Genomic DNA, 922,746 nt, shown 5'->3' with positions numbered 1-922,746 from the left:
GAACGAACTGCCGCAGGATGACGGCTCGTCGCGTCACGAACTGTCCGACAGCCATTTCGGCGTCAAGCAGATCCGCAGGAATGAGGGAGAGGCGGTCGAGATCGCCAAAACCTGGTACAACAATGGAAGGATGGACTGATGGCGGCTCTCTTCAACACCGTGCCCCGCCATGAGCCGCGCCTGATGCTGGCCGAGCCGATGCTGTCCATGCGCGGCATCTCCAAGAGCTTCGGTGAGGTCAAGGCGGTCATCGATGTCGATGTCACCGTCTATCCGGGCGAAGTCCTCGGCATTGTCGGCGAATCCGGCTCGGGCAAATCCACCCTGCTGCGGATGATGAATCTCGAAGATACGCCGGAGGCCGGCAGCTATCACCTTTCCCTGCCCGACCAGGAAGAGCGCAATCTCTTCACGCTCGACCGGTTCGAACGGCGCATGCTGCGCGCCCGCCATATCGGTATCGTCTATCAGAACCCGCATCTGGGTCTCCTGATGGGCCATACGAGCAGCGGCAATGTTGCCGAGCGGCTGCTTATTGCCGGCAATCGCAACTTTGCCGATCTGCGTTCGCGGGCAAGAGAATCCCTGCAGGCCTCGGAATTCCCTCTGGAGCGCATCGACGCCCGGCCACGCGAACTGTCGGGCGGCATGCAGCAACGCGTCCAGCTGGCCAAGGCGATTGCTCTCGAACCGGCAGTGCTTCTCCTCGACGAACCGACCACCGGCCTCGATGTCAGCGTCCAGGCGCTGGTTCTCGATACGCTGAAACGACTGCAGCAGGAACGCGCCATCACCATGGTTCTGGTCTCGCATGATCTCGGTGTCATCCGCACGATGGCCGACCGGGTCATGGTCATGCGGCGCGGCCGGGTCGTGGAACAGGGGCTGGCGGACCAGATCTTTCAGGACCCGCAGCACGAATATACCCAGCAACTCGTTCATGCGAAGCTTTGAGGACGACCAGACAATGGACATGCAAGTTTCCAAGTCGGGAGCGAGCCCCGTGCTGCGCGTCGAGGGTCTTTCGAAACAGTTCGAAATGCACCATCTGCGCCGCACGCTCTACGCTTTCGAGGATCTGAATTTCGAACTCGGCGAAGGCGAATTCATCCTGCTGAAGGGTGAAAACGGAGCGGGCAAATCCACCCTGCTGCGCACCCTCTACCGCTCCTATCGGCCGCGCGCCGGGCACGCCTTCTATCACACGAAGGAAGGCGTGATCGACCTTGCCGCGGCCGCCGATGTCGACATCGCCGTGCTGCGCCGCCGCGAGATCGGCTTCGTCACCCAGTTCCTCAATGCCCGCCCGCGCGTCGCGGCAGAAGAGGTCGTCGCCGAACCGTTGCGGCTCGCCGGAACGCCACATGCCGAAGCCCTGGTCGAAGCGCGCCGCTGGCTTGCCGCTTTCGGCGTCAAGAAACAGCTCTGGCCCGCCTATCCTTCCACTTTCTCCGGTGGCGAACAGCAGAAGGTCAACCTGGCCCGTGCCCTGATCCTGCCGCAACGACTGCTTCTGCTCGACGAGCCGACGGCCTCGCTCGACCATACGGCGCGCAAGGCGCTGGTCGATCGGCTGACAGAACTGAAGGCGTCAGGGGTTGCAATGATCGGCGTCTTCCATCATCCCGAGGATGTTGCCGGCCTGATCGACCGGGAGATCCATCTCAAGGCCATCAAGATCGAGGACGAGGCAGACAATGTGGTTCAATAATTTCGAGATCGTCCTGGCGGACCGTGTCATCAACCGCGGCGCCGTTCGCGTCGAGGACGGATTGATCGTGGAGATCCGCGACACACCCGGCGACGTTACGGGGGTCGACGGCGAAGGCCGGCTGCTGCTGCCAGGCTTTGTCGATATCCATGGCGACATGATCGAGAAGGAAGTCGAGCCCCGCGCCAACGTGCGGATGCCGCTCGAACTGGGGCTCTACGATCTCGACAAGAAGCTCGCCGCCAATGGCATCACCACCGCCTATGCGGCACTTGCCTTCACGCCGGCCACTTACGGTCACCTCCGCTCGGTGGAAAACACGACGGCGATCATCGGTGCGCTTGCCTCGATGCGCGACGAACTGCTTGTCGACCATCGCGTCCATGCCCGTTTCGAAATCACCTTTCCCTCGGCCATCGAGGTTGCGGAAAAGCTGATGCGGGACGGAGCGCTGGGACTGATCTCCCTGATGGATCACACACCCGGCCAGGGACAGTATCGCGACCTCGAAATCCACACCCGCAACATGGCGAAGACGAAGAAGATCGACTACGCCACCGCCGTGGAAATGGTGAAGGATCGCATCGCCCAGCGCGAAGCCCATGGCGATGCCATGCATGTGGTCACCGGACTGGCTGAGCTTGCCAGAGAAAAAGGCATCACCATTGCCTCGCACGACGACGACAGCCTCGAAAAGGCGGCGCTGATGCACGGCCTCGGTGTCAGGATCAGCGAATTTCCGATCACGCTTGAGGTTGCTGCAGAGGCACGTCGCCTGGGTCTGGCAACGGCCATGGGTGCGCCGAACGCGCTGCGCGGCCAGTCCTATTCCGGCAATCTTTCGGCACGTGAAGCCTATGAGGCCGGCGTGCTCGACATTCTTGCCAGCGATTATCACCCTTCCGCCATTCTGCCGGCCGTGATCGCACTGGGCGACATGATAACGGCAAGAGGCGAGAGCGGGCTTGCCAACGCCGTGGCGCTTGCAACCGCCAATCCGGCGAAAGCACTCGGCCTCGATGACCGCGGCGCGATCGCAGAAGGCCTGCGCGCCGATCTGGTCATCGCCGAGCGCGGAAAAATGCCGCGCATGCGCGCCACGCTGCGCGGCGGAAAGATGGTGTGGTCGGACGGGACGCTCTCCTTCCCGAGGGCTTGAGGCCGCATCGACGATCGTTGAGTGTCTTCATATCCAGAACAAGGCAATCAGCGTCCTTAAGGGGTTCAAACCGCGAAAGGCGCTGCTTGCGTTCTGCAGGTCTCCTTCCCATTTCAGGAGTAATCCTCCTGAAACACGAGACCGCCCCATGCCTGACGACCAGTTGTCGAACCGTTTGATCGAGATCCTTCCACCCGAGCGCGAAGACACAAGCGCGGATTCGAAGACCTGTCTCTGTTGCGAGCGCCGTCGCCCGGCATCCTGCATGGACGAGGACGGATGCGGGATCTGTGAGGAATGTCTGTCGCCGTGACACCGGCGCCCGAGCTTCCGCCGGAATTCGCTCCCGCGCTGGCCCGGCTTCCGGACGGCGCGATGGAGGGCATCTTTCAGGGGAGACGATGGGGTGCGACAATCCAGAGGTCGCAGGATGGTCGCCGCATCTGGCTGTTTGCCGAGGAAAGGGGCGGAACGGACATCGTGTCCTTCAACCTTTATACGCTCGCCGGTGAAAGGCCGCTCCTCAAACCGTGCGAGATGTCGTCGGAGAAAGTCATCGATTTCGTCGTCGGTTTCCGCCCCGTTGTCAGTCATTACAAATAAATCCGGGTAGAGCGGAACCAATCGGGATCTTGAGGGTTAGATGCCGCTGGCCTTCGGTGTACCTGATGCGCGGGATCGTCCCGCTCGCAGGCACACCAGTTGTATCGGTCGCGGCCATCGGGGATAACGTTTTTGCACATGACCAGAAACCTGCCATTGAACGACAACCTTGCGTTCGATGGATCGCGGACCATGGAACAGCTCCAGGACCGCGAGGTCTGGTTGTCAGGCCAGCGACAGGCCTTCGCCTCTGCTCTGAATGATGCGCCTCTCAAGGAAACGCTAGACATTCTGGTCGAGACCGCGACATCCGCGCTTGGCGAGGGAACGCGGGCGGCTTTTTTCCTCACCGGACCTGATGGCGCAACGCTGCATCACATTGCCGGCATGCCGGATGATTACGCTCTGGTGGTCGACGGTTTGCGGGTCGGATCTGAATCCCTCGCCTGTGGTCTTGCGGCGCATAGCGGGCAGGCCGTCCTGACGGCCGATGTCTATCTGGATCCGCTTTGGAAGCCGTGGGTCTGGCTTGCCGACAAATATCAGTATCGCGCCTGCTGGAGCTTTCCGATCAACACCTCGACCGGCCACTTCGTCGGGACCTTTTCGGTCTACTGGCCAGAGCCGCGAGAAGCCGTAGGCTGCGACATCGATCGTGCGGCCCTGATCACCCAGACTGCCGGTGTCATTATTTCCCGGTTCAAGGAAGCCGAAGAGCGTCGCCGCGCCGAGCAGGCTCTCCTCGAAACGCAGAAGCAGCTCGAAGCCGAACTCGCCGACAGCGAACTTCTTCGCCAGATCAGCCTGGAGCTTGCCGGGGATGATGGCGAGGATGCGCTTTATCAGAAGCTCGTTGGCGCGGCTGCCCAGATCATGAAGTCCGATGTCTGCACGGTGCAGTTCCTGCATCCCGAGCGTGGGGTGGCTGGCGAGCTCGAAATGCTCGCGTCGACCGGCCTCGATGCACGCGGCATCGAATATTGGAAATGGGTCCGTGGCGATTCCGGCTGCACCTGTGGCGAGGTCCTTCGCACGGGGAAGCGTGCCATTGCAGAGGATGTGGAGACCTGCTCCTTCATGGCCGGGACACCGGACCGCGACGTCCTGCTCGGTGGCGGCATCCGCGCCGGACAGACGACCCCGCTCATCACCCGCGACGGCAAGCTCGTCGGCATGATCTCGACCCATTGGGGCAAGCCACACCGCCCGTCCGAGCGCGAGTTGCGCATGCTCGACATCATCGCCCGCTCGGCGGCTGACCTGATCGAGCGGCGCCGCGCGGCCGAGACGCAGAGACTGCTGCTGAACGAGCTGAACCATCGCGTAAAAAACACGCTCGCTGTCGTGCAGGCGATGGCGTCGCGAACTCTGGCCCGCTCGCCGGATCCCAAGGACTTCGCCAAGGCTTTCGGCGGCCGCGTCCAGTCGCTTGCGAAGATCCACGATCTGCTCAGCGCCAAGAGCTGGGAAGGCGCGGACCTCAAGGACCTCATCCAGGGGCAGATTTCCGCAGGCGCATCCGACGAAACACGCTTGAAGACCAGCGGCCCGGCCGTTCGCCTCGATCCGCAGATGGCTCTTCATCTCGCACTCATCATGCATGAGCTCGGAACGAATGCGACGAAGTATGGAGCCCTCTCCGTTGCCACGGGCAAGGTATCGATCGACTGGAGGATCGAGGATGGCCTTCGCATCCGCTGGTCCGAGCTCGGAGGCCCGCGTGTCGAGCCTGCGGCGTCGCTAGGCTTCGGAACAACCTTGATCTGCCAGAGCGCGCGCGGCCAGGGCGGCGATGCCCAGATGACCGCGCTTCCGGAAGGCATCATCTGGGACATCTCTGTCCCCTATATCGTGAAGAGCTCGGCGATTAAATTGCCCGTGACGAAGACGGAAGAAAAGCCTGCCGCGCACATGGAAACACGCAACCTGAAAGGCCGCCGGATCCTGGTCGTGGAAGACGAACCACTGATCGGAATGGACATCGTCGCCTCCCTCGAAGACGCCGGCGCGGAGGTCGAAGGACCGGTCGCCACCATAGACGAAGCCTGCGCGATCATCGCCGACACGCGTTTCGACGCAGCACTGGTCGATGCCAATCTGCACGGTCGCCCGGTCGGGCCGATCGCGGCAGCGCTGGCCGAACGTGCAGTGCCGTTTGCGTTCGCCACAGGATACGACAGGGATGGTCTTCCGGAAGATTTTCGCGACAGGCCAATTCTCGGCAAACCGGCAGGGCCGGAGCAGGTCGTGGAAATGGTCGGCAGGCTGATCGCGTCATCAAGCCCCTGATTGCTGCCCGCCTTGAAACGAACGCAATCGCGCATTATCTATCTATCAGTCGGCGTTGCTGACGAGCGCTGGAATGTTCTGCCGCTCGCGATGCCGGTGTAGCTTAATACTTTTGACCACGGATGTACTGGCAGGGGTGAATAGCGAATGAGGAAGGTCGGTGCGGTTTCGCCCCGGCCTTTTTTGTTGCCTATCGTCCGGCGAAATTTACAGGCTGATATTACCGGAGAGCGTGTTCGATGCGTTCCACATGCTGCTCGTGAACGACCAGGCCGCGCTCGACAGCGTCGATCTCATCTGTTGTGAGGCCCGTCGCGATGGCGAGGTCCTCCAGGCTGTAGCCGCGCGCGAGGCGGGCTTCCTTGAGGTTCGTCGCGGACGCGACGGCGTTTGAGACATGATCCATTTCATTCTTCCCTTCCTGTTCGAGATTTGATTGTCGAGGCTGTCGGCGTTCGGGGCCAGCTGCGTGCGAGCGGCTTCTCGGGCGCGCCCTCCAGCCTGAGCTTACGGAGCCGTTCCGTTTTCTCTTCGCGGCGGCGCCTTTCTTCCCGTGCGGCTTCAAGCGCGATTGCATTCGTGCGCTCGACGGCGGCCGCGCGCTCGCCGACAGTCGGCGTACGTCTGATCCGTGAGACCATGATATCCATCTTTTTTGAGTTATAGCGGATATATGGTGACGAAGTGCGCTCTCGGCAACGCATGGCTGACCTTCCGCCAGCGCGTGGATCGCCGTCTTGCAATAACCGCCCGCGGTTCTCATCTACCGGTCACACCCCGTATCGATGACCGCTGCCGCGACACCCCCTCTCCGTCGCGTGCGCGGTTGTCCGGGATGGGTGAGGGCGCTCCCCGGAAACGGGTCGAGCGCCCTTATTTTTTATCCGGGAACAGGTTCGCAAGCCAGGTGATGATGATCTCGGCAAGCTCGCCTGGTGCCTCCATCGGGATCATGTGCCCGGTCCCGCCCACGACCTGCAAGGTCGAACCTTTTATGCCGTCTTGGAGTTCGGCCGCTTCCTCCCGCGACCTCAGTCGATCAACGTCACCTGCGATGACCAGCGTAGGACACTCGATATTGCTCAGGCTTGACCGCTCGTCATGGCGTTCCAGCAGCGACTGGCGGAGAAAGACTTCTCCACCGAGTCGCTGTCCCATCTCCTGTATTCTCGATACGAGATCGTTCCTGCCGGCATTATCCGGGTGAAGGGACGACCTGACGGCAGCGGTGCTCAGACCCTTGAAGGCCTCGACAGCCTTCTGCCCCACAAGGGCTGCCTTCCGGCGAGCCTGGACTTCGTCGTCGCCTCGTGCGGACGTTGCGACGAGGATCAGAGCAGAAACACGCTCCGGAGCCTGGCGGACAATCTCGCGGGCGACATATCCGCCCATTGAGAATCCGACGACAACGAACTGCCCGGAAATCTCCGCCAAGGCGCGTCGGGCCATGTCCGGGATCGAGGCGTCCTTGGATAGATCGGCGTGATAGATGTCGCCGAGTGGCTCAAGCAGAGGCTCGACATCCTTCCAGAGGTCACTGTCCAGCATGAAGCCCGGCAGCAGGAGAAGCTGCATTTCCATATCCTTGCATTCTCGTTCCGCCCCCACGTTTAAACCGCGTCGGATCGGGCGGGCAAGGCCGGTAAGAGAGATCTTCCGCCAGGAGAACGATACCCCGCGCGGCGCGTTGTATGGTCATCACCATGAGGAGAACCGCCATGGGCACCAACGACACCAACGCAACGCCGGAGCAACGTCGCCCAGCCGACGTTCATCCGACACCGTCCGGCCCGGAGCCGGGCGACGAAGAGTCCATCGCGCCGGCCTCGGTCCAGCCGATGGGCAAGAAGGACGAGAGCGAACCGCCTATCGTGAACCCCGTAACGGGGGCGCCGATTTAGGAGATTATGACCGTCGCCCGCTTCCGGGGGACGGTCATGATCAGTCGGCGGCCCAATGCCCTTCGCACGCACAAGGTCTCGGCCTAAGTCTCAGTCGAATTTGACCAGATCCTTGAAGATCAGGCGTCCCCAGGTCTTCCCCTGAGCCTGTACGAGCAGACCACCTTCCGAGAGGGCACCGAGATTGACCGGTGCGAAACCGAGCTTATCGGCAAGTGCTCCGATTTCCGCAGTGGCGCCGTCATCATCGCTCGACAGGAAGACGACCCTCCTGCCGCCGTGTACGGCCGGGTCCTGGTCGAAGACGGCAGCCACCAGATGGTTGAAACCCTTAACCACCCTGCTGCCTGAAAACGCCTTTTCGACCACCTTGGCGGAAGGTTGGCCTCCGAGCTTTTCCACCGGCTGCCCATAAGCGTTGGTGACATCGACGATGATCTTTCCCTCCCAGTCTGGCAGGGCCTTCGCGACATCCGGGTGTTGTTCGAAACGCACCGCCAGAAAGACGACGTCCGCCTTGACGGCTTCTGCGAGGGTCACGGGCCTGACGCCGGTTCCGATCGCTGCCGCTTCGGATGCAAAACTTTGCGGGTCGCGCGTGGTCGCCACGGATACGTCCATCCCGCTTCGCGCAAACGCTCTTGCCAGAGCCTGGCCGATCTCGCCGAAGCCGATGATTGAATAGGTCATGATATTCTCCTTGATTTCATTGTCTCCGACAGCTCTCGCCGACATTTCGACATGCTGCGGATGACGAGTTTCAGAGTTGGGCAAGGCCGCCATCGGCCGCCACTTCGCTGCCGGTCATGAAGCTGCTGTCAGGTGAGGCGAGAAAGGCAGCCACGGCTGCGATTTCGGCCGGGTCGGCCATGCGCTGGAGCGGCGTCATCGCCGCGAAGGCTTTCTGGCCTTCTTCGCCAAGCGCATCCTTGGCGAGATCGGTGGCCGTCGCGCCGGGAGACAGGACATTCACCCGGATTCCCGTGCCTTTGAGGTCTTCTGCCCAGGTCCGCGCGAGATTGCGCACGGCCGCCTTGCTCGCGCTATAGGCCGTCATTCCCGGGGCACCGGTGGTGCCGGCGCTGGATCCGGTCAGAATGATCGAAGCGCCTGGCGCCATCAGCGGCAGCGCCTTCTGAACTGTGAAGATCGTCCCCTTCACATTGGTATCGAAGGTTTCGTCAATATGCCGAGCGGTGATCTCGCCGAGCGGCAGCATGCTTCCGGCTCCGGCATTGGCGACGACGATATCGAGGCTACCGCGCTCGGCCTTCACCGCCGCGTAGAGCCGGTCGAGGTCCGACTCGTCGGAGACCGAGCCCTTTATGGCGCGAACGTTCGGCCCGAGTTCTGCAATCGCGGCGTCGAGCGCATCCTGGCGGCGGCCGAAGATGAAAACGAAAGCGCCTTCCGCGACAAAGCGCTTCGCTGCGGCAAGGCCAATACCGGTCGCACCACCAGTGATCACGGCCGTTTTTCCATCCAGTCTTTTCATGTCATCCATCCTTTGCAGTTCTCTGGAGCGGGAGCGTCCCGAGAGCCTGGAGATAAGCCTGGATGGACGAGGCTTTCAGTGTGAAAACGCGCACATCGGTGGTGCAAAAATCATCCGGCACCTTGGTCAAACTGCTATTCATCTTCTGGCAAAAATACCGGGACAGATAGCGCTTACGCGGATAGAGCTATTTACGCTCAGTAGAGTGGTCTACGATGTGTGACGGACAAATTCTCACAAAAGCACCTTGGCGGTGCCGGAGCGCACCATGAACGACTGGGACGACATTCGTTATTTCCTCGCTGTCGCACGCGCCGGTTCCGTCCGTGCGGCCGCGGAAAACCTCGGGGTCAACCACTCGACCGTGCTGCGGCGCGTCGCGCAGCTGGAGGAGCGCCTCGGGGCACAGATGTTCGAAAAGCTGCCATCCGGCTACCGCGTCACGTCGGCGGGAGAGGAAGTGCGCGAACTCGCGGAGCTGATGGAGACATCGTCTCGGCAACTGGAGACGCGCATCCTCGGCCGCGACCAGAGCGTTCGGGGACTGCTGCGGGTGACCCTGGCGCCAACCCTTGCGACACGCCTCCTCATGCCTGATTTCGCCGACTTCGCACGCAACCATCCGGATATCGAGATCGACGTCATCTCGTCAGGCGATCTGGCGAACCTCACCAACCGGGAAGCCGACGTCGCGATCCGCGTCGTCTACGACCGCAAGACCCTGCCACTCAATCTGCATGCTCTGAAGGGCCCGGACATTTATGGCGCCGTCTACATGGCCCGCGATCTTTTGGCGGCAAGGCGTGCAGGAAACCGTGCTCCTGTCCGGTGGATCGTCATCAGCAGCCATGGAATCCCGGAATGGGTCCGCGAGGGTGAAGTCGAGGCCAGCGGAGTTCCATTCAAGGTGACGGATGCGGAGGCGCAGATCGTTGCCGTGCGCCAGGGGCTCGGGGTAACGACGCTGCCGTGTTTCGTCGGAGATGCCGATCCGCAACTGGTGAGGGTTCCGGGCATAGATCTGCATATGTACGGAACGCTCTGGCTTCTCACCCAGGGCGAAACACGCAAGACGAAGCGGGTCCGACTGTTTACGGAGTTCGTGTCCCGCAGGCTTGCCGAACATGCCCAACTTCTTGCCGGAATGCGGGACAGGTCAGAAGGATCGGACGATGACGCAAATCGCGGGCTCTGAATATGGGATGTCCGGCAAAGGATATTGCGCGGATGTATTCGGAGGCTGAAAGTTGTCATCTCCGTTTACCAGCCATTAACCATACGGGCTCAACCTTAACGCGATCGGCATCGGGAGAAGCAGATCGCTTACGACTGGAGTGGCGAATACGTTCAGATGAAGAAAGACGAAGTGCTGGTTTTCGCAGCACTCGCGACTGGCGCAGGGGCGCTTGTTCTCGCGGCTTTCATGCTCTTTCTTGGCAGCTCAAATCCCCCTGATTTGATCCATAGGCCCAAAACCGAACCAATACACAGCGTCAGTACAAAGACTGCCGTCGATTTCAGCCGATCCCTGAAGTCTGCGCCGCGTCCGATCTGAGCAGCCAATCCGATTAAAACGGCATTCAGTGCGGGATCCGCGAGGAGAAACATAGCAACCTCGCCGTGGGAGTGCGTTCGGGAGTTCTTGCCGAGTCCCGACAAGAATAACGGCCTCGATGACGATCGAAGCCGGCAAGGGATCCATTGCGATCTTTCCGCAATGACCTATTTAGCTCTCCAATGACCAGTTCCCAATAAAGGACAGAAGTTGGCGATGCAGAATTCCCCGGCACCGGAAGGGGCTGCCGAAGACGACGCTCTCGTTCGGAGTGAAACCCGTCGGCGCGCTTTGTTCGAGGCGATTGACGACGGGTTCTGCATTATCGAATTCATCGACGGTCCCGAAGGGCCGCTCAGCGATTACGTCCATGTCGAATCCAATTCCGGCTACGAGCGACAGACCGGCATCAAGGATGTCGTCGGCAAGCGACTCCGCGAAATCGAGCCAAACAATGCGGACGTCTGGCTGGATATATACGGTGGTGTTTTAAGGACGGGCGAGACCGTCCGCTTCGAGCAGGAATTCAAGGCGATCGGCCGCCATATCGAAGTGTCGGCCACGCGTCTTGAGCCTGAAAGCCTCCGACAGGTCTCCGTTCTCTTTCGCGATATCACCGCACGCAAATCCGCCGAAGCGGCCCTGCGCCAAAGCGAAGCGCTGGCCCGCGACTATATCCAGCGCGTTCAGCTCGCTCTTGCGGCGGGTGCGATCATCGGAACGTGGTTCTGGGATGTGCCCGCCGATAAATTCACCGTCGACGAGGCATTTGCGACAGCCTTCGGCTTCGATCCCTCGCTCGGACGGTCGGGGCTCAGCCTCTCGCAGGTGATCGAAACTGTCCATCCGGACGATCAGGCAGGCCTGGCAGCTGCCATCGGCAAGGCCCTGAAGGCTGGCGGCCCTTATGCGCACCAATACAGAACCCGCAGGCTGGATGGCAATTATTACTGGCTGGAGGCGAACGGCAGGGTCGATCTCGGACCCGATGGAAAGGCTCTGGCTTTTCCCGGCGTGTTGATCGACATCGAGGCGCGACGCGCGGTTGAAGAAGAGCGCGACCGTGCCTTGGCCGAATTGCGCACGCTGACCGAAACGCTCGAACAACGGGTAGAGGAGCGCACCGACGCACTCATGCACGCGGAGGAGGCCCTTCGACAGGCGCAGAAGATGGAGGCCGTCGGCCAGCTGACAGGAGGGCTCGCGCACGACTTCAACAATATTCTTGCCGGGATCAGCGGCAGCCTGGAATTGATGAAGACGCGCCTAGCGCAGGGCCGCCTGGTCGATATCGACCGCTACCTGACCGGCGCTCAAGGCGCCGTCAAACGCGCCTCCGGCCTGACGCAGCGCCTGCTTGCCTTCTCAAGACGCCAGACACTTGATCCGAAACCCTCCAACATCAACCGGATCATTGCCGGGATGCATGATCTGATCACGCGCAGCGTCGGTCCAGGCATCGAGGTGGAGACGGCAGCGGCCGGTGGCCTGTGGACCGCCTTCGTCGATATCGGACAGCTTGAAAATGCTCTTCTCAACCTGTGCATCAATGCACGCGACGCCATGCCCAATGGCGGCAAGCTGACGGTCGAGACCGGAAACCGCTGGCTGGATGAACGGGCCGCAAGGGAACGCGGCGTCGAACCCGGGCAATATGTCTCGATGTGCGTCAGCGACACCGGCACCGGCATGTCACAAGATGTCATCGCCCGCGCATTCGACCCGTTCTTCACGACGAAACCTACGGGTCAGGGCACGGGGCTCGGGCTCTCGATGGTCTACGGTTTTGCCGGACAGTCGGGTGGTGCAGCCCGGATATATTCGGAACTCGGCAAAGGGACGATGATCTGTATCTACCTGCCTCGTCATATCGCGGACGGTATCGAGGAAGAGGTTCTGGCGCCGGATATCGCCGCCCCCGTGGCATCCGGGAAAACGACGATCCTCGTTGTCGATGACGAACCGCTGGTGCGCATGGTCGCGGTCGAGATCCTCGAAGAACTCGGATATTCGGTTCTCGAAGCAGAGGATGCGCCCTCCGCCCTCAAGATATTGAGTGCACGGCCGGACATCGATCTTCTTGTCACCGACGTTGGCCTTCCGAACGGCATGAACGGCCGTCAGCTTGCCGATGCCGTCCGCACCGATAGGCCCGATCTTCCGGTCCTGTTTGTAACCGGATATGCCGAAAACGCCGTCCTGAACCACGGCCATCTGGAGCGGGGAATGCAGGTTCTTACCAAACCTTTCGCCAGCGACGTATTTGCCAGACGCGTGTCGGAATTGACCTCGGGACAGTAGAGCTTCGCTCGACGGCGCCAGGACCTTTGTGCGAAACCGTACCCTCGGAAAGGCATTCGCAGACGGTGCTATAGTGGGCGAAGCCAGCAAGGAGACGTGCATGGAAACGCCTTCTGATTTCACGCAATTCGTCGTCGAAGTCGTCATTACGGCGCGCGAGATCACACCTCGACGGAGCGTCGAGTTGGGAACGATCCATGGTTTCTGCACGGAAGTTGCGCATAAGCGCGCATCGCATCTGCTGGAATTTCTGGCGAGCGTAAACGGCTTGGCCGCCCTGTCGGCCGCCTTGTCGCAAATGCCCGACCTTGTCATTGCAGAAGACGTAAGCGGTTCGATGTGGACTTTTGTCCGGCCCGACGTGAAGCCAAATATATTGTAAGCAATTACCAGGTCAGCGAAATACTTCCGCTGTCAAAGCTTGCGACAGGGATAATCAATAAGATTAAAACCTTGACGTTCACGAGGAGGCGCATAGTTTTTCAGAGGGGTTAGAAATGCCAGGGCGATCTTGAGATGGATTAAACGATGGCATCGAGATCTATGTCTGAAAAAATGCAGGACCAGCGTCTTGTCGAGCTTCTGTTTTTCGAAACCGAACTCACGCCTCATATGTCTACAAGGAAGTTTCTCTCAAAACATTCGTCTACCCGGACGGCAGCTTCAGGCAGCTTTCCGGATACTGACGCGCTTGCGATCATCTCGCTCTTCCGAGAGCACTGAAGCACATTTGCATTGCCGACCTATAATAGTTTGGCGCCTTGAGACATCCGTGACGGTTTTACTCGGGTGACGGTTGACCTTCGAGTTTTGCAGCCATCGGCGACGTGAATTAGTCGGAACTCATTCACGGTAAGCGATTAATTAATGCGAGCTTGACTATGGATCGAGGTGATTAGCGACCTTTCCGGCGTCAAAGCGTTTTTGACGCATGACAGATCCCGACTGGCTCCCCCGTGTCCCTGACACCCTTTCCTTCCGCCGCATTTTTATGCTCGCGAAAGCGATCTGCAGTTCCAACCGCGCGCCGAAAGAGGTGCGTCGTACGGCACGACGGATCGTCGGCCTTCTCACCCCCATTATCGACAAGCCGATCGCGCCGGCAGCACGCCTTGCCATGGTGCGGCTGACCTATAAACAGCTCGTTGCAATGATTGAGCGGACCGTTGGTAAAGCGCCCGATCCGGATTGCCATCCGCGGCCTGAAACGGCGGAAGCGCTGAATGAAATTGCAGACCTGCAGGCGCATCGAGAAGATTTGAGGGATGGCAATGAAGTCCAGGCTGCGCCGGATGGGCGATAGCGAGCAGACCGGCTGCATCGCAGGTACAGCCGCCAAGACAGAACGGATCAGCCAGGGAGCCATATCTCGAGGTCAGAATGCTGCCGCTTCAGCCGAAATTATTCCTCCGGCGCGCCATCAAGCAGGCCATCGTAAACTTCCAGCAGAGCGTTGGTGATGGCCTGGCCAAGCGCATTTCCGGCCTGGCGAACATCTTCCTCTGATCCTTCGCGCCCAGCGCGCGCGAGATCAAACCCTTGATCGATGACAATTTGTTTCGCGGCCTCGATCGCCCAGAGGCCAAAATCACCACGATTTTCGATCCTGATAGTGTCTTCCATCATGCGCTCCCTTGTATGGCGAGCATCTATCGCCTTCGGGTCGATATGACCAGTGGCGTTAACTTTCAAGTTGTTCGGCCTCTATCCTGGCAAGGCATGAAAGACAAAATCCAAGTCGCTTCGACGTCGTCGATCTGTCCACTGGTATCTATGCTTTCGCAGATCGGTTCACGATCTGCCGCGCCCGCATGATGACAGGCGCGTCGATCATCTCGCCATCCACCTTGACTGCACCGGCGTTTTCTTGCGCAAAAGCCAGCACCCGGGTAGCCCATTCGACTTCCTTTTCGTCCGGAGCAAAGGCGGCGCGCGCCGATTTGATCTGGGCGGGGTGAATCAGCAGCTTTCCGGAAAACCCCATTTCCACCGAATGGGCGCTGTCCGCCAGAATGACATCCTCGTCCGAGAGGGAGGTGGTGACGCCATCGATGGGGGCCGGGATGCCGGCCAATCGGGAGACCAGCACAAGATGGCTGCGAGCGGTCAGCAGCGATTGTCGCGTATGTCCCATCGAAAGGTCAGCGGCATAATCGACGGACCCGAAGGCGAGACGTGCCGCCGATCGGGCAATCGCAAGGGCATTGTGAATGCCGGCAGCACTTTCGACCAGCGCAATCACCGGCAGCTTGAGGCGTTGCGACATTAACCCTATATCACCTTCGTTCTCTGCTTTCGGCAACATCACGGCGTCAAGGGGAAGGAATGCCGCGGCCTCGACATCTTCCGCATGCCAGGCCGTGCCGACCCCATTGATGCGCAGGATCAGCGGAACGCCCCCCCGGACCAGATGCTCCGCCAGGCTCGTGCGCGCAAGCGCCTTGCCTGCCGCGCCGACCGCGTCCTCCAGGTCGATGATCACGGCATCGGCGCCCGATGCAGCCGCCTTGGCGATGCGTTCGGGGCGATCCGCCGGCACGAACAGATGCAGGCAGGTATGGTCGATCGACATTGCCATGCGGTCTATCCTCTATGGCGATGAGCGTCAGGCAAGTTCGACCGCAAGGCCTGACATATCCTTGATATCGTCGAGATGGAGCAAGCTGTTCAGCAGCCGATCGGTCACACCCGTCCCCAGAACAGGTTCGGCAAGCAGACGGAACTTGCTGCAGAAATCTGCCTCGGTCGGAAAATTTTCCGGCTCCCCGCGCGGGTCCGGCACATGCGCGGAAAACTCGCCGGAGGACGTTCTCAACCGGATATTGGCACCGAACGGATGCGGCCTTCCCTCCAGGCTCTCATCCCTCGACACGGTAACGCGCGAAGCCAGTGCATCGATCTCGGAAGTTCCGAGCAGCGCATAATCGTCCCAGCCGAACTGGCCCTTCTTCATGGCGACTGCGGCGGTAAACGGCATCGAGAACTGGCCGTCGACAACACTTCTGGGACGCCGTTTTGCCTCCAGAGGCTCACCTGTCAGGGTGATGCCGTTACGATGCAGACCGATGTCGATCGAAATAATGTCGGCTGGCGCGATCCCCTGCGCGCTGCGCAGGGACAGAATGCCGTCGATAGCCGCATGTGTGTAGCGGCAGCTCGGATAGGGCTTTACCCCGATCATCATGGTCTCGTAGGTTTCGCCGAGCTTGTCGACACCTCGTTGCGGAACCGCACCGTCAGAGTAACCGGAGAGGAAACCGTGTTTGCCTTCGATCGCGTCCGCAGCGCCGACAAAACCTTCCCGTGCCAGCGTCGCCGCAATGACCCCGTTCATGGCAGCGGCACCCACCTGGTATCGCTTGTTCCAGGCGCCATTGACCAGAAACTGCAGCGAGCCGGCCGCCTGGCTTGCCGCCACGCCATAAGCCGATGCGACGCGTTTTGCATCAAGGCCATAAAGGTTGCCGACGGCGGCAGCGGCACCGAAAACGCCGGCAGTCGCTGTCGGATGGAAACCGCGGGCATAATGCGCGGTCGGGTCCAGCGCATTGCCAAGCCGGCAGCAGACTTCATATCCGGTGACGATCGCCGCGATCAGGGCCTTTCCGGAAGAGCCAGTCGTCTGTGCCGCTGCAAACGCCGCCGAAACGACCGGCGCGCTGGGATGCAGAGAGCTGCTGGCATGGGTATCGTCGAAATCGAGCGAATGGCCGAAGGCGCCGTTCAGGAGAGCTGCAATGGCGGGGGAATAACGCTGCTGCAGACCGAAGACGGAAGCATCGCCTGCCGCTCCCAGCCCGAGCTTGCGCACCATGGCAAGGATCGACGGGGTGGAGTCAGCCTCCTTGCTGGCGCGCACGATACTGCCGATGAAATCGATGATCAGGAGCTTTGCCCGCACAACGACCTCGGCTGGCAAATCCTGGTAGGACGTCTCCGCCGCGTAGTGCGACAGTATGCGCGTAACATCGGCCATGATAATTCACCTCCCCTTGGGGCACCCGGCGGAGCCCTGGAGGCACGATGAATGCGCGGATCGATCCGTGTTCGTGCCCGCTCCTTTTGCACCACAGGCAGCACGGCCAACCAATTAGATTTTTGCTTCCACGCCTATAGCAATTCCGTATATCGACAGCTCACTCGACCTCAAGCGGCGGCGGGCGAACGCCCTTCCATCGCCCTGTCTCCATCAGCGATGTCAGCGTCAAACGGCATAACTCCTCGACCGCCCGCACGGCATTGGTCATCGGTCGTGTTGCATTATGGACGAGGTGCACGTCGCGCTCGAGGATGGGACTGATAATCGACCTATGGATCAGCCTGCCCTGCCGCAACTCGCGGGCGATGGCGTTGTAAGGCAGTATCGAATAACCAAAACCTTCCTCCACCAGCTCCTTGATGTTGCCGTAGGAATCGACGTCGATTGCAGTGTTCAACATCAGCCCGACTTCTGAAGCCTTTTTCTCCAGAAGTTCGCGCAGCCCATGCGGCGGGCTTGGCAGGATCAACGGCAGTTCGGCGACATCGCCATAAGGTATCTTGTCGCCGGGGGCGAGTTTGGCGACGTTGATCGGTTCGACCGGGCCGAGCAGGCAGAGCTCCTCGGTCAGTACGTGGGTCGACACCAGATCCCTGTCATTGAATGATGTGTAGATGATGCCGAGATCGATGCGGCCATCCTGCATCCATTCCAGAACAAACCCGCTCATCGCTTCGGCGATCCGCAGCTTGACCTTCGGCAACTGGCGGCGTGCCGCCATGATCAGCGGCACTGAAAGGATCTCGTTGATCGTACCCGGCAGGCCGAGCCGCACCTCTCCTTCGGGCTCGGTCTCGTGGCAGCGGATCTCCTCCTCTGCAACCGCAACCTGATCGAGAACGATCCGGGCATGCCGCAGCAAGATTTCGCCGGCCTCGGTTGCGATGACACCCAAAGGGCTGCGGAAGAGCAACGGCGTCTTGAGGTCCGCCTCCATGTTGCGGACATGATTGCTCAAGGCCGGCTGGGCGACATTGAGGACCGCCGCCGCCTTGGCAAACGACCCCTGTTCAGCGATGGCGATGAAATATCTGAGCTGTCTAAGATCCATTGCCCCCGCCCCTCATGACTCAGACCAATTGAAAAAATGTCATCGGCTGTACCAGCGTAAACATGTCGCCATCCCGCTCGGCATGTTCACTGAAAAGCCGCTCGATCGTCGCCTTTTCAGCTGCGGCGGCCGAGGCGCGCATGGGATCGGCCTCATTCAGGAACGCGATGAATTTGTCTGCATTGGCAAAACGGGAAATCCGGTCGTAGACCACCTTCGCCTTGAGCGACACGAGACCGTTTTCAATGGCATCGCTGATGGCACCTTCGGCCAGAGCGCGGATTTCGGTTTCGTCCTCGACAGGCAGCATGACGGTGAAGAAGGCTCCTGCCGCCTTGGGCTCCACAACAATGATCGACCCGTTCTCCCTGAGGACACGTCGAGCCTCCTTGAGCGCGGCTGGCATCGATTGCGCCGGAACGTGATGAAGCGCGTTCAGGAAGATGACGGCATCGAAGGATCGATCCGCATAGGGCATCCGTTCGGCTGTGCCGACATCAAAGCGGGCGCTGGGAACGGCTGCCGCCGCCTTGCTGATAATTTCGGCCTGCGGATCGAGGCCGGTCACCGAAAATCCCTGCTGCGCCAACGCCGACGACAATCGCCCGCGACCGCAGCCAACATCGAGCACGCTCTGTGCCTTATCCTTCTGCAGGGCGGCAAGGATGAGCGGAAGGGTATCGACCTTTACTTGCGACAATGGCCGCTCGCATTCTTGAAGTCGATGCGTTCCGCCTTCGCAGATCTCGGCAAGCGATCGCCAGTCGGCATTGCGGCATGGCACAAAGCAGGCTCACCGAGGCCTCCAAGCCAGGTGTCGCCGCATGCGCCGATCCAGACCGGAGAACGGCGCGTATCCCGCAATTGGATGACGTTAAGCTCGCGATCCACCAATGTTTCGCCATCGCAGACCGCGACGGCAGCCGCCGCATCGACAAGACCCAGCCGTCTCAGGATCGATCTCAGGAAACCATTCATCCGCGTCCTCCCAGCGCATTGATGATCAGCTCACATGTCCCGGCATCACACCGGCATTCTCCTCCTGATGCGATCTTGGCACACGCAGAGACGCATCGCCATATCAAAGCTCCGCACCGGCCTGCGGCATGTCGACCTCAACCATGCTCGTCATCGGCAGACACGGTCGCCGCAACACGAGCCTTTACCCTTTGGCCAAGAGCCGGCACTGCGCCATAGGTCCGTGGCGCGCCGACGAAGACGGGTGCGGGCGCCGGATAGGCTACCTTTCCCGCCTCGGTCTCAACGGTGATGCGCCGCAAATGCGGATGATGCGCCAGAGCGGCCATGTCGTTGACGCTGGCAAAGGCGGTGTCCGCCTGGGTCAGCCGTCGCGTCGCTTCAGCCTCGCTCATCGTCGCAAAGACCCCGGCCACCAGCCGGTCGGTCTCCTGCCGGTTGGAGACGCGTGCAACATTGGTTGCAAATGCAGGGTCCCTGGCCAGATCCGGCCGTTTCAGGAACTCCTGGCAAAACTTCACCCACTCCCTATCACTCTGAATAGAGATCAGAACCGATTTGCCGTCGGCTGTCGTGAAGACGCTGTAAGGGGCGATCGACGGATGCGCGAGACCGAGGCGTTTCGGCGGCTTGCCACCTTCCGCATGCAGAAGCGGAACCGTCAACCAGTCGGCCATCACGTCGAACATGGAGATCCTGATCTCGACACCCTCGCCGCTTTGCGATCGGGCAATCAACGCTTCAAGGATCGCCGAATAGGCAGTGGCACCGGTGGCGATATCGACAAGAGAAATGCCGACCCGAGCAGGTGCCTCCGGCGCGCCGGTGATCGACGACAGCCCGGACTCCGCCTGGATCAGCAGGTCGTAGGCCTTGCGCGGGGCAAGCGGTCCGTCCTCGCCATATCCGCTGATCGAGCAGAAGATCAACCGGGGATGCCGGGCCCGCAGGACCTCAGGCCCGAAACCCATTCGCTCCATCGCCCCGGGCTTGAGGTTCTGGACGAGAATATCCGCGTCCTGCAGCAACGCAGTAAAGGCCTCTTTGCCGGCGGGCGTCGACAGATCAAGGACAAGCGACTGCTTGCCGCGATTCAGCCAGACGAAATAGCTGCTCTGACCATGGCAGACGTCGTCATAACCCCTGGCGAAATCACCTTCCGGCCGCTCGATCTTGATGACCTCGGCACCGGCATCCGCAAGGCGCGCCGAACAGAAGGGCGCCGCGACGGCCTGCTCGACCGCCACCACCTTGATGCCTTCGAGAGGAAGCCTCGCCTGTTTCATCAGAATGACCTTGGCAGGCCGAGAACATGCTCGGCGACATAACTGAGGATGAGGTTGGTGGAGATCGGTGCCACCTGGTAAAGCCGCGTTTCGCGGAACTTGCGTTCGACATCGTATTCGCAGGCGAAACCGAAACCGCCATGGAATTGCAGGCAGGCATTGGCCGCTTCCCAGGAGGCTTTCGCGGCCAGATATTTCGCCATATTGGCCTGTGCGCCGCACGGCTGCTGCGCATCGTAGAGGCGGCAAGCCTCGTAACGCATCAGGTTGGCTGCCTCGATCTCGATGTAACTTTCGGCGATCGGAAACTGGACGCCCTGGTTCTGGCCGATCGGCCGGCCGAACACGCTGCGCTCCTTGACGTAATTGGAGATCTTTTCGACGAACCAATAACCGTCCCCGATACATTCGGCGGCAATCAGAGTGCGTTCGGCATTGAGGCCCGTCAGGATGTATTTGAACCCCTGCCCCTCCTCGCCGATCAGGTTTTCTTCGGGAATTTCGAGATCGTCGAAAAAGAGTTCGTTGGTCTCGTGATTGACCATGTTGAGGATCGGGCGAACCGACATGCCCTTCGACATGGCTTGCCTGATGTCGACGATAAAGATCGACATGCCTTCCGACTTCTTCTTCACCTGATCAAGCGGCGTGGTGCGCGCCAGCAGGATCATCAGGTCGGAATGCTGGATGCGCGATATCCAGACCTTCTGGCCGTTGACGACGTAACGGTCGCCTTTCTTGACGGCCGTCGTCTTGATCCGGGTCGTATCCGTGCCGGTGGTCGGTTCGGTGACGCCCATCGACTGCAGTCGGAGCTCGCCCGCCGCGATCTTCGGCAGGAAACGCCGGCGCTGTTCTTCCGAACCGTGCCGCACGAGCGTATTCATGTTGTACATCTGGCCGTGGCAGGCACCGGAATTGCCGCCAGAACGGTTGATCTCCTCCATGATGACAGATGCCTCGGTCAGGCCGAGACCCGACCCGCCGTATTCTTCAGGGATAAGAGCCGCCATCCAGCCTGCCTTGGTCAGTGCATCGACGAACTCCTCCGGATAACCACGCTGCTCGTCGACGCGGCGGTGATATTCGGGCGGGAACTCGGCGCACAGGGCACGAACAGCATCGCGAATATCCTGATGGCTGTCGGCGTGGACGTTTTGCATTCAGTCACTCTCCACCTGCGGGACGGCGGGTGTGGCCTCATATGGGAAACCACTCCCGCGCCGGACCTTCTTCGGTCCTGTCTGCAAACTTTTAAGTGGCGGAAAAACTTACCGCCAATACGCTTGAGAGTGGTCCGCTATGCCTCTCTGCTATAGCCCGCGAACCACGCGTTTTCATTTCCAGATCGAGCCCGCGGTTCGCCGTTCGAGTATCTCGACGGCGAAAGACAGCCTGGATCAGAAGCCGGCATCCGCGACCATCGCTTCAGCGCCATCGTGGCGGCGAGCCCAGAGGCTCATGCGATCGCCGGCTTCGATGCCCTCCAACTTGAACGGCGACATGCCCGCCAACGGCGACTGGCCCCTGAACGAAAATTCCTTCAGCTTCCGGCCGGCCGAGCGCTCGGCAAGTCCCGCCAGAAGCGTTGCCGTCAGCGGACCGTGAAAAACGAGGCCGGGATATCCCTCCACAGTGCGGGCATAATCACCGTCGTAATGGATGCGATGGCCATTAAAGGTCAGCGCCGAATACCGGAATAACATCACTTCCGTCGGCGTCACCTCTTCAGCAAAGGCCGGGATCCGATCGACGAGTTTCGGTGCGGGCGCAGGGACATCCGGCGCCGGATCCTCGCGATAGACGATGTCCTGTTCCTCGATGATCGATACCTCGCCGCTTACGACCACCTCGTACCGGACGGTCACGAAGCAGAGCTTTCCCGAGCGCCCATCCTTTTCGGAAATGCTCTGGATCGATGAGCGCTTGACCGCCTTGTCTCCCAGTTTCAGCGGCTTCCCAAAAGTAAAGCGTCCGCCGGCCCACATGCGTCGCGGCAAGGAAACCGGGGGCAGAAAACCACCTTTTTTCGGGTGTCCATCGCGGCCGAGATCACCGGCCGGCTTCGCCTCCAGAAAATAGAGAAAATGCCAGAGCGGCGGCAGGTCATCGCCCGGCGCAAGCGTATCTTCGTGGCCGAGTGTGGCGAGCATGAAATTGGCAGGCTGCGGACGGATTTCGTCTGAAATCTCGACACTGCGCCCAATCCAGTCCTGGATGTTTTCAGACATGGTACACCTCAGCGCATGACGAACGGGTTTTGCGGGATAGCCTTGCTCGTCGAGACCCAGACGCTCTTGTGCTCGAGATATTCCTCGATCGCCTTGACCCCGCTTTCCCGCCCGATGCCCGAATGTTTCACGCCGCCGAACGGCATCATGTAGCTGACGGCGCGGTAGGTATTGACCCAGACGGTTCCAGCCCGAAGCTTTTTCGGCAACCTGAGTGCGCGACCGATGTCTTCCGTCCAGATGCCGGCGGCCAAGCCATAGATCGTGTCATTGGCAATCCGGATGGCATCTTCCTCATCATCGAACCCGATGATCGACAGGACAGGGCCGAACACTTCTTCACGGGCGATCCGCATCGAATTGTCGACGCCGTCGAAGATCGTCGGTTCGACGAACTGGCCACCGAGAATGCCCTCACCCTCTGCAGGCTTTCCTCCGAGAACGCAGCGGGCGCCCTCGCTTTTGGCAATGTCGATATAATCCAGCACCTTCCTGTACTGGGCGGGCGTGGTCACAGGCCCGATATTGGTATCCGGCTTCATCGGGTCGCCGATCTTCGCAGATCTTGCGATCGACACCAACTGCTCGACGAACTTGTCCTTGACCGAGTTCTGCACGAGAAGGCGCGACCCGGCGATGCAGGTCTGGCCCGTTGCGGCAAAGATGCCCGACACGACGCCGGCCGCCGCGGCGGAGAGATTGGCGTCCTCGAAGACGATATTCGGCGACTTGCCGCCAAGTTCCAGAGAAACCCGTTTCAGCGAACGGGCCGCCGCCTCGTAAACCCGCGCGCCTGTCGCATCGGAACCGGTGAAGGTGATCTTCGCGACCGACGGATGTTCGACCAGCGAAGCACCAACCTCATGGCCGTAACCGGTCAGCACATTGAAGATACCGTCCGGAATTCCGGCTTCCTTCGTCAGCGCCGCAAATTCCAGCGTGCTCGCCGAAGCAAATTCCGACGGTTTGACGATAACGGCGCAGCCGGCCGCAAGGGCTGCGGCGCATTTCCATGCCACGAACAGGAGCGGCGAATTCCAGGCCGTCAGCGCCGCCACGACCCCCACCGGCTCATGGGTCGTGTAGGCAAACATGTCGGGCTTGTCGATCGGCACGACACCACCCTCGAGCTTGTCGACCAGACCTCCGAAATACCACCACCATTCGGCATGGTAGCGGACCTGGCCGAGCATTTCGGTATAGAGCTTGCCGTTGTCCCGCACCTCGATCCCGGCCAGCCTTTCGGCATTGGCGGAAACGAGATCACCCAGCCGGCGAAGCAGCTTGCCGCGCGCAGACGCGCTCATGGTTGCCCAGGGGCCTTCCCACATGGCGCGGCTGGCAGCGGCAGTCGCGAGATCGACGTCCTTTGCCGTAGCCCGCGGGATCCTGGCCCAGACTTCGCCGCGATAGGGATCGACAGTGTCCAGCCACTGTCCTTCGACCGGATCGACGTATTTTCCGTCGATGAACAATTGGTAGGTCTGCATCTGCATGCTCCTGCGACAAGTCTCTGTCTGCGCAATCTCTTCCTGTCAGGGAAACTCGACGATCTGCCGCACCGCCGAGCCATCCGCCAGGCGGTCGAAACCTTCGTTGATGTCCTCGAGTTTCATGCGATGGGTCAGCAGCCGATCGACCGGCAGCTTGCCGCGCTTGTAGAGGCCGAGGAAACGCGGAATGTCCCGTGAGGGAACGCCCGAGCCGATATAGCTGCCCTTCAGGGTGCGCTCCTCGGCAACCAGGCTCACCGCCGGCAGCGACAGCATCGCCTTGGGATTGGGCAGGCCGGCGGTCACCGTCGTGCCACCGCGCCGGGTTATCGCATATCCGAATTCCAGCGCCTTGACCGAGCCCGCAAATTCCAGCGCCGCTTCGACGCCACCCTTGGTCGTTTCCCTGATCTTTCCGACGATATCCGGATCATCGGAATTGAACACATGCGTCGCGCCGAGTTGCCTGGCGAATTCGAGCTTTGAATCGAGGCGGTCCACCGCGATGATCGTCTCGGCGCCGGCGGCAACGGCGCCGATCAGCGCAGCAAGCCCTACGCCACCGAGGCCGATGACGGCCGTCGAACCGCCGGGCTTCACATCGCCGGTATTGAACACCGCACCCGTGCCGGTAAGAACCGCGCAGCCAATCAGGCCTGCAATATCCAGCGGCACATCCCTGTCGACCTTGACCAGCGAGCGGCGGGATACCGTTGCGTATTCCGCAAAGGACGAGACACCGACATGATGGAAGACGCGCTCGCCGTTTCGCGACAGGCGGCTGACGCCGCCAAGCAGATCGCCATGTCCGTTCGAAACCGCACCCGGTTCGCAAAGCGCCGGCCGCCCCTCGGAGCAGGGTGCGCAATGACCACAGCTCGGTACGAAGACGAAAACGACATGGTCACCCCGCTTCAGATCCTCGACGTACTCACCGGCCTCCTCGACAATGCCCGAAGCCTCATGGCCGAGCACCATGGGCACCGGCCTTGGCCGGTTGCCGTCGATCACCGAAAGGTCGGAATGGCAAAGGCCTGCAACAGCCATTTTTACCAGAACCTCGCCGGGACCGGGACCCGCGAGATCAACCTCCTGGATCTTCAGTGGCAGAGTCTTCGCGTAGGGACGCTCCAGACCGATTTCCTCCAGGACAGCCGCCTTGATCTTCATTTCTGCACCTCGTTTTCAAATGCTGGTATTGGCGGTGGTCAATGCACCGCCGCATACATGATCTTCGCCTCGGTCGCGTCCTCGGTAGAAAATTCCTCGACCACACGCCCTTGGCGGGACACGAGAATGCGGTCGGCAAGATTGAGGATTTCGGGCAGGTAAGACGAGATCACCACGACGGCGAGGCCGGCATCGGCAAGCTCGTTGATGACCTGGTGGAGCTCCGCGATCGCGCCCACATCGACGCCGCGCGTCGGTTCATCGAAGATCACCAGCTTTGGCTTCTGCACGAGAGCTTTGGCGATGACCACCTTCTGCTGATTGCCGCCCGACAGTTCGATGACCCGTGCATCTGCATCGATTGCCTTGACGTTCAGCCGCTGTGTCCACTGCTTGGCGAGATCCATCATCTCGGATCGCGAGACGATGATCCCGCGATTGAGATCGGAGGACAGGAGGTTCATGTAGATGTTCTCGGCAATCGACTTGGTTTCGAAGAAACCTTCGATCTTGCGGTCCTCCGTTACATAAACGATGCCGTCCTTCACCGCCGGCCTCGGCACGCGATACCGCACCGCCTTACCCTCGAACTTCACTTCCCCACCATGGAAGAAGTCGCGCTTGACGACGCCGGAGATGATCTTCGCGGTCTCGGTGCGTCCCGAACCGATCAGGCCGAAAATCCCAGTGATCTGGCCGGCATAGACAGAAAAAGACGTGTTACGCACCATTTTGCCCATGGAAAGGTTCTGCACGGACAGGACCTTGTGGCCGTAGGGCCTCGCCTTGCGCGACATGTCGCGACTGTAGAGTTCGGCCGAAAGCGAGCGCCCGACCATTGCTGCGATGATCTTGTCGCGATCGAAGTTCTTCGCATCATCCGTGATCACATGCTGGCCGTCGCGCAGGATCGTGATCCGGTCGGAGATCGCCAAAGCCTCTTCAAGCGCGTGGCTGATGAAGACGATAGACACACCTTCGCGTTTCAGCCGGTTCACCAGCGCGAAGAAATGGTGTTTTTCCTCGGGGGTTAGCGTCGCCGTGGGCTCGTCGAAGATGATCACCTTCGCCTTGTGGTGTACGGCCCGCGCGATCTCCACCATCTGCTTCTGTGCCGCGCCGAGCTGCGACACGTACATGGTCGGATCAACACCGAAATTCAGCGACTGCAGGAACTGCTGGGCGGCGATGTAGATGCCGCGCAGGCGGTTGAAGAATTTTTCGTTGCCGAGATAGATGTTCTGGGCGACCGTCAGTGACGGCACCAGGCTGGTTTCCTGGAAGACCATGGCGATGCCCTTGTCGAGCGCATCAGCCGGTTTTCCGAAACTCATCGGCTCGCCGCGCAACATGACCGAGCCTTTGCTCGGCTCATAAACGCCGGCCATGATCTTCGTCAGCGTCGATTTGCCGGCGCCGTTCTCGCCGAGCAGCGAATGAACTTCACCCGGCATCAGGTCGAAGTTTACATTGCGCAGCGCCGGGACACCGTAAAATTCCTTGGTTACGTCCTTGAGCTGGATGATCGGTTCCATCTCAATTCCCTCCTGCGGCAAGCGGTATTGCAACGACCTCACCGCCGCCCTTGCTCGTCACCCAGAGCTTGCCGCCCGCCTCCACGGCCGAGGTAATGCCATGTCGGCGTCCACCCGCACGGCTGTGAAAGCTGCGAACGGGAACGAAATCGCGGTTGAACTCCACGACAAGGCCATAGGACCGTGTCGGCGCCCATGGTTTCAGAATGCCCATCTGCTTGAGCGCGCCGCCCTGCATCGGCTCGCGGAAAGAATAGCCGCTACGCAAGGCCGGCGCGATCCAGAACTCCTTATCGACCTCCGCCATCATGGCCTTGCGGTAGGCCGGCTCCCGAAGCACGAACTCGATCAGCTGGCTACGCGGCGCAAAGACCGAGAGCCAATATCCGCCGCGTCCCGACGGGCTGATGCGCGCAGGATAGCCCGGAAGATCCTCGACTACCTGAGCGATGACCTTGCCGGTCTCGGAGAGCCGCAGAACACGCTTCTGCCAGGCCTCGCTGACGATGATACCGCCATCCTGTTCCACAGCGATACCATTCGGATAATGGAGCTTTCCGGCCAGCTGATGGCTGCGTCCATTCGCAAGATCGATACGCCAGAGGGATCCCGAGCAGCCGCCATCGAGAAGATCCCGCTGCCATTCATCGAGCCCGTTCCGGGCAGAACCGATAGCGACGAGAAGTGAACCGTCCGCTGCGAAACAGAGTGCCGTTACGCCAGCCCAAGGCTGACTTCCGACTGAAAGCTCAGCCCTCTCGTTACCATCCGGGCCGATGAGAAGAATCCTGGAACCGGCTGCGATGGCGACGACATCATTGGCGGAAACAGCGAGCGCAGAAACGGGCTCGCCGACATGTTTCCACGCGCTGGCGGGACCACCACAGGATCCCTGCCGATAGAGCGTCCCCTCGCTGGAATAGATGAGGCCAGTCTCTGTCACCGCGAGGTTATCGGCCGAGGCGGCGGGAAAGCCAATCGGAGCTTCCTCCAGAAGATTGTTCGGCTTTAGCGCGCCGTCCAGCGCCGGGACGGTAACGGCAGCCTGCCCGCGACCGAGGAAGCGATCGGCAAGATCACGAAGCATGGCGGACATTCGGACCTCCCCAATAGCTCCGGAAGCTGGACCAGGTCTTGTCGCGTCCATCGAGCCGGATGCGGCCGATACGGTTGTTGGTGATGCCGCCGAGATAGAGATAGCCTTTGTGCTCGCGCATCGACGTGATCATCGGATGGTTTTCGGCGCCCTGGTCCCACAGCGATTCCAGCACTTCGCCCCGATCGTTGAAACGGATCACGCAGCCGATATTGAGATTTGGATAAAGCCATTGATCCGGGGCGATGCGCCTCGCCATCCGGCGGCGGAAGCTCGGCATCCTGAGCGCGACATCAAGCGCTGGAGATCGCATGCCCATGATGGCGCACCAATAGGTTCCATCCGATGCACGATTGATATTGTCCGGGTAGCCGGGCAGGCGATCCAGGACCCGTTCCACCTGCCCTGCCTTGGGGCCACTAATGTAAAGGCGGCTGACACGGCAGGCCCAGCTTTCCGCAAACAGGATCGACTGGCCGTCCTGCGACGTACAGATACCATTCGGGAAGATGAGATTGCGCAGCGCCGTATGGGTTTTGCCGGTCTTCGGGTCATGGCAGATGATGCGGCCATTGCCGCGGCTTTCCAGCGCATCGACCGGCCAGTCGTGCATCTCGTAACGGATGGTCGCCTCGGAGAAGAATATCCGGCCGTCCGGCGCGATATCGAGGTCGTCAGCCAGCCGCAGGCGGGAATCGTCAACGACGGACAAGGTCGAGCGATTGGTTTCGTCGGTAACCTTCACGACCTTGCGATCGCGGTCGATCTTGTAGAGCCCCATGCCGCCGACGCAGACTAGCAGGTTGCGGTCCTTGTCCCATCCCATGCCGAGCGGAGATCCGCCGATATGGGCGTAGACTTCATGGCTTGTGTAATCCGGCGGGGCAAAACGGACGATATCGCCGTGGCGAGTTCCGCAATAGAGATAATCGTCCTCATCGAGAATGACGTCCTCGGGAGATTCGACAGCGGCAAGCCCGATGATCTCGACGTCTCTCAGCCTGTCGTTCAGAGCCAGTGCGTTGCCGGCGCCGGCAGCTGTCGAAACCGGTTCCGGCAGCTCGATATAGGTGGGCGAGACGTAGACCTTGTTCAGCAGCTTGTCGCGGTTCTTGAGCCAGCGCACATCGATGAATACGGCAAAGACCAGTGTCAGGCCGAGCACCATCGGGCCGGAGCCGGAGTTCAGACCGAGACGCAGGACGCCGTTCGTCATGATCAGCACGATGATCGCGCCGATCAGCGCCTTGACGATCGAGCCCCGTCCGCCGCCAAGACTGTTGCCCCCGAGTACGGCTGCGGTAAGAGCCGAGATCTCCATGCCGATCCCGGTATCCGAGCCTGCGCCGGACAGCCTTGCGGCGTAAAGGACCCCCGCGAGACCGCAGAGCATTCCGGAAATCGTATAGGCCGCACAAACCGTGCTGCGCACCGGCAGGCCGATATTGTGGGCGGAACGACGCGAACCGCCGATCGCCATCAGGCGCCAGCCCGGGCGCGACCGCGTCAGAAGCACATGTCCGATGATTGCCACGACGATCAGGACGCAGAAGGAAAACGGAATGCCGAACAATCCGCCAAGCCCGATCAGATCCCAGATATCGGACTGGTAGAAGCTTGTGGACATGGCCTGCACATATTGCAGCAGAAGCATGTCGACCACCGCGCGGACGATGATGAGGGTCACAAGCGTCGTCAGAAATGCTCTCAGCCGCAGATAGCCGATCAGCACGCCGTTGAGCAGACCAACCGAGCCACAAATGAGAACGACGGTCGGCACGGCGGCGGCCACCGGCCAGTCCGCCAGATTGAGAAGCGCAAGCGTCATGAAATTGCCGAGCGCGAAATTCGATCCGACCGAGAGATCAATCCCACCGACGAGAATAACCGTCATCATGGCAATGCAGATCAGCGCAAATTCGCCAAGCTGCCGCGAGGTGATGGACAGGTTGCTACCGCTGAAGAAGTTCGGGATCAGCATGCCGAAAACGGCAACCACGCAGACCAGAACCAGCAGCGGGATTGCGTTGTCGATCCATTTCTTCGACAGGATTTCCCCGATGACGTGATCGGGAACGAAGCGATATCGCAGCTTCGTCAATGTGCTCGCCGACGCCAAACGCGCCTCCTCATGCCTCATGCGGATTTGGAAAACTCGGGTATCTGGCTCCGGCAATCCCTTGCGACTGCCGGAGCATCGGGCTCGGATCAGCGAAGGATCTTTGCGTATTGCTGCGGATCCCAACAGGTGCCCGCCTTGACGTCTTCCTTGGTCATCAGACGGGTCGGTGAGTACATCTGGGTCTTGATCGCACCGGCCCCCTGCTTGTTCTGCAGCGCCGTCGAGATCGCCGTCCAGGCGTCACGCCCCATGCCAGGAGCATCGTAGTTGATCACGGCGGAATAGGTTCCGTTCATAAGCCCGTCGCACATGCTCTGGGCGCCACCGCCGGAGGTGATGAAATAGACCTGATCCTGCTTGCCGGCCTGCTTGATCGCCGCGCCGGTGCCGATCCCCTGGCCATCCCAAACATCGATGACGCCGCAGAGGTCCGGGTTCTGCTGGAGTGCGGTTTCCGTGATCGCGCGGGCCTTGGACGCATCCCAGTCGGCCGCCTGGCTGGAGACAATCTTGATCTCGGGATGGGCGTTGAACACCTTCATCATGCCCTGGACCTGATAGAAGCTGACGCCGCCGGTGAGCACGCCCTGAACGATCGCAACCTTGTGGGACGTCTTCGTATCGGCACCGCATTTCTTCAGCATCATGTTGGCAGACTGCTCACCCATGGCGATGAAGTCGGGGCCGACAAAGGCGTCCGTCTGAACGGCGCCCTGCATGTTGAGCTGGACCACGACGATGCCCTGCGAGGTGGCCTGCTTCAACAGCCGCGCCAGCGACTGCATGTCCGGGTTCTGCGTGACGATGACGTCCGGCTTCTCGGCGATCAGCGCCGTCATGCCCTGCGCCATGGCATCGGTGTTCCAGTTCGGATCCTGCGACGAGAACGACATGCCATATCGTTCCGCCTCCGTCTTGACGACACCGCCCCAGGCCTGCGCGAGATCGAAGCCGATCGAGATCGGCAGGTAGGCGATCTTCTTGCCCTTCAGGGACTCAAGCGCGCCCTGGCGATAGGGATCATTGGTTGCATCTGCAGCCTTGGCAGGGGCGCCTCCGATCGACAGGGCGACCAGCGCTGCGGCTGCAGCCTTTAGAAATCCGTTGCTTCTCATGTCCTGCTCCTCCTCATGACGTGAGTTCGTTTCACTTGATTTGTTCAGATGTCGCCCTGCTGCCCGGTCTGCTCGTCACGCGGGTTCACGACGCTGTCGATGACGATCGCCAACAGCAGGATCAGGCTCTTGATCACGTTCTGCACGGTGTATTGGATATCCATGATCGTCATGCCGTTCATCAGGACGCCGATCAGAAGCGTTCCGACGATGACGTTACGCACGTTGCCACGCCCGCCGGAGAGGCCGACGCCTCCGAGCACCACGACAAGGATGACATCGTAGATCATGTTCGAATTGACGATGCGCGTGTTCATCGCCTCGACCGAAGTCGCGGTCAGGACGCCCGCCACGAAGGCGATCACCCCGGCCAGAACATATTGCAGAACCAGCATGGGCCTGACCGAAATGCCACTGATCCGGGACGCAGCGAGATTGTCGCCGATCGCGTAGACGTAGCTGCCGAGCTTGGTAAACCTCAGGAACAGGAAGATGACGAAGGCGGCCAGTGCAGCAATCACAATCGGCATCGGAATGCCGATCAGCTTGCCTTGGCCCAGCCCCACGATCCAACCCATATTCTGCGGCATGTAAACGACGTCCGTGCCGGTGATCAGGTGTGCCCGACCGAACCCGTAGACGAAAGTGGACATGGCAAGCGTGGCAAAAAGAGGCGGAATTTCCGCATAGGCGACAAGTATCCCGGTGAAAAAAGCAATCCCGACGGCAAAGACCAGTCCCAGCGCGAGCGCCGCATAGACCGGCAGGCCCTGATGGATAAGCTGCATGGACCAGGCGACGGAGATCGCCATGATCGCGACCAGCGACAGGTCGATGCCCCGCCCGAGCACGACGATGAGCATGCCGAGGCCGAGAACACCAAGAACGGCGACACTGCGAACCAGAGACAGAAGATTTCCGCGGTCGAGGAAATTCGGAAGCAGGGCCGCAAACGCAATCACCAGAGCGACCGTCAGAAGAAAGACGATCTTTTCCTGGTTAAGATGGCGCGCGACGACTTGAAGTCTCATGACAAACCCTCCCCGCTTGCCAAGTCGCTGCATCCACTCTCGGACACGCAAGCAATCTCCTTCATTGCCTGCCTGCGACGACAGCGACTATATTCGGGCATAGAAGGCGGGAAATTACTTTAAAGCGCTATGTTCCATATCGGGAAGTTATAGCGCGGATGGAGCCCGACGCAGGCCGTGTCTTGGGAGAATCCATCGCGCGTCAGCGGTGAACGCAAGCCACCATGATAATCTTCTCGCCGTAGATACGTTCGGCAGGTGAGGCTGATCGTCTCCATTGGGGTCTGTCTATGCATTACCACCGTCGAAGCGTCACCAATCGCAGTTTCAGTCGAACACTCGAAACATGTTCAAACGATCCACAGCGCATTCGTGGCGAACCCAGAAATTCCCTCAAGAGTTGTATCTATGTAAACTTATGCAAACCGCTGCAAGTCAGCTGCCTCGCAATAAAATTACTCCGGCAACCCTCCTAACAAAGCCATGGCATTCCTTGCCAACATTACCTGAACGTAAAATGTCGTCGAGCTTTGGACTTGCATTTTTGCTACGCCGCGCAATCTAAATGCTCGAATTATCACACCGGTATGCGCATGCAATCTTCAGTTTAATTGCAGCGCGCGGTTTTACACGCCGAACTTCCTCGGCGGGGAAAAAATCCTTGCGATTCCGGTATTTCTGGCATTCACTCCCGCAACCGAACAGAACAACTGGGAAGGATAACGGTATGTCATCTCGTCTATTTCGTGCGACAACGATCGCTTTGCTGGGCTCCGTACTCTTTGCGGGCGCGCCGGCTTTTGCCGAAACGGTACTCCACCGCGGCAATGCGGGCGAACCTCAGACGCTCGACCAGGCCCAGACTTCGATCAATATCGAAGCCTTTATCCTGAAGGATCTTTATGAGGGGCTGACGATCTATGATGCAGCCGGTAAGATCATTCCGGGTGCAGCAGAGTCCTGGAAGCTCTCCGACGACGGGCTGACATACACGTTTAAGCTGCGCGACAACGCAAAATGGTCCGACGGCTCGCCCGTCACGGCGCAGGATTTCGAATTCTCGTTCAAGCGCGTCGAAGACCCGAAGACCGCCGCGAAATACGCCAATATCCTCTACCCGATCAAGAATGCCGAGAAGGTCAATACCGGCAAGGCCGATATCAAGGAACTTGGCATCAAGGCCGTCGATGACAAGACCGTCGAGATCACGCTCGAACGTCCGACCCCGTTCTTCCTCGAGCTTCTGGCCCACCAGACCGCCCTCCCCGTCTCCAAGGCGAGCCTCGACAAGAACGGCGCCGATTTCGTCAAGCCGGGCACGATGGTCTCGAATGGCGCGTTCAAGCTCGTCAGCCATGTCCCGAACGACAGCCTCGTCGTTGAAAAGAACGCCAATTACTGGGATGCCGCGAACGTCAAGCTCGACAAGGTGATCTTCTACCCGATCGACGACCAGGCCGCGTCCGTCCGCCGTTTCGAAGCGAAGGAAATGGACCTAGTCTATAACTTCTCCGCAGACCAGATCGAGCGACTGCGCGGCGCCTACAAGGATCAGGTGCATGTGTCGCCGACGCTGGCCACCTATTATTACGTCTTCGATGGCCGCGAGGCACCGTTCAACGATGTGCGTGTCCGCCGGGCGCTGTCCATGGCCGTTGACCGCGATTTCCTCGCAAAGAAGATCTATAGCGGCTCGCAGCTTCCCGCCTATTCGCTGGTGCCGCCGGGCATGGCGACCTACGGCGAGCCTTCCAAGGCCGATTTCGCAGGTCTTTCGCAGCTCGACCGCGAAGACAAGGCGATCGCGCTGATGAAGGAAGCTGGTTACGGTGAAGGCGGCAAGCCGCTGAATATCGAGATCCGCTACAACACCAACCCGAACCACGAACGCGTCGCCACCGCCGTCGCCGATATGTGGAAGAACACGTTCGGCGCCAAGGTGACGATGAGCAATCTCGACGTCTCGTCGCACTACGCCTATCTGCAGGAAGGCGGCAAGTTCAATGTTGCGCGCGCCGGCTGGGTCGCCGACTATGCCGATCCGGAAAATTTCCTCGCTCTCAACCTGTCGACCAACAAGACCTTCAATTACGGTCATTACGACAGCAAGGAATTCGACGATCTGATGAAGAAGTCCTATGCGGAAACGGATCCGGCGGCCCGCTCGAAGCTGATGCATGATGCGGAAACCATCCTGATGCGCGACCAGCCGATCGCTCCCTTCCTGACCCAGGCCGATCTGTGGCTGGTCTCGAACCGCATCAAGGGCTGGCAGGACAATGCTGCCAACGAGCATCTGAGCCGCTTCCTGAGCGTTTCCGAATAATCGATACGGAACGGCGTCCGATACCATTTCGGGCGCCGTTCCGCAGGAGACCACCCAAATGCTGGCTTTTGTCCTGCGCCGCCTCGCGAGCGCCGTCCCGACGCTGTTCATCGTCGTGACGATTTCATTCTTCCTGATGCGTTTTGCCCCGGGCGGCCCATTCAACCTTGAGCGTCCGCTGCCGCCCGCAACGATGGAAAACATCATGCGGACCTATCAGCTCGACCAGCCGCTCTGGCGGCAATATCTCACCTATATCGGCAATGCCGTGCAGGGTGATTTCGGTCCGAGCTATATCTACAAGGACAATACGGTCGCGGAACTGATCGGCAAAGGCTTGCCCTATTCGGTTGAACTCGGGTTTTACGCCCTGCTTCTGGCTTTGGTCGGCGGTGTGACGCTCGGCACGATCGCGGCTCTCAGGCAGAACAGCGTGCTCGATTTTTCCATCATGACGCTCGCCACGATGGGCACGACGATCCCGAACTTCGTCGTCGGCCCGGTTCTGACACTGATCTTCGCGATCATTCTGGCGCTATTGCCGGCCGGAGGCTGGGGCGACGGTTCTTTCTCCTTCCTGATCCTGCCGATGATCGCGCTGGCGCTGCCGCAGCTCGCCGTCTTTGCCCGGCTGACCCGCGGCTCGATGATCGAGGCCTTGCATGCCGACCATATCCGCACCGCCCGCGCCTATGGCCTGCCGGCGCGGATCGTCGTGGTGACGCATGCCATGCGCGGCGCCATGCTGCCGGTCGTCTCCTATCTCGCGCCTTGCGCTGCAGCGCTGATGACCGGCTCGGCCGTCGTCGAGACCATCTTCACCATTCCGGGCGTCGGCCGTTACTTCGTTCTCGGCGCGCTGAACCGCGACTATACGCTGGTCATGGGCACCGTCGTGCTGATCGCCATCTTCGTCATCGTCTTCAATCTCCTGGTCGATCTTCTCTACGGCCTGCTCGATCCGAGGGTCCGTCATGACTGATATCGCCCGCGATCCGGCCGCAACCCTGCCGGAAACCACCAGCCGCAGCCTTTTCCAGCTCGCCGCCCTCCGCTTCCGCCGCAACAAAGCGGCGATGGGTGGCTGCGTGATGCTGGTGCTGATCGCGCTCTTCTCCTATCTCGGCCCGCTTTTCGTGCCGCATAGCTATGACCAGGTTTTTTCGTCCTATGTGACGGTGGCACCCAGCCTTGAGCCGCGGCCCGACGAGGCCTCGCTGAAGGACGCCATGCAGGGCGTCGCAACCCGCGCCCGCGTCAATCTCGACGCCTTCGATGTGACGGGCCAGAGCTTTACTGCGACCGTCAGCGCCGAAGATCCGATCGATCCGCGGACGACACGGTATTTCGATCGCGCCAACGAGTTCGACGACACCAAGGTCGTGGCGACCGAAAAGGACGGCCGCGTCCTCAAGGTCGAGGGCAAGGTCAGCCGCGAATATTTCCTGTTCGGCACCGATCCGAACGGCCGCGACCTGCTTGCCCGCGTCATGCTCGGCGGCCAGATCTCGATTGCCGTCGGCCTGCTCGCCAGCCTCGTCTCGCTCGGCATCGGCGTGCTTTACGGCGCGACATCGGGTTATCTCGGCGGCCGCATCGACAACATCATGATGCGCTTCGTCGAAATCCTCTATTCCCTGCCCTTCGTTTTTCTCGTCGTCGTTCTCGTCGTCTTTTTCGGACGATCCTTCATCCTGATCTTCCTTGTGATCGGTGCGGTGGAATGGCTCGACATGGCGCGCATCGTGCGTGGCCAGACGCTGGCGCTGAAACGCCGGGAATTCGTCGGTGCCGCCCAGGCGCTCGGCCTGACCGACTGGCAGATCATCCGCCGGCACATCATTACAAATACGATCGGCCCGGTCATCGTCTTCGTTACCGTGGTCGTGCCGAAGGTGATCCTGCTCGAGAGCTTCCTCTCCTTCCTCGGGCTTGGCGTTCAGGCGCCGCTGACAAGCTGGGGCGCGCTGATCTCGGAAGGTGCCAACAACATCCAGTCAGCGCCCTGGCTCTTGATCTTTCCCTCCATCTTCTTCGTGGCGACGCTGTTTTCGCTGAATTTTATCGGCGACGGCCTGCGTGACGCGCTCGACCCGAAGGACCGCTGACATGACCGATCAAAAATACACCATTCTCTCGATCCGCGACCTGAAAGTGGATTTTTCGACGCCGGACGGCACGGTCAATGCCGTCAAGGGCATCGGCTTCGACGTCCGGGCCGGCGAGACGATCGCCGTGGTCGGTGAAAGCGGCTCCGGCAAGAGCCAGACGATGATGGGCATCATGGGCCTGCTTGCCGGAAACGGCACGGTCACCGGATCGGCGACATATCGCGGCAAAGAGCTGGTCGGACTGCCGAAAAACGAGCTCAACAAGATCCGCGGCGCCAAGATCACCATGATCTTCCAGGAGCCGATGACCTCGCTCGACCCGCTCTACACGATCGGCCGCCAGATCGCCGAACCGATCGTCTACCACCGCGGCGGCAGCCGGAAGGCCGCCCGCAGCCGCGTGCTGGAATTGCTGGAACTGGTCGGCATTCCCGACCCCGCCCGCCGCATCGACAGCTATCCGCATGAACTGTCCGGCGGCCAGCGGCAACGCGTGATGATCGCCATGGCGCTCGCCAACGAGCCCGACGTACTGATCGCCGACGAACCAACGACTGCGCTCGACGTGACGATCCAGGCGCAGATCCTGAAACTCCTGCGCTCACTGCAGGAGCGTTTCGGCATGGCGATCGTGCTGATTACCCACGATCTCGGCATTGTCAGGCACTTTGCCGAGCGCGTCGTTGTCATGCGCCACGGCGAAGTCGTCGAACAGGGCGAAACGGCACAAATCTTCGAGGCGCCGACCTCCTCATACACCCGCATGCTGATCGATGCCGAACCGCATGGCCGCAAGCAACCGCCACCGGAAAATGCGCCGATCATTCTGGAGGGACGCGACGTCACCGTCGATTTCTCGATCGGCAGGGGATTTTTATCCAAAGGTCCGAAAGTTTTCCGGGCAGTCGACGGCGTCACCGTCAAACTCAGGCAGGGCCAGACGATCGGCATTGTCGGCGAGTCCGGTTCGGGCAAATCGACGCTCGGACGCGCATTGCTGCGGCTTCTCCACAGCGATGGTCACTACCGCTTCGGCACAACCGATATTTCCAGCTACGACCGCAAGCAGATGCGGTCCCTGCGCAAGGAAATGCAGCTCGTCTTCCAGGATCCCTTCGGTTCGCTTTCGCCGCGCCAGACGGTCGGTGAAATCATCACCGAGGGTCTGCTCGTCCACGAGCCGAACCTGAGCAAGGCGGATCGAGACCGGCGTGCCATCGCCGCCTTGACCGAAGTCGGGCTCGATCCGCAGGCGCGCAACCGCTACCCGCACGAGTTTTCCGGCGGCCAGCGCCAGCGCATCGCGATCGCCCGCGCGATGATCCTCAAGCCGCGCGTGGTCATTCTCGACGAACCGACCTCGGCACTCGACCGGTCGGTGCAGGGACAGGTGATCGACCTGTTGCGCAAGCTGCAGGCGGACCACGACCTTTCCTATGTCTTCATCAGCCACGACCTTGCCGTGGTCCGAGCCATTTCGGATCACGTGATCGTCATGAACAGCGGAAAGATCGTCGAGGAAGGCGAGACGGACGCGATCTTCGACGCGCCGAAGGCGGATTATACGAAGGCACTGATCCGAGCCGCGTTCAGCGTCTGAACGCGGCGACGCCGTCAGCGATTACTTCGCTCGCTCCTAGACCGGCACTTCAAGCCCCGTCTTGATCCGATCCATCGCCACAAAACTGCGGAAGCGCTTGACGTTGTTGTTGCCGAAAAACAGCCGCTTGGTCAGGGCTTCGTAGGCGGCCATCGAAGGCACCGTGATCATCATCACGAAATCCGCCTCGCCGGTCACGTAATAACAGAGCTGAATCTCAGGGATGGCGGCGAATTCGCGCTTGGCATCCTCGATCTGCTCAGCCGTCTCACTGATTACCTCGACCTCGACGAAGATGGTGATCGGGTGGCCGAGTGCAGCCGGATCGACGATCGCGACATTCGCCTGGATTACGCCGGTCTCCGTCATTCGCTTGATCCGGCGCTGGACGGCAGGAGCCGAGAGATTGACGGCCTCGCCGATCTTCCGTTGCGGCGTGAGATTATCCTTTTGCAGGATCGCAAGGATCTGGCGGTCGAACTCGTCCAATGCGGAGCGACGCGCGGTCTCGGTCATCTGAAGGCCTCAATGAAACAAACTTGCAAATCAGGCCCGGAAATACAGCGCACTTTGCGCGGCGCTTGCAATATGTTTCCTCGCAAACTGAGCGAGGTCCAGCATGTTTCTCACAAACACGAATCCCGCATACAAAGCTCCCCTCGATCCGCGCGATGCCGAAACGCTGGGTGTGGAGGCCGCGGCCATGGTCAGCCGCTTCCTTTCCCATCGGGAGAACAATGCCGAAACGCCCCTCGTCTCCTTGTCCGGGCTTGCCCGCGAACTAGGTGTCTCCAGCATCCACATGAAGGACGAAGGTTTCCGGCTCGGTCTTGGCAGCTTCAAGGCGCTCGGCGGATCCTATGCGGTAATCCGGCTCGTCCTTGAAGAGGCGAGCAGGCATTTGTCCCGGCCGGTCGACATCTCTGAACTCAAAACATCCGAGGTCGCGGCAATCGCGAAAACCATGACCTTCGCTTGCGCCACGGACGGCAATCACGGACGTTCGGTGGCGCAGGGCGCCCAGCTTGTCGGCGCCAGGGCCGCAATCTTCGTGCATGCCGGCGTCAGCGACGAGCGGGTTGCGGCGATAGGCCGATATGGAGCCGAGATGATCCGGGTCGCGGGCACCTATGATGACTCCGTGAAGGAGGCTGCAAGGGTCGCCACCGAAAACGGCTGGACGATCGTCTCGGATACGTCCTGGCCTGGTTACGAGCGGATCCCCGGCCTTGTCATGCAGGGTTACACGGCGATCATCGGTGAAGTGCTTCGTGCAATGCATGAGCCGCCGACCCATGTCTTCGTCCAATCCGGCGTCGGCGGGATTGCCGCGGCCGCCGCTGGCCATCTGGCAATCGCGCTCGGCGACAGACGTCCGATCTTTACCGTCGTCGATCCGAGCCGTGCCGCCTGCATTGTCGAAACCGCCAAGGCCGGGCATCCGGTTGTCATCCCGCATGGCGAACCGACGATCATGGCGATGCTCGAATGTTACGAACCCTCGCTTGTCGCCTGGCGCATTCTTTCGCGCGTTGCCGACGCCTTCATGACCGTGGAGGATGAGGATGCCATTGGGGTGATGAAGATGCTCGCCAATCCAATTGGCGCAGATCCGGCGGTCGTCGCGGGCGAAAGCGGCGGCGTCGGCCTTGCCGGCCTGATCAAGGCCGCCGGTGATCCTGGCAGCAAGGCAGCCCTGCAGCTTGGCCCGCAATCGCGCGTTCTCCTCATCAACACCGAAGGTGCGACAGACCCGAAAAGATACGAAGAGATCGTCGGAGAAACATCCGTCAGCATCCTGTCGAAAAACGCGGAAGCCATGGCATGAGCAGCGTATCGGTAAATGCCGACCGCCTGCTCGGGCGCCTCCGCGAACTGGGATCGATCGGCCGCGACGAGACCGGGCGCCTTGTCAGGCTTGCGGCGTCGGATACCGACAAGCTTGGCCGGGACCGCCTTGTTGATTGGCTAAAGGGAGCGGGCCTCGAGATCGCAATCGATCGTATCGGCAATGTCTTTGGTATCTGGGCGCCACAAGGCATCGATGCCGCGACCAGTCCGCTAATGCTCGGGTCACATATCGATACCGTCATCAATGCTGGCATGTTCGATGGATGTTACGGCGTGCTGGCGGGTCTGGAAGTGATCGAGACCCTCAAGGCCAACGACTTCGACCCCGCCCGTCCGATCGTTGTTGGCGCCTTCACCAACGAGGAAGGCGTACGTTACGCACCCGACATGATGGGCTCGCTCGTCTATTCCGGTGGGCTGGATATCGATGCCGCGCTTGCGACGATTGGCACCGATGGCTCCGTGCTCGGGGAGGAGTTGGAGAGGATCGGTTATGCCGGGCCGCACGAGCCGGGCTTTTTGCAGCCCCATGCCTATCTCGAACTGCATATCGAGCAGGGGCCGGTGCTTGAACGCGAAGGTGTCCCTACCGGTGCGGTTGAAAACCTGCAGGGCATTTCCTGGCAAAAAGTGACCATCAAAGGCGATGCCAACCATGCCGGCACGACGCCGGTCTCGATGCGCCGCGATGCTGGTCTGGCTGCGGCGCGCGTCATCACTTTTCTGCGCGAACGGGCGATTGCGTCGAACACCCCGACTGTCGCCACTGTCGGCTGCATCGAATTCGAACCAAACGCGATCAATGTCATTCCATCGAAAGCAACCTTTACTGTCGATCTCCGCGACCCGGACGAGGAGCGCCTTCTGGCCGAAGAGGCTGCGCTCACCGCTTATCTCGACAGGATCGCGGCGGAAGAGCAGGTGACGATCTCCACCGAACGACTGGCCCGTTTTCAACCGGTGACCTTCGACAGCGGCATCGTCGCCGAAATCGAGGCGGCGGCGGCCGGGCGCGGTTTGCGGTCGCGACGGATGACGTCGGGTGCCGGACATGACGCCCAGATGATCGCGCGGATTGCGCCTGTCGCGATGATTTTCGTCCCAAGCATCGGCGGCATCAGCCACAATCCGAAAGAATTTACGCCGGACGCAGACCTGATTGCCGGCGCCAACATCCTGCTGGACGTTGTCCGCAAACTCACCACCTCAAGGGACTGACCCTATGACCGATATCGTCAAGCTGCAGGCCGAAATGACCGAATGGCGCAGGCATCTGCATGCCAATCCCGAATTCGGTTTCGAGGAAAAGGCGACCTCTGCCTTCGTTGCGGCAAAACTGCGCGAGTTTGGCCTGGATGATGTTGTCGAAGGCGTCGGCGGCACCGGCGTGGTGGGCACGTTGAGACGCGGCACCGGCAACCGGGCGGTCGCGTTGCGCGCCGATATGGATGCGCTTTGGATCACCGAACAGGGCAACCCGACCTACAGGTCGCGGAACGACGGCGTGATGCATGCCTGTGGCCATGACGGGCATACGGCAATGCTACTCGGCGCCGCCAAGCTGCTTGCCGAAGAAGGCGGTTTCAATGGCACCGTGCGGTTCATCTTCCAGCCGGCCGAGGAATGGGGCAAGGGGGCGCTTGCCATGATGGCGGACGGCCTGTTCGAACGATTTCCCTTCGATGAAGTCTACGGCATTCACAATATGCCGGGTATTCCGGTCGGGCAGTTCGAAACCAAGGCGGGCGCCTTCATGTCCGCCGAGGACAATTTCGAGATCACGCTAAAGGGTATCGGCGGCCATGCAGCTCGCCCACATTGGGGCAATGAGGTGCTGGTCGCCGCATGCGTACTGGTCACCAATCTGCAGACCATCGTCTCGCGACGCATCGACCCCGCCGATATCGGCGTCGTTTCCGTTACCGAGCTCATCACCGATGGCACCCGCAACGCCCTGCCCGGCACCGCCCGTATTCTGGGTGACGCCCGAAGCTTCCGCAGCGAGATCAGCGAGCGCATCGAAAAGCAGATGCGGATCATCGCCGAGGGTACGGCGCTTGCCTACAATGTGGAGGCCGATGTGCATTATACCCGGGAATTCGTGCCGCTGCTGAACGACCCCACCCTCGCAGATGAAGCCATGGCTGTCGCAACGGAACTTCTGGGTGAAGAAAATGTGCGGGTTGCGACGAAGCCCATGACCGGATCGGAAGATTTCGCGCAATTCTTGAGCCGGGTCCCCGGATGTTTCGTGTTCCTCGGCAACGGCAAGGAATCCGCACCGCTTCACAACCCGAATTACGATTTCAACGACGAGGGCCTTGTCCACGGCATGCGCTTCCACGCAGAAATGGTGCGCCGCCGACTCCGTGCGATTTGAGATCTTTTAATGAACTCGCCGCGGTGGCGGACATCACGGCCATAAAGCCCAAGCTCGCTTGGCATTAAACGCTTATTACCACGAACTTCGCGAGCTGATCGGCAACGATCAGCTGATTATGGGCGGAGAAGACCTTCACAGCAGATGGCCGAGACCAAACACCAGAAGGTAGATTCCCGAAACCAGCGTCACCATATCCATCATCGTTCTGAAATGATGATCACCCAGTCGCGCAACCAGCGGGCGGATCAGAAACGTCCCAGCCATCAGGGCGCCTCCGATAACAACACCGCGCAGCATGTTTTCAATCGTTATCGCCCCGAATTCCCGAAAGCTCACGATCTTGGCGGCCTGAACGAGAAGCGATGCCGTGGCTTCCGTGGCAATGAAAGCACCTCGCATCAGGCCGAAAGCCAGAAATGCCGGCACGCTGAGCGGGCCCGTCGATAAAAAGATCCCGGTCAGGAAGCCGACCAGCGCGCCGGTCAGTGCCAGATGCCTCAAGCCGGCCGCCGGCACCTTGGCCGTGGCGAGGCGGCGGATCGGCACGAGGGCGATGATGAACAATCCGAGCATGGTTTCCGGCCATCCTGCCGGAAGATGAACAAGCGTATAGGCGCCGAGCGCTGCCGCAGGCATGCCGGGCAGCGCATAGGCAAGAACTGCTTTCCAGGCGATCGATCGCCACCAGGCCAGCGCGCGTGAAAAATTCGCCATGAAACCGGCAACGGCCATGATCGGGATCGCCTCGACCGCACCGAACATCGGCACCAGAACAGGCAGCAAAAGCAGGCTTGCTCCAGTGCCGACAAGACCACTGAGCGCGCCGGCGCCGATTGCCACGCCCATGAGCAGGAGCCATTGATCCAAGACGATGCCCTCTCGCGCCGACGTTTAGCCCGGAAAGGTCGCGTTCAGGTCGGCAATGGCCTCACAGGTCAGACGCGACAAAGGGCGATCTCCGACGAGGAAAAACAGCTTCGCGGTTTCCTCCAGTTCCTCATAGGCGTGAACGGCCTTCTGAAGCGAACTGCCGGAAACGATCGGGCCATGATTGGCGAGCAGCATCGCCTTGTGTTCGCCGGCCAGTCCGCGCACGGCCTCGGCAAGCTTGCGATCACCGGGACGATAATAGGGCACCAGCGGCAACCGGCCGATCCGCATGATCTGATAGGCCGTCAGCGGCGGCAGGACGTCGAAACTGTCCGCATGGCAAAGGCAGGAGACAGCCACTGCATGTGTGGAGTGGAGGTGCACGATCGCCTTTGCCGCCGGTCGCTCCTCGTAGACGGCGAGATGAAAAAACGCCTCCTTGGAGGGCGGGTCACCGGCGATATGCGTGCCGTCAATGGAGACCTTCGATATCTGTTCCGCGGTGAGGAAACCGAGCGACGAATTGGTCGGCGTCACCAGGATCGTGCCGTCATCCAGTCTCACCGACAGATTGCCGGCGCTGCCATGGGCAAGGCCGCGCCCATAAAGCAGCGCGCCATATTTTACGATATCCGCGCGAAGCTCGTCTTCGTTCAATGCTCCGCTCCATTCTGCAGCATTTTCAAAGCCTTTTCGAAAAAGTCCGGCGCGCCGAAATTGCCGGATTTGAGCGCCAATGCAATACGACCATCTGCCTCCGCCAGGATCGGGACACCGGGATCGATCTCCGGCCCTATGGTGAGGGCCTCAAGGTCGAGAGCCTGGGCCACGGCACCGGAGGTCTCCCCGCCGGCAACCACCAAACGCCGGATCCCCTTTGCAAGCAGGGCGCGCGCGACGTCGGCAAATAATCCATCCAGCCTGTGAGCCAGCTTTTCACGCCCGTAACGCGTCTGCAGCAGCTCGACTTCGGCTGGATCATCGGACGAATAAACCAACGGCGCCTGTCCCGCATGCCGTTCGACAAATTCCACAATTTCCTGCGCTCCAAAGCTGCCGGCCATGATCGCATCGATATCGAGGGCGAGGACCGGGTGATTCTGAGCATGGGTGGAGATCTGTCGCCGGGTCGCAGACGAGCAGCTGCCGGCGAGGATTGCAGCGGGCCCTTCGACACCGGTGAAAGGCGTGAGACTTCCTTTCGCGCGACCGCTGCGAATGAAGTTCGACGGCAGCCCAATGGCAATGCCGGAACCGCCCGTCAGAAGTGGCGCAGCGGCTGCGGCCGTTCCCAGCGTTACAAGGTCCTCATCGACCGAGGCATCGCAGATAACCAGGGTCTGGGCGTCTGCTGCAGCTTCATCCAGAGCCTTGCGGACCGAGGCAGCGCCTGAGCGCACGGTCGAAGTTGCGACAAGTCCGACCGGCGTTTTTGTCTGCAGGCCCAGCCAGCGGCGTATGTTGGCGTCGGTCATCGGCGTCAGGGGATGATGCCGCATGCTGGATTCACTCAGCAACTGGTCATGGACGAACAGATATCCCTGATGCACCGTCCGGCCGACTGTCGGAAAGGCCGGGCATGCGATGACACCCTTGGCGCCGAGCGCCTGGGCAAGCGCTTCTCCGACCGGCCCGATATTGCCTTCCGGGGTCGAGTCGAATGTCGAGCAGTATTTGAAGACAAATTGCTCGCAGCCCTGCGCGCGCAGCCATTCGAGCGCCGCCAGCGATTGGGCGACAGCCTCTTCGACCGGAGCCGAACGTGTCTTCAGCGAAATAACGCCAGCCTCGACAGACGCCGCTGCCGGCGATTTCGGGATGCCGAGATATTGCGTTACCGCGAGACCGCCCTCTCCGGGCAAGCCTTTGGCAAGCGTATTGGCAATGTCGCTCGCCCCTGTAAAATCGTCTGCAATAACACCCAGCAGCATGAACTTACCGCTCCTTGCTTTCAATCAACTGTTTCATCCGCAAAACGGCACTTTCGGGTGCCGCCAGCACCGGAACATCGATAGCTGCCTGCACCAGATCGGCCGCGCGTGCGGTCGAAAAATGAGCGAGCATGATGGCGTCGTAACCTGCAAACCGGGACGCTTGCGCGGCAACCAGCCTGTTATGGGTTTCCGCATCACCCTGTCTCAGCCGTTCTATCGCCTCCTCGACAATGACGACGTCGAGGGTCGCGGCAGATCCTGTTTCCACGACGAAAGCATCGAATTCGTCTCGCATCGTCGTGACGGCAGGTGCGAAGGTTGCGAGCATGCCGATCCGGTTGCCCCGTGCGATCGCGGCGCGGAACATCGCCTCATTGGGTTTGAGAACCGGCACCGGCAATTCGGCTGCCAGCCGATCCAGCGGCGGGCCGAATGCCGAGCACGTGGCAAGGATACCGCCTGCGCCAATGCTGTAAGCATAGTGGCCGAAGGCCACGAAGCGCTCTGCCAGAGCATCCGAAAGCTCGTCCTGTCCGGCACGGTCGATGCTGAGGCTGTCATCCAGCAGATTGATCGTTTCCGCCTCCGGCCAGATCCTGGCAAAGGCCTCCTTGACCGGTGCCATGGCCACCGGCGTGGCATGCAGGAGAATAATGCGATCGGGCTTGCTCATGGTCTCTCTCAATGCGTTTGAACCGATCGGGGCCGATAGACTCTGCCCCGATCGGAAGCCGGTGTTTCACCGGTAAAGCGGCACCACGCCCATCACGACGGCGGTCGCGATGAAGATGAAGAAGATGCCAAGGCACCATTTGAAGCAGGCGCGCTGCCATTCGCCCATATCGAGACCCGTCATGCTGAGCAGCAGGTAGATGAAGGCGGTGAGCGGGCTCAGCATATGGAAGGCCTGTCCGAGCAGAGACGCGAAGCCGACTTCGAACGGGGTGAAGCCATAGACCTTGCCGGCTTCGACCAGAACCGGCAGCACGCCGTAGAAGAAGGCGTCGTTCGACAGGAAGAAACCACCCGGCGCCGAGATCAGCACCACGATCAGACCCCAGAAACCACCGAGCTGCGGCGGAATGACATTGACCATGCTGCTGGCCAGAGCATCGGACATGCCCGAATTGGTGAACAGCCCCATGAACACGCCGGCGCCGATGACCATGATGACCGTCGCCAGAACCTCGCCGGAATTGGCGTAGATCCGCTCCTTCTGCTCCTGCAGCGTCTTGTAGTTGATCACCAGAGCCAGAACGGTGCCGACCAGGAAGATGAAGACCGGATCGAAAATGCCGGCAATCAGCAAGACAAGCGACGCGATCGTCAGCACCGCGTTGATCGGCGCCAGATGCGGGCGTTTCAGCGCATCGTCGGGGCCTGCGGTAGACGCGAAGATCTCTTCGATATCAGCATCGCTCAGATGCTGGACGCCGAGACGCCGACGCTCCGAAAGGCCCAGGAAATAAGCGCCAACCGTCACGAAAAGGCTTGCGAGGATCATGCCGGGCAGAAGCGCATTCAAGAGCGCCTGGACATCGATACCGTCGATGACGGCGATAACGCGCGCGGTCGGCCCGCTCCATGGCAGAAGGTTCAGAATGGTGTTTTGCAGGATGAGGAGCACCGCCAGGTGCATCATCTTCAGGTTCAGACGCTTGTAGACAGGGATGAACGCAGTGCAGCAGATCAGCGTCGTCGTGGTGCCATCACCACTCATGGAGACGACGGTGGACAGAATGCTCGTGCCGACCAGCACTTTCAGCGGATCGCCTTTCGACAGCTGCACGACCTTTTTCGTCAACGGATCGAAGACGCCGACATTGAGCATCAGCGAGAAGAACATGATTGCGAAGAACAGCAGGAAAGCCGTGCCCGATGTCTTCGTCAGCCCCTGTTTGACCCAGGTGCCAAGAACGGTCACCTGATCCCAGATCGTCACATCCCCGACCGGGATATCGAGCGTCTTTGCTGCCGGTGCCTGATACAATCCCAGCAGTGCCCCCACCACAGCCATCAGGACCGGGATCAGCACGATCGCGGTAAACGGATGCATTTTCTTGGTCAAGATCAGTGCCATAAACAGGATGACCGTGGACCACGCAATTATCGTCAGTAACATGCCTCTCTCCCAAAGCATTGTGCAGTCTGTTGTTTTGCTCCCCCGTCCTGGCCGTCATGCCAGGAAAGTCTCGTCCTGCAGACGTCTCAATCGCCACAATGTCGAACCGACCGGCTCCTCAACCATGTCGTAAGTAATCGTGGTGCCTGCGGGAATATCGATCGACGCCCTGTTGCCCGTCAGCAGATGTGCACAGGCGAAATTGCCCGAAGCGACGGGTTGGGCAGGTATGATACGTGCCGTCGTCTGCGGGCTATGATCGTTGCCGAAAACCTCGCCCGCCTTGATGTCGTGTGCCGCCACCTTCACCAGATCGTAGCGCGGCCTGTAATCATCTGAGCCGGTGTTGAGCCCGAGCAGGCCGGCAACCAGGATCGAACTCGACGTCTCCACGCCGCACAGGTGATAGGGGCGATAGATAACCGCCGCGGTATCATCGTAATTGGCGATCTGGCCCTTCGTCGTCAGAACGTGGTTCGAATAGGCATTGTCGCAGCGAACGACGAGGAAGACGCCGCCGCCGAGGCCTCCCTCGGTCGGGGTACGGAAGCAGGTTGCCAGATCGATGACGCCGCTGGTTTCGAAAATGCCGCCGTTCTCGGTCTCACAATAGGCAACGGGGATCTCGGTGATCCGCAGTGGCGCATGCACCAGGGTATCGACCGCCGGCGCAAGGCCGGTATAGTTGGCAGCGACCGTCGTTTCGCAAAGATCGTAGGATCCGGGCTGCGGAAGTCCGGCGAGGATTTCGCGCCGCCGGGCGACATATTCTGCCGCCTGGCCCTTCGGGATCATACCGAGATATTTGCGGTCTTCCGGCGCAATCGTGACGGTTTCGACATAAGGCGCGTGGATCTTCTTGTCGGTCTTGATCGTCACCGTGCCTTGGGCTTCATCGTAGATGAATTCGCCATCGGTCGCCTTGCCGCCGCTTAGTACCGTCAGGCCGATCGATTTCGCCCATTCGTAGAACTGGATCAGCAGTCCGTGCTGGTCTCCGTCTACCGGGGTATAAACGACGCCCGCCTCATCGGCCTTTTTCTTGAGAATAGGGCCGATGGTGACATCGCAATCCTTGGTGATCATCGCGACATGCTTGCCGTTTTCGATCGCCTTCAAGGCATAGTCGGCGCTGGCCTCCGGTATGCCCGTCGCCTCGCAGACGATATCGACCGCTGCAATCTCCGCAATCAGTTCGCAACGGTCGGTATAGACGCGCTTGCCGCCTTCGATCTGCTGCTGCGCCTCCCCGGCCGTGCTGCAATAGACCACCGTCGACTGGTCGATACCGGCCTTTTCATAAGCACCCCTTGCCGCCTCGACCGAAATGTCGGCCACCGCCACCACCGTCATCATCGGCGTATGCGGATCCTGCGTCACGATCGCCGTGCCGTAATTGCCGGCTCCGATCACGCCGACGCGGACGCAATCCTTCTTCGCAAATTTCTTATAGAGATGATGATAAATCACACTTCGACTCCGCTGCTTGCAAAGCTTCGCCGCCACGGCCGCATCCCTGCGTTTCCGCGCGAAAATCAACGACGCTGCCTTGTCTCCTCCGCGCAGCCCGGCATCGGCCAGTTGCGCAATCTCCATCCACGCCGCCTTGCCGGGCGACTTCATCGATCTGTCATAGGGGAGCTTGACCGGGCTGTAAAATTGCGATCTTTCATGGCTAGCCATTCCCAAATGGAATGGCATTTCCGCGTTTCGGGAGGAGGCGATGGACACACGCAGCTGGAAGGTCGTCGCGGAATTGCGCCGCACGACAAACATCACCCATGCAGCAGACCGCCTTGCGATGACGCAGCCGGCCCTGTCGAAACGTTTGCAGCTCATCGAGCGCGAACTGGGCACGCGTCTGGTAGAGCGCACGTCGAAAGGCATCACTTTCACGCCACAGGGTGAGTATGTGGCACAGGAGGCGGAGAAGGCGCTCGCCCACCTGGCTGAAATGCGGCGGACGCTCCTGACGTTTCAGGACCACCGCACGGGCACGATCAGGCTCGGAATGACCAATTCCTTCGTCCGTTATACGCTGCCGTCGCATCTGCGCGCCTACAAGGCCGAACATCCGAACGTCGATTTCAACGTCTCGACCGGTGTCAGCTCGGAAATAGCCGACAGACTGGAGCACGGCGATATCCAGGTCGGCTTCATCTGCGGTGACATTTCGGGAAATTTCAGCCGTCTGAAGATCGGAACGGAACAGGCCTGCCTCGTCAATTCCGAAAGCCTGCGGCTCGAAGACCTGCCGAATAGGCCGCAGATCTCGTATTTGAGTGATCCGTTCGCCACCAGGATGCTGGACGAATGGTGGTCCGGCCATTTCGACCGACCGCCCAAGATCGGCATGCGGGCAAACCACGGCGATACCTGCCTGGAGATGATCGCCAACGGGCTTGGCTACGGCATTTTCCTGTCGCCGAAATTCCTCGACGAAAACCGGCCACTGTTTCGCATGCCGCTGTTTCACAACGACGGGCGGCCGCTCTCGCGCTCGCTCTGGATGATCTGGAAAGAAAAACAAGCCGAGCCGTCGCTGGTTCAACGGTTTTTGGGATTTTTCAGCGATCGGTTTGCGAATGCAGTCGAGCCGACGACGAGCGGTGACTTTTCCTCTGAAGGCTCATGATCGAACGCGAAAGTCCGACCCACGCCCCAAACCCTACGAGGCCTTTCCCGCCTGCGATAAAATAGGCTTTGATGCCATCGATTATTCGAGGTCGGCGTCTATGCGCCTGATCAGGCCATCGGGATCGATCGTGATCTTGAGCATGCCGATCTCGTGTCCAAAATAGCCTGTGAAATCCAACCGCACATCCGAACTGAAGCCGTCCAGCAGCTCGATGGACAACAGTCTGCTTCTGGTGTTGTAGCCGACGAAAAATCGCTCAAGATATTGGCGGACGCCGTCAGTGCCGACGAAGGCATCTCCGACCGAAACGTCGTCGATGACGGCGTCGGTTGCAAAAAGGGACAGTGCCCTATCGACGTCGAAGGCGTTGGCGGTCGCGATGAAGGCTTCAACGAGCTTTTGCATTTTTCTGGTTTCCTCAGACATCTATGATCGATGTAGCGGCGACGGTTTGCGCAAAACCGCTTCCAAATAGGGTTGCAGGTGGTTGGAGGCCGGGGTGAAATTCGCCGGCAAGACCGATATCGATCAGGGCAGCGTCGTCGAGACCGAAGACGCGGAAATCCGCACCGAGCTTCGCGGACGGTCTGTCCTTCCCATCATGGTCATGTGCGTGGATGATCCCAAGCGGGGCAAGCGCCGCTTCGCAGAAGGCGATCGATATCGCTGGCGGAAATGAAGACATGGTCGAACATCCTGCCCTCCTTTGATCAGATGATGTAGCCGCCCGCGACTTCGATGTTCTGGGCATTTATCCAGCGGTTCCCGTTGGATAGAAGGCTGGCGACGGCGCCACCGATGTCTTCCGGCTCGCCGATGCGGCCGAGCGCGGTCTGGCGTGCAAGCAAAGCCTCGAACTCGTCGTTCAGGCCGCCGCCGAGTTCGGTGCGGATCGCGCCGGGCGCGATCGAGTTTGCCCGGATGCCCCGCTCGCCGAACTCCTTGGCCATGTAGCGGGTCAGGACTTCGAGCCCACCCTTGAAGGCAGCGTAGGGAGCAACGCCGACGGTCGCCACGCGCGTGGTCGCACTGGTGATGTTGACGATCTGTCCGCCGTCGGCAATCAGCGGCAGCAGGATCTGGGTCAGGAAAAACGGACCCTTGAGATGGACATTGAACAGCCCGTCGAACTCATCTTCCGTCACGGTGGCGATCGGGTTGAACAGGCCATATCCGGCATTGTTGACGAGATAGTCGAAATCGCTCCGGCCGAAGTCGGACTGAAGTTTCGAGGCAACGGCGTCACAAAACGCCGGAAACGCATTGATGTCGCCGACGTCGAGCTTCAGGGCCACGGCCTTGCCGCCGCCTTCGACAATCGTCTTCACGACGTCATCCGCCTTATCGGGGTTGCTGTTGTAGGTCAGAATGACGCCCATGCCGCTGCGGGCGCATTCGACGGCTATGCTGGCTCCAAGACCGCGGCTTCCCCCGGTGATGATGACGATCTTCATGGCAATTTCCCTGGCCGTTTCGTGTGGCCTGAAGTTAGGTGCCGACCGTCTCGCCTGCTCACCCATTTCTCTCCGAAGCTTGCCTATTTCTGCTTCTCGCTTGCGACAGCGTTGTGGGTCTGTCACGGTCGCCTGCATGGAAAAGCAACTTCAGGAATTGCGCGAACTGGCCTCATCGGCCGAAAATCGCCGGACGGAAACAGGAATCCCCCGCGTCGTCATGGTTCAGGGAGAGATACCGGAACATCGTCTCGCGACCGTCTATGAACCGATGATCAACCTGATCCTGACCGGCTCGAAGACAATGACGGTCGGCGAACGGACCTTTGCCTACGACCCGGCCACCTATTTCGTGATGTCGGTCGATCTGCCGGCTGTCGGTGCCGTGAAGCCGGCAGCGACCGGGGAGCCATATCTTGCCGTCAGCCTGACGCTACACCCTCCAACGGTCGCAGCCCTGATCAGCGACCTGCCAGCACAGATCTCAGGCAAGCTGTTCGGCTCGGGCTTTTCGGTCGCGCCGGTCAATGACGAATTCCTCGACGCCTGGGTGCGGATGCTGCGGCTGATGAAGCGGCCCGACGAGATCGCGGTACTGGCACCTGCCTACGAGCGGGAAATCCTGTTTCGTGTGCTGCAGGGACCGCTTGGCTGGATGCTGCGGGATATCGCGACGCCGGACGCGGCGCTTTCGCGGATCAGCGTTGCGATTCAATGGATCCGTCAGAACTTTGCCACGCCGCTGAGGGTCGAGGCACTGGCCGAGATGGCCGCCTTGAGCGTTTCGGCTTTCCACCGCCACTTCAAGGCCGTGACCGCGCTCAGCCCGATCCAGTACCAGAAGCAGGTGCGACTGTTGCATGCCCGGACACTGCTTATGGCCGGCGAGGGAAATGCGACCTCCGTAGCCTTTCACGTCGGTTATGAAAGCCCCAACCAATTCAGCCGGGAATATGCGCGGCAGTTCGGCCTGCCACCCTCCAAGGATGTCGCGCAGCTGCGCCGAGAGGCTGTCTTTTCGCCGTGACGGAACCACTATACCCGCCGGAGCGGCAACCGAACGGGAGATCGGTCCTCGAATGCTAAAGATTGGTCGCACAAAAGAGGCGCAGCTCCGGCCGCCTCACAGTCGAAAAACCTGATTCCAGGATGCCGAGCTTCGACAGGATATACCGCATCGACCATCGCGCCTGTCGTTCCGGATCCTGGTCGAGAACGAAATCAAGCAGGCCTTCGTGCATCAACCTGTCATGCGCGTCGTTACGCTCGTGCCCGATCCAGATCGGGCGGTTTTGCATCTTTCTGAGGATGGGCGCCATTTCCTCAGCGGAATCGCCCGTTTCATAGATCGCATCCAGTGCAGGTGTCTTTGCCAGCATTTTGGAGAGCAACCGCCCGGAGGCACCGGGCATTTCGTTGGTGATCAGGATCTCGAAGCTGGATCCCGGGTTCAATTCCGAGACAAATCCATCGATCCTGTCCCGGTGCGACTGCAGGGTCGAATTTGCCTGCAGGACCCCAACCCTGCAGGCCTGCCCCCGCATTGCGAAATTGATCAGCGATGCAGCTGTCCGGCCGGATGCAATATTGTCCACCCCGCTATAGGCCTGGGCGGCAAGGCCCGGAAGCATGGTCGAGACAAGCACGAGTATCTCGCCCTGCCGCATCACCTCTGGCAGGCTGCGGGCAATCTCGTCATCGATCTCGGCCGCCACGATCAGGGCGCTTCGCTTCATCCTCGAGGCCGTGATCGCGCGGATCATTGCCGGCGGGTCGTTTTCCGGAATGAAAGTCCTGTGAAGCGTGATCCCGCGCGGCAGAAGCTTTCCGGCCTCCTTCAGGCCGCCCGAAAGTTTTGCCCAATAGGGCGTCGGATTGGTCGGCAGAATGGCTTCGATGCGCAGGTTTCCATAATGGCGGCTCGGCAGGACCCGGCGCAGGCGCAGCTCGGCCGCCGCCTCCAGAACCTTCATGCGGGTCTCCGGCGACACACTGCCACGCTCGTTGAGAACGCGTTCCACGGTCGTGACGCTCACGCCCGCCCGATCCGCAACCTCACGAAAGCCAGGGGCCTTGACCGGATTTTTCACGAACTCTCCTTGTCATTACCGAGGCCCGCAACACGCGCCCGACGTCCATGCAACGCTCAAGAAATTGCTAAATGTCAACATTTTCGATGACGTGATTCCGTCCAGCGCGATTGCGGCGGCGACTTGTCGCAGCTGACTGCCGGGACTTATAGAAAGGTCTTCCTCCCAAGGGAAACTCTACCGCGTTGCAGACCCGAATGCATGTCCTGGCTCCCCGCCGGGATCGCGTCCTTGCGCGTGGTTTTGACCGATCGGCTGATTGCAGGGCGGGGCCAAAATCCCGTGCTCAGATACCCGGAGTGAGTTCATATGCGCGAATGGGCTTTCAAGCTTGCCTGGCACAGCAACGCGATCGGTCGAAGACGATGCGCCACGGCCGCACGGCCTTGCTGTCGGAATGTCTTCTGACACTCCACTTGTTCAATCGGAATATTCAAAATGACCAACATTTTAACATGGGCACTTCGTGTCCTGGGGGCGCTTGTCGCCTTGCTGGGACTGGGCCTTGCCGCTGGCGGCATCAAGCTGATCTCGCTTGGCGGCTCGTGGTTCTATCTTCTCGCCGGGATCGCCATGATCGCGATCGGTTACTGCGTCATTCGCCGCCGCTCGGCCGCCTTGTGGACTGCGCTCGGTCTGCTGGCCGTCAGCCTGCTCTGGGCGCTGTGGGAAGTCGGGATCGATTTCTGGCAGCTCGTGCCGCGCACCGTCACCTTCCTCGTCATTGCGCTGGGCACCGCGATCATTGCACCGGTCCTGCTGCGCAAGTCGGGCAGACCCGCTTTGCCGGGTAAATACGCGGCCGGCCTGTCGGTTGTCCTTGCGGCGGCCTTTGTCGCCACATTGGGCGGCATGTTCCGCCCGCATCCGACCATTGTTGCCACCAGCAGCGAAGCCGCCCCGGTCGTCAATGCCGATGCCGGCAAGGATAGCGGCAATGACTGGCCTGCCTATGGCCGCAATACCGAAGGCAATCGGTTTGCTCAGTTCGACCAGATCAACAAGTCCAACGTGAAGGACCTGCAGGTCGCGTGGACCTACCGCACCGGCGATCTGGCCGTCGACGGCAAGGAATATCAGACGACGCCACTCAAGATCGACGACACGGTCTATCTGTGCACGCCATCGAATATCGTCATCGCGCTCGAAGCTACGACCGGCAAGGAGCGCTGGAAATTCGATCCGCATGCGAAGATTTCCGAAAGCACCAAGGGCTGGCGGCGTTGCCGCGGCGTCGGTTATGCCGATCTCACAGCGATTGCGGCACCTGCAACGGACAATGCCGGCTCGAACGGCGCAGCCGCGCCGGTCGCGCTGCCCGAAGTTTGCCGCAAGCGTATCCTCACCTCCACGACCGATGCCCGCCTGCTCGCGATCGACGCCGAAACCGGCAAGCTTTGCGAAGATTTTGGCGTCAATGGCGCCGTCGACCTCAGCGTCGGCCTGACGCCGGATCCGGTTGGCGGCCAGCAGGGTTCGTACAACGTCACCTCTGCGCCCCTCGTCGCCGATGGTGTCGTCATGGTCGGTGGCCGACTGAACGACAATCTCACCGTCGGAGAACCTTCCGGCGTCGTGCGCGGCTTCGATGTCCGCACCGGCCAGATCCTCTGGGCCTGGGACGCCGCCCGCGGCGCAAAGGACAGCACGCCACTTCCTCCGGGCCAGACCTATGCGCCGGAGACCCCGAATTTCTGGGGCACGGCCGCCTATGATCCGAAGCTCGGCCTTGCCTATTTCCCGACAGGCAACCAGACCCCGGACTTCTGGACCGGCAATCGTCATGAGTATTCGGACGAATACAATGATGCGATTGTCGCCGTCGACATGAAGACCGGCAAAGAAGCCTGGCACTTCCGCACCGCCAATATCGACCAGTTCGACTATGACGTCTCGTCGCAGCCGATCCTCTACGACCTGAAAAAGTCGGATGGGTCGACCGTTCCGGTCATCATCCAGCTGACCAAGCGCGGCGAGATCTTCGTTCTCGATCGCCGCAACGGACAGCCGGTCGTGCCGGTCGAGCAGCGCAAGGTCTCGACCAAGTCGATGGAGGGGATGCAGGTCGCCGAAACACAGCCCTTCTCGGCGATTTCCGTCGGCACCACGCCGTTCAAGGAATCCGACATGTGGGGCGGCACGATCTTCGATCAGCTCTATTGCCGTATCGAATTCAAGGAAATGCGCTGGGAAGGGCACTTCACGCCTCTTTCCGACAAGCAGCGCACGCTGATCTATCCGGGTTATTACGGCGGCTTCAACTGGGGCGGCGGCGCGATCGATGCTTCCACCGGCACGCTGATCGTCAACGATATCCGCATGGCGCAGTGGGGCCGTTTCATCAAGCAGGAAGAAGCCAAGCGCATCGGCCTGAAGCCTTCGACCGAAGGCGAATATTCCGAACAGCTCGGCACGCCATGGGGTGTTGAACGCTCGATGTTCGTCTCGCCGCTCGGCATTCCCTGCTTCAAGCCGCCCTTCGGATCGATGACGGCGATCGATCTTGCCAGCGGCAAGACCAAGTGGCAGGTCCCTATGGGCTCGATCCAGGATGCGCCGGTTCACGGCATCGTCCCGGGCGTGCTCATCCCGCTCGGCATGCCGACCATGGGTGGACCGCTCGTAACCAAGGGTGGCCTGACCTTCTTCCACGGCACGCTCGATTACTACACCCGCGCCCTCGACAGCGATACGGGCGAGGAATTGTGGCGCGGTCGCCTTCCGGTCGGCGGTCAGGGCGCTCCGATGAGCTATGTCGGCAAGGACGGCAAGCAGTATGTGGTCGTCGTGGCCGGCGGTGCTACCCGCACCGGCACCAATGACAACCGCGGTGACTATGTCATCGCCTATGCCCTGCCGAAATAACGGCACGACACGCTAAATCGAGCCGGCTCCGTTATCGGCGCCGGCTCGATCCTGATATTGCACTCGAAACATCGAGCGAAGGACTTCTGCGACAACGCCCGTCGCCACCGGCCTCAAAGGGCTGCGGTTCACCAGCATAAGTCGATAGGAGATGAGGTCCTTGACGGCAATCATGGATATGCCGCCACGCTGCATCACGCGAGCAGCGCTGAGCGGCAGCACGGCAACGCAGAGACCACGCGAAACGAGTTCAAGCTGCGCCGACATGGTCGCCGCTTCCGCCACGATATCGAGCTTCGCACCACATGCGGCGGCAAGTTTTTCGAGATGCAAGCGGCGAGCATTGGGCAAGGGCGTCAGGACAACCGGTTTCGCAAACAGCTCGGGAAGCGATATCTCTTTTGCTTGAAGGGCGCCGGTATCGCGCGACAGCATGTAATCCTGCTCTTTGAGAAGGCGTTCGAAATGACAGGTATAGCGGACGGGACCCGGAGCAACGCTGACAACGGCGAGATCGAGATCACCCTCCTCGACCTGGATTGCCGCGTCCGCGGCGCCTTCCCGGCATATGATCTGGATATTCGGGTGGCCGGCCTTCACGGTCTGGACAATCCTGCCAAGAAGCGTATCCGCCAAAGCTGACGGCAGGCCGATACGCACTTCGCCGGCCGCTTCCGAAACCTGAAGTTGGATAACGAGTTCGCCCAGTCGATCGACGCGTGCCAGTATCTCACGCGCTTCCTCCAGGAGCGTCTGTCCTGCCGGCAGAAGCGTTACGCCCGCCTTCGACCGGATGACGAGCTGCACACCGAGATCGATTTCCAGCGAGCGTATCTGGCGCGTCAAGGCTGGTTGCGCGACCTTCAGCACGTCCGCTACCCGGCGAAATCCGCCGGCCTCGACAAGTCCGACGAAGTAACGAAGTTTCCGCAAGTCCATGTGATACCAGGCCTCCGCATGATGCCGAAACGGCATCACCTGCGATCTCAAAGGTATTATCGCAACCGTTTCGCACGGTCTAGTATCTGGCTTTCCCCTACGCCTGCTGCGTCCGCCAATTGCAGCAAGCCCGCTTAAGCAGGAGCATCGATCGTTGACAGAGGTTTTGGAAAACAGGCTGCGCGCCATCGAGGACAAGCTCGCAATCTACGAACTCATCGCATCGCACCCGCCGAGTGCCGATACGGGGCATGCGGCCTATACCCTGTCGGTTTATGACGAAGACGGCGTATTCGATCGCGGCCCGACGCTGGATGGCGCAAAAGGCGCCCGGAACATCGCCGCCTTTATTCAGCGGCCGGAACATGACGAGGCGATCCGCGGCGGTCTGGCGCATTTCGCAGGCCTCCCGCTCGTCGATCTGCGCGGCGATCAGGCGATCGCGACATCCTATCTGATGATCATCCATCTCGATCATCAGGGGCTGCCGCGTGAGCTGCCGAACCATGGCGTCTCGACCGGCTACCGGATCCATCGCACCGTGGTCAATCGCTGGGAGCTGGAGCGACGCGATGACCGCTGGATCGTCAAAAAGCGCACGCTTCTGCCGGTTGACGGATCAGCCATCCACCAGAATCTCCTGCGCAAGGCCCTGGACGAAAAGTATTCCTTCTGATCCGATTTTTTCGGGCGAGATGACGGCGCGCATTGCCGTTTCAACGGCGCACCTGATCGGCATCGATCGGAACGATGAGAAACCGGTGGCTCGGATATTTCGTTGCGAATGCCGGTTTCATCCACAACGGCGGATTCCGCTTGGCGCCGACGCCGCCCGACGTGCCGCCGGCAATGACGTCACCAGCTTCGAGACGCGTGAGCTCGAACAATATTCGATGCTATGAAATATGCAGTGCCAGCGGGAGCCCTCCCAGGTATCAATGCCATGAATAAAACATGACATTTTTTGTCGTCTTTACTCTTGATTTCGATTGCGAGACGATGATAGCTGCGTTTCATGGATAGCGCAGAACATCCGGAAATTCTCGATACTTATATGGGCGTTCGTGCGCGTTTGACGCGCGTCATCTATCGCCGGGTTCATTGCTCGGCGACGACGGCGGACCTGCTTCAGGATACGTTTCTGCGGTTCTGGGAAAGACCCGGCCTGCTGCGGGACGTTGCCGATCTTGCCGGATATTTCATGATCACCGGCCGCAATCTTGCCCTGGATCATGAGCGCCGCAAAAAGATCGCTCCCTTTGTCGATGGCATCGATGGGCTGGAATCCATCTCGGATCCGACTCCGTCGGCGGAAGCCGCCACGATAAGCCGCCAGGAGCTTCGTCGTGTGCAGGCAGCACTCGACCATATGCCGCCACGGGCTCGCGAGGTTTTCATGCTTTCGCGGATCGACGGTCTCACCTATGTGGAGATCGGAGAACGTCTCGGTATTTCGCCCAAGACGGTTTTCGGCCATATGGTCGTTGCACTCGGGCGTCTGCGCGCGGAAATGGCGGCGTAGGCCAAAATTTCGAGGCGGCACCTGTTCCGGGTCATGAGGCAGCGGATGCATGATACCTCCCATAACGAACACTGTCCCGCCGACACGGTCGTTTCGCGGCAGGCGGAAGAATGGTTCGCGTTGTTGCTCGACGACGGCGCCACCGCCAATGATCGCGCGGAATTCAGGGCCTGGCTCCAGCGCAGTCCCGAACATGTCGCGGCCTATTCCGAACTCGAGCGTTTGTGGCTTGGCGCTGCCGCCCTGCCGGAAGTTCTGCCAAACCCGTCTCTGACGCGCCGGAAGGTCCTCAAATCGGGCGGTGCCCTGATAGTCCTTACCGCAGCCGGATTGGGCTCGGCCATCTACCTAAGGTCCACGGCCGCGGATTACCGCACCGGAGTTGGCGAGACTGCGCGCTTCACATTGCCGGACGGGTCGATCGTCGAACTGTCGACGGCAACGGCAATCTCGCTCGATTTCACCACGAACCAACGCCGGGTTGTTCTACAAGAGGGCGAAGCTTTCTTCATTGTCGCCCCTGACGCCAGCCGCCCATTCGTCGTCGCTTGCAAGCAGCTCCGCAGCACGGCGCTCGGAACCCAGTTTTCGGTCGGGATGCATGAGAATGGCATCGTCGTCGCCGTCACGGAACATACGGTAAGGGTCTCCTCGCCCACCGAGGAGCAGGACGTCCAGGAAGGCCAGTCCGTTCTTTTCGCCAACGACCGGCTATCGGTCCCGGCACGGATGGATGTCGATACCCAGCTTTCCTGGCGCGATGGAAAGCTTGTCTTCATTTCCACCCCGTTCGAAGACATCGTGGCGACGCTTTCAAGATGGCGGCGGGGCAAGATGATCGTCATGGACAAGACCCTGGCGCGCCGACCCGTCAGCATCATTGTCGACGTGCGGCGGGCCGGCAGGATATTGGAAAACCTGGAGGACGGCCTGCCCATCCGCATTGCGAGCTATTCGCCCTGGCTGACCCTGATCTACCCGCAATAAAAAAATCGAAAATCGACCGAGGTTTTTTATGGGTGCCCGCGTCCCCTTGTTGAGACGCCCGAGAATGCTCGGGCAGTAATGCGTCTGCAGGGGGCCAATCCAGTGGTGAAGAACAATCAAATCGGCGGTGATCGCCTTCGCGTGTTTCGAAGGATGCTGCTGGCAGCGTGCGTTGGGTTTGCGCCGCTTGCGGTATCGACCGAAGTCGTCGCCCAGGGCGCCAAAAGTTACGTCTTTGCGATTTCGGAACAATCCGTGTCGGCCGCGCTGGTGCGTTATTCATCGGTGACAGGCATCGATGTCGCGTTTGACGGTCCTCTTCCGCCCAATCTTCGTACCGCCGGTTTCACCGGTAATCTGACCGCCGAGAACGCGTTGACGCGGCTTCTGGCCGGCACCGGCCTTACCTATCGCTTTACGACTGCAACCACGGTCCTGCTGATCAACCCGCAGGCTGCGTCCGCCGCCGGCTCTGCGGATGCCGGCACGTCCCTGCAGCCTATCATTCTGCAGGGCGAGCATGCACGGGGACCGGTCGAGGGATTTATCGCCACGCAGAGCGCGACCGGCACCAAGACGGACAGCTCGCTCAAGAACACGCCCCAGGCCATCAATGTCGTCACCAAGGACCAGATGGCGGCTCAGGGATCGGCCACGCTCACCCAGGCATTCCGTTATACGCCGGGCGTCATCAGCCAATATGGCGACGATTCCCGTTATGACTGGTTCACGATCCGCGGCTTCCGCCCGAGCCGCTACCTCGATGGCCTGCGACTGCCGTTCGGTTCACGCGGTTACGCCCAGCCACGCGTAGAACCTTTTGGCCTCGAACGAGCCGAAGTCCTCAAGGGCCCGGCATCGGTTCTCTATGGCCAGGGCGATCCCGGCGGCCTGATCAACATGGTCTCGAAGCGCCCGAGCGCCACGGCTCAAAACGAAGTCGAAACGCAGTTCGGAACGGACCATCGTATCCAGACCGCATTCGATTTGAACGGCGCGATCGGCGATGATGACAGCCTGCTTTATCGCATCGTCGGCCTCGGCCGCCTGACCGATACCCAATATGACTATGTGCGCGAGAAGAAGGCCTATATTGCGCCATCACTCACCTTCAAGCCGCATGAAGGCACGTCGCTGACGCTTTATGGCAGCTACCAGCATATCGACTCCCCCGGAGGCGGCGGAGCGCCGGCCCTTCCCGCAAACGGCACGCTTTATACCGGCATCTATCCGGAATTGCCGCGCAGCGCATTTCCCGGCGAGCCGGGCTACGACCATTACAGGAGCGACCAGGCATCTGTTGGCTACGAGTTCCAGCATGATCTCGACGACACATGGACCGTCCGGCAGAACCTTCGTTATTCCTATATCGACACCGATACCCAGCGCGTTCAGCCCTATTGCCCGGCCGCCTGCGATCCGAAGGCCTTCTATCGTTATGCCTGGGCCTTCCCGGAAAGTGCCCGTGCCGTCACTATCGACAATCAGGCAATCGGGCATTTCCAGACCGGAGATTTCGCCCATACCGCCCTGTTCGGTCTGGATTATTCCTACGAGAGCAGCCGCTACGAGGAATCCGCCCTGTCCCCGATCTTCACGCCGTTCAACGGGCTGGATCCGGTTTACGGCGCAACGCCAATCAGCCGGCCGCCGATTGCAACGCGGATCGATCAGGAGCGCAGCCAGGTCGGGCTTTACGCCCAGGACCAGATGGAATGGAACAATTTCGTCTTCTCGCTTGGCGGCCGCTACGACTGGGCTGACACGGATACCAGGACCCGGACAAGCGCCGCGGATAACAAGGTCGACCAGAGGGATGGCAAGTTCACCTGGCGGGCCGGCCTCGTCTATAATTTCGACAACGGCTTCTCGCCCTATGCCGGCTACTCGACCTCGTTCAATCCGGCCAGCGGCACGGACCGTGCCGGTAACACCTTCGACCCGACCACCGGTGAACAGTTCGAAGTCGGCGTCAAATACCAGCCCGATGGCAGCAACAGCTTCATCACCCTTTCCGCCTATCACCTGACGCAGGACAATGTCCTGTCGCCCGATCCGGAAAACACCAGCTTCAGCGTCCAGACGGGCCAGGTCCGCATGCGAGGCGTTGAGCTGGAAGGCAAGGCAGAACTCACCGACGCTCTCTCCATTCTCGCATCCTATGCCTATACGGACAGCGAGATCACCAAGGCCAATGCAAATGCCGCCGGTGTCAGCAATCAGGGCAACCGGTTCGCCTTCGTTCCGCGCCAGCAGGCATCGCTTTGGCTCGATTATGCCGTCCAGTCGTCGGATGCCTGGGATGGTTTGAGCTTTGGTGCAGGCGCCCGCTATACCGGCCAGACCTTTGGCGACAATGCCAACCAGTTCGACATTCCGTCCTATACGGTCTTCGACGCGGCGGTCCGGTACGATTTCGGCAAGGCCAATCCGAAGCTCGAAGGCCTGAAGGCATCGCTCAACTTCAGCAACCTGTTTGACCGCAAATATGTATCGACCTGCATCGCGGCCACGGGCTGCTACTGGGGCGAAGGTCGCAGCGTCTACGCGACCCTGAAATACAGCTGGTAAGGCCGTGCCTCGTCCTGCCGAACCGAACCGCGACCATGGACTGACGCGACGGCAATTTGCCGTCGCGTTGGCGTCTGTTTTCGTAGCGGCTGAAGCCGCCGCCTCACCTGAGGCATCGAGGATCGCGGTTCTCGATTGGGGATGGGCGGAAACCCTGCTTGCGCTGAGACTTCAGCCGATGGCCGTCGCCGAAGCGCCTCTTTACGGTGACCGGGTGGTCGTCCCGGCCCTGTCGCAGGAGACGATCGACCTCGGCCTGAGGTCCTGGCCGAATATGGAATTGCTGAGATCGTTGAAGCCGGATCTGATCCTGTCGCAGGTGGGATATGGTGTCTCGCAGGCGCGGCTCAACGAGATTGCCCCGACCCTTGCGCTGCCGCTCTACAGTGCCGAGCGCAAACCTCTGGCCGCAGCCGAGAGAGCGCTTCGGGAAATCGCAGCCAAAACCGGCCGGGAACAGGTTGCCACGGAGTATCTACAGCAATCCGACGCCCGGCTTGAGACGATTGCCGCCGAAGCCAAAAAATACGACGGGCGGCCACTGCTGATCATCAAGTTCACCGACGACAGGCTGGTCGACATCTATGGCGCCGGAGGCCTGTTCGACGACGTCCTGAAACGCCTCGGCATCCCGAATGCCTGGAACGGCGCGACCAACAATTGGGGATTTGCGACAGCAGGCCTGGATGCGATCGCCCGTTATCCGGAGGCCCGGATCATCATCATCGAACCCGGTCCGCCCGGCACATTCCTGCAGAGCGCGCTCTGGAAGTCCCTGCCGGCGGTGCGCAATGGCCATGTCGCCATGATCCCGCCGACCTGGGTTTTTGGCGCGTTTCCTTCGGCCATGCGCTTTGCCGAAGTCATCCGACAGGGTCTCGGCCTCGCATGATCTCACGGCTGATAACCCCTACCCGCCTTTGCGTCATCATGGCGCTGGCGGCCTTCGGTCTCTATGCGGTCGCCATCTCCGGCTATGTTCCGATCGCAGATCTGTCGGCCACGCTTCTGCATCCGGACCCGGCCTCGTTCGGGCAGATCTATGTCCATTACTCGCTTTTGCCGCGGATCATCGTCGCCATCCTCGCCGGCGCAGCTCTCACCTTCGCGGGCACCATTTTCCAGCAGCTACTGAAAAATCCACTCGCGGAGCCATCGACGCTCGGCATCCTTTCCGGCGCGCAGCTGGCGATCACGCTTTTGTCGCTCTCAGTCGTCACGATATCGGCCTTCCAGCGGGACATCGCAGCGCTCATCGGCGGTCTTGTGGCGGTGGCGATCGTCTCTGGCCTTGCGCGCAAGACCGACTTTTCTCCGATGACGCTGCTGCTCTGCGGCATGGTCATCAGTTTTTCGGCGGGTTCGGCCTCGGTTATCCTGGCGCTTTTCCACCATGAATATCTGCGCGGCGTCTTCATTTGGGGCAGTGGATCGTTGATCCAGAACGATTACTCGAACGCCATTGCACTGGCGATACGCCTGATCATCTTCGTGCCCGTCCTGCTGCTTTTCCAGCGTCCGCTGGCGATCGCCGGCCTGGATGACGCAAACGCCCGCAGCCTTGGCCTGTCGCTGCCCAGCATGCGCGCACTGGTTCTGTTCATCGCAACGATCCTGGCGGCCTTTGTGGTAGCAAGGGTCGGCGTGATCGCCTTTGTCGGCCTTGCCGCAAGCCACATTGCCCGCATGGCAGGCGCCCGGACGCTGAACGAGCGTTTGTTCTGGGGAGCGCTGATCGGCGCCTTCCTGCTGCTGGTCGCCGACAGCATTGTTCTCGTCAGCGCACCGATCATCGGTGAAGTGCCGACCGGCACGATCACCGCGATCGCCGGTGCCCTGTTGATGCTCGCACTGCTCAGAAGCGCCTCGCCATCGATCGACCAACTCACGCCGATCGCGGAACACACGTCCCCACGCCCGACATCCGGCCGAGCCCTCGTTTTCGTCTGCGGCGCGATCCTGGTCTTCGCCGCAATCTTCTCGCTGACCGAGCAGTTGTTCACCCATGGCATCGATCCGTGGGGAATCCTTTCCGGCCGCTGGCCGCGTGTCCTGACCTCAGCCAGTGCCGGCGCCATGCTTGCCATGGCCGGCGCCATCACACAGGCGATCACCCGCAATCCGATGGCCAGCCCCGAGGGGCTCGGTGTCAGCGGAGGCGCGGGACTTGGCATCATCGCCGCATTCTTCTTCGGCGGCATGGGCTCTCCCCTCATGCCGATTGCCGGGGGCATAATCGGCGCAATCCTGTCCTTCTCTCTCGTGCTGGCGGTCGCCAGACGAAGAAGTTATGCACCGGGGCCGGTTCTGTTGGGCGGCATCGCGGTCGGGGCGCTTGCAACCGCCATCATCTCCCTCATTGTCGCGAGCGGTGACCCGCGGGCCAGCTATATTCTGGCATGGACGATGGGGCCGACATTCCGGGCCACGGGCATCGTCGCGCTGATTGCAACGGCGCTTGCCCTGATCGGCTTAGCTTTATCCCCCCTGTTTCGGCGCTGGGTGGAGGTGCTGCCCCTCGGCGATCATACGGCGCGCGCGCTCGGCATCAATCCGGGGCGCTCGCGCGTCGTGTTGCTGCTGTTTGTCGCCACCCTGACCGGTATCGCGACACTGGTTGTCGGCCCCTTGAGCTTCGTCGGCATGATGGCACCACACATCGCGCGAGTAGCCGGCGTGCGGGGACAGACACGCATGCTTTTCGCCGCCAGCGCCATCGGCGCTGCATTGATGATCACCGCCGACTGGCTCGGACGGGCCGCGGACTTTCCATACGAGATACCTGCGGGCGTCATCGCGGCATTCATCGGCGGACCGTATTTCCTTTGGGTAATCCGCTCAAACGGCAAGACCACGTCGCGGCCATAGGAGCGAGAGGCGGATCCCATGAATGACATATCGGAACACACGGAAATGCAGACTTCACAAGTCATCGCGGCACATCCCGGCGACAGTGCCACGCCACTGTTCGAACTCGACCATGCAAGCTTTTCCGCCGGCCAGCGCGTCCTGCTGGAGCCGCTGACATTGACCCTCCCCGCGCGCAGCGTCATTGGCCTCATCGGCCATAATGGCTCCGGAAAATCCACCCTGATCAAGCTTCTCGCGCGCCAGCAGGTGCCCACCGGCGGCGTGATCTCCTTCGAAGGCAAACGATTGGAGGAGTGGCGTGACCGGCCATTCGCCCGCAAGGTCGCCTATCTGCCCCAGCAGACGCCGGCGGCAGCCGGCATGCTTGTCGGCGAGCTCGTGGCCCTCGGGCGTTATCCCTGGCATGGCGCACTCGGCCGGTTTGGTGCCGAGGACCGGAAAATGGTCGAGGAAGCCATGGAACTGACCGACGTTGCGATCTATCGCGACCGTGCAGTCGATACCCTGTCCGGCGGGGAACGTCAGCGCGTCTGGCTGGCCATGCTGGTCGCCCAGAACCCCGACTGCCTCCTGCTCGACGAGCCGACCTCGGCTCTGGATATCGCCCATCAGGTCGAAGTCCTGTCCCTCGTTCGCCGGCTCACCGAGGAGCGCGGACTGGGCGTTGTCCTCGTCCTCCACGACGTCAACATGGCCGCCCGTTTCTGCGACGAAATCCTCGCCCTTCATTCGGGCACACTGATTGCGCGCGGCAGGCCCGAGGAAATTCTGACGCCGGATCGGCTGCAGGCAATCTACGGAACCCGAATGGGCGTCATGCGGCATCCCGACTCCGGTCACCCGATGAGCTATGTCAGGTAACGACGTGCGTTCAGTTCCTGAACCTGTTCCTCGCTCAGCAATCTGTATGGTTGCCCCTTCAGGATCATAAGGATCTTGCAGGTTTCTTCCAGCTCTTCCGCTGCGAAGACGGCGCTCCGCAGGTCCGGCCCGGCGACGACCGGCCCATGGTTTGCAAGCAGAACGGCATTCACGGAACCTTTGAGGGCGACGATCATCTCGCCCATCGCCGGATCTCCGGGAGGGACATAGGGCAGGATCTTCACCGTCCCTACCCGCATCACCACATAGGGCGTGATCGGCTCGATGCAGTCGTCGGGGTCCGTGGAACTCAGGCAGGATATCGCAGTGGCGTAGGTCGAGTGGAGATGTACGACCGCACCCGTGTTAGGCCTGGTCTTGTAGAATGCCCGGTGAAGGAAGATTTCCTTGGAGGGTTTGTCGCCGGCGACGTGATTTCCCTCAACATCGATCTTCGAGATCCGGGCGGGATCGAGAAATCCGAGGCAGGAATTCGTCGGCGTGATGAGCAGACCGTCATCGACCGCAGCGCTGATATTGCCCGCGGATCCGACCGAATACCCCCGTTCGAACAGAGACTGTGACAACATCACCATCTCTTCGCGCAGCTTTGCCTCGCTCATCGGGCAGTATCCCCCACTTCACGTCCAGCCATCATCCCGAGCGCCCGTTCGAAGAAATCGGTCTGCCCGAAATTACCCGATTTGAGCGCCAGCGCCAGCGGATAGGGGTTGGTGAGGATCGGCACACCCGGTGCGATCTCCGGGCCGATCGTCAGCGCATCCAGATCGAGGGCCGAGACGACTGCTCCGGACGTTTCTCCGCCGGCGACAACCAGTCTCTCGACACAGTTGGCGACAAGCGAACTCGCGACCGAACCGAAGAAACCGTCGAGCTTATCCGCAATTGTCTCCCGACCGTATTCCTGCTGCAGCTTTCTCACTGCCTGCGGGTTGTTCGATGAATAGACCAACGGGGCTTCGCCGCCATGCGCGAGCACGAAATCGACCACCGTTGTGACCTGCAAGCTGCCGTCCATGACCTGTTCGACGTCGATCGCCATCCCGGGATGTGCCTTAAGATGATGATCGATCTGGGATAACGTCGCCTGGGAACAACTCCCGGCCAGAACGGCCTCGCGACCGGTCATGCCGGCAAATCCCGTATCTTCCGACGACAGGCTTCGCTCCGAAGCAAAATTGGCGGCAAGACCGAGCGCGATGCCCGATCCTCCGGTCAGGAGGGGGGCCCCCTTGACCGCGGCGCCGATGGTCAGAAGGTCCTCATCGCTGATGGCATCGACCACAACGAGGGTTTCGCCCTGCTCTCCGGCGGCATGAAGAGCGGCGCGTAATGCCTCGCCGCTCTTGCGGACGATATCCCAGTTGACGGAGCCGACTTTCTGCTTTGCCTGTTGCCGCAGCCAGCGGCGGATGTCGCTGTCCGTCATCGGGTTCAAAGGATGATCCCTGAGACTGGATTCGTTGAGGGGCACGTCACCGACAAAGAGGTTGCCACGATAGAGCGTGCGGCCCGCACCCGGGAATGCCGGGCAGACCACAACGCCCTTTGCCCCGAGCGCAGCGGCCAGCGCCTCGCCGACCGGTCCGATATTCCCCTGCGGCGTGGAATCGAATGTCGAGCAATATTTGAAGACGATCTGGCGGCACCCTTGCGCCCGGAGCCAGGCAAGCGCTTCCAGCGATTGTGCGATGGCCTCTTCCGGCGGGATGGAGCGCGTCTTCAGAGCAACGACGCCCGCTTCGCATTCAGCCCTGGCATTTTCGCGAGGGACGCCGAGGAACTGGGTCGTGGCGAAGCCGCGCACGCCGCCATACCCCTTGGCCAGAGTGTTTGCGATATCGCTCGCACCCGTAAAATCGTCGGCAATCACGCCTAACAGCATGGTGTTTTCCTCCCTGCGAAACCGGCGTCAGGCGCGTCCGAGTTCATCGCGGCAATAGATCTCGACGATCTCCTCGAAACTTGCATCCGGAACAAAGCCGAGATCCAGGGCAAGACGGGCATCGAAGGCCTTGGGCCAGGTGCTGACGATGGCATGGATTGCCGGATCCGGCTCCTCGCGAATGAGAGCAACCGCCTCGTCTCCGGCAACCTGCCGCAAGGCCTCGATTTCGTCTTCCACCGTTGCCGAAACGCCCGGCATCGTCAGCGTCCTGATGGCGAGGCCAGGGCCTGCCACCTCGGCAGCCCTGATAAGAAACCCGACTGCCCTGCGCGGTGATGCAAACCAGTGACGCATGGTACGCGGTACCGGGAGGATCGCTTCTTCTCCATTGAGAGGCTCGCGAATGATACCGGAATAAAAGCTCGATGCCGCCTTGTTGGGGCGACCGGGCCGCACGCAGATCGTCGGAAGACGGATGCTCAACCCGTCGATGATGCCGCGCCGGGAATAATCGGCGACCAGAAGCTCGCCCACAGCTTTCTGCGCACCATAACTCGAAAGCGGCCGCAGGAGAAAATCATCAGGAATGACATCCGGAAGCGGCGCGCCAAAAACGGCAAGCGATGAGGTGAACACGAAACGGGGGCGGTAACCACCACCGATTTTCCGGACGGCATCCAGAAGCGCGCGTGTGCCTTCGAGATTGACCCTATATCCCTTGTCGAGATCGGCTTCGGCTTCACCCGACACCACGGCGGCAAGATGGAAGATGACGTCGGGACGCTGCGACAGGATCCGCTCCGCTTCTCCCTCCTCGGAGAAGTCCGATGTCAGGATCTCGACGTCGAAATTGCCGCTGACGGGCTGTGCCGGAAAGATATCGTGAAGGGTGAATGCCGTGATGGTCTCTCCGGCAAGAAGTCCTTCCGCCGCCAGACGCTCGGCCAGTCTTCTGCCCAGCATTCCGGCAGCACCCAGGATGGCGATGCGCATAACTACTCTCCCATGTATGTCTGCTGTTTCGCGATCAGTTCGCGGCTTCCAGTCGGTCGATCCACGACAGCCCTGCGGCCGTGTCTCCTCTGGGCCTGTATTCGAGGCCGATCAGCCCCGCATATCCGGCACGGTCGAGCGCGGCGAGGACATGGCCAAGCTGGACTTCGCCGAGATCCGGCTCCCATCGGTCGGGAACGGAAGCAAGCTGGACATGGCCGATGAGCGGCGCATGACGTTCGATCCGCCGGGTAAGATCACCCTCCATGATCTGCACGTGATAGATATCGAACAGCAGCTTGACGTTGGGTTCCGCGATTTCTGCAAGAATCTCGGCGATCTCATCCGAGCGGCTCACCAGGTAACCGGGCTTGTCGCGCGTGTTGAGCGGCTCGAGCAGGAGTGTGATGCCATGCGCGGCCGCCGATTTTGCGACGCTGCGGAGGTTATCCACGTAGACCCGCAGGGCTTGCCTGCGATCGCTCGGGTCCTGGATCACGCCTGCCATGACGTGAATGGCTTTTGCCCCGAGCGCCACCGCGTAGTTAAGGGCCTGATTGAAATCGGCCTTGAACTGAGCCTCCTGCCCCGCGATGGCGGCAAGCCCCCATTCGCCGCGCTCCAGATTGCCGGGAGCGGTGTTGATCCCCGTCATCTGCACGCCGGCGGCGTTCAAGGCGGCCAGCAATCTGTCCACCGGGATGTCATAGGGAAAATGGCACTCGACGAACTTGAAGCCTGCCGCAGCAGCAGCCGGAATGCGGTCGATGAACGGCAGGTCGGCGAACATGAACGCGATATTCGCGGTCATTCGGGACCGAAAGTCAGTAGTGCTCCGGCTCATTCGGCCGCCCTCTTCATCGGGTTTGCTGCATTGCGGGTGCGGTTGGCTTCGATATCGTCGATCAGGTTCATCGGCTCGGGACGGAACAGGCGTGCATCCATCAGCCGAAGATCCGGAGAGATTGCAGGTTTGAAGGCCATATGCGCAAGGATGTCGCGCTCCAAATCGATGCCGGGCGCGATCTCGACAAGCTGCAGACTGCCGTCGACAACATCGAATACCGCACGCTCCGTGACGAACAGGGCAGTGCGTCCCTGCTTTCTCGCGAAGTTGGCATTGTAGCAGATCTGCTCGATGCGGTTGACGAACTTCTTGTGCCGTCCTTCCTGGGCGATCGCAAGCACCCCGTCACCCGTCTGCAGTTCAAGCCCGCCGGAGGTGAAGGTTCCGCTGAAAACCATATGCTTGGCATTCTGGCTGATATTGATGAAGCCGCCGACACCGACGATCTTGGAGCCGAAGCGGCTGATATTGACGTTGCCGCCGGGATCGACCTCGGCGAAGGAGAGGAAGGCGATATCGAGCCCGCCACCATCATAGAAATCGAACTGATAAGGCTGGTCGACGATGGCATCGTAATTCTGGGATGCACCGGAATCCGGCCCCGTCAGCGGCGCCCCACCGATGAAACCCTGTTCGTTGGTCAGCACGATATGGTCAAGCACGGCCTCCTCGGAGGCGACAGCGGAAATGCCGGTTGAGATGCCGGCGCCGAGATTGCAGATGGCACCGGGCACGATTTCCATCGCAGCACGCCGGGCGACGATCTTGCGATGATCGAACGGCAGTCGACGCAGCGCATGAAGCGGCACTTTCAGCTCACCGGAATAGGCTGGATTGTAATCGGTTGCATAAGTCTGGCGCTGGTCGGGATCGACGACCACATAGTCGACGAGAATGCCGGGTATCTTGACGTTTTTGGCGGGCAGAGCCCCACGCTTCGCCATGCGCTTGACCTGGACGACGACAATGCCGCCGTTGCGGCGGGCGGCCTGCGCGGTCGAGAGCATTTCGCCGAAGATGGCTTCCTGCTCCATGCTGATATTGCCGTCCTCGTCGGCAGTGGTGCCCCGGAGAAAGACGATATCCAGCGGGAACGGCTTGAAGCGCAGATATTCCTCTCCGTCGATCGTCATCAGCTCGACGAGATCCTGCCGGGCGCTCGGGCTCTGACGGCCGCCGAGCTGGCGGGGATCGATGAATGTATGCAGACCCGTCTTCGTGATGAGACCGGGACGGCCTGACGCCATCTCCCGCATCAACTGGGACAGCACACCCTGGGGAAGCGTGTAGGATTCGATCTTGTCGGCGGCAGCCAGATCGATCAGCACCGGGGAATCGATCAATGCGCTGGTGATCGAACGCCGCAGCATGCCCTCATGGCAGAAGCGGGCAGCGCCCTTTGCGGCACGGTCGCCAAGGCCGACAATGTGAACAAGCGTCAGGGCCTTGGGGCTCCCGGTTTGCAGATGTCGGGCTTCGATAGCCTCCAGCACGCGCTCGGGGATGGCATGACCTCCCCCGGACCCGCTGACGAGAACGCTGTCGCCGTCCCTCACCAGTTTTGCCGCTTCCTCAGCAGAAATCAGTTTCATGCTACCTCCCTGGTCTTCCTCGAAAGCAAGCCGACCATTGACCGCCATGCAATTCTTATGTAACCGGATACATAGTCCGCGACATCGAGCCGTGTCAAGCACATGATCGGATCGATCGCAGGACGGAGAGCCGCATTAGGAGGATGATGGGATGGCGAATTCAGGATTGGATTTTGTTGAAATAGGTCAGGTATTTAAGTTCGCAAAAACAGTGGGGGAGACCGACATCACACTGTTTGCCGGCATCACCGGCGATTTCAGCGACACCCATGTGAACGACCAGTATATGAAGGAAAAATCGTCGATCGGGAAACGCATTGCGCATGGTGCTTTGACTGTCGGATACATGAGCACCGTCTCGACGATCAGCATTGCCCATATCATCCATAAGGAAGGTCTGACGGACTTTCCGGTCTCGGCCGGATATGATCGGGTCCGCTTCCTCAAGCCCGTCATTCTGGGCGATACGATCACCGCCCATTACAGGATCGCCTCTGTCGACAAGGAGCGTGGCCGCAGCGTCGCGAAGGTCGAGGTCTTCAATCAGAACAACGAACTCGTCGCCGTCAGCGAACACATCATGCGCTGGGCGAAAAAACTGTCGTCTTCCGCGGAGGCAGCCTGATGGCCCTCTCCGGATCCGCCGTCCTTGCCATCTGGAACGGTATCAAACCGGAAGCGGAGGACGAATTCGTGTCCTGGCACGTTCGGGAACACATTCCCGAACGCGTCGGGCTCCCGGGCTTTCGACGCGGCCGACGTTACGTCGCGGTTTCGGGGCACCCGAAATATTTCAATTTCTATGAAACCGACGATACCGCCGTGCTGTCGTCTCCGACCTATGTCGAACGGTTGAACGCACCCACCTCATGGACACGGTCGGTGGTGAGCAATTTTACCGACACGTCACGAACGGTTTGCGCGGTTTCATTCACCCATGGCCTTGGCGATGGCGCGGCCATCATGACGCTGCAGCTTTCGACCACGCTGCCGAGAGAGGTATTTGCACGCAATCTCGATGAACTTTCGTCGCGGCTGATGGCAGAACCGGGGATCATCGGTGCCCATCTGCTTGAAGGCGATGCGAATGCCGGTGGCCAGGCCACGGCCGAGAAGGCTTTGCGCGACCGCCCTGATGAAACCGCCTCATGGATCCTTCTCATCGAAGGCGTCGATGCCGAAAGGCTTGCAGCCCTCGACCATGACGGCTTGCTTTCGGATGCGCTTGCCGCGGCCGGTGCCTCTGCGGATCTGCGCAAAGGCCTTTATTCACTGCAATACAGCCTGGCCCAAAACCAGGTGGCGACCACGTTAGCTTAACAGGGAGAGACACATGAAATTCGTGAGATTTGGTGAGAGCGGCAAGGAAAAGCCCGGCGTCGTCGACGATCAGGGCAAGATCCGTGACCTGTCGGGACTGGTGACGGATATTACCGGTGACGCCCTCGGCGGAAAGCTTTCCGAAAGCCTGAAGCACGTGGATATTTCCACCTTGCCACTGGCACCCGAAGGCGCCCGGCTCGGTCCCTGCATTGCCCAGGTGGGCAACTTCATCGCGGTCGGCCTGAACTATGCCGATCACGCGACGGAGACCAATGCACAGATCCCCAAGGAACCGATCCTGTTCAACAAGGCGCGCTCCTGCATCGTCGGCCCGTACGATGACGTCGTCTTGCCGCCGAATTCCACCAAATCCGATTGGGAAGTCGAGATCGCCTTCGTGATCTCCAAACGCGCATCCTACGTCTCCGAGGACGAGGCCCTGGATCACGTCGGGGGATATTTTATCTGCAACGACGTTTCCGAGCGGGAATACCAGCTGGAGCGCGAGGGCCAGTGGGTAAAGGGCAAATGCTGCCCGACATTCGGACCGATCGGCCCATGGGTAGTCACGCCAGATGAGGTCGGCAACCCGCAGGATCTTTCCCTGTGGCTGGAGGTCAATGGCGAACGGCTCCAGAATTCCACGACGCGCAACATGATCTTCCCGATCAGGACGCTTGTCTCCTACATCAGCCAGTACATGATCCTCGAGCCGGGCGACATCGTCACGACGGGCACGCCTCCGGGTGTCGGCCTCGGCATGGTGCCGCTGCGCTTCCTGAAGCGCGGCGACACGATGAAGCTCGGCGTCGAGAAACTGGGTATTCAGGAACAGCGCGTCATATAACCACCGCTCCATGTAAACGCTTGCATCGACGGGTTGCCGGGATTAGGGCCAACGACTACCATTCCCGGCGACACCGTCGTCACAATCGGAAATATCAGATGGCAGCAATTTCGAAGCGAACGCGAAATCCAAAGACTGAATCGGCAGCCGAGACCCAAATGGTTGCCAAGGCTTCCGTCGGGCTCCGCGATGTCGCTCGGGCCGCCGGCGTATCGACCGCAACGGTTTCAAGGGCCATCAACAAGCCGGATGTCGTGTCCGAAGAACTGAGACTGCGCATCGAAGCCGTGATCGAGCATCTCGGCTGGGTACCGGATGCGGCCGCACGCGCGCTTTCAACGCGGCGGTCGGGCGCAGTCGGCGCCGTCTTCCCAACCCTTACGCATGGCGATTTCGCCCGCACGGCGACGATCCTTCAGCACGAACTTCTGGCGGAAGGATTTACGCTGCTGCTCGCCTGTTCGGAATATGATCCCGAGCAGGAGCTGCGCCAGGTTCGGAAATTCGTCGAACGCGGCGTCGACGGAATCGTGCTGGTGGGCAACGAGCATCTCCCCGAACTGGAGAAATTGCTGAGCCGCCAGAATGTCCCGTCCATCAACACCTTCGTCTACAATCGCGCGACACACGGAAAATCGATCGGCCCGGACAACAGGAAGGCGCTGTTCGACGTCACCAACTACCTGATCGATTTGGGGCATCGGCGCATTGGCGTGATATGGCAATCCGTTGCCAATAACGACCGTGCAGCCGAACGGCTTGCAGGCGTCAGCGACGCCCTGTCGGCACGCGGTCTTTCCGCATGGCCATACCAGATCGCCAAGGAACTCTCCAGCATCGGCGAGGCCCGCTCGCTTCTGAGGCGCATGATGAGCACGGACTTGCCGCCGACGGCGATCATCTGCGGAAACTCCTATCATGCAGTCGGTGCCGAGCTCGAGGCACTGGCCATGGGCCTGTCGGTGCCGGGCGATGTCTCCATCGTCGGATACGACGACATCGAAATCATGTCGGAACTGCCTGTTCCGATCACGACCGTGCGCGTTCCGAGCGATCAGATCGGCCAGCGCGCCGCAAACCACATTCTGGCGCGGATTCTCGGACGCGAAGACGATACCCAGTTCGAATGTCGCACGGAATTTGTCCTGCGCGCCTCCACCGCCCCACCTCGCAGCTGATCCGGCCTCGCCCTCAGACCCTGTGCAGCTGCAGGCCGCCGGCGATTTCCGTGACTGTCGCCGTCGCATAAGGGAAGTCGCCGCGTGCCAGCGCACAGATTGCCCTGGCAACGTCTTCCGGCTCACCCCAACGGGACATGGGCACACCGCCATCCGCAATCAGCCTGTCATATTTCTCGGTCGCGGGAGCCGTCATCCCCGTGCGGATTATGCCGGGCCGGATCTCGTGCGTTACAATGCCTTGAGACGCCAGACGCGCGGCATACAGCTTTGACATCATGGTAACCGCGGCCTTCGACATGCAGTAATCCGCCCGGTTTTCGCCAACGACCTCGCTATTGATCGAACCGACGAAGATGATGGAGCGATAATCCTCGGCAGAGCCGACAGCGATCATATGGCGCGCAAACGCCTGGGTGAGAAAGAATGTCGCCCTGACGTTGACATCCATCACCCGATCAAAGCTCTCGGGCGCGAGCTCCAGCATATCGCCGCGGGCGGTCGATGTAATCCCGGCGCAGTTTACAAGGGCGACGGGGCGCTGGATCATTCTCACAAGAGCATCGTGTGTTTCGATGCGCGTCACATCCGCTTGAACATATCTGATCTCGGGCGGAAGGGACGCCATCTCCTCCAAACTCGCGACCGTGACGTCAAATCCCTCGTCTGCGAGCCGTATCGCGGTCGCAGCTCCGATTCCGGCTGCTCCTCCTGTCACGAGAGCTCCTCCGCGCTGGCGGACGCTTTCTTTTGTGTAACCAGATGACATCGCAACACTCATATTCACTTCCTTCTGTGTTGGAATTCTCATTTCAGGCGGCTTCTTTTAATCCATTCACGAATATGAGATTTCGATCTTAATTCATATTTTTCAGAGCCTTCCGGCTGATCTTCGGTATGTTTTTCTCAAGCCTTATCGTTCTGGGCTTGACATAAAACAGCAGCAATGTAAACGGATACATAGTTATTCAGCCGAGACCATTCGGCAGGTGCGAGGCCAGGAGGAGGCGGAGCCCGATGACCATCGAAAGCCGCAGCCGAACCGAGATCAATGGCGCAACGCGTCTGATCGCGATAATCGGCGACCCGATCGAGCAGGTGAAATCGCCGATATTCTATAACCGGATGCTCGCAGACGCCGGAGCGAACGCGGTTCTGGTGCCCTGGCACGCGTTACCGGACACATTCGATGTCGTGATGAAGGGGCTTCTGGAGACCCGCAATCTCGACGGAGTGATTGTGACCTATCCATACAAGCAGCGCGCCCTCGCATTTGCGACAAGCCTCGAACCAATGGCCGAGCGCCTGGGATCCGTGAACGTCCTGCGTCGAGAGGCGGACGGTCGGTGGACCGGAGGCATGTTCGACGGCCTCGGCCTCGTGGAAGCGGCCAAAAGCCGTGGGATCGCCGCGAAAGGCGCCCGCGTCCAGCTGATCGGCGCAGGTGGGGCGGGAAGCGCGATCGCCTATGCGCTGGCATCCGAGGGAGCAGCCAGTATTGCGATCGCCGAGAACGACATCCCCAAGCGCAATGCGCTCGTCGATGACCTGAAAGCCAGATACCGCGATTGCGTCATCACGCCGGGATGTGTCGGGTTGAAGGACGTTTCGCTTTTGATCAACGCCACGCCGGTCGGCCTGAATGACGGAGACGGACTACCGGTCCCGATCGACGGAATGACGGAACGCACTGCGGTGATCGATATCGTGCCGGGCCGGGATACGGAGCTTCTGTGCAGGGCGGCGGCGCTTGGATGCCGCACGCTCGGCGGATCCGCCATGGTGGAAGGACAGACGGGGATCGTCCTCCGCTTCTTGAGGAAAATAGAGGCGAACGAAGCGCCAGCCGGTGGAAACGCCGCTGCCGAACGAGCCTGATAGGGAGAGTGTTTGCATGAATGAGAACGGTTTGGTTTCCAGGCTGCCCGGCTGGGTTGGTTCGGCGCTTATGTCGTCCACGGTCTTCATAGGACTGATCATTCTGTGGTGGCTTGCCGTGGTCGCCTTCGATATTCCAAAATACCTCCTGCCGCCGCCGCAGGCCGTCATTCCGGAGCTGATCGCCTCGCGTCAGAGCCTCTGGATCCATTCGCTGGTGACGATCCAGGAGATCGTGCTGGGCTTTGCGCTGTCGGTCGTGACGGCAATCCCGCTTGGGCTGCTGATCGCATTGTCGCCCACGGCAAAGCGGATGCTTTATCCGCTTCTCGTCTTCATCCAGCTCGTTCCGAAAATCGCAATCGCGCCGCTATTCGTCGTATGGATCGGTTTCGGGCCGACGTCGAAAGTGATGCTGACGCTGCTGCTGACCTTCTTCCCGCTTCTGCTTGCGAGCATCGCGGGCTTCCAGATACTCGACCAGCGCTTCCTCTACCTGACGAAGTCGATGGGTGCGACGACCTGGCAGACTTTTCGCTACCTGCGTTTTCCATCGGCACTTCCGGTCATCTTCGGCGGCCTCAAGACCTCGGCCACCATCGCCGCGACTGCAGCGATCGTCGCCGAATTCGTCGGCGCCAACCAGGGGCTCGGCTACCTGCTGCTACAGGCGACGGGTGTGATGGATACCAAGCTTGTCTTCGCGATCCTGTTCGTCATGACCATCATCGGACTTGGCCTGAACAGCATCGTCGAGCTCGTCGAATACTTCATGACCCCATGGAGGCGGAATCAGAGCCGCGACTGATAAATTTCATCAACTCAAGGAGGAGAAGAAGATGAAATCGCTTAGGCTTTCAAGAATACTCGAAGCGCTTGCGCTTGTGACGGTAACCGGCGCGACCCTGCTGGGCACTTCATTGCCCGCCCAGTCTCAGGAAAAGCCACTGACATTCTGGCTCAACTACCCGGCCGCCGGCTTCAATGCGGGCTACGAGCTGGCGGTGAAGAAGGGCTTTTACAAGGATGTGGGCCTGAACGTGAAGATCGAGCCCGGCAACGGCTCTCAGATCACCGCCCAGCTGATCGCCAGCGGCAAGGCCGAGATCGGCTTTGCAGATGCAGCGCCGGTCATGAAGCTGGTTTCCGAGGGAGCAAAGATCAAGGTCCTCGCAACCATCCTGCAGGGCAATCCGAACCAGATCAGCGCGCTCAAGGGCAAGGGCATCGCCTCCGTCAAGGATCTCAAGGGCAAGTCCGTCGCGATCCCCAACGGTGGATCCCAGGCCGCGATGTTCCCGCTGGTGCTGGCTGCAAACAACCTGACCGCAAACGACATCAAGCAGGTCAACATGCCGAAGGAGTCAATGGTTGCCGCGCTCCTGCAGGGCCAGGTCGATGCGATCCTGGGCTCGATCGATTTCTTCGCGATCCAGCTGAAGAATCTCGGAGCTGAAACGGTGGACTTCCCGTTCATCGACAATGGCGCACCGACCGTTTCGACTTCGATCATCGCTTCCGAGAGCTATCTCGAGAAGAACCCAGAACAGGCAAAGGCGTTCGTGGCTGCAAGCCTCAAGGGCTGGTATGCGGCGATCGACGATCCCAAGGCAGCAGTCGCTGCCATGAAGGAACTGTTCCCTGACGCCTCCGAAGAACAGGCTCCCGCCCAGCTCGAAGCCACGAAATACCTGATGTGCGTCAACCGCGCCAAGTTCGTCGGAAAGGCGACGCCGGAACAGTGGACCGACACCGTCAGCATTCTCGGCAAGATCGGGATGCTGCCCGCCGACAAGGACGCGAAGAGCTATTACACCTACGATTTCCTTCCGCCGGAAGCCGACCTTCGCCCCTGCCCCCTGAACTGAGAGAGATGAAGCTGTCCGCCATGCAAGCATTACAGAAAATAGACCCAATCAGCGAACTCAGCGGTGTCAGGATCGAGATCGAGGAGGTCGGCAAGAAATTCGGTGCGTTCGAAGCTCTCCGCCCGACGACAATCGACATCAAGCCCGGCGAGTTCGTATCCGTCGTGGGGCCTAGCGGTTGCGGGAAAAGCACGCTGATGCTGATGGTGGCCGGTCTCATGCATCCTTCGAGCGGAAAGATCCGCGTCGAAGGAAAACCTCTCTCGGGAGCCCTGACCGATGTCGGGATCGCCTTCCAGGATCACCTTCTGCTCGAATTCAGAACGGCAATGGATAACGTCCTTCTTCAGGGCGTTATCCGCGGCCTTCCGCTGGAGCCGATCAGGAAGCGTGCCAATGAACTCTTCGAGCGCCTCGGGCTGACGAAGGCGGCGAACAGGTATCCGAGCCAGCTGTCGGGCGGCATGCGCCAGCGCGTATCACTCGCACGCGCCCTGGTGCTGAAACCGGCCGTCCTTCTCATGGACGAACCCTTCGGTGCGCTGGACGCGCTCACCCGCGTGCAGGTTCGCCACGATCTCGAGCAGCTATGGATGACCGAGCGTCCAACGGTCCTGTTCATCACGCATAGCGTCGAGGAAGCGGTCGGACTTGGTGATCGGGTACTGGTCATGGCGCCATCCCCGGGTCAGGTCGTGGACGAGATCCAGATCGACCTTCCCCGCCCCCGCCCCGTCTCTCTGGGCGAAGAACCGGAACTCTCGGCCTTTTCGAAGAGGATATACGATCACTTTGCCCGTTTGGGCGTGATCCATCGCTGATGGCAGACTTCTGCCATCAGCGTCATTTGTTATTTTGCGGGATGTGGATGAGCGGAGGCTGGCCGATCCCCTGCGCTAAAATTTCGACTCTCGCTCGGCCTCTGGCGAAACCGCAGGCTTCGCAGTCCTGGCAACCCTCGCCGCATATCCCCGGCGAGGCAATAGAAATGGCGCACCCGGGGATGCAAACACAAACTCCCGATCGTGGATGCTGTGCGCTGCACCAAGATCTTCGAGCCAGCCGGCTATGCGCAGGCAACCGAGCCTAATCAACTTCATTGTTATTCCTCCCTTTCCGATAGGTCGGCCACCTCCTGCCGACTTACGGATGTCTCCTCGAACTATGGCCTAGACAGCAGAATCGATCATCTGCGATTATCGATCGTGACGGCCCATTCCACGATGCGGACGTCCTGATAGATCCCCTCCCGAACGAACGGGTCTTCGGCACTGAAGCGGGCAAAGGCGCTGAGATCTTCAACCTCGGCGACGATCACGGCGCCGCCGGGCTCGTTGCCATCAGTCTTCAGCGGGCCGGACATGACGATGTTGATTGCCCCGGAGCGCAAATGGCTCTTGTGCGCCTCGATGAAATCCGGCCTCAGATGAGCCTTCTCGGGGTCGTTGGTGGTGATGCGGATTGCAAGCATTTTTACCCCTTTATCACCAGCACCGCGCCGGCCAGCACGCAGGCGAGGCCGACAAGGCGCAGGACCGAAACCGGATGCTGGACGAGACCGATCGCGCCGAAATGATCGAGCGTGATGGAAGCGGCCAGCTGGCCGAAGATGAAAAGAACGATGACGGCAGCACTTCCGAGAACCGGTACCGAGGTCAGCACGCCCATCAGGATGATGGCACCGCAGGCACCACCGATAAACAACGGATAGGGCGCGTTTGCTTGCAGAACGGCAAAACTCGGAAAAGCCGTTTGCCGGACCAGCATGATCGTAAAGAGGATCGCGGCTGCAACCAGCATCGAGATCAGCGCCGCCGGCAGAACGCCGCCGATCGCCTTTGCAATGGCGGCGTTATAGACCGCCTGGGTGCCTTGTGCCGCACCGGCCGCGATTGCAGCCAGCACGACCAGCAGAAATTGCAGGTTCATGCCGCCCTCACGATCCGGCCCCTGGCCGCGTCCCGGCATAGGCGCGCCCGATCAGCGTTTCGAGGGCCTCGCGGTCGAGCGGCCGCGGGTTCCAATAGGCATTCGACATTGCCTGCTCGACGGCAGGCCGCACGCCATCTTCCGGCATGCCGAGATCCTTGAGGGCCATCGAGGCACCCAGACCGGCAGCGAGATCGTAGAGCCCTTCGGCCACATCCGTCACGCCGAGCGCTTTTGCCAGCCTTGCCATGGCAACCGGCGCTGCGGCCTCATTATAGGCGACGGCATGCGGCAGAACGGCCGTATGCATCGGCGCATGCGGCAGGTTGAACATGCCGCCCAGCGTGTGGCAGAGCTTGTGATGCAGCGCCATGCCGACCGAGCCGAGGCAGACGCCGCAAAGCCATGCGCCGTAAAGCGCATCCGAACGTGCCGTAACATCGCCGGGATCGGTCTTGATTGCCGGCAACGCCCGTGCCAGCGCCGCAATCCCTTCTTCAGCCATCAGCGAGATGATCGGATTTGCCTCGCGCGCATAAAGTGCCTCCACCGCGTGGGCGATGGCATTCATGCCGCTGGTGACGGAAAGCGCGACCGGAAGCGTCATGGTCAGCTCGACGTCATAGAGGATGACCTCCGGCAGGATGCGCGGATCGGATTTCGTCACCTTCCGCCCGTTTTCCGTTTCGCCGAGAATGGGGGTCGCTTCGGATCCGGCATAGGTTGTCGGCACGACGATCTGCGGCAGGTCGGTCCTGAAGGCGATGGCCTTGCCAAGACCTGTCGTCGATCCGCCACCGATCGAAACCACCGCATCTGCGCCGAGCGTCTCGACCAGACGCATGGCATCTGCCGTGACATCCGTAGGCGTGTGCATGCGTGCATTCGGATAGAGCCCTGCGAAACGCTTGCCGAGATTGCCGGCAATCGCTTGCGCCTGGCCCGCCTGTTCCGGCGTCGAAAGCACCAGAACCCGGCTTGCTCCGAGCTTCTCGGCCTCTTCGCCAAGGCGGGAAACCGTCCCACTGCCAAAGATGACGCGACCGGGATTGCCGTTATAAACGAAACCGTCCACCGTCACTCTCCTATCGCGTCTCGTTCGGCCGGGCGAGAACGAAGTCGAAGTCGGAGCGCCAAGTGGTACTGCCTCCCTCGACACGCTCGAAAGGTGCCACCAGCGTCTTTTTCACCCCGAAAACCGTATCGGAAGTGAGATAGGGATCGCCCCCGACAAAGGTGTGGGTCACCAGTTTCTGGAAACCGTCCGCCCGCACCATGTAATGCATATGCGCCGGCCGATACGGATGCCGCCCCAGCTTGCCCAGCATCTGCCCGACCGGACCGTCGTCTGGGATCGGATAGGACACAGGCTTGATGCCGACAAAGCTGTAATGGCCGTCGGCACTGGTGATGAAGACGCCCCGGTTGTTCCATTTCGGCTGAATGTCCGGCTGCTGCACATCGTAATAGCCATCGGCATTGTCGGACCACACATCGATCCGCGCGCCTTCCACCGGCTTGCCGTCGAGATCGAGGACCCGGCCGATGAACAGACAGCTTTCGCCCTTGCCATCGAAAGAGATCTCGTCGCCCATCTTTCGGACCGGAGCGCCATTGACATGGAAGGGGCCAAAAACCGTGTTTTCAGTCGCCCCTTCCGGCCGGCGGTTGTTGATCGCATCGACCAGCATGGACAGGCCAAGCGTATCGGAAAGCAGGATGAATTCCTGCCGCTCTTGCGTGCAGATCTGGCCGGTTCGGGTGAGGAAATCGATGCCGAAATCCCATTCCTCCTGCGTCAGCTCGATCTCGCGCGCAAAAAGATGCAGGTGCTTGACGAGACATGCCATTACCGTCGCAAGGCGCGGGCTGACATCCTGTCCCATCCGTGCATTGACGGCGTCGATCGAGTTATCTTCGGTGAAATAACCGACCGGCGCCGTTGTCTTGCCGAGCTGTGCGTTCATCTTGTGTCCTCCTCCCTCTTCGCCTCAAGGAATGATGCGTGCGGCCCGCAGCCGGTCGAAAGCATCGGTGAAGGATGTCAGGGTGTCCTGATAATCCATGAAACCGAATTTGCGGCTCTTGCCCATGTCGTTGAAGGTTTCCACCTCGCGCCCGAGATCGGCATCCGTGTGCCAGAAGGATGCGACGCGGGAGAGCGGATTGTTTTCAAGCCCATGCTTTCGCACGATCTCGTCCCAGACCGGCCCGGCATCCGCAAGGCGCGTCTCCAAAGGCTCCGGCTTGCCGGGATATTCGGCGGCCTCGATACCGAAATAGGCAGCCAGCCGCGGCCAGAGCCATTTCCAGCGAAAAATCTCGCCATTCACGACATTGAAGGCGTGGTTGGCGGCTGCCGGTGTTGTCGCCGCCCATTTCAGATGTTTTGCCAGAATGCGCGCATCGGTGACGTCAGTTGCCGCCTCCCATTGCTGCAGGGAACCGGGGAACACGAATTTCGAGCCGGTTTCCTTGCAGATCTCGGCATAGACACCGAGCGTGGCAGCCATGTTCATCGCATTGCCGACAGCAAAACCGATCAATGTATGCGGCCGGTGCACCGACCAGGTCGAGCCTTCGCGCTCGGAAGCGGCAAAAATCTCGTCTTCCTGCACGTAATAGAAATTCTCGTTGGGAAGCCGCGCCTGCTCTTCGCGGAACGGCGTTTCCGGCGCCGTCTTGGCATAGGCTTCGAACGGGCCGAGATAATGTTTCGTACCGGTCACCAGTGCCACGTGCTGGACGCCCCGCCCCTTCAGCGCGTCAAGCACATTGCGGACGATGCCGCCATTGACGCGGCAATTTTCCGCCTCCGTCGCCTGGCGTGCCCAGGCGGTGATGAAGACATGCGAGGGTTTTTCCTGCGAAAGCGCGGTCGCGACGGAAGCCGCGTCGGTGAGGTCGCAGGAAAGCGTGCGGACGCCGGCGATCGGGCTGATGCTGCGGGAAAGGCCGGTAACGTCCCAGCCTCCTTCAGCCAGCAAAAGTTCAGCCAGATTGCTTCCGGCAATGCCGGTCGCACCGACGATCAGCGCGTGTTTGTTCATGATATCAACCATTCAAAAGAGTTATCTTGATACTTCTTGTCGGGTCCTGGCCGAAGGCGAACGCCTCGACCGCTTCCGTCAATGCAAAGTCGTGGGTCTGGATCGGCGACAGATCAAGCCCGGTCCGCTCAAGAAAACGAATTGCCGCAGGCCAGACGCCGGGCGAACCGATGCAGCCGCGTACGGTCAGGTTCTTCATCTGGATCTGGCCAAGCACGACCGGCACCTTTCTGCCGATATTAATGCCGACCATCGAGACACGCCCTTCTTCGCGGGCATAATCAAAGGCGGATGCCAAAGACGCATCGTGACCGGATGCCTCGACGACGAGATCCGCGCCATGCCCACCCGTCAGCTCTCTGATCCTGTCTACAGCCCCGCCATCGCTAGGATCGATCACGCTGTCGGCACCGAGCTTCAATGCCACGTCACGCCGGGCCGCCAGCGGGTCGACGACGATGACGCGCGCGCCCATGCCGATGGCCGCGGCCGCCGAAACAAGCCCGATCGTGCCGCCGCCGGAAACAACGACCGTCTCGCTGGCATTGGTACCGCCGGACCGCAGAACGGCATAAAATCCGCAGGTGAAAGGCTCGATCAGCGCCGCCTTCTTGTCGTCCACTGCATCCGGCAGCTTATGCAGCCATTCCGGATTGACCGCAAAAAACTCGCGGTCGGCGCCGCTCAGCGAAAAGCCGAAATGATGCAACCGCTCGGGCGTGCGCACCACGCATTCGCCCACAACACGGTCGCCCTTGGCAAAGCCGGTGACATTGCGGCCGACTTCGACGATCTCGCCGCTCCATTCATGCCCGGGGGTGACGGGATAGGCGATCGGGATGATGTAGCGCCCGGCCAGCAGCTCGTAGTCGGAATGGCAGATGCCGACTGCCTTGGTCCGCACCAGAACCTCGTTGGGAGAGATTTCCGGCATAACCGCATCGATGATGACCGGCCGCTCCGGTGCTTCGAAAACCAGTGCCTTCATTGTCTCCTCCTCAGACTTTTTCCAGCGCGCCCGATTGCGCGGAGCGAACGATCGCTTCGAGCAGGGCGATATTGTTGATCATGTCATTGCCGGTGATCGGATAGGTTTCCTTGCCCCGGACGGCGCGCGCAAAGGCGCGCAGGTTGTCGCGCACGGGTTCCGCAGGCGCGACTTCGCGAATGGTGATCGGCTTGTCCTTCCAGCCTTCCGTCACCACCCAGCCATCGGGCGCTTCGACATGCGCCTTGTCCCGCACCTCGATCCAGCCGAGCGTACCGAAGATGGCAAAGCGGGAGATGAACGGCGTCGCGAGCGTTGCCGAAACATAGGCCGAACCGCCACCCGCAAAGCGGACATGGGCGCTCATCGTATCGCCCTGCGGGATCTTCGACGCGAGGTTTTCGCAGACGACCCGCACATCGGCCGCCGGCCCCATCAGCTTCACCGAAAGGTCGGTCAGGTGGATGCCGGTCGCAGTCATGCCGCCGGCCGGTGCCTGATCTGCCTTCAGCCGCCAGTTCGAAGGGTCGAGATTGAGAAACTTGTCGTGGCTGAAATTCGCCTCGATCTGCAGAAGCCGGCCGAGCCGGCCGCTTTCTGCAGCCGCAAGGATTTCGGCGATAGGCGGTTCGAAGCGGCGCTCGTGACCCATGCCCAGCACGATACCGGCCGCCTCGCACAGTTTGACCGAAGCCTCGGCGCCGGCCCGCGTCAGGTCGAGCGGCTTTTCGCAGAAGACATGCTTGCCGGCCGCCACGACCCGGGCGATCTGCTCCTGATGCAGCGAGTGCGGCGTCGCGAGCACAACGGCCTCGATATTCGGATCCCTGAGCGCCTCCTCGAGATCCGCGGAAAACTGCAGCCCCATGCTTTCGGCGAAAGCTTGTGCCTCCGGATTGGGATCGACGCCACGGACGAAATGCATTTCGGCGCCGCCCGCATTCACGAGGCTCGCCATTTTGCGGCCCCACCAGCCGAGCCCGACCAGCGCGGCAATGACGGGTTTTTCCTCGATCATGGTCATCGATTGTCCACCCGCTTGTTGAAAGGATGGATGCTGACCGTCTTCCAGACGCCCGCCTTGGTGAACGGATCGGCCTGATTGAAGGCGACAACGGCCTCCTTGCTGTCCGCTTCCAACACGAAAAGCGAGCCGGTCATGGTCTCGTTATCATCGGCGAGAAGCGGGCCGGAAATCACGGTCTTCATGCCGGCGCTGCCAAGATAGGATTTATGGGCTTCGTAATTGGCCAGCCGCTTTTCGACCGCGCCTTCGTGGTCGAGGCAATGAACGATGTAATGCATGGATATTCCTTTCCTGTTCAGGCGATCGAATAGCCGCCATCGACCATCAGCAAATGGCCCGTTATTCCGCTTGCAGCGCCGGAGAGAAGAAATGCGACTGCCGCTGCGATCTCGTCCGGCTGCACGAGGCGGCCGATCGGCGTGTCGTCGAGCCATTGCCGCATCACGGCAGGCTGGGTGCGGCCGACTTCGGCCAGCATCGGCGTATCGGTATAACCCGGGCCGACCGCATTGACGCGGACACCCGACTTGGCCCATTCGGCGGCGAGTACCCGGCACATATGCGCGACACCTGCCTTCGACACGTCGTAACCGACATGCAATTCGGGGCGGACCGCCTTCACGCCGGCAATCGATGCCGTCATGACGACCGCTCCCTTGCCGGCGGCAATCATGGGTTTGGCAAAGGCCGTGACCGTCCAGAAGACGCCATCGAGATTGACCGACATCACCCGGCGCCAATCGTCGGCCGTATGATCGACGGCGGCGCGCTCATAGGACATGCCCGCATTGGCAAACACGCCGTCGAGCGGGCCGAACCGTTCGTGAAGAGCATCCGCGGCCGCATCGATCGAGTTCTTGTCGGCAACATCGAAGGTCACGCTCTCCGCATAACCGCCAGCCGCGCGGATCTCGTCGCGGACGCCCTCCACGCTGCCGTCGCGGTCCGCCACGATGACGGTGGCACCGAGCGAAGCGAGATAGCGGCAGGTTGCCCGCCCGATCCCGCCTGCCCCGCCCGTGACGAGCAGCCTGCGGCCGCTCATGTCCAAAGGGTTTGCCATGGTCATGACTTCATGTTGACGAGGATTTTCATATGCGAGGCGGCCGGATCGAGAAGCGCCTCGAAACCCTTTTCGACGACATCCTCGGGCGCGATTTCCGCGGTGACGATCTTTTCGACCGGGAAAATGCCGGCACCGATCATCTCGGCAATCCGTGGCCAGATCTGCACCGGATAACACCAGGTCGCCTCGACGGTGATGTCCTTCAATGCCCAGAGCATGGCGTCGATCGCCGCCGGTTTGACATGCAGGCCGACCTGCACGACCGTCCCCTGGCGGCGCACCGCTCTGGCGCAGAGATTGAGCGAGGCTTCCGCCCCGACGCATTCGAGCGCCACATCGACGCCGACGCCTTCCTCGGTCTTGTCGCGGAAAAGCTTTTCGGCATCCGTTTCGCGCGGATCGAAAACGATCGCTTCCGGAACCAGCCTTTGCGCCAGAGCTCGACGGTTGGGGTTGAGTTCGGAGACGAAGATCGTCGTCGCACCGGCCGCCTTGGTGGCGAGCAGTACGAGCGCACCGATCGGTCCCATGCCGGAGACGAGAACACTGCTGCCGCTCGTGACACCGCCGCGGTCGACGCCATAGAGCGCCACGGCAGCCGGCTCGATCATCGCTGCCTGTACATCCGAAACGCTGTCCGGTACCGGGAAGACGTTGTAGCCATTGACCACCGCCCGTTCGCCCATCCCGCCCCAATCCCAGGAAAGACCGACGCAGGCCATCTTTTCCGAGAGGTGGAACAGGCCGCGCCTGCCGTAATAATCGTCGCGCGGCGAAATCAGCGGCTGGATCGAAACGCGCGATCCGGGTTTTACATGCGTGACATTGCGGCCCACTTCCAGAACCCGGGCGGAAAACTCGTGCCCGAGGATCTGCGGCAGGATTGCGCCGGAATAGACATGTGGGGTGGCCGGCGTGACGATCGGTCCGGCGATATATTCATGCAGGTCGGTGCCGCAGATGCCGCAGACCAGAGGTTCGATCAGAACCATATCGTCGCCGAGCGGCCCGCTCGGGGCCGGCACGTCTTCGACTCGAATATCCTTTTTCGTGTAATATCTGACCGCTTTCATTCTCATATCCTCAAATTATTGGGCCGTGTAACCGCCGTCGCAGACAAGGCTTGAGCCGGTGACGAAGCGGGCTTCGTCGGAAGCAAGAAACAACACGCAGTTGGCGACGTCGACCGGTTCGCCGAGCGTCAGCGGGTGCTTGGATTTCATCATGTCGAGATAGTGGTCGAGGCCGCCGGGATAGGTCTCGCCGGCCTTCATGAAAAGCGGCGTCTTGGTCGAACCCGGATGGACGGCATTGACCCTGATACCATGCGGCGCGTAGCAGACGGCATCCGTCCTGGTCATGGACAGAACGGCGCCCTTGGTGGCGTGGTAGGGCGGCAGATCGTCATTGCCGATCAATCCATAGATCGACGAGAAATTGACGATCGACCCCACTTTCGCCTTCATCATCGGCCGCACGGCATGTTTGGTGCAGAGGAAGACGCCGCGTACGTTGATCGCAAATACGCGGTCCCACTCATCGACGGACACTTCGTGGGCGAGCTTGTTGGCGCCGGTGATGGCGGCATTGTTGACGAGGATATCAAGCTTGCCCCAGGTCTGGGTAACCTTTTCGATTGCCGGCGCCACGTCTTCCTCGCGGGAAACGTCGACACGGTAGAACACCGCCTCGCCGCCATTGTCGTTGATCGCCTGCGCAACACGGGCGCCGTGTTCCTCGCTGACGTCGAAGATCGCAACCTTCGCCCCTTCCTCCGCAAAGCGATGGCATGTCGCCTCGCCTATGCCCGTGCTGCCACCGGTGATGATTGCCGCCTTGCCTGCCAAACGTGTCACGATAAGTCTCCTCCCTTATAGTCCTGCCAGATATGTCTCAGATCAGCACCATGCCGCCATCGACCATCACCGTCTGGCCGGTGACGTAGTCCGATGCCGCGGACGCCAGAAAGCTGGTGACGCCGGTAATATCCTTCGGCACCGAAACGCGGCCGAGCAGGATGGATTGCGAAAACTCGTTGATCGCCTGATCCGGCTTCGAGGTCAGGCCGTGGTCCATGAACTCCCGATCCAGCTGCTGCCAGAGTTCCGTCGCAACGACGCCGGGGCCGAAGCAGTTGACCGTGATCTTGTGCTCGGCAAGCGCCCTCGCCGCCGCCTGCGTGATCGCCACGACGGCGAATTTCGATGCGCAATAATGGGCAAACAGCGGATATCCCTGTTTGCCGGCGATCGACGCGGTGTTGACGATCTTGCCGCCGCCACCCTGGGCGATCATCTGCCGGGCCGCCTCCTGCGTGCCGATCAGCACACCAAGCCCGTTGATCTTCATGATGCGATTGAAATCCTCGTCGGTGACGTCGAGGAAAGGGCAGGTCTGGCTGATGCCGGCATTGTTGAACATCACATCCAGCCGGCCGTAACGGGCAACGGCCTCGGCGATCAGTGCCTTGACGCTCTGCCGGTCGGATACGTCCACCTGAGCGGCATGGGCTTCGCCGCCATTGTTCCGGATCGCGGTGACCACCTGCCGGGCACCGTCGGCATTGAGATCCGCGACGACGACTTTTGCGCCCTTTTCGGCGAGATCGGCAGCGATGCCAGCACCGATGCCACGCCCCGAACCGGTAACGATGACGACCTTGTTTTCAACCAAATGCACTTTCATTTCCTCCCAGACTTATGCGCGTGCCGGACGAACGTAGAGGCTCGCGGCAATGATGATCACCAGACCCTTGACGATGATCTGAAGCTGAACCGGCATGCCGACCATGACGACGGCATTGGAGAGAACGACGAGAATGGTCGCTCCCGCCAGGGCACCTGCAATGGAGCCGCGACCGCCCGAGAGGGCAACGCCGCCCATCACGGCCGCAACGATGGAATCGAGCTCGAAACCGCGCCCGACGAAATTATCCACGACCCCGACGAAACCGGACAGAATGAGGCCGGCAAGCGCTGCGAGCGAACCGCAGATGACGTAACAGAGGATGGTGACGCGATCGGCTGCAATGCCGACAAGGCGCGCGGTGACCGGATTGCCGCCGGTGATATAAACCCTGCGGCCGAAGGCCGAGCGGTGCAGCAGGATCCCGAACAGGATCGCCACGACGATCATCACCAGAAGATTATAGGGCATGCCCGACAGGGTCGCCGATCCGAGCTGGCGGAACAGCGAGGGAATATTGCCTGACGGCGCGCCCTGGGTGGCGGCAAAGCGCAGGCCCTGCAGCACGATCATCATCGCAAGCGTTGCCAGGAACGGCGAGACATTGCGCTTCGTGACCAACAGGCCGTTGGCAAGGCCGGTTGCTGCCCCCATGCCGATACAGGCAAGGAAGATCAGCGCCGCATCGCTGTTCTGGCCGCCGAAACTGGTGGCGATCACCGCCGCCGTTGCCATGACCGAGGCGACGGAGAGATCCAGTCCCCTGACAAGAACCACGAACGTCTGGCCGATCACCACGATGCCGAGCGGCGCAAGCTGCATCAGCATGTTCGAGACATTGGCACCGCTGAGAAAGGCCGGGCTGATCGCGAAGGTGACGACGATCGCAGCGATGAGGAAGATGAAGATCCCGTAGCTGCGGACGAAATCGGGCGCACGAGCGGTCAGGGAAGCACGCGGCACCGGCGCCGCCTGGTTTGCTTTTGCCATCGTCATCAAGCGATCCTCCGCTTCTCGACATAAAGGGACACGGCCGCGATGATCACCAGACCCTGCGCGACGAGCTGGAAATGGGTCGAGACATCGAGGAAATTCAGAAGGTTGTTCAGAAGCGAGACGAGATAGACGCCGAGCAGCGTACCAAGCACCCCGCCGCGGCCACCGGCGAGCATCGTGCCGCCAACGACGACCGGCGTGATCGACGACAGTGTATAGTTGGCGCCGGTATAGGGCTGGCCGACGCCGAACCGGCTGACCAGATAGATGGCCGTCAGCGAGGCGAAAAAGCCGGAGAGGATATAGACGAGCATGATGACGCGCCGGGTCGGCAGGCCCATCAGCGTTGCTGCATGCGGATCATCGCCCACCGCGTAGATATGCCGGCCGGTTCTCGTATTGCGCAGCAGGAAGGCTGCCAGAAGGAAAACAACAAGTGCGAATGTCGCCCCGACGGAAAACCCTGCCGGAAGGCGGCCATAGGCGAAATAATCGAAACCGCGCGGCACCTTGCCGGTCGGGCCAAGCCCGTAAAGGAGCGTGATGCCCTGCAGGATAGCGCCGGTGCCGAGCGTGACGATCAGCGGATGTACGCCGGTGACGGTGATGATGCCGCCATTGATCGCGCCAATCACGATGCCGATCAGAAGCACGCCTGCAATGACAGGCAGCACCATGGACGGATTGCCGTTGATCAGGCCGGAGGTCAGCATGGATGAAAGGCTGATGATCGAGCCGACGGAAAGATCGATACCACCGGTCAGGATCGCCAGCGTCTGGCCGAGGCTGACCAACGCAAGACCGGTCGATTGTTCATAGACATTGAGGATGTTGCGCGATGTCGCAAAACGATCCGAAACCGAAACGCCGATGACGAACAGCAGGATGAGCAGGCCGATGACGACAAAGAGGCCGACCTGGGATCCCCGAAAGAAGCGTCGAAGGGATGAAGACTGGACGGTCATTGTTTTACCTCACGCCGCGGATTGATGAGTGGCGAGGCCGATTACGGCCTCCTCGCTGATTTCGGCGGAGGAAAGCTCTCCAACGATATGCCCTTCCCGCATCACCACGACGCGGTCGGACATGCCGACGATCTCGGGCAGTTCCGAGGAGATCATCAGGACGGCAATGCCGCGATCGGCCAGTTCCTGGATGATCCGGTAGATCTCGGCCTTGGCGCCGACATCGACGCCGCGCGTCGGTTCGTCGAGGATCAACACCTCGGTGCTGGTTCGTGCCCAGCGGGCGACGATGACCTTCTGCTGATTACCACCCGACATCAGCGAGACGGAGGTCGCCGGCCCACGGCAGGCGATGCGGAAATTGGCAATCTCGCCGCGGGCAATCTCTTCCTCCCTGCGGCGGTCGATAAGGCCGAAACGGGATACTTCTGAAATCGTCGAGGCCGTGACATTGGCAGCGATATCCAGCTGCATGGCCAACCCCTGCCCCTTGCGGTCCTCGGTGACAAGGCCGATGCCCTCGCGGATGGCCCGGGCAGGCGTGACATTGGAAATGTCGCGCCCCCGCAGCAGAACCTGCCCTGCGGATGTCTTCAGCGCCCCGAAAATCGCGAAGGCGAGTTCCGAACGGCCGGCACCGACCATGCCCGCGAGGCCCGTGATCTCGCCGGCACGAAGGGTGATCGAGGCATCGTGAACCCGGCCGGGGACGTTGATGCCGCGAACATCGAGGACGACTTCGCCTTCATCGCTACGCTTGCGGCGCGGCGGAAAGAGATCGGACAGCGAACGGCCGACCATCAGGGAGATCAGGTCGTCGCGATTGACCGCACCGATCTCGCGCGTTGCCACATATTTCCCGTCCTTCAGAACGGTGACGCGGTCGCAGAGTGCAAAAATCTCTTCGAGACGATGAGAGATATAGACGATCGCGACACCGGCATCGCGCAGGGAGCGGAGGCGGCGAAAGAGCACGTCCACTTCCGGCCCGGAGATCACGGCAGTAGGTTCGTCGAGGATCAGAAGCTTGACGTCATGCACGAGCGCCTTGGCGATCTCGACCATCTGCTGGTCGGCGACCGAAAGATCCTGCACGAGTGCTGCCGGATCCATGTCGAGGCCGAAGCGAGCCAGGAGCTCGGCCGCATCCCGGCGCGTGCGACGGTGGTCGACAAAACCCAGGCGATTGCGCCTCTCGTGACCGATATAGATGTTCTCCGCGACGCTTAAGTGCGGAAACAGCACGAATTCCTGGTAGATGACGTGGATACCGGCCTTTTTCGCTTCTCCCGGCGACGACCAGCGGACCGCGCGACCATCAAAGGACAGCTCCCCTGAATCCGGCTGGTGCACACCAGCGATGATACGGGTTAGAGTCGATTTTCCGGCACCGTTTTCGCCAACGAGGGCGTGGATTTCCCCCGAACGCACGTCGAGGTTCATATCCGTCAGCGCATTCACGCCCGGAAAAGATTTATGGATGCCCTTGAGCGATAACATGTGATCCTCCTCAACACGTCCGGCTTCCGGCGGAACCGAATTGCTCCGCCGGGTCCTGGGAGGACTTATTGCGGGTAGTCGATCTTGAAGGTCGACGGATTGTAGTCGGGGCCCATGCCGCCGGTGACCAGCATGTCCGGCGGTGCGTTCGGCATGACCATGTCCTTGATATGCAGGTCAGGCCGGATGGAGGGCGTCTCGTCGCCGTCGGTCGTGGCGATCTGGGCGTTGATCTCGTAGGTGCAGGGGACCTTCTTGCCGCCCAGCACGTTGAGCGCCACCTGGATCGCCGTGCCACCCATGGCTGGCGGATAACCGACTTCCAGCATCGGCACCTTGTTCTTCAGCGCCAACTGCATCGGTCCGTTGACATCCGATGTGGTGTGCGGCGGAATTTCGCCGGGCTTGAAGCCGGCTTCGAGGAAAGCCTCGATCGAACCCGGCGTCTGCAGCCCGTGCGTCGACAGGACGGCATTGATGTTCTTGCCGTATTTGGCGATGACGGCCTGCATCACTTGCTTGCCCTTGACCGGGCTCCAGTCCGAATAGACCGTGTCGAGGATCTTGATGTCGGGATACTGGTCGAGCACCTGCATCGCCGCCTTGACGCGCTGCTCGTTCGGGCTTGATCCGGCCTGGCCGCCAAGGATCACGATATTGCCCTTGCCGTTGAGCTTCTCGACGATCCATTGCGCGAACAGCCGCCCCATCATCGCGTCGGATGCGGTGACGAAGGTGACGAAATTGTCGGACGAGACACGCCGATCGACCATCACCACCGGAATGCCCTGCTCCATCGCCCGCGTCACGGCAGGATCGACCGCCTGTTCCGTGTTGGCGCTGACGATCAACAGATCGACGCCGCGCGAGGTCAGGTCCTGAATGTCGGATACCTGCTTGGCATCGTCATGACCGGCATCGGTGATCAGCAGTTGCTTGATCTGGTCCTTATGCTCGGCCGCTGCCTTTTCCATCGAATGCAGCATGACCACGCGCCAGCTGTCGCCGAGGCCGGCATTCGAGAAACCGATGACGTAGGGACCGTTCTTTTTGTATTCGGCAGTGTCCTTCAAGCAGACATCCATCGAGGGATTGAACAGGAACGTCCTTGGGACACCCTTGTAGGTATCCGCGCTGCCGATCGAGGTGCCGGCGAAAAGTAATATCGCGGCAACCGAGAGAATTTTCTTAGCCTTCATTGTCATTCCTCCTCCATTTATTCAGAATTTTTGCAGTGCAATAAAGTACTCATCACGCAACACTCAAAGTTGCGCGTTGAATAGACAATATGCATCCGGTATTCCTCCCACAGGAAACGCCGTGCGATCCGATTGGAAAGCTAAAGGATAAAAGTGAGTTTCGACAAACCTATAATTATCCGAAATGGATATTTTAGAGCGCCCTTTCTATTTGCGAGTTGTCATACTGCACGCATGGGAGGAGACAGGCATTTCCTGCAGATCGGCACCGAATGGTCGCCGATTTTCCCGTGTTGGACATGAAAGCTTCGGATCAGGAATGCCCTGGCCCGAAAGGGAGGCAGACGATGGACGATCGCATGAGGATAGGATGGGCGGGGATCGGCAAGATGGGCGCGCCCATGAGCCGACGCGTGCTGGAGGCTGGTTACGCGCTGACGGTTTTCGAACCCTTGCCGGAAAATCGCGCCACCATTGTTGCCGAGGGGGCGAATGTCGCCCACTCGCTGGAAGAACTGGCCGCGGCCTCCGACGCCATCGTGCTGACGATACCGAATGATGCGGTGCTGCGCAGCCTCGTGCTGGCGCAGGGCGCCTTGGCCGACGTCATGCAGAAGGGCCAGATATTGATCGAGATGAGCACCGTCTCGCCCGAAATATCCGTCGAATTGCATGAAGCACTGGGCGCGAAGGGCATTGCCTATCTCAGGGCGCCGGTTTCGGGCAGCACCAGCACGGCATCGGCCGGAAGCCTGTCGGTCATGGTGTCCGGACCGGAAAGCGCCTATCGGGAGATCGAGCCGGTGCTGGCATGTTTCGCATCCCGGCAATTCTACCTCGGCCAGAACGAGGAGGCCCGTTACCTCAAACTGGTGCTCAATGCGCTGGTTGGCGCCACATCGGCCTTGCTTGGCGAGGCGCTGACCCTCGGGCTGAAGGGCAATCTCTCGGTCGAGACGATGCTGAGCGTCATTTGCGAGAGCGCCGTTGCCTCACCGCTGATCGGCTACAAGCGCGATCTTCTGGTGAAACGCAATTTCGATCCGGCCTTTTCGGTGTCGCAGATGATGAAGGATTTCGACCTGATCCTCGGCGCTGCCAAATCCGACCACGTGCCGATGTATCTGGCCTCGATGATCCGCCAGCAATATGAGGCCGCTTATGCCGAAGGCCTGGCGGAAAAGGACTTTTTCGTGCTGTTCGAACAGTATGAACGCCTTGCCGGACTTTCCAAGGATCAGGAGCCGAAAGGCCCGGCTTTGAAGGCGGTATAATCCTCTCGTCATGGCAGCCCGTCCCGGCTAGTCTCGCGGGCAAGACCGACGCGACGGTGGGGAGGCCGACGTGAACGAATATGAAATGCTGCGCGTCATCGATTTTCTGGAGAAGACGCGCCAACCCTTCAGGCAGGTGATAGAACCGGCCGAAGAGGATGCGGTCTGGAGGGTGGTGACCTTCCTGATCCGCTCGCACATTCTCAGCCAGACTGTGACGATCTCGACGCTCGCGGAAGAAAGCGGCCTCCCCTATGCGACCGCCATGCGGCTGATCAACCGCATGATCGAGGACGGATCGGTGCTGCGTGTTCCCCGCGGCAAGACGGGCAAGAGCTTTTCGCTGCAGCCGAGCGAGACGCTGATGCGATCCTTCCAGGGGTATGCCCGCAAGACCAAATCCCTGCTCGCCCAGACGCTCGGTCTCAGGGCCGGCGAGGAAGAGGACGAATATTATTTTGGCGGAACACCGCTCGGCTCGCAGATCATTCCGCCGATGCGTCTCGTCCAGAAGCGGGCGGAATCGCAGATCGAGCTGCGTTTTCTCCTGAACGACGACAATTATTTCTCCGCCATGCGCAACATGTGGGCGGACTTTCGCAACAACCTCGCCTCGAGCAAGAATTTCGATCTTCTGCCCCTGCCGGACCTCTATAACCGGGCGCGCGAAAATGCTGCCAAGCCGGTATCCGACTATGATGTCATCGCCATCAACATGCCGTGGCTAGGCGAATTTGCCGAAAACGCCATCGTCCGGCCGATAGACCCCTATATCCAGACGACCGGCATCAATCCGCTCGACTTTCATCCGTCGATCTGGTCCACCGCCAACTGGTCCGGCAAGGATTATGGTGTTCCCGGTTATTGCACGATCGAGATCCTTGCGGCCCGCAAGGATCTGTTTGCCGATGCCGAACTGCCTTTTCCCAAAACCTTCGACGAGGTGATCGCTGCCGGCCGACGATTTCATTCGCCGGCAAACGGCATGTTCGGCGCCGTCTGGGACGGTGCCCGCGGCATGCCGATCGCATCGAGCTTTCTGTTCTTTCTGGGCGCCTGCGGCCAACCCGCCATTTCGATGAGAAAAACCCGCACCGGCTTTACCCTCGACGGCGTCGATCCCGACGAACTGGCCTGTTCCATCCTCTCCGATGCAGGATTTGCCGCACTCGATTACATGCGCCGGCTGATGGAGATTTCGCCGCCGAACATTCTCGACATGGCCTGGGATCAGGCCCTCGAAGTGTTCCTGAAAGGGCGCGCCAGCCTTGGTTATTTCTGGACGATGCGTACGGCCCGCTTCGAATACGACGTCCAGTCGGTCGTCAAGCGAAGGGTCGAATACCTGCCGCAGCCGGCCGGGCCGGGCGGCACGAGAGCGTCGCCGATCGGCGGTTTTCTATTCTGCATCCCGAGCAATCTTCCCGACGAACGCGTCGAACTGGCTGCAGACGCGATCGCCTGGATGGCGTCGCGGGAAGCGATGAAGGCGCATGTCAAAAACGGTTTTCCGGTGGCGCCGCGCTTTTCCGTAAGCGCCGATCCGGAAGCTGCCGCCAGCTCGCCGATCGTGCGCTTCGTCGACCAGCTGGCGAAAAAGGGCCTGCTCCATACCTGGCAACGGCCCAACATCCCGCAATATTCGGTCATCGAAAGCATTCTCGGCACTGCGATCCACGACGCATTGCGCGGTGTTGTCGATGACCGGGAAGCCCTCAGCCTGGCCGCAACGAAAATCAATCAGACCTTGCGGAAGATGGCGCCGAGGCGATCCGCAAGCCTTTGAAGCCTCCACTCCGCCGCGGTCCCCCATCTCGAAGGGTCAATGCTCCAATCGATTTCCTGCATGTTCCCGTCCGACACATCAGAGAAAATCGGCATTCGGTGCTACGTTCGCTGCACTCGGCAACTTATTCGCCCCGTGCATCCGCCTTCGCCTGCATCCTGCGACGAAACGCAGATGGCCGATCGCCAAAACGGGCGGTGAAGGCTTCATAAAAACGCGAGACCGAGCCGAAGCCAGATTCGAAGGCGACGTTTGTGATCGACATGTCTGTCGAGATCAGAAGCGAACGTGCGGTATCCAGCCGGTGGCGGGCGATTGCCTGGTTCATCGTCTGGCCGACCGCCCGCTTGAACAGGTTCATGGCGTAGTTCGGATGAAGGCCGACATCGCGCGCGACGTGATCGACGGAGATATCCTCAAGCGCGTGTTCGGCGATGAAACGCAGCATCTGCTCGACATGTCCGGCGCGGCCGCTGTCCTTTGACGAGAGACCGGCAATGGCCGGCGCATGCTCGCGAAGATCACGCCAGCCTTCCCGCTCGATCCTGAGAACCCGGGCCGTCAGCTCGCTTCGAACGATTTCGGTCAGCCCCTCGTCGCCCTGCAGAAGCTCCTCGCGCCATCTGAGAAAAATATCCTGGTCGAAAGGCCTGATAACGGTCGCTTCGATCACCGCGCCGCGAAAGACGGCGTCGCGGAACTGGCTGAGATTGGCGAGCCCCAGAAAGACGGACATCGGAACATAGAGGCAGACGAACCGCGTATCCTTTTCGATATCCGTCACCTGATGCGGAACCATGCCCCAAAAAAGGCAGAGGCGCCCCGCGCCGATCGTCAGTTCACGCCCGTCGAACCAATAGGTCATCTGCCCATTAAGAAGGAAATTCAGCTCGATCTGGCTGTGCATATGCGGGCCGGGCATGCGCTGCACGACGAGCGTTTCGCCGGCACAGAAACGGTGGTCGCCGAACACGACAAGCGGATGCCGCGGATCGAGATCGGGATGCGCCGGAACGGATTCGTCCTGCGAAACGGGTGCTGCGACCTTATCCATCTTAGGATCCCGGAAAACTTTCCCTCAAAAACGGTGGAACTCTACGGGTTTGTGGCAGAACATCAAGATGGGCTGGAGGAGCTCGATCGGTAGGGGTGAAATCTGTAACTTCATCAGATTACCGATGGTCATAAGGGAGGAACAGATGACCGTTGCAAAGAAGAGGCTGCTTGGCCTCGTATTGTCGACTTTTCTGATTGCGCCATCGGTTTTCGCGGGCGAAATCACCATCAATTCGGACCATTCGGATCCGGTGCCGAAAAAGGCAATGGGCGATCTGATCGCCGCCTTCGAGAAGGCCAATCCCGATATCAAGGTCAAGTGGAACAATTTCGACCACGAAGGCTACAAGGCCGCGATCCGCAATTTTTTGACCGCCGATGCACCTGACGTCGTTGCCTGGTATGCCGGCAACCGCATGGAGCCCTTCGTAAAGGCAGGCCTGTTTGCCGATGTCAGCGATGTCTGGTCGGCCAATGGCTACGACCAGCAGCTGAAGGCCGCCGTTCCCTCGATGACGATCGACGGCAAGAAATGGGGCATGCCCTACACTTACTACCAGTGGGGCATCTATTACCGTAAGGACATTTTCGCCGAAAAGGGCATTACACCGCCGAAGACCTGGGCAGAGCTTATCGCCGCCAGCGCCAAGCTGAAGGCTGCCGGAATCACGCCGTTCACGATCGGCACCAAGGCGCTGTGGCCGACCGGCGGCTGGTTCGATTATCTCGATCTTCGCGTCAACGGCTACCAGTTCCACATGGACCTGACCGCCGGCAAGATCCCCTATACCGATCCCAAGGTGAAGGCCGTGTTCGAGAAATGGGCCGAGCTGGTCAAGCCCGGTTACTTCATCGAGAACCACGCCGCGATCGACTGGCAGGATGCGGTTCCGCAGCTCGTCCAGGGCAAGGCCGCCATGTATCTGATGGGCAATTTCGCCGTTGCCACGATGAAGGACGGCGGGCTGAAGGAAGAACAGATCGGCTTCCTTCCCTTCCCGGAAATCACCCCCGGCCTGCCGCGGGCTGAAGAAGCGCCGACCGACACTTTCCACATTCCGGCCAAGGCCAAGAACAAGGAAGACGCCAAGAAATTCCTGGCTTATGTCGGCTCGCCGCAGGCACAGTCGACGATGAATGCGACGCTCGGCCAGCTGCCGGTCAACAACCAGGCGGAAAAGCCGAAGGACGTCTTCCTCGAAGCGGGCTTCACCATGCTCTCCGACGCACAAGGCCTTGCCCAGTTCTACGACCGCGACGCCAATGCCGAAATGGCTAAGGCCGGCATGGAAGGCTTCCAGGAATTCATGGTCAAGCCGGACAAGATCGACGCCATCCTGCAGCGGCTCGATAAGGTCCGAACCCGCGTCTACAAATAACGCTTCCTCCCAGAAGACCGGGCGCAGTGGCCGAAAGGTCCTGCGTCCGGCCGCAATCTCGAAATCTGCAAGGGTATCGCCGTGAGCCATTCCGCCACGCAGCCGCCGCGCCGCTCGAAGACATACCGAGAAGGCCTCACGCCATGGCTGTTTCTCGCCCCCGGCCTTCTCATGTTCATCATCTACGTCCTTTTGCCAATCTTCCAGTCGATCTGGATCAGCTTTCACGACTGGGACGGGCTTGGCGAAAAGGTCTGGATCGGCCTTGGCAATTACCGCGAACTTCTGGACGACGATTCCTTTTATGTCTCCCTGAAGAACAACGTCATCTGGCTGTTGCTCTATCTCCTGGCAATCCCGGCCGGCCTTGCCGTCGCGCTGTTTCTCAACCAGACGGTCACCGGCATCCGGCTCTACAAATCGCTGTTCTTTTTCCCCTTCGTCATCAGCCAGGTCGTGGTCGGCCTGATCTTCACCTGGTTCTACGCGCCGGATTTCGGACTGTTTTCAAAACTGTTCGAATGGCTGACGGGCCAGCAGCTGGCGGTCCTGGCGGATGAGCGCTACGTCACCTATGGCATCATCGTCGCGGGTCTGTGGCCGCAGACGGCCTATTGCATGATCCTCTACCTGACCGGTCTCAACAACATCAATCCGGAACAGGTCGAGGCCGCGCGGATGGATGGCGCCAAACGGTTCAAGCTGCTCTGGTATGTGGTCCTGCCGCAGCTTGCACCGGCGACCTTCATCGCCATGGTCGTCACTGTCATTGGCTCGCTGCGCTCCTTCGACCTTGTCTCGATCATGACCGCCGGCGGTCCCTACGGATCGAGCCAGGTCCTCTCCTATTTCATGTTCGAACAGGCCCTGTCCGAATATGGTTTTCGCATGGGTTATGGCGCCGCGATCGCGGTCGTGCTGTTCCTGATCATGATGGTGTTCATCTCGCTCTTCATCGTGCGGATGCTGATTCAGGAAAGGAACGCCTGATGTTCCCCTCCCCCATTCAGAACGCATCGCCATGGATGCGGACCGGTTATACGATCCTGCTGCCGATCGCCCTGATCCTCTGGCTGCTGCCTTTGATCGGTGTCGCCATCACCTCGGTGCGGCCGGCAGGCGATCTTGCCGCCGGCAATTATTTCGGCATGCCGTCCGGTTTCGCCGGTGTCGAGAATTATACCGCCGTCTTCCGGGATTCTCCGATCGGCCTCTATATCCTGAACTCGTTCAAGGTGACGATCCCGACGGTGATCGGTGCGGTCGGCATTTCCTGCCTCACCGGCTTTGCGCTCGCGGTCTATCGCTTCAAGGGCAATCTCGTCCTCTTTTTCCTCTTCGTCGCCGGCAATTTCATCCCCTTCCAGATCCTGATGGTGCCGGTCCGCGACCTGACGCTGAAGCTCGGGCTCTATGATACCGTGACGGGACTGGTGCTTTTCCACACGGCCTTCCAGACCGGATTCTGCACGCTCTTCATGCGCAATTTCATCAAGGGCCTGCCCTTTGCATTGATCGAATCCGCCCGTGTCGAAGGCGTGTCGGAATGGAAGATCTTTCGCCATATCGTGTTGCCGCTGATGCGGCCGGCCATCGCGGCGCTCTCCGTCCTGATCTTCACCTTCGTCTGGAACGACTATTTTTGGGCGACCGTGCTCGTGCAGGGCCAGCACGCCATGCCGGTGACCGCAGGCCTCTATTCGCTGAACGGCCAATGGGTCGCCGCCTGGCACCTCGTTTCCGCCGGATCGATCATCGCGGCGCTGCCGCCGGTCGCCATGTTCTTCCTGATGCAACGGCATTTCATTGCCGGCCTGACACTTGGAGCCACCAAGGGATGACTGACATCGTTACGATCGGCTCGGGCGATTTTGCGCTCAGCCTGCGCCTACCCGAAACCGGAATGCCCGAATTTCTGGCCTTCGGCCGCCCGCCCGTTGCCACCGATCCGCTGTTCGATATCGAACGATCGAGCCGCGTCAACGGGATGGACGTCGCTGTTCCTTCGGCCGTCCTGCTGCCGACCGGCGGAATGGGCTTTTTCGGCTGGCCTGCGATAACGGGCCACCGTGCCGGCCGCGATTTCATTCTCGCGTTCAGTGGCTGGTCGGTCGCGCGCGACGGAAAACAGACCGTGCTCTCCGCAAGCGACGCTGTCGCCCGGATCGGGATTGCGATCACCCTGACGGAACATGCTTCCGGCGTGCTTTCGATCGCAACCCGCCTTTCCAATACCGGCAACACCGATTACCAGCTCGACCGCTGCATGGCGGCAAGCTTCCTGGCGCCGTCGGGCGAAACAACGCTGACCAGCTTCACCGGCATCTGGGGCCGCGAATTCCAGACCCGCCGCGAGCCGCTTGGCAACGGCCTGTGGATGCAGGAAAGCCGTCGCGGCCGCACCTCGCATGATCGTTTCCCGATGCTGTTCATCGAGGCGGACGGCCAGCGTTTCGGCGTCACACTCGGCTGGAGCGGCAATCACCAGATCGCCATAGACCGCACCGATGACGGCCAGCGGCTTATCCATCTCGGTGAACTTTTCGAACCCGGCGAGACCATTCTTGCGCCAGGCGAAAGTTATCAGAGCCCGATCGCCTATGCCGGGCCGGACAGCGAGGCATTTCACGCCTTCGTCCGCTCAGAACTTGTCCATTGGCCGGGCGGCTCCATGAGCCCGAGGCCGGTGACGCTCAACACCTGGGAAGGCAATTATTTCGACCACCGGATGGGCTCCCTGAAAGCGCAGGCGGATGCGGCGGCGGCACTTGGCATCGAACGTTTCGTTCTCGACGACGGCTGGTTCGTCAAACGCGACGACGACACGACGAGCCTCGGCGACTGGGATATCGATCCGCGAAAATATCCCGACGGCCTTAAACCGCTTGTCGATCACGTCACCGGCCTCGGCATGCAGTTCGGCATCTGGTTCGAGCCGGAAATGGTCAATCCCGTTTCCGACCTGTTTGTTGCTCACCCGGATTGGGCGTTGCAGGTCGAAGGGCGCCCGCTGCTGACATCCCGCAACCAGCTGGTGCTCGATCTCACCCGGCCGGAAATATCCGACTATGTCTTCTCCAAGATCGATGCCGTGCTTTCCGGCCACGCCGTCTCCTATGTGAAATGGGACATGAACCGCGACCTGACCCATGCCGGCGGTCGCGACGGCAAGGCAAAGACCACCGCCCAGACCCGCGCCGTCTACGCACTGATGGATCGTGTTCGCGCCGCGCACCCGGCAGTCGAAATCGAGAGCTGCGCCTCGGGCGGCGGCCGGATCGATTATGGTGCGCTTGCCCGCACCCACCGCGTCTGGACCTCCGATTGCACCGATGCGCTGGAGCGGCTGGAAATCCAGCGCGGCGCATCGCTTTTCGTGCCGCCGGAAATTCTCGGCAGCCATATTTCCGCAAGCCCCAACCACCAGACCCACCGCCTCCATTCTCTGGGCTTCCGGGCGCTGGTGGCGATGGCCTATCATTTCGGTGTCGAGCTCAATCCTCTGGAACTTTCGGCAGAGGAGCGCGACGAACTGGCGCTTTATATCGAGGCCCACAAGCGGCTGCGCCCGCTCCTGCATGCGCCCGACGCCAATTTCCGGCTCGAGCCGATCGACGGCCGTTATGTCTGGGGTGCCGCGAGCGCTGAGAAGATCGTCGCCATCATCGCGCAGGGACCGCAGATGGTGGGCGAGCAGCCCGCGCCGCTGCGATTGCCGGAACAGGTGACGCGCTTTGGCGGGACATGGCGCATCGAAACCATCCTGCCCGAAAGGCCCGACTTCGTCCGCATATCGGAAGGTCAGCAGCGCCTGCTTTCCGGCGAGATCGCTTTCAATCTGGCGAATACCGGTTCGGCCGGCCTTCCCCTGCCGATGCTGCGGCCCGAAAGCGCCATGCTTCTCGAACTAACACCTTACAATGGGAGACAGACGCGATGAGCGACGTCAGCCTGCGCGCCGTCAAGAAGAGCTTTGGCGCCGTCAATGTCATCAAGGGCGTCGATCTCGATATTGCCGATGGTGAGTTCTGTGTTTTTGTCGGCCCATCCGGCTGCGGCAAGTCCACGCTTCTGCGGATGATTGCCGGCCTGGAAGGAATTTCCGAAGGCAGGCTGTCGATCGGCGGCAAGGAGATGACCGATGTCGGCCCGTCCGAACGCGGTGTCGCCATGGTCTTCCAGTCCTATGCGCTCTACCCGCATATGACGGTGGCGGAGAATATCGGTTTCGGCCTGAAGATGACCGGCCATCCGAAAGCACTGATCGCCGAGCGTACGGCCCATGCGGCAAAGATGCTGCAGCTGGAACCGCTGCTTCAGCGCAAGCCGGGGCAATTGTCGGGCGGCCAGCGCCAACGCGTTGCCATCGGCCGCGCCATCGTCCGCAATCCGGACGTCTTCCTGTTCGACGAGCCGCTGTCCAATCTGGATGCGGCGCTGCGTGTGCAGATGCGCTCGGAGCTTTCGAAACTGCACCAGGATCTGAAGGCGACGATGATCTACGTCACCCATGATCAGGTCGAGGCGATGACCATGGCCGATAAGATCGTCGTGCTTTCGGCAGGTCGCATCGAACAGGTCGGAGCGCCGCTCGAACTGTATAACAGGCCGAAAAACCTGTTCGTCGCCGGTTTCATCGGTTCGCCGAAGATGAATTTTTTGGCCGTTCCCGTAACGACGGCAGAAAGCGGCCGCATCAATGTCGGCCTGCCCGGCGGCGCGTCCGTTGCCCTCGATACGCATGGCGCCTCCGTCAAAGCAGGAACGATGACACTCGGCATTCGTCCTGAACATCTGGATGCGACCGGCAATGGTGACGTGGTTCTGGAAGGCCACGTGCGGCTTGCCGAACATCTCGGCTCGGAAACCCTGTTTTTCGTTTCGCTCGCCGATGGCGCCGAAATCGCCGTGAAGGCCGATGGCCTTGCGAGCCAGCGCGCCGGCGATCCTATCCGCATCGGCATTCCGGCCAAGGCCTGCCATCTGTTCGACACGGACGGCCTTGCCGTCATCAATGGGGATCTCACGCTATAATGCTTGGCGTCTGCTACTATCCGGAACACTGGAACGAAGACCGCTGGGAAACCGATGCGCGACGCATGCGCGAGCTCGGCATTTCCTTCGTGCGCATCGGCGAATTCGCCTGGTCACGACTGGAGCCGAGCCGCGGCAATTACGATTTTGCCTGGCTCGACCGGGCAATGGATGTCCTGACCAAGGCCGGCCTGAAAATCGTCCTCGGCACGCCGACGGCGACGCCGCCAAAGTGGCTGATCGACGAATATCCCGATATCCTGCCCTATGACGAACAGGGCCGGCCGCGCGGCTTCGGCTCCCGCCGTCATTACACGTTCTCTTCCGAAACCTGGTGGCGCGAGAGCGCCCGCATCGTCGAGGCGGTCGCGGAACGTTATGGCGAACATCCCGGCCTCGTCGGCTGGCAGACCGATAACGAATATGGCTGCCATGACACGACCCTGTCCTGGGGGCCGGAAGACCTGAAGGCGTTCCGCCGCTGGCTGCGGCTGCGCTACCAGTCTGCCGACCAGCTCAACGAGGCCTGGGGTTCGGTCTTCTGGTCGATGGAAGTCGGCAGTTTTGACGAGGTCGCGCTGCCGAACCTGACCGTCACCGAGAGCAATCCGGCGACACGGCTGGATTTCTGGCGTTTTCACTCCGACCAGATCGCCGCCTACGACAAGATGCAATGCGAGATCATCCGAAAACATTCGCCGGATCGCTGGATTACCCATAATTTCATGGGCTTCGTGCTCGATTTCGACCATTTCCAGGTGGCCGACAATCTCGACCTTGCCTCCTGGGACAGCTATCCGATCGGTTTCGTCGAAAAGTTTCCGTTCTCGGAAGCGGAGCGCAATCGCTGGGCCGAAACCTCGCATCCGGATATCGCGCCGTTCCACCACGATCTTTACCGCGCCGTTGGGCGCGGCCGGTTCTGGGTGATGGAACAGCAGCCAGGCCCGGTGAACTGGGCGCCCTGGAACCCGATCCCGAAACCCGGCATGGTGCGGCTGTGGACATGGGAGGCGCTGGCGCATGGCGCGGAAGTCGTCAGTTATTTCCGCTGGCGGCAGGCGCCGTTCGCGCAGGAGCAGATGCATGCCGGCCTGAACCTTCCCGGTCTGGACGAGCTTTCTCCCGGAGGCCGTGAAGCGGAACAGGTGGCAAAGGAATTCGCCATCGTCGGAACTCTGCCGGAGGTTCAGAAAGCGAAGGTTGCGATCGTCTTCGATTATCAGAGCTATTGGACGACGAAGATCCAGCCGCAAGGCAAGGATTTTCATTACGAGGAACTGACGTTCCGCTGGTACGAAAGCCTTCGTCGTCTCGGCATGGACATTGATTTCGTACGCCCCGGCGCTTCGCTTGACGGCTATGCGCTTGTCGTTCTCCCCTGTGCCACGGAGATCTCCGTCGATCTGGAGAGGCAGCTGCGCCGCTTCGACGGAGTGCTTCTCATCGGTCCCCGCACCGGATCCCGCACCCGCAATTTCAGCATTCCCGACAACCTGCCGCCCGGTCCGCTTGCCGATCTCACCGGTCACCGCGTCCTGCAGGTCTCAACGCTCCGGCCAGGCCTTGCCCAGTCGGTGACCGGGGAAGCCGCTGGAGCAGCGATCCGCTGGCGTGAAGATATCGAGGCAAGCGGCGACGTGCTCGCACGCTTCGGCGACGGCATGCCGGCCTTTACCCGCAACGGCAAGATCCATTATCTCGCCTGCTGGCCAGATGAAGCGCTTTTGACTGCGACAATGGCCCAGGTGCTGGACGCTGCGGGCCTGGCCAAATTCGAGGTGCCGGATCACGTTCGCCTGCGCCGGCGCGGCAACCTTGTCTTCGCATTCAATTATGGCGAGGACGACTGGCAGGTTCCAGCCGGGATGCGGATCGTTCTCGGCGAGAGCAATCTTCGGCCGTATGAGGTTACTGTCTGGCAGGCGTGAGAACTCGCGCGCCAAAACAGCGGCAACAGGCCTGGATTTCCTGAACGAAATCCAGGCCACGATCACCAAATTGATGGATTGGCTTTCGTTTCCGGCGAGCGTTGACGCAGGTCACCGCACGTTGAACCACAGCTGAGCGTTCAACTTTTTACCCTTATTTATCCCGGCCCCGAAGAAGGCCGGTGCTAGTCCTTTCTCCAGAGGTGCTGATGTGGATCGGCACCCATTTTTGGAGAGGTAAGGATCATGAAAAAGCTTATTATCAGCGCCATCGCACTCATGGCAGCCGTCGCTCCCGCCATGGCGGATAACCGTTGCGTGCCGGCCAAAGCGGTCATCGCCGCAAAGGCGGTTCCGGTCATTCACTACAAGAACACCGTGATCGACGGCGTGAACATCTTCTATCGCGAAGCCGGTCCCAAGGATGCGCCGGTCCTCCTGCTGCTGCACGGATTTCCGACCTCATCGCACATGTTCCGCAACCTCATTCCGCTGCTTGCGGACCGCTACCGCGTCATCGCTCCCGACTATCCGGGTTATGGCCAGAGCGACGCACCCGACCACACCAAGTTCGACTACTCGTTCGCGAACCTGACCAATATCGTCGACAAGCTGACCGAAAAGGTCGGAGCCAGCCGCTACAGCATGTATGTCATGGATTACGGCGCGCCGATCGGTTACCGGCTGGCGATCAAGCACCCGGAACGGGTCGAAACCCTGATCGTGCAGAACGGCAACGCCTATACCGAAGGCCTCGCCGCCTTCTGGGATCCGATCAAGGCCTATTGGGCCGAAAAGACGCCGCAGCGCCGGGAAGCACTTGCCGGCCTCGTGACGCTCGAAACCACCAAATTCCAGTATACCGACGGAATGGGCGATGTTGCGCGGATCAGCCCCGACAACTGGGTCGTCGACCAGGCTCTGCTGGACCGGCCGGGCAACAAGGATATCCAGCTGGACCTGCTGGGCGATTACGGCAGCAACGTGCCGCTCTACCCGCAGTTCCAGGCCTTCTTCCGCGACCGCCAGCCGCCAACGCTGATCGTCTGGGGCAAGAATGACAAGATTTTTCCCGAGGCCGGCGCGCATCCCTATCTTCGTGATCTCCCCAAGGCCGAGATACACATTCTCGACAGCGGCCATTTTGCGCTGGAAGACAAGCTCGACGTAATGGCGCCCCTTATCCGCGATTTCCTCGACCGCAAGCTCTGCAAATAAGGCGCTCTGCGGGGCCTCTTGCGGCCCCGCACCCAACATCCCGCCCGCCCCCAACATCCCGAAAGGAAAAGACATGACCAATTCCATTTTGGGCGCCCCGGCAACTGGCGCGCCATCCCTCTCGGTCGTCCTTGTGCACGGTGCCTTCGTCGATGGCTCCGGGTGGCAACAGGTCTATGGCGAACTCGTCGATCGCGGATTTGAAGTGCTTGTCGCCCAGCATTCGACCGCCTCGCTCGAGGGAGACATTGCAGCCGTCGAGCGCCTGATCGCCGCGGCCAGAAATCCGGTTCTCCTGGCTGGCCACAGCTATGGCGGGGCCGTCATCACCGAAGCCGGCAACCATCCGCGGGTCCGGGCGCTGGCTTATATTGCAGCTTTTGTGCCTGATGCTGGCGAGTCCGTTGCCACACTGAACGAAGCTCCGGCAGGTCCCGACGAGACCAAAGCACCGCTGCTGCCTCCTCAGGACGGTTATCTCCTTGTCGATCCGGCCCGTTTTCCGGAAGCTTTTGCAGCCGATGTTGACCCCGCCACCACACGGTTCCTGGCCGCGGCACAGCAGCCTTGGGCCATCACGGCGGCCGTCACACCGCTCACCCGCGCAGCATGGCAGACCAGACCCAACTTCTATCTCGTCGCTTCCGCAGACAGGATGATACCTCCGACAGCACAGCGCCGGATGGCCCAGCGAGCAGGAGCGAAAATCACCGAAATCGACAGCAGCCACGCCGTGATGATGGCGCATCCGCAGGAGGTGGCCGCGTTCATTGCAGCAGCTGCCTCCACCGTAACCTCCGCCGAACGAGGAGACGGACAATGACACAGACCGTCACCTATCACCGAATAACGAGCGTTGCCGGCGTAGACATATTTTATCGCGAGGCAGGTGAGCGGGATGCACCCGTCGTGCTGCTGCTTCACGGCTTTCCGAGCTCCTCGCATATGTATCGCAACCTCATCCCGGCGCTCGCCGACCGCTATCATGTGATCGCACCCGACCTTCCTGGGTTCGGCCTGTCAGCAATGCCGTCTTCCGGCGACTTCGACTATGGTTTTGCCACGTTCGCGAACATCATCCTCGGCCTTCTCGAACAGCTGGGTGTCGAACGCTACGCGCTCTACGTCATGGATTACGGGGCGCCGACCGGGTTTCGGATGGCGCTGGCCCATCCCGAACGCGTGACCGCCCTGATCATTCAGAACGGCAACGCCTACGAGGATGGCATGGGCGATTTCTGGGCGCCGACACGCGCCTACTGGGCCGATAATGGCCCCACCAACCGCGATGCGCTGCAGCCTTTTCTGTCGCTTGACGGGACACGCTTCCAATATCTCGCCGGCATGAAGGATCCGGCACGGATCGATCCCGCAGCATGGCTCTACGACCAGCTTTTCCTCGACCGCCCCGGCAGCGCGGAAATCCAGCTGGATATCATCTATGACTATCGCACCAATGTTGCGCTTTACCCGGCTTTTCACGTCTATTTTCGCGCACATCGGCCGCCGGCCCTGATCCTGTGGGGCGAAAATGATCCCGTCTTCCTGCCCGAGGGCGCCCGCGCCTTTCTGCGCGATCTGCCCGAGGCCGAGCTTCATTTTTTCGACACCGGACATTTTGCCCTCGAAGACAAGGCGGACGAGATGATCCCAATCATGCGCGATTTTCTCGCGCGCAACCTGACCGACGAGCCGAAACCCTAGGAAGGATAACGACCATGTATAGCAGCAAATCCAAGTCGAGCGTGCTTCCGACCGGTGGTGGCATGACCCTCATCGATCCATCCGACGCCCTGATCCTGCTTCTCGATCATCAGTCGGGCCTGTTCCAGACGGTCAAGGACATCTCGGTTTCCGATCTCCGCCGGAACGTGGTGACGATCGCAAAGCTTGCTACACTTCTCAACATCCCCGTCATCACGACCGCCTCGGAACCCGCCGGCTCCAATGGTCCGCTGATGCCCGAGATCCACGAACACGCACCGCATGCCGTCTATGTGCCGCGCAAGGGCGAGGTGAATGCATGGGATAATGACGACTTTGTCGGCACGGTGCGCTCGACCGGCCGGATGACGCTCATCATGGCCGGCGTCTGGACAAGCGTCTGCGTGATGTTTCCGGCGCTTGACGCCCGCGCTGCCGGTTATGACGTCTATGCGGTGCTCGATGCTTCGGGGGATCCAAGCGACATGGCCTCGCGCATTTCACTCGCCCGCTTCGTGCAGGGTGGCGTCAAACCGACCTCGACCAATGCATTGCTATCCGAGCTTCATCGCACCTGGGCGCGGCCGGAGGCGGCAGAACTCGGCATGCTCTATGGTCTTGTCGCGCCCAATTACGCAGCGGTCGCCGAGAGCTATGCGCGTGCACAGCAGGCTGCGCGCGAGGCGGGCTAGCATCCGTCCAATGCCCTGCGAGCTGAAACACGGCAGGCAAGCAGGATCGGCTTTACTCCATTTCAGTCATGGCAAGCTGGGTCCGCCGGATCGCTGCACCCGCACCCATCGCGCGGGCGTAATGCAGGGATTTTTGGAAATAGCGCGCGGCCTTTTCAGGCTGCGCGTTTCCGGTCTCGATCACACCCGCAACACGCCAGAGATCCGGATGCCACCAACGTTCCTCGCGGATCCCGATTTCGCCGACAGCGGCCCGCAGAGATTGCTCCGCCGACGGCATATCGCCCGCAGCGATATAAGCCTCCGCCAGCAGGCTGCGATAGAATGGAACGCGCGCGCGCCAGCCACCACGAAGCAAGCCGGCGATGCTGTCCTGCATCACGGCGAAACCGGCCCCCTCGCCGTCGGCCGCCTGAATGGCGCCTGCGAAAAACCTGGCCGTACCCTCGTAGATGCCAACAGTTTCGCGTCGCCCGACTTCGGCCAGCTGTTGTTGGAGCCGCAAAGCGGTTTCCAGGTCACCCTCGACGAAAGCGATCGGAAGGCCCGTCAGGGAAATCGCATTCCCGAGGGATATCATGTGGTCGAGATCGGCCGCGCGATTGATGGCATGATCGACCAGACTGGAAGCACGATCCGCATCACCCTTTAACCAGAGCAGAAATGCCTGAGACAGACGAATGCCGACGGGCAGATCGACCTGGAATCGGGACAATCCATGCCCCTCTTCCAGATGGCCCCAATCCTTCATCAGCGCCTCCAGATGGGCCGATGCCGAATTGAACTCGCCTGCATAGATCTTGATATGCGCCAGCAGGCGTTTGCCGTCGGGCGCAATCGCCCAGTCCAGTCCCTTTGCGGCCGCAAAATCGTTCATGCTGCGCAATGCGGTGCGCGGCCGGCCGGAATAGGCCAGGAAAACGGCTTGTCCGCACACCGAACGGATCTGAAATTCGGCATCATGCGATCCGCCCGCGTGAAAAATGCTTTCGCGCCAGGCGTCATCGGTTTGCGGGTGCATGTGGCGCGCCAGCGTCATCGCCCAGGCTCTGGCGGTGGAGAGCTTGGCCCGGCTCAGGGGCGCCAGCCCCTGAAGAGCGGCACTGTTCTCGCCCGCAAGGTCGATCGCCGCCAGCATTTCCCGGAAGGCTGAAAGCTCTTGCCAAAGGGGCAGTGCCGCGACCACCAGTTCGACACCCAATGCCGCGTCACCGGCCGGATCGAACGCCCAGCCAATCGCAGCCCTGATATCGTCGATCTGCCGCCGATATTTTCGCAGCCATTCACGGGACGACTGCGAGGACCATTCCCGTTCGGCAATCTGGAGCTTGTCCCTTATGCGGATGGCAAACTGCCGCCTCGCCTTCTCCCGGTAACGTGACCCGAAGAGACGCTGGGCGGCATAGGCGCCGGTGCTCTCGGCCAACCGGTAGTGCATGGTCCCGCCGTCATAGTCCGCAGCGACGAGAGATTTCGCGACAAGCTGCGCCAGGGCATCGCGTCCCGCCATGGGCTCAAGAGCGCCGGCGGAATAGATCGCCTCGACATCGTCGGCGCTGAACCGGCCCGAAAAGACCGAAACCAGACTGAGCAACACGGCCTCGCTCTCGGGAAGGAGCCGATAACTCCAATCGAGCGTGGCTTCCAGCGTCTGGTGTCGCAAGGGCGCATCCCTTGCTCCCCGGCTCATCGAGTCGAAACCGTCCTTGAAGAGATCGTCGAGTGCAGAGGGCGCAAGAACACTGGCGGTGCCGGCAGCCAGTTCGATCGCGAGCGCGAGCCCTTCCAGCCGCTTGCAGATCGAGACGACGCTCCGGACATAGTCGTCCGTGGGCTCGGCAAGACCGGACCCTTGCGATTTAGCGATGAAGAGCCGGATCGCCGGAAACTGCAGCACGTCTTTCTTCGAGAGTGGCGTCGCATCGTCCGGATAAGCGAGCCCGGAGAGGAAATGGATTTGCTCGTGCCGCGTTCGCAGCGGCTCACGGCTCGTTGCGAGGATACGCGCGGCAGGCACTTCCGATGATATCCGCTCAAGGATCATCGCTGCCATCGAGATGACATGCTCGCAATTGTCGATGATCAGAAACAGCCTGCTGCTGCGAAGCACGTCGATCACGCCTGCGATCGGATCGTCCAGTCCAAGCGAGATGCCAAAGGCAGAGGCGATCGCGGGCACCACGAACCGAGGGTCGCTGACCGTCGAGAGATCCGCAAAGACGACTGCCTCGCCGGCGCCGCAGCAAAGCCGGGCGACTGTGACCGCAATCGACGTCTTTCCGGCACCACCTGGCCCGACAATGGCGACATAACCCGGTTGATCTAGCTTTTCAGAAATTTGCCGGATCGCGTCGTCGCGGCCAAGAAGTTCTCGCACGTGAGGCGGGGCGGCGTAATGGCTCGGGATTGAAGGCGTGTGTCGCGCCACGGCTGGGCGACCACTGTCCACTGCAGCGACGAACTTGTAACCACGGCCGGCGATCGTCGCGATGTAATCCGTGGCTGGATCGAGTTCGGCCAGCGAGCGTCGAAGATTGCCGACATTGACCTTCAGATTATGGTCATGGACGATATAGTCCGGCCAGACATGGGCGAACAGATCGGCCTTGCTGACCACCTCGCCAGCCCGCGTCACGAGCAGAGTGAGAATATCGAACCCGCGCCCGCCGAGCGCGACAGGTTGCCCTTTATGCAGGAGAGCCTGCGCCTCTGGCAACAAACGGAAATCGCCGAACTGGTAGGTGTTTTGCTTGGACAAGGCACGGAGATCGCCGTCGTTTGGCACTTTGCCCTCATAAATACATAAAAGCCGGACGTTACACCGCACTCGCCCATTTGCAAGACGTCTGGAAAGACGGTTGCAAACGTATCGGTGCCATGCATCTCGAACTTGAGAAACATGTGCAGGAAATCGCCGCTGCGGTTGTCGCGTTATTAAGCAAATGATCCTCCTTATCCGGCAACCTCAGGTTTGTGGATAAGGAGCGCTCTCTTGGATCCTCGTTCTTCTCATTACCCTCACCCGACGAATGAAGACGCCATCGAAGCCAAGGCTTTCATGGATCTGTATCACGCCGCCCACGGGAGGCTGCCGGGTAAGGAGCAGTTCGAATGCATTTCCATCCATGGCGGATGCGCGATCTCACTTCCGCGCGCACCTGCCATCGGCCTTAACCGCATCCTCGGTCTCGGCAAGCCGGAAGACCTCGATGAAGCCTATGCCTGGATGAGCTCCAAAGCAGGGAACCGGTTCCTGCAGGTCAATGTCGATGCAGCATCCGACGAGCTGAGATTTTGGATGCAGTCCAAAGGATTGGCTGCCTATGGTCCTGGATGGGCAAAGCTCAGGCGAGATGCGTCTGCAGGCTCACTGCCGCCATCGGGAGATGTCAAAACGCGAAAAGTTCGGCCTGATGAAGCCGAGTTGTTCGGCACGATGATGTGCGCCGGGTTCGGCTTTCCGGAAAACCTCGCGGCTTTATGGTCCGCAATCGTCGGAAGAGACGGATGGTTATGTTTCTTCGCCCTGGACGGAGAGATACCGGCTGGAACCGGAGCCATGTTCGCGTCGGGATCCTTTGCCTGGCTCGGCGGTGGCACGACCGTTCCAAGCTTTCGAAACCGCGGTGCGCAGAAAGCGCTCATTCACGCGCGCCTACAGGAAGGCGCGGTCCACGGCGTGTCGACCTTCGTGGTCGAAACCGAAGCCCCTTCGCCGGAAAAGTCGAATATCTCGAACGCCAACCTGACGAAAATGGGTTTTGTGCACTGCTATAACCGCAGTAACTTCAACTTGTGACGGGCAGGTGCCGGCGAACACGAAGCGGGCCTTGTTTTCGGTATCGATTGCGGGACGACCCGGATCAGCGCCATAGCATGCGAGAGCAGACGTCATGTTGCCTCACCAGCCCTGAATAAGCGCGCCAGATCATCAAAGGCACCGCACTTATTTGACCCACCCTCTTCGGGCCGGTAGACGACCGTTATATGGCTGAGCGGCAGTAAAATGCGGCCGCCAAGGCAAAAACCTTTCGACGAGGCTCGCATGACCGATCTTTTCGATTCCGCCCCCCGCACCGGCTCCATGCCGCTGGCTGCGGAATTGCGCCCGGCGACGCTTGACGATGTCATCGGGCAGGAAAAGGTTCTCGGCGAAGGAACAATGTTGCGCCGGCGCATTGCCGCCGGGCGGCTCGGCAGCATTATCCTCTATGGCCCGCCCGGCCTCGGAAAGACCTCGATTGCCCGTGCCATCGGCAACATGCTGGGCAAGAATTTCCGGCCGCTGCATGCCGCGCACAACAATGTCGCCGATATCCGCAAGATCGCAGATGAGGCACGCATGCGCCCGACTCTGCTGTTTGCAGACGAGGTGCATCGCTTCAGCGCAACCCAGCAGGATCATCTTCTGGCGCTTTGCGAGGAAGGCGTCGCCGATTTCATCGGCGCGACGACCGGCAATCCCTATCACTCTCTGACCCCCGCTCTCATCTCCCGCTCGACCATCCTCAAGCTTGAACCTTTGGCCATCGAGGAAATGGAAGAGGTCGTGCGCCGCGGGATCAACCATCTGGCAGGTCGCGGCATCGCGGTGCAGCTTGCCCCGGCACTTCTGCGGCGCATTGCCGGTCGTTCCGGCGGCGATGCGCGCCGCGCCCTGACCGTGCTGGAGAGCCTCGCGGTCGGCCATCCTTCGGGCAAACCCGTTCTGATCACGGAGGCGATGGTCGACGAGGCCTATGCTGCCGCGCCGGTCAATCATGACCGGTCCGGCGACGCGCATTATGATGTTGTCTCCGCCTTCGTAAAATCCATGCGCGGCTCCGATCCGGACGCGACGCTCTACTGGCTGGCGCGATTGATCCATGGCGGCGAAGATCCGCGTTATATCGCCCGCCGCATCATGATCCACGCTTCAGAAGATGTCGGTCTGGCCGACAATACCGCGCTGCAGACGGCCGTTGCGGCACTGCATGCGGTGGAAAAGATCGGTTATCCGGAAGCGCAGATCGTGCTGGCCCATGCCGCACTCCATGTGGCGCGCGCGCCAAAATCGAATTCGGCCTGCCGCGGCATTTCGCTGGCGCTTGCCCATGTGGCAAGCGAGGCGCCGTCAGCCGTGCCGATGCATCTGCGCGACGCCCATTACAAGGGTGCCGCAGCGCTTGGCCATGTCGGTTATGCCTTTCCGCACGACGATGGTCGTGGCTGGAGCGAGCAGATCTATGCGCCGGGCGTGCCGACTGGCGCGTTCTATCAGAGCGATGCGCGCGACGCGCCCACCTTCGAACGACGGGCGGACGAGCACTGGGAAAACGTGACCGGTCGTGGCACCCCGCGCCGGTTCAGGGACAAGCGCTGAGTCCGCGACTATAAAGCGTCGCCATCCGAATTCCGTCCCAGCGTGGTGAACAACCAGTCGCGAAAGGCGCGTACCACGGGCCGGGCCTCGTTGCGCTGCGGATAGATCAGAAAATGATTGGCGTCGCTGAGCGTCACCGAGCGTCCGGCAAACGGCATGACAAGCCGGCCGCTCGCCAGTTCCCGCTCTGCTAGGGGAACAGCCTCAAGGCACACGCCCATACCATCCACGGCCGCAGCAATTGCCATGAAGCTGCGATCGAACCGCAACGAAGGTTGCGGCGGCATTGTCGACCCGTTGGCACGGAACCAGTCCGACCAGGTAACCGTCTTGATCATGCTGCGGATCAGCGGCACGCGGTGCATATCCTCTACCGTTTCGAGCCGCTTCGCCATTTCAGGCGAGCACATTGGCTGCATGTCCACTGTACCAAGCGAATGGATAACCAGCCCCTCGGGATCGGGCCGCCCATAAACGATATCAACATCGAAATGGTCCTGATCGAACCGGGCAGGCTTCGTATCGGCAGAGATTGTCACCTCGAAACCCGGGTTCGCCGCCATAAAAGCGTTCAGCCGCGGCGTCAGCCATTGGGCTGCGAAGCTCGGCGAAGAATGCAGGCGCAACACCAATGACTGACGAGCCGACAGCGTATCCATCGCGCCGCGCAGCAGCGACATCGCTTCTCCGACAGGCCGCTGAAACAGCAGGCCATCCGAGGTCAGCCGCAGCTCGCTATGGCTGCGGTCGAAAAGCAGCGTCCCGATGTCACGTTCCAATTTGGTGATCGCATGGCTGACGGCGCTGGGGGAAAGGTTCAGATCCCTGGCCGCGAGCTTGAAGGAGAGATGTCGTGCAGCAGCCTCGAACGCCGGCAACGCACCGATCGGAATACGCTTCATCGATTGTCGTTTCGTCTGTTTGGTCGTGCGCGCAGGGCTAGGACATTTTGTCACGTTGCGGAAGTCAGATGAGAAAATTTCACCCGCCCGGATATGTTTTCATCATCCGCCTCCATTGCTTGTCGGGAAAATCCGAAAGGCGCAAAACGCCGCGTCACTTGGCATGCGTCAATTTGCGCAGGCCTCTTCAGCACGCGGTCCATGCCGTCCGGCATGTTTTCTTTTCGTGAGGCAATCTTGTTATCTAATCGAGGCGCGAAAATCGCGCAGATCATATTTGGTGCACTTTTGGTGCTCCTGGGGCTGTATTTCGCCGCAAATGGCGCCTGGCTGGTAAGCCTGGGCGGCACCTTCTATTACGTCGTCGTCGGCCTGTTAATGATCGCCAGCGGCATCCAGGTCGTCCGCGATCGCAATTCCGGCTTCGTCATCTATTTCGTGGCCTGGATCCTGACCCTGGTCTGGAGCTTTTACGAATCCGGGCTCGACCCGTGGAAGCTTGAGGTGCGCCTGTTTGCCCCAAGCGTTCTGCTGGCCGCATTCCTGCTGCCCGGGCTTGCCCGCGGCGTCAAAGCAGCCGCGCCGCGCTTCTGGCGCGGTTTCCAGACGGCAACGGGCGTCGTCGCCGTATTGCTCGTCTGCGCCATTCTCTATGCTTCTTATGGCCCGGTTTCGGGCGAAACGACGCAGATCACTGCCGAGACCGGTCCGATGAAGCCGACCGAATGGGAACATTACGGCAATGATGCCGGCCAGTCGCGTTATGCCGGTCTCGCCCAGATCACGCCGGACAATGTCAGCAAGCTGCAGGTTGCCTGGAGCTCGCATTCGGGCGACCTGCCCGACGAGATCGAGCAGCACCGCAAGGGCCGCGAGTACCATTCGGAATCGACGCCGATCAAGGTCGGCAACACGCTCTACAGCTGCACGCCGCATTCCTGGATCATTGCCACCAATGCCACGACCGGCGAGGTGAAATGGACGTTCGATCCCAAGCTGCCGCGCACGAACCCCTATATCGTGTGCCGGGGCGTGAGCTATTACGATGCCCCGCAAGCCGACAGCTGCAAGGCCCGCGTCTTTGCGCCGACCATGGACGGACGCATCTATGCGCTTGATGCCGAAAACGGCAAGATCTGCGAAGGTTTTGGCGAAAAGGGCTTTATCGACCTGAAGGACCAGACCGGCAAGGATGAAAGCGGCAAGTCCTGGGGCGGCGGCTGGCAGGTTTCGACCTCGACCCCGCTTGTCATGAACGACCGCCTCGTCGTCGGCAGCCGCGTCATCGACAATATGTCCACCGACGAACCGTCCGGCGTCGTGCGTGCCTTCGACCCGCTCGATGGACATCAGGTCTGGGCCTGGGACGTGGGCCGTTCCGAAGATGCGCTGCCCGGCCGTTTGCCGGAAGGCGAGATCTATACCAAGGGTACGCCGAACGTCTGGGGCACCATTACCGGCGATTCCAAGCTGAACCTCGTCTATCTGGGCACCGGCAATGCCGCGCCCGACTATTACACCGCCTTCCGTCGTCCCTTCGACGACAAGTTCGGCACCTCGCTTGTCGCGCTCGACGTGACGACCGGCAAGCTGCGCTGGCATTACCAGCTCGTGCACCACGACATGTGGGACTTTGACGTGCCGGTCGGCCCGTCGCTCTTCGACATGCCGGACGGCACGCCTGCGCTCATCCAGACGACCAAGATGGGCGAGGTCTTCATGTTCAACCGCGCCACGGGCGAACCTCTGGTGGAAACCAAGGAAATGCCGTTTGAGACGAGCGGTGCGGCCCCGAACGTTCCGGTTTCGCCGACCCAGCCGGTTCCGGTGGGCATGCCATCGCTGGTTCCCGAAAAGCTGACGGCGCAGGACATGTGGGGCGCAACGCCGATCGACCAGCTCGCGTGCCGGATCGATTTTGCCCGCGCACGCAGCGAAGGCATCTTCACGCCCATCGGGCCGACCCGTTCAATCGGCAATCCTGCCTTTGACGGTGTGACGGACTGGGGCGGTGCCTCGATCGATCCCGTCAACAAGGTCATGTACGTCAACACGATGAACATGCCTTTCTACTTCCAGCTCGTCGACCGCACCACGGATTATGGCAAGGAACTCCTGAAGCAGAAGAGCAGCGGTGGCGAGAATGCCCAGAAGCTTGACGTGCGGCTGCAGGAAAATACGCCTTACCTGGCAACCCTGCGCGCTTGGCTCAGCCCGTTCATGGTTCCCTGCGTCCCGCCGCCATGGGGCCAGCTGGTCGCGATCGACCTCAAGTCGCAGAAGGTGATGTGGCGCAAGACCCTGGGCAATGCGCGCAAGAACAATGCCTTCGGCATTACCCAGAACCTTCCGCTGCCGACCGGCACGCCGAACCTTGGCGGTTCGCTGGCGACCGCGGGCGGTCTGGTGTTCATCGGCGCAACCACCGACAATTACGTCCGTGCGTTCGATGCCCGTACCGGCAAGGAAGTATGGCGCTACAGCCTGCCCGCTGGCGGTCAGGCAAACCCGATGAGCTATGTCGGGGAAGATGGCCGGCAATATGTCGTCATCACCGCCGGTGGCCACGGCGCGCTTGGCACCAGCTACGGTGACGAGACGATCGCCTTCGCCTTGCCGAAGTAAGCTCGCTGGCACTTCATGGCCCGTCCGTCCGACATTCGGGCGGGCGGGTTCACCTACAGCTCGCCTGTATAGTGCGGGAAAACAATGCCGGCGAAGGCCGACATGAAAGCTACGGCGAGACGAACCTTCTTGCCGCAGTCGAATTTGCCGCCGACCTCAAAATCGCCGACGCCTGAAAATCGAAACCGAAAGGAGTACACCCATGAAATGGTCTGCACCAAAATTCACCGAAGTCACCTGCGGGATGGAAATCAACCGCTATGCACCGCCGGATGGTGACGAGCCCGTCCTGTTCTGATTTGCAAAGGCGCGCGTCATAAACCGAAGGGTCGCGCGCCGTTGTGAAATCCTGCGAAGCTCGCATGAAGACTCGGGCGCCATGCGCATCGAGCGTCCGATATTAAAAATCTGGCCGGGAGAAGTGTCTCCCGGCCAGATTTATTTAGAGGCTTGCACGGCCTTGCTCAGTTCGCGGCCACTAGAGACCGCGTTTCTGGCTGCATCAGCCGCCCAGGACGAAGCGGGAGAAGGCGAGCGCATTGCGCGCGTCCTCATCCATTTTCGCCTCGTCGGCGCCATTGGTCAGATCACGCCAGACCCTGATGTCGGAGCCAATGGTTCCGCCGGTCTTGACGAAGGGCTCCATCACGACGGCGCCGGTATAGTTGATCTCGCGTAGCGCCAGACCGATCTCATGCCACGGCATTCTGCCGACGCCCGGCACGCGGCGATTGCTTTCACCAGTGTGGAAATGGCCGAGCAGCGGGCCGGCGGTGCGGATGGCCTCGCCAAAGCTGTCTTCTTCGATGTTCATATGGAACGTATCGAGCATGACCTTGACATTCGGCTTGCCGACTTCCGTGACGAAGGCGACGCCTTCGGCAGCGGTGTTGAGGACGTGGTTCTCGAAGCGGTTGAGCACTTCGATGCACAGATTGATACCGAGATCGTTGGCAAAATCAGCGATGCCGTGAATGCCTTCAACACCACGGGCGCGATCGCCTTCCTTGTCGACCGGCTTCGAATAATCGACCGGCCAGTAGGAATGCAGCGCGCCACCGATCGTCTTGATGTCGAGCTTGGCGACATTGGTCAGCGTCTGCTCGAAAAAGGCCTTGCCGGCCTTGCGCACGTCGGCGTCGGGCGAGGACAGGTTCTTCGTCTTGGACGGGCCGATGCCGGCGGTCAGTATGATGCCGTTATCCTTGGCGCTCTGCTTGATCGCGGCGAGATCGGCTTCGCTGTATTCATTGATGTGGTGGGCGGCGACTTCGATAATGTCGAAGCCGAGCTTGGCAACCTTCTCGACGTAAGGGCCGAACTTGGCGCTCCACTCGTGTTCCCAATAGGAGTAATAAATGCCGTGTTTCATAGGAGCCTCTTTCAGTTTTCAGCTTTCGCTGTCGGGGTTTCGCTAAAGCGGCCAAGGGCTTGCCTTTTTCGGCATCTCCTCCCTGGGACCGGGGTCGAATGTGTTCGGGGAGTCGGCCTTACTTCTGACCGCTCCCCGGATTTTTCACGCGAAGGTCGGGTTCGCTGCTTGTGGCGATGATCGAGAGACCGTTGGGCAGATCGTTCTCTTCGACCTTCCGTGTGATCTCGGCCTCAGCAAGACCAAAACCGCGCCAGCGATCCTGCAGCCTGTTGCGCAGATCGGCCACGTCGACATCGACGAAAACGGTGAGATCGAAGATCGGCTTCAGCAGATCCCAGGGGGACTGGCTTGCGAGCAGGTAATTGCCTTCGCAGACGATGATATCGACGGATTGCGGTATCAGGCGTCCGCCGGCACGGGCGATTTCGATTGAACGATCGAAGACCGGCACGGCGACCACGTCATCCTCGTTGGCCTTGAGACGCTTCAGCATGTGCCGCAGCCCATGCGCATCAAAGGTATCGATCGCGCCCTTGAACGGCCGACGCCCCATGTCTTCCAGCACGGCGTCGTCATAGTGGTAGCCGTCCATCGGGAAGAGCGCGGCCGAAATGTCGCCCTTGCCGTTCAGTTGTTCCACGACGCGCTCGGCAATCGTCGATTTGCCTGATCCCGGCGCACCGGCAATCGCGATCATCACCCGACGCCCCTTTTCCTGGCTGAAACGCTGGAGGGCGCGTGCGGCAATCTCGCGCGCATTGTCTTCTATTGTGCTCAAGGTGATCCTCACCACAGTCATTGAAGAAAGATACCGGACGGCAAACGCCGGTCAGAAAATCCGATACTGCTCCGCCTTGTTGCGCAGGAATGCCAGGCCGTTGTCGAGCACCTCGTCGAGGTCGCGTGCAACGGGACGCCAGGTCGAGATATCGCCCGCCATTACCGGCTGCATGGTGACGAAACTTTCAAGCGTCAGCAGGCCCTTGAAGTCGATCGCCGCGAGAGCACCGAACAGTTCATCCCAGGCAATATTGCCATAACCCGGCGTGCCGCGGTCGCTTTCGGACATGTGCATGCATTTCAGGTGGTCACGCGCGGCGATGATGCCATTGGCGATGCCCTTCTCCTCCATGTTCATATGGAAGGTGTCGAGATGGACAAAGACATTGTCGAGGCCGATCCGCTCGACCAGTGCAACCGCCTGTTCGGCGGAGTTGATCAGGTGGTTCTCATAACGGTTGACCGCCTCGATGCCGAATTCCAGCCCGAGCGTCTTGGCGTGTTTTGCTGCAGCACTGAGCGCGCGGGTCAGGTTGTCGTATTCGCCCTGCGTCGGCGGAAAGCCGGTCCGCTCATTGGTGCCACCGAAGGTGACGCCGGTCAGCGCCTCCGCGCCAATTTCCTTGGCCTTGTCGAGCGCCGCCGTCAGGTGTTCGATCGCGGCATCGGGGCGAACGGACGCCCAGGCCCTTTCCGGCAGAACGAGCGAGCAGACGGAACGGAGATTGTGCTTTTCCAGCAGCGCTTTTGTGTGTGCGGCATCGACGGCCGGAATATCGATCAACGGGATCTCGATATAATCCTGGCCGTACTGGGCTGCACCGGCAATGGCGCGCTCGGCACCGGCATGGTCCCAGACGGTCGACCATACCATTGCGTGAATACCAAAACCCTGCATGTCAGATCTTCTTTCTGCGAGATGCGAAATAGGCGGAGACGATGGTGCGGGCCGCCATGACGACGATCATCAGCACGCCCCAGAGCGCGGTTGCCAGATGCTGGTTGGCGCCCATCAGGTTCAGGCCCGAAGACAGGAGCTGCAGCACGACCAGCGCCACAAAAACCGGCAGAACGCGCCCGAAACCACCGAACGGATTGATGCCGCCGAGAAAGGCCGCAAGCACGGTGATCAGCAGATAGGATTCCCCGTGGCCGATACGGACCGAATTGAAACGGGCGAGCATGATGATGCCGGCGATGGCGCACATCACACCCGACAGCGTGTAGACGAGCATGATGATGCGGCGGGTATTGAGGCCCGAATATTGCCCGGCCTCGATATTGGAGCCGATCATCAGCAGCCCGAAACCGAGCTTGCTGTGGGTCAGAAGAACCTGCCAGAGGCCGACGCAGACGATGAAGATCAGAAGCGGGATCGGCAGGCCAAAGATCGAGCCATGGCCGATCGGCGCCATATAGCTCGGAAAGCCGGAGACATCGCCGCCGCGGGTAAGAAACTCACCGAGACCGCGCAAAAAGATCATCATCGACAGGGTGACGAGGATGGGGTGGGCGCGGGTATAGGCAATTGCCGCGCCGGTCATCAGGCCGGCAGCGCCGCCGGTGGCGAGAGCCGCAACCACGGCCAGCGCAAAGGCGCCGCCCGGCGCATCGACGCCGCCATAGGCCTGCAGCACGCTTGCGGCCGCAAGACCGGCAAGATTGGCCGTGAAGGTGACCGACAGATTGATGCCACCCGTCAGGAGCGGCAGCAGCATGGCAAGCGTCAGCAGGCCGAGTTCGGGAAGCTGGAAGGCAACCGAGCCGAATGTGCCGAGCGACAGGAAATTGTCGGCGCCGATGCCGAAGATCACCATGACGGCGACGAAGGCAATGACCGGGCCGGTCATATCGGCACCGAAGGTGTTGTTGAACTTGCGGATAAGCGGCATCATCAGTTTGCGCCCCTCTTCTTGACATTACCCTTGGCGAAGAACGGCAAAAGCTTGTCGATCCGTGCGGAGGAGAGCGTGATGGCGACGAGAATGATCGCACCGACGATCATCTTGAAGGCAAACGGCGAGACACCCATCAGGTTGAGGCCGTTCTGGGTGACCGATACCATCAGCACGCCGAGCACGCAGCCGATGACCGAGCCCTTGCCGCCGCCGAGACGAGCACCGCCAAGAACGGTCGCCGCCAAAACGTCGAGCTCGCGGCCATAAAGGGCATTGGGCACAACTTCCTGGGCATAATGAGCCTGCATCAGCCCGCCGATGCCGGCCATCAGGCCAAGCCAGCCGAAGGAAATATAATGCATGGCGCCGATATGGATGCCGAAGCGGCGCGCCCCTTCCGGATTGTCGCCGAACGCATAGAGCTGGCGGCCGATCGTCGTGCGGGAAATCATGAACCAGGTCGCGATGCAGCAGAGGATCATCACCACGACCGGCAACGTCAGTTCCAGCCAGGAACCGTCCGACATCTCCCGCTCGTAAAAGACGACCCGCGTGCCAAGCCAGTCCGGCAGGTCGTAGATCGACACGCCCTTGGTGAAGAACATCAGCAGGCCGAAGAAGATGTTGAAGGTCGAAATGGTCGCGACGATCGAGATGATCTGCAGCCGGTAAACGAGTGCGGCATTGATCAGCCCAAGCCCGATGCCGACCGCGCCCGCAATGATAAAACCCTCGGCCCAATTGCCGCCGCCAAGCGCCGTCAGCGCCAACACCGTGACATATTGCACCACCGAGGCGGCGACCGCGAACGAGATATCGATGCCGCCTGAGATCAGCACGACGAGCAGGCCGACCGCGAAAATGATGTTGACGGCCGAGACATTGAGAACGTCGAAGGCGTTCGAGATGGTGAAGAACCGGTCGGTCGCGAACGACAGGGCGACGCAGAGAACGATCATCACCGCGAACAGCGTGAACTCGGTCGTGTGGCCAAGCATCAACCTACGCATAGACTTTTCCTTCCAGCTCCGTCAGCGACATCTGCCGCGGGTCATACGTCGCCTTGATCCGGCCTTCGGCCATGTGGATGATGCGATCTGCGTTGAAATAGACTTCCGGCGGTTCGTCGGAGATCAGGATGATCGACAGTCCTTCGGCGGCGAGCTTTCGGACGATCTCGAAGATGCCCGCTCGGGCGCCGACATCGACGCCGACCGTCGGCGCATCGAGAATGAGGATCTTTGGTCCGATCGCGAGCCATTTGGCGATCGCGACACGCTGCTGATTGCCGCCGGACAGGGTGCGAATGGGATCTTCCGGCCTGCCGATCTTGACGCCGAGCGCCGAAATCCAGTGCGAGACCACGTTTTCCTTTTTCGAAGGCGAAATCAGGCCGCCGGACAGGATGCGATCGAGCGAGGCCATGACGAGATTGTCGGCGATCGATTGCGGCTGATTGAGTCCGAGCGACAGGCGATCTTCCGAGAGATAGGCGACACCGGCGCGGATCGCGTCCCGGTTGGAACCGAAATGGACCGTCTCGCCATCCAGCACGATCTGGCCTTGATGCGGCTGGCGCATGCCGAACAGGGTAAGCGCCAGTTCGGTACGTCCAGCGCCGAGCAGCCCCGTGACGCCCAGCGTTTCACCGCGGCGCAGGTCGAAGGAGATGTTTTCGAATTCATTGGTGCGGGACAGGTTCTTCACCGACAGCACGACCGGCTGGTCGTCATGATCGGCGGCGATGACGGCGCTGTCGAAATTGCGGCCGGTCATCAGCTCGGTGACCCGCGACTGGGTCATGCCCTCGACCGGAAAGAGGCCGACCAGCGCGCCATCGCGCAACACGGTCATGCGGTCGGAAATTTCCAGCACTTCGGCAAGCCGGTGCGAGACGAAAACGACCGCCACGCCGGATGCCGACAGGTTGCGGACGATCTCGATCAGGTAATCCGTTTCGGACTGGGTGAGCGAGGCCGTCGGTTCGTCCATGAAGACCAGCCGCGCTTCGCCGACCAGTGCGCGGGCAATGGCAACGATCTGGCGCTGGGCGATCGGCAATTCCTTCAGCGGCATATGCAGGTCGAGCGAGACGCCAAGGCGGGCAAGCGCCTTTTCGGCGGCCGCGACCATGGCACGCTTGTCGACCAGGCCGTATTTGCCGCTGACCGCATATTGGAAACCGATATTTTCGGCGACCGTCATCTCGCCGAACAATGCGAGATCCTGCCAGATCACCTGGATGCCGAGCGACTGCGCCATGCTGGGCGTCATCGCGGTGATCGGCTGTCCGTCGAAGAAGAATTCCGCGCCCTCTTCAGGCTTGTAGACACCGGTAATGATCTTGATCAGCGTACTCTTGCCGCAGCCATTTTCGCCGGCAAGGCAATGCACTTCCCCGGGATTGACCTCGAACGATACGCCTTTCAGGGCGCGAACGCCGCCGAATGTGATCTTGATGTTCTTGAGGGACAGGAGCGGTTCGGCGCTCATCATGGCAAATCTCTTCGCTCAGCCGCCTCGTGGGCGGATGCTGTGGACGACGGATGTCGAGGATGGGTCGCGCCGAGCGCACTCGGCGCGACCCCTGGGCTTGGGAGGAGGATCAGAGGCCCATGGAAACCAGCTTGTCGATGCTGTCCTTGTCGATCTTCAGCAGCTGATCGACGACGATCGTGTTGCCGTCCGGATTGATCTTGCCGAGGCCCGGAATATCGTCACCGGCCTTGGGGTCCTGCCCCTTGGCAATACGATCGGCAAGCGTGATGAAGACTTCGCCGGCCAGCTTCGGGTTCCACATGAAGCCGCCCGTCAGCGCGCCGGACTTGATGAGCTTTGCGCCCTGTCCGGGCGAGAACGGACCGATGACGAAGACCTTGCCGTCCTTGCGGCGCTCTTCGACGGCGCGGCCGGCACCGATCGGACCCTGCGAACCGAATGCCAGGAAGCCCTTCAGATCCGCATTCGCGGACATGAGATCGAGCGCCGTCGAGCGGCTCTTGTCGAGATCTTCGGCAACGCCGTAACGATCGCCGACAAGCTTCATGTCAGGATAGTTGGCCTTGATGTAGGAGATGGCACCGTCAGCCCAGGCATTGTGGAGCGGCACGGTCAGCGAACCGACGAACACAGCGTAAGAGCCCTTGCCGCCCATCTTCTCGGCAAGCAGCTTGCCATGCGCTTCGCCAAAACCCTTGGCGGATGCGAGTTCGAAATCCCAGGTGGCGCCGGCCTGCTTGGGCGATTCATGGGTGATGACCTTGATGCCGGCGTCCTGCGCCTTTTTCAGCACCGGCTCGAGTACCTTGGCATCATTCGGCACGACGCCGATGAAGTCGACCTTCTGGGCGATCAGATCTTCGATGGCGCGCACCTGCAGTGCCGGGTCGGCACTGGTCGGGCCGACCATGAAGCCCTGCACGCCGAGTTTGGCGCTCTGTTCTTTAATACCTGCTTCCATGGCGTTGAACCACGGAATACCGCCGATCTTCACGACGACGCCGACCTTAGGTCCATCGGCAAAAGCCGCAGACGAAAGCAGAGCAAGCGACAGGCCGAGAGCGGCCGCGATTATTTTCTTCATGGATGTTCCTCCTCCAGAGACGTTCTGGCAAGCAGATCGATACGAGGCGGTTTTGCCGCGACGCTCAGAATCTCCCGTCTCGCCTATTCGAGACGCTCCCTTGCCACTCCCATAGCAACCATCTTCAGCACAATCGATATTGCCTTTTTGCACAATCGATGGTGCAATAACAATAGCACGAAGATACCTTTCGTCAAGAGGACGAATATTCTAACAATCAGAATCATTCGGGAGTGCGTAATGGCGGACCAGAGTTCCAAGAAGGCAACGATCTACGATCTGTCCGTTCTATCGGGCGCATCCGCATCGACGGTGAGCGCCGTACTGAACGGAACATGGCAGAAGCGGCGCATTTCCGCCGATACGGCAGACAGGATTCTGTCGCTTGCCAAGGCACAGCGCTACACGACCAACCTTCAGGCCCGTGGCCTCAGAAGCTCCAAGTCCGGGCTCGTCGGCCTGCTGGTTCCGGTTTACGACAACCGGTTTTTCTCATCGATGGCACAGACTTTTGAAGGCCAGGCACGCGCACGCGGCCTGTCTCCGATGGTCGTATCCGGCCGGCGCGACCCGGAGGAAGAGCGGCGGACGGTCGAAACGCTGATCGCCTATTCGATCGACGCCCTGTTCATCGCCGGCGTGACGGATCCCGACGGCGTTCACCAGGTCTGCGCCCGCGCCGGCCTTCCGCATGTGAATATCGACCTGCCCGGCAAACTGGCCTCATCGGTGATTTCCGACAACAGGGGCGGCGCGCAGGTGCTGACCGAGGCCATCCTGCGTCATGCCGCACAGGGTGGCATGCTGTCACCGGATGACGTCGTCCTGTTCGGCGGCCATGACGACCATGCCAGCCGCGAGCGTATCACCGGTTTTCATGCGGCAAAGAACGCCTTTTTCGGCGTCGAGAGCGGCGACGACATCGAAATCACCGGTTATTCGCCACGCATGACGGAACTGGCCTTCGAGCGGTTTTACGCCCGCGAAAGCCGATTGCCGCGCTGTCTTTTCATCAACTCGTCGATCAATTTCGAAGGCCTGCTTCGCTTCATGGGGCGCCATGACGGAGAGGCCTTTGGCGATATCGTGGTCGGCTGTTTCGACTACGACCCGTTCGCATCCTTCCTGCCGTTTCCGGTCTATATGGCCAAGCCCAACGCATCCGAAATGCTGAAACGAGGGTTCGAATTGCTGGAAGCGGCACCAGAGCGCCCCGTCTTGCAGATGATCGAACCGCAGCTCATCCTGCCGCGCACTGCGCTGGTGGGGCCGCTCGACGACATTCGCGATCCGGTAGCGCCATCAAAATCTTTTGATCAGAGGCATGGCTGAACTGGCAGTGTCGAAACCACACGGTTTCTTCTGCGGCACTGGGCAGCCATAAAGCTCAGGATAGGCCATCCCACGCACTCATGGCGTAGTTTGCCTCCAAAAAATGCGCCGAAACTTTTCGCGTGACAGCGCCGATCCCGGCGCCGCCCTCCCTTCGCTCGGCAATGCCGATTAACTCGCCATCTCAGGCCGACTTGTTCAGTGCGGCGAGCAGTTCCTTCGCCAGAGGTCCGGCCGAGGCGGGGTTCTGGCCCGTGATGAGACGGCCATCGACAACAACATGCGGCTGCCAGTTGGCGACGGACGAATAGTCGGCGCCTTCTGCCCTCAATGCTTCCTCGAGCTCGTAGGGAACGTCTTCGCGGGCATAGTCGAATTCTTCCTTGACCGAGAAGCCGGTGACCTTCTTGCCCTGGACGAAGGGCTTGCCGTCACCCACGTCGACGCCGAGCAGCGAGCAGGGACCGTGGCAGACCGCGGTGACGAGCTTGTTCGTGGTCCAGGAGCGCACGATCGCTTCCTGGACAAGCGCATTGCGCTGGATATCGACCATCGGTCCGAGACCGCCGGGCACCAGGATTGCGTCATAGTCGGCGGCATCCACTTCGGCCAGTTTGCGGCTGCGGTTGAGACGACGGAAGGCCTTGCTTTCGAAGAATTCCTTCTGAGCCGGATCCTTCTCGTCATAGGCGTCATAGGGCGTCCAGCCGCCGGCCGGTGAAGCGAACTCGATTGCGACACCCGCCTTGTCGAGCACATCGAACGGATGGGCGACTTCTGCGAAGAAGAAGCCGGTCTTTCTGTTGTGCGGACCGATGACGGCTGCGTTGGTGACAATGAACAGAACGTGTTTGGTCATAACTTGCTCCTCGGTTGAATGTTGACGCGTTCAGGGTTTTGCGATGGCCTGAACCCGAGAGTTTTGACTGTGTTGATGGCCCGGATCGGTATACGTTCGGGGCAACCCGTTGCTTCCATTCGTCTATCACCGCCCGCCTCTGCGGGCGTGTGAAACGCGGTCAATTCCGGTTAATCCGGCTTGCCTGCAGGGCGGAAAAAGCGTCTCAAGATCACTGCGCGGGCTTCTGTATTGTCGCCTGACTTCGAGGATCGGCATAAGCGCGCACGGCCATGATCAGGTTCTGGACCCCGTGTTCGAGCTCGTCCTCGGCCAGCGACTGATGGTCCCTGATGGATGCCAGGCTCGATGTGCGAACGGCACCCTGCAATTCTTCCGATATCGCTCGGTATTCGTCTGCCCTCGCCATGCCGCCGGCGCCGGAATCACGAGGCTGCAACAGCTTGGCGACTGCAGCGCTACCACAGATCGCGCGAAGCGCGGCGATGACCGACTGCAGACGAGGGAGGTCTGTCAGGCGACCGTGACCTTCGAGCCAGAGGCGTTCATAGGTCGTCTCCAGCCTTGAACTTGCGATCCCCGCGTCCCGTTCCATCCGGTCCAGATCGTCCGGTTCCAGCCCACCGGCCGACACGGATGATGCGAATGCGAGATTGGCGGCGATGGCTGCGGCTATCGAATCGGCGACGCTGTGGCGCTCTCTGGTTGGCCAAAGCAGGAGCCCGGCAACGATCCCGATGCACGCCCCTCTCGTTTCGTTCAGAACCCTCTCCCAGATCAGATCGTCGACCGACTGGACATAGTCCGTCATCAGCATGAACATCGGTGTCAGGAAAATCACGAAGAGCCCATAATTGACCAGTCGCAGCGCGATCACGATCGCACATAGTGGAACGATCATCAGGGCCATCTCGATATGGTTGGAAGCAATGGCGATGGCGACGACGGCGATGAAGCCGCCAAGGATACTGCCCACCCCTCGCTCGACCACCCGCAGCCATGTATTGCCGGTGAGTGGCTGCATCACGACGAGTGTCGCAATCGCTCCCCAATAAGGAAGCGACAAACCCAGCCACACGCCCGCAAAATACGAAACCAGCACGGCCAGTGATGTTCTGAGGGAATGCCATAACACTGCCGGAGGTATTTTGAAGGAGCGATTTGCTGGCGATCCGCCGGCGGCCGCGCTCGTATTTTCATTCCATCGCCCGGAAAGCTCCTTTAGCGCGGCTCCGGCACGGTCGAGCGCCCTGAAAAGCAGTTCATCTCGCCCAGCGGAAAGCTCCAGCAGCTTTGCGGCAGCGGCACCGATCGCCTTTCCGTCACCGTCATGCTCCATTTCGAGCAATGCCGTCGTCAGTGCCTCCCGAAGGCCATGCAGCGCGACCGTTTCGGTCTCCGGATCGAATGGAAGACCCGACGCCTTGCGGCTGTGCCCTATGGCGATAAGCGCCGAAAAAATCCTGCTGGCAGCATCGATGAGCAATTTCTGCTTTGCGTCGGTATCACCGCTGCGGGCCACAAGCTCACGGCCGCGTTCGAGCGAAAAGCGGATTGCCCGCCTGTTCACCGTGTCGAATCTCGCCCATAGCTGACTGCCCGGATCCGGCTGGCTGCCGAGTTCGATCAGGCTGTCCAGCATGTCGTCAAGGCGGCTGAATATCGCGACGACAGCCAACCGGCCCGTACCGGATCTTCTCTCCCGGAGTGGAAGCAGCGCAATTGCGATCATCAGCGCCGAACCGGCGAGAAAGCACGAACCGACGGTAACGGCACCGGACATGGTTCGCGGTGAAGCAAGCCCAACGACAACAGCGATCGCCGCGATAAATCCAGCCTGCGCGGGCATCGGCCCAAATGACGGAGCGAAGGTGCGCGTCAGCAGACAGAGGAATGTCAGGCTGAACAATGTTATTCCGATGCCCCATAGGCCCCAATGAGCTCCGTAGGTCGCAAGGGAAATCGCCACGCAGCCCATCACGGCAAAAGTGGCCATGGTCCTGAATCGCCGCCTGTTCGACCCCAGCGGATCGCAAAGGCTTGTCCAGAAGGCGGCGATCGCGCCGAACGCCAGATTGGGATAATCGAAACAGATCTCAGCGGCGAATATGGCCGCCACGACCAGAGCCGTCCTGATACCGTCCGATACGGCGAACTGCTCGGGTGAGAATGCGAAGACGTGCCCTTCTGCCCATTCGGTGCGTCGGGAAATCATCGCAACAATTCGCGTCGCCAAATTCATCGTCAACCCGCCGCCAGCGATGTCATTCAGGAGCCCGGACCGTGGCTGGAAGCCCCACGTATGGGCCTGTCATCAATCCGGAATTCAGGTCCGGAACACCGTCATCTTCTCGGCAGTCATCTCACGCATCGTGAATGGAATGCCACCGATACCGTAACCGGACGCGTGCCGACCCGCGAACGGCATCCAGTCTGTTCTGAAAGCCGTATGATCATTGATCATAACAGCTGAGGCGTCCAGCCTCTCGGCAGTATGGAGGGCGGCTGACAGGTCCTGGGTGAAGATACTGGACTGGAAGGCGACCGGCAGTGAATTCGCCACGCCGATCGCCTCGTCCAGCGTCTTGTAGGAGAATATGCAAGTGAGGGGCCCGAACGCCTCCTCGGTCGCGACCTTCGAATCCCGTGGCGGCTCGATCAGGATCGACGGATAGAGCGTGGTTTCCGACAACCGCCCACCCCCCATTAGGCGGGCTCCGCCCTGCACGGCTTCATCGATCCAGGAGGACAAACGCTCCACCTCAGCCGGCTGGATCAGAGGCCCGACCTCCGTGGCTGGCGACTGCGGATCTCCGGTGACCAGCTTTGCGACGCGGGCAGAAAAACGCTCGATGAATTCCTGCTTGATCGTCTCCTGGACATAGATGCGCTGCGTCGAAACGCAGACCTGGCCGGCATGATAATACCCACCCTTGACCATGGGTTCGATGAACCGATCCAGATCGGCGCTGCTATCGACGATCAACGGCGCGACGCCGCCATGCTCGAGCGCACATCTGGTGCCGGGAGCAAGCTTCGATCTTAGATACCATCCGACTTTGGCCGAGCCGATAAAGCTGAGGAACGCGACACGCGGATCGGTCACCAGCATTTCGGGAAGGTCGCGAGAAGCGGGAATGAAAGTCTGAACCCACCCTTCCGGCATCCCTGCCTCATGGACCAGCTTCACCAGTTCCAGGCAATTGAGCGGTGTCGACGAGGCCGGCTTGACGATGATCGGGCATCCCGAAGCGATTGCCGGCGCGATCTGGTGCACGACGAGATTGAGCGGATGGTTGAATGCGGCGACAGCGGCTACGACGCCGATTGGCTCGATCGATGTCCAGGCCCTGCGGTCGACACTCGCACTCGTCAATCCCATCGGAATTTCGCGGCCGCCGGTGCTGCGCAGGAGATCCGCGGCCGTCATCGCGCCATCTCTCGCACGATCGACCTCCACGAGAGCGTCGGTCAATGGCTTGCCGCCTTCCTGGGCGATCAGATGGGCAAACCGTTCCCGGTCGCGAGCAATGAGAGCTGCCAGCTTGTGGAGCACTTCCATGCGCTGAAACGGTTTTAGCCAGCCGCTTCTGTCCTTGAAGAGTTTTGTCGCCGTAACAAGCTTCGCCTCTAGGGCGGCCTTGTCTTCGCCTTGAAGCTCCGTGATCGTCTTGCGGTCAAAAGCCTGAACGACTGTTATCATGGAGCCCTCCTGTCATCGTGCCCGCCCGGCCCTTCAGCGCGGCAGGCACAGCTGTTTCCGTCGATGCCGACGGCGGCATGCAGGAGACTAGTGCCGGAGCCAATGCCCGACGAGTTAAGTGTCGTAATTTCCGGTGAAACTGGAGGGTGGAGCGCCAGCCTTTTCTGCATGACCGGCAGGTCGGGGCACCGGAGAGGAATTCACGGTTTGATATCACACTGATTTACGGTGCGGAAAGACAACGGCGGCAAGACCGCCGTTGTCTTCATGCTGCATGCCAGACGTCACCTACAGCAGGAAGTAAGACCTGCTGAGCGTAAGGGCATCATCGAAGTAGATGGAAAAGTCGGCTTTGCCGTCTCCGTTGACATCCCCATAGAGATAGGTGTCGGACCCCGATTTTTCGTAGCGCAACTCACCGGCTTCCTTGGTGAAGGCCTTGGTGCCGAGGAAGGAGAATGCCTGATTGCCGGCAAGTTTTGTATTGGCATCGATGGCGCTCAGGTCGATGCGATCACCTTTTGCGCCGGCGAAATCGAAGATCGTATCGCGGCCAGCCGCGGCAACCTTCGAATCCTTGATTGACTTGAAGATGAAAAAGTCCTTGCCGGCGCCACCATAAAGATCGTCGGCGCCAGCGCCGCCGTAAAGCTTGTCATTACCGGCATCGCCATAGAGCTTGTCATTGCCCGCACCGCCGTTCAGCGTATCGTTGCCGGCTCCACCCTTGATCGTATTGGCAGCCGCATTGCCGGTGATCGTGTTGGCCAGGGTATTGCCCGTGCCGTCGATGGCCTTCGTGCCGGTCAGCGTCAGGTTTTCGACATTGGTCGCGAGCTTGTAGCTGATCGAGGCCTTCACCAGATCGGCACCGCTTCCGGCTTTCTCGATCACCTTGTCGCCGACATTGTCGACGATATAGGTATCGTTGCCCTTGCCGCCGGCCATCGTATCGGCGCCGGCCTTGCCGTCGAGAACATCCTGTTCGCCGGTTCCGGTCAGCTTGTCGGCTCCGGTCGTGCCCTTCAGGGTCTCGCCCTTGACGTCGGTCACGACAATCCTGATCGCCTGCGTATCGGAAAGTGCGCCGTCGCTTGCCTGAACGATGATGTCGTAGACATTGTCCTTGCCGGCATCCTTCGGCGTCTCGTAGTCGGGCGCCGTCTTGAACGACAGCGCACCCGTCGCAGCGTCGATGACGAAGAGGCGGGCATCGATACCGCCTGCGAGCGAATAGGTTACCGCCCTGTTTTCCGGCGTGGCCGCCGCAACTGTGGTAACGGCAGTCTTGTTCTCCGCGATGCGCACCGATGCGGAAGAGCTGAAGACCGGCCGTTCATTGGCATTTCCGACCGTGACGGCGATGGCCTGTACCGCCGCAAGTCCGCCGGCATCCTTCGCCGAGACCGTGACGTCATAGACGTTGTCATTGCCGGCATCGACAGGGTTTTCGAAGTCGGGAGCCGACCTGAAGGACAGTTGCCCGGTCGTGGCATCGATCGTGAACAGGGCAGCATCGACACCACCCGTGATCGAATAGGTCAGCACCGCGCCCGCATCCGGATCCACTGCCTTGACCACTGTCACGGCCGTCTGATTTTCCGTGACACCGACCGATGCTTTTGCGCCGCCGCCATTCGAGCTTATCGCCGGGGCTTCATTGACATTCTTAACTGTGACTGCGATCGCCTTCTGATCCGAAAGGCCGCCATTGTCGACAGCGCGAACGACAACGTCATAGACATTGTTTTTACCCTGATCGGTCGGCTTTTCGAAATCGGGAGCCGCTTTGAAGGCAAGCGCGCCAGTGGTCGCGTTGATGGTGAACAGAGCAGCATCCGCGCCGCCGATGATCGAATAGGCAATCGTCGCGCCCGCATCTGCGTCGGTTGCCTTGATTGTCGCGACAGCCTTCTGATTTTCCGCGACGGAGACAGCGGATAGGTTGGAGAGTACCGGCGCCGTGTTCGAGACCAGAGCCATCTTGCTGTCAGAGAATTTGGCGAATTCGACATTGGTCAGCGTGTCGGTGCCGTCGCTTGTTCCGTACGTACGATTGTCGCTGATCGTCCAGCTGCCATCGCCATTATAGGTGACGGTGTAATCGGCACGCACGCCGCGATAGACGGATGTGTCCGAGCCGGCACCGCCATTCACCGTGTCATTGCCCGCACCGCCTTGGAGGAGGTCATTGCCGCCATTGCCGGCAATCGTGTCGTCGAAGATCGTGCCGGTAAAGGTATCGGCACCGGACGAACCGATGAAGTTCTGCGCATAGGACGACAGGATCGCCTTGACATGGGCGAGCTCTGCCGGCGTCGGCGCGTTCGGCCCGTGCATGAAGGCCTGGGCGAGAATGTTTGTCTCGCCGAAGATGCGGTTCATCAGGCCGGAATCGTTCCACAGATCGAGACCGGTGATCGAGAGTTCGGTCGCAGTCGCGCTTCCGAAGGCAAGGCTGTTGATCGTGCCGCCGACAACATGCACGTCCTCGCCGGTATTGGCATCGGACGCGACATCCGACCACCAATAGGCAAGGTCGGAACCGCTGAGCGTGACCTTGTTGCCGTCGGACAGCGTATAGACATATTGGGAGGCCGTATCCGGCCCGAACTGGACACCGCTCGGCAGGTTGCCGGTCACTTTCGCATAGGCCGCGTCGAGATAGTCGTTCCAGTTGACGCCGCCATTCTGGCCGGCGAGAACCGTATTGGCATCAATGGTGATCGTGCCGCGCGAGGTCACGCCCGGATCGGTCTCCTCCGGTGCATCGACGATATCGATCTCGAAGGTTTTTTCCTGGGATACGCCGTTTGCATCCGTCGCCCGGATCGTGACGGAATGCTGGCTGAGCGTTTCATAATCCAGCTGGCCATTGACTGTCAGATAGTAGCGGACCTCATTGCCGACCGTACGGGTGGTGATGGAAAACAGCCCGCCGGCATCGTCGGTCAGTTCGGCGGAGACAGGCGTGAACGAGCTGTCGAATGCCTGGATGTAACCGACCTCCGTTCCGGCCTCGGCATTTTCGGCAACGCTCAGGTAGGATTTGCCGGTCGGCGTGGACGAAAGCTTGAACGGATCGTCGGTCGACTGGATCGAGATCGTCTGCTTCGTGACATTGCCGTTCGCATCGGTCACGTTCACGACTAGGTCGTAAACGCCGTTGACCGCATCACTTCCCTCGAAGTCGAGCACATTGGTGAGGACGACGCTGACATTGCCGTCGGCGTCCGTCTTGAGCGCAAAGTAGCGGCTGTTGTCACCCTCGCCACTCGCAAGGCTATAGGTCAATGCTCCACCTTCGGGATCGGTTGCCGAAAGCGTGCCGACCACCGAGCCGATGCGGGCGGATTCAGAAACGGTCGTGTTGGAAAGCGCGATATTGGTGGGCGCCTCGTCGACATTCGTTACGCCGATCGTAAAACTGTGAAAATCAGGTACGTTACCAACGTCCGTCACCCGAATCTGGATGCCGATTTCCTGCATGGCTTCATAATTGAGCGCACCGTTGACCACGAGCTGGTACGCGCCCGGCGTCCCGGATATAGCCACAACCTTGAAATAACTTTGATTGGATACAACAACTGGATTGAGGGTGCGCAGGCCATCCGGATCCGTGACCGTTACCGTTGCGACGACCGTACCGACCGACGTGTTCTCCTCAACCTGCAAGGGCCATGGATCGATTGTGACAGTTGAATTCCCTGTTGCCATGCGAAAATCTCCTAGGACAAAAATCAGGAGAAAACGCGCTTGGCATCTCTCCGAACGAGTGAAAGTCCAGCCTGCTGGAAAGCAGACTGGACGGGATGATGAATTTTAAGAAAAAGCCGATCAGACGAGATCGGCCTCCACGATGGTGTTGACCGACGCGATTTCGAAGTAGACGTCGCTGCTGTCATAGCCGTACAGAACGCCTGCGCCGGCATCGTACGTCACTTCACCGGCACTCGAAGCAGCGCCGCTGACCCAATCGAATGCCCAGCCGAGATCAATCTTGTCGGTGAGGCTCGTGAAGTCGGTGATGGTGTCGAGGTCGGCATGCGCACCCGAGGCGTAGACGAACGTGTCTGCGCCGGCACCGCCGGTCAGCACATCCGCCCCGGCGCCGCCGGTGATGATGTCATTGCCGCCACCGCCATTCAAAGTGTCATTGCCGGCACCACCATTGAGCGTGTCGGCAAGGTTGCCGCCGGTAAAGGTCTCGTTGCCGGCATTGCCGTTGAACGTGATGGTGTCGTTGTCGAAGGCACTATGGAAGGCGGTCTTCGTCGTGCCGTTGAGGAAGCTCAAAAGCACGCTCTGAAGCGCGTCGGTCGATGTCGAGCCGGTGATGTTCAGGCCCGAAATATCGAAGAGCGTGCTGTCATGCGTCAGCGCCGAAGTCGATACATTGCCGCTGCCGGTGAAGTTGACATCGGTCCCGAAGGAAATGGTGTTCAACGTGCCGGTAAACGTGCCGAACGTGTAATTGAAGGTGCCGCCGAAGATCGACGCATCCGATGCGCCGGCGTCCCCGGCGGAATCGTTGCCATATTGCGTATGGGTGTCACCGAGCGCGGTACCGCCGTAGAACCATCCGCGGTTAGACCCACTGAAATTCCCATCGTAATTGTCGATATAGGCGTTGAAATCGAGCGAATTGCCTGTCGTCACATTGGAGTTGACAGTGATGGCCATTCTCAAAATCCTTCTATTACGGCAAGCGTCAAAGGCTTGCCGTCAGATTGAACAGGACGATTTGAAAAGACCGATCAGGACATCCTGACCGTTGCCGACTTAACCTTGGTGGTCAGTCAGACAGCGGACATCAGCGCGTACGCATCTCACCCGTTTCGCAGTCGGGGCAAGAAACGTCCCAGATCCCAAATTGATCACGTGAGTTCCCCTCAAAAAGCACGTGCAGTGACCACCGGCGACATCGTTTTTAACGTCACCCCAACACGCTTTAAAATTTATAAGACTGCCTAGAAACTAAGCGAAGATTTTAACCTGTGCTTCAACCAAGAGCAGAGTTATTGAAGTGGATAAAATGAGTCAACAATAAAAATGCAACTTAACGGGGATTTTTTCCGAGTGCCTGTCAATGAACGGAAAGCAGGGTTTGCAGCCGGAAAATCCGGACCGGAGACTTCAGCCCCTGGAGCTTGAAAAGCAGCCCTTCTCCATCAATCCCGATCGAAATATTGCAGCTTTTCGCAGGTCCGCTCGATCGTCCGTAGCAGCGCCGAGCTCCTTGCCTGGTCCGCGGTCGCCCGGTCGGCGAGGTAGACGTGTCCCGTCCGCAATTCCGGTTCGGGCGCAAGCCGCTGGAGAGCGGATCGCTGCGGATAGGCATCGATCGCCTTGGCCGGAAAGATGCCGACGCCGAGACCGGCTGCGACCAGCTGCAGGGCGGCATTCAGGCTTGAGCAGACGCAGACCTTGTCCGGCGAGATCTTGTCCTCGGCAAACCAGGCGAACGTCGCCCGATACATCGCCGTCTGCGGCGGTGTCGTGACGATCGTGTATTTGGCGAGGCTACGCGGTGTCGCCTCGATCTTTCCGAGAGCCGCGGGTGCCGCCCATCCATTTGCCTGCGGACCGAGAGCCGAAAGCCGAACACCCTTCAGGCTCAAGGGATCGACCAGGATCGCAAGATCGAGCTGCCCCTCCGCCAGCGACTGTTCCAGGCCGGCACTGGTCGCAATCACCCATTCGGGGCGCAGGAGCGGAAAGTCCTGCTGCAGGTCCTCGACCATGGCCGCCATGCAGGCGACGGCAAATCCTTCCGCCACGCCGATCCGCATCAGGCCGCCAATGTCCGGCACGTCCGTTTGCGTGACCAGCGCATTGTAGGCATCGAGCACGATCTTTGCCCGCGCCAGATAGGCCTGGCCATGCCGCGTCACCCGCACCCCGCGCCCGTGCCGCTCGAGAAGCGGGGAGCGCACGGTCGCCTCGATCTGCTTCAAGCGCAGCGACAGCGTCGGCTGCGTGACGTTCAGCACCTCCGCTGCCCGTTGCACGCTTCCAAGCTCGGCTGTCCAGAAGAAAGCTTCCAGCTGCGGCACCGACGGACGACTCATTGGAAAATCCTATCTGATGAGCGAATTCAAACCAATTGGACGAAATGAATTTATGGAATGATTATGCCCGCCAGTTCGTGGTTTCAAGAGGAGGGGAGGTCTCGAATGAACAGACGACGCATATGGATTGCACTGCTGATCTTTTCGGCGGTGGTCATCAATTACGTGGATCGCATCGCGCTTTCGATCGCATCGAAACCCATAGCGGCGGAATTCGGGTTCACGCCGGTGCAGATGGGGTATCTGTTTTCCGGCTTTCTCTGGACCTATGTGGTCTGCCTGATCCCGCTTGGCCTGCTGGTCGAACGCGTCGGCCCCAAGCGCATGGTTGGCGGCGGTATCGCCATCTGGTCGGCAGCAACCGCATTGACGGCCGCAACGGGCGGTTTCGCATCGATCTTTTTTGCCCGCCTGGTGATGGGTGCAAGCGAGGCATCGACCTTCCCGGCCTGCGGCCGGATCATCCGTGACTGGTTTCCGCAGAAGGAACGCGGGCTGGTGACGACCCTGTTCAACGGCGGCTCTTCGGCCGGTCCCGCGATCGGCGCCATCGCGACAGCCGGTCTCGTCGAATATGCAGGCTGGCGGACGGCTTTCGTTGTCCTCGGCATTGTCGGTTATATCTGGCTCCTTGCCTGGCTTTACTGGTTCGCATCGCCCGAAAAGGCGACATGGCTTTCCGACACGGAGCGCCAGAAGATCATTCGCGAACGCAATGGCGATGAAAAGCAGGTCGTTCCGGTCGCCACTGCCCGGCCTTCGACGTTGAAATATCTCCTGTCGCAGAAAAGCATCTGGGGTCTCGTCGTCACCCAGGCCTGCCTTGTCTATACGGCCTATCTGTTCCTGACCTGGCTGCCGAGCTTCCTTCAGTCGACCCGTGAACTGTCGACGATGAACACGGGTTATCTGACCGCAGTTCCCTATCTGATTACCATCGTGCTCGGGGTGACGATCGCCTGGGCAAGCGACAAGATCCTCTCGTCCGAAAGTGTGCGCGCCGGCCGCAGACGCAATTTCATCGCCGCTATGGCGGTGCTGTCCCTGCTGATCCTGCTTGCGCCCAATGTCGGCGATCTCTGGGAACTGCTTCTCGTGCTGACGCTGGTCCTGACCGGCTCGACCACTGGCGCCGGCCTCAACTTCACGCTGGCGAGCGACCTGTTGCGCAATCCGGCCGACGTTTCGCGCGTCATCGCCATCACGGCACTTGGCGGCAACCTGTTCGGCCTGATCGCACCGATCATCACCGGGTATGTCGTGGCCGCCACCGGCGGTTATTCCAGCGCATTCGGTGTTGCCGCAGCCCTGCTCGTGGTTGGCGCCATCGCCACCCTGACAATGACCCGCAAACCGATCGAACCGGAATTCGATCCCGCAAGGGACGCGGCTTCGCTTCCAGAGGACATGGTAAGAGCATGACATATCACTACGCGACGTTGCGGCGGCCGATCAGCGACGAGACCAGGGCCTGGGTGAGCGAGGATTTCCCGGAAATCGCGCTCATCCGGAACGAGGACCTTCGTACCAAGGTCATCGAGGCCTGGAGTTATGCGCTCTGCTGCTCCGGCTTTGCCCGCATCACCGACATTCCCCCGGATGGCAATCCGGGGTCTCCGGTTCTCAAGACCGGAACCCAGGCTGATCATGTGCGTGGCGTGCTGCGGTATGCCCGCGCCATCGCCCGCGAATTCGAGGAAACCTATCCGCAGGTTTCGATCGACTGGGACATCCTGATTGCCGGCGCCGCCTGCCACGATGTCGGCAAACCTTATGAATTCGACGAGGAAAACCGTGCACGCTGGGCCGCCTCGCCCGCACAGGCCGGCGCCCCGACTTTCCGCCACTCTGTCTTCGGCATGCATGTCTGTCTCACCGTCGGCCTGCCGGACGAGGTCGCGCATATCGCCGTCGGCCACTCGTTCGAAGGCAATCACATGGGCGTCAGCACCGAATGCATGATCGTCCGTCAAGCCGATCACGGCTGGTGGCATGTGGCCGGCGCGCTGGGCCTGATCCGCGAAGACACGATGTCGGGTCTCGCAAGCAATCTGAGAAGCCGCTGAGCTTCCGGCCGCAAGAGGCCGACCAAAAGAAGATCCTGGGAGGAATTTGATGAACGAGAGACCGGATATCATCCGCAAGGCAGCGATACGCATCCTGCCGATCCTGATGCTGTGTTACCTGGCGGCCTTTCTCGACCGCGTGAATATCGGCTTTGCGGCGCTGACCATGAATGCCGATCTCGGCTTTTCCGCATCGGCCTTCGGCTTCGGCGCCGGGATCTTTTTCCTCGGCTATGTGCTTTGCGAGCTGCCGAGCAACCTGATGCTTGCGCGGGTCGGCGCGCGGCTCTGGATCGCCCGCATCCTTGTTACCTGGGGTATTCTTTCCGCCCTCACCGCCTTCGTTTGGAGCCCGCCGAGCTTCTATGTCGTCCGCATCCTGCTCGGTGCCGCCGAGGCCGGTTTCTTTCCGGGCATGATCTTCTACATGACGCTCTGGTTTCCCAAGGCCTATCGCGGCAGGATGTTTTCCACCTTTAACGTCGCCGTTCCCCTGGCTTCGGTCATCGGCGCTCCGCTGTCAGGCCTGATCCTGCAGGGCTTTGAAGGCGTCTGGGGCATGCATGGCTGGCAGTGGATGTTCATGATCGAGGGCATGCCGGCCGTCATCATGGGGTTTGTCGTGTTCTTCTTCCTGAAGGACAGCCCCGCCTCCGCCACCTTCCTCGATGAAGGCGAGCGCCGCTGGCTGACGGATCGGCTTGCCGCGGAACGCTCCGAACGCGAAAAGGCCGAGCATTTCTCGGTTGGCCGCGCCCTGATCGATCCCCGCGTGCTTCTGATGTGCCTGATCGCCGTCGGCCTTGTCATCGGCACCACGGGTATCGCGATCTGGATGCCGCAGTTCATCAAGCAGTTCGGCCTCTCGACCATGCAGACTAGCCTCGTCGCGGCCATCCCCTTCGCCTTCATGGCCGTCACGATGATCATGGTCGGCCGCCATTCCGACAAGACGGGCGAACGGGTGTGGCATACGGCGGGCCCCTTCCTCGTCAGCGCCTGCGGTTTCCTGATCGCCGCCTTCTCCTCGAGCCCGATCCTTGGCGTGATCGGCCTGACGATCGGTGCCGCCGGCATCGGTGGCGCTTCGCCGACGATCTGGATCTTCCCCTCGACGCTCCTGACCGGCACGGCAGCGGCAGCCGGCATCGCGCTGATCAACTCTGTCGGCAGCACCGGCGGCTTCTTCGGCCCGACCATCATCGGCTGGGTGCGCGATACGACCGGTGGCTTCCAGGGTGCGCTGATCTTCCTCGCCGTCGCCATGGCCATCACCGCCATCGCGATCTTCATCCTTGGCCACATCATGCGGGACATGATCCGGCCGAAGACGCAGAAACATGCCTGAACGGAATGCAGCCATGAAGATTACCGAAATCCGCCTTTACCTCCTCTCCGCACCCCTGGATGAACCGATCGGCAACGCGCTCGTCTTCTTTGCCAGCCGCCAGACCCTGCTGGTCGAGATCGTTGCCGGCGGCCTGTCCGGCTGGGGTGAGGCCTGGGTCGGACCGGCAACGGCTGCGGCAACGATCGAGCACCAGCTGTCGCGGCATCTGATCGGCAAGGACCCGACCGAGATCGGCGCCTTGTGGCAGAAAATGCGGGAGGCGAACGAGGGGGACGCCGTTATGCCGGCGATCGCGGCAGTCGACATGGCGCTGCATGACCTCACCGCCCGCGCCTGGGACATGCCGCTCCGGAAATTGCTCGGCGGCACCCGTCGCGACAAGGTCCGCGCCTATGCGAGCGGCCCCTTCTTCAAGCCGGGCGGCCATCCCTATCGGGATTTCGGCCGCGAACTCGACGGCTATCTCAAGCAGGGATTCCAGGCGTTCAAGCTCAGGAGCGGTTACGACCCCACGGACGATGTCACGGCCGTGATGAATGCCCGCCGGCAGATCGGCGCGGATGCCGACCTGATGATCGATTTCAACCAGTCCTGCACACCGCGCCGCTCGATCGCCACCTTCGCAGACATGGAAGAGGCGCGGCTTCTCTGGGTCGAGGAGCCGGTTCGGCCGACCGATCTTGCCGGTTACCGGCTGGCCTCATCCCACATAAGGACGGCGATCGCGGGCGGCGAGGCGATCTTCAATCCCGCAGGCTTTCTGCCGTTCCTGGCCGATGGCTCGATGGATGTGCTGCAGCCGGATATCGCCATTTGCGGTGGCCTGACCGGTGTGTCGCAGGTCGCGGCGCTGGCGGCCATGTATCTGCGGCCGGTCATCCCGCATGTCTGGGGAAGCACGGTGAATTTTCACGCGGCACTGCATCTGATCGCGACGCTGCCGCCCCATCGCGCTGGCGGCAAGGATCCCTATCCCTATATCGAATTCGACGTCGGCCCGAACCCGCTGCTCGACCTCGCCGGCCGGCCGCAGCTGGACAAGGATGGCATGGTGTCGGTTCCCGACCGGCCCGGCCTCGGCATAGACCTGAAGGCGGCTGATCTCGAACCCTACACGACGGAGCTGCGCACCATCCGGGCCTGATCTTCCCGAAAACTTTCTCCGGGCCGCGTTCAGTCACTCCCGACGCGAGATACCGGAGCAATTGCCGGCAGGTCACCCTGCCGGCATCTTTTTTGGAGGCTTACTTGCCGGCAACCGGATCCTTCAGCTTGTTGACGCGCAGGATCGTATCGCGGTTCAGCTTGTCCCGCTCCGGATAGGGCGTGCCCGTGACCACCGTGGCATAGCCATCATGGAAGCGCATGAAGGAGCCGTCATTGGCCGCGGAAGCCTGCGGCCATTTCGTCAGGCCCTTGCCGTTCGGATTGCCCGTCTTCACGAAGTTCGCGAGATAGGAGGACATGGTTTCGGCCATCCGGAAATCGGCTCCCGTCCAGAAACGCTGGCTTTCCTTGTTGCGCAGCGAATTGAAGAAATACCAGAGGTCGGACGAGTGGAAGGAGCCGTAAAATTCCGAATTGCGGCCGGGAGGTGCATTGTTGAAATAATAGGCGTAGATGTTGAAGTCCTTGTTGCGCTTCTTGGCGGTCTCGGCCGACACGAGATAGGCCTGCAGATTGTAATCCGACTTGGCACGCAGGCTCATGCGATAGGCTTCGAGCGGATTGGACGGCCGATAGACCTGTTTCCAGGCCTCGTCATATCCGAGCTTGCCCATCGCCTCGGCGAATTCCGCATCGGTCATGGTCTTGTCCGGACCGCCCATCAGCGACGTATATTCATCCGACGTGCCGCCCATCATGATGTCGATCCCATCCAGTGCATGCGGCCGCAAAAGATCGACCGACTTGTCGGTGAAGACATAGCCATCAATGGCATGCTGGGCCGGAATATTGGCCGCCTTGTGCAGCGCCTCGTAAAGCTGCGTCTTGCCATCGGCCGCCGTCTTGGAGATGAAATCGTCGGTCGGAATGGCGCGCAGGTCAGCAAGGCTCATCGGCTTGCCGAAGACCTGTTCGATCGCCTTGGCATTCTGCTTTTCGCGATCGGCAAGCGGTGTCATCGGCGATGGAAGAAGGCCGGTGAAGCCGCTTTCGATCACCGCCCGGTGGAACAGTCCTTTGGCGAGCGGCGAACGCAGAAGCATGGTCGAATTGCGCGCACCGGCCGACTGGCCGCCGATCGTCACATTCTTCGGATCACCGCCAAAACCGGCAATATTGTCACGCACCCATTTCAGCGCCGTGATCTGATCGAGCATGGCATAATTGCCGGAGACCTTGTTCGGGCTTTCGGCTGAAAGTTCCGGCAGCGCCAAGAAACCCGGCACGCCGGTGCGATACTGGATCGCCACCACGACGATGCCCTTGGCCGCCAGTTTCGACGCGTAGAACTCCATTTCGGAGCCATAACCGTGATGATTGCCGCCACCATGGATCCAGACATAGACCGGAAGCTTCTCGCCCTTGCGGTTGGCCGGGGTCCAGACATTCAGGTTGAGGCCGTTTTCACTTGCCTTCGGCAGGAAGGCCGGGTCGAAATAGAATTCATCGCCCCAGAACTGGCCGGTCGGATTGCCGTGAATATCCTGCAGGACCTGATCGCCCCATGTATCCGCCTTCTTCACCCCGTCCCATTTGACGACGGGCTGCGGCGGCTTGAAGCGGTTTTCGCCGCCGGTCGGGCCGGCAAACGGAATGCCCTTGAACACTTCGACGCCGGAGACATCCGTCTCGACGCCGCTGACCTTGCCGCCCTCGACCGAAACGGTACCGATCGAATTCGCCGCAAGGCCCTGCGCCTGCGATATCATCGAAACAACCCCTGCCATCGCGGCCATTTTCAGAATGTGCGATGCACTCTTATTCCTGGATCTGAACACTGAACCTCCTCCCGGCTGCCTGCTGCAGCCGATTCTGTCTTTCCTCAAGTGATGGGTCTGAAACACCTGCTATGGCAGGTCCCGGACAGGCCCTCCTCGAGCCTGCCCGGATTGTCTGGCATTACAGCGCGCCTGCGGCCTGCAGCACCTTGCGATCGAGATCGACGGCGACCCGCTGCTTCTTGTCGAAGACCATGGTTGCGGGATTGTCCGTCGTATAGGCCGGCCATTCGGGCAGGCCTTCCGCGCCCGGCTTGCCGGTGCGGGCGAAATTGACCCAGGCCTGGCTCATCTTCTTCGACAAGGCCAGCGCCTCCTCGCCACCGCCCGTCGAGGTTTTCACCAGGCCTGCATTGGCGAAGACATAAGGCAGTTCCGAGCAATGCCAGGACATGGCAATGCCGTCGAGAACCGGCGATTCATAGGCGAACATGTAGGAATAAACCGGCGCACCGGCCTGTTTTGCCTTCAGGTCGAGATCGCGAATGGCGCCCGGCCGGAAATAGGTATCGATGAAGAAGGCATCGCCGAGCTTCTTTTCCGGATAGGCGGCGAGAAAGGCCTTGCCCACCGCATCGGCCTTGTCGCCAAAACGCTTGGCGAGTTTTTCCTTTGCCTTGGCATCGTCCCAGCCATTCTTGTTATCGGCCAGAAGGTCGCCGGACTTGTTGCGGATGACGGTCTCGAACTCGTTCAGCGTATTGCCGACCATCAGCGGAATGTCGCGGGCCTGATCGACCCAGCTTTTGCCGACGGGATTGGCCGGAATGAAATCGCCATCCTCGACCGGCGCATAACGGGCATCCTTGGCGCCTTGCGCCGTCGCATCCTTGATCGCCTTGTCGGATGCGGCAAGCAGCTTGTAATAATCCATGTCCGCAAGCTTGCCGACCTCGTCAGGCTTGAGGCCGAGATTGGCGAGCGTCAGTTCGGCCACCTTGCGGGAAGACGCCTGGTCCGTGACGGAATCGACGCGCGAGCCGCTCTGGACGATCGCCTTTTCAAACAGGCCTTTTGCCGAGGGCGTACCCATCAGCGCCCTGACCTTATAGCCACCACCGGACTGGCCGAAGATCGTCACATTGTCCGGATCGCCCCCAAAGGCTTCGGCATTCTGCTTGACCCATTTCAGCGCCGCGACGAGATCGCTGACGCTGGCATTGCCGGAATATTTGTATTTGTCGCCATAGCTCGACAGATCGAGGAAACCGAGGACGTTGAGCCGGTGGTTGAGCGTCACCACCACCACGTCGCCCTCCTTGCTGAGGTTATGGCCGTCATAGGAGGTGAGCTCGATGCCAGATCCGTTGGTAAAGCCGCCGCCATGGATCCAGACCATGACCGGGCGCTTCTTGCTGTCCTTGATGCCGGGCGTCCAGACATTGAGGAACTGGCAATTCTCGCTCATCGGCAAATAGCGGTGCGGATTGAACAGCTCGTCGCCGGCCACGCTCGTCATCTGCGGAATGAAGCAATTTTCGCCATAGGTCACTGCCGGCCGCACACCCTGCCACGGCTTGACCTCTTCCGCCGGCATGAACCGGTCGGCACGCGCATAGGGAACGCCCAAATAGCTGTAGATCCCGCCATCGACGGCGCCGATCAGGCTACCCTTGTTGGTTTCGACGACGGTTTTTGCAGCCGAGGCGACGAATTCGTCGGCCACCGCCGGCCGGGCCTGCATGTTGAGCGACGTCATTGCGGCAAGTCCTACCCAAAGAAATACGTGCCGGTATCTGCTCGGCAAAGAGCGATGAAGCATCAGGCATCCTCCCATGATCCCAATAATCGGTTGAATAAAGCAACACCGAACATGCCCCCTCCAGTCCCAAGGGCATTCCGGCTGAAAGTCATTTGTTGATATGCGCAAAGCGCCACGCGGCCTCGGTGGGTTGGCCCCATCCGGCTCGCATTCGATCCTCCTCCACCGAGGATATTTGGGGCAGAAACCGGCGCTGTCCAATCAGGATTTCTTGACGCCACAAATTGGTTTTATCAATCTGTCCGGGCGTCCGATTTCCTGGACGCACAAAGTCATCCTGCGATCAATATTCCGGCGTGGGACGCCTTCTGCAATTCGATCAGCTCGGCCGGCGGGATGTGGCAATAGATTTCATGCCCGGGGCCTGCATTCTGATAACCGGGCTTCTGGGTCCAGCAGATCTCACCGACAACGCGGCCACAACGTTCGACAAAAGGACAGCCACCCGAGGCCTGTTTCGGCCGTTCGACCGCCGCGGGATTTATGACCTCCGCCTTGCCGGTACCGGCCGAAAGAAGCGCTTCGGTATAGGGATGGAGCGGCAGCGAATAGACCTGCGAAGCAGATCCTATCTCCATCGGTTTGCCGCGGAACATCACGACGATGCGGTCGCTGATCTGGCGCACCAAAGCGAGATCATGGCTGATGAAGAGAATTGCCGTTCCCGTCCTTTGCCGCAGATCCTGCAGAAGCTCGACGATGGCCGCCTGAACCGAAACGTCGAGGGCGGAAACACATTCGTCGGCGAGCAGAAGCTGCGGCTTGCCGGAAAGGGCGCGGGCGATGGCGACGCGCTGCCGCTGGCCGCCCGAGAGCGCCTTCGGCTTGCGGCTCGCAAGCCCCGGTAACAGCGCCACCAGCCCCAGCATTTCACGCGCCCGCGAACGGATGGACTGCCGGCTAAGATGCCCGGTCTCCAGCTTGCGGATGGCGCGACCGAGCGTCCAGCCGATCGTATGGGTCGGGTTGAGCGTCGAGTCCGGGTTCTGGAACACCATCTGCACCTGCCGCAACAGGCCGCGCTTGCGCCTTCGGACCGGAAGCCTTGCAATGTCCGTCCCGCCGATCAGGACGGAGCCGGACGTGGCGACGTCGAACCCCGCAATGATCTTGGCGAGCGTCGATTTTCCGGATCCGGATTCACCGACCAGCCCGAGGATTTCCGACTGGCGGATGTCCAGATCGATATCGTCATTGGCGAGAAAAAGCTCGCGGCCCGAGGCCGGATAACTCTTGCGAAGCTTGCGGATCGTAACAATCGGCGGCGCATCATTGAGCGCTGCGACTTCGGGCACGCCAGCGACACTCTCAAAGGCCGGGATTTCGCCGAGCCTTGCGCAATGAACCCTGTGCGACGCTTCCATCGTCGTCGCATCGAAGGGCTGATCACAGCTGGCAGAAGAATGGTAGGCGCAGCGCGATGCGAAGAGACAGCCGGGTCCGCGCTCACTGGGTGACGGCACGTGGCCGCGGATCGGCTGGAGGACGGCGCTCTGTCCGGGGAGGCATCTGACGAGGCCCTGGGTATATGGATGTCGCGGCGCTTCGAATATCAGGCCGGCCGGCGCTTCCTCGACAAGATCGCCGGCATAAAGCACGCCGACACGATCGCAGGCTTTCGAAACCAGATGCAGATTGTGCGAGATGAACAGCAGCGAGGTGCCGAACTGTGTCCTCAGATCCGAGATCAGCTCGATGACGGCCGCCTCGACGGTGACGTCGAGGCCGGAGGTCGGCTCATCGAGCAGGACCAGATCGGGTTTCGGCAGAAGCGCCATGGCGATCATCACACGCTGCTGCTGGCCACCGGAAATCTGGTGCGGATAACGGGCCATGATGGCGCCGGGATTGTCGAAACCGACGCGCGACAGCATTTCGGCGACGTTTTCACTGCGTGCCCGAACGGGGATATCGCTCTGCTCCAGCGCTTCCAGCAGCTGGCGGCCGATCCGCATGGTCGGATTGAGGCTCGCACCCGGATCCTGCTGGACGAAACCGATGCGCCGACCGCGCAGGGCGCGCAGCTGTTCGGGGCTGGCACTCAGCAGGTCGACCCCGTCATACCGGACACTGCCGCGCGCTCTTGCGATCTTCGGCATGTCGCCGATGACGACATTGGCGATACTGCTCTTGCCGCTGCCGGACTCTCCGACCAGCCCAAAGCTTTCGCCGCGGCCGATGCTGAAGGAAAGATCCCGCACGACCTGATCGGTGCCATAAAACAGAGACAGGTTGTCGATCTGGAGAAGCGGCGTCATCATTCCTCCTCCAGCCCATCGGCCAGCATGCTGAAGCCGATGACCAGCGAACACATGGCAAGGCCCGGAAACAGCGCCATATAGGGATAGACCGGGATCATCGTGACATTTTCCGCAACCATGCTGCCCCAGTCGGGATCGGGCGGCGGCAGGCCTAGACCAAGAAAACCGAGCGTTCCGACGGTAACCACCGCAAGGCCGGCGCGCATGGAAAGATCCGCAAGCAGCGGCCCGCGCGCATTCGGCAGAATTTCCAGAAACAGGAGAAAAAGCACGCTCTCGCCGCGCATCTCCGCGGCCGCGACATAACCACGCGAGCGCAATTCCAGCGTCAGGCCGCGCACGATGCGGCCGATGCTCGGCGCCGAGGCCAGCGTGATGGCAATGACGATATTGATGATCGAGGGACCGATCGAAGCGATCAGCACGATGTACAGGACGAGCGTCGGAAACGACAGGATAATATCCGATATGCCGGAAATGACGCGATCGACAAGACCGCCGAAATAACCGGAGGCAAGGCCGATCGCGGTCCCGGCTGCGAAGGCGGAAGCCGTGGCAATCGGAACCACCAGCAGTGTCGTGCGCGCGCCCCAGAGGATGCGCGAAAGAATGTCTCGGCCGAGAAGGTCTGTTCCAAGCCAATGGGCGGCACTCGGGCCAAGGTTTGAAAGGGCATCCATATCCTGCGCATTCGGCGGATAAGGCGCGATCAAGGGGGCGAGAAGCGCCGCCAGGACCCAGAACAGGATCAGCGAAATGCCGAGCCGTCCGCGCACCGATTTCGGCCAGAAGCGTTTCCACGATCCGGATGCGGCAGGTTCGACCGGTCTCTGAGAATTTTCGGATTGGGTCATGTCAGGCGCACCCGCGGATTGAGGGCGACATAGGAAATATCGGCGACCAGTTGCGTGACGCCGGCCATGGCAAGGCTGAGCAGGGTGATGGTCTGCACGAGCGCGAGATCGCCGAACAAGCCGGCCTGCAGCAGAAGCCGGCCAACGCCGGGATAGGCGAAGATCGACTCGCAGACGACCACGCCGCCGACCATCCAGTTCAATTGCAGGAGAAGCACGGTCAACGGCGGGATCATGCCGTTGCGGATCACGTGGCGCGTGACGATCTGGCGCTTGCTCAGACCTTTCAAAAGCGCTGTGCGGACAAAGGGCTTTGTCATGGTCTCGGCCATCGAGGCGCGCACGATGCGGGCGACATAACCAACGGTCGCCAGCGCCAGCACCGTGACCGGCAGGACCAGCTGGCTCGCGACTGACCATTGTTCGCTTGCCAGAAGCGGGCTCGTCCCCGGTAGCCAGCCGAGATAGGACACGAAGACGGTGAGCAGGATCACCCCGGCCGCATATTCGGGAATGGCGGTGATGATCAGACAGAGCGAACTGATCGACCAGTCCAGCCGCGTGCCGGCATTTGCGCCGGCCAGGATGCCGATCAGAAGCGAGAGCGGCACGATGAAGATCATCGCCACCGCGCCGAGCAGCGCCGAATTTCTGAGCGGTTCGCCAAGCACGTCGCGAACCGGCTGCTTGAACATCAGCGAATAGCCGAAATTGCCGAAATAACGTTCGCCCCTGCTGTCATGCAGATCGAGCCCCAACGCCGGATCGCCGAGCGGATTGGCCTTCAGCCCGACCAGCACCGATACCCAGTTGAGATACCGCCGGGGCAGCGATTGAGACAGCCCCAGCTTCTCGTCGAGTTGCGCCACCTGGTTCGGCAGCGCATAGGGCCCAAGAATCTGCCGCGACACCGTGCCGGGCGAAAATTCCGTGACGACGAACAGCAGAAAGCTGGAAACGATCGCCGTCAGGAGAAGCTGCGACAGCCGGCGAAGGGCGAAGTTCAGCATCGATTATGCTTTGAGCCAGAGATTTCTTGCGAAAATATACTGACTCGGGTGCATGGAGAAGCCGCCGACCTTTTTGGAATAGAAGGTCGCCTGCTTGCGCCAGGTCGCCTGGATCATCGGCCCGTCTTCCTGCAGGATCTTTTCGATCGGCTCCATCACCTTGCGGCGCTCGACCGGGTCGGCCAAGGATTCCGCCTGGGTCAGCAGCTTGTCGAATTCCGGATTGCTGTAACCCGATTCATTCCAAGGCGCGCCCGAACGGTAAGCAAGGCCGATATTCATGATGCCGAGCGGCCGGTGCGCCCAGGATGTCAGGCCAACGGGGACCTTCGTCCAGATATCGTAATAGGCCGAGGTCGGCATGACGTTGATCGTCGCATTGACGCCGATCTGCTTCCACATCTCGACGATCGCCTGCACGACAAGCACGTGATAGGCCGGCGTCTTGGTGACGGCGACTTCGAATGTCAGGCCATTCGGATAACCGGCCTCGGCCAGCAGCTGTTTTGCACGAGCGACATCCTGCTTGAAGGCGGGAAGCTGGAAATATTCGGGATGCACGGGCGCGACCATATGGTCCTCACCGGCGCTACCCATATCGCCAAGCGCAAGTTTTGCCACCGCCGCGTTGTCGACGGCCAGCTTCAGAGCGAGACGGACCTTCGGATCGCTGAACGGCTTCTGGTCGACCCTGAACCGCAGTGCCGGGCCGTCACCGGTCAGCACTTCGTAGCGCTGCAGGCTTGGCTGGCTGTTCAGCAAGGGCATCTGCTGCGGCTCGGCATTCAAGATGCCCTGGATCTGCCCGGAAATCAGGGCTGCCGGCACGGCTGCACGCTCGTCGCCGTAATCGACGAATTCCAGCCGGTCGAGATAGGGCTTGTTGCCCCAGTAATTCTTGTTGGGCTCGTAAACGACATTGCGCCCCGGATTGTGCTCGACGACCCGGAAGGGGCCGGTGCCGTTGATCCCGACCCGGAACTTTGCCGAGGCGGTCGGATCGACCATGGCGAAGGAATAGTGGAACAGGTGTTCCGGCACGGCGATCTGCGCCACCTTGAGATTGAGCCGGACGGTATGGTCGTCGACCTTCTCGACCGCATTGGCATCCCAGAGCGAATGGCTCTTCTTGCCATCGGCAGCGGCCGTCTCGTTCAGCATATAGCCCTTCATCAGGCCGAGCACGGAGGAACCGGTCTCGTCTGCAAGCAGGCGCTTGATATTCCAGGTCACGTCATCGGCGGTGAAATCGCGGCCGTCCTGCCATTTCACGCCCTTGCGCAGGTTGAGCGTCCAGCTGCGCAGGTCTTCGCTCGGCTTCCAGCTTTCCAGAAGATAGGGCCGCGTGATGTTGTCCGCGCCCGTTTCCGTCAGATATTCCAGCGTCTGCCGCGTCGAGTTGGACGCATCGATACTGGTCATCGTCGCAGGATCGGCTGCCGTGTTCTTGTTCTCGATACGGATCGAGCCGCCGGCCTTCGGCGTTTCCTGTGCCCGCGCCGGACGCACCTCGCCGGCCATCATCACGGCCGCGGAGGCCGAAACGCCGAGCAGCGTGGCGGTGCGCAGAAACTCGCGCCGATTTATCTGCCCCTCTGCCAATTGGGAGCGCAGACGCGGGATATAGGCATGATCATTCTTGTCGGACACGGATCTGTTCTCCCCAGTTGGACTGACATCGCTTGAGTTCTCGCCGGATTACGCCCGGATCTGACTGCCTTCCAGTTCCCATTGGATAGGCCGATGGCTCAAGGTACAAATGTGTTTATTTATGGTCAAGAAGAAAAATATGTTTCTTTTTGTGTTGCGGATTGCTACTCCTGCCAACCAGCAGAGACGCTTCACAGCGGAGAGAAACGATGGCGGCCGCACACCGTGTTGCCTATTTCAACGGACAGTTCATGCCCGAACGCGAGGTTCTGGTCCCTTACCGGGACCTGAGTTCGCTGCGCGGTTACGGCGCCTTCGACCTGACCCGGACCTTTCACGGAAAACCCTTCCGGCTGAAGGAACATGTCCAGCGCCTTTATCGCTCGCTGAAATATCTCGATATCGATTGCGGGATTTCCTTCGACGACATGATGGCGCTCAGCGAAGAAACGCTGGCGCGTAACCGCCATCTCCTGACCGAGCGCTCCGACTACTGGGTCGGCCAGCGGATCAGCGCCGGCGTACAGGCGATCGGTGACGAAGGCTGGGACCATGTCGGCCCCAATGTCATCATCGAATGCTGCCCGCTGCCGATCCAAAAGCGCGCCAGCCTGTTCCGCGATGGCATCAAGGTCGTGACCCCCGCCACGCCACGCACGGCGGCGAAAGCGCTCAGCCCGCGCGCCAAGATGAACCAGTATCTCAACATCATCCTGGCCGGGAACGACGTCAAACGCCTCGACCCGCAGGCCTGGGCGCTGATGCTGGACGAGAACGGCAATCTCGCGGAAGGCGAAGGCAACAATATCTTCCTCGTCTGCGACGGCGTGCTGATGACACCCCGCGCCAACAACATCCTGCCGGGCATCAGCCGGGCAACGGTGATCGAGATCGCCAAGAACCTCGGCATCGAATGCCGCGAAACAGATCTCGACCTTTATGACGCGGCGATCGCCGACGAGATGTTCATCGCCTCGACGAGCCTGTGCATCTGCCCCGTCTCCTCCTTCAACGGCCGCAAGGTCGGGGAAGCGGTCACCGGACCGGTCACGGCCCGGCTGACCGCCGCCTATATCGACATGGTCGGCTGCGACTTCGTGCAACAACATCTCAGCTGGCTGGAATAGGATCGCCATGAAACGCAAGATCACCGCCGAAGGCGTCGCCGTTCCCGGCGCTCCCTTTACCAGCGCCATCGCCGTCACCTCGGGCACGATGGTCCATACATCGGGCTTCATGGCGCGCGACCCGGAGAGTGGAAAAATCCTCCATCCCGGCGATGCCGAGCGCCAGACGCTCGAATGTTTCGGCAAGATCGAAAAGGTGCTCAAGGCGGCGGGCGGCACGCTTGATGACATCGTCAAGATGACCGTCTTCCTGCGCAACACATCCGATTACGAAGCAATGAACCGCGCCCGGCGGTCTCGGCTTACGGGCATCGACTATGCCAGCTCCACCGTCATTACCGGCCTCGTGGCCGAGGAAGCGCTGGTCGAGATCGAATGTGTCGCCGTGATCGGCACCGATGATGCGGTGGCGCCATGAGCGATCTCGGTTCATTCAGCCAGTCCGCCGATATGGCCGTCGCCATCGAACACAGCGCCGCCTTTCATCGTGATCTCGTTGCCCAGACGATCCGCGAGGCCGTCGCTGGCGACGGCGTCTATATCATCGACCGGAGTGGCAGGCGTTTTCTCGACGGCAGTTCCGGCTCCGGCCCCTCCTGCCTCGGCCACAGCAATGCCGCGGTACGGGCGGCCATGCATGCGCAGATCGACAGGATCGCCTATGCCCATACCGCCTTCTTCACCAGCGCGCCGATGGAAGAACTGGCCGACAACCTGATCGCCGATGCGCCCGGAAAACTGTCGCATGTCTGGTTCACCAATAGCGGCGCCGAAGCCGCTGATGCTGCGCTGAAACTGACCCGCCAGTATTTCGTCGACAAGGGCGAGCCGGAGCGGCAGATCATCATCGGCCGCCGCGCCGGTTATGTTGGCAGCACGCTGGCGGGATTGGCGGCCGGCGGCAGCGATATCCGCCGGAAACCTTTTCTGCCGATGCTTCCGACCAATACGGCCCATATCGGCCCGGCCTATGCCTATCGCGGCATGCAGGACGGTGAAACGGTCGATGATTTTTCGATGCGGTCCGCGCGCGAGCTCGAAACAAAGATCGAAGAACTCGGCCCCTCGCGGGTCGCGGCCTTCATCTGCGAGACAATCGTCGGCTCGACCCTCGGCGCAGTCCCCGCCCCCGAAGGATATTTTCGCGAGATCCGCCGGATCTGCGACCGCCACGGCATCCTGCTCATCCTCGACGAAGTCATGTGCGGCATGGGGCGTACGGGAAGCCGGTATGCCTTCACGGAGGAGGGCGCATGTCCGGATCTCGTGATGATCGGCAAGGCGCTGGCAGGTGGTTATGCACCGCTTGGCGCGGTTCTGGTCAGCGCCGACATCCATGATGCGATCAGGGACCGGACCGGTTTCTTCTGGCACGGGCACAGTTTTCACGGCCACACGCTCGCCTGCACGGCAGCGCTTGCCGTGCAGCATGAAATCCGCGACCGCGATCTTTACCCGAATATCCGAACGGCCGGAGATCATCTCGACTGGCTGCTGCATGAGCGTTTTGCCGAGCATCCGCATGTCGGCGATATCAGGGGCCGCGGCCTGATGCAGGGGATCGAGATCGTCGCCCACCGCCCGACCAAGCGCAATTTCGACGCTTCCCGGCAGATCCATGCCAGGCTCACCCGCCACGCGCTCGACCTCGGGCTTATCTGCTATGCCTCCGGCCCCTCGCCCGAAAGCGGCGTCGGCGACCATGTCCTGCTGATGCCCCCCTATATCGTCGAGCCGCATCATATCGAAGAGATCGTGGACAAGCTTGGGCAAGCGCTCGATCGCGCTCTGGAGGAGGCCGTCTGAACTGGTGCCGACAGTCATCCTCTTGTTAGGATGACGGCATCAGGAGCCAGCCGAGAGAGCGAACATGAATCTGGACGAGATCAACAGCAGGATCGACGAAGCCTTCGGGACATACCCGAAACAGCTTCGCGTGGCTGCTCGTTACGTGCGCGAAAACCCCGACAAGATCGCCCTTCATTCGCTCAGGCAGGTGTCGGATATGGCAAGCGTCCACCCGTCCAACCTGATGCGCCTCGTGCGCGAACTGGGTTTTGATCGTTACAGCGAATTCCGCGATCCGTTCCGCGACTGGCTGGGCAGCGGCCAGACGACCATGCGCGGCCGCGTCGAGGGATTGAGGACCAAGGGCAAGCTCGGCCAGATGAGCGAAACCGTTGCCGAAGTTTTCGCCCGCGACATTTCCGATGTCGAGGCGACGGCGAGCCAGATCAGAACCGAGGACCTTGTCGCCGCGGCCGACATGATCATCGCCGCAAGACGCGTCTTCATCGTCGGCTTCCGCAGCCTGCACTCGGCCGCCTTCTTCTTCCACTATAGCTGCCGGATGTTTTCGGCCAATGCCGTGCTGGTCGACGGACGCGGCGGTGCAATGGGCGACGAGGTGCGTGATGCCGGACCGGAAGACGTGGTCGTCGTGCTCTCTCACAAGAGCTATTCGCGCGACGCCCTGAATATCGCCCGTTATGCCAAGAATGCCGGCTCCCGGATCATCTCGATCATCGACAGTCCGCTCGCGCCGACCGCCGCCATTTCCGACGTCCGGCTGGTGCTCTCCGCAAGCAACGCGTCGGTGCTGTCCTCGGTCGTATCCACGCTCTCGGTGGTGCAGGCCCTGATCACCGTCATCGTCAGCAAGATCGGCGACGATGTCTTTGAAACGATGAAACGAAATGACGCCTTCTACAAGGCGCTCGACACGTTCGTGGAGGATTGAGAGACCGCAGATCCAGCCTTGCGGTCGAACATGTCACATCAACTGCGTCACCGGATCCGGATGACGCGATCGACCGCAAAGCCGGAACAATCCGGCAAAACTATTTCCGGAGGAACTCTCGACAATGACGACTGGCAATAACGGCCGCCTCGGCCAGATCACGGTGACCGGCACGCATTACGATATCGGCGTCCAGCTCGGCAGGCATGCCGCCGATCTCTTTCACAGCTATACCGTTGCCGGTGGGGTCTGGGCGCGGGTGATGGACTGGCGCGACGATCCACGCGTGACACGCATGCGCAGCATGGTGGAGGAACGTTTTCCGCCCTATTGCCAGGAGATCCGCGGCCTCGCAGCGGCTCTGGAACTGCCCTATGACGACATGATGCTCTGGCATTTTCGCGGCGACGTCTGGGAAATGCCGCCGGAAGGCTGCACGACGATACAGGTCCCCGGCAAGACGCCGGTCATCGCGCATAACGAGGATGGAGATGCCGGCCAGTTCAGCCGCTGCGCCATCGCCCATGTCAGGCCAGACGGTGGAAAGGCCTTCAGCGCCTTCATCTATCCCGGCTCGGTGCCCGGCCAGGCCTTTGCGGTGACCGAAGCGGGCCTAGTTTCAACCATCAATCATATCGGCGCCCATAATGCCGGTGTCGGCCTGCCGCGCATGCTGCTCGGCCGCGCCCTTCTCGATTGCGGCACGCTCGACGAAGCCGTTACCCTGCTCAAGACATCGGAACGCTCCGGCGCCTATCACGTGACCCTGGCACAGGCGGGCGACGAGCGTCTGTTCGGCGTCGAGTTCACCCATTCCGGCTGCTCGGTCCGCCGGATCGAACACGCGGAGTGCCATTCGAATCACATGATCCACAAAGGCATTTCCGACGAGCCACAGGAAATCTCCCCCTCGTCCAAGGCCAGGCTGCAGCAGGGAAGCGAACTCATCGGAAAAGGCGGCAATATCGATCCCCTCGACATTCTCTGGGACAAGAGCGATCCAAAATTGCCGCTCTACCGCCATGCGCCGGAAGACGAATATCACACGCTTGCCACCGCCGTTTTCCATATCGACGAAAAGGCGGTGCACTGGAGCGTCTATGATCGCGCCGGTGAGCCACCATGTTTTTCGAGCCCGGCAAATTGACCAGTCCACGCCCGGTCTCGATCGCGGTCGCCCCGAACGGCGGCAGGCGCACCAAGGCAGATCATCCTGCCCTGCCGATGACGGCAAAGGAGCTCGCGCATGTCGCGAGCCTCAGCCTCGATGCCGGCGCCAGCATGATCCATGTCCACGCCCGCGACGGCCAAGGCCGACACGTGCTCGATGCGGACGCCTATCGCGACATCATACGAGCGATCGAAGATGCGGTGGGCGACAGGCTCGTGATCCAGATCACCAGCGAATCGCTCGGCATCTATGATCCGTCAGAACAGATGCGGGTGGTGAGGGAGGTGAAGCCGGAAGCGGTGTCGCTTGCCCTGCGCGAACTCTTGCCGAGCAAGGAGAGCGAGAAGGAGTTCGCCGCCTTCCTGTTATGGCTGCGGAAGGAAAAAATCGCGCCGCAATTCATTCTCTATACGCCGGCCGAAGCGTTATGGCTCGCCGACCTGCAGACCCGCGGCGTGGTCCCGTTCGAGCGGCTTTCCGCTCTCTACGTGCTTGGCCGATATACGGTTGGCCAGACATCGACGCCAGCCGACCTTCTGCCCTTTCTCGACGGTGCCATGCCCCGGTTTCCGCATTGGACCACCTGTGCCTTCGGCCGCAACGAGGCGGCCTGCGTTACGGCCGGCGCACTGCTGGGCGGGCATATTCGCGTCGGATTCGAGAACAACCTCTCCATGCACGATGGCCGGACGGCCAGCGGAAATGATGAGCTTGTCGGCTTTGTGAGAGATAACCTCCTGCAATACGGATATACGGCAGCAACTGCCGATGAACTCAGGTCCGAAATGGCTTGAAGGACATCCGGCCACATTCCAGCAACCCTCCGGAAGAGAATAAAGAAAAATCAACTTTTGCGCGAACAAGTCTATTAAATACCGGATCAGCAGACTGAACCATTCAGTCTATATTGTTGGCGATCACTTGGTTCGCGCTGATACAATTCGTCAACAAGTCGTGATCACGCGACAGATCATCTACGCAACCTTTGACGTATCCCGTCTGGACTGGGCGTTGCAGCGGGTTTAATTTTGCAAGCCGCGCCTTCCGTGAATCATGATATCTAATTAGATTTATTGAATATAAGAGGGTGCGAAGGCCTAACGGGGATAGGGCGGGAATGGCGTCGCGCCAGGGCGAATCGGGTAGTACAACCTATATATTTGGTCCGTTCAGATTCAGCCCTGAACGGCAGCTTCTGTCGCGCGACGGCCTGCCGGTCAGGATCGGTGGAAGGGCCCTCGATATCCTGACCCTGCTCGTGCGGCATCCGGGCGATGTCGTCAGCAAGAGTGAGCTCATCGCCTTTTGCTGGCCGAGCACCTATGTCGAGGAAAGCAATCTCAAGGTCAATGTCGCAAGCCTGCGCAAGATCCTTACGGAAGGTTCGGAAGAACCTTTCATCGCGACCGTTGCCGGCCGGGGATACCGTTTCGTTTCGCATGTCCAGACCGAGCATTCGGAGCCCGATCCCGTCAGGGTCGCGGCAAAACAATGGAAGCCGACGCTCAAGCCGCAGGACGTCATCGGCCGCGCCGAGGAGATCGACAGCCTTACCGCGATGCTCCGCGATACGAGATGCCTGACGATCGTGGGCTCCGGGGGCATCGGCAAGACCACGGTCGCGCTCGCCCTCGCCCACAACGTGCTTGCCGACTACGCGCAGGGCGTTTCCTTCATCGACATGTCGACGGTTGGGGATGAGCAATATGCAACGGCAGCCATCGCCGCACGGCTGGGTGCGAGACAACGCTCAGACGACACATTGTCGGAGCTGGTTGCGCTCCTGCATGACAGCGAGATGCTTCTGATCCTCGACAATTGCGAGCATCTGTCGCCAATCATCTCCTCGATTGTCATGCGACTGCTGGAAGCGCTGCCAAACTTGCGGATCCTTGCCACCAGCCGCGAGCCGCTTTTCATCCCGTCGGAACAGCTTTACCGACTGCCCGGGCTCGTCGCCCCCGGTCCCAATCAGGGCGGTACCGCAACGGAAGCCGCAGAATTCAGTGCCGTGAAACTGTTCGTCGCGCGCGCCAGCGGTCGCCAGGAATATACGCTGAACGATGCGGACGCTCCCCTAGTCTCCGCCATCTGCCGCCGTCTTGACGGCATACCGCTTGCAATCGAGCTTGCTGCCAGCAAGACATTTGCCTATGGCCTGCCGACCTTGGATGCCATGCTTGAGCAAAAATTCCTTCTTCTCAGCAATGGCGAACGCACGGCACCGCTTCGCCAGCAAACGCTGCTGGCAACCCTCGACTGGAGCTACAGGCTCCTGTCCGAAGAAGAAGCGACGCTCCTGCGGTTCCTCTCGGTTTTTGCTGGCCGGTTCCGCATGGAGGATGCCGCTGTGATGGCCGGGGTCATTCCCTATGACCTTGCCCAGACGATCGACGGTATCGAGCGGTTGACCAGCAAATCGCTCATCTGTGCCGAGTATCAGGATGGGCTTCAGTCCTACAGGCTTCTTGAAAGCACGCGGGCCTTTGCGGCGGAGAGATTGCTCGATGCCGGCGAACACGATGATGCATTGCGGCGGCATGCGCTATCGATGCTGGCCGTGTTCGAAAAGGCAGCGGGTGAATCGGAGAGCCGCGACAAGGGAGAATGGATGGCCGAATACGCGCATCGGCTGGATGATGCGCGCAATGCCATGGATTGGGCTTTTGGCCCGAAGGGAGACCGGATGCTGGGCATCCGGCTGACGATCGCCACAATCCCCTTGTGGTACGAGCTTTCCGCGTTGAACGAGATGCAGACGCGTGTCGATTGCGCCCTCCGCGCAACACGCGAATGCGCAACCCGACCGAAAGAGCTGATCATGAAGCTGGTGGCCGCCCGCGCTTCCGGCCTCGTCTTCGCACAGCATCTGCCGCTCGATACGGAAAGCGCGTGGCGGGAATGTTACGAACTCGCGATCGAGATCGGCGATACGAAATACGAGATCATGGGCCTGTGGGGCCTGTCGTCGTTCCTCCTCTATACCGGCAAGCCGCTCGAAGCCCTTGCCGGCCTGCATCGTCTGGTCGGGCTTTCGGAAGCGCAGGCGGATTCATTTGCCGTCGATGAAGCACATCGCATGATGGCAACGGCCGAGATCTACATAGGAGAGGTGGCCACTGCCCGGCAAAGGCTCGAGCGTCTCGCCGCCCGCCATCGTCGCCTGAGCGACCCCGCACGGTTCGCCCGCTTTCATTCGGAGCGCGGCGTCGGCGTCCGATGCACGCTGTCTCTGGCGCTCTGGGCCTCGGGAGAGCCGTCCCGGGCGATGCAGGTCGCCCGCGCGGCCGTCGAGCGTGCGAAGGTTTCCGGGCACGTCGTCTCGCAGTGGAATGCGCTCGCGGTCTTCTCCGTGCCGATCTCGTTCTGGTCGGGCGACTATATCGCCGCTGAAGAATTTCTGCTTGCCGCCGAAGAATGCGGCAAGATGGAAGATGTCGGTGCGTGGCGGGAAGTCTGCCGTTTCTTCAGGAGCGCCCTGCGCGCCAAGCGCCAGGAACCGGGTGCCATCGCCGAGCTGAAGTCGCGGCTGAAGGAAATGATGGAGGCAAGGCAGGTCCTGCGGGCTCCGATGTATCATGCCATGGTCGCCGAGGCGCTGCTTGACTGCAATTGCGTTTCCGAGGCGCAGGCCATGGCGCAGGTGGCGCATTCCCTGGCCATTCAGCAGGATGCCCATTGGTGCATGCCTGAAATCATGCGCATCATCGCCCTTACCGAGCTTCAACTCGGAAGCCCAGAAAAGGCCGAGCAGCAACTTGGCCATGCCATCTCAAAAGCGGCATCGATGGGTGTGCTTACGCTCGAACTTCGGGCGGCTCTCTCCTTGTCGATAAAGCTGATCGAGGACGGCCGTGATGAGGAAGCACATGACCTTCTCAATACAATCTGCGCCAAATTTCCGAGGAGCGAGTCTTTTGCAGATCTGACGCGGGCACGCGGTCTGCTCCTCAACCTCTGCCGCACGGGCGTCGATATCGCCGCCTCGGCGTAACTGGGCTGAACCAGGTTTCGGCCGGGAAATTGCAGCCGGCTACCGTTGGAACAATTTCACCAGATTTAACTCGATTTTACAGGCGTGCATGACTACGCCTTGTCCGGTGAGAGACGTCAAAAGGGGGTATCGAATGAGAATTTCTCGCCGGGAATTTACCACCTTGCTGGGCTCGGCGTGTCTGGCGCAAGCCATTCCGGGTCGGACCTATGCCGGATCGCCGCACAGGTTCGTCTTTGCGAACAATTCTCCCTATGACACCCTCGATCCCCATACGGTTTTTGACGCGGGGCGCGCCGGGGCAAGGCTTAACCTTTATGACGGCCTTTATCGTTATGTCGACAATCCGCCCAAGATGATCCCATGGCTGGCCGAAAGCCACACGGTCTCTGCCGACCGGACCTCATACGCTTTCAAGCTCAGGCCGGACGCGATCTTTCACGACGGCACGCCGGTGACCGCACAGGATGTCGTCTATTCGATCGAACGCATTCTTGCCTTGGGTCAGGGGCCCTCGAGCCTCTACAGGGATATCATCAAGCCGGGCAGCACGCAGGCGCGCGATCAGAATACCGTCGTCTTCAATCTCAACAGCCCATCGGCGACGTTTCTCGCAACGGTCTCGGACATTACCGTCGTCAACAGCGCATTGCTGAAACAGCATGAGATCAATGGTGACTGGGCGGAGCCCTGGCTCGCGCGCAATGAAGCGGGTTCGGGATCCTATCAGCTGACGCAGTTCGATCCCGCCACCGGCTGGACGGCAAAGCGTTTTGAAAAACATTTCGCCGGCTTTGGCGGTGATCCGATCGAAGAGCTGGAGTTTCGCAACGTCCTGGAGACCAATACGCGCGTCCTCGGCCTGATGCGCGGCGACTTCGACGGCGCGGATGGCTATATGGGGTATGACCAGATCCAGCGGCTTCGAAAGTCGGACAAGGTCCAGATCATCGAGCAGGAGGCGATGCGCGTCTTCCTGCTTGCCATGAACAATGCCGCGCCGCCGCTCAACGACGTGCATTTCCGCCGCGCACTCGCCTATTGCTTCGATTATGACGGCTTCATCAAGGGCGTGATGAACGGCTCGGTCTCACGCAATCCGGGGCCGCTTCCGAAGACGATGTGGGGTTCCCCCAGCGACCTGAAAGCCTTCACCTATGATCTGGACAAGGCCGCGGCAGAGCTGAAACTCGTCAAGGCACCCTTGCGGCCGCTCTCGATCTACGCGCTCTCAGGCTTTACGGAATCCGAACAGGCCGCCGTCCTGTTTCAGGCCGCGATCCGCAAGATCGGCATCGAAAGCAACATAACGGTTGCCCCATGGCCGGTGATCACCAAGCGCCTGGATCGACTGGAAACGCGGCCGGACATCTTGCCGATCTGGCGCAGCGCCTTCTATCTCGATCCGAACAGCTGGGTGGGCGAAGGTTTCGGCACACGCTACGAAGGCCAGCGTTCGCTCGCCTATTACCGCAACCCGGAATTCGACAAGCTGCTCGACCGCGCCCTTGTATCCGACGATCAGGCGGAGCGGCAGTCGCTTTACGAGGAGATGACCCGCATGGTGACGGACGATGCTGCTTGCATATTTGTCTATAACACGAGATGGTACGGGCCTTACTCAACGAAAGTTTCCGGGATCCGGTATTCGCCAGTCAATTACGGCCAGGATTTTCGCTGGGCTTCGATAAGATCGTAAACAAGGCCCTTGGCGCCGGGGTGTCCGATGCGATGGCTTGCTTTTCTCATGAACCGGTTGATCTGGCTCATACCGACCCTTTTTGCACTTGTAACTTTGATCTTCATCCTCTCGCGTGTGATGCCGATCGATCCTGCAATCCTGATTGCCGGCGAAAACGCGTCTCACGAGCAGATCGAGCAGGTCCGTAACCGCTTCAGTCTGGACAAACCGTTGATTTCTCAATTTGCAGGCTACCTGAAGGCAGTCGCGACAGGAGACCTTGGCGACAGCCTCTATACACGGCAGCCCGTCGCGCAGGATCTTCGCAGCCGATTGCCCGCCACGATCGAACTGACGATCGTTTCACTCCTGATCGCCGCCGTCTTCGGCATACCGTCCGGCGTTCTATGCGGCGTTTACAGCAATTCCCTGCTCGACCATGCCCTGCGGATCGGCGTCGTTGCCTTTGCCGGCCTCACCCATTTCTGGATCGCCATACAGTTTCAGATCATCTTTTCGATGAACCTCGACTGGCTGCCGCTGGCAGGCCGGATAGGCGACGTGCCGCTGCATGATTTTACCGGTTTTGTCCTTCTCGATTCCCTGCTTGCCGCCGACTGGCAGGCGCTTGCTTCGGCAATCGCCCATATCACGCTCCCTGCCCTGACGATCGGCCTTCCCACGGCTGCCGTCGTGCAGCGCTTCACGCGCAACAGCGTCATGAATATGATGGACACTCCGTTCCTGCGTTATCAGGAGGCCATGGGGTTGTCGCGCGGCATCATCATCTGGAAATATCTGCTGCGCTCTTCTCTGGCCGCCACGGTGACGCTGTTCGGGCTGACAGCGGGCATCATGCTGGCAGGCGTCGTGACCGTGGAAACGATCTTCGACTGGCCCGGCACCGGCAATTATGCCGTTCGCTCCATCATGTATTCCGATTACAATGCGGTCATGGGCTTTACGCTGCTTGCCGGCACATTGTTTGTGCTGCTCAGCGTTTCGGTGGACATAATCCAGGCGCTCATCGATCCCCGTGGTGTCACGTGAGCACCTCCATGCTGTTCTTTGTCCGCGAACCGATGGCGACGATTGGCCTGATCCTTTTCTCGGCAATCGTACTTCTTGCCATTTTTGCGCCGCTGATCTCTATCGAACCCGAAATCGACCTCGGCCATAGACTGATGGGGCCTTCCCTCTCGGCCCCCTTGGGAACCGATCGCATGGGCGTCGATCTCCTGACGAGCATCATCTGGGGTGCGCGTTCCAGCCTCGTCATCGCGATCGCCACGGTGAGCATCTGCGTTGCGATCGGCGTGCCGATCGGTCTCGTCGCCGGTTATTATCGCCATTGGTTCTGCGAATCGCTGATGCGGGTCTCGGACGTCGCGCTGGCCGTTCCCGAAATCATGGTCGCGATTGCAATCACGCAGACGCTCGGCCCTTCCATCAGCACTGTCGTGATCGCGCTGTCCGTAACCTACTGGCCCTTCTGGGCGCGGCTTGTCTATGCGGAGACGAAGTCGATGCGCAACGAGATCTTTATCGAATCGGCGGAGGCGCTTGGCGTCTCTCCCTGGCGGATCATGCTTCTGCATATTCTCCCCGGGCTCACCTCCTCGATTGTCATCCGCACATCGGTCGGATTCGGCGCGACGATCCTTGCGGCCTCTACCCTCGGCTGCCTTGGCCTCGGCCCGCCGCCGCCGACCCCCGAATGGGGCCGCATCCTTTCCGAAAGCCGCGACTATCTGCCGGATGCATGGTGGTATCCGCTCGCCCCGGGACTGGCGATCTTCATCACGGTTCTCGGTTTCTATCTTTTCGGAGATGGCCTGCGGAAATCGCTGAACCCGCAATTGAGGCTGCGCAGCGAGCGATGGTAACGCCTGTTCTGGAGATCAACGATCTCTGCGTTGTCTACAAGACACCTCAAGGCGATCTCCCTGCCCTCGATCATGTCAGCGTCACCGTCCATCAGGGCGAGATCGTCGGGGTGATCGGCGAGACCGGCTCGGGCAAGAGTACGCTCGTCAATGCCATCCTTGGAACCCTCCCGCGACACCAGCCCGGCATTGTCGACGGAACCGTCCGGCTCGATGGGACCGACATCACGGACGGGGAAAAAAGCGCGCGTGACGCCCGGGGCCGCAAGATTACACTCGTGCCGCAAAATACCTATTCGAGCCTCAATCCGCTTTTCCGGATCGGCTCGCAGATCAGGGATCTGATGCGTTGCACCTCGCCATCGAGAAAGATCCGGCCATTCTGGCGAAAATGGCGCATCCGGGATGCGGAAATCCTGAGAGTGCTGGAGACGGTCCGCTTGCCGGCAGGGAACAGGGTCCTGCGCCAATATCCCCATCAGCTTTCCGGTGGACAGCGGCAGCGGGTGATGCTTGCCATGGCCCTGCTGCCGCAGCCGCAGATCATCATCGCCGACGAGCCGACCTCATCACTTGATGCAGCGACGCAGGTCGAGATCCTGAAACTGTTTCGATGGATCGCAGCGGAACGGAACGTCGCGGTTCTCTTCACGACGCATAATCTCGCCGCCGCATGGGAAGTCTGCGACAGGGTGATCGTCATGCATGACGGGCGCATCATCGAGGCCGCATCAAGGGACAGGCTCTTTTCCCATCCAATGCACCCTTACACGCGCGCACTTCTTGCCAGCGCCGTGCACCCCCTCGGGCAGGTCGCGGAAATACGGGCGGATTTTGCCGACCGGCCGACGATTGAACATGGATGCCAGTTCAGTTGGCGCTGCTCACGCGCTCTGGACCAGTGTCGTGAGCACAGACCAGCACTCGCAACACGGGAATCCGAACACGCAGTCGCCTGTTATAATCCATCGACAAACGCGCTCTCACATTCCTATTATCAGGCGTGACGCTGCTCGAAGTTCATTGTCTTTCCCGCGATTTTACGGTTCGAGGTTTTTTCGGCCGTGGCAACAAGATTCTACGTGCCGTGGACGATGTTTCCTTCTCCGTGGCCGAAGCGGAAATTCTTGGCATCGTCGGGGAAACCGGCAGCGGCAAGTCGACCCTCGCCAAGATGATCGCGGGCATTCAGCAACCCAGTTCTGGCTGGGTCAGTCTTTCGGGAGAAATCGTCGCTTCCCGTGATCTGAAGCTGGCGAAACCGGTACGCGCAAAACTGCAATATATCTATCAGGACCCGAGCGCCTCGCTTGATCCGAGATGGACGCTCAAGCGCTCGCTGCACGAACCGCTCGTCACCCATACCGATCTCTCCCCGCAGCTTCGCGAGGAAAAGATCCTGAAGCTCATGGCCGATCTGGAACTGCCATCCGCACTTCTCGACCGCTATCCGCATGAAGTGAGCGGCGGTCAGCAGCGGCGGGTGGGTCTCGCACGCGTGCTTCTGCTGGCGCCGAAATTCGTCATCTTCGACGAGCCGACATCAGGTCTGGATGTCCTGGTGCAGGCGGCCGTTCTCAAACTATTGCGCGATCTCAGGCAGGAATTCGGGCTGACCTATCTCTTCATCAGCCACGACATCACCGTCGTCAGCTCGATCTGCGACCGGGTTGCGGTTATGCACAATGGCAGCATCGTCGAAATCGGTCCGGTGAACGAGGTTCTGGTCAACCCGAAACACCCCCATACACGCGCGCTGCTTGCGGCATCGCTGCGCATTGGCGGAGCAAGGCTGACGGACGATCCACCTGCCCCTCGTGAGCGTGAGACCTGACCGCCCATGACAGGCCACAAGGCCTACCCCATCGCGAATTCCTGCTTGCGGTTGGCCCAGCCGCAAACCCGCTGCTCAATGATCGCAAACACGCTGTAGAGCGCGATCCCCAGAAAGGCGAGCGCGAACAGGCCGGCGAAGGCGAGCGGCACGTCGAAGCTTGAGGTTGCCATCATCATGACGGTGCCGATCCCGAAATTCGATGCGACCGTTTCAGAAAGAACCGTGCCGACGAAGGCGAGTGTCACGGCCACTTTCAGCGAGGCGAAGAAATACGGCATCGTGCGGGGAAGGCTGACGTTCCAGAGCACCTGCATGCGCGAGGCGCCAAGCGCCTTCAGCACGTCCTCCATTTCCGGCTCGGTCGTGGCAAGCCCGGTTGCGACATTGACGACGATCGGGAAGATGCAGGTGGTGAGCGCAGTCAGCACGGCCGGCACCGTGCCCGAACCGAACCACAGGACGAAGATCGGCACGACGGCAACCTTCGGAATGGAGGAAAAACCGACGAGAAGCGGATAGGCAGTCTTGTAGGCCGTTCGCGAAACGCCGACGAAAACGCCGAGCGCAACCCCGATCACCATGCCGAGCGCAAAGCCGACCATGGTCGTCGCCAGTGTCTGCAGGATATGCGGCCAGAGCGCCGGCATCTGCGTGAAGAGCGTCGAAAAGATCGCGCTCGGGCGTGGCAGCACGATCGGGCTAATGTGGAAGACGATGCAGGCGACTTCCCATGCGACGAACATCAGGACGATGAAGGAGGCGGATTTCAGGTTTTCCCTGATTTGAGGCGACAGCATCAGGCTTTCTCCACTCCCTGGCGGGCGGCAAAGATCAGCCTCCGCAAATCATTGGTGAGGTCCGTGAATTCGCTTTCGAACGTCGTTTCCAGCGTCCGCGGCCGGGCGAAGTCGACGGCCCGGTCTTCGGTCACGCGGCCGGGCCTGGCGCTCATCACCAGGATGCGGCTGGCCAGGAAGGCCGCCTCGCGCAGATCGTGGGTGACGAGGAAAACGGTCGGTTTTGTTTCCATCCACAGATCCTGCAGGACCGCCCAGAGCTCCTCGCGGGTGAACTGGTCGAGCGCGCCAAAAGGTTCGTCGAGCATCAGCAGCTTTGGCGAATGGATGAGCGCGCGGCAGAGATTGGCCCGCTGCAGCATGCCGCCGGAAAGCTCCCAGGGGCGACGATCACCGAAACCGGTCAGGCCGACCTTGGCAAGCAGCGCATCGGCGCGATCCCGGAAGACCGTATTCTTGTCGCGGCCAAACGTGTCCGAATAGGGTTTGACGATCTTGAGCGGCAGCATGATGTTCTGGCGGATCGTCAGCCAGGGCAGCATGGTCGGGTTCTGGAACGCCATGCCGATGCCCACCTGTTCGGCACCGACCTCACGCCCGGCCACGAAAACAACGCCCTCGGTCGGGCGCAGAAGGCCCGCGACCAGCTTGAGGATGGTCGACTTGCCGCAGCCGGACGGGCCGACCATGGCGACGAAATCGCCGGGGCGGACGGTCAGATTGGTGCGGTCCAGCGCCAGAAAGGCATTGTCGCCCTTGCCGAAGCGAACTTTCACGTCTTCGAGCTGTGCAATCCTTGCACCGCCATGCTCCGCCGGAGCGGTTGTTGCCGTCATGCAGTCTGCCCCTCTTCAATATGTTTCTGAAACACGCTGACGGCAGCATTGGCGATCGCGAGATCCTGCTCGCCCGTGCCCGAACCGACACCGATGCCACCAATGATGTGGCCATTGACGATCAGCGGCACGCCGCCGAGAAGATTGGTCATCCTGCCGGATGTCGCCTCCGCCAGAAGCAGCGCCTTGTCCGGCGCGATATTGCCGGTCTGCTGGCCTGTCGTTGCCGCGGTCATCGCCTTGCGGGTCGCGCTTTCGATGGAAAGCACGCGCGATCCATCCATGCGGATGAACCCCATCAGATTGCAGCCTTCATCAACGACGGCGATGCATTGCGGCACGCCCATGGCCTCCGCGGCCTCGACGGCAGCAGCAAGAAGCACGGAGGTTCCCTTATGGGTCAGTTTCAGGGCGGGTCTGGTCAGCGACATGGTTTGATCTCCTCGAAAGACGTGTTCAGGCCAATATCAGGCACGGGCTCAGACATGGCGCACGTAACCTCCATCGACACGATAGACACTGCCGGTAACATAGGATGCCGGGCCGCTGCAGAGGAAGGTGACGACCGAGGCGATCTCCTCCGGTTCCGCATAGCGTCCGGCCGGGATCTGGGCAAAGGAGCGCTGGCGCACCACCTCGACCGGAATATTTTCGCGCTCCGCCGTCGCCTCGTCGGTCATGGTCACCCGTTCCGTCGCAACCCGGCCCGGCATCAGCACATTCACCGTGACGCCTTCCTTCGCGACTTCCGGCGCCAGCGATTTCGACCAGGCGATGAGACCGGCGCGGATCGTATTGGATATGCCGAGCACCGGAATTGGCTGCACCGCACCGGTGCTGACCACGGTGACGATCCGCCCCCAGCCACGGCGGCGCATGGCCGGCAGAAAGAGATCCGTCAGCCGGATCACCGACATGGACATCGACCGGAAGCTTTCCTCCCAGTCTGCGACATCGCGACCGATCGCGGCGCCATAGGGCGGTCCGCCGGTATTGTTGATGAGAATATCGATATCTCCGACTTCGGCCGCGAAACGGTCAAGGCTTGCCGTATCCGACAGGTCGACCGGGAAGGTGCCGGCTGCGCCGATTTCCGCGGCTGCGGATGCCAAAGCCTCTCTGTCCCGGGCGGCGAGCAGTACGGCCACGCCCTCCGCGGCAAGCGCCTTGGCGATCGCAAGACCCATGCCGCGATTGCCGCCGAGGACCAGCGCGCGTTTTCCGGCAATCTTCAGATCCATGCGTTGATCTCCCTCGTCTTCCATGCCGACGATGTCTTCTGGGTGAGAAACCGGCCGCGGCCAGGTGCCGCCTTCAGTTCCCTATTTTCGACGATCACCTCGCCGCGGCTCACCATCGTTTCCGGCCAGCCCTGGATCTCCAGCCCTTCGAAAGGCGTGTAATCGACATTGTGGTGAAGGATGTCGTTGGTGATCGTCACCCGCTTTTCCGGGTCCCAGATCGCGAGATCGGCATCGGCACCGACGGCAATCGTCCCCTTTTGCGGGTGAAGACCGTAGAGTTTTGCATTGTTTGTCGCCGTCAGGGCGACGAAGCGCGGCAGGTCGATACGCCCCTTGACCACGCCTTCGCTGAACAGGATCGGCAGGCGTGTCTCCAGGCCGGGTATGCCATTGGCAATGGCGCGGAAGGATGCCGCCGGCCCGGCTTTCAGCTTGCCGTCCTGATCGAAACAATAAGGCGCGTGATCCGAATTGAAGATGTCGATCGTGCCATCCTCGATCCCCTGCCAGAGGGCGGCCTGTGCCGCCGTGTCGCGCGGCGGCGGGCTGCACATGGCTTTTGCGCCGAGCATGTCCGGCATTTCCAGGTCGGCCTCGGTCAGAAGCAGATATTGCGGGCAGGTTTCCGCAATCACGACATGCCCCCTTGCCCGCGCACGCCGGATTTCCTCCAGCGGATCGCCACCCGAAACATGGACGATCACCAGCGGAACGCCGGCGATTTCAGCAAGGGTGACGGCGCGGTGCGTCGCCTCGCGCTCGACGGCAAGCGGGCGCGACGTGGCATGCGCGACGGGTTTTGTCCGCCCCTGTTTTTCCAGCCGGTCCGCCAGCCAGCCGATCATCTCATGGTTTTCGGCATGGATGAGCATGACGGCCTTTTCCTCGCGCGCCGTCTCGAAGACATCGAGGATCTGCCGGTCGCTCAGCTGCATGGCATCATAGGTCATATAGACCTTGAGGCTCGTATGCCCACGGCGGATCAGGGCCGGCAGCTCCTGGCCAAGCACGGCGGGTGTCGGATCACTGACAATCAGGTGAAACGCATAATCGGTGACCGACTGGCCTTCGGCGCGACGGTGATAATCGTCCACGGCCGCGGTCAGCGACGTGCCGCGATGCTGGACGCAGAAGGGAACGATCGTCGTCGTTCCGCCGAATGCGGCACTGATGCTGCCGGAGCGGAACCCGTCGGCCATTTTCGCGCCCTTGGACGCAAGGCCCGGCGCCTGCGGCTGATCGAGATGGCAATGGGCATCGATACCGCCGGGCAGCACCAGCCGCCCGGTCGCATCGATCACCCGCTCGCCATCGGCTATATGTTCGGCAATCGCGGCAATACGGCCATCCCTGATACCAAGGTCGGCCTTCGTCACGTCGGATGCCGTGACAATCGTCCCGCCGCGAATGACCAGGTCGAATGTCATGCCGGCAGCTTCCTCAGGTCAGCCGAAGGCAGGAAGGACGGGTCGAACAGATCTTCCGCCTTCGGAACGGCCGGCAGGCCGAAACCGGCGGCGACCGCTTCCATCGACTTCGAAAGGCGCGCCGTATCGACTCCGCCCATGCCGTTCTTCTTCGTCTCGTCGGTGGTGAACTGGTTCTTGATCAGCCAGCGCAGCTTCTGTTCTTCGAGATCGGCATTGATCAGCGGTGAATGGGCTTTCAGCGCGGCAATGGCTGCCTTCGGATCGGCAATCGCCGCCTGATACCCGCGGGCGCTGACGGCGATGAAGGACTTTGCGACATCGGGACGCTCGGTGCGGAATTTTTTCGAAAGCACGATCGCGTTGCCGTAAAGATCGAGGCCGGCATCCGAATAATAGAGGATCTTGATATCGGCCGGCGCAATGCCCGCCTTCTGAAGACCGAAATAGACGGTGGAATCGAAGCCGAGAATGGCGTCGGCGCTTCCGCCCGCAAGCACGGCTTCGCGCAGCTGCAGGCCGACCATGTTCCACTTGATCTTCGCCGCATCGATGCCCGTCGTCTTGGCATAGGTGGAAAACAGGCGATAGGCACCGTCAGCCGCGGCGGCACCCATCGTGCGGCCTTCGAGGTCGGAAGGTTTCGTGATCCCGGACTTGGCCAGCGTCACCACGGCAAGCGGGCTCTTGAAATAGAGCATGTAGGCGGCGCGGATCTCGGCCGTCGGGTTCTTGGAATTGAACTCCGCGAGGTTGTTGATGTCGACCGTGCCGCCGTCATAGACGCCCGAGCCAGTGCGCGAGGCAGCCTCGCCCGAGCCGCCGCTCGTATCGAACTGGCAGTCGAGGCCGGCTTCCTTGTACCAGCCATTCTGCGCCGCGAGCAGGTACATGGAGATCGAACCGTCGAACGGCACCGAGAAGGAGAATTTGACCGGCTCCGCCGCAAGGCTGCGCCCTGCCTGGAGAACGAAGGGAGCGGCCACAGCCGCCTGCAGGATGGTCCGTCTGGAAGTCTTGAATTCGAACATGTCAGTCCCCTTGTCGTGGTGAAGCCGCGAGGAATGTTTTGCAAGAGGCATGCCATTCTGCGAAATGGAACGAAAACAGAGATGCGCGCAAGATTGTGCACAATCCTCAGTGCATGATTTGATCACGGGAGGCCCAAGGATGAGCCAGAAGACGCGTTTGGTGGGCGTGATGAACGAACGCAACCGTCCAAGGACGGATGATGCGGAGGCCGCCTATCAGCATCTGTTCGATGCCATCGTCGATCAGCGTCTGCTGCCCGGAACCAAGCTGACCGAGATCGCGCTCGTCGAAGCCTTCGGCATCGGCCGGCGCATGGTCGCGACGGCCCTGCAGAGACTGAGCTGGGAAAAACTAGTCGTCTTCATTCCCAATCGCGGCGCCTATATTGCGGCACCGGATGCGGACGAGGCACGCCAGGTCTTTGCGGCGCGTGTCGCAATCGAGGCCGGCACGACGGAAGCGGTTGCGCAAGCGGCGGATCCGAAGGCCATCGCAAAACTGCGAGAAAATATCGAGCAGGAGCACAAGCTTCGGGATCAAGGCTATATCCGCGAGGCGATCCATCTCTCCGGCGGATTTCACACATTGATGGCCGAGCTTTCCGGCAACCGCGTTCTCGCAGATCAAGTGAGGCTGCTCGTTGCCCGCACCAGCCTGATCGTCAACCTGTTCGACAACCAGCTCGGCCTTGCGGGCTGGCATGACCATCATGACGACCTGATCGAGCATTGCGAAAACGGCAATGTCGAAACGGCGGTCGGCCTGATGCGCGAGCATATCCTGGAGATACAGGATGCACTGGCGCTCGACCGGCGCCGGCCGGTCTCTTTCGATATGGTGCGGGTTTTCGCCAGAGGTTGATCGGCGACAAAGGCAAGCTGGCAGCCATAAAACATGACTATTTTAGTAATATTTCAGTGATGTGGAATTGCCAGAGTTTGGCACCGCTGATAATGCCATCCCATGGAGACGGCCTACTCACCAGATCTGCTTTCGGTATTCCTCAATCTGCGGAAGCGCCTTCACCTTTCGATCGCAAAGCTGGTGCGCTCGTCGGCGACGGCGGAAGATCTGGTCCAGGATACGTTCCTGCGCCTTTGGGAACGCCGGGCGAACCTTCCCCCCGCCGCCATGCTCCATGGTTATGTCGTGCGCACCGGCCGCAATCTGGCGATCGATTTCAAGCGGCGCGAACGGATCGCCCCCTTCGTCGATGGCGTCGAGATGCTCGACTTCATGGCGGATACGGCGCCGACGCCGGAACACAGCGCGATTGCGGCGCAAAACCTGCAGAACCTGTCGAACGCGATCGCCGACCTGCCGCCAAGGGCGCGGGAAGTCTTTCTCATGGCCCGTGTCGAAGGCATGACCTATGTCGAGATCGGCGAAAGGCTCGGCATATCGCCGAAAACCGTCTTCAGCCATATGGTCGTTGCGCTTGAACGGCTACAGACATTCCGGCAGGCCGATCTCTAAATTATTTCCGTTTTGGCCTCTTCCGACCCCGGTTTTGGGCAGGCCCGTTCGTTCATGGTCATGAACGGCAATCAGGAAACGCCATGAACGAGCCTTCGAACAGGGATCATGACACGGAAACATCCGGCCGGACGCGCGAGGCCGCGGCCTGGTTCGCGCTTCTCCTCGACGAAAACACGCCGCAGCCCGAATATGAGCGGTTCCGCACCTGGCTCCTCGCCGACGAACGCAACGCCGAAGCCTATGCCCGGATCGAACAGCTCTGGAGCCATGCCGCATTCGAGCCGTCGGATGCGGACAAGGCCCCGTCCCGCCGTGGTTTCCTGAAGCTGACCAGCGGCATCGTTCTTCTCGCCGGTGCCGGCGGAACGGCCTGGACAATCGCCACGCGCCCGGATTTTTCGACGGGCACGGGCGAGATCCTGAACACGGTGCTCGCCGATGGTTCGCGGGTCGAGCTCGGCGCGGCAAGCGCCATCTCGGTCGACTTTTCCTCTTCCTTGCGCCGGATCATCTTGCGCAGTGGCGAAGCCTATTTTTCCGTTGCCGCCGACAGCGCGCGTCCCTTCAGGGTCGAGGCCGGCAGCCTTGCCGCAACCGCACTCGGCACCGCCTATTCCGTCTCCATCGCGCCGGAACGGACGAGCGTTGCGGTGACCGAACACCATGTCAGAGTCGAGGCCGGCGGCAGGAGCATCGATCTCCAGCAGGGCGACGCGATCGACTGGCAGGACGGTATGCTGGGCAGCGTCGCCAAGGGAGATGCGGAAAATCGCGTCCGGTGGCGCGACCGGCAGCTGATCTTTTTGGCAAGGCCGCTCGGCGAGGTCATTGCGGAAGTGAACCGCTGGCGCAAGGGCCGGCTCGTCATCGCCGATCGCACGCTTGCCGCAAGGAAGGTGACCGCCATTCTCGACGTCAACGATATCGATGGCATCGACGCGACACTCGAACAGGGATTGCCCGTTTCGTTGCAGAATTACACATCGCTTCTGACCATTGTGACGGCCCGGAAATAATTTTACCGGGGCACTCAGGTTTTTACGCCCGCCAATCGTGAAGGACAGAGCCGGCTTTGGGAGGAGCCGGGAAAACGAGTATTTTCGGGGGCATAAGAGAATGACGCGTAAGATGGAATTTCATGGCAAGGTGCTGGCGAAGGGCACGGCGCTGGTAATGCTGGGCTGGCTTGCGGCCACAACGGCGGGCAGAGCGCAGGATGCGAATACCTCCCATTCCTTCAGCATTCCAAGCCAATCCGTCGCTTCCGCCCTCGTCCGTTATTCCGCCGTGACCGGCGCCAATATCGTTTATGACGGCACCCTGCCCGCGACTGCCCGCAGCAGCGCCATTCAGGGCCAGTTGCCGGATCGGCAGGCTCTGCAGCAGCTTCTGTCCGGAACGGGCCTTGGCTACACATTCGGCGCCAATGACACTATCACCATCGTCGCACCGAGCGCTGGCGCAGCCGCGGCAGGCAGCAATGACGAAACCGCACTTCAGCCGATCGTCCTCAGTGGCGGCGATGCGCCGGGCAGCTATGACGCGACGGAAAGTTCGGTCGGCACCAAGACCGACACGCCGCTGCGCGACGTGCCGCAATCGATCCAGGTGGTGAAGCGCAGCGTTCTCGAAGACCAGCAGGCGACGAGCCTGACCGAGGCTCTGGAAAACGTCTCGAACGTCCGCGAAAGCGCGACATCCGCCAACCGCGCCTCGTCCTACATGTCCCGCGGCTTCACCTCTAACAGTCACGCGGTCGATGGCGTGATGCTGGATGGCGCGGCCAACAATCCGGAATACAGCACCGAGCCCGACATGGCCGGCATCGAAAGGGTCGAAGTTCTGAAGGGACCGGCCTCGGTTCTCTACGGTCGCGGCCAGCCGGGTGGCCTGATCAACATCGTCACCCGCCAGCCGACCGAAGAACTGACGGCCGAAGCAAAAACGCAGGTCGGTAGCTACGGCTTCCGCCGCGCCGAAGCGACGATCAGCGGCCCGCTCGATGCCGACGGCACACTGACGGGGCGCATCATCGGCGCGGCCCAGCACGAAGGAAGCTTCGTCAATGAGCGGCCGGACAGCGAGCGTCAATATATCGGCGGCGTGCTGCAATGGCAGCCGGACACCGATACCAAGGTCAATCTCAGCGTCAATCACACGCATCAGGACCAGCCCTATGACCGCGGCCTCGTGGTCAGCGATGATGGCAAGATCCATATTCCCTATGACCGTTTCCTCGGCGAGGACTGGTCGATGGTCAACAGCCACAAGACGCAGGTTGCGCTGACGGCCGAACATCAGGCGCAGGACTGGCTGAAGTTCCGCGGCTCCGTCCGCTACAACCAGTCGCTGGCGCATGACCGCGGCATCGATTTCCGCGGTCTCGAGGACGACGGACGCACACTCAATCGCCGCTATAACCTCCGTACCCAGGACCTGACCAATCTCGATCTGCAGTTCGAGACGGTAATGACCTTCGATACGGGCGAGATCGGCCATACCGTTCTGGCCGGCGTCGAACATGTCCGCTCCAGCCTCGATTTCTGGCGCGAACGCGGAAATATCGCACCGATCGATATCTACGATCCCGTCTATGGCGCACCGATGACGGAGACGAGCGGTCTGCTCGATTATACGCAGGACATGATCTCCACTTCGGTCTACCTGCAGGACCAGATCGACCTCAGCGACCAGTGGAAGCTGCTGGCCGGCCTGCGTTATGACCATTTCGACCAGGACACGGAGACACGCAGCGGCGATCCCACCCCTTCGATGGATGATGGCGCGCTGACCTGGAGGGCCGGCATCGTCTACCAGCCGGTCGATACGCTTTCCTTCTATACGAGCTATGCCACCAGCTTCATGCCGCAGAGCGGGCTTGGCGAGGGTAATACTCCGCTTGATCCGGAAAAGGGCTGGCAGATCGAGGCGGGCGTCAAGGCGGACCTCATTCCCGACCGCCTGTCGGCCACCTTCTCGGTCTTCCAGATCACCAAGAACAATGTCGCCGTTTCGGTTGCGGGCGAGGATTATTCCCGCCTCACCGGCCAGCAGCGTTCCCGCGGTTTCGAAGTGGACATGACCGGCGAGATCACCTCCGGCTGGAAGGTGATCGGCTCGCTCGGTTATCTTGATGCCGAGGTCACCAAGGATGGCGATGTCTCGATCATCGGCAACCGCCTGATCGGCACGCCGCACTGGAGCGGCAGCCTCTGGACGACCTACGAATTCCAGGAGGGCAAGCTCGAAGGTCTGAAGCTCGGCACCGGCATCACCGCCATCGGCAAACGTTACGGCGATCTGGAGAACAGCTTCTTCGTCGACGGCTATTATCGTCTCGACGCATCGGTTTCCTACAAGATCAACGAAAATCTCGACTTCTCGCTGATCGGCCGCAACCTCACCGACCAGCGTTACATCGAGACGACCGCAAGCCGGACCGACAACTATGCCGGTGCGCCGATCAACGTGATGGCCGCACTGAAAGCGAGCTTCTGACGGCGTGACAACGGCCCGGATACAGGAACAGGAAACGGCGCTCGGTCTGCGCCAGGTGAGCTTCGGGTACGGCGCTCACCCGGTGCTGGACGCCGTCTCCTTCAATGTCCGTGCCGGCGAGCTCCTGGCGATCGTCGGGCCCAATGGCTGTGGCAAGAGCACGATCCTCAAGCTGATGGCGGGGCTCATCCGGCCGTCGGCGGGAGAGGTTCTGCTGGATGACCTGCCCGTCGCCTCTATACCCAGACGCAAGCTGGCGAGGCGGCTGACCTTGCTTGCGCAATCCAACGAGGCGCCGGAGGCAATGCTCGTCCGCGATCTCGTGGGCCTCGGTCGCTTTTCGCATGAGGGCTGGCTGCGCCGCGATACGCCGGAGGATCGCCGGCATATCGACGGGGCAATGCGCCGGATGGACGTGGAGGCGCTGGCCGACCGCCGTGTCGGTGAGCTTTCAGGCGGGCAGTTGCAGCGTTGCCGCATGGCGATGACGCTGGCGCAGGACGCCGATATTCTTCTTCTCGACGAGCCGACAAACCATCTGGACCTGAAACACCAATATGCGCTGCTGGAGGTGGCGAGGACACAAGCCCTTGCCGGCCGGGCGGTGGTCGCGGTTTTGCATGATCTGACCCATGCGAGCCTTCATGCCGACCGGATCATCCTGATGTCGGAAGGTCGCATTGCCGCGGAAGGCTCCCCGGCAGACGTGCTGACCGTCGAGATGATGGAGGCCGTCTACGGAATCCGGACCGTTGCCATGCCCTTCGGCCGAGCCATCGTGCATCTGCCGGAAGGGGCGCTGCGATGAAGCCGTGCAGCCGGCTGGCACTGCTGCTTGTCTTTCTCCTGTTTCTGGCGGGAATGCATCTTGTCTCCGGCGCCCGTTTTTCACCGATTCATGTCGTCACCCAGGCGCTGTTCGATTACGACCCGAAAAACTACCAGCATGTGGTGATCGTCAGGCAGCGGCTGACCCGGCTCGTCGTTGCCGGTTATGCGGGCATGGTTCTGTCGGTATCCGGGTTGCTTCTGCAGAAAGTGCTGCGCAACGGTCTTGTCTCGCCATCGACACTCGGCATCAACAGCGGCGCGATCACCTTCGTCACGCTCGGCATCTACCTATTCGGTCTCAATGGCGCAGAGCTATTCTGGCCGGCGCTGTTCGGCGGTATCACCGCGACCATGGTGGCGTTCCTGGCGGCCGGTCTCGTCAATCGGGGGAACCGGGATCCGCTGTCGCTCGTGCTCGGCGGCGCGATGACGGCGACGCTGTTTTCCGCCGCCACGACATTCGTCATTTCGCTCGACCCCGAACGTTTCGACGACCAGATGAGCTGGCTGATCGGCGACATCGGCAATTTCGACTACCAGCCGCTGATCTGGCTCTGGCCGGTCGGTGCCGCCGGTCTCGCCCTCGCCCTCCTTCTTTCGCGTTCGCTCGACCTCCTGTCTCTCGGCGCCGAGCAGGCGGCAAGCCTCGGCACCGATCCACGTCTGGTGCAATGGGCAAGCCTTGCGATTGCCATACCCATGGCGATCTCGGCCGTCTGCATCGTCGGGCCGATCGGTTTTGTCGGCCTTGTCGCGCCGCATATGACGCGCATGATGATCGGTGAGACGGGTCGCATCCCGACCCTCTTCTGCGCCCTGCTCGGTGCTGCGATCGTGATCGGCGCCGATATCCTTGCCCGGACATTGCTGGCGCCAAAGCTGCTGAATGTCGGCACGGTCATGGCCTTGTGCGGCGGCGTCGCGTTTCTCGCACTCATTCTCTCCACCTTGCGGAGACGGCAGGCATGAGGCGCGCACTTCTGATCCGCTCAGGCCGGCATGTTCATATCCCGATCGCGCTACGTCCTGCCGCCATCCTCCTTGTTCTGCTCTCACTTCTGATCATCCTCGCATTCGCCGCTCTCGATCTCGGATCGACGCCGCTTCCGGCGGGGGAACTGCTGCGCTGGCTCGCCCCCTTTATCGATGCGACCAGGGAGACCGACGCCGTCCTTCTCCTGCGCTGGCCGCGTGTTGCCGTGGCCATTCTCGGCGGCGCGATGATTGCGGCATCCGGCCATCTTCTTCAGATCGTTTCCCGCAACGGGCTTGCGGATCCCGGTCTCCTCGGCATCTCACAGGGAACGATGGCCGCCGTTGTGCTCGGCGCTGCGGTGCTCGGCATTCCTCCGCAATGGCTCGCGCCGGCCGGGCTTGTCGGCGGACTTGCCACCGCAATCCTCGTTCTCTCTCTCGCCTACCGGCTGGCTTCCACGACCGGCCTCATCCTGGTCGGGCTTGCGGTCAGCATCGTGCTCGGCGCGTTGATCGAGATCGTCATGGTTCAGGGCGGCATGGCGCAATTCGCTCGCTGGCTCGCGTGGTCGCATGGATCCTTGACGGCCGTTTCCGCGGAAAATGCCCGCATGGTCGCGATCTGGGCATTGCCGCTCATCGTACTGACACTGCTTGTGGCCCGCAGCGCAACGCCGCTTCTGCTCGGCCGGGAACAGGCAGCGGCAATCGGCGCCGCTCCACAAAAACTGGCGCTGCTGCTGACACTTCTTTCCGCCGCGCTCGTCGCACCGATCGTCGCCGTCGTCGGACCGATTTCCTTTCTCGGCCTGATCGCCGCCCATGTCGCGCGAAAACTGGTCGGCGAGCGGCCGCAAGAGGCGCTGCCGGTCAGCATGGCCTGTGGCGCGCTTCTGCTTCTCGTTGCCGATACGGCAGGCCGGACGCTGTTTCTGCCGCTTGTCGTTCCGGCGGGCATTCTCGTTTCCGTCGCAGGTGTCGCGACCTTCCTGATTGCCGCCCGTTTCACATCCTCACGCCGATAGGAGTTTTCATGCGCATCCTCATTCTGGCATGGGCCATTCTGCTCGTTCTCGTCGTCCCGACATTTGCCCGCAGCGTCACGGATCATGAAGGCCGCACGGTCGAGGTTCCCGATCATCCGCAGCGTATCCTTTCCCTGCATGACTGGACGCTGACCGTGATGGCGCGAGAGCTCGGGGCCCCGCTGATCGCCAGCATCGGCCGCCCCAGCCCGGATGGAAAACCTTTCATGCGCGGAGCCCGCGAGTTGTTCGGACTGACCTTTGATCAGGTCGAACTGGCCTCTCTGCACGGCAAGCCGGATCTGGAACGTATCCGGGCGCTGAAACCCGATCTGATCGTTGCCAATCTAGGTGACTTCGCCGCCCTGACCGACCAGCTTTCCTCGATCGCACCGACGCTGATGTTCAATCCTGAAAGCGGTAAGCCACCCTTCGCATTGTACCGCGAGTTTGCCGGCTGGATTGGCAAGGAGCAACGCTTCGACACGTTGAAGGCTGCCTATGACCAGAGGCTTGCGGAAACACGCGCCCGCCTCGGCACATCGACGGAGAAGACCTATGCCGCAATCCTGGCCGATGGCCGCGACGGTTCGCTGACCATTCTCAAGGACTACGGCGTGCTGACCACCGTCCTCGACGATCTAGGCTTTCACCGCATTCCCTTAAGCGGCACCGTGCCTTCTGGGCAAAGCCGGATGCGTATCGGCGCCGAACTGGTGGGCGAGATCGATGCCGACATGATCGTCACCACCTACCTGCCGGAAAACGGCGGCTCGCCTCAATCGATCTTCAACGACCTCGACCGCATCGCTCCGGGCTACCAGGACTTTTTGCGGGCCTATGCGGAGAAGCACATTCTCAGCTTTTCGCGCTACGAGGTTTACCCGACCAGCTTTCGCGGTGCATTGGCTTTGATGGACGCTCTTTCAGGGATGGCGCGATAAAAGTACGGTGTTTTACGCCATATACCGCTCCGCTAACCCTTTGAAAGCTTGAATCCACACGACTGAGGCGAAAGATAACAAGTCGATAAGTTTCGTCACATGGATCATGAGCTCAGACGCTTCTCCGCCGGTTTTTCGCCGCCTGGAGACGAGCGAGCTCGTAAAAGCGCCATCAACATGGGTTCGATCGCGAATTTGCCGACCTCTGCTCTGTTCGTCAGGTCACGGATATAGCCGCCGGCAGACTTGATATGCTCCGCGCGCTCCAGAATGCAGGCGATCAATGTCGCGGTATTTTCCGGCCCCATGACCGTCAGGGCGCGGTGATAGGCGGAGGGCGTGACGTTGAGCATGGTGCGCACGACCGTTGCAGCCACGCTCAGATCCCGCCAGCTTGAGACCGCTCCCTGAGGCCCGTAATCGGCAATCTGTGGGCATGCCTGGAGCACGAGGCTGAGAGGAAGCCCGTGCATCTTCGTTCGCATGGGAGGAAGCGAGGTCTGATTCGATTTTTCCGATGATGACTGTGGATTGTCGTCCATCTGTGATGTTGCCAGTACCGGAATGGCAGAAAGTTCAGACGGCAATTCCGTGCAGCTGGATGCGGTTTCAAATTCAATAGGGATTTTGGTATTTGAATCCTGTTTGTGCCGCTCACTGTGAGATTCAATGGCGCTCGTTTTTTCGATTTCTGCAAGCGATTTCAGGCAGTTGACGATATGGTCGCGCAATTCTTCCAGTTTTGCGAGGATTGTCGCCAATTCGTCGACCGGTGCAAGCCGTGGAATGCTGTCGACAAGGCTGCGGAACGACTGATGCAGAGCTTCCCAATCATGGTCGAGGGCCTGATCGACGCCTTGCGAGGCTGCCAGATTGATGAGCTTGCCGATATCACGACGGCAAATGGTGAGCCGTTCTCTGGTCGCGCGCAAAATCTCGCGATCGGTGGCGATCTGTGCTGCAAGATCCTCGATCTCATGGGCACGGGAAAGCAGCGGCGCCAGGCTGAAACCATAGGCGTCGTCGATCTTTCCACTGCGACCACGCCTGGCGTATCGCTTGCCGTTAGGGCTGTCCTTGCGCAGGATCAAACCGGTTTCGACCAGCATGGCCAGATGACGACGCAGCGTTGCCGGAGCCATACCACGGGCCCGGATCGACAATTGCGCATTGGACGGAAAGACGACGAGGCCGTTTTCCGCGGACAATTCATCTTCCGGATAAAAGGTCAGAAGCGCATCGAGAACGGTCAATGCACGGTCGCTGACGCCGAGCAGGGAACGGGCTTCGCAGATGGCGCGAAACAGTTTCCACTTCGGTCGTTTCTCTCCAGGCCTGATCTCACCGGCAAGCTGCTGGCTTGCCAACATGCCAAGCGATATCGGCCGCCGCCCAAAGGGCGTCGTTACATGTTGATAGGTCATTTGCCTTCACCTTTGTGCAGGCAAAAGAAATCCGCTCACCAAAACGGTGCCAAAGACTCTTGACTATGATTCGGGGAAGTGCGATTCTCGATCTTGCTAGAAATCAGAGGAAGGCTTCCGCGACTTGGTCGTTTGGGGGCCTTTTTCTTTTGCGGGTCACTCTCCCTTGGTCTGGTTGAACTCATGGAACAGCCCCGCAAGGCGGCTGTTGACGAAATCATCGAAACCCGGCGCAGTTTTCGCATCAAACACGAATGTCGAGCGGTTACCGGACTTCTTGTAGGTTACCGGAAGCTCTCTGGAGCGGAGGGCCGAAACATTGCTTTCCTGCTTGGCTTCCGGCTTTTCCGACAGCATCGAAAAGGCGATCTGAAAACGCTGGTCGCTGGTCGAGGAATGCGGGCGCTCACGCAGCGTCTTCAGGATGGCGCCGAGATCGCGGCCATGCAGCTTTTCAGCCAGTTCCATCCAGCGCCGGCGACCGATTTCAGGGGCCGGACCGATCGCCTCGATCAATTCCATCGGCACCGAACGCACGAGGCTGATCATCTTTGAAAGCGCTGCCTTGTCGACTGCAAGCGCTGCCATGATCGTATCGCGGGAGAAGGAACGATCCTCCAGACGCGCGGCAAACAGGGCACGTTCGATATGCGAAAGATTGGTGCGGGCGTTGTTTTCCTGACCCTGGCTGACGACCAGCTGGTCATCGGTGAGTTCGCGGACAACTGCCTTGACCTTGATGCCGAGCGAACGCACGGCCGCCAGACGGCGATGGCCATAAGCGACCTGATAACGACCGGAATTGCCGGGATGCGGGCGAACGAGGATCGGCACTTGCTGTCCGTGTTCCCTCACCTGCTCGACCAGCTGCGCCAGCGCCTCGCCTTCGATCGCCAGACGGTCGGAAACGAAGGATGCGTCGATCAGAGACGGATCAAGCTCGACGATCGACAGGCCTTCCGACAGCTGACGTTCGAGATCCTGGGCGCGTTCCATCTTCTGGGTAATGCTGCCAAGGGTTTTTGAAATGCCGCCAACCGGCAGACCGGTGCGTGGCGCAGGTGTCATCCCCGCCAACGGCCGCGCGACGCTTGCCGGTTGGGAAACCGGTGCGTCGCTCGGCAGGCCGCCGGAAATGCCGATAAGGTTCTTTCTGGCCATGGATTACCGCCTTCCCCATACGGAGCGGATAAGCTCCTCAATTTCGCTGTTGACCGAGGACAACGATTCCATTGCACGGTCATAGGTGCCACGCGTGAACTGGCTGCGCTCGACTTCGTACAGCGTCTGCTTCGTCACACCGGCATCGGAAATGGCGGTCGATTTCAGCATGGCATTGTGCAGCATGCGATTGCCGAAGATGGCGCGCATGAAACCGGTCATCTGGCTCTGCGGGCCGTCATTCGGTTCGAAACGGGTGACGAGGTAACGCATCCAGTCATAGCTGGTGCGGCCCCCTGCCCGCTCGACAACCGACATCAGCTCGCTGGTCATCGACAGGAACTGCGACATGGACATCACATCGAGCATCTGCGGATGGACGGTGATCAAGGTCGAGGTGGCAGCGCAGAGCGCCGACATGGTGAGGAAGCCGAGTTGCGGCGGGCAATCGATCACCACGACATCGTAAAGGTCTTCGACTTCCGACAGGACTTCGCCGATGCGGGCAAAGAACATCGTCGCAGCCGAACCCGTCGCCATGGCTTTCGGCGTCTCATGCTCGAATTCCATCAGCTCGAGATTGCCGGGCAGGATATGCAGGTTCGGCGTATAGGTGGACCGGACGATTTCGGAGATCGGCCGCGGATCCTCGTAGCGGATCGCGCCGTAAATGGTTTCGCCTTCGCCGACATCGAGCTCCGGCTGATGGCCGAACAGCGCAGACAAGGATGCCTGCGGGTCGAGATCGACGGCGAGCGTGCGGTAACCGCGCAGCGCCAGATATTGGGCAAGGTGGGCCGAGGTCGTGGTCTTGCCGCTGCCGCCCTTGAAGTTCATCACCGCGATGACCTGCAGCTTTTCCGAGGGCCGTCTGGCGGGCACGTATTTTGCCGTGCCGTTCTTCTCGTCGAGAACCTGGCGGATACGGTCCATGTCTTCCGGCATATAAACCCGGCGGCCATTCGACAGCGGCTCCGGTCCATAACCCTCGGCCGCGATCTGGCGAAGATAGCCTTCGCCGATGCCGATGAAGGACGCAGCCTCGGCCGGCTGGAAAGGCCGGATCGTTTTCTGGGATGTCGGCGCAAAGATTTTCGCCTGGTGCATCTGCAACTGATGCGCCAGCTCCTGTGCGTCCGCCGCCAAGGTTGACGGCAGATGCTCCTGTGTATCTTCAGCTTTCAGAATCGGCTGTGCCATTTGTCTCTCCAACTGCGCAATTTTCACAAAGTACGCAAGAACTGCGCAGCTGAGTATGCCGCGATTCGCAGTGCTTGTACAAACGATTAACCGCAAGGCTTGTGGAGGAGACGAAGCGACTCTTCCGACGCGAATTTTGTGTGGTTGTCCGCGGACAACTCTTGTTTTCGAGTCGCGGCCGGAGGAGGGCGAGGCGACTCGATTCGCGGGATTAGGCTATTCCATGAGAGGCGGCCGCGATAGAGCGGAGCTGTCTTCCGACATCTCCGTCGTGTCTGCCGTCGGGCCCATGGGGTGCGTTCGCGGTGAAGGGCATTGCGAGATGGGGAGCGGGTAGATCGCTTCCGTAGGGACGGATGCAGGGAGGCGGCGAGGTCTTTCTTTCTCGTCCTCTTCTAAGGGTCCGGTGAGTCGCCAGCTGTTTATAATGTCTGTCAGAGCGAGCTCGGCTCGCCGCATTTCTCAGGGCAGGGGATTTGCTCTCCTCGAGGTCTCTTGGGCACTCTCGGGCTGTAACCTGTGGGAAGGGCGAACCATCGAAAGCTCCCCTCGAATGTTCGGCAGTTGGCAGGACACGGTTGGTGAGAGCTGTTTCTCAACATTTGAGCCGCGCAGCTTTAGAATTCTCGGCACGACGATCGGAAGTGATTTCCGGAAGACATTTGCTGGAAGAGTGAGCAGTGACATATTCATTGAGGGTTCGGGTGAAAGAATCTCGCGCGAACGGAGCCAATGCAAAATGGACCCGAATCGAAGAACTTCGCAACTCGATAAAGCGCAGCTCGGAGAATGCATTCGGTTGTCCGCGGACAACTGGACGGGCAGGCCGATATGTCTGCCACCGGGTTCATTATCAGCCTCGACCTGCCGTCCCGCTATTCACGGCTTAGCCCTCGACCAATGGCGCCTATCCGTTCGATCCTTGATGCGGCGGCTTGTGCCTTGCTCGCGGCTCTTGTCTTCTCCGAAACCTGGCCGCCATCGCCTGATCATTCCCCACCTTGCTTCTCATTTCCCTGACCTGTTTCATCGATTGATGGAGGGCGGCATATTGAGGCGCGTTTGCCTGCGCGACGCAGCGGGGCAGGCAGGCGCAGGCGTCTCCGCTCAGACCGATCTCCCTTTGGGCTTTTACCTGTCCATCCTGATGCGCGGAGCGGACCATCGGGCCGCAGCATTGGCGATTGCGCCGGCACTCCCTGAAGCGGCAAAAATGGTTCTGGATCAGATTCAGTGTCGCGGTCAGTCGCCACTCGAATTCGTGGTCCGCGGCGCGGCGCTTTTCGTATTCGCTGTAATCGGTCTTTGGCATTGGTCCTGCTCCATCAGTTGGAGGACAGAATCCTCCCTTGGTGATCTCGATTTTTCTTGAATTTCGGCCGCGACACGTCGGGTGCCTCGAATTGAAATTTTATATGTGACACGCGACGTGTCCCGTTCGGTGGTTTTTCCGCGCAACTCCGGTCCGTCTGCGGCGATCCAAGCCCCTCTTGGGAACAAGTCCCAGGTGAAACCAGCTATCGCATGTGTGCGACACACGCACGTCCCTCCTTGTTCAGGCGAGAGGCAGACCATTTTCTGCGCAGCCCCCGATCTTACGCCTGCATCACAGCGCTCGACCGGATCACCGGTCCCACCTCGCCGGCGATGCGTGCCGGTGTAGCCGAAGCGGGACGGGAGTGATTTTAGGAGTGGTGGGAATGAGGTGAAGGTGAAATCGTGCAAGGTGTTGGTTTTGCTCGATGGGGTGTTCTGAACTTCCCCATATTTGCGCACCTTTGAGTGTGCGTCGGCCCCTCACCCTAGCCCTCTCCCCGCTTGCGGGGAGAGGGGACGTGCCCCGCGTTACGTTGCGGCTGGATCATGGTCCCGCCTAAATGAGGAGCGAGCGGGCACGGCATACCCTTCTCCCCGCAGGCGGGGAGAAGGTGGCGGCAGCCGGATGAGGGGCGGCCCAGGCACTCGTTTCATATCGCGTTCGCCGAAATGTTACTCAGCCTCTGTCATCTCTCTCAACTGAGATCTTCGGGTTCTTGAAGTCCACATGCAATTGCCCCGACCTCTATGGACGGAGAGGACTATTCCCCGGAGGCCGGAAGAATGCGGTGAGACAAATTCAAAGCGAGTTGTCCGTGGTCGACTTCACGCACCTTCTCTTCGTCCGACGATTTCGCGTGCCAGAAACTGCCGGCCGCCGAGTGGGCTTGAGGCTTGCTTTGGTCCGTTTCGAGGAGCGGTCGCAGATGGAAATCGACTGGGTTTCTTGAAATGGGAAGCTCGGCGAAAAGTACCCCTGTCTGTGGGGACGAATGAATTGGCCGGGGTATCGCGTGGCGTACGCGACGGAGGCGGGCGGGTGAGTGGTATTGGCCGAAGCGTTGCCCCGCCGCCGTTCACGCGCGTAGCCCAAAACAGAGGATGCAGAGACGGTTTCCAGCTTGTTGTCCGCGGACAACTGATGGCGCCTCTCCCGGCACCGGCACCGGCACCGGCACCGGCACCGGCCAACATTGGTCATCATTTCAGTGTCTGCCCAACACCATCCCAGACCAGCCACGTGCACAGGGCAAAGCCTTGGCGCATCACCGCTCATTCGGAGCCATCAAAACACGTTTTCAGTCCGATTCTGTGCAGATTGCAGAATCAGGGTTTTCATTCCTGAAAGGTCTGATACTTTGGGCGGGCATCGGGATTGAGGTAATTTTCTCTCCTGCAGCGGCCAAAGGCCCACCTGGATGCGATGGCGGCAGGCTCGCTCCGCATATCAAGGCAGATTCCGGAAAACATCCCCCAGATAGCGATACAAGGTGGCAAAACTTAAACGCCATATCGCTTTCATATCGGTGTTGATGTATTGATTCTTCAATGCGTTACGATCTCGCGAAAATTTCCCTCCCAGAGCTTTTCGAGCCCGCTTTGAAGGCGGTTGCCGGACTGGCGCGGCTGGATGAGCGGGTGGCAAGATCGGCTTTCGGGCAGGGCTGGATCGACCGCACGCATTTCGGCGATGCCTGCGCGTCTCTCTGGGTAGATGGAGAACTTGTCCATCTCGAGGACCTTGTCCTGCACGATGCGGCCATGGGGATTCGTGCGCCGAGCCATGAACTGACCATCGCCCATGACGTGTTGCGGTCGCGCCGTCGCATTGCCGAGCAGCCGGCGGGCTGGGCGGTGAGCGTCGAAGGTCTGTCGCGCTTAAGGGGCGGCAGCGATCATCTTGCCGGTGCCTCCGCCTATTCGGCGCCTCTGCCGGAGGCGCTCGAGACCAAGGGAATGCCGGACGACGCGACTGATCCCCTTTCAGACTCCATGGCAGACCCGCTCTCTGGCCATCTCGCCGCGATCGACGCCATTCTCGAACGCAGCGAGGCATTGCTTGCCGACGCTGCGACGGTACGCACGCACGCGCCGAAGGAGCGCGATCCTTTCCTTTACGAGCCGGATTGGGATGAGGAAGAGCGGCTTTCCGAATGGCAATTCGTGCTGTCGGAAACCGCAGCCATGCATCCGGCGCTGCAGGCTGCCATCGCGCTCGATGCCTGGAACCGGCTGCAGGTCCTGCAGCATGCGCCCTGGCTCGGGCGTCTGCTGGCAGCATCCCTGCTGCGGGCAGGGGGGCTGACGGTGCATCTGCCGACATTGAATTCCGGCCTGAAACTCGTTGCCCGTGATCGCCGGACAAGCCGCGACCGGACCGTGCGGTTGACAGCCATTCTTGAGGCTTTTGCGCTCGCTGCCGATCTCGGGCTGAAGGAACACGACAGGCTGCTTCTGGCGCGCCAGCAGATGGATCGTCGGCTGGCGGGCCGCCGTAGCTCGTCCAAGCTGCCGCAGCTGGTCGACCTTGTCCTGTCACGCCCGATCGTATCCGGGGGCATGATTGCCGAGGCGCTCGGGGTTACGCCGCAGGGCGCGCTGAAGATCGCGGCGGAACTCAATCTGCGCGAATTGACGGGCCGCGGCCGTTTCCGTGCCTGGGGGATTCTTTAAGCGAGAGGAGATTTTCCGGACCGTGGTTCGAAGCGGCTGGCCTTTCCGCCAATTTCCATTTTATATCGCAATAACTTAGATTCGAAATGCGCCAGGGAGGATGGTCCATGAGAATAACAAGTCTTGAGACGGTGCGCGTTGCTGAACGCGCCAACCTGCTCTGGGTCCTGGTGCATACGGATGAGGGTATCACCGGTCTTGGAGAGACCTTTTTCGGCGCAGAGACGGTCGAAGCCTATATCCACGAATATGTCGCGCCACGGGTGATCGGACACGATCCGCTCGCCATCGACAAGCTTGCGCAGGATCTGGTCGGTTATGTCGGCTTCCGTTCTTCGGGAGCGGAGGTGCGGGGCAATTCCGCCTTCGATATCGCGCTCTGGGATATTTTTGGGAAAGCGACGGGTCAGCCCATCGCCCAGCTGCTCGGCGGTTTTTCGCGCCGGGAAATCCGCACCTACAATACCTGCGCCGGCACCGAATATATCAAGAAGGCGACCGGACAGGCGACGGCCAATTACGGCTTGTCGGAAGGCAAGCAATATGACGACCTGAACGGCTTCCTGCACCGCGCCGATGAGCTGGCGGAATCGCTGCTCGAAGAGGGCATCACCGCCATGAAGATCTGGCCCTTCGATGCGGCGGCAGAGCGGACGCGCGGCCAGTATATCTCCATGCCGGATCTGAAATCGGCGCTCGAACCGTTCGAAAAGATCCGCAAGGCCGTCGGCGACCGGATGGATATCATGGTCGAGTTCCACTCGATGTGGCAGCTTCTGCCGGCCATGCAGATCGCCAAGGCGCTGACGCCCTACCAGACTTTTTGGCACGAAGACCCGATCAAGATGGACAGCCTGTCCAGCCTCAAGCGTTATGCGGAAGTGTCGCCGGCGCCGATCTCGGCCTCGGAGACGCTCGCCAGCCGCTGGGGTTTTCGCGACTATCTCGAAACCGGGGCGGCCGGCATCGTCATGCTCGACATTTCCTGGTGCGGCGGCCTTTCCGAATCCCGCAAGATCGCCTCGATGGCGGAGGCCTGGCATCTGCCGGTGGCGCCGCATGATTGCACGGGGCCGGTCGTGCTTTGCGCCTCGACCCATCTTTCGCTGAATGCGCCGAACGCTCTGGTGCAGGAAAGCGTGCGTGCCTTTTACAAGACCTGGTATCGCGATCTGGTGACCGCACTTCCGGAAGTGAAAAACGGCATGATCACGGTTCCGCCGGGACCGGGGCTCGGCATGGAGCTCAATCCCGAGCTTGAGCGCGCCTTCACCGTCAGCCGTCGCATCTCCGACCAATCCTCTCTCTGATCTCGCTGGATGATGTTCAAGTCTTCGGTTGTTTCCGGCGCGGCTGCCGGACCGCTTCTCATGCTTTTGGGCATGCTGATGTTCTCGCTCAACGATGCCATGGGCAAATGGCTGATCTCGACCTACGGGCTCGGCCAGCTGATCTTTCTGCGCAGCGCGGCGGCACTTTTCATCCTCGTGCCGATGGTCTGGTTTGCCGGCTTCGGTAAACTGTTCAGGGTGGAGCGGCCGCTGATGCAGCTGTCCCGCGTCTTCTTTTCGACGGCGGAGGTTTTCTGCTTCTACTGGGCGGTGATCTATCTGCCGCTGGCGGATGTGATGACCTTCTGGCTCGCGGCCCCGATCTATGTCGCGGCCTGCTCGCCGTTTCTGCTCGGTGAAAAGGTGGGCTGGCGACGCTGGACGGCGATCGCGGTGGGTTTCATCGGCGTGATCCTGGCGCTCGAACCCTCCAGCGCCATGTTCACCTGGCCGGCGATGATCTCGATTGCCGGCAGCGCCGCCTTTGCCTTCATGCTGATCTCCGGCCGCTTTTTGAAAGGCACGCCGGACAGCACGCTGGTGTTTTTCCAGGTCGGCGGTGCCGGGCTTGCCGGCCTCGTCTTCGCGCCGGTCGGCTGGGCGCCGATCGAGTCCGGACGCGATCTCGTGCTGCTTGGCATGCTCGGCATCGTCGCCATGGCGGCCCACATGCTGGTCAACCGGGCGCTCAAAATCTCGGATGCGGCGACGGTGGCGCCGCTGCAATATACGCTGCTCGTCTGGGCGGTGGTGTTCGGCTGGCTGTTCTTCGACGAGTTGCCGAGGTTCGGCCTGATGCTGGGCGCCGTCCTGATCGTGGCGTCTGGCCTGTTCATCTTCATCCGCGAACAGAGGCTGAAAAGCCGCGCGGCGTGATCGTTTTCCGAAGGCGCTCGACCTCTCACGCCCCATAGGCTACCTATTGCCGCGACCAGCCAAGCAATGCCGGAACCAGGGGATCTGGAATGGATAAAAGCTCCTCGCAGCGAGAGCTTACGGACAAGGATATATCCCTGACTTTCGTCAAGGGCATGAACGTGCTGAAGGCATTCGACAGCGAGACGACGCATCTGACCTTGCCGCAGATCGCCAAAGTGACGGGTCTCGACCGCGCTTCGGCCCGCCGGCTGGTCCTGACGCTGCTTCATCTCGGTTACGTCAAGCAGGAGGACCGGGTGTTTTCGCTGACGCCGCGTATTCTCGTTCTGGCCAGCGGCTTCCTGCAGGGCCGTAAGTTCGGCAAGACGATCGAACCGGTGCTGCGCTCCTTTTCCCACCAGCTCTCCGATGCGATCTCCATGGCGATGATCGACGAGAATGATGCCGTCTATGTCGCCCATGCCGGAAACGACACGAAGCCGGCCAGTATCGGTTTTACCGTCGGTAGCCGGGTGCCGCTGCTGCAATCGGCCATCGGCCGGGCGCTCGTCGCCGCCAGCAGCCCGGAGAGAATTGAGGAACTGGTCGCGACCGCCCCGGTCGAACGGTTTACATCGACGACATTGCTCGACCGCAAGGCGATTGCGCAGGATATCGCGCTGACGGCCGAGCGGGGGTTTGCCCTGGTCGACGGCGAGTTCGAGGCCGGCGTTGCAGCGATCGCGATTTCGGCCCGTTCGGCATCGGGCGAAATCGCCTCCGTCGGCATTTCCGGCAATAGCGCCCGCCTGATGGAGAAGGATTATTTCAATCGCGTGGTCGATACGCTGCGCGAATGTTCGAAAACGATCGCCGCACTTCTTTAGCCGGCTTCCATTCGGCCTTTGACTGATTACACCAGCCGGCTGAGTTCCAGGGTTTTCGCATCGAGCTGATCCTCGCTCGTGTTGATCAGGAGGCGGCTGCCGCTCGCATCGCGGTGAGCGGCATCGGTAGCGGTCGAGCGTTTTATGCCGCCCGCATGATCCGTCTCGAGTGGCCATGCTCGTCCGCTGGACCAGCCAAGCCGGGAGAGCGCATTCGCGACCGCAGACTCTTCCGCAATACCACCATCAAGCCGCAGGATCGCAACGTTGGCCGGCGAGGTGAGGTTGTCGTCGGCTTTCATGCTGCGGATGCCGATACCGCGAACGAAGGCCGGCTCGCCGAGACGGGTCGACGCCGGAAAATGCTGCGTCTCCTCCGTTCCGTCGACCCACATCCAAGCGCCCGAACCGCTCATCTGCATCCCATCGACGGATCGCTCGGCGGTGATCACCATACTGTCGATCATGCCGGCATAGATTTTTCGCAGATAGAGCGGCACCGGCTCGGTTGGCGCCAGTCCGTGAATGTTCATTACCGGCGCATGAAGGATCGAAATCCTCATGAAGATGAACTGGTGCCGCGCCATCATCTGCCGAACCGATTCATTCAGCGGAAAATAGCCGTCGAGTATGTCTTCAAAGGTGTGGCCATCGACCGGCCAGACGGCAAGATCGGTGCTTTCCGCCTTCTCCGGCAGCGGTTCACGCGACTGCATCACACACTTGCATCCCAGGGGCATTCGGCCCGGCGTTGCATATCCGCCTGCCGGCTTGCTTCCAGCCAGTTGCCGGTGGATGTGATGGCATCGTTGGAAAGCGGACCGATGATCGCAGCCGCGGACTTGTCGCGCATCAGCAACCCGTCCTCACGGCTCGTTTCCACGGCCTTGATCGCCTTTCGGAGCATCAGCCGGTAACGGACGATTGCCGCATCGCCGCGGCCAAGATGTTCGCGTGTGCGATCCTGGATCGGGCCGAGACCCTCGACCGCCCACTGGTCGTGGACGTTGATGTCGAGACCCATGCCGGTATAGGTCAGCTTTTCCTGTTCCTCGGGATTGTAGTGATAATTGTTCTCCCGGTTTTTGAGCGGAGCGTAATCCGGCAGGCGGTGTTCCTTCAGGCGCTGGTTGCGCATCAGCTCCTTGTCGACCGGCTTCGCGAAGCTGGTGAAGATCGTGTACCAGTAGCAGGTCTGGTCATCCACCGGCACATGCCATTGGGTGATCGTCATCTCGCGCGACATCGGAATGCAGATTGCGCCGGGAAAGATCTGGTTCGTGACGCGGACATGGGTCAGGTCATTGGCCATATGGCGCAGCGCCGTGATTTTCAGGCCGAAATCGGTTTCCTCGACCTCGATATCGGGACGCGGATATTCGCGCAGGACCTGCGTCATCGGCATATCGGTATGACCGGCCTTGTCGCGGAACTGCTTGCCATAGCTGTCGGCCGGATCCTCATCCTGTAGAAAACGATGCAGGAAGGAGGCATGCGCCGGATCGATGCCGACTTCGAGCGCCTGCAGCCAGTTGCATTCCCAGAGCCCCTTGAAGGCGAAGACATGGCTGTCGGGAGCGCGAAAACAGTCGAAATTCGGAAATTCAGGCGCCTCGCCCGGTCCCATATAGGTGAAGAAGACACCTTTTTTCTCTATGACCGGGTAGACGGCGCCGCCTTCCACCAGCCTGATCGCATCCCGATCCGGGTGGAAGGCCGGCGCTTCATCCGCCGTTGCAACGCGCTCTGCCAGAACGAAGCTGCCGGTTGGATCGCGCAGCAGGACCAGCCTCTCTCCCATCAGATTGACCGGAACCATCGGATCCGCGCCGACGACCTCGTCGGAAAGGGCCGCAGGCTGCCAGTATCGCCGCATGACTTCACCGGCCGGCGTCGCAGGTCCGATACGGGTGATCTGGTCATTCAGTTTCTGGCTGATCATGCTGCATTCCTTTGCTTAAAGGTATTCATAGCCATCGATGGAAAAAGAGAGATACGGTTGCGGGGCCGGGTATTCAGGCAATATTGTCTTCAGCCGGCGGTTCGCCGCTGCCGAGAAAGGCCATGACGGCACCGTTCTTTTCGACGACCGGATAGCTCGGAAGCTTGATCGTCTTGTAAAGCGTGGAATCCGCAGGCTCCGCGGGCTGCTCTATGCACTGGCCGTTGCGGTCGAAAAGCCAGCCATGGAAGGGACAGCGCAATCCGTTGTCTTCCCTGCGCCCGAAACACATGTCGGCGCCGCGATGCGGACAGTGGCGTTCGATCAGCCCGAGCTTGCCTTCGTCGTCGCGAAACAGAACCAGCCTCTGGCCGTAGATCGTGATCGGAATAACCGGCCTCGGACCATCGAGATCGCTGCTGTTTGCGATCCATGTCCATGCCTCCGGCAGGACGGGCATCTCACGCTGCGCATTCGCCATTGTTCCCACGTTCCCCTTTTAAACGCTGCGGCCGTTCGCTTGACAAAGCCACGTCCCGCAATCATTTTGTGCGATATTAGCACGGATGTTGTTTTATCGAACAATATCGCATATCGCTAACCTGTCAATGGCGGCGGCGATCCGCGCACCGCAGGGCTGGTGCAATAGAAGACAGCCGCGTCTGCTACAGGGCGTGTCGGAAGGGATGTATGAGAGGGAAGGTGGCGATTGTCGGTGCGGGGCCAGCGGGCTGTTTTGTCGCCCAGTCTCTGTTGAAGGACGCGCCCGCCCTCGAAATCGCCCTGATCGATTGCCTGCCCACGCCCTATGGGCTGATCCGTTATGGCGTCGCCCCCGATCATCAGGGCACGAAGGCGATCACGCGGCAGTTTTCCCGCATTTTCGAACGCCAGGGCGCGCGGTTTTTCGGCAACGTTCATATCGGGCGCGATCTATCGCTGGATATGTTGCGCGATGCCTATGACGCGGTTGTTCTGGCTGCCGGTCTTTCACAGGACAGGCGGCTTGGCATAGCCGGGGATGATCTTCCGGGCGTCTACGGCGCCGGATCCCTCATTCGCAGCCTGCAGAGCCATCCTTTCGCGGATCCGCTGCCGGCATTGGGGCCAAACCCGCTGATTGTCGGCAACGGCAATGTCGCGATCGACCTTCTGCGACTCCTCAGCAAATCCCCGCGCGAACTTGCGGGCTCGGATCTCGGCGCGGAAGCCACGGCATGGCTCGCGGGCAATGGTTTTCGCAGCATTACCGTGCTCGGGCGGTCCCCCGGGGCTAAAGCCAAATTCGATCCGCTGATGATCCGCGAACTGGCGAACCTGTCGCGTGTCCGCATCAGCCTAACCGATCCCGGTCAAGCCGATGGAGACGACGAGCAAAAACGCATCGATGCGCTGGCAGGCATAGACGGCATCGGCAGCGGGCCGATCGAGGTAAAATTCTGTTTTTCGCGTGTGCCGCTCTCGGTTGAGGGAGCAGACCATGTGACCGGGCTCCGTGTGGCCAGCCCGCAGGGTGAAAAGATCATCGAGGCTTCGTCCATCGTGACGGCCGTGGGGTTTGCTTCAAATGGCGAGCTTGGGGCCTCTGAAACGGATGGCGCTGCCGGAAAGCCGGGCTCGCGCCTTTATTCCGCCGGATGGTTTGGCCATGGCCCGAAAGGTGCCATTCCCGATGCGCGCCTGTCTGCGCAGACCATCGCGGCGCAGGTACTTGGTGAACTGGCGGCGGATAACCGGCGGATCGGGTCCGCAATCTTCGAAAACCTGCCCGATGTCGTTGATTATGCCGGCTGGCAGCGGATCGAGGCGGCCGAATTACTCGGGCGCAATGACGAAAGATGCCGGGCCAAACTGCAGTCGATCGACGCGATGCTGCAGGCGGCCCGATCAAATCACGCAGGATCAGGGGAAGCAGGATTGTGAAGATAGCGGTTCTCTACGGCACCGAAACGGGCAACGCCGCGATGCTGGCCGACGATATCAAGAGTGCGCTCGATGGCGACCATGACGTCGCCTGCGCAGACCTCGCCGCGATCGACCCGGCCGGGCTGGATGGGCAGGATTTTCATGTCATTGTCTGCTCAACCTATGGCGATGGCGATGTTCCGGCATCGGCAAAGCCGTTCATGACGAAGCTGGAAGCGCTTGCGCCAAAACTCTCCCATGTCCGCTTTGCCATTTTCGGCCTGGGCGACAGCGAATATGCCGAAACCTTCGCCCATGGTTCGATGAAGCTGGCCGAGGCGCTGGTTGCGCGCGAGGCGGTGCAGGTCGGAACGCGGCTTACGCATAACGCTACCGCTGACGAACTGCCGGAAGATATCGCTCTTCCGTGGATCCGCGCCATTCTGGCCGATCTCGAGGACGCAGTGTAAGCCAGGAGCTTACCGCACCCTTACTTCCAGCCACATGCCGTGGCTGGAAGTGGTTTGGGATCTTGCAACTCAGGCTGCAAAGTCCGTCGAGACCGCAAGGTCGCGCCAGCGGGCAAGTTCTTCGCCGACGCTTCTGTTCTGCTCCTCGATCACCGCGACCGTATCGCTGCCAAACGGCATGCGCAGCGGCGGGTTTTCGGCAGCGACAAGCTGCAGGATGCCCTTTGCGAGCTTTGCAGGGTCGCCGGGCTGGGCGTGATTTGCCGAGGCGGCGAAATCGCGCATGTTGCCGGCCGGCGTGCCGACATAATCCGGGATGGTTGCCGGGCTGATCGCCAGCGAATTGTCGTGCAGGAAGTCGGTGCGGAAGAAGCCCGGCTCGACGATCGTGACATGGATGCCGAATGGCTTGATTTCGGTCGCAAGCGATTCCGAAATGCCCTCGACCGCAAACTTGGTCGAGCCATAAACGCCCCAGCCGGGATAACCGAAATACCCGCCGATCGACGAGAAGTTCAGGATATGGCCCGAGCGCTGGCGCCGCATATGCGGCAGCACGGCGCGCGTGACCTTCAAGAGGCCGAAGACATTGGTGGCATAGATCGCCTCGACTTCGCTCGCCGTCGCTTCCTCGACTGCGCCGAGAAGTCCATAGCCCGCATTGTTTGCCAGAATATCGATGCGGCCGAAGCGCTGGACGCCGGCGGCAGCGGCTTCGATGGCCTGTGCCTCGTTCGTGACATCGAGACCGACGGCCATGAGGTTCGGATGATCGCCGAAGGCCTCGGTGACGGTTTTCGGATTGCGGGCGGTGGCGATGACGGCGTCACCGGCGTCAAGCGCTTCCTTGGTCATCAAAGCGCCGAAACCACGCGATGCACCTGTAATAAACCAGACTTTCATGATGGCACCTTTTTCTCTCTCGGTTGGATCTCATCGGCTCGTTGCCGGTGCCGAAAGATTTGACGGAAAATCGATTGATGCATAAGATTCGTTCTTTGAGAGACAATGCTGAATGAGTTTCAGTAATGCGCGCCACCGAACTATCCGAATTGTCGGCTTTCACCGCCGTCGCAAGGCACAAGAGTTTTCGAAAGGCGGGAGAGGAGAGGGGCGTCACGGCCTCGGCCATCAGCCATGCGGTGCTGAACCTCGAGGATCGCGTCGGTATCCGCCTTCTCAACCGGACGACGCGCAGCGTGTCGCTGACGGAAGCCGGCAAGCTGCTCCTTTCCCATCTCGATCCGGCTTTCGGCGAAATCACCTCTGCGCTCGATACTCTGAACCAGTTTCGGGAAACGCCGTTCGGCAAGGTGAGGATCAGCGTTCCGAACTCGATCGGGCCCTTCGTGATCGGCAATGTCATCGGTCCTTTGCTGGAAGCCAATCCGAATCTCGAGCTCGAGATCAGCGCGACCGACAGGCTGGTGGATATCGTCGAGGAGGGTTTTGATTGCGGGATCCGTTTCGGAGAACGGATCACAGACGGCATGATCGCGGTGCGTATCGGGACGCGGCTGCGCCTCGTCGTTGTCGGCTCGCCCGCCTATTTTGCCCGGCGGCCGGAGCCGCAGACGCCGCATGACCTGAAGGCGCATCTCTGCATCCAGAACATGTTTCCGTCAGGGGCAAGATATGCCTGGGAGTTCGAAAAGGACGGGGCAAAAGTGGCTTTCCAGCCGACCGGCCCGCTCTCGCTCGACGATCATGAACTGATGACGCAGGCCGCACTGGGCGGCGTCGGACTGGCCTATGTCTGGGAAAATCGCGTCGAACATTATCTCAGCTCGGGTGAGCTCATTCAGGTGCTCGATGCCTGGACCCAGCCGGAAGAGCCCCTTTATCTCTATTATCCCAGCCGTCGCCACATGTCGGCGGGGTTCCGCGCACTGATCGACGCCATAAAGGCCTGAACCGGCCTTTCGGACCGGAAGGATGATCCCGGTCAGAATTTCCGGTTCTTCTTGCGGACCGACGTATAGAACTGGTTGAGGCGCTGCAGCGATTTTGTCGATCGCTCGGCATTGATCGTCGCAAGGCCGAGCACGATCGTTTCCAGATACATCATGATGGCGCCGTGAAGCGGAAACCGGTCCGTCTGGCCACGCGGCGCAAGGATGGTGACGCTTGCCCTGTCCTGAAAGGCCGGGGTCTTGACCGCGGTGAGGAGGATGATCGGCACATTCAGCCTGACGGCTTCGCTGACGGCAGTGGCACCTTCCCGGTGGGCGCTGCCCTGAACCATCATGATCATCACGTCGCCCTGGCTCATGGAAAGCAGCTGTTCACCGAGCCCGATACCGGTCCTGTTCAGCGCATAGGAGGGAAAACCGCTGCGATAGAGAAGGCGGGCCGCATAATCGGCAAGGATGCCGGACGCGCCGATCCCGAAGACGGCGATCCTGCCCGCGGTCGAAAGAAGGTTGATCGCCGCCATGATCGAGGCGCGGCCTTCCTCATTGGAAAGACAGTGGGCGGCTTCGAGATGGCTGTCCGACACATAGGAAATCGCGGCATTCAGATCCTCGTTCAGGTCCTTGGTCGTCGCCTCCATCTTTTCGGCCGAGGACAGCGAGCCGCCGATTGCAGTCCGCAGCTCAGACTTGAGGTCGCGCAGCCCCTCGAAACCGAGAGCCTGGACCGCGCGGATGACGGTCGCGTCCGACGTATTCGTTTCGGCGGCAATTTCCAGCGCGGACTGTGACAGGACGAGTTCGCGGTTTTCGCTGATGTAAAGCGCCACCGTCTTCAGCCCTGGCGACAGTTTCTGCATCCGGGTCGAAAGCCGCTCACCGAGGCGATCCAGCGGTCGTTTTGTCATTCGTTTCATGGCGGCTGTTTTCCGGTGGATGAAAAGGAGATGTCGCCCTGCATGGTGACAGGGCGACACGGATGTTTGTTCGGCTGGATTGCGGTCAGAAATCCATGCGCACGGAAAGCGTAGCCTCGAAGGGTTCGCCAATCTGGTTGCCCAGATTGGAAGCATAGATCGAGGATGTGTAGTAGGTCTTGTCGAAGATATTCTTCAGGTTGAGCTGGAAGGTGACCGGTCGTTCCGACTGGATCGTATAGGCAGCAAAGGCGTCGGCAACCGCATAACCGGGGAGGAAATATTCGTTGCTGTAGACGCCGGCCCGCTTGCTTTTGGCGCGAACGCCGCCGCCGACCTTAAGCGTGTTTTCGGTGCCGAAAAAACTCGCCGAAATCATAGGTGAGATAGAGCGACGCGGTGTGCTTGGCGACATTGACCGGCTGCTTGCCGGCATAGGTCGGGTCTTCGATGATCTTAGCATTGGTATAACCGTAGCTGGCGATAACGCTCCAGTTTTCGGTGAGCGCGCCGGCGAGATCGAGTTCGAAGCCTTGCGAGCGGACATGGCCGGCTGTGCGGGCATAGGTCACGCCATCGATGAACTCGTTATAGAGGACGTTTTCCTTGTCGATGTGGAAGAGCGCAGCCGTTGCCGTGATGCCATCGAACAGTTCGAACTTGGTGCCGATCTCGTAGGAAACGCCCTTTTCCGGCGGAAGCTCGCCAATATAGTCGGCGATGGAAGTCTGGGGCATGAAGGAGGTCGCGACATTGCCGTAGAAGGACCAGGTCGGCGTCGCCTTGTAGACGATGCCGGCGCGGGGCGTGACTTCGAACCCTTCGGCATCGGTGCCGACCACGAAGGGGCGGCCCTTGCCGGCATATTGGGTATAGTGCTGGAATGTCAGCCCGCCGACCAGGATCAGGTCATCGGTCAGGTAGAAGGAATCCTGCGCATAGGCCGTCAGCAGCTTCTGCTGGATCGTCTGGTCGCTGTCCTTGGCCACCACCGTCGTGCATTTCGGCAGCGTCCCGTAGACGGGATTGTAGATGTTGAAATCCTGCACATTGCCGCAACGGATCATGTCCGAGCGCAGGAGGTCGTAATCGCTATAGCTGGCACCGAGGAGAATCTCGTTGCGGTGTCCGGCGATCTCGACATCGCCGAGCGCGTCGAGCCGGAACGCATGCTGGAACTGCGTCGATCCATTGGTGGAATCCGCCCGGCGGGTCAGGTCGCCGGTCGCCGGATCATAGGACATGATACGCGCCTGATTGTCGGAATAGGCGTCGCGGCTGTAATTGTAGTCGAACCGCAGTTTCCAGTCGTCGCTGAGGTCATGCTCGACATTGAGGCTGACGAGATCCGAGGTACCGTCCGTGACGTTATAGGGTTCGGTGAACTGGATTTTCGGATCGGTCGTCACGGCATGGCCGGTCGTCAGGTCAAAAATCTGGCCGCGGTCGAAGGGAACGACATAGTCGCGGTGCGTATAGGAGAGGTTGACGGTCGTATCCTCGCCAAACCAGGCGATCGACGGCGACAACAGCCATTCCTTCGTCTTGCCGTAGTTTCTCCAGTAGTCGACATTCTGGTAGGAGCCGATCAGCCGGTAGGCAAAATCGGTGTCGCCGATCGGACCGGTGACGTCGAACTGCGTCGAGCCGCCGCCGAAGCTTGAGCCCGTTGCCGAGATAGAACCGCCAAATTTCTGCTGCGGGCGCTTGGTCAGCACGTTGATGACGCCGCCCGGTTCCTGAATGCCGTAAAGCGCGGACGAGGGGCCTTTCAGAACCTCGACGCGGTCGGTGGTCGCATTGAAGCTGCGCGGCAGAACCGTCCGCAGGCCATTGGTCAGAACCGAGCCGTCGCGATTGTCGCCAAAACCGCGCCGGATGAAGGAATCCTGCGTGCCGGCCAGCGTGTTCGTCTGATTGATATTGCTGACATTGTTCAGCACGTCATCGAGAGACCTGGCATTCTGGTCCTGGATGATCGCGTCGCTGACGACGTTGACCGCCTGGGGAATATCCAGAATGGGCATGTTGCCGCGCATCGCGGAACTGTTGTCGACCGGCTGGTAGCCTTTGGTTTCACCGTTTCCGGACGTGTTGAGAATGATCGGTGCAAGCGCCGTGTCGGAGGTTGCTTCCTGCGTCTGACTATCGTCCGTCCGTTTTGCGGTATCGGCCGCATCTTGCGCCGCTGCCAGCCCGGCGCCCGACGTCAGGCCGATGATGACGGCCGATGCCAAGATGCCGTAGCGCTCGGTGCGCCGGGTTTTCCCTGTCTGCATGAAGTGCCCCCTGGATGCGAAGAGAATGTAATGGAGGCAAATAGACAAACATGAATGTAGTAGTCAACTTTATGGATGACGATCGGAGGAAATCCTGTCGGCGCATCCGACGCGGCGAAGCGGGAATAAGAGCCCACACGCCGGATTTTCTGCCGATTTCGTAGCATTTACAATGCGGATGAACGAGGCCGGCTGGGAAAAATCGATATCGCCAGTTTGCGGAAAAAACTTTGGAGAAAATCTCTCAAGCTACTACATCGCGAGGCCATGTAGTCGAGAGAGGGCATTGATGCCTGCTTGGCAAGGTGCCTTTCAGAGGCAGAACCGTCAGCTCCCGGTCTCTGTCGCGGACAAAAAAATGCCGCAGCGGGAAGGCTGCGGCATCGTCATGCTTGATGATCGGGATCGGTTCAGAAGGACATCTTGACCGAAAGCGAAGCCTCGAACGGATTGCCGATCTGGTTTCCGAGATAGGCGCCGGCCGTATAGAGCGACGAGGTGTAATAGGTCTTGTTGAAGAGGTTTTTCAGGTTCAGCTGAACGGCGATCGGGCGTTCGGTCTGGATCGTGTAGGTGGCAAACGCATCGGCAGCGACATAGCCCGGCAGGTAATAGTCATTGCCGTAATTGCCCGGAGCCTTGCTGCGGCCACGAAGACCGCCGCCGATCTTCAACGTGTTGTCGGTGCCGAAGACCTCGCCGAAATCATAGGTGAGGTAAAGCGAGCCGGTGTGACGCGCGACATTGGCGAGGTTGTTGCCCTGATACTGGGCATCCTCGACAACCTCGTTGTTATTATAGCTGTAGCTGGCGATCATGCTCAGATTGTCTGTGAGCGCGCCGGCAATGTCGAATTCGAAGCCCTGCGACATGACCTTGCCGGAGGTGTTGGAAATGCTGGTCGTGGTCCCGTCGGCATTGTTGATCGTCTCGTTGTAGAGAACGTTGCGCTTGTCGATATGATAGAAGGCGGTCGTTGCCGTCAGTCCGCCGAGCAGTTCGAACTTGGCGCCGACTTCGTAGGACTTTCCGGTTTCCGGCGGCAGTTCACCGATCACATCGGCAATCGACGATTGCGGCATGAAGGAGCTTGCATAGGTCGCGTAAAGCGAAACGTCCGGCGTGACCTTGTAGACGATGCCGGCGCGCGGCGTGACTTCGAAGCCTTCGGCATCGGTCGCGACGATGAAGGGGCGGCCCTTGCCGGCATACTGATCATAGTGCTGCAGCGTCAGGCCGCCGATCAGGATCCATTGGTCGTTGAGATGCACCGCATCCTGCACATAGGCCGTCAGCGATTTCTGCTGGATCGTCTGGTCGCTGTCCTTGGCGGCGACGGTCGTGCATTTCGGCAGCGTGCCATAGACGGGATTGTAGATATTGAAGCCGCCGACGGCCGAGCAACGGATCATGTCCGAGCGCAGCAGGTCGTAATCCGTGTAATTGGCGCCGATCAGCAGATCGTTGCGGAAGCCGGCAATATCGACGTCCCCCTGCAGATCCATGCGCACGGCATGCTGCTTCTGGGTGGAATCATTGGTCGAGTCGGCTCTGCGGGTCAGATTGCCGGTCGCCGGGTCGTAGGACATGATCCGGGCCTGGTTATCCGAATAGACGTCCTGGCTGTAATTGTAGTCGAACCGGACCTTCCAGTCGTCGGAAAGGTCGTGTTCGACATTGACGCTGAAGAGATCGGAGCGGCCGTCGGTGATGTTGTAGCGTTCGGTGAACTGCGTCTTCGGGTCGGTGGTTACAGGCTTGCCCGTGGTCTCGTCAAAGATCTGGCCGCGGTCGAAGGGAAGCAGATAGTCGCGGTGCGTATAGGCCACGTTGACCTTCGTGTCCTCTCCCGTCCAGGACAGCGAGGGCGCGATCAGCCACTGCTTGGTCTTGCCGTAATTGCGCCAGTAATCGACATCCTCGTAGGATCCGATCAGGCGGTAGGCGAAATCGGTGCCCTCGATCGGACCCGTAACATCAAGCTGTGTCGAGCCGCCGCCGAAGCTGGAGCCCGTCGCGGTGATGGAGCCGCCGAATTTTTCCTGCGGCTTCTTGGTGATGACGTTGATGACACCGCCCGGTTCCTGAATGCCGTAAAGGGCCGAGGACGGGCCTTTCAGCACTTCCACCCGGTCGGTCGTGGCGTTGACGCTGCGCGGCAGCACGGTTCTGAGGCCGTCGGTCAGCACCGAACCGTCGATCTTTTCGCCAAAACCGCGGCGCATCACGGCATCCTGTGTGCCGCCGAGCGTATTGGCCTGGTTGATGCTGCTGACATTGTTCAGCACGTCGTCCAGCGTCTTGGCCGCCTGGTCCTCGATGACCTTGTCGCTGACGATGTTGACGGCCTGCGGGATGTCGAGAAGCGGCAGGTTGCTGCGGGTGGCCGAGCTGTTGGAAACCGGCTGGTATCCGGTCGTGTCGCTGTCGCCGCTGCCGGACAGGATGATCGGCGCAAGCGTGGTGTCGGACGCGCCTGTTTCGGTGGCGGTTTGGTTCGCGTTTGTGGTGGCTGTCTGGGCCTGTGCCGTTGCGGCAGTCGCCAATCCGGCAAGAACGACCGTGGCAAACAGGCTCGACGTTCCGAGCAGGCGGCGTTTGATAACACTCATAAATCACATCCCCCGATGCACTGATAATGTAGCGGGGCAATAATCAAACATGAATGTAGTAGTAAACTTAGCGCCGGTGACCGTGAAATTCGGGGTGTGAAAATTGCAACCATGGCAATAGGCAGACCGCGCGAAGACGGCACAATTCGCCCGGATATGCTGCAAAATTGTTGCAGGCTTGCCGCAGCGGAGGGTTTTCAACAGGGGTGGGTGCGGTGCGACAAAAAGGAAGAGGTATGGAAAACTTGACTACTACATTCAATAAAATGATGTAACGGAAACATGCCGCCGCTGACCGGCGGGTTTTGATACCGAACTATCTGCAAAGGTCACTTGGCCATGACGCCCTTAGATATTCATGGCCCGGACATTGAAGGCGGTGCGGACGTGACGCCGGCGGCAACCGGCGCCCTTTCCATCGAAGGCGTCAGCGCAGGTTATGGCGCCAAGGCCGTGTTGGACAATATCTGCGCCTCGATCCCGCGCGGAGAGATGCTGGCGCTTGTCGGCCCCAACGGCTCGGGCAAATCGACATTGCTGTCCACGATCGCGCGGCTGCTGACGCCGACTGCCGGGCAGGTCTGCCTCGATGGCAAATCGGTTCACCGCCTGCCGACACGGGAACTGGCGCGGCGGCTCGGCATCCTGCCGCAAAATCCGGTCGTTCCGGAAGGCATGCGCGTTTTCGATCTCGTCGCCCGCGGCCGCTTTCCGCATCAGGGCCTTTTCAAGCAATGGAGCGCTGCGGACGAGGCCGCCGTCGAAACCGCCATGCGGATGACCGACACGCTGCAATTTGCCGACCGGCAGGTGGACGATCTTTCCGGCGGCCAGCGGCAAAGGTGCTGGATCGCCATGGCGATCGCGCAGGAGACGGAAACCATCCTGCTCGACGAGCCGACGGCCTTTCTCGACATGCGTTATCAGGTGGAGATTCTCGATCTTCTGCATCATCTGACGCGCGAACATGGGCGCACCGTCGTGGTCGTGCTGCATGATCTCAACTGCGCGATCACCTATGCCGACCGGATCCTGTTCCTGAAGGAAGGGCGTCTGGCATCCGATGTGCTGGCGCCCTCCGACTGTACGCCGGCCCTGATTTCCGATGTCTTCGATGTCGAGGTTCTTGTCGCCGAGCATCCGCAGACCGGGCGGCCATTCGTCATGCCGGTCAGCCGCCGGATGGGACGGTGCGAATGACGGCCGCATCGATCCGCCACAAGCAACCCGGCCTGTCTGCCTCTGGGCGGGCCTCTCTCGCCTTCGTCTGCACCTCGTCGCTCCTCGTCGCGCTGGCAATCCTGCATATCGGCATCGGTGCCCGGTTTATCGGACCACAGACGGTCGTCTCCGCGCTCCTTTCCTATGATCCGACCAATTTCGCCCACAAGATCGTCGTCGATCTGCGCCTGCTGCGGTTGCTGAGCGGCATTGTCGTCGGTGCCGCGCTGGGTTCGGCCGGCGCGCTGTTGCAATCCGTTGCCCGCAATCCGCTGGGAGAGCCGCATATTCTCGGCCTCAACGCAGGCGCGGCACTGGCGGTGGTTCTCGCGACGGCGCTCGGCGGCACATGGCTTGCCGGTCCGCTCGGCCGGCCGCTGGTCGCGTCGATCGGTGCCGCCACCGTCTTCTGCCTGGTGATCGCCATGGCATCTGCCGGTCGCAGCGGCCTGACGCCGATCAAGGCAACCCTGTGCGGCATCGCCTTTTCCGCCTTCGCCTCATCCCTCACTGCAGCCGTCCTCATTCTCGACGAGCAGACATTGATGGATCTGAGGATCTGGCTTGCCGGCGATCTCGCCGGCCTGACCTATCCGGCGTTTGGCTATGCCGCCGGAGCCGTGGCGCTGGGCATGGGCGCCTCGCTTCTGTTGGCACCCTATCTCAACGTTCTCGCCATGGGCGACAAGGTTGCGGCCGGCCTCGGTGTAAGGGTGGTCTTGGTGCGGACCGGCGGCCTGATCTGCGCCGCGCTGTTATCGGGCGCCGCCGTTTCGCTGGCTGGCCCTGTCGGCTTTATCGGTCTGGTCGTTCCGCACATCCTGCGGCCGATCGTCGGCAATGACATGCGTATCCTCCTGCCGCTTTCTGCCATCGGCGGCGCAGCTCTCCTTCTGGCGGCCGATATCGCTGCCCGGATGATCGTGGCGCCGCAGGAACTGGCGACCGGCGTGATGACCGCCATCGCCGGCGCACCGGTCTTCATCTATCTGGCAAGCCGGAGCCTGCGATGAGCGATCTCCTGCGCAACAGCGGCTATCGCGCCGTCTCGCTCGCCGGCATCTCTTTCCTGGCTCGGCCGCGCATCGTGCTCGCATGCCTGGGGCTCGCCGTCATCGTGCTTCTCGTCGGGCTGGCATCGTTGCCGGCCGGCAGTTTCGATCTGCCGCTGCCGGATCTGCTCCACACCATCCTGCGGCCGCAAGAGGCGAGTTCAGAACACCGTTACATCGTCTGGGATATCCGCCTGCCGCGCATCCTGATCGCCATTCTCAGCGGTGCGATGCTCGGCCTGTCGGGCGCCGCCATGCAATCCATCACCCGCAACGGTCTTGCCGATCCGGGCCTGATCGGCGTGAAGGAGGGAACGGCCGTGATGGTTCTCTCCCTCATCATCTTCCTGCCGCAGAGCGCGGTTCTGTGGCGACCCGTTGCGGGAATGATGGGCGGATTGCTGGTCGCGGTCCTCGTCGTGACGCTTGCCCGCGACATGTCGAAGGTCCGTTTCATCCTGATCGGCATCGGCGTTTCGTGGTTTTTTTCGGCAGCGCTGGCCATCTTCATGACGACCGCGAACATTCGCGACGTGCAGACCGCCATGGTCTGGCTCGCCGGCAGCCTGCATGCGGCGACCTGGCCGCTGGTCATTGTCGCCTTCGTCTGGCTGATCGTCGGCGGCGCATTGCTCTACCTCACCGCGCGCGCCGCCGATGTGGCGCTTCTCGGCAATGGCACGGCGATCGGTCTCGGGGTTCGCCTGCAGGCCATTTCCTTCCTGCGGTTTGCCGGCCCGGTGCTGCTGACGGCGGCGAGCGTGTCCTGCGTCGGCAGCCTTGGTTTCGTCGGGCTCATAGCGCCGCATATCGGCCGCTTCCTGATCGGCGGCAACCAGACGGCGCTGCTGACCTCAAGTGCCCTGACCGGTGCCGCGCTGGTCCTGATCGCCGATACGATCGGCCGGCTGGCTTTCGCGCCGCTACAGATCCCGGCCGGCATCGTCATGTCGGTTCTCGGCGTGCCGTTTTTCCTCCTGCTCCTGTGGCGAAGGAGGGACCGGCTCTGATGTTTCCAAAACCCTGCAAGAGAAAGAGAAGAACCATGAATCTGTCCCGGTTCAGGCTCGCCGCTGCCGCCCTGATGCTCGTTTCCGGCCTTGGAACGGCCGGAGCCCAGGAGATGCGCAGTTTCACCGACGATCTTGGCCGCGTGGTGCAGGTTCCCACCCAGCCCAAGCGCATCGTCTCGCTGCACGATCTCGACATCACCATTCCGCTGATCGAGCTCGGTGCACCGCCCGTCGCAAGTCATGGCCGCACGGCACTCGACGGCCATCATTTCCTGCGGTCGAGCGCGCTTCTGACGGGTGTCGATTTCGACAATTCCGATATCAAGTTCATCGGCACGGCCAATATCGACCTCGAGGCGCTGGTGGCCGCCAAGCCCGACCTGATCATTACCGAGCCGTCGCGCGACACGCCGATCGAGCAGCTGGAAAAGATCGCGCCGACCGTCAGCATCGACCATCTCATCGGCAGCGCCCCGCGCATCTATGGCAGGCTCGCCGATCTTACCGGCACGCAGGCGCGGCTTGCGGTGCTGGAGCGGCGTTACAAGGAACAGATCGATCAGCTGAAACATGTCGTTGATACCGGCACGATCACGGTTTCGGTCATCCAGGCCAACAAGGGCAAGGTGACCGTGCACCACACCTATCGCACGCTCGGCCGGGTGCTGCGGGATGCCGGCTTCAAGTTCCCCGAACTCATCGACAGCATTCCGGAGGGCGAACGCATCGATGTCAGCGCCGAGCGCCTGCCCGATCTCGATGCCGATTTCATCTTCGATACCTATCGCTCCGACGGCGGCGGCAAGCCTGCGGAAGAGATCGCCGACATGGAAAAGGTTCTGCCCGGTTATTGCCAGTTCCTGAAGGCGTGCCGCGAAGGTCGCTACATTCTTCTCTCGCGTGAAGAGACGATCACCAATTCTTTCGGTGCGCTCAGCCTGATGGTCTCGGCCGTGCAGTCGCATATCAGCGGTCGGCCGCTGCCTGCTGCAAAGCCATGAGCGACCACGTGGAAGATCACCCTGCAACGGCGATGGGCGCCCGATCGGGCCGCATATGGCGCGCATCACGCCCATGGCGGATCTCGCCGCGCAGGGTGATCTTCCGGCTGCATTGGCTGCTCGGCATCAGCCTCGGCCTGGTTCTTGCCTTCATGGGGATGACCGGCGCCATGATGGGTTTCGAGGACGAAATCATGGAAGCGCTGAGCCCGCAGGCGCGGGTTGCCGTTTCCGCCGATGCGCCGCTTTCCGCCGATGCACTTCTGGCGATCGTGCGCGCGCGGCTGCCGCAGGACAGGATCACGGCACTGCAGGTGGAGAGCGATCCGACCCGCGCCTATACGATCACCGTTCTTCGCCGGCCCGCCGATGGCGGGCGAAATCCGCGCATCTTCGTCAATCCCTATAGCGGCGAACTTCTGGGCGAGGCGACAGGGGCGGATTTCTTCGGCAGGGTCAGAAGCCTGCATCGTTATCTGACCGCCTCCGGCGCCAGCAACGATATCGGCCGCCACATCACCGGTGCCGCGGCCTTCGCTGTCGTGTTCTTTGCGATGTCCGGCCTCTATCTGCGCTGGCCAAGCCGGCCGCTCGACTGGCGTTCGTGGTTCAGGCTCGATTTCACCCTCCGCGGCCGGGCGCTGTTTCGCAGCCTGCACAGCGTCATCGGCAGCTGGCTGGCAATGTTTTATGTCATCAGCGCGCTGTCCGGCCTGTGGTGGTCCTATGACTGGTATCGCGGCGCGGTGACGTGGATCCTTTCCTCCGAAAGCGAGACCGCAAAGCCGAGAAAACCAAGACCCGCCAGCGCTGAAGCACCGGACACGGAGGCGAAAAAGCCGGAGCCGGTCTCGCTGGAGGCGGCTCTTGCCGTGGTGCGCAGCCAGTATAGCGATCGGCTGGCCAATGTAATCTTCACCGTGCCCCAGCCGGGAAAACCGGTGCGGGCGAGGGTTCTGACGACGAGCGCGCCCAATGACCGGGCCCTCGACGACCTGCAGATCGACCCGAAGGCGGGCAAGATCGTCAAGAGCACACTCCATGCCGACCTGAAGGCCGGTGAATGGATCATGGCGAATATGGACCCGATCCATACCGGCATCGCCTTTGGTCCGGTCTGGCGGGTGATGGTCGTGATTGCAGCACTCGGCTTGCCATTTTTCGCCGTGACCGGGATTTTGCTCTATGCCGATCGGCGCCGGAAGGCGAAGTCGGTTGCCGCTACCCTTCCCGGAAGGACCACGGTCATGGGCGCGGCGGGCCCTCTGATCGTGTACGCCTCGCAGACAGGATCTGCCGAGCAATTGGCACGACGTGCGGTCGAGGATTTCAGGGCGGCAGGAATCGATGCGCGGCTGGCGTCTATCGATGAGATCGATATCGAACAGCTTGGCAGGGAAAGGCAGGTTCTTTTCATCGCCAGCACCTATGGCGACGGACATGCTCCGGACAGTGCCCGCCGGTTCGAAAGCCGCGTCATGGCGGCAGCAACGAGATTTCCCGACCTTGAATATGGCGTTCTGGCCCTGGGCGACCGCCGCCATGGGGATTTCTGCGCTTTCGGCAGGCGACTGGACGCGTGGCTGCACAGAAGCGGTGCCAAGCGCCTGTTCGATCGCATCGATGTCGATGCGCATGATCAGGGCGCGCTGTCATCGTGGCAGGGCCATATCCGGGCGCTGGGTGCCGTGATTGGCGCCGATGAAACGATGCGGCAGGATTTTCAGCGGTTTCGACTGATCGAACGTAGCCATCTCAATACCGGCAGCATTGGCCTGCCGGTATTTCGGGTCCGCCTGAGATCCGAAGGCGATTTGGCCACGTGGCAGGCAGGTGACATAGCCGAAATCGTGCCGGCCGCGGATCATTCGGAAAACGCGCCGATCCGTGAATATTCCATCGCCTCGATCGCGGAAGATGGCAGTCTGGACCTCGTCGTGCGTCAGGTTCGCGGGCCGGATGGCAGGCTCGGCCTCTGTTCGGGCTGGCTGACGGAAGGTCTTGCCATTGGTGGAACGTCATTGCTCCGCATCCGCCGCAACGCCAATTTCCACGCTCCCGCCCTCGATCGCCCGATGATCCTGATCGGCAACGGTACGGGTATTGCAGGTCTGCATGCGCATCTGCGTTACCGAGCCGTCCGCGGATCGGCAGAAAACTGGCTGTTCTTCGGGGAGCGCAACCGCGCCGCCGATATCCTGCTCGAGGACGATTTGCAGAAACTGCTGGCGAGTGGCGCGCTTGCGCGCATCACCACGGCGTTCTCGCGCGACCAGCAGGAGCGGATCTATGTGCAGCACCGTCTGCACGAGGAAGCCGGGGAACTGTGTCGCTGGGTCGATCGCGGTGCTGCGATCTATGTCTGCGGCAGCAGCGACACGATGGCGCCGGCCGTTGATGCGGCGCTTCACGCCGTGCTCGGCGAAGACCGGATGGCGGCGCTCGCAGCGCAGGGCCTCTACCGGCGGGACATTTACTGAATTTTGAAACAGGAGATTTTCTTGGAACACGTTGCCCCATCATTGGCTCGACCACAGGAGCCCTGGACGGCGCGGCCGGTCGATCCGCGCATTCCCCGCTATGAACCGCGACCGATCTCCATGCCGGCCGCGGCAGGCTGGCTGACGGGAAAGAACAAGGCGCGCATCAGCGGTTCCGATCATGGAAGCTGGATCGTCGAGCGCTGTTGCGAGGCTTTTGGCGCGCTGCATCCCGGAGTGGCGTTCGATGTCGATCTGCGCGGCACACCTTCCGCCATGGCTTTCCTGATGAGCGGAAAGTCGATGCTGAGCGTCATGGGCCGCGAGATCACGCCCGTCGAAACCGTGCCATACCGAAAGCTGATCGGCGCGCCGCCGGTCGCGATCCGTGTTGCCCACACGGCGGAAGAGACCTCGCAGCATCTGGCAACCTCGCTTGCGGTTTACGTGCACCGCTCCAATCCGCTCATGCGGATCACGGTGTCGCAGCTGTCAAAAATATTCTCGGTGGGCAATCCGGATGGCGACTATTCCCGCTGGGGGCAGCTCGGTCTTGGTGGTGAATGGATGAGGCGGCAGATCCACCCCATCGGCACGCCGGAATATACCGGCTTCGGCACTTATATGCAGGCGCATCACCTGCAGGGACGTCCGCTGAGCCCTTTCTATGAAAGGTATGTCGGGACGGATGATGTGCTGAGCCGGCTGTCGAACGATCCGGCCGGCGTCGCCGTCGCGGCCATCGGCCGGGAAACGGCGGATCTAAAACTGCTGCCGATCGCCGTGGACGAGGGCGGGTTCTATTCCGAAGGCTCCACCTCCGATGTGCAGAACGACCTCTATGCCTTTGGCAGGTTTTTGAATTTCTACGTGCCGCAAAGGATGGGCGAGCCGGTGGATCCGTTCACGGCGGAATATCTGCGCTATGTCCTGTCCTACGAGGGACAGTGCATCCTGGCGGAACAGCCGGGCGGTTACATTCCGCTGCGCCCCGACGAGATCACGACCGAACGGGTAAAACTCGACCATATTCTTGGCAGCGGGAGCAACTGAGATGAATCAATCATCCGTCCGGATCACCAGCAATCCTGCCGTCGAAATGCCGTCCGTCATCACCATCGCCGGCAATGACGGCATGGAGCCGCTGATCGAAAAGCTCTGCGAACTTTTCCGCCGCGAGCATCTGCATGTCACCTTCCAGCTGACCATGAACGGCTCGTCCACCGCCTTTCCCGCACTGGCAAGCGATGCCTGCCTGATCGCACCTATGGCGCGCGCGCCCTGGGCGGCGGATCGGGCCTCGTTCAAGTCCGCCAAGGGTTATGCCGCGAGTGTCGTCCATATCGGTTATGCCGGGCACGGCCCGAGGCCCGATGCCAAGACTCCGCCTTCGATCTATGTCCATGCCGGCAACCCGCTGAATGGGCTATCCATGCCGGATCTGGCTCGGGTCTTCACCTCCGGATCGCCTGCTGGCGATATCAGCTTCTGGCACCAGCTGGGGCTCTCCGGTGACTGGGCAAACCGGCGTATCCATCTTTACGGTCTGCGGGATGACGGAAAATATGCCTCCGGCTTTCGTGAAGCCCATCTCGGGGGCATGGCCTATGCCGCCCATTACGAGGCGCTGCCGGACCGGGCCGCCGTGGTCAAAGCCGTTGCCGATGATCCCTACGGCATCGGCGCGATCGGCTGGTTCGATGCAGCAAAATTTGCCGATCGGGTCCGCGTCCTGCCGCTGTCGCGGGAGACGGGCGGAAGTTTTCACACACCCTGCCTTGAGGATGTGGCAGCAGGTTGCTACCCGCTTTCCTCCTATCTCGGCCTTTACGTGGACCGGGCGCCGGATACGCCGCTTTCACCATTGCTGAAAGTCTATCTGCGGCTCGCCCTTTCCGAAGAAGGACAGGCGCTCGTCGCGGAGTTTACGGACACGCGGGAAGGTTATGTGCGCCTGAGCGAGCCGGACCTGAAGTTGGCGTTCGAGCAGCTTGAGAAGCTGTAACGGCGGATATTCTCGTAAAAGCAGGCAGCCGGTTCCTCCGGCTGCCGCCTTCCGGTTACCGGAATGCGGAAAAGATCCGCCAGAGCACAAGCCGGGCAAGGCGTGCGATGAATCGGCCGCTTTCCATCCGGGCCCGATGCAGCATCACGGATGCGGGCCGGCGATGTTTCAGTTTGTAATCGGAAAGACGTGTCTGGATATAGGACATGCGCTCGGCGGATTGAGAGACCGGCTCCGGCGTGATGAAGCAGCCTTTCAGCCCGGCTTCATGCTCCAGATCGAAGGCAAGGTCGTAGGGGAGCCTCATCGGCAGCAGCGCTGTGACGATCCATTCCGCGGCCCGCCGGTTGATGACATAGGCACCGGACCCCTTTTCACGCGTCAGCGCGAGCGCCAGGCTGTGTTTGCCGGAAAGCTGCAGAACCGGGAATTTATGGCCGGAATTGACTGAGGAAAGACGCAGCAGATCCCAGCTTCCGGCCTGATCGAGCGCTGAGGACAGTGTGTCGAGCAGTTCTTCGTCGAAATCGAGATCGTCTTCGAGAATCAGGGCGTGCTCGAATGACGATTCCAGCAGGCGCCGGGCGCATTCCACATGGCTGAGGTAGCAGCCGATCTCGGCGCGGTTCGGCCGCCTGCCATGCCGTTCGAGATAACCGCGCTCGTCGAAAAACGGCGAAGGAAGCTGGATGTCGTTTCCATCGACGGCCTGGACCCGTTCGAAGACCAGGCCATGCCGCGCCAGAAGCCAGCTCATGCGCTTGCGGCGATCGCCTGCGCGATCGAGATTGATGAGATAGGTCGACAACCGCGCATTGACGGGGTGGATATAAAACCGCGGCTGGCGATGATCGGCAGGATGACTCATTATACGCTCTTCGATCGAGATGGTGAGCTCAATCTTTCACGCGAACTTCTCCGGCATCATTCCGCAAGCATACGGTTTTGTAAGAATGGCAGTTTTGGTGCGGTCGCTCAGTTTTGCTTTCGGGCTTCCGCGGGCTGCAGCACCGCCTCCGGCGGCGGACGTCTGATGGCATCGATCGTGATCATCAGGCAGAACAGGATGATCGGAACGAGCCAGCCGAGAATGGCATCGGATGTGAAATGCGCGCCGACCACGACCCGGAGGGCCGCCATCGTGACCGACACGGCGACGATCGGCACGGCCGCCCATTTGCGCCAGCGACGCGGGACGAGGAAGATCAGGCAGATCAGCCATCCTGCACCCGCCGCTTCACCCGACACGAAGGAGCAATTGCCGGGGCAGGTGCCGTCGAAGGATCCGGCCGGCGCAAATTCCATATTGCCGCCGAAGATGGTCGTCTGCACGGGACGTGGGCGGCCGGAATATTCCTTGAGCGTCCCGTTGACGATCAGTCCGACGCCGAGCGCCAGGCTCAACAGGGCGAAGACCATGGGGCGGATCGCCGCCGGGCGCCGGAACCGGCCAAAACTTGCAATCACGATACCGAAGACGACGGCGACGGCTCCGCAATAGGGGAGGATGTAAAGCAGCCGGCGCAACGCCCTTATCTCGTCTTCGTCGGCATAGATGAAGCTGCCACATCCGCTTGCAGAGGCATTGCCGACACAGAGCGGGCCTTTGAAGAAATAGGCCGAAAGCGCAATGTCGATATGCGGCATCAGGTGAAACAGGCCGAGAATGGCAAGCCAGCAAACGACCAGCAGCATTGCCGTCGTCATGCAGGTCTGCAGGTGTAGGGAAGTCCGTAAACGGTTCATGCGTTGTCACTCGTTACGCAAATGAATGCGGCCGGCAGAAGGGTTCCGGTGCGCAAATGTTTGAAAAGGCTGACACGGAGGTGAATGGCCGCCAGTTTTCGGCGCGCTGCTTTCTGCCCGCGGGACGCGCGGATGAAAGCCGGCGAAAAGATCGCCAGCCCGGTTCTATCGACGTCTGTTGGCTGGTAGGCCGGGTGAAAAACCCGGCTTGCGGCTCAGGCCCAGTGGCTCTTCTGGTCGGGTGCGGTTTCCGGCTTGTAGTTCATCGTCATGTAGCCGACGGTCGCGATGATCAGCACCAGGAAGAGAAGGCTGGTATAGATCGTGCCGAAGCCGAGCCCGCCATATTCGCCGGGCTGCGAAAGCAGGTCGCCCAGTGATGCGCCGAGCGGCCGGGTGAAGATATAGGCAAGCCAGAAGCAGAGGATGGCGTTCATGTGCAGCAGGAAATATCCGGCTGCGATGATCCCGATCACGGCGGTGAAGAGAAGGCCGGTGAGAAGGTAGCCGACATCGAATGTCTCTGCGATGAGATCGCCGACGGCGGTGCCGAGCGCGAAGGTGAAGAGGATGGCGAGCCAGTAAAAGGCCTCGCGCCGTGCGGTAAAGATGGTGTGGATGGAGAGCGTGCCTTCACGTGCCCGCCAGATTGCGAATGTCACGGCGAGCGCAATCGTGAAGCCGATGGTCGAGGCTTCGAGCGGCACATTGAAATTGTCCGTGAGATTGTCGGTCACCAGCGTGCCGACGACGCTGATCAGCACCACGGCCGTCCAGTAGACGGATGGCACGTAACGCCTCTGCGCGAACTGGAACCAGATCGCAAGGCCAAGCAGGGCGGCCATGATGACCGAGGTCATGGTCAGGCCGAGCCCCATATTGACGGCCAGATAGTCGGCACCGGTTTCGCCCATGGTCACGGCCAGGAGCTTGATGAGCCAGAAATCGGGCGTGACGCGCGGAACGCGATTGGCGATTTCAGGCGGTTTGCGGGAACCTGTCATGGTCATGATGTCACCTTCGATATCCGGTTCACTTGCCCATGATCTTCATGGCTTCCGCCAGAAACTTGTCCGAGCGTGCATCGTCGTCGGCATTGCAGCGCTCGACGGCCTTGGCTTCCAGCGCATCGACCTTCGCCTTGTCGTCGGCGCCGAGTTTGGCGGCAGCCTTGGTGCTGCGCATATCCTTCAACATGTCTTCGCAGGGCATCGGTGCGGCGCGGACCGGCAGGGCAACGGCCACGAGACCGACGAGGATGCAGGTATTGACGATGATGGCTGCAATGATCGTCTTCATGGTAAAAACTCCAGGGGTACGGCCTTCGGCCTTGTTTGGGACCCCGGCGGCCGTGCTTCGACCGTCGGTAAGGCGGTTGTAGCGGCCGGCCTATACGTCGCTTTTGCCGAATTCATACCGATCCGTAAGGAGAGGTGATCAGAGCGGACTCGCGCCGCGCCTTACGAAAGTGTAAGATTTTCATAAGGTTTCCGACAAAGTTTGCGGCGATCACTGTGCTCGTTCTTCGCTCTAGACCGGAGTTTTCGTAATGCGCATACTTGTCGTCGAGGACGACCGGAAGACATCGGAATATATCTGCCAGGGCCTGTCCGAGGCGGGGCATGTCTGCGACGTCATAGAAGACGGTAGGGACGCGCTGTTTCAGGCAACCCGCGAGCAATATGATGTCATCGTCGTCGATCGCATGCTGCCCGGGCTAGACGGTCTTTCTCTGATCCGCGCGGTGCGCGCCGCGCGCGTGAAAACGCCGGCTATCTTCCTGACAGCGATCGGCGGCGTCGATGATCGTGTCGAAGGGCTGGAAGCGGGCGGTGACGACTATCTCGCCAAGCCCTTCGCTTTTTCCGAGCTGCTGGCGCGCGTTAACGCGCTGGCCAGGCGGCCTCCGGTTCAGGACCAGAAGACGATACTGAAACTCGCCGATCTCGAGGTCGACATCGTCAAGCGCGAAGTCCGGCGGCAGGGGCAGCTGATCGAGCTGCAGCCGCGGGAATATACGCTATTGGAGGTCCTGATGCGGGCCGAAGGCCGCGTCCTGACGCGGACGATGCTGCTTGAGCGGGTTTGGGATTTCCATTTCGATCCGAAGACGAGCGTCGTGGAAACCCATGTCAGCCGGCTGAGGGCGAAAATCGACAAGCCGTTCGATGTGCAGCTTCTCCATACCGTACGGAATACCGGATACCGTATGCATGCGTCCCAGTAGGCTCTTTCGCAGCACGCCCTTTCGGCTCGCCCTGACATTCGGCTTTCTGTTCACGATCGCCTTCCTGATTGCCGGAATGGTCGCCTATCAGGTGCTGAAGCATGAATTGTTCAATTCGCTCAACACATCGGTGAAAGACACATATGCAGCGATCGCTGCCACCTATAGCGCCCGCGATCAGGAGGACCTGGTCACCGCGGTCGCAACCTATTCGAACCTGAACAGCCAGGACGACCAGATCTTTCTTCTGGTCGATGGCAATGGGGAGCGCATTGCCGGAAATGTGCCGAAAGTCGCGGTCAGCGAAGGGTTTTCGACGATCAGTTCGAAAGTCCTGGGACTGGTCGACGACGACCGGTTTCTGGTGCAGGCCGGACCGGTGGGCGACAACCTTCTGATGGTTGGCCAGAGCTATTCCGAACCGGACGAATTCGAACGGATTGCTTTGGTAAGCTTTTCCTGGGCGGCCGGCATCATCATTTTCCTCGCCTTCGCGGGCGGCGCCTATCTGGCGGGGCAGGCCCAGAAGCGGCTCGATGGCATCGGGGCGGCAATGACGGGTGTCGCCAACGGAAACCTGTCGGTCCGTATCCCCGTCTCTCATAGGCAGGACGATATCGACACCGTGGCAGGCCATATGAATAGCGCGCTTGATCGCCTCTCGGCACTCGTCGAGGGCATGCGGCAGGTGAGCGCGGACATTGCCCACGACCTGAAGACACCTCTGAACCGGTTGCGAATGAGCGTCGAGCAGGCTCTGGAAAAATCCGCCGATGGCGGCGATATTCAGAATTATCTCCAGGATGCGCGCGACGAGAGTGACCGGATCAACGAAACGTTCGAAGCCCTGCTGCGCATTTCACAGATCGAGGCCGGAGCGCGAAAAACGCGGTTCCGGCCCGTGGAACTTGCCGAGGTCATGTCGACGGTCGCCGAGATCTACAAGAGCGTGGCCGAGGACAATGGCCAGGTGCTCGAGTTTTTCCAGCTTGGAGAGTTCAAGAGCACGATCAGCGGCGACAGGGAACTGCTGACGCAGCTCTTCGTCAATCTGGTCGAAAATTCGATCAACCATTGTAAGCCCGGCACCGTGATCCGGATGAGCGTGGCAAGCGAGGGCGGCAATCTCGTTACGACGGTTGCCGACAATGGCAGTGGCATTCCGATCCCCGAGCGCGATCTCGTCTTTCGCCGGCTCTACAGGCTGGACAAGAGCCGCACGACGCCCGGCAACGGTCTCGGGCTCAGCCTCGTCAAGGCAATTGCCGAACTGCATTCGGCCCAGATCGCGCTTTGCGATGCGGAACCGGGGCTCGCCGTCGTGCTGCATTTTCCAAGGCCGGCGACGCCCGTCTGATAGCCAGCGTCTTTATGTCTGCCGTACAGGTTTGGAGGCCGGGTGGAGCATCGTTACCCGGCAGCCGGTTCCCGTCTTGCCCAGAACCAGATCGAGCTCGTGCAGCCGCGCAATGGCGGCGACAAGGCTGAGGCCAAGGCCGTTGCCGGGCGTCGTACGGCTGCGTTCAGCGCGGTGGAAACGGCGCAGCACGGCCTCGACCTCCTCTTCCGGAATGCCGGGGCCGGTGTCATCGACCGAGATCGACAGCCCGGTGGAAGCGCGCGAAACGGTGACCTCAATCTGCCCTCCGGCCGGCGTGAACTTGAGCGCATTGTCGATCAGGTTGCTGACCGCCTCGAAAAGCAGGTCCGGATCGCCGGCGATCGTGGCCGGTCCTTCCAGCCGTTCGACATACCGAAGCTCGATGCCGCGCTCTTCCGCCGTCGGTTCGAACAGTTCGACGGCATCCTGGGCGATGACCGACAGATCCGTATCGACGAAACCGGACCGGCGGATGCCGTCTTCGACCTCGGAAATCCTCAGGAGCGCGCTGAAAGTCTTCAATATGCCGCGGATTTCCTCGATCGCGTCGTCTATGCCCTCTTCGTAATCGGTCAGCGCTTCCGCGCGCCGCCGGGTGCGCTCGAGGCCGGCGAGAAGTCGGGTGAGCGGCGTGCGCATGTCATGGGCGATGTTGTCACAGACACCCTTCACTTCATGCATCAGCCGCTCGATCTCGGTCAGCATTCCGTTGACGACATGGGTCAGCCGGTCGATATCGCCGCTGCCTTTGCCGACCGGAAGCCGCTGGCTGAGATCGCCCTTGACGATCCGCTCGGTTGCACGGGTGATATTATCGATCTGGCGCATCGATCCGGCGCCGAGAAAGATCGCACCGACAAGCCCGAGAAATGCCGTGGCAAGTGCGGCCAGCAGGGTTGCATCGAACAGCCTTTCGTCGAATTCGCCCTGTTCGTGAAGCCCCTGCGCGACAAGCAGATAATTGCCGCCGGAACGCGCCAAAACCCTGCCGCGGAACTGCCGTCTCTTGCCGTTGACGGTCGCCATGAAATCGCTCGGAACGGCAAGCTTCAGCGTCTCCGGCGATATGTCGATCGGCGTGCCGGCCAGCCGCCTGCCAGACGGGTCGTAAAGCGCGAACGGCCGTTCGGTCGTGCCCGGATCGAGTTCGCTCTGTTTGAGCCGGGTCATCAGCTGCGCAGCGTCGAGGCGCTGCAGCGAGGCAATTTCCCGGCCCACCCATTCATCGGTCTTGTCCGATAGAAAGTCCTTCGTCTCCCAGTGAACGAAGGCGAAAAGCCCGACGGAGGCTGCCGAAAACAACAGGAGAAAGGTGAGCGCCAGACGAAAACTGGTCGTGCGCGCAAGATCAAGCAGGTTCATTGAGAATATATCCCGAGCCGCGCAGGGTGTGGATCAGCTGCGGCGAGCCCGGCAGGTCCACCTTCCGGCGCAGCTTGCTGATATGCACGTCGATGACATTGGTCTGCTCATGGTAATGATAGTGCCAGACTTCCTCGAACAGCATGGTGCGGGTCACCAGCTGGCCCGAATGGCGCATCAGATATTCGAGAAGCGCATATTCGCGCGGCAGCAGATCGATGGTCTGGCCACCGCGCTTTACCGAATGGGTGAGAAGGTTCATCTCCAGATCGCCGACCCGCAGCACGGTTTCCGCGGCCGTGGTCCTGCGGCGCCGGACGAGCACATCGATGCGTGCGGTCAGTTCCAGCGTTTCGAACGGTTTCGTCAGATAGTCGTCACCGCCGGCTTTCAGGCCGCGCACGCGTTCGTCGACGGCCGAAAGGGCGCTGAGGATCAGCACGGGGGTTTCGATCTGGGCGGCTCGCAGCGCAGCGAGAAGGCCGAGGCCGTCCATATGGCCGGGCAACATCCTGTCGAGCACGATGGCGTCGAAGCTGGTCGAGGCGGCCTCCAGGAGCCCGGCGCGACCATTATCGACACGCACGACAGAACAGCCGTTGTCGGACAGGGCGGCGGTGATCTCCAGGGCCGTCTTTTCGTCATCTTCTACGACCAGCACAGTGGACAAATGTCTTCCTTCACCACTTGAGAATGCGTTCAGCTTACGGCCTATGATCTAGGGAGGCGCAGGATACGACGCATTCGCCTGGACATGAATTTTTTTTAATCTTGCCGCCGTCACGGCGGTCACCACAGAGTGAGCCTGATGCGAATTCTCGTCGTCGAGGATGATGACAGATCTGCCAGTTACCTCGTCCGCGGCCTGCGGGAATCCGGTTATGTCGTGGACCGGGCCGCCGATGGTGAACTGGGCCTGAGCCTTGCCCGCGAACTGATCTTCGATCTTTTGATCGTCGACAGGCTGCTGCCGTCGCTGGATGGGCTCGAGCTGGTGAAGACGCTGCGGCAGGCGGGAATTGCCGTTCCCGTGCTGATGCTGAGCGCGCTGGCGAGCCCGCAGGATCGTATCGAAGGCCTGAGAGATGGCTGCGACGATTATCTCGCGAAGCCTTATGCCTTTGCCGAACTGCTTGCCCGGATCGAGGCGATTGCCCGCCGCCTGAAAATGCCGCTCGGCAATACGACCATGTCGGCGGCCGGTCTAACACTTGATATCCCGCAACGCGTCGCAAGCCGCGAAGGCCAGGCGATCGTTCTGCAGCAGCGCGAGGTCCTTCTGTTGCAGACGCTGATGCGCAATGCCGGCAATGTCGTGACCCGCTCCATGTTGCTGGAAGCCGCCTGGGATTACGATTTCGAGCCGCGCGGCAATATTGTCGACATGCACATTCATCGGATCCGCAAGAAGATCGATGGCGGTTTCGCCACTTCGCTGATCCATACCGTGCCCGGTGCCGGCTATGTCTTCACGGACGAGCCGCAGGCCGATCCCGCAACATAAAATATATTTCATCTTCGCGCGAAATCCCCGCCATGCCGTCTGCATCAGAAATGCTGCAATGCGGCATGGCGCTTTCCGTTCATGCCGGTTTCATCGGGCTTCCGCCCGATCAACGCCAATCGGAGACGTTGCATGAACGCGAAAGACGATCTGCCCCGCCGCAGGAGAGCCGGCCCCGTGATCGGTGGCCTTGCGCTTCTTGCCGCTTTGGGCGGCGGTGGTTTCTTTTATTCTACTGCAAGCGGCAAGGCGGAGACGAAGCCGAAAGCCGCTGCCGCCGCACCGCAAGCAATTCCGGTTCAGACATCGGCCGTCATGACGAAGGACATCCCGGTCGAACAATCCGGCCTCGGTATCGTCACGCCGCTGACCAAGGTGGATGTGAAGGTGAGGATCGACGGCCAGCTGCAGAAAATGAAGTTTGCGGAAGGGCAGGATGTCTCGGCTGGCGATGTGATCGCCGAGATCGACCCTAAGCCTTACGAGGTCGCGGTCGATCAGGCACAGGCCACCTATAACAAGGATCTGGCGCAGCTGAATGCCGCCAGGATCGACGAGGCGCGTGCGAAAAGACTGACCGATACCGGCAGCGGCACGACCCAGTCACTGGATACCGCGGCCGCACAGGTCGCCATCTATCAGGCGACCGTCGATGGCGACAAGGCTGCAGTCGACAAGGCGAAGCTCGATCTCTCCTACGCATCGGTGACGGCGCCGATCAGCGGCCGGGCCGGTTTCAACCAGGCGGAAGAGGGCGCGATCGTTCGGACCTCCGACACGACGGGGATCGTGACGATCACCCAGATGCGGCCGATCAATGTGCAGTTCACTCTGACGCAAGACGAGTTGCCGGCCTTGACCGCGGGCCAGGCGGCTGGCGGCCTGCCCGTCGTCGTCAACAGCCGCGATGGCTCCAAACATCTGGCCGACGGCAGGCTGCAGGTGATCGATTCCCAGGTGGATTCCACCACCGGCATGGTCAAGCTGAAGGCGCTGTTTCCCAATGACGACGGTGCGCTCTGGCCAGGCGAGCTCGTCAGCGCCAGAATTCTGCTGACGACCCACAAAGGCTCTACCGTCGTTCCAATCGCGGCGATCCTGAACGGCCAGACCGGCGCCTACGTCTTTGTCGTCAAACCGGACAAGACCGTGGCGAGCGTCCCGGTCACGACCGGTCCGGCAGCCGCCGGCATGGTGACCGTTGCCGGTCTCAATCTCGGCGATGTGGTGGTGACCTCCGGCCAGTCGCGCCTTTCCGATGGCACGCTGATCAGCGAGGCGCCCGCGGCCCAAAATGTCGCCTCCTCCGACAAGGAGCAGATCCAGTGAGCATTTCCGAGCTTTTTATCCGCCGCAGGGTGGGCACCTGTCTGCTCGCGATCGGCGTCATTCTTCTAGGCGCGGTTTCCTACACGCTCCTGCCGGTCGCGTCCTTGCCGCAGGTCGATTTCCCGACCATCCAGGTCAGCGCGACCTTGACCGGCGCCAATGCCGAGACGATGGCAACCTCCGTCGCCACGCCGCTGGAAAACCAGCTCTCGACCGTATCCGGCATCAGCCAGATGACATCGACCAGCTCGGCCGGCCGGGTCGGGATCACCATCCAATTCGACCTCAATGTGGATATCAACACGGCTGCGCAGGACGTGCAGTCGGCGCTGACGGCGGCCAATGGTCAGCTGCCGAAGGACATGACCACGGCACCGACCTTCCACAAGGTCAATCCGGCAGCGCAGACCGTGCTGACGCTGGCGCTGACCTCGCCGAGACTGCCGCTGACCGAGCTCGATCATTATGCCGAGGATATCATCGCCCAGCAGGTGTCGCAGCTGAGCGGCGTCGGCCTTGTCGACTATCACGGCCCGGCGCGCCCTTCGATCCGTATCCGTCTAGACCCGGACAAGGTTGCCGCACGCGGCCTAACGATGGAGGATATCCGCACCGCGATCGGCAAGCAGACGGTCAATCAGCCGAAAGGGCAGCTTGCCGGCAATGGCCGTACCACGATCATCGACAGTACCGACCAGATCATGGATATCCCGGCCTACAAGTCGATGGTGGTCGCCTACAAGAACGGCGCGCCGATCCGCGTGCAGGATCTCGGCACGGTGATTTCCGGCCCGCAGGACAACAATCAGGCCGCCTGGCTCGGTGATACGCGCTCGGTCATGCTCGATGTCCATTCGATGCCGGGCACCAATATTCTGGCGACGATCCAGGCGGTGAAGGACAAGCTTCCGCAGCTGCAGGCCATGCTGCCGGCCGATGCGACGCTGACCGTTTTCGGCGACAAGACGCAGATGATCACCGCTTCCGTTGCCGATGTGAAGATGACGATGATGCTGACCATCGGTCTCGTCATCGTGGTCATCTTCGCCTTCCTGCGCAATTTCTGGGCGACGGTCATTCCGGCCATCACCATTCCGCTGTCGCTCGTCGGCACGTTCGGGGTGATGTATCTGATGGGCTACAGCCTCGACAATCTGTCGCTGATGGGCCTGACGATCGCGGTCGGTTTCGTCGTCGACGATGCGATCGTCGTGATCGAAAACATCGTGCGGCATATGGAAAACGGCAAGCCGAAGCTCCAGGCGGCGATCGAGGGTTCGCGCGAGGTGACCTTCACGATCATCTCGATGACCATTTCGCTGATCGCCGTCTTTATTCCGATCCTCTTGATGGGCGGCATGGTGGGGCGTCTGTTCCGCGAGTTTGCGGTTACCGTCAGCGTCGCGATCATCATTTCCGGCCTCGTTTCGCTTTCCGTGACGCCGATGATGTGTGCCTGGCTGATCAGCCATGAGCACGACAAGCCGCATGGCCGCCTCTACCGCTGGTCGGAGGCGTTTTTCATGGCCTGCACGAACGGTTATGGCCGCATGCTGGATGTGGTGCTGAAATTCCGTCTGCTCACGCTGGCTGTCGCCATTGCCACGCTGGTCGGCACGGGCTGGCTTTTCGTCAACATTCCCAAGGGTTTCATACCCGAGACGGATAGCGGCTATATTACCGGCCAGGCTCAGGCCGCGACCGATATATCCTTTGCCGACATGTCGAAGAACATGATCGCGATCGGCCGTATCGTCGAGGCAGATCCGGCCGTCAATACGGTCGGTTACTGGATCAATCCGAGCCCTTCGGCAAGCGTTGGCCAGATCCAGATCACGCTGAAACCCCTTGAAGAGCGCGACCCCGCCACCGTTGTTCTGGCGCGTCTGAAAAAGGCGATGTCCGGCCTCCAGGGCCTGACCATCGGCCTGCGGGTGCCGCAGGATATCCAGGTCGGCGGCCGTTCATCGGCTTCACAATACCAGTATACGCTGCAGGATCCGGACTCGGCCGAACTCGCCAAATGGGTCGGCGTCATGCAGAAGGCGCTGAAGGGACTGCCGCAGGTGCAGGACGTCATTTCCGACAGCCAGAAGGCCGCGACCAGCGTCACGCTCGATATTGACCGCGCGACAGCATCGCGTCTCGGCGTCAGCGTGACGGATATCGACAATACGCTTTACGACGCCTTCGGCCAGCGGCAGGTTGCGACGCTTTACACCCAGGTTTCGCAATATCATGTGGTGATGGAGGTCGATCCGCGTTTTGCGCTGACGCAGGACGCACTGTCGCGTCTCTATGTGAAGTCGAGCACCAATGCCGATACGCTTGTGCCCCTCAGCATCCTGGGCACGCTGAAAACCGGTGTCCTGCCGGTCTCGATCAACCATCAGGGTTCGATGCCGGCAACGACGTTGTCGTTCAACCTGAAGCCCGGTTATGCGCTCGGCGATGCCGTGACCGCGATCCATACCGCGGAAGTTCAGGCCGGCATGCCGATCACGGTGATCGGCTCCTTTCAAGGCACGGCCCAGGCATTCCAGGATTCTCTGAAGAGCGAGCCCTACCTGATCTTCGCAGCCGTGGTCGCCGTCTATATCGTGCTCGGTGTTCTCTACGAGAGCACGATCCACCCGTTCACGATCATCACGACCTTGCCTTCGGCCGGTCTCGGTGCACTGGTTGCCCTTTATCTGGCCGGCCAGGATCTTTCGATCATGGGCATGATCGGCATCATCCTGCTGATCGGCATCGTCAAGAAGAACGCGATCATGATGATCGACTTCGCACTGGAGGCGGAGCGCAACGACGGACTGTCGCACCGGGATGCGATCCGGCAGGCCTGTATCCTGCGCTTCCGGCCGATCATGATGACGACGCTTGCGGCTTTGTTCGGTGCGCTGCCGCTGGCACTCGGCCATGGCGCAGGATCGGAGCTTCGCGTTCCGCTCGGCATCGCCATCGTCGGTGGCCTGATCGTTTCGCAGGTCCTGACGTTGTTCACTACGCCGGTCATCTACCTGATGATGAGCCGTTTCACCAAACCAAGGCATGCCGAAAAAGGCGCGGGCGCCCCGATCGTCGCGGCGCATGCGGCCCAGCATTGACCCGATCAGGCAGCGAGTGTGAGGCGCTTCCTGCAGCACCGGCCGGAAACCGCAAGGTTTTTGGCCGGTGCGCCTCTGGCAATGCGCACGGGAATGATCCCGATCAAATGGGCGGATCACATGTTGTTCAGGAAGTTTTTCGAGGCGATTGCCGGTCTTTGACCAGAAAGATCCTCTTGTCACCTGCATCTTCCGGACCGGCACCCTGCATGACGGTGCCGGTTTCCCTCAGCATGCGGATGGCGGGATAGATCAATGGCCGGCTGATCTTCAAGGCGTCTGCAATTTCCGCCGTCTGCAATCCCTCGCCGCCGGATCTCAGGAAAGACACGATCCGGTCCATCCGCGTTTCCAGCGGCGAAATCCGGTCGGGCAGGTTCGCGCCCAGTTCGGTCGCGACATATTTGCCGCCTTCGATCCTGTCGACCAGACCTTTAAGCTCAAGCACGCGGATGGTCGCGATGTCGCTGCCTCTCGGCCTGAAGCCGCCTTCGGCGCGCGAGAATTGCAAAACCTTCTCCTGTCGGCGTGTCAGCACGCGATATCGATCCCTGTCTTGGCCTGCAAACGGTCAGAAATGAAAGGAGACGCCGAGATTGACGGCATTGGTGAAGATCTTCGTCTTCAGCGTATCGCCGCTGTCGATCGAGACGTCGTTCACCAGGCTGTAATTGCCCTTGTATTCCACGAAGGTCGACCAGTGCTTGCTGAACTGGTAGCTGACGCCGGCCTGGGCCTGCAGCGTCAGGCCGCCGAACTGATAGTCGGACGTGACACCCGAGGCGCGCGTGACTTCGACATGCGGAATGTTCACGCCGGCACCGAGCCCGACATAGGGCGTCCAGTTGCGGGTTGGATCCTGAAAGCGGTAGAGACCGTTGAGGGTCAGCAGATTGAGGCCGTCGGTGAATTCGAAATGGCTCCAGCCCGGTGTCCGGTCGAGATTTCCATAGACCTTGGCATGGGTGTAATCGAGGCTGACGCCCCAATTCGACTGGTCGAAATCATCCAGCCAATAGGTGGCGCGGAAGCCGTAATAGGGCGGGCGCGCGAAGGATTTTCCTTCCCAGTCCGGATCGAAGCTCGCGCCATCCGACGTGGTCACCTTGCTGCCCGTCGCCCCCTGCACGCCGCCATAGACGGAAAGCTGTGTCTCTGCAAAAGCCGTTCCGGCAAGGGCACATGCCGTCAGAACGGTCAGAGAGCCGATCAGGTTTCTGGTCGCGAATCGCATCTTTGTCGTCCCCCGAACAAACGTCATCTGACGAATCTTCAGGTTTCCTGACACGAAACTGAACGCCGAGGCGGATCGGAGGATTGCGGCTGGTCTTGTCCACCTGTGAGTGGCACGGGTGTCGCGACACGACGCTAAATGCGGCTTCTGGCCGTTACAGGCGATCCTCGCCGCTCACTCTGCCGTCCAGGCTTGTCCTGTAGCTGCTCGGCGATTTCCCGAGTTTCGTCATGAACACCTGGCGCATGTTCGCCTGGCTACCAAGACCGCTCAAGCGGGCGACTTCCTTGATCTTGCGGTCGGTGGTGCTCAGAAGATTGCAGGCATATCCGAGACGGATGCCGAGGATATAGCCGCCGATCGTCTGGCCCGTTCTATCCTTGAACGTGCGCGACAGGGTTCTCTCCGTCATCGACACCATCTTCGCCAGCGCGGTGACGCTGAGGTCGCCCTGCGGATTTTCGCGCACCCAGTCCTGAACCCTGTCGACGGGTGTCTTGCGGCGGACGCTCGGTGCCGGGGCAACAAGTTTTTCCATCCGGTCCATGACGCCGAGCCGCCGCGCCAGTTCCTGCGCAAAGGCAGGACCAAAATCTTCCTCGACCAAGGCAAGGACGACGTCACGGGCGCGGCTCGATCCCACCCAGGTCGACAGCGAACCCGAATGGCAGCTGTCGGCAAACGGTTCTATGGCCGTGTTCTGGCCAAGCAGCATGATCCTCGGCACGTCCGCGGGTTCGCAGGCAATCTTTCTCTCGCCGGCAAGGCCGCAGGCTGCGGCCAGAACAACGCCATTACCCCAGGCGCAGACTCTGCGCAGGTCGGTTCGAGAAAGGAAGAATTCCGTGAAATCGGTATCGGCCGCAGCCCGGGCGGAGCGTTCGGCGGGTGGTATCAGCACGACGCCGATGTCTTCGGGAAGGTCGTCTATCCCGTGAGCGGCGGTGCAGGTCAGCCATGTCGCGAAACTGAACACTTCGCCGGCCGAGCGCGAGAAGCTCACCAGTCGGTAGATCTCGCCTTCAGCCAGAAGATTTGCCATGTCGAAACATTTCGCGAGATCAGCAACCTCCTGGAGGAGGATCTTGTCTCGTAATAATACACCGACCGTTCGCGTCATCTACAGCCCCCTGATAGCTACGCTCTTCTACACTTCACCCCTGAATGCTCAAAAAATAATCACCATCAGTTTAAAAAAGAAACATTATGATTTTATATTCATCTAGATTTCACATTTCCTTTGTAAATCTTATCATTTCGCAAATCTGCTATGTAATTACATTTAATCCCCGTGGATATTCTATATTTATATGTTGACATTTCGTCAATTCTACTCGCGATCAGCGTAAGGTTCCGGACAAATTGCGCTGTGATTCGGCCATCTGCGCAAAAATCGCGCCCAGCTTCTTCCAAGACACGTTCATACTTCCCTAACCATATTCTGCACGGGCGCAGGATTGGTGACGTTCCATTAAGGAAATAACCGAGCCGAGCCGCCTGCCGATTGTGATGAACATAGGAGTGTGGTGTCTTGGTCAGGATCTTTACATATGGCTTTTGGTTTAGTGTCGCCGTATTGATGCTGTTGCTTGTCGCGCAGCCGGTGGGTCATGGAACACGACTGAGTGTTTCATTGATCGTGATCGGATTACTTGCGCTGATCATGCTCTTCCGGCTCGATGGCATCTGGCGGCATGTCTTTCTCGCATTGGCGAGCATCGTCGTCCTGCAATACGCCTACTGGCGTACGACAAGTACAATTCCCCCGATCGAAGATCTCTACTCGTTCATTCCGGGCATCATCGTTTACGCAGTTGAAATGTACTGCATCGTGATGCTGGCGATCGGCCTTTTCGTCGTCGCCGATCCGATCGAACAGAAGCCGGCACCCGAACTTGCTCCCGAAGATTGCCCGACGGTCGATGTCTTCGTGCCGAGCTATAACGAGGATGCGGAAATTCTCGCCCTGACGCTTTCGGCCGCCAAGGCGATGGATTATCCGGCCGACAAGTTCGCGGTCTACCTGCTGGACGACGGCGGCACCGACCAGAAGCGTTTTAGCGACGATCCGGTTGTCTCGGCCAAGGCCAGGGCGCGTGCGGAAGAGCTGATGAGCCTCTGCAGCGATCTCGGCGTCGTTTATCTCACCCGCGCAGAAAATTCCCACGCCAAGGCCGGCAATCTCAATGCCGCCCTGTGGCGCACCAAGGGCGAGCTTATCGTGGTATTCGATGCCGACCACGCGCCGGAACGCAGCTTCCTGCGCCATACGGTCGGGCATTTCTCCACCGATCCGAAGCTCTTCCTCGTCCAGACCCCGCATTTCTTCTCCAATCCGGATCCGATCGAGCGCAATCTCGGCACGTTCGGGCGCATGCCGTCGGAAAACGAGATGTTCTATTGCAAGATCCAGAAGGGCCTCGACCGCTGGAATGCTTCCTATTTCTGCGGGTCTGCCGCCGTCCTGCGGCGTGAGGCGCTCGAAGAGGTCAACGGTTTCTCGGGCGTCACCATTACCGAGGATTGCGAAAGCGCTCTCGAACTGCATTCGCGCGGCTGGAACAGCATCTATGTCGACAAGCCGCTGATCTCGGGCCTCCAGCCGGAGACCTTCGCCAGCTTCATCGGCCAGCGCTCGCGCTGGTGCCAGGGGATGATGCAGATCCTCATCCTGAAAAATCCGCTGTTCAAGCGTGGCCTCAGCCTGCCGCAGCGTCTCAGCTACCTGTCGAGCTCGATGTACTGGTTCTTCCCGTTCATCCGCGCAACCTTCCTGATCGCGCCGATGCTGTTCATCCTGTTCAACATGAAGATCTTCGTCGCATCGCTGGACGACTTCATCGGCTACACGATGATGTATATCGTCGTCTGCGAACTGATGCGCGGTTACCTCTACGGCACGGTGCGCTGGCCCTGGGTCTCCGACCTCTACGAATATCTCCAGAGCGTCTTCCTGATCCGCGCGATCATCGCCGTGATCCTCAGCCCGCGCAGCCCGACCTTCAACGTCACGGCCAAGGGTGCCTCGCAGAAGCATGATCGCATTTCGGAGCTTGCGCTTCCCTTCTTTGCGATCTTCGCCCTGCTCGTCCTGACGCTCGGTGTCGCGGCCTATCGCTACAATACCGAACCGGAAATCGCCAACCTGCTTCTGGTTGCCGGCATCTGGAACGTGCTGAACCTTGCCATTGCCGGTGCTGCACTCGGTGTCGTGACGGAACGCGGCAATGACGAGGTCGGTGTCGAACTGCCGGTCCGCGCCAATGTCGAGCTGGAATTCGGCGAAACGCTGCTCAAGGGCGCCGTCGTCAACGCATCGGCCCGCCATGCGAAGCTGATCCCGGCAGAGCGGACGACCCGCCAGCTGCGCAAGGGCGAATATGGCCGCCTGCATCTGCTCAACCCGACGTCGAAAGTCCTGATCACCAGCATGCCCATCCATATCGCGGCCGTCTCCACCTCCGGCGACAATGCATTGGAGCTGAAGTTCGAGCCCGAAGCCCACCATTTCCCGATCATCGCGGAAATGATGCTGAAGGACATGACGGTCGTCCGCGACGAGCGGGAGCTGCGCCGCAAGAGAAAGGGCCTCCTGTCGGGAAGCATCCGTCTCATTCGCTGGGCCATCACCTGCCCGATCGCCGCCCTGTCCGTCGCGCTCAGCCCGGCACCGAAGGAACGTTCGGAAGAGCGCAAGCAGATCGCAAATCAGCCGCTTGGCCAGCCGCTGGCCCAACCGCTGGCCATGGCCACCGTCCCTGTGCGTCAGAAGGAGATTGCAGAATGACTTTTCACCGAGCAGGTCTCCTGACCACATCCGCTCTGTTGCTTGTCGGCATGGCAGCAACGACATCCAGCGCCGCCGGCGATGCAGGCTTCGTGCTTGCCCCGAAAGCGAAACCCGAGACGGCGGCCAAGCAGACGCCGGAAGACAATCGGCAGCTGCGCCGGCTGATGGCGGATCGCAACGATCTGTTCCTGGGCGGCGAAATCGCCAATCGCGAATTTGCCTTCCTGGTGCTGCCGTCGGAAATGACGGGCAATGCCAAGTTGGTTCTCGATCTCCAGTCGGCGATATCGGTCGCGCCGGAACGGTCGACACTGAGACTGTTCGTCAACGACCAGGATCTCGGCAGCGTTCCGCTCACCTCCGGTGCATCGCGTCGGGTGGAGATCGAGATCCCCAAGGGCCGGCTGCAGCCGGGATATAATTCGCTGGTGATGCTGGCCGACCAGTTCCACCGCGTCGATTGCTCTCTCGATGCGACCTACGAACTGTGGACGCAGATCAATCCTGCCAATAGCGGACTTTCTTTCTCCCGGCGGACGGGCGAGGCCGGCAGCGACCTGTCGTCGCTCCTGACCTTCGGCAATGTCAACGGAAGGACCGCCATCCGCACCATCGTGCCGAAGACCGGCACGACCAACGATATCGACCGCACCATGGCCATGGTGCAGGCTCTGGCAATCGCAGGTCAGCTCGACCGTCCTGCGGTTACCGTGGCCGAGCAGCCCGAGGCAAACCCCGGCATCGAGATGCTGGTCGGTACATTCGGCACGGTTCGTCAGGCTCTCGGCAATGCTGCCGGCGAGCTCAGCGAGGGCATCCGTGTCAGCACGGACCCGGAAACGGGCAAGGCGCAGCTGATCGCGACCGCAAGGACGGACGAAGACCTGAACCAGGTCATCAGCCGTTTCGAGACGGACAGCCATCAGCATTATATGGATGGCACCAGCCAGGGGCGCCGGGCGATGGACAACCGTCGCGGCCGTCTGCTCGAGCCGGCCAGCCGCACGGCGCTCTCGACGCTGGGCTTTATCTCCCGTCCCTTCCTCGGCCGTCATTATGACCAGTCGATCGCCTTCAACCTGCCGGCTGATTTCTATCCCGGCGACTATGGTGCAGCGACGCTCAATCTGAATGCCGATTATGCCGCCGGGCTTTCCCCGAATGCCAAGCTGATCGTCAAGGCGAATGAGGAGACGATCGCAAGCGTACATCTGGGCGACGGCAAGTCCGGCCGCATCACCAACCAGCATCTGCCGATCCCGCTCAACAAGCTGCGTCCGGGCAAGAACATCATCCGCTTCGAGGCAGACCTGACGGCATCCGCGGATGCAGCCTGCGACGCCCAGACGCTGACATCCTCGACACCGCGCCTGCATGTGAAGGCAGACAGTTCGCTTGACATGCCGGTCTTTGCTGAGGTCGGTCATTCGCCGGATCTGGCCGTCGCCATGGCCGGCGACTTCAAGGCCGGTGCCAACGGCAACGAGCCGGTCCCGCTCTATGTCGAAAACCTGCGTCCGGCCTCGCTCGGGGCAGCCGCAACGCTTCTTGCCAGGACCGCCTATCTCTCCGGTCATGTCACGCCGGTCTCGACGACCGGACAATGGCCTCTGCAGCGTGATGGCGCCCTGCTTGCCGTCGGCACCTTTGCCGGTGTCGGCCGACATTCGCAGACCGACATGCTGCTCGATCTCAGCCCGTCGATGGATATGTCTTCGCCGGCTGCTTCCAAGCAGCCGTCGACGCAATCGCCCGCCAGCCTTACCTTTGGCGGTGAACAGCCGGATGCCGCAAGACCGGCCGAACCGGAGAACCGGGTCGAGGCCTATATCGCCTGGGCGAAGGGCTTCGGCATGAGTGTCGTCGATCGCCTTCACGTGCAGGCCGAGATGCTCAATCTCGTTCCCAATCCCCAGGTTCTCGCCGCTGATCAGGCCTATCAGATGCCGGGCAATGCTGATCTCGTTGTTGCCCAGCGTCTGGTTGCCGACCGCTCGCCCTGGACGGTGATTGCCGCCCGCGACGAAGCGGTGCTTCAGGAAAGCGTCAACGCCATCAGCCAGTCGCAGGTCTGGAGCGGGATCGGCGGCACGGTTCAGGCCTTCGAACGCTCGGGTAAACCGATCGAGCGCAAGGAGGCCCAGCATCAGGAGCTTTACGAAACCAAGCCCCTGTCGCTGAAGAACGGTCGTCTGATCCTTGCCGGCTGGTTCGCGAACAACTCGCTGCAGTTCACGATCGCCCAGATCGCGGCTGCGATGTTCCTTGGCATGTCGACCTTCGTCGTCCTGCGTCGGGGGCGCCGCAAGCCATGACGCTGCGAAAGACGATCAGTGGCCTTCTCGCGGTTCTCGGTCTGATGACCGGAAGCGTGGAAGCCGTCAGGGCGCAGGCGGGAGCCGATATCGAAAGCCCCGCAGCGGATCTCGCTGCGGGTGCCTGGATGCTCTACCAGCACAAGTTCCTGACGCAGGAAGGCCGGATCATCGACAACAAGGCCGGCGACATCAGCCACAGCGAAGGCCAGGGTTATGGCATGCTGATGGCCGTGCTTGCCAATGACCGGCGTGCCTTCGACCTGATCTGGAACTGGACCCGCGCCAATCTGGTCGTGCGTGACGACGGCCTGATGGCCTGGCGTTGGGATGGCAGCAAGAACCCGCATGTGAAGGACAAAAACAACGCCACCGACGGCGATCTGCTGGTCGCCTGGGCTTTGTTGCGGGCGTCACAGAAATGGAAACAGCCGGAATACGGCAAGGTCGCCGCGCAGATGGCGCAGACCATTTCCAAGCGCGCGACGGCGGAGACGGCGTTCGGCAAGGTGCTGATGCCCGGAATCTACGGCTTCAATGCCGGCGAGCAACCCGATGGTCCGGTCGTCAACCTGTCCTACTGGGTGTTTCCGGCGCTGAGCGAACTTGCCCAGGCCTCCAAGGGCTTTCCCGGAAAGACCTTGGTGAAGAGCGGCCTTTCGCTGTTGCGCGAAGGTCGTGTCGGCCCCGCAAAGCTGCCGCCGGACTGGATCGGCCTTGCCGCAAGTGAACCGAAGCCGGCCCAGGGCTTTCCGGCCCAGTTCGGTTACGAAGCCATTCGCATACCTCTCTATCTCGCCTGGTATTCCCCGGATTATCCGGACCTGCTTGAGACGTTTTCCAAACAGTGGAAGCGCTCGGCCGGAACAAAAGGGCTCGCCGTCATTGAACTGACGACGGCGACCGCAACCTCTCCCATGCCCGATCCCGGTTACCGGGCCGTGGCCCATCTCGTCGAATGTAGTCTCGGCCGCTCGGTGAATATCGAGGAGATCTCGAATTTCAAGCCGACCGATTATTACCCTTCCACCCTCCACGTCCTCAGCCTCATGGCTATCGCTGAAAGGTACCCGACATGTTTGACCGGTTCTCTCTGAAGTCCGTGCTCCTTGGTGGCTGCTGCATCATCCTGCCGATCAGTTACGCGACCGGCGACAATGTCGTCAGCAACCCGCTCGGCACCATTCGTCCTGCCGCAGCCCCCGTACAGACGATCGCCGTCATGCCGCAGACCATGGCAAGTGTGGTTGCAGCACCGGCGATCCAGCCTGCGGTCGCGCCGGTTATGCCGGCCGTTGCCGTCCAGATGCCGGCGACAACCGTGGTTCCTGTCGTGACACAGCAACCGCAGGCGCCGGCTGCTGCGGCAGTGGTTCCGGCCGCCTATTCGGTCGCTTCGCTGCCCGCCGCACAGGCCGTGATGGTTCGCCCCGGCGACAATCCGTTTGCGACCTCTCCGCAGGTGGTGAACATGCCTGCCGCAGCGGCGCGCCCGACATCGCTCAATGCCGCGCCGGCTGCAGCTCCGCAGCCCCCTTCTGCCTCTGCGGCTGAAGAGGGTGCTTCGACCGTCGACGAGACCGCGCTCCGTTATTACGCAACCCAGCGCGACCTGAAGCGGCTGGGCGCGGAAATCCGGCGCCTGAAAGCGCTTTATCCGACATGGGAAGCGCCCGAAGACCTGTTTGACCCGCCGACCAACATTTCCGAACAGCCGCTCTGGGAAATGTTCGGCCGCGGCGACTTTGCCGGCGTGCATAACGAGGTGGCGCGCCTGCAGGGCGACAATCCGAACTGGAAGCCTTCCGCCGACCTGCAGACGAAACTGGCGCTGGCTGAAATCCGCACCCTGATGCAGCGTTCGTTTGCACAGCGCAACTGGCCCCAGGTCGTCGAGCTTGCGGAATCGACGCCTGCCCTGATGGTCTGCCAGGATATGAACTCGATCTGGCTGACGGCGGAATCGCTTGCCCGGACGCAGGACTTTGCCCGCTCCTTCGAGCTCTACAAATATGTGCTTTCCAATTGCAGCAACCGCGACGAGCGGCTTGCGACGGTGCAGAAGGCAAGCCTGCTTCTGCCGGAAGCCGGCTTCTCGAGCCTCGTTGCCATGGGGCGCCCGCTTGCCAACGGAAGCCCTGAATTCGAAAGCGTGTCGCTCGATCCGCTGCGCAACCGGATGGGCAGCATTGCGCAGGGCACCCCGACCACCGGCGCGATCAATGCGGACCAACTGCAGCGCCTTGCCGACTATACCCAGAAGACCCAGTCGGCACCGGATGCAAGCCTGTTCGGCTGGTATTATTACAGCCAGAAGAGCTGGGAAGCGTCCTATCAGTGGTTCTCCTTCGCCAACCAGGTTTCGAGCGACGCCAAGAGCCTGGAAGGCATGATCCTCAACATGCGCAATCTCGACCATGAGGTCGAAGCTATGGCTCTCGCGAAGAAGAATCTCGAGCTCACCCCGGAAATCACCAAGATTTATATCGAGCTGATGGCCGACCAGATGACCGATGAAAAGCCGCCGGTCTTCAAGAGCGAGGACCTGAAACAGTTCGAAACCCTGGTGCTGGAACACGAGTCCGCGCTCGGCACCCAGGCGCTCGGCTGGTACATGCTCTCGCAGAAGAACACGGCCGATGCGAGCCGCCTGTTCGACAAGTCGGTCTCCTTCGAGCCGACCGAAGGCGGCGTCGTGGGCCAGGCGGTCATCGCGTCGCGCGCCAAACGCTGGTCGGCGGTTTCCGCCATCAAGAGCAAATACGGTGCCCGCTTCGAAGGCCTGTCGGATGTCACCGTCTATCAGGCGAAATACGTGCCGAAGAAGGTTCGCACGACGACGAAGAAGAAGGAAACCCAGTCCGAGATGTTCGCGAAACTGTTCGGCAATTTCGAAAAGGGCGAGAAGGGCAGCAAGCAATATGCTGCCGATTACTGAGGATGCGCCGGCTCGCCTGAACATCGTATCAGTCTGAGATACCCTTCACCGCCAGTTTTCGCCCCCTTTGATGGGGGCGAAATCGTCGTAAAGCCGGTTCCGGTGGAAGGACCGAGGCGCCGGCGATGTTCTTTAGGCTCGGCGGCAGGCTGTTGCCCGATCAGGAAGTGCATTGGACCGCAGCGGCATTGAACCGATACGGACCTCAAGCCTAGAGCCGCTTGATCAGCCGGAGTGATACCCGCCATCGACCGGCAGGGTCACGCCGGTGACGAAGGCGGCGGCTGGCGAGCAGAGGAAGAGGATCGGTCCGACCAGATCCTCGGTCGTGCCCCAGCGTTTCAGGGCGGAACGGTCCGCGATCTTCTTTTCGCTTTCCGCAACCGACCAGAGCGGCTTCGTCATCTCCGTCTTGTGATAACCGGGGCCGACGGCATTTACCCGCACGCCGTCGCGGCCGTATTTGTGCGCTAGCGCACGCGTCAGTCCGACAATGCCGGTCTTGCTCGCGGTATACGAGGGCACGCTTTCATCGGCGAGATAGCTCAGCATCGACGCAAAGTTGACGATGCAGCCGCCGCTTGCCTTCAGCAGGGGGAAAGCCGCGCGGGAAAGACGCATGGCGCTATTGAGATTGACGTCCATGACGTCGAGAAAGACCTCTTCCTCCCATTCGGCGTCGGGCCGCGCGATGCCCTGGCAATTGACCAGCACGTCGAGCTGATCGAGCCCGGCAAAGAAGCGCGATACCGCTTCACCATCGCGGACATCAAGTTGCTCGAAGCGAAGGCCGGCCGGAACGTCTCCCGAGGCCGCTGCCTGCAGCCTGTTCTGCGAACTGCCGGTGGCGATCACCTTGGCGCCGGCTTTTGCGAACCCCTCGGCGACACTGAGCCCGATCCCGCTCGTGCCGCCGGAAACGACCACGGTCTTGCCGTGCAAAAATGGCCCGAACGCCGAAATCTCCTGCATAGTCTTCCTCCCATCATGCTTTCAGATCAGTGCCTTCAAGGCATTAACGACCATTCCCTCCGTCACCGGAATGGGCTCGTTGTGAATGATTTCGCCGGGCCGGCAGGCGCGTTTTGCGACGATCGCGAGTTTTGCCTCGGAAGCATCGACAATACCGATATCGGCAAGCCGTGTCGGCAGACGCACTGACTGGCAGAAGTCGCGGACTTTTCGGAATTCTTCATCCTGTCCGTGAAGTTTCAGACCGGCGAGCACACCGATCGCGACCTTTTCGCCATGCAGATGGTGGTGAACATCCTCGAGCTCGCACAGGCCGTGGTGGATCGCATGCGCTGCCGCCACTCCGCCGGATTCAAAGCCGATCCCCGACAGGAGAATATTTGCCTCGACGATCCGCTCCAGCGCCGGGCTCGCCTCTCCGGCATCGCAATCCGCAAGCGCTGCTGCGCCGAATTCGAAGATCGTATCGCGGCAGGCCCGCGCGACTTCGAAGGCAAGGCTGACACCCGGCATTTTCATGCAGTTGAAGGCACCGCTGCGGCGGCAGGAATCCGCCTCGTAGAATGTCGCCAGCGCATCGCCTATTCCGGCCGCGAGAAAACGGGCCGGCGCCTTGGCGATCAGGGCCGTATCGACCAGGACAAGGTCGGGATTTCTCGGCAGGAACGTGTCATAAGCGACGGTACCGTCATCATTATAGACGACGGCAAGCGCGCTGCAGGGCGCATCCGATGCCGCAATCGTCGGAAAGATGATGACCGGCAGGCCGAGATCGCGGGCTGCAGCCTTTGCCGTATCGAGCGCCTTGCCGCCGCCAACACCGATGATGACTTCGGCAGCACCGTCCCGCGCCGAGGCGGCAAGTGCGGCGATCTGGCTCTCGGAGCATTCGCCGCCATGGCGGATCAGCCGGGCCTCGACATGTCCTTCAAGCGCCGAAGAGAGCGCAGCTTCCAGCATGTCGTAGATACCGCGATCGACGAGGACCGTGGCGCGGCGGCCGAAACCGGCCGCTTCCGCACCCAGCATCCCGATTGCGCCGGCCGCCTGGATATACCGCCCCGGAAAACGGGCGCCGCGGACAATGCCGGTCGAAGACGTCACCAGCATACATAGCCTCCGTCAGCCAGCACGATCGAGCCGGTCATCAGGCTGGAGGCTTCGCTGGCGAGGAAGAGGATGACGGAGGCCACCTCGTCGGTGCGGCCGAGCCGGTTCATCGGCGTGCCGCCGACCCAGTGGCGGTACATTTCCGGGTCATCGTACACGTACTTGTTCATTTCGGTGTCGATATAGGTCGGCGCCACGGAGTTGACGCGCACGCCCCGCGCACCCCATTCGGCCGCAAGCGACTTCGTCAGGTGATGAACGGCTGCCTTGGAGGCGTTGTAATTCGCCTGTTCCTGCGGGCGGTTGACGATGAAGCCGGACATGGATCCGACATTGACGATGCTGCCCGCACCCTGTTCCAGCATGGTCTTGCCGAATGCGCGGCAGCACCAGAACACGCCGTTCAGGTTGACGTCGATCACCTTGTTCCAGACCTCGTCGGCCATGGTTTCGGCCGGATGGTTGCTGATGGCGATGCCGGCATTGTTGACGAGAACATCGACACGGCCATGGCGCGCCAGGATGGTGTCGTGGACGGTCTTCACGCCTTCGACATCGGTAACGTCGAGCAGTTCGCCCTCGACCTTGAAACCCTTGGCGCTGAGTTCGCCGACGGCCTTTTCCAGCAGTTCGGCATTCATATCGGTCAGCACCACCGTCGCGCCGGCCTCGCACAGGGCTTCGACTGCGGCATAGCCGATGCCTCTCGCCGCTCCCGTCACGACGGCGATCTTGTCGGTCAGCTTGAATCTATCGAGATACATGGAGGATTTCCTTTGCGGGTGTTTTCAGCGCCGCGGCAAGGCAGGCGCTCAAGGTCGGCATCAGGTCATGCGGATCGGCAAGGATTACGCCGGGCGGAAAGACGAGATCGTCGCGGCCCGGCTCCGGCCAGGCAATGACGGTCATGCCCGCGGAAAGACCGGCAATCGCGCCGGGGACACTGTCTTCCACGACGATGCAGTCTGCGGGATCGAGCCCGAGCAGATAGGCGGCGCGGAGATAGGGTTCCGCATGCGGTTTGCCATTGCGCACGTCGTTGCGGGTGACGGAGACAAGGCCGGGCCGCTGCAGGCCGATGGCGCGCAGATTGGTATCGACCAGAATGCGGTCCGAATTCGAGACGATAGCATGGGGAATGCCGTTTCGCTTCAGAGTATCGATCACAGCCTCGGCCGATGGCCGCCATGACAGCGAGGCGGACATTTCCAGATAGGCGGCATATTTGGCGGCGGCATAGTCGCTGAAGGAAAGCGCGAGCCCTAGCCTGTCGCGCAGCAGCGCATGGCATGCCTCGCCGGTCATGCCGGTAATCTCTTCCGAAAGCCCGTCCGGCACCGTATGGCCGTGGTTTTGGAGCACCGTCACCATGGCGGCAAAATGGGTCGGCTCGCTGTCGACAAGCGTCCCGTCCATATCAAAGAGTACGGCACGCATCGTCATTGCGGCAGCCTGTCGAGGTCGTCGTAAAGCGTCTGGCTGTGCTGATAGAGCTTTTCGAAGAAGGTCTGCATGGGACGATAGATATCCGCCCATGCCGGATCGGGCCGAATCTCCTCGTCATAGGCGACATAGGCATCGGCCGCTGCCTGCAGATCGGAGAACTGTCCGGTGGCTGTCGCGGCCATGATGCCGCAACCGACCAGTCCGCATTCGGCTTCCCGCGGCACCAGGATCGGGATGTCGTAGACGCTCGCCTTGATCTTCAGCCAGAGTTTTGTCTTCGCGCCGCCGCCCGAGGCAATCACGCGTTCCAGCGGTGCGCCCGAAATCCTGTCGAGGATGTTGATGTGCCGCTTTACCGCAAAGGCGACGCCTTCGAGTATCGAGCGGTGCATATGCGCAAGGCCATGGCCGGCGCCGATCCCGAAATATTGCGCCCGGGCGTTACGATGGTCGCCCAGCCGTTCGCCGGCAAGATAGGGCATGAAGAACAGCCGTTCGGACCCGGCCGGCGCTTCGGCCGCCTTGGCGACGATATCCTCATACGAAAACTGCTTGTCATGGAAGGCACGGCGCGCCCAGCGCATGGCATCGCCGCCGGATTCCAGCAGCATGAAGGCTCCCCAATTTCCCTCGACCGTGCCGACATTACAGACGGAGGGATCAAGCAGGGGCTGGCTGGCGATCGCAGTGATGATGGCGGATGTGCCCATCACTTCCGAGCCGACGCCCGGCCGGCAGACGCCGGAGCCGAGAAGTGCGACCGGATAATCGGCACCGCCGACCAGAACCGGCGTGCCTTCCAGAAGGCCGGTCTCCACGGCAGCCTGTGCCGTGACCGAGCCCAGGATTTCTACCGGATTGCGAAGCGGGGCGAGTTTTGCCTGATCCAGGCCAAGCAGCCCGACCATCTTCTGCGACCAGTCGCCGGTGCGCGGGTCCATGAGAAAACTCGCACCGCCATCACCGCGATCCATGGCGATCTCGCCGGTCAGGCGCAGATTGATATAGTCCTTCGGCATCAGCACGGCGGCCGTGCTGCGATAGGCTGAAGGATCATTGTCGCGCAGCCATTGCAGCTTGAAGCCCGGCCAGGCCGGGGTCGGCGGATTGGCGCAGTCGGCAAGATAGCTTTCGGGACGGTTTGCCGCTTCGAAGGCGGTCACATAATCGACCGTGCGCTTGTCGTTCCAGAGCGGTGCCGTTTCGCGCACCAGCTCGCCACGATCGTCGACCAGAACCGTTCCGTGCATCTGGCCGCAGGCGGCGACCGCCGCAATCCGGCTTGCCGCATCCGGCACTTCGGCAAGCACCGAACGCGTCGCGGCGGCAACGCCCGCCCACCAGTCCCGCGGCCGCTGTTCCGACCATCCGAACTGCGGAACGATCTGGTCGTGTTCGCGGCTGGTGACGGCAAGGATCTTGCCGCGTGTATCGAGCAGCGCCGCCCGGACGCTGCCCGTCCCGACATCGATTGCGAGGAAGAGGTCTTTTGACATGTCTTTGCTTTGGATTGGCGGCTTACTTGCGGAACCAGTTCGAGGCGTATTGCAGCAGCATGGCACCAATGATGATGCATCCCATGAACACCTGCTGATGGTAACCTGGCACGCGTGCAAGGTTCATCATATTGGCAATGATGCTGAGCACAAGCACGCCGATGAATGTGTTGACCACGCCGCCGCGGCCGCCCATCAGGCTGGCGCCGCCGATCACCACGGCCGCAATCGCATCAAGCTCGGCGCCGACACCGATATTGGCCGAACCGATGCCGGTGCGGCTTGTGGAGACGATGCCGGCCGCTGCCGCAAGAACGCCCGAGATGACATAGACCGAGGTCGTGTAGAAGGCGACCGGGATGCCGGAGAGACGGACCGCCTCGACATTGGAGCCGATCGCCTTCACCAGCCGGCCGAAGCGGGTGAGCGACAGGACGATGCCGGCAATGACGAAGACGGCGGCCATCAGCCAGACCGGATAGGGCAGGCCGGCCAGCGATTGCGATCCGAAAGCGACGATGACCCCGCCCGCATCACCCATCTGGATAGGCTGGCCGGAAGAGACGATCAGCGACAGGCCGCGTGCCACCGTCATCATCGCCAGGGTCGTGACGAAGGGCGGGAGTTTCAGGAATGCCACAAGAATGCCGGAGACGAGGCCGCAGGCGCCGCCGGCGAGAAGTGCCGCCCCGATCGACATCCCGGTCCCGAACTGCTGGATGAGAATGGCGCAGATGACGCTGCCCAGCGCCGCGATCGAGCCGACCGAAAGATCGATGCCGCGCGTCAGGATGACGAAGAGCAGGCCCATCGCCATCAGACTGGTGCCGGAACTCTGGCGCAGCACGTTGATGAGGTTTCGCTGGGTCAGGAACACGTCCGACATCAGCGTTGCGACGATCAGCAGCGCGATCAGGATCGCGACCGTGCCGTAGCGGTGCAACAGGTTGCCGATGTTCAGCGAATGCGAGCGGGGTGCGGTTTCTGTGATATCTGTCACGGCGTTACCCAATCATGGTGTCGGAGCGGTCTCTGGCCTGGTCACGGAGTTGACCATTGCGAGCCGCAGCAGGTTTTCTTCGGTATAATCGGCCGGCTGAAGAGAGCCGGTCAGCTGTCCCTCGCGCATGACGAGAATGCGGTCGCACAATCCGAACAGTTCCAGATGTTCGGAGGAGATGACCAGGATTGCGCGGCCTTCTGCGGCAAGCGACTTGATCAGCGAGTAGATCTCCGTCTTGGCGCCGACATCGACGCCACGCGTCGGTTCGTCGAAAATCAGGATGTCGCCATCGGCATGAAACCACTTGGCGAGCACGACCTTCTGCTGGTTGCCGCCGGAGAGGCTGGAGGCCGGGTCGTCGAGGCTGCCGGCCTTGAGACGAAGGCGGGATGCGAGCTTTTCGACCGTGGATTTTTCAGCCGAACGCCGGACGAAGCCGAACATGTTGACGAGAGGCGAGAGCCGCGCCATCGTCGCGTTGACGCGGATCGGGAAGTCGAGAACGAGGCCCTGTTCCTTGCGGCTTTCCGGCACGAGACCGATGCCCGCCTTGATGGCGTCACGCGGGCTTTTCATCTTCACCTCGCGGCCGCGGATGAAGATCTTTCCGGATTGCGCCTTTTCCGCCCCGAAGATCATCCGCACGAGTTCGGTCCGGCCGGCCCCGACAAGGCCTCCAAGCCCGACGATTTCGCCGGCGCGCAGGCTGAGCGAGGCGCCCTTGATACGGCTGCCGTCCGAAAGCTTGTCGATCCGGATGACTTCATCGCCGACCGTGCGTTCGACATCCTCGCCGAATAGCGCCTTCAGTGAACGGCCGACCATCATGCGGATGACATCGTTGATCTCGACATCCGTCCTCTGGACAGTCGCAACAGATGCGCCGTCCTTCATGACCGTGATACGGTCGGCAATGCGAAAGACTTCGTCGAGACGGTGCGAGATATAGATGATCCCGACGCCGCGTTCGCGAAGCGTCGCAATGATCTTGAGCAGCCGTTCGGCATCCTGCGTCGAAAGCACGGCGGTGGGTTCGTCGAACACCATCACGCTGGCATTGTGGGAGAGCGCCTTGGCAATCTCGACCACCTGCTGATGGGCCACGGACAAGTCTGACACGGTGGCCGACGGAGATATGGAGAAACCGAGGCTGGAGATCAGCTCCTTTGCCCGGCGATTGAGATCACGCCACGAAATCAGCGAGGGGATTTCGGCGAGAAAGATGTTTTCGGCGACTGTCAGATCGGTCGCCAGCGCCATTTCCTGATGGATGATGGCGATACCCTTGCCGAGCGCATCCATCGGGCCGCGAAACTGCCGGCGCTCGCCGGATACCACGACCGTGCCGGCATCCGGCACATGTTCGCCGCCGAGAACGCGCATGAGCGTCGATTTACCGGCGCCGTTTTCTCCAAGCAGCGCATGGACCTCACCGGGTCGCAGGGTGAAGTCCACGCCCTGAAGGGCCCGGACGCCACCGAAGGATTTGCGGATACCGCTGAGTTCTACCAGATTTTCCATAGCCGAATTCTGATCCCTGTGCCGCCGGGCAAACGCCGGCAGGACATCGTGGGAGGCCTTCAGGCCTTCCGCTCAATGACGAGGGTGCGACCGGCATCACGCGGTGCCGGCCGCCTTGGGAGGAGGATGGTGCTTAGAACACCGCGTCCTTCTTCAGATACTTGTCGACGTTTTCCTTGGTGATGGCGGTTGGCGTCGTATAGGTGATCTTCGACATTCCCTCGGGAAGCTTGCCATCGATCGCCTTCTTGGCAAGATCGACCGCCGTCGCGGCGACGATTGCCGGGTCGTTGAGGCCGGTCGCACCGTATTTGCCATCCTTGATGGCCTGGAGCGCTTCCTTCTGGCCGTCGGCAGCTGCGAGCAGAAGCACGTCCTTGGTATCGCCGAGTGCCTTTTCGGCGCCGAGAACCATGGAGTCGTTTTCACCGACAACGACATTGATGTTCGGGTTGGCCGTCAAAAGGTCTTCCATCGCCTTCAGGCCGCCTTCATTGGTCCAGGCACCCCAGCCCTGACCGACAACTTCGAAGCGCGCGCGGCCTTCGTTGCGGAGCTGGCCTTCGAGCAGACCGGCCAGCACGCCGAGGCGCCGTTCCTGGCCGACTTCATTGCCCTTGTCGCCCGAAATCAGCGCAATCTTCAAATCCTTGCCCTTGGTGGCATTGGCCAGCCACTGGCCGACGAGCAGGCCGTTCTGCGAATTCGAGGACTGGACGAGCGTGACGAAATTGGCCTGCGGATCGATGGTGGAGTCGATTACGAAGACATGCACGCCGGCAGCGGTCGCGGCATTGACCGCCGGCACGAGGCCCTTGCTGTCGCGCGGGTTGATGATCAGGGCCTTGATCCCCTGGGCCACCATGTCCTCGACATCGGCGACCTGCTTGTTGAGGTCGTTCTGGGCGTCGACGGAAATCACTTCGCAGCCGAGTTCGGTCGCCTTTTTCTTGGCCGACACTTCCTGTGCCGCGAAATAAGGCGCGTCCAGCGTCTTCATCGAGATGCCGATCTTGCAATCGGCGGCCTGGGCCGCGGTCATTGCCAGCAGCGAACCTGCGGCGGCCAGTGCGAGCCGCAATGCGGCGGTCTTAACAGTCTTCATGATCTCTCCTCCTTAGGGCGAATCTGAGCTCCCACGACCCTTCTGGGTCCGCCATTTCTCAAAAGCCAAATGTAGCGTAATTACATAAAAATCACGCGTCAACGTTATTTTTCTACGTAAAACGGAAACTTGATGCTGCATTGCAGCGATAATTAGGGCTTGCACGTCTCATTCTATCATTTTATGTAGTTTTACTACCGATTGGAGGAGAGTTGCATGTTACGAGAGCCTGTTACGAGCGTCGTGGACGCAATCGCCGGGGGGATGAGCGGCAATACGGGCCGTTACGAGAAACGCTTGAGCGACCTGACGGGTCTTTATGCCGATGCCGATGCCCATGAGGCGCTTGTCAGATCGACCAGCGATCCGGTCGTCTACGACGTTGAGGACTTCAAGCCCGGTACCCATAGCGGCGATCTGATCTACGGCGTCACCCGCATGAATCCGGGCCGCATCGGCCGCGAATATTTCCTGACGCGTGGCCATATTCACGCGAAGGCCGACAGGCCGGAGATCTATTACGGCCAGAAGGGCCGCGGCCTGATGCAGCTCGAATCGCCCGAAGGCGAGACGCGCATCGTCGAGATCGGCCCGCAGACGATTTGTTATGTCCCGCCATTTTGGATCCATCGCTCCATCAACGTCGGCGCCGAGGATCTGGTCATGGTCTTCGCCTACCCGTCCGACAGCGGCCAGGACTACGGCATTATCGAGAACTCGAACGGCATGCGCCATCGCGTCTACGCGACCGATACGGGCGGCTGGGAACTCGTCGAAAACACAGCCTACACGCCGCGGAGCAGCGAAATCGCCCGCGGCCTGATGAAGACCTATGCCTGATCAGGGCAACAGCCAGGAGTTTCTCATGAAAGATCCAATCGACATCATCGCCGGGCTCGGCGTGGTCCCGGTCATTGCCATCGAGCGTGCAAGCGATGCGGTTCCACTGGCCGACGCGCTTCTCGAGGGCGGCCTGCCGGTTGCCGAAATCACCTTCCGCACCGAAGCCGCTGCCGATGTGCTTGCCGCCATGCGTGATGCACGTCCTGAACTCTGCATCGGTGCCGGCACCATTCTCGACAAAGCCAATCTCGCCCGCGCAGTCGCGTCCGGCGCCCGTTTCGGCCTCGCGCCGGGTTACGATCCTGATATCGTCGATGCGGCGAAGGCCGCAAACCTTCCCTTCTGCCCCGGTATCATGACGCCCTCGGACCTGACGCTCGCGGCGGCCCGCGGTGTCCGTCTTGCCAAGTTTTTTCCGGCCGGCGTTGCCGGTGGCCCGAAGGCGCTGTCCGGCATTTCGGCGCCGTTTGCGCATCTCGGCATCCGCTTCATTCCGACCGGTGGCGTCACCGAGGCGACGATCGGCGACTGGCTTGCCATCCGCCAGGTCGTTGCCGTTGGCGGCACCTGGATTGCCAAGACCGAGGACATTCGCGATGGCCGTTTTGCCGAAATCGCCAAGAATGCCAAGGCGGCGGTGAAGGTTGCCCAGGAAGCGCTGGAGAAACGCCAGTGACCTCCTATCAGCCGGCCACACAGCCCACGCTATATTTCATCGGGGTGACCACGGGCAAAAGCTCGATCATGAAGGTGTTTCCCGCCTGGGCCGAATATCTCGGCCTCAAGGATGCGGTGATCAAGGGCATCGATTTCAAGCTGCATGACGATCCCGCAGCCTATCGCAAGGCAGTGGAATTCATCCGCGACGATCCGCTTTCGCTTGGCGCGCTTGTCACCACCCACAAGATCGACCTGTTTCATGCCTGCCGCGACCTGTTCGACGTGATCGACCAGCATGCGCTGCTGATGGACGAGACGAGCTGCATCTCGAAGCGGAACGGCAAGCTGATCTGCCACGCCAAGGACCCGATCTCGTCGGGTCTCGCCATCGACGGTTTTCTCGGAGAAAACTATTTTGCCGAGCACGATGCCGATCTGTTCTCGATGGGCGCCGGCGGCTCGACCATTGCCATCACCTGGCATCTGATGCGCAGCAGTCGTGGCAAAAACGTTCCAGGCCGGATCGTCGTCACCAATCGCAGCCAGCACCGGCTGGACGAGATCAAACGCATCCACGCCCAGGTCGAGACCGACGTGCCGGTCGAATATCTTCTGGCCGAGACGGCGGAAGCCAATGACGCCGTGCTGAAGACGCTGAAGCCCGGATCGCTGGTGATCAATGCCACCGGTCTCGGCAAGGATGCGCCCGGATCGCCGCTCACCGATGCGGCTCAATTTCCGGAAAAATCCGTCGTCTGGGACCTGAACTACCGCGGCGATCTGGTCTTCCTCGATCAGGCACGCCGGCAGGAAGCGGAGAAATCGCTGCAGGTGGAAGATGGCTGGACCTATTTCCTGCATGGCTGGACGCAGGTGATCGCCGAGGTCTTCGACGTGGCGATCCCGACCTCCGGTCCTTCTTTCGACGAGATTTCCAGGATCGCGCTTCAGGCTGCGGGGAGATAGGACATGAACCAGCGCATTCTCGTAACCCCTCGCTCGCTCACCGCCGAGCCGCATCCGGAAGTCGAGCGCCTTCGGGATCTCGGCTTCGAGATCGTTTATTCCACGGCCGGCGCCATGCCGACCGAGCAGGAACTGATGACGCTCGTTCCCGATTGCGTCGGCTGGCTGGCGGGTGTCGAGCCGGTAACGCCAAAGATCATTGCCGTTGCGGAAAAGCTGAAGGTGATCAGCCGCAACGGCGTCGGTGTCGACAATCTGCCGATCGAGACCCTGAACCAGCGCGGCGTGCAGATCATGATCGCCGAGGGCGCCAATTCGCTTGGCGTTGCCGAACTGACCATCGGCCTGATCTTTAGCGCCATGCGGTCCATCCCGCTCGCCGATGCCGGCATCAAGTCCGGCGGCTGGCCGCGCGTGCGGGGCATGGAAGTGCGCGGCCGCACGATCGGTGTCATCGGTTGCGGAGCGATCGGCCGCGAAGTTGCGCGCATGGCGATTGCGCTCGGCGCCAATGTCATCGCCTTCGATCCCGCAAGGCCGAACCTTGATCTGCCCTCAGCATCCTTCTCTTATGCCGAAGTCGACGAGATCGTTGCGCAGGCGGACATTCTGTCCCTGCATTGCCCGCTTCCCCGTGACGGCAGCGCGCTTCTGACCGAAGAGCGGCTGGCACTGTGCAAACAGGGTCAGGTGATCATCAACACGGCCCGTTCGAAGCTGATCGACGAGGCCGCCCTGATCGATGCGCTAGAAGATGGCCGCGTCGGCGCCTATGCAACGGATGTCTTTGATGAGGAGCCGCCGACATCGCTGACGCTCGCCGCCCATCCGCGCGTTATCGCAACGAGCCATATCGGTGGCTTCACGACGGAAAGCGTCGAGCGCGCCACGCGCATCGCAGCCGACAATCTCCTGACCGCATTGAGGGCATGACCATGGCAGGCCGGCTGGTCGAGACCGTATTCGATGGCCCCTTGGCAGAACGGCTTTCCGGGCCGGCTACCGAAGGTGTCCGTTTCTACTGGCTTGGCCAGGCCGGTTTCGTCCTTGAAATGGGCGGGCGGCGGCTTGTCGTCGACCCCTATCTCTCGGATTCGCTGGCGGAAAAATATCGTGGCACCGCACGCCCGCATATCCGGATGATGCCGCCGCCGATCCTGCCGCAAAGCCTTGGCGGGGTGGACCTCGTCCTTTCCACCCATGCCCATACCGACCATATGGACCCCGGTACACTGCCGTCGTTGCTGAAGGCCAATCCGCAGGCAAGGCTCGTTGCGCCCCGTGCCGTCCTCGCCCAAGCGCTGGCCCGCTCCGGTGTTGCGGAAGAGCGGCTGGTCCTTATCGATGCAGGCCAGACGATCGAGCCGCTGCCCGGCCTTTCGATCACGGCAACCCGCGCAGCCCACGAAACGCTGGAAACGGACAGCGAAGGACACCATCGGTTTCTCGGATACGTTTTCGAGGCCGCTGGCCTTCGCATCTGGCATTCGGGTGATTGCATCCCGTTCGACGGCCTCGTCGACGAGGTCGCGCCCCATGCACCCGATATCGCGCTTCTGCCGGTCAACGGGCGCAGGCCCGAACTCTCGGACAACGGCGTGCCGGGCAATTTCACGATTGCCGAAGCGATATCGATCACCGACGCCATCGATGCCCGCTACCTCGTCGCGCACCATTACGGTCTCTTCGATTTCAACACCGAAAGCCCGGCAAACATCGATGCCGCAGCCGCCTTGAGCCGTGCGACGGATGTTTTCCGTGCGAAGGTCGGCATATGCTACGAATGGCAGGGCGCGTGATGCCAGGCGGCCGGTTCCATTTTCATGACACCGGATTTAGCTTATGAGCGGGCCGGCACAGAAGGGCGAACCCGATGGATACCGAAGTCATACGCAATAGCGGCCGCAATATCATCGAGATCATCAGGACGATGCGCCCGGAGCTTCGCAAGTCCGACCGCAAGGTCGCCGACATCGTGCTCGACGATCCGCGCCGCATCATGAACGCGACGGTGGGCGAGACCGCGCAGTTGGCGGATGTCAGCCAGCCGACCGTGCTGCGCTTCACCACCGCGATCGGCTGCAGCGGTTTTCAGGATTTCAAGATCAAGCTGGCCCAGAGCCTTGCCTTCGGCACGCCCGCGACGCATTCGGTGCTGCTCGATACGGACGAGCCCGAGATCGTCGCTGAAAAGATCTTCGACTACACGATGACCAGCCTCGACTGGGCACGTTCGCGGCTGAACAAGGAGGCGCTGCACAAGGCGATCGATATTCTTGCGGCGGCAAGGACGATCGTCTTTTTCGGTTTTGGCGCCTCCGGCATCGTCGCGCGCGATGCGCAGCAGAAATTCCCGCTCTTCGGCGTCCCTTGCGTGGCGGAACTCGATTCCCACCAGCAGCTGATGGTCGCCTCGATGATGAAGCCGGGCGATGTCGCCTTCGTCATCTCCAATACGGGCACGACCCGTTCGATCATTGAAATCGCCCGGATCGCCCACGAAAACGGTGCGACCGTGATCTGTCTGACCGGCTCGGATTCGCCGCTGACCCATTATTGCGACGTTTCGCTGATCGTCGAGACGCTCGAAAACACCAATATGTACACGCCGACGATTTCGCGCATCGCAGCACTGGTCGTGATCGATATCCTCTCCACCAGCGTCGCCCTGCGTCGTCCGCCGGAAGATCAGGCACGGATACACCAGATGAAGCGGCAGCTGAGCGACATGCGCAAGATGCAACCGATCTAAGTTCGTCGGCTTCGTCGGATCAATGATCGCTCTCTTCCGGAAGAGAGCGATCGTCCAGCAGCGAGATGAAGTGTTCCTGCGCCGAGGTTGGCGCCCAGTTTACCCGGAGGGTAAGACCGATCGGCCGGGCGGTGTGGCACAGGTCCAGCGGCAGGGCCTTGAGCAATCCGCGTGCGATTTCGGCCTGCGCCTGACGGACGGAAATGCAGCCGAGATGATCGGTGCAGCTCAGCAGTTCGCGCATGAGGATGAGCGAGCTCGATTCCACGATGCTCGCCGGCTGGTGGGGTCGGTCGTCGAACAGGGCGTCGAAATGCTGCCTGATCGGCGTTCCGTGCTGGGCGACGACCCAGGGATAGGCCGCGAGCTCGTTGATCGTCACACTTTGCCGCTGCGCGAGCGGATGCCCGCTGCCCGAAACGACGACAAGTGTGTCGTTGAACAGAAAGCGTTGTTCGACATCGCCGATCGGTGCCGGCTCGCGCAGGGCGCCGATCAGGAAATCGATCTCGCCGCGTCTGAGGCCGGAGAGCAGGTCCGAATAAGGGCCTTCAACGATACGGATCGCGATTTTCGGCCGGGTCTTGCGGAATTCCGCGATTGCCCGCGGCAGCAGAAAAGATCGGGCAAGCGGCATGGCGCCGATCACGATCCTGCCCTTTTCCTCGGATCTCGCCTCTGCAAGATCGGTTTCGGCCTGGACCAGCTCGGTAAAGGCAAGCCGTGCCGCCTGCGCCAGAGCCAGGGCGGCGCGGGAGGCGATAATACCGTAGGACGTCCGTTCGAAGAGAGGTTTTCCCGCCTCGTCCTCCAGCTGGGTGATGGCGCGGTGTACGGTCGGCTGCGCAAGGCCGAGCTGGCGCGCGGCCAGCGTGAAATTGCCGGCTTCGCTGACGGCAACCAGTGCCTCGAGCTGCGAGGTCGTCGCCACCATCTTTAGCCGCGGGCTAAGCTCCGCGAGCGCCGGGTCCAGAAAATCGAAGGCGCGCCTGACCCGCCTTGCAAGCGCTTTACCCTCGGCATTGGCAAACAGCCCCCGCGGCGTGCGGGTGAAAACCGTTGTCCTGAGGCTGCGCTCGATCTTGGCAAGCGCCTGGGTGACTGCCGGCTGGGACAGATGCGACAGGGCCGAGGCCTGGGTAACGGAATTCGTATCGACGACGGCAAGGAAAAGCCGCAGGTGACGCAGATTATGCTGAACATTTGATGCGGTCTGGATCAGCGTCACGGGCCAAGATGCTTTAAGATGGCGTCGGTGCGGCTATCGAGCCTTTTGTCGCCGGGGTCGATGCCGAGATTGCCGAGATCCTGCTGCCAGTCGACAGCGGCGAGCGCCATCCGGTTCGGCAGGTTGAGTTCATGCAATGTGGCTGCGACCTCGCGCATTTCGGCTGCCCTCCGCTTGCCGTGAACCAGCATGCGCTCAAGATTGTAGGATGATCGCGCGGTCCAGTCTATGCCGGGATCGGAAGCCTGTAGCGAGGCAAGCACCTGTTTTTCGACACCGGCCCGGCGGGCAGCGAGAACACATTCGGCGGTCAGCGCCTCCAGTCCCTTGATCATCACCGAACGCAGCATCTTGATCGACGAGGCTTCGCCGACATGGTCGCCGGCCACCTGGGCATTCATGCCGAGATCCGTCAGGACGCCCAGTGCCTGCGCGGCAAAGGGGCCGGAAAGGAGCAATGGTGTCCGGTGCTTTGCGGGATGGACCGGCGACATGACCGCAACATCGACATATTGCCCTCCGCCGGCATCGACCATGGCCGCCGCCCTTGCCTTTGTCGCCGGCGAGCAGGAATTGCAGTCGAGATAAAGCGCGCCCTTTTCGATGAAGGGCAAAGCAGCCTCTGCCGCCTGAAAGGCACGGTCGGCAGTCACAAGGCTGAATATCACGGATTTTCGCCTAAAAGCCTCGGCACGGGTATAGGCGCAGGTCACATCCAGACCGGCGCAGGTGTCGATGAGGAGATTGTGCTGGGATGTATCTTCGATCTTGATGTCGAAGGTCGAGATCGGCTGGTATTGCTTGGCATCGGGTTCGCTCTGCCAGCCCGATATGAAGGCCTGCGCCGCCTCGCCAAAACCCAAAGTCGCGATATCGAGCATGCATGTCTCCATTGCCGATAATAGTCACACGTGTGGATGAGGACAGCGCAGCGATCGCCGCACTGTCCATCGGCGTTTCCTCGTGCCGAGTTTTATTGTGCGGCCGGATCCTTCACCGCCGTATAGGTCTTGAACTCGGTATTGTAGAGTTCGCCACCAACCCGTTCCACCTTGCGCATGTAGATGTCCTGCACAATGTCGCGGGTGTCGGGATCTATCGAGATCGGGCCGCGCGGACTGGCGATCTGCATGCCCTTGGCAGCTTCGACGAACGTGTCGCCATCCGCTTCGCCCTTGGTCTTGTCGAGCGTCTTGTAGATCAGGTCGAGTGCGTCCCAGGCTGCGGCTGCCACCATATTGGGGCGCATGCCGTCATTGTTCTTCTTGAAGGCTTCGACGAAAGCCTTGTTTTCCGGCGAGTCGTGGTTGGTGGAATAGGGGCCGCCGGTGATGACGCCGATTGCCGGGTCGCCCATGCTGTTCAGCAGATCGTCATCGGTCACATCGGCCATGGCGATGACCTTGATGCCCGACTTGTCGAGGCCGCGTTCGACGAACTGTTTCATGAAGGCCGCGCCGGCGCCGGTCGGCACGAAGACGAACAGTGCCTCCGGCTTTTCATCGGCGGCGCGCTGCAGGAAGGGCGCGAAATCCGGGTTGGCGAGCGGAACCTTGAGCTTGGAGATCACCGTGCCGCCATTCGCCTCGATCGTCTTGGCAAACCATTCCTCGGCATCCTTGCCCGGTCCGTAGTCGGAAACGACGCTGACAAACTTCTTCGCCCCGTTTTCCGGCGCCCATTTGCCGATGGCGCTGGCGACCTGCGGAATGGTCCATGAGGTGCGCAGCATGTAGGGCGAGGCCTTCATGATCGAGGATGTGGCCGCGACCATGATGACCTGCGGGATCTTGGCCCGCTTGGAAAGTTGCGCCACCGAAAGTGCGGTCGGCGTATTGCCGAAGCCGGTCAGGATGGAGACCTTGTCATTGGTCACCAGTTCCTGTGAGATGCGCAGCGCATTGTCCGGCACGCTGCCATCGTCCTTGACCAGAAACTGTACCTGCTTGCCGCCCGCCTTTTCTCCATGGGTGGCGACAAAGGCCTTCAGCGCGGCATTGATCTGCCGGCCGTTGGACTGGAAACCGCCGGTCAGCGGAATGACCACGCCGACCTTGACGGGATCCTCGGCACGGGCGGCAGGGACTGCCGCTGTCATCAATGAAAGTGCGGTGATCGCACCTGTCAGAACCGATTTCATTCGCATTGTTCTCTCCTCCTCCATTTTTGTTGATGCGCATTCTGTTGAAGAACCGGGCTAACTCGCACCCACACCCAGGAAGCGCGACAGCGTTTGCCGATCTTCCGCGAGGGCCTGGCTTTGGCCGGAATAGGCGATGGCGCCCCGATCAAGGATGATCGCCTGGTCGGTGATCGCCAGGATCTGCTGGGCATGCTGTTCGACGATGATCGCGCTCATACCCTCGTCGCGGACGATCCTGCGGATCGCGGCCAGCAGTTCCTCGACGATGATCGGTGCCAACCCTTCGGTCGGTTCGTCGAGCAGCAGGATCTTCGGGTTGAGCACGAGGGCGCGGGCGATCGACAACATCTGCTGCTCGCCGCCCGAAAGCTGGTTGCCGAAATTGCCGCGCCTTTCCTGCAGCCGCGGAAACAGCTGGTACATGGCCGCCAGCGTCCATTTGCCCGGACGGGCGACTGCGGTGATGTTTTCCTCGACCGTGAGCGAGCGAAAGATGCCACGCTCCTGCGGCACCCAGCCGATACCAGCCTCGACACGACGTTCCGGCGCCATCCTCGTCAGATCCGCGCCGTCGAGGTCGATCGTGCCGCCGTGGTGGCGGGTGAGACCAATCAGTGTGTTGAGCAGGGTGGTCTTGCCGACGCCGTTGCGTCCGAGCAGCGCCACCGCCTGACCGGGTTCGATCGCCATGCTGACGGCATGCAGCACGGTTGCCTTGCCATAACCGGCCGATAGCGCGTCTATCTTCAGGAGATCAGGCATGCGCAGCTCCTCCGAGATAGACCTGTTTCACGCGCTGGTCTTTCGAGATCTCCTCGACCGAGCCCTCGGCGAAAAGCGCACCGGCGACGAGAACCGAGATGCGGTTTGCGAAATTGAAGACGAGATCCATGTCGTGCTCGATCAGCAGGATGGAGACATCGGCCGGCAAGGCCGCAAGCCGGCTCATGACTTCCTTGCGGTCGGCTTCCGGCACGCCTGCCGCCGGCTCGTCGAGCAGCAGGACTTTCGGCCTGCAGGCGACTGCAAGCGCGATCTCCAGCAGCCGCTGTTTTCCATAGGGGAGGGCGGAACACGGCTGATCGAAGACACTGTCCAGGCCGAAATCCGAAAGCAGGCCGGCGATCTCGTCATCGATGCCGGGAGCATCGAAGGCGGGTTTCAGCCAGCGCCAGCCCTGGCCCTCGCGTTCGTTGATGACGAGTGCCAGGCTTTCGACGACGTTGAGGCCGGCAAACAGCTGGTTGATCTGGAAGGTCCGGACCAGCCCGCGCTGGACGCGGCCTTCCCGCCGGAGCGCGGTGATATCCTTGCCCTCGAGCATCACGCTGCCGTCCGAAGGCTTGAGCACGCCGGTCAGCAGATTGATGAATGTCGTCTTGCCGGCGCCGTTCGGTCCGATCAGGGCGTGGCGCGCACCTTTTTCGAGGCGGAAACTGACATCGGTCGTCGCCATCAGCGCTCCGAAAGTCTTGGTCAGGTTGCGGGTTTCGAGTGTGACGGCGGTCATGTCGGTTTGCCCTTGTCGGCGACCGTCACCGCATCCAGGCGTCCGGGCTGCCGTGGACGGGAGATACGTGCGGAGATGGAATTGATGAGCTGCCTTGGCCGGTCTCGGCCGGTGATGACGAAGGCGATCAGCAGGGCGCCGAGCCAGAACTGCCAGTATTGCGGTGTTACCGACGAAAGCGCGTCCTGGATCAGTTCGTAGGCGAGAGCGCCGACGAGGCCGCCATAGAGATAACCGGTGCCACCGATGACCAGCACCATCAGCCCGTCTGCGGATTTCTGAAAGGACAGAACATCCAGCGAAATGAACTGCTGCGTCTGGGTAAAGAGCGCGCCCGCAATTCCGGCATAAGCGCCCGAGAGGGTATAGACCGCCACCAGCCGCGCCTTGACCGGAATGCCGACGGCAGAGGCCCGGAGCGGATTGTCGCGGATCGCCTTCAGCGAATAACCAAAGGGCGAAGCGGTGACGAAGCGGGCAAGCAGAAGCAGGATGAAGAGAACAACAAGGCTGTAGGCATAGCCGGTATGGCCGTAGATATCGAATTCGAATGTGCCGAACAGCGGATCGATCGCAATCCCCTGCAGGCCATCGGCGCCGCCGGTCAGCCAGCTCGCCTGATTTGCGATTTCGTGCAGGACGGCGGCAACACCGAGCGTCACCATTAGCCGGGTCAGATCCGCGCCGCGCAGGAGCAGAAAGCTCGTCGGGAACGCGATGAGCGCGCCGGCCAGTGCCGCAACCAGAAGGCCGGTGAGTGGCTCGCCGGTCACGTGGATGGAAAGCAGCCCACTCGCATAGGCGCCGACGCCGTACATGGCGGCCTGGCCAAGCGTGACGATGCCGGCATAACCAAGCACGAGATCAATCGACAGTGCCAGGATGGCGAAGATGACGATCTCGGTGAGGATCAGATGTTCACCGGGCAGCAGGAACCAGGCGGCGACGGCGATCAGCCAGAAGCCGATTTCCAGACGCGACCAGCGGCCATGGCGTTTCATCACGCTGCGAACGGCCTCGGCGGTGGCGCTCTGTCTTTTCTCGCGCACACTCATCATGCTGCCCTCGAAAAGAGCCCGTGCGGGCGAAGGACAAGCACCGCGACGAGGACGATGTAGATGATGAAGCCGCCGAGTGAGGGGACGTAATATTTGCCGAGCACATCGGCGACACCGAGCAGGATGGAGGCAACCAGCGGGCCGGTCATGCTCGATGTTCCGCCGACCGAAACGACGATCAGGAAATAGACCATGAATTTGAGCGGGAATGTCGGATCGAGACCAAGGATCTCGGCACCGAGTGCACCGCCCAGTCCCGCAAGCCCGGAGCCGATCGCAAAGGTCACGGCGAAGATGACATTGACCCGGATGCCGACGCCGCGGGCGACACGCCGGTCATCGACGGATGCGCGCAGCCGGCTGCCGAAGCGGGTATGGGCGAGTATCAACTGCAGGGCGATCGCAAGCAGGCCGCAGACGACGACGAGGAAGGCTCGGTAAACACCGATCCCGATGCCGCCGACGGTGAAGCGTCCGCGCAAAAAGTCCGGCAGGTTGAGGATCTGCTGCTGCGATCCCATGAGATAATCGACGCCGGCAACAGCGATGAAGACGAGCCCGATCGAGAACAGGACCTGATCGAGATGGGTCTTGTCATAAAGCCGGCAGTAGAGGGCCTTTTCCAGCAGGCCGCCAGCTATTGCGGTCACCATGAAGGCGATCGGCAGTGTCAGGAGAAAAGGCACGCCCCAGCGGTTGGTCATGAGCACGGTGACGTAACCACCCGCCATGGCAAAGGCGCCATGGGCAAGGTTGATGAAATTCATGAGGCCAAGGGTTACCGCCAGTCCGCATGACAGCACGAACAGCAGCATCCCATAGGCAAGCCCATCGAATAGAAGGGTCAGCATTCTTCCTCCCGCTGACATCCGCGCTGAATGGCGCGGTGCCGAACTTTCTCCCGCGGGCACAGCATGAGGCTGGCCCAGTTCGAGCTTCAAAGCTGGAGGGAATGTGAGGAAATGCCTATTTCAATATGATCGGAAAGGCATAAGAAAAAGCTATAGAAAGTAAGAAGCCTAACGGCCGCTATAGCTATAACTTATCAAGTTTGCCGAATTTCTGAATTGGCAAACCATGCCTTGCCGCATGAAATCCCTCCCACGAGGAAGGAGACCATCATGTCGGAAAAGAAGACGGCGCTTGTGATCAGCGCCCATGCTGCGGATTTTGTCTGGCGGTGCGGCGGTGCGATCGCACTGCATGCGGAAAAGGGTTATGACGTCACGGTCGTCTGCCTGTCCTTCGGCGAGCGCGGTGAATCCGCAAAGCTCTGGAAGGTGCCGGGCATGACGCTCGACAAGGTCAAGGCTGCACGCCGCACCGAGGCGGAAAAGGCGGCCAAGGCGCTTGGCGTCCACGATCTGATCAGTTTCGATCTTGGCGATTATCCGCTGCGGCTCAGCGATGACGACAAATACCGGCTTGTCGATGTCATCAGGGATGTCCAGCCGGCCTTCATGCTCAGCCATTCGCAATACGACCCTTATAACACCGACCATATGTATGCGACGCAGGTGGCACTCGAAACCCGCATGATCGCGCAGGCCTGGGGCCATAATCCCGGGCAGAAGGTGCTGGGCGCGCCGCAGCTCTATCTCTTCGAGCCGCACCAGACCGAGCAGATGGGCTGGAAGCCCGACGTCTTTTTGGACATCACCGCGGTCTGGGAGAAAAAGCGCGCGGCGATCGAGTGCATGGAAGGCCAGGAACATCTCTGGGAGTTCTACACACGCGTCGCGCAGAACCGTGCTAACCATTTTCAGCGCAATTCCGGCGGTCAGTCGGGCGGGCGCGCCGCCAAATATGCGGAAGGTTTCCAGTCGATCTTCCCGCGGACGGTAGACGAGCTCTGACGGGCCGTCGGGAGGGGAAAATGGAAGTTTGCCACGACATCGCGCATCTGGCGCATGTCGAGATGTATTCGAACCGTTTCGAAGACAGTCTCGACTTCTTCATCAACATCTATGGCCTGACGCTGACGGATCGGGACGAAAATTCCGCCTATCTGCGAGCCTTCGACGATTACGAGTTTCACAGCCTGAAGCTTACCCGGCATACGACGACGGGTGTCGGCCATATCGCCTATCGGGCAGCCTCGCCGGAGGCGCTGCAGCGCCGCGTTGCGGCGATCGAAGCCAGCGGTTATGAGGTGATCGGCTGGGTGGATGGTGACCTTGGCCATGGCAAGGCTTTCCGGTTCAGGGATCCTTTCGGGCATGTGTTCGAGATCTATTACGATACGGTTCGCTACCGGCCACCGGCAGGCGAGACGCCGGCCCTAAAAAACATCGCGCAGCGGTTTCATGGTCGCGGCTGCCATCCGCGGCGTATCGATCATCTCAATCTTCTCGCCGCCGATGTTTCCGAATTCCGGCGCTTCATGGAGACCTGCCTCGGTTCGCGGGTCACGGAGATGATACAGCTCGACAATGGCCGGCTCGGCGGTTGCTGGTTCACCATCAACAACAAGACCTACGATCTCGCCTGCACCGAGGAACATGGCGGCGGCGACGCTCGGCTGCATCACGTCACTTATGCCACGGACACGCGCGAGGACATCTTGCGCGCCGCCGACATCTTTCTCGAAAACGGCGTGCATATCGAGACCGGGCCGCACAAGCACGCCATCCAGGGCACGTTCTTTCTTTATGTCTGGGAGCCGGCCGGCAACCGGGTGGAGCTCGCCAATTCCGGTGCGCGCCTCATTCTCGCGCCAGATTGGGAACCGGTCGTCTGGACCGAGAGCGAACGCAAGAAAGGCCAGGCCTGGGGTCTGAAGACCATCGAGACATTTCACACGCACGGCACTCCGCCGGTGAACAGACAGGGAGCCTGACCATGGGCATCGTCCGTCAGAATATCGAACGCGCAGATGCCGGCGTCATCGAGCGGCTTGCGCATGCCGGCGTTGCGACTGTTCACGAGGCGCAGGGACGTCGCGGCCTGTTCGCAAGCCATATGCGGCCGATCTATTCCGGTGCGCAGATTGCCGGTTCGGCGGTGACGATTTCCGCGCCTCCCGGTGACAACTGGATGATCCATGTGGCGATCGAGCAGCTCCGTGAGGGCGACATTCTGGTGCTGGCGCCGACCTCGCCCTGCGACAATGGCTATTTCGGCGATCTTCTGGCCACGTCGGCCATGGCGCGCGGCTGCCGCGGCCTGATCATCGATGGCGGCGTGCGCGATATCCGCGATCTGAAACAGATGCAGTTCCCCGTCTGGTCGAAAGCCATCTCGGCAGAGGGAACAGTCAAGGAGACGCTGGGATCGGTCAATATCCCGATCGTCTGCGCAGGTGCGCTTGTCGAGGGCGGTGATGTCATCGTCGCCGATGATGACGGTGTCTGTGTCGTCAAGCGCAGCGAGGCGGCGGCCGTTGCTGAGGCCGCCGAAAAGCGGGTCGCCAACGAAGATGCCAAGCGGAAGCGGCTGGCCGCCGGCGAACTCGGCCTCGATATCTACGACATGCGCCCAAGACTAAAGGAGAAGGGCCTGAAATATGTATAAGGACGGCATTCCCTGCCTCTGGATGCGCGGTGGAACGTCAAAAGGCGCTTATTTTCTCGCATCGGATCTTCCGCAGGATGCAAAAGAACGGAATGCGTTGCTTCTGCGGGTGATGGGGTCGCCCGATCCACGCCAGATCGACGGTATCGGCGGTGCCGATCCCCTGACATCGAAAGTGGCGGTATTGTCACCGTCCAGCCGCGAGGATGCGGATGTCGATTATCTCTTTCTGCAGGTTTTCGTCGATCAGGCGCTGGTGAGCGATGCGCAGGGGTGCGGCAATATTCTGGCTGGCGTCGGCCCTGCTGCAATCGAGCGGGGTCTTGTGCCGGTCACTGGCGAGGTGACGCCGGTGCGCATTCACATGGTCAATTCCGGCGAGGTGGCCGTCGCGAGGATCGAAACGCCCGGAGGGCGCGTCAATTACCAGGGCGATACGGCGATTGCCGGCGTGCCGGGACATCACGCTGCCGTGCCGCTGCTTTTTACCAATATTGCGGGCTCGATGTGCGGTGCACTGCTGCCCACCGGCAATGAAATGGACGTTATCGACGGCATCGAGGCGACGCTGATCGATAACGGCATGCCCTGTGTCATCATGCGTGCTTCGGATTTCGGGCTGTCGGGTCAGGAGACCCGTGAGGAGATCGAGGCGAACGAGCCGCTGAAAAAGCGGATCGAGGCGATCCGGCTGAAGGCCGGGCCGATGATGAGCCTCGGCGATGTTACCGCGGCCTCGGTTCCCAAGATGACGCTTGTGTCGGCGCCCCAGAAGGGCGGCGCGATAAACACGCGCAGCTTCATTCCGCATCGGGTTCATACGTCCGTCGGCGTGCTTGCCGCAGTCACGGTTGCGACCGCGACGCGTCTTGAGCACTCGCCGGCGCACGCCCTGGCGAATATTCCGCTCGACGGCCGCTATCGGATCGAGCATCCGACAGGCGACATGGAAGTATTTCTGGATCTCGGCGCCGGCGGCGAGATTAAGGGTGCCGGCACGGTCAGGACGGCACGCAAGCTGTTCGATGGGCGGGTGTTTCCCATTTCATAGCGAAGCATTGCCGACCGGCCGGATATTGCCGATTTCCAGAGGCAGCTGTCAGTTGACGCTTGAGCCCATGATCTGGCGTATGCGCCGGTCGGCAGCCTTGAGCTCGCGATAGGCGAGCCGTTTCCGCTTATGGAAATTCTCAGCATCGCCACCCTGGGGAGGAATGGCCTCCTTCATCCTGCTCATCTTTCTCGCGAGATCGACAAGGGATTGGCCCTGATGCGCGCTTGCACCGATCATGGCGGCGCCCAGCAGGACAGGTTCGCCTGTCACGGGCAGCTGGACGGTGAGGCCGGTGCTGTCGGCCAGGATGCGTCGGAAAAGCGGGCTCTTGGCGGCGCCACCTGAAACAACGATTGTTTTAAGCGGCAGGCCCTTGGCAACAAGGGCATCCACGACATCGCCGGTGCCGTAGCAAAGGCCGCACAGCGTCGCGACATACATTTCGACAAGATTGTCGAGACTGTCATCCAGCCGCAGGCCGGCGAGCACAGCCGTTGTCGACGGATCGGCCTCCGGGGAACGGTTGCCGAGGAATTCCGGCACGACATGGATGTTGGATGCGAGCTTTGCCGCATCCTCGACGCTGCCGGCCTTTTCGATGGCGAGCCGCTCCAGCAGGGCGAGCAGGTCTGTTCCTGCCGCCGCAGCCTGTTCTCTTACTTTGGCCGTGGCGGGATGCACGGCGATGACATGGGCAAGCGCGGCGCCAAAGGCGGATTGGCCACCTTCATTGAGCCAGAAACCCGGCAGCATCGCGCTGTGATAAGGTCCCCAGACCCCATCCACAAAAACCGGCTCGGCCGATACCGTCATGGCGCAGGCGGATGTGCCCATGATCAGCGCAAGCCGGCTGTTCAGGTCTTCCGCCTCGGGCTTGTCGGAAGGGGCGGCAATCGTGCCGATCCCGCCGGCATGCGCATCGATCGCGGAAAGACCGACCGGCGTGCCGGGGAGGAGGCCGAGATCATCGGCCGCGCTCTGAAGCAGGCCCTGGCCGATCGGCGCGCCGATTTCACCGACATTAGTGCCGATACGCGCAATATCGCGCTTCAATTCCGCGAGGCCGACGGCTTCCAGAAAATCGAGATCCCAGCGATGTTCGTGGCCGAGATAGGTCCATTTGCAGGTGACGGTGCAGAGCGACCGTGTCGTATCACCCGTCGCGCGATAGGTCAGATAGTCGGCAAGATCGAAGAAATGTTCTGCGGCATCGAAGGTCGGCTTGTTGTTTTCCTTCAGCCACAAGAGCTTCGGAACCTGCATTTCAGGCGAAATGCGGCCACCGACATAGGACAGGACATGGTGCGGTTCACTGTTGATCCGCTCCGCCTGGGCGACGGCGCGGTGATCCATCCAGACAATCACGTCTCGGTTTGGATCGCCGCCCGGCAAGGTCGGCAGAGATTGGGCATCCTTGCCGACAATGACCATGGAGCAAGTGGCATCGAAGCCGACGCCTTTGATGGAAGCCGCATCGACCTTTGCTTCGCGCATCGTCTGGCGCAAGGCAGTGCAGATCGCCTGCCAGATATCGTCCGAGGATTGTTCAAAAACCTCGCCGGAAGACGGCCACATCCTGATCGGGTGAGCCGCGCTGGCGATCAGCGAACCATGTTCATCGAAAAGGCCGGCTCGGGCGCTGCCCGTGCCGACGTCGATACCTGCGTAGATTGCCATTGCGTCCTTACTCGTTGTTGTCAGGCGGAAACGAAGTCGCTCAGCTTTCTCAAGAGAAGGGCGCCGACGGTGGCGCCTGCATCCTGAAGACCCACGGTCTTTTCCTGGAATGCAGCGGCCTTTCCGTGCTGGGCGACCAGCGACTTGGTGCTTTCAAGAGCTTCTTCCGCCGCATCGGCTGCAATTGCAAGGGCCACTTTGAGCGAAGCACCGGCCGCGGCCTGACCTTCGAGGGTGCGGGCAACAGGATCAAGCACATCGACGATCGTCTTGTCGCCCACCTTGGCCTTGCCGCGTTCGGAAATACCGTCGCGGAAGGCGACCCAGAAAGCGGCCATCTCGCCGGTGCCAAGCGATTGCGCTGTCTCGACGGCCTTGCTGGCGCGCAGGAAACCGGTCGCCGTCAACGTGCCCATGGTGGAAGGAGCGGTGCGGGCCATCGTGGCCCCGGCGGTGCGCAGCAGTTTGGCGATGCCGGCCGCTTCGCCTTCGGCCGCAACGGCCTCGGCTGCGGCGGCAAACGACTTGCTCATCGTGATGCCGAGATCGCTGTCGCCGACTTTGCCGTCCAGCGAGATCAGGAATTCGCGCTGTTCGGCAAAAAGCGTCTTCCAGGCGTCGAAGAGACGGATCAGATCGGAAGCTGTAATGGCGTCCATGGTCATGTCCTCAGGCAGAGATGTGTTTGAAGAACGGCGTGTTGGCCGGTGCGCCGACGAGGCGGTCGAGCTCCGCATCGAGATGCAGGATGGAGACGGAGGCGCCAGCCATTTCCATGGCGGTGGCGAACTCGCCGACCCAGACATGCTTTACTTTCACGCCGCGGCCTTCCATCAGCTGCGCGACGCGGCGGAACAGGATGTAGAGTTCTTCGAGCGGCGTGCCGCCGAGACCGTTGACGAGGACGGCGACTTCATCGCCGGACTTGTAATCCTGTTCGGCAAAGATGCGCTCCATCATCTCGTCGATGACGTCATCGGCCGATGCCAGCTTCTTGCGGCTGATGCCCGGTTCGCCATGGATGCCCATGCCGATTTCCATCTCGTCTTCGCCGATCGAAAATGTGGCATGGCCGATTTCCGGCACGACGCAGCTAGAAAGGGCGACACCCATCGTGCGGGTACGCAGGCGGGCCTTTTCGGCAACGCGATGCACTTCGTCGAGCGACAGGCCTTCGGCTGCGGCAGCACCGGCCGTCTTGTAGAGGAAATAGATGCCGGCGACGCCGCGACGCTTGTGTTCTTCGCCGACCTTGGAGGAGGCGACGTCGTCATTGCCGACGCATTGCTTGACCTGAATGCCGTCGAGATCGGCCAGTTCCGCGGCCATGTCGAAATTGATGATGTCACCGGTATAGTTGCCGTAGATGTAGAGAACGCCGGCGCCCTGATCGATCGCCTTGGTCACCTGATACATCTGTTCGGAGCTCGGCGACTGGAACACGCCGCCGACGGCTGCGCCATCCAGCATGCCGTCGCCGACATAACCGAGGAAGGTCGGCAGATGGCCGGAGCCGCCGCCGGTTGCGATGCCGACCTTGCCGGTCTTCGGCCGCGACGTCACCAGGCAGCGCTTGTCATCGGCGACGTAAGTCACGGCCGGGTGGGCGCGATAGATGCCGTCGAGCATTTCGTCGACGAAATTGACCGGGTCGTTCAGAAACTTCTTCATGGGTTTTCCTCCGAATAAGATTATTTCTTGCGCTGGCGGGTCACGAAGAACGCAGCCGCAAGCAGGATGAAGACGCCGACCACCAGCCGCTGCCAGGTGCTCGGAATGCCGACCAGAACGAGGACGCTGTTGATCACGACGATCAGCAGCACGCCCAGAATGGTGCCGAGAACCGATCCCGTTCCGCCGGTGATTTTTGCGCCGCCCAGAACGACGGCGGCGATGACGTTGATCTCCGTGCCGACGAGATCGAACGGATTGGCCTGGCGGTTGGCGCAGACATGGATGATGCCGGCAAGCCCTGCGAGCGCGCCCGCATAGGCAAACAGGAAGACATGCACCTTGCGCAGATCGTAACCGAGGCGGCTCGCGATATTGGCATTGCCGCCGACCGCGAAGATCGCGCGGCCCATCAGGGTGCGATTGAGGATCCACCAGGTGATGACGGCGGCGATCGGCAGGACGAGGAAATAGAAGGGCAGGGTGATCGTCGCGCCATTGGCGGATTCGAACTGCAGCAGCGGCAGGCGGCCGAAGGCACCCATTTGCGGCGGCAGCGACATGATCCAGACCGTGCCGATGAAGGACAGAAGGAAACCGCGGAACAGATATTGCGTGCCGATGGTGACGATCAGCGACGGAACTCTGAGGTGGTGAACCAGAAGCCCGTTGATGACGCCAAGCAGCGCGCCGCCGGCGGTCGCCATGACGATGATGACGGCGATCGGCAGGCCCGGAAGATATCGCTGCACCAGAACGGTCATCGAATACATGGTGAAGGCGGCGATGGCCGTGAACGACACGTCGATGCCGCCGGCCGCCAGAATGATGAAGACGCCGAGCGCGAACAGGCCCATCACCACGCTGGCGCGGCCGATATCGATCAGGGTCGAAGGCTGCAGGAAGGCGGGATTGGCGATCGCAACGGCGACGCAGATCGCCACCAGCAGGGCAAAGGTAATCGTCTCCGGCCGCCTGCGGACCAGTTCGCCAAGGCTGAAACCCCGTTTTTCGGACGCGGCCTGCTGAAGCTCTTCCACGCGTGATGCACTCATTGAATAGTCTCCAGCTTGGAGGTCAGCATTGCCTGGTAGAGCTGATCTTCGCTTGCCTGTTCGGTCTCGAACTCGGCGACCAGTCGGCCGCTGTTCATGACCAGGATGCGGTCGGTGTTCTGCAGCAGTTCAGGCAGGTCGTCGCTGACGATAATGATGCCCATGCCCGCTTCGGCGAGCGTCTGGATCGCCCGGTAGATCGTGTCCTTCGAACCGACATCGACGCCGACCGTCGGTCCATGCAGCACGAGCAGTTCCGGCTCGATGCTGAGCCAGCGGCCGATCAGCACGCGCTGCTGGTTGCCGCCCGAAAGCGCCCCGACCGGCAGGTCGAGATTTTTCGTGTTGAGCCGCATCTGTTCCGACAGTTTTGCGGCGAGGCTGCGCCCGGCCTGCTTGTCGACCACACCGAAGGAATTGCTTAAGCGCGTCAGGACGAGCGCGATCTCGTTGTCGAGGATCGACTTGTCGAGAAACAGGCCTTCAGCGAGCCGATCCTCCGGCACGTAACCGATGCCCTGCCGGATCGCATCGACCGGCTGCCGAACATCGAGTACCTTGCCGTTGAGGGACATCTTGCCCGATCGGGCCGGCGCGACGCCGGTGATCGCCATCGCAAGTTCGTTGCGCCCGGAATCCGCAAGGCCGGTAATGCCAAGGATTTCGCCCTTGCGCAGGGTAAAGCTCATGCGATCGACGCCGTGGGCAATAAGGTCGTCGACCGAGAACAGCACGTCCGGCGAAGGCTGGGCCGTCCGGTAACGTTCGGAATCGATCGCCCGGCCGGTCATCAGCTCGGCCAGCTGCTTCTTGGTGTAGTTCTCGATCGGTCCGGTCGCGACGCATTGGCCGTCGCGGAAAACGACAGCGTGGCCGCCGATCCGGTAACATTCGTCGAGCTTGTGGGTGACGAACAGGACGGCGACATTTTCCTGCCGCAGGCGCTCGACGACGCGGATCAGATTGTCCACTTCGCGGCGGGTGAGCGAGGTCGTAGGTTCGTCCATGATGACCAGCTTGGCGCTGGTGGCGATGGCACGGGCAATCGCCACCAGCTGCCGGGCGGCCAGTGGGAGGTCTGAAACGGTGGTGTTGAGAAAGCTTCGATCGGTCGGCAGGCCGACAGTTTCAAGCGCGCGCTGCGCCGTTTCCTTCAGCCGGCTGCGGTTGAAGACGCGGCCGAGACGGCCATTGCCAGACACGAGCTGTTCGCTCAGCGCGACATTTTCCGCAACCGTCAGGTTGGGAAGCAGCGACAGGTCCTGATAGACGGTCTCGATGCCGGCGCTCAGCGACTGGATCGGCGTCATGGCCGAAAAGGATTGCCCTTCGAGGACGATTTCGCCCTCGCTCGGCGCGATTGCGCCGGACATGATCTTGATGACGGTGCTCTTGCCGCAGCCGTTTTCACCGAGAAGGTGATAGGCTTGGCCGAGCTCGAGCGTCAGGTCGATGCCGCGCAGCGCGTGGACGCCGCCGAACCATTTCTGAATATTGCGGAGCTCCAGAAAGCGGCTCTGTGCCTGCTGGCTGCCGAGATTTGCCGACAATGGAAAGCCTCCCTTTATGCGCATCGCCGCTGATGACAAGCGGCCCGGTCCGGCCGGCACCGCAGAACGGTGCCGGCCGGGTTCGAAGAGCGGTTCTTAGAAAAGATGCTGCTTGTAGGTGGCCTTGTCGGCGAGAACCATGCCGTTGCCGATGACCAGAAGGCCGTCGCCGGCACCCTTCTTCACCGTCACCTTGTTATAGCCCTCGACGCCGAGGTCCATGCCGTTAGTGATTTCCTTCTTGGCGAGCAGCAGCTTGGCAAGCGAGTTCATCGCCATGCCGGCCTTCTGCGGATCCCAGAAGCCGATTGCGGTGATTGCGCCGGATTCGAGAAGGTCTGCGGACGGGTTCGGCAGGCCGGTGCCGACCAGGCATACCTTGCCGGAAAGGCCGGCTTCGTCGATCGCGCGGCCGACGCCGAGAACGTCATTGCCGGCCGACGTCTGGAAGCCCTTGATGTCAGGATGCTTGCGCAGGATTTCCTTCGCCTTTTCATAGGTGCCATTGGCATCGTCGAAGGATTCGTTGTTCGGATCGACGAGCTGCATGTCTGGATGCGTCTTGGCATTGGCTTCGCCGGCGCCAACCCACTGCATATGCGTGCGGCTGCCGAGCGAGCCGACGAAGGTCGTCCACTTGCCCTTGTTGCCCATGCATTCTGCGAGACGGACGTTGAGCGCCTTGCCGTAATCGGAATTGTCGAAGGCTTCGACGTCTGCCTGGGTGTTCTTCTGGTTGTCGGCTTCATGCGTGACGACGACAATGCCGCGGTCCATGGCGCGCTTCAGCGTGCCTTCGATAACGGCCGGGTCCATCGGCACGACAGCCAGAGCGTTAACGCCCTTGGCGATCAGGTCCTGAATGATCTGCAGCTGCTGGGCGGCATCGGCGGTTGCCGGGCCGCTCTGGGTGGCGACGACATCCGGGTTTGCCTTCTGATAGGCTTCGACGCCGGTGTTCATGCGGTCGAACCACGGAATGCCGCTGATCTTGACCACGGTTGCGATGACCGGCTTCTGCTGAGCCATCAGCGTGCCGGCGGTGCCGGCCAGGAGCGTTGCGACGGCAACGCCGCCGATCATGAGCTTTTTCGAGATTGCTTTCATTTTCTCCTCCACAAGTTCCCTCAGTTGTTCGGTTTCGGCGTTCGAGGGATGGACGCCGAAGGATTGGGTTGCCTCCGCATGGGTGTCAGAAAGTCGACGACGTCGTAGCGGCCGACGGCAAGGAAGGTCAGCAGCAGCAGGCCCCAGGCAAAGTCGCGGACGAAATTCGACAGGCCGCCGAAATTCAGAAGGCTCGACATCAGCTGCAGGGCGATTGCGCTCAACACGACGCAGACGACGCGGCCGTAACCGCCTTCCGGCTTCACGCCGGCCATGACGACGATCAGGATGGCGATCAGCAGGTAGGAGCTGCCGTAATCGAACTTCACGTTGACATTGCGGGCGGCGATGATCATGCCGGCAATGCCGGACAGCGTGCCGCTGATGGCATAGGTCGAGACGATCACGCCGGTGCGCGGAAAGCCGGCATAAACGGCGGCCTTCGGATTGGTGCCGGTCATCATCAGCCAGAAGCCGTAGGGCGTGAACCGCAGCACGGCGGCAATCACGATTGCGGCGACGGCGAAGATCAGGAAGTTGATCGGGACCGCCAGGAAGAGGTCGTTGCCGATGCGCGACAGCAGGTCGGGGCTTCCGACCGTGACAGCCTTGCCGCCGGAAACCACGACCGCCAGACCCATGAAGGCCATCTGCGTGCCGAGCGTGCACAGGATCGGCGTGATGTTGAGCTTGGCGATCAGCAGGCCGTTGATCGTGCCGCCGATCAGACCGATCGCGACGGCAACCACAATGAAGCTGACGCTGAACGCCATCTCGCTATCGGCACTCGACAGAAAGGACGAAACGATGACCGCGGAAAGCACGCCGGAGAGGTTGGCGAGCGCGATGCCGGAGAGATCGATGCCGCCATTGCCGGCGCACATGGCCAGCATGACGCCGATCGCCAGAAGGGCGAGTTCCGGCAGCTGGCTGGCCATGGATTGCATGTTGAACAGGGAGAGAAACGTTCCCCCCGAAATCATCGCACCCACGATCAGCAAAAGGCAATTGATGGCCACAAGCATGACCAGCTGCCCGCTGCTAGTTTGCATGGTCTCCTCCCATGTTTAGTAAACAAGCGCTAGCTTTACTAAATGGCTATCAAGGGATTTTCCGGTTGGCAAGAGGGATTTTACGGGATTTCTTGGTTGCAGGCGCGAAGGAATTGACCTAACGCTAGTAAAGATCGGCGGTTACGTTTACTAAACGCAGCTGCACAAAACTGGCATTCAGCGGGAATTCCGATGCCTATGGCAGGCAAGAAGACACTGACAATCCGGGATATTGCAGAGGCAGCAAACGTCTCGCCGGCCACCGTTTCGCTGGTCCTGAACGGCAAGGGAGACATATCCAGTGTAACGCGTGCACGTGTGCTGGAGGCGGTCGCCAAGCTGAAATACGTGCCCAGAAGCACGAAAGGCGGCGGCGATCTCGGCGAAAAACTTCGCTTTCTGAAAATCGCCAAGCACGGCCATACCGTCAATCGCGATCACAGTGTTTTCATCTCCGATTACATCGACGGCATGTCGGCGGAAGCGACGCGCCGCAACTACAGTCTCGAAATCGTCAGTTTCGAAGGCCAGCCGATCAGCGCCGTCGTCGAATCGCTCGCCGGTGCGCCGATCAGCGGCATCATTGCGCTTGGCACCGAGCTTACCGAAGCCGATATCGAACTGATCCAGGGCATTGGCCTGCCGACCGTGTTCATCGATACGTTCTACGATGTCATCGACGCCAATTTCGTCGACATGAACAACGAGGACGCGGTCTATAAGGTGCTGTCGCGCTTCAAGGATCAGGGTTTTGAACGCATTGGCTTCGTCGCCAGCCATGTCGGTACGACGAATTTCCGGCTTCGCCAGGATGCCTTCTTCAAGAACATGGCGCGCCTCAACCTGAAGGTCGCGGAAAACGACGTGATCTCGGTCGAATCGACCTATGACGGCGCTTATGCCGATACGCTCGAACTGCTGAAAAACGGCATCGATCTGGCCGACTGTTATTTCTGTACCAATGACATTATCGCCTACGGTTTTATGCGCGCCCTGAAGGAATCCGGCGTGCGCGTGCCGGACGATGTCTGTGTCATTGGCTTCGACAACCTGCCGCAAAGCGCAACATCGGATCCGGCGCTGACGACGATCGAGGTGTCGAAGCGCAAGATCGGTTATCTGGCGGTCACGGTCCTTGACGACCTGATCAATGCCTCGGAGCCGCAGCCGGCGGTGAAGATTCAGGTTGGCGCTGAATTGGTGTTGCGAGCCAGCCATTCGAAGGACATGGCCAAGGGGCCCGTCGTAGCGGCTAGGCTATCCGCGCGCAAAAGGCTGCCGGCGGAATAAAGGATCTGGCCGTGACCGGCAGGGAGGATGCCGCTGGTTTCGCGCCATAAATGACAGGGAGGATATCATGGAATATCGCGTTCTGGGGCGGTCCGGCCTCAAGGTCTCGGCCATTGCGATGGGGACGTTTTCGTTCGGCGGTGTCGGCGCATTCGCCAAGGTCGCGAGCCAGGATGTCGCCGATGCAAAACGGCTGATCGACGTCTGCATCGATGGCGGCGTCAATCTGTTCGATACGGCCAACATGTATTCGCTCGGTCGTTCCGAAGAGATTTTAGGCGAGGCGCTGAAAGGCAAGCGCGACCAGGTACTGATTTCGTCGAAGGCGCGCATGCGGATCGGCGACGGCCCGAATGACGAGGGCACTTCCCGCTTTCATCTGATCCGCGAATGCGAGCGCAGCCTGAAACGGCTGCAGACCGACCACATCGACATCTACCATATGCACGAGTGGGATGGCGTGACGCCGCTGGAAGAGATGCTCTCGGCGCTCGATACGCTCATCCAGTCCGGCAAGGTGCGGTATATCGGTTGCTCCAACTATTCCGGCTGGCATCTGATGAAGGCGCTGTCCGTCTCCGATCAGCGGCTTCTGCCGCGTTTCGTCACCCAGCAGATCCATTACACGCTGGAGGCGCGCGAGGCGGAATACGAGCTGCTGCCGATCTCCGTCGACCAGGGGCTTGGTGTCACGGTCTGGAGCCCGCTTGCGGCCGGCCTTCTCTCGGGTGCTTTCGGCCGCAACCGCGCGCCGGAAAATTCGCGCCAGGCCGAAGGGTGGAGCGAGCCGCCGATCCGCGACAAGGAAAGGCTCTGGGCGATCGTCGATGTTCTGGACGAGATCGCCAAATCGCGTGGCGTGACCGCCGCACAGGTGGCGCTCGCCTGGACATTGAGCCGTCCGGCAATCGTCTCGCTTGTCTGCGGCGGCCTGACCGAACAGCACTTTAGGGACAATATCGCAGCCGTAGATCTGAAGCTCGGTGCGGAAGAACTGGAACGGCTGAACCAGGTGAGCCGCGCTCCCTACATTTATCCTTATTGGCACCAGCACAATTTCGCGTCCGACCGGTTCGGTGCCGGGGATTGGGCCCTGCACAAGAGCTATGAGGATCTCGGTCCGGTATAAGGGGCAGCTCCGAAGCTGTGCACCGCACTTTTCGTCTGTAAAGGCTGATCGCGGCGGCAGGCCTTCCTGCCTTCATCTCGCCAGCGCATCTTTCGGAAAGCCGGCAGCCAGGCTGTCGATGAATTTTCGCACGGCAGGCGGCAGGCCACGTCGCGTGGTGAAGACGAGATGGACAAGCCCTTTCATGCCACGCCAGGCGGGCAGGACGCGCACAAGCCTGCCGTCTTCCAGAGCCTGCCGGCAGGTATGGTCGGGCAATAGCGCGACGCCGAGGCCCGCCAGCGCTGCGGCCCGGACGGCGGAAAAGTCCGCGCATCCGATCCGCGGCTCATGCCGCAATGTATGTGTCTGACCATCGTCGGTCTCGAGAGACCAGTTGACCTCGCTCTGGTCATCCGTCGTGGACAGCGTCTGCTGGCTTGCAAGATCGTTGATCGTGCCGATGCGGCTGGCGATCTGCGGGCTTGCGACGAGGATCCGGATGGAATTGCCAAGCGACCGCATCGTCAGCGAGGCGTCGCCATCCAGTGAGGTGCGCACCCGCAATGCCACGTCGATCCGCTCCTCGATCAGGTCCACCGGCCGGTCGATTGCGATCAGTTGCAGGCGCACTTTTGGGTATTGCGCCAGAAACTGCGTCACCAGCGCCGAGATCGGCTCCACCAGTCCGGTTGGGCAGCTCATGCGGATCAGGCCATGCGGCTCCGATTGCGCTTCCGCCACCAGCGCTTCGGCACGCTCGGCTTCCGCCAGCATCGCCTTGCAGCGTTCGTAGAAGGATTGGCCGACATCGGTTACCCGGAAACGCCGGCTCGACCTTTCGATCAGCCGTACACCGAGACGCGCCTCCAGTCCGGCCACCCGGCGGCTCAGTTTCGACTTGGGTTCGCGCAGCGCCCGGCCCGCAGCCGCAAAGCCGCCATAGGCAACCACTTCGGCAAAATACACCAGATCGTTCAGATCAGATCGCATCATCGTTCTCCATATGGAACGCTATGTAACATTTTTGCCGACTATTTGCACCAGCGTTCCGGTGGCATGTTCTCCTCAACGGCAACGAGCCGTCATCAAGGAGAAAGACAATGACCAAGAAGTTTGAAAACAAAGTCGTAATCGTCACCGGCGGCACCAGCGGCATCGGCCTCGCCACCGCCAAGGCCTTTTCGGCAGAAGGCGCCTCGGTCTTCATCACCGGCCGTCGCAAGGACACACTCGACGCCGCTCTCAAGGAAATCGGCGGCCGCGTGACGGGCGTTCAGGGGGATATGAGCAAGCTCGTCGATATCGACCGCCTCTATGATGCGGTCCAGCAGAAGCACTCGCATATCGACGTCGTTTTCGCCAATGCCGGCGGCGGTGAGATGGTGCCGCTCGGCGCGATCACCGAAGAGCATTACCAGAAGACCTTCGATACCAATGTGAAGGGCGTGCTTTTCACCGTCCAGAAGGCCCTTCCCCTGCTGCGTGACGGCGGCTCAATCGTCCTGACCTCCTCGACGACCAGCATTTCCGGCACTCCGGCCTTCAGCGTCTATTCGGCCACCAAGGCTGCGGTCCGCAACTTTGCCCGCAACTGGATCCTCGACCTCAAGGACCGCCGCATCCGCGTCAATGCCATCAGCCCCGGCGTCACCGATACTGCCGGTCTGAATGAACTGTTCGGCAGCGGCGAAAGCGCTGAAAACACCAAAGCCTATCTCGCCAGCCTCATTCCCGCCGGCCGTGTTGGCCAGCCGGAAGAGATTGCCAAGGCCGTCCTGTTCCTCGCCTCCGACGATGCCTCCTTCGTCAACGGCGTCGAGCTCTTCGTCGACGGCGGCCAGGCCCAGATCTGATCCGGGCCGAGGTCCAGCATTATTAGCCAAGGAGAACCATCATGGCAGAGATTGCAACACTGCTCGAACGGAACCTCCAGCAGATCTTCGGGGAGGGCGATGATGCCCTCCGCCTCAAGGTGGCAGAGGAAATCCTTCTGGAAGACGCCGTCTTCGTCGAACCGCACGGCGTCTATCATGGACGCGACGAAATCGTCCGCATTGCCGGCGTGATCCGCGCCATGCATCCGACCTTTCGTTACACGACGATAGCCGATGCCGAAGTCCTTCATGACCAGGCGGGGCGTGTCAGATGGGTTGCGGGCGAACCAGGTCAGCCTCCGGCCTATGCCGGCACGGATTTCATCGTCGCAAGGGACGGAAAGATCGCCGCCATCTATCTCTTCTTCGACGGCGCACCCGATCCGACCAGCCCGCCGATCCCGGCGTGAGCGCTGGCTGGTGCCGCATGAATATGAAGCCGCCGGCACTAATCGAGCGGCGGCTTCTCAGGATAATTATTGCGATATCCGCAATTCAATCGACAATATTATTGCAATTGTTGGTTTCAGCTCTACCCGTCATTATCCCTGCATAGACAAACGCAAGGCCGCACAAACGCAGCCGGCCAAGTCAAACCAGATCCGACAGGAGCAGACGATGACCAACCCAACTCTTCCCATCCGCCGCCGCGACGCACTGCTCGCCGGTGCCGTTCTCGCCGCCGGCGCTGCTCTTTCCACCCGTTCCTCTTTCGCAGCCAATGCTGCGACCCATGACAATCAGACAATCACAGGAGATAAGACCATGACCGACAGTTTCGTAACCACCAAGGACGGCGTAGACATCTTTTACAAGGACTGGGGTCCGAAGGACGCTCAGCCGATCGTCTTCCACCACGGCTGGCCGCTGTCGTCCGACGACTGGGATGCGCAGATGCTGTTCTTCCTCTCCAAGGGGTATCGCGTCGTCGCCCATGACCGCCGTGGCCATGGCCGCTCGGCCCAGGTTTCTGAAGGTCACGACATGGACCATTATGCCGCCGACGCTTTTGCCGTCGTCGAGCATCTGAACCTGAAGAACGCCGTCCATATCGGCCATTCGACCGGCGGCGGTGAAGTTGCCCGTTATGTCGCAAAACATGGCCAGCCGTCCGGCCGCGTCGCCAAGGCGGTTCTTGTCTCGGCCGTCCCGCCGCTGATGCTGAAGACGGCCGCCAATCCGGAAGGCCTGCCGATCGAAGTGTTCGACGGTTTCCGGGCAGCCCTTGCCGCCAACCGGGCCCAATTCTTCCGCGACGTTCCGGCCGGCCCGTTCTACGGCTTCAACCGTGATGGCGCCAAGGTTCAGGAAGGCGTGATCCAGAATTGGTGGCGTCAGGGCATGATGGGTGGTGCCAAGGCCCATTACGACGGCATCAAGGCGTTTTCCGAAACCGACCAGACGGAAGACCTGAAGGCGATCACGGTGCCGACGCTGGTCCTGCATGGCGAAGACGACCAGATCGTGCCGATCGCGGACTCTGCCCTGAAATCGGCCAAGCTTCTGAAGAACGGCCAGCTCAAGAGCTATCCGGGCTTCTCGCACGGCATGCTCACCGTCAATGCAGACGTGCTGAACGAGGATCTCCTCGCTTTCGTCAAGGCTTGACGAACTGGATGGTCGCGGCGGAAATCCGTCGCGGCCATCGCTGCGCGAAACGGCCACGAGCCATATGCGCAGAAGACCGTCATATCAGGCAAGACACCGATCCGGGCCTTGCTGTTTCCTCAGCGCAAAACGCTTTCCGACGAGGATGTTTTTCCTCGCAACCCTATGGCAGATCCCATGACCCATGATCTTGAATTCGGCCTCGACACCTTTGGCGATGTGACAACGGCTCCGGACGGGCAACTGCTTCCCCAGCCTCAGGTCATCCGCAATGTCGTCGAGGAAGCTGTCCTCGCTGACCGGAACGGCATCGACTTTTTCGGGATCGGCGAACATCACCGGGAAGATTTTGCGGTTTCCGCTCCGGAAGTCGTTCTGTCGGCGATCGCCGCGCGCACGGAACGGATCCGGCTCGGCTCGGCGGTCACCGTTCTGAGCTCGGACGATCCGATCCGGGTATTCCAGCGGTTCTCGACCCTCGACGCTCTTTCCAACGGGCGCGCCGAAGTCATTCTCGGCCGCGGCTCCTTCATCGAGTCCTTCCCGCTTTTCGGTTACGACCTGTCGAAATACGAGGAGCTCTTTGAAGAGAAGCTGGACCTCTTCTCCGAACTCGTTTCGAAGGACGTCATCGATTACGAAGGCGGCTGGCGTCCGGCATTGAAGGATCAGCGCGTCTATCCGCCCATCGCCGACGGTCGCCTGAAGACCTGGATCGGCGTCGGCGGCAGCCCGGAATCGGTGATCCGCGCCGTGCGGCACGACATGCCCATGATGCTCGCCATTATCGGCGGCGATCCGCGACGGTTTGCGCCTTATGCCGAACTCTATCGAAAGGCGTCGGAACAGGCCGGCCGTCCCGCGCGGGAAATCGGCGTGCACTCTCCCGGTTATATTGCCGAGAGCGACGAAGAGGCCCGCCGCGAGCTGTTTCCGCATTTCAAGAAGATCCGTGATCGTCTCGGCAGGGAGCGCGGCTGGCCGCCAGTGACGATGGCGGATTTCGAGAATGAGATCGAGCACGGTTCCCTTTATGCCGGTTCGCCGGAAACGGTGGCGAAGAAGATCGTCAACCTGGTCCGGACGCTTGGTATCTCGCGCTTCCAGATGAAATATTCGGCCGGCCCGATGGAGCACGAAAAGCTGATGAAGAGCATCGAGCTGTACGGCCAGAAGGTCATTCCGCTGGTTCGGTCTTTGCTCGCCGAATCGAAGGCGGAATGACCGATCAGGCAGGGTGATATGTTTTGTCGCCTTGCCTTGGCCCAAACGGGTTGACGCCCAAGAGCGCCATTCCTGCCGATTTACAAATTCTTACCGCTTGACTTGCCTTCGATGTCTGTATTTTAATCAAGCCTGCGGATTAGGCATAATTCCGATCCGCACCTCACATGACTTCGATGTCGCTGGGCAGTTTCGCCCCATGACGCCCCGCTCGATAGCGGGAGCCGCGTCATGGGTTTTTTGCATTTGGGCTATCATGAACGACGCGCTGAAGATCGGTATCCTCTATTCCACGACCGGCCCTTATGGGGCGATGGGCGTGGATGCGCGCGACGGCGCGATGCTTGCCGTCGAGGACAATGCCAAAAAGTCCGGGCGCGTCATCGAGCCGGTCTTTTATGATCCACATGCCAGCCTGCAGGGTTATCTCGACGGTGCACAGCAGATGTTGCGGGCCGATTGCCGCCATATCGTCGGCACGATCACATCCGCTGCCCGCAAGGAAGTCATTCCGCTGGTGGAAAAACATGACGGCCTGCTCTGGTACATGTGTCCCTATGAAGGGTTCGAGGCCAATGAAAGCGTTATCTATATCGGCGGTTGCCCCAACCAGCATCTGATCCCCGCCTTCGAATATCTCATTCCGCGTTTTGGCGCACGGCCCTACCTCACCGGCGCCAACTATGTCTGGGGCTGGGAAATGAACCGGCTGGCGCGCGAACTGATCGCCAATGCGGGCGGCGAGATTTTGGGTGAACGATATCTGCCGCTGGAGGAAACCTCGGTGGAACGGATCATCACCGAGATTGCCGAGCGACGCCCGAGTTTTGTGCTCAACAACCTCATCGGCCCTTCCAGCTATGCCTTTCTGGAGGCGATGAAGGCGCTCGGCGAGAAGGATCCGTTTTTCCGGCCGGAAAACTGCCCTGTCGTCAGCTGCGACCTGATGGAATGCGAACTCGACCTGATCGCCAGGGGGGCTGCGACCGGACAGCTTTGCGCGGCTTCCTATTTCGACACGCTGGATACGGCTGAAAACCGCGATTTCAAATCCCGCGCCGCGCTGCGCTATGGCCGCGAGCGGCGCATTTCCAGCGTTTTTGCCAGCGCCTATGTCGCCGTCGATCTCTGTGTCGCCGCGATCCTCGCAGCCGGCACCGACGAACCTCAGGCCGTCCGCCGCGAAGTGCAGGGCCGCAAGTGGCCGTCGCTCCTGGGTGCGCTCGAGATCGACGGGCGTACGAACCATGCCGCCCTGCCGTTCCATCTCGGCCGCATCAATGACGATAACGGTTTCGATGTCATCGCATCGCGCCCGGCGCTTGCGGCCGATCCCTATCTCACCCAGCGCGGCACCGCCATGCCCGCCAAGCTGAGAGTGGTATCATGAGCCGGACGCCGAATTTTACCGGCTGGAAGGCCGTGATCCTGCATCGCGAGGACAGCAATACTGAACGTTTGGAGCGTCAGTTCGGCCTGCTGGGCATCCGTGCCACCCGCCGCTGGGAACCGCTTTCCACATGGGACGATGCCGATCTCGTTCTCGTCGATGCGGATCAGGGCTGGGATGATCTCCTGCCGCAGACGGACGGTCTTTCGGGCAGGCCGCTGGTCGCCCTGCTCGGCTCCGAAGCGCCCGGCCGCATCGCCTGGGCGATGGAAAAGGGCGCGAGCGCCATCATCGCAAAACCGGTCGCAACCTCCGCCATCTTTCCGGCGCTGGTCATGGCAGTGTCGATCCACGAGGAACGCTTGGCCGTTGCCGACAAGCTGCGCCATCTCGAAGAGCGGGTGAGGATGCGGCCTCTTGTTCATGCCGCCGTCGAAAAGCTGCGCGCTGCACAGTGCATGACCGAAGAAGAGGCCTATGCAGCCCTGCGCGACTGCGCCATGCAGCGCCGCCTGACGATGGAACAGATTGCGGCCATCCTGCTCGGTGGGGCTGAAACCCTGCCGGAGGTCGGCTGATGGGCATTTTTCGTTCCCTTCTGCGGCAGCCGACGGCTGTCTTCGGTCTGGTCGTCGTTATCGTCGTGGTCGCGCTGGCGCTTGCCGCACCGCTGATCGCGCCCTTCAGCCCCGATGAACAGATGTTCGACGGCCTGACACTCGAAGGCGCTCCCATGCCACCCGGCGGACCATTCCTGCTCGGCACGGATACGCTCGGCCGCGATCTTCTTTCGCGCATGCTGTTCGGGGCGCGGACCTCGCTGATCATCGGTCTGGTTGCGAATGGCGTTGCGGTGGCGATCGGTCTCTTCATCGGCATCGTCGCGGGTTATCTGCGCGGTCTCGCCGGCAATATCCTGATGCGCTTCACCGACCTGATGATGGCTTTCCCGGCGCTGCTGCTTGCGATCGTGCTGGCGGCATTGCTGAAACCCAGTCTCTGGATCGTCGCGATGGTGATCGCGCTGGTCAACTGGGTGCAGGTGGCGCGCATCGTCTATACCGAGACGCGCGGCCTCGTTGAACGCGATTTCATCATGGCTGAGCGCTCGCTCGGCGCCGGCCATGGCCGCATCCTGTTCCTGCATATCCTGCCGCATCTGGTGCCGACGGCGATCGTCTGGGGCACGCTCGGCATTGCCACGACGGTTCTGCTCGAGGCGACCCTCTCCTTCCTCGGCATCGGCGTTCAACCGCCCGAGCCCTCCTGGGGCAATATCATTTTCGAAAGCCAGAGCTATTTTCAGGCAGCGCCCTGGCTGGTGTTCTTTCCCGGCCTGGTCATCCTGTTGACTGCGCTTGCGTTCAATCTCGTCGGCGATGCCCTGCGCGACATCCTCGATCCGACACAGCGAGGGAGGGGCTGATGGCATTCATGCTTCTTCGCCGCCTCGCACAGGCGTTCCTCATCCTGATCGGCGTTGCCGCCATCACCTTTGTCCTTCTCTATGCGCTGCCGGCCGATCCGGCGCGGATGATCGCCGGCCGCAGCGCAACTGCACAGACGGTCGCGTCCATCCGCCATGAACTCGGCCTCGATCAGCCGCTGCTTGTTCAGTTCTGGACCTATCTTTCCGGCCTGCTGCGGGGTGATCTCGGCCGGTCCTATGCCCAGAAGACGGAAGTCTGGACGCTGATCGTCGCCCGCCTGCCGGCCACGCTGACGCTGATGGCCGCCGGCATCGTCGTCGAGGTCATTCTCGGCATCACATTTGGCACGATCGCGGCCGTCAAGCGTGGGGGCATGATCGATCGTCTGGTGATGATGGCGTCTTTCGTCGGCGTCTCGGCACCGCAATTCGTCGTTGCACTGCTGCTTTACGTTTTTGCCGTCACGCTCGGCTGGTTCCCGATGAGTGGCTATGGAAGCTTTGCGCATGTCGTCCTGCCGGCGGCGACGCTCGGCGTGCTTGGCGCCGGCTGGTATGCCCGCATGGTGCGCTCGGCGATGATCGACGTCCTGAACCAGGATTATGTGCGCACCGCGCGCGCCAAGGGGCTGTCGTCGCGCCGGATCATCTTTCGCCATGCTCTGCCCAACGCCATCCTGCCGATTGTCGCCATGATCGGCATCGATATCGGCCAGTTCATGGGTGGGGTCGTCGTGGTGGAGGCGGTCTATGGCTGGCCCGGCATCGGCCAGCTCGCCTGGCAGGCAATCCAGCAGGTCGACATCCCGATCATCATGGGCGTGACGCTGACATCGGCGCTCGCCATCGTCACCGGCAACCTCATCGCCGACGTGATCGCGCCCTTCATCGATCCGCGCATCAGAACATCCTGACCAAAGCAAAAAAGGGGAATTTATAATGCTCAAGAGCTGGTTACTTGGAACGACGACTGCAGCGGCGATCCTGCTTGCGCCTCTCGCCGCGATGGCCGAGGGCAAGGATATCGTCGTGACCTACAAGGACGATATCGTCACGCTCGACCCGGCCATCGGTTATGACTGGGTCAACTGGTCGATGATCAAGAGCCTTTATTCGCGCCTGATGGATTACGAACCCGGCACCGCCAAGCTCGGGCCCTCGCTTGCCGAAAGTTTTGAGGTCGCACCGGACGGCCTCACCTATACGTTCAAGCTGCGCAAGGGCGTAAAATTTTCGTCCGGCCGCGACGTGGTCGCCTCCGACGTCAAATATTCGATCGAGCGCGCTGTCGATCCTAAAACCCAGGGGCCGGGCGCCGGCTTTTTCGGCGCGATCAACGGTTACGAGGATCTGACCGGCGGCAAGGCAACCGGCCTTTCCGGCATCGAGACGCCGGATGCCGGAACCGTCGTCTTCAAGCTTTCGCGGCCGGATGCGACCTTCCTGCATGTGCTGGCGATCAATTTCGCTTCCGTGGTGCCGAAGGAAGCCGTCGAGGCCGCCAGCGGCGATTTCGGCAAGCATCCGGTCGGCTCCGGCACGTTTACCCTCAAGGATTGGGTGATCGGTCAGAAACTCGTGTTCGAAAAGAACCCGAACTATTACGTCAAGGGCACGCCGAAGATCGACGGCTTTACGGTCGAAGTCGGCCAGGAGCCGCTTGTGGCGCTGCTGCGCCTTCAGAAGGGCGAGGTCGATATTGCCGGCGACGGCATTCCGCCGGCGAAATTCCTGGAGATCAAGAATTCCAAGGACGGCGCACAGATGATCGTCGACGGTGAGCAGCTGCATACCGGTTACGTGACGCTGAACACCAAGGTGAAGCCCTTCGACAATCTCAAGGTCCGTCAGGCGGTGAACCACGCGATCAACAAGGAGCGCATCGTGCGCATCCTCAACGGCCGCGCAACGCCCGCCAAGGAAGTGCTTCCGCCGCTGATGCCGGGTTATGACAAGGACTATGCCGGTTACGCCTATGACGTTGCCAAGGCAAAGTCGCTGCTTGCCGAAGCGGGCGTCGGCAGCGGTTTCGAAACCGTGCTCTACGCCACCAATACCGATCCGCAGCCGCGTATCGCCCAGGCGATCCAGCAGGATCTCGCGGCGATCGGCATCAAGGCCGAAATCCGCGCGCTGGCGCAGGGTAACGTGATTGCCGCGGGCGGCACGGAAGGCGAGGCACCGATGATCTGGTCCGGCGGCATGGCCTGGATCGCCGACTTCCCGGATCCGTCCAACTTCTACGGCCCGATCCTTGGTTGCGCAGGCGCTGTGCAGGGTGGCTGGAACTGGTCCTGGTATTGCAATGCCGAGCTCGACAAGCGCGCGACGGCGGCCGATTCCATGTCCGACCCGGCGAAGTCGGCGGAACGTGTCGAAACCTGGAAGAAGATCTTTACCGACGCCATGGCCGACGCGCCCTGGATCCCCGTCACCAATGAGCGCCGGGTGGTTGCCAAGTCGCTGCGCATGGGCGGTGAGGATAATGTCTATATCGATCCGACCCGCGTCATCAATTACGACGCGATTTTCGTGAAGTAAGGATTGTCCGCACTGAAGGCAGCCCCTCATCCGGCTGCCGCCACCTTCTCCCCGCTTGCGGGGAGAAGGGGTTGTGGCACCGCCGGTGCCTCCTGCGTCCCCTCTCCCCGCGAGCGGGGAGAGGGTCAGGGTGAGGGTGAGGGGCAAAACTTCGGAGCATCCCTATGTGCAGCATCTGCAAACATACCATCCATCAGGCCCAGCATAATTTCGGCTGGAACCGCGATTTTCCGCCGGCGCTGACGGCCAAACCCGGCGAGACCATCCTGTTCGAATGCATGGATTCATCCGGCGGCCAGATCGGCGCCGATGCCACGCTCGCGACCCTCGCCAATCTCGATTTCGGCAAGATCAATCCGGTCTCTGGCCCGGTCTACGTCGAGGGTGCAAAGCCGGGCGATGCGCTGAAGGTGACGATCCGCAAATTCCACCCGTCAGGCGTCGGCTGGACGGCGAATATTCCGGGTTTCGGCCTGCTGGCCGACCAGTTCAAGGATCCGGCCCTGCATGTCTGGACCTATGACAGCGTCTCCATGGCGCCGTCTGCCTTCGGTCCCGGCGGCAAGGTGCCGCTAAAGCCGTTTACCGGGACGATCGGCGTCGCACCGGCCGAACCCGGCCTGCATTCCGTCGTCCCGCCCCGCCAGATCGGCGGCAATATGGACATTCGCGACCTGACCGCCGGCGTTACGCTCTATCTGCCGATCGAGGTGGAGGGCGCGCTGTTTTCCGTCGGGGATACCCATGCCGCCCAGGGGGACGGCGAGGTCTGCGGCACGGCGATCGAAAGCCAGATGAATGTCGAGCTGACGCTCGATCTCGTCAAGGGCGCCAACCTGAAGACGCCGCGCTTCACCGTCACCGAACCGGTCACGCGCCATCTCGACGGCATGGGTTATGAGGCGACGACCGGCATCGGTCCGGACCTCATGACCGGTGCCCGCGATGCCGTGATGCGGATGATCGATCTGCTGACCGCCGAGCACGGTTACAGCGCGGTCGACGCCTATATGCTCTGCTCTGTTTGCGGAGATCTGCGCATCAGCGAGATCGTCGACATGCCGAACTGGGTTGTCTCCTTCTATTTCCCCCGGATCGTTCTTTCGTGACGGAGGAAAGTGGCCGCGAAAAGCCGGTGCTGCGGGTCGAAAAGCTCTGTGTCGATGCGCGCACGCCGGAAGGGCTGAAACGCGTTCTCGACGATGTCAGCTTCGACCTTCGGGCCGGGGATACGCTCTGCCTTGCCGGCGAAAGCGGGTCGGGTAAATCGGTGACCTCGCTGTCGATCATGGGCCTGTTGCCGAAAGCGTCCCTGCGCATCACCTCCGGCAATATCATTCTGGGCGATCGGGAGCTGACGCGGCTTTCAAACAGCCAGATGCGGGATATCCGCGGCGGCGAGATCGCCATGATCTTTCAGGAGCCGATGACCTCGCTCAACCCGGTGATGAGCATCGGCGCGCAGCTCATCGAGGCGATCCGCGAGCATCAGCAGGCGGACAATTCTGAAACGGTCGCCCGGCAGATGCTGGATGCGGTGCATATCGCCGATCCGGTGCTACGGCTGAAGCAATATCCGCATGAGCTTTCCGGTGGCATGCGCCAGCGCGTAATGATCGCCATGGCGCTCTCCTGCAGGCCCAAAGTGCTGATCGCCGACGAGCCGACCACGGCTCTCGATGTGACGGTACAGGCGCAGATCCTCAATCTGATGCGTGAGCTGAAGGGCGAGTTCGGCACCTCGATCGTGATGATCACCCATGACATGGGCGTGGTCGCCGAGATGGCCGATCGCGTCGCGATCATGCAGAATGGTCGCATCGTCGAGCAACGCAACTCGCTGGATCTCTTCGCGAGCCCGTCTGAGCCTTACACCCGCCGCCTGCTGGCGGCAGTTCCACGGCTGGGCGCTTTTGCTGGGACGGATGGCCCGCCGAGGATTTCGAAAGCACCTCTTCAGCAGAAGCAGCGGGAAACGGCGCCGATCCTGAACGTGCGCGATCTCAGTGTCAGCTATGGCCGTGGCTCCGGCATGCTGTTCCGCCGACAGGTGCCGCCGGCGACGGTGCGCGAGATTTCCTTCGAGATCATGCCGGGCGAAACGATGGGTCTGGTCGGCGAAAGCGGCTCCGGAAAATCGACGACCGGCAAAGCGGTTCTCGGCCTCATTCCGTTCTCAGGCTCGGTCGAGATCGACGGTTACGACATATCCCGGCTGTCACAGCCCGAGATGCGGCCCGTGCGCCGCTCGGCGCAGATGATCTTTCAGGATCCCTATGCTTCTCTCGATCCGCGTATGTCCGTCGGCAGGGCGATTGCCGAACCGATGACCATTCACGGCATCGGCACGCCCGCCGAGCGCCGCGACCGGGTTGCGGACCTTCTGCGGCGGGTCGGTCTGACACCGGATGCGGCAACCCGCTATCCGCACGAATTTTCGGGCGGCCAGCGCCAACGCATCTGCATCGCCCGCGCGCTTGCGCTCGAACCGAAACTGATCGTCGCCGACGAGAGCGTTGCCGCCCTCGACGTTTCCGTCCGTGCGCAGGTGCTGGACCTGATGCTGGAACTGCAGGAGACGATGGGCCTCGCCTACCTCTTCATCTCGCACGACATGGCCGTGATCGAGCGCATGTCGCACAAGGTCGCCGTCATGCATGGCGGCCGGATCGTCGAGGCGGGCACGCGCCGCGAGATTTTCGAGAGCCCGCGTGAGGATTATACCAAGGCGCTGATGAAGGCTGTTCCGATACCGGATCCGACATTTTATCGATCTCTTCGACGCTCCGCGGGGTAGTGCGGCCATCTCCCGAGCGCACTGCCATGGTCCGCTAGAGCCGGTTCCTCGGCATGGGCGTGGCCGACGCTGTGTTCGGCTGGGCTGTTCAATCAATAGTATTCTTCCTGAATGGCACTCTCGCGGGCGCCATTCAGGAATTCAAGCGGTGAGCTGAACGCTCATCCGCGTCATCGAGATCTCGCCCGAGGCCGTGTCATGGGCGCTCGACGCTGCCATGGCGGATAACGGTATTGCCCCGTGGTCCGCGTGTGACGGAAGCGCCACCGCAGCGTTCGTCGCCGCATCCGCCGATGGCGGCGCGACCGCCTCCGTTCGGGCCACGCGTCACTGCGGCACCGCCGCAATTGCCGTCCCGGCATCCGCCGGCGGCTGCTCGCGCACCACCGTAAGCCCCATGGGTCACGGCCGCTGCTCCGCAACCACGATCACCGCAGCCTGCAACGACGGATCTCGAGCCACCACCGACATAATAGCGGTCCCAATGGCCGTACCATGGCTGCGAATGATAGTGGGCGTCCCAATAGGCCACCGTGAAGGCGACCGTGGCAATTCCGACCGCAGGCACGACAGCCGCCGTCAGAACGGTCGGCTTGCCGGCATAAAAGACCTGGATATAGCTGGCAGAAACCCAGCCGCGGCTGCCGCCCCAGCTGATATCGCACCACGACCTGTCCGCGATGCAGCCGTAAACGGCCAGAGATGCGCTCTGCGGCATCGTCATGACGACGGGATAGCGTGTGCTGGGGCCGGCGCGCAGGTTTACATTTGCCAGCGCGACGCCGCTGACGGTGGCGGAGGCCGGCGTCAATCCGCCGAAGGACATTGCGATTGTCAGGGCGAGCATGATCGACGCGGCAAGTTTTCTGAGGCCGGGAATGCGCAGGAAAAACCGCGACGGGCGTGTTGCCACGACAGTTCCCGGGAGGGTGTGGAAGGACATGGGCTTTTCGGCTCCTCTTGTTGAAGATGACCGATGATCCGCGGCGAGTTTTACGTGCCTGTTTCGGATTTGATGCAGAAGTTTACAGCCCGGACGGCATTGCCCGGCTGTAAAGAACTGTAACATTCCTGCAATTCCCATGAAAATTGCCTGTCGTCAGATGCGATGCCGCCATTGCGGCAATTCCGGCCTGTGCGTCGGAAGGCGATTTTGAGCGAAGGGAAGTCCGGCCATCATGGCTCAGTCACGGGGAATGACGGTTCTTCAGGGAGCGGGCGTGATCGCCGCTGCACTCGCATGTACGGCATGCAGCACGCGGCCGGTGCATTATCAGGCGCTGTCCTCCACGGCTGAGTTGCATGCCAATACAAGCGGCGGCGACCGGCAGGTTGCCTTCAACAGCACGCTCGATACCGCCGCACTCAAATCCTACGCCTCCATCACGCTGGAACCGGTGGCGATCTATCGTGGTCGCGACCATCAGTTCGGCAAGATTTCGGAAGAATCCAAGGCGGAACTGGCCCGCCATGCCGACCAGAAATTCAGATCCGAGCTCGGTCGCCGGAACCTTCTCGCCGGCGCCGCCGGACCTCAGGTGCTTCGCATGCGTGTCACGCTTACGGGAGCCGAAGAGAGTGTTCCGGTTCTCGGGACGGTAACAAAACTGACACCCGTCGGCCTTGCCTTGAGCGGCGTCCGCGCGGCAACGGACCGGGAGGGCAGTTTCAACGGCGCCATCACCTATGCGGTCGAACTCTTTGATTCCCGCAGCGGAAAGCTCGTTTATGCCTTCGTGGCACGCCAATATCCGAATGCACTCGATATCCCTGCCAGCATCCGGCCACTCGATGCGGCCAAGGCCGGCATTGATCGCGGTTCGTCGACGACGGCCACATCCCTGAAATCGCTTTTGAGAGGCTGAGGTGGATTCCGTGGTCAGGTCATCTCAACCGCTTCTTTGCCCGGCCCTTCGTAACGTCGGAACCGAGATACAGGGCAAAGCCGACAAGGCTGAGACCATAGGCCGTCAGGTCCAGTGCCAGCAGCCGGCCGGCGGTCGCAAGGTCGTTATATGGCCAGCCGGCCATGAGCAGGCTTCCCATTGCAATGGTGAAGCCTCCGCCCGTCACCAGCCAGCGCCAGCCCCGGCCGGCCGCTTGCAGGACATAACCGCAACAACATCGCATCGTGCCTGTGGCGATGAGACCGGCAAAGAAGGCCAGGCTGAGTGCCGCGATGCGGGTCGACGGATTGATGAATGCCAGCACACCGAAGGCGGCATAGAGGGCCACGGTCGTGCCCCACATGACGGACGGGACCCGTTCCCTGATCTGCCAGCTGGCGTGAAATTGCAGCAGGCCGGTGGTCAGCAGCATCAGTCCTATCACTTGCCAGGAGACACCGGCAACCGCGACGATGTTGCAGAAGAAGGTCATGCCGGCCGCCGTGACCAGAATGCCGGTCACGAGGATGTTGCCCTGGCGCTCCTTCAACAGGGTCGTCTGTTGGGGGTAAGAAGCGGGTCTCGTCGTCCGGGCCATGATGCGTTCCAATTCGTTGGGATCCGCATCACAATCCGTCCCGCAGTTTGCGGAATGATGCCGTCCGTGTGACGGAATGTTACGGTATGCTCGCCGGCCGAAAGGAGGAGCAGAAGAGATGGAAGAAGCGCTGAAAATTCTGGTTGTGGAAGACGATCCGGAAATCCGCGACCTGCTGGACGAGTTTCTCACCGGCGAAGGTTATGTCGTCCGCACGGCAGACAGTCCCGCTTCGGCCGATCCGCTGGTCGAGCGCAAATGGGCCGATCTCGTCATCCTTGACCTGATGATGCCGCGCGAGGACGGGCTTTCCTTCTGCCGGCGCATCCGGGTGCGCTCGCAGGTTCCGATCATCATGCTGACGGCGAAGACTGCCGAAATCGATCGCATTGTTGGGCTGGAATTCGGTGCCGACGACTATCTCGGCAAACCCTTTAATCCGCGCGAGCTTCTTGCCCGTATCCGCGCAGTGCTGCGGCGGACGAATGCGTCGGCAGCTCCCTTGGCTGGCGGAAGCGGGATAAAACGTTTTGCCGGACTGGTGGTTGATCCCGAGGCACGCAGCATCACGACGGAGGACGGGGCATCCGTTCCTCTGACGACGACGGAATTCGATCTTCTGGCCTGTTTTCTGGAGAGGCCGAGACGGGTTCTGTCCCGCGACCAGTTGCTGGATTACACGCGCGGATCGGCCACGGACGCTTATGACCGGACGATCGACGTGGCGATTTCACGCCTGCGCACCAAGCTTGCCGCCTGCCTGCCGCCGAACGCGCAGGTGATCACCACGGTCAGGAATGCGGGTTATCTTTTCAACCCGACCGTGACGGATGGCTGAAACCCGATGAACCAGCTCGGCATCGTCGCCAGAATTGCGCTCATCGTCACCGGGGCGCTGTTTCTCGGACAAATCGCCTTCGTCGCATCCTATATGTGGCAGTCGGAGCGCTCGCCCCTGCCGCCTTACGCGATCGCCAACCGGATCTCGGCAGTCGTGCGCCTGCTCGATGATGCGCCGCAGGGCCTGAGGGCCCAGGCGCTCGCCGTCGCGGATGTCAGCGGCTTCAGCGTAGAGATCATGCCGCGCGTGCCGGAGACATTTGTCGATGACTTCAGCTTTGCCCGGATGCGTGTGCTTGCCCAGTCGATGCTCGATGACTATGCGCCGGGCCGCACGGTCAGGGCCGGTACGCTCAAAAACCAGCAGCGCGATGCCTTCACCATAACCTTCATCACCCAATTGAAGACGCGTGAATTCGCGGTCTTCACGGTCTCGGACAAGACGACGCTTCGGGTCTGGAACATGCCGATCGGCTTCATCGCCGGGTTCTTCGGCATCGCCATCGCGCTTCTCGCCATTTTTGCCGTGGCCCGCGAAACTCGACCGCTCTCGCAGCTGGCACACAGCGTCGATGAACTCGGCAGCCGCGTCGAGCCGATCGAGGTCAAGGAACGGGGGGCACGCGAATTGCGCACCCTGATCCGCGCCATCAACAAGATGCAGGACCGCATTCTGGGGCTTCTCAACAATCGCACGCTCTTTCTCGGTGCGATATCGCATGACCTGAAGACCTATCTCACGCGCTTTCGCCTGAGGCTGGAAATGATGCCGGCCGGCACACACCGCGACAAGGCCATTCGCGATGTCGAGGCGATGGAACAGCTGCTGGGCGATGCCCTGTTATTTGCCAGCGAATCCGCCGCAAGATCGGAAACGGAGATCGTCGATCTTTCCGAGACCCTGAGACGCTGCGCCAGCGAGATGGATCCGCAGGGCAGTCGGATCGAACTTGCATCCGGTCCTGACGCCGTTCCGGTAAAAATACCGGCGACGGCCCTGCAGAGGGTGATCGACAATCTTCTGTCCAACGCGCTGCGATACGGTCACCACGCCTATGTCGGGACGCAGGTCCGTGACGGCCGGGCCATCCTGATCGTCGAAGACGACGGCCCGGGTATTCCGCCCGGAGATCTTGAACTCGTGTTCGAGCCCTTTTTCCGGGGCGAACCGTCGCGAAACCGCGATCACGGCGGCACCGGCCTCGGCCTTGCCATCGTCAGGCAGATTCTCGATGCGCAGGGCGGTACGATCCAGCTCTCCGGCAGAGAGGCGCGATCTGGCCTCAAGGCGACAGTCTCGCTTCCATTGTTTCGGCCCGACGCTGTTTCGGATCAGGCCGTACAAGTTGAAACATGATCGCATAAAGCGTGCAAACCCGGCGAGATAGAAATGCTCCTGCCTCATCATGGAAGGAGTAAGCGCCATGCTCGCCGAATACGAAATGACCCGCTCCGCCATCCTGAATGATCCACTCATCCGTCAGGTCATGAGAGCGGATCGTGTCTCTCCTGCCGAGCTCGAAAACCTGATGACGGAAGTCGCGGCCAGGCTCGATCCGTATGCCCGTCAGGCCTATCGCAAAGACAGCCGGTGCTGATGGGCGCCGCTGCAAAGAACGGAAATATTTCCGAAATCAAGATGCGACGTAGCGGTGGGAAAACAGCCTCCGCGAGCAGGTTGCCGAAACAAGTCGGCATTGCTCCGGAAGACCTGAAAGGAAACACCCATGCTGAAGTATTTCGCCGTCGCATTTCTCGCGAGCACAAGCGTCGTCTCGGCGCAGCAGTTGTCCATGTCGGACAAGCTCGCCCTGCGCGACAATTGCAAGGACGATATCCAGAAGCTTTGCCCCGGTATCAAGCCGGGTGATGGCGGGCTGATGGCCTGCATCAAGACCAACAAGGAAAAGCTCTCCCCAACCTGCTCCTCGACGATCAAGGACGTGCTGGCGAAGCGCGAGAACTGATCCCGGAGATCGATCGGGCGCTGCGGTGTGGGAGACACGCCGCAGCGCAAGGGACGAATCTATCCGGCAACCTCATATGGAGATGACCCGATGCGGATCACCGCGACCTTCCTGATCTCGGCAGCATTGGCCACGATCGCTTCCACCGCTCTTGCCGTGGTGACGATGGACAGCGCGTGGGGTGCACCGCGCATTGTTGCGGAAGTTGCCCCGGCTGTGTGCAGTGTCGAAGCCGCGGCCTATCTCGAAGTCTCGGACCTGGCGCATATGTACCGCGACAGCGGCGACGTCTTTGCCGATGCCTTGTACGACCTGCGCGAACAGCTTCTTGATTGCCTGGCCACGTCCGGCGATATGCCGGAGGACGGAATGTCGATGCCAAGCCGCGATGACGGCCGATCGATCTAGCCCGATGGCCTGCCCGCGTCCGGCTGAAACAAACCGTAACAATATTGCAAATGCCGCGCAAAGGGCCGCGCCTAAACCGGTGGCGAAGTTCGCGGCAGATCTGTCTCGCCGCGGCAGTCATCAAACCGATAGGCACCCTCATGCAACATGGTCCCGACAAGACGCCGACCCTCACTTCACGCGTTCACGTCTCTGTTCGAGGGGTCGCCATAGCTTCAGCTGCTCTGCTGCTGGCGGCCTGTAACGGCAAAGGTGATGAGCAGGGGAAGGCCGAGGCGGCACCGAAACCGGTTGTCACCGTCCAGCCCAGAACGGCAGAGGTCACCCGCTATCTGTATGAGACAGGCACGACCAAAGCGCTCGACAGCGTCGATCTGACGGCCCGCGTCACGGGTTATCTGAGATCCATCGATTACCGGGATGGCACGGAGGTCAAGCAGGGCCAGCGTCTGTTCCTGATCGAACCCGATCAATATGAAGCACAGCTGCAGCAGGCGCAGGCTGCGGTCGAACAGGCCCAGGCGAGCCTCGACAATGCCCAGGTTCAGCTGGGACGGCAGGAGCAGCTTGCCCGCTCATCGACGACGTCTGAAGCGAATGTCGACAATGCCCGCGCAACCCGCGATACGTCCAAAGCACAGCTGGACTCGGCCAAGGCTTCCCTGAAACAGGCGCAGATCAATCTCGGTTATACCAGCATCACCGCTCCCTTCGATGGTTTCGTCACCGAACACAAGGCGGATGTCGGTGCGCTGGTCGGCACCGGTGGCCCGACGACGCTGGCGACGATCGTTAGGCTGGATCCGGTGCATGTTTCCTTCTCCATATCCGATACCGACATGTTGCAGATCCGCAAGCAGGCCCGCGAGCGCGGGCTGACGCCCAAGGATCTCAGGAACGTCAAGGTCGAGGCCGCGACCAAGATCGACAAGGATTTTCCGCATGAGGGAAGGCTCGATTACGTGTCTCCCCAGACTGATGCTGCGACCGGCACGCTGACGGTGCGGGCAATCTTCGACAACAAGAACCGGGATCTTCTACCAAACCTGTTCCTGCGCCTGCGCATATCGATGGGAACGGTCACGGATGCCGTTCTCGTACCGCCGGCGGCCATCGGCACCGATCAGCAGGGGCGTTTCGTGCTCGCCGTCAAGCATGACGGCATGGTCGAGCGTCGCTCCGTGACCGTTCTCGGCCGCAGCGGTGACTGGCAGCAGGTGGAAGGCAAGCTTTCGGCGCAAGATTGGGTGGTTCAGAACGCCGTGGTCGGTGTCCGCGCCGGAGAAAAGGTGACACGGCAACCGGCGACCGCGTCGGGGGCTGCGACCGGTGAACCGAAGCAGGGCGCAGCAGCGCCGGCCACCAACTGATCGGGTGACATCATGTTTTCACGCTTTTTCATCGAACGCCCGGTTCTCGCCAATGTCATCGCGCTCCTGACGATATTGCTCGGCGCGATCGCCTTCTTGCGCCTGCCGATCGCGCAATATCCAAACATCGTGCCGCCGACCGTTCAGGTTCAGGCGCGTTATCCCGGCGCCAGCGCCAGAACGCTGATGGACACGGTTGCCCTGCCGATCGAACAGCAGGTCAATGGCGTGCCCGGCATGCTCTACATGCAGTCGACCAGTTCCAGCGACGGCACCTATTCGCTGACCGTGACCTTCGATATCGGCACGGATGCGGACGAAGCGCAGATCCTCGTCCAGAACCGCGTCGACGCTGCCAATGCCCAGCTGCCAAGCTCGGTCCAATCGCAGGGGGTGACGGTCCGCAAGCGTTCGACCTCGATCCTCGCCTTCGTCACGCTCGATGGCGCCGACCCGAAATATGACAGCCTCTACCTCGCCAATTATGCGACGATCAATCTGAAGGACGCGATCGCGCGGGTTCCCGGCGTTGGCGACGTGACGGTGTATGGCGCAGGCGATTATGCGATGCGGATCTGGCTGGATGCCGACCGGCTGCAGGCGCGTGGGCTGAAACCGTCCGATGTCGTCAGCGCCGTCCAGTCGCAGAGCCAGACCGTGTCCGGTGGCCAGATCGGCATGCCTCCGGTCGCAAGCGGTCAGGGCTTTCAGACACCGATCGAGATTTCCGGACGGCTGGACCAGGTCGATCAGTTCGAGGACGTGGTGGTCAAAACCGATACGGAAACGGGTGCGATCACTCGCGTTCGCGATATCGCCCGCGTCGAGCTCGGATCGAAATCCTATAGCCAGATCTTTCGCGTCAATGGCAAGGCATCCGCTTCGCTGGCGATCAGCCAGCTTCCGGAAGCCAATGCGCTCGATGTCGCCCACGCCGTGGAAGGGCGCATGCAGGAACTGGCAAAAGCCTTTCCGGAAGGGCTGAGCTATTCGGTGCCGTTCAACACCACGGCCTTCGTCAATGCGGCTGTCGATGAGGTCTACAAGACCCTGATCGAGGCTTGTGTCATCGTTCTCATCGTCATCCTCCTCTTCCTGCAGGACTGGCGGGCCATGCTCGTGCCGGCGACCACCGTGCCGGTGACGCTCGTTGGCGCCTTTACGGCCATGGCGGCTTTCGGCTTCTCCATCAACATGTCGACGCTGTTTGCACTCGTGCTGGCAATCGGCATCGTCGTCGACGACGCGATCGTCATTGTCGAAGGCGCCGCGCGCCAGATGTCCTACGGCCTCAAGGGACCGCAGGCCGCGGAAAAGGCAATGGACGAACTATTCGGGCCGATCATCGGCATTACGCTGGTACTCGTCTCGGTCTTCCTGCCGGCAGCCTTCCTGCCCGGCCTGACCGGCAAGCTCTACCAGCAGTTCGCGCTGGTCATTGCCGCGACGGCTGTCATCAGCGCCATCAATGCGATCACGTTGAAACCGGTTCAGGCGGCGCTCTGGATGCGGCCGATCAAGCCGGTGGAGCAGCGTAATTTCATCTTCCGCTGGTTCGACAAAGGCTTCAACAGGCTGGAGGATGGCTACACGGCGCTGCTGTCCCGGTTGCTGCGCTTCCGTTACCTCGTTGCAGCGGGTACTGCGGTGGTCGTCGCGCTGGCCTTTCTGGGCCTGTCGAAAGTGCCGACAGGCTTCCTGCCGCTCGAAGATCAGGGCTATCTCGTCGCTGCAGTTCAACTGCCCGCCGGCGCCTCGCTGGAGCGTACCGACAAATCGCTGAAACAGGTGGAGGAGCGGCTGAAAGAGCAGCCCGGTGTCGCGAATGTCATCACCGTCGCCGGCGTCTCGCTGCTCGACAATAACGCCCCGCTTCCCAGCGCCGGTCTCGCTTACATCGTCCTCAAACCCTGGGACGAACGTGGCAAGTCCGAAGGCCTCCTGCCGATCTATCAGGCGATCTCCAAAAAACTTGCCAATCTTGACGACGGGATGGCGGTTGCCGTGCCTCCGCCCTCGATCCAGGGGATCGGCAATACCGGCGGCTTCACCATGATGGTCCAGCTGTCGGATGGCAGCAGCGATTTCAATCGGCTGGCCGATATTGCCAAGGGCGTGGCGAACCGTGCACTGGAAGATCCGCGATTGCAGGGCGTGCAGGTGAACGCTAATTTCAACAGCCCGCAGCTTGCCGTCAATGTCGATCGCACCAAGGCCGCCACTTTCGGTGTCGCGATCGGCGACGTCTTCAACGCACTTTCGGGTTATCTCGGTTCAGCCTATGTGAACCAGTTCACCCGTTTCGGCCATACATTCCAGGTCTATGTGCAGGCTGAAGGCTCCTATCGCAGCGTCGCGGAAGGCATCGATCGCCTGAAAGTGCCGAATTCCTCGGGCGCGCTGGTGCCGATCGCCAGCATGGTCGATGTGCAGGAGACGGTCGGTCCTTCGCTGATCTCGCTCTACAACCTGCATCCGGCCACGTCGATCGTCGGCCGACCGCAATCCGCTATCAGTTCCGGTGAAGCCATGCAGATCATGGACAAGGCCGCAGCTGAGGTTCTTCCCTCGGGCGCGACCACGGACTGGACGGCAATCTCCTATCAGGAGAAGCTGGCAGGCAGCCAGATCTACATTGCCTTCGCACTGGCGCTGGTGCTCGTCTATTTCGTGCTGGCCGGGCAATATGAAAGCTGGCTCGGGCCGCTGCCGGTAATCTTTTCCGTGCCGCTGGCTCTGGCGGGGACGGTCGCCGTATTGCTGGCGCTGGGGCTGCAGAACACGCTCTATACCCAGATTGGACTTGTGCTGCTGGTCGCGCTCGCCGCCAAGAATGCCATTCTGATCGTCGAGTTTGCGCGAGAGCTCAGGATCAAGGAAGGCAAGTCGCTGATGGAATCGGCTGTCGTTGCCGGCAAGTTGCGTTTCCGTCCGATCCTGATGACATCCATCGCCTTCATCGTCGGCATGATCCCGCTTGTGCTTGTAAGCGGTGCTGGCGCCAATGCCAGCAAGTCGATCGGCATTTCGGTGGTGAGCGGCATGCTGATCTCGACCATCCTGTCTGTCTTCGTGGTGCCGGCGCTTTACATGATCGGCCGCGCGATCGAGGAACGTGGCCACGCCAGGCGGGAGGAGGTCCTCGAATAGAGCGCACAATAAAGAAGCCGCAGATCGTTTGCTCTACGGCTTCTTTATCGGTCAGTTCTGCTTAGCTGAGCAGGTCCGGTCTTTTCAGGCCGAGATGATCGCGCAGCGTCGAACCGTCATAGTCGGTGCGGAACAGGCCGCGTTCCTGCAGGATCGGCACGACGAGCTGCGTAAAGTCTTCGAGACCGTCGGGGAAGAAGGGCGGCATGACGTTGAAACCGTCGGCGGCGCGGCCGTCGAACCATTGCTGCATGCGGTCGGCGATCTCGACCGGGGTGCCGAGCACGACGTGATGGCCGCGGCCGGCAGCGACGCGCAGAGCCAGCTGGCGGATCGTCAGGTTTTCGCGGCGGGCAAGCGCGGTCAGCAGTTCGGCGCGGCTGCGCAGCTGGTCGGAAATCGGCAGGTCCGGCAGCGGGCCATCGGGATCGTAAGAGGCAAGGCTGTGGCCGATGCGCTCTTCCAGGAGCGGCATTGCGCTTTTCAGGTCGGTCCACTGGTCGAGCTCAGCGAGCTTTTCCGCCGCTTCCTTGGCCGTGCGGCCGATGACCGGCAGGAAGCCGGGCATGACTGCGACCTCATCGCCCTGGCGCCCAAATTTCACCACGCGTTCCTTCAGGCTCTTGTAGAAGGCCTTCGCCTCTTCAAGGCTCTGCTGGGCGGTGAAAACGACGTCGGCGGTGCGGGCGGCGAGATCCTGGCCGGGGCCGGAAGAGCCGGCCTGGATCAGGATCGGATGGCCCTGCGGCGCGCGCGGGATGTTGAGCGGTCCCTTGACCGAGTAATATTTGCCCTTGTGATCGAGAACATGGACCTTGGCCGGGTCGGCATAAACACCCTTTTCCTTGTCCTTGATGAAGGCGTCGTCATCCCAGCTGTCCCACAGACCGCGGACGACATCGACGAATTCCTCCGCAACGGCATAACGTTCATCATGCTCCGGATGGGACTTCGAAAAGTTGTTGGCCGTGCGGGCGTAGGATGTGGTGACGATGTTCCAGGCGGCACGGCCATGGCTCAAATGGTCGATCGACGAAAAGGCGCGGGCGATATGATAGGGCTCGCTATAGGTGGTCGACGCGGTGGCGGCGAGGCCGATCTTGTTCGTCACCATCGAGAGCGCAGCGAGCAGCGTCAGCGGTTCGAAACGGGCAATCGTCGAGGGATGCGCATCGACGCCGCTGGTCAGGCCGTCGGCCAGGAAGACCATGTCGAACTTGGCCGCCTCGGCGATCTGGGAGACGCGGCGCAACAGGTCGAAGTTTTCGCTGCCGGCCTCGGCATGCGGATGCCGCCAGCCGGAGACGTGATGGCCGGCGCCCTGCAGGAACAGGCCCAGATGAATTTGTCGTTTGTCGCTCATGGCAAAGTCTTTCGTCAAATGTGGTTCTGAATGGCGTCCTGATTGAGCAGTGCCAGCAGCCGATCGAGATCGGCGGGGCTGCTCATCGAGCGGACGAGGGATGGGATCTCGGCATAAGCCGGGTTGCCGGCCGTCGCGTCATGGAATTTTTCGGTCGGATCGGTAACGCCCGGAAGCCCGTCGAAGCGACGGGTGACAGTGCTGCCATCCTTGAGCGCGATGTCGAGGATCACGAAACGGGTGGTCGGATCCGTCGACATGCGCGGCGCGCTTTCGTCGTGGCGGCGTCCGGCGCGGCTGGCGAGCGCCATGATCCGCGGCTCGACAGGCCGGTCGTCAAAATGGTCGAGCCGTAGGGCGCCGTCGAGGAGTGCTGCGGAAAACACATATTCCGGGCTGAACCGCGCCTCGATGCCATTGGTCGGCTTGCTCACCACCAGCGCCGCATCTGCGCCGGGCGGATAGGTGAAGATAATGGTCTCGATCGTGTCGGGGACCAGTCCCTCGCGATGCAGTTCGACACCGAGCGAGGCGACCGGATGGCTTGCCGTGCAGCACGGATAGGCTTTCAGCGTCAGTCCCGGCGAGACGATCTGCCAGGGCGCGCCCCAGTTCGCAGTCAATGTGTCGAGCTTTTCAGCACCGAACGAAAAGGCCGAGTGGAAGCCGACGGCATTGTCGAGAAAATCGGGGGCGCCGCCAAAGCCGGCAGCCGCAAGCCGGGCCGCGAGCAGGCCGGACTGGGCCGCCATGCCGGCATGATAGGGTTTTGCATCGTAACCGAATTGCAGTCGCAGACCGGAAGACTGGGTTGCCGCGAGACCGAGCGCGATTGCCGTCTCTTCGACCGAGGCTTTCGTCAAATGTGTGATGGCGGCTGCAGCGCCGACGGTTCCGAGCGTCGCCGTGGCGTGAAAGCCGTTTTCGTAATGTTTGGAGCCGATCGACAGACCAAGCCGCGCCATCGCCTCGAGCCCGACCACATAGGATGCGACGAGTTCGTCTGCGGAAAATTTGCGCTCGGCGACGAGTGCCAGAAGCGCCGGAATGATCACCGTTGTCGGATGGCCGCGGACGCTGGAATGGACATCGTCATAATCCAGCACATGGCCGGCATAGGCGTTGACGACGGCTGCCGTCAGCGGATCGGTGCTGCGTCCCTTGCCGATCAGGATGGCTTCTCCCGGCAGGCTCGCACCGATTGCCCGGCCAAGAATGCCCGTGGTGCGGTCGCTGGCGCCGGCGATGGCGCAGGCGAGGAAGTCGATGATCGCCGTGCGTGCCGTTTCGATCGCAGCCGGATCCCGGGTTGGGTCCGAATGGACGATCGCCTCGGCGAAGGCGGTGGTGAGGGGAGCTGTTGCCATGGTCAGATACCTTCTCCGTCCCGCACCGCGCCGCGACCGCCCGACAGGCCGCCGACGAACTGGCGGATGCGGGGATTGTCGGAATTGTGAAAGATCTGCTCGGGCGAACCGTGGTCGACGATCCGGCCGTTTTCGGTAAACACCACCGTGTCGCTGATCTCCTCGGCAAACCGCATTTCGTGGGTGACGAGAATGCTGGTCATGCCGTCACGGATAAGGTCGCGGATGACCCAAAGCACTTCGCCGACCGTTTCCGGGTCGAGCGCCGAGGTCACCTCGTCGAACAGGACAAGCTCCGGCTTCATGGCGAGCGCGCGAGCGATTGCAACACGCTGTTGCTGGCCGCCGGAGAGTTGGCCGGGATAGGCATCCGCCTTTTCCGACAGACGCACTTTTTCCAGCAGTTCACGGGCAAGCTTTTCTGCCTCGCGACGGTCGACACCGAGAATACGGGTTGGTGCCAGCACGATATTGTCGAGCACCGTCAGGTGCGGAAAGAGATTGTATTGCTGGAAGACGATGCCGACGCGCTTGCGCAGCGCGATACGCTCGCTTTCCTTGGTCAGCTGGTCGACCCGGGTGCCATCAACGGTGATCCTGCCGCTCTGGGGCTGAACCAGCGCGTTGATGCAGCGCAGGATGGTTGATTTGCCGGAGCCGGACGGGCCGATGATCGAAACGGCATCGCCCTTGTTGATGGTGAGGTCGATGCCCTTCAGCACCTGCGTTTGCCCGAAGGACAGATGCACGTCTTCCAGCTTGACGATCGCGGTGTCGGCGGATGGGTTGGTCATGGTCTCAATGTCCTCAGGCCGCATTGAAGCGCGCTTCGAGGCGTCGCGTCAGGCGGGAGATCGGGTAGCAAAGCAGGAAGAAGGCAGCCATCACGACGAGATAGGCGATGATGGTGAAATCCAGCCGCCGCACGGCCGTGCTGGCATCGGTCGCCGCATGCAGGAGTTCATGCACGCCGACCAGCGAGGCAAGCGCCGTGCCCATGGTGATCGAGGCCGCGACATTCATCCAGGGTGGCAGCGAGCGCCGCAGGCATTGCGGCAGGATGATCCAGCGCAGCGCCTGGCCGCGCGAAAAACCGAGGCCCTTGGCCGCTTCCCACTGCGTCGTTGGGATCGACAGGATGGCGCCGCGGGTAATTTCAGCGACATAGGCGCTGGCGGGAATAGCAAGCCCGATCACCGCCTTGATCCAGTCGGGAAAGGGCAGGTAATGGCCGAACACGACGATCTCGAACGGGAATATGTAGGTGGTCGCGAAAATCAGCACGAGATGCGGCGCATTGCGGAACAGCTGCACATAGGCGACCACGGGCAGGCGGACCAGCCGGTAGGGCACGAGTTGGAGGATGCCGAACAGCGCACCGACCAATGTCCCGAGAAGCATGGCCAGAACCGCAATCACGATATTCATCATGAAGCCCGAGGCAAGATAGGGGATCCATTCCAAGACTTCGCGGCCAAGTGTCGGATCGGCGAGCGACCAGACGATGACGATCAGCGGCAGTGCCAGGAAGCCGATATTGCGCAGCACGCGATGGCTGGTCGGTTGGGAAAGTGTTGCCGTCGTCATAGACCATACCCCGGAACCGCAAGCCTGCGTTCGACCCAGAGGCCGATGCGCGCGACGATGATGTTGATGGCGCTGAAGAACAGGAGAATGACGATCATCAGCGATACGACATTGTCGCGCTGTGTCCAGACCATGATCGAGGCATAGGTGATTTCGCTGACGGCAATCGCATTGCCGACCGTCGTCAGTTTGACCAGATTGATGAGGTTGTTGACGATCGCCGGCAGCGACGACCGGAAGGCGAGCGGCACTTCGACATACCGCAGGATCTGCAACTGGCTGAAGCCGATGCCGCGCGCCGCTTCGACGGTCGAGGCCGGTACGGCTTCGATCCCGGCGCGGATCGCTTCCGCATGCAGCGCGGCGATATGCAGGCCGACGACAGCGACCACCCAGAAGAAGGGCGAAAGCGGATTGTTCTGGGCTCCGCCGAGCATGTTGGAAACGACGGTGTTCAGCACGAGGAAGCTGAACATCAGCTGCACCAGCGTCGGCGTGTTGCGGGTCAGTTCGATGAAACCGCGCACCGGCGCCGACAGCCAGATCTTGCCGGATGTCAGGCAGGCGGCAAACAGCAGGCCGGCGATCAGGCTGACGGGGATCAGGAGGGCGATCAGATACAGCGTGGTGATGAAACCATCACGCCATATCTGCGCCTCGTAACCCGTCGCCAGAAACTCGTAATTCAGTCCGATCCTGTTCGTCAGGCTGACGAACAGGTCGGTGAGGCTCATATCCTGCATGTCGCTTTCCCGTGCAGCGCGCCCTTATTTGGCGGCGGACAGGGCCTTCTGCTCTTCCTCGAGATATTTCGTGTTGAGGAGGCGATTGGCCTTGGCAAATTCGATCAGCTTGCCGGAAGCGTGCAGCTTCTTGACGCTGTTGTCGAGAGCCGCCTGGGTATCCTTCTCACCCTTGCGCAGCCAGATGACCGAGTCCGACGGGATCAGTTCGGTCGGGAAGGGGATGGCGTAATCCTTCCATTCTTCCGGACGGTCTGCAAGCAACAGAGCAACCGTGCCGCCGACATGGACGGCAGCAACGCAATTGCCGCCCTGCAATGCCAGCAGCGATTCCGGCTGGCTCGGGAGAGCCTTGACGGTGGCGCCATAGGTCTCGATCAGCGGTTGGGTATAGTTGGAGCCCTGCGAGACGCAGACCGGCTTGCCCTTGAGATCCGTCCAGTCCTTGAGGCCGCTATCCTTGCGGACGACGGCTGCACCGCCGGCGCGGTCATAAGGGGTCGGAACGTAGTCGAGCACCTTGGCGCGCTCTTCGGTATACTGCATGTTGGCGATCAGGATATCGACCTTGCCCTGCTGCAGGAACTGTACGCGGTTCGGCGGCGTCACCGTCACCGTTTCCAGCTTCACGCCGAGATCATCCGCCAAAGCCTTGGCGATGTCGAGATTGTAGCCCTTCTGCTCCTGGCTTTTCGGGTCGATGTAGCCGAAAGGGGCGCCCGAAAGGATGACGCCGACGGTGAGCGCGCCACGACCCTTGATACGGTCTAGCGTCGAGTCTGCAGACGCGTGGGTCGCGGCCAGAGCTGAAACTGCGAGGGTGAGGTGGAAAACAGCCTTGGTAAGGGTCTTGGCAAACATCGATATGCTCCTTGTGTGCGCCGCAAAATATTTGAGCCTGTGGCATAGGACGAGGAATCTCATGCTCTGCATCGGGTGAACGCAGAACGGATCGACTGAAATTTCGCCTCGAGACGCGAGGCTTTTTGCGCATACGTGATGTGACGCCGGTAGGAGGGGTAACGAGATCCGCATTCCCGACGATCGAACGTCGCGTTTCGGGATAGTTAGGGCAGCCAAAAAAATCGAAAACTCGTTGATCGGAGAAAGGCGATCGCAAAAATCTCCCGAAGCTCCGATCATTAGTATAGCTTTTTAGTAGACAATATTGACCGAAATATCGATCTGGCGGACGATTGTAGGGTGGATAGATTCAATCGGAGGCTGCTCGATGATTGCCGATCGCTTGTCCCTTTTCGGGTTCGACCTGTTTGGAATTGCCAAGCGTGGTAAGGCTGTGGTCGATAAACAGACCGCACCTGTAGCCGGCAACTCGGCCAGCTCCGCAGATCGCCGCAGCGAAAACCGCACGGACGACAGGGAATATACCGAAGCGTTTTTCTGGGGCGTGCATCCCTTCTACTGATCCGCGAGACACAGGACCGCGCTGGCTTTTGACCGTGGTGCTTCGGTCTCTGGCAATACCGCCGCTGCGGTCTGCTGACGAAGCGCCGTCCGTTTCCGATCTTTTTCCATGAACATCAGGATGAAGCCGCGATGATCGACACGCTTCTTATTCCCGGATTGAACGGTTCGTCGGACGAGCACTGGCAGCGCCATTGGGCGCGCGACCAGACGAGATCTGTCGTTGTCGAACAGCAGGACTGGACATGTCCGGTTCTTGAAGACTGGCAGGAAGAACTGGACAAGGCGCTGTCGGTTGTCGATGGCGCCTTTCTCGTTGCGCATAGCCTCGGGTGCCTGCTTGTTGCCAGTTATGCCAAAAGAAGCCAGGCGGCCCGCATTCGCGGCGCCTTGCTGGTCGCACCCTGTTCTCTCGAAACGACTTTGCGCATGCATCCCTGCATGGTCGACTTCGGCAGTGCGCCGCTGGATCCGCTGCCGTTCCCCAGTCTGGTCGTCGGCAGCCTCAACGATCCGTATATGAGTGTCGAGGAGCTGGAGCGTCACGCACGGGCCTGGGACAGCGAACTGACAACGATCGGCTTTGCCGGACATATCAACGTGGCAAGCGGTTTCGGGCGATGGCCCGCCGGTTATGACCTGTTCGACCGCGTTCTTCACCGCGCAACATCGGCGACCCATGCCAATCTGGCCTTGCCAGCTTCCGACACCCGGTGGCACGCGAGAGCCGTTTGAGCTTCGGCTGTACAGACGGGAAAGGCATTCCCTCTCTTCTACTCTGACGGGAAGAGAATTTTGCGCTGGCGCACCTGATTAGGCCGTCAGATCTGTCGAGCGTCCGGGCTTCCCAATAACCTGTCAGTCATTCCAGCCCGGCCATAAGTGGTGCGCGCGTTGACGAAGGATCATGCCATGGCGACGAACAGCCAACCGCTCGATTTTCTCTGGTTCATTCCCTCGTCGGGCGACGGCGCCTATCTCGGGTCGGATGCTCTGAGCCGACCGGCCGATCCGGGCTATTTCCGGGAGATCGCTCAGGCTGTCGACCGGCTCGGTTATTCCGGCGTGCTGATCCCGACCGGAGCCGCCTGCGAGGAATCCTTCATCCTTGCTGCCGACCTTGCAGCGCGAACGGAGAAGCTCAAGTTTCTCGTGGCGATCCGGCCGGGCGTCGCATCGCCTTCCTATTATGCCCGCCTGACCTCGACGCTCGACCGTATCTCGAACGGGCGGTTGCTTTTGAATATCGTTGTTGGAGGAAGCGCGCAGGAACTGGCCGGTGACGGCATCTTCCTGCCGCATGACGAGCGTTATCTGCATGCGGGCGAATTCTTTGAGGTCTTCAACAAGCTGATCGAGACGGGCAGCGCGCATCTCGACGGCAAATACATTCAGGCGCATCACGCCGAACTTGGCCTGCCGCCCTTGCAGGATCCGCGCCCGCCGATCTATTTCGGCGGATCATCCGATGCCGCCATCGATTTTTCCGCGGGTATTATCGACAAATATCTCACCTGGGGCGAACCGCCGGCCCAGGTTGCCGAGAAGATCGCCAAGGTCCGCAAGGCGGCCGCCGCGCTGGGCAGGCAGGTGACCTTCGGCATCCGGCTGCATTTCATCGTTCGCGAGACCGACGAAGAGGCCTGGGCCGATGCGGAGCGCCTGATCTCCAAGCTTGATGATGCGACGATCGCTGCCGCGCAGGACGTGTTTGCCAGGAACTCGGACTCGGTCGGTCAGGCGCGCATGGTCGCGCTTCACAATGGGCGCCGCGACAAGCTGGAAGTTTCTCCCAACCTCTGGGCCGGCGTCGGCCTCGTCCGCTCCGGTGCCGGTACTGCCCTTGTCGGTTCCGCTAAGACGGTTGCGGCGCGGCTTCGGGAATATCAGGACCTCGGCATCGATACGGTGATCGCGTCCGGTTATCCGCATCTCGAGGAAGCTTACCGGGTTTCGGAACTGCTCTTTCCCGAACTCGGCCTTGCCGGGCCGCGCAACCAGATCCGTTCGTCGTTCGGCAAGCGTCAGGTTTTCGGCGGCGGCGGCCATGGCGGCAATGTCCGCGTGGCCTCGGGATCGTAAGACGCCGGCTTCCGAAGGAGAGACCCTCCAGTTTGGAGGGGCTCTACCTCCTCAGCTCATCCAGTCGATCAGCTTGTAGGCTGCTGCCGAGATGATCATCGCCGCCGGCATGGTTACCACCCAAGCGATGACGATATTGCCGGCAATGCCCCAGCGGACGGCGGAAACGCGGCGAGCGGCACCGACACCGACGATCGCCCCGGTGATCGTATGCGTGGTCGAGACCGGGATGCCGAGCCAGGTCGCCCCGAACAGCGTCAGCGCGCCGCCGGTTTCGGCGCAAAAACCCTGCATCGGATTGAGCCGGGTGATCTTCGAGCCCATGGTATGGACGATACGCCAGCCGCCGAAAAGCGTCCCGAGCGCCATGGCCGACTGGCAGGAAATTACCACCCAGAGCGGAACGTAAAAGGTCGAGCCCAGCTGCCCCTGGCTGAAAAGCAGTATGGCGATGATGCCCATTGTCTTCTGGGCGTCATTGCCACCATGGCCAAGGGAATAGGCCGACGCCGAAATGAACTGCATGTAGCGGAAGGTGCGATCCACCGCGAATGGTGTCTGCCGGACGAATAGCCAGGAGACGATCAATACGAGAATGAGCGCGAGGAAAAATCCGATTGCCGGCGACAGAAAAATTGCGCCCACCGTTTTCAGAAGGCCGTTCCAGACGATCACGCTGAAACCGACCTTCGCTAGGCCCGCGCCGACGAGGCCGCCGACAAGCGCATGAGAGGAGCTGGAGGGAATGCCGAACATCCATGTGACGATGTTCCAGACGATCGCTCCGATCAGCGCCGCGAAGATCAGTTGCGGTGAGACGATCGACGGATCGATGATGCCGGTCCCGAGTGTCTCGGCAACATGGAGGCCGAAGAACAAGAAGGCGATGAAGTTGAAGAACGCGGCCCAGGCCACGGCATATTGCGGCCGCAGCACCCGGGTCGAGACGATCGTGGCAATGGAATTTGCCGCATCGTGCAGGCCATTCAGGAAATCGAAGAAAAGGGCGACGCCAATCAGGCCGACAAGCAGCGGAAGGCTGAGAACGGCATCCATCAGACGTTCTCGATCAGAATGCCGCTGATCTCATTGGCAACGTCCTCGAAGCGGTCCACCACTTTCTCGAGGTTGCCGTAGATCTCGCTGCTGATCATGTAGGCCATCGCGTCGCCGGTGGCGCCGTGCTGGCGGAACAGGTCTTTCAAACCTTCGTCATGCAGTTCGTCCGACCGGCCCTCGACGCGGGTGATCTCCTCGGCAATGCTCGAAAGGCGCTGCGCATTCGCACCAAGCTTGTCGAGAAGAGGGATGGCTTCCGCAATCAGGTCTGCTGCCTTGACGATCTCGCCGCCCATCTGCTGCATCAGGGGGGAAAAGCTGGTCTGCTCGAACAGCCGGATCGTTTTCACTGTCTTGTGCATGGTGTCGATGGCATCATCCATCGACTGGATCAGATCCTTGATATCGCCGCGATCGAACGGCGTGATGAAACTGCGCCTGACCGCCTGCAGCACCTCATGGGTAATGCGGTCCGCTTCGTTTTCCAGTGCCACGATGCGTTCGCAATTTTTCTCTACACCCTGCCCCTGCAGAAGCTCGTTCAGGGCATGTGCTGCCTCGACGACCGTCTTCGAATGGTCGCGAAACATATCGAAGAACTTGTCTTCGCGGGGCATGAGCTTACGAAACACGCTCATCATGGCGCTGGCCTTTCCATGTGGATGACTGTCATAAATCTGTCATAAAACTCTACAGGCAATTGATACACAAAGGGAAATTTGACAAGCTCCGATCGACATGAAACCCAGGAAAAAGGGCCGGAAATCGCGCCCGACCTCATCCCAAAATCTGCTGAGAGAGCTTGCGCAGGAGCCCGGCAAGCTGTTCACCGGTGCTTTCCGGGTGCAATATGGTGCGCTGTGTTTTCGTCAGGTTGAAGGAAATTCCGGGATCGAAATCCTCGTGATTACCTCCCGCGACACCGGCAGATGGGTCATTCCCAAGGGTTGGCCGATGAAGCGAAAGAAGCCGCATCAGGCCGCCGCCACGGAAGCCTGGGAGGAGGCCGGTGTCCGCGGCAAGGCAAACAAGGTGACCGTCGGCCGCTACATCTATTTGAAAGAACTGGACAATGGCGATGTCACGCCGGTCATGGTCGAGTTGTACCAGGTCAAGGTCACGGAGATCCGCGAAGACTTCAAGGAAAGAGGGCAGCGCGTTCTGGCCTGGGTCAGCCCCGACGAGGCTGCGCGGCGGGTTCGCGAGGTCGAGCTGAAGTCCGTGCTAGTCCACTTCAAGCCGATCGAAGGCTGATGTCCAGGATATGGCCCGTTTGTTGGACCACTCCGGATTGAAGCTTTTCCGGGCCTCCTGTATCGATCGTTGTTACAGGCAAATGATCGCGGCCGCTTCCGGCTGATTTGGACTTTCGATGCTGACCAAAAAAGGCAAATACGGGTTGAAGGCGCTGATCCATCTCGCCAAGCTCGAACCCGGCAAGACCGCTTTCGTCAGCGAGATTGCAGAGCAGAACAATATTTCCAAGAAGTTTCTCGATGCCATTCTTCTGGAATTGCGCAAGGGCGGTATTCTGCGATCCAAAAAAGGGCCGGGTGGGGGCTACGCCCTGTCGAAACCCGCCTCGCAGATCTCCATCGGCCAGGCCGTCCGTATTCTCGACGGCCCGCTCGCGCCGATCCGCTGCGCCAGCAAGACGGCATTCGAACCTTGTGACGACTGCGCCGATCCGGAAGACTGTCAGGTGCGGCATTCGATGACGGAAGTCCGCGATGCCATTTCCGCCGTTCTCGACAACATGACGCTGGAGGAAATGGCCGCCAAGCGGTCTATGCCGTCCACCGAAAAGCAGGCGCTTTGATCAGAACTGGCCGTTCGGTCGCGGCAGCCTGCCATTGAGGTGAAAATCGCCGATCGCATGGTGCTTCCAGCGGACCGGGTCGTGAACCGTATGGGTTCGCGCGTTGCGCCAGTGGCGGTCGAGATTCAAATTCTCGTCCGTCGCCGAGGTTCCGGCAAGCTCGAAGAGCGCGTTCGTCGCTTCCAGGGCTGCTTCTGTCGTCAGGATTTTTGCCGCGGCCACCGCAAGCGATGCTTCTGCCGCCGCTTCCGGCGATGGCGAGACCTGGGCCATGTCCACCTTGCGGCCGGCACGCTCGATCACGGCTGCAGCCGCCTCTATCCTGACGGCGATCGATCCGGTCTTTGCAACGGTCAGCGGATCGTCGCTGGCGGTCTCGATGCCGAGATTGCGATTGCCGCGCGACCGGTTCTTGACGAAATCGATCATGTCGGCAAAGGCAGCGCGGGCAATGCCGAGATCGACGGCAGCATGCAGAAGCTGGCCGAGTGATCCGAGCGGTGCCGGCGTTTCGAAGGCCTTGTCGTAGGCGATGACGGAATCCGCCGTCACATAGATATTGTCGATGGTGACTGTGCCGCTGGCAGTCGTTCGCTGGCCAAACCCTGCCCAGTCATCAGTGATCGTCAGGCCATCCGTTTCGCGCGGCACGATTGCCATCACGGTCCGGTCCTGCGGATCGAGCGCGAAGACCGCGATCCAGTCGGCAAACAGGGCGCCGGTCGAATAATATTTCTGGCCGGATATCCGATAACCGGGACCGTCCTCGACCAGTCTCGTGCCGATCACGCCGGCAGCGTCGGTGTTTTTTTCGGCAAGGGCATTGGCGAAATGATCTCCCGACAGTGCCCTGGTGAAGAAATAGCGCTTCTGCTCCTCGCTGCCGGCAAGCCGGAGGACTTCGAGAATGTAGAAATGGTTCTGTGGGATCTGGCCGACCGAACTGTCGGCCTCTGACAGGATCGCCAGAACCTCGGCCAGAAACGGGTTGGAAATATCCGCGCCGCCGTAGTCTGCGGGAACGGTGACGCCGAGAATGCCGGACTGGGCGGTCAGCTCCATCTCCTGATGCGGCAATATCCGCTGGCGGTCGCGCAGGCTCGATCCGATACGGATTTCGTTCGCGAGCGCCCTCGCGGCGTCGATCGCCTCGTCCTCGGTTCGTATATGAGGGGCCACGGCCCTGAGCTTGTTTGCCAAGTTGATGACCCTGCTCATCGTATTCTCCCTGGGCAACCTCCCCGAATTAACGCAGCATTCAGCCACGGAGCGGTTGTCTGGAGAAGGAATAAACCTTCAAATAGCGAGCCGAACTGAGCCGTTTTTTCTCGTTATCCGTCTTTTCCTGCCGATATGTCAGATCATGAGCGGAAGCAGCTTGCTGCCCTGCCGCTTTATCTCCGTCAGATAGGGGGTGTCGGAGAGCACGAAATGGCTAATCCCGAGCGCCTCATATTTGCGCAGCGAGCGGGCCACATCCTCCGCGGAGCCGACAAGCCATGTGGTTCCCGCTCCGCCACCACCGAATTTGCCCGGCGCGGTGTATAGATTGTCATCCAGTACATCGCCCCGGCCGGTAAGGTCGAGCAGGCGCTTTTGGCCGACAGCGATGCCGTGGCGGTGGTCCTGCCAGCTTCCCGCCGATCCCTCGGCCATCTTCGCGACCTTGGCTTCGGCATCCGCCCAGGCCTGTTCGGTCGTGTCGCGGACGAGCGTCGTGATCCGCAGCCCGAATTCGAGCGGCGGCAGGTCGCGGTCGAGCCTTGCACTCAAGGTCTTCAGCCGTTCGATCCGCTCCCGTAGACCTTCAAGCGGCTCACCCCAGAAGAGCTGGACGTCCGCCTCGGTTGCGGCGACCTGTTCGGCGGCCTCCGACGCGCCGCCGAAATAGAGTTTTGGATGGAGACGATCGCCGATCTGCGCGGGTCTTGGCACGACAGTCGAGCCGGAAACCTGAAAATGGTCGCCGTCGAAGGTGACGTCTTCTTCGGTCCAGAGCCTGCGGACCAGCCGCATGAATTCTTTCGTGCGCGCATAACGCTGCGCCTGATCGCCTTCCGTGTCGCCATAGGCCGCAAGCGCATCCGGCCCGGAGACGACATTGACGCGCACGCGACCGCCGCTCAGCTGGTCGAGGGTCGTGGCGGCCGATGCAAAGTTTGCCGGCTTCCAATATCCCGGTCTGGCGGCGATCAGCGGCTCGAAGGTCGTGGTGCGGGCGACAAGCGCGGTCGCCAGCGTGAACGTGTCGGGACGGCCCCAGCCTGTGCCGATCAGGGCGCCTTTCCAGCCGTGCTCCTCCATCGCTTTTGCCTGGGTGGTCAGCGTGTCGAGACTGTTGTGATCCGGAGCGGTGACATCGCCGCGATGACCGGCTTTTACGTCATTGGGAATGTACCAGAGGAACTCGGATTGGTTTGTCATGACCTGTCCGTGATCCGATTTCGAAGCCTGCCCTCGTCGAGCAGTATTTTTACCGTCTTTGCAGCATTCAGGCGCATCTCGACGGCGGCATGGTCGGAATAGAAGGCATTGTGCGGCGTGATCACCAGCCGGCCTGCGAGCCAGTCCTCGCGATTCCGCCAGGCGGTCAGCAGGGCGTGGTCACCGGGCGGCTCTGTGACCAGGGTGTCGATCGCTGCCGCGGCAAGATGCCCGCTCCGGAGCGAGGCTTCGAGCGCGTCAAAATCCTCGATCAGTTCGCCGCGCGCGGTGTTGACGATGATGGCGCCGGGCTTCAAGCGGGCAAGTCCGTCCTTGCCCAGAAGGCCACGCGTCTCGCCATTCGCAGGACAATGCAGGGTGACGATATCCGCCTGCTCGAACAGCGCGTCCAGCCGGTCGATGCGCTCATATCCGATGGCCTTTTCATGGCCCGGCGGTTGACCCGGGTCGTAGCCGAGAATGCGGAAACCGAAGGGCTTTAACCGGTTGATCACCGCCGTGCCGATCCTGCCGACGCCGACAACGCCGACCGTCGCCTTGTTCGAGCGGGAAAGCGGCTTGAGGCTGTGGACCTGCCATCCGGATCTATAGGCGCGGGCGCGGGCATCATGTTCCCAGAGCCGCCGATGCAGGGAGAGGATCATCGCCAGCGCATGATCGGCGACTTCCTCCGTGCCGTAATCGGGATTGTTGGCGAAGGGAATGCCGGCTTTGGCCAGTGCATCGAGGTCGATCTTCTCGTAGCCGACACCATAACGCACGACGCCGCGGCAACGGTTGAGATGCGCGATGCTCTTGGCTCCGAGCCGTGCGCCCCAGACCATCAGGGCATCAAGCCGTGCCAGGCGTTCGGGCGAAAACGACGCTTCGTCGGTACTGGCGAAAAAATCGATCTCGACATCATCGCCAAGTACTTCTGCCTCGAGATCGGGCGTGCCGATCATGTGATCGGTTATGCCGACCACATATTTTCCTGCTGCTGTCATGATCAGAGATATGTATCGGAGATCGCTGGGGCTCTATTCATGACCCACATTCCGCACGTTACTGTTTCGATGAAAGCGGGAGCGGTCATCGCTCATTCCGCTGCGATCGCTGCCGAGAGCGAGCGAGCGCTCAGAAGCAGCGAAGCTTCGCCAAGCGCCTGGTTCACGCGGTTCAGGATCGCGGGCGAAGGCGCGCCGTCTGTGAAATCGCGGCCTGATGCGTAGATCGCCGTCGGCGTCACGAAGGCCTCGAAGAATGCGAAGAGCGGGCGCAGCTGATGCTCGACCACGAGCGAATGCCGGTCGCCGCCGCCGGTTGCCGTCAGGACGATCGGCTTGCCGCGCAGGTCTGAAGGATCGAGCAGGTCGATGACGTGCTTGAACAGGCCGGTATAGCTGCCCTTGTAGGTTGGCGATCCGATCACGAGCGCCTCGGCATTGATGATCGTCCTGATGACGCGCCGTGCGGCGGGATCGAGATCCGCCACGGATCTTGCCGCCGTCAGCGAGGTTCCGAGATCCTCGATATCAAAGACCTCGTGCTTGAGGCCCGCCTGCTTTGCCAGTGCCTCCGTCACGCTCTCGACAAAACGCTTCGTGCTCGAAGGGCGGGAGATATTGCCGGAGAAACCGACGATCAGGTTGTTGCTCATTCAGGTTCCTTTCAAAAATGGGTTTGCCGGGTCAGGCTGTCTTCAGAATGGGTAGCTGTTCCGGATAGTCCGACCGACTTGCTTCCGCTTTGTTCCAGCGATCGAAAGCGGCGCGGCCAAGAATGGCGACGGACGTATCCTCCTGCGGCGCATGAACGAGGACGGACTGGATATCGCGAAAGTGTCGCTCAAGGCCGAGATCGGCATTGAGGCCGGGATTGCCGATGCCGCGCACGGCGATCTCAACCGCATCGCGGATCTGCCGGCCGGCCAGCAGCCGTGCCCTGATCAGTCTTTCCGCATCGCCGAGATTGTTTTCGAGCGCGCCAAAAATAATCTGGCGGGCGCCGGAGACCAGGAGGTCGATCTCGCCCGAAAGATTGATGAAACGCTCGGTGCGGGCGATCGGATGGCCCAGATTGGCAGGAACGCGTTCATGCGCAAAACGGATGAAGGCTTCCTGTGCGGCTTCGGCGGCCCCGAGATAGATTGCGGTCAGCGCCAGCGTGATCGCCGCATGGCCTCGGTTATCCTGCTGGGCGACGGATGGATCGACGAGCTCCAGCACGTTTTCCGCCGGAATTTCGACATCGGTATATTCGACGTCATGGGAGCCGGTGGCGCGCATGCCGAGGCTCTTCCAGTTTTCGATGACCTTGATGCCGGGCAGGCCGTTCGGCACGACGAAGGTCCCAACGCGCGCCTGCACTTCGTCCGTATGGGCCCAGACGAGGAAATGCGTGAGGCCATGGGCGCCCGTGACAAAACGCTTGGTGCCGCTGATCGACCAACCGTTTGCCGTGCGGCGGGCGCGCGTTGCCGGCAAGCCGCCGCGGGCGGGAGAACCGAGTTCCGGTTCGACACGCGCGGCATTGAGGAGCAGCGGCTGCTGCCGTGCCTGCCCCAGCAGATGCCGGTAGAGACCGTCCGGCCAGTGGCTCTTCGTCGCCTGTCCCAGATGGTTGAAGATCGTCATGGCGCTGATCAGCGCCACTGACGGATCGCCGCGTCCGAGTTCGGCGAGAATATGGGCGGCAGTGCTCAATGTGCCGCCGGGGCCGCCATAACGGGTGGCGACAGTGCTTTCGAGAAGGCCCGCCTGATGAACGGCGCGAATGCCGGTCCAGGGAAACTGGCCGGTCTGGTCCGCTTCGGGTGCGGCCTCGGCGAGAACACGCACGGCAGCATCAAGGGCGATTGGATCATAGGACATGCGGTTTGCCTTCTGGCTTCAGGAAGAGAGGGCACCCGTCACGAGAAGACGGATGGCCGGCTGCATTGGAGAAAGGAAGCGGGAGTGCTGGTCCGGTAGCGGTGCCGGACCACCGGCATCAGGCCGCGGCCTTCCTCTTTGCTTCTTCCCGTTCGCGAATGCCTTCCCGCACGAGCGGCAGGACGTAACGCCCGTAATCGACCGCATCGTTGTAATTGTCGTAACCTCGGATCGAGATCAGGTCGGCGCCGAGATCGATATAGTCGAGGATGGAATCGGCGATCGTCCGCGGCGATCCGACCAGCGCGGTGGTGGCGCCGCTTGCATTGGTGGCGGTCACGGTCGGATACCAGAGCGCTCGGTCATGCACATCGCCGCGCTTGGCGATTTCCAGCAGACGCTGCGAACCGACATTGGCCGGAGCCGGCGCGTTGAGCGGAGAGCGGTGGAGGCCCTTCTGGCGGTTCTCGTTCAGGCGATCCAAGACCCTGTGCGCCTTTTCCCAGGCCAGATCATCGGTTTCGGCAACGATCGGGCGGAAGGTGACCCAGATACGCGGGCGGTCCGTGCGGCCGGCCTTGGCGGCCTCGGCGTAGATGCGTTCGATCTGCTGCTTGGTTTCCGCAAGCGGCTCGCCCCAGAGGCCAAAGATATCGCAGAGCGAACCGCCGATGCGATAGGCGGCATCCGACGAGCCGCCGAGCGAAATCGGAATGAGGCCATTGGTCGGGCGCACGGCGCTGCGGAACTGCTTGAACTGGTAATATTTGCCGTCGAAGTCGAAGGGCTCCTTCGACGTCCAGGCGAGGCGCAGGATGCGGATATATTCTTCCTGCCGCTCGTAGCGTTCCTCCTTGTTGAGGAAATCGCCTTCACGCGCCTGTTCCTCGTCGCTGCCGCCGGCAATGAAGTGGACGACGACGCGGCCGCCACTCAGCTGGTCGAGGGTTGCGAGCGATTTGGCGGCGACCGTCGGATAGACCGTGTTCGGCCTCAAAGCGACGATGATCTTGATGTGCTTCGTATGGGCGAGAACCGTCGCGCCGAGCGTGAACGGATCGAAGGATGACGAGGAATAGGGGATCAGCGTGTAGTTGAACCCATAATCATCGAGCGAGCGCGAATAACGCTCGAGATAGTTCGGATCCACCGGCGCATCGGGAATGGGGTTCAGGTCGTTCGATGCATTGGGAAAACTTACGCTGATGAATTCCGCAGTCATGGGTCGCTCCTTGAGATTTTGAGACCGGGATTTTGGGTCTGATATTTTCAGGCAATGAGGGAAGGTTAAGCAGCGACAGGGAAGTCAGGAAGACAGGTCTTTCTTTTTCTATCGATTATGTAGAAAATATTCTCTGCCGCTGTCCTTGAACGAGGTTGGGCAATCGCGATTGCGGTTTTGCCGCTTAAGCGGCGGGGGCGGGCGACCAGCCGAAGAGCGGCGCGACCGTGCCGGCGAGATCGGTGAGCAGCCGCACATTTTCAGCAAGCCCGAAGGCTGGTGGCAGGAAGAGGACAACCTCGTCTGCGGCCGCGAGGCCGGGATCGTTGAAGACCGCGTCGATCACCTGATCGGGCGTTCCCTGGAAGACCGGAGATATTTGCGCGCCAGCGGGTGTGCCTGGAGGCGCAAGTGCACCTTTCGGACGCGATGCGGCGATGCCATTGGTTCGGCGGTCGAGATCATAGGCCGCATATTTTTCCCGAAGCTCGGCCGTGGTGCCGACCAGAATGGAAGCGGCGACGGCGACCGATGGCGGTTCCGTTTGCCAGATGCGGCGCCAGGTGCTGCGATAGGCCTCGATCAGCCGGGCCTGATACGCCCCAAAACTTTCGCCTTCCTCATGGTCGTGCAGGACGGTTCCGGTAATCAGGCCGATGCCGAGTTCCGCGGCCTGAATCGCCGAGGAAAGGCTGGCCGAACCCTGCCGGATGCGGTTTCGCAGCGTCGGACTGTGCGGCGTCACACGTAGCTCGGCCCCCAGCGCTGCACCCTGGACCGGTTCGGTGACGGTGTGTAGGACCTCGCCGGAAATCGCTGCGAGAAAACGGGCCTGACGGCGTTTTGCTTCGGTGCGGGCGTCGGTATCGGCGGTTCCGAACACGGCGTCGAAGGCACCATTGGCACCGGTCGCGATGGTAAGCTCAAGCCTGCCGTCAATCAGGAGATCCGTCGTGCCGGCCGCTTCGGCAAGCAGGATCGGGTCCTGATAGCGCATCGGGATGACCGCCGATCCGAGGGTGATGCGTTGCGTATGTTGGCCGACAGCGGCGAAGAACGGCAGTGGGGAGGAGAGATAGTGGTCGAAATGCCGCTGATAGGCCCAGCCGGACTGGTAGCCCAGCCTCTCGGCCTCCTTGAACAGTTCGATGCCATCGCGCAGCCCCTGCGCCGGCCCGGCATCGTCGTTGAACGAGACGCGGGTGTTGAAGCCGAGCCGCTGTTTCGGGTGAAAATATGCAGGCAGCGTGCCCGCGGGTGCCGCGATGGTCATGCCAACTGCTCCTGTCTCAGATGCTGCCGGGATACCGGTTGCGGCTTGCGCGCCGGTTCGGTGATGCCGGATGGGATCGATTCCAGCAGCGAGGCGGTATAGGCGTGCTGCGGATTGCCAAAAATATCTGTGACGTTGCCGTGCTCGACGATCCTGCCTCGCTGCATGACGGAGACGGTGTGAGCGAGCTGGCGGACCAGCGCCAGGTCATGGGAGACGAAGATATAGGTGAGGCCGAGTTTTGCCTGCAGCGATAGCAGCACTTCGACGATATCGGCCTGGACGCTGACATCGAGTGCCGATGTCGGTTCGTCGAGAACGATGACGTCGGGTTTCAGCACCAGCGAGCGGGCAATCGCCACGCGCTGCCGCTGGCCGCCTGACAGGGCGCCCGGCTTGCGGGTCAAAAGATGGTCGGCAAGCCCAACATTGGCGAGCGCCTCACGAACATGTTTCGTGCGTTCTTCCGGCGTGCCGATTTTGAAGCGGTCGAGTGGCTCGCGGACGAGGTGTTCGACGCTCCAGGTCGGGTCGAGCGAGGTGAACGGGTTCTGGTAGACCAGCTGAAGATGCCGCCAGACGGCGCGGAGCGATGTGGCCGAGCGACCGGAAACCTGCTCGCCGGCAACGGAAATCGTGCCACTATCCGGCTCTTCGAGACCCAGCAGAAGCCGGATCGTCGTTGTTTTGCCGGAGCCGGATTCTCCGACCAGTGCATGGGTGGTGCCGGCCGGGACCGAGAAGGAGACGTCATCGACCGCGGTCAGGATCTTGCCGTCGACCGCAAATTTTTTGGTGACGGCACTGACTTCGATCTTCGGTGCTTCGTCGGCATCGCGCAGGCGCAGGCCGGTTTGGCGCAGCCGGGCATAACGGTCCGGATTGAGGGCCGGAACGTCAGCATGCAGCTTTCTGGCATAGGCCGAGGCCGGTGAGGAGAAGACGGACGATGTCCGGCCCGCCTCCTGCACCACGCCGTTCTTCAGAACAACGAGACTATCCGTCCGTTCCGCTGCAATGGCGAGGTCATGGGTGATGAGAAGCAGACTGATATCGAGATCGTGCTGCAGGCGCGACAGGAGGTCGAGGATCCGTTTCTGGATCGTCACATCGAGCGCGGAGGTGGGTTCGTCGGCCACCAGCAGTGCCGGCCGCGGCAGGACGGCAAGGCCGATCAGCACACGCTGAAGCATGCCGCCGGAGAGCTGATGCGGATAGGAGTCGTAGACCCGCTGCGGATTGTCGAGCCCGACCTGCGCGAAAGTTTCGAGGATGAGGGCCTTGCGGATGGCCGCATTCGGCTCGTCCGTCAGCGCTGCGGCTTCCATTGCCTGCACGCCGATCGTTCGGACCGGATTGAGCGCGTTGCCGGGATCCTGCGGAACAAAACCGATGGCGCGGCCCCTTAAGAGACGGAACCGGCGCTCGGGAAGCGCCAGAAGGTTCTGTCCGTCAAAGCCGACATCTCCGCGCGCCGTGGCGCCTGCGGGCAGCAGCCGCAGGATGGCACGGGCAATCGTGGATTTGCCGGACCCGGATTCGCCGATCAGCGCCAGGCTTTTTCCGCGTCCAAGCTCGAAGCCGACACCGCGGACGACTTCCTGTTTGCCATAGGAAACCGAAAGGTCGTTGACCTCGAGCAGCGGTGCGGCAGCGGGTTGCGGTAGGGGCGCCAGTGTCATTGCGTCAATGAGCGTGGCGGTCAGTCTGTTTTGCGAAGCCATCGGCTGATCCTGTTCACTGAGAGGACGGTTAAGATGGTGACAAAGGCGGGGGCATAAACGAGCCACGGCCATTTCAGATAATCCTTGCCGATCGAGATCAGCAGGCCCCAGTCGGAGGCAGGCGGCGGGTCGCCGTAGCCAAGGAAGGCAAGGCTGGCGATCACCAGGATGGATTCACCGAACTGCAGAACGGCCAGCGGCAGCACCGAGCGCGATGCATTCGGAAGCACGTGCCGCCAGAGGATGTACCAGCGCGATCCGCCGGAGAGATATGCCGCCTCGACGAAGGTCGCCTGCCGGGTCTTCAACACTTCGGCGCGGGTGACGCGGGCAAAAATCGCCACGGCCGAAACGCCGGTGGCGATGGCGGCATTGATGGTCTCGAAGCCGATCGCGGTGACGATGATCACGGCGAGCAGGAATTTCGGGATCGACAGAAGCACATCGACCAGCCGGGCGAAGACGACATCGACCCAGCCGCCGAGGAAGCCGGCAAAAAGACCGATAAGCCCCCCGACGACCACCCCGATCACGACGGCGACAAGCGCGCTCGAGACGGAAGAGGCCGTGCCATAGACCACGCGAGTATAGACGTCGCGGCCGAGGTGATCGGTGCCGAACCAGTGTGCCAGGCTTGGGCGGAGAAGCTTGTCCGCCGGCACGCCGGCGACTGGGCTATGGCTGGTAAAGAGGCCGGGTGCGACCGACCAGGCAATCACGATCGCGATGATGACAAAGGAAAGTGCCACGATCGGCGGCATGCGAAGCGCCGCAAGCCAGTTGACGCGATTGATGCCGGATGATGCGGAAATGAAGGTCATGGGGTCACCGCCTTGGTCGCACCGATGGAGGGTTCGTCCGCCGTGGTCGGCTGGCGTTTCGCGCCGCCGAGGATTTTTACGCGCGGGTCGAGCAGCGGATAGAGAAGGTCGGCGATCAGGTTGACGAGCACGAAGACGACAGCCCCGAGCGAAACGACCGCCTGCAGCACGGGCAGGTCCTGGGTGCTGACGGAGCGCTGCACGAGACTGCCAACGCCGGTGCGTCCAAAGACGGTTTCGGTGATCAGCGAGCCGCCGAGAAGCTCACCGATGGTCAGCGCGACGGCGGTGACGACCGGCAGTGAGGCGGGTTTCAGCAGGTGTTTTGCGAAAAGCCGTGCCTGGCCGATGCCGCGGCTGCGGGCGACCGCGGCATATTCCTGCTCCGCTTCCTTGTCGAGATTGGCGATGAGGACTTCGGCGATCTGGGCCGAAACCGGAATGCCGAGCGCGATCGCCGCAAACAGCGTTGCCCAGAAACTGTTCGGATTGATGACGCGGAAGAGACCGAGCTGGAAACCAAAAAGATGGATCAGTACGAGGCCGATGACGAAGTTCGGCACCGACAGGAAAAGCGACGGGAAACCCCGCAACAATCCCTGGCCGTAGCGCCTGGGCACGAAGCGGGTGCCATAGGCAACCGCGAACGCAAGGATCAGCGCGACAGTGAGCCCGGCCGATGCCAGGATCAGCGTCGAGGGAAGAACCTCGGCGATCAGGGTCGAGACGGGCCGGGTGGACCGCATCGACATGCCGAGATCGCCGGTGAGGAAGCCGGACAGGGCGTTCCACAGCTGCACGATGATCGGCTTGTCAAGGCCCTGCGCCGCGATGATCTCGGCGATTTCCTGCTCGCTAAAGCCGTTCTGCGGGTTGCGCAGCACGCTGGTGATCGGGTCGCCAGGCAGGATGCTGACGACCACGAAGGTGAAGACATAGGCCAGAAGGATGACGACGACCGCCTGGCCGAGCCGTTTTCCGGCGTAGGTTAGGTAAGCATTGCTCATGCCGTTCCCCCTTGCGTTACTCGGTTGCTTTTGGGGTCAATCGACGATGAAGGCCGTGTAATAGCTGGCATAGGCGACGCCGTTATAGACCTCGCCCCTCAGCGTCGGCGACTGCACGTAGATGCGCTGGACGATCTGCGTGCGCGGGATGAAATAGCCCTGGTCTAGGACGTAGTGCTGCAGGTCGTTCAGAAGCGGGCTGCGCTCTTCGATCGAGCCGGCACCGGCGATCTGGTCGCGCAGATCGTTGAGCTTCGCGTCGCTTTCGCCGAGCCCGAACCAGTTCTCGCCATTGTTGGCATTGGTGAGGATGCTCGCCACCGTGCCGGCATCGATGAAGCTGCGCGTGACTTCATAGGCCGGCACGTTCGTGCCCGCGAATTTCACCTTTTCGCCGAAGGTGACGACGTCATAGGCGCGGATATCCACCTTCCAGCCGACCTTGCTGAGCTGCTGTGCGATCAGCTCGTCGACGGATTTCGAGGTTGCGAGATAGGGATTGGAATGCAGCGTGATTGCCAGCGGCTTACCATCCTTGCTGCGGATGCCGTTCGCACCCTTCACCCAGCCTGCCTCATCGAGCAGTTTTTCCGCCTTGGCCTGATTGTAGGCGAGAAGAGCACTCTGGTCGGTCGCACCAGGGACATTGCTCTGGATGAAGGAGGTCGCGAGCTTCCAGTCGGGCGTATAGACCGTGTCGATGATTTCCTGGCGGTTGATCGCGGCCTGAAGCGCCTGGCGGACCTTGACGTCGTCATAGGGCTGGAACTTGGTATTGACTGCCCAGCCGTTGACGAAGCCGAGATAACGTGGCGTCGAGATGGTGAAACCCTCTTCCTTCAGCGACTTCAGTTCCTGAGGCGAGGCGTTGTAGGCGACATCGGCCTGTCCGGACTGGACGGATGCCACACGCAGCGACGGTTCGTTGACGAGCTTGTAGGTGATCGAGTCGAGGAAGGCCGGGCCGGTATGGCCGACGGCTGCCGGACCCCAGTTGTAATCCTTGCGCTTGACCAGCTTGACGAAATCACCCTCCTTCCAGCTGTCGACCACATAAGGGCCGCTGCCGGCGGTCTTGCTGAGGTCGGCCTGCTGCGAGGCGGGCTGTGCGATGGACTTGGGAGAGATCAGGATCGAGCCGTGATATCCGAGGGTCGGCAGGAAACCGAGTGTCGGCTTCTTGAAGAAGACTTTTACGGTCGCGGCATCGACGGCCTCCGAGCGCTCATAGGTCTTTGGGAAAAGCCCGATCGGGTTGATGCCCTCGTTCTTGCGGCCGGCATACCAGATGTCGAGATTGGCAACGACGGCCGCGGCATCGAGCGGCGTGCCGTCCGAGAAGCTCACGCCCTTCTTCAGATGAAGCGTGAATTCGGTTGCCTTGTCGTTCTGCTCCCAGCTTTCCGCCAGCCAGGGGCTGACCTTGCCGTCTGCGTCGACATAAAGAAGCTTGTCGGTCACATGGCCCCAGATATGGCCCTGAAAACTGGAAATGGCGCTGTTATTGGGGATCCAGGTATCGCCAAGAGAGTCGATCAGGAAGGTGATGTCGCCGCCATCACGCGGGGTTTCCGCAGCCTGAGCGGGGTTGAACAACGAGGGAGCAATCAGCGCGGCTGCGGCTGCCACAGAGGTCGTGATCAGCAGGCGCCGACGGGAGAGGGAGATAAGGGAGGAGCGTTCGGTCATGGGAGATATCCTGATTTTTCGGTTTTGTCTTGCCTGGGCTTCGGGCCAACGCTGCCTTGCGTCGCACTTCGCGTTCCCGGCGATTTGAGAAAACAGGGCATGGGTCATCGTTTCCGCCGACTGCGTGGTCGGGCGGGTTGGACGCTTGCCTGTTGATGGAAGAGCGCTTCTCAGGCCAGCTCAGTGGCGGGAAGCGGTTACGGCGCTGCCGTTATCGCGCGGCCTTGCAAGGCTGCTGGACTCGGGGAGCGCGCGGGCTAGTACATTCTCCGGTCATGTCGCGTTCCTCTCAGGTGTGATGAATGCCATGACGCACAGCCTAGCAGGGCGGTCCGGATGAGAAAGACTGGTTATTCTTTTTCTATGGATTTTGTGGATTATTTTGTCGCGGTTTTTGGCGATGCGGGGATTGGCGTTTCAGGAGGCTTTGGAATGCAATCGGCGGCCTTTGTTGGCCGCCGCCCTGATCATCGCGATGGTTCGAACACCATCGGCTCGAAAATCCGCACCGGCGGCAGCTCGTCTACAAACCGCTCGGCTTCGACGCGGGTAATCTGTCCTGTGCATCCCTGCGCCAGTTTCGACGTCCCGATATCCCGGGTGAGGATATTCGGATTGCCATGGATGCAGGTGGCGTTCTCGGCATGTCGATCATGCGGCTCGAACCATGCGCCGGTCGAAAGCTGCATCACGCCCTGGCGCACATCCTCGCTCAACACCGCGGCGGCAAGGCAGCTGCCACGCTCGTTGAACAGCCGGATAATATCGCCATCCTTTATGCCACGCCGAGCCGCGTCGGCCGGATTGATGCGGACCGGCTCGCGGTCGCGGATCTTCGTCGAGCGGCTGAAATCGCCGTAATCGAGCTGGCTGTGCAGGCGCTGGTGCGGCTGGTTGCAGACCAGATGCAGCGGATAGTCGCTGTTCTCGGATACCGATGCCGATCGCGACGGATACCAGTGCGGATGGCCGCGGCAGTCGTCGTAACCAAAACCTTCGATCGTTTGCGAAAAGATCTCGATCTTGCCGGATGGGGTCTGAAGGGGAGAAGCTGACGGGTCTTTGCGGAAGGCCGTTGCCGGCCCACCTTCGTCGGATCTCAGCGGCAGCCGCAGCTCGCCGCGTTGCCAGAAGGTCTCGAAATCCGGGGCATCATATCCGCCAGCGTCCAGCGCGGTACGGGTGGTCTCGAACAGGAAGGAAAGCCACTCTCTGGACGTGCGGTTTTCAGTGAAGGCGTCGAATTTTCCGAGCGTGCGCGCGATCTCAGAAAAGATGTCGTAATCGTCCCTTGCTTCGCCGACCGGTTCGATCAGCTTCTTCATGGCGACCATCAGGTCGTCGCGGTCGGCTGCGCCGATATCGTCACGTTCGAGCGTCGTCGTTGCCGGCAGCACGATATCGGCGTGGCGGGCGGTCGCCGTCCAGGCGGTTTCATGGACGATGATCGTTTCGGGGCGCTTGAAGGCAGCCCGCAGGCGATTGAGGTCCTGATGGTGGTGAAACGGATTGCCGCCTGCCCAATAGACAAGGCGGATATCCGGATAGCGCAAAGCCTGACCATTATAGTGATACGCGCCGCCCGGATTGAGCAGCATGTCGGCGATCCGCGCGACGGGTATGAAATCCGGAACCGGGTTCTTGAACTGCCCGAAGGTCGGCAGGGGCACCGCGAGCTGGCGCTTGCCGATATTGCCGAGCGCACCGAGCGAATAGGAATAACCGCCGCCGTCCAGTCCCATCTGGCCGAGCATGGCAGCAAGCACGATGCCCATCCAGACCGGCTGCTCGCCATAATCGGCCCGCTGCAGCGAATGGCTGACGGTGACCAGCGTTCTGGAGCGCGCCATGGCGCGTGCCAGTTCCTCGATGGTCGCGACATCGATGCCGCAGATGCCGGAGGCCCATTCGGCAGTCTTCGGCAGACCATCGGATCGGCCAAGCAGATAGTCCTCGAAACGGTCGTAGCCGACCGTATAGCGCTCCAGAAATTCGCGGTCGTGCAGCCCTTCGGTCGCCAACACATGGGCAAGGCCGAGCATCAGCGCCACGTCGGTGCCGGGAATGATCGGCTGCCATTCGGCGCTCACCTCGGCCGGGAAATCGTCCTTCAGCGGGCTGACGGATACGAAACGAGCACCGCGCGCGCTGGCGCCGGAAAGCTTTTGCCGCACGATATGTGCGCCGATGCCGCCGCCATGGACATCGGCATTCTTGATCGCCATGCCGCCGAAGGCGACGACGAGTTCCGTGCTCCGTTCGATCGCATCCCATGTCACGCTCTTGCGGTCGAACGTGTCATACGGCCCCAGAACATGCGGGATGATGACCGAGGCTGCGCCGGAACTGTAGGTGTTGACGGATCGGACATAACCGCCCAGGACGTTGAGGAAACGATGCACCTGGCTCTGGGCATGGTGAAAACGGCCGGCGCTCGACCAACCGTAGGATCCGCCGAACACGGCCGTCGGACCATGCTGCGTGTAGACACGCTGCAGTTCCTTCCCGACATGGTCGACCGCCTCCTGCCAGCTGACTTCGACATAATCATCGGCGCCACGCTTGCCTGCATTGCCGGGTGCGCCTTCCAGCCAGCCACGCCGGATCGCCGGCCGCCTGATGCGGGCGTCACTGTTGGCGATCGCTGGAATATTGCCCAGGAGGGGCGACGGATGCGGATCGCCGGGATGCGGCTTGATCTCAAGCGTGCCGTTTTCATATCGCCCGGAAAAGGCTCCCCAGTGAGAGCTGTGGGGTTTGAACACGTTCATGGCGACATCCTTGGCGGTCGAGGCGTTTCATAAGAGCCGGACAGGTTTAACTCGGCAAGACTTTTCCGGGGTTCATGATGCCGGCCGGATCGATGGCATGTTTGATGACGGCCATCAGGTCGACGGCATCGCCATGTTCGGCCCTGAGATAAGCGATCTTGCCGGTACCGACGCCGTGCTCACCCGTCGATGTGCCACCGACCGCGATCGCATATTGCACCATCTTCTTGTTGATGGCGGCAACTTCATCAAGTTCGGCCTGGTTTGCCGGATCGACGGCGAAGACGACGTGATAGTTGCCGTCGCCGACATGGCCGAGAATGGCTGCCGGGACACTGCAACCGACAAGCAGCTCGCGTGTCTTCAGGATGCAGCCGCTCAGTTCCGAGACGGGCACGCAGACGTCGGACGACCACCCCTTGGCATTTTCACGCTGGGAAACGACGGCGTAAAAGGCGTTGTGGCGGGCCTTCCAGAGGCGGTTCCGCTCTTCCGGCGCGTTGGCCCATTCGAAATCCTTGCCGCCGTTTTCCTCGACGATCGCGGCAACCATTTCCACCTGTTCCTGCACGCCCGCCGGCGAACCGTGAAACTCGAAGGCAAGCGTGTCCTCGATCTTCAGCGACAGGCCGGAATAGGCGTTGACGGCCTTGATCAGACCGCGGTCCATCAGCTCCATGCGGGCGACCGGAATGCCGAGCTGGACGACCTGAATTGCGGCGGCCACGGCCTGTTCGACACTTTCGAACGAGCAGAGCGCGGCCGAGATCGTTTCGGGAATCCCATAGAGCCGGAGCGTCACCTCAGTGATGATGCCAAGCGTGCCTTCGGCGCCGACGAAAAGCCGGGTCAGGTCATACCCTGCCGAGGATTTGCGCGCCCGGCCGCCAGTGCGGATGATGTTTCCGTTTGGCAGCACGACCGTCAGGCCCAGCACGTTTTCGCGCATGGTGCCGTAACGCACGGCATTGGTGCCCGATGCGCGCGTGGAGGCCATGCCGCCGAGCGAGGCATTGGCGCCGGGATCAATCGGGAAGAACAGGCCCATGTCGCGCAGATGGGTGTTCAGCTGCTCGCGCGTAACACCGGCCTCGACCGTGCAGTCGAGATCTTCCGCGCTGATGCGGGTAATTTTTGCCATGCGCGAGAGGTCGATCGAGATGCCGCCACGCACGGCCGTCAGATGGCCTTCGAGCGAGGTCCCTGCGCCGAAGGCGATGACGGGGACGCCCTCAGCCGCACAAAGGCGCACGATCTCGGCGACTTCTCCCGTCGTCTCGGCAAAGATGACGGCGTCCGGAATTGCCGGTGTGTGGTGGGACTCACCGCGGCCATGCTGTTCGCGCAGAGCCTGCGACGTCGAAAACCGGTCCGCAAAGCGATTGCTCAGGGTTTCGGTGAGGGAGGGCGGAAGCTGGCTCATTTTGCGGAACCCGTTTCGACCGGCGTATCGCCCGGCTGACCCCATTCGGTCCAGGCACCGTCATAGATGGCGACATCATCCTTGCCCGCGAGATGCAGACCGAAGGTGAGGGCCGCTGCCGTCACGCCCGAACCGCAGCTTGCGATGACGGGCTTGGAAAAATCCAGGCCGGCTGTCTCGAAAGCCTTGCGGATTGCCGGGATGTCGAGGATCTCCCCGGTCTCCGGATTGGTAAGCGCGTTGAAAGGAAGGTTGAGACTACCCGGAATATGGCCGGAGCGCAGGCCCGGACGTGCTTCCTTTTCGTCGGCGGTAAATCGTCCGGCGGAACGTGCGTCGATCACCTGTTCGGCATGGCTGTCGAGATTGCCGAGAACCTGCGCCTTGGAGCGGACGGCCGAGGGATCGAAGCTCGCGCGGAAGCTTCCTTTGGTGACAGCGGGTAGAGCATCCGTAACGGGGCGGCCTTCCGCCAGCCATTTGCGCAGGCCGCCGTCGAGGACTGCGACCTTGTCATGACCAAAAGTCCGCAACGTCCACCAGACACGGCCGGCCGACATCAGGCCGGGCGTGTCATAGACCACGACGATGCTGTCGTTGGAAATGCCGAGATCGGCGGCATAACCCTCGAAAGCTGCGGCCGAGGGCAACATGTGTGGCAGCGTGGTGTCGTGATCGGCAATCCTGTCAATATCGAAGAAGCGTGCGCCGGGAATGTGCCGCGCGGCAAAATCTTCGGCGGCGATGGGCGTGACGCCCGGAAGCTTGAACGAACCGTCGAGAATGACGAGGTTGGCATCATCAAGATGCGCCGCCAGCCATTCGGAGGAGACGAGCGAACCCGGAAGGGAAAGGGACATGGAAAACTCCGGAAATATGTTTCTGGCATGTACCGACTTGCGCTGCTGTCGCTACGCAGGTCGGCTCGGAGCCAAGCAGATCAGGCGACCAGTTTCTCGCCCTTGAGATGGCGTTCGAGGAAGGGCAGGCTGTCCTGTCCCCAATAGAGTTCGTCCTCGTAGCGGAAGGTCGGAAGTCCGAAGACGCCGGCATCTTTGGCCGTTTCGTAGCTGGCCTTGCGGATTGCCTGCACGGTCTCGCTCTGGGCCCGTTCTTCCAGCGCAGCACCGTCGAAACCGGCCGCATCGGCAACCGTACGACGGATCTCGAGCTTGCCGATGTCCTCGCCGCGTCCCCAAAAAGCTTCCTGCAGCGCCTGTGTCAGTTTCAGCCAGTCTTCGCCGGCCTCGCTTGCGGCGATGACCAGCAGTCCTGCCGGTGACGGATCGGAAAGGGCGGCCCGGTTGTCGAAATTCAGCGCCTTGCCGCGCAGCGCGGCCCAGCGTTTCAGATCCTTGGTCCAGTAGGCGCGGCGCGCTTCTGGCCGGTTGCGGGAATAGATGCCGCCATTATCTTCGATCAGCGGAATGACATGCGGGCGGACCGTCGCGCCATAAGCGTTTGCCAGGGCTGCGAAGGTTTCAAGGCCGATGAAGGCCCAGGGCGAACCGACGCTGAAGAAATAGTCGATGGTCTTGGTCATTGCTGCTGCTTTCAGATGGGCTGGTTGTTCAGGTTCGCGGTGTCGAAAACGGAAAGGGCACAGTCTCGGGCGATGAGGACTGCCTGCGGGTCCCGTCCGACCGCGACTGTCGCCAGCGCACCTTCGTAAAGAAGCGAAAGATGCGCGGCAGGCTGATCCGGGTTGCCGGAGGCTTTCGTCATGATGGCCGCAAAGATATCCCGCACCATTGCCTTGTGGGTCCGGGCAACGGAGACGACCCGCTCGGAATCACCGTGCTCTGCAACCGCGAGTGCAAAGGCGCAGCCACGGAATTCCGGGCTGTCGGCCTTTTCATGGAGACGCTGGAAGATCAGCGCGATCTGTTCTCTCGGTGCCATCGCCGCATCCACGACCTCCTGCAGCGACCGGACCACTCGCTCATGGCGCGCCTGCAGATAGGCTGCGACGAGATGGTCCTTCGACGGAAAATGCCGGTAGAGCGTCGCCTTGGCGACATTGGCTTCCTCGATGATGCGATCGATCCCGACCGCCCTTATGCCCTCGCGATAGAAGAGCGCCCCGGCGGTGGCGAGGATCTGGTCTGATATGGCTTCTCTCATGGCATCGCTTCGAATTGGTCGTTTCAATATCGCATGACCGGCCGGCAGCCGATCACGGCACAGAAGTAAGACCGGTCTGTCTCGTTGATTCAGAGTTGTCAATGAGAGAAAGGATTACGTCAAGCGGAACTGTGCTCGAAAGGCTGCCCTGCTGCGCCAATTTTCCGGCAAGCAACTGAACGGCGTCGTTATACGGCGTCAGCACGCCGTGGAGCCGGCCAAGCAGAACGATTTCGCCATTCAGAAAATCGACCTCGCTCGACGTGCCGCGAGCAAAACTTTGCCAGGTCGATTGCTGGCCGGGATGGATGCCGCTGTTCTGTGCCACGCGCCAGTTCGAAATGTCGATCGTTCGCTCGGAAGGTGCGGCAAGCCTGTATCCCGCGGCCTGAAGCGTGCGGCGGGCTTCGTCCACCAGAGCTTCGCCGATTTCGCCGCGAAGGTCGGCAGGGCCATCGAAGAGCTCGAGGACATTGCGGACGTTGTGAAGCAGTTTTGCCGATTTCCAGCGGCGGATGTCACTGCTCTGTTCGGCGAGATATCCTGCGCGATAGAGGTCCGCCGCAATCCGGTTGCTGGTCTCGTCGGCCCCGGCGGGGAACCGCCCGACCGTCACGATGCCGACCTCTGGATCGCCGCCGACCACGACCTGGCCAGTTTCGGTAAACCGGGCAGGCGTCAGGATGCTTGCTCCATAGACATTGGCAAATGTCCTGAGAGCGGCCGCCTCCGTGGCGAGCCCGTTCTGGAAGGTGACGACCGGCAGGTTTTCGGCGGCCGTGCCCGTGGTGCCCGCAACGGGCCGCCAGGACCAGAAGGCAAGGGCGCCTGTGGCATCCTGCGACTTTACCGTCAGCAGGAGGATATCATCCGGCCTGAGTTCGGGCGGATCGGCAAGATCGAAGGCATTGAGCCTGATCTGCTGCGTGCCCGAGGGCCGCTGATAACTCAAGCCGTGCTCTCTGATATGGCTGATCTGCGCACCGCGGCCGACGAGTGCGTAAGTGATGCCGTTGAGTTCGAACTGCGCCGCAAGGCTGGCGCCGACCGCGCCGGCTCCGATGATAACATAGCGTGTCATCCGTCTCTCCTTGTCCTGTCCTATGTCACACGCCGAGATTCTGCCGGAGCGTCTCGTGCTGGTAATCGTGGTGGAATATTCCGCGCCGCTGCAGTTCGGGGATCAGGTGATCCGTCACGGCGGAGAGGCCGAGTTCGTATTTCAGCGTGAAGGCCAGGAAATTGAACCCGTCCGTCGCGCCGCGCTCGTAACGGTCCTGCAGCTGGTCGGCGACGTTTTCGACCGAGCCGATCGGGAACCAGTGACCGGCGCCGCTGGAATGATAGATGATGAGATCACGCACCGTGCGAACCTTGCCGCTCTCGATCAGATCGCGGAACACGCCAAAACGGGAGCGCCGGCCCTGCACGTTCGCGGTCTGGGGCAGATCGTTGATCGGGATTTCCGCGTCGAGATCGATACCCTCGAAATCGACGCCGCCGAACTGGCTGGCGAGCGACTTGCGCCCTTCCTCGAAATCGATGTCGTCGATCACTTTCTGCCAGAAGCGTTTTGCCTCTTCGTCGGTCGAGCCGATGACCGGCGCGACGCCGGGCAGGATCTTGATCGCATCCGGCGAACGTCCATTGGCGGCGGCCCGCGCCTTGAAATCCCGGTAAAGCTCGATTGATGGTTCGGTCTCCGTGAGGCCGGTGGTGAAGATCACGTCCGCCACCCGTGCGCCGAGCTGCCGTCCTTCCGTGGAAGAGCCGGCCTGGGCGAGGATCGGCCTGTCCTGCGGGCTGCGCGAGACGTTGAGGGGACCCTGGACGGAAAAATGCCGGCTGTTCCAGTCGATACGATGCACCTTGCCCGCATCGACGATCTGGCGGCCGAAATCGTCATAACTGACGGCATCCGCTTCCCAGCTCTCCCACAATGCCTGCACCACGCCGGCAAATTCCTCGGCGACAGCATAACGATCGTCATGGGCAGGCAGCGGTTTGCCAAAGTTCTTCTCGCCTGCCGATGATGTGACGAGGTTCCAGCCCGCACGTCCCTTGGAAATGTGATCGAGCGAAAGCACCTGCCGGGCGAGATTGTAAGGCTCGGTGAAGGAGGTCGAGATGGAGCCGATCAGGCCGATCCGCGAGGTTTTTGCCGCAAGCGCACTCAACAGAGTGACCGGCTCCAGACCAGGTTTCGGCGCCGTCTCGCTGGTGACGAGGGCGTCCGCCAGGAAGATCGTATGTATCTTTCCTTTTTCGGCCTGTTGCGCCTGTTCGACATAGGCATCGATATCGAGAAGATTGTCCGTCGGACCGTTGCGCCCCTGTTTCTTCGCCTGCCCGGTGCCGCCCAGCAAAAGGCCGAGCACCAGTCCCTGGCCGCGTTCGCTTTGGCGGCCTGCCCACTTGTTCGTCATGTCGTTTTCCCTCGAAATGATTGTCAGGCCGTCACACGGTCGCGCTGTTCGGCAGGGCGCCGCAGGTGGCCGATGTCCGGTGTCGTGGCATTGAGGCCGAGCCTCGAATGGTCGCGTTCGGAGAGCGGGTGGACCTGCACAAAACCCTTGTGGACCGACAATTCGACATCCACGCCATAGACCCGCTTGATCAGGTCCGGCGAATAGACGTCTGCCGGACGGCCATTGGCGATCACGACACCATCCTGCAGGAATATGACGCGGTCGGTGAAGCGGGCGGCCTGGTTGAGATCGTGGATTGCGATGATCGCGGCGACATTGTTCTTGCGCGTCACGTCGCGGGCGACTTCCAGCGTCTGCCACTGGTAGCGGATGTCGAGCGCGCTGGTCGGCTCGTCGAGGAGCAGGATTTCCGGATCCTGGGCAAGGGCGCGGGCAATCAGGACCCGCTGTCCCTGGCCGCCGGACAGTTCGGTCACGGAGCGGTCGCCGAGTTCGTCGAGGCCCATGCGCTGCATGGCGGCTTCGACATGCGCCCAGTCCTCGTCCCGCGGTTTCGTGCCGAAATAGGGCGTGCGGCCGAGAAGGACGGCTTCCCTGATGTCGAGGCCGAAGGAAAGCCCGATCGATTGCGGCACATAGGCGACGATCTTTGCAAGGTCCCGGCGCGAGAGTTTTGTCAGGTCCGTGCCGTCGTTCCAGGTGATGGAGCCGCTGGTCTGGCTGTTGATCCCGGCAATGGTCTTGATCAGCGTCGACTTGCCGGACCCGTTGGATCCGAGAAGGCCGACGAGTTCGCCCTTCTCGACTTTCAGGCTGGCGCCTTTGACGACCTGTCTTTTGCCGTAACCGACTTCGAGTGAGGAAATCCTGAGGGTCATTCGATTGCCTTTTGTCGAGTGAGGATGAGGTAGAGGAAAATCGGCGCGCCGACCAAGGCATCGATGATGCCGACCGGAATGACACCGGGCGTGATGACCAACCGGCCGACCGCATCGGAGATGACCAGAAGCAGGGCACCGATGATCGCCGAGAACGCGATGAGGAAACGGTGATTGGCACCGACGACCAGCCGGGCGATATGCGGGGCGACAAGCCCGACAAAGCCGATAATGCCGGTGAAGGCGATGGTGACGGCGGTCAGCGTTGCGGCAATGGCGATGGTCTGCAGCCGCACCGTCGAGACCGCGACGCCAAGGCTCTTGGCGGAATCATCCCCGGCAAAGGCGATGGCGTTCAGAGCGCTGCTGCGAAAGCGGATATAGGGGAAGGCAATCGCGAGAAGCAGGAAAAGGACCAGAACCTGATACCAGGCCGAATTATTGACCGATCCCCATGTCCAGCGCACGATCGCGGCCAGCACCTCGTCCTCTGCAAAATACTGGATGCAGGCGGTGAGCGCGCCGAAGAGCTGCGACAGCGCGATGCCGACCAGGATGAGCGTGGTTGCATGCAGGTTGCGGGTCGAGGCGAGTGACAGGACAAGGGCGGTGTTGAGGAAGGAAAAGATCAGCGCGCCGATGACCAGCGAGATCGCCGCGCTGCCCGCCGTTGCGCCGAAGACGACGATGGCAAGCGATGCACCGAAGGCCGCCGCCGGCGCGATGCCGAGCGTATAGGGACTGACCAGCGGATTGCGCAGCAGGCCCTGGAACAGCGTGCCGGCAATGGCAAGCGCCGCGCCACCGAGAATGGCAAGCAGAACGCGCGGCAGACGCAGCTCCCAGATGACATTGTGCATCAGGAGCGAGGCACGGTCCGTCGGCACGGTGCCGGTGATCTTTGCCCAGAAGGTCTGCAGGACGTCGATCAGCGTGGCGCCCGAGGTTCCGATCTGGATGCCGGCAAGGGCGGCTGCGATGACTGCCGCAATCCCGAGCGCGATCGCCAGCTTCTGGGTCGTGTATTTGTCATGGGCGGGGCGCGGTCTTGCCGCCGGGCGGGAAGGCAGAGGATCAGAATGCACTGAGCTCATGGTCTCTCTCGTCATGGATGGAAAGGGAGGTCGCGAGGTGGAGGCCTCAAGCGCCAAGCTTGTAGGCGTAGTCGGCGACCGGCCGCGGCTCGATCCCCTGCGCCTTCAGCCAGCGGGCGAAATAGGCATCGACATCCACGTCGGCGAGACGATCCGGATAAAGCCATTTGGCAACGGCCAGCGCGCCGATCTGTTTTCCGAGTGCCGAGAAGAAGAAATTGCTGAAGACGAAGACATTCTTGTTCTGGACGGCCTGGATCGCATTCCAGCCGGGGCGATTGACGATGCGTTCCGCCTGCCCGGCCAGCAGTTCCTGGTCCCAGGGCGCGTAACCGGCGGCCTGCCCGTCGATACCGTTATGGATGATGACATCGGGATTGCGATTGATGATCTCGACCGGGTCGACCGTGTAGGTGTGCACCGAGGCACTGCCGGTATTGGCGATGGTGATGTCGCCAAAAATGTTCTTGCCGCCGCCGAGCACGATCGTGTCATGCCAGCCGGAGCCCGGCAGGGAGGTGACGAAATCGGCGTTGTTTTCGAAATAGACCTTCTTCGGTTCCACGCCTTTCAGGTGGTCGGTCAGGACCTTGTCGATATCGTCGTAAAGCTGGGCGAGATCGGCCGCGCCTTTCTCGGCGCCGAAGATCTTGCCGATATTGGGCAATTGCGCGCGCAAAACCTTCGGGTCCCAGGTGCTGACGACGACGACCTCGATGCCGAAGGGTTTCAGCTTCTCGACTGCATCCTGCCAGGGAGCGTTGCGACGGGTGAAGAAGACTTCCGCGCCCGACGCAGCGATGGTCTCCCAGTTGGGACCGTTGAAATTGCCCGCATCCGGAAGGCTCGCAAACTTGGCGAAATAGTCCTTGTTTGCCGTATTCTTTTTGGGGTTGGATGTCTGGTCGATCGCCACGATCGTGTCACCGGCGCCAATCGCCCGGACGATTTCGGTCTGGTACCAGAGGTCGGGATAGACCGCCTTGATCGGCGCCTTGAGCGTGACTTCGCGTCCGAGTTCGTCGGTGATTGTGATGGTCTTCTGCTCGGCGGCCTCGGCCTTTGCGATGCCCGAAACCCCCAGTTTCTGTGCCAGCGGGCTCAGCAGGAAAGCGCCGGAAAGGGCAAGCGCCTGGCGGCGCCCGATGGATGGTTTGGGCAAGAAGTTCGAATCGGTCATTGGGCTTCCCTGACGCTCGCGAGCTGAAGGCGGATTGCACGAAGGTCGTTTCCGACCGTGTGACAAAAGCCTAGGGAGAGGGCTCGCTTCGAGGAAGACTGGTCATTCTTTTTCTACTAATTTTGTAGAAAATAGTTCGGCCATTTGCCGATTTGTGGAGGCCATTGTGCCTGATCGGCCGGAGAAGGAGCGGCCGGTCTCAGTAACCCCGTTCAGGATCCACGAGATAATCGAGAGGCCTGCCACTCAGGTAAGCGTCGAGGTTTTTCAGGAAACGTTCGCGGAAAAGACCGGAATTTTCTCCACCCATCCAGGATATATGCGGGCTGATAAAGACCTTGTCATGGAGATAGAGCGGGTGCCCGTCGGGAAGCGGTTCCGGCGTCGTGACGTCGAGGGTCGCGTAACCCACTTTGCCGGCATTAAGCGCATCGAGAAGTGCCACCTGATCGACAAGCGCTCCTCGGGAAATGTTGATCAGGTGCAGCCCGGCCTTCGCTTGCGACAGCAGTTCCGCATCCACCATGCCCTGTGTCTCGGATGTCAGCGGTGCTGCGATCACGAGGTGATCGGCCCTCGCGAAAACCTCAGCAGCACTGGCGCATGGCGTCACGCCGTGCGGCACTTCAGCCCATGCCCCGCGGCGGTTGACGAGGATGTCCATGCCGAATGCCAGCGCGCGGTGGACGATCGCCTGCCCGAGAGCCCCGAAACCGATGAGGCCGAGCTTGCGTCCGTAAAGCGTGCCAATTGGCGGCCGTGTCCAGTCGGCTTTCGCGCGGGCTCTCGTTTCCTCCAGCTTCTTTTCGTGGCGGAGCATGGCGGCGAAAACGAATTCGGCAATCGGCACGGCGGTCAGGCCGCGGCCGCAGGTCATCACGCAGTCGCGCTTCAGGGCCTCGGGATAGATGTCGACGCCGGCCGTTTCCGTCTGCACCCATTTCAGGCTCGATGGCGGGCGAAAACCCGCCGGCGCATTGCGCCAGGCCGAGGAACTCGTCACGAGGATTTCGCCGCCTTCCGGCAGTTCCCAAGGGCGTTCCGGCCGGATCTGGTCGATCACGACCGGGGCCGAGGCATGTGCCGCAATGGCCGCGCCGAGTTTGGCGCTGACCTGATTGATGATGACGGGACTTTTTCGCATCGAAAGGCCTTGGGCAGGAGGCTCGGCGGTCAGCCGAGCATGCTCTGCCGCTTCACCTTGTTTTGATCGATTACCAGCCCGAGGCCGGGCCGGTCGTCGAGGCGGATCTTGCCGGAGACGGGCTTGATCGGATCGACAAGGAAGTGTTGCCAGCCGGTATTGAACTTTTCAAGGTTTTCCACCAGCGGGCAGAGATCCGGCGGCTGCGATGCGACGATGTGGGCGCAGACGGCAATGCTTTCGCCATGCGGGATGACGGTCTTGCCATAGGCCGACGCGAGCGCGCAGATGGAGATCATCTCGGTAATGCCGCCGCACCACATCGGGTCGGCCTGGACGATGTCGAGCGACTTACGCTGGAAAATGTCGAGAAAACCCCAGCGGGTATATTCGTGTTCGCCGCCGGCAATGCGCACCGGCGAGCGGCGCGTCAGTTCGGCCATCTGGTCGAGCATGTCGGGAAGAACCGGCTCTTCGATCCAGGCCGGATTCCAGCGGGTCGCGGCGGCTGCGAAATCGAGCGTATAGGGCACGGTCCAGCTGTTCCAGGCGTCGAGCATGATCGCGCAGTCTTCGCCAGCGCCTGACCGGGCAGCCTCCAGCATGGCAAGGTTCTTGTTCAAACCCGCCTTTCCTTCACCGGGGCCATGGCGAAAAAACCATTTCTGGCCGGCATAACCCTGATCCGCGAAACGGCGTGCCTGGCCGGCGACGAATTCCGGATCGACGGGATAGGCGAGAGCGGAGACATAGGCCGTCATCTCGGTGCGGGTCGGGCCACCGAGCAGGCGATAAAGCGGCTGGCCCATAACCTTGCCCTTCAGGTCCCAGAGCGCACAGTCGATCGCCGAGATCGCCAACATGGGCGTGCCCTTGCGGCCATGGATCGCCGCCCGATAAAGCACGTCCCAGACCATGTTGGTCGCCAGCGGATCGAAGCCGATGATCAGGTTCTTCATCTGAAGCGCAAGGATGGCCGGTGCCAAGCCGATCGGGCCGAAAAGACCAGACACGCCCTCGTCGGTATCGACATAAAGGAAGCGGCCGGTGATCGACAGCTTGCCGGGCGCCGTCTCGAAGGGAAGATTGTCCTCGCGGCCCCATTCCTTGATGCGGAAGGTCTCGTAGATATCGGTCGGACGCACCTGTCGGTCGCCGTAATAGGGGCCATCATAGTCGCACTCGCCTTCGTAAACGACGCAGCGCAGATCGGTAATACGCATTGAAATCTTTCCTTTTAACCTTTGACCGCGCCTGAGGTCAGGCCTTCGACGATGCGCTTCTGGAACATCAGGGCCAGAAGGACGACGGGGACCGTGACGACGGTGGAGGCGGCGGTGATCTTGCCCCAGGGGAGTTCGTGTTCGCTTTGGCCGCTGAACAGCGCGACCGCGACCGGCACCGTGCGGGCCTGGTTGTCGGCGGTCAGCGTCAGCGCGAAGAGGAACTCGTTCCAGGCGTTGATGAAGGAGAGCAGGCCGGTGGCGACGAGGCCGGGGCCTGCAAGCGGGATGATGACTTTCCAGAGGATCTGCCAGGCGCTGGCGCCGTCGATCGTGGCGGCCTCGTCCAGCGTGTCGGGGATTTCCTTGACGAAGCTCGTCAGCACCCAGACGCAGAAGGGCAGGGTGAAGATCATGTAAGACAGGATCAGCGCCCAATAGGTGTTGTAGATGCCGAGCGCGCGGGCAAGCGTGAACAGGCCGCCGAGCACGGCGATCTGCGGAAACGTGCTCATTCCAAGGATGATATAGAGCGTCGCCTGCTTGCCGGCGAAGCGGTAACGGGCGAGCGCATAGGCCGCCATCGAGGACAGGGCGAGCGAGAGGATAGTCGCGCCGCCGGCCACCACGAAGGAATTGAAAATCGAGCGAACGAAGGAGCCATCTGCAAGAACGGCGCGGTAATTGTCGAGAGTCAGCTGACGCGGCCAGTAGGACAGCGGCGTGGCGAACAGCTCGGCCGAAGGTTTCAGCGAGTTGACGATCATCCAGTAAAACGGGAACAGGATGTAGAACAGGCCGATCGCCAGGATGAGATAAAAGGCGGTGCGGGAGAGAATGCGGGTGATCATCTCAGCGATCCTCGACTTTCAGCATGCGCATGTAGACCATCGTGCCGAGGATGATCAGCAGGAAGATCTCGACCGAAGCGGCCGAGCCTGCGCCGACCAACCCGAATTCGATCATCTGCTGGCGTGCGAACATGGAAATCGTGACGGTGGCGGGCGAATTGCCGGTCATGACGTAGACGATGTCGAAGACGCGCAAAGCGTCGAGCATGCGGAAGACGACGACCACGGCGATCGCACTTTTCAGCATCGGCAGGGTGACGCGGATGAAGCGGGCGATCGGGCCTGCGCCGTCGATTTCGGCGGCCTCGTAAAGCTCCTTCGGAATGCCCTGAAGCGAGGCGAGCACGAGAAGAGTGACGAAGGGCACGAATTTCCAGGTCGACATGGCGATGATCGCCCAGAGCGCCGTGCTCGGATTGTTCAGCCAGGCGACCGGATCCTGGATCAGGCCGAGCCGCAGCAGCGCGTCATTCACCACGCCGAAGACGTCGTGATACATCCATTTCCACAGCTGCGAGGCGACGGTCAGCGCGATCACGAGCGGGATCAGGTTGGCGGCGCGGGCGAATTTGCGCCCGGTGAAATTGACATTCAGTACCATGGCAAAGGCAATGCCGAGCACGACCTGCAGGGCGACGCTGGCGACGGCGAAGAACACGGTATTGTAGAGCGCCGCCCACCAGTCCGGATTGGAATGCAGGTCGATATAATTGTCGAACCAGACGAAACGGGCTTCGTCGGCGAAGAAATTGGCATCCGTAAAACTCAGCCAGATCGTCCGACTCAGCGGATAAAGGCCGACGGCGGCCAGCACGAGAAAGGTCGGCGCGAGGAACAGCACGGCGGTGCGCGCGTGCGTCGCGGCCAGGGTCTCGGCGCGTTTGAAGAGGATCATCTCGATCTCCCGACTTCGGATAAAGGGGTATGAGCGCCCTGTCAGGGCGGTGACATCCCGCACCTCAGGCGCGGGATGTCGATATCGGGAAAGGATTACCAGCCGCGGCCCTTGATGCGGTTCAGCTCCTTGTCGAGCTGCTCAAGCCGCTCGGGAACCTTGGCGCGGCCGGTCATCATGTCGTTGACGGCCTTCAGCGCGGCATTCGAGACCTGCGAATACTTGGTGCCGGTGGATCCGGACGGGCGTGCCACGAGATCGAAGTTTTTCACCATCTCGACCCAGGGATAGGTTTTGAGGATATCCGCATCGTTCAAGAGTTCCGGATAACCGGGCAGACGCGCCAGCTTCAGCATGCGGTCCTTCTGGTTTTCCGGCGAGTTGATGAACTTGATCAGGTCGGCTGCGAGTTTCTGGTTCTTCGAGAATTTCGAGATCCACAGCTGCCAGCCGCCGAGGCCGGATGCCGACTTGCCGTCCGGGCCATGCGGGATGGCGGTGACCGCGAACTTGTCCTTCACAGCCGAACCGTCTGCCTGCATCGCCGCATAGGCATAAGGCCAGTTGCGCATGAACAGGTAATTGCCGGACTGGAAAGCGCCGCGGGCATCGTCGATAATGTAGGAGGTCACGCCCGGCGGCACGGTCTTGCCGACCCAGGAGGTCAGCTCTTCAAGAGCTGCCTTGGAATGCGGATTGTTGGCCGTGACATTGCCGTCCTTGTCGACCCAGGTGCCGCCGCCATAGGACGAGATCCATTCGACGAGGTCGGTGGCAAAGCCTTCGTAGACGGAGCCCGGATAAACGAAGCCCCAGAAATTCGCATTGCCGGCCGCGCGTTCGCCGGCCTGTACCTTGTCCGACATGTCCTTGACTTCGGCCCAGGTCTTGGGCGGCTCGTTATAGCCGTACTTCTTCAGGAGATCCGTGCGGTAATAGAAGAGGCCGACGTCGCCATAGAAGGGAACGGCGATCAGCCGGTCCTTGATCGTGTTGAGCGAAATGGTCGCCGGCGTGTATTTGGCGATCTCTTCTGGCGTGAAGAACTGCTTCATATCGACCGCGTAACGCTCCAGCATGCCCTGCCAGACGACGTCCATCGCGTTGATGTCGATATCGGAATTTTCGGCAGCCAGGTTCTGCTGCATGATGGCGAGGATCTCGGTGCCGTTGTTGGGCACGTTGAGGATCTCGACCTTGGTGTTGTTCTTCTCTTCCCAAGGCTTGATCTGCTGGCGCAGGAAGTCGATCGTATTGCCCGACCAGGCGCCGGGCATGATGGTGATCTTCTGCTGTGCAAGGGCGGCACCTGCCGAGGCCGTCATCATCAGGACGGCGGCAATGCCGACCGCGGCCTTTCTGAATGTCGATATTTTCATTCGTCTTCTCCTCCTCAAACGATCGCAACGCCACTCGTCGCGTCGAAAATATGAAATGCCTCCGGCTCGGCCGCGAGGCTGATGGTGTCTCCCGGCTTGCAGGCCACCCGTATCGACAGTTCGGCGCGCATCGTCTGTCCTCCAAGACGGATATGCACGACCTGCACTGCCCCCAGGACTTCGACCATGTCGATCACGGCATCAAAGGTGATGGGGCCAGCGCCCGGCGTGCCGACGACATGCAGGTCGCTCGGCCGGATGCCGAGTGTGCAGCGCTTTTCCTTGAGGCCGTTGACGGCTGCCGCGATCCTGTCCTGAAGCGGCAGGCGCAGCGTTTCGGCGACGAGCACTGGCGCGTCGGCATTGCCTTCGATCGTCGCGTCGAGAAAGTTCATCTGCGGCGTGCCGATAAAGCCGGCGACGAAACGGTTGGCGGGCTTGTTATAGAGTTCGAGCGGCGCACCGACCTGCTGCACGTCGCCGCCCTTCATCACGACGATACGTGTGCCCATGGTCATGGCCTCGACCTGGTCATGGGTGACATAGACCATGGTGGTCTTCAGCTGTGCATGCAGACGGGAGATTTCGGCGCGCATCTGGACGCGAAGCTGGGCATCGAGATTGGAAAGCGGTTCGTCGAACAGAAAGACTTTCGGCTGGCGTACGATGGCGCGACCGAGCGCGACGCGCTGGCGCTGGCCGCCCGACAATTCCTTCGGCTTGCGCTTCAAGAGATCGCCGAGCGCCAGGATGCCGGCGGCTTCCTCGACGCGGCTCTTGATCTCCGCTTTCGGAAACTTGCGCAGTTCAAGGCCGAAGGCCATGTTCTGGAACACGTCCATATGCGGATAAAGCGCATAGTTCTGGAAAACCATGGCGATGTCGCGGTTCTTGGCCGCAACGCCGTTGACGACCTGGTCGTCGATCAGGATCTGGCCTTCGTTGATGTCTTCCAGACCGGCGATCATGCGCAGTGTCGTGGACTTGCCGCAACCGGACGGGCCGACCAGAACAAGAAACTCTCCGTCGTGGATTTCCAGATCCATCTGCCGGACGATCTTGAACGCGCCGTACGACTTCTCCACACCGCGCAACGAAACGTTGGCCATGGCCTCACTCCCTTCATGTACCTCCGGCCGGGACCGCTCACGGCAAGTCCGACCGCCCATTCAACTCTGCGCATCCGGCCTCCCGCCGGGTGCTGATCTCGTGTCGGCTATTGGCCGAGAATGTTACGCAGCTCGTCGGCGGCCGCCCGCAGGGCGTCGGCGGCACTGATCTCGTGCCGCAGCGCCTGATGCACGCGGCTGCCGACGATCTGCTCGTAACGGAATTCGCTGAGTTTCCCGCCGGTCGTGGTGAGCGAGATCGCTCGGGCCCGCGATTTCGGGAAAAGTTCGACCGCCTTGCCGAGCCAGGGATAAACCGAGCGCAGTTCCAGGCTGTTGTGAAGCGCCAGCGCCGGCGTCGAGCCGCCCATGATCGAGAGCGGGATCGCCATTTCCATGCCGGCCGCCCAGGACATCCAGTCGAAGGCGAGATCCGGCCGGCCGCATTCGGCAATGATGCCCATCGACCAGCCGCCCAGTACAGGCACACCGCCCGGAACCGCGGCATAACCGATCTTGCCGACGACCCGCGATATGCTGCGGTCGGTCAGCGGTGCTGCCGGTGCGCAGAACAGCGCGACCATCGCGACATCGCCGGTTGCGAAATCGTCGACCTGGCCTGACCGTTGCTTGTCCTGCCAGCCGGGTGCGGCATAGCTGGTGCTTTCGACATAACTTTCCAGAATGTCGGCCGCCTCGCGGCTGTCGAGCGTAACGCGGCCGCTATCGTCCAGCACGCGGCTATTACTGCCCCAGAGTCGGGTCAGGAATTCCACCAGCGCGCCATGCGGCAGCGATGCCCCGAGAGACGTTCCGTATTTCGTCGGTGAGGCCGGATTGACGGCCTGGGTGAAGAAGCGCGCAACCGTGTTGAATTCGCGCCAGGTTTCCGGCGGCCGCAATTCGCCGCCCGTCAGATCGCGATAGGCAAGCCGCTGGTTCGGATCGTCGAACAGGTCCTTGCGGTAGAACAGCATTTCCACGTCGAAACGGGAGGGCAGGGCAAAATAACCGGCGCCGTAACGGCAATTGGCATCCATCACACCCGGCACGAGGCCGCGCACCAGTTCCGGGTGCTGCTTCAACCGGTCGTCGAGACGCAGCAGGGCGCCGGAGGAGGCGAGCTCGCTCATCCACGGCTGGTCGATCTCGATGATATCATAGGCAGCGCGTTTCGATGGATCGCTCAGGACGCCGTGAAGGCGCTCGGCCGACATCGCCTCGATATGCACTTTTGCGCCGTGGCGAGCTTCGAAGTGCGGCTGCAGGTCGGAAATGGCGCGGCGCGACATGCTGTCGAACATCAGCACGCGCAATTCCTCACGGTCGCCATAACGTTTTGCCGCGAGCTTGCGTTCGCCAAATGGCGCCGAGACCGCGAGACGGCGATAACCGCCGCCATGGGCGATAGGATTGCGCAGGTTGTCGAGCAGGGCTTCGGCAGCGGCAGCGCCAAGCTGGACACCGGAGCGGCGGATGACGAGCCGGTCGTCGCTTTCCACGTCCGCCCAGGATTCCTCGTCGATCGAGACTAGGCGGACATGTCCCTGCAGCTGGCTTGCGAGAAGCTGCAGCGCCTTTCGGGCACCACGGTGAATGGCAGACGAAGTGGAGACGACGAGATCGGCCGGGCGCCCGCGAGCAATATGCTCGACAAGCACGCGAAACGCGGTTTCGGGATCGTGGTTGGTTTCGAGGGCGACACCGGCGGCATCGCTGCCGGCCGCCGCGATCGCATCGAGAAAGCCCGTCGCCGCCCGTTCCTCGCTCGAATATTCCTTGGGGCCGGTGAGCAGCACGATGTTGCGATAGCCCTGGTGCAGCAGGCCGCGTGTCGCATCGAACAGCAGCCGGCGCAGGTCGTGTTCGATGAAGGTGAAACCGCCGCCGACCGGCTCGCGCTCCAGGCAGACGACCTGGATGCCGGCCTCGCGCAGCTCGTCGGCGCGCTTCATGTCGTCCGGCTGGCAGGTGGCGATCAAAACGCCCGCCGCGCGCTGCTGCAGCGACATTTCCAGCAGTTCGTTTTCCTTGGCGCGGATTTCCGATGTCACATGCAGCGCGGCCGTATAGCCGTGGTCGTTCAGCAAGCGCTCGGCGCCTGTAAAGAGCGCGCCGAAATGCGGATCGGTCACCGAAGGCACGATGACATTCACCAGCGTCGACTTCTTGGTCTTCAGCTGCCAGCCCGACTGATGCCGCTTGTAGCCCAAAAATTCGACGGCCTCGCGAACCTTGCGAACGATATCGCGGTTCACTGTCTCGCGTTCGTTAAGAACGTTAGAGACCGTGGCAACCGATACGCCGGCATGGCGCGCAACATCTTTGATCGTCGAATTACGGTTCATTGTCTTTTCATGTAACGTTTCACCGACGATTAACGGCTTAGTTTGCGAGAGTCAACGGCACGGCGTCGTGATCGACGTTCGCGGCGGTGGAAGCACTGTCAGGCAGAAGGGTTGCTGTAGGGCCAATTGGCTTAGCAGGTCGCGATCTGATCTATTCAGAGACCATTCCGATCAGGCGTGCGAAAACTTTGCGTCGCGTCGAATCTCATGCGGCATTTCAGCATGATCGCGTTTTCGAGGCGCGGGATGATCGCTTACCTCGTCTTTGCCGGAAAGAAGACTTCCCGACATTTCTCCCGGTGGAGAAGCAGCTGGAGGTGAACTCGCCGGCACTGGCGCCAGCGAGTCCTTGTCGTTGTTTTACCAGCTCCAGAGCGTCCCGTCGGAGAGGCGGGCAACGTCGAGATAGGCACGGCGATAGGGATATTTTTCCGCAGCCTTCTCGTCGATATCGACGCCATGGCCGGGCTTTTCACCGCTATGAAGATAACCGTCCTTGAAATGCCATTCGTGCGGGAAGACGTTTTTGGTCTCTTCCGGATGGAAGGCATATTCCTGGATGCCGAAATTCGGGACCCAGCGGTCGAAATGCAGTGCCGCACCCATGGTGATCGGCGACATATCGGCGGCGCCATGGCAGGCGGTGCGGATGTGGTAAAGCGCCGCCAGTCCGGCGATCTGGCGGACATGGGTAATGCCACCGGCATGCAGCGGCGTGGTACGGATATAGTCGATCAGCTGTTCCTGGATCAGCTGGCGGCAGTCGTGTATGGTGTTGAACACTTCGCCAAGCGCCAGCGGCGTCGTCGAATGCTGCCGGATAAGCCGGTAGGATTCCTGGTTTTCCGCCGGCACCGCATCTTCCAGCCAGAACAGATCGTGGCGTTCGACATCCTTGGCGAGCCTTGCCGCTTCCTGCGGTGTCAGCCGGTGGTGCACATCATGCAGCAGATGCAGGTCGAAGCCGAACCGGTCGCGCAGGTGATCGAGCAGCTTTGGCAGGAAGCGCAGATAGGTCGGCGTGTCCCAGGAGGTTTCGCGCGGCTTGTCTTCCGCCTGCGACAGCGACCCGACCTTTTCAACGCCATAGGTAATCGGCTGGCCGGGAACGGCGGCCTGGACGCGGATCGCCTTCCAGCCCTCTTCCTGAAAAGCTGCGACCTTGTCGGCGGTTTCCTCGATGGTTTCGCCATTGGCATGGGTATAGGTCAGCATATGCTTGCGGCTGGCGCCGCCGAGCAGCTGATAGAGCGGCATATTGGCCGCCTTGGCCTTGATATCCCACAGCGCCACGTCGACAGCGGCGATCGCCGCCATCGTCACCGGGCCGCGGCGCCAATAGGCACCCTTGTAGAAATATTGCCAGATATCCTCGATCTGCGATGCATCGCGGCCGATCAGGCAGGGCACGAGGTGATCCTGCAGATAGGAGGCGACGGCCAGTTCGCGGCCGTTCACGGTCGCATCGCCGATCCCGTAAATACCCTCATCCGTCTCGATCTTGAGGGTGACGAAGTTGCGTCCCGGCGAGCAGACGATCACCTTCGCATTGGTGATTTTCATGAAAGTGTCCTTTCGAGGCATGGAATTCGAAACATGGAAAAGGGTCAGGCCTTCGGTTCCGGGATCGGCTCGATACGGCCGAGAACGAAGACGTAGGAGAGGATGCCGATCGCCAGCATCACGCCAGCCAGAATGAAGGCGCGACTGAAGGATTGCGTGGCACCGACGATAAAGCCGGTGATGATCGGCGCGGCGATGCCGGTAATGCTGTTGAGGAAGTTCATGATGCCGCCGATCGTGGCAGCGCCGCCCTTCGGTGCGATCAGCGACGGGATCGACCAGCCGGCCGGGGCCGCAGCCGCCAGTCCGCTTAGCGATACGGTGATCCAGAAGATCGCCCAGTAGGGATCGGATGTCAGGCCGGCGCCGACGACGGCAAGGCCCATCAGCATGCCGAAAATGATGATCCCCTTGCGCACTCTGGATTCGTCATGCCCCTTGCGGATCAGGTGGTCGATCAGCCAGCCGCCGATCAGAAGGTCGGAAATGGTCGCGAAGATCCAGGGAATGGCGGTGAAGGTCGCGGACTTCAGGATATTCATGTGCATCTCCCGAACGAGATAGTCCGGCAGCCAGAAGATGAAGAGCGCGAAGGCGTAGCCATAAGCGGCAAAGCCGACGGAAAGGCCCCAGACCTTGCGGTTGCGCAGCAGGTAACCGAGAAGGCCGGCGGCATTGGTCGCGGCTTCGCCTTCCTGTGCGGCACCACCCGCCTTAATATAGTCCCGCTCCTCGTTCGACAGTTGCCGGTCGGCGCTCGGATCGCGGTAGAACATGAAGAACAGCGCGAAATAGACAAGGCTGATGATCGCCGTTGCGATGAAGCCGCCGCGCCAGCCGAAATGCAGCATCAGGAAGGCGACAGCCGGAATGGCGATGACGTTAGAAAATTTCGCGGCTGCATCGAACAGGGCCGTTGCCAGTCCGCGTTCATGGCGCGGAAACCAGTAGCCGGTCGCTTTCGAATTGGCGGGAAAGCCGGGCGTCTCGGCCACGCCGAGCAACATGCGCGACAGGAAAAGCGTCGACATGCCGGTGGAAAAGGCGGTGATGACCGAGGCAACGCCCCATGAGAACGTGCTCCAGCGCATGACCTTCGTCACACCGAAGCGGTCGAGCAGCACCCCGACGGGGATCTGCAGAAAACCATAGGCCCAGCCGAAGGCGCTGAACAGCAGGCCCATTTCGGCCGGTCCGATGCCGAATTCGTCCTGAATGAAGGGTGAGGCGACCGTCAGGTTGACGCGGTCGAAATAGTTGACGAGTACGCCGACCGCCAGAAGGCCGCCGATCCACCAGCGGCGGTTGGTCGATGGCCGCTGCAGCGTCTCCGCAGCGGATAGGTGGTTAAGTGCCATGAAGTCCTCCCAAATGAAATATCAAGCAGGCAATCTGAAATTTCACATGGAGGCATAATCTTGATATATGGAACGGAAAGTCAATATCCAAAAGGACAGTGATCTGATCGCGACAGAGATGCCGGTGGGCTAAGTCGCGCTGCGGCAAGGGGAACAGGATGGCAAAAAAGACGGTTGAAAAGCGCTCGCGGAGCCTCTCCGACGAAGCTTATGACTGTCTTGAGGCCTTGATCATCTCCACGCAGCTGGCGCCCGGCGCCCGCTACACGATCCAGCAGCTCCAGACGGAATCCGGGCTTAGCCGGACGCCGGTCCATGATGCCGTCAAGCGGCTCTCGGCCAACCAGCTGATCCATGTCAGCCCGCGATCCGGATTGCGTATCGCCCCGGTCAAACTGACCCAGGAACGGACGCTGCTGCCACTTCGAACCGAGATGGAAGCAATTGCAGCCGGCCTCGCCAGCGAGCGCGCGACGCCGCAGGATCATGTGGTCATGCGGGCTTTCATCAGGGATCTGGAAGAGACCGAGGCCGATCTCAGCCTCGAGCGTTTCAACGTCACTGACCGCCTGCTCAACAAGGCGATCCTCGTGGCCTCGGGCGAGCCGCTGCTCGCCAATACGCTCATCCCGCTCCAGACGCTCTATCGGCGCAGCGGCTGGATCTACCATACCTATCTCGGCCAGAGCCAGTCGATGGAACAGATGATCGAGGACCATATCGGCCTTCTGCGTCTCATCCTTTCGGGGGATGCGTCGAAGACGCAGGCCTATGTCCGGCGGATGATGACCGGCGTGGCGGATACGCTGCAGAGGTTGCGCAGCGAAGTCGATCCGGCGCTGCTGGATGTCAGCCTGAACAAGGTCAATGTGACCACCGGCCTGCGGATGCCGAAGGCTGTTGTTCCGCAGGCCTGAATGCCGCTCCGGCTATCAGAGATGGTCTTCATTGCACCTGCTAGGAACATTTCGCAGCTGCGAAATATCAAAAAAGTATAGGTTTTAAGCCGAAATCGTGTTGGCGCGGCTTTTGGGCTGGGCGTACATTCCTCCACAGATCAGGCGGGAGGCCTGGTGGAATGCGGCGGCAACGTCCGCACCCGGAGGAGGCGTATGGAACCGGACCTGGAGGTCATTCAGATCAGACCCGGAGAATCGTTTGCCGCAAAGGCACACGGTTATCCCTTCCACACGGTCCGCTGGCACTTTCACCCGGAATACGAACTGCATCTGATCGTCGCCACGACGGGGCGTTATTTCGTCGGCGACTTCATTGGTGATTTCGAGCCGGGCAATCTCGTGCTGACCGGCCCGAACCTCCCCCATAACTGGGTGAGCGATGTTCCCGAAGGCGTCGAGATACCGCTTCGCTGCCAGCTGATACAGTTCAGTGAGGCTTTTGCGGCAGACATTATGCGGTTTCTGCCCGAGCTCGGTGCCTTCGCGGATGTTCTGGCGCTTGCGCCGCGGGGGGCGCTGTTCGGTCGCGAGACCAGCCTCAAGCTCGCGCCTTTGATGGACGAGATCCAGAAGGCGCAGGGCGTTCGCCGGGTCGAGCTGTTCATGATGATCGTTGGCCTTCTGTGCCGCGCAAAGGATACGCGCACGCTTGCCAGCACGAATTATCTTCCCGATCCGTCGGGATACATGTCGGCCGGGATCAACAAGGCGCTCGCCTATATCCGCGAGAACCTGACACGCTCCTTCGACGAGGCGGATCTTGCCGCGATCGCGGGACAGTCGACGGCAGCGTTTTCGAGGGCTTTCCGACGGCATACCGGCATGTCGCTGGTCCAGTATGTGAAGCGCCTGCGCATCAATCTGGCCTGCCAGATCCTGATGACCGACGACAGGGCCTCGATCATCGACATCTGTTACGAGGTCGGGTTCAACAACCTGTCGAATTTCAATCGCCAGTTCCTGGCGGAAAAGGGCATGACACCGTCCCGCTTCCGCAAGCTGCTGGGTGACAAGAATGGTGCGAGAGCCGCCTGAGAGGTAGGCGGGCGGCAGAGGCAAACGAGGAGGATAGGAGGAGAGCAATCATCGATGTGACTGCCGACGAGGGCCACCACAATGGGGCTCGCGAAGGAGAACCTATGCCCGGAATTCGCCGTGCCCCCGTTCCGGAGGCCGGTGAAAGCAGAACGATAACCGAGTTTCCAAAGGAGGAGATGGAAATGAAAGAGATCAACAGGCAAATCATCGGCGCGGCCCTTCTGGCTTCGACGCTTCTCGGCGGCTCGGCCGCTTTCGCCAAGGATGCCACCGTGGCGTTCCTGATGCCCGACCAGGGCTCGACCCGTTACGAGGAGCATGACCATCCCGGTTTCGTTGCCGAGATGAAGAAGCTGTGCGCCTCCTGCAAGATCATCTACCAGAATGCCGATGGCGACATCGCTAAACAGCAGCAGCAGTTCAATTCCGCCATCACCCAGGGTGCCAAGGTCATCGTGCTCGACCCGGTGGATTCGGCCGCGGCCGCCTCGCTCGTGCAGCTTGCCCAGAGCCAGGACGTCAAGGTCATCGCCTATGACCGGCCCATCCCGAAGGCTAAGGCCGACTTTTACGTTTCTTTCGACAACAAGGGTATCGGCAAGGCAATCGCCGACTCGCTGGTAAAGCATCTGAAAGCAAAGAGCGTGTCGCCTGACGGCGTCGGCGTGCTGCAGATCAACGGATCACCGACCGACGCCGCCGCCGGCCTGATCCGCGACGGTATCCATGAAGGTCTTGCCAGTAGCGGCTACAAGACGCTCGCCGAATACGACACGCCGAACTGGCTGCCGTCCAACGCCCAGCAATGGGCAGCCGGTCAGATCACCCGCTTCAACAAGCAGATCGTCGGCGTGGTCGCAGCCAATGACGGCACCGGCGGTGGTGCGATCGCGGCCTTCAAGGCGGCCGGCGTCGATCCCGTGCCGCCCGTCACCGGCAATGATGCGACGATCGCCGCCCTGCAGCTGATCATCGCCGGCGACCAGTACAACACGATCTCCAAGCCCTCGGAAATCGTTGCTGCCGCTGCCGCGAATGTCGCCGTCAAGCTGATCGCCGGCGAAAAGCCGAAGGCGGAGACCACGCTTTACGACACGCCGGCGCAGCTCTTCATTCCGGCAGTGGTGACTGCGGAAAACCTGAAGGCCGAGATCATCGACAAGAAGATCAACACGGCCGCCGAACTCTGCACCGGGCGTTACGCCGAAGGCTGCAAGAAGCTCGGCATCTCGCAGTAACCGCCAGCGGGGCCGGCCCCGACCGGCCCCGTTTGCCAAACATCTGATCGAGGAAGGTCACGTCATGTCAGAACCCCTCAACGCGGTCTCTCCGCGCCAGCCCGTGCTCAGCCTGCGCGGCATATCGAAGAATTTCGGCGCGGTTTCGGCGCTCACGGATATCGAGCTTGATGTTCATCCGGGTGAGGTCGTCGCGCTGGTCGGCGACAACGGCGCCGGAAAGTCGACGCTCGTCAAGGTTCTGGCGGGTGTCCACCAGCCGACTTCGGGCATGATCCTGTTCGAAGGCAAACCCGTGACGCTGCCGAGCCCGAGCGCGGCGCTGGATCTCGGCATTGCCACAGTCTTTCAGGATCTCGCGCTTTGCGAAAATCTCGATGTCGTCGCCAACATCTTTCTCGGCAAGGAAATGAGCCCCTACCAGCTCGACGAGGTCTCGATGGAAGTCCGGGCCTGGAAGCTGCTGAATGAACTGTCGGCAAAGATCCCAAGCGTTCGCGAGCCGATCGCCTCGCTGTCCGGCGGCCAGCGCCAGACGGTCGCGATCGCTCGTTCCCTGCTGCTTGATCCGAAGCTGATCATGCTCGACGAGCCGACGGCTGCACTTGGTGTGGCGCAGACCGCCGAAGTGCTCGACCTGATCGAGCGTGTCCGCGATTGGGGTCTCGGCGTGATCATGATCAGCCACAATATGGAAGACGTCCGGGCGGTCGCCGACCGGATCGTCGTGCTGCGGCTGGGACGCAATAACGGGATCTTCTCGCCGGACGGATCCAACGAGGAACTCGTCAGCGCCATTACCGGCGCTTCCAACAATTCGGTCTCCCGCCGCGCCCAGCGCCGTCAGGCGCAGGCCCCGATCGCACAGGAGAACAGGCCATGATCAAGGCACCACAGACCCCTGTCGCCCAGACCCCCATGGCGACAAGCCCGCTGATCGACCGCCGCGACGAACGCGTGCGGCACGACGACAGTTTTGCAGGCTCGCTCCGCAGCTTTTTCGATCGGGTCCGCTCCGGTGATCTCGGCTCGCTGCCGGTCATCGTCGGCCTGCTGATTATCTGGACGGTGTTCCAGACGCTCAACCCGGTCTTTCTTTCGGCGAGCAATCTCGTCAACATGCTCTTCGACTGCTCGACGGTCGGCGTCATCGCACTCGGTATCGTCTGCGTGCTGATGGTCGGTGAGATCGATCTTTCGGTCGGTTCGGTGAGCGGCTTCGCCTCGGCGCTGCTCGGCGTCTTCTGGGTAAATCAGGGTTGGCCGGTCGTGGCGGCCATTCTCGCGGCCATGGCTATCGGCGCCTTTATCGGCTCGATCTATGCCTTCCTGTTCAACAGGTTCGGCATGCCTAGTTTCGTATCGACCCTGTCGGGCCTTCTCGCCGTGCTCGGATTGCAGCTCTATTTCCTCGGCTCTACCGGCTCGATCAATCTTCCCTACGGTTCCTGGGTCGTGAGCTTCGGCCAGATCCAGGTCATGCCGGATCCGGTATCCTATGTTCTGGCGGCGCTGGTCGGCATCATCTACTTCGTGAGCCGCTACAGAACCGCATCGCGGCGTAAGGCGGCCGGTCTTTCATCCGGCTCGCTGGGCAGCATCCTTTTGCGGGCGGTCATCCTGACCGTGGTGCTGGAAGCCGTTGCCATCTATCTCAACACCTCGCGCGGCATCCCGTGGATGTTCGGCCTCTTCGCGCTGCTCGTCATCGGCATGAACTACGCGCTGACCCGCACGCAATGGGGCCGCTCGATGCAGGCGGTCGGCGGTAACCGCGAGGCGGCGCGCCGTTCGGGAATCAATGTCGCCCGGATCTATATGAGCGCCTTCGTGGCATGTTCGCTGCTGGCGGCAACCGGCGGTCTCCTGTCGGCCGCGCGGCTTGCGACATCCAGCCAGCAGGCAGGCACCGGCGACGTCAACCTGAATGCGATCGCGGCAGCCGTGATCGGCGGTACGAGCCTTTTCGGCGGACGCGGAAGCGCCTATTCGGCACTGCTCGGGATCATCGTCATCCAGTCGATCGCGAGCGGCCTGACACTTCTCGATCTGTCATCGTCGCTTCGATACATGATCACGGGCGCCGTCCTTGCCATCGCCGTCATCGTCGACTCGCTTGCCCGCCGTTCGCGCATCTCGCACGGCCGGGCTTGAGCAAACACATCAAAACATCAGAGGAAAATCCATGGGACAGGATCTGTCTGGAAAAGTCGCGGCCGTCACAGGTGCCGCATCCGGTATCGGGCTAGAATGCGCCCGCACGTTTATCGCAGCCGGCGCCAGGGTCGTTCTCGTCGACCGGAATACGCAGGCGCTGGAGGAAGCATGCAGGGGACTGGGTGATCGGGCCATTCCGCTGACCATCGACCTCACGAATCCGCAATCGGTCGCCGGCATGATGCCGCAGATCCTCGAAAGGGCGGGCCAGCTGGACATTTTCCATGCAAATGCGGGCTCCTATGTCGGCGGGGAAGTGCTCGGCGGCGATCCGGATGCCTGGGACCGGATGCTGAACCTCAACGTCAACGCCGCCTTCCGTTCGGTGCATGCGGTGCTGCCGCATATGGTCGAGCGCAAGACCGGTGATATCATCCTGACCAGCTCGGTTGCCGGCATGATCCCGGTCGTATGGGAGCCGATCTATACGGCGTCCAAACATGCGGTACAGGCCTTCGTCCACACACTCCGGCGGCAGGTGGCTAAACATGGATTGCGGGTCGGTGCGGTGGCTCCGGGGCCTGTCGTGACGGCCCTTCTCAGCGACTGGCCGCAGGAAAAGCTGGACGAGGCGCTCGCGGCAGGTGGCCTGATGGAGGCCAATGAAGTGGCGGAAGCGGTGCTTTTCATGCTGACGCGGCCGCGCAATATCACGATCCGCGACCTCGTCATCCTTCCGCAGAACGCCGACATCTGAGCGGCCAGCAATTTTAAAAACAGCAATTTAAGGGAGACAATCAATGATCCTCGACAGGTTCAGACTGGACGGCAAAGTGGCTCTGGTGACGGGCGGAACCCGCGGCATCGGCCTTGCGATCGCAAAGGCGCTGGGCGAGGCGGGCGCCACGATCGTCATCAGCGGCCGCAATGCTTCGCCGCAGGCCGCGGAGCAGCTGACGGCAGCAGGTATCACGCACCATTTCGTTGCCGCCGATCTTCGCACACTCGAGGGCGCCGACGAAATGGTTGCCGAGACCCTGTCGAAAGAAGGCCGCCTCGACATTCTGGTCAACAATGCCGGCGTTGCGATCCATGGCGATAGCGGAGAGTTTTCGGACGAGATCTGGCGGGAGATCATGTCGGTCAATGTCGACGCGGTTTTCCGCGGTTGCCGCGCGGCCCTTGCGCCGATGCGCCGACAGGGTGGCGGTACGATCCTCAACATCGGCTCGATGTCGGGCATTGTCTCGAACATCCCGCAAAACCAGGTCGCCTATAACAGTTCCAAGGCGGCCGTGCATATGATGACGAAGAGCCTCGCAAGCGAGGTCGCGGCTGAAAACATCCGGGTCAACGCGATCGCGCCGGGTTATATCGAAACCGACCTGTCACGCGGCGGCATCGAAAATCCCGACTGGTTCCCGATATGGCAGCGGATGACGCCGATGGGCCGGGTCGGTCAGCCGGAGGAAGTTGCTTCGGCGGCGCTCTTCCTGTGCTCTCAGGCATCGAGCTATGTTACCGGTGAGGTGCTGGTGATCGACGGTGGCTATACGACGCGTTGAGGCGTCAATTGCCCGGCGCCTCCCTGTAGAGGCGCAACCCGGCCAGTGTCTCGATCACATGCTGGATCGAGACACTCCGTCTCCGTTCAGTGGCCTGCCAAAAATTATTCGGAAGCCGTCATGTAGCGGTTGAGGATTTCCGAAATATCCGGGCCGTCGTCCTTGTCGTCCGTCTTGGCACGATCCTCGACCGCATGCAGATGGTGATCCATGATCCGGCTCGCCGTCTGCGCATCCTGTTCCTTCAAGGCCTCGATCAGCTGCACATGTTCGTCGATCCCGCATTCAGCCGAATGCGGGCGCCCGAAACGGGCGAGGATCAGCGATGAGCGCGACACGACCTGGCTGATGAAATCGATCAGCAGTTTCGAGCCGGTAAGCTCGGCAAGCAGTATGTGAAACTCGCCGGCAAGCCGGATCGAGCGTGGCGATGAGGCCTGCAAAGCCCGTTCCTCTTCGCGTACATGGCTGATCAGCGCGTCGATCCCGTCGCGCGGCATGCGCCTGCAGAGCTTTTCGATCACTTCGCGCTCAAGGCAGCGCCGCAAGGCAAAAACTTCCTCCGCCTCCTCCAGCGTCGGCATCGCGACGGCTGCGCCGCGGTTCGGCTTGATCTCGACCAGGCCATCCGACGCGAGGCGCAGCAGCGCGTTGCGCGCGCTGGTGCGGCTGACGCTGAACGTGTCGCCGATCGAATCCTCCGGCAGCTTGGTGCCTGGCTTCAGGGCCTGTTCAAGGATTGCACGGCGGAGCGATGCGTAGATCGCGTCACTTCGGCTGAGATTGGTGGACATCGCTGCCGCTCTTTCTCCTGGATGCATTATAGGCCGCATATTGCATAAAAATTGTACCGCATCCAGTGGAATAAATTGCATGCAATTTTCTATTGAGTTTGCATTCGTTCTGATCTAGCCTGAAATTAATCCAGCAGAGAATGCCGCGAAAAGCCGCCTGTGGGAAACGGTTTCAACGCTATGCAATCCAACTTCGAGAGACATTGCTCGAATATTGCATGCAATCCGAGGGGAATTTTTCGATGCAATTGTCAAGAATTCTGGCGACGGGCGCTGCCCTTATCGCCCTGACCGTGCCGGCCATGGCCGGTACTTTGAAATGGGGCGCTTCGCGCGATATCAGCTCGCTCGATCCCTATTCCTACGGCGACAGTTTTGCGCTTGGCGTTCTGAACCACGCCTATGAAGGTCTCGTCCGTTACAATCGGGACCTGAAGATCGAGCCGGCGCTTGCCACGTCCTGGGAGATCATTTCCCCGACCACCTGGCGCTTCCATCTGCGCGAAGGCGTCAAGTTCCACAATGGTGCTGATTTCACGGCCGAAGACGTGCAGGCCTCGCTGCTGCGTGCCTCGAACCCGAAATCGCCGCTGCGCGGCAATATCCCGGCCTATAAGGGCTCGCGCGTCATCGATGCGCATACGATCGAGATCGATGTCTCGGCCAATTATCCGCTTCTGCCCAACGATCTGACGACGATCTACATCTTTGATGCCGGCTGGCTGAAGGACAACAATGCCGAGGCGCCGACCGATGTCGGTTCGGGCACCGAAGGATATGCTACCTATAATGAAAACGGCACCGGCCCGTTCAAGGTCGAAAGCCGCCAGCCGGATGCGAAGACGGTCTTCGTCAAGTTCGACGGATGGTGGGACAAGCCGCAGCACAATATCGACCGGATCGAGCTGACGCCGATCGCCTCTCCGGCAACCCGCGTCGCCGCTCTTCTCGCCGGCGATATCGACTTTACCGACCAGGCGCCGGTACAGGATCTGCCGCGGCTGCAAGCTTCGCCGGAGGTCAAGGTTCTCGAAGGCACCGACCTTCGCACCGTGATGATCGGCTTCTCACAGCGTGACCAGCTGCTGTCAGGCGCGCCAAACCCGATGAAGGATCTGCGCGTACGCCAGGCGATGCAGCTCGCCATCGATCTCGACCTCATCAACAAGAAGGTCATGCGCGGCAAGTCACGCAATGCCGGCGCGCTCGTTGCGCCGCAGATCCCCGGTTACGATCCGGCACTCGACACGCCGGTCAAGGCCGATCCGGAAAAGGCAAAGGCGCTTCTGAAGGAAGCCGGTTCGGAAGGTTTCGAATTCGAGTTCAACTGCGCCGACAGCCTCGTCAACGAGGAACAGGTCTGCCAGGCGGTCGCCTCCATGTGGTCGCGCATCGGGCTGAAGCCGAAGCTGGACCAGGGCACCCGTGCGGTTCAGACGCCGAAGCGGTCTTCGGGCAAGGTCGATGTCTATACGCTCGGCTGGGCAACGCTGCCGATGCTCGACACTTACAGCCTCACCTCGCAGGTCCTGCATACGAAGGAAGGCTCGTTCGGCATCTTCAACTGGGGCGGCTGGTCCGACAAGGAATTCGACAAGGTGACGGAAGCCTCCGCCGTCGAGCTCGACCAGACGAAGCGGCTTGCCATGGAAGCCCAGTCGCTCAAGATCGCCAAGGACCATGCCCTGATGATCCCGCTGCACCAGCAGCCGCTTGCCTGGGCGACGACGTCGAAGATCAAGGATTTCCCGCTCTTCTCGGACAACCTTCCCCGCCTGTGGCTGGTGAAGATGTAACCCCGCGCGCCCCTCGCTGCGGTCCAAACGTGGCGGGGGGAATGCTTTCCATATCGTCGGATCGAGCCGGATAGCGGGTCGATGATCGGGTCACGGAGCGTCTCATGATCGCCTTTCTCGTCAAACGTATCGGCAACGCCATCCTCGTGATGCTGACCGTCGCCTTTTTCGCTTTCCTGATCTTCCGGTTCCTTGGTGATCCGGTCGAGCTGATGGTGAATGAAAGCGCCACCCAGGTGGAGCGCGACGAGTTGCGCAGCCGCCTCGGCCTGAATGACGGTTTCCTCGTTCAATATGTCCGTTTCGTCGTTAATGCCGCGCAGGGCGAATTCGGGCTTTCCTGGCGCAATCAGCAGAATGTCATCACCCTGATCGCAGAGCGCTTTCCGGCGACCTTCGAGCTTGTCATCATCGCCACTATCCTGTCGCTGGTGATCGGCATTCCGCTCGGCGTCTTCACAGCGATCGGCCGCGGGCGCTGGTGGGCGGAGGGGATGCAATTCTCCTCCATCGTCGGTGTGTCGCTGCCGAGTTTTTTCGTCGGTATCATCCTGATCCTCGTCTTTTCCGTCAGCCTCGGCTGGCTGCCGGGTTATGGCCGCGGCGAGGTGGTGCGGCTTGGCTGGTGGTCGACGGGCCTGTTGACGCCTTCCGGCCGTGCAGCCGTTATCCTGCCGGCATTGTCGCTCTCGCTTTTCCAGATCACGCTGGTGATGCGGCTCGTCCGCGCCGAAATGCTGGAGATCCTCCGGGCCGATTTCATCAAGTTCGCCCGTGCCCGCGGCGTCAAGCGCCGGGCGCTCTGGTTCCGGCATGCGCTGAAGAACTGTCTGATGCCGGTCGTCACGCTGACGGCCATGCAGGTCGGCAATCTCATCGCCTTTGCACTCGTGACCGAAACGGTCTTCCAGTGGCCGGGCATGGGCATGCTCTTTATGCAAGCCGTCACCTTCGTCGATATCCCGGTCATGGCCGCCTATCTTTGCATCGTATCCTTCATTTTCGTGACGCTGAACACGTTCGTCGACATTGCCTATGCGGTGATCGATCCGCGCCTGCGCGCCGCGTGAAGGGAGAAAGACAGATGACCATCATTGAACAGACCACGAAACAGGCCGTCCGTGCGGCGCCCTCCAGGCTCGCCCGCTTGCGCGATTCCGATCTCTGGTGGAGTTTTAAACATCATCCGTCCGCAGTCGCGGCGGCAATTCTTCTGCTGCTTCTGATCGGTTCGGCATTTTTTGCGCCCTGGTTCACCGTCCAGAACCCCTATGACCTTGCCTCGCTCGATCTCCTCAATGCCGAAATCCCGCCGATCTGGATGGCGGATGGGCAATGGCCATTCCTGCTTGGCACCGATACGCAGGGTCGCGATCTTCTCTCTGCCATCCTGTATGGCTCGCGCGCCTCGATCGTCATCGGTGCCGCTTCCGTTGCCGTATCCCTGATCGTCGGGTCCGCCTTCGGTCTGGTTGCCGGCTATTACGGAAAGTGGGTGGATGGCCTCCTGATGCGGGCCGGCGACGTGCTTCTGTCCATGCCGACCATGCTGATCGCCATCCTCGTATCGGCGCTCGCGCGGCAGGCGCTTCCGGCCTCACTGCGCGAAGTCGGCGCCTCCGGCGTCATCGTGCTTGCCATCTCGCTTTCGGCCTGGGTGCAATATGCCCGCACTGTCCGGGCGCTGACCATGGTGGAGCGCAACAAGGAATATGTGCAGGTGGCAAGGCTGATCCGCGTGCCGACCTGGCGCATCCTCGTCAAGCATATCCTGCCCAATACGACGACACCGCTGCTCGTCACTGCGACCCTCAATTTCGGTCTCGGCATCCTGATCGAGGCGACACTGTCCTTCCTTGGCGTCGGCATGCCGCCGGAACAGCCGTCGCTCGGCACCCTGATCCGCATCGGCAACCAGTATCTGTTTTCCGGCCAGTGGTGGATCGTTCTCTTCCCCGGCCTGCAGCTCTGTCTTCTCGTTGTTTCCATCAATGTCCTGGGCGACTGGCTGCGTGACGCCCTCAATCCCAAACTGCGCTGAGGTATTTTTATGAGCGATCTTCTCATCAAGAACACGAGACCGATGGGCGGTGCGCCGGCCGATATCCTGATCCGCCAGGGCAGTATCGCCGCGATCGGCCAGAATCTCTCGGCAGAGGGCGCTGTGACGGAAGATGCCGGCGGTCGCATCGCCATTCCCGGCCTCGTCGATGCCCATACGCATCTCGACAAGTCGCTGCTCGGTTATCCCTGGTACAAGAACGAGGTCGGCCCGCGGCTGATCGACAAGATCGACAACGAGCGCAAGGTGAAGAAGGATTTTGGCCTCGACGCGCATGTGCAGTCGATGCGCCAGTCGCTGCAATCGGTCGGTTACGGCACGACGCTGATCCGCACCCATGTTGATATCGATACCGATCAGGGCGTGATTGCACTGGAAGGCGTGCTGGAGACGCGCCGGAAGCTTGCCGGTGTCGTCGAGATCGAGATCGTTGCCTTCCCGCAATCCGGCCTGATGCGCCGTCCGGGCACGGCCGAACTGCTGGACAAGGCGATGGCGATGGGTGCCGATCTCGTCGGCGGTCTTGATCCCTGCGGCATGGATCGCGATCCCAAGGCGCATCTCGATACGATCTTTGCGCTCGCCGAAAAATACGGCAAGGGCATCGACATTCATCTGCACGAGGGCGGCGAGCTCGGTGCCTTTTCGATGGAGATGATTTTCGAGCGTATCCGCGCACATGGCATGCAGGGCAAGGTCGCCGTCAGCCACGCCTTCTGCCTCGGCCTTCCTGATTGGAACGTCTCGCAGGCGCTGATCGATACCTGCGCCGAACTGGACGTGCCGATTTTGACGACGGCGCCGCCATCGCGCGAAGTGCCGTCCCTCAAGCGCCTGCGTTCCGCCGGCGTGCGCTTCGGCGCGGGTGTCGACGGCTTCCGGGATACCTGGGGGCCTTACGGCAATGGCGACATGCTGGAACGCGCCATGCTGCTCGGCATGAAGAACAATCTGCGTCGCGACGACGAGCTGTTGATGGCGCTCGATGTCTGCACCACCGGCGGTGCGATGGCGATGGACCGGAAAGAACATGCGCTGATCCTTGGCGGACGCGGAGACGTGGTGATTGTCGAAGGTGAGACGGTCGGCGAGGCGATCGTCACCCATCAGCCGCGCAAGCTGGTGGTGACGGCCGGCAATGTCGTTGCCCGTGACGGCAAGAGCTTGGCGGAACGGCCGTGATGATGGACAGGGACTGGTCCGACCTTCCGCTTGGCAAGCGGCCACCCGGCCGCTGGGCGCTCAAGGCGCGTTTCATCGTCGCCGATCTGCCCGAAGGCCGGCGGCTGATCGAGAATGGCGAAATCGTCATCGAGAATGACCGCGTCATCTGGCTTGGCCATCGGTTCGAAGGCGAGGTTGCTGCACGCTATGACATGGGTGAGGCGCTGATTGGTCCCGGTTTCGTCGATCTCGACGCACTGTCCGATCTTGATACGACCGTGCTCTCCATGGACAACCAGCCGGGCTGGAAGAAGGGCCGCGTCTGGCCGACGGATTATGCCGCGCAGGCATACGAAATGTATTCGCCCGAAGAACTGGCCTTCCAGAAGCGTTACGCCTTCGCGCAGCTGCTTCTGAACGGTATTACCTCGGCCCTGCCGATCGCCTCGCTCTTCTACCGTGCTTGGGGCGAGACGGTGGCGGAATTCGAGGCGGCGGCAATTGCTGCCGAAGATCTCGGCCTGCGTGTCTGGCTCGGGCCGGCCTATCGCAGTGGCGGCGTGATCCTCGACGAGGCCGGCGCGATGCAGCCGGTCTTCGACGAAGAGCGCGGGCTTGCCGAACTTGCCGCCGCGGCATCCTTTGCCGGTCGTGTCCATGGGCGTGCCGGAGGACTGATCTCCGGCATGTTTGCGCCGGACCGGGTCGAAACCTGCACCGAAACGCTTCTGCAGAAGACATTCGCCCACGCGAATGAAATGGACTTTCCCGTGCGCCTGCATATGGCGCAGGGGGAGATGGAGCTGCAGACCGTCCGCCGGCTGCACGGTATGACCGCGCCGCAATGGCTGGATGGTCTTGGCCTTCTTTCGCCCCGCCTGATCGCGCCGCATGCGACGGTCGCCACCGATGAGGATCTTGCCCTCTATGCCGCAAACGGCGTGACGGTCGCGCATTGTCCGCTCGTTTCCGCAAGGCATGGTTCCGCGCTAAAATCCTTCTCGCGTCTGAAGGCGATGGGCATCCGCATCGGCATGGGCACCGATACCGCACCGCCGGACATGGTTCTGAACATGGCGGTCGGGCTGATGGCCAACCGTATTGCCGCCGGAAAGGGTGACGCGGCGTCCGCCGCCGAATTCTACGACGCCGCAACGATTTCCGGTGCGGACGCACTGAAGCGGCCGGATCTCGGGCGGCTTGCGGTCGGCTCCAAGGCCGATCTCGCCGTTTTCGACATGGCCGACCGGATGATCGCGCCTCGGATCGATCCGATCCAGACCCTGGTTTATGGCGCAACGGGGCGCGTTACCCGCGCCACGATCGTCGATGGCCGTCTGTCGATGCGCGACGGCAAGGTGGCAGGGATGGATCTCGACGCTGTCCGAAGCCAGGCACAGGCGCAGTTCGACGGACTTGTTGCCCGATACCCCGAGCGCACCTTCGGCCATCCGCCGGTCGGGACGATTTTTCCGCCGAGCTATCCGTCCTCCCCATCCAACAGCGAGGTTTCGTCATGAGCATCGCGCATCCTCCTGCAGCCGACGTGCTTGCGCTTGACGTCAAAGGCCTCTCGGTCGAGTTCCCGACCCGCAAGGGTGTCCTGACGGCACTTTCCGATGTCTCTCTCTCCATCCGGCGCGGCGAGATCCTTGGTGTCGTCGGTGAATCCGGCGCCGGAAAGTCGATGACCGGCATGGCCGTGCTCGGCCTTCTGGAACCGCCCGGACGCATTGCAGGCGGCGAGATCCGTATCGGCGGAAAGCGCACCGACAATCTGAGTGAAGCCGAGATGGCGGCCATCCGCGGCCGCATGGTCGGCGCGATTTTTCAGGATCCGCTGACCTCGCTCAATCCCCTGTTCTCCGTCGGCCAGCAGCTGGTCGAGACGATCCGCCTGCATTCAGAGCGGAACAAGACGGAGGCGAGGGTCTATGCGGTCGATCTTCTGAAACAGGTGGGCATTCCCGGCGCAAACGAACGGATCGATCATTATCCGCATCAGTTTTCCGGAGGTATGCGCCAGCGTGTTGTCATCGCGCTCGCCCTTGCCGGCAATCCGCAGCTGATCATCGCCGATGAACCGACGACGGCGCTCGATGTCTCGATCCAGGCGCAGATCACTGCACTCCTGCGCCGGCTCTGCCGCGAACATGGCACGGGCGTCATGCTGGTGACCCATGACATGGGTGTCATCGCCGAAACGGCCGATCGCGTCGCCGTCATGTATGCCGGCCGCGTCATCGAGATCGGTCCGGTCGAAGAGGTGCTGAGCCGGCCAAAACATCCCTATACGCGCGGGCTGATGGGCTCGATCCCGGCGCTGGGTGCCCGTGTGGAACGCCTTGCCCAGATCGATGGCGCCATGCCGCGGCTGAATGCCATCCCGACCGGGTGTGCCTTCAACCCGCGCTGTCTCGAAGCCGGTTCCCGGTGCCGCGAGGTGCGCCCGACAATGGTGGCGCAGGCGCAAGGCAGTGTTGCCTGTCTCGTCCATGATGGAGGTGTGTCATGAGAAATGCTGAAAACGCCCTGGAAGTCGATCAGCTCTCACGCGTCTTCGACGTCTCTGCGCCCTGGCTGAACCGGATGATCGATCGCAAGCCGAAACGTTATCTGCGGGCCGTGCAGGATGTCACCTTCGTTGTCGAGAAGGGTAAATGCCTGGCGCTGGTCGGCGAATCCGGCTGCGGCAAGTCCACGGTCGCGCGCCTGGTCACCGGTCTTTACGCGCCGAGCGAAGGGGCGATCGTCTTCGCACCAGCGGACAAGGGCAGGGGCCGCGGCAAGCCGATGGAAGCCCAGATGATCTTCCAGGATCCACATGCCAGCCTCAATCCGCGCTGGCGCGTCGGTGACATTATCGCCGAACCGATCCGTGAATTCGGCCTGCGCAGCGGTGCGGAAGCAACGGAGGCCCGTGTCGCCGAGTTGCTGCGTACGGTCGGCCTGTCGCCGGACGATGCAAAACGCTACCCGCATGAATTTTCGGGCGGCCAGCGGCAGCGTATCTCGATCGCGCGGGCACTCGCGAGCGAACCGGAATTCCTCGTTTGTGACGAACCGACCTCGGCGCTCGACGTTTCGGTCCAGGCGCAAATCCTCAACCTGATGCGCCGCCTGCAGGACGAACTCGGTCTCACCTATCTCTTCATCAGCCACAATCTCGCGGTCGTCCGCCATATGGCGGACCGGATCTCGGTTATGTATCTCGGCCGGATCGTCGAGGAGGCCGATACCGAAGCGCTGTTTGCCGATCCGCAACATCCCTATACGCGGCTCCTGCTCCAGACGATCCCGGATGTCGCAGCTCCCAATCGTGACCGCGAACTGATGGGCGGCGAGCCGCCGAGCCCGCTCGACCCACCGAAGGGCTGTGCCTTCCATCCGCGCTGTCCGATGGCGACGGATCTGTGCAGCAAGACGGCGCCAGAGGTTCGGGCACGCAAGGGTGGCGGCACGGTTGCCTGTCACCTCGCGCCGGCCGCCTGACCCTGTTCAACGATAATATTTGAGGAAATACCCGATCATGACGAAGACGATTTTCACCAGTGCCAAACTCGCCGACGGGCTTTTGCACGACCTCCATGTCGAGGGCGGGCGGATAACCGCAATCGAGCCCGCCTCGTCGGCAGCCTCAGCCGGTGATGCTGTCGATATCGCCGGCCAGCTGCTCGTACCGGGTTTTGTCGAAGGGCATATCCATCTGGATACGAGCTTCTATGGTGGAAAATGGGTGCCGCACCGCCCCTGCACCAACGGCTTCGACGTCCATGAGCGGGTCGCCTTCCAGGCCGAGAACATGGCAGAGGCCGAGCCGATGGCCGAGCGCGCGGTCAACCAGCTCGAACTCTGCGTTTCCCATGGCACGCTGCAGATGCGTAGCCACGTCATGGTCGATGGCTCGGTTGGGTTGAAATCGCTGGAGACGATCCTTGCCGTTCGGGAAAAATACGGGGATATCATCGATATCCAGCTCGTTGCCTTTCCGCAGAGCGGCATTCTGAAAAGCCCGGGAACGCCGGAATTGCTGGACGAGGCGATCGGTCTGGGCGCTGACCTGATCGGCGGGCTCGATCCGGCAAGCTTCGACCGTGATGTCACCGCCCATCTCGATGTCATCTTCGGCATTGCCGAGAAGCGCGGCGTCGATGCCGACATTCACCTGCATGAAGGCGGCAGCATGGGCGCTTTCACGATCGAGGAAATCTGCGCCCGCACCGAGGCGCTTGGCATGCAGGGCCATGTATCGATCAGCCATGCCTATGGTCTGGGTGATCTTGCGCCGGATGCGGCCCGCAAGATCGCAGCGAAGATTGCCAGAAGCGGCATTTCGATCATGACCAATGCGCCAGGCCATCACACGTTTCCGCCGGTCGCGCTGCTGCGCAGCGAAGGTGTTAACGTCTTTTCCGGCAGCGACAATATCCGCGACAGCTGGTGGCCCTATGGCGATGGCGACATGCTGCGCCGGGCCGAGATCATCGGTTATCGCTCAGGCTTTTTCGCCGATGCCGAATTGCAGAGCGCCTTCGACATCGTCACCACGGCAGGGGCAAAGGCACTCAGGCTCAACGGCTATGGTATCGAAATCGGGGCGAAGGCGGATTTTGTGGCGATTGCAGCGGAGCATGTTCCCGAGGCCGTGGTCGGGTTCCCGGGCAATCGCAAGGTCTTCAAGGAAGGGCGTCTGGTTGCCGAAGGCGGCAAGGTCCTGACGAACTGATCGCTATAGAAATCGTCATTTATACCGGAGCAGACAGGAGATTGTCTGCCCCGGTATTTTAAAGATCAGCCGTCAGGCCGAAGCTTTCGACTGCAGCATCTGCCACGCGTCGTAAGCGGAAATCACCGTTTCCATCTGCGCCGTATGGCCCGTGACGAAATCGTCGCCATAGATCGTCTCGTCGGGATATTCCGTGATCAGCGTCAGCGGCACGGTATGGCGGTCATCGATCGACGATAGGCAGGGGAAACCGTTGATGATGCGGAAACCCGTCTCACCCGCATGGGTCTCGTAAAGTGCGATCTGGCGGTTGTTATAGTCGAGAATGCCCGGAATGGCGCCGAGATGGCGGGTAACGTGATCCAGCATGGCTTCGGCCTGCTCTGTCCAGCCGGCATGGTGGCGCATCACCAGGAAGAAGCCTTTTGGCAGTGTCCACATGGCGAAATTGCGCGGTACGTAACCCGAGAGCGGCCGCGTCCATTCATGCGATGGATAGCCGTGCAGGTTGACATGTAGCTTTGCATCGCTGATCTCCTGCGCCTTGAAGCGGATTGCCTTCTCGTTCAGGTGCTGGCCGGCATTTTCGCGCGTACGGTATTCGAGGTCGTCGCCGAGCGCGGTGTAGCGCGCGGCATGGTGCATGTGGCGCGGATTGTCGACGCGCAGGCGCTGGTGCAGCGCGTAGCCGTCCGGATTTTCCAGCGGCGAGATGGTGAAATGCGCACCGGCACGTGCCTTTAGTGCGCGGGCGGCGCGAATGGCGCCGACGATGCCGGTCGTCTCGTTCGGGTGCTGGCCGCCGCTGATCATGATCGCGGCATCGCTGCCCTTGATGTAGCGCGCCGAAAGCACGCGGCCCGAACGGGAATTCGCGTTGAATTCCTCGCCGCCGATCTCCGCCAACAGCTTTGCCATCTGCGCGGCGGCTGGCGGTTCACTTGCCGTATCGATCGCCTGCTCCTTGCCATCGAGGAAGCCGGTGCTCAGCGGGCGTGTTTCGACGCGGATGCCGATCTCGCCTGTGCTGCGAACGATTTCCGGCACGATCTGGCCAGGCTTCAGCCCACGGTCGCCGAGCGGGCGGCCGGATTTCTTCTGGAAGAATTCGAGCAGCGAGAAGTAAAAGTCCTCGTGCAATGCCTCGCGCAGGCTGACCACTTCGTCGCCAACGGGGAGGGGCAAATCTTCGGCCGGATGCGAGACGCGGATATTGAGTTCTTCGAAATAGGGCTCTTCTGCGCCCCAGTCATGGCTTGCGACAGCCCCGATCGCGCCGTGGAACAGGCGCTCGTAATCGGTTTCCAGCCGTTCGCCGGTGTCATCGCCTTCTGCGCGATACCAGCCGGTCGGGGAAACATTGGTTTCGCCGACGATATCGTCATGCACCCGGTTCGGGACGAACACCTTGATGGTTTCGTTCTGACCGGCGCGCGTCAGTGTCACGTCGTAGAAAAAGGCATTGTCCTCGCGCGGCACGAAATCGATCTTGGCATCGCCCACCAGCGCGGCCAGGGGATAGGCTTCGAGGCGGAAACGGTTGGCCGGCGCGTTTGCATGGACCGGGTAGCGCACTTCGATTGCGGTCACACCGGCGAGGTCGATCTCTTCGAGGAAAGCGAAAAGAAGCGGCTTGTAGGCGCTGTAGATGCGGGCGGTGACGCCCTTTTCCTTCAGCGCCTGTTCGGCGGCACGGCGGCTCTTCGTATCGTCGAAGGTCCAGGCCTCGAAGGACTGGCCGGGCTTGGCGTCCCTGACCAGCATGTCGAGCGTGCGCGGAAAGGAAGTCTCGAAGATCGAAGTCATGTCACTTACCCTGATGGAATGCCGAATGATTACCGGGAGGTTCTGCCGGTTGGATCGAGACTGTCGCGCAGCCAGTCGCCGAGCAGGTTGAGGCCGAGCACGGTGAGAAGGATGGCAAGGCCCGGGAAGACGCTGACCCACCAGGCGGTCTGCAGGTAGGTACGGCCATCGGCCAGCATGCCACCCCAGCTCGGAATGGTCGGATCGACGCCGAGGCCGAGGAAGGTCAGGCTGCTTTCAAGCAGAATGTTGTTGGCGACGTTGAGCGTCATCAGCACGATGACCGGGCCGATCAGGTTCGGCAGCAGGTGCTGGAGGATGATGCGCCAGTCTTTTACGCCGATCGCGCGGGCTGAAAGAATGAACTCGCGTTCGCGCAGGGTCAGGACCGAGCCGCGCACGAGGCGGGCATATTGCACCCATTGCGAAACGATCAGCAGGATGACCGTGTTCGTCAAGCTGCCGCCGACGATGGCGATGAAGGTGATCGCGAGCAGAATGAAGGGCATGGCGAGCTGCAAGTCTGCAAAGCGCATGACCAGCATGTCCCAGAAACCGCGGTAATAACCGGCGATCAGGCCCATCGCGACGCCGAAGACGACCGCGCCGATCACCGAGGTGAAACCGACGGCGAGCGAAATCTTGCCGCCGGCAACGACGCGGGCCAGCACGTCACGGCCGAGCGGATCGGTTCCAAACGGATGGGCGGCCGTGGCAAAGGGTTTGGCCAGCCGCGCCATCAGGTCGATCTTTTCCGCGCCGCCGGGAAAGAGGATATCGGAGAAGAGAACGGCAAGGCAGATGACGACGGTAAGGACCGTGCCGAGGATGAATTCGATATTGGCGAAACGCGACAGGCGCGAGGTTTTGGCAGCCATTGTCGGTTACTCCGTCCGGATGCGCGGATCGACAAGCCCATAGGCGATATCGACCAGAAGGTTGATGCCGACGATCATCAGCGACAACACGGTGATGACAGCCTGGAGCACGGGATAATCGCGGGAGGCCACCGCATCGAAGGCAAGCGTGCCAAGGCCCGGCCAGTTGAAGACGCGCTCGATGACGACGATACCGCCGAGCAGGCCGCCGAACTGCAGGCCGAAATAGGTGATCAGCGGAATGGCGCAGTTGCGCAGCGCATGTTTGTAAAGAACCTTGCTTTCTGACAGGCCTTTCGCGCGCGCCACCATGATGTATTGCGATTGCAGCGTTTCCAGCATGGCCGTACGCACGAGGCGCACATTGGTCGCTGTGAGGATGATGCCCATGGTGACGGCCGGCATGACATAACTTGCCATGCCCGACATGCCGCTTGGCGGCAGCCAACCGAGCGTGATGCCGAACAGCAGCACGAGCATGGTTGCGAGCCAGAAATTCGGGAAGGACAGACCAACCAGCGACAGGATGCGGATGATCTGGTCCGCGACCTTGCCGCGCGCGGTCGCCGCCTTGATGCCGAGCGGGATCGACAGGGCGATCGACACAAGCATCGAGATGAAGGCGAGAAGCAGGGTCGCCGGCACGGCATCACCGATCAGCAGCGAAACGGATGTGCCGCCGGTAAAGCTGCGGCCGAAATCGAGCGTCAGCATGCCCGTGAGGAAATGCCAGTATTGGACGAGGAAAGGCTGGTCGGTTCCGAGCGCCGCACGGATGCGGGCGAGATCCTCCTCAGTCATGCTTCCACCGCCGCCCTGGAACATCATCAATGCCGGGTCGCCGGTCAGGCGAATGGCAAAGGAGACGACGAGCGTGATGGCGATGACGACGAAGATTGCCTGCAGCAATCGCTTGATGAGAAAACCGGCCACGATACTGTCCTTGAAAAGAAGGTCCGGTCCCGCCCGCGAAGAAGCGGGCGAGACACATGATCAGATTGACTGCGCGATCAGTCGACGCTGACTTCGTTCAGCTTCAGGCGGTTGTCCGGGGCTGCAACGAAGCCCTTGACCCGCTTGGAGATGCCGAAGATGGCGTTGGAGTTGTAGAGCGGCAGTTCCAGCGCGCGTTCGGAAGCATAGGCACCGACTTCCTGCAGGATCTTTTCGCGCTGGGCACGGTCGGTCAGCGGACGCTGCGATTCCAGCAGCTTGTCCATCTTCTCGTCCTTGTCGTAGGGGTTCCACTTTTCGCCCGAGTGGTACATGGCGTAGGCGGTGTTGTCGTAGTCGAAGGTCCAGCCACCCCATTTCTGCTGGAACATGGCGCCGGTCTTGCCCTGCGGAATGATGTCGTTGGTGATGACATTCGTTTCGTAAGGCTTGATGGTGGCGGTCAGGCCGACCATCGACAGATAGCTGGAAATGACCTGTGCGACTTCGTTCATCGTCGCGTCACTGCCGCGGATGTCGATCTGCAGCGTCGTGCCCGGCTTGACGCCGGCTTCGGCGAGCAGCTTCTTGGCGCCGGCCGGATCGAAGGGCAGGCCCTTCAGGTTCGGATCGTAACCGAAGGAGAGCGCGCTCTGGAAGGAGACGATCGGCGAAGCTTCGCCGGCGAGGATCGACTTGACGATCGTGTCGCGATCGACGGCCATGATGATCGCCTTGCGGACCTTCGGGTCGGCAGTGATGCCGTCGCGAGTGTTGAAGCGCAGTGCGTCAACGGTCGGGCCGGGAACGCTGACGACGGCGAGCTTCGGGTCGCCCTTGATGACCGGGATCATGCCGATCGGAATGGTCGGCGGGATGACGAGATCGACGCGGCCGGCCTGCAATTCGGCAACGGCGGTCGAGGGCTCGGCGATGAAGCGGTATTCGAGCTCGGAAAGCTTCGGTGCGCCGCCCCAATAGTCCGCATTGGCTTCCAGCTTGATGTTGACCTTCGGCTGGTAGGACACGAACTTGAACGGGCCGGTGCCGACCGGGTTGAGGTTGAAATTGTCCTCACCCTTTTCCTGGATGTATTTCGGCGGAACGATCATGCCGCCGTAACCGGCAAGCTTGGTCAAAAGAACCGGATCCGGCGCCTTCAGCTTCATGTCGACCGTGTTGTCGTCGATGACTTCGACGCTGTCGATCGAGGTGTAGTTGGAGCGCTGCGGGCCCTTGGCGCCCTGTTCACCGAGCAGGCGATCGAATGTGTACTTGACGGCTGCGGCATTGAAGGGCTCGCCGTCATGGAATTTGACGTTCTGGCGCAGGTGGAAGCGCAGGCGCTTGCCGCCATCGAGCTCTTCCCAGCTTTCGGCGAGACCGGGCACGATCTTCAGGTCGGGGCCGCGATAGGTGAGGCCGTCGAAGATGTTGGTGGCAACGGCCGACCACTGCACCAGGAAGGTGTCGATCGGATCCCAGCTGCCCGGATCCTGCGGTGTGGAAATGGTCATTTTGCCGGCGGCGAAAGCCGGAGCGGCGGTGAAGGCCGTGGCCGACAGGGCAAGAGCCATGAAGGTTGCGGTCAGTCCCCTTTTGAACGTTGTCATTACCTGTTCCTCTTCAGATGCTTGCGATTGTGTCGCGGTTTGATGATCCTGGCTGCTCAGGCGCTTTTGGCGACGAAGTGGCCCGGATCGATTTCCTCGTGGGAAAGGATGGCCGGTTCGTCGCCGACGCGGCGGACCGGATTGGGAATTTCGCCTTCGATCAGCGCCGTGTGGCGGACTGCCGTCGGGTCGGCGACCGGTACGGCGGAGAGGAGGCGACGGGTATAGGCATGGCTCGGCGTCTCGAAGACTTGGCGGCGCGAGCCCATTTCCATGATCTGGCCGAGATAAAGCACGGCGACGCGGTGGCTCATCTTCTCGACCACCGCCATGTCATGGGAGATGAACAGGTAAGCGAGCCCGCGTTCGGCCTGCAGATCCATGAACAGATTGATGATCTGCGCCTGGATCGAGACGTCGAGAGCCGACAGCGCCTCGTCGGCAATGATCAGCTTCGGATTGGAGGCGAGTGCACGCGCGATGCAGACGCGCTGGCGTTGGCCGCCGGAAAATTCGTGCGGATAACGCGAAGCGACGGCCGACGACAGGCCGACGCGTTCGAGCAGTTCATCGACGCGGCGGCGCACGGCCTTGCTGTCGGCAATCAGGCCATGGGTATTGATCGGCTCGGCAATCGAGAAGCCAACGGTCTTGCGCGGATCAAGTGAGGCGAACGGGTCCTGAAAAATATACTGGACTTCCTGGCGCATGCGAAAACGCTCGGTCGCCGACATGGACGAATAGCTGCGGCCGTTGAAGCTGATCTCGCCGCCCATGGAAGACTGCAGCTGCTGGATCGTGCGGCCGATCGTCGACTTGCCGGAACCGCTTTCGCCGACCAGCGCCAGTGTCTCGCCCGGATGAATGTCGAAGCTGACCTTCTGCACGGCGCTGCAGCGATGCGTGACCTTGCCGAAGATGTTCTTCTTGATGTCGAAGCGGACGAACAGGTCGTTGACCGACAGAAGCGGCTTTTCGTCGTATTTCGCCGTGTTCTGCACGCGCTCTTCACCGACGACGGTCGGCTTGCCGTCCTGAAGCACGGTGAGCGGCATGCGCTTGGGGAACTCTTCGCCCTGCATGCTGCCGAGTTTCGGCACGGCGGCGAGAAGCGTGCGGGTATAGGGATGCTGCGGATTGGCAAAGATTTCGCGGACCGGACCTTCCTCGACCTTCTTGCCCTTCCACATGACGACGACATGGTCAGCCATTTCGGCGACGACACCCATGTCATGGGTGATGAAGATCATGCCCATGCCGAGCGTCTTCTGCAGGTCGCGCATGATGTTGAGGATCTGCGCCTGGATGGTGACGTCGAGTGCCGTCGTCGGCTCGTCGGCGATCAACAGCTTGGGGCGGCAGGCGAGTGCCATGGCGATCATCACACGCTGGCGCATGCCGCCGGAAAGCTGGTGCGGATAACGTTCGAGGAGGGCTGCGCTATCTGGTAGGCGCACCATGTCGAGCAGGCGCCGGGCTTCCGCCATCGCCGCCGACTTGCCCATCTTCTCGTGCAGCATCAGGACTTCGCAGATCTGGTCGCCGATCGTGAAGACCGGGTTGAGCGAGGTCATCGGCTCCTGGAAGATCATGGCGATCTCCTTGCCGCGGATCGACCGCATCTCCTTCTGCGATGCCTTCAGCAGATCCTTGTTGCCGAACTGGATGCGGCCGGACGCGTATTTCGCGCCCATCATGTCGGCAAGACGCATGGTAGACAGCGACGTCACCGACTTGCCGGAGCCGGATTCGCCGACCACGGCCACCGTCTTGCCGGCCTCGACGATAAACGACAGATCATCGACGACACGGCTTTCGCCGAACTCGACGCTCAGGCCTTCGACCGACAGAAGCGGCTTGCTGTTTTCGATCGTGGTCATGTCCGTGTCTCCGGCTTGGCCTTGTCGCTGCTGGTCGGGGTGGTTTCCTGGGCGCTCGCGATGCGGGCGATGACCGCGCCGGCCGTCTGGGACGAACCGGCTTCGGCGAGGATGGTGACGATGCCGGCAACCGGCGCCGTCACGGCCGTCTCCATCTTCATCACGTCCATCATTGCCAACACCTCGTCCTTCTCGACAAGGGCGCCATCTGTCACATTCCACTGAACGAGCATGCCGGGTACCGGCGCCAGCACGGCTCCCGCATCGCTTGGCTCGTTCTCTTTGTTGCTGCCGGATGCCGCAGACAACGGACCGAGCAGACGCAGAAAAGCATCGGGAATACCGATCTCAACGCGCTTGCCGTCGATCTCGACATGGCCACGCAGAAGGCCGGTCCCCATTGCCGGAGCAGGGCGGCTCGCCGCTTCCAGCGTTTCGGCAAAATCCGTCTCGATCCAGCGCGTATGGACGCGGAAATCCCCGGTAAAATCGGTGTGGTCGATGACCGCGCGATGGAAGGGCAGGACGGATGGAACGCCTTCGATCTTGAATTCGCTCAGTGCGCGTCGCGAGCGGGCAATCGCCTGTTCGCGGGTCGCACCCCAGACGATCAGCTTGGCGGCGAGAGAATCGAACATCGGCGGGATGGCCGAGCCCGACACGATGCCGGAATCGAGCCGTACGCCTGGGCCGGAAGGTGCGGAAAATTCGGAAATTTCACCTGCCGAGGGCAGGAAGCCGCGACCGGCATCTTCCATGTTGATACGGAATTCGATCGCATGGCCGCGCGGAGCCGGCATCTCGGTGACGCTGAGGGCCAGGCCTTCGGCAATCCGGAACTGTTCGATGACCAGATCGAGACCCGTCGTTTCCTCGGTGACGGGATGTTCGACCTGCAGGCGTGTATTGACCTCGAGGAAGGAGATCACGCCATCGGCGCTGCGCAGGAACTCCACCGTACCGGCGCCGGTATAGCCGGCTTCGGCACAGATATCGCGCGCTGCAGTATGGATCCTCGTCCGTTCTTCGTCGGAGAGGAATGGCGCAGGTGCTTCCTCGACAAGTTTCTGGTTGCGTCGCTGCAGCGAGCAATCGCGTGTTCCGACGACCAGAACATTGCCGAGGCGGTCCGCCAGCACCTGCGCCTCGATATGCCGCGGACGGTCGAGAAATTGCTCGACGTAACATTCGCCGCGACCAAAGGCGGCGACCGCTTCGCGCGTCGCCGATTCAAAAAGTTCTTCCACCTCGCCAAGTTCGCGGGCGATCTTCAGGCCACGCCCGCCGCCGCCATGGGCGGCCTTGATGGCGATCGGCAGGCCGAATTTTTTCGCGAAAGCCAATGCTTCGGCGGGCGAGGAAATCGCGCCATCCGAGCCGGCAACGAGCGGCGCGCCAACCTTCTGGGCGATGGCACGAGCCTTCAGCTTGTCGCCGAGCGCATCGATAACCTCAGGATCAGGGCCGATCCAGACGAGGCCGGCATCGATCACGGCCTTGGCGAATTCTGCCCGCTCGGACAGAAAACCGTAACCCGGATGGACGGCATCGGCGCCGGCACGTTTTGCGACCGATATCAGCTTGTCGATATCGAGATAGCTGTCCTTGGCGGTGACACCATCAAGCGCGAAAGCCTCGTCGGCCAGCGTCACGAACAGGGCATCGGCATCCGCGTCGGCATAAACGGCGACGGAGGCCAGGCCGTAATCCTGGCAGGCCCGGATGATCCGCACCGCGATCTCGCCGCGGTTTGCTATCAGAACCTTCTTCATATGCTCTTTCCTGGAATAAGACGGGGCGCGAAATCGGTGATCGCGTTGAAACGGATCTTTGCGCCCACGGGTATCTGGCCGGCGAGATCGAGATGATGGCCGGCGACATTGGCGATGACCGGATAACCGCCGGTCAGCGGATGATCGGCGAGGAACAGGACGGGCTGACCGCTGGCCGGCACCTGCAGGGCGCCGCGCACCGTCGCCTCGCTCGGCAGTTCGCCATGGTTCGCGCGCTCCAGCGCATCGCCGGAAAGGCGGATGCCGACGCGGCTCGACTGCGGCGTAACGGACCATTCCTGCGACAAGAAGCTTTCAACCGCTTCCGGCGTGAACCAGTCGGTGCGTGGTCCCATGACCACATCCAGCACCACCGTCTGCGATGCGCTGGGCATGTCGAATGCAGGTGTTTCGGAGGCAACAAACGCGCCGGCTGGTGCTGCCAGGATCAGGAGAGTGTCTCCGACAGCGGGCGAGGCCGGGCCGATCTGCGCCAGTGTATCGGTGGCGGCGCTCTCAAGAACCGGCGTCACCGCAAAACCGCCACGTAGCGCCAGATAGGAGCGCATGCCCGAAACCGGGGAGCCGAGCGCAACCAAGTCGCCATCATCGAGCGCGATTGCGCTGTGGTGGGGCGCGGAGACTGTTATACCATCCTGCCCGGTAATGGTGATCGGCGCCGTTGCGCCAGTCAGTGCCATGACGCCGCGCCCCTTCATGCGGAAGCGAAGGCCACCGAGAGCGATTTCGAGGGCGGCGGTATTAGCGCTGTTTCCAACCAGCCGATTGGCGGCCTTGAAACTCGTCCGGTCGGCGGCACCCGAGATGCTGATGCCCTGGCTTGCCTGACCGCTGCGGCCAAGATCCTGAAATACAACAGGAAGGCCGAGAGAGACGATCTCGATCGCGGCCGCTCCGTTTTCGGACGGAACGCGCGCTTCAGTTTTGGCGGCGGATTTGGCAGATGCCTTGATTTCGTAGGCGCCGTCTTCCGCCATATTGCGGAATTTGATGCGGTTGCCCGGTTGCAGCAGCGATGCCGGCGTCCGGTCGATATCGAACATGGCAAGCGGCGTCGTGCCGATCAGCTGCCAGCCGCCGGGGCTGGTTTTCGGATAGACGCCGCTGAATGCGCCGGCAAGGCCAACGGCGCCAGCCGGAACCTGGGTGCGCGGCGACTTGCGGCGTGGTACGGCCAGCCGCGGATCGCCGCCGGACAGGTAGGCGAAGCCCGGTGCAAAACCGGTAAAGGCGGCGACATAATCGCTCTCGCCATGCAGGCGCACGACCTCTTCGGCGCTCATGCCCAAAATGCCGGCTACCTCGGCCAGATCCTCGCCGTCATACTGGACCGGGATTTCGACAAGAGCGCCGGAGGCTGCTATGCGTTCGCCGCCTGCCAGTGCCGATACGGCGTCGATCAGCCTGTCGCGGGATATGGCGTTCGGATCGAAGGAAATCAGCAGGGTGCGGGCTGCCGGAATGATTTCGCGAATACCCTCGACCGGATCATTTTCCAGCGCGTCGAACAGTGCCAGCGCCTCGCCGAGATCGGCCAGTTCCACGAGCATACAGTCGCCGCGCACCGGAAGGATGCGCATCGACGTATCTCGGGATGACAAGGGCACGTTCGGGTTCATCGTCTCTTAGGTCGTCGGTGCAAAGGGCTGGACGGAAAGGCCGGCCTGTTCGAGCAATTCGCGCAGGCGCTTGGCAATTGCGACGGCGCCCGGGCTGTCGCCATGTACGCAGATCGACTGGGCATCGATCTTCGTCGGTGTGCCATCGATCGCCTCGACGACGCCTTCCTTGACCATGCGCACCATGCGGGCCGCAACGAGTTCGGAATCGTGCAGGACGGAACCCTTTTCGCGGCGGGAAACGAGATTGCCTTCCGGCGTATAGGCGCGGTCGGCAAAGGCTTCGGCGACCACGGTCAGTCCAGCCGCCCGTGCCTGCTCGATCAGCGGTGAGCCAGCCAGCGCCAGCAGAACCAGCGAGGGATCGATCGCACGGATCGCGGCAATGACATCGGCGGCCTGGCGGGCGTCGATGGAGATCGTATTGTAGAGGGCGCCATGCGGCTTCACATAGGTGACGCGTGTGCCGGCGGCCTTGGCCAGGCCCTGCAGCGCGCCGATCTGATAGATGACGTCGCCGACCAGTTCCTCGCTGCTCGGATCCATGTTGCGCCGACCGAAGCCGGCAAGGTCGCGGTAACCGACATGGGCGCCGATTGCCACACCACGTTCCGCGGCGGCCCGTAGCGTCTTCAGGATGCCGGCCGGATCACCGGCATGAAAGCCGCAAGCCACATTGGCGCTGCTGACCACATCGAGCATTGCCGCATCGTCGCCCATCTTCCAGGCGCCGAAGCTTTCTCCAAGATCGCTGTTGAGATCAATGCCGGCCATGATGGCGACCTCTCCTGTGATTATTGATTGAACGCCTAACAAAGCAGGACAATGCTGTCCATAGTGTTGAACAATTTTTGTATATTGCCCTACAAATGATCACTTGCCCACTATCTGTGCATGCTGTGGATTTTACACTTTTTCCTTCATGTTACTCGGCCTTTGCGCCGTCATTTCTCTTGTCGCATTGCAAAAAGCGATTTACCGGATGGTGAAACACGTCCGCATGAAGGGGCACGGCTTGGCCATACGCAAGGCAAGTGGAAGCGGGGCAAAGCCTCGGACCGCGATAGAAAATCGCGCGCAGGTACCCTCTCGGGGAACTGCAGCCACGCCGACGCTTGCCGAAACCGTCGCCGCCCGTATTCGCGAGCAGGTGATATCCGGCAGGCTGACGCCCGGTAGCCACCTGTCCGAGACGGCGCTCAGCGACGAATTGCAGGTTTCGCGCAACACGCTGCGCGAAGTGTTTCGGCTTCTCACCACCGAGGGCCTGCTCCGTTACGAGACCAATCGGGGTGTTTTCGTTTCCACGCCCGACATGTCGACGATCGTCGATATCTATCGTGTGCGCCGCTTCATCGAATGTCCGGCCATCGCCCAGGCCCATCCCGGCCATCCGGCGGTAAGACGCATGCGGGCCGCGGTGGAAGAGGCGCGCAAATGCCGCGACGAGAAGGACTGGCTCGGTGTCGGCAGCGCCGACATCGCCTTTCACGCTGCCATTGTCGAACTTTCCGACAGTCCCCGCCTTGCAAGCTTTTACGCACAGATTTCGTTGGAACTGCGCCTGGTCTTCGGCCTGCTGCAGGATCCGGAATTCCTGCATGGGCCGTTCATTGATCAAAATTTCGAGATCGTCAGCGAGCTGGAAGCGGGCAGGGCCAAGGTTGCAGCCGACCTGCTGGAGGCCTATCTGGTCCGTGCCGAGCGTTTTATTCTCGGTGCTTACGGCCGTGTGTCGGCCTAGGCGTCCACACATTATCCACAGAGAGTTTCAGCCATCGACCGGCTTCATTCGAGCGGTCGATCTGTAGGCCAGGGAACTTCGCGACCGGCAGATAGTTGAAGCCGCATAGACAAGACCACAGGAATTTTCCCCATGACATCGAGATTATTGAGCGTCGCCGCAGTCGTCGGCCTTGCCGGCGTGACCCTTGCAGGCTGTGTCAGTGAAGGCGGCACCTATACGGAATATCGTTATGTCAGCCGCGACGATGGTTATTACTGGCGCGACCGTGATCGTTGGGATCATCATCGTCCGGACCACGGTCCCCGGCCCGGCAACCCTGGAGGCCCCGGCAGGCCGGGAGATCCGGGAAGACCCGGACGCCCCGATCACGGCCACGGCCCTGGCCGGCCGGATCGTCCCGACAATCACAACTGGCGCAATTCGGACCGTGCCGGCCCAGTTCACGGTGGATCTGATCGCGGCGAGCGGAACGGGCTGGGCCATCCCGATACGGGCGGTGCAGGGCGCATTCTGCCGCAGAACTGACATTCTGAACGGCTGAGAATGAAATACGACCACCCGCCCTCAGGATATTCTGAAGGCGGGTGGCAATTCTATATTTGCAGTTCAGTCCTTGGCCCGGTATGCCTCGGGCAGAATGAACACCTCGTCGGCGCGGCCGTAACCGCCATCCTTGACTTCCTCGATCAGCACCATCGTGTGCGGGCGGGCGGCTTCGGAGAAATATTCGACGAGAAGGTTGGTCGCGCGGTGTACGATTTCCTCTTTCTGCGCCCTGTTGAGTGCGCCTTCCGGCGTCTTGATGTTGATGAACGGCATTCTGGTCTCCTTTATCAGTGTCCGGCCATGCTGGCGGGACATGTCCGTTTCACTTGGATGAGTTGAGATGGGCAGGTGTCATCAGGTCTTCGAAGCCGATCCGCTGCAGGAACTGTTCGCGGATCCGGTCGATTACCGCAGACGTGACGACCGCGCCGTCGCTGGCCGGATCGATCACCGCGCGGAAGGGCCTTTTGCCGAAAGGCGTATCGACGATCCTGCCGACCGCCTTCGCCACTTCCGCAGGATCGGCGTCTTCGGGAACGGTTTTTGCAAGAGCTTCCAGCATGCGGTCTGAAAAGCCGGCCGGATAGGCTGACTGGTATTCCTGCGCACGCTGCGTATCTGCCGGCGTTCCCGCATGGGCAAAGTGGTTGGTGCCGCTGGTAAAGGCGCCGGGAACGACGATGGATGTCTCGATGCCGAGCGGCGCAAGTTCGCGGGCATAGGCGACGGCCATGGCATCCATGCCGGCCTTGGCGGCGAAATAGGGTGCCAGCAAGGGCGGGATACCGCCGATGACGCTGCTGCTGCCGATCCAGACGATCAGCCCCTGTCGGGCGGCCCGCATATGCGGCAGCACGGCTCTGTTGACGCGCTGGGTGCCGAGCACATTGACGTCATAGAGCTGCGCCAGCTGTTCCGGAGTAAAGGCTTCGGCCGGACCGAACACCATGTGCCCGGCATTCTGGACCACGACATCCAGCCGACCGTGATCGGCGATGATCCTGTCGGTTGCGGCCTGGACCGAGGCTTCGTCCTGAACATCCAGTTCGATCGGCTTCAGATCGACGCCGTGTTTTGCTGCATAGGATGTCAGCTCGGCGGCATTCGATGCGTTGCGCCCCGCAATGTCACGCATGGAGGCGTAGACCGTATGCCCGCGTCCTGCGAGTTCATCGGCGATCATTCTGCCGAAGCCGCTCGAGGCTCCGGTCACGAGTGTGATATAGGACATAACATCTCTCCTCAGATGACGCCGCCATTGGCGCGGATGACCTGGCCATTGACCCAGCCGCTGTCCGGCCCGGCGAGGAAGGCCACGACATTGGCGATATCCTGTGGCTGGCCGAGGCGTTTCAGCGGGTTCATCGCGATGATGGCGTTGACGACGGCTTCGTTCTTGCCCTTCATGAACAGGTCGGTTTCGACAGGGCCGGGGGCGACGGCGTTGACCGTTATGCCGCGGGTTCCCATTTCCTTGGCGAAGACATGGGTCATCGCTTCCACGGCGGCCTTGGTGGCGGCATAGACCGCATAGGCCGGCTGATAGAGGCCGACGACGCTGGACGAGAAATTGATGATACGTCCGCCGTCCTTCATGCGCCTGCCGGCCTCGCGCATGCCGCGGAAGACACCTGAAAGGTTGGTATTGATCTGGTTTTCAAAACTCTCGTCGCTGGTCTCGACGAGCGGCGATAGCTGCATGATGCCGGCATTGTTGACGAGAATGTCGATCTTGCCGAATGCCGCCCCGGCTGCGTCGAAGAGATCGGTCATGCCTGTCCGGCTGCCGATATCGGCCTTGACGGCAAGGGCATTTCCGCCGGCCTGCTTGATCGCGGCGACGACGCGGTCGGCATCGGCAGCACTGTTGGCGTAATTGACGACGACGCTGATGCCGTCGGCGGAGAGGCGTTGTGCGATGGCGGCGCCGATGCCCTTGGAGGCACCCGTCACGATCGCAACACGAGGTTCGATATTGGTCATGGATCTTGCTCCTTCGTTTCCGATGAGCCAAAGCTATGCCTGCCACCTATTCAGAACAATTGCCTGAATAGCGACATCACAATTCGCCAGGAGCGAACATGGACCGCCTCGATCGCATGCAGCTTTTCGTCCGTGTCGTTGATCGCCGCAGCTTTGCGGCTGCCGCTGCCGATCTTTGTCTGGCGCGGTCAACGGTTACCGAATCCATCAAGCAGCTGGAAAAGGATCTTGGCGTGCGGCTGCTCGATCGCACGACGCGGCACGTGACGACGACGCTTGATGGCCTGGCATTTTACGAGCGGTGCCAGACGGTGCTGGCCGAGGTCGAGGAGGCGGAAAACATCTTTAGGGATGCGCAGCCGCGCGGTCTTTTGCGCGTGGACGCCCACCCGCTGCTGACCCAGACTTTCCTTCTTCCGCATCTAGCGGATTTTCTCGGCCGCTATCCGCTTTTAAAGCTGCAGCTCGGCCAGGGCGACCGGTTGGTCGACATGGTGCGCGAGGGCATCGATTGCGTTATCAGGGCAGGCGAGATCGAAGACAGCGGGCTGATCATGCGCCGGCTCGGCATGATCAGGGAAGTGACCTGCGCAAGCCCCGCCTATATCGAGAAATACGGATTGCCGGTCACGCCGGATGCGCTGGAAGGGCACATGATGATCGGTTTCATCTCCTCGCGCTCCGGCCAGATCATCCCGCTCGAGTTCACGATGAACGGCAAGCTGAAAGAGGTCACGCTGCCTGCTCAGGTGATGGTCAACAATTCCGACACGATGGCGGATCTCGGCCGTCGAGGTTTCGGGATTTTTCAGGCGCCCCGCTATCGTCTCGAAAAGGATATCAGCGCGGGCACACTGGTGGAGTTGCTGCCGGATTATCCGCCGTCACCCACACCCCTGTCCGCGCTTTATCCGCACAGCCGCCATACGGCGCCAAGGCTTCGTGTCTTCCTTGACTGGATCTCCGAGCTTTTTAAGAACGCAGCGCTTTAGCAGAGTTCTCTTCAGGCCCTGCCGCGACCGGCCGCAGACGAGCGCAGATTGTCGAGCAGAACGGCGACGAGGAGAATGAAGCCGCGCACGACATACTGGTAAAAAGCCTGGATGTTGAGGAGGTTCATAACGTTCTCGGCAATGCCCATGATCAGCACGCCGACGATGACGCCGGTCATCGCCGCTCGCCCGCCGGCCAGCGACACGCCACCGAGAACGCAGGCAGAGATAACGGACAGTTCGAGGCCCGTTGCCGCATTCGGCTGGCCCGAGGTGATGCGCGAGGCAAGCAGGATGCCGGCAATGGCGCAGACGAGGCCTTGGAGCGCAAAGATCCAGATGCGCATGCGCACGACATTGACGCCGGCAAGACGGGAAGCTTCCGGATTGCCGCCGATCGCCAGCGTGTTCTTGCCAAAGACCGTGCGGTTGAGCACGAAACCGAAGACGAGGAACAGGATGATCATCACCCAGATCGGCGTCGGGATGGTGAAGAAGCGCGACAGAGCCAGCTGGTAGAAGCTGGGGTCGTTAATACCGACGGCGCGGCCATCCGAGGCGATCAGCGCAAAGCCGCGGACGATCTGCATTGTCGCAAGCGTGGTGATCAGCGCGTTGATGCGGAATTTCGCGATGACCACGCCATTGACGAAGCCGACCGCGCTGCCCGCCAGCAGTGCCGCCAGAAGGCCGAGCAGGATCGAGCCGGACGCGTTCGAGACCATGACGGCGATCATGCCTGAAAAGGCGACCGTCGAGCCGACCGAAAGGTCGAAATCACGCGATGCAAGGCAGAACATCATCGTGCAGGCGACGATGCCGATCGTCACCACCGACTGCAACAGGCCGAGCATGTTGCGCTCGGTCAGAAAGTTCGGAACGAAGATCGACACGATCACGAAGGCAATGGCGAAGATCACCACAAGCCCCTGTTCGCCGAGAAGGATTTTTTTCAACGAATTCATCGGTATCGTTCCTGGATCAGATTGTGCCGGCGGCGTTTTTGTCGGGGAGCGCCGCGGTCAGAATGGTGCGCTCGTTAAAGTCGCTGCGGTTGATATCGGCCGCGACGCGACCCTGGCACATGACCATGATCCGGTCCGATATGCCCATCACTTCCGGTAGCTCGCTTGAGATGACGATGATCGCCATGCCGCCAGCCGCCAGTTCATAGAGGATCTCGTAGATTTCCGACTTGGCGCCGACATCGATGCCGCGGGTCGGTTCGTCGATGACGAGGACCTTCACGCCCTGTTCGGAAAGCCAGCGGCCCAGAATGACCTTCTGCTGGTTGCCGCCGGACAGATTTATGATGTCCTGCTTGCGGGACGGTGTGCGTACCCGAAGCTTGGCGATGAACTGCTCGGCAAGCGCGGCTTCCTTCTTCGGGTTCAGAATGCCGAAAGGCGAAAAATGCCGCCGCGACGAGATGGCGATGTTTTCCTCGATCGAGCGGCCCTGGACGATGCCGTCGAACTTGCGGTCTTCCGGGCAGAGAACCATGCCGGCATTGATCGCAGCCTTGGGATTGTTCGGAGAAACGGCGACGCCATCGATGCTGACCGATCCGTGATGACGGTGGTCGGCGCCGTAAAGCAGCCGTGCCATTTCACTGCGACCGGCGCCGATCAGGCCGAAAAAGCCGAGGATCTCGCCCTTGCGTACTGAAAAGCCGATCGGGCTTGGCAGCTTCGGCCCGGAGAGGTTCTTGACCTCAAGCCGTGCTTCGCCGAGCGGACGTTCGCGCCAGCCCCAGATATTGCTGATCTCGCGGCCGACCATCTCGGCGATGATCTGGTCGCGTGTGGTCTGGGTGACATCGGGATGATGGGCGGCAAGTTTTCCGTCGCGCAGCACGGTCAGGCTGTCGCAAAGGCGAAAGATCTCATCCAGCCGGTGGGACACGTAGAGAATGACGGTGCCGCGCGCCTTCAGGCGCTCGATCAGGGAAAACAGGATCTCGCTTTCGCGCGAGGAGAGGGAGGAGGTGGGTTCATCGAGCGCGATTACCCGCGCCTCCAGCATCACCGCCTTGGCGATTTCCACCATCTGGCGGGCGCCGATCGACAGCGTCGAGACCTTTGCAGTCGGATCGACATCGATGCCGATCTCTTGCAGTTTGGTCCGCACTATCTCGATCAGCGTGCGGCTGTCGATGACGCCGGCTTTGCCTGGAAAACGGCCGAGCCAAAGATTTTCGGCAACGGTCAGTTCCGGGACGAGCTGCAGTTCCTGATGGATGACGATGACGCCGGCATCAAAGGCGTCGCGGACGGACCGGTAATGCTGTTCCACGCCATCGATCGTGATGCTGCCGGTATCGGCCGATTGGTCGCCGGACAGGATGCGGATCAGCGTCGATTTGCCCGCGCCGTTTTCGCCCATCAGTCCGTGCACAGCGCCTTTTTCAACGGAAAAGGAAATGTCGGACAGCGCCTGGACGCCGGGATAGCCTTTGGAAATGGACTGGAATTCGAGGAAAGCCATCGTCGCCCCATCAATGCCGGATGAACGCCCCGGCAGCCTTTCTTGGCTGCTGCCGGGGCATGTCTTGCTTCAAGGATCGCGCGGGCGATGATTATTCGATGCCGAGATCCTTGCGGACCTGCTGGTAATCGCCGCGCAGGGCGAGCGAGCCGGAGGTCAGCGTCAGCTTCGGCGGCTCTTTCTTGTCGGCGATCCACTCGTACATGTTCATCGCGGTCTCATAACCGTGGCGCTTCGGCGAGATGATGACCGTGCCGAAGAAGCCGGTTGCGGCAGGTTTCTTGAACTCGTTGATCGCCGATTCCGCTCCGCCAATGCCGACGCCGATCATGTTGTCGGGCGTGATGCCGACCGATTCCGAGGCGCGCACGGCGCCGAGAACGGCTTCGTCATTCAGGCCGAACGCCACCCAGTGCTTGATGTTGGCGTGTTTGTTGAGGACCGTCGTTGCGGCATTGAGGGCCGCTTCCGTATCGGTCTTTGCCTGCGGCGCGTCAAAAATATTGCCGGCCGGGAAGCCGGCCGTCTTCAGCACCGAGATCGCGCCTTCGACGCGGTCGACGGCCGTCGGCAGCTGGTCGTAGGAGATGCGGATCGCGCCGACATCCTTCATATCCCAGCCGCGCTTCTTGATTTGCGCGGCAAGCGCGGTGCCGACCGTTTCGCCGATCTTGGTTGCCGAAATGCCCATATGCGCGACGTCTTCGAGCGGCTTACCATCGGCGCCGACCAGGCGGTCGTCGACGGTCATCAGCTTGAGATCATTGGCGGCCGCCTTGGCGACGATGCCGGGGCCGAGCTTGACGTCCGGAACACAGATGATGAAGCCCTGGGCGCCCTGGGCGCCGAGATTGTCGATCGCCGACTGGACCTTTTCGCCGTCTTCAGCGCCGATCTTCACCAGCGTGAAGCCCTTTTCCTTGGCTGCCTGCTCGGCAAACTTCCATTCGTCCTGGAACCAGGGTTCTTCCGCTTGCTTGACGACGAAACCGATCTTGACGTCGGCGGCCCATGCCGCGCTCGCGGTCAGGACAACGGCGCCAGCCAAAAACAATGCCTTCAATGAACGCATGAAATCTCTCCCTCTTCTCCGCGTGCCTCCCCGCGGTCGCTCCTCACTATCCAGTAAATATCATACCAGTCAACAGATATGTATGATTTTTTATTTGTCTGTTTGTGGGTCAGCAATCTCGGCCGCCTTGCGCGCCCGGCGCAGGGCATCGGTCATCTCGCTTCTGGCGACGCCAATCAGATGTTCCATCGCATGGCGTGCCGCTTCCGGCCGGCGCATGCGGATGGCTTCGAGCACGTCCTGATGGGTGAGGATCGCTTGTTCATGGCTCTGGCTGGCGCGGTTGGTCAGCCGGAAGCTGGCAAGGAGGGCAGCGCGGATGGCGCTTGCGAACTGGCGGTAGACCCAGTTGCCGCTGGCATTGATGATCGCCGTATGGAACTCGAGATCGGCGCGGCTCCAGTCTTCGGTATCGCGGGAATTGGCCTCCACCATGTCCTCGAAAGCCTTGGAGATCTGATAGAGCTGCCGGGCATTGGCATTGGCAGCGGCCTGGGCTGCGGCAGCGGGCTCCAGGAGCTGGCGGGCGTCGATCAGCGAGGAATAGAAGGCATCGTCACCGCCGACGGCGAGCATGACATCGAGAACGATCGGGTCCAGATAGTTCCAGTTTTCGCGCGGGAGCACGGTGGTTCCGGCGCGTGTGCGCGAGCGCACCATGCCGAGCGCCGATAGATATTGCATCGCCTCGCGCAGGCTGGTGCGGCTGACGCCGAATTTTTCCGTCAGATCGGCCTCGTTCGGAAGCGTCGCGTTTTCCGGAAATGTGCCCGATACGACCATCTCGACCAGACAGTGAAGCAGCGCTTCTCTTACGCTGCGCTTGCCGCGCTGGGCAATCGGCGAGCCATGTTCGGTCAGGATCTGCTTCATCGGTTTGCCTTCATATTTCTGTCCCCTCGTTGCGGCTTGCGGCCACAAGTGCAGCCTGCTTTCGACCCATGATCGGTGAGCCAGTAAGTCTGCAATCAGTAATATGAATGATCTGGTGTTTGTGATCAAATTCAAAAATAAATACTATTTATCTTGACATTTGAGTGCTGGTTTTTAGTCTGATGTTGCGGCTCAAAGGCGGAGGAGCCAGCCGGTCGATTTACGGGCAACCAATATGGCCTGCTGCGCCACGAGGGGAGGGGCATGTCGATATTGGATCTGAAAGCCGGCTCCCTTTCTTTGCGGGTGTCGGCCATGGGCGGATTGATCCTCGGCTTCTGGAAGGAAGACGAAAGTGGCCCTGTGCCGCTTCTCCGCGAGGCGCCGGATGATGCGGATGCGCTTTCTTCGGCTTGTTACCCGCTCGTGCCTTTCGGCAACCGGGTGAAGGGCAATCGCTTCGATTTCGAGGAGCAAAGCTATCGTTTCAGCCCCAACACTTCCTGGGATCCGCATTACCTGCATGGCGAAGGCTGGCTATCGCAATGGAGCGTAGTCGAGCAGAGCGATAATCGCGCCACGATGAGTTTCTCCCATCGCGGCGGCCATACACCTTATATCTATCGCGCGACGCAGACATTCCTGTTGGCAGACGATGGGCTGCAGCTGACGCTCTCGGTTGAAAATCAGGGCGAGGAAGCTCTGCCCTTCGGCCTCGGCTGGCACCCCTTTTTCCCGATGACACCAAAGACGACGCTGTTTGCGCCGGCACAAAGATTCTGGACCGAGGTTGAAGGCTGGCTGCCGGGCGAGGCGACCGCCATTCCAGATGATCTCGATTTCAGCGAACCGGCATGCCTGCCGCATCGCTGGGTCAATAACGGTTTCGAGGACTGGTCGGGTGCGGCGGTGATCGCCTGGCCGGAACGTAGCATGCAGCTCCGCCTGATGGCTGATCCGATCTTAAGGCACGCCGTCCTGTTCATCTCGGATGCAACCTTCGATCCACAGTTTAGGCGCGATTATTTTTGCTTCGAACCGATGTCGCATCTGGCAAACGGTCACAACCTGCCGGGTTTCGGCGGGCTCAAGATCCTGCAGCCCGGCCAGCACATGTCGGGCAGTATCCGGCTCCGACCCGAAAGCCTTACCAGTATTGCTCCCATTAAGGCCGTCAAAACAGCGGCCAACCCCATTCTCTCCTGACCAGGACATGCCCATGAAGATCACCAAGCTCACCACCTATATCGTGCCGCCGCGCTGGCTGTTCCTGAAGATCGAGACGGACGAAGGCATTGTCGGCTGGGGCGAGCCGGTCGTCGAAGGCCGTGCGCTGACCGTCGAGGCGGCCGTTGAGGAAATGGCGGACTATCTGATCGGCAAGGATCCGTTTCTGATCGAGGATCACTGGACGGTTCTTTACCGCGGCGGCTTTTATCGCGGCGGCGCCATCCACATGTCGGCACTTGCGGGCATCGACCAGGCATTGTGGGACATCAAGGGCAAGGCGCTGGGCCAGCCGGTTCATTCTCTCCTCGGCGGGCAACTGCGCGACCGGATAAAAGTCTATTCCTGGATCGGCGGCGACCGTCCCTCAGACGTTGCGCGCAATGCCAAGGAGGTGGTTGCCAACGGTTTTAAAGCGATCAAGCTCAATGGCTGCGAAGAAATGCAGATCGTTGATACCAATGAGAAGGTGGAAAAGGCGGTCGAAACGATCGCCATCATCCGCGAAGCAGTCGGCCCGCATATCGGCATCGGCGTCGATTTCCACGGTCGTGTTCACAAGCCCATGGCGAAGGTTCTGGCCAAGGAGCTCGAACCCTACAAGCTGATGTTCATCGAGGAGCCGGTGCTTTCCGAAAACAAGGAAGCGCTGAAAGAGATCGCCAATCACTCCTCGACGCCCATCGCGCTCGGAGAACGTCTCTATTCCCGTTGGGACTTCAAGTCTGTCTTTGAAGGCGGTTATGTCGATATCATCCAGCCGGATCTGTCGCATGCCGGCGGCATTACCGAATGCCGCAAGATCGCCGCCATGGCCGAGGCCTATGACGTGGCGCTTGCGCCGCATTGCCCGCTCGGACCGATCGCCCTTGCCGCCTGCCTGCAGGTCGATGCGGTCAGCTATAATGCCTTCATTCAGGAGCAGAGCCTCGGCATTCATTACAACAAGTCCAACGACATTCTCGACTATATCGTCAACAAGGACGTCTTCCAGTATTCGGATGGTTTTGTAGCGATCCCGCAGGGACCAGGCCTCGGCGTCGAGGTTGACGAGGCCTATGTGATCGAGCGGGCGAAGGAAGGTCATCGCTGGCGTAACCCGATCTGGCGCCATCCCGATGGCAGCTTTGCCGAGTGGTAAGGAGAACGTGATGACCGGACGACTGGCGGGCAAGCGGATATTCGTGACAGGCGCAGCGCAGGGCATCGGCCTTGCAATCGCAAAGACCTTCTTGCGCGAGGGCGCTGCACTGTTCCTGATCGATCGCGATGCCGACCTTTTGGCACGCGAGGCTGCGGTAATGAAACAGGCCGGCGGTAAGATCGGCTGGTTGTCCGCGGACATCACCGACGCTGCTGCGATCGCCGGTGCCGTCCGTCAGGCGGCGGGGGAGATCGGCGCCATCAATGCACTGGTCAACAATGCCGGGGTCAACGTCTTCGCGGAGCCTCTCGAAACGACCGACGAGGAATGGGACCGCTGTTTCGACATCAACCTGAAGGGCGCCTGGAACTGCTGTAAAGCGGTGTTGCCTGGCATGATCGAGGCCGGCGGCGGCGTCATCCTCAACATCGCCTCGACGCACGCCTTCACCATCATCCCGCATACATTCCCGTACCCGCTGGCAAAACATGCGCTGCTCGGCATGACAAAGTCGCTCGGCCTGGAATATGCGCCGAAAAACGTGCGCGTGAATGCGCTGGCACCCGGTTATGTCTCGACCCAGAAAGTCATCGACTACTGGAACAGTTTTCCCGATCCGGAAGCCGCCAAAGCCGAGACGATGAAACTGCATCCGGGCGGCCGTATTGCCTCGCCGGAAGAGATCGCCATGGCGGCAGTCTTCATGATTTCCGACGAATGCCCTTTCATGAACGCGACCTGCCTCACCGTGGATGGTGGCCTCAGCGTTCAGCAGCATCCGGCGTGATCCTTACGCGATCCGCCGAGCAATCTGGATATGGTCGCCGCAAATCTCTTCGACACGGTTGACGCCAAGGAGAGCGATGTTGCGGTAGAGTTCTGTCATCATGATCGGCACTAAATCCGATGTCGGAACCCGCCGAAGCGATCGGCGGGTTCGCGTGAAAACTATCCGCGGACAACGGCATTGGCATCGGGGTTGAGTGCGGCCATGACGGTGTCGTTGAGGCCGAGGTGACCGCGCACCAGATCGGGCGGGGTAAGTGCCATCCAGCGATTGAGCGAGATGTCGCTGCAGATCCGGCTGTTGAAGACGTTGATGACCGTGACCGGTGTCGTGCCCGTATTCTCGATATAATGGCCGAGCGTGCGCGGAACGAAGCCGACATCGCCTGCCCGATAGTTGAAGGTGCGGGCCTTGGACGTGGCGTCGAACACGGTCATGCGGGCTTCGCCGGCAACATAATATTGCCATTCGTCCGCGTCCGGATGCCAGTGCATTTCGCGCATGCCGCCGGGCTCGATCTCGATGATCAGCGCAGACAGTGTCGTGACGGGGAAGTTCCTGGAGTCGATCGTCTTCACCGTCCCGCCGGCATAGGCCTTTGCAGGCAGCTGCGAGGCGGCATAGACGTAAGGGGTGGGAACCGGCCTGTCCGGCAGCTGTTTTCTGACCACGTCCAGCGGCTCGGGGACGGGCATGCGGAAAATGTATTTTTCCTTCTTCGGCAAGTCAGCGAAGTTCTCGACCGGGACACCGAAATTCTTGGCCAGCACGCTCGGAGGCGTATGGGCCATGTATTCGGTGATCAGCAGGGTTTCGTTTTCCGAGAAATTGCCGTCGTCGAAGACAAGCAGGAATTCCGTGCCTTCTTCCAGTCCCTGGATCGAATGGGGAATGCCTGCTGGAATGAGCCAGACATCGCCGGGTGCCAGGTCATCGACCGACAGATTTCCCTGCGGATCGACCGTGGTCAGGCGAACCGTCCCCGTCAGAATGTAAGCCCACTCGGCTTCCTTGTGCCAATGCAGCTCACGGACGACGCCGGGGCCGAGGCGCATGTTGACGCCGGCCATGGATTTCGAAACGGGAAACTCGCGCAGTGTCACCTCGCGTGCCCAGCCGCCATCTTCAAGACGATTATGCGCCATCGCGAAGGGGAACTTGAGGTTCGGCAGCGAACCGTTATCCGTTTCCGGCGGGATCAGGATGTCGGGGTTCTGGCGGTCGAGCTCGAGGTTGCGCGGGCCGGGGTCATCGGCGCCGCGCGTTCCGCGAATAGGCTGTACAATTGCGTCGTTTGCCATGGGAGCTTTCCTGTCGGAGAGGTTGCAAGTCCGGAATGGATGTCGGTGATCTGCGCGAGTGCTGGTCGGCTTGGTATCGGTTGGTTGCGATATCCTCAGGGGCGCACTTGTCAGGCTTGATGCAGAATTTCATCTTAGTCGCGCCTGCCGCAACTATACGTAGGTGTGGATCGGCAAGACCTTCGGTCTGGCCCGCGACCCGAGATCACCGGGCGGGCCGCGCTGTGACCAGCGCTATGATCGTCGTGATGGCGATGACGGCAAGGATGGCGAAAAGATCGAACGGGCTTGTCCGCTCAAAACCTTCATTTCGCGACAGCACAAAACCGGCGATCGTCATCACGAAGCAGACCAGCCCGGTATAGGCGACGCCGGCTGCGGAAAATACCCAGATGGAAAGCAGGATGAGGGGGCACGTAGAGGGCGCTCGAATACGGCGAAGCCGGGCCGAGGATATCGAGCAGGAAAACCGCTGTTACAGCGAGCGGCGTGACGATAAGAAGTATGTTCGGGGCGCGTTCGTTGATGATCATAACCGTATTCCTTCTGGGCAGCCGGCCAGCCAGCATGCCGGATCACTTGGTTGCGACCGGTTGAGAGGCCGGGCTTGGGATCAAACGTGGTCTGAAGCCAAGGACGATCTGAGGACGCCGGCCGTTTTCGGCCAGGTGGAGATCGTGGCTCCAGGCACTTGCTCATTGCTGCAGAAGGGTACGACTTGGCTGCCGCCGGCGAAATCGTTTCAAGGTCTAGGCCGACGGCACCTTGGTATAGGATGGCCGTGCTGTTCGCCCGGCAACGCCTCTTAGTGGGGATGGTAAGGCCGCCCATATCGATGGGCGATATGGGCGCTGAAGGCCAGGCAGATATACGGCAGTGCCTGTCGATCCACCCCTCCGGATGGCGCATGCAGGATCGGCAACAGGGCTGCGCCGAGGTCGGCAATGGTCTGGTCTTTCACGCCACGGCAGACCGCAAGTTCCTTGACGAGCGGTTCTCCCGCCTTTTCCGCAGGTTCCGTCAGATGGCGGCGGGGGAAGTGAAAAAGGATTGCTTCAAATCGGCCGCAGATCGCAATCGTGGCACCCTGGTCGAGGCTGATAAGGCAAATGGACCCTTCGGTATAACGCTTGAGGGGCGCAGGGGGACGGTCGGGGTAGAGGTCGCGATGTTCCACATCGACGAGATAGAGCACAATCAGAAACGCATCATCCGAAGGCAGGATCACCGGGGCGTCTCCATCCTCGTAATCATGCCGGAGATGTGTAATCGAAAGTTCCGCCCCTTTCAGTGGCCTGGTTACAAGAGAGCTTACGTCATCTGCACCGAAACAATCGGCGATTTCTTCACCTGTTGCCAATGTTCTTCTCGCATTCGCACCCCGGCCATGATCCGAATTTGGGGCGTCCTGTCCAGTATGGATTTGTATATTGTTACTGTGTTTTTTGGCGCCGCGGCTGATCGCTATGGCTTCGCCGGCCGAAATCGGTCAACGTGAGGTGGCTGGCATTTTTGACTGTACAAGACATGATCAGTCGGGCCTCTCGATCAGGAAAGTTGCGCATTTTGGATCATAATTCTGCAAATAGGGCAGAGGCGCGGATCGTGAAGGCGACGGACAGCTTTGGCTGCCCATTCGACAAGCTTTACAAGAACCAGTCCATTCAGGGCGCCGATATCAGCTTCTTCCGCAAGGGCGCTTTGGAGCTGAAGCTGGAACAGGTCACGACGCCCGCCAGCGAGCGCGGATTTGCGATCGGCATTTCGACGACGGGTGGCCATTCGCGCCGGATCTTTCACGAACACCATGCCACGACCTATGATTTCGCCGAGAATTCGATCTATGTCCGAAATCTCGCGGATCCTTACAAGGCGGATCTCGGCGGGCCGTTCGACTTCCTGTTGCTCGAAATCTCGCCCGCAGCGCTTCAGCGGATTGCGCAGGAGAGCGATCTTGCGGGCATCGCGTCGCTGGACATCAAGACGGCATGGAGTGATCCCGTCCTTGCCAATCTCGTAAAAACACTGATCCCGGCGCTTGAACATCCCGAACATGCCAGCAGATTGTTCGTCGATCAGCTGGCATCGGCCATCGGCATTCACATTGTCCAGGAATATGGCGGAAAGCTCGTTTCGGCCAAAGCCTCGAGGAAGCTTTCGCGCTCTCATGAAGCCTTGGCAAAGAACATGTTCCTCGAGAACCTGAAGGGCGACATTTCCATTCTCGATGTCGCAAAAGCCTGCAATCTTTCGCGTGGCTACTTTATCCATGCGTTTCGCGAAACGACAGGCATGACGCCCTACCGCTGGCTCCAGAAGGAACGGATTTCCAGGGCGTGCGAATTGCTTCGAACGTCCGAAATGTCGCTTTCGGACGTGGCAACGGCATGTGGCTTCGCAGACCAGAGCCATTTTACCCGGACATTTGCCAATACGGTCGGAACCACGCCGGGACAATGGCGCCGTAACGCCTGATATGCATGCAACAACCGGGGGGCAACGCGCTCTTCGTCTCGCCGTCGATCACGATTGTGATCTTGCGCGCAACCATACTTAGGTATGGATGGCTTAGACTGACGGCTATAGAACCTGTATCTCAGTTGAGTTTCGACGCGTCTCCGTGCCCGGCAGTATCGCTGCCAGCAAATGCTTTACTGCCAGCATCGGAGACCGACCATGCGTATTCAGGACACCGTTCTTGATCGTGCACCAGCCCTGCCCATCGTCACCGGTGATGTCGATCCGCGCAAATATTCCGGTCCGGTGCAGTCTGGCTCAGGTAGCTGTTTCGAAGCGGTCAGCAAGCCGGTGCCCGGCGGGTTGGCACCCTGGCAGATCAGGCGAGTGGCCGCCCGGATCGAGGAAAGGTTGTCGGAAAAACTGAGCGTCGATGAGCTTGCCGCATTGGCCAAATTGAGCCCGAGTTATTTTGCTGCGGCGTTCCGGCGTAGTTTCGGCATATCGCCCCATGCCTATATCATCGCTCGCCGTGTCGACCACGCCAAGCGGCAGATGCTTGAAGACAAGATACCGCTTTGCCAGATCGCGCTGGAATGTGGGCTGGCAGATCAGGCGCATCTGTCGCGTATTTTCCGGCGCATCGAGGGCATCACGCCGACAGCCTGGCGGCAGAAGCACAGATACCTGGCCGCCACGCGAGCCGCAGCCTGATCGCTGCTCCCAATCCTGTCCGTTCCGGCAGAATGGAGTCGAGGTCTCGAACGCCGGTCTGGTTCTCAAAAAACGCCCCCACTCCGACATCATGTCAGGGTGGGGGCGGCTCGATTGGCGGGTGAATATCAGCCGATCGAGAACGGCACGGTGACGAAGCTCTTGTTTTCGCCGCGCTGGATGAGAAGCAGGACAGCCTTCCGGCCGGCCCTGCCTGCATCCGCAACGGCGGTCTTGGCTTCCTCTGCAGACTTCACCGGCTGCTGGTTGACGGCGACGACCACATCGCCGGGCTGAAGGCCGGCATCGGCGGCAGGCTTGTCCGGCGCGACACTTTCGATGACCGCACCCTTTTCCTGCCTCGACAGGTTCAGGGCCTGGCGCACGTCATCGGTGATATCGGCAAGGCCGATACCGATGGTCGGGACCTTATGCGCGGCAGGACCGGCCTTGCCGCTTTCGGCGGATGCCTGTTCCTGATCCTGGCTGTTGCCGCCGATCGTCAGCTGCAGCGTCCGGGATGCGCCCTGGCGCCAGACCGTCAGATCCTGGCGGTCACCGGGGGCAAGGTCAGCCACCATGCGGGAGAGATCGCGTGGGCTCGAAACCGGCTTTCCGCCGAGTGCGGTGATGACGTCGCCGGTCTTGACCCCGGCCTTGGAGGCAGGCGTGTCATCATTGACGCCGGCGACCAGGGCACCGTCAGCCTTGTCGAGACCGATGGCATTGGCGACATCCGCGGTGACGGGCTGGATTTCGACACCGAGGAAGCCGTGCTCGATCGAGCCGTTCTTGATCAGCTTGGCAACGATGTTCTGTGCCTGATCGGACGGAATGGCAAAGCCGACACCGACGCTACCACCATTCGGCGAATAGATCGCCGTGTTGATGCCGACCACCTGGCCTTCCGTGTCGACCAGCGGTCCGCCCGAATTGCCATGGTTGATCGGCGCATCGATCTGGATGAAGTCGTCATAGGGGCCGGAATGCAGGTCGCGGCCACGAGCCGAGACAATGCCCGCTGTCACGGTCGTGCCGATGCCGAACGGATTGCCGATCGCCAGAATCTGGTCACCGAGCTTGAGTTTGTCGGAATCGCCCCAGGCGACGGTCGCCAGCGGCTTCTTGGCTTCGATCTTGACCACTGCGAGGTCGGATTTCGGATCGGCACCGATCAGCTTGGCGGGCAATTCGGTTCCGTCATCAAGCGTGACCTTAATGCTCATCGCCTTGTCGATCACGTGGTTATTGGTGACGATGTAGCCGTTCGAGCTGATGATAAAGCCGGATCCCAGAGCCTGGGCATGCTGTGACTGCCGCTGTTCAGGGGCCTGGCGCGGCATGGGGATGCCCTTCTGGCCGAAGAACTGCTGGAACTGTTCGTTGAAGGGCGAATCTTCGCCGAACGGAGATGCCTCGGTCGCGGCGACCGGTTCCGCCTTCATCGTGCTGGTGATCGTAACGACCGCAGGTTTGTCTGCAGAGACGATCGATGCGAACGAACCGGCCGGCGCAACGATCCCGGCAACGGCCGGTGTCGACGAGGCGGCGGCGAAGGCCGAATTCGTGCCGAGGATGATCGGGGCTGCCAGTGGCACGGCGATAATGGCGGCGCCGACCAAAGCCAGGATCCGGTTTCTTTGAATGATATTCGGCTTTCTTTCAGTGATGTTCGACATGGGTTTTCACTTTCTGGCTAAAATTGGGACAAGCGGGCTCATCGCTACCGGTGAGGTGGCGTGCGAGTGGTCGATCATGGGCATTTCAGGATGCCGGCCCTGGCCGGCAGGAATGGGTCAGTTGCAGACGCGGACGCGATACATGTCGCCCCAACGATCCTGATGCCAGGCGATGTGGCAGGACGGATAATAGGAGACGACCGGACCGCGGCCATAGACATAGGGCGGAGGCCCGTAGGGTGCGGTGGCATAGACCGGAGCACCGTAGCCATAGGCGTTGGTAGCGCCGGCAACCAATGCACCGCCGACGATGGCGCCGGCTACGCCGGCGGCAAGGCCGCGGCCGAAATTATCATGAGCTTCAGCCTGCGAGGCGGTGACGAGAGCCGTGCTGGCTATCGTCAAGGCGACTAGACCGGTGGTGACGAACTGACGTGTCGTAGTCAACATGGTCGAGATCCTTCGTAATGGTTCGACGGTCATTGGCGTTCTGCTGTGACCATGAAAAGGAAATTAGTCTGTTCTTGATTACAGCCGGATATCCGGGCGGTTAAACCTTGGTAACCTTTGGACGATCCGACTGTGCGGGGGAGCTTGGCCGGCATCAGGCGCCGACCAGGCCGGTGCCGATCATGTTTCCCGGAACGATGACCTTGTCATATTGCGCCTCGGTGACGAAACCGGAGGAGAGAGCTGCTGCCTTCAGCGTCGAGCCCGTGGCTGCGGCGTTTTCGGCAATATGCGCGGCCTTCTGGTATCCGATGACGGGAGAGAGTGCGGTGACCAGCATCAGGTTATTGTCGACATAGGACTGAATGCGATCCCGGTCGATCTCCGTGCCTTCGACGGAATAGGTCCGGAACTTCTCGCAGCCATCGGCGAGGATTGCAGCCGAGTGCAGGAAGTTATTGATGATGATCGGGCGCATCGCATTGAGCTCGAAATTGCCCTGGCTGCCCGCAAAGGCCGTTGCCGTGTCGTCTCCGATCACCTGGATCGAAATCATCACCATCGCCTCGCACTGGGTCGGGTTGACCTTGCCGGGCATGATGGAGGAGCCCGGTTCATTGGCCGGCAGTTTCAGCTCGCCGAAGCCGCAGCGTGGGCCGGAAGCGAGCCAGCGCATGTCATTGGCGATCTTCATCAGCGAGACGGCGGCGCCGCGCAGCGCGGCCGAGGCGCGCACCATCGGATCGAGCGAGCCCTGCGCCATGAACTTGTTCGGCGCCGTGACGAAGGGTTTTCCGGTCAGCTCGGCGATCTTGCTCGCGACATTGACAGAAAATCCGGCCGGTGCGTTGAGGCCCGTGCCAACGGCGGTGCCGCCGAGCGCGAGTTCCAGCAGGCCTTCACGGGCGTGCCGGATTTCGGAGATGACGGCGCGGATCTGGGCGGCCCATCCCGACCATTCCTGCCCGACCGACAGCGGCGTCGCATCCTCGAGATGGGTTCGGCCGACCTTGACCACGTCCATCCAGCCGTAGGCCTTCGTTTCGATTGTCGAGGCGAGCTTGTCGAGTTCGGGTATGAGGCGGTCGTCGATGATCGTCACCGCGGCGATATGCATTGCCGTCGGAAAGCTGTCATTGGAAGACTGGCCCATATTGACGTCGTCGTTCGGGCCAACCGGATGCTGCGAGCCGAGCGTGCCGCCGAGCAGCTGGATCGCCCGGTTCGACAGGACTTCGTTGACATTCATGTTGGACTGCGTGCCTGAGCCGGTCTGCCAGACAAACAGCGGAAAGTGATCGTCGAGCTTGCCGGCGATCGCCTCGTCGGCGGCCTTGACGATGGCATCAACCTTCCAGCCAGGGAGATGCCCGGACTGGCCGTTGACGAGAGCGGCCGCCTTCTTGACGGTGCCATAGGCCCGGTAGACGGCTTTCGGCATCCGGTCGCCGCCGATATTGAAATGGAGGAGCGACCTCTGTGTCTGGGCGCCCCAGTATCGGTCGGCCGGCACCTTGACCTCACCCATGCTGTCGAACTCCGTCCGCTCGCCGGCGGCATCGAGGCCGATCGCAACATCCTTCATGACAGGGTGGCTGTTGGCGGTATCATTCATGGTCTCAATCCTTTCGTCCGTATGAAGAAGAGGGGTCTGCGGGATAACCCGAGAGTGGCAACGCCAGGCCGATGCCGATGGCGATCGTGGTCACGGCGGTGGTAATGGCGAGTGCCAACGTGTTGGCGATCAGGTCGTGCGGGGCGGTGGCTCCCTGTGCCATCAGCTGCAGCCCGCCGATTCCTGCGCGAAATCCGTAGGAGCCGGGGATCATCGCGACGACGCCCGGGAAGGCGAAGACGACGGCAGGCACGCGATGGACCGCGGCTGCCAGCCTTGCGACGAGGGCCGCAGAGACCGCACCGATCAGGGATGCGATCGGCAGGCTCAGCCCCAGTTCCTCAAGGCCGGTGCGCAGACCGTGGCCGGCCATGCCCGCGAGAAGGCAGAAGCCGATCGCCCTTGGTGGAACGCCGAACAGCAGGGCGAAACCCGCTGCAGCGAGAGCGGAAAACAGCAGGTCTTCGATGACGGGAAGAGTGCCGGGACCGACGTCCACAGGCAGATCGGCACCAGTCGCGAACCCGACTGTATAAAGTGCAAACCCGATCGCCAGCACGAGCGAGATACCTGTCGCCAGCCGGGCAATGCCGTTGCCCGCATGACCTGTGGCGATCTCGCGAATACCGTTGATCAGGGGCACGCCGGGAACGAGGATCATTCCGGCCGCCGTCAGCGCAAGGATCGGCGATTCTCCCGGCCACAGCCGCAGGACAAAGACCGCAACGAGGCCGCTAATGATCGCGGTAGCGAAAGTAACCGCGAATGCATTCGGCAGGAATGCCGGCAGATGTTTCCGCAGAAATGCACTGACGAGGCCGGTCACGAAGGATACGATCGCGACAGAACAGGGTGACCCGAACAGCATTGCCAATGAGCCGGTGGTGACTGCCACGCCGAGCATGACGACATATTCCGGATAGTCGTGACCGTCGGATTCGGCTGCATCGATCCGCTGCTCTATCGCAGCAAATCCATCTTTCCCGATCCGCGCATCATCGACGATCCGCTGGATTTCCAGCAGTTTTCCCATGTTGACGGCTGTTGCCGTGACTTCATGGCCGACCTTGGTGCTGAACTGCTCCTCGGTGCCGACCGTGACCAGAATACCTTCCGGGGTGACCAGTACATGCGCCGCATGGCCAAGGTGCCCGGCAACTTCCGTGACATTGTGGACGACATGGCGGGTGTCGGCGCCATTCACGTAGAGCAGTCGGCCGATACGCGCAGCAATATGGGCTGCGCGTGCCGGAGGAATGGAAGCCCGAGGTTGTGGAGCTTGGCTGTCACCGACCTTTATCATGGCAGGTCACACAAATTCCAGGCCGAGCACGGAAGCGGTTTCGGACCTGATCCTGTGGCAGGCATCGGCATCGGTCTTGAGGTCGATGCCATAGGTCGGGATGACCTCGCGCAGGCGAGGCAGCCAGCCGTCTTCCGTCAGCCTGTCGGCAAAGCACTTTTCCAGAACTTCGATCGCAATAAAGGCCGCGGTCGAAGCGCCGGGGGAGGCGCCGAGGAGTGCGACAAGGGAATTGTCGGCAGCCGCGATCAGTTCCGTGCCGAATTCCAGCTCGCCACCCACATGTCCCTTCGGCTTGATGATCTGCACGCGCTGACCGGCAACCGCCTCCGTCCAGTCTTCACGCCGTGCCATCGGGAAGAAGTGTTGCAGGGTTTCGAATTTGGCGCGGTCGGTTTCGACCACTTGCCCGACAAGATATTCCTCAAGCTGCAGGCTGTGGAAGGCCACGTCCAGCATCGGCAGGATGTTGGAGGGACGGATCGAACCGAAGAGATCGAGATAGGATCCTTCCTTGAGGAACTTGGTCGAAAAGCCGGCATAGGGGCCAAACAGGACCGAACGCCTGCCGCCGATGATGCGTGTGTCGAGGTGAGGCACGGACATGGGCGGGGAGCCATGCGCCGCCTTGCCATAAACCTTGGCATGGTGACGGCTGGCGACTGCAGCCTCGTCACACCGAAGCCAGATGCCGCTGACCGGAAAACCGCCATAACCGTGGCCTTCGGGAATGCCGGATTTCTGCAGGAGCTCGATTGATGCGCCGCCGGCACCGATGAAAACGAAGCTGGCGATGGTGGAAGAGATATAGCCGGTTTCGGCATCTTCGACCTCGACGCGCCATTTGCCGTTCTCCGTGCGGGTGAGGTCGCTGACCCTATGCCTGTAGAAGACGGAGAAACCGCTTTGCGCCGAAAGTTGCGACATCAGCAGATGGGTGAGGGCGCCATAATCGACATCCGCACCCGAGACGATCCGTGTGGCGGCAACGGGCTCATCACCGGCGCGACCTTCCATGACGAGCGGAGCCCATTCCTCGATCCTGGACGAGACATCCGAAAATTCCATGCCGTGATAGCAATGGCTCTTTGTCATGGCCTCGAAGCGCTTGCGCAGAAACGCGACATTGGCATCTCCGGTCACGAAGCTCATATGCGGGCAGGCATGCAGGAAGGCGCCGGGATCCTTGATCGCGTCCTTGCGGACGAGATGCGACCACAGCTGGCGCGAGAGATCGAACTCGACATTGACCTCCAGCGCCTTGTGGATGTCGACAGTGCCGTCGGCGCGCTGGGGCGTGTAATTCAGCTCGCAATTGGCCGCATGGCCGGTCCCGGCATTGTTCCATCCATGCGAGCTTTCGAGCGCGCAATCGCCGAGCGTTTCGAACACGACCACGGACAGGCTGGGTTCCAGCTCCTTCAGCATGGTCGCGACCGTTGCGCTCATGATGCCGGCGCCGATGAGGACGATATCGGCTTTCTCGTTCACGTCAGCCATGTGCTTCATCCTTCGACTGGAGCGAGGTTGATGCGACGAAGCCCGCGGCGGAACCGCTGGCGAGGATCACGTAGGCACGCCGCCAGGGGGCGTCGCCCAGCAGCCTCCAGCGATGCCCGCCGCCCGTCGTGTCTTCGGCAAGAAGGATATCGCCGGGACGGATGGTGAAACGCTTTCCAAGCTTGGTTTCGAACTCGAGCGTGCCACTCAAGGTCAGAACGAACTGCCGGATCGGGGCCGGGTGCCAGGCATATTCACCGCCGGGTGCGGTCTCGCGAAACGAGATCGAGGCGGTGTCGAAAACAGCGCTCAGCGTGTCGCCCCGATCTCCCTTCGGAAGATCGATAAGCCCCTCTTCAAACTCGGAATTGCCCTCGCTGTCGGTCCAGATCCGCACGCATCGAAACATGTCTTTCACCTCACTGTTCGGCAGGCTCCAGCAAGAGGAGGCCTGGCCGGCTTGTCGTGAGGTTCAGCCTAAGGCGCCAACAATCAGCGGCGATATCAAGCTTAGGTATAGGTCGGGCCAGACCTTCGCTTAACGATACCGGCACATGTCCCATAGAGCGGCAGGCCTCGCGGCGAGGCTCCGATACGATCCGCCTGGCGCCCTAAACATACGTATGATTCAGCGACCACGGAATGGAGGCTAGGCTTTCGACAATTCACGGATCACGCCCGCCTGCCGGGCAGGAGAGAGGTCGAACGATGTATGAAGAGATGGCCGGCGATTTCGTCGAGGCTGGGCAGCAGGCCGGCCTTACGGCCCTTGGACTGCAAACCAGAAAGCACCTGATGTCGATCACGGCCGAAGCGCGCCACGACGTCATCATGGGTCTTTCCATCAGGCTCGGGGAAATGTCCACTGCCGCGAGACGGCGCGACCGGAAGGACCTGCAAACGATGCTGGCAGAGCTTTCCGACTCGTTTCGCCTGTCGGCCGCCGAGATCGCTGCGGCAAGCTACGGGCCTGCCTTGATTGAAAGGATGGCAGCCTCGGTTGGCCGGATCGAACAAAGTCTTGCAGCCTGAAATGGGTACCAACCCGCATCGGATGGATGGACAAGGCCCCGCGATCGCATCGCAGGGCCTTTTGTTTCCCGCCATGATTGCTTGCATGCAAACGTATATACCTGACAACACCTAAGTATAGTTACGCCGCGCCCGCTGCGGCGGTAGTCTTCATCTCGTTACCTCGATCGCCCGCCCCTCGACGAGGTCAGTAGCGCCAGGCGCTGCAGGTCCGAGCAACCCCTCCCCTCGGACCAACTGCGGACCACCGCGATCCGCAAAAGGCCGCCTTCCACCGCCGGGAAGGCGGCCTCTTTTTTCTGGATATTTGTCATGGAAAAGCAGGGATCTGGCGGTGTCGCAAGCCGATCAACTAGACCATTGTATAGGTCCGGCGGGTGCCATGAACCGGTATCCTCGATCTCAAAGATTTGGAACCATTCATGGCACAGATGCTGCAGTTCAGATTGGCAAGGCAAGAGGCAGGTCGCCACGATATCATCTTCGGTGGCGCGGCTCTTATCGTGGCTGCCGCCGTTTTTGCCGTGGATACGTTCACGGATATCGAGGGCGCGATCGCGGTACTCTATGCGATCGCTCTTCTACTGGCCGCCGAAGCCGCCAGCCGGCTCGGACTGATCGCGCTCACCGCTCTGTTCATCGTCTGCACGCTGATCTCGTTCTTCCTGACGCATACGCCGGATCCGGACTTTCCGACCTTTCTGCGCCTCTGTGTGGCGCTGGCGGCACTTGCCGTGACGGCGGCACTGCTCCTGCGCACCGAACAGGCCAGGGCCGAGCTGCTTCAGACAAACGCTGCCCTGCGCGAAAGCGAGGCGCGTTACCGCGCGATCTTCGATCGCACTCGTGTTGCCCTGTGGGAACGCGACTATTCGAGGCTGCGCGATTTCCTCGTCGGCCTGAAAGCGCGTGGTGTGAAGGACGCCAAAGCCTATGCACAGGCCAATCCCGATTTCCTCGCCGAATGTGTCGACAAGATCGCGATCGTTGATGCCAATGCGGCGGCTGTCGAGCTTCTCGGCTCGTTCGCGGCCGACATTCCGGGCGGCATCATGCATCGTATCATTCCGAAGGACAGCGACGCGTTCTCGGCGCTGCTGCAGGCGATCATGGATGGCGCCACCTATTTCGAAGACAATGCCGAAGTCTTCAACGAGAATGGCGAGCCGAGGCTCGTCCTGCTTGGCATCAGCTTTCCGAAGGATCCTTCCGCCTTCAACCGCGTCATCGTCAGCATGGTCGATGTCACCCAGCGCGAAGAGGCGCGCAAGGCGCTGGCCGATGCACAGGCGGAGCTGAGCCGCGCTTCAAAGGCTGCGACCGTCGGCGCCCTGTCTGCGTCTCTGGCGCATGAACTCAACCAGCCGCTTGGGGCGATCGCGGTCAATTCGCAGACGCTTGTTCGCTGGCTTGATCGGAATCCACCCGATATCGAGGCGGCCAAGCGGTCGGCGGAGCGGATCCTGCGGGACAGCAACCGCGCCAGCGATATTTTCAAGAATACCCGCGCCGTGATGCTCGCCGCGCCGAAGGAGAATGAAACCATCGACCTCGGCGTGCTGGTGGATGATACGCTGACCCTGATGGACCACGATCTTCAGCGTGAGCGTGCGGAAGTGGACGTCATCTTCAAGACTAAAATTCCGGCTGTTTCCGGCGTTCGGGTCGAGATGCAGCAGGTCCTGATCAACCTTATTTCCAACGCCGCCCAGGCGATGACCGCATCGGAAGCGCTGCGAAAACTGGTGACGATCACGCTGGATGCTCCGGCAGACGCGGATCATGTCTCGATCACCGTGCGCGACACCGGTGACGGATTGGGTGCTGAGGCCCAGCAGAACCTATTCAAACCTTTCTTCACGACCAAGGAAAACGGCATGGGGATCGGTCTTTCTATTTGCAGAAGTACCATTGAGGCCATTGGGGGCTCGCTTGACGGGCGCAACCACCCCGATGGCGGCGCAATTTTTGAAATCAGATTACCGAAGGAGACGGCCAATGCTTGAATTGAAGAGCAGCAAGCGAAACCCAGACGCTCCCGTCATCTACATTCTCGATGATGACCTTTCGATGCGGGAATCGCTCGTCGATCTCTTCCGCTCGATGCAGATCGAGGCAGAGGCTTTTGCCAATCCCAACGAGTTCATGGGAATGGCGGATCTCAACCGGGCGGGCTGCATCGTGCTTGATGTTCGTTTGCCGGGCGTCAACGGACTCGACTTCCAGGCCCATCTTGAGCGCGCCGGAAGCCTCCTGCCGGTCGTTTTCATGACCGGATACGGAGATATTTCGATGAGCGTGCGTGCCATGAAGGCAGGTGCCGTCGATTTTCTCGCCAAGCCTTTCCGCGATCAGGACATTCTCGATGCGGTCCTCGCCGCCGTCGAGCGCGACGCGACCCGCCGCCGCGAAATGCGCCGGCATCAGGACGTCGCCACCCGGTTCGAAACCTTGACAGTGCGGGAACGCGAGGTGATGGGGGCCGTTGTCGAGGGGCTGATGAACAAGCAGATCGCCTTCCGGCTGGGGATCAGCGAAATCACCGTGAAACTGCATCGCGGCAACGTCATGAGAAAGATGCAGGTCAAGTCGGTGGCCGAACTGGTTCGGGCCACCGAGCAGGCGAATGAACATCTGGTACGGTCAGCAAAGCCCACACTCGTGCGTGTGGCTTGAGACCGATGCGAAAACTATGAAAGTCGTAATAAGTGTCCCAAACGTCCCTAATCGCCATTGTCGATGATGACCTGGCTATCCGCGAAGCGCTCGATGACCTGGTCAAGTCCCTGGGTTACGAGAGCAAGCTTTTCGAGTCTGCCGAGGCGTTTCTGGCGTTCAAGCCGCGCGCGTCCGTAGACTGCATGGTCGTCGACGTCAAAATGCCGGGCCTGAGCGGCATCGAGCTGCAGAGCCGCCTTAACCAGGAAGGCGATCGCCCGCCGATGATCTTCATGACGTCCTATCACGACGAGCGTACGCGCACCGCGGCGCTTGATGGCGGCGCACTGGCTTTCCTCGGGAAACCCGTCGACCTGACGAAGCTGATCGAGTTCATCGACACGGCCCTTGCTCTGCCCAAGCCGGCATAAACGGCCGGTGGCCGTCTAATCCGGCCAGATCATTTGCCGCAAGCGGTATCCGCCGAACGAATTCCCATGAAGAGTTGATTGCGTTGATTTAAACGAGCGCCGGGTGCTTTTGCATCAGGACGGTCTCGGAACGCGTCGGATACTATCCGCCTCAGCCACCGGTCACGCTCATATGGCGGCCGACACTTGGGCGGTTGTTCGAGCGGTCGATGATGAAGTCGTGCCCTTTGGGTTTTCGCGAAATCGCATCGTCTATCGCGGCATGCAGGTTCGCGTCGCTCTCACTCGTACGCAGCACCGACCGCAGATCGGCGGCGTCGTTCTGGCCGAGGCACATATAGAGCGTTCCCGTGCAGGTGAGCCGGACGCGATTGCAGCTTTCACAGAAATTATGGGTCATGGGCGTGATGAAGCCCAGACGGCCGCCCGTCTCCGCAACCTTCACATAGCGGGCAGGCCCTCCGGTCCGATAGGCCAGATCCTGGAAGGTGAATTGCTGCTCCAGGTCCGTGCGCAGCTTCGACAGGGGAAGGTATCGGTCGGTGCGATCCTCCTCGATCTCGCCCATCGGCATCGTCTCAATAACCGTGAGATCCATGCCGCGACCATGCGCGAACCGGATGAGATCGGGCATTTCCGGGGCGTTGAAGTCCTTGAGGGCAACGGCATTCAGCTTGATCGCAATGCCGGCCTTCTGGGCTGCATCCAGCCCTTCCATGACCCGGGAGAAATCACCCCACCGGGTGATCCTGCGGAACTTTTCCGGGTCGAGCGTGTCGAGCGAGACATTGATCCGGCGCACGCCGCAATCGGCGAGTTCCTCGGCGTGTCGTGCGAGCTGGGAGCCGTTTGTCGTCAGGGTCAGTTCGTCCAGACCATAGCCGATATGGCGGCCAAGCTGACGCACCAGATGCATGATATTCTTGCGAACCAGCGGTTCGCCGCCCGTCAGGCGCAGCTTGCGGACGCCCCTCGAGATGAAGGCCGTACAGAGTCGGTCAAGTTCATCGAGGGTCAGCAGATCCTTCTTTGGAAGGAAGGACATATTCTCGGCCATGCAATAGGTGCAGCGGAAATCGCAGCGGTCTGTCACGGAAACGCGCAGATAGGTGACCGACCGGCCGAACGGATCGACGAGCCCGCCCTCCGCTGCCGCTTCGGATCCATGTGCCGTGTGAAGAGCTGTCGTCTGCATCGCAATTCCTTCCGAACCGGCACAACAATCCCGCAGGCAGAGCGATGGAACAACCATACTCATGTATAGGCCGGCGTTTCGGTGCAGCTATGGACGGGTAAAGGTGCTTAGGGGAGCGGTTCCCAGACTGGAGGATTGCCGATCGAGGCAATGAGTGCCCTGGAAAAAGCGAGGACCTTGGCACTTGGACTCGGAAGAGCACGCAGAAGAAAAATGCCGGCTGGATCGTCATTCCATCGATCGAGGCCGGGCAGGACTTCGCGCAGCTTGCCCTGCTGGATGTCAGGTCCGACCACCCAGGTCGAAAGAAATGCGATCCCCATTCCGGCCTCGGCTGCGCCACGAAGTGCCTCGAAATCGTCGCAGCGGAACGCGACCTCTCCGTGGCCGGCTTCGCCGGCCGGTGTGCCCAGCACATCCGTCCAGCCAAGGAGATCGGCGCCATGCAGCTTGTCGAGCAGCTTGTGGTCGAAGAGATCATTGATCGTCTCCGGCACGCCCGCGCGCTCGAGATAAGCGGGGCTTGCGGCAAGAAGCCGCCGAAACGGAGCGATCCTCGTGCCGATCAACGTACTGTTGGGCAGGTTTCCCATCCGGATGACGACGTCGAGGCGTTCCTGCACCGGATCGGCAAGGCGTTCGGTCAGTGTCAGCTCGATCTTCAGATCCGGATGTTCCAGCTGCAGCGCGGTAACGATCGGCACGACATAACGTTTGCCGAAGGTTGGGAAACAGGCGACACGCAAGGTGCCGGAGACCGAACCGCCGAAGGCCGCGACCTCGGCATGGGTGTCGGCGATATCCTCGAGCAGGCGTAACGCGCGCTCATGCAGTCTCTCGCCGGCATCCGTCAGTGTCAGGGCTCGTGTCGAACGGACAAGCAGCGCCACCCCGAGATCCTGCTCCAGCGTATCGATCTGCCTGACGACTGCCGACGGCGTGACCGCCCGCTTGCGTGCGGCTCCCGAAAAGCTTCCTTCCTGGACGACATCGATGAAGGTGGAAAGGAATTCTGCTCTCATCTTTGCATTCCCGGCAAAGCCGTTTCGAGGAGATTTGGGCTTATACCCCGGAGTTGCCGGGTGCAATTTCTTCCATGCCCGATGGGCTGTTCAAGCGCCGGTTCTGGAGAAATTCCCCGCATAAGGGGCAAAAATACGCACTTTTCGTCAACCTCTCTCGCCATGCCGAAAGGCGGTCGACCAAGACCAAAGGATAGGGTCGGGACCTGTCCGTATAATTGAGACCGGGGCCGCAGGATGCCAGTTTTACCCCCGGAGCAGACATCGGAGTTGCTCGTAAAGATCACCGCAAGAGCACCGGGACCGTTGCCGAAAGGGTTGCGGGTTTCGGATGCCGAAACCAGACCGAAAGGATAAGACCATGAAAGTTATCACCGACAAGCTGCTTTCGCTCTCCGCCTATTCGCACGAGATCGATGTTCCGCTCGACCAGATCGATATCGCCGATTGGCTCTTCAATCTCCCGGAAGCCGAGTATCAGCGTTGCTGCGTACCGGATCACGTCTCTTGCGGCGCAACCTTCACCGACGATGGCCGTAAGATGTCCATCAATGTCGAAAAGATCGGCACCGGCCTCGTCATCCAGCACTATGTCGCCAAGGAAGCCACGCCGTCCTATTGCCGCATGAACTCGATCTCCGACGTCTTCACTCCGACCGGTGAGCGCACCCAGGTCAATGTCATCTGGGAACTGATTGCCGAAGCAATCGACGGCAACCGCACCCGTTACACCAACAAGGTCACCTGCCATCCGACCGATGCCTTCATGACCTTCATCGAGCAGCACGGCCAGACTTTCGAACAGGCCGCCGCCGCTCGCCAGGCTGCCGGTGGCGACCATAACCATCGTGAAACGCCGTTCTTCGCCGAAAGCATCGCCCGCAAGGCACGCGCCAAGGCAGCTGCCAAGGTCGCTGCAGAATAAAGGCTCTTGCTTAAGATAGCCGGCAAGGCGGATATCCTCTGCCTTGCCGGCGTTCGACAAAGCCTGGCCGTAAATGCCCATAACAGTGAGTGTCAGAGATGGACTTCTACAAAAACTATGCAGTGAAATATGGACGTCCCGTCGCTGACGCTGTTTCGGACAGATATGGTGAGGCAGACAGCCTGATCCGGTCCGGCAATGCCATTATCGACCATATGCTGATGCATCGGAGCATTCGTCGGTTCACCGCCGAACCGGTCGCCGAAGGCGATATGAAGACGGCAATCGCTGCAGCCCAATCGGCCGCGACTTCGTCCAACCTCCAGAGCTGGAGCGTCATCAAGATTTCGGACCCGACCCACAAGCAGGAGGTCAATCGCCTCTGCGGTAATCAGGGCCAGATTGAAGAAGCACCTTTGATGCTCGTATGGCTGGCCGACCAGAGCCGCAACTATGCCATCGGTCAGGCCTATGACACGCCGCTCGAGGCGTTCGACTATTTTGAGACGATGATGCTCGGGATCGTCGATACCTGTATCGCGGCCCAGAATGCCGCGCTGGCATTCGAAGCGCTCGGCTACGGAACCTGTTTCATCGGCGCCGTACGCAACAACGCCGAAACGCTCTCATCCCTCCTGAAACTTCCGGATCGTTGCGTTCCCGTGACCGGTCTGGTCGTCGGCCGCCCTCATCCGAGGCATGACACAGATATCAAGCCACGCCTGAGCCAGGACGTGGTGGTCCATGACGAGGTCTATCGTGTGGCCGATGCCGAAGAGATTTCCGCCTATGATCGCATCATGAGCCGGTTCCAGAACAAGCAGGGAATGTCTCCTCACGGATGGTCCGGTGCCGTTGCTTCCCGCCTCGGGACAAAGGCCGCGCTCCATGGCCGGGATCGCTACATGGAGTTTCTTCGTGCTGCGCGCATGGGTAGCCGGTAGCTGCTTTCGAGCACTCTCTGCCTGCCCGGCGAGGCGGTTCTGAGCGCAAACATGGTGTGCGGTTCCAAGTTTATGCGTGGAACCGTGCACCCAATCCATCTGAAAATGCCGTTCGGAATTTCGACGAACACGACCAGCGACGGTAGCCCCGTCAGCACGCCCCCTGACCTGCGAGCCTGCCGACATGTCTATCGAACTCGACTATGAATTCCTTGTCGGTCTGCTGATGGTCGTGCTCGTTCTGGCACTTGCCGCCAGGCGCCTGCACCTGCCTTCTGCCGTCGCATTGATCGTCGGTGGGATTGCGCTTGCCTTCATACCGGGCATCCCGGTCGTCGCGATGGACCCCGACCTCGTCATGGTCGTTTTCCTGCCGCCGCTCCTGCTGAGCAGCGCCTATCAGACCGTCTGGCTCGACTTCAAACAGTATTTCGCGGCAATCTCGTCGCTTGCGGTCGGGGCCGTCGCGTTCACGACCCTGTCGGTCGGAGCCGTCGTTCACTGGCTGCGCCCCGATATTCCCTGGTCTGCCGCCTTTGCCCTCGGAGCGATCGTTTCTCCGCCGGACGCGGTGGCGGCCCGTGCCGTGCTGGACAAGCTGAGACTTCCCACCCGTGTCACCACCGTCCTGACCGGCGAGAGCCTGGTCAATGACGCAAGCGGCCTTGTTCTTTTTCACTTCGCCGTTTCGGCGGCCCTGAACGGCTCATTTGACGCCCCCGTCGGGGTCGCGACCTTCTTTGTCGTTTCGCTCGGCGGCGTGATGGTGGGGCTCTCGCTCGGCTGGGTCGCGCTGCGCCTTTTGCGGCAGTTCGCAAACAGCGAGCTCGTCGTCACGGGCACGCTGCTGCTTGCAGCTGTCTCCTACATGATTTCCGACCGGTTGGGTTTTTCCGGCGTTCTTGCCACGGTGACGACCGGCTTGATGCTGGGCTGGCAGCAGCACGAGATCTTTTCGGCGGCGACCCGTATCCGGGCCCAGGCGTTCTGGCGCGTCCTCGTCTTCCTTCTGGAATCCCTTCTTTTCGTCCTGATCGGCTTGTCATTAAGACAGGCGCTCAATCATTTCGAAAGCGTCGGAGACGGGCTGCAGACCCTGGCGCTGCCGGTTGCCGCCGTGGTCGTGACCGTGATCGTCGCGCGTTTCGTCTGGCTGGTCGGATCGGACATGATCTGGACGGCGTTGTCGCGGGTCGGCATTCATCCAAAACACCTTCCGTCCATTCCGACGACCGTGATCCTGAGCTGGGCCGGGATGAGAGGAGCCGTAACACTGGCGGCGGCTTTGTCGCTGCCGATCAATTTTCCGGGGCGCGACCTTATCCTGGCTTCGGCCTTCGGGGTGATCCTCGTGACGGTGCTTGTTCAGGGCACCACGCTTCCGCTCGTCATCAGGCTGTTTCCGTCGATCACGCTGAAGAGCAATTCGCAGCTTGCCCGGGATGAGGCCGCGGTCCGCAAGAAAGTTGCCGACATTCAATATCAGGCCATGCTGGCGCATTGCCGTTCTAATCCATCGCATGGTCTTCCGCATATGTCTGATCGAGACCTGTTCAGCGTATTGTCGGTCCCGCATTTCAACCTCGTCCCAGAACGCCGGCGCCCGCTTTCGGACGAGCATTTCGAAGCGATCCTCTGTGCGATCCGCACGGGCCGGGAGGAAGTCCTGAAAATGTACCGGACCGGGCATGTCTCGGACAGGATCATGCGGAACATCGAGCAGGATCTGGATCTGCAGGAACTCGCCACCCTGCGGCGCAGGGATGAAGGCGCGCTTTAAGCCGAGAACATCGCGACGATCTGCGTCACGCGCTGCTCGCGAAAGGCAGCTCTGATCCTGCCGTGACGTTCAAGTTCCGCCAGTCCGTGCAAGGCAGCCCAAAGAGTTTCGGTCGCAAGCTCTGCGTCATCGCGGAAAGGCGTGATGACCGCCAGCATGGCGCCGAACGTGTCGCGCAGCACCTGCGGCGTGTCGGACTTTGCAAAACGCAGCCCGGTCGGAAGGATGAACATCGCCTCGTACAGGGCCGGCCGTTCAAACGCGAACTCGAGATAAGCGATGGCGACACTTTTCATCGCTTCAGAAGGAGTGGCGGATGGCTGAACCGACGCCCGCAGTGCGGGGCCGAGCTCGCCAAAGCCTTCCAGCGCGACAGCGCCGACGATAGCGTCGCGATTTTCAAAATGAGCGTATAGAACCGGCTGACTATATTCGATCTCCTGAGCCAGACGCCGTACGGTAACGGAAGCCCAGCCGTCTCGCTCTGCGAGCATTCTCGCCGCACTGACAATACGGCGCTCCCGCTCGCCTTTTTCCCGCTCCTTGCGTTCTGCAATCCCCATTCGCCGCCCTTTCATTCCGGCGGTAGCTTATCGCAACAGGTCAGGTTTAAAAACAGCGATTGACAAAATAGCATTGCTAGATATTTTTGCGATGATAAATTCTTGCATGCCACCAACAGCGAGATTAGTTCGATGTTTCTTCCAACAACAGTTTTTGCCGTCGCGACCTGGCTGGCCGCCGCGGCCTTCCTGATCGGCGGCGCCGTCAACGCTTCCGGTGCACAAGCGATCCGGGACGATTTCAGACGTTACGGCTTCCCGCCGTGGTGGTGCTGGATCACGGCCGCACTGGAGATCGCGACCGCCTGCCTGCTGGTATTTCCGGCGACCTTTTACATCGGTGTTGCGCTTGGGGCCTGTATCATGATCGCCGCCATCGCCTCCGTCATTCGTGCAAAGAACTTCCGGCACATCCCGCCGCCGGCCGTGTTCATGCTGCTTCTGATCGTGGCAGCCGGCACCCATTTCTGATCGTCGGGCGACCCGACAGACACAAGTCTCCGACACATTTTTTATCGAATGCGAACCGCGCCGGCCTGACCCGGCGAGGCGTACAACCACGGCTTAAGGAGCCAGTCATGACCTCATCAAATTTCACCCCAAAAACCGTCGTCGTCTATCACTCCGGTTACGGCCATACTCAAAGAATGGCTGAGGCAGTCGCCGCCGGAGCCGGCGCGACGCTCTATGCTCTCGATGCGGAGGGCAATCTCTCGGACGAAGGATGGGCGGCGCTGGATGCTGCGGATGCCATCATCTTCGGCTCGCCGACCTATATGGGCGGCCCGAGCTGGCAGTTTAAAAAGTTTGCCGACGCGTCGTCGAAGCCTTGGTTCTCCGGAAAATGGCAGGACAAGATTTTTGGCGGGTTCACGAACAGCGCCAGTCTCAATGGCGACAAACTGAATACATTGCAGTATTTCGTCCTGCTCGCCGGACAGCATGGTGGTTTGTGGGTAAGCCTCGGCATCAAACCCTCAAACGTCAAGGCTTCCAGGCGGGACGATGCAAACCGCATGGGTTCCTATATCGGGCCGATGGCGCAGTCGGACGCCGACGCTGCTCCGAGCGAGATGTCTGCCGGTGACCTGGAAACCGCACGTGCTTACGGCCAGCGTGTGGCAATGACGGCGCAGCGCTTCGGGCCTGCCGCATGAGCTTGAGAAGTACCCGCGGTTAAGCCTGCGGGCGTTGATCCTGAGACGGACATAAGCAGTAGGCTTTTGTCCGTCTCAGCTGCGATCGCAACTGGTTGTGTGGCGGGTGCAGCTTGTGGCCGAACGCCGCCGCCACGCCATTGATGTTTTCCGCCGCCGACGTGACGAGCGCGTCCAAAACGCAGCGTCCGTGCTGGCCGGCCTATTGGGGGAAACGCTCGGCCAGTGCGGCGAGTGTAAATTCCCTGTTTGGCGCGCGATTGGCCGGCTGCGATGAATAGGCGGCAACCACCGGATTGATCATCATCTCCGACACGCCGAGGTCTGCGGCAAGATTGGCAATGCTTTCTGCTGCACGATCGGGCGATCCGATGATCCAGGATCGGCGGAACATCCGGACAAGCTCTTCGTGGTGAGCGGGGAATACCTTGCCATCGGCCTCCTCGACCAGCATCTGCGACTGTACCGGTTCGCCAGAGCGGAATGAGGACATGAAGAACAGTTGCGGTCGGGCAAGCCGTTCGGCTTCCTCATCGGTTTCACCGATGACGACGATGGCGGAAACCAGAACTTTCGGCTCGGCCAGGTAGCTGCTGGGCTTGAAGCGTTCGCGATAAAGCGCGATCGCCTCCTTCGCGCCCTCGGCACGGATATGATAGCCGAATGCATAGGGTAGACCAAGCTCGGCGGCCAGGTGCGCCGAATAGCTCGACGTCCCCAATATCCAGGGCGCCGGTGCGCTGGTCGCATTCGGCACCGGCCGGAAGCTGAACTGGCGATCATCCTGCGACACCGTCAGTCCCTCGGGCTGGTTGAGAGCAAGCAGGTTGCGGAGATCATTTATCATGGCCTCGTCGGATTTCGCTTCGGTGCCACCGCGCAATAGCGAACTGGTGGCCCAGTCCGCACCGCTCGACCGGCCGATGCCGAGATCGACTCGCCCGGGATAACAGGCTTCCACCAGCCCCATCTGCTCCGCGATCAGCAGCGGCGGATAATGCGCGAGCAAAACGCATCCACCGATCCGGATGCGTTTCGTATGCGCGCCGATCACAGGCGCGAAGGATGCCGTATGGCTGGCCGCGACTGCCTCGACATTGTGGTGCTCCGCCAGCCAATACCGGTGATAGCCGAGATCGTCGCCGAGCTTCGCCAGTGCGATCATCGAGTCGAAGCAGTCGGTGGCCGTTTGGTTCGACCGGATCGGGCCGATATCGAGGATGGAAAGGGTCAGTTTTTCGGTCATGGCCTTCAGCTCACAATCCTGTCGGCAACCTGATGGAAGGCACGGATCTTGTCCTCTATGTCGAAGCACATCATCGTCAGCATGACCTCGTCGGCATCATAGGCCGCAGCCCGTGCCGCGATCTCCTTCACCGCATCATCGATCAGGCCCGTAACCTCGCGATTGGCGATCTGAGCGAGATAGGCCTTCTGACTGGCCGAGAATTCGACACGGTCCAGCGTCTCGGGCGAGGGGACGGCTTTCGGATAGTTGCCGCTGTCGCGCATGAGCCGGAAATAATCCGAGGCCTTTTTCATCTCCTCGAGCTTCGCCGGCGTATCGGCGCCGACGAAGTTGAGCGCGATCAGAACGCGCGGCTCGGGAAATTCCGGCGAAGGCCTGAAATTGCGGCGGTACTGGGCGACGGCCTCGCGGGTTGCCGCCGGATTGATGAACAGGGCGATGGCGAGCCCCATTCCCTTTTCAGCCGCCATCAGCCCGCTCTCGGGATGAGATCCGGCCGAGAGCAGCCAGAGCGGCGGTGCGCTATCCACTTTCGGCGTTGCGGTTACCCTTTGATGCCCGTCGTGGAAGAAGCGTTCGAGCTGGCCGACCTGCTGGGGGAAGTCGATCCCGTCCGGCGGATTGAGGAGAGCCGTCGAATAGGGATCGCCGCCGCTCGCGCGGCCGATCCCGCAATCGACGCGGCCGGGGAAGAGCGCTTCCAGCACGCGAAAATTCTCGGCCACCTTGTAGGCAGAATGGTTCGGCAACATGACGCCGCCGGAGCCGAGGCGGATACGGTCGGTCTTGGAGCCGACCGCGGCAAGCAGGACTTCCGGCGAGGAGCCCTGCAGGATGCTCATGTTGTGATGTTCCGACAGCCAGAGTCGCTCATAACCAAGATAGTCGGCTTCGCGTGCCAGCCAGACGGTGTTCTGGATCGCGTCGGATGGGGAGGCGTTTTCCGACAGGGTCGATTGTTCGAGGATGGAGATTTTCACCGCTGTTCCTTTGATGAAGGTGACGACCCTTCTCATGCTGCCGGTTCGCTGGCCGGCGCGGTTTTGCAGAGGGGAGTTCGCCGGCGTGAGCGTTCGCGAGCTGAAAGGATTGAGCTGCCGCCGAGCTTGAAATGCCGACGGTTCGACTATCGGTAAGGTAGATGATGCCGCCGGACGCCGTAACTATACGAGAGTGTAGGGCCGGCCTGAAATCAGGCCTGTTTGCCGTAGCCCAGCGCTTCGCCGACACGCACGAGGTCGGCGAGTGAGCGCACGTCCATCTTGCGCATCACGTTTCCCCGGTGAAGCTTGACCGTCACCTCGGTAATCCCGAGTTCGAAGGCGATCTGCTTGTTCATCAGGCCCCGGACGACGAGCTGCATGACTTCCTGTTCGCGCGGGGTCAGCGTTTCGTAGAGGATCTTGGACGCTTCGATCGCCGTATCGCCCTTGCGGATTTCCGCGTCCCGTTCCAGAGCGACGTTCACGGCATCCAGAAGCGCCTGGTCATCGAACGGCTTGGTCAGGAAGTCGGAAGCTCCCGCCTTGATAGCCTTCACGCTCATTGGAATGTCGCCATAGCCGGTCATGAAGATGATCGGCATCTTGTTGCCCTTCGCATTGAGATGCGCCTGCAGTTCCAGACCGTTGAGATCGGGGAGGCGGACGTCGAGCAGGATACATCCCGCCCCGGGCCTTGCAGCCGCGAGGAAGGTTTCGGTGTTCTCGAAGGCAACTGCGTCGATCGACATCGAACGGAACAGGTCGACCAGCGATTCCCGCATCGAGATATCGTCGTCGACGATATAGACGACCGGGCCGGTGGGACCGGCAGGAGGCTTGCGAGAGGCGATCATGACATCAGTCTTTCCATCGCCTTCTTAAGCCCTGTCAAGGCCGCTCGGTTCCGTCATGCGGCCTCGGAGCGGACAATCTTCACCGGAACGCCCTTATAGGCCGGCGTGCCCGATTTGTGATCATAATGGTTCAGCGCCACGATTGCGTTCATCTCCGGATAATAGCCGCCGACCGAGCCCTGCGGGAGGTCGTAACGAACGGCAGTATAACCGCGGACCGACCGCGCCGGACCGGTTTCCGTAATCGCATGCACGTCGATCCGATCACCTTCCTTCAGGCCGCGGGCGTCGAGATCCGCGCCGCTGATGAAGATGACATCGCGCCGTCCGAAGACGCCGCGATAGCGATCGTCGAGGCCGTAGACGGTCGTGTTGTACTGGTCGTGGCTGCGCATAGTCGCCAGAACCAGCGTTTCCGGATCCTTCAAGCGTGGATCTTCATCAAGGCCACAGGCCACCAGGAAATTCGCCTTGCCGCTTGCCGTGCGCCATTCCCGGTAGGAGGCGGGGACATCCAGCCGAAAGCCGCCGCGCACCCTAACCCGCTTGTTGAAATCCTTGAAGTCGGGGAAAACGAGCTCGATCTTTTCGCGGATCCGGTCGTAATTCTCGATGAGCCCCAGCCAGTCGATGCCGTATCTGGCCCCGACCGTTGCCTGTGCAATACCGGCGAGAATGGCAGGTTCCGACTTCAGGAAGGGGCTCGGCGGATTGAGGAACCCGCGCGAAGCATGAACCATCGACATGGAATCCTCGACGGTCACCGATTGCGGGCCGGAGGCCTGCGTGTCGAGATCGGTCCGACCAAGGCAGGGCAGGACGATGCAGGTCTTGCCGGTCAGGAGATGTGAGCGGTTGAGCTTGGTCGAGATGTGGACGGCGAGATCGAGCTTGCGCATGCCGGCAAAGGTCACGGTCGGGTCGGACATCGCGACCGCCAGATTGCCGCCGAGGCAGATCAGCGCCTTTGAGCGGCCTTCCGCTATGGCTTCGATGGCCTCGATCGCATTGTGGCCCTTGTCGCCGATCGGTCGGAAACCGAAGGCGCGTTCCATGCCGTCGAGAAGCGCGGCATTGGGAATTTCCGTAATGCCCACGGTACGGTCGCCCTGAACATTCGAGTGGCCCCGAACCGGGCAGATGCCGGCGCCTTCGCGGCCCAGATTGCCCCGCAGCATCAAAAGATTGGTGGCCTGCTGGACGTTATGTGTACCATTGGCATGCTGGGTCAGGCCCATGCCGTAGCAGAGGATGACTTTCTTGGCGTTGAGATAGACATCGACGGCGCTTTCGATCGCAGCGCGCGAAAGGCCTGAGAAATGGAGGATCTCCTCCCAGCTCGTTTTTTCCACGTCGCGGCGCAGGTCATCGATGCCGACCGTGTGCTCATCGATGAAGGCAAGGTCGAGAACGCCGGGACCGCCATTGGCGATATCCTGGGCGTCCCGCTCGAAGATCAGCTTCATCATGCCCTTGATCGCGGCCAGATCGCCGCCGGTTCGGACCTGATGATAGGCCGAGGCGATCTCGGTCGAGGAAAAGGTCGCCATTTCGATCGGATCCTGTGGCGCCGCGAATTTTTCGAGTGCTCGCTCCTTGAAGGGATTGAAGACGACGATCGGCGTGCCGCGGCGCGAGGCCTCGTGCAGCGTGGTCATCATGCGCGGGTGGTTGGTGCCCGGATTATGCCCGAAGCTGAAGATCGCATCGCAGTGGTCGAAATCCTCAAGCGTCACTGTTCCCTTACCGACGCCAATCGATTCCGGCAGGCCGACGCTGGTTGCCTCGTGGCACATGTTCGAGCAGTCGGGAAAGTTGTTGGTGCCGAAAGCGCGGACGAAAGCCTGATACAGGAAGGCGGATTCGTTGGAGGCGCGGCCGGACGTGTAGAACTCCGCCTGGTGCGGGCTTTCCAGCGCGTTGAGCTGCTTGCCGATAAGCGCGAAAGCGTCGTCCCACTCGATCGGCTGATAGCGGTCGCTCGCAGCATCATAGATCATCGGATGGGTGAGGCGTCCCGCGTTTTCAAGCTCGTGATCCGTCCAGGTCCAGAGCTCGGAAACCGTGTGATTGGCGAAGAAATCGGGGCTGACGCGCTTGGCGGTCGATTCCCAGGTGATTGCCTTGGCGCCGTTTTCGCAGAATTCGAACGAAGATGTGTGTTTCGGGTCGGGCCAGGCGCAGCCGGGACAATCGAAACCTTCCGGCTGGTTCGCCTTCAGAAGCGTCGCCGTGCCCTGGGCCACGACCTGCTGCCGCGCCAGCGTCTCGGCGACGGCCTTCAGTGCCCCCCAACCGCCTGCCGGTTCGTTATATGCCTTGATACCTTCGGGACGCTTCTTTGCCATCGGGGGTCTCCTTTGTTCAGGTATCGGCAAAGTAACAGGCGGCGCAGGTCTCCGAAGCTATACAGAAGCATAGGTCGTCGCGGATCGGTATGATCCGCCCATACCAACGCATAGGCCTGATGACCGCCGGTATGATTTTCTGCTGTGCAGGAAAAAGGGAACGTCTCCTGGTTCAATTCAAACAGGAGAGTGCATATGACCCTCGACAAACAGGCGCCGAGCAAGCGCCGGCTCGGCTTCGCCATCATCGCGATGACCGGAATTTCTCTGGCCCTGGCATCTTGCGAGACCGTGTCCCAGACCGTCCAGTACAAGGAAAACAATCTCGCGGCAGCAGGCTTTGTCGTGCGACCCGCTAACACGCCGGCCCGTGTAGCCATGCTCAAGCGGCTTCCGCCGAACAGGTTCCTGATGCGCAGCCGCGGCAACACGGTGAGCTACGTCTATGCCGATCCGGTCAACTGCAATTGCCTCTATGTCGGAACGCAGGATGCCTACAATAACTATCGCCAGGCGCAGGCCCAGGAGCGGATTGCCAATCGCCAGCTTCTTGCCGCCCGCACCTATGCCGACGCCCGCTGGGACTGGTCCGGATGGGGACCCGATTTCCCGCAGTTCTATGGTCCGTTCGGCCCCAGCTACGGCTGGTGAATTTTCGCGGTTTCGGCACGCCTGAAAGCGGCAACGGCCCAGGCTCATCATTCGAGAACGTTGCATGAGGCCGCCTTCAAAAGGGGCCCTGCTTCGGCGTGACGCAGAGATGCGCGGTTCCTCAAACGGAGCCGCGCATCTTTCGTTTTGTTCGCGCTTCACCACGATCCGCCGCGAAAAAACATCGGCATAGATGATCCATACCTTCGTTCAGGCTCCGGGCCCCATCCGTATAATTTTCCGAGGCAGCGCAGGTTTGTAGCTTTCACCCAGTCGCCATGGAGCGGCGAATGGGGAGCGCTTCTGCAGAAGCAGTGGTCTTGCCCGCAATGCTTACAGAAAAGGAATATCTCATGAACCGCGTGTCGAAACTTGCAGCAGCTGCATTCCTGGCCTCGATGTCCTTTGCCGGCGCAAGTTATGCCGCCGACAGTGTCGCCATGAACTGGGCTCCGGAACTCGAACAGACCCTGGCGACCTTCAACAAGCCTTTCAACGTCGAATATACCGACGACTACAACACCGCCGATGGCGATGACAGCAATCCGAACGCAGTGGCCTTGCCGGCGCCGGAAGTGCAGAAACTCCAGGCCGCCATCCAGTCCAACAAGGCGTTGAGCCGCCGCCTCGTTCGCAAGGGTGTCATTCTTGATGACGTCGTGAATGCACAGCAGGCCGGCGATGGCAGCGTGACCTTCTGGCTTCGTTGATGAAATCGGCCTGGTCCCTTTGATGGACTAGGCGCCGCATTCGACAAGACAACAGCTCCGCGTTCCGCCCAGAGGAACGCTTCTCCCCTTCAATGATCATTTGAGGTCGAAAGGACCCATACAATGCGCAAGACACTGATCTATTCCGCCGCCATCGCCGCCCTGTCGATCATGGGTGTGCAATCCGCCTTCGCCGCCGAACATGTCGAGGCCGGCCGTCTCGAATGCGATGTTTCCGCCGGCCTTGGCGTCATCGTCGGCTCCCAGCAGGACATGAGCTGCGTCTTCACGCCGAGCGATGGTGCTGCGAAGGAAGACTATACCGGCAAGATTACCGAGTTCGGCATCGATATCGGCGAAATCAGCAAGGCCAAGCTGGCCTGGCTGGTCTTTGCACCTGCCTCGCGCGATGTCGGCTCCCTCTCCGGCACCTATACGGGCATCACGGCTGATGCAGCGCTTGGCGTCGGTGTCGGCGCCAAGGTTCTCGGTGGCGGCCTGCATGGCACGATCGCCTTGCAGCCGATCGCACTGCAGGCCGAGGAAGGCGTCAATATCGCAGCCGGCATCACCGCGCTCACCCTGCATGCCAAGAACTGATCCGGGAAAGACGTGTGGCGCGAGCGCGTCGCACGTCCTTCTCCTTCCAGCAATGATGGAACCTTGCCGCTCCTGAACGGGCCGCGCAGCGGTTCCGTTCAATCAAGGAGCTGAACATGACCACCATCACGGCAAATTCCAGTCTGGGCTCTGCGCTGAAAACGGCGCGGGCAAATTGGGGGTGGTATGTCGCCCTCGGCATTGCGCTGATCATTGTCGGCCTTCTGGCCAGCATCAATCTCTTCGCAACCACCATTGCATCGGTCATCTACATCGCCGCCATGATGCTTGTCGGGGCCGCCTTTCAAATCGCCCATGCCTTTGTCGCGCGGAACTGGCGACGCCGGACATTCGATATCATCAGCGGCCTCTTTTATGGAGCAGCCAGCGCCGTGCTGATCTTCGATCCCATTCTATCGGCCGTGGATATCGCTCTCGTTATCGGTGCCCTTCTGGTCGCCGCCGGCATCTTCAGGATTGCAATGGCAATTCGCGATCGTTCAAAAACGGGATGGGGCTGGGTCCTCGCAAGCGGGATCGCGACGATTGTCGTCGGCCTGCTGATCCTGCTGACATGGCCGAGCGTCGGACTGGGTCTTCTGGGGGCAATGCTGACGATCGATCTGCTGTTCCAGGGTTTTGGTTTTCTGGCTTTCGGCCTCGCCTTGAGGCGTCGGGCGAGCTGAAACTCCATCTCCCGAAGGCATCAAAGAATTACAGAAAATGGGCCGTCTTGACGGCCCATTTTCTTTTGTGGGCGGGAGCAGAACCACCTGCTTTCGGCTCCAGGAGATTGCTCCGTCAATGGTGCGACGGGCGATATTCCGCGGCCTATTCCGCTTTGAAAATACGATAGAAATAGCACCGAAAGGGCCTGCTTTAAGCCGTTCGTGTGAGCCGCCCTATACCAAGGTGCAGGCCTGCCGATACTTCAATCGGATATCCAGGATGACGGCGTTTTCGTAGTTTTAGTCAGGTTTTCCGCACAGGCGGCAAACAGCTCTCAATCTGGAGATCGTCATGACCAGCTCGTCACTTGCAACCCGGCGCCTTTCGCCACTCACCACTCCCTCCGACCTTGGCGCGATTGCCCGTCAGGAGATCTCTGCATCGCTGACTGCCCTTCTGGCGGATGTGTTTGCGCTCTACCTGAAGACGAAGAATTTTCACTGGCACATGTCCGGCCGCAATTTCCGTGACTATCACCTGCTTCTCGACGAACACGGCGACGAGCTTCTTGCCCTGACTGACGTGATTGCCGAGCGGGCCCGCAAGGTCGGCGGTACGACGCTCCGTTCGCTCGGTCATGCCGCCAGGCTCCAGCGCATCGCCGATAATGACGCAGATTTCGTTACGCCGGACGATATGCTGGCCGAGCTTCGCGAGGACAATCTGCAGCTCGTTTCCATCCTGCGCGAGCTGCACGCCACCGCATCCGAGCACAACGATGTTGCAACGACGAGCCTCATCGAGACCTGGGTCGACGAAGCCGAGCGCCGCGTCTGGTTCCTGTTCGAAATCTCCCGCAACGTTTGAAACGGCCACATCCCATGATCAGCAATTCTTTTCCGATCAATCGCCGCAACGTCCTGATCTCCGGCGCTGCAACGGCGGCTGCAATGACCATTCCCTTTTCGTCCCCGGCACAGGCTGCCACGAAAAAACACCTGAAAGAAGGAAACAGAACCATGAGCTACGTTACAACCAAGGACGGCGTTGAAATCTTTTACAAGGACTGGGGTCCGAAGGATGCGCAGCCGATCCACTTCCACCATGGCTGGCCGCTCTCGTCTGACGACTGGGACACCCAGATGCTGTTTTTCCTTGCGAACGGCTATCGCGTCGTCGCCCATGACCGCCGTGGCCACGGCCGCTCGAGCCAAGTTTCCGAAGGCCATGACATGGATCATTATGCCGCCGACGCCAATGCCGTCGTCGAGCACCTGAACCTGAAGAATGCCGTCCATATCGGCCACTCGACCGGCGGCGGCGAAGTCGCCCGTTATGTCGCGAAATACGGCCAGCCGCAGGGCCGCGTCGCAAAGGCCATTCTCGTCTCGGCAGTCCCGCCGCTGATGGTCAAGACCGCCTCCAATCCGGGTGGTACGCCGATCGAAGTCTTTAACGGCTTCCGTGCCGCACTCGCCGCCAACCGCGCCCAGTTCTTCCTCGATGTCGCGTCCGGCCCGTTCTACGGTTTCAACCGTCCGGACGCCAAGGTCTATCCGGGTGTGATCGACAACTGGTGGCGTCAGGGCATGATGGGTGGCGCGAACGCCCATTACGAAGGCATCAAGGCCTTTTCCGAAACCGACCAGACCGAAGACCTGAAGAAAATCACCGTTCCGACGCTGGTCACCCAGGGCGATGACGATCAGATCGTGCCCTACCAGGATGCTTCCGAATTGCAGATCAAGCTGCTGAAGAACGGCACGCTGAAGATCTACAAGGGTTTCCCGCACGGCATGCTGACGACCCATGCCGATGTCATTAATCCGGATCTTCTGGCCTTCATCAAGGCCTAAACCGGAGGCCTCTTCGTCGAAAACAATTGAAAAGTGGTGGCGGGCGAAAGGCCCGCCATTCACGCATCCGGCAATCCGCTTGCACAAACCCTCAACCCCTAAGTCCCGGGAGGCGAATGATGGACCAAGAACTGACCTTCTCCGAGATCCTGACCGATCCGTTGATCCGTGTGATGCTCAAGGCCGACGGGATTTCGCTGGGTGATTTTGCCGACATTGTTCATCAGGCCGCCGAACGGCTGAACCCGGGCTTGGCCTATGCTTGCCACAAGGGCAGCACATCAACGACATCGCCGGCATCCACATTTGCCTGGTGGCCTGCGAGCATGATCAGCACCGTGGCCTGCGAGAGCGTGTGAAGGCTGGCCGAGCCGCGCTCCGGCAGTGGATCCGCGATCGTCATCCCTTTCGAAGGATCGGTGACGAGCCGGCCGGGCAGGATATGCGTTCGCCCCAGTGGCTTGGAGAATGATCGCGAGACCGGAAGGCGAAGCCAGCCATCCTGCCTGGTCTTGCGCCCTGCAAGGCAATGGACCAAAGGGCGACCGAGGACGGCGCATCCTGCCGCTGCCGCAAGCGGGTTCCCCGGAAGGATCAGGATCGGGCAATGGTCGACATCCCCGAAACCGATCGGTTTGCCCGGCCGCATGTCGAGCTTCCAGAATTCCAGATGTCCGCGCTGTGACACCGCCCGCGTCAGGTGATCGGCAAAACCGGCAGACGCGCCTCCGGATGAGATGATCAGATCATGGTCACCTGCGGCACCGACGAGAGTGCGAAGCAGATGATCGGGGTCGTCGCCGATAATGCCAAGGTCCGAAATCTCGGCGCCCGCCGCCTTCAGCATCATCGACAGCATCGGCCGGTTGCTGTCATAGATCTGGCCGGGAATGAGCGGCGCAGGGGCATCGCGCAGTTCATCCCCCGTCGACAGGAGCGCAACCTTCGGCTTCGGCGTGACCGAGACGGATTGGAACCCGAGAGCCGCCAGAAGAATGATCTGGCCCGGCCCGATTATCGTGCCGGCCTCCAGGATCAAATCCGATTGCGCGATATCGTCGCCGGCACGCCGGATATGGGCTTTGTCGGTGCTTGCGGTGAACAGACGGACCTGATTGCCCTCCAGCCTCGCATTTTCCTGCATGACAACGCGGTCGGCCCCTTTTGGCATCATGGCGCCGGTGGTGATCCGCGCCGCTTCGCCGGGGCCTATTTCATGCTGTCCGGTCTGGCCGGCGGCAATCGTCGAAACGATCCTGAGTTGAACCCCGGTGCCGCCGCCCGCAAGATCCGCCGATCGCACCGCGAACCCGTCCATGGCCGCATTGTCGAAGCGCGGGAGATTGGCCGGTGCGGTCAGATCCTGTGCCAGCACATGACCGGTTGCGTCGGCGAGGGGCATTTCCACGGAACTCGGAAATGCTTCGATATAGCCGGCGATGAAGTCGATGGCCTCCGATAGCGTCTTCGGTATGGGGCTTTCAGTCTTCATGCTTGGTGAGCCTTGTACGATCTTCCGCTAAGCTTTTGCGATGCCCGTGTCCATTCGGATCGGTATATGGTTCCGGTAGTGAAAAGAAGAGAGAAGCTCTCCTCCAATCATTTCTTTGGCTCTTCCGGCGGTGGATTGGTGAAGTCCGGATGAAGCGGGCCATAGGGCATTGAGACCATGAGAGCGGCAATCGCAAGGCCGCCGATTGCAGCCCAGAACGACAGGACGAAAAGATCGCTATAGGCAAGTACGGTCGCCTGGCTCCGGATACGGCCTGCGACGGTGGCAAGCCCCTCGATATGCGCCCGTGAGCCGGCGCCGAACAGGTGCTGCAGCTTGCCGAGAACCGCATGCAGCGGCTGGGATGTGGCCGATATCGGGCCGTTCAGGATATCCGAGTGATATTGCTCCCTCTGTCTCTGCAGGGTCGCAAGGATGCTTGTCGCAAGCTCGACGCTGCCGAGCCGCACTACCTGGATATAGGCCGATACCGCCGTCGAACGTGACGGGTCGGAATTGCCGATCAGGTATACGACCGTCGCGAAGAAGGCGAAGGACTGGCCGGCCGTGTGGAGGATGACCGTCGGAAAGAAATTCCACGGCGCCCAGGCGAGGGTGAGTTTTGACCCCAGTTGTGATCCGAGCGCCATGAGCGCCAATCCAAGGACGATGCAAAGCCGCGCATCGAAGCGGCGCAGCAGGAGGATCGCGATCGTGATGAACAGGAAGACCGGAATGACGGCGCCGGTGAGATAGAGGCCCGCAATGGAAATGGGCCTCAGCCCGACGACGTTCTGCAGGAAGCCGGGAATGGCAATCGATGCGCCAGCGCTCGACAGGGCGTAACAGATGATGATGGCGTATCCGAGCCCGATATTGCGGGTCATGATAACGCTGAAATGCGCCCAGGGATGCGCGACAAGGCTTTCGTTGATGAGGAAGCCGATGGCAAGGATCGAGCCCCCTGCAAGAAGCGCGATGATCGTGCCCGATTGAAGCCAGTCAAGCCGGTTGCCTTGATCGAGCCCGACATAGAGCATGGTCATCGACGAGCCGAGCAGCATCATTCCGCCCCAGTCGGCATTTTCGAGCAGGCGGATATTGATCTGCTCCCTCGGAGCGGCGATGAAGAGCAGAAGCGCGATCAGCGGTGCGACGATCACATCCTGCCAGTACATCCACTGCCAGCCGAGATAGTCCCCATAGAAGCCGACCAGCACAAAGCCGAGATTCTGCGACAGGGGCACACGCAGCGCATAGATGGCGATGCCGATCAGCCAGTATCTCTTGTCGAGATTGCGGAAGATCACCATGATCGTCGCCGGGATGAACACGCCGAGCAGCAGCCCTCTTATCGCGTGCAGCACGAAGAGCAGCGGTCCATCGTTCACCAGCGGGATTTCGAGCGAGACGACGGAATAGACAAGTGCCGTCGGGATCATGACCCTTCGCACGCCGAAAACGGTCGCAAGCCAGGCAACGCCGGAGGCGATCAGGATCTGCGGGGCGTTGGCGATCGTGCTCAGCCATGAGGCTTCGTCGATGCTGAGCGAATAGGCCGCGCGCAGATCCGGCATGCCGACCACGAAGACACGTGTGTCGAAACCGACGACGAAGGATGCGAGGATCAGGGCGGCAACGATCAGAAGCGGGCGGGCGACCGTGGTTCCGCTGGTGATCGGACCGAAGGAGCGGACGACGGTCGTCATGGGTGCCCGTCGCCGGGCGTATTGATGGTCACGGTTGCCGACATTCCCGGGCGCAGGCGCTGCAGCAATGGCTGGTCCGCATCGATCGCGATCTTGACCGGGAGCCGCTGGACAACCTTGGTGTAATTGCCTGTCGCATTGTCGGGTGGCAGCAGGGCGAAGATCGACCCGCTCGCCGGTGAAAGATCGATCACGGTGCCGCGCAACATTTGGCCCGGAAAGGTATCGATCCTGATTTCGGCCTTGTTGCCCGCCGACATGCGCGAAAGCTGGGTCTCCTTGAAATTCGCGGTGACATAGACATTCGGCAGCGGCACTTCCGCCAAAATGCCGGTTCCGGCGCTGACGAAATCACCCTCGTGAACGAGCCGCCTGCCGAGCATTCCGTCGAATGGAGCGTAGATCCGGGTATAACCCTCGTTGATTTTGGCTGTATCGAGATTGCCTTGGGCGGCGGCGACCTGAGCGCGAAGCAAAGGCTCCTGTCCCTGCAGGACTTTCAGCTGGGCCTGCTGCTGGGCGATGGCGGCTGCTGTCGACCGAACGGAGGCGGCGGCCTGGAGTGACACGGCCTGCGCCTGCTGCAGGGCCTGCTGCGTCGTCGCTCCGCCGAGATCACGCTGGCGCTGATACTCTTCCGATGTTTGCGTCTGCTGGGCGAGCGCCGATGTATGCTGCGCTTCCGCCGCCTCTATTGCCGCCTTTTGCAAGTCGATCTGGTTGGCGAGATTTGCAAGCGTGGCGTTTGACGAGGCGAGATTGGCGGTTGCCACCGTGACGGCGGCCTCGTAACTGCGGGGATCGATCTGGGCAAGCAACTGGCCCCTGGTGACTCTCTGATAATCGGCGACGGGAATGCTGCTGATCGTGCCGCTGATCTGGGCACTGAGCGTCGAGATGTCGGCATTGACGATAGCGTCGTCGGTCGACTGATGGGACGCGCCAGCAATCCAGCTATCCCAATCGATGATAGCCGAGGCGACCGCTGCACCAACGATGATGACCGCAAGGAAAGGGATCGCCACGCGCCGGATCGTCGCCAGTATGGCGGAAGGCGGCTGCGTGGTCGCAGTGGGGTCACCGCTCCCGGTATTGGTCTGGTCGGTCATCGCTGTTGAAACCTGTCGTGCTCGATGGAGTAATTGTTTTCGCGCGCAGGGTAACAAGCCGGACGGGTGCCGGACACTATACGCATGAATAGGTCCATAGACCGTCAGTAGGGGAGGAAGAGGGCTCCGTGCCTAGGCGGTTTTCCATGGCCGCCTGTCCAGGTCGATCATGCTCTCGTCCGCTTCGTCAGCCCGGGCATCCCGGCGCCATGCGGAGGGAGTAACGCCCTTGGCTTTCCGGAAGGCTCTCGCAAAATGGGCCTGATCGGCAAATCCGCAGAGGGTGGCGATTTCGCTCAAGGGAAGCATCGAGCTTTCCAAGGCCTGTATCGCCTTGTCGATCCTGTGCTGCGCGAGCCATTGATAGGGAGAAAGGCCTGTCGAAGCCTTGAAGGCTCTGGCGAAATAGCTCAGCGACAAGCCACATTCGCCCGCGACCTGCAAAAGCGTCATGCGGTTGGTCAGACTGTCTTCGAGCAGCGTTACGGCGCGGCTCAGTCGAAGTGGCGCCAGGCCGCCACGAGTGATGTTCGACATATGCCCTGCACTGCCTGTTTCGCTTGATCGTCATGGTGTTGACGACAACCATCTGGAGCGAAACCGGTCGTGCGATAAGCCGGTATCTTGTCGAAACCGTTTTGCCTGAAAGGCACAGGCAAACGAAATGCCTGCCGGTCTGCCGCCTGAGCGCGGCAGGATCACGCCTTGCTGATCAGCTCGGCCGGAATTTCGGCGAAACCTGGTAGAGGCTGAAAGAGGGTGTGAGGATCACATTGCGCCTCCAGGCTGCCGGCGGCATGCCCTTGGCTTCGCTGAAGACTCGTGTGAAATGCGCCTGATCGGAAAAGCCGCAGCTGGCCGCGATTTCCTTCAGTGTCAGCGACGAGTTCCTCATCAGCTCGGTCGCCTTGTCGATGCGGCGCTGAGCGAGCCACTGATGCGGTGTTCCACCGGTCGAGACCTTGAAGGCCCTTGCGAAATACGAGGACGAGAGCCCGCATTCACGGGCGACATCCGACAGGTTCAATCGTCCGTGGAGATTGGCGTCCAGAAGCGCTGTCGCCCTGTTCAATTGCAGCGGTGTCAGGCCGCCGCGACGGATATGGGACTGGCGATGGACGCTGCCATAGGTCGATGCCAGATGGACGAGCAGCCCCGTGCCGACATAATCCAGCAGGAGCTGGTTGGTGTCATAACGACCGTCGAAGATCGGCACGAGCGCATTGACGATGTTGTGGACGATCGGATCGTTGATATCGGCACCGGGCGCGATATCGAAACCTTCCAGAGGTTTCGTGCCGATCTCCTCTTCCAGGGAAAAAAGCGCCCGCCTCGAAATGTAGAAGTTCACGCAGTCAAACGGCGATTGCAGGTCCGCTCGCCAGACACGTGAATAGTCGTAGAGCGTGAAATTTCCCCGCCGGCTGCCGCGGAAATCGACCTGTTTGCCATCAACCCACAAGGCGCCCTGGTAATCACGCCGCTGCAGGGAAAGCATGAACGCGTCTTCCGGTACATGGTCATCGGTCATGCCGTGGCCGGGCGTGTCGCGCGTGATTCTGGATGCCGAAAGCAGACCGCCACTGAGAGACGACGCAACGACCTGTGGCGTCCGCAGGACGCGCAGATATTCCATGTTGCGATTGTCTAGAGATTGGTCCTTGGGCAACCTAAATTCTCCGCCTGCTCCGCATCATGATCGGCAATCAGGCGTGTAAACTTCATCTGCCGACTTCGCCGGCAATCTCAAAAGCATGGTCGTCCCATCAGCGTTGGAACGTGCGATATCGAGGCTGCCGCCATGCAACTGGGCGATCGTTCGGGCGATAGCGAGCTTGATACCGCGGCTGCCCTGTTTGGTCGAATAGGATGGGTCAAATATCGCGTCGCGCGCCTCGATCGGGATCGAGGGGCCGCTATCGGAAAAAGCGACGACCAGATGTTTATCCTGCACGGTACTGGAGATGGAAAGCCAGCGCGGTTCCGGTACGTCTTTCATTGCGTCCAGCGCAACGCTGATCAATGTGACGATCGCCTGTTCGATCTGTTTGGCCTCCGCGAAGATCATCGCTCCTTTCGACAGATCGCATTCGCTTCTGACATTGGCCGCAACCAGCTCGACTGACGCAGCTTCGAGCGCGCCGGCGACAATCGATCCGACGTCAACGAGTTCGAGTGCAGGCCCACCCGACTTGCTGGTCGAGCGATAGGCCGAGACGATATTGCCGACAGAAAACGTCGATGCGGCAATCTTTCGAAAGGATTGCCGCGCCCTTTCGAGTTTCGGGGTCTCGTGGTTGAGCCATTGAAGGCCCGCGCCGGCATGGGCGACCACTGCGGAAAGCGAGTCATTGATCTCAAGCGCAATGGATTCCGCGATGCCCGAAAGAATGATCGGATCGATGCCGGTAAATATGTCCGCCTGGCCCGGGCTGATTACCGGTTCGCTGCCCTTCTGCATATGCAAGGCTTTCCCAAATGCCAGTGCATAAAGCTCGATGGCCTGGACGATCGATTGTGGAAAGCCGCGGCTACTATCGGCAGTTTCCAGATAGAGAATGTGAGAAACGTTTCCGGGCTGTCCCATCGGCACGCATAGACATACGGATGCGCCGGTCGCGGTGAGGGACGCGTTAGAAGCACCGTGAAAAACCGTTTTACCCAGGGAGGCAACCTGCTTGACGAGCCTTACCTGATAGGGCGCGAGAACAACGGAAGGTCTGACGTCGAGAGGCGCTTCGCTGTCGTCTGCGTCCACCCACGTCTCAACAACAAAGCTGTCTTCGTCGGGGCGAAGCAGAAGTCCCTTGTCGGCTCCGGAAAATCGGACGACCGCAGCGAGCAGATCGGCTGCATTCTGTCCATACTCACGGAGTCCGCCCTCTGAATTCTTCTCCGACCCAGAAAACGCGTCGACCATACTCACCACCGTGCGTAAGTTTTCGTGCAGCGAGAATAAAAGACGTTGTGCACTGCAGCAGTCAATGCGCGGCGTATCGCCCCCTGCATTTTAGGGTAAGTCTGTTCAAATCGAGCGCGCCTGACCGCCGTATTCTTCAAAGCTGCGGATTATGCCGACTGGCGGGAAGGCTCTGGCACATCGCAATCTCATATCCGCCCGATGCCTTGTCGCCGTCGCTGCAGTCTTCGTGGCAATTCGCAGAGCCGCATATTTTTGCATAGCTGATCTATACGTACGTGTAGTTGCGACTGAGCCTGTTAAGCGCGAATGTCATGGCAGATGCTCCGATCGTGAGTGTCAAGCAACCGAGCGATCCCCGCTCGCCACAAGCCATTCACGCGAAGGAGTGCCTCGATGTTGGGTCTCAGCGCTTTGGAACTTGCCCGACTGCAATTCGCCTTCACTGTCTCGTTCCACATCATCTTTCCGGCCATTACCATCGGCCTTGCCAGCTATCTGACCGTCCTCGAAGCGCTGTGGCTGATCCGCCGCAATCCGGTTTATGTCGAGCTCTACCACTTCTGGTCGAAGATCTTCGCCGTCAATTTCGGCATGGGCGTCGTCTCCGGTCTGGTCATGGCCTACGAGTTCGGCACCAACTGGAGCGCGTTTTCGCAGTTTGCCGGGAGCATCACCGGGCCGCTCCTGACCTATGAGGTCCTGACCGCCTTCTTCCTCGAGGCAGGCTTTCTCGGTGTCATGCTGTTCGGCTGGAACAAGGTCGGCCCCGGCCTGCACATGTTCGCAACAGCGATGGTTGCCCTGGGCACGCTGATCTCCACCACCTGGATCCTGGCGTCGAACAGCTGGATGCAGACGCCGCAGGGTTTTGAAGTCGTCAACGGCCGGGTCGTTCCGACCGATTGGCTTGCCGTCATCTTCAATCCGTCCTTCCCCTTCCGTCTGGCGCATATGACGCTCGCCGCCTACCTGTCGACGGCGCTCTTCGTTGCCGCTGCCGCAGCCTGGCATCTCCTGCGTGGCCGCTCGACGCCGGCAATCCGCAAGATGTTCTCCATGGCGCTCTGGATGCTGCTGTTTGTGGCGCCGGTGCAGATGTTCGTCGGCGACGCCCACGGCCTCAATACGCTCGAACATCAGCCGGCGAAGATCGCCGCGATCGAGGGGCATTGGCAGAATGATCCGAACGCCACCAGCCTGCCCCTCATCGCCTTCGGCATTCCCGACATGAAGGCTGAGGAGACGAAATATGCGATCGAGATCCCGTTTCTCGGCAGCCTGATCCTCACCCACACGCTGCATGGCAAGATCCCCGGCCTGAAGGAGTTCGCGCCGCAGGACCGCCCGAACTCCACGATCATCTTCTTCACCTTCCGGATCATGGTCGGCCTCGGCCTTGCCATGTTGCTCCTCGGCGTCTGGGGTGCATACCAGCGCTGGCGCGGCAAGCTCTACGAGACCCGGCTTTTCCTGCTGTTTGCGCTCTGTATGGGGCCGGCCGGGCTGATCGCGGTTCTCGCGGGCTGGATCACCACGGAAGTCGGCCGCCAGCCCTGGGTGGTTTACGGGATCCTGCGCACCCAGGATGCGGTCTCCAACCATTCTGTCCTGACGCTGAGTGTCACGCTCGTCATGTTCATCGTCATGTATTTCCTGATCTTCGGCACCGGCATCGGCTTCATGCTGAAAATGGTCGCCCACGGACCCGACGAAGGTCGCGGCAGCATGTCGCCACCGGATGGCGGGCAGGTTCACCGACCCGCAAGACCTTTCTCCGCCGTTCCCGACACCATCAATCCCGCGCCGCTGCGCGAAACCTCGGAGATTTGAGATGGGTATCGATCTTCCCCTCATCTGGGCGGTCATCATCGCCTTCGGCGTCATGATGTATGTGATCATGGATGGTTTCGATCTCGGGATCGGCATCCTCTTTCCCTTCGTCTCCGACCGCCAGGAGCGTGACGTCATGGTCAATACCGTGGCGCCGGTCTGGGATGGCAACGAGACCTGGCTCGTGCTGGGTGGGGCGGCGATGTTCGCAGCCTTTCCGCTGGCCTACGGCTTCCTGCTCAGCGCGCTTTATCTGCCCCTGATGTTCATGCTCGCCGGCCTGATCTGGCGTGGCGTCTCCTTCGAGTTCCGCTTCAAGGCCTCCGACCGGCACAAGCCCTTCTGGGACAAGGCCTTTGCCTGGGGCTCCTATATCGCGACCTTCTCGCAGGGTGTCGCACTCGGCGCCTTCATCAACGGTTTCGAACTCGACGGCACGACCTTTGCCGGCACGGCACTCGACTGCTTCACGCCGTTCAGCATTTTTACCGGCTTTGCCCTGATGGTCGCTTATGCGCTTCTCGGGTCGACCTGGCTGATCATGAAGACGATTGGCGACCTGCAACGCCGCATGCGTGATCTGGCACAGTGGGTTTCGATCGCGCTCCTCGCGATCATCATCATCGTCAGCATCTGGACGCCGCTCGAACATCCGCAGGTCGCCACGCGCTGGCTGAGCTTTCCAAACCTCTTCTATTTCGCCCCTGTCCCCGTTCTGGTTCTGGGCGCGACCTGGCTTCACCTGCGTGTCCTGCGCAGCCGGGAGGTGCATGCAGCCCCCTTCATTCTGGCGCTGCTGATGATCTTCCTGGGTTATACGGGGCTGGCGATCAGCATGTGGCCCAATATCATCCCGCCGTCGATCACTATCTGGCAGGCCGCCGCTCCGCCGGAGAGCATGGGTTTTGCTCTGGTCGGCACGCTCCTGATCATTCCAGTCATCCTCGTCTACACGGCCTGGTCCTATTACGTGTTCCGCGGCAAGCAGGCGGTTGGCGAGGGCTATCACTGATGGCGATCCGCAGCCTCGTTCACGGACCGGTCAAGCGCTTTGGATGGATGGTCGCCATCTGGTGCCTGTCCGTCATCGGCCTCGGCGTCTTCGCCATGATCTTCCGTTTCATCATGTCCCTGGCGGGACTGACCGAATAGCCCCGCCGGATTCACGCCCCAAAACACCGACTGACCTATCAAGGAGTAGACCATGGCCACGAAGGCAGCAGACGTCATAACCGAAATTCTTCACGCCGCCGGCGTACAGCGCATCTACGGCGTCGTTGGCGACAGTCTGAATGGCCTGACGGAGTCGTTGCGCGTTCGCAAGGATATCGAATGGGTCCACACGCGGCATGAGGAAACAGCCGCTTTTGCCGCCGGCGCCGAGGCGCATCTGACCGGTCAGCTGGCCGTCTGCGCCGGCAGTTGCGGACCGGGCAATCTGCATCTGATCAACGGTCTTTTCGATTGCCATCGCTCGCGCGTTCCGGTTCTCGCCATCGCCGCCCAGATCCCTTCGGCCGAAATCGGTCGCGGTTATTTTCAGGAAACCCATCCGGACCAGCTCTTCCGCGAATGCAGCCATTTCTGCGAAATGGTCAGCCACCCGGACCAGCTCCCGGGCGTGCTGGAATCGGCGATCCGTGCGGCGGTCGGCAAGCGCGGCGTCGCCGTCATCGTCATCCCGGGGGACGTGGCGCTTTCCGAGTTCAGCGGCAAGATCTCCCAGCCGGCCACATTCGCGCTGCCGCAGCCATCCGTCACGCCGCCGCCGAGCGAAATCGTCCGTTTCGCCGATATCCTCAATGGCAGCTCGAAGACGACCCTGTTCTGCGGCCGCGGTTGCCAGGGCGCCCATGCCGAGCTGCTGAAGCTTGCCGAACGCCTGCAGGCGCCGATCGTCCACGCGCTCGGCGGCAAGGAACATGTCGAATGGGACAATCCCTATGATGTCGGCATGACCGGCCTGATCGGCTTTTCCTCCGGCTACGCCGCCATGCATGATTGCGATACGCTCGTCATGCTGGGCACAGACTTTCCCTATCGCCAGTTCTTCCCCTCGCATGCCAAGGTCGTGCAGGTGGATCTGCGCCCGGAAAATCTCGGCCGGCGCGTGTCGCTCGACCTTGCTCTTGTCGGCGACGTCAAGTCGACGATCGAGGCCGTCTTCCCGCTGGTCGAGGCAAACCCGAACAAGGCCTATCTCGACTATTGCAAGGAGCGCTACGTCAAGGCGCGGGCCGGGCTGGATGACCTTGCCACCGGCAAGGCCGGCCGCAAGATCCATCCGCAATATCTGGCAAAGCTCGTCAGCGATCACGCTTCCGAAGATGCGGTCTTCACCTTCGATGTCGGCACGCCGACGATCTGGGCCGCACGTTATCTGAAGATGAACGGCAAGCGCCGGATGATCGGCTCCCTCGCCCATGGATCGATGGCCAACGCCATGCCGCAGGCGATCGGCGCGCAGTCTGCCTATCCAGGCCGGCAGATCATCAGCCTTTCGGGCGATGGCGGGTTTTCGATGCTGATGGGCGATTTCCTGACGCTCGTGCAGCAGGATCTGCCCGTGAAGATCATCATCTTCAACAACTCGACGCTTGGTTTTGTCGCCATGGAAATGAAGGCATCCGGCTTCCTTGAGACAGGAACGGAGCTGAAGAACCCGAACTTCGCGGATTTCGCGCGGTCCGTCGGTGTTCATGCGCTTCGTGTCGAGGATCCGTCGGAACTGGAGGATGCCATCAAGGATATCCTGGCCCATGACGGGCCTGCCCTGCTGGATGTCGTGACCAATACCCAGGAGCTTTCCATGCCGCCGCAGATCAAGGCGGAGCAGGTCAAGGGTTTCAGCCTCTGGGCGCTGCGCACCGTCATGAATGGCCGCGGTGACGAGCTCGTCGACCTGACGCTCTCCAACTTCCTTGAGAGATGATCCGATATTTTCAGCGCATGAACACCCCATGCGCTGAAAGACCTAGCTGGCAAAGGACGTCACCAAATCTTTTGCCAGCGGACGCAGGCACGATCCTAGGCTGCGATGTCCGAACCATCACCGGCCGGACGAGCCGTCAGAGGCAGGCGGAAGATCATCGTCGTGCCCGATGCGTTCGAGCTTCCGATGCCAAGGCTGCCGCCATGGACTTCGGCAATGGTCTTGCAGATGGCAAGCCCCATACCCAGACCCTTGTCCTTCGTCGTGAAGAACGGGTCGAAGATCGATTCCCGCACGGAGGGCGGCACGCCGCTGCCTGTGTCGGTCACCGCAAGGATCACGAAGGAATCCCTGATCTCGCTTGCGATTTTCAGCCGCCGACCAGTCGTCAGTGCATCCATCGCGTCGATCGCATTGGTCATCAGGTTCAGCACCACCTGCTGGACCTGGATCGGATCTGCGAACAGCAACCCGCCTTCGGCAAGCTCGCACTCGATCTCGACACTCTGGGTTCGGCTGTCTGTCTCGACGACCGCCAGGACATCATTCACGACATCCTTGAGATCGATGAATTCGAGATTGGCAGGCGCCTGCTTCGCCAGGGCGCGCAGTGCGGAAATGATGTTGCTGGCCCGAACGCCGGATTGCTCGATCCTGGTAAAATTCGAGATCGCGTTTTCAATCTGCGGCACTGGCTGCTTCAGCCAGCGAATGCCGGAATGGGCGAATGTCACAATGGCCGACAGCGGCTGGTTGATCTCGTGCACGATCGACGCCGCCATTCCTCCGAGCACACTGACATGCGAATTCTTGATCAGCTCGGCGCGTGCATTGGTAATGGCGCTTTCCCGTGCCTTTTTCGCGCTGCTGCCGCGGTGCTGTTCCTGCAGCTGCGCCTTCAACCGGATTGATTCCGTCGTCGCGATGGCGAAGAGCTCGATTGCCTGCTCCGCCTCAAGGGAGAAGGCGTCGCTGACGGCATTGTTTTCCAGATACAGGACGCCAAACACCCTGTTTCCGTCCATCAGCGGAACGCATAACAGCGACCGGACGGAGCATTCGCTCAGGCTGGCGGCATGGATATCTCCGGCCTCGGCCAGCGCATTGCCGTAGCGAAGCGAGCGGGCGGATTCGACGACCAGCTTGATGATCGATGCCGGCGCCATTTCATGTGTCAGAAGGGTCGGTTCGGTCGTGAAGCTTGTCAGCCCGTCACGGAAACGCGTGCTTGCAATGACACTGTATGTATCGCCATCCACGCTGATCAACTGTCCGCGCATCGCACCGGAATATTCGATGGCGGCGCTGATCAGATCGTTGATCAGCGAATCTGCTCTTTCGATCGGCGGAATGCTCTGGTCGGGAAGCTCGACATCGACGGGGACCGAAAACACCTCGGCGAATTCCCTGCGAAGGCGATCGGCCTGCTGCTCCGCCCCCCATTTCTGATAGTTTGCCTGTGCCTGTCGAATGTGGCTGAAGGCCGAAAATGAAAGACCGATATCAAGCGCAAGACGGCCGACACGTTCGTGGACAAGCGCAAGCTCGTGCAGGAAGCCGGCTTGTTTCGCAGCCTTGATCGAGAGTTCGTACTGGCGAAGCGCTCCGATCGTATCGCCGGCGGCACGGGCGAGTTCGGCGTCGATAAAGGCGACCTTGTTCGCGAATGTCGACGGGTTCTGTTCGGCGAGGTCACGAAGGATGCCTTGCCCTTCGTTTTCCGGCGCATCGATCCCCAGCATGCGATCGGAGAGCGCTGCGTAAAAATGCAGGTCGGCGAGGTGAATATGGGCCGGTGTCGTCCATTTCCATTTGCGCGCTTCTGCGAGGGATTTCGCCGCGAGTGCAATTCGTCCGCAATAAAATTGCGAGATGCCCTCGAACAGGTGTCCCCAGAACACCAGCGGTGACATTTCCGAAGCGGCATCCGACGTGGCAATCGCGACGATGGAGCCGGGCTCCCTTGCGCAATCCTTCAGGCCTTCGACAAAAGCGAGCTGGACCTCAAGGATGCGGATGACCTCCTCGAAGCCGACGCTTCGCGCCATCGCAATGCCGCGATTGGCCTCGTTGCTGACCACTGAAAGAGGCGCGCCCATGGCGAGAAGATCGGAAACGATATGGTTCGTGGCATAACATGCCATGCTGATATCGCCGCTGTTCTTGCCATGCTCGAATGCTTCCTTGGCGCGCGAAAGCGAATAGGAAAGCGGGCGTAGCCAGACGGAAACCTGATCCAGCGCGACAAGTGCCGATGTCCTGTAGGCCTGGAAGGAATGGCTCTGCGAGAGCGCCACGGCTGCCTCCGCCATGGCCAGCGCCATCTCGAAATCGCGGTATTCGCTGGCGACGCATACACCGCACCACGCCAGGCCGTAACAGGTCGCCTCGCTGACGCCATGGGTTGCAGACAGCTCGACGATCTTGGCCGTATGCAGGAATTTCAGCCCGTCATCCGAGAAGAACGAGGATTGCAGGGTCGCCAGAAGATCCATGGCCACCATGACCGTTTCATCGATAAGGCGAGGCTGCTCGGAGATTGTTTCGAGCTTCAGTTTTCCGACTGCGGCAGACACCGCCTTGTGCGCACAATCGAGCTCGGTGGCGGACGGTTTTCTCGTAAGCCTGACATCGAGCAAGGCAAGCCCCGTCAGCGCGACTTCGATCGCCTGCTCGAAATGCCCTCGCAGGATCAGAACTGCCGCCTTCAACCGGGCGGCCCTGGCCCTCTCCGGCGCCGACTCGGCATGTTCGACCAGCCGCTCCAGTTCGTGATCATCGACCGCCGCGCCATGGCGGTCGACCAGGATGGCGCATCGCAGTTCCGCAAAAATCCAGTGATATCTGTCGGATATATCCAGCAGCGAGACGAGTTCGATACCCTTTTCGGCATATCGCAGGGCGCCGTCGAGAGCGCCCACCGCCTTTGCGATCTTTGCCGCCCTGTCGAGGGCAGCAAGGGCCGGGGAGAGATCTTCAAGCAGGATCGGGCTGTGCTTGGCCTTCACGATCTGTTCGGCCACGGCCAGCTGCTGATCCGTCGATGACGCTTTCAGGCTCAGCATGGATCTGGCGATGCAAGCGTGCCTTTCAGTACGCTCCGCCTTGCTGAGATTGGCGCGGATATGCTCGCGCACGGCATCATGCGAGAATTCCCAGGCGGCATCCTCCGTCTGCAGAAGACCAAGCAGGATTGCCGGTTCCACGGCGCGGGCGAAGACTTCGGACGAGATACCCGTCGTGGACATCATCAGGGCGTTTTCGCCGGTAAAGCCGATGCAGGCTGCAAATTCGAGGAGACGCCGTGTCTCGGCCGGCAGCTCCGTGACGATACGGCTCAAAAGCGCATTGAGGCTCCAGTTCTTCTGATCCGAAACGAACTGGGCGAGATCCGGTGCGGTTTCGGCCCGGCCAAGGACATTCAGGATGAGCTGGATATGAAACGGATTGCCGGCGGCGACGGACTGGACCAGCCGCGCCAGTGGCCCGGTCGTTTCTCCGAACTGTTTCGAGGAAACGAGGCCTTCGACCGCTTCGTAGGCAAGCGTCTTGAGGGTGATGTCGGTGACGCGCACCGCGGTGTCGCCGAGAAAGCTCTCAAGGCCGGCATCGCCGAAATTCGTCTGGTCGTCGTTTCGATAGGCTCCGACAACCAGCATGTCTCGAAAACCACGCTCGGACAGCGAGCGCATGAGCTGCATGGAGCTTTCGTCGAGCCAGTGAAGATCGTCGATCAAGAGGACGAGGGGCGATTGCGGTGACGCGCAGGACTGAATGGCAGCGATGAGCCGGTCCTTGACCCTGTTGGCGGCGGCCAGCGAGCCGGCATCGCGGACAGACGCGAATTCCTCGATCGCCTGCGCCGGCAGCAATGTGCCAAGCGCCTTGAGAACCGCACTATAAGGAACCCGCTGAAAAGCCTCATCGGCCTTGCCGATGGCATGGCGTATCGTACCATTCGCCGACAGAAATGCGTTGACCAGCGAAGTCTTGCCGAAGCCGGCGGCGCCGCCGATCAGGACGATTTCGCCAAAACCCGTCTGCGCGACGCGCTTATAGGCCTGGAGGAGCATGTCGAGTTCGGCATCCCGACCAAAAATCTGCCGGTTTCCAAAAGCGTATGTCATCAATGTACCTGGGGCTTCGCTTGAGACGACACGAAAAGCACCCGGGTCAGGCACTGTCAAAACGATTTTGCGATGCAGCAAATCTTTTGGTGAGCAATCTTCAAATTACATTCATATCGTTCAACGCAGCCGCCAAATGGCGCCGTTGCGGATAGGATATCGAGGCGATTTTCCGATTTGCCGTGAGCATCCGTGACCTCTCCGGCAGCAGACTGCCAAGCCACTTCCGGCGTCCGACTTGCGGGGCAAGTCGCACCGTGACATGTTTCCCTTTGGTCAGCGATACGGAGACATTCCATGGAAGTGAAGTGGTTAGAGGATTTCCTCTCTCTCAGCCATTTCATGAATTTCACGGCTGCCGCCGAGGACCGGAATATCACCCAGTCGGCGCTTAGCCGCCGTATCAAGCAGCTTGAGCAATGGGCAGGCCTGCCGCTGGTCGATCGCTCGACTTATCCCGTTCGCCTCACACCGGCCGGCGAAAGTTTTCTGCCGCGGGCACGCAAGGCGGTCGACACGATTTCGGCGCTTCGGGAAGAAACGCTGCAGAAGCATAGCGCGCCTGAAGAAGTGCTTTCCTTCGCAACGATGAGCACGCTGGTCCTGACCTTTTTCCCCCTGTGGATGGAAAAGGTCGAGGCATTGGGCGAACCGTTCCGGACCCGTTTTGCCGAAGCCTATTCCTCGTTTTCCGGAAATGTCTCGAAACTGCTTCGCAACGAGTGCGATTTTCTGCTGACCTATGCGCATGAATGCGTGCCGGCGATACGCGATCTGGCGGAACATCCCTATCTGACGCTGGGATCCGAACGCGTGATTGCCATTTCCGCGCCGGACGAGACTGGTCAGCCCGTGCATCAGCTGAAGATCGGTGGGGCGCCGGTGAACTATCTCAGCTACCGGGACAGTTCCTTCTTTGCCCAGGCCTTGCCGAAGACGATTTTCGAAAGGGCGCCCTTCCAGCTCAACACCGTTTATGAAAACGCCATGTCCGCCGCGCTGAAGGCCATGGCCGTTGCCGGCCACGGTGTCGCCTGGATTCCCGAAAGCCTTGCCGTCAACGAGATCCGGAACAAGCAGCTCGTGAGAGCTGCCGATCCCGCCTATGACATGGTCGTGGAGATCAGGCTCTACCGTTCCTTCCGTCTGCGATGCAAAAGCGCTGGCCGGTTCTGGAACAGGGCAGAGGAGGTCGGGATGCTGGCCGACCGCGTCGCTCTGCCCTGAACGCTTTCAGGCGGCGTCGGCGCGGCGATCGAAAATCGCCCCGAGAAAATGCAGGTCGGGCTGATCGTCAAGCTGCTCCAGCTTTGCCTTGATCACGTCGACATTCGCCACGTCGTCAAGGCAATCTCCGATCTTTGTACCGCGCGCAGCATCCGAGAACGGATCCGTTAGACCACCGCGTGCGGCTGCGCGCTGCGTTTCCAGCACCGTCCCGTCTGCCAGTGTGATTTTCAGCTTGTGCGGCAGATGGGATTTTGCGGCAGCTTCTTCCTCGGCGCTGTAATGCGTCATGGAAATTTTCGGCAGCAGCGGATCGCTTGCAAAACTCCCGACCGCGCTAGGTGTGAAGTCCGAGAGGGAGAGCGTCTTCTTGCGAAGCGCCAATGCGAGGCAATATTGCATGGAAAACCGCGCCTGCATCTCGTCCTTCGGCTCGGAATAGGCAAGGTTGCGGTAATTGGCGATGCCGACATGGCATTCGGCAGAGGTGATCGCGTCGGGTTCGATTGTCTTCTCCTGCATCAGGTCGAGAACAGCGTCGACGATGAGATGGGTCGAACCGCAGCAGGGATGCATTTTCGGCATCACGCCGACCGTTTCGATCGTGTGTTCGCGCGTTGCAGCGATTTCATCGACATCGTAGCCGACAGGCCGGCTGCCGCCGAACATTTCCAGAAAACCCTGTTCGCCTTCCAGAATATCAAGTCTTCCGCGAAGACCTTCCGCTGCCAGCAAAGCCGCCTCGACGGCATTGCGTGCCGCCATGCCCGCATGGAACGGTTTTACGGGGGTGCCGAACTGCCCCTTCGTGCCGGAGGCCATGCTGGCGCCGAGCGACAGCGCCCGTGCGATGCCAATGGCATCGAGCCCGAGCAGCTTTGCAACCCCGGCCGCCGTGCCGATGCTGCCGACGGTCGAGGTCCCATGCCAACCGGCAGTGTAATGTGAGCCGGCGACACCGCTTCCGACAAAGGCCTGCGCCTGCAGAGCAACGAGATAGGCATCGACCAGCATGCGGCCGCTGGCGCCAACTCGATCGGTGATCGCGAGCAGAGCCGGCACGATGACCGCCGATGCATGGCTCATGCCCGGCCGGAAATTGTCATCATAATCGAGGGCATGGGCCGCCGTGCCATTGACCAGCGCGGCCACGGATGGTGACTGCCGGCCGCCGGTGACAAGTGCCGCCTCGCCCGCCAATTGCCAGCCGAAGGCGTCGGCAACGGCTTGCGTGCTCATATCCTTGCGGCCTGCATACATGCAGGCGATCGTATCGGCGATCGCTTCACGCCCCAGACGGCGGGCAGTGTCACTGCTGGTCGGCGGTGCGGAGCACCAGTTTGCGATGGTTTCGATGACGGTCATGTTCGAAGGCCTGTTGCTGAAAATTGGAAAAGCGAACCCTGTCGCGCCGATGGGCGCGTTTCAGGGAAAAGGAAATATGCGGAGATGGAAGCGTGGTCAGGACGTGTCGTTCATGGCCGCGAGCAGCAGACGCAACAATTTTCCCATGCCGAAACGCGTCACCTCACGGCCACGGATTTCGGTATCGACGCGATGCACCACGACCATATCGAGTGCCGGAATGACGAGGCAATAATGCCCACCTGCACCCATCGCAGCGTAACTTCCTTTGGGAGTGACAACACCAGGCAGAAAAACGCCGTCGCGCTCCAGCCACCACATATAGCCGTAAGCGCCATGGGTGCCGGCATGCGAATAGGGCATGACGCATTCCTGCGCCCAGCCGGACGGCAGAATTTTCGCGTCATTCCAAAGCCCCTGCTGCAGAAAGAGCTGCCCGAAACGGGCCAGATCGCGGCTCGACATGCGGAAGGGATAGGCGCGGTGTTCGCTGATATCGAAACTTTCGTGCCAGCCGTCGGGCTTTTCGCCATCCAGCACAAAATCCTGCATGCCGATCGGGCCGGCGATCCGGCGCGCGAAGGCCTGATGCACCGTCTCCCCAGTCAACTTCTCGAAGATCGTGCCGAGGGCGTTGAAATCCCAGTTGTTGTAGCACCAGAAGGTACCCGGCGCATGCGAATGGCGCGCCTCCTTGATCCGCCGCATCCAAGGCGTCTCATAGCCCGCAGCGTGATAGATGCCGGAGCGTGCTGTCAGGAGGTCGTAGACCGTTGCCTGCTTTTCGATGTCGCTCAGGCCTTCGCGGTCGTCGATGCCGAGGCTTTCGAGAGTTGCGGAGAGATCGATCCGCCCTTCCTCGACCTCCAGGCCGATCAGCGCCGCAAGAAAGCTCTTGCGCATGGAGTGGCAGAGAAATTTTCGATCCGGCTCGCCAAGCGACAGGACGATCCTGCCGTGCCTGACGACGAAAAGCATGTCGGTCGCTTGGGTTGCCGCAAAGGAACGTAACGCCTCGAGGCCCTGGCTATCAAAACCGGCTCTGGCTTCGTTTCCATGCCATTCCCAATCCTTGCCGGGATTGGCCGAGGCTGAGGCGGCGTTCATGCCACCACCTCCGGACCGCGGGCGACAGCCTCGACGCTCGCTTGCAGGAATTCCTTGGTATAGTCTTCCTTTGCATCGGAGCTGCGGATCTGCTGCGATGTCAGTTCCTCGATGATGCGGCCCTTATACATCATGCCGGCCCGCTCGCAGATATGGGCGATGACTGCCAGATCGTGCGACACCATCAGATAGGTAAGGTTCCGCTCGACACGCAGGCGCTTCAGCAGATTGAGGATTTCCGCCTGCACCGAGACGTCGAGCGCCGAGGTCGGCTCATCGAGCAGCAGGATTTCCGGCTCGATAATCAAAGCACGGGCGATCGCTACACGCTGGCGCTGGCCGCCGGATAGTTCGTGTGGATAACGGTAGCGAAAAGAGGCCCCAAGGCCCACCGCATCCAGCGTCTCGGCGATGCGTTCGGAGACCCGGTCCATGCCGTGGATAACGAGTGGCTCGGTCAGAACCTTTTCGACAATCTTGCGGGGATGTAATGAACCATAAGGATCCTGAAACACCATCTGGGCGCGGCGGTAAAAATCCTTGCCGCGCTTTTTCGGTAGTTCGCGATCGGCAAGCGTCAAGGCGCCCTGATAATCGCTGTTGAGGCCTGACAGCGCGCGCAGAATGGTCGACTTGCCGCAGCCGGATTCGCCGATCAGGCCATAGGCCTCGCCTTTTCCGATGCGGAACGAAACGTCATCGACGACACGGTTGCGGGCATGGTTCGGGCCAAAACTGATGGAGAGGCCGATCGCCTCGATAAGGGGTCTCGCAGCGATCATGCCAGAACTCCGTTGCGATAGACGGGACCGTCGAGCCAGGCCGGATCGCGCACCGGCACCGTCAGCTCGTCTGCCTCGACATCGAGCCGCGGCAGGCTCTGCAGTAGCGCCTGCGTATAGGGATGTTGCGCCTTGTGCAGATCCTTGGCCGGCAGGTCTTCCATGATGCGGCCGGCATACATGACCAGAACACGGTCGCAGAAATCGGCAACGAGATTGAGGTCGTGGCTGATGAACATCAGGCCGGTGCCGCGGCGCGTCACAAGTTCGTCGAGGATGGTCAGCACCTGACGGCGCACAGTCACGTCGAGCGCCGAAGTCGGCTCGTCGGCGATGATCAGGTCCGGCTCGGGGATCAGCATCATGGCGATCATGATGCGTTGACCCATGCCGCCGGAAACTTCGTGCGGATAGAGCTTGAAGACCCGTTCCGGATCGCGGATCTGTACCGATTCCAGCATGGCGAGCGCCCTGGCCTTCGCCTCGGCCTTGGGAGAATTGTGATGCAGGCGATAGGCCTCAACGATCTGCTGGCCGATCCGCATCAGCGGATTCAGCGAATATTTCGGGTCCTGCAGGATCATCGAAATGCGATTGCCGCGAATTTTTCGCATGTCCCTCTCGCTTGCTGCGAGAAGGTCTGTCTCCTTGAAGCGCATATGGCCGGCGCTGATCTTGGCCACTTTCGGCGTCAGCTTGAGCAGCGCGCGGCCGGTCTGGGATTTTCCCGAGCCGCTTTCGCCGACGATACCGACCTTTTCCCGGCCGATGGTGAAGGAGACGCCGCGTACCGCATCGAATGTGCGTTGCGGGGTCTCGAAACGGATCGTCAGATCCTTGACGTCGATCAGCGGCTTATCCATGGCGGGGATCCAATACGTCGCGCAGGCCATCGCCGAGCAGGTTGAAGGCAAGGCTTGCCAACAGGATGGCGGTGCCGGGAATGGCGGCGATCCACCAGCTGGTCATCACGAATTCGCGGCCCGAGGAGAGCATCGTGCCCCATTCCGGGCTCGGCGGCTGGGCACCGAGGCCGAGGAAGCCGAGGCCCGCTGCCGTCAGGATGATCGCCGCCATGTTGAGCGTGACGCGCACGACAACGGAGGGAATGCACATCGGCATGATATGGCCGAAGATGATGCGCAGGCTGGATGCGCCCTGAAGGCGAACCGCGGCGATGTAATCGGACTTGCGGATGGTGAGCGTTTCGGCACGCGCCAGGCGCGCGATCGGCGGCCAGGAGGCGAGCGAGATGGCGATGATCGCGTTCTGGATGCCCGGACCGAGCGCCGCAACAAAGGCGAGCGCCAGGATGAGGTTCGGAAAGGCGAGAAACACGTCGACGATGCGCATCAGCACCGTATCCACCCAGCCGCCGAGATAGCCTGCCGTCGTACCGACGATCAGCCCGATCGGCGCAACGATGACGGTGGTCAGAAGCGCGATGTAGAGGGTGATGCGGGCACCGAACAGGAGACGACTATAGACGTCACGGCCGAGTTCGTCCGTGCCGAGCCAATGTTCAGCGGATGGCGCCAGAAGACGTGTCGCGAGGTTTTGCTCAAAAATGTTATGCGTGGCAAGCAATGGCGCCAGCAGTGCCGCGATGAGCAGGATGGTGATGACGCAAAGGCCGAACAATGCCGAGGCATTGGCCCGCAGCCTGCGCCATTGCAGCCAGAATTGCTGTATGCGGGCATGAAAGGGCGAGGTCGGCACCGGCGCGCGCAGCCAGGCGCCAAAACCGGCGGAAGCTACGGGTGGCGGTGACGTCGGGGAGGTGATGGCTTTGTCTGTCATGGCGGCCTCAGCGGGTTCTGGGGTCGAAGACGCGATAAAGAAGATCGCAGATGAGGTTGAGCGTGACGAAGATGACGCCGACCAGCAGCGAGCAACCGACCACGGCATTCATGTCGCCGACCAGCAACGCATTGGTGAGGTAGCGGCCGAAACCGGGCCAGGCGAACACCGTTTCCGTCAGCACCGCGCCTTCGAGCAGGAAGGCATAGGACAAAGCCACGACGGTCATGACCTGCACGGCGACGTTACGGAAGGCATGGATCCAGACGGTGCGCGCCCAGGACAGGCCTTTGACGCGGGCCGTGACGATATATTCCTGCGCCAGCTGTTCGATCATGAAGCTGCGCGTCATGCGGCTGATATAGGCAAGCGCACCGAAACCGAGGATCGAGGCCGGCAGGATGATGTGGCCGAAGACGTTGCGGAACACTTCCCAGTTGCCGGCCAGAGCCGTGTCGATCAGGTAGAAGCCGGTGATCGGTTCGATATCGAATTCATAGATGAAATCGATCCGCCCCGGCCCGCCGATCCAGCCGAGCGAGGCGTAGAACAGCACTAGCCCCATCAGGCCGAGCCAGAAATTCGGCGCCGAATACCCGATCAGGCCGGTGAAGCGGATGGCATTGTCGAGCCAGGAATTGCGATACATGGCCGATACGACGCCGGCCGGAATGCCAAAGCCGGTACCGATGATGATCGCCAGCGTGGCAAGCTCGATCGTTGCCGGGAAGACGCGGGCGATATCGTCCATGACCGGCTTGCCGGTCGTCAGCGCATTGCCGAAATCGAGCGACAGGATGCCCTTCACATAGACGCCGAACTGGTACCAGAGCGGCTTGTCCATTCCGAGCGCCTTCGACATCTGGTCATAGGCTTCCTGGGTGGCATTGTCGCCGAGAATGGAGGCGACGGGATCGATCGGCAGCATTCTGCCGATGAAGAAGGTGAGGGCTGCAAGCCCGAACAGGGTGACGAAGATGGGCAGAAGGGTCCTGCCGAGAATGCTCAGCACGACCATTGCCGGATTGGGCTTCGTCCCGTTCCCCGCGCTCTCGCGGGGAACCGAATGGGTGATATCCGCCATGGAGCGCCGCCTTACTTGGAGGCGATGTCGTAATAGACGCGGAAGCCGTTCCAGGTCCAGTTCTTGACCTTATCGCTCATGCCCAGGATGTTATACATCTGGAACATGATCGCCATCGGGCCCTGCTGCATCACGTCTTTCTGGAGCTGATAATAGATCTGGTTGCGCTTTTCAGGGTCGGCTTCAAGAAGTGCGGCGTCGACGCGCTTGTTAAAATCCTCGTTCTGGAAGGCGGCGCGCCAGGACGGGTATTGCGTCAGCTTGGCTTCCGGGCGGTTGTCCGGGTTGGAAACGAGGCGGGATGCATTGCCATGCGCATCCGGAACGCCCGTCTGCCATGCCTGCATGCCGGTCTGGAACTCGCGGCCGCGGATGCGGGCAAAGAGCTGGGCATTGGCCATACGCTCGATATTGAGTTTGACGCCGACCTTGGCAGCATTGGCCTGGACGTTCTGGGCGATCGGTGCCGAATGCGGCAGCGTGCCGATCAGGACGCTCGCTTCAAAACCGTTCGGATAACCGGCTTCCGTCAGAAGCGCCTTTGCCTTTTCGATATCGAGCTTGAAGGGCTGGCCCTCTTCCGCATTGAGCGCACCCGTTGCCCCAAGCTGCGCGAAGCTGGCGCGCGGCACACCGAGATAGGTCATGACCGACTTACCGAGGCCGTCATAGTCGATCAGGTAACGCATCGCCAGACGCACCTTCTCGTTCTTGAAGATCGGGTCGGTGGCGTTGAAGGTCCAGAAGAACAGCTGCGGCTTCAGCACGCGCTCCACCTTCAGGCCCGGCTTGCCATCGAGATCGGCAAGATCGTCCGGCGACAGATCGCGGGCGATATCGACGTCACCCTGCTGCAGGAGAAGGCGCTGCGTACCAGGCTCTGCCACGTGGCGGATCAGCACGCGCTTGAGGTTCGGCTTCTTGCCGTAATACTCGTCATTGGCCTGCAACACGATCGACTCGCCAGCATTCCACTGCACCAGACGATAAGGACCGACGCAGGCCGTGTTGGTGGCCAGATACTTGTTGCCCATGTCGCCGTTGACTTCCTTCGACATCAGCGTCTTCTCATCGAGAAGTGCCGCGACGCGGTTGGCGGCGATCGCCTGTAGGATGAGGTTGGTCGGATAGGCCTTGTCTAGTTTCATCACGAGCGTGTTGTCATCCGTAGCCGTGATGCGCTCTTTGACGTTCTGCTTGTTGAAGCCGTATTCCGTCATGGCCGCAGCATTGCCGAAGCCCAGAAGCACGACGCGCTGCATCGACCAGGCCAGTTCCTTGGCGGTCGCCGGAGCACCGCCCGGAAATTTCATGCCTTCATTAAGATGAAAAGTGATCTGCATCCGGTCGGCGGAAACGTCCCAGCTCTTGGCCAGCAGTGGCACGACCTTGGATTCGTCCTTCGGATCGAAATCGACGAGGGAATCGCAGGTATTCTGCATCAGCTCGCTGGTAACGACTTCACCGATCTGGGCCGGATCGAAGGTGCTGATGGCGTCGATATTCCAGGCCATGACAAGAGCAGAAGTAGGCGTGGCGGCCTGCGCCGGCAGGCTGATGGAGGCGAGCAATGCGGCTGCCGTGGCAGCGGCAATCGTCTTCTTGTGCTTGGCAAAGTGTTTCGTAATCATGCTTTAAGTTCCCCTTGTTTTGAATCTTGAGCGCTGATTTTTCACCGGGGGCTGTTTTGCCCCCGGCATATGCGATGCCTTTCAGTTCGGTATCAAGCAGCCTCCTTCGGGCGCGGCTGCAGCGGCGGTTTGACGTCGGATGGGATCGGGCAAACATAGGCGGTCTTGCCCAGGCGGGCCTGATGGTCGGCCTTTGCGGCAGCAAGCAGCTCGGCATCCTCAATCAGGTCGATCGCCGTGCCGGCCATCATCTTGGCGGCATGGGTCATGCCCTTGTGGGCGGCCGGCATCTTGCCCTGCGCGGTCACCTGCCAGGAATGGCCCGGCGTGCCGATGGCGATCGTTGCGGCATGCGCCTGAACGGTCGGCATGATCCAGCTGACGTCACCCACATCGGTCGAACCGATCATCGGTTCGCCATGCACGTCGAGCGGCACGATGAAATCGCAGAGCGGCGTCTCTTCGCGGCGCGGCACGCCGGTGCGCAGATAGGCGTTGTCGATATCCTCGTCGCTCAGCGTCGCCTGGATTTTTGCAGCAAACGCCTTGTCTGCGGCGTCGAAGGGCACCGGGCCGAGACGTTCGAGATTGCGCTGCATCGCCTCTTCCAGCGGCCGGTTGCCGAGAAGATTGGAAACCGCGCTCATGATGGAGATCTCGACCGTCGTGTCGGTCATCATCGCGGCGCCATGTGCCACGCGCTTGACGCGTTCGTTGAGGTCCAGCATGCCTTTGAGGTCGCGCGAGCGGATCGCGTAACGCACGGCGGACTTGGCCTGCACGACATTCGGGGCAATGCCGCCGGAATCGAGCATGGCGTAATGAATGCGGCTGGAATCCGGCACGTGTTCGCGCAGGTAATTGACGCCGACATTCATCAGTTCAACGGCATCGAGTGCCGAGCGGCCGAGATGCGGTGCGGCAGCGGCATGCGAGGCGCGGCCGGTGAAGCGAAAATCCATCCGGGTATTGGCAAGCGACTGGGCGCGGGCAACTTCGGTGAAGGCGCCTGGATGCCAGGTGATGGCGGCGTCGACACCGTCGAAAGCGCCTTCGCGGGCCATGAAGGATTTTGCCGCACCACCTTCTTCCGCCGGGCAGCCGTAATACCGGACGCGGCCCGGCTTGCCGGATTTTTCCAGCCAGTCCTTGATGGCGGTGGCAGCGAGCATGGCGGCGGAGCCGAGAAGGTTGTGGCCGCAGCCATGGCCGTGACCCGTGCCGGGCAGCGGCTTCGGCTCGGCAATACCGGCTTCCTGGCTGAGGCCCGGCAGCGCATCATATTCTCCGAGGATTGCGATGATCGGACCGCCCTCGCCGGCTTCGCCCATGACCGCGGTCGGAATGCCCGCGACATTCTCGGTCACGCGAAAACCCTGCTCGCGCAGCATGGCGGCATGTTCCGCAACGGAAGCATATTCCGTATAGGCGATCTCCGGCATGCCCCAGACGCGGTCGCTGAGCGCTTCGAACTCCGCCTTGTGTTCGTCGACGAGATCCCAGATCGGCTCACTGTTCTGCATGGTCAAAACTCCTCAATAAAGCTGCTGTCAAAGGTGTTGTTCAAGAAAACGGGCAAAGGTCGAAAACACTGTTCGGCGGTTCTCCAGCCGGGCGAAGCCGTGGCCCTCGTGATCGATCCGCAGATATTCGCAGTCATGCCCGAGGCCGCTCAGGCACGAATAGACATCCTCGCTCTGCCCCATTGGCACGCGCGGATCGCGATTGGCATGAACGATCAGTAAGGGCGCTTTCATGCGGCCGATGCGGTTGATCGGCGAAAACCGCTCCAGTGCCTCGCGCATCACCGCCGGATCGCCGTATTCCGCAACCCGCTGCTGGCGTCCCCATGGGCCGGTTGCCATCAGATGGGTGAGGAAATTGCCGACGCCGTAAAAATCGACGCCGAGCGACCAGAGGTCCGGGTCTTCGGTCAGCGCCGACAGAACCATGAACCCACCATAGGAGCGGCCGAATACGCCGATGCGGTCGTCATCGACATCGCTACGGGCACCGATTGCCAGCCGGATGGCACGCAGATCCGCGACCGAATCCATCCGGTTTTCACGGTCATCGAGTTGATGGAAGGCGCGGCCATAACCGGTGCTGCCGCGAACATTCGGGGCGACGACCATCACGTCCTGGCTCAACAGGAATTGCACATCGGCGCGAAAATCCGGCCGCCACTGCATTTCCGGCCCACCATGCACGATGAACAGGACGGGATAACCTTCAGCAGAAGGCGGGGATGTCGGAACATAGACGCAAGCCGGGATTTGGCGACCGTCAAAGCTTTCGAACCGCTCGACAACGGGCTCGATGAAAGCATCAGTCTCGAAATCGTTCGTGTCGGCAGCAACCAGCTCTTCAAACCGGCTTGTCGTCAGGTCGAGCTTCCAGATGCCGGACGGCTTCGATGCGCTCTCCAGCGGGAAGACGAGCGTTTGCCCGTCGGGCGTGAAGGCGACGGAGGTGATGACGCCAACGGGCTGGTGATCGAAGCTGCGCAGATCGCTGCCATCGCGATTGGCGATGCCGATGCGGCTCCAGCCATCGTCATTGACGACGAAGGCGATGCGGTCCTGACCGGGAGAGAGAGCCATCGCATCGATATTGCGATCGGCAACCTCGAGCACCGGATCGACATTGCCGCCTTCGGCTGCGAACCGGCAGATGGACATGAAATCCTGGCCCTGATCGCAGATCGTCAGACCACCGGTGCCATCCTTGAAAAGCCGGGCTGCGAGATAACGAGCCTTCCCCTCGTGTGGCATCAAGGGCGCGAGGGCACCGGTTTCGATATCGAGGCGATACATGTCCTGATCGTTGCCGGAGCGCAAAGATTCCCGCACCAAAAGCGACTGGCCATCCGGAAAAAAGGCGAGGACCTCGCGCATGCCGTTGCCGGCGCACACGTTTTTTGTCTCGCGACTTGTGATCTCGGTGACATGGATATCCATGTGATGCGGCGAGCGGGCGTTGGAGGCATAGGCGATACGCTTGCCGTCCGGCGACCATGCGCCCCAGAGATGCACCACGCTCAAAACACTGGTCAGCGCGACAGGCTTCGAGGACAAATCCGGCAGCAGCCACAGCTGATGGCGTTCGTCGCCGCCACAATCCATTGTAAAGAGGATTTCCGGCCCTTTCGGATTGAAGGCAAACGCGCCGACCGGTTCGGGCATGTCCGTCAGTTGCCGGGCGTCACCTCCGGCGAACGGCTGGACCCAGATCTGATGGAAGCCGCTTATGTCCGACAGATAGGCGAGCCATTCGCCATCCGGCGATACCGCCGGCGATTTGACGGAGAAGATCTCGATAAAATGCACGATCGCGGATGCGTCGAATGTGCTGGTCATCAGTGTTTATGCTCCGCTTTCATGCCCTGCTTTTCGCCCAGTTGGTGCCAAAGCCTTTCCGACGCGGCCTTGAGCTCGTCGAACAGCGGCCCTTTGGTCGATTGGTGATTGGCTTCGGTGACGATGGTAAAACCGGCTTCCGGCCAGGCACGATGCAGCCGCCAGGCGGTCAGCATGGGCGTGACGGTGTCGTAGCGGCCATGCACGATCTGGCAGGGCAGATGCCGGATGCGATCCATATTCGCCAGCAGCTGGCCCGGCGTCATGAATGCGCCATTGACGCAATAATGGGTGAAGATGCGGGCGACGGCGAGCGCGGCCTTCGGATCGAGAAGTGCCGCAACATGTGCCGGATCCGGCAGAAAGGTCTGGGTTTTTGCCGAAAAACCGCGCAGGCTGAGCGCCGCTGCCGCTTCTTCCTGAGCATTGCCGCTCGTCAGCCGGCGATGGTATGCCGCCAGCAGATCGCCGCGTTCGGCTTCGGGTATGAAGCCTGCGAATTCTTCCCACTCATCCGGAAAGATCGAGCGAACGCCGTTGAACCACCAGTCAATGTCTTCGCGACCTGCCAGAAATATCCCGTGCAGGCGAAAGCCCAGGCAGCGTTGCGGATAAGCCTGCCCATAGGCCAATGCCAGGCAGCTGCCCCAGGAGCCGCCGGCAACTAGCCAGCGATCAATGCCAAGCTCCATGCGGACGGCTTCGATATCTGCGATCAGCGCATCGGTCGTGTTTCCGGTCAAGCTGGCATGCGGTGTGGATTTGCCGGCGCCGCGCTGGTCGAAGGTGATGATACGAAATGCCGAAGGGTCGAAGGTCTGAACCTGCCGGGACGAGATCCCGGCGCCGGGTCCTCCATGCAGGATAACGACCGGAACGCCGTTCCTGCTTCCATGCTCCTCGACATAAAGGGTATGGGTGTCGTCGACGCGGATGAAGATACCGTTCCGATCTTCTCGATGATGGATATCAGACCAAACCATTATATAATCCGAATTTAATGGATATATTTTGAGCAGGCTTATTTTTTAATCATGATGGTCGCCGACGAATGGGGCGTCCAATGAAAATTCCGGATAACCCATTCCGTTTTGGAATAGTTTTGATGGTCGCCGCCTTTGAAGCTCGGTATTCACGCCGAAAACTGCTGTAATTCGGGGTTTCGTTGTATGAAGCCGGTCTCCATTACGATGCGTTTTTAATCTTTGGATGGCTTGAGTTTCTCAATCGTGGAGGGTTGAGCCGCGGTGCGTTACGCCCGGCCGGAAACAGATTTTAATGATGGTTGCCTGCGGTGGCGGGGTGCCTCGCGGAACCGTGATCCAATTCCGATATTAATTCTTTTTTATTCTTGACTCGAAATATCAACATATCTACACGGTTGCACGGGGTTCATTCAACACGCGGGCAGGGGAGCGCTCAGTTGGGTAGCAAATGAACAGCGCCGTGAGATCATGTTGCGCCATTCTTCATTGCGGCCAAATCTTCTTTCAGAAAAACAGAATAAAATAAGACCTAAATTATGATGCCGGCATAGGCGGTCCAGCGCGCTAAATTTAATATTATGCAGCCCGGTCTTCATAGATGAATACGAGGCGAGATTATTTCTTCTAGGGGGAAGAGATATTGTCGCTTCGGAAGCCTTGGGGCTGATGATCGACTTGGGGTGACAGCCCCTCGCACGAAGGCTTCGGCACCATTTGCACATATGAAATTACCCTGCCGAAAGCAGGGAAACGCTGATGCATTTTGCGTCGGTGCGATCGACGCTGCCTGAAAAAGATCCGCAGCTCTGCCATCGCGCCGATGCCGTTTGGGGACGACAGGGCATGAACGATACCGCATTACGGCAGGGATGTTTCCTGCCATGACCGCATCGATGAATTCCCATCCGATGGCGTCACGGCGAACGTTCATGGAAAAAGGCCGCTTGATGCGGCTCCGGCATCCCGATTTCCGCCAGACCGTCTCGATGCTTGCCCTGCTTGGTGCCTTTTCGGTCCCGGCAGATGCTTTCGCGCAGGACGCGGCGGGGCAGGATGGCGACCAGTCGACCGAACTGGAAACGATCGTGTTGACCTCGACCAAGACGGGCGAGCGGGTCTACGACACGCTGTCCGGCTCTTCCGGCATCGGTGATGAACGGCTCAATACAGAGCTGCAGGGTGCAGCGGTTTCGCAGATCGTCACCGTCATTCCCGGCGTTTCGAGCCAGACCTCGGCGGACGATCCGGGCACGGCCATCAACATGCGCGGCCTGCAGGATTTCGGCCGCGTCAATGTTCTTGTCGATGGCGCGCGGCAGAATTTCCAGAAGAATGGCCACGAGGCGAACGGTACCTTCTACATCGACACCCAGATGCTGAAATCGGTCGACGTGACGCGTGGGCCGAGTTCGACCATCTATGGCAGCGGCGCGATCGGCGGCGTCGTCAACTTCACCACGATCGATGCCGACGACGTTCTCCTGCCCGGTGCGACGACCGGCGGGCGGGTGCGCACCGGTTTCGATACCAATGGTTACGGCCCGACAGTGCATGCCGAGGCGGCGACCAAGATCGACGATGTTGCCGATTTCCTTATTGCCGGCACGCTGTTCAAGCCGGATGACTACAAGTCCGGCGACAACGAGACGGTGCAATCTTCACAATATCTGCGCTCCGGCCTCGCCAAGGTGCGGATCAGGCCGACCGACGACCAGGAATTCAGCTTCTCCGGATCCCGTTACGCCAACAGTTTCGAAAACTTTGCATCCAGCGTCCGGCCCATCGACGTCACCGTCGACAGCTACACGGCAGGTTACCGCTACACGCCGGCCGATTCCGATTTCTGGGATCTCAGCGCCAAGGTCTATTATACCGATACGCTGTCCGACCAGGGTGCTGCAGGCGGCGATACCGGCCAGTCATTCGATGTCGGCACGCTCGGCTTCGACATCTTCAACACCTCGAAATTCGACACCGGCCCGCTATCGCATGAACTCACCTATGGCGGCGACTTCTTCCGCGACAGGGTGAAGACGGTGGATGAGGTCGGCTCCAGTGACGACCTAACGCCCTCCGGCCGCCGTATCGCCTATGGCGCCTATCTGCAGGACAAGGTGTCCTTCGACAACTGGCTCGAGGTGATCGGCGCGCTGCGTTATGATGCCTACAAGCTGGAAAACGACAAGATCGAGATCGACGGCAAGCGGCTATCACCGAAGATCACGGTGGGTGTAACCCCCTGGGATCCGGTCACCTTCTATGCAACCTATGCCGAAGGGTATCGCGCGCCGGCACTGACAGAAACGTTGATCGACGGGTTTCATCCGCCACCGGTGACCGGCCAGTTCTTCCCCAATCCAGACTTGAAGCCCGAAGTTGCCCATACGATCGAGGCCGGCGTCAATCTGCGCTTCAACGATGTGATTGCCAGCGACAAGCTGCTGGTCAAACTCGGCGTCTTCCAGAATGATGTCGACGATTATATCGACCAGGTCTTCCACCTCTTCCCGATCCCCGGCGGTTACCAATACGAAAACATCGCCGAGGCCCGCATCAAGGGCTTTGAATTCGAGGCGAGTTATGACGCCGGTCGCGTCTTTGCCGGCCTGTCTGGCCAGATCCTCGATGGCGTCAACCGCACCACAGGCGATACGCTGCAGAAGGTTCCGCCTTTCCGCGCCGTCACAACCCTCGGCTTCCGCGCCTTCGACGACAGGCTGACCGCCGGTACACGCCTGACCGTGGTCGGCAAGAAGGACGACGACGTCTCGACCGGTTTCATCGGTGAGGCCTATCAGCTGGTCGATGTCTTCGCCGACTTTGCCGTCGACGAGCGGATGAGCGTCAACGTCCAGCTCAACAACATTTTCGACCGCCAATACACGCAATATCTCAATGCCGATCCCAGCCCGGGCTTCAACGCCAAGGCCTTCCTGACAATGCGCTTTTGAACCACGAGGACCAACCCGCCTCCGGATGATGACGGCCGCGGGATCAAGACAAGGATTGCAACATGACCTTGACCATTACCCTGACAGCCCAGCTCGGCTCCACGGCAGGTGTGAATTTCAATACGGAATATGCGAGCTACTTCGCCAGCATGGTCCCGACCGGCTGGCCCTATATCCTCGGCGGTTCGGGTGAGTTCTCCGGCGACCAGATCGTCCTTCTCGACAAGATGATCGCCGGCCAGGGCGCCCAGACGAAGGCGATCATCCTCGATGGCAAGAGTTTTGATTATTATTTCAACGACCACACGCTGAGCGGCACGCTGACGACTGTGCGCCTCTCCACCCTCGGCGACAGCTACAATTCCGCCGATCAGTCCTTCGATCGTGATGCCAGCGGCCATATCACCAATGTCACCACCCGCATCGAGATTTCCGGCCTCACCATTTCAAACGCCTATGGCACGCGCGGCGATGTCCATAATGTCATCTACGGCCTGATGGGCGGCGCCAATAGCGGCGGCTCGGCTGATGCGACGGCGCTGTCAAGCTTCCTCTGGGCCCAGGGCCATAATGTCATCGGCTCGGCCGGTGCCGATACCTATAGCGGCACCGCCTTTGCAGACACGGTCCGCGGCAATGGCGGCGACGACGTGTTCGACGGCAAGGATGGCAAGGATATCGCGATCTTCTCCGGCAAGGTGACGGATTACACGATTACCGCCAATACCGACGGCAGCATCACCGTGCTCGATAACCGCACCGGTAAGGATGGCAAGGACACGCTGAAGAATATCGAAACCGCCCAGTTTTCCGATGGCAATGTCGACCTGACCAAGCTTTCCCCATCCACTGGCGGCGGAACAGATGGCGGCAGCGGCGCTCCGGTCTCGCTTGCGCTTTCTAAGGCGACTGTTGCGGAAAACGTCAAGATCGGCACGACAATCGGTACGTTCTCCGCCGCGGACCCGGAAGGCGGTGCGCTCACCTATTCGCTACTCGACACGGCCAATGGCGCCTTCAAGCTCTCCGGCAACAAGCTGCAGGTGGCAAAGGCCATCGATTACGAAAAGCTGCAGAGCGATACGGTGAAACTGCAGGTGACCGATGCGGATGGCCTCAGCTCTACCAAGGTCTTCACCATCAAGGTCACCGACAAGATGGAAACGATCAGCGGAACCTCGCGCGCCGACACGCTGAAGGGCGGCATTGGTGCCGACAAGATCGTTGCGGGTGCCGGCAATGACGTGCTGATCGGTGGTCTGGGCGCCGATGACCTTTATGGCGGTGCGGGCAGCGACAAGTTCCGCTTTGCCGATATCAAGCACAGCACGGTCGCAACCACTGGCCGCGACACGATCTTCGATTTCTCCGGCAAGGGCGGCGACAGGATCGACCTGGCAGCAATCGATGCCGTTTCCAACAAGGCCGGCAATCAGGCTTTCACCTTCATCGAAACGCAGTCGTTCCACAAGAAGGCCGGCGAGTTGCGTTACGAGAAAAAGGCTTCCGACACTTACATCTATGGCGACGTCAACGGCGACGGCAAGGCGGATTTCGCCATCCATTTGGATGACGCGGTCACCATGACCAAGGGTTATTTCCTGCTCTGAACCGCCTGGTTCGTAAGCATCCGCGGGGCCGGCTAAACGGTCGGCCCCGTCTCAAAACTTAGAAGAGATTCGTGTCACACGACCAGATTTTGAGGAGAGATATTTGAGCCGAGAAATCACGCCGCGATAGGCGGCACCGGAATTCATCTGCGCAATCGCCGTAAGCGGCCACTGAAGCGCAACCCAAGACATCAACCACACGCCGTACGGATCCCACGCCGATCCGGACGAAGGTTTTCTATTGCCTTCGCCTGGCACCTTTCACGGAGCACCATCGATGACCTCGCCAACTATTACCATCACGGCGACAACGATTTCCTACGAGGATTCGCAGACGCTCAACAACACCTACCAGGCGGATGAAACGCTTGTCATGGATGTCAATGGTGACGGTAAACTGGATCTGGTGCTGAATGGCCGTAGCGCGAACACGATCGCCGTCATGCTGAATAATGGTGACGGCACATTCAGCACGGGCGGCACCATCGCCACCGGTTATTACTGGCATGTCTATGGCGGCGACGTCGATGGCGACGGTCTTCAGGACGTCATCACGACCACCTGGAATGCGGATTATTCCGAGCAGACGGTCGGTTATCTGAAGAATAACGGTGACGGCACGTTCGGCACATTCACGACGATCGCCACTGGACTGCAGAACGCCGTCGATCTGACTGCCGTCGATATCGACAGTGACGGCGATTCTGACTTCGTAGTTGCGGCCTCCAATGGCGGCGGCGTCATGCTGCTGACCAATAACGGCGACGGCACATTCACCGATTCCGTTCTCGTGGCCCAATCCGGCACCTATGCGGTCGCGACAGGTGATATCAACGGCGACGGCATCCTCGATGTGATTTCGAGCGATTGGAACGGCTTTATCACCGTCAATACTCTTGATGGCTCCCGTAACCCAACCGAAACCCAGGTGATCAACGAGTTCAATTACAACTCCGTTGAAAAGGTCGCCCTAGTCGACCTCAATGGTGATGGCAAGCTCGATATCATCGCCACCACCTCCAATGGACATGAACTGGCCTGGTTCGAAGGCAAAGGTGATGGCACGTTCGGCACCAAGCAGGAGATCTCCGCCGGCGGTTACGACAGCGCCTATGTCAGCGATTTCAAGGTGCTCGATATCAATGGCGACGGCCGGCTCGATATCGTCGCTGGTTCGGCACAGCTTTCCGGCGAAACGGCCAACAGCCAGAACGCCTATCTCTCATGGTTCGAACAGCTGGCCGACGGCACGTTCAAGGAACACCTGACCGGCGCGCTTTATCCGACCGCGTCCGACTTCTTCAATGTTTCCTACGGCGATCTTAACGGCGACGGCGTTGTGGATCTGGTCTCGGCCGGTCCGATTACGGAAAACGGTGTTCGGAATTATGTCCGTATTGCCTACGGTTTCGAAGCCGTGCCGGTCAACGAGAACGTCGCGACCGCGCTATCCGGCATCGCTTTCAGCGACGATTCGACAGGGTCGGTCACCGTTACCTTCAGCGTCGATCGCGGCACGCTTGCGGCGGACGGATCGAGCGGCGGCGTGACCGTCTCGGGCAGCGCAAACAGCCTGACCCTGAACGGCACGGTCAGTGACATCAACGCCTATATTGCGGCAGGCCATACCAATTTCACCACGGACCTCAATGACGAGACCGCCGCCAAGCTGACGATCTCCATCAACGACAATGACGCTTCATCGCCTGCGACGACCGTCAAGACGATCGCGCTCGCCGTCGACCCGGCAAACGATCTGGCGCCCACGAATGTGGTCCTCAACGGCGATCACGTGTCGGAAGATGCGACCATCGGCACCGTCATCGGTACCCTCTCGGCAACCGATCCGGAAGGTGGCGCCGTTACCTACAGTTTCTACAGCAACCCGAATTCGATGTTCACCATCGACGGCAACCAGCTGAAGCTTAACGGTGCGCTCGATTTCGAAGCGCAGAGCTCCTACAACATCATCGTCCGCGCCAAGGATGCCGGTGGTAATTTCACAGACCAGGCGATCACCATCGGCGTCACCAATACCAACGAGGCGCCGACCAATATCAGCCTCTCCAAGGCGCTCGTCGAGCAGGGCAGCGTGCAGGGTACCGTCGTCGGCACGCTTTCAACGACCGATCCGGATGCCGGCGACAGCTTTACTTATACGCTCGTTAATGGCGGCGACAATTTCCAGATCGTCGGCAACCAGCTTGTCGTCAAGCAGCTCAGTGACGCGCTGACCTATGACGTGCAGGTCAAGGTTACGGATGCGGGTGGCCTCACCACCGTCAAGCCGTTCACCGTCACCCTTACCGATCATGATGGCACACCGCTCGGCTCGGCCGGCACGATCACCATCGATGCCTCCGGCTCGACCGGCATGGATTTCGAGGCCTATATCCGCGGTGGCTTCCTCTCCGGCACGATCGGCGGCGGTTTCCCGGTCTTCGACAATGGCGGGGACTTCGAAGGCAATGAGGTGATGATGTCCTACGGGACCACCAGCACCTCGAAATACGTGCTCGCCGATGGCGACATCAGCTACTATTTCAACACGCACACGGTCTATGGCGAGATCAACAAGATCGAATACGGTACTCGCGGCACCGGCAGCTATGATGCTTCGGGCGCCTTTGTCGGCGGTTCGTCGGAACTGGTCATTAGTGGGCTTGCGTTCACGAACGATATGCCGACCAATTCGACCGAGGAAGCGGCCATCGAGCTGAGCGGCGCGGTCCATAACTTCACCGTCGCCCACATGTATGGCGCTGCAAGCTCAACAACAGCGCTCAACACCTATGCCGATCTGCTCGACACCTATGCCCAGAACTTCGTCGGCTCGAGCGGCAACGATGTCTATACCGGCACGATTTTCAACGACCGTATCAAGGGCGGTGCCGGTGACGACATCCTGAATGGTGGCGGCGGTGCCGATATCATCGAAGGCGGCACAGGATCCGACACGATCGACGGCGGCGCTGGTGAGGATACCTATGTCGTTGATGGTGCTGTGGCGGGCTATATGATCACGCCGGTGGGCAGCACCCTCTATCTGAGCCAGACCAGCACTGGCGAACTGGATCGCCTGAAGAACATCGAGTTCATCAAGTTCAAGGATGCCCTTTATAACGTCGCCACCAAGGAATATACGGCGATCACCAACGTTGCCCCGACTGGCCTTGCAATCTCCGCGGCCTCGGTTCTTGAGAGCGCCGCGGTTGGCGAGGTCGTCGGCACGCTTTCGGCCTCCGATGCCGATGGCGATGCCCTGACCTACAAGCTTGCCTCCAATCCTGGCGATTATTTCAAGATCGTCGGTGACAAGCTGCAGGTGGCCAAGGCCCTCGATTATGAAAGTGCCACAAGCCATATCGTCAAGGTGACCGTCACCGATACGGAAGGCAATGAAACGACGGAAAGCTTCACCATCGGCGTCAAGGATGTCGACGAAGCTCCGGAGGATCTGAAGATCGACGACAATTCCGTTGCGGAAAATGCCGCTGTCGGAACCGTTGTCGGCACGCTGTCGGCGACGGACCCCGAAGGTGGTGCCGTCAGCTACAGCCTCTCCTCCAATCCGGGCGGTTATTTCAAGGTCGTCGGCAACCAGCTGCAGGTCGCAAAGGCGCTGGATTACGAAACACTGAAGAGCCATTCGCTGGTCCTGTCGGCCAAGGATGCCGGCGGCCATGTCGGCACCCAGGCTGTCACCATCAAGGTCACGAATGTCGATGAGGCGCCGGTCTCTGTCACCATCTCGGCATCGACCGTTTCGGAAGATGCCAGGGTCGGGACTGTCGTCGGTTCGCTTTCGGCAATCGATCCGGAGGGCGGTGCCGTCGAATACAGCCTCTCGTCCAATCCGGGCGATTACTTCAGGCTCGTCAATGGCCAGATCGTGGTCGCGAAGGCCCTCGACTACGAGACCCTCAAGAGCCATTCGATCAGCGTCGATGCGATCGATGTCGGCGGCAACGTGACGACGAAGACGCTGACGATCGATGTCGCCGATGTCGACGAAGCGCCGACCTCTATTTCCCTGTCAAAGACGAGCGTTGCCGAAAACAGCAAGGCCGGCACCGTCGTCGGCACGTTCTCGGCGCTCGATCCCGAAGGCCAGGCGCTGAGCTACAAGCTGACCGATGATGCGGACGGCATGTTCAAGCTCTCCGGCCACAAGCTGGTCGTGGTCAAGCCGGGTGATTACGAGACGCTGCGACATGATACGGTGAAGATCGCCGTCAGCGATGCCGGTGGCCACACCGTCACCAAGGCTTTCACCATCGACATCACCGACGTGATGGAAACTGTCCGCGGCTCGTCCAAGGGCGAGATCATTACCGGCAAGGCGGGTGCGGACAAGATTATCGCCGGCGGCGGTGACGACAGGCTGAACGGCGGCACCGGCAATGATTACCTGTCGGGCGGCTCGGGCGATGACAAGCTCTATGGTGGCAAGGGCGCCGATGACCTTTATGGCGGTACCGGCAAGGACAGCTTCATCTTCAAGGCGCTTACCGAATCTACCGTCATCATTGCCGGTCGCGACACGATCTTCGATTTTGATGGCAAGAGCGGCGACATCATCAATCTTCAGATGATCGATGCGGACAGCACCAAGGACGGCAACCAGGCCTTTTCCTTCATCGGTGCCCACCTGTTTAATGGCAAGGCCGGCGAACTGCGTTACGCCGTCAAGGATGACCAGACCTATGTCTATGGTGACGTCAACGGCGACAAGAAGGCCGATTTCGCCATCCATCTCGACGACGTCATCGCCTTCAGCAAGGAATATTTCATCCTCTAGCAAACCCTGACCTCTGCGGGAGGTTTGAGGGCATTGGAAGCAACATGCCAAGAGGCCGGCAAAGTCACAAAGCTTTGCCGGCCTCTTTGTTACATTCGAGCTTTATCCAGCGGCCGTTCGCCCGGCGATAAACGACTGGCATGCTTAAAAAGGGGGCTGTCGCGCATTGAATTCCTGGCCTCAGCGCAAGATGGCTGAACTTTTTATTTGGCCGATCCGTCATGCGATTTCACGGATGTCGTGGCTATTGGCGGTATAAAGTGGCCGATGCTGCAACCCGCTGAATATCAGCCGGAAATTCTGGTCTACGCACCGTTGTTTCAGCGCGATTGACAACTACAGATGCCCCTTACGCGCATCGACCTCCACGCTTTCCAGGCGTGAATCCCAGCGTATTTCGGGGAACCGGCGTCGTTGCCACGCAGTTAGAGCATCAAATCCATGGCTCCAAACTGCAAGGCTCGACCGATGAACACGCGCCCGCAATTCGCCTCACGCACTCTGCTCACCGACCTGCCGCCGCAGCTCTATTACGTGCATCCGCTGGCCTTGAAGGGCATGGAAGCATGGAAAGAGGTTTTTGCGCATGCTCGCAATCTGGGCTTCGACACCGTGCTTTCCGGCCCGCTTTATCAGCGTGGTGATGGATCGAGCATCTTCACCGCGCTCGACTTCGAACGACTGGACCCCGAACTCGGGCTTGGCGACAATCCTGTAGAGGCGATTGCCATGCTGGTTGCTGCCGCCAAGGGTTTCGAGCTGAAGTTCATGCTTGATCTGGTGGTCGACAGGGTCGCAGTCGATCGGGAAGAGGCAAAGCAGAGCGCAGCCGATCCCCGGTTGAGCCCGCAGCAGATGGGCGCCAAGTCCGTCAATTTTCTGGCCGACGTCCAGCATATCGCGAGCTGGCGGGAGCGGCTGGTGTCGCTGGCCAAGCTCGGGGTTGCCGGTTTTCGCTGCATGGGCATCGGCCGTGTCGCGCCAGAAGTTTGGTCCGATCTGATCACCCATACCCGCAGCTTCAAGCCCGAGACGATCTTCATTGCCTGGACACCCGGCAGCGCGTTTGCCGACAGGCAGGTGCTAAAGGGCTGCGGCATGGATGGCAGTTTCTCCTCGCTTGCCTGGTGGGACATGGAAGAGCGGTGGATCATGGACGAGTACCAGATCCAGCGGGAACTGGGCTATCAGGTAGCGTTTCCGGAAGCGCCTTTTGGCCGCCGCATTGCGCATGGTACCGACGGATGCGAGGTGCTGAAGCGCAAGGCGCTGCGCGCTCTCAAGCTTGCTTCCACATTCACCAGCGGCCTGATGATGCCGATGGGGTTTGAATACGGGGTGTCGCTTCCGTTGGACCCACTCCATGGTGATGGGGCCGGTCTGCGTGGGCTGAAGGAACAGAGTTCCTATGATCTCAGTGCCGAGATCCGCGAGATCAACGGCACGCCGAACAAGACGGCGGCCGGTTTCGCGCGGCGGCCGCTGAAACTCGTTTCGGCCAGTCAGGGGCCGGTCGTCGGCCTGTTTCAGACCGATCAGGAAGACAGCCGGGCGTCGGAAAAGATGCGCGTCGTGCTGTTGAATCGCGATCTGCGCAAGGTCGCTGCTGCGCCCTTCAACGTTATGCGTGAAGCGGCCTCTCCCTTCCTGCCGCTGCTGGCACCGGAAGACGAGACGGAGATGTTCGATGCGCGGTTAAAACTCAAGCCTGGCGAGATCCGCATATTCGAAGGCTATGTCTCCGAACCGATCGTTGATGCTGTTGCCGTTCCTGCAGCAGGCGATGCCGCTGCCACGCCGCGGCTGGCGATCGAGAAGATCACGCCGGCGGTAGATGATGGACGTTTCGTTGTGAAACGGGTCGTCGGCGAGGCGTTGAAGGTCGAGGCCGATATTTTTGGCGACGGCCATGATCCGCTTTCAGCTGCCCTGCTGTTCCGCGCCGCCGATGATGCGGATTGGCAGGAAGTGCCGATGCAGCTCGTCGCCAATGATCGCTGGAAGGCTGAATTCCCGCTGAAGCGATTGGGCCGGTACGAGTTTGCGGTCGAAGGCTGGAAGAACCCGTTCCAGATTTTTCGCTATGAGTTCACCAAGAAACACGAGGCGGGGCTCGATCTCAGGCTGGAGATCCAGGAGGGCATCAATCTGGTGCTCGACGCGCTGGACCACGCGAGAGGTGAACTCAAGCCACAGCTGCAAAAGCTGTTCGACCGGCTGACGGCTGAGCAGGACAAGCAGCGGACGCAGACCCTGCTGATGCCCGAAACGGCAGAGCTGATGGCCAAGGCCGACCGCCGGCCTCACCGGGTGCGTTCGCAGGTCATCCCCGTTGATGCGGAACGGACAGCTGCCGCCTTTGCCAGCTGGTATCAGATCTTTCCCCGCTCTCAGAGCGGCGATCCCAACCGCCACGGCACATTCGACGATGTTATCGCCCGGCTGCCGGCCATTCGGGAGATGGGTTTCGATGTCCTCTATTTCCCGCCGATCCATCCTATCGGCAGCACCAACCGCAAGGGCAAGAACAATACCCTGACGCCTGGCCCCGATGATCCGGGCAGCCCTTATGCGATCGGCTCGCCCGATGGCGGTCATGCCGATATCCATCCGGAACTCGGCACCTTTTCCGATTTTCGACGGCTGGTGGATGCAGCGGCAGACCACGGGCTGGAGATCGCACTCGACCTTGCCATCCAGGCTTCACCGGACCACCCCTGGCTGAAGTCCCATCCTGGCTGGTTCGACTGGCGGCCGGACGGCACGATCCGTTATGCGGAAAACCCGCCCAAAAAATACGAGGACATCGTCAATGTCGATTTCTATGCGAAGGAGGCCGTTCCGTCGCTCTGGGTCGAGTTGCGCGATGTTGTGCAGAAATGGGTCGATCATGGCGTAAAGCTGTTTCGCGTCGACAATCCGCACACAAAGCCGTTTCCCTTCTGGGAATGGCTGATTGCCGATATCCGCGCGCGTCATCCGGATGTGGTGTTCCTTTCGGAAGCCTTTACCAAGCCGAAGGTCATGTACCGGCTGGCCAAGGTCGGCTTTTCGCAGTCCTACACCTATTTCACCTGGCGCAACGCCAAGTGGGAACTCGAGCAATATATGCGCGAGATCACCACCGAAGAGCCGAAGGATTTCTTCCGGCCGCATTTCTTCGTCAACACCCACGACATCAACCCGGACTTTCTGCAGTACGCGCCGCGTCCGGCCTATCTGATCCGAGCCGCACTGGCGGCGACCCTGTCCGGTCTCTGGGGCGTCTATAACGGTTTCGAGCTTTGCGAAGGCCGGCCGGATGCGAAGCGCAAGGAATATGCGGACTCGGAGAAATACGAGATCCGCGCCTGGGACTATGACAGGCCCGGCAATATCAAGGGTGAGATCGCGCTTCTGAACCGTATCCGTCGCGAGAATCCGGCGCTGCATTCACATCTCGGCCTGCAGCTGCTGACGGCCTGGAACGACAACATCATGTTCTTCGAGAAGGCGAGTGCCGGGCGCGAGAACGTCTTGCTGATCGCGATCAACCTCGATCCCCACGCCGCGCATGAGGCCGATGTCGAGATACCGCTCTGGTCATGGAACCTTCCCGACCACGGTTCGCTTCAACTTGAGGACCTGGTTGGCGGCAACCGTTTCACCTGGACAGGAAAGATCCAGCGCCTGCGGCTCGACCCGCAGGCAGGACTGCCGCTCGCCATCTGGCGCGTCAGATAAGGGAGGAGTGCATCGTGGACTTCATGACCAATAGCCTTGCGGAGGCAATGGGCCAGCATCAGCCACAGGCGGATGATCCGCTCTGGTACAAGGATGCGATCATCTACCAGCTGCATGTGAAGTCGTTCCACGACAGCAATGGCGACGGTATCGGCGATTTCAAGGGATTGCACGAGAAGCTCGACCATATCGCCTCGCTCGGTGCCAACACGATCTGGCTTCTGCCCTTCTTCCCGTCGCCCAGACGAGACGACGGTTACGACATTGCGGACTATGGCAATGTCAGCCCCGATTACGGAACGATGGAGGAATTTCGCGCTTTCGTGGATGCCGCCCATGAACGCGGGATCAGAGTGATCATCGAGCTCGTCATCAACCACACATCCGACCAGCATCCCTGGTTCCAGCGTGCCCGGCATGCGCCCGCCGGCTCGCCGGAGCGGGATTTTTACGTCTGGTCGGATACCGATCAGAAATTCCCCGAAACACGGATCATCTTCCTCGATACGGAAAAGTCGAACTGGACCTGGGATCCTGTCGCCGGCGCTTATTACTGGCACCGTTTCTATTCGCACCAGCCGGATCTCAATTTCGACAATCCGGCCGTCATGGACGAGCTTTTGCAGGTCATGCGCTTCTGGGCGGATACCGGGATCGACGGGTTTCGGCTCGACGCCATCCCCTATCTGATCGAGCGTGAAGGCACCAACAACGAGAACCTGCCGGAAACGCACTCCATTCTGAAGCGGATCAGGGCTGCTCTCGACGAGAGCCACCCCGGGAAAATGCTGCTTGCTGAGGCCAACCAGTGGCCGGAGGATACGAGCGAATATTTTGGCGATGGCGACGAATGCAACATGGCGTTCCACTTTCCGCTGATGCCGCGTATGTACATGGCGATTGCCAAGGAAGACCGTTTCCCGATCACGGACATTATGCGGCAGACGCCGGAAATTCCGGAAAACTGCCAGTGGGCGATCTTTCTGCGTAATCATGACGAGCTGACGCTCGAAATGGTGACAGACGAGGAGCGCGACTACCTCTGGAACACCTACGCCGCCGATCGCCGCGCGCGCATCAATCTCGGCATCCGTCGCCGGCTTGCGCCGCTGATGGAGCGCGACCGTCGCCGCATCGAACTGATGAACGCGCTGCTTCTTTCCATGCCGGGAACGCCGGTGATCTATTACGGCGACGAGATCGGCATGGGCGACAATATCTATCTCGGGGACCGGGATGGCGTGCGTACGCCCATGCAATGGTCGCCGGACCGCAATGGTGGTTTCTCCAAGGCAGATCCGGCACGTCTGGTTCTGCCGCCGGTCATGGATCCGCTCTACGGTTATGAGGCGGTGAATGTCGAGGCGCAGGGGGCGGATGCCCATTCGCTTCTGAACTGGACGCGGCGGATGCTGGCTTTGCGCAATCGTCACCCGGCCTTCGGACGTGGTTCGCTGCGCTTCCTTGCGCCCGGCAATCGCAAGATCATGGCCTATCTGCGTGAGCATGATGGCGAGACGATCCTGTGCGTGACCAATCTCTCCCGGCTGCCGCAGGCGGTTGAACTCGATCTGGCCCAGTTTGAGGGCGCCGTACCGATCGAGCTTACCGGCATGTCGCCCTTTCCGCCGATCGGGCAATTGACCTATCTGCTGACGCTCCCGCCCTATGGCTTCTTCTGGTTCCAGCTGTCGCAGGAATCCGATGGTCCAAGCTGGCGTAAGGCGCCGCCCGAACAGGTGCAGGACATGGTCACCATGGTCGTGCGCCGCGACCTGCAGGAGCTTGTCGACCAGCCGAAACTGGCTGAAACGATGGCAAGGGACGTGTTGCCGGGTTATCTGACCAAGAGACGCTGGTTCGGTGCCAAAGGGCAGATCCTCAATCACGCCTCGCTCGTCTCCGCGACCCCGCTGCCTTTCGCCAACAACATCCTGCTCGGCGAACTGGAGGCGGATGTTGCCGGACAGATGGACAGCTATCTTCTGCCGCTCGCTGTTTCCTGGGATGACAATTTCCCGTCCGCGCTTGCGCAGCAGCTCTCGATGGCCCGGTTGAGGCAGGGACGCCGTGTCGGCTTCCTGACCGACGGGTTCGCGCATGAGAGCTTCGCACGGGCCATCCTGCGCGGCTTGTCCGAGAGAGCCGTCATCTCAGGAAGAACCGGTGCCCTCGAATTCATCGGCACCGATCATCTCGACAATCTGGAGGTTACCGATGAACTGCCGGTCCACTGGCTGTCGGCAGAGCAGTCGAACAGCTCGCTGATCGTCGGTGACCTAGCCATGGTCAAGCTGATCCGCCACATCTTCCCCGGCATCCATCCGGAAGTGGAAATGACCCGCCACCTGACCAGGGTCGGTTACAAAAATACGGCGCAGCTGCTGGGTGAGGTTTCCCGAACCGGACCGGACGGAACGCGGCATACCCTGATCATCGTCCAGAAGGCGATCCGCAATCAGGGCGATGCGTGGACCTGGATGCTTGGCAATCTGCGCCGCTCGATCGACGAAATCGTCGTCACGGGGCTGGAAGGTGCCGATGTCGACGAGCATTTCAAGCCGCTGGTCGATTTCGCCGCGACGATCGGCACGCGACTGGGTGAATTGCATGTCGCGCTCGCTGAAAATTCCGAGGACGAGGCCTTCAAGCCCGAATGGGCCACGAAGGAGGATGTCGCGGCGGCTCGCCGGGCGGTGGCGGATCAGATCGGCCAGAGTCTTACCATTCTGGAAGGCACGCTTGGCGGGCTGGAAGGTGAACTGGCTGAAATTGCCAGATCGCTGATCGCACGCCGAGACGACCTGCTTGCGCTTGCCGGCCGGTTGACCGAGGCGACCGGCGGCACACTCAAGACGCGCCACCATGGCGACTTCCATCTCGGCCAGATCCTGGTAGCAGAAAGCGATGCCTATATCATCGATTTCGAAGGTGAACCGACACGGACACTTGCCGAGAGGCGCGCCAAAACCAATCCGCTGCGTGACGTCGCCGGGTTGCTGCGCTCCCTGAGTTATCTCGCAGCCGCCGCGGACATGGACCGGGAAGTGGTGAGCGAGGTGGACGATATTCGCCATCGTCAGCTGATTACCCGATTCATCGAGCTTGCCGAGCCGGCGTTCCTCGGAGCCTATTTCACAGCCGTCGAGAAATCCGACGCCCTGATGCAATCGAACGAGAACCGCGATCGGGTGCTCGATCTCTTCCTCCTGGAAAAGGCTGCTTATGAGGTGGCTTACGAGGTCCGCAGCCGGCCGCACTGGTTGCCACTTCCCCTTGCCGGCTTTTCGGCGATCGCCTCCCGACTCTTGGAGACTGACCGATGAGATATGAACGTGCAGACCTGATGACCGGCATGGTGCAGGAAGGCTTGCAAGCGCTTGCCGAAGGGCGCCATGGTGATCCCTTTTCCATTCTCGGGCGGCACCTCTATGGCGACCTGACCGTGGTCCGAACGCTGCTGCCGGGCGCTCTGTCGGTTTCGGTCATCGAAATCGAGACGGGCAGGGCGATTGCGGAGCTGGAGCCGATCCACGAAGTCGGCATTTTCGCCGGGCTTGTCGGCAGTTCTGCACCTTACCGGCTGCGGATCCAATGGCCGGATGCGGTGCAGGAAACCGAAGACGCATACAGCTTTCCTCCGCTTCTCGGCGATCTCGACCTGCATCTGATCAGCCAGGGTACCCACTACCAGCTTGGTCGCACACTCGGCGCGATCCCGATGGAGATCGAGGGTATCGAAGGCGTGCGGTTTTCGGTCTGGGCGCCGAATGCGCGGCGCGTCTCCGTCGTCGGGGATTTCAATGCCTGGGATGGGCGGCGCCATCCGATGCGGCTCCGTCCGCAGGCAGGCATCTGGGAACTGTTCATTCCACGCCTGACCCATGGCGAACGCTACAAGTTCGAGCTGCTGGATGCCAATGGCAATTTGCTGCCGCAGCGCGCCGACCCGGTGGCGCGTTCCTCGGAGGCCGCACCATCGACCGCCTCCATCGTTGCCTCGTCAAAACCGTTCCACTGGCACGATCATGACTGGATGGACAAGCAGGCAGGCGATCGCAGCCGCGAGGGGGCGATGTCGGTCTATGAAGTGCATCTCGGCTCATGGGTCAGGATTGCCGAAGAAGGAAACCGATCGCTCGACTGGGTGGAGCTCAGCCAGCGGCTTGTCCCTTATGTCAAAAAACTCGGTTTTACGCATATCGAGATGTTGCCGATCATGGAGCATCCCTTTGGCGGCTCATGGGGCTACCAGCCGCTTGGCCTTTTCGCGCCGACCGGACGTTACGGCACGCCGGAGGATTTCGCCTATTTCATCGACCGCTGCCATCAGGCCGGTATCGGCGTAATCCTCGATTGGGTCCCGGCGCATTTCCCGACCGATGTCTGGGGGCTCGCGCGTTTCGACGGCTCGGCGCTGTATGAACATGCCGACCCGCGTGAAGGGTTCCACAAGGATTGGAACACGCTGATCTACAATCTCGGCCGCAACGAGGTGAAAGGTTTTTTGATCGCCTCCGCGCTGGAATGGCTCGAACATTTCCATGTCGATGCTCTGCGCGTCGACGCGGTCGCCTCGATGCTTTATCGCGATTACAGTCGCAATGAAGGCGAATGGATCCCGAACCAGTATGGTGGCCGTGAGAACCTCGAATCCGTCGAATTCTTCAAGCACCTGAACAGCATCATCCATGATCGCTGCCCGCATGCCTTCACCGCGGCGGAAGAATCCACCGCCTGGCCGGGCGTGACGAAAAAGCCGGAAGAAGGCGGGTTGGGTTTCGATTTCAAGTGGAACATGGGCTGGATGCACGACACGCTGCATTACATCTCCGATGATCCCGTTTACCGCAAATATCATCATGGCGGCATGACCTTCGGCATGATCTATGCCTATTCGGAACGTTTCATGCTTCCGATTTCCCATGACGAAGTCGTGCATGGCAAAGGCTCTATGCTCGGCAAGATGCCGGGTGACCAATGGCAGAAGCTCGCCAACCTGCGCGCATATTACGGCTTCATGTGGGGCCACCCGGGCAAAAAACTGCTGTTCATGGGGCAGGAGATTGGTCAGGAAACCGAGTGGAACCATGATGGCTCGGTGGTCTGGGATCTCCTGGATCGGCCGGAGCATGCGGGCATGCAGTTCCTTGTCCGCGATCTCAACAGGCTCTATGGCGCCGAGCCGGCTCTGCAGTTTGGCGATCTGCATCCGGCCGGCCACGAATGGGCTGTCGCCGACGATGCCGAGAACTCGGTCTATGGCATGTTCCGGACGGCCCAAGAAGGGTATTCCCATGTGCTCGTGATGTCGAACATGACCCCCATGACGCGCCACGGTTACCGCGTCGGCGTGCCGAGGGAAGGCTGCTGGGACGTCGTGCTGAATACCGACGCCGCAATCTATGGCGGATCGAATTTCGGCCAGTCAAATGTCTGGACGGAGCAGGTCTCGGCGCATGGAAAACCATTCTCGCTGAACCTCGATCTGCCCGGTCTGGCAACGGTTTTCCTGAAATGGCGCGGCTGATCCTGATGATGCCGGCGGCATCAAGCCGCCGGTTTATACCGCAGCCATGCCGTCAGCCCGCTGCACTCAGGCGTTCGGCTCGCATGTTCCAGAGGTCGTCGTCTTCCAGCGCCTGTACTACCGCGCCGGCACTGACCATCTGTCTTATCTCCGCATCCTGATATCCGGCCTCGTGCAGCAGCGCGATGGTATGCTCGCCGAGCAGCGGTGGGGGGATTTCGAGCCCATCCTCCCGCACGCAAGAGGGCAGAGGGAAATCCGGTGCGTCGAAGCTGAAGTCCGCGAATGGAACCTGGGTGTATTTGGGCGGCGTGCGTGCCTGATCGGCGTCTAGAACACGATCGGCTGACAGGACCTCGGTAAAGCCTACGCCCGCCGCACCCAGCGACGTCGACCAATCTGCGAAGCTGAGTTTTCTGACGCTGCGAGTAACGAGATCCTCGACCGCCGGCCGATGTTTGCGCCGCTGGCGAAGCGTCGCGAGTTCCGGATCCGGCGCTATTCCGGCTGCCGCGCAGAATTTTCGCCAGTGGTCGTCGGTCAGCATTACGAGATAGACCCAGCGGCCATCCGAGGTCTCGTAGGCGCCATATCCCGGCATGCTGAATTCCGGCGATGGTTCCTGCTCGGCCTTGCCGGTGATCTGCGATTTGAGCTGGACGCCAACAAGTTCCCGCGCCGCGATATGCAATCCGGTTTCGTAAAGGCCGAGCGTGATATTGCGGCGCTCACGCGATGCCGCAGGATCGAGAAGCGCCGACAGGACGCCCATGACAGCATAACAACCGGCGAATTGGTCGTGATAGGACGGTCCTAGACGTGACGGCTTGCCGCTGTTTCGATTGGCGAACATCACGCCGGTCGCGGCCTCTGCAATCGGGTTGGAGGCAATCTCTTCCGACAGCGGCCCTTCGCCATAACCGCGGATATGGCAGAGGATGATGCCGGGACGGATGGCCTCGCAATCGTCGAAGGTTACCTTCATCTTGCGGGCGGCGGATGGCGAGAGATTGTGGACGATGATGTCAGCCTTGGCGACCAGTTCGCGGAATACGCGTTGCCCGTCTTCAGATTGCAGGTTGAGGCATATGCTCTTCTTGCCGCGGTTATAGGCTATATAGGTACCGCTCGGTCCGCCGCGAACGAGTTTTCGCGTGGTCTCGCCACCCGGTGGCTCGATCTTGATGACATCTGCACCGAGTTGGCTGAGAATATGTGTCGCGAATGGCGCCGCAATCATGCTTCCCAGCTCCAGCACCGTCTTGTTGGCCAACACTCCCACGTCCTCAGTCCTCCCGGTCATGTCTCGTTGAATTCAAGATAATGCATTTTATTTTGTGTGCAAGTCTGAGGATTGCAATGAAAGTCTGCATTTCCAGGTGCGGCTTAGTGGAATGATTTAAGTTTTTGAATTTAATTCGTAATTGGCGAATTTATGATGGATATGTGTCCGCTTTCAATGAGCTTGAGGTATTCCATTAGGTCCCATCAAAGGCGATTAAACACTCGAAATGCTGCAATGCATAATGCATTTTATGTTGACGCTTGATTTTCGCTGCCATAGGTTTTGCCGCGAAAGATGGTTGGTTCGAATTCGGTGGGAGGATCGAAATGTTGCCAAGTGTCGGGAGAAATCTCGCTTATGCCGCAGGTGCCGTTATTCTCGCGATGGGCCTGTCGACGACAGCCCTCGCGGAGCAGAAGGGAATTGACGAGGCCAAGAGGGAAATCACGATCGGCGCCTATACGCCGGTGACGGGTCCTGTGCCTTTTTACTCCGTGCTGACCCATGCCGCGGATGCCTATTACAAACACCTGAACGAAAACGGCGGGATAAAGGGCTGGAAGGTCAATTACCTCACCTACGACGATGGCTATGATCCGGCCCGCAGCGTTGCGGTGGCTCGCAAGCTCGTGGAAGACGACGGCGCCTTTGCGCTCGCCGCCCCGGTCGGCACGGCCACCAATGTCGCCGTCATCCCTTACGCACGGGAAAAGAAGGTGCCGATGATCGGTCCGATCGGTGGGGCCAGTGCCTTCTTCGTCGAGCCAAACGTGTTTCCGCTTCTGCCGGATTACGGCTGGTCGGCGGCCTCGAACGTCGACTACGCGATCAAGGGGCTCGGCCTGAAGAAGGTCGCGCTGCTGTGGGAAAACGACGAACTCGGCAAATCCGCCAAGCGCGGTTTTGATCTCTACATGAAGGAACTCGGTGTCGAACCGGCCGAATCCGTGCCGTTTGACGTCAAGACGACGAGTTTCAGCCCACATATCCGCCGTGTGGCGAATTCCGGTGCCGAAGCGGTCATCCTGTTCGGTTCCAACGCCAATCTGGCTGCAGCGCTGAAGGCGGCCGACCTGCAGGGGCTGCAGGTGAAATGGTTCGCCCCCTTCTTCACGGCCGATCCGTCGACTGTAAAGCTTGCCGGCGATCTTCTGAACGGCACCTATTTTTCGTCCTGGCTGATGCCCGTCAGCAGCGATTCAGCGGACGTGAAAGCCTATCGTGATGCGGTGACAAAGTATTATCCGAACGATCCGGTCGGGGTTTTCGGACTGAATGGCTGGAGCAACGCAGCTCTGTTTGCAAAAGGGTTCGAAGCGTTGTTGGATAGCGGCAAGCCGCTGACCAGCGAAAACCTGATCACGGCTCTGGAGACCTTGAACAACGCGTCGGTGGGAGGAGCACAGGGCGTGTCGTTCAAGAAGGGAGATCATCGCGGAACGCGCCAGGAAGGCATCATTCAGGCCAAGGATGGCAAGTTTGAGCTCGTGCGCGAATTCCGCCCCTATCCCCCTGCCGTCTTCGACGCCCCCGCCCAGTAACTCCTCGTGACGTAAACGCCCCCGCCCGTATCGGGCGGGGCAGTTCATGACGAATGGAGAATTTGATGATTGATATTCCGATCAGCTCACCTGCGCGTCTGGATGGGCGCATCGCCCTCGTAACGGGAGCCGCCGGCGGCATCGGCAAGGCAACTGCACTGGCAATGGCCGAGGCCGGAGCCAAGGTCATCGCGACCGATATTGTCGACCAGGCCGATTTCGATAATCCCAGCATCGTCTACCGCCGCTATGACGTGACATCCTCGAGTGATACCAAGGCAGTGATTGCGGATGTGATCGAGCATTACGGCCAGATCGATGCGCTTGTTCTGTGCGCCGGCACCATCACCCACAAGCCGCTGACTGAATCCACCGACGAAGAATGGCGTTCGATCCTCGACGTGAACCTGATGGGCGTCGTCAATCCGGTGCGCGAACTCTACCCGATGATGGTGGAGCAGGGCGGTGGCAAGATCGTCGCGCTTGGCTCGATTGCCGCCAAGATCGGCGGTGTCGCTTCGGGCCCTGCCTATGTCGCGGCGAAATCCGCCGTTCATGGCCTGATGAAATGGGTCGCCAAGGCCGGTGCCTCGAAAGGTGTTTATGCCAGCGTGATCGCACCCGGTCCGGTCGAGACGCCGATGTGGAACAAGGTGACGCAACGCGCCGCGCCATCGGCCAATGGCAATGTGCCCCTCGGCCGTTATGGCCAGCCGGAAGATATCGCCCAGGCCATTCTTTTCCTCTGCTCGCCCGCATCGAACTGGATCACCGGAACGGTGCTCGATGTGAACGGCGGAATGTTGATGGATTGAGATCATGACAAGCAGCCCCACGATAGGATTTATTGGTCTCGGCGTGATGGGTGGCCCTATGTGCCGCAACATCGCTGTAAAACACGCCGGTCGCGTCATCGCCTTCGATATGAACATGCAAGCGCTCGCGGCCCTCTCCGATACCAAGGCGGAAGCGGCTGCCTCGATCGCAGCGCTTTCGGCCGAAGCCGACTTTGTCTTCATGTCCCTGCCAGGCGGTCCACAGGTCGAGGCGGTCAGCGCCGAGGTCGCGCAAAACGCAAGAGCGGACACGACCATCATCGATCTCTCGACGACGCCCGTCGCCGTCGCCCGCAAGGTTGCCGAGGCGCTCGCGGCCGGCGGCTTTCGTTTTGCCGATGCGCCCGTCGCCCGTACCCGAGAGGCTGCCCAGCGCGGCGAGCTCTCGATCATGGTCGGTGCTGCGCAGGATGTCTTCGATGCGATCAAGCCGATGCTCGATTATATGGCCACCGATGTCACTCATGGTGGCGATGTCGGCGCCGGCCAGGTGCTGAAGCTTGTCAACAACATGCTGGTCTTCGAGCATGTGGTGACGCTGGCCGAAATGATGGTGCTTGGCGAGCGTGCCGGCGTAAAGCCGGAAACCCTGCTTGACGCCGTCTCGAAAGGCTCGGGAGACAGCTTTGTGCTGCGCAATCATGGGCGCAAGGCGATGTTGCCGCGGGAATTCCCCGAGCGCTCTTTCCCGCCGGAATATGTGCTGAAGGATATCAGCTACGTCTTCCAGCTTGCGGAAGAAACCGGCGTACCGATAAAGGCGGCGGAGACCGTGCGGCGTTATTACGAGGCCGCCGTCGAAAATGGCCTCGGTGGTCGTTACTTCCCCGGCGTCATCAAGCTGGTGGAAGACGGCGCCATGTCCGGAACGCCAGCATGAGCGCTGCCTATCACATCCTGCTCGATATCTTCCCGCTCCTCTGGTCGGGTCTCATCACCGGTTGTCTCTATGCGCTCGGGGCGCTCGGCCTGGTGATGATCTTCAAAAGTTCGCGCGTGGTGAACTTTTCCCATGGCAATGTCGCCGGGCTTGCCGCTTTCCTGATCTACGGATTTTCCAGCGGCACGTTGCTGACACTGTCCTGGAGTGCTGCCGTGCTGATGGCGGTGGTCGCGGTCATTGCCATCGCATTCCTGAGTTATGCCATCGTTGCGCCGATCATGGCGAAGTCCGACCTGACGGCGACCATTGCCACGCTGAGCCTGGGTTTGATCGCTCAGGGCGTGACGCTGCTCGTCTTCGGTGCCGACATCGTTCCGCTTGACCTGCCGCTGCCGCGTTTCAGCGCCTCGCTGCTTGGCTTGCGCATTACCGGTTATGACCTGACCGTGCTTGCGGTTGCGGTCGCGACCATTGTCGGACTGTTTCTTGTGATCGACTATACCAAGCTCGGCGTCGCGTTCCGTGCGATCTCGGCCAATCCGATTGCTGCCGAGATCTGCGGGCTCAACCTGCGCTCGGTGCATCTTTTCGCCTGGACCGTTTCGGCAGTGCTTGGCGTGATCGGTGCTCTCCTCATCGTGCCGACAACCTTTCTCAGCGTCACCACGGTTGCGACCTTCATGCTGCAGGCTTTCGCCGCGGCCGTGCTCGGCGGTTTCTCGAGCCTGCCCGGCGCGCTTGTCGGAGGCATCGCGATTGGCATCCTGATGAACCTCTTCACCTTCTATGTCTCGCCGGAATTCACCAACACATTCCTTCTGGTGGTGATCCTTGTGGCGCTCAACGTCTTCCCGAACGGGATCTTTGCCAGCACCGGAGGCACGCGTGTCTGACAGTATTCTCACCATGAGGCAGGAGCGGAGCAGCCTCGACCTCAGGAAGATGGTGGCCAGCGAGCGTATCGTCGCCGGTGCGATCATTCCGGTGCTGATCCTTCTTCCGCTGTTTGTCGCCGGATCCTGGACCTATGCGCTTGGCGTCTGTTTCGCCAACAGCATCGGCGTCCTGGCCGTCAGCGCGCTCGTCCGTTACGGTGGCGAGGTCTCGATCGGCCACAGTTTCTTTGCCGCCGTCGGTGCCTATTCCGTCGCGATTCTTGAAACGCGCGCGGGACTGCCGTTGAGCATTTCGCTGCCGGTCGCACTGGTGGCCGGCGTACTCTGCGGCATTGCCTTTGCCTGGCCGTCACGGCGGCTGTCGGGCATCTATCTGGCGGTCTCGACCATGGCGCTGGCTCTTGCCATGCCGGAAATCATCGTCAATGCCGATACATGGACGGGTGGCTTCGAGGGGCTGTACGTTTCCAAACCTCTCATCCCCGGTATCGGCATCGAGTTGCAGCGTTATTACGTGCCACTTGTGGCGCTTGCGGTCGTTGTCTATTGCCTCTCGCGGCTGCGCCAGTCGCGGCAGGGGAGAGCGCTTCTGCTTGCCCGTTCGCATCCGGCGGCGGCCGATGCCTTTGGCACGCGCCGCGCCTGGGCACGCGTCAGCATCATGGGGATCAGTGGCGGCATCGCGGCGATCTCCGGTGCCATGCTGGCCTTCGCGAGCTCCGCCGTGTCGCCGACGGTCTATACATTCTGGTCGTCGATCTTTCTTCTCGTCGGCTCTGTCGTGAGCTTCTATGGCCTGACGCTGCCGCGTGCCTTGATCGGCGGCGCTTTTCTCACGCTTGTCCCGCAGGTTTTGTCGGGCTCTGGTGCCTGGATCCCGGTCCTCTACGGGTTGGTGATGCTCGTCGTCATCCTCGCCGGCCATTACGGCCCGCAGCTTTCTTCCATCCTGTTCCGTCGCGGGGAGAAACGCTGATGGATGCGCAGAACAGCATGTTGACGGCGCAGGGCATTGCGCTTTCCTTTGGCGGCATCAAGGTGCTGCAGGGCCTCGATGTCGAATTCCGGGCCGGCGAGGTCACCGGCCTGATCGGGCCGAACGGCGCCGGCAAGACCAGCCTTTTCAACTGCCTGACCGGGGCCTACAGGCCGCAGGGCGGTTCAATCTCCTTTGACGGCCGGCCGCTCGATGGCCTGTCGCCGGCAGCCAGGGCCTCGCGCGGTGTTGTCCGCAGCTTTCAGACCGTGGCGCTCTGCCCCGAGCTGACGGTCGTTGAAAATGTCATGATGGGCCTTGCCCGCAATTATCATTCCGGCTGGCTGAGCGCCTTCCTGCCGCTGGCGCGTGGCCGTCGCGAAGACAGGGAAATGCGCGAGGCCGCGATCTCGGCGCTCGCGAGCCTCGGTCTTGCCGATGCTGCCGATCTTCTGCCGTCCCAACTGCCGCCAGGCATGCAGCGACTGGTGGAGATTGCTCGCGCGATCGTCGGCAAACCCTCGGTGCTGCTGCTCGACGAGCCGGCGGCTGGCCTCAACAATGCCGAAACCCGCGACCTGACCCAGACGCTGCGGAACATTGCCTCGCCCGATCTCGTGATGGTCATCGTGGAGCACGACATGGATCTCGTGATGTCGATCTGCGATCGCATCTACGTCATCAATTTTGGTGAGGTCGTGACCTGCGGGCCGCCGCAGGCCGTGCGAACCAACGAGGATGTCATCGCCATCTATCTGGGGAGCGAGGATGACTAGTCTTCTCTCGGTCAAGAACCTGTCCGTCTTTTATGGCGCGAGCGCGCAGGCCGTCGAAAACGTCAGTTTCGAGGTGTCTCCGGGCAAGGTTACGGCACTGCTCGGCGCGAACGGCGCCGGAAAATCCTCCATCATGAAGGCGGTCGGCGGATTGATCCCCGCTCGGGGCGAGATCATTTTCGACGGTGCACCGATCAGTCATTTCCCGGTGCGCGAGAGGGTGAGGCGCGGCATCGTCTACGTGCCGGAGCGTCGCGAGATCGTCGGTGAACTCTCGGTGCGGGAAAATCTCGTTCTCGGCGGTTATCAGATCTCGGCGGCCGAACGCCGAAACCGCATTGCGCTGGTCCTCGACCTCTTTCCGGAGATCGCAAGCAAGGTCGACCGCGGCGCATGGCGCCTCAGTGGCGGCGAACAGCAGATGCTGGCGATCGGCCGCGGATTGATGTCGGGGCCGCGGCTTCTGCTGCTCGACGAACCGTCGCTGGGACTGGCGCCGCTTCTCGTGCGCCGCGTCTTCGAGCGGCTTGGGGCGATCCGCAGTGCCGGTGAGCTCGCCATCGTGCTGGTCGAGCAAAATCTCAGGATGACGATGCGGCTCTGTGACGAGCTGCACTTCCTGCGCAGCGGCCGCATCGTCGGCCACAAACGTGCCGATGAACTCAAGGATGAAACGGCGCGCCAGCAGGCGGTCGATGCCTATCTCGGCGCGACGGAAAGTGAACCGAGACTGGAAACGGCGTGATGCAGACTGCCATGGGTAAAGATCAGGTGCTTTGGGAAATATATGCCATTCGTTACGGTACCAACCAACGGCGGACACGCGGCGAAAACTTCATTCTGGAGAAGCGCCCGACCGATATCATGCCGATGGATTTCTATTGCTGGGTGCTGAAATCGGGCGACCGCGTGATTGTCGTCGATACCGGCATGGATCCGGCCAAGGCGGCAGCCCACGGTCACGATATCCTGTGGACGCCGGTCGAAGCATGGCAGGCGCTCGGCATCGATCCGGCCGCCATCGACATGGTCATTCTCACCCATGCCCATTACGACCATCTCGGTCATCTCGATCCGCTGACAAAGGCGCATTTCTACATGCAGGCGGAGGAGATGGATTATGTGACGGGGCCTTGGATGCAGCGGCCCTGGTTCCGCCGCGCCTACCAGCCGGACGAGATCGCAAGGCTTGTTCATCTGCTACATTCGGATCGCCTGACTTTGCACGGGCGCGAGGAGACGATTGCTGATGGCGTCACCGTCCATTGGGTCGGTGGTCATTGCGCCGGCCAGGAGGTCGTGCGTGTCCGTACCGCCCGGGGTTGGGTGGTGCTCGCCTCCGATGCGCTGCACTATTATGAGGAATACGAGCGCGGCATTCCGTTTTCGGTCGCCTTCAATCTCTCCGACATGATCGCTGGCCATGAGCGCATCCGCGAACTGGCCGAAAGCGACGCGCATATCGTGCCCGCTCATGATCCGCGGATCGTGCGCATCTATCCGGCGGCGGGCGAAGAGATGAAGGGCCGTGTGCTGCGAGCCGATCTTTCCCCAACGGACGCGGGGGATGGGCCGTGACGCGAGATTGCATTGTGCACCATCTTCGCGGTAAGCCGGTAAGGGTGGTTCCACATGGAAGGCTTGCGCGTGAAACATCGGACGAAAGAGGAATTTGTCGCGGACTTTCTGCGGGAAGGCATTATCGCCGGCCGGTTTCCGCGCGGGTCCAAGCTCAAGCAGGCCGAACTGGCGCAGATGATCGGCACGAGCATCACGCCAGTGCGCGAGGCGATCAAGCTTCTCGAGGCCGAGGGTTTTGTGCTCGGGGATTCCCATCGTGGTGCGGTCGTAGCGCCTTTCGACATGGATTCGACGGAGGAGATCGTCGATCTGCGCGTCACGCTGGAATCGAAACTGGCGCTGGCAGCCATCAAGCGGCTGACGCCACAGATCGTCGACGAGTTGCGCGACCTGCAGGCCCAGATCGAGAAAGCTGCGGAAGCCGGCGATCGGGAATCGGTACGCACGATCAATTATCGTTTCCACGAGACGATCTACATGTCGGCCGAGCTGCCGCAGACCCTGCGTTTCGTGCGCATCCTGTGGGCGCGTTATCCCTTCGACCTGATCAACAAGCTCGAGCATCGCATCGACCGGGCTTCAGCGGAGCATCGCGAGATGCTGAGTGCCATCATCGTCCACGACGAAGCGGCGATGCTTTCGGCCCTGCGCAGCCACATCCGCGCCGGCTGGGACGAATTCAAGGCGAATTACGCCACCTGAACGTAACGGACGGCTGCTCGTCGGCTTCCGTTGCGGAAACGATTTTCCGAAACGGATAAAAGCCAAGGAGCAAGCCGATGGCCTCTGAAACGATTCTGCTCGTCATGGACATGATGAACGACCTCGTGCATCCCGATGGGGCAGGGGCGAAGACCTATGTGCCGCAATGCCGTGCGCGGAACGTCTACGAAAACACGAAGCTCGCCATTTCCCGGGCACGGCAGGCCGGCGTGATGGTCGGTTATGTGCGCGTCGGTTTTTCACCCGATTATCGCGAGTGCCCGCCGAATTCGCCGGTCTTTTCCCGTGCACGCGATAACGGCCTGTTCAAGCTCGGGACCTGGGGCACGGAGGTCCATGCCGACTTTGCCCCCCAGTCCGGTGATCCCGACATCATCAAGCATCGTGTCAGCCCCTTTTACGGCACGTCGCTGATGCCGCTTCTGACTGCCGGGGGCATCCGGCGGGTGGTGCTGAGCGGTGTTTCGACCAATGGCGTCGTGCAGGCCGGTGCCCGTGAAGGGCATGACCGCGATTTCGAATGTGTCGTGCTGGAAGATTGCTGCGCCGGCGCCACTGACGAGGAGCATGCCTATGCGCTTGCTGGCGTCCGGCGCTTCGCCAGCGTCTCGACGGCGGAAGAGATTGCATTCTGAAAATACTATATAATGCATTATCTTCTTTTGCTGACTGTTACACAAAATACATCCAGAATCATATAACTAATTGAACTTGCATCGTTAACTCAAAATTTCCAAGCGTCAGTGAAATGCGATACGCTATTGACCAGTATAATATAAAATGCATTATGCATCGAAGTCATCGCTTGCGGCGCCCGAAAATGAGGGTGCCGGACTGAATAGGGAGGAGAAGCAGATGCTTGCTGAGGTTGTCGAAAAGACCAACAAGGATGTCGGCGGTGCGCCGGCGGAAGGAAAGATCACGGACGAAGCGGTTGCCGCCGCGCGGAGCATGATCGGTCTGCAGCTCCGGCCCGAAGGCCCTTACCTGCAGGATGCGACGGCTGATACGCTGCGCAACTGGTGCAACGGCATCGGCGATCTCAATCCGCTCTATCGCGAGCAGGAATATGGTCGCAATTCGCGATATGGCGGCCAGGTGGCACATCCCATGTTCCCGATGGCTTTCGGCTGGGTTGGCCGCACACGCTGGGGCCTGCCGGGAGTTCATGGTTTTTATGCTGGCAATGACTGGGAACTCTTCCGCCATATCCGGCCCGATGACCGCATCAGCGCCATCGAGCGCGTGGTCGGTGTCGAGGAAAAGGAAAGCAAGTTCTCCGGCCGCCTCGTCCTGCAATATGTCGAGGCGACCTACAGCAACCAGCGTGGCGAGATTGTCGCCCGCGTGCTCGGCACCTGCACGCGCCATGAGCGCAAGGCCGCCCGCGATGCCGGAAAATACAAGGATATCGTCACGCACGAATACACGCAGGAGGAATTCGAGAAGATCGACGAAGCGATCCTGCGCGAAGAGGGTCGCATCCGCGGCGCCAATGTTCGCTATTGGGAGGATGTGAAGGAGGGCGAAGAGCTCGATCCGATCGTTCGCGGCCCGCTGTCTCTGATGGATACGATGGGCTTTCTCGTCGGCTGCGGCCGCGGTCACACGCACGGCGTCGTCTTCAAGGCGGCGATGAAACATCCGGGCCACTTCTTCCGCAATCCGGAAGCCGGCGGCGGCATCGAATATACCGGCATCGGCCATCACCGTGAATCGACGGCCAAGGAGGTCGGCGTTCCCGGCGTTTATGACTACGGCCCGCAACGCTCGTCCTGGATGTGCTCGCTTGTGACCAACTGGATGGGGGATGCGGCCTTCCTGAAGCGGGTCCGGACGGAGATGCGCCGTTTCAACACCATGGGCGACTCGACCTGGTGCAAGGGCAAGGTGACCCGCAAATACATCAAGGACCGCCATGCCCTAGTCGATATCGAGATCTGGGGCGAGAACCAGCGCGGCGAGATCACCACGCCTGGCCTGGCAACGGTCGTATTGCCGAGCCGCGATCCGAACATTCCGGTGCATTTCGATGGCGCGAACCTCGATCTCGAGCTTCCGGTCGTCCGCTGACCCGTCGGAGTGCTGACGATGGACATGGTGCTTCCCCTTGCAGGTATCCGCTGCATTGAATGCGCAACCGGCGTCGCGGCAGCCTATGCCGGACGTCTTCTCGCCTCGATGGGGGCGGATGTCGTGATGGTCGAGCCCGAGGAGGGCTCGCCGTTACGGCGCGAGCCTCCCTTTCTGGGGCCGGATGGTGGCGAGAGCGCGCTTTTCGCCTATCTCTCTGCCGGCAAGCAGGCCATTTCCATCGATCTTGGAACCGAGGCGGGGCAGGCCGAGCTTGCCCGGCTTCTCGGGACGGCGAATATCCTCATCGAAGACGTGGCCATCGCGGATAAAGCCGCGATGGGGCTTGATCCCGAAAAGGTTTCGGCGCGGTGGCCGGCTCTCGTCCATCTCTCGCTTCTGCCTTTCGGCAGCCATGGTCCGAAGGCTGGCTGGGTTGGGTCAGAACTGACGCTGATCCATTCGGCGGGCGAAGGTTTTCTCCTGCCGAATGGCCTGTCTGCCGCGCTTTTTCCGGAGCGGCCGCCGCTGAAGATCGCCGGCCATTTTGCGGAAATGCAGGGCGGTGTCGCCGGTGCCCTCAGCGCGCTTGCCGCACTCTGGAGCGGAACCGGGCAATATGTCGATGTGTCCGTGCAGGATGCCAATCTTGCCGTCGGTGCCTTCACCGTACAGCGCTACGGAGACGGCTCTCTCGAACACCGGCTCTCCCGCTCGTTTCGTTACGGTGGTGTGATCGAATGCCGGGATGGCAATGTCGAGCTGCTGACACTTGAGCAGAGACAATGGCACGGCCTGCTGGAACTGATGGGCCGTCCCGACTGGTCACAGGATCCGGCGCTGGAGGATGCGGTCGTGCGCAGTCAGCGCGGCGATTTCATCAATGCGCAGATCCGCAGCTGGGCGGCGTCACGCAATGTCGAGGATGTCGTAATGGCAGCGCAGAAGCTCGGTGTTCCGATGGCGCGCTACAACACTCCGGAGCAGATATTGTCCGGTCAGCATGAAACCGCGCGTGGCCTTTTTGCGGAAATGCCTATGGCGGATGGGCGCGCGTGCCGCATGCAGACGGGACCGTTTCGTTTCGACGGACGGCCGCTTCCCGCGCGGCCCTGGCCCGTTCCGTTGGATGTTGAGCCTCAGCCCGTTGCCACGCCTCTTGCCCGGAGGGAACGCGCATGAAACCGCTCGAAGGTGTCAGGATCGCCGATTTCACCGTGCATGCTGCCGGCCCTTTCTGCACGCATATGCTGTCGCAGCTCGGTGCCGAATGCATCAAGATCGAAAGTGCGCTGCGGCCGGACATCTTTCGCAAGTCGCATGCCGTCTATGGCCGCAACGGGCCGGCCAGTTTCGATCAGGTTGCTTCCAACAAGCTATCGATCCGGCTCAACATGAAGCACAGGGATGGCGTGGCGTTGGCAAAGCGGCTGGTGGCAGTGTCCGATGTCGCCGCTGAAAGTTTTCGCGCCGGCGTCATGACGCGGCTTGGCCTCGGTTATGACGATCTGCGGCAGGTCAAGCCGGATCTGGTGATGGTGTCGGTTTCGTCCTCCGGGCAGACCGGGCCGGATTCGCATTTTGCCGGTTATGCGCCGCTCTTCGGGGCCTGGGGTGGACTTGGTTATCTCTCGGGTTACAGCGACGGACCGCCGATGGAGATGCGCCATGTCATGGATCATTCCGTCGGCCTCAACGCTGCTCTTGCCGTGATGGCGGCGCTTCACAAGCGCCGGACAACCGGCGAGGGGTCGCATATCGATGTCGCGGCGCGCGAGGTTGCTTCTTCCCTTGTCGGCGAGGCACTCATGGCTGTTTCCGTGGGAGGGCAGGTCGAGCGGCTCGGAAATGACGACTATATCCGTGCCCCGCATGGACTTTATGCCACGAACACGGCCGATCGCTGGCTGGGCATTGCGGTTGGCAGCGACAATGAATGGCGTACCTTTGTGGCCGTCACCGGTTTGGCGGCGCTCGCCGCCGATCCGCGGTTTAGAAATGCCGAAGGCCGACATGCCAACCGGCGGGCGCTCGATGCGGCCGTCTCCGCCTGGTCGGCGAGGCAGGATGCCGAGGACGCGGTGGAGCGTTTGCAGCGCGCCGGCATTGCCGCCCATATCTCTTGGAATACCCACGATCTGGTCACGGACCCGCATCTGCGGGAACGCGGCGCGATCGTCGATGTCGTCGACAGCGAAGGTGGAGCGAGAGCAGCAGTCGGTTTTCCCGGGCGCTTCTCAGGAAGCGATGCCGCATCGATCACACGCGGTACGCCAAAACTCGGCGAACACGAGGACTATGTCTATGGCGAGCTTCTCGGCATGGGACGGCGCGAGATCGACAGCCTCGTCGAGCAGCAGATCATCTACTGAATTTCGGGAGAGAGACATGTCCGCAGATCCGGCGCCGATAGCAGCCGATGATTTCTCAGATGCGGTCGGGCGTACCGAAAATCGCCTGGCGGCCATTGACCCGGAGCGTGTCGAGGCACTGGCGGCAACGCTTGACCTAGCCACCGCGCCTAGGGCCGGGGAGGAGTTGCCGCCGGCCTGGCACTGGATCTTTTTCAATCCCTTCGTCCGCCGCAGCGAGGTTGGCGCGGACGGCCATCCGAAACGCGGTGGTTTTCTGCCGGATGTCGGCCTGCCGCGTCGGATGTGGGCCGGTGGCCGGCTTCGCTATCTGGCGCCGTTGCGTGTCGATTCGCCGGCCGAGCGCGTGAGTGAAATCCTCAGCGTAACGCCTAAATCCGGCAAGGCCGGCCGCTTGCTTTTCGTGACCGTCCGCCATCGGATCTTGCAGGATGGCAGGCTCGCGATCGAGGAAGAGCAGGACATCGTCTACCGCGAAGCGCCACAGCCGGGTGCGCCGGCCCCGGTGCCGCCGCCGGCCCCGGAGGGCGCCATGATCTCCGAGGTGATCAGCCCGGATCCCGTGCTTCTGTTCCGCTTTTCAGCTCTGACCTCCAACGGCCATCGTATTCATTATGATGCGCCCTATGCCCGAGATGAGGAAGGTTATCCCGGTCTTGTCGTGCACGGGCCGCTGATCTCAACCCTGCTGCAGGGCCTGGCAAGCCGCGTGCGACCGGGAAAACGTCTCAGCCGTTTCGATTTCCGCGCCGTGTCGCCGCTTTTCGTCGATAGCCCCTTCATGATCGAGGCTGCGGAAGCCGAGGGCGGGTTGCGTCTTTGGGCGAAGAACGCGACGGGCGCTCTGGCCATGACTGCCGAGGCTGAGTTCGAATGAGCGCCGACCGTTCCGATCAGGCCTTATCCTATCTCTTCGTTCCTGCCAGCCGGCCAGAGCGGTTCGGGAAGGCTGCGGCATCGGGCGCGCACCGGATCATCCTCGATCTCGAAGATGCGGTGGCTCCGGCCGAAAAGGATGTGGCCAGGGGGGCGGTGATCGACTGGTTCCGCTCCGGCGGTCGCGGTGTGATACGCATTAACGGTGCCGATACCCACTGGTTCGATGCCGACCTTGCCGCGGTCGCGGTCTGCTCCGGTGCGGAGGTGATGGTCCCGAAGGCCGAGCCGAAGGCAATCAGTCGTGTTGGACATTATCTCGTCAATCGGCAGATCATTGCGCTCGTCGAAACGGTGGCAGGCCTTGTTCAGATCGCTGAAACTGCGGCGACGAAGGGCGTGAGGCGCCTTGCCTTCGGTAATGTGGATTTCAGCACCGACGCGAGGATCCCGGCTTCCAGCCCGGCGCTCGATCACGCCCGCTTTCAGATTGCGATGGCTGCAAGATATGCAGGTCTGCCGCCGCCCATCGACGGTGTAACACTGGCGCTGGATGACGAGGCCGCAATCGGCGCGGACATCGAGACGGCCCGCAATTTCGGGTTCGGTGCCAAGCTCTGCATTCACCCGCGGCAGGTCGGTATCGTCAATGCCGGTTTCATACCGAGCGATAGTGAGATCGTCTGGGCAAAACGTGTGCTTGCCGCCTCCGAGCAATCCGGAGACGGCGCTTTTCAGCTGGATGGCAAGATGATCGATCGACCGGTTCTGGATCGTGCCAGATTTCTGCTCGACAGGGTTTTGGTGCCCAGTCCCTGAAATAGCTGGATTACGCCCGGCTCAGCTGGCGGATCGGAGGAAGCAATGCCTCACGCTCCTCTCGCGACGGCGCCATGCGTTGACGTGCTGCTGCAAGGATCTCTGGGCGAGCGCGATCCGGCAGGCCTGAATCGAAAGGCGGCGCGGGTGCGTATTCCAGCGAAAGCTGGATTGTTTCGGCTTCATCCTGTCCCATCAGTTCCGCGATGACCGAAAGGCCGAAATCGATTCCCGAGGTGACGCCGCCTGCGGTTATCAGGTTGTCGTCACGAACGACCCGCTCGGCGACCGGGATTGCTTCAAACCGTTCCAAGAGATCCATCGCGTTCCAGTGTGTCGCGGCCCGTTTTCCGGTGAGCAAGCCGGCCTTGCCGAGGACCAGCGAACCGGTGCAGACCGAGGTGACGAAGCGGGCCGTTTTCGCTTGCGACCTGACGAAGTCGAGGGTTTCCTCGTCGGTCAGCAGAGGATTGACCCCGCCGCCGCCCGGCACGCAGATCAGGTCGAAATTCGGTGCATCGGCGAAGGTCACGTCGGGTTTCAGCCACAGCCCCGTCGACGAGCGCACCGGATCGGTGGTCTTCCAGACGAGATGGACCTGTGCGTCGCGGGCCGAGGCAAAAACTTCATATGGGCCGGTCAGATCGAGCTGCTGGACACCGGGAAAGCAAAGAATACCGAAGCGGAAGGACATTGTTCTTCTCCTGTCTTGACCAGGAGACCATGACAGGAAATGTTTTGGCACGAATGCCAATCTTCCCTCGTTTTGTGCCAAACATCATGACCCGCCGGATCGAAATCCTCGTCTTTCCCGATGCCCAGTTGCTCGACGCGACTGGCCCCGCACAGGTCTTTGCATCCGCCAACGAATTTTCGCGAGGAGCAGCCAAGGAGCCGCTTTACGAAATTGCCTTGGTCGCCGAAGAGGTAGAGGTCACATGCAATTCCGGGATTACGCTGCGCTGCCGATCCCTAGCCGAAAGTGCGGTAGCTATCGACACCGCCATCGTTGCCGGGGGTAGGGGCGTGAATATCGCCTGCACGCGTCCGGCGCTGGTTGAATGGGTTCGCAACCGCGCAGGCCATGTCCGAAGAATGGCTTCCGTCTGCAGCGGCGCATTTTTGCTGGCCGAGGCCGGTCTGCTGGATGGCCGCCGTGCCGTCACCCATTGGCATCGCTGTGATGAGTTCACCGGGCGATACCCGCAGGTGCGGCTTGAGCGCGACCCGATCTTTCTGCGCGACGGGTCGATATGGACTTCGGCAGGCGTAACAGCCGGGATCGATCTCGCCTTGGCGATGGTCGAGGAAGATCATGGCCGCGCACTTGCTCTTGCCGTTGCCCGCGAGCTCGTCGTGTTTCTCAAACGATCGGGCGGACAGTCCCAGTACAGTGCGCCGCTCAAGCTTCAGGCGGCCGATGACAGATTCTCGGATCTCCATGCCTGGATCTCAGCCAATCTGGTACAGCCGTTGACGCTCGAAACCCTGGCGGACAAGGCGGGGATGAGCCGACGCTCCTTTGCCCGCCATTACCGGCAGCGGACAGGTCGCACACCGGCTGAAGCGGTCGAGGTGATCCGGCTGGAAAGGGCGCAAGGCCTGCTGGAGACCGGCGCCTCGGTTTCTTCAGCCGCTCGCAAATGCGGATTTGGTTCTCCCGAAACGATGCGGCGCGTGTTTTTGCGCAGACTGGGCGTCGGGCCAAAGGATTGGCAGGAACGGTTTCGAAGCTGATCGCCGAAAGGTCCAACGCTTAATCGGAGCGCGATATTCTCCCGGATCTGAGACTTCGGATTCCGGACGGTGCCTGGCCCGAAAATCTCAGCGCGTAATTCGCGGCCCGACCAAAGGCGGTGCAGTCAAGGATTGCTTGCGACGTGCCTCCCGGTAGATCGTATAGAGGCCGGCACCGATGACGATCGCGGCTCCAAGCAGAGTTGCCGAGTCGGGATATTCGCCAAAGACCACGAAACCGGCCACGGCGGAAAAGATCAGGCTGAGATAGCGCATCGGAGAAACGAAGGAGACCTCGCCGGTACGCATTGCCAATATCGCGAACTGGTATCCGGTCATGGCAGCGACGGCGCCGATGCACAAAAAGCCCCAGTTCACCGTCGCGACAGGTACCCAACCTCCCAGCGGATGAACAATAAGACCGCCAACGATCGTGATGGTGAGGCTCGTGCAGAAGGTGATGATCGACGAGGGGATCGCCGGAGAGACCGCGCGGGTCGAAAGGTCACGGGCTGCGGTGAAGAGCATTCCCGCCAGTGCGAGCAGGGCGCCCGTGGTCATCGCATCGCTGCCCGGTCTCAGAATGATCATGACACCGATAAGTCCGACAAAGATCGCCGACCACCGGCGCCATCCGACCAGTTCGCGGAAAAAGACCGCCGCGCCGATGGTGACCACAAGCGGGATTGCCTGCTGGATGGCCGAAACATTGGCGAAAGGCGTCAGGCCGAGTGCGGTAATGTAGGTTGTTGTCGCGAGGATCTCACAGCCGATCCTGAGGAACAGCATTTTGTCGAGCAGGTTTCGGAGCGGGCAAAATGCCCGCAGGCGCCACACGAGGATCGCGGTAAAGCATGTCGCTGCAATGCCCCGCAGAAAGATGATCTGGCCGACATTCATGTCTGCCACCAGAAACTTGGACATCGTGTCGCCGACTGCGAATGAAGCCATGGCGGAGGCCATGAAGACTGCGCCCGTGGCATTTCGTGACAGTGGCATCCTATGCCGTTCCTTGGCTTGGCCTTTCCGGCCTGTTGGATTTTATGATCAGGAGTGTGTGGCGGAGGTCTTGCATTCGTAGGGAGTCTTGCGGCCGAGCATGGTCAGCGTCAGATCTATCTCGTTGCGCAGCATCGACAACAGATTATCTGCACCGGTCTCTCCACCTGCGGCCAGTCCCCAGAGTGGCAGCCGACCGATCATGACGGCCTTCGCGCCGCTGGCGACGTATTTGACGACATCGCTGCCGCGCTGGATGCCGCTATCGGCAATGATCTCGAGCTTGTCGCCCAGACGGTCGGCAATCTGCGGGAGGACTTCGATCGGTGCTGGAAGGATGTCCAGATTGCGGGCGTCATGCGAGGACACGACGATGCCTTCTGCACCGGCGGCATGGGCCAGCTCGGCATCCTCGACGCTCAAAACGCCCTTGATAATGAGCTTGCCCTTCCACCAGCGCCTGAGCTCGTGGATATCATTCCAGTTCAGGAGGTTTTCCAGTTTCACGCGTTCGGCAAGCTGTGCGCGCGTGACCGAGCTGCGGAACTCTTCCGGATAATGGCCGTAAGTCGGCATGCCGGTGGTCAGGATATAGCGCATGAGGACGCCTGCCAGCCATCTCGGGTGGGTTGCGACATCGATGCCGAGACGGGCAGAATATTTGATCGGAATGGCGAAGCCGTTTCGTTGGTTGTATTCCCGCTTCGGCCCGGTCGGCGTATCGGCTGTTACGACCAGCGTATCGACACCGGCCTTCTGGACGCGTTCCAGCAGTGCCCGCGACAGCGAGCGATCCTTCCAGAGATAAAGCTGGAACCACAGGTTTGCGGCGGGCGCTCCGGCCCTGATCTCCTCGACGGTGGTCACCGACTGGGTGCTGATGCAGGCCGGGATGCCGATCCGCTCGGCGGCCCGCGCAATCTTGATCTCACCATTATGCGAAACCATTCCGGCCAGTGCCGTCGGCGCGATGATGACGGGCATGGAAATCTTGTGCCCGAGAACTTCGGCCTGCAGGTTGCGCTCGCCATGGCCCGTCAGGACAGTCGGAACCAGATGGACAGCATCGAGCACGTCCCGCAGCCTTCTCAGCGCATTTTCATCCTCTGCGCCGCGGTCGATATATTCGAAAAGGGCCTTTGGGAGAAGGCGGCGTGCGGCCGCACGGTAGTCTTGCGCGTTGAGAAGAAGCGGCATTGATATCCTCGGATGATCAGGGCAGTGCCAGCACCCACAGAACCTTCGCATCGGTCTCACCGGCGGAGGTCCATGCATGCTCGACATTCGCGTCGTAGTAATAGGAATCGCCCTCGTTGAGCACGAGCGGTTCATAGAGCTTGCTGTGCACGACGAGCGTTCCCTCGAGTACGGTCAGGAAGATTTCCGCCTCGGACTTTGCCCAGGCCTTGTAATCGTCCGTCGAGCGGGCCGAAACATAAGTCATGATCGGCGTCATCTTCTTGTTGCGAAGATCCGAACACAGAAGGTGGTTGGCACAGGTATTGGAGTCGTGCTGCTTGCCGTGGCCGGCACGGGTTATACTCCGGCGGCCGTAGGCAGGCACGCTGTTCGACTGGTCGTTCAGCAGTTCCATCAGGTCGACGCCGATACCCTGGGCTATGCGCTGCAGGGTGCCGATCGTCGGCGAAAGCTCGTTTCTCTCGATTTTCGAAAAGGCGGAGGCGGAAACGCCGGTTGCCTTGCTGATGTCCTGCAAGGTCAGTTTCCTGCTCTTGCGTACCTCGTGAAGCCGCGCGCCGATATTCATTTCGGCTCCCGAGTTCTCACGGGCAACCGCATGTTCGTCGGCCTTTCGACGGACCACATCCTGAATAAGGACGCCCTGCTCATCAATGGCCTGGCTAAGCATCAACTTCTGCATTGCGCATGATCTCCTTCCAGATCTGCACCGTGTCCGATCTACCCATAGTGGTTTCTGGAGACGGTGCTACAGGAAAATACAAAAATTTCCTATAGTGAACTTTTTGTCTTGAATGGTTAACACGTGTCATTTCATCGTAAATCATCGCATTTGTGAAGCGATCACTACAACGAGAAAAACCGGGGAACGGCCGCGATCACACAAGATTTTCTTGCGTCTTCGTGCCTGTCCTCGCCAAGGACAATGACAATGACCATATCCGCAGACACTATTCGCGGCCTCTACACGGCTATCGTGACGCCTTTGAAGGACGATAAGTCGGTCGATATCGCGGCTCTCAAGAAGCTCGTGCGCTTCCAGCTGGAAAGTGGTGCGGCAGGTATCGTGCCGATCGGTGGTACGGGTGAATATCCGGCGTTTTCTCGGTCCGAGCGCAAGGCGATCGTCGAGGCCTGCGTCGAGGCGGCTGAAGGCAAGCCCGTCATTCCAGGCGTCGTGTCCCCGGGCTTCCAGGACGCCGTCGAGGCCGGCAAGGATTTTGCCGCCGCCGGCGCATCGGGCGTCATGACCGTCACGCCCTATTACGCAACCGGAACGCAGGAAGCGATCCGCTCCTATTTCAAGTCCTACCGCCAGGAAGTCGACCTGCCGGTCCTGCTCTACCAGATCCCCTATCGCACCAACGTTTCCGTCGCGGCCGAAACGATTGCCGGCATGGCGGAAGACGGTTCGATCGTCGGCATGAAGTATTCTTCCTATGACGTCCCGGAATTCATCAAGACCGTCCAGGCCGCGGGCGACAAGATCGCCATCCTCAGCGGCGAGGAAAGCCTGTTTGCGACCCATGTGGCGCTTGGTGCCCGCGGCGGTGTTCTGGCCTCGGCAACGATCTATCCGAAGGTCTGGGTCGATGTCTTCGAAATGGCAAGCCAGGGCAAGCTGACCGAAGCGCTGGCGCTTCAGGCTCCTGTCAACGACGTGGTGAAGACGATCTTCCTAGAAACCAATCCGGGTCCGCTGAAGACCTACATGGCTCTGGCCGGCATGCCGGTCGGTAGCGTTCGCCTGCCGCTGCAGGATCCGAGCGCGGCAACGCTTGCCAAGCTGAAGGACGTCGCCAAACAGGCGAAACTGGTCAACCTGGCCTGAGAGTGACCCTAGATGATTGATCGTCTGCTCGAGATTGTCGGTCCCAAGGGCATCATCACCGACGCCACGGACATGCATCCCTACCTCACGGATTGGCGTGAACGTAAACACGGAAACGCGATCTGTGTCGTGCTTCCGGCGTCTACCGAAGAAGTTTCGGCGGTGATGAAGCTCGCGACCGAAATGCAGCAGCCGGTCTTTCCTCTGGGTGGGAATACCGGCCTGTGCTACGGCGCAGTGCCGGAAAGCGGCAATCCTGAAAAACCCGGTATCGTCCTGTGCCTGCGCAGGATGAACCGGATCCGCGAGATCGACGTCGTTTCGGATATCGTCACCGTCGATGCTGGCATCATTCTCGCTGAAGTGCATCAGGCTGCCGATAAGGTCGAGCGCCAGTTCCCGATGCATCTCGGCAGCGAGGGCAGCGCCCAGATCGGCGGATTGATTTCCACCAATGCCGGCGGCACGGCCGTCGTCCGTTATGGGCCGATGCGTGATCTCGTAGCAGGTCTGGAAGTGGTGCTGGCGGATGGTCGCATTATCCGCGATCTCGCAGCGCTGCGCAAAGACAATACCGGTTACATGCTGCGGCAGCTGTTCATCGGTGCCGAAGGAACGCTCGGGATCATCACCGGGGCTGCCCTGAAAATGTTTCCGAAGCAGTCGAACAGCGCGCATGCCTGGATCGACGTCGCTTCTCCTGCCGATGCCGTCAAACTTCTGGCTTCCTTCCGGTCGACCGCTGGCCAGTTCATCGAAGCCTTCGAACTGGTATCGGCTTCGCAATACGAGCTGGTGAAGCGCCACATCGATCGCGTCCGCATCCCGTTTGCGGCTCTGCCGGAATGGTCGCTGATGGTCGAGCTCAGCACCTCGGACGTGCATACGGATCTCGATGCCATGATGGGCGGGGTTCTGGAAGCCGGTCTCGAGGCAGGCCTGGTTCGCGATGCCGTCGTGGCCACCTCGCAGCAACAGGCCGAGGAAATATGGCATGTCCGGCATTCCGTATCGGAAGCCAACAAGAAGGAAGGTATCGGCGTCGTCCACGACGTGGCGGTTCGCACCTCCTTCGTGCCGGATTTCATCGCCGCCGCGGACAAGCTGTCGGCGGAGCGTTTTCCGCAGGCCACGACGCAGGTCGTCTGCCATCTCGGCGATGGCAACGTCCATTACATCCTGATGTTCTCGCATGAATATTGGGCGTCCGTTGCCGACAAGGATGCGTTCGCGCTTGAAGTCGAAAGAGCCGTTCACGATGTCGGCGCGCGCTTCAACGGCACGTTCAGTGCCGAACATGGCGTCGGACGCAAGCTTCCCGAAGAGCTCGTCCGTCTTGGCGATCCTCTCCGCTACGAGCTGATGAAACAGGTCAAATTGGTGTTCGATCCTGAAAACAGGATGAACCCGGGCGTTCTGCTCGGGAAATAAACCGTCCGGGCATGGTGCCCGGCTTCGCGGACCGATGCTGCAAGGCCGGTCGGAAAAGGCAAAGGAAAAGGGGAATAAGCATGGTTTCCAGAAGAGAATTTGCAGGCCTTCTCGGTGGTGGCGCGGTTGCGGCGGCAGTGGTTGGCGCCAGCGCAAGCGCAGCTCGCGCCCAGGCTGCTCCGGCAACGGGAAATACCTTCCAGCAGATCGTCAGCTCCAAGAAGCTGCGCATCGGCGGCGTTCCGACCGGCGCTCCCTGGACGGTGCGTGACAAGGCAAGCGGAGTCTGGGGCGGCCAGTTTGTCGATATCGGCAAGGCGCTCGCAGCGGACATGGAAGTCGAGCTCGAAGTCGTCGAGACGACCTGGGGCAATGCGATCCTGGATCTGCAGGCCAACAAGCTCGACGTCATGTTCGGCATGAACCCGACACCGAAGCGCGCCCTGGCCGTCGACTTCACCGTGCCGGTCTATAACAGCGCCCTGACCGTCATTGCCAAGCCCGGCTTCGAGCCGAAGACCTGGGCCGAACTCAACAAGCCGGAAGTCCGCATTGCCGTCGACATGGGCTCGGCCCATGACCAGGTCGCCTCCCGCCTTTGCCCGAACGCAACCTTCCTGCGCATGAAGACGCTCGATGAAGCAACGCTGGCTCTGGCGACCGGCCGAGCCGACGTGCAGTCGATCTTCTGGCAGGGTGGCGTCAAGGCCGTGAAGGCCAATCCGCGTCTCGGCACCTGCATTGCGCCGACGCCGCTCTTCGGCTCTACGTCGAACGCTGCCGTGCGCCGCGAGACGGACAAGACCATGCGCGACTTCCTGAACACCTGGATCGTTTATGCCCAGGGTCTGGGCATCGTTCGCCAGGCGGTTCTCGACAGCCTCCAGCAGGTTGACATCTCGCTCAACGACCTGCCAGCCGGCGTAACCTTCTAATAAATCCAGCAGCGCCTGCCAGAAGCAGGCGCTGCTCCGATCGAAAGCGGATTGTCATGTATCAATGGGATTTTTCCATCCTCTGGGGCTACCGGTGGCTGCTCCTTCAGGGAACGCTCGTCACCATTGGGCTGACGGCTGCCGTCATCGCTCTCGGGCTTTTGTTCGGCCTGATCGCGGGTCTGGCGCAGCTTTCCCGCTCACCGATCTTAAGATGGGTTTCCTGGGGCTATATTGAGTTGTTCCGCTGCACCCCGCTTCTGGTCCAGCTCTTGTGGTTCTATTACGCACTGCCGATTCTGACCGGGATAGAGATCAATGCCATCACCGCATCGATCCTCACTCTCGCTCTCTATGGCGGCTCCTTCTACGCGGAAGTCATCCGCGGCGGCATCCAGTCGATCGACTCCGGCCAGCGTGAAGCCGGTCTGGCTCTCGGCTTGACGCCTTCCAAGGTGATGCGCCGCATCATCCTGCCGCAGGCGACCAAGCAGATGATCCCGCCGCTGATGAACCAGTCGATCATCCAGTTCAAGAACACTTCGCTGGTCTCCGTCCTGACCGTGCCGGACCTGCTTTATCAGGGCCAGTCCGCGGCGACGGAAACCTACCGTCCGCTGGAAGTCTACACGGTCATCGCGATCATCTATTTCGTCGTGCTCGTGCCGCTGACGGCCATCGTCAAGAAGAGCGAAAAATCCCTGCGGGCGAGTGATTGAGGCTGCCATGACCACGGAAAATCATAAAATCGAGATCAGCGCGCTCAAGAAGCAGTATGGCGATCTTGTCGTGTTGCGCGACATCAACCTGAAGGTCGCGCAGGGCTCCGTCGTGGCGCTGATCGGTCCCTCGGGTTCCGGCAAGTCGACACTGCTGCGCTGCATGAACCTGCTCGTCACACCCGACGCCGGGCGGGTGAGGATCGGAACGGACACGTTCACGTTCAGCAAGACCAGCACGCTTCCGTCGGCCAAGGAACAGGCACGTTTCCGTTCCGGCACCGGCATGGTCTTCCAGCACTTCAACCTTTTCCCGCACATGACGGTTCTTAAGAACGTCATGGAAGGCCCGGTCAGCGCCAAGGGCATGCCGAAGGCGCAGGCGGCGGAACTGGCGCGTGGCCTGCTTGCCAAGGTCGGTCTTGCCGACAAGGCGGATGTCCATCCGCAGCGCCTGTCCGGCGGCCAGAAGCAGCGCGTCGCCATCGCCCGCGCGCTCGCCATGCAGCCTGAAGTGATGCTTTTCGACGAAGCCACCTCGGCGCTCGATCCGGAGCTGGTCTCGGAAGTCCTCAACGTCATGAAGGATCTTGCAGCAGAGGGCATGACGATGATCATCGTCACCCATGAGATCGCCTTTGCGCGGGAAGTTGCCGACACGGTGGTCTTCATGCGTGACGGCGTGATCGTCGAGGAAGGTCCCGCACGCGAGGTCGTGGACAATCCGAAGGAAGAGGCAACCCGTTCCTTCCTCAAGCACTTCCACACAAGAGGCTGACAATGGCCGGGGCGAACGTTTCCGGTCATGCCGAAAAAGGCACCGTGGTCGTTATCGGTGCCGGGGTTATCGGACTTTTGAGCGCCCTGGAAATCCAGTCTCGCGGTCATGACGTGATTGTCGTCGACGGCGGCAACCCGGGCGGTGATCAGTCCGCCTCTTATGGCAATGGTGCCTGGCTCAGCCCGGGCGCCATCATGCCGATCTCGGTGCCGGGACTATGGAGGAAAATCCCCGGCTACCTGTTGGATCCCAACGGTCCTTTCGTGATCCGCTGGCGCAATCTTCTCGGCCTTGCGCCATGGCTCTGGCGCTTCGTCCGGGCCGGCGACAGCTGGGAAAAGATCGCGGTCTGCGCAAAACATCGTTTCGCGCTCTGCCACGACACCGTTGAGGGGCATCTCGGTTTTGCGAAGGCCGCCGGGGTCGAGCACCTGATCAGCCGCACAGGCCTGATGTTCGTTTATTCCAGCAAGGCTGATGCCGCGCCGGAGAAGCGTGAATGGGACATGCGACGCCAATTCGGTGTTTCCTTCAGCGAGATCGGCGAGGCTGAGCTGCGCGAGCTGGAGCCTGGCCTGGCACCACATTATAGTTTTGGCATGCGGTTGAACGACGGAGCCTTCCTGCGTGACACGCGGGCTTATCTGGAGGCGCTTGCCGCTCTGCTGGCTTCGCGTGGCGGCCGGATGGTGCGTGCCCGGGTAACCGGTTTCTCCTTCCGCGATGGTCGCCTGACGGCGGTCAAGACGGATCGGGATGCGCTGTCCTGCACGAAAGCGGTGATCGCAGCCGGTGCATGGTCGGCCTCGCTTGCCAAGGCCGCGGGCAATAACGTGCCTCTGGTCTCGGAGCGCGGTTATCATATCGTGCTGCCGGAGGTGCAGGATCGTCCACGCACCGCGCTGATGCCATTCGACGGCAAGATGGCGGTAACCCCGACGGCTGCCGGTTTGCGGATCGCGGGACAGGTCGAACTGGCATCGATCGCCACGCCGCCGGACTGGCGTCGCACCGATATCCTCTATGGTTATGCCGAGCGCATGTTCCCCGATGCCGTCCGCGGCATGAATGACAAGACGGCCCAGCGCTGGCTCGGGCATCGCCCGTCCACACCGGATGGATTGCCTTCAATCGGCCCCTCGTCGTTTTCCAATGATGTGGTCCACGCCTTCGGCCACGGCCATTCCGGCATGTGCCAGGCTCCTGCAACGGCACGGCTGGTTGCGGCACATATCGACGGAAGCCCGGCGCCCTTTGCCCCGGACGCCTATCGCCCGCAAAGGTTCTGACATGTCGAACAGCATCATCTATCTGAACGCGGGGGATATTCGCGCGCTTCAACTGTCTCCCGCATTGGCAAGGGAGAGCGTGCAGACCACTTTTGGCGATCATGCAAGTGGCCTGAACCAGTGCCTGCCCAAGGCAGCGCTCGATCTTGGGCCGGGCCACGGTTTCCAGAGCATGGCGGCGGCATCGAAGGCGGACGGGATCGCCACGATCAAGTGGGTCTCCATGGTGCCAGTCGCGGCCGGCAGCAACCAGACGGGTATCCATGCCACGATCTGCGTCAACGATTATGCGACCGGTGAGCCGCTTGCCATCATGGACGGCAACGAGATCACGCTCATTCGCACCGCTGCCATGTCGGCCGCCGCGGCGGCAAAGATGGTCGCGGGCTCACCGAAGACGATCGGCATGATCGGATGTGGATTGCAGGCCTATGCCCATCTTGCGGCCTTTCGTGATCTTTTCCCGGGCCTCGAAAAACTTGTTGCGTTCAGCCGCAGCAAGGCTTCCGCCGAAGGTTTGGCTGAACATGCCCGGCAGTCGGGGCTGCAGGCTGAGGCAACGGATATCGCCGAAGATGTGCTTCAGCAGAGCGATATTATCATCTCCATGGTGCCGGGCGCTCCAGGGCTGAAGGCCTTTCTCGATGCGCGGCTGCTGAAGCCGGACGCCTTTGTCTCCGCCGTCGATATCGGCCGCAGCTGGCTGCCGGAAAGCCTTTCGGCATTCGAATTGCGCGCGACGGACAGTCTGACACAGAGCAAGGCGCCTTATGACAGCCTGACGAGACCGGTGGAAAGCGCACCGTTCCATACGGATCTGGTCGAACTCTGCAGCGGCAAGAGCTTTGATCTGTCGGGCCGCAAGCTGTTCTGCTTCCGTGGTTATGGCCTTGCCGATATGGCACTTGCCAGCGTCGTGCTGAAGGAAGCAAGGAAACATGGTGCCGGGCTAAGCCTCGCCCGCTGATGCCCGGATCTGCCGGTTACCTCGAAACCTGGCCTAGCAGCCAGTCCTGAAAGGCGCGGGCGGCGGGCGTGCCGTATTTGTGCTCCGGCGTGACGATGTAATAGCCGTTTGCCGTCGACATCGGACAATCCAGCGCGACTTCCAGCGTTCCCGCCGCAAGCTCGTCCTCGATGAGATATTGCGGAAGCAGCCCGAAGCCGAGGCCCTGCAGCGTAGCCTCGATGATCATGCTGAACTGGTCGAGGCGGTGGCCATGATAGGCGGTGGCATCCTCATGCCCGTTGGCCTGGAACCATTCGGCCCATAACCTTGGGCGCGTGTTGAGATGAAGGAGCGGCGCAGACTGCAGGTCTGCCGGCTCGCGGATCGGGTGGCTTCGCAGCAGCGATGGATGTGCGACCGGCAGAATGGTCTCACCGCACAGATAGGTGCATGTCGCATGTGCCCAGACTGGCTGGCCGTAATGGATGACGATATCGAAATCTTCGCCCGAGAGATCGAACGGCTCCGAGCGCGAGGCGATGTTCACTGTCGTCTCGGGATGCGCCTTCAGGAAGGCGGGAAGGCGGCGCATCAGCCAGCGGTTCCCGAATGTCGGCAGGGTGGCGATGGTCAGCATGTTCTTGCCGTCCGACGAGGCCATGGCGCGAAGGATCATGTCCTCCGTCTGGCGAAGAAGGCTGATGACCTGGGGTAGGATCGCCTTGCCCGCCTGCGAAAGCACGACGCGCTTGCGCACCCGTTCAAACAGCATCACCTTCAGCTGCAGTTCCAGCGTCCGGATCTGACGGCTTACCGCACTTTGCGTCAGATTGAGCTCGGCCGCCGCCTGGGTAAAGTTTCCATGGCGGGCCGCACACTCGAATGCCTGCAGAACGGTGATGTCCGGTATGGCATTTCGCCCCAGTTTCATTCTCATCTCGCATCAAGTCAGTTGCAATCATCGCAACATAGACGGTTTTCTATCATTTAACATGACCAATCAGAATGAAATATGCCTCTTGAGATCGGGAGGCCACGGAAGATATCGGTCGCCAGCGACACGATGAGACAACGGAGAAAGACATGACGAAGACAGTCGACGTTAGCCAGGAAACCGCAGCCATTCTTGACAAGCTGGGCGTTGCCCGTTCGGCATGGACGGGTGGCGACATGGCATCCTTCAGCCCGGTCAGCGGCGAGGAAATCGCGCGTCTCAAGACGGTGTCTGCCGCCGAAACCGCGACTGCGATCGAAGCTGCCCATGCTGCATTCAAGGAGTGGCGCCTTGTTCCGGCCCCGAAGCGCGGTGAACTGATCCGCCTGCTCGGCGAAGAGCTGCGCGCCGCCAAGGAAGATCTCGGCCGTCTCGTTTCGATCGAAGCCGGCAAGATCACCTCCGAAGGCCTCGGCGAAGTGCAGGAAATGATCGACATCTGCGATTTCGCAGTCGGCCTGTCGCGCCAGCTTTATGGTCTCACCATCGCCACCGAACGTCCCGGTCACCGCATGATGGAAACCTGGCATCCGCTCGGCGTTGTCGGCATCATTTCGGCCTTCAATTTTCCGGTCGCCGTCTGGTCGTGGAATGCGGCACTTGCCATCGTCTGCGGCAACCCGGTCGTCTGGAAGCCTTCGGAAAAGACGCCGCTCACCGCACTTGCCAGCCAGGCGATCTTTGAGCGTGCTCTTGCCCGTTTCGGCGCGGCTCCGAAGAACCTCAGCCAGGTGCTCATCGGCGACCGCACGATCGGCGAAGCACTGGTCGACCATCCGAAAGTCGCTCTTGTTTCCGCGACCGGTTCCACCCGCATGGGCAAGGAAGTCGGCCCGCGTCTCGCCAAGCGTTTCGCCCGCTCCATCCTGGAACTCGGCGGCAACAATGCCGGCATCGTCTGCCCGTCTGCGGACCTCGACATGGCGCTGCGTGCCATCGCCTTCGGTGCCATGGGCACGGCCGGCCAGCGCTGCACGACCCTGCGTCGCCTCTTCGTGCATGAGAGCGTGTATGACGAACTCGTGCCGCGTCTGAAGAAGGCCTATGCCAGCGTTTCTGTTGGCAATCCGCTGGAAACCTCGGCTCTCGTCGGCCCGCTGGTCGACAAGCTTGCTTTCGACGGCATGCAGAAGGCACTGGCCGCTGCAAAGGCCGAGGGCGGTAATGTTTCCGGTGGCGAACGCGTGGCGGAAGCCGGCAAGGAAACGGCCTATTACGTCAAGCCGGCCATCGTTGAAATGCCGAAGCAGGCCGGACCGGTTCTGGAAGAAACCTTCGCGCCTATCCTCTACGTGATGAAGTATTCGGATTTCGACGCCGTGCTTGAAGACCATAACGCTGTCGGCGCCGGTCTCTCCTCGTCGATCTTCACGCTCAACATGCAGGAATCGGAACGCTTCCTGGCCGCTGACGGCTCGGATTGCGGTATCGCGAACGTCAATATCGGCACGTCCGGCGCAGAAATCGGCGGAGCCTTCGGTGGCGAGAAGGAAACCGGTGGCGGCCGTGAATCCGGCTCGGACGCATGGCGTGCCTATATGCGCCGCGCGACCAATACGGTGAACTACTCCAAGGCTCTGCCGCTGGCGCAGGGCGTCACCTTCGATATCGAGTAAACTCCGATGAATGCACAGACGAAAATCGACGACGCGGGTTTTAGGCCCGCGTCACGGATCGCCTCGATCGGCGTTTCGAAAATCCTGCAGATCGGCGCCCGCGCCTCTGCGATGAAGCGCGACGGCCTGCCGGTCATCATTCTGGGCGCCGGCGAACCAGATTTCGATACACCCGACAACGTCAAGGCCGCCGCAAAGGCCGCCATCGATCGCGGTGAGACGAAATATACCGCGCTCGACGGCACGCCGGAGCTGAAAAAGGCGATTGCTGAAAAGTTCCGCCGCGAAAACGGCGTCGATTACGCACTCGACGAGATTACCGTTGCGACCGGCGCCAAGCAGATCCTGTTCAACGCCTTCATGGCGAGCATCGATCCGGGCGACGAGGTGATCATCCCGACGCCCTACTGGACGTCCTATTCCGATATCGTCGAAATCTGCGGCGGCACGGCAGTTCTCGTGCCCTGCGATGCCGAGGCGGGCTTCCGACTGAATGCGGAGCAGCTCGAAAAGGCGATCACGCCGAAGACCCGATGGGTCCTTCTCAATTCGCCGTCCAACCCGTCCGGTGCAGCCTATGGCGAAGCCGATTATCGTCCGCTTCTCGATGTCCTTATGCAGCATCCGCATGTCTGGCTGATGGTCGACGACATGTACGAGCACATTGTCTATGACGGCTTCAAGTTCGTCACTCCGGCGGCGCTAGAGCCTCGCCTCAAGCCGCGCACGCTGACGATCAACGGTGTCTCCAAGGCCTATGCAATGACCGGCTGGCGCATCGGTTATGCCGGTGGGCCGAAGGCGCTCATCAAGGCAATGGCCGTGATCCAGAGCCAGGCAACATCCTGCCCGAGCTCGGTCAGCCAGGCCGCCTCCGTGGAAGCACTGAACGGTCCGCAGGACTTCCTGGTCGAACGCCAGCGGAGCTTCAAGGCAAGGCGGGATCTGGTCGTCGCGGCCCTGAATGCGATCGATGGTATCGAGTGCCGCGTGCCGGAAGGTGCGTTCTACACGTTTGCAGGTTGCGGCGGGGTGATCGGCAAGACGACGCCGAAAGGCAAGCGTCTGGAGACGGATAGCGACTTTACCGATTATCTGCTGGAAGACGCGCATGTTGCCGTCGTTCCGGGATCGGCTTTCGGCCTGTCTCCGTTCTTCCGCATTTCGTACGCGACGTCCGAGGCCGAGTTGAAGGAGGCGTTGCAGAGAATTGCGACCGCCTGCCAGCAACTGGCCGGATAGGCGCCTCATCGCGCCTGTTGCATGAGGTCGCCCGGTGAGGAGGGGCGACGGGAGGGGATGCGAACCGGTGCGGCCGGGTGGCCAGAGAGGATCTGGCCACCGTCCTCTCTCGCAAACCCGAAACGAGCCCTCACATGTCTTCGACAACCGGCGCAGTCGCCCTCAAGCCTGCGCATGCCGTCACCCTCCCTGATGGCCTGATCTTCCTCTCTGCTGTCTTCTTCGCCGCCGCTCAGCTCCTGCATTCTCCGGACGTGCTTCTGGATATTGCTGCGGCGTTAGCGGCAGCAGCGGCAATTCTGGACTGGTCGAAACTTGCCAGGATCGCCAAGGTGTTTTTCCTGCTGGCGGGCATCTGCTTCGCCGGCGGCAATCTCGTCCTTCCGCATGAACAGGCCGAACTTCTTCGGCGCGCGCTCCATCAGGGCGTCGGCTTTTCCTGTTTTCTCTCCCTCCTCGGCATGCTGCGTTATGCGGTGAGCCATTCGATCACGATGAGGGAGGCTACCGCGTATCTGATGGAGGTTTCGGATCGCAGGCGCTACCAGGCGGTCAAGGTCGGCAGCCATGCGTTGGGTCTTCTGTTCAATATCGGCGTCGTTTCGCTGATCGGCCAGATGATTGCCAGTGCGACACAGGGAGATGCTACACAGGTGCGCCGCAAGGCCATTCTGCTCGCCTCCATGCGCGGCACGGTGCTGATGACGATATGGTCGCCGCTCGGGGTCGGGTTTGCGATTATCACGCAGTCGATCCCGACTTTGTCGCCGACGGTTTTCATGCTTGTCGCATTTTTAGCGTCGGTTGGCCTGATGCTGATCACGACCTTTTTGCACACGGAGTTGGGCGATCCATCAGAGCCCACTGAAAGGAAGATCGATAGTTTAGTTGGCGATGACGTGCCGGTTGGGCCGGCTCAGTCGGCAAGGCCGCTGATCCTCGTCTTGTCAGCCTGCGCGGCCCTTTTCGCGGCAACCCTCGGGCTGCATGAACTTCTGGATATCACGCCCCTCGCTTCGACCGTCATCATCCTGCCGCCCTTCACGCTTGCCTGGGTCTATATCGAGCGCCGCGTTCCCCTGTCACGGCTTGGCGACGAGATATGCGGCATGACGGCAAGCATGTCCGTCATGCGGACCGAAAGCGTGATCTATCTCTCCGCAAGCGTCATCGGCGCTGCTGCCGTCGCGCTTCTCACCATGTCCGGCACAGGTCTGGCGGAGCTCGGCAACATGTCGCCGCTGCTTCTGTCTGCCGGCTGCATCCTTGCCATTGCCGCGAGCGCGATCATGTTCATTCCACATTCTATCGTGGTCGTGTTTCTGGCCCAGCTGCTCGGCTCGGCAACTTTCGGGCACGAGCACCCGATGATCCTGGCCATGTCGCTTGCACTGGGCTGGGCAGCCGGCATCGCGCTTTCCCCGATCAGCGCCATGTCGATCACCATGGCGCGCCTGACGTCAGTCTCTCCCAGCACCATCGTGCTGCGGTGGAACGGAGGGTTTGCGCTGACGCTGGTAACGAGTTCGGTCGCCGCCGTTCTGGCTGCCACGTTCTGGACGAGGATCGCGGCATAGGGCGGCGATGACATGGTGGGCGAGCGCCTCAGATGCCGAGGCGGTCCTTGATCCGGCCATTCCAGATGGCGATCTTTGCGCCGATCGGCCAGAAGCGATGGAAAGCGATCGGCTTGATCGGTGTTGCAGGCAGAGGGAAATCCTCCACGGCACCACCTCGCAGAAGTTTGGCAAGTGCCGGCCCGAGTGATGTGCTGAGGGCGACGCCACGGCCGTTATAACCAAGGCATGCAAACAGGTTTTCTGCCGGGTTATGGAAGTGAGGGAGGTGATCCTCCGTCATCGCCACCCTGCCGTTCCAGGCATTTGTCCAACGCACACCATGGAGCGCCGGCCAGAGGCGGCAGGCATATCGGGTCAGATTGGGCAGAAGAGCCGACGAATGAAGCGAGGTCATCGGGCCTCGACCACCCATCAGCAGGCGGTTTTCCGCATCGATACGATAATAGACGGTGATATTGCCGGATTCGTAGAGAACCGAGCGCGTGGGCATGATTTCAGCCGCCAGCTGCCCGGAAAGCGGCTCGGTTGCCGCAATCGCACTGAACACCGGAATGACCGAACGGCGAAGGGATGGCAGAAGATCATCCGTATAGCCATTGGTGGCGATAAGGACGCGCCTCGCGCGAATGCTTGCTGAGGCCGTCTTTGCCTCCCAATCCGGTCCGTTCCTGGTGAGAGAAAACACTTCGCTGTCACCAAAAATCATGGCGCCGGCTGAAGCGGCCGCGGCGGCAAGTCCCTGCGTGAATTTCAGCGGATTGACGTCGCCACCTCGCGGGTCGAACATTGCTGCCCTGTATCGTGCCGTTCCCGTCGCGGCTTCGATTTCGCCGGCGCCCAGAAGTTTGACGCTCATCCCGTATTGCTGCCAGTTGAGCGCCGTTTGTTTCAGGACCTCGACGGCTTTGCAGTGGCTTGCGGCTCGCAATGTGCCGTTCTGTCTCGCGTCACATTCGATGCCAAGTCGGCGGATCAGGGAAAAGGTGAAATCCGGTCCGCCCCAGGCAAGGTCGACCAGGCCTTTGCCTTTTTGCGCGCCGAACATCTCGACGATCGTATCGGGATTATATTTCAGGCCGGGATTGAGCTGGCCGCCGTTTCTGCCCGAAGCGCCCCAGCCAGGTTGCCGTGCTTCGAGAACCGCGACGCTCGTTCCTGCTTCGGCAAGATGCAGGGCTGCCGACAGTCCTGTCAGCCCGCCGCCGATAATGACGACATCGATGTCATGCTGGCCCCGGATGGGGGCGAAAGAGGGCGTCGGCCCGATATTTTGCCGATAGAGACTTGTAGAACCAGCATCTTCGGCCTTGTACATCGAACCCCCAACCCCGTGACTTTACAGCCTGTTTGACAGGCCGCAGGACGGCCGTATCCAGATCCGTCATGGTCGCTGAGAATGCCCACCCGGCCTTTGCCGGGTCAATGGGGTTTTCTTGCGCTGCGTCCCTGCATCAGCCGTGTTGGGGACTGCAGGCGACCTTATTCGTCGCCGGGCACGCCATAGGATGGTGCGGCCAGCGGGTTGAGCGCCCGTGTGACATAATCTGCCGCCTGCGGCTTGTAGACCCGCCACGCTTCGGCAACCGCTTCCACCGGGCAGCTGTCTTCCATCCAGTCGATCCGCAGCTCCGCCAGTGGCCAGCTCTGCTGATCGACGATGAGCAGGCCTGCCGAATGAACCGGGCCGGCCTCGCCGCCTGCGTCCATCGCCGCCTTGAGTGCGGCGATCAGCCGGTCTCCCAATTCACCCGGGCTTGCCTCGAACGCCTTGATCATGGCACCCGGCACACCATCATTCGCCAAAAGATTGCCGGCGGCCACACACTGGTTTCCGCGTGCCGATGACCAGATCCCGAGAGCCTTGGTGCCGGAATGAATAGCCGTCCGCCCTTGCGCATCCACGGCCAGCAATTGGCGATAATCCGGGAATTCGTCGCTGTCGCGAGCCGTCGTCACTGCAGCTTCCGCCGCCGCACCGTTTGCCAGTTCGTCGAGCACTTTCGGGCCGAGCGCAGGGTTGGTGACATTCTGCGTCGCGACCGCGCCGATGCCGGCATGAGCCCAGGCGCAGCGAGCGGCCACTGCTGGAGAGGAGGACGAAATCGCGACGCCGAACTGGCCCGTCTTTTCACAGCGGGCGACGATGGAGAAGGTCATGGAGACACCTGTGTCAGGACGGGGGAGATTTTCATGTTTGAGCCGGCCGGAACCGGCTCAAACAATTGGTCCGAGCATTAGTCCGGGATGACGGCAGTCGCGTCGATCTCGACCAGCCATTCCGGCCGTGCAAGGGCGACGACGACAAGGCCGGTGCAGACCGGAAACACGCCTTTGATATATTCGCCCATCGTCCGGTAGACCGCTTCACGGTGGCGCACGTCGGTCAGGTAGACGACGAGCTTGGTGACATGTTCCATCTTGCCGCCGGATTCCTCGACGAGCTGTCGAATGTTCTGCATCACCTTATGCGTCTGATCGACGGGATCATGGCTGTCGATATTCTTGGCGGTGTCGAGATCCTGCGGGCACTGGCCGCGCAGGAAGATCATCGTGCCGCGCGCGACGACAGCCTGGCAGAGATCATTGTCGAGCTTCTGCTCCGGGTAGGTTTCCTTGGTATTGAACTTGCGGATACGGGTATGTGCCATGGTCTTCTCCATCGAATGTCAGGCAGGATGAGAATGTGTTCAGGATGCGGGCGCGTAGGCGAGATAGGTGTCCTGGATCTGGATGTGGTCCGCCACATGCTTGGCATCATGCCAGACACCCCAGATGAAGCTCGACCCGCGGCCGGAGAGCCAGGGGAGACCGAGGAAATAGATACCTTTTTCCGCCGAAACGCCGCGCTGGTGCTGCGGCCGGCCGGCTGCGTCGAAAGCATCCACCTTCAGCCAGCTGTAGTCGGACTGGAAGCCCGTTGCCCAAATGATCGTGGTGATGCCGGCCTGTTTCAGGTTCAGTTCCCGTAGCGGATTGGTAACACAGTCGACCTGCGGTCCGAGCGTGCGTGCGTCCGGCTCTTCCGGCAGGTTGAGCGCGTTGCGGGCCACGAAGGCATCGGCCTCGTCGAGCAGCGACAGATAGTTCTGGTCGCCGCGATCGAGATTACGCACCAGATCGTCGGCAAAGGAGAGGACACCATTGCTGTAGGAACCCGTCATGCCGGCAAGCACCATGCCCTGGGCGGCGAGGCGGCGGAAATCGATCGTCTTGCCGCCATGGGCGCCGCTGACGGCAATCGTCACATGTTCGGAGCCGGGCGCCTGCGCCTGCGCGTCCCATTTTCCGAGAACGCCGAGCCACCAGACGAAATCGCGGCCGCGATAGGCGCGCGGCGGGCGGTCGTGCGGACCGACGGAGAGATAGACCTTGCGGCCGGAAAGCATCAGTTCTTCGGCGATCTGCACGCCGGAAGAGCCAGCGCCGACGACCAGAACGGCGCCTTCGGCCAGCTGCGACGGATTGCGGTAGTCGCTCGAATGGATCTGCGTCACACCGGCATCAGCCGGGACGATCGGCGGAATGCTCGGCTTCTGGAACGGACCCGTTGCGGCGACGACGTTGAGGGCCTCGATGACGCCGGCAGTCGTCTCGACGCGAAAACCCGGCCGGTCGGCAAGGCGTTCGACCTTGGTAACATCGACACCGCAGCGGATCGGCGCAGCGTGCTTTTCGGCATAGGCTTCGAAATAGTCGGCGACGCCATCCTTGGGCACGAATGCGTCGGGATTGCCCGGAAAATCCATGCCCGGAAAACGATCGTGCCAGGCCGGACCATTGGCGACAAGCGAATCCCAGCGCATCGACCGCCAGCGTTCGGCAATGCGACCGCGCTCCAGAACGATGTAATCGATGCCGTTTCGGCCCAGATGTTCGCTCATGGCGACGCCCGCCTGGCCGGCGCCGACAACCAGAGTATGGATCTTCTCGACTGACATTCATTCGCCCTTTTCTGTTTCGCCACAACCTGCCGATCGGCGTGAGCTATCGTTCCGCTCTACCGAACGGTTGGCTTTCAGAAAATTACGATTTGCTGCAGCACTGGTTAGGATTGCCGAAAGCAGGTTCGGCTTAAGGGCCACATTTACATTTTAGCAAATGCCGAATATTAGGCTGGCCGCCAGAGCCGACCTGTCGGCGCGGCGTATCGGAATGGGCATTTCCGTCCGCCTATTGTCGCGACCTTGGCATCGGGGCCTCATATGCGTTTCACACTGCGTCAGCTCGAATATTTCATTGCCACCGCAGAGGCGGGGTCGATCACCCTGGCATCGGACCGCATTCGCGTGTCGCAGCCATCGATCTCGACGGCGATCTCGCAGTTGGAAATCGAGCTCAATACCCAGCTTTTCCTAAGGCGCCACGCTCAGGGCCTTTCGCTGACGCCTGCCGGACAAAAACTTCTGCTGCAGGCCAAGGCCGTGATCGAGCAGGTTCAGAACCTTTATACAGCAGCCTCCGAGGCGACGGACCAGATCCGCGGAACCCTGTCGCTCGGCTGCCTCCTGACCTTCGCTCCCATGCTCCTGCCGGAAGTCAGCCAGAGTTTTAAGGCCGCCTATCCCGGCGTCACCGTACGGCCGACCGTGGCAGACCACCGCACGCTTCTGACGCGGCTCGAGCGGGCGGAACTGGATATTGCGCTCTCCTACGACCTGCTCATTCCGGAAGGGTTCGAATTTACTGCGCTCGCCGAACTGCCGCCCTATGTCCAGGTGGCTGAAACGGATCCCTTGGCTCAGCGATCCGCAGTTTCGCTGGCCGAGCTGGAAGAGCATGAGTTCATCCTTCTCGATCTGCCCTTGTCGCGCGATTATTTTCTCGGCCTTTATGCGGCGGCCGGCGCAACGCCGAATATCGTCGCGCAGATCCAGCATCAGGAAGTCATTCGCACCATGGTGGCGAGCCGCTACGGCTATACGCTCGCCAATGTCCGGCCGAAGAACAAGGCGGCGCTCGATGGCCGACGTCTGGTCAGCCTGCGTCTCTCCGGCGAGCACAAGCCCATGCGGATCGGCCTCATCCGTGTCGGGCAGCAGGTCTCGACGCGCATGGTCCGCACCTTCGAGGAGCATTGCAGCAACCTCATCTCGGACAATTACATCCCGGGCATGGAGGCGCCGATCCTCAATCTGAAACGCACCGGCAACGCCTAGGCTCGCTTTTTTCTAAGCACCAGTTCCGAATATCTTATTTTTCTTTTGGGTTCGGGACTGACAGTGTGCGCGCCACATGTCGCCCCAGCTGCCTGGCGCGACCAGTATGGCGATTGCCGCATTACGGAGCCCAGCATGCAAGAGAACGAGATGTCCCAGAACCAGTCTTCCGCTTCTGTCGTCGAAGCGATGACAAATCAGGAGAAAGTGGATCTCCTGTCCGGCTTCGGGATGTGGAAGACGGCTGCTGTTCCCGCCTATGGCATCAAGCCGATCGTCATGACGGATGGCACCTATGGCGTGCGTTATTCCATCCCGCAGATCGACAGCGACGAGCGCGGCGGCATGGATCTCGACGCCTTCCTGTCGGTGGTCAACCAGCGCGCAAGCGATGTTGCCATCGCCTGGGGCGAGATGAAGCCGGCAACTTGCTTCCCGAACGGCTCGGCCATGGGCAATAGCTGGGACGAGGGGCTGATGCAGCGTCTGGGTGTCCTGCTCGGCCAGGAATGCCGGGTTATGGGTGTTCACCTTCTGCTGGGGCCGGGCATCAACCTGCGCCGTACGCCGCTCGCCGGCCGTTCCTACGAATATTATTCGGAAGATCCGCTGGTGACCGGCAAGCTCTCCGCCGCTGTCATCGACGGCATCCAGTCGCAGGGTGTCGGCACCTCGCTCAAGCATTTCGCCTGCAACAATTCCGAGGTCGAGCGCACCACGATGGACAGCGTCATCGAGGAACGGGCGCTGCGGGAAATCTATCTCAAGGGTTTCGAGATCGCCATCAAGCAGTCCAAGCCCTGGACGATCATGTCCTCCTACAATCGCCTGAACGGCGTGCAGGCCTCGCAGGATCCCTGGCTTCTCGATCAGGTCCTGCGCCAGGAATGGGGCTTCGAAGGTGTCGTCGTTTCCGACTGGCATGGCATCAAGGATCGTCCCGTCTCGCTGATGGCGGGCGGCGATCTCGACATGCCGGAAAGCCCACGCCGCAAGGCCGATCTTCTGGCTGCGCTGAATGAGGGCACGATCCCGGACGAGACCGTCAACCGCTCCTGCCAGCGCATGCTGGACATGATCGACCGGTGCAATCAGGGCGCTGCAACGCCGCTTCCGGTCTATACGACCGAAGAACACCATGCGGAAGCGCGCGCCATGGCGGCAGCCTCCATGGTTCTGGTGCGCAACGAACAGCTTCTTCCGATCCGGCCGGAGACAAAGACCATTCTCGTGGTGGGCCGCGATGCCGGCACTCCGGTCATTCAGGGCTCCGGCTGTGCGACGACCATCCCGACCATGGTCGACCAGCCGCTGGAAGAATTGGGCAAGGCGCTTGGAGATCGGCACAGCCTGACATTCCGGCAGGAGGCCGATACCGAAACGCTCGCACTGGCCAAAACGGCGGATCTGGTTCTGGTCTATACGTCGACCGAAGGCGCCTATGATGGCGAAGGTTCCGACCGCACGACCCTGGCGCTCGGCCCCGGCCAGGACGAGATGATCGCCGCTCTTGCTGCGGTCTCCGGCAAGGTGGCCGTGGTGATCGCCTGCCCGGATGCAGTTGAAATGCCATGGGTCGACGATGTCGGCGCCATCCTCGTCACCTTCTATTCCGGTCAGGCCATGGGCGGTGCTGTCGCAGACATCCTGACCGGCAAGGTCAATCCGTCCGGCAAGCTTTCCGTCACCTTCCCGAAGCGCCTCGCCGATGTTCCCGGCTTCCTGCATTATCCGGGCGAAAACGGGCGCCATATCTATGGCGAAGGCATCCATGTCGGTTACCGCGCCTACGATCTGCGCGAGATCGAGCCGCTCTACCCGTTCGGTCACGGCGTGAGCTACACGACATTTTCCTATTCCGACCTGTCGGTATCGGCGACGGAGATGGGGCTTCGCGATGAGGTTACCGTTGCCTTCACCGTCACCAACACGGGAAGTCTGCCCGGCGCGGAAGTCGCGCAGCTCTATCTCCAGGCACCCGGAAAGCGTCTGAAGCGGTCCCCGCAGGAGCTGAAGGGCTTTGCCAAGCCGATGCTCGCTGCGGGAGAAAGCAAGCGTGTCGAGATCGTCGTCAAGGGCTCGGATCTCGCGATCTGGGATCCGGCGCTCGGCCGCTGGGTGCTCGAAGGCGTCGATGCCCGCTTCGTCGTGGCGGCATCCTCGCGCGATCCGAAACTTTCCGCCGATATCGCGCTCAAGCCATCCGTGCTGCCGCATCGCCGGCTCGCCTATGATACCCAGCCGGCCTATGTGCTGCCGAATGCCATCGCCTGCGAACATATTTGCGCTTACCTGACGAACCGCTGCCAGATTTCGCCGGACGATGCGATGCGCATGCTCAATCATTGCTCGAACTCGTTCTTCGGTATCTTCACCTCGCTCGAGCGTCGTCTGCGCCTCTCCATTCCGGAAGCCGAGGTCGCCGGGCTGATCGCCGAGGTGAACGCGGCGATGGATCGGGCGGAGGCTGCACTGTGACGGCCACGCAGGACTGGCTGGCGCGTCTCGTCTCCCATCCGACGGTCAGCGCGGATACCAATCTGCCGCTGATCGAGGAGATCGAGGCCGCTTTGACCAAGGCCGGTGCGGTTTGCGAGCGCTTTTATGATGCGACCGGCCAGAAGGCTTCCCTTCTGGCCCGGATCGGGCCTGATGCACCCGGTGGCCTGATGCTGTCGGGCCATGTCGATGTCGTGCCTGTTGCCGGGCAGGACTGGACTGTTCCGCCTTTCGAGCTGACCGAGAAGAATGGCCGGCTCTACGGTCGCGGCACGACTGACATGAAGGGCTTTATCGCGTCCTGCCTGTCGCTGGTGGAAACCATCGATGCGAAAACCCTCGCCGCGCCGCTATGGCTCGCCATTTCCTATGACGAGGAGATCGGCTGCGTCGGTGTGCGCCCGATGCTGGAGGAAATCGCTGCGCGCGAAATCCTACCCGATCTGATCGTCGTCGGCGAACCGACATCCATGCAGCTTGGCCTCGGCCACAAGGGCAAGATGGCCTTTCATGTAAAGGCGACGGGCGTGCCGCGCCATTCGGCCGAGGCGCCGCTTGCGCTGAACGCCCTGCATATTGCCAGCGATTTCATCACCGGCCTGCGGCGCCTGCAGGACGAGATCGAGGCGCGTGGTCCGCGTGAAGACGGTTATTCCGTGCCCTATGCCACGGTGCATGTCGGCAAACTGACGGCGGGCACCGCGGTCAATCTCGTGCCGGATCAGGCAGAGCTGCTGATGGAGTGCCGGATGATGGCAGCCGACGATCCGCTGGCGCTTGCCGAACAGATCCGCAAGGCAGGTGCCGCCGCCGTGGCGCCCCACCGCGAACGTTTCAGGGAGGCAGCCATCGATATCGAGGTCACCGGCAATTATCCCGGACATTCGGTCGATGGCGACCATCCGGTCGTGCAGGCCTTCGCTTCGTGCCTGCCGAAGGCAAGCCGTGAATGCCGTGTGAGTTTTGGCACCGAGGCCGGCCTTTTCGCCCAGGCGCTGGACGTTCCGGTCGTCATCTGCGGCCCGGGCAGCATGGATCAGGGACATCGTCCCGACGAGTTTATCGAGGGATCGCAGCTTGCCATCTGCGACAACGTGCTGGCTGCGGCGGTTATTCGCTTTTGCGCAAGCCGTCGTCCGCTTGCTTCGCATGTCCCAAAGCAGATGCACGGAAAAATGTAATTTACCGAAGCCGTGCTGACGGGAATTGTAGGGTTGACGAAGGTCAACCAAAAACGCCGGAGGGCAAGAATGAAAAATAATGTATCACGCCGTGGCTTCATGAAGACGACCACGGGGCTTGCAGCAGTCGCGCTTGCAGCTCCGGTGCTTCTGAAGGGTAATCGTGTATTTGCAGGCGAAACGCTGGTCGTTCGCGATATGGGCGGCGCCTTCTACGAAGGTTTCAAGGTCGCCTTCTACGACACCTTTGCCGCTGAAACGGGTGTCACCATCCAGACCAACACCAACGAGCCGGATCCGATCCCGCAGTACAAGATGGCGATCGACACGGACACCAAGCTTTTCGACGTCGCGCTGATGACGCCGGAACATGTTCTGCGCATCCGCCAGCTTGGCGACCAGTATATGCTGCCGCTCAATATCGACGTTCCGAACAAGGCGGATTTCACGCCGAACACGTTCGAAAAGGATTTTGCCGGCGTCGCCATCTTCGCGCTCGCCATGGGCTACCGCAAGGACACGGTGAAGACCGTTCCGACCAGCTGGGCCGACTTCTGGAACACGAAGGATTTCAAGGGCCGCCGCGGTCTGTGGCGCAGCCCGGTCACCACGCTCGAAATGGCGCTGCTCGCCGATGGCGTGCCGCTCGACAAGCTCTATCCGCTCGATGTCGACCGCGCCTTCAGGAGCCTCGACAAGATCAAGAAGGACATCAACATCTGGTGGACGTCCGGCGCTCATGCCACGCAGCTCCTGAAGGATGGCGAGCTTGACATGATGTCGACCTGGTCGACCCGTGCGCAGGCCGCGATCAATGCGGGCGCGCCTGCCGGCATCGTCTGGAACGGCGGCCTCTTCAACATCGACGGCTGGACGATTGCCGGCAACACCAAGAAGGCCGATCTTTCCCGCAAGTTCATCGAATGGTGCCTCGATGCCAAGCGCCAGGCCGCCTATACGGACATCCTCGCCTGCGGCCCGACCAACATGAAGGCCTATGAGCATCTGAGCGCTGAAAAGGCTACCCTCCTTCCGACCGCTCCGGCCAACATCAAGGGCCTGACCGTTCTCAACGCCGCCTACTGGGCCGAGCATCAGGACGAGTTGACCCAGCGCTTCGAGCAGTGGATCCTGAGCTGATCGCAGCTGGAAACTCCGCCTGAGCATCAGGTCCCGCCTTCGGGCGGGCCTTCCTAACTGACTATGGATGGCCCGGATTCGCGCGATGCGGAACGGGCCATTTCAACAAACGGGACGACTATGGCTGAACCTTCCGCCACCAGCACATTCTCGCGACAGCGCCTCAGACTGGACAGCCTCTGGCTTTCGGCGCCGGGGCTTGCCTACATGGCGCTGCTGCTGATCCTTCCAGCCGGCGCCCTGATCTGGCAGTCTTTCGTCAATCCGAAGACAGGCAGTTTCGATCCGAGCGTCTATCAGCAGATGTTTTCGGCCGGCGTTTATGTGAAGGTTCTGCTCAATACGTTCGCCATCTCGGCGCAGGTCACCATCGTATGCTTGCTCGTCGGTTATCCGATCGCGGTTTGGCTCGCCGGCATGCCGGAGCGCCGCCGGCGCATGGCCATGTGGCTGGTGCTGCTGCCGTTCTGGGTGAGCCCGCTTCTGAAGAATTTCGCCTGGATCGTGCTTCTGGCGCGCAAGGGTATCGTCGCGCAGATGCTGACCGGCATGGGGTTCGATACCGAACTGAACCTGCTTTACGGCCGCGGCGCGGTCGTTTTCGGCATGGCACATGCCATGTTGCCGGTCGCGATCCTGACCATGCTGCCGACCATGCTGGCAATCGACAGCCGCCTGATGCCGGCTGCGATGACCATGGGTGCGAGCCGCGGCCAGTCCTTCTGGCGCATTTTCGTGCCGCTCTCCATGCCTGGCGTTGCGGCCGCCGGCCTGCTGATCTTCGTCATGGGCCTCGGCTTCTTCATCACGCCGGCCCTGCTCGGTTCGCCGAACGAGACCGTCATCGGCCAGATGATGATCACGCAGGTGCAGAAACTGTTCAACCTGCGGCTGGCAGGCGCGCTTGCTGCGCTTCTGCTTGCCGTGACGCTGATTACCATCGCGGTTTATGACCGCCTGTTCGGCATGTCCGCTGTTTCGGGCAATGGTTCCGTCACCCGGCGTGGCGGCATTATCGGCGCCATCGGCGGCTTCATCATCGAGATCTGCGCGATGCTGACCGATATGGTTGCCCGCATCCTGCCGGTAAAGCTCGGGCGCGGCGCTTTCACCATTTTCGTCTGGTTGGTCATCGCCATCCTCATCGTGCCGGTTCTGGCCTTTCCGCCGATGGCATTTTCGGGTTCGACCTTCCTCGAATTCCCGCCGAAGAGCTTTTCGATGCGCTGGTTCCAGACCTATCTCTCCTCGGATCAGTGGATGGGCGCCACGACCCGCTCGGCCGTGATCGCCATCATTACCGGCGCGCTCGCGACCGTGATCTCCGGCATGGCGGCCTATGGTCTTGCGCGGACGCAGCGCAAGGCGGGCGGCCTGATCTTCCTGTCCTTCATGCTGCCAATGGTCGTGCCGAACATCGTCATCGGCGTGTCGCTCTTCTACGTGCTGGCGAAGGTCGGACTGATTGCCACCGATACCGGCATTCTGCTCGGACACACGCTGTCCGCCATGCCGGTGGTCTTCGTCATCCTTCTCACGACGTTTCGCAGTGTCGACTGGCGTCTGCTGCAGGCTGCAGCCACGCTCGGCGCCAGCCGCTGGCAGCAGATCCGCCTCGTCCTTTTGCCGCTGGTCAAGGGTGGTGCGGTTGCCGCCTTCCTGTTCGGGCTGCTGCACTCGTTCGAAGAACTGACGATCGCCCTTTTTGTCGGCGCAGGTGTCAAACAGACCCTGCCCAAACAGATGTGGGACGACATCATCCTGAGCATTTCTCCGACCCTGGCTGCGGCCTCGGTCTTCATCGTGGTGGTGGTGACGGTGCTTTTCGTCATCGCCGAAAAGGCAAGGCCGCGCTGAGATGCGCGTGCCGGCCGATCCCATCAAGACCAAAGGAACTTCTTTCGCCATGCCAGCCGCCTCCAACAATGCGCCGGAAATAAAGCTTCAGGTTCAGGGCCTCGCGAAGCTTTATGGCCAGACCATCGCGCTCGACCACGTTGATCTCGACGTGCGCAAGGGTGAGCTTCTGACGCTTCTCGGACCGTCCGGCTCCGGCAAGACCACGCTTCTGCAGCTGATCTGCGGACTGCAGGAACCGACCTCGGGCACCGTGATCATCGATCACAAGGACCAAACGCATGCGCCGGTCAACAAACGTGATATCGGCGTCGTCTTTCAGAACTACGCGCTCTTCCCGCATATGACCGTGGCCGAGAATGTCGGTTTTGCCCTGAAGATGCGCAGCCTGCCGAAGGCCGAGATCAATGCCAAGGTCGCCAAGGCGCTGGAAACCGTCGGGCTTGCCCATGCTTCTGAGCGGTCTCCGTCGCAGCTCTCCGGCGGCCAGCAGCAGCGCGTCGCGCTTGCCCGCTGCCTTGTCTATGATCCGGCGATCATCCTGATGGACGAACCGCTCGGCGCGCTCGATGCCAAGCTGCGCGAAGTCATGCAGATCGAGATCAAGCGTATCCATCGCGAGACCGGCGCGACGATTATCTTCGTCACCCATGACCAGCAGGAGGCGCTGGCGCTGTCCGACCGGATCTGCCTGATGAACAATGGCAAGATCGCCCAGCTCGGCACGCCGCGCCAGATGTATGATGAACCCCAAAACCTGTTCGTCGCGGACTTCATCGGCGTGTCGTCGATTGTTCGAGGAATGGTGAAGGCTGGCGCACTGGATACCGCCATCGGTACGCTGCCGATCGCGGGCGAAGCACCAGCCGACGGCACCAAGGGTGCGCTCGTCATCCGTCCCGAGGCCATCAGGCTCGGCGAAGGTTTTTGCGAGGGCCGCGTGCGTGAAACCGTCTATGGCGGTTCGGAACTGCGCGTCATCATCGATGCCGGCAAACAGGAGATCATTGCCCGCGCACCGGCACAGGCCGGCGATATCGATGTCGGCTCGACTGTTCGTTTCGGCTGGGCGCCGGAAGCTGCCCGTTTCCTGGTTGATCAAGGCTGAACTGCGCGATGACCGCCATGCGTTTTATCTATGATTGCGATCCCGGCGCCGATGATGCGCTGGCCATGCTGCTTGCGCTCGGCCGGCGGGATGCACTGGACATGATTGCCGTGACCTGTGTTGCCGGCAATGTCGGCCTCGAGCCGGTCGTCAACAACGCGCGGCGCATTCTTGAGCTCACCGGTCGGCAGGATATTCCGGTTTATTCCGGTGCCGCGCGACCGATCATGGCTTCGCGCGGGCGGCTGTCCATCATGCATGGGGCCGACGGGCTAGCCGGCAGCACTCTGCCGGCGCCGACCATGCCTCTTTCGGCCGGCCATGCCGCCAACGAGATTTCCCGCATCGCCCGGGCGGAAGGCAAGCTGCATATCTGCGCGACCGGCCCGCTTACCAATCTGGGGCTCGCCTTGCTTCTCGATCCAGAGCTTCCGGATTTTATCAGCGCGCTCACCATCATGGGCGGCGCCGCCTTCTGCCCTGGAAACACGACGCCGCTGGCGGAGTTCAACTTTGCGGTCGATCCCCATGCCGCAGCGATCGTATTCGATAGCGGCATTCCGATCACCATGCTCGGCCTCGATGTGACGCGTCAGGCAACGGTGACCGAGGACATGATCCGGCAGGTGCAGGCAATCGATACGCCTGTTGCAAGGGAAGCGGCGCATCTGCTGATCAACTATGGCTCCAAGGACCCCTGCCTGCACGATCCTGCAGCCATTGCCTGGATGCTGAAGCCGGAAATTTTCAAGACGGTGCCGGCGCATGTATCCATCTACACCGATAGCGGGCCGGCCGCCGGACAGGTGATCGCGGCGGTCAGTGAGAGGCATCTCGCAGGACGCGCCCCGAACTGCTCCGTGGCGACGGACGTTGATGCGGATGCGTTCAGGCGCCTGTTCGTCAGCGCGCTCAGCTGAATGCTGCATCCACTTTCCGACGCTCGCCAATCCAACCGAGCGTCGGAAACTTTTCTGCCGGAGTCGGGAATCTGAGGTCGTGAATGTCGATATGCGGTCATGCTGACCGCTGACGTTCACGGGGCAGATATCGATGGTTGATACAGGACGCATTGCCGATCTTCTCAAGGCGAGAAAGCCGGGCTTTTCCCTCCCGCAGGAGTTCTACGTCGATGACGAGATGTTTGCCGCAGACATGCAGGCCGTTTTCGCAACGGACTGGCTGTTTGCCTGCAATGTCGCGGAGATCAAGCGTCCCGGCGACTACATCACGCTGGAGGTCGGTGGGGACTCGATCATCGTCCTGCGCAACCGCGACGGAGAGGTTAAAGCCTTCTTCAACACCTGCCGTCATCGCGGATCGCGGATCTGTCTGAACGAGTCCGGCCGGGTCAACCGGCTGGTCTGTCCCTATCATCAATGGGTCTACGAGCTCGACGGCAAGCTGATCAACGCGCGCCAGATGCCGGATGGTTTCGACAAGTCCGGCTACAGCCTGAAGCCGGCCGCCGTCGAGGTGATCTGTGGCATGGTCTATATCTCCCTGTCGGACAACCCGCCCTCGCTCGACCGGTACCGTGCCGCCGTCACTCCCTATATCGCGCCGCACCAGCCCGACCGCACCAAGGTCGCCTTCACATCGACGATCATCGAAGAAGCCAACTGGAAACTGGTGATCGAGAACAACCGGGAATGTTATCATTGCGCCGGAAACCATCCGGAATTGCTGGTCACCTTGGTTGAATTCGCCCTGCCGGACGACTCGGCGGCCACCAATGTCTTCAAGGGTCTGATGGACCGTTCGGTAGCGCGCTGGGATTCCTATGGGTTGCCGCACCAGCCGGCCGATGGTGGCATCGAGTTCCGCTGCATCCGTCTGCCGTTCAATGACGGTACCGTGTCATTCACCATGGATGGCAGCCCGGCCTCCAACAAGCTGCTGGGCGATTTCACCGAGCCCGATCTCGGTTCGGTGCGCATGTTCCGCGTGCCCAACAACTGGAACCATTTCCTTGCCGACCATATCATTCATTTTCGCGTCCTGCCGCTTTCGGCCAACCGCACGGAGGTGCGGACGACATGGCTGGTGCACGAAGATGCCGTCGAAGGTGTCGATTATGATGTCGAGCGGCTGACGGAGGTCTGGATTGCGACCAACGACCAGGATCGGATCCTGGCCGAAAACAATCACAAGGGCATCCGCTCCAAGGCCTATCGGCCCGGTCCGTTCGCGCCGTCGGAATTCATGCTCGCCAATTTCTCCGAATGGTATGCGGGCAAGCTTGATGACTTCGTCCGCCCGCCGTCACAGCGGCTGGTCGCTGCCGAATGAGCGGGGTGATTGAGATGGATATGCCGGAGGCTGGCGACAATGTTGCCGTCCGCACTTCCGAGAGCGCGAAGGAATTGCTTTTGACCTGCATCGGCGTCCGCGACGAGACGCCGACCATCAAGACGTTCTCGTTTCAGGCTGAAACGCCATTTGGGCACGAAGCTGGACAGGCTCTGACGCTTGTTCTCGATATCGACGGTGTGGATGCTTTCCGGACGTTTTCGATCTCGTCTCCGCCCGGCACCGATCGGTTCGAGATTACCATCAAGGCCCATAATTCAGCTGGCGCAACAGCGTGGATGCATCGCATGGTCGCCCCTGGCTCTTGCCTCAAGGCGCGTCCGCCGCGCGGCCATTTCACGCTGTCGAAGCGCAGGAGTGACCGCATCGCCTTCGTTTCCGCCGGTTCCGGTGCGACGCCGCTGATGGCAATGCTAGCTGAACTTGCGACACTCGCGCCGGATGCCGATGTCAGTTGGGTGCATGCGGCAAGGGATGCTTCCGAAATCCTGTTTGCGGAGCGGCTGGCCGAACTCCAGCGCGCAATGCCCAATCTTCAGGTCAGCATCGTCATCAGCCGCCCCGGCCCGGGATGGACCGGTTACCGCGGCCGCCTGTCGCGACGGATGATGTCGGTCATGGTTCCGGATCTTGCCCGCCGTGATGTTTTCTGCTGCGGGCCTTCCGCCTTCATGCAGGAAGTCCGGCTGATTCATGCCGCGGAAGGCGGCGACAAGGCGGGATTTCACTCCGAGACTTTTGGCGGTGTCGTTGCACCTGTGCTGGCGAAGCAGATTACGGAAGATGATACCGGGCTCGACGCGTCGGAATCGTTCACCCTGACGGTTGGCACCCGGACGCTCGATATCCGCAGCGACGAATCCGTGCTGCAGGCAAGCCTCCGTCAGGGTGTCATCATTCCCTGTGGCTGCGGGCAGGGCATGTGCGGTACCTGTCTGGTGAAGAAGCTGGGAGGTGAGGTGGAGACTTCCTATCAGGGCGGCATCACGCCGGAAGAGGAGAGCGAAGGTTATATCCTCGCCTGTTCCGCAAAGCCGCTCGGCAATCTCGCAATCAGCATCTGATCTATGAGGCGAGGAAACGTTCCAGCTCGGCCCTGATCAGGGCCGGGTCGGCATCGCGGATCGTCGGCAGGAGATCTCTTGCCTTAGCGGTATCGGCCGCTTCGATCCCCGCATAGATGATGGTCTCCTTGTCATCAGCCGAGACCAGTTCGCGCCCATAAGCATCGATTACCGTGGAACCGCCCCAGAAATCGAGCCCGTCGCGGGTACCGCAATGGTTTGTCATGACAACCGGCAGGCCGTAGGTCATGGCGGTATGGCGCAGGTTGATCGCCCAGTTTGCAGGATTGTCGAAATCTCCGCCTACGGCTGAACGGGCCGATGCGATCGGCTGGATGAGAAGGTCGGGGCGCTGCAGGGCTGCGAGCCACGGCAGAGCCGGGTTCCAGCTGTCGGCGCAGATCAGCGTCGCGGCCGTCAAGCCGCCGGAGAGCGCTGCGGTCTCCAATCTCTCGCCGGGACGATAGTGCAGCGTCTCTTGAAGATTGCCGTAGGTCGGGAGGTTCAGCTTGCGGTGAATGTGGACGATCCGCCCACCGGAAACCAGGGCCTGGGAATTGTAGCATCGGCCGTCCGCCCCGGATTCCACGAAGCCGAAGGAGACATCCAAGCCGTCTGCCGCCTGTGCGATCGTCCTTATTTCCTCGGCATCCGGCGCGCGTGCGAGAACCGCTGTATCGGGCACCGAGAGATAGTCGCAAAGAGAAAGTTCCGGAAAGACGACGAGATCCGCGCCGTTGCTGCGTGCTTCGCCGATCATGGCGAGATGTTTCGCAAGATTGCTGGCGATATCGCCCGGCAGGCATTCGATCTGGGCGCAGGCAACGGTCAGTTTCGACATCGGGCTCTCTTCAACGAATGACGCCGGCTTCTGAAGAAGCCGGCGCGTTTGTGATTTTGGTCAGGTCATCGCTCTCAGATCAATCCCTGTCCCTTGAGGAATTCGGAGGCCACTGCTTCGATCGACTTCTTGTCGACATCGACCGAGGCATTGAGCTTGGCCATGGTCGCATCGTCGAGCTTGGCAGAGACGCCGTTCAGGATTTCGGCAAGCTTCGGATTGGCGTCGAGCGTCGCCTTGCGGATAACGGGCGTCATGGCATAGGTCGGGAAATAACCCTTGTCGTCCTTCAGCACCACGAAGTTGAAGGCCGGAATGCGGCCGTCCGTTGCGAAGATCAGGCCGACATCGACCTGTGAATCCTTGAGCGCCTGATAGACGAGGCCGGTATCCATGCGAACAACGTTTTCGCGGCCGAAGCTGAAGCCGTAAGCATCTTCCAGCGGCTTGAGACCGTCCGGACGGGCATAAAATTCGGCATTGCTTCCGAATTTCAGCGCGTCGCCGCCCTTAACCTTCGCGGCCAGCTCAGACATGGTCGCAATGCCCTTGGCCTTGGCGTCGGCGGCGCGCATCGCAAAGCCGTAGGTATTGTTTGCCTTGGACGGGTTGAGCCAGACGAGGCCCTTGGCTGCGTCGAGTTCCTTCACCTTCGCGTATGTCTGGTCGGCATCCAGCTTGTCGGTCACCTTGTTGAAGGTGATCAGCGAGGTGCCCGTATACTCCCAGTAGACGTCGATCTGACCGCTTTCCTGCGCCTGGCGCAGCGGCGCCGTGCCAAGGCCTGCCCGCTTGTCGACGGTGAAGCCCTTGGCTGTCAGCAGCTGGCTGGTGATCTCGGCCATGAGCTGTTGCTCGGTATAATTCTTGCCGCCGACCACGACGGTTGCGGCTTCGGCTGCCGTGCTGATGCCGATTGCGGTCAGCATGCCGGCCAGGGCGAGTTTCAGAAAGCGGTAGGACATGCGCATTCTCCTCTGTTGGTTATTTTGGTTTATCGCAAGGGATTGATGCCGCGCGGCACGAGCCAGAACTGGACCTGGCTTGCCGCGATGTCGACGAGGATCGCCAGCAGGGCCGTGGGGATGGCGCCGGCAAGCAGCATTCCGGTATCCATCAGGTCTATGCCGGTGAAGATCAGTTCGCCGAGACCGCCGCCGCCGATCAGGAAGGCCAGCGGAACGGTGCCGATATTGATGGCCAGCGCCGTCCGGATGCCGGCAAGGATGACGAACATGGCGTTCGGCAGCTCGACCTTCATCAGGATCTGACCATTGGTCATGCCCATGCCGCGGGCGGCCTCGATCAGCGCCGGCGGAATGCTGCGCAGGCCGGCAATGGTGTTGAGCATGATCGGCAGGATGGTGAGAACCGTCAGGCCGAACAGGGCCGGAGGTGAGCCGAGGCCGAGAACGGTCATTGCCAGTGCCAGGATTGCCAGCGTCGGAATCGTGGTGCCGAGATTGACGATCTGGGCAATGATCGGGCCCATGAAGCCGAGCTTGCCGCGTGCCAGGAGAACACCCAGCGGAATGCCGATGACGATCGCCATCGCGCCAGAAATGGCCGTCAGCTCCAGATGCTGGATCGAGAGATAACGGATATCACCCCAATACTCCGCGACCGATGCCGTCAGGCCGCTCGAGTGCGCAAGGATACCAAGTGCGAATATGGCAACCATCGATAGCCATCGACAGAGCCGTGAAATCATCGCCCAGGCTGGCTTTCCCATCATCGCCATCCTCAGATATCCCGATAGGTCGCGCCGAGCAGATGGGTAATGCCCTGCTGGGTGATATAGCCCTTGTAGAAGCCGTCATCGTCGACACAGGGAAGCCATGACAGGTCATTGGTGAACATCATCGAGACCGCGTTGCGCAGATTGTCGTTGACGTTGATCATGCAGGGCAGCTTCTCGAACAGTTCCGAGATCGGTTCCGCCCGGCCTTCGGTCGTATCCCTGCGCACATAACCGCGAGCGCGTCCGCGCGGGCCGACCATGACGATGGAGGCGTGGTCGTGTTCCCGCATCAGCGCCGTCGCGAGCTCCGCGGGATCCTCGGCCCGCACGCGTGGTGGATCGGCTGTCATCGCATCACGCACCGAAATCAGACGCAGACGCTTCAGAGTACGGTCGGTACCAACGAAGTCGGCGACGAAACTATCGGCCGGATGCGCGAGCAGGTTGTCGGGCGTGTCATACTGGACGAGTTTGCCGGAGCGGAAGATGGCGACGTTGCTTGCCATTTTTACGGCTTCGTCGATGTCATGGCTGACAAAGATCACGGTCTTCTTCAGGGAGGCCTGAAGCTTCATGAACTCATCCTGGATGACTTCGCGGTTGATCGGATCGATCGCGCCGAAGGGCTCGTCCATCAGAAGAACGGGCGGATCGGCGGCCAGCGCACGGATGACGCCGACGCGCTGCTGCTGGCCACCGGACAATTCCTTGGGATAGCGTTTCGAGAAGATCGCCGGATCGAGATTGACCATTTCCAGGAGTTCGGCGGCGCGGCGGCGCGAGGCCTTGCGGTCCTTGCCCAGCAGATCCGGTACGATACAGATATTGTCTTCGATGGTCTTATTCGGGAACAGGCCGATCTGCTGGATCACGTAACCGATCGAGCGCCGCAGCTCGACGACATCGACGGAAGATGTGTCGCGCCCGTCGATGAAGACCTTGCCCGAGCTCGGCTCGATCAACCGGTTGATCATTTTCATCGTCGTGGTCTTGCCGCAGCCGGAAGGCCCGAGCAGCACACAAACTTCGCCCTCTGCCACTTCCATGCTGACACCGTCGACTGCGATGGAGCTGGCGAAATGTTTGCTGAGATTTTCCAGTCGGATCATGTGCGCTCTCTTTGCTGTCAGTTGCCGCGCATGCCGGGCGAGGTAAGCCGACGTTGCAGAAGGAGGAGAAGAAGGTCTGCCACGATGGCGAGAACACTGACGGCGACCGCGCCGGTAATCAGCTGGCGGGGATCGGTCTGGGATATGCCGCGGGAAATGAACGTCCCGAGCCCGCCGGCGCCGATATAGGTGGCGATGGCGCCGATTGCGATCGTCAGCACAACGGCATTGCGCACGCCGTTGAGGATGACGGGCAGGGCGATCGGCAGTTCCACTTCGCGCAGACGCTGCAGCGGGGTCATGCCCATGCCACGGGCCGCTTCCCGAAGCGCCGGATCGATGTTCATGATCGCGGTATAGGTGTTTCGGATGATCGGCAGCTGCGAATAGAAGATCAGCGCGATCACGGCCGGCAGATAGCCGATGCCATGGCCGAGCGGCGAGAGAATGGGGATCAGCACGCCGAAAAAGGCGATCGACGGGATCGTCATGATGATCGCTGCGCCATAAAGCACGCGATCGGCAACGGCCTTGTTCTGGGTGATGGCGATGCCGATCGGCACGCCCGTCAATATCGCGACGAGCACGGCGACGCCGACCAGCGAGATATGCTCCCAAGTGCGCGCCATGATTTGCGGCATGTTGGTCAATGCAAAGTGAATAACATCCATCGCTTTGGCCCGCTGCTCCCTTTCTGGCTATTGATGCACGGCAAGTGCCGGGTCGAAGACGGGATTTCCGACGCCTGCGGCAAGAAATCCGACATCTATGCTGCGCCGCTGCTGTTCTCGTAAGCAATTCTTCGTGTTGCACGAAATACGCCTTTTCGACGCGGGATGTCGGATTTCTGGTGTCGGCGGTCGATTTGTCGATGGCCGCGGGTTCGTGGCGCTGGGAAGATCGGCTTTTCCAATTCCATGGCAGAAGCAGATGTCACTCATCGATTTCACCCACAAACTCACATTTGAGACTTTACCGGAAGACGTCATTCGGCAGGCCCGCCGCTGCCTTATCGATCTGGTTGGCGTCGCGGCAAGTGGCCTGCGCACGCAGATGAGCGGTATCGTCATGAACCACGTTGCCCGCCATTTCTGTGCACCGGCGAACGAGGGCGCGCGCATGATGTTCGACGGCCGGCGCGTCTCGGCCGTCGGTGCGGCTTATGCCGGCGCGACGATGATCGATTCCTTCGATGCCCATGACGGACATGTGCTGACCAAGGGCCATGCCGGGGTCGCCATCCTGCCGGCGCTCCTTGCTTACTGGGATGCGGAAAACCTCAAGCTCGATATCGAGGAAGTCCTGACATGCATCGTTCTCGGTTATGAGATCGCGACGCGTGCCGGTATCGCCCTGCATGCCAGCGCCTGCGACTACCACACTTCCGGCGCCTGGAATGCGCTTGCCTGCGCTGCGCTCGGAGCCCGGCTGCTGAAGCTCTCGCCGGCACAGACGCGCGAGGCGATCGGCATTGCCGAATATCATGGGCCGCGCAGCCAGATGATGCGCTGTATCGAATGGCCGACAATGGTGAAGGATGGCTCGGCCTGGGGTGCGCTCTCGGGTGTCTCGGCCGCCTATCTCGCTATGGATGGTTTCACCGGCGCCCCGGCCATCACGGCTGAAGGGCCGGAACTGGCGGAGATCTGGGCCGATCTTGGGACGCGCTGGTATATTCTGGAACAGTATTTTAAGCCCTATCCGGTCTGCCGCTGGGCGCAGCCGGCCATCCGCGCCACACGCCTGCTGATGGACGAAAACGGTCTGTCTGGTGACGATGTTGTCGATGTCGAGGTAAAAACCTTCGCTCAGGCGGTCGCGCTTCATAGCGCGGCGCCGGCAACGACCGAGGAGGCGCAATATAGTCTTCCCTTCCCGCTTGCCGCCATGATCCGGAAGGGGAAAATTGGTGCCGACGAAATCACCGGACCGGGGTTGAGCGATCCTGCTGTCCTTGAACTGTCGAGGCGCATCCGGCTTGTCGCGGATCCGGCCATTTGCGCGCGTTTCCCGGCCGAGCGTTTTGCGATCGTCAGCCTGACGACAAGGGATGGCAGCACCTTCACGTCGGGCATGACTGAGGCCCATGGCGGTCCGGCAAATCCGCTGAGCGACGCCGAGATCGATACGAAATTCGACGAACTGGCAGGCATGCTCCGGGCTTCCCGAAGGCACTCGGTGCGGCAGGCCATCCATGATGTCTCGACAGGTTCGTCGGGCCTTGCCGATCTCATTCTGACTGCGTGATGGAGCCCAGATGATGCACGATCCGAGATCCGTTTCGGGCAAGACGCTCGATATTTCCGGGCATTGCAGTCTTCTCGTCATCGGTGCGGGCCCGGCGGGGCTTGCTGCGGCGATCGAGGCTGCGAGCCAAGGGGTAAGCGTCACGCTTGTTGACGAAAATCCGGTGCCGTTCGAGACGATGTCGGAGAGCGTGCCGCTTTTCTACGGCCAACGGATGAGCGGTACGGTGCGCAATCGCAATGCCATGATGGAGCAGATGCTGGAAAGCCGGCCGGATCTCGTCACGGCTTTCGAACTCGGTATCGACGTGCGTCTCGGCACGGCCTGCTGGGGACTTTTCCTCAACAGCGAGAATATGCGCTGGATGGATCGTCCCGTTGCCGGTCTCGCCGATGAGGAAAATGGCAGCAGCCTCGTCACCTTCGATCGCGCGATCGTTGCGACCGGTCGTCGCGACATGGGGCTCGCCTTTCCCGGCTGGGACCAGCCCGGCGTCATGGGCGCAGCAGCCGCGATCGCGCTTGCGGGACAATATAAGGCGCTCGACGGACGCCGTGCCGTCATCCTTGGCTCGACGGCCGATGCGATGATCGCCGCGCTTGATCTTGCCGCATCCGGTGTCGAAATTGCCTGCCTGATCGAGCAGGCGGATGTGCCGGTTGGCCCCGCGGATCTTCTGGCACGCCTGTCTGCCCAAGGTGTCGAGGTCAAATGCAATAACTGCGTCCAAAGCGTCGTTCCCGGCCGGGATGGTGTCGAAGGCGTGGTAATCGATGGTGGGCATCTTGATTGCGATCTCGTCGTGATCGGCGTCGGCGCCGTGCCGATGATCGATCTTCTTGCCGCTGCCGGTTGTCGCGTGTCCTATGACAATGCCCGGGGCGGCTTCGTGCCGGATCTCGACGAACAGCTTTGCAGCTCCTTCCCGCAGCTTCAGGTCGTCGGCGATTGCGCCGGGATCTGGGCCGGAAAAAGCATGGATCCGGCAATTGCCGAGACGGAAGGTCGGTTTGCCGCCCGCTATGCGGCGCAGATGCTCGGATCGACCGTCGAGCCCGCTGAAAACACGTTTGCCGCGCCATCGCCGCCGCCCGAACATGCCTTTGATATCGGCGCCTATCGAAAGGCCTGGGTGCAGAGAAGCGTTCTCGATGCGGAAACCGAGCCGCATGTCTGTCAGTGCGAGGAAGTGAGTGCGCGTGAAATTCTCGAAGTCCGGCCGCCGCGTTATCTTGAGTGGCAGGCTTCCGACAACAAGGCGCGCACCCTGCCTGATCTGCTCGGAGAAGCCCCGCCCGACCCGGACCAGATCAAGCGCCTGACCCGTGCGGGCATGGGGCCGTGCCAGGGCCGACGGTGTCGCGAGCAGATCCAGGCCTTGCTGGCCCTGAAAAGCGAGCTGCCGCTCTCAGCCATCCCGCTTGCCGGCTATCGCGCTCCGGTTCGGCCCATGCCGCTGAAAACGGCAGCGCCGGCAATCGAGGATGCCGCCATCGCCGCCCAATGGGACAGCTGGTTCGGCATGCCGCGCCAATGGACCCCGTTCTGGGACGTCGAAGATTTTTATACAGTTTCCAGCCTTGATACGGAAAAGCCGCATGTCAGCGAATAATCCCGAAATCGCAAAGGGTGCGTCGGTCGTTATCGTCGGCGGCGGTGTTACCGGTCTCAGTGCCGCTTTCTGGCTGGCGCAGGCAGGTGTCGATGTCATCGTTATAGAAAAGGGCATCGTCGGCTGGGAGGCTTCCGGCCGCAATGGCGGCGGCTGTTCCCATCACCACAGCCCGCTTTTTGCCGAGGAGCAGCGCCTCTGGCCACTCATGGACGAGCTGCTGGGTTATCCGACCGAGTTTCGTCCCGACCGGATCCGCATCGCGCTCAATGAAAAGCAGCTGACGCTTTACAGTCGCGCCGTTGCCAATGCCCGGGGGCAGGGGTTCCAGGTGGATGAACTCGACCCTCAGCAGGTTCGCGAACTCGTCCCGCTGGCGGGTGACAATGTTTATGCCGGGCATTATTACCGCTTTGGTGGTCACGCCAATCCGCACCGTACGGTTCAGGCCTATGCCTGGGCCGTGCAGAACCGTGGCGGGCGGGTGCTGCAGCACACGGTGGTCACCGGTTTTCGCCAGGAGGGCAGCAAGGTCGTGGCTGTCGAGACGGATCACGGCACGTTCGGCTGTGATCACCTCGTGCTCGCCGCCGGTCCGCAGACGGCACGGCTGAGCGCAATGCTCGGCGTCGATATTCCGACGCGGGTGGCAAGAGCCGAGATGATCGTGACCGAGCCCTTGCCGCTCATGCCGATCGGCGGCATTGACGGCAACGGGCTTTATGGGCGCCAGACGCTGCGCGGAAATCTCGCTTATGGCGGCGGGCCGCATGAGTGGCTGGATGCCGAAGAGCTGCCGGGTGGTCAGCGGCCCTCCTCGCCGCTGATGCAGAGTATCGCAAAACGTGTCGCGGAACTCCTGCCGAAATCCGCCCATGCCAAGGTCATTCGCAGCTGGGCCGGGCTGATCGAGAACACGCCGGATGGGCGGCCCATTATCGACAGGGCGCCGACGCTCGACAATTGCACCGTGGCAACCCTGTCGGGGGTCGGCTTCGGCCTGTCGCCGGCGAGCGGGCGGGCCATCCAGCAGCTGGTCATGGACGGGGAATGCAGCTTTGCCGATATTTCCGGCTTCCGGCTTTCTAGGTTCCGCGACCTGGAGCCGGATTGGGATGCGCTTCAGGGCTGGCTGCCGTTGACGCTGGCATCCTGAAACATCCGAAGGAGGCTAAGGCAGGTTGCGAGCCGGAGAGAACCACGCCATGGTTGGCGGGCCATTTTCACAGACAGACCGCATGATGTTTTATCTCTCCGCCCGCGAACCGCTAATCTTCTGTTTCCTGATGGTCGACAATCTGTCGATGATGAGCCTGTCATCGGGGATCGAACCATTGAGATCCGCCAACAGGCTGCTTGGGCGCACGGTTTTTCAATGGCGCCTGTGCAGCATCAATGGTGAGCCGATCACCGCGTCGAACGGGATCGTGCTCGCGGCCCAGCCCATCGAAGCGGCGCTGGATGGTGCAAACGCGATCTTCATCTGTGGCGGCATGCGGATCGACCCGCAGAGCGAGCGTCCCTATCTGGCAGCGCTGCGGCTTGCGGCCCGCCGTGGCCTTGCGATCGGCTCGCTTTCGACGGGCAGCCATTTTCTGGCGCGCGCCGGATTGCTTGATGGATATCGCTGTACCATCCACTGGGAAAACAGCGCAGCTTTCGCGGAAGATTTTCCGAATGTCCTTCCGACCGGCAAGATCTACGAGATCGACAGGAACCGCATGACCTGTTCAGGCGGCACGGCGGCGATGGACATGATGCTGCGGATCATATCCGACCGATTTGGCGCGGATCTTGCGAAGGGCGTGGCCAACCAGTTTCACCATGAGCGTATACGCGATGCCGGAGAAGAGCAGCAGGGCGGGCGCCAGCAACAGGTGGATGCGCTTCCCGTCGTGCTCCAAAAGGCCGTCAGCCTGATGCAGAGAAACCTTGAGAACCCGAAAAGCGTCGAGGAAGTCGGCGCTGAGGTGAAACTCAGCTCCCGCCAGCTAGAAAGATTGTTCAGTCGCCATCTCGGGATGACGCCTGCCCGGTATTATCTATCGCTTCGGATCGATCGGGCTCGAGAATTGCTGCTCTATACGGAGCAGCCGGTCATAGATATCGCCGTTGCTGTCGGCTTTGCATCAACGTCGCATTTTTCCAACTGGTTTCAGCGTTTTCACGGGCAACGCCCGTCGGAAATGCGTGAGAAGGCAAGGGCGGATCGGCGAAACGGTCGCACGATCGCTTGAGTATGCCTTCGCTTTCATCCGAAAGGCGAGGGGCGCGTATTACTCAGATCGGCGCCGGAAAGCTGAACTGGCCGCTCGCATAAACGAGAGCCCGCGTTGTGCCTTCCTTGACGATCGCTTCCACCCGGCCGACGAGGACTGCGTGAGTGGGGGAATCGTATTCGCATTCCAGCCTGCAGTCGAAGACGCTGAGGGCGTCGGTAAGTACCGGCGCACCAGTCGCCAGCGTCGTCCAGGCGCCATGGTTGAAGCGGTCGGAGCCATAGATCTTCGTCATTCCGGCAAAGCACTGGGCGAGTTCCGCCTGACCTTCGGCAAGGAAATTGGCCGAAAAGCAGCCATTCTCGCGCAGATGCGGCAGGATGGCGCTGTTGCGGTTGACGCAGGCGAGGATCATCGGTGGCTGGTCGCTGAGCGAGCAGACGGCGGATGCCGTCATGCCATGGCGTATCTCGGCATTGCCGGTGGCGATGATCGTCACCGGCGTCGCCACCTTTTTCATCGCGGCCCTGAAAATCTGGGCGTCGATGGGCGGTGCATCCATTTGCTCGGCGATCTTGATCGTGTCCTGTATCATCATGCACCTGCCTTTTGACGCTAGTTTCGGGATGGGTGGAGAAGGCTTGCGCCTGCTATTTTGCGGTCGGTGTCGCCGCGTCGCCGCCGTTCAGCCATTTCAGGATGGCGACCAGATGCTCGCGTGTTGCCTGTTCCGCTTCGGCCGCGCGGCGGCCGCGGATCGCATCGACGATCATTTCATGGTGCCGCCAGCCGGTCTCGTTGGTATAGGCGGGCAGGCGGGTGCGGATCGTCTCGTCCCAGGTCAGGTCCATCACCTGCTCCAGCAGATAGGCTGCCAGGATATTGTGGCTGGCAACCGCGATAGCGCGGTGGAAAAGGTTGTCCTTGCCGCGATCGAACACGGTCGGTTCGGCCAACGCATGAGCGGCGACGATATCGTCGATCTCGGTCGGCGTGCCGCGGATCGCGGCCAGCCGGGCGATTTCCGGCTCCAGGAGAAGGCGGACTTCCCAAAGTTCGGCCGGGCTCGTGCGGCTCGCGATATTGGCGCGGGTAGCGATCGCCTGTTTTGCATTGCGGGATTTGCCATTGGACGGCCGGGTGGAGCGGGACCGGCCTTCCGGAATCTTGTTTTCGCCGCGCAGGCTGGACAGCGCCTTGCGCAAAAGATGGCGGCTGACGCCGATCTGTTCGGCAAGCTGCCGTTCGGGCGGAAATTCACCGCCGTCGGCAAGGCCTAAAATGGCTTGGGTAACTTCCTCTATGGAACTGGGCGGGTTTTTCACATCGATGCCTGCGTTCATGGTGCTCCTCCAGATTTTTCGGCTGGAACGCCTCGGATATCGTCTCCGGCTTCCACCCGAAAAACTGTGCCTGTTATCCGGCCGCTGCATTGGCGGCCGTTCTGGTTTGTTATGCGCTCCAATGTATATGGTTGAAGCAACCAGATGTCCAGACCGGATCTTGGTTGCGATCTTGGTTGCGAACCAATTTATATTGGTTGCGCCTATAAAATGATCACTTCTTTGGTTGCTCAAATTTTTTTCACAGAAAAATTATTCAGAAATATCATTACAAAACAACATATTATCAGTCGATAGACTATCGTAATTTATGCTGCGGATGCGAAAAACAGGAAAAAAACCGAAAAGTTTCGCTTGCCAGCCGCTCAACCAAAGTCTAGCTTTCGATAAAGGTTATGTGACGGTTGCGCATTTGGTTGCGTTGTCCGATTGCAGCAACCAAGTGCGACCAAATTCATCCCTGGAAATAGATCCAGCGCGAATGCTGCGAATACAGCCCGACGCTTTTGCCCGATCCGGACACCCGGCTCGGCCAGGAAACCTGTGCGCCCATCCTGCCCGCATGACCCTGCGGCGGGATCCGGAAGAAGACGGAAGTCAGATATGAACACGATGACGACAATCATTCCCAAACACGCGCTGAAGACCGGCGAGGAATTCAAGGCCTCGCTCGATGACGGCCGTCAGCTCTGGGTGAACGGCGCCAAGGTCGCCAAGGTGATGGACGAGCCGGCGTTGGCCGCCGGCGTCGAGCTGATGGCGTCGATGTTCGACGATCAGTTCACCGAGGAATATGCCGAGGCGACCACGGTTCTCGACAAGAAGTCAGGCCTCGTCACCGGTCGTTCCTGGCAGGTGCCGGAAACGAAGGAAGAGATGATCGGCCGGCGGATGATGATGGAATACACATCCCGCAAGACGGTCGGCACCTTCGGCCGCCCGCCGGATCTCGGCCCCACGCTTGCCGTCGGCATCCTGGCGCATCTGCATCTGTTCAAGGATTTCAAGTCGGCCTTTCCGGAATGCCAGCCGGATTTCGTCGAAAACGTCCAGCGTTACGTCGAATTCGGCCGGATGAACTCGATCACCTGCGCTGAAAGCCTGACCGGCCCGCAGAACGACCGTTCCTCGCCGCTCGCCCAGGCCGCCTCGCTGCTGCGCGTCAAGCGCGTTGAAAAGGACGGCGTCTATATTTCCGGCGCCAAGTCGGTCGGTTCGATCGCGGCGCAGACCAACGAGATCTTCTTCTCCAACCTTGCCTATCCCGGCACGCCGGCGGAAGCCGCGATCTGGGGCGCGGTGCCGATCAATTCCGACGGCATCAAGCTCGTCAGCCGCGAAATGCTCTCCAATCCGGGCGCCGATCCGTTCGATCATCCGCTTGGCTACAAGGGGGAGGAAGCCGACCAGCTCGTCATCTTCAAGGATGTCTTCGTTCCGAAGGACCGTATCTTCAACCTCGGCAACGAACACGTCTCGGCAATTTCCGGCAAGGCGACGCTGTTTGCCCATTACCACGTGCTGACCCGCCTCAAGGTGAAGTCGGAAGTCTTCGTCGCCTGCGCGAAAATGGTGACGGAAGTGCTCGGCACCGGCCAGATCCCCGGCGTCCGCGCCATGCTGGCCGAGATCATCGAATATAACCGTACGCTCGAAGCCTTCATCCTCGCGGCCGAGGCCAATGCCGAGATCAACGAGAGCGGCGTCATGTGCCCGGACGTGATGATGATCACCACCGGCCGCCTCTACGCCATCCGCAACTATCCGCACATCATCCATGTCCTGCAGGAAATGTGCGGTCAGGGCCTCGTCATGCGCTTCGGCAAGGCCGCCTTCGAAAATCCCGACATTGGCCCGGATCTTGCAGAGCTCCTGCCAGGCAAGGGTGTGACCGGCATGCAGAAGGAGAAGCTGATGAACTTCATCTGGGATCTGACCTGCTCGTCGCTCGCCGGCCGCGTGGCGCTGTTCGAGAACGTCAATGCCAGCCCGGCGCCCCGCATGCGCGAACGCCTCGTCGCCGAATTCGATACCTCCGCCATGGTCGCGGATCTGAAGAAGATTGCCGAGCTCGACTAAGGGATTTCACACCATGCCTACGCAACATGAAATGGTGAAATTGTTCACCGAACAGCTCAAACTCTGCGCGATGAAGCCGGAAGAGACGGTGATCATCCTCTGCGAGGACGATATTCGCGCCGATTACGCCCAGGCCTTCATGCTGGCCGCGCGCGATCTGGGTGCGACGCCCTTCCAGATCACTGTGCCTTTGCGCGAAAAGCGTTCGGCCCGGCAGACGACGGGCAAGACCGCGATTGCCGGCAACCGGCCGGTGATCGAGGCGCTCAAGAAGGCCGATCTGATCGTCGACGTGATGGGCACGCTGTTTTCGCCCGAACAGGACGAGATCTGCGAAGCCGGCGCCCGCATGCTGTTCGTCCGCGAACCCTATGACGTGCTTGCCCAGAACTTTCCGAATACCGATCTGCGCCGGCGCATCGAATACGGCGAAAAGCTGCTGGAAAAGGCAAAGACGCTTCGCATCTGGTCCGATGTCGGCACCGACGTCACCTATGAAATGGGCGGTTACCGGGTGATGACCCAGTATGGTTACACCGACACGCCCGGCCGCTGGGACCATATGGGCACTGGCCAGGTGCTGAGCCAGGCCACCGACGGCAAGGTCAACGGCACCGTGATGATCATGCCGGGCGACACCGTCACCGCTTTCCAGCGGATGATCGAAAGCCCGGTCAAGCTCACCATCAAGGACGGTTTCGTCACCGACATCGAAGGCGACGGCATGGATGCGCCGCTGCTGCGCGATTACATGGAGAGTTTTAGGGACCCGCGTGCCTATGCGATCAGCCATATCGGCTGGGGCCTGCTCAACACCGCGACATGGTTCCACCGGGCGATTACCCGCACCCGCACCCAGGAAATCAGCGTCAACTCGCTGAGCTATTACGGCAATGTCCTGTTCTCCACCGGCCCGAATACCGAGCTTGGCGGCAAGAACGACACGATGTGTCACATGGATATCCCGCTCCGCAAAACCTCGCTGTCGCTCGACAATGTCACCATCGTCGACAAGGGCCGCATCGCCATTCCCGAAATGGCTGTCTGAACCGTTCCGGCCCCCTGCCGGGGGCCGTTCATGCCTGAAATCTGGGCCTGAAATTTAGCCGCGTCTTTCATCCGGGCCTGAAAGCCCGAGCCGGACCGGCGGAGAATACAGGAGAGGCGATGACCCCGATCGACGCATCAGAAACTGCAGAAAAGGGCAAAAGGCTCATGCCGGGTGCGCCGAGCGTGACCCTGACGGCCTGGCAGAGACAACAGCGCGGCCTGACCGTGTCGCTGATGGCGCTGCCGACCGTCGCCATGATCGGGGTTTTCGTCATGCCACTGCTCGTCCTGCTCTGGATGAGCTTTGGCGGCGGCTCGAAGACGGGCTTTTCGGTCCAGGGCTATATCGACCTGATGCAGCCGGTCTATCTGAAGCTGCTGATGTTTACGCTGCAGCTGGCATTCATCACCACCGTGCTCTGCGCACTTCTCGCCTATCCGCTCGCCTATCTGATGGTTAATGTCAGCTCGCGTTTTGCCGCCTGGATGGGCGTCGTGCTGTTCATCACGCTGTGGCTGAGCTTTCTCGCCAGAACCTTCGCCTGGATCATCATCCTGCAGCGGCGCGGCATCATCAACAATTTTCTGGTCGGCATCGGCGTCATCGATAGCCCTCTGGAACTCGTCTACAACAAGCTCGGCGCCTATATCGGCATGGTTCATATCCTTCTGCCCTTCATGGTCCTGACCCTGATCCCGGCCATGAAGGCGATCGATCCGGCCTATGTCCGGGCAGGCCTCAGCCTCGGCGCGAGCCCGGCCAAAGTCTTTCGCGATATCTACGTGCCGCTCAGCCTTCCGGGCCTCGTCGCCGGCTCGATGCTGGTCTTCACGCTCGCCTTCGGCTTCTTCATAACGCCGGCCATTCTCGGCGGCGGGCGCGCGCCGACCATCGTCATGGCGATCCGCGACCAGATCCAGCAGCTCGGCAATCTGCAGCTCGCGGCGGCCACATCCATGGTCCTGCTCGTCTTCTGCCTTGGCCTGCTTTTTCTCTACGACCGCATCGCCGGTATCGACCGCATCTATGACAAGGGAGGCAAGTGATGGAACTGCTCGTCCAGGGCAATGCCGCCCGCGCCCTGAAAGCCTATGGCTGGGTGATGCTCGTCATCATCATTCTGCCTGTGATCATGATCGTTCCGATCAGTTTTGGCGCCGGCAGCGCCATCGTCTTCCCGCCCAAGGAACTGTCGCTCGAATGGTATTATAACCTCGTCGACGATCCCCGCTGGGGCCGCGATGCCCTTCTTTCGCTGCAGGTGGCAGCCCTTGCCACGCTGTTGGCGACTGTCACAGGCACGGCTGCCGCGATCGGCATGTCGCGCATAGAGAACAAGGCGATCTCGAAATTCCTGAAAATGTTCTTCATCGCGCCGATGATCGTGCCGCTGATGGTGATCTCGGTCGGCCTCTATATCGTTTTTGCCCGCAACGGTCTGCTTGGTTCGATGTGGGCGCTGGCGATCGCCCATGCCATCGTCGTTCTGCCCTTCGTCGTCATGCCGGTCATGTCCCGCCTTGCGAGCCTCGATCCGGCCTATGAGCGGGCGTCTGCCTCGCTCGGTGCGACCCAGATCCGCACGCTGTTCGAAGTCATTCTGCCGCTGCTCGTGCCGGCCATCATTGCCGCCGCGATCTTCTCCTTCGTTTTCTCTTTCGATGAAGTGGTTCTGGCGCAATTCCTCTCGAGTCCGCGTTTCGAGACCCTGCCTCGAAAGGTCTGGGATGGGCTGAGCCAGAACGGCCTCGACAAGACCATTACCTCGATTGCCTCCGTCCAGCTCTTCCTCGTGCTTGTGGCCTTTGCCGGCTGGAACATCCGGAAAGCCGCCCGCACCGGCGTCCTCGCCAGCCGTGCCAAAACGCTCGCCGCTGCTGCCGCCAATACAAAAACCTCGCCCGCCGTTGACCTCCCTGCCAATGGATCCATGCCCATGAACGTCGCACTGAAAACTGCTCCGCCCGTCGGCACGCCCGCCATCCTCCCCTCCGCAGAACCGGGGCCTGCCAAGGCCGGCGAACAGCATGGCTATGGCATCGACTTCCAGCACATGAGCAAGTTCTACGGCGACAAGGTCGTCGTGGAAGAGGCGAATTTTTCCGTCAAGCCGGGCGAATTCCTGACCATTCTCGGCCCTTCGGGTTCGGGCAAGACCACGCTTCTGATGCTGGTTGCCGGTTTCATCTCGCCCGATGCCGGCCGCCTGATGCTTGGCAAGCGCGACATTTCCCGCGTGCCGCCGCACCAGCGCGATATCGGCGTCGTTTTCCAGTCCTATGCGCTTTTCCCGCATATGACCGTGGCGCAGAACGTTGCCTATCCGCTGCGGGCCCGCGGCGTCTCGAAAGCCGAGCAGCAGGCCAAGGTGAAATGGGCGCTGGAACGCGTCCATATGCAGGATTTTGCCGAGCGCCGCATCGCACAGCTTTCCGGCGGCCAGCAGCAGCGTATCGCGCTTGCCCGCGCCATTTCCTTCGGTCCGCGTGCGCTTCTGATGGACGAACCGCTTTCGGCACTTGACCGCAATCTGCGTGTCGACATGCAGCGCGAGATCCGCAGCCTGCAACAGAGCCTTGGCCAGACGGTGATCTTCGTCACCCATGACCAGGAAGAGGCGCTCAACATGTCTGACCGCGTCGCCGTCATCAATGAAGGCCGCGTCCAGCAGGTCGCCACGCCGCGCGATCTCTACCTCAAGCCGCAGAACAGCTTTGTCGCCAACTTCTTCGGCGAGTCCAACCTCTTCCACGGTGTCGCCAATGGCAACAGCCTGACATGCGGCGACCGGGCCTTTCCGATGGTCGAAGCGCGCTCGGATACGGCGATCCTCTGCGTGCGGCCGGAGACGGTGCGGCTTGCAGCGCCCGGCCAGCCGGCGCCGGACTGGGCGATCGAAGGCACGCTCACCAATGCCCGCTTCCTCGGTAGCCTCCTGCATATGCAGTTCGCGACGGCCTACGGCACACTCATTGTGACGCGGCCGCTGGATGGCACGATCGACATTCCCGAACAGGGCGCCATCCGCCGCCTGTTCTGGGCTCCGGAGACCGCACACTTCATGACCCACTGACGGCCAAAGCCGTCTCGATCAAGCAGGCAGAAAACCGAATTCACCCAACCGCCCAGAACGCCTCCCAAGCACGTCCACCGGGCCAATGTTTCCAACAGGAGAGACCGATGAAATCTAGATTTGGATTATCCGCCCTCGTGGCACTGGCAATGTCATTGCCGATCGGCCTCCATGCTGCGGAAGCGCCCGCCGAATTCAAGGGAACCGGCAAGCTCGTGGTCAACAACTGGGGCGGCCCGACGGTCGAGAAGATGCATGCCGCCTGGTATGGCGATTTCCCCAAGGCGACGGGCATTGATGTCACCTTCACTTCCATTCCCGACGTCGCCAAGCTGAAGATCATGAACCAGGTCGGCAATGTCGAATGGGACGTGGTCGATTTCGAAGGCGCGCAGATGCTGCAGGCCATGAAGGACGACCTGCTGGAGCCGATCGATTACGACCTGATGTTCAAGCTGGTGCCGAAGGAGCAGCTCGATCCGGCCCAGATGACGAAATACGGCATCGGCTCGATCGCGTTCGGCACGATCATGGCGTGGAACACTGAAAGCATCGGCAAGACCGGTCCTGCCAACTGGACCGAGTTTTTCGACAAGACCAAGTTCAAGGGCCGCCGCGCCCTGTATGCCCGCCCCAAGCCGACGCTCGAAATCATGCTGATGGCCGATGGCGTGGCGCCGAAGGATATCTATCCGATTGATATCGACCGGGCCTTCAAGGCGCTGGCAAAGTTCGGCCCGAGCGTCGATCTCTGGGTCGAAAAGACCTCGCAATGGGACGTGCTGATCCAGAACAAGGAAGTCGATCTGATGGGATCGAGCCTTGGTCGCACGGTCACCCAGATCGACAAGGGCGAGCCGCTGGCGATCAACTTCAACCAGAGCATCATGGAACAGTCCTTCTGGACGATCCCGAAAGGCGCGCCGAACGTCAAGGACGCCCAGAAACTGGTGGCCTGGATGGCGCAGGCAGAAGGCGAGCGGGCGTCGCTCAAGCTGTTTCCCTATTACAGCGTCGCCAACAAGACGGCCTATGACGGCCTGCCGAACGAGCTTCTCGCCAAAATGCCCGGCACGCCGGAACACTCGGCCAATAGCCTGACGATCAATGCCCAGTGGTGGCTGGAGCATGATGCCGAAGTCCAGACCCGCTGGCTGAGCTGGCTGAGCAGCCGCTGAACCAGCACCGCATTTTCTGAACCGCAATTTCTGCCTTTGCCGGTGCGGATGTCGCGCCGGCCAGGGTCAAGGCATGCCGAAAGTTTCTCGTCCATCCCTTCCGGAGATCATCCCCATGACGAAAGAAAATGACGCATTGAATTCCTTTCAGCCGGTGGAGACCGCAGGTATCGAACTCGACCGCCGCAGCTTTCTCACCGGGATGGGCGCCACGGGTCTCGCACTTGCAGGCGGCATCAAGCCTGCTCTGGCGCAGGACATGTCGCTCCTGAAGGGTTCCGGCGATGTCGTCGTCTGCACCTGGGGCGGTGCCTCGACCGATGCGATGAAGGAAGTCTGGTTCAAGCCGTTTTCCGAGGTGAGCGGCGTCAACGTCTCGACAGCCTCCGTACCCGACATCGCCAAGCTCGAAGTCATGGAAAATGTCGGCAATGTCGAATGGGACCTGCTGGATGCCGAAGGCACCCAGATGGAACTGGCGATGAAAAAGGGCCTTCTGCAGAAGATCGATTACGACCTGATCTTCAAGATCGTGCCGAAGCAGCAGATCGACCCGAAGGTGATCAAGGAATATGGCGTCGGTTCGGTCGGTTTCTCGACCGTGATTGCCTGGAACACGACGCTGTTCGGCAAGGACGGCCCGAAGGACTGGAAGGAATGGGCGGATACGACCCGTTTCAAGGGCCGCCGCGCATTGTACGCGCAGCCCCGTCCTTCCTTCGAGATCGCCCTGATGGCGGCCGGCGTTCCGCCGGAAAAGATCTACCCGATCAATATCGACGACGCGTTCAAGGCGCTCGACGAGCTGCGGCCGAAAATCAATCTCTGGGTCGAAAAGACCTCGCAGTGGGGCGTGCTGATGCAGAACGGCGAGGTCGATCTGATGGGATCGAGCCTGTCGCGCACGCTGGATGAGAAGAAGCGCACCGGCAAGATCGATTTCACCTTCAACCAGAGCATTGTCGAGCAGGATTACTGGGTCATCCCGAAATCCGCGCCCGGCGGCGCCAATGCGCAAAAACTGATCGCCTATGCGCTGATGGCCAAGGGGTCACTCGGTTTTGCGACGAAAATGCCGTTCAGCCTGGCGAACACCTCGATCTATGGCGGCATTCCTGATGACATGAAGCAGCAGCTTCCCGGTTATCCGGAAAATTCGGCCCGCAACCTGCAGATCGATCAGGCCTGGTGGGTGGCGAATGCCGATCAGGTCCGTCTGCGCTGGCTCGACTGGATGAGCAAGGGCTGATCCGAAATTTCCCAGAATACCGGCGAGGCCTGAACCTTACGGCCTCGCCAACAATAAATTGCAGTGCAGCCCGCAGGAGCCGACATGGAATTGTCCGATATGACCGCCCGCCAGATGTTCGAACATCTGAGCAAGAACCCCACACGCCCCCGTTACGGCTTTGGCACGCGGCCGATGCTGATCAATGTCGACCTGCAATGCGCCTATACGCAGCCGGACGTCTACAAGACGGCTTACGAGACCGATCCCAAACAGACCGAATACGTCAACAGGCTGGCGGCGGAAACCCGCCGCCTCGGCCTGCCGGTGATCTGGACCTATGTCGCGTTCTCGGAGAGCGGCGACGATTGTGGCGTCTTTGGTTCCCGCACTGATACGCCGGACAGTTTGCAGAACATCAAGGAAGGTTCGCCGCGAGCCGCACTCGATCCGCGCCTTGATGTGGTCAAGGGCGACGTCATCCTCAACAAGAAGATGCCGTCGGCCTTTTTCGAGACCCATGTCGCGTCTCTCGCCACATACCACAAGGTCGATACGGTGATCGTCACCGGCGGCTCGACCTCCGGCTGCGTGCGGGCAACCGTGGTCGACAGCCTGTCGCGCGGTTACCGGACGATCGTGCCGATCGAATGCGTCGCCGACCTGCATGAGAGCCCGCATTTCGCCAATCTCTACGACATGCACAAGAAATATGCCGACTGCATCCCCGTGTCAGAGGTGAACGACTGGTATGCGACACTCGGCTGACAGGATTGCCATGGAGCAGGAAAGCTTCATCCCGCAGGCGCCGGCCGCCGCCCCAGTCGTCCATGACGGCACCGGTGCGCTGCGGCAAGACCTGCGGGGTTCTGTCCTGCTGCTCGGCAATTTCGACGGTCTGCATCTCGGCCATCAGGCGCTTTTCGCGCTCGCCGCGCGGCGGTCGAAAAAGATGGGAAGCCCGTTGGCGATCCTGCAATTCGATCCGCATCCCCGGCACCATTTCCGGGGAGAGCAAGGTTTTTTGATCTCGGGCAATGCGGTGCAGCGCCGGCTTCTGGCCGAAGCGGGTATCGATCTCATCTATGCACCCGTTTTCGACGCACAATTTGCGGGCCAGCCGGCGGAAAGTTTCGTGCTCGATCATCTCGTCGTCCGGCTCGGTATTTCGGCCGTGGTGACCGGCGCCGATTTCCGCTTTGGCCAGTTCCGCGCGGGCGACGTGCCGCTCTTGCAGGCGATGGGCCGGATCTGCGGTTTTGCCACGCATGTGGTCGGCGAATGCCGGGATCGGGGAGAGGAGGGCGTTCGCATCTCCTCCAGCCAGGTCCGCCAGTTCATCCGGAGCGGGCAACTGGACGAAGCGGAACGCCTGCTCGGGCGCCCCTTCGAGACGGCGATCGAAGCCGGGCCGACCGGCTGGCAGTTCGACCCGATGCAGATCCTGCCGCCGGATGGAATTTTCATGGTTGAGGCACGAGGAGCCGCGGGCCGGCGGCTGGGTCGAAGGATGCTCGTCCTGAAAGGACGGCGCCCCGAAGCCCGGCTGCCGGCCGGAACATCCACACTTCTCTGGCATGCGGCGGCATCTGTCGGGGCAGCGGAAACAGGATTTGAAAGGACAGACAATGGACTATGACAGTCTCGACGCGCTCGCCATGGCGGATCTGGTCAGGCGCGGCGATGTGGCGCCGGATCATTTCATCAAAGAAGCAAAGACCCGGATCGCGGCGCTGAATCCCAGCCTGAACGCCGTCGTCCACCATTTTCCGGATGAGACGTCTTACTCGACGGAAGGCACTTTTGCCGGCGTGCCGCTACTCCTGAAAGATACCGGCGTGCCTTTGAAGGACATGCCGATCACGTCCGGCACGCGGCTGCATGAGGGTGTCGTCAGCCCCGCCGACAGCACGATGGGCACACGGCTGCGCAAGGCCGGTTTTGCCTTTCTCGGTCGCACCAACACGCCTGAACTGGCGCTGAGCTTTACCACCGAAGGCACGTATTATGGCCCGGCCAAGAACCCTTGGGATCTGACACGCACGCCGGGCGGCTCCTCCGGTGGCGCTGCTGCAGCGGTCGCGGCCGGCATCATGCCGATGACGCAATGCTCGGATGGCGCAGGCTCGATCCGCGTTCCGGCCGCCCATTGCGGTGTGTTTGGCCTGAAACCGTCGCGCGGTCGCAATCCGTTCGGTCCGGCCATCGTCGAGACCGTCGGTGGCATGGGAACGCTGCATGCGATCAGCCGCTCGGTGCGCGACAGCGCCGCCATGCTGGATGTCACGCATGGATCCGATATCGGCGATCCATGGGGACCGCCGCCGATGGAGGGCACTTTCCTTGAAGCCGTCTCCCGCCCTCCGCGTGCGCTAAAAATCGGCATGGAAGCCACCGGCGATGCCGATTGCCGGGCTGCCGTCGAAGCGGCGGCCGCACTCTGCGAAAGTCTGGGACACACGGTCGAGCTGGCCGCTCCGAAATATGACCGGGACGCGGTAAGCCGGGCCTGGCTGACCATTGCGGCCGTCAATATCGCCCGCGGCACCGCAAACCTTGCCAAGGCCAGAAACATTGCCGATCCGCTGGCACTGCTCGAACCCGTCAATGCCGAATGGGTGAAAATGGGCGAGGGCCTTTCCGGCACTGACTATCTCGGCGCGATCGACGCGCTGCATCAGTCGAGCCGGGCTATGGGCCGATATTTTTCCGAATACGACATCTATCTCTCACCGACGACGGCGGAAGTGGCGCCAAAACTCGGCCATCTGGCCGGCGCCGGCCTGTCCGTCGAGGATTTTTTCCAGCGTTTTTGGAACCACGCACCGCTGACGGCGGTCTTCAACGCCTCCGGCTGCCCGGCCATGAGCGTGCCGCTTCACTGGACCGAAGCGGGCATCCCCGTCGGCGTCCATTTCGGTGCCGCCTTCGGTGCTGAGGCTTTGCTGTTCAGCCTTGCCGGCCAGCTCGAGGCCGCAAACCCCTGGGCCATGCGCCGTCCGAAACTCCCTGCCTGACATTCTTAAGGTGACATCATGACCATGAATTCGTCAAAACCGTCCGCCGCCGATATCGCCTCGATGAGTGCGCGCGCCATAGCCAAGGCCGTGGCCGGCGGCACGCTCACCGCCGCGGCCGTCACCGAAGTCTGGCTTGATCGCATTGCCGCGGTCGAGCCGTCGCTGCATGCCTTCATCCATCATGCGCCGGAAAAGACCCGTGCGCTTGCCGCAGTCGCGCCGAAAGGCCCGCTCGCCGGCGTGCCTTTCGGCATCAAGGACGTCATCGAAACCCGCGACATGCCGACAGAATACGGGTCTGCCGCCTATCCCGGCTGGCAGCCCAGCCGCGATGCACCGGTTGTCCATCTCGCCCGTCAGGCCGGCGCGGCCTTCATGGGCAAGACGGTCTCGACCGAATTTGCCACCGCATCTCCCGGCGCTACCGTCAATCCGTTCGATCCCAAACGCACGCCGGGCGGCTCGTCCAGCGGCACGGCGGCAGCGCTCGGCGCGGGGCTGATCCTGCTCGGCCTCGGTACCCAGACGTCCGGCTCCACCATCCGCCCCGGCGCCTATTGCGGTGTCGCGGCAATGAAACCGTCGCCAAAACTGATCGAGACATTTGGGGTCAAGCCGCTGTCGCAGACGCTCGACGTGGTCGGGCCGATGGCGCGCGATATTCGCGATCTCGCGCTGCTCGTCTCGGTCTGCATGCGCCGGCCGGAGCTGGCCCCAGATCTACTGGCGCCGGAAGGCGAGCTTCCTTTGCAGCCGATGAGGCTGTTCCTGCCCGTTCACGACCCGGTTGCGGATTTCGCGCCGCTCGAAAAAGCGGCTTCGGTGCTTGGCTCGGTTACCACGCAGCCGGTGCCGGATTGGTTCGAGGCGGTCGGCCCCGCGCAGGATGACGTTTTCGGCTGGGAAGCGTCGATCGCGCTTGCCACCGACCGCGATCTGCATTGGGACAAGCTGCGGCCGATGACCCACGAATTCATGGAACGGCAGGCGAAAAGCACCTTTGCCGGCTGGCAGGCCGGGCTTGCGACGCGCGACGCCGCCTTGCGCAATCTCGACGCTTTGTTCGGCGGCGCGGACTTCCTCATCACGCCCGCAGCGCCGGGTGAGGCACCGCTCGGGCTGGAACGCACCGGCCCCGCGACCTACAATATCCGCTGGACGCTGCTCGGTTGCCCGAGCGTCACCATTCCGGCCGGTTTCGGCCCGGCAGGCATGCCGGTCGGCCTGCAGCTTGTCGCCCGTCCGGGTGAGGATGCGGCCCTGTTGCGGCAGGCCGCGGCAGTGGAAGATCGCCTGCGCGCCGCAGGCATCGAGGCGCGGCCTTCCCAATCGTGATGAAAGTCTCGACATTGCCGGTGCCGCTGCAATGGTTTCTGTTGCTGGCGCCGGGCCTCGTTCTTGGACAGGTGCTGCAGCTGCTGTCGCTTCCCGCCGCATTGATGCTCGGCCCGATGATGGTCGGCATCGTTATGGCGCGCGGCGGCTGCGAAGTGCGGATTCCCGGCGTCCTGCATCGCATGGCGCAGGGTGTCGCCGGCTGCCTGATCGCCGCCCATCTCGACTCCGCGCTGCTGGTGCGGATGGGCGAGATCTGGCCGATCGTCATCGTTTTCGTGGCGCTCACCTTCCTTGCCTCCTGTTTTGCCGGCTGGATGTCGGCACGGACATCGGGGGTCGACGGCGAGGTGGCCATATGGGGCTTTCTGCCGGGCATGGCCGGCACCGTGATCGCCATGGCACATGAACATGGCCTCGACAGCCGTCTCGTGGCGCTGATCCAGACCGTGCGGCTGATGGTGGTGATCGCCACGATGGTCGTCGCGGCATTGTTCATCGTCGGCGCTGCGGTTGCGCATCCGGCCGCTGGTTCAGCACCTGATCTTGCCTCGATATCGATCGTGCTGGGACTGGCGCTGATCGGTGCGCTCAGCGCCCGTTATCTGCGCTTCATTCCATCGGCAGCCTCGCTTGTGCCCTTGACCCTTGGCGGCGCGCTGCAGGTTGCCGGTTTCAATCTCGCTGTGCCGGCCTGGCTGGTGGCGCTCGCCTATCTCGCTTTCGGCGCACATATCGGCCTTCGCATGACCCCGGATATTTTGCGCGCAGGTGCCCGCGCCTTGCCATCGCTGGTGGGTGCCGCATTCCTGCTGATGCTGCTTTGCGGTGTCTCGGGCGCCGTGCTTTCGGTCGTCGCCGGCGTCGATCTGATGAGCGCGCTTCTGGCGACCGTGCCCGGCAGCATTGATTCCATCGCGCTGATCGCCGTCAATGCCGGCGCCGATATGACCTTCGTCATGACGCTGCAGACGCTGCGCCTTTTCGCCGTTTCCATCTTCGGTCCCTTCGTGGCGCGCAGCATGGTTCACATGCTGCATCGCTGGAAACCGAGCTGACACCAACACAAACCGGGAGAACAATTCCATGCACAAGCAGATCATCAGGGCCGACGTGCCGGAAAATGGCGGCGCCTACAATCTCTGCGTCCGTTACGGCGACATGCTTTATCTTTCCGGGCTGGCGCCCTTTGACGCGGCCTTCTGCGCCGAAGTCGCCGCCGCCCGCGCCGCCGGAACCAAGGTTCCGCCCATGCCCGACACGCCGTTTCCGCGGCAGGTCGAAATCATCATGGAGAATATCAAGAAACTGGTCGAGGCGGCCGGCTCCAACATGGATTGCCTGCTGAAGACCAATGTCTGGCTGGAGGACCAGACCCAGGCTGAGGAATTCGAAAAAGTCTATATCAAATATTTCTCCGGCCCCGAGGCGCTGCCCGCCCGCGCCCGCATGCAGGCCGGCCGCACGCCGATGGATTGCGGGCTCGAGATCGAGGTCATCGCCTACGTGCCGAGTGACGACTGATAGCCACATCTGCGAGGGCCACCTGATGAGCAATTTTTCGAAGACGCAGCGCATCAGCAAGGATGTGATCTGGACCGATGGCGGGCTGGTTGCCGCTCATCATCGGACGGCGGCCGAAGTGGGGGCTAAAATCCTGGCCGAGGGCGGCGATGCCATGGATGCGGCAATCGCCACTTCGTTTGCGCTTGGCGTCGTCGAACCATGGATGAGCGGCCCGATGGGCGGCGGTATGATGACGCTGTGGCGGGCCGGCGAAAAGCGTGCGGAAACGATCGAATTCGGCATGCGCGCACCGGTCGGGCTGAGGCTTTCGGATTATCCGCTGGTGGAAAGCGGCGGCGTCTCGGACCTCTTCACCTGGGCGCGAGTCAAGGACGATCGCAATATTTTCGGGCCGCATTCGATTGCCGTCCCCGGCCTTGTGGCCGGTATGGAGTTGGCCCATCAGCGTTATGCGACCCGGCCTTGGGCGGAGCTTCTGGCGCCGGCCGTGGCTTTGGCCGAAAAGGGCATGCTGGTCGATTGGTATGCCTCGCTGATGATTGCTTCGGTGACGCGCCAACTGGCGAAGGACAAGGATGCGGCAAAGCTTTTCCTGATCGACGGGCAGTGGCCGAACATTGCCGGCTGGACCGATATCAAGGAAAGCCGGCTCGACCAGTCCGTCATGGCTTCCGCGCTGCGGCGTCTGGCGGAAGCCGGCCCAAGGGATTTCTATGAAGGTCAGCTGGCCGATGCCCTCGTCTCCGATATGCGCGACAAGGGAAATCCACTGTCGCATGAGGATCTGAAAACCTATCGCGCCCGTGTCAGCCCCACCCGCACTGTCTTCTATCGCGATGCGGTCATCCATGCGCCGTCCGGTCTTAGCGCCGGTGGGGAACTGGTGACGACGCTGCGGCTGATGGAGGCCGAATTGTCGGCCGGCAAGAGCCCCGATGCCGGCAGTTATGCTGCCATGGCCCGCGCACTACAGGCGGCCTATCAGGACCGGCTTGAAAATGCCGGCGATGAAAGCTGCGATGCGGAGGCGGCTCCCTGCACGACCTCCTTCAGCGTCGTCGACAAGGCCGGCAACATGGTCAATGTTACCCAGACGCTTCTGTCGAAATTCGGCAGCCGTGTTGTGTCCCCCTCGACCGGCATGCTGATGAACAACGGCATCATGTGGTTCGACCCGGAGCCGGGCAAACCGAATTCGCTTGCGCCGGGAAAAGCCTGCCTGATGAATGTCTGCCCGACGATCGGCGAACATCGCGGCCGGATGTTTGCGATCGGCGCTGCCGGCGGACGAAAGATCCTGCCGGCCGTGACCAATCTGATCAGCTATATGGTCGATTTCGGCATGAGCCTCGAAGAGGCTTTTCACCATCCGCGGATCGATGTCAGCGACCTCACGCAGATCATTGCCGACGAGGATCTTCCGGCAGAAATCCAGTCGGCGCTCGCAGAAATCGCGCCGACCGTTGCCGCCAGACGCACCGTCCATCCTTATGCCTTCGCGGTGCCGGTCGGCGTGATGCGCAGCGAGGGCCGCAATTGCGGCGCCACCGAAATCATGGCGCCCTGGGGCGATACCAGCCTCGAGGAGAGTTTTATCGCCCGGTAAAACCGGCCGCAAAATTCTCCGCGATCGCCAGAACAGCCGCATGGACGGGCCCCGACGTGATGCTCGGAATGACCGAGGCATCGACGACATAAAGATTGTCGAGGCCGCGGAATTTCAGATCCGCATCGACCGGTGCCGCCTCGTCGGCCCCCATGCGGCAGGTGCCGACCGGGTGGTGATGGGTGATGACGGCCTTGGCGATGAAGGCGTCGATCTCCGCTTCGGACATCGACGCCTTGCCCGGCAGGACCTCTTCCGCCCGCCATTCTTCCATTTCCGCACCGTGCCCGACCATCCGCGCATAGTCCAGCGCGCGCCGGAACAGGCGGCGGTCATGGTCCGTCTGCATATAGGCGGGATCGATCATCGGCCTGTCGCCGATGCCGGGACCGGTGATCGCAAGATGACCGCGGCTGGTCGGATGGGTGACGCCGAAGAGCAGCGTATAGGCCTCGCCCGGTGCAGGTGCTGTAAAACATTCCGATGCGGCGGGGCCGATGACGCAGCCGAGCACGACATCGGGCCTGCCTTCCGCAATCGTCGGATCCTCGCCGTTCAGATACATCAGCGATTCCGAGATCTGCAGCTTTGACGGCGGCACGGGCTTTTGGGCACGATAAACATTGCCGACGCCGAGCAGGTGGTCATGCAGATTGCGGCCGATCTCGCGCCGGTCGAGGATGCAGTCGACACCCGCCTGACGCAGGATGTCGGCATCGCCGATGCCGGAGCGCATCAGCAGCAGTGGATCGGCCACCGAACCAGCGGAAAGAATGATGGTATCAGCGGTAAAAATCTCGTCGCGACCGTCAACCGTTGCTTCGACGCCGGAGATGCGGTCGCCTTCTATCCTGAGCTGATGGACGGTGACCCAGGGCGTTATCGTCAGGTTCGGGCGATCCATGACCGGCGTCAGATAGGCATCGGCGGCGCTGACGCGACGACCGTTGCGGATGGTGAGCGAATTGGCAGACGTGCCGGTGAGGTTGCCGCCATTGTGTTCGGCAAGGTTTGGCACACCGAACGCACTGCCGCTTGCCATATAGGCTTGCGCGACGGGGCTCACCTCTTGCTTCGGCAGCCAGACGGGCATCGGTCCACTATCGCCATGCACGGTGCTTGCGCCGCCCGAAAAACTTTCGGAAGCAATAAAGCCGGGCAGAAGGCCTTCGTAGGACCAGCGGTTCGAGCCCGTCGCTTCCGCCCAGACGGCAAAATCGTCCGCATGGCCGCGCACATGCGCCATGGCGTGCAGGCAGCTTGAGCCGCCAAACACTTTTCCCCGTGGCCAGGGGTGGATGCGGTCGGCGGTGCCCTGCTGCGGAATGGTCTCGAAAGCCCAGTCGAAGTCGCGGCGCTGGATGAACGGCCATTTCTGCGGCACGGCAATATCCGGATCGACCGGCGGGCCGCCGGCTTCCAGTACGCCGACCGTCCGTGATGGATCGGCGGAAAGCCGGTTGGCAAGCACGCAGCCGGCAGAACCGGCGCCAATGATCAGGATATCGAAATGCGGCATGGGCAGGAGACTCCGAAGGAAATCGGCAAGAGACCGGGCAGTAAGAGATCAGGCATGGCACGGCATTCGCGCGAAAGGTCTTTTCGCACGGCAGGTGTTCGTTTGGATGGCTTAAGGGCAGGTCGCGTAAGGCTTTAAGCCGCGTTGACGCTTCCGACCCCGAGGCGGCTGGCAATCTTTCTCTGGACGACGGCGAGGTGATCCCACATCGCCTTTTCGGCCCGTTTGGGGTCGCGCGCCGCGATCGCTTCCGCGATCAGCTGGTGCTCCGCATCGCGCTGCGCCACACGCTCGGCCGTCGTTTCGTCGTCGCTGTTTGCGAAGCGCAGGCGGCTGTCGTTCTGCACCTGATGCAAGAGGATATGCAGTTCGCTCGCCAGGCTGTTGCGGGAACCGGCGGCGATCGCGCGGTGGAAAAGCTGGTCGGCCTGGCTCGGGCTCATGCCGGAGGGCGATTTTGCGTGCTGCAGGATGCGGGCGATCTCGGCCGGCGATGCGCGCAGCGCCGCAAGCCGCGCCAGCGTCGGCTCCAGCATCATGCGCATTTCCATCACTTCCAGCGGATTGGTGGAGAGAACCAGCTTGCCGCTCTGGATGCTGGTATCGGGCGAGGAGGCGCGCCGGCCGCTGCGGGCGGGCTCCAGTTCTCCAAAGCCGCGCAGGATCTGCAGCGATTTGCGCAGCTGGTGACGCTTGACGTTGAGGCGCTCCGCCAAAACCCGCTCCGCCGGCAGCGCACCTTCCTCGTCTATGATCCGACGCAGGGTCTCCACCACGTCAGCCGCGTCTTCTGCGCCGGAGGAGACGGTGTCTTCGTCCGTCATGTCCGTATCAGGCTGCTGCATGGAGTTTCCTTTTGTCAAAGCGTCCTCGTCGCCGAATTGCTGGTCTGGTGTCATGCCTGCATCTGGCCTGCATCTGGTCACGATGGTTGGCATCCGCCGGGCGGAACATTGATGAAATGGTTGAGACCCTGGTCGGCCTCGAAACCATCAACCATGCCCGGTCTGAACCCATTTCTATCGGCCAATATGTCATCATACCATCAGGTGCAATTGATTTATGGCAATGCGATCATATTATGCACCAATGTTTTGACCAATAAATTTTTTTGGACGGAAAATTGGTTGAAAGATTCCAGCCCGCCACTTCAGGAGATCCTCCCCTCATGACCGCCAAGCCTTCGCAGCCCGTCTTCACGCTGACCACCGGTCCGGTCAATTGTTATCCGGAGTGCTGAGCGCACTCGGCCGACCGGTCTTTTACGATTACGATCCCGCCTTTCTGGCGACCTATGAGCGGATCAGCCTGAAGCTGAAACAGGCCATGGAAACGAAAAAAGTTTCGGTCATCCTGCATGGCGAGCCGGTTCTGGCGCTGGAAGCGGTGGGCATATCCGTGGTCGGCAAGGATGATGTCGTGCTCAATCTGGCCTCCGGCGTTTATGGCGATGGTTATCGTTCCTGGCTGGAGCCGCATTGCCGCGAATATCTCGATATCCGCGTGCCCTTCAACGAGGTGATCGATCCCGCCGCCGTCGAGGCGAAGCTCAAGGAGCGGCCGGATATCACCATTGTTACCGTCTGCCATCACGACACGCCCTCCGGCACGATCAATCCGGTCAAGGAAATCGGCGCGATCGTCGCGAAGACCAAGGCTGTCTTTGTCGTTGATGCGGTCTCCTCCTTCGGCGGCATGGACATTCTGCCGGAAGAGGTGTTTTCCGACATATTCATCACCGGCCCGAACAAGTGCATGGGCTGCCCGCCTGGCCTCTCCATGCTCGCGATCAGCGACAAGGGCTGGGCGAAGATGAAGGCCAATCCGACCGCGCCGCGCGGCTCGATCCTCAGCGTGCTCGATTGGGAAAACGCCTGGCGCAAGGAGAACGGCTTTCCGTTCACGCCTTCCGTTGCCGAGGTCAATGGTCTGGAAGCCGCGCTCGACCTTTATCTGGACGAAGGCCCGCAGGCCGTCTGGGCGCGCCACGCCTTGACGGCCAAAGCCTGCCGTGAGGGCATCAAGGCGATGGGGCTGGAACTCTGGGCGGCCTCCGAAAACTTTGTATCGCCGACCACGACCGCCGTCCGCCTGCCGGACGGGGTCGAGGAGGCAAAGCTGCGTCAGGTGATGCGCGATGATTATGGCGTCACCATCTCGTCTGGCCGCGGCGCGACGCTGAACAAGCTGGTGCGGATCGGCCATATGGGGCCGACGGCGCGGCCGATTTTCGCTCTGGTGGCGGTCGCCGCATTGGGCGCGGCGCTCACCAAGGTCACGGGCAAGACCTATGACGTCGGCGCCGGCTCGGCCGCCGTCATGGCTGTGATAGACGCGGGCAAGTGATCGCCCAGTTGCGGGGCGTCAGCGCGCGCCCCGCACATAGGCGGCGCCGAGTGCGCTCGGCAGGTTGGCCTTTCGGCCCAGCATGACAAGCACGCCCATGACCGCCGCGAAGGGCAGCATCTGGATGACGTCGGTCGGGATATCGACACCGGCCACCTGCAAGGCGGTCGTCAGCGACAGGCAGGCGCCGAACAGGGCGGCACCGCCCAAAACCCAGAGCGGCCGGCCGCGGGCGAGCATGGCCAGCACGATGCCGATAAATCCGTTGCCATTGGTCATGAAGGGCACGAAAATGCCGGCGCCGACAATCGCCATGAACCCGCCGCCAAGGCCGACCAGCGCGCCGGTCAGGAGAACCGCCACGGAGCGGATGCCGAGCACGCTGACGCCGGAGGAATCCAGCGCCGCCGGCTTGTCGCCCGCCGCCTGCAGCGCAATGCCCCAATAGGTCTTTCGATAGACATAGGCGAAGACGGCAACGAGAAGCAGGGCGATATAAACGATCGGCGGGCGGTTGAAGAGGGCCGGGCCGAGGACCGGGATATCGGCCAGAAGCGGGATCGGCAGCGAGGAGATGGCGCCGAGGCGCGGATAGGTCTGGGCGAACTGGAAATAATGCAGCATCGCGGTTGCGCCTTCGGCCCCTAATGTCAGCGCAATGCCGATGACGATCTGGTTGAGGCCGAAACGCACGCAGAGAAGCGCCATGATGGCAGCGACCAGCATGCCGCCGCCGGCGCCGCCGACAAAACCGAGGAAAACCGAATCCGTCTTCCAGGCGACGAGAAAGCCCAGATAGGCGCCGGCCAGCATCATGCCTTCGATGCCGATATTGAGGACGCCTGTCTTTTCCGAAAGCTGTTCGCCGAGGCCGGCGAGCAGGAGCGGGATGCCGGCGGTGATGGCGCCGGCGAGAAGGGCGGTGAGGAAGGCTGCTGTGAGCAGGGTCATTATGTCAGGTCCTCCGGCTTTCGCGCCGCTTCTGGTCGAGCATTTCGGTGATGCCGAGCAGGATCAGCAGGATCGCCATGGTCACCAGGGTGAAATAATTGGGCACGCCGAGCCGTCTTGCCGCGCTCTCGCTGCCGATCGACAGGACCGAGAAAAGGAAGACATAGGCGATCGTCGCAAAGCCGTTGAACCGGGCGAGAAAGACCAGCGGCACGATAGTCAGCGTATAGGCCGGGTTCCAGTCGGCGCGAACATTGCCATATTGGCCAAGCACGGCGACCGCGCCCGACAGGCCCGAAAAGCCGGCCGAGATGGCAAAAACACCGATGGTCAGCGCCGAGACGGAAAGGCCGGCATGCACGGCCGCCTTGGCATTGGCGCCGACGATCTTCAGTTTCAGGCCGAATGCGGTTTTCGCCATCACGTAATGGACGATGAGGATGGCAACGAGACCGATCAGCACGCCGCTCGAAATCGTCGTGTCGAACAGCCGTGGCAGCCGGTCTTCCACCGGCAGCGTCCGGGTCTGCGGCACGTTGGTGGCCGGATCGAGGAAGAAGATTTTCACCAGCACGTTGGAGAAGGAAATGCCGAGGAAGGACATCATCATCGTGGTGATGATCTCGTTGACGCCCTGACGGGCGCGCAAAAGTGCCGGGACCAGCGACCACAGGGCGCCGATGATGGCGCCGATGACCAGCGTGACGATCAGCACCAGCCAGACCGGCATATAGCCCGTCAGCACCGGCGCAAGCGCTGCGACCACTGAGGCGCCGAGCAAAAATTGCGCGTCGCCGCCAAGGTTCCAGATGCCGGCCCGGAAGGCGACGATCAGGCCTGCGGCGATCAAGAGAAGCGGCCCCATGCGGGTCAGCGTCGCCTCGATGCCGGAGGGCGAAAGCAGGCCGCGATTGACGATATAGGTGTAATAATCGACCGGATTGACGCCCATGGCGATCAGGATCAGGCTCGCGACCAGAATGGCTGCAACCAGCGGGCCGATCGACAGGCCAATCAGCTGCAGTCGGTCTGTCAGAAGACGCCGACTTGCGAGACCGTTATTCTTGGCCGCGGCCTGGCCGTCTGCGGATGGATCTTGCACTTCGACGCTCATGCCGCGACACCACTCATGAATTCACCAATCTTCTGGCGCGCATCGCCGTCATTTTCGACAATGCCGACGATCCTGCCCTGCGACATGACCGCGATACGGTCGGAAAGCTCGATCAGTTCGTCGAGTTCGGTCGACAGCACGATCACCGCCTTGCCGCCATCTGCGGCTTCGCGAATGCGGCGGCGGGAGGCGGCGATATTGTTGAGGTCGAGCCCATAGGTCGGTTTGGCGAAGATCACCGCGCGGGCGCTGCCCGTCAGCTCGCGGGCGAGCAGCAGTTTTTGAATATTGCCGCCCGACAGTTTTCCCGCCGGCGTTTCGATATCCGGCGTGCGGATGTCGTAATCCTTCACCTGTTTGCGGGCATTTTCCGCGATCGCGCCGCCCTGTTCGATGCCGGAACGCCAGAAGGGCGCTTCGCCGATCTGTTTCAGGAGAAGGTTGATCGATACGGGGAAGGCGCCGACCGTGCCTTCGCCAAGGCGGTCGTCGGTGACATAACGCAGGCCGCGATGGCGCCTTGCGCCGATGGGAAGGTCCTCGATCGGCTGGCCGTCGAGATAGATCCGTCCGTTTTTCACGGGCCGCTGTCCGGCAAGAGCTTCGGAAAGCTGCTTCTGGCCATTGCCATCGATGCCGGCAATGCCGACGATCTCGCCGGCGCCGATCTTCAGTTCGATGCCGGTGACGGGGACGGAATCGTCATCCACTTCCAGCGCCAGGATTTCGAGGAGGGGGTCGGTCGCGGTGACGAGCGGGCGCGCCGAGCCGGCTGCTCTGGTCGTCTCGGCGGCCTGATTGCCGTTCGATCCGAACATCAGCCGGATGATTTCCTTGGTGGCCGCTTCCGGTCCGAGCGATTTCAGCTCGTCGGGTCCGAGCGCGCCGACCTTGCGGCCGAGCCTTAAGACCGAGATGCGGTCGCCATAGGCCACCGCCTCGTTGAGCTTGTGGGTGATGAAGATCACGGCCAGCCCCTGCGCCACCAGACGGCGCATCAGCTGCCCGAGCTTTTCCGCATCCTTCGGCGTCAGCATGGCGGTTGCTTCGTCGAGGATCAGGAACCGGCTGCCGCGCATCAGGGCGCGAACGATCTCGGCCTGCTGCTGCTCGCCAAGCGACAGGCTGCTGGTGATCGCGGCCGGATTGACCTCGACGCCGATCGAAAGCGCCGTTTCTTCCATGCGCTTCGCGATCGCTTCGCGATCCGGTGTTTTCCACCAGCTGCCACCGAGATTGACATTGTCGATCAGCGTCAGGCTCGGCACCAGCATCGAATGCTGGAAAACGGTGCCGATGCCGAGAGACAGCGCCTTTTGCGGCGAGGCGATCGGCATTTCGGTGCCGTCGACGGCTATGCTGCCTTCGCTCGGCTGCTGCAGGCCGGAAAGCATGCTGACCAGCGTCGATTTGCCGGCGCCGTTTTCGCCGAGCAGGACATGCACTTCGCCGGGAAAGAAATCGATCGATATGGAATCATTGGCAACGATGCCCGGAAAACGCTTGGTGACGCTCTTGAGCGACACAATCGGTTTTGCAAGCGGCTCGGCATCGTCGGCCGGCTGAGAAGATAAGGTCATCAAACTATCCCGCGGGCATGGAATTGGAATGCCGGGAATAGGGCCGGGCGCGATTGGTCGCATCCGGCCCTATCCGTGTTGAGGATCGGATCAGTTCAGCTGGCTGACCAGCGCATGGACGGAAGCCGCATCGAATTTCGGCTCCACCTTCAGGTCGCCCTTCACCATCTTGTCGCGGATATCCATCACCGACTTCCAGACGTCGTCCGGGATCTGCTTGGTCTTCAGCAACGAGACGGAACCATCAGCCAGCGAGATGCCGTAATTGCGGGTGCCGAACTTGTCGGCCTTGATGTCCTCGATCATCGCCGTATAGACCGGCGTCAGGTTCCACAGCACCGAGCTCAAGAGAAAACCCTTGTCGATGCTGGTCTTGTCGCCGATCACGTCGATGAAAAACACCTTGCCGCCATCGGTTGCCTTGGTCGTCTCGACCGCCTGTAGCATGCCGAAGGAAGAGCCGTTGCCCTGGCCGAAGATGATATCGGCGCCGGCTGCGATCAGCGATTCCGTCACGCGCTTGCCGCCGGCCGCATCCGAATAGGCAGCCGGTCCGATCACCGCATAACGAATGGTCATGGACGGCTTTTCGGCTTTCACGCCTTGCGCAAATGCGACCGACTGCGCATTCCACGACGGCGGTTCGCCCGAGACGACGATGCCGACCGTGCCGGTGCGGCTCATCTTGGCGGCAAGGTGGCCGGCAAGATAGGCGCCGGCATGGCCGCTTGCCGTATAGTCGACGATCGCGTCCTTTTTCATCGCGGCCGGGCTGTCGACGATCGCAACCTTGACCTTGGCTTCCGCGCCGATTTCCGGTGCTGCGGTATTGTAACCGCTGGCATGGGCGATCAGCAGCGTATTGCCGTCTTCGGCAAGCTCGCGCAGCGTCGGGCGGACGTCGCCGTAACCGAGGTTTTCGGCGGTGACGACCTTGACGCCGGTCGCTTTTCCGGCGGCCTTGGCGCCTTCGACACCTTGCTGGTTCCAGCCGAAATCCGTGCCCTGTTCGGGGGTGAGGATGGCGATCGAATTGATATCCGCGGCATAGGCGGCGCTCGAAAGCATAGTTGCAGTCATGATTGCAATATATGCCGATTTTATACTTCTCATTTTAGGAAGTTCCCCTTGTTTTCGAGATTTAAAACCGTATTTACTTTATCTTTTCACGCTGCTAGCAATCCTTTCCATAGATGAAAGGCGTCGCTGACATGAAAAAATCTGCTTTCCTCGTGCTCCTCACCGCTGCCGGCCTTGTCGCGGCAAATGCGTCCGCCACGAAACTGGAGCGCGGTCGCGCCGGGCTCGACGAAATTCCGCTGGCCGTCACCAATGCCGGCAAGGAGGCGCTGTCCTGCGGCGCGACGCTGGCGCACTGGTATTCCCAGCCGATCGGCACGGTCGCGCCGGGCGCGGTGATGAAGAGCAGCCTCTGGCTGCAGCGGGAGACCGGCGCGGTTTTCCTTCTCAACCAGCTGGAAGACCGGATGCCGGTCGAGCGCCTGTGGTGCGGCAAGGACGGGCAGTCCTGGGTCACCCGCAGCGAGATCCCCCTGGAGCGCCGTCGCGGCGAGACGATCGGCACGATCGCGGTGACCTGCGAGGCCGATGCCGAGCGGACCGGCTGCCATCCGGGCTGAGCGGGTGTCGAGCGGACTGGCGTCTGCCACAGTAGGGCGCCTTTCACCGCTCGATTTTTCACCCGTATACCGAACCATTGCCGTCCTGTTCCCTTCAGATCCATCCGACGTCGTTCAATTGGAAACCGGCCCGTTGCGCAGGCCGTGGAACGCCTGCAGGCGGCTTGCCAGACAGACCTTTCCTGTCCGCCCGGCCCTTCGGCGACCGACTATATGCCCGGTTCGACCATGGTCAACAGAGTTTCAACCATTTTTTCTGGTTGAAATTTTTTGGCTCAAAATCGTGAAATTGCGATGCTGGTTTTTTGATCAATGGCAGAGCGTACGCATTGGCCGAAAATCACAATAATTCGCGAATATTGGCACATTTTGGCGTGATATGGTCACATAATCGGCATCGGATTTTGTCGCGCTTAAGCATTGTGCAGAGTCAAAAAAAATAAAACCAATAAATCTGGTTGATTTATAATGGTTGGGATGTGTAGCCTTGAGTGACCAGGTTCGCTGCCGTCCGGATGCGAGCGGATGTCGAGGGATTACCATTCGGGAGAGCGCAGATGGACACGAGCGTGTCGAAGACCAAGGCGGGCATTGCCCACCGCCTGAAGACCGGCGAAGAATTCAAGGCCTCGCTCGATGACGGCCGCCAGCTCTGGGTCGGCGGCAAGAAGGTCGAGAAGGTGACGGACGAGCCGGCGCTCGCAGCCGGCATCGACCTTTTGGCCTCGATGTTCGATGACCAGTTCACCGAAGAATACGCCGATGCCACCACCTATCTGGAGCCGACGACCAATGAGATCGTCAGCCGTTCCTGGCAGGTTCCGCGCAGCCAGGCGGACCTCGTCGATCGCCGCAAGATGATCGAATATACCAGCCTGAAGACCGGCGGCACGTTCGGCCGCCCGCCGGATCTGGCGCCGGCCATCGCCGTCGGCCTTGCCGCCTATCTGCCGACCTTCAAGAAGAAGAAATCGCTGATCGACGGCTGCATCCCCGACTTTGCCGAAAATATCGAGCGCTATATCGCCTATGGCCGCGACAACAACCTGACGGCCTCCGAAAGCCTTGCCGGTCCGCAGACCGACCGTTCCGATCCGAAAGCTGCGGAAGGCTCGCTCCTGCGCGTCAAATCGGTCGAGGCCGGCGGTATCCGCATTTCCGGGGCAAAGACGGTCGGCTCGATCGCCGCCCAGGCGAACGAGATCTTTTTCACCAATCTCGGCGGCATCCAGTCGACGCCTGCGGATGCCTGCGTCTGGGGTTCGGTGCCGATCAACACGCCCGGCATCAAGATGATTTCGCGCGAAATGGTGTCGGAGCCTGGCGCCGATCCGTTCGATCATCCGGTCTCGCATCTCGGCGAAGAGGCCGATCAGTTCATTGTCTTCGACAATGTCTTCGTGCCGACCGACCGCATTTTTAATCTCGGTGATCCGAGCGCCATGTCCTGGTACGGCCCTGTCTGCGTCTTCGCCCATTGGCACGTGCTGACGCGCCTTGCGGTCAAGGCCGAACTTTTTGTCGGCGCTGGCCAGATGGTGCTGGAAGTGCTCGGCACCGACAAGATCCCGGCCGTGCAGATGATGCTCGGCGAACTGATCGAATATGCGCAGACGCTGCGGGCCTTCATCGTTGCCGCCGAAGCACTGGCCAAGCCGACCGAAGCGGATGTGATGGCACCTGATGTCGGCATGCTGACGGCTGGTCGGCTTTATTCGATTCAGCATTATCCGCGCATCATCCACACGCTGCAGGAGCTCTGCGGCCAGGGTCTCGTCATGCGCTTCGGCAAGGCGGCCTTCGAAAACCCGGATATCGGCCATTACCTGAAGGACCTTCTGCCCGGTCATGGCGTCTCCGCCATGCAGAAGGAATTGCTGATGAATTTCATATGGGACATGACGAGCGGCGCGCTCGCCGGCCGCGTGGCGCTGTTCGAAAACGTCAATTCCAGCCCGGCGCCGCGCCTGCGCGCCCGCCTCTATGAAGAGGTGAAGCGCGACGGTTTCGTCGCGCAGGTGAAGAAACTCGCCGGCATGGACTGGTAGGCCGACGGCATAAAAGGACGGCGCATCGCCGCGCCGTCCGCATTCCCTTCAAGAGAGTTTTGACATGCAGAACGCCGACACTGTCGTCGATGCCTTTTATCGCGCCTATAACGAGCATGACGCCGATGCCGCGATCGGCCTTTATGCGGAAGGCGCGCGTCATGAGGAAATCGCCTTCGGGTCCGAGCGGCATGGCCATGAGGATCTGAAGAAGGGGCTGAGCGGCCTGTTTGCAATGATGCCCGACGTACACTGGCGCGAGCGCGAACGCATCCGGTCCGCGGCGCATGTGGCGATCCTCTACGAGATGACCGGTACATTCACGCCGAAACCGAAGGAAGGTATGCCGCCCGCGCTTCCCAAATCCGTCTCTCTGAACGGCCTGCATGTCCTCGAAATCGTCGATGGCCATATCTCTGTCAGCCGCGACTATTGGGACAAGAGCGATTTTCTTGCGCAGATCGCATGACGCCGCTTCTCAACGAGCTGCCGGATCGACTGGGTGGCATGCGTCGCCTCCGGGGATGGCTGCCGATCTTGGCTCTTGCGGCCGTCTTTTCCTATCTGCTCGTGCTGGTCGGGTTTCCGGCCGCCACGCTTCTGGGCTCCATGTTCGCCGGGATCGCCTTCGGTGTCGGCGGCACCCAGCTTTCCGTGCCGAAGCCGATCTACACGCTGGCGCAGGGGTTTGCCGGTGTCTTCATCGCCCGCAGCCTGACGCCGTCCATCCTGGTCGATGTCGCAGCCCACTGGCCGATGCTGATCGTCATGACGGTGCTGACACTGTTTTGCGCCTTCTTTGTCGGCTGGGTCCTGAACCGCTGGGGCGGCGTCCCGAAAATGCCGGCCATCCTCGGCAGCCTGCCCGGCATGTCCGGCGCCATGGTCATCATCGCCCATGAACGCGGCATAGACGGTCGTGTCGTGGCACTGATGCAATATACGCGGCTCGCCAGCGTCATCGCGGCCGTTTCGCTGATGACGCATTTTCTGCCGAATATCGGTGCCGGTGCGGCGGCCGAAACGGCCGTTATCGGGTGGTCGGATTGGCTTTCCGTGCTGATCTCGGGGCTGATTGCGGCAAGCGCGCTGGTTGCCGCGCGTTTTCGGTTTCTGCCCGCAGCCGCCATGCTGTTTCCGATGATCGTTGGCGCGGTGCTGGAAGCCTCCGGCACGTTTCATATCGTTCTGCTCGATCCGGTGATCGCGCTGATCTTCGCGGTGATCGGCCTCGAGGTCGGGCTGAAATTCACCCGCGCCTCGCTGTCGCAGCTGGCGCGCATGATCCCGGCCATCCTGATCTCCTGCGTCGCGCTGCTCGTGCTCGGCGGCTTGCTTGCGCTGTTGCTGCGGCTCGTCATGACGGTCGATCCGCTGACGGCTCTGCTGGCCACAGCACCCGGCAGCACGGAGACGGTCGCGATCGTCGCGGTCGCCGGCCATGCGGAAGTCTCCGTCGTGCTTGCCTTCCAGACGGTGCGCATGTTCGTCGTTGTCCTATTCGGGCCGATGATCATGGAAAAGCTGGCCCGTCTGCCGATCTGGAGATCCTGACATGACGGGAAGTGGCCTGATCTTCCCCGCACCTGACATTTCGATCGTCAATTTCAAAGTCTCTGAAGAGACCCGTTTTGGAGAAAAGCCATGGCCATCAGTGATCCGGATTTCGTCATCGCCTGGAAACAGGTTCTGGAAATGTGCAAGGTCAAGGCCGGTGAGCAGCTGACCATTTTGACCAGCGACGATTCCAACCCGCAGATCGTCGCCACCTGCCGGATTGCCGCCACCCAGATCGGCGCCGTCGTCTCGCTCCTCAACCTGCCGCCGATGAATGGCGAAAAGGCGCTGAGCCGCGACAAGTCCGGTTATGTCGGCAAGACGGCGCTCGCCTTCAACAGCGCGGCACTCGCCTGCCTCAAGGCCAGCGACATGGTGATCGACACGATGCAGCTGCTTTTCTCGCCGGAGCAGGAACAGATCCTGAAAGGTGGCACCCGGATGCTGCTTGCCGTCGAGCCGCCGGAAGTCATGCTGCGCATGATGCCGACCATGGAAGGCAAGGCGCGCGTTCTCGCCGCCGAAAAGCTTCTGAAAAAAGCGAAGGTGATGACAGTCACGTCCAAGGCTGGCACCGATTTCCGTTGCGCGCTTGGCCAGTATCCGGTGCTGACGCAATACGGTCTGGCGGATGAAAAGGGTCGCTGGGACCATTGGCCGAGCTGCTTCGTCGCGCGCTGGCCGGATGAGGGGACCTGCGAGGGCACGATCGTCATCGACGAGGGCGATATCATGCTGCCCTTCAAGATGTATGCCCGCGACCGCGTCGTGCTGACCATCGAGAAAGGTTTCGTCACGAAGATCGAAGGCGGCTTCATGGCCGACTACATGAAGGAATTCATGGACAGTTTCGATGCGCCGGAAGCCTATGCCATGGCCCATGTCGGCTGGGGGCTCGAGCCGCGCGCCTCGTGGACGCAGCTCGGCCTCTACGATCCGGAATCCGGCCTCAGCATGGATTCCCGTACCTTTGCCGGCAATTTCCTGTTCTCGACCGGGCCGAATACCGAAGCCGGCGGTACGCGCGACGTGCCCTGCCATCTCGATATTCCCCTGCGGAAATGCTCGCTTTCGCTCGATGGTGAGGCTATGACGATCGAAGGCAAGGTCGTTCAGCCGCCGATGTAACAAGAGCCGATGCTCCGGGTCGCGGCCCCTGCTGAGGGTCGCGACCACACCATAAACGAAACTCCGTTGCCGTCAGGCCGCTTTGAGCCCTGCCGTGATCGCGGAAAAGAGCGTGTCGATTTCCTGCTCCGAAATGACGAGCGGAGGGGAGAGGACGATTGTGTTGGCGACGGGACGTATCAACACGCCCTGTTCGAAGCAGTAGTCATAGACCTTCTTCGCCATCGCCTTGCCGCTTGCGACGTCCGTCCCGAGTTCGATACCGGCAAGCAGGCCGAGATTGCGGATGTCGACCACGCCCGGCAGACCTGTCAGCGCATGAACGCGTTCCTGCCATAAGGGCTCGATTGAAGCGGCATGAGCAAAAATGCCTTCCTCAAGATAGACGTCGAGCGTCGCGAGTGCTGCGGCCGAGGCGAGCGGATGGCCGGAATAGGTGTAGCCGTGCGAAAACTCGACGGCACCCTGCGCGGCATTCCCCATCAATGCCTCGTGGATTTGGCCGGAGGTGATGACGCCGCCCATTGGAACGGCACCATTGGTCATGCCCTTTGCGATGGCAATCAGGTCCGGCGTCACGTTGAAGCGATCGGCCGCGAAAGGATGGCCGAGACGGCCGAAGCCGGTGACGACTTCGTCGAAAATGAGCAGGATGCCGTAACGCGTGCAGATTTCCCGCAGGCGTTCGAGATAACCGACCGGAGGCACAAGCACACCGGTCGAACCCGCCACCGGCTCAACGATGACAGCGGCGACGGTCGAGGGATCATAGGTCTGGAACATCTGTTCCAGAGCGTCGGCAATCTCGGCGCCATGTGTAGGCTGACCGAGGCTGAACGCGTTGCGGGCCGGGTCATGGGTATGCGGCATATGGGCCGCTCCCGGCAGAAGCATGCCGAACTGCTTCTTGTGCGGCCCCATGCCGGCTGCAGACAGGCCACCGAAGCCGACGCCGTGGTAACCGCGCTGGCGGCCGATGATGCGCTGCCGCTGCCCTTCTCCGCGGGCATGATGATAGGCGAGGGCAAGCTTCAGCGCCGTGTCGGTCGCCTCGGATCCGGAATTCGTGAAGAAGACGTGGTCGAGACCTTCCGGAGTAATCGAGGTCAGCCGATTGGCATATTCGAAGGCGAGGGGATGGCCGAAGCCGAAGGATGAGGCGAAATCAAGCTGGGCGGCCTGTTTCTGGATTGCCTCGACGATCTTCGGATGGCCATGGCCGGCATTGACGCACCACAGGCCGGCAATGCCGTCGAGCAGCTTGTGGCCGTCGTTCATGTGATAATACATGCCCTTGGCGCCGGTGACGATCTGCGGGGCCTTCTTGAAGCTGCGATTGGCCGTGAACGGCATCCAGTAGGCTTCGAGCCAATTGGCATTGAGTTGCTGTTGCGTGTCCATGGGATCCGCCATCTTTCGGGGGAGGTTGTCGTTTCGGTGGTGCTGCAAGGCAGCCGAAGCTGCCTGTCGTCAGCGCATCAGGCGGCGATCCCGAGGGTCGGCGTCGCTTTCAGCAGTGCCTGCGTATAGGGATGCTGTGGATGGTCCAGAACCTCGCCGACCGTTCCCTGTTCGACGATCAGTCCCTGTTCCATCACCACGATACGGTCGGCGACCCGCGATACGGCGCCGAGATCGTGGGAGATGAACAGGCAGGCGAAGCCATGGTTTTCCTGCAGTCTCCGGAACAGATCCAGCACCTGTTTCTGGATTGTCATATCGAGAGCCGAGACCGGTTCGTCGGCAACCACGAAGGCCGGATTGCGGATGACGGCGCGGGCAATCGCGACACGCTGCCGCTGGCCGCCGGAAAGCGCGTGCGGAAAACGATCGCCAAGCCCGGTAAGGCCGACCTCGTTGATGATCTCGGCCACGCGTTCCGCCTTTTCCGCGCGGTTGAGCTTTGGTCCATGGGCGAGTGGTTCGCCGATGATTTCCGAAATCTTCTGGCGCGGATCGAGAGAGGAATAAGGGTCCTGAAACACCAGCTGGCATTGCAGGCGATAGTCGCGGGCAAACGCCTTGTCGGCCGTCGCCATCGAGCGGTCACGAAACAGGATGTCGCCACTGGAAAGCGGCAGCAGGCCGAGCATGGCGCGTCCGAGCGTCGTTTTACCTGAGCCCGAGCCACCGACAACGGCGACGACTTCGCCCGGCTGCACGCCAAGCGAAACACCCCGCACGGCAAGCTTCTTTTCGGCCGCACTGAACATGTTGCCGGCACCTGAAAAGGTCACCTCGACATTGCGTGCCGCGATCAGAGGTGGTGCAGCAGCAAGCGGCTTGCGGCTGTAGTCCCGTTTCGGCAGGGCGTCGATCAGCGTGCGGGTATACTGTTCCTGTGGCCGGTGAAGCACATCCTCGACCGGCCCCGTCTCGATCAGCTTGCCACGCTCGAGAACGATCACCTTCTTTGCATACTGCGCCACGAGGCCGAGATTGTGGGTGATCAGCAGAACGGCCGTGCCGAAGGTCCGTGTCAGATCGACCATGATTTCCATCACCTCGCGCTGCGTCAGCGTGTCGAGTGCGGTGGTCGGTTCATCGGCGATCAGCAGTTTCGGCCGCAGAAGCATGACCGAGGCAAGCATGATGCGCTGGCGCATGCCGCCGGAAAACTGGTGCGGATAGGCGGCAAGGCATGCCTGCGGGTTCGGTATTTTCACGCGTTCCAGCATCTCGGTTGCGCGGGCCAGCGCCTCCTCGACGGTGAGCTTTTCATGCAGCCGCAGGCCTTCGGCCAGCTGTGCGCCGATCGTCATGGCCGGGTTGAGGGAAACCATCGGCTCTTGAAAGACCATGCCGATCTCGGCGCCGCGCACCTTGCGGATCTCGCCGTCCGACATTTTCAGCACATCGCGGCCCTGAAACAGGATTTCTCCCGATGTCGGCCTGATCGCCTTGGGCAGAAGCCGCATCGAGGCGCGCGCGGCAACCGTCTTGCCGCTGCCGCTTTCGCCAACAAGTGCCACGATGCTGCCGGCCTCGACGTCGAAAGAGACGTCGTGGAGGATCGGAAAACCGTTCGAGGTCGTGACGCGCAGATTGCGGACGGCAAGAAGTGGGGAGGAGGTTATCGCGTTCATCACCTTTGCTCCGTTCTCGGATCGAAGCGATCGCGCAGGGCGTCGCCGAGAAGGTTGATGCCGAGCAGTGTCAGCGAGATGCAGATACCGGGGGCAAGGCCGAGCCAGGGCGCTTTTTCGATATAGGTGCGCGCGGCAGACAGCATATTGCCCCAGGTCGGTGCCGGTGGGGGCACGCCAAGGCCGAGGAAACTCAGGCCGCTTTCCGCCAGAACCACCCAACCGAACATCGAGGTTGCGAGAACCACGATCGGCGCGGTGCAGTTCGGCAGGACATGCCGGAACATGGTGGTGAATTCCGAATTGCCGATGACACGCGATGCCTCGACATATTCTCGCTCACGGGCGGAGAGCACGCTTGCCCTGACGATGCGCAGCACAGAGGGTGCGTAGGCGATGCCGAGCGCGAGGATGATGCCGTATTTGTTCGGCCCGGAAATCACCATCAGGCCGAGTGCGAGCAGGGTTCCTGGAAAGGCGAGAAGCGCATCGCTGAACACCATCAGGATACGGTCGACCAGACCGCGGGTATAACCGGCGATCAGGCCGGTAATCGTGCCGAGCGTGATCGCGAAGACGACGGTGAGGATGGCGACCGTCATGCTCTGCACGGCGCCGGCCATCAGACGCGAGACAACGTCGCGGCCGAATTCGTCCGTTCCGAGCCAGAACTGCGCCGATGGCGGCTTTAGCCGGGCGATGAGCTTGATCGCCGCCGGATCATAGGGCGTCCAGAACAGGGCGATGATCGCCATGCCGCCGATGAAGATCAGCAATGCCGAGCCGATGAGAAGGTTTGCGGGTTGCCGGATCATGATGCGGTCACCCGCGGATCGAAGAGCGGATAACAGAGATCGACGATCAGGTTGACGATCACGTAGATCAAGGCCGTGAATAACAGACATCCCTGCACCACCGGATAATCGCGTGCGAAGATCGCATCGACGAGAAGGCGCCCGAGGCCGGGCAATGTGAAGACGGTTTCGAGTACGGCGATCCCGCCGAGAAGGCCGCCGAGAACAAGGCCGATCATGGTCCAGGTCGGCGCAAAGGCGTTGGGCAGGACATGCCGCAGCAGCACCTTTCGTTCCGAAAGCCCCTTGGCGCGGGCATGCATGACATATTCCAGCCGCAGGATCTCGATCGCGCTGGCACGCATCATCCGGGTCAGCACGCCGACCTCGATCAACATCAGCGTCACGATTGGCAGGATGACATAGGTGATCGCCGTCCAGGGCTTTTCGCTAAAGGGCACGAAGCCGACCACCGGCAGCCAGCCGAGATTGAGGCCGAAGATCAGAAGCAGGATCAGGCCGAGCCAGAAGCTCGGAACCGACATCAGCAGCGTCGAGGCGGCGACGATCGCCACATCGACATGCCCGTTCTGGCGCCAGGCGGCGATCAGGCCGGCCGGGATGGCGATCAGCGTCGCAAGGCCGACAGCAACGAGAACGATGGTGGCGCTGACCTGAAAACGATCCAGCATCAGCGGCAGGACTGGCGCCCCGTTGGAGATCGAATGGCCGAGGTCACCCCGGACGACATTGCCGAGCCAGTAGAGGAATTGCAGCGGCACCGGCTGGTCCAGCCCAAGGCTGGCCCGCAGGTTCGCGAGCTCTTCCGGGCTGGCGCTGTCACCGAGGATCAGCTGGGCCGGATCGCCGGGGATCATCCGCACAAGGAAGAAGACCATGACCGCGACGATCAGCAGTGTCGGAAGCGTCCACAAAAGACGCTTGCCGATATATTTCCAGAGGGCGTGCATGGATCACTTGCCCGGGGCGAAGGAGACACCCCACATGCGCGCGTAACCGACCGGCCAGGTCTTGTAGCCCTCGACATCCGAACGGACCGCGCCGATACGGGTACCGGAATAAAGCGGGATGATCGGAACGTCTGCGCGGATCATGCCTTCGAGCTTGTCGAAGATCGCCTGGCGCTTCGCCTCATCAGTGATCGTCGTGCTTTCAGCGATCAGTTTCAGCCCGTCGGGATTATCCCAGACCTTGTTCGGGCTCTTGTCCTTGTTGCCGCTCACCATGTCATAGGAGAGCGAAGGGTCGAGGCGCGCAGAATAGGTGAAGGACATGGCGCTGTAATTGCCGGTCGTATAGCGGTCGAGAAGCGTCGCCCAGTCGAGTGTTTCGACCTCGATGTTGATCCCTGCTTCCTGTGCCATGGCCTGGACGAGCACGGCGGAATCGAAGAGGGACGGATAATATTTGGTCGCCAGCCATTTGATCGGCTGGCCCTTGTAGCCGGCTTCTGCCAGCAGTTTCTTGGCTTCCTCGATATTGCGGGTAGGGATCTGTTTTTCCGCAGCACCCGAATACGGGCTGGGAACGGGGATAACCGAGGCGCTCGGTGCCGACTGGCCGTTCGTCAATGCTTCGGTGATCTGCGGGATATCGAGCGAAAGCAGCAGGGCCTTGCGGATGCGGGCATCTTTCAGAAGCGGATCGCGCGTCTGGAAAAGAAGCCCGGTCAGGCCCATTGCCGCGACCTTGTCGACCTTGAGCTGGCCGCTCTTGGTCATGTCGTCGATATCGGCATTATTGACGTCGGCGAGCACGTCGATATCGCCGGAATAAAGCGCGGCCTTGGCGGCGGCGTCGTCAGGGATGACCATGAAGCGGACGGCGCCGATCTTCGGGGTCTTGTCGCCGACATAACCGGTGCGCTCACCGCCGGGCGAGACATAGTTCGGGTTGGCTGCGAGCTCGACATACTGGCCGCTGCGCCATTCCTTCAGCATGAACGGACCGGTGCCGACCGGCTTTACCCATTTGCCATCGTTGCCGAGCGAGCTCTTCTGATAGATGCCGGTGCCGCCACAATCAGTGCGGGCGAGCGTTGCAAGGAAGAGCGCGGTCGGCTTTTCCAGCGTGTAGACGACGGTCGATGCGTCCGGCGCGGTAACGCTCGTGACATTGGCGACACCGGAGCCCGTGACATCCTTCAGGCAACGCCATGCGGTCTTCGGGTCGACATAGCGCTGCCAGGAGCTCAACACGTCGGCGGAGGTCAGCGCCTCGCCATTGCTGAACTTCAGGCCGTCGCGCAGCTTGAACGTATAGGTCTTGCCGTCCTCGGAAATATCCACCGACTTTGCCAGAAGCGGAGCGACCGATGCATCGTCGCGATAACCGACAAGACCCTCGACCATATGCAGGACGATGGCATCGCTATTGGCATCGCGGTTGACGCCGGGATCCGTCGAGCGGATGTCGGCATTGATGCGCACGCGCATCATCTTGTCCTGCGCCATGGCGGAGCCGGCCGTCGTAGCGAGCACGGCCGTCATTGCTGTCATCGTCAACAGATTGCGGTATTTCATCGGAGGCTCCCGTTCTTGTTCCCTTATGGATTTTTTGGTCAGGCAGCAGCGGTCTCAGCCCGGCCGGGCTGTTCGATCGGCTTTATCTGCATGTCGAGGCTGTATTTCCAGAAATGTGCACCGAGCGCCGGCAGAAGGGCGACTTCGATCCGGCCCTCTGCCGGCACCATGACGATCGTCGCAACCGTCGCGGACTGGTTGTTGGAAAGCGGCGATTTGCGCGGCGGGCGGCAGACCGAATAGGGCGTTTCGAACATGTCCGACAGGGCGTCCTTCACCGTATCGACAGTGATCCGCCCTTTGTGCGGCTCCAGCAGCTGGCGAACGCGAAGGTCGCGATAGAGGCTGTCCGGCATGTTGTTGATGCCCTTGTCGAGCAGTTTCGACAGGGCGACCGGGCTCTGGAAGTGATTGGCATGGACAAGGATACCGTCCTGCGGATGCACGAGGAAGGTCTCGTCCGGCGCGCATTCGAAATCGATCGCAATGCCATGCACATGGCCGATCATCATGTTGTTCGAGGCCGATTTGCGTGTGCCATAGACCGCCTGCATGGACATGGCCAGCTGATCCTGTTCAAGCACCTTGCGGCGGATGATGGCGAGCGGCACGCCGAGCTCGCGATAATCGCGATCCGTTTCCAGATAATTGCCGCTGATCGTGATGCCGGCGGAGTTGAAGCCGGTGCGGGCAAGGCCGCCGGCCTCGGTGAAGGTGATGATGTCAGGCCCATCCTCGCGCTTGATCTTTAACACGATCGCGGTCTCGGCGCATTCGGCCTTCCAGTCCCAGTTCTGGGCGTGGATGAAGCTGTTGTCCTGACTGGCAGAAGGCATGATGAAGACGCCGGTGCAGCCGTCGGACTGAATGAAATCCTGCTGGCCTTTTTCACGGCGGCGGGCCAGTTTCAGGATTTCCGTTCGCGCATTCAGGAGCAGGATCGCCGAAAGGTCCTTGTTGACCGCGCGGGCGATGCCCTTCATTTCCTCGATATACTGGCTGCCGTAATTCTCGATGGCGCCCGCGAAACGATCGATCATCGCGGCGAGATCGTCGTCCTTCAGGCCCGAGGAATGAAGTTGATCCTTGTAATGATCCACACCTCTGAGTATGCGCTCGGCCGCCTGTTCGCCATATTGATGGCCGCGCTCCAGCGGCGTACCGGAAACTTCGACGAGCGGGCAGGGAAGAGGCAGGGTCATGGCATTCAGTTCCGAACTATGAACAGGGATGAGGGCAAGTTCGATTGCCTTCGCCTAAAAAGTATTTCATAAAACAAAAACCAAAATTTGCAGGAAGGCAAGCGGAAAATGTCGGATGCAAGCACACCACTTCAACAGGACCTGATGCGCCGCATCGTTGGGGTCATTCACGAAGACGGGCTACAGCCGGGTGCGAGGCTTAGGCAGAACCAGCTCGCCGAGCGTTTGCGCGTGTCCAGAACGCCCGTGAGGATGGCGCTGGAACTCCTTGAGGCGCAAGGGATATTGCAGCATGAGCCCAATCGCGGAATGACGCTCGTCATGATCCCGCCGCTGGTCGATGTCGAACAGGCCGATCCGGCGGACGAGGAGCTTCTTGTCGCCGTAGCCCGCCTGCGCCGCGAAGGAAAACTTTCGGATCAATTTGCCGAACTAGAGCTGATGCGATTGACGGACCGCGAGCGCACGGCTGTGCGTCAGGCCTTGATCAAGCTCGAGGATCTGGGGGTGATTCAGCGTCGGCACGGTTATGGCTGGCAGTTCGTAAGCCCGGTTCGCGACATGCGGGCTCGCGCGGAAAGCTATAATTTCCGCCTGCTGATCGAGTGTGCGGCGATCCTCTCGCCGGAATTTTCACTGTCGAAGGAGTGGATCGCGTCGATGCGCAAGCGGCACGAAGTCATGCTCGCCAGCCGCTGGACCGAAGCTTCAAGTGTAGCCCTGTTCGAGATGAACGCGGATTTTCATCTTGGGATCAGCGCCGCCTCCGGAAACCGCTATATCGCGGAAGCGATGAACCGCCAGAACCAGCTACGCCGGCTGTCGAACTACAACTGGCAGCATGGGCCGGAGCGCGTCGTCACCACCTGCCGCGAGCATCTGGAAATCCTTGACCGGCTGGAGCACGGCGACAATGAGGTCGCGGCGGCGCTGATGCGCAAGCATTTGACGGGCGCCCGAGGCACAGTCGCCAACTAGTTGTATTTTATATCTCAAAAATCATTTCTTGATGCAGCCCACGTTAGCAAGCTGACCGCTGAAGGGGGCGGCATCGAAGTCTGGCTTGCCCAGCGATCCGGGCAAGCGAAATTATGACTACCCTTCCGCAGCCTTCAAAGATTCGCGGCCTGCGAGGTCTTGCGTCCACTCTCGATCAGCGCCTTGGTATAGTCTTCGCGCGGCGCCAAGAAGATCTGCTCGGTCTCGCCTTGCTCGACGATTTCGCCGCGCTTCATGACAATCGTCCGGTCGCAGATCTGCCGGATGACGGCGAGATTGTGCGAGATGAAGACATAGGTGAGGTTCAGTTCCGCGCGCAGTTCCTGCAGGAAGTCGAGTACCTGCGCCTGGACCGAAATATCGAGCGCTGACGTCGGCTCGTCGAGGATCAGGAGCCGCGGGTTGAGCGCGATTGCGCGGGCAATGCAGACACGCTGCTTCTGGCCGCCGGAAAGCTCGTGCGGATAGCGGTATTTGAACGTCTTCGGCAACTGCACGATGTCGAGCAGCGCTTCCGTGCGCGCCTCGATATCCCGGCGGCTCATATTGGTCTGGATGCGCAGCGGCTCGCCGATTGCATCACCGATCGTATGGCGGCCGTTGAGGGCTGAATGCGGGTTCTGGAAAACGAACTGCATGTGGCGGCGCATCTGGCGCAGCGGCTCTCCCGACAGGCCGGAAATATTCTGGCCGTCGAAGATGATGTCGCCCGAAGTCGGTTTGATCAGACGCAGCAGCATGCGCGCCAGCGTCGACTTGCCGGAGCCGCTTTCGCCGACCACGCCAAAAATCTCGCCGGTCTTGACCGCGAGGCTGATCGACTTGACGGCCGTCACCTCGCTACCCGACTGGCTGCGATAGACCTTCTTGAGGTCGATTGCTTCCAGCAGATGGCCGGGCTTGGCGGACGGTGTCTCTGCCGCCCTCGCCGCCGCCTTTTCGGGCGCGACGTCGATATCCGGCACGGCGGCGAGCAGGCGCTGCGTATATTCGTGTTGCGGACGATTGAGGATGTCGCGGGTCAAGCCCTGCTCGACGATCTCGCCCTTGTACATGACGGCGCAGCGCTTCGCGACGGTCGCGATCGCGCCGATATCGTGGCTGATCATGATGACGGTGAGATTGAGCTTTTCGACCAGCGAATTGATCAGGTCCAGCACCTGCGCCTGAACGGTCACGTCCAGTGCCGTCGTCGGCTCGTCGGCAATCAAGAGATCCGGCTTGCCGGCGAGCGCCATGGCAATCAGGATGCGCTGGCGCATGCCGCCCGACAGCTGGTGCGGATATTGCGAGAAGAGCATCGATAGATTGGGCAGGCCGACCTGATCGAGCAGTTCCTCGGTGCGGGCACGCCGCGCGGCCTTCGACGAAACGCCCTGACCGGCCGCCTTTTCATGCGCGGCGATGACATCGGAAATCTGCCGCCCGATCGAAAAGAGCGGGTTGAGATAGGTCATCGGGTCCTGGAAGATCATCGAGATGCGGATGCCCCGGATCTTCGTCCAGTCCTTTTCCGGCAGTGCCGTGATGTCCTGGCCGTCGAACGAGATCGAACCCTCGACGACCCTGGAATTGCGCGGGCCGATCCCCAGCACCGAGCGCACCAGAACCGTCTTGCCGGAACCGCTCTCGCCGACGATGCCGAGCGTGTCGCCGCGGTTGACCGTGAGATTGATGCCTTTCAGTACATGCACCGGGCCGTCGAACGTGCCGATGTCGAGCCGGTAGTTCTGGATATCGAGAAGAGCGATCATCGGTCGCGGCTCCTTGGATCGAGAATGTCACGCAAGCCGTCGCCAAGCAGGTTGAAGCCGAGCACGGTGAGGAAGATCGCTGCACCGGGGAAAAGCGAATACCACCACCAGTCCGGCATGTAGGTGCGGGCAACCGAGATCATCGCGCCCCATTCCGGCGACGGCGGCTGTGCGCCGAGGCCGATGAAGCCGAGGCTGGCCGCAGACAGGATTGCCATGCCCATGTCCATGCTCATCTTGACGATGATCGGCGACAGGCAGTTGGGCAGGATATGATGCCAGAGGATCCAGGGCGTCCTTGCCCCGATCGAGCGGGCGGATTCGATGAACAGTTCTTCCTTCACCGACAGCGTTTTCGCTTCCACCAGTCGCACATAGCCCGGCCACCAGACGATCGCGAGCGCCAGAACGCAGTTGGTGATGCCGGGGCCAAGCGCCGCGACGATGGCGAGTGCCAACGCAAGGCCGGGAACGGCGAGAAAAAGTTCGGTGACGCGCATGATGACCGCGCGGACCCAGCCGCCGCGATAACCGGCGAGGATGCCGAGTGGAACACCGATCAACGCGGCAAGGCAGGTGATCACCACGCCGATCCAAAGCGACGTCCGCGCACCCATGATGACGCGAGAAAAGATGTCCGCGCCCATTTCATCGGTGCCGAACCAATAGGTGCTGCTCGGCGGCTGCAGCTTTGCCGACATGTTGATCGCGCCGCTCGCAGCTTCCGGATAGGGCACGAGGAGCGGACCGAAAGCGGCAAGCAGAAGAAAGAGCACGACGAGCGTCAGGCCGAGCATCGAAGAAAAGCTCTTCCGGAACATGTGGGCGTAGAGCCGCCACTGGCGGATCTGGCTTGCATGGCGTTCGCGGAACGTCAGCGGGCGCTGTGTGTCTGCCGAGGCGGCGATCTGGGTGTCGATTTGTGAGTTCATGGGTTCAGCCGTCATCACGCTTTCCTGAGACGCGGGTCGATCCAGGCATAGGCAAGATCGACGAGGGTGTTGGCGACGATGAAGAAGAAACCGATCATCAGCGTCACGCCCACCACGGGTTTGAAATCGGAAGACAGGGCCGAAGACACGGCATAAAGCCCGATGCCCGGCCAGTCGAACACGGTCTCGACCAGAACGGTCGAGCCGAGCATCCAGCCGAAGCGCAGGCCGATCATCGCAAGCGTGGGCAGCATGGCATTCTTCAGCGCATAACAGGCCACGATGCGGAAGGACGAGATGCCATGCGCGCGCGCCGCGACGATATAGTCCGACTGCAGCACCTCGATCATCTCGGCGCGGTTGACGCGCAGGATGGAGGCGAGACAGGGGAAGGAAAGCACGATCGCCGGCAGAATGATATGCTGCAGCGAGACCCAGAAGGTCGAGAAGCGGCCCGAAATCAGACTGTCGACCAGCAGCAGGCCGGTGACGGTGTCCGGCGGGCGGGTGACGAGCGGCAGGCGGCCCGAAACCGGCAGCCATTCCAGGTCGACGGAAAAGGTCAGCTGCAGGATGATGCCGAACCAGAAGGCTGGCAGGGCCACGCCCGAGATCGAGAAGATACGGGTTATCTGGTCGAGTGGGCCGTCCTTGTAGACGGCCGAAAGCATGCCGAGCGGAACGCCGACGATGATGCCGAGGAACATGGCGACGAAGACCAGTTCCAGCGTTGCCGGGGCATAACGCATCACCTCTTCCAGCACCGGTCGCGTCGTCACGATCGAGGTGCCGAGATCCGCCCGCGCGAGATCGCCCATATAGACGAAAAACTGCTCGGGCAGCGACTTGTCGAGACCATATTCGGTGCGGATGGTCGCCACCATATCTTCGGTGGCATTCGGCCCTGCCACGAGGCGGGCCGGATCGCCGGGTGCGACATTGGTGATGAGAAAGGTCAGCGCCGCGATGCCGATCATCGTGCCGATTAGTGTCAGCACCTTGCGGAAGGCGAATGTCAGCATCGTCTTCTCCTATACGTTTGAAACTGCGCATGGCCCGCGGTTGGGAGGCGGGCCATGCGCATCACTCTGGCCACAAAGAGGGGACTGGGCCAGACTTTATTCAGCCTTTACCCAGAGCGGGTAGAGGTCGACTTCGCCGGTGAAACGAACGGGGCTGAAGTTGAAGCCCTGCAGGTAGTCACGGCGTGCCCAACGGCGGTTCTGCAGCATGCCGAACACTTCCGGCTGGTCGGCGACGATCTGCGTCTGGATGTCGGCATAAAGCTTTGCACGTTCATCCCAGTTCGACGAGGAACGGGCCTTGTCGATCATCTCGGTGACCTTCGGGCTGTCGTAGAACATCATCGCGAAATACTGGCCCCAGCTGTTCTTGTGATACTGGTAGGCGACGGCATCCGGATCGGTCGAGACCGGGGTCGTATAGACCGAGGTCATGGCCGGCGAGGTCTCGACCTTGGAGCCGTTGGCGACCATGTTCGGCCACTGTTCCGGCTTGATCTCGACATTGATGTTGAGCGGCTTCAGGCTGTCGAGCAGCACGAGGCCGATACGGCGGGCTTCTTCGAGGCCGGCGACGTGAACGTAAGGCAGGGTGATGCCGCCGTTCGGGTAACCGGACTTGGCCAGATATTCCTTGGCCTTTGCAAGATCCTTGCGCGGAATGCCGGGCACGTCGATATGGCCCTTCATCGCATCCGGGATCGGGCTCGTTTCAAGCGAGGCAGCACCGTTATAGACCTGGATCAGCGCATCATAGTCCATGGCATAGGCGATCGCCTTGCGCAGGTTGATGTCGGCGGTCGGGCCCTGCTGGGTGTTGAACTTGATGCCGAACGTGGTCATGCCCTTGTGATCTTCGATCGCAATGCCCTTGGCACGCGCGATCTGGACATAGTCGTCCGGCGTCAGGCCTTCGACGATATCGGCCTCGCCGCGCTGCAGGGCAGCCTTCTGGGCGGCAGGCTCGCGGATGATCTTGTAGATCACGCCGGCCGGGCGGTTCTTGTCACCCTGCGGCCAGCCCTTCCAGTAGTCGGTCACGGCTTCGGCTTCATACAGAACGTTCGGTTCCCAGCGGCCGAGCTTGAACGGGCCGGAGCCTGCTTCATGGTCGGTCAGCCACTTCTGGCCATAGTCGTTGTCGACTTCGTTCGCCTTCACCTGGGCCGGGTTGACGATGTACCACCAGGGCAGGAAGGACAGGAAGGGCGTGTAAGGTGCCTTCAGGTCGAACTTGACGGTATAGTCGTCGACGACGCTGATGCCTTCCGGCGCCAGAAAGTCCTTGAGCATCCAGGCGACGCCCTTGTTGAGCTTCAGGCCGCGCTCGAAGGAGTAACGGACAGCCTCAGCGGTGACCGGGTCGCCATTATGAAACTTTGCGTTCTTGACGAGATGGAAGGTCCAGGTCTTGCCATCGGCGCTGGTTTCCCACTTTTCGGCGAGCCACGGCTTGATCTCGGCCGGGTCGCCTTCGTACTTGACGAGGCCGTCATAGACCGCCTGCTGCAGCATGCGGGTCGACCAGTCGTAGCGGATATGCGGATCGAGAACCGGGATCGCCTGGCGACCGCCGAACACGATGACATTGCCCTTGTCGGTACGCTCGAAAGCGCCAGCCGGGGTCGCGAGAACCGACGAGGCGAGAAGCCCCGCGATCGCGATATTTCTGAAGATCTTGCCGAGCATGTAGTTCCCTCTCTTATTAAACGGCTTCCGGTGAGATTGAATTTCGGGTCAGAGCATCTGCCGCACGACGCCTGCAACGAGGCGGCGCGACAGGAGCACAGGCGCATCGATCGCATTGCGGACGGTTTCGTGCATGTCGGCCGAATAACCCATGCAGTGCATGACGATGAGATCGCAGCCCTCGAGCAGTTTCGCGCGCTCGCCCATGTCGTCGCCGGCGTAAGGCGAGGCGGAAACGAGGCTCGGATTGCCCGGCAGGATATGGCGCTCTTCGAAATCCCTGATCTGGCGTTCCAGCGGCACTATGACGCCGAGCTTGCGCGCCGATGCGGCGAGCGCCTCGACGGTCGAATCGACGATGCGCTGGGCTTCGACGACGAGCGTGTTCTTCAGCGGATCGATCCGCGTGCCGGTGCAGAGCAGGACGATGATATCGAATCCTTCGCCGTCGATCTTCTGCAGCAGGACATTCAATTTTTCTTCCGTCAGGGCCTTGGAGGAGACGATCTCCTCGCCGCTGGCAAGACGGGTCGCAAAGGAATGTTCGCCATCCTTCGCCCGCATCGCATCGAGTTCCGCAGGGCTCATCCCATCCAGAACACCGAATTCCTGATGCACGATGCGGCCTTCCGGCAGGCCGACGGTGATCTCGGCCATCATTTCAGGAACCAGATCGACGCGGGGCGTCTGGCCGATGGTGACGAATGCAATCTTGGATGTGGAAGGCATGCTCTCGTTCATTCCCTGCATTTATCGTGTTGGCAGGGAGCCTAACGCTCGAATACGCAGCTTCTCTATAGGGTAATGCCCCTAGAGCGACACAATTCCGTCATGTCTTTGGTGATCGTTTTTGAGGCATTTTGCGTTTTTTACGCAATTTTCTTGCGCAAATGCGATTATTTTCGTTACGGATGACCAGCCGCGACCACCATCCGGATCAGCGCATTGGAGGAGGTCACCTCCATCTTCGCCATCACGTTGGACCGATGGATCTCGACCGTCTTCGGGCTGATATCGAGCTGGCGGGCAATCGCCTTGTTCGACAGGCCTTCGGCAACCAGAGACAGGACCTGTCTTTCGCGCGGCGTCAGGCGCTGCAGCTTTTCGGAAAATTCCTGCGGTACGCCGGGCAAGGCGACCGGATGCGTGCCGTGCAAAAGCAGGCGAATGGCGCTGGCGACGATACGTCTCGCAAGCACGACGGGTTTGCCGCTCGCCTTGGCAACTGTCTGCCGGTCCGTCTCGGTAAAACTTACGGAATTCAGGACGATGATCTCCGAATCGGCGAGATCGAACAGGGCGCTTGCGAGCAGCCTCTTGTCGCCATCGGCAGCATAACTCGCGGTCACCTTATAGGGCGCGAGCGCCGGAATATCGAGCTCGTCGATCTGCTGCTGCAGCGGCTGGATCAGGCCGACGGCGGAACCGTGCGCGGCCAGGGAAATGACGGTAGATTCCATCGCCCGCTGGGCGTTGACCATCGGGCAGGTGCTCTCGAAATCGCGAAACAGGCCGGTCGAGAGGATCACTACCAGATCGAACTCGTTCGGCTGGAAGGCGGCGGCGATCTTTGCCATGCGCTCGGCGATCCGCGGCTTCGAAACGACGATATCGCTGCCATCTGCAAGCCGGGTGACGATACTCGTCTCGCCCGGACGGATCCTGAACGCATTGATTTCCGCCTCGGAAAGCCCATCCAGCGCACCGATTTCCAGGGCCTCGATCGGTAGATCCAGGCTTTCCAGCATCTCGTCGATAATGTCGGCGCGCGGCGACTGGCCGACGCTCAGAAACATGACGCGATGCGGCGGTTCCGCCGCGTCCGCGACAGGCGAAGACGGAGTGCGTGTGTTCTTCGTCACGGGCAGGGAAACGGTCCTTCTGATCGCATCGGCAGGTTCGTTCTAGGCACGCACAAATTAAAGGCAAGTTCATTCTAGGGGCAGTCCCCTATAGGCACAGCTCGCCTCTCATGGCTAGGTTCTAGCACATTATTCGGAGGCAAACATGATCCGTGATTTCGAAGCAAGCGAGATTGATCCGCTTGCCGTTGGTGCCTGGATTCTCGGGACCGGCGGTGGTGGCAGCCCTTATCTGGCGCAGCTCAACCTGAAAAAACTCTACAAGGACGGTAAGCGCGTCAAGCTTATCGATCCGAACGCGCTCGATGACGGCGATGCCGTTGCAGTCGTGTCGAAGATGGGTGCGCCGCTGGTCGGCCAGGAACGTCTGGTCGATCCGGCCCATCTCGCCCGCGCCATGCAGCTGATGGAAGAATATACCGGCCGCAAGTTCCGCGCCGTGATGAGCGTCGAGATCGGCGGCGGCAATGCGCTTTCGCCTTTCCTCGCAGCCGCCATGCTGGATATTCCGGTCGTCGATGCCGACGCGATGGGCCGCGCCTATCCCGAAGCGCAGATGACGAGCTTTGCCATCGGCGACCTGCCGATGTACCCGCTGACGCTGGTCGATTGCCGCGACAACGAGGCGATCGTCGCCAAGGCCGCTTCGTGGAAGTGGATGGAGCGTATCTCGCGCAAGATCTGCACCGAAGTCGGCTCCACGTCTGCCACCTGCAAGGCACCGCGCACCGGCAAGGAAGTCAAGGAATGGGGCGTGCTCCATACCGTGACCAAGGCCGTCAGCCTCGGCCGTGCCGTGCTTGAAGCCCGCGCCGCCCATACCGACCCGATCGAAGCCGTTCTGGCGCATGAAGGCGGAAAAATCCTGTTCAAGGGCAAGGTTGCCGATGTGGATCGCACCACGACCGGCGGCTTTTTGCGCGGTGCGGCGATGATCGACGGCCTTGATGCAGATCGCGGCGCCAAGGTTGAACTCGCCTTCCAGAACGAATGGGCGGTCGCCTTCCGCGACGGCCAGCCGATCGCCATGACCCCTGACCTGATCTGCCTGCTCGACACCGTGTCGGGTGAAGCGATCGGCACGGAAACGGTGCGTTACGGCCAGCGCGTCACGGTCGTCGCCCTGCCGGCGCCGGCAGTGCTGACCAGCCCCAAGGGCCTCGAACATGTCGGCCCACGCGCCTTCGGATATGATCTGGATTTCAAATCGGTGTTTGCAGCATGAAGCGGATCGGAATTGACGTCGGCGGCACCAACACGGATGCCGTTCTCATCGATGGCGAGAAAGTCGTCTCGGCCATCAAGTTTCCCACCACCGCGGATGTGATGCAGGGCGTCGTCAACGCCATCGGCCATGTCGTTGCCTCGCAGGCGCCGGGCGCTTCGCCGATCGACGCCGTGATGATCGGCACGACGCATTTCACCAATGCCGTTGTCGAGCGTGCCCGCCTGGAACGTATCGCCGCGATCCGTATCGCCATGCCGGCCGGCGCCTCGCTGCCGCCGATGATCGACTGGCCGGATGACTTGCGCGACAGCGTCGATCCGCTTTCCTTCATGGTCCATGGCGGCCATGAATATGACGGTCGTCCGCTGGTACCACTCGCTCGCGACGAGATCCGCGACGCCGCGATGAAGATCCGCGACGCGGGCATCACCTCCGTCGGCATCACCGCGCTCTTTTCGCCGCTGACGGCGGAATGCGAACTAGAAGCTGCCGAGATCGTCCGTTCGATCATTCCGGATGCACGTATCACGCTCTCCCATACGCTTGGCCGTATCGGCCTTTTGGAACGCGAAAACGTCACGCTTCTGAACGCCGCACTTCAGGGCCTCGGCCGCAAGACGATCGATGCCTTCAAGGATGCTCTGGTAACGGCAGGCGTTAATGCGCCCTTCTACCTGACGCAGAACGACGGCACTGTGGTTCTGGCGGATGTCGCTGCGGCCAACCCGGTCTACAGCTTTGCCTCCGGCCCGACCAATTCCATGCGCGGCGCAGCCTTCCTGACCGGCCTGAAAGAGGCCATGGTCATCGATGTCGGCGGCACGACCTCCGATATCGGCTGCCTCGTCGGCGGTTTTCCGCGGGAGGCCAACAATGTCGTCGAAGTCGGCGGTGTGCGCACCCTGTTCCGCATGCCCGATCTTCTGCCGATGGCTCTCGGCGGCGGCACGATCATCGATCCGGAAACCCGCAAGATCGGCCCGCGTTCGGTCGGTTACCGCATCACCGAAAAGGCGCTCGTCTTTGGCGGCGATACGCTGACCACGACCGACGTTGCTGTCGCAGCCGGCCTCGTCGAAATTGGCGACCGTGATCGCGTGAAACATCTCGACAAGGCGATGGTTGCCGACCTCCTGAAGCGTATCGAAGCCATGGTGGAAGACGGTGTAGACCGGATGAAGACCTCGGCAGAAGGCGTCAGCCTGATCGCCGTCGGCGGTGGTGCCTTCCTGATCCCTGAGAAGCTGAAGGGCGCCAGCGAAGTGCTGCGCGTCGAGCATGCCGGTGTCGCCAATGCGCTCGGTGCTGCCATGGCGCAGGTTTCCGGCGAAGTCGACCAGGTCTTCTCCGACATGTCGCGCGACAAGGCGATTGCCGAGGCGGACCGGATTGCCCGCGAACGGGCGATCGAATCCGGTGCCGATCCGAAGTCGATCGTCACGCTCGATACGGAAGACATTCCGATCGCCTACCTGCCGGGCGATGCCCGCCGCGTGCGCGTGCGCGTCGTCGGCGATATCGCCTTCATGAAGAGCGAGCAGAAGCAGGCTTCGTAAACGCTCGAAACTGCGATAGATATCTGGAAACCAAGCATCCCTGATCCTGAACCGGTCAGGGATGTTTTTATTCGAATTCAAAGGGATGCGTCATGAAGGCCATGTATTACGAAGCGTTCGAACAGACGCCGGAAATCAGGACGCTTCCCGATCCCGAGCCGACCTTCGGCGGTGTGGTCATCAAGGTCGGCGCAACGGGCCTTTGCCGCAGCGACTGGCATGGCTGGAAAGGCCATGATCCGGATATCCAGCTGCCGCACGTGCCTGGCCATGAGCTCGCCGGCAAGGTCGTGGCGACAGGCAAGGGCGTGATGCGCTTCAAGGTCGGCGATCGTGTCACCGTGCCTTTCGTTTCCGGCTGCGGCCATTGCTCCGAATGCCATTCCGGCAACCAGCAGGTCTGCCCAAGCCAGTTCCAGCCCGGTTTCACCCACTGGGGATCCTTCGCCGAATATGTGGCGATCGATTACGCCGATACCAATCTCGTTACCCTGCCGGAAGAGATCGGCGACGCGACCGCCGCAAGCCTCGGCTGCCGCTTCGCCACCTCCTTCCGCGCTGTTGCCGATCAGGCCCGCACCGGCCCGGGTGACTGGGTTGCCGTGCATGGTTGCGGCGGGGTCGGCCTGTCGGCCATCATGATCGCGACCGCACTCGGCGCCAATGTCATCGGCATCGATCTGACCGAGGACAAGCTGGCGCTCGCCCGCCAATGCGGTGCGGTTGCGACCATCAATGCCGGCACAGTGCCGGATGTCGTGGACGCCGTGCGCGAAATCACCAAGGGCGGCGCGCATGTGTCCATCGATGCGCTCGGGCATCCGACGACCTGCTTCAACTCGATCAAAAATCTCCGCCGCCGCGGCCGGCATGTGCAGGTCGGCCTGATGCTGGGAGAGCATTCGACACCGCAGATCCCGATGGCGCAGGTCATCGGCCACGAACTGGAAATCTATGGCAGCCACGGCATGCAGGCCTGGCGTTATGATGCCATGCTGACGATGATCACCTCGGGCAAGATGACGCCACAACAGCTGATTTCCAAGCGGATAGGCTTGGCCGATGCCATTCCCGAACTGATGACGATGGACAGAGCCGAGACGCCCGGTATCGCTGTCATCACGAGCTTCTGAAAAACGGACATTGCCTGAGAGCAGGCCGCTCAGAGCGGAGTGAGCCTGACAAGGCGCCCGGGACTGTCGTCCTCTATGACCCAGACGGCGCCGTCCGGAGCCACGGCGACGTCCCTGATGCGCGCACCGAGATCCCATCGGTCGACTTCGTCTGCACCACCCTTGCCATCGAGGGTGACACGCACCAGTCCCATCGATGCAAGCCCGCCGATCAGGGCTGAACCCTGCCAGGCGGGAAACATGGTGCCTTGATAGAACGCCAGTCCTGCCGGTGCGATGACGGGGTTCCAGTATAGCGGCGGGGCGGCAAATTCCGGCCGTGTCGCGTGCCTTGGTATCGGTGTCCCGTTATAATTATCGCCATTCGAAACTTCGGGCCATCCATAGTTCTTGCCGGGTTCGATCCGGTTGAATTCATCGCCGCCGCGCGGCCCCATCTCGTGCAGCCACAGCTGGCCGTTCGGCGCAAAGGCAAGGCCATAAGGGTTGCGATGTCCCATCGTCCAGGTCTGCGCACGGACGCCGCCATCGGCTGCATGGGGATTATCGGATGGCGTGGTTCCGTCGAGATTGAAGCGCAGGACCTTGCCCAGCGCCTGATCGGGATCCTGCGCCGTCGAAGGCCGCATGCGGTCGCCGGAGGTGAGGAAGAGATGTTGTCCCGAAGGGTCGAAGGCGATGATGCCACCGGGCTGGCCGCCGGAACCCTTCGGCATCTGTCGCCAAATCACCTTGAGGTCTTCCAGCTCCGCCCGCGGGCCGGAGACGGCCAGGGTCGCCCGGGCAAGCGCGAGGCTGCTTCCACCGGCGCCGGGCTCGACGTAGGTGAGGTAAACTTGCCTGTCGCTCTGAAAGCGCGGAGAGGGGGCAATGTCGAGCAGACCGTTCTGCCCGGAGGCGGCGACAGCAGGGACATTGCCGACCGGCGTCTTGCGACCGCTCTGGGTCACCAGAAAAATCGCGCCCGGCTTTTCCGTCACCAGCAGGCGGCCATCGGGGAGGAAGGCGATTGCCCAGGGCGTATCGAAACTGGCGATTTCGCGGACGGCAAATGGCTTGGCGGACTCGGCCTGCCGGCTCCCGGCATTGATGCTCTGTGCGCCGGCCCCGCAGGTTACGGTTATGACCAGCAGACCTGAAAGAAGTGCCGTCTTGAACCTGTTTATCATCGCTGACCTCTCGTCCTGACGCGTGTCGTGAAGTGTGTGGTGATGACGATCCCGATGCGGCTGGCAGAAAGCGGAAACCATTGCCCGGGATCTCGCGAGGTAGTGGAATGATCTGTTCCGACGCCCGTTTAGGCAAAACACGCTTTTGCGAGGGCATCAAAATCGAAAGGGCACGACCGGTGAGATCGTGCCCTTGTCTTCTGTCTTATTCCGCCGGCGCCAGGGCGGTGTTCTCGTCATCCGCTTCCCTCCGCTTCGGCTGCCGCCAGGCGATCAGTCGATAGAACATCGGGATGAAGAAGGTGGCGAGGAAGGTCGCCGCCATCATGCCGCCAATGACGCCCGTGCCGATGGCGTGTCGGCTTGCCGATCCGGCGCCGGTGCTGATTGCCAGCGGCACGACACCGAGGATGAAGGCGAGCGACGTCATCACGATCGGCCGGAAGCGCAGGCGGGCGGCTTCGAGCGCTGCTTCACCCGCCGTCATGCCTTCCTGCCGCTTGAGCACCGCGAACTCGACAATCAGGATCGCGTTCTTTGCTGCAAGACCGATCAACGTCACCATCCCGATCTGGAAATAGATGTCGTTGGTAAGGCCACGCAGCAGCGTTGCCAGCAACGCACCGAAGAGCGCGAAGGGGATGGCGGTGATGACCGCCAGCGGCAGCGACCATTTTTCGTATTGGGCAGCGAGGATCAGGAACACCATGACGATGCCGAAGATCATCGCCTGCGAACCCGAATTGCCGCTCTGCAGCTCTTGGAAGGCGGAGCCGGTCCAGGCCAGCTGATAGCCCGTGGGCAGGGTCTGGGCTGCGACTTCCTGCATGGCCTTGATGGCATCGCCGGATGTGTAGCCCGGAGCCGGATTGCCGGTGACCTTGGCTGCGTTGAAAGCGTTGAAGCGTTCAAGCAGGTCGGGTCCGATAATACGGGTTACCTTTACCAGCGCATCGAGCGGGATCATGTTGCCGTCGCTGGAGCGCACGAACACCTGACGCAGATCGTCCGGCGACTGGCGGAAGGCTGCTTCCGACTGCAGCGTCACCTGATAGCTGCGCCCGTAAAGCGTGAAGTCGTTGACATAGAGACTGCCGAAGGTCGCCTGCATGGCCGCAAAAACGCTGTTGATTGGGACGTTGAGGGCCTTGGCTTTTTCGCGGTCGAGATCGACATGATATTGCGGCACGCTGGCATCGAAGGTCGTTCTGACACCCGCCAGTTCCGGGCGCTTGGAGGCGGCCTCGACCAGACGCTTGGTCTGCTCGGCAAGGTTGGCCACGTTGCCGCCGGTCCTATCCTGAACATAGGATTCGAAGCCGCCGGTCGTGCTCAGCCCCTGGATCGGTGGCGGGTTGAAGGCCAGCACCATGCCGTCACGAACATCCCTGTTCGCCCCGATGATCGGGCCGGCCATATTGCGCGCATCCTCGCTTGCCAACGGTCTTTCGTCCCAGTCGTTGAGAATGACGAAGGAGAGGCCGGCGCTGCTCTTGATCGTGCTTGCAAGAATGTCGTAGCCGGCAACCGAGAAGACATCGCGGACGCCCGGTAGTTTCCGCGTATTCTCCACGACCTTGTCCATCACGGCCGTCGTGCGCGGCAGGGATGCCGCCGGCGGGAGAATTGCGATCTGCAGCAGCCAGCCCTGGTCTTCGTTCGGAACAAGCGATCCCGGAATGGTCCGGAACATGTAGGCCGTGCCGCCGAGGATGGCTGCGACGATCACGAGACCGATCGCAAAGCGTTTGATGAAGAACCGCACGCCTGCTGCATAACCAGAAGTCAGGCGTTCGAACACGCGGTTGAAGATCCTGAACGGAAGCGCTGGTTCATGATGGCCGGGCTTGAGGATCAGGCCGCAAAGCGCAGGCGTCAGGGTCAGAGCCACGATGCCCGACAGAATGACGGAGATCGCGATCGTGACGGCGAACTGCTTGTACATCTGGCCGGCAAGTCCGCCCATGAAGGATACCGGCACAAAGACCGAGCAGAGCACGAGCACGATGGCAATGACCGGCCCCTTGACCTCGGACATCGCCTTGATCGCCGCCTGTTTCGGCGGCAGCTTTTCGGTGGTCATCAGCCGTTCGACGTTTTCGAGCACGACGATGGCGTCGTCGACCACGATCCCGATCGCCAGCACGAGGCCGAACAGTGTCAGCAGGTTGATCGAGAAGCCGAGCATGTACATGCCGGCAAACGTGCCGATGATCGAGACCGGAACCGCGATGACCGGAATGAGGGTCGCACGCCAGTTCTGCAGGAACAGGAAGACCACGATGACGACCAGCGCCACGGCTTCGAAGAAGGTGTGCACCACCTCGTCGATCGAAACTTGGATGAACTTCGTCGTGTCATAGGGAACGCGATACTCGATCCCCTGCGGGAAAGAGGCCTTGAGTTCGTCGAGACGGGAATAGACGGCCTTCATCGTGTCGAGCGCGTTCGCGCCCGGCTGCAGGTAGACGACGATCGGAACAGCCGGCGTGCCGTTGAGGCTGCTGGTGACCGAATAGCTCTTCGAGCCGAGTTCGATGCGCGCTACGTCCTTGAGGCGAAGGGTCGCCGCATTGCTGCTGGAGCGCAGGATGATGTTTCCGAAGGCTTCCGGATCGGGCAGGCGCCCCTGCGTCGTCACGCTGTAGGTGAAGGGCTGGCTGCTGGGCGAAGGCTGATCGGCGAACTGCCCCGCGGCAAACTGCGAGTTCTGCTCCTGGATCGCTGTGGAAATATCGCTCGGTGTCAGGTTGTATTGCGCCAGACGGTCCGGGCGCAGCCAGATGCGCATCGAGTAGTCGATACTGCCGAGCACGTTCGCATCGCCGATGCCGGGAATGCGCTTGAGATCGTCGATGACGTTCAGAAGCGCATAATTGCCCACATAGGCACGGTCATATTGCGGGTTGTTGGAATACATCGCAATGAATGCCAGAGGCGATGTCGACCGCTTGGCGACCACGATACCCTGCCGCGTCACTTCGCTCGGCAGGGTCGAGGTCGCGCGCTGCACGCGGTTATTGACGTTGATCGTCGCCTGGTCCGGGTCGGTGCCGAGCGCGAATGTCACGGTGATCTGCATGGCGCCGCTATTGGAGTTGGCGGATTGCATGTAGAGCATGTTTTCGACGCCGTTGATCTGCTGTTCAAGCGGCGCGGCCACGGTCTGCGCGATCGTCTGCGCGTTGGCACCTGGATAGTTGGCCGTGACGACGACCTGCGGCGGTACCAGTTCGGGATATTGTGCGATCGGCAGCGCCCGCATGGCGAGCAGGCCGGCCAGCACGATGACAATGGAAATGACGGCCGCAAAAACCGGCCTGTCGACGAAAAACCTGTTGCTCATCAGTTTGTCGCAACCTTGTTGCTGTCATTGTCGATGCCGGCCGAGGCGGCGACCGGCGCGCCGGGACGCACCTTGATGACGCCTTCGGTGATCACGCGGTCACCATCATTCAGGCCCGTCTGAACAATCCAGCTCTCGCCGACCTGTTGGCCGAGCGTGACCGGGCGCATCTGCGCCTTGCCATCATTGTCCACCGTGTAGACGAATTGTCCCTGCGGACCCTGCATGACGGCGATCTCTGGTACGGCAATCGCCGAGTCCACGGTAACCCCCGTCACAGTTGCACGCACGAACTGGCCCGGAATGAGTTCGCGGTCCGGATTGTCGATGACGGCGCGTGCCTGGATCGTGCCGGTGCTGGCATCGACGACGGCGGAGGTGAAATCGATACGGCCTTCATGCGGATAGACCGTGCCGTCGCCGAAGGTGAGCTTGACGCTCAGCGGATGAACATCGCCCTTGGCCTTCATCAGATCGAGGAGGTGGCGCACTTCACGCGCTTCTGCATCCGAGAAGGAAAAGTTGACATAGATCGGATCGGTCTGGGTGATGTTTGCCAGAAGACTGGAATCCGATGTCACGAGGCTGCCTTCCGGCATCTGCTCGAGGCTGGTGACGCCATCGATCGGCGCGGCGACGCGTGTGTAGCTCAGATTGAGATCCGCCGTCTGAACCTGCGCTTCGGCGGCTGCAACGGCGGCCTGGGCCAGCTGGCGCGCGGAAATGGCGTCGTCGCGGGACTTTTCGCTGCCGACATTCTGGTTGAACAGACGGACGTTGCGCTGTTCTTCGCGGGTTGCCTGGTCGAGTTGCGCCTGCTGCTGGCCAAGCTCGGCCTGAGCCTGCGCAAGCGCTGCCTGGAACGGTGCCGGATCGATCAGGAAGAGGACGTCGCCGGCCTTGACGCTTGCGCCTTCGACGAAGTTGCGCTTCAGCAGAATGCCGCTGACCCTGGCGCGGATTTCCGTCTGGCGGAAGGCCGACAGGCGGGCGGCATAGCTGTAGCTCAGCGGGAGAGACTGGGCATGCAGCGTGGCGGTGGTGACGGACGGGGCCTGGGAGGAGGCCTGTTGTGCGTCGGCGACCGTCGCGGTCATGCTTGCAAGAAGCGCGACCGCCAGGGAAGTCGCGAGCATCTTTGAATGGTTCGAGAACATGTGTGCCTCATATTGAAGTCGTGGAGCCATCGCGGTGGCTTGGAAAGAGCGCTGCCATGCGGATCCCACAGATCATGTGGAAGCCTGCAATTGCGGCCGGCTCTGTCGCTGGTCGCAGCTAATCAGCAAACGGTCATGCGAGTAGATGTGAAATCGCGCATGAACTTATATTGTGAAATAATAAATAGAAAAACTTCATTATTTCAGTTGCTTAAGTCATGCGTCCCCATGCCTCAGGATCATTATGCCGCACTGGAGGCCCTCCGTACGGCGCCAATCCTGCCGGGAGACGTGGTTTTGCGTCGCGCTCCGGCTGCAATCTGTAATGACCGGGCGGGCATTCTTCGGCAGAGTCGAGGGGTGAGAGTGTCCTGATCGTACGAGCCGCCTCAGGGCGGCGGCCCAGGTTCAAAAGGCATTGTTGGCATAGGTCGCATGGGGCCGTCTGTCGGCGATGCTGTCCTTGAGTTTCAGGCGCAAGGTCTCGGGATTTTCGTCGCTTTGGTCTATGCACCGCAGCAAGGTTTCGGCGATTTCCATCGCGGGTTCGTCGTCGACGGACAGGTTATGCTCGGTGCAGAACTCGTCGAGGACCTGCCTTGTTATGGCTGCCTGCCACATCTCGCAACGCATGATAACATCCTTAAGATGGCTTTGATGGTGCCACTATGCAGGATGACTGTCGCAGGGGTTTGCCGACTATGTCCGATATTTGTCGCGGTGCGAAAGAGAGCGGCTACATTTCCCGTGACAGGTTACATTGTCCCAATGGCGCAATCCCGGTTCTCGGCGCCAAACCATTGGAAATGCGGCTATTAGGCCGTTACATCGCCCACTGCTCTACGGACCGCTCTGGTGAAAAGCCGATACACTCGACGGCAAGTGCGGCACACCTGTGATACATTTTCCCTGTATCATCGCCTTGGAATGAGAGAGCGAGCTATCCGGTTTCATCGGACTTCTGCCCGGCAATACTTAAGTTTTGCCGCTTTTCCCTTCCGCCGCCGCAGCGGGATGTGCCGCGAAACTTTGATACACTTTTGTCGATGCGATGTGGTGCGCTGTCCGATAAAGTGCCTTGATTACCAATGGTGCCTGTCATGCAGAACGCAGCTCACATTGTCGTCGTCGACGATCACCAGGATATCCGGGAACTGGTCGGACAATATCTTGAGCAGCAGGGATACCGTGTCAGCGCAGTCGAAAGCGGTGCGGCGCTTCGAAGGATCATCGACAAGGACACGGTCGATCTCATCGTTCTGGACGTGATGATGCCGGAGGAAGACGGGTTGTCGGTCTGCCGGGCACTCAGGTCCAACACCGATACGCCGATCATCTTCCTGACAGCGGTGGCCGAAGAGATCGATCGGATCGTCGGTATAGAACTCGGGGCCGACGATTATCTCGTCAAGCCGTTCAATCCGCGTGAGCTGCTGGCGAGAATACGGGCAGTTTTGCGAAGGACGCGCGGCGCCCCGGCCGTTCAACGCAGCGGCACCGGAGCTAATGTCGTGACGATAGGCCAGTGGAAGCTGAATATCGGCCGGCAGGAACTGACCGGCGACGATGGCGTCGGAGTGCCGCTCAGCACGGCCGAATTTCGGTTGCTGAAGGTGTTTCTTGATCGTCCCGGTCTGGTCCTTAGCCGGGAACAGCTGCTCGACCTGACCGTCGGGCGCATGGCAGACATATTCGATCGCAGCATAGACAATCAGGTGAGCCGACTTCGCAAGAAGATCGAGCTTGATCCGAAAAACCCGTCGATCATCAAGACGCATTGGGGAGGCGGATACAGCTTGTCGGCCGAGGTGAGTTTCGAATGATCCACTGGTGGCGAAGCAGTCTGGCGACACAGTTCATCGGCTTCATGCTGCTGGCACTGGTGATCTCCCAGATCATCACATTCCTGGTCTCCTGGGACGAGCGGTCCCAGGCGCTGCATGCCGCCGTGAAGAGCGAATTCTTCAGCCGTTCCGCCACTCTGACACGCCTGATCGAGACGTTGCAGCCGGATCTGAGGCAGAGTGTGCTCTCCTCCAGCGAGACAAGTTATTCGCGGTTCTGGCTCTCGGACCGCGACGAAACGGATGCGCTTGCATGGCGCCGCCGTGCGGTTGCCGAACTGTCGCGCCCGCTCGATAACTTCGTCGATCTCGGCCGGTCCTACGGTTTCCAGACAAAACCTCCGGGCACGCGCATCCGTGACGACGAACTTGCCGCAGCCAATGCCGGCCAGTCATGGACGACGCCGACCAATTTTCTCTGGAACCAGCCGCAGGAGGCGAAGTTCCTGTATTTCGATGGCCGCAATGGTTATGGCCTTACGGTCAAGATTGCCGATGGCGTCTGGCTCAATTGTGCGTCCTACAAGGCGGATAATGCGTTCTGGTGGAATTCGAAAACGCTGACTTCGCTTGCCATCACGGCATCCGTTCTGTCCCTGATCGGCATCTTCATCGCCAGACGAATTACCCGTCCACTGCGTCGGCTCGCCGCTTCCGCTGAAGCCCTCGGCCGGGGTGAAAATCTGCCTGCGCTACCCGAAGACGGCCCGGATGATGTCAAGGCGACGACGGTTGCCTTCAACCGCATGCAGGAGCGGCTTCACCGTTTCGTCGAGGACCGGACACGGATGCTTGCGGCGATCGGCCATGACCTGAGAACGCCGCTGACATCGCTGCGCCTGAGGGCGGAATTCGTCAAGGATCCCGGGATCAGGGACAAGATGGTGGCAACGATCGACGAGTTGCAGACCATGACCGAGGCGGCCATTGCTTTTGCCAGAGGCGAGGTCAATGTCGAGGAAACGCGCACGATCGATCTCCAGGCGCTGGTCGGCAGTATATGCGACGATCTCGCCGATATTGGCCAGTCCGTGACATTCATGGAGGCGCAGCGGACGACCTACCGTTGCCGGCCGGAAGGTTTGCGCCGCGCCGTGCGGAACCTAGCCGAAAACGCGACACGGTATGCCGGCCATGCCGTGGTCTCTGTCAGGCATACGGGAACCAGTATCGATATCGTCATCGAGGACAATGGGCCGGGCGTTCCGGAGGCGATGCGGGAAAAAGTGTTTGCGCCATTCTTCCGGCTCGAAGCTTCACGCAATCGCGAAACCGGAGGTGTCGGGCTGGGGCTCTCGATTGCCAGGGCCGTTGCGCGTCAGCATGGCGGCGATGTCGTGCTGACTTCCAACAATCCGGGCCTCTGTGCCGTGATCTCGCTGCCACGCGAAGGGTTTGTCGAAGCAGGAAGCCATGCCCGACCGGAAAAGAGCAGCCAGTTTGCTGCGCGGGCCCGGCGGAAATCGCAGAAGGCCGGTGTGGTCTAGGCGCGCAGGTGCTGCTAACCCACCCGCAGTCGGCAAAAGCTGCATTTTTGCAATAATGAGCCATCGCCTCTGGTGGAGGCGATGGCTCTTTCTTTGGAGTTCAGACGCGCAGCAGTGTCTTGATGGCGCGGCGTTCATCCATCGCCTTATAGCCCTCCGCGACATCCGACAGCTCGACCTGCAGGTCAAAAACCTTGCCGGGATTGATCTGTCGCGTCAGGACCAGATCCATCAGGTGAGGCAGGTAACGGCGCACGGGAGCAGGACCGCCGAGCAGGCTCTTCTGCTGGAAGAAAAGCTGCTGGCCATCGAGCGTGACGCCGTGCGGTACGCCGACAAAGCCGATCTTGCCGCCCGGGCGAGCGCAGTTGATCGCCTGCATCATCGATTCTTCCATGCCGACGCATTCGAGAACGGAATCCGCGCCGACGCCCTTGGTCATTTCCTTGATCCGCGCCACACCTGCATCGCCGCGTTCCGAGACGATGTCGGTCGCACCGAATTCAAGCGCAAGGTCCTGCCGGCTCTTGTGGCGGCTCATGGCGATGATGCGACCGGCGCCCATCTGCTTGGCGGCAAGCACGCCCATCAGGCCAACAGCACCATCACCGACGACAACAGCGGTCGAGCCTTCCTGTACGCCGGCGGCGTCAGCGGCATACCAGCCGGTGCCGAGCACGTCGGAAACGGCAAGCAGCGACGGAATGAGATCGTCCGACGGCATTTCGGCGGTCGCGACCAGAGTGCCGTCTGCGAGCGGAACGCGGGCGTAAGGCGCCTGCGCACCCGTCATGAATTCGCGCTGTTCGCAAGACGATTGGAAGCCGAAGCGGCAATGCGGGCAGGTATTGTCCGAAAGGCAGAAGGAGCCGACGACAAACTGGCCCGGCTTGACGGTCTTTACCTCGCTGCCGACTTCGACAACGACGCCGCAATATTCGTGCCCCATCGCCATCGGGGCTTTGACGTCGTTTGCACCGCGGTACGGCCACAGGTCCGAACCGCAGATGCAGGATGCCGACAGCTTGATGATCGCATCTGTCGGCTTGAGGATCTTTGGTTCAGCCACTTCTTCGCAGCGGACGTCACCGGGTGCATAAAGCATTGTCGCCTTCATGGGCGTGTTCCTTTCTGGTGGTCAGAAGTTCAAAAGGAGAGTTCCGTCGTGCCCTGGGCGCGGATGGCATCGAGGTCACCGAGTACACGCTCTGGTTCGTCTCGCAACGGCATGTTGTCGATGTCGCGAACAGCATCGGGCCCACCCGTCTTGTCGGCGGCCAGTGTTGCGAACAGCGGATCGAGATCGTGTTGAGCGGGACCCTTCTCGGCCACCAGCTCGAATGTCTTGTTGCGTGCAGCTTCGGACGTCAGGCTTGCCACCAGCACCTGGGCGATCAGCCTTCGGGCAATAACGCCATCGCTCGGCGTGCCCGACTGCCGGGTATCGCCCTGCAGGAAGACGAGCTTTTGCTGGTCGGCATCGTTGTAATCGAACCAGCCGGGCCTGACGATCGTGTAGGGAAGGCCGCTTGCGCGCACAAGGCGCTCGCCGCGGCGTTTCCAGTCATGGGCTTCCGTCGATCGGTTATAGCTGCCGGTGCGGTTGGTTACGCCGATCGCCGTCATCAGTGCGATCCGCGCCCGCTGCGGTCCGAGCGCCGCAAGAACGTTACGCACGCCGCCGTAATCGACGCGTTCCGAGCCGGCCTTGCCGCCGCCGTTCGATCCATGAGTGAAGACGATCGCGTCCACATCCCTGACCGCCATCTGCACACTGGCCTCTTCCGTCAGATCGCCGAGGACCAGATTGACGGAAGAGCCAAGCGTGCGACCCTTACGGGTATCGCGCACCAGCGCCTTGACGCTGTGGCCACGGGCAAGCGCCTCGGCAACGACGGGGCGGCCTATACTGCCGGTCGCGCCGACGACGAGGATATTCAGGCTCCGCTCGGGCATGGTCTGGCTCCTATCGGGATGTCTTGGTTGCGGAGGTGACGAGCAGGGCGCAGAGCACGCAGCCGATGCTCATCACGGCGATTACCCATCCCATCGGCCAGGGCGTGCCATCGGCAAACAGGCCCACAAGCCCGGAACCGGCGATCCCGCTGCCATATTGGATGGCGCCGACCAGCGCCGAGACCGAGCCTGCCTGTTCGGGATAATCGCTCATCGCGCCGGCGATCGAATTGGCGACAACGAAGCCGGTGACGGAGACGAAGACCAGAAGCGGCAGGAACAGGCCCCAGAGGCCGGCAAGATCGGAATAGGCATTCACGGCCAGAACGAAGCCGGCCAGCATGGCGACAAAGGTTCCCACGATCAGGATGCGGTCCATGCCGAAACGCTGGACAAGCCTTGCATTGACAAGGTTGGTGATCACGATGCCGATGATGCCCGCGCCGAAAAGCAGGCCGTAATATTCGGCAGGCACATGATGGTAGGTGATGAAGGCGAAAGGCGTGCCGGCGATATAGGCATACATTCCCGAATAGAAGAATGCGCCGGCACCCGCGTAACCGAGGATCTTTCTGTGGGTCAGCAGGTTCGCATAACGGCGGAAGGCGCCGATCAGCGGGTCCGTACGGCGTCTCTCGACGGGCAGTGTTTCCGGTATCGTCAACAGTCCGCCAATCGCCAGGAGCCCAAGAATGACGAGCGTCCAGAAAATCGCCCGCCAGCCGGCGAGTGCCGCGATCTGGCTGCCTAGGATCGGCCCGAGTAGCGGCGCGATCGCCATGACGGCAATCAGGGTCGAGAGCATCTGGGCCGCACGTGGACCCTCATAAAGATCCCGCACCATGGCGCGCGACAGAACCACACCGGCACAGGCGCCGAGTGCCTGCAGGATGCGCCAGAGGATCATTGCCTCCACGCTTTGTGACAAAGCGCAGCCGGCCGAACCTATGACGAAAAGCAGGAGGCCCAGGCCGACGGGAAGCCGCCGGCCATATTTGTCGCTGATCGCACCCCACAGAAGCTGTCCCAGACTAAAGCCGATCAGGAAGCCGGAGATCGTGTATTCGACATTGCCGGAATCCGCACCGAGCTCGTCCGCCATGACCGGCATGGCCGGAAGATAGAAATCGGTCGAGATCGATGCGAAGCCCATCAGCGCACTAAGGATGGCAAGCAGGTGCCAGCGCCGTGTTGCTGCCGTCGCGATGCCATCGCGCGGCTCCATCATTTCGGAGGTAGACATGTTTCTGGTTAAACTTTCCAGGCCGGGGTGACGCAGGGTCGATCCCTTGCGTTCACAGGCCCGTCGTCTTCATCAGCTGTTCGGGATAACGCTCGCCTTCGATCTGAATATCGGCGGCAGCCTGCTCGATCTCGGCGATATCCGCGGTCGACAGCGAGACCTGCGCAGAACCGAGATTTTCTTCCAGGCGGTGAAGCTTGGTCGTGCCGGGGATCGGAACGATCCAGGGCTTTTTCGCAAGCAGCCAGGCAAGCGCGATCTGTGCAGGCGTTGCATTTTTCGTGAGAGCAATGCGCTTCAGCAGCGTGATCAGAGCCTGGTTCTTTTCCATCGCTTCCGGCGTGAAGCGCGGCAGGATCTTGCGAAAATCGTTTTCGGCGAGTTCCGTATCCTTGCTCATGGCGCCGGTAAGGAAACCCTTGCCGAGAGGGCTGTAGGGAACGAGGCCAATGCCGAGTTCTTCGCAGGTCTCGATGATGCCGTTGACTTCCGGCCCGCGCGTCCAGAGCGAATATTCGTTCTGCAATGTCGATACCGGCTGGACCGCATGGGCGCGGCGAACGGTCTGGGCTGCGGGTTCGGACATGCCAAAATGCTTCACCTTGCCTTCGGCAATCAGATCCTTGACGGCTCCGGCAACATCCTCGATCGGAACATTCGGATCGACGCGATGCTGGTAGAAAAGGTCGATGACATCGACGCCAAGCCGCTTCAGCGAAGCATCGCAGACGGCGCGGATATGGTCCGGCCGGCTGTTGGTTCCCGACATCTTGCCGTTTTCGATATTGAAGCCGAATTTCGTGGCGATCACGACCTGATCCCGCACCGGCGACAGAGCCTCGCCAACGATCTCCTCATTGGTGAACGGCCCGTAGACTTCTGCCGTATCGAAGAAGGTCACGCCGAGATCGACCGCTTTGCGGATGAGGCTGATGGCTTCCTGCTTCTCAAGCGAATGGCCATAGCTGAAGTTCAATCCCATGCAGCCAAAGCCGAGTGCCGAGACTTCAAGGCCGCTTTTTCCGAGCATACGCTTTTGCATATTCAATCTCCTTGTAAAATCGGATGGTTGGCAGCTTGGCTGTCGAACGCATGCGATAACTGGAGCGGAATTTAGCGCTGACCGGACTTAAGCATTAGATGCTGGAATGCGCATGAACCTATGCTTTTGGTTCATGAATTGGATGTTACCCGGACGCATAGCAACGATGCCGCCTTGATGTATCCCGCCCATCCACAGACCCAATGGCATCTGCGACGGTGTGCGGATTTTCGGGAGTCGGCAGCGTCAATACCGGTCCCGAGAAGATCGATGGTCATTATCGTGCACCGTTCGAAAACTGTCATCCAACCGTTATCTCGCATGGATAGGAAAGCCGCCATCGAAGCAGTTCGATGGGCTTGCGCGCATGGCTGTCCGGGTCGGCGTCATCTGAAATTCCTGCGAGAGACAGTGTCTTTCGCGACAACCGGGGGCGTGGATATGCTCGCTGGAATATCGCTCGAGGGTTTGAGCGTTTCGTTCAACGGCGTCAGGGTTCTGCATGGTGTCGATCTGTCGATCGGCGCCGGTGAGACGCTGGGTCTGGTCGGTGAATCCGGCTCGGGCAAATCGGTGACCTGGCTTGCCGCGCTCGGTCTTCTGCCGCCGCGTGCGAAAGTTACGGGCCGCGTGCTGGTGGATGGCAAGAACCTTCTCGATCTGCCGGAATCCAAGCTTGCGGGAATTCGCGGACGGCGTGTCGCCATGATCTTTCAGGATCCGGCCAGCGCGCTTAATCCGATGCTGACGATCAGACGCCAGATCGGGGAGGCGCTTTCGCTGCATCGCGGGATTTCCGGCGCCTCTCTCAAGGCGGAAGCGAAACGGCTGCTCGATCTCGTCGGCATTCCTGATGCCGAACGCCGGCTGAATGCCTATCCGCATGAATTTTCCGGCGGCCAGAACCAGCGTATCATGATCGCCATGGCGCTGGCCGGCCAGCCGGACCTTCTGATCGCCGACGAGCCGACGACCGCGCTCGACGTGACGATCCAGGCGCAGATCCTCGATCTTCTGGCGCTGACCCAGCGCGAGACCGGCATGGCTCTCGTCCTGATCAGCCACGATCTCGGTGTCGTCTCGCAGGTCTGCGACCGGGTCGCGGTCATGTATGCCGGCCGCGTCGTCGAGGAGGCCAAGGTCGAGGAATTGTTTGACCGCCCGGCGCATCCCTATACGCGTGGCCTGATCGGATCATTGCCCTATATCGACGGCCCGCGGCAGCGGCTGACGGCGATCGGTGGTACGGTACCGGATGCCAACAAGATGCCGGCCGGCTGCGCCTTTGCGCCACGCTGTGCCTATGTCGAAACGCGCTGTCGCAGCGAAATTCCGCTCCTGTCCGGTCTCGGGCGGGATCACAACGTCGCCTGTTTTGCCGACGACGTGTCGCGGCCTTCTGCGATCGGTCGTTTGCCGGCGAAGGAATTCGGGATCGAAGGCAGGGTCGAGGCATGAGTGCGCCGCTTCTCGTCGCGCAGAATATCGCGCGCAGTTATGAAATGAACCGTGGCCTCTGGCAGAAGGCCTCGACTGTTCAGGCTGTGTCCGACGTGACGCTTTCGGTCGACCGCAACGAGACGCTCGGCATTGTCGGCGAATCCGGGTCGGGCAAATCGACGACCGGCCGCGTGCTTCTCGGCCTTGAGCCACCGACCGCCGGAACTGTCTCCTTCGATGGCAGGCGCCTGCCGTTCATCGGCTCGGCCGAGTGGAAGACACAGCGGACCCGCATGCAGATGATCTACCAGGATCCGCTCGGTGCGCTCGACCGTCGCCTGACCGTGTCGGTGCAGATGCGCGAACCGCTCGATATCCACCGGATAGGCACGCCGGCGGAACGCGAGGCTCGGGTTTCCGAACTGCTGCGCGCGGTCGGCCTTTCCGCAGAGGTCGGCCGGCGGTATCCGCATGAGCTTTCCGGCGGCCAGCGCCAGCGTGTCGTCCTGGCGCGCGCGCTGTCGACACGGCCTGACCTTCTGGTCTGCGACGAGCCGGTCTCGGCGCTCGACGTGTCGATCCAGGCGCAGGTGGTCAATCTTCTCTCCGACCTGCAGGCGGAACTGGGTCTGGCCATGGTCTTCATCAGCCACGACCTTCGCGTCGTGCGGCAGATCAGTCATCGCATCGCCGTCATGTATCTCGGCCGTATTGTCGAGGAGGGCGATGCCGACGATCTTTTCGCCCGCCCGGTCCATCCCTATACGCGCGCTCTGGTTTCCGCCGCGCCCATTCCGGGCCGCAAGATCAATGGCCGCATCATGCTGCGCGGCGAGCCGCCGAACCCGGCAAAACGTCCGAGCGGTTGTGCCTTCCATCCGCGTTGCACTGATGCGATTGCGCGCTGTTCCGTCGAAATGCCGTCGCTTGTCGATCTCGGCGGTGGGCGTAAGGCTGCCTGTCATCTGGCCGGCGCGGCGTCGCAGGCCATGCCGCCGATAGCACGCGCTGCCGAAAACTCCGCTCCGGCACCGGGCCTGTGCGAGGGAATTGCCTGACATGATGATCTCAAGCCTGAAGGCAATCGGCCTTCGCGTCGCCCGCTCCCTCGTGACGCTTTTGTTCTGCGTGACGCTGGTCTTCGTCATCCTGCGTGCGGCCGGCGATCCCTCCGAAGAATTGCTGCCGCCGGAAACGCCGCCGGATGTGCGCCAGGAATATCGCGTCCAATGGGGGCTCGATCAGCCGATCTATGTCCAGTATCTGAAATTCATCGGCCGCGTTGCCCATGGCGATCTCGGCAAATCCTTTGTCAGCGACCGGCCGACAACAGAGCTTGTCATCGAAGCCATGCCCAAAACCCTGATGCTCGGTCTTTCGGCGCTGATCCTCGCCACGCTGATCGGTCTGTCGCTCGGCATTGCAGCCGCACTCAGGCACGGCACGACAGTGGACCGGTCTCTGATGGCGGCGGCGGTGCTTGGATATTCGATGCCGATCTTCTTTCTCGGTATCCTGCTGATCCTCGCCTTCGCGCTGCACTTGCGCATTCTGCCATCCTCCGGCTCGTCCAGCCCGCTGCATATCATCCTGCCGATGGTCACTCTGGCGCTGCCGCTTGCCGGCCGTGTCGCCCGTTTTGCCCGGACCGCGACACTGGAAGTGATGGGCAAGCCCTTCATCCGCACGGCCCGCGCCAAGGGTCTGCGGCAGCTGCCGGTGATCCTGCGCCATGCGCTGCCGAATGCCATGGTGCCGCTTCTGATGTTTTTCGGCATCGAGATCGGTATCATTCTGTCCGGCACGGTCGTGGTCGAAAGCATTTTCGCCTGGCCGGGGCTCGGGCGTCTTCTAGTCGATTCGGTCGGCATGCGTGATCTGCCGGTTGTGCAGGGCGTGATCCTGATGATCACGCTGGTGATCATCCTCTCCAATCTCTTCGTCGATATCCTGCATGCGATGATCGATCCCAAGGTCAGTCTCGCCCGCACATTGGGAGGTGCCGGATGAGCCTGTCCGAACAGACAATCGCCCGGCCGCTCCGCATCTTCGGCCTGCCGCCGATCATAGCGCTCTGCCTCTTCTGGCTCTTTGCCGTAATCTTCGTCGCGATCTTTGCGGATCTGCTGGCGCCGAGCCATTATACGACGCAGGACCTGACCGCTCGTTTTAGGCCGCCGGCCTTCATGACGGGTGGCCGCTTCGATCACCTGCTCGGCACGGACCATCTCGGCCGCGACATCCTGAGCCGGATCATCTATGCGCTGAGAACCTCGATCCTGATCGCCACGTTCGGAACCCTTCTTGGCGCTGTCGTCGGCACGACGATCGGTCTTCTCGCCGGCCGGTTTCGCGGCATTTTCGATGTCTTTGCGATGATGCTGACCGATATGCAGACGGCGCTTCCCTCGCTGTTCATCGCCATCGCTTTGCTTGCCTTTTTCGGCAACAATATCCCGCTCTTCATCGTGCTGGTCAGCCTTGAAGGCTGGGAGCGTTATGCGCGCCTTGCCCGCGGCCTTTCGCTGTCGGAACAGTCGGCGGATTATATCCGCGCCGTCGAGGCCTTTGGCGCCGGAACGGGGCGTGTCGTGTTTCGGCATCTCCTGCCGAATATAGCAGCCTCGCTCGTCGTGCAGGCGACGCTGAATTTCCCGGCGACGATCCTGCTCGAAACCTCGCTTTCCTTCCTCGGTCTCGGTGTCCAGCCGCCTGGCACATCACTCGGCCTGATGCTGGGCGAAGGCCGCCGTTACCTGCTCAATGCATGGTGGATCGCGGTTCTCCCCGGTATCGTCATCTTCCTGACGACGCTTGCCATGAGCCTTTTCGGCGACTGGCTGCGCGACCATCTCGATCCGACCGTCGACAAAGATCACTGAAAGCTTTTAAGAATATGCGCGAACCCATCTGGATGAACCCTGCCTCCGGCAAGATACTCGTCGGCGGCCACCGCGGCGCCAGCGCCGTCGCGCCGGAAAACACGGTTTCTGCCTTTGAGGCGGCGATTGCGGCTGGGGCCGATTTCATAGAGACGGACTTGCGGCTGACCCGTGACGGCGTGCCGGTCGCTTTCCATGACGGCGATCTGCGCCGGCTGGCCGGTGATCCGCGGCAGGTTTCCGAACTCGACATGGACGAGTTGCGTATCCTGCATCCGGGCATCGTTGCCATGGCCGATGTGATTGATCTTGTCGGGGAGCGGGCCTCGATTCTGCTCGACACGAAACTTTATGAGCCGGCGGCGTTGGAGCGCTGCATCGCCGTCCTCGGCGCACGCCTTGATAGCGGCCGCATGGCCTTCGGTGTCCGCTCGCTCGATGTTTTTGACGTCATTCACGTGCAGCTGCCGCAATGCCCGACGCTTGGCCTGTTTGCCGATATCGGCGATTATCCCGAGCTTGCTGCCCGCGGTGGCAACTGGGCGCGGCTTTGGGAGAAAGATGCTTCGGCTGAAAACATTTCGAACCTGCAGCGGCTTGGCCTGAAGGTGATCATCATGACAGGCCAGCCGACGGATGGCAGTGTTGGCCTGATTGAACGGGATGTTCTGGCCAATCTTTGCGCGCTCGGCCCGGATGCCGTCATGCTCAACGACCCGTCCCTCGCGATCGAGGTCGTCGCCCAACTATAGTGAGGATCGCGGCGCAGGTGGCGAGATTGTGCCATTGCGAACGATCGCGAGGTCTGTATTCTGGCTTTTCCCATGAAATTGGCGGGGGAAAAGCCAATGGATATAACGGAACAGCCTGCACTATCGTCATCAATCACGGATCGCGCAAAGCTACGCAGCCTCAACGAACTGCATTCTTCGGACGATCCCGTCTTCGCCCATGCAGCACATTTTCCGGTCAGCCGGCAGGGCAAGGTGCATAGCCATGACCGTGCCCAGCTGGTCTGTGCCACCACATCCGTGGTGGATGTCATGGCCGGAGAGCGACGCTGGACGGTACAGCCAGGCCATGCAGCCTGGTTGCCGGGCGGCGTTGGCCACAGCGTCTCGGCGCTCTCGGATTCGGTCTTCCGCTCCTTCTATGTCAGGTCCGACATAGCGAGGAGTCTTGCTGCGCAGGCCGTTGTCTTCGACCTGTCGCCTCTCCTGACCGGTATCCTGTCACGGCTTCTCGAAATCTACGACGGCCAGGGTGATTGCGGTCTCTATCCGCATCTTGCCGCGCTGACGCTCGACGAGATCGCCCGGGCGGAGCCTCTGCCGAATATCGTCTCGCCTCGCGTACCACTACCACGTGATCGTCGCCTGAAGCTGATCTGCGATGCACTGATCGAGCAGCCCGCCGACCGGCGAACTTTGGAAGAGTGGGGCAAGGCGGCCGGTGCCAGCGCGCGCACGCTGGAGCGGCTCTTTCGCGAAGAGACCGGCATGAGCTTCAATGCCTGGCGGCAGGCCTGTCGTATCGCTGCGGCCATTCCAAGGCTCGAGCTTGGCACTCCGGTGCAGCTCGTCTCCTGGGAAGTGGGTTACGACAGCCCGAGCGCCTTTGCAGCGATCTTCCGCCGGGTAATGGGCATCAATCCGACGAGCGTCACGTCAAGGCACTGATCAGCAGCCGATGACCATGTCGGTCTTCGGTACGGCCTGGCAGAGAAGCACCTGGTCTTCGGCGAGAACCGGGGTTTCGCCGACAGGATAATCGGCGCTGCCGGCAACCAGCTTCTGGACGCAGGACTGGCAATCGCCATTGCGGCAGGAATATTGCACCTTGATGTCGTTGCTGAGCGCGAAATCGAGCAATGATCCGCAGGCCGGTTTCCAGGTCAGTTCCTTGCCGGACTGGGCAAAGGTGATCTTGCGATCCGGCATGCCGGCGAGCTTTTCGGCAAAACCCTCGCTGGAGCCGCCAAAGGCTTCGAAATGGACGTTGTGGGCCTCGGCACCGAGCGCGATCAGCCCTTGTCGCAGCGAGGCCATGAATGTCTCCGGGCCGCAAATGTAGAAATCCGCGTCGGCGGCGGGAACGAGACTGTCGAGCAGGGCGGCATCGACCCGGCCGCGATGGTGGCATGCCTCGTTTTCATCCGCGCGGGAATAGGCGGAAAACAGCCGCACACGACCACCGGCGCGTTCCGCGAGAAGCCGCGTTTCCTCGGAAAACAGGTGGTAACCCGCATCCCGCGCGGAATGCACGAACCAGACATCGCGTTCGGCGCATTCGGCGACCACCGTCTCCAGCATCGGCAGAAGCGGCGTGATGCCGACTCCGGCGCTGACGAGCACGACCGGTCGCGACGGATGGCTTTTGAAGACGAAGCGCCCGGCCGGCACGCCGACATGGATCTCGTCGCCGGCTGCAAGCGTGTGCAGGAGGCCGGACAGGCCTTCATCGCTGACTTTTCGAACAGAGATGCGGATCGCCCGGTCGTTCGGACGGCCGGAGACCGAATAGTTGCGGCGGCGGGGCGGTTGGCTGCCGTCGCTCGGCACGGCCACGGTCACATATTGGCCGGGCAGGATCTCGCCGATCGGTGCGGAATCGCGCGGGCTGAGGACGAAGGATTTGACCTCCGGGTTTTCGTCGCGGATTTCGCTGATGGTGAAACGGCGCAGGCCGGTCCAGGGCGCCGAAAGCGGTTCCGCCCAGATGCGAGACCGGGTCAGCGCCGCCGAACAGTGGAAGAAGATCTCCTCCGGGGCGATTTCGATCGCGCGGCGATCATTTTCTGCCGAACGGCCGGAGCGGTAGGGGCCGTTCATTCTCAGCGCTTCCAAGCGACCAGGCACGGTTGCGACCAGCGCACATTCGCCGGTGCTTTTGACATGCGCCGCCTCCTTTGGCAGCGGCAGCTTGAAGGATTGCCGATTGGCTGCCGGATCGAGCATCAGGGGGCCGTCGCCGACGAGATCGAGGTCGATACCGCCATTGGCGGTTTCCGATGCCAGAACGATGAAGGATGCCTCGTCGATGAAGGAAAGGCCGCCCTGGCCGATCGCATCATAGACCTTGGTGCGCACGACTTCGCTCGGCGTGCCGTAAATCTCGCGGATGCCGGCCTGAACGAGGCGGGTCTCCTCGATATCGGGCTTGGGTATCGACGGGCGGCCGAGATCCTTGTGCATGGCCTTGTCAGAATAATAATAGCCCATCATGTCGAGCGGCGGCTTGCGCTCACTCGGATCGAGCCAGAACCCGGCCCGCCCAAAAGCCTTGCTGTCGATGAATTCCAGCGATTTCGGCGTCAGCACGATGGCGCTCATCGGCCGGTTCTGGTCGGCGGGGAAGATCGCGATGTCTTCCTCGCTGGTGGAGACTGCGGCATGCGCATGGACCTTGAGATAGCGGTCATTGCCGCGGCTCAGAATTGCCAGCACGACGTCGGGATTGCCGAGAAGATTGCCGATCGTGTCCAGCCGGCGGTTGCCCATGTAATCCGGCAGAAGCAATCGCCCCTGATCGTCCGGCCAGAGCACGGATGGCTGGCCGCCACGCGGGGATACGTCGAGCGTTCCCTCGAGGCTTTTGGATGCGATGAAAAGAAGTGTGGCGCTTTCGATGAAGCCGCGGATGCCAGCATCCATCAATCCGTCTCCGACATTGCAACGATGCCGGACATTCTAGCGGTGCCCGTCGTGGCGATGGGATTTCTGTCGGCAGCAAACCCGACAGACATGGCCGCAAACCCGACACCCCGCTTGTTTGATTTTTTTGCCTTTTGTTATGGTTTTGCGAACGGCCACAAAGGCCTTGGCACCGCCGGAAAAAGGGGGCCAGAAAAGAGGGGACTGAACCATGAAAAGACGTGGTTTTAACAAAATGCTGCTGGGTGCCGGTCTCGCGCTGCCGGCAATGAGCCTGTTTCGCGATGGCGTTGCCTATGCGCAAGGGGCCGCTGGTGGCCTGACGGCGATCATCAACCCCGAGCCGCCGGTTCTGGTCCTGCCGATCAACCAGCAGATCCCGACCGGCACGATCGGCGGCAAGATCTACGAGAGCCTGCTCAGCTACGATTTCGAGCTGAAGCCGCAGCCGCAGCTGGCCGAAAGCTGGGAGATTTCCGAGGACGGGCTGACCTACACGTTCCATCTCGCCAAGAAGGCGAAATGGCACGACGGCAAACCGTTCACCTCTGCGGATGTCGTCTTCTCCTGCAATGTCATGCTGAAGGAAGTGCATCCGCGCGCCCGCGGCGTGTTCGATCGCTGCGAAAGCATTACCGCGCCGGACGACCATACCGTCGTGTTCAAGCTGAAGGCGCCTTTCGGCCCCTTCCTTCTCGCCTTCGAGACGAGCTCCGCTCCGATGGCGCCCAAGCATATCTATGAGGGCACCGACTATCGCAAGAACCCGGCCAATGACACGCCGATCGGCACTGGTCCGTTCAAGCTGAAGGAATGGAGCCGCGGCAGTCATATCCATCTCGTCGCCAACGAGGACTATTATCTCGAAGGCCAGCCGGTTCTGACGGAGATCTTCTACAAGGTGGTGCCGGATGGCGCCTCGCGCTCGGTCGCGATGGAAACCGGCGAGGCGCAGCTGTCGCAGTTTGCTGATATCGAGCCCTTCGACGTGCCGCGGCTGGCTGCCATGCCGAACCTGAAGATGACCACCAAGGGTTATGAATTCTTCAGCCCAGTCCTCTGGTACGAGCTGAACCTGCGCAAGAAGCCTTTTGATGACCTGCGTTTCCGCAAGGCGGCCCGACTGCTGCTCGATCCGAAATTCATCGTCGACAAGATCAATTTCGGTCTCGGCAAGCCGGCGACCGGCCCCATCGCCTCGACGACCAAATTCTATGATCCGAACGTCACGATCTACAAGACGGATGTGGCGGCGGCCAATGCGCTTCTCGACGAAATGGGCCTGAAAAAGGATGCCAATGGCGTGCGCACGACGATCAAGTTCCTGGTCGTGCCCTTCGGCGAGTTCTGGACGCGCCTTGCCGAATATTTCCGGCAGGCGATGAAACAGGGCGGTATCGAGGTCGTGCTGGAAACCACCGATCCCGGCGGCTTTGCCCAGCGCGTATCGAACTGGGAGTTCGATACGACGTCGAACATGCTCTACCAGAACGGCGATCCGGCGCTTGGTGTGGCCAGAAGCTACATAAGCTCGAACATCCGCAAGGGTGTGATGTTCACCAACACCGAGGGCTATTCCAACAAGGAGGTCGACGAGCTTTTTGATCGTGCTGCCGTGCTCACCTCCGACAAGGAACGCGCCGAGCTCTACAGCAAGGTCCAGAAGATCCTTGTCGATGATCTGCCGGTCCTGTGGATGACGGAACAGCAGTTCCCGACCATCCATGACGCGCGGTTGGAAAATGCGATCGATACGGCGATCGGCGTCAACGGCACGTTCGGACGGGCGCGCTGGGCCTCATAATGTCGCTCGCAGCCATATTTTCCCGCGTGGCGGGGATCGTCATCACGATCTTCGTCATCGCGACCATCAATTTCGTCCTGGTGCGCGCCGCACCGGGCGATCCCGCCGCCGTCATAGCAGGCCAGTCCGGCGCGACCGACGAGAAGTTTCTGGCACAGGTGCGGGCCGAATACGGGCTGGACCAGCCCTATGTCGTGCAGCTCGGTGCTTATCTCGGCAAGGTCGCGACGCTCGATCTCGGGTATTCCTATCGCCTGCGCCGGCCGGTCAAGGACCTGATTGCAGAGCGGCTGGGGCCGACCCTGCTTCTGACGCTCTCCGCCTTCCTGATCTCGCTTCTGGGCGGTGTCGTGTTCGGCGCGTTGGCCGGCGTGCGGCACGGAAAGATCTCCGATCTGGCCATTTCGCTGCTCGCGCTCATTCTTTACGCGACGCCGGTCTTCTGGTTCGGGTTGATGCTGGTGCTGTTGTTTTCGATCAAGCTCGAATGGCTGCCGGCCTTTGGTTATGTCGACATGCGGGCCGGCAGTTTCGGACCGTTTGCCTATGCGCTCGATGTGCTGAAACATCTCTGCCTGCCGGCGCTGACGCTCGGCGCGATCTATATGGCCATGTATGCCCGGCTGATGCGCGCCTCGGTGATCGAGGTGGCGGCCGAGGACTATATCAAGACGGCTCGCGCCAAGGGGCTGACGGAAGGGGCGATCCTGCGTGGCCACATGCTGCGCAATGCCTCGCTGCCGGTCATTACCTTTGCCGGCCTGCAGGTCGGCGCCATGATCGGCGGTGCCGTCGTGGTGGAAACGGTGTTTTCCTGGCCAGGCCTCGGCCGGCTGATCTTCGATGCCGTTACCAGCCGCGATTATCCGGTCCTGCTCGGCCTCTTCCTCGTCATGTCGATCCTGGTGATTGCCGTGAACCTTCTCACAGACCTGATCCATCGCCTGGTCGATCCGCGTCTAGCCGTCAGATGACACGATGAACGACAGCATTCGGACATTCCTTCGCCAGCCGTCGGGCCTGCTAGGTCTGGCAATCCTCTTCCTCGTCTGTCTCGCCGCGGCCCTTGCGCCCATCCTTTATCCCGGCTCGCCCTGGGATATGGTCGGTGCGCCGCTGCAGCCGCCGGGTACTGCCGGTTCGCTTCTCGGCACGGATACGATGGGACGCGACATTGCCTCGGGCATCCTGCACGGCGCCAGCGTCTCGCTGATGATCGGCATTGCTTCGACCATCGCTGCCCTGGCTGTCGGTGTGACACTCGGTGCGATTGCCGGTTATGCCGGTGGCATGGTCGACCGGCTAATCGTGCGCTTCATCGAGATTTTTCAGACGATCCCGAATTTCGTGCTGGCGATCCTGCTCGTCGCCATCCTGACACCGTCGATCTCGACGATCATTCTGGCGATCGGTCTTGTCAGCTGGCCGCCGCTGGCGCGGCTCACCCGCGTTCAGGTTCAAAGCATTGCCGCCCGCGAATTCGTGCAGGCGGCGCGTTGCCAGGGATTGGGGTCGATGTCGATCTTGCTTCGGCATGTGATCCCCAACGCCATCTCGCCGATCATCGTCACTGGCTCGATGACGGTCGCCTCGGCGATCCTGATCGAGGCGGCGCTTTCCTTCATGGGCCTTGGCGATCCCAATTACATGTCCTGGGGCTACATGATCGGGGCGGGGCGTACCGTCATCCGCATGGCCTGGTGGGCGAGCCTGTTTCCGGGGCTGGCGATCCTCCTGACCGCTGTTGCCATCAATCTCATCGGGGAAGCGCTGAACGACGCCCTCAATCCGAGGATTTCTCGCTCATGACGCTTCTTTCCGTCCAGAACCTGTCGATCGCGCTGCCGGCCGGTGCCGATCGCAGCCATGCCGTCTCGAATGTCAATTTCGATATCGAGGAAAACCAGATCGTCTGCCTTGTGGGCGAATCCGGCTCCGGCAAGTCGATGATCGCCCATGCCATTCTCGGCCTGCTGCCGCCCGGCATTGCCGTCGATGGTGGGGCACTGATGTTCGGCGCGACCGATCTCGCGCACCTGACCCCGGCCGAACGACGAAACGTCCGTGGCGACAAGATCTCGATGATCTTTCAAGAGCCGCTGACGGCGCTCAACCCGCTGAAACGTGTTGGCGAGCAGGTGGCAGAGGCGATCCGCACCCATCAGGGGGCAATGCCTGCGCGAGAGGTGACGGCCAAGGTCGTCGAACTCTTCCAGCAGGTCGGTCTTCCCGATCCGGAACGGCTACGCTTGTCCTATCCGTTCCAGCTTTCGGGTGGTCAGAGGCAGCGCGTCATGATCGCCATGGCGCTCTGCAACAATCCTAAACTGCTGATCGCCGACGAGCCGACGACCGCGCTCGACGTGACGACGCAGCGCCAGATCCTCGACCTGATCAAGGGGCTGCAGAAGACCCATAATATGGGCGTGCTGTTCATCACCCACGATATCGGCGTCGTCGCCGACATCGCCGACAAGGTGGTCGTTCTGCAGAAGGGCGATATCGTCGAGAGTGGTTCGGCGGATGCCGTGCTGATGCAGCCGGAAAAGGCCTATACACGGATGCTGCTCGACGCCGTGCCGGGCAAGGGCGCCTTCCGGCAGGCGGGCGAGCCGAGGCCGCCTGTTCTCGAAGTGCGCGGCCTGCAGAAAAAATTCGTCACGCGGCAGGGACTGTTTGCAAAGCCGCGCGAGACGGTTGCTGCGCGCGATGTCAGCTGCCAGCTTGCGCCTGGCGATACGCTGGCCGTCGTCGGCGAGAGCGGGTCCGGCAAATCGACGCTGGCGCGTATCCTGCTGCGGCTTGTGGAACCCGATGCCGGCGAAATCCTCTGGCACGGAAAATCGGTCCGGCAGATGAAGGGCAGGGAGCTGCGCGATTTTCGCCGGCGTGCACAGATCGTCTTTCAGGATCCCTATTCTTCTCTCGATCCGCGCCTGAAGGTGGGTGAAAGCATCATCAGGGGACCGATTGCGTTTGGTGTCGGCCGCGTAGAAGCGAAAAAACTTGCTGAAAAATGGCTGGAGCGTGTCGGGCTCGGCCCGCAGGCCTTTGACCGCTTTCCGCACGAGTTTTCCGGTGGCCAGCGGCAGCGCATCTGCATCGCCCGCGCACTTACGCTGAGGCCCGAAATCCTGATCGCTGACGAGGCGGTTTCGGCCCTTGACGTCTCGATCCAGGCGCAGGTTCTGGATCTGCTCAACGACCTGAAGACCGAAATGGGCCTGGCGATGATCTTCATCACCCATGACCTGCGTGTCGCCCGCGAGATCGCCGACCGGGTTCTGGTCATGCGCAAGGGCGAGATCGAGGAAGAGCGGCCGACCGAGGAACTCTTCGAAAATCCCCGTAGCGACTACACGAAACGGCTTCTGGAGGCCGTGCCGGGACGCGCCTTTTTCGCCGCCCGCGCGGCGCCGGCCTGAGCCGGCTTCCCACCCGCAATTTCAGCACCTGATTTCAAAAGCGATGACGACAGGAGACAGACCATGAGCAATGACCTCTGGCAATGGACGGCAGCCGAGCTTGCCGCGGGAATTTCGAGTGGCCGCATCAGTTCGGTCGAAGCGACGGAAAGCGCGATCGCCCGCATGGAGGCCGTCAATCCGGCGATCAACGCGGTGGTCGACCTGATGCCCGAGGAAGCGCTGGCCGTGGCGAAGACCGCCGACGAAGTGTTGCGCAAGCACGGTGCCCAGGGGCCGCTGCACGGCGTGCCGATGACCGTCAAGGTCAATGTCGATTTCAAGGGACGTGCCAACACCAATGGCGTCGTTGCCTTAAAGGACAATATTTCCGCCCAGGATTCCTCGACGGTCGCCGCCGTCAAGGCCGGCATGCTGCCCGTCATCGGCCGCACCAATACGCCCGCCTATTCGATGCGCGCCTTTACCAGCAACGACCTTTATGGCGCGACCTACAATCCGCATGACAAGTCGATCACCTGCGGCGGTTCATCTGGCGGCGCCGGCTCGGCGACGGCAGCCGGCATCGGCGCGATCGCGCATGGCAATGATATCGGCGGCTCGGTGCGTCACCCCGCCTATTGCTGCGGCGTCTACGGCCTGCGCCCGACATCGGGCCTCATTCCGCAGACCAGCCCTTCCATGCCGGAGCGCAAGATCGTTTCGCAGATGATGGCGGTGCAGGGTATTTTGTCCCGTTCAGTCGAGGATATCAGGCTTGCCATGCAGATGATGAGCCGGCCGGATCCGAACGATATCTGGCAGGTGCCGGCCGGCGAGATTTTTGGCCCGCTCGCGCACAGGCCGAGCAAGGTTGCGGTGCTGGCGGAAACCGATGAAAGCCCCGCCGATCCGGAAGTGACGGCGGCGATCCGCCAGGCGGCCGCGATGCTTGCCGATGCCGGTTACGAGGTTGAGGAAGTTCCGGTCCCGTCCTTCCGCGAGCTCGTCGATCACTGGCGCCTCATTCTCGGCAACGAGATGCGCGGTGGTCTTGGCCCGCTCATGGTCGCAAATGGCGACTGGAAGATGAAGCGGATGCTGGAAGTCCAGCTCGAAGGTGTGCCGGTCATCGACGATCGCGACGGCATGCTGGCCGCGATCGCTCATCGTTCCGTACTTCTGCGCAAGTGGCAGCTATTCTTCGAACAATGGCCACTGGTCCTGACGGCCGTCTGCTGGGCAAAGCCGATGATCGACGATCTCGACGTTTCCGACGATCTCGATATCGACTGGTTCTACAATGTCTGCGCGCCTTACATGGGCACGCCGACGATCGGTTTGCCGGGCCTCACCGTGCCGGTCGGCGCGACGCCGGGCAAGCCGATGGGCGTGCAGCTGCTTGCCACCCGCTTTGCCGATCGCCGTCTGCTGGAAGCCGGTGCAGTGCTCGAACGCGCTATCGGCCGGCTTGCGCCGGTGGATCCTTTCGCGGCTTGAAACTGATGTCGGTGGCGGCGGCCGATATTCCGGTCGCCGCCGTCGGCACCAGTGAGTGCGATCGAGAGCGGGTCGTTGCTCCGGCGGCGGTCTTAACATTTCGGCGAACAGGGTCCCGACTTCTCCCGAGAGGGGAGAATTGCCTGTGCATATTCAGATTTTGGCGATGCACACGAAATTTTGCGCATTTGTCCGGTTGCCAAAACCTCACCTTTGTTACACCACGATGAAGTAATAAAGATGAGAATGGTAATTAGGGTCTAAGCTGAATGCACATCAGACACGGTTTAATCGGCCTTTTCCTCGCCATTGCAACGCCGGCCTACTCGCTGGAGCCGGCACCGGCTCCCGTTCTGGCGCCTTTGCAGTCGCAGGCGCAGGCTGCGCATCTGAGTGCGCAATTCCTGACACGGTATGCGTATAGCCCGGTTCCGCTCAACGATGCCCTGTCGGCCAAGATCATGGACCGCTATATCAAGGCGCTTGATCCGGACCGCAGCTTCTTCGTCCAGGCGGATGTCGACAAGTTCATGGCCGACAGTGCCTCCGTCGACGACGCCATCCTGCGCGAAGACCTGAAGATCCCGTTTTCGATCTTCAACACCTATACCCAACGCGTCGTTGAACGCATGACTTATGCGCGCGGCCTGCTGAAGCAGGGTTTCGATTTCAGCGTACAGGAAAGCTATGATGTGGCGCGCGACAATGCGCCCTGGCCGAAGTCGGCGGAGCAGAGCGATGACCTGTGGCGCAAGCGCGTCAAGAACGACTGGCTTCGCCTGAAACTTGCCGGTCAGGCCGATGCCTCAATTCGCGACACGCTCGACAAGCGCTACCAGAACATCCTCGATCGCATCTACGGCTACAAGAGCGACGACGTCTTCCAGTCCTTCATGGCGGCCTATACGACCTCCGTCGATCCGCATACGGATTATTTCGGTGCTGCTGCATCGGCCGATTTCGACATTTCGATGAAGCTTTCGCTGGTCGGTATCGGCGCGGTTCTGCAGGATCGCGACGGTTACACGACGATCCGCGAACTCGTGCCGGGCGGCCCGGCACAGGTGTCCGGCAAGCTCGCGGTTGGCGATCGCATCATCGGCGTCGGTCAGGGTCAAGACGGTGCCATCAAGGAAGTCGTCGGCACGCGTCTCGATGAAGTCGTGCAGATGATCCGCGGCGCCATGAGTTCCGTTGTGCGTCTGGACGTCCTGCCTGCCGAAGGCGGCGAGAACGCGACCCACCGCACGATCAGTTTGGTGCGCGACAAGATCAGCCTCGAAAAGCAGGCCGCCAAGAAGACCATTCTGTCGGTCAAGGACGGCGACGTCACCCGCAAGATCGGTGTTGTCACACTGCCGGCCTTTTACGAAGATTTCGATGCCCGCCGTAAGGGTGACAAGGATTATCGCAGCGCCAGCCGCGATGTCGCAAAACTCCTCGTTGAATTGAAGCAGGAAAATGTCGATGGCGTTCTCGTTGATCTGCGCGACAATGGCGGTGGCTCGCTGAGCGAGGCGATCGATCTGACCGGTCTGTTCGTCGGCAAGGGGCCTGTGGTTCAGCAGCGCAATTCCGAAGGAAAGATCGAGGTCGAAAGCGATGATCTTTCCGCACCGGTCTGGGCAGGGCCGCTCGGCGTCCTGATCAACCGCGGTTCGGCCTCGGCTTCCGAGATCTTTGCAGCGGCCATCCAGGATTACGGCCGCGGTGCGATCATCGGCGAGCCGAGCTTCGGCAAGGGCACAGTGCAGACCGTGATCGATCTCGACCAGGCGGCTCACAACAGCAAGCCGAAATTCGGCCAGCTGAAGCTGACCATTGCCCAGTTCTTCCGGATCAATGGTGGCACGACGCAGCTGCGCGGCGTAACACCCGATATCAGCCTGCCGGGCTTCTCCGATCCGAAGACGCTCGGTGAATCGAGCTATGACAATGCGTTGCCATGGACCGAGATCAAGCCGGCGAAATATACGGTATTCGGCAATATCTCGGCTCTGGTGCCGCAATTGCAGAGCCGTCACGACGCACGCGTCAAGGACGACCGGGATTTCCAGCAGTTCGTCGAGGACGCTGCTGAAGTGAAGTCCGAGCGCGAAAAGACCGTTATCTCCCTCAATGAGGCAGAGCGCCGGAAGGAACAGGCTGCCATGGCCGCCCGTCTGAAGGCGCGGGCAGAACTTGATGACGGACTGGTTCGTGGCGAAGATGATGGCCTGCAGGCGAACGAGCGCAGCCTGACGGCTGATCTTGCACTCGAGAACGCCCGCAAGAACGCCAAGGACGTCCTGCGCACCGAAGCTGCCTCGATCGTCGCTGACGAACTTGCCCTGCAGCAGGGCGCACCGAAGGCTGCGAATGCGCGCAGCGGCAACAGCGGCGAATAACCGTTTCGGCTGAGGTGGCGGGCCGGTTTGCTCGCCGCTTTCAGCATCGGCTCCGGTTTCCTTTCAATGCAGAGAGCATTGCGGGTAAGCTATCTCCAGATACAAACAAAGCGGGCCAGGACAGCAATCTTGCATGTCCCGGCCCGCTTTGTTTTCAGGTCCGCATCACCCTATCGGATGATGCGGATCATGCATTGTGATTACAGCGCGATATCCGACTTCTGTTCCACAACACCGCCGGGAACCTTGACGGTAGGCTGACCCGGAACGTTTGCATTGATCGCCGGCGGCGCGATGGCGAGCTGCAGGCGGTCTGCCGTTGCGGCCCATTCCTTGACGAGGATTTCCGGATTCTCGTTCAGCTTGACGCCATAGCTCGGTACGATCTTGTGGATCTTGTCCTGCCATTCCGGCGTGGCGAGCTTGGCCGCAAACACCTTCTTTAGGACGTCGAGCATGATCGGCGGCGCCGTCGAGGCACCCGGCGAGGCGCCGAGCAGGGCTGCGATGCTGCCGTCCTTGGCGGCGACGACTTCGGTGCCGAGCTTCAGGACGCCACCCTTGTCCTTGTCGCGCTTGATGATCTGCACGCGCTGGCCGGCCTGCCACAGGCGCCAATCGGCCGCTTCCGCCTTCGGGAAATATTCGCGCAGGGCTGCGAGACGGTCGTCATCCGACAGCATCAGCTGGCCGGCGAGATATTCGACGAGGTTGAACTCATCAATCCCGACCTTAAGCATCGGCCAGATATTGTCGAGCGTGACGGAGGACGGCAGGTCGAACAACGAGCCTTCCTTGAGGAATTTTGTCGAGAAGGTCGCGAAGGGCCCGAACAGGATGTGACGCTTGCCGTCGAACACGCGGGTATCGAGATGCGGCACGGACATCGGCGGTGCACCGGTCGATGCTTGGCCATAGGCCTTGGCGAGATGCTGGTTGACGATCTCCGGCTTGTCGCAGACGAGGAAGGAACCGCCGACCGGGAAACCGGCATAATCGTCGGCTTCCGGAATGCCCGACATCTGCAGGAGCGGCAGCGCGCCGCCACCGGCGCCGAGGAAGACGAACTTCGCCTTGATCGTGCCGCGCTCGCCCGTCTTGGTGTTTTCGAAACCGACGCTCCAGGTGCCGTCGGCATTGCGCTCGATTTCGTTCACTTCCGAAGAGGTGCGCAGGTTGAAGGTCTGAAGGCTCTTCAGATGCGCGACATACTGGTGGACAATCTGGCCGAAATTGACGTCGGTCCCGAGCGGGCACCAGGTTGCGGCGATCTTCTGCGCCGGGTCACGGCCCTCGATCATCAGCGGCACCCACTTGGCGATCTCCTGCGGATCGGTGGAGAACTGCATGCCGGAGAAGAGCGGGCTTGCCTTCAGCGCTTCGTGGCGCTTGCGCAGGAATTCGGTGTTTTCATCCCCCCAGACGAAGCTCATATGCGGCGTCGAGTTGATGAAGGAGCGCGGGTCCTTCAATACGCCCATGTCGATCTGGTGGGCGAAGAACTGGCGGGTGATCTGAAAACCTTCGTTGATCTCGACGGCCTTCTCGATATGGACATTACCCTTGGTGTCCTGCGGCGTATAGTTCAGCTCCGCGAGAGCGGAATGGCCGGTGCCGGCATTGTTCCAGCCGTTGGAGCTCTCCATGGCAACGTCGTCGAGACGTTCCAGCATCTCGATTGTCCAGCCGGGCTCGAGTTCGCTGAGAAGGACGCCGAGCGTCGAGCTCATGATGCCGCCGCCGATCAACAGGACGTCCACCGACTTCTCGATGGGAGCAGCCCAGCTCGGAACGGCCGGAAGGGAGAGGGCAGCTGCACCGGTTGCGGCCGAGCCGAGAAGCTGGCGGCGGCTGAGGGTGAGACGGTCGGAATGGGATGGGGGAATGCTCTTGTTTTCGCCGGGCATCGGGTACCTCTTGACTTGGGCGTTGATCGCGCCGCTCGTCAAGGTGATCCCCAGGAGAGAGATCGTTTTCTGACATGTTGTCGCGGCTACGATTTGTCGCAGGACCCATGCGCCCGCAGCGCGGCCAAAGCCATTAAATTAGAATTTAGTATTCCACCCGCTATCCCCACGCTGCCCTTCAAAACCTTTCAACGCCTGCCGGAGCGGTGTTTTGGTGGATGCGAACCGATACGTCTCGCCACCGAGGTGCTTAGGGCGCCATGAAGACAGGCCGGGCGATCCGCGTTAGATAGGGCCATGACGAAGATTGTATTGATCGAGGATGATGCCGAGACTGCGCAGGATATCTGCGCGGAACTTGGCGACCATGGTTATGTGGTCGTATGGGCAGCGGATGGCATTGGCGGGCTTGAAAAGGCGAGAACCACCAAGCCCGATGTGATGATCATCGATCGCATGCTGCCCGGCATAGACGGCCTTGCCGTGATCGATGCCCTGCGCCGCGACAATGTCCGCACGCCGGTTCTGGTCTTGAGCGCTCTCGGCGCCGTCAACGATCGCGTCAAAGGGTTGAGGGCCGGCGGAGACGATTATCTGACCAAGCCTTTCGCGGTTCTCGAACTGCTTGCGCGTGTCGAAGCCCTGCTTCGCCGCCCGGCCGAGCCGAGCACAAAGGCTTTGCGGGTTGGGCCGCTGGAACTCGATCTGCTGGAGCGCAATGCCAGTCGTAGCGGCCGGGCGATCGAGCTTCTGCCGCGGGAATTCCGTTTGCTCGAATACATGATGCGCCACAGCGAGCAGCTGCTGACCCGCGCCATGCTGTTCGAAGAGGTGTGGAACTACAAGTTCGTGCCCGATTCCAATCTGGTCGACGTCCATATGGGGCGGCTTCGGCGCAAGGTTGATATCGCTGGAGAAGCGCCGATGATTTCCAATATTCGTGGAGAAGGTTTTGTCCTCCGCGCGCCTGATTGACTGGATCTGGAACTCGACATTTCGTTACACGGTCGCGCTGTTTGCCGCGATCGCCGCAACGATCATGCTCAGCCTCGTGTTTGCCTACGTCACGACGAGCCGCGAACTCGTGTCATTGCTGGATGGCCTTATCATCCAGGAATCGGATGCAATCGTCGCCCAGTCGACAGAGGGGCCGCTGACGATCTATGAGGAGCGGCTGAGACAGGATCCCCGCCGCTACAAACCGACGGGGCTGTTTTCCGCTTCCGGAGAAAGGATCTCCGGAAACATTGTCGAATGGCCGGCCGGACTAGAGGTCGATCGCGCGCCGATCCAGGTGAATATCGATCGTTTCGGGCCGGACTGGCGCATGATCCAGCCCTCCCGCGCCCTTGCCCGCCGCCTGGCTGATGGACGGATCGTTGTCGTCGGCTGGAGCACGAAGGACAATGAGCAGACCGCTCTCGTCGTGGAACGCGGGCTCATATTCGGGCTTCTGCCGGCATTCCTTCTCGGCCTCGCAGCCTCGCTCCTGTTCGCCGTGAGGTCCCAGCGCCGCATCCGCGAGATGCAGTTGCGCGCCGCAGACATCGTTGCCGGCGACCTGACGCAGCGCCTGCCGATCCGCAACAGCGAGGACCCACTCGACAAGCTGGCGCTGATCGTCAACGGCATGCTGGAAGAAATCCAGACCCTGGTCGAGAATCTCGCCGGAATAGGCGACGATATCGCCCATGATCTTCGCACGCCGCTTGCCCGTGTCCGCATCGGCCTTGAGCGCGCCCGGCGCACGGCAGGTTCGGTCGATGATCTCCATGGTGCGATCGATCGCGGTATTTCGGGTCTCGATCACGCAATCTCAATCGTCAACGCCTTGCTGCGCATCCGCGAGATCGAACAGACCCGGCGCCTCGCCGCCTTCGATGATGTTTCCATGGCCGAGATCATCGAGGAGGTCGCCGAACTGTACGAGCCCTTTGCCGAGGAGAAGAACCTGACGATCAATGTCGGCGTGAAGGCCGATATTATCGTGCGTGGTGACCGAGATCTTCTGTTCGAGACCATTGCCAATCTCGTCGACAATGCCGTCAAGTTCACGCCACCGGGAGGCTCGGTAGATCTTCTGCTGTCATCGACCGAGACCGAGCGTCTGTTCCGTATCAGCGATACGGGGCCGGGCGTCGCGGACAATGAAAGAGACCTGCTCGTGCAGCGATTCTATCGCTCCGATCGAAGCCGTCACACAAAGGGCATCGGCCTTGGCCTGACACTGGTTGCTGCAATCGTGAGATTGCACGGCTTCAGGTTCGATATCGTTCCTGCCGAAGGATTTACGGCGGAAATTGCCTTTCCCAGCTAGGACAGGGATTGATCCAGTCCCGCCGCTGGCCGGAAGGCTCCGGCCAGTCAGCCATCATCTTTACTTGACGAACAGCTGGCGCGGGAAGTTGGTCAGCTTTTCATAACCCGTTTCGGTAATGGCAATCGTTTCGGACATACCGAAGCCGCGGGCAAGAACGTAGGTGTGAAAGGTCTGGCCCGGCTCGAAGGTCCAGGTGCTGCCGGCGGCTGCTTCCAGCGGTTCGCCGCCATTCGGCTGCAGCAGCAGGCCGACGGAATAGAAGGTCTTGTTCGTATAGGTCTCGCGCAGACCGGCCGAGAGAACGCCGTCGCGGTAGATCGCATCCGGGACGCTGGCGGAAACGCCGGGCTTCACCTCGCGCATCGCCGCGTCCTGAATGGCGATCAGCTGTTCGACGACCTTGTGATCGTCATCCTGCACCGGTCCGACCCGGATCGGGCGCATGAAGCGGGCATGGTAATGTTTTACGTTCGGCGTGGTCTCGATCTGGACGATATCGCCTGCTTCCAGTACGCGGTCGGAATAACCGCCATGCAGGTGGAAGGCCCGTTCGCCGGAAGACATGACGCCGGGACCCGGCAGGTCGGAGCCGGCGCGGATCATGGCGGCGCAGATTTCTGCTGCCATTTCGCGTTCGGTGACGCCAACTGCGGCTGAATCGATCGCCGCCTGCATGCCGGCTTCGGCGGCTTTCGCAGCGCGGCGCTGATAGGCGATTTCGGCGGGCGACTTGATGAGGCGCATCTGCGGCGTCATCGCGCTTTCATCCTGCCAGACGATGCCGGGCAGGGCGCTCTTCAGATATTCGTAGCGGCCGGCGGAAAGCGGCCAGGCGGAAAGCTCGATGCCGAGCTTTGCCGTCTTGCCGATCCGGCTTTCGATCGCGCCAGCAGCAACGGCCATACGGTCATCGCTGTCGGTCCACATCACCCGGTCGGAAAACACGCAGGTGCTGTCGAGATAATATTCCTCGACATCGCGGCAGAACATGGTCGGCTCGCCTTCGGCCGGGATGATTGCAAATTGCAGCGTGCCATAGGCGCGGGTGAAATAGCCGGTCAGCCAGGTGACGGTCTCGGGCAGGAAGGCGACGAGGCCGTCGAGCTGCTTTTTCTTCAGTTCCGTCTGGACGCGGGCGAGGCGGGACAAAAATTCGGCGCGTTCGAACCAGTAGGCGGGCGTTACCATCGTTCTTCCTCGGGTCAGGTCTTATCTGGGATCAGGCGTTCTGGACCAGTTCCGCAAAGCGGGTCAGCATGGTTTTTGCCTCGGCGGCTTCGTGGGCCTGCGCCTTCAGGTCGTCGATATTGGCGCCGTCCTGTTCCATGCGGGCGCGGTTCTCTTCGAACCAGACGACGGCCTGTGCCTTGGTGACTTCCGGATGGCCCTGGATGCCCCAGATATCGGCATCCTTGTAACGCCAGATCTGGTTCGGGCAGTCGTCCGAATAGGCGAGGATCGTCATGTCCGGATGATCGGCCTTCACCTCGTCATTGTGCCAGACGAACATATAGGCGCTGTCGACGACGTCACGGCAGAGCTTGTCGGTCTTGGCGGCTTCCGTCAGCGGCAGGTCCTTGTAGCCAATCTCGCAATAGGAGCGGCGGAATACCTGGTCGCGGCCGCAGAGCGCGGAGCCGAGAATCTGGCTACCGAAGCAGATGCCGAGCATCGGGATTTCCATCTCGGCCGCTTCGCAGATCAGATCGTGTTCTCGCAGGATGAAGGGCACATCCTCATAAGCGCCATGCGGGCTGCCCGACAGAAAAATGCCGTCGTAACCCTTGAGCGATGCGGGAAACTGTCCGTCGAATGCCCATTGGCGATCGACCTGCAGGCCCCAGGCCTCGAACCGGTCGTCGAGTTTCGCGACGGACTGAAACTTGCGTCCGTTGCCGAGATAAAGAAGGCGTCCCGCCATATTCGCTCACCACTTCATTTCACTGAATGCCGTTGGTATACCAATGGTCTTCAATGTGCAATTAAGATCGTGGTTTTCGACGCATGATTTGTTATGCAGAGCGTGAAGCAGACGGGAAGGACAGGACATAATGCGTATCGATCTCAATTCGGATCTCGGCGAAGGTTTTGGCCCCTGGACGATGGGCGACGATGCTTCGATGCTCGATATTGTCAGCACGGCGAATATCGCCTGCGGCTTCCATGCCGGCGATCCCGATACGATGCGCGAAACCATAAGGCTGGCGAAACAGCGTAGGGTCGCGATCGGTGCGCATCCCGGTTATCGCGATCTGATCGGTTTCGGCCGCCGACGCCTGCCGGGATTGAGCCTGTCGGAAATCGAATCGCTGGTCGCCTATCAGGTCGGTGCCATGGCAGCGATCGCCGCGCTCGAAGACTATCCGATGACCCATGTGAAGACCCATGGAGCACTCGGGAATGTCTGCGCCGATGACGATGCGACGGCACTGGCGGTCGGCCGGGCGATCAAGGCGGTCGACCCAAAACTCGCCTTCATGGTCATGCCGGGCACGGCGACGGCACGAGCGGCAGAGGCGCTCGGCCTGACGCCGGTCAACGAGATCTATGCAGACCGGACCTATGCCGACAATTTCAACCTGTCGCCGCGTTCAGAGCCGGGTTCGGTCATCCATGATCCCGAATTCTTGGTGAAGCGGGTGATCGAGATGGTCTCCGAGGGATGCCTGACATCCGCCTCGGGCAAGCGGCTGGAAGTGCCGATCGCCTCGGTCTGTGTCCATGGCGACACGCCGGGTGCGGTGATGATGGCGAAAAATCTGAGAGGCGCGCTGGAAGCGGCGGGATGGACGATCGGCTCATCGATTCAGCCGAAGGCCTGATCGCAGCGCCGATCAGGAAGGGCGGTCAGCCCTTCCTCTTCTTGAGACCGCCGATAACCGCGGCAAGCCGGTCCTCGGCGTGGATTGCAAGCTCTTCGGCCATGTCGGCAGAAATCGCGCGGAACATGAATTCCTGCCCCGACGGTAATTGCGCCAGCCTGGCCAGATCAAACGAGGCGATGGTCGCGATCTTCGGATACCCGCCGGTCGTCTGGCCATCGGCGCTCAGCACGATCGGTTTTCCCGAACCCGGCACCTGGATCGAGCCGACGACCGTGGCATCCGAGACGATGTCATGACCCTTGAAGGCCTTGAGCGCGGGACCGTCGAGAACCATGGCCATCCGGTCGCGCGAAGCCGTTGTGCGATAAGGCTGGCGCAAGAATGTTTTCCAGGCTTCTTCGTCGAAGTAATCGTCTTGTGGGCCGGGAACGATGCAAATCGGGGCGTGGCTACGCAGATAGGGAACGCCGAGCGTTTTCGGCTTGAGCTTTCCGGCTTCGCCGAGGGGCAGGTTGTCTCCGGTCGCGAGCGTCTTGCCATCAAGTCCGCCGAGACCAGTTCTCAAATGGGTCGAGCGGCTACCGAGGACTTCTGGAATGGCGATGCCGCCGGAAATGGCGAGATATCCCCAGACGGCACCGCGCAGGGCGCCGATGGTCAAGGTCTCGCCTGCGGGGAGAAGATGGCTTTCCCAGGTGTGGACCGGCTTGCCGGATATTTCGACCGGGCAATTGCCGCCCGTGACGGCGATCAGCACATCGCGATCGGCGCTGAATGAGCCACCGATCAAAGCAAATTCGATTGCTGCGGCACCCGGCTCGTTACCGACCAAAGCATTGGCGATTGCATGCGCATCGCGATCGACGGCGCCCGAGGTCGAAACACCGCGCGAGCGATAACCGTAACGGCCGCTGTCCTGCACCGACATCAAGGGGCCGGCACGATGAATGGAAAGGATAGCAGTCACTCTGCGATCTCCTTCAGCTTTGCCGTCCCGGCCGAAACCTGCCGGTCCAGTTCTGCCGCTTCCGCGGCATCGATGCCGCGAAAGAGAATCCGGTCGCCGGCCTTGAGAAGAAACGGTTCCGGTCGCATCGGATCGAACAGCTTGAATAACGTGCGGCCAAGAAAGCGCCAGCCGCTCGGGCCGGGCACGGAATTGATGCTTGACTGCCGCCCGCCAATGCCAATAGCGCCGGCCTCGATCCGTTGGCGCGGCACAGCAAGCCGCGGCGTGTGCAGGATTTCGGGCAGGCCGCCCAGATAGGCGAAACCCGGGGCAAAGCCGATCATGTAGACACGGTATTCGGCGGAGGCATGCAGGGCGATGACGTCCGCGACCGTCATGTCCTTGAGGCGGGCGAGATCTTCGAGATCCGCCTGATGTTCGCCGCCATAGAACACGGGAAATTCCAAAAGGCGTCCGGCACTTCTTTCGATCTCGCCCTGTGCCGCGCGCTGCAGAAGTGCCTCGCCGAGCTTTGCGCCGCGCACTGTCTTCGGATCGTAGATGACGGTTAGCGAGCGATAGGTCGGGATGGTTTCCAGAACGCCGTCGATCGGATCGGCGGCGAGGGAGGCGTCTAGCGTAAGAACCTGCAGATTGGCCGTCTCGCTCACCTGATCGGAAAACTCGATGCCGATGGCGCGATCCCCGCATCGGATGATGCGCGGATAGGAAATCCCGGTGCCGGAGGAGGCCAAGAGAGACATTTTTCAATTTACCATTGGGGCGGTCAAAGCCCGGAATTCGAGGCTTGGCCGGTGACTTTGAGCTCGGCCAGCATGCTACCGGCGACCTGAAGGCCTGTCTTTTCCAGCGCCTCGTCCGTCGAGCCGCCGATATGCGGAGTTAACACAAGGTTCGGGCAGTCGAGGAGGGGATGACCGGAAATAATCGGCTCGATCGCGAGAACATCGAGGCCGGCACCGGCAATGGTGCCTTCTCTCAAAGCGGTGGCGAGCGCATCTTCATCGATCAATGCGCCGCGGGCGGTGTTGATCAGGAAGCCGCGCGAGCCGATCAAGGCGAGCCTCTCGGCGTTGATGACAGGTACGGCTTCGGGAATACCATGCAGCGAAACGATATCCGCCCAGGCGCAAAGACTGTCGATATCGGGCATCGGCGCAATGCCTTCGGCCTTAAGTTCGGCAGCCGGGGTGAAGCGCGAGACTGTTGCGACTTCCATGCCGAAAGCCCTGGCCATTTTGGCGACAAGCTTTGCGATATGCCCATAACCGATGAGCCCGAGACGGCGGCCGGAAAGTTCGAAGGTGCGGTGATGCTGACGAAACAGGTGGTCGCCGTTGCGCGAAGCGTGATCCGCCGCGACCAGAGACCGGGCGCAGGCGATCATTAGCCCGATTGCGAGTTCGGCCACCGACTGGGCATTGGCGCCCGGCGTGTTGAACAGCGGAATGCCGCGTTCGGAAAGCGAGGCCTTGTGCACCTTGTCCGTGCCGGTGCCATGCACGCCGACGACCTTCAGATGCGGTGCCGAAGCGATTTCCTGCGCCGAAAGACCGTGATTGCGGGTGATGACGGATCTGGTGACGGCCAGATAGGGTTCCAGCGCGGCAAAATCCGTCGAGGCGGCGGTGTGGACGGCGAGACCCGCATCCTCCAGCAGCCGGACCGCAACCGGCGCGATCGGCTGGATGATGAGGCAGTCGCAACGAAGGGTGGACATGTTCTAGGCTTTCAGCGGCGGATCGAGGCAGAGCGAGGACAGAAGCCGGGCGGCTTCCGCAAAATCTGCAATCTCCATCTGCTCGTCCGGATTATGGCTGCCATTGGCATTGCGGATGAAGATCATGCCGGTCGGCACGCCGGCATCGGCAAAGACCGCCGCGTCGTGGCCGGCGCCGCAGGCCATGGTCTCGGCTGCGATGCCCTGCTTACGGGCCATGTCGGACATGGCGTTCACGATCGCCGTATCCATCTTCGCGGCCTTGCTGTCCGTCAGGCGGCCAAGTTCGAATTTGACGCGATGGCCGGCCTCGATACGAGAGACGGCATCGGCGACGATGGTCTGCATCCGCGCCAAAGTTTCCAGCTCCTGGCTGCGGATATCCAGCGAAAAGCTCAGCCGACCGGCGATCTTGCTGAAGGCGGCTTCGGAGGCGTCGGTCGCAAACTGGCCGAAGGTGATGACGAGATCAGCGCCCTCGGCCTGCAGCACATCCCAAGCCTTATCGAGTTCGACGACGAGGGCGGATGCTGCCCGCACCGCGTCGCTACGATATTCACGCGGTGTCGCGCCGGAATGGGCGTAGGTGCCGAGGCATTTGGCCTCGCGAAAGCGGAACGAACCGCGGATGCCGGTGACGATACCGATCGGGATCTGTTTTTCGATCAGGACCGGCCCCTGCTCGATATGCGGCTCGATGAACATCGCGATATCGGCCGGGTCGAGATAGGATTTGCCGGCGCGGAGGAATTCCGTATCGCCGCCGGCCGCGTCGATCGCGTTGCCGAGCGAAATTTGATCAGAAGAACGCTTGACCTGATCGAGCTCCCTCGACGTCAGGCGGCCGAGTGCGGCGCGGCTGCCGATATAGGATGCACCGAACCAGGTGCTTTCCTCGGCGCGGATCGCCATGACGGTGATATCGCGCGGCGGAAGAATGCCGGCGCGGACATAGCCGGAAATGACGCAAAGCCCCATCAGAACGCCGGCGGCACCATCGAAATTGCCGCCCATCGGCACGGAATCGAGATGCGAGCCGATAAAGATCGCAGGTCCTTCCTCGCGGCCCTTCATCGTCATGTAGAGGTTGCAGCCGGGATCGGTCTTGACCTCGAGCCCTAGCTTGCGCGCCTCGCGGCGGACCATGTCATGGGCGATCTGCTCGCCAAGCCCATAGGAGGTGCGGGTAATGCCGCGATTGGTCCCGGTACGGCGTCGCAATTCGTCGAACAGGCGTTCCGCCAGCTGGATATCCACCGGTGCGGTATTGCTGCGCGAGGCTTCTTCGGCCACGGCGCCCTTTGCCAAAACTGTCATGCGCGGGTCAGTCTCCCGATAATACTGTCTCTGACGTGTTCGAGATGCCGGCGCATTGCCTGGGCGGCATCATCGCCCCGTCCTTCACGCAATGCCTGGACGATATCGAGATGTTCGTGGCAGGTCGCCTCGAACCGTTCCGGCATGCTTCTCAAATCGAAAATCTGTGTCTGGCGGCGCAGCGTGCGGATGATCTGCGCCAGCTGCGGATTGCCGGCAGCGTCGCCGATGCCGCCATGCAGTCGGTCGTCGACATCGCGAACCGAGCCGCGGTCCGGCTTGCCTTCGCCATTGCCGGGATTGCCGATCAGGCTCTTGAGATCCGCCTCCAGCTCATCGAGGCTGGCGGCCGGCATATGGCCGGCGGCGAGCCGCGCCGCTTCCGGCTCCAGCATCTGGCGGACCTGCAGCGCATCCATATAGTCTTCGATGCGCATCTGCTTGACCTGCAGGCCGCGGCTACCCTGGCGGATGAGCAGGCCTTCGCCCTCCAGCATCAGAAGCGCATCGCGGATTGGCGTGCGGGACATGTTCAGCGTTTCGGCAAGCCGGCGCTCGGTCACCATGGCGCCCGGCTGGGCCGCGCCGGTCAGGATCAGGTTCAGGATCTGTTCGTAGGCCTGCAGCGCCAGCCGCTTATCGGTTTCAATCAACATCAGTATCCAGTCCCTCCCGTGCGGAGACGGCTTCAAATCATTGTCTGGTGCCACACGTGTCGGCCGTTGTCACCACAATGTACGCCTATTGGCTGTCCTTATTCCGCAGGGCGTTTCCATCTCGTCGGAATTTTTGTATTCCGCTGGTTGACGAGTGGTATACCAAACCGTAGTGTCACGCAACAACGAGCTTAACGATCTTGTCGAAAGGATCTCACGTGAGTGCCATGCCGCAACCGAACCTTCCTTTTTCCAGGGGGGAGCATCTGCAGCGACAGGACAAGCTGCGCGCGGAACTTGCGGCGCGCGGTGTCGAGGCCATGCTCGTGTTTGCGCAGGAAAGCATGTACTGGCTGACCGGCTACGACACCGGCGGTTATGTCTATTACCAGTGCCTCGTCGTGCCGACGGACGGCCGTCAGCCGGTGCTTTTGACGCGCCGCCCGGATCTGGTCCAGGCCAGGCAGACGAGCATCATCGAGGATATTCGCATCTGGTGGGATGCCGAGGACGCCAATCCGGCGCAGGATCTGAAGGTCATTCTTGAAGAGCTGGGCCTCGGCGGCAAAAAGATCGCCATCGAGCTGAATACCCATGGCCTCACCGGCTGGAACCTCTATCGCACCCAGCAGACGATCGGCGACTGGTGCACGCTGGAAGACGATCGCCATCTGATCCGCTGGCTGCGCGTCGTCAAATCGCCGGCCGAGATCGAATATACCCGCAAGGCGTCCCGTATTCTCGACGACTCGCTCAATGCTGTCATCGCTGCATCGCGTCCGGGCATTCTCGATAGCGATCTGAAGGCCGTCTATCTGACGACGATCCTGGGGCAGGGCGCCGATATGCCGCCGAATGCGCCGCTCTTCAACTCCGGACCGCGCGCCGTCTATGGTCGCGGCGTCTCCGATCCACGCCGGCTGGAAGAGCAGGACCAGATCCTCGTCGAATATCCGGTTGCCTATCGCCGCTACAATGTGAAGACCGAATGGACCATCCTGTTCGGCAAGGCCTCGGATGCGCATCGCAAGATGTATGATGTCGGCCGCGAAACCCTGCAGAAGATGACCGATATCGCCCGTCCCGGAACGACGCTCGGCGAAATCTTCGACGTTTATGCCGATGGCCTCGACAAGGGCGGCTACAAGCGCGCCCGTTATGGCGCGACCGGTTATTCGGTCGGCTGCACTTTCGCGCCGACCAGCATGGACGTGCCGCCGATGATCTATTCCGGCAATCCGACCGTATGCCAGCCGGGCATGACGCTGTTCTACCACGTCATGAACGGCGATGCGGATACGGGGCTTGCCATGGGTGTCGGCCATACGCTGCTCGTCACCGAAGGCGCGCCTGAAATCCTGACCGGCCTGCCGGACGAGCTGACGGTGATCAGCTGACGGATCCCAAGAATTCCGCCGGGAAAACCATAAAAACAATGCCGCCCGGCTTTATGTCGAACCAACACTCAGAGGGAAATGATGACAACTTTCATGATTACGCGCCGCACCATGGTCATGGGCATGGCGGCGACCGCACTCCTCCCGGGCATTGACGTTTCCGACGCGCTGGCAGCCGCCACGCCGAAGGCCGGCGGCACGCTGAAGATCAGCCATTCGACGCGCATCGCGACGCTGAACGTCCTGAACTGCTCCGGCCCGGCCGAATACCCGGTCGTCGACATGCTCTATTCGGGCCTTACCCGCATGAGCCCGGAAAACAAGGCTGTGCCGGATCTCGCCGAACGCTGGGAAGCCAGCGCCGATGCAAAGACCTTCACCTTCTTCCTGCGCAAGAACATCTTCTTCCATGACGGCACGCCCTGCACGGCGGATGACGTCGTCGCCACGTTCACGGCGATCCTCGACAAGAACGTTCCGGCCGCTGCCCGTTCGGTCCTCAACATGATCGACAAGATCGAGGCCGTCGATGCGAGCACCGTCAAGTTCTCGCTGAAGACCCCGTTTGCCGACCTGCCGATCTCGACCGCGCATGCCAATGCCCGCATCCTTTCCAAGGTCGCCCTGTCCGGCCCGAAGGAAAAGCTCGATACGACCGCCAACGGTACCGGCCCGTTCAAGCTCGAGACCTATGACAGCGCCCGCATGGTCCGCCTCGTCAAGCACGACAAGTATCACATGGCCGGCAAGCCCTATCTCGATGCCGTCGAAATGCACCTCTTCCCGGATCTAGCTGCCGAAAGCGCCAACTTCCTCGGCGGTTCGATGGATGTCATGCTGGTCGTCCAGCAGGCCGATTTCGATCGCATCTCCAAGGCGACCGGTGTGAAGGCCAAGCGCGTTCCCTCGGGCCGTTTCGTCAACATCACCATGCGCCAGGACCAGAAGCCGTTCGACGACGTGCGCGTCCGCAAGGCACTGGCCATGGCGATCGATCGTCCGACGCTCGTCGATATCGTCCTCGAAGGCCTTGGCCGCCCCGCTTACGACAACCTCCTGTCGCCGGAATTCCAGTACGCGATCAAGACGCCGGAAATCGCCTATGATCCGGCTGCCGCCAAGAAGCTTCTCGCCGAAGCCGGTTATCCGGACGGCATCAAGATCAAGCTCGTCGCCTCCAACCGCCCGGCCATCCGCGCCCAGGTTGCCGTCGCCGTCAAGGAAATGGCAAAGACCGCCGGCTTCGACATCGAAGTCGAGACTATGTCGCACGATACCTATCTCGCCAATGTATGGATGAAGGGTCAGTTCTACATGGGCTATTGGGGCATGCAGGCCACCGAAGACGCCACCTTCAACCTGCTCCTGACCTCCAACGCGTCCTACGAGGACACGGCCTGGAAGAACAAGGATTTCGACAAGCTGATCGACGAAGCCCGCGCGACGACCGAAGACGGCAAGCGCCGCGAGCTTTATGCCAAGGCGCAGGAACTGCAGCTGAAGGACACGCCTTACATCGTGCCGATCTTCGAAGACATCCTGACGGCAAGCGGCAAGGGTGCGGAAGACTGGACGATCGCACCGCTGTCCCGCTATTTCTACGTCGAGAACGTCTGGCTGAACAAGGCTTGATGGCATGAGCTGGGGCTATCTGATCAGGCGTTTGCTCGCCATCATCCTGGTGCTGGTGATCGTCACGTTCGCGGTGTTTGCGATCACCGCGATCTTGCCGGGCAATGCTGCCATCATGATCCTGGGTGAATATGCCACCCCGGATGCGGTTGCGGCATTGCAGAAACAGCTGCATCTCGATCAGCCCTGGTACATGCAATATTACAGCTGGGTCTCCGGCATTCTGCTGCACGGCGATTTCGGCATGTCCCTGAGATTGTCCCTGCCGGTCACCCAGGTGGTCGGCGAGGCTTTCCTCAACTCGGCTCTGCTTGCCGTGACCGCGCTCGTCGCGGTCACGATCATCGCCATTCCGCTCGGCGCGCTGGCTGCACTGAAGCGCGGAACGGCGGTCGACCTGATCATCGGCCTTTTTTCCTATCTCGGTACGGCCCTGCCGGAATTCGTCACGGCGACCCTGCTGCTCGTTTTCCTCGCCGCACCCAATACCGGGCCATTCCCGGCCGGCGGCTTCGTCGCGCCCTGGGAAGATCTTGGCGGGTTCGCGTCCCATATCGTGCTTCCGGCCGTCACGCTCGGCCTGATCCTGCTTGCCCACGTTTCCCGCCAGGTGCGTTCGGAAATGTCGGAAGTCCTGTCTTCCGACTATGTTCGCGCCGCGCGCCTGAAGGGGCTTTCCGAGCGCCGGGTGATCCGCCGCCACGCGCTGCCGAATTCGCTGGCGCCGGCGGTTGCCGTCATCTCGCTCGATATCGGTTATCTCTTGGGCGGCATCATCGTCGTTGAGGAAATTTTTGCCTGGCCGGGCCTCGGTCGCGTTCTGATGTATGCGCTCGAAAACCGCGATCTGCCGGTCATCCAGGCGGTCACCCTGCTTCTCGCAGGCATCTATGCCGTGTCCAACCTCGTCTCGGACATCGTCATTGCCCTGCTCGACCCGAGGGTTCGTTATGCGTAAGTTCTTCTCGTCCCCGACCGCCGTCGTCGGCACTCTCCTGCTTGCAATCGTGCTCTTCGCAGCCCTGTTCGGTCCGCTGGTTGCGCCCTTCGATCCGCAGGAATTCCATCCGGTCGCCCGTCTTCAGGGCCCGTCCGCCACCTACTGGCTGGGCACGGACCAGTTCGGCCGCGATCTCCTGTCGCGCGTCTTGAACGGCGCGCCCGCCACCGTTGCTTTCGGCCTTTTCGCCACCGCGATCGGCGTCGGCATAGGCTCGGTCATCGGTGTCATTGCAGGCGTCTCCGGCGGCTGGGTCGACTCGACGATCATGCGCATTCTCGACGGCCTGCTGGCGGTTCCGGATCTGCTCTTCACGCTTCTGATCGTCACGGTTCTCGGTGGCGGCATGGAACATGCCCTGCTCGCGGTCGCGATCGCCTTCACGCCCGGTATGGCGCGTATCGCCCGCAGTGCGGTTCTTTCGGTGCGGACCCGCGATTATGTCCGGGCCGCCGTCGCCCGCGGCGAATCCGGTTTCTACATCGTCACCTTCGAAGTTCTGCCGAATGCGCTTTCGCCGATCGTTGTCGAATCCACCATCCGCGTTTCCTTCGCCATCATGATCGGTGCCACGCTTGGCTTCCTCGGCCTCGGCGCTCAGCCGCCGAGCACAGAATGGGGGCTGATGGTTGCCGAAGCGCGCCAGTTCATGTTCCGCAATCCGTGGTGCGTGGCCATTCCCGGCCTGTCGATCGCCATGGCCGCCCTCGGTTTCAACCTTTTCGGCGACGCCCTGCGTGACGCCCTCGACCCGAGGAGAAGCCATTGACCGTTTCGCTCGCCCCTGTCGCGACCGACGCCAATTCCTCGACGGAAAAGCCGGCGCTCGTGATCCGCAACTATTCGCTGTCCTACCGCACCGACAATGGCCTCGTTTCGGCGCTGAAGAATATCGACCTCACCATCGGCAAGGGCCAGACCGTCGGCCTCGTCGGCGAATCCGGCTCCGGCAAATCGTCGATGGCCTGGTCGGTGATGCGCTATCTGCCGCCGAATGCGGTGGAGACCGGTGGCGCCATCCGTCTGGCCGGCGAGGAAATGCTCGACTTTTCGCCGCGGCAGATGGCGGATATCCGCGGGAGCCGCATGTCGATGGTGTTCCAGGACCCGTCGACCTCGCTCAATCCGACGATCAGGATCGGCGAGCAGATCGCCGAAGTGCTGATGCGCCACCGCGGCCTGACCAAGATCGAGGCCTATGCCTATGCCGAGGCGGCGCTTGCCCGCACCGGCATTACACGGCCGAAGGAAATGCTCGGCCGTTACCCGCATGAGGCGTCGGGCGGTGAGAAGCAGCGCGTCGTCATCGCCACCGCTTTCGCCTGCGAGCCGGAGCTGATCATCTTCGACGAGCCGACGACCGCGCTCGACATCCTGACCGCGCGACAGATCCTCGACCTGTTCAACCAGCTGCGCGAGGAGACGAATGTTTCCGCGCTCTACATCTCCCACGATCTCGGCCTCGTCTCGCGGGTCGTCGATGAAGTGTCGGTCATCCATAAAGGCGTGATCGTCGAAAGCGGCCCGGTTCAGGACGTCTTCCGTCGGCCGAAGGCCGATTACACGCGCCAGCTGATCGGCGCGGTGCCGAACCCGGATCGTTGGATCGGCGTCGATGCCCCGGCCGTGCCGGAGACGCTCGTGAAGCTCGATGACGTCGGCGTGCGTTATGGCGCGCCGACAAAGCTGCAAAAGCTGTTCTGGCCGAAGGATTCCGAGACAACCGGCTTCTGGGGCGCCAAAGGCGTCAATATCGACATTCGCAAGGGGGAGCTTCTCGGCGTCGTCGGCGAGAGCGGTTCGGGCAAATCGACCATTGCCAAGGTTCTGGCCGGCCTACAGGATTTCGAGGGCAGGCTGGAATTCGCCGGTAAGACCTTTGCCAATCGCAAGGATATCGATCGCGCCTATCGCCGCCGCGTACAGCTGGTCTTCCAGCATCCGGATGCCTCGCTTAACCCGCGTCAGCGGATCGGCACGATTATCGGCCGGCCGCTCAAGCTTTATGGCGTCGTGCCGGCGGACAAGGTTGCCGCCCGCGTTGCCGAGCTGCTGGAAATGGTCCGCCTGCCGGCCGATTATGCCAAGCGTTACCCGCACCAGCTGTCCGGTGGCGAAAAGCAGCGCGTCGCGATTGCCCGCGCGTTTGCGGCCGAGCCCGATCTCGTCATCTGCGACGAGGTGACGGCGGCGCTCGATGTTTCGGTACAGGCGGCCGTCGCCGAGCTGCTGGTCAAGCTGCAGAAGGATACGGGAACGGCCTGCGTGTTCATCACGCATGACCTCAACCTGATCCGCCAGCTCGCCCACCGTATCGCCGTCATGCACCACGGCAAGCTCGTCGATTTCTTCGACCGCCCCGATGCCCGTTCGGACGATCGCGATGCCTATACCAAGGCGCTGCTGGATGCCGTTCCGGTTCCGGAAGCGGCCATCGCCTGAGATTTGCAGAAGGACATGGGCGACGAGATCATGGCGCCCATATCGATGATCGATAGACCGCAATCGGACTGACGCCATGGACGCCATGTATGTACCCCAGGAATTTTCGGCCCGCACCCCGGGCGGCCGTGATGTGCTTCTGAAATTCGAAGCAGGCGAATTCGCCACCCGGTTGGCCGCCACCCGCCGCCGCATGCGCGAACGCGGGCTCGATGCGCTGATCGTGTTTGCGCAGGAAAGCCATTACTGGCTGACGAGTTACGATACGGCCGGTTATGTCTTCTTCCAGGCCGGACTGGTTCTGGCCGATGATGGCAGCGATACGGTCCTGTTGACCCGTACGCCGGACCTGCGGCAAGCGAATGTGGCCTCGCTTTATGACGATGTCCGTGTATGGCTGAATGCCGAAAATGCCAATCCTGCCGAAGACCTGCGCGCCATCATGGCGGAGAAGGGACTGGCCGGCAAAAAGGTCGGCGTCGAATATGCGACCTATGGCCTGACCGGCGCCAATGCGCGTATGGTCGACAAGGCTCTGGACGGATTTTGCGTCACCGAAGACGCGTCCGACATTGTCCGCACCGGACGGCTGGTGAAATCGGCAGCCGAGCTGCAGCATGTGCGCATGGCCGGCAAGCTGGCCGACGATGCGGTGCGGGCGGCGATCGGCGTCACCCGCGCCGGCATTCCCGACACGGTTCTTTCAGGCGCGGCCCTGACCTCGATGCTTTCCGGCGGCGGCGATATTCCGTCCGGTGGCCCGCTCGTCAATTCCGGCCCGCGCGCACTTTACGGTCGCGGTATTGGTGGCCCGCGAAAAATCGAGGAACAGGATCAGATTCTTGTCGAACTCGCCGGCTCGCATTGCCGCTATCACGTCGTCATCGAACACACGCTGGTGACCGGCAAGCCGGATCCGCGCCAGCTCGATATGCTGAGCGTGGCCAAGGATGCGCTCGACCAGATCAAGGATGCGGCGCGCGCAGGTGCTGCACTCGGCACGCTCGACGATATCCACCGCCGCGTGCTGGACAATGCCGGCTTTGCCAAGGCGCGTTATGCGGCCTGCGGTTATGCGCTGGGCTGCACCTTCAAGCCGACATGGATGGACGTGCCGCCGATGATCTATTCCGGCAATCCGCTGATCATGACGCCGGGCATGGTATTTTTCGTCCACATCATGATCCCCGACGCGACGACGGGCCTGACGGCCGGTGTCGGCCAGACCTTTGCGATCACCGAAGGCGCGCCGGAAGTGTTCAGCGACCTGCCGGTCGAACTCTACTGCTGCTGAGAGCGGTAATCAAAATCCAAGCATACAAGAGCAGACATACATGGACCTTCAACTGAACGGAAAGACGGCGCTGGTTTTTGGCGCCGGCGGCGGACTGGGTGGCGCGATCGCAAGGGCGCTGGCGGCGGAAAATGCCAATGTCGTCGTCGCCGACATCGACCAGTCGGCGGCCGAGGCCACGGTAAAAGCAATCGAGGCGGCCGGCCATAAGGCTTTCGCCCTGCAATGGGATATCGGCGACCTATCCGTGATCGAGGAACGCCTGTCGCTGATCGCCTCGACCTTCGGCCCCGTCGATGTGCTGGTCAACAATACCGGTGGCCCGCCGCCAACGCCAGCTGCCGGTCAGGCGCCCGAGACATGGTCGAAATATTTCGACAGCATGGTCCGCTCCGTCATCGCCGTCACCGATGCGGTCCTGCCGCCCATGCGGGAACGCGGCTGGGGACGCATCATTACCTCGACTTCGTCGGGCGTCGTCGCGCCCATCCCAAATCTCGGCATTTCCAACAGCCTGCGACTGGCATTGGTCGGATGGTCGAAGACGCTGGCGCGGGAAATCGGCCGTGACGGCATCACCGCCAATGTCGTCCTTCCGGGCCGCATCGCCACCGGCCGTATCGTCTTTCTCGATGAGCAGAAGGCCAAGCGTGAAGATCGCCCGGTTGCCGATGTCTCGGCGGAAAGCACCGCCTCGATCCCGGTCGGGCGTTATGGCAATCCGCAGGAATATGGTGATGCCGTCGCCTTCCTCGCCAGCCCCCGCGCGTCCTACATCACCGGCTCGGTCATCCGCATCGACGGTGGCCTTCTCGCCAATATCTGACTAGAAACGGAGATCAAAAGCCGCGGCTTCGGCCGGCCCCATGCTTTTGAACGGAGGGAGAGAAACATGACATTCGGCACGAAATCCAAGGGCGTTTATGCGATCGCCGCCACACCGTTTCTTGAGGACGGATCGATCGATTTCAACTCCGTCGACAGCCTGACGGATTTTTACGAGCAGAGCGGCTGCACGGGCATCACCATTCTCGGCATCATGGGCGAGGCGCCAAAGCTGGAGCCGGATGAAAGCCGGGCGATCATCAAGCGTGTCGTCTCGCGTGCGAAGGTTCCGGTCATCGTCGGCGTTTCTGCGCCAGGTTTTGCCGCCATGCGTTCGCTGGCAAAAAGCGCGATGGATATGGGCGCTGCCGGCGTGATGATCGCGCCGACGCCGGCACTCAAGACCGATGACCAGATCGTCAATTATTTCGCCAGCGCTGTCGAAGCGATCGGCGATGACGTTCCCTGGGTTCTGCAAGACTATCCGCTGACGCTCAACGTCGTGATGGCAAACAGCGTCATCGCGAAGATCATGAGCAACCATCCGTCCTGCCTGATGCTGAAGCATGAGGACTGGCCGGGCCTCGAAAAGATCTCGAAACTGCGCGCCATGCAGGCTGCTGGCGAGCTGCGCGAGTTCTCGATCCTCTGCGGCAATGGCGGCATGTTCCTCGATTTCGAGCCGGAACGCGGTGCCGATGGCGCGATGACCGGTTACGGCTTCCCGGACATGCTGACGGAACTGGTCGGCCTGTTCGCGGCGGATAAGCGCGACGAGGCGCATGACCTGTTCGACGCGCATCTGCCGCTGATCCGCTACGAACAGCAGCTCGGCGTCGGTCTTGCCGTGCGCAAGCACGTGCTCAAGCGCCGCGGCGTGATCGCTTCGGATGCCCAGCGCAAGCCGGCGCAGATGTTGACGCCGAAAGCGCGGGCGGAAGTGGATTATCTGTTGGAGCGTCTCGCAAAGAAGGACGCGCGCGCTGCCTTGAAGGCGTGATCGATATCTGAAGCATCCGGGGCGGCAGAGACCGCCCCGTTTGCCATCCTTGCGGGCATACCCTAGCAACCCTTGCAGATAGCCTTACGGCTTCGAGTGCACTTGGCTGTGTTCAGCCGCAGATCGCTTCTGCCTCGATCTCGACTTCGTAATTGCCGACCAGATTACCCGCCTCGATCAACGTATTGGCTGGCAGGACGGTCGAAAACACGCGGCCATGGGCGCGTGAGACCGGTTCCCATTGGTTGGCATCGCGCAGATAGACGCGGGTGCGCACCACGTCCTCCATGCTGCCGCCGAGCGCGGAAATCGAGGCGGCGATCTTATCGAGGATATAGGTCGCCTGTGCACCCGGATCGCCCGGCGCCACGCAGCGATCGGCGGCATGGGTTGCCGTCGTGCCGGAGACGAGGATGCGGTCGCCGATCCTGACGGCGCGGCTGTAGCCGGCGATCGGTTCCCAGATGCTGCCGGAAGAGACGCGCATCCGGCCCGGCCTGCCGGGCACAGGCTCGGCCGTATAGATCGACGGAATGGCGTCGAGATGGTGGCTGAGGTCACCTGAGGCGGTGAGGAAGGGCGGTTTGCGATATTCGTCGCCGCAATCGCCTGGGATCGGGTTTGTCGCCGCAAAAGCTGCATCGAGAGCTGCCTTGTCCTCATCGTCGAGCGTGAAGGAAAAGACCTTGAGATTGTCGTCGCGATGTTCGTTTTCGCCGAGCCGTGCGCCGATGATCGTGGCTGCGACCGAACGATGCTCAAGCACCCAGCGGCTGGCGACATTGGAAATCGAGACCTGATGTTTGCGGGCGATAGCAGCGGCCGCTGTCAGGATGCCCTGGAAAGCATCCCAGCCGCCGGCGGTATCAATGAACCGCTTGTATTTCGAACGGCTCCAGTCGGCGATCTCGGTCGGCTCGGATTTTCCGAGCCATTTTTCAGAAAGAAAACCGCCGCAGAGCGTGCCGTAGGCCAGCAGCTTTACGCCGGTCTTTTCGCAAAGATCGAAGAGGGGGCCGGCGGCACGGCGATCGACCAGCGAAAAAGAGATCTGGTTGGTGGCGATCTCGATGCCATCGGCAAGTGCGACGGCCAGATGGGCGGCATCGAAATTGGTGAGGCCGAGCGCCGAAATCAAGCCTTCGTCCTTCATCTTCTGCATTTCGTGCAGGGCGTCCAGCCAGGCGGGATGTTCAAAGGTCCACCAGTGGAACTGGAGAAGGTCGATCCGGTCAGTGTCGAGCCGGCGCAGACGTTCCTCTACACCGCGGCGCACGACGTCGCGTGTCATCGGACCCGGTTCCGGGCACCATTTGGTGAAGGCGATCGGGCGTTTTGGGGAGTCTGAGTAGCGGGACAGAAGCCGGCCGGTGATCAGTTCGGCCGAACCGTAATGGTCGGCCATGTCGAACGTATCAAAACCGGCATTTGCATAGGCCTGCAGGGCATCGGCGCCGGTATCCGGATCGATCACGGTGCCGTTCTTCTCGATATCGGCGACCTGCCACAGGCCGCAGACGAGGCGGCTGATCGACAGGCCACCGGCAATCGAAATACGTTCGGGAGACTGGCTCATGGAATCATTCCTTGAATTTCTGCTGGGCCTTGGATTTCGGTTTGAAACGTCCGGCAATCGACGACCGGCCTTCGCCGAGAATGCCGCGCGGGCGCAGGAGCAGGATGAGGCAGAGGCCGACGCCGATCGCCACGATCTGCAGCGAGGAGGCGCGTGCCTGCTGTTCCGGCGGCACGAAGGCGGAAACGGCTGCGGCGGTCAGTGCCCAGAGACCCCAGACCAGCACCGCGCCGAGAATGGCACCACGATTGTTGCCGGAGCCACCGACGATCAGCATGGCCCAGACCTGAAAGGTCAGGATCGGCAGGTAATTGTCTGGCGCAATAAAGCCGATGAAGTGGCCCTGAACGGCGCCCGCCAGCCCCATGATCGCGCCGCCGATGGTGAAGGCCTGAAGGCGAAAACGGATTGGCCGTTTGCCGAGCGCCTGTGCCGCGACCTCGTCCTCACGGATTGCCCGCAGGACTCGGCCCCAGGGGCTTTTCGTCAGATGTTCGAGCGCGAGATAGAGGCCAAGAACGACGCAGGCTGTCAGCGCCAGATTGGCAAGGCTGAAGGTGAGCGGATTGCCGGCGAGGCTACCGAAGGGGCGCGGGATGAAGCCGACACCGAACGCGCCCCCAGTAAGCGGCTGGATGTTGAGCACGCAGAGCTGAACAGAGACTGCGACGCCGAAGGTGGCGATTGCCAGATAATCGGAGCGCAGCCGGATCGTTAGCGCCCCGACAAGCCAGGCGGCAAGACCCGCGGCGATGGATGCGCCAAGCCAGCCGACTACGATCGGCAGATCGAAGCCGCCAAAACGATCGGGTGTTTCCGGCGTAGTCAGAATGGCGGAGACATAGGCGCCGATCGCGACGAAGGCCGCGATGCCGACATTGAAGAGGCCGGTCTGGCCCCATTGTATGTTGAGGCCGAGGCACATGATCGCGTAGGTCAGTGCCATGGTGAGGAAGAAGGCGCCATAGGCGAGAATATCGAGGCTCATGCCGCCCTCCCGAACAGGCCGCGCGGCCGCACCAGAAGCACGATCACGAGGATGACGAAGGAGACGGCTGCCCGCCATTCCGCCCCGACCAGCTGCACAGCGGCAGCTTCGGACAGGCCGACGATCAGGCCGGCCAACATCGCGCCCGGCACGCTGCCGATGCCACCGAGGATGGCGGCGGCAAACAGCGGCAGAAGCAGGTCATGGCCGAGATAGGGCCGGATCTGGACCAGAAGCCCGGTCATGATGCCGGCGATACAGGCAAGGGCAGCGCCCAGAAACCAGACGACGCGGATCACCTTGCGCACATCGACCCCGGCAATGCCGGCCAGCGCCGGGTTTTCGCTGACCGCCCGCATAGAGCGACCGATGCTCGTGCGTGTCATCAGAAGATGGATGGCGATGACGGCGACGAGGGTGAGCCCGAGCGACAGAAGCTGGTCCGGAGTGGCGCGCAGGCCACCGCCGAGCTTGACCGCGATCTGCAGCGCCTTGGTGTAATAGGCGGGTTTCGAGGTGAAGATGAATTCCAAGAGGCTGCGCAGTGCCAGCGACGCACCGAAACTTGCCATCACCAGAATGATGACGGCGCTGCCGCGTCGGCGCAGCCGTCCGAACAGAAGCGCGTCGACGGCGAGCGCCAGAAGCCCGGTCAAGAGGATGGCGATGACGGCTGCGATCGGCAGCGACCAGCCGAAGGAAAAGGGCGCTATCGGCTTCACGAGCGTGGTCGAAAGCATGCCGAGCGCGCCGCTGACCGCCATGGCGAGATAGGCGCCCCAGGACAGAAGCTCGCCATGGGCGAAGTTGGCAAAGCGCAGGATCGAATAGGTCAGCGTCACGCCGATCGCGCCGAGGCCGATCATCGCGCCTGCGATCAGGCCATCCATCAGAAATTGCGGGTTCATGGCTGTTCCGCTCCGACGGAATGGTTCTGCGCGTGTCCCGTGCCGAGATAGAGTTTTGCGACGATCGGATCGTCGAGCAGCGAGGCGGCGGCGCCCTCGTGGCGGATCTGGCCCTCGACCAGAATGACGGCGCGGCTGGCGATCTTCAGCGCTGCCTTGACGTTCTGCTCGACGAGGATGACGGTGACACCGGCGGCATTGATTTGTTGAAGCATCTCGAACACTTCTGAGACGATTTTTGGCGAGAGGCCGGCCGAGGGCTCATCGAGGATGACGACGGGCGGATCGACGATCAGTGCCCGTGCCACGGCGAGCATCTGGCGTTGTCCCCCCGAAAGCGCACCGGCAAGCCGGGAGGGAGCGGTCGCAAGATCGGGGAAACGCTCGTAGAGCGCCTTGATCCTGTCCGCCCGCAGCTGTTTTGGCAGCACGGCTGCCGCAAGCTGCAGGTTCTCGTGGATGCTGAGTGTCGCAAAAATGTTCTCGGTCTGAGGCACGAAGGCGAGGCCCTGTGCTATCTTGCGATGGGCAGGCACATGCGTGATGTCGCGGCCGGCAAGCGTGACACTGCCGGAATGGATCGGCACGACGCCGGCGATCGCCTTGACTAAGGTCGACTTTCCGGCGCCGTTCGGGCCGAGGAGAACGAGAAGTTCGCCCGGCGCGACAGAAAGATTGACACCACGGACGATCGGCAGGTCCGGTTCGTAACCGGCGACGAGAGCGCGCATTTCGAGCGCGGGCGTGGTGGATGCGGAACCACTCATGCCGCACCTCCGAGATAGGCTTCGATCACGGCCGGATCGGCGGCCACATCGGCCGGAGTGCCTTCGGCAAGCGGCTTGCCCTGCGCCATGGCGACGACGCGCGAGCAAAGGCGCGAGACCATGTCCATATTGTGCTCGATCAGCAGGATCGACTTGCCCTGCGCATTGAGGGCGATGACCCGTTTCATGATCGTCTCCAGCAGAGCCGGATTGACGCCGGCGGCCGGCTCGTCGAGCAGGATCGCCTGCGGATCGGCCATCAAGATGCGGGCAAGTTCGAGCAGCTTTCGCTGGCCGCCGGAGAGCACCTTTGCCGGCTGACTTTCGAGACCGGAGAGGGTGACGAAATCGAGAAGCGCGCGGGCTTTTTCCCGTGCCGCCTGTTCCTGTCGGCGGACATGGCCGGGGCGCAGAAAATTGGCAAACAGTTTTTCGCCATCCTGCGCCTGCGCGCCGGCAAGCACGTTGTCGAGCACGCTCATGTCCAGAAAGGGCCGGGGGATCTGAAACGTGCGGCCGACACCGCGTGTGATGCGTTTTTCCGGACTGTCCTGCGAGACGTCGCGCCCGCCGATCCAGATCTCGCCGGAAGTCGGTTTCAGCGAGCCGGCGATCAGGTTGAACAGCGTCGTCTTGCCGGCGCCGTTCGGGCCGATCAGTCCGACCATTTCGCCCGCGCTAAGTGTCAGTGACATGTCGGAAACGGCCGTCATGCCCTGAAACCGCTTCACCAGATTGCGCGCCTCGACCACCGCGGTTCGGGCGCTGGCAGGATTTTCGGCGGTATCGGTCTTGGGCAGAGGCATCGGCGAAGAAAGGTTCTTGATTTGATGATTGATGTTTGATCAAACTTTACCGCCAACGGAAAAGCAACCCGAAAAACGGGCCGATCAAGGCAAAAACGGGAGAGGTTTATGGCGGTTCAGGCGCGAAAGCCGCGGGAGAAGGCCGAAGGTGCCGCTGCACGCGACGTGCTGGCGCCGGTCGGCCGCGAAACGCTGCATGAGCGTGTCTATACCCAGCTGCGTCGCTCGCTGATCAATGGCATGTTCGATGCCGGCGATGTGTTGCGCATCGTTGACCTTGCCGAACGCCTCCAGACCAGCACCATGCCGGTGCGCGAGGCGCTCGGCCGGCTCGTGTCGGAACAGGCATTGGAAGCGCTGCCGAGCCGCTCCGTGCGTGTGCCGCTGATTACGCGCGAGCGGCTGGACGATCTGGCGCGGGCGCGCATTCTCATCGAAGGGCAGATGGTGGTGCTGGCGCTGCCCAACCTGACGGAAGACGATTTCGCCGTCCTGAAGCAGATCAATCTCGATTGCGACGCGGCCTTCGAGCGGCATGGCAAGGATATCGGTCAGGTCACGTCGGAGCTCAACCAGCGTTTCCATTTCCACATCTATGAGGCGGCGCGGTCGGCGGTGCTGATCCCGATCGTCGAAAGCCTCTGGCTGCAATCCGGCGCGATCATCCGCAAGGCCGCCCATATCCATGACGAACACGGTGGTCTGGCAGCGACCGACCATCACTGGGCGCTGATCGAAGCCCTGGAACGACGCGATCCGGCGGCCGCGCTGCAGGCGCTGACCAATGATATCAGCCGTTCCTTCGATCTCATCCGTGGCCGGCTGGATCAGGAACAGGCCGCGACGAAAGAGGTGAGCGATGGCTGAGCGGGACGACGGGTTCGAGCTTTTTGATCTGAGGGTCGATGTGGTCATCCCCGAAGGCGGCGCCGTTTATTGCGGCGCCAGGCCCGGCGATCATTTCACCCTGCAGGGCGAGATGCTGCATCTGCCGCCGGGGCAGGGGATTTCCATCTATTCGCTCGCTTCCGTCCTGCCACTTCTGGCCGCCAAGCAGCGCCCGACCCACAGGAACGACTGGATGACGACGGATGCGGACATCGCCTGTCCGGATCCGAACTGCTCGACCCGGCTGAGGATCACCCGCACGGGCCTGCGCCGTTTCAGCCATGCCGAGACGACGGCCGTCCCGTTACCCACACTATCGAATGACGAATAGGTAAGACGACATGCAACGCATCACCATCCAGCCGAATTACGAGATCTCGCGGGTCATCCGCGGCGGCTGGCAGATGGCCGGCGGCCATGGGCCGATCGATGCCGAGACGGCGGTAGAGGACATGGTCGCCTTCGCTGATGCGGGCATCACCACATTCGACTGCGCCGATATCTATACCGGTGTGGAGGAGCTGATCGGAAAATTCCGGCTGCGTTATGCCGATCTGCGGGGGCAGGAGGCGCTCTCGAAGATCAGGGTTCATACGAAATTCGTGCCCGATCTCACGGTTCTACCGAATATCAGCAAGGCCTATGTTGAGGGTGTCATCGACACGTCCCGCAAGAGGCTCAACCTGGAGCGGCTCGATCTCGTGCAGTTCCACTGGTGGGCCTATGATATTCCCGGCTGGCTGGAGACGGCCGTGTGGCTGAAGGAACTGCAGCAGGAAGGCAAGATCGACAAGGTCAGCGGCACCAATTTCGATACCGACCATATCGAGGCGATCATCGGCGCCGGCGTGCCTTTCACCTCGCTGCAGCTGCAATATTCCCTGCTCGACCGCCGCCCGGAAAAGCGGATGGTGCAGCTTGCGGCTGACAATAATTTCGCACTCTTCTGCTACGGCACGGTGGCCGGCGGATTTCTGGGCGATCGCTGGCTTGGAAAACCGGAGCCGGAGCATCCGCTCGAAAACCGCTCGCTTACCAAATACAAGCTGATCATCGACGATTTTGGTGGCTGGGACCTGTTCCAGGCGCTGCTTTCGACACTGCGGAAGATCGCTGACCGTCACGGCGTCGATATCGCCACGGTCGCCAGCGCTGCGATGCTGACGCGGCCGGGTGTCGCCGCCGTCATCGTCGGCGCGCGCAATCGCGATCATCTCGCGTCCAATCTGGCGATTGCCGATATCCGGCTGACGGAGGCCGATCGTGCCGAGATCGAGGCGGTGCTTGCCGAGGCAAAGCCGCTCGAAGGCGACGTTTATACGCTGGAGCGTGACCGCGAGGGGCGGCACGGCAGCATCATGAAATACAATCTCAACAAAGGGGAATAACGATGAGAAAATCACTTCTGCTTTCCGCTATGGTCGCAGGCCTCGCCGCCTCGACAGCACCGGCTCTTGCCGCTGATTGCGACATCACCGTCGGCCTCGTCATGGAACTGACCGGTCCTGCCGGTGAATACGGTCAGGCCGGCGCCAAGTCCGTCGCCATGGCGTTCAAGGATTTCAACGATGCTGGTGGCGTCGGTGGCTGCAAGGTCGTTGCCGATACGCGCGATAGCCAGAGCCAGGGCAACGTCGCCGTCGATCAGGCGACCCAGCTCGTCAATATCAAGAAAGTGCCGGTCATTATCGGCGGCATCATCTCGTCGGTCTCGATCCCGATCCTGACCTCGGTCACCGCACCCGCCGGCGTCGTGCAGGTCTCGCCCGCTTCCTCCTCGCCGACGCTGACTTCGCTCGGCCGCGACGGCAAGACCAATGGCGTCTTCTTCCGCACCATCACGTCTGATGCGCTTCAGGGCACGGCCGCTGCAAAGTTCGCGATCGACCAGGGTCTGAAGAAGATCGCGATCATCAACGTCAACAACGACTTCGGCGTCAACATGGTCAAGGAGTTTTCGATCGCCTACAAGAAGCTCGGCGGCACGATCACCACGACCACGCCCTATAACGAAAAGCAGTCGAGCTATGCCTCGGAAGCCAGCGCCGCCATGGCCGGTGATCCGGATGCGCTCTATCTCGTCAGCACCCCGGTCGATGGCGCGACGATTGCCCGCGCCTGGGTTTCAGGCGGCGGCAAGCAGACGTTTCTGCTCAATGACGGCATGAACTCCAAGGACTTCATCGAAAGCGTCGGCGCGCAATATCTCGAAAACGCCTATGGCACCTCGTCCGGCACCAGCCCGACGGCGTCGACCGAATATTTCAACGCCAATTATTCGGCCTTCTCCGGCGGCATTTCGCCATCTGCGCCGGCTGCGGACCGTTCTTATGATGCGGGTGCGATCGTGGCACTGGCAATCGCCAAGGCCGGCAAGTCGGATGCCGCGGCTATCAAGGCCGCCATGCCGCAGGTCGTGGCCGAAGGCGGCACGCCGATCCATGCCGGCAAGGCCGAGTTCGAAAAGGCGCTGAAGCTCATCAAGGACGGCAAGCCGGTCAAGTATGAGGGCGTCATCGGCCCGGTCAGCTTCGACCAGTATGGCGATATTACCGGCCCGTTCCGTCTGTGGAAGATCGCCAATGGCGAAGTCACGACGGTCGGCGAGATGAGCGCCGAAGAGGTCGGCAAGATCAAGGCCGCGAAGTAATCCATGAATGGGCAAGGCACGATCTCGCGCGTGCCTTGCCTCGTTTCTCTCTGCACGAACTGCAGATGATTGAAAGCTATTGCGCCTCGCGCAAGACAGAGGCCATTCTGCGAATTGGTTCGCCAAACCGCGACTGCATGAATCACAAAACTTGATCGCTACGAGGCCGTGCCGGCTTTCGAAGATCCAAAGGCTGCAGCCCGCTTACGAAAGCGCGGCTTTGCGCGACGATGATTGTGTCTGTCATATCTCCTGTAAGACACAGCAAGGACCCGAAGTCCCCTTATCCAAAATTGCATTCGGCAATTATTGCAATATCCGCAATTCAATCGACAATATTATTGCAATTGTTGGTTTCAGCTCTACCCGTCATTATCCCTGCATAGACAAACGCAAGGCCGCACGAAACGCAGCCGGCCAAGTCAAACCAGATCCGACAGGAGCAGACGATGACCAAGCCAACCCTTCCCATTCGCCGCCGCGACGCACTGCTTGCCGGTGCCGTTCTCGCAGCCGGCGCTGCTCTTTCCAGCCGTTCCTCTTTCGCAGCCAATGCTGCGACCCATGACAATCAGACAATCACAGGAGATAAGACCATGACCAACAGTTTCGTAACCACCAAGGACGGCGTAGACATCTTTTACAAGGATTGGGGTCCGAAGGACGCGCAGCCGATCGTCTTCCACCACGGCTGGCCGCTGTCGTCCGACGATTGGGATGCGCAGATGCTGTTCTTCCTCTCCAAGGGTTTTCGCGTTGTCGCCCATGATCGCCGTGGGCATGGCCGCTCGGCCCAGGTTTCTGAAGGTCACGACATGGACCATTATGCCGCCGACGCCTTTGCCGTCGTCGAGCATCTGAACCTGAAGAACGCCGTTCATATCGGCCATTCGACCGGCGGCGGTGAAGTTGCCCGTTATGTCGCAAAACATGGCCAGCCCTCGGGCCGCGTCGCCAAGGCGGTCCTCGTCTCGGCCGTTCCGCCGCTGATGCTGAAGACTGCCGCCAATCCGGAAGGCCTGCCGATCGAAGTGTTCGACGGTTTCCGTGCAGCGCTTGCCGCCAACCGGGCGCAATTCTTCCGCGACGTTCCGGCCGGCCCGTTCTACGGCTTCAACCGTGACGGCGCCAAGGTTCAGGAAGGTGTGATTCAGAATTGGTGGCGTCAGGGCATGATGGGTGGTGCCAAGGCTCATTATGACGGCATCAAGGCCTTTTCCGAAACCGACCAGACGGAAGACCTGAAGGCGATCACGGTGCCGACGCTGGTCCTGCATGGCGAAGACGACCAGATCGTGCCGATCGCGGACTCGGCCCTGAAATCGGCCAAGCTTCTGAAGAACGGCCAGCTCAAGACCTATCCGGGCTTCTCGCACGGCATGCTCACCGTCAATGCAGACGTGCTGAACGAGGATCTCCTCGCTTTCGTCAAGGCTTGATACCAAAAGAACGAAAAACCCGGATGCGGCAGGCTTGCCGCATCCGGGCTATCATGTTTCAGATCCGACTATCTGCCGAGTAAAGAAGATGGAAATGACCACTGCCAGCCGAGATGTCATGCTGCTTACGCCGGAACTGGTGGCGCTGACCCTGAGGGTTGTCCCCGATGAAGGGCCGGAGCCCCGCTGGACGCTGCATTCCGAAGACGAACTGGACGCGCTTGCGGAAAAGATCGATCGTGAGGCTGGGCCTGATCCGATCTGGATCTTTGCCTATGGCTCGCTGATCTGGAACCCGGAATTCAAGGTGGATGCCCGCGAGCGGGCGACGGCCTATGGCTGGCACCGTGCGTTCTCGCTTCGGATCGAAAGATGGCGTGCCACCAGCGCCCAGCCCGGTCTGATGATGGCGCTTGAACGGGGCGGCCGTTGCGACGGGCTGATCCTTCGTCTGTCTCAGGAAAGCCGCCGGCAGGATCTGCGGGCGCTGCTTGCGCGGGAGATCCCGTATCGCGAGGTGGTCGACATGGTCCGCTGGCTGCCCGTGAAAACTGCGCATGGAACGCAACGCGCCCTGACTTTCTGGGCCAGCACCAAACGCCATGCGCTGACGACGCCGGTCCCGCTTGTCGAAGCCGCATCGGCGATTGCCAGAGCCTGTGGCCCGGCGGGATCCTGTGCGCAATATCTGCGCAACACGGTCGCGGATCTCAGCGAAGAAGGCATTCGTGACCGCAATCTGTGGCAGCTTCAGGCACTGGTGGCCGAAGAGCTTACCAAGGGCTGACCGCCGAAAATCGATTGCCTAGACGCGAAAAAAGACTCGCGGTGTTCGACGCCGCGGGTCTTCTGGTGGATGGAGGCCGGGCAAGGCCCGGCCGCCGCAATTACTTACGGATTTCCTTCAGTTCGGCGATGATGCCATCGACGACGTCGGCGCCGATCTCGGCCTTGTGCTTTTCATAGACGACCATCGACTTTTCGCGGATGCGCGCCTGTTCTTCCGGAGCAAGCGTGTTGACCTGCAGGCCGGCTGCCTTGATCTTCTCCAGCGATTTCTTGTTGAGGTCGCCGATGACCTGACGCTCGACGTCACGGCCAACGATGGCGCAGGCGCGAAGCGCTGCCTGTTCGTCAGGCGCGTAGGTGTTGAAGATCGCCTTCGAGAACAGGAAGAGGAACGGCGTGTAGGCGTGGTTCGTCTCGGTGATGTACTTCTGCACTTCGAAGAATTTCGAGGTGTCGATCGTTACATAGGGGTTTTCCTGTGCATCGATCGCCTTGGTTTCCAGCGCCGAGAAGATTTCGCCGAAGGCCATCGGGGTCGCGTTGGCGCCCAGGTTCTGGAAGGTGTCGAGGAAGATGTTGTTCTGCATGACGCGAACCTTCATCCCCGAAAAGTCTTCCCACTTGGTGACCGGGTGGACAGAGTTCGACAGGTTGCGGAAACCGTTTTCCCAGTAAGCGAGATTGACGACACCGGCAGCATCCAGCTTCTGGTTCATCATGTCGCCGAACTTGCCGTCGAGCACCTTGTAGGCTTCCTGGCTGTTGGCAAACAGGAAGGGCAGGTCGAAGACGCCGAGCGCCGGCACGATGCCGACCAGCGGCGAGGACGAGGTGACGACGGCTTCCTGAACGCCGGAGCGCAGGGCCTGGGTTGCCTGCAGGTCGCCGCCGAGTGCGCCGCCCCAGAAGGCCGTCAGTTTCATCTTGCCGCCCGACTTTTCGTCGAGGCAGGCCTGCATCGCCTTGATGCCGTTGCCGACCGGGTGGTCGGCATTGATGCCGTTCGAGACGCGGATGTTGCGCGACTTGAATTCGGCGAAGGCCGGAGCGGCGGCAGCCGAGCAGGCGATTGCGAGAGCGGTGGTAGCCAGTAGAAGTTTTCTCATTTTATCCTCCAATGAATGAGAGTGGTGAAGATTAGTGCAGCCAGCGTGCGGGCACGATGACCAGATCCGGAAACAGGACGAGCAGGAACAGCACGATTGTTTCGGCAACCAGGAACGGCCAGACACCGGCCGTGACCTTTCCGAGCGGAATGCGGCCGACGCCGCTGACGACGTTGAGCACGACGCCGACCGGCGGGGTAATCAGGCCGATCGAGTTGTTCATGATGAACAGTACGCCGAAATAGACCGGGTCGATGCCTGCCTGCTTGATGATCGGCATCAGAACCGGTGTCAGGATCAGGATGGTCGGCGTGAGATCGAGCGCTGTGCCGACGACCAGAACCAGAAGCATGATGGCAAACATCAGCAACATCGGCCGGTCGATGAGCGGCTCGATATAACCCGAAACTTCAGCCGGGATATTGGCAGCCGTGATCAGCCAGGACGAGACGAGCGCCGCGCAGACGAGGAACATGATGACCGAAGTCGTCTTGGCCGCCCGCAGGATGACGTGCGGGAGTTCCTTGAAGCTGAGTTCGCGGTAGATGAAAACACCGACGAACAGTGCGTAGGCCGCAGCGACCACGGCCGCTTCCGTCGGGGTCATGATGCCGGCCTTGATGCCGCCGAGGATGATCACCGGCATGCCGAGTGCCCAGCCGGCACGTGCCGTTACGCGCAGGCGTTCGGCCATCGGTGCCTTGGGCAGCGGCTGGATATTGTCCTTTCGCACAACGATCAGCCAGGCGATGACCAGCGAAGCGCCCATCAGGATGCCTGGGAAGATGCCCGCGAGGAAAAGCTGGGTGATCGAGACGTTCGCCGCGACACCGAAGACGATGAAAGCCATCGATGGCGGGATGACCGGTGCGATGATGCCGCCGGCGGCGATCAGGCCGCCAGAGCGTGGAATATTGTAGCCCGCCTTGGCCATCATCGGGATCAGGATGGCGGCGAGCGCTGCAGTATCGGCCGCAGCCGAGCCCGAAATCGCCGACATGATGATCGCCGCCATGATCGCGACGATGCCGAGGCCGCCGCGGATGTGACCGACGCAGGCAATGGCGAAGTCGATGATGCGGCGGGAAAGGCCGCCGGAATTCATCAACTCGCCGGCAAGAATGAAGAAGGGAATGGCCAGAAGCGTGAACGTGTCAGCACCGGCGATCATGTTCTGGGCAATGATCTGGGTGTTGAACATGTCCATGTACCACATGAGCACGACACCGCAGAAGATCAGCGAGAAGGCGACCGGAACCCCGATCGCCATGGCGCCGAGGAGGGATACGATGAAGACGATAAGGGTCATCAGGTACGCTCCGCCATCTGCTCGATTGTGAGGTTTTCGCCGGCAAAGGCAGCGATTTCCTCATCCGTGACGCGGCCGGTCAGGTAACGGAAAAGCCGCTCCAGAGCGATCAGCGACATGCCGGCGCCGGTGAAGAGGCCGATGCCATAGACCCAGATCATCGAGATCTTGGTGACTGGAGCGGTCATGCTGGCATTGATGTCATATTGCAGCCAGGTGCCCCAGAAGAAGATAGCCGAACAGCCGAGGATGAGGGCGTTCGACAGGATCATGCAGATCAGCCGGCCCGTGCGGCCGAAATGGGCGACCAGCGTTTCAACGCCGAGATGGCCGTGTTCGCGAAAGGCGACGACCGCGCCGACAAAGGTCAGCCAGACGAAGAAGTAGCGGGACAGCTCTTCCGATACGGTCACGCCGGAATTGAATGCGTAACGCAGCACGACATTGACGAAGACCATGATCGCCATGACGGACAAAAGCGTGATCAGCAATATTTCCAGCGCTTTGAAAAAGAGATCGATTGTTCTTTGCATGCTCCCCTCCCGGAGTCTTACAAAAGGCCGCGTCCTACAAAAGACCGCGGCGTGCCAGGTTCCCCATCAGGGCCGAAAGGCCGAATGTCCATGCAGGGCAATTGTCGCTGCGTTCCACCCGGTTCACCAGGCGACCGAGCTTCGGCGTGGAAATTTCCACAACGTCACCGATCTCGTGGGTGAAACCGAGGCCCGCACCACGGCGGTCCTTCACCGGCGCGAACATCGTGCCGAGAAAGAAGACAACACCGTCCGGATATTGATGATTGTCGTTAAGAAGCTGTCCGACCAGATTTTCCGGCGAACGACTGATCGCCTTCATCTGGCTCGAGCCGGTCATTTCGAAACCGTCCGTGCCCCTGACGGAAAGCGAGATCGACGCGGACTTCACGTCCTCGATCGTGAATTTTTCGTCGAACAGGCGGATGAATGGTCCGATCGAGCAGGACGCGTTGTTGTCCTTCGCCTTGCTGAGCAGAAGCGCCGAGCGGCCTTCGAAGTCACGCAGGTTGACGTCGTTGCCGAGTGCGGCGCCGACGATTTTACCAGCCGAAGTTACCGCGAGGACGATTTCCGGCTCCGGGTTGTTCCATTCGGACTTTGGATGAATGCCGATCAGCGAACCGCAGCCGACTGAAGACATTGGCTGTGCCTTGGTGAAGATCTCGGCGTCCGGGCCGATGCCGACTTCGAGATATTGCGACCAGAGACCCATGTCCTGCAGCAGGCGCTTCACCTCGGAAGCTTTTTCCGACCCGGCAACGACGCCCTTGAGGTTGTCGCCCAGAACCGGTGCCAGCTGCTTGCGGATATCCTGTGCTCGCAGCGGATCGCCCTTGGCCTGTTCCTCGATCACCCGCTCCAGCATGCTGTCGGCAAAGGTGACGCCTGCAGCCTTCACAGCCTGAAGATCGTTGGGTGCAAGGAGCTGCCCTGCCGTACCGTCGAGAAATGCATCGAGCGGACCGAGATCGTCGAAACGTGACTTGTCCGCCAGTGCCGCGACAAGACCATCCAGCTCGAGCAGCTGGGAGACGGTTGGTGCGAGCGACGAGAGATCGAACAGGGTCTGCGACGCATCCTGCGAGACAAGCACGGGACAGGGGCCATTCGCCTTGTTCGACCAGACACGACCGATCAGCAACGCGTCGGACGCGGCTTCAGGCAGAATCATTTCACGGGTAATCGACTGCTCGGCATTCACCGCGCGGTTCCTCCTCTTGATGCGAACCTGGGTTCGCCCTCCTCTTGTCAGGATGTCTGACAACTGCTCCACGTTCTCTTGTAGAGAGAGTTTTGGCGCCTGTCCAGTCGGGTTGCAAAAGCTTTCCCAATGGCTTCCCAAAACGACCTTACTGCTATCAATGCGTCAGTAAAGTCCTAGAAAACCTCAAGATCTAGCCCGATTCGGCTGGCGGCGCCGACCAGATGAGCACGCATGGCAAGCCGCGCCCCGTTCGGGTCGCGGGCCGCAATCGCATCGCGTATGGCCGTATGCTCGGCGATCGTCACTTCGACGATTTCCTCCAGAACGGCCGCAGCGCGCGCCGCATTGATGGCGAGGTGGATGCGTTCTGCGACGAAACCCAGAACTGTCAGGAAATATTCATTCTGGGTCGCAGCAGCGATCTGTCGATGAAAGACAAGATCAGCAAGAATGCCCTCATCCGTCCATTTTTCGGTGCCGGACATGCGTGCCATGCTTTCATCCAGCTTGGCGAGATCTGCCGGGCCGTGATGCATGGCAGCCAGTCCCGCGGCTTCGATCTCCAGCGGCAGACGCAGCTGAAAAAGGCGGCGGAAGCTGGCGCGGTCGGTCAGGTCCTCCTGCTCGATCCGGATCGACTGGCGGCGTTCGAGATCCGTCGCGAAGGCGCCGACACCCTGGCGGGTTTCTACCAGGCCCTCATTGCGCAGATGCGCGATCGCCTCACGCACCACAGAGCGGCTGACGCCGAATGTCTTGGAGAGAATATGCTCGGTCGGCAGCTTGTCTCCGGGCGCGATACGACCTTCGCTGATCTCCCGGCCGATCTGCGCGGCGATCCGGGCCGGCAGATGTTCACTTCGTTTGATCTGATTGAAATCCGCCACGACCATTTTTGTCTCCTCCGCAGACGGTCTTCTACGAGATTGCGGAAAGATTCAATTGGCATCCCGGATTGAGCAGCAGATTTGGATCGATCGCCGTCTTGACTGCGGTCAGCAGCTTGCGATGGGTCTCCGGCAGCCGGCTTTCGAAGTCCGGGCGTTTCAGGCGGCCAATACCGTGCTCGGCGCTGATACTGCCATTGTACCGGTCGACCACCTCGTTCAGCGCGTTCTTTGCCGCATAGATGATGTCGGTCCTCGCTTTGCCCGTCATATCGTTGGGCGGAAGGACGTTCAGGTGCACATTGCCGTCGCCGACATGGCCGTAAGAGACGCTGATGCAGTTCGGAAGCGCCTTGCCAATTGCCTCTTCGGCTTCCGCAACAAAAGCCGCGAGGCGGGAAAGGGGCACGGAGACGTCGCTGCGCATATGCGAGCCGCGTTTGGCCTGCCCCTCGTTCATGCCTTCGCGGATCAGCCAGAGATTGCGCGCCTGGGTCTGCGAGGATGCGATCGTGCCATCGACAACGAGACCGTCCGTCATGACGCCTTCGAGAAAACGGCCCATCAGATCGTCGACGTCGACGAGGCCACTTCCCGAGATCTCCATCAGGACATAGGCGGGGTAATCGCCCGAGATCGGGATCGGCAGGTCGGGCATCGCCTCGCGCGCCAGCGTGAAGGCGAGCGGCGGCATGAATTCGAAGGCCGACATCAGGTCGCAGCAGTCGCGGCGAGCGCGCCGGAAAAGACTGATCGCATCATCGAGCGAAGCGAGGCCCAAAAGCGCGGTTGCGACATTGTCGGGATAGGGCGACAGCTTGACCGAGACCGCGGTGATGATGCCGAGCGTGCCTTCGGCGCCGATGAAGAGTTGCTTCAAGTCGATGCCGCGATTGTCCTTGCGCAGGGTGGAAAGGCCTTCGAACAGGCTACCATCCGCCAGCACAACCTCAAGGCCAAGCACGAGTTCGCGGGTCATTCCATAACGCAGAACGTTGATGCCGCCGGCATTGGTCGAAACATTGCCGCCGATCCGGCAGCTTCCCTGTGCGCCGAGCGCGAGCGGGAAGAACATGCCCTTTTCGGCAATGGCATCCTTGAGTTCGGAGAGGATGCAACCCGCCTCGACGACGGCGGAAAAATCATCCGGGTCGATGGTCCTGATCCGGTTCATCCGCTCGAGAGTGATGACCACTTCGCGCTCGGGCGCATCGGGAGTTGCGCCAAGCGCGAGACCGGTATTGCCGCCCTGCGGCACGATCGAAAGACCAAGTTCCCGGCAGGCCTTTACGGCAGCCACGACATCCGCGGTCGATCGTGGCCTGACGACGGCAACGGCGCTGCTGCTGACATCGCCATGCCAGTCACGGCAGTAGCGGGCAATCTCCTCGATACCCGTCAAGACCAGATCCTCGCCGAGCATTGCACGCAAGGACGATCGATGCGCCTCGATCGCGCTGGTTTCTCCGGTCATGTCAGGGCCTCCTACCCATGTCGTTCACCGCATCCCAGCCAGGACGGACGGAATCTGTCCCGGCTTTTTCCTCGGCGGCGAACTTCGTTGTTTTCAACGCAAGCATATAAGGTTATCAGACAACCCTACAAGCCAAATTTGAGGTAGTTTGGCCTGTTGCATCCAAAAAGGAAAAGGGAGGAGTTTCCGTGCATATTCTGATCATCGGCGCCGCCGGCATGGTGGGACGCAAACTGACCGCAAAACTGGTGACTGATGGCATTGGCGGTCGCCCGGCCGAAAAGCTGACGCTGGTCGATGTCGTCATACCCGATTCGCCTGCAGGTTTTTCCGGTGCGGTTTCTGCGCATGAAATGGACATCTCGACACCCGGCGAAGCGGAAAAGCTGATCGCAACGCGGCCGGACGTCATCTTCCATCTCGCCGCGATCGTGTCCGGTGAGGCGGAACTCGATTTCGACAAGGGCTACCGCATCAATCTCGATGGCACCCGCTATCTGTTCGACGCGATCCGGCTGGCAAATGGAGAGGATGGCTACAAGCCGCGTGTCGTCTTCACGTCTTCGATCGCCGTTGTCGGTGCGCCGCTGCCGCTCTCCATTCCGGACGATTTCCACCTGACGCCGCTCACCAGCTACGGCACCCAGAAGGCGATCTCGGAACTGCTGCTCGCCGATTACAGCCGCCGCGGTTTCTTCGACGGTATCGGCATCCGTCTGCCGACGGTCTGCATCCGGCCGGGCAAGCCGAACAAGGCAGCCTCTGGTTTCTTCTCCAACATCCTGCGCGAACCGCTGATCGGCGAGGAAGCCATTCTGCCGGTTCCGCTCGACGTTCGCCACTGGCATGCTTCACCGCGTTCGGCCGTTGGTTTCCTAATCCATGCGGCAGAAATCGACCTTGACCGGGTCGGGCCACGCCGCAGCCTGTCCATGCCGGGCGTCAGCGCGACGGTCGGTGAGCAGATCGAGGCGCTGCGCCGGGCCGCGGGCGAGAAGGCCGTCAAGCTGATCCGCCACGAGCCGAACGAGATGATCATGAAAATGGTCGCCGGCTGGGCGCCGGGCTTCGAGGCAAGACGCGCCACCGAACTCGGTTTCACGGCAGAAAAGAATTTCGACGAGATCATCCGCGTGCATATCGAGGACGAGCTTGGAGGAAAGCTCGGATGAGCGCGTCTGGATCAAAGAGGAAGATCGCCTTTCTCGGAACCGGCCTGATGGGTGGGCCAATGGCGCGCAGGCTGCTTGCCGCCGGTTATCCGCTCGCCGTCTGGAACCGCGATGCGGAAAAGGCCCGGCCACTCGAGGCTGAAGGTGCCACGCTGGCCGCATCGCCGGCGGAAGCGGTCAAGGATGCGGAGGTCGTGTTCACGATGCTGACCGATGCGGCTGCTGTCGCCTCGGTCCTGTTCGACAGCGGCTGCGCCGAGGCATTGAAGCCTGGCGCCGTCGTCGTTGATACCAGCTCGATCATTCCCGATGCCGCGAAGGACCATGCGGCAAGGCTGCAAGGTCTTGGCATCGCCCATATCGATTCGCCCGTCTCCGGTGGCGTTGTCGGTGCGCGGGAGGGGACGCTGGCAATGATGGCGGGCGGCGATGCGGAGGTTATCGCCGGCCTCGCGGATGTCTTCTCGGTGCTTGGCCGCGTTACCCATGTCGGTCCGAGTGGTGCTGGTCAGATCTGTAAACTGGCCAACCAGCAGATCGTCGCCATCACCATCGGCGCTGTGGCCGAGGCTATGATCCTGGTCGAGGCGGGCGGTGCGTCGCGCGAGGCGTTCCGGAACGCGATCCGCGGTGGTTTCGCCGAAAGCCGCATTCTCGATCTTCATGGTGCGCGGATGATCGCCAGGGACTTTCAGCCGGGCGGATCATCCCGCAATCAGCTGAAGGATCTCAATGCCGTCGCTGCGGTGGCGGAAAAGCTGTCGCTTCGCCTGCCTCTGACGGAAGAGGTGCGCGACGAATATACGACATTCGTCTCTGAGGGCGGGGGCGAAAAGGACCACAGCGGTCTGCTTCTTCATCTCGAAGCACTGAATACAGCTGTCATAAAGACGTCCGATTGAAGAAAGGGGCGCAAAGCATAGGATCATGCGTGATCCTGTCTTGCGGGCCGGCACTATGATGGTCATAGGCTAGGTTGACCAAACATCATGTCGACAAGGGGCGGCGCATGACAGACATCGATCCGGGTCAGACGACGGAACGCAAACGCGGCTCCGGTGTAAAGCTTGTCTATGACCTGCTGCGTGACGAGATTCTCGATCTCAAACTTGAACCTGGCAGCGCGATAGACGAGGTCCAGCTCGCCAACCGCTTCGGCATGTCGCGCACCCCGATCCGCGAGGCTTTGGTGCGCCTTGCCGGCGAAGGGTTGATCGAGACCCTGCCCAATCGCTCGACCATGGTCTCGAATATCGATTTCCTTGGCATGCCCGCCTATTTCGATGCGCTGGTGCTGATGTATCGCGTCACCACCCGGCTCGCCGCGCAATATCACCGTGCGGAAGATCTCAAGATCATCCGCGTCCATCAGACGGAATTTTCGGCGGCAGTCGCAGCGCAGGACGCGCTGGAGATGATTGCCACCAATGCGGCCTTCCATTCGGCCATCGCCGCTGCCGGGCGCAACGCCTATTATTTCGGGTTTTTCGACCGGCTTCTCGGCGAGGGCCGTCGCATGCTTCGCCTTTATTACCAGTCCTATGACGACCGCCTGCCGCAACGTTTCGTCGAAGAGCACGAGGAAATCATCGCCGCCATCGAAGCGCGCGATATCGCCGCTGCCGACCGTCTCGGCAAGGCGCATGGCGAGCAGATCGTCGAGCAGATCGGCCGCCTTTTGACCCGCAATGACAGGCTTGATCTCGAGCTCTGACAGCCTTGTATTTTTTTTGTCGACAACGGAAATGAAAGTTGTATTCTCAACCTCAGAGGCAACGGCCGAGGGGCGCGTGCTCGACGGATTTCCAGGAGTTTGAGATGAAGGCAAAGATTTTTTCCGGCGTCGTTCCGGCGCTGATGACCCCCTGCAAGCCGGACCGTACGCCGGATTTCGATGCGCTTGTTGCCAAGGGCAAGCAGCTGATCGCCGATGGGATGTCGGCTGTCGTCTATTGCGGCTCGATGGGTGACTGGCCGCTTCTGACCGACGCGCAGCGCATGGAAGGCGTCGAGCGCCTCGTCAAGGCTGGCATTCCTGTCATCGTCGGAACGGGCGCCATCAACTCGGCCTCGGCCGTGGCACTTGCCGCGCACGCACAGAAGGTTGGCGCACAGGGCCTGATGGTTATCCCGCGCGTCCTGTCGCGTGGTTCGGTGATCGGTGCGCAGAAGGCGCATTTCAAGGCGATCCTTGCCGCTGCTCCGGACCTTCCGGCCGTCATCTACAACAGCCCCTATTACGGCTTTGCCACCCGCGCCGACCTGTTCTTCGCGCTGCGCGCCGAGCATCCGAACCTCGTCGGCTTCAAGGAGTTCGGCGGTCCGGCAGACCTGCGTTATGCCGCAGAAACCATCACCAGCCGTGACGATGACGTCTCGCTGATGATCGGCGTTGATACGGCCGTGTTCCACGGTTTCGTCAATTGCGGCGCGACCGGCGCAATCACCGGTATCGGCAACGTTCTGCCGAAGGAAGTCCTGCATCTGTGCAACCTCGCGCAGGCTGCTGCCACCGGCGATGTCGATGCCCGCGTGCGTGCCAAGGAGCTGGAAGAAGCGCTCGGCGTTCTTTCCTCCTTCGACGAAGGCCCGGATCTGGTCCTCTTCTTCAAACACATGATGGTGCTGAAGGGCGACAAGGAATACACGCTGCATTTCAACGAGACCGACGCGCTGACGGAAAGCCAGCAGGGTTATGTCGAAGCGCAGTTCAAGCTGTTCAACAGCTGGTACGCCGAATGGAGCAAGCTCCCCGGCGCGGTCCAGACATACAAGGCTTGAGACGAAAGTGGGCCCTCCGAAAGGAGGGCTCCGTTTGATGGCAAACTTCCCGGTGGAAGATTTCGTCATCGTCAGTCTTGTGCCAGAGAGCTAATCACGTCAGTTATATCAAGTAGTTGCAGATCCCCGGGACGGGCCCGGGGATGACGGCGAAAAGGTTTGCGACCTTTATCGGCAGTCTGAGCTCTCTGGCGGGAGGGCTTTCACGCTTCGGGATGGGGAAATGTGCATGCCTTCGCGCATGCCGGAAAGCGTAAGAGCATGAAGAGGCCGGATGTCATCGTTATCGGGGCGGGCGTCGTCGGCCTGTCTGCTGCAATTGCCGCGCAGATGCGTGGTCTGGCTGTCACGGTATTCGACCGGACCGGACCTGCAGCAGGGGCGTCGGCCGGCAATGCAGGCGCCTTCGCATTCACCGATATCCTGCCGCTCGCATCGCCGGGCATCCTGAAAAAGGCCCCGAAATGGCTGCTGGATCCGCTCGGTCCACTGTCCGTGCCGCCGGCCTATGCCTTGCAGATAGCGCCCTGGATGTATCGCTTCTGGCGCGCCTGTGCGCCTTCGCGCGTTGCCCATTCGACTGCGGCCCAGACATCGCTGATGGACTTGTCCAAGGGTGAGCTGGAAGGTTTTCTGGGCGCCACCGGTACCCTGCCGATGCTGCGCAAGGACGGCAATCTGCAGGTTTACGAAAGTGATGCCGAATTCCAGGCCTCGCTTTCCGGCTGGCAGGCGCGTGAGCGTCACGGCATCGAATTCCGGCATATGGACGCCGCTGAAATGGCAGAGCTGCAGCCGGGGCTTTCGCCGCGTTTCACTCGCGGCACGTTCACGCCCGGCTGGTACTCGATCGCGGACCCAAAGCTTTATACGCTGGCGCTTGCCGAGCATTTCCGAAAGCTGGGCGGCAAGATAGAGGCTGTCGAGGTCAAGGCGCTTCGTGCCGTGGGCGATGCCATCGAAATCGTCTCAACAGATGGCACGTTCACCACTGCCGGCAAGGTCGTGTTAGCCGCCGGCGCCTTTTCACACAGGATCGCGAAAACGCTGGGGGAAACGATCCCGCTCGAAACCGAGCGCGGTTATAACACGACGCTGCCATCTGACGCCTTCGACCTGCGCATGCAGGTGACTTTCGGCGGCCATGGCTTTGTCGTAACGCGGCTGTCGACCGGGATCCGTGTCGGTGGCTCCGTCGAGCTCGGCGGGCTGGAGCTGAAGCCGAATTTCAAGCGTTCGGAAGCGATGCTCACAAAGGCTGCGGCCTTCCTGCCGGGATTGAAGACAGAGGGCGGCACCCAGTGGATGGGGTTCCGGCCGTCCCTGCCGGACAGTCTGCCGGTGATCGGTCGCTCCAGGGCCGCAGCGAGGATCATCTACGCCTTTGGCCACGGCCATCTCGGCCTCACCCAATCCGCCGGCACGGCACGAATCGTCGCCGATCTTCTGACCGATCGGACTCTGCCGATCGACATGAAACCGTTCTCTGCCGAACGCTTTTTCTGAGGTGTGAGCCGCGCCGACTAGAGCCGACGCGGTCCAACAGGAATGTCAGGCCGGGTCCGGCGTATGGGCCGGCTCTGCTGCCGGTTGCGGCGCAGGCTTCGAGCGTCTGCGCAGGAAGCCGAGGGCGACGTAGAAGACCGGCGTCAGGAACAGGCCGAAGAAGGTGACGCCGAGCATGCCGGAAAACACCGCCGTCCCAAGCGACTGGCGCATTTCCGCGCCCGGTCCCGTTGCGATCGCCAACGGTAACACGCCGAAGATGAAGGCGAAGGCCGTCATCAGAATCGGTCGCAGACGCGTGCGGCTTGCTTCGACTGCCGCATCCACCGTTGATTTCCCTTCATCTTCCGCCTGACGGGCGAATTCGACGATCAGGATGGCGTTTTTGGCGGCAAGGCCAATCAGCACGATCAGGCCGATCTGGGTCAGCACGTTATTGTCCATGCCGCGCAGCGACACGCCTATCAGGGCGGCAAGCACCGCAAGCGGAACGATCATGATGATCGCAAGCGGCAGGATCCAGCTTTCATATTGCGCCGACAGCGCCAGGAAGACGAAGATCACCGACAGCGCGAAGATATAGATGGCCGTGTTGCCGGTATGGGTTTCCTGATAGGCGAGTTCCGTCCATTCGAAGGTCGTGCCCGGCGGCAGGGTCTTGGCGGCCAGCCCTTCCATCGCCTTGATGGCGTCGCCGGTCGATGTGCCGGGCGTCGGATTGCCCTGCAGCGGAACCGAGACATACATGTTGTAGCGCTGCACCAGAGTCGGGCCGCTCGTATCCTCGATATCCATCAACGTTCCGAGCGGCACCAGCGCGCCGGTTGCGGAACGGACCTTCAGCGACAGAAGGTCCGACTTGTCCATCCGGTACTGCCGGTCGGCCTGCGCCCGAACCTGGTAGACGCGGCCGAAGGCATTGAAGTCGTTGACATAGGATGTGCCGAGATTGATCGACAGCGCATTGAAGATGTTGGAGATCGGCACATTCAGGAAACGTGCCTTGTCGCGATCGATACGCAGGAAGTATTCCGGGCTCGCATCAGAGAAGGTCGTGAAAACGCCGGTCAGGCCAGGCGTCGTCGCTGCCGCACCCATCATCTGGCGGGCAAGGCCGAGGACGCGGGTCATGTCGGCGCTTTCGAGATCCGAGATTTGCATCTTGAAGCCGCCGGAATTGCCGACGCCGCGCACCGAAGGCGGCGGGATGGCGATGATGAAGGCTTCCTGAATGCTCTGCAGCCTTCCGTAAAGCTCGCCAATGATCTTGTTGGCGCTCTCTCCGCCTTCCTCGCGTTCGGCGAAGGACTTGAACGGCACGAAAACGACGCCGGCATTCGAGGCATTGGTGAAGGTTGCGCCGCTGAAGCCGGCAAACTGGATGGCTTCACGAACGCCGGGCACTTGCTTGACGATCGCGCCGACCTTCTTGACCACTTCATCCGTTCGGGCAAGCGAGGCACCGTCCGGCAGCTGCACGACGACGATCGCATATCCCTGGTCCATGGTCGGCACGAAGCCGGACGGAACCTTGGTGCCGATATACCATGTGGCGCCGAGCAGGCAGGCGAAGACGACGAGCGATGCAATGAGCGCGGTGGCGCTGCTGACCAGATGGCGGATGACCCAGGAATAACCGGAGCTCAGCCTGTCGAAGCCATTGTTGAACCCGTCCGCGAGACGCCGCATGCCGCGTGTGACGACATTTCCCGGCTTATGTTCCCGGTCATGGGGTTTCAGGAGAATACCGGCAAGGGCAGGAGAGAGGGTCAGCGAATTCAGTGCCGAGATTGCCGTCGTCACCGAGATCGTCACGGCGAACTGCCGGTAGAACTGGCCGGAAATGCCGGGGATGAAGGCCGTCGGCACGAAGACGGCAATCAGCACGAGCGAAATGGCGATGACGGCGGTGCCGACCTCGTCCATTGTCACATGCGCCGCTTCCCGCGGACTCATGCCGCGGGCAAGATTTCGCTCGACATTTTCGACCACCACGATCGCGTCATCGACGACGATGCCGATCGCGAGAACGAGGCCGAACAGGGTCAGCATGTTGAGCGAAAAGCCGAAGGCGAGCAGAACAGCAAACGTGCCGACTAGCGAGACCGGAATGGCGATGATCGGGATCAGCGCATTGCGCCAGGATTGTAGGAAGACGAGCACGACGATGGCGACCAAAATGGCGGCTTCGACGATGGTCCGGTACACTTCGTTGATCGAATCCGAGATGAATTCCGACGTGTCATAGACGATCCGGTATTCCATCCCGTCCGGAAAATCCTTGGACAGCTGCTCCATCAGCGCGCTGACCTGTTTTGCGGTGTCGAGCGTATTGGTGCCGGGGCGTGCGAATATGCCGAGTGCTACGGCGGGATTGCCGCTGAGATAGCTGTTGGTGACGTAATCCTGCGCGCCGAGTTCGACGCGTGCCACGTCCTGCAGCGCAACGAGCCTGCCGCTGCCGGTGGCCTTGACGATCACATAACGGAAATCGCGAAGTTCCGAAAAACGGCCGTCGGTTCGAACCGTATATTCGAAAGCGTTCTTGCCCGTGACAGGAGGCGCACCGATGCGGCCGCCGGAGACCTGGACGTTCTGCTCCCGGAGCGCCGCTACCACGTCGTCAGAGGTCATCTGATAGGCGGAGAGCTTTTCCGGATCGAGCCAGATGCGCATCGCATATTGGCGTTCGCCAAAGATCTGAATGTCGCCGACGCCTTCCAACCGCACCAGCACGTCGCGTAGGCGGTTGCGGGCATAGTTCGAGACATAGAGCTGGTCGTAGCGGCCGGTCGGTGAGAGAAGATGCACGACCATCATCAGGTCGGGCGAACTTTTGTCGGTCGTGACGCCGAGCCGCTGCACTTCCTCCGGAAGACGCGGAAGCGCAATCGCCACCCGGTTCTGGACAAGGACCTGTGCCTTGTCGAGATCGGTGCCGAGCTTGAAGGTGAGCGTCAGGGCCATGGCGCCGTCGGCGCTGGAATAGGAGGACATGTAGAGCATGTCCTCGACACCGTTCAGCTGCTGCTCGAGCGGCGTCGAAACGGTGTCGGCGATGGTCTGCGGATCCGCACCCGGATAGGAAGTGCGCACAACAATAGTTGGCGGCGCAATCTCTGGATATTGCGAGACCGGCAGCTGGGTATAGGCAATGCTGCCGATCACCAGAAGCAGGATCGAGATGACGGCAGCGAAGATCGGCCGTTCGACGAAGAAATGGGCGAATCTCATTTCGCGCTCTCCGCGGCAGCCGATTCCGGCGGGGCATCGGTACGGCTCTGCGGCAGCTCGGTCATCTGTGGCGTGACCTTCATGCCGGGTCGTGCGCGCATCAGGCCGTTGACGATGATCGTCTCACTGCCATCGAGACCCTGGCGAATGACCCGGTAGCCATAGATCCGCGGGCCGGGGCGAACAGCTTTTGCCGACACGGTGCCGTCTGGGCCGACGACAAAGACCACGCGCTCGTTCTGGCTGGAGCCGATCGCCTCGTCGGGGATCAGCACGGCCTTGTAGGTGTTCGACGCCTCGACCTGAATGCGGCCGAAAAGGCCGGGCTGCAGGATGAGGTCGGGATTGGGGAAACGGGCACGCACGCGGATCGTGCCGCTTTCATTGTCGATCCGGTTCTCGGCAAAATTCAGCCGGCCCTTGAACGAGCTCTGGCCGGAATCGCCGATCTTGACGATGACCTCGGTGCCGTTGCCGCCTTCCTGTAGGGCCTTGCCGCTTGCACGTGCGGTTTCGGCAAAGTTCAGAAGCCGCCGCTCGTCGACGTCGAAATAGAAGTCGATCGGATCGAGCGAGACGATCGTGGTGAGGATCGATTGGTCCGCCTGGATCAGGTTGCCGACCGAGATCAGGTGCCGGTCGATGCGGCCGCTTAAGGGCGCGGTAATCGTCGTATAATCGAGATCGAGCTCGGCGCGATCGGCGCTGGCCTGTGCACCGCGGACATTGGCCTGCGCGGAAATCCATTCGCGGCGCCGGTCGTCGAGGGTCGAGACGGACTGGCTGCCATTGCTGGAAAGCGCCTGGGCACGGTTGAACTGCGCTTCGGCATAGGTCTGGCTGGAATTGGCGACTTCCAGCGTTGCCTTGGCCTCGTTCAGAGCGGTGATATAGGGCCGCTGGTCGATGACGAAGAGCAGGTCGCCCTGCTTGACCACCGCACCGTCCTTGAAATGCACTTCCTGAAGGTAGCCGCCGACGCGCGAGCGCACGGAAACCTGGTCGACCGGTTCGAACCGGCCGATGAATTCGTCATTGTCGACCACGTCGCGGACGACGGGTTTGGCGACGGAAACCGGTGGCGGCGGTGGTGGAGAGGCGGTCTGGGCTGAGCCCGAAACAGGTGTGAAAAGACAGGAGAACAGGCACAGACCGGCGAGCCGGGCATGAAATGAAATGCGCATCGTAGACCCCGTTGTTCGAACAAGTCCCATGCCATTCTGCCGCCGGCAAAACGCGTGCCGGTCGGTTTATGTCAAATCTAGGAAGTAACCCCGGATCGGACTGTAGGGCAGAAATATGTTAGGACGCAAGTTGGGGTGGTGGTCGTCACGCAAAGTGACAATCGAAACGTCCAAATGCCTTGCTCAAAGCAAGGCTCATGGCATGACGACGCGGCTGTAGGGATTGAGCTTCGCGAGCCTGGAGATCACCAGCGACAAGACAATGATGATCGCGATCACTCCGAGAGTGAATGGCAGGCTTGTCGAGGGCGCCAGATGGCCAACGACGGTCTGCAGAAGCAGGACGTGAACCAGATAGGCGCCAAAGACATCGCGCCCCCAGCCGGGCAGCGGTCCTCCGGTCCAGTTCAGCTGCAGGAAGAAGCCGAATATGCCGAAGGCAAGCGGCAGCGTTCCGAGCGACATGTCATGACCGCGCGGATAAGCTTCGAAGACAAAATACCCTTCGAGCAATTGCAGAAGCAGGCCAAGGGCGGCGATCAGGAGGAAGGTTTTGGCGCCGGGAAGTTCCGGCCTTAGCGCCAGAATATAACCGCCGACGAGAAAGATCGGCGCAAACAGGATGCCGTTCCGGTAAACGCCGAGCGGAATGATGATGCCAAGCGGCCTCAGATAGGTTCCAAGCAGGGCGCCGAGCAGATAGAGCGCCAGCGTGGCCCACAGTGCCTTTTGCGGGCCGATCATCTTGATCAGCCCCAGGCCGATGGCGCTGCCGACCAGCAGGGCAGGCAGAAACCAGAGGTGATAGGCAACGCTGCCCGTCCATGGCGTGGTCAGATAGGTGCGCCAGCTATGCTGCGCCGGTACCGGATAGAGCGTCTGTGTCGCATCCAGAGCGATATAGACGGCTGCCCAGAACAGGAAGGGCAGGATGAGCTTTCCGAAGAGCTTTTGGAGATAGGGCCCGAGCTGTGTCTTGGCCGGTTTCCAGAAATAGCCGGATATCAGAAAGAATACCGGAACTGCGAACCGGCCCGCCTCGTCGATAACCCAGCCGGTCGCCTCGTTGCCACGCGAGAACATGCCAAGCGCATTGCCATGAACCGTCACGACGACGATGAAGCCGAGGAGGCGTGCCAGCTCGATTTGCTGATTGGATCTCAAGGCGGCCAGGGTCGATCACTCCGTATCTCATCGGGCAGCGCCTGTCGGCGCGTTTTCCCTGCAGTCGAGATTAGGCCTCTTGAGTAAAGATTTTCTGGCCTGGAAACATAAGGATTGAATCAGGTGTCCCGTTCTGCGGATTTTTGCTCCGGCAGGCAGGCGATCGCGGCAAATGTCCAGAACAGGAGGCCGAGCTCGGCCGCCGAGATATTGGCAAGCGGCATCTGCAACAGACTGCCGCAACCGAGGCCGCCGAGCACGACGGCGCTCGCTCTCTGGCTGCGAAACGCATTGAGTGCCATGCGCAGGCAAGCCCAGGCGAAGCCGGAAAGGCAGAAGAAGCCGACCATCATCCCCATCATCAGCCAGCAGGCGATGATCATGCCATCGACCGGCATCGTTCCTGCAACGCCGGGATCACCGACCGTGAAGCCGACCCCGAAGAGCGAGCTCCAGGGTTCGCTCCAGAGGATGACGAATTCCTGAAGTCTTTCCTGCGCGCTGCCATCCTGTGTGCCTTCCGAGAAGGACTGGAAGCGGGCGAGCAGCGCGTCGTTGAACTCGGGAATGGTGAGGGCGATCATGCCGCCGAGAGCAAGGGCAGCCAGAATGAAGCCGCTGCGCGTACGGGTTTTGGCAAACAGCGTGCAGAACAGGATGCCGAGCGCCAGCGACAGCCATGCCGTTCGGTATTGCGACAGGAGCAGCGCCAGCGCGGCGGGAATGACGGCCGGAATGGCAAGGAGCGGCGGGCGCAAAAAGCTGACGATGAGGATGCCGGCAGCAGTAATGGTCGCAAAACTCGCCGGGCCATTTAGCGTGCTGTAGACGCGCACTTCATAAGGCAGCGGCAGGCCGGCGGTCACCGTGGTTGCGAATTCCATCCAGTAACGATCCCAGCTCGGCGGATCGACATATTGGAAAACTCCGTAAAGGCCCATGATCGGCAGGATGATCTGAAAAATCTGTGCTGCCGCATCGATCAGCCGGTCCCGGTCGCCCGTCTCGATCAGCACCATGGCGTAGATCAACGGCGCGAACCATTTCAGTGCGCCGGCGGAAGCGTCCATCCAGGCGCCCTTGAACAGGGAGATGAACGCAGCATAGGCGACGCAGATCAGGACGACCGTGATCGGCGCCAGACCCTTTTCGAACGGGTTGGTCCGTCCGTCGATGAGCCGGATCAGCCTCGGCGTCGGGATGAGGATCGTCGCCAGCGGGCCGATCAGCATGATGCCGATACTGTCGAACCCGGCATAATAATCCACCACGCGGCGGGCAAAGGGGGCGAAGCAGAAGAGAAAAAACACCGTTTGCAAATGCGAGTGCGGGCTCTGCCGCCAGGCGTAACAACCGACGGCGATACAGCCCGCGGCAAAGACCGGTCGTGCCAGCGATCCCGCGACTGGCGCCATGGCAAGGACGAGAGCGAACAGGAGTGCTGCCATCATCCAGCCGGGCAGCTTGAACAGTATCGGTAGGATCCCTGCGGATGTGCCGGACGATATCCGGCCCGGCGGGCTTGCCATATCCGTCATCGGCTTGTCCCCCGGGGCTGGGCGGGCTGATCTTCGACGGGGGCCGTTTCTTTCTCGATTGCAGGATCCTGTGCCACATAGGCGAGCATATGGACGCCGAGCTGATCGAGCCTGCGGGCGATCGAAGCGACAGCTTCGAACTCATCCTTTTCGCCGACGAAGCAGAACACAGCGCCGTCCAGCTGCCGCGCAAGCAGGCCGGCATCCATGTGGCGATTGAGGGCAGGGGTATCGAAGAAGATCAGGTCGTAGCTTCTCGCCCAGTCGAGCAGGGTCGAAATCCTGTCGCCGCCGAAAAGATCGGTCGGGTTCGCCGTGCCGCTGCCGGCCGTTATGACATCCGGTCCTTCGGATGATCTGCTGACCGCACCAACCGGTTCAAGGCGCCCCTCCAGGATATCCTGCAGGCCAGCCGTGTTGCGCAGCGTCGGCGTTGCAGTGCTGCGCGCCGCGGATCGAAAGATCGGCCGTGCCCGTGCCGATTGCCCGAGGGCCGACTGGATCTCCGGATTGTGCAGGTCGGCCTCGACGAGCAGGACGCGGTAACCGAGCTTGGCTGCGTGATTTGCGAGCATGAGCGTCGTCAGTGTCCGGCCTTCGCCGGCAAAGGCGGAGACAAGCGCAACCGACAAGGGCCGGTTCGGTATGCGGCGTTCAAGCAGCTGATCGAGAAGGCGCTGCAAGGCAGTGCGCATCTTCGGATCACCAATTGCGACGCCTGCTTTCCTGATCGGATCTGTATCGGGCAGGTCCAGAGCCGGCAGCTGGACTGTCGATATCACGCCCGTCTGGTCGTCATGTTCCGGGCCCTGCTGCGGGATTGCCCCGGCCGTAACGGGCTTTGCTGATCTCAGGTCGACGAACAGCGCAATGACGGTTGCGAGGACGACTGCAAGGGCAAGACCGCCGGCGATGAAAGGCACTGTGCGTGGAAAGAAGCGTTGCCGCGGAATTTCCGCGGGGCTGACGAGACGAAGCCGTCCAAGTGACGCCAGTTTGTCCGATTCCAGTCTCTGCTTTTGTACCGAAAGCGCGGCATATTGCTGCTTGTTGGCTTCGAGATCGCGGATCGTATCTTCGATCGAGCTTTCGGCCGTGCCCGCATTCGCGACGCCTGCCTTGGCACTCTCCATCTGCGCTTTCAGGGATTTTGCGACACCATCGGCGGTGTCGAACCGCTTTTGGGCATTCTGGCCAAGCTTGATGATCTCCTGCCGGAGTGAGGCACGCAGGGCATCGACGCGGCTGTTCAGGATCTGCAGGCGTGGATGGCGCGGGCCGAACAGCGAGGTGGCCGATTGCGCTTCTTCCTGTGCCGCGGAGAGCTGCTGCTTAATATCCGCGATGACGCGGCTGTCGATAACGGCGGGAAGTGCGGAAATCTCATCCAGATTGCCGCGTTTGACCGCATCGAGCACGGCGGCCGCCCGGGAGCGTTCGGCTTCGGATTGGGTCAGCTGCTCCAGCGTGCTGGTCAGCCGTTCCGCACTCATTGTGCTGCGGGCACCGTTCAAGAGATCGTTCTTGTTGCGGAAGGTCTGGACCGAAGCACTTTCGCGCCGGATATCGGCGTCGAGCTGGTCGAGTTGTTGTGCCAGGCTGTCGACTGCGAGCTGCTGGCTCCTGGCGATTTCGTCGCGATGGCTGGCAAGAAAGCGGTCGATCAGCGTATTGGCCATCAGCTGCGCCGTCGCCGGATCAGGCGAGTTGTAGGAAATGCTGATGACGCGGGAGCGGCCGGCGCCGCTGACGACATAGTGATCATCAAGATAGGCGATCGCTGCCGGATTTTCGGGGCCGAATCTGCTGCAGTCTGGGCCTTCCTTTTTGAAGAGGCCACCGGAACGCTGGCAGTCCTTGATGACGGCGGCAAGCGCTGCCGGAACTTCGAGCACACGTCTCAGCACATTCGGAGAGCCGGCAATATAGACTTGGCTTTCCACATCGGCCGGATCGCCGATATTCTGGGTCATGATGGCCGATGGCGTGTTAAGCGCGCGTTCGGGTTCGACGATGATGACGGTGCCGGTGGCAAGATAGCTCGACGGGATGACCATCAGCGCCAGGATGGCGAGCCCCCAGACCGCCAGGAAAACGGCTGCGAAGATGAAGCGCCTGTTCCAGATCGCCTTCAGCGGATTCCGGCCCGAAGCCATGTCGGGGTCGAGAATGGGATTGCTGCCGAAGGAAATGGTCAAATCGCGGCCTCAATATTGCAATGCAAAGCCTGTTGCAATGCTACTGCTCTCTCCGTTCGACCTCGAGACAGACCCTTTTCCCGCTCAAGCCTGTTTGCGCTTTTCCGTTATCGGATCGGCGCCTTTGTCCATCTTTTCCAGGTCCGGATGCTCAAATCGCGCCTGTGATGAACCGCGAATTCCTGCCTGCATTCTAGGTATCTGCCTTCTAAAGAACCATTAATGTGCGGCCTTGCATCAGTTTTTTCTCATATTCTGCCGTTCCATGCCAAAACGGGACGTAAATGGCATTTTACGTCACTCTATTTTAGGAAATTCGCATATAATTGAGCGAGGTTTGAGTTTTTGATCCGAGTGAGCAAATGTTTAAAGTGGCGGAATGCATTACCACCCAGCATGACCTCTTGACGGTGGCGCTCGCGGCCGGTGTTTCCCTCGCCGGCATGTTCGCCTTCTTCCTGCTGATGGATCGCGCTTACGAATGCGATGCGCGACGACGCAGCATGTGGATGGCAATCGCTTCTTTCGTCGGCGGTTCGACGGTGTGGGCAACCCATTTCATTGCCATGCTTGCCTATCGCGGAACGGTCCCGATCGGCTTCGGCATCCCGCTTACCGTGGTTTCGGCGGTCGTGATCGTGGTTGGCTTCCGGCTTGCCCTGACCCTGCTTGCCGGCCGGGCGAAATATGGCAAGCTTCTCTGCGCCGTCACCATCACGCTTTCGATCGCCGCGATGCATATGATCGGCATGGCTGGTATCAGGGCGGCGGCCGACGTCACCTATGATTTCCAGAGAATTTTGGCGGGCGCGGGCGTTTCGCTTCTTCTTTATCTGGCGGCCTTCCAGCTGTTCGAACGCTCGCATGGGTGGAGCCGTGTCGCCCTTCCGGCGCTGCTTGCTATCCTCGGCACCTGCACCCTCCACTTCAACGCCATGACGGCGACCGAGCTTGTCTTCAATCCCAGCCTGCCATCGGTCGTTGATGCTGAAGATGCTCATGGCTGGCTGATCGGCGCGATCTCGGCGATTTCCTATAGCACGGTCATCCTCACGGCCGGTGCTGTGTTCATCGACCGTTACCTGACGGACCTGAAGGGAGTCGTCAATTCGACGCTCGATGGTCTTGCCGTCGTGCGGGATGGCCGTATCGTCGAAGTCAACCGCCGGTTTGCGCGCCTGCTCGCCTCTTCCGAAGGCGAACTTATCGGTCGTTCTCCACGCACGCTTTTCGTTACGGCGGATCACTCGAATGTCGATGATCTGCGCGAAGCTCCGGTCGAAGCCTTTCCGCTTGTCGGCGACGGCAACCGGATTTTCGAACTTGCCGTGCAGACAGTCGAATATCGCGGTCGACCCAGCCAGGTTCTCGCGGTCCGCGACCTGACAGAGAAGAGGATGGCACAGCGGCAGGTCGAATATATGGCCCGGCACGATGCCCTGACTGGTCTGCCGAATCGCCTGTTGTTCCGCGAATGTTTCGAACAGGCGCTCGCGCAAGCGAGGCAGTCGGAAGGGCAGGTCGCATTCCTTGCGCTCGACCTCGACAGGTTCAAGGCGGTCAACGACCTGTTCGGCCATGCGGAAGGTGACCGCGTGCTGAAAAAGGTCGCGGATATTCTCCTGCGCTGCACCAAGGGTGGAGGCACGGTCGCGCGGCTTGGCGGCGACGAGTTTGCCATTCTGCAGAGCATCGGCGAGCAACCTGCGGAAGCAAGAGCCCTGGCGGAGACCATTCTTGCGGCCTTCTCGCAGGAGATGAACTACGCGTTCGACCCGACGGCCGTCGGCGTCAGCATCGGCGTCGCGCTCTTTCCGGGCGATGGCGAGGATCTCGATGCGATCCAGCATGCCTCAGACATGGCACTCTACCGGGCAAAGACCAGCGGTCGTGGTATCATGGCATTCTTCGATGCGGAGATCGACCGTGAGACCCGCGAGCGGCGGCGCATGGAAAGCGAGCTCAGGAATGCGGTCTCGCGAAAGCAGATACAGCTGGTTTTCCAGCCTTTCCTTGCCGCAGACGAGGCCAAGATCCTTGGCTACGAGGCTCTGATCCGCTGGAATCATCCGGAATACGGCCTGCTTCTGCCCAATGCCTTCCTGCCGATCGCAGAGGAGACAGGCATCATCATCCAGCTTGGCGAATGGGTGCTGCGGGAAGCCTGCAAGACAGCCTCGCAATGGGACGAGCGGCTTTCCCTTGCGGTGAATTTCTCACCGGTCCAGTTCCGGCTGGTGAACCTAGCCCCGACCGTCGGCGCGATCCTGGCTGAAACCGGTTTCGATCCGCACCGGCTGGAGGTGGAAATCAACGAGGCCGCGCTGCTGAAGGACCGCAGCACGACGCTTGCAACGCTGCATCAGCTCAAGGAAATGGGCGTGCGGGTCGTCATGGACGACTTTGGTACCGGCCACTCTTCGCTCAGCAACCTGCGTTGCTTCCCGTTCGACATGATCAAGATCGACCGCAGCTTCATCTCGGCCATGAGCAGTGACGAGGAAGCCCGCTCGCTGGTCCGCGCCATCGTGGGTCTTGGCCGCAGCCTCGGCTTCCCTGTGACGGCGGAAGGGATCGAAACCCTCGAGCAGTACAAGATGATCATGGATGAAGGCTGCTCGCAGGTTCAGGGTCTTTACTTCGGTCAGCCCAACCCGCCCGAGGCTTTGATGGACGCGGCAACGCCGTTCGGGAAGTCCCAGAGGTCACTGCAATATGCCGGCAGCGTCGACTGGTTCGTCGGTAAGGACAAGCGCAGAATGTGATGCCGTCGAGATTCCATGGCTTGCTTGGCAAGCCATGGAATCCGCTAAAGAGGACGCATGTCAGGAGTGCCGGTAGCCAAGCTGCACGGAAAGAAGGTCCGCATGTTTGATGACCGTCTGCGCGAAACCCGGAATCTTGTCATCGGTCATCTTGCGCGTCTTGTCCGTCAGACTTAGCCCGGCGATGACGCGACCGGCCGCGTTGCGGACCGGCGCACCGATGCAGCGCTCGTGCATTTCCATCTCGCCATTGTTGATCGAATAACCGCGCTTGCGGGTCAGGGCGAGTTCTTCGCGCAACCGGTCGGGATCGGTGATCGTGTGCGGCGTATAGGGATGCAGGCCCTGGCTGATGATCCGCTCGACTGTTTCCTGCGGCTGATAGGCAAGCACGGCCTTACCGACGCTGGTGCAATAACAGGGTGAGCTTTCCATCACCGTCGTGGAATTGAAGCGGCCCGCGCGGCCGCCGATCGTCCTCGTCACGAAGATCATCTGGTTGCCGTCGAAGACGCAAAGATGGCTGCGTGCGCCGGCGCTGCGGCTGAGCGCCTCCAGGACATGCCGGGCCTCGCGCGAGATATCCATGCTCCACAAGGCATTATTGCCGAGATGGATGAGCCGCAGGCCGAGCCTGTAGACGTCGCGGCTGTTGTCCTGATCGAGCAAGCCGGTATCGCGCAGGATACCGACCCAGCGATGCGCGGTCGAACGGGGGATGCCGGTAAGCTTGGAAATGTCCCCGACCGAAAGCTGCCCGCCTTGTAACGTGAAGCAGTCCAGAATGCGCAGCATCTTCTCCGGCGCGCTATCACTAATATTCTCTATGGTTGTCATGCGAAGTCTCCTCACTCCCGCTGCCAAGTCTGCTGAAAGACGAAGCGGCTTGCAAGGGAATTCGAAAACTCGTCCCAAAAAATGAGACAACTGTGCGCCGCAGCAATTTTAATATATTGATTTTGTTAGGTTTTTAAAATTTGCGCCCAAATTGGCGGCGCATATACTCGGACGGACATTCATTGGAGAGGAGATAATCCAAAATGGCCGTTGAACTGAAGGGGATCATTCCCGCACTCGTCACCCCGTTCAATGCAGATGGTGAAATCAACGAGAAGTTGTTTCGTGCGCATACCCGTTTCATCCTGAGCAAGAACGTCCACGGCGTCTGCCTCGGCGGCAGCACCGGCGAGGGCTTTACCTTCAGCCCCGACGAACTGCGCCGCGTCACTGCCGCGACCCTGGAAGAAGTGAACGGCAAGGTTCCGGTCGTCGCCGGCATCATCGCCAACAGCACCCGTGAAGTCATCGAGCGCGCCAATGCGCTGAAGGGCCTCGGCGTTGCGGCACTGCAGGTCACCCCGACCTATTACGTCTTCGACTATGGCGAAGAAGCCATGTTCCAGTATTTCAAGCGCATCTGGGAGGAGACCGGCATTCCGCTCGTCATCTACAACGTCATCCCGTGGAACCTGCTCAGCGCCGACCTCGTCATCCGCATGCTGGAAGAGATCCCCGGCGTGATCGGCATCAAGCAGAGCCAGGGCAATATTTCCCGCGCTGCCGAACTCGTCATCCGCGCACCGAAGGGCAAGTCGATCCTCGCGGCGATCGACGATCTTCTCTATCCTTGCTTCATGATGGGCGCCCAGGGCACGCTGGCGGCTTCGCCGACCGCGGCACCCGGCCCCTGCGTTGCACTCTGGGATGCCGTCAAGGCGGGTGACCATGCACTGGCGCAGAAGATCCACGACAAGCTCGTCATCTTCTGGCACCTGATGGGCCACGAGAATCTCCCGGCCCTGGTGAAATATTGCCTTGAACTGCAGGGCGGCGAAGTGGGCCTGCCACGTCATCCGATGCCGGTCGCTTCCGAAGCGCAGAAGGCAAAGATCCGGCCAGCTCTCGAAGCCCTGCTCGAATTCGACCCTCAGCTCGCAAAGGCCGCATAAGTCACCGTGTCGCGCGGAGAGGGCGCGACGTCGTGATATCGATCCCGGCCTGTCGCGGGCCGGGATCTTGAGGAGGAACCGCGCGGACGATGTCCGTGCCTGGATATAACGTGGAGGAGGAACCCCATGAACAGCAGCAAGACAGGCAGCAATAAAACTGCGGTGGATACCGCCGTATCGGCCGGCGTTTTCCGGCGTGATGTTCTCAGAGTGGCTCTTGCAGGCTCCGCCATGGCGGCCATGGGCTTGAGAGCACCTGCCGTTCTGGCGCAGACCAAGCAGTTTTCCGGAACGACGCTGCGCATCGCCGCGTTCCAGCACATTTTCCATACCTATATCCAGAAGCTTCTACCGGAATTCGAAGAACAGACCGGCATGAAGGTCGAGTTCGATCTGCAGGCTTTCCCGGTTTATAACCAGCGCATGGACCTCGAGCTGTCGACGCATGGTTCGAGCTACGACGTCTGCAACATCACTCATTCCTTCTCCGGGCGCTGGATCAGCGCCGGCTGGATGACGCCGTTCAACGATTTCCTGAGTGACCCGAACAAGACGGCCGCCGATTTCAATCCGGACGATTTCGTCAGCGGCACGCAGGTCGCCTATTACAATGACAAGAAGGAGTTGCACGGCTTTGCCTGGGAAGCCGGCGCCATGATGATGGCCGCCTCGCGCTTCGACATTCTCGACAAGCAGGGCATCGCCATGCCGACGACGCTTGCCGAGCTGACGGAAGTCTGCAAGGCGACGCATAACAAGAGCGGCGTTTCGGCCTTCGTTGTCGACCGCCTGCATCACTGGAATTTCCCGCCCTACCTGATGGGCTTTGGCGGCAAGGTATTTCGCGATCCTCCCAAGGACCTCATGCCGGTTCTCGACAGCCCCGAGGCGATCGAAGCGGCAACCTATTACGCGAACCTCCTGTCGAATTATTGCCCGCCGGGCGTGCTCTCCTACACGGACGACCAGGCGATGCGCAACCAGCTCGCCGGCCGTGCCAACCTGCGCATCAATGCCATGTCGTGGCTGCTGCCGCTGGCCAAGTCGGATGACTCCAAGGTCAAGGATACGGTGCGGTTCGCGCTGATGCCGGCCGGTCCGAAGGGTTCCTTCCCCGCCTGCAACGCCAATGCCTACGGCATCCCGGCCGGTTCGAAACAGAAGGACGCCGCCTGGGCCTTCATCCAGTGGGCGACCTCCAAGAAGACATTCGAAAAGACCGCATTGGAAATGGGCGGCCTTGCGACGCCACGCCGGTCGATCATCGAAGACCCGCGGTACAAACAGGCGCTGACCATCAACGGCCAGGACATCGCCGCCATGTATCTCGACGTTCTCGAGCGCAGCGGCCGCGACGGCTACATGGCCTATCGCACCGTTCCGGTCTGGCCGCAGGCGGGCGAAAAGATCAACAAGGCGATCGAGCGTATCGCCAGCGGTCAGGCCGATGCCGCAACGTCGATGAAATCGGCTCAGGCCGAGGCGATCGAGGACATCAAAAAAGCGGGTGTCAAGTTGTGAGCGCCGTCGAGGTAGGAAATCGCGGCCGATCTGGACCCGGGTCGGCCAGGGGCGTCTATGCGAAGGCGGGGGTTCTCCCCGTCTTCGAAAAGCAGCGCCAGCGCTTCTTCTGGCTGCTGCTTGCACCCGTCCTTGCCATTCTGGGCGTCGTCACGCTTCTGCCGACGCTCTATCTGCTCATCACCAGCTTCACGCCGCTCAATCTCGCCAATCCGGCAACGGCCTGGGACTTTTCCGATCCGCTGGTCAATTATCGGACGCTGCTGACGGATGACCGGCTGCATAACAGTCTCTGGGTCCAGGCCAAGCTTTCGCTGGTCACCGTTGTTCTCCAGCTTCTATTCGGCCTCGGCATCGCGCTGCTGCTCAATGTCCGCACGCCGCTGATGAATGCGCTGCGCACCTCGTTCCTCGTGCCCATGGTCCTGCCGCCGATCGTCGTCGCGATCATCTGGAAGGTTCTTTATTCGCCGGATATCAGCCCCGCATGGTGGCTGTTCCAGGTCCTCGGCTGGAATATCCAGACGCCGATCACCAATGCCGCCTGGGCGCTTTCGGCGATCGTCGTTGCCGATACCTGGGAATGGTTTCCCTTTACCATGCTGATCATCCTGGCCGCACTTGCGATGATGCCGGAAGAGCAGCGCGAAGCAGCCGTCGTGGACGGCGCCAGCACATGGCAGCTCACCTGGTACATCACGCTGCCCTATCTCAAGCAGACGCTGATGGTCGCCGGCCTTTTCCGGCTGATCGACAGCATCAAGACCTTCCCGCTGATCTATATCCTGACGGATGGCGGTCCGGGTTCGGTCACGGAAGTCTCGAACTACTACATCTTCGTCCAGTCCTTCAGCTTCAGTTATATCGGTTATTCGTCGGCGGTGACCATGGTCCTGCTCGCCATGATCGTTGTCCTGAGCTGGGTGATCGTCCGCGCAGTCTCGGGAGGCTCGAATGGCGACCAGTAAGCTTGCCGCTGCCGCGCGGCGCAACGAATTCATCGCCAACACGATCGTCGTCGTGCTGGCCATCATCACCCTCCTGCCGTTCCTGTGGTTTGTGGTGATGAGCTTCAAGCCGGCGGACGATATCTTTGCCGGCATAGACGGCTTCTTCTTCAAGCCGACGCTGGAAAACTACACATCGTTGTGGAGCGACCGTTTCGCCTCCTCGATGATGAACAGTTTCATCACCAGCTCGGTCTCGACGATCCTCGCTCTCCTGATCGGCACGCCCGGCGCGTATGCGTTGTCGCGAGCAACGATGAAGCAGGAACGGACGATGTCGCTGCTGATCCTGGCCTCGCGCATGGCGCCGCCGGTCGCCTTCGCCATCCCCTACTTCCTCGTCTATCGCTATATGGGCCTGCTCGACACGCGGCTTGGCCTGATCATCGTCTACCTGACCTTCAACCTGGCGCTGGTCGTCTGGCTGATGCGGAATTTCTTCGACGGCACGCCGCGCGCGCTGGAAGAAGCCGCCTGGATCGACGGCGCGAGCCTGTGGAAGACCTTCATGGTGATCGTGCTGCCGATGTCCGGCCCGGCGCTGGTGACGACGGCCATCCTCTGCTTCCTCTATTCCTGGAACGACTTCTTCTTTGCCCTGACGCTTACCCGCAACAATGCGATGACGGCGCCGGTCGAGGTGGTGAATTTCATGAATTACGAGGGCTGGGAGTGGGGCAAGATTGCCGCCGGCGGCACGCTCATCATGGTGCCTGTTCTCGCCTTCTCGCTTCTGATGCGGAAATACCTCGTCGCCGGCATGACCGCTGGCGCGGTCAAGGGCTAGCGCGCCGACGCGCCAGCCTGAACAAGATATTCTGGGAGGAATGGAAATGAATGGTGTGAGGATCGAAGGCGTCAAGAAAGCCTATGGCGCGGTCAATGTCATCCATGGCGTGTCGATCGATATCGAGGATGGCGAATTCGTCACCCTGGTCGGCCCCTCGGGTTGCGGCAAGTCCACGCTGCTGCGGATGATCGCCGGCCTGGAGACGATCTCGGACGGCACGATCAACATCGCCGGCCGCGTCGTCAACGACGTGCCGCCGAAGGACCGCGACATCGCCATGGTGTTCCAGAACTATGCGCTTTATCCGCATATGACGGTCGCCGAAAACATGGGTTTCTCGCTGAAACTGCAGAAGACCGACAAGGCGAAAATCAAGTCGGCCGTGGATGGCGCAGCCGAAATCCTCGACCTGACCAAGCTTCTCGACCGTTATCCGAAGCAGCTTTCCGGCGGCCAGCGTCAGCGCGTTGCCATGGGCCGCGCCATCGTCCGCGATCCGGAAGTGTTTCTGTTCGACGAGCCGCTCTCCAATCTGGATGCCAAGCTGCGCGTGCAGATGCGCTCCGAGATCAAGGGCCTGCACCAGCGCCTGAAGACCACCACGGTCTATGTCACCCATGACCAGATCGAGGCCATGACCATGGCCGACAAGATCGTCGTGATGCGCGACGGCAAGGTCGAACAAGTCGGCAAACCGCTCGATCTCTATGACCGTCCGGCCAATCTCTTCGTCGCCGGTTTCATCGGCTCCCCGTCGATGAATTTCATTCCGGCCGAATGGACCAATGGCAAGGTGGTGACGCAAGGCGGCATCGAACTTCCGTCGGCGAGTTCGGCTGGCGGCGCGATCGGCAATCGCAAGATCGTTTACGGCATCCGCCCCGAACATATGACGATTGCGGCTTCCGGCATTCCTGCGACCGTCTCGATCGTCGAGCCGACGGGCGCGGAAACGGTTCTGCTCCTCAAGGTCGGTGAAACCAGCGTCACCGCGGTCGTCAAGGATCGCACGACGGCCAAGCCCGGCGACCGGATTTTCCTGCAGTTCCAGCCCGGCGCCGAGCACATGTTCGATGCCGCAGGCGGCGCACGCCTTTCCTGAGGCGGGTGGCAGACCGATGCAATGGAGAATTCCAGCATGAATGTCATCCCGCCAAGACAGGGCCTTGATGGCGGCTTTGTCGATCGGCTGCGCGATCTTCTCAGCGATCGCGTCGCGGACTCCATGGCTCTGCGCGAGCAGCACAGCCATGGGGAAGGCGTGGCGGATGCCGGCCTTCCGGATCTCGTCGTTTTTGCGGAGAGAAACGAGGAAGTCGCGGCAGTGCTTGAACTCTGCAGCCGCTTCAATGTCCCCGTCGTGCCTTTCGGGGCAGGGTCATCCGTCGAAGGGCAGGTTGCCGCGATCCGTGGCGGCATCAGCCTCGATCTCACCGGCATGAACGCCATTCTCGATGTCTCGGCCGAGTCTCTCGATTGCCGCGTCCAGGCCGGTGTTACCCGCGAGCAGCTGAACCATGAACTGAGGGCGCAGGGCCTGTTCTTCACCGTCGACCCCGGTGCCGACGCCACGATCGGCGGCATGGCGGCAACGCGTGCGTCCGGCACCAATGCCGTCCGCTACGGGACGATGCGCGAAAATGTGCTCGGCCTTACCGTCGTCACACCCGATGGCCGGATCATCCGCACCGGCGGCCGCGCGCGAAAATCCTCGGCCGGACTGGATCTGACCCGTCTTTATGTCGGCAGCGAAGGCACGCTCGGCATCATCACCGAAATCCAGCTGCGCCTGCAGGGGCTGCCGGAAGCGGTGGTTGCTGCGACCTGCCAGTTCGATCAGTTCGAGGATGCTGTCGGCACCGTTTCCGCCGCGCTGCAATCCGGACTCCGGGTCGCGCGCATCGAGCTGATCGACGAAGTCCAGATGAAGGCTTGCATCGGTTACTCGAAACTGACCGGTTTTGCTGAAAAGCCGACCCTGTTCATGGAATTTCACGGCAGCCCGAATGGCGTTAGCGAGGACCTTTCGAACATGGAGGAACTGGCGCTGTCCTTCGGCGCCCAGGATTTTCTCAAAGCCGAGCGGCCGGAGGCTCGCACGCGTCTCTGGACGGCACGTCACAATGCCTATCACGCGACGAAATGGCTCTGCCCCGGCAAGAACAACATGGGCACGGATGCCTGCGTGCCGATTTCCGAATTCGCCGCCTGCATCATGGAGACCAAGGAAGACATTCTGAAGAGCGGCATGGTGGCGCCGATCGTCGGCCATGTCGGCGACGGCAATTTCCATCTCGGCATCATGCACGATCCGGCAGATGCCGAGGAAACCGCAAGGGCGGATGAACTGGCCGCCCGCGTCAGCGAAAGAGCGATCCGTTTCGGCGGCACCTGCTCCGGCGAACACGGGATCGGCCTTCACAAGATGCGGTTCATGGAAGCGGAACACGGCGAGGCGCTCGACGTGATGCGGGCGATCAAGGCCGCGCTCGATCCGCTCGGCATCATGAACCCCGGAAAGATGTTGCCTCAAGGCAAGGGAGTATAATCATATGAAGAAACTGATGAATGCGCCGGCGGATTTCGTCGATCAGGCGCTGGATGGCCTGACGCTCGCCAATCCGTCGCTCGTGCGTGACGGCGAGAATGGCCGCGTGATCCGCCGGGCGGAAGGTGCCCGCAAGGGCAAGGTCGGCATAGCGTCCGGCGGCGGCTCCGGCCACCTGCCGCTTTTCACCGGTTATGTCGGCAAAGGCCTGCTCGATACCTGCTCGATCGGCAACGTGTTCGAAGGCCCGAATGTCGGCTCCTGCATGGATGCGATCAAGCTTGCCCATGGCGGCCGTGGTGTGCTCCGCCTTTACGGCAATTACGGCGGCGACCGGATGAATTTCGACATGGCCGGCGAAATGCTGGAAGACGAGATCCGCACGACGACCGTGCTCGGCACGGATGATATTGCCAGTGCAGCGCCCGAGGAAAGCCAGAAGCGCCGCGGCGTCGCTGGCATCATCTATGCCTACAAGATCGCCGGCGCCAAGGCCGAGACCGATGCGGATCTCGACGAGGTGACCGAGATCGCCGCACGCGCCGTTTCTGCCACCCGCACGATCGGTGTGTCGCTGGCGCCGTGCCAGGTGCCCGGTTCGGCCAAGCCCACCTTTACGATCGGCGACGACGAGATCGAGATGGGCATGGGCATCCATGGCGAGCCCGGCATCTGGCGCAACAAGCTGAAGCCGGCCGACGAGATTGCCGACGAAATGCTGGACCGCCTGCTGGCCGAAGCGCCGAAGAATGCCGGCTCCGAAGTGTCCATCCTCGTCAACGGCTTGGGCGCCACGCCGCTGGAAGAGCTGTTCATCCTCTATCGCCGCGCCGCGGAAAAACTCGGCAAGAGCGGTCTGCGCATCGTGCAGCCGTTGGTCGGAAACTATGTGACCTCGATGGAAATGGCCGGCGCCTCGATCAGCCTCTGCTTCCTTGACGACGAGCTGAAGACGCTGCTTGCCGCTCCTGCCTATTGCCCGTTCTGGAGGGTTGGATGAGCGATTTCGGCATCAATGAAGTCAAATGGGCCGCGACTGTTTCCGCCAGGGCAATGGTCGGGCTGGAGCAGGAGCTGAATGACGCCGATGCGAAGCTCGGTGACGGCGATACGGGTGGCATGCTTGCCCGTGTCATCGGCGCGCTGGATGGCGCGACGATCGCAGCGGATGCTGACCTGGGCGCTGCCTTTTCCACTTACGCCCGCGCGGCGGCGACGGCGACCGGATCGAGCCTCGGAACGCTTTTCGCAACGGCGCTGATGACCTTCGCCAAGGAAACCAAGGGCCGGTCCTCCGCTCCCATCACCGAACTCGGCCCGATGCTCGGCAAGGCGCGGGATACGATGATGGCCCGCGGCGGCGCCAAGCTGGGCGACAAGACCGTGCTGGACGGGCTCGATGCCGTTGCCGCTGCCCTTGAAGGGATCAGCGGAGGTTCCGACGCGAGAAACAAGGCCGCTGCTGCGGCGCTTGTCGCTCTCGATGAATACCGCGGCAAGCCGAACAAGATCGGCCGTGCACGGATGTTCGCCGATGCGACGATCGGCATGGACGATCCGGGAATGCTGGCATTTGCCAAACTCTGTGGAGCTTTGGCGCAAGACTGACGTCATGCCGCGTAAGCGCGGCTTTACAAAGACAGGTAAAAGCCTGCATTCGTCTCCGGGGATGCAGGTCAGGAAATGGGAGGATGACATGACGACAATTCCAAAGGGCGTAAGCCGCAAGGCTGCTGCCGCGGCGATGGTCGGCACCGCGATCGAGTGGTACGACTTCTTCATCTTTGGCACGGCTTCGGCGCTGGTTTTCGGCCAGCTTTTCTTTCCCAATGATACGCCTCTTGTCGGAATGCTGAGTTCCTTCGGCGTGTTCAGCGCCGGCTTCATCGCGCGTCCGATCGGCGGTTTCGTCTTCGGCCATCTGGGTGACCGGGTCGGACGCAAGGCGACGCTCGTTGCCACGCTTCTCTTGATGGGCGTCGCGACGACCCTGATCGGCCTTTTGCCGACGGCGGCGAGCATCGGCATCTGGGCTCCGATCTTGCTGGTCATCCTGCGCCTCGTGCAGGGCTTTGCAGTCGGCGGCGAATGGAGCGGCTCGGCTCTGGTCTCGGTTGAAAACTCTCCGCCGGAATCGCGCGGGCGTTACGGCGCCTTCACGCAGATGGGCAATGGTATCGGCGTTGCCCTGTCCACCGGCGCCTTCGCGCTGGCTTCGATGCTGCCGAATGAACAGTTCATGTCCTGGGGATGGCGCCTTCCCTTCCTCGCCAGCGCCGTCCTCGTTTTTGTCGGCCTGCTGATCCGCTTCCAGATGGAGGAAACGCCGGATTTTGCAAAGATGCAGCGCGAAAATGACGTGGCCGAACGCCCCGTTCAGGAGGCTTTTGCCAAGAGCTCGAAGGCGATGCTGCTGGTCGCCGGGCTGAAATTTTCCGAAAGCGTCTTCGGCTTCATCGTGCTGACCTTCCTTCTGTCCTATGCGGTCAGGACGACCGGCATGGACAAGTCGGTCATCCTCTGGGCGAATGTCATCGGTGCCATCGTCTCGATCGGGGTCTTTTATGTCTTCGGCATCATTTCGGACCATCTCGGTCGCCGGCCGATGTTCATCTTTTCGTCGATCGTCGTCATCTTTTCAGCATTCCCGCTCTTCTGGGCGGTGCAGACAGGTATCCCGCTTATCGTCATTCCGCTGGTGGTGATCGTCTACAATCTCGGGCAGGGCGGAACCTATGGCGTCGAGCCGGCCTATTTCTCCGAGCTTTTCCCGCCACGGCTGCGTTATTCCGGTATTTCGATCGCAACCCAGCTGGTGACGATCGTGGCCGGCGGCCTTGCGCCGACTATTGCCACGCTGCTCTTGGCGGCTGGCGGCGGCAACCCCTGGCTCGTGTCTATCTATCTCGTCATTGCCGGGGCAATCACTCTGGCCACGGCTCTGGTCGCGCCCGAGACGGCGCCGAAGCTTATGGCTAAGGGCAAAACCTCGCAACCCGTTCGGTCGGCAACCGGTGCGCCAAGCCATAGCAGGTAAGTACCACCAGCGATCCTTGGAAAAAGGGCCTCTGTAGAGCAATCTACAGGGGCATCGATGCCTTGACGCGGAGCTATCCCGTGTCCTTTTCTAACGGAAGAAAGTGACACAGCCGGCGGCACGCGAAATGCTCAAGAATACCAAGTCCACTGCAGCCAATCGTGCGCTGGGCGCCAAGACGGCTTATCTTGCCGCCAATCATCTGCCGACCTACGAGCACATCGTCACCGATGTGAACGAGACTTTCCTGTGGCGTGCCGACAATTATCCGTGGGAGCGAAACGTCTGGAATTTTCATCCGGAAATCGAGATCCATCTGCTGCGCAAATCGAGCGGCATGGCTTTTGTCGGCGACCATATCGGGGAGTTCCATCCCGGCTATCTGACGGTGGTCGGCCCGAACCTGCCGCATGACTGGGTCACGGCAACCGAACCCGGCGAGATCATCGAGGGCAGGGACGTCGTCATTCAATTCGATCCCGGGCGGGTCCGGTCGATCAGTGCCATGCTGCCGGAATTCGCCCAGCTCGAGCTTTTCTTTGCCCGCTCCGAACGGGGACTGGTCTTTCACGGAGAAACGCGGGCGGCGGCCGTTGATCTGATCGAGGCCATGGGCCCGGCAAAAGGGCTTTCGCGGCTTTCTTTATTCGTCCAGCTTCTCGACATCCTCTCGGCCTCGGACGAATACGAAGTCCTCTCCTCGCCGGAATTCGCCCCAAAACTCGATGCCGAAACGCTGGACGTGCTGCAGCGCTCGCTGATCTACATTTTCGAAAACCTGGCCTCAGATATCCATCTCGTCGACGTAGCAACGCTTGCCGGCATGAGCGAAAGTGCCTTCTCCCGCTTCTTCAAGAAGAATACCGGCAACAGTTTTACCGACCACGTCAACAAGCTCAGGATCTGGCAGGCCTGCAAGCTCTTGTCTGAGACGGATATGCCGATTACCGACATCTGTTTTTCGGTCGGCTATCTGAATATTTCCAATTTCAATAGAACCTTCCTGCGCCAGCACAGGGTGACGCCATCCGCCTATCGCAGGCTGACGGGCCAGAGGCGACCGATCCGGGCGATCGAAAGCTAATCGATTTAACGCATTAAAGTACAGATTCGGCGCATGCAAAACGCTAGTTTCAGTCATCTGAACCTCTAGTATCCCAGTCGCGATCTGATCGCTTGGGAGGCGCAGGGACGATTCGGGACATCGTCTCGCGCAGTGGGACTTCAGGGAGGAATCTGATGAAGAAGATGAATACGCTCGTTTCGAGCATCGCTATCGCATGCGCATTTTTCGGCGGCTCGGTGCATTTCGCATCTGCAGCAGAGTGCTCCGGCACGATCCGGGTTCTCGCGCAGCCGCGCGATGGCCTGACGCTTCTGGAAAAGTACAAGGACGAGTTCGCCAAGCTCAGCGGCGGCGCCGATTTCAAGATCGACTATCTGAACGAGAATGACCGGCGCGCCAAGACGAAGGCCGATGCTTCGACGATCGGCAAGTACAATGTGTACTATGTTGACGAAGCCAATGTTGCGCTCTTTGCATCTTCTGGCTGGCTGGCACCGCTTCAGAACTATTATCCGAAAGACTATGACTACGCGGATTTCGATCCTGGCCGCCAGAAGGTCGCGACCTATGACGGCAAAGTCTGGTTCGCGCCGCTGACCGGTGGCGGTGACCTGATGGTCTACCGCAAGGATCTGCTGGAAGCTGCCGGCATCCAGCCGCCGAAGACGCTCGACGAGTATGTCGCGGCCGTCAAGAAGCTGAACCAGCCGGACAAGGGCATTTACGGTACCGCGCTGCGCGGCCAACGTGGCTCGGGTGCGAATGTCTGGCGCTGGATGCCCTTCTTCAAAGGCTTTGGCGGCCAGTGGTTCGACGGCAAGACGCCTGTCTTTGATGGCGACGCAGCCGTGAAGGCAACCCAGACCTATCTGGAACTGTTCAAGTATTCCGCTCCGGGCAGCCAGACCGGCGGCTGGGACGAGGCGGTTGGCGCCTTCACCTCCGGCCAGGTTGCAATGCTGATCGAATCCACGCCGCTGGTCGGCATGGCGCTCGACAAGAAGTCCTCGCAGGTTGCCGACAAGATCGGCTACGCACCGCCTCCGACGCCGCTCACCGGCGGTGGTTATGGCCATGGTCTGGCGATCGGCGCCAAGGCCAACAAGGACGAAGCGGCCAAGCAATGCGCCGGTCTCTTCATCGGCTGGGCGACGTCGAAGGAAAACGAACAGCGCCGTCTTGCAGAAGGCCAGTTCAGCGAGCTCAACCGCACCAGCGTCATGACCAGCAAGACCTTTGCCGACATGTATGGCGCAGCCCTCGGTCAGGCTTTGGCCGATACCGGCAAGGTGACCGCGGTCAACTTCTGGCAGAGCGCGCAGTGGCCGGATCTGGGTGACCGCTGGGGCATCATCCTCGAAGAGCTGATCACCGGCACCCGTACCGACATCAAGGGTGGTCTCGACGAGCTGAACGGCTTTGCCAAGGATCTGGTTGCCCGCGGCCAGTAAGGCGCTCTTACCCACATCGTATCGCAGCCCCGGCGGGTTTTCCCGCCGGGATCTTCTGCCCCACGGCGCTTTTTCGGCCGGAGGAGTGATTTCATGAAAAACGCACGTTCTTTGCTGCCGACCGTCTTTCTGACGCCCGCCATGGCGATCCTCGCCGTGCTGGCGCTGGTGCCGACGGTCTATGCGGTCTTCATATCCTTCCAGGACCGCGAACTCAGCCGTCCGGATGGCCGGTTTATCGGCTTGGAAAACTATATCGCGCTCTTTTCCGACCGCCGTTTTCTCAATGCCATCAAGGTCTCGCTGACCTGGGAAATTTTGACGGTTGCACTGACCCTCGTCATCGCCGTCGGTCTCGGCATTCTTCTCTTCGAATGTGCTTCGGCCAAGATGCGCAATTTCCTGTCGCTGCTGTTCCTGATGCCGGTCATCCTGCCGCGCGTCTCGGCCGCCTTCGTCTGGAAATTCGCCTTTCATCCGCTCTACGGCATCATCACCTATCCCTATAAGGCGATTACCGGCCAGCCACTCGACCTCCTGTCCAATCCATTCACGGCGCTCGGCACCGTGGCGTTGGTCGATGTCTGGCAATGGGGCCTGTTCTTCGCCGTCATCGTGCTGAAACTGCTTGAAACCCTGCCGCCACAGCCTTTCGAGGCAGCGCGGCTCGATCATGCGAAGACCTGGGAAATCTATGCCTATGTGGCGCTGCCCATGCTCAAGGCGCCACTGATCTCGCTTGCATTCGTCAAGATGATCGAGTCGCTGCGCGCCTTCGACCTCATCTATGTCATGACCCGCGGCGGGCCGGGCATCTCCACGGAAACGCTTGATATGTACGCATTCTCGCAAGGGTTCATCGAATCCGGCCGCATCTCCTATGCCTCGAGCATGGCGGTCCTGATGATGATCGCGACATCGGTGGCCTTCACCTTCATCTGGAAGAGGGCGAAGATATGAGCCGTCGCCATATGGGCCGAACGGTCGGCCAGGTCATCCTTGCACTGGCCGCCTTCTCCGCCGTGTTTCCGGTGTTCTGGACCACGCTCAACGCCTTCAAGAACCGCGTCGACATCGTCACGCCGACGCCGCTTTTCTTCTTCACACCGACGCTGGATAATTTTGCCTATGTTCTGGGCCGCGACAGCGTCTTTGCAGGCCTGGTGAACTCGGTGCTGATTTCCGGCGCTGCCGTTCTGGTCGGCGCTTTGCTCGGATTACCGGCGGCCTATGCGCTTGCCCGTTATCCGAACCGGTGGACGAAGGATATCCAGTTCTTCGTCCTGTCGCTTCGCTTTCTGCCACCCGTTGCTGTTGCCATTCCGCTGATGGTCATCTGGCTCAATTCCGGCTTCTACGACACGCGCCTGTCGATGATCGTTACCTATACGCTGCTGACGCTGGCGACGGTGATCTGGCTGAGCGTGCCGGCCTTCGCCCGTGTGCCGAAAGAGGTCGAGGAGGCCGCACGCGTCGATGGTTACGGTCCCTTCGCGGTCTTCTTCCTGATTGCTCTGCCGATCGCCTCGCGGTCGCTGATCGGCGCCGTCGCTTTCGCCTTCGTGCTGGTCTGGAACGAATTCCTCATCGCACTGATGCTGACGACCTCGGATGCGAAAACCCTGCCGATCGTCGCCTCCGAACTGACGCAGCTGGGCCGCGACGTGCCCTGGGGCATTCTCAATGCCTCCGTCGTTCTTCTCTCCATTCCGCCGCTGCTCTTCATCGGAGTCCTGAGCGGCATGCTCAACAGCGCCTTCAAGCGCAAGTCATCGTAAAATAAAGGATCACGGATATGGAAGCTCTTGTCCTTGAGCAAAAAGGCGTGCTGGCTCTCAGGGAGATCGACCTGCCGCTGGAACTTGGTCCGAACGACGTCAAGATCAGGATCCACACGGTCGGCGTGTGCGGCAGCGACGTTCATTATTACACCCACGGTGCCATCGGCCCCTTCGTGCTGCGCGAGCCGATGGTGCTTGGCCATGAGGCGGCCGGTACGGTTGTCGAGGTCGGCACAAACGTCCACAATCTTGCAGTCGGCGATCGTGTCTGCATGGAGCCGGGCATTCCGGACCTTTCTTCGCGTGCCTCCAAGCTCGGCATCTACAATGTCGATCCGAGCGTTCGCTTTTGGGCGACGCCGCCGATCCATGGTGTGCTGACGCCCTATGTCGTGCACCCGGCGGCCTTCACCTACAAACTGCCGGACAATGTCACCTTTGCCGAAGGTGCGATGGTCGAGCCCTTTGCGATCGGCATGCAGGCAGCTGCCCGCGCCCATATCGCGCCGGGCGATGTAGCCGCCGTCATCGGCTGCGGCCCGATCGGCATCATGGTGGCACTCGCAGCTCTCGCCGGCGGCTGCAGCCGCGTCTACGTCTCCGATTTCAGCGCCGAGAAGCTGGCGATTGCCGGCAAGTATCAGGGCATCATTCCGGTCAATATCGGCGAGCGTTCTCTGGCGGATGTGATCAGTGCCGAGACCGAGGGCTGGGGCGCGGACGTCGTGTTCGAGGCAAGCGGCAGCCCCAAGGCCTATAAGGGTCTGTTCGATCTCGTCCGGCCGGGCGGCACGCTCGTCATGGTCGGCCTGCCGGTCGAGCCGGTGACTTTCGACGTATCGGGAGCGATCGCCAAGGAAGTCCGCATCGAAACGGTCTTCCGTTATGCCAATATCTTCGACCGCGCCCTGCAGCTGATCGCGTCCGGCAAGGTGGATCTCAATCCGCTGATCACCGAGACCTTCAATTTCAGGGACAGTATCGCCGCTTTCGAACGGGCAGCTTCGGCGCGCCCGACGGATGTGAAGCTGCAGATCCTGATGGAAGGCGGAGGAAACTGAAATGTCAAACATCACCTGCGCCCATGTCGACAAGAGCTACGGGGCGATCAATGTCATTCGTGACTTCAATCTCGATGTCGCCGACCGTGAATTCATCGTTTTCCTGGGCCCCTCCGGCTGTGGAAAGTCGACGCTGTTGCGTATGATCGCCGGGCTCGAGGAGATTTCCGGCGGCACTGTTTCGATCGGCGGCACTGCGGTCAACGATCTTGAGCCGCGCGATCGCGGCGTCGCCATGGTCTTTCAGAATTATGCGCTCTATCCGCATATGACGATCTACGACAATATCGCCTTCGGCCTGAAGCGCATGAAGGTTCCGAAGGCCGAGATCGACCAGCGGATCAAGGCTGTCTCGGCAACGCTCGGCCTCGAACCCTACCTGTCGCGGAAGCCGACCGAACTGTCGGGCGGCCAGCAGCAGCGCGTCGCTATCGCGCGCGCGATGATCAAGACGCCAAAAGTTTTTCTGTTCGACGAACCGCTGTCCAACCTCGATGCGAAACTGCGCCACCACATGCGCGTCGAGATCGCCCGGCTTCACCAGAAGCTGCAGACGACGACGATCTATGTGACGCATGACCAACTGGAGGCGATGACGCTTGCCGACCGGATCGTGCTGATGAAAGCAGGTGCGATCGAACAGGTCGGATCTCCCGCGGAAATCTACGAGCGGCCGCGCACCCTGTTCGTTGCGGGCTTTATCGGCACGCCGAACATGAATTTCATCGATGTCACGGCGGCCTCTGACGGCAATGGCTGGCTGCTGAAGGGCGAAGGCAAGGATATCCGCATTTCCGGCGGGGATTTCGATCTCAAGGCCGGGCAGAAGATCGTGCTTGGCGTTCGCCCGCCGGATCTTGTGCGTGTGGAAGGCGAAGGTGGCAATGTTCTGTCCGGTATCGCCGATCTCATCGAGTTCCATGGCAATGATGCGCTGGTGACGTTCACCATCGCCGGCAAGGAAGTCGGTGCGCTGTGCAAGGCATCCTCCTGCCCGAAGAGCGGCGATGTCGTGCATTTCTCCTTCGACGAGGCACGGCTTCATCTTTTCGATGCAGGCACCGGCCTTTCGCTACGGCGCGCCTAATGACTTGATACGAGATGGACACGGGCATCATTTCCGCCCGCTTCCATCTCGTTTCGCCATGCCGCGGCGTAGTCATGAAGCCTGTCGATTGACGCAGGCGCAATACCGGCCTCGGACATGTTTTCCGATACTATTACGCCGGCAAGCATGGCCGCACCCTGTGCCGTGCCGGTCGAGCCTGAGACTGCCATGACATCTCTTTCCGTCAGGGCAGCGAGAAGCTTGAGATACAGCGCGTTCCGCGAAAATGGCCCCTCGACCAGAACCATGCCCTTCGCGCCGATCAGGTCGAGACAGGTTCGGGTCATCAGCGCGAGGTAAAGGCAGGCAGCCGCCCAACGCTCGGTCACCGATCCGTCCGCTACACCCCCGGATTGCCGCCTGTGTTCCGGATAGGGTCCGGAACCGTCTGCGAGGCTTGGAAAGACAAAGAGTTTGCGGCCGATCACGTCAGGCAGTGCCTTCAGCGCAGCCGCCTGATCAAGGTCGCCGAGTTCGGCTGTAAAAAGCTCGAATTCACGCCCGCCCATGAAGCGCGACGATGGCACGGCGCGGCCATAGGCATCGACATTGGCGAGTGTATCACGTGCCGGATCGAGATGGTCGAGATCGCCACCAACGGCAAAATTGACCACCCATGTACCGGTCGAAACGACGGCGAAGGGCGGCTCGCGGCCGATCAGATGGGCAAGCAGCGAGGCATTGGAATCATGGATGCCGCAATAGACAGGTACCGGTTTGGTAAGGCCGAACTTTGCGGCGATCCCTGGCTGCACCGGGCCAAGCGCATCGAAGGCCGACCGGATCGGCGCCATTCGATCCCTGATATCCAGCGTGTCCACGAGGGAGGAATAAGTACCTTCGCGCGGGTGCCAGAGGTCGGTATGGCAACCGAGTGAGGTGACCTCGTTGGCGGCTATGCCCGTCAGGCGAAAAGCCCAGTATTGCGGATAGGTGAGGATCGTTTTCGCCCGCGCAAATTCGGCGGGAAAGGTCTCTTTCTGGAAATGGAGCTGCGCACCTGCGTTCAGCCCGCCCGGCAATGCCGGTGAGAATGATTTGGAAAAATCCGGTCTGATCGCGGCATAGGCCCGCTGAACCGCCTGCGGGTAGGAATACTCGTAATCCAGCACAGGCAGCGCGAGCTTTCCCTCGGTATCCAGAAGCGCCATGGATGCGCCATGGGTAGTGATCGAAATCGCGTCAAAGCCGGGTTCGACCGCAAAAGCCTTCAATGCTTCGAGCACGAAGGCCCACAACGCGTCGATATCGTAATGCGGGTAAGGCGGCCCGACGATGATCCGGTTGGGTGTCCGCTTTTCGGCGATTTCCGCACCCGTCGCGCAATCGAGCACGACGACCTTGGCATTGGTCTTGCCGATATCGAGCACGGCGATTTTTTCAAAACCCGTCATGGCAGGTGAAACACCGTCACGAGATCGCTCTGGACAGGCGAGTTGTCCGGATTGGTCTCCATGATATCGGCCATATGTGCCCACCAGCGCTTCATCACTGGATGGTCCGGCAGGCTTGCCATCCCATGATCCAATGGACGGATAAGCACTCCAAACAGTGTGTTGGTCTCGCGGTCGAGATGGATCGAATAATCGCTGGCGCCTGCCTCGTGGAGAAGCTGGACCAGTTCCGGCCAGATCTCGTCATGCCGCCTGCGATATTCTTCCTCCATTCCGGGATGAAGCTTCATCTTGAAGGCGTGTTTTTCGAAACTCATTTGCCGCTCGCATATTTGATGCGCCTTGCGATGATCGGCAGCGCGATGGTGATGATCAGAAGCAGCCCGACGAAGATCGACATGACGATGCCCGGCACGTTCAACAGGCCAAGCCCGAAGGTGACGAGGCCCATGACGAAGGCGGCGATGACGACACCGGCGATCGTGCCCGCGCCGCCGAGAATGGAGACGCCGCCGAGCACGACCATGGTGACGGCTTCAAGCTCCCAGCCTTGAGCGATCGACGGCCGGGTCGAGCCGAGGCGTGAGGTGAGGCAGACGGCGGCAATGCCGGACATCAGGCCGGTCAGTAGAAACAGAATGAATTTCACCCGTTCCACCGGAATGCCGGAAAAACGGGCCGCGAATTCGTTATTGCCGATGACGAAGATCTGGCGCCCGAAATTCGTGGCATGCAGGACGATGCCGAAGATGACGGCAAGCACGGCAAACAGCACGAATTCGAAGGAGAAGGCCCAGACGACATAGCCCTGGCCGAAATAGGCGAAGTCTTCGGGATAATTGCCATAGGCCTTGTCGCCAAGGACGATATAGGAAATGCCGCGGAACAGGCTCATCGTGCCGATCGTCACGACGATCGAAGGCAGTTTTAGGCCTGAGACCAGTGCGCCATTGATCGCGCCGCAGAGAAGTCCGGTGCTGAGGCCGATCCCCACCAGCCCGGCCGTGCCGATACCCATCTGAGCCGCCGCACCCATGGCGGTCGAGGCAAGCGCGATGATGGCTGCGACCGAAAGATCGATCTCACCGGCAATGACCAGCATGGCCATGGCAAAGGCGATCATCGCCTTTTCGGTGAAGTTGAATGTCGCGTCCGACAGGTTCCAGGCATTGAGGAAGTAGGGCGAGGCGAAGGAATTGGCGATGAAGATCACCACCGCCACGCCGAACAGAAGCACTTCCCAGCTGCCGAGCATGCGGCTGACCGGCGTTCCCAGACGATCCGGAATGGTTTGGCGGGCGCGTGGCCCGGCGGTGTGGGTTTCAGCGGAAAGATCGCTCATGCGGAAACCTCCTTGGCGCCGCGATCGCGCAGGATGATGCGGCCGGCGCGGCGCTCGGCGCGGGCGTTGAAGACGACGGCGAGCACGATGACGATGCCGGAGATCGCCATCTGCGCGAAAGGCGAGATGCCGATGACGGGAAGTGCGTTCTTGATGACGCCGAGAAACAGCGCGCCGAGCAGGGCGCCGCCCACCGAGCCGATGCCGCCCGCAATCGAAATACCGCCGATGACGCAAGCGGCGACCGTATCAAGTTCGAAACCTGCCGCGACATCGACATAGGCGACGGCATAACGCGACACCCAGAGATAACCGGAAAGACCGGCGAGAGCGCCCGAGAGAACGAAGGCGAAGAAGCGGGTGCGGCCGATATCGATGCCGGCATAGACCGCAGCGGTCGGATTGCCGCCCGCCGCATAGGCCGCGCGGCCGAAGGCGGTGCGGGTCAAAAGCCCCCACATCAGGAGAAGGATGACGATCGCGATCCAGGACAGGATCGGCAGGCCGAGCACGGGCAGGCGCGGGAAATTGAGGAAGGTCGGTGTCATCTGATGGGAATTGACCCAGGCGCCGCCGGAGAGGACGAAGGCCATGCCGCGGTAGATGGTGAGTGTCCCCAGTGTCACGACGATCGGCGGGATCTGGATCGCCCAGACGAGATAGCCGTTGATCGCGCCGAGTGCGGCCCCGATGCTGATCGCCATGACGACGAGAAGCACGAGCGGCAGGCCGGGGAACGCCGCGTCCGTCATCGCCACCGCCATGCCGGTGAAGGCGAGGTTGGCGGCGACGGAGAGGTCGATCGATTTCGTCAGGATCACCGTCATCTGGCCGAGCGCCAGGATGATCAGGATCGACGTGTCGTTAAAGATATTGGCGAGATTGCTCGGCATGGCGAAGCCGGCCGCGCGGGTGGAGAACCCGGCAACCATGATGGCGATAATGCCGACAAGCAGGATTTCGCGATGTTTCAGAAGACGGTTCATCTGATCTCCCTCACGCATTGCCGGTGGCAGCGCGCACCAGCGTTTCGGGGTTGAGCTGCGGCCGATCGAAAATGCCGGCGGACAGGCCTTCGCGCATGACCAGAACACGGTCGGACATGCCGAGGATTTCCGGCAGTTCGGACGAGACCATGATGATCGACAGGCCTTCCGAGGCGAGCTGGCTGATGAAACCGTGCACGGCGGCCTTGGAGCCGATGTCGATGCCCTTGGTCGGTTCGTCGAGAATGATCACTTTCGGCTGGGTCGCGAGCCATTTGCCGATCACAACCTTCTGCTGGTTGCCGCCCGACAGCGTGCCGACCGGCACGGAAAGGGCTGCGGCCCGCAGATCCAGCCGCTCGGCATATTGGCGGGCCAGCGCCAGTTCGTTGGCCGCCTTGAGAAAGCCGGAGCGCGAAGTCTTTGTCAGCGACGGCAGCGACATGTTCTGGAAGATCGGCATGGGCAGAGCGAGCCCGTGCCGGCCGCGCTCTTCCGGCACATAGACGATGCCGGCGGCAATCGCATCGCGTGGCGAGCGAATGCTGACGGGCGTTCCTTCCAGCGTCAGCGCGCCGGAGGAGGGTTGCGTAACGCCGAACAGCGACTGGCAGAGTTCCGAACGGCCGGCGCCGATCAGGCCATAGACGCCAAGGATCTCGCCGCGCTTCAGTTCGAAGGAAATGTCGCGATATTCGGTCGGATGGCAGTAGTTTTTGACGGAGAGAACGGTACTGCCGATCGAAACCTCGATCTTCGGAAAGACGTTGGCGACGTCGCGGCCGACCATCAGGCGGACGATCTCGTCCTGCGGCGTTTTGGCCAGCCGTCCATGGCCGACGGCGCGGCCATCTCGGAAGACCGCAAAATTTTCGGCGATCTCATAAACCTCGTCGAACTTGTGGCTGATGAAGAGGATGGCCGCGCCTTGCCGTTTCAGCCCCTCGACGATGCGGAAGAGATCGTCGATTTCCTTGCGCGAGAGTGCGGCGGTCGGTTCGTCCATGATGACGATCCGCGCCTCGACCGACAATGCGCGGGCTATTGCGATCAGATGCCTTTGGGCGATGGACAGGTCCTTCAGCCGGATGGTCGGATCGATTTCGCTTTCGAGCGCGTGCAGGAGTTCGGCGGCGCGCGTGTTCATCGCCCGCCAGTCGATGGTGCGGAAACGGGTGCGGGGCGCGTGGCCGAGAAAGATGTTTTCGGCGACCGTCAGCTCGTCGAACAGCACCGTTTCCTGATGGATGGCGGTAACGCCTGCGTCGGTTGCGGCCTGTGCGCTGGTGAAGGTCACAGGCGTTCCGTCGATCAGGATTTCGCCTTCGGTGGGACGGTAGATGCCGGTGAGGATTTTCACCAGCGTCGATTTTCCCGCGCCGTTTTCGCCGATCAGGGCGGTCACTTCGCCGGGATAGAGCGCGATACTGACCCCATCGAGTGCCTTCACACCCGGAAAGATCTGGCTGATGCCGCGCATTTCCAGGATGGGCGTCTTTGCGGCAGGTCTGGCCTGCTCGACAGGTCTCTCATCGGTCATAGGCGCGACAGCATTCATTTTGTTTCACCTGAAGATGCCCCTTGGGCATGGAGCCCCTCATCCGCCCTGCCGGGCACCTTCTCCCCGTTCTGACGGGGAGAAGGACACAAGCGGCACGCTCTATGCCCCACTCGAGGCACGTCCCCTCTCCCCGCATGCGGGAGAGGGCTAGGGTGAGGGGCAGAGACTTTCGGAACGTCAGATCAAAAGATCTTCGAGAACTGGTCGATGTTCTTTTCGTTGTAGACGAAGGGGTCTGCCATGGCGGCTTCACCGTTCTCGCCGATCTTGATCTTGCCCATGCGGCCGGCGGGGATATCCGTGCCCGGCTTGCCGGTCGCGTCACCCTTGACCAGATGGTAGGAGATCTGGGCTGCGGAATAACCGAGGTCGATCGGGTTCCAGATGGCGAATTCCTTCGTCGCGCCGGACTTGATGGCGCCCGCCATTTCGGAGGGGAGGCCGAGACCGGTGACATAGACCTTGCCGATCTTGCCGGCATCCTTGACGGCCTGCGAGGCGGCCAGCACGCCGACCGTGGTCGGAGCGACGATAACCTTGACGTTCGGCTGTGATGTCAGGAGACCCTGGGCTTCGCGATAGGACTTGTCGGCCAGATCGTCGCCATAAACGGTGGTGACGAGGTTGAGGCCGGCAAAATCCTTCAGCTGCTTCTTCATCTCGCCGATCCAGATATTCTGGTTGGTCGAGGTGGTGGTGGCAGACAGAATGGCGAAATCGCCCTTGCCGCCTTCGAGATGGTCGGCTGCCAGCTGCAGGCACATCTTGCCGATCAGCTCGTTAGACGACGGGTTGAGCTGCAGGATACGGCCTGCCGGGGCAACGCCCGAATCCCACGAAATCACCTTGATACCGCGCTGGGCTGCCTTTTTCAGGGCCGGGACGACGGCATCGGGGTCGTTGGCGGAAATGGCGATCGCATCGACGCCCTGGGCGATCAGCGAGTTGATGACCTCGATCTGGCCTTCGGCCGTCGTGGTCGTCGGGCCGGTATAGATGATCTCGACGCCGCCGAGTTCCTTGGCCGCTTCCTGCGCACCCTTGTTGGCAGCTTCGAAGAAGCCGTTGCCGAGCGATTTCACCACGAGCGCGATCTTCATATCCTTGGCGCTTGCCGCGGACGACATCATGACGACGGCCATTGCCACGCCGATTGCCAGTTTTTTCGCAAGTTTCATGTCAATTCTCCTCCCAAAGATTGATCAATGTTCAGTCCCCTCCCGGCGGCGCTTCATGCGACCGACGGGGTATCTTCCTCGTCCAGTTGCGGGGCATCCTTCGCCCGCGCGATGACCAGTTTTACGCCCGCATTCTCCACCATGCGGACAGCCTCCTCGCTGATCCCTTCATCGGTGATGATCACCGATACCCGCTCCAGCGGGCACAGAATCATGCTCGACCGTTTCTGGAATTTCGACGAGTCGGCCATGACGACGAGTTCCTCGGCCTGGTGCATCAGCTTCTGTTCGCTCTGGATCACCAGCGCATCCGGCTCCATGATGCCGAGCGGGCCGATGCCCTGTGCGCCGATGAAAATCCGGCGAGCATAAAAATTGCGGATCGCGTCATTGTCGAAGGGCGACAGGATCAGGCTCTGCTCGCGATAGATCGCGCCGCCCGGCACCGTCACATTGCTCTTCGAATGCTTGACCAGATGTTCGGCGATGGCAAACGAATTGGTCATGACCTGCATGCGGCGCGAGGTCATGTAATGCACCATCTGGAACGTCGTCGTTCCACCATTGATGATGATCGACTCGCCTTCCTCGCACATCTCCACCGCCTGACGGGCGATTGAGCGCTTTTTGTCGATATTGACGGATTCGGACACCCGGAACGACCGGGCGGCAAGCTGGCCGATCTGCGGCGGATGCACGGCTTCCGCGCCGCCGCGCACCCGGCGCAGCTTTCCCTGCACATGCAGCGACGCGATATCCCGGCGGATCGTCGCTTCGGACGCTTCCGTCAGTTCGGCAATATCCTGCATCGTAATCACAGGCTTTTCCTGGATCGCGCTCAGAATGATGCGATGGCGTTCGCGTTCGTGCATGGGGTCCTCCTGATGCCAACTATTGTCATAAACGGAAGCTTGTCAATCATAACCAATCATAAAATCTTTTGCTGCGACGCAATATGATTGAAATTGATCGTTTGCGATTGACAAGCCGAGAAACATTGCGCGATACCATGCCAAGCGATGGCGCAAGGAGGAACTGGCGCCGCCGATCTTAAAATCGTCAGGGAGGACGACATGACGGGCCAAACCCGCCTTCTCGAAAACCGTTGGGATGACACTTATGCCGCCTCGCTCGACGAGCCGGGCAAGCTGCTCTACCGCTCCAATCTTCTCGGCAGCGACAAGCGCATCACCAATTACGGTGGCGGCAATACATCCGCCAAGGTGATGGAAACCGACCCCCTGACCGGTGAAAAGGTGAAGGTCATGTGGGTGAAGGGGTCCGGCGGCGATGTCGGCACGATCAAGCTCGACGGTTTCTCCACCCTCTACATGGACAAGCTGGAAGCCCTGAAGGGCATCTACAAGGGAGTGGAAGACGAAGACCGGATGGTCGGTTTCCTGCCGCATTGCACCTTCAACCTTAATCCGCGCGCCGCCTCTATTGATACGCCACTGCATGGTTTCGTGCCGTTTACCCATGTCGATCACATGCACCCGGATGCGATCATCGCGATTGCTGCATCGAAGAACTCCCGTGAGCTGACGCAAAAAATCTTCGGCAGCGATATCGGCTGGCTGCCCTGGCGCCGTCCGGGCTTCCAGCTCGGCCTCGATCTCGAAGCCTTCGTGAAGGCCAATCCTGCTGCCAAGGGCGTCGTGCTCGAAAGCCACGGCCTGTTCACCTGGGCGGATGATGCCAAGGATTGCTACTTGCTGACGCTCGAGATCATCAACAAAGCGATCGAGTGGTTTGCCAAGGAAACCGAAGGCAAGACGATCTTTGGCGGTGCCAGCGCAAAAAGCCTCGGCGCTGAAGAGCGCCGGTCGATCGCCGCAAAACTGATGCCGGAAATCCGCGGCCGGATCGGCAAGGCGGAGCGCAAGCTCGGCCATTTCGACGATCAGGACGCTGTGCTGGAATTCGTCAATTCAAAGAACCTGAAGCCGCTGGGTAGCCTTGGCACATCCTGCCCCGACCACTTTTTGCGCACGAAAATTCGGCCGCTGATCGTCGATTTTGATCCGGCCAAGCCGGATGCCGATGCAGTCGTCGCAGGCCTCGACAAAGCGCTGGAGGATTATCGCGCAGATTACAGTCGCTATTACGAGACCTGCAAGCACGATAACTCGCCAAAAATGCGTGATCCCAATCCGGTCATCTTTCTGGTTCCCGGCGTCGGCATGTTCTCGTTTGCCAAGGACAAGGCGACGGCGCGCATTGCCGGTGAGTTCTACGTCAACGCCATCAATGTCATGCGCGGCGCCTCGACGGTGTCCGAATATCAGGGCCTGCCGGAACAGGAAGCATTCGATATCGAATACTGGCTGCTGGAAGAGGCAAAACTCCAGCGCATGCCGAAGCCGAAAAGTCTTGCGGGACAGGTCGCCTTCGTCACCGGCGGCGCCGGCGGCATCGGCCGTGCGACGGCGGCCCGGCTGATCGGCGAGGGCGCCTGCGTGGTGCTGGCTGATATCGATCCTGAGGCGCTGAAATCGGCCGGTGAGGATTTTGCCAAGGCTTATGGCGGCGATTCGGTACGCACCGTCGGCCTCGACGTCACCAAGGAAGACGCTGTTCTGGCCTCTTTCGCAGAGGCGAGCGTCGAATTCGGCGGTGTCGATATCCTCGTTTCCAATGCCGGAATTGCCTCGTCGGCGCCGGTCGAGGAGACGACGCTTGCCATGTGGAACAAGAATATCGATATCCTGACGACCGGTTATTTCCTTGTTTCGCGCGAGGCATTTCGCCTGTTCCGGCGTCAGAAACTCGGGGGTAACGTGGTTTTCGTCGCCTCCAAGAACGGACTTGCCTCGTCGCCGAATGCGTCTGCCTATTGCACGGCCAAGGCTGCGGAAATCCATCTCGCCCGGTGCCTTGCACTGGAAGGCGCGGATGCGGGCATTCGCGTCAACACGGTCAACCCGGATGCTGTCCTGCGCGGCTCAAAGATCTGGAGCGGCGAGTGGCGCGAACAGCGGGCGGCATCCTCCAAGATCGATATCAGCGAGCTTGAGGAACATTACCGCAAGCGCTCCATGCTGAAGCTGAACGTGTTTCCGGAAGACATTGCCGAGGCGATCTATTTCCTCGCTTCCGATTTTTCGGCGAAATCGACCGGCAACATCATCAATGTCGATGCCGGCAATGCGCAGAGTTTCACGCGGTAAATCAGGTTGCCCCTCACCCTAACCCTCTCCCCGCAGGCGGGGAGAGGGGACTTGCCCCACACGATGTTGGAGAGAAGTGGATAGGGTGCGGCATATCCCTTCTCCCCGTCAGAACGGGGAGAAGGTGGCGGCAGCCGGATGAGGGGCGCGACGCACTCCAGGGAGGATTTTCAATGACCGAACTAAAAATCGCAGCCGACGTGATCGCTGCCGAAAACGAAAAGCGCTCAAAAGCGCTCACATCCGATTACGCAGCGCTCGGTGAAAATCTGTCGCGCCGCGGCGTCGATATCGGGGCGATCACGCAAAAGGTGTCGGAATTTTTCGTCGCCGTCCCGTCCTGGGGGGTCGGCACCGGTGGCACGCGTTTCGCCCGCTTCCCCGGCGAAGGCGAGCCGCGCGGGATTTTCGACAAGCTCGATGATTGCGCCGTCATCCACCAGCTGACCCGCGCGACGCCGACCGTGTCGCTGCACATTCCCTGGGACAAGACCGACCCGAAGGACCTCGTCGCCAAGGCGCAAGAACTCGGTCTCGGTTTCGACGCGATGAATTCCAACACGTTTTCGGATGCACCGGACCAGAAGCATTCCTATAAATACGGCTCGCTCAGCCATACCGATGCCGCCACCCGCGCGCAGGCCGTCGAGCACAACATCGAATGTATCGAGATTGGCAATGCGATCGGCTCGAAGGCCCTGACCGTATGGATCGGCGACGGCTCCAACTTTCCCGGCCAGAGCAATTTTACCCGCCAGTTCGAACGTTACCTCTCCTCCATGGCCGATATCTACAAGGCGCTGCCGGACGACTGGCGGATGTTTTCCGAGCACAAGATGTACGAGCCGGCTTTCTATTCGACGGTCGTGCAGGACTGGGGCACCAATTACCTGATCGCTCAGACCCTCGGCGAAAAGGCCTTCTGCCTCGTCGATCTCGGGCATCATGCGCCGAATACCAATATCGAGATGATCGTCGCCCGCCTCATCCAGTTCAAGAAGCTCGGCGGTTTCCATTTCAACGACAGCAAATATGGCGACGACGATCTGGATGCGGGTTCGATCGAACCTTACCGCCTGTTCCTCGTCTTCAACGAGCTCGTCGATGCCGAAGCCCGTGGGGTCAAAGGCTTTCATCCGGCCCATATGATCGACCAGTCGCACAATGTCACCGACCCGATCGAAAGCCTGATTTCCAGCGCGAACGAGATCCGCCGTGCCTATGCGCAGGCGCTACTCGTCGACCGCGCGGCGCTAGCCGGGTTCCAGGATGGCAATGATGCGATGATGGCGACGGATACGCTGAAGCGCGCCTATCGCAGCGATGTCGAACCCATCCTGGCGGAAGCCCGCCGGCGTGCCGGCGGTGCCATTGATCCGATCGCAACCTATCGTGCCAGCGGTTATCGCAAGCGGGTTGCGGCCGAGCGTCCTGCTTGCGTTGGAGGCAGCGGCGGGATCGTCTGACGCCGCTTATCCGGCATCTGCATCAATCATTGAAGAAAACCGGCCATTCTCGGTGATTGGCCGGTTTTTTCGTCTGCCTGTTACACGGCCGCCCAAGTATCGTCTTCTTTTAGCTGATTGTCACAAACGCAAATTGATATGCGCGCTATTGATATGCGCGCTTCGGTTTTTATTTGCTTGGATTTTTGAGGCAGGAGAATTCAATGGCATATGAGTTTCGGGTGAATTCCTACGAAAGCAATTGGCAGAGAGAATCAAACGTCTTGGCCCTGAAGGGCGGCGGCTTTCTCGTGACCTGGTCCAGCTATTTCAACGAATATGACGATAGCGACGTGGCCTCCAACTATGTCGCCGGCCAGTTTTACGATGCGAGCGGCCAGCGCCTCGGCGGTGAAATGGTGATGCGCGGCATCAATGGCGCCTATTCGGGCGTGCCGCAAGCAACGCAGCTCAAGAACGGCAATATCGTCGTGACCTGGATCGAGACGCTGGACGATCCGATCTTCACCAATGGCGCCCATGTCCGCGCCCAGATTTTCAACACGTCCGGTCAGCCCGTCAGTAATGTGCTTGCCGTCGATACGGTCTCTTCCTTCAAGACCGTCGATCCGGATGTCGTCGCCACCGGCGATGGCGGCTTTGTCATCTCTTTCGGCATCGATGCCTCTGGCCCCAATTTCGACGAGGTTTATGCCCGCGCTTATGATGCGAATGGCACGCCTCGCGGCATCGACAAGGTCCTGAACACCAAGTCGAACGATTTCGACGAACTCGTCACCAAGTCCGCGGCGCTCAGCAACGGCAACAGCGTCGTCATCTGGAATTCGGAAGCTGCGATCGACGACGGCAGTTCGGATGGCCAGAACCAGATCCGCGCCAGCATTTTTGACAGCCATGGCAAGGTCATCAAGTCGGATATCGGGCTTACTCCGCATTTCGGTGGTGCCGGCGGGGTGTGGAGCGACAGCGAGAATTTCGGTTATGCGGTCGCCGCGCGCTCCGGCGGCGGTTTCGCGGTTGCCAATCTCGACTGGTCGGCCTCGACCAAGGATCTGCACAAGCAGATCTTCTTCAGCGCCTATGACGCCAGCGGCAAGCAGATCATCAAGCCGATCGTGATCTTCGACAAACCGGATGTCCCTGGCGATATCGAGATGGCGCAGCTTGCGACCGGTCAGTACGTCGTTACCTGGACGCAGGATTCGATGGTGAAAAGCGAGGTGGCGGACGACGCCTATGCGATGATCCTCTCATCGACCGGCAAGCCGATCAGCAAGGTTTTCACTGTCGGCTTCGATGTGGATAAATATGACGAGCAGGCGGATGTCTCGGTCGCGGCGCTTTCGGGCGGCGGTTTCGTCATCACCTATAATTCGGATTCCATCGATGCCGACGATGAGGGCATTGCCGGAATGGTCTTTGGGCGCGGCAGCGGCGTTGCCGACAATCTCAAGGTCGATGCTTCCGGAACGATTGCCGGACTGGGCGGCAATGACCGGCTGACCGGCAACAGCCTCGGCAATTTTCTCTCCGGTGATACCGGCAATGATACGCTTTTTGGCCTCGGCGGTGCCGATACGCTGAACGGCGGCACCGGCAATGACCGGCTGTCGGGCGGTCTCGGCAAGGATATACTGACCGGTGGTTCCGGCAACGACACGTTCGTCTTTGCCGAAAAGCCATCGAAGCTGAATGCAGACGTGATCACCGACTTCACCAACAAGGCTGGCAACAACGACAAGTTCGAGCTCGAAAAGCGTTATTTCAAAGCGCTGGACCGCGGTGTGCTCGACAAGAGCGATTTCGTCACCGGCACCAAGGCCAAGGATGCTTCCGAGCACATCATCTATGACAAGGCCAAGGGTGCGGTCTATTACGATTCCAACGGTAACAAGGCCGGCGGGATGACGCTCATCGCAACGCTCGACCATCACATCGCGCTGACGGCGTCGGATTTCCTGATCGTCTGAGACGAACTTACCGGAATAGAAAAGGGCGGAGCTTTCTTGGCTCCGCCCTTTTTTCATTGCCTTCAGCCGAAAGGCTTGTCGATCGAAGGCGATGGTTCGGTGAAGAAGACCGGGCCGGTTTCGGACATGTAGATGATGTCTTCCAGCCGCACGCCGCATTCGCCATAAACGCAGAGCATCGGCTCGTCGGAGAAGACCATGCCGGGTTTCAGCTCGGTCTTGTTGCCGCGCACGATGAAGGGATCTTCGTGCAGCTCCATGCCGAGCCCGTGACCTGTACGGTGCGGCAGGCCCGGCACCTGGTAATCCGGTCCGTAACCGGCATCGGTCAGGACTTTTCGGGCGGCGGCATCGACATCCTCGCAGCGGACGCCGATTTGTGCCGCCGCGAAGGCGGCGCGATGCGCCTTCTTCTCAAGGTTCCAGAGTTCGCGCTGTCGCTCGGTCGCCTCGCCGAAGACATAGGTGCGGGTGATGTCGGAGCAGTAGCGATGGATATGCGCACCGAGGTCGATCAGCACCATGTCGCCCTTCTTCAGGGTCTGGGCATAGGGAACGCCATGCGGATAGGCGGTCGCCTCACCGAACTGCGCAGCGGCAAAGACGTGCCGCATGCCGAGCTTGATATGTGCGGCCTGGATGAAATCGGTGATCTCGGTGGTCGAGACACCTTCATAGAGACCTTCCCAGACGGCCTTGTGGACGCGGAGGCTGGCCGTCATCGCGGTCTGGATGATGGCGATTTCGGTGGCGGACTTGATCTGCCGGCATTCGGCGATCAGCTCCTTGGCGCCGATTACCGTCAGGCGGGCACCGATCGCAGCCGTGATCGGGCTCGAGAAGAGGAAAGGCGTCGCCGGATCGAAGGCAAGCGCGCTGCCCTTGGCGTCGAGGCCGCAGATCAGGTCGGCGACGATCGCTGCCGGATCTTCATGCTCTTCCCATACGGCAATCTCGCCGGCGATCTTGATCAGCGTCTGGGTTTTTGGCTCCTCGAAGGCCGGGCTGATATAGATCGGAGTGCCGGAGGAGGGGATGATGGCGCCGTGCATGCGCTCGCTCGCGCCAAGCGTCATGCCGGTGAAATAGGTGAGGCTGGTCGAGGTGTCGAGATAGACGGCCTTCACACCCGCCGCCAGCATCAGCGACTGCAGTTTTTCAATGCGGGCCTGAAGCTCCTCGATCGAGATCGGCGCGACGGCGGCGGCGATGTTTTCGAATTCCTTGAGCGACTGTTCGTAGGATTTATAGGCGGGGGCGGTCATGCTGGCTCCATGCGAGCGGATTGTCTTGTCCTTCCGGCATCCATTCCACCGGAAAGCGGAGGCCGTCAAATCAAACCGAACATGCCCGCTTTTGATAGAGAATACAAACTGTCGACATGGTCGAAATCTTATAAAAAGAGGCGGGATTGATCCCGCCTCTTCTGATTGCTGTCTGAATGTCTGCGGCCCCAAAAGGCCTCAACCGTCCATGCGCATCGGCATCATGTTGGCATTCAGGTGGTACATGACCCAGATCGTGCCAAAGATGGTGATGATGACGATGATCGCCGTGAAGAGGAAGGCGAGCAGCGTCCAGCCATTTTCGGCCTGTCTGTTGACGTGCAGGAAGTAATAGACGTGGACGACGATCTGCACCATGGCGCAGAGGAAGATCGCGACCGTTACGCCGGCGCCGGCTCCGAATGCGCCGGACATGACCAGCGCAAACGGGATGACGGTGAGGAGGATCGACAGGATCGATCCGGTCCACAGGTTGCCTTTGCTGGCATGACCCGAGGAATGAGGGGTGCTGGAGTGATGTGCGGTCAACGGAGTGCTCCAAACAGATAGACGAAGGTGAAGACGCCGATCCAGATGATGTCGAGGAAGTGCCAGAACATCGACAGGCACATGATCCGGCGCTTGTTGTCGGCAGTCAGGCCGCGCTGGCCGATCTGGACAAACAGCGTCACCAGCCAGATCAGGCCGAAGAAGACGTGCGTGCCGTGGGTGCCGACCAGCGTGAAGAAGGCCGACAGGAAGGCGGAACGCTGCGGCGTTGCGCCTTCGGCGATCAGGCTTGCAAACTCGCTCAGTTCCACACCGAGGAAGGCGAGGCCGAGCAGGCCGGTGATGGCGAGCCAGAACCGCGTGCGGCCCTTGTCGTCCGCTTCCATGGCCTGCATGCCAACCCCGAACGTGATCGACGAAGCCAGCAGGAATGCTGTGTTGAGCGCCACCAGCGGCAGTTCGAACAGCTGCTGCGGTGCCGGGCCGCCGGCATAATTGCGGCTCAGCACGCCATAGACGGCGAAGATCGAGGCGAAGATGAGCGCGTCGCTCATCAGGTAGATCCAGAAGCCGAGCATGGTGGCACCGCCACTATGCTCATGTTCTTCGTCCGGGCGGTGATAGACGCGCGGGGTATTCTTGTCGACGATATGGGTGCTCATGTCAGGCCCTCGCTTCCTGGGACTGGGTGCGCTTGCCTTCGACAAGGGCGACCGTATCTGCCGGGATGTAGAAATCACGGCGATAGTTGAAGGTGTGGAGGATCGAGAGCGCGACGATGCCCACGAAGCTGATCGCTGCCAGCCACCACATGTACCAGACCATGCCGAAGCCGAGGGTTACGGCGAGTGCCGAGACGAACAGGCCGACCGGTGTGTTGCGGGGCATGTGGACCGGGCGGAAACCGTCGGTCGGGCGCTTGTAGCCATGCTCCTTCATATCCTGCCAGGCGTCGAGATCGTAGACGACGGGCGTGATGGCGAAGTTATAGGCCGGCGGCGGAGACGAGGTCGACCATTCGAGGGTGCGGCCATCCCAGGGGTCGCCGGTGACGTCGCGCAGCTTGTTGCGCTTCACGATGCCCATGACGATTGCCATGACGAAGCCGAGAACACCGATGAGGATGATGACGGCGCCGATTGCGGCGACGATGAAGTAAGGCTGGAAGTACGGGTCGTCGAAGTGGTTGACGCGGCGGGTCGCACCCATCAGGCCGACGATATAGATCGGTGTCCAGGCGACCCAGTAGCCGATGACCCAGCCCCAGAAGGCAACCTTGCCCCAGAACTCGTCCATCTTGAAGCCAAAGGCCTTCGGGAACCAGTAGGTCATCCCGGCAAACAGGCCGAACACGACGCCGCCGATGATGGTGTTATGGAAGTGCGCCACCAGGAACAGCGTGTTGTGCAGCACGAAGTCGGCTGCCGGGACGGCGAGCAGAACGCCGGTCATGCCGCCCACCACGAAGGTCAGCATGAAGGCGACAACCCACATCATCGGCAGTTCGAAGCGGATTTCGCCGCGGAACATCGTGAACAGCCAGTTGAACACCTTTGCGCCGGTCGGAATGGCGATCACCATCGTGGCGATACCGAAGAAAGCGTTGACGCTCGCGCCGGAACCCATGGTGAAATAGTGGTGCAGCCAGACCAGATAGGACAGGATGGTGATGACGACGGTGGCGTAGACCATCGACGCATAACCGAAGAGACGCTTGCCGGTGAAGGTGGAGGTGATTTCGGAATAGATGCCGAAGGCCGGGAGAACGAGAACATAGACTTCCGGGTGGCCCCACATCCAGACCATGTTCCAGTACAACATCGGGCTGCCGCCCAGATCGTTGATGAAGAACGCAGTGCCAAGATAACGGTCGAGGATCAGGAGGAAGAAGGCAGCCGTCAGCGCCGGGAAGATGGCGATGGCGAGAACGTTGCTGCAGAGCGCGGTCCAGACGAAGACAGGCATCTTCATCAGGGTCATGCCGGGGGCGCGCATCTTGACGATGGTTGCCACCATGTTGACGGCCGAGAGGGTCGTGCCGATGCCGGCGATTTCGAGCGACCAGAGATAATAGTCGACTCCGCTATCCGGACTATAGGCCTTTTCAGCCAGCGGCGCGTAGGAGAGCCAGCCGGTGCGGGCGAATTCGCCGATGAAAAGCGAGAGCATCACCAGGACCGCACCTGCAACCGTCAGCCAGAAGCTGAGATTGTTGAGGTAGGGGAAGGCGACGTCGCGCGCGCCGATCTGCAGCGGCATGACGAAATTGACGATGCCGACGACAAGCGGGATCGCCACGAAGAAGATCATGATCGTCCCGTGGGCGGTAAAGATCTGATCATAGTGGCTGGAATGAAGGAAACCCTCATTGCCGCCGAAAGCGATGGCCTGTTGCAGGCGCATCATGACGGCGTCGGAGAAACCGCGCAGAAGCATGATGATGCCGAGCACGATATACATGATGCCGATCTTCTTGTGATCGACGCTGGTGAACCATTCCTTCCAGAGATAACCCCAGAGGCGGAAGTAGGTGAGGGCGGCAACGACGATCAGGCCGAGCGCTGCAACCGCGATGAAGGTGCCGACCAGGATCGGCTCGTGAAGGGGCAGACTGTCGAGCGAAAGACGCCCGAATATCGCCGAGGGGAGACTAGTGTTTTGCATGGGAACCCTGATGTTCAGGCGCGGTCAGCGCGCCGGTGTTGGAAAGGTCAAGCTTGCCCGCAGTATTGGAGGCGATGGTGCTGACCGTGCCGGATTGGGTATTCGCACCCATATTCATCGATGAGTGGTCCATGGTGGGCATGAAGATGCCGCCATTGTCGCGATCGAGAGACCGGTCCTTGCGCATGATATCGGCAATGCATTCCGTGCCGGGGGTGACGCAGCGGTTGACCACACGGTCGAAAATGCCGGATGTGACGCTGGAGAAGTGCATGACCGGCACCTTGATGCTCGGCTGATCGAGAGCGATGTATTTTTCGGTCGAGAGATCGTCGCCGGCGGCCTTTATCCCCGCGGCCCATTGATCGAAACCGGCCTTGTCGAGGCCGTGCATGGCAAAGCGCATGTCGGAATAACCGGCACCGGTATAGTTGCCGGAATAACCGAAGCTTTCGCCGGGTTCATTGAGGACGGCATGCAGCATGGATTTCATGCCGGGCATTGCGTAGATCATGCCGGCCAGCGTCGGGATCGACAGCGTGTTCATCTGGCTGGTGGCGGTGATGGAGAAGCGGACCGGGACATCGACCGGCAGCGCCAGTTCATTGACGGTGGCAATGCCTTGTTCGGGATAGATGAACAGCCATTTCCAATCCATGGCGACGGCCTGAATTTCGAGCGGCTTGACGTCCTTCGAAAGCGGCTTGTCGGCAGAGATCCGGTCGAGCGGACGGAACGGGTCGAGCGTGTGGCTGGTGATCCAGGTGATTACGCCGAGACACCCGATGATGAGAAGCGGGACGGTCCAGATCACCACTTCGATCGGAGCCGAGTGGGTGAAGGACGGATCGTACCGGCCCGGGGATTTGCCCTTGCGGTAGCGCAGGGCGAAAACCACGGTGAGTGTCATCACCGGAACGATGACGAGAAGCATCAATCCGAGTGCTACGAGGATGAGATTGCGCTGCTGAACAGCGATATCTCCTGTCGGGAACATCACAACCATCTTCTGGCAGCCGCCGAGAACGGACAGAGCGAGAAGCGGTGCGAATCTGCAAAAATATCGGGTTAGGGAGGTTTTCTGGCTCATGCCCGGAAGGTAGTCGCGGGAGGGCTGCGAGCCTTGACATTGGTCAACCTGCCCGGGGTCTGTGGTGTTTTGTCACGCAAATTGCAAGGGCATCTCCTCCCGCAAGATGGTTGCCGTCGCAGCCGGTCCCCTGCGGGAGGCAGAATCGTGTCACGGGCGTCCGTCGTGGCCGACTCGTTTCGGGGCCAGCCCGGTCATCGAGCGCAGCACTCCATCGCGCAGAACATGGTGGTGAAAGAGCGCGGCGGCAGCATGCGCGACGGCAAGGCCGATGATGATCCAGGCTACCGTGTCATGCAGTTCGCCGATCATGTGCCGGTTCTCGCCGGCGATGACATAAAGCGGCGAGATGCTCGGTACGCCGAAGACGGCAATCGGTTTTCCGGAAGACCAGCCGAGAAGATATCCGAGCGCGACCTGGGTTATCAGCAGCGCGTAAAGCAGGCCATGGACGACATTGGCGACAAGCCTCTGGCCTAAGGGCAGGCGAACCGGATGCCGTCTTCCGAAACAGATGCGCCAGACGAGACGCAGAAGGATGACGGCCGAGAGCAGCACGCCGAGGGTGAGATGGCTTTGGATCACCCCGGTCCGCGCCGGTGTGCCGCGTTCCAGAAGCGGCCAGATCTGCGCGCTTGCAAACTGGAAGATGACAACGATTGCGGTGATCCAGTGAAAGGCGATCGTCAGGCCGTCATAACGGGCGCCCTGCGCGGTTCGGATGGTCTCTTGTCCTATGGCAGTCATGCTGTGCTCCGATTGATGTCACCGGAGAACAGGTTGGCCACCGATTCTATTCGATCACCTCGCCGTGAGCGGGTGTGGCGTCAGGATGTCATGCGTGAGCGGACGGCTTCCGCCATCTCCGTCATTCTGTCTGCGGAATTATGGCCGATCAGCATGTAGGCATGCGCCCCGTCCGACCAGTAGACGACATTCATGCCCTTGCGGCTTTCGGCCTCCGGCGCGCTTGCCCCGGATTTCGAGGCGACGATGCAGAGCGCCACGGGGCCGGTCTGCGGATCGAGATAAAGCAGCTGGGCAAGCGGGTGGTCGTTATAACGCAGCAGCTGCGCCTGCCTGAATTCCGCGCCCGGCAGCGCGATCGTACGAGGCGAGAGCGAAAGACCGATATCTCCACGGAAATGTGCAAGTTGGGCAGTCTGTGCATCGACGTCTGGTGCAGGCCCCGCGAGTGTCTGCGCGGTATAAAGCGCCATATAATCGGCAACCGCCGAGCGCCAGTCGGCACTTTCATGCGATTCCGATTGGTCGAAGGTCAGAAGTGCACGATCGATCAGCACGCCTGCAAGGATCGATGCAGCCATGGCGGCCAACACGCGCCGCGTCAGAAGAGGTGTTTTCACACCATTCTTCCCGCGCGATGTTGAGTACGGCAAGGCGTCGAGCCCCGCCTGCAGCCGGTTGCTCGGCGCCGCTTCCAGCAATGGCGCATAGGCCTCGCTCAGGGAAAGGCTCGCACTGGCGAGGAAAGTGACGCGTTCGGCGACCATTGCATCGTCTTCGATCAGTTTCGCCAGCCGTGCGGCATCTGCCGCAGGCAGTTCGCCATCGATGAAGGCCGTCAGTTCCTCGTCGCTCGGCATGTTCGGGTTGAGGGTCATGAGCGCCTCTCTGGAGAAGAGGCGGCCGCAAGCGTGGCGCGGGCTGCGGCGAGCCGGCTCATCACTGTTCCGATCGGAATATCCAGCACGGCTGCGACCTCGCGATAGGAGAGGCCTTCGACATAGGCCAGAAACACGGCGGAACGCTGCGCATCCGGCAGGGCCTCGACACGGCGCATCACCTGGTTTGCCATCACATGCGTCTCCGTCTCATGGGCGCCATCGACAACAAGAACCTCGTCCGCATCGACGAATCCCTGTCCCATCCGCACCTTGCGGGCGCGGATATCGTTCAGCCAGATCGAATGCAGGATCGAAAAAAGCCAACGGTCCAGCCGCGTTCCGGGCGAAAACTGCCCGGCCCGTTCCAGCGCCCGCACGCAGGTCGCCTGCACGAGATCTTCCGCCAGATCGCGTTGCCGCGACAGGACGAGAGCATAACGCCACAGACGTGCCAGGTTCTCGGTCAGGCCGTTCCGGATATCCGCTTCGCCCGCGATCTTATCCTCCGCATTCACAACTGTCTGGCCGACCGCCGGCAGGGCAGGCGATCGGGCGTCGATGTTCTTATACGCAGGAAAGCTGCCTTCCGCGACGGACATCAGCATCTCCGCAAAGCCACTCTCCTCCGATTGTCTCAGATCTTCGAAGGATTGGTGATTGCTTCGTTCAGATCCTGATACTCTTCGCAAGACGTGCCGCAGATCGTCTTGATCGTGGCGAGCTGTTCTTGCGCCAGATCGAGTTGACCCTTGATGACATAGGCCTCGCCGAGATATTCGCGGACTTTGGCATAGTGCGGATCGAGCTTAACCGACTGCAGATAAAAGGAAATGCCATCGTCGGTCTTGCCGAGCTTGCGTGTCGCATAGCCGCGATAATTGAGAACCTCGGCGTTGTTCTGGTCCTTCACCGTGTCCAGTATGGCGAGCGCCTCATCATACCGGCCGGCCTTGGCCAGAGAGTAGGCGTAATCCGTGCGGTTCTGGTCGCTGATGTCGGAGCTCTGCTTGACGCAACGCTTCGTCTTCGTGTCGTAGATCTCGCCCTTCTTGCAGGTGGGCGTCTCGCTATCGTCGTCGCCGGCCGCAAGAACCGGTGCGGCGTGGATGGCAGCCACGAGGCAGGCGCTGATGGCGAGCGAGGCGAAACGGATCCGGGAATGGGTCATGGCGGAATTCCTCCGAGAGGTGAATATGCGGGCAGTGAACACCCGCATGCCGCTTCCTATTCGGTCGAAATTCGAAATCTTTTTCAGAACCCTCGCGAAGGTCTGAAGCAGGGGTTCAGAAACTCGGTGGGGTGCAGGCGCTGATGACCTCGCAGGGCGCCGGGCCGACACAACGAAAACGGTGCGGCCTGCGGCTCTCGAAATAATAGGCATCACCGGGTCCGAGGATCCGGCGTTCATCGTCGACGGTCACTTCCAGCCGGCCGGAGAGGACAATGCCGCCCTCTTCGCCGTCATGCACCAGCGGCACCTTGCCGGTATCGCTGCCGGGCTGGTAACATTCCTTCAAAATCTGCAGGCTGCGGCCGAACAGGTTCTCGCCGACCTGTCGATAGGAAATCGGGCCCTTGCCGATCTCCGTCAGTTCCTCGGCTGCGTAAAAGGCCTTTTTCGGCTTTTCCGGCTCGAAAGCGAAGAATTCCGCCATTCCGATCGGGATGCCGTCGAGGATACGCTTCAAGGCGCCGACGGAGGGATTGGCGGAATTGGATTCGATCAGCGAAATGGTCGAATTGGTGACGCCCGCGCGCTTGGCGAGTTCGCGCTGGGAGAGGTTATGGGCGAGCCGCAGATGGCGCAGGCGGTTTCCGATATCGACGGACATGGTTTTTCTGTTCAGGTTGTTCGAAATATCGAAATTATAGCGAACGTACCCCATGAATTTCAATGGCTTGGTGCCGTCCAGAAAAAGACTTGTTCGGCATCGAAAAATATCCCAAGCCTCTGGCAAAACTCAGGGGCACTCAACGGAGGCAAGCATGGATCACGTCACCAAGACCAATACGGTCAATCTCGAGAATTTCTGGATGCCGTTCACGGCAAACCGCCAGTTCAAGGCGGCTCCGCGCCTGCTCGCGGCCGCTGACGGCATGTATTACACCGATGTCGACGGCAACAAGGTTCTGGACGGCACGGCCGGTCTCTGGTGCTGCAATGCCGGCCATGGCCGCAAGAAGATCTCGCAGGCCGTCGAACGACAGCTGTCGACACTCGATTTCGCACCGACCTTCCAGATGGGCCATCCGATCGCCTTCGATTTCGCCTCCAAGCTGGCCGAACATGCACCGGGCGGTGCCGAGGCCAAGCTCGACCGCGTGTTCTTCACCGGCTCCGGTTCCGAGTCGGTCGATACGGCGCTCAAGATCGCCATCGCTTATCAGCGCGCCATCGGTCAGGGCACCCGCACCCGCATCATCGGCCGTGAAAAGGGCTATCACGGCGTCGGCTTCGGCGGCATTTCCGTCGGCGGCCTCGTTAACAATCGCCGCGTCTTCCCGCAGATCCCCGCCGACCATATGCGCCACACGCTGGATGTCGAGCGCAACGCCTACTCCAAGGGCCTGCCGGCGCATGGCGTCGAGCTGGCCGAGGATCTGGAACGTCTGGTCGGCCTGCATGGCGCAGAAACGATTGCTGCCGTCATCGTCGAGCCGATGTCTGGTTCGGCCGGCGTCATCCTGCCGCCGAAGGGTTATCTGGAACGCCTGCGGGCGATCGCCGACAAATACGGCATCCTGCTGATTTTTGACGAAGTCATCACCGGCTTCGGCCGCCTCGGCAAGCCGTTTGCCACCGACTATTTCGGTGTGGTCCCCGATCTCGTCACGACAGCCAAGGGCATTACCAACGGCACTGTGCCGATGGGCGCCGTGTTTGCCAGCCGCAAGATCTATGATGGTCTGATGACCGGTCCGGAAAACGCAATCGAGCTTTTCCATGGCTACACCTATTCCGGCCATCCGGTCGCCTGCGCCGCTGGCCTTGCGACGATGGAAATCTATGAGGAAGAAGGCCTTCTCACCCGCGCGGCCGATCTGGCGCAGGAATGGGAAACGGCGCTGCATTCCTTGAAGGGCCTGCCGCATGTCGTCGATATCCGCAATCTCGGCCTTGTCGGCGCCATCGAGCTTGCACCTCGCGACGGCGCTCCGGGCACGCGTGCCTATGACGTCTTTGTCGATTGCTTCCAGAAGGGCCTGCTGATCCGCGTCACCGGCGATATCATCGCGCTGTCGCCGCCGCTCATCGTCGAGCGCGAGCAGATCGGTACGATCGTCTCGATCATCGGCGATGCGCTGAAGCGCGCTGCCTGATAAGACATCAAGGTCGGCGCTCTGTCGCCGGCCTTGCCTGCCTCTGCCGCAGGCTTGCCGATTGTGCCTCGAAAGCGATCGGTCCACACTGGGCGTGTCGTGATTCCACTTGCCGAACAAAGTCAGTCATACGTGGCAAATGCGACCCTCCGTCCCGGTGCAAGAATGCAAGAGCAAGCCATGCAGAAGCCCCTTTCGATGTCGAAGACGTCGGTCCGTCTTATATCGCGGTCTGGCTGGCTATTGACCACGCTTATGCTTGTCACGCCGGCTTTGTCGGATGAGGTTTTTGCCCAGATAGCGCCTTTGCCCTGGCGCAATGATCCCGTCAGCAATTGCAGCTTCGTCGCGCCTGCCTCCCTGGGAACAGGAACGATCTATTGGACCGGCGCGTGTACCGACGGAAAAGCTTCGGGTGCCGGCATGCTGCGGCGGCGCGATAACGGTCGCACGGGTGGGGCTTTCTACGGCGAGATGCAGGCCGGCATGCCGCGTCTTGGCGTCGTGGATGATGCCAGCGGTTACCGCGTCGGGCGCTTCGTCAATGGCGATATCGAGAAGCGGCAACCCGATACGCCGGCGCGGATCGAGGCTTTTCAGGCGGCGCTGCGCGGGGCGCGTGCCGTCAGCGCCCATTTTGCTTCCGTGAAGAACGGCTCGTCCGCCGATTATTACGAAGGGATCGCAAAACTGCTCGAAGCGCAGGCCAAGTGAATGTCTCTGCCATCAGTGCGATCATGCCGTTGATAGTTGCCTATTGGCCCAATGAAAAAGCCCTCCAACTTGGTTGGAGGGCTTTTTTGATCAGAACTCTTCCCAGCTTTCGCTGGCGAGTGCTTGGGCTGCATTACTTTTTGGCCTAACAGCAGGGGCGGCATAGTTCGCCGCAGGCCTTGTTGCCGGCGCAGCGGATGCCGTGCGCATCCGGCCGGCGACTTCTCGCAGACGGCCGGTCTGCTGACCCAGCTGGAAATGCTGCAGCAGTTCATTGAGCGCATTGGTTTCCTGCGAGAGGCTGGCGCCCGCGGCATTCATCTCTTCGACCATTGCGGCATTCTGCTGGGTCGACTGGTCCATCTGGTTGACGGCCGTGTTGACTTCCGCAAGGCCGGACGACTGTTCCTGCGCGGCCGTCGCGATCGCATCCATATGGGTGTTGACCTGCTGGACCAGGCCTTCGATCGCCGAAAGCCCTTCGCCGGTGTCGTCGACGAGCTTGACGCCCTCGCTGACGGCAATTGTCGAGTTGCCGATCAGGGTCTTGATCTCCTTGGCGGCGTTGGCCGAACGCTGGGCAAGTTCGCGGACTTCCTGCGCGACAACCGCAAAACCACGACCTGCCTCGCCGGCACGCGCCGCCTCGACGCCTGCATTGAGAGCAAGCAGGTTGGTCTGGAAGGCGATCTCGTCGATGACGCCGATGATCTGGTTGATCTGCTTCGAGGAATGCTCGATCCGCTCCATGGCGGCAACGGCGTTGCGCACGATGCCACCCGATTGTTCGGCCTGGCTGCGGGCGCTGCGCACCAGATCACGTGCCTCAGACGTCCGCTTCGAGGTCGCGACGACATTGACCGTGATCTCTTCGAGTGCCGCCGCTGTTTCTTCCAGCGAGGCTGCCTGCTGTTCGGTACGGCGGGCAAGGTCGTCCGATGCGGACGATATCTCGCTGCTGCCGCTGGTGACGGTCGAGACCGACTGGCCGACGCTCAGAAGCGCCTGGCGCAACTGGCTGACGGAGGTGTTGAAATCGTGGCGCAGGTTTTCGAACTGCGGCGCGAAGGCGGTATCGATCTCGCAGAGCATGTCGCCGGCGGCAAGCCGGCGCAGACCGTCGGCGAGTGCGCCCGTTGCACGGTTGAGGCGTTCTTCGGCATCCGCTTCGGCAAGACGCTGGGCTTCGATGCGTTCCTGCTCGGCCTTGGCGCGGTTGGTTTCGGCCGCAGCCTCCAGTTCCTTGTTGCGGATGGCCGACTGCCGGAACACTTCGACCGAGCGGGCCATATTGCCGATCTCGTCCTTGCGTTCGGCAAACGGGATTGCCGACTGCGTATCACCCACTGCAAGCGCACCCATCGATGCCGTCAGGGCACCGATCGGGCCGACGACCCGGCGCAGCACGATCAGGAGACCCACAACGGTCATGGCGATCGCACCGATCAGCAGCGTGGCGTAGAAGATCATGTTCCAGTAGGCAGACGTCGCGGTTTCGTTGGCCTGCTCGTCCAGCGTTACCATGGCGAGCCAGGCAACATCGGCAATGGCTGCCTGGCCGATCGTGCTGGCGGCCTTCCAGTCTTCAAACGGTACACCCGGCGCCTGATTGACGGCGAGCTTCTTTAGGATTGCAGCGCGCATGTCGGCAAAATTGCCGCCGAAATATTCCCGGTCGCCCTTGGCGACGGCGGCCTTCAGCGCGTCCGGCGTCGAAGGATGGTTGGCCATCGTCCGGACCTGTCCCCAGCCAAATGCAACACTTGCTTCGGCACCGAGAACGTCCATCATGTCGGAAGGCGACAGCGGCGCAGCGGCGGCCGTAGCCTTGTTGACATTGACACCGATCGTTCCGGCCGAGGCGCGGGCGCCCCAGGCATTGGAGCGGATCTGGATGAGATCCATCATCGAATTGTCGAGCGAGCGAAGGTTCGCTTCGGTAACGTTCGAAGCCTTTTCCAGCTGGGCAAGGATATCATTGCCGAAGCTGAAGGCCTGATCGGCGACCGCCTTGTCACGGCCTTCGACGGCAAGCGCAAGCTGCTGATCAATCTTGGTGCGAAGTGCCAGATTGGCGTCGTAGCTGCTCTTCACCTGTGAAAGTAGGGGCGCGAGCTCGCTGACATGTATGGAGGCCGCGGCGGCTGCAAGATCCTTCTGCGCTGCATCGACCTTGCCACGGTAGGAGGCCATGCCCTCAAGCGAATTCTTGCCCTTCTCCGCCGACATGCTGAGTGCCGTTGCACTCTGTCCACGTTCCTGACGATAGTTCAGCAGCATGTTGAACAAAGCCTTGTCCAGCACAGTCAGGCGCGCGGCTTCGTCGAACCTTTGCCGTTGGGTGTAGGAATCGTAGAAGGACTTTGTCACCAGGGCGCTCAGTGCCAGGCTGATGATCAAAAACGCCGAAATGAGAACATTCCGTATAGAAAACATTCACTTGCCCCCGAAAACCAAACCTCGCAGTTTGCTAAGTGGCAACTTACATTCGCTCGAATAATAATAAGTTAAGTCAGATTTAAATGACATTTGTCATTTCTGAGTATGAATATACTTACCATTGCTTGTGTGTTTTTCAGCAAAATCTTTGTTTGCGCGAAAAACGCAACCTTTGAATGCATTCGCTCTGGTTATGGCTCTGACTTCACGACGGCGCGGCCGCTGGTGAGGTCTGTTACCGTCCGGATAACGGTGTCTGCGGCCACGGCGGCGATACGCAGGTCGAGAATGGCGCCGCTCGCCGTATAATGCTCGCCGTCGATCGAAACCTCGGCAAGAGCATTCAGCCGCGCCTTCACGAGCGCCAGATCAGAAAACTGGATGTCGATGCTGGTCGAGATCGTCGCGACGATCTTCGTTTTCTCCGCAGCCTGCAGACATAAAGCCGCCGTGCCGCCATAGGCGCGGATCAGGCCGCCGCTGCCGAGCAGCACACCGCCGAACCAGCGGGTGACGACGACCGCCACGCCGTCAAGTTCCTGTCCGTCGATCGCCAGCAGGATCGGCTTGCCGGCCGTGCCGCTCGGCTCGCCGTCATCGCTGAAGCGATAATCCTGACCGATCCGCCATGCCCAGCAATTGTGGTTGGCCTCGGCGGAACTGTTTGCCGTAATGAAATTCTTGGCCGCCTGGACATAGGAGACGGGGCCGGCCACCGCAAGAAAGCGGCTGCGCTTGATCTCCTGGGCAAAGGTCGTGGTCGAGGCAAGGGCGAACATGTCGTTCATCTAACCCGGCGCATCCGGCATGCGAAGAGGCCGGATGCGGTTTTCGCTAATTCGTGGCCTTGAGTCCGTCAGTCGTGACGAGACAGGAAGGCCGAGACGGTGGCGAGGCAGAGTTCCTTTTCCTCCACATGCGGCATGTGGCTGGACTGTTCGAACAGAACCCATTCGGCACCCTTGACGCGATCGACATAGGGTTTGACGACAAGCGGCGTCGCCTCGTCATATTTGCCGGAGATGATCAGCGTCGGCGCCTCGATCTGCGGCAGCCGGTCTTCGATCGTCCAGTCCTTCATCGTGCCGATGACGTGGAATTCGGTCGGGCCGTTCATGTTGCGATAGACGGTGTTGTCGATATCCATCGCATCGAATGTGCGGGCGACCTCCGCCGGCCAGGGGGTGACGCGGCAGACATGGCGATCGTAAAAGACGCGGGAGGCGGTGATGTATTCCGGATCGGTGATCGTGCCGGCCTCCTCGTGTTTGAGAAGCGTCGCCTGCACATCGGCCGGAAGCTCTTCTCGCAGCCGGTTCGCCTCGGAAACCCAGACATGCATGTTGGCCGGCGAATTAGCGACGACCAGCGCCTTCAGACCCTTCGGTTTCAGCACGGCATGTTCCGCACCGAGCATGCCGCCCCAGGACTGGCCGAGGAAGGCATAACGCTCCTGAATACCGAGATGCTTCAGAAGCGCATCGAGTTCTTCGAGGAAGAGGGCAGGGGTCCAGAACTCCGGTCCCTTTTCCGGCAGATGCGTGGATTTGCCATTGCCGAGCTGGTCGTAATGGATGACGGCGCGGCCATCGATCTCGGTTATGCCCTTGAAGCTGTCGACATAGTCATGGGTGCAGCCGGGGCCGCCATGGGCGACGACAAGCGGCAGCTTGCCGCTGTCGAGCGAACCGGTGATGCGATACCAGGTCTGGTATTCGCGAAACGGCAGAAAGGCTTCCTTCGACGCAATGGCGGCCACATGCTTCTCCATGTCAAAATTCCGCATCAGGCGGATCATGGAGAAAGCATAACGCGGCGCCTTTTGCCGCTGCAGCTATCACAAATTATAGGATGGGCGCTCTTCCAGAAGCCGGTAATGGGTGGCGCGCACCACGGCCTGGGTGCGGTTCTTGGCGCCGAGCTTCTTTGCCGCCGCATTGAGGTGCATGACGACGGTCGGTACCGAGCGGTCGATGATGCGGGAGATTTCCTTGGCGGAATGACCTTCCGCCGAATGGCGCAGGCATTCGCGCTCCCGCTCCGTCAGTTTTGTCGTGCCGGCGGCAAAGGTGCGCGGATCGAACAGGGAATAGGCCGCCTCGTGGAAGACGTGGGCGAGCAGGTTGAAATCGGCGATATAACGCAGCGCGTGCTGCTCGAATTCGCGGTTGCCGCCGAACCGCACGCCGGTCACCGTCGCGTAATCGCCGCGCGGCATATGGACGGGAACGGTGACGCCGGTCGACATGTCGCGTTCGCTGAGATAGCGCGCGACGGGGGCCGTATCCTCGCTCATGAAGCGGCGGATCAGCGTGTCGGCATCGGCATCGTAGTTCCAGAAGAAGGGGGCGGAGGTGCGCAGTGCCACCTGCTGCACCGGATCGATGCGGAAATAACCGCGGTCGAACCAGTAGTCGCGCATGTCCTCGGAGATGTTGCGCAGCTTCAGGAGCGACGGGATCATGATCGTGCCGTCGAGATCGTAGGGCACCGGCGTATAGTCGTAGATCAGCGCCTCGAAGCCGATCCGTTTCATCGCCTCGAACACCTGGTCGATGCGGCCTTCCAGCGTTTCATGCGCCGTGAACTGGTTCCTGATCGTGCCGATCTCGTCAATCATAACTGGCTCCGGCCGCTGTTCCCCCGCGACCCTATCACTTCTTATAGCTGGCGCTAAGCACCGTTTGAGATCAAAATTTAGCGGTGCTCAAATCTTGAGCAAGTAAAATCTTGGTACCGGAGCCCTGAATGTGGCGTGAAATCGAGCCGGAGGCACGATACGAAATCGAAGTCGACGGCTACAAGGTCGTCGCCTACAGCTTTGGCTCGGGTCCGGAAACCGTCTTCTGTCTGAATGGCGGGCCGGGCCTGCCCTGCGATTATCTGCGCGACGCGCATTCCTGCCTGATCGACCAGGGGTATCGCGTCGTCGCCTTCGATCAGCTCGGCACCGGCGCCTCCGACCGCCCGACCGATCCGGCGCTGTGGACGATCGGCCGTTATGTCGAGGAGACCGAGACGGTGCGCAAGGCGCTCGGGCTCGGCAAGGTGCATATGCTCGGCCATTCCTGGGGCGGCTGGCTGGCGATCGATTACGCGCTGACCTATCCGGAAAACCTGCAGACGCTGATCCTGGAAGATACCGTCGCCGACATGCCGCATCTGATCTCCGAACTGGAGCGCCTGCGGGCGGCCCTTGGGCCCGAAACGGTGGCGATGATGCAGAAGCACGAGGCGCAGGGGACCTACGACCATCCCGAATATCTGGCGGCCGTCACCATTCTCAACTACCGCCATGTCTGCCGCCTTCCCGAATGGCCGGCGCCGGTCAACCGCTCGCTCGGCGACTGGAACATGGGGCCTTACGGCACGATGCAGGGGCCGAACGAGTTCCTCTATATCGGCAACCTGAAAGACTGGAACCGCATTCCTGACCTGCCCGCCATGACCGTGCCGACGCTGATCACCTGCGGCGAACATGACGAACTGACGCCGGCCTGCGCGCTCAAAATGAAGCTCGCGATCCCGAATTCCGAGATCAAGGTTTTCGCCAATGCCAGCCACATGCCGTTTTACGAAAACCCGGCGGATTATTATCCGGCCCTGATCGACTTCCTGTCGCGCAACAGGCCGAACTGATGCGATACATGCCAGTAAAAATCCGACACAAACGGAGGCGCGGGCATCGCCATGCATCGTTATAGGTTCGTCCTCACCCGACCCCTGCAATTCCTGCCGGTGATTTTCGGCATCAGCGTCATCACCTTCATTCTGGTGCGGCTGATTCCCGGCGATCCCGCCCGCAACATTTTAGGCACGCGCGCGACGCCGACGGCGATCGCCAATATCCGTGCGCAATACGGGCTCGACCTGCCGATCTGGCAGCAATACCTGTATTTCCTCAAAAACCTCGGAAATGGCGAGATGGGCAAGTCGATCCTTTACAAGATCGACGTCCTGCAGCTCGTCGTCACCCGCATCGAGCCGACGCTTGCGCTGGTCCTGTCGAGCGTCATCCTGTCTGTGCTGATCGCCGTGCCGATGGCGGCACTTGCCGCGCGCAATGCCGGGCGTGGGCCGGACCATGCGGTGCGCATCGCCTCGACTTTCGGCATCGGCTTTCCGCCCTTCTGGCTCGGGCTGATGCTGATGATCCTGTTCAGCGTCAAACTCGATCTCCTGCCGGTTTCGGGCTACGGCGCGACTTTCGGCGACAAGCTGGCGCATCTGATCCTCCCAAGCCTCACTGTCGCCCTGTCGCTCTCGACCGTCCTCATCCGCAGCCTGCGCGCGGCGATGATCGAAGCACTGAAATCCGATGTGGCGACGGCGGCGCGTGCCCGCGGCATGCCGGAAAGCATCGTCTTCTGGCGGCATGTCGTGCCGAATTCGCTGGTGCCGACCATCAATCTCCTTGCCGTCAATATCGGCTGGCTGATCGGCGGCACGGTCGTCGTCGAAAGCGTCTTTGCACTGCCGGGCATGGGGCAGCTTCTGGTCCGCGCCATCTTTTCGCGGGATTACATGGTGGTGCAGGGCGTCGCCATGGTGTTTGCCTGCGCCACCGTGCTCGTCAACTTTATGGCCGACATCGTCACCGTCGCCGTCGATCCGCGGGTGAAGCTATGAGTGCCGGGTCGATCACGCTGTCGCCGGTCGGCTGGCGCATGTTTTTCGGGCGCAACCCGATGCTGGCGATCGGCGCCGGCATCCTTCTCGCCTTTGTCTTGTTGGCCATCGCCGCACCCCTCGTTGCACCCTACGATCCGATCCTGCAGAATGGCGAGATCCGGCTGCAGCCGCCGTCACTCCTGCATCCTTTTGGCACCGACAATTTCGGCCGTGATATTCTCTCCCGCGTCATCTGGGGCACCCGCATCGATCTGCAGATCGCCCTGATCGGCGTCGCCTTCCCCTTTGTCATCGGCACGGTTGTGGGCACGATTGCCGGTTTCTTCGGTGGTATTGTCGATGCGCTGTTCATGCGCCTCGTCGATATCATTCTCGCCTTTCCCTTCCTGGTGCTGATGCTCTCGATCATCGCCATTCTGGGGCCGGGCCTTTCCAGCTTCTATATCGCCATGGCGCTGGTCGGATGGGTGTCCTATGCCCGCCTGATCCGGGCACAGATTCTTGTCCTGAAAAACAGCGATTATGCCGTCGCTGCAGTCAGCCTCGGTTTCGGCCGCCTGCGCATCATGTTCCGCCATCTCCTGCCCAATGCCATTGCCGGTTCCATCGTGTTTGCCATGTCCGACGCGGTCCTCGTGCTTCTCAGCGGCGCGGCCGTCAGCTATCTCGGCCTCGGCGTACAGCCGCCGGTCGCCGAATGGGGCGTCATGGTCGCGGAAGGCCAGAGTTTTATCACGACCGCCTGGTGGATCACGCTCTTTCCCGGCCTCTCCATCGTCTGCCTCGCCTTCGGGTTCAGCATGCTGGGCGATGCGCTCGGCGAATTGCTCGGAGTGCACGAATGAACGCCTCCGTCCTCTCCGTCCGCGATCTTACCGTCAAGGCGCATCTTGAAGGCGAGACGCGCACGCTGCTCGATGCCGTTTCGCTCGATCTTGCCAAGGGCGAGATCCTTGGCCTTGTCGGCGAGAGTGGTTCTGGCAAAAGCCTGCTCTGCCGCTCCATCGTCCGCCTTCTGCCATCCTCGCTCCTGAAGATCGAAAGCGGCACCGTGCTGCTCGAAGGTCGGGATCTGACGGCCGCCAGCGATGCCGACATGCTGAAAGTGCGCGGCGCCGAGATCGGCATGATCTTTCAGAATCCGACGAGCCATCTCGACCCGGTCATGAAGATCGGCGACCAGATTTCCGAAGGCATCCGTTATCATCAGGGTCTTGATGCCAAGGCAGCACGGGCGGCGGCGATCGAGATCCTGAGTCATGTCGGGTTTCCCGATCCGATGCGCCAGTATGACAGCTACCCGCACGAGTTTTCCGGCGGCATGCGCCAGCGGGCGATGATTGGCGTGGCGCTCTCCTGCAACCCCAAAATCCTGATTGCCGACGAGCCGACCACCGCGCTCGACGTGACCGTTCAGGCGCAGGTCCTCAAACTCCTGATGGATCTGCGCGAAAAACGCGGCCTGTCGATCATTCTCATCACCCACGATCTCGGCATCGTCGCCCAGACCTGCGACCGCATCGCCGTCATGCGCGGCGGCAAGCTGCTGGAACAGGGACCGAAACGGACCATTCTGTCTGCGCCGCGCGATCCCTATACGGTCAGGCTCATCCAGAGCCATCCGTCCATGCCGGATGAGACGCCGGCGGCACCATCAGCAGCACCGGCCACCGAAAAGCCGACCGCTCGGCCGCTGCTTGAGATCGATGACCTGCATGTCCGGTTTCCCGTCGGCGGCAGTTTCTTCAAGGGCAAAGCTGCCCGCACCGTCAGTGCTGTCGCCGGTATCAGCCTGCAGATCATGCCGGGCGAGACGGTCGGCATAGTTGGCGAATCCGGTAGCGGCAAGAGCACGCTCGCTCGCGCCATCCTCGGCCTGACGCCGATCTCCGCCGGCCATGTCAGTTTTGACGGCATCGATCTCGCCCAGCAGAGAAGTGCCGGACTGGCGCGGTTGCGGCAGGATGCGGCCATGGTGTTTCAGGATCCGTTCAACGCGCTCAACCCGCGCCTGACGATCGGTGAGACTCTCGCCGAAGTGCTGAAGGTTCAGGGCAAGATCGCGCGGGAAAAGATCCCGGCGCGGATCGACGAGCTGCTCGATCTCGTTGGCCTCGAACGCGAATTTTCCACCCGCAAGCCGCGCAGCATGAGCGGTGGCCAGTGCCAGCGGGCCGGCATCGCCCGCGCGCTCGCCGTCGATCCGAAGATGATCATCGCCGACGAATGCGTGGCGGCGCTCGACGTGACGATCCAGGCGCAGATCATCGAACTGTTCCGAAAGCTCGCCCGCGATCTGGAGCTGACGCTGGTCTTCATCGCTCATGACCTCGCAATCGTCCGCAATCTCTGCGAACGCACGGTCGTCATGTATCGCGGCGAGATCGTTGAGGAGGGGCGTTCCGAAGAGGTCTTCTCGCGTCCGAAACACGCCTATACCGCGGCGCTGATCGCCGCCATTCCCGATATCGATCCGGATCGCCCGCTGCTCGGTTCAGCCGAGAGCGAGCCGTCCGTGCCAATTCTATCCGTCAAACGCATGCCGTAACAAAGAAGAAGGGAACGATTTCATGACCAACAGGTGGAAAAATATTAGCCGCGCTGCCTTTGCAGCCGCCCTCATGCTCAGCGCCAGCTATGCCGAAGCCGCCGGCATCCTGACGATCGGCCGTCGTGAGGATTCGACGACTTTCGATCCGATCAAGTCGGCCCAGAACGTCGACAACTGGGTGTTTTCGAACGTCTTCGACGTTCTCGTCCGTGTCGACAAGACCGGCACCAAGCTGGAGCCGGGCCTTGCCGAAAGCTGGACGATCTCGCCCGATGGCCTGACCTATACGTTCAAGATGCGCGACGCGAAATTCTCGGACGGTTCGCCGATCACCGCCGAAGACGCCGCCTTCAGCCTGCTGCGCATCCGCGACAGCAAGGAATCGCTCTGGAGCGACAGCTACAAAATCGTCGATACGGCTGTCGCGACCGATCCGAAGACGCTGACCGTCAAGCTGACGAGCGCGTCCGCGCCCTTCCTGTCGCAGCTCGCGCTGCCGAACGTCTCGGTCCTGTCGAAAAAGGCCGTCGAAGCCGGTGAAGAGGCTTTTGCCGAACTGCCGACCGCATCCTCCGGTGCCTTCACCGTCAAGGAATGGCGTCGCGGTGACCGCGTCATCCTCGAAAAGAACCCGAATTTCTGGCAGGCCGATCGCGTCAAGCTCGATGGCGTCGAATGGATCTCGGTTCCGGACGACAATACCCGCATGCTGAACGTCCAGGCCGGTCAGCTCGATACGGCGATCTTCGTGCCCTTCTCGCGCGTCGCGGAGCTGAAGAAGGATCCGAACCTTGTCATCCATACCGATGTCTCGACCCGCGAAGACCACCTGCTGATCAACCACGAGCACGGTGCGCTCGCAAAGAAGGAAGTGCGTCAGGCGCTCGACATGGCGATCGACAAGAAGTCGATCGTCGATACGGTCACCTTCGGCATCGGCACGGTGGCGAATTCCTACATCCCGAAGGGCTCGCTCTACCACTACGACGCCAACTACCAGTACCCGTATGACCCGGCCAAGGCGAAGGCCATGCTGGCGGCAGCCGGTGCGTCCGATCTGAAGCTCAACTATGTCGTCAATGCCGGCAACGAGGTGGACGAGCAGATCGCCGTTCTCCTGCAGCAGCAGCTCGGCAAGGCCGGCGTCACGGTCAACCTGCAGAAGGTCGATCCGAGCCAGAGCTGGAACATGCTGATCGACGGCGATTACGATATCTCGGTCATGTACTGGACCAACGACATTTTGGACCCCGACCAGAAGACGACCTTCGTGCTCGGCCATGACAGCAACATGAACTACATGACCCGCTACAAGAACGACAAGGTCAAGGATCTCGTCGCCGCGGCCCGTCTGGAACTCGATCCGACCAAGCGCGAGGCCATGTATGTTGACATCCAGAAGCTCGCCAAGGACGACGATCCACTGGATCGACCTCTATTACAGCCCCTATATCAACGTCTCCCGCAAGGGCATCGAGAATTTTTACCAGAACCCGCTCGGCCGCTTCTTCCTCGAAGATACGGTCAAGAACTGATCGGTTCTTTCGCCCCGCCGTTATCATGACGGCGGGGCTTTTGCCTCGTTTGGCAGATGATTTCCGGCGATATGGGGCCTTGCCGCAAGATAGGCCTTGAAATCGCCCCGCATCCGTATGATCACGATTATCCAGGTGCCGGTGATGGGCGGGGAGGCTCAAATTACCGACCGGGAGGAACGAGTAGTATTCACTCGGAAGGGTGGATGCCGGCTTTGCCGCATCCGGGCTTTGTCTTGAAGCCAAAACCCTCCTCAACCGGTATTGCGCCCGCCATGTCCTATGCGACGACGATCGAACAGACAGTTTTTCGTTTCGACGACCTGAAAGACCTGATGGCCAAGGCGACGCCGGAACGGTCCGGCGACCAGCTGGCCGGGATAGCCGCAGAGGGCCCGGTCGAACGGCTGGCCGCACAAATGGCGCTGGCCAACCTGCCGCTCAAGGCATTTCTTGCTGAAGAACTGATCCCGTCGGAAGAAGACGAGGTCTCGCAGCTGATCGCCGATCGCCACGATCCAAAGGCGTTTTCGGCGATTTCCTCGATGACCGTCGGCGATTTCCGCGAATGGCTGCTCAAGCCGGAAACGGGACAGCGCCAGCTAGAGGCCGTGACCTATGGCCTGACTCCGGAAATGGTCGCCGCGGTCTCAAAGATCATGCGGCTGCAGGACCTGATCTCGGTTGCCGCCAAACGCGAAGTGGTCACGCGCTTCCGCAATACGATCGGTATTACCGGACGGCTCTCGACCCGTAACCAGCCGAACCATCCGACCGACGACAGCCGCGGCATTGCCGCGTCCGCCATCGACGGCCTGCTGATGGGGTCCGGCGATGCCGTGATCGGCGTCAACCCGGCCACCGACAGCACGGCGGACTATATCCGCATCGTCTCGCTGCTCGATGAGCTGCGCGAGCGCCTTGCCATCCCCACCCAGACCTGTTGTCTCGGGCATGTCACGACCGCCATCAAGGCAATCGAGGCCGGTGCGCCGGTCGATCTCGTCTTCCAGTCGGTCGCCGGTTCGCAGAAGGCCAATGCCGGTTTCGGCGTCGATCTGGCGGTTCTACGGGAGGCATATGATGCCGGCCGATCGCTGAAACGCGGCATGCCGGGCGCCAATGTCATGTATTTCGAGACCGGACAGGGGGCGGCGCTTTCCGCCGACGCGCATTTTGGTGTCGATCAGCAGACGATGGAAGTGCGTGCCTATGCGGTTGCCCGCGAATTCGATCCGCTTCTGGTCAATACGGTGGTCGGCTTCATCGGCCCTGAATATCTCTTCAACGGCAAGCAGATCATCCGCGCTGGGCTTGAAGATCATTTCTGCGGCAAGCTCTTGGGCCTGCCGATGGGTGTCGACGTCTGTTACACGAACCATGCCGATGCCGATCAGGAAGACATGGATACGCTGCTGACGCTGCTTTGTGCCGCGAACGTCAATTTCGTCATCACCGTGCCGGGCGCCGATGACATCATGCTCAATTACCAGTCCCTGTCGCATCACGACGCCGTCTATTGCCGCGAAACGCTCGGGCGCCCGCCGGCGCCGGAATTCGAGGAATGGCTGCGGCAGGTGGGCCTGACCAATGTCAACGGCGCGCTGACCGGCGCTCCGGCGGCTCTCGCCGACTATATTTCCAGCTCGAACCTGATCGGAGCCTGACATGACGAAACCCGCCATTCAGGAAACGTCCGATAGCATTATCGATCTGAAAGAGATGACCGACGCCCGTGTCTCGCTCGGCCGTTTCGGCGCCGGCCTGCCGACGCGTGCCGCGCAGGCCTTTCTCCTCGATCACGCTCGCGCCCGCGAAGCCGTCTGGTCCATGGTCGATCGCAAGGATCTTGCCGAGCGGTTGTCGCGGCTGGGCTTCGAAAGTGTTTCGGTGGAAAGCCGTGCGCAGGACCGCAGCATCTATGTCCGCCGTCCCGATCTCGGTCGCCAACTGTCGGATGCGTCGCAGGAGCGGCTGAAGACCTTGGCCGGCACGGCTGGAACGCCGGATATCGCCATTATCGTCGCAGACGGCCTCTCCTCCAGCGCGGTCGATATGAACGCGGTGCGCCTGATCGAGGAACTCGGCGCGCGTTTTGGTGCGAAGGGCCTGAAGATCGGCCCGATCGTCTTGGCCGAGCAGGCGCGTGTCGCCCTCGGTGATCCCGCCGCCGAGGCGCTTGGCGCAAGGCTTTCGATCGTGCTGGTGGGAGAACGCCCCGGCCTTTCCGCCGCCGACAGTCTTGGCGCCTATATCACCTATGCGCCGAAATCCGGCACGCCGGATTCGAAGCGCAACTGCGTCTCCAATATCCGCGACGGCGGGCTTTCGATCGGCGAGGCCGCCGACACGATCGCCGATCTCGTCACGGATATCTTTAAGGTCGCAATTAGCGGTGTTGCGTTGAAGGATGCGCTGGTCCAGCTGGAAGGCTGACGGGCGCCCGGTTCAGCGCACCCACTGCATGCCGTCGATCTGGATATCCTGCCCCGTGACGAAATTCGGTTCGGAGGTTGCGAGGAAGGTGACGACGCTTGCCACATCCTGCGGCGTCCCCACGCGTCCCATCGCGATGCCGGCGGCAAGCTGACTTTCGCGGGCGCTGATCATCGCATTCGAGAGCTCGGTCTTGATGACGCCGGGGCAGACGGCATTGACGGTGATCTCCGGGCCGAGTTCCTTGGCAAGCGCCTTGGTCATGCCCAGAATGCCGGCCTTGGCGGCCGTATAGGAAAACCGGCTGACCGCGCTGGTGACGCCGCCCGTATGGGCGTTCATCGACGACATGTTGATGATGCGCCCGCCGCCGTTGCGGCGCATGACGGGAACGGTGGGCTGAATATAGTTGAAGACACCCTTGAGGTTGATGTCGATCGTCGTGTCGAATTCCTCCTCGGAAATCTCCTCGATCCCCTTGGCCATCGGCCGCCCGGCATTGTTGAATAGCACATCGATCCGGCCCCATAGGGAATCGACAATCCCGACGATCTCCTTGGCGGCGGCGTGATCGCGGACATCGGCGACGTGAGTGAGGACTTTATGGCCAAGATTCCTGATTTCCTGCGCCGTGCGGGCAAGATCGTCTTCGATCAGATCGACCAGAACGATGTCGTACCCATGTTTGGCGAGGTCGAGCGCGCAGGCTCGGCCGATGCCACGCCCGCCGCCGGTGACGAGGGCGACCTTGCGGATATCACTCACCGGCATTCTCCCTGGCAAACCGGGCGATATCGGCATGGGTGCCGAACCACACGCCTTCATGGCTCTGGATATGCTGGATCAGCTCTTCGAGAATGAAGATACGCGAGCGGTAGCCGGTCACATGCGGGTGCATGGTCAGCAGGAAAAGGCCGCCTTCCTTGTAGGCGCGGTCGAATTCGCGCTTGAAAATGTCGAGCACGGCCGGCGGCGGCGTATAGGGACGGTGGGCGGTAAAGCGGTTCATGTTGAAATAGACCGCATCGTCGCGGATCCATTCGACGGGCAGTTCGACCATGCCGGTCGGCTTGCCATCCTCGACCAGTTCATACGGGTCGTCATCGGCCATCAGCGATGAATCGTAAAGCAGGCCGAGTTCGCGTTCGATCTCCAGCGTCACCTGCGAAAAATCCCAGGAGGGCGTGCGCATGCCGACGGCGCGTATGCCGGTCACCTTTTCCAGCGTGTCGGCGGCGCGCAGATGCAGTTCGCGCTCCTTTTCCGGCGGCACCTGGGTGTTCACCTCATGGATCCAGCCATGCAGTCCGATCTCGTGGCCTTCGGCGATCACGCGTTTCTGCTCGTCGGGATAAAGAAGGGCAGCGACGGCCGGCACGAAGAAGGTGGCGGGCACATCCGCCTGTTTCAGCGTTTGGAGAATGCGCGGCACGCCGACACGGTTGCCGTATTGGCCCCAGGAGAGACGGCCGATGGATTCGCCGCCGTCGCGCAGCTCGTTCGTGTCATGGTCGGCATCGAAGGAAAGCGCCACGGCGCAGCGGGCGCCGTCCTTCCAGGCTTTCGGCTTCAGCGAGCGGCCGGCCCGCACCTTGTTCACCTTGCCACGCCATGTGGCTTCGTCCCATTCCCAAGGCTGCATGCGAAAAATCTCCTATGCTTATTCCGCTGCCTCAGGCAGCACCGGTACGGCGGCCAGTAGCCGCTTGGTGTAATCATGTTGCGGATGGTCGTAGATCGGCCCAGCCTCGCCCTCTTCGACGATGCTGCCGCGATACATGATCGCGACGCGGTCGCAGAGATGGCGCACGACAGACAGATCATGGCTGATGAAGATCAGCGACAGGTCGAGTTCCGAGCGCAGCCGGATCAGCAGATTGATGATCTGCGCCTGGATCGACACGTCGAGAGAGGCGACCGGTTCGTCGCAGACGACGACATCCGGCTGCATGGCAAGCGCACGGGCAATGGCGATACGCTGCCGCTGGCCACCGGAAAACTGGTGCGGAAAACGGTTGGCGAAGGTCGGGTCGAGACCGACTGCCGCCAGCCACTGCCGAACATATTCGGGCGCCTCGGCGCGCGTGACCAGCTTATGCGCCAGCGGCCCTTCGGCGACGATGTCGCCGATCCGCATGCGGCCGTTGAGAGAGGCGAACGGGTCCTGAAAGATCGTCTGGATACGGGTGGTGATCTTTTTCGGATTGCGGCCGGCGCTCATGACAGGCTGGCCGTTGAGGCGGATCGTCCCCGACGTTGGCACGGTAATGCCGGCCGCCATGCGCCCGAGCGTTGATTTGCCGGAACCGGATTCGCCGACAAGGCCTAAAACTTCGCCCCGCTTCAGCGTGATCGAGACGCCATCGACCGCCTGCACGCCGCTGACCGGCTGCGAAAGGCCCGACCTGATGGCCAGATTCTTGAATAGGCCCGGTGGCTTCTCGAAGCGTTTTACCGCCTTGTCGATAACGAGATAGGGGCTGCCGAGCGGTGGCAGGTTGGCGGTTGCCGCTTTGCGCGGCGGCGGGGCGGCATCGGCGATACCGCTGCCACGCAGCAGAAGCTGGCCGGGTTTTGCGCGCGAGGGCAGGGCGTCGAGCAGCGCCTTGGTATAATCGTGCTGCGGCCGGGTCAGCACGCCGAGCGCCGGGCCGATCTCGACGATATGGCCGGATTTCATCACCGCAACGCGGTCGGCGATCGAGGATACGATGGCAAGGTCGTGGCTGATCCAGATCAGCGCGGTGCCAAGTTCAGCGACGAGTTCCTTCATCTCGGCCAGGATTTCCGCCTGGATCGAAACGTCGAGCGCCGTTGTCGGTTCGTCGCAGATGATCAGTTTCGGGCGGTGCAGGAGGGCAATGGCGATTGCCACGCGCTGGCGCATGCCGCCGGAAAACTGGTGCGGAAAGAAATCCACCTTCAGTTCCGGCTCGGTGATGCGCACCTGCGCCAAAGCCTTGATTGCCCGTTCGCGGGCATCGGCGGCGCTGATATTTTCATGCGCTTCCAGCGCCAACCTGATCTGCGTGCCGATGCTGAGCACCGGGTTCAGCGTCATCATCGGGTCCTGGAAAACCATTGAGATGGTTTTGCCGCGGATGGCGCGCAGGTCATGCCCAGAAAGGCCGACCAGTTCGCGGCCCTCGAGCTTGATCGAGCCTTCGACGATACGGCCGGGCTCGTCGATCAGGCCGATGATCGAAAAGCCGGTGATCGATTTTCCGGAGCCGGATTCTCCGACGAGGCCGAGAACCTCGCCGGGCGCGATCGAGAAGGAGACGCCGTCGACGGCCTTTACCTCGCCGCGGGCGCTCGGAAACCATGTCTTGAGATTGGTGACTTCGAGGAGCGGCATGGCCGGTGTCCCAGTCGCCGGTGTTTTTGTCGTGTCGGTCATCGGCGGAGCCTCGGATTGAGCTGGTCGCGGATCTGGTCGCCGACGAGATTGAGCGAAACGATGAAGATGATCAGCGCCACGCCGGGATAGATCGAGATCCAGTAACGGCCGGAGAGGAGATACTGAAAACCGTTGGCGATCAGCATGCCGAGCGAAGGTTCGGTTGGCGGCAGGCCAACGCCGAGGAAGGAGAGGGTGGCCTCCAGCGAAATCGCGCTCGCCACCTGCACGGTCGCAACCACGATCAGCGGCGGCAGTGAGTTGGGCAGGATATGCCGGAGCACGACACGCCATGAAGAGAGTGGGATGGAGAGCGCCGCCTCGACATAATCCTTCTGCCGTTCGGCCGCCGCTGCGCCATGGGCGGTGCGGGCAAAATAGGCATATTGCGCGAAGATCAGGGCGAGGATCAGCTGGTAGCGGCCCTGGCCGAGAATGGCGGCAATCACGAAGGCAAGCAGGATGGCCGGGAAGGACAGCTGCAGATCGACGATGCGCATGACGAGACTTTCGAACCGCCCGCCGATATAGGCGGCCGCGCAACCGACCACGGCGCCGATCACGAAGGCCGTACCGCCGGCGATCACGCCCATCTGCAGCGAGATGCGCAGGCCGTAGATGATGGCGGAGAGAAGATCGCGCCCTTGCGAATCCGTGCCGAGCCAGTGGGTATAACCACCGGTGCCGACATAACCGGGCGGGCGGCGGGCGTCGCGCAGGACGAGATGGGCGAGGTCATAAGGATCCTGCGGCGTTACCAGCGGCGCGATCAGCGCGATGAAGACGATCAGGAAGACGAAGACGGCAGCGCCGGTCGCAACCTTGTTGCGGCGGAATTCGGCGAGGAAACGGGAAAGCGGAGTGTCGCGCATCAGGCACGTCCCTTTCTCAGGCGCGGGTCGAGCAGCGCATAGGTGAGATCGACCACGAGATTGATGACGATGAAGAGGAGAGCGACGAGCATTAGATAGGCGACCATGACGGGCCGGTCGAGCGAGGTGATGCTGTCGATGATGAGTTTGCCGAGGCCGGGCCAGGAAAAGATCGTTTCGGTGACGACGGCAAAGGCGAGCGTCGAGCCGAGTTCGAGGCCGAAGACGGTGACAAGAGGAATGGAGATCAGCCGCAGCACGTGACGGCTCAGCACCGTGAATTCCGACAGGCCTGCAGCGCGGGCGAATTTCACCGTGTCGCTCAGCATCAGTTCGCGCGTTCCGGCGCGGGCAAGGCGGATCATCAGCGAGAACTTGAAGAGTGCGAGATTGAGCGCTGGCAGGACCATGTGGGAAAGCCCGTCGAGCGTCAGGAAGCTGAAATCGACGCCGAACAGGCTGACCGTATCGCCGCGCCCGCCGGCCGGCATGCAGCCGCATTGCACGGCAAAGACCATGATCAGCATCAGGCCGAACCAGAAAGTCGGCACCGAAAAGCCGAGGATCGAAAGCGCCATCACGGCACGCGAGACGACGCTATGCGGCTTGTAACCGGCATACATGCCGATCGGGATGCCGACGAGGCTGGCGAACAGAACCGCGGCCAGTGTCAGCTCCAGCGTTGCCGGCAGGCGTGACAGGATCAGCTCGCTGACCGGCATGTTGTAGACGAAGGAGCGTCCGAAATCGCCATGCAGGATGCGGCCGAGAAAGGCGAGATATTGCTGCCAGAGCGGCAGGTCCAGCCCGTATTGGGCAATCACCGCAGCGCGAATGTCCTGTGTCGCGTCCGGCGAGATCAGCACGTCGATCGGATTGCCGACGGCGTAGACGCCGCAAAAGACAAGCGCCGACATCGCGATGACGACGATGATCGCCTGCCAGAGCCTTTGCAGGATGAAACCAAACATGCGTTCCCAATTCTCCCGTCTTCTGCGGGTTTGTCCGTATGGTCAGGTTATGAAATCGGCCGGTTCGAAGCGGCCATCAATGCCAGTCCTTCTCCAGAAGCCCGCGCGTCTCCAAAACGGCGACGTCCCAGATTGCCAGCATATCTTCATCCGGGCGCTGGTACAGGCCGTGATAATTGCCATCGCCCAGCAGCTCGCGCTTCTTGGCCGAGCCGACCCGCGCCATCGCGGCAAAGTCGATCCTCGGCTTCGATGTCGTCGGCTGGCGCTGGTCGGTCGTGCGGGTCCAGGGAAAATTCTCCATCCAGGATGCGTGCGAGGCGGCCGGATCGATCTCCTGCACCTTGGCCAAGGTCTTTGGTGCGCGCCACCAGTCATGGAATTTCACCGATGCGTCCGGATGGGCGTTGAGCCATTCGGAGATCGCCACCGTTGCCGGCGTGTTGCCGCCATGGCCGTTGACGACAAGGATGCGGCGGAAGCCCGAGCGATACATGCTGTCGAGCAGATCCTTCACCACGCCGATATAGGTGGCGAGCGACAGGGTCAGCGTGCCGGGAAAGCTCGCAAAGGAAGAGGCAAGGCCATAGGGCATGGCCGGAAAGACCGGAATGCCGAGCGGTTCAGCGGCATCGACGGAGACTTTTTCGGCCAGGATCATGTCGGTCGCGAGGCTTAAGTAAGCGTGCTGCTCGACGCTGCCGATCGGCAAAATGCAGCGATCATCCTCGGCCGCACGCTCCTCTACCTGGATCCAATTCATCTCGGCGATCTTCAATGCATGCTCCCTATTCTCAATCTCGGTTCCGTTGCGCAAAGAACGTTCTGTTTCGCGCATTTCCGCACAATATTTGTGCTTTTTGGCGCTTTGCGTTGCAGCAAGCAAAGTTCCATACGGGACTAAAAAAAAGAAATTGACAGCCATTTAACGTCGCGTCAAGTTCCATACGGGACTAAACGGGAAGCGTATCGACGGCGGAGTGAAGAGTGCGGCAGGCAGATGGTCCAGCGCTGGAGACATTGTTGCGGGAGGGCGGAAAGGCTGCCGCCGGCAACCGCCGCGTCGAAGATCTCGTCTCGGTCAAGCTTTGGCAAAATCCCTGCTGGCTGTCCTTCCGCTTCAATTTTCTGGCGCTGCAATTCAACGAGCCGGTCTATCGGCTGATTGAAAAGGAACATGGTCTGGCCCGGCCGGAATTCGTGGTTCTTTATTCTCTCGGTCTGTCGGACGGGCTGACTGCGAGTGCGATTTCCAGTTCGTCGGGTTTCCCGAAAAATACGATCAGCCGGGCAATCCAGAAGCTGATCGACAAGGCCATCATCCGCCGGGAAATCGACCAGGCGGACCTCAGAAGCTTCGTCCTTTACATCACGGACGAAGGCAGACGTATCGTCGATGCGGCCATGCAGTCGATGGTGGAGCGAGAGAATGTGATGATCTCTGCTCTCACCCCTGCCGAGAGGCTGATGCTCTCGGAACTGCTGGCCAAGGTCGTCGTGGATTCCCCCAATTGGCCCTCAATGACAAATACAGAGGAGAACGAAGAATGACGATTTCCAAGACTTTTCATACGGCTTTACTCGCTGCAGCGCTGCTCGGCGGCGTTTCGACTGCGGCGCTTGCTGCCGACCTGACGATCGGCGTCCGCGCCGGTCCGCTGTCGATCGATCCTGACTTCACTGCCGCCGGTACCCATGCCGAGGCCGTGAAGCACATTTTCGATTCCCTCGTGAAATCCGGCAACAATCTCGAGCTTGAGCCCGGTCTTGCGACAAGCTGGACGGCTGTCGACGACTCGACCTGGGAATTCAAGCTGCGTCCGGGCGTCAAGTTCCATGACGGTTCCGACTTCACTGCAGAAGACGTCAAATTCTCGATCGAGCGCATTCCGCATGTTGCGGGCCCGAACCCGACCACGATTTACGTGCGCCGCGTCAAGGGTATCGAGATCGTCGATCCGCTGACGATCCGCATCAAGACGGACGGTCCGGCACCGACGCTGCCGAACGATTTCATCCGTCTCTTCATCGTGTCGCATATCGCCGCCAAGGACTATTCCGACAGCCCGGAAAAGGCATCCGAAGGCTTTAATTCCGGCAAGGCTGCAATCGGTACCGGCCCTTACAAGTTCGTTTCCTGGACGCCGAAGGAGCAGCTCGTGCTGCAGAGCTTCGATGGCTACTGGGGTGGCAAGGAGCCGTGGGACAAGGTCATCCGCAAGGAAATCCCGAACGATGCCGCTCGCGTTGCCCAGCTGAAGGCAGGCCAGGTCGATATCATCGCCCGTATTCCGGCCTCCGATGTGCCGACGCTGGAGAAGGATTCCAAGCTCAGCATCGTCAAGCAGAACAGCGTCTATCTGTTTAACATGTCCTTCGACTTCCGCGAAAAGTCGCCGCAGGTCAGCGCCAAGGACGGCTCACCGCTGCCGAAAAACCCCTTCCTCGACCCGAAGGTGCGTGAAGCCTTCGATCTGGCGATTGATCGCGAAACCATCACCGAAATCGCCATGGAAGGCATGGGCACGGTCCAGTCGCAGCTCGTGACGCCGAACATCTTTGGTTACAACCCGGATGTGAAGCCGACCAAGCCGGACGTCGACAAGGCGAAGAAGCTGCTGGCCGAAGCCGGTTATCCGAACGGCTTCAAGGTGACCTTCTCCTTCACCAACGACCGCCTGCCGGGCGACAAGGATGCCGGCACGACGATCGCGCAGATGCTGACCGCGATCGGTATTCAGGTTGAAGCAAACGCTCAGCCCGGCGCTGTCTACTTCCCGGCCAATACCCGCGGCGATTATTCGCTGACCATGTCCGGCTGGGGCACGCTGACGGGTGAATCCAACTACACCCTGTCGTCGCTGGTCCACAGCAACGACCCGGCCAAGAAGCTTGGTGCGTTCAACATCCGCAACTACGTCAACCCGACGATGGACAAGCTGATCGAGGATGCCGGCGTTGAGATGGATGCCAAGAAGCGCGAAAAGCTCCTGATGGATGCCAATGCGCTCGTCGCCAGCGACCGTCCGAACCTGGCCATCGCTTCGATCGTTTCGGCCTGGGGCATGAAGAAGACCATCTCCATCGTGCCGCGCTCCGACGAAGACACGCTGGCGATGAACATTCGCCCCGCAAAATAACCTCTCCCCAACCGGAGGTTCCTGGCCGGGCTTCGTGCCCGGCCTTTTTTGATTAAAGACGAGGACTGATCTGATGACGAAGACGGCACTGGCAATCCATGGCGGCTGTGGCGTGATGGCGAAGCTCGATCTGAGCGAAGCCGATTGGGCGGCGGCCCGTGCCGATCTAGGCCGCTCTCTGAAGGCCGGATGGGCGGTGCTGACATCCGGCGGTTCGGCGCTCGATGCCGTGCAGGCGGCCGTCGTCGTGATGGAAGACAGCCCTTATTTCAACGCCGGTTATGGCGCGGCGTTGAATGCCAATGGCGAACATGAACTCGATGCTTCGATCATGGACGGCGCGACGCTCGAAGCAGGCGCCGTGACGCTGGTGCGGCGCATCCGCAATCCGGTCAAGGCCGCACGGCGGGTGATGGAAAAGGGCGAAGCCGTGCTGATGGGCGGAACTGCTGCCGACGATTTCGCGAAAGCAGAAGGTCTCGACATCGTCGAGCCGACCTATTTTACCACCGAAAAACGCGTCAAGGCGCTGGCGGCGATGAAGGCGCATGCGGCGGCGGGAACGGCTGCAAAGGCAAGCGAATCCGAAAAACATGGCACAGTGGGTGCCGTCGCGCTCGATGCGGTCGGCCATCTGGCGGCGGCGACTTCCACCGGCGGCTATAACAACAAGCCGGCCGGCCGGATCGGCGATACGCCGATCGTTGGCGCCGGCACTTATGCGCGGGATGGCATCTGCGCCGTCTCGGGCACCGGCAAGGGCGAATTTTTCATCCGTTATGCCGTCGGTCACGAAGTCGCGAGCCGTATCGCCTATCTCGGCGAAACGCTGGAACAGTCGGCCGCCAAGGTAATCCAGGAGGATCTGAAGCCGCATAATATCGGCGCCGGGCTTGTCGCGGTCTGCGCGGATGGCTCGATCACCGCGCCCTACAATACCGACGGCATGTTCCGCGGCTGGGTGACGCCGGAAGGCGAGTTTTTCGTCGCCACACATGTCGAGGTCTTCAAGCTTCCGGCGGACGCCTGAGCTTTACGAAATCAGCATGAACCGGTCGACATCGACCATGCCCATATCCGAAATCTTCAGATGCGGGATGACGGGCAACGGTAGGAAGGCGACCTGGAGGAAGGGCTCCTCCAGCGTCGTTCCGAGCGCATAGGCGGCCTTCCGCAGGTCGTGCAGCGTATCGCGCACGGTCTCATAGGGTTCGAGGCTCATCAGGCCGGCGACGGGAAGGGCGATCTCGCCGGTCACCTTGCCGTCTTCGACCACGACGAACCCGCCCTTGATCTCACCCAGCCGGTTGGCGGCGAGCGCCATGTCATCCTCATTGACGCCGACGACGCAGATATTGTGGCTGTCATGGCCGACGGTTGAGGCGATCGCGCCCTTCTTCAAGCCGAAACCCTGGACGAAACCATTGGCATGGTTGCCGTTCTTGCCGTGCCGCTCGATGACGGCGACCTTGATGATGTCGCGGTCGAGATCGATACCGGCCTGATTGCCGACGGCCGGCAAGCGGTAACGGCGGTGTTCGGTGATGATCTTTCCGGGCATGACGCCGATGACCGGCGTTTCGCCTTCGGCGACCGGCACACCGAACTGCATGGCCTGAACCGGTCGCGCCTTGACGCTGTCGAGACCGACTGCGGCGACGGGCTTGCGGGTAGCGAACAGCTCGTCGGTCACCTTGCGGCCGGCTGAAAACACCATCTCCGCCTTGGCATTTTCAAGCGTATCGACAACCACCAGATCGGCCCGCCAGCCGGGGGCGACAAGGCCACGGTCACGCAAGCCAAAAGCTTTTGCGGCTGAGATCGAGGCGGCGCGGTAGACGGCGAGCGGCTCGACGCCATGGGCGATCGCGGTGCGGATCATATAGTCGAGATGGCCCTGTTCGGCGATGTCGAGCGGGTTGCGATCGTCGGTGCAGAGCGCCAGATAGGGTGAAAGCCGCTCGGTCAGAAGCGGCATCAGCGCATGCAGGTCCTTGGAGACCGAGCCTTCGCGCACGAGGATGTGCATGCCCTTGCGGATCTTTTCGAGCGCTTCTTCCGGCGTTGTGCATTCATGCTCGGTGCGGATGCCGGCGGAGAGGTAGCCGTTGAGATCATTGCCGCGCAGAAGCGGTGCATGGCCGTCGATATGGTCGTCGTAGAATGCTTCGAGCTTGGCCATGCAGACCGGATCCTTATGGATCACGCCCGGAAAGTTCATGAATTCCGCAAGGCCGATCACCTTGGGATGATTGCGGAAGGGCAGCAGCTTTTCGATCGGCAGGTCCGCGCCCGCCGTTTCCAGATGGGTAGCTGGCACACAGGAGGAGAGCTGGACGCGGATATCCATGATCGTCTGTTCTGCCGAATCCAGAAAGAACTGGATACCCTCGGCACCGATGACATTGGCGATCTCATGCGGATCGCAGATGACCGTCGTCACGCCATAGGGCAACACGCAGCGATCGAATTCATGCGGCGTCACCAGCGAGCTTTCGATATGCAGATGCGTATCGATGAAGCCCGGCACGACGATCTTTCCGGAAATATCGGTCTCCGTCTTGCCCTGATAGTCGCCACACGTACCGACGATGCGGTCGCCGCAGATGGCGATGTCGGAGGCGACCAGTTCGCCGGTGACGAGATCGAAGAATTTTCCGCCCTTCAGGACGATATCGGCCGGCTCGCGGCCGGTGCCCTGGTCGATGAGTTTTTCCAGCGAGGCCATCGGACATCCATTCCTTTTCTGCTGCGCGATCATCGCGACACCTCACCCAAAGCGCTCGATATTCGGCGCTCCGGATCGTCATTCCAACCCGGTAGCATTGCCCGCCGGTCGAACGGAAGGGACAAAAATCTTGCCGCGGTGATGAAAGGCAATCCCGCGGGGCGCAAGAAGGCTCGAAAGCCTATGCCGCAAGCCTTGCAGCGCATTGTCAGTCCCTGCAATATCTGTATTAATAACAATACAGATATTGTTTTGTATATCTGACAGATTTTCAGATTATAAAAGGGGAATTCATGGGCAATCTGGAACATACACGCCGCCACTTTCTCGGCGCATCCGTCGCACTCGGCTCTGCTGCAGCCTTCGGTTTCAAGGCGCAGGCACAGAGCCGTGAAGCCGTCACCTACATGACGCCGTTCGGCTATCTGATGGACTATGTCGAGACGATCTATGGCAAGACGTCGGGCATTTTCGAAAAGCGCAATGTCGACCTGAAGATCGAGGGTGGCCGCGGTTCGTCCATGGCGATCCAGCAGCTCAGCGCCGGCAATATTCTCGTTTCGCGCACCGGTGGCACGGATCTCTTGAAAGCCTATGCCAAGTCGCCGGACCTTGTGGCGATCGCCAATGTCTATCCGAAGGACCTGTTCTGGGTGATCGGCAACAAGGAAACCCCGATCAACAGCGTCGAGGACATGGTCGGCAAGACGATCGGTGTGGTTTCGGTCGGTGGTGCCACGGAAAACCTTCTGGACATGATGCTCGCCAAGGCCGGCATCGAAAAGAGCGCCGTCAAGCGCGAGGCCGTCGGCACTGCACCTGCCGCCTTCGAGCTGATCGCCGCCGGCCGTATCTCGGCCTATATCTCGACCAACCTGACCCTGTTCCTGCTGCAGCAGGCCGGTCGCCCGGTCAATGCCTGGAGCATCGACAAGGTCGCGCCGTCGCCGGGCGACCTCTATGTGACCACCAAGAAGGCGGTCAAGGAGCGGCCGGAAGCGCTCGCGAACTTCCTGCTGGGCGTGCATGATACGCTCGGCGCGCTGACGACGGCAAAGCCGGAAGACATCATCAAGTCGGTGTCGAGCGGTTACGATCTGCCGGAAACGAAGCGCCTGGATGGCGGCGTGCCCGCGCTGGAATTCGCGATGAAGAATTTCAAATATGTCTATGACATGAAGCTGAAGCCGGAACAGGCGACCTTCGACAGCGCCCAGGAGCTTCTGGTCAAGGCCGGCCTGCTGCAGCCGCTGGCCGACAAGGACTATCTCGACATGTCGATCTGGCAGCGCGCCTTCGGCTGATCTTTTCGCGCCGTCCCGCGTCTTGCGGGGCGGCGCATTTTCCGGGCGCTCAGCGCCGCCACTGGCCGGCGGTGCGCGGGATCACGTCTGCATTCAGCTGATGCTGGTCGTCATATTCGTCGAGACGGTGGAAGGAGAGCGGCGTGCCGCTCCAGGCCTCCGTCAGGTGCCGGTCGAAATTTTCGAGGATTTCGGCGCGATGGTCCTCGCCGCCACGCAGCACGGCATAGGCGACATGCGGCGGCATGACGTCGAGGCCGGCGTAGCGCAGCGCATTGTGGATCGGCCAGAGGATCCGCTCCATGTCGCCATGCCGACCGGTCGGTCCGAAGGCGAGATCCGAGCCGGCGCAGGTCAGTGACAGCATTACCCGCCGGCCTTTCAGTCCACCATTCTCGAACCAGCGGCGACCGGCGACATCCGCCTTCACCTCATGCGCGAAGCCGCTTGAAAACACCCGCTCCATCCAGCCTTTCAATATTGCCGGCTGGGAATAAAGCCAGAGCGGAAACTGGAAGAGAATGAAATCCGCCCAGAGAAGCTTTTGCTGTTCGGCGGCGATGTCGGCAGCCGTCGTGCCGCTCGCATGGGCATGTTCCTGCTCGCGCGGTATCTGCAGCATGTCGGGATTGGCGGGATCGGCAAAATCGGCCTGATCGATCAGCGGCTTGAAACCCATCCCGTAGAGATCGGAAATCTCCACCTGATGACCGGCCGCCTCAAACAGTTTTACGGCACGGTCCTTGAGGGCGCCGTTGAAGGATTTCGGTTCGGGATGGGCGTAGACGATGAAGGTTTTCACAACATTTCCATGGATATCGACCCGCCTAACCCGATATCGCCCGGTTCAGCGCGGCTTGCCCTGATTGGGGGAGGCGGCCTTGAAGCGGGCCGTGCCCTGCTTGTCCCGCTCCATCGTCATCCGGTATTGATAACGGTCGGTGCGGTAGAGAATGCGGATGAATTCCACCGGCCGCTCGTCCGTATCGAGCACGGTGCGGGTAATGGCGAGAAGCGGCGTGCCGATCGGCACCGAGAGCGCCTGGCCGATCTTCGGATCCGCCAATGCTGCGCTGAAACTCTGGCGGGCGCTACCGACCTTGATGCCGTTCTTTTCGAACAGGCTCATCAGCGAACCGGAATTCATGTCCTCCTCGGTAAAATTCTTGCCGATATAACCCGGCACGAAACTCGTGAGATAGGAGAAGGGTTCGCCATTATAGCTGCGCACGCGCACGGCGCGCTGCACCAGTTCATTGGCCGAAATTTCCAGTTCCTGCTGCGCATCTGTCGGCGGCAGGACGAAACCGAATTCCAACACCTTGGCCTTGGTGCGGATACCCATGTCGAACAGGTTTTCGAGCAGGCCGTCGATATTGGCCGGAACCGGCGGCGTCAGGTCGCGGCTGACGATGCGGGTGCCGGCGCCGCGGCGGCGTTCGACAAAGCCGAGCTGGGCCAGTTCATTGATGGCGCGCGCCACCGTGATGCGGGACACCTCGAATTCGCGCGCCAGTTCCATTTCCGCCGGCAGCATGCCGTTCGGGCCATAATATCCCTGCTCGATCCGTTCGCGCAGCACGAGCTGCACCTGATGATAGAGCGGGGTCGGAATTTCGGCGGATGATCGGACGAGGGGTGAATCTGCCATGTCAAAATCCTTGCTGCCGAAATTCCTCGGGCGTGATTGCGCTTTTATTTCGCCGCAGGGACGTCCAGCTTGAGGATGCGGATCGCGTTCTCGCCGAGCAGACCATCCAGGGCCTCCTGCGGAATTCCGAGCGCGCGAACCTCCTCCAGCGATTTCGTCAGGTTCTGAACCGGCCAGTCGGTTCCCCACATGACCTTGCGGATTCCGTCACGATTAACAAATCCGGTCTTGGAAACATAGTCGATGAAATGGGGGGACCATGTGCTCGGCGGATGCGCGTCGGCAATGATGTAGACGTTTTCGTGGGAAATCGCGCAGCTGGTCATTTCCCAGTCGAACGGCACGCCGATGTGAAGCCCGATCAGCGTCAGTTCCGGGAAGTCGAAGGCGGCATCTTCCAGCCATTCCGGCTTGGCGCAGAGTTTTGCGCCGGAGCGTGGTGACTGGCGACCGACCTGCAGCGTGATCGGGATCTCCAGCTCGCAGCATTTCGCATAGATTGGCCAATAGGTCCGGTCGTTGATCGGCACGCCGAACCAGTGCGGATAGACATGCACGCCCTTGAAGCCGAGTTCCTTCACCGCATATTCGATGTAACGCAGCGTCTCCATGCCGCCGAGCGGATTGATGCCGCACCAGCCGAAGAAACGATCGGGATATTGTTTGAGGACCGGGTAGACCTCGTCGACATGGGTGGCGAGCAAATCGCCCCGAACGCCGTTCTGCACGACATTGGCGATGACGCCGGTCATCGCCACGCCGTTGCGATCCATCTCGGCGATATAGGCTTCCGGATCGAGCTTCTGGGCCTTGGAGCGGTCGACGCCAAGCACGTCATAGAGTTTCAACTGGGTATGCGGCTTGAAATTGGTCGAAACGTCAATGATGCGTGCTATCTGTCTTCCTCCGTTGTCGGTCAGGCTTGCTTTCAGTCGTTTTTCGCCGCGGCATGCCATGGCGTCAGGTACCGGCGCAGCATGACGACGAGGAAATAAAGGATGAGGCCGAGGATGGTCAGGACGAAGATGACGCCGAACATCGACTGCACGTCGAAGGCGTTGAGCGTCGCAACGGCCATGTAGCCGAGACCCTGGCTGCCACCGAGATATTCGCCGACGATGGCGCCAATCGTGGCGAGCACGATACCGACTTCCATGCCGGTTAGGATGAAGGGCATGGCGCTCGGCAGTTCGACATCGCGAAAGGTCTGCCAGCGGCTGGCATTCAGCGCCAGCATCACGTCGCGATGGCCCATCTCGACCGATTTGATGCCGAGGATCGTGTTGGTCATGATCGGGAAGAAGGCGATGACGGCGGCAAGCACGATCTTCGAGGTGACGCCGAAACCGAACCAGACGATGAAGAGCGGGATCAACGCCACTTTCGGCATGACCTGCAGGCCGACGATCAGCGGATTGAGCGTCTGTTCCAACCAGCGGATCTTTCCGAGAAAACCGCCGAAGACGATGCCGATGATGACCGCCAGAATGAAGCCGGCCACAATCTCGTAAAGCGTGATCAGCGTGTGCTGCCAGGTGCGCGGATCGGCCAGCAGGACAAGCACGGCCTGCCAGACGGCGAAGGGCGAAGGCAGGATGAAGGGCGAGACCGAAAAAATCGTGACATAGGCATGCCAGATGCCGATCAGCAAGGCGAGCACGATGGGGGTGGCGATCCAGGAGGTGTTGAACTTGAACACGGGATATTCCTTCTTTCTGGATCTCAGGCGAACGTGTCGAGGCGCTTGCGCAATTCCAGCTCATAGGCTTGGAATTCCGGCGTCGACTGGTCATAGGCGCTGCGCGGCCGGGCGATCTCGATCGTCTTCAGCGTGTCCATACGGCCGGGACGCGGCGAAAGCAGCAGGACGCGGTCGGCGAGGAACACCGCCTCGCGGATCGAGTGGGTGACGAGGACGACGGTACAGCCGCTCTCCATCCAGATGCGCTGCAGTTCGAGGTTCATCTGTTCGCGGGTCATCGCGTCGAGCGCGCCGAAAGGCTCGTCCATCAAGAGGATCTGCGGCTTGCAGCTCAGGGCGCGGGCGATTGCGGCGCGCTGGCGCATGCCGCCGGAAAGTTCGCGCGGCCAGCGCTTTTCAAAACCCTTGATGCCGACGAGTTCACAGAGTTCGGACGCCCGCTTGCGGCGCTCAGTCTTGGAAACGCCGCGCAGTTTCAGCGGCAGGGCGATGTTGTCCTCGATCGTCAGCCAGGGAAACATGTTGGCGTCCTGAAAGACAACGCCGAGCTCTTCCATGACCTTGTCATTGCGGCGATTGCCGTTCCACAGCGGCTGCCCGTCGATCTCGACCTTGCCGCTGGTGGATTTCAGGAGGCCGGCGATGATGCGCATGAGTGTGGTCTTGCCGCAACCGGACGGGCCGAGCAGAACGAGAAACTCGCCCTTGCCGATCTCCAGATTGACATCGGTCAACGCCAGCACCGACGATTTTGGATCGCCATAACGCTGCTCGACACCTGCCAATTTTATCCCCGCACCTCTTGCTCCCGTTGTCGGGGCTGCGGTGGTCTGGATCGCGGCTTTTTCAGTCACACTCATTCGTCGTCCCATTCAAGAAATCTTCGGCCCGCAAGGGCCGAGCGGTTTTGCAGTGAGGCGATTGCAGCGCCCGATCGATCCGGCTTGTCAAATGCTTGGCGTTGTCGGATCGATCGGGTTATTTCGCAGCATGCCGTCAGGCGATCAGGGGAAGGCCAGCAGGCGCGCAGAATCGTCGTAGAAATTCTGGTCGGCCAGTTCAGGAATAAGCTTGGCCTTGACCATCAGCGCGTAAGCGGATTTCCACGCATCGGCATTCGATTTCAGCTTTTCCTGATAGGCGCGCTTGTAGTTCTCGACACCGTATTGAAGCACGGCCAGACCCTTGTCCGGGCGGGCGCCCTCGGCGAGCTGGTACTTGCCGCTGACGGAAGCCAGAACCGGCGCCAGATCCTTGGCATTGATCATCTCGCCGAGGGATTCGTAGACCGCTGCGAAGAACTTGGCGATCGTTTCCTTGTTTTTTGCAAGCTGCGCCTTGGAGGTCATGTAGACCTGGCCGGGGCAGAGCGCGACGTCGTCGGTCGACCATGCGGTCACCGCCTCGCCGGACGAGCTCAGCTGATAGGCAGTATCATTGGTGGCGATGAAGCCGGCAATGCGGCCCTGCTTGATCAGCTGGAAGGCGGCCGGCGCATTGCCGACGACTTCGCGCTTCACGTCGGCCTTCGGCACATCCTTGGCAGCGAGCATCATGTCGAGAATGTTTTCGGTGGCGCCGGCTGCCGAAACGATGCCGATCGTCTTGCCGGCCATGTCCTCCGGCTTGTTGATCGGCGCGTCCTTGGAGCTGATCATGTAAAAAATGTCGCGCTGGTAGATTTCGCCGATCGCAACGATCGACGGATCCTTGGCATAGGCCTTGATCAGGTCGGTGCCGCCGGTGCGGGAAACGAGCGCATTGCCGGCTGTGACCTGCTGCACCGCCATGGACGAACCGCGTCCGCCCTCGACCGTCACTTCCAGGCCGTGTTTCTTGAAGATGCCGGCCGTGTCGGCATACATTGTCTCGGAAAAGCCGACGATATAACCAAAGGGCGTCAGATAGGTCATCTTGGTGAGGTCGGCGGCGCGGGCGACGCCCGAAAAGGCCGGCAGGGCTGCACCGAGAGCCAGCGCCTGCGCGCCAACCAGGAATTCACGACGTTTCATCTCGAATTTTTGCATTTGTTCCCTCTTATGATTGGCGGTTGGCACTTTGGGTGTTCAGGCTTGCGGAGCATTCTCCGTATAGTCATGCAGCAGCTTGGCGGTGCGGTCGGTGGTCCAGCCGCGCTGATAGGAAAAGCCGCCGGTCACCTCGACTTCGCCGAGCAGGCTCAGCTCCTCGTTGGGTGCATCGAAGAATTCCAGCGATCCCGTGCCGGAGCGGATGTCGCTCATCTTCACATTGTTGAAGGAGAGTTCCATCAGCTGCTCGACCTCAGGGATCTCCGGGCCGGGGCTTGCAATATAACGATACAGAAAGCTCGATCCGCCATGGCCAGGCAGGGCGGCAATCGCCTCACCTTCGCCCTCGAAGGTCACCGACATGCGCAGGATCGTGCTGCCGTAACGCATCACCGTGCCGCCAAGCTGGCGGGGCGGGGTGACAAGCGCCGGATTGGTGGTCTGCAGCCGGGTGCGGTCGACCGATGCAAGCCGCTTGCCCCAGCCGAAAATCGCACCCATGCCGAGCGACCAGTCGCGATCGACCCAGACGAGCGCACTGTAGCGCCCGATCCGGTCACCGAAACGGCAATAGAAGCCGAGGACGCATTCGTTATAGGTGGAGCGGGCCGGATCCTGCCACATCTGGTCGAGATTGCTGGTGCTGACCTTGGCCATTTCGGCGATCATCACCCATCCGTCGCCGCCTTCCAGCGGTTCCAGTCCAGGCGGCAGGAAATTGGCGACACGGGCCGGGTCGGCGCGAAAATTCACATGCAGGGCGTCGCAGCTGATATGGTGCGGCAAAGGCTCCACAAGCGAGGAACGACCCGTCGATGTCCGCGGCAGGGATTGACCTGCCCATGGCCTTGAAGCCTGCATGCTACCCTCTGTGTCTTATTATTTGTTATATTGGCATAACATTATGGTGAAGCTTTTTCGCATGCAACAGAAAAGATGCGTTTTCAGAAATCTTCTCTGTCACAAAACCCTTGTAGCGCAGGGCCTGTAGCGTAGAAATTCTGCCCGGACAGATCACGGATCCGCCCGACGCAGCCGCTTCGCGTTTTCCTTCGCGGCCCTCAATCGAGAGCTGCATATACGAGCCTCCGCAGGACGCTGCGATAGTGGTCGCGGCGGTTCGGAGACTGCATCAGGATCATGCCGGCAAGCTCCTGTGTGGGGTCGATCCAGCAATAGGTGCCCGACAGGCCCGACCAGAAAAAGTCGCCGACCGAGCCCGGCAAGGTGTTGCGCCCGGCTTCCATCCTGACGGCGAAGCCGAGGCCGAATCCCTGGCCGGCAGCGGGTGTCGGCGCAAGCGGTCCGAGCGATGCGATATCCGGCCCGAACGAGACATCCGGCGGCAGATGATTGCTGACCATGAAGCCAAACGTCCGCGGCGACAGGATGCGCGCACCTTGAAGCGTGCCGCGACCGCGCAGCATGGCGGCGAAACGCCCGAAGTCTTGGGCGGTCGAAAACAGGCCGTGACCGCCCGAAAGCCAGCCCGCTTCATAAAAATTGCGCGAACCGAGGATGGGGATTTCGCCGGTCACAGGATCGATCTGCGGCTGGGCGAGATTGCCGAGCCTTAGCTGCGGCGGCCGGAACCAGCTGGATGTCATGCCGAGCGGTGCCGTGACCGTGCGGCTGACGATTTCTTCCAGATCGCGATCGGCGATCTTTTCGAGCACCCAGCCGAGAACGTCTGTGGACATGCCGTATTCGAATGTCGTGCCGGGCTGGAAGGCGAGCGGCAGGGTGGAAAGTTTTGCGAGAATGTCTTCGCGCGTCTGCTCATGCGCCGACATGCCGGCTTCGCGATAGGCCTGCTGCACCAGCGAATCGGAAAACTGTCCGTAAGTCAGGCCTGACGTATGGCGCAGCAGATCCTGGATCGTCATCGGCCGATGCGTCGGTTCGAGCACGAGGCTTGTGCCGCTGGCATCCCGTTTCGTCACGCCGACCTTGAGATCGGCCAGTTCCGGCAGATAACGCGAGACGGGGTCGCCGAGGTCGAGCCTGCCGTTTTCGACGAAGGTCATGGCCGCAACCGAGGTGACCATTTTCGTCATCGAAGCGAGGCGGAACAGGGTGTCGGCATCGATCGCGAGGCCGGCGGCGCGATCGCGATAACCGCCGGTCCATTCGAAACGCTCGTCGCGATAGAGGATGGTCAGATGGGCGCCCGGAATATCGCCGACCGCGATCGCTTCGGAGAAAAACTGCGCCAGTTTCTGGAAGCGATCGCTCATCTCGAAAATCCTCAGAGGGGCTGGAGCTGTGACGAAAGCGCTGCTTTCAAAACCTTGCCTGCGCTGTTGCGCGGAAGATCGTCGATCTGCAGGATGGATTTTGGGACCTTGTAGGGCGCCAGCCGTTCGCGGCACCAGGTTTTCAGGGCTTCCTCATCGATCCGCGAGGCCGAAACGACGAAGGCCGCCACCTCTTCACCCAGCCGGGCGGATGGCCATGCGACGACGGCCGCCTCGCTGATATCAGGGTTTTCGCGCAAGATTGTCTCGATCTCGCCGGGATAGATGTTGACGCCGCCGCGGATGATCATGTCCTTGGAGCGGCCGCGCAGCAGTATATGGCCGGCCTCGTCGATTTCCGCGAGATCGCCCGGATAGAACCAGCCATCGCGGAACGTATCCTGCCCGGCATCGTCCTCGTTGAAATAGCCGCTGGCGACGCCGGGGCCGCGATAGCGCAGCCGGCCGATCATTCCTGATGCCAGTGGCTGATGAGCCTCGTCGACCACTTCCACCTCGACACCGAAAACCGGGCGGCCAACGGAGTTCGGCTGCAGGCGGCGCGTTTCGCGCGTGCCGATCGAAACCCCACCACCTTCCGTCGAGGCGTAATATTCGATGAAATTGCCGCAAAGCGCGTCGATCGTCACCCGCTCGTCGCCATCGAGCGGCGCGCCGCTGGAAATCAGCAGGCGCAGTCTGCGGACCGGCTCGAGCCGTTTCAGGTCGTGGGTCAGGAGCTTGCGGATCTGCGTTGGCACGAGAAAAGTGCTGGTGGCGGAAACGCGGGCGAGTTCGGCGCAGAGCTCGTCGGCATCGAAGGGGGGCGGAAAAAGGATGACCGTGCCGCCGGCAAACAGGACCGACATGGCAAAGGTGCGCCCGCCGCCGAAATAGAGCGGCGTTGCCGAAACGTAGCGGTCCGTGCTGTTGAAGCCGAGATTGATCCAGTGCGTCCAGAAGCGGCGTAGCATCTGGTAATGGGTGATGCGCGGCCCTTTGGGACGGCCGGTCGTGCCGGAGGAGAGCGAGAGAAGAAGCGGCAGATCGCTGCCCTCGACCATCGCTTCCAGTGCCGGGTCGTCATTGGCAGGCAGATCGGCGACCTCAATGGTCTCGATCGCGCCGACTTGAGCGCTGTCGGGTTCGGCGAGAACCAGTTTCGCCTGAAAATGTTCGGTGACGCGCAGCTTTTCCGCATCGGTCCAGCGCACATCCATCGGCAGGATGACGGCGCTGATGCGGGCGAGCGCATAGATGAAGACAAGGTGATCGATCGTATCGCCGAGACAAAGCCCGACGATATCGCCGGCGCCGATGCCCTTGGCCCTGAGCCGGCCGGCCGACTGGCGCACATAGGCGGCAAATTCGCTATGCGTCAGCCGCCGCTCGCCTTCGATGACGGCGATATGGTCGGGACGGCCTTTGGCATTGACCTCGAGGGCTTCGGCAAGGTTCATCACTTGTCGAGACCGTAGATGCGGATGGCGTTTTCGCGCAGGAACTTCTGCTTCGGCACGGGGCGCAGGTCCAGCTCGTCGATCTGCTTCATGGTCTCTTCGAAGCCGAGGACCGGGAAATCCGTGCCGAAGATCACCTTATCCTGGCCGTAGGTGTTGATGTAGTGGATGAAGGATTGCGGCCAGTAGCGCGGCGCATGGGCGTCCGAGCCGATGAAGACATTTTCGTGCTTCCAGGCCATGGCGATCATCTCTTCGGTCCATGGAATGCCGATATGGATGCCGATCAGCTTCAGTTCCGGAAAGTCGCAGGCGACCGAATCCAGCGTGATCGGCCGGCCGACGCTGCGGCGCGGAAAGCTCTTGTCATAGACCAGCGACTGACCGACCTGCAGCTGGATCGGCACATCGAGTTCGACGCATTTCGCATAGAACGGATAATAACGGGCATGGTCGGGCGCAAGCTCGAACCAGTGCGGATAAAGATGCGCGCCGATAAAGCCGTATTCGCGCACGGCCCGTTCCAGCTCGCGAACTCCACGCATGCCTTCGGTCGGATCGACGCCGGCCAATCCGAGGAAACGGTCGGGATATTTCTGCACCGCATCGACGACGAGCGAGTAGGGAACATGGTAACATGCACGGTGATCGGCCGGGCCGACCTTGGCGGCGATCAGCATGGAGCGCTCGATACCGGCGGCGTCCATGCGGCGCAGCATCTCTTCCAGCGAAACGCCCTCGAACGTTCCACGATCGACCTTCACCTTGCCGGTGTAGAAATCATTGCGGTCCGGACGGCCTTTCAAGGCCTCTTCCGTCCAGATGTTCACGACGGCGTCGATCGCTCCCTTGGTCACCATGGCTGCATGTTCCTCTCGTTATTGCTATAACAATATGCATAGCCGAACGAGGCCCGCAAGCGGGTTTGCGCTTGAAATGCTGCGGATGTCAGGAATTATTTCACGTTGATAAAAGACCGCTTGCTTGTGGTTGAAGAGATCGTATGCTCTAGTGATAGAACATTTGAGGCGGTGGAAATTGCATCCCGATCGCGGCAGGCATGAGATGGTTGAGTTGGTGGTCACGGCTGCTTTTCCGCGACTTCGCGGGGATTGCCAGGCCGGGCCGGCGCTGATGCCTTGTGCCCGAATGACTGCATTCGGAAATGCGATTCGCGCCTTTCGATTTTGATAACACGGCCCGCAGAGGTCGGACGAGACATAGCGAGGAAATAGTAGATGAACCTGCGCGAACTGATTGATGGCGGCCACGGTATCGTCGCGCCGGGCGTATTCGACGCGCTGACGGCGTCCATTGCAACGGAAGCCAGCTTCAAGGCCGTTTATCTGAGCGGTGCGGCGATCGCCTATACGCATCTCGGCCGGCCGGATATCGGGCTCGTCTCGATGGCGGAAGTGGCAGACCGGATCGCGATGATCTGCGACCGTGTTGCAACGCCCGTCATCGTCGATGCCGATACCGGTTACGGCAACGCACTCAATGTCCAGCGTACCGTCCGGCTGTTCGAAAAGATGGGTGCCCAGGGTATCCAGCTCGAAGACCAGACAACGCCAAAACGCTGCGGCCATCTGAACGACAAGTCGGTCATCCCGGCCGGCGAAATGGTCGGCAAGATCCGCGCCGCCGTCGATGCCCGGGCCAGTGCCGATACCCTGATCATCGCCCGCACAGATGCGCTGCAGATGGAAGGCATAGACAGTGCCTTGGAACGCGCAAATCTTTATGCCGAAGCCGGCGCCGACATCCTTTTCGTCGAGGCGCCGAAATCCGGCGAGCAGCTGGGCTCGATCGCGGCGGCATTGAAGGGCGTCAAGCCGCTCCTCGCCAACATGGTCGAAGGCGGCACGACGCCGATCCACAATGCGGCGGAACTCAACGCGCTCGGTTTTCAGCTCGTGATTTTCCCGGGCGGCATCGTCCGCGCCATGGCGAAGACGGCGACCGAATATTACGCCTCGCTGATGGCAAACGGTTCGAACGCTCCGTTCGCCGACCGCATGTTCGATTTCAACGGCCTCAACGCGCTGATCGGCACGCCCGACATGCTGGCGCTCGGCCAAACCTACGAAGATCATACAGACAGAAAAGGCAAGGAAGAGGATGCGGCATGAGTTCGCTTGATCCCGTCACGCTCGCCGTCCTCAAGGGACGGCTGGAACAGATCGCCGACGAAATGGACGCGACCCTCTACCGCTCTGCCTTCAACCCTGTCATTGCGGAAGCGAAAGATGCCTGCCACGGTATCTACCATGCCGAAACCGGCGATACGCTGGTACAAGGAACCTCGGGCCTGCCGATCTTCGTCGGTGCCATGGCCTTTGCTGTGCGCGCGGTCATCGCCAAGGTCGCAAGGGATGGCGGGCTGAAGGAGAAGGATACCTTCATCTTCAACGACCCTTACGAGGGTGGCACCCATCTCAACGATTTCCGCCTTGTTCGCCCGATCTTCCGCGACGGAAAGCTGTTTTGCTGGATGGCTTCTGTCGGCCACTGGCTCGATATCGGCGGCAATGTCGCCGGCAGCTACAATCCGAAAGCCGTCGAAAGCTTTCAGGAAGGCGTGCGTATTCCGGTCGTCAAACTGATCTCCGAAGGTCATATGAACCAGGATATCGTCGACATCATCTCCGCCAATTCGCGCGTGCCGATGTCGAACTGGGGCGATCTGAACGGCCAGTTGAACGCGCTCGATCTGGGTGAAAAGCGTCTTGGCGCGCTTCTGGATGAGTATGGCGCAGGCACGATCGATACCGCCTTCGAAGCATTTTCGAACCGCGCCGAAGCGCTGATGCGTGCCGCGATCACGTCCATGCCTGATGGTACCTACAGTTTCGAGGACGTGCTGGACAATGACGGCATTACCGATGAAATGCTCACCGTCGCGCTCGATCTGACGATCACCGGTGACAGCATGGAGCTCGATTTTTCGCGTTCCACCCAGTCGGCGCAGGGACCGATCAACATTTCCCGCTCGACGACGATCGCCGCCTGTTATGTGGCGCTCAAACATATCTTCACCGAAGTGCCGGCCAATGCCGGCTGCCTGAGGCCGATCACCTTCAACATCGTCGACAATTCGCTGCTCGGCGCCAATGCGCCGAAGCCGGTCGCCGGTTACACCGAAACCATTCTGCGATTGATCGGCGTCGTGCTCGGTGCAATCGCACAGGCCGATCCGGCCCGTGCGACGGCTGCCCCCTTCGGCACGATCAACGCGCTTTCGGTCGCCGGGCACCGCGAAAACGGCGCCCGCTGGGTGATGTTCTCCTTCTTCGGCGGCGGTCTTGGCGGCAATCCGGTTTCGGATGGCCTCAACCATGCCAATAACCCGATCTCTACGGCCACGATTCCGCCGGTCGAAATTCTCGAAGCCGCCTATCCGATCATGTTCACCCAATGGGCGCTGCGCCCGGATTCGGCCGGCGCCGGCACCCATCGCGGTGGTTTCGGGTCGATCTATGAGGTCGAGCTCTTGAGAGGCGGCGACGTGGCGCTGCTCGGCGAGCGCGGCAAACGGGCGCCGTTCGGTGTCTCGGGCGGCGAGGAAGCGGCGCTCAACCGCTTCTTCTGGGAAACGGAGGACGGCGAAAAGAGCCCGCCCATGGCCTCCAAGATTACCGACCTGCGCCTGCCGGCCGGTCGAAAGATCCGGCTTGAAACGCCCGGCGGCGGCGGCTGGGGCGATCCCCATCGCCGCGATCCGCACAAGGTGCTGCATGACGTGCGGCTCGGTTTCGTCAGCGTTGCCCAGGCGGAAGCTCTCTATGGCGTGGTGATCGGCGCCGATGGCGAGGTCGACCTTCAGGCAACCAACAATTTGCGCAATGGAGTGGCTGCGTGAGCGATCTCAAAACGTCTAAACTGGGCACGATCGTCGGCGTCGATGTCGGCGGAACGTTTACCGATCTCTTTTATTTCGACGAGGCAGAAGCCCGTTTCCGCACCAACAAGGTGCCCTCCAACCGCGGCGACGAAGCCGTCGGTTTTCTCGATGGCCTCAAGGGTTTTGGCGCGATCGCCAACCTCGATTCGATCGTGCATGGCACGACCGTCGGCACCAATGCGCTTCTGGAGCGCAAGGGCGCCAAGGTCGGACTGATCACCACGACGGGTTTTCGCGACGTGCTCGAAATGCGCCGCCGCGACCGCCGCCATACCTGGGGTCTGTGGGGCGATTTCGTGCCGGTCGTCGAGCGCGATTTCCGCCTGGAAGTTTCCGAGCGGACGCTGGCTGATGGAACGCTGCGGAGCGAAGTCGATGTCGCTGCCGTTCGCTCTGCGGCGGAACAATTGAAGGCGATGGGCGCGGAGGCGCTGGCGATCGTTTTCGTCAATGCCTTCGCCAATCCCGAGAACGAGGAAAAGGCGGTCGCGGCCGCCCGTGCAGTCTGGCACAATGACAATGTCGCCTGCTCGACCCAGATCCTGCCGGAAATCCGCGAGTTCGAACGCACCTCGACCACGGTGCTGAACGCCTATCTGCAGCCGGTCGTCGGCTCCTATCTTGGCAAGCTGGAAAAGGCGCTGGAGAGCGAGGACTTTGCCGGTCGCTTCCACATCGTCCAGTCGAATGGCGGCGTCATGTCGACCGAAACGGCGCGGCGTCTGCCGGCCCGCACCGCACTCTCCGGCCCGGCGGCCGGTGTTATCGCGGCGGCGGCGATTGCCGAGGCGGCGGGTTTTCCGAATGTCATCACCGGCGATCTCGGCGGCACGTCGTTCGACGTTTCGCTGATCGCGGACGGCAAGGCAGCACTGGCGGCGCAGACGACGATCGATTTCGGTCTCGTCATCCGCACGCCGATGATCGAGATCACCACGATCGGCGCCGGTGGCGGCTCGATCGCCCATGTCGATGCCGGCGGCCTGTTGCAGGTCGGCCCGGAAAGCGCCGGCTCGCGGCCCGGCCCGGTTTGTTACGGCCAGGGCAATACCCGCCCGACGCTGACCGACGCCAATGTCGTGCTCGGCCGCATCAATGCCGACCGTCCGATCGGCGGCAAGCTTTCGCGTCTCGATGTCGATGCTGCGAAAAAGGCGATCGAGGAACATGTGGCGAAGCCGCTTGGCCTCGGTGTCATGGAAGCGGCGGAAGCAATCGTGCGCATCGCCGACAGCCGCATGGCCGGCGCGATACGACTGATGTCGATCGAGCGTGGTCATGATCCGCAGAAGTTTGCGGCCGTTCCCTTCGGTGGCGGCGGCGCGCTGCATGTCTCGGCACTGATCAAGGATGTTGGTCTCAAGGCAGCACTCGTGCCGCGGTATCCGGGCGTCACCTCGGCGCTCGGCTGCATCATTGCCGATATCCGCCACGATCAGGTGCAGACGCTCAATCTGGCGCTGGAAGGCATTGATATCGAAACCGTGGGTGGGCGCATGGTCGATGAAGCGGCCAAGGCCCGCGCCGTGGTCGAGGATGCCCGGCTTTCGATGGAACGCATCGATACGCTGTTCGAACTCGACATGCACTATGTCGGTCAGACCCATACGGTGCGCGTTGCGCTGCCGGCCGTGATCGAAAACGGCAAGTCAGATGTCAGCGAGGCGATGATCCGCAAGGCATTCGAAACCGCCTACCAGGCCTCGTTCAGCCGGCTTCTGCCGGGCGTGCCGATGCGCATCGTCAACCTGCGCACCAGCGCGATCGGCATTCGTCCCGGCTTCGACCTGAAGGCGCTCGCCGCACCGACAGATACGACAGTTGCCTCCGCCACGACCGGCAAGCGTCAGGTCTGGTTCGACGGCGCCTGGCACGACACCACGATCTATGCCCGCCTCGATATTCCCGAAGGCGCCGAGATCGAAGGTCCGGCGATCCTTGAACAGCCGGATGCGACCACCGTCGTCTCGCCGGAATTCAAGGCGCGTGTCGATAACTACGGCAATATCATCGTGGAGCGAAAAGTATGAGCGGATCCGCCATTCCGATCGAGAAGACTGGTCTCATCATTGTCGACCTGACCAACGATTTCATGGATCCGAACGGTGCTTATGGCCGCGCCAAGGCGGGTTCGCCGGAAATCGCGGCCCTGCCGGAGCGGATCAAGCCGCTGCTCGACGTGATGCGCCGCAAAGGCGGTTACATCATCTCCGCCCAGTTCACGCTGGTGCCGGCCAAGGGCGGCGAGCCGATTATCTCGCCGCATCTGAAGGAACTCCGCCCCTTCCTCGGCAAGGGCGATTTTGCGCCCGGCAGCTGGGGCAACAGCCTGATCGACAGTCTCGGGCCGGCCGATCTCGTCGTAGAGAAGGTTGCCTATTCCTCCTTCTATATGACAAGGCTGGAATGGGTTCTGCGCAAATGCGGCATCGAAAAGCTGGTGATCGGCGGCATCGTCACCAATGGCGGTGTGGCCTCGACGGTGCGTGATGCGCATGTCCGCGATTTCGAAACGATCACGCTGTCTGACGGATCGGCGGCCTTTTCGGTCGAGACCCATGAGACCGCGATCGCGGCACTGAAGCCAGTCAGCCGCATCGCCACGATTGCCGACATGATCGCCGAATTCGAGGCGCGGTGAACAACCGCCGGGCTGACTTCCAGCCGTCATGATCTTGCGCTACCGCTTCGGATCGAACCGTATTTTAATACGAAAAGATCCGAAGACGGGACATTTCAGATGAGCAATATTATCGCAACCGGCTTCAACACCGGCTCGGCCGATGGCGAATTCAAGAGCCTTGAGGAAGACCTGCGCGCCCTAGCCGACATGGGCGTCGCCACGGTCGAGCTTGGCCTGACCAGCCTCGATCTGATTTCCGGCGGCCGCATCATTGCAGAGCGCGCCGAGCGGCTGGTGGCGCTGACGCGCCAGTTCGATTTCCGCTATACGGTCCACGGTCTCGTTTCATCGAATTTCATGGAGCCGTCGACTTATCGTTACCAGCTCGATGTCGCCCAGGCGCTGGTCGAGATCTGTGACCGGATCGATGCCCGTATCCTCGTCCAGCATGGCGGTTGCCTGCGCGCCGACCAGATCTTTGAACGGGCGGATGCCGACAAGCGCGAGCGCGAAGCCCTGTTCCAGCTTGCCGAATTCTGCAGGCCCTATGGTGTGCGCATCGCCTTTGAAAACATCTTTTCGACCGAGCCCGGCCAATACCGCCAGACGCCGGCTGAAGTGGCCGAGACGGTCAAGGCGGTCGGGCATCCGAACCTCGTGGCGCTGATCGATTTCAGCCATGCCTATATCGAATCCACCTATCGCGGGCTGGATTTCCTCGATCAGCTGCGTGCCATGGCGCCGGTCGCCGGCCATCTGCATGTGCATGACTCGTTCGGCCGCCCGGAAGCCTTTTATCAAGCCTATTATCCGCAGGAAGCGACCGCGCTCGGCATCGGCGACCTGCATCTGCCGCTCGGCTGGGGCGATATCGACTGGACCAAAATCTTTTCGGAACTGACATTCCTGCCCGATACCGTGCTGATGATGGAAATCGGCCAGCGTTACCGCGCCGAACAGCCGGCCAGCCTCCTCCGGGCAAAGGAGCTGATGGTGCTCAACGCTGCGACAATCGCCGCAGCAGCTGAATAAGCGCTGGCGATTTTGAGCTGACGGAGGCGCCGTCCGGCGCTTCGGTCTTGCCGCTGTTCGCGTCCGTGGACGTGTCCGGTTCCCGTCTCGGCGCGCCACCTGCGGCCTTTACGGCAAGGCTGCCGGCCCGGATTCCGGCCTTGAGACAGGTTTCGGGCGCGGCTCCGTCCAGCCAAGCATGCAGGAAACCGGCATTGAATGCGTCGCCGGCACCGGTCGTATCGACGACTTTCACCGCTTCGGCAGGGGCATGCAGCACGTCGGCATCGGCCAGGAGCCATGCGCCATCCGCGCCGCCCTTGAGGGCGACGAGCGGGAAGGTTTTTCGCAATATGCCGATCGCGATCAGCGGATCTGAGGAACTGGTGATGGCCGTTGCCTCTTCCATATTGGGCAGGAAGAGATCGACGCCTTTGCAGGCTTCCAGCAGGCTTTTGTCGTGGATGAGGCTCGGATCCCAGCTCGGATCGAGCGAGACGGTGAGGCCTTTCGCCTTGGCGCGGGTGATGAGATCGGGGATTTCATGCAGTGTCGCAAATTCGGCGATGTGCAGATGACGTGCCTCATCCCAGTCGAGTGCCGCGTCCAGGGTCGCCGGCTGGGCGGGGCCAGCGCGATGGGTCAGGAAGGCGCGGTCATGTCCGATGACCGCTGCGACTGTCACCTGCGGCCCGGCATCGGCGGCGTGTTCGACGAAACGCAGATCCACCCGGCTGTCACGGATCTGGCCTTCCACACCGGCCGAAAGAGTATCGGTTCCAAGCCTGGCGACCAGCGCGGCCTTGCGTCCGACATGCACCATATGGGCCGCCGCGATAAATCCGCCACCGCCGGCCGTGATCTCCATGCCATCGGCAAAAAGCTCCCGCCCGAGGACCGGCAATTCGCCGAGCCCGGTAAAAATCAGGTCGCAATAAATCCGCCCGATGCTGAGCACCGCGGACCTTTTGTCTGCATGTGTCATCATGAACGGCCCAGAAATTTCTCTGTGCTGGCATCGAAAAGATAAAGGCTGCCCGGTGCTGCGGAACAGGTGAGATCGCTGCCGACCGGCGGCACGATCTTTTCCCGTGCCGTCGCGATCAGGGCACCATCGGGAATGTCCAGATGGACGAGTGTTTCCGGGCCAAGCGGTTCGACCGCACTGACAGTGCCGGTGATCCTTAAACCGCCCGCGACGGCCTGTCCGTCCGCGCTCAGATCATGCGGGCGAATGCCGATCAGGATATCGCCATCGGGCGCGACCTCTACACCGGTGGCGGTCCTGCGACCACGGATGAGGTTCATCGACGGGCTGCCGATGAAGCGGGCGGTGAAGACATCGACCGGGCTTTCGTAAAGTTCAGATGGCGTGCCGACCTGCAGGATATTGCCGTCCTTCATGACCACGATCCTGTCGGCCATGGTCATGGCCTCGACCTGGTCGTGGGTCACATAGACGGTGGTCGTTTTCAGTCGCTGGTGCAGGCGCTTGATCTCGATGCGCATCTGCGCGCGCAGCTGGGCGTCGAGATTGGAAAGCGGTTCGTCGAACAGGAAGGCCGACGGGTCACGCACCATGGCGCGGCCGATCGCGACGCGCTGGCGCTGGCCACCGGAAAGGGCGGCCGGACGGCGGTCGAGCAGGGCGGTGAGGCCGAGAATCTTGCCCGCTTCCTCGATGCGCTTGTTCTTCTCGTCCTTGCTAAGCTTGGAGGTATAAAGCCCGAAGCCGATATTCTGGCGCACCGTCATATGCGGATAGATCGCATAGTTCTGAAAAACCATGGCGATGTTGCGCTGTTTCGGGTCGCGCTCATTGACCACGGCATCGCCGATCTTCAGGGCGCCGCCGGAAATTTCCTCGAGCCCGGCGATCATCCGGAGCGTCGTTGACTTGCCGCAGCCGGACGGCCCGACGAAAACGACGAATTCGCCATCGGCGATCGACAGGTCGATACCCTTGACGGCCTCGACCTTGCCGTAGCGCTTGACGATTTTTTCAAGTTCGATCGTGGCCATGATCAGGCTCCCGTCAGCGCGGTGAATTTTTCGGTGAGTTCCGCCGCAGCGGCCGCTTCGTATTCCGCAGCAGCATTTGCTGCGGCCTCGAATGTGGCAAGCTTTTCGCGGTAGGCGGTGATTGCGGCAGCCATCGGTTCCGGCGCAGGCCCGCCGAAACGGGCGCGGACGGCAACGAAATGTTCCGGCGAAACGATCTCCCTGAATTTTTGAAGATCGACCGAAGGCTTGCGGCCGGCCGAATGTTCGAAGGCTTTGAGGAAAGGTTCAAAGCCATCACCCGGCAGGTCGCCCTTGGCGGCAACGACGCTCTTTGCCGTGGCTGCTGCAATTTCGTGGGCCTCGCGGAAGGAGAGGCCTTCGATCCGTACCAGAGAGTCCGCGAGCTCGGTAATGGTGATGCAGGAACGGCGGATATTCTGGTCGACGCGTTCCGGGTCGATGCTGATCTGGCTGATCAGCGCTGCCAGGAGGTCGAGGACGCGATAGGCCGAGGCGAAGGCCTCGTAGCCCATGCCCTGGGTTTCGCCTTCGCTGTCGTTCATGTCGGTGAACGGCGTGTTGTGCATGACGTCAATCACTGTGCGCGCACGTCCAAAAGTCTGGCTGGCGAGGTGGCGCAGGTGTTCGATGGGGACAGGATTGCGCTTCTGCGGCATGATCGAGGAGATCTGCACCAGCGCGTTCGGCACATAGATCTGGCCGACCTCAAAACTCGTCCAGAACTGAAAGTCCTGGATCAGGCGGCCGAGATGCAGGAACATCAGTTCGATCGCCGAATAGGTCGAGGTCGTATAATCGACGGCGGCGATGCAGGAATAGGAATTGCGCTGGGCGGCAGAGAAGCCGAGCAGATGCGCGACCCGCTCCCGGTCGATCGGGAAACCCGACGTGGTGATGGCGGCGGCCCCCATGGAGGAGAGATCGACGATCCGGCGGGCATCTGCGAACCGTTCGATGTCGCGGATGAGGATTTCGATCGCAGCGGAAAGATAGTGGCCGAAGGTCGTCGGCTGGGCCGGCTGACCGTGGGTATAGGCAACGATCAGCGTTGCCTTTTCGCTTTCCGCCTTGTCGATCATCGCGGCCAGAAGTTTGCGGGCCTTGCCCTGAAGCACATCGATCTTTTCCTTCAGGCCAAGCTTGAACAGGGTGTGATCGATATCGTTGCGCGAACGGGCGGTATGCAGCCGGCCGGCGATATCGACGCCGATCCGTGCCTTCAGCTCCTTCTCGATCAAGAAGAAGAAGTCTTCGACTTCGCCGGTATAAACGAGGGTTGACGGATCAACCTCGCGATCGATCGCTTCCAGCGCGCCGGCGATCTTCGCGGCGATCTCCCTGTCGAGAATGCCGGTCTCGACCAGCATGACGAGATGGGCGCGGTCGATGCGGCGAAAACCGTCGACATGGTGGCTTTTTGCGCCGTCGAACAGCGGCTTCAGCACCGTTTCCTTGTAGACCGGATCGGGGAACTTGCTGGTGTCGGAAAGGCGCGGGTCGATATCCGCCATGGGTTTATCCTTTCAGGCCTGCGAGCATGACGCCACGGACGATGTAGCGCTGCAGGACGAGGAAGATGATGAGAGTGGGAAGGGTGGCGATCGCGGCCCCCGTCATGATCATTTCCCACTGGATGGACTGTTCTACGGCAAAACTCGAAAGCCCGACCGGCAACGTATAAAGTTCCTTGCTGGTGGTGACGATCAGCGGCCAGAAAAAGGCCGTCCAATTGCCGAGGAAGGTGAAGATGGCGAGCGCCGAAAGGGCAGGGGTCACCAGCGGCAGCGCCACTTTCCACCAGATCTGGAACTCGTTAAGCCCATCGACACGCGCTGCCTCCAGAAAGTCGTTCGGCACGGTCTCGAAAAACTGTTTCATCAGGAAGGTGCCGAAGGCAGTCATCATGCCGGGAAACATGATGCCCCAATAGCTGTCCAGCCAGCCGAGCTGGCTGGACATCAGGTACCACGGAATGACCAGCATTTCGGTCGGGATCATCAGCGTCGAGAGGATGGCGAGGAAGATGAAATAGCGGCCGCGGAATTCGAACTTTGCCAGCGTGTAACCGACAAGACTGTCGAAGAAGCAGTTGGACAGCGTGACCAGAACGGCGACCAGGCTGGAATTGAAGAACCAGCGCAGAAAACGGCCATCCGCCAGAACGGCGATATAGTTCGAAAGTGTCGGTGCGGCCGGAATGAGGCGCAGGTCGTAGACCTGATCGGCCGTCTTCAGCGAGGTCGAGAACATGAAGGCGATCGGCGAGATCATGATCAGGCCGCCGATGAAGAGCAGCGTCCAGGTGAGGATCATGCCCGGCCGGATATTGGCGCGATGGAGAGTTGGCGTCTCGCTCATTTCTTTTCTCTCAGGATGAAGAGCTGCAGCAGCGATACGATCAGGAGGATGGTGAACAGGACCACGGTCTGCGCGGCGGCATAACCCATCGCATAGGAGTTGAACGCTGTCTGATAGATCATCAGCACCAGCGGCTTGGTCGAGCCGAGCGGACCGCCGGGGTCGTTGGTGGTCATGTTATAGACCTGGTCGAAAATGCGCAGGAAACCGATCGACGAGAAGACGACGAGGAAGACGGTCGTCGGTTTCAGAAGCGGCAGGGTGATCTTGCGCAGAATCGCGAATTCCCCGAGCCCGTCGATCCTCGCGGCCTCGTAAAAGGACGTCGGGATGGCGCGCAGGCCGGCCATGAAGATGATGATCTGGAAGCCGAGACCGGCCCAGATGGCAGTGACCATGATCGAAAACAGCGCCTGGTCCGTCGAACGGATGAAAGGCTGCTGCGCAATGCCGACCATGCTCAGAACATCGTTGATCACGCCGATCGGCGGCGGCTGGTAGAACCAGCGCCAGACCCAGGCCATAGCGGCGGCGGTCGTCAGGAAGGGCAGGAAATACAGTGCCCGAATGAAATTGTGCATGAAGCGGACACGATCGAGGAAATAGGCGATCGTGAAGGCCAGAACGAGGCTGATCGGCGTGCCGACGATCAGGTAGACAAAGGTGTTCTTGAACACCTTCCAGAATTGCGGGTCCTTGAACAGCTTAATGTAATTGGCAAAACCGATGAATTTTGCAGGCCGAAGGAGATCCCAGTTGGTGAAGGACAGATAAAAGGCCTGCACCGTCGGGTAGAAACGGATCACTGCATAAAACAGGATCGGCAGGGCTAGAAATCCCCAGACCCAGAGGAGGCGGCGCGTCCGCATAGAGAGGCGGTCCGTGAGAGTGCCACTCCGCGGACCATCGGGGCGGCCGGGTGCCGCCCCCTGCTGTTCGATCGTTGCCATGGTTTTCTGCCCTTACGGCTTGGCCGCGTCGATGATTTCCTGCTCGGCCTCGGCAGCCTGCTTCAGCGAATCCTCGGGCTTCTGGCCTTCCAGGAGAACGCGGTTGACCATATCCATGGCAGTCTGGCGCTGGCCGGCCTCGTCCATGAACATCGTCGTATGGGCGTATTCCAGGCCCTTCAGGAACGGGCCGTAGATCGGGTCCTTCAGGTTGGTTTCGGTCATCGCCGCCGCACGGCGTGCCGGCAGTTCGCCGACCGTCTTCAGCCAGATGTCCATGGCCTCGGGCGAGGAGATATAGGCGAGGAATTTCTTCGACGCTTCGAGCTCTGCACCGGTCGCCTTGGCGCTGATGCCGTTGGCAAAGTAGCTGGCATAGTTGGAGCGCACGCCTTCGGCATTGGCCGGAAGCTCGGTCACGCCCCATTCGAAATCCTTGATCGACTTGAAGGCGCCGAGACGGAAGGTGCCGTCGATCGTCATGCCGGCCTTGCCGCCGCGGAAGGCAGCCTGACCTTCATCCATGAAGCCCGCCTGGCCGATCTTCTTTTCGAGCTGCAGGCTGGTGTAGAATTTCAGCGCTTTCAGGCCGGCATCGCTGTTGTAGGCAACCTTCTTGTCGCCATCGGTATAAGGCATGCCGCCGAACTGGCGGACCAGCACTTCGCGCCACCACTGGTGATCCTGGCCGGCCATGTCCAGCGTCGAGCCGGCAACGGTCAGGTTGCCGGAACCGTCGTGCTTGGCGATCTTCTGGGCGGCGGCGACAAAATCGTCGAGCGTCTTCGGCGGCGAGTTCGGATCAAGCCCGGCTTCGGTGAAGAGTTTCTTGTTGTAGAACAATGCCAGCGAACGCACGGCGGTCGGCAGGCCGTAATAATCGTCGCCGCGCTTCATGGCGGTAACGATCGGGAAGAATTCGCTTTCGATCTTGTCATGCGGGAAGGCATCGGTCGGCAGCGGCTGCAGGAGCTTGCCGGCGACGAACTTGTCGAGCCAGCCGTAGAAGAGCTGCATCACGTCGGGACCATTACCGGCCATGTTCGCGGCGATCACGCGCGTCTGGTAATCGGCGTAAGGGAAGGTCACCTGCTTGACGGTGATATCCGGATTGGCCTTCTGGAAATTGGTGATCAGCTCGTCCATCGCCTTGACGCGTGTATCGAACACGTACTGCCAATATTCGATCTCGACCGCCTGGGCGGCGTTGATTGCGAGCGTGCTGAAACCGGCAACGAGGCCGGCAAACAAAGTTGCCTTGCGCATGCGAACCCTCCGTTATCCCCCGCCGGACGATCCGGTCTTTGGGGCGTGATTTGTTCCCCGCTGCCGCCACAGTGATGTGACCGGCAGCGTCATTCCCCGGAGGTGTCGCAGTGAAACCTCCCTCTGGAGCGCCAAGGCCCCCAGCTCCTCCCTAGGCTTCTCTGCGGCGGGCGTTTTGTCAATAAGATAATTTACTTGAATTATTGTATTGCCGGTTGGCGGTTTCCGGCGTTATGAATTTCCAACACGGAAAGACAGGCTGCATGACGATACACACGACCGGCCCGCATACGGTTGCGATCGGCAACAACCCGGAGAGAAGCCGCGACCATAACCGGCGCGTGGTCCTCGATGTCGTGCGCCGTAACGGTTCTCTCGGTCGTGCGCATATCGCCAAACTCACCCATTTGACGGCGCAGGCCGTCGCCAACATCGTCGATGATCTGGTTGACGAAGGGCTGCTGATGGAGATGGGCCGGCTGCGCTCCGGTCGCGGCCAGCCGCCCATCCAGTTTGCCGTCAACCCCGATGGCGGCATGACGATCGGCGTCGAAATCGCCGCCGACCATACGGTGACGGTCGCGCTCGATCTTTCCGGCCGCCTGCGCGCCAAACGCGTTACCCAGCTTGCCGATACGACGCCGGCGCATGTGCTTTCAACCTTCGCCGCGGATCTTGCCGCGGTCGAGAAGAGCGCCGGCCTGCGGCTGCTCGGTACCGGCGTGGTGATGCCGGGACCGTTCGAAATCGAAGGCATGACCTCGGTCGGCCCGACCACGCTTCCGGGCTGGGCCGGGCTCGATGCCGCCCAGGCGCTGAGTGAAGCCTGTGGTCACACGGTGGTGGTCGAGAACGACGCGACGGCGGCGGCGGTTGGCGAACGCCTGTTCGGCGCCGGTCTCGCGATCGCGAATTTCTGCATGATCTATTTCGGCGTCGGTATCGGTCTCGGCATTATTCAGGATGGCGCTCCCTATCGCGGCGCTTTCGGCAATGCCGGCGAGATCGGCCATGTCACCGTCGTGCCAAAGGGGCGCGCCTGCCCCTCCTGCGGCCAGCTCGGCTGTCTTGAAGGTTATGCCTCACTTTACGTGCTTCGGGAAAAGCTTGCCTGCACCGGCATAACCGATGTGGAAGTCGCAGATCTCGAAAAACTGCACTCCGAAAAACATCCCGTCGTCGAGGAATGGATCGACGATGCGGCCACCTGCCTCGGCCCGATGGTGGCGATACTCGAAAACATTCTCGATCCGCAGACGGTCATCCTCGGCGGCGCGCTGCCGGATGTGATCATCGACGATATCGTTGCCCGGATGGGGCAATTGCCGACATCGGTCGCAAGCCGCAGGCTGCGCGATCTGCCGCGTGTGATGCGTGGCAAGACGGGCCAGCTGACCGCAGCACTCGGCGCCGCCTCCCTGCCGCTTTTCGACATGGTGACGCCAAAACTTGAAACGTCGCTGGCCGGACTTGCCAATACGCCCACCTGATTTTTGACGGAGCCGCATGCATGCTGAATGCCCGTGAACGCATCGAAAGGCAGATGGCCGATCCATCCCTCGTTCGCCTGCATCGCAAGCTCAGCCGGCTGAAATCCACCGTCACGATGATGAATACCGGCGCGCATCCGGATGACGAGCATAACGGTATGCTCGCATGGCTGCGTCTCGGACTTGGCATGCGGGTGGTGATCGCCTGCTCGACCCGCGGCGAGGGCGGCCAGAATGCACTTGGACCGGAGCGACTGGGCGCGCTCGGGGTGATCCGCTCGCGGGAACTGGAAGAAGCTGCCCGTGTGCTCGACGCGGATGTCCACTGGCTCGGCCACGGCCCGGTTGATCCGGTCCATGATTTCGGTTTTTCCAAGAACGGCGATGCCACCTTCGGGCATTGGGGAGAAGACCGCATCGTCGAGCGACTGGTGCGGGCCTATCGTATGGAGCGGCCGGATATCGTCGTGCCGACCTTTTTGGACGTGCCGGGCCAGCATGGCCATCACCGCGCCATGACGCGGGCTGCCGAAACCGCGATCGCGCTTGCCGCCGATCCGAAGGCGCACCCGGAACATCTGGACATGGGGCTAAAACCCTGTCGTGTCGCGAAATTCTACCTGCCGGCCTGGTCGGGTGGTGGCGATACCTATGACGACGAAGTGCCGCCGCCCGATGCGACTGTTGTCGTCGAGGCGGAAGGTCGCGATCCTGCGACGGGCGCCGAATATGGCCGTATCGGCGAGTGGTCGCGTTATTACCATGCATCGCAAGGCATGGGGCGCTGGCCGAAACAGGCGAAGAAAAGCTGGCCACTGCATCTCAAGCTTTCATCGAAACGCATGTCGCCCGAGCAATCCGTGCTGGATGGCCTGCCGGCCTCGCTGGCTGCGCTTGCCCGCACGCCGGGCATCGCGGCCAAGTTCGCCGAAGCGCTCAGCGCTGCCGACCGGGCGATCGACGTGGCGGTCTGGTCGTTTCCTGATACGAAAAAGGTGGGGCTTGCGCTGCTGGAGGCTGCCGGCTGGCTGGAGATTGCCGAGGCCAGTGCGAATGACAGTTTTCTGCGCGCTCATGGCCATCGCCTCGCGCGAAAACGCCGGGAGGTGGACGCGGCGATCCTTGACGCAATGGGCATTTTCGAACGCGCTTATGCCGATCCGGCCACGATCGTTCCGGGCGGTGCGGCAGGTCTCGTCGTGGAACTGGGCGAAGGTGCGGTAAGCCGCAAAGTTGACGTTGTCCCCGTCATGCCGCCGGGCATCTCGGCCAAGCTGGATTCGACCACTCCAACAGACGAGCGGGCCTTTTCTCTGGCTGCGGCCGCCGATGCGCCGATCTCCGATGTTTTTACACCGTCATGGTCCGCGATGGGCGGTAATGGCGTTGCGCATGTAAAAGTCGCAGCGCAGATCGGCGAGCGGCTTGTGACTGGCATCTTTGACTTGGAAGAACCTTTCTCCGTCGCTCCACCCCATTCCGTCAGCCTCTCGCCGGATGCTCTGATCATTCCGCTCGGCGTTACGCAGACGGAATGGCCGATAAGCCTTGATGTCTCAGGCGAAAAGGCTCCGGTCTCCTTCGCAGTGCCTCAGGGCTGGACAATGAAGGCGGGCGATACAGGCTGGGTGGCGTCTCTCCATGGCGCGCCAAAACCGGGCCTTGTCGAGATCGAGCCAAAAATTGGCGGGCGGCCGGCCATCCGCACAACGCCGATCGCCTATCCGCATATTGGCCGCTCGGTCTTTCGCACACCCGCAACTTTGAAAATCCTGTCTCTGGACCTGAAATTGCCGGAGGGTGCGCGCGTCGGTTATGTCGGCGGTGGAGCCGACAGGGTCGGCCTATGGCTTACCCGCATGGGGCTCGATGTCACCGAGCTCGATGCGCAGGCCCTGGCCGGAGATCTGTCGCGGTTCACCACCATTGTCGTCGGCATTTTCACCTTCGGCCTTCGCGAGGATCTGGCTGCAGCCCGGGCGCGCCTGCATCGCTTCGTCGAGGAGGGCGGGCATCTCGTGACGCTCTATCATCGCCCGAGCGATGGCTGGGATCCGGCCGCCACGCCGCCGCGCCGTATCGAGATCGGCTCGCCTTCCGTGCGCTGGCGGGTGACCGATCCGGCTGCCGAGGTCACGGTGCTTGAATCGGACCACGTGCTGTTGAAGGGTCCGAACCAGATCGGGATAGAAGACTGGCAGGGCTGGGAGAAGGAGCGCGGCCTTTATTTCCCGTCGCGATGGGACGATGCCTATACGCCGCTTCTCTCCATGCATGACGTTGATGAACAGCCCCTGCGAGGCGCTCTGCTTTCAGGCACTATCGGCAAGGGCCGGCACAGCCATGTCAGCCTTGTCCTGCATCATCAGATGGATCGTCTGGTGCCGGGCGCCTTCCGTCTGATGGCCAATCTCGTTCAGCCCGCGTAATCCGCGGGCAGAGAATTCAGGAGAATTCGGCCAGTGCCTTGTGCTGGGAAACGGCCTGCCGCAGGGTCTCGACCGTGTCATTGCCTTCGCGAAACAGGTTGATCATTACGGCAGCTGCAATCCCGACATCCGGATTGTTCTTTTCCATGCCGTGTTTCGTACGCCATTCTTCCAGCACCGTATCGAGAACTTCAAAATCGGCTGGACCGAATGTGGTTTCCAGAAATGCACGCATAGTCTCGGATTATCTCCCGCATTACCGCGCGCAATGTGGTGAGCTTGGCCACTCTTTCAAGAGGCATAATTTGCCATCCCCAAGATAGGTCTGGCCGGTATTTTGGCGCTCCTGGCCTCTTCTGCCTGCCCTGCCGGGCTTTCGGCGCAGTCCGATTGTCCAAAAGTGCTGGCTGATCACGGGCGTGATAACAAGATCGTCAGAGCTGCATTAGGCATGGTTTGTCGCAATGCGGATCAATCATGCCGCCGTCGTTTTTAGGCCGGCCCGCTCCATGGCCTCGCGCAAGGCCGAGATGAAGACACGAACCTTGGGAAGGACAAGCCGCGCCGTGGGATAGACCGCCCAGATATTGATCTTCTCCGGATTCCCGTCCGGAAAGTCGATCTGCACGAGGCGGCCGTCGGCGAGCTCGTCGCGGACGTTCCAGGTCGAAAGCAGGGCAAGCCCGCCGCCGGCGATGCAGGCGGCATGGCAGCCTTCGATCGTGCTGGAGGTGAAACGTGAATTGACCCGCACATGGCGTTCCGCGCCATCCTGTTCGAAGGTCCAGTGGGTGGCGGCACCAAGAGTGAGGCAATCGTGCTGTGCCAGGTCGGCAAGCGATGCGGGCGTTCCGCGCCGCGCGAGATAATCCGGGCTGGCGATGACCACCCGCGGATTGTCGGCGAGTTTCTGGGCGATCAGGCTGCTGTCCTTGAGGCGCGCGATGCGGATCGCGAGATCAGTGCCGGTCGAAACAAGGTCGGGAAGTGTATCGGTGAGATCGAGTGCTATTCTGAGCTGCGGATTGGCTTCGAGCAGCGAGGGAACGAGGGGCGCAATGAATTTCGTGCCGAAGGCAATCGTCGCGGAAACCCTCAAAAGTCCGGCCGCGCCGAGACTATCCGATCGCAGCCGTGCCATCGCCTCCGCCTGGTTCTCCACCAGAACCTCTGCAAAGGGCAGAAAGGTCTCGCCCTCGGGCGTCAGGGACAGCGAGCGGGTGGTGCGGTGAAGCAGGCGGGTACCGAGCGAGGCTTCCAGCGAGGCGAGCCTGCGGCTTGCGATCATCGGCGACAGGCCGAGACGGCGGGCGGCGGCGGCCAGGCTGCCGGCGCTGACTGCAGCGGTAAAGACCATTACGTCATCGATGTCCATTATATCGATTTCCGTTATTCAGGCAGAACATACAAGCTCACTAATCAGGATATCGATAAAAAGCTAGATCAGTGACACACATTCACCGATCAAGAAGGACGAAGATCATGGATACGCGTTCAGATAAGTCCGCCACATCAGGCGGCCTGAGCCGGCCGGCTTTGTTTGCCATGGCAGCTGCCAGTGGCATTGCCGTCGCCAACATTTATTACAATCAGCCGATGCTCGGCATCATCGAAGCGGAATTCCAGCATCAGCCGATCACCGGCTTCGTGCCGACCGCAACCCAGCTCGGTTATGCGATCGGCCTGCTTTTCCTGCTGCCGCTTGGCGATATCCTGCAGCGGCGCCGGTTGATCATCCTGCAATTCCTTGTTCTGGCGGCCGCGCTGGTTTTGGCTGCGATCGCTCCGACTGCGTGGTCGCTGATTGCTGCCTCGCTCGCCGTCGGCGCCAGCTCCACCGTTGCCCAGCAGATCGTGCCTTTCGCGGCAACCCTTGCGACGCCTGAAAAACGCGGCTCGACGATCGGCACCGTGATGGCCGGCGTGCTTTCCGGCATCCTCTTCAGCCGCACGCTTTCGGGTTTTGTCGGCGAACATGCCGGCTGGCGCGAAATGTTCTGGCTTGGCGTGCCGCTGGCGCTCGCTGCCGCCGGCCTGATGTATCTGACCCTGCCGGACCATCGCCCGAATTCGCTGATGCCCTATGGCAAGGCGTTGCACTCGCTCGCCCATCTCTGGAAGCGTGAACGGGCCCTGCGCTCGGCAGCGATGATGCAGGCTGCCTTGTTCGGATCCTTCACCGCCTTCTGGACGATCCTCGCGCTTTATCTGCAGACGCCGCGCTTCAATCTCGGGGCCGATGTCGCAGGTCTGTTCGGGATCGTCGGCGCTGTTGGTGTCTTCGCCGCCCCACTTGCCGGCCGCATGGCCGACCGCAATGGTCCGCATTTCGTCGTCTTGCTTGGTGCGATCCTTGCCGTCGTTTCCTGGGCGATCTTCGGCCTGTGGGCTTCGCTGATTGCGCTGGTCGTCGGTGTCATCGTGCTCGATTTCGGCATCCAGAGTGCGCTCGTCTCCAACCAGCATATTGTCTATGCACTCGACCATGAGGCGAGAAGCCGGTTGAATACGATCTTCATGACTGCCATGTTCCTCGGCGGCGCGGCTGGCGCGGCGCTGGCAACGGCAGCCTGGTCCTATGGTGCATGGCCGGCTGTCAGCATACTTGGTGCGGCACTCGCCATGATCGGGCTTGTCGTGCGCCTTGTCGGCGATCGCTCAAGCCATGCCGCAACGCCTTCGTTGAAGGGCGATGCAAGATAAAACATATCCGCCGCCGGCAGGCGATTGTCCCGGCGGCGTCAGATTTTTTGATGGAAAAGCCTTCTGTCCAAGACCGGCCCTGTCCTGGATGTCATGAATACAGCCGATGAACGTATGATCCGGAATTCTGGAGACAGGCATGACCCGTTGCAGCCACCAATCGACCATCAAATCCGTCAAGCCGCGCACGCTTGGATGTGAGGAATGCCTTGAGATCGGCCAGGCATGGGTGCATCTGCGCCTGTGCCGCGAATGCGGCCATGTCGGCTGCTGCGACCAGTCGCCCGGCCGCCATGCGACCGGGCATTTTCGTGCGACGGGGCATCCGATCATCGAAGGTTACGATCCGCCGGAGGGCTGGGGCTGGTGTTATGTCGATGAGATCATGGTTGATCTTCCCGACCAGACGCCGCAGCGCGGGCCGATCCCGCGTTACGTCTGATGCCGGTTGCAGAGGAGGATTTTCAGCATGCCCACGACCGGCTCACGCCACCATCAGATGTTTCCGGCTCTCAGTCCCGCCCAGATAGAGACGGCCAAACATTTCGCCAATGGAAAACCGCATCATTTCGAGCCGGGCGAGACCCTGTATAAGATCGGTGATCCCGGCGCGCCTGCCTGGCTTGTGCTGGAAGGCTCGCTGGAAATGTCGCGCAATGACGGGCTCGATCGCGAGGCGCAGATCATCACCCACCATCGCGGTCATTTTTCCGGCGAGGTCAGCCAGCTTTCCGGCCGTCCGACGCTGGCCGGCGCCCGTGCCGGAGCGGATGGCTGCACCGCCGTCGCCTTCGATGCGCATCATCTGCGGGCGCTGATCATCGGTTCGGCAGATATTGGCGAAGTGGTCATGCGCGCCTTCATCCTGCGGCGCGTGGCCCTGATCGATGCGGGTGGCTCCGGTTCCGTGCTGATCGGCACGCCCGGCAGCGCGGCTCTTGTGCGTTTGGAAGGCTTTCTCGCCCGCAACGGCAATCCCTTCACGACGCTCGATGCCGCCTCCGACAAGGAAGGCAAGGCGCTGGTCGAGCGGCTTGGCGTCAAGCCGACGGAACTGCCCTTGATGATCTGCCCGGTCGGGACGGTCCTGAAGAACCCGACGAATATCGAGGCCGGTATCTGCCTCGGCATGACGCCGGTGCTCGATCCTGAAAAGATCTATGACGTCGCAATCGTCGGCGCCGGCCCGGCAGGCCTTGCAGCTGCGACCTATGCGGCGTCGGAAGGCCTGGATGTCATCGTTCTGGACGAACGGGCCATCGGCGGCCAGGCCGGCGCTTCCGCCCGTATCGAGAATTACCTCGGTTTCCCGACCGGTATTTCCGGACAGGCACTGGCGGGCAGGGCCTTCAATCAGGCGCTCAAGTTCGGTGCCGAAATAGCCATCCCTCTTGAAGCGCTGGACGTTCAGCCGGCGAATGGCGGCACGCGCCCAAACCATATCCTGAAGCTCTCAGCAGACCGGACAGTCAAGGCTCGTACGCTGGTCATTGCCTCAGGCGCCCGTTATCGCCGGCCGCGGATCGCCGATATCGATGCTTTCGAAGGGGCCGGTATTTCCTACTGGGCCTCCCCCATCGAGGCCCGTCTTTGCCAGGGCGAGGAGATCGCCCTGATCGGCGGCGGCAATTCCGCAGGGCAGGCGGTTGCCTATCTGGCGCCGCAGGTCAAACGCCTGCGGCTGATCGTTCGCCGCGATCTCGAGGCGACCATGTCGCAATATCTGATCGAGCGGATTGCATCGCTTCCGAATGTCGAGCTCTGCACCGGCTGCGAAATCGTTGCGATCGAGGCGGATGAACAGAAGCGGCTTTCAGGCGTGACGGTGGAAAACCTGTCGAGCGGCACGCGCGATACATTTGCGCTCCGGCACCTTTTCCTGTTCATCGGCGCCGATCCGAACACAGGTTGGATCAATCCTTATGTCGCGACCGACAGCAAGGGTTTCATCGTCACCGGCCGGCCTTTTGGTCAAGGGGCGGTCTACGTCTCGCGGGATGCCTTGCCGCTCGAAACCAGCACGCCGAACATTTTTGCGATTGGTGATGTTCGCGCCGGTTCGACCAAACGTGTCGCGGCGGCAGTCGGCGAGGGTGCGGCCGTAGTCGCGCAGATCCATGCCGCTCTTGCGGCGCAGGGCCGGGAAACGAATTTCGCCGAGCCTGCCGCGGCCGTCAGGGCATCCTGACGGCTTTTCTTCCCGATCTTTCTTCAAACGAAAACACCCGCCATCGGCGGGTGTTTCCTTGAGGTCATAACCCCAATCCTTGGGAGGATTATCGCGAGGATTATTCTGCGGCCTGCAGCGTCTGGCTCGGCAGCGGTGCATTGCCGGCAAGCGCGTTGTCGAGTGCGGCCTTGTCCAGTTCGTTTTCCCAACGGGCAACGACGATGGTGGCGACCGCATTGCCGACGAAATTGGTCAGCGCGCGGCATTCCGACATGAAGCGGTCGATGCCGAGGATCAGCGCCATGCCGGCGATCGGGATCGACGGGACAACGGAGAGCGTTGCGGCGAGCGTGATGAAGCCGGCGCCGGTGATGCCGGCGGCACCCTTGGAGCTCAGCATCGCAACGAGCAGCAGCAGGATCTGGTCACCAAAGGACAGCGGCGTGTCGGTTGCCTGGGCGATGAACAGAGCAGCCAACGTCATGTAGATGTTGGTGCCGTCCAGATTGAACGAGTAACCGGTCGGAATGACGAGACCGACGACCGAGCGCTTGCAGCCCGCACGTTCCATCTTCTGCATCAGGCCGGGCAGGGCGGCTTCCGAAGAAGACGTACCGAGCACGAGAAGCAGTTCTTCCTTGATGTAGCGGATCAGAGCCAGGATCGAGAAGCCGTTATAACGGGCGACCGCGCCGAGGATGACCAGCACGAAGACCAGCGAGGTCAGGTAAAAGGTGCCGATTAGGAAGGCGAGGTTGGCAATCGAGCCGATGCCGTACTTGCCGATGGTGAAGGCCATCGCACCGAAAGCGCCGATCGGGGCAGCCTTCATCAGGATGGCGACCAGACGGAAGATCGGGGCGGTGAGCGCATTGAGGAAGTCGAGAACCGGCTTGCCCTTGTCGCCGACCATGCCGAGCGCGATGCCGAACAGGACCGAGAAGAACAGGACCTGCAGAATATCGCCCTGCGCAAACGCGCCGACGATCGTCTCAGGAATGATGTTCATCAGGAAGCCGATGACGGTCGAGTCATGCGCCTTGGTGGCATAGGTCGCGACCGACTTGGCGTCGAGCGAGGCTGCTGCGATATGCATGCCGGCGCCCGGCTGCAGCACGTTGGCGATCAGCATGCCGACGGCGAGTGCCAGCGTCGAGAAGACGAGGAAGTAGATCATCGCCTTGCCTGCGACGCGGCCGACCTTCTTCAGGTCGGACATGCCGGCAATGCCGGTGGCGACCGTCAGGAAGATCACCGGTGCGATGATCATCTTGACGAGCTTGATGAAGGCATCGCCCAGCGGCTTCAGCGCTTCGCCGGTCTGCGGATAGAAGTGGCCGAGCAGGATGCCGGCGACGATCGCGACGACGACCTGGAAATAAAGGTGCCGATAGAATGGCAGTGCTACACGCGGCTGCGCGTCAGGTATCATATTCATATTGTCCTCCAATCAGGCTCCGACCAGGGATCTGGCTCTTCCCGGAGCTGTCTGTTGTGACAGTTTCATTGCAATCAGCGTGCCAAATCGATTTAGATGCGGAAATTCGCTGTATAATCAGTGTTTTCTTATCTGTCCGATGCAATTGCTCATAAGTGGAGTGTGCGGATTATCGCATTTGTCTATTGAGTTTTGTGCGGATTTACGCTCAGACTGGACCATGGCTCAGATCGTATCCGTCGAGGACAACAGAGTAAGCGGCGCCCGCAACCGGCGCAGTTGGATCGTTTTCGCGCTCGTCGTCGCGGCGATCTCTGCGATCACCTTCTATGTGGTTGGCATCTATGGCCGCAATGCGGCGCTGTCTGCTCTGCAGGCGCAGGGGCAGACGGAAGCCAATCTCAAGGTCGCGCTGCTGCAGGCCGTGCTTGAGCGACCACGGGCCATTCCTTTCCTTCTGGCGCGGGACCGCGATCTGGAAGACACGTTGCGAAATCCGGAACCGGCCCGCAAAGAGGCGCTCAGCGGTAAACTGGAGGATCTGGTCGCCGGCACCAATGCCTCGGTCATCTATGTCGTCGGCATGGACGGGATTGCGATTTCCGCCAGCAACTGGCGTGAGGCGACGAGCTTCGTTGGCAATGATTACGCCTTCCGGCGTTATTTTTCCGGTGCCCTGAAGAGCGGCATGGCCGAACATTTTGCGCTGGGCACGGTCAGCAAGCGGCCCGGCCTCTATATCTCCCATGTAGTCGGCCCGGTTTCGGCGCCGCTCGGCGTCGTTGTCGTCAAGATGGAATTCGACCAGCTTGAGAATGACTGGCGCGACACGCAGCGGCCGGCCTTTGTGGTCGATGAAAATCATGTCGTCCTCATCACCAGCATCCCCTCCTGGCGATTCATGACGACGGAAGAGCTTCAGCCGCAATATCTCTCGGCGATCCGTGAAAGCCTGCAGTTCGGGGATGCGTCCCTGATGCCCCTGCCGTTCTCGCGGGCCTCCGGCTATGCGCAGGATGCGTCGGTGCTGCATGTGAACATGCCGGGCGGCGCTGCAGCGGATTACCTGCGCATCAGCGTGCCCGTTGCCTCCACCAACTGGGTGTTTCAATATCTTCAGCCGGTCGAAAAACCGGTGGCGGATGCCGTGCGGGAAGCGCGGCTGATCGCGGCCCTGATCCTGTTCGTGATTGCCGCTCTTGCGGCCCTCTGGATGCGCCGCCGTCAGGTGGCCTTCATGACGATTTTTCGCGAGCAGATGGCGCGGGAGGAGCTCGAACATCGCGTTCTCGACCGTACACGGGATTTAAGCCAGGCCCGCGACCGGCTGGAAGCCGAAATCGCCAGCCACCACGCCACGGAAAGCCGTCTTCAGGCGGTGCAACAGGATCTCGTCCATGCCAACCGTCTCGCCATTCTCGGTCAGGTGGCAGCCGGCGTTGCCCACGAAATCAACCAGCCCGTCGCGACGATCCGCGCCTATGCGGACAATTCCAAGGTCTTTCTGGAGCGGCGACAAACCAAGCCGGTGGTCGAAAATCTTGGCCTCATCGCCAATCTGACGGAGCGGATCGGCGCGATCACCGAAGATCTTAAGGCGCTGGCGCGGCGCGGGCGGACGGCGCCGGAGCCGGTGCTGATACGCGATGTGATCGATGGTGCACGGGTTCTGCTGCGCAGCCGTTTTACCGGGCGGCTCGAAAGCCTGTCGGTCGAGACATTCGATCCCGATACACGTGTGATGGGAAGCCGACTGAGACTGGAACAGGTCTTTATCAACCTTTTTCAGAACGCGCTCGAGGCCTTGGCGAGCCGGGATGACGGCCATGTCGGGATCTCCGTGGAGACGAAGGATGAGACCGTGATCGTCACCGTCGCCGATAACGGCCCGGGCATCAGCCCCGACATTCTCGATTCTCTCTTCGAGCCGTTCAACTCGTCGAAGGAGAAGGGGCTCGGCCTTGGGCTGGTGATCTCCAAGGAGATCCTGGCCGACTACGACGGTCACATCGAGGTCGAAACGGGACCGACGGGAACGCAATTCCGGGTGCATTTAAAGAAGGTGGAAGAATAGACATGGGCGTACCCGTCTTTCTCATCGACGACGATCAGGATCTTTTGCGCGCGACGACGCAGACGCTGGCGCTTGCGGATTTCGACGTCACGACCTTCACCAGCGCGACAGCCGCTCTTACCGAACTTTCCGAGGATTTCGGCGGCGTGGTCGTGTCCGATATCCGCATGCCCGGCCTCGACGGCCTGCAGATGTTCCAGCGTATCAAGCAGATGGACGGCGAATTGCCGGTGATCCTGATGACCGGCCACGGTGATATTCCGATGGCCGTCAAGGCGATCAAGGATGGCGTCTATGACTTTATCACAAAGCCTTTCCCGACCGATCTTCTCGTCCAGTGCGTCCACCGCGCCGCCGAAAAACGCCGGCTGGTGATCGATAACCGGCAGCTCAGGCAGGCCTCGCGCGACGCGGAACAGGGCCTGCCATTGCTCGGCCAGACGGCCGTGATGGAGCGGCTGCGGCATACGTTGCGGCAGATTGCCGATACGGATGTGGACGTCCTGATCACCGGCGAAACCGGCACCGGCAAGGAAGTCGTCGCCAGCCTTCTGCATGACTGGAGCCGTCGTTCGAAACGCAACTTTGTGGCGCTGAATTGCGGCGCCCTGCCGGAACAGGTGATCGAAAGCGAGCTTTTCGGCCACGAACCCGGCGCCTTTACCGGCGCCCAAAAGAAGCGCATCGGCCGCATCGAACATGCAAGCGGCGGCACGCTTTTCCTTGATGAGATCGAAAGCATGCCGCTTTCGACACAGGTCCAGATGCTGCGTGTGCTGGAAATGCGCGAGGTGACGCCGCTCGGCACGAACGAGGTTCGCCCCGTCGATCTGCGTGTCGTGGCGGCCTCCAAGGTGGATCTCGGCAGCACGGAGCAGCGCCGGACGTTTCGCGAGGATCTTTATTACCGTCTCAACGTCGTGACCCTTGCCATTCCGCCTCTGCGTGAACGGCGGGACGACGTACCGTTGCTCTTCAACTACTTTGCCGAACGCGCCGCCCGCCGTTTTAGCCGCGAGGCGCCCGAGATCACTCCGGCCATTGCGAAATACATGCGTGAGCATGACTGGCCCGGTAATGTCCGCGAGCTTTCGCATTTTGCCGAACGCTCTGTTCTGGGGCTGGCGCCTGTCGGATCAGGCGGCAATCAGACCACGGCTACAAGCGAGGCCGGTTCTCTGCCGGACAGGCTCGGCCGCATCGAGGCCGAAATCATCCGCGAGACGCTGAGTTCCTTCGACGGCGATGTGCAGCAGACGATCACGGCGCTCGGTATTCCGCGCAAGACCTTTTACGACAAGCTGCAGCGCCACGGCATCGTCAGAAGCGAGTTTTCTGCAAAGGAACGGGATATCAAATGATGTCGCGTTACGAAGCCGGTTCCAGTGTGCCAGCCGGCTGCGGCGTGCTGATCCGGCGATAACGAAACACATCCTTGTCGGAGGCCATGGCCTCGTCGATCAGCGCCGCCATCTGCGCATGCAGCGGAGATTTGATGCAGGCGGGGTCGGTCGCCGCGGCGCTTCCCGCAATCGCCATCGCCTGACAACGGCAGCCGCCCCAGTCGATCTCCTTGCGTTCGCAGCTGCGGCAGGGTTCGGCCATCCAGTCCGTACCGCGAAAAGCGTTGAAGGCGGGCGAATCGAGCCAGATTTCCGTGAGGCTTTTGTCGCCAAAGCGCTCGAATGTGAGGTTCGGTATCGTACCCGCGGCATGGCAGGGCAGGACCGTGCCGTCCGGCGCCACCATGAAGGCATCGCGTGCCCAGCCGCCCATGCAGGGTTTGGGATAGATGGCGAAGTAATCCGGCGTGACGAAATCGACGGCGAGAATGCCGTGCAGATCCTTCTGCGCCTGACGGACGATCTCCACCTCGCGCTCCACCGCCTCGCGGTCCGGCATCAGTGAATTGCGGTTGAGAAGCGCCCAGCCGGCATATTGCACATTGGCGATTTCCAGCCGTTCAGCGTCAAGCTCCAACGCGAGTTCGATGAAGTCGGGCACTTCTTGCATGTTATGCCGATGGATCGGTGCATTGATGGTGAGCGGCAGACCCGCCGCCCGCACCCGCCGCGCCGTTTCGATCTTTTTCTCGTGGGCGCCGCGGTTATTGCCGATCTTTTCCGTGGTCGGCGCAAAGGCGCCCTGAAAGCTCAACTGCACATGGTCCAGCCCGGCAGCCGCCATGGCCTCGATCCGGCCTTCGGCGATACCGACGCCAGCAGTGATCAGGTTGGTATAAACGCCGCGCCGCGAAAGGGTGGCGATCAGCTTTTCGAGATCCGGCCGCAACGTCGGCTCGCCACCGGAAAGATGGATCTGCAGCACGCCAAGATCCGCCGCTTCTTCGAACAGCGCGATCCAGGCGTCTGTCGACATTTCCCGGTTGGCCTTCAACAGCTCGACCGGATTGGAGCAATAGACACATTGCAGCGGACATCGATGGGTCAGCTCGGCCAGCATGCCGATCGGCGGAAGAATTGCTTCGCTCATAATGCCACCAGAAATCGATCGGCCCATTCCTGCAGAAAGGTTTCCACATCGGCGCCGATATCCTCTTCCGGCGCGTCATATTGTTCGGCGAGCAGGCGAATGATCGCGGCTACCGGCCGCGTGCCGTCACAAAGCTTCAATATGTCGAGGCTCACCTCATCGGGCCAGAAAACCTTTTCCGGTGAGAGTAGTGCCCATGCGCCGCGGACCGGATCGAATTGCAACCGGGCATGGGATTTCAGAACCGGCATGGAGGCCGGCAATACGATGATGCGGGCGCGTTGCGGCCTCATGCGCTTCGCCCCACGATGCTGGCGCCAGGCAACAGTTCTCCATCCGCCAGCATCCGTCTGGTCGCAACATAAAAGACGACAACATGAGTGATCTGGCCGGACCCTGTACCGGCCGCCATCCGCATCCCATCCAGATGCATCGACACCTCCTCTTGTCGAGCAACTGCAAGACCCTTCGCGGGCCTTGGAACCGCCCCATCCGGTCGATGCCGGACAGGACGGCAGGACTAGTTATTTCTTAGAAGGCAGCTGGGCAGGAAAGTAGCGTGACATTTCCATTCCAACGGCGACGGTGCACATCGCCGGCTTCTTCCAGGTCTTTTTCATCGTTTCCTCCTTCCACAAATATGGCCTCCTCGGCCGGGCATCATCATACTCCAAAATAGGCGAGAGCCAAGGAAAGACTACCATCGCGCGAAAATCTCGCCAATTGCGGGATTTTTGTTTGAAATCCGAGTTGTATCCGCTAGTCTGCAATCGGCACCGAATGAAATTGTACGGATCCGGCTTTCGCTGGACTGTCCGTGCGACGTCCATTGGAGGGCGGGTTTCCGGTGCGTTATTTTGTATTTTCATTTCTTTTCGTTTGTGTCGCAGCTCTTGATCTTGTCGGTGCGGCAGCGGCGGAGACTGCCGCCAAGGGCCAGCCGGTCCAGACCGTCAAGCTCGGTTATCTGAGAGCCTATGAACCACAGCTGGCGCTGTCGGTTTTGGACGTCGCACCGCGCGACGAGGGCATTGCCGGCGCGAAAGTCGCGATTTCCGATAACAATACGACCGGCGCCTTTCTCGGCCAGGCCTTTACGCTCGACCTCACGGAGGTGAAGCCGGATGCCGATATTCTGCGCGCCTTTGACGAGATGGCGGCCAAGGGTGTCTCTTATATCCTGGCTGATCTCTCGGCCGCGCAGCTTCTGGCACTGGCGGATGCGGCACGCGCCAAAAACATCCTGATCTTTAATGTCGGCGCCACCGATGACCGGCTGCGCGAAGAGGATTGCCGCGCCAATGTCTTTCATGTGGCTCCAACGCGCAGCATGCTGGCGGATGGGCTGGCGCAATATCTGATCTGGAAGCAATGGCGGCGCTGGGCTCTCGTCTTCGGGTCGCATGAAAACGACCGGCTGTTTGCCGATGCGCTGCGCCGGGCGGCGACGCGATTTGGCGGCGAAATCGTTGCCCAGAAGGAGTTTGCCGATACCGGCACGGCAAGACGCACCGATAGCGGCGTCGTGCAGATCCAGCGGCAGATGCCGGTCTTTACGCAAGGCCTTCCCGATCACGACGTGCTTCTGGTCGCCGACGAAAGCGAGGTTTTCGGCACGTATGTGCCGTTCAGAACCTGGCAGCCGAGGCCAGTCGCCGGCTCCGCGGGCCTTATTCCTTCAGCCTGGCATCCGGCCAGCGAACAATGGGGCGGAACGCAGATCCAGAACCGTTTCGCCAAGGCTTCCGGGCGCCGCATGCTGTCCAAGGACATGTCCGCCTGGACGGCGGTGCGCATCCTGGGCGAGGCGGCAACCCGCACGAAAAGTGCCGATCCGGACAAGATCGCCGGCTTCATCCGCTCGGATGATTTTTCCATCGCGGCCTTCAAGGGCCAGAAGCTGACCTTTCGCAATTGGAACTGGCAATTGCGGCAGCCGATCTTTCTCGGTGACGGCCGCTCGGTCGTCTCGACCTCGCCGCAGGAGGGTTTTTTGCATCAGTTTTCGGAACTCGACACGCTCGGCGTTGACCGGCCCGAGACGAAATGTGTGCTGCGGTGAGCCGATGCGAAAAATGGATGAAAAGGGGAGAGACATGCAGGCAAGAGTGATTTTCGCCGGTCTTGTGTTTGGTTTCGCGATGACGGCCGCCGGCTCCGCCGGGGCCTTTACGGCTTTTGTCTCCAACGAAAAGGACAATACGGTCAGTATCGTCGACACCGAGACCGGCAAAGTGCTGGAAACCATGCCGGTCGGGCAGCGGCCGCGCGGCATCACCATCTCGCATGATGGAAAATTCGTCTATCTCTGCGCCAGCGACGACGACACGATCGAGGTGATCGACACCGCGACGCGCAAGATCGTCGGCACGCTTCCTTCCGGTCCTGATCCGGAGCTTTTTGTCCTCTCGCCGGATGGCAAGACGCTTTATGTCGCCAATGAGGACGACAATCTGGTGACCGTGATCGACATCGAAAGCGGCGATGTGCTGGCAGAAGTGCCGGTCGGCGTCGAGCCGGAAGGCATGGGCATCAGCCCTGACGGCAAGACCATGGTCAATACGTCCGAAACGACGAACATGGCGCATTTCATCGATACTGAAAGCCATGAGATCACCGACAATGTGCTGGTCGATGCGCGGCCGCGATTTGCCGAGTTCAAGCCGGACGGATCGGAAGTCTGGGTCAGCGCTGAAATCGGCGGCACGGTTTCCGTGATCGACAATGCCAGCCGCTCGGTGAAGCAGAAAATCTCGTTCGCGATCCCCGGCCTGCGCTCGGAAGCCATCCAGCCGGTCGGTATCCGCATCACGGCGGATGGCAAGAAGGCCTATGTGGCGCTCGGTCCGGCCAACCGCGTCGCCGTGGTCGATACCGCGACCTACAAGGTAGAAAAATACGTTCTGGTCGGCCAGCGGGTCTGGCAGCTCGCCTTCACGCCGGATCAGAAGACGATCATCAGCACCAACGGTGTTTCCAACGACATCACCTTCATCGACGTCGCCTCCGACGAGGCGGTGCAGTCAGTGACGGTTGGGGCTCTGCCCTGGGGCGTGGTCGTGTCGCCCAAATGAATTGATCCAGAGATTTTCAGGCATCGATAGAGGAGGAGAAAAGATGCAGAAATACCGGATTTTCGCGCTTGCAGCGCTTGCCACCATCCTATTGCCGCTAGCTGTCGGCTTTGCGCAGGAGAAGAAGGACGATGATGACGACGACAAGCCGGCCGCAAAGGTGACGACCGCGACCGAAAAGGTGACGCGGGCGAGCAAGGACGTGCCGGAACTCATCCTCGGCTCGGCAAAGGACACATTTGCGGTCAACCGCAAGGATTTTGAACTCGTTTCCGGCCAGGGATATCGCTGGAATATCACCTCTGCGGCGGGCCTCGAATACAAGTTCGTCACCGATCTTTTTCGCAATGTCTGGATGAACCAGATCGTCATCCACGATCTCGAGGTTCACATGAACGGCGCCCCGGCGTGGCTGGAATTCGACAGCGAAGGGACGATCCAGGTGCAGTTCACCGCGGTGCGGCCCGGCAGCTACACTTGGTCCGTGCCGGACCTAGCCGACAAGGGCATGAAGGGGACGATCACCATCAAATAGCAGTGGGCGTGGCTGGCGACCGGGGAGGCGCTGGTCGTGGAGGAGTTTCGACATGGTGCAGATTGAATGGGAGCCGCCGGCCCTGGATGTTTCCGGGGTCAGTCATTCCTATGGTCAGAAGAAGGCGCTCGACGGCGTCTCCTTTACCATCGCCCCCGGCCGTTTCACGGTTCTTCTTGGCCTGAACGGCGCGGGAAAAACGACGCTGTTTTCGCTCGTCAGCCATCTCTACGATACCCGAGAGGGTTCGATCCGCATTTTCGGCAACGATATCCGGCATGCCTCGGGCGAGGCGCTGCGGCGGCTCGGTATCGTTTTCCAGGCCCGCACGCTGGATCTTGATCTGAGTGTCGGCCAGAACCTCGCCTATCACGCCGCCTTGCACGGCATCGGCCGAGGGGAGGCGATGGCGCGTATCCGCACGCTGCTCGGCCAGATCGATATGGCAGACCGCCTGCATGACAAGGCCCGCAGCCTTTCCGGCGGGCAGATGCGGCGGGTGGAAATCGTCCGCGCCTTGTTGCACGAACCCTCGCTGCTTCTGCTGGACGAGGCGACCGTCGGCCTCGACATCCGCTCCCGCGCCGACATTCTGGCAACGATCCGGGCGCTGGTAGAGGCAAACGGTATCGGCGTTCTCTGGGCGACCCATCTCATCGATGAGGTGGACGACAAGGACGAGGTGGTGATCCTAGACAAAGGCAGGGTTCTCGCAGCCGGCCCGGTCGCTGCGATCGTTCGCCAGACGGGAAGCGCCGATATAAGACAGGCATTTGCTAGCCTGAGCGGCCTTGCTCCAATCCCATCAGGTGGCGGCACGCCGGTCTTGCCGGCCGTGGGGGCAAGGCGATGAGCGTGCCATCGACCATTCCACTGAATGCCAGCGGTGATGCCATGCGCCGCGGTTTCGGCCCGGGCCAATATCTGTCCTGTCTGGCCGGCATCATGGCTCGTGAAGGCTTGCGTTTTCTCAATCAGCGAGAACGGTTCATCTCGTCGCTGGTGCGGCCGCTGCTCTGGCTGTTTGTGTTCGCAGCCGGTTTTCGGCAGGTGCTCGGGGTGTCGATCATCCCGCCCTACAAGACCTATGTGCTTTACGAGGTTTATATCGCGCCCGGCCTGTGCGGCATGATCCTGCTGTTCAGCGGCATGCAGTCCTCGCTTTCCATGGTCTATGACCGGGAAATGGGCAATATGCGCATCCTGCTGGTCAGCCCGTTTCCGCGCTGGTTCCTGCTGGTTTCAAAGCTGCTGGCCGGCGTCACGGTTTCGATCGTGCAGGTCTATGCCTTTTTGGCGATCGCCTGGTTCTGGGGCGTGAAGCCACCGGTTATCGGTTATCTCCTCGTCCTGCCGGCGCTGTTCCTTTCCGGCATGATGTTGTGTTCGCTCGGTATGCTTCTATCCTCGATGATCAAGCAGCTCGAAAACTTTGCCGGGATCATGAATTTCGTGATCTTTCCGATGTATTTCGCCTCATCGGCGCTTTATCCGCTGTGGCGCGTGCAGGAATCCAGCCCGCCTCTGTTCCGGATCTGCCAGGCGAACCCGTTCACCTATGCGGTCGAACTGATCCGGTTTGCGCTTTACGGCCAGATCGACTGGCTGTCTCTTTCCGTAGTCGCCGGCTTTACCGTCCTTTTCCTCGGAAGCGCCATTCTGGCCTACGATCCTTCCAATGGTCTTCTCGCCCGGCGACAGGATGCGGGAGGAAATGCCTGATGGTCCGAGTCATCCCCGTCGCATTGGCTTTCGTTTTCTGCTCTGCGCTGCAGGCTCTTGCTGCCCAGGGCGACGACCCCGATTGGCCCTGCATCCAGCGCAAGGTGCCAGAATTGTCGATCGGCCAGATCTGGACCGGGCCGGACCTGCCGCCCGAGGCCTCCGACTGGTCGAAGGATGAGATCATTTCCGGCCTTGTCGACAATCTTGCGGCCCGTCGTCTGCCCTTGGCGCAAGCGCAGGAACGGATAAGAACCTATCGCGACGGGCTGCCCGAGGCGCAGAAAAACCTGCATGTCGCCATGCTGGTCCAGGGTCTGTTCGACAAGATGAATGGCGAGCGCAGCCATGTCATTTCAGGCATTGCCCGTTACGCCCATAGTCAGCGCGATATGGCGGCTCTTCTCAGGCGGGAAGCATCCGATGTCGATGCCTTGCGCAGCAAGCCGGAAGCCAATGCCAACGAGGTCGCCATCCGCACCGAACGGCTGACATTCCAGACGCGCATCTTTCAGGAGCGTGTTCAATCCCTCAGCTTCGTCTGCGAGGTGCCGACGCTGATCGAGCAGCGCCTGTATGCGCTGGTGAAGACGCTGGCCGAGGCGCCGCCTGCAAAGTGATGCCTCGGAGCGGCCGTAAAATCGTTACGGGGAAAACTGCTTGAGATAGGCGATCACGTCGGCCACGTCCTTATCCTCCTTCAGGCCGGCGAAAGCCATTTTCGTGCCTTTGACGACGCCCTTCGGATCATGGAGATAGGTGGTGAGCGTTGCCTCGTCCCAGACCATGCCGCCCTTGCCGGCATCCATCATCGCGGCCGAATATTTGAAGCCTTCATGGGTGCCGGCCGTACGGCCGATCAGCCCCTTCAAAGAGGGGCCGATCTTGTTCTGATCGGCATCTGAAACATGACAGGCCTTACACTTCGCAAATACTTTTTCACCTTGAGCCGCATCCTGGCCAAAGGCATAACCCGCCATCGGCAATAAAAGCCCGATGGCGCCAACACAACAGATGGCACGCATAGAATTCCTCCCAAAAGAGCGCGCATGGCGAGAGCGGCAGGATCGCCTTCATCATGGCGCTACGCACGCAAGGGTAGTTGTTGATGATGGTAAGTCAACATCGCCGTCTCCAGCTTTTTGGAAAATGAGGTTGCGCCTGGTTGCGGTGATCGTTTCGCGGTCAGGTTGACGAAGCCAGCGCCCGAGCATAATCTTTTTCACGCAGGCGCCTTTGAAATATGGCCTTCTCGCCGATGATGTTGCGCGCCGCAGGAGGCTCCGATGAACATGGTCGATCTCGTCCTGACGGTATGCCTTCTTTCCAATCCGGCCAGTTGTCGCGATGAACATCTTTTCTTCGAAAGCCGCGGCTCCCTGTTCCAGTGCATGATCCTGGCCCCGACGGAAATCGCCAAATGGTCGGGAGATCACCCCGCTTTGCGGATAAAACGCTGGCGTTGCGCCTTTCCGGACAAGGGCCGGAAAATCTGATTCGCGCCTTTAGAAACAACGCACATCCGCTTCCGCCTGCGCGCGACGCAGCTCGGAAACGGCGGATTTTGCTGCAGCGCCTTGCCTGAACAGCACGCCTCTTTCACCGGTTTGCAGCCCGAGACTGCGAAACGTCTCGGCTGCTTCGTAGCGATCATACGGAATGATCGATTCAATGACGTCGATCGAGCAAGAACAACTTTGGAGTGCGGCACGTGTCTCTCCATTCGCTGTCATGCAACCACGTACGTAATCCACGATTGCAACCGTTGGGTAGTCCGCATTTGCAAATGCGGCTGGTGCCGTGCCGAGTGAAACGAAGAAAAACGCAGCGCGGAAAAATCCGATAGACATTCGTATTCTCCTTTGGTGGCGGGCTTGTGTTTGGTCTTTCTGAAATCTGCCCGATGATCATCTTTGAAATATTATTTTGGATATTCAAATAATACTTATTAGCGATTGCAGTATTTTATATTGCGATACAGCATTACTTTTATCATAAAAAGACTATATCAATATTAAGCTTGCCTATGCCAATGTAATAACCTATCTTTCGATCGTTTTCCGGCTTCAAGGTCTTGCTTTTGGGAGGGGCATGACCCGCAGGCTTGTGGGTGGGCATTAAACGGTGCCCCGTGCCCATTCATGTGTCGTGACACGCTGTCGGAAATGTTTCCCGCATAGTTGAGAAAATCACTTGGCTGCCCTGGAACGCGCAATGGCTCGCGATGTCGACGCTTGCGCGAATGATAAGCATCGGGAGGATTTCACATGCGCCAATCTGGAAAACGTTTGATTGCACGAAAAGCATTTTTGCCCCTGGCGGCCGCGGGGTGTCTGGTCGCCGGCTTTGCCGGAACCGCTCTGGCCAATGACGAACTGACGACCCTTTCCGCCAATCCGAAGAACTGGGCCATGCCTGCGGGCAATTATGCCAATCACCGGTATTCGGAACTGAAGCAGATCACCAAGGACAACGTGAAGAACCTGCAGGTGAAGTGGAGTTTTTCCACCGGCGTCCTGCGCGGTCACGAAGGCGGACCGCTGGTGATCGGCGACGTGATGTATGTCCACACGCCTTTCCCCAACATCGTCTACGCGCTCGATCTCAATAAGGATGGCAAGATCCTCTGGAAATACGAGCCGAAACAGGATCCGAACGTCATCGGCATCATGTGCTGCGACACGGTCAATCGCGGTGTCGCCTATGGCGACGGCAAGATCATCCTCAATCAGGCCGATACGACGGTCGTGGCGCTGGATGCCAAGACCGGCAAGGTCGTCTGGTCGATCAAGAACGGCGACAAGACGGATGGCGGCAAGGGTGAATCCGGCACGGCAGCACCGCTTGTCGTCAAGGACAAGGTGATCATCGGCGTGTCCGGCGCCGAATTCGGTGTCCGCGGCTGGACGGCGGCCTATAATCTCAAGGACGGTTCGCTGGCCTGGAAGGCCTATTCGACCGGGCCGGATGCCGAGACGCTGCTCGATCCGGAAAAGACCACCCATCTCGGCAAGCCGGTCGGCAAGGATTCCGGCATGAACACCTGGGAAGGGGAGCAGTGGAAGACCGGCGGTGGCACGACCTGGGGCTGGTTCTCCTACGATCCGAAGACCAATCTCGTCTATTACGGCACTGGCAATCCCTCGACCTGGAACCCCGTCCAGCGGCCCGGCGACAACAGGTGGTCGATGACGCTGATGGCCCGCGATGCCGATACCGGCATGGCGAAATGGCTCTATCAGATGACCCCGCATGACGAGTGGGATTATGACGGCGTCAACGAGAGCATTCTCGTCGATGGCCTGAAGATCGACGGAAAGCCCCGCGACGTGCTCGTCCATATGGACCGCAACGGTTTCGGCTACACGCTGGACCGCGCCACGGGCGAATTGCTGGTGGCCAAGAAATACGATCCCAAGGTCAACTGGGCGACGGAAGTCGTGATGGATCCGAAGAGCAAGGAATATGGCCGGCCGCAGGTGGTCGCAAAGTATTCCACCCAGCAGAATGGCGAGGACAGCAATTCCACCGGCATCTGCCCGGCCGCCCTCGGCTCCAAGGACCAGCAGCCGGCGACCTATTCGCCGAAAACGGGCCTGTTCTACGTGCCGACCAACCATGTCTGCATGGATTACGAGCCCTACAAGGTGAGCTACACGGCAGGCCAGCCCTATGTCGGGGCAACGGTCTCCATGTATCCGGCACCGGACAGCCATGGCGGCATGGGCAATTTCATCGCCTGGGATGCCGCCAAGGGCGAGATCGTCTGGTCCAAGCCTGAACAGTTCTCCGTCTGGTCCGGCGCGCTTGCCACGGCCGGCGATGTCGTCTTCTACGGCACGCTTGAAGGCTATATCAAGGCGGTCGATCTGAACGGCAAGGAACTCTACCGGTTCAAGACGCCGTCCGGCATCATCGGCAACATCAACACGTTCGAACATGGCGGCAAGCAATATATCGCCGTGCTCTCGGGTGTTGGCGGCTGGGCCGGTATCGGTCTCGCCGGTGGCCTCCTGTCGCCTGAAAATGCTGCTGCTTGGCATGGCGCTGTTGACCAGGGCCGTGCGCAGGGTGACCAGACCGCAACCGTGGGAACGGCTGGCCTCGGAGCGGTCGGCGGTTATGCGGCCCTTGCCGATTATACGACGCTTGGCGGCCAGCTGACCGTCTTCGGTCTGCCCGAATAATCCGGGTTGCGGGACTGCGCCGGTCTTCCGGCGCAGTCCTTTGTTGTGTCGACTGGTGGGACATGCGCTTGAACGCGCCGGAGACGTCTTTGGGGTGACGTCGCGTCATCCGGCGCCGATTTTTTAAAAAATATGAGGTTCATCAATGGCTTTTCGCATTGCAGTGATGGCGTTCGGCGTAATCGCATTTTCATGTCTGGTGGGTGGTACAGCCCTTTCGGATGACGACATACAGAAGGCGGCGGTTGCCAGCGAGGAAGATGGCAAGTTCCTCGACAAGGATGGAAACCCCACCTTCAACATACAGGCCGACGGCACGGTCGACTGGTACACGTTCAGCGGCTATCGCCGTTACCATTCGGACTGTCATGTCTGTCATGGGCCGGACGGCGTCGGCTCGAGTTATGCGCCGGCGCTGGCGGAGAGCCTGAAACGGATCGATTATCCGACCTTCCTGTCGATCGTGGCGGAAGGGCGAAAAAATGTCGGCGGGGGCAAGGAGAATGTCATGCCGGCCTTCGGCGAGAACAAGAACGTCTACTGTTATCTCGACGATATCTACGTCTATCTGCGCGCCCGTGCAGTCGGTGCCGCACCGCGTGGGCGGCCGCCCAAAAAGGCCGACAAGCCGCAAGGGGCGAAGGATTACGAAACCTCCTGCATGGGAGGCTGAGATGGCTTTTGGCTCGGGACGTTCGGTGTTTGTCAGCGTCGTGAAACATGCCGCTGCTGCGATGGTCGCCATCCTGGCGCTTGCCGCGCCGCAGACTGTTTCGGCGCAAACTGCGGGCCTTGGCGCGGCTGGCGAACTGGTCGATCCGGATATCCTGCGCGTTTGCGCCGATCCGTCCAACATGCCGTTTTCCGATGAAAGCGGCGAGGGTTTTGAGGACAAGCTGGCGCAGATGGTCGCAGAAGGCACCGGGAGAAAGTCGGTCGCCTATACCTGGTTTCCATCGGTCATGGGTTTCGTGCGCAACACGCTCGGCGCCAATAGGTGCGATATCGTGATGGGTTATGCGCAGGGCGACGAGCTGGTGCAGAATACCAATGCCTATTACCGATCCGCCTATGTCCTCATCTATAAAAAGGGTGGCGATCTGGCCGGAGTGGAAACGCTGGTAGATGAGAAGCTGAAGGGAAAACGGCTGGGTGTGGTCGAAGGCACGCCGCCGACCGCCAGCATGGCGAAAACCCGGCTTCTGGAAAAGGCAAAAATCTATCCGCTGATGATTGATACGCGCGCGGCCCCCTCCATGGCGGAGGTGATGATGCGCGACATACAGGCGGGCGTCATCGATGCCGCCGTCGTCTGGGGGCCGATGGCCGGATATTACGCGGCGCGCTCGGATGTCGAGATGACGGTCGTGCCGCTGATCCACGAAAAGGGTGGCCAGCGGATGATCTATCGCATCACCATGGGCGTGCGCCCCTCGGACCAGAACTGGAAGCGCACGCTCAACACCTTCATTAAGGAAAATCAGCCGAAGATCGACAAGCTGCTCCTGGAATACGGCGTGCCGCTGCTCGACGAGCGCGACCAGAGAATTACGCAATGATGGCAGGTGCCTGGCAACAACCGAGGGCGGCTGCGCCGATCACAGACCAGATCTGAACGGGAGAGAGGGAAATATGGACGTCCGCGCCGCCGTTGCCGTACAGGCAGGAAAACCGCTGGAAGTGATGACGGTTCAGCTCGAAGGCCCGAAGGCGGGCGAAGTGCTGATCGAGGTCAAGGCGACCGGCATCTGCCATACCGACGATTTCACCCTCTCGGGTGCCGATCCGGAAGGCCTGTTTCCGGCGATCCTCGGCCATGAAGGTGCAGGCATCGTCGTCGATGTCGGCCCCGGCGTCACCTCGGTCAAGAAGGGCGACCACGTCATTCCGCTCTACACACCGGAATGCCGCGAATGCTATTCCTGCACCTCGCGCAAGACGAACCTCTGCACCTCGATCCGCGCCACCCAGGGGCAAGGGTTGATGCCGGACGGCACGTCACGCTTCTCGATCGGCAAGGACAAGATCCACCATTACATGGGCTGCTCGACCTTCGCGAACTTTACCGTCCTGCCGGAGATCGCGGTTGCCAAGGTCAATCCCGACGCTCCCTTCGACAAGATCTGCTATATCGGCTGCGGCGTCACGACCGGCATCGGTGCCGTCATCAACACGGCCAAGGTCGAGATCGGCTCGACCGCGATCGTCTTCGGCCTCGGCGGCATTGGTCTGAACGTGCTGCAGGGCCTGCGCCTTGCCGGTGCCGACATGATCATCGGCGTCGACATCAATCCGGACCGCAAGGCCTGGGGCGAAAAGTTCGGTATGACGCATTTCGTCAATCCGAAGGACGTCGGCGATGACATCGTGCCTTATCTCGTCAACCTGACGAAGCGCGGCAATGACCTGATCGGCGGCGCCGACTACACGTTCGATTGCACTGGCAATACCAAGGTCATGCGCCAGGCGCTGGAATCCTCGCATCGCGGCTGGGGCAAGTCGGTGATCATCGGCGTTGCCGGCGCCGGCCAGGAGATTTCGACGCGTCCGTTCCAGCTGGTGACGGGCCGCAACTGGATGGGCACGGCCTTCGGCGGCGCCCGCGGTCGCACCGACGTGCCGAAGATCGTCGACTGGTACATGGATGGAAAAATCCAGATCGACCCGATGATCACCCACACCATGCCGCTCGAAGACATCAACAAGGGTTTCGAGCTGATGCATTCGGGTGAATCGATCCGCGGCGTGGTGATTTACGGCTGAGGCGGGCGCCTTGCATGGCGGCAAAAGCAATGCGTGCCGAGCTGATGGCAAAGGCGTATGCTCCAGCGGCAATGTCTTATGGAGGAATATCTTATTGAGGCAAGGCAGCCGCCGGCGACCGGACGGACCTTGAGGAGAAGAGGAGGAGACTTGAATGGACAGTGCAGTTCAAATTCGCATCCATCCTGCCGTGGATAGCGGCATCAAGCCGGCCAGCCCCGGCTTTTCCGGCGGCACGCTGGTCTGCGCCTGCACCGATCGGCCGGTCAAGGTGAAGATCGAGGGCCAGATCGCCCATAACCATGCCTGCGGCTGCACCAAATGCTGGAAGCCGAAAGGCGCCGATTTTTCCGTCGTCGCCGTTGCCCCGACTGACAAGGTCACGGTTCTGGAAAACGGTGACAAGCTTGCGGTCGTCGATCCGAGCGCGCTTATCCAGCGGCATGCCTGCAAGGAATGCGGCGTGCATATGTATGGCCCGGTTGAGCGGGAACACGCCTTCCAGGGGCTTTCCTTCGTGCATCCGGAACGGTTCCAGGAAACCGGCTGGGCGCCTCCGGGCTTTGCCGCCTTCGTCTCCTCGATCATCGAATCGGGCGTCGATCCGGGCCGCATGGACGGCATTCGCGGGCGGCTGAAGGAAGTCGGGCTGGAGCCCTATGACTGCCTGTCACCGGGCTTGATGGATTATGTCGCGACATGGGTTGCGAAGAAGTCGGGCGCGCTGCCGAGCTGATTGCTGCCCGACGGATCGGCGTGACGCTGTTTTGCTCAACTCAACCTCATCCCTGTGCTTGTCACAGGGATCCAGCCGACGCGCGTCTGCGCGGCGAAAGAGTTTTTCCAGCCCACGGACGTGGGCTGGCTGGATTCCTGTGACAAGCACAGGAATGAGGTCGGTGAGGTAGCTGCCAGGGCTACCTACGCAGCCCAACTACGTACCCTGGAACTTTGCTCTAAGGTAAGTCGTGAGCGCACGGGAGCATCGTGCCCCCGCCTCAATGTTCCTTCACCGACTGCATCGCAACCGATGTGGACGTGCTCGCGACATGTGGCAGGCTGGAAATCTTCTCGCCCAAAACCTCGCGATACCGCCGGATATTCTGCGTCCTCACCTTCAAGAGATAATCGAACCGCCCCGCAATCATGTGGCATTCCTCGACCTCGGGAATTTTCCTGACGGCGGCGTTGAATGCGTTGAGCGCGCTTTCCCGCGTATCCGACAGTTTCACCTCGGCAAAGGCGACATGGTCGAGGCCGAGTTTCTGCGGGTTGAGCACGGCGCGGAAGCCGAGAACATAACCCTCCTGCACGAGACGTTTCAGTCTTGCATTGACCGGCGTCTTGGAAAGGCCGATCTTTTCGGCAAGATCCGTCACCGAGATGCGCGCATCTTCGGAGACCGCATCGATGATCTTGCGATCGAACTGGTCCAAATCGCCATAAAAGCCGTCGCGCTTGTCCATAATCACTGCTAACTTTCAAAAAATCAGGAAATTCACCTGAAATCTAGCGCAATATAGACCTGCTTGGAAGTTGTGTTTCCTCTATTCTCCCGCCGATCGCTTTCGTCGCGAAAGTCGGGTGCCCCATCCGGAAAATGCCGGATCGAATTTGGAAAGAAACAATGGCTCTTGAAGACACCAGCACCCCGGCATTTTCCGCCAAAGCCGTGCCCTTTGCCGATTTCGCGCCGCCGGTGCGGCCGCAATCGGACTTGAGGCGGGCGATCACCGCCGCCTACCGCCGTCCGGAAATCGAGTGTGTCGCGCCGCTCCTCGCCGAGGCCACCCTGTCTGCCGAGATGGTCGAAAAGATTCGTGCCACCGCCCGCGGCCTGATCGTCTCGCTGCGCAAGAAGAACAAGGGTTCTGGTGTCGAGGCGCTGGTGCAGGAATATTCGCTGTCCAGCCAGGAAGGCATTGCGCTGATGTGCCTGGCGGAAGCGCTTCTGCGTATTCCCGACATGGCGACCCGCGATGCGCTGATCCGCGACAAGATTTCCGCCGGCGACTGGAAGTCGCATGCCGGCGAGGGCCGTTCGCTCTTCGTCAATGCCGCCACCTGGGGCCTCGTCGTTACCGGCAAGCTCACCTCGACGGTCAACGACCGCAGCCTTTCGGCAGCGCTGACCCGCCTTATCGCCCGCTGCGGTGAGCCGGTCATCCGCCGTGGCGTCGATATGGCGATGCGGATGATGGGCGAGCAATTTGTCACCGGCGAGACGATCGACGAGGCCCTGCGCCGGTCCCGTCCGCTGGAAAAGCGCGGATTCCGTTATTCCTACGACATGCTCGGCGAGGCCGCGACGACGGCCAAGGATGCCGAGCGTTATTATGCCGATTACGAGGCCGCCATTCATGCGATCGGCAAGGCCTCTGCCGGCCGCGGTATCTATGAAGGTCCCGGCATTTCCATCAAGCTTTCGGCCTTGCATCCGCGTTATGTGCGCGGTCAGGCGGAACGGGTGATGCGCGAACTCCTGCCGCGGGTAAAGGCGCTGGCGGCGATCGCAAAATCCTACAATATCGGCCTCAATATCGATGCCGAAGAAGCCGACCGGCTGGAACTTTCGCTCGATCTGCTCGAAGAACTGGCATTCGATCCGGCGCTTGCCGGCTGGGATGGCATCGGCTTCGTTGTGCAGGCCTATGGCAAGCGCTGCCCCTTCGTGCTGGATTTCATCATCGATCTCGCCCGGCGCGCGAAGCGGCGCATCATGGTGCGCCTCGTCAAGGGCGCCTATTGGGATGCCGAGATCAAGCGTGCCCAGCTGGATGGCCTTGCCGACTTCCCGGTATTCACGCGAAAAGTCCATACGGACGTTTCCTACATCGCCTGCGCGCGAAAACTGCTCGGCGCGACCGATGTCATCTTCCCGCAATTTGCGACCCACAATGCCCAGACACTGGCGACTATCTATCAGCTCGCTGGCCCGGATTTCCGTGTCGGGCAATACGAATTCCAGTGCCTGCACGGCATGGGCGAACCGCTCTATGACGAGGTCGTCGGCGCCGATAAACTCGACCGCCCCTGCCGCATCTACGCCCCGGTCGGCACGCATGAAACGCTGCTGGCCTATCTCGTTCGCCGTCTTCTGGAAAACGGCGCCAATTCCTCTTTCGTCAACCGCATCGGCGATGCCGATGTCTCGGTCGATGAGCTGATCGCCGATCCGGCTGCCGTCGTTGCGGCCATGCCGAAGCCCGGCGCGAAGCACGATCAGATCGCGCTGCCTGTCGACCTGTTCGGCAAGGACCGCCGCAATTCCGAAGGTTTTGACCTTTCGAACGAGGAAACGCTGGTTCTCGTCGGCAAGGCCCTGCAGGAAAGTGCGGCTATCGACTGGTCAGCCGTCCCGCAGCTTGGCGATGGAACAGGTGAGGGCACCGCGCGCGCCGTTCTCAATCCTGCCGATCACTCGGATGTGGTGGGCGAGGTGAAGGAAGCCAGTGTCGAGGATGCCCAAAAGGCCGTCCGGCTTGCCCATGAGGCGCTCGGCGGCTGGTCGTCCGTTTCTCCGGCCGAAAGGGCGGCCTGCCTTGATCGTGCGGCGGATGCCATGCAGGCGCGCATGCCGGTTCTTCTCGGCCTCGTCATGCGCGAAGCCGGCAAGTCTGCCGCGAATGCGATTGCCGAAGTGCGCGAAGCGATCGATTTCCTGCGTTATTACGCCGAACAGACCCGCCGCACGCTTGGGGCTGCCCACAAGCCGATCGGCCCTGTCGTCTGTATCAGCCCGTGGAATTTCCCGCTGGCAATCTTCACCGGCCAGATCGCCGCCGCCCTTGCCGCCGGCAACACGGTTCTTGCCAAACCTGCCGAAGAAACGCCGCTGATTGCCGCTGAAGGCGTCCGACTGCTGCATGAGGCCGGCATTCCGGTCGCTGCCCTGCAGTTCTTACCGGGCGATGGCCGCATCGGCGCCGCCCTCGTCGCCGCACCGCAGACGGCCGGCGTCATGTTCACCGGTTCCACCGAAGTCGCGCGGCTGATCCAGGCCGAGCTTGCAGGGCGTCTCTCTGCTGCCGGCAAACCGATCCCGCTGATCGCCGAAACCGGCGGCCAGAACGCGATGATCGTCGATTCCTCGGCGCTTGCCGAACAGGTCGTCGGCGATGTCATCGCGTCCGCCTTCGACAGCGCCGGCCAGCGTTGCTCGGCTCTGCGCGTTCTCTGCCTGCAGGAAGATGTTGCAGACCGGGTGCTGACCATGCTGCGCGGCGCGCTCAAGGAATTGACGCTCGGCTCGACGGATCGGCTCAATATCGATATCGGTCCGGTCATCACCGCCGAGGCAAAAGGCAATATCGATGCCCATATCGAAAACATGCGCACCGCCGGCCGACCGGTCGAGCAGCTTGCACTGCCGCAGGTGGCAGCCAAAGGCACGTTCGTGCCGCCGACCATTATCGAACTCGATACGCTCGCTGATCTGAAGCGGGAAGTGTTCGGCCCGGTCCTGCATGTCATCCGTTATCGCCGCCAGGATATCGACCGGCTGATCGATGATATCAATGCCACCGGTTACGGTCTCACCTTCGGCCTGCATACGCGTCTCGACGAAACGATCGCGCATGTCACCGGTCGCGTGCAGGCCGGCAATGTCTATGTCAATCGCAACGTCATCGGCGCGGTTGTCGGTGTCCAGCCGTTCGGTGGCCGTGGCCTTTCCGGCACCGGCCCGAAGGCGGGCGGTCCGCTTTATCTCGGCCGTCTGCTGCAGGAGCCGCCAGTGCCGCCGCGGCATAGCTCCGTCCATATGGATCCGGCCGTGACCGATCTTTCGCAATGGCTGCGCGACAAGGGCAGGGATGCGGTCGCCGAAGCGGTGCGCGAACTTGGCAGCGAATCCGCGCTCGGCCTCGTGCAGGATCTGGTCGGTCCGGTTGGCGAGAGGAATACCTATGCGCTGCATCCGCGCGGCCGCATTCTCCTCGTTCCCCGCACGATTGAAGGCCTTATCGCCCAGCTCGGCGCGGCCATGGCGACCGGCAATAGCGTCGTGATCGATGCGGCATCCGGTCTTGAGGCTCAATGCCGCGACCTGCCGGCTGCGATTGCCGCGCGCATGGTCTGGACAAAGGATTGGGCCGTTAGCGGCCCCTATGCCGGTGCACTGATCGAGGCCGAAGGCGAAGAACTTGTCGCGATCCTGCGGCGCATTGCCGACCTGCCAGGTCCGCTTGTGCTCACCCAGTCAGCCGCGACGTCTGCCGTCTCCGAACCGAATGCCTATTGCCTGAACTGGCTGCTGGAAGAGGTGTCTACCTCGGTCAACACGGCGGCTGCCGGCGGCAATGCCAGCCTGATGGCGATCGGCTGACGGTTTCGCCACCGCATTGTGGCGAAACAAATGTCTCAGCTCGGCTGCATGAGGCCGAAGCTGGCGACGGTGGCCAGCGCCGCGAGGCCGAGCACGATCTCGGCCACGCTGCCGACCGCAAGAGCCGTCAGCATATCCGTGCGGCGGCCGAGCAGGGGCACGAAGACGTAGCGGTTGGTGACGGCGATGAGGATCATCGTCGCAACGATTACGACTTTCAGCGATAGCAGTGCCTGATAGGCAAAATTCCAGTCCAGCGGCAGGCCGCCGAGGATCGCCCAGGTGCTGGCCATGCCGGAGAGGATGACGAGGGTCACTGCAACATGGCCCGTCCTCGAAAACGCGATTAGCGCGTGCGCCGCCTCGGGCCGACTATGGTCATACCTCAGTTGCGGCAGGATGAGGATGAAGGCCGCAAGTCCCCCAAGCCAGAACCCGCCGGCTGCGAGATGAAGAAGGTCATTGGCGCGCTGGATGAGGCGAAAATATCCGGTGTGCATGGAGGCATGCCCGGAAAGCGGCAAGGTCGCCAGCACAAGGAGCCCTGCAATTGCCGTCGGTGCGATCCGGAGGCGCAGCCGTGGTGTCTGCGCGCCAAGCAGCAGCAGAACTGCGGCGGCCTGATAGAGCCAGGCTGTGCCGATATCCGTCTTGAGCAGGATGGCCGTGATGATCGATAGATCGATGGCGGAGGCCCATCCATCGCCGAGGATCGCAGCCTGAAGGGGCAGGGTTGCCGCACATCCGATCGTTATGGCGGTGACGGCCAACCAGCGGATGACGGCAAGCCTTGGCCAGATATCTCTGCTCAGGGGCGGCGATACGAAGGCCGCAAGATAGGCACCGGCGCCCCAGAGAAACAGGGCGCCGCTATCAAGCGCAAAGCGGCAGAGGGCGAGAAGCCCGCCGGGTTCGATCATGGCCGGTTGGTCAGGGTTTTACGGTAAAACCGTAGGAGCCATTGGTCTTGTGGCCATCGGTGGAAAGCACGTGCCAGTTGACCTTGTAGTCACCGGCCGCAAGCGGCGCGCTGATCGGGATCATCAAAGCCTTGCCGCCTTCCATCAGCACGCCATCCCCCAGCTTGATCGCCTTGCCGTCAGGCCCGAGAAGCTCGGCACCGCTGAAGGCGAGGTTCAACTCCTCGGTAAAGGTGAGGTCGATTTCGGTCGGTGCGGCTGTCACCGCCTTGTCGGCGGGAGAGGCGGCATGCAGATGCGCATGCGCAAAGGCGGCGCCCGTGGAGGCGAGAAAAGCCGAGACGGCCAGCGACACTGCAAGATGAATGCGAGACATGGAATTGCTCCAGAAAGAAGGGATTTTGGCCGCAGCAGGATGCTGCGTGCCGATTTACGCTTCGATCAGGAGTGAGGGCGGCGGGCGCGGGCCGGTATTGGGAGAAAATGGTCGCCGATAGTCGATCTGCTCCGGCATGGGTGCCGTGACGGAGGCATGACTGCGAAACAATGCATCAGGCAGGCTGCCCGGCTCCGGAAGCAGGCTGGAGGCACTGATGCGGCAGGCCTCGCAGCCTTTGTCGAACAGGCCGTGGTGATGGTCGCTTCTGTTGTCGTCCGACCCTGTATCGTCCGTGGCCGTTATGCAGAGGCTGGCGAAAGAACCGTCCGGCAGGGCGTAGTCGCTGTAATCTGCCGGAATGCCTGGTCTTTGAGGCCCCTGCTCCTGGGCCAGTGCGAGAGGACGATGCGCAAAGCCGATAAACAGGATTGCCGCCGCGCAGATGATGCGGAGCGCCACGTGTTCGGCTCTGGTCAAAAGATGTGTCACGATATGTCCTGCCTTCCAAAGCGTGTCGCGGCAGACGATATGCTCTGTGCAACCTGCTTCAGGCGAATTTTCGATATCACATCTGCAGATAAGCTCAATGCGGCATTCTGCTTTGTCTAAAGTCAAGGTCCCGTAGACTTACCCGGCTTTGTCCGGCCGGTGGGCACTCGACATCGGCCGCCAGTCGGTCTTACATCCGGTCCCGATACTGCTGACGCCTGACACAGGCAGGTCGGCTTGGGAGGACGACATGGATACGCATTTGCAGGACAAGCCCGACACGTTCCTCATCGTCGGGAGCTACACCGAAACTCTTCCGCATGTGGTGGGAAAGGGGATGGGCATCTCGGTTCTGCGGATGGATGGAGGCGATGGCTCCCTGTCGCCGGTCTCGAGCCTTTCAGGCCTGCGCAATCCCACCTATCTCTCGCTTTCGAACGACGGCAACATGCTCTACGCCGTCGAAGAAATTGCCCATGCGGAGGGCGCCGGCGCGAGGGCACTGCGTTTCGACAGAGAGGTCGGAACTCTGGTAGAAGTCGCCAAGGTTTCGGCCCATGGCGACTGCCCCTGTCATGTCGCGACCGACCATTCGGGCCGCCGGCTTTTCATATCCAATTATGTCAGCGGCAATCTGGCTGCCTATGCGCTCGACGAGGCAGGTGTGCCGACTGGTGATGCCGTCGATATCCGCCGCAGCGGTAGCGGTCCCAATCGCGACCGGCAGGAAGGGCCGCACCTGCATCAGGCGACCGCAACGCCCGGCAATGCCCATGTTCTCGTCTGTGACGCCGGTACGGACGAGATCGCCCGATACCCGCTTGGCGACGTGCTGATCGGCATCGACCCGGATCTCGTGGTCAAAACCAGGCCGGGCGGGCTTCCGCGGCATCTGGTGTTTGCGCAGAATGGAAAACACGTCTTCGTCGTCGAGGAACTCGGATGCTCCGTCTCGACCTATTCCTATGACGGACAAGGGATCGGGTTTCTTTCCGAGGTCTCAACATTGCCGGACGGTTTTGACGGCGATTGCGCCTGTGCCGCAATCCGCCTTCATCCGAATGGCCGCTTTCTCTACGCCTCGAACCGCGGACCGGACACGATCGCGGCTTTCGAGATCGTCGGTTCGGAGGGGCTGCTCAAGCCCGTCGGCTTCTATCCTACTCTTGGCCGCATACCGCGCGATTTCGCCATCGATCCGACCGGACGGTTTCTCGTCGCGGCAAATCAGGATAGCCATTCGCTTGTCGTTTTTGCCATCGATCAGCAAACGGGCGCGCTTGCCCCGACCGGACAGTCGTTCGAAACGGGCAGCCCGGTCTGCCTCGTCTTTGCGTGATTGTAGTCGCTGCAGTCCGACGGCCTGAGGTCCAGGCCACCTTCACACCAAAAAAGGTGTTTGCGTCCAGGACGGGAGAATCGGTAGTTTTCCGCGCGAAATGCAACTTTCACAAAACGGTGCGATAGTACCCGAGTGCATGTGCACCAGATGAGAGCGTCATTTCTTTCGTCTTCCTGTTGCCCTCGCCACTACCCCGGCGAGGGCCCCCACCCTGGCCTTGTCGTTCCGCGCTGACGCGGACGATGGAACATGCCTTTCTGCGCAGCCCACAATAATTTTGTCGCAAAGTGCGTGTATGAGGCAGGGCAGGAGCAAGCCCATGCAAAACGACCTGTCGATTACTGATGTCATCAACGATCCCCTCATCGCGCAGCTTCGGCACGCGGACGGGATGTCGGCCGAGCGCTTCGCGCGGCTGATGGAGTGCGCCTCCAATGCCTATACGGCAAACGCGCTTGGTAAGCTGCACGATCACCGCGTCGACATGTTCTATCGCGGCATCGGCGCCGGTGAGCTGGATGGCGCAATGCCCGTTAAACCCGATTTCCAGAAGATGTGCTGCTCGGCGTCCAGCTGGTAAAATCTAGCCGGCTGGCGAGTCACATATCTCAACCCGGCAATTGCTGCAGCCACGGGTGTTGTTCGCGGTCGCTTTCGACATAGCGGGCGATATCGGCTGCGTAGCTGGCCGTCAGGTCCAGATCGTCCCAGCCATTGAGAAGCTTGGTGCGCCAGACGGGTTCGATCTCGAACCCGAAAACGTGGTTGGCGACGCGGATCTCGCAGTTTTCTAGGTCTACGAATACGGACTCGTGCCCGTTCTCCAGCAGGCTCAGAAGTTCCTCGGCATCTTCCTCGCTGACGCGGGCGGGCAGAAGGCCGTTATTGACCGAGTTGGAGGCAAAGATGTCGCCGAAACTCGGCGCGATGACGCAGCGAAAACCGTAATCGACCAGTGCGTAGACGGCCGCCTCGCGTGATGAACCGGCCCCGAAATTACGCCTGGCGACGAGGATTTCCGAACCCTCGCGCTGGGGCGCATTGAGCGGAAAATCACTGATCGGCTTGCCTTCGCTGTCGAAACGCATGTCGTGCAGCAGGTATTGGCCATAACCTTCCGACCGCGAGCGCTTCATGAAGCGCGCCGGGATCAGCTGGTCGGTATCGACGCTGGCGAAGGGAAGGGGTGCGGCCTTGGCTTCGAGCTTGGTAAAAGGTTTCACGCGCGGCCTCCCATCAGATCACGGACATCGGTGAGCCTGCCGGTGACGGCTGCGGCGGCGACCATGGCCGGCGACATCAGGTGCGTGCGCGCCTTCGGCCCCTGCCTGCCCTTGAAATTGCGATTCGTGGTCGATGCGCAGCGCTCTCCCGGCGGAACGAGATCGCCATTCATGCCGACGCACATCGAACAGCCGGAATCGACCCATTCGAGGCCGGCATCGATGAAGATCCGGTCCAGCCCTTCCTGTTCCGCCTGCTGTTTGACGAGCGATGAGCCCGGCGAAACGAGGCCCGGCACCATGGCCTTGCGGCCGGAGAGAACGGCGGCAGCTGCCCGCAGATCCTCGATGCGGCTATTGGTGCAGGAGCCGATGAATACGCGGTCGACCGGAATTTCGGTAAGTGCCATGCCGGCGCGCAGGCCCATATAGTCGATCGCCTCACGAGCATGGGCGGCGCGGCCTTCGTCGCCGATGGCCTCCGGCTGCGGAACGGCACCGGTTATCGGCAGAGCATCCTCGGGGCTGATGCCCCAGGTGACGACCGGTGCGATATCGGTGCCGTTGATCACGATTTCGCGCTCGAACTCGGCATCCCCGTCGCTGACCAGCGAAAGCCATGCTTCCGCTGCACGATCGAAAATCTCGTCCTTCGGTGCGAGCGGCCGGCCGCGCAAGAAATTGACAGTGGTCGCGTCCGGTGCGACGAGGCCGCAGCGCGCGCCGCTTTCGATCGAAAGATTGCAGAGAGTGAGCCGCCCTTCCATGGAGAGGCCCGCAACGGCCGTGCCGGCATATTCGATCGCATGGCCCTGAGCGCCGTCAGCGCCGATCCGGCCGATCATCGATAAAGCCATGTCCTTGGCGCTGATGCCGGGCCCAAGTTTTCCATCGAAGCGTACCCGCATCCGCTTCGGCTTCTTCTGCCAGAGGGTCTGGGTCATCAGCACATGTGCGACTTCCGATGCGCCGATGCCGAAGGCGATCGCCCCGAAGGCGCCATGGGTCGAGGTATGGCTGTCGCCGCAGACAATGGTGGCGCCGGGCAGCGTGATCCCCTGTTCCGGTCCGACGACATGGACAATGCCCTGACGCGGGTCATTGAAGCCGTAGACCCGCAAGCCGTTCTGCCGACAGTTTTCCTCAAGCTGGGTGATCATGCCGGCAATCGCGGGATCGACGCGGGTGAGGTCGCGCACTTTTGTCGGGGCATAATGATCGACGATGCCGAAGGTGAGATCCGGCCGCGAGACCTTGGCCTGCTTTTCCTTCAGCTTGTTGAAACCGTGGAACGAGCCTTCGTGAACGAGGTGCCTGTCGATGAACAAAAGCTGCTGGCCATCCGCCTGCGTGGCGATGACATGGTTCCGCCAGACCTTGTCGAACAGCGTAAGCGGGCCTTGAGCCGTGGCCATTTCTACTCTCTCCCCTGGGCAGGCCGCACGCCGGAAAATCGCGGTCCTGCCGTAAACCTGTATTGAGACTAATACAGGTTTTCATCTCAAATCAAGCTGCCGCCCCGAATCTCTTTGCGGTTCAGGCGCTCGCGCCATCGGCGCCCTGCAGCCACGCCACATAGTCGTTGCATGCCTCATCCGGCGTCATGAAGCGGAAGTCGAAATCCTGCTCGAATTTTTTGCCGCAGACCGGAGAGCGCCGTTTAGACAGGTCGTCATTAAACGCGATCACGCTATCGCTGCCGTCGTCCAGACCATCACCCAAAGTCCAGCCGGCAAAGACCGAAGACAGTTTTCGGGCGAGCATTCGCACATGCCAGGTTTCGCCGAGGCTGAGATTGTAAAGATCCGATGGCAGTCTTTCGGCAGTCGCGAGGATGGCAAGCGCCTGGGCAATGTCGCGGCTGCTCGTCCAGTCGCGGGCGCCACCGGATGGCAGGAGAACACTTTCGCCATCGGCGGCCTTGCGGGCAAGCTGGAAAGGCGGGCTCATCGTTTCGCGCACGCCGGTCTCGTGTTCATGTGGACCGAAGACGGCTGTGATACGGGCACGTGCGACCGAAAGCCCGAAGCTGCGTGCCGCCTCCATTACCAGCCTTTCGCTGGCAAGCTTGGTAAAACCATAGAGCGTCGTCGGCATCGGATTGGTGTCTTCCGTCACCGGCTTGCCGTCAAACGGTGCCGCACCGTAAACGGCCGAAGAGCTCGGATAGACGAAACGGGTGATGCCGGTCTTGCGGCCTTCCTCGAGCAGGACCGAGGTCGAGACCGTATTGACGTCGAAAGCGTCGTTTGCGGTGGCAATCGCGCTTTTCGGGCCGAGTGTGATCGCAGCAGCATGGATGATGCAGGCGACCTCGTGACGAGCCAGTATCCTGGCAATCGCGTTCCGGTCCCGTACATCGGCAATTTCGAAAGCAAGCCCGTCGCCACCGGAAAAGCCTTGTGGCAGGGGGCGATCATTCAGCGCGACGACCTTTTCGCCTTTCGCCGCCAATGCCTCGATCAGATTGAGGCCGATAAATCCGCCGGCGCCTGTAATCAGAATGCTCATCGTTCAATCCAGTTTGGGCCAGTTCGGGTGTCGTCCGATTTTGCACCGCATATAGGCATTTTCTCGATTGACCACTATATGGGCATTGACGCAATCTGTCAGCTCTCCTATACAAAATCTGTATTAAAAATAGGATAGATTGGGAGCTGTCCTTGAGGCCTGCAACGGAACCGCTGAAGACACAGAAGGTCTATCTGCTGCTGCGGGACAAGATCGTCACCGGCGAGCTGAAGGCCGGTGCGCGCCTGCCGAGCGAGCTGGCGCTTGCCGACCAATACAATGTGTCTCGCGTCACCGTCCGGCTGGCGCTGGATCTTCTCTCCCGCGAGGATCTCGTCGAGAAGCGGGTGGGTTCCGGCACCTATGTGCGCGGCTCGACATTTGCGCAGCCGGTGACCGCCGATCTCTCCAACGCCTTTGCCCATCTGATTGAAATGGGTCGCTCGACGGCCGTCCGGCTGATCTCCTTCGAATATATCGAGGCACCGGAAAAGATCGCCGAGGCACTCGATCTGGAAGACGATGAGCGCGTCCAGAAATCGGTGCGCGTACGCTCCTTCGACGACGTGCCTTTTTCCTATCTCACCGCTTACGTGCCCGAGCGGATCGGTCGCGAATATTCCCGCGACGACCTTGCCCATATGGCGCTGCTCGAACTGATGGAGCGGGCTGGCCTGAGGGCCGAGACCGCCTGGCAGGAAGTGGGCGCCGTTCTGGCCAATCCGGAAGTGGCAGAAGCGCTCGGCATCGGCGTCGGCTCGCCGCTGATTTCGATGATCCGCGTCGTGCGCGGCAAGGGCGAAAGGGGCATGGAATATCTCCACGCCCTTTACCGGCCGGATCGCTACAGCCTGCAGATGAACCTCGTGCGCAAGGGCAGTGAAGGGAGCCGCCACTGGAGCCCCACGTCCGAGGGATTTCGGAGTGACACCGCAACAGGTTCCCGCGCAACGAAAACAAAGAGGGTGAAAGACAAATGAAAACGCTGACCAATTCCTTTTCCAGACGCACCGTATTGAAAGCAGGCGGCGCAGCCGCAACCATTCTGGCCGCGCCCGGCCTCGTCCGCGCGCAGGCACCGATCGTCAAGATCGGCCTTGTCCAGCCGATCACCGGCGCTTTTGCCGGTGACGGTGATCTTGCCCGTATCGGCGCCGAATACGCCGTCAAGGAAATCAACGATGCGGGCGGCATCAAGGCGCTGGGTGGGGCCAAGATCCAGCTTCTGATCGGCGATTCCCGCTCCAATGCGGAAGCCGGTGCGCAGGCGACCGAACAGCTGAAGACCGACGGCGCCGTCATCGTCGTCGGCGGGTTTGCCAGCGGCATCGCCATGACCGCCAGCCAGGCGGCGGCCCGTTACGAACTGCCCTTCATCATCGATGGCGCCGTCTCCGACGGCCTGATGACCCGCGGCCTGAAAAGCGTCTTCCGTTTCGGGCCGAGCTTTGGCGCATCGGCCGATGTGGCGCTGAAAAACCTCGTCGCCATCAACGACGCTGCCGGCAAGGCGGCGAAGACGGTTGCGATCGTCCACGAGGACGGCCTGCTCGGTTCCGGCCTCGCAAAACTGATGCAGCAGCGCCTGCCGCCGCTCGGCTTCCAGATCGTCGAGACGATTTCGCACCCGACACCGGCGCGCGACATGTCGAATGTCGTGCTGCGGCTGCGGTCGCTCAATCCGGATCTCATCATCCCGTCGATGTATTTCAACGAGTTCGTGCTTCTCGCCCGCACCATGCAGCAGCAGCGCGTCAAGCCGAAGGGCATTTATGCCCTCTTCGGAGGTGCTGCATCCAGCTACAAGTTCGTCAGCGAATTCCCGGATGCGGCCGAAGGCGTGATGGACGTCAACCACTGGGGCGATCCGAAGAACCCGACCAACGCCAAACTGATGGAAGCGGTAAAGGCGACCGGCAAATTCTATGCCTATAACACGCCGATCAACTATTCGCTGATCCAGATCGCGGCGCAGGCAATTGAAATGGCCAAGAGCACCGAAAGCGGTGCGCTGGTGGAAGCCCTTGCCAAGAACGAGTTCGACAGCGGCGTCATGCCCTATGGCAGGACGAAGTTCGATGCGACCGGCCAGAACGTCAATGCGCTTCCGCTCAACACCCAGGTTCAGGGCGGAGACATCAAGGTCGTTTATCCAGAACAGTTTGCGCAGTCCAAGCCGAAATTCCCGGCCAACGGCTAACCCGGAGAGGGCGGCAGGGCCCGGAGCGGCGTATTTTGCTCCGGGCTCATTTTGAAGGAAAATCATGTATTCGCCGACAATCATTCTGGAAGCGCTTGTCAACGGGCTGATGCTGGGGGCCGTCTATGCCCTGATCGCACTTGGCCTGACCCTGATCTACGGCGTGCTTCACATCGTCAATTTTGCCCATGGCGCGCTTCTAACCGTCTCGATGTATCTGGTCTGGATCGGCTGCGAATATTTTGGCCTCGATCCTTACGTCGCGATCCTGTTCGTGACGCCGGCCATGTTCGCGATCGGTTATTTCCTCCAGCGCCTCGTCATCGGCCCGGCCAGTCGCGGCTCCGATAACGGCATACTGCTCGTGACACTGGGGCTTTCCATCGTCATCCAGAACCTGCTTCTCGCCGGCTTCAATTCCGATACGCGCACCATCGTCACCGATTACGCTTTCGGGGTCATCCCGCTCGGTCCGCTGCTTCTCTCGCAGCCGCGGGTGATCGGGCTTGCGGTCTCGGTCGTCACCGCCGGCCTGCTCTGGCTGGTGCTGAATCGCACGGATATCGGCAAGGCGATCCGCGCCGTCGCCAAAGAAAAGCTCGGTGCGAGCCTTGTCGGCATCGATGTCGCCCATGTCTACGCGATGACCTTTGCGATCGGCACGGCCTGTCTGGCGATCGCCGGCGGCCTTCTGATGCCGTCCTTTTATGTCAGCCCGACCACGGGTGCCGCCTTCGTGCTCGTCGCCTTCACCATCGTCGTTCTAGGTGGCATGGGCTCCATCCCTGGCGCGCTGATCGGCGGCCTGCTGATCGGCGTCGTCGAAGCCGCCTCCAGCCTCTTTCTCGGCGACAGTCTTGGCCAGATCGGCATCTTTCTCATCTTCATCCTGGTCCTGCTGTTCAAGCCGACCGGCCTGTTCGGAGCGCGCTAATGAAAAAAGCCGAACTTCTTTGCGCTCTGGCTTTCCTTATCGTTCTTGGCCTGCTGGCGCTTGTCGGCCTGCCGGGCAACATCTTGAACCTGTTCATCTTCATGATGATCATCACCCTGACGGCCCAGGGCTGGAACCTGCTCGGCGGTTACGGTGGCCTCTCGTCCTTCGGCCATGCCGCCTTCTTCGGAACTGGCGCCTATGCGATGACCGTGCTGCAGACCAGTTTTGGCATCAATGCCTGGGTCGCGCTTGTCTGCGGCGTAGCGCTTGGCGCGCTCGTCGGCGCCTTCATCGGTTTCCTGAGTTTTCGTGCCGGCCTGAAAGGATCCTATTTTGCGCTGATCACGCTCGCTTTTGCGGAAGTGCTGCGCATTCTCGCCAATAGCTGGGATTTTACCGGCGGCGCGGCGGGCATGATGATCAAGCTGCAGAACGGCTTTGCCTATCTGCAATTCTCCGACCGTCGTTATTTCTTCCTCATCCTTCTCGTCTTCGTGGCCCTGGCGCTGTTCCTGTCGCGCTGGCTCGAACGCTCGGCCTTCGGGGCCTATCTGATTGCCCTGCGTGAAAACGATCAGGCGGCCCAGGCGCTCGGCGTCGATATTTTTCGCGTCAAAATGCAGGCGATCACGCTCTCCGCCGGCCTGACCGCGCTGGCCGGCTGCCTCTATGCCCAGAACTTTCTCTTCATCGACGCCAATGTCGCCTATGGTTCCTGGATTTCCATCGAGGCGCTGTTTGCCGCGATCGTCGGCGGTGCCGGCACGCTGATCGGGCCGCTGATCGGCGCCGTCCTGCTGCTCGGCCTTGGAGAGGTGACAAAGTCCTTCTCGGGCGGCATTGCCGGCCTCGACCTCGTCGTGTTCGGCATCATTCTCGTGCTCTGCGTCGCCTTCGCGCCGAACGGCATTCGCGGTTTTTTCGCCAATCTGAAGCGCCGGCGTTCTGCCGCCGCCGAAGCAGCGTGAGGGAGAGGACGATGCTCAAGGCTCAAAACCTCACGAAACGCTTTTCCGGGCTTCTCGCCGTCGACAATGCCTCGATAGAAGTGCAGCAAGGCTCGATCACTGGCCTGATCGGCCCGAACGGCGCCGGCAAGACGACGCTGTTTGCGATGATTGCTGGCTTTCTGCCCCCGAACGGCGGCTCCGTCACCTTCGAAGGCGAGGACATAACGCAGGAAAAGCCGCATTTGCGCGCTCGCCGCGGTCTTGCCCGCACGTTTCAGATCGTCCAGCCATTTGCCGGCCTCAATGTTCGCGACAATATCGCCGTCGGCGCCTATCTGCACACGAAGGACCCTGACGAGGCAAAACGTCAGGCCTCTCTGACGGCGGAAAAAGTCGGTCTCGGCCGCGAACTCGACAAGCTCGCCTCGGGCCTGACCATTGCCGGCCGCAAGCGGCTAGAGCTGGCCCGTGCGTTGGCGACGCGCCCAAAACTGCTTCTGCTCGACGAAGTGCTCGCCGGCCTCAACCCCTCCGAAATCCGCGACGTGCTGCCGATAATCCGCCAGATCCGCGATGAAGGCGTCACGATCCTGATGATCGAACATATCATGCAGGCGGTGATGAACCTCTGCGACACCGTGCATGTGCTTTCTCAGGGAAAGATGATCGCCAGCGGCGAGCCGCGCATCGTCTGCAATGATCCCGCGGTCATCGAAGCCTATCTTGGCCATGGCGCTGCCGAGCGCATCCGCAGCGAGGGGAAAGCCAATGCTTGAGATCACCGACCTGCGCGCTGGTTATGGCGGCACGGAAGTGCTGCGCGGCCTGACCCTCTCTGTCGGCAAGGGTGAAATCGTCGCCGTTCTCGGCTCGAACGGCGTCGGCAAGACAACCCTCAACAAGGTTTTGTCCGGCGTGCAGCCGGCTCGCAGTGGGGCGATCCGTTTCAATGGTCAGGACATCTTTGGGGCGAGTGCCAAGACCGTGGTCTCGGCTGGCCTCATCCATGTGCCGGAAGGCCGAAAGATCTTTCCGAACCTGACCATTCTCGAAAATCTCGAGCTTGGCGGTTATTGCCGTCCGAAAAGCGCGCGCCGCACCAATCTCGACAAGGTGTTTTCCATCTTCCCGCGATTGAAGGAGCGCACGACCCAGCTTGCCGGCACCATGTCCGGCGGCGAGCAGCAGATGCTGGCGATCGGCCGTGGCCTCATGGGCGAACCAAAGCTGCTGATCCTCGATGAACCTTCGCTCGGCCTCTCGCCGCTTCTGGTCGAAGAGATGTTCACGCTGATCCGGCGCCTGAGCGACGACGGCCTGCCGATCATGCTGGTCGAGCAGAATGTCGTGCAGTCGCTGGAACTCGCAAGCCGCGCCTATATCCTCGAAAACGGCACCGTCACCATTTCCGGCGATGCGGCAAAGCTGAAGGACGATCCCGAACTTCGCCGCGCCTATCTCGGCCTTTGAGACGGGGAGGGGTAGATGAACCGCGTCGAAATATCCGATCGCAGTTTCGACCTGACCGTACCGCTCATCATCATCGGCGGCGGTGCGGCCGGCATGGTGGCCGCTCTGACGGCAAAGGCCGAAGGCCTCGATCCGCTCGTGCTTGAACGCGATCCTCTGCCGCGCGGTTCGACGGCGCTTTCGGCGGGGCTTATTCCCGCGGCCGGTACGAGGTGGCAGAAGGCTGCCGGCATCAGCGATGCTCCGGAGATTTTCGCGGCCGATATTCTTCAAAAGGCGCATGACGAACCGGATCCGGCTCTTGTGCAGCTTGTGACGCAAACAGTGGGCCCAACGCTGGAATGGCTAGCCGATACCCATGGCCTGCCGTTTTCGCTGGTCGAGGACTTTCGTTATCCCGGCCATTCGCAACTGCGCATGCACGGCCTGCCGTCGCGCTCGGGCGGCGAACTGATCGATCGGCTCCGTTCTGCCGCCGAACAGGCCGGCATCGATATTCTGACCGAGGCGCATGTCGAGACGCTTGTCGTCGGCAGTGATGGAAAAGTTCGCGGCGTTATCCTGTCCCGACCGGACGGTACTCGCGAAGAGATCGGCTGCGAAGCCCTGATCCTCGCCTGCAACGGGTATGGTGGCAATCCGGCTCTCGTCGAAAAATACATTCCGCAGATGCGCGATGCGCTCTATTTCGGCCATCCCGGCAATCAGGGCGACGCCCTTCTCTGGGGCGAGGAGATCGGTGCTGCGACCCACCATCTCGGCGGTCATCAGGGCCACGGCTCGGTCGCCCATCCGGCCGGCATATTGATCACCTGGGCAACCGTCATGGAGGGCGGCTTTCAGGTCACTCTGCATGGCGCGCGCTTTTCCAACGAAGCGCAGGGTTATTCCGAACAGGCGGCCAATGTGCTGGCGCAGCCAGAGAGCATAGCCTGGACGGTGTTCGATCAGCGCATCGCCGCCATTGCCGCCCAGTTCGAGGATTTTCGTGAAGCCGAGCGGCTGAATGCAGTGATTTCGGCCGAGACGATCGAGGAATTGGCAGGTCGGATGCAGGTCGATCCCGACAGACTGGCAAAGACTTTTGCACAGTTCGAGGCCTGCAAGGTCGATGGCTCGGAAGATGATTTCGACCGCGGATTGGCCGGCATTTCGGCGCTCCAGCCACCGTTCCGTGCCGTAAAGGTCACCGGTGCGCTGTTCCATACCCAAGGCGGGCTCGTCGTGGATGGCGAGGCGAGGGTGTTGCGCGAGGATGGCTCGGTCATCGCCAATCTGTTTGCCGCAGGCGGGGCCGCCTGCGGTGTGTCCGGCAGCAATGCCAGCGGTTATCTCTCCGGCAACGGCCTTTTGACGGCGGTTGCGCTCGGCCGCGTCTCGGCGCTTTCGGCCGCAAAGCTTCTCAACAGTTCGGGTTAGGCCTCGCGATGGCCGCAACACCTGTGCCATAGTGGCGGCCTTCCCAGAATGAGAGATTCCATGCCGCAGACCGATAACAGCCTCGACGCCCTTTTTGACGAAGGAAGCACGAAGAACCCGCTCGACGTGCTGAAGCGCGTCTATGGCTATTCCGCTTTCCGCGGCAAACAGGGTGCGGTTGTTCAGCATGTGGTCTCGGGCGGTGATGCCGTTGTTCTCTTCCCGACCGGTGCCGGCAAGTCGCTTTGCTTCCAGATCCCGGCGCTCTGCCGCGACGGCCTCGGCATCGTCGTTTCGCCGCTGATCGCCCTGATGCGCGACCAGGTGGAGGCCCTGAAACAGCTCGGCGTGCGGGCTGCCGCGCTCAACTCCTCCCTGTCGCGCGAGGATTTTATCGATGTGCGCCGGGCGATCGCCATAGGCGAACTCGATCTTCTTTATGTCACGCCCGAACGCATCGTTACCCCGGCCTTCAAGGATGTGATCGGCAACGCAAAGATCTCGCTGTTCGCGATCGACGAAGCCCACTGCGTCTCGCAATGGGGCCATGATTTCCGGCCCGAATATCGCCAGCTCGGAGAGCTCGCGGCGCTTTATCCCGGCGTGCCGCGCATGGCGCTGACGGCGACCGCCGATCCGCATACCCGCGACGACATCATCGAGCGGCTGGCGTTGAACAATGCCGAGGTTTTTACCACCTCCTTCGACCGCCCCAACATCGCCTATGAAATCGTCGAGCGTGACCAGCCGCGCCAGCAGCTTTTGCGTTTCCTCTCCGGGCACAAGGGATCGAGCGGCATCGTTTATTGCCTGTCGCGCGCCAAGGTCGAGGAAACGGCCGAGTGGCTGAACGATCAGGGTATTCGCGCGCTCGCCTATCATGCCGGCATGGAGCGGCACGAGCGTGACGCCAACCAGGATGCCTTCCTTAAGGAGGAAGAACTCTGCCTTGTCGCCACCGTCGCCTTCGGCATGGGCATCGACAAGCCGAATGTCCGATATGTCGCCCATCTCGATCTCCCGGGCTCGGTCGAGGCTTATTATCAGGAAACCGGCCGCGCCGGGCGCGACGGCCTGCCATCTGAAGTCTGGATGGCCTATGGCATGGCCGATGTCATCCAGCGGGGCCGGATGATCGATGGCGGCAATTCGGGCGATGACATCAAGCGCGTCGAGCGCGCCAAGCTGAATGCGCTGCTCGGTATCTGCGAAACGGCCGGCTGCCGGCGTCAGGCGATTTTGGCGCATTTCGGCGAAAGCCATGCGGGCGGCTGCAACAATTGCGATACATGCCTGAAGCCGGTCGATACCTGGGACGGAACCGAAGCGGCGATCAAGGCGCTCGCCGCCATCTATCGCACCGGCGAACGGTTTGGCACGGGTCACCTGATCGACGTTCTGCTCGGCAACGAGAATGAAAAGACCATCCGTTTCGGTCATACGAGCATGCCGGTCTTCGGCGTCGGCAAGGATATTGCGCAAAAAACCTGGCAATCGGTCTATCGCCAGCTTCTGGCGGCAGGCCTCGTCAGTGTCGACCATGAAGCGTTCGGCGCCCTGAAACTGCAGGAGGGCGCTCGCGCCGTTTTCAAGCACGAACGGGAAATACGCTTCCGCCGGGACCGCCCGACAAAGGGCAAGGCATCGCGCACCGCCTCTTCCTCATCAGGCAACGCAAGATCGAGCCTCGAAGGGGATGATGCGATCCTGTTCGAAGCTCTGCGGCGCTTGCGCACTTCTATCGCCAAGGAACTTGCCGTTCCGCCCTATGTCGTTTTCGCCGATACGGTGCTGATCGCCTTTGCAAAACAGAGGCCGACGGATCACGACGCCCTGCTCGGCATTTCCGGCGTCGGTCAGTCGAAGCTGGAACGATATGGCGACGCCTTCATCGAGATTATCCGCGAACATGACGGCTGAGGATCGCCTTCGCCGACAAAAGTGCCTTCAATAAATTCGGAAAGTTTTCAGATGAGCGAGCTCCACCCCATCCGCATGTACAATGGCGATCTGCCGAAAGCCGATACGGCCGTCATCGTGATCGACATGCAGCGGGCCTTTTTCAACAATAATGACTCGCTCGGCCGGGCGGGGATCGACGTTTCGCCACTGCGTGCCGCGATACCCGGCACGGTGAAGCTGGTCGATCTGGCGCGGGCGCAGGGCGTGCCGGTCATCTTCACGCGTTACGTCTATTCGCCGGGCATGGTCGATCTCGGGCGCAAATACGGGGCGAACCCGGAAGAGCGCAAGGCCCGCAATTCGCTGGGTTACGGCACCGAAGAGGTCGAGCTGATCGCCGAGCTGAATGTGCGGCCGGACGAGGTCATCATCGACAAATCCCGCCCTAGCGCGTTTTACGGCACCCGCCTCGAACCGGTCCTGACCGGCATGGGCATCCGCAACCTGATCGTCTGCGGCGTCACGACGAATATCTGCGTCGAGTCGACAGTGCGTGATGCGGGGCAGCGGGATTACGGGACGTTCGTGGTCAAAGATGCGGTCGCCGAGTTTTTGGCCGAGCGCAATCATTATTCGCTGTTTGGCATGGCGTGGTCGTTTGCCAATGTGGTCGAGCTCGCCGATGTGGAGCGGTCGTGGGTTGGGCTGAAGGTGGCTGTCTGAATGCTCCCAGAACGCACAAAAGTCTCCTCGACCTCATTCCTGTGCTTGTGACAGGAATCCAGCAGCCGCGCGTCTGCGCGGCTAAAAGAGTCCTTCCAGCCCAAGGACTTGGGCTGGCTAGATTCCTGTGACAAGCACAGGAATGAGGTAAGGAGCGGCTTCAGCCCCTTACCTCGAAGCTCAAACCAGCCCATCCTGCGCGCTGCTGCTCACCATCGTCGCAACCGACGGATCATCCAGCGAATAGGCGTGAATATAATCGATCTGCATCTTCGAACCGTTCGGCAGCCCATTCGGCGGTGTCCCGGCCACGCCGCCGACGGCAAGATCGACCAGCATGTACATCGGCTTGTGCATGTCGTCCGGCGTATCGGCATGGGCGATCGCGACATCGTCAAAGTACCAGACGATCTCGTCCTCGCCCCACAGCACCCCGTAAGTATGGAACCCGTCCGTGCTCGGCACCTGAACGGCCGAAGTCTGCGTTGTCTGCTGGCCTGTCGCATTGGAATGGGCCGAGACATGCACCGTGTTCGGCTGCTGTCCGCGCATTTCGACCACATCCAGTTCCGGCGGCCAGGAACCGTCTTCCGGAAGCAGCCAGAAGGCCGGCCAGACGCCCGTATCGGTCGGCATGTCGGCGCGGATTTCGAAATAACCGTAGGTCTGGGAGAATGTGGAGGCGGTGGTCAGCAGCCCTGACGTATAATCGTAACCGCCAACCGTATCCTTCAGTGCATCCGGCGTATCTTTGGCGGTGATCGTCAGCACGCCGTTCGACACGGAGAAGGGATTGGCGGATGCGGTCGGGCCATAGGCCGGGTTGACGTACCATTGCAGCTCGCCATTGGTCGGAAGCGAGCTCCCTTCCGTGGGCGCCCAGGGGAATTTCGCATCCCATGTCCCGCTCGTGCCGTTGAACAGCGAGAGGTTGTTGAACTCGTCGCCAAAGGTCTGGGTCAGGTGCGAACGGTCGAGCGGCAGCTGGAACTGGCTTTCGCTCAGCTGGTCGGCGCTGGTATTGGCGAGAAGCAGACTTTCGCCGTCCCCCAGATCCAGCCGCAGATTGGCGCCCTCCTGGGTGAAATGGCTGCTGAGCTGTTCGAAGGAGGTAAAGCCGTATTTGTTGAGGCGGATCGTGTCGTCGGCACCGAAATCGGTAATGAGATCGCTGCCATTGCCCTTGGTGACGATAAAGATATCGGCGCCACCGCCGCCGGTCAGCACGTCATTGCCGGCGCCGCCATCGATCGTCTGGGTACCGGCAGCGCCTGAGATGATATTGTCGAGGCTGTTGCCGAAGGCGTAACGGCCGGCCCCGGTGACGGTCAGGTTTTCGATATTGTCGGGGAGCGTATAGCTCATCCAGGTATTGATCGTATCGATGCCGCCATCGGCGGATTCGACGGCGCGGTTGATGCTCGAATAGAGGTAATAAACGTCGTCGCCTGTGCCGCCGCTCATGGTCACATTGACGGCACTGTTGCCATACATGGCGTCGTTACCGGCAGAACCGGCAAGGGTCGGGCCGGAACCCGTGGCGGAAAACCAGGCTGTAGGATCGCCGCTGTAATAGAGCGTGTCGCCGACTGCATTCAAAACGGTCTTGGTCATCGAAAGCCCCTTTTTGTCGTGGCTGAAAGTCCTCCCGGATGCGTCTCCTCCAAACCGTCCTTGGCCAAGGTCGATGCCCGTATTTTACGGGTTGCGGATATCCGGTTCTATTGCGAGATCTGACAACGGCTCGAAACTGAGCCGTCGCCGGGACGCTAAGCGCCTGACTTGCAAGGCTTGTTCTGGACGCAGAAAAATGGTCCCCGGCCGTCTGGTACCGCAATATCAGCAGCCGGGAATTGAACTGAAAACAAAGGAGCGTCGTCGGGGTTGCTGTCGCCGGTCGTATTCTGGCTGATCAGCCGGCGGCGAAAATCCGGTCGCGATTGAGAATGGCGGCAGGGTCAAAAGTCTGTTTCAGGCTCTTCATCAGAGCGAGTTCCGCAGGCGTGCGGCTGCGTGACAGGTATGGCCGCTTCAGCATGCCGATGCCGTGTTCGGCCGATATGCTGCCCTTGAACATTCCGACGGCGTCATAAACGATCGCTTTGGAGCCGGCGGCATCGTTTGCGGATGCGTCCGGATAGACGGCAAGGTGGAGATTGCTGTCTGCCATATGGCCATAAGCGATAAACGTGCTGCCCGGCATTTCAGATGCTGTTGCCGCCCGCATATGCGCAATCGCCGCGTCCATGACATTCATCGGCAGGCTGATGTCGAAATGTTCGCCGGCGGGCATGATGTGGTGGAATTCGTAATTGGCTTCCCGATAGGCCCAGAAACGCTGGCGGTCCTGCAGCGACTGGGCAAGCACCGCGTCCTGAACACGGCCTTCTTCCATCAGCGTCGAAAGCGCTTCCGCCAGCAGATCCTGCCCCTCCTGTCCGTCGCCGAGGGCAGCTTCGATCAGCAGCGTGATTTCGGGCCGTTCGGCAAAGGGTTCCGCCAATGTGCCGAGCTTTGCGGTCACATCCATATATTCCCGCCACATGCCCTCGAAGGTGACGAGCCGGCCGGGAAAAATCTGTTCCAGCCGTCCGAGAACGGCGGCGGCATCCGCCACGCCGGAAACGGCGCAAAGTGCGGTCTGGAATGCGGGCGGGGCTGGGGAGAGCGACAGCGACACACGGGTGATGACGCCGAGCGTGCCTTCGCTGCCGATCATCAGCTGCGGCCAGTCATAACCCGTATTGTTCTTCAGCATCTTGTTGAGGCCGGTCAGCACCGTACCATCCGACAGTACGGCTTCGAGGCCCAGCACATTGCGGCGCGTCACGCCGTAGCGCACGGCCTGGACACCGCCGGCATTGGTGGCGACATTGCCGCCGATCGTGCAGCTGCCGCGGGCGCCGAGATCGACGCCGTAATGCAGGCCGACTTTCTGCGCTTCCTCGTGAATGACGTGCAAAGGCGTTCCGGCAAAGGCGATCATCGTGCGGCTCTCGATGTCGATCTCCTCGATGCCATTCAGGCGCTGTAGCGACAGCGCGATCTCGCCTTCCTGCGGCTGCGCACCGGCGGCAAGGCCGGTCAATCCGCCCTGGATCACAACCGGCTGGCCGGCCTTGAAACACAAGGCAAGAACGGCGGAAACCTCGGCCGTCGAGCCGGGCAGCAGAAGCGCTTTCGGGCAGACCGGCGTCATTTCCGTGGCATCGGACCAATGTTTTACGGGAATGTCGCTTCCCTGCTTGACGAAATCGTCGCCGATCGCCGCGCGCAAGGCCGCCATCAAATCCGAAGCCAGATCCATTGTCATATCTGCATTCCTGCCTGATCGCGCCGACTCGGGGATACGCTTGTTGTCGGCCGCTCTTCTTAGCTCTTTTCTAGCGCTTCGGAAGCAGGGTGATCAGTGCGTGCGTCTCTTCCGCGATCCGTTCGCGGCTGTAGAGAAGCGGCACATAGTCGCCTTTCGCCCATAGGCCGGAAAGATCGGCATAATGGCTGGAGCGCGGATCGCCCGACTGGCCGGGGGCATTGATGCAGACGCTGTTGTCCCAATAGCCGACATCCATGACGAGCCGCACCGAGGCGCCGGAATTGACGCCGAAATCACCGACACGATAGGCCGCATGCATCGGCGTGGAACGGCTGCCGCCCACCGAAAGCGGACCGACATTCCATGCGCCGCGATCCTCCGTCCTGGTCCGGTCCGTCGCGTGTTCGAAGAGCGCGCGATGCAGATCGCCCCAGCGCCACGCCTTGGGATCGGCCCCGAGCCGACGCTCGCAATCGGCAAAGCCTGCCGAAAGGGTCGAGAGCAGCAGGGCGTCACGCTCCGATGCTGGCCAATGGGCGCCGGGTTCGGCCAGAAGCGAAAGCATGCGATCGACATCGCCGGGCAGCAGCAATTGCCGCACGACCGGGTCGGGTGCAAAACGTGCCAGAAGACCGGGGCGCAGGTGTTTCATCCACCAGACTTCGAAGAGCAGCGCTGGCGCACTTGTGGCTTCCAGTCGGTGATCCCAACCATCGAGAAGCGCAGAAGCATGCAATTGCACTGCATCCAGCGCATGCTTTTTGGCGACCTCTCCTAGAAGCCCGCAAATGATGGCGGCCGGACGGGAATAGACATCCGTCTGCAGGTCCATCGAGGCCTTCAGCGTGTGCCGCGGATCATTGGCCAGAACGGTTTTGATCCGCTCGGCGCGGCTGACCTCGGCCCATTCATGGCCGATCGACGGCGCGGCTGGATCACGGTCTTTCGGCAGGTTCATCTCGTTGGCGGAGGCGACGAAACCTTCCGCCGGATTGTATTTGCGCGGCAGTTGGTCGGGAGGCAAAAAGCCGTCCCATTCGTAACTGCCGTCGCCGGGTACAGGCAGCAGGCCCTGCCAGTTATGCCGCACCGGCGTGAAGCCGGCTGTGAACCAGCCGATATCGCCCGTTACGTCGGCGCTGACATGGTTGACCGAAGGCGTACCCCAGGACCCGAGCGTTTCGGCGAACTCTTTTACCGAGCCGCTGCGCATATAGGACAGGCTGCCGAGATAGGCGGCCGAGCCGGGTGAAAGCCAGACCGAACGCATGGCGATGGCGATCCGCTTTTGCGGATTTTCGTGGAGGATCGGCCCGTGGCGGGTGAAGGACAAGGTCAGCGTCTGGTCGGGATGACCCTTGACGCCAAAACTCTCTTCGATCCGCCCAATCTTCTCGTAACCTTCGCCATAACGATAGGAGTCGGGATCGCCGTCCTTCGTCTCGTAGATATAGACATCCTCCTGATCGGCACCGAAAATTGTCAGGCCGAAGGCGTTGCGGTCGTTGTGGCCGAGCGAGATGCCGGGTGCGGTCGGCTCGCCGGTGCCGATCGCGTTGAAGCCCGGGGCTTCGAGATGGACGAGGTAACGCAGCGACGGCACGGCATGGGCGCGGTGCGGGTCGCTGGCGAGGATTGGGCGGCCCGTCTCCGTGCGTGAGCCATGGACGGCCCAGTTGTTGGAACCCTGTTCGGCGACGGCCTGGACGATGTCGCCGAGATCGGTGAGCTCGGTCCATTTCCAGATGTCGTCGATCCCGGCAGCCAGCCGCGCTTTGTCGAAAGTGACAGCGGCGGTCGCGAGCTTGAACAGGCGTGTCGCGGCCATCGGGATATCGGCAAGCACAATGCCCTCGGCGGGTTCCGGTATCACCGGCGGATCGAGTTCGAAGCGCAGGAGATCGGTTTCGGCATCCGTGCGGGCCATGATATTGGCGCGCAAAATTTCCGACAGGCCGTTGCGGGTCAGCGCATGGCTGCGGATGCGGACGACATCCGATGGCTGCCAGCGAGCCGGTTTTGTGCCGAAGACCGCAAATTCCGGCGGCAGGCGTGCGGGCTCCGCCTCGCAAAGCGCGATATAGGCGTTGATGCCGGTCGCGAAGGCGGTGCAGATCGCCTCTGTGTCCGGCGCGTAAGACACCCATTCGGCCGCCATGTCGCCGCGATAGAGGAAATGCCGGGCGGCATGGTCCTGCGCGAGATAACCGGGGCCGAAATCGGCGGCGAGCAGGCCGAGGCCGCGCTTGCGCCACAGATCGAGCTGCCAGAGCCGGTCGCGGGCGGCGTTAAACCCCTGCAGGAAGAACAGGTCCTTTTCGTTCTCCGCCCGGATATGCGGAATGCCCCAGCGATCGACCCGGATTTCCGCCGCGGCATCGAGACCCGCAAGTTCGATCGTTTCGTTGACGGGGGTATCGCTCATGGCAGTCTCTTTTCGTTGCGGCGTCTTGGTCGTTCAGGCGTGATGGCAGGCCACACGGGCGCCGTCGTCCCGCACAGTCAGTTCCGGGCGCTCGCGGCCGCAGATTTCCGTCGCCAGCGGACAGCGCGTGTGGAAAGCGCAGCCGGAGGGAATGTTGGCCGGGCTCGGAAGCTCACCGCCGAGGATAAGGCGCTCCTTGGAACGCTGCACCTCCGGATCGGCCTCCGGCACGGCCGACATCAGGGCTTTTGTATAGGGATGCTTCGGATTGGCGAAGAACGTGTCGCGATCGGCGATTTCCACGAACCGGCCGAGATACATCACGACGACGCGGTCGCAGATATGCCGGACGACGCCGAGATCGTGAGACACGAACAGGTAAGAGACGCCTGTGCGCTTCTGCAGCGCCACCAGCAGATTGAGGATCTGGGCGCGTACCGAAACGTCGAGCGCCGAAACCGGTTCGTCGCAGATGACGAGATCCGGTTCGAGCGCCAGAGCGCGCGCGATCACCACTCGCTGCCGCTGGCCGCCGGAAAACTGGTGCGGGTAACGATCGGCGTGTTCGGGGCGCAGGCCCACCTGGGCCAAAAGCGCGCCGACGCGTTCCTTCAGCGCCTTGCCCTTGGCGACGCCACGCACGATCAGCGGTTCGCCGATCGTCGCTCCGATCGTCGAACGCGGATCGAGCGACAGAGCCGGATCCTGAAAGATCATCTGCACCTTGCGGCGGATGTCGTTCAGCTTTTTGCGGTCGGCGCCGACTACTTCCTCGCCGCCGATTTTGACGCTGCCGGCAACCGGCTGCTGCAGGCCGACGATCGTGTTGGACAGCGTGGATTTTCCGCAGCCGGATTCCCCGACCAGCGCCACCGTCTCGCCACGCACGATATCCAGCGTGACACCGTTGACGGCTTTCACCACCGCGCCGGACTTGCCGAAGAGGCCGCCATTGCCGCCGAAATGCACGGCGACGTCACGGATTTCGAGAACGTTCTTTTGCTCGCTCATGCCGCCACCGCGCGGATTTCCGCCATGCGGTCGATATGCCAGCAGGCGGAGCGATGCCCGTCGCCGCAATCGAAGAGCGGCGGGGCCTCGCTGCGACACTTGTCGGTCGAGAGAGGACAGCGGTCATGAAAGCGGCAACCGACACCGAATTCGCTCGGTGTCGGCACCATTCCCTCGATCGTCGCCAGGTCCGCCTTTGGCGCATGATCGAGTTTCGGGACGCTTGCAAGCAAAAGCGCCGTATAGGGATGCTTCGGTTCGCGGAAGAGCGCATGGACCGGGGCGATTTCGGCCATCCGGCCGGCATACATGACGGCGACATCGTCGGCGATATCGGCAACCACACCCATGTCATGGGTGATCAGCACGATTGCCGTGCCGCGCTCGGCGACCAGCTTTTTCATCAGGTCGAGGATCTGCGCCTGGATTGTTACGTCGAGCGCGGTCGTCGGTTCGTCGGCGACCAGAACGCGTGGACCACAAATCAGCGCGATCGAGATCATGATGCGCTGGCACATGCCGCCGGAGAGTTCGAACGGATATTGGTGCAGGCGGCGGTTCGGATCGGGAATGCCGACATCGACCAGCATCTGCCGCGCCTTTTCGAACGCCTCCGCCTTCGATCCACCGTGATGGGCGCGAAACGCCTCGGCGATCTGCGTGCCGACCGTCGAGAGCGGATCGAGCGAGGCGCTCGGTTCCTGAAAAATGATGGAAATATCCTTGCCGCGGGCCTTGCGGAACTGGCGTTCCGTCAGGCACGCGAGATCGGTGTTTTCCAGCATGATCCGCCCGCCAGTGCGTTTGGCGGCGGGCGGCAGAAGGCCGAGCATGGCATAGGAGGTGAGCGACTTGCCGCAGCCGGATTCACCCACCAGAGCCATGACCCTGCCGGGTGCGACGGTGAAGGAGACGTCATCGACGACATGGGCGCCAGCGATATCGATGGTCAGGCTGTCGACGGTCAGAAGCGGGCTTGGCGAAACCTCCATCAGGTCCTCCTCAACCGGCCTTGGCAGCGTCGCGCTCTGGGCGCTTGTAAGTTCCGATCGAATTGCCACCATCGACGGCAAGCGTGGCACCGGTGATGAAACCGGCCTTTTCGGAGCAGAGATAGGCGATCGCCGCCGGTGCATCCATCGGCCCACTAGAGCGGCCGAGCGGGATATTCTTCAGCATGTTGGTGACGTAATCGTCGGAAAGTTCGCTGACCTCGCTGCCCGGCGCAAAACCCGGTTCGACGACATTGACGCGGATGCCATATTCCGCAAGCTCCATGGCAAACCCCTTGGACAGCCGGTCGATCGCGGTTTTCGAGGTGCAATAGGGCACGCCGTTTTGCGTCATCTTGCGCGAGGCGCCCGACGAAATGTTGACGATCGAACCGGCCTTGCCTTCCGCGATCATCAGCTTGGCCATTTCGCGGGAAAGCAGGAAGGGCGCGCGCAGGTTGACGCCGAAGACGCGGTCCCAGTCGGCAATATCCATGTCGAGCAGGCTGAAACGGGTATAGATGCCGGCATTGTTGACGAGAATATCCGGCGCCTTCCACTCGCGCTTCACGAGATCGACGAGGTCCAGCATCGAGGCGTCGCTGGTCAGCTCTGTCGCGTGCAGCAGGACCTTGGAGCGGTCGAGGCCGAGTTCGCTCACCGCTCTTTCAAGCCCGTCCATGCGGACGTCGCTGAGACACAGGCGGGCGCCTTCCTTTGCGAAATAGGCGGCGATCCAGCGGCCGAAAATGCCGGCGGCTCCGGTAATGACGATGGTCTTGTTCTCAAATTCCATGGTGAAAGCCTCGAAAATGCGGAAAAATCAGCGGCTGCGGGAACGCGGATCGAGCTGGTCGCGCAACCAGTCGCCCAGAACGTTGACGGAAAAGACGAGAAGGAAAAGGCAGGCGCCGGGAAAGGCGACGATCCACCAGGCGCGCTCGATATATTCGCGCCCGACGCTCATGATCGCGCCCCAGCTTGCGGCCGGCGGCTGGATGCCGAGGCCGAGGAAGGAGAGGCCTGCCTCCATGAGGATCATCAACCCGAATTCGGCCGTTGCCACGATCAGGATCGGGCCGGCGATATTCGGCAGGATATGGCGGAAGAGGATGCGCGCAGCTCCCGCACCGGCCAGTTCCGACGCCTTGATGAAGGGCAGGTTGGCGACCTGCAGGGTCTGGGCATAAGCGACACGCGTATACCGCGGCCAGCGGGTGAGGCCGAGAACCAGCACGAGTTTCAGAAAGCCCGGTCCGAGCACGGCGACTGTCAGCACGGCAAGCAGAATGGCCGGGATCGACATCATGATATCGACCAGCCGCATGATGACGATCTCGACGGAGCCGCGGAACCAGCCGGCGACCATGCCGAGTGTGACGCCGACCAGGGTCGAGACGACGACCGAGAGGCTTGCGACGCCCAGCGAGACGCCGGCGCCGTAAAGCGTGCGTGACAGGAGATCGCGGCCGAGATCGTCGGTGCCGAACCAGTAGGTGATGCCGCCGCGCTCGAAACCCGGTGGCTTCAGGCGTCCGAGCAGGTTCTGTTTCGACGGATCGACCGGCGCCACATAGGGTGCCAGGATGGCGAGGACGACGATGATCGTCAGGATCAGACAGACGATCATGACAGAGATCGGCACGCGACGCAGGCGAGTGGTCAGGAGAGCTGTGTTCATGAAAATCTCTCCTATCGGGCCAGACGGATGCGCGGATCGACCAGCGCGTAAACGAAGTCGGCGGCGACCGATGTCAGCACGTAGACGAAGGAAATCAGCAGCACGATCACCTGCACGACGAGAAAATCGCGCGACTGGATCGACTGGATGGCGAGCTGGCCGATGCCCGGCCATGCGAAGACGGTCTCGACGATGACAGCGCCGGCAAGCAGGTTACCGATCTCGAGCGCCGCAATGGTGATGACCGGGATTGCCGCATTGCGCAGGACGTGACGGGTGACGACCGAGCCCATGGAAAGGCCGCGGGCACGGCCGGCCCGCACATAGTCCTTGCCGAGTTCGTCGATGATCGAGATGCGGGTCATGCGGGCGAAGGTCGACATGGAGAGCGCCCCGAGCGCCACCGAGGGCATGATCAGCGAGGCGAAATCGCCTGAACCCGAGGTCGGCAGCCAGCGCAGGGTGACGGCGAAAACGAAGATCAGCAGGATGCCGGACAGGAAAGTCGGCACGCTCTGGCCGGTGACGACGATGGCCGTCAGCACCCGCTCCAGCCACCCGCCACGCCGGGTCGCCATCATGATCCCGGCCGGAATGCCGATACCGACCGCAACGACGATCGCACCGCCGGCCAGCATCATCGTATAGGGCACGCGCGACATGACGATATCGATCGCGGGAATGCGCTGCACGACGGACTGGCCGAAATCGAAGCGGATAAGTCCGCCGAGGTAATTCAGATATTGCACCCAGAGCGGCTGGTCGAAGCCGAGCTGGTGGCGCAGTTCCGCAATCATCTGGGCAGAGGCATCCGGCGGCACGAGCAGAAGCGTCGGGTCGCCGGAAAAGTGCATGACGACGAACACGATGGTGAGCACGCCGAAAATCGCAATGACAGCCTGAATCAGCCGCTGGACGGCATATCTCAACATCGTATTCGATCCGCCTTTATCTAGTCGCGCTTACTGCTGCCAGCTCATGTCTGTCACGAACATCGCCTCGTTGGCGGTGGGCGTCCAGTTGAGCTTGGTGTTGGCGCCATAGATCGCAAAAGCCTGATAAAGGCCGATGCCGGGCACGTCGTCTTTCAGGATCTGGTAGGCCTGTTCGTACTTGGCCAACCGCTCGTTCTTGTCGAGCGTCACGCGGGCGCCGTCGACGAGAGCGTCATATTGCGGGTTCTTGTATTTTGCCCAGATGCTGCCGCTGCGGAAGAGCGGGAAGATGATCCCGTCCGCATCCTGGCAGGCGCAGGACCAGGCGCCGAAGGCCATGCTGCCAGCATTGGCCGGTTCGCCCTGGCGGCGCTTGAGGAAGGTCGCCTGGTCGCTGGATGCGATTTCGACATTGAGACCGACCTCGTTGATCATCTGCTGGATGGCTTCGATCGTCGCACGGTTATAGGCGGGCGAGGTCAGAAATTCGAGCTTGGCGCCTTCGGCTCCGGCTTCCTTGACGAGGGCCTTCGCCTTTTCCGGATCGTAGGCATAACCTTCGACCTTGTCGGTGTAACCGAAGATCGGCTTGGCGCCGACGATATTGACCGGGTTGCCGTAACCGGCCAGCAGGGCCTCGATCAGCGCGCTGCGGTCGATTGCATAGGCAATCGCCTGACGGACGCGGACATCCTTGGTCGGGCCGGCCTCAGCGTTGATATAGAGGTAACCGACGCGTTCGGTCGGAGCCGACAGAACCTTGATCGCGGTTTCGCTCTTCATGCCGGCTGCCTGATCCGGGGTCACGCCGCCGATCAGGTCGGCCTTGCCGGTCTTCAGGTCAGCGAGACGGGTGGAAGCATCCGGCACGGTGCGGAAGGTCACCTTCGCAAAAGGCGGTTTGACGCGCCAGTAGCTGCCATAGGCTTCCAGTTCGGTCTGAACGCCCTTCTGCCAGTTGGCAAGCTTGTAGGGACCAGAACCGAGCGGCTTGGCGTTGAATTCCTGGTCGCCGACCTTTTCGACATAGGCCTTCGGCACGATCGAAAGCTTGACGAGCTGGGCGAGCAGCGCCGGATAGGCGGACTTGGTCGTCATCGTCACCTTGTTCGGACCGCTGACCTCAGCCTTGGAGATCTGGTCGAACTGGGTGAGCTGCGGGCTCTTCAGCTTCGGGTCGATGATGCGGTTGATAGAGAAGGCGACGTCTTCGGCGGTCAGCTTGCTGCCGTCCTGGAAGGTCACGTCGTCACGGATCTCGAATTCGATCGTCTTGTCGTCCGCATATTTCCACGATTTTGCGATCTGCGGCACGATCTCGCCGGCCGGATTGCGGGTCAGCAGGTTGTCGAAGATATTGCGGTAGATGCTGTAGCTGTTGGTGTCCCACTGCAGGTGGGGATCGAGCGTCGCGGCATCGCCGGAGAGATCGATCGTCAGCGCGTCCTTGGACTGTGCAAAAGCGGCTGACGATGCAAGCGTCAGAAGAACCGCGGCGATGGATGTTAATCTTACAGACATGTCCCTTACCCTCATTGTTGTTTGTGATGATTAAATATCTGAAGAAAATATAGAAAATGGCGCCTGCAGCCTCCCATGGCACAGGCGCCCGGATCGTTTGTCAGGACTTGAAGAGGTCGGCCTCCTCGGCGCAATAGCGGGCAAGCTCCGCATGCGTGGTGAACCAGACATCGCCCTTGGACTGGGCGAGCCTGATGATCTCTTCGAGAATGAAGATGCGCGAGCGGTGGCCGATGTGATGCGGGTGCATCGTCAGCTGGAAAAGCCCGCCCTCTTCATAGGCGGCTTCCAGCTCGCGGGAAAAGATGTCGAAAACCATGGCCGGGCCGCCATAGGGGCGCGTGCCGGTCATCCGGTCCATCGCCACATAAGGCGCGTCGTCGCGAATCCATTCGACCGGGATTTCGACGATACCGGTCGGCTCGCCATCCTCCAGCAGCTCGTAAGGCTCGTCGTCGGCCATCAGCGAGGAATCGTAGAGAAGGCCCATTTCGCGGGCGATTTTTAGCGTATAGGGGCTGAAATCCCAGGATGCGGTGCGCATGCCGACCGGACGCACGCCCGAAAGGCGCTCCAGTTCGTCGGCTGCGCGCAAGGCGAGATCGCGTTCGGTCTCTTCGTCGAGGCGGGAATTGAATTCGTGGATCCAGCTGTGGATCGCCAGTTCATGGCCGGCGGAAATGACGGTCTTCACCTCTTCCGGATTGATCATGGCCGATACGGCCGGCATGAAAAACGAGGCCGGAACGCCGTATTTTTCAAGCAGGCGCAGGATACGCGGCGAGCCGGCGCGGGCGCCGTACTGACCCTGGCTCATCTTGCCGAAGGAAACGCCGCCATTGCGCAGTTCCACCGTCTCATGATCCGAATCAAAGGAGATTGCCACTGCCATGCGCGCGCCGTTTTTCCATTTTGCCGGTCGCAGCGAGCGGCCTGCGCGCACCTTCTGTACCTTCTGCTGCCAGACACTATCCGGCCAGGTCCAGGGTTCGGAGATATCATTTTGCTTATTGGCTGCGTTCATGGAAACATTCGCCCTTTCGGCATGCTGTCTTAGGTTGTGGCAAGTTTCTAGGCAGAAGTGTTATGAGCCGAACCGGTAGTCAGCAATGGGGGTTTCGTTCACATATATGAACTCCGAGATAAAGAGCGCGGGGCGCATTCTCGATCTGCTGGAATATCTCGCCACCCAGCGGGATGCCGTTTCGCTGGCTGATATTGTCCACAGCATGTCCTTCCCGAAAAGCAGTGCCCATGGTCTGGTGCAGACGCTAGTCGCCCGCGGTCATGTGGTTCGCGACGCCGCCGGACGATACGTGCTGGTGGAGGCAAGCCGCCACGGCTTTCCCTTCCGTCGGCATGAGGAGCCCCTCGTGCTGACCGCACGTCCCTTCATGGAAAAGCTGCGCGACGAATCGGGGGAAACCATCATCCTGGCGACGATGAACGCTCATTGCGACATCCGAAGGCTGGCAAAAAGCGTTAGCCGACAGGGCGTGCGTTACGATATCAACCTGGACGCGGCGATCGCGGCCTATTGCACCGCGACCGGCCGGGTCCTGCTTGCCCATGCCTCGAAGGACGCGCTGGACAATTATCTGGAGCGGGTCCAGTTCCTCTCCTACACGCGCTACACGGTGACGGATCCCACCGTCATTCGCGACATGCTGGCGCGGGTGCGCCGGGATGGTTACGCGATCAACGACCAGGAATTCGTCACCGGCTCGACGGGCATCGCCGCGCCGGTCTTCGACGCCAATGGAAGCATCACGGCGGCGCTCAATCTCGGTGCCCCAACGATCCGTTATCTCGAACGACGCGAAGCGATGCTGCTGATGCTGCGCAATACGGCCGACGAAATCAGCCGAGCCCTCGGCTATCGTCGTGTGCCGGTTGCGGAAAAGCGCCCGGCGGTCTGATCAGCAGCAGCTGTCCGTCAGCCTGTCGAGGAAAGAGGCGCAGCGCTCGAGTTCCGAAATCGCGATCGATTCGTTCGGCTGGTGCGCATCCGCGATATCGCCCGGACCGATGATGACCGAGGGCACGCCGGCGATCTGGAATATGCCGGCCTCCGTGCCATAGGAGACATAGTGGACCTCGTTCTTGCCGAGGAGGCGCAACAGTTCGGCATCGAGCGTCGGATCATCATTCGGCTTGAGGCCGGGAATATGGGCCTGCAGCTCGAAAGTGATGCCGCATGCCGGATCGATCGCCTTCATCGCCGGCTCTAGCTTTTCGGCGGCAAAATGCTTCATCCGCTCCAGCACCGCCTGATCGCTTTCGCCGGGAATGATCCGCATCTCCCACTGCACGTCGCAACGCTCGGCAACGATGTTGCCCGCCGTGCCGCCGCGGATGATGTTGACCTGGATGGTCGAATAGGGCGGATCGAGGCCCTCGAAGCGCGGGCCGTTGCGCATGTCCTCGCGGATGCGGTTGATCTCGGCCACCATCTCGCCGCCGACCATGACCGCGTTGACATAACGATCCGGCTGCGAGGAATGGCCGGGTTTTCCGAGAATGCGGCACCAGCCGACCAGCCCGCCCTTATGGGCCGCGACCAGATCCATGCGCGTCGGCTCGCCGATTACGGCAAGGCGTGGTTTCAGATCGCTCTGTCCGATCCATTCCGCCATAGAGCCGACACCTGTGCAGCCAACTTCCTCGTCATAGGAAAAGGCGAGATGCACCGGACGCTTGAGGTTTTTTGCAACGATTCCGGGCACGGCGGCCATGCAGCAGGCGAGAAAGCCCTTCATGTCGGTCGCGCCGCGACCGATGAGCTGGCCGTTCGCTTCCTTCAAAACCCATGGGTCGCTCGTCCAGGCCTGACCTTCGACCGGCACGACGTCAGTATGACCGCTGAAGACGATACCGCCCGGCGCTTCCGGGCCGATGCTGACCAGCACATTCGCCTTGGTGCCATCGGCATTCGGAAAGCGCCGCATCCGCGCGCCGAAAGGGGCCATGCGCGCTTCGACATGGTCGATCAGGTCGAGATTGGAGCTGGCACTGACGGTGGGGAAGGAAACGAGATCGGCAAGTTCACGGGTGATATCGGCAATGGAAGACATAAAAAGCACCGGCAATATCTGGAGAAATATGACGTCGAGGGCCGTCCGCCAGCATGCGACGATATCGCCGCATGTTCAATGCCCTGCCGGACTGCCGAAGAATCAGCCGGCCGCAAACATCGGCCCGCCCTTGTGGGCCGGAAAACCGTAGCCGTTGATCATCACCAGATCGATATCGCTTGCCCTTGCCGCGATCCCTTCCGCAAGCAGACGCTGCCCTTCCGCCGCCATGGCGGCGAGAAGGCGCTCGAGGATTTCGGCCTGCGAGAAGCTGCGCGGGGTGATGCCCTTTTTCGCTCTGGCCGTCTCGATGATCGCGGTCACGTCCGGATCGACCACGCGCTTGCCCTCTGGATAGACATACCAGCCGCGCCCGGCCTTCTGGCCAAAACGTCCTGCCTTGCAGAGCCGGTCGGCGATCTCGACATAGCGGTCCGAAGGATCGCGGGTCGCCGCCTGCCGCTTGCGGCGCGCCCAGGCGATTTCGAGGCCGGCCATGTCGTAGACGGCAAACAGGCCCATCGGGAAACCGTAATCCTCCAGCGCCCTGTCGATTTCTTCCGGCATGGCACCGTCTTCCAGCAGGAATTCCGCTTCACGGCGATAGGCGGAAAAGATGCTGTTGCCGATGAAGCCTTCGGTGACGCCGGTGACGATCGCGAGCTTGCGCAGCTTTTTCGCCACGGCAAGCCCGGTCGCCAGCACGTCCGGTGCAGTCTTTGCGCAACGGACGACTTCAAGCAGCCGCATGACATGGGCCGGCGAGAAGAAATGCAGGCCGAGCACGCGTTCGGGATGTTGCGTTACTGCCGCGATCTCGTCGGGGTTCAGGTAGCTGGTATTGGTGGCGAGGATCGCGTCCGGCCGCAAAACCTTGTCGAGGCGGCGAAACAGGTCCGTCTTGACGGCGAGATCGTCAAACACCGCTTCGATGACGAGGTCGCAGGGGCTCAGATCGGCATCGTTCGCTGTCACCGAAAGCCGGGCTTTCTGGGCATCGAAACTGGCCTGATCAAGCCGGCCCGAGGCAAGGTTTTTCTCCATCAGGCCGATGATGCGTTCCCGGCCCTTTTCCGCTGCATCTGCGGTTTGGTCGAGACCGATCACACGGTAGCCAGCGGAAAGAGCGGCGACGGCGATGCCGCTGCCCATCAGGCCAAGCCCGCAAATGCCGATCGTGGCTACGGCGCGAGGCTCGACGCCTTCAAGACCCGCGACCTTGCCCGCCTCGCGCTCGGCAAAGAACACATGCCGTAGTGCTGCGGCCTCACGACTGTCCCGGAGAGCAAGAAAAGTAGCACGTTCATCCGCCAGTCCTTCGGCCAGCGGGCGGGCGGCGGAGAGGACGAGCCGTACGGCTTCGCCCGGCGCCTTTTGGCCTCGTGCCTTGGCGAGGATTTTTGCCGATGCGCGTTCCGTTTCGGCCGGGTCCAGAGCGGCTACTGAAAGTTCGCCCGTCCGGCGCCGCGGTTTTCCGACCATCGCTTTCGCCACGGCAATCGCAGCCTCGGTGAGATCGCCTTCGACAACGTCATCGACGATACCGAGCGCCCGGGCCTCAGATGCCTTGACGATCCGGCCCGATGCGATCAGCTCCAGCGCAACCGCAATCCCCGTCAGCCGCGGCAGGCGCTGCGTGCCACCGGCGCCGGGCACGATGCCGAGCTTGACTTCCGGTAGGCCGACCTGTGCCACTGCCGATGCGATGCGGATATGGCAGGCGAGCGCCACTTCCAGCCCACCACCGAGCGCGGCCCCGTTCAGGGCCGCGACCACCGGCTTGCCAAAAGCCTCGATCGCCTCGATGACGGCAGGCAAGGTGGGCTCTTCCGCCGGTTTGCCGAATTCCTTGATATCGGCGCCGCCGATAAAGGTTTTGCCAGCACCCGTCAGCACGATCGCCGTGGTTTCAGCAGAGCTTTCCGCGAATTCCAGCATGGCTTTCAGGCCGCGACGAACTTCTGCCGAAGTCGCATTCACGGGCGGACTGTCGAGGGTGACGATTAGCACGCCATCCCGAATGGTGCCGGATACGGTTGCGGAAAACTCTATTGGCGCGCTCATCGAAAAATCATTCCGGAATGACGGCGGTTGCCTGGATCTCGATCCGGGCGCGATCCTCGACCAGCGCCAGAACCTGCATGGCGGCCATGGCCGGAAAATGCTTGCCGATGACCTCGCGATAAACCTGGCCGATGCCCTTGAGATTGCCGGTATATTCGGCCTTGTCGACAAAATACCAGGTCATGCTGGTAATGTGCTGCGGCCCGGCGCCGGCTTCCGCCAGTACGGCGACGATGTTTTGAAGCGTCTGGCGCACCTGCGCGACGAAATCATCGGTCTCGAACTGGCACTGGCTGTTCCAGCCGATCTGCCCGCCGACAAAGACCTGCCTTCCGGTGGCGGCGACGCCATTGGCATAACCGATCGGCTTCGCCCAGCCTTCAGGCTGCAGGATTGTGTGCATCATGTCTCTCCAAATGCTCATTCAGCGCAAGGCGCATATCGTCCGGCCAGGAAACGGCCTTCTTGGTTTCATGTGAGGTGACAACGAGCCGCTGCTGGGCGGTCCAGAGCAGGCGGTCACCGGTCGTCACCGTGTGTTGAAGATCGAGCGAGCTGTTGCCGATGTGAATGACGGCAATCGAAAAATCCATCATGTCGCCATGCAAGGCCGGGCTCTTGAAGGTGAGGTCGAGCGTCACCGTCGGAAAACCGAGTTTTCGGTCGTTGATCAGTTGCGGCCAGGCAAAACCCATCGCCTCGAAAAACTCTTCGTAAACGCCGACCAGAATGTTGAGGTAGGACGGGAAATAGGCGATGCCCGAAGGGTCGCAATCCCCGAAATTCAGCCGGCGTGTGGTGGTAAAAGCCATGGCCGATCTCACACCTTCAACAATTCGCGGGCGATGATCAGCTTTTGCACCTCGGTCGCCCCTTCATAGATGCGCAACGCGCGGATCTCGCGATACAGGCTTTCGGTAATCTCGCCTTTTTGGACCCCTCGGCCGCCAAACATCTGCACTGCGCGGTCGATCACTTTCTGCGCATTTTCCGTCGCCACCATCTTCGCCATCGCCGCTTCCTTGGTGGTCGAAAGGTTCTGGACGTCACGGCGCCATGCGGCGCGATAGGTCAGAAGGCTCGCGGCATCGATCTCGGCTGCCATTTCGCCCAGCGCTGCCTGCGTCATCTGCAGGTCGGACAAATGGTTGCCGAACATTGTTCGCGTTTTCGCATGAGCCGTCGCCTCATCCAGCGCGCGCTTTGCAAATCCGAGCGCCGCTGCCGCGACCGAAGCACGAAAAATATCGAGCGTCCGCATGGCGATCTTGAACCCTTCGCCGGGCGTGCCGAGCAGGCGCGAGGCCGGAATTCGGCAATTGTCGAACCGGATCGTCGCCAGCGGATGCGGCGCGATCACATCGATCCGCTCGGCGATCGAAAAACCCGGATCGTCGGCAAACACGACGAAGGCGGAAATGCCCCGCGTGCCGGGCGCCTCGCCGGTGCGGGCAAAAACGGTATAGACATCGGCGATGCCGCCATTGGAAATCCAGGTCTTTTCGCCGTCGAGCACATAATGGTCGCCGTCCTTGCGGGCGGCGCAGGCCATGGCCGCGACATCCGAACCGGCATCCTTTTCCGACAGCGCGAAAGCGGAGATCCACTCGCCGGACTGCGCCTTCGGCAGAACCGTGCGGCGCAGCTCTTCCGACCCCGAAAGGCCGATCGCGCCCGTGCCGAGCCCCTGCATGGCAAAGGCGAAATCGGCAAGCCCGTCATGCCAGGCCAGCGTTTCGCGCGTCAGGCAGGCCGCGCGGCTGTCGATCGGCACGCTGCCTCCGGCGCCGGTCGCCGCATCCAGCAGGCCAGCCTCGCCCAGCGACCGGACGATGGCGCGGCAGGCCTTGTCGGTATCCGCATGGTCGATCTGCGCGAGCGCGCGGGAGGCCGCAAAATCATCCAGCTTTTCGGCCAGCGCCTTGTGGCTGTCGTCGAAGAATGGCCAGTCGAGAAAATCCCGCGGCGGCCCCTGAAGCGTGGTAGGGGTGCCCATCAATCACCCTCGAAGATGGGTTTGCGCTTTTCCGCAAAAGCCTCGAAGGCGCGGCGAAAATCCTTGGCCGCCATGCAGATCGCCTGCGCCTGAGCTTCCGACTCGATCATCTCGTCGAGACCCATCGCCCATTCCTGGTTCAGCATGGTTTTTGTCATCGTATGAGCAAACCACGGGCCATCGGCCAGCGAATGCGCAAGCTTTTTCGCCTCGGTTTCAAGAACGTCGGCCGGATGGATCGCGTTGAAAAAGCCCCAGGCCTCACCCTCGCGGGCATTCATCGAACGGCCTGTGAAGAGCAGTTCGGCGGCACGGCCCTGACCGATGATGCGCGGCAGGATCCCGCAGGCACCCATATCCGCACCGGCAAGCCCAACGCGGGTGAAGAGGAAGGCCGTCTTCGCTTCCGGCGTTGCCAGCCGCATGTCCGACGCCATGGCAAGGATCGCGCCGGCGCCGGCACAGATACCGTCCACCGAGGCGATGATCGGCTGCGGGCATTTCTTCATCGCCTTGACGAGATCGCCGGTCATGCGCGTGAAGGCCAGAAGCTGGGGCATCGGCATTGCCGTCAGCGGCTCGATGATCTCGAACACGTCGCCGCCGGACGAAAAATTGCCGCCCGCACCGGTCAGCACGATGGCGCGGATGTCTGAGGCATAAACAAGATCGCGAAACAGGTCGCGCATCTCGGCATAGCTGTCGAAGGTCAGCGGGTTCTTGCGCTCCGGCCGGTTCAGCCGGATCGTGCCGACGCGGCCGTCCTCACTCACTTCCCAGAGAAAGTGTTTTGGCTGGTAGTCGCGAAAGCTCTGCTTCATGCCATTCATCACGTCGTTCATGCCTGTCTCCTCCCGTTTCTCAGCTCGACTGTCCCGCTGTCAGTCGTTGGCGGAAGGCGGCAGGAAATCCACCTCATGCGCGGCGGAAACTTTTACGATTTCCTCGACGTCGGTCATTTCATGCAGCTCTTCGAAAAGCTCTTTCAGCTGGCGGGCGGGCGAGACCCAGAAGAGCGCCCGGCACGGCTTGTCGGATTTGTTGAAATAGCCATGCGGAATGCCGCGCGGCATGCGAACCAGATCTCCGGCCTTGGCTTTGACCCAGTTTCCGTCGAGTTTCAGGTCAATCTCACCTTCCTGCACGAGAATGAATTCGTCCTGGGTCGGGTGGATATGGACGGGCACGAACTGCCCCGGCAGGCTATTGGTCTCGAAGGCGAACGTGTCGTCCGAGACGGCTTTGGGAAAGTAGACCTGGCCCAGAATGTTCCAGGTCGTGCCCTCATAACCGCTGCCGTTTTCGGTAATGCCCTTTTCCAGTTCCATGTCGCTCTCCTCTTGTCTTGATCCCTGTCCCATGGCGGGCGATCAGCCGGCCAGGACCTCCCCACCGGCAACCGCGATTGCCTGACCATTGATCGATTGCGCGGCCGACGAAGCCAACCACAGAACCGTGTCTGCAACCTCCTCAGGCTTCACCAGCCGCCCCTGCGGATTGTTCTTCGTAAATTCCTTCAACGCCTGTTCTTCCGTCCGGCCGGTCTTTGCGACGATGTTTTCGATCGAGCGGGCGATCAGCGGCGTATCGGTAAAGCCCGGGCAGACCGCGTTGACGGTGATGCCGGTCTTTGCCAGTTCCAGTGCCAATGCGCGGGTGAGGCCGACGACACCGTGCTTCGCTGCAACATAGGCCGAAACATAGGCGTAACCGGTCAGTCCCGCCGTCGAGGCGATGTTGATGATACGGGCGCCCGAACCTGCGGCCTTCAGATCCGGCAGAACCGCCTGCGTCACTTGAAACACGCCGGTCAGATCGACGGCTAGAACATGGTTCCACATCTCCAGCGAGGTCTTTTCGAACGGTGCACTCGGGCCTTCGCCGGCATTGTTGACGAGGATATTGATCGGCCCAAACGCGGTGCGTGCAGCCGTGAGACCGATCTCGATCGCTGCCGTGTTGGTGACATCGAAACCCGAGGCGACGCAGACCTTGTCGTGTCCCCACGTCTTGGCGAGTTCATGCGCAAGCGCCTCCAGCGGCTCCGCCCGGCGGCCAGCCAGCGTCACCCGCGCACCGGCCTCGACGAGAGCGGTGGCGATGGCAGCACCTATGCCCGATCCCGCACCGGTCACGAGCGCATGGCGACCTGCAAGTCTGCCAGTGGCAGCGGTCATGGCTTGCTCCTCACTTTGCTGCCGCGGCACGGGCAAGCCCGGTTTCGTATTGCATCTTGCCGGACTGGTACTGTTTCGGCCAGACAATGCTGGTCAGCCCGATCTTGGCCGCCTCGTGCAGCACCCAGGCCGGATCGGCGAGATGCGGGCGAGCAACGGCGCAAAGATCGGCGCGGCCGGCGGCGATGATCGAGTTGGCCTGATCGGCTTCCGAAATCGCGCCGACGGCAATCGTCGGAATGCCGATCTCGTTGCGGATCTTGTCGGAGAAAGGCGTCTGAAACAGACGGCCATAGACCGGTTTTTCCTCCTTCCAGACCTGACCGGACGAGCAGTCGATCAGATCGGCGCCCGCCTCCTTGAACATTCTTGCGAAGATCGCGGCATCATCCGGCGTATTGCCGCCTTCGAACCAGTCATGGCAGGACAGGCGCACCGAAATCGGCTTGTCCTGCGGCCAGACTTCGCGGATCGCCGAAAATACTTCCAGCGGATACCGCGCCCTGTTCTCGTGGCTGCCGCCATAGTCGTCGTCGCGCCGGTTGGTCAGCGGCGACAGGAAGCTGGACAGCAGATAACCGTGCGCGCAATGCAGCTCCAGCCAGTCGGCCCCGGCGTCTGCCGCATATTTCGCAGCGCGGACATGGTCGGCCTTGACCCGGTCCATATCGGCCCGGTCCATTGCCTTTGGCACCTGGCTGTTTTTCAGATAGGGCAGGGCGGAAGCCGAGATCAGCGGCCACCCACCTTCGGTCAGCGGCTGGTCTATGCCATCCCAGGCAAGCTTCGTCGCCCCTTTGCGGCCGGCATGGCCTAGCTGGATGCCGACCTTGGCGGCGGAATTGTCGTGCACGAAGGTGACGAAACGTTTCCACTGCGCCGCCTGCTCGTCGTTCCACAGGCCGAGGCAGCCGGGCGTGATACGCGCATCCGGCGATACACAGGTCATCTCGGCAAACACGAGACCGGCGCCGCCGAGCGCGCGAGACCCCAGATGCACAAGATGAAAGTCGTCCATCATCCCGTCTTTTGCCGAATACATCGCCATCGGCGACATGACGATGCGGTTCGGCAGATCCGTGCCGCGCAGCGAATAGGGCGTGAACATCGGCGGCAGGACACGGCCGTTGCCACTAATCTCGATACCGTTCTTTTCTGCGAACCAGCGCTCGTATGCTTCCAGCCAGACGGGATCGCGCAGGCGAAGATTTTCGTGGCTGATGCGCTGCGAGCGGGTCAGCATGGAATACATGAACTGCGGCGGCTCCAGCGTGTCGGCATAACGCTGGCCGACCACTTCGAACCATTCCATCGCATTGCGCGCGGCATTCTGGATGCGGGCCACATCGACGCGGCGGATCTCCTCATAGGTCGAAAGGACCGCCGGGATGCTATCCTTGGAGTGACCAAGTTTGTTGAACTGGTTGGTCAGCTCGATCGCATCGTCGATCGCCAGCTTCGTGCCCGAGCCGATGGCGAAATGCGCGGTATGGGCGGCGTCGCCCATCAGCACGACATGCGAATTGCCATTGAAATGGCTCCACTTGTCGCAGATCAGCCGGTTGAAATTCAGCCATGCCGATCCGCGCAGGTGCCGCGCATTGGTCATCAGCTCGGCGCCTTCGAGAACCTCCGAAAACAGGTTTTGGCAGAAATCGATCGATCCCTGCTGGTCGAGAGTGCCGAGGCCGTGTTTTTCATAGGCCTCTTCGGTCGTCTCGACGATGAAGGTCGAGGTGTTTTCGTCGAACTTGTAGATATGCGCCTGGAACCAGCCGTGGTCCGTCTTGCGGAAATCGAAGGTGAAGGCGTCGAACAGCTTTTTCGTGCCGAGCCAGATATAGCGGTTCGGGCGCACGACGAGATCGGGTTCGAAGACCTCCGGGTAACGGTTGCGGATCTTTGAGTTGAAGCCGTCGGAGGCGATGATGAGATCCACATCGGGATAATCCGTATCCCCGTCGGAATCCGTCTCGAACACGAGTTCGACGCCCAGCGCCTCGCAGCGCCGCTGCAAAATGTTCAGAAGCTTTTTGCGGCCGATGCCGACGAAACCGTGGCCGGATGTGCGCTGGCGGGTGCCTTTGAACAAGAGCTCGATATCGTCCCAGTGATTGAAGGCTTCCTCGATTTCGGCAGCGCTTTCCGGATCCCAGGCGCGCATCGAAATCATGGTCGCGTCGGAGAAAACGACACCCCAGCCGAACGTGTCGTAAGGCCGGTTGCGCTCGACCACCGAGATCGAATGTTCGGGATGAAACTTCTTCATCAGGAGCGCGAAATAGAGACCTGCAGGTCCTCCGCCGATACAGACGATGCGCATGCCCAATTCCTCCTGAAATCGTTCCACCTATTATTTTAAGTTTAAACTATATGGCTGTGCATCGGCCCGTCAAGCGGATAATTCGCGCAATCTATGATGTGCCGCAACCGTCATGCGGCATTGCAAAATCAGGCGTGGATGACACATATGTCAGACCGTTCTTTTGCGAGCGGCAATACCGTTGCCCGTAATAATGAAAGCGGGAACGACGGAAACGGGAATGACTGGACTGGGGATAGAATGACGAGCGATCCGATCAATGACGAAGTCGAAGCAACGCGGCTGGCGTTTCGCGAGGGCATGGCGCGGCTTGCCGCAGCGGTCAATATCGTGACGACCGATGGCCCGGGAGGGCTTGCGGGCTTTACCGCATCGGCCGTCTGCAGCGTCACCGACCGTCCGCCGACCTTGCTTGTCTGCCTCAACCGTTCCAGTTCGGTCGCCGGCATGTTCGAGAAGAACCGGGTTCTCTGCGTCAATACGCTGGCATCGGGCCATGAGGCGATGTCAAAACTGTTCGGCGGCTCGACGCCGCAGCAGGAACGATTCGCCTCAGGCGAATGGGTGACGGGCGTCACCGGCGCGCCGCGCCTCAACGGCGCGATCGTCTCCTTCGATTGCGAAGTCGAAAATGCGGTCGAGAGCGGCACGCATCATGTTCTGTTCTGCCGTGTCGTCGGTGTTGCGCATGGTCCCGAAGAGGACGAGGCGCTTCTCTATTTCCGCCGCCGGTATCACTATATTCGTTGACGGATTTCGGGCCCGTTGAAGAGCGGCAGGCCCGATCCCTGTTCCCTCACCAGAGAACATTCTCCACCGGCTGAAGCGGCTTTGCGGGCTCCCGCTTGCCGATCAGCTGTTCGAGGTCGATCTGGATCGTCCGGCAGATCGACGTGACGGGAACGTCATGGGCACGGTTTTCGAACGGATCCTGAAGGTCCGCACCGATCCTGTCCATGGCCAGCAGCATGAAGCCGGCCACGGTCGATGCCAGCGGCGTATAGATCGTCAGCGTGTCGACAAGGCCGATCGGCAGAAGAATGCAGAAGAAATGCACGAACAGCGTCGGGAAGTAGCCGTATTCGCGCGGCAGCGGCGTATTCTTGATCCGCTCCATGCCGCCCTGTGCATTGCTCATGTCCACCAGTAGGCTTTCGATTTGCACCCTGCGATAGCTGTCGATCCAGCCGCGTTCCGACGCCTCGGCAAGCATGGCCGCACTTCTGTTCAGGATGGCGTTGGGAACGTTGGAGACGGTGCGCAACGCCTCGACCTCGTCATCGGGCAGAAAGTCGGCGATCTCCTCGAAAGGCGGCTGCCGTCGCAGATGGCAGCGCAATGCGTTGACATAGGCGATCTGCCGGCGAATGAGATCGTGCCTGAGCTTTTCGCTCTCCGGATTTGCATCGATCAGATAAAAGACTTCACGACCGAATGACCGGGAGGAATTGACCATCGCGCCCCAAAGAGTTCGGGCTTCCCACCATCGTGCATAGGCACTGTTGTTCCGGAACCCGAGAAACAGGGCAAGCGCCGAGCCGAGCAGGGTCATCGGCAGCGCTGGAAGATCGAACCCAGGATGCGGCAGGTAGACATAGGCAACGGTGACGGCGATGTCCCAGATGAACAGCAGCGCAAGCGGCCAGCCGATATAGCCGAGCATTCTGGGGAGACGGGCGGATTGGGGTAGGACCATGAACTCTCAACCTCTCGTATAAACGGTGATCACGCGCATCGCCGCAGGCCTGGACGGGCGCAATCGATAACGATCGGCCCATCCGGCTGGATATCTCGGTGCGTGGGGCGGGAGTTTGTGCGGGGGCCTCAGACGTTGAGAGCTGCCCGCTCGGCCCCATTCTTGCGGCGGAATGGGATGACCTGCGGCACGTCGCGGCCGCTGACGGCAACCGCAAGCGGCTGTCCGTCTTCCAGTTCCGTGAAGCGGGAGGCCGCGCCGTCGTAGATAAGCACGCTGCCGGTCTCGATATCGAAGAACCAGCCATGCAGGGTCACTTCCCCCTTTGCGAGCTTTGCCGCGACGGAAGGGTGTGTGCGCAGGTGATCGAGCTGCACGACCACGTTTTCCATGGCGACGGCGCGGATCTTCTCCTTGTCTTCCAGTGTCGGGGGATAGGCCTCGCAGACGATCGAATGGGCGGCATGGCTGTGCTTCAGCCAGGCCGCGACATTCGGCATGGGCGCCAAAAGTTCAGGATGGCAAAGGCCTTTCATCGCGCCGCAATCGGAATGGCCACAGACGATGATGTCGCGGACACCGAGCGCGATCACCGCATATTCGATCGCGGAGGAGACGCCGCCATTCATCGTCTGGAACGGCGGCACGATATTGCCGGCATTGCGGCAGACGAAGAGTTCGCCCGGTCCGGATTGCGTGATGGTTTCGGGCATGACCCGGCTGTCGGCGCAGGAGATGATGAGCGCCTGCGGCTTCTGCCCTTCTCTTGCGAGTTTCTGGTAGAGAGCCGAATTGTCGGGAAAGACGGCTTCGCGAAAATTGGAAATGCCTTTTAGAAGGTCGTCCATGGTCTGTTCCTCGTACGGGTCGGGCTCGAGGCAGGGAGGTTTGCCTCGCTCCGGCGGGTTGCAAGAAGCGATCATTTCGCACTTGCGAGAAGAACATGGCAAAAGAGGCAGATTATGTCGCGATGCAGCATGAAATGCGGCAAAGCATAACGTTTTTGCGAGCTTAGCTGAGGGGGTGTCTGAAACGGAGCCGGGCAATTCTGCTGGGATCGCCCGGCTCGGAGACGTTTTAGCTGTTCATCAGCGCCGTCATTGTCTCGGTGAAGCGGCGGCTGATCGCATCGCGACCGATATGCCGGCCGTTATGTACCTGCTTGGCCCCAAGCGCCCAGACGCTGTCGATGCCGACGCCGCCGGCAAAGATGAAATGGTCGAGGATCTGGTCACCAGACAGATAGGGAATGGCCTTCGTGTCGAGCGATACGATATCCGCAAAATTGCCCTTGGCGATCCCTGTCGGGGCCTGCATGGCGATGCTGCCACCGGCGATTGCGCCATCGAACAGGCTGCGGCCGGTCGATTGGTTCGGATCGGCGATGACATTGCGGGCTCTGAGCGCCAGACGCTGCGAATATTCGTATTGCCGCAGTTCGCCCGGCAGGGAGATCAACACGTTGGAATCCGAGCCGACGCCGAACCGCCCGCCTTCCTCACGGAAAATCGTCGCCTGGAACGTGCCGTCGCCGAGATTGGCCTCGGTGATCGGGCAAAGCCCGGCGATTGCGCCACGGCGGGCCATGTCGCGGGTTTCCGAATCGGTCATGTGGGTCGCGTGGATCAGGCACCAGTTTTCGTCGACAGGCGCATTAGCGAGCAGCCATTCGACCGGCCGGGCGCCGGACCAGGCGATGCAGTCTTCCACTTCCTTCACCTGTTCGGCGACATGGATATGGATCGGCCCGCCCTTGGCCATCGGAATGACTTTTGACAATTCATCCGGCGTTGCGGCGCGCAGGCTGTGCGGTGCAAGGCCGATACGGCCGCCGGGCAGGCTTGCTGTCACCTTGGCTGCACCTTCCATGAGGTCGGAAAAGCTGTCGAGCGAATTGATGAAGCGCCGCTGCCCCTCGACCGGCGCTCCGCCGCCGAAGCCGGAATGGGCATAAAAGACCGGCAGAAGCGTCAAGCCGATACCGGTCGCAGCACTTGCCGCGCCGATCCGCTCCGCATGTTCGGCGATATTGGCGTAAGGGCGCCCGTCCTTGTCGTGATGCAGGTAGTGGAATTCGCCGACGCGGGCAAAACCGGCTTCCAACATTTCCATATAAAGCTGCGCCGCCACCGCCTCGATATCGTCCGGCGTCATGGACAGGGCGAACTTGTACATGATCGTCCGCCAGCTCCAAAAACTGTCGTCGCCGGGGCCGCGCACTTCGGCAAGGCCGGCCATGGCGCGCTGAAAGGCGTGGCTGTGGAGGTTCGGCATGGCCGGGATGACGACATCATGCTGCTCGTCGCCCGCATCGGCCTTCGCGCCGGTCTCGACGGACAGGATCCGCTCGCCCTCGATCGTCAGCCGGACGTTTTTCTCCCAGCCCTGCGGCAGAAGCGCCTGCGCTGCGAAAATAGTCGATGTCGCCATTTCAAACTCTCCTGCCGTTCGCCTCTGGCCAATTTCGGTCTGCAAGCTAGCTACCGAATTAGCTCTTGTCACATGGGTCATTATGTATATACATTTGGATCACGAAAGAAAGGCGGAATGCTGATGGGTGAGGACAATAAATCTTCTTCTGGCGGCGACGGTGTCGTCCGCATCTGGCGCAATGCGCGGCTTCTGACGCTTGCCGGCGATAGCGGCGTTTCCGCAATCGTCGAAGATGGCGCGATTGCCGTGCAGGATGGCCGAATCGTATTTGCCGGCCCCTGGCAGGATCTGCCGCTCAGCCTTTCCGGGGATGCCGACGTCATTGATGTCGAGGACAGGGTGATCACGCCGGCCTTCATCGATTGCCATACCCACATCATCTATGGCGGCGACCGCGCCATGGAATTCGAAATGCGGCTCGACGGCGCGACTTATGAAGAAGTCGCCCGCGCCGGCGGCGGCATCGTCTCCTCGATCAAGGCGACCAACGCGCTTTCGGTCGATGGCCTCGTCAAGGCGGCCCTGCCGCGCGTCGATACGCTGCTTTCCGAAGGCACGTCGACGCTGGAGATCAAATCCGGTTACGGTCTGTCGATCGAGGGCGAGCTCAACATGTTGCGAGCCGCCCGTGCGCTGGAAAAAGTCCGGCCGGTGCGCGTCCTCACCACCTTCCTCGGCGCCCATGCGACGCCGGTCGAATACAAGGGCCGCAACGGTGATTACATCACCGATATCGTCCTGCCGGCCATGGAAAAGGGCCATGCGGAAGGCCTGATTGACGCCGTCGACGGCTTTTGCGAAGGCATCGCCTTTTCCGTCGATGAGATGCGCATCGTCTTCGACAAGGCGAAAGAACTCGGCCTGCCCATAAAACTGCATGCCGAGCAGCTCTCCAACTTGGGTGGCGCGAAAATGGCGGCCTCCTATGGCGCGCTGTCTGCCGACCATCTCGAATATCTCGATGCGGAGAGCGCTGCCGCCATGGCCGCAGCCGGCACGGTCGCCGTCATTCTGCCCGGCGCCTTCTACGCCATCAGCGAAACCCAAAAACCGCCGATCCAGGCCCTGCGCGATGCCGGTGTCCGGATCGCCGTCGCGACCGACTGCAATCCAGGAACTTCGCCGCTCACCTCGCTGCTTCTGACGATGAACATGTCGGCGACGCTGTTCCGCCTTACCGTCGAGGAATGCCTTGCCGGTGCGACGCGCGAGGCGGCAAGGGCGCTCGGAATTCTCCCGGAAACAGGGACGCTCGAAGCCGGAAAATCCGCCGACTTCGCGATCTGGAACATCGAACGGCCGGCGGAGCTTGTTTACCGCATGGGCTTCAACCCGCTCCACGCCCGCATCTTTAGGGGTCAACAGGTATCCGTATGACGATCACGCTCCATCCCGGCCAGGTCACGCTCGCCGCACTCGCCGACATTTACTGGAACAACGGTTCCGCCAAGCTCGACCGCTCCTTCGATGCGGGTATCGAGAAGGCGGCAAAGCGCATTGCAGAGATCGCGAGCGGCAATGCGCCGGTCTATGGCATCAATACCGGCTTTGGAAAGCTCGCCTCGATCAAGATCGATGCGGCCGATCTCGCCACTTTGCAGCGCAACCTGATCCTGTCGCATTGCTGCGGCATCGGAGCGCCGCTTCCGGAAAACGTTGTTCGCCTCATCATGGCGCTCAAACTGATCTCGCTCGGCCGCGGCGCATCCGGCGTCCGTCTGGAACTGGTCCGTCTGATCGAGGGCATGCTGGAAAAGGGCGTCATTCCGGTCATTCCCGAAAAGGGTTCTGTCGGCGCCTCCGGTGACCTCGCGCCGCTCGCCCATATGTCGGCGACGATGATGGGTGAGGGCGAAGCCTTTTTCGGCGGCGAACGTCTGGCCTCTGCCGAAGCCCTGAAGAAAGCCGGTCTCGCGCCGGTCGTTCTTGCCGCCAAGGAAGGTCTTGCGCTGATCAACGGCACCCAGACCTCGACGGCGCTGGCGCTTGCCGGCCTGTTCCGCGCCCATCGCGCCGCCCAGACGGCGCTCGTCACCGGCGCGCTGTCGACGGATGCCGCCATGGGCTCCTCCGCCCCGTTCCATCCGGACATCCACACGCTGCGCGGCCACAAGGGTCAGATCGATGCGGGCGCGGCACTGCGTAACCTGCTCGAAGGCTCGGAAATCCGTGCAAGCCATATCGAGGGCGACGAGCGCGTGCAGGATCCCTATTGCATCCGCTGCCAGCCGCAGGTCGATGGCGCCTGCCTCGACCTTCTGCGCCAGGTTGCCCGCACGCTGGAAATCGAAGCCAATGCGGTCACCGACAATCCGCTCGTCCTTTCCGATAACGAAGTCGTTTCCGGCGGCAATTTCCACGCCGAACCGGTTGCCTTCGCAGCCGACCAGACGGCGCTCGCCATCTGCGAAATCGGCGCGATCGCCCAGCGCCGCATCGCGCTGCTCGTCGATCCGGCCCTCTCCTACGGCCTGCCGGCCTTCCTGTCGAAAAAGCCGGGCCTGAATTCGGGTCTGATGATTGCCGAAGTCACCTCTGCCGCGCTGATGAGCGAGAACAAGCAGATGTCGCACCCGGCCTCGGTCGATTCGACGCCGACCTCCGCCAACCAGGAAGACCATGTTTCCATGGCCTGCCACGGTGCCCGCCGCCTGCTCGCCATGACCGAAAACCTGTTCGGCATTCTGGGCATCGAGGCGCTTGCCGCGGTGCAGGGCGTCGAGCTGCGCGGTCCGCTGAAGACCAGCCCGGAGCTGGAAAAGGCCGTCGCCGTCCTGCGTGCTGCCGTGCCGGTTCTGGAGGACGACCGCTATATGGCGCCGGATCTGGCCGCCGCCTCCGGTCTCGTCGCTTCCGGCGCGCTGGTTGCCGCCATCTCCACCGGCATCCTGCCGGTTCTTGACATATAATCGTTGATACAAAACCGGGAACTGAACCATGACCAATCCACGCCATAACATTCGCGATGTCCGCTCGCCGCGCGGCAATGAGCTCAATGCCAAGAGCTGGATGACCGAAGCGCCGCTGCGCATGCTGATGAACAACCTCGACCCGGACGTTGCGGAAAACCCGCATGAACTGGTCGTTTATGGCGGCATCGGCCGCGCCGCCCGCACCTGGGACGATTTTGACAAGATCGCCTCGACCCTGAAGACGTTGAACGAGGACGAGACGCTGCTGGTTCAGTCCGGCAAGCCGGTCGGCGTGTTCCGCACCCACAAGGATGCGCCGCGCGTTCTGATCGCCAATTCCAACCTCGTGCCGCACTGGGCGACATGGGACCATTTCAACGAACTGGATAAGAAGGGTCTCGCCATGTACGGCCAGATGACCGCCGGTTCGTGGATCTATATCGGCACCCAGGGCATCGTTCAGGGCACGTACGAAACCTTCGTCGAAGCCGGCCGCCAGCATTACAACGGCAGCCTCAAGGGCAAGTGGATCCTCACCGGCGGCCTCGGCGGCATGGGCGGCGCCCAGCCGCTCGCAGCCGTCATGGCCGGCGCCTGCTGCCTTGCCGTCGAATGCGACGAAACCCGCATCGATTTTCGCCTGCGCACCCGTTACGTCGACGCCAAGGCAAAGACGCTGGATGAAGCGCTTGCGATGATTGCCGAATGGACGGCGAAGGGTGAAGCCAAGTCCGTCGGCCTGCTCGGCAATGCTGCCGAAATCTTCCCGGAACTGGTCAAGCGGATGAATGAGGGCGGCCCGCGCCCCGACATTGTCACCGACCAGACCTCGGCACATGATCCGCGCAACGGGTACCTGCCGATCGGCTGGACGGTCGAGGAAGCCAAGGCCAAGCGCGAAAGCGATCCGATGTCGGTCGAAACCGCCGCCCGCGCTTCGATGAAGGCGCATGTCGAAGCCATGGTCGCCTTCTGGGATGCCGGTGTTCCGACGCTCGACTACGGCAACAACATCCGCCAGGTCGCCAAGGATGAAGGCCTTGAAAACGCCTTTGCTTTCCCCGGCTTCGTGCCGGCCTATATCCGCCCGCTGTTCTGCCGCGGCATCGGCCCGTTCCGCTGGGCCGCCCTTTCGGGCAACCCGGAGGATATCTACAAGACCGATGCCAAGGTGAAGGAACTGCTGCCCGACAACAAGCACCTGCACAACTGGCTCGACATGGCGCGCGAACGCATCGCCTTCCAGGGCCTGCCGGCGCGCATTTGCTGGGTCGGCCTCGGTGATCGCCACAAGCTCGGCCTCGCCTTCAACGAAATGGTCCGCAATGGCGAACTCTCGGCCCCGATCGTTATCGGCCGCGACCATCTCGACAGTGGCTCCGTTGCTTCGCCGAACCGCGAGACGGAAGCCATGAAGGATGGCTCGGACGCCGTCTCCGACTGGCCGCTCTTGAACGCCCTGCTCAACACCGCATCGGGCGCCACCTGGGTGTCGCTGCATCACGGCGGCGGCGTCGGCATGGGGTATTCGCAGCATTCCGGCATGGTCATCTGCGCCGATGGCTCCGAGGATGCGGATCGCCGTCTCGAACGGGTTCTCTGGAACGACCCGGCAACCGGCGTCATGCGCCACGCCGATGCGGGCTACGACATCGCGGTCGATTGCGCCAAGGAAAAGGGCCTGCGACTGCCCGGCATTTTGGGCAACTGATCCATTCTGTCACGAACGTCATCCTCGGGCTTGTCCCGAGGATCTGTCCACATCCATGATATCAAGCCGTTATAGATGCTCGGGATAAGCCCGAGCATGGCGGTGGAGAGGTTTGCCCTTTATCGATCTGCGGAGCTGAAAAACGATGAAGATCCTGCGCGCCGCCGATTATCGCCGCATGGCCTGGAAGAACGGGAAGGGCGAGACGGTCGAGATCGCCGTCTATCCGCCAAACGCGTCGGTGAACGATTTCGACTGGCGCATCAGCATGGCGGCCGTGGTGGAGGATGGCGCATTCTCCGTCTTCGAAGGCATAGACCGGACACTGAGCGTCTTGTCGGGTGAAGGCATCGTGCTTTCGGTCGAGGGGCAGGCGGATATGACGCTGCGCCAGGAAACGCCGCCGCATGCCTTCGCCGCCGATGCGCCGACCAGCGCGCGGCTGCTCTCCGATGCCATTACCGATCTCAACGTCATGACCCGTCGGGGCACGTTCACCCATCGGGTTTCGCTGAAGACATCGCTCGACAATGTCGCACCGGCACCGGATGCGAGCGTCACGCTCATCCTCACCGTCGGCGAATGCCGTCTCCGCGAAGATGGCGCAGCACTTGGCCCGCTCGATGCCGTCATCCTTGAAGAGGGCGATGCGCCAATCGGGGCGGATGCTGCAGGAAAAACCGCGTTCTACGTCGTCGAACTCCTGGCCGTTTGAAGCGATCGGGGCCGTTTGCGGCACTTATCCCCGATTTTGCCACCGGCCTGACGCATTTGTGAACAGCCTGTGAGGCGCGGGCTGCGAATGCTGCACAGCTGTTGGTATCGCAGTATTTTAGCAGCGATACGGCGATCACGATGCCCTGCTTTGCGGCGGTCTGAAGGCTTTCGCGGGGCGAAAGACGTTAAAATTTTAACTTTCCGGTAACCGCCGGTTCCTCCTATGGCTCACTCTCGCGGATGCGCTTGCGCCCGCGTTTCCCTTTGATTTTGTCATCAGGAGACGAGATGTCCTTCAAACCTTTCGCCCTTGCGCCCTTGGCCGTTTTAACTTTCGCCCTTCCGGCGCTGGCGCAACCGACCCCCACGATGGTGAGACAGTTCGGCGACTGGAACCTCTATTCCTACCAGAACGGCGGCTCCAAGAGCTGCTATGTCCTGACCGTGCCGAAACAGGCCCTGCCGGCCAGCGTTTCGCATGGCGACAACTATTTCCTCGTGGCACCGAAGCCTTCCGGCAACGGCTATTACCCGCAGGCGATCATGGGTTACGACCTGCAGGCCGGCTCGCAGATGACGGCTTCGGTCGGCGACGAAAGCTTCGTCATGGTGCCGAAGGGCAATTCCGGCTGGACCCAGCAGGAAGGCGACGACGCGGCGCTGATCCGCGCCATGCGCGGCGGCGCCCAGCTGACCCTGAAGGCGGTCTCCGGTCGCGGCACCCAGACCAGCTACACATTCTCGCTGACCGGTGTTTCAGCCGCGCTGGAAAGTGCTGCCGCCTGCCGCTGATTGCCTCGCTTTCAGCCGGCAATTTTTTTAGCAGAGAGCCGGAACCATGGCGGTTTCGGCTCTCGCTTTTTGACAGCTCTGCCCTATTTGACAATCATCAAGGCTGTCCGAGTTGATCGTTCTCATGTAAGACGGCGAAACATGAGCGATGGCGGCCGATAGCCTGATGACGACATATCCGAATGCCGAGACTGCCTTTCTCTCTCATCCGGGGGAGATGGCGCGGCTGATAGCCTCTTTTGACTGGGCGAAGACGTCGCTCGGCGCAATCGGCGGCTGGCCGCAGAGCCTGAAGACTTCCATCTCGCTGATGCTGCAATCGCCGGTGCCGATCGTTTCGCTGTGGAACGACGACGGCGTGATGATCTACAACGACGCCTATTCCGAATTCGCCGGCCGCCGCCATCCAGGACTTTTGGGCTCGAAGGTCCGCGAGGGCTGGCCCGAGGTCGCAGATTTCAACGACAATGTCATGAAAGTCTGTTTCGCAGGCGGAACGCTCGCCTATTCCGACCAGGAAATGATCCTCGACCGATCCGGCGTGCCGGATTCGGCTTTCATGAACCTCTATTATTCACCCGTCTATAACGAAGCCGGCAAGGCTTTCGGCGTGATGGCGATCGTCGTCGAGAACACCGCCAAGGTGAAGGCCGAAAAGCGTCTACAGGGCGAGCACGAACGTCTCGGCCAGCTGTTCGAACAGGCGCCGGGCTTCATGGCGCTCGTCTCCGGACCGGACCATACGTTCGAGATGGCGAACGACGCCTATCAGCGGCTAGTCGGCCGGCGGGATCTGGTCAATCACGCCGTAGGGCATGTCCTGCCGGAAGTGATCGAACAGGGTTTTACGGATCTTCTCGACGATGTCCGCCGCACCGGTTTTCCCTATATCGGCAATGGCACGCCGGTAACACTGGCCCGCCAGCCGGGCCTGCCGCCGGAAGAGCGCTTTGTCGATTTCGTCTTCCAGCCCGTCATCGATGAAAAACGCTCGGTCACCGGCATCTTCATCCAGGGCAGCGACGTTACCGACCAGAAGAAGGCCGAAATCGCGCTGCGCGACGAGACCCGGTATCTCGAAGTCCTGAACAAGCTCGGCGCCGATCTTTCCGCCGAACTCGACCTCGAAAAGGTCGTGCAGATGACAACCGATGCCGGCGTCGAGCTGACGGGCGCTCAGTTCGGTGCGTTCTTCTACAATGTCAACGACGAGAAGGGCGAGCGTTACCGGCTCTACGCGCTCTCCGGCGTTTCGCGCGAGGCCTTCGAGCACTTTCCGATGCCGCGCAATACGGAAGTGTTTGCGCCGACCTTTACCGGCGCCGGCGTCATCCGCTCCGACGATATTCTGGCCGACCCGCGTTATGGCAAGAACGCCCCGTTTAGCGGCATGCCGGAAGGGCACCTGCCGGTGCGCAGTTATCTCGCCGTCTCCGTCACGTCCCGCTCCGGCGAGGTGATCGGCGGCATTCTCTTCGGCCATCCGCAGCCGGGCCGTTTCCGCCGCGAACACGAGCGTCTCGTGGTCGGCGCCGCAAGCCAGGTGGCGATCGCGATCGACAATGCCCGCCTGTTCCGCACGGCCGAGCGCGAGCTTGCCGAACGCCGCCGTGCCGAAGAAGAACTGCAGATCGTCAATGCCGGCCTGGAACAGCGCGTTGCCGCCGAGATCGCCGAGCGCATCCGGGCCGAGGAGGCGTTGCGCCAGAGCCAGAAGATGGAAGCGCTAGGCCAGCTGACCGGCGGCGTTGCGCATGATTTCAACAATCTGCTTCAGGTCATTTCGGGCAATCTGCAATTGCTCGGCAAGGACCTGACCGGCAACCAGCGTGCCCAGCGCCGTGTCGAGAATGCGCTGGCCGGTGTTCAGCGTGGTTCGAAACTCGCAAGCCAGCTTCTCGCCTTCGGCCGCCGCCAGCCGCTGGAACCGAAGGTCATCAATATCGGCCGTTTCCTGACCGGTATCGAGGAGCTTCTGCGCCGCACGCTCGGCGAGGATATCGAGATCGAGACGGTGAGCTCGGGCGGCCTCTGGAACGTGCAGGTCGATCCGACCCAGATCGAAAATGCCCTGCTCAACCTTGCGATCAATGCCCGCGATGCGATGGAAGGCGGCGGCAAGCTGACGATCGAGGCCGGCAACGCCTTTCTCGACGACAATTACGTGCGCCAGTATGCCGATGTGCCGGCGGGGCAATATGTCATGCTCGCCGTCACCGATACCGGTACCGGCATGACCGCCGAAGTGATGGAACAGGTATTCGAGCCGTTCTTTTCGACGAAGCCCGTCGGCAAGGGAACCGGGCTCGGCCTTTCCATGGTCTATGGTTTCGTCAAGCAGTCCGGCGGCCATATCAAGATGTATAGCGAAGTCGGCCAGGGCACGACGGTCAAGATCTACTTTCCGCGCGTCCAGCGCAGCGAGGATCTCGTCACCGATGCCGATTTCGGGCCGATCACCGGCGGTTCGGAAACCATTTTGGTCGCCGAGGACGACGAACAGGTCCGTGCCACCGTCGTCGAAATGCTCGGCGATCTCGGTTACGGTGTATTGAAGGCCAAGGATGCCGCCGGTGCGCTCAGCGTTGTCGAAAGCGGCGTGCCGATCGACCTCCTGTTCACCGACGTCGTCATGCCCGGCCCGGTCAAGAGCACCGAGCTTGCCCGCCACGCGCGCGAGCGGCTGCCGGATATCGCCGTGCTCTTCACGTCTGGTTATACGGAGAACTCGATCGTCCATGGCGGCCGGCTCGATCCCGGTGTCGATCTTCTCTCAAAGCCTTATACGCGCGAAGCGCTGGCACGAAAGGTGCGTCTCGTGCTCAACAACCAGCAGCATCGCAACAGCATGCGTGCGGCGCTTGCAGCCAAGCCCGTAACGGAAACGGCAGAGCCCCTATCACAATCCCACTCCCAGCCGCAGCTGCCGGAGGCTGTCCGCTATTCCGTCCTGCTGGTCGAGGACGATTTCCTGATCCGCATGAACACCGCCGATCTCCTGGGCGAGCTTGGCCATGACGTGACCGAAGCTTCGAGTGGCGAGGAAGCGCTTGAGTTGATGCAGCAGGGCAGTTTCGACGTGCTGGTAACCGATCTCGGCCTGCCGGGCATGACCGGCGGTCAATTCGCGCATGAGGCACGCCGGCTTTCGCCGACGATCGGCGTCGTTTTCGCGACCGGCCATGACCGCCTGCCGGACGACGCCGTGATGGAAGGCGCCGTCCTGCTCCGCAAGCCCTATGGAAGCCACGAGCTGGCCGTATCGCTGGCCGGTGTCTCTGTCATCAGGACCTGATCTGACGGCGACCGATTTTCAGGCCGCCGGAAACGATCCGGGTGAAATGACGTCGGCCGTCAGTTCTGCGACCGACGAGCAGCCGAGATGGCCAAGCGTCGTCCAGAATTCCCGCTGCAGCAGTTCCAGCGTCCGGCGCACGCCATGCTCGCCATCCGCGGCCATGCCATAGGCGATGAGCCGGCCGAGAGCGACCGCGTCGGCGCCAAGCGCGATCGAGGCGGCAATGTCACTGCCGCGGCGGATGCCACTGTCGAGGACGATTGGAATGTCCTTGCCGACCGCCTTGCGGATCGCCGGGAGGGTTTCGAGTGCAGTCGGCGTGCGGTCGATGGTCCGGCCTCCGTAATTCGAGACATAGAGACCGACCGCGCCCGCATCGATTGCTGCCTTCGCATCGCGACCGCTGGAAACGCCCTTGACGATGCAGGGAAGCGGCGAGCGGCGGATGACGCTGGCAGCCTGTGCCCAGGTCCAGCGGGGTTTGGTGAAATCGAGCAATTCCTGTAGGGCCGCCGGATCCGACTTGCCGGGGCCGAAATTCGATGGGCCGCTTTCGTTGCGCAGCGAAAACCGGTCTTCCATCATCCGTTCGCGCCACTGGCGGATCGGCGAATAGGTGACGCAGATATATTTGTAACCCGCCGCCTTGGCACGTTCGATCATCTCAAGCACACCACCTTCATCGCCAACGAATGTCAGCTGGAAGACCGAAGCAACTGATGATGCCTTGGCGATATCCTCAAGCGAATGCGAGGCCGCGACCGGCACCATCTGCTGAATGCCGACGGCTGCCGCGGCGCGGCCGATCGCCAGATGTCCCTCGGGATGAAACACGGCCTCGCCACCGCCGAAGGGGGCGATGAAGGCCGGAAAACTGAGGTCGAAACCAAGCACGTTCGTGCGCGTATCGGGATTGCTGATACCGGCAAACAATGGCACTTCGAAACGTACCTTGTCGAAGACAGCGGTATTTTCTCTGAGCGTCACCTCGTCGCCGGTGCCACAGGAGAGATAGTTCCAGTCGATCTCCGAAAGCCGGCGCTTCGCATCGTGATAGATCCCGCGCAGCGTCGTGTATTTTTCCGATGTCGCGTAACGATCGTCGATCCGGTTCGGCTTGTCGCTCATGTCTTTCTCCCTGCGGCAAAATTCAAGTGACCGGGCTGTCGGTGATTGTGGCGAGTGCTTCCATCTCTTCCCTCATCCCTGTGCTTGTCACAGGGATCCAGCCAGCCCAAGTCCTTGGGCTGAGAAGATACCTCTCGCCGCGCGGACGCGCGGCGGCTGGATTCCTGTGACAAGCACAGGAATGAGGATGGGATAGGCCTCGCGATTTTCAAACTTGCCCGCAGTCGTGGGGGCGAGCTGCGGCCCGCCCCGTCAAATCACGCGTCCTTCTTGGCGGCGATCAGGACGATCTCGATCAGACGCTTCGGGTCGCCGAGATCGGCCACGCCGATCGTGGCGCGCGAGGGCAGGTCGTCGCCGTCGAGCCATTCGAGCCAGGCTTCGTTCATCGCTTCCTTGCCCGACATGTCGGAGAGGTAGATGCGGGCAGACAGGATGTGATGCTTGTCGGAACCACATTCGTTCAGCACATCCTCGAGCTTGGCACAGGTCTGCTCGGTCTGTTCCTTCATGCCGACGGAAATGTCGGTTGCGGCGTGACCGCCAACATATAGGACGCCATTGTGTTCGACGACGCCGTGCATGATGCGGTGTTTGCGGTGACGGGTGATCATGTCAATTTCCTTCATCAGTCAAAGGGGAGGGGATCTCCGCCACGGTGTGCGGCGGAGAGGTGGTAGAACCAGCGATCGGAAAGCCTGATTTCAGCTTGCCTTCGGGGCGTAGAGATCAAGTGGAATGTCGGTTGTCTGGCCGATGGCGATCTTGGCGATCTGGCTTCCGGCAAACGGACCGATCGTCAGGCCGCCGGCGCCAAGGCCGTTGCCGAGCGTGAGGTTGCTGAAACCGGGCACACGGCCAAGGATCGGGTTCATCGTTTCGCCGGCCGGGCGGAAGCCGATGCGGGTCTCGATCAGCGTCGCATTGGCAAGACCCGGCGCGATTTTCAGGCCGGCGCTCAGCACTTCCAGTTCTCCGGCCGCCGTAACGCGGTAATCGAAGCCGGAATTGTTTTCGCGGGTCGCGCCGATCACCACGCGGCTGTCGTCGAAGGCGAGCATGTAATGGCTGCTCATCGGCAGCACGACCGGCCATTTGGCGGTGGCGACACCCGGCAGGCGCAGATGCACGATCTGGCCCTTCTGCGGCACGACGGGATGATCGAGGCCGAGCGGGCGCAGGATCTGAGAGGCCCAGGCGCCGGCCGTGACGATGATCTGGTCGGCGGCGATTTCCTTGCCGGTGCTGTCGAGGCAGCGGGCGCGGTCGCCATCGGTCTTGAGCGTCACGTAATCGCTGCGGAATTTCGCGCCCATCGAAACGGCGGCCCGCACCATCGCGGCCGACAGCAGGCGTGCATCGACGCGGGCGGCACCCGGGATATGGATCGCGTCAAAATCCTCGCGCAGCGGCGGGAAGAGGGCGCGGGCCTCGGCCGGGGTCAGATGGCGGATCTCGCCGGCTTCCGGCGCATTCTTGGTGCGGCGCGCGACACGCTCGGCCGCTGCATCGAATTCGGCCCGGTCTTCGGCGACGACCAGCGCGCCGACCTTGCCATAACCGAGATCGGTTTCGCCCCTGGCCTTCAGGCCGCTGATCAGGCCGTCATAGAAGCGGGTGCCCGCCTCGTAGAGCTTGTACCATTCCGGTTCCTCGACCTTCGTCGCCCAGGGGCAGACGATGCCGGCGCCGGCCATGGTGGCCTTGCCCTGATGGGCCTCGTCGACGATCTCGACCTCGATGCCCTGGGCTGCAAGATGGTAGGCGGCACTGGAGCCGAGTATGCCGGCCCCGATAATCAACACACGCATTTCGAATTCCTGAAGATGGGTTGGTGGCCGGCGGGTCCTGCCGCCGGCCATTGTCCTGTTCGTTATCCTGTTATTCGACGGTCACGCCGGAAAGGCGGCTGGAACCGAAGATGGCCGGCACGTATCCCTTGACGCTCTTGGCAACCGCCGTGATCGTGTCGGCGCCGCCGAGAATGACGGCCGGCACTTCGGCGTGGAAACGCTCCTGCGCTTCCTTGTAGAATGCGATCCGCTTGGTCTGATCGGTGATCGTGCCGGCCTGGTTCATCAGGCCGATGAAGTCTTTGTCGCACCATGCGCCGATATTCGACGGGCTCGGCTTTCCGGCGCTGTCGCAGGTAAAGTAATTGTTCGGTATCTGGCTCGGATCCGGAAAATCGTAGATGCCGCCGAACATGCCGACCTGTGCTTCGCCATTGCGGGCGCGGGTGATGTATTCGCCCCATTCGTAGGAGATGACGTCGGCCTTGACGCCGATCTTCGCCCAGTCCGCCTGGATCATTTCGGCGGCGCGGCGGCCGTTCGGCATATAGGGGCGGGCGACCGGGATCGCCCAGATCTGCGTCGAGAACCCGTCCTTGTAACCGGCTTCCGCAAGCAGCTTCTTGGCCAGTTCCGGATCGTAGCTGTAGCCGCCGATATCCTTGTCGTAACCCCAGAGCGAAGGTGGGATGACGGCGCCGGTTACGGTGCCCATACCGTCATAGACATTGCTGACCAGTGGCTTGATGTTGATCGCATGGGCCAGGGCTTCACGGACACGCTTGTCCTTGAATTTCTCGTCTCTGAAATTGAAGGTGATGAAACCCGTCGAGGCGACCGGCGTCTGCACGGCATTGAGCGTGCCGCTCTTTTCGATCATGCCGCGGTCGGCAAGGTTCGGGTAAAGCGCGATCTGGCATTCGCCGGCCACGGCCCGCTGCAGACGAACCGAGGCATCGGCGCTGATCGCCATGACGACGCTGTCGACCATCGGCGTGCGCGACTTGTCCTTGATCGCCGCACCCCAGCCGTCCTTGAACGGCACGAGGCGGATAACGGCATCCTGCTGGTAGGCCTGCAGCTGGAACGGGCCGGTACCGATCGGTTCGCGGTCGATCAGCTCGGGCGTCTTCGCCTTGGCAAGAACGTCGGCATATTCGCCGGACGTGATCGAGAGCGAATTATGCGCCATGATGCCGATGAACGGGGCGAGCGGCTGTTTCAGGACGAAGGCGACCGTGTAGTCGTCGATCTTCTTGATGCTGTCCAGCGCATCGGCGAGCTTGGTGTTGAAGGTGATGAACGTGCCGCCATTGACCTTCGCATAGGGATGATCCTTCTTCATCATCCGCTCGAAGGTGAACATCACGTCGTCGGCATTGAAGTTGCGGGTCGGCGTGAACTTGTCGTTCGACTGCCATTTGACACCGTGGCGCAGCTTGAACGTATAGGTCTTGGCGTCGTCGGAAACAGACCAGCTTTCGGCCAGCGCCGGCTCGATCTCGGATGAGCCGGGTTTTACGGCAACAAGGCCGTCATAGATCTGACCGAGCACATAGGCGGTCGTGCCGTTGCTGGTCATTTCCGGATTGAAGACTTCCGGGGAGCCTTCGATGCAGACGGAGAGCATGGCGGCATTGGCGGGCGCTGCCGCCATCATCGCAAGCAGGCAGAGGCCGAGTGTCTTTCTGTTCATTGAGTTCCGTTCCCTTCTTTTCGAGCCGCTTTCTGCGGCCTTGGCATGGATGATCACCAGCCGGCCTCGTAGAGGCCGTCCGCGGAGCAAAAGCCCGACGCAGAGGATTGGTTTTCAGTCTCCGCCCTTGTCCCCGAACGGCGTTTTGGCGTCTTCTGGAAGGGGCAGGCGGTATCGTTGCGACGATAAAAGCGCCTTGACAACATGATTGTCAAATAGCTTGTTATCCGATCATTATAACCAAAACTCATGTTGCTTCGGACAGCGTGAAGGACGCAACCGGCGATGAATATCAGGCAGCTCGAAGCTTTTCACACCACGATCGAGACCGGTTCGGTGACGCTTGCCGGCGAGCGGCTCGGCATTTCCCAGCCGGCTGTCAGCAAGCTTTTGCGCAGCTTTTCGGAGACCTGCGGGTTCCAGCTTTTCACCCGCAGCGGCGGCCGGCTGGTGCCGACGCTCGAAGCCCGCATGCTGGCCGCAGAGGTGGACCGGATGTTTGCCGGCACCAAAAGGATCGCCCGTCTCGCGGAAGCGGTGCGCAACCGCGAATGGGGTGAGGTCACGATTGCGGCACCGGCAGCGCTTGCGACCCGTTATCTCACCCATGCGCTGTCACCGTTTCTTGCCGAACAGCCGGACATCCATCTGACGCTGCAGAGCCGCAACTCGCCGCGGATCGGTGAGCTGGTCGCAGCCGGCCAGGTCGATATCGGCCTCAGCGTCCTGCCCTTCGAGCAGCCGAATATCCATTCGGAAGTCATCATGCGGTTCGCGATGGTCTGCGTGCTGCCGGCGAAACATCCGCTTGCCGAGAAGCAGGTGATCGAGATCGACGACCTGCGCAACGAATCCTTCGTATCGCTGCCACGCGACGATTGCTCGCTGATGACGGTCGACCGGGCCTTTCAGATGCGCGGCGTTCAGAAGCGCAACCGGATCGAGGTGCCTCTGTCGGAAACGGCCTGCAGCCTCGTTGCCAATGGCGTCGGCATTTCCATCGTGCCGCCTTTTGTCGGGCTGGACTATCCCGAGGACCGGCTGGTGCGGCGCACGCTTCTGCCGGAAACTTTTATGGATGTCTGGCTGCTCACCCCCGGCGGCCGTCCGCCTTCGCTCGCCTCCCAGAAACTCGTCGAGTTCATCCGGGCGGCGGTCTCCCCCTTCGACCAGAGATTTCGCCCCCGCCCGAGCTGACGGCAGCGCAAATCTTCAATCCCAAGACCTCCCAACGCGTCATTGATGGCGCAATTTTCAGTGCAAAAAAGGAATTTCAAGCATGCCTGAACCCAAGCTGTTCACGCCGTTCAAGGTCGGTAAACTCGAGCTCGACAACCGCATCGTCATTGCGCCCATGTGCCAGTATTCGGCCGTTGATGGCTGTATGACCGATTGGCACCTCATCCATCTCGGCCAGCTGGCGCTGTCGGGTGCCGCCCTTCTTACCATCGAAGCGACAGCCGTCGTTCCGGAAGGCCGGATCACCTATGGCGATGTCGGGCTTTACAACGACGAGACCGAAGCTGCGATGGCGCGCGTGCTTGACGGTATCCGCAAGTGGTCGGACATGTCGATCGCCATCCAGCTTGCCCATGCCGGCCGCAAGGCTTCTTCCGACCTGCCCTGGCTCGGCGGCAGCCAGATCGCGCCGGATCATGAGAATGGCTGGCAGACGGAAGCGCCGTCCGCCATTCCGTTCAATCCGAAATATGTCGCTCCGACGGCAATGACCCGCGAGCGGATGATCGAGATCCGTGACGCCTTTGCCGATGCTGCGAATCGTTCGGCCAAGCTCGGTATCGATGCGATCCAGATCCATGCCGCACACGGTTATCTCCTGCACGAATTCCTTTCGCCGCTCTCCAACCAGCGCACCGACGAATTCGGCGGCAGCCTGGAGAACCGGGCACGCTTCCCGCTCGAAGTGTTCGACGCCGTGCGCGCCGCCTTCCCGGCCGACAAGGCCGTCACGGTCCGCGTTTCGGCGGTCGACTGGCACGAAGGCGGGCTCTCGATCGAGGAGTCGATCGAATTTGCAAAGATGCTGGAGGCGAAGGGCTGCGACGCGATCCACGTTTCGAGCGGCGGCCTGCATATCGACCAGAAGATCGCGATCGGCCCGAATTATCAGGTGCCGTTTGCCCGGGCCATCAAGGCTGCGGTCAAGATGCCGGTCGTTGCTGTCGGTCTGATCACCGAGCCAGCCCAGGCGGAAGCGATTGTCTCGACCGGCGATGCCGATCTGGTCGCGCTTGCCCGCACAGTGCTCTACGATCCGCGCTGGCCCTGGCATGCCGCAGCAACGCTTGGCGGCACCGTGAAGGCTGCCAACCAGTATCTGCGTTGCCAGCCATCCACGCTGAAGGCGCTGTTCAAGTCCTGATGACTGTTTTTGGCGGGCGGTCTTCTGGGACTGCCCGCCATTCTGCTCAACGGCGGCGGATATAGTCGCTGAGGCGCCGGGCGGCGTCTTCGATCTGGCGCGGATCGCGCAGGAAACACGCCCGCATGAAGGGCGCGCCGCCGGGGCCGAAGGCCGTGCCGGGCGCCATGCCAACGCCGGTCTCGTCGACAATGCGGAAGGCTTCCGCACGGCTGTCTTCGACGCCGTCGATCTTGAGGAAGGCATAGAGAGCGCCTTCCGGCTTGCGTGTTTCCACCCGGTTTGTGGCGATCAGCGCATCACAGAGAATGTCACGCGAGGTGCGGGCCCGCTCGATATTGGTGCGGATGAAATCGTCGCCCTGATCGAGCGCCGCGATCGCGCCCTTCTGCATGAACTGGGCAACGCCCGAGGTCGAGTACTGGATGAGATTGGTCAGCGTCTGGCCGATCTCGGCCGGCGCCACCATCCAGCCGACCCGCCAGCCGGTCATGCACCAGTTCTTCGAGAAGGAATTGGCGAAGATGATCCGGTCCTCCGGTTCCATCACGTCCATGAAGGAGGGCGCCCGGTTGGCTTCGAAATAATAGAGGCCGTAGATCTCGTCGGCGACGATCCAGAGGCCGTGCTTGCGGGCAAGGTCGAGGATCGCCTTGAGATCCTCTTTCGTCGCGGTCCAGCCGGTCGGGTTTGAGGGTGTGTTGATGAACAACGCCTTCGTCTTCGGCGTGATGGCGGCGGCGAGCCTTTCCGCATCGAGAACCCAGCGGCCGTCGGTAAAGCCGAGTTCGACCGGCACAGCCTTGGCGCCCGAGACATCCCCTGCACGGGCCGCATTCGGCCAGGCGGGCGAGAGGTAAATCACCTCGTCTCCGGGGGATGCCACGACCTGCATTGCCAGCACGATCGACTGCATGCCGGAGCCGGTGACATAGATATTGTCGACCGAGAGTTTTGGCGTGTCGGAATAATGGCGCTCGTAATAGCGCACGATCGCCTGCCGCAGTTCAGGAATGCCTTGCGTCCAGGTGTAGAAGGTTTCGCCGGCGAGCAGCGCCTCGCTTGCGACCCGGTTGATGAAGTCCGGCGTGGCTAAATCGCCTTCGCCGATCCAGAGCGGCATGAGATTGTCGCGGCCGCGGGCATAGGTGACGATTTCGCCGATGCCGCTGCGGGGCGCAGAGGCCGCACGGGCGCTGATATCAGGTCGGATGATGGTCATGGAAATCTCGAGGAGGCCATTGGGACGCTGTTGCGGCTGGGATAAGCCGACATCTTCCTTACAGCGTCAGGGGCAAATGGGAAGCCCCCGATTTCCGGGTGGTTTGGGTCGGGCGATCACAGCGCTGGGAGCCAGCGCGGCCGGGCCGTTTCAGTTCAGCTTCAGCCGGTCTTCGATGGCGCTGCGCAGCGTTGCGACCGGGCCGGGATCGGCCGAAACCGGCGGGCACAGCGTCAGCGCATCGACGAGTATCGCGCCGAATTTGAAGATCTCTTCGTCGGTCAATACGTCGTCGCCAAGATCCGAATAAGGATCATCTTCGACGATAGTCTTCTCGGGCAAGGTTCTCATGGGCTTTTTACTGACGTGAAGGGAGGCGTCTCACTACCACATCTGTAGAAAAAATCTATACTCCAAACTGGTGAGAGATCCCGCCGGACTATAGAAAATTTCGGTCCATGCCTTTTACTATCGCGTCATGCTTGTGCATCCGAACGGACGCACCGCGCACTAGCGCCCCTTTACAGCCGGGCTGAACACCATCAGGCTCAGGATCTCGAACAGCATCTGCGCGCCGGCATGGGCCGTATTGGTGGTCGCGTCATATTGCGGCGCCACTTCGACGACATCGCCGCCGACGATGTTGATGCCTTTCAGGCCGCGGATGATTTCCAGCACTTCGCGGGTCGTCAGGCCGCCGATCTCCGGCGTGCCGGTGCCCGGCGCAAAGCTCGGATCGAGGCTGTCAATATCGAAGGAGAGATAGGTCGGACCGTCGCCGACGATCGCCTTGGCCTTTTCGATGATTGCCGGAATGCCCATGCCGGTCACTTCCTCGGCATGGATCACGGTCATGCCGCTCTCATAGGAGAATTCCCAGAGATATTCGGCAGCACCACGAATGCCGATCTGCACCGTGCGGGTCGGGTCGAGCACACCGTCCAGCACCGCGTTGCGCATCGGCCCGCCATGGTGGAATTTCGTCTCGTCGAAAAAGCCGCTCGTGTCGCAATGGGCATCGATATGGATAAGGCCGACGGGCGCCTTTTTTCCAACCGCCCTCAGGATCGGATGGGTGATCGAATGGTCGCCGCCGACCGAAAGCGGCAGCACGCCGGCATCGACGATCTGGTTGATGCGCTTCTCGATATCCTCATGGCTCATTTCCAGCCGGTAGCGGCTGCGGAACGGCACGTCGCCGATATCGGCAACGTTGAGTTCATAGGTCGGAGCGCATTCGAGCACGTGGTTATAGGGGCCGACGCGTTCGATGGCGCGCATGGCCCGCGGCCCGAAACGGGAGCCCGGACGGTTGGTGACGCCGAGATCCATCGGCATGCCGATCATCGCCACCTGCAGATCGCCGAAATCTGGATTTTCGGCATCGACGGCAAGATAGGGAGCATCGAGCAGAGTCGGCAGGCCGGCATAAGGCGCGACGCGGGTGCCGGCCTTGTTAAAGATCTTTTCGCCGACCTTTTTGAATTTTTCGTCAAAAATCTCGCCGCCGGCAGCGTTCAGGTATTTTTCCCGCAGCGCTGCCAGTGTCTTGTCGTCGAATGCCATGACCCGCGTTCCTTCACATGCTCAGATTGCCCGCATCGCAGCGATGAACTGCTTTGCCTTTTCGGCCACTGTAGCGGCATCCGAACCGACTTTATAGAGCGAGCCGCCAATGCCGAAACCGCCGGCGCCGGCCTCGACGAAAGCCTTCATGTTTTCCGGCGTCACGCCGCCGACGGCAAGTACCGGGATCTCCTTCGGCAACACGGCCTTCCAGGCCTTGATGACGACGGGGGGAATGGCTTCGGCCGGAAACGCCTTGACGCCGGTGGCGCCGGCTGCGATCGCCGCAAAGGCTTCCGTCGGGGTTGCGACGCCCGGCAGGCTGATCATGCCCTTGGCGACGCTCGCCTCGATCACCGAGGTGTTGCAGTTCGGCGAGATGATCACCTGCGCGCCGGTCGAGGCGACATCGGCGACCTGCGCCGGGGTCAGAACGGTGCCGGCGCCGATCAGCGCCTTGTCGCCGAACAATTTGACCATCTTTTCGATGCTCTTCAGCGGCTCGGGAGAGTTCATCGGCACTTCGATGATGCGCCAGCCGGCCTCGATCAGCACTTCGCCGATCGGCTCAGCCTCTTCCGGCTTGATGCCGCGCAGGATGGCGACGAGATTGCATTCCTTCAGAACGTCATGGAAATTCATGATCGAAACTCCCTTGGATTTTCTATTTATAGAGTTGGCCGGCGATCAGCTGCACGCCGCGCTTGGCGGCATCCGGCGGGCTCGGCTCGACGGTCAGGTCGAAAAGCGGTGCAATGCGGCCGTAACGGCTACTCAGCACATTGTTGCCGACGATGCCGATCGCATCGCCGGGCGAAAACCAGCCCGTTGCGCGGGCCTGGCGGAATTCCGAGCCGATGACGAGGCCGGAGACGTAATCGCCGATATCCTCGGCCTTCAGCATGCTGGCGAGAACGCCGGTGCGGGCCGAAAACACGGCCGAAAGCAGCGCATCGGCGGCGCGTTCGTCGCTTGCCGCAAATTCCGCACCGCGATCGAAAGCCGACCAGACGGGTTCTGCGCCGGCGACCGGTTCGAGCGCCTTGGCGATGAAGGAATGTTTTGTCAGGAGCGCAAAGATCTCGCCCGTCGCGTATGTCTGGAAGCCGGCAATGCGGCCGCCCTCGACGCGCGCCCATTTGCTGTGCGTGCCGGGCAGGACCAGCGTGCGATCCTTGTCGAGCCCAAAACCGACGATCTGGGTTTCCTCGCCGCGCATGACGTCCGGAAACGGCTTTGCGGCCGGATCGCGCATGCCGGGCAGGAAGGTGATGACGGCGCCATTCTGAAGTGTCAGCTGTTTCGTGCCGGCAGCAAGCTCGGCAAGACCGGCAGGGGCATCGACATAAGGCACCTCGACCCAGCCGTTGCGGCTGGTGATCATGCCGCTGGCCAGAACCGGCAGCGGACCATGCGCGGCAAACCAGGCGCCGACCGTATCCATCAATGCCGCCTCGAAGGCGCCATCCTTGACGAACTGAATGCCGCCGCTTGTCGTATCGCGACTGTCGAGCGTTTCGCCCGTCTCGGAAACGAGGGCTGCGCGCAGCGAACTCGTGCCCCAATCGAGAATGATCGATACAGGCTTGGGCATTCCAAAACTCCTCCCGAATGTTTTTGCGCCTCTGGATAGCGCGCGGGCCGCGCCTCTGTCGAGGGGAAATGGCGGATTAGTCATACTTTTGAGAAGCGCTCGGCGGATACCTCTGATGGCGGCACTGACTGGGCGGAATGATCCCTTGGCGATCTCGGAAATTCATGGAACGGACGGCGCGCCGAAAGCTGCCTCGTAAAATTTAAAATAGGTGACACCCCTCGGCGCCCCGTTCGGCGGTTTTTATCCGCGACTTCGATCCCTCTGCCGTGGTTCTTCCGGACGGTCTTTTTCCGCCGGTCTTTCGAAAAGTATCGCGGACTGAAAAGCCCGGCAAAACTTGTCCGTCGAACCACCCTGTGTGCCGCACAGGCACGCCCGGCGTCCTGGTCGGGCATCAAGTCATGACGGGCCGGTCCGAACCCGTCAAAACTCCCCGTCTCGCCGGAGGGAGACCATTTTCCGCGAACCCGGGATGCGAGATCCTGCGTCTCTCCCTCACACCCCGCGCCGATCCCGCCTCGCCGGCACGCCTGCCGGTGTATCCGTGACGGAACGGGGGTTATTGTGGGTGAGGTTTTTGGAGTGGGGACGAAGATTTTTAAAAACGCTGATTTTGTTGGAGTTTTCGCGCTGGGCTTCCCCTTGCAGCCGCATGTCCCGTCTTTTGAGATCAGGCTGTAGTTCACTAGAAGCCGTGGCTTTGTTGTGGGTTTCCTCTCTCAGTAGGTGCGCGTCAGTTACGTTTATTTTGTCGTTCGAAATTTCAATTAGATCTTCTGATGTGCTGCTAAGGCTGTTGACGTCATTCTACTTACGCTATCAAATGAAAACGCTCTACGGTTGTCACTTAGTTACCAAGATGCACTTATGGACTGTTTGCTGGATCGTTAATCTCGATGGCTAAAAACTTCGTCTTTTGCGCAATTTTCCTCATGCTTGCTGCAATCGCTTCAACCGCCGACGCCCAAAGTTCTCGAAATGACTTCAGCGTCAGGATGTTGCAAGCTGAGAGGGCTTGTCTCTCTGGCTCTTCTCACGAGCAGACTCTAAAAGTCGATCTAAAAGCCGTTGCTGACAAGGTAAACGGGATACTTAACAGTACAATCGACGCCGCGTCTAAGGATGTGCAGCTTCGAGGCCAGTTCGACATCATGGATGCGGCAGTTCGCAGGGGCGCGAACGCCGATACAATCGATTGCTACGAAAAAGCGAACATCTTTTGCTTACTTCGAGGGGAGTGCGGTCCGATAATCGCGCTACTTGATGGGGATGGCATAAAGTACGAGCGGGATATGGACGGGCTTTCAAACCGAAGAAGAATTAGAGATATACTTGCAAATCGTTTTGCAAATCCGAAGCCTCAATATAGAGAGCTTGGAATATGGTCGGGTTGGGACAAATCGCAAGAGGTCACGGAGCTTTCTCCGGACGTCGTCCTGATACATTGGTCAGCATTCGAGAGAGAAGAAAATATCCCTTCATCAAGAGATCGAAATTGCTTCCCAATAAAATTTAGCGATATTTCTAAATCAAACATCTGCTCATCAAAGATATTTGACTTGATGTCTTTGATAGAGAAAAATAATCCAAGGCCTGTAAGCTTTGTTATATATTCTCGCATGCCATGGATGTGCACAGACGAATTTAAAGAAAATATGTTTCGGTATCTGCCTCGCGACAACAGAGAAATTGGTAAGCGAGTATTTATGTTTACGGTGCCCGACAACGGAAAAGGCTTTGCGAACGAAGGCATAGGGTTTGATCTGGAGCAAATCGTCAACTATGCGCTCGGCCGACCAACCGCGTACAGGCAAAGTGAAAGTCCAGGGCGTTGCTTGCTTAGGGCGGATTAAGTTTTAATTATCCGCTTTTTATATGTAATTCTCCCATTCTAATTTATCGGCTGTATTTCCATGAATGGATTTCAGCGTATTAAGTTACGCTCACGCATAATTTTAATTTCGGAAATTTGGAATCTCAGAATTGTCGATATTTTGCCAAGGGCAATCCATGCTTCGCGATATAGCGGTTACAAGCTTCAATTGCCTCTGAATTTTCTTCTAGCCAACGGCGTTCATTCTCCGCTTTTACGGCTGCAGCAATACCTTCTGTAGCAGCGCGGGACAAGTTTACCCCGAGTTTGCGAGCCTCGGCGATCAGCCCTGAATCGAGAGAAAGATTAACGGCCTTGCGAGTGGTATTCGGCATTTCTGCGTCTCCGAAAGCGCGGCTTGCAATCATAGGTCGAGCCTCATCTGGAGGCAATCGCGATTTTGGCGTGATACGCCCTCGTCGCCATTCAGCCTCGCGTCAGGTAGCAGAGACAGACTATAGTTCTGGTCGGAGTTGCCTGCATGAAGCCTTGCCTGAATTATTGCATGCTTTTCTACCTCGGCGTCGTCGTTCTGACGCTGATCGCTATCCCTCTGGCGCAGGCACGGCCGAACGATCATGCGCCCCGGCCGCAATATGCCGACTGGAAGGATCCGCAGGCGTCAAGGCATACGCCGCTGTTCTGAGGTTCGCTTAAACCCCACATCCGTCTCATGAGAATGCCTCTGCCAGCATTCAGCTTCGTGTCAGGTCGCGCGCCCATCCAAGCCGGATTCCGGTTTTTCGCCGCGTATTGCCGCGAGCCGGGGAAAATTCAGCAGGCAGGCGCGCATTGGCATATACATCACTCAATCGCAGGCCGATCACGGTCTTTCGACCGGTCGTCGGCAGCATCACGCTCAGCGTCATCGTCAGTTTTTATCTGGTTCTCGCGACCAACGGCACGTTCTGGAAAAAGGCGGGCGGTTATCTCAGCGGTTCGCCGGCCGCCGACATGGCGCTTTATCCGGCGCTGTTTCTGGTTTTCGTCGCGATCATCACGACGTTTTCGGTCAAATACGTCATCAAGCCGCTCTCGATCGCGCTGATTTTTGCCGCGGCTGCGGGTTCGTGGTTCATGGACCGGTTCGGCGTGATCATCGACCGAGACATGATCCGCAACGCCTTCGAGACGACGACGGCGGAAGCCGGAGACCTGATGACGGCCGGTTTTGTCTGGCACATGATCCTGTTTGCCGTCCTGCCTTCGCTTCTGGTGATCTGGGTGCGCGTTGCGCATCGGACCTTCCTGTCCAAGGTGCTGTGGAACTGGATCACGATCATCAGCTGCCTGACAATTGTCGGACTGATCTTTTTTGCCAATGCCAAGACGCTGATGATCGTGCATCGTCAGCACAAGGACATGCTGGCGACGGTCAATCCGATCGCGCCGATCTCCGCCACGATCCAGTATTTCCGCCAGGCACAGACCGAGGCGGAAGTGGTGGTGGCGCCGCTCGGCACGGATGCAAAGATCCGTCCGCCGGTCGCCGGGCTTACAAAACCGCGCGTCACCATCGTCGTTGCCGGCGAGACGGCGCGGGCGGTGAATTTTTCGCTGAACGGTTATGCGCGCGATACCAATCCGGAACTCGAAAAGCGCAACGTCTTCTATTTCCCGAGCACGGAAAGCTGCGGCACGGCGACGGCGACCTCCATCCCCTGCATGTTCTCCAATCTCGGTCGCTCCGGCTATTCGCATGAAAAGGCCGCGTCGCAGGAGACGGTGGTCGATGTGCTTGCCCATGCCGGCGTCAAGGTGAGCTGGTGGGATAACAATACCGGTGACAAGGGTGTCGCCAAGCGTATCGAGACCGTCAATTTCTTCGGTGGCAAGGACCAGCGCTTCTGCGAGGAAGGGGAATGCCACGACGACATCATGATCGAAAAGCTCGGCGCCTGGCTGGACGGGGTGACGAAGGACAGCGTCATCGTGCTGCACCAGCTCGGCAGCCATGGCCCGGCCTATCACCAGCGTTACCCGAAGGAATTTGGAAAGTTCACGCCGGACTGCCAGGCGGCACAGCCGACCGATTGTGCCGATGCCGAATTGATCAACGCCTATGACAACACGATCCTCTATACCGACCATGTCCTGTCGGAAGTGATCGACCTCCTGAAGGCGCGCTCCGACAAGCTGGCTGGTGGCATGATCTACGCATCCGACCACGGCGAATCACTCGGCGAAAACGGCCTCTACCTGCATGGCGCCCCCTATTTCATGGCGCCGAAGGAGCAGACGCATGTGCCGATGCTGGTCTGGATGGATCACGATTTTTCGGCCTCGATGGGTCTCGACCGGGCCTGCCTGACGAAAGAGGCCGCAGCCGGCGGCCGTTCGCACGATTATTGGTTCTCGAGCATTCTGAGCATGATGAATGTTGAGACCTCGGTCTATAATCCGAAACTGGATCTCTTTGCCGGTTGCAGGGCGGGAGCATCCTCATGAGCGTCGATAGCGAATTCCGCAAGGAAACCGGCTTTTCGCATCTCTCGGCGGCGCTGCGTTATTCGCTCGGAGGCGCCGCAAGGCTGTGGAAGGAAACGGCTTTCCGCCACGAGATCCTCGGTTTTGTCGGGCTTGCGGCCTTTTATGCGGTGATCCGGCCGGAACTTTCCGTGCTGGTCGCGGCCGGGGTTCTTTTCCTTGTTCTCGTTGCGACCGAAGCCTTGAACACGGCGATCGAGGAACTGGTGGACCGGGTTTCGCCGGAGATTTCGCAGACGGGGCGGTATGCCAAGGATCTCGGCTCCTTTGCGGTTTTCTGCCTGCTTGCCGCCAATGGTCTGGTTGCCCTCTATGCGCTGATCGCGCGGCTTGCCGCATAATGCCGGCGCTTTCCCCGCAGCCTCGCCGCCACTGGCGGCTTGACGCGGGGTACTCCCAGAACGTACGCAGTGCTGATCCGGGTGATGGAGCAATCTTGCGCGTACTTCTGGTCGAAGATGACCGTGTTCTGGGCGAAGCGTTGCGCGACCATGTCAGCGCGAGCGGCCATGCGGTGGACTGGTTCAGGACCCTTGCCGATTCCTCGGCAGCGACTGACACGGTCAGCTATGGGCTGATCCTGCTCGATCTGCGCCTGCCGGACGGCGAGGGGCTGACGCTTCTGCGCGAGCTGCGCCGCCGCAACGATGCGACCCCCGTCATCATCCTCACCGCCCATGACCAGGTCTCGGATCGGATAGAAGGCCTCAATGCCGGCGCCGACGACTATCTGATAAAACCCTTCAATCTCGGTGAGCTGACGGCGCGCATGCTGGCCGTCTCGCGGCGTTACGAGGGGCGGCCCGCCTCGGTCATCCGCCTGCCGGGTCTCGTCATCGACAAGGCGGCGCGCGTCATCGATCTCGACGGCACCTCGATCACCTTGAGTTCGCGCGAATGGGCAGTGCTGGAAAAGCTGGTGGAGCGGCCGGGTGCGGTCATCTCCAAGCCGCAGCTCAACGAGACGCTTTACGCTTTCGGCGCGGAAATCGAGAGCAATACGGTCGAGGTCTATATCAGCCGCTTGCGCAAGAAGATCGGCCATGATCGCATCGAGACGGTGCGCGGCATAGGTTATTCGATCAGGTGATCCGATGAAAAAACAGATGAGCATGACCCGGCGGCTGGTGTTTTCCGTGACCGGCGTCGTGTTGGTGGCCTGGCTGCTTGCCTCCGTCTTTTCCGTCATGGTGATGGAAGAGGAGTTTGCCGAAATTTTTGACAGCGCCGTGCAGGAGACCGCCGAACGGCTGCTGCCGCTCGTCGTCGACGACCTGCGCGACCGCGACGATTCTCCCGATCTCACCCAGCCCACCAATGGCGACGAATACCTCACCTATCAGGTGCGCGACCGTGAAGGCCAGGTGATCCTGCATTCGCATGACAGTTCGGCCGCCCCCTTCGACGTGCCGCTGAAAGTCGGTTTTTCGGAGACGCCGACCCACAAGATCTACACCGCCGCCACCAAGGACGGCGACATGTATATCCAGGTGGCGGATGCCTTCGTGAACCGCAACGAGGCGATCCAGGAAGCGGGCATCGCGCTGCTGTTTCCGCTTCTGCTGCTGATCCCGGCCAGCATCATCGCCGTCATCCTCGTCGTGCGCCGCATGCTTTCGCCTGTCCGCGACCTGCGTGACGAGATTTCGTCGAAGGACAGCGGCAACATGCTGCCGATCGACAATGTCGGCCTGCCCAACGAGCTCGACCCGATCGCCCGTTCGGTCAACCTTCTGCTGGAAAGGCTGCGCTCGGCGCTTGCCGCCGAACGGGAATTCGCCTCCAACAGCGCCCATGAACTGCGCACGCCGATCGCCGGTGCGCTCGCGCAGGCGCAGCGTCTGCAGGCCGAAATCCCGGAAAATTACCGCCCGCGCGTCGACCAGATCGAGAATTCGCTGAGCCATCTCGCGCATCTTGCCGAAAAACTGCTGCAGATGTCGCGCGCCGATGCCGGCATCGGCTCATCGGAAACCGTCACCGACCTCATGCCGGTGCTGCGCATGATCGCCAGGGATTTCGAACGACTGCCGATCGGCGCCGGCCGCCTGCATATCGATGCACCCGAAACGGCCAGGCTCGAACAGGCGGTCGATCCGGACGCTTTCGGCATCGTCATGCGCAACCTGATCGAGAACGCTTTGATCCACAGTCCGGAAGGCAGCATGGTCGAGATCTCGATCAAGCCCGGCCGTGTGACTGTCGCCAATGATGGCCCGATCATCGATCCGGACATGCTTTCGCACCTGACTGAACGATTTTCCCGCGGGGCGACGGAAGCCTCCGGTTCAGGGCTCGGTCTCTCCATCGTCGACAGTTTGACACGGCATATGGGCGGAAAGCTCACCCTCGTCTCGCCGGTTACCGGCCGGAAGGATGGCTTTGCGGCGGAGATTTCGCTGGCGTCGTAGAGGCGGCGCTCGCTTCACTCGCCGGAGTTGGTCGTCGATTGTTCCGTATCTCCTTCGTCGAACAAGTCGTTGGGAAGGCCGCGTCCGCGTAAAAGGCCGAATGGTCGCTTGCTATCAAGGTCGCAGGGACCGATCCGGGCATAGGCGTCGTTGCCGCGCATGACGATGATTTCTTCGCCTCTGTTGGCGCGTTCGAGGATCTCGGTGAAATTCTTGCGTGCTTCGCTGATCGTGTAGCTGATTTGGGACATGGCTACGGCCTATGGAAAAGAGCAAAGCCAACTCTACCATTTTTAGTTGAGTCTTTGTGGGTGAATTTATAGCCTGCCGCCGCCCGCGAAAAAACTCAGACAACCTTCCCCGTAAACACATAACCCACGCCGCGCACCGCCTTGATCAGCTGCGGATGGGCCGCGTCCGTTTCGATCTTGCGGCGCAGGCGGACGATCTGGGCGTCCACGGTGCGGTCGAAGGCTTCGAGCTGGCGTTTGCGGGTCGCGTCCATCAGGAAATCGCGGGTCAGCACCCGGCCGGCATGCTGCACGAAGGTTGCCAGCATGTCGAATTCGCCGGTCGTCAGGTCGATCTCCGCGCCAACTGCCGAGAGGAGCTGGCGGCGCGAGAGGTTGAGGGTCCAGCCGTCGAAGCGGATGACCTCTTCGGCCTGGCTTTCCTGTTTCGGTGCGGCTCCCTGCCGGCGGCGCAGGATGGATTTCAGCCGGGCATGCACTTCGCGCAGGTGAAACGGTTTTGCGAGATAATCGTCGGCCCCGATCTCGATGCCGATGATCCGGTCGATCACGTCGTCGCGGCCGGTCAGCATGATGATCGGGATATCCGAGGTCGCTCGGATCTCACGGGCGAGATCGAGCCCGTCCTGGCCGCCGGGCAGGGAGAGATCGAGAAGGATGATGTCGATCTCTTTTGCCTTGAGCTGCTCGTGCATCTGGCGGCCGTCGGCGGCAAGGCTCACCGCATAACCTTCGCCCTCGAAATAACGCAGCAGCATCTGGCGAATCCGGTCGTCGTCATCGACGACGAGGATATGCGCAAGGCCGTTTGTTGAGAAGGACATGAGGCGGGACCGCTGTTACAGACTGTTACAAAATTCGACCAATTCTCACACGCCCCGCATCCCCCCGTTACCGTGTCCGGTTGAAATGCAGCCATTGGACGAATGGAGCCGTGGCATGTTTCTGACAGATTATATTGGCGCCCTTGATACACGCAATTCGATGAATGTGAATGAGGGCAATTGCTTGCATACGCTGTTTGCAAAGCAGCCCGCGGAACATTTGTCAGCCTCGCAGTCGCTGTTCTTCGAAGGCGACGATGCCAATCATGTCTATGAAGTCCTGGACGGCGTGCTCAGGGTTTTCCGCATCGTCTCGGATGGCCGGCGCGTCATCACCGCCTTCCTCTATCCCGGTGATTTCATCGGCTTTTCGCTGCGCGAGACCTATCTCTACAGCGCCGAGGCCGTAACACCCGCGACGATCCGGCGCATGCCGCGCCGGCAGTTCGAAACGGCCGTTGCCGCCGACGAAGACCTGCGCGCCCAGGTGTTTGCAAAGACCTGCTGCGAAATGGCGGCAACCCAGGAACAGATGGTGCTTCTCGCCTGCAAGAGCGCCGAGGAGCGGCTCTGCTCCTTCATTCGCCGCCACATGCAGCGGGTGACGATGAGCGGCGAGCGCGCCGCGACCGTCGACCTGCCGATGAGCCGCCAGGACGTGGCAGACCATCTCGGCCTGACGATCGAGACCGTGTCGCGCACCTTTACCAAGCTGATCAACAAGAACGTCATCAGCCTCGACAATCCGGCCGCCCGGCATCTCCTCAGGATCGAGAAGCACGGCATGCTGGAATTCCTGGCAGGCGACAATGACGACTGCGCCGAAATCCGGCAGCAGGGTGGTCTCGTCATGTATGGCGGTCGCGGCCGTCATTGAGGAGACCAGAAGTGTCCGGGCGCTTCGGGCAACGGGAGATTGCCCGCGGCGGCCGGACATGCTTGAAGGGAAAAATCCTTTCAGGCGTTCGATAGGAAGCATTGAATGATCGTCGCCGTGTGCCCCGTGCCGCGGCGATTTTTGTCCTGACAGGGGTTTCTGCGCTTTTGTCAGACCCGCAATACCGGACTTTGGAATAGCAATATCGCGAGTGGCTCTGACATGAATGACAGGACTGAAACGGAAGTCGCCACCGAGACCCAGCTCGATTCGGTCACCCTCATTCTCGATGATGCCAATCTCATCGTGCACGGCACGGACGGCGTCGTCCGGCGCTGGACCAGCGGCTGCGAAAAGCTTTACGGCTTTACCCGCGCCGAGGCGCTCGGGCGGATCGTCCATGAGCTTTTGGCTACCCAGTTTCCGCAGCCGATCGAAGAGATCCGCCAGGCCGTCCGCACCAGCCATGCCTGGGAAGGCGAGGTGGTGCATCGCCATAAGAATGGCACGCCGCTGTTCATCGCCAGCCGCTGGGTTCTGTTCACGCCGCCGGGCGGTGGTGAGCCGATCATCATCCAGACCAACAATGATGTGACCGCAACCAAGCAGATGCAGAACGACCTCGCCGAACGCGAGGCGCATCTGCGCTCCATTCTCGATACCGTGCCGGATTCGATGATCGTCATCGACGAGTTCGGCATCATTTCCTCGTTCAGCGCCGCTGCCGAGCGTCTGTTCGGTTACGGCGCCGAGGAAGTCTGCGGCAGGAATGTCAGCATCCTAATGCCGCAGCCCGATCGCGGCGGTCATGATGGTTATCTTTCCCGGTATCTGGCGACCGGCGAGCGGCACATTATCGGTTACGGGCGCATGGTCACCGGCCAGCGCAAGGACGGATCGGTGTTTCCGATGGAGCTTGCCGTCGGCGAGGCGGTCGTCAACGGCAAGCGGATCTTTACCGGCTTCCTGCGCGATCTCACCAGCCGTCACCGCATCGAGGAAGAGCTGCGCCAGTCGCAGAAGATGGAGGCGGTCGGCCAGCTGACTGGCGGGCTTGCCCATGATTTCAACAATCTGCTGACCGTCATCAGCGGCAATCTCGAAATGATCGAGGGAAAACTGGCCGACGAGCGGCTGCTGGTTTTGCTGCGTGAGGCGCAAGGAGCGGCGGAAGACGGCGCCAAGCTGACGGGCCAGCTGCTCGCCTTCGGCCGCCGCCAGCCGCTCAATCCGAAACTCGTCGATGTCGGCCAGCTGGTCACCGGATTTTCCGAATTGCTGCGACGGACGGTTGGCGAAACCGTGCAGCTGCGCACTGTTGTGACCGGTGCTGCCAATGAGGCAGAGGTCGATGTCTCGCGGCTGCAGAACGCGCTGCTCAACCTGACCCTCAACGCGCGCGATGCGATGCCGCGCGGCGGCAAGCTGACGATCGAGATTTCCCGCGTCAAGCTCGATGTCGATTATGCGCAGATGTATCCGGCAGCGCGCACGGGCGAATTCGTGCTGATCGCCGTTACCGATACCGGCGAGGGCATGACGCCGGACGTCAAGGAAAAGGCTTTCGAGCCCTTCTTTACAACAAAGGGCATGGGGTCCGGTACCGGGCTTGGCCTTTCCATGGTCTACGGTTTTGCAAAGCAGTCCGGCGGCAATGTGCAGATCTATAGCGAGCCGGGGCAGGGCACGAGTGTCCGCATCTTTCTGCCGGCCGCGCATCGCACTGATGCCGAACAGCCGCTGCCTGCCGCAGCAACGCCCGCGCCGTCCATTCCCGGCGGTCTCGAAAAGATCCTGCTGGTCGAGGACGATGCCCGCGTTCGCCGCGTCGCCGCCTCGCGACTGGCGGATTTCGGGTATCAGGTCGTGGAAGCTTCAACCGGGGCCGAGGCGCTGGAGCAGCTGGCCCGCCATGACGATGTGGCGCTGCTCTTTACCGACGTGGTCATGCCGGGCGGCATGACGGGTGACGAGCTTGCGGCGCATGTGCGGATATCGCGGCCGAATATTCCGGTCCTCTTCACCTCCGGTTACGCGGAACCGGCGATCGCCGGCCGCGAACTTGCCCATTCCGGCAGCTGGCTGCAGAAGCCGTATACGGCGCGGGAACTGGCGGTGAGGTTGAGGGAATTGCTGGATTGAGGTTCATGTCCAGTATGGCGCGAAGACCCCTCCCCACCATCCTGGGACGAGCCACGCGTCTCGTCCCGTCCTTCGGACCCCCACAAGGGGGAGGGCTTAACCCGGCCGATCCGCTGAGGCTCAATGCAGGATGAGCGAGAGCAGCGAGTCTTCTCCCCCCTTGTGGGGGAGATGGCCGGCAGGCCAGAGAGGGTCTTAGATCCTTACGCTAACGCCGGCCGCATCAGATAATGCCCGACACCCCAGATCTCGCCGGTTTCATGCCCGAACAATCCTGCAGTTGCGAGGAAGAACAGCCGCCAGCGGCGCTGCCAGAGGCTTGCATCGCGGCCATAAACATCCTTCAGGATCGGCTGGATCGTACCGATCTGGCGGTCGAAATTTTCCAGCCAGTGCAGGGCGGTGCGCCGGTAATGGGTGCCGCTCCAGCGCCATTCGTCCTCGACCGTGAAGAGATCCTCGAAACGGCGCGGCAGGTCGTGTGCCGGCATGATGCCGCCGGTGAAAAAATGGTGGGCGATCCAGTCGGCCGGGTCCTGATGGTTGAAGCGGTAGGACCGGTCCTTGTGGGTGAAGACATGCAGGAAAAGTTTCCCTTCCGGCTTCAGCCAGCCTTTGGCACGGGAAAGCAGGCCGCGCCAGTTCGACATATGCTCGAACATTTCCACCGAGACGATGCGGTCATGCAGGTTGTCCGTCGCAAAATCGTTCATGTCGGCGGTGATGACGGAAAGGTTCGTCAGTTTCAGCCGTTCCGCCTGCGAAAGAATGTATTGGCGCTGCGAGGCGGAATTGGAGACCGAGGTGATGCGGGCATTCGGAAAGTTCTGCGCCAGATAAAGCGACAGCGATCCCCAGCCGCAGCCGAGTTCAAGAATATCCATCCCGTCTTCGATCTGCGCGTGGCGAACGGTTTCGGCGAGCGCATAACCTTCGGCTTCTTCGAGCGTCGTGTCGGCACCGAGGTAAAGGCAGCTTGAATATTTGCGCTGGGGCCCGAGCACGGCCGCGAAAAATTCCGGCGGCAGTTCGTAATGCTGCTGGTTGGCTTCGTCCGTATGGGTGGCAATCGGGTGATCGCCCATCGTCTCGGCGAAGGAGCGCTCATTGTCCGCCGGGGTTGTTGCGAGCCTGCGGCGGGTGCGGCCGCAGAGAAAATCGATGCCGGCAAGGGTCATGCCATCGGTCAATGGCGTGCGTTCCGCGGCGTTGATGGCGAAAGCGAGCATGTTCATGTCGACGCTCCTGGGGTGATGGGGCCTTGGGTGATGGGGGAGGATTTGCGGGGGCCGGGAAAGAAGGCATTGACCCGGCCTTGCAGGGCACGGAATTTTTCGCCGCGCGATTTCAGCATGTGCTCTTCGAGCGGCGGGATGCCGGAGACATGCACAAGCAGCCAGTACATCATGATCGGCGCCAGAAGCGAAACGATCGCCCAGACCGGTGAGGGCAGGGCGGCGAGAGGCCAGGCACACCAGAACAGCCATTCGAAGAAATAATTGGGATGGCGGGAATAGGCCCAGAGGCCCGTTTCGCAGACTTCTGTTTTGGCCTGCGGAGTTTTGCGGAAACGGGAAAGCTGGAGGTCGGCGGTTGCTTCACCAGAAAGGGCGACGATCGCAATGACGAGGCAGATCAGGTCCAGAAACGCCGGCCATGGGGCGGTGTTGGTTGCTGCGGCATAAAGGGCGAGGACGAGAACAAAGGCGGCGACGGCCTGGATTTGCAGGAAGAGGAAAAGCCGCAGCGAAGCCTTGTTTCCCCATTCCTCGATCAGCTTGGCATAGCGAGGATCTTCACCGGCGCCGCGTGTTCTGGCGCCGATATGGCCGGTCAGACGCAGCGACCAGAGCGCTACGAGAACAAGAACCATCATCCGCCGCTCGAAGGCACCATCGGCAAGAAGCGCAGCAGCGATGCCGCCGATCCCGACGGCGAGCGACCAGATCGTGTCGATCCAGCCGCTGGCGCCGGTCATCCTCTGGATCGCCCAGGCGGCCGTCATGGCGACAAAGAGGCCGACGGCGATCGATACAAGATTGATGAAATCCATTCGGCAGCCCTCCTCCTTTTGCAGCCGTCTCGAATGCATCTACGGTCGGCGCGGCCAAACGGTTTCAGCCTTCGAGAAAATTTCTTCGTAAAAATTCCGTGTCCGATGAAACTGTTTGCCTCCGCCTCCCGTAACTAGGTCATGACCCAGGGTCTGGGCCGCAGAGGATGGCTGCCCTATTTGTGCCGAGGAGCGGGGAAGATGGATTATCAATCGCAGAACAGAGAGCGCCGCCGTCGTCGCAATATCGCGGTGGTCGGCAGCGGTATTTCCGGCCTTTCCGCCGCCTGGCTTCTGGCACAAGCGCATGACGTCACCGTATTCGAGGCGTCGAAACGGATCGGCGGCCACAGCAACACGGTCGAGTTCGAAAGTGACGGTCGTCGGGTCGCGGTCGATACCGGCTTCATCGTTTATAACGAAGTGACCTATCCGAACCTCACGGCACTCTTCCGGCATCTCGATGTCGAGACCAGCCCGACCGTCATGTCCTTCGCGGTCTCGCTGGATGACGGCGCCTTCGAATATTCCGGCGGCACGGGGCTTGGGCTTTTCGCGCAAAAATCCAATCTGGTCCGGCCGCGTTTCTGGTCGATGCTGCGCGATCTCGTCCGCTTCTATCGTCAGGCGCCGAAGGATCTGGCCGGCATGGGAGGGATCTCGCTCGATGCCTATCTCGATGCGCAAAAATTCGGACGCGCCTTTCGCGAAGACCATCTCTACCCGATGGCGGCCGCGATCTGGTCGACGCCGGCGCTGGAGGTTGGTGCCTATCCGGCAGCGAATTTCGTAAAATTCTGCTGCAATCACGGCCTGTTGGAACTCTGGGACCGGCCGGTCTGGCGCACGGTGACCGGCGGCAGTCGCGAATATGTGGAACGCCTGACATGCGGGTTTGCCGACGACATCCGGGCTTCGACGCCGGTGAAGGCGATCCGCCGCAACGGCCTGGGCGTCGAGATTTCCGACGGACGCAATGGCTGGGAAATGTTCGACGACGTCGTCATCGCCACCCATGCGGATCAGGCGCTCGCCATGCTCACCGACGCGACGGCAGAGGAGCGCGCCGTTCTCGGCAGTTTCCGTTATTCTCGCAACGAGGCTTTGCTGCATGAGGATGAAAGCGTCATGCCGAAGCGCAAGGCGGCCTGGTCGGCGTGGAATTATTCGGCCCGCAGCAATGGCGCGCAACAGGGCATCTGCCAGCCTTCGATCAGCTACTGGATGAACCGGCTGCAGCCGCTGGGCGATGCGCCGCCGACCTTCGTGACGCTCAACCCCCGCCTGCCGATAAACGAGAGCAAGGTTCTCCGCCGCGAGACCTACGAACATCCGGTCTTCGACCTTGCGACGGATCTGGCGCAGAAAAAGCTGTGGTCGCTGCAGGGCCGCAGCGGCACCTGGTTCTGCGGCGCGCATTTCGGCGCCGGGTTCCACGAGGATGGACTGCAGGCCGGGCTTGCGGTCGCCGAGGATCTTGGCGGAGTTAAGCGGCCGTGGACCATGGCCGACGAGAGCGGCCGGATCGTGCGCACGCCGCTTGTCGACTGGCCGATAGAGATTGCGGTGCCGGCATGAGCTTTCGATCCGCACTTTTTCCGGGACATGTAACGCATGCGCGGCTGCGGCCGAAGGCGCATAAACTGGCCTATCGCATCTATTCGCTGCTCATCGATCTCGATGAGCTCGATATTCTGGACCGACGGCTAAAACTGTTTTCGGTCGGGCGGTTCAATCTCTTCTCCTTCCTGCCGAAGGATCGCGGTGACCGGTCCGGTACCGATCTTCGCGTACAGGTGGAACGCTCGATGCGGGCCGCGGGCCTCGTGCCGGATGGCGGGCCGATCCGGCTTCTCACCATGCCGCGCCTTCTCGGCTGGGCCTTCAATCCGCTCAGCGTCTTCTTCTGCTACCGGCAGGATGGCGAGATTTCGGCAATCCTCTGGGAGGTCGATAATACGTTTGGCGAGCGGCATGCCTATCTGATCCCGGTCGAGAGAGCGGGCGATGACGAGATCGTCCAGCATTGCGACAAGGCCTTTTACGTCTCGCCTTTCATGGAGATGGATCTCGCCTATGAATTCCGCGTCCGGCCGCCGACCGACAAGCTTTCCATCCGCATCGATACGTCCGATGCCGATGGGCTGGTGCTGACGGCACGGCATCTGGCCCGCCGCGTCGAACTGACGGATGGCGCCTTGCTGAAGGCGTTTTTCGCCATTCCTTTCCTGACGCTCCGGGTCGTCGGCGGCATCCATTGGGAAGCGCTGAAAATCTGGCTGAAGGGCGTGCGCCTTAAGCCGCGCCCGTCGGCCCCGAAAAATCCGGTTTCTCTCGTCCGCTCCACCCGCAACAGCAGCCCCACCAACAGTAAGGTCAAGCTTCATGAGCCAGCTCGATGAATTCTCCCGCCTGTCGTCCGGCGCCTCCGAAACGCGCAAGCTGCGCGGCTTTGGCACGCGGATCGTCGAGCGGCTGCTGAGCGATGTCCGCTACGGAAAGCTGCGCGTCACGCTGCCATCCGGAGCGGTGATCGAAAAGCAGGGCGCAGAGCCCGGGCCCGAGGCGATCATCTCCGTGCATCGCTGGCGCATGCTGCGTCGGGTTCTCATGGCCGGCGATGTCGGTTTTGCAGACGGCTATATCGCCGAGGACTGGTCGACGCCGGACCTGACGGCGGTCATTCGCTTCGCGGCAAGGAATACGGCGGCGCTGCAGCCGGCGGTGAAAGGCAGCATGCTGATGCGCATTGCCAACCGTCTCGGCCATCTGCTGAACGCCAATACGAAAAAGGGCAGCCGCCGCAATATCGAGGCTCATTACGACCTCGGCAACGCCTTTTACCGCGAATGGCTCGACCCTTCGATGCTCTACTCCTCTGCGCTTTACGAGGGCCATTGGCAGACGCTCGAACAGGCGCAGGCGAACAAACTCGATCGTATCCGCGAGAAGCTGCAGATGAAGGGCGGCGAGACCGTGCTGGAGATCGGTTGCGGCTGGGGGGCGCTCGCCGTCAATCTTGCGACCGAGACTGATGCGAAGGTGACGGGCATCACGCTCTCGCCGTCGCAGCTGGCCTGGGCGCAGGCTGCGGCCGAAAAAGCCGGCCGGAGCGGGCAGGTGGACCTGTGCCTCCGGGATTATCGTGACACGGACGGACAATTCGACCGGATCGTCTCGATCGAAATGTTCGAGGCGGTCGGCGAGGCCTATTGGCCGGACTATTTCGAAACCATTCGCCGCTGCCTGAAACCGGGCGGAAAGGCAGTGCTGCAGATCATCTCGATCGAGGAAGAGCGCTTCAAATCCTATCGCAAGAATGCCGATTTCATTCAGAAATACGTCTTTCCGGGCGGCTTTCTGCCCTCTGACAGCGCTTTGAAGGAAGCGATCGGGAAAGCGGGCTTAAACCTTTCTGAAGTCGAGCATTTCGGCAAATCCTATGCACGGACGCTTGCCGAATGGCGGCACCGTTTCGATGCCCGCTGGCCGGCAATTTTTGCGCTCGGCTTCGACAACCGCTTCCGGCGGCTCTGGGATTATTACCTCTGCTATTGCGAGGCCGGTTTTGAGGAGGAGACGATCAATGTCGGATTCTACACGATCGAGCATGCCTGATACGGGAGGATATTTTATGCGACGGATGATGATCGGTACCGGTGTCCTGGCCACCCTGACATGCGTGTCATCGGCTTTTGCCGCCGATATCGATGGCCAGTGGGCGCGCGGCGATGGTGATGCGAAGGTCAGGATCGCGCCGTGCGGTGACGATATCTGCGCCACCAATACCTGGATCAAGCCCGGCACGCGCGGCGAGAAAGCGGGCGACAGGCTGGTGATGACGATCAAGCCGCAGGGCGATGCGGGCAATTATTCCGGCACGGCCTTCGATCCGCAACGGGACATGACCTACCGCATCACCGTCACGGTTTCGGGAGACAGCATGACGACGAAGGGCTGTATCGTCGCCGGCCTGATCTGCAAGGGCGTGTCCTGGTCACGGATCAATTGAGGAGCATTGTCTTGTCAGGCATTTCGTTCAAATCTCTCGCGACTGCCTATGTCGTCACTCTGATCGCCATGGTCGCGATCGATGCCGTCTGGCTGGGGACGATGGCAGGGCTGCTCTACAAGCCGGTCATGGGCGATATGCTGGCCCCGACATTCCGCGTTGCACCGGCAATCCTGTTCTATCTCATCTATGTCGCGGGCCTGACCTTTCTCGCCTTGCGTCCGGCTTTTGCCGAAGGGCGGCTTAAGACGGCTCTGGTGAATGGCGCGGTCACCGGCTTTACCGCCTATGCAACCTATGACCTGACCAGCCAGGCCGTGCTGAAGAACTGGTCGAACCTGCTGACCATTGCCGATCTCGCATGGGGAACGATCCTTTCGGCTGTCGCCTGCTGCATCGGCTTCCTCGTCACGCAAAAACTGCTCGGCCGTCCAGGTGCCGGCGCGGGTTCGGGGAAACGCTGATGCTGCTCGCTTCCACTATTTCGCCCCCGATTTCCGGTTGGCCTGCCCCCGGACAGAAGTTTCGCCGCTCTCTCGCCTTGTCTTTTGAAAGAACCGATCTCTATAGATATGCGGTGACGAGGTTTTTCCTGATGCAGGGCAATGACATTGCAACTCTGATCAATCGTGTGGCGATGGGCGACCGCTCCGCCTTCGCGATGCTCTATACCGTAACGAGCCCGAAGCTCTTTGCGGTTTGCCTGAAAATCCTGCGTGACAGGACCGAGGCGGAAGAAGCGCTGCAGGAAGTTTACATAAAGGTCTGGCAGCGTTCGAAGACGTTTGCGAGCGCTGCTGGCAACCCGCTGACCTGGCTTGCCGCGATCGCCCGCCACCATTCGATCGATACGATGCGGGCGCGCCGGCCGGTTGCGGACGACATCGACGATCAGTACGATCTGGCCGACGATCGCACGCCGACGCCGGAACAGAACATGGCGATTGCCGACGAGGGACGCCGGATCGACCGGTGTATGGAAACCCTCGATCAGGCCCACGCGCGTGCAGTGCGGCGTGCTTATGTCGAAGGTTTGAGCTATAACGAGCTCGCGGAAGAATTGAAGGTGCCGCTCAATACCGTGCGCACCTGGCTGCGGCGCAGCCTTTTGAAACTAAGAGAGTGTCTCGAGCAATGAGCGCGAGCGAACAGAGCCATGGCGGAGGCGCGCGGGACGAGGTCCTTGCGGGCGAATATGTGCTCGGTGTCCTGCCGGCGGAAGCGCGCCGTCGGGTCGAGGACCGGATGGCGACCGATCGCGCCTTTGCCCGGATCGTCCAGCGATGGGAAAGCGACCTCTCCTCGATGAACGAGGAATACGAGCCGGTAACACCGCCGGCGCGGGTTTTTGCCGATATCCAGACGCGGCTGTTCGGGGCTGAGCAGGCGCCTGCGCCCGGCCTTTGGAATTCCGCAGCCTTCTGGCGCTGGATTTCGACGGCGACATCGGCCATGGCCGTTCTCGCGATCCTGTTCGGCTCCGGCCTGTTCAACCTCAACCGGATCGCGGCCACGCCGCCGCTCGTCGCAAAACTTTCGGGCCCGAATGCACAGGTCGACCTGCTCGCTTCCTATGATCAGCAGAGCGGCCGGCTGCAGGTCGTGCCGGTGGCGGCCGGCCCTGCGCGCAACAAGTCGCTGGAACTCTGGGTCGTGCCGGCCAGCGGCAATCCGCTCTCGCTCGGCATCATGCCCTCGGACTTCGATGGCGATATGGTCATTCCGGCCGATCTGCGCAGCCGCATCGGCGAGGGGGCGACGTTGGCCGTCACGCTCGAACCCTTCGGTGGTTCGCCGAGCGGGCTGCCGACCGGACCGATCGTCGCAAGCGGCGCGACGCAGAAGCTCTAGAGGAATTTCGCTTTTCTTCGAAACGCGAAATTCCTCTATCTTTTTGATTTGACGCAGTTCCGGACGCAAAACCGCTACGCACTTTTGCTGGAACTGCTCTAGATTTCGGCCATCTCTCCGAGAAGACGGATGACGGCGGAGCGGATCGGCGCGATGACCGGCGCCGACAATTCCTGCTGCAACCGCATGGCCGCCTGTCCAAGCGGGCCGCCGCCGATGATGACGGCTTCGGCGCGGTCCTCGTCGAAACATTTTCGCGTTGCATCGAGCAAGGCCGCGTGCAGCCTTTCGGGATCCTGCGCAAGAGCGATCGGATCGCCCTCCGTCAGTCGTGTGCCGGCATAGAGATGCGAAAGGCCGAGGTTTTTCGCCTTTTCGGCAAAGCTCTCCACCAGAAGCGGCGTGACGGTGGCGATCGCGAAGCGCCGGGCGCCGATCGATGCTTCCAGCATGCTTGCCTCGCAAATGCCGGTGACCGGGATGACGAGGTTCTGGCGTAGCTGTTCGAGGCCCGGATCACCGAAGGCGCCGACGATGATCCCGTCCGCGCTTGCTGCTGCCGAAAGGCCCATCGTCACGACACCCGGAACGGACGCTGCCAGTTCTTGCGGGTTGACGATCATCGATACGCCAGTCTCCGCGGTCAGGGCCTCGACGGTAAAACCGGCGGGCAGATAGGTGCGGGCAATCCCGGCCATCATCGCCGTTGTCCTGACCGACGTGTTCGGGTTGATCAGGACGATTTTTCTTGAGCCTGTTTCTGGGCGCGGCTCAGGCATATTGCAGGCAGGCGACGCGGCCGGCATCGCCACCTTCCGTCAATGTCGGGACCGTGCTTTTGCAGGCTTCGAAGGCCTGCGGACAGCGCGGCGCGAAGGCGCAGCCGGGGAGCATGTTGGCAAGGTCCGGCGGCGAGCCGGGAATGGTCACCAGCCGGTCGCGGCCATGCGCAAGTTCGACGCGGGCGCCGAGCAGGCCTTGAGTATAGGGATGTTTTGGGGCCTTGATGACGTCAGCAACCCTGCCTTCCTCGACGATGCGCCCGGCATACATGACGGCGATCCGGTCGGCGATCTCGGCTGCGACGCCGATATCATGGGTGACGAAGATGACCGAAAGGCCGAGCTCCCGCTGCAATTCGCGGATCAGCAGCAGGATCTGGATCTGAACCGTGGCGTCGAGCGCCGTGGTCGGCTCGTCGGCCAGCAGGACCTTTGGATTGCAGGCAAGCGCCATGGCGATCATCGCCCTTTGCAGCATGCCGCCCGACATTTCGTGCGGATAGTTCTGCAGCCGCCGTTCGGGCGAGGGGATACGCACCTTCTGGAACAACGCAAGTGCCCGTGCGGCGGCTTCGCTGCGCGAGACCTTTTCGTGGCGCATGATCGTCTCTTCGATCTGCCTTCCGATCGTATAGACCGGATCGAGCGCCAGCCGCGGCTCCTGAAACACCATCGAAACGACGGCGCCGCGCAGATTGCCGAGATCGCGTGTCGATAGCGCCATGACATCGCGGCCGGCGACCTTCATCGCGCCGTTGATATCGGTGCCCTTGGGATGCAGGCGCAGCAGCGAGCGCATGGTGACGCTCTTGCCCGAGCCGGATTCGCCGAGAAGTGCCACGACCTCGCCCTCTCCGACAGTGAGGCTGACGCCGTTCACCGCCTTTACCGGCCTTCGGCCGCGGTTGAAGGTGACGTTGAGATTGGAAATGTCGATGACCGGGTTCGTCGCGCTCATGCCGCCACCTCCGAAAGGGCCGGTGCCTTGCTGTGGCCGGAGCCGGGCAAGGACATCAGGCAGGCTGCCGTCTGCTCGTCGGAGACTGCGGCGAGTGGCGGCATTTTTGCGCTGCAGACCGGTTCGGCGAAACTGCAGCGTGTGTGGAAACGACAGCCGGACGGCGGATCGATCGGGTTGGGCGGATCGCCGGAAAGCGGCGGCTCCATCGTCCGTTCCGCCGGATCCATCTTCGGCATCGAGGCAAGCAGGGCCGAGGAATAGGGATGGCGGGCGGTCTCGAAGATCGCATCGCGGGTGGCGATCTCGGCGACCTTGCCGAGATACATGACCATCACCCGGTCGCACATGAATTTCACCACGTTGAGATCGTGGGAGATGAACAGATAGGTGAGGCCGAAATCGCGCTTCAGGTCAAGAAGCAGGTTCAGCACCTGTGCCTCGACCGACTTGTCGAGCGCCGACACGGCCTCGTCGAGGATGACGAGCCGTGGTTCGAGCGCCAGTGCGCGGGCAATGTTGACGCGCTGCCGCTGGCCGCCGGAAAGCTCGTGCGGATACCGCCCGGCGAAGCGGGAGGGTTCGAGCCCGACCCGGTGCAGGAGATCATGGGCACGGGCGATTGCGACGCCTGCCTTGACGCCGTGCACGCGCGGGGCAAAGGCGATGGATTCCTCGATCGTCAGGCGCGGGTTGAGCGAGGCATAACTGTCCTGAAACACCATCTGCACCTGACGGCGGTATTGCGAGAGCGAAAGCGCGCCACCGACCGTCTCGCCGTCGAACAGCAACTCGCCCTGATCCGGCATGATCAGCTGCATCAGCAGCCGGGCGGTCGTCGACTTGCCGCAGCCGCTTTCGCCGACGACGCCGAGCGTTTCGCCCTTGAAGATTTCGAAATCGACGCCGTCGACGGCGCGCACGACCTTTTTCGGCTTGAGGAAACCGCTGCCCTTGACCGGAAAGTGCTTGACCAGGCCGCGGGCGGTGATCAGCGGCTGGGCGGGGCCGCCGCGTTCGCCGACCGGAATGTCTTCTTCGTGGCTGTCGGAGACGAGGAGGGTCATGATTTCACATCCATGGCGGCGCGCAGCCCGTCCGAAAACAGGTTGAAACAGATCGAGGTGATGAAGATCATCACGCCGGGCAGGGCGGCGACGGCCGGATTGTTGTAGATCGCCGTGCGCAGCGTGTTCAGCATCAGCCCCCATTCGGCATCCGGCGGGCGCACGCCGAGGCCGAGGAAGGAGAGGCCGGAGGCAAGGATCATCGACACCGAGATCAGGCTGGTGGCGAAGACGAAGATCGGGCCAAGCACATTGCCTAGAATATGGACGCGGATGATCGTGACGCCGTTGGCGCCCGATGCACGCGCGGCATCGACATAATCGAGCTTGCGCACCTGCGTCGTGACGCTTTCGGCGACACGGGCGATCTGCGGGATGAAGACGACCGTCAGCGAAACGAGCGCATTGGTGAGGCCCGAGCCGAGCGCGCCGGACAGTGCGACGGCGAGCAGCACGGACGGAAAGGCGTAGAAGACATCGACCGTGCGCATGATCAGCGTGTTGACGGTGCCGCCGGCATAACCGGCCAGAATGCCGATCGCCGAGCCGATGATGAAGGCGATCGGGACGGGGACGACGCCCATGATCAAGGACAGGCGGGCGCCATAGATCAGCCGCGAGAGCATGTCGCGGCCAAGCTCGTCCGTTCCGAGGATGTAACCCGGCGTGCCGATCGGCTTCAGGCGGCGGATGACGCTGCCCTTGGTCGGATCATAGGGCGCGAGATAGGGTGCGAAGACGGCGATCAGGACGAGGATGACGAGAACCCCGAGCGCGCAAAGCGCCACGGGGTCACGACAGAGCTTTTTGACGACGCCGCTCCAGAAGCCCGGAGATTTGGCGGGGGCGATGGCGGCCTGAGGTGTGGCTTGCGGAATTTCGGTCGTGATCGCGGCCATGGATCAGCTCCTCTGGATGCGCGGGTCGATGGCGCTCTGCAGCACGTCGACCACGAGGTTGAGGAAAACGAAGAACATCGCCAGCACCAGGATCGTGCCCTGCAGGATCGGCAGGTCGCGGGTGAAGATCGCACCGTTCAGCAGAAACCCCGTTCCCGGCCAGGAAAACACCGTCTCGATCAGGATCGAGCCACCGAGCAGATAACCGAGCTGCAGGCCCATGACCGAGATGGCCGTCGGGGCGGCGTTGCGCATGACATGGCGCAGGATCTGCCCGGTCATCAGCCCCTTGGCGGCCAGCGCCTGGGTAAAATCCTGGGAGAGAATATCGGCGACCAGCGAGCGGATGGTGCGGGCGATGATGCCCATCGGAATGACCGACATCGTCACCGCCGGCAGGATCAGATACCGGATATATTCCCAGCTGAAGGCGCGCCCATCCGAGCCACCGGGACCGCCACCCATGGCCGGCAGCCAGCCGAGCGACACGGAAAAGGCGATGACCAGAACCATGCCGAGCCAGTAATGCGGCACGCTGACGCCGAGGATGGAGAGGCCGGATGCGACGCGGTCGATCCAGCCGCCGCGAAAGACACCGGCGAGGAAACCGAGCGTCGAGCCGATGGTAAAGCCGATCAGCGTCGCGGCAACGGCAAGGATGATCGAATTGATCGAGGCGCTGAGGATTTCGCTGAGCACCGGCCGTCCGGTCGCGATCGACTTGCCGAGATCGCCCTGCAGCGCATGCCATGCCCAGATCGCATATTGCACCGGCAGCGGCCGGTCTAGACCGTAGAAGGCGCGCATCTGCGCCTGCAGTTCAGCCGAGGCATCGGTCGGCAGGATGGCCGCCAGCGGATCGCCGGGGGCAATGTGAATGAGCATGAAACAGACGATGCTGACGCCGATCGCAACCGGGATCACATGCAGCAATCGCTTCAATCCATAGACCAGCATCGGGTCTCCTCGGGAAGACGGTTGGTCGGGTATTTTTGGGGAGGGCGGCAGGGGCATTTACCCGCCGCACCTGTTTTGCTGAGGTGGTCTGGCGTGCCGGGCAAGCCGGCACGCCTTGTCGCAATCAGGGTTCCATCGAGATGGTCGAAAAATCCTGGAACCAGTTCTGGGCCTGCACGAAACCCTTGACCTTGGTGGTCATGGCGCGCGGGTTGACGTCATGCGTGACCATCAGGAACAGCGCATCATTGACGTATTTCTCGTGCACCTGCTGCAGCACCTTGTCCTGTTCTGCGGCATCGAACGTGTTGCGCACCTTGTCGAACAGCGCATCCATTTCCGAATCGCAATAATAACCCCAGTTGGTGCCGTTCGGCGGTGCGAGGTTGCATTGCGACTGGCGGATCAGGGCGGTGAAGGGGTCCTGGATGAAGTAGCTGTAGTTGACGGCCGTGGCGCCCTTGGCGCTCGGATCCTTGGCGCCGGCACGCCAGACGTTGATGACCGTGTTCCAGTCCATCACCTCGTATTCGATGTCGATGCCGATTTCGGCCAGCGTCTGCTGGATATACTCGTTCATGGCGAGCGGCAGCATCTGGCCCGAGCCGGAAGACGAGATGACGACCTTGGTCTTGATCCGCTTGTCCGGGCCGTAACCGGCTTCCGCCATCAGCTTCTTGGCTTCCTCGACATTGTAGCTGAGCTTGAAGGTCGGGTTGCCGAACCACTGGTGGCCGGGCGGCAGGTAACCCTGTGCCGGAACCGAAAGGCCCTGCAGCAGCTCGTTGATGCCGTCACGGTCGACCGCGAGGTTTGCCGCCTTGCGGACGCGGATATCGTTCCACGGTGAGCCTTCGACGCGCGACAGATGCCAGGTCCAGTTATGCGGATAGGAATTGGTGACGATCGAGAACCCGGCTTCCTTGAGCGACTTGACGGAGTCCGGCGCCGGCGCCTCGATCCAGTCCACCTGGCCGGAGCGCAGGGCTGCGACGCGGGTGTTCGGCTCGGGCAGGGGCACGAGGATGAGTTTGTCGAGCTTCGGGATGCGGGCCTTGTCCCAATAGTCCTTGTTGGGCGTCAGTTCGGCGCGCTCGCGCGGGGTAAAGCCGCTTTCCATCTTCCATGGGCCGGTGCCGGACGGTTTCTGGGCAACATTGTCCCAGTTCTTGCCCTGGGCTTCCCAATTGGCCGGCGAGGACATCAGAATCCAGCTGATCTGGTAGGGCAGAGTGGCGTCGGGGCTTTTGGTGACGATCTCGACCGTCAACGGATCGATCGCCTTGTAGGAGGCGACGGCGGGAATACGCGACTTGCCCTGGGCGGACTGGCGCTTGTCGAATTGCGGGGCATCCTGCTTCAGGAGCTTGTCGAGATTCCAGACGACCGCGTCGGCATTGAAGGCGCTGCCATCATGGAATTTCACGCCGTCGCGCAGCTTGAAGGTCCATTTGGTCTTGTCGGTCGCATCGACCGACCACGAGCTGGCAAGCGCCGGGATGAGGCCGGACGGCTTGTCGGCCTTGGTCAGGTCCCATTCGATCAGCGAATTATAGACCGTATAGCCCATGAAACGCTGGCCTTCGCCGCCCTGGTCAGTCTGGCCGGTCGTCAGCGGAATGTCGGATGCAGTCATGCCGATGCGCAACGTGCCGGCGGCCCAGGTGACGGCCGGCTGGGCTGCGACGAGCGCGAGCGCTGCAATGCCTGCCAGCCCGATCCGGCGAAGGCCGGTGGCGACCGGCATGCGATAAATGCTGTTGCCTGTAATCTTTGTCATAAATGCCCCTCTTCTGGTTGTCCGCGGAAATTGGACCCAGTGAGGTTGTAACAAGCAGGTTCCGTGCCAATTCAGGAAAGCTGTTTCGCTTGCCTGGGATGCAGGCAGGGCCGGATCCGGTGAAAATCAAGGCCGCGACGGCTTTTCAGCAAAGGTCAGCTTTCTGCCGCCGCAAGAAAGATTGACCGGATTCGGGTGTGCGGGATTGACGATGTGCGGTCGCCACGCCACGTTCTGCAGCGAAAGCCAGCCGAGCACGTTATATTTCTTCTCACGAAGCTCGAAAAAATAGCATTCCGTCGCGCGCCTGCGAAAAGCCGGGCGATTATAAAGCGTTTGTACGACACTGTACGCATAGGGGACTTGAGATATGCATTTGAAATATTGGGCAGGAATGCTGGTTGGTGCCGTACTGGGCGCAACCGCCGCAACTTCGGCAAACGCCGCCGACGTCAAGATCGGCAGCAAGAATTTCACCGAGCAGTTCGTCGTGGCGGAAATCTACGCCCAGGCGCTCGAAAAGGCCGGCCTCTCCGTCGAGCGCCGCCTCAATCTCGGCGCGACGCTGGTGGCCCATACGGCGCTCACCAATGGCGAGATCGACCTTTATCCGGAATATACCGGCACGGCATTGGCTGCCGTCGTCAAGGGTGATCTCTCCGGTTCGGCCGACAAGATCTATGGCGAGGTCAAGGATTATTACGAGAAGAACCTGAAGCTGACGCTTCTCGATCCGACCAAGATCAACAACGGTTATGCGATCATCACGCTTCCGGAAACGGCTGAAAAATACAAGCTGAAGACGCTGACCGATCTCGGTCCGGCCTCGAAGAACCTGACCTTCGGCGCCGAAGGCGGCTTTGGTGACCGCAAGGACGGCCTGCCGGGCCTGAAGAGCGTCTACGGCATCGAGTTCAAGGAATTCAAGATTTTTGCCAAGCTCGGCATCCGCTACAGCGCGCTGACCAGCAAGGATCTCGACGTCTCCTACGGTTTTGCGACTGACTGGCAGATCGCCGATAACAAGCTCGTCGTACTTGCCGACGACAAGAACCTCTTCCCGCCCTACTACCTGGTTCCGGTCGTCCGCCAGGACGCGCTCGCCAAGAACCCGAAGATCGCCGAAGTCCTCAACAGGATCAGCCCGCTTCTCAACAACGAGAACATGCGCACGCTGAACGCCAAGGTCGATCGCGACAAGGAAGAGCCGAAGGATGTCGCGGCCGAATTCTTGAAGTCGCAGGGCATCTGATTTTTTGAGGGAAAGCGGCAGATTTCAGGTCTGTTGCAGATGACAAAAGACCCTCTCTGGCCTGCCGGCCATCTCCCCCACAAGGGGGGAGAAAACTCGCGGCACTCTCTTGCCTCGATCGCGCCTCGGCGGATCGTCTGGGTTAAGCCCTCCCCCTTGTGGGGAGGGTGGGGAGGGGTCTTTTTGAATATGCGTTTAACCCGACGGGTTTCGCTTTCCTTCGCTAAAAAATGCGGCGATGCTCCAGCACTCGCCGCATCTTTGTTGACTGCATGACAGAGAGTTTCAAAAACCTTTGAACTGGGCACCCAAACATCTTCCCGAAATCGGGCTCGCCTTATGGCAGCATCTGGTCCTGTCGATCGTCGCGGTGCTGATCGGCCTCGTCATCGCGCTCGTGGTCGGCATATTTTGCGCGCGCCGGCCGCGGCTTTATGCCGTTGCACTGACTGTCGCCAATGTGATCTTCGTCATTCCGAGCCTTGCGCTGTTTGCGCTGCTCATCCCGTTTGTCGGGCTTGGCATGAAACCGGTTCTGATCGGGCTTTCCTCCTATTGCCTGCTGATCCTGCTGCGTAATGTCGTGACCGGCCTGCGCTCCGTGCCTGCCGATGTTCTCGATGCGGCAGACGGCATGGGGTTCGGGCCGTGGCAGCGGCTGTTCCGCATCGAACTGCCGCTCGCCTTGCCTCTGATCGTCTCGGGCGCACGCATCGCACTGGCGACGACGATCGGCATTGCCACTGTCGCAGCCTTCATCGATGGCGGCGGGCTTGGCACGATCATCCTGATCGGCATCGACCAGGAATATCCCGAAAAGATCTTTGTCGGCGCCGTGCTGACGGCGGCTCTTGCCATCGGGTTCGATTTTCTTCTGACCCGCGCCGAACGCGCGGTCGTCCGTTGGCAGTGAGGAGGGCGAGATGCTGAGCCAAGCCGTTCTCTGGGTCGCCACCCATCAGGAGCAGTTTTTGCGGGCGCTGTGGCAGCACCTGATCATGTCAGGCGTGTCGCTGGCGATCGCGCTGGTGATTGCCCTGCCGCTGGCCGTCCTGATCGTCAATTACGGTCGTTTCGCCTTCGGGGTGATCAATGTCGTCAATGGCTTGCGCACCATTCCGAGCCTTGCCATCCTGGCCATCATGATGCCGCTTCTCGGCATCGGCCTGATGCCGTCGATCGTGGCGCTGACGGTTCTGGCGCTGCCGCCGATCCTGCTCAATGCCTATGTCGGTCTGCGTGACGTGGATCCCGATTCCATCGAGGCGGCGATCGGCATGGGCATGGATCGCAGCCAGGTTCTGTGGAAGATCCGCATTCCGCTCGCCGCCCCCGCCATGTTCGCCGGCGCCCGCACGGCGGCCGTGCAGGTCCTGGCCGGTGCGACGCTGGCGCCCTTCATTGGCGGCGGCGGGCTTGGCGATTTCATCGCCGTCGGCATCGGCATGATGGACATGTCGCGCCTTCTCGTCGGCGCCGTGCCGATCGCCGTGCTGGCGCTCGGCACCGAATTCATCCTCGGTTTTGCCGAGAAAAGACTGTTTGCAGAAAGAACCGCCGCATGATCCGTATGGAGAACGTCACCAAGCGTTATGCCGAAAGCGGCGCGCCCTCCGTCGATAACCTGACCCTTGACGTGCCGGAAGGCTCGACCGTCGCGCTGATCGGCCCGTCGGGCTGCGGCAAGACGACGACGATGCGGATGATCAACCGGCTGATCGAGCCGACCGAAGGCCGCATTTTCGTCAATGGCGAGGATGTGACGGAGGCAGATCCCGTGCTTCTGCGCCGGCAGATCGGTTACGTCATCCAGAATGTCGGGCTTTTCCCGCATATGACGATCGCCGAAAACATCGCATCCGTGCCCAAACTTCTCGGCTGGGACCAGAGGCGGATCGATACCCGCACGCTGGAACTGCTCGACCTCGTCGGCCTCGACCCGAAGGAAATGCTGAAACGTTATCCGCGCCAGCTTTCCGGCGGCCAGCGGCAGCGCATCGGCGTTGCCCGCGCGCTGGCCGCCGATCCGGCCGTACTTCTGATGGACGAACCATTTGGCGCGATCGACCCGATCGCCCGCACGCGCCTGCAGGACGAGTTCAAGCAGATCCTCAAAAGCGTGAAAAAGACGGTGGTTCTCGTCACCCACGATCTCGACGAAGCGATCCGTCTCGGTGACCGGATCGCCATCATGAAGACCGGAAAAATCGTGCAATACGATACGCCGGACACGATCCTGTCGAAACCGATCGACGATTTCGTCGCCAATTTCGTCGGCATCGACCGGGCGATCAAGAGGTTGAGCCTGTTCACGGTTGCCGATGCGATGGTGGCGGGCGCGCCGGCTGCTTCCGGTCCGAGCGTTGCTGCAACCGCCAATCTGCGTGATGCGCTGTCGCTGATGGTCGCCGCCAATTCGGACATGATTGCCGTTGCCGATGATCATGGGGCCGTGACCGGTCATCTGACGCGGGATGCGATCTTCAAGATCTGAACCACCCCTGGTGATATCGCCTGGGGTGGTCTTTCCTTCTGTTTTTCGCATTTTCGGCCTCAAAACCGTTTCGCAGTTTTGCCGAAAATGCTTGCAAGGCTTGAAACCATGTATCTCGGTTATTCCCTGACGCCCTTTGGCCATCATCCGCGAGCCTGGGAACATGCGCGGAATGTCGAGAAACTCGGTTTTGATGCGTTGCTGGCGCAGGTGACCGCCGCCGAATCTGCCGGTTTCGATTTCGTGCTTCTGGCCGACAGGCTGGGGCTGCGGCCGGCCGAGACTCCATCCTCCGTTGCGACCCCTTTCGAGCCCACCTTGCTGGCCTCGGCGCTGGCTTCGAAGACGCCCCGGATCGGGTTTGTTGCGGCAGCCGCGATGGCGCAGCACGAGCCTTACAATCTCGCCCGCCGTTTCGCTTCGCTCGATCTGATCGGCAAGGGGCGGCTTGGCTGGCTCGCCATTCCCTCCGGCGATCCGGCGCGCGATGCGGAATATTTTGATGTCGTGACCGGCCTCTGGGACAGTTACGAGCCGGATGCCTTTTTATACGACAAGGCCGAAGGGCGTTTTTTCGATCCGGAAAAGATGCATGTGCTCAACCACAAGGGCGTGCATTTTTCCGTGCGCGGGCCGCTTAACGTCAATCCTTCGCCACAGGGCAGGCCGGTCGTGGCGCAGGTTTTTGATGGGGCCGGAGCGCCCATTGCGGGAGACGTGCTTTTTCTCGGCGCGCGTTCGGTCGAAGACCTGACCGCTATGACGGAGGATGCCGTTCAGGCCGTCGCGGCCTGCGGAAAGAAGCGTGCGGATGTGCGCATCCTTGCCAATCTCGTGCCCGTCATCGGTGAAACTGCCGAGGCGGCGGATGCGGCAAGTGCCGCTTTGGCCTTTGTTGAGGCGGATCGAGCCGAACAGCCGCTTTCCGGCATCAGGATCGTCAGTACAGCGGACACAATCGCGGGTCGGATGACGGAATTGGCCGCCTCGCTCGGCCTCGATGGTTTCACCATATTGCCGCCGACGCTGGATATGGCGCGGCTTTTCGTAGCCGATGTCGCTCCCAAACTTGCCCGGCGTGGTTCGGTCGGGGAGGGAGAAACGCTGCGTGGACGACTTTCCCTTCCGCATCTCACCCACCCGGCGAAGGAGGCGTGACGATGAGCGAACGTCATATGAAACTCGGCGCTTTCCTCATGGCCGGCGGCCACCATATCGCCGCTTGGCGGCATCCGGATGCGCATGCGGATGCCGGTTCGGACATTGCCCATTTCATCGAACTGGCAAGGATCGCCGAAGCGGCAAAATTCGACATGATCTTCATCGAGGACGCCGCCGCGATCCGTGAACGCAATGCCGATCTCGCCAGCCAGGCCGCCCGTTCGACCGCCTTCGAACCGCTGAGCCTGCTGGCTGCCATCGCCGTCAACACCACCCATCTCGGCATCGTTGCAACTGCTTCGACGACCTATAACGAGCCCTATGGTCTGGCGCGCGCCTTCGCCACTCTCGATTCCCTGAGCGGCGGCCGTGCCGGCTGGAACCTCGTCACCTCCGCCAGCGAGCTTGAAGCGAAAAATTTTGCGGCAAGCGGGCTTCGGCCGCATTCGGAGCGGTATGAACGCGCCGAAGAATTTGCCGATGCGGCGCTAAAACTCTGGGATGGCGTCGAGGACGGCGCCTATCTGCCGGCGGATGGCGCGGCATTTGCCGATCGCACAAGACTGCATCCGCTTCATCACCACGGCAAACATTTTGCTGTCGATGGCATTCTCGACAGCCAGCGTTCGCCGCAGGGACGACCGATCATGGTTCAGGCCGGCGCTTCCGATGTCGGCAAGGAGCTTGCGGCCCGCACTGCCGATGTTGTCTTCGCCGCCTCGCAGACGATTGGCGAGGCGCAGGCCTATTATGCCGACGTCAAGGCGCGGCTTGCAAAATACGGAAGGGCGAAGACCGACCTGAAGGTCATGCCCGGCATTTCGCCGATCGTCGGCGCCACCGATGAAGAGGCGAAGGCGAAACACCGGGCGCTGCAGGAGCTTATTCCCGATCCGGTCGGCGTGGCGCTGCTCGCGAGCTATCTCAGCATTCAGGATCTGTCATCCTATCCGCTCGACGGGCCGCTGCCCGAAATGCCGCCCACCAATCTGATCCAGAGCCGCCAGCAGCTGATCGTCGATCTCGGCAAGCGCGAAGGTCTGTCGATCCGAGAACTGGCTCGGCATTTTGCCGGCGCCCGCGGCCACTGGCAGGTGGTCGGCACGCCGGTTCAGATCGCTGATGCGATGGAGGAACGGTTCGCTGGGGGTGCTGCCGACGGCTTCAATGTCATGGCGCCGCTGTTTCCGTCCGGGCTGCAGGATTTCACGACGCTGGTCGTGCCGGAACTGCGCCGCCGCGGTCTTTTCCGCGACGACTATGAAGGCCGCACGCTGCGGCAAAACCTTGGTGTGGGTGCTCCGGCCAGCCGGTAACCCCACGAAACGATGAATGCGAGATGCTTATGGACCCGATCTATATCGACTACCTGAATGCCTTCGACATCGAGGCGCTCGACCTTTCCAATGACGAGATTCTCGCCGCGATCGAAACCTCGCTCGGCGCCCAGGGCAAAGGCGAAACGGTGATCGAGCCGCGCGTGCATCTGGAGCCGGATGCGAGCTTCCACGGCCATTTCAACGTGCTGCGCGGTTACGTGGCGCCGCTCGGCCTCGCCGGCATCAAGGTGGTCGGCGATTATGTCGACAATTACAAGCTCGGTTACCCCTCGGAATTCGGCGTGCTCAACCTGTTCGATCCGAGGACCGGCGTGCCGAAGGCCATTCTTGATGCGACCGTGATCACCGATATGCGCACCGGCGCCGTCACCGCGATGGGCGCCAAACATCTCGCCCGTAAAGGCTCAAAGGTGCTCGGCCATATTGGCGCGCGCGGCACGGCCTATTGGAACGTGCGGCTTCTCGACCATCTCTTCGATTTTGACGAGATCCGCGTCCATTCCCGTCGCCCGGAAAGCCGCGATGCCTTTGGTGCCAAGCTGGAAAAGGATCTTGGCAAGAAGATCACCGTTACCGACAACTGGCAGGATTGCGTCGAGGGCGCCGATATTGTTGTCGAGGCCTCGCGCCTCAACGCCCCTGAGCCGATGCTGAAGACGGAATGGATCAAGAAGGGCGCCTTCGTCGTGCCTTATGGCACGATGAGCGCGATAGAATTTTCGCTGACCGACATCATGGACAAGATGGTGGTGGATGACTGGGGCCAGTGCAAGGGCGGAAAATTCGGCTCGCTGCGCGCCCATGTCGAGGCCGGCAAGCTGTCCGAGCAGACGCTGCATGCCGAACTCGGCCAGATCGTCGCCGGCCTGAAACCCGGCCGCCAGAGCGAGGACGAAACGATCCTTCTCTGGCATCGCGGCCTGTCGCTCAGCGATATTGCCCTCGGCTCGGCGCTTTTGACCAAGGCGAAGGCGCAAAACATCGGCCAGAGGCTGCGTTTCGCATGACGACGATCCGGCTGACAGGCGAGGGGGGGACGATCGCGGATATCGCTGCGATCGCGCGCGGCGATGCGCAGGTGGCGGCAGACGAGCGGGTTATTGCCCGTCTCGTCGAGGCGCGGCTGATCCTCGAAAGTGCCGCCGCCTCCGGCCAGCAGATTTATGGGATGAATACCGGCCTCGGCGCCAACCTGAAGACGGCGGTCACCGAAGACTTTGCCGCCTTCCAGCTGCAATTGATCCGCGGTCGCGGCATGGCTGTCGGCCCGGCTTTTTCGCGCGATGCCGCAAGAGCGATCATCGCAGCCCGGCTTTCTATGCTCGCAGTTGGCGGGTCGGGCATTTCGCCCTCGGTGTTCGAGGCGCTGATGGCGATGCTGAATGCCGGTGTGACGCCGGTCATGCCGTCGATCGGCTCGATCGGCGCCGGTGATCTCGTGCTTCTCTCGGCCATGGCCCGCGCCTTGGTTGGCGAAGGCGAGGCGGACTATCAGGGCGTTACCTATCCGGCGGCGGAAGCTCTGGAGCGGGCAGGTCTGGAACCGGCGGTGTTGCAGCCGAAGGACGGGATTTCGCTGCTGAATGCCTCGGCGGTTTCGGCCGGCGAGGGCGCGCTCGTGCTCGTCGATGTGCAGAACCTGTTCGAGCGGCAGCGGCAGGCGGTGGCGCTGAGTTTTGAGGGGCTGGGCGGCAATCCGCGCATTCTCTCGCCTGCGATCCAGACGGCCCGGCCCGCGGCGGGGCAGGTGGCGGAAGCGGCGCTGGTCGCCGATCTGCTCGCGGGCTCTTCGCTGCATGAAGCCTCGGCGGCCATTCAGGACCCGCTCAGCCTGCGCTGCACCGCGCCCATCCATGGCGCGCTTGCGGATGCGCTACAGCGGGTAATCGAGGCTGTCGAGATCGAGCTCAATGGCGCGCCGGACAATCCGCTCGTCATCCTTGATGAAGGCCGCGTGCTGTCCACCGGCAATTTCCACACGCCGGCTCTGTCGCTTGCCTTCGAAACGCTGGGTCTTGCGATTGCGCAGGCGGCGTCTGCCTCCGCCGCCCGTTTCATCCAGTTGACCGGCTCGGGTCGCAACGGCCTGCCAAAATATCTCTCGGCCGTGGGCGGTCCATCGGCCGGTTTCGTGCCGATGCAAAAGACGGTGACGGCGCTTTTGGCCGATATCCGCCACAAGGCCAATCCGGTCATGCTGGATTTCCTCGCGGTCTCGGAAGGCGTCGAGGATCATGCGACGCAATCGGTGCTGGCGATGCGCAAGGTGGGCGAGATGCTCGGCTCGTGGCAGCTGCTGATCGCCTGCGAAATGCTGGCGGCGGCGCAGGCCGTGGATTTTCGTGAAGGGCACCGGTGCGGGGCGGGGACGCAGGAGGCTTATGAGCTGGTGCGGGGCGTTGCGGCGTTTGCGACGGAAGACAGGCCGCTCGGTGTGATGGTTTCGGCGCTGGCGGAGCGGCTGCGGTAGGCTCCCAAGGATCTCCCCCCCCTTGTGGGGGAGATGTCACGAAGTGACAGAGGGGGTATAGGCCTCAACACGGTATGCGGGTAAGTATAGGTCGGGTATCTATTTTACAGCATTCTGCGATTACCCCATCAGAAGGAGCATGGCATGCCGCATGCTCCCGTCCCGCCACAGAGACGCTCCAATGCCAAGCGCATGCGCAAGGTGATGACGGATGCGGAGGTTAAGTTTTGGAATGCCGTTCGCGCTCACCGTCTGGGAGGTTTAAGCTTTCGCAGGCAGGTGCCGATTGCGGGTTATATCGTCGACTTTTGCTGTGCCAGCCACAGATTGATTGTCGAAATCGACGGGTTGCAGCATGTCGAGGATATCGCCTACGACAACGCCCGCACACAGCGTCTTGAACGTGATGGCTGGACTGTGCTGCGTTTTTGGAACCAGGACGTATTGGCTGATATCGATAATGTTTGCCTGCATGTCCTGATCGTTATCGGGGAGACGTGAGGCGAAGAGTGTGCCTCTATCCGATCTCCCCCCTTGTGGGGGAGATGCCCGGCAGGGCAGAGGGGGGTGCCTCGCACCCGTTCAATCTTTGAATTTCCTGAACCGTTGCTACCCCCCTCTGTCAGCTTTCGCTGACATCTCCCCCACATGGGGGGAGATCGGCTGGGCGCACCGTCTCCGCCAATCTCATCGACAAGGAGCGAGCTCGGTTACTCCTCATCATCCTCCACCGGCACATCCATCGCCCGATCCTGCGCCCGCTGGCTCAAAATCTCGCGTTTGCCGACATGATTGGCCGGACCGACCAGCCCGTCCTTTTCCATCCGCTCCACCAGCGAGGCGGCGCGGTTGTAGCCGACGGAGAGGCGGCGCTGGATGTAGGAGGTCGAGCACTTTCTGTCGCGCATGACGACCTTGATCGCCTGTTCGTACAGCTCGTCGCGGTCTTCCTCGCCCATCGAGGACTTGTCGAAGACCGGTGCTTCTTCGATTTCCTCTTCGTCCTCTTCCTCGTCCTCGGTAACGCTGCCGAGATAGGCCGGCTGGCCTTGCGTCTTCAGGTGCGCGACGATGCGCTCGACTTCCCGGTCCGACACAAACGGGCCGTGGACGCGGGCGATGCGACCGCCGCCCATCATGTGCAGCATGTCGCCCTGGCCGAGCAGGTTTTCGGCACCTTGTTCGCCAAGGATGGTGCGGCTGTCGATCTTCGACGTCACCTGGAAGGAGATGCGGGTCGGAAAATTGGCCTTGATCGTGCCGGTGATGACATCGACCGAGGGACGCTGCGTCGCCATGACGATATGGATGCCGGCGGCGCGGGCCATCTGCGCCAGTCGCTGGATCGCGCCTTCGATCTCCTTGCCGGCGACCATCATCAGGTCGGCCATTTCATCGACGATGACGACGATATAGGGCAGGGCCGTCAGGTCCATGTCCTGCTGTTCAAAAGTCTGCTCGCCGGTCTGGCGGTCGAAACCAACCGGAACGTTGATCGAGATGGTCTCGCCGGAAGCCGAAGCCTGCGCAACACGGGCGTTAAAACCGTCGATATTGCGCACGTTGAGGCGCGACATTTTCCGGTAACGGTCCTCCATCTCGCGCACCGCCCATTTCAGCGCCAGAACGGCCTTTTTCGGGTCGGTGACGACGGGCGAGAGGAGGTGCGGAATGCCGTCATAGACGGAGAGTTCCAACATCTTCGGATCGATCATGATCAAGCGGCACTGTTCCGGCGTGTAGCGATAGAGCAGCGACAGGATCATCGTGTTGATGGCGACCGACTTGCCGGAACCGGTCGTGCCGGCGACGAGAAGATGCGGCATTTTTGCCAGTTCCGCGACGACGGGTTCGCCGCCGATCGTCTTGCCGAGGCAGAGCGGCAGGCGGAAGCCGGTATTGGCGTAGGTTTCGCTTTCCACCAGTTCGCGCAGATAGACGGTTTCGCGCACCGGGTTCGGCAGTTCGATGCCGATGACGTTGCGGCCGGGAATGACGGCGACGCGGGCGGAGAGCGCCGACATGGAGCGGGCGATATCTTCCGAAAGGCCGATGACGCGCGAGGATTTGACGCCGGGGGCCGGTTCGAATTCGTAGAGCGTCACGACCGGGCCAGGGCGCACGTCGATGATCTCGCCCTTGATGCCGAAATCTTCCAGGACGCTTTCCAGGAGACCGGCGCTCTGTTCGAGGCCTTCCTGGGTGATCGGGTTTTCCTGGCGGATTTCCGGGGGCTGAAGGAGTTCGATCGACGGGAATTCATAACCGTCGACGACGGGCGTATCGACCCGGAAATGCGGGGCCGGCCGGATGGATTTTACCGATACAGGCACTGACACGGACTGAACGGGCTGAGCCGGGATTTCCTGCACGAGTTCTGCAACGGGAGACGTTTCGACCGTCTCAGGTGCGGCCTCGACCGGGGCCTGATTTGCCGATCGCAGGGTGATCTCGCGATAAAGACGCAGCGCGCCGGCTTCACCGGTTTCGGCCAGCGGATGACGGATTTCGGGCTCTACGGCTGCTGCCTGTACCGGGGCGGCCGGGTGCACCGACGCGGCCTGCTGCTGCCGTTCGGCCATGGCGGCTGCAAGCTGCTGGTTGTTGCGATGAAGAATATGCGTGGCGGAGGTGGATTCGCCCGCACCGGCTTCCATGCCCGGGCCGAGGCTCAACATTTCCCAGAGCAGATGATCCGGTAGATAGGACATCGGCCGGCGGGGAGTGGTGGCGGTCGCGGGCTGGGCCGCGGTGTGCTGGGCGGCGGGTGCCGGATTGGTCGCACCCATGTGATTCTGCTGTTTCATTGCGGACGTATTGGCATTTGGAATGACGTTCATGCGTTGCTGGCCGGCAGGTGCGGCATTGATCCCGTTGGCATTCACACCCGCACCATGCGCGGGAGTGGCCGGATTGATGCTCTGCGGTGCCTGGGCCGGCGCCGAGGATGCCTCGGCGGCTTTCAGTGCCTGACGAAGATCGCTGATCAGCGGACGGGCGCCGGGCAGGCGGCCGGCTGGCTGTGGTGCCTGGATTGAGGGAGTGGTCACTCGGGGCGCCGAGAACGCTGGTGCCGTCTTGGGGCGCTCGGCAGTTGCCGGCGCCGCAGGTGTTGCCTGCGCATCTTCGACTGCCGTCTGGTCGCCAGCACCACGATTGGAAATCTTTTCCGGCGTGCGGGTGAAGCGCACGGTCGGGCCCAGCATGAAGGCTTTCTGCCATGCCGGCAGGGCAGCACCGTCTTCCGGCTTGTCCGCAGCCGTTGCTGCCGGATTCCGGGCGGTGTGATTCGGGTCTTCATAGGCGCCGTCGCGGTGGGCGCTGCCGTTTTCTTCCGCTGCGGGAGCGGTCGATTGCTTGTCGTTTAACTCAGGAAATCGCGAACCAAACAAACGCATTCACCAATGAACCATATCGAGAAACAGGGGCACGAAAGTCCTGAATATAAAACAAACGTTAACCACGAGTTGCCGCGCCCGGCCTTTGTCACGGAAGTGATGAAACGGCCGCAAAAAATCGACCCTACCGTGGCAGGAATGTCGCCTCAGCGAGATGGCGGCGGCAGGATGATCCCGCCCAGAATGGTGCGGACGATCGTCTCGGCGGCGGCGTCGAAATCCTTTGCCGTGAGCTTTTTCCTGTTGAGCGCATCGCAGGCCAGCGGTTCGAAATCGCTGTAGAACTGCGTGGCCGCCCAGAGCATGATGAAGAGGTGCCGGGGATCCACGGCCGCCATGCGGCCTTGCGCTATCCAGCCTTCGATCACGGCGGCACGCTCGTCCGTCGCCTTCTGCATGTGCCGGCGGTCCTTGAGGCTGAGGAAGCGGGCGCCCTGGATGATTTCGCTGGCAAACAGGCGGGATTCGCGCGGGTGCCGAGCGGTATAATCGAGCTTTGCCCTGATATAGTCGCGAAAGGCTTCGGCCGGCTCCCGGTCGGCGCGGATATTGGCCAGCGCATCGTCCCAGCCGGAAATCAGCCGCGCGATGATGGCCGAATAGATCTCCTCCTTGGAGGAGAAGTAATAATAGATATTGGCCTTGGGCAGTTCCGCCAGTTCGGCGATTTCGGCAATGCGGGTGCCATCAAAACCCTTGCGGGAAAACACGTCCGTCGCGACATCGAGGATGATCCTGATATTGCGGGCGCGGATTTTTTCGTCGAGCTTTTCCGCTGTCCGGGCCATGTCCTGTCCTTTCCGCCGCGGCGATTGCCGCGTGTGGTCATTTCGCAGCGGTATAAACGAACTGCGGTTTGCGAGGTAGGCGCACGCAGTTGCATTTCCTCAAGCCGGAGCCATCTAAAAAATTGACGACTTGGTCAGGTTACATCTAGTCTGCCGCCATAACAACGACCGGTTCAATCAAGGAAATCGGCGATCGATGCTCAGTCTGGGGAGCGACACCACCAACATGTCCGGAGCCAACCGATGACCTTCGATCTACTCGTCAAGAACGCCAATCTTCCCGATGACCGGACCGGCATCGACATCGCCGTGTCTGGTGGCAAGATCGTTGCCGTCGAGGCAGGCATCTCTGCCGAGGCAGGCCGTGTCATCGATGCCGGCGGCAAGCTGGTGACGGCGCCCTTCATCGACATCCATTTCCATATGGACGCGACACTGTCGCTCGGCACGCCGCGCCTCAACCGCTCCGGCACGCTGCTTGAAGGCATCCAGCTCTGGGGCGAGCTGAAGCCGCTTCTGACGAAGGAAGCCGTAATCGAACGCGCGCTTCGTTATTGCGATCTCGCCGTCTCGCAGGGCCTGCTGGCCGTCCGGTCCCATGTCGATGTCTGCGACGACCGGCTGGTCGGTGTCGAGGCGCTGCTGGAGGTCAAGGATCTGGTGAAGGACTATCTCGACCTGCAGCTGGTCGCCTTCCCGCAGGACGGTTTTTATCGGTCGCCGACGGCTGCGAAGAACCTGATCAGGTCGCTCGACATGGGCGTCGACGTGGTCGGCGGCATTCCGCATTTCGAGCGGACGATGGAGGATGGCCGGCTTTCGGTAAAGGCGCTGTGCGAAATCGCCGCCGAGCGCGGGTTGATGGTCGATCTGCATTGCGACGAGACCGACGATCCAATGTCGCGACATATCGAAAGCCTAGCTTACGAAACCCAGCGGCTTGGGCTCAAGGGCCGGGTCGCGGGGTCGCACCTCACCTCCATGCACTCGATGGATAATTATTACGCTTCGAAACTGCTGCCGCTGATCGCCGAGGCCGAGATCCATTGCGTGCCGAATCCGCTCGCCAATATCGTGCTGCAGGGCCGGCATGACACCTATCCGAAGCGGCGCGGCATGATGCGGGTGCCGGAACTGATGGCACTCGGCGTCAATGTCGCCTTCGGTCAGGACAGCTGCATGGACCCCTGGTATTCGTTCGGCAGCGCCGACATGCTGGAGGTGGCCCATATGGCGGTCCATACCGGCCATATGACCAGCCGCGATGCGGTCAAATCCTGCTTCCGGGCGATCACCGAAAATCCGGCAAAGACTTTTGGTCTCGAAGGTTACGGCATCGCCGTCGGCTGCAATGCCGATCTCGTCTTGCTCGAGGCGCGCGATACGATCGAGGCCGTCAGGATGAAGGCCAACCGGCTTGCCGTCATCCGTCGTGGCAAGGTGATCGCGGAAACCGCGCCGCGCACTGCGACATTGTCGCTGCAAGGCCGTCCGGCAACCATCGAGCCCTGGCGTTACGCGCCGGTCGAAGCCGGCGCCAACTGAGACAGAGGGGGCGGCTCAGAAATTGCCCATCGAGCCGCCATCCTTCCAGGCGTAGATTTCCCAAAGCTCGTCGTCGGGGCCGATGAAATAGGCGCCGCGGGCATTCCAGACATAGTCGGCGGGCTCGCCGTAGAAGGGCACGCCCTTGCCTTTCAGCTCCGTATAGGCGGCGTCGACCCCTTCCGGCGACGGCACGCGCACGGCGATACAGGCCTTGTGCGGCCCTTCCGCCTTGGCATTCGAGACGCCGGTATTGTCGCTCAGGTGATCGATCTCCCAGCAGGCGAGCGTCAGGCCGGCGCCATTGAACTCTACAAAACCCTCGGCGCGGCGGTTGATCTCGAAACCGAGTTTTTTGACATAAAAGTCGATCGAGCGCTGGGTGTCCTTGACGAGAAGGCAGATGTCGGTGATCGCGTGTTCCTGGGCGAAAGCCATGGTGTTCTCAGCTCTTGTTAATCGAGGGTGGAAAGGCGGCCGGTGACGACCGGCCGGCGGTCCGGCTGTGTGTCGCCGATGGTGATGGCAGCGGTGATCGCTTGCGCGGCGGTATCGAAATCGGCCTGGTTGCGGCAATGCAGGATGCAGAGCGGTTGGCCTTGTCCAATCGCATCGCCGATATGGACCATGCCGGTCAGGCCGACATCCTGATCGAGGAGATCGCTCGCCACCTTGCGGCCGGCGCCGAGGCCGACCATTGCTATGCCGATCGCATAGGCATCGACCTTTTCGACGAAGCCGGTCGCCGGTGAAGGGAGAGGAGCGATCACGGGAGCGGACGGGAAATAGGTATCGGGATTTGCGACGAGATCTGCCGGACCGCCGAGCGCCGTGATCATGCGCTGGAAACGGTCGAGGGCCGAGCCATCGGCGAGCCGTGCTTCGGCCAGGGTGATCGCCTCATCTTTCGAGGCGGCGAGCCCGGCCATGACGAGGATCTCGGCGGAAATATCCATCACCAGCGCCCGGATGCGGCTCTCCTGTTTGTCTCCCGATAGGAAATCGATCACCTCGCGCAGCTGCAACCGGCTGCCGATCGCATCGCCCATGATCTCGTCCATCTCGACGATCGGGGCGACCATGGGCAGGCCGGCGATGCGGGCAACCGCGATCAGGCTTCTTGCCAGCGCTTCGGCCTCCGCGTAGGTCGGCATGAAGGCGCCGGAGCCGTAATTGACGCTCATGACGAGGCCGGAAACGCCGGCGGCAAGTTTTTTCGACAGGATCGAGGCGGTGATCAGCGGGATCGATTCCACCGTCGCGGTGACGTCGCGGACGTAATAGATCGCAGCATCGGCCGGTGCGAGTTTCGGCGTCGGGCCGATGATCGCGGCACCTGCCGAAATCACGGCCTGACGAAACATTTCGGTCGAAGGTGCGATCGCCACGCCGGGCATGGCTTCCATCAGGTCGATTTCGCCGCCGGTATGGCCAAGCCCGCGCGCGGAAATCATCGGCATGGCGACGCCGCAGGCGGCCACGAGCGGGGCGACGATCAGGCTGACATTCTCGTCGCCCGTGCCGCCGGTCGAATGCTTTTCGATGATCGTTTCCGGGGCAAAACCGCTGCCCGACCAATCCACAACATCGCCGGAATCACGCATGGCGAGCGTCAGAGCCGCCGTCTCCTGCGGTGTCATGCCATTCAGGAAGCAGGCCATGGTGAAGGCGCCGATCTGCGCCTCGGAAACTTCGCCCGCGCCGATGCCTACGACGAAACGGCGGATATCGGCATCGGACAGGATTTCGCGATTGCGCTTGGCGCGGATCACCTGTGCCGGAAGAAAGATGCTCATGCCGGCACCCTCAATGATTGGCGCCGCGCCAGAGCGGCAGGTCGCCCTGATAGCGGTTCATGCCGATGTCCTGAATCGTCGCGCGGCGATACATTTCCCGCATATAGGGCTCAAAGCGGGCGTTGAGCTTTTCGAGTTCGGCATGTTCGGACATGTAGGCGGGCAGTAGCTCGCGCAGTTCGGCAAAAATTTCCGCTTCGTTGGCGGTCAGCAACCTGCCATCCTCGACGGTGATCTCGCCATTGACGACGACCATGCGGATGTTGGAGCCGTTCTCGCAATAGACGAGGTGGTGGTCGAGCCGGTTCATCGGCATGTAGTCGTAACCGGAGATGTCGAGCATGATCAGGTCGGCGCGTTTGCCGATTTCGAGCGAGCCGGTGACCTCGTCGAGCATGGCCGTGCGCGCGCCCTCGATCGTCGCCGAGCGCAAAACTTCGGCGGCGGTCATCCAGCCGTCCGTGTCCGGTGCGGCGATATCGTGCAGCAATGCTGCGAAGCGCATCACATCAAAAATGCGGGCGGTATCGTTCGAGGAAAGCCCGTCCGTACCGAGGCCGACATGCACACCTGCATCGAGCAGGCGGCGGACCGGGGCGATGCCGGAGCCGAGTTTCAGGTTGGAGACGGCATTATGGGCGACCGAGCAGCCCGCAGCACCCATCAGCGCCATGTCGTCATCGCTCACCCAGATCGAATGGGCGATCGTCGTATTGGGCGTCAGCAGGCCGAGATCGTGCATGTAGCGGATCAGGCTCTTGCCGTAGAATTCGGGGCCGGTCACGGCCTGCGTCTTCGTCTCCAGAACATGGGTGTGGTAGGGCACGTACTTGTCCTGAGCCAGCTCCACACAGGCCTGCATCAGCTCCACCGAGCAACGCTGCGGGGCGGAGGCCGAGACCATGAAGCCAAGCCGTCCGGCACGACCGTGCTGCGAGGAAAAGATATCGCGGCAATAGGCCATGTAATCGGCCGTGGTGATCGACGGTCCCTCGACCTCAGCCTGCAGGTCGGCCGGCATGATCTCCCGCAGATAGGGCATGGTGTCGAAGACATGTTTGTCGATCACGCAATGGGAGACATTGGCGCGGATACCGGCGTGGTCATAGGCGTCGTAAACACGTTTCAGGCGACCGGCTTCGAAGCCGGGCGGATCGAAAAAGTCGTCGACCAGCGTGGTGACACCGGCCTTCAGGGATTCCATCGCCGTCAGCAGGCTGCGCAGATAAAGCAGTCGTTCCGAAATCGGGTCGTTCATCAGGATGGGATAGGAATAGAGCATCCATATTTCGAGCGGCGTGCCCTGATAACGGCCCTTGAAGAAGGTTTCCGACGAATGCAGGTGGGCATTGACGAGGCCCGGCATGATGAGCCTGCCAGAGGCGTCGATGAGGCGGGTGTCGGGCGGCAGAGGAAGATCCGTGCCGATCGCCGAAATGCGGTCGCCTTCGACGAGAAGGTCGCCCGTGAATGGCGTGGCCCCATGGGTCTTGTTCATGGAAAGAATTGTGGCGTTCCGGAAGAGGAGGCGCATGAAAAAAACTCTATGATTGATTTTTCGACCGGCCGACCAGGAGCGGCAGCAGGACGAGTTCGAGGCCGATGAGGACGAGGCAGGAAATGCCGAAGACGATCGTGCCGATCGCATTCAAGGATGGATCGATGGCGGCGACGAGAACCGAATAGATCGCCACCGGCAGGGTCGGCTGGAAGCCGGACACGAACCAGGCGATGATAAATTCGTCGAAGGAGAAGGTGAAGGCGAGCAGCCAGGCACCGAAAATGCCGGGCAGCGCGAACGGCAGAACGACCTTGGTCACCGCCTGCCATTCGGTGGCGCCGAGATCCCAGGCCGCCTCTTCGAGAGAGGCCGGCATCTGCGCCAGCCGCAGCTGGATGATGGCAAGCGCCGGCGCGGTGATCAGCACGACATGGGTGAGGAACACGGCAAACAGCGTGCCGGATAGGTGAATGCGGGCGAGAAGTCCGAGGAAACCGACGCCGAGGATGAGCGGCGGGATGAGGATCGGCAGCGTCACCAGCGCCAGAAAGACCGTCTTGCCGCGAAAGGCGAAGCGGTTGAAGGCATAGGCCGCGAAAAAGGCGATCACGGTCGCGATCGTGGCGGCAGCCGGCGAGACGATCATCGTATTGCCGAGCGCATTCAAAAGCGTGCCGTCGGAAAACAGCTTGTCATACCATTGCAGCGTAAACCCCTGCAGCGGGAAGCCCGGAAAGCGGTTCTTCTGGAAGGAGAAGAGGACCAGAACCACGAGCGGCAGGAACATGAAGGCATAGGCGATGCCGAGCCAGAGGCGCCCAAGAAAGATCCAGGGATTGGCTTTTGAGATTGCAGTCATCAGCTTGTTCTCCGCCGCGCCCGGTCGGCAGCCACGAAGCCGGCGGCAAGCGCAAGAACCATGACCACGATCAGGATCGTCGCCAGCGCCGAGGTGCGCGGCAGGTTGGTGGAGCTCGAATAGTCAGACATGATCATCGAGGCATAGGTGGGCAGCTTGCCGAGGATCGAGGTGCCGGCACCGCCGCCGAGCAGATTGCCGGAGAGCGCGTCACCCAGCGAAACGATGACGGCAAAGCTTGCGGCCGTCATCAGGCCGAAGCGGGAAAGCGGCAGGATGACCCGCGTAAAGGCCTGCCAGCGGGTGCAGCCCAGCTCCCGCGCTGCCTCGATCAGCACCTTGTCGATGGCCAGAATGCTGACATAGAGGATGACGATCAGGATCGGCGCCAGATAATGGATGAGGCCGATGCGGGTGGCGATCTGGGTGTAGATGACGTCGATCCGGTAGTCGGACAGACCGAACTGTTTCAGGACCGAATTGATGACGCCGTTGCGCGACAGGATCGTCTGCCAGGAATAGAGCCGCAGCACATAACTCGACCAGAACGGGGCGATGGCAAACAGCAGCGCCAGCCGCTGCCAGCGGGCGGGGACTGCGAAGGCAATCGACAGTGCCACCATGTAGGACAGGATCGTCGCAAAAAAGGCGGTGGTGATCGCCACCCAGAGCGACTGGATCAGTGCCAGCCCATACCGCGATTTCGAGAAGAAGCTCGAAAAGATCTCGGCGTAATTGCCGAGCGAGAAATCCGGAATGGTCTGAAAGTTCTCGACGCGCCAGAAGCCGATCCAGAGCAGGAAGATCAGCGGCAGCAGGAAAAGGACCGTCAGCCAGATGGCAAGCGGCGCCAGGAACCAGATTTTTAGCGGGCTGTCATTCGGCGTTTTCATGCGTTTCGCCGCCGAGGTCGGGGTTACTGTCTCCACTGTCGTCATGCCGCCCCCCGGATCAGCGAGGCATTGGCCGGCGAGAACCAGGCGGTGGCACTCTGGTTGATCTCGACGGGAAGAACCTGCGGCACGGTCATCTTCACTTCGGTCCCGTCGACGAGATCGAGAAGGTAGATGTTGTGCGATCCGGCATATTCACGGCCGCGCAGTGTCGCGTCCAGCCTGTTTTCGCCGGCAACACCGGTCGGAGCCGGCGTCAGCTTGTCGGCCTGGACAACGACGAAGACCGAAGCGCCGATCGGCGGCGGATCGTCGGTCGAGACCACGAGCTGCCCGTGGGCGCAATGGACGATGACATGGCCCTGTCCGACCTCCTGAATGCGGCCGGCAAAGAGATTGTTGGTGCCGACGAAGCGGGCGACGAATTCCGTCTTCGGACGGGCATACATCTCTTCCGGGGCATCGATCTGCTCGATCCTGCCCTTGTTCATCACCACCACGCGGTCGGCCATGGAAAAGGCTTCGACCTGATTGTGGGTGACATAGATGAAGGCCATGCCGAGCTGCTGCTGGATGCGGCGAAGCTCGCCCTGCATTCGAATGCGAAGATGGGCGTCGAGCGCGGAAAGCGGCTCGTCGAGCAGCAGGATTTCCGGTTCGGTGACCAATGCGCGGGCCAGCGCCACGCGCTGTTTCTGGCCGCCGGACAGCTGGCTGATCTTGCGGCCCATCAGATCGGAAAGGCCGACCAGCTCGGCCATCGCCTTGACCTTGCCGGCGACGACCGCCTTGTCATGCGGTTTCAGCGTCAGGCCGAAGGCGATATTGCCGGCAACGTCGAGATGCGGGAAGAGCGCGTAATTCTGCCAGACAAGCCGGGTGGAGCGCTGGTTGACCGGCACGTCGGAAACGTCCTTGCCGCGGATATAAAGCTGGCCGGAGGACGCGGTTTCGAGGCCTGCGAGAATGCGCAGCAGCGTGGTCTTGCCGCAGCCGGAAGGCCCCATGATCGCCACGAACTCGCCGCGGCCGACCTTGAGATTGATGCTGTCGACGGCCGTAAACGTGTCGAACTGCTTGGTGATCGACAGGAGCTCGAGATCGGGTGTGGTGGTGGTCATCGCGGCTGCCATGCAGTTCTCCGATTGAATATTGGCCACAGCCCCCGAAAGAGGGATGCGGATGTCTCGAGCACCGGGCAGCCCCTCACCCGGCTGCCGCCACCCTCTCCCCGCAAGCGGGGCGAGGGGAGCTGGGAGCGAGGCCGTGCCACATGCTCCTTCTCTCCGTGCATTCGGCGAGGGGGACGTGCGACGGTGCGGCTGGTGTCCTTCTCCCCGCGTGCGGGGAGAAGGTGCCCGGCAGGGCGGATGAGGGGCTAGTCCGACGTCATCAAGCCGTCTTGAACTCGTTGAACACGTCGATCCAGGCCTGTTCCGGCTGGTTGGCCGGCAGGCCGCGCGGCATGGAGCGGTCGATCAGCGTTTCGACCAGCATCTTGCCCGGGTTCGCCGGGTCCGGAACGTAGGACAAGAGCTTCTTCTGGTCGTCATTCCAGTAATCGACGATCTTCATGTTCGGGCCGCGGGCCTTGAACGCCTTGGTATAAACGAGCTTCGACTGAACCTTGGGCGAGGTCATGTACTTGACCCATTCCATCGCCAGATCCTTGTTCTTCGAGGCCGAGCATACGCAGGCGACTTCCTGCCAGCGGATGCCGCCCTGTTTGGGGATGGTCGAAGAGAAGTTGTCGTAGCCGGCCAGCTTCAGGTCGATATCGAGGTCGCCCGTCGGCGAGGCAAAGATGTCGCCGGCGAGCATGGCCTGGGCGATCGGCTGGTTGGAGGAGCCGAACATGCCGATCTGCGGCCGCAGCTTGGTCAAGAACTCCTTGACCTTCTTCAGCTGGTCGTCGGTGATCGCATAAGGCGTCTGGTTGCCCGGATTGACGGCAAGGCTGGCATTACCGAGGTTCGGCAGATACCAGTCAAACATGCCGATCTTGCCGGCGTATTTCTTGTCGAGCAGCGAGTTCCAGTCGGCGGCCTGTTCGGCCGACATCTCGTCGGTATTGTAGGAAATGCCGTAGAAGGAGAAGCGGGTCGGGATGCCGTAAACGGTGCCAGCCGTCTCGCCCTTGGTCGGTGCGAAATCGCGGAATTTCGGGTGGTAGTTGGCAAGTTCGGCAAAACCGTCGGTCTTGTAGGCCTCGATCGCCTTGTTGGCCTTCAGCTTCTGAACATATTCGGCATCCGAGATAATGGCATCGAACGTGCCGGGCGGCGTCTGGGCGAAGAACTGCAGCATCTGCTCGCCGCCGATATAGATCTTGAACTCGACCTTGGTCTTGTGGAGATCCTCGAACTCGGCGATCACGTCCTTCTCTTCATAACCCGGCCAGCACAGAACGCGCAGCGGCTCGGCCGCCTGCGCCTGGCGCGAGAAGATGGTGAAATTGCCGAAGGCGGCAGCAGCGGCGCCGGCGGCGGTCGTGCCCAGAAGCTTGCGGCGCGAGATGTCGGTCGCAGCAACCGTAGCGGTCTTGTCTTGCAGGCCTGTCTTGTTCGTCATGTCGTTCCCCTGATGGCTGTGGTGGCATCATCAGAGAAATAGCAAGTTCCGTGCCATGGCTTTAACTCACTGAAATTGCGTAGGAATGCAAATTCGCGCTCTGCTGCGGCTGGAGGTGAAAGGCTAAAAACTGACCAAATGGTCAATTTTTGGAGGCGGCTGCACGAAGCCTGTTTATCGTGCTCCCCGGCGTCCCTGTGGAAAAGCGCAGCATCCGGAAGGTGGAGCCAATGTGGCCGTTACGCGAGTGACGGCTGCGTGACGCCGAGTTGACTACTGATCAGAAAGAGGTCTGGTGAAGCGGGTACAGATGTCGGTCCGGGATGTTTTGAAGCCGGACTAATTCCTGCATTGCCGGTTTTTATGGCAGCTCTCCGAGCATTCACCATGAAGGGTGAGATCGCATGGATATGAAGATTTTTCTCCTCGGCTCTGCAGCCGTCACCACCCTGTGGCTCGCCGGTCTTGCCAGCCTCGCTTACAATTTCCTGCTTTGATTATTTATGGCGTTCGGCTGCGGCTTTTCGAGCCAGCCTTGACGTCAGCGCGCCCGTCTTTGAGGTGGGCTCAAACGCGACGCTCTCCAACGTTTTGAGCTAGATGAGATCGGCCAGATCGTCTGGCCTATTCTCTCTCTGCTTCTATCTGGGCAACGCTGTGATGGAAGCTGCGGTCGCCGTCCAGCATTGGCGGGATCTTTTCGACCGGCCTGTCGCCGACAAATCTGTAACGGCCAAGACCGCGGCTGAATTCGAAGCGCGCATGCTCGCCGTCGTGGAGCGTGAGCAGGACATGATAACCGTCCACGACCTCGTCGAGGACTTCGAGATCGCTACCCCATACCCAGCCGCCATAGATCGTGCCGTTGTTCGATCGGAGGACGATTTCGAAGAAATGCCCTCCCTCGGGCCGACGCATCATGAAGACGAGATCGAGATTATCCTCGTCGAATTCTTCCCTAAAGACGGTGGAGAGATGCAGGCAGGCCACGCGTGCCTCGGTCAGCGCGCCCATCGGATAAAAGGGCTTGCCGCGGAACCACATGAATTCCGTTATCGCATAACCGACATCATCCGCGCGTAAGAACGGTAGCGCGTTGAAGGCGAACGCCAGGTAGGAGACATTAAATTTCAAATAGTTGACCATCGCACATTTTCAGGAAAGCACACCGCTCCCGTCACTACCCCCTCTGGTTGAGCGTCCTTTACAGCACGATGCGTCACATCAGCGTCAAACTAACGCATAACCACCCTTCCAATTTCTCGTTCACCGTTGTTAGATGACAAATCATCGGGGGATGCCAAGTGCTTGGTCAAACGGAGCAAATTCCTATTCGCTTGCTGGGTGTTCCACGCTGGAACGCAAGCGCGCAGGCGTATTTTCCGGCAAAAGGCCTGGTTCTGATCGCAGCTTTGCTTCTCGCGCCGGGCGAGACGCTGACCCGCCAGGCGGCGGCCGCGCTGCTCTGGGAAAATGCCAGCCAGGAACGGGCTTTGGGCAATCTGCGCCAGCTCCTTCTGCGGCTGCAGCAGGCATCCGGAACCGAAGAACCTGCTATCCTCGTCAACAAGAACGACATCGTTGCCGGTCCGCTGGCGCACAGGTCGGATCTCGCCCAGTTCCTGCTGTCGATTCGGTCCGGCGAGATGGAACAGCAGAGGGAAGGGCTGCTCGCGGTCAGCGGCGAGCTGCTTGAAAACATCGATGTTTCCGGCGAGCAGTTTTATCTCTGGCTGGTCTCCGAGCGGCACCGCCTGAAATCGCTGTTCTTCGCCACCTTTGCGCAACTGCTTGAGGATACGACCCGATTCGGCGGCCGGGCAGCGCTTTCCATCGCATCGATCGGTGATCGCGCCCTGCGGCTGGAGCCCGATCGCGAGGAAACCTACCGGAACCTGATGTCGGCCTATGCGCGCACGGGTGATCATGAGGCGAGCGAGCGTGTGTTCGAAAGCCTCGGCCGCTGGCTGCAATCGGAAGGTCGGCCGCATGAGCCCGCGACACTTGCCCTTCGCCGCCGGCTGAAAGGTTATGTCGCGGACAATGACAGTTTCAACCTGCCGGTGGAACAGCCGTCACGGGTAAAGCCGCGTGTCGCTTTCGTCCAGCCGACAAGCTTCGATGGCAAGCCGGCGACCGTGGTCGTCCGGGCATTCATCGAGGATGTCGCCAATACGCTGGTGCGATACCGGACATTCACCGTCCTCTCCTCCTATAGCAGCTTTGCGGCGACCTCGGATGGCAATGGCGAACTCTACAAATCGCTCAGGGCGGATTATCAGGTCCGCACGACGGTTTTCGACGATATGCGCCTCTCGATCGTGCTGCTCGAAGAAAGCAGTGGCGAAATCGTCTGGTCGCTCGAAGTCGTTCTGAACGAACGGCAGATCCATGCAGCCTTCCGCCTGTTGTCGAAACAGGTGGCTGCGGCACTCGCGGAGCGGGTCGAGCGGCGGCAGATCGAAAACGACCGCCATCATGATTCGTCGGCCTATCTTCACTTCCTGTCCGGGCAACAGCTCATCCGCGGCAAATGCGACCTGCCGCTGCTGCGGCGCGCCCGCGCGGAATTCCGCAAGGCGCTCGACCTTGATCCAAGCATGGCCGTGGCGCGCGCTCGCATTGCCCAGACGCTGCAGCTGGAATGGCTGATGCTGGGCGGCAGCGATCCGCACCTGCTGCACCGGGCCAATGCCGAGGCGAAGGTTTCGACGGAAATCGACCCGGCGCTGGGTATCGGCCACTGGATGTGCGCGGTCGTTGCGCTTTATCAGCGCCATTTCGACATATCCGCCGAGAAATTCATCGAGGCTGAGGCGCTTGCGCCGAACTCCGCCGATCTCCTGATCCAGCACGCCGATGCGCTGGCGCATTTCGGGCAGCAGGAAGAGGCATGGACGCGGTTCCAATCGGCAATCGATCTCAATCCGCTCGCCCCCGATATCTACTGGTGGGCCGGTGCGAGCATAGCCATGAAGCGCGAGGAATATTCGACCGCCGTGGAGCTTTGCAGCCGCATGGAAAACGATGAGTCGGCATTGCGCATTCTGACCGTCAGTCATTCACTGAACGGTGATCTTGAGATGGCAAAGCAATATGGCAGGCGTCTTCAGGAAAACTATCCGGAGATGACGGCAAGGCAGCTTAGCCTTCTTTCCCCCAACCGCGACCCTGCGGTGAATGAGAAGTTCTATCAGGCATATCGATTAGCTGGGATCAAATAGGAGATTGTTTAATATGTCGAATTCGCAGTTTTATGTGATTGGTAAAAAGGGTTCGGGCGTTATTTTCGTGCGCACTTCGCCGCTGCGTGTGGCCTCGGTTTCGCATGACGTGATCGCCGCCTACGAGGCATCGCATCCGGGCGTCGACGGTTATGCCCGCGTTGCCGCTGCGGCAAAGGGAATGCTGGTCAGCCAGGACGGCCAGGCCGATACCACGCTCGATCAGATCCAGATCCAGGGTATCGAAACCCTGATCGCGGGCGGCGCGACCGTTTCCGAAGCCGACTTCGCCTTCGTCGGCGATGTCGTCGATGCGGGCTGGGATTTCAGCCGCGACCGCCAGCTGCCGATCGAAAGCGCGCTCAAGGCGGTCGGACCGTCCGGCGTTGCTGCCGGCAACCTTTTTGAAGCCATCCTCTCCGACGACCCGAATACCACGCCGTAATCGATGCGGCGCGAAAATGGCGCCGGCGCCCTTCTTTCCCACACGGAGAAGGGCATGCCGGTGGCCGTGGATAGCCTGCTCGACAATCCCGAACTGCTGAAGCGGTTCGGGATAACGAGGCTCTGTGACGTCACGGGTCTCGATACGATCGGCGTGCCCGTCTGGGCGGCTGTGCAGCCGAATTCGCGCAGCCTCTCGGTCTCGCAGGGCAAGGGGCTCGATACCCGGCAGGCGAAAGTTTCCGCGGTCATGGAGGCCGTGGAAAATGCGGTGGCCGAAGATACGCAGAAACATATCCGCGAACACGGTTCGATCGCAGCCATGCTGCAGCGGGGCATGCGGCTCGTGCCGCTGGAAGAGCTTGCGCGGGTCAATCCGGGTGAGCTTGATCCCGATCGTGGACGGGCATGGGTAGCGGGTTATTCCGCCCGTGACGGCGGCATCGTGCACGCGCCGTTCGAACTGATCGGCATGGATTTCCGGGCGGATTTTCCCTGGGATCGCCAGGCATTCCAGATGAGTTCACAAGGGATTGCGGCTGGCACAGATCCTGATCGGACAATCCTTCACGCGCTGCTGGAACTGGTGGAGCATGACGCCTCTTTTGCGGCCGGGGCTTTTGAAACCCGCAGGCTCGGCATGGGCCGGATTGCCTTTTCGCAAAGCGGGCATCAGGCTCTCGATACGCTGCTCGGCCAGCTCGAAAAGGCCGGGCTCGAAGTGCGTTTCTTCGACATGACCAGTTCCAACCGCTTGCCCGTGGTTCTGGCCGCCATCCCGCGGGCGGTTGCTGCCGATCATGGTCCGGGATTGCGCATATCCGCCGGTACGGCCTGCCGGTTGACGCTGCAGGAAGCCGCGACGGCAGCGCTTCTCGAAGCGATCCAGTCACGGCTGACGGATATCAGCGGAGCCCGTGATGATCTCTCGGCGCAGCGTTATGTTTTCGACAGAGCAGCAGAAGAATGGAGCCAGCCAAGCCCGGCCCTGCCTTTAAGCTCTCTCGCCGCCCCGATCGATTTCGGTGACGAAGATGCCGAGACACCGCTTTGGCGAAGGGTTGCGGATCATCTTTTTACGGCGGGTGTGGACGATATTTACGTCTTTCCCCTCGATACCGGGATGCCGGGCATCAGCGTGGTCAGAGTGCTTGCAAGCGGGCTTGCTGCAGCGGGCGGTAGCCTCAACCGCTTTTCGGCCAGTGCGCTGGACAGCTTTCTGAAGCGATGAGGTGGCTATGAAGACGATCGTTTTTGCCGGGCCATCGCTTTTTCGGGCCGATATCAGCGCCTTTTCGCAGATCGAGTTCCGGCCGCCTGCCGCTTCCGGCGACATTCTGGCGGCAGTCCACGAGGGCGCCGAGGCAATCGGCCTGATCGACGGTTTTTACTCTGATCGTGCCGCCGTCTGGCACAAGGAAATCCTCTACGCACTGTCCCGCGGTATCCCGGTTCTGGGCGCTGCCAGCATGGGCGCGTTGCGGGCGGCGGAATGCGAGCCCTTTGGGATGATCGGCATTGGCGAGGTGTTTCGCAGTTATCGCGATGGCGGGCGCAGCTCCGATGCGGATGTCGCCATTCTCCACGCACCTGCAGAACTCGCTTACCAGCCGTTGACGGTTGCGCTGGTCGATGTCGAGGCGACGGTTGTCGGGCTGAAAGGCATGTTTGCGGAAGGGGATCTCGAACGGCTCATGGAGGCCGCCCGGATGCTGCATTTCACCCGGCGAACATGGAAATCGATCGTCGAAAAGGCAGGGCTGGATGCCGGTCTTGCTCGAACGATTGCCGCTAGCGCGGTTTCCGTCAAGCAGGCGGATGCGCTGCAATTGCTGGCCGCACTGGCGGACGAGGCGGGCCTATCAAAGCCCGGCGGAAACTGGACATTCCAGAACACGCTGTTCTTCAAGAACATTGCGACGAAGCAGCATGGTTGAGACAGAGGCGATGGCGCCCGAAGGAGGCGATCCCGGCAATCTCGTTCCCGATTGCGGCGGCATCATAAAACAGATCGCATTGGCATTACCCGCGGCGTTTCTGGGAAATGAAGCGCCGGATGACGGGTTTCAGCCGCTGATCCCGATCGGCAATCTTCTGTGCTCGTTGCCGGCGGATATCGAGGTTTTCCTCCTTGTCGAACAGGCCACCGCATCGCGAGCGGACTTTTGGGCGCGATCACTGAATGCGCAATGCAGGATCGCGCTTGTTTCGGTCCCGGAAGAGCAGGGGAGGATTTCCAGCCCGTGGATCCAGGATGCTTTTCTGGTTCGCGAGGCATCGGGGTCTACGACTGACGAAATTCTCACCACGCAGATGGATGCTGTCGGACGAAGCCTTGCAGACATGCTTTCGATAGAGGCCCACCCGGCCCCCTTATTCCTGCCCGGCGGCAACCAGCTTGTTGGTCCGGACTTCCGGCTTATCGGTCTCTCGCAGGTAAAGGCCGAAAAGGGCAGTAGCCCGGCGCAGCCCGCATTCGAGATATCGCAGCAGATCGACCGGCGCCCTGTCCATGTTTTTGGATATAATCCGAAAGACCTTTCCAAGCGGAATGACGACCAAGCCAAGGTAAGGACGCTGCCGGAAGCGAAAAATCTGCTCTCGGCAGGTCACCAGTTCGGCTTTCATGTCGACCAGTTTGTCTCGGTGACCGGACTTGAGCGGAACGGGCGCCCGCTTCTTCTTGTCGGTGATCCCTGCGATCCCGATGGTCTCAAGCGGCCTCTCGTGGAAACGGCGCGGCAATCACTGGATGCTTCGGTGAGGGCTCTGATCCGCCAGGGGTTCGAGGTAATGCGCAATCCGGTGCCCTATGCGGTGACGCCGGACAGCGGCAAGCGTCTTCCGCGCCTCTATAACAATCTCATGCTCGAGAACGAGGTTCGGCCGGGCCGAGAAAAGCCTTTTGCCTGGCTTCCCCAGTTCGGCGATATCGAGCCGCTCGCCGCATTCGACCGGCTGAACAGCGAGATCTGGGAGGGGCTGGGTTTCGAAGTCATCCCCGTTTTCGGCTGGAGCCATCTTGCAAGCCGGAACGGTGCGCTTCGCTGCTCGACAAAGGTTCTTCGGCGTTCACCCCTGCGGAGGCTGGGCGGCACAGAAACGATTTGAGCCTCACCTTGAGCGGCGCCGATCCGTGAAGTCTAGGCGCGAAAACTGGCGAACAGGTTTCTGACGCTGTCGCCGCCTTCCTTTGCCAGATCGAATTTCTGGCCGAACAGAAGCCATTCCCAGCAGACACCCTTGATGAGCCATTTCACCGCCCGGCAGGATGTACGCGGCGTCCATCCCGGGGTGAGGCGGCCGTTGCGGGCAGCCTTGGTGAGGATGTTTTCGATATGCGACGCATGCTCTTCCTCGAGCTTTTCCAGCGCATCGAGGACGGGTTGCGTCTCTTCCGTGAAATTGGTCCGCAGCAGGATGGAAATCAGCCTTTGCCGGTGGACATCGGAGGCGAGGGTTTCCAGCCAGTCGCATGCCGCCGTTTCGACAGCTGCAAGCGCATGCCGCTCGTCGCAATCCAGATCCGCGACATCGGCCATGTTGACGCGCGGAAGCTGGGCGGCGTTGTAGAGGTCGAGGAAGAGTTCGCCCTTGTTGGCAAAATGCCAATAGATGGCGCCGCGGGTTACACCCGCGACGGTCGCAATCTCGTCGAGCGAGCTGTTGGCGACGCCCTTTTCGAAAAACAGCTGCTCGGCGGCAACCAGGATCGAGGCGCGCGTCTCCGCGGCCTCGGCCTTTGTTCTCCTCATGGGCCTCCCTCCCTTTCGTTCATCACGACGTTATTCGGCGGCCATGGGCATCGGCTTTTCAGCCTGCTGCTGCTTTTCCTCTTTCCGGTTGAAGATCTTCATGACGAAGACGAAGAAGACCGGCACGAAGAACACGGCGAGCAGGGTGGCGGAAATCATGCCGCCCAGAACGCCGGTACCGATCGCGTTCTGGCTTGCCGCGCTTGCGCCCGTCGCGATCGCCATCGGCACGACGCCGAGCGTGAAGGCGAGCGACGTCATCAGGATCGGCCGGAAGCGCATGTGGGCGGCTTCCACCGTTGCGTCGAAGGTCGATTTTCCTTCGGCGCGCAGGTCTTTTGCGAACTCGATGATCAGGATCGCGTTCTTTGCTGACAGGCCGATGATGGCGATCAGGCCGACGAGGAAGTAGACGTCGTTCGGCATGTGCCGCAACGTCACCGCCGCAACCGAGCCGATCACGCCGAGCGGAACGACCAGCATGACGGCGATCGGGATCGACCAGCTTTCGTACAACGCTGCGAGCAGCAGGAAGACGAACAGGATGCTGAGCCCGATCAGTGCCGGCGCCTGCGAGCCGGACTGGATTTCCTGCAGCGACTGGCCGGTCCATTCGTAACCGAAGCCGCTCGGCAGATCCCTTGCCAGGCGTTCCATCTCGGCGATCGCGTCGCCCGAAGAATAGCCCGGTGCAGCCTGACCGGCGATGCGGACAGATGGATAGCCGTTATAACCGACCACCTGGGACGGGCCGCGGATCCATTGCGCCGATGCGAAGGAGGACATGGGCACCATGCCGCCGCTCGCATTGCGGACGTTGAGTTTCAGAAGATCCTCGGTCTGCATGCGCTGGACACCGTCTGCCTGCACCGTCACGCGCTGCATGCGGCCGGCATTCGGGAAGTCGTTGATGTAGGACGAGCCGAGATTGGCGGTGATCGTCGCGTTGATATCGCTGAAGCTGACGCCGAACGTGTTGGCCTTTTCGCGGTCGATGATCAGGTCGACCTGAGCGGCGTCCGGCATGCCTTCGATGCGCAGGCCCGTCATGATCGGGCTCTGGCGGGCAGCCGCCATCAGCTGGTTGCGGGCAGCGCCGAGGGCCGTCTGGCCGAGGCCGGCACGGTCCTGAAGACGGAAGGTGAAGCCGGTCGAGTTGCCGAGACCCTGGATCGGCGGCGGCGACAGCGAGAAGGCGATCGCATCACGAATGCCGAAGATCTTGGCGTTTAGCCGCTGGGCAATCGAGCCCGCTGCATCTTCCGGTCCGCGCTCGCTCCAGTCCTTGAGCGTGATGAAGGCGAGGCCGGCATTCTGGCCGCTGCCCGAGAAGGAGAAGCCGTTGATGGCGATGATCCGTTCCACGGCCTTTTCGCCAAGCGCCAGCTTTTCGATCTGCGAGATGACGTTGGTCGTGCGGTCGGTGCTGGCCTCGGCCGGCGCCTGCACGTCGACGAGGAGAAAGCCCTGGTCTTCATTCGGCAGGAACGAGCTTGGCAGCTGCAGATAGGCCCAGCCGAGACCGACGAGCAGCGCAAGATAGATCACCATGAAACGGCCGGACCGCTTGATGATGGCGCTGACGCTGCGCGAATAACCGTGCGACGCCTTGTCGAAGCCGCGGTTGAACAGGCCGAAGACGCCCTTCTTATTGTGATGATCCTGCGTGATCGGCTTCAGGAACGAGCCGCACAGGGCAGGCGTGAGCGACAGGGCGAGGAAGCCTGAGAACAGGATCGACACGACCATGGTCAGCGAGAACTGCTGATAGATGATGCCGACCGCGCCGGGGAAAAAGGCCATCGGAATGAAGACCGCCGATAGAACCAGCGTGATGCCGATGATGGCGCCGGAAATCTGCCCCATCGCCTTGCGGGTCGCATCCTTCGGCGACAGCTTTTCCTCCGCCATGATGCGCTCGACATTCTCGACCACCACGATCGCGTCGTCGACAAGGATGCCGATGGCCAGAACCATCGCGAACATGGTCAGAACGTTGATCGAGAAGCCCGCCACGAACATGACCGAACAGGTGCCGAGCAGTGCCACCGGCACAACGAGCATCGGAATGATCGTGTAGCGGATGTTCTGCAGGAAGATGAACATCACCACGAAGACGAGGATCATCGCCTCGATCAGCGTGTGGATGACCTTTTCGATCGACACCTGCACGAAGGGGCTGGTGTCATAGGGGATCTCGTATTTGACGCCCGGTGGGAAATAGGGCTCGAGCTCCTTCATGACCTTGCGCACCGCTTCCGAGGTCGCAAGTGCATTGCCGGTCGGAGACAGCTGGACGCCGATCGCCGCACTGGGCTGGCCGTTCAGGCGGCTGGAGAAGTTGTAGTTTTCCGCGCCGACTTCGACGCGCGCGACATCACGCAAGCGGACGGACGAACCATCCGGATTGGCCCTGAGCACGATCGAACCGAATTCTTCCGGCGAGGTCAGCTGGCCCTGGACGTTGATCGTCGCAGAGATCTGCTGGCCGATCGGGTTTGGTTGGGCGCCGATGCGTCCGGCGGCGACCTGGGCATTCTGGGCGCGGATCGCGGTAACGATATCGGCAGAGGTCAGGCTGAGGCCGACCATCTTGTCCGGGTCCATCCAGATGCGCATGGAGCGCTGGCTGGCGAAGAGCTGGGCGCTGCCGACACCCGGCACACGCCGGATTTCGCCGATGACATTGCGCTGGAGATAATCGCCGAGACCGGTTGCGTTGGTATGACCGTCTTCCGAGCTGAGCGATACGACCATCAGGAAGGCCGTGCCGGCCCGTTCGACACGCAGGCCCTGCGACGTCACCGTCTGGGGCAGGCGCGGTTCGGCGCGGGCGATACGGTTCTGCACCTCGACCTGGGCTTCACCGATATTGGTGCCGGGCGCGAAGGTGACGTTGATCGAGACGCGGCCGGAGGATTCCGAGACGGACTCGAAATAGATCAGGCCGGGAACGCCGTTGAGCTCATCCTCGATCGGGCGCGTGACGCTCTGGTAGATATCTTCCGGCGAAGCGCCGGGATAGTTGGTCGAGACGGTGATCTGCGGCGGTGCGACATTCGGATATTGCGCGATCGGCAACATCGGAATGGTGAGCGCGCCGGCCAGCATGATGAAGAGCGCGACGACCCAGGCGAAGATCGGTCGGTCGATGAAGAAACTTGCCATGACAGCCGATCCTTACTTCTGGGCCGCAGGTTCGGCCTTGGTCGCCGATGCCTGTTCGCCTGCGGGTTTGGCCGGAGCGGCATTGCCGGTCTGCGCAGCCGGTGCGGACCAGGGCTCGGGCTTCACGGTGGCGCCCGGCGCGGTCTTCTGGAAACCTTCCGCCACGACGCGGTCACCGGCATTCAGGCCGGTGGTGACGACGAAGCGATCGCCGACCGCGCGGCCGACCGTGATGCGGCGCTGCTCGACCTTGTTGTCGGCATTGACGACAAGCACGTTGGCCTGGCCGCCGGTGTCACGCTGCACCGCCTGCTGCGGTACGGCGAAGGCAGCGCGCTGGATACCCTGCTGGATCTGCACGCGGACATACATGCCCGGCAGAAGATCGCCGTTCGGGTTCGGGAACTCGCCGCGCAGGGTTACCTGACCAGTGCTTTCATCGACGGCTGCTTCGGAAAACAGCAGGCGGCCGGGAAGGGGATAACGGGTGCCGTCATCGAGGACGAGATTGACTTCGGCCTCGTTCGGGCCGGTCATCAGCTGGCCGTCCTGCAGCGCCTTGCGCAGACGGATCAGGTCCGCCGCCGGCTGGGTGAAGTCGGCATAGATCGGATCGAGCTGCTGGATGGTGGCGAGATTTTCCGAGTTGGAAGAGCTTACCAGCGCACCTTCGGTAATCAGCGCGCGGCCGATGCGACCGCTGATCGGGGCCGTGACATTGGCATATTGCAGATTGAGCTTGGCTTCGTTCAGCCCTGCTTCCGCAAGAGCGATATCGGCATCGGCCTGGGCGAGAAGTGCTACGGCATCATCGTAATTCTGGGCGCTGGCGACATTCGACTTGCGCAGCTGTTCCTGACGATCGGCCGTCTGGCTGGCCTGAAGGCGAACGGCCTTGGCGCGGGCAAGCGTTGCCTGGGCGCTATCGACCCGCACCTGGAACGGGGCCGGGTCGATCCGGTAGAGGACGTCGCCCTCCTTGACCTGCGATCCCTGCTCGAAAACACGTTCGACGACGATGCCCGATACCCGCGGGCGCACTTCCGCCAGACGGGTCGGTGCGATACGGCCGGGAAGCTCATTGGTAAGCGGCAACGCTTCCGCCGCCATGGTCACGATGCCGACTGCGGAGGGAGGAGGGGTCGGCTTGGCCTGAGCCTGGCTCTGCCCCTCCTTCTGACACCCTGCCAGCATCACGAGTGCGGACAGAAAAAGCGCAGTGCGCGGCGTCGTCGTCTTGGGCATCAGGCGGCTCCGGAAATTTATGGAAGAAAGGACTGTGATTTACATACAAGCCTATACGTATGTAAACGGCAGGCAAGCAAATTGTGCAACGCAATATAGCGGTAGATCAATAGGGGGAGGGGCTCGGCAACGGCCGCAGCGGCGGCCTTGGTGCTGCCACAGTGCGGGTATTGATCCTTGAGAAAACCCAGGTCTCTTTGTTCGCATGTGGTGGCGGACAGGCGCTAAAAATCGCCATCCCACGCATGTCGAACATGGTTTTTGCATATATATTTCAATATATTATGTGAAGACACGGATGTCGTTCCCGTCACCGTCGTGAGCGGTGCCCAGTTGCATCTTATTGTTCACGCAGAGAGGGTCGGCAAGGGGACTGCGCAGCCTGCATTGCTCTATCTCAACGCTGGTCTCACATTTTCGCGAGAAGAGCTGCGACAGTTCAACGCAACGGCAGTGAGCATCGGATGATGTGGCGCGAAACCGTTCAGCCTCTTAGGTTTCGCCGCCCCTGCAATCCATGTCACGAGGAGCTGTGACCCGTGCAAATGCCGGGCACTCCGCAAGAGCCGACTTTTATCTCTTCCAAACGACTCAAAGCGCAGCATGTGGGGCGAAGACCGTGCTGATTCAACAAAGGAAATTCCAATTAAGCGTCTGATTATGCTTCATAAATTAAATATCACGTAACTAAAATTATGGAACATTTTATAGCGGGTGCAAAACGACTAACTCACCGCCCCACGCAAGGCCAGCGACGCAGCAAAGGTGCAGCATCAGGCTGCGACTGGAAGGTCAGCGGCCATCAGCAGGCCGGCCAACTCGGCTCAGCCCAAGAGGACGGGCAGGGGACAAGACGACTGTTGGGACTCGGAGCTGAGGCCTGCGGAGGCATCGGCAATCCCGGAACGATGGCAGGCCCGAAAACCGAAAGATTTTCGTCCAGACGAAAACTGTCCGAAGCCTGTCAGTCAGGCTTTCTCACCGCATCCATCGCTTCGCCGATTGCATAATAATGGCCGCCGGCGACGTGATGCAGGCTGCGCCATTCCGGGCCGGCAGTTTCGAAATGCCAATGGCCATTGCGAAAAACACGGTCGTCGGCCCATGCCTCCGTCACCTGGCCCAGGAACAGATCGTAGGCATCCTCGATATGCGGCTCGCGGATGAGTTCGCAGGCGAGCCAGGCGGAGCAGCCTTCGACGAAGGGCAGGTCGTGGCCCGGAATGTCGAAGAGGGTGGCCCCGGCAGCGGCAAGCTTGCCGGGGTCATCGTAAAAGCTGTGTGTGCCGAGATCTTCCGTCAGCTGCAGCTGGGCGACATTAGGCACATGCACAACGAACTTTCCGCTCGCCTCGACCAGCGAGCGGGTATGGGCTATCCGGTCTAGAACGACCGTCAGCTTGGGTGGATCGAAATCGAGCCCACAGCACCAGGCGACGGCCATGACATTGTCGACCCCGCCATGCCGGGCCGAAACAAGCACGGTCGGCCCGTGGTTGACGAGCCGGGATGCACGGGACAGATCGACTGGCTTGATATGGCCGTTCATGTTGCTTCCGTCTCTCGATCAGATTGTGATCGAAATCCCCCACCAAGCTTTGTCCGTTAGCCGTCGAGACCTGTCGCCACTACGGAGACGCGGAATTTTCCGTCCAGCTCCCGGTCGAAGATGGCGCCGACGACGATATCGGCCTCGGCCTGCACTTCGTCACGAATGCGGCTGGCGGCCTCGTCGACTTCGAACAGCGTCATGTCGGAGCCGCCCGAAATCGAGATCAGCACGCCACGCGCACCCTTCATCGAAATATCGTCGAGGAGCGGATTGGCGATCGCGGCTTCCGCGGCATGCAGCGCGCGGCCGTCGCCCGAGGCCTCGCCCGTGCCCATCATCGCCCGGCCCATGCCGCGCATGACGGATTTCACATCGGCGAAATCGAGGTTGATCAGACCTTCCTTGACGATCAGGTCGGTAATGCAGCCGACGCCCGAGAAGAGCACCCGGTCGGCGGTCATGAAGGCATCGGCAAAGCTGGTATTGGCATTGGCGATACGGAAGAGGTTCTGGTTCGGGATGACGATGACGGTATCGGCGGCTTGACGCAGCGCCTCGATCCCGGCCTCTGCCGTTTTCATGCGGCGATTGCCTTCGAAGGAAAACGGTTTTGTCACGACACCGACCGTCAGGATGCCTGCCGAACGCGCGGCATGGGCAATCACGGGTGCGGCGCCCGTACCAGTTCCGCCACCCATACCGGCCGTGACGAAGCACATATGCGCGCCGGCCAGATGGTCCATGATCTCGTCGATCGATTCTTCCGCGGCGGCACGGCCGACATCCGGCAGCGAGCCTGCACCAAGTCCCTCGGTCACCTGCGCGCCGAGCTGGATGCGCCGCGACGCCTTGGACGTAGCCAGAACCTGCGCATCGGTATTGGCCGCGATGAAATCGACACCACGCAGGTTTTCCGAAATCATGTTGTTGATGGCGTTGCCGCCGCCGCCGCCGACGCCGATTACGGCAATATGCGGTCTGAGCCCGGTTATGCCGCTCTTTTCGTCCGTCATCTTCTTCCTTCCAAGCCTTGCGCACTGCTGCCCGCGAGAGGCAGCGAATCGTCTGCGAAACTAAACGCAGGATCGATGCGAAACCAGCCAAAAGGTTGAACAAGTCATGGCATGATAAGGCGGGCTCGCAATGCCCTTTGCAAAAATTTCGCCTGACGACTCATCCGGGATATTTTCGCCACAGGCCTGATCCTTGAAGGGTTACGGCCTGCCGGGACGGGCAACCGCCTTACCCGCTGGACTGGCGTTATAGCGGAAAATGCCCGGTGAAAGAGTGGCTTGGGCGGCAGACCTTTAAGCAGGACGCGAGAAAAAATGCCGGTCACGCAGATGTGACATTTCGTCTCGCAAAGCCGCTTGGCGTCGAAAAACCCGTATGCATCGCCTTTACCCGCCCGGTTTCGGCAAGAGCCGGACTTTTCAGGGGAATTGTCGGAATTGATGTCGCTTGAAACTAATATGAGCGGGGCGTATTCGTATTGGACGATCGCAAGATCTGAAGAACCGAAAGGATCAACATCATGAAATGGACTGCACCGAAGTTCGTTGAAGTCACCTGCGGAATGGAAATCAACCGTTACGCGCCGCCGGATGGCGACGAACCTGTCCTGTTCTAATCAGCAGAGCACGAGATCATGACCGGAATCCGGTTTCTCGTGCTCGGCGCAGCCGCTGGCGGCGGTTTGCCACAATGGAACTGCAATTGTTCCAATTGTGCCGCCGCCCGCGACGCTTCCTCCGGCCTGTCACCGCAGACCCAGTCATCCCTCGCTGTCAGCATCGACGGAAAGAACTGGGCGGTTTTCAACGCATCGCCGGATATACGCCAGCAGATTTTCAACTCCCCCCAGCTTCACCCCCAGTCGTTGCGGCATAGCCCGATCAGAAGTATCGTGATCACCAATGGTGATGTCGATCATCTCGGCGGTCTTTTGACCGTGCGCGAAAAGCAGCCGTTCGACCTGTTTGCGACCTCCGCCATCGAGACGGTGATCGATGCCAACCCGGTATTCCGGGTGCTCGATCCGGATTTCGTCAAGCGCCGCACCATTCGTATCGACGAGAGCTTTCCGGTTCTCGACGGGCTCGAAGCACGGATATTCGCTGTACCTGGCAAGGTCGCGCTCTATATGGAAGAAGGAGAGCCGGAACTCGGGCTCGAGGGCGAACAGACGATCGGCGTCGAATTCCAGTTCGAAGGCCGCCGCGCCTATTATATTCCGGGCTGTGCCACGATACCCGGCTGGCTTGCGGATCGCCTTCGCGACGCGGATCTGGTGTTTTTTGACGGAACCGTCTTTACCGACGACGAAATGATCACCGCCGGTACAGGCATCAAGACAGGTGCACGGATGGGCCATATGGCGATTTCGGGAGCGGATGGCAGCCTTGCGATCCTTGCATCCCTGAATATCGGCCGGCTGGTCTATATCCACATCAACAATACGAACCCGATCTGGCGCCAGGGGCCGGAGCGGAAGGTCGTCGAAGCGGCCGGCTTTTCGGTCGGTTATGACGGCATGGAGATCGACCTTGACTGACAAAGATAAGAGCGGGCCGCAGGACCGGGCGGCATTCGAAGCGCGTCTGAGGGCGATCGGCGCGGAGCGCTATCATGACAAGCACCCGTTCCACGGCCTGCTGCATGATGGCCATTGCAACATCACGCAGGTCCGCGCCTGGGTGATCAACCGCTTCTATTACCAGAGCCGCATTCCCGTGAAGGACGCAGCCTTCATGTCGCGTTGCGAGGATGCCGCGATCCGCCGCGCCTGGCGCAAGCGCATCGAGGATCACGATGGTGGCGTCGAAGAGGGTGGCGGCATCCGTCGCTGGCTGAAGCTTGCCGAAGCGGTCGGCCTCGATCCGGATTACGTTGCATCCAATCGCGGCGTCCTGCCCGGCACGCGCTTTGCCTGCGATGCCTATGTCCGCTTCGTGCGCGACATGCCGATGCTCGATGCGGTTGCCGCATCGCTGACCGAATTGTTTGCACCGGCCATCCACAAGAACCGCATTGCCGGCCTGATCGAACATTATGCCTTTGCCAATGAGCAGGCGCTTTCCTATTTCCGCAAGCGTCTCGACGAAGCGCCGGTGGATGTCGCTTTCGGCCTGAACTACGTGCTCGACCATGCCGACACCAAGGAAAAGCAGGATGCGGCTGCCGCTGCCCTGATGTTCAAGACGGATGTGCTCTGGGCACAGCTCGATGCGCTGCATCATGCCTATGTGACGCCGGGCCTGCTTCCGCCCGGAGGCTGGGATGGCAAGGAAGGCGTGATCGGCGATCTTAACCAGCCGGCCCTCAAGGATCAAAAACTTGCCGGGAGTGCCGCGCGATGAGCGATCCGGTTGCAGTACCGGTAACGGCCGAGACGGTGGCAAAGCTGGCCCGCGGCGTGCGGCTGCGCGAGGACGAAGTCCGCGGCCAGACTGTGCTCTTGGCGCCGGAACGGGCACTGGCGCTGGATGAGATCGCGGTCATGATCGTCAAGGCGCTCGATGGCGTACGGAGCCTCGACATGATCGCCGAGGAATTCGCAGCAAAGTTCGAAGCGCCGAAGGATCAGATCCTTGTCGACGTGATCTCCTTTGTCGACGAATTTTCCAAGCGGCGCATGCTGGAGCTGAAATCTTGAACGAACACGTAACGATCAGGCAGCCGGTGGAATGGGAGGGGAAGCCGATCCGCGTGCCTGCCCCGATCGCCATGCTGGCGGAACTGACGCATCGTTGCCCGCTGGCCTGCCCCTATTGCTCCAACCCGCTTGAGCTCGAATCTGTCAAGGCGGAGCTTTCGACAGCAGAATGGATCGACGTTTTCCAGCAGGCTTCTGCCATGGGCGTTCTCCACCTGCATCTATCCGGCGGTGAACCAGCCTCGCGGCGCGATCTCGTGGAACTGACCGCCGCGGCCGCGGCGGCCGGACTTTATACGAACCTCATCACCTCGGGCATCGGCCTCACCGAAAAGCGGATCGCCGAGCTTTCCGACGCGGGGCTCGATCACCTGCAGCTCTCGATTCAGGGCGCAACGCCGGCACTTGCCGACAAGGTCGGTGGCTATAAGGGTGGTTACGACCGCAAGATTGCGGTTGCCGAATGGACCCATGCGGCCGGCATTCCGCTCACCGTCAATGCCGTCTGCCACAAGCAGAACATGGACCAGATCGGCGACATGCTCGATCTCGCCGTCAGGCTCGGCGCCCGCCGCATCGAGATCGCCACGGTGCAGTTCCATGGCTGGGCGGACAAGAACCGCGCTGCACTGATGCCGACCCGCGAACAGTTTTTGAAGACGAATGCCTTTGTCGAAGAGGCCCGCAAGCGCCTCGAAGGCATTATCGTCATCGATTATGTCGGCGCCGACCACCACGCGACCTATCCGAAAGCCTGTATGGGCGGCTGGGGACGGACGGGGATCAATATCACGCCTTCCGGCAAGGTTTTGCCCTGCCATGCGGCGGAGACCATTCCGTCGCTCGTGTTCGACAATGTTCGCGACCGGCGCCTCGCCGAGATCTGGTACGAGGGACAGGCTTTCAACGCCTATCGCGGCGACAGCTGGATGCCGGAACTTTGCCGCAGCTGCGACCGCAAGCATATCGATTTCGGTGGCTGCCGCTGTCAGGCCATGGCCATGGCCGGCGATGCGGCTGCAACGGACCCGGTCTGTGTCCGCTCGCCGCTGCGCACGCTTCTGATGGAACAGGCGGAAGCCGACAGCCGCGCCGAACCGCCGCCTTTCGTCTATCGCGGACGGTAATTCGCCCGCAGCCAAGAGACGGATTTCAGGAATCCGAGAAGCCGAACGGGGCTTCCGTCCGGCGGTAATTGTCCGGCAGGATCTGGCGGCCGATCGGCGGCTCGGCGCGCGACGTGCATGTCGTCCGTTGACAGAGGCTGCAGGCAATGCCGATCGGCGTCGGTGACGACGCCTGTACGTGATTGGCCGCATAGATCAGCTTGTCGGCATGGCGGGCCTCGCAGACGATCGCAACCGCCCGCTCGACAATCGGTATACCAAAACCTCCACCGCCGGAACTGACTGTGCGGGCGATCGAGAAAAACCGCTGCCCATCCGGCAGTTCCAGCCACTGGGTGACGAGCTTGCGGGGCGTCTTGAACACCTGATGCACCGTCCATAACGGACAGCCGCCGCCATGACGCGCGAACGGGAATGTTTCGCTGTTCAGCCGTTTCGAGACATTGCCGGCCGCATCGACACGGATGAAGAAGAAGGGAATGCGTTCCTGCCCCGGCTTCTGAAGCGTCGTCAGGCGATGCGCAATCTGCTCGAAACTCACGCCGAACTGTCTTGCGATCAGCTCGATATCATATTTCCGCTGCTCGGCGGCGCGGGCGAAGGCGGCGTAAGGCATGATGATCGCGGCGGCGCAGTAGGCGGCAAGCGCCCGGTGCGCAATGCGCTGCGCGTTCTCGCTTTCAAACGTGCCTTCATCGAGTGCAGCGCGCAGTTCCCGGTCGAATTCGAGATAGGCAATCTGCTGTGCCAGCTGGAAATTCTGACTGGAGACATCCAGAGTTTCATCCAGCAGGATTTCCTTGCGATGCCAGTCGAGGCGCCGGAGCGAGCCCGTCATCACATCGGACGGCATGCGCCGGACCCGCAACTCGTGCCGTTCCTTGAGATAGGCGGCAAACCCGCCTGCATCTGTTATTTTCGCGGAAAGCCGCTCTGCCACGACGTCCAGTGCGGGAAAACAGTTGCGGCGGGCTGCAAGGAAATGGCGGACCTCGGCAACCGGGTCGCTTGCGAATGCGCCATCCGCAGCAGCGCCACGCTGTCTTCTGTCCGCCAGCGCAAACTGGGCTTCCCGATAGGCGGTGTGCAGCCGGAGCATGGCCTCGGTAAAGCCCGGAAAACTGTGGGCCGCATCGGCGATTTCCAGGGGGCCGCAGTCGATATCGGCCAAAAGCGGATCGCGCATCACACTGTTGAGGCGGGCAATCGTGTCAGGCCCCGACTCTTCCGCGAAGGAGGAAAAGTCGAGCTTGTAGGCCTTTGCCAGCTTCAGAAGCGTTTCAGCTGTGACAGGCCTCTGATTGCGCTCCATCAGGGCGATATAGGATGGCGAGATTTCGAGATCCGAGGCCATGCCGGCCTGCGTCAGCCCGAGATCGCGGCGCAAGCGCCGCAGGCGCGGGCCCAGATAGACACCCTTTTCCACGTTTCTCCTCCCGTGAAAGGGCATTACAACATTACAAGCTATTCTTGTAAAGTTTGACAACGTGACTTCGACGGGCATCGCCGCAGTGCGAAGAAGGGCCTAGATTTCTCCCATCGAAACATGACTTCGGGAGGAAAAATGTCATATCAGGCCCTCGTCGATGACGCACAGGCGCTCATCCGCAACAACAGCAAGTGGAACGGTATCGCCGCCGAAGCGGTCGCCCGGATGCGGCTTCAGAACCGGTTTCAGACTGGGCTCGAGATCGCGCGCCATACGGCCGCCATCATGCGCCAGGACATGGCGGCCTACGATCGCGATCCTGCCAATTACACCCAGTCGCTCGGGTGCTGGCATGGCTTCATCGGCCAGCAGAAGCTGATCTCGATCAAGAAGCATTTCGGCACCACGAAAGGCCGCTATCTCTACCTTTCCGGCTGGATGGTCGCGGCATTGCGCTCCGAGTTCGGGCCGCTTCCGGATCAATCCATGCACGAGAAGACCAGCGTTCCGGCCCTGATCGAGGAGCTCTACACGTTCCTGCGGCAGGCGGATGCACGCGAACTTGGCATGCTCTTCCGCGAGATCGACAAGGCCCGCACGGCAGGCGACGGGATCCGCGAGCGCCAGCTCCAGCAGGCCGTCGATACCTATCAGACCCATGTCGTCCCGGTTATCGCGGATATCGACGCGGGCTTTGGCAATGCGGAGGCGACCTATCTTCTCGCCAAGAAGATGATCGAGGCAGGCGCCTGTGCTCTCCAGATCGAGAACCAGGTTTCCGACGAAAAACAATGTGGCCATCAGGACGGAAAGGTCACCGTTCCGCACGAGGATTTCGTCGCCAAGATCCGCGCCATTCGTTACGCCTTTCTGGAACTGGGCGTCGATGACGGCATCATCGTTGCGCGGACCGATTCACTCGGCGCGGGCCTTACCAAGCAGATCGCGGTCACCCGCGAAGCCGGCGATATCGGTGACCTCTACAATTCCTTCCTGGACTGCGAGGAGATCGACGATGCGACAAGCCTCAACGGCGATGTCGTCATCAATCGCGGCGGCCGGCTCATGCGTCCGAAGCGGCTGCCTTCGAACCTGTTTCAGTTCAGGCCGGGTACGGGTGCCGACCGCTGCGTTCTCGACTGCATCAATGCGCTGCAGAATGGCGCCGACCTTTTGTGGATCGAGACGGAAAAGCCGCATATCGAACAGATCGCCGGCATGGTCGACCGCATCCGCGAGGTCGTTCCGAATGCCAAGCTTGTCTACAACAATTCTCCGTCCTTCAACTGGACGCTGAATTTCCGTCAGCAGGTCTTTGATGCCTGGAAGGAGGAGAGCAGGGATGTCTCGGCCTATGACCGGGCAAGGCTGATGGGCGAGGATTATGACAGTTCGGAGCTTGCACGCGAGGCGGACGAGAAGATCCGCACGTTCCAGCGGGATGCCGCCAAACGCGCCGGCATATTCCATCACCTGATCACGCTTCCGACCTATCACACGGCAGCACTCTCCACCGACAATCTGGCGCGCGATTATTTCGGCGATCAGGGCATGCTCGGTTACGTCGCCAACGTCCAGCGTAAGGAGATCCAGCAGGGCATCGCCTGCGTGAAACACCAGAACATGGCCGGCTCCGACATCGGTGACGATCACAAGGAATATTTCGCCGGCGAAGCCGCGCTCAAGGCAGGTGGCGAGCATAATACGATGAACCAGTTCGCCGCCTGAAAAGCGCAGCGAATCTGCGGGGAGGCGGAAGCTCCCCGCCATTTCTCAAGCCCCGTTATTTCTCAATCATGGAGGAAAAAATGCTGGAAGATATCGACACCCCGAAGACCATCAGCCCCGAGCGCACCCGCGCCGTCTTCTCCAACGAGGACTTCAAGCTCATTCGCACGGCGATCCAGAGCTACATGCAGGAGGTGGCGGACCAGCCGGAATCGAAGAAATATTCGAACCTCTACCATCGCCTCGGCCGGCTCGCCTGACCAATCCTCCCGACGGACGAAGGCCCTTCTGCTCCGCGAATGGAGCAGGAGGTTTTTTTTGATTATCGCTCTATCCGATTGCCCACCGGGTCATTTGCTCTCGGCGTGGCCGAGAACATGCATCAGCCGGTTGGCCCAGCCGAATATGGAAATGGCGTGGATGAGATCGATGATTTCGGCATCGTCCATGCCGACCGACCGCAAAGCGGCAATGTCCTCCTGCGTCGCCTCGGACGGCGCGGCGGACAGGCGGCGGGCAAAATTGTAGATCGCTGCATCGCGCGGGCCGAGCTCTTCCGGCCGCTCGAAATAGAGAGCGGTCACCACATCGTCGCTCTTGGTCAGCTCCGCATGCCGGCGCGCGTGGACGACGGCACAATATTTGCAGCCATTGACGATCGAGGCGCCAAGCGCGCCCAGTTCACGCGCAGGTTTGTCGAGGCCGCCATCGACATACATGATCGCATTGAACAGCACGGTGCGGGCGACATAGCTTTCGGGATCATGGGCGAGGGTACGCACATATTCCGAAACCTTCTTCGCCGACGGCGTGACCTTCATCGCTTCGAGCTGCTCCGGCGTGGCTTCGGAAAGCTCCACCGGTGCAATATGGGGATGCCAGGTCAGCGGCTTGAGACGGACCGAGGAAATCATGCGGACCTCATCAGGCTGAGACCGGTCGCGACGCGCACCTGGAAATTGACGAAGGCGATCAGTTCGGAAAGCGCGACGATCTGCGGATTGCTGAAGCCCGCCGCTGCGAGCCTGGCGATATCACCTGCCGTTGCCTTGATCGGCTCGAGCGTGATCAGGTCGACATGCCGGGCGATCGTCGCCAGTGGCTCTTCCAGATCCGTCGCGCCATCGGCAAGAGCGATGATCTGCGGCGTCGGTTCCAGCGCCAGAAGCTGTGCGCGATAATCGGCGGCCAGAGTTTTATGGGCATTCAGTTGCGCCATGCGCAGGCCGAGAGCCAGGCGCAGATCAGCACCTAAGCCTTGATCATTGGCCGGATGCAGCACCGAGGCGCGGCAGATTTCCGTACCGTCAACGAATTCCGGCCTGAAACGGCGCGCCTTGAAGAGCGCGTCTTCCGGCGTCAGGCCAACCAGCCTGTCCATATCGTCGAGAACATCCGTCACAACGCGGTTTCCTTGTGCAGCAATGGAGTTGAATCGGTCCATTCGTCGCCCTGGAGTTCAGGCGTCTCATAGGCGACGAGATTGGCGAAATGGGTCTCGACATCCTCGGCGAACAGCGATGCGGCAATGCCGCGGACCAGCCGTTCGGCGCCGGCGCTGACGGCCGGGATATCACCGGACACCTTGCCATGTGTCAGCATGGCGGCATCGTTGAAGCAGTGGATATGGGCGAGCATCGGGCAGGAGCCGGGAACAAGTTCCTGGAATTCGAAGGCCGGACCGAGATCGGGCGCCTCGATCATGCTTTCGCGCGGCAGGCCCATATCCGGCTGATAACGACCGTCCTTCCAGCTGCGAATATGGCGCGCCAGCACCTCGAATTCCGGACGCCCTTCGAAATCGTTTGAAAAGCCGGTTGCGGCAATCAGGAAGTCGTAATGCAACGGCCCCTGTGTCGTTTCGATCAGCAGACCGCCCTTGTCTTCGCAGACGGAAAGGATGCCGCAATCGAGCAGGAAACGGGCATTGGCATGGCGTGAGACACGCAGCGTCGAGGAACGCGGCGGCGGCACCTGCGTGGCGGCATTGTAATCGCCGAATTTCCATTTCCACGCATCCGGCAGATGCGCCATGCCATGTACGACGCCCTGGCTGCCGATACCGGTCATCTTGTTGATGCGCGGCATTTCCTTGCGCCGGATCAGAAGATCGACGGCGCCGGCACCGGCCTCCAGTGCGGTCGCCGCATTGTCCATGGACGAGGCACCGGCGCCGATCACGGCGATCTTCTTGCCCTTCAGCGCATCGAAATCGATCTCGTCGGCGGAATGGGCCCAATAGGCGCGATCAACGGCTTTCAGGAAGTCGGGAGCGGCAAAACCGCCAAGACCCGATCGTCCGGTCGCAAGCACGAGGCGACGCGTCAGCACGCGACCGGTTTCCGCCCCTTCCAGATCGATCGCAATCAGGTCTCCGGCCTGCGAAACTCCGGTCAGGCGCACATTGTTACGGACCGGCAGGTTCAGGACGTAGCGATACCAGACCAGATAGTCCATCCACTGGGCCTTGGGAATCTTGTCGAGGTCCGCCCAAGCTTCCGTGCCATACTGGGCCGTGAACCAGGCGCGAAAGGTCAGTGGCGCAAGGCCAAGCGCCGGGCCGCTCAGGCTTTTAGGGGAGCGCAATGTCTCCATGCGGGCAAAGGTGACCCACGGGCCTTCAAACCCGGCGGGCGCCGCATCATACGTGACGATATTGGTGATACCGCTCAAGATCAGTTTTGCCGTGGCGGCAAGCCCGCACATGCCGGCCCCGATGACGACGACATCGCGTACCGGGACACCATCGACCGCCCGCGCCGGTACCCAGGGTTTGCCTGGAAGTTCGAGGAATTCCAGATCCTGCCGAAGCCGGGCTTCCAGCGCTTCCAGACCTGCGGATGCGGGCGAAGACGTCACCTGTGTCATGATGGATTTCCGTAATGCTCAAACGGCGGATCGATGATCCGCCAAACAGCGAGCGCCGGCCGTCATAACCGGCGCTCGTCCTTGTTGATAGGCCATGCCCCGATCCGCGTGACGGATCAGTTGGCAGGCTTCATGTCGAAGGCGCGGACCCAGTCGTCGCCGCGGGCCTGCCAGGTGATGCGCTTGGAAATGCCGAAGGTTGCCGGCTGCGCATAAAGGAAGAGGGCGCCTGCCTGATCGCACATCAGCTTGGTGGCATCGGCATAGATCTTCTTGCGTTCTTCGGTATCCGTAGACGCGCGGCCCTTGTCGAGCAGCTTGCCGAAATCGGCATTGTTCCAGTAGTCGTAGACATTGCCCGGCGCAAACATGGTCAGCATGCCATCGGCATCGATGGTTGGCCAGGCGAGGCCCTGAACGGCGATCTGCGCCAGATTGCGTTCCTTCAGCTGCTTGTTCATGAAGGCGCCGAAGTCGATTTCGGTGATCTTGACGTTGAGGCCGACTTCCTGAAGCTGCGAGGCGATCACCTGCGTGACTTCCTCACCTTGGAGGTAGCTGGCCGTCGGGATTTCGATCTCGATCTGCTGCTTCAGATCGACGCCGGATTCCTTCAGCAGCTGCATCGCCTTGTCCGGGTCGTAAGGATAGGCCTTGAGGTCCGGATTATAGCCGAAATAGGCGGGCGTCAGCAGCTGGCAATCGGAAACCGTCGCCTTGCCGTCGAAGATCGAGCCGACGATGCCTTCCTTGTCGATCGCGTAATTGATCGCCTGGCGGAATTTCAGGTTTTCGAACGGCTTTTTCTGGTGGTTGAACTTGCCGAGCATGGTGCGGATCGAGGGGATCGCATCCGCCTTCGCGCGGCCATCGGCATTGATCGTCTTGATCTCGGTGGTCGGCACGCCGGTGATCAGGTCCACTTCGCCGGCCTCAAGTGCCGCGGTGCGGGCAGCCGATTCCGGGATGATGCGGAAGTTGACCGTCTTGAAGTCCGGCTTCGGACCCCAGTATTCCGGGTTGGGAACGAGGGTGATGTGATCGCCCGGCACGTTCTCCTTGATCATGTAGGGGCCGCCCGACATGGTCTCGTTGGCGGGCTTGTGGGTTTTTGCCCATTCCGGCGGCAGCAGGAAGAACATCGACAGCTGGTCGGCAAAGGCCGGATAAGGCGACGAGGTCTTCACCTCGAGGGTCGTCGGGTTGACGACGGTCGCGCTCGAAACGAGGCTGAACCAGCCGGCGATACGGGCGCCGACGCTCTTGTCGAGAACGCGGTCGATATTCCACTTCACTGCGGCCGCATCGATCTTCTCGCCATTGGCGAAATGCGCACCGTCGACCAGCTCGAAGCGCCAGGTATTGGCATCGACCATTTTCCAGCTCTTGGCGACATCACCCTTCAGCTTCAGATCGGGGCCACGAATGACAAGCGCGGGGTAGATATGGCTGATGACGCTGAGATCGGAGCCGACGGATGCGCTCATATGCGGATCGAGCGTATTGACCGCGACGCGGAGCGCAATCGTCACCGAGTCCGTCGTCTGTGCGGAGACCGGCGCGGACATGCCGGCAATGGCCAGGAACGTTGCCCCATAGAGGGCGAGGGCAGTCTTGGTAATGCGCATTTCGGACTTCCTTTATGGAGAGGTGACTGGGATAGGGTCAGGGCGCGGTGCGCGCCAGGAATTCGCGGATGGCGGAAACGACCGTCGCATTGGCTTCCACATGCACTGCGTGATTGGCATTCGGGACTTCCAGAAGCTCAGCTTTCGGAACCTGCTCGGCAATGTAGCGGGAGTGGTTCGGCGGGCAGATCCAGTCCTTGGCGCCGCAGATGACCAGCGTCGGCACATCGATAGTCTTCAGCTGGTCGCGAACGTCGTAAACTCGCTCGGCAAACAGGGCGTTATGGGTTTCGGCATGCAGATGCATGGTCCGCGTCCGCTCGAGCGCCGCGTCGGGATCGAATTCCTCGTAATAGAGCGGCTGGAGCGCCAGCCAGATCAGCCGCAGCTCCATGTCGTCCTTCACCTTGTCGGAAAACAGCTTTTCCAGCATGGAGATGGAGGCGCTCGGCGCCTTGTGCAGCCTTTCCCTGAAGGTGACGAAAGCGTCGTCCTCATTGTGATGGCTGGGAGCCGTGCCTCTCAGGATGAGGCGGGACAGGCCGTGCGGATGGCGCACGGCATAGGTGAGGGCGATCATGCCGCCGAAAGAACCACCCTGGAGAATGATCTTCTTGTCGCCGCAGAAATGCTGGCGAAAGGCTTCGAGATCGTCGGCGAACTGTTCGAAATTATAGGGCGGGGTCAGGCTCGTCTCGCCGCAGCCGCGCTGGTCATAGGCAATCACGCGATAGCGGTCGGACAGCGCCTTGTAGGCGTTGAACTCGCCCTTGCGGTCACCGATGCCACGGCCGCCGTGGAGTGCAAAGAAGACCTCTGCATCCCGATCGCCGATATCGTCATAGACGAATGTCGCCCCGTTGAGCTTCACGATAGGCATTCGAAACTGTTCCCATTTTTTGCCGGGTCATTCTTGCGAACCCTGATCTGTCAAAAATGAGAACACGAAATGGCGCCAATTTCAAACCAAATTTTTGCGCGAATGTTCGAAGCTTTAGAATCAGCGTTGTACGGGGCGGGCGCCGACATGCCTTTCGGTCACCACGCGCAGCCGATCGGCGTCGCGGGTGCGCAGGCATTCGATCATCTCGAAGTGATCACGGGCCGAGCGTTCAAGCTCCGCCGGCGTGTTGCTCGCACGCTGGGCGGAGAGGGGGACGCGCCGGCGCAGATCCCAGATGATCTCGATCATCACCGGGTTCTTGCAGGCGGTGAGCAATTCGCGGTGAAAGGCGAGATTTGCCTCGTCCTGTTCGGGCAGCGTTCCGGTCTTCAGCGTCTCGGAAAAAACGCTTGCCAGATAGGACAGGCGGGCCAGGGATTCCCCGGTAATGTTGGTGATCAGCTCGTCAACGATGGACTTTTCGACGTGGGCGCGGGCGGCGCGGACGTTGTTGGCATAGGCCTGATCGACCGAGGGCACGTAGTAGCCGCGATTGGGAACGCGCTGGACGATCTTG

803 protein-coding genes and 2 pseudogenes (2 of these 805 cut by a window edge) are annotated in these 922,746 nt (G+C 61.1%); 400 read left to right on the top strand and 405 right to left on the bottom strand.

Going from position 1 to position 922,746, the window contains the following annotated elements; genetic code table 11:
• From FHW37_RS05100 to FHW37_RS05075, 6 genes are all read left to right on the top strand, one after another.
• Positions 1–139, top strand: the 3' end of a protein-coding gene (locus tag FHW37_RS05100; protein WP_145633343.1) for an alpha-D-ribose 1-methylphosphonate 5-phosphate C-P-lyase PhnJ. The gene continues 773 nt to the left of window position 1, outside the view; only the last 139 of its 912 coding nucleotides appear in the window; its start codon lies beyond the left edge, outside the window; the stop codon is at positions 137–139.
• Entirely contained in the window at positions 139–954 is an 816-nt protein-coding gene (locus FHW37_RS05095) for an ATP-binding cassette domain-containing protein (RefSeq protein WP_145633340.1), read from the top strand. Before FHW37_RS05100 ends, FHW37_RS05095 begins: the two co-directional genes overlap by 1 nt.
• Positions 955–967: 13 nt before the next feature.
• Entirely contained in the window at positions 968–1,711 is a 744-nt protein-coding gene (locus FHW37_RS05090) for a phosphonate C-P lyase system protein PhnL (protein WP_145633337.1), read from the top strand.
• Positions 1,698–2,870 (top strand): alpha-D-ribose 1-methylphosphonate 5-triphosphate diphosphatase, encoded by a 1,173-nt coding sequence (locus FHW37_RS05085; RefSeq protein ID WP_145633334.1) that lies wholly within the window; start codon positions 1,698–1,700, stop codon positions 2,868–2,870. Before FHW37_RS05090 ends, FHW37_RS05085 begins: the two co-directional genes overlap by 14 nt.
• 297 nt (positions 2,871–3,167) lie before the next feature.
• A complete protein-coding gene (locus FHW37_RS05080) occupies positions 3,168–3,473 on the top strand; it encodes a hypothetical protein (protein ID WP_145633332.1) in 306 nt (101 codons plus the stop codon).
• Positions 3,474–3,665: 192 nt separating this feature from the next.
• Positions 3,666–5,762 carry a GAF domain-containing protein gene (locus FHW37_RS05075; protein WP_186458147.1) on the top strand — a complete coding sequence of 699 codons (2,097 nt, stop codon included), beginning with the start codon at positions 3,666–3,668 and terminating at the stop codon, positions 5,760–5,762.
• Between the two features lie 220 nt (positions 5,763–5,982).
• On the opposite strand, the gene FHW37_RS05070 is transcribed toward FHW37_RS05075, so the two are convergent.
• Entirely contained in the window at positions 5,983–6,168 is a 186-nt protein-coding gene (locus FHW37_RS05070) for a helix-turn-helix transcriptional regulator (protein ID WP_145633326.1), read from the bottom strand.
• A gap of 467 nt (positions 6,169–6,635) precedes the next feature.
• On the bottom strand, positions 6,636–7,337 hold the full coding sequence (locus FHW37_RS05060; RefSeq protein ID WP_145633323.1) for an alpha/beta fold hydrolase: 702 nt from the start codon (positions 7,335–7,337) through the stop codon (positions 6,636–6,638).
• Positions 7,338–7,480: 143 nt separating this feature from the next.
• Between FHW37_RS05060 and FHW37_RS05055 the strand changes: the two genes are divergently transcribed.
• On the top strand, positions 7,481–7,663 hold the full coding sequence (locus tag FHW37_RS05055; RefSeq protein WP_145633320.1) for a hypothetical protein: 183 nt from the start codon (positions 7,481–7,483) through the stop codon (positions 7,661–7,663).
• Positions 7,664–7,753: 90 nt separating this feature from the next.
• On the opposite strand, the gene FHW37_RS05050 is transcribed toward FHW37_RS05055, so the two are convergent.
• Together FHW37_RS05050 and FHW37_RS05045 are read right to left on the bottom strand one after the other, a co-directional pair.
• Positions 7,754–8,353, bottom strand: coding sequence for an NADPH-dependent F420 reductase (locus FHW37_RS05050; RefSeq protein ID WP_145633318.1), 600 nt, complete (start codon positions 8,351–8,353; stop codon positions 7,754–7,756).
• A 70-nt stretch (positions 8,354–8,423) separates the two neighbouring features.
• Positions 8,424–9,158 carry an SDR family NAD(P)-dependent oxidoreductase gene (locus tag FHW37_RS05045; RefSeq protein WP_145633315.1) on the bottom strand — a complete coding sequence of 245 codons (735 nt, stop codon included), beginning with the start codon at positions 9,156–9,158 and terminating at the stop codon, positions 8,424–8,426.
• Between the two features lie 268 nt (positions 9,159–9,426).
• Here FHW37_RS05045 and FHW37_RS05040 point away from each other — a divergent pair, with 268 nt between their 5' ends.
• The 4 genes from FHW37_RS05040 to FHW37_RS05025 all read left to right on the top strand — a co-directional run bounded on the left by FHW37_RS05040 (position 9,427) and on the right by FHW37_RS05025 (position 14,317).
• The gene (locus FHW37_RS05040) at positions 9,427–10,353 is read left to right on the top strand and encodes a LysR family transcriptional regulator (protein ID WP_145633312.1); all 927 of its coding nucleotides are present in this window, start codon (positions 9,427–9,429) and stop codon (positions 10,351–10,353) included.
• Positions 10,354–10,929: 576 nt separating this feature from the next.
• Positions 10,930–13,014: a response regulator gene (locus FHW37_RS05035; protein ID WP_145633309.1), complete on the top strand. Its 2,085-nt coding sequence runs from the start codon at positions 10,930–10,932 to the stop codon at positions 13,012–13,014.
• 100 nt (positions 13,015–13,114) lie between these two features.
• The gene (locus tag FHW37_RS05030; RefSeq protein ID WP_145633306.1) at positions 13,115–13,396 is read left to right on the top strand and encodes a hypothetical protein; all 282 of its coding nucleotides are present in this window, start codon (positions 13,115–13,117) and stop codon (positions 13,394–13,396) included.
• Between the two features lie 549 nt (positions 13,397–13,945).
• Entirely contained in the window at positions 13,946–14,317 is a 372-nt protein-coding gene (locus tag FHW37_RS05025) for a hypothetical protein (protein WP_145633303.1), read from the top strand.
• A 98-nt stretch (positions 14,318–14,415) separates the two neighbouring features.
• On the opposite strand, the gene FHW37_RS05020 is transcribed toward FHW37_RS05025, so the two are convergent.
• The 16 genes from FHW37_RS05020 to FHW37_RS04950 all read right to left on the bottom strand — a co-directional run bounded on the left by FHW37_RS05020 (position 14,416) and on the right by FHW37_RS04950 (position 32,161).
• Positions 14,416–14,637, bottom strand: a complete 222-nt coding sequence (locus FHW37_RS05020; RefSeq protein WP_145633865.1) for a hypothetical protein — start codon at positions 14,635–14,637, stop codon at positions 14,416–14,418.
• A 148-nt stretch (positions 14,638–14,785) separates the two neighbouring features.
• The gene (locus tag FHW37_RS05015) at positions 14,786–15,586 is read right to left on the bottom strand and encodes an HpcH/HpaI aldolase/citrate lyase family protein (protein WP_145633864.1); all 801 of its coding nucleotides are present in this window, start codon (positions 15,584–15,586) and stop codon (positions 14,786–14,788) included.
• Between the two features lie 33 nt (positions 15,587–15,619).
• On the bottom strand, positions 15,620–16,990 hold the full coding sequence (locus FHW37_RS05010) for an MmgE/PrpD family protein (RefSeq protein ID WP_145633298.1): 1,371 nt from the start codon (positions 16,988–16,990) through the stop codon (positions 15,620–15,622).
• Positions 16,991–17,150: 160 nt separating this feature from the next.
• Complete coding sequence (locus FHW37_RS05005; RefSeq protein ID WP_145633295.1) at positions 17,151–18,104, bottom strand: LysR substrate-binding domain-containing protein; 954 nt, start codon at positions 18,102–18,104, stop codon at positions 17,151–17,153.
• A 19-nt stretch (positions 18,105–18,123) separates the two neighbouring features.
• Positions 18,124–18,804 (bottom strand): class I SAM-dependent methyltransferase, encoded by a 681-nt coding sequence (locus tag FHW37_RS05000; RefSeq protein WP_186458146.1) that lies wholly within the window; start codon positions 18,802–18,804, stop codon positions 18,124–18,126.
• Positions 18,792–19,082 carry a hypothetical protein gene (locus FHW37_RS33455; RefSeq protein ID WP_186458145.1) on the bottom strand — a complete coding sequence of 97 codons (291 nt, stop codon included), beginning with the start codon at positions 19,080–19,082 and terminating at the stop codon, positions 18,792–18,794. The genes FHW37_RS05000 and FHW37_RS33455 overlap by 13 nt, the downstream gene beginning before the upstream one ends.
• A 137-nt stretch (positions 19,083–19,219) precedes the next feature.
• On the bottom strand, positions 19,220–20,368 hold the full coding sequence (locus FHW37_RS04995) for a CaiB/BaiF CoA transferase family protein (RefSeq protein ID WP_145633289.1): 1,149 nt from the start codon (positions 20,366–20,368) through the stop codon (positions 19,220–19,222).
• The gene (locus FHW37_RS04990; RefSeq protein WP_145633286.1) at positions 20,368–21,531 is read right to left on the bottom strand and encodes an acyl-CoA dehydrogenase family protein; all 1,164 of its coding nucleotides are present in this window, start codon (positions 21,529–21,531) and stop codon (positions 20,368–20,370) included. Before FHW37_RS04990 ends, FHW37_RS04995 begins: the two co-directional genes overlap by 1 nt.
• A gap of 237 nt (positions 21,532–21,768) precedes the next feature.
• Complete coding sequence (locus tag FHW37_RS04985; protein ID WP_145633283.1) at positions 21,769–22,599, bottom strand: FAS1-like dehydratase domain-containing protein; 831 nt, start codon at positions 22,597–22,599, stop codon at positions 21,769–21,771.
• Between the two features lie 8 nt (positions 22,600–22,607).
• On the bottom strand, positions 22,608–24,089 hold the full coding sequence (locus tag FHW37_RS04980) for an aldehyde dehydrogenase (protein ID WP_145633280.1): 1,482 nt from the start codon (positions 24,087–24,089) through the stop codon (positions 22,608–22,610).
• Between the two features lie 45 nt (positions 24,090–24,134).
• On the bottom strand, positions 24,135–25,262 hold the full coding sequence (locus FHW37_RS04975; RefSeq protein WP_145633277.1) for a zinc-dependent alcohol dehydrogenase family protein: 1,128 nt from the start codon (positions 25,260–25,262) through the stop codon (positions 24,135–24,137).
• A gap of 38 nt (positions 25,263–25,300) precedes the next feature.
• A complete protein-coding gene (locus tag FHW37_RS04970) occupies positions 25,301–26,797 on the bottom strand; it encodes a sugar ABC transporter ATP-binding protein (RefSeq protein WP_145633274.1) in 1,497 nt (498 codons plus the stop codon).
• Position 26,798: 1 nt separating this feature from the next.
• Positions 26,799–27,893, bottom strand: coding sequence for a strictosidine synthase (locus FHW37_RS04965; protein ID WP_145633271.1), 1,095 nt, complete (start codon positions 27,891–27,893; stop codon positions 26,799–26,801).
• On the bottom strand, positions 27,874–30,033 hold the full coding sequence (locus FHW37_RS04960; RefSeq protein WP_186458144.1) for an ABC transporter permease: 2,160 nt from the start codon (positions 30,031–30,033) through the stop codon (positions 27,874–27,876). Before FHW37_RS04960 ends, FHW37_RS04965 begins: the two co-directional genes overlap by 20 nt.
• A gap of 68 nt (positions 30,034–30,101) precedes the next feature.
• A complete protein-coding gene (locus FHW37_RS04955) occupies positions 30,102–31,130 on the bottom strand; it encodes a sugar ABC transporter substrate-binding protein (RefSeq protein WP_145633267.1) in 1,029 nt (342 codons plus the stop codon).
• A gap of 44 nt (positions 31,131–31,174) precedes the next feature.
• The gene (locus tag FHW37_RS04950; RefSeq protein ID WP_145633265.1) at positions 31,175–32,161 is read right to left on the bottom strand and encodes an ABC transporter permease; all 987 of its coding nucleotides are present in this window, start codon (positions 32,159–32,161) and stop codon (positions 31,175–31,177) included.
• A 727-nt stretch (positions 32,162–32,888) separates the two neighbouring features.
• On the opposite strand from FHW37_RS04950, the gene FHW37_RS04945 reads away from it, so the two are divergent.
• Genes FHW37_RS04945 through FHW37_RS04930 form a run of 4 tightly spaced genes read left to right on the top strand, consistent with a single transcriptional unit; the run spans position 32,889 to position 38,198 of the window.
• Positions 32,889–34,487 carry a peptide ABC transporter substrate-binding protein gene (locus FHW37_RS04945; protein WP_145633263.1) on the top strand — a complete coding sequence of 533 codons (1,599 nt, stop codon included), beginning with the start codon at positions 32,889–32,891 and terminating at the stop codon, positions 34,485–34,487.
• 58 nt (positions 34,488–34,545) lie between these two features.
• Positions 34,546–35,469: an oligopeptide ABC transporter permease OppB gene (gene oppB, locus FHW37_RS04940; RefSeq protein ID WP_145633261.1), complete on the top strand. Its 924-nt coding sequence runs from the start codon at positions 34,546–34,548 to the stop codon at positions 35,467–35,469.
• The gene (locus FHW37_RS04935) at positions 35,462–36,595 is read left to right on the top strand and encodes an ABC transporter permease (protein WP_145633259.1); all 1,134 of its coding nucleotides are present in this window, start codon (positions 35,462–35,464) and stop codon (positions 36,593–36,595) included. The genes oppB and FHW37_RS04935 overlap by 8 nt, the downstream gene beginning before the upstream one ends.
• A 1-nt stretch (position 36,596) precedes the next feature.
• On the top strand, positions 36,597–38,198 hold the full coding sequence (locus FHW37_RS04930) for an ABC transporter ATP-binding protein (RefSeq protein ID WP_145633257.1): 1,602 nt from the start codon (positions 36,597–36,599) through the stop codon (positions 38,196–38,198).
• Between the two features lie 36 nt (positions 38,199–38,234).
• On the opposite strand, the gene FHW37_RS04925 is transcribed toward FHW37_RS04930, so the two are convergent.
• On the bottom strand, positions 38,235–38,714 hold the full coding sequence (locus FHW37_RS04925; RefSeq protein WP_145633255.1) for an Lrp/AsnC family transcriptional regulator: 480 nt from the start codon (positions 38,712–38,714) through the stop codon (positions 38,235–38,237).
• A 103-nt stretch (positions 38,715–38,817) separates the two neighbouring features.
• On the opposite strand from FHW37_RS04925, the gene FHW37_RS04920 reads away from it, so the two are divergent.
• From FHW37_RS04920 to FHW37_RS04910, 3 genes are read left to right on the top strand one after another with little or no spacing between them, the layout of a single operon-like run.
• Complete coding sequence (locus tag FHW37_RS04920; RefSeq protein ID WP_145633253.1) at positions 38,818–40,026, top strand: diaminopropionate ammonia-lyase; 1,209 nt, start codon at positions 38,818–38,820, stop codon at positions 40,024–40,026.
• Positions 40,023–41,267 carry a Zn-dependent hydrolase gene (locus FHW37_RS04915; protein ID WP_145633252.1) on the top strand — a complete coding sequence of 415 codons (1,245 nt, stop codon included), beginning with the start codon at positions 40,023–40,025 and terminating at the stop codon, positions 41,265–41,267. The genes FHW37_RS04920 and FHW37_RS04915 overlap by 4 nt, the downstream gene beginning before the upstream one ends.
• 4 nt (positions 41,268–41,271) lie before the next feature.
• Positions 41,272–42,429 (top strand): M20 aminoacylase family protein, encoded by a 1,158-nt coding sequence (locus FHW37_RS04910; protein WP_145633250.1) that lies wholly within the window; start codon positions 41,272–41,274, stop codon positions 42,427–42,429.
• Between the two features lie 135 nt (positions 42,430–42,564).
• Here the strand turns inward: FHW37_RS04910 and FHW37_RS04905 are convergent, their stop codons facing one another.
• The 6 genes from FHW37_RS04905 to FHW37_RS04880 form a co-directional block, all read right to left on the bottom strand.
• A complete protein-coding gene (locus tag FHW37_RS04905) occupies positions 42,565–43,299 on the bottom strand; it encodes a sulfite exporter TauE/SafE family protein (RefSeq protein WP_186458143.1) in 735 nt (244 codons plus the stop codon).
• 24 nt (positions 43,300–43,323) lie between these two features.
• Complete coding sequence (gene otnC, locus FHW37_RS04900; protein WP_145633248.1) at positions 43,324–43,959, bottom strand: 3-oxo-tetronate 4-phosphate decarboxylase; 636 nt, start codon at positions 43,957–43,959, stop codon at positions 43,324–43,326.
• Positions 43,956–45,233 carry a 3-oxo-tetronate kinase gene (otnK, locus tag FHW37_RS04895; protein ID WP_145633246.1) on the bottom strand — a complete coding sequence of 426 codons (1,278 nt, stop codon included), beginning with the start codon at positions 45,231–45,233 and terminating at the stop codon, positions 43,956–43,958. Before otnK (FHW37_RS04895) ends, otnC (FHW37_RS04900) begins: the two co-directional genes overlap by 4 nt.
• Before the next feature lie 4 nt (positions 45,234–45,237).
• Entirely contained in the window at positions 45,238–45,909 is a 672-nt protein-coding gene (locus FHW37_RS04890; RefSeq protein WP_145633245.1) for an aspartate/glutamate racemase family protein, read from the bottom strand.
• A 66-nt stretch (positions 45,910–45,975) separates the two neighbouring features.
• Entirely contained in the window at positions 45,976–47,358 is a 1,383-nt protein-coding gene (locus FHW37_RS04885; protein WP_145633243.1) for a CitMHS family transporter, read from the bottom strand.
• 54 nt (positions 47,359–47,412) lie between these two features.
• Positions 47,413–48,828: an NAD(P)H-dependent oxidoreductase gene (locus tag FHW37_RS04880; RefSeq protein WP_210249264.1), complete on the bottom strand. Its 1,416-nt coding sequence runs from the start codon at positions 48,826–48,828 to the stop codon at positions 47,413–47,415.
• A gap of 253 nt (positions 48,829–49,081) precedes the next feature.
• Between FHW37_RS04880 and FHW37_RS04875 the strand changes: the two genes are divergently transcribed.
• A complete protein-coding gene (locus tag FHW37_RS04875) occupies positions 49,082–49,993 on the top strand; it encodes a LysR family transcriptional regulator (RefSeq protein WP_145633241.1) in 912 nt (303 codons plus the stop codon).
• Positions 49,994–50,074: 81 nt separating this feature from the next.
• On the opposite strand, the gene FHW37_RS04870 is transcribed toward FHW37_RS04875, so the two are convergent.
• Positions 50,075–50,401 carry a nuclear transport factor 2 family protein gene (locus FHW37_RS04870; protein WP_145633239.1) on the bottom strand — a complete coding sequence of 109 codons (327 nt, stop codon included), beginning with the start codon at positions 50,399–50,401 and terminating at the stop codon, positions 50,075–50,077.
• A 94-nt stretch (positions 50,402–50,495) separates the two neighbouring features.
• On the opposite strand from FHW37_RS04870, the gene FHW37_RS33450 reads away from it, so the two are divergent.
• Complete coding sequence (locus FHW37_RS33450; RefSeq protein ID WP_186458142.1) at positions 50,496–50,675, top strand: hypothetical protein; 180 nt, start codon at positions 50,496–50,498, stop codon at positions 50,673–50,675.
• 31 nt (positions 50,676–50,706) lie between these two features.
• On the opposite strand, the gene FHW37_RS04860 is transcribed toward FHW37_RS33450, so the two are convergent.
• A complete protein-coding gene (locus FHW37_RS04860) occupies positions 50,707–51,450 on the bottom strand; it encodes an SDR family NAD(P)-dependent oxidoreductase (RefSeq protein WP_145633236.1) in 744 nt (247 codons plus the stop codon).
• Between the two features lie 136 nt (positions 51,451–51,586).
• Here FHW37_RS04860 and FHW37_RS04855 point away from each other — a divergent pair, with 136 nt between their 5' ends.
• Positions 51,587–52,477 carry an AraC family transcriptional regulator gene (locus tag FHW37_RS04855; RefSeq protein WP_145633233.1) on the top strand — a complete coding sequence of 297 codons (891 nt, stop codon included), beginning with the start codon at positions 51,587–51,589 and terminating at the stop codon, positions 52,475–52,477.
• A 55-nt stretch (positions 52,478–52,532) separates the two neighbouring features.
• On the opposite strand, the gene FHW37_RS04850 is transcribed toward FHW37_RS04855, so the two are convergent.
• The gene (locus FHW37_RS04850; RefSeq protein WP_145633231.1) at positions 52,533–53,540 is read right to left on the bottom strand and encodes a LacI family DNA-binding transcriptional regulator; all 1,008 of its coding nucleotides are present in this window, start codon (positions 53,538–53,540) and stop codon (positions 52,533–52,535) included.
• Positions 53,541–53,978: 438 nt separating this feature from the next.
• On the opposite strand from FHW37_RS04850, the gene FHW37_RS04845 reads away from it, so the two are divergent.
• On the top strand, positions 53,979–56,405 hold the full coding sequence (locus FHW37_RS04845; RefSeq protein ID WP_145633228.1) for a membrane-bound PQQ-dependent dehydrogenase, glucose/quinate/shikimate family: 2,427 nt from the start codon (positions 53,979–53,981) through the stop codon (positions 56,403–56,405).
• Positions 56,406–56,417: 12 nt separating this feature from the next.
• Here the strand turns inward: FHW37_RS04845 and FHW37_RS04840 are convergent, their stop codons facing one another.
• Positions 56,418–57,344, bottom strand: coding sequence for a LysR family transcriptional regulator (locus tag FHW37_RS04840; protein ID WP_186458141.1), 927 nt, complete (start codon positions 57,342–57,344; stop codon positions 56,418–56,420).
• A 154-nt stretch (positions 57,345–57,498) separates the two neighbouring features.
• Here FHW37_RS04840 and FHW37_RS04835 point away from each other — a divergent pair, with 154 nt between their 5' ends.
• Entirely contained in the window at positions 57,499–58,020 is a 522-nt protein-coding gene (locus tag FHW37_RS04835; RefSeq protein ID WP_145633223.1) for a nuclear transport factor 2 family protein, read from the top strand.
• Between the two features lie 112 nt (positions 58,021–58,132).
• Here the strand turns inward: FHW37_RS04835 and FHW37_RS04830 are convergent.
• A pseudogene (locus tag FHW37_RS04830) lies at positions 58,133–58,239 on the bottom strand (fumarylacetoacetate hydrolase family protein); the annotation flags it as partial.
• A gap of 120 nt (positions 58,240–58,359) precedes the next feature.
• Here FHW37_RS04830 and FHW37_RS04825 point away from each other — a divergent pair.
• From FHW37_RS04825 to FHW37_RS04800, 6 genes are all read left to right on the top strand, one after another.
• Positions 58,360–58,866 carry an RNA polymerase sigma factor gene (locus tag FHW37_RS04825; RefSeq protein WP_145633220.1) on the top strand — a complete coding sequence of 169 codons (507 nt, stop codon included), beginning with the start codon at positions 58,360–58,362 and terminating at the stop codon, positions 58,864–58,866.
• Positions 58,867–58,911: 45 nt separating this feature from the next.
• Positions 58,912–59,853 carry a FecR family protein gene (locus FHW37_RS04820; RefSeq protein ID WP_145633217.1) on the top strand — a complete coding sequence of 314 codons (942 nt, stop codon included), beginning with the start codon at positions 58,912–58,914 and terminating at the stop codon, positions 59,851–59,853.
• 105 nt (positions 59,854–59,958) lie between these two features.
• Positions 59,959–62,424: a TonB-dependent siderophore receptor gene (locus FHW37_RS04815; RefSeq protein WP_246690669.1), complete on the top strand. Its 2,466-nt coding sequence runs from the start codon at positions 59,959–59,961 to the stop codon at positions 62,422–62,424.
• Between the two features lie 4 nt (positions 62,425–62,428).
• Entirely contained in the window at positions 62,429–63,316 is an 888-nt protein-coding gene (locus tag FHW37_RS04810; RefSeq protein WP_246690668.1) for an ABC transporter substrate-binding protein, read from the top strand.
• Entirely contained in the window at positions 63,313–65,292 is a 1,980-nt protein-coding gene (gene fhuB / locus FHW37_RS04805; RefSeq protein WP_145633214.1) for a Fe(3+)-hydroxamate ABC transporter permease FhuB, read from the top strand. The genes FHW37_RS04810 and fhuB overlap by 4 nt, the downstream gene beginning before the upstream one ends.
• 45 nt (positions 65,293–65,337) lie before the next feature.
• On the top strand, positions 65,338–66,156 hold the full coding sequence (locus tag FHW37_RS04800) for an ATP-binding cassette domain-containing protein (protein ID WP_246690686.1): 819 nt from the start codon (positions 65,338–65,340) through the stop codon (positions 66,154–66,156).
• Here the strand turns inward: FHW37_RS04800 and otnC (FHW37_RS04795) are convergent.
• The 5 genes from otnC (FHW37_RS04795) to FHW37_RS04775 are packed head-to-tail and all read right to left on the bottom strand — an operon-like array spanning position 66,144 to position 71,497.
• Positions 66,144–66,779 (bottom strand): 3-oxo-tetronate 4-phosphate decarboxylase, encoded by a 636-nt coding sequence (gene otnC, locus FHW37_RS04795; RefSeq protein ID WP_145633208.1) that lies wholly within the window; start codon positions 66,777–66,779, stop codon positions 66,144–66,146. The two genes, FHW37_RS04800 and otnC (FHW37_RS04795), sit on opposite strands and share 13 nt — an antisense overlap.
• Positions 66,776–68,062: a 3-oxo-tetronate kinase gene (otnK, locus tag FHW37_RS04790; protein ID WP_145633206.1), complete on the bottom strand. Its 1,287-nt coding sequence runs from the start codon at positions 68,060–68,062 to the stop codon at positions 66,776–66,778. The genes otnC (FHW37_RS04795) and otnK (FHW37_RS04790) overlap by 4 nt, the downstream gene beginning before the upstream one ends.
• Positions 68,063–68,089: 27 nt before the next feature.
• Positions 68,090–69,058 (bottom strand): D-erythronate dehydrogenase, encoded by a 969-nt coding sequence (denD, locus tag FHW37_RS04785; RefSeq protein ID WP_145633203.1) that lies wholly within the window; start codon positions 69,056–69,058, stop codon positions 68,090–68,092.
• Positions 69,059–69,092: 34 nt separating this feature from the next.
• The gene (locus FHW37_RS04780; protein ID WP_246690667.1) at positions 69,093–69,869 is read right to left on the bottom strand and encodes a hydroxypyruvate isomerase family protein; all 777 of its coding nucleotides are present in this window, start codon (positions 69,867–69,869) and stop codon (positions 69,093–69,095) included.
• Positions 69,870–69,898: 29 nt separating this feature from the next.
• A complete protein-coding gene (locus FHW37_RS04775; protein ID WP_145633196.1) occupies positions 69,899–71,497 on the bottom strand; it encodes an acyl CoA:acetate/3-ketoacid CoA transferase in 1,599 nt (532 codons plus the stop codon).
• 151 nt (positions 71,498–71,648) lie between these two features.
• Between FHW37_RS04775 and FHW37_RS04770 the strand changes: the two genes are divergently transcribed.
• From FHW37_RS04770 to FHW37_RS04755, 4 genes are all read left to right on the top strand, one after another.
• Positions 71,649–72,122, top strand: a complete 474-nt coding sequence (locus FHW37_RS04770) for a MaoC family dehydratase (RefSeq protein WP_145633193.1) — start codon at positions 71,649–71,651, stop codon at positions 72,120–72,122.
• The gene (locus tag FHW37_RS04765; RefSeq protein ID WP_145633190.1) at positions 72,122–72,817 is read left to right on the top strand and encodes a DUF4286 family protein; all 696 of its coding nucleotides are present in this window, start codon (positions 72,122–72,124) and stop codon (positions 72,815–72,817) included. The genes FHW37_RS04770 and FHW37_RS04765 overlap by 1 nt, the downstream gene beginning before the upstream one ends.
• 13 nt (positions 72,818–72,830) lie before the next feature.
• On the top strand, positions 72,831–73,667 hold the full coding sequence (locus FHW37_RS04760) for a fumarylacetoacetate hydrolase family protein (protein ID WP_145633186.1): 837 nt from the start codon (positions 72,831–72,833) through the stop codon (positions 73,665–73,667).
• A 158-nt stretch (positions 73,668–73,825) separates the two neighbouring features.
• Positions 73,826–74,845, top strand: a complete 1,020-nt coding sequence (locus FHW37_RS04755) for a LacI family DNA-binding transcriptional regulator (protein ID WP_145633184.1) — start codon at positions 73,826–73,828, stop codon at positions 74,843–74,845.
• Positions 74,846–74,858: 13 nt separating this feature from the next.
• Here FHW37_RS04755 and FHW37_RS04750 read toward each other — a convergent pair whose 3' ends face one another.
• On the bottom strand, positions 74,859–75,614 hold the full coding sequence (locus FHW37_RS04750) for a 3-ketoacyl-ACP reductase (RefSeq protein ID WP_145633855.1): 756 nt from the start codon (positions 75,612–75,614) through the stop codon (positions 74,859–74,861).
• Between the two features lie 248 nt (positions 75,615–75,862).
• Between FHW37_RS04750 and FHW37_RS04745 the strand changes: the two genes are divergently transcribed.
• From FHW37_RS04745 to FHW37_RS04730, 4 genes are read left to right on the top strand one after another with little or no spacing between them, the layout of a single operon-like run.
• Complete coding sequence (locus FHW37_RS04745; RefSeq protein ID WP_145633181.1) at positions 75,863–76,723, top strand: shikimate dehydrogenase family protein; 861 nt, start codon at positions 75,863–75,865, stop codon at positions 76,721–76,723.
• Positions 76,724–76,739: 16 nt separating this feature from the next.
• Entirely contained in the window at positions 76,740–77,531 is a 792-nt protein-coding gene (locus FHW37_RS04740; RefSeq protein ID WP_145633178.1) for an ABC transporter permease, read from the top strand.
• Positions 77,532–77,562: 31 nt separating this feature from the next.
• On the top strand, positions 77,563–78,591 hold the full coding sequence (locus FHW37_RS04735; protein WP_145633175.1) for an ABC transporter substrate-binding protein: 1,029 nt from the start codon (positions 77,563–77,565) through the stop codon (positions 78,589–78,591).
• A gap of 20 nt (positions 78,592–78,611) precedes the next feature.
• Complete coding sequence (locus FHW37_RS04730; RefSeq protein ID WP_145633172.1) at positions 78,612–79,412, top strand: ABC transporter ATP-binding protein; 801 nt, start codon at positions 78,612–78,614, stop codon at positions 79,410–79,412.
• A gap of 365 nt (positions 79,413–79,777) precedes the next feature.
• Here FHW37_RS04730 and FHW37_RS04725 read toward each other — a convergent pair whose 3' ends face one another.
• The 16 genes from FHW37_RS04725 to FHW37_RS04650 form a co-directional block, all read right to left on the bottom strand.
• Complete coding sequence (locus FHW37_RS04725) at positions 79,778–80,062, bottom strand: YciI family protein (protein WP_145633169.1); 285 nt, start codon at positions 80,060–80,062, stop codon at positions 79,778–79,780.
• Between the two features lie 2 nt (positions 80,063–80,064).
• Positions 80,065–80,520, bottom strand: a complete 456-nt coding sequence (locus FHW37_RS04720) for a DMT family transporter (protein WP_186458140.1) — start codon at positions 80,518–80,520, stop codon at positions 80,065–80,067.
• A 7-nt stretch (positions 80,521–80,527) separates the two neighbouring features.
• Positions 80,528–81,595: a maleylacetate reductase gene (locus tag FHW37_RS04715; protein WP_145633163.1), complete on the bottom strand. Its 1,068-nt coding sequence runs from the start codon at positions 81,593–81,595 to the stop codon at positions 80,528–80,530.
• Positions 81,596–81,605: 10 nt separating this feature from the next.
• Positions 81,606–82,487 carry an intradiol ring-cleavage dioxygenase gene (locus FHW37_RS04710; RefSeq protein WP_145633160.1) on the bottom strand — a complete coding sequence of 294 codons (882 nt, stop codon included), beginning with the start codon at positions 82,485–82,487 and terminating at the stop codon, positions 81,606–81,608.
• Positions 82,488–82,511: 24 nt separating this feature from the next.
• A complete protein-coding gene (locus FHW37_RS04705) occupies positions 82,512–83,570 on the bottom strand; it encodes an SDR family oxidoreductase (protein WP_145633157.1) in 1,059 nt (352 codons plus the stop codon).
• 4 nt (positions 83,571–83,574) lie between these two features.
• A complete protein-coding gene (locus FHW37_RS04700) occupies positions 83,575–84,558 on the bottom strand; it encodes a zinc-dependent alcohol dehydrogenase (RefSeq protein ID WP_145633154.1) in 984 nt (327 codons plus the stop codon).
• Between the two features lie 10 nt (positions 84,559–84,568).
• Positions 84,569–85,582 carry a Gfo/Idh/MocA family protein gene (locus FHW37_RS04695; RefSeq protein WP_145633152.1) on the bottom strand — a complete coding sequence of 338 codons (1,014 nt, stop codon included), beginning with the start codon at positions 85,580–85,582 and terminating at the stop codon, positions 84,569–84,571.
• Positions 85,579–85,863 (bottom strand): YciI family protein, encoded by a 285-nt coding sequence (locus tag FHW37_RS04690; RefSeq protein WP_145633149.1) that lies wholly within the window; start codon positions 85,861–85,863, stop codon positions 85,579–85,581. Before FHW37_RS04690 ends, FHW37_RS04695 begins: the two co-directional genes overlap by 4 nt.
• A gap of 17 nt (positions 85,864–85,880) precedes the next feature.
• Positions 85,881–86,648 carry an SDR family NAD(P)-dependent oxidoreductase gene (locus FHW37_RS04685; protein WP_246690665.1) on the bottom strand — a complete coding sequence of 256 codons (768 nt, stop codon included), beginning with the start codon at positions 86,646–86,648 and terminating at the stop codon, positions 85,881–85,883.
• Positions 86,649–86,650: 2 nt separating this feature from the next.
• Positions 86,651–87,724: a 2,3-butanediol dehydrogenase gene (locus FHW37_RS04680; RefSeq protein WP_145633143.1), complete on the bottom strand. Its 1,074-nt coding sequence runs from the start codon at positions 87,722–87,724 to the stop codon at positions 86,651–86,653.
• Between the two features lie 15 nt (positions 87,725–87,739).
• Complete coding sequence (locus FHW37_RS04675; protein WP_145633140.1) at positions 87,740–88,507, bottom strand: SDR family NAD(P)-dependent oxidoreductase; 768 nt, start codon at positions 88,505–88,507, stop codon at positions 87,740–87,742.
• A gap of 37 nt (positions 88,508–88,544) precedes the next feature.
• Entirely contained in the window at positions 88,545–89,336 is a 792-nt protein-coding gene (locus FHW37_RS04670) for a glucose 1-dehydrogenase (RefSeq protein ID WP_145633138.1), read from the bottom strand.
• A 12-nt stretch (positions 89,337–89,348) separates the two neighbouring features.
• Positions 89,349–90,332 carry an ABC transporter permease gene (locus FHW37_RS04665; protein ID WP_246690664.1) on the bottom strand — a complete coding sequence of 328 codons (984 nt, stop codon included), beginning with the start codon at positions 90,330–90,332 and terminating at the stop codon, positions 89,349–89,351.
• Positions 90,332–91,297, bottom strand: a complete 966-nt coding sequence (locus tag FHW37_RS04660; RefSeq protein ID WP_145633135.1) for an ABC transporter permease — start codon at positions 91,295–91,297, stop codon at positions 90,332–90,334. The genes FHW37_RS04665 and FHW37_RS04660 overlap by 1 nt, the downstream gene beginning before the upstream one ends.
• 9 nt (positions 91,298–91,306) lie before the next feature.
• The gene (locus FHW37_RS04655; protein ID WP_145633133.1) at positions 91,307–92,797 is read right to left on the bottom strand and encodes a sugar ABC transporter ATP-binding protein; all 1,491 of its coding nucleotides are present in this window, start codon (positions 92,795–92,797) and stop codon (positions 91,307–91,309) included.
• A gap of 65 nt (positions 92,798–92,862) precedes the next feature.
• Positions 92,863–93,996, bottom strand: coding sequence for an ABC transporter substrate-binding protein (locus FHW37_RS04650; protein ID WP_246690663.1), 1,134 nt, complete (start codon positions 93,994–93,996; stop codon positions 92,863–92,865).
• Positions 93,997–94,343: 347 nt separating this feature from the next.
• On the opposite strand from FHW37_RS04650, the gene FHW37_RS04645 reads away from it, so the two are divergent.
• Positions 94,344–95,270 (top strand): NAD(P)-dependent oxidoreductase, encoded by a 927-nt coding sequence (locus FHW37_RS04645; RefSeq protein WP_186458139.1) that lies wholly within the window; start codon positions 94,344–94,346, stop codon positions 95,268–95,270.
• A 70-nt stretch (positions 95,271–95,340) separates the two neighbouring features.
• Positions 95,341–97,056 (top strand): extracellular solute-binding protein, encoded by a 1,716-nt coding sequence (locus FHW37_RS04640; RefSeq protein WP_145633123.1) that lies wholly within the window; start codon positions 95,341–95,343, stop codon positions 97,054–97,056.
• A gap of 124 nt (positions 97,057–97,180) precedes the next feature.
• Here FHW37_RS04640 and FHW37_RS04635 read toward each other — a convergent pair whose 3' ends face one another.
• Positions 97,181–98,110, bottom strand: a complete 930-nt coding sequence (locus FHW37_RS04635; protein WP_145633120.1) for a helix-turn-helix domain-containing protein — start codon at positions 98,108–98,110, stop codon at positions 97,181–97,183.
• Between the two features lie 145 nt (positions 98,111–98,255).
• Here FHW37_RS04635 and FHW37_RS04630 point away from each other — a divergent pair, with 145 nt between their 5' ends.
• The 10 genes from FHW37_RS04630 (at position 98,256) to FHW37_RS04585 (ending at position 110,070) form a co-directional block, all read left to right on the top strand.
• Entirely contained in the window at positions 98,256–99,491 is a 1,236-nt protein-coding gene (locus FHW37_RS04630; RefSeq protein WP_145633118.1) for an ABC transporter substrate-binding protein, read from the top strand.
• A gap of 81 nt (positions 99,492–99,572) precedes the next feature.
• Positions 99,573–100,481, top strand: a complete 909-nt coding sequence (locus FHW37_RS04625) for a carbohydrate ABC transporter permease (protein WP_246690662.1) — start codon at positions 99,573–99,575, stop codon at positions 100,479–100,481.
• Positions 100,481–101,332, top strand: coding sequence for a carbohydrate ABC transporter permease (locus tag FHW37_RS04620; RefSeq protein ID WP_145633115.1), 852 nt, complete (start codon positions 100,481–100,483; stop codon positions 101,330–101,332). Before FHW37_RS04625 ends, FHW37_RS04620 begins: the two co-directional genes overlap by 1 nt.
• Positions 101,329–103,431 carry an alpha-galactosidase gene (locus tag FHW37_RS04615; protein WP_145633112.1) on the top strand — a complete coding sequence of 701 codons (2,103 nt, stop codon included), beginning with the start codon at positions 101,329–101,331 and terminating at the stop codon, positions 103,429–103,431. The genes FHW37_RS04620 and FHW37_RS04615 overlap by 4 nt, the downstream gene beginning before the upstream one ends.
• A complete protein-coding gene (locus tag FHW37_RS04610) occupies positions 103,428–104,525 on the top strand; it encodes an ABC transporter ATP-binding protein (protein ID WP_145633109.1) in 1,098 nt (365 codons plus the stop codon). The genes FHW37_RS04615 and FHW37_RS04610 overlap by 4 nt, the downstream gene beginning before the upstream one ends.
• Positions 104,525–106,456: a beta-galactosidase gene (locus tag FHW37_RS04605; RefSeq protein ID WP_145633106.1), complete on the top strand. Its 1,932-nt coding sequence runs from the start codon at positions 104,525–104,527 to the stop codon at positions 106,454–106,456. The genes FHW37_RS04610 and FHW37_RS04605 overlap by 1 nt, the downstream gene beginning before the upstream one ends.
• A gap of 246 nt (positions 106,457–106,702) precedes the next feature.
• Positions 106,703–107,674 (top strand): alpha/beta fold hydrolase, encoded by a 972-nt coding sequence (locus tag FHW37_RS04600; protein ID WP_145633103.1) that lies wholly within the window; start codon positions 106,703–106,705, stop codon positions 107,672–107,674.
• Positions 107,675–107,747: 73 nt separating this feature from the next.
• Complete coding sequence (locus FHW37_RS04595) at positions 107,748–108,497, top strand: alpha/beta fold hydrolase (RefSeq protein ID WP_145633100.1); 750 nt, start codon at positions 107,748–107,750, stop codon at positions 108,495–108,497.
• Entirely contained in the window at positions 108,494–109,378 is an 885-nt protein-coding gene (locus tag FHW37_RS04590; protein WP_145633097.1) for an alpha/beta fold hydrolase, read from the top strand. Before FHW37_RS04595 ends, FHW37_RS04590 begins: the two co-directional genes overlap by 4 nt.
• A gap of 14 nt (positions 109,379–109,392) precedes the next feature.
• The gene (locus FHW37_RS04585; RefSeq protein ID WP_145633094.1) at positions 109,393–110,070 is read left to right on the top strand and encodes an isochorismatase family protein; all 678 of its coding nucleotides are present in this window, start codon (positions 109,393–109,395) and stop codon (positions 110,068–110,070) included.
• Positions 110,071–110,122: 52 nt separating this feature from the next.
• Here the strand turns inward: FHW37_RS04585 and FHW37_RS04580 are convergent, their stop codons facing one another.
• The gene (locus tag FHW37_RS04580; RefSeq protein WP_246690661.1) at positions 110,123–112,828 is read right to left on the bottom strand and encodes an ATP-binding protein; all 2,706 of its coding nucleotides are present in this window, start codon (positions 112,826–112,828) and stop codon (positions 110,123–110,125) included.
• A gap of 234 nt (positions 112,829–113,062) precedes the next feature.
• Between FHW37_RS04580 and FHW37_RS04575 the strand changes: the two genes are divergently transcribed.
• Together FHW37_RS04575 and FHW37_RS04570 are read left to right on the top strand one after the other, a co-directional pair.
• Positions 113,063–113,869 carry an N-acetyltransferase gene (locus FHW37_RS04575; protein ID WP_145633088.1) on the top strand — a complete coding sequence of 269 codons (807 nt, stop codon included), beginning with the start codon at positions 113,063–113,065 and terminating at the stop codon, positions 113,867–113,869.
• A 246-nt stretch (positions 113,870–114,115) separates the two neighbouring features.
• Positions 114,116–115,432, top strand: coding sequence for a replication-associated recombination protein A (locus tag FHW37_RS04570; protein ID WP_145633085.1), 1,317 nt, complete (start codon positions 114,116–114,118; stop codon positions 115,430–115,432).
• 8 nt (positions 115,433–115,440) lie between these two features.
• On the opposite strand, the gene FHW37_RS04565 is transcribed toward FHW37_RS04570, so the two are convergent.
• Positions 115,441–116,334: a LysR substrate-binding domain-containing protein gene (locus FHW37_RS04565; RefSeq protein WP_145633082.1), complete on the bottom strand. Its 894-nt coding sequence runs from the start codon at positions 116,332–116,334 to the stop codon at positions 115,441–115,443.
• 93 nt (positions 116,335–116,427) lie between these two features.
• Between FHW37_RS04565 and FHW37_RS04560 the strand changes: the two genes are divergently transcribed.
• Together FHW37_RS04560 and pqqA (FHW37_RS04555) are read left to right on the top strand one after the other, a co-directional pair.
• Positions 116,428–118,959, top strand: coding sequence for a membrane-bound PQQ-dependent dehydrogenase, glucose/quinate/shikimate family (locus FHW37_RS04560; protein WP_348642825.1), 2,532 nt, complete (start codon positions 116,428–116,430; stop codon positions 118,957–118,959).
• A 202-nt stretch (positions 118,960–119,161) separates the two neighbouring features.
• A complete protein-coding gene (gene pqqA, locus FHW37_RS04555; protein ID WP_145633079.1) occupies positions 119,162–119,257 on the top strand; it encodes a pyrroloquinoline quinone precursor peptide PqqA in 96 nt (31 codons plus the stop codon).
• A 204-nt stretch (positions 119,258–119,461) separates the two neighbouring features.
• Here the strand turns inward: pqqA (FHW37_RS04555) and FHW37_RS04550 are convergent, their stop codons facing one another.
• The 7 genes from FHW37_RS04550 to FHW37_RS04520 all read right to left on the bottom strand — a co-directional run bounded on the left by FHW37_RS04550 (position 119,462) and on the right by FHW37_RS04520 (position 126,595).
• Positions 119,462–120,331, bottom strand: a complete 870-nt coding sequence (locus FHW37_RS04550) for a sugar phosphate isomerase/epimerase family protein (protein ID WP_145633076.1) — start codon at positions 120,329–120,331, stop codon at positions 119,462–119,464.
• Positions 120,332–120,449: 118 nt separating this feature from the next.
• Positions 120,450–121,112 carry a nucleoside triphosphate hydrolase gene (locus tag FHW37_RS04545; protein WP_145633073.1) on the bottom strand — a complete coding sequence of 221 codons (663 nt, stop codon included), beginning with the start codon at positions 121,110–121,112 and terminating at the stop codon, positions 120,450–120,452.
• Positions 121,113–121,163: 51 nt separating this feature from the next.
• Positions 121,164–122,012 carry a sugar phosphate isomerase/epimerase family protein gene (locus tag FHW37_RS04540; RefSeq protein ID WP_145633070.1) on the bottom strand — a complete coding sequence of 283 codons (849 nt, stop codon included), beginning with the start codon at positions 122,010–122,012 and terminating at the stop codon, positions 121,164–121,166.
• Position 122,013: 1 nt separating this feature from the next.
• Positions 122,014–123,009: an ABC transporter permease gene (locus FHW37_RS04535; RefSeq protein ID WP_145633067.1), complete on the bottom strand. Its 996-nt coding sequence runs from the start codon at positions 123,007–123,009 to the stop codon at positions 122,014–122,016.
• On the bottom strand, positions 123,009–124,022 hold the full coding sequence (locus FHW37_RS04530; RefSeq protein WP_145633065.1) for an ABC transporter permease: 1,014 nt from the start codon (positions 124,020–124,022) through the stop codon (positions 123,009–123,011). Before FHW37_RS04530 ends, FHW37_RS04535 begins: the two co-directional genes overlap by 1 nt.
• The gene (locus FHW37_RS04525) at positions 124,015–125,505 is read right to left on the bottom strand and encodes a sugar ABC transporter ATP-binding protein (RefSeq protein ID WP_145633847.1); all 1,491 of its coding nucleotides are present in this window, start codon (positions 125,503–125,505) and stop codon (positions 124,015–124,017) included. Before FHW37_RS04525 ends, FHW37_RS04530 begins: the two co-directional genes overlap by 8 nt.
• Positions 125,506–125,617: 112 nt before the next feature.
• Entirely contained in the window at positions 125,618–126,595 is a 978-nt protein-coding gene (locus FHW37_RS04520; RefSeq protein ID WP_145633062.1) for a substrate-binding domain-containing protein, read from the bottom strand.
• Between the two features lie 240 nt (positions 126,596–126,835).
• Here FHW37_RS04520 and FHW37_RS04515 point away from each other — a divergent pair, with 240 nt between their 5' ends.
• Positions 126,836–127,927, top strand: a complete 1,092-nt coding sequence (locus FHW37_RS04515) for a LacI family DNA-binding transcriptional regulator (RefSeq protein ID WP_145633060.1) — start codon at positions 126,836–126,838, stop codon at positions 127,925–127,927.
• 184 nt (positions 127,928–128,111) lie between these two features.
• Here the strand turns inward: FHW37_RS04515 and FHW37_RS04510 are convergent, their stop codons facing one another.
• The 6 genes from FHW37_RS04510 to FHW37_RS04485 form a co-directional block, all read right to left on the bottom strand.
• Entirely contained in the window at positions 128,112–128,786 is a 675-nt protein-coding gene (locus tag FHW37_RS04510) for a type 1 glutamine amidotransferase domain-containing protein (RefSeq protein ID WP_145633057.1), read from the bottom strand.
• Positions 128,787–128,997: 211 nt separating this feature from the next.
• Positions 128,998–131,001 (bottom strand): FUSC family protein, encoded by a 2,004-nt coding sequence (locus tag FHW37_RS04505; protein WP_186458138.1) that lies wholly within the window; start codon positions 130,999–131,001, stop codon positions 128,998–129,000.
• Positions 131,002–131,112: 111 nt separating this feature from the next.
• Positions 131,113–132,489 carry an aldehyde dehydrogenase family protein gene (locus tag FHW37_RS04500; RefSeq protein ID WP_145633051.1) on the bottom strand — a complete coding sequence of 459 codons (1,377 nt, stop codon included), beginning with the start codon at positions 132,487–132,489 and terminating at the stop codon, positions 131,113–131,115.
• Positions 132,490–132,777: 288 nt separating this feature from the next.
• A complete protein-coding gene (locus FHW37_RS04495; protein ID WP_145633049.1) occupies positions 132,778–136,206 on the bottom strand; it encodes a cadherin domain-containing protein in 3,429 nt (1,142 codons plus the stop codon).
• 120 nt (positions 136,207–136,326) lie between these two features.
• Positions 136,327–137,172, bottom strand: coding sequence for a calcium-binding protein (locus FHW37_RS34420; RefSeq protein ID WP_145633047.1), 846 nt, complete (start codon positions 137,170–137,172; stop codon positions 136,327–136,329).
• A 488-nt stretch (positions 137,173–137,660) separates the two neighbouring features.
• Complete coding sequence (locus FHW37_RS04485) at positions 137,661–138,560, bottom strand: LysR family transcriptional regulator (RefSeq protein ID WP_145633045.1); 900 nt, start codon at positions 138,558–138,560, stop codon at positions 137,661–137,663.
• 105 nt (positions 138,561–138,665) lie between these two features.
• On the opposite strand from FHW37_RS04485, the gene FHW37_RS04480 reads away from it, so the two are divergent.
• Genes FHW37_RS04480 through FHW37_RS04465 form a run of 4 tightly spaced genes read left to right on the top strand, consistent with a single transcriptional unit; the run spans position 138,666 to position 143,121 of the window.
• On the top strand, positions 138,666–139,982 hold the full coding sequence (locus FHW37_RS04480; protein WP_145633042.1) for an MFS transporter: 1,317 nt from the start codon (positions 138,666–138,668) through the stop codon (positions 139,980–139,982).
• The gene (locus FHW37_RS04475; protein WP_145633040.1) at positions 139,979–140,626 is read left to right on the top strand and encodes an HD domain-containing protein; all 648 of its coding nucleotides are present in this window, start codon (positions 139,979–139,981) and stop codon (positions 140,624–140,626) included. Before FHW37_RS04480 ends, FHW37_RS04475 begins: the two co-directional genes overlap by 4 nt.
• 49 nt (positions 140,627–140,675) lie before the next feature.
• Positions 140,676–141,974 carry an MFS transporter gene (locus FHW37_RS04470; RefSeq protein ID WP_145633037.1) on the top strand — a complete coding sequence of 433 codons (1,299 nt, stop codon included), beginning with the start codon at positions 140,676–140,678 and terminating at the stop codon, positions 141,972–141,974.
• A gap of 13 nt (positions 141,975–141,987) precedes the next feature.
• Positions 141,988–143,121, top strand: coding sequence for a mandelate racemase/muconate lactonizing enzyme family protein (locus FHW37_RS04465; protein WP_186458137.1), 1,134 nt, complete (start codon positions 141,988–141,990; stop codon positions 143,119–143,121).
• A gap of 100 nt (positions 143,122–143,221) precedes the next feature.
• On the opposite strand, the gene FHW37_RS04460 is transcribed toward FHW37_RS04465, so the two are convergent.
• From FHW37_RS04460 to FHW37_RS04435, 6 genes are all read right to left on the bottom strand, one after another.
• Complete coding sequence (locus tag FHW37_RS04460) at positions 143,222–144,853, bottom strand: carboxylesterase/lipase family protein (RefSeq protein WP_246690659.1); 1,632 nt, start codon at positions 144,851–144,853, stop codon at positions 143,222–143,224.
• 190 nt (positions 144,854–145,043) lie between these two features.
• Positions 145,044–146,621, bottom strand: coding sequence for a carboxylesterase/lipase family protein (locus FHW37_RS04455; RefSeq protein WP_246690658.1), 1,578 nt, complete (start codon positions 146,619–146,621; stop codon positions 145,044–145,046).
• Positions 146,622–146,956: 335 nt separating this feature from the next.
• Positions 146,957–148,942, bottom strand: coding sequence for an ABC transporter ATP-binding protein (locus FHW37_RS04450; protein WP_186458136.1), 1,986 nt, complete (start codon positions 148,940–148,942; stop codon positions 146,957–146,959).
• Positions 148,942–149,799 carry an ABC transporter permease gene (locus tag FHW37_RS04445; protein WP_145633023.1) on the bottom strand — a complete coding sequence of 286 codons (858 nt, stop codon included), beginning with the start codon at positions 149,797–149,799 and terminating at the stop codon, positions 148,942–148,944. The genes FHW37_RS04450 and FHW37_RS04445 overlap by 1 nt, the downstream gene beginning before the upstream one ends.
• Positions 149,796–150,809 (bottom strand): ABC transporter permease, encoded by a 1,014-nt coding sequence (locus FHW37_RS04440; RefSeq protein WP_145633020.1) that lies wholly within the window; start codon positions 150,807–150,809, stop codon positions 149,796–149,798. Before FHW37_RS04440 ends, FHW37_RS04445 begins: the two co-directional genes overlap by 4 nt.
• Before the next feature lie 3 nt (positions 150,810–150,812).
• On the bottom strand, positions 150,813–152,459 hold the full coding sequence (locus FHW37_RS04435; protein ID WP_145633017.1) for an ABC transporter substrate-binding protein: 1,647 nt from the start codon (positions 152,457–152,459) through the stop codon (positions 150,813–150,815).
• A gap of 209 nt (positions 152,460–152,668) precedes the next feature.
• On the opposite strand from FHW37_RS04435, the gene FHW37_RS04430 reads away from it, so the two are divergent.
• The 12 genes from FHW37_RS04430 (at position 152,669) to FHW37_RS04375 (ending at position 166,892) form a co-directional block, all read left to right on the top strand.
• A complete protein-coding gene (locus FHW37_RS04430; RefSeq protein WP_145633014.1) occupies positions 152,669–153,586 on the top strand; it encodes an aminotransferase class IV in 918 nt (305 codons plus the stop codon).
• A gap of 7 nt (positions 153,587–153,593) precedes the next feature.
• The gene (locus FHW37_RS04425) at positions 153,594–154,004 is read left to right on the top strand and encodes a RidA family protein (RefSeq protein WP_145633013.1); all 411 of its coding nucleotides are present in this window, start codon (positions 153,594–153,596) and stop codon (positions 154,002–154,004) included.
• Positions 154,001–155,392 carry an aspartate aminotransferase family protein gene (locus FHW37_RS04420; protein WP_246690657.1) on the top strand — a complete coding sequence of 464 codons (1,392 nt, stop codon included), beginning with the start codon at positions 154,001–154,003 and terminating at the stop codon, positions 155,390–155,392. The genes FHW37_RS04425 and FHW37_RS04420 overlap by 4 nt, the downstream gene beginning before the upstream one ends.
• 64 nt (positions 155,393–155,456) lie before the next feature.
• The gene (locus tag FHW37_RS04415; protein ID WP_145633010.1) at positions 155,457–156,326 is read left to right on the top strand and encodes a MurR/RpiR family transcriptional regulator; all 870 of its coding nucleotides are present in this window, start codon (positions 155,457–155,459) and stop codon (positions 156,324–156,326) included.
• A gap of 124 nt (positions 156,327–156,450) precedes the next feature.
• Positions 156,451–157,473 carry a C45 family autoproteolytic acyltransferase/hydolase gene (locus FHW37_RS04410; RefSeq protein ID WP_145633008.1) on the top strand — a complete coding sequence of 341 codons (1,023 nt, stop codon included), beginning with the start codon at positions 156,451–156,453 and terminating at the stop codon, positions 157,471–157,473.
• Positions 157,449–158,291: a 3-keto-5-aminohexanoate cleavage protein gene (locus FHW37_RS04405; RefSeq protein WP_145633005.1), complete on the top strand. Its 843-nt coding sequence runs from the start codon at positions 157,449–157,451 to the stop codon at positions 158,289–158,291. Before FHW37_RS04410 ends, FHW37_RS04405 begins: the two co-directional genes overlap by 25 nt.
• Positions 158,292–158,614: 323 nt before the next feature.
• Positions 158,615–161,491, top strand: a complete 2,877-nt coding sequence (locus FHW37_RS04400; protein ID WP_145633002.1) for an ATP-binding protein — start codon at positions 158,615–158,617, stop codon at positions 161,489–161,491.
• Positions 161,492–161,624: 133 nt separating this feature from the next.
• On the top strand, positions 161,625–163,190 hold the full coding sequence (locus FHW37_RS04395) for an ABC transporter substrate-binding protein (RefSeq protein WP_186458135.1): 1,566 nt from the start codon (positions 161,625–161,627) through the stop codon (positions 163,188–163,190).
• A 27-nt stretch (positions 163,191–163,217) separates the two neighbouring features.
• Positions 163,218–164,222 carry an ABC transporter permease gene (locus tag FHW37_RS04390; protein WP_145632997.1) on the top strand — a complete coding sequence of 335 codons (1,005 nt, stop codon included), beginning with the start codon at positions 163,218–163,220 and terminating at the stop codon, positions 164,220–164,222.
• Positions 164,223–164,230: 8 nt separating this feature from the next.
• Complete coding sequence (locus FHW37_RS04385; protein WP_145632994.1) at positions 164,231–165,058, top strand: ABC transporter permease; 828 nt, start codon at positions 164,231–164,233, stop codon at positions 165,056–165,058.
• Entirely contained in the window at positions 165,052–166,065 is a 1,014-nt protein-coding gene (locus tag FHW37_RS04380; RefSeq protein WP_186458134.1) for an ABC transporter ATP-binding protein, read from the top strand. The genes FHW37_RS04385 and FHW37_RS04380 overlap by 7 nt, the downstream gene beginning before the upstream one ends.
• An 80-nt stretch (positions 166,066–166,145) precedes the next feature.
• Positions 166,146–166,892: an ABC transporter ATP-binding protein gene (locus tag FHW37_RS04375; protein ID WP_186458133.1), complete on the top strand. Its 747-nt coding sequence runs from the start codon at positions 166,146–166,148 to the stop codon at positions 166,890–166,892.
• A 23-nt stretch (positions 166,893–166,915) separates the two neighbouring features.
• Here the strand turns inward: FHW37_RS04375 and FHW37_RS04370 are convergent, their stop codons facing one another.
• The 6 genes from FHW37_RS04370 to FHW37_RS04345 are packed head-to-tail and all read right to left on the bottom strand — an operon-like array spanning position 166,916 to position 172,230.
• Positions 166,916–167,692 (bottom strand): ABC transporter permease, encoded by a 777-nt coding sequence (locus tag FHW37_RS04370; protein ID WP_145632987.1) that lies wholly within the window; start codon positions 167,690–167,692, stop codon positions 166,916–166,918.
• Positions 167,692–168,528 carry an ABC transporter ATP-binding protein gene (locus FHW37_RS04365; protein WP_145632984.1) on the bottom strand — a complete coding sequence of 279 codons (837 nt, stop codon included), beginning with the start codon at positions 168,526–168,528 and terminating at the stop codon, positions 167,692–167,694. Before FHW37_RS04365 ends, FHW37_RS04370 begins: the two co-directional genes overlap by 1 nt.
• Positions 168,525–168,959, bottom strand: coding sequence for a GlcG/HbpS family heme-binding protein (locus FHW37_RS04360; protein WP_145632981.1), 435 nt, complete (start codon positions 168,957–168,959; stop codon positions 168,525–168,527). Before FHW37_RS04360 ends, FHW37_RS04365 begins: the two co-directional genes overlap by 4 nt.
• A gap of 48 nt (positions 168,960–169,007) precedes the next feature.
• The gene (locus tag FHW37_RS04355) at positions 169,008–169,769 is read right to left on the bottom strand and encodes an SDR family oxidoreductase (protein WP_145632978.1); all 762 of its coding nucleotides are present in this window, start codon (positions 169,767–169,769) and stop codon (positions 169,008–169,010) included.
• The gene (gene hydA, locus FHW37_RS04350) at positions 169,760–171,199 is read right to left on the bottom strand and encodes a dihydropyrimidinase (RefSeq protein ID WP_145632975.1); all 1,440 of its coding nucleotides are present in this window, start codon (positions 171,197–171,199) and stop codon (positions 169,760–169,762) included. The genes FHW37_RS04355 and hydA overlap by 10 nt, the downstream gene beginning before the upstream one ends.
• Positions 171,196–172,230, bottom strand: a complete 1,035-nt coding sequence (locus FHW37_RS04345) for an ABC transporter substrate-binding protein (RefSeq protein WP_186458132.1) — start codon at positions 172,228–172,230, stop codon at positions 171,196–171,198. Before FHW37_RS04345 ends, hydA begins: the two co-directional genes overlap by 4 nt.
• Positions 172,231–172,369: 139 nt before the next feature.
• On the opposite strand from FHW37_RS04345, the gene FHW37_RS04340 reads away from it, so the two are divergent.
• The 8 genes from FHW37_RS04340 to FHW37_RS04305 all read left to right on the top strand — a co-directional run bounded on the left by FHW37_RS04340 (position 172,370) and on the right by FHW37_RS04305 (position 180,983).
• The gene (locus FHW37_RS04340; RefSeq protein WP_186458131.1) at positions 172,370–173,092 is read left to right on the top strand and encodes a GntR family transcriptional regulator; all 723 of its coding nucleotides are present in this window, start codon (positions 172,370–172,372) and stop codon (positions 173,090–173,092) included.
• A 102-nt stretch (positions 173,093–173,194) separates the two neighbouring features.
• On the top strand, positions 173,195–173,707 hold the full coding sequence (locus FHW37_RS04335; protein WP_145632966.1) for an RNA polymerase sigma factor: 513 nt from the start codon (positions 173,195–173,197) through the stop codon (positions 173,705–173,707).
• Between the two features lie 83 nt (positions 173,708–173,790).
• Positions 173,791–174,726 carry a FecR family protein gene (locus FHW37_RS04330; RefSeq protein WP_145632963.1) on the top strand — a complete coding sequence of 312 codons (936 nt, stop codon included), beginning with the start codon at positions 173,791–173,793 and terminating at the stop codon, positions 174,724–174,726.
• 100 nt (positions 174,727–174,826) lie between these two features.
• Positions 174,827–177,208, top strand: coding sequence for a TonB-dependent siderophore receptor (locus FHW37_RS04325; RefSeq protein ID WP_145632961.1), 2,382 nt, complete (start codon positions 174,827–174,829; stop codon positions 177,206–177,208).
• 4 nt (positions 177,209–177,212) lie between these two features.
• Positions 177,213–178,016, top strand: a complete 804-nt coding sequence (locus FHW37_RS04320) for an ABC transporter ATP-binding protein (RefSeq protein ID WP_145632958.1) — start codon at positions 177,213–177,215, stop codon at positions 178,014–178,016.
• Positions 178,013–179,008: a FecCD family ABC transporter permease gene (locus tag FHW37_RS04315; RefSeq protein ID WP_145632955.1), complete on the top strand. Its 996-nt coding sequence runs from the start codon at positions 178,013–178,015 to the stop codon at positions 179,006–179,008. The genes FHW37_RS04320 and FHW37_RS04315 overlap by 4 nt, the downstream gene beginning before the upstream one ends.
• Positions 179,005–180,039, top strand: a complete 1,035-nt coding sequence (locus tag FHW37_RS04310; RefSeq protein WP_145632952.1) for a FecCD family ABC transporter permease — start codon at positions 179,005–179,007, stop codon at positions 180,037–180,039. The genes FHW37_RS04315 and FHW37_RS04310 overlap by 4 nt, the downstream gene beginning before the upstream one ends.
• Positions 180,040–180,047: 8 nt before the next feature.
• Positions 180,048–180,983 (top strand): ABC transporter substrate-binding protein, encoded by a 936-nt coding sequence (locus FHW37_RS04305; protein WP_145632949.1) that lies wholly within the window; start codon positions 180,048–180,050, stop codon positions 180,981–180,983.
• A 104-nt stretch (positions 180,984–181,087) separates the two neighbouring features.
• Here the strand turns inward: FHW37_RS04305 and repC are convergent, their stop codons facing one another.
• The 4 genes from repC to FHW37_RS04285 form a co-directional block, all read right to left on the bottom strand.
• The gene (gene repC / locus FHW37_RS04300; RefSeq protein WP_145632947.1) at positions 181,088–182,407 is read right to left on the bottom strand and encodes a plasmid replication protein RepC; all 1,320 of its coding nucleotides are present in this window, start codon (positions 182,405–182,407) and stop codon (positions 181,088–181,090) included.
• A gap of 156 nt (positions 182,408–182,563) precedes the next feature.
• Positions 182,564–183,568, bottom strand: a complete 1,005-nt coding sequence (repB, locus tag FHW37_RS04295) for a plasmid partitioning protein RepB (RefSeq protein ID WP_145632944.1) — start codon at positions 183,566–183,568, stop codon at positions 182,564–182,566.
• A gap of 3 nt (positions 183,569–183,571) precedes the next feature.
• Entirely contained in the window at positions 183,572–184,768 is a 1,197-nt protein-coding gene (gene repA, locus FHW37_RS04290) for a plasmid partitioning protein RepA (RefSeq protein WP_145632941.1), read from the bottom strand.
• Between the two features lie 907 nt (positions 184,769–185,675).
• Positions 185,676–186,080 (bottom strand): hypothetical protein, encoded by a 405-nt coding sequence (locus tag FHW37_RS04285; protein ID WP_145632938.1) that lies wholly within the window; start codon positions 186,078–186,080, stop codon positions 185,676–185,678.
• Between the two features lie 1,553 nt (positions 186,081–187,633).
• Here FHW37_RS04285 and FHW37_RS04275 point away from each other — a divergent pair.
• The 4 genes from FHW37_RS04275 to FHW37_RS04260 all read left to right on the top strand — a co-directional run bounded on the left by FHW37_RS04275 (position 187,634) and on the right by FHW37_RS04260 (position 191,834).
• The gene (locus FHW37_RS04275) at positions 187,634–188,758 is read left to right on the top strand and encodes an RHE_PE00001 family protein (protein ID WP_145632935.1); all 1,125 of its coding nucleotides are present in this window, start codon (positions 187,634–187,636) and stop codon (positions 188,756–188,758) included.
• Positions 188,759–188,865: 107 nt separating this feature from the next.
• Positions 188,866–190,068, top strand: coding sequence for a mandelate racemase/muconate lactonizing enzyme family protein (locus FHW37_RS04270; protein WP_145632933.1), 1,203 nt, complete (start codon positions 188,866–188,868; stop codon positions 190,066–190,068).
• A 9-nt stretch (positions 190,069–190,077) separates the two neighbouring features.
• On the top strand, positions 190,078–190,965 hold the full coding sequence (locus tag FHW37_RS04265; RefSeq protein WP_246690656.1) for a DMT family transporter: 888 nt from the start codon (positions 190,078–190,080) through the stop codon (positions 190,963–190,965).
• An 89-nt stretch (positions 190,966–191,054) separates the two neighbouring features.
• Positions 191,055–191,834, top strand: coding sequence for an IclR family transcriptional regulator domain-containing protein (locus tag FHW37_RS04260; protein WP_145632930.1), 780 nt, complete (start codon positions 191,055–191,057; stop codon positions 191,832–191,834).
• A 26-nt stretch (positions 191,835–191,860) separates the two neighbouring features.
• On the opposite strand, the gene FHW37_RS04255 is transcribed toward FHW37_RS04260, so the two are convergent.
• The 3 genes from FHW37_RS04255 to FHW37_RS04245 form a co-directional block, all read right to left on the bottom strand.
• Positions 191,861–192,550 (bottom strand): hypothetical protein, encoded by a 690-nt coding sequence (locus FHW37_RS04255; RefSeq protein WP_145632927.1) that lies wholly within the window; start codon positions 192,548–192,550, stop codon positions 191,861–191,863.
• Positions 192,550–193,776 carry an aromatic ring-hydroxylating dioxygenase subunit alpha gene (locus FHW37_RS04250; protein ID WP_145632924.1) on the bottom strand — a complete coding sequence of 409 codons (1,227 nt, stop codon included), beginning with the start codon at positions 193,774–193,776 and terminating at the stop codon, positions 192,550–192,552. The genes FHW37_RS04255 and FHW37_RS04250 overlap by 1 nt, the downstream gene beginning before the upstream one ends.
• 73 nt (positions 193,777–193,849) lie before the next feature.
• A complete protein-coding gene (locus FHW37_RS04245) occupies positions 193,850–194,257 on the bottom strand; it encodes a Rieske 2Fe-2S domain-containing protein (protein WP_145632921.1) in 408 nt (135 codons plus the stop codon).
• A gap of 209 nt (positions 194,258–194,466) precedes the next feature.
• Between FHW37_RS04245 and FHW37_RS04240 the strand changes: the two genes are divergently transcribed.
• Both FHW37_RS04240 and FHW37_RS04235 read left to right on the top strand, forming a co-directional pair.
• Positions 194,467–195,699: an FAD-dependent oxidoreductase gene (locus FHW37_RS04240; RefSeq protein ID WP_145632918.1), complete on the top strand. Its 1,233-nt coding sequence runs from the start codon at positions 194,467–194,469 to the stop codon at positions 195,697–195,699.
• Positions 195,696–196,151, top strand: coding sequence for a flavodoxin domain-containing protein (locus FHW37_RS04235; RefSeq protein ID WP_145632914.1), 456 nt, complete (start codon positions 195,696–195,698; stop codon positions 196,149–196,151). The genes FHW37_RS04240 and FHW37_RS04235 overlap by 4 nt, the downstream gene beginning before the upstream one ends.
• Before the next feature lie 69 nt (positions 196,152–196,220).
• Here FHW37_RS04235 and FHW37_RS04230 read toward each other — a convergent pair whose 3' ends face one another.
• On the bottom strand, positions 196,221–197,054 hold the full coding sequence (locus tag FHW37_RS04230; protein WP_145632911.1) for an SDR family NAD(P)-dependent oxidoreductase: 834 nt from the start codon (positions 197,052–197,054) through the stop codon (positions 196,221–196,223).
• Positions 197,055–197,179: 125 nt separating this feature from the next.
• Between FHW37_RS04230 and FHW37_RS04225 the strand changes: the two genes are divergently transcribed.
• Complete coding sequence (locus FHW37_RS04225) at positions 197,180–198,064, top strand: LysR family transcriptional regulator (protein ID WP_145632908.1); 885 nt, start codon at positions 197,180–197,182, stop codon at positions 198,062–198,064.
• 32 nt (positions 198,065–198,096) lie between these two features.
• Here the strand turns inward: FHW37_RS04225 and FHW37_RS04220 are convergent, their stop codons facing one another.
• From FHW37_RS04220 to FHW37_RS04210, 4 genes are all read right to left on the bottom strand, one after another.
• On the bottom strand, positions 198,097–198,981 hold the full coding sequence (locus FHW37_RS04220) for a MurR/RpiR family transcriptional regulator (protein WP_145632905.1): 885 nt from the start codon (positions 198,979–198,981) through the stop codon (positions 198,097–198,099).
• Between the two features lie 85 nt (positions 198,982–199,066).
• Positions 199,067–199,360 carry a TonB-dependent receptor gene (locus FHW37_RS34415; RefSeq protein ID WP_281407233.1) on the bottom strand — a complete coding sequence of 98 codons (294 nt, stop codon included), beginning with the start codon at positions 199,358–199,360 and terminating at the stop codon, positions 199,067–199,069.
• A complete protein-coding gene (locus tag FHW37_RS04215) occupies positions 199,320–201,260 on the bottom strand; it encodes a TonB-dependent siderophore receptor (RefSeq protein ID WP_281407232.1) in 1,941 nt (646 codons plus the stop codon). The genes FHW37_RS34415 and FHW37_RS04215 overlap by 41 nt, the downstream gene beginning before the upstream one ends.
• Before the next feature lie 410 nt (positions 201,261–201,670).
• Complete coding sequence (locus tag FHW37_RS04210; RefSeq protein WP_145632903.1) at positions 201,671–203,872, bottom strand: TonB-dependent siderophore receptor; 2,202 nt, start codon at positions 203,870–203,872, stop codon at positions 201,671–201,673.
• Positions 203,873–204,211: 339 nt separating this feature from the next.
• Here FHW37_RS04210 and FHW37_RS04205 point away from each other — a divergent pair, with 339 nt between their 5' ends.
• The 7 genes from FHW37_RS04205 to FHW37_RS04175 are packed head-to-tail and all read left to right on the top strand — an operon-like array spanning position 204,212 to position 212,644.
• Positions 204,212–205,072, top strand: coding sequence for an ABC transporter ATP-binding protein (locus FHW37_RS04205; RefSeq protein ID WP_145632900.1), 861 nt, complete (start codon positions 204,212–204,214; stop codon positions 205,070–205,072).
• Positions 205,069–206,106, top strand: coding sequence for a FecCD family ABC transporter permease (locus FHW37_RS04200; RefSeq protein WP_145632897.1), 1,038 nt, complete (start codon positions 205,069–205,071; stop codon positions 206,104–206,106). The genes FHW37_RS04205 and FHW37_RS04200 overlap by 4 nt, the downstream gene beginning before the upstream one ends.
• Complete coding sequence (locus FHW37_RS04195) at positions 206,103–207,155, top strand: FecCD family ABC transporter permease (RefSeq protein WP_145632894.1); 1,053 nt, start codon at positions 206,103–206,105, stop codon at positions 207,153–207,155. The genes FHW37_RS04200 and FHW37_RS04195 overlap by 4 nt, the downstream gene beginning before the upstream one ends.
• Positions 207,156–207,190: 35 nt before the next feature.
• Positions 207,191–208,159, top strand: a complete 969-nt coding sequence (locus FHW37_RS04190; protein ID WP_145632891.1) for an ABC transporter substrate-binding protein — start codon at positions 207,191–207,193, stop codon at positions 208,157–208,159.
• Positions 208,156–210,639 (top strand): PepSY domain-containing protein, encoded by a 2,484-nt coding sequence (locus FHW37_RS04185; protein ID WP_145632888.1) that lies wholly within the window; start codon positions 208,156–208,158, stop codon positions 210,637–210,639. Before FHW37_RS04190 ends, FHW37_RS04185 begins: the two co-directional genes overlap by 4 nt.
• Positions 210,640–210,660: 21 nt before the next feature.
• A complete protein-coding gene (locus FHW37_RS04180; RefSeq protein WP_145632885.1) occupies positions 210,661–211,692 on the top strand; it encodes a PstS family phosphate ABC transporter substrate-binding protein in 1,032 nt (343 codons plus the stop codon).
• A gap of 1 nt (position 211,693) precedes the next feature.
• Positions 211,694–212,644 (top strand): PstS family phosphate ABC transporter substrate-binding protein, encoded by a 951-nt coding sequence (locus FHW37_RS04175; protein WP_145632882.1) that lies wholly within the window; start codon positions 211,694–211,696, stop codon positions 212,642–212,644.
• A gap of 55 nt (positions 212,645–212,699) precedes the next feature.
• Here the strand turns inward: FHW37_RS04175 and FHW37_RS04170 are convergent, their stop codons facing one another.
• From FHW37_RS04170 to FHW37_RS04155, 4 genes are all read right to left on the bottom strand, one after another.
• Positions 212,700–213,512 carry a glycosyltransferase family 25 protein gene (locus FHW37_RS04170; RefSeq protein WP_432442825.1) on the bottom strand — a complete coding sequence of 271 codons (813 nt, stop codon included), beginning with the start codon at positions 213,510–213,512 and terminating at the stop codon, positions 212,700–212,702.
• 107 nt (positions 213,513–213,619) lie between these two features.
• Entirely contained in the window at positions 213,620–214,351 is a 732-nt protein-coding gene (locus tag FHW37_RS04165; protein ID WP_246690655.1) for a phosphatase PAP2 family protein, read from the bottom strand.
• A 254-nt stretch (positions 214,352–214,605) separates the two neighbouring features.
• A complete protein-coding gene (locus FHW37_RS04160) occupies positions 214,606–215,400 on the bottom strand; it encodes a COG4705 family protein (protein WP_246690654.1) in 795 nt (264 codons plus the stop codon).
• Between the two features lie 22 nt (positions 215,401–215,422).
• Positions 215,423–215,689: a hypothetical protein gene (locus tag FHW37_RS04155; protein WP_145632877.1), complete on the bottom strand. Its 267-nt coding sequence runs from the start codon at positions 215,687–215,689 to the stop codon at positions 215,423–215,425.
• A gap of 250 nt (positions 215,690–215,939) precedes the next feature.
• Between FHW37_RS04155 and FHW37_RS04150 the strand changes: the two genes are divergently transcribed.
• Positions 215,940–216,617: a winged helix-turn-helix domain-containing protein gene (locus tag FHW37_RS04150; protein WP_145632873.1), complete on the top strand. Its 678-nt coding sequence runs from the start codon at positions 215,940–215,942 to the stop codon at positions 216,615–216,617.
• A complete protein-coding gene (locus FHW37_RS04145) occupies positions 216,604–217,974 on the top strand; it encodes a HAMP domain-containing sensor histidine kinase (RefSeq protein ID WP_145632870.1) in 1,371 nt (456 codons plus the stop codon). Before FHW37_RS04150 ends, FHW37_RS04145 begins: the two co-directional genes overlap by 14 nt.
• 12 nt (positions 217,975–217,986) lie before the next feature.
• Here FHW37_RS04145 and FHW37_RS04140 read toward each other — a convergent pair whose 3' ends face one another.
• Positions 217,987–219,360, bottom strand: coding sequence for a sensor histidine kinase (locus tag FHW37_RS04140; RefSeq protein ID WP_145632867.1), 1,374 nt, complete (start codon positions 219,358–219,360; stop codon positions 217,987–217,989).
• Positions 219,347–220,030, bottom strand: coding sequence for a response regulator transcription factor (locus FHW37_RS04135; RefSeq protein ID WP_145632866.1), 684 nt, complete (start codon positions 220,028–220,030; stop codon positions 219,347–219,349). The genes FHW37_RS04140 and FHW37_RS04135 overlap by 14 nt, the downstream gene beginning before the upstream one ends.
• Before the next feature lie 138 nt (positions 220,031–220,168).
• Here FHW37_RS04135 and FHW37_RS04130 point away from each other — a divergent pair, with 138 nt between their 5' ends.
• The 3 genes from FHW37_RS04130 (at position 220,169) to FHW37_RS04120 (ending at position 225,300) form a co-directional block, all read left to right on the top strand.
• Positions 220,169–220,864, top strand: a complete 696-nt coding sequence (locus tag FHW37_RS04130; RefSeq protein WP_145632863.1) for a response regulator transcription factor — start codon at positions 220,169–220,171, stop codon at positions 220,862–220,864.
• A gap of 132 nt (positions 220,865–220,996) precedes the next feature.
• On the top strand, positions 220,997–222,193 hold the full coding sequence (locus FHW37_RS04125) for an efflux RND transporter periplasmic adaptor subunit (protein ID WP_145632860.1): 1,197 nt from the start codon (positions 220,997–220,999) through the stop codon (positions 222,191–222,193).
• The gene (locus tag FHW37_RS04120) at positions 222,190–225,300 is read left to right on the top strand and encodes an efflux RND transporter permease subunit (RefSeq protein ID WP_145632857.1); all 3,111 of its coding nucleotides are present in this window, start codon (positions 222,190–222,192) and stop codon (positions 225,298–225,300) included. The genes FHW37_RS04125 and FHW37_RS04120 overlap by 4 nt, the downstream gene beginning before the upstream one ends.
• A 127-nt stretch (positions 225,301–225,427) precedes the next feature.
• Here FHW37_RS04120 and FHW37_RS04115 read toward each other — a convergent pair whose 3' ends face one another.
• From FHW37_RS04115 to FHW37_RS04105, 3 genes are all read right to left on the bottom strand, one after another.
• Entirely contained in the window at positions 225,428–225,811 is a 384-nt protein-coding gene (locus FHW37_RS04115) for an HTH domain-containing protein (protein WP_145632854.1), read from the bottom strand.
• A 60-nt stretch (positions 225,812–225,871) separates the two neighbouring features.
• On the bottom strand, positions 225,872–226,534 hold the full coding sequence (locus FHW37_RS04110; RefSeq protein ID WP_145632852.1) for an outer membrane protein: 663 nt from the start codon (positions 226,532–226,534) through the stop codon (positions 225,872–225,874).
• 154 nt (positions 226,535–226,688) lie between these two features.
• On the bottom strand, positions 226,689–227,654 hold the full coding sequence (locus tag FHW37_RS04105; protein WP_145632848.1) for a helix-turn-helix domain-containing protein: 966 nt from the start codon (positions 227,652–227,654) through the stop codon (positions 226,689–226,691).
• A gap of 411 nt (positions 227,655–228,065) precedes the next feature.
• Between FHW37_RS04105 and bcsA the strand changes: the two genes are divergently transcribed.
• Genes bcsA through FHW37_RS04085 form a run of 4 tightly spaced genes read left to right on the top strand, consistent with a single transcriptional unit; the run spans position 228,066 to position 235,577 of the window.
• A complete protein-coding gene (gene bcsA / locus FHW37_RS04100) occupies positions 228,066–230,321 on the top strand; it encodes a UDP-forming cellulose synthase catalytic subunit (protein ID WP_281407231.1) in 2,256 nt (751 codons plus the stop codon).
• On the top strand, positions 230,318–232,639 hold the full coding sequence (locus tag FHW37_RS04095; RefSeq protein ID WP_145632843.1) for a cellulose biosynthesis cyclic di-GMP-binding regulatory protein BcsB: 2,322 nt from the start codon (positions 230,318–230,320) through the stop codon (positions 232,637–232,639). The genes bcsA and FHW37_RS04095 overlap by 4 nt, the downstream gene beginning before the upstream one ends.
• Positions 232,636–233,736 (top strand): glycosyl hydrolase family 8, encoded by a 1,101-nt coding sequence (locus FHW37_RS04090; protein WP_145632841.1) that lies wholly within the window; start codon positions 232,636–232,638, stop codon positions 233,734–233,736. The genes FHW37_RS04095 and FHW37_RS04090 overlap by 4 nt, the downstream gene beginning before the upstream one ends.
• Positions 233,715–235,577, top strand: a complete 1,863-nt coding sequence (locus tag FHW37_RS04085) for a hypothetical protein (RefSeq protein ID WP_145632839.1) — start codon at positions 233,715–233,717, stop codon at positions 235,575–235,577. Before FHW37_RS04090 ends, FHW37_RS04085 begins: the two co-directional genes overlap by 22 nt.
• Before the next feature lie 225 nt (positions 235,578–235,802).
• On the opposite strand, the gene FHW37_RS04080 is transcribed toward FHW37_RS04085, so the two are convergent.
• The 8 genes from FHW37_RS04080 to FHW37_RS04045 form a co-directional block, all read right to left on the bottom strand.
• Positions 235,803–236,549 (bottom strand): SDR family NAD(P)-dependent oxidoreductase, encoded by a 747-nt coding sequence (locus FHW37_RS04080; RefSeq protein WP_145632836.1) that lies wholly within the window; start codon positions 236,547–236,549, stop codon positions 235,803–235,805.
• 21 nt (positions 236,550–236,570) lie between these two features.
• Positions 236,571–237,659: a glycerol dehydrogenase gene (locus tag FHW37_RS04075; RefSeq protein ID WP_186458130.1), complete on the bottom strand. Its 1,089-nt coding sequence runs from the start codon at positions 237,657–237,659 to the stop codon at positions 236,571–236,573.
• On the bottom strand, positions 237,650–238,423 hold the full coding sequence (locus FHW37_RS04070) for an SDR family NAD(P)-dependent oxidoreductase (protein WP_145632835.1): 774 nt from the start codon (positions 238,421–238,423) through the stop codon (positions 237,650–237,652). Before FHW37_RS04070 ends, FHW37_RS04075 begins: the two co-directional genes overlap by 10 nt.
• Positions 238,410–239,102 carry an HAD family hydrolase gene (locus FHW37_RS04065; protein WP_186458129.1) on the bottom strand — a complete coding sequence of 231 codons (693 nt, stop codon included), beginning with the start codon at positions 239,100–239,102 and terminating at the stop codon, positions 238,410–238,412. The genes FHW37_RS04070 and FHW37_RS04065 overlap by 14 nt, the downstream gene beginning before the upstream one ends.
• Positions 239,099–240,601 (bottom strand): xylulokinase, encoded by a 1,503-nt coding sequence (locus FHW37_RS04060; protein ID WP_145632829.1) that lies wholly within the window; start codon positions 240,599–240,601, stop codon positions 239,099–239,101. Before FHW37_RS04060 ends, FHW37_RS04065 begins: the two co-directional genes overlap by 4 nt.
• Positions 240,602–240,623: 22 nt before the next feature.
• Positions 240,624–241,601, bottom strand: a complete 978-nt coding sequence (locus tag FHW37_RS04055) for an ABC transporter permease (protein ID WP_432442824.1) — start codon at positions 241,599–241,601, stop codon at positions 240,624–240,626.
• 12 nt (positions 241,602–241,613) lie between these two features.
• Positions 241,614–243,125, bottom strand: a complete 1,512-nt coding sequence (locus FHW37_RS04050; protein ID WP_145632826.1) for a sugar ABC transporter ATP-binding protein — start codon at positions 243,123–243,125, stop codon at positions 241,614–241,616.
• Positions 243,126–243,258: 133 nt separating this feature from the next.
• The gene (locus FHW37_RS04045) at positions 243,259–244,230 is read right to left on the bottom strand and encodes a substrate-binding domain-containing protein (protein ID WP_145632823.1); all 972 of its coding nucleotides are present in this window, start codon (positions 244,228–244,230) and stop codon (positions 243,259–243,261) included.
• A 216-nt stretch (positions 244,231–244,446) separates the two neighbouring features.
• On the opposite strand from FHW37_RS04045, the gene FHW37_RS04040 reads away from it, so the two are divergent.
• The 6 genes from FHW37_RS04040 (at position 244,447) to FHW37_RS04015 (ending at position 249,451) form a co-directional block, all read left to right on the top strand.
• Positions 244,447–245,070, top strand: a complete 624-nt coding sequence (locus tag FHW37_RS04040; RefSeq protein ID WP_145632820.1) for a glucose-6-phosphate isomerase — start codon at positions 244,447–244,449, stop codon at positions 245,068–245,070.
• Positions 245,071–245,095: 25 nt separating this feature from the next.
• Complete coding sequence (gene eda / locus FHW37_RS04035) at positions 245,096–245,749, top strand: bifunctional 4-hydroxy-2-oxoglutarate aldolase/2-dehydro-3-deoxy-phosphogluconate aldolase (protein WP_145632817.1); 654 nt, start codon at positions 245,096–245,098, stop codon at positions 245,747–245,749.
• The gene (locus FHW37_RS04030) at positions 245,746–246,699 is read left to right on the top strand and encodes a shikimate dehydrogenase family protein (RefSeq protein ID WP_145632814.1); all 954 of its coding nucleotides are present in this window, start codon (positions 245,746–245,748) and stop codon (positions 246,697–246,699) included. Before eda ends, FHW37_RS04030 begins: the two co-directional genes overlap by 4 nt.
• A 3-nt stretch (positions 246,700–246,702) precedes the next feature.
• A complete protein-coding gene (locus tag FHW37_RS04025; protein WP_145632811.1) occupies positions 246,703–247,632 on the top strand; it encodes a phosphoglycerate dehydrogenase in 930 nt (309 codons plus the stop codon).
• Positions 247,629–248,498: an MBL fold metallo-hydrolase gene (locus FHW37_RS04020; protein ID WP_246690653.1), complete on the top strand. Its 870-nt coding sequence runs from the start codon at positions 247,629–247,631 to the stop codon at positions 248,496–248,498. Before FHW37_RS04025 ends, FHW37_RS04020 begins: the two co-directional genes overlap by 4 nt.
• Positions 248,499–248,572: 74 nt before the next feature.
• Positions 248,573–249,451, top strand: coding sequence for an SIS domain-containing protein (locus FHW37_RS04015; protein WP_145632805.1), 879 nt, complete (start codon positions 248,573–248,575; stop codon positions 249,449–249,451).
• Positions 249,452–249,470: 19 nt separating this feature from the next.
• Here the strand turns inward: FHW37_RS04015 and FHW37_RS04010 are convergent, their stop codons facing one another.
• The 7 genes from FHW37_RS04010 to FHW37_RS03980 all read right to left on the bottom strand — a co-directional run bounded on the left by FHW37_RS04010 (position 249,471) and on the right by FHW37_RS03980 (position 256,241).
• Complete coding sequence (locus FHW37_RS04010) at positions 249,471–250,679, bottom strand: LysR family transcriptional regulator (RefSeq protein WP_145632802.1); 1,209 nt, start codon at positions 250,677–250,679, stop codon at positions 249,471–249,473.
• The gene (locus tag FHW37_RS04005; protein ID WP_145632799.1) at positions 250,676–251,560 is read right to left on the bottom strand and encodes an NAD(P)-dependent oxidoreductase; all 885 of its coding nucleotides are present in this window, start codon (positions 251,558–251,560) and stop codon (positions 250,676–250,678) included. The genes FHW37_RS04010 and FHW37_RS04005 overlap by 4 nt, the downstream gene beginning before the upstream one ends.
• A gap of 92 nt (positions 251,561–251,652) precedes the next feature.
• Positions 251,653–252,825 carry an ABC transporter substrate-binding protein gene (locus FHW37_RS04000; protein ID WP_145632796.1) on the bottom strand — a complete coding sequence of 391 codons (1,173 nt, stop codon included), beginning with the start codon at positions 252,823–252,825 and terminating at the stop codon, positions 251,653–251,655.
• A gap of 51 nt (positions 252,826–252,876) precedes the next feature.
• Positions 252,877–253,584, bottom strand: coding sequence for an ABC transporter ATP-binding protein (locus tag FHW37_RS03995; protein ID WP_145632793.1), 708 nt, complete (start codon positions 253,582–253,584; stop codon positions 252,877–252,879).
• Positions 253,577–254,332 carry an ABC transporter ATP-binding protein gene (locus FHW37_RS03990; RefSeq protein ID WP_145632790.1) on the bottom strand — a complete coding sequence of 252 codons (756 nt, stop codon included), beginning with the start codon at positions 254,330–254,332 and terminating at the stop codon, positions 253,577–253,579. The genes FHW37_RS03995 and FHW37_RS03990 overlap by 8 nt, the downstream gene beginning before the upstream one ends.
• Positions 254,329–255,387: a branched-chain amino acid ABC transporter permease gene (locus tag FHW37_RS03985; protein ID WP_145633834.1), complete on the bottom strand. Its 1,059-nt coding sequence runs from the start codon at positions 255,385–255,387 to the stop codon at positions 254,329–254,331. Before FHW37_RS03985 ends, FHW37_RS03990 begins: the two co-directional genes overlap by 4 nt.
• Positions 255,387–256,241 carry a branched-chain amino acid ABC transporter permease gene (locus tag FHW37_RS03980; RefSeq protein WP_145632787.1) on the bottom strand — a complete coding sequence of 285 codons (855 nt, stop codon included), beginning with the start codon at positions 256,239–256,241 and terminating at the stop codon, positions 255,387–255,389. The genes FHW37_RS03985 and FHW37_RS03980 overlap by 1 nt, the downstream gene beginning before the upstream one ends.
• Positions 256,242–256,511: 270 nt before the next feature.
• Between FHW37_RS03980 and FHW37_RS03975 the strand changes: the two genes are divergently transcribed.
• From FHW37_RS03975 to FHW37_RS03960, 4 genes are read left to right on the top strand one after another with little or no spacing between them, the layout of a single operon-like run.
• A complete protein-coding gene (locus tag FHW37_RS03975; RefSeq protein WP_145632784.1) occupies positions 256,512–257,246 on the top strand; it encodes a PIG-L deacetylase family protein in 735 nt (244 codons plus the stop codon).
• Between the two features lie 20 nt (positions 257,247–257,266).
• Positions 257,267–258,229, top strand: a complete 963-nt coding sequence (locus tag FHW37_RS03970) for a VOC family protein (protein WP_145632781.1) — start codon at positions 257,267–257,269, stop codon at positions 258,227–258,229.
• 2 nt (positions 258,230–258,231) lie between these two features.
• Positions 258,232–258,903, top strand: a complete 672-nt coding sequence (locus FHW37_RS03965) for a 4-carboxy-4-hydroxy-2-oxoadipate aldolase/oxaloacetate decarboxylase (RefSeq protein WP_145632779.1) — start codon at positions 258,232–258,234, stop codon at positions 258,901–258,903.
• Positions 258,896–259,954 (top strand): 4-oxalomesaconate tautomerase, encoded by a 1,059-nt coding sequence (locus tag FHW37_RS03960; RefSeq protein ID WP_145632776.1) that lies wholly within the window; start codon positions 258,896–258,898, stop codon positions 259,952–259,954. Before FHW37_RS03965 ends, FHW37_RS03960 begins: the two co-directional genes overlap by 8 nt.
• A gap of 48 nt (positions 259,955–260,002) precedes the next feature.
• Here the strand turns inward: FHW37_RS03960 and FHW37_RS03955 are convergent, their stop codons facing one another.
• From FHW37_RS03955 to FHW37_RS03925, 7 genes are all read right to left on the bottom strand, one after another.
• Positions 260,003–261,634, bottom strand: coding sequence for an FGGY-family carbohydrate kinase (locus FHW37_RS03955; protein WP_145632773.1), 1,632 nt, complete (start codon positions 261,632–261,634; stop codon positions 260,003–260,005).
• Positions 261,635–261,654: 20 nt separating this feature from the next.
• On the bottom strand, positions 261,655–262,293 hold the full coding sequence (locus tag FHW37_RS03950; protein ID WP_145632770.1) for a dihydroxyacetone kinase family protein: 639 nt from the start codon (positions 262,291–262,293) through the stop codon (positions 261,655–261,657).
• Between the two features lie 10 nt (positions 262,294–262,303).
• Positions 262,304–263,305: a dihydroxyacetone kinase subunit DhaK gene (locus FHW37_RS03945; protein WP_145632766.1), complete on the bottom strand. Its 1,002-nt coding sequence runs from the start codon at positions 263,303–263,305 to the stop codon at positions 262,304–262,306.
• A 20-nt stretch (positions 263,306–263,325) separates the two neighbouring features.
• A complete protein-coding gene (locus FHW37_RS03940) occupies positions 263,326–264,360 on the bottom strand; it encodes an ABC transporter permease (protein ID WP_145632763.1) in 1,035 nt (344 codons plus the stop codon).
• Positions 264,357–265,934 carry a sugar ABC transporter ATP-binding protein gene (locus FHW37_RS03935; protein WP_145632760.1) on the bottom strand — a complete coding sequence of 526 codons (1,578 nt, stop codon included), beginning with the start codon at positions 265,932–265,934 and terminating at the stop codon, positions 264,357–264,359. The genes FHW37_RS03940 and FHW37_RS03935 overlap by 4 nt, the downstream gene beginning before the upstream one ends.
• Before the next feature lie 72 nt (positions 265,935–266,006).
• Positions 266,007–267,017 carry a substrate-binding domain-containing protein gene (locus tag FHW37_RS03930; RefSeq protein ID WP_145632758.1) on the bottom strand — a complete coding sequence of 337 codons (1,011 nt, stop codon included), beginning with the start codon at positions 267,015–267,017 and terminating at the stop codon, positions 266,007–266,009.
• A 20-nt stretch (positions 267,018–267,037) separates the two neighbouring features.
• Entirely contained in the window at positions 267,038–268,069 is a 1,032-nt protein-coding gene (locus FHW37_RS03925; RefSeq protein ID WP_145632755.1) for an ABC transporter permease, read from the bottom strand.
• A 192-nt stretch (positions 268,070–268,261) separates the two neighbouring features.
• On the opposite strand from FHW37_RS03925, the gene FHW37_RS03920 reads away from it, so the two are divergent.
• Positions 268,262–269,359 (top strand): LacI family DNA-binding transcriptional regulator, encoded by a 1,098-nt coding sequence (locus tag FHW37_RS03920; RefSeq protein WP_246690651.1) that lies wholly within the window; start codon positions 268,262–268,264, stop codon positions 269,357–269,359.
• A 67-nt stretch (positions 269,360–269,426) separates the two neighbouring features.
• Positions 269,427–270,488 carry an aldo/keto reductase gene (locus FHW37_RS03915; RefSeq protein WP_145632752.1) on the top strand — a complete coding sequence of 354 codons (1,062 nt, stop codon included), beginning with the start codon at positions 269,427–269,429 and terminating at the stop codon, positions 270,486–270,488.
• A 72-nt stretch (positions 270,489–270,560) separates the two neighbouring features.
• Here the strand turns inward: FHW37_RS03915 and FHW37_RS03910 are convergent, their stop codons facing one another.
• Positions 270,561–271,463, bottom strand: a complete 903-nt coding sequence (locus tag FHW37_RS03910; protein ID WP_210249263.1) for a LysR family transcriptional regulator — start codon at positions 271,461–271,463, stop codon at positions 270,561–270,563.
• Between the two features lie 107 nt (positions 271,464–271,570).
• Between FHW37_RS03910 and FHW37_RS03905 the strand changes: the two genes are divergently transcribed.
• The 11 genes from FHW37_RS03905 to FHW37_RS03855 all read left to right on the top strand — a co-directional run bounded on the left by FHW37_RS03905 (position 271,571) and on the right by FHW37_RS03855 (position 283,333).
• The gene (locus FHW37_RS03905) at positions 271,571–272,323 is read left to right on the top strand and encodes an SDR family NAD(P)-dependent oxidoreductase (RefSeq protein ID WP_145632749.1); all 753 of its coding nucleotides are present in this window, start codon (positions 271,571–271,573) and stop codon (positions 272,321–272,323) included.
• Between the two features lie 41 nt (positions 272,324–272,364).
• Complete coding sequence (locus FHW37_RS03900) at positions 272,365–272,754, top strand: nuclear transport factor 2 family protein (protein ID WP_186458128.1); 390 nt, start codon at positions 272,365–272,367, stop codon at positions 272,752–272,754.
• A 355-nt stretch (positions 272,755–273,109) separates the two neighbouring features.
• A complete protein-coding gene (locus FHW37_RS03895) occupies positions 273,110–273,952 on the top strand; it encodes an alpha/beta fold hydrolase (protein WP_186458165.1) in 843 nt (280 codons plus the stop codon).
• Between the two features lie 177 nt (positions 273,953–274,129).
• On the top strand, positions 274,130–275,176 hold the full coding sequence (locus FHW37_RS03890; RefSeq protein ID WP_145632740.1) for an LLM class flavin-dependent oxidoreductase: 1,047 nt from the start codon (positions 274,130–274,132) through the stop codon (positions 275,174–275,176).
• A gap of 256 nt (positions 275,177–275,432) precedes the next feature.
• The gene (locus FHW37_RS03885; protein ID WP_145632737.1) at positions 275,433–276,566 is read left to right on the top strand and encodes a transporter substrate-binding protein; all 1,134 of its coding nucleotides are present in this window, start codon (positions 275,433–275,435) and stop codon (positions 276,564–276,566) included.
• Positions 276,563–277,144 (top strand): ANTAR domain-containing response regulator, encoded by a 582-nt coding sequence (locus FHW37_RS03880; protein ID WP_145632734.1) that lies wholly within the window; start codon positions 276,563–276,565, stop codon positions 277,142–277,144. Before FHW37_RS03885 ends, FHW37_RS03880 begins: the two co-directional genes overlap by 4 nt.
• Positions 277,144–277,992, top strand: coding sequence for an ABC transporter permease (locus tag FHW37_RS03875; protein ID WP_145632731.1), 849 nt, complete (start codon positions 277,144–277,146; stop codon positions 277,990–277,992). The genes FHW37_RS03880 and FHW37_RS03875 overlap by 1 nt, the downstream gene beginning before the upstream one ends.
• Positions 277,992–278,909 (top strand): ABC transporter permease, encoded by a 918-nt coding sequence (locus tag FHW37_RS03870; RefSeq protein ID WP_145632729.1) that lies wholly within the window; start codon positions 277,992–277,994, stop codon positions 278,907–278,909. The genes FHW37_RS03875 and FHW37_RS03870 overlap by 1 nt, the downstream gene beginning before the upstream one ends.
• A 25-nt stretch (positions 278,910–278,934) precedes the next feature.
• Positions 278,935–280,536, top strand: coding sequence for an ABC transporter substrate-binding protein (locus FHW37_RS03865; protein WP_145632726.1), 1,602 nt, complete (start codon positions 278,935–278,937; stop codon positions 280,534–280,536).
• 164 nt (positions 280,537–280,700) lie between these two features.
• Positions 280,701–281,645: an acetamidase/formamidase family protein gene (locus FHW37_RS03860; RefSeq protein WP_145632721.1), complete on the top strand. Its 945-nt coding sequence runs from the start codon at positions 280,701–280,703 to the stop codon at positions 281,643–281,645.
• Positions 281,642–283,333, top strand: coding sequence for an ABC transporter ATP-binding protein (locus FHW37_RS03855; protein ID WP_145632718.1), 1,692 nt, complete (start codon positions 281,642–281,644; stop codon positions 283,331–283,333). Before FHW37_RS03860 ends, FHW37_RS03855 begins: the two co-directional genes overlap by 4 nt.
• Before the next feature lie 196 nt (positions 283,334–283,529).
• On the opposite strand, the gene FHW37_RS03850 is transcribed toward FHW37_RS03855, so the two are convergent.
• A complete protein-coding gene (locus tag FHW37_RS03850; RefSeq protein WP_186458127.1) occupies positions 283,530–284,276 on the bottom strand; it encodes an SH3 domain-containing protein in 747 nt (248 codons plus the stop codon).
• Between the two features lie 235 nt (positions 284,277–284,511).
• Here FHW37_RS03850 and FHW37_RS03845 point away from each other — a divergent pair, with 235 nt between their 5' ends.
• A complete protein-coding gene (locus tag FHW37_RS03845) occupies positions 284,512–285,198 on the top strand; it encodes a DUF3313 domain-containing protein (RefSeq protein ID WP_145632713.1) in 687 nt (228 codons plus the stop codon).
• Between the two features lie 19 nt (positions 285,199–285,217).
• Here the strand turns inward: FHW37_RS03845 and FHW37_RS03840 are convergent, their stop codons facing one another.
• A complete protein-coding gene (locus tag FHW37_RS03840) occupies positions 285,218–285,817 on the bottom strand; it encodes an HdeD family acid-resistance protein (RefSeq protein WP_145632710.1) in 600 nt (199 codons plus the stop codon).
• Positions 285,818–285,935: 118 nt separating this feature from the next.
• Between FHW37_RS03840 and FHW37_RS03835 the strand changes: the two genes are divergently transcribed.
• The 7 genes from FHW37_RS03835 to FHW37_RS03810 all read left to right on the top strand — a co-directional run bounded on the left by FHW37_RS03835 (position 285,936) and on the right by FHW37_RS03810 (position 293,552).
• Positions 285,936–286,655 (top strand): response regulator, encoded by a 720-nt coding sequence (locus tag FHW37_RS03835; protein WP_145632707.1) that lies wholly within the window; start codon positions 285,936–285,938, stop codon positions 286,653–286,655.
• A gap of 6 nt (positions 286,656–286,661) precedes the next feature.
• Positions 286,662–288,014 carry an ATP-binding protein gene (locus FHW37_RS03830; RefSeq protein WP_145632704.1) on the top strand — a complete coding sequence of 451 codons (1,353 nt, stop codon included), beginning with the start codon at positions 286,662–286,664 and terminating at the stop codon, positions 288,012–288,014.
• A 67-nt stretch (positions 288,015–288,081) separates the two neighbouring features.
• Positions 288,082–288,255, top strand: a complete 174-nt coding sequence (locus tag FHW37_RS33445; protein ID WP_186458126.1) for a hypothetical protein — start codon at positions 288,082–288,084, stop codon at positions 288,253–288,255.
• Between the two features lie 129 nt (positions 288,256–288,384).
• Entirely contained in the window at positions 288,385–288,624 is a 240-nt protein-coding gene (locus tag FHW37_RS03825) for a cysteine rich repeat-containing protein (protein ID WP_145632701.1), read from the top strand.
• Between the two features lie 90 nt (positions 288,625–288,714).
• Positions 288,715–289,032 carry a hypothetical protein gene (locus FHW37_RS03820; RefSeq protein ID WP_145632698.1) on the top strand — a complete coding sequence of 106 codons (318 nt, stop codon included), beginning with the start codon at positions 288,715–288,717 and terminating at the stop codon, positions 289,030–289,032.
• A gap of 140 nt (positions 289,033–289,172) precedes the next feature.
• Positions 289,173–290,402 carry an efflux RND transporter periplasmic adaptor subunit gene (locus tag FHW37_RS03815; protein WP_186458125.1) on the top strand — a complete coding sequence of 410 codons (1,230 nt, stop codon included), beginning with the start codon at positions 289,173–289,175 and terminating at the stop codon, positions 290,400–290,402.
• A gap of 12 nt (positions 290,403–290,414) precedes the next feature.
• Positions 290,415–293,552: an efflux RND transporter permease subunit gene (locus FHW37_RS03810; RefSeq protein ID WP_145632692.1), complete on the top strand. Its 3,138-nt coding sequence runs from the start codon at positions 290,415–290,417 to the stop codon at positions 293,550–293,552.
• A 61-nt stretch (positions 293,553–293,613) separates the two neighbouring features.
• Here the strand turns inward: FHW37_RS03810 and FHW37_RS03805 are convergent, their stop codons facing one another.
• Genes FHW37_RS03805 through FHW37_RS03780 form a run of 6 tightly spaced genes read right to left on the bottom strand, consistent with a single transcriptional unit; the run spans position 293,614 to position 299,473 of the window.
• Positions 293,614–294,915 (bottom strand): LLM class flavin-dependent oxidoreductase, encoded by a 1,302-nt coding sequence (locus FHW37_RS03805; protein ID WP_145632689.1) that lies wholly within the window; start codon positions 294,913–294,915, stop codon positions 293,614–293,616.
• Positions 294,916–294,929: 14 nt separating this feature from the next.
• Positions 294,930–296,288 carry an MmgE/PrpD family protein gene (locus tag FHW37_RS03800; protein ID WP_145632686.1) on the bottom strand — a complete coding sequence of 453 codons (1,359 nt, stop codon included), beginning with the start codon at positions 296,286–296,288 and terminating at the stop codon, positions 294,930–294,932.
• A complete protein-coding gene (locus tag FHW37_RS03795) occupies positions 296,285–297,076 on the bottom strand; it encodes an amino acid ABC transporter ATP-binding protein (protein ID WP_145632684.1) in 792 nt (263 codons plus the stop codon). Before FHW37_RS03795 ends, FHW37_RS03800 begins: the two co-directional genes overlap by 4 nt.
• Positions 297,077–297,089: 13 nt before the next feature.
• Positions 297,090–297,869, bottom strand: a complete 780-nt coding sequence (locus FHW37_RS03790; protein WP_145632682.1) for an amino acid ABC transporter permease — start codon at positions 297,867–297,869, stop codon at positions 297,090–297,092.
• A complete protein-coding gene (locus FHW37_RS03785; RefSeq protein ID WP_145632679.1) occupies positions 297,866–298,612 on the bottom strand; it encodes an amino acid ABC transporter permease in 747 nt (248 codons plus the stop codon). Before FHW37_RS03785 ends, FHW37_RS03790 begins: the two co-directional genes overlap by 4 nt.
• Before the next feature lie 24 nt (positions 298,613–298,636).
• Complete coding sequence (locus FHW37_RS03780; RefSeq protein WP_145632676.1) at positions 298,637–299,473, bottom strand: transporter substrate-binding domain-containing protein; 837 nt, start codon at positions 299,471–299,473, stop codon at positions 298,637–298,639.
• A gap of 370 nt (positions 299,474–299,843) precedes the next feature.
• Between FHW37_RS03780 and FHW37_RS03775 the strand changes: the two genes are divergently transcribed.
• From FHW37_RS03775 to ssuD, 3 genes are all read left to right on the top strand, one after another.
• Positions 299,844–300,038: a hypothetical protein gene (locus FHW37_RS03775; RefSeq protein ID WP_145632673.1), complete on the top strand. Its 195-nt coding sequence runs from the start codon at positions 299,844–299,846 to the stop codon at positions 300,036–300,038.
• A gap of 131 nt (positions 300,039–300,169) precedes the next feature.
• Positions 300,170–300,772, top strand: a complete 603-nt coding sequence (locus tag FHW37_RS03770; protein WP_145632669.1) for an alpha/beta hydrolase — start codon at positions 300,170–300,172, stop codon at positions 300,770–300,772.
• A 177-nt stretch (positions 300,773–300,949) separates the two neighbouring features.
• Entirely contained in the window at positions 300,950–302,119 is a 1,170-nt protein-coding gene (gene ssuD / locus FHW37_RS03765; RefSeq protein ID WP_145632667.1) for an FMNH2-dependent alkanesulfonate monooxygenase, read from the top strand.
• A gap of 51 nt (positions 302,120–302,170) precedes the next feature.
• On the opposite strand, the gene FHW37_RS03760 is transcribed toward ssuD, so the two are convergent.
• The gene (locus FHW37_RS03760; protein ID WP_145632664.1) at positions 302,171–303,175 is read right to left on the bottom strand and encodes an inorganic phosphate transporter; all 1,005 of its coding nucleotides are present in this window, start codon (positions 303,173–303,175) and stop codon (positions 302,171–302,173) included.
• Positions 303,175–303,819 (bottom strand): DUF47 domain-containing protein, encoded by a 645-nt coding sequence (locus FHW37_RS03755; RefSeq protein WP_145632661.1) that lies wholly within the window; start codon positions 303,817–303,819, stop codon positions 303,175–303,177. Before FHW37_RS03755 ends, FHW37_RS03760 begins: the two co-directional genes overlap by 1 nt.
• A 97-nt stretch (positions 303,820–303,916) precedes the next feature.
• Here FHW37_RS03755 and FHW37_RS03750 point away from each other — a divergent pair, with 97 nt between their 5' ends.
• Positions 303,917–304,432, top strand: coding sequence for an NUDIX hydrolase (locus tag FHW37_RS03750; RefSeq protein ID WP_145632658.1), 516 nt, complete (start codon positions 303,917–303,919; stop codon positions 304,430–304,432).
• A 118-nt stretch (positions 304,433–304,550) separates the two neighbouring features.
• Positions 304,551–304,997, top strand: coding sequence for an RrF2 family transcriptional regulator (locus tag FHW37_RS03745; RefSeq protein ID WP_145632655.1), 447 nt, complete (start codon positions 304,551–304,553; stop codon positions 304,995–304,997).
• Here the strand turns inward: FHW37_RS03745 and FHW37_RS03740 are convergent, their stop codons facing one another.
• The 30 genes from FHW37_RS03740 to FHW37_RS03595 all read right to left on the bottom strand — a co-directional run bounded on the left by FHW37_RS03740 (position 304,998) and on the right by FHW37_RS03595 (position 341,799).
• Complete coding sequence (locus tag FHW37_RS03740; protein WP_145632652.1) at positions 304,998–306,215, bottom strand: SfnB family sulfur acquisition oxidoreductase; 1,218 nt, start codon at positions 306,213–306,215, stop codon at positions 304,998–305,000.
• Positions 306,216–306,353: 138 nt separating this feature from the next.
• Entirely contained in the window at positions 306,354–307,421 is a 1,068-nt protein-coding gene (locus tag FHW37_RS03735) for an LLM class flavin-dependent oxidoreductase (RefSeq protein WP_145632649.1), read from the bottom strand.
• Positions 307,418–308,428 (bottom strand): C-terminal binding protein, encoded by a 1,011-nt coding sequence (locus FHW37_RS03730; RefSeq protein ID WP_145632646.1) that lies wholly within the window; start codon positions 308,426–308,428, stop codon positions 307,418–307,420. The genes FHW37_RS03735 and FHW37_RS03730 overlap by 4 nt, the downstream gene beginning before the upstream one ends.
• A gap of 92 nt (positions 308,429–308,520) precedes the next feature.
• Positions 308,521–309,081, bottom strand: coding sequence for an FMN reductase (gene msuE, locus FHW37_RS03725; RefSeq protein ID WP_145632643.1), 561 nt, complete (start codon positions 309,079–309,081; stop codon positions 308,521–308,523).
• Positions 309,082–309,112: 31 nt separating this feature from the next.
• Positions 309,113–310,294: an acyl-CoA dehydrogenase family protein gene (locus tag FHW37_RS03720; protein ID WP_145632640.1), complete on the bottom strand. Its 1,182-nt coding sequence runs from the start codon at positions 310,292–310,294 to the stop codon at positions 309,113–309,115.
• A gap of 118 nt (positions 310,295–310,412) precedes the next feature.
• Complete coding sequence (locus FHW37_RS03715) at positions 310,413–311,516, bottom strand: LLM class flavin-dependent oxidoreductase (protein ID WP_145632638.1); 1,104 nt, start codon at positions 311,514–311,516, stop codon at positions 310,413–310,415.
• Between the two features lie 184 nt (positions 311,517–311,700).
• Complete coding sequence (locus tag FHW37_RS03710) at positions 311,701–312,789, bottom strand: LLM class flavin-dependent oxidoreductase (RefSeq protein WP_145632635.1); 1,089 nt, start codon at positions 312,787–312,789, stop codon at positions 311,701–311,703.
• The gene (locus FHW37_RS03705; protein ID WP_145632632.1) at positions 312,786–314,513 is read right to left on the bottom strand and encodes an ABC transporter ATP-binding protein; all 1,728 of its coding nucleotides are present in this window, start codon (positions 314,511–314,513) and stop codon (positions 312,786–312,788) included. Before FHW37_RS03705 ends, FHW37_RS03710 begins: the two co-directional genes overlap by 4 nt.
• Positions 314,492–315,334, bottom strand: coding sequence for an ABC transporter permease (locus FHW37_RS03700; protein WP_145632629.1), 843 nt, complete (start codon positions 315,332–315,334; stop codon positions 314,492–314,494). The genes FHW37_RS03705 and FHW37_RS03700 overlap by 22 nt, the downstream gene beginning before the upstream one ends.
• Positions 315,331–316,341 (bottom strand): ABC transporter permease, encoded by a 1,011-nt coding sequence (locus tag FHW37_RS03695; protein WP_145632626.1) that lies wholly within the window; start codon positions 316,339–316,341, stop codon positions 315,331–315,333. The genes FHW37_RS03700 and FHW37_RS03695 overlap by 4 nt, the downstream gene beginning before the upstream one ends.
• 36 nt (positions 316,342–316,377) lie before the next feature.
• On the bottom strand, positions 316,378–318,030 hold the full coding sequence (locus FHW37_RS03690; protein WP_145632623.1) for an ABC transporter substrate-binding protein: 1,653 nt from the start codon (positions 318,028–318,030) through the stop codon (positions 316,378–316,380).
• Between the two features lie 467 nt (positions 318,031–318,497).
• Positions 318,498–320,801, bottom strand: a complete 2,304-nt coding sequence (locus FHW37_RS03685; RefSeq protein ID WP_145632620.1) for a molybdopterin guanine dinucleotide-containing S/N-oxide reductase — start codon at positions 320,799–320,801, stop codon at positions 318,498–318,500.
• A 46-nt stretch (positions 320,802–320,847) separates the two neighbouring features.
• Positions 320,848–322,224 carry an FAD-binding oxidoreductase gene (locus FHW37_RS03680; RefSeq protein ID WP_145632617.1) on the bottom strand — a complete coding sequence of 459 codons (1,377 nt, stop codon included), beginning with the start codon at positions 322,222–322,224 and terminating at the stop codon, positions 320,848–320,850.
• On the bottom strand, positions 322,221–323,084 hold the full coding sequence (gene sseA, locus FHW37_RS03675; RefSeq protein WP_145632614.1) for a 3-mercaptopyruvate sulfurtransferase: 864 nt from the start codon (positions 323,082–323,084) through the stop codon (positions 322,221–322,223). Before sseA ends, FHW37_RS03680 begins: the two co-directional genes overlap by 4 nt.
• Positions 323,085–323,164: 80 nt before the next feature.
• The gene (locus FHW37_RS03670) at positions 323,165–323,767 is read right to left on the bottom strand and encodes a 2-hydroxychromene-2-carboxylate isomerase (protein ID WP_145632610.1); all 603 of its coding nucleotides are present in this window, start codon (positions 323,765–323,767) and stop codon (positions 323,165–323,167) included.
• A gap of 11 nt (positions 323,768–323,778) precedes the next feature.
• Positions 323,779–324,348, bottom strand: coding sequence for a TetR/AcrR family transcriptional regulator (locus FHW37_RS03665; RefSeq protein WP_145632607.1), 570 nt, complete (start codon positions 324,346–324,348; stop codon positions 323,779–323,781).
• A gap of 52 nt (positions 324,349–324,400) precedes the next feature.
• Complete coding sequence (locus FHW37_RS03660) at positions 324,401–325,429, bottom strand: ketopantoate reductase family protein (RefSeq protein ID WP_145632604.1); 1,029 nt, start codon at positions 325,427–325,429, stop codon at positions 324,401–324,403.
• A gap of 25 nt (positions 325,430–325,454) precedes the next feature.
• Positions 325,455–326,774, bottom strand: a complete 1,320-nt coding sequence (locus tag FHW37_RS03655; RefSeq protein ID WP_145632600.1) for an NtaA/DmoA family FMN-dependent monooxygenase — start codon at positions 326,772–326,774, stop codon at positions 325,455–325,457.
• A gap of 23 nt (positions 326,775–326,797) precedes the next feature.
• Positions 326,798–327,655, bottom strand: a complete 858-nt coding sequence (locus FHW37_RS03650) for an ABC transporter ATP-binding protein (RefSeq protein ID WP_145632597.1) — start codon at positions 327,653–327,655, stop codon at positions 326,798–326,800.
• Positions 327,652–328,749, bottom strand: coding sequence for a FecCD family ABC transporter permease (locus FHW37_RS03645; protein ID WP_145632594.1), 1,098 nt, complete (start codon positions 328,747–328,749; stop codon positions 327,652–327,654). Before FHW37_RS03645 ends, FHW37_RS03650 begins: the two co-directional genes overlap by 4 nt.
• Positions 328,750–328,795: 46 nt before the next feature.
• Positions 328,796–329,929, bottom strand: coding sequence for an ABC transporter substrate-binding protein (locus tag FHW37_RS03640; protein WP_145632592.1), 1,134 nt, complete (start codon positions 329,927–329,929; stop codon positions 328,796–328,798).
• Between the two features lie 199 nt (positions 329,930–330,128).
• Positions 330,129–331,073 carry an NAD(P)-dependent oxidoreductase gene (locus tag FHW37_RS03635; protein WP_145632589.1) on the bottom strand — a complete coding sequence of 315 codons (945 nt, stop codon included), beginning with the start codon at positions 331,071–331,073 and terminating at the stop codon, positions 330,129–330,131.
• 29 nt (positions 331,074–331,102) lie between these two features.
• Entirely contained in the window at positions 331,103–332,296 is a 1,194-nt protein-coding gene (locus FHW37_RS03630; RefSeq protein ID WP_145632586.1) for an enolase C-terminal domain-like protein, read from the bottom strand.
• Between the two features lie 14 nt (positions 332,297–332,310).
• Positions 332,311–333,144, bottom strand: coding sequence for a carbohydrate ABC transporter permease (locus FHW37_RS03625; RefSeq protein WP_210249272.1), 834 nt, complete (start codon positions 333,142–333,144; stop codon positions 332,311–332,313).
• Between the two features lie 4 nt (positions 333,145–333,148).
• Entirely contained in the window at positions 333,149–334,042 is an 894-nt protein-coding gene (locus FHW37_RS03620) for a carbohydrate ABC transporter permease (RefSeq protein WP_145632580.1), read from the bottom strand.
• 95 nt (positions 334,043–334,137) lie between these two features.
• Complete coding sequence (locus FHW37_RS03615; protein WP_145632578.1) at positions 334,138–335,421, bottom strand: ABC transporter substrate-binding protein; 1,284 nt, start codon at positions 335,419–335,421, stop codon at positions 334,138–334,140.
• Positions 335,422–335,435: 14 nt separating this feature from the next.
• The gene (locus tag FHW37_RS03610) at positions 335,436–336,530 is read right to left on the bottom strand and encodes an ABC transporter ATP-binding protein (protein ID WP_145632575.1); all 1,095 of its coding nucleotides are present in this window, start codon (positions 336,528–336,530) and stop codon (positions 335,436–335,438) included.
• A gap of 107 nt (positions 336,531–336,637) precedes the next feature.
• Positions 336,638–338,878, bottom strand: a complete 2,241-nt coding sequence (locus FHW37_RS03605) for an extracellular solute-binding protein (protein ID WP_145632573.1) — start codon at positions 338,876–338,878, stop codon at positions 336,638–336,640.
• A gap of 360 nt (positions 338,879–339,238) precedes the next feature.
• Positions 339,239–340,441, bottom strand: coding sequence for a D-mannonate dehydratase ManD (manD, locus tag FHW37_RS03600; protein ID WP_145632569.1), 1,203 nt, complete (start codon positions 340,439–340,441; stop codon positions 339,239–339,241).
• Between the two features lie 44 nt (positions 340,442–340,485).
• Complete coding sequence (locus FHW37_RS03595) at positions 340,486–341,799, bottom strand: MFS transporter (RefSeq protein WP_145632566.1); 1,314 nt, start codon at positions 341,797–341,799, stop codon at positions 340,486–340,488.
• Positions 341,800–341,957: 158 nt separating this feature from the next.
• Here FHW37_RS03595 and FHW37_RS03590 point away from each other — a divergent pair, with 158 nt between their 5' ends.
• The 7 genes from FHW37_RS03590 to FHW37_RS03560 all read left to right on the top strand — a co-directional run bounded on the left by FHW37_RS03590 (position 341,958) and on the right by FHW37_RS03560 (position 348,756).
• A complete protein-coding gene (locus FHW37_RS03590) occupies positions 341,958–342,716 on the top strand; it encodes a GntR family transcriptional regulator (protein ID WP_145632563.1) in 759 nt (252 codons plus the stop codon).
• A gap of 195 nt (positions 342,717–342,911) precedes the next feature.
• Positions 342,912–343,793: an AraC family transcriptional regulator gene (locus FHW37_RS03585; protein ID WP_145632561.1), complete on the top strand. Its 882-nt coding sequence runs from the start codon at positions 342,912–342,914 to the stop codon at positions 343,791–343,793.
• Positions 343,794–343,978: 185 nt separating this feature from the next.
• Complete coding sequence (locus FHW37_RS03580; RefSeq protein ID WP_432442823.1) at positions 343,979–345,034, top strand: ABC transporter substrate-binding protein; 1,056 nt, start codon at positions 343,979–343,981, stop codon at positions 345,032–345,034.
• A 64-nt stretch (positions 345,035–345,098) separates the two neighbouring features.
• Positions 345,099–345,917 (top strand): ATP-binding cassette domain-containing protein, encoded by an 819-nt coding sequence (locus FHW37_RS03575; RefSeq protein ID WP_145632556.1) that lies wholly within the window; start codon positions 345,099–345,101, stop codon positions 345,915–345,917.
• 35 nt (positions 345,918–345,952) lie between these two features.
• Positions 345,953–347,188: a sugar ABC transporter permease gene (locus FHW37_RS03570; RefSeq protein ID WP_145633829.1), complete on the top strand. Its 1,236-nt coding sequence runs from the start codon at positions 345,953–345,955 to the stop codon at positions 347,186–347,188.
• 31 nt (positions 347,189–347,219) lie between these two features.
• The gene (locus FHW37_RS03565; RefSeq protein WP_145632554.1) at positions 347,220–347,948 is read left to right on the top strand and encodes an SDR family oxidoreductase; all 729 of its coding nucleotides are present in this window, start codon (positions 347,220–347,222) and stop codon (positions 347,946–347,948) included.
• A 43-nt stretch (positions 347,949–347,991) separates the two neighbouring features.
• Entirely contained in the window at positions 347,992–348,756 is a 765-nt protein-coding gene (locus FHW37_RS03560; RefSeq protein WP_145632552.1) for an SDR family NAD(P)-dependent oxidoreductase, read from the top strand.
• 104 nt (positions 348,757–348,860) lie between these two features.
• Here FHW37_RS03560 and FHW37_RS03555 read toward each other — a convergent pair whose 3' ends face one another.
• Complete coding sequence (locus tag FHW37_RS03555; RefSeq protein ID WP_145632550.1) at positions 348,861–349,550, bottom strand: GntR family transcriptional regulator; 690 nt, start codon at positions 349,548–349,550, stop codon at positions 348,861–348,863.
• 242 nt (positions 349,551–349,792) lie between these two features.
• Here FHW37_RS03555 and FHW37_RS03550 point away from each other — a divergent pair, with 242 nt between their 5' ends.
• From FHW37_RS03550 to FHW37_RS03515, 8 genes are all read left to right on the top strand, one after another.
• Complete coding sequence (locus tag FHW37_RS03550) at positions 349,793–351,346, top strand: ABC transporter substrate-binding protein (protein ID WP_145632547.1); 1,554 nt, start codon at positions 349,793–349,795, stop codon at positions 351,344–351,346.
• A gap of 104 nt (positions 351,347–351,450) precedes the next feature.
• Positions 351,451–352,416, top strand: coding sequence for an ABC transporter permease (locus tag FHW37_RS03545; RefSeq protein WP_145632544.1), 966 nt, complete (start codon positions 351,451–351,453; stop codon positions 352,414–352,416).
• Positions 352,417–352,430: 14 nt separating this feature from the next.
• Positions 352,431–353,387 carry an ABC transporter permease gene (locus tag FHW37_RS03540; RefSeq protein WP_145632541.1) on the top strand — a complete coding sequence of 319 codons (957 nt, stop codon included), beginning with the start codon at positions 352,431–352,433 and terminating at the stop codon, positions 353,385–353,387.
• Between the two features lie 9 nt (positions 353,388–353,396).
• The gene (locus tag FHW37_RS03535; RefSeq protein ID WP_145632538.1) at positions 353,397–354,590 is read left to right on the top strand and encodes an amidohydrolase family protein; all 1,194 of its coding nucleotides are present in this window, start codon (positions 353,397–353,399) and stop codon (positions 354,588–354,590) included.
• Entirely contained in the window at positions 354,590–356,092 is a 1,503-nt protein-coding gene (locus tag FHW37_RS03530; RefSeq protein WP_432442822.1) for an amidohydrolase family protein, read from the top strand. Before FHW37_RS03535 ends, FHW37_RS03530 begins: the two co-directional genes overlap by 1 nt.
• Complete coding sequence (locus FHW37_RS03525; protein ID WP_145632536.1) at positions 356,089–357,087, top strand: ABC transporter ATP-binding protein; 999 nt, start codon at positions 356,089–356,091, stop codon at positions 357,085–357,087. The genes FHW37_RS03530 and FHW37_RS03525 overlap by 4 nt, the downstream gene beginning before the upstream one ends.
• Positions 357,084–358,064: an ABC transporter ATP-binding protein gene (locus FHW37_RS03520; protein ID WP_145632534.1), complete on the top strand. Its 981-nt coding sequence runs from the start codon at positions 357,084–357,086 to the stop codon at positions 358,062–358,064. The genes FHW37_RS03525 and FHW37_RS03520 overlap by 4 nt, the downstream gene beginning before the upstream one ends.
• Positions 358,065–358,101: 37 nt before the next feature.
• Positions 358,102–359,298 (top strand): amidohydrolase family protein, encoded by a 1,197-nt coding sequence (locus FHW37_RS03515; RefSeq protein ID WP_145632532.1) that lies wholly within the window; start codon positions 358,102–358,104, stop codon positions 359,296–359,298.
• 72 nt (positions 359,299–359,370) lie between these two features.
• Here the strand turns inward: FHW37_RS03515 and FHW37_RS03510 are convergent, their stop codons facing one another.
• From FHW37_RS03510 to FHW37_RS03475, 8 genes are all read right to left on the bottom strand, one after another.
• The gene (locus tag FHW37_RS03510; protein WP_145632530.1) at positions 359,371–361,104 is read right to left on the bottom strand and encodes a M14 family metallopeptidase; all 1,734 of its coding nucleotides are present in this window, start codon (positions 361,102–361,104) and stop codon (positions 359,371–359,373) included.
• Positions 361,105–361,133: 29 nt separating this feature from the next.
• A complete protein-coding gene (locus tag FHW37_RS03505) occupies positions 361,134–361,982 on the bottom strand; it encodes an ABC transporter permease (RefSeq protein WP_145632529.1) in 849 nt (282 codons plus the stop codon).
• 6 nt (positions 361,983–361,988) lie between these two features.
• The gene (locus FHW37_RS03500) at positions 361,989–362,915 is read right to left on the bottom strand and encodes an ABC transporter permease (RefSeq protein WP_145632527.1); all 927 of its coding nucleotides are present in this window, start codon (positions 362,913–362,915) and stop codon (positions 361,989–361,991) included.
• Between the two features lie 77 nt (positions 362,916–362,992).
• Positions 362,993–364,528 (bottom strand): ABC transporter substrate-binding protein, encoded by a 1,536-nt coding sequence (locus tag FHW37_RS03495; protein ID WP_145632526.1) that lies wholly within the window; start codon positions 364,526–364,528, stop codon positions 362,993–362,995.
• Between the two features lie 56 nt (positions 364,529–364,584).
• Positions 364,585–366,408, bottom strand: coding sequence for an ABC transporter ATP-binding protein (locus FHW37_RS03490; RefSeq protein ID WP_145632524.1), 1,824 nt, complete (start codon positions 366,406–366,408; stop codon positions 364,585–364,587).
• Positions 366,405–368,180: an acetyl/propionyl/methylcrotonyl-CoA carboxylase subunit alpha gene (locus FHW37_RS03485; RefSeq protein ID WP_145632521.1), complete on the bottom strand. Its 1,776-nt coding sequence runs from the start codon at positions 368,178–368,180 to the stop codon at positions 366,405–366,407. The genes FHW37_RS03490 and FHW37_RS03485 overlap by 4 nt, the downstream gene beginning before the upstream one ends.
• The gene (gene pxpB / locus FHW37_RS03480) at positions 368,177–369,781 is read right to left on the bottom strand and encodes a 5-oxoprolinase subunit PxpB (protein ID WP_145632519.1); all 1,605 of its coding nucleotides are present in this window, start codon (positions 369,779–369,781) and stop codon (positions 368,177–368,179) included. The genes FHW37_RS03485 and pxpB (FHW37_RS03480) overlap by 4 nt, the downstream gene beginning before the upstream one ends.
• Positions 369,782–369,826: 45 nt before the next feature.
• Entirely contained in the window at positions 369,827–370,594 is a 768-nt protein-coding gene (locus FHW37_RS03475; RefSeq protein WP_145632518.1) for a LamB/YcsF family protein, read from the bottom strand.
• 289 nt (positions 370,595–370,883) lie between these two features.
• Here FHW37_RS03475 and FHW37_RS03470 point away from each other — a divergent pair, with 289 nt between their 5' ends.
• Complete coding sequence (locus FHW37_RS03470; RefSeq protein WP_246690682.1) at positions 370,884–371,564, top strand: GntR family transcriptional regulator; 681 nt, start codon at positions 370,884–370,886, stop codon at positions 371,562–371,564.
• A gap of 132 nt (positions 371,565–371,696) precedes the next feature.
• Positions 371,697–372,092 carry a hypothetical protein gene (locus tag FHW37_RS03465; protein ID WP_145632516.1) on the top strand — a complete coding sequence of 132 codons (396 nt, stop codon included), beginning with the start codon at positions 371,697–371,699 and terminating at the stop codon, positions 372,090–372,092.
• 81 nt (positions 372,093–372,173) lie between these two features.
• Here the strand turns inward: FHW37_RS03465 and FHW37_RS03460 are convergent, their stop codons facing one another.
• The 3 genes from FHW37_RS03460 to FHW37_RS03450 are packed head-to-tail and all read right to left on the bottom strand — an operon-like array spanning position 372,174 to position 374,096.
• Positions 372,174–372,386, bottom strand: a complete 213-nt coding sequence (locus FHW37_RS03460; RefSeq protein ID WP_145632514.1) for a tautomerase family protein — start codon at positions 372,384–372,386, stop codon at positions 372,174–372,176.
• Between the two features lie 49 nt (positions 372,387–372,435).
• The gene (locus tag FHW37_RS03455) at positions 372,436–373,344 is read right to left on the bottom strand and encodes an SDR family oxidoreductase (protein WP_145632512.1); all 909 of its coding nucleotides are present in this window, start codon (positions 373,342–373,344) and stop codon (positions 372,436–372,438) included.
• Positions 373,345–373,355: 11 nt separating this feature from the next.
• Positions 373,356–374,096 carry an SDR family oxidoreductase gene (locus FHW37_RS03450; RefSeq protein ID WP_145632509.1) on the bottom strand — a complete coding sequence of 247 codons (741 nt, stop codon included), beginning with the start codon at positions 374,094–374,096 and terminating at the stop codon, positions 373,356–373,358.
• Positions 374,097–374,194: 98 nt separating this feature from the next.
• On the opposite strand from FHW37_RS03450, the gene FHW37_RS03445 reads away from it, so the two are divergent.
• Positions 374,195–375,088 carry a LysR family transcriptional regulator gene (locus FHW37_RS03445; RefSeq protein ID WP_145632506.1) on the top strand — a complete coding sequence of 298 codons (894 nt, stop codon included), beginning with the start codon at positions 374,195–374,197 and terminating at the stop codon, positions 375,086–375,088.
• A gap of 11 nt (positions 375,089–375,099) precedes the next feature.
• Here FHW37_RS03445 and araH read toward each other — a convergent pair whose 3' ends face one another.
• From araH to FHW37_RS03425, 4 genes are all read right to left on the bottom strand, one after another.
• Positions 375,100–376,053, bottom strand: coding sequence for an L-arabinose ABC transporter permease AraH (gene araH / locus FHW37_RS03440; protein ID WP_145632503.1), 954 nt, complete (start codon positions 376,051–376,053; stop codon positions 375,100–375,102).
• Between the two features lie 16 nt (positions 376,054–376,069).
• Positions 376,070–377,575, bottom strand: coding sequence for an L-arabinose ABC transporter ATP-binding protein AraG (gene araG, locus FHW37_RS03435; RefSeq protein WP_145632500.1), 1,506 nt, complete (start codon positions 377,573–377,575; stop codon positions 376,070–376,072).
• Between the two features lie 91 nt (positions 377,576–377,666).
• Positions 377,667–378,647, bottom strand: coding sequence for an arabinose ABC transporter substrate-binding protein (locus FHW37_RS03430; RefSeq protein ID WP_145632497.1), 981 nt, complete (start codon positions 378,645–378,647; stop codon positions 377,667–377,669).
• Positions 378,648–378,737: 90 nt separating this feature from the next.
• A complete protein-coding gene (locus tag FHW37_RS03425; protein ID WP_145632493.1) occupies positions 378,738–379,520 on the bottom strand; it encodes a FadR/GntR family transcriptional regulator in 783 nt (260 codons plus the stop codon).
• Between the two features lie 264 nt (positions 379,521–379,784).
• On the opposite strand from FHW37_RS03425, the gene FHW37_RS03420 reads away from it, so the two are divergent.
• From FHW37_RS03420 to FHW37_RS03410, 3 genes are read left to right on the top strand one after another with little or no spacing between them, the layout of a single operon-like run.
• Positions 379,785–380,726 (top strand): aldose 1-epimerase, encoded by a 942-nt coding sequence (locus FHW37_RS03420; RefSeq protein WP_145632491.1) that lies wholly within the window; start codon positions 379,785–379,787, stop codon positions 380,724–380,726.
• 13 nt (positions 380,727–380,739) lie between these two features.
• Positions 380,740–381,888 carry a galactonate dehydratase gene (dgoD, locus tag FHW37_RS03415; RefSeq protein ID WP_145632488.1) on the top strand — a complete coding sequence of 383 codons (1,149 nt, stop codon included), beginning with the start codon at positions 380,740–380,742 and terminating at the stop codon, positions 381,886–381,888.
• Positions 381,889–381,898: 10 nt separating this feature from the next.
• Positions 381,899–382,678: an SDR family oxidoreductase gene (locus tag FHW37_RS03410; protein WP_145632485.1), complete on the top strand. Its 780-nt coding sequence runs from the start codon at positions 381,899–381,901 to the stop codon at positions 382,676–382,678.
• A 161-nt stretch (positions 382,679–382,839) separates the two neighbouring features.
• Here FHW37_RS03410 and FHW37_RS03405 read toward each other — a convergent pair whose 3' ends face one another.
• On the bottom strand, positions 382,840–383,979 hold the full coding sequence (locus FHW37_RS03405; RefSeq protein ID WP_145632482.1) for a cupin domain-containing protein: 1,140 nt from the start codon (positions 383,977–383,979) through the stop codon (positions 382,840–382,842).
• A gap of 305 nt (positions 383,980–384,284) precedes the next feature.
• Positions 384,285–384,512: a hypothetical protein gene (locus FHW37_RS03400; protein WP_145632478.1), complete on the bottom strand. Its 228-nt coding sequence runs from the start codon at positions 384,510–384,512 to the stop codon at positions 384,285–384,287.
• Between the two features lie 242 nt (positions 384,513–384,754).
• On the opposite strand from FHW37_RS03400, the gene FHW37_RS03395 reads away from it, so the two are divergent.
• From FHW37_RS03395 to FHW37_RS03385, 3 genes are all read left to right on the top strand, one after another.
• Entirely contained in the window at positions 384,755–385,477 is a 723-nt protein-coding gene (locus tag FHW37_RS03395; RefSeq protein WP_145632476.1) for a hypothetical protein, read from the top strand.
• A 107-nt stretch (positions 385,478–385,584) separates the two neighbouring features.
• Positions 385,585–386,454 (top strand): helix-turn-helix domain-containing protein, encoded by an 870-nt coding sequence (locus tag FHW37_RS03390; RefSeq protein WP_246690650.1) that lies wholly within the window; start codon positions 385,585–385,587, stop codon positions 386,452–386,454.
• 201 nt (positions 386,455–386,655) lie between these two features.
• Positions 386,656–387,150, top strand: coding sequence for a helix-turn-helix domain-containing protein (locus FHW37_RS03385; protein ID WP_246690649.1), 495 nt, complete (start codon positions 386,656–386,658; stop codon positions 387,148–387,150).
• Positions 387,151–387,278: 128 nt separating this feature from the next.
• Here the strand turns inward: FHW37_RS03385 and FHW37_RS03380 are convergent, their stop codons facing one another.
• The 6 genes from FHW37_RS03380 to FHW37_RS03355 form a co-directional block, all read right to left on the bottom strand.
• A complete protein-coding gene (locus tag FHW37_RS03380) occupies positions 387,279–388,829 on the bottom strand; it encodes a DegQ family serine endoprotease (RefSeq protein ID WP_145632470.1) in 1,551 nt (516 codons plus the stop codon).
• A 117-nt stretch (positions 388,830–388,946) separates the two neighbouring features.
• Positions 388,947–389,279: a hypothetical protein gene (locus FHW37_RS03375; RefSeq protein WP_145632468.1), complete on the bottom strand. Its 333-nt coding sequence runs from the start codon at positions 389,277–389,279 to the stop codon at positions 388,947–388,949.
• Positions 389,280–389,433: 154 nt separating this feature from the next.
• On the bottom strand, positions 389,434–390,894 hold the full coding sequence (gene fumC / locus FHW37_RS03370; protein WP_145632466.1) for a class II fumarate hydratase: 1,461 nt from the start codon (positions 390,892–390,894) through the stop codon (positions 389,434–389,436).
• A gap of 4 nt (positions 390,895–390,898) precedes the next feature.
• The gene (locus tag FHW37_RS03365) at positions 390,899–392,197 is read right to left on the bottom strand and encodes a threonine/serine ThrE exporter family protein (protein WP_145632464.1); all 1,299 of its coding nucleotides are present in this window, start codon (positions 392,195–392,197) and stop codon (positions 390,899–390,901) included.
• Between the two features lie 6 nt (positions 392,198–392,203).
• Positions 392,204–393,697 (bottom strand): malate dehydrogenase (quinone), encoded by a 1,494-nt coding sequence (gene mqo / locus FHW37_RS03360; protein WP_145632461.1) that lies wholly within the window; start codon positions 393,695–393,697, stop codon positions 392,204–392,206.
• The gene (locus FHW37_RS03355; protein WP_145632458.1) at positions 393,690–394,106 is read right to left on the bottom strand and encodes a hypothetical protein; all 417 of its coding nucleotides are present in this window, start codon (positions 394,104–394,106) and stop codon (positions 393,690–393,692) included. Before FHW37_RS03355 ends, mqo (FHW37_RS03360) begins: the two co-directional genes overlap by 8 nt.
• A 311-nt stretch (positions 394,107–394,417) precedes the next feature.
• Between FHW37_RS03355 and FHW37_RS03350 the strand changes: the two genes are divergently transcribed.
• The 4 genes from FHW37_RS03350 (at position 394,418) to FHW37_RS03335 (ending at position 397,818) form a co-directional block, all read left to right on the top strand.
• The gene (locus FHW37_RS03350) at positions 394,418–394,729 is read left to right on the top strand and encodes a hypothetical protein (protein ID WP_145632455.1); all 312 of its coding nucleotides are present in this window, start codon (positions 394,418–394,420) and stop codon (positions 394,727–394,729) included.
• A gap of 422 nt (positions 394,730–395,151) precedes the next feature.
• Entirely contained in the window at positions 395,152–396,735 is a 1,584-nt protein-coding gene (locus FHW37_RS03345) for a sensor histidine kinase (protein ID WP_145632453.1), read from the top strand.
• Complete coding sequence (locus FHW37_RS03340; protein ID WP_145632450.1) at positions 396,728–397,405, top strand: response regulator transcription factor; 678 nt, start codon at positions 396,728–396,730, stop codon at positions 397,403–397,405. Before FHW37_RS03345 ends, FHW37_RS03340 begins: the two co-directional genes overlap by 8 nt.
• A 32-nt stretch (positions 397,406–397,437) precedes the next feature.
• Positions 397,438–397,818, top strand: a complete 381-nt coding sequence (locus FHW37_RS03335) for a response regulator transcription factor (RefSeq protein WP_145632447.1) — start codon at positions 397,438–397,440, stop codon at positions 397,816–397,818.
• Between the two features lie 151 nt (positions 397,819–397,969).
• Here the strand turns inward: FHW37_RS03335 and moaA are convergent, their stop codons facing one another.
• Complete coding sequence (gene moaA, locus FHW37_RS03330; protein WP_145632444.1) at positions 397,970–399,013, bottom strand: GTP 3',8-cyclase MoaA; 1,044 nt, start codon at positions 399,011–399,013, stop codon at positions 397,970–397,972.
• A gap of 107 nt (positions 399,014–399,120) precedes the next feature.
• Positions 399,121–400,035, bottom strand: coding sequence for a LysR family transcriptional regulator (locus FHW37_RS03325; RefSeq protein ID WP_145632441.1), 915 nt, complete (start codon positions 400,033–400,035; stop codon positions 399,121–399,123).
• A gap of 361 nt (positions 400,036–400,396) precedes the next feature.
• Here FHW37_RS03325 and FHW37_RS03320 point away from each other — a divergent pair, with 361 nt between their 5' ends.
• The 3 genes from FHW37_RS03320 (at position 400,397) to FHW37_RS03310 (ending at position 403,684) form a co-directional block, all read left to right on the top strand.
• Positions 400,397–400,960 (top strand): hypothetical protein, encoded by a 564-nt coding sequence (locus FHW37_RS03320; protein ID WP_145632438.1) that lies wholly within the window; start codon positions 400,397–400,399, stop codon positions 400,958–400,960.
• A 98-nt stretch (positions 400,961–401,058) separates the two neighbouring features.
• Positions 401,059–401,904, top strand: coding sequence for a nitroreductase family protein (locus FHW37_RS03315; RefSeq protein ID WP_145632435.1), 846 nt, complete (start codon positions 401,059–401,061; stop codon positions 401,902–401,904).
• A gap of 184 nt (positions 401,905–402,088) precedes the next feature.
• Positions 402,089–403,684: a Na+/H+ antiporter gene (locus FHW37_RS03310; protein ID WP_145632433.1), complete on the top strand. Its 1,596-nt coding sequence runs from the start codon at positions 402,089–402,091 to the stop codon at positions 403,682–403,684.
• Here the strand turns inward: FHW37_RS03310 and FHW37_RS03305 are convergent.
• Positions 403,681–404,247 (bottom strand): TetR/AcrR family transcriptional regulator, encoded by a 567-nt coding sequence (locus FHW37_RS03305; protein ID WP_145632430.1) that lies wholly within the window; start codon positions 404,245–404,247, stop codon positions 403,681–403,683. The two genes, FHW37_RS03310 and FHW37_RS03305, sit on opposite strands and share 4 nt — an antisense overlap.
• A gap of 132 nt (positions 404,248–404,379) precedes the next feature.
• Between FHW37_RS03305 and FHW37_RS03300 the strand changes: the two genes are divergently transcribed.
• Both FHW37_RS03300 and FHW37_RS03295 read left to right on the top strand, forming a co-directional pair.
• Positions 404,380–404,718 carry a DoxX family protein gene (locus FHW37_RS03300; protein WP_145632427.1) on the top strand — a complete coding sequence of 113 codons (339 nt, stop codon included), beginning with the start codon at positions 404,380–404,382 and terminating at the stop codon, positions 404,716–404,718.
• Positions 404,719–404,825: 107 nt separating this feature from the next.
• The gene (locus FHW37_RS03295; RefSeq protein WP_145632425.1) at positions 404,826–405,404 is read left to right on the top strand and encodes a flavodoxin family protein; all 579 of its coding nucleotides are present in this window, start codon (positions 404,826–404,828) and stop codon (positions 405,402–405,404) included.
• Between the two features lie 202 nt (positions 405,405–405,606).
• On the opposite strand, the gene FHW37_RS03290 is transcribed toward FHW37_RS03295, so the two are convergent.
• From FHW37_RS03290 to FHW37_RS03275, 4 genes are all read right to left on the bottom strand, one after another.
• The gene (locus tag FHW37_RS03290) at positions 405,607–406,650 is read right to left on the bottom strand and encodes an MsnO8 family LLM class oxidoreductase (RefSeq protein ID WP_145632422.1); all 1,044 of its coding nucleotides are present in this window, start codon (positions 406,648–406,650) and stop codon (positions 405,607–405,609) included.
• A gap of 5 nt (positions 406,651–406,655) precedes the next feature.
• Entirely contained in the window at positions 406,656–407,633 is a 978-nt protein-coding gene (locus FHW37_RS03285) for an MsnO8 family LLM class oxidoreductase (RefSeq protein ID WP_186458123.1), read from the bottom strand.
• A 212-nt stretch (positions 407,634–407,845) separates the two neighbouring features.
• The gene (locus FHW37_RS03280) at positions 407,846–408,490 is read right to left on the bottom strand and encodes a response regulator transcription factor (protein ID WP_145632417.1); all 645 of its coding nucleotides are present in this window, start codon (positions 408,488–408,490) and stop codon (positions 407,846–407,848) included.
• Positions 408,491–408,543: 53 nt separating this feature from the next.
• Entirely contained in the window at positions 408,544–410,838 is a 2,295-nt protein-coding gene (locus FHW37_RS03275; protein ID WP_145632413.1) for an FdhF/YdeP family oxidoreductase, read from the bottom strand.
• 195 nt (positions 410,839–411,033) lie between these two features.
• Here FHW37_RS03275 and FHW37_RS03270 point away from each other — a divergent pair, with 195 nt between their 5' ends.
• The 6 genes from FHW37_RS03270 (at position 411,034) to FHW37_RS03245 (ending at position 415,324) form a co-directional block, all read left to right on the top strand.
• Positions 411,034–411,489, top strand: a complete 456-nt coding sequence (locus FHW37_RS03270; protein WP_210249262.1) for a hypothetical protein — start codon at positions 411,034–411,036, stop codon at positions 411,487–411,489.
• Between the two features lie 353 nt (positions 411,490–411,842).
• The gene (locus tag FHW37_RS03265; RefSeq protein WP_145632411.1) at positions 411,843–412,199 is read left to right on the top strand and encodes a hypothetical protein; all 357 of its coding nucleotides are present in this window, start codon (positions 411,843–411,845) and stop codon (positions 412,197–412,199) included.
• Positions 412,200–412,322: 123 nt separating this feature from the next.
• Positions 412,323–412,799 (top strand): DUF992 domain-containing protein, encoded by a 477-nt coding sequence (locus tag FHW37_RS03260; protein ID WP_145632408.1) that lies wholly within the window; start codon positions 412,323–412,325, stop codon positions 412,797–412,799.
• A 116-nt stretch (positions 412,800–412,915) separates the two neighbouring features.
• On the top strand, positions 412,916–413,485 hold the full coding sequence (locus tag FHW37_RS03255) for an HdeD family acid-resistance protein (RefSeq protein WP_145632405.1): 570 nt from the start codon (positions 412,916–412,918) through the stop codon (positions 413,483–413,485).
• Between the two features lie 334 nt (positions 413,486–413,819).
• Entirely contained in the window at positions 413,820–414,335 is a 516-nt protein-coding gene (locus tag FHW37_RS03250) for a Dps family protein (RefSeq protein ID WP_145632402.1), read from the top strand.
• 152 nt (positions 414,336–414,487) lie between these two features.
• On the top strand, positions 414,488–415,324 hold the full coding sequence (locus FHW37_RS03245) for an alpha/beta fold hydrolase (protein ID WP_432442821.1): 837 nt from the start codon (positions 414,488–414,490) through the stop codon (positions 415,322–415,324).
• 256 nt (positions 415,325–415,580) lie between these two features.
• Here the strand turns inward: FHW37_RS03245 and FHW37_RS03240 are convergent, their stop codons facing one another.
• From FHW37_RS03240 to FHW37_RS03215, 6 genes are all read right to left on the bottom strand, one after another.
• Positions 415,581–416,816, bottom strand: coding sequence for a molybdopterin molybdotransferase MoeA (locus FHW37_RS03240; RefSeq protein ID WP_145632396.1), 1,236 nt, complete (start codon positions 416,814–416,816; stop codon positions 415,581–415,583).
• Positions 416,817–416,923: 107 nt separating this feature from the next.
• A complete protein-coding gene (locus FHW37_RS03235; protein ID WP_145632393.1) occupies positions 416,924–418,525 on the bottom strand; it encodes an MFS transporter in 1,602 nt (533 codons plus the stop codon).
• Positions 418,522–419,634, bottom strand: a complete 1,113-nt coding sequence (locus tag FHW37_RS03230; protein ID WP_145632392.1) for an HlyD family secretion protein — start codon at positions 419,632–419,634, stop codon at positions 418,522–418,524. Before FHW37_RS03230 ends, FHW37_RS03235 begins: the two co-directional genes overlap by 4 nt.
• Positions 419,635–419,766: 132 nt before the next feature.
• Positions 419,767–420,171: a helix-turn-helix domain-containing protein gene (locus FHW37_RS03225; protein ID WP_145632389.1), complete on the bottom strand. Its 405-nt coding sequence runs from the start codon at positions 420,169–420,171 to the stop codon at positions 419,767–419,769.
• 175 nt (positions 420,172–420,346) lie between these two features.
• Positions 420,347–421,270: a helix-turn-helix domain-containing protein gene (locus tag FHW37_RS03220; RefSeq protein WP_145633820.1), complete on the bottom strand. Its 924-nt coding sequence runs from the start codon at positions 421,268–421,270 to the stop codon at positions 420,347–420,349.
• Positions 421,271–421,327: 57 nt separating this feature from the next.
• Positions 421,328–422,392: a sensor histidine kinase gene (locus FHW37_RS03215; RefSeq protein ID WP_186458122.1), complete on the bottom strand. Its 1,065-nt coding sequence runs from the start codon at positions 422,390–422,392 to the stop codon at positions 421,328–421,330.
• A gap of 558 nt (positions 422,393–422,950) precedes the next feature.
• On the opposite strand from FHW37_RS03215, the gene FHW37_RS03210 reads away from it, so the two are divergent.
• The 4 genes from FHW37_RS03210 to poxB are packed head-to-tail and all read left to right on the top strand — an operon-like array spanning position 422,951 to position 427,319.
• The gene (locus tag FHW37_RS03210) at positions 422,951–424,387 is read left to right on the top strand and encodes a cytochrome ubiquinol oxidase subunit I (protein WP_145632383.1); all 1,437 of its coding nucleotides are present in this window, start codon (positions 422,951–422,953) and stop codon (positions 424,385–424,387) included.
• A 1-nt stretch (position 424,388) separates the two neighbouring features.
• Positions 424,389–425,399 carry a cytochrome d ubiquinol oxidase subunit II gene (cydB, locus tag FHW37_RS03205; RefSeq protein ID WP_145632381.1) on the top strand — a complete coding sequence of 337 codons (1,011 nt, stop codon included), beginning with the start codon at positions 424,389–424,391 and terminating at the stop codon, positions 425,397–425,399.
• On the top strand, positions 425,399–425,539 hold the full coding sequence (locus FHW37_RS03200; RefSeq protein ID WP_145632378.1) for a DUF2474 domain-containing protein: 141 nt from the start codon (positions 425,399–425,401) through the stop codon (positions 425,537–425,539). The genes cydB and FHW37_RS03200 overlap by 1 nt, the downstream gene beginning before the upstream one ends.
• A 52-nt stretch (positions 425,540–425,591) precedes the next feature.
• Positions 425,592–427,319 (top strand): ubiquinone-dependent pyruvate dehydrogenase, encoded by a 1,728-nt coding sequence (poxB, locus tag FHW37_RS03195; RefSeq protein WP_145632373.1) that lies wholly within the window; start codon positions 425,592–425,594, stop codon positions 427,317–427,319.
• Between the two features lie 95 nt (positions 427,320–427,414).
• Here the strand turns inward: poxB and FHW37_RS03190 are convergent, their stop codons facing one another.
• Entirely contained in the window at positions 427,415–431,446 is a 4,032-nt protein-coding gene (locus tag FHW37_RS03190; protein WP_145632370.1) for a trifunctional serine/threonine-protein kinase/ATP-binding protein/sensor histidine kinase, read from the bottom strand.
• A 297-nt stretch (positions 431,447–431,743) separates the two neighbouring features.
• Here FHW37_RS03190 and FHW37_RS03185 point away from each other — a divergent pair, with 297 nt between their 5' ends.
• Positions 431,744–432,673, top strand: a complete 930-nt coding sequence (locus tag FHW37_RS03185; protein WP_145632366.1) for a LysR family transcriptional regulator — start codon at positions 431,744–431,746, stop codon at positions 432,671–432,673.
• Positions 432,674–432,679: 6 nt separating this feature from the next.
• Here the strand turns inward: FHW37_RS03185 and FHW37_RS03180 are convergent, their stop codons facing one another.
• The 10 genes from FHW37_RS03180 to pip all read right to left on the bottom strand — a co-directional run bounded on the left by FHW37_RS03180 (position 432,680) and on the right by pip (position 444,784).
• On the bottom strand, positions 432,680–434,038 hold the full coding sequence (locus FHW37_RS03180; RefSeq protein ID WP_145632363.1) for an MmgE/PrpD family protein: 1,359 nt from the start codon (positions 434,036–434,038) through the stop codon (positions 432,680–432,682).
• 96 nt (positions 434,039–434,134) lie between these two features.
• A complete protein-coding gene (locus FHW37_RS03175) occupies positions 434,135–435,145 on the bottom strand; it encodes a serine hydrolase domain-containing protein (protein WP_145632360.1) in 1,011 nt (336 codons plus the stop codon).
• The gene (locus FHW37_RS03170; RefSeq protein ID WP_145632356.1) at positions 435,142–435,927 is read right to left on the bottom strand and encodes an ABC transporter ATP-binding protein; all 786 of its coding nucleotides are present in this window, start codon (positions 435,925–435,927) and stop codon (positions 435,142–435,144) included. The genes FHW37_RS03175 and FHW37_RS03170 overlap by 4 nt, the downstream gene beginning before the upstream one ends.
• Complete coding sequence (locus FHW37_RS03165) at positions 435,924–436,790, bottom strand: ABC transporter ATP-binding protein (protein WP_145632354.1); 867 nt, start codon at positions 436,788–436,790, stop codon at positions 435,924–435,926. The genes FHW37_RS03170 and FHW37_RS03165 overlap by 4 nt, the downstream gene beginning before the upstream one ends.
• Positions 436,783–437,727, bottom strand: coding sequence for a nickel transporter permease (gene nikC / locus FHW37_RS03160; protein ID WP_145632351.1), 945 nt, complete (start codon positions 437,725–437,727; stop codon positions 436,783–436,785). The genes FHW37_RS03165 and nikC overlap by 8 nt, the downstream gene beginning before the upstream one ends.
• Positions 437,728–437,734: 7 nt before the next feature.
• Positions 437,735–438,745, bottom strand: a complete 1,011-nt coding sequence (locus tag FHW37_RS03155; RefSeq protein ID WP_145633818.1) for an ABC transporter permease — start codon at positions 438,743–438,745, stop codon at positions 437,735–437,737.
• Between the two features lie 77 nt (positions 438,746–438,822).
• The gene (locus FHW37_RS03150; RefSeq protein ID WP_145632349.1) at positions 438,823–440,442 is read right to left on the bottom strand and encodes an ABC transporter substrate-binding protein; all 1,620 of its coding nucleotides are present in this window, start codon (positions 440,440–440,442) and stop codon (positions 438,823–438,825) included.
• A gap of 92 nt (positions 440,443–440,534) precedes the next feature.
• A complete protein-coding gene (locus tag FHW37_RS03145) occupies positions 440,535–441,965 on the bottom strand; it encodes a M20 family metallopeptidase (RefSeq protein ID WP_145632346.1) in 1,431 nt (476 codons plus the stop codon).
• Between the two features lie 27 nt (positions 441,966–441,992).
• A complete protein-coding gene (locus tag FHW37_RS03140; protein ID WP_145632343.1) occupies positions 441,993–443,801 on the bottom strand; it encodes a S9 family peptidase in 1,809 nt (602 codons plus the stop codon).
• Positions 443,801–444,784 (bottom strand): prolyl aminopeptidase, encoded by a 984-nt coding sequence (gene pip, locus FHW37_RS03135; RefSeq protein WP_145632340.1) that lies wholly within the window; start codon positions 444,782–444,784, stop codon positions 443,801–443,803. The genes FHW37_RS03140 and pip overlap by 1 nt, the downstream gene beginning before the upstream one ends.
• A 932-nt stretch (positions 444,785–445,716) precedes the next feature.
• On the opposite strand from pip, the gene FHW37_RS03130 reads away from it, so the two are divergent.
• The 6 genes from FHW37_RS03130 (at position 445,717) to glgB (ending at position 463,402) form a co-directional block, all read left to right on the top strand.
• Positions 445,717–447,738, top strand: a complete 2,022-nt coding sequence (locus FHW37_RS03130) for a TonB-dependent hemoglobin/transferrin/lactoferrin family receptor (RefSeq protein WP_186458121.1) — start codon at positions 445,717–445,719, stop codon at positions 447,736–447,738.
• A gap of 62 nt (positions 447,739–447,800) precedes the next feature.
• A complete protein-coding gene (locus FHW37_RS03125) occupies positions 447,801–449,348 on the top strand; it encodes a cadherin domain-containing protein (RefSeq protein WP_145632333.1) in 1,548 nt (515 codons plus the stop codon).
• A 277-nt stretch (positions 449,349–449,625) separates the two neighbouring features.
• The gene (locus FHW37_RS03120) at positions 449,626–454,149 is read left to right on the top strand and encodes a cadherin domain-containing protein (protein ID WP_145632330.1); all 4,524 of its coding nucleotides are present in this window, start codon (positions 449,626–449,628) and stop codon (positions 454,147–454,149) included.
• 468 nt (positions 454,150–454,617) lie between these two features.
• Positions 454,618–457,872, top strand: a complete 3,255-nt coding sequence (locus tag FHW37_RS03115) for an alpha-1,4-glucan--maltose-1-phosphate maltosyltransferase (protein WP_145632327.1) — start codon at positions 454,618–454,620, stop codon at positions 457,870–457,872.
• A gap of 47 nt (positions 457,873–457,919) precedes the next feature.
• The gene (treS, locus tag FHW37_RS03110) at positions 457,920–461,198 is read left to right on the top strand and encodes a maltose alpha-D-glucosyltransferase (RefSeq protein ID WP_145633816.1); all 3,279 of its coding nucleotides are present in this window, start codon (positions 457,920–457,922) and stop codon (positions 461,196–461,198) included.
• Positions 461,195–463,402: a 1,4-alpha-glucan branching protein GlgB gene (gene glgB, locus FHW37_RS03105; protein WP_145632324.1), complete on the top strand. Its 2,208-nt coding sequence runs from the start codon at positions 461,195–461,197 to the stop codon at positions 463,400–463,402. Before treS ends, glgB begins: the two co-directional genes overlap by 4 nt.
• A 52-nt stretch (positions 463,403–463,454) precedes the next feature.
• On the opposite strand, the gene FHW37_RS03100 is transcribed toward glgB, so the two are convergent.
• The gene (locus FHW37_RS03100) at positions 463,455–464,678 is read right to left on the bottom strand and encodes a CaiB/BaiF CoA transferase family protein (RefSeq protein WP_246690648.1); all 1,224 of its coding nucleotides are present in this window, start codon (positions 464,676–464,678) and stop codon (positions 463,455–463,457) included.
• Between the two features lie 335 nt (positions 464,679–465,013).
• On the opposite strand from FHW37_RS03100, the gene FHW37_RS03095 reads away from it, so the two are divergent.
• The 15 genes from FHW37_RS03095 to FHW37_RS03025 all read left to right on the top strand — a co-directional run bounded on the left by FHW37_RS03095 (position 465,014) and on the right by FHW37_RS03025 (position 479,039).
• Positions 465,014–466,228, top strand: a complete 1,215-nt coding sequence (locus tag FHW37_RS03095) for an ABC transporter substrate-binding protein (protein ID WP_145632318.1) — start codon at positions 465,014–465,016, stop codon at positions 466,226–466,228.
• Positions 466,229–466,293: 65 nt separating this feature from the next.
• Entirely contained in the window at positions 466,294–467,043 is a 750-nt protein-coding gene (locus tag FHW37_RS03090; RefSeq protein ID WP_145632315.1) for an SDR family NAD(P)-dependent oxidoreductase, read from the top strand.
• 4 nt (positions 467,044–467,047) lie between these two features.
• A complete protein-coding gene (locus FHW37_RS03085; RefSeq protein ID WP_145632312.1) occupies positions 467,048–467,944 on the top strand; it encodes an NAD(P)-dependent oxidoreductase in 897 nt (298 codons plus the stop codon).
• A complete protein-coding gene (locus FHW37_RS03080) occupies positions 467,941–468,840 on the top strand; it encodes a branched-chain amino acid ABC transporter permease (RefSeq protein ID WP_145632309.1) in 900 nt (299 codons plus the stop codon). The genes FHW37_RS03085 and FHW37_RS03080 overlap by 4 nt, the downstream gene beginning before the upstream one ends.
• Positions 468,833–469,819, top strand: a complete 987-nt coding sequence (locus tag FHW37_RS03075) for a branched-chain amino acid ABC transporter permease (protein WP_145632307.1) — start codon at positions 468,833–468,835, stop codon at positions 469,817–469,819. Before FHW37_RS03080 ends, FHW37_RS03075 begins: the two co-directional genes overlap by 8 nt.
• Positions 469,819–470,595, top strand: coding sequence for an ABC transporter ATP-binding protein (locus tag FHW37_RS03070; RefSeq protein WP_145632304.1), 777 nt, complete (start codon positions 469,819–469,821; stop codon positions 470,593–470,595). Before FHW37_RS03075 ends, FHW37_RS03070 begins: the two co-directional genes overlap by 1 nt.
• The gene (locus FHW37_RS03065; RefSeq protein WP_145632301.1) at positions 470,588–471,340 is read left to right on the top strand and encodes an ABC transporter ATP-binding protein; all 753 of its coding nucleotides are present in this window, start codon (positions 470,588–470,590) and stop codon (positions 471,338–471,340) included. Before FHW37_RS03070 ends, FHW37_RS03065 begins: the two co-directional genes overlap by 8 nt.
• A complete protein-coding gene (locus tag FHW37_RS03060; RefSeq protein WP_145632298.1) occupies positions 471,340–472,173 on the top strand; it encodes an N-acyl homoserine lactonase family protein in 834 nt (277 codons plus the stop codon). The genes FHW37_RS03065 and FHW37_RS03060 overlap by 1 nt, the downstream gene beginning before the upstream one ends.
• Before the next feature lie 54 nt (positions 472,174–472,227).
• Positions 472,228–472,878, top strand: a complete 651-nt coding sequence (locus tag FHW37_RS03055) for a GntR family transcriptional regulator (RefSeq protein ID WP_145632295.1) — start codon at positions 472,228–472,230, stop codon at positions 472,876–472,878.
• Between the two features lie 77 nt (positions 472,879–472,955).
• Positions 472,956–473,534 carry a cysteine hydrolase family protein gene (locus tag FHW37_RS03050; RefSeq protein WP_145632293.1) on the top strand — a complete coding sequence of 193 codons (579 nt, stop codon included), beginning with the start codon at positions 472,956–472,958 and terminating at the stop codon, positions 473,532–473,534.
• Positions 473,535–473,754: 220 nt separating this feature from the next.
• Positions 473,755–474,972: an FAS1-like dehydratase domain-containing protein gene (locus FHW37_RS03045; protein WP_145632290.1), complete on the top strand. Its 1,218-nt coding sequence runs from the start codon at positions 473,755–473,757 to the stop codon at positions 474,970–474,972.
• Between the two features lie 18 nt (positions 474,973–474,990).
• Positions 474,991–476,154, top strand: coding sequence for a CoA transferase (locus tag FHW37_RS03040; protein WP_145632287.1), 1,164 nt, complete (start codon positions 474,991–474,993; stop codon positions 476,152–476,154).
• On the top strand, positions 476,151–477,344 hold the full coding sequence (locus FHW37_RS03035) for a CaiB/BaiF CoA transferase family protein (RefSeq protein ID WP_145632284.1): 1,194 nt from the start codon (positions 476,151–476,153) through the stop codon (positions 477,342–477,344). Before FHW37_RS03040 ends, FHW37_RS03035 begins: the two co-directional genes overlap by 4 nt.
• A gap of 16 nt (positions 477,345–477,360) precedes the next feature.
• Entirely contained in the window at positions 477,361–478,221 is an 861-nt protein-coding gene (locus tag FHW37_RS03030) for an FAS1-like dehydratase domain-containing protein (RefSeq protein WP_145632281.1), read from the top strand.
• Complete coding sequence (locus tag FHW37_RS03025; protein ID WP_145632278.1) at positions 478,218–479,039, top strand: HpcH/HpaI aldolase/citrate lyase family protein; 822 nt, start codon at positions 478,218–478,220, stop codon at positions 479,037–479,039. Before FHW37_RS03030 ends, FHW37_RS03025 begins: the two co-directional genes overlap by 4 nt.
• Positions 479,040–479,049: 10 nt before the next feature.
• Here the strand turns inward: FHW37_RS03025 and FHW37_RS03020 are convergent, their stop codons facing one another.
• Positions 479,050–479,733, bottom strand: coding sequence for a DJ-1/PfpI family protein (locus FHW37_RS03020; protein ID WP_145632275.1), 684 nt, complete (start codon positions 479,731–479,733; stop codon positions 479,050–479,052).
• 86 nt (positions 479,734–479,819) lie between these two features.
• Between FHW37_RS03020 and FHW37_RS03015 the strand changes: the two genes are divergently transcribed.
• Positions 479,820–480,776 carry a GlxA family transcriptional regulator gene (locus tag FHW37_RS03015; RefSeq protein ID WP_246690647.1) on the top strand — a complete coding sequence of 319 codons (957 nt, stop codon included), beginning with the start codon at positions 479,820–479,822 and terminating at the stop codon, positions 480,774–480,776.
• A gap of 87 nt (positions 480,777–480,863) precedes the next feature.
• Here the strand turns inward: FHW37_RS03015 and FHW37_RS03010 are convergent, their stop codons facing one another.
• The 3 genes from FHW37_RS03010 to FHW37_RS03000 are packed head-to-tail and all read right to left on the bottom strand — an operon-like array spanning position 480,864 to position 483,657.
• Positions 480,864–481,775 carry a DMT family transporter gene (locus tag FHW37_RS03010; protein WP_145632272.1) on the bottom strand — a complete coding sequence of 304 codons (912 nt, stop codon included), beginning with the start codon at positions 481,773–481,775 and terminating at the stop codon, positions 480,864–480,866.
• Positions 481,776–481,823: 48 nt separating this feature from the next.
• A complete protein-coding gene (locus FHW37_RS03005; protein WP_145632269.1) occupies positions 481,824–482,972 on the bottom strand; it encodes an alpha-hydroxy acid oxidase in 1,149 nt (382 codons plus the stop codon).
• A gap of 16 nt (positions 482,973–482,988) precedes the next feature.
• Entirely contained in the window at positions 482,989–483,657 is a 669-nt protein-coding gene (locus tag FHW37_RS03000) for a helix-turn-helix domain-containing protein (RefSeq protein WP_246690646.1), read from the bottom strand.
• Positions 483,658–483,906: 249 nt separating this feature from the next.
• On the opposite strand from FHW37_RS03000, the gene dapA reads away from it, so the two are divergent.
• The 7 genes from dapA to FHW37_RS02965 all read left to right on the top strand — a co-directional run bounded on the left by dapA (position 483,907) and on the right by FHW37_RS02965 (position 490,928).
• Entirely contained in the window at positions 483,907–484,806 is a 900-nt protein-coding gene (dapA, locus tag FHW37_RS02995) for a 4-hydroxy-tetrahydrodipicolinate synthase (protein WP_145632266.1), read from the top strand.
• A gap of 12 nt (positions 484,807–484,818) precedes the next feature.
• Positions 484,819–486,237 (top strand): FAD-binding oxidoreductase, encoded by a 1,419-nt coding sequence (locus FHW37_RS02990; protein ID WP_145632263.1) that lies wholly within the window; start codon positions 484,819–484,821, stop codon positions 486,235–486,237.
• A gap of 80 nt (positions 486,238–486,317) precedes the next feature.
• Positions 486,318–487,172: a transporter substrate-binding domain-containing protein gene (locus FHW37_RS02985; RefSeq protein ID WP_145632260.1), complete on the top strand. Its 855-nt coding sequence runs from the start codon at positions 486,318–486,320 to the stop codon at positions 487,170–487,172.
• Positions 487,173–487,228: 56 nt separating this feature from the next.
• A complete protein-coding gene (locus FHW37_RS02980; RefSeq protein WP_145632257.1) occupies positions 487,229–487,891 on the top strand; it encodes an amino acid ABC transporter permease in 663 nt (220 codons plus the stop codon).
• 7 nt (positions 487,892–487,898) lie between these two features.
• Positions 487,899–488,669, top strand: coding sequence for an amino acid ABC transporter ATP-binding protein (locus tag FHW37_RS02975; RefSeq protein ID WP_145632255.1), 771 nt, complete (start codon positions 487,899–487,901; stop codon positions 488,667–488,669).
• A 2-nt stretch (positions 488,670–488,671) separates the two neighbouring features.
• Entirely contained in the window at positions 488,672–489,961 is a 1,290-nt protein-coding gene (locus FHW37_RS02970) for an NAD(P)/FAD-dependent oxidoreductase (protein ID WP_145632254.1), read from the top strand.
• 1 nt (position 489,962) lies between these two features.
• Positions 489,963–490,928: an ornithine cyclodeaminase family protein gene (locus tag FHW37_RS02965; RefSeq protein ID WP_186458120.1), complete on the top strand. Its 966-nt coding sequence runs from the start codon at positions 489,963–489,965 to the stop codon at positions 490,926–490,928.
• A gap of 16 nt (positions 490,929–490,944) precedes the next feature.
• Here the strand turns inward: FHW37_RS02965 and FHW37_RS02960 are convergent, their stop codons facing one another.
• A complete protein-coding gene (locus FHW37_RS02960) occupies positions 490,945–491,841 on the bottom strand; it encodes a LysR family transcriptional regulator (protein ID WP_145632248.1) in 897 nt (298 codons plus the stop codon).
• A 152-nt stretch (positions 491,842–491,993) separates the two neighbouring features.
• Here FHW37_RS02960 and amaB point away from each other — a divergent pair, with 152 nt between their 5' ends.
• The 3 genes from amaB (at position 491,994) to FHW37_RS02945 (ending at position 496,339) form a co-directional block, all read left to right on the top strand.
• Complete coding sequence (amaB, locus tag FHW37_RS02955) at positions 491,994–493,520, top strand: L-piperidine-6-carboxylate dehydrogenase (protein WP_145632245.1); 1,527 nt, start codon at positions 491,994–491,996, stop codon at positions 493,518–493,520.
• Positions 493,521–493,526: 6 nt separating this feature from the next.
• Complete coding sequence (locus FHW37_RS02950) at positions 493,527–494,762, top strand: pyridoxal phosphate-dependent aminotransferase (RefSeq protein ID WP_145632242.1); 1,236 nt, start codon at positions 493,527–493,529, stop codon at positions 494,760–494,762.
• A 134-nt stretch (positions 494,763–494,896) separates the two neighbouring features.
• Positions 494,897–496,339 carry a hypothetical protein gene (locus FHW37_RS02945; protein ID WP_145632240.1) on the top strand — a complete coding sequence of 481 codons (1,443 nt, stop codon included), beginning with the start codon at positions 494,897–494,899 and terminating at the stop codon, positions 496,337–496,339.
• Between the two features lie 28 nt (positions 496,340–496,367).
• Here the strand turns inward: FHW37_RS02945 and FHW37_RS02940 are convergent, their stop codons facing one another.
• The 4 genes from FHW37_RS02940 to FHW37_RS02925 all read right to left on the bottom strand — a co-directional run bounded on the left by FHW37_RS02940 (position 496,368) and on the right by FHW37_RS02925 (position 500,280).
• Positions 496,368–497,657 carry an NAD(P)/FAD-dependent oxidoreductase gene (locus tag FHW37_RS02940; protein WP_145632236.1) on the bottom strand — a complete coding sequence of 430 codons (1,290 nt, stop codon included), beginning with the start codon at positions 497,655–497,657 and terminating at the stop codon, positions 496,368–496,370.
• Between the two features lie 164 nt (positions 497,658–497,821).
• A complete protein-coding gene (locus tag FHW37_RS02935) occupies positions 497,822–498,499 on the bottom strand; it encodes a DUF1028 domain-containing protein (protein ID WP_145632234.1) in 678 nt (225 codons plus the stop codon).
• Between the two features lie 77 nt (positions 498,500–498,576).
• The gene (locus FHW37_RS02930) at positions 498,577–498,990 is read right to left on the bottom strand and encodes a RidA family protein (RefSeq protein WP_145632231.1); all 414 of its coding nucleotides are present in this window, start codon (positions 498,988–498,990) and stop codon (positions 498,577–498,579) included.
• Between the two features lie 39 nt (positions 498,991–499,029).
• Positions 499,030–500,280 carry a flavin-containing monooxygenase gene (locus tag FHW37_RS02925; RefSeq protein WP_145632228.1) on the bottom strand — a complete coding sequence of 417 codons (1,251 nt, stop codon included), beginning with the start codon at positions 500,278–500,280 and terminating at the stop codon, positions 499,030–499,032.
• Between the two features lie 264 nt (positions 500,281–500,544).
• Between FHW37_RS02925 and FHW37_RS02920 the strand changes: the two genes are divergently transcribed.
• The 9 genes from FHW37_RS02920 to FHW37_RS02880 all read left to right on the top strand — a co-directional run bounded on the left by FHW37_RS02920 (position 500,545) and on the right by FHW37_RS02880 (position 512,660).
• Positions 500,545–501,498 carry a LysR family transcriptional regulator gene (locus FHW37_RS02920; RefSeq protein ID WP_145632225.1) on the top strand — a complete coding sequence of 318 codons (954 nt, stop codon included), beginning with the start codon at positions 500,545–500,547 and terminating at the stop codon, positions 501,496–501,498.
• 135 nt (positions 501,499–501,633) lie between these two features.
• Complete coding sequence (locus FHW37_RS02915; RefSeq protein ID WP_145632222.1) at positions 501,634–503,976, top strand: glycoside hydrolase family 3 C-terminal domain-containing protein; 2,343 nt, start codon at positions 501,634–501,636, stop codon at positions 503,974–503,976.
• Positions 503,973–505,178 (top strand): acetylornithine deacetylase, encoded by a 1,206-nt coding sequence (argE, locus tag FHW37_RS02910; RefSeq protein WP_145632219.1) that lies wholly within the window; start codon positions 503,973–503,975, stop codon positions 505,176–505,178. Before FHW37_RS02915 ends, argE (FHW37_RS02910) begins: the two co-directional genes overlap by 4 nt.
• Positions 505,179–505,247: 69 nt before the next feature.
• Entirely contained in the window at positions 505,248–506,318 is a 1,071-nt protein-coding gene (locus FHW37_RS02905) for an ABC transporter substrate-binding protein (RefSeq protein ID WP_145632216.1), read from the top strand.
• Positions 506,319–506,438: 120 nt separating this feature from the next.
• A complete protein-coding gene (locus tag FHW37_RS02900; RefSeq protein ID WP_145632213.1) occupies positions 506,439–508,175 on the top strand; it encodes an ABC transporter permease subunit in 1,737 nt (578 codons plus the stop codon).
• 1 nt (position 508,176) lies between these two features.
• Complete coding sequence (locus tag FHW37_RS02895) at positions 508,177–509,283, top strand: ABC transporter ATP-binding protein (protein ID WP_145632211.1); 1,107 nt, start codon at positions 508,177–508,179, stop codon at positions 509,281–509,283.
• Positions 509,284–509,300: 17 nt separating this feature from the next.
• Positions 509,301–510,203 (top strand): nucleoside hydrolase, encoded by a 903-nt coding sequence (locus tag FHW37_RS02890; protein ID WP_186458119.1) that lies wholly within the window; start codon positions 509,301–509,303, stop codon positions 510,201–510,203.
• A gap of 133 nt (positions 510,204–510,336) precedes the next feature.
• The gene (locus FHW37_RS02885; RefSeq protein WP_145632205.1) at positions 510,337–511,575 is read left to right on the top strand and encodes an aromatic ring-hydroxylating oxygenase subunit alpha; all 1,239 of its coding nucleotides are present in this window, start codon (positions 510,337–510,339) and stop codon (positions 511,573–511,575) included.
• Positions 511,576–511,589: 14 nt separating this feature from the next.
• A complete protein-coding gene (locus tag FHW37_RS02880; protein WP_210249260.1) occupies positions 511,590–512,660 on the top strand; it encodes a flavin reductase family protein in 1,071 nt (356 codons plus the stop codon).
• Position 512,661: 1 nt separating this feature from the next.
• Here the strand turns inward: FHW37_RS02880 and FHW37_RS02875 are convergent, their stop codons facing one another.
• The 5 genes from FHW37_RS02875 to FHW37_RS02855 all read right to left on the bottom strand — a co-directional run bounded on the left by FHW37_RS02875 (position 512,662) and on the right by FHW37_RS02855 (position 517,022).
• A complete protein-coding gene (locus tag FHW37_RS02875) occupies positions 512,662–513,501 on the bottom strand; it encodes a nitrilase-related carbon-nitrogen hydrolase (RefSeq protein WP_145632202.1) in 840 nt (279 codons plus the stop codon).
• 74 nt (positions 513,502–513,575) lie between these two features.
• Positions 513,576–514,466 carry a glycine betaine ABC transporter substrate-binding protein gene (locus FHW37_RS02870; RefSeq protein WP_145632199.1) on the bottom strand — a complete coding sequence of 297 codons (891 nt, stop codon included), beginning with the start codon at positions 514,464–514,466 and terminating at the stop codon, positions 513,576–513,578.
• A 29-nt stretch (positions 514,467–514,495) separates the two neighbouring features.
• Entirely contained in the window at positions 514,496–515,182 is a 687-nt protein-coding gene (locus FHW37_RS02865) for an ABC transporter permease (RefSeq protein ID WP_246690645.1), read from the bottom strand.
• Between the two features lie 62 nt (positions 515,183–515,244).
• On the bottom strand, positions 515,245–516,351 hold the full coding sequence (locus FHW37_RS02860) for an ABC transporter ATP-binding protein (protein WP_145632196.1): 1,107 nt from the start codon (positions 516,349–516,351) through the stop codon (positions 515,245–515,247).
• Positions 516,352–516,368: 17 nt separating this feature from the next.
• Entirely contained in the window at positions 516,369–517,022 is a 654-nt protein-coding gene (locus FHW37_RS02855; RefSeq protein ID WP_145632193.1) for an ABC transporter permease, read from the bottom strand.
• 259 nt (positions 517,023–517,281) lie between these two features.
• On the opposite strand from FHW37_RS02855, the gene FHW37_RS02850 reads away from it, so the two are divergent.
• The 4 genes from FHW37_RS02850 (at position 517,282) to FHW37_RS02835 (ending at position 522,447) form a co-directional block, all read left to right on the top strand.
• Entirely contained in the window at positions 517,282–518,598 is a 1,317-nt protein-coding gene (locus FHW37_RS02850) for an MmgE/PrpD family protein (protein ID WP_145632190.1), read from the top strand.
• A 10-nt stretch (positions 518,599–518,608) separates the two neighbouring features.
• Positions 518,609–520,210 (top strand): NAD(P)/FAD-dependent oxidoreductase, encoded by a 1,602-nt coding sequence (locus tag FHW37_RS02845; protein WP_145632187.1) that lies wholly within the window; start codon positions 518,609–518,611, stop codon positions 520,208–520,210.
• Positions 520,197–521,366 (top strand): NAD(P)/FAD-dependent oxidoreductase, encoded by a 1,170-nt coding sequence (locus FHW37_RS02840; RefSeq protein ID WP_145632185.1) that lies wholly within the window; start codon positions 520,197–520,199, stop codon positions 521,364–521,366. The genes FHW37_RS02845 and FHW37_RS02840 overlap by 14 nt, the downstream gene beginning before the upstream one ends.
• An 82-nt stretch (positions 521,367–521,448) precedes the next feature.
• Positions 521,449–522,447, top strand: a complete 999-nt coding sequence (locus FHW37_RS02835; RefSeq protein ID WP_246690644.1) for a GlxA family transcriptional regulator — start codon at positions 521,449–521,451, stop codon at positions 522,445–522,447.
• A gap of 43 nt (positions 522,448–522,490) precedes the next feature.
• Here the strand turns inward: FHW37_RS02835 and FHW37_RS02830 are convergent, their stop codons facing one another.
• Both FHW37_RS02830 and FHW37_RS02825 read right to left on the bottom strand, forming a co-directional pair.
• Positions 522,491–523,027 (bottom strand): flavin reductase family protein, encoded by a 537-nt coding sequence (locus FHW37_RS02830; RefSeq protein WP_145632183.1) that lies wholly within the window; start codon positions 523,025–523,027, stop codon positions 522,491–522,493.
• A gap of 52 nt (positions 523,028–523,079) precedes the next feature.
• A complete protein-coding gene (locus tag FHW37_RS02825) occupies positions 523,080–523,772 on the bottom strand; it encodes a FadR/GntR family transcriptional regulator (protein WP_186458118.1) in 693 nt (230 codons plus the stop codon).
• Positions 523,773–524,375: 603 nt separating this feature from the next.
• Between FHW37_RS02825 and FHW37_RS02820 the strand changes: the two genes are divergently transcribed.
• From FHW37_RS02820 to FHW37_RS02760, 13 genes are all read left to right on the top strand, one after another.
• Positions 524,376–525,851, top strand: coding sequence for a 4-hydroxyphenylacetate 3-hydroxylase N-terminal domain-containing protein (locus tag FHW37_RS02820; protein WP_145632179.1), 1,476 nt, complete (start codon positions 524,376–524,378; stop codon positions 525,849–525,851).
• 13 nt (positions 525,852–525,864) lie between these two features.
• Positions 525,865–526,899: a leucyl aminopeptidase gene (locus tag FHW37_RS02815; protein ID WP_145632177.1), complete on the top strand. Its 1,035-nt coding sequence runs from the start codon at positions 525,865–525,867 to the stop codon at positions 526,897–526,899.
• Positions 526,900–527,018: 119 nt separating this feature from the next.
• Positions 527,019–527,948 (top strand): ABC transporter permease, encoded by a 930-nt coding sequence (locus FHW37_RS02810; protein WP_145632174.1) that lies wholly within the window; start codon positions 527,019–527,021, stop codon positions 527,946–527,948.
• Positions 527,948–529,975: an ATP-binding cassette domain-containing protein gene (locus FHW37_RS02805; RefSeq protein ID WP_145632172.1), complete on the top strand. Its 2,028-nt coding sequence runs from the start codon at positions 527,948–527,950 to the stop codon at positions 529,973–529,975. Before FHW37_RS02810 ends, FHW37_RS02805 begins: the two co-directional genes overlap by 1 nt.
• Before the next feature lie 107 nt (positions 529,976–530,082).
• The gene (locus FHW37_RS02800; protein ID WP_145632170.1) at positions 530,083–531,153 is read left to right on the top strand and encodes an ABC transporter substrate-binding protein; all 1,071 of its coding nucleotides are present in this window, start codon (positions 530,083–530,085) and stop codon (positions 531,151–531,153) included.
• Between the two features lie 115 nt (positions 531,154–531,268).
• On the top strand, positions 531,269–532,402 hold the full coding sequence (locus tag FHW37_RS02795; RefSeq protein WP_145632168.1) for an ABC transporter substrate-binding protein: 1,134 nt from the start codon (positions 531,269–531,271) through the stop codon (positions 532,400–532,402).
• 84 nt (positions 532,403–532,486) lie between these two features.
• Positions 532,487–533,149, top strand: coding sequence for an isochorismatase family protein (locus FHW37_RS02790; protein ID WP_145632166.1), 663 nt, complete (start codon positions 532,487–532,489; stop codon positions 533,147–533,149).
• Positions 533,133–534,020 (top strand): bifunctional riboflavin kinase/FMN adenylyltransferase, encoded by an 888-nt coding sequence (locus FHW37_RS02785; RefSeq protein ID WP_145632164.1) that lies wholly within the window; start codon positions 533,133–533,135, stop codon positions 534,018–534,020. Before FHW37_RS02790 ends, FHW37_RS02785 begins: the two co-directional genes overlap by 17 nt.
• Complete coding sequence (locus FHW37_RS02780; RefSeq protein ID WP_145632161.1) at positions 534,010–535,398, top strand: amidase; 1,389 nt, start codon at positions 534,010–534,012, stop codon at positions 535,396–535,398. The genes FHW37_RS02785 and FHW37_RS02780 overlap by 11 nt, the downstream gene beginning before the upstream one ends.
• An 18-nt stretch (positions 535,399–535,416) precedes the next feature.
• Positions 535,417–536,736 carry an amidase gene (locus tag FHW37_RS02775; protein ID WP_145632159.1) on the top strand — a complete coding sequence of 440 codons (1,320 nt, stop codon included), beginning with the start codon at positions 535,417–535,419 and terminating at the stop codon, positions 536,734–536,736.
• Positions 536,736–537,794 (top strand): AbrB family transcriptional regulator, encoded by a 1,059-nt coding sequence (locus tag FHW37_RS02770; RefSeq protein WP_145633806.1) that lies wholly within the window; start codon positions 536,736–536,738, stop codon positions 537,792–537,794. Before FHW37_RS02775 ends, FHW37_RS02770 begins: the two co-directional genes overlap by 1 nt.
• 28 nt (positions 537,795–537,822) lie before the next feature.
• Complete coding sequence (locus FHW37_RS02765; RefSeq protein WP_145632156.1) at positions 537,823–538,260, top strand: RidA family protein; 438 nt, start codon at positions 537,823–537,825, stop codon at positions 538,258–538,260.
• 25 nt (positions 538,261–538,285) lie between these two features.
• Positions 538,286–539,869, top strand: coding sequence for a gamma-glutamyltransferase (locus FHW37_RS02760; protein WP_145632154.1), 1,584 nt, complete (start codon positions 538,286–538,288; stop codon positions 539,867–539,869).
• Here FHW37_RS02760 and FHW37_RS02755 read toward each other — a convergent pair.
• Positions 539,856–541,388, bottom strand: coding sequence for a GMC family oxidoreductase (locus FHW37_RS02755; protein ID WP_145632151.1), 1,533 nt, complete (start codon positions 541,386–541,388; stop codon positions 539,856–539,858). The two genes, FHW37_RS02760 and FHW37_RS02755, sit on opposite strands and share 14 nt — an antisense overlap.
• A gap of 134 nt (positions 541,389–541,522) precedes the next feature.
• On the bottom strand, positions 541,523–542,233 hold the full coding sequence (locus FHW37_RS02750; protein ID WP_246690643.1) for a FadR/GntR family transcriptional regulator: 711 nt from the start codon (positions 542,231–542,233) through the stop codon (positions 541,523–541,525).
• 388 nt (positions 542,234–542,621) lie between these two features.
• Between FHW37_RS02750 and ppaT the strand changes: the two genes are divergently transcribed.
• Positions 542,622–543,734 carry a pyridoxamine--pyruvate transaminase gene (ppaT, locus tag FHW37_RS02745; RefSeq protein ID WP_246690642.1) on the top strand — a complete coding sequence of 371 codons (1,113 nt, stop codon included), beginning with the start codon at positions 542,622–542,624 and terminating at the stop codon, positions 543,732–543,734.
• 18 nt (positions 543,735–543,752) lie between these two features.
• Here the strand turns inward: ppaT and FHW37_RS02740 are convergent, their stop codons facing one another.
• The 4 genes from FHW37_RS02740 to FHW37_RS02725 all read right to left on the bottom strand — a co-directional run bounded on the left by FHW37_RS02740 (position 543,753) and on the right by FHW37_RS02725 (position 548,459).
• Positions 543,753–544,685 (bottom strand): putative B6 ABC transporter permease subunit 1, encoded by a 933-nt coding sequence (locus tag FHW37_RS02740; protein WP_145632147.1) that lies wholly within the window; start codon positions 544,683–544,685, stop codon positions 543,753–543,755.
• A 4-nt stretch (positions 544,686–544,689) separates the two neighbouring features.
• The gene (locus tag FHW37_RS02735; protein WP_145632145.1) at positions 544,690–545,799 is read right to left on the bottom strand and encodes a putative B6 ABC transporter permease subunit 2; all 1,110 of its coding nucleotides are present in this window, start codon (positions 545,797–545,799) and stop codon (positions 544,690–544,692) included.
• On the bottom strand, positions 545,796–547,379 hold the full coding sequence (locus tag FHW37_RS02730) for a putative B6 ABC transporter ATP-binding protein (protein ID WP_145632143.1): 1,584 nt from the start codon (positions 547,377–547,379) through the stop codon (positions 545,796–545,798). The genes FHW37_RS02735 and FHW37_RS02730 overlap by 4 nt, the downstream gene beginning before the upstream one ends.
• A gap of 90 nt (positions 547,380–547,469) precedes the next feature.
• Complete coding sequence (locus FHW37_RS02725; RefSeq protein WP_246690641.1) at positions 547,470–548,459, bottom strand: putative B6 ABC transporter substrate-binding protein; 990 nt, start codon at positions 548,457–548,459, stop codon at positions 547,470–547,472.
• A 131-nt stretch (positions 548,460–548,590) separates the two neighbouring features.
• Between FHW37_RS02725 and FHW37_RS02720 the strand changes: the two genes are divergently transcribed.
• The 5 genes from FHW37_RS02720 (at position 548,591) to FHW37_RS02700 (ending at position 553,752) form a co-directional block, all read left to right on the top strand.
• A complete protein-coding gene (locus FHW37_RS02720) occupies positions 548,591–549,019 on the top strand; it encodes a hypothetical protein (RefSeq protein ID WP_145632139.1) in 429 nt (142 codons plus the stop codon).
• Between the two features lie 557 nt (positions 549,020–549,576).
• Positions 549,577–551,067: a 4-hydroxyphenylacetate 3-hydroxylase N-terminal domain-containing protein gene (locus FHW37_RS02715; protein WP_145632135.1), complete on the top strand. Its 1,491-nt coding sequence runs from the start codon at positions 549,577–549,579 to the stop codon at positions 551,065–551,067.
• 64 nt (positions 551,068–551,131) lie between these two features.
• A complete protein-coding gene (locus tag FHW37_RS02710) occupies positions 551,132–551,536 on the top strand; it encodes a nuclear transport factor 2 family protein (protein ID WP_145632133.1) in 405 nt (134 codons plus the stop codon).
• Positions 551,533–552,621, top strand: coding sequence for an AbrB family transcriptional regulator (locus tag FHW37_RS02705; RefSeq protein ID WP_145632131.1), 1,089 nt, complete (start codon positions 551,533–551,535; stop codon positions 552,619–552,621). Before FHW37_RS02710 ends, FHW37_RS02705 begins: the two co-directional genes overlap by 4 nt.
• Before the next feature lie 90 nt (positions 552,622–552,711).
• Positions 552,712–553,752, top strand: a complete 1,041-nt coding sequence (locus FHW37_RS02700; RefSeq protein WP_145632129.1) for a 2,5-dihydroxypyridine 5,6-dioxygenase — start codon at positions 552,712–552,714, stop codon at positions 553,750–553,752.
• A 72-nt stretch (positions 553,753–553,824) separates the two neighbouring features.
• Here FHW37_RS02700 and FHW37_RS02695 read toward each other — a convergent pair whose 3' ends face one another.
• From FHW37_RS02695 to FHW37_RS02670, 6 genes are all read right to left on the bottom strand, one after another.
• Entirely contained in the window at positions 553,825–555,153 is a 1,329-nt protein-coding gene (locus FHW37_RS02695; RefSeq protein WP_145632127.1) for an aminotransferase class III-fold pyridoxal phosphate-dependent enzyme, read from the bottom strand.
• A gap of 77 nt (positions 555,154–555,230) precedes the next feature.
• Positions 555,231–556,838, bottom strand: coding sequence for a dipeptide ABC transporter ATP-binding protein (locus FHW37_RS02690; RefSeq protein ID WP_145632124.1), 1,608 nt, complete (start codon positions 556,836–556,838; stop codon positions 555,231–555,233).
• A complete protein-coding gene (locus FHW37_RS02685) occupies positions 556,838–557,653 on the bottom strand; it encodes an ABC transporter permease (protein ID WP_145632122.1) in 816 nt (271 codons plus the stop codon). The genes FHW37_RS02690 and FHW37_RS02685 overlap by 1 nt, the downstream gene beginning before the upstream one ends.
• Positions 557,650–558,603 (bottom strand): ABC transporter permease, encoded by a 954-nt coding sequence (locus FHW37_RS02680; protein ID WP_145632120.1) that lies wholly within the window; start codon positions 558,601–558,603, stop codon positions 557,650–557,652. Before FHW37_RS02680 ends, FHW37_RS02685 begins: the two co-directional genes overlap by 4 nt.
• Before the next feature lie 3 nt (positions 558,604–558,606).
• Positions 558,607–560,175 (bottom strand): ABC transporter substrate-binding protein, encoded by a 1,569-nt coding sequence (locus FHW37_RS02675; RefSeq protein ID WP_246690640.1) that lies wholly within the window; start codon positions 560,173–560,175, stop codon positions 558,607–558,609.
• A gap of 38 nt (positions 560,176–560,213) precedes the next feature.
• Positions 560,214–561,377 carry a C45 family autoproteolytic acyltransferase/hydolase gene (locus FHW37_RS02670; RefSeq protein ID WP_145632118.1) on the bottom strand — a complete coding sequence of 388 codons (1,164 nt, stop codon included), beginning with the start codon at positions 561,375–561,377 and terminating at the stop codon, positions 560,214–560,216.
• 108 nt (positions 561,378–561,485) lie between these two features.
• On the opposite strand from FHW37_RS02670, the gene FHW37_RS02665 reads away from it, so the two are divergent.
• Positions 561,486–562,355 carry a GntR family transcriptional regulator gene (locus tag FHW37_RS02665; RefSeq protein WP_145632116.1) on the top strand — a complete coding sequence of 290 codons (870 nt, stop codon included), beginning with the start codon at positions 561,486–561,488 and terminating at the stop codon, positions 562,353–562,355.
• 134 nt (positions 562,356–562,489) lie between these two features.
• Here the strand turns inward: FHW37_RS02665 and FHW37_RS02660 are convergent, their stop codons facing one another.
• The 6 genes from FHW37_RS02660 to FHW37_RS33990 form a co-directional block, all read right to left on the bottom strand.
• Positions 562,490–564,130 (bottom strand): ABC transporter ATP-binding protein, encoded by a 1,641-nt coding sequence (locus FHW37_RS02660; RefSeq protein WP_145632114.1) that lies wholly within the window; start codon positions 564,128–564,130, stop codon positions 562,490–562,492.
• A complete protein-coding gene (locus FHW37_RS02655) occupies positions 564,127–565,077 on the bottom strand; it encodes an ABC transporter permease (RefSeq protein ID WP_246690639.1) in 951 nt (316 codons plus the stop codon). Before FHW37_RS02655 ends, FHW37_RS02660 begins: the two co-directional genes overlap by 4 nt.
• Positions 565,077–566,084: an ABC transporter permease gene (locus FHW37_RS02650; RefSeq protein ID WP_145632111.1), complete on the bottom strand. Its 1,008-nt coding sequence runs from the start codon at positions 566,082–566,084 to the stop codon at positions 565,077–565,079. The genes FHW37_RS02655 and FHW37_RS02650 overlap by 1 nt, the downstream gene beginning before the upstream one ends.
• A gap of 96 nt (positions 566,085–566,180) precedes the next feature.
• A complete protein-coding gene (locus tag FHW37_RS02645; RefSeq protein ID WP_145632109.1) occupies positions 566,181–567,773 on the bottom strand; it encodes an ABC transporter substrate-binding protein in 1,593 nt (530 codons plus the stop codon).
• Between the two features lie 48 nt (positions 567,774–567,821).
• A complete protein-coding gene (locus tag FHW37_RS02640; RefSeq protein ID WP_186458117.1) occupies positions 567,822–568,502 on the bottom strand; it encodes an AroM family protein in 681 nt (226 codons plus the stop codon).
• Between the two features lie 176 nt (positions 568,503–568,678).
• Positions 568,679–569,635: an AroM family protein gene (locus FHW37_RS33990; protein WP_432442820.1), complete on the bottom strand. Its 957-nt coding sequence runs from the start codon at positions 569,633–569,635 to the stop codon at positions 568,679–568,681.
• Positions 569,636–569,780: 145 nt separating this feature from the next.
• Here FHW37_RS33990 and FHW37_RS02630 point away from each other — a divergent pair, with 145 nt between their 5' ends.
• The 3 genes from FHW37_RS02630 (at position 569,781) to FHW37_RS02620 (ending at position 573,552) form a co-directional block, all read left to right on the top strand.
• Complete coding sequence (locus FHW37_RS02630; protein WP_112455483.1) at positions 569,781–570,860, top strand: DUF917 domain-containing protein; 1,080 nt, start codon at positions 569,781–569,783, stop codon at positions 570,858–570,860.
• Positions 570,857–572,419, top strand: coding sequence for a hydantoinase/oxoprolinase N-terminal domain-containing protein (locus FHW37_RS02625; RefSeq protein WP_145632105.1), 1,563 nt, complete (start codon positions 570,857–570,859; stop codon positions 572,417–572,419). Before FHW37_RS02630 ends, FHW37_RS02625 begins: the two co-directional genes overlap by 4 nt.
• 92 nt (positions 572,420–572,511) lie before the next feature.
• Positions 572,512–573,552 carry a zinc-dependent alcohol dehydrogenase family protein gene (locus FHW37_RS02620; protein WP_145632103.1) on the top strand — a complete coding sequence of 347 codons (1,041 nt, stop codon included), beginning with the start codon at positions 572,512–572,514 and terminating at the stop codon, positions 573,550–573,552.
• Between the two features lie 29 nt (positions 573,553–573,581).
• Here FHW37_RS02620 and FHW37_RS02615 read toward each other — a convergent pair whose 3' ends face one another.
• The 4 genes from FHW37_RS02615 to FHW37_RS02600 form a co-directional block, all read right to left on the bottom strand.
• On the bottom strand, positions 573,582–574,721 hold the full coding sequence (locus FHW37_RS02615) for a PQQ-dependent sugar dehydrogenase (RefSeq protein WP_145632101.1): 1,140 nt from the start codon (positions 574,719–574,721) through the stop codon (positions 573,582–573,584).
• A gap of 205 nt (positions 574,722–574,926) precedes the next feature.
• Positions 574,927–578,067, bottom strand: coding sequence for an efflux RND transporter permease subunit (locus FHW37_RS02610; RefSeq protein WP_145632099.1), 3,141 nt, complete (start codon positions 578,065–578,067; stop codon positions 574,927–574,929).
• Complete coding sequence (locus tag FHW37_RS02605; RefSeq protein ID WP_145632096.1) at positions 578,067–579,224, bottom strand: efflux RND transporter periplasmic adaptor subunit; 1,158 nt, start codon at positions 579,222–579,224, stop codon at positions 578,067–578,069. The genes FHW37_RS02610 and FHW37_RS02605 overlap by 1 nt, the downstream gene beginning before the upstream one ends.
• Before the next feature lie 408 nt (positions 579,225–579,632).
• Positions 579,633–579,857, bottom strand: coding sequence for a hypothetical protein (locus FHW37_RS02600; protein WP_145632094.1), 225 nt, complete (start codon positions 579,855–579,857; stop codon positions 579,633–579,635).
• Between the two features lie 467 nt (positions 579,858–580,324).
• Between FHW37_RS02600 and FHW37_RS02595 the strand changes: the two genes are divergently transcribed.
• Both FHW37_RS02595 and FHW37_RS02590 read left to right on the top strand, forming a co-directional pair.
• Positions 580,325–581,047 (top strand): response regulator, encoded by a 723-nt coding sequence (locus FHW37_RS02595; RefSeq protein ID WP_145632092.1) that lies wholly within the window; start codon positions 580,325–580,327, stop codon positions 581,045–581,047.
• Positions 581,044–582,555, top strand: a complete 1,512-nt coding sequence (locus FHW37_RS02590) for an ATP-binding protein (protein ID WP_145632090.1) — start codon at positions 581,044–581,046, stop codon at positions 582,553–582,555. The genes FHW37_RS02595 and FHW37_RS02590 overlap by 4 nt, the downstream gene beginning before the upstream one ends.
• 100 nt (positions 582,556–582,655) lie before the next feature.
• Here the strand turns inward: FHW37_RS02590 and FHW37_RS02585 are convergent, their stop codons facing one another.
• From FHW37_RS02585 to FHW37_RS02570, 4 genes are read right to left on the bottom strand one after another with little or no spacing between them, the layout of a single operon-like run.
• Positions 582,656–583,672, bottom strand: a complete 1,017-nt coding sequence (locus FHW37_RS02585) for a zinc-dependent alcohol dehydrogenase family protein (protein ID WP_145632088.1) — start codon at positions 583,670–583,672, stop codon at positions 582,656–582,658.
• 29 nt (positions 583,673–583,701) lie between these two features.
• Positions 583,702–584,511: an SDR family oxidoreductase gene (locus tag FHW37_RS02580; protein ID WP_145632086.1), complete on the bottom strand. Its 810-nt coding sequence runs from the start codon at positions 584,509–584,511 to the stop codon at positions 583,702–583,704.
• Positions 584,512–584,521: 10 nt separating this feature from the next.
• Entirely contained in the window at positions 584,522–585,754 is a 1,233-nt protein-coding gene (locus FHW37_RS02575) for a multidrug effflux MFS transporter (RefSeq protein WP_145632084.1), read from the bottom strand.
• A 52-nt stretch (positions 585,755–585,806) separates the two neighbouring features.
• On the bottom strand, positions 585,807–586,796 hold the full coding sequence (locus FHW37_RS02570; RefSeq protein WP_145632082.1) for an aldo/keto reductase: 990 nt from the start codon (positions 586,794–586,796) through the stop codon (positions 585,807–585,809).
• Between the two features lie 441 nt (positions 586,797–587,237).
• Between FHW37_RS02570 and FHW37_RS02565 the strand changes: the two genes are divergently transcribed.
• From FHW37_RS02565 to FHW37_RS02540, 6 genes are all read left to right on the top strand, one after another.
• Positions 587,238–588,254, top strand: a complete 1,017-nt coding sequence (locus FHW37_RS02565) for an ABC transporter ATP-binding protein (RefSeq protein ID WP_145632080.1) — start codon at positions 587,238–587,240, stop codon at positions 588,252–588,254.
• On the top strand, positions 588,251–589,294 hold the full coding sequence (locus tag FHW37_RS02560; protein WP_145632078.1) for an ABC transporter ATP-binding protein: 1,044 nt from the start codon (positions 588,251–588,253) through the stop codon (positions 589,292–589,294). Before FHW37_RS02565 ends, FHW37_RS02560 begins: the two co-directional genes overlap by 4 nt.
• Position 589,295: 1 nt before the next feature.
• Positions 589,296–590,246 carry an ABC transporter permease gene (locus tag FHW37_RS02555; RefSeq protein ID WP_145632076.1) on the top strand — a complete coding sequence of 317 codons (951 nt, stop codon included), beginning with the start codon at positions 589,296–589,298 and terminating at the stop codon, positions 590,244–590,246.
• Positions 590,243–591,118, top strand: a complete 876-nt coding sequence (locus FHW37_RS02550) for an ABC transporter permease (RefSeq protein WP_145632074.1) — start codon at positions 590,243–590,245, stop codon at positions 591,116–591,118. The genes FHW37_RS02555 and FHW37_RS02550 overlap by 4 nt, the downstream gene beginning before the upstream one ends.
• A gap of 14 nt (positions 591,119–591,132) precedes the next feature.
• Complete coding sequence (locus FHW37_RS02545; RefSeq protein WP_186458116.1) at positions 591,133–591,870, top strand: glycerophosphodiester phosphodiesterase; 738 nt, start codon at positions 591,133–591,135, stop codon at positions 591,868–591,870.
• 96 nt (positions 591,871–591,966) lie between these two features.
• A complete protein-coding gene (locus FHW37_RS02540; RefSeq protein WP_186458115.1) occupies positions 591,967–592,797 on the top strand; it encodes an AraC family transcriptional regulator in 831 nt (276 codons plus the stop codon).
• On the opposite strand, the gene FHW37_RS02535 is transcribed toward FHW37_RS02540, so the two are convergent.
• Entirely contained in the window at positions 592,798–594,771 is a 1,974-nt protein-coding gene (locus tag FHW37_RS02535) for a pyridoxamine 5'-phosphate oxidase family protein (RefSeq protein ID WP_145632067.1), read from the bottom strand.
• A gap of 211 nt (positions 594,772–594,982) precedes the next feature.
• On the opposite strand from FHW37_RS02535, the gene FHW37_RS02530 reads away from it, so the two are divergent.
• The 6 genes from FHW37_RS02530 to FHW37_RS02505 all read left to right on the top strand — a co-directional run bounded on the left by FHW37_RS02530 (position 594,983) and on the right by FHW37_RS02505 (position 603,866).
• Entirely contained in the window at positions 594,983–596,575 is a 1,593-nt protein-coding gene (locus FHW37_RS02530; RefSeq protein ID WP_145632065.1) for an ABC transporter substrate-binding protein, read from the top strand.
• Entirely contained in the window at positions 596,575–597,549 is a 975-nt protein-coding gene (locus FHW37_RS02525) for an ABC transporter permease (protein ID WP_145632063.1), read from the top strand. The genes FHW37_RS02530 and FHW37_RS02525 overlap by 1 nt, the downstream gene beginning before the upstream one ends.
• 4 nt (positions 597,550–597,553) lie before the next feature.
• Positions 597,554–598,384 (top strand): ABC transporter permease, encoded by an 831-nt coding sequence (locus FHW37_RS02520; RefSeq protein ID WP_145632061.1) that lies wholly within the window; start codon positions 597,554–597,556, stop codon positions 598,382–598,384.
• Positions 598,381–600,000, top strand: a complete 1,620-nt coding sequence (locus tag FHW37_RS02515) for an ABC transporter ATP-binding protein (RefSeq protein WP_145632060.1) — start codon at positions 598,381–598,383, stop codon at positions 599,998–600,000. The genes FHW37_RS02520 and FHW37_RS02515 overlap by 4 nt, the downstream gene beginning before the upstream one ends.
• 63 nt (positions 600,001–600,063) lie before the next feature.
• Positions 600,064–601,479, top strand: coding sequence for an amidase (locus FHW37_RS02510; protein WP_145632058.1), 1,416 nt, complete (start codon positions 600,064–600,066; stop codon positions 601,477–601,479).
• A 269-nt stretch (positions 601,480–601,748) separates the two neighbouring features.
• Complete coding sequence (locus FHW37_RS02505) at positions 601,749–603,866, top strand: carboxy terminal-processing peptidase (RefSeq protein ID WP_145632056.1); 2,118 nt, start codon at positions 601,749–601,751, stop codon at positions 603,864–603,866.
• A gap of 200 nt (positions 603,867–604,066) precedes the next feature.
• Here the strand turns inward: FHW37_RS02505 and mqo (FHW37_RS02500) are convergent, their stop codons facing one another.
• The gene (mqo, locus tag FHW37_RS02500) at positions 604,067–605,773 is read right to left on the bottom strand and encodes a malate dehydrogenase (quinone) (protein WP_145632054.1); all 1,707 of its coding nucleotides are present in this window, start codon (positions 605,771–605,773) and stop codon (positions 604,067–604,069) included.
• Positions 605,774–606,070: 297 nt separating this feature from the next.
• On the opposite strand from mqo (FHW37_RS02500), the gene FHW37_RS02495 reads away from it, so the two are divergent.
• Together FHW37_RS02495 and FHW37_RS02490 are read left to right on the top strand one after the other, a co-directional pair.
• A complete protein-coding gene (locus FHW37_RS02495) occupies positions 606,071–606,748 on the top strand; it encodes a response regulator transcription factor (protein ID WP_145632052.1) in 678 nt (225 codons plus the stop codon).
• Entirely contained in the window at positions 606,726–608,090 is a 1,365-nt protein-coding gene (locus FHW37_RS02490; protein WP_246690638.1) for a sensor histidine kinase, read from the top strand. Before FHW37_RS02495 ends, FHW37_RS02490 begins: the two co-directional genes overlap by 23 nt.
• Positions 608,091–608,150: 60 nt before the next feature.
• Here the strand turns inward: FHW37_RS02490 and FHW37_RS02485 are convergent, their stop codons facing one another.
• Both FHW37_RS02485 and FHW37_RS02480 read right to left on the bottom strand, forming a co-directional pair.
• On the bottom strand, positions 608,151–609,281 hold the full coding sequence (locus tag FHW37_RS02485) for a M24 family metallopeptidase (protein WP_145632050.1): 1,131 nt from the start codon (positions 609,279–609,281) through the stop codon (positions 608,151–608,153).
• A gap of 31 nt (positions 609,282–609,312) precedes the next feature.
• Complete coding sequence (locus FHW37_RS02480; RefSeq protein ID WP_145632048.1) at positions 609,313–610,014, bottom strand: type 1 glutamine amidotransferase; 702 nt, start codon at positions 610,012–610,014, stop codon at positions 609,313–609,315.
• Between the two features lie 130 nt (positions 610,015–610,144).
• Here FHW37_RS02480 and FHW37_RS02475 point away from each other — a divergent pair, with 130 nt between their 5' ends.
• Positions 610,145–610,915, top strand: coding sequence for a LamB/YcsF family protein (locus FHW37_RS02475; RefSeq protein WP_145632045.1), 771 nt, complete (start codon positions 610,145–610,147; stop codon positions 610,913–610,915).
• A gap of 25 nt (positions 610,916–610,940) precedes the next feature.
• On the opposite strand, the gene FHW37_RS02470 is transcribed toward FHW37_RS02475, so the two are convergent.
• The 5 genes from FHW37_RS02470 to FHW37_RS02450 are packed head-to-tail and all read right to left on the bottom strand — an operon-like array spanning position 610,941 to position 615,578.
• Positions 610,941–611,885, bottom strand: a complete 945-nt coding sequence (locus tag FHW37_RS02470; protein WP_145632043.1) for a biotin-dependent carboxyltransferase family protein — start codon at positions 611,883–611,885, stop codon at positions 610,941–610,943.
• Complete coding sequence (pxpB, locus tag FHW37_RS02465) at positions 611,882–612,631, bottom strand: 5-oxoprolinase subunit PxpB (protein ID WP_145632041.1); 750 nt, start codon at positions 612,629–612,631, stop codon at positions 611,882–611,884. Before pxpB (FHW37_RS02465) ends, FHW37_RS02470 begins: the two co-directional genes overlap by 4 nt.
• A 23-nt stretch (positions 612,632–612,654) precedes the next feature.
• Entirely contained in the window at positions 612,655–613,608 is a 954-nt protein-coding gene (locus FHW37_RS02460; protein WP_145632039.1) for an NAD(P)-dependent oxidoreductase, read from the bottom strand.
• 3 nt (positions 613,609–613,611) lie between these two features.
• Positions 613,612–614,925: a hydantoinase/carbamoylase family amidase gene (locus tag FHW37_RS02455; RefSeq protein ID WP_145632038.1), complete on the bottom strand. Its 1,314-nt coding sequence runs from the start codon at positions 614,923–614,925 to the stop codon at positions 613,612–613,614.
• Positions 614,922–615,578 carry a GntR family transcriptional regulator gene (locus tag FHW37_RS02450; RefSeq protein WP_210249257.1) on the bottom strand — a complete coding sequence of 219 codons (657 nt, stop codon included), beginning with the start codon at positions 615,576–615,578 and terminating at the stop codon, positions 614,922–614,924. Before FHW37_RS02450 ends, FHW37_RS02455 begins: the two co-directional genes overlap by 4 nt.
• A gap of 230 nt (positions 615,579–615,808) precedes the next feature.
• Between FHW37_RS02450 and FHW37_RS02445 the strand changes: the two genes are divergently transcribed.
• The 8 genes from FHW37_RS02445 to FHW37_RS02410 all read left to right on the top strand — a co-directional run bounded on the left by FHW37_RS02445 (position 615,809) and on the right by FHW37_RS02410 (position 625,171).
• Positions 615,809–616,978, top strand: coding sequence for a M24 family metallopeptidase (locus tag FHW37_RS02445; protein WP_145632033.1), 1,170 nt, complete (start codon positions 615,809–615,811; stop codon positions 616,976–616,978).
• Between the two features lie 81 nt (positions 616,979–617,059).
• Complete coding sequence (locus FHW37_RS02440; RefSeq protein WP_210249256.1) at positions 617,060–618,610, top strand: ABC transporter substrate-binding protein; 1,551 nt, start codon at positions 617,060–617,062, stop codon at positions 618,608–618,610.
• 4 nt (positions 618,611–618,614) lie between these two features.
• Complete coding sequence (locus FHW37_RS02435; protein ID WP_145632029.1) at positions 618,615–619,568, top strand: ABC transporter permease; 954 nt, start codon at positions 618,615–618,617, stop codon at positions 619,566–619,568.
• Positions 619,561–620,379, top strand: a complete 819-nt coding sequence (locus FHW37_RS02430) for an ABC transporter permease (protein WP_145632027.1) — start codon at positions 619,561–619,563, stop codon at positions 620,377–620,379. Before FHW37_RS02435 ends, FHW37_RS02430 begins: the two co-directional genes overlap by 8 nt.
• Positions 620,376–622,052: an ATP-binding cassette domain-containing protein gene (locus tag FHW37_RS02425; protein ID WP_145632025.1), complete on the top strand. Its 1,677-nt coding sequence runs from the start codon at positions 620,376–620,378 to the stop codon at positions 622,050–622,052. Before FHW37_RS02430 ends, FHW37_RS02425 begins: the two co-directional genes overlap by 4 nt.
• Positions 622,053–622,128: 76 nt before the next feature.
• Entirely contained in the window at positions 622,129–623,346 is a 1,218-nt protein-coding gene (locus tag FHW37_RS02420) for a M24 family metallopeptidase (protein WP_145632023.1), read from the top strand.
• A 40-nt stretch (positions 623,347–623,386) separates the two neighbouring features.
• Positions 623,387–624,172, top strand: a complete 786-nt coding sequence (locus FHW37_RS02415; protein WP_145632020.1) for an SDR family oxidoreductase — start codon at positions 623,387–623,389, stop codon at positions 624,170–624,172.
• A gap of 66 nt (positions 624,173–624,238) precedes the next feature.
• Complete coding sequence (locus tag FHW37_RS02410) at positions 624,239–625,171, top strand: dihydrodipicolinate synthase family protein (RefSeq protein ID WP_145632018.1); 933 nt, start codon at positions 624,239–624,241, stop codon at positions 625,169–625,171.
• A gap of 112 nt (positions 625,172–625,283) precedes the next feature.
• On the opposite strand, the gene FHW37_RS02405 is transcribed toward FHW37_RS02410, so the two are convergent.
• The 5 genes from FHW37_RS02405 to FHW37_RS02385 are packed head-to-tail and all read right to left on the bottom strand — an operon-like array spanning position 625,284 to position 630,216.
• Complete coding sequence (locus tag FHW37_RS02405) at positions 625,284–626,747, bottom strand: aldo/keto reductase (protein WP_145632016.1); 1,464 nt, start codon at positions 626,745–626,747, stop codon at positions 625,284–625,286.
• A gap of 4 nt (positions 626,748–626,751) precedes the next feature.
• On the bottom strand, positions 626,752–627,735 hold the full coding sequence (locus FHW37_RS02400; protein ID WP_145632014.1) for a branched-chain amino acid ABC transporter permease: 984 nt from the start codon (positions 627,733–627,735) through the stop codon (positions 626,752–626,754).
• Positions 627,732–628,643, bottom strand: a complete 912-nt coding sequence (locus FHW37_RS02395) for a branched-chain amino acid ABC transporter permease (RefSeq protein ID WP_145632012.1) — start codon at positions 628,641–628,643, stop codon at positions 627,732–627,734. The genes FHW37_RS02400 and FHW37_RS02395 overlap by 4 nt, the downstream gene beginning before the upstream one ends.
• Positions 628,640–629,410 (bottom strand): ABC transporter ATP-binding protein, encoded by a 771-nt coding sequence (locus FHW37_RS02390; protein ID WP_145632010.1) that lies wholly within the window; start codon positions 629,408–629,410, stop codon positions 628,640–628,642. Before FHW37_RS02390 ends, FHW37_RS02395 begins: the two co-directional genes overlap by 4 nt.
• Entirely contained in the window at positions 629,407–630,216 is an 810-nt protein-coding gene (locus FHW37_RS02385) for an ABC transporter ATP-binding protein (protein ID WP_145632008.1), read from the bottom strand. Before FHW37_RS02385 ends, FHW37_RS02390 begins: the two co-directional genes overlap by 4 nt.
• Positions 630,217–630,324: 108 nt before the next feature.
• Here FHW37_RS02385 and FHW37_RS02380 point away from each other — a divergent pair, with 108 nt between their 5' ends.
• The 6 genes from FHW37_RS02380 (at position 630,325) to FHW37_RS02355 (ending at position 635,980) form a co-directional block, all read left to right on the top strand.
• Positions 630,325–631,083: a GntR family transcriptional regulator gene (locus FHW37_RS02380; protein ID WP_145632006.1), complete on the top strand. Its 759-nt coding sequence runs from the start codon at positions 630,325–630,327 to the stop codon at positions 631,081–631,083.
• Entirely contained in the window at positions 631,076–631,435 is a 360-nt protein-coding gene (locus FHW37_RS02375; protein ID WP_145632004.1) for a TIGR04076 family protein, read from the top strand. Before FHW37_RS02380 ends, FHW37_RS02375 begins: the two co-directional genes overlap by 8 nt.
• Before the next feature lie 10 nt (positions 631,436–631,445).
• The gene (locus FHW37_RS02370) at positions 631,446–632,492 is read left to right on the top strand and encodes an aldo/keto reductase (protein ID WP_145632002.1); all 1,047 of its coding nucleotides are present in this window, start codon (positions 631,446–631,448) and stop codon (positions 632,490–632,492) included.
• A gap of 2 nt (positions 632,493–632,494) precedes the next feature.
• Complete coding sequence (locus tag FHW37_RS02365; protein WP_145632000.1) at positions 632,495–633,754, top strand: ABC transporter substrate-binding protein; 1,260 nt, start codon at positions 632,495–632,497, stop codon at positions 633,752–633,754.
• Between the two features lie 596 nt (positions 633,755–634,350).
• Positions 634,351–635,193, top strand: coding sequence for an alpha/beta fold hydrolase (locus tag FHW37_RS02360; protein ID WP_145633793.1), 843 nt, complete (start codon positions 634,351–634,353; stop codon positions 635,191–635,193).
• Between the two features lie 118 nt (positions 635,194–635,311).
• Complete coding sequence (locus FHW37_RS02355) at positions 635,312–635,980, top strand: gamma-glutamylcyclotransferase (RefSeq protein WP_145633790.1); 669 nt, start codon at positions 635,312–635,314, stop codon at positions 635,978–635,980.
• Positions 635,981–636,080: 100 nt separating this feature from the next.
• Here the strand turns inward: FHW37_RS02355 and FHW37_RS02350 are convergent, their stop codons facing one another.
• From FHW37_RS02350 to FHW37_RS02325, 6 genes are all read right to left on the bottom strand, one after another.
• Positions 636,081–637,088 (bottom strand): TRAP transporter substrate-binding protein, encoded by a 1,008-nt coding sequence (locus FHW37_RS02350; protein ID WP_145631998.1) that lies wholly within the window; start codon positions 637,086–637,088, stop codon positions 636,081–636,083.
• 31 nt (positions 637,089–637,119) lie between these two features.
• Positions 637,120–638,397: a TRAP transporter large permease gene (locus FHW37_RS02345; RefSeq protein ID WP_145631995.1), complete on the bottom strand. Its 1,278-nt coding sequence runs from the start codon at positions 638,395–638,397 to the stop codon at positions 637,120–637,122.
• Positions 638,397–638,930: a TRAP transporter small permease gene (locus FHW37_RS02340; protein ID WP_145631993.1), complete on the bottom strand. Its 534-nt coding sequence runs from the start codon at positions 638,928–638,930 to the stop codon at positions 638,397–638,399. The genes FHW37_RS02345 and FHW37_RS02340 overlap by 1 nt, the downstream gene beginning before the upstream one ends.
• Before the next feature lie 34 nt (positions 638,931–638,964).
• Positions 638,965–640,104, bottom strand: a complete 1,140-nt coding sequence (locus FHW37_RS02335; protein ID WP_145633787.1) for a fumarylacetoacetate hydrolase family protein — start codon at positions 640,102–640,104, stop codon at positions 638,965–638,967.
• Between the two features lie 206 nt (positions 640,105–640,310).
• Positions 640,311–641,030 (bottom strand): FadR/GntR family transcriptional regulator, encoded by a 720-nt coding sequence (locus tag FHW37_RS02330; protein ID WP_145631991.1) that lies wholly within the window; start codon positions 641,028–641,030, stop codon positions 640,311–640,313.
• Between the two features lie 25 nt (positions 641,031–641,055).
• Positions 641,056–642,498 (bottom strand): FAD-binding oxidoreductase, encoded by a 1,443-nt coding sequence (locus FHW37_RS02325; protein WP_145631989.1) that lies wholly within the window; start codon positions 642,496–642,498, stop codon positions 641,056–641,058.
• A gap of 188 nt (positions 642,499–642,686) precedes the next feature.
• Here FHW37_RS02325 and denD (FHW37_RS02320) point away from each other — a divergent pair, with 188 nt between their 5' ends.
• From denD (FHW37_RS02320) to FHW37_RS02300, 5 genes are all read left to right on the top strand, one after another.
• Positions 642,687–643,670, top strand: coding sequence for a D-erythronate dehydrogenase (gene denD, locus FHW37_RS02320; RefSeq protein WP_145631987.1), 984 nt, complete (start codon positions 642,687–642,689; stop codon positions 643,668–643,670).
• Positions 643,667–644,572, top strand: a complete 906-nt coding sequence (locus FHW37_RS02315) for an NAD(P)-dependent oxidoreductase (RefSeq protein ID WP_145631985.1) — start codon at positions 643,667–643,669, stop codon at positions 644,570–644,572. The genes denD (FHW37_RS02320) and FHW37_RS02315 overlap by 4 nt, the downstream gene beginning before the upstream one ends.
• 107 nt (positions 644,573–644,679) lie before the next feature.
• Positions 644,680–645,384 (top strand): GntR family transcriptional regulator, encoded by a 705-nt coding sequence (locus tag FHW37_RS02310; RefSeq protein WP_145631983.1) that lies wholly within the window; start codon positions 644,680–644,682, stop codon positions 645,382–645,384.
• Positions 645,385–645,488: 104 nt separating this feature from the next.
• Positions 645,489–646,451, top strand: a complete 963-nt coding sequence (locus FHW37_RS02305; protein ID WP_145631981.1) for a dihydrodipicolinate synthase family protein — start codon at positions 645,489–645,491, stop codon at positions 646,449–646,451.
• 261 nt (positions 646,452–646,712) lie between these two features.
• Positions 646,713–647,957: an NAD(P)/FAD-dependent oxidoreductase gene (locus FHW37_RS02300; RefSeq protein WP_145631979.1), complete on the top strand. Its 1,245-nt coding sequence runs from the start codon at positions 646,713–646,715 to the stop codon at positions 647,955–647,957.
• A 45-nt stretch (positions 647,958–648,002) separates the two neighbouring features.
• On the opposite strand, the gene FHW37_RS02295 is transcribed toward FHW37_RS02300, so the two are convergent.
• The 5 genes from FHW37_RS02295 to FHW37_RS02275 form a co-directional block, all read right to left on the bottom strand.
• Positions 648,003–651,191, bottom strand: coding sequence for an efflux RND transporter permease subunit (locus tag FHW37_RS02295; RefSeq protein ID WP_145631977.1), 3,189 nt, complete (start codon positions 651,189–651,191; stop codon positions 648,003–648,005).
• The gene (locus FHW37_RS02290; protein WP_145631975.1) at positions 651,188–652,375 is read right to left on the bottom strand and encodes an efflux RND transporter periplasmic adaptor subunit; all 1,188 of its coding nucleotides are present in this window, start codon (positions 652,373–652,375) and stop codon (positions 651,188–651,190) included. The genes FHW37_RS02295 and FHW37_RS02290 overlap by 4 nt, the downstream gene beginning before the upstream one ends.
• 195 nt (positions 652,376–652,570) lie before the next feature.
• A complete protein-coding gene (locus tag FHW37_RS02285) occupies positions 652,571–653,539 on the bottom strand; it encodes an acyltransferase (RefSeq protein ID WP_186458112.1) in 969 nt (322 codons plus the stop codon).
• Positions 653,540–653,658: 119 nt separating this feature from the next.
• Positions 653,659–655,077, bottom strand: a complete 1,419-nt coding sequence (locus FHW37_RS02280) for an O-antigen ligase family protein (protein WP_246690637.1) — start codon at positions 655,075–655,077, stop codon at positions 653,659–653,661.
• Complete coding sequence (locus FHW37_RS02275) at positions 655,074–657,275, bottom strand: GumC family protein (RefSeq protein WP_145631971.1); 2,202 nt, start codon at positions 657,273–657,275, stop codon at positions 655,074–655,076. Before FHW37_RS02275 ends, FHW37_RS02280 begins: the two co-directional genes overlap by 4 nt.
• A gap of 362 nt (positions 657,276–657,637) precedes the next feature.
• Here FHW37_RS02275 and FHW37_RS02270 point away from each other — a divergent pair, with 362 nt between their 5' ends.
• Entirely contained in the window at positions 657,638–660,040 is a 2,403-nt protein-coding gene (locus FHW37_RS02270) for a bifunctional diguanylate cyclase/phosphodiesterase (RefSeq protein ID WP_145631969.1), read from the top strand.
• A gap of 60 nt (positions 660,041–660,100) precedes the next feature.
• Here FHW37_RS02270 and FHW37_RS02265 read toward each other — a convergent pair whose 3' ends face one another.
• Positions 660,101–660,877: an IclR family transcriptional regulator gene (locus FHW37_RS02265; RefSeq protein ID WP_145631967.1), complete on the bottom strand. Its 777-nt coding sequence runs from the start codon at positions 660,875–660,877 to the stop codon at positions 660,101–660,103.
• A 203-nt stretch (positions 660,878–661,080) separates the two neighbouring features.
• Here FHW37_RS02265 and FHW37_RS02260 point away from each other — a divergent pair, with 203 nt between their 5' ends.
• From FHW37_RS02260 to FHW37_RS02190, 15 genes are all read left to right on the top strand, one after another.
• Complete coding sequence (locus FHW37_RS02260; protein ID WP_145631965.1) at positions 661,081–661,989, top strand: dihydrodipicolinate synthase family protein; 909 nt, start codon at positions 661,081–661,083, stop codon at positions 661,987–661,989.
• A gap of 126 nt (positions 661,990–662,115) precedes the next feature.
• Positions 662,116–663,510, top strand: a complete 1,395-nt coding sequence (locus FHW37_RS02255) for an ABC transporter substrate-binding protein (protein WP_145631963.1) — start codon at positions 662,116–662,118, stop codon at positions 663,508–663,510.
• Positions 663,507–664,478 carry a carbohydrate ABC transporter permease gene (locus FHW37_RS02250; RefSeq protein ID WP_145631959.1) on the top strand — a complete coding sequence of 324 codons (972 nt, stop codon included), beginning with the start codon at positions 663,507–663,509 and terminating at the stop codon, positions 664,476–664,478. The genes FHW37_RS02255 and FHW37_RS02250 overlap by 4 nt, the downstream gene beginning before the upstream one ends.
• A complete protein-coding gene (locus FHW37_RS02245) occupies positions 664,465–665,304 on the top strand; it encodes a carbohydrate ABC transporter permease (RefSeq protein WP_145631957.1) in 840 nt (279 codons plus the stop codon). Before FHW37_RS02250 ends, FHW37_RS02245 begins: the two co-directional genes overlap by 14 nt.
• Positions 665,305–665,350: 46 nt before the next feature.
• Entirely contained in the window at positions 665,351–666,409 is a 1,059-nt protein-coding gene (locus FHW37_RS02240) for an ABC transporter ATP-binding protein (RefSeq protein WP_145631955.1), read from the top strand.
• A gap of 36 nt (positions 666,410–666,445) precedes the next feature.
• Positions 666,446–667,855 carry an FAD-binding oxidoreductase gene (locus FHW37_RS02235; protein WP_145631953.1) on the top strand — a complete coding sequence of 470 codons (1,410 nt, stop codon included), beginning with the start codon at positions 666,446–666,448 and terminating at the stop codon, positions 667,853–667,855.
• A 4-nt stretch (positions 667,856–667,859) separates the two neighbouring features.
• The gene (locus tag FHW37_RS02230) at positions 667,860–668,855 is read left to right on the top strand and encodes a dihydroxyacetone kinase subunit DhaK (protein WP_145631950.1); all 996 of its coding nucleotides are present in this window, start codon (positions 667,860–667,862) and stop codon (positions 668,853–668,855) included.
• Positions 668,852–669,463 carry a DAK2 domain-containing protein gene (locus tag FHW37_RS02225; RefSeq protein WP_145631949.1) on the top strand — a complete coding sequence of 204 codons (612 nt, stop codon included), beginning with the start codon at positions 668,852–668,854 and terminating at the stop codon, positions 669,461–669,463. Before FHW37_RS02230 ends, FHW37_RS02225 begins: the two co-directional genes overlap by 4 nt.
• Positions 669,464–669,551: 88 nt before the next feature.
• Positions 669,552–670,892 carry an MFS transporter gene (locus tag FHW37_RS02220; RefSeq protein ID WP_210249255.1) on the top strand — a complete coding sequence of 447 codons (1,341 nt, stop codon included), beginning with the start codon at positions 669,552–669,554 and terminating at the stop codon, positions 670,890–670,892.
• Positions 670,893–671,019: 127 nt separating this feature from the next.
• A complete protein-coding gene (locus tag FHW37_RS02215) occupies positions 671,020–671,976 on the top strand; it encodes an AraC family transcriptional regulator (protein ID WP_145631947.1) in 957 nt (318 codons plus the stop codon).
• A gap of 155 nt (positions 671,977–672,131) precedes the next feature.
• Positions 672,132–673,409 (top strand): ABC transporter substrate-binding protein, encoded by a 1,278-nt coding sequence (locus FHW37_RS02210; protein ID WP_432442819.1) that lies wholly within the window; start codon positions 672,132–672,134, stop codon positions 673,407–673,409.
• A gap of 93 nt (positions 673,410–673,502) precedes the next feature.
• Positions 673,503–674,369, top strand: a complete 867-nt coding sequence (locus FHW37_RS02205) for a carbohydrate ABC transporter permease (protein ID WP_145631945.1) — start codon at positions 673,503–673,505, stop codon at positions 674,367–674,369.
• Positions 674,366–675,187 carry a carbohydrate ABC transporter permease gene (locus tag FHW37_RS02200; RefSeq protein ID WP_145631944.1) on the top strand — a complete coding sequence of 274 codons (822 nt, stop codon included), beginning with the start codon at positions 674,366–674,368 and terminating at the stop codon, positions 675,185–675,187. The genes FHW37_RS02205 and FHW37_RS02200 overlap by 4 nt, the downstream gene beginning before the upstream one ends.
• 17 nt (positions 675,188–675,204) lie before the next feature.
• Complete coding sequence (locus FHW37_RS02195) at positions 675,205–676,251, top strand: NAD(P)-dependent alcohol dehydrogenase (RefSeq protein ID WP_145631941.1); 1,047 nt, start codon at positions 675,205–675,207, stop codon at positions 676,249–676,251.
• 1 nt (position 676,252) lies between these two features.
• Complete coding sequence (locus FHW37_RS02190; RefSeq protein WP_145631939.1) at positions 676,253–677,338, top strand: ABC transporter ATP-binding protein; 1,086 nt, start codon at positions 676,253–676,255, stop codon at positions 677,336–677,338.
• Here FHW37_RS02190 and FHW37_RS02185 read toward each other — a convergent pair.
• From FHW37_RS02185 to FHW37_RS02155, 7 genes are all read right to left on the bottom strand, one after another.
• Complete coding sequence (locus FHW37_RS02185) at positions 677,335–678,753, bottom strand: FGGY-family carbohydrate kinase (protein ID WP_145631937.1); 1,419 nt, start codon at positions 678,751–678,753, stop codon at positions 677,335–677,337. The genes FHW37_RS02190 and FHW37_RS02185 overlap by 4 nt on opposite strands.
• Positions 678,750–679,070 (bottom strand): L-rhamnose mutarotase, encoded by a 321-nt coding sequence (rhaM, locus tag FHW37_RS02180; RefSeq protein ID WP_145631935.1) that lies wholly within the window; start codon positions 679,068–679,070, stop codon positions 678,750–678,752. Before rhaM ends, FHW37_RS02185 begins: the two co-directional genes overlap by 4 nt.
• Positions 679,067–680,095, bottom strand: coding sequence for an ABC transporter permease (locus tag FHW37_RS02175; RefSeq protein ID WP_145631933.1), 1,029 nt, complete (start codon positions 680,093–680,095; stop codon positions 679,067–679,069). The genes rhaM and FHW37_RS02175 overlap by 4 nt, the downstream gene beginning before the upstream one ends.
• Positions 680,092–681,081 (bottom strand): ABC transporter permease, encoded by a 990-nt coding sequence (locus FHW37_RS02170; protein ID WP_145631931.1) that lies wholly within the window; start codon positions 681,079–681,081, stop codon positions 680,092–680,094. The genes FHW37_RS02175 and FHW37_RS02170 overlap by 4 nt, the downstream gene beginning before the upstream one ends.
• A 10-nt stretch (positions 681,082–681,091) precedes the next feature.
• Entirely contained in the window at positions 681,092–682,621 is a 1,530-nt protein-coding gene (locus tag FHW37_RS02165) for a sugar ABC transporter ATP-binding protein (RefSeq protein ID WP_145633777.1), read from the bottom strand.
• 203 nt (positions 682,622–682,824) lie between these two features.
• Positions 682,825–683,820 carry a rhamnose ABC transporter substrate-binding protein gene (rhaS, locus tag FHW37_RS02160; protein WP_145631929.1) on the bottom strand — a complete coding sequence of 332 codons (996 nt, stop codon included), beginning with the start codon at positions 683,818–683,820 and terminating at the stop codon, positions 682,825–682,827.
• Between the two features lie 53 nt (positions 683,821–683,873).
• On the bottom strand, positions 683,874–684,692 hold the full coding sequence (locus FHW37_RS02155; protein ID WP_145631926.1) for a DeoR/GlpR family DNA-binding transcription regulator: 819 nt from the start codon (positions 684,690–684,692) through the stop codon (positions 683,874–683,876).
• 201 nt (positions 684,693–684,893) lie between these two features.
• On the opposite strand from FHW37_RS02155, the gene FHW37_RS02150 reads away from it, so the two are divergent.
• The 3 genes from FHW37_RS02150 to FHW37_RS33440 all read left to right on the top strand — a co-directional run bounded on the left by FHW37_RS02150 (position 684,894) and on the right by FHW37_RS33440 (position 690,426).
• Entirely contained in the window at positions 684,894–686,990 is a 2,097-nt protein-coding gene (locus tag FHW37_RS02150; protein WP_145631924.1) for a bifunctional rhamnulose-1-phosphate aldolase/short-chain dehydrogenase, read from the top strand.
• Positions 686,991–687,163: 173 nt separating this feature from the next.
• A complete protein-coding gene (gene rhaI, locus FHW37_RS02145; protein WP_145631922.1) occupies positions 687,164–688,456 on the top strand; it encodes an L-rhamnose catabolism isomerase in 1,293 nt (430 codons plus the stop codon).
• Positions 688,457–688,659: 203 nt separating this feature from the next.
• Positions 688,660–690,426 (top strand): calcium-binding protein, encoded by a 1,767-nt coding sequence (locus FHW37_RS33440; protein WP_186458111.1) that lies wholly within the window; start codon positions 688,660–688,662, stop codon positions 690,424–690,426.
• A 62-nt stretch (positions 690,427–690,488) separates the two neighbouring features.
• Here the strand turns inward: FHW37_RS33440 and FHW37_RS02135 are convergent, their stop codons facing one another.
• From FHW37_RS02135 to FHW37_RS02090, 10 genes are all read right to left on the bottom strand, one after another.
• Entirely contained in the window at positions 690,489–691,691 is a 1,203-nt protein-coding gene (locus FHW37_RS02135; RefSeq protein WP_145631920.1) for a M24 family metallopeptidase, read from the bottom strand.
• 198 nt (positions 691,692–691,889) lie between these two features.
• Positions 691,890–692,240 (bottom strand): cytochrome o ubiquinol oxidase subunit IV, encoded by a 351-nt coding sequence (cyoD, locus tag FHW37_RS02130; RefSeq protein ID WP_145631918.1) that lies wholly within the window; start codon positions 692,238–692,240, stop codon positions 691,890–691,892.
• Positions 692,237–692,863, bottom strand: a complete 627-nt coding sequence (gene cyoC, locus FHW37_RS02125) for a cytochrome o ubiquinol oxidase subunit III (RefSeq protein ID WP_145631916.1) — start codon at positions 692,861–692,863, stop codon at positions 692,237–692,239. The genes cyoD and cyoC overlap by 4 nt, the downstream gene beginning before the upstream one ends.
• Position 692,864: 1 nt before the next feature.
• Positions 692,865–694,865 carry a cytochrome o ubiquinol oxidase subunit I gene (gene cyoB / locus FHW37_RS02120; RefSeq protein WP_145631913.1) on the bottom strand — a complete coding sequence of 667 codons (2,001 nt, stop codon included), beginning with the start codon at positions 694,863–694,865 and terminating at the stop codon, positions 692,865–692,867.
• Complete coding sequence (gene cyoA, locus FHW37_RS02115) at positions 694,852–695,955, bottom strand: ubiquinol oxidase subunit II (protein WP_145631911.1); 1,104 nt, start codon at positions 695,953–695,955, stop codon at positions 694,852–694,854. The genes cyoB and cyoA overlap by 14 nt, the downstream gene beginning before the upstream one ends.
• A gap of 150 nt (positions 695,956–696,105) precedes the next feature.
• Positions 696,106–696,702, bottom strand: a complete 597-nt coding sequence (locus FHW37_RS02110) for a cytochrome b (RefSeq protein WP_145631909.1) — start codon at positions 696,700–696,702, stop codon at positions 696,106–696,108.
• Between the two features lie 80 nt (positions 696,703–696,782).
• On the bottom strand, positions 696,783–697,580 hold the full coding sequence (locus FHW37_RS02105; protein WP_145631907.1) for an anti-sigma factor family protein: 798 nt from the start codon (positions 697,578–697,580) through the stop codon (positions 696,783–696,785).
• Complete coding sequence (locus tag FHW37_RS02100) at positions 697,577–698,182, bottom strand: RNA polymerase sigma factor (RefSeq protein ID WP_145631905.1); 606 nt, start codon at positions 698,180–698,182, stop codon at positions 697,577–697,579. The genes FHW37_RS02105 and FHW37_RS02100 overlap by 4 nt, the downstream gene beginning before the upstream one ends.
• A gap of 35 nt (positions 698,183–698,217) precedes the next feature.
• Entirely contained in the window at positions 698,218–698,751 is a 534-nt protein-coding gene (locus tag FHW37_RS02095; RefSeq protein WP_145631903.1) for a tetratricopeptide repeat protein, read from the bottom strand.
• A 115-nt stretch (positions 698,752–698,866) separates the two neighbouring features.
• Positions 698,867–699,415: a cupin domain-containing protein gene (locus FHW37_RS02090; RefSeq protein WP_145631900.1), complete on the bottom strand. Its 549-nt coding sequence runs from the start codon at positions 699,413–699,415 to the stop codon at positions 698,867–698,869.
• A 154-nt stretch (positions 699,416–699,569) separates the two neighbouring features.
• On the opposite strand from FHW37_RS02090, the gene FHW37_RS02085 reads away from it, so the two are divergent.
• Positions 699,570–700,904: an aspartate aminotransferase family protein gene (locus FHW37_RS02085; RefSeq protein ID WP_145631897.1), complete on the top strand. Its 1,335-nt coding sequence runs from the start codon at positions 699,570–699,572 to the stop codon at positions 700,902–700,904.
• Positions 700,905–701,084: 180 nt separating this feature from the next.
• Entirely contained in the window at positions 701,085–701,618 is a 534-nt protein-coding gene (locus FHW37_RS02080; RefSeq protein WP_145631895.1) for a hypothetical protein, read from the top strand.
• Between the two features lie 90 nt (positions 701,619–701,708).
• Here the strand turns inward: FHW37_RS02080 and FHW37_RS02075 are convergent, their stop codons facing one another.
• The 4 genes from FHW37_RS02075 to FHW37_RS02060 form a co-directional block, all read right to left on the bottom strand.
• On the bottom strand, positions 701,709–704,054 hold the full coding sequence (locus FHW37_RS02075; RefSeq protein WP_145631893.1) for a methyl-accepting chemotaxis protein: 2,346 nt from the start codon (positions 704,052–704,054) through the stop codon (positions 701,709–701,711).
• A 194-nt stretch (positions 704,055–704,248) separates the two neighbouring features.
• Positions 704,249–704,836, bottom strand: a complete 588-nt coding sequence (locus FHW37_RS02070) for an IMPACT family protein (RefSeq protein WP_145633772.1) — start codon at positions 704,834–704,836, stop codon at positions 704,249–704,251.
• A 77-nt stretch (positions 704,837–704,913) separates the two neighbouring features.
• Positions 704,914–705,828: a proline iminopeptidase-family hydrolase gene (locus FHW37_RS02065; RefSeq protein WP_186458110.1), complete on the bottom strand. Its 915-nt coding sequence runs from the start codon at positions 705,826–705,828 to the stop codon at positions 704,914–704,916.
• A gap of 66 nt (positions 705,829–705,894) precedes the next feature.
• Complete coding sequence (locus FHW37_RS02060) at positions 705,895–706,677, bottom strand: helix-turn-helix transcriptional regulator (RefSeq protein WP_145631891.1); 783 nt, start codon at positions 706,675–706,677, stop codon at positions 705,895–705,897.
• A gap of 128 nt (positions 706,678–706,805) precedes the next feature.
• Between FHW37_RS02060 and FHW37_RS02055 the strand changes: the two genes are divergently transcribed.
• The 7 genes and pseudogenes from FHW37_RS02055 (at position 706,806) to eutC (ending at position 715,211) form a co-directional block, all read left to right on the top strand.
• A complete protein-coding gene (locus FHW37_RS02055) occupies positions 706,806–707,696 on the top strand; it encodes a proline iminopeptidase-family hydrolase (RefSeq protein WP_145631889.1) in 891 nt (296 codons plus the stop codon).
• Positions 707,697–707,747: 51 nt separating this feature from the next.
• The gene (locus FHW37_RS02050; protein WP_145631886.1) at positions 707,748–708,686 is read left to right on the top strand and encodes an ABC transporter permease; all 939 of its coding nucleotides are present in this window, start codon (positions 707,748–707,750) and stop codon (positions 708,684–708,686) included.
• Positions 708,683–709,534 carry an ABC transporter permease gene (locus FHW37_RS02045; protein ID WP_145631884.1) on the top strand — a complete coding sequence of 284 codons (852 nt, stop codon included), beginning with the start codon at positions 708,683–708,685 and terminating at the stop codon, positions 709,532–709,534. The genes FHW37_RS02050 and FHW37_RS02045 overlap by 4 nt, the downstream gene beginning before the upstream one ends.
• Positions 709,531–711,237, top strand: a complete 1,707-nt coding sequence (locus tag FHW37_RS02040) for a dipeptide ABC transporter ATP-binding protein (protein WP_145631883.1) — start codon at positions 709,531–709,533, stop codon at positions 711,235–711,237. Before FHW37_RS02045 ends, FHW37_RS02040 begins: the two co-directional genes overlap by 4 nt.
• A gap of 22 nt (positions 711,238–711,259) precedes the next feature.
• Positions 711,260–712,775, top strand: a pseudogene (locus FHW37_RS02035) (ABC transporter substrate-binding protein).
• A gap of 275 nt (positions 712,776–713,050) precedes the next feature.
• Positions 713,051–714,442: an ethanolamine ammonia-lyase subunit EutB gene (locus tag FHW37_RS02030; protein ID WP_145633767.1), complete on the top strand. Its 1,392-nt coding sequence runs from the start codon at positions 713,051–713,053 to the stop codon at positions 714,440–714,442.
• Between the two features lies 1 nt (position 714,443).
• Complete coding sequence (gene eutC, locus FHW37_RS02025) at positions 714,444–715,211, top strand: ethanolamine ammonia-lyase subunit EutC (RefSeq protein WP_145631881.1); 768 nt, start codon at positions 714,444–714,446, stop codon at positions 715,209–715,211.
• Positions 715,212–715,223: 12 nt separating this feature from the next.
• Here the strand turns inward: eutC and FHW37_RS02020 are convergent, their stop codons facing one another.
• From FHW37_RS02020 to FHW37_RS01995, 6 genes are all read right to left on the bottom strand, one after another.
• The gene (locus FHW37_RS02020; protein ID WP_246690635.1) at positions 715,224–715,976 is read right to left on the bottom strand and encodes an SDR family NAD(P)-dependent oxidoreductase; all 753 of its coding nucleotides are present in this window, start codon (positions 715,974–715,976) and stop codon (positions 715,224–715,226) included.
• A complete protein-coding gene (locus FHW37_RS02015) occupies positions 715,969–716,853 on the bottom strand; it encodes a polysaccharide deacetylase family protein (RefSeq protein ID WP_145631877.1) in 885 nt (294 codons plus the stop codon). Before FHW37_RS02015 ends, FHW37_RS02020 begins: the two co-directional genes overlap by 8 nt.
• Positions 716,854–716,871: 18 nt before the next feature.
• A complete protein-coding gene (locus FHW37_RS02010; protein WP_246690634.1) occupies positions 716,872–718,611 on the bottom strand; it encodes a dipeptide ABC transporter ATP-binding protein in 1,740 nt (579 codons plus the stop codon).
• Entirely contained in the window at positions 718,608–719,483 is an 876-nt protein-coding gene (locus FHW37_RS02005; protein ID WP_145631875.1) for an ABC transporter permease, read from the bottom strand. The genes FHW37_RS02010 and FHW37_RS02005 overlap by 4 nt, the downstream gene beginning before the upstream one ends.
• The gene (locus tag FHW37_RS02000) at positions 719,483–720,454 is read right to left on the bottom strand and encodes an ABC transporter permease (protein ID WP_145631872.1); all 972 of its coding nucleotides are present in this window, start codon (positions 720,452–720,454) and stop codon (positions 719,483–719,485) included. The genes FHW37_RS02005 and FHW37_RS02000 overlap by 1 nt, the downstream gene beginning before the upstream one ends.
• A 76-nt stretch (positions 720,455–720,530) precedes the next feature.
• Complete coding sequence (locus tag FHW37_RS01995) at positions 720,531–721,217, bottom strand: creatininase family protein (protein ID WP_348642823.1); 687 nt, start codon at positions 721,215–721,217, stop codon at positions 720,531–720,533.
• Positions 721,218–721,441: 224 nt separating this feature from the next.
• Here FHW37_RS01995 and FHW37_RS01990 point away from each other — a divergent pair, with 224 nt between their 5' ends.
• The 3 genes from FHW37_RS01990 (at position 721,442) to FHW37_RS01980 (ending at position 724,624) form a co-directional block, all read left to right on the top strand.
• Positions 721,442–722,005 (top strand): MarR family winged helix-turn-helix transcriptional regulator, encoded by a 564-nt coding sequence (locus tag FHW37_RS01990; RefSeq protein ID WP_246690633.1) that lies wholly within the window; start codon positions 721,442–721,444, stop codon positions 722,003–722,005.
• On the top strand, positions 722,002–723,594 hold the full coding sequence (locus tag FHW37_RS01985; RefSeq protein ID WP_145631868.1) for an ABC transporter substrate-binding protein: 1,593 nt from the start codon (positions 722,002–722,004) through the stop codon (positions 723,592–723,594). Before FHW37_RS01990 ends, FHW37_RS01985 begins: the two co-directional genes overlap by 4 nt.
• Positions 723,595–723,667: 73 nt before the next feature.
• Entirely contained in the window at positions 723,668–724,624 is a 957-nt protein-coding gene (locus FHW37_RS01980) for an isoaspartyl peptidase/L-asparaginase family protein (RefSeq protein ID WP_145631866.1), read from the top strand.
• Between the two features lie 3 nt (positions 724,625–724,627).
• Here FHW37_RS01980 and ade read toward each other — a convergent pair whose 3' ends face one another.
• Positions 724,628–726,322 (bottom strand): adenine deaminase, encoded by a 1,695-nt coding sequence (ade, locus tag FHW37_RS01975; RefSeq protein WP_186458109.1) that lies wholly within the window; start codon positions 726,320–726,322, stop codon positions 724,628–724,630.
• A 293-nt stretch (positions 726,323–726,615) separates the two neighbouring features.
• On the opposite strand from ade, the gene FHW37_RS01970 reads away from it, so the two are divergent.
• Positions 726,616–727,626, top strand: coding sequence for an ABC transporter substrate-binding protein (locus FHW37_RS01970; RefSeq protein ID WP_145631862.1), 1,011 nt, complete (start codon positions 726,616–726,618; stop codon positions 727,624–727,626).
• 49 nt (positions 727,627–727,675) lie between these two features.
• Here the strand turns inward: FHW37_RS01970 and FHW37_RS01965 are convergent, their stop codons facing one another.
• The 10 genes from FHW37_RS01965 to FHW37_RS01920 all read right to left on the bottom strand — a co-directional run bounded on the left by FHW37_RS01965 (position 727,676) and on the right by FHW37_RS01920 (position 737,566).
• Entirely contained in the window at positions 727,676–728,428 is a 753-nt protein-coding gene (locus FHW37_RS01965) for an NAD(P)H-dependent oxidoreductase (protein ID WP_186458108.1), read from the bottom strand.
• Positions 728,429–728,473: 45 nt separating this feature from the next.
• Complete coding sequence (locus FHW37_RS01960) at positions 728,474–729,277, bottom strand: GntR family transcriptional regulator (RefSeq protein WP_145631857.1); 804 nt, start codon at positions 729,275–729,277, stop codon at positions 728,474–728,476.
• Between the two features lie 44 nt (positions 729,278–729,321).
• Positions 729,322–730,233 (bottom strand): amidohydrolase family protein, encoded by a 912-nt coding sequence (locus FHW37_RS01955; protein WP_145631856.1) that lies wholly within the window; start codon positions 730,231–730,233, stop codon positions 729,322–729,324.
• Complete coding sequence (locus FHW37_RS01950) at positions 730,206–730,976, bottom strand: ABC transporter permease (protein ID WP_210249254.1); 771 nt, start codon at positions 730,974–730,976, stop codon at positions 730,206–730,208. Before FHW37_RS01950 ends, FHW37_RS01955 begins: the two co-directional genes overlap by 28 nt.
• 23 nt (positions 730,977–730,999) lie before the next feature.
• On the bottom strand, positions 731,000–731,839 hold the full coding sequence (locus FHW37_RS01945; RefSeq protein WP_145631854.1) for an ABC transporter ATP-binding protein: 840 nt from the start codon (positions 731,837–731,839) through the stop codon (positions 731,000–731,002).
• Between the two features lie 144 nt (positions 731,840–731,983).
• Positions 731,984–733,006, bottom strand: a complete 1,023-nt coding sequence (locus tag FHW37_RS01940; protein WP_145631852.1) for an ABC transporter substrate-binding protein — start codon at positions 733,004–733,006, stop codon at positions 731,984–731,986.
• A gap of 39 nt (positions 733,007–733,045) precedes the next feature.
• On the bottom strand, positions 733,046–733,870 hold the full coding sequence (locus tag FHW37_RS01935; protein WP_145631850.1) for an acetoacetate decarboxylase family protein: 825 nt from the start codon (positions 733,868–733,870) through the stop codon (positions 733,046–733,048).
• Positions 733,871–734,070: 200 nt separating this feature from the next.
• Complete coding sequence (locus FHW37_RS01930) at positions 734,071–735,246, bottom strand: serine hydrolase domain-containing protein (protein WP_145631848.1); 1,176 nt, start codon at positions 735,244–735,246, stop codon at positions 734,071–734,073.
• 11 nt (positions 735,247–735,257) lie between these two features.
• Positions 735,258–736,706 (bottom strand): class I adenylate-forming enzyme family protein, encoded by a 1,449-nt coding sequence (locus FHW37_RS01925; RefSeq protein ID WP_145631846.1) that lies wholly within the window; start codon positions 736,704–736,706, stop codon positions 735,258–735,260.
• On the bottom strand, positions 736,706–737,566 hold the full coding sequence (locus FHW37_RS01920) for an amidohydrolase family protein (RefSeq protein WP_145631843.1): 861 nt from the start codon (positions 737,564–737,566) through the stop codon (positions 736,706–736,708). The genes FHW37_RS01925 and FHW37_RS01920 overlap by 1 nt, the downstream gene beginning before the upstream one ends.
• A gap of 378 nt (positions 737,567–737,944) precedes the next feature.
• Here FHW37_RS01920 and FHW37_RS01915 point away from each other — a divergent pair, with 378 nt between their 5' ends.
• The 5 genes from FHW37_RS01915 (at position 737,945) to FHW37_RS01895 (ending at position 744,265) form a co-directional block, all read left to right on the top strand.
• Positions 737,945–738,838 (top strand): isocitrate lyase/PEP mutase family protein, encoded by an 894-nt coding sequence (locus FHW37_RS01915; RefSeq protein WP_145631841.1) that lies wholly within the window; start codon positions 737,945–737,947, stop codon positions 738,836–738,838.
• Positions 738,835–740,568 carry a hydantoinase B/oxoprolinase family protein gene (locus FHW37_RS01910; protein ID WP_145631838.1) on the top strand — a complete coding sequence of 578 codons (1,734 nt, stop codon included), beginning with the start codon at positions 738,835–738,837 and terminating at the stop codon, positions 740,566–740,568. Before FHW37_RS01915 ends, FHW37_RS01910 begins: the two co-directional genes overlap by 4 nt.
• Positions 740,565–742,640, top strand: a complete 2,076-nt coding sequence (locus FHW37_RS01905) for a hydantoinase/oxoprolinase family protein (RefSeq protein ID WP_145631836.1) — start codon at positions 740,565–740,567, stop codon at positions 742,638–742,640. The genes FHW37_RS01910 and FHW37_RS01905 overlap by 4 nt, the downstream gene beginning before the upstream one ends.
• A complete protein-coding gene (locus tag FHW37_RS01900; protein ID WP_145631834.1) occupies positions 742,637–743,251 on the top strand; it encodes a cysteine hydrolase family protein in 615 nt (204 codons plus the stop codon). The genes FHW37_RS01905 and FHW37_RS01900 overlap by 4 nt, the downstream gene beginning before the upstream one ends.
• A 99-nt stretch (positions 743,252–743,350) precedes the next feature.
• Entirely contained in the window at positions 743,351–744,265 is a 915-nt protein-coding gene (locus FHW37_RS01895; protein ID WP_145631831.1) for a TIM barrel protein, read from the top strand.
• Here the strand turns inward: FHW37_RS01895 and FHW37_RS01890 are convergent.
• From FHW37_RS01890 to FHW37_RS01865, 6 genes are read right to left on the bottom strand one after another with little or no spacing between them, the layout of a single operon-like run.
• Positions 744,231–745,232, bottom strand: a complete 1,002-nt coding sequence (locus FHW37_RS01890) for a carbohydrate kinase family protein (protein WP_145631830.1) — start codon at positions 745,230–745,232, stop codon at positions 744,231–744,233. The genes FHW37_RS01895 and FHW37_RS01890 overlap by 35 nt on opposite strands.
• A complete protein-coding gene (locus FHW37_RS01885; RefSeq protein ID WP_145631829.1) occupies positions 745,229–746,266 on the bottom strand; it encodes an ABC transporter ATP-binding protein in 1,038 nt (345 codons plus the stop codon). Before FHW37_RS01885 ends, FHW37_RS01890 begins: the two co-directional genes overlap by 4 nt.
• A 2-nt stretch (positions 746,267–746,268) precedes the next feature.
• Positions 746,269–747,780, bottom strand: a complete 1,512-nt coding sequence (gene argH / locus FHW37_RS01880; RefSeq protein ID WP_145631827.1) for an argininosuccinate lyase — start codon at positions 747,778–747,780, stop codon at positions 746,269–746,271.
• A 4-nt stretch (positions 747,781–747,784) separates the two neighbouring features.
• Entirely contained in the window at positions 747,785–748,627 is an 843-nt protein-coding gene (locus FHW37_RS01875) for a carbohydrate ABC transporter permease (RefSeq protein WP_145631825.1), read from the bottom strand.
• On the bottom strand, positions 748,624–749,577 hold the full coding sequence (locus tag FHW37_RS01870; protein ID WP_145631823.1) for a carbohydrate ABC transporter permease: 954 nt from the start codon (positions 749,575–749,577) through the stop codon (positions 748,624–748,626). Before FHW37_RS01870 ends, FHW37_RS01875 begins: the two co-directional genes overlap by 4 nt.
• 12 nt (positions 749,578–749,589) lie before the next feature.
• Complete coding sequence (locus FHW37_RS01865) at positions 749,590–750,843, bottom strand: extracellular solute-binding protein (protein ID WP_145631821.1); 1,254 nt, start codon at positions 750,841–750,843, stop codon at positions 749,590–749,592.
• A gap of 263 nt (positions 750,844–751,106) precedes the next feature.
• On the opposite strand from FHW37_RS01865, the gene FHW37_RS01860 reads away from it, so the two are divergent.
• On the top strand, positions 751,107–752,333 hold the full coding sequence (locus FHW37_RS01860; RefSeq protein ID WP_145631818.1) for an ROK family protein: 1,227 nt from the start codon (positions 751,107–751,109) through the stop codon (positions 752,331–752,333).
• 20 nt (positions 752,334–752,353) lie between these two features.
• Complete coding sequence (locus FHW37_RS01855) at positions 752,354–754,762, top strand: PIG-L family deacetylase (protein ID WP_145631816.1); 2,409 nt, start codon at positions 752,354–752,356, stop codon at positions 754,760–754,762.
• Between the two features lie 16 nt (positions 754,763–754,778).
• Here FHW37_RS01855 and FHW37_RS01850 read toward each other — a convergent pair whose 3' ends face one another.
• Together FHW37_RS01850 and FHW37_RS01845 are read right to left on the bottom strand one after the other, a co-directional pair.
• Entirely contained in the window at positions 754,779–754,997 is a 219-nt protein-coding gene (locus FHW37_RS01850; RefSeq protein ID WP_145631815.1) for a hypothetical protein, read from the bottom strand.
• Between the two features lie 240 nt (positions 754,998–755,237).
• Positions 755,238–756,137 carry a LysR family transcriptional regulator gene (locus FHW37_RS01845; RefSeq protein ID WP_145631813.1) on the bottom strand — a complete coding sequence of 300 codons (900 nt, stop codon included), beginning with the start codon at positions 756,135–756,137 and terminating at the stop codon, positions 755,238–755,240.
• A 107-nt stretch (positions 756,138–756,244) separates the two neighbouring features.
• Between FHW37_RS01845 and FHW37_RS01840 the strand changes: the two genes are divergently transcribed.
• The 3 genes from FHW37_RS01840 (at position 756,245) to FHW37_RS01830 (ending at position 759,653) form a co-directional block, all read left to right on the top strand.
• Positions 756,245–757,465 carry an MFS transporter gene (locus FHW37_RS01840; RefSeq protein WP_145631811.1) on the top strand — a complete coding sequence of 407 codons (1,221 nt, stop codon included), beginning with the start codon at positions 756,245–756,247 and terminating at the stop codon, positions 757,463–757,465.
• A gap of 139 nt (positions 757,466–757,604) precedes the next feature.
• The gene (locus FHW37_RS01835; protein ID WP_145631809.1) at positions 757,605–757,907 is read left to right on the top strand and encodes a UBP-type zinc finger domain-containing protein; all 303 of its coding nucleotides are present in this window, start codon (positions 757,605–757,607) and stop codon (positions 757,905–757,907) included.
• Between the two features lie 27 nt (positions 757,908–757,934).
• The gene (locus tag FHW37_RS01830) at positions 757,935–759,653 is read left to right on the top strand and encodes an FAD-dependent oxidoreductase (RefSeq protein WP_145631807.1); all 1,719 of its coding nucleotides are present in this window, start codon (positions 757,935–757,937) and stop codon (positions 759,651–759,653) included.
• A gap of 100 nt (positions 759,654–759,753) precedes the next feature.
• Here the strand turns inward: FHW37_RS01830 and FHW37_RS01825 are convergent, their stop codons facing one another.
• Positions 759,754–761,073 carry a dicarboxylate/amino acid:cation symporter gene (locus FHW37_RS01825; protein ID WP_145631804.1) on the bottom strand — a complete coding sequence of 440 codons (1,320 nt, stop codon included), beginning with the start codon at positions 761,071–761,073 and terminating at the stop codon, positions 759,754–759,756.
• A gap of 220 nt (positions 761,074–761,293) precedes the next feature.
• Between FHW37_RS01825 and FHW37_RS01820 the strand changes: the two genes are divergently transcribed.
• Positions 761,294–763,147 (top strand): sensor histidine kinase, encoded by a 1,854-nt coding sequence (locus tag FHW37_RS01820; RefSeq protein ID WP_145631802.1) that lies wholly within the window; start codon positions 761,294–761,296, stop codon positions 763,145–763,147.
• A gap of 2 nt (positions 763,148–763,149) precedes the next feature.
• Positions 763,150–764,508, top strand: coding sequence for a sigma-54-dependent transcriptional regulator (locus FHW37_RS01815; RefSeq protein WP_145631800.1), 1,359 nt, complete (start codon positions 763,150–763,152; stop codon positions 764,506–764,508).
• A 7-nt stretch (positions 764,509–764,515) separates the two neighbouring features.
• On the opposite strand, the gene pqqE (FHW37_RS01810) is transcribed toward FHW37_RS01815, so the two are convergent.
• Together pqqE (FHW37_RS01810) and pqqD (FHW37_RS01805) are read right to left on the bottom strand one after the other, a co-directional pair.
• Complete coding sequence (gene pqqE / locus FHW37_RS01810; RefSeq protein WP_145631797.1) at positions 764,516–765,640, bottom strand: pyrroloquinoline quinone biosynthesis protein PqqE; 1,125 nt, start codon at positions 765,638–765,640, stop codon at positions 764,516–764,518.
• Positions 765,637–765,933 carry a pyrroloquinoline quinone biosynthesis peptide chaperone PqqD gene (pqqD, locus tag FHW37_RS01805; RefSeq protein ID WP_145631795.1) on the bottom strand — a complete coding sequence of 99 codons (297 nt, stop codon included), beginning with the start codon at positions 765,931–765,933 and terminating at the stop codon, positions 765,637–765,639. The genes pqqE (FHW37_RS01810) and pqqD (FHW37_RS01805) overlap by 4 nt, the downstream gene beginning before the upstream one ends.
• A gap of 554 nt (positions 765,934–766,487) precedes the next feature.
• On the opposite strand from pqqD (FHW37_RS01805), the gene FHW37_RS01800 reads away from it, so the two are divergent.
• From FHW37_RS01800 to FHW37_RS01775, 6 genes are read left to right on the top strand one after another with little or no spacing between them, the layout of a single operon-like run.
• Positions 766,488–767,702 carry an ABC transporter substrate-binding protein gene (locus FHW37_RS01800; RefSeq protein ID WP_145631793.1) on the top strand — a complete coding sequence of 405 codons (1,215 nt, stop codon included), beginning with the start codon at positions 766,488–766,490 and terminating at the stop codon, positions 767,700–767,702.
• A 34-nt stretch (positions 767,703–767,736) separates the two neighbouring features.
• A complete protein-coding gene (locus tag FHW37_RS01795; protein ID WP_186458107.1) occupies positions 767,737–768,714 on the top strand; it encodes a YVTN family beta-propeller repeat protein in 978 nt (325 codons plus the stop codon).
• 43 nt (positions 768,715–768,757) lie between these two features.
• Entirely contained in the window at positions 768,758–769,249 is a 492-nt protein-coding gene (locus FHW37_RS01790; RefSeq protein ID WP_145631790.1) for a hypothetical protein, read from the top strand.
• Between the two features lie 52 nt (positions 769,250–769,301).
• A complete protein-coding gene (locus tag FHW37_RS01785; RefSeq protein ID WP_145631788.1) occupies positions 769,302–770,102 on the top strand; it encodes an ABC transporter ATP-binding protein in 801 nt (266 codons plus the stop codon).
• Positions 770,099–770,971 (top strand): ABC transporter permease, encoded by an 873-nt coding sequence (locus tag FHW37_RS01780; protein WP_145631786.1) that lies wholly within the window; start codon positions 770,099–770,101, stop codon positions 770,969–770,971. The genes FHW37_RS01785 and FHW37_RS01780 overlap by 4 nt, the downstream gene beginning before the upstream one ends.
• Complete coding sequence (locus FHW37_RS01775) at positions 770,971–771,591, top strand: hypothetical protein (RefSeq protein ID WP_145631784.1); 621 nt, start codon at positions 770,971–770,973, stop codon at positions 771,589–771,591. The genes FHW37_RS01780 and FHW37_RS01775 overlap by 1 nt, the downstream gene beginning before the upstream one ends.
• 24 nt (positions 771,592–771,615) lie before the next feature.
• On the opposite strand, the gene FHW37_RS01770 is transcribed toward FHW37_RS01775, so the two are convergent.
• On the bottom strand, positions 771,616–771,996 hold the full coding sequence (locus FHW37_RS01770; protein ID WP_145631782.1) for a c-type cytochrome: 381 nt from the start codon (positions 771,994–771,996) through the stop codon (positions 771,616–771,618).
• Between the two features lie 261 nt (positions 771,997–772,257).
• On the opposite strand from FHW37_RS01770, the gene FHW37_RS01765 reads away from it, so the two are divergent.
• Positions 772,258–772,467, top strand: a complete 210-nt coding sequence (locus tag FHW37_RS01765; RefSeq protein WP_145631780.1) for a hypothetical protein — start codon at positions 772,258–772,260, stop codon at positions 772,465–772,467.
• Positions 772,468–772,476: 9 nt separating this feature from the next.
• On the opposite strand, the gene FHW37_RS01760 is transcribed toward FHW37_RS01765, so the two are convergent.
• Entirely contained in the window at positions 772,477–772,821 is a 345-nt protein-coding gene (locus FHW37_RS01760; RefSeq protein ID WP_246690632.1) for a hypothetical protein, read from the bottom strand.
• Positions 772,822–773,238: 417 nt separating this feature from the next.
• Between FHW37_RS01760 and FHW37_RS01755 the strand changes: the two genes are divergently transcribed.
• The 5 genes from FHW37_RS01755 (at position 773,239) to gfa (ending at position 778,657) form a co-directional block, all read left to right on the top strand.
• Complete coding sequence (locus FHW37_RS01755; RefSeq protein WP_145631777.1) at positions 773,239–775,158, top strand: methanol/ethanol family PQQ-dependent dehydrogenase; 1,920 nt, start codon at positions 773,239–773,241, stop codon at positions 775,156–775,158.
• Positions 775,159–775,303: 145 nt separating this feature from the next.
• Positions 775,304–775,831: a c-type cytochrome, methanol metabolism-related gene (locus tag FHW37_RS01750; RefSeq protein WP_145631775.1), complete on the top strand. Its 528-nt coding sequence runs from the start codon at positions 775,304–775,306 to the stop codon at positions 775,829–775,831.
• A 1-nt stretch (position 775,832) separates the two neighbouring features.
• Positions 775,833–776,717 carry a substrate-binding domain-containing protein gene (locus FHW37_RS01745; protein WP_186458106.1) on the top strand — a complete coding sequence of 295 codons (885 nt, stop codon included), beginning with the start codon at positions 775,833–775,835 and terminating at the stop codon, positions 776,715–776,717.
• A gap of 73 nt (positions 776,718–776,790) precedes the next feature.
• Positions 776,791–777,921, top strand: coding sequence for an S-(hydroxymethyl)glutathione dehydrogenase/class III alcohol dehydrogenase (locus FHW37_RS01740; protein WP_145631773.1), 1,131 nt, complete (start codon positions 776,791–776,793; stop codon positions 777,919–777,921).
• Between the two features lie 154 nt (positions 777,922–778,075).
• On the top strand, positions 778,076–778,657 hold the full coding sequence (gene gfa / locus FHW37_RS01735; RefSeq protein ID WP_145631771.1) for an S-(hydroxymethyl)glutathione synthase: 582 nt from the start codon (positions 778,076–778,078) through the stop codon (positions 778,655–778,657).
• A 262-nt stretch (positions 778,658–778,919) separates the two neighbouring features.
• Here the strand turns inward: gfa and FHW37_RS01730 are convergent, their stop codons facing one another.
• Positions 778,920–779,387, bottom strand: coding sequence for an Lrp/AsnC family transcriptional regulator (locus FHW37_RS01730; protein ID WP_145631769.1), 468 nt, complete (start codon positions 779,385–779,387; stop codon positions 778,920–778,922).
• 161 nt (positions 779,388–779,548) lie between these two features.
• Here FHW37_RS01730 and putA point away from each other — a divergent pair, with 161 nt between their 5' ends.
• A complete protein-coding gene (gene putA / locus FHW37_RS01725) occupies positions 779,549–783,247 on the top strand; it encodes a trifunctional transcriptional regulator/proline dehydrogenase/L-glutamate gamma-semialdehyde dehydrogenase (protein WP_145631766.1) in 3,699 nt (1,232 codons plus the stop codon).
• Positions 783,248–783,282: 35 nt separating this feature from the next.
• Here the strand turns inward: putA and copD are convergent, their stop codons facing one another.
• Genes copD through FHW37_RS01710 form a run of 3 tightly spaced genes read right to left on the bottom strand, consistent with a single transcriptional unit; the run spans position 783,283 to position 785,035 of the window.
• The gene (gene copD / locus FHW37_RS01720; protein ID WP_145631764.1) at positions 783,283–784,167 is read right to left on the bottom strand and encodes a copper homeostasis membrane protein CopD; all 885 of its coding nucleotides are present in this window, start codon (positions 784,165–784,167) and stop codon (positions 783,283–783,285) included.
• Positions 784,168–784,177: 10 nt separating this feature from the next.
• Positions 784,178–784,543, bottom strand: a complete 366-nt coding sequence (gene copC / locus FHW37_RS01715; RefSeq protein ID WP_145631762.1) for a copper homeostasis periplasmic binding protein CopC — start codon at positions 784,541–784,543, stop codon at positions 784,178–784,180.
• Positions 784,544–784,597: 54 nt separating this feature from the next.
• Positions 784,598–785,035 carry a hypothetical protein gene (locus FHW37_RS01710; RefSeq protein ID WP_145631760.1) on the bottom strand — a complete coding sequence of 146 codons (438 nt, stop codon included), beginning with the start codon at positions 785,033–785,035 and terminating at the stop codon, positions 784,598–784,600.
• A 250-nt stretch (positions 785,036–785,285) separates the two neighbouring features.
• Between FHW37_RS01710 and FHW37_RS01705 the strand changes: the two genes are divergently transcribed.
• Positions 785,286–786,374, top strand: coding sequence for a lactonase family protein (locus FHW37_RS01705; protein WP_145631758.1), 1,089 nt, complete (start codon positions 785,286–785,288; stop codon positions 786,372–786,374).
• Between the two features lie 322 nt (positions 786,375–786,696).
• Positions 786,697–786,957, top strand: a complete 261-nt coding sequence (locus FHW37_RS01700; RefSeq protein WP_145631757.1) for a hypothetical protein — start codon at positions 786,697–786,699, stop codon at positions 786,955–786,957.
• A 28-nt stretch (positions 786,958–786,985) separates the two neighbouring features.
• Here FHW37_RS01700 and leuD read toward each other — a convergent pair whose 3' ends face one another.
• From leuD to FHW37_RS01685, 3 genes are all read right to left on the bottom strand, one after another.
• A complete protein-coding gene (gene leuD, locus FHW37_RS01695; protein ID WP_145631754.1) occupies positions 786,986–787,600 on the bottom strand; it encodes a 3-isopropylmalate dehydratase small subunit in 615 nt (204 codons plus the stop codon).
• Complete coding sequence (gene leuC, locus FHW37_RS01690; protein ID WP_145631752.1) at positions 787,597–789,015, bottom strand: 3-isopropylmalate dehydratase large subunit; 1,419 nt, start codon at positions 789,013–789,015, stop codon at positions 787,597–787,599. The genes leuD and leuC overlap by 4 nt, the downstream gene beginning before the upstream one ends.
• A 121-nt stretch (positions 789,016–789,136) precedes the next feature.
• Positions 789,137–790,111, bottom strand: a complete 975-nt coding sequence (locus tag FHW37_RS01685; protein ID WP_145631750.1) for an NAD-dependent epimerase/dehydratase family protein — start codon at positions 790,109–790,111, stop codon at positions 789,137–789,139.
• A gap of 152 nt (positions 790,112–790,263) precedes the next feature.
• Between FHW37_RS01685 and FHW37_RS01680 the strand changes: the two genes are divergently transcribed.
• From FHW37_RS01680 to FHW37_RS01640, 9 genes are all read left to right on the top strand, one after another.
• The gene (locus FHW37_RS01680) at positions 790,264–791,091 is read left to right on the top strand and encodes a GntR family transcriptional regulator (protein ID WP_145631748.1); all 828 of its coding nucleotides are present in this window, start codon (positions 790,264–790,266) and stop codon (positions 791,089–791,091) included.
• Positions 791,088–792,311, top strand: coding sequence for an ABC transporter substrate-binding protein (locus tag FHW37_RS01675; RefSeq protein ID WP_145631746.1), 1,224 nt, complete (start codon positions 791,088–791,090; stop codon positions 792,309–792,311). The genes FHW37_RS01680 and FHW37_RS01675 overlap by 4 nt, the downstream gene beginning before the upstream one ends.
• Before the next feature lie 64 nt (positions 792,312–792,375).
• Positions 792,376–793,245, top strand: a complete 870-nt coding sequence (locus tag FHW37_RS01670; protein ID WP_145631745.1) for a branched-chain amino acid ABC transporter permease — start codon at positions 792,376–792,378, stop codon at positions 793,243–793,245.
• Positions 793,245–794,216, top strand: a complete 972-nt coding sequence (locus FHW37_RS01665) for a branched-chain amino acid ABC transporter permease (RefSeq protein WP_145631743.1) — start codon at positions 793,245–793,247, stop codon at positions 794,214–794,216. The genes FHW37_RS01670 and FHW37_RS01665 overlap by 1 nt, the downstream gene beginning before the upstream one ends.
• Positions 794,217–794,227: 11 nt before the next feature.
• Positions 794,228–794,974, top strand: coding sequence for an ABC transporter ATP-binding protein (locus FHW37_RS01660; protein ID WP_145631739.1), 747 nt, complete (start codon positions 794,228–794,230; stop codon positions 794,972–794,974).
• The gene (locus FHW37_RS01655; protein ID WP_145631737.1) at positions 794,967–795,668 is read left to right on the top strand and encodes an ABC transporter ATP-binding protein; all 702 of its coding nucleotides are present in this window, start codon (positions 794,967–794,969) and stop codon (positions 795,666–795,668) included. The genes FHW37_RS01660 and FHW37_RS01655 overlap by 8 nt, the downstream gene beginning before the upstream one ends.
• A gap of 15 nt (positions 795,669–795,683) precedes the next feature.
• Positions 795,684–797,087: an FAD-dependent oxidoreductase gene (locus FHW37_RS01650; protein WP_145631735.1), complete on the top strand. Its 1,404-nt coding sequence runs from the start codon at positions 795,684–795,686 to the stop codon at positions 797,085–797,087.
• A 60-nt stretch (positions 797,088–797,147) separates the two neighbouring features.
• On the top strand, positions 797,148–799,007 hold the full coding sequence (gene recQ, locus FHW37_RS01645) for a DNA helicase RecQ (protein ID WP_145631733.1): 1,860 nt from the start codon (positions 797,148–797,150) through the stop codon (positions 799,005–799,007).
• Positions 799,008–799,058: 51 nt separating this feature from the next.
• Positions 799,059–799,712, top strand: a complete 654-nt coding sequence (locus tag FHW37_RS01640) for a cysteine hydrolase family protein (RefSeq protein WP_145631731.1) — start codon at positions 799,059–799,061, stop codon at positions 799,710–799,712.
• A gap of 180 nt (positions 799,713–799,892) precedes the next feature.
• Here the strand turns inward: FHW37_RS01640 and FHW37_RS01635 are convergent, their stop codons facing one another.
• The 10 genes from FHW37_RS01635 to FHW37_RS01590 form a co-directional block, all read right to left on the bottom strand.
• Positions 799,893–801,326 (bottom strand): family 16 glycosylhydrolase, encoded by a 1,434-nt coding sequence (locus FHW37_RS01635; RefSeq protein ID WP_145631727.1) that lies wholly within the window; start codon positions 801,324–801,326, stop codon positions 799,893–799,895.
• 298 nt (positions 801,327–801,624) lie between these two features.
• The gene (locus tag FHW37_RS01630) at positions 801,625–803,025 is read right to left on the bottom strand and encodes an FAD-binding oxidoreductase (protein WP_145631725.1); all 1,401 of its coding nucleotides are present in this window, start codon (positions 803,023–803,025) and stop codon (positions 801,625–801,627) included.
• 70 nt (positions 803,026–803,095) lie between these two features.
• On the bottom strand, positions 803,096–805,453 hold the full coding sequence (locus FHW37_RS01625) for a penicillin acylase family protein (RefSeq protein WP_145631723.1): 2,358 nt from the start codon (positions 805,451–805,453) through the stop codon (positions 803,096–803,098).
• Positions 805,454–805,486: 33 nt separating this feature from the next.
• Positions 805,487–806,464: an ABC transporter ATP-binding protein gene (locus FHW37_RS01620; RefSeq protein WP_145631721.1), complete on the bottom strand. Its 978-nt coding sequence runs from the start codon at positions 806,462–806,464 to the stop codon at positions 805,487–805,489.
• A complete protein-coding gene (locus FHW37_RS01615; protein ID WP_145631719.1) occupies positions 806,461–807,456 on the bottom strand; it encodes an ABC transporter ATP-binding protein in 996 nt (331 codons plus the stop codon). The genes FHW37_RS01620 and FHW37_RS01615 overlap by 4 nt, the downstream gene beginning before the upstream one ends.
• A gap of 10 nt (positions 807,457–807,466) precedes the next feature.
• Positions 807,467–808,252 carry an SDR family NAD(P)-dependent oxidoreductase gene (locus FHW37_RS01610; protein WP_145631717.1) on the bottom strand — a complete coding sequence of 262 codons (786 nt, stop codon included), beginning with the start codon at positions 808,250–808,252 and terminating at the stop codon, positions 807,467–807,469.
• 27 nt (positions 808,253–808,279) lie between these two features.
• Positions 808,280–809,137, bottom strand: coding sequence for an ABC transporter permease (locus FHW37_RS01605; RefSeq protein ID WP_145631714.1), 858 nt, complete (start codon positions 809,135–809,137; stop codon positions 808,280–808,282).
• Between the two features lie 11 nt (positions 809,138–809,148).
• Positions 809,149–810,069 (bottom strand): ABC transporter permease, encoded by a 921-nt coding sequence (locus tag FHW37_RS01600; RefSeq protein WP_145631711.1) that lies wholly within the window; start codon positions 810,067–810,069, stop codon positions 809,149–809,151.
• A gap of 30 nt (positions 810,070–810,099) precedes the next feature.
• A complete protein-coding gene (locus FHW37_RS01595) occupies positions 810,100–811,593 on the bottom strand; it encodes an ABC transporter substrate-binding protein (protein WP_246690631.1) in 1,494 nt (497 codons plus the stop codon).
• A gap of 100 nt (positions 811,594–811,693) precedes the next feature.
• Positions 811,694–812,617, bottom strand: a complete 924-nt coding sequence (locus FHW37_RS01590; RefSeq protein WP_145631708.1) for a polysaccharide deacetylase family protein — start codon at positions 812,615–812,617, stop codon at positions 811,694–811,696.
• Between the two features lie 106 nt (positions 812,618–812,723).
• Between FHW37_RS01590 and FHW37_RS01585 the strand changes: the two genes are divergently transcribed.
• Entirely contained in the window at positions 812,724–813,512 is a 789-nt protein-coding gene (locus FHW37_RS01585) for an IclR family transcriptional regulator (protein WP_246690630.1), read from the top strand.
• On the opposite strand, the gene argE (FHW37_RS01580) is transcribed toward FHW37_RS01585, so the two are convergent.
• From argE (FHW37_RS01580) to FHW37_RS01540, 9 genes are all read right to left on the bottom strand, one after another.
• Positions 813,513–814,667: an acetylornithine deacetylase gene (argE, locus tag FHW37_RS01580; protein WP_145631703.1), complete on the bottom strand. Its 1,155-nt coding sequence runs from the start codon at positions 814,665–814,667 to the stop codon at positions 813,513–813,515.
• Positions 814,668–814,769: 102 nt separating this feature from the next.
• Positions 814,770–816,731, bottom strand: coding sequence for a 3-hydroxyacyl-CoA dehydrogenase NAD-binding domain-containing protein (locus tag FHW37_RS01575; protein ID WP_145631701.1), 1,962 nt, complete (start codon positions 816,729–816,731; stop codon positions 814,770–814,772).
• Positions 816,732–816,738: 7 nt separating this feature from the next.
• Complete coding sequence (locus FHW37_RS01570; RefSeq protein ID WP_145633747.1) at positions 816,739–817,134, bottom strand: RidA family protein; 396 nt, start codon at positions 817,132–817,134, stop codon at positions 816,739–816,741.
• Positions 817,112–817,543 carry an acyl-CoA thioesterase gene (locus tag FHW37_RS01565; RefSeq protein WP_145631698.1) on the bottom strand — a complete coding sequence of 144 codons (432 nt, stop codon included), beginning with the start codon at positions 817,541–817,543 and terminating at the stop codon, positions 817,112–817,114. Before FHW37_RS01565 ends, FHW37_RS01570 begins: the two co-directional genes overlap by 23 nt.
• Before the next feature lie 8 nt (positions 817,544–817,551).
• Positions 817,552–818,727, bottom strand: a complete 1,176-nt coding sequence (locus FHW37_RS01560; RefSeq protein ID WP_145631696.1) for an acyl-CoA dehydrogenase family protein — start codon at positions 818,725–818,727, stop codon at positions 817,552–817,554.
• The gene (locus tag FHW37_RS01555) at positions 818,727–819,569 is read right to left on the bottom strand and encodes an enoyl-CoA hydratase family protein (RefSeq protein ID WP_145631694.1); all 843 of its coding nucleotides are present in this window, start codon (positions 819,567–819,569) and stop codon (positions 818,727–818,729) included. Before FHW37_RS01555 ends, FHW37_RS01560 begins: the two co-directional genes overlap by 1 nt.
• Positions 819,570–819,608: 39 nt before the next feature.
• Positions 819,609–820,055, bottom strand: a complete 447-nt coding sequence (locus FHW37_RS01550; RefSeq protein WP_145631693.1) for a cupin domain-containing protein — start codon at positions 820,053–820,055, stop codon at positions 819,609–819,611.
• Between the two features lie 42 nt (positions 820,056–820,097).
• Complete coding sequence (locus FHW37_RS01545; protein WP_145631691.1) at positions 820,098–820,904, bottom strand: SDR family NAD(P)-dependent oxidoreductase; 807 nt, start codon at positions 820,902–820,904, stop codon at positions 820,098–820,100.
• 10 nt (positions 820,905–820,914) lie between these two features.
• Positions 820,915–823,227: a bifunctional salicylyl-CoA 5-hydroxylase/oxidoreductase gene (locus tag FHW37_RS01540; RefSeq protein ID WP_145631688.1), complete on the bottom strand. Its 2,313-nt coding sequence runs from the start codon at positions 823,225–823,227 to the stop codon at positions 820,915–820,917.
• Positions 823,228–823,467: 240 nt separating this feature from the next.
• On the opposite strand from FHW37_RS01540, the gene FHW37_RS01535 reads away from it, so the two are divergent.
• Entirely contained in the window at positions 823,468–823,977 is a 510-nt protein-coding gene (locus FHW37_RS01535) for a flavin reductase (protein WP_145631686.1), read from the top strand.
• Positions 823,978–824,023: 46 nt separating this feature from the next.
• Here FHW37_RS01535 and FHW37_RS01530 read toward each other — a convergent pair whose 3' ends face one another.
• From FHW37_RS01530 to FHW37_RS01520, 3 genes are all read right to left on the bottom strand, one after another.
• Positions 824,024–824,923, bottom strand: coding sequence for a bestrophin family protein (locus FHW37_RS01530; protein WP_145631684.1), 900 nt, complete (start codon positions 824,921–824,923; stop codon positions 824,024–824,026).
• 128 nt (positions 824,924–825,051) lie between these two features.
• Entirely contained in the window at positions 825,052–825,771 is a 720-nt protein-coding gene (locus FHW37_RS01525) for a carbonic anhydrase (RefSeq protein WP_145631682.1), read from the bottom strand.
• Between the two features lie 229 nt (positions 825,772–826,000).
• The gene (locus FHW37_RS01520; protein WP_145631680.1) at positions 826,001–827,353 is read right to left on the bottom strand and encodes a formimidoylglutamate deiminase; all 1,353 of its coding nucleotides are present in this window, start codon (positions 827,351–827,353) and stop codon (positions 826,001–826,003) included.
• A gap of 123 nt (positions 827,354–827,476) precedes the next feature.
• On the opposite strand from FHW37_RS01520, the gene hutI reads away from it, so the two are divergent.
• The 6 genes from hutI to FHW37_RS01490 all read left to right on the top strand — a co-directional run bounded on the left by hutI (position 827,477) and on the right by FHW37_RS01490 (position 836,783).
• A complete protein-coding gene (gene hutI, locus FHW37_RS01515) occupies positions 827,477–828,733 on the top strand; it encodes an imidazolonepropionase (RefSeq protein ID WP_145631677.1) in 1,257 nt (418 codons plus the stop codon).
• Positions 828,730–830,265: a histidine ammonia-lyase gene (hutH, locus tag FHW37_RS01510; protein ID WP_145631675.1), complete on the top strand. Its 1,536-nt coding sequence runs from the start codon at positions 828,730–828,732 to the stop codon at positions 830,263–830,265. Before hutI ends, hutH begins: the two co-directional genes overlap by 4 nt.
• Before the next feature lie 28 nt (positions 830,266–830,293).
• Complete coding sequence (gene hutU / locus FHW37_RS01505; RefSeq protein WP_145631673.1) at positions 830,294–831,979, top strand: urocanate hydratase; 1,686 nt, start codon at positions 830,294–830,296, stop codon at positions 831,977–831,979.
• A 145-nt stretch (positions 831,980–832,124) separates the two neighbouring features.
• Positions 832,125–832,694 (top strand): HutD/Ves family protein, encoded by a 570-nt coding sequence (locus tag FHW37_RS01500; protein ID WP_145631671.1) that lies wholly within the window; start codon positions 832,125–832,127, stop codon positions 832,692–832,694.
• 290 nt (positions 832,695–832,984) lie between these two features.
• Complete coding sequence (locus FHW37_RS01495) at positions 832,985–833,488, top strand: invasion associated locus B family protein (protein ID WP_145631669.1); 504 nt, start codon at positions 832,985–832,987, stop codon at positions 833,486–833,488.
• Positions 833,489–833,654: 166 nt separating this feature from the next.
• Positions 833,655–836,783 carry a hybrid sensor histidine kinase/response regulator gene (locus tag FHW37_RS01490; RefSeq protein WP_281407230.1) on the top strand — a complete coding sequence of 1,043 codons (3,129 nt, stop codon included), beginning with the start codon at positions 833,655–833,657 and terminating at the stop codon, positions 836,781–836,783.
• An 18-nt stretch (positions 836,784–836,801) separates the two neighbouring features.
• Here the strand turns inward: FHW37_RS01490 and FHW37_RS01485 are convergent, their stop codons facing one another.
• From FHW37_RS01485 to FHW37_RS01465, 4 genes are all read right to left on the bottom strand, one after another.
• A complete protein-coding gene (locus tag FHW37_RS01485; protein WP_145631667.1) occupies positions 836,802–837,914 on the bottom strand; it encodes an alpha-hydroxy acid oxidase in 1,113 nt (370 codons plus the stop codon).
• A 257-nt stretch (positions 837,915–838,171) separates the two neighbouring features.
• Positions 838,172–838,528, bottom strand: a complete 357-nt coding sequence (locus FHW37_RS01475; protein ID WP_145631665.1) for a RidA family protein — start codon at positions 838,526–838,528, stop codon at positions 838,172–838,174.
• A 90-nt stretch (positions 838,529–838,618) separates the two neighbouring features.
• A complete protein-coding gene (locus FHW37_RS01470; protein WP_145631663.1) occupies positions 838,619–839,725 on the bottom strand; it encodes an NAD(P)/FAD-dependent oxidoreductase in 1,107 nt (368 codons plus the stop codon).
• 70 nt (positions 839,726–839,795) lie between these two features.
• Positions 839,796–841,403 (bottom strand): ABC transporter substrate-binding protein, encoded by a 1,608-nt coding sequence (locus FHW37_RS01465; protein WP_145631661.1) that lies wholly within the window; start codon positions 841,401–841,403, stop codon positions 839,796–839,798.
• 285 nt (positions 841,404–841,688) lie between these two features.
• Here FHW37_RS01465 and FHW37_RS01460 point away from each other — a divergent pair, with 285 nt between their 5' ends.
• On the top strand, positions 841,689–842,600 hold the full coding sequence (locus FHW37_RS01460) for a LysR family transcriptional regulator (protein WP_145631659.1): 912 nt from the start codon (positions 841,689–841,691) through the stop codon (positions 842,598–842,600).
• A gap of 82 nt (positions 842,601–842,682) precedes the next feature.
• Positions 842,683–843,786 (top strand): NADH:flavin oxidoreductase/NADH oxidase, encoded by a 1,104-nt coding sequence (locus FHW37_RS01455; RefSeq protein WP_145631657.1) that lies wholly within the window; start codon positions 842,683–842,685, stop codon positions 843,784–843,786.
• A 46-nt stretch (positions 843,787–843,832) separates the two neighbouring features.
• On the opposite strand, the gene FHW37_RS01450 is transcribed toward FHW37_RS01455, so the two are convergent.
• The 5 genes from FHW37_RS01450 to FHW37_RS01430 all read right to left on the bottom strand — a co-directional run bounded on the left by FHW37_RS01450 (position 843,833) and on the right by FHW37_RS01430 (position 848,168).
• Complete coding sequence (locus tag FHW37_RS01450; RefSeq protein ID WP_145631655.1) at positions 843,833–845,008, bottom strand: pyridoxal phosphate-dependent aminotransferase; 1,176 nt, start codon at positions 845,006–845,008, stop codon at positions 843,833–843,835.
• 150 nt (positions 845,009–845,158) lie between these two features.
• Complete coding sequence (locus tag FHW37_RS01445; protein ID WP_145631653.1) at positions 845,159–845,359, bottom strand: hypothetical protein; 201 nt, start codon at positions 845,357–845,359, stop codon at positions 845,159–845,161.
• Positions 845,360–845,518: 159 nt separating this feature from the next.
• The gene (gene speB / locus FHW37_RS01440; protein ID WP_145631651.1) at positions 845,519–846,574 is read right to left on the bottom strand and encodes an agmatinase; all 1,056 of its coding nucleotides are present in this window, start codon (positions 846,572–846,574) and stop codon (positions 845,519–845,521) included.
• A gap of 21 nt (positions 846,575–846,595) precedes the next feature.
• Positions 846,596–847,216, bottom strand: coding sequence for a 2-dehydro-3-deoxy-6-phosphogalactonate aldolase (locus FHW37_RS01435; RefSeq protein WP_145631648.1), 621 nt, complete (start codon positions 847,214–847,216; stop codon positions 846,596–846,598).
• Between the two features lie 22 nt (positions 847,217–847,238).
• Complete coding sequence (locus FHW37_RS01430) at positions 847,239–848,168, bottom strand: 2-dehydro-3-deoxygalactonokinase (RefSeq protein WP_145631646.1); 930 nt, start codon at positions 848,166–848,168, stop codon at positions 847,239–847,241.
• Between the two features lie 899 nt (positions 848,169–849,067).
• On the opposite strand from FHW37_RS01430, the gene FHW37_RS01425 reads away from it, so the two are divergent.
• Positions 849,068–850,024, top strand: a complete 957-nt coding sequence (locus tag FHW37_RS01425; RefSeq protein WP_145631644.1) for a hypothetical protein — start codon at positions 849,068–849,070, stop codon at positions 850,022–850,024.
• A 124-nt stretch (positions 850,025–850,148) separates the two neighbouring features.
• On the opposite strand, the gene FHW37_RS01420 is transcribed toward FHW37_RS01425, so the two are convergent.
• The gene (locus FHW37_RS01420; protein ID WP_145631642.1) at positions 850,149–850,379 is read right to left on the bottom strand and encodes a type II toxin-antitoxin system CcdA family antitoxin; all 231 of its coding nucleotides are present in this window, start codon (positions 850,377–850,379) and stop codon (positions 850,149–850,151) included.
• Positions 850,380–850,549: 170 nt separating this feature from the next.
• Between FHW37_RS01420 and FHW37_RS33435 the strand changes: the two genes are divergently transcribed.
• The 5 genes from FHW37_RS33435 to FHW37_RS01400 all read left to right on the top strand — a co-directional run bounded on the left by FHW37_RS33435 (position 850,550) and on the right by FHW37_RS01400 (position 854,942).
• The gene (locus FHW37_RS33435; protein WP_186458104.1) at positions 850,550–850,690 is read left to right on the top strand and encodes a hypothetical protein; all 141 of its coding nucleotides are present in this window, start codon (positions 850,550–850,552) and stop codon (positions 850,688–850,690) included.
• Positions 850,691–850,836: 146 nt separating this feature from the next.
• The gene (locus tag FHW37_RS01415) at positions 850,837–852,492 is read left to right on the top strand and encodes a phosphoethanolamine transferase (RefSeq protein WP_145631641.1); all 1,656 of its coding nucleotides are present in this window, start codon (positions 850,837–850,839) and stop codon (positions 852,490–852,492) included.
• Positions 852,489–852,872: a diacylglycerol kinase gene (locus FHW37_RS01410; RefSeq protein WP_145631639.1), complete on the top strand. Its 384-nt coding sequence runs from the start codon at positions 852,489–852,491 to the stop codon at positions 852,870–852,872. Before FHW37_RS01415 ends, FHW37_RS01410 begins: the two co-directional genes overlap by 4 nt.
• Before the next feature lie 95 nt (positions 852,873–852,967).
• Positions 852,968–853,621, top strand: coding sequence for a response regulator (locus FHW37_RS01405; RefSeq protein WP_145631636.1), 654 nt, complete (start codon positions 852,968–852,970; stop codon positions 853,619–853,621).
• Between the two features lie 4 nt (positions 853,622–853,625).
• Positions 853,626–854,942: a sensor histidine kinase gene (locus tag FHW37_RS01400; RefSeq protein WP_145631634.1), complete on the top strand. Its 1,317-nt coding sequence runs from the start codon at positions 853,626–853,628 to the stop codon at positions 854,940–854,942.
• 14 nt (positions 854,943–854,956) lie between these two features.
• Here FHW37_RS01400 and FHW37_RS01395 read toward each other — a convergent pair whose 3' ends face one another.
• Both FHW37_RS01395 and FHW37_RS01390 read right to left on the bottom strand, forming a co-directional pair.
• Positions 854,957–855,193 carry a type II toxin-antitoxin system Phd/YefM family antitoxin gene (locus FHW37_RS01395; protein ID WP_145631632.1) on the bottom strand — a complete coding sequence of 79 codons (237 nt, stop codon included), beginning with the start codon at positions 855,191–855,193 and terminating at the stop codon, positions 854,957–854,959.
• A gap of 95 nt (positions 855,194–855,288) precedes the next feature.
• Positions 855,289–856,017: a response regulator gene (locus FHW37_RS01390; protein ID WP_145631630.1), complete on the bottom strand. Its 729-nt coding sequence runs from the start codon at positions 856,015–856,017 to the stop codon at positions 855,289–855,291.
• Between the two features lie 115 nt (positions 856,018–856,132).
• Here FHW37_RS01390 and FHW37_RS01385 point away from each other — a divergent pair, with 115 nt between their 5' ends.
• Positions 856,133–856,894 carry a Crp/Fnr family transcriptional regulator gene (locus FHW37_RS01385; protein WP_145631628.1) on the top strand — a complete coding sequence of 254 codons (762 nt, stop codon included), beginning with the start codon at positions 856,133–856,135 and terminating at the stop codon, positions 856,892–856,894.
• A 222-nt stretch (positions 856,895–857,116) separates the two neighbouring features.
• Complete coding sequence (locus FHW37_RS01380; RefSeq protein WP_145631626.1) at positions 857,117–859,036, top strand: hybrid sensor histidine kinase/response regulator; 1,920 nt, start codon at positions 857,117–857,119, stop codon at positions 859,034–859,036.
• A gap of 203 nt (positions 859,037–859,239) precedes the next feature.
• On the opposite strand, the gene FHW37_RS01375 is transcribed toward FHW37_RS01380, so the two are convergent.
• Both FHW37_RS01375 and FHW37_RS01370 read right to left on the bottom strand, forming a co-directional pair.
• Positions 859,240–860,271, bottom strand: a complete 1,032-nt coding sequence (locus FHW37_RS01375) for an SAM-dependent methyltransferase (protein ID WP_145631624.1) — start codon at positions 860,269–860,271, stop codon at positions 859,240–859,242.
• Positions 860,268–861,089 carry a DUF1295 domain-containing protein gene (locus FHW37_RS01370; protein ID WP_145631623.1) on the bottom strand — a complete coding sequence of 274 codons (822 nt, stop codon included), beginning with the start codon at positions 861,087–861,089 and terminating at the stop codon, positions 860,268–860,270. The genes FHW37_RS01375 and FHW37_RS01370 overlap by 4 nt, the downstream gene beginning before the upstream one ends.
• A gap of 201 nt (positions 861,090–861,290) precedes the next feature.
• Between FHW37_RS01370 and FHW37_RS01365 the strand changes: the two genes are divergently transcribed.
• From FHW37_RS01365 to FHW37_RS01335, 7 genes are all read left to right on the top strand, one after another.
• A complete protein-coding gene (locus FHW37_RS01365; protein ID WP_145631620.1) occupies positions 861,291–862,667 on the top strand; it encodes an NAD(P)/FAD-dependent oxidoreductase in 1,377 nt (458 codons plus the stop codon).
• Positions 862,664–863,491 (top strand): DUF1365 domain-containing protein, encoded by an 828-nt coding sequence (locus FHW37_RS01360; protein WP_145631618.1) that lies wholly within the window; start codon positions 862,664–862,666, stop codon positions 863,489–863,491. Before FHW37_RS01365 ends, FHW37_RS01360 begins: the two co-directional genes overlap by 4 nt.
• Positions 863,475–864,707: an SAM-dependent methyltransferase gene (locus FHW37_RS01355; RefSeq protein WP_145631616.1), complete on the top strand. Its 1,233-nt coding sequence runs from the start codon at positions 863,475–863,477 to the stop codon at positions 864,705–864,707. Before FHW37_RS01360 ends, FHW37_RS01355 begins: the two co-directional genes overlap by 17 nt.
• 16 nt (positions 864,708–864,723) lie before the next feature.
• On the top strand, positions 864,724–865,101 hold the full coding sequence (locus FHW37_RS01350) for a DUF2147 domain-containing protein (RefSeq protein ID WP_145631614.1): 378 nt from the start codon (positions 864,724–864,726) through the stop codon (positions 865,099–865,101).
• Positions 865,102–865,112: 11 nt separating this feature from the next.
• Positions 865,113–865,565: a DUF2177 family protein gene (locus FHW37_RS01345; protein ID WP_281407229.1), complete on the top strand. Its 453-nt coding sequence runs from the start codon at positions 865,113–865,115 to the stop codon at positions 865,563–865,565.
• A 131-nt stretch (positions 865,566–865,696) separates the two neighbouring features.
• Positions 865,697–866,239, top strand: a complete 543-nt coding sequence (locus FHW37_RS01340) for a sigma-70 family RNA polymerase sigma factor (protein WP_145633740.1) — start codon at positions 865,697–865,699, stop codon at positions 866,237–866,239.
• The gene (locus FHW37_RS01335; protein WP_145631612.1) at positions 866,236–866,952 is read left to right on the top strand and encodes an anti-sigma factor; all 717 of its coding nucleotides are present in this window, start codon (positions 866,236–866,238) and stop codon (positions 866,950–866,952) included. The genes FHW37_RS01340 and FHW37_RS01335 overlap by 4 nt, the downstream gene beginning before the upstream one ends.
• A gap of 98 nt (positions 866,953–867,050) precedes the next feature.
• On the opposite strand, the gene FHW37_RS01330 is transcribed toward FHW37_RS01335, so the two are convergent.
• From FHW37_RS01330 to FHW37_RS01305, 6 genes are all read right to left on the bottom strand, one after another.
• Positions 867,051–867,731 (bottom strand): aspartate/glutamate racemase family protein, encoded by a 681-nt coding sequence (locus tag FHW37_RS01330; protein ID WP_145633738.1) that lies wholly within the window; start codon positions 867,729–867,731, stop codon positions 867,051–867,053.
• The gene (locus FHW37_RS01325) at positions 867,724–868,692 is read right to left on the bottom strand and encodes an ABC transporter ATP-binding protein (protein ID WP_145631610.1); all 969 of its coding nucleotides are present in this window, start codon (positions 868,690–868,692) and stop codon (positions 867,724–867,726) included. The genes FHW37_RS01330 and FHW37_RS01325 overlap by 8 nt, the downstream gene beginning before the upstream one ends.
• Positions 868,689–869,759 carry an ABC transporter ATP-binding protein gene (locus tag FHW37_RS01320; RefSeq protein WP_145631607.1) on the bottom strand — a complete coding sequence of 357 codons (1,071 nt, stop codon included), beginning with the start codon at positions 869,757–869,759 and terminating at the stop codon, positions 868,689–868,691. Before FHW37_RS01320 ends, FHW37_RS01325 begins: the two co-directional genes overlap by 4 nt.
• Positions 869,756–870,658 carry an ABC transporter permease gene (locus FHW37_RS01315; RefSeq protein WP_145631605.1) on the bottom strand — a complete coding sequence of 301 codons (903 nt, stop codon included), beginning with the start codon at positions 870,656–870,658 and terminating at the stop codon, positions 869,756–869,758. The genes FHW37_RS01320 and FHW37_RS01315 overlap by 4 nt, the downstream gene beginning before the upstream one ends.
• Before the next feature lie 3 nt (positions 870,659–870,661).
• Positions 870,662–871,615, bottom strand: coding sequence for an ABC transporter permease (locus FHW37_RS01310; RefSeq protein WP_145631603.1), 954 nt, complete (start codon positions 871,613–871,615; stop codon positions 870,662–870,664).
• A 124-nt stretch (positions 871,616–871,739) separates the two neighbouring features.
• Positions 871,740–873,251, bottom strand: a complete 1,512-nt coding sequence (locus tag FHW37_RS01305; RefSeq protein WP_246690677.1) for an ABC transporter substrate-binding protein — start codon at positions 873,249–873,251, stop codon at positions 871,740–871,742.
• A 514-nt stretch (positions 873,252–873,765) separates the two neighbouring features.
• On the opposite strand from FHW37_RS01305, the gene FHW37_RS01300 reads away from it, so the two are divergent.
• From FHW37_RS01300 to FHW37_RS01260, 9 genes are all read left to right on the top strand, one after another.
• Positions 873,766–874,647 carry a glycine betaine ABC transporter substrate-binding protein gene (locus tag FHW37_RS01300; RefSeq protein WP_145631599.1) on the top strand — a complete coding sequence of 294 codons (882 nt, stop codon included), beginning with the start codon at positions 873,766–873,768 and terminating at the stop codon, positions 874,645–874,647.
• Positions 874,648–874,942: 295 nt separating this feature from the next.
• Positions 874,943–875,560 (top strand): ABC transporter permease, encoded by a 618-nt coding sequence (locus tag FHW37_RS01295; protein ID WP_145631598.1) that lies wholly within the window; start codon positions 874,943–874,945, stop codon positions 875,558–875,560.
• A 10-nt stretch (positions 875,561–875,570) separates the two neighbouring features.
• Positions 875,571–876,212: an ABC transporter permease gene (locus FHW37_RS01290; protein ID WP_145631595.1), complete on the top strand. Its 642-nt coding sequence runs from the start codon at positions 875,571–875,573 to the stop codon at positions 876,210–876,212.
• The gene (locus tag FHW37_RS01285) at positions 876,209–877,141 is read left to right on the top strand and encodes an ABC transporter ATP-binding protein (protein WP_145631592.1); all 933 of its coding nucleotides are present in this window, start codon (positions 876,209–876,211) and stop codon (positions 877,139–877,141) included. Before FHW37_RS01290 ends, FHW37_RS01285 begins: the two co-directional genes overlap by 4 nt.
• A gap of 87 nt (positions 877,142–877,228) precedes the next feature.
• Positions 877,229–878,299: an LLM class flavin-dependent oxidoreductase gene (locus FHW37_RS01280; RefSeq protein WP_246690628.1), complete on the top strand. Its 1,071-nt coding sequence runs from the start codon at positions 877,229–877,231 to the stop codon at positions 878,297–878,299.
• A gap of 2 nt (positions 878,300–878,301) precedes the next feature.
• Positions 878,302–879,618 carry an LLM class flavin-dependent oxidoreductase gene (locus tag FHW37_RS01275; RefSeq protein WP_145631589.1) on the top strand — a complete coding sequence of 439 codons (1,317 nt, stop codon included), beginning with the start codon at positions 878,302–878,304 and terminating at the stop codon, positions 879,616–879,618.
• 29 nt (positions 879,619–879,647) lie between these two features.
• Positions 879,648–880,649, top strand: a complete 1,002-nt coding sequence (locus FHW37_RS01270) for an ornithine cyclodeaminase family protein (RefSeq protein WP_145631586.1) — start codon at positions 879,648–879,650, stop codon at positions 880,647–880,649.
• Positions 880,646–882,112 carry an HAL/PAL/TAL family ammonia-lyase gene (locus tag FHW37_RS01265; protein WP_145631583.1) on the top strand — a complete coding sequence of 489 codons (1,467 nt, stop codon included), beginning with the start codon at positions 880,646–880,648 and terminating at the stop codon, positions 882,110–882,112. Before FHW37_RS01270 ends, FHW37_RS01265 begins: the two co-directional genes overlap by 4 nt.
• A 144-nt stretch (positions 882,113–882,256) precedes the next feature.
• Entirely contained in the window at positions 882,257–882,613 is a 357-nt protein-coding gene (locus tag FHW37_RS01260) for an endonuclease domain-containing protein (protein ID WP_145631580.1), read from the top strand.
• A gap of 209 nt (positions 882,614–882,822) precedes the next feature.
• On the opposite strand, the gene FHW37_RS01255 is transcribed toward FHW37_RS01260, so the two are convergent.
• Both FHW37_RS01255 and FHW37_RS01250 read right to left on the bottom strand, forming a co-directional pair.
• A complete protein-coding gene (locus FHW37_RS01255) occupies positions 882,823–885,510 on the bottom strand; it encodes a DNA translocase FtsK (protein ID WP_145631577.1) in 2,688 nt (895 codons plus the stop codon).
• A gap of 146 nt (positions 885,511–885,656) precedes the next feature.
• Entirely contained in the window at positions 885,657–886,298 is a 642-nt protein-coding gene (locus tag FHW37_RS01250) for a TetR family transcriptional regulator C-terminal domain-containing protein (RefSeq protein ID WP_145631574.1), read from the bottom strand.
• A 243-nt stretch (positions 886,299–886,541) separates the two neighbouring features.
• Here FHW37_RS01250 and FHW37_RS01245 point away from each other — a divergent pair, with 243 nt between their 5' ends.
• A complete protein-coding gene (locus FHW37_RS01245) occupies positions 886,542–887,843 on the top strand; it encodes an amidohydrolase family protein (RefSeq protein ID WP_145631571.1) in 1,302 nt (433 codons plus the stop codon).
• A gap of 15 nt (positions 887,844–887,858) precedes the next feature.
• Here FHW37_RS01245 and FHW37_RS01240 read toward each other — a convergent pair whose 3' ends face one another.
• The 8 genes from FHW37_RS01240 to FHW37_RS01205 all read right to left on the bottom strand — a co-directional run bounded on the left by FHW37_RS01240 (position 887,859) and on the right by FHW37_RS01205 (position 896,609).
• Positions 887,859–888,281, bottom strand: coding sequence for a VOC family protein (locus tag FHW37_RS01240; protein ID WP_145631568.1), 423 nt, complete (start codon positions 888,279–888,281; stop codon positions 887,859–887,861).
• A gap of 17 nt (positions 888,282–888,298) precedes the next feature.
• Positions 888,299–889,639 carry a thymidine phosphorylase gene (locus FHW37_RS01235; protein ID WP_145631565.1) on the bottom strand — a complete coding sequence of 447 codons (1,341 nt, stop codon included), beginning with the start codon at positions 889,637–889,639 and terminating at the stop codon, positions 888,299–888,301.
• A 10-nt stretch (positions 889,640–889,649) separates the two neighbouring features.
• Entirely contained in the window at positions 889,650–891,173 is a 1,524-nt protein-coding gene (locus tag FHW37_RS01230; RefSeq protein ID WP_145631563.1) for an amidohydrolase family protein, read from the bottom strand.
• A 10-nt stretch (positions 891,174–891,183) separates the two neighbouring features.
• Complete coding sequence (locus tag FHW37_RS01225; RefSeq protein WP_145631560.1) at positions 891,184–891,999, bottom strand: ABC transporter permease; 816 nt, start codon at positions 891,997–891,999, stop codon at positions 891,184–891,186.
• Positions 891,999–892,937: an ABC transporter permease gene (locus tag FHW37_RS01220; protein ID WP_145631557.1), complete on the bottom strand. Its 939-nt coding sequence runs from the start codon at positions 892,935–892,937 to the stop codon at positions 891,999–892,001. Before FHW37_RS01220 ends, FHW37_RS01225 begins: the two co-directional genes overlap by 1 nt.
• Complete coding sequence (locus FHW37_RS01215; RefSeq protein ID WP_145631554.1) at positions 892,934–894,025, bottom strand: ABC transporter ATP-binding protein; 1,092 nt, start codon at positions 894,023–894,025, stop codon at positions 892,934–892,936. Before FHW37_RS01215 ends, FHW37_RS01220 begins: the two co-directional genes overlap by 4 nt.
• 259 nt (positions 894,026–894,284) lie before the next feature.
• Complete coding sequence (locus FHW37_RS01210; protein ID WP_145631551.1) at positions 894,285–895,463, bottom strand: ABC transporter substrate-binding protein; 1,179 nt, start codon at positions 895,461–895,463, stop codon at positions 894,285–894,287.
• Between the two features lie 624 nt (positions 895,464–896,087).
• The gene (locus tag FHW37_RS01205) at positions 896,088–896,609 is read right to left on the bottom strand and encodes a hypothetical protein (RefSeq protein WP_145631549.1); all 522 of its coding nucleotides are present in this window, start codon (positions 896,607–896,609) and stop codon (positions 896,088–896,090) included.
• Between the two features lie 158 nt (positions 896,610–896,767).
• Between FHW37_RS01205 and FHW37_RS01200 the strand changes: the two genes are divergently transcribed.
• Genes FHW37_RS01200 through FHW37_RS01180 form a run of 5 tightly spaced genes read left to right on the top strand, consistent with a single transcriptional unit; the run spans position 896,768 to position 902,242 of the window.
• Entirely contained in the window at positions 896,768–898,687 is a 1,920-nt protein-coding gene (locus FHW37_RS01200) for a BTAD domain-containing putative transcriptional regulator (protein WP_145631546.1), read from the top strand.
• A gap of 13 nt (positions 898,688–898,700) precedes the next feature.
• Positions 898,701–899,132, top strand: a complete 432-nt coding sequence (locus FHW37_RS01195) for a hypothetical protein (protein ID WP_145631543.1) — start codon at positions 898,701–898,703, stop codon at positions 899,130–899,132.
• 54 nt (positions 899,133–899,186) lie between these two features.
• Entirely contained in the window at positions 899,187–900,362 is a 1,176-nt protein-coding gene (locus FHW37_RS01190) for a YcaO-like family protein (protein ID WP_145631540.1), read from the top strand.
• Between the two features lie 7 nt (positions 900,363–900,369).
• The gene (locus tag FHW37_RS01185) at positions 900,370–901,068 is read left to right on the top strand and encodes a TfuA-like protein (RefSeq protein WP_145631537.1); all 699 of its coding nucleotides are present in this window, start codon (positions 900,370–900,372) and stop codon (positions 901,066–901,068) included.
• The gene (locus tag FHW37_RS01180) at positions 901,061–902,242 is read left to right on the top strand and encodes a hypothetical protein (protein WP_145631534.1); all 1,182 of its coding nucleotides are present in this window, start codon (positions 901,061–901,063) and stop codon (positions 902,240–902,242) included. Before FHW37_RS01185 ends, FHW37_RS01180 begins: the two co-directional genes overlap by 8 nt.
• A 32-nt stretch (positions 902,243–902,274) precedes the next feature.
• Here FHW37_RS01180 and FHW37_RS01175 read toward each other — a convergent pair whose 3' ends face one another.
• The 5 genes from FHW37_RS01175 to ftsZ all read right to left on the bottom strand — a co-directional run bounded on the left by FHW37_RS01175 (position 902,275) and on the right by ftsZ (position 909,864).
• Complete coding sequence (locus FHW37_RS01175) at positions 902,275–902,886, bottom strand: TetR family transcriptional regulator (RefSeq protein WP_145631531.1); 612 nt, start codon at positions 902,884–902,886, stop codon at positions 902,275–902,277.
• 30 nt (positions 902,887–902,916) lie between these two features.
• A complete protein-coding gene (locus FHW37_RS01170; RefSeq protein WP_145631528.1) occupies positions 902,917–906,054 on the bottom strand; it encodes an efflux RND transporter permease subunit in 3,138 nt (1,045 codons plus the stop codon).
• A gap of 12 nt (positions 906,055–906,066) precedes the next feature.
• On the bottom strand, positions 906,067–907,299 hold the full coding sequence (locus FHW37_RS01165; RefSeq protein WP_145631525.1) for an efflux RND transporter periplasmic adaptor subunit: 1,233 nt from the start codon (positions 907,297–907,299) through the stop codon (positions 906,067–906,069).
• A 964-nt stretch (positions 907,300–908,263) separates the two neighbouring features.
• A complete protein-coding gene (locus tag FHW37_RS01160; RefSeq protein ID WP_145631522.1) occupies positions 908,264–908,848 on the bottom strand; it encodes a flavin reductase family protein in 585 nt (194 codons plus the stop codon).
• A gap of 56 nt (positions 908,849–908,904) precedes the next feature.
• Complete coding sequence (gene ftsZ / locus FHW37_RS01155; protein ID WP_145631519.1) at positions 908,905–909,864, bottom strand: cell division protein FtsZ; 960 nt, start codon at positions 909,862–909,864, stop codon at positions 908,905–908,907.
• Between the two features lie 521 nt (positions 909,865–910,385).
• Here ftsZ and pqqA (FHW37_RS01150) point away from each other — a divergent pair.
• Genes pqqA (FHW37_RS01150) through pqqE (FHW37_RS01130) form a run of 5 tightly spaced genes read left to right on the top strand, consistent with a single transcriptional unit; the run spans position 910,386 to position 913,633 of the window.
• Positions 910,386–910,481 (top strand): pyrroloquinoline quinone precursor peptide PqqA, encoded by a 96-nt coding sequence (gene pqqA, locus FHW37_RS01150; RefSeq protein ID WP_145631516.1) that lies wholly within the window; start codon positions 910,386–910,388, stop codon positions 910,479–910,481.
• 18 nt (positions 910,482–910,499) lie between these two features.
• Positions 910,500–911,405 carry a pyrroloquinoline quinone biosynthesis protein PqqB gene (gene pqqB, locus FHW37_RS01145; protein WP_145631514.1) on the top strand — a complete coding sequence of 302 codons (906 nt, stop codon included), beginning with the start codon at positions 910,500–910,502 and terminating at the stop codon, positions 911,403–911,405.
• Positions 911,377–912,210, top strand: coding sequence for a pyrroloquinoline-quinone synthase PqqC (gene pqqC / locus FHW37_RS01140; protein WP_145631511.1), 834 nt, complete (start codon positions 911,377–911,379; stop codon positions 912,208–912,210). The genes pqqB and pqqC overlap by 29 nt, the downstream gene beginning before the upstream one ends.
• Positions 912,207–912,506: a pyrroloquinoline quinone biosynthesis peptide chaperone PqqD gene (gene pqqD / locus FHW37_RS01135; RefSeq protein WP_145631508.1), complete on the top strand. Its 300-nt coding sequence runs from the start codon at positions 912,207–912,209 to the stop codon at positions 912,504–912,506. The genes pqqC and pqqD (FHW37_RS01135) overlap by 4 nt, the downstream gene beginning before the upstream one ends.
• Positions 912,503–913,633: a pyrroloquinoline quinone biosynthesis protein PqqE gene (gene pqqE, locus FHW37_RS01130; protein WP_145631506.1), complete on the top strand. Its 1,131-nt coding sequence runs from the start codon at positions 912,503–912,505 to the stop codon at positions 913,631–913,633. The genes pqqD (FHW37_RS01135) and pqqE (FHW37_RS01130) overlap by 4 nt, the downstream gene beginning before the upstream one ends.
• A 25-nt stretch (positions 913,634–913,658) precedes the next feature.
• On the opposite strand, the gene FHW37_RS01125 is transcribed toward pqqE (FHW37_RS01130), so the two are convergent.
• Positions 913,659–915,059 (bottom strand): helix-turn-helix domain-containing protein, encoded by a 1,401-nt coding sequence (locus FHW37_RS01125; RefSeq protein ID WP_145631503.1) that lies wholly within the window; start codon positions 915,057–915,059, stop codon positions 913,659–913,661.
• Between the two features lie 138 nt (positions 915,060–915,197).
• On the opposite strand from FHW37_RS01125, the gene FHW37_RS01120 reads away from it, so the two are divergent.
• Both FHW37_RS01120 and FHW37_RS01115 read left to right on the top strand, forming a co-directional pair.
• Positions 915,198–916,790, top strand: coding sequence for an isocitrate lyase (locus FHW37_RS01120; RefSeq protein ID WP_145631500.1), 1,593 nt, complete (start codon positions 915,198–915,200; stop codon positions 916,788–916,790).
• Positions 916,791–916,870: 80 nt separating this feature from the next.
• The gene (locus FHW37_RS01115; RefSeq protein ID WP_145631498.1) at positions 916,871–917,050 is read left to right on the top strand and encodes a hypothetical protein; all 180 of its coding nucleotides are present in this window, start codon (positions 916,871–916,873) and stop codon (positions 917,048–917,050) included.
• Between the two features lie 90 nt (positions 917,051–917,140).
• On the opposite strand, the gene FHW37_RS01110 is transcribed toward FHW37_RS01115, so the two are convergent.
• From FHW37_RS01110 to FHW37_RS01085, 6 genes are all read right to left on the bottom strand, one after another.
• On the bottom strand, positions 917,141–917,704 hold the full coding sequence (locus tag FHW37_RS01110; protein ID WP_145631495.1) for a peroxidase-related enzyme: 564 nt from the start codon (positions 917,702–917,704) through the stop codon (positions 917,141–917,143).
• Positions 917,701–918,192 carry a CMD domain-containing protein gene (locus FHW37_RS01105; protein WP_246690626.1) on the bottom strand — a complete coding sequence of 164 codons (492 nt, stop codon included), beginning with the start codon at positions 918,190–918,192 and terminating at the stop codon, positions 917,701–917,703. The genes FHW37_RS01110 and FHW37_RS01105 overlap by 4 nt, the downstream gene beginning before the upstream one ends.
• On the bottom strand, positions 918,189–919,658 hold the full coding sequence (locus tag FHW37_RS01100; protein ID WP_145631492.1) for an NAD(P)-binding domain-containing protein: 1,470 nt from the start codon (positions 919,656–919,658) through the stop codon (positions 918,189–918,191). The genes FHW37_RS01105 and FHW37_RS01100 overlap by 4 nt, the downstream gene beginning before the upstream one ends.
• A gap of 116 nt (positions 919,659–919,774) precedes the next feature.
• On the bottom strand, positions 919,775–921,286 hold the full coding sequence (locus FHW37_RS01095; protein ID WP_210249253.1) for an ABC transporter substrate-binding protein: 1,512 nt from the start codon (positions 921,284–921,286) through the stop codon (positions 919,775–919,777).
• Between the two features lie 37 nt (positions 921,287–921,323).
• Positions 921,324–922,166, bottom strand: a complete 843-nt coding sequence (locus FHW37_RS01090; protein ID WP_145631489.1) for an alpha/beta fold hydrolase — start codon at positions 922,164–922,166, stop codon at positions 921,324–921,326.
• Positions 922,167–922,286: 120 nt separating this feature from the next.
• Positions 922,287–922,746 carry the 3' portion of a GntR family transcriptional regulator gene (locus FHW37_RS01085; RefSeq protein ID WP_145631486.1) on the bottom strand. The gene runs 182 nt beyond the window's last position, so only the last 460 of its 642 coding nucleotides appear in the window; the start codon falls outside the window, past its right edge; it ends in the stop codon at positions 922,287–922,289.

The sequence above is a fragment of the Neorhizobium alkalisoli genome (genome assembly GCF_007829835.1).
Classification (GTDB): Bacteria; Pseudomonadota; Alphaproteobacteria; order Rhizobiales; family Rhizobiaceae; genus Neorhizobium.
The sequence above is the reverse complement of the archived record's forward strand: the minus strand, read 5'-3'. Positions and strand labels throughout refer to the sequence as shown.

Coding starts and splice junctions, on each gene's coding strand:
- FHW37_RS05095 (WP_145633340.1), top strand. CDS start 139: ATGGCGGCTCTCTTCAACACCGTGCCCCGCCATGAGCCGCGCCTGATG.
- FHW37_RS05090 (WP_145633337.1), top strand. CDS start 968: ATGGACATGCAAGTTTCCAAGTCGGGAGCGAGCCCCGTGCTGCGCGTC.
- FHW37_RS05085 (WP_145633334.1), top strand. CDS start 1,698: ATGTGGTTCAATAATTTCGAGATCGTCCTGGCGGACCGTGTCATCAAC.
- FHW37_RS05080 (WP_145633332.1), top strand. CDS start 3,168: ATGTCTGTCGCCGTGACACCGGCGCCCGAGCTTCCGCCGGAATTCGCT.
- FHW37_RS05075 (WP_186458147.1), top strand. CDS start 3,666: ATGGAACAGCTCCAGGACCGCGAGGTCTGGTTGTCAGGCCAGCGACAG.
- FHW37_RS05070 (WP_145633326.1), bottom strand. CDS start 6,168: ATGGATCATGTCTCAAACGCCGTCGCGTCCGCGACGAACCTCAAGGAA.
- FHW37_RS05060 (WP_145633323.1), bottom strand. CDS start 7,337: ATGCAGCTTCTCCTGCTGCCGGGCTTCATGCTGGACAGTGACCTCTGG.
- FHW37_RS05055 (WP_145633320.1), top strand. CDS start 7,481: ATGGGCACCAACGACACCAACGCAACGCCGGAGCAACGTCGCCCAGCC.
- FHW37_RS05050 (WP_145633318.1), bottom strand. CDS start 8,353: ATGACCTATTCAATCATCGGCTTCGGCGAGATCGGCCAGGCTCTGGCA.
- FHW37_RS05045 (WP_145633315.1), bottom strand. CDS start 9,158: ATGAAAAGACTGGATGGAAAAACGGCCGTGATCACTGGTGGTGCGACC.
- FHW37_RS05040 (WP_145633312.1), top strand. CDS start 9,427: ATGAACGACTGGGACGACATTCGTTATTTCCTCGCTGTCGCACGCGCC.
- FHW37_RS05035 (WP_145633309.1), top strand. CDS start 10,930: ATGCAGAATTCCCCGGCACCGGAAGGGGCTGCCGAAGACGACGCTCTC.
- FHW37_RS05030 (WP_145633306.1), top strand. CDS start 13,115: ATGGAAACGCCTTCTGATTTCACGCAATTCGTCGTCGAAGTCGTCATT.
- FHW37_RS05025 (WP_145633303.1), top strand. CDS start 13,946: ATGACAGATCCCGACTGGCTCCCCCGTGTCCCTGACACCCTTTCCTTC.
- FHW37_RS05020 (WP_145633865.1), bottom strand. CDS start 14,637: ATGGAAGACACTATCAGGATCGAAAATCGTGGTGATTTTGGCCTCTGG.
- FHW37_RS05015 (WP_145633864.1), bottom strand. CDS start 15,586: ATGTCGATCGACCATACCTGCCTGCATCTGTTCGTGCCGGCGGATCGC.
- FHW37_RS05010 (WP_145633298.1), bottom strand. CDS start 16,990: ATGGCCGATGTTACGCGCATACTGTCGCACTACGCGGCGGAGACGTCC.
- FHW37_RS05005 (WP_145633295.1), bottom strand. CDS start 18,104: ATGGATCTTAGACAGCTCAGATATTTCATCGCCATCGCTGAACAGGGG.
- FHW37_RS33455 (WP_186458145.1), bottom strand. CDS start 19,082: ATGAATGGTTTCCTGAGATCGATCCTGAGACGGCTGGGTCTTGTCGAT.
- FHW37_RS04995 (WP_145633289.1), bottom strand. CDS start 20,368: ATGAAACAGGCGAGGCTTCCTCTCGAAGGCATCAAGGTGGTGGCGGTC.
- FHW37_RS04990 (WP_145633286.1), bottom strand. CDS start 21,531: ATGCAAAACGTCCACGCCGACAGCCATCAGGATATTCGCGATGCTGTT.
- FHW37_RS04985 (WP_145633283.1), bottom strand. CDS start 22,599: ATGTCTGAAAACATCCAGGACTGGATTGGGCGCAGTGTCGAGATTTCA.
- FHW37_RS04980 (WP_145633280.1), bottom strand. CDS start 24,089: ATGCAGACCTACCAATTGTTCATCGACGGAAAATACGTCGATCCGGTC.
- FHW37_RS04975 (WP_145633277.1), bottom strand. CDS start 25,262: ATGAAGATCAAGGCGGCTGTCCTGGAGGAAATCGGTCTGGAGCGTCCC.
- FHW37_RS04970 (WP_145633274.1), bottom strand. CDS start 26,797: ATGGAACCGATCATCCAGCTCAAGGACGTAACCAAGGAATTTTACGGT.
- FHW37_RS04965 (WP_145633271.1), bottom strand. CDS start 27,893: ATGTCCGCCATGCTTCGTGATCTTGCCGATCGCTTCCTCGGTCGCGGG.
- FHW37_RS04960 (WP_186458144.1), bottom strand. CDS start 30,033: ATGAGGCATGAGGAGGCGCGTTTGGCGTCGGCGAGCACATTGACGAAG.
- FHW37_RS04955 (WP_145633267.1), bottom strand. CDS start 31,130: ATGAGAAGCAACGGATTTCTAAAGGCTGCAGCCGCAGCGCTGGTCGCC.
- FHW37_RS04950 (WP_145633265.1), bottom strand. CDS start 32,161: ATGAGACTTCAAGTCGTCGCGCGCCATCTTAACCAGGAAAAGATCGTC.
- FHW37_RS04945 (WP_145633263.1), top strand. CDS start 32,889: ATGTCATCTCGTCTATTTCGTGCGACAACGATCGCTTTGCTGGGCTCC.
- oppB (WP_145633261.1), top strand. CDS start 34,546: ATGCTGGCTTTTGTCCTGCGCCGCCTCGCGAGCGCCGTCCCGACGCTG.
- FHW37_RS04935 (WP_145633259.1), top strand. CDS start 35,462: ATGACTGATATCGCCCGCGATCCGGCCGCAACCCTGCCGGAAACCACC.
- FHW37_RS04930 (WP_145633257.1), top strand. CDS start 36,597: ATGACCGATCAAAAATACACCATTCTCTCGATCCGCGACCTGAAAGTG.
- FHW37_RS04925 (WP_145633255.1), bottom strand. CDS start 38,714: ATGACCGAGACCGCGCGTCGCTCCGCATTGGACGAGTTCGACCGCCAG.
- FHW37_RS04920 (WP_145633253.1), top strand. CDS start 38,818: ATGTTTCTCACAAACACGAATCCCGCATACAAAGCTCCCCTCGATCCG.
- FHW37_RS04915 (WP_145633252.1), top strand. CDS start 40,023: ATGAGCAGCGTATCGGTAAATGCCGACCGCCTGCTCGGGCGCCTCCGC.
- FHW37_RS04910 (WP_145633250.1), top strand. CDS start 41,272: ATGACCGATATCGTCAAGCTGCAGGCCGAAATGACCGAATGGCGCAGG.
- otnK (WP_145633246.1), bottom strand. CDS start 45,233: ATGCTGCTGGGTGTTATTGCAGACGATTTTACAGGGGCGAGCGACATT.
- FHW37_RS04890 (WP_145633245.1), bottom strand. CDS start 45,909: ATGAGCAAGCCCGATCGCATTATTCTCCTGCATGCCACGCCGGTGGCC.
- FHW37_RS04885 (WP_145633243.1), bottom strand. CDS start 47,358: ATGTTACTGACGATAATTGCGTGGTCCACGGTCATCCTGTTTATGGCA.
- FHW37_RS04875 (WP_145633241.1), top strand. CDS start 49,082: ATGGACACACGCAGCTGGAAGGTCGTCGCGGAATTGCGCCGCACGACA.
- FHW37_RS04870 (WP_145633239.1), bottom strand. CDS start 50,401: ATGCAAAAGCTCGTTGAAGCCTTCATCGCGACCGCCAACGCCTTCGAC.
- FHW37_RS04860 (WP_145633236.1), bottom strand. CDS start 51,450: ATGAAGATCGTCATCATCACCGGGGGAAGCCGCGGTCTTGGAGCCAGC.
- FHW37_RS04855 (WP_145633233.1), top strand. CDS start 51,587: ATGGAAAAGCAACTTCAGGAATTGCGCGAACTGGCCTCATCGGCCGAA.
- FHW37_RS04845 (WP_145633228.1), top strand. CDS start 53,979: ATGACCAACATTTTAACATGGGCACTTCGTGTCCTGGGGGCGCTTGTC.
- FHW37_RS04840 (WP_186458141.1), bottom strand. CDS start 57,344: ATGGACTTGCGGAAACTTCGTTACTTCGTCGGACTTGTCGAGGCCGGC.
- FHW37_RS04825 (WP_145633220.1), top strand. CDS start 58,360: ATGGATAGCGCAGAACATCCGGAAATTCTCGATACTTATATGGGCGTT.
- FHW37_RS04820 (WP_145633217.1), top strand. CDS start 58,912: ATGCATGATACCTCCCATAACGAACACTGTCCCGCCGACACGGTCGTT.
- fhuB (WP_145633214.1), top strand. CDS start 63,313: ATGATCTCACGGCTGATAACCCCTACCCGCCTTTGCGTCATCATGGCG.
- FHW37_RS04800 (WP_246690686.1), top strand. CDS start 65,338: ATGCAGACTTCACAAGTCATCGCGGCACATCCCGGCGACAGTGCCACG.
- otnC (WP_145633208.1), bottom strand. CDS start 66,779: ATGAGCGAGGCAAAGCTGCGCGAAGAGATGGTGATGTTGTCACAGTCT.
- otnK (WP_145633206.1), bottom strand. CDS start 68,062: ATGCTGTTAGGCGTGATTGCCGACGATTTTACGGGTGCGAGCGATATC.
- denD (WP_145633203.1), bottom strand. CDS start 69,058: ATGCGCATCGCCATCCTGGGTGCTGCCGGAATGCTGGGCAGAAGACTG.
- FHW37_RS04780 (WP_246690667.1), bottom strand. CDS start 69,869: ATGACCGCGAATATCGCGTTCATGTTCGCCGACCTGCCGTTCATCGAC.
- FHW37_RS04775 (WP_145633196.1), bottom strand. CDS start 71,497: ATGAAACTGATTTCTGCTGAGGAAGCGGCAAAACTGGTGAGGGACGGC.
- FHW37_RS04770 (WP_145633193.1), top strand. CDS start 71,649: ATGGCGAATTCAGGATTGGATTTTGTTGAAATAGGTCAGGTATTTAAG.
- FHW37_RS04765 (WP_145633190.1), top strand. CDS start 72,122: ATGGCCCTCTCCGGATCCGCCGTCCTTGCCATCTGGAACGGTATCAAA.
- FHW37_RS04760 (WP_145633186.1), top strand. CDS start 72,831: ATGAAATTCGTGAGATTTGGTGAGAGCGGCAAGGAAAAGCCCGGCGTC.
- FHW37_RS04755 (WP_145633184.1), top strand. CDS start 73,826: ATGGTTGCCAAGGCTTCCGTCGGGCTCCGCGATGTCGCTCGGGCCGCC.
- FHW37_RS04750 (WP_145633855.1), bottom strand. CDS start 75,614: ATGTCATCTGGTTACACAAAAGAAAGCGTCCGCCAGCGCGGAGGAGCT.
- FHW37_RS04745 (WP_145633181.1), top strand. CDS start 75,863: ATGACCATCGAAAGCCGCAGCCGAACCGAGATCAATGGCGCAACGCGT.
- FHW37_RS04740 (WP_145633178.1), top strand. CDS start 76,740: ATGAATGAGAACGGTTTGGTTTCCAGGCTGCCCGGCTGGGTTGGTTCG.
- FHW37_RS04735 (WP_145633175.1), top strand. CDS start 77,563: ATGAAATCGCTTAGGCTTTCAAGAATACTCGAAGCGCTTGCGCTTGTG.
- FHW37_RS04730 (WP_145633172.1), top strand. CDS start 78,612: ATGCAAGCATTACAGAAAATAGACCCAATCAGCGAACTCAGCGGTGTC.
- FHW37_RS04725 (WP_145633169.1), bottom strand. CDS start 80,062: ATGCTTGCAATCCGCATCACCACCAACGACCCCGAGAAGGCTCATCTG.
- FHW37_RS04720 (WP_186458140.1), bottom strand. CDS start 80,520: ATGAACCTGCAATTTCTGCTGGTCGTGCTGGCTGCAATCGCGGCCGGT.
- FHW37_RS04710 (WP_145633160.1), bottom strand. CDS start 82,487: ATGAACGCACAGCTCGGCAAGACAACGGCGCCGGTCGGTTATTTCACC.
- FHW37_RS04705 (WP_145633157.1), bottom strand. CDS start 83,570: ATGAACAAACACGCGCTGATCGTCGGTGCGACCGGCATTGCCGGAAGC.
- FHW37_RS04700 (WP_145633154.1), bottom strand. CDS start 84,558: ATGAAGGCACTGGTTTTCGAAGCACCGGAGCGGCCGGTCATCATCGAT.
- FHW37_RS04695 (WP_145633152.1), bottom strand. CDS start 85,582: ATGACCATGATCGAGGAAAAACCCGTCATTGCCGCGCTGGTCGGGCTC.
- FHW37_RS04690 (WP_145633149.1), bottom strand. CDS start 85,863: ATGCATTACATCGTTCATTGCCTCGACCACGAAGGCGCGGTCGAAAAG.
- FHW37_RS04685 (WP_246690665.1), bottom strand. CDS start 86,648: ATGGCAAACCCTTTGGACATGAGCGGCCGCAGGCTGCTCGTCACGGGC.
- FHW37_RS04680 (WP_145633143.1), bottom strand. CDS start 87,724: ATGAAAGCGGTCAGATATTACACGAAAAAGGATATTCGAGTCGAAGAC.
- FHW37_RS04670 (WP_145633138.1), bottom strand. CDS start 89,336: ATGAAAGTGCATTTGGTTGAAAACAAGGTCGTCATCGTTACCGGTTCG.
- FHW37_RS04665 (WP_246690664.1), bottom strand. CDS start 90,332: ATGACGATGGCAAAAGCAAACCAGGCGGCGCCGGTGCCGCGTGCTTCC.
- FHW37_RS04660 (WP_145633135.1), bottom strand. CDS start 91,297: ATGACCGTCCAGTCTTCATCCCTTCGACGCTTCTTTCGGGGATCCCAG.
- FHW37_RS04655 (WP_145633133.1), bottom strand. CDS start 92,797: ATGTTATCGCTCAAGGGCATCCATAAATCTTTTCCGGGCGTGAATGCG.
- FHW37_RS04650 (WP_246690663.1), bottom strand. CDS start 93,996: ATGAAGGCTAAGAAAATTCTCTCGGTTGCCGCGATATTACTTTTCGCC.
- FHW37_RS04645 (WP_186458139.1), top strand. CDS start 94,344: ATGGACGATCGCATGAGGATAGGATGGGCGGGGATCGGCAAGATGGGC.
- FHW37_RS04635 (WP_145633120.1), bottom strand. CDS start 98,110: ATGGATAAGGTCGCAGCACCCGTTTCGCAGGACGAATCCGTTCCGGCG.
- FHW37_RS04630 (WP_145633118.1), top strand. CDS start 98,256: ATGACCGTTGCAAAGAAGAGGCTGCTTGGCCTCGTATTGTCGACTTTT.
- FHW37_RS04620 (WP_145633115.1), top strand. CDS start 100,481: ATGTTCCCCTCCCCCATTCAGAACGCATCGCCATGGATGCGGACCGGT.
- FHW37_RS04615 (WP_145633112.1), top strand. CDS start 101,329: ATGACTGACATCGTTACGATCGGCTCGGGCGATTTTGCGCTCAGCCTG.
- FHW37_RS04610 (WP_145633109.1), top strand. CDS start 103,428: ATGAGCGACGTCAGCCTGCGCGCCGTCAAGAAGAGCTTTGGCGCCGTC.
- FHW37_RS04605 (WP_145633106.1), top strand. CDS start 104,525: ATGCTTGGCGTCTGCTACTATCCGGAACACTGGAACGAAGACCGCTGG.
- FHW37_RS04600 (WP_145633103.1), top strand. CDS start 106,703: ATGAAAAAGCTTATTATCAGCGCCATCGCACTCATGGCAGCCGTCGCT.
- FHW37_RS04595 (WP_145633100.1), top strand. CDS start 107,748: ATGACCAATTCCATTTTGGGCGCCCCGGCAACTGGCGCGCCATCCCTC.
- FHW37_RS04590 (WP_145633097.1), top strand. CDS start 108,494: ATGACACAGACCGTCACCTATCACCGAATAACGAGCGTTGCCGGCGTA.
- FHW37_RS04585 (WP_145633094.1), top strand. CDS start 109,393: ATGTATAGCAGCAAATCCAAGTCGAGCGTGCTTCCGACCGGTGGTGGC.
- FHW37_RS04570 (WP_145633085.1), top strand. CDS start 114,116: ATGACCGATCTTTTCGATTCCGCCCCCCGCACCGGCTCCATGCCGCTG.
- FHW37_RS04565 (WP_145633082.1), bottom strand. CDS start 116,334: ATGAAGCGTATTCCGATCGGTGCGTTGCCGGCGTTCGAGGCTGCTGCA.
- FHW37_RS04560 (WP_348642825.1), top strand. CDS start 116,428: ATGTTTTCATCATCCGCCTCCATTGCTTGTCGGGAAAATCCGAAAGGC.
- pqqA (WP_145633079.1), top strand. CDS start 119,162: ATGAAATGGTCTGCACCAAAATTCACCGAAGTCACCTGCGGGATGGAA.
- FHW37_RS04550 (WP_145633076.1), bottom strand. CDS start 120,331: ATGAAACACGGCATTTATTACTCCTATTGGGAACACGAGTGGAGCGCC.
- FHW37_RS04540 (WP_145633070.1), bottom strand. CDS start 122,012: ATGCAGGGTTTTGGTATTCACGCAATGGTATGGTCGACCGTCTGGGAC.
- FHW37_RS04535 (WP_145633067.1), bottom strand. CDS start 123,009: ATGATGCCGCTTATCCGCAAGTTCAACAACACCTTCGGTGCCGATATG.
- FHW37_RS04530 (WP_145633065.1), bottom strand. CDS start 124,022: ATGCGTAGGTTGATGCTTGGCCACACGACCGAGTTCACGCTGTTCGCG.
- FHW37_RS04525 (WP_145633847.1), bottom strand. CDS start 125,505: ATGAGCGCCGAACCGCTCCTGTCCCTCAAGAACATCAAGATCACATTC.
- FHW37_RS04520 (WP_145633062.1), bottom strand. CDS start 126,595: ATGAAGAAAATAATCGCGGCCGCTCTCGGCCTGTCGCTTGCTCTGCTT.
- FHW37_RS04515 (WP_145633060.1), top strand. CDS start 126,836: ATGGCGGACCAGAGTTCCAAGAAGGCAACGATCTACGATCTGTCCGTT.
- FHW37_RS04510 (WP_145633057.1), bottom strand. CDS start 128,786: ATGACCAAACACGTTCTGTTCATTGTCACCAACGCAGCCGTCATCGGT.
- FHW37_RS04505 (WP_186458138.1), bottom strand. CDS start 131,001: ATGATTTCCCGACGCACCGAATGGGCAGAAGGGCACGTCTTCGCATTC.
- FHW37_RS04500 (WP_145633051.1), bottom strand. CDS start 132,489: ATGATAACAGTCGTTCAGGCTTTTGACCGCAAGACGATCACGGAGCTT.
- FHW37_RS04495 (WP_145633049.1), bottom strand. CDS start 136,206: ATGGCAACAGGGAATTCAACTGTCACAATCGATCCATGGCCCTTGCAG.
- FHW37_RS34420 (WP_145633047.1), bottom strand. CDS start 137,172: ATGGCCATCACTGTCAACTCCAATGTGACGACAGGCAATTCGCTCGAT.
- FHW37_RS04485 (WP_145633045.1), bottom strand. CDS start 138,560: ATGAGTCGTCCGTCGGTGCCGCAGCTGGAAGCTTTCTTCTGGACAGCC.
- FHW37_RS04480 (WP_145633042.1), top strand. CDS start 138,666: ATGAACAGACGACGCATATGGATTGCACTGCTGATCTTTTCGGCGGTG.
- FHW37_RS04475 (WP_145633040.1), top strand. CDS start 139,979: ATGACATATCACTACGCGACGTTGCGGCGGCCGATCAGCGACGAGACC.
- FHW37_RS04470 (WP_145633037.1), top strand. CDS start 140,676: ATGAACGAGAGACCGGATATCATCCGCAAGGCAGCGATACGCATCCTG.
- FHW37_RS04465 (WP_186458137.1), top strand. CDS start 141,988: ATGAAGATTACCGAAATCCGCCTTTACCTCCTCTCCGCACCCCTGGAT.
- FHW37_RS04460 (WP_246690659.1), bottom strand. CDS start 144,853: ATGATATCGCAGGCGCAGGGCCTTGCGGCGAATTCGATCGGTACCGTT.
- FHW37_RS04455 (WP_246690658.1), bottom strand. CDS start 146,621: ATGACGTCGCTCAACATGCAGGCCCGGCCGGCGGTGGCCGACGAATTC.
- FHW37_RS04450 (WP_186458136.1), bottom strand. CDS start 148,942: ATGACGCCGCTTCTCCAGATCGACAACCTGTCTCTGTTTTATGGCACC.
- FHW37_RS04445 (WP_145633023.1), bottom strand. CDS start 149,799: ATGACCCAATCCGAAAATTCTCAGAGACCGGTCGAACCTGCCGCATCC.
- FHW37_RS04440 (WP_145633020.1), bottom strand. CDS start 150,809: ATGCTGAACTTCGCCCTTCGCCGGCTGTCGCAGCTTCTCCTGACGGCG.
- FHW37_RS04430 (WP_145633014.1), top strand. CDS start 152,669: ATGGCGGCCGCACACCGTGTTGCCTATTTCAACGGACAGTTCATGCCC.
- FHW37_RS04425 (WP_145633013.1), top strand. CDS start 153,594: ATGAAACGCAAGATCACCGCCGAAGGCGTCGCCGTTCCCGGCGCTCCC.
- FHW37_RS04420 (WP_246690657.1), top strand. CDS start 154,001: ATGAGCGATCTCGGTTCATTCAGCCAGTCCGCCGATATGGCCGTCGCC.
- FHW37_RS04415 (WP_145633010.1), top strand. CDS start 155,457: ATGAATCTGGACGAGATCAACAGCAGGATCGACGAAGCCTTCGGGACA.
- FHW37_RS04410 (WP_145633008.1), top strand. CDS start 156,451: ATGACGACTGGCAATAACGGCCGCCTCGGCCAGATCACGGTGACCGGC.
- FHW37_RS04405 (WP_145633005.1), top strand. CDS start 157,449: ATGTTTTTCGAGCCCGGCAAATTGACCAGTCCACGCCCGGTCTCGATC.
- FHW37_RS04400 (WP_145633002.1), top strand. CDS start 158,615: ATGGCGTCGCGCCAGGGCGAATCGGGTAGTACAACCTATATATTTGGT.
- FHW37_RS04395 (WP_186458135.1), top strand. CDS start 161,625: ATGAGAATTTCTCGCCGGGAATTTACCACCTTGCTGGGCTCGGCGTGT.
- FHW37_RS04390 (WP_145632997.1), top strand. CDS start 163,218: ATGCGATGGCTTGCTTTTCTCATGAACCGGTTGATCTGGCTCATACCG.
- FHW37_RS04385 (WP_145632994.1), top strand. CDS start 164,231: ATGCTGTTCTTTGTCCGCGAACCGATGGCGACGATTGGCCTGATCCTT.
- FHW37_RS04380 (WP_186458134.1), top strand. CDS start 165,052: ATGGTAACGCCTGTTCTGGAGATCAACGATCTCTGCGTTGTCTACAAG.
- FHW37_RS04370 (WP_145632987.1), bottom strand. CDS start 167,692: ATGCTGTCGCCTCAAATCAGGGAAAACCTGAAATCCGCCTCCTTCATC.
- FHW37_RS04365 (WP_145632984.1), bottom strand. CDS start 168,528: ATGACGGCAACAACCGCTCCGGCGGAGCATGGCGGTGCAAGGATTGCA.
- FHW37_RS04360 (WP_145632981.1), bottom strand. CDS start 168,959: ATGTCGCTGACCAGACCCGCCCTGAAACTGACCCATAAGGGAACCTCC.
- FHW37_RS04355 (WP_145632978.1), bottom strand. CDS start 169,769: ATGGATCTGAAGATTGCCGGAAAACGCGCGCTGGTCCTCGGCGGCAAT.
- hydA (WP_145632975.1), bottom strand. CDS start 171,199: ATGACATTCGACCTGGTCATTCGCGGCGGGACGATTGTCACGGCATCC.
- FHW37_RS04345 (WP_186458132.1), bottom strand. CDS start 172,230: ATGTTCGAATTCAAGACTTCCAGACGGACCATCCTGCAGGCGGCTGTG.
- FHW37_RS04340 (WP_186458131.1), top strand. CDS start 172,370: ATGAGCCAGAAGACGCGTTTGGTGGGCGTGATGAACGAACGCAACCGT.
- FHW37_RS04335 (WP_145632966.1), top strand. CDS start 173,195: ATGGAGACGGCCTACTCACCAGATCTGCTTTCGGTATTCCTCAATCTG.
- FHW37_RS04330 (WP_145632963.1), top strand. CDS start 173,791: ATGAACGAGCCTTCGAACAGGGATCATGACACGGAAACATCCGGCCGG.
- FHW37_RS04325 (WP_145632961.1), top strand. CDS start 174,827: ATGACGCGTAAGATGGAATTTCATGGCAAGGTGCTGGCGAAGGGCACG.
- FHW37_RS04315 (WP_145632955.1), top strand. CDS start 178,013: ATGAAGCCGTGCAGCCGGCTGGCACTGCTGCTTGTCTTTCTCCTGTTT.
- FHW37_RS04310 (WP_145632952.1), top strand. CDS start 179,005: ATGAGGCGCGCACTTCTGATCCGCTCAGGCCGGCATGTTCATATCCCG.
- FHW37_RS04305 (WP_145632949.1), top strand. CDS start 180,048: ATGCGCATCCTCATTCTGGCATGGGCCATTCTGCTCGTTCTCGTCGTC.
- repC (WP_145632947.1), bottom strand. CDS start 182,407: ATGACCTATCAACATGTAACGACGCCCTTTGGGCGGCGGCCGATATCG.
- repB (WP_145632944.1), bottom strand. CDS start 183,568: ATGGCCAGAAAGAACCTTATCGGCATTTCCGGCGGCCTGCCGAGCGAC.
- repA (WP_145632941.1), bottom strand. CDS start 184,768: ATGGCACAGCCGATTCTGAAAGCTGAAGATACACAGGAGCATCTGCCG.
- FHW37_RS04285 (WP_145632938.1), bottom strand. CDS start 186,080: ATGCCAAAGACCGATTACAGCGAATACGAAAAGCGCCGCGCCGCGGAC.
- FHW37_RS04275 (WP_145632935.1), top strand. CDS start 187,634: ATGCGTTACGATCTCGCGAAAATTTCCCTCCCAGAGCTTTTCGAGCCC.
- FHW37_RS04270 (WP_145632933.1), top strand. CDS start 188,866: ATGAGAATAACAAGTCTTGAGACGGTGCGCGTTGCTGAACGCGCCAAC.
- FHW37_RS04265 (WP_246690656.1), top strand. CDS start 190,078: ATGATGTTCAAGTCTTCGGTTGTTTCCGGCGCGGCTGCCGGACCGCTT.
- FHW37_RS04260 (WP_145632930.1), top strand. CDS start 191,055: ATGGATAAAAGCTCCTCGCAGCGAGAGCTTACGGACAAGGATATATCC.
- FHW37_RS04255 (WP_145632927.1), bottom strand. CDS start 192,550: ATGCAGTCGCGTGAACCGCTGCCGGAGAAGGCGGAAAGCACCGATCTT.
- FHW37_RS04250 (WP_145632924.1), bottom strand. CDS start 193,776: ATGATCAGCCAGAAACTGAATGACCAGATCACCCGTATCGGACCTGCG.
- FHW37_RS04245 (WP_145632921.1), bottom strand. CDS start 194,257: ATGGCGAATGCGCAGCGTGAGATGCCCGTCCTGCCGGAGGCATGGACA.
- FHW37_RS04240 (WP_145632918.1), top strand. CDS start 194,467: ATGAGAGGGAAGGTGGCGATTGTCGGTGCGGGGCCAGCGGGCTGTTTT.
- FHW37_RS04230 (WP_145632911.1), bottom strand. CDS start 197,054: ATGAAAGTCTGGTTTATTACAGGTGCATCGCGTGGTTTCGGCGCTTTG.
- FHW37_RS04225 (WP_145632908.1), top strand. CDS start 197,180: ATGCGCGCCACCGAACTATCCGAATTGTCGGCTTTCACCGCCGTCGCA.
- FHW37_RS04220 (WP_145632905.1), bottom strand. CDS start 198,981: ATGAAACGAATGACAAAACGACCGCTGGATCGCCTCGGTGAGCGGCTT.
- FHW37_RS34415 (WP_281407233.1), bottom strand. CDS start 199,360: ATGATTTCGGCGAGTTTTTTCGGCACCGAAAACACGCTTAAGGTCGGC.
- FHW37_RS04215 (WP_281407232.1), bottom strand. CDS start 201,260: ATGCAGACAGGGAAAACCCGGCGCACCGAGCGCTACGGCATCTTGGCA.
- FHW37_RS04210 (WP_145632903.1), bottom strand. CDS start 203,872: ATGAGTGTTATCAAACGCCGCCTGCTCGGAACGTCGAGCCTGTTTGCC.
- FHW37_RS04205 (WP_145632900.1), top strand. CDS start 204,212: ATGACGCCCTTAGATATTCATGGCCCGGACATTGAAGGCGGTGCGGAC.
- FHW37_RS04200 (WP_145632897.1), top strand. CDS start 205,069: ATGACGGCCGCATCGATCCGCCACAAGCAACCCGGCCTGTCTGCCTCT.
- FHW37_RS04195 (WP_145632894.1), top strand. CDS start 206,103: ATGAGCGATCTCCTGCGCAACAGCGGCTATCGCGCCGTCTCGCTCGCC.
- FHW37_RS04190 (WP_145632891.1), top strand. CDS start 207,191: ATGAATCTGTCCCGGTTCAGGCTCGCCGCTGCCGCCCTGATGCTCGTT.
- FHW37_RS04185 (WP_145632888.1), top strand. CDS start 208,156: ATGAGCGACCACGTGGAAGATCACCCTGCAACGGCGATGGGCGCCCGA.
- FHW37_RS04175 (WP_145632882.1), top strand. CDS start 211,694: ATGAATCAATCATCCGTCCGGATCACCAGCAATCCTGCCGTCGAAATG.
- FHW37_RS04170 (WP_432442825.1), bottom strand. CDS start 213,512: ATGAGTCATCCTGCCGATCATCGCCAGCCGCGGTTTTATATCCACCCC.
- FHW37_RS04165 (WP_246690655.1), bottom strand. CDS start 214,351: ATGACGACGGCAATGCTGCTGGTCGTTTGCTGGCTTGCCATTCTCGGC.
- FHW37_RS04160 (WP_246690654.1), bottom strand. CDS start 215,400: ATGACCATGACAGGTTCCCGCAAACCGCCTGAAATCGCCAATCGCGTT.
- FHW37_RS04155 (WP_145632877.1), bottom strand. CDS start 215,689: ATGAAGACGATCATTGCAGCCATCATCGTCAATACCTGCATCCTCGTC.
- FHW37_RS04150 (WP_145632873.1), top strand. CDS start 215,940: ATGCGCATACTTGTCGTCGAGGACGACCGGAAGACATCGGAATATATC.
- FHW37_RS04145 (WP_145632870.1), top strand. CDS start 216,604: ATGCGTCCCAGTAGGCTCTTTCGCAGCACGCCCTTTCGGCTCGCCCTG.
- FHW37_RS04140 (WP_145632867.1), bottom strand. CDS start 219,360: ATGAACCTGCTTGATCTTGCGCGCACGACCAGTTTTCGTCTGGCGCTC.
- FHW37_RS04130 (WP_145632863.1), top strand. CDS start 220,169: ATGCGAATTCTCGTCGTCGAGGATGATGACAGATCTGCCAGTTACCTC.
- FHW37_RS04125 (WP_145632860.1), top strand. CDS start 220,997: ATGAACGCGAAAGACGATCTGCCCCGCCGCAGGAGAGCCGGCCCCGTG.
- FHW37_RS04110 (WP_145632852.1), bottom strand. CDS start 226,534: ATGCGATTCGCGACCAGAAACCTGATCGGCTCTCTGACCGTTCTGACG.
- FHW37_RS04105 (WP_145632848.1), bottom strand. CDS start 227,654: ATGACGCGAACGGTCGGTGTATTATTACGAGACAAGATCCTCCTCCAG.
- FHW37_RS04095 (WP_145632843.1), top strand. CDS start 230,318: ATGACTTTTCACCGAGCAGGTCTCCTGACCACATCCGCTCTGTTGCTT.
- FHW37_RS04090 (WP_145632841.1), top strand. CDS start 232,636: ATGACGCTGCGAAAGACGATCAGTGGCCTTCTCGCGGTTCTCGGTCTG.
- FHW37_RS04085 (WP_145632839.1), top strand. CDS start 233,715: ATGTTTGACCGGTTCTCTCTGAAGTCCGTGCTCCTTGGTGGCTGCTGC.
- FHW37_RS04080 (WP_145632836.1), bottom strand. CDS start 236,549: ATGCAGGAGATTTCGGCGTTCGGGCCATTTTTGCACGGCAAGACCGTG.
- FHW37_RS04075 (WP_186458130.1), bottom strand. CDS start 237,659: ATGCTGGTGACGTCTTCGACCGGCATTGTCCGCGGCGCCCGTTTTCCG.
- FHW37_RS04070 (WP_145632835.1), bottom strand. CDS start 238,423: ATGTATCTCGATAGATTCAAGCTGACCGACAAGATCGCCGTCGTGACG.
- FHW37_RS04065 (WP_186458129.1), bottom strand. CDS start 239,102: ATGACGATGCGTGCCGTACTCTTTGATATGGACGGGACGCTTGTCGAC.
- FHW37_RS04060 (WP_145632829.1), bottom strand. CDS start 240,601: ATGTCAAAAGACCTCTTCCTCGCAATCGATGTCGGGACGGGCAGCGTC.
- FHW37_RS04050 (WP_145632826.1), bottom strand. CDS start 243,125: ATGGAAAATCTGGTAGAACTCAGCGGTATCCGCAAATCCTTCGGTGGC.
- FHW37_RS04045 (WP_145632823.1), bottom strand. CDS start 244,230: ATGAAGACTGTTAAGACCGCCGCATTGCGGCTCGCACTGGCCGCCGCA.
- FHW37_RS04040 (WP_145632820.1), top strand. CDS start 244,447: ATGTTACGAGAGCCTGTTACGAGCGTCGTGGACGCAATCGCCGGGGGG.
- eda (WP_145632817.1), top strand. CDS start 245,096: ATGAAAGATCCAATCGACATCATCGCCGGGCTCGGCGTGGTCCCGGTC.
- FHW37_RS04025 (WP_145632811.1), top strand. CDS start 246,703: ATGAACCAGCGCATTCTCGTAACCCCTCGCTCGCTCACCGCCGAGCCG.
- FHW37_RS04020 (WP_246690653.1), top strand. CDS start 247,629: ATGACCATGGCAGGCCGGCTGGTCGAGACCGTATTCGATGGCCCCTTG.
- FHW37_RS04015 (WP_145632805.1), top strand. CDS start 248,573: ATGGATACCGAAGTCATACGCAATAGCGGCCGCAATATCATCGAGATC.
- FHW37_RS04005 (WP_145632799.1), bottom strand. CDS start 251,560: ATGCTCGATATCGCGACTTTGGGTTTTGGCGAGGCGGCGCAGGCCTTC.
- FHW37_RS04000 (WP_145632796.1), bottom strand. CDS start 252,825: ATGCGAATGAAATCGGTTCTGACAGGTGCGATCACCGCACTTTCATTG.
- FHW37_RS03995 (WP_145632793.1), bottom strand. CDS start 253,584: ATGCCTGATCTCCTGAAGATAGACGCGCTATCGGCCGGTTATGGCAAG.
- FHW37_RS03990 (WP_145632790.1), bottom strand. CDS start 254,332: ATGACCGCCGTCACACTCGAAACCCGCAACCTGACCAAGACTTTCGGA.
- FHW37_RS03985 (WP_145633834.1), bottom strand. CDS start 255,387: ATGAGTGTGCGCGAGAAAAGACAGAGCGCCACCGCCGAGGCCGTTCGC.
- FHW37_RS03980 (WP_145632787.1), bottom strand. CDS start 256,241: ATGCTGACCCTTCTATTCGATGGGCTTGCCTATGGGATGCTGCTGTTC.
- FHW37_RS03975 (WP_145632784.1), top strand. CDS start 256,512: ATGTCGGAAAAGAAGACGGCGCTTGTGATCAGCGCCCATGCTGCGGAT.
- FHW37_RS03970 (WP_145632781.1), top strand. CDS start 257,267: ATGGAAGTTTGCCACGACATCGCGCATCTGGCGCATGTCGAGATGTAT.
- FHW37_RS03965 (WP_145632779.1), top strand. CDS start 258,232: ATGGGCATCGTCCGTCAGAATATCGAACGCGCAGATGCCGGCGTCATC.
- FHW37_RS03960 (WP_145632776.1), top strand. CDS start 258,896: ATGTATAAGGACGGCATTCCCTGCCTCTGGATGCGCGGTGGAACGTCA.
- FHW37_RS03955 (WP_145632773.1), bottom strand. CDS start 261,634: ATGGCAATCTACGCAGGTATCGACGTCGGCACGGGCAGCGCCCGAGCC.
- FHW37_RS03950 (WP_145632770.1), bottom strand. CDS start 262,293: ATGGACGCCATTACAGCTTCCGATCTGATCCGTCTCTTCGACGCCTGG.
- FHW37_RS03945 (WP_145632766.1), bottom strand. CDS start 263,305: ATGAAGAAGTTTCTGAACGACCCGGTCAATTTCGTCGACGAAATGCTC.
- FHW37_RS03940 (WP_145632763.1), bottom strand. CDS start 264,360: ATGAGTGCATCACGCGTGGAAGAGCTTCAGCAGGCCGCGTCCGAAAAA.
- FHW37_RS03935 (WP_145632760.1), bottom strand. CDS start 265,934: ATGCGCATAAAGGGAGGCTTTCCATTGTCGGCAAATCTCGGCAGCCAG.
- FHW37_RS03930 (WP_145632758.1), bottom strand. CDS start 267,017: ATGAAAGCAATCTCGAAAAAGCTCATGATCGGCGGCGTTGCCGTCGCA.
- FHW37_RS03925 (WP_145632755.1), bottom strand. CDS start 268,069: ATGCAAACTAGCAGCGGGCAGCTGGTCATGCTTGTGGCCATCAATTGC.
- FHW37_RS03920 (WP_246690651.1), top strand. CDS start 268,262: ATGCCTATGGCAGGCAAGAAGACACTGACAATCCGGGATATTGCAGAG.
- FHW37_RS03915 (WP_145632752.1), top strand. CDS start 269,427: ATGGAATATCGCGTTCTGGGGCGGTCCGGCCTCAAGGTCTCGGCCATT.
- FHW37_RS03910 (WP_210249263.1), bottom strand. CDS start 271,463: ATGATGCGATCTGATCTGAACGATCTGGTGTATTTTGCCGAAGTGGTT.
- FHW37_RS03905 (WP_145632749.1), top strand. CDS start 271,571: ATGACCAAGAAGTTTGAAAACAAAGTCGTAATCGTCACCGGCGGCACC.
- FHW37_RS03900 (WP_186458128.1), top strand. CDS start 272,365: ATGGCAGAGATTGCAACACTGCTCGAACGGAACCTCCAGCAGATCTTC.
- FHW37_RS03895 (WP_186458165.1), top strand. CDS start 273,110: ATGACCGACAGTTTCGTAACCACCAAGGACGGCGTAGACATCTTTTAC.
- FHW37_RS03890 (WP_145632740.1), top strand. CDS start 274,130: ATGACCCATGATCTTGAATTCGGCCTCGACACCTTTGGCGATGTGACA.
- FHW37_RS03885 (WP_145632737.1), top strand. CDS start 275,433: ATGAACGACGCGCTGAAGATCGGTATCCTCTATTCCACGACCGGCCCT.
- FHW37_RS03880 (WP_145632734.1), top strand. CDS start 276,563: ATGAGCCGGACGCCGAATTTTACCGGCTGGAAGGCCGTGATCCTGCAT.
- FHW37_RS03875 (WP_145632731.1), top strand. CDS start 277,144: ATGGGCATTTTTCGTTCCCTTCTGCGGCAGCCGACGGCTGTCTTCGGT.
- FHW37_RS03870 (WP_145632729.1), top strand. CDS start 277,992: ATGGCATTCATGCTTCTTCGCCGCCTCGCACAGGCGTTCCTCATCCTG.
- FHW37_RS03865 (WP_145632726.1), top strand. CDS start 278,935: ATGCTCAAGAGCTGGTTACTTGGAACGACGACTGCAGCGGCGATCCTG.
- FHW37_RS03860 (WP_145632721.1), top strand. CDS start 280,701: ATGTGCAGCATCTGCAAACATACCATCCATCAGGCCCAGCATAATTTC.
- FHW37_RS03850 (WP_186458127.1), bottom strand. CDS start 284,276: ATGTCCTTCCACACCCTCCCGGGAACTGTCGTGGCAACACGCCCGTCG.
- FHW37_RS03845 (WP_145632713.1), top strand. CDS start 284,512: ATGGCTCAGTCACGGGGAATGACGGTTCTTCAGGGAGCGGGCGTGATC.
- FHW37_RS03840 (WP_145632710.1), bottom strand. CDS start 285,817: ATGGCCCGGACGACGAGACCCGCTTCTTACCCCCAACAGACGACCCTG.
- FHW37_RS03835 (WP_145632707.1), top strand. CDS start 285,936: ATGGAAGAAGCGCTGAAAATTCTGGTTGTGGAAGACGATCCGGAAATC.
- FHW37_RS03830 (WP_145632704.1), top strand. CDS start 286,662: ATGAACCAGCTCGGCATCGTCGCCAGAATTGCGCTCATCGTCACCGGG.
- FHW37_RS33445 (WP_186458126.1), top strand. CDS start 288,082: ATGCTCGCCGAATACGAAATGACCCGCTCCGCCATCCTGAATGATCCA.
- FHW37_RS03825 (WP_145632701.1), top strand. CDS start 288,385: ATGCTGAAGTATTTCGCCGTCGCATTTCTCGCGAGCACAAGCGTCGTC.
- FHW37_RS03820 (WP_145632698.1), top strand. CDS start 288,715: ATGCGGATCACCGCGACCTTCCTGATCTCGGCAGCATTGGCCACGATC.
- FHW37_RS03815 (WP_186458125.1), top strand. CDS start 289,173: ATGCAACATGGTCCCGACAAGACGCCGACCCTCACTTCACGCGTTCAC.
- FHW37_RS03810 (WP_145632692.1), top strand. CDS start 290,415: ATGTTTTCACGCTTTTTCATCGAACGCCCGGTTCTCGCCAATGTCATC.
- FHW37_RS03805 (WP_145632689.1), bottom strand. CDS start 294,915: ATGAGCGACAAACGACAAATTCATCTGGGCCTGTTCCTGCAGGGCGCC.
- FHW37_RS03795 (WP_145632684.1), bottom strand. CDS start 297,076: ATGACCAACCCATCCGCCGACACCGCGATCGTCAAGCTGGAAGACGTG.
- FHW37_RS03790 (WP_145632682.1), bottom strand. CDS start 297,869: ATGACGACGGCAACACTTTCCCAACCGACCAGCCATCGCGTGCTGCGC.
- FHW37_RS03785 (WP_145632679.1), bottom strand. CDS start 298,612: ATGCAGGATATGAGCCTCACCGACCTGTTCGTCAGCCTGACGAACAGG.
- FHW37_RS03780 (WP_145632676.1), bottom strand. CDS start 299,473: ATGTTTGCCAAGACCCTTACCAAGGCTGTTTTCCACCTCACCCTCGCA.
- FHW37_RS03775 (WP_145632673.1), top strand. CDS start 299,844: ATGATTGCCGATCGCTTGTCCCTTTTCGGGTTCGACCTGTTTGGAATT.
- FHW37_RS03770 (WP_145632669.1), top strand. CDS start 300,170: ATGATCGACACGCTTCTTATTCCCGGATTGAACGGTTCGTCGGACGAG.
- ssuD (WP_145632667.1), top strand. CDS start 300,950: ATGGCGACGAACAGCCAACCGCTCGATTTTCTCTGGTTCATTCCCTCG.
- FHW37_RS03760 (WP_145632664.1), bottom strand. CDS start 303,175: ATGGATGCCGTTCTCAGCCTTCCGCTGCTTGTCGGCCTGATTGGCGTC.
- FHW37_RS03755 (WP_145632661.1), bottom strand. CDS start 303,819: ATGATGAGCGTGTTTCGTAAGCTCATGCCCCGCGAAGACAAGTTCTTC.
- FHW37_RS03750 (WP_145632658.1), top strand. CDS start 303,917: ATGAAACCCAGGAAAAAGGGCCGGAAATCGCGCCCGACCTCATCCCAA.
- FHW37_RS03745 (WP_145632655.1), top strand. CDS start 304,551: ATGCTGACCAAAAAAGGCAAATACGGGTTGAAGGCGCTGATCCATCTC.
- FHW37_RS03740 (WP_145632652.1), bottom strand. CDS start 306,215: ATGAGCAGGGTCATCAACTTGGCAAACAAGCTCAGGGCCGTGGCCCCT.
- FHW37_RS03735 (WP_145632649.1), bottom strand. CDS start 307,421: ATGACAAACCAATCCGAGTTCCTCTGGTACATTCCCAATGACGTAAAA.
- FHW37_RS03730 (WP_145632646.1), bottom strand. CDS start 308,428: ATGACAGCAGCAGGAAAATATGTGGTCGGCATAACCGATCACATGATC.
- msuE (WP_145632643.1), bottom strand. CDS start 309,081: ATGAGCAACAACCTGATCGTCGGTTTCTCCGGCAATATCTCCCGCCCT.
- FHW37_RS03720 (WP_145632640.1), bottom strand. CDS start 310,294: ATGTCCTATGATCCAATCGCCCTTGATGCTGCCGTGCGTGTTCTCGCC.
- FHW37_RS03715 (WP_145632638.1), bottom strand. CDS start 311,516: ATGACTGCGGAATTCATCAGCGTAAGTTTTCCCAATGCATCGAACGAC.
- FHW37_RS03710 (WP_145632635.1), bottom strand. CDS start 312,789: ATGACCATCGCGGCACCCGCGGGCACGCTGCCTGCATATTTTCACCCG.
- FHW37_RS03705 (WP_145632632.1), bottom strand. CDS start 314,513: ATGGCTTCGCAAAACAGACTGACCGCCACGCTCATTGACGCAATGACA.
- FHW37_RS03700 (WP_145632629.1), bottom strand. CDS start 315,334: ATGACCTTCATTTCCGCATCATCCGGCATCAATCGCGTCAACTGGCTT.
- FHW37_RS03695 (WP_145632626.1), bottom strand. CDS start 316,341: ATGAGCAATGCTTACCTAACCTACGCCGGAAAACGGCTCGGCCAGGCG.
- FHW37_RS03690 (WP_145632623.1), bottom strand. CDS start 318,030: ATGACCGAACGCTCCTCCCTTATCTCCCTCTCCCGTCGGCGCCTGCTG.
- FHW37_RS03685 (WP_145632620.1), bottom strand. CDS start 320,801: ATGAACGTGTTCAAACCCCACAGCTCTCACTGGGGAGCCTTTTCCGGG.
- FHW37_RS03680 (WP_145632617.1), bottom strand. CDS start 322,224: ATGAGCCAGCTTCCGCCCTCCCTCACCGAAACCCTGAGCAATCGCTTT.
- sseA (WP_145632614.1), bottom strand. CDS start 323,084: ATGTCCCTTTCCCTTCCGGGTTCGCTCGTCTCCTCCGAATGGCTGGCG.
- FHW37_RS03670 (WP_145632610.1), bottom strand. CDS start 323,767: ATGACCAAGACCATCGACTATTTCTTCAGCGTCGGTTCGCCCTGGGCC.
- FHW37_RS03665 (WP_145632607.1), bottom strand. CDS start 324,348: ATGAGAGAAGCCATATCAGACCAGATCCTCGCCACCGCCGGGGCGCTC.
- FHW37_RS03660 (WP_145632604.1), bottom strand. CDS start 325,429: ATGACACGCTATGTTATCATCGGAGCCGGCGCGGTCGGCGCCAGCCTT.
- FHW37_RS03655 (WP_145632600.1), bottom strand. CDS start 326,774: ATGACGAACAAGTGGGCAGGCCGCCAAAGCGAACGCGGCCAGGGACTG.
- FHW37_RS03650 (WP_145632597.1), bottom strand. CDS start 327,655: ATGACCCTCAGGATTTCCTCACTCGAAGTCGGTTACGGCAAAAGACAG.
- FHW37_RS03645 (WP_145632594.1), bottom strand. CDS start 328,749: ATGAGCTCAGTGCATTCTGATCCTCTGCCTTCCCGCCCGGCGGCAAGA.
- FHW37_RS03640 (WP_145632592.1), bottom strand. CDS start 329,929: ATGACCGATTCGAACTTCTTGCCCAAACCATCCATCGGGCGCCGCCAG.
- FHW37_RS03635 (WP_145632589.1), bottom strand. CDS start 331,073: ATGCGAAAAAGTCCCGTCATCATCAATCAGGTCAGCGCCAAACTCGGC.
- FHW37_RS03630 (WP_145632586.1), bottom strand. CDS start 332,296: ATGCGTATTACCGATCTGCGCTGCGTCGTTTACGAAGGCGAGTGCGAC.
- FHW37_RS03620 (WP_145632580.1), bottom strand. CDS start 334,042: ATGATCCTCTTCAAACGCGCCGAGACCCTGGCCGCGACGCACGCGCGC.
- FHW37_RS03615 (WP_145632578.1), bottom strand. CDS start 335,421: ATGAAAATATCGACATTCAGAAAGGCCGCGGTCGGCATTGCCGCCGTC.
- FHW37_RS03610 (WP_145632575.1), bottom strand. CDS start 336,530: ATGGCCAACGTTTCGTTGCGCGGTGTGGAGAAGTCGTACGGCGCGTTC.
- FHW37_RS03605 (WP_145632573.1), bottom strand. CDS start 338,878: ATGAACCGTAATTCGACGATCAAAGATGTTGCGCGCCATGCCGGCGTA.
- manD (WP_145632569.1), bottom strand. CDS start 340,441: ATGAAAATCACCAATGCGAAGGTGATCGTCTGCTCGCCGGGACGCAAC.
- FHW37_RS03595 (WP_145632566.1), bottom strand. CDS start 341,799: ATGGCACTTAACCACCTATCCGCTGCGGAGACGCTGCAGCGGCCATCG.
- FHW37_RS03590 (WP_145632563.1), top strand. CDS start 341,958: ATGGCAAAAAAGACGGTTGAAAAGCGCTCGCGGAGCCTCTCCGACGAA.
- FHW37_RS03585 (WP_145632561.1), top strand. CDS start 342,912: ATGGAACCGGACCTGGAGGTCATTCAGATCAGACCCGGAGAATCGTTT.
- FHW37_RS03580 (WP_432442823.1), top strand. CDS start 343,979: ATGAAAGAGATCAACAGGCAAATCATCGGCGCGGCCCTTCTGGCTTCG.
- FHW37_RS03575 (WP_145632556.1), top strand. CDS start 345,099: ATGTCAGAACCCCTCAACGCGGTCTCTCCGCGCCAGCCCGTGCTCAGC.
- FHW37_RS03570 (WP_145633829.1), top strand. CDS start 345,953: ATGGCGACAAGCCCGCTGATCGACCGCCGCGACGAACGCGTGCGGCAC.
- FHW37_RS03565 (WP_145632554.1), top strand. CDS start 347,220: ATGGGACAGGATCTGTCTGGAAAAGTCGCGGCCGTCACAGGTGCCGCA.
- FHW37_RS03560 (WP_145632552.1), top strand. CDS start 347,992: ATGATCCTCGACAGGTTCAGACTGGACGGCAAAGTGGCTCTGGTGACG.
- FHW37_RS03555 (WP_145632550.1), bottom strand. CDS start 349,550: ATGTCCACCAATCTCAGCCGAAGTGACGCGATCTACGCATCGCTCCGC.
- FHW37_RS03550 (WP_145632547.1), top strand. CDS start 349,793: ATGCAATTGTCAAGAATTCTGGCGACGGGCGCTGCCCTTATCGCCCTG.
- FHW37_RS03545 (WP_145632544.1), top strand. CDS start 351,451: ATGATCGCCTTTCTCGTCAAACGTATCGGCAACGCCATCCTCGTGATG.
- FHW37_RS03540 (WP_145632541.1), top strand. CDS start 352,431: ATGACCATCATTGAACAGACCACGAAACAGGCCGTCCGTGCGGCGCCC.
- FHW37_RS03535 (WP_145632538.1), top strand. CDS start 353,397: ATGAGCGATCTTCTCATCAAGAACACGAGACCGATGGGCGGTGCGCCG.
- FHW37_RS03530 (WP_432442822.1), top strand. CDS start 354,590: ATGATGGACAGGGACTGGTCCGACCTTCCGCTTGGCAAGCGGCCACCC.
- FHW37_RS03525 (WP_145632536.1), top strand. CDS start 356,089: ATGAGCATCGCGCATCCTCCTGCAGCCGACGTGCTTGCGCTTGACGTC.
- FHW37_RS03520 (WP_145632534.1), top strand. CDS start 357,084: ATGAGAAATGCTGAAAACGCCCTGGAAGTCGATCAGCTCTCACGCGTC.
- FHW37_RS03515 (WP_145632532.1), top strand. CDS start 358,102: ATGACGAAGACGATTTTCACCAGTGCCAAACTCGCCGACGGGCTTTTG.
- FHW37_RS03510 (WP_145632530.1), bottom strand. CDS start 361,104: ATGACTTCGATCTTCGAGACTTCCTTTCCGCGCACGCTCGACATGCTG.
- FHW37_RS03505 (WP_145632529.1), bottom strand. CDS start 361,982: ATGGCTGCCAAAACCTCGCGCCTGTCGCGTTTCGCCAATATCGAATTC.
- FHW37_RS03495 (WP_145632526.1), bottom strand. CDS start 364,528: ATGACAACGTTCAAAAGGGGACTGACCGCAACCTTCATGGCTCTTGCC.
- FHW37_RS03490 (WP_145632524.1), bottom strand. CDS start 366,408: ATGACCACGATCGAAAACAGCAAGCCGCTTCTGTCGGTCGAAGGCCTG.
- FHW37_RS03485 (WP_145632521.1), bottom strand. CDS start 368,180: ATGAAGAAGGTTCTGATAGCAAACCGCGGCGAGATCGCGGTGCGGATC.
- pxpB (WP_145632519.1), bottom strand. CDS start 369,781: ATGCGCATCCTTCCGGTGCGCGGCGACTGTATGCTCGTGGAACTGGCC.
- FHW37_RS03475 (WP_145632518.1), bottom strand. CDS start 370,594: ATGGCCGGCATTGATCTCAACAGCGATCTTGGAGAAAGCTTCGGCGCC.
- FHW37_RS03465 (WP_145632516.1), top strand. CDS start 371,697: ATGACATCGAGATTATTGAGCGTCGCCGCAGTCGTCGGCCTTGCCGGC.
- FHW37_RS03460 (WP_145632514.1), bottom strand. CDS start 372,386: ATGCCGTTCATCAACATCAAGACGCCGGAAGGCGCACTCAACAGGGCG.
- FHW37_RS03455 (WP_145632512.1), bottom strand. CDS start 373,344: ATGTCCTATATCACACTCGTGACCGGAGCCTCGAGCGGCTTCGGCAGA.
- FHW37_RS03450 (WP_145632509.1), bottom strand. CDS start 374,096: ATGACCAATATCGAACCTCGTGTTGCGATCGTGACGGGTGCCTCCAAG.
- FHW37_RS03445 (WP_145632506.1), top strand. CDS start 374,195: ATGGACCGCCTCGATCGCATGCAGCTTTTCGTCCGTGTCGTTGATCGC.
- araH (WP_145632503.1), bottom strand. CDS start 376,053: ATGAATTCGTTGAAAAAAATCCTTCTCGGCGAACAGGGGCTTGTGGTG.
- araG (WP_145632500.1), bottom strand. CDS start 377,575: ATGGCTTTCCTCGAATTCCAGTCCATTTCCAAAGGCTATCCCGGCGTC.
- FHW37_RS03430 (WP_145632497.1), bottom strand. CDS start 378,647: ATGCGTTCATTGAAGGCATTGTTTTTGGCTGGCGCCGTTGTCCTGACC.
- FHW37_RS03425 (WP_145632493.1), bottom strand. CDS start 379,520: ATGAAGCAGATCCTGACCGAACATGGCTCGCCGATTGCCCAGCGCGGC.
- FHW37_RS03420 (WP_145632491.1), top strand. CDS start 379,785: ATGTCGATATTGGATCTGAAAGCCGGCTCCCTTTCTTTGCGGGTGTCG.
- dgoD (WP_145632488.1), top strand. CDS start 380,740: ATGAAGATCACCAAGCTCACCACCTATATCGTGCCGCCGCGCTGGCTG.
- FHW37_RS03410 (WP_145632485.1), top strand. CDS start 381,899: ATGACCGGACGACTGGCGGGCAAGCGGATATTCGTGACAGGCGCAGCG.
- FHW37_RS03405 (WP_145632482.1), bottom strand. CDS start 383,979: ATGGCAAACGACGCAATTGTACAGCCTATTCGCGGAACGCGCGGCGCC.
- FHW37_RS03400 (WP_145632478.1), bottom strand. CDS start 384,512: ATGATCATCAACGAACGCGCCCCGAACATACTTCTTATCGTCACGCCG.
- FHW37_RS03395 (WP_145632476.1), top strand. CDS start 384,755: ATGGCCGTGCTGTTCGCCCGGCAACGCCTCTTAGTGGGGATGGTAAGG.
- FHW37_RS03385 (WP_246690649.1), top strand. CDS start 386,656: ATGCGTATTCAGGACACCGTTCTTGATCGTGCACCAGCCCTGCCCATC.
- FHW37_RS03380 (WP_145632470.1), bottom strand. CDS start 388,829: ATGTCGAACATCACTGAAAGAAAGCCGAATATCATTCAAAGAAACCGG.
- FHW37_RS03375 (WP_145632468.1), bottom strand. CDS start 389,279: ATGTTGACTACGACACGTCAGTTCGTCACCACCGGTCTAGTCGCCTTG.
- fumC (WP_145632466.1), bottom strand. CDS start 390,894: ATGAATGATACCGCCAACAGCCACCCTGTCATGAAGGATGTTGCGATC.
- FHW37_RS03365 (WP_145632464.1), bottom strand. CDS start 392,197: ATGATAAAGGTCGGTGACAGCCAAGCTCCACAACCTCGGGCTTCCATT.
- mqo (WP_145632461.1), bottom strand. CDS start 393,697: ATGGCTGACGTGAACGAGAAAGCCGATATCGTCCTCATCGGCGCCGGC.
- FHW37_RS03355 (WP_145632458.1), bottom strand. CDS start 394,106: ATGTTTCGATGCGTGCGGATCTGGACCGACAGCGAGGGCAATTCCGAG.
- FHW37_RS03350 (WP_145632455.1), top strand. CDS start 394,418: ATGGCCGGCGATTTCGTCGAGGCTGGGCAGCAGGCCGGCCTTACGGCC.
- FHW37_RS03345 (WP_145632453.1), top strand. CDS start 395,152: ATGGCACAGATGCTGCAGTTCAGATTGGCAAGGCAAGAGGCAGGTCGC.
- FHW37_RS03340 (WP_145632450.1), top strand. CDS start 396,728: ATGCTTGAATTGAAGAGCAGCAAGCGAAACCCAGACGCTCCCGTCATC.
- moaA (WP_145632444.1), bottom strand. CDS start 399,013: ATGCAGACGACAGCTCTTCACACGGCACATGGATCCGAAGCGGCAGCG.
- FHW37_RS03325 (WP_145632441.1), bottom strand. CDS start 400,035: ATGAGAGCAGAATTCCTTTCCACCTTCATCGATGTCGTCCAGGAAGGA.
- FHW37_RS03320 (WP_145632438.1), top strand. CDS start 400,397: ATGAAAGTTATCACCGACAAGCTGCTTTCGCTCTCCGCCTATTCGCAC.
- FHW37_RS03315 (WP_145632435.1), top strand. CDS start 401,059: ATGGACTTCTACAAAAACTATGCAGTGAAATATGGACGTCCCGTCGCT.
- FHW37_RS03310 (WP_145632433.1), top strand. CDS start 402,089: ATGTCTATCGAACTCGACTATGAATTCCTTGTCGGTCTGCTGATGGTC.
- FHW37_RS03305 (WP_145632430.1), bottom strand. CDS start 404,247: ATGGGGATTGCAGAACGCAAGGAGCGGGAAAAAGGCGAGCGGGAGCGC.
- FHW37_RS03300 (WP_145632427.1), top strand. CDS start 404,380: ATGTTTCTTCCAACAACAGTTTTTGCCGTCGCGACCTGGCTGGCCGCC.
- FHW37_RS03295 (WP_145632425.1), top strand. CDS start 404,826: ATGACCTCATCAAATTTCACCCCAAAAACCGTCGTCGTCTATCACTCC.
- FHW37_RS03290 (WP_145632422.1), bottom strand. CDS start 406,650: ATGACCGAAAAACTGACCCTTTCCATCCTCGATATCGGCCCGATCCGG.
- FHW37_RS03280 (WP_145632417.1), bottom strand. CDS start 408,490: ATGATCGCCTCTCGCAAGCCTCCTGCCGGTCCCACCGGCCCGGTCGTC.
- FHW37_RS03275 (WP_145632413.1), bottom strand. CDS start 410,838: ATGGCAAAGAAGCGTCCCGAAGGTATCAAGGCATATAACGAACCGGCA.
- FHW37_RS03270 (WP_210249262.1), top strand. CDS start 411,034: ATGACCCTCGACAAACAGGCGCCGAGCAAGCGCCGGCTCGGCTTCGCC.
- FHW37_RS03265 (WP_145632411.1), top strand. CDS start 411,843: ATGAACCGCGTGTCGAAACTTGCAGCAGCTGCATTCCTGGCCTCGATG.
- FHW37_RS03260 (WP_145632408.1), top strand. CDS start 412,323: ATGCGCAAGACACTGATCTATTCCGCCGCCATCGCCGCCCTGTCGATC.
- FHW37_RS03255 (WP_145632405.1), top strand. CDS start 412,916: ATGACCACCATCACGGCAAATTCCAGTCTGGGCTCTGCGCTGAAAACG.
- FHW37_RS03250 (WP_145632402.1), top strand. CDS start 413,820: ATGACCAGCTCGTCACTTGCAACCCGGCGCCTTTCGCCACTCACCACT.
- FHW37_RS03245 (WP_432442821.1), top strand. CDS start 414,488: ATGAGCTACGTTACAACCAAGGACGGCGTTGAAATCTTTTACAAGGAC.
- FHW37_RS03240 (WP_145632396.1), bottom strand. CDS start 416,816: ATGAAGACTGAAAGCCCCATACCGAAGACGCTATCGGAGGCCATCGAC.
- FHW37_RS03235 (WP_145632393.1), bottom strand. CDS start 418,525: ATGACGACCGTCGTCCGCTCCTTCGGTCCGATCACCAGCGGAACCACG.
- FHW37_RS03230 (WP_145632392.1), bottom strand. CDS start 419,634: ATGACCGACCAGACCAATACCGGGAGCGGTGACCCCACTGCGACCACG.
- FHW37_RS03225 (WP_145632389.1), bottom strand. CDS start 420,171: ATGTCGAACATCACTCGTGGCGGCCTGGCGCCACTTCGACTGAGCCGC.
- FHW37_RS03220 (WP_145633820.1), bottom strand. CDS start 421,270: ATGGAATATCTGCGCGTCCTGCGGACGCCACAGGTCGTTGCGTCGTCT.
- FHW37_RS03210 (WP_145632383.1), top strand. CDS start 422,951: ATGTTGGGTCTCAGCGCTTTGGAACTTGCCCGACTGCAATTCGCCTTC.
- cydB (WP_145632381.1), top strand. CDS start 424,389: ATGGGTATCGATCTTCCCCTCATCTGGGCGGTCATCATCGCCTTCGGC.
- FHW37_RS03200 (WP_145632378.1), top strand. CDS start 425,399: ATGGCGATCCGCAGCCTCGTTCACGGACCGGTCAAGCGCTTTGGATGG.
- poxB (WP_145632373.1), top strand. CDS start 425,592: ATGGCCACGAAGGCAGCAGACGTCATAACCGAAATTCTTCACGCCGCC.
- FHW37_RS03190 (WP_145632370.1), bottom strand. CDS start 431,446: ATGACATACGCTTTTGGAAACCGGCAGATTTTTGGTCGGGATGCCGAA.
- FHW37_RS03185 (WP_145632366.1), top strand. CDS start 431,744: ATGGAAGTGAAGTGGTTAGAGGATTTCCTCTCTCTCAGCCATTTCATG.
- FHW37_RS03180 (WP_145632363.1), bottom strand. CDS start 434,038: ATGACCGTCATCGAAACCATCGCAAACTGGTGCTCCGCACCGCCGACC.
- FHW37_RS03175 (WP_145632360.1), bottom strand. CDS start 435,145: ATGAACGCCGCCTCAGCCTCGGCCAATCCCGGCAAGGATTGGGAATGG.
- FHW37_RS03170 (WP_145632356.1), bottom strand. CDS start 435,927: ATGATCGCTGCGAGACCCCTTATCGAGGCGATCGGCCTCTCCATCAGT.
- FHW37_RS03165 (WP_145632354.1), bottom strand. CDS start 436,790: ATGGATAAGCCGCTGATCGACGTCAAGGATCTGACGATCCGTTTCGAG.
- nikC (WP_145632351.1), bottom strand. CDS start 437,727: ATGACAGACAAAGCCATCACCTCCCCGACGTCACCGCCACCCGTAGCT.
- FHW37_RS03155 (WP_145633818.1), bottom strand. CDS start 438,745: ATGGTCGTGCTGAGCATTCTCGGCAGGACCCTTCTGCCCATCTTCGTC.
- FHW37_RS03150 (WP_145632349.1), bottom strand. CDS start 440,442: ATGATTACGAAACACTTTGCCAAGCACAAGAAGACGATTGCCGCTGCC.
- FHW37_RS03145 (WP_145632346.1), bottom strand. CDS start 441,965: ATGCAGAACAGTGAGCCGATCTGGGATCTCGTCGACGAACACAAGGCG.
- FHW37_RS03140 (WP_145632343.1), bottom strand. CDS start 443,801: ATGACCAGCACATTCGACGCATCCGCGATCGTGCATTTTATCGAGATC.
- pip (WP_145632340.1), bottom strand. CDS start 444,784: ATGGTTTGGTCTGATATCCATCATCGAGAAGATCGGAACGGTATCTTC.
- FHW37_RS03130 (WP_186458121.1), top strand. CDS start 445,717: ATGGAAAAAGGCCGCTTGATGCGGCTCCGGCATCCCGATTTCCGCCAG.
- FHW37_RS03125 (WP_145632333.1), top strand. CDS start 447,801: ATGACCTTGACCATTACCCTGACAGCCCAGCTCGGCTCCACGGCAGGT.
- FHW37_RS03120 (WP_145632330.1), top strand. CDS start 449,626: ATGACCTCGCCAACTATTACCATCACGGCGACAACGATTTCCTACGAG.
- FHW37_RS03115 (WP_145632327.1), top strand. CDS start 454,618: ATGAACACGCGCCCGCAATTCGCCTCACGCACTCTGCTCACCGACCTG.
- treS (WP_145633816.1), top strand. CDS start 457,920: ATGGGCCAGCATCAGCCACAGGCGGATGATCCGCTCTGGTACAAGGAT.
- glgB (WP_145632324.1), top strand. CDS start 461,195: ATGAGATATGAACGTGCAGACCTGATGACCGGCATGGTGCAGGAAGGC.
- FHW37_RS03095 (WP_145632318.1), top strand. CDS start 465,014: ATGTTGCCAAGTGTCGGGAGAAATCTCGCTTATGCCGCAGGTGCCGTT.
- FHW37_RS03090 (WP_145632315.1), top strand. CDS start 466,294: ATGATTGATATTCCGATCAGCTCACCTGCGCGTCTGGATGGGCGCATC.
- FHW37_RS03085 (WP_145632312.1), top strand. CDS start 467,048: ATGACAAGCAGCCCCACGATAGGATTTATTGGTCTCGGCGTGATGGGT.
- FHW37_RS03080 (WP_145632309.1), top strand. CDS start 467,941: ATGAGCGCTGCCTATCACATCCTGCTCGATATCTTCCCGCTCCTCTGG.
- FHW37_RS03070 (WP_145632304.1), top strand. CDS start 469,819: ATGGATGCGCAGAACAGCATGTTGACGGCGCAGGGCATTGCGCTTTCC.
- FHW37_RS03065 (WP_145632301.1), top strand. CDS start 470,588: ATGACTAGTCTTCTCTCGGTCAAGAACCTGTCCGTCTTTTATGGCGCG.
- FHW37_RS03060 (WP_145632298.1), top strand. CDS start 471,340: ATGCAGACTGCCATGGGTAAAGATCAGGTGCTTTGGGAAATATATGCC.
- FHW37_RS03055 (WP_145632295.1), top strand. CDS start 472,228: ATGGAAGGCTTGCGCGTGAAACATCGGACGAAAGAGGAATTTGTCGCG.
- FHW37_RS03050 (WP_145632293.1), top strand. CDS start 472,956: ATGGCCTCTGAAACGATTCTGCTCGTCATGGACATGATGAACGACCTC.
- FHW37_RS03045 (WP_145632290.1), top strand. CDS start 473,755: ATGCTTGCTGAGGTTGTCGAAAAGACCAACAAGGATGTCGGCGGTGCG.
- FHW37_RS03040 (WP_145632287.1), top strand. CDS start 474,991: ATGGACATGGTGCTTCCCCTTGCAGGTATCCGCTGCATTGAATGCGCA.
- FHW37_RS03035 (WP_145632284.1), top strand. CDS start 476,151: ATGAAACCGCTCGAAGGTGTCAGGATCGCCGATTTCACCGTGCATGCT.
- FHW37_RS03030 (WP_145632281.1), top strand. CDS start 477,361: ATGTCCGCAGATCCGGCGCCGATAGCAGCCGATGATTTCTCAGATGCG.
- FHW37_RS03025 (WP_145632278.1), top strand. CDS start 478,218: ATGAGCGCCGACCGTTCCGATCAGGCCTTATCCTATCTCTTCGTTCCT.
- FHW37_RS03020 (WP_145632275.1), bottom strand. CDS start 479,733: ATGTCCTTCCGCTTCGGTATTCTTTGCTTTCCCGGTGTCCAGCAGCTC.
- FHW37_RS03015 (WP_246690647.1), top strand. CDS start 479,820: ATGACCCGCCGGATCGAAATCCTCGTCTTTCCCGATGCCCAGTTGCTC.
- FHW37_RS03010 (WP_145632272.1), bottom strand. CDS start 481,775: ATGCCACTGTCACGAAATGCCACGGGCGCAGTCTTCATGGCCTCCGCC.
- FHW37_RS03005 (WP_145632269.1), bottom strand. CDS start 482,972: ATGCCGCTTCTTCTCAACGCGCAAGACTACCGTGCGGCCGCACGCCGC.
- FHW37_RS03000 (WP_246690646.1), bottom strand. CDS start 483,657: ATGCAGAAGTTGATGCTTAGCCAGGCCATTGATGAGCAGGGCGTCCTT.
- dapA (WP_145632266.1), top strand. CDS start 483,907: ATGACCATATCCGCAGACACTATTCGCGGCCTCTACACGGCTATCGTG.
- FHW37_RS02990 (WP_145632263.1), top strand. CDS start 484,819: ATGATTGATCGTCTGCTCGAGATTGTCGGTCCCAAGGGCATCATCACC.
- FHW37_RS02985 (WP_145632260.1), top strand. CDS start 486,318: ATGGTTTCCAGAAGAGAATTTGCAGGCCTTCTCGGTGGTGGCGCGGTT.
- FHW37_RS02980 (WP_145632257.1), top strand. CDS start 487,229: ATGTATCAATGGGATTTTTCCATCCTCTGGGGCTACCGGTGGCTGCTC.
- FHW37_RS02975 (WP_145632255.1), top strand. CDS start 487,899: ATGACCACGGAAAATCATAAAATCGAGATCAGCGCGCTCAAGAAGCAG.
- FHW37_RS02970 (WP_145632254.1), top strand. CDS start 488,672: ATGGCCGGGGCGAACGTTTCCGGTCATGCCGAAAAAGGCACCGTGGTC.
- FHW37_RS02965 (WP_186458120.1), top strand. CDS start 489,963: ATGTCGAACAGCATCATCTATCTGAACGCGGGGGATATTCGCGCGCTT.
- FHW37_RS02960 (WP_145632248.1), bottom strand. CDS start 491,841: ATGAAACTGGGGCGAAATGCCATACCGGACATCACCGTTCTGCAGGCA.
- amaB (WP_145632245.1), top strand. CDS start 491,994: ATGACGAAGACAGTCGACGTTAGCCAGGAAACCGCAGCCATTCTTGAC.
- FHW37_RS02950 (WP_145632242.1), top strand. CDS start 493,527: ATGAATGCACAGACGAAAATCGACGACGCGGGTTTTAGGCCCGCGTCA.
- FHW37_RS02945 (WP_145632240.1), top strand. CDS start 494,897: ATGTCTTCGACAACCGGCGCAGTCGCCCTCAAGCCTGCGCATGCCGTC.
- FHW37_RS02940 (WP_145632236.1), bottom strand. CDS start 497,657: ATGTACAAGGCCGAAGATGCTGGTTCTACAAGTCTCTATCGGCAAAAT.
- FHW37_RS02935 (WP_145632234.1), bottom strand. CDS start 498,499: ATGACCTTCTCCATCGTCGCCCGCTGTGAAAAGACGGGCCAGTTCGGC.
- FHW37_RS02930 (WP_145632231.1), bottom strand. CDS start 498,990: ATGGCACATACCCGTATCCGCAAGTTCAATACCAAGGAAACCTACCCG.
- FHW37_RS02925 (WP_145632228.1), bottom strand. CDS start 500,280: ATGTCAGTCGAGAAGATCCATACTCTGGTTGTCGGCGCCGGCCAGGCG.
- FHW37_RS02920 (WP_145632225.1), top strand. CDS start 500,545: ATGCGTTTCACACTGCGTCAGCTCGAATATTTCATTGCCACCGCAGAG.
- FHW37_RS02915 (WP_145632222.1), top strand. CDS start 501,634: ATGCAAGAGAACGAGATGTCCCAGAACCAGTCTTCCGCTTCTGTCGTC.
- FHW37_RS02905 (WP_145632216.1), top strand. CDS start 505,248: ATGAAAAATAATGTATCACGCCGTGGCTTCATGAAGACGACCACGGGG.
- FHW37_RS02900 (WP_145632213.1), top strand. CDS start 506,439: ATGGCTGAACCTTCCGCCACCAGCACATTCTCGCGACAGCGCCTCAGA.
- FHW37_RS02895 (WP_145632211.1), top strand. CDS start 508,177: ATGCGCGTGCCGGCCGATCCCATCAAGACCAAAGGAACTTCTTTCGCC.
- FHW37_RS02890 (WP_186458119.1), top strand. CDS start 509,301: ATGCGTTTTATCTATGATTGCGATCCCGGCGCCGATGATGCGCTGGCC.
- FHW37_RS02885 (WP_145632205.1), top strand. CDS start 510,337: ATGGTTGATACAGGACGCATTGCCGATCTTCTCAAGGCGAGAAAGCCG.
- FHW37_RS02880 (WP_210249260.1), top strand. CDS start 511,590: ATGGATATGCCGGAGGCTGGCGACAATGTTGCCGTCCGCACTTCCGAG.
- FHW37_RS02875 (WP_145632202.1), bottom strand. CDS start 513,501: ATGTCGAAACTGACCGTTGCCTGCGCCCAGATCGAATGCCTGCCGGGC.
- FHW37_RS02870 (WP_145632199.1), bottom strand. CDS start 514,466: ATGTCCTACCGCTTTCTGAAACTCGCCCTGGCCGGCATGCTGACCGCA.
- FHW37_RS02865 (WP_246690645.1), bottom strand. CDS start 515,182: ATGGTTGCCATATTCGCACTTGGTATCCTTGCGCACTCGAGCGGCCTG.
- FHW37_RS02860 (WP_145632196.1), bottom strand. CDS start 516,351: ATGATCCGACTGGAAAATCTCAGCAAACATTTCGCCAGCTCCATCGCA.
- FHW37_RS02855 (WP_145632193.1), bottom strand. CDS start 517,022: ATGGATGTTATTCACTTTGCATTGACCAACATGCCGCAAATCATGGCG.
- FHW37_RS02850 (WP_145632190.1), top strand. CDS start 517,282: ATGTCACTCATCGATTTCACCCACAAACTCACATTTGAGACTTTACCG.
- FHW37_RS02845 (WP_145632187.1), top strand. CDS start 518,609: ATGATGCACGATCCGAGATCCGTTTCGGGCAAGACGCTCGATATTTCC.
- FHW37_RS02840 (WP_145632185.1), top strand. CDS start 520,197: ATGTCAGCGAATAATCCCGAAATCGCAAAGGGTGCGTCGGTCGTTATC.
- FHW37_RS02835 (WP_246690644.1), top strand. CDS start 521,449: ATGATGTTTTATCTCTCCGCCCGCGAACCGCTAATCTTCTGTTTCCTG.
- FHW37_RS02830 (WP_145632183.1), bottom strand. CDS start 523,027: ATGATGATACAGGACACGATCAAGATCGCCGAGCAAATGGATGCACCG.
- FHW37_RS02825 (WP_186458118.1), bottom strand. CDS start 523,772: ATGAACGCAGGCATCGATGTGAAAAACCCGCCCAGTTCCATAGAGGAA.
- FHW37_RS02820 (WP_145632179.1), top strand. CDS start 524,376: ATGAACACGATGACGACAATCATTCCCAAACACGCGCTGAAGACCGGC.
- FHW37_RS02815 (WP_145632177.1), top strand. CDS start 525,865: ATGCCTACGCAACATGAAATGGTGAAATTGTTCACCGAACAGCTCAAA.
- FHW37_RS02810 (WP_145632174.1), top strand. CDS start 527,019: ATGACCCCGATCGACGCATCAGAAACTGCAGAAAAGGGCAAAAGGCTC.
- FHW37_RS02805 (WP_145632172.1), top strand. CDS start 527,948: ATGGAACTGCTCGTCCAGGGCAATGCCGCCCGCGCCCTGAAAGCCTAT.
- FHW37_RS02800 (WP_145632170.1), top strand. CDS start 530,083: ATGAAATCTAGATTTGGATTATCCGCCCTCGTGGCACTGGCAATGTCA.
- FHW37_RS02795 (WP_145632168.1), top strand. CDS start 531,269: ATGACGAAAGAAAATGACGCATTGAATTCCTTTCAGCCGGTGGAGACC.
- FHW37_RS02790 (WP_145632166.1), top strand. CDS start 532,487: ATGGAATTGTCCGATATGACCGCCCGCCAGATGTTCGAACATCTGAGC.
- FHW37_RS02785 (WP_145632164.1), top strand. CDS start 533,133: ATGCGACACTCGGCTGACAGGATTGCCATGGAGCAGGAAAGCTTCATC.
- FHW37_RS02780 (WP_145632161.1), top strand. CDS start 534,010: ATGGACTATGACAGTCTCGACGCGCTCGCCATGGCGGATCTGGTCAGG.
- FHW37_RS02775 (WP_145632159.1), top strand. CDS start 535,417: ATGACCATGAATTCGTCAAAACCGTCCGCCGCCGATATCGCCTCGATG.
- FHW37_RS02770 (WP_145633806.1), top strand. CDS start 536,736: ATGAAAGTCTCGACATTGCCGGTGCCGCTGCAATGGTTTCTGTTGCTG.
- FHW37_RS02765 (WP_145632156.1), top strand. CDS start 537,823: ATGCACAAGCAGATCATCAGGGCCGACGTGCCGGAAAATGGCGGCGCC.
- FHW37_RS02760 (WP_145632154.1), top strand. CDS start 538,286: ATGAGCAATTTTTCGAAGACGCAGCGCATCAGCAAGGATGTGATCTGG.
- FHW37_RS02755 (WP_145632151.1), bottom strand. CDS start 541,388: ATGCCGCATTTCGATATCCTGATCATTGGCGCCGGTTCTGCCGGCTGC.
- FHW37_RS02750 (WP_246690643.1), bottom strand. CDS start 542,233: ATGCAGCAGCCTGATACGGACATGACGGACGAAGACACCGTCTCCTCC.
- FHW37_RS02740 (WP_145632147.1), bottom strand. CDS start 544,685: ATGACCCTGCTCACAGCAGCCTTCCTCACCGCCCTTCTCGCCGGCGCC.
- FHW37_RS02735 (WP_145632145.1), bottom strand. CDS start 545,799: ATGAGCGTCGAAGTGCAAGATCCATCCGCAGACGGCCAGGCCGCGGCC.
- FHW37_RS02730 (WP_145632143.1), bottom strand. CDS start 547,379: ATGACCTTATCTTCTCAGCCGGCCGACGATGCCGAGCCGCTTGCAAAA.
- FHW37_RS02725 (WP_246690641.1), bottom strand. CDS start 548,459: ATGACTGCAACTATGCTTTCGAGCGCCGCCTATGCCGCGGATATCAAT.
- FHW37_RS02720 (WP_145632139.1), top strand. CDS start 548,591: ATGAAAAAATCTGCTTTCCTCGTGCTCCTCACCGCTGCCGGCCTTGTC.
- FHW37_RS02715 (WP_145632135.1), top strand. CDS start 549,577: ATGGACACGAGCGTGTCGAAGACCAAGGCGGGCATTGCCCACCGCCTG.
- FHW37_RS02710 (WP_145632133.1), top strand. CDS start 551,132: ATGCAGAACGCCGACACTGTCGTCGATGCCTTTTATCGCGCCTATAAC.
- FHW37_RS02705 (WP_145632131.1), top strand. CDS start 551,533: ATGACGCCGCTTCTCAACGAGCTGCCGGATCGACTGGGTGGCATGCGT.
- FHW37_RS02700 (WP_145632129.1), top strand. CDS start 552,712: ATGGCCATCAGTGATCCGGATTTCGTCATCGCCTGGAAACAGGTTCTG.
- FHW37_RS02695 (WP_145632127.1), bottom strand. CDS start 555,153: ATGGACACGCAACAGCAACTCAATGCCAATTGGCTCGAAGCCTACTGG.
- FHW37_RS02690 (WP_145632124.1), bottom strand. CDS start 556,838: ATGAACGCGATAACCTCCTCCCCACTTCTTGCCGTCCGCAATCTGCGC.
- FHW37_RS02685 (WP_145632122.1), bottom strand. CDS start 557,653: ATGATCCGGCAACCCGCAAACCTTCTCATCGGCTCGGCATTGCTGATC.
- FHW37_RS02680 (WP_145632120.1), bottom strand. CDS start 558,603: ATGCACGCCCTCTGGAAATATATCGGCAAGCGTCTTTTGTGGACGCTT.
- FHW37_RS02675 (WP_246690640.1), bottom strand. CDS start 560,175: ATGAAATACCGCAATCTGTTGACGATGACAGCAATGACGGCCGTGCTC.
- FHW37_RS02670 (WP_145632118.1), bottom strand. CDS start 561,377: ATGACCCTGCCTCTTCCCTGCCCGCTCGTCGAAGTTTCCGGTACGCCG.
- FHW37_RS02665 (WP_145632116.1), top strand. CDS start 561,486: ATGTCGGATGCAAGCACACCACTTCAACAGGACCTGATGCGCCGCATC.
- FHW37_RS02660 (WP_145632114.1), bottom strand. CDS start 564,130: ATGATCGCTCTTCTCGATATCCAGAACTACCGGCTCGACATCGGCACG.
- FHW37_RS02655 (WP_246690639.1), bottom strand. CDS start 565,077: ATGACGGCTGAACCCATGAACTCACAAATCGACACCCAGATCGCCGCC.
- FHW37_RS02650 (WP_145632111.1), bottom strand. CDS start 566,084: ATGCTGACATTCGCCTTCCGCAAGGTGCTGACACTAATCGGCACGATG.
- FHW37_RS02645 (WP_145632109.1), bottom strand. CDS start 567,773: ATGCTCGGCAAGATCTTCAGAAATATCGCGATCGCGGGGCTTCTCGCC.
- FHW37_RS02640 (WP_186458117.1), bottom strand. CDS start 568,502: ATGCCTTCCACATCCAAGATTGCATTCGTCACCATCGGCCAGACGCCC.
- FHW37_RS02630 (WP_112455483.1), top strand. CDS start 569,781: ATGATCCGTGATTTCGAAGCAAGCGAGATTGATCCGCTTGCCGTTGGT.
- FHW37_RS02625 (WP_145632105.1), top strand. CDS start 570,857: ATGAAGCGGATCGGAATTGACGTCGGCGGCACCAACACGGATGCCGTT.
- FHW37_RS02620 (WP_145632103.1), top strand. CDS start 572,512: ATGAAGGCCATGTATTACGAAGCGTTCGAACAGACGCCGGAAATCAGG.
- FHW37_RS02615 (WP_145632101.1), bottom strand. CDS start 574,721: ATGATAAACAGGTTCAAGACGGCACTTCTTTCAGGTCTGCTGGTCATA.
- FHW37_RS02610 (WP_145632099.1), bottom strand. CDS start 578,067: ATGAGCAACAGGTTTTTCGTCGACAGGCCGGTTTTTGCGGCCGTCATT.
- FHW37_RS02605 (WP_145632096.1), bottom strand. CDS start 579,224: ATGTTCTCGAACCATTCAAAGATGCTCGCGACTTCCCTGGCGGTCGCG.
- FHW37_RS02600 (WP_145632094.1), bottom strand. CDS start 579,857: ATGCGTTGCGAGATGTGGCAGGCAGCCATAACAAGGCAGGTCCTCGAC.
- FHW37_RS02595 (WP_145632092.1), top strand. CDS start 580,325: ATGCAGAACGCAGCTCACATTGTCGTCGTCGACGATCACCAGGATATC.
- FHW37_RS02590 (WP_145632090.1), top strand. CDS start 581,044: ATGATCCACTGGTGGCGAAGCAGTCTGGCGACACAGTTCATCGGCTTC.
- FHW37_RS02585 (WP_145632088.1), bottom strand. CDS start 583,672: ATGAAGGCGACAATGCTTTATGCACCCGGTGACGTCCGCTGCGAAGAA.
- FHW37_RS02580 (WP_145632086.1), bottom strand. CDS start 584,511: ATGCCCGAGCGGAGCCTGAATATCCTCGTCGTCGGCGCGACCGGCAGT.
- FHW37_RS02575 (WP_145632084.1), bottom strand. CDS start 585,754: ATGTCTACCTCCGAAATGATGGAGCCGCGCGATGGCATCGCGACGGCA.
- FHW37_RS02570 (WP_145632082.1), bottom strand. CDS start 586,796: ATGCAAAAGCGTATGCTCGGAAAAAGCGGCCTTGAAGTCTCGGCACTC.
- FHW37_RS02565 (WP_145632080.1), top strand. CDS start 587,238: ATGCTCGCTGGAATATCGCTCGAGGGTTTGAGCGTTTCGTTCAACGGC.
- FHW37_RS02560 (WP_145632078.1), top strand. CDS start 588,251: ATGAGTGCGCCGCTTCTCGTCGCGCAGAATATCGCGCGCAGTTATGAA.
- FHW37_RS02555 (WP_145632076.1), top strand. CDS start 589,296: ATGATGATCTCAAGCCTGAAGGCAATCGGCCTTCGCGTCGCCCGCTCC.
- FHW37_RS02550 (WP_145632074.1), top strand. CDS start 590,243: ATGAGCCTGTCCGAACAGACAATCGCCCGGCCGCTCCGCATCTTCGGC.
- FHW37_RS02545 (WP_186458116.1), top strand. CDS start 591,133: ATGCGCGAACCCATCTGGATGAACCCTGCCTCCGGCAAGATACTCGTC.
- FHW37_RS02540 (WP_186458115.1), top strand. CDS start 591,967: ATGGATATAACGGAACAGCCTGCACTATCGTCATCAATCACGGATCGC.
- FHW37_RS02535 (WP_145632067.1), bottom strand. CDS start 594,771: ATGGATGCTGGCATCCGCGGCTTCATCGAAAGCGCCACACTTCTTTTC.
- FHW37_RS02530 (WP_145632065.1), top strand. CDS start 594,983: ATGAAAAGACGTGGTTTTAACAAAATGCTGCTGGGTGCCGGTCTCGCG.
- FHW37_RS02525 (WP_145632063.1), top strand. CDS start 596,575: ATGTCGCTCGCAGCCATATTTTCCCGCGTGGCGGGGATCGTCATCACG.
- FHW37_RS02520 (WP_145632061.1), top strand. CDS start 597,554: ATGAACGACAGCATTCGGACATTCCTTCGCCAGCCGTCGGGCCTGCTA.
- FHW37_RS02515 (WP_145632060.1), top strand. CDS start 598,381: ATGACGCTTCTTTCCGTCCAGAACCTGTCGATCGCGCTGCCGGCCGGT.
- FHW37_RS02510 (WP_145632058.1), top strand. CDS start 600,064: ATGAGCAATGACCTCTGGCAATGGACGGCAGCCGAGCTTGCCGCGGGA.
- FHW37_RS02505 (WP_145632056.1), top strand. CDS start 601,749: ATGCACATCAGACACGGTTTAATCGGCCTTTTCCTCGCCATTGCAACG.
- mqo (WP_145632054.1), bottom strand. CDS start 605,773: ATGCCCGGCGAAAACAAGAGCATTCCCCCATCCCATTCCGACCGTCTC.
- FHW37_RS02495 (WP_145632052.1), top strand. CDS start 606,071: ATGACGAAGATTGTATTGATCGAGGATGATGCCGAGACTGCGCAGGAT.
- FHW37_RS02485 (WP_145632050.1), bottom strand. CDS start 609,281: ATGGTAACGCCCGCCTACTGGTTCGAACGCGCCGAATTTTTGTCCCGC.
- FHW37_RS02480 (WP_145632048.1), bottom strand. CDS start 610,014: ATGGCGGGACGCCTTCTTTATCTCGGCAACGGACGCAAGTTTCAGTCC.
- FHW37_RS02475 (WP_145632045.1), top strand. CDS start 610,145: ATGCGTATCGATCTCAATTCGGATCTCGGCGAAGGTTTTGGCCCCTGG.
- pxpB (WP_145632041.1), bottom strand. CDS start 612,631: ATGTCTCTCTTGGCCTCCTCCGGCACCGGGATTTCCTATCCGCGCATC.
- FHW37_RS02460 (WP_145632039.1), bottom strand. CDS start 613,608: ATGTCCACCCTTCGTTGCGACTGCCTCATCATCCAGCCGATCGCGCCG.
- FHW37_RS02455 (WP_145632038.1), bottom strand. CDS start 614,925: ATGACAGTTTTGGCAAAGGGCGCCGTGGCCGAAGAAGCCTCGCGCAGC.
- FHW37_RS02445 (WP_145632033.1), top strand. CDS start 615,809: ATGCCGCAACCGAACCTTCCTTTTTCCAGGGGGGAGCATCTGCAGCGA.
- FHW37_RS02440 (WP_210249256.1), top strand. CDS start 617,060: ATGACAACTTTCATGATTACGCGCCGCACCATGGTCATGGGCATGGCG.
- FHW37_RS02435 (WP_145632029.1), top strand. CDS start 618,615: ATGAGCTGGGGCTATCTGATCAGGCGTTTGCTCGCCATCATCCTGGTG.
- FHW37_RS02430 (WP_145632027.1), top strand. CDS start 619,561: ATGCGTAAGTTCTTCTCGTCCCCGACCGCCGTCGTCGGCACTCTCCTG.
- FHW37_RS02420 (WP_145632023.1), top strand. CDS start 622,129: ATGGACGCCATGTATGTACCCCAGGAATTTTCGGCCCGCACCCCGGGC.
- FHW37_RS02415 (WP_145632020.1), top strand. CDS start 623,387: ATGGACCTTCAACTGAACGGAAAGACGGCGCTGGTTTTTGGCGCCGGC.
- FHW37_RS02410 (WP_145632018.1), top strand. CDS start 624,239: ATGACATTCGGCACGAAATCCAAGGGCGTTTATGCGATCGCCGCCACA.
- FHW37_RS02405 (WP_145632016.1), bottom strand. CDS start 626,747: ATGAGCCAGTCTCCCGAACGTATTTCGATTGCCGGTGGCCTGTCGATC.
- FHW37_RS02400 (WP_145632014.1), bottom strand. CDS start 627,735: ATGAGCCTCGATATTCTCGCCTATGGCGCCTTCTTCCTCACCATGGCA.
- FHW37_RS02395 (WP_145632012.1), bottom strand. CDS start 628,643: ATGAACCCGCAATTTCTGATGGATGGCCTGATCGCAGGCGCGATGATC.
- FHW37_RS02390 (WP_145632010.1), bottom strand. CDS start 629,410: ATGAGTGGTTCCGCATCCACCACGCCCGCGCTCGAAATGCGCGCTCTC.
- FHW37_RS02385 (WP_145632008.1), bottom strand. CDS start 630,216: ATGCCTCTGCCCAAGACCGATACCGCCGAAAATCCTGCCAGCGCCCGA.
- FHW37_RS02380 (WP_145632006.1), top strand. CDS start 630,325: ATGGCGGTTCAGGCGCGAAAGCCGCGGGAGAAGGCCGAAGGTGCCGCT.
- FHW37_RS02375 (WP_145632004.1), top strand. CDS start 631,076: ATGGCTGAGCGGGACGACGGGTTCGAGCTTTTTGATCTGAGGGTCGAT.
- FHW37_RS02370 (WP_145632002.1), top strand. CDS start 631,446: ATGCAACGCATCACCATCCAGCCGAATTACGAGATCTCGCGGGTCATC.
- FHW37_RS02365 (WP_145632000.1), top strand. CDS start 632,495: ATGAGAAAATCACTTCTGCTTTCCGCTATGGTCGCAGGCCTCGCCGCC.
- FHW37_RS02360 (WP_145633793.1), top strand. CDS start 634,351: ATGACCAACAGTTTCGTAACCACCAAGGACGGCGTAGACATCTTTTAC.
- FHW37_RS02355 (WP_145633790.1), top strand. CDS start 635,312: ATGCTGCTTACGCCGGAACTGGTGGCGCTGACCCTGAGGGTTGTCCCC.
- FHW37_RS02350 (WP_145631998.1), bottom strand. CDS start 637,088: ATGAGAAAACTTCTACTGGCTACCACCGCTCTCGCAATCGCCTGCTCG.
- FHW37_RS02345 (WP_145631995.1), bottom strand. CDS start 638,397: ATGACCCTTATCGTCTTCATCGTATCCCTCCTCGGCGCCATGGCGATC.
- FHW37_RS02340 (WP_145631993.1), bottom strand. CDS start 638,930: ATGCAAAGAACAATCGATCTCTTTTTCAAAGCGCTGGAAATATTGCTG.
- FHW37_RS02335 (WP_145633787.1), bottom strand. CDS start 640,104: ATGATTCTGCCTGAAGCCGCGTCCGACGCGTTGCTGATCGGTCGTGTC.
- FHW37_RS02330 (WP_145631991.1), bottom strand. CDS start 641,030: ATGGTCGTGGCGGATTTCAATCAGATCAAACGAAGTGAACATCTGCCG.
- FHW37_RS02325 (WP_145631989.1), bottom strand. CDS start 642,498: ATGACCGGAGAAACCAGCGCGATCGAGGCGCATCGATCGTCCTTGCGT.
- FHW37_RS02315 (WP_145631985.1), top strand. CDS start 643,667: ATGAGCGCGTCTGGATCAAAGAGGAAGATCGCCTTTCTCGGAACCGGC.
- FHW37_RS02310 (WP_145631983.1), top strand. CDS start 644,680: ATGACAGACATCGATCCGGGTCAGACGACGGAACGCAAACGCGGCTCC.
- FHW37_RS02305 (WP_145631981.1), top strand. CDS start 645,489: ATGAAGGCAAAGATTTTTTCCGGCGTCGTTCCGGCGCTGATGACCCCC.
- FHW37_RS02300 (WP_145631979.1), top strand. CDS start 646,713: ATGAAGAGGCCGGATGTCATCGTTATCGGGGCGGGCGTCGTCGGCCTG.
- FHW37_RS02295 (WP_145631977.1), bottom strand. CDS start 651,191: ATGAGATTCGCCCATTTCTTCGTCGAACGGCCGATCTTCGCTGCCGTC.
- FHW37_RS02290 (WP_145631975.1), bottom strand. CDS start 652,375: ATGCGCATTTCATTTCATGCCCGGCTCGCCGGTCTGTGCCTGTTCTCC.
- FHW37_RS02280 (WP_246690637.1), bottom strand. CDS start 655,077: ATGACGGATATGGCAAGCCCGCCGGGCCGGATATCGTCCGGCACATCC.
- FHW37_RS02270 (WP_145631969.1), top strand. CDS start 657,638: ATGTTTAAAGTGGCGGAATGCATTACCACCCAGCATGACCTCTTGACG.
- FHW37_RS02265 (WP_145631967.1), bottom strand. CDS start 660,877: ATGACAACCATAGAGAATATTAGTGATAGCGCGCCGGAGAAGATGCTG.
- FHW37_RS02260 (WP_145631965.1), top strand. CDS start 661,081: ATGGCCGTTGAACTGAAGGGGATCATTCCCGCACTCGTCACCCCGTTC.
- FHW37_RS02255 (WP_145631963.1), top strand. CDS start 662,116: ATGAACAGCAGCAAGACAGGCAGCAATAAAACTGCGGTGGATACCGCC.
- FHW37_RS02245 (WP_145631957.1), top strand. CDS start 664,465: ATGGCGACCAGTAAGCTTGCCGCTGCCGCGCGGCGCAACGAATTCATC.
- FHW37_RS02240 (WP_145631955.1), top strand. CDS start 665,351: ATGAATGGTGTGAGGATCGAAGGCGTCAAGAAAGCCTATGGCGCGGTC.
- FHW37_RS02235 (WP_145631953.1), top strand. CDS start 666,446: ATGAATGTCATCCCGCCAAGACAGGGCCTTGATGGCGGCTTTGTCGAT.
- FHW37_RS02230 (WP_145631950.1), top strand. CDS start 667,860: ATGAAGAAACTGATGAATGCGCCGGCGGATTTCGTCGATCAGGCGCTG.
- FHW37_RS02225 (WP_145631949.1), top strand. CDS start 668,852: ATGAGCGATTTCGGCATCAATGAAGTCAAATGGGCCGCGACTGTTTCC.
- FHW37_RS02220 (WP_210249255.1), top strand. CDS start 669,552: ATGACGACAATTCCAAAGGGCGTAAGCCGCAAGGCTGCTGCCGCGGCG.
- FHW37_RS02215 (WP_145631947.1), top strand. CDS start 671,020: ATGCTCAAGAATACCAAGTCCACTGCAGCCAATCGTGCGCTGGGCGCC.
- FHW37_RS02210 (WP_432442819.1), top strand. CDS start 672,132: ATGAAGAAGATGAATACGCTCGTTTCGAGCATCGCTATCGCATGCGCA.
- FHW37_RS02205 (WP_145631945.1), top strand. CDS start 673,503: ATGAAAAACGCACGTTCTTTGCTGCCGACCGTCTTTCTGACGCCCGCC.
- FHW37_RS02200 (WP_145631944.1), top strand. CDS start 674,366: ATGAGCCGTCGCCATATGGGCCGAACGGTCGGCCAGGTCATCCTTGCA.
- FHW37_RS02195 (WP_145631941.1), top strand. CDS start 675,205: ATGGAAGCTCTTGTCCTTGAGCAAAAAGGCGTGCTGGCTCTCAGGGAG.
- FHW37_RS02190 (WP_145631939.1), top strand. CDS start 676,253: ATGTCAAACATCACCTGCGCCCATGTCGACAAGAGCTACGGGGCGATC.
- FHW37_RS02185 (WP_145631937.1), bottom strand. CDS start 678,753: ATGACGGGTTTTGAAAAAATCGCCGTGCTCGATATCGGCAAGACCAAT.
- rhaM (WP_145631935.1), bottom strand. CDS start 679,070: ATGAGTTTCGAAAAACACGCCTTCAAGATGAAGCTTCATCCCGGAATG.
- FHW37_RS02175 (WP_145631933.1), bottom strand. CDS start 680,095: ATGAGCGATCTTTCCGCTGAAACCCACACCGCCGGGCCACGCGCCCGC.
- FHW37_RS02170 (WP_145631931.1), bottom strand. CDS start 681,081: ATGAACCGTCTTCTGAAACATCGCGAAATCCTGCTTGTCGGCATTATC.
- FHW37_RS02165 (WP_145633777.1), bottom strand. CDS start 682,621: ATGACCGATGAGAGACCTGTCGAGCAGGCCAGACCTGCCGCAAAGACG.
- rhaS (WP_145631929.1), bottom strand. CDS start 683,820: ATGAAACTTGCGAAAAAACTGGCAATCGGCGTGGCAATGGCCGTCGTC.
- FHW37_RS02155 (WP_145631926.1), bottom strand. CDS start 684,692: ATGCACGAACGCGAACGCCATCGCATCATTCTGAGCGCGATCCAGGAA.
- FHW37_RS02150 (WP_145631924.1), top strand. CDS start 684,894: ATGACGGGCCAAACCCGCCTTCTCGAAAACCGTTGGGATGACACTTAT.
- rhaI (WP_145631922.1), top strand. CDS start 687,164: ATGACCGAACTAAAAATCGCAGCCGACGTGATCGCTGCCGAAAACGAA.
- FHW37_RS33440 (WP_186458111.1), top strand. CDS start 688,660: ATGGCATATGAGTTTCGGGTGAATTCCTACGAAAGCAATTGGCAGAGA.
- FHW37_RS02135 (WP_145631920.1), bottom strand. CDS start 691,691: ATGACCGCCCCCGCCTATAAATCCTACGAACAGTCGCTCAAGGAATTC.
- cyoC (WP_145631916.1), bottom strand. CDS start 692,863: ATGAGCACCCATATCGTCGACAAGAATACCCCGCGCGTCTATCACCGC.
- cyoB (WP_145631913.1), bottom strand. CDS start 694,865: ATGCAAAACACTAGTCTCCCCTCGGCGATATTCGGGCGTCTTTCGCTC.
- cyoA (WP_145631911.1), bottom strand. CDS start 695,955: ATGAGCCAGAAAACCTCCCTAACCCGATATTTTTGCAGATTCGCACCG.
- FHW37_RS02110 (WP_145631909.1), bottom strand. CDS start 696,702: ATGACTGCCATAGGACAAGAGACCATCCGAACCGCGCAGGGCGCCCGT.
- FHW37_RS02105 (WP_145631907.1), bottom strand. CDS start 697,580: ATGACCCTCAACCCGAACATGCCGAGCGACGAGGAACTGACGGCCTTC.
- FHW37_RS02100 (WP_145631905.1), bottom strand. CDS start 698,182: ATGTCCGTCGCGGAAGGCAGCTTTCCTGCGTATAAGAACATCGACGCC.
- FHW37_RS02095 (WP_145631903.1), bottom strand. CDS start 698,751: ATGACCCATTCCCGGATCCGTTTCGCCTCGCTCGCCATCAGCGCCTGC.
- FHW37_RS02090 (WP_145631900.1), bottom strand. CDS start 699,415: ATGTCCGTCGATATCGGAAACCGCCTGCGCCATCTGCGGCTCGCCCAT.
- FHW37_RS02085 (WP_145631897.1), top strand. CDS start 699,570: ATGGATCACGTCACCAAGACCAATACGGTCAATCTCGAGAATTTCTGG.
- FHW37_RS02080 (WP_145631895.1), top strand. CDS start 701,085: ATGCAGAAGCCCCTTTCGATGTCGAAGACGTCGGTCCGTCTTATATCG.
- FHW37_RS02075 (WP_145631893.1), bottom strand. CDS start 704,054: ATGTTTTCTATACGGAATGTTCTCATTTCGGCGTTTTTGATCATCAGC.
- FHW37_RS02070 (WP_145633772.1), bottom strand. CDS start 704,836: ATGTTCGCCCTTGCCTCGACCACGACCTTTGCCCAGGAGATCAAGCGC.
- FHW37_RS02065 (WP_186458110.1), bottom strand. CDS start 705,828: ATGGAGAAGCATGTGGCCGCCATTGCGTCGAAGGAAGCCTTTCTGCCG.
- FHW37_RS02060 (WP_145631891.1), bottom strand. CDS start 706,677: ATGATTGACGAGATCGGCACGATCAGGAACCAGTTCACGGCGCATGAA.
- FHW37_RS02055 (WP_145631889.1), top strand. CDS start 706,806: ATGTGGCGTGAAATCGAGCCGGAGGCACGATACGAAATCGAAGTCGAC.
- FHW37_RS02050 (WP_145631886.1), top strand. CDS start 707,748: ATGCATCGTTATAGGTTCGTCCTCACCCGACCCCTGCAATTCCTGCCG.
- FHW37_RS02045 (WP_145631884.1), top strand. CDS start 708,683: ATGAGTGCCGGGTCGATCACGCTGTCGCCGGTCGGCTGGCGCATGTTT.
- FHW37_RS02040 (WP_145631883.1), top strand. CDS start 709,531: ATGAACGCCTCCGTCCTCTCCGTCCGCGATCTTACCGTCAAGGCGCAT.
- FHW37_RS02030 (WP_145633767.1), top strand. CDS start 713,051: ATGTCCTATGCGACGACGATCGAACAGACAGTTTTTCGTTTCGACGAC.
- eutC (WP_145631881.1), top strand. CDS start 714,444: ATGACGAAACCCGCCATTCAGGAAACGTCCGATAGCATTATCGATCTG.
- FHW37_RS02015 (WP_145631877.1), bottom strand. CDS start 716,853: ATGCAGCCTTGGGAATGGGACGAAGCCACATGGCGTGGCAAGGTGAAC.
- FHW37_RS02010 (WP_246690634.1), bottom strand. CDS start 718,611: ATGACCGACACGACAAAAACACCGGCGACTGGGACACCGGCCATGCCG.
- FHW37_RS02005 (WP_145631875.1), bottom strand. CDS start 719,483: ATGCGCGACACTCCGCTTTCCCGTTTCCTCGCCGAATTCCGCCGCAAC.
- FHW37_RS02000 (WP_145631872.1), bottom strand. CDS start 720,454: ATGTTTGGTTTCATCCTGCAAAGGCTCTGGCAGGCGATCATCGTCGTC.
- FHW37_RS01995 (WP_348642823.1), bottom strand. CDS start 721,217: ATGAATTGGATCCAGGTAGAGGAGCGTGCGGCCGAGGATGATCGCTGC.
- FHW37_RS01985 (WP_145631868.1), top strand. CDS start 722,002: ATGACGATTTCCAAGACTTTTCATACGGCTTTACTCGCTGCAGCGCTG.
- FHW37_RS01980 (WP_145631866.1), top strand. CDS start 723,668: ATGACGAAGACGGCACTGGCAATCCATGGCGGCTGTGGCGTGATGGCG.
- ade (WP_186458109.1), bottom strand. CDS start 726,322: ATGGCCTCGCTGGAAAAACTCATCGACCAGGGCACCGGCCGCGAGCCG.
- FHW37_RS01970 (WP_145631862.1), top strand. CDS start 726,616: ATGGGCAATCTGGAACATACACGCCGCCACTTTCTCGGCGCATCCGTC.
- FHW37_RS01960 (WP_145631857.1), bottom strand. CDS start 729,277: ATGGCAGATTCACCCCTCGTCCGATCATCCGCCGAAATTCCGACCCCG.
- FHW37_RS01955 (WP_145631856.1), bottom strand. CDS start 730,233: ATGGCATGCCGCGGCGAAAAACGACTGAAAGCAAGCCTGACCGACAAC.
- FHW37_RS01945 (WP_145631854.1), bottom strand. CDS start 731,839: ATGAGTGTGACTGAAAAAGCCGCGATCCAGACCACCGCAGCCCCGACA.
- FHW37_RS01940 (WP_145631852.1), bottom strand. CDS start 733,006: ATGCAAAAATTCGAGATGAAACGTCGTGAATTCCTGGTTGGCGCGCAG.
- FHW37_RS01935 (WP_145631850.1), bottom strand. CDS start 733,870: ATGCAGGCTTCAAGGCCATGGGCAGGTCAATCCCTGCCGCGGACATCG.
- FHW37_RS01930 (WP_145631848.1), bottom strand. CDS start 735,246: ATGAGCGATCGCTTCCAGAAACTGGCGCAGTTTTTCTCCGAAGCGATC.
- FHW37_RS01925 (WP_145631846.1), bottom strand. CDS start 736,706: ATGAACCTTGCCGAAGCCCTCGAGGTCAATGCCAAAGGCCGTCCCGAC.
- FHW37_RS01920 (WP_145631843.1), bottom strand. CDS start 737,566: ATGGTGACCAAGGGAGCGATCGACGCCGTCGTGAACATCTGGACGGAA.
- FHW37_RS01915 (WP_145631841.1), top strand. CDS start 737,945: ATGAACCTGCGCGAACTGATTGATGGCGGCCACGGTATCGTCGCGCCG.
- FHW37_RS01910 (WP_145631838.1), top strand. CDS start 738,835: ATGAGTTCGCTTGATCCCGTCACGCTCGCCGTCCTCAAGGGACGGCTG.
- FHW37_RS01900 (WP_145631834.1), top strand. CDS start 742,637: ATGAGCGGATCCGCCATTCCGATCGAGAAGACTGGTCTCATCATTGTC.
- FHW37_RS01895 (WP_145631831.1), top strand. CDS start 743,351: ATGAGCAATATTATCGCAACCGGCTTCAACACCGGCTCGGCCGATGGC.
- FHW37_RS01890 (WP_145631830.1), bottom strand. CDS start 745,232: ATGATGACACATGCAGACAAAAGGTCCGCGGTGCTCAGCATCGGGCGG.
- FHW37_RS01885 (WP_145631829.1), bottom strand. CDS start 746,266: ATGGCCACGATCGAACTTGAAAAAATCGTCAAGCGCTACGGCAAGGTC.
- argH (WP_145631827.1), bottom strand. CDS start 747,780: ATGGCGGATATCGACCCGCGCCTTTCCGACACCAGCAAGTTCCCCGAT.
- FHW37_RS01875 (WP_145631825.1), bottom strand. CDS start 748,627: ATGAGCGAGACGCCAACTCTCCATCGCGCCAATATCCGGCCGGGCATG.
- FHW37_RS01870 (WP_145631823.1), bottom strand. CDS start 749,577: ATGGCAACGATCGAACAGCAGGGGGCGGCACCCGGCCGCCCCGATGGT.
- FHW37_RS01865 (WP_145631821.1), bottom strand. CDS start 750,843: ATGCGCAAGGCAACTTTGTTTGCCGGCCTCGTTGCCGGTTTCAGCACG.
- FHW37_RS01860 (WP_145631818.1), top strand. CDS start 751,107: ATGACGATACACACGACCGGCCCGCATACGGTTGCGATCGGCAACAAC.
- FHW37_RS01855 (WP_145631816.1), top strand. CDS start 752,354: ATGCTGAATGCCCGTGAACGCATCGAAAGGCAGATGGCCGATCCATCC.
- FHW37_RS01850 (WP_145631815.1), bottom strand. CDS start 754,997: ATGCGTGCATTTCTGGAAACCACATTCGGTCCAGCCGATTTTGAAGTT.
- FHW37_RS01845 (WP_145631813.1), bottom strand. CDS start 756,137: ATGGACATCGATGACGTAATGGTCTTTACCGCTGCAGTCAGCGCCGGC.
- FHW37_RS01840 (WP_145631811.1), top strand. CDS start 756,245: ATGGATACGCGTTCAGATAAGTCCGCCACATCAGGCGGCCTGAGCCGG.
- FHW37_RS01835 (WP_145631809.1), top strand. CDS start 757,605: ATGACCCGTTGCAGCCACCAATCGACCATCAAATCCGTCAAGCCGCGC.
- FHW37_RS01830 (WP_145631807.1), top strand. CDS start 757,935: ATGCCCACGACCGGCTCACGCCACCATCAGATGTTTCCGGCTCTCAGT.
- FHW37_RS01825 (WP_145631804.1), bottom strand. CDS start 761,073: ATGAATATGATACCTGACGCGCAGCCGCGTGTAGCACTGCCATTCTAT.
- FHW37_RS01820 (WP_145631802.1), top strand. CDS start 761,294: ATGGCTCAGATCGTATCCGTCGAGGACAACAGAGTAAGCGGCGCCCGC.
- FHW37_RS01815 (WP_145631800.1), top strand. CDS start 763,150: ATGGGCGTACCCGTCTTTCTCATCGACGACGATCAGGATCTTTTGCGC.
- pqqE (WP_145631797.1), bottom strand. CDS start 765,640: ATGAGCGAAGCAATTCTTCCGCCGATCGGCATGCTGGCCGAGCTGACC.
- pqqD (WP_145631795.1), bottom strand. CDS start 765,933: ATGAGGCCGCAACGCGCCCGCATCATCGTATTGCCGGCCTCCATGCCG.
- FHW37_RS01795 (WP_186458107.1), top strand. CDS start 767,737: ATGCAGGCAAGAGTGATTTTCGCCGGTCTTGTGTTTGGTTTCGCGATG.
- FHW37_RS01790 (WP_145631790.1), top strand. CDS start 768,758: ATGCAGAAATACCGGATTTTCGCGCTTGCAGCGCTTGCCACCATCCTA.
- FHW37_RS01785 (WP_145631788.1), top strand. CDS start 769,302: ATGGTGCAGATTGAATGGGAGCCGCCGGCCCTGGATGTTTCCGGGGTC.
- FHW37_RS01780 (WP_145631786.1), top strand. CDS start 770,099: ATGAGCGTGCCATCGACCATTCCACTGAATGCCAGCGGTGATGCCATG.
- FHW37_RS01775 (WP_145631784.1), top strand. CDS start 770,971: ATGGTCCGAGTCATCCCCGTCGCATTGGCTTTCGTTTTCTGCTCTGCG.
- FHW37_RS01770 (WP_145631782.1), bottom strand. CDS start 771,996: ATGCGTGCCATCTGTTGTGTTGGCGCCATCGGGCTTTTATTGCCGATG.
- FHW37_RS01765 (WP_145631780.1), top strand. CDS start 772,258: ATGAACATGGTCGATCTCGTCCTGACGGTATGCCTTCTTTCCAATCCG.
- FHW37_RS01760 (WP_246690632.1), bottom strand. CDS start 772,821: ATGTCTATCGGATTTTTCCGCGCTGCGTTTTTCTTCGTTTCACTCGGC.
- FHW37_RS01755 (WP_145631777.1), top strand. CDS start 773,239: ATGCGCCAATCTGGAAAACGTTTGATTGCACGAAAAGCATTTTTGCCC.
- FHW37_RS01750 (WP_145631775.1), top strand. CDS start 775,304: ATGGCTTTTCGCATTGCAGTGATGGCGTTCGGCGTAATCGCATTTTCA.
- FHW37_RS01745 (WP_186458106.1), top strand. CDS start 775,833: ATGGCTTTTGGCTCGGGACGTTCGGTGTTTGTCAGCGTCGTGAAACAT.
- FHW37_RS01740 (WP_145631773.1), top strand. CDS start 776,791: ATGGACGTCCGCGCCGCCGTTGCCGTACAGGCAGGAAAACCGCTGGAA.
- gfa (WP_145631771.1), top strand. CDS start 778,076: ATGGACAGTGCAGTTCAAATTCGCATCCATCCTGCCGTGGATAGCGGC.
- FHW37_RS01730 (WP_145631769.1), bottom strand. CDS start 779,387: ATGGACAAGCGCGACGGCTTTTATGGCGATTTGGACCAGTTCGATCGC.
- putA (WP_145631766.1), top strand. CDS start 779,549: ATGGCTCTTGAAGACACCAGCACCCCGGCATTTTCCGCCAAAGCCGTG.
- copD (WP_145631764.1), bottom strand. CDS start 784,167: ATGATCGAACCCGGCGGGCTTCTCGCCCTCTGCCGCTTTGCGCTTGAT.
- copC (WP_145631762.1), bottom strand. CDS start 784,543: ATGTCTCGCATTCATCTTGCAGTGTCGCTGGCCGTCTCGGCTTTTCTC.
- FHW37_RS01705 (WP_145631758.1), top strand. CDS start 785,286: ATGGATACGCATTTGCAGGACAAGCCCGACACGTTCCTCATCGTCGGG.
- FHW37_RS01700 (WP_145631757.1), top strand. CDS start 786,697: ATGCAAAACGACCTGTCGATTACTGATGTCATCAACGATCCCCTCATC.
- leuC (WP_145631752.1), bottom strand. CDS start 789,015: ATGGCCACGGCTCAAGGCCCGCTTACGCTGTTCGACAAGGTCTGGCGG.
- FHW37_RS01685 (WP_145631750.1), bottom strand. CDS start 790,111: ATGAGCATTCTGATTACAGGCGCCGGCGGATTTATCGGCCTCAATCTG.
- FHW37_RS01675 (WP_145631746.1), top strand. CDS start 791,088: ATGAAAACGCTGACCAATTCCTTTTCCAGACGCACCGTATTGAAAGCA.
- FHW37_RS01670 (WP_145631745.1), top strand. CDS start 792,376: ATGTATTCGCCGACAATCATTCTGGAAGCGCTTGTCAACGGGCTGATG.
- FHW37_RS01665 (WP_145631743.1), top strand. CDS start 793,245: ATGAAAAAAGCCGAACTTCTTTGCGCTCTGGCTTTCCTTATCGTTCTT.
- FHW37_RS01660 (WP_145631739.1), top strand. CDS start 794,228: ATGCTCAAGGCTCAAAACCTCACGAAACGCTTTTCCGGGCTTCTCGCC.
- FHW37_RS01655 (WP_145631737.1), top strand. CDS start 794,967: ATGCTTGAGATCACCGACCTGCGCGCTGGTTATGGCGGCACGGAAGTG.
- FHW37_RS01650 (WP_145631735.1), top strand. CDS start 795,684: ATGAACCGCGTCGAAATATCCGATCGCAGTTTCGACCTGACCGTACCG.
- recQ (WP_145631733.1), top strand. CDS start 797,148: ATGCCGCAGACCGATAACAGCCTCGACGCCCTTTTTGACGAAGGAAGC.
- FHW37_RS01640 (WP_145631731.1), top strand. CDS start 799,059: ATGAGCGAGCTCCACCCCATCCGCATGTACAATGGCGATCTGCCGAAA.
- FHW37_RS01635 (WP_145631727.1), bottom strand. CDS start 801,326: ATGACCAAGACCGTTTTGAATGCAGTCGGCGACACGCTCTATTACAGC.
- FHW37_RS01630 (WP_145631725.1), bottom strand. CDS start 803,025: ATGACAATGGATCTGGCTTCGGATTTGATGGCGGCCTTGCGCGCGGCG.
- FHW37_RS01625 (WP_145631723.1), bottom strand. CDS start 805,453: ATGAGCGATACCCCCGTCAACGAAACGATCGAACTTGCGGGTCTCGAT.
- FHW37_RS01620 (WP_145631721.1), bottom strand. CDS start 806,464: ATGAGCGAGCAAAAGAACGTTCTCGAAATCCGTGACGTCGCCGTGCAT.
- FHW37_RS01615 (WP_145631719.1), bottom strand. CDS start 807,456: ATGGAGGTTTCGCCAAGCCCGCTTCTGACCGTCGACAGCCTGACCATC.
- FHW37_RS01610 (WP_145631717.1), bottom strand. CDS start 808,252: ATGGAATTTGAGAACAAGACCATCGTCATTACCGGAGCCGCCGGCATT.
- FHW37_RS01605 (WP_145631714.1), bottom strand. CDS start 809,137: ATGAACACAGCTCTCCTGACCACTCGCCTGCGTCGCGTGCCGATCTCT.
- FHW37_RS01600 (WP_145631711.1), bottom strand. CDS start 810,069: ATGTTGAGATATGCCGTCCAGCGGCTGATTCAGGCTGTCATTGCGATT.
- FHW37_RS01595 (WP_246690631.1), bottom strand. CDS start 811,593: ATGTCTGTAAGATTAACATCCATCGCCGCGGTTCTTCTGACGCTTGCA.
- FHW37_RS01590 (WP_145631708.1), bottom strand. CDS start 812,617: ATGAACGCAGCCAATAAGCAAAATGATATCTCCGAACCCTGGACCTGG.
- FHW37_RS01585 (WP_246690630.1), top strand. CDS start 812,724: ATGAACTCCGAGATAAAGAGCGCGGGGCGCATTCTCGATCTGCTGGAA.
- argE (WP_145631703.1), bottom strand. CDS start 814,667: ATGTCTTCCATTGCCGATATCACCCGTGAACTTGCCGATCTCGTTTCC.
- FHW37_RS01575 (WP_145631701.1), bottom strand. CDS start 816,731: ATGAGCGCGCCAATAGAGTTTTCCGCAACCGTATCCGGCACCATTCGG.
- FHW37_RS01570 (WP_145633747.1), bottom strand. CDS start 817,134: ATGCACACAATCCTGCAGCCTGAAGGCTGGGCGAAGCCGATCGGTTAT.
- FHW37_RS01565 (WP_145631698.1), bottom strand. CDS start 817,543: ATGGCTTTTACCACCACACGCCGGCTGAATTTCGGGGATTGCGACCCT.
- FHW37_RS01560 (WP_145631696.1), bottom strand. CDS start 818,727: ATGGGCACCCCTACCACGCTTCAGGGGCCGCCGCGGGATTTTCTCGAC.
- FHW37_RS01555 (WP_145631694.1), bottom strand. CDS start 819,569: ATGAACGACGTGATGAATGGCATGAAGCAGAGCTTTCGCGACTACCAG.
- FHW37_RS01550 (WP_145631693.1), bottom strand. CDS start 820,055: ATGGAACTGGAAAAGGGCATTACCGAAAACGGCAGCGGTTATGAGGGC.
- FHW37_RS01545 (WP_145631691.1), bottom strand. CDS start 820,904: ATGACCGCTGCCACTGGCAGACTTGCAGGTCGCCATGCGCTCGTGACC.
- FHW37_RS01540 (WP_145631688.1), bottom strand. CDS start 823,227: ATGCGCATCGTCTGTATCGGCGGAGGACCTGCAGGTCTCTATTTCGCG.
- FHW37_RS01535 (WP_145631686.1), top strand. CDS start 823,468: ATGACGAGCGATCCGATCAATGACGAAGTCGAAGCAACGCGGCTGGCG.
- FHW37_RS01530 (WP_145631684.1), bottom strand. CDS start 824,923: ATGGTCCTACCCCAATCCGCCCGTCTCCCCAGAATGCTCGGCTATATC.
- FHW37_RS01525 (WP_145631682.1), bottom strand. CDS start 825,771: ATGGACGACCTTCTAAAAGGCATTTCCAATTTTCGCGAAGCCGTCTTT.
- FHW37_RS01520 (WP_145631680.1), bottom strand. CDS start 827,353: ATGGCGACATCGACTATTTTCGCAGCGCAGGCGCTTCTGCCGCAGGGC.
- hutI (WP_145631677.1), top strand. CDS start 827,477: ATGGGTGAGGACAATAAATCTTCTTCTGGCGGCGACGGTGTCGTCCGC.
- hutH (WP_145631675.1), top strand. CDS start 828,730: ATGACGATCACGCTCCATCCCGGCCAGGTCACGCTCGCCGCACTCGCC.
- hutU (WP_145631673.1), top strand. CDS start 830,294: ATGACCAATCCACGCCATAACATTCGCGATGTCCGCTCGCCGCGCGGC.
- FHW37_RS01500 (WP_145631671.1), top strand. CDS start 832,125: ATGAAGATCCTGCGCGCCGCCGATTATCGCCGCATGGCCTGGAAGAAC.
- FHW37_RS01495 (WP_145631669.1), top strand. CDS start 832,985: ATGTCCTTCAAACCTTTCGCCCTTGCGCCCTTGGCCGTTTTAACTTTC.
- FHW37_RS01490 (WP_281407230.1), top strand. CDS start 833,655: ATGACGACATATCCGAATGCCGAGACTGCCTTTCTCTCTCATCCGGGG.
- FHW37_RS01485 (WP_145631667.1), bottom strand. CDS start 837,914: ATGAGCGACAAGCCGAACCGGATCGACGATCGTTACGCGACATCGGAA.
- FHW37_RS01475 (WP_145631665.1), bottom strand. CDS start 838,528: ATGATCACCCGTCACCGCAAACACCGCATCATGCACGGCGTCGTCGAA.
- FHW37_RS01470 (WP_145631663.1), bottom strand. CDS start 839,725: ATGCGTGTGTTGATTATCGGGGCCGGCATACTCGGCTCCAGTGCCGCC.
- FHW37_RS01465 (WP_145631661.1), bottom strand. CDS start 841,403: ATGAACAGAAAGACACTCGGCCTCTGCCTGCTTGCGATGATGGCGGCA.
- FHW37_RS01460 (WP_145631659.1), top strand. CDS start 841,689: ATGAATATCAGGCAGCTCGAAGCTTTTCACACCACGATCGAGACCGGT.
- FHW37_RS01455 (WP_145631657.1), top strand. CDS start 842,683: ATGCCTGAACCCAAGCTGTTCACGCCGTTCAAGGTCGGTAAACTCGAG.
- FHW37_RS01450 (WP_145631655.1), bottom strand. CDS start 845,008: ATGACCATCATCCGACCTGATATCAGCGCCCGTGCGGCCTCTGCGCCC.
- FHW37_RS01445 (WP_145631653.1), bottom strand. CDS start 845,359: ATGAGAACCTTGCCCGAGAAGACTATCGTCGAAGATGATCCTTATTCG.
- speB (WP_145631651.1), bottom strand. CDS start 846,574: ATGGCATTCGACGACAAGACACTGGCAGCGCTGCGGGAAAAATACCTG.
- FHW37_RS01435 (WP_145631648.1), bottom strand. CDS start 847,216: ATGAATTTCCATGACGTTCTGAAGGAATGCAATCTCGTCGCCATCCTG.
- FHW37_RS01430 (WP_145631646.1), bottom strand. CDS start 848,168: ATGCCCAAGCCTGTATCGATCATTCTCGATTGGGGCACGAGTTCGCTG.
- FHW37_RS01425 (WP_145631644.1), top strand. CDS start 849,068: ATGGCTAAAAACTTCGTCTTTTGCGCAATTTTCCTCATGCTTGCTGCA.
- FHW37_RS01420 (WP_145631642.1), bottom strand. CDS start 850,379: ATGCCGAATACCACTCGCAAGGCCGTTAATCTTTCTCTCGATTCAGGG.
- FHW37_RS33435 (WP_186458104.1), top strand. CDS start 850,550: ATGCTTTTCTACCTCGGCGTCGTCGTTCTGACGCTGATCGCTATCCCT.
- FHW37_RS01410 (WP_145631639.1), top strand. CDS start 852,489: ATGAGCGTCGATAGCGAATTCCGCAAGGAAACCGGCTTTTCGCATCTC.
- FHW37_RS01400 (WP_145631634.1), top strand. CDS start 853,626: ATGAAAAAACAGATGAGCATGACCCGGCGGCTGGTGTTTTCCGTGACC.
- FHW37_RS01395 (WP_145631632.1), bottom strand. CDS start 855,193: ATGTCCCAAATCAGCTACACGATCAGCGAAGCACGCAAGAATTTCACC.
- FHW37_RS01390 (WP_145631630.1), bottom strand. CDS start 856,017: ATGTCCTTCTCAACAAACGGCCTTGCGCATATCCTCGTCGTCGATGAC.
- FHW37_RS01385 (WP_145631628.1), top strand. CDS start 856,133: ATGTTTCTGACAGATTATATTGGCGCCCTTGATACACGCAATTCGATG.
- FHW37_RS01380 (WP_145631626.1), top strand. CDS start 857,117: ATGAATGACAGGACTGAAACGGAAGTCGCCACCGAGACCCAGCTCGAT.
- FHW37_RS01375 (WP_145631624.1), bottom strand. CDS start 860,271: ATGAACATGCTCGCTTTCGCCATCAACGCCGCGGAACGCACGCCATTG.
- FHW37_RS01370 (WP_145631623.1), bottom strand. CDS start 861,089: ATGGATTTCATCAATCTTGTATCGATCGCCGTCGGCCTCTTTGTCGCC.
- FHW37_RS01365 (WP_145631620.1), top strand. CDS start 861,291: ATGGATTATCAATCGCAGAACAGAGAGCGCCGCCGTCGTCGCAATATC.
- FHW37_RS01360 (WP_145631618.1), top strand. CDS start 862,664: ATGAGCTTTCGATCCGCACTTTTTCCGGGACATGTAACGCATGCGCGG.
- FHW37_RS01355 (WP_145631616.1), top strand. CDS start 863,475: ATGAGCCAGCTCGATGAATTCTCCCGCCTGTCGTCCGGCGCCTCCGAA.
- FHW37_RS01350 (WP_145631614.1), top strand. CDS start 864,724: ATGCGACGGATGATGATCGGTACCGGTGTCCTGGCCACCCTGACATGC.
- FHW37_RS01340 (WP_145633740.1), top strand. CDS start 865,697: ATGCAGGGCAATGACATTGCAACTCTGATCAATCGTGTGGCGATGGGC.
- FHW37_RS01335 (WP_145631612.1), top strand. CDS start 866,236: ATGAGCGCGAGCGAACAGAGCCATGGCGGAGGCGCGCGGGACGAGGTC.
- FHW37_RS01330 (WP_145633738.1), bottom strand. CDS start 867,731: ATGCCTGAGCCGCGCCCAGAAACAGGCTCAAGAAAAATCGTCCTGATC.
- FHW37_RS01325 (WP_145631610.1), bottom strand. CDS start 868,692: ATGAGCGCGACGAACCCGGTCATCGACATTTCCAATCTCAACGTCACC.
- FHW37_RS01320 (WP_145631607.1), bottom strand. CDS start 869,759: ATGACCCTCCTCGTCTCCGACAGCCACGAAGAAGACATTCCGGTCGGC.
- FHW37_RS01315 (WP_145631605.1), bottom strand. CDS start 870,658: ATGGCCGCGATCACGACCGAAATTCCGCAAGCCACACCTCAGGCCGCC.
- FHW37_RS01310 (WP_145631603.1), bottom strand. CDS start 871,615: ATGCTGGTCTATGGATTGAAGCGATTGCTGCATGTGATCCCGGTTGCG.
- FHW37_RS01305 (WP_246690677.1), bottom strand. CDS start 873,251: ATGACTGCATCCGACATTCCGCTGACGACCGGCCAGACTGACCAGGGC.
- FHW37_RS01300 (WP_145631599.1), top strand. CDS start 873,766: ATGCATTTGAAATATTGGGCAGGAATGCTGGTTGGTGCCGTACTGGGC.
- FHW37_RS01290 (WP_145631595.1), top strand. CDS start 875,571: ATGCTGAGCCAAGCCGTTCTCTGGGTCGCCACCCATCAGGAGCAGTTT.
- FHW37_RS01285 (WP_145631592.1), top strand. CDS start 876,209: ATGATCCGTATGGAGAACGTCACCAAGCGTTATGCCGAAAGCGGCGCG.
- FHW37_RS01280 (WP_246690628.1), top strand. CDS start 877,229: ATGCTTGCAAGGCTTGAAACCATGTATCTCGGTTATTCCCTGACGCCC.
- FHW37_RS01275 (WP_145631589.1), top strand. CDS start 878,302: ATGAGCGAACGTCATATGAAACTCGGCGCTTTCCTCATGGCCGGCGGC.
- FHW37_RS01270 (WP_145631586.1), top strand. CDS start 879,648: ATGGACCCGATCTATATCGACTACCTGAATGCCTTCGACATCGAGGCG.
- FHW37_RS01265 (WP_145631583.1), top strand. CDS start 880,646: ATGACGACGATCCGGCTGACAGGCGAGGGGGGGACGATCGCGGATATC.
- FHW37_RS01260 (WP_145631580.1), top strand. CDS start 882,257: ATGCCGCATGCTCCCGTCCCGCCACAGAGACGCTCCAATGCCAAGCGC.
- FHW37_RS01255 (WP_145631577.1), bottom strand. CDS start 885,510: ATGCGTTTGTTTGGTTCGCGATTTCCTGAGTTAAACGACAAGCAATCG.
- FHW37_RS01250 (WP_145631574.1), bottom strand. CDS start 886,298: ATGGCCCGGACAGCGGAAAAGCTCGACGAAAAAATCCGCGCCCGCAAT.
- FHW37_RS01245 (WP_145631571.1), top strand. CDS start 886,542: ATGACCTTCGATCTACTCGTCAAGAACGCCAATCTTCCCGATGACCGG.
- FHW37_RS01240 (WP_145631568.1), bottom strand. CDS start 888,281: ATGGCTTTCGCCCAGGAACACGCGATCACCGACATCTGCCTTCTCGTC.
- FHW37_RS01235 (WP_145631565.1), bottom strand. CDS start 889,639: ATGAGCATCTTTCTTCCGGCACAGGTGATCCGCGCCAAGCGCAATCGC.
- FHW37_RS01230 (WP_145631563.1), bottom strand. CDS start 891,173: ATGCGCCTCCTCTTCCGGAACGCCACAATTCTTTCCATGAACAAGACC.
- FHW37_RS01225 (WP_145631560.1), bottom strand. CDS start 891,999: ATGACTGCAATCTCAAAAGCCAATCCCTGGATCTTTCTTGGGCGCCTC.
- FHW37_RS01220 (WP_145631557.1), bottom strand. CDS start 892,937: ATGACGACAGTGGAGACAGTAACCCCGACCTCGGCGGCGAAACGCATG.
- FHW37_RS01215 (WP_145631554.1), bottom strand. CDS start 894,025: ATGGCAGCCGCGATGACCACCACCACACCCGATCTCGAGCTCCTGTCG.
- FHW37_RS01210 (WP_145631551.1), bottom strand. CDS start 895,463: ATGACGAACAAGACAGGCCTGCAAGACAAGACCGCTACGGTTGCTGCG.
- FHW37_RS01205 (WP_145631549.1), bottom strand. CDS start 896,609: ATGGTCAACTATTTGAAATTTAATGTCTCCTACCTGGCGTTCGCCTTC.
- FHW37_RS01195 (WP_145631543.1), top strand. CDS start 898,701: ATGTCGAATTCGCAGTTTTATGTGATTGGTAAAAAGGGTTCGGGCGTT.
- FHW37_RS01190 (WP_145631540.1), top strand. CDS start 899,187: ATGCCGGTGGCCGTGGATAGCCTGCTCGACAATCCCGAACTGCTGAAG.
- FHW37_RS01185 (WP_145631537.1), top strand. CDS start 900,370: ATGAAGACGATCGTTTTTGCCGGGCCATCGCTTTTTCGGGCCGATATC.
- FHW37_RS01180 (WP_145631534.1), top strand. CDS start 901,061: ATGGTTGAGACAGAGGCGATGGCGCCCGAAGGAGGCGATCCCGGCAAT.
- FHW37_RS01175 (WP_145631531.1), bottom strand. CDS start 902,886: ATGAGGAGAACAAAGGCCGAGGCCGCGGAGACGCGCGCCTCGATCCTG.
- FHW37_RS01170 (WP_145631528.1), bottom strand. CDS start 906,054: ATGGCAAGTTTCTTCATCGACCGACCGATCTTCGCCTGGGTCGTCGCG.
- FHW37_RS01165 (WP_145631525.1), bottom strand. CDS start 907,299: ATGCCCAAGACGACGACGCCGCGCACTGCGCTTTTTCTGTCCGCACTC.
- FHW37_RS01160 (WP_145631522.1), bottom strand. CDS start 908,848: ATGAACGGCCATATCAAGCCAGTCGATCTGTCCCGTGCATCCCGGCTC.
- ftsZ (WP_145631519.1), bottom strand. CDS start 909,864: ATGACGGACGAAAAGAGCGGCATAACCGGGCTCAGACCGCATATTGCC.
- pqqA (WP_145631516.1), top strand. CDS start 910,386: ATGAAATGGACTGCACCGAAGTTCGTTGAAGTCACCTGCGGAATGGAA.
- pqqB (WP_145631514.1), top strand. CDS start 910,500: ATGACCGGAATCCGGTTTCTCGTGCTCGGCGCAGCCGCTGGCGGCGGT.
- pqqC (WP_145631511.1), top strand. CDS start 911,377: ATGACGGCATGGAGATCGACCTTGACTGACAAAGATAAGAGCGGGCCG.
- pqqD (WP_145631508.1), top strand. CDS start 912,207: ATGAGCGATCCGGTTGCAGTACCGGTAACGGCCGAGACGGTGGCAAAG.
- FHW37_RS01120 (WP_145631500.1), top strand. CDS start 915,198: ATGTCATATCAGGCCCTCGTCGATGACGCACAGGCGCTCATCCGCAAC.
- FHW37_RS01115 (WP_145631498.1), top strand. CDS start 916,871: ATGCTGGAAGATATCGACACCCCGAAGACCATCAGCCCCGAGCGCACC.
- FHW37_RS01110 (WP_145631495.1), bottom strand. CDS start 917,704: ATGATTTCCTCGGTCCGTCTCAAGCCGCTGACCTGGCATCCCCATATT.
- FHW37_RS01100 (WP_145631492.1), bottom strand. CDS start 919,658: ATGACACAGGTGACGTCTTCGCCCGCATCCGCAGGTCTGGAAGCGCTG.
- FHW37_RS01095 (WP_210249253.1), bottom strand. CDS start 921,286: ATGCGCATTACCAAGACTGCCCTCGCCCTCTATGGGGCAACGTTCCTG.
- FHW37_RS01090 (WP_145631489.1), bottom strand. CDS start 922,166: ATGCCTATCGTGAAGCTCAACGGGGCGACATTCGTCTATGACGATATC.